Origin of the sequence: Thiomonas arsenitoxydans, assembly GCF_000253115.1 — a bacterium.
Taxonomy (GTDB): domain Bacteria; phylum Pseudomonadota; class Gammaproteobacteria; order Burkholderiales; family Burkholderiaceae_C; genus Thiomonas; species Thiomonas arsenitoxydans.
Map to the genome: position 1 here is coordinate 1 of NC_014145.1, position 922746 is coordinate 922746.

824 protein-coding genes, 6 tRNA genes, 1 other RNA gene, 15 pseudogenes and 1 riboswitch are annotated in these 922746 nt (G+C 64.2%); of the genes and pseudogenes, 468 read left to right on the plus strand and 378 right to left on the minus strand.

What is annotated here, in order from left to right; all coding sequences use genetic code 11:
- The first annotated feature begins 283 nt into the window (after positions 1-283).
- The 6 genes from dnaA to THI_RS00030 all read left to right on the plus strand — a co-directional run bounded on the left by dnaA (position 284) and on the right by THI_RS00030 (position 11597).
- Positions 284-1738: a chromosomal replication initiator protein DnaA gene (dnaA, locus tag THI_RS00005; protein ID WP_013104157.1), complete on the plus strand. Its 1455-nt coding sequence runs from the start codon at positions 284-286 to the stop codon at positions 1736-1738.
- 250 nt (positions 1739-1988) lie between these two features.
- Positions 1989-3104, plus strand: a complete 1116-nt coding sequence (dnaN, locus tag THI_RS00010) for a DNA polymerase III subunit beta (protein ID WP_013104158.1) — start codon at positions 1989-1991, stop codon at positions 3102-3104.
- 121 nt (positions 3105-3225) lie between these two features.
- Positions 3226-5709 (plus strand): DNA topoisomerase (ATP-hydrolyzing) subunit B, encoded by a 2484-nt coding sequence (gyrB, locus tag THI_RS00015; protein WP_013104159.1) that lies wholly within the window; start codon positions 3226-3228, stop codon positions 5707-5709.
- A 270-nt stretch (positions 5710-5979) separates the two neighbouring features.
- On the plus strand, positions 5980-7773 hold the full coding sequence (locus THI_RS00020; RefSeq protein ID WP_013104160.1) for an NADH-ubiquinone oxidoreductase-F iron-sulfur binding region domain-containing protein: 1794 nt from the start codon (positions 5980-5982) through the stop codon (positions 7771-7773).
- A complete protein-coding gene (fdhF, locus tag THI_RS00025; RefSeq protein ID WP_013104161.1) occupies positions 7774-10623 on the plus strand; it encodes a formate dehydrogenase subunit alpha in 2850 nt (949 codons plus the stop codon).
- Positions 10624-10640: 17 nt separating this feature from the next.
- A complete protein-coding gene (locus THI_RS00030) occupies positions 10641-11597 on the plus strand; it encodes a formate dehydrogenase accessory sulfurtransferase FdhD (protein ID WP_041608829.1) in 957 nt (318 codons plus the stop codon).
- 242 nt (positions 11598-11839) lie between these two features.
- Here the strand turns inward: THI_RS00030 and THI_RS00035 are convergent, their stop codons facing one another.
- Positions 11840-12820: a glucokinase gene (locus THI_RS00035; protein ID WP_013104163.1), complete on the minus strand. Its 981-nt coding sequence runs from the start codon at positions 12818-12820 to the stop codon at positions 11840-11842.
- Positions 12821-12957: 137 nt separating this feature from the next.
- Here THI_RS00035 and edd point away from each other — a divergent pair, with 137 nt between their 5' ends.
- Both edd and eda read left to right on the plus strand, forming a co-directional pair.
- Positions 12958-14853 (plus strand): phosphogluconate dehydratase, encoded by a 1896-nt coding sequence (gene edd / locus THI_RS00040; protein ID WP_013104164.1) that lies wholly within the window; start codon positions 12958-12960, stop codon positions 14851-14853.
- Positions 14850-15473, plus strand: a complete 624-nt coding sequence (gene eda / locus THI_RS00045) for a bifunctional 4-hydroxy-2-oxoglutarate aldolase/2-dehydro-3-deoxy-phosphogluconate aldolase (protein WP_013104165.1) — start codon at positions 14850-14852, stop codon at positions 15471-15473. Before edd ends, eda begins: the two co-directional genes overlap by 4 nt.
- Before the next feature lie 20 nt (positions 15474-15493).
- On the opposite strand, the gene THI_RS00050 is transcribed toward eda, so the two are convergent.
- From THI_RS00050 to THI_RS00065, 4 genes are all read right to left on the minus strand, one after another.
- A complete protein-coding gene (locus tag THI_RS00050) occupies positions 15494-15697 on the minus strand; it encodes a hypothetical protein (protein WP_013104166.1) in 204 nt (67 codons plus the stop codon).
- A gap of 122 nt (positions 15698-15819) precedes the next feature.
- Positions 15820-16029 (minus strand): hypothetical protein, encoded by a 210-nt coding sequence (locus THI_RS00055; protein ID WP_013121842.1) that lies wholly within the window; start codon positions 16027-16029, stop codon positions 15820-15822.
- A gap of 14 nt (positions 16030-16043) precedes the next feature.
- Complete coding sequence (cydB, locus tag THI_RS00060) at positions 16044-17177, minus strand: cytochrome d ubiquinol oxidase subunit II (RefSeq protein ID WP_013104168.1); 1134 nt, start codon at positions 17175-17177, stop codon at positions 16044-16046.
- A 5-nt stretch (positions 17178-17182) separates the two neighbouring features.
- Entirely contained in the window at positions 17183-18820 is a 1638-nt protein-coding gene (locus THI_RS00065; RefSeq protein WP_013104169.1) for a cytochrome ubiquinol oxidase subunit I, read from the minus strand.
- 382 nt (positions 18821-19202) lie between these two features.
- Between THI_RS00065 and THI_RS00070 the strand changes: the two genes are divergently transcribed.
- A complete protein-coding gene (locus THI_RS00070; protein WP_013104170.1) occupies positions 19203-19526 on the plus strand; it encodes a DUF1840 domain-containing protein in 324 nt (107 codons plus the stop codon).
- Positions 19527-20495: a cation diffusion facilitator family transporter gene (locus tag THI_RS00075; RefSeq protein WP_064971627.1), complete on the plus strand. Its 969-nt coding sequence runs from the start codon at positions 19527-19529 to the stop codon at positions 20493-20495.
- Here THI_RS00075 and THI_RS00080 read toward each other — a convergent pair.
- The gene (locus THI_RS00080; RefSeq protein WP_013104172.1) at positions 20483-21526 is read right to left on the minus strand and encodes a sterol desaturase family protein; all 1044 of its coding nucleotides are present in this window, start codon (positions 21524-21526) and stop codon (positions 20483-20485) included. The genes THI_RS00075 and THI_RS00080 overlap by 13 nt on opposite strands.
- An 18-nt stretch (positions 21527-21544) precedes the next feature.
- On the minus strand, positions 21545-22600 hold the full coding sequence (locus tag THI_RS00085) for a YVTN family beta-propeller repeat protein (RefSeq protein ID WP_013104173.1): 1056 nt from the start codon (positions 22598-22600) through the stop codon (positions 21545-21547).
- 279 nt (positions 22601-22879) lie between these two features.
- On the opposite strand from THI_RS00085, the gene THI_RS00090 reads away from it, so the two are divergent.
- The 16 genes from THI_RS00090 to hprK all read left to right on the plus strand — a co-directional run bounded on the left by THI_RS00090 (position 22880) and on the right by hprK (position 39007).
- Entirely contained in the window at positions 22880-23290 is a 411-nt protein-coding gene (locus tag THI_RS00090; protein ID WP_013104174.1) for a hypothetical protein, read from the plus strand.
- Between the two features lie 43 nt (positions 23291-23333).
- Entirely contained in the window at positions 23334-23912 is a 579-nt protein-coding gene (locus THI_RS00095) for a glycine zipper family protein (protein ID WP_013104175.1), read from the plus strand.
- 92 nt (positions 23913-24004) lie between these two features.
- Positions 24005-26578 carry a penicillin-binding protein 1A gene (locus THI_RS00100; protein WP_013104176.1) on the plus strand — a complete coding sequence of 858 codons (2574 nt, stop codon included), beginning with the start codon at positions 24005-24007 and terminating at the stop codon, positions 26576-26578.
- Between the two features lie 236 nt (positions 26579-26814).
- Positions 26815-27810, plus strand: a complete 996-nt coding sequence (gene glyQ / locus THI_RS00105) for a glycine--tRNA ligase subunit alpha (protein WP_013104177.1) — start codon at positions 26815-26817, stop codon at positions 27808-27810.
- A gap of 63 nt (positions 27811-27873) precedes the next feature.
- Positions 27874-29991: a glycine--tRNA ligase subunit beta gene (gene glyS / locus THI_RS00110; protein ID WP_041609066.1), complete on the plus strand. Its 2118-nt coding sequence runs from the start codon at positions 27874-27876 to the stop codon at positions 29989-29991.
- Positions 29992-30017: 26 nt separating this feature from the next.
- On the plus strand, positions 30018-30605 hold the full coding sequence (gene gmhB / locus THI_RS00115) for a D-glycero-beta-D-manno-heptose 1,7-bisphosphate 7-phosphatase (RefSeq protein WP_013104179.1): 588 nt from the start codon (positions 30018-30020) through the stop codon (positions 30603-30605).
- A gap of 10 nt (positions 30606-30615) precedes the next feature.
- Positions 30616-31353, plus strand: a complete 738-nt coding sequence (locus THI_RS00120; RefSeq protein ID WP_013104180.1) for a lysophospholipid acyltransferase family protein — start codon at positions 30616-30618, stop codon at positions 31351-31353.
- A complete protein-coding gene (locus THI_RS00125; protein WP_041608830.1) occupies positions 31340-32224 on the plus strand; it encodes a M48 family metallopeptidase in 885 nt (294 codons plus the stop codon). The genes THI_RS00120 and THI_RS00125 overlap by 14 nt, the downstream gene beginning before the upstream one ends.
- Positions 32225-32250: 26 nt before the next feature.
- Positions 32251-33693 carry a cardiolipin synthase gene (gene cls, locus THI_RS00130; RefSeq protein ID WP_013104182.1) on the plus strand — a complete coding sequence of 481 codons (1443 nt, stop codon included), beginning with the start codon at positions 32251-32253 and terminating at the stop codon, positions 33691-33693.
- Positions 33694-33771: 78 nt separating this feature from the next.
- Positions 33772-34161 (plus strand): lactoylglutathione lyase, encoded by a 390-nt coding sequence (gloA, locus tag THI_RS00135; RefSeq protein WP_013104183.1) that lies wholly within the window; start codon positions 33772-33774, stop codon positions 34159-34161.
- Positions 34162-34218: 57 nt separating this feature from the next.
- Positions 34219-34551 carry a DMT family transporter gene (locus THI_RS00140; protein ID WP_013104184.1) on the plus strand — a complete coding sequence of 111 codons (333 nt, stop codon included), beginning with the start codon at positions 34219-34221 and terminating at the stop codon, positions 34549-34551.
- A 143-nt stretch (positions 34552-34694) separates the two neighbouring features.
- Positions 34695-35495 (plus strand): thiosulfate dehydrogenase, encoded by an 801-nt coding sequence (gene tetH, locus THI_RS00145; protein WP_013104185.1) that lies wholly within the window; start codon positions 34695-34697, stop codon positions 35493-35495.
- Between the two features lie 61 nt (positions 35496-35556).
- Positions 35557-36588, plus strand: coding sequence for a substrate-binding domain-containing protein (locus tag THI_RS00150; protein WP_013104186.1), 1032 nt, complete (start codon positions 35557-35559; stop codon positions 36586-36588).
- Between the two features lie 434 nt (positions 36589-37022).
- The gene (gene hpf / locus THI_RS00155; protein WP_013104188.1) at positions 37023-37355 is read left to right on the plus strand and encodes a ribosome hibernation-promoting factor, HPF/YfiA family; all 333 of its coding nucleotides are present in this window, start codon (positions 37023-37025) and stop codon (positions 37353-37355) included.
- Positions 37356-37483: 128 nt separating this feature from the next.
- Positions 37484-37954 carry a PTS IIA-like nitrogen regulatory protein PtsN gene (gene ptsN, locus THI_RS00160; RefSeq protein ID WP_013104189.1) on the plus strand — a complete coding sequence of 157 codons (471 nt, stop codon included), beginning with the start codon at positions 37484-37486 and terminating at the stop codon, positions 37952-37954.
- Positions 37955-38053: 99 nt separating this feature from the next.
- Positions 38054-39007: an HPr(Ser) kinase/phosphatase gene (gene hprK, locus THI_RS00165; RefSeq protein WP_013104190.1), complete on the plus strand. Its 954-nt coding sequence runs from the start codon at positions 38054-38056 to the stop codon at positions 39005-39007.
- A 48-nt stretch (positions 39008-39055) separates the two neighbouring features.
- Here the strand turns inward: hprK and fur are convergent, their stop codons facing one another.
- Positions 39056-39538, minus strand: coding sequence for a ferric iron uptake transcriptional regulator (fur, locus tag THI_RS00170; RefSeq protein ID WP_013104191.1), 483 nt, complete (start codon positions 39536-39538; stop codon positions 39056-39058).
- Between the two features lie 141 nt (positions 39539-39679).
- Between fur and THI_RS00175 the strand changes: the two genes are divergently transcribed.
- Genes THI_RS00175 through THI_RS00190 form a run of 4 tightly spaced genes read left to right on the plus strand, consistent with a single transcriptional unit; the run spans position 39680 to position 42244 of the window.
- Positions 39680-40279: an outer membrane protein assembly factor BamE gene (locus THI_RS00175; RefSeq protein ID WP_231836276.1), complete on the plus strand. Its 600-nt coding sequence runs from the start codon at positions 39680-39682 to the stop codon at positions 40277-40279.
- Between the two features lie 23 nt (positions 40280-40302).
- On the plus strand, positions 40303-41124 hold the full coding sequence (gene dapB, locus THI_RS00180) for a 4-hydroxy-tetrahydrodipicolinate reductase (RefSeq protein WP_041608831.1): 822 nt from the start codon (positions 40303-40305) through the stop codon (positions 41122-41124).
- Between the two features lie 7 nt (positions 41125-41131).
- Positions 41132-41785, plus strand: coding sequence for a MotA/TolQ/ExbB proton channel family protein (locus THI_RS00185; RefSeq protein WP_013104194.1), 654 nt, complete (start codon positions 41132-41134; stop codon positions 41783-41785).
- Positions 41786-41797: 12 nt separating this feature from the next.
- Complete coding sequence (locus tag THI_RS00190; RefSeq protein WP_013104195.1) at positions 41798-42244, plus strand: ExbD/TolR family protein; 447 nt, start codon at positions 41798-41800, stop codon at positions 42242-42244.
- 6 nt (positions 42245-42250) lie between these two features.
- Here the strand turns inward: THI_RS00190 and THI_RS00195 are convergent, their stop codons facing one another.
- Both THI_RS00195 and THI_RS00200 read right to left on the minus strand, forming a co-directional pair.
- Positions 42251-42610 (minus strand): c-type cytochrome, encoded by a 360-nt coding sequence (locus tag THI_RS00195; protein ID WP_013104196.1) that lies wholly within the window; start codon positions 42608-42610, stop codon positions 42251-42253.
- 200 nt (positions 42611-42810) lie between these two features.
- Complete coding sequence (locus tag THI_RS00200; RefSeq protein ID WP_231836278.1) at positions 42811-44637, minus strand: diguanylate cyclase; 1827 nt, start codon at positions 44635-44637, stop codon at positions 42811-42813.
- Positions 44638-44796: 159 nt separating this feature from the next.
- Here THI_RS00200 and THI_RS00205 point away from each other — a divergent pair, with 159 nt between their 5' ends.
- Entirely contained in the window at positions 44797-45435 is a 639-nt protein-coding gene (locus THI_RS00205; protein ID WP_013104198.1) for an MBL fold metallo-hydrolase, read from the plus strand.
- 42 nt (positions 45436-45477) lie between these two features.
- On the opposite strand, the gene THI_RS00210 is transcribed toward THI_RS00205, so the two are convergent.
- The 11 genes from THI_RS00210 to pyrE all read right to left on the minus strand — a co-directional run bounded on the left by THI_RS00210 (position 45478) and on the right by pyrE (position 53731).
- A complete protein-coding gene (locus tag THI_RS00210; RefSeq protein WP_013104199.1) occupies positions 45478-46005 on the minus strand; it encodes a cytochrome b/b6 domain-containing protein in 528 nt (175 codons plus the stop codon).
- Positions 46002-46289, minus strand: coding sequence for a PepSY domain-containing protein (locus tag THI_RS00215; RefSeq protein WP_013104200.1), 288 nt, complete (start codon positions 46287-46289; stop codon positions 46002-46004). The genes THI_RS00210 and THI_RS00215 overlap by 4 nt, the downstream gene beginning before the upstream one ends.
- 140 nt (positions 46290-46429) lie before the next feature.
- Positions 46430-47689 (minus strand): OmpP1/FadL family transporter, encoded by a 1260-nt coding sequence (locus THI_RS00220; protein WP_013104201.1) that lies wholly within the window; start codon positions 47687-47689, stop codon positions 46430-46432.
- A 159-nt stretch (positions 47690-47848) separates the two neighbouring features.
- Positions 47849-48181: a BON domain-containing protein gene (locus THI_RS00225; RefSeq protein ID WP_041608832.1), complete on the minus strand. Its 333-nt coding sequence runs from the start codon at positions 48179-48181 to the stop codon at positions 47849-47851.
- 11 nt (positions 48182-48192) lie between these two features.
- On the minus strand, positions 48193-48669 hold the full coding sequence (locus tag THI_RS00230) for a DUF6691 family protein (RefSeq protein ID WP_013104203.1): 477 nt from the start codon (positions 48667-48669) through the stop codon (positions 48193-48195).
- Between the two features lie 24 nt (positions 48670-48693).
- Positions 48694-49137 carry a YeeE/YedE family protein gene (locus THI_RS00235; protein WP_013104204.1) on the minus strand — a complete coding sequence of 148 codons (444 nt, stop codon included), beginning with the start codon at positions 49135-49137 and terminating at the stop codon, positions 48694-48696.
- 40 nt (positions 49138-49177) lie between these two features.
- Positions 49178-49417, minus strand: coding sequence for a hypothetical protein (locus THI_RS00240; RefSeq protein ID WP_041608833.1), 240 nt, complete (start codon positions 49415-49417; stop codon positions 49178-49180).
- A 239-nt stretch (positions 49418-49656) separates the two neighbouring features.
- Positions 49657-51027: a sigma 54-interacting transcriptional regulator gene (locus THI_RS00245; protein WP_013104206.1), complete on the minus strand. Its 1371-nt coding sequence runs from the start codon at positions 51025-51027 to the stop codon at positions 49657-49659.
- A 9-nt stretch (positions 51028-51036) separates the two neighbouring features.
- Complete coding sequence (locus THI_RS00250) at positions 51037-51540, minus strand: hypothetical protein (RefSeq protein WP_013104207.1); 504 nt, start codon at positions 51538-51540, stop codon at positions 51037-51039.
- A complete protein-coding gene (locus tag THI_RS00255; protein ID WP_013104208.1) occupies positions 51537-53000 on the minus strand; it encodes a sensor histidine kinase in 1464 nt (487 codons plus the stop codon). Before THI_RS00255 ends, THI_RS00250 begins: the two co-directional genes overlap by 4 nt.
- A 32-nt stretch (positions 53001-53032) precedes the next feature.
- Entirely contained in the window at positions 53033-53731 is a 699-nt protein-coding gene (pyrE, locus tag THI_RS00260; protein ID WP_013104209.1) for an orotate phosphoribosyltransferase, read from the minus strand.
- A 104-nt stretch (positions 53732-53835) separates the two neighbouring features.
- Between pyrE and THI_RS00265 the strand changes: the two genes are divergently transcribed.
- The 4 genes from THI_RS00265 (at position 53836) to ubiM (ending at position 58003) form a co-directional block, all read left to right on the plus strand.
- Positions 53836-54681 (plus strand): 23S rRNA (adenine(2030)-N(6))-methyltransferase RlmJ, encoded by an 846-nt coding sequence (locus tag THI_RS00265; RefSeq protein WP_013104210.1) that lies wholly within the window; start codon positions 53836-53838, stop codon positions 54679-54681.
- A gap of 218 nt (positions 54682-54899) precedes the next feature.
- Positions 54900-55232: a YegP family protein gene (locus THI_RS00270; protein WP_013104211.1), complete on the plus strand. Its 333-nt coding sequence runs from the start codon at positions 54900-54902 to the stop codon at positions 55230-55232.
- Between the two features lie 93 nt (positions 55233-55325).
- The gene (locus tag THI_RS00275) at positions 55326-56729 is read left to right on the plus strand and encodes a dihydrolipoyl dehydrogenase (protein WP_013104212.1); all 1404 of its coding nucleotides are present in this window, start codon (positions 55326-55328) and stop codon (positions 56727-56729) included.
- 44 nt (positions 56730-56773) lie between these two features.
- Positions 56774-58003, plus strand: coding sequence for a 5-demethoxyubiquinol-8 5-hydroxylase UbiM (gene ubiM / locus THI_RS00280; protein ID WP_013104213.1), 1230 nt, complete (start codon positions 56774-56776; stop codon positions 58001-58003).
- Between the two features lie 6 nt (positions 58004-58009).
- On the opposite strand, the gene cydC is transcribed toward ubiM, so the two are convergent.
- The 3 genes from cydC to THI_RS00295 form a co-directional block, all read right to left on the minus strand.
- Positions 58010-59797, minus strand: a complete 1788-nt coding sequence (gene cydC / locus THI_RS00285; RefSeq protein ID WP_013104214.1) for a thiol reductant ABC exporter subunit CydC — start codon at positions 59795-59797, stop codon at positions 58010-58012.
- Positions 59797-61554: a thiol reductant ABC exporter subunit CydD gene (cydD, locus tag THI_RS00290; RefSeq protein WP_013104215.1), complete on the minus strand. Its 1758-nt coding sequence runs from the start codon at positions 61552-61554 to the stop codon at positions 59797-59799. The genes cydC and cydD overlap by 1 nt, the downstream gene beginning before the upstream one ends.
- Before the next feature lie 174 nt (positions 61555-61728).
- Complete coding sequence (locus tag THI_RS00295; RefSeq protein WP_013104216.1) at positions 61729-63048, minus strand: IS1182-like element ISThsp1 family transposase; 1320 nt, start codon at positions 63046-63048, stop codon at positions 61729-61731.
- A gap of 253 nt (positions 63049-63301) precedes the next feature.
- On the opposite strand from THI_RS00295, the gene THI_RS00300 reads away from it, so the two are divergent.
- The 10 genes from THI_RS00300 (at position 63302) to THI_RS00340 (ending at position 73568) form a co-directional block, all read left to right on the plus strand.
- Entirely contained in the window at positions 63302-63751 is a 450-nt protein-coding gene (locus THI_RS00300; protein ID WP_013104217.1) for an OsmC family protein, read from the plus strand.
- Positions 63752-63807: 56 nt separating this feature from the next.
- On the plus strand, positions 63808-64458 hold the full coding sequence (locus THI_RS00305) for a class I SAM-dependent methyltransferase (protein WP_013104218.1): 651 nt from the start codon (positions 63808-63810) through the stop codon (positions 64456-64458).
- 12 nt (positions 64459-64470) lie between these two features.
- On the plus strand, positions 64471-64770 hold the full coding sequence (locus tag THI_RS00310) for a hypothetical protein (RefSeq protein ID WP_041608834.1): 300 nt from the start codon (positions 64471-64473) through the stop codon (positions 64768-64770).
- Between the two features lie 159 nt (positions 64771-64929).
- Entirely contained in the window at positions 64930-65142 is a 213-nt protein-coding gene (locus tag THI_RS00315; protein ID WP_041608835.1) for a hypothetical protein, read from the plus strand.
- A gap of 243 nt (positions 65143-65385) precedes the next feature.
- Positions 65386-65475, plus strand: coding sequence for a K(+)-transporting ATPase subunit F (gene kdpF / locus THI_RS18245; RefSeq protein WP_064135008.1), 90 nt, complete (start codon positions 65386-65388; stop codon positions 65473-65475).
- Positions 65475-67268 (plus strand): potassium-transporting ATPase subunit KdpA, encoded by a 1794-nt coding sequence (gene kdpA, locus THI_RS00320; RefSeq protein WP_013104220.1) that lies wholly within the window; start codon positions 65475-65477, stop codon positions 67266-67268. The genes kdpF and kdpA overlap by 1 nt, the downstream gene beginning before the upstream one ends.
- A 50-nt stretch (positions 67269-67318) precedes the next feature.
- Entirely contained in the window at positions 67319-69406 is a 2088-nt protein-coding gene (gene kdpB, locus THI_RS00325; RefSeq protein ID WP_013104221.1) for a potassium-transporting ATPase subunit KdpB, read from the plus strand.
- Positions 69407-69456: 50 nt separating this feature from the next.
- Positions 69457-70044, plus strand: a complete 588-nt coding sequence (gene kdpC / locus THI_RS00330; protein ID WP_013104222.1) for a potassium-transporting ATPase subunit KdpC — start codon at positions 69457-69459, stop codon at positions 70042-70044.
- Between the two features lie 10 nt (positions 70045-70054).
- Positions 70055-72799: a DUF4118 domain-containing protein gene (locus THI_RS00335; RefSeq protein WP_013104223.1), complete on the plus strand. Its 2745-nt coding sequence runs from the start codon at positions 70055-70057 to the stop codon at positions 72797-72799.
- A gap of 73 nt (positions 72800-72872) precedes the next feature.
- On the plus strand, positions 72873-73568 hold the full coding sequence (locus THI_RS00340) for a response regulator (RefSeq protein WP_013104224.1): 696 nt from the start codon (positions 72873-72875) through the stop codon (positions 73566-73568).
- A gap of 153 nt (positions 73569-73721) precedes the next feature.
- Here THI_RS00340 and THI_RS00345 read toward each other — a convergent pair whose 3' ends face one another.
- From THI_RS00345 to istA (THI_RS00355), 3 genes are all read right to left on the minus strand, one after another.
- Positions 73722-73991, minus strand: coding sequence for a hypothetical protein (locus THI_RS00345; protein ID WP_064135009.1), 270 nt, complete (start codon positions 73989-73991; stop codon positions 73722-73724).
- A gap of 786 nt (positions 73992-74777) precedes the next feature.
- Positions 74778-75596: an IS21-like element ISThsp2 family helper ATPase IstB gene (istB, locus tag THI_RS00350; protein WP_013104225.1), complete on the minus strand. Its 819-nt coding sequence runs from the start codon at positions 75594-75596 to the stop codon at positions 74778-74780.
- A complete protein-coding gene (istA, locus tag THI_RS00355) occupies positions 75589-77109 on the minus strand; it encodes an IS21-like element ISThsp2 family transposase (RefSeq protein WP_013104226.1) in 1521 nt (506 codons plus the stop codon). Before istA (THI_RS00355) ends, istB (THI_RS00350) begins: the two co-directional genes overlap by 8 nt.
- A 64-nt stretch (positions 77110-77173) precedes the next feature.
- Between istA (THI_RS00355) and THI_RS00360 the strand changes: the two genes are divergently transcribed.
- Entirely contained in the window at positions 77174-77950 is a 777-nt protein-coding gene (locus THI_RS00360; protein ID WP_013104227.1) for a type II restriction endonuclease, read from the plus strand.
- Here the strand turns inward: THI_RS00360 and THI_RS00365 are convergent.
- From THI_RS00365 to THI_RS00395, 7 genes are all read right to left on the minus strand, one after another.
- Positions 77947-78915 carry a DNA adenine methylase gene (locus THI_RS00365; RefSeq protein WP_198409851.1) on the minus strand — a complete coding sequence of 323 codons (969 nt, stop codon included), beginning with the start codon at positions 78913-78915 and terminating at the stop codon, positions 77947-77949. The two genes, THI_RS00360 and THI_RS00365, sit on opposite strands and share 4 nt — an antisense overlap.
- A 58-nt stretch (positions 78916-78973) precedes the next feature.
- A complete protein-coding gene (locus tag THI_RS00370; protein WP_013104229.1) occupies positions 78974-79408 on the minus strand; it encodes a hypothetical protein in 435 nt (144 codons plus the stop codon).
- Positions 79405-81414, minus strand: coding sequence for an integrase (locus THI_RS00375; protein ID WP_013104230.1), 2010 nt, complete (start codon positions 81412-81414; stop codon positions 79405-79407). Before THI_RS00375 ends, THI_RS00370 begins: the two co-directional genes overlap by 4 nt.
- Positions 81411-82940 carry a site-specific integrase gene (locus THI_RS00380; protein WP_013104231.1) on the minus strand — a complete coding sequence of 510 codons (1530 nt, stop codon included), beginning with the start codon at positions 82938-82940 and terminating at the stop codon, positions 81411-81413. Before THI_RS00380 ends, THI_RS00375 begins: the two co-directional genes overlap by 4 nt.
- Complete coding sequence (locus THI_RS00385) at positions 82924-84180, minus strand: tyrosine-type recombinase/integrase (RefSeq protein WP_050985884.1); 1257 nt, start codon at positions 84178-84180, stop codon at positions 82924-82926. The genes THI_RS00380 and THI_RS00385 overlap by 17 nt, the downstream gene beginning before the upstream one ends.
- A gap of 136 nt (positions 84181-84316) precedes the next feature.
- Positions 84317-84814, minus strand: a complete 498-nt coding sequence (gene ssb, locus THI_RS00390; RefSeq protein ID WP_013104233.1) for a single-stranded DNA-binding protein — start codon at positions 84812-84814, stop codon at positions 84317-84319.
- A 104-nt stretch (positions 84815-84918) separates the two neighbouring features.
- Positions 84919-86181, minus strand: coding sequence for an MFS transporter (locus THI_RS00395; protein ID WP_013104234.1), 1263 nt, complete (start codon positions 86179-86181; stop codon positions 84919-84921).
- A 261-nt stretch (positions 86182-86442) separates the two neighbouring features.
- Here THI_RS00395 and uvrA point away from each other — a divergent pair, with 261 nt between their 5' ends.
- Both uvrA and THI_RS00405 read left to right on the plus strand, forming a co-directional pair.
- Positions 86443-89319, plus strand: coding sequence for an excinuclease ABC subunit UvrA (gene uvrA / locus THI_RS00400; RefSeq protein ID WP_013104235.1), 2877 nt, complete (start codon positions 86443-86445; stop codon positions 89317-89319).
- 69 nt (positions 89320-89388) lie between these two features.
- Positions 89389-89628, plus strand: coding sequence for a GlsB/YeaQ/YmgE family stress response membrane protein (locus tag THI_RS00405; RefSeq protein ID WP_013104236.1), 240 nt, complete (start codon positions 89389-89391; stop codon positions 89626-89628).
- Between the two features lie 24 nt (positions 89629-89652).
- On the opposite strand, the gene tyrS is transcribed toward THI_RS00405, so the two are convergent.
- Positions 89653-90888 (minus strand): tyrosine--tRNA ligase, encoded by a 1236-nt coding sequence (gene tyrS, locus THI_RS00410; RefSeq protein WP_013104237.1) that lies wholly within the window; start codon positions 90886-90888, stop codon positions 89653-89655.
- A 302-nt stretch (positions 90889-91190) separates the two neighbouring features.
- Between tyrS and THI_RS00415 the strand changes: the two genes are divergently transcribed.
- From THI_RS00415 to THI_RS00425, 3 genes are read left to right on the plus strand one after another with little or no spacing between them, the layout of a single operon-like run.
- A complete protein-coding gene (locus THI_RS00415) occupies positions 91191-92621 on the plus strand; it encodes a M23 family metallopeptidase (RefSeq protein WP_013104238.1) in 1431 nt (476 codons plus the stop codon).
- Positions 92614-94014, plus strand: coding sequence for a M23 family metallopeptidase (locus tag THI_RS00420; protein WP_013104239.1), 1401 nt, complete (start codon positions 92614-92616; stop codon positions 94012-94014). The genes THI_RS00415 and THI_RS00420 overlap by 8 nt, the downstream gene beginning before the upstream one ends.
- Positions 94004-95116, plus strand: coding sequence for an anhydro-N-acetylmuramic acid kinase (locus THI_RS00425; protein WP_013104240.1), 1113 nt, complete (start codon positions 94004-94006; stop codon positions 95114-95116). The genes THI_RS00420 and THI_RS00425 overlap by 11 nt, the downstream gene beginning before the upstream one ends.
- Positions 95117-95179: 63 nt before the next feature.
- On the opposite strand, the gene erpA is transcribed toward THI_RS00425, so the two are convergent.
- Positions 95180-95557 (minus strand): iron-sulfur cluster insertion protein ErpA, encoded by a 378-nt coding sequence (gene erpA / locus THI_RS00430; protein WP_013104241.1) that lies wholly within the window; start codon positions 95555-95557, stop codon positions 95180-95182.
- A gap of 76 nt (positions 95558-95633) precedes the next feature.
- Positions 95634-96692 carry an N-acetyl-gamma-glutamyl-phosphate reductase gene (gene argC, locus THI_RS00435; RefSeq protein WP_013104242.1) on the minus strand — a complete coding sequence of 353 codons (1059 nt, stop codon included), beginning with the start codon at positions 96690-96692 and terminating at the stop codon, positions 95634-95636.
- 416 nt (positions 96693-97108) lie between these two features.
- On the opposite strand from argC, the gene yajC reads away from it, so the two are divergent.
- The 3 genes from yajC (at position 97109) to secF (ending at position 100526) form a co-directional block, all read left to right on the plus strand.
- Positions 97109-97444, plus strand: coding sequence for a preprotein translocase subunit YajC (gene yajC / locus THI_RS00440; RefSeq protein ID WP_013104244.1), 336 nt, complete (start codon positions 97109-97111; stop codon positions 97442-97444).
- Positions 97445-97562: 118 nt separating this feature from the next.
- Complete coding sequence (gene secD, locus THI_RS00445; protein WP_013104245.1) at positions 97563-99533, plus strand: protein translocase subunit SecD; 1971 nt, start codon at positions 97563-97565, stop codon at positions 99531-99533.
- A 39-nt stretch (positions 99534-99572) separates the two neighbouring features.
- Positions 99573-100526: a protein translocase subunit SecF gene (gene secF / locus THI_RS00450; RefSeq protein ID WP_013104246.1), complete on the plus strand. Its 954-nt coding sequence runs from the start codon at positions 99573-99575 to the stop codon at positions 100524-100526.
- A gap of 58 nt (positions 100527-100584) precedes the next feature.
- Here the strand turns inward: secF and THI_RS00455 are convergent, their stop codons facing one another.
- The 4 genes from THI_RS00455 to THI_RS00470 all read right to left on the minus strand — a co-directional run bounded on the left by THI_RS00455 (position 100585) and on the right by THI_RS00470 (position 104368).
- Positions 100585-101433: a hypothetical protein gene (locus THI_RS00455; protein WP_013104247.1), complete on the minus strand. Its 849-nt coding sequence runs from the start codon at positions 101431-101433 to the stop codon at positions 100585-100587.
- Positions 101434-101494: 61 nt separating this feature from the next.
- Positions 101495-101953, minus strand: coding sequence for a Smg family protein (locus tag THI_RS00460; protein WP_013104248.1), 459 nt, complete (start codon positions 101951-101953; stop codon positions 101495-101497).
- Positions 101954-102046: 93 nt separating this feature from the next.
- Positions 102047-103186, minus strand: a complete 1140-nt coding sequence (gene dprA, locus THI_RS00465; RefSeq protein ID WP_013104249.1) for a DNA-processing protein DprA — start codon at positions 103184-103186, stop codon at positions 102047-102049.
- A gap of 30 nt (positions 103187-103216) precedes the next feature.
- Positions 103217-104368 carry a LysM peptidoglycan-binding domain-containing protein gene (locus tag THI_RS00470; RefSeq protein WP_013104250.1) on the minus strand — a complete coding sequence of 384 codons (1152 nt, stop codon included), beginning with the start codon at positions 104366-104368 and terminating at the stop codon, positions 103217-103219.
- Between the two features lie 342 nt (positions 104369-104710).
- Here THI_RS00470 and def point away from each other — a divergent pair, with 342 nt between their 5' ends.
- The 3 genes from def to htpX all read left to right on the plus strand — a co-directional run bounded on the left by def (position 104711) and on the right by htpX (position 107154).
- Entirely contained in the window at positions 104711-105217 is a 507-nt protein-coding gene (def, locus tag THI_RS00475) for a peptide deformylase (RefSeq protein WP_013104251.1), read from the plus strand.
- Between the two features lie 35 nt (positions 105218-105252).
- On the plus strand, positions 105253-106209 hold the full coding sequence (gene fmt / locus THI_RS00480; RefSeq protein ID WP_041609070.1) for a methionyl-tRNA formyltransferase: 957 nt from the start codon (positions 105253-105255) through the stop codon (positions 106207-106209).
- A 75-nt stretch (positions 106210-106284) separates the two neighbouring features.
- Positions 106285-107154, plus strand: a complete 870-nt coding sequence (htpX, locus tag THI_RS00485; RefSeq protein WP_013104253.1) for a zinc metalloprotease HtpX — start codon at positions 106285-106287, stop codon at positions 107152-107154.
- Positions 107155-107222: 68 nt separating this feature from the next.
- Here htpX and THI_RS00490 read toward each other — a convergent pair whose 3' ends face one another.
- The gene (locus THI_RS00490) at positions 107223-107585 is read right to left on the minus strand and encodes a phage holin family protein (protein WP_013104254.1); all 363 of its coding nucleotides are present in this window, start codon (positions 107583-107585) and stop codon (positions 107223-107225) included.
- Positions 107586-107602: 17 nt separating this feature from the next.
- Positions 107603-109006: an adenylosuccinate lyase gene (gene purB / locus THI_RS00495; protein WP_013104255.1), complete on the minus strand. Its 1404-nt coding sequence runs from the start codon at positions 109004-109006 to the stop codon at positions 107603-107605.
- Between the two features lie 160 nt (positions 109007-109166).
- Between purB and THI_RS00500 the strand changes: the two genes are divergently transcribed.
- Positions 109167-109787 carry a glutathione S-transferase C-terminal domain-containing protein gene (locus THI_RS00500; protein WP_013104256.1) on the plus strand — a complete coding sequence of 207 codons (621 nt, stop codon included), beginning with the start codon at positions 109167-109169 and terminating at the stop codon, positions 109785-109787.
- 12 nt (positions 109788-109799) lie between these two features.
- Here THI_RS00500 and THI_RS00505 read toward each other — a convergent pair whose 3' ends face one another.
- From THI_RS00505 to thiL, 3 genes are read right to left on the minus strand one after another with little or no spacing between them, the layout of a single operon-like run.
- Complete coding sequence (locus THI_RS00505; protein ID WP_013104257.1) at positions 109800-110312, minus strand: CinA family protein; 513 nt, start codon at positions 110310-110312, stop codon at positions 109800-109802.
- 4 nt (positions 110313-110316) lie between these two features.
- Positions 110317-110838: a phosphatidylglycerophosphatase A family protein gene (locus THI_RS00510; RefSeq protein WP_013104258.1), complete on the minus strand. Its 522-nt coding sequence runs from the start codon at positions 110836-110838 to the stop codon at positions 110317-110319.
- Entirely contained in the window at positions 110835-111806 is a 972-nt protein-coding gene (gene thiL, locus THI_RS00515) for a thiamine-phosphate kinase (RefSeq protein WP_013104259.1), read from the minus strand. Before thiL ends, THI_RS00510 begins: the two co-directional genes overlap by 4 nt.
- A gap of 136 nt (positions 111807-111942) precedes the next feature.
- On the opposite strand from thiL, the gene THI_RS00520 reads away from it, so the two are divergent.
- The 3 genes from THI_RS00520 (at position 111943) to THI_RS00530 (ending at position 115424) form a co-directional block, all read left to right on the plus strand.
- Positions 111943-114231 (plus strand): NADP-dependent malic enzyme, encoded by a 2289-nt coding sequence (locus THI_RS00520; protein ID WP_013104260.1) that lies wholly within the window; start codon positions 111943-111945, stop codon positions 114229-114231.
- A 337-nt stretch (positions 114232-114568) separates the two neighbouring features.
- Entirely contained in the window at positions 114569-115015 is a 447-nt protein-coding gene (locus THI_RS00525) for a guanyl-specific ribonuclease (protein ID WP_013104262.1), read from the plus strand.
- Positions 114978-115424: a barstar family protein gene (locus THI_RS00530; RefSeq protein ID WP_050985886.1), complete on the plus strand. Its 447-nt coding sequence runs from the start codon at positions 114978-114980 to the stop codon at positions 115422-115424. The genes THI_RS00525 and THI_RS00530 overlap by 38 nt, the downstream gene beginning before the upstream one ends.
- 183 nt (positions 115425-115607) lie before the next feature.
- Here THI_RS00530 and rsmA read toward each other — a convergent pair whose 3' ends face one another.
- The 3 genes from rsmA to THI_RS00550 all read right to left on the minus strand — a co-directional run bounded on the left by rsmA (position 115608) and on the right by THI_RS00550 (position 120294).
- Positions 115608-116414, minus strand: a complete 807-nt coding sequence (gene rsmA, locus THI_RS00535; protein WP_013104264.1) for a 16S rRNA (adenine(1518)-N(6)/adenine(1519)-N(6))-dimethyltransferase RsmA — start codon at positions 116412-116414, stop codon at positions 115608-115610.
- Between the two features lie 183 nt (positions 116415-116597).
- On the minus strand, positions 116598-118016 hold the full coding sequence (locus THI_RS00545) for a peptidylprolyl isomerase (RefSeq protein ID WP_013104265.1): 1419 nt from the start codon (positions 118014-118016) through the stop codon (positions 116598-116600).
- The gene (locus THI_RS00550; RefSeq protein WP_013104266.1) at positions 118009-120294 is read right to left on the minus strand and encodes an LPS-assembly protein LptD; all 2286 of its coding nucleotides are present in this window, start codon (positions 120292-120294) and stop codon (positions 118009-118011) included. Before THI_RS00550 ends, THI_RS00545 begins: the two co-directional genes overlap by 8 nt.
- 301 nt (positions 120295-120595) lie before the next feature.
- Between THI_RS00550 and THI_RS00555 the strand changes: the two genes are divergently transcribed.
- Genes THI_RS00555 through THI_RS00565 form a run of 3 tightly spaced genes read left to right on the plus strand, consistent with a single transcriptional unit; the run spans position 120596 to position 123776 of the window.
- Positions 120596-121624, plus strand: coding sequence for an aminoglycoside phosphotransferase family protein (locus THI_RS00555; protein WP_013104267.1), 1029 nt, complete (start codon positions 120596-120598; stop codon positions 121622-121624).
- Positions 121625-121650: 26 nt separating this feature from the next.
- A complete protein-coding gene (gene murU / locus THI_RS00560) occupies positions 121651-122337 on the plus strand; it encodes an N-acetylmuramate alpha-1-phosphate uridylyltransferase MurU (RefSeq protein ID WP_041609073.1) in 687 nt (228 codons plus the stop codon).
- Positions 122338-122369: 32 nt separating this feature from the next.
- The gene (locus THI_RS00565; RefSeq protein WP_013104269.1) at positions 122370-123776 is read left to right on the plus strand and encodes an aminopeptidase P N-terminal domain-containing protein; all 1407 of its coding nucleotides are present in this window, start codon (positions 122370-122372) and stop codon (positions 123774-123776) included.
- Positions 123777-123958: 182 nt separating this feature from the next.
- Here the strand turns inward: THI_RS00565 and THI_RS00570 are convergent, their stop codons facing one another.
- Complete coding sequence (locus THI_RS00570; protein ID WP_013104270.1) at positions 123959-124762, minus strand: carbon-nitrogen hydrolase family protein; 804 nt, start codon at positions 124760-124762, stop codon at positions 123959-123961.
- Positions 124763-124801: 39 nt separating this feature from the next.
- Positions 124802-129082 (minus strand): YhdP family phospholipid transporter, encoded by a 4281-nt coding sequence (locus tag THI_RS00575; RefSeq protein ID WP_013104271.1) that lies wholly within the window; start codon positions 129080-129082, stop codon positions 124802-124804.
- 208 nt (positions 129083-129290) lie between these two features.
- Here THI_RS00575 and glnE point away from each other — a divergent pair, with 208 nt between their 5' ends.
- The 25 genes from glnE (at position 129291) to THI_RS00700 (ending at position 154990) form a co-directional block, all read left to right on the plus strand.
- Positions 129291-132026, plus strand: a complete 2736-nt coding sequence (gene glnE, locus THI_RS00580) for a bifunctional [glutamate--ammonia ligase]-adenylyl-L-tyrosine phosphorylase/[glutamate--ammonia-ligase] adenylyltransferase (RefSeq protein ID WP_013104272.1) — start codon at positions 129291-129293, stop codon at positions 132024-132026.
- 216 nt (positions 132027-132242) lie between these two features.
- Positions 132243-133937 (plus strand): proton-conducting transporter transmembrane domain-containing protein, encoded by a 1695-nt coding sequence (locus THI_RS00585; RefSeq protein WP_013104273.1) that lies wholly within the window; start codon positions 132243-132245, stop codon positions 133935-133937.
- Positions 133938-133952: 15 nt separating this feature from the next.
- Complete coding sequence (locus THI_RS00590; RefSeq protein WP_013104274.1) at positions 133953-134717, plus strand: hypothetical protein; 765 nt, start codon at positions 133953-133955, stop codon at positions 134715-134717.
- Positions 134702-137815 (plus strand): DUF2309 domain-containing protein, encoded by a 3114-nt coding sequence (locus tag THI_RS00595; RefSeq protein ID WP_013104275.1) that lies wholly within the window; start codon positions 134702-134704, stop codon positions 137813-137815. The genes THI_RS00590 and THI_RS00595 overlap by 16 nt, the downstream gene beginning before the upstream one ends.
- Positions 137812-138138 carry a P-II family nitrogen regulator gene (locus tag THI_RS00600; RefSeq protein WP_013104276.1) on the plus strand — a complete coding sequence of 109 codons (327 nt, stop codon included), beginning with the start codon at positions 137812-137814 and terminating at the stop codon, positions 138136-138138. Before THI_RS00595 ends, THI_RS00600 begins: the two co-directional genes overlap by 4 nt.
- A gap of 295 nt (positions 138139-138433) precedes the next feature.
- Positions 138434-139855, plus strand: a complete 1422-nt coding sequence (locus THI_RS00605; RefSeq protein WP_013104278.1) for a form I ribulose bisphosphate carboxylase large subunit — start codon at positions 138434-138436, stop codon at positions 139853-139855.
- Positions 139856-139923: 68 nt separating this feature from the next.
- Positions 139924-140253 carry a ribulose bisphosphate carboxylase small subunit gene (locus THI_RS00610; RefSeq protein ID WP_013104279.1) on the plus strand — a complete coding sequence of 110 codons (330 nt, stop codon included), beginning with the start codon at positions 139924-139926 and terminating at the stop codon, positions 140251-140253.
- A gap of 115 nt (positions 140254-140368) precedes the next feature.
- Positions 140369-143107, plus strand: a complete 2739-nt coding sequence (locus THI_RS00615; protein ID WP_013104280.1) for an alpha-carboxysome scaffolding protein CsoS2 — start codon at positions 140369-140371, stop codon at positions 143105-143107.
- 16 nt (positions 143108-143123) lie between these two features.
- On the plus strand, positions 143124-144689 hold the full coding sequence (locus tag THI_RS00620) for a carboxysome shell carbonic anhydrase (RefSeq protein ID WP_013104281.1): 1566 nt from the start codon (positions 143124-143126) through the stop codon (positions 144687-144689).
- A gap of 10 nt (positions 144690-144699) precedes the next feature.
- On the plus strand, positions 144700-144954 hold the full coding sequence (locus THI_RS00625; RefSeq protein WP_013104282.1) for an alpha-carboxysome shell vertex protein CsoS4: 255 nt from the start codon (positions 144700-144702) through the stop codon (positions 144952-144954).
- On the plus strand, positions 144954-145199 hold the full coding sequence (locus THI_RS00630; protein ID WP_013104283.1) for a carboxysome peptide B: 246 nt from the start codon (positions 144954-144956) through the stop codon (positions 145197-145199). The genes THI_RS00625 and THI_RS00630 overlap by 1 nt, the downstream gene beginning before the upstream one ends.
- A 105-nt stretch (positions 145200-145304) precedes the next feature.
- The gene (locus THI_RS00635) at positions 145305-145601 is read left to right on the plus strand and encodes an alpha-carboxysome major shell protein CsoS1 (RefSeq protein WP_013104284.1); all 297 of its coding nucleotides are present in this window, start codon (positions 145305-145307) and stop codon (positions 145599-145601) included.
- A gap of 45 nt (positions 145602-145646) precedes the next feature.
- Positions 145647-145943 carry an alpha-carboxysome major shell protein CsoS1 gene (locus THI_RS00640; RefSeq protein ID WP_013104285.1) on the plus strand — a complete coding sequence of 99 codons (297 nt, stop codon included), beginning with the start codon at positions 145647-145649 and terminating at the stop codon, positions 145941-145943.
- A 104-nt stretch (positions 145944-146047) separates the two neighbouring features.
- The gene (locus tag THI_RS00645) at positions 146048-146386 is read left to right on the plus strand and encodes an alpha-carboxysome major shell protein CsoS1 (RefSeq protein ID WP_013121931.1); all 339 of its coding nucleotides are present in this window, start codon (positions 146048-146050) and stop codon (positions 146384-146386) included.
- 26 nt (positions 146387-146412) lie between these two features.
- On the plus strand, positions 146413-146844 hold the full coding sequence (locus THI_RS00650) for a ferritin-like domain-containing protein (protein ID WP_013104287.1): 432 nt from the start codon (positions 146413-146415) through the stop codon (positions 146842-146844).
- Entirely contained in the window at positions 146837-147103 is a 267-nt protein-coding gene (locus THI_RS00655; RefSeq protein ID WP_013104288.1) for a 4a-hydroxytetrahydrobiopterin dehydratase, read from the plus strand. Before THI_RS00650 ends, THI_RS00655 begins: the two co-directional genes overlap by 8 nt.
- A 3-nt stretch (positions 147104-147106) precedes the next feature.
- Entirely contained in the window at positions 147107-147745 is a 639-nt protein-coding gene (gene parA, locus THI_RS00660) for a ParA family partition ATPase (RefSeq protein ID WP_013104289.1), read from the plus strand.
- A complete protein-coding gene (locus THI_RS00665; RefSeq protein ID WP_013104290.1) occupies positions 147742-147999 on the plus strand; it encodes a hypothetical protein in 258 nt (85 codons plus the stop codon). Before parA ends, THI_RS00665 begins: the two co-directional genes overlap by 4 nt.
- Before the next feature lie 67 nt (positions 148000-148066).
- A complete protein-coding gene (locus tag THI_RS00670) occupies positions 148067-148984 on the plus strand; it encodes a CbbQ/NirQ/NorQ/GpvN family protein (RefSeq protein WP_013104291.1) in 918 nt (305 codons plus the stop codon).
- Positions 148985-149039: 55 nt separating this feature from the next.
- On the plus strand, positions 149040-151397 hold the full coding sequence (locus THI_RS00675) for a nitric oxide reductase activation protein NorD (RefSeq protein WP_013104292.1): 2358 nt from the start codon (positions 149040-149042) through the stop codon (positions 151395-151397).
- A 13-nt stretch (positions 151398-151410) separates the two neighbouring features.
- A complete protein-coding gene (locus THI_RS00680) occupies positions 151411-152040 on the plus strand; it encodes a microcompartment protein (RefSeq protein ID WP_013104293.1) in 630 nt (209 codons plus the stop codon).
- 15 nt (positions 152041-152055) lie between these two features.
- The gene (locus THI_RS00685) at positions 152056-152880 is read left to right on the plus strand and encodes a S1 family peptidase (RefSeq protein WP_013104294.1); all 825 of its coding nucleotides are present in this window, start codon (positions 152056-152058) and stop codon (positions 152878-152880) included.
- A gap of 56 nt (positions 152881-152936) precedes the next feature.
- Positions 152937-153239, plus strand: a complete 303-nt coding sequence (locus THI_RS00690; RefSeq protein ID WP_013104295.1) for a hypothetical protein — start codon at positions 152937-152939, stop codon at positions 153237-153239.
- Between the two features lie 67 nt (positions 153240-153306).
- Positions 153307-154251: a transaldolase family protein gene (locus THI_RS00695; protein WP_013104296.1), complete on the plus strand. Its 945-nt coding sequence runs from the start codon at positions 153307-153309 to the stop codon at positions 154249-154251.
- A gap of 28 nt (positions 154252-154279) precedes the next feature.
- A complete protein-coding gene (locus tag THI_RS00700; RefSeq protein ID WP_013104297.1) occupies positions 154280-154990 on the plus strand; it encodes a 16S rRNA (uracil(1498)-N(3))-methyltransferase in 711 nt (236 codons plus the stop codon).
- Positions 154991-155011: 21 nt separating this feature from the next.
- Here the strand turns inward: THI_RS00700 and THI_RS00705 are convergent, their stop codons facing one another.
- The gene (locus THI_RS00705) at positions 155012-155971 is read right to left on the minus strand and encodes a LysR family transcriptional regulator (RefSeq protein ID WP_013104298.1); all 960 of its coding nucleotides are present in this window, start codon (positions 155969-155971) and stop codon (positions 155012-155014) included.
- A gap of 408 nt (positions 155972-156379) precedes the next feature.
- Between THI_RS00705 and THI_RS00710 the strand changes: the two genes are divergently transcribed.
- From THI_RS00710 to THI_RS00750, 9 genes are all read left to right on the plus strand, one after another.
- Positions 156380-157459, plus strand: coding sequence for a class 1 fructose-bisphosphatase (locus tag THI_RS00710; RefSeq protein ID WP_013104299.1), 1080 nt, complete (start codon positions 156380-156382; stop codon positions 157457-157459).
- A 156-nt stretch (positions 157460-157615) separates the two neighbouring features.
- Positions 157616-158491, plus strand: coding sequence for a phosphoribulokinase (locus tag THI_RS00715; protein ID WP_013104300.1), 876 nt, complete (start codon positions 157616-157618; stop codon positions 158489-158491).
- A gap of 31 nt (positions 158492-158522) precedes the next feature.
- Positions 158523-160550 (plus strand): transketolase, encoded by a 2028-nt coding sequence (tkt, locus tag THI_RS00720; protein WP_013104301.1) that lies wholly within the window; start codon positions 158523-158525, stop codon positions 160548-160550.
- Positions 160551-160584: 34 nt separating this feature from the next.
- Positions 160585-161280 carry a phosphoglycolate phosphatase gene (gph, locus tag THI_RS00725; protein ID WP_141130553.1) on the plus strand — a complete coding sequence of 232 codons (696 nt, stop codon included), beginning with the start codon at positions 160585-160587 and terminating at the stop codon, positions 161278-161280.
- 71 nt (positions 161281-161351) lie between these two features.
- Positions 161352-162359 carry a type I glyceraldehyde-3-phosphate dehydrogenase gene (gene gap, locus THI_RS00730; RefSeq protein WP_013104303.1) on the plus strand — a complete coding sequence of 336 codons (1008 nt, stop codon included), beginning with the start codon at positions 161352-161354 and terminating at the stop codon, positions 162357-162359.
- Positions 162360-162429: 70 nt separating this feature from the next.
- The gene (locus THI_RS00735; RefSeq protein ID WP_013104304.1) at positions 162430-163635 is read left to right on the plus strand and encodes a phosphoglycerate kinase; all 1206 of its coding nucleotides are present in this window, start codon (positions 162430-162432) and stop codon (positions 163633-163635) included.
- Positions 163636-163688: 53 nt separating this feature from the next.
- A complete protein-coding gene (gene fba / locus THI_RS00740) occupies positions 163689-164753 on the plus strand; it encodes a class II fructose-bisphosphate aldolase (RefSeq protein WP_013104305.1) in 1065 nt (354 codons plus the stop codon).
- A gap of 109 nt (positions 164754-164862) precedes the next feature.
- A complete protein-coding gene (locus tag THI_RS00745) occupies positions 164863-165420 on the plus strand; it encodes a thioredoxin family protein (RefSeq protein WP_013104306.1) in 558 nt (185 codons plus the stop codon).
- Positions 165417-166181: an HAD family hydrolase gene (locus tag THI_RS00750; RefSeq protein WP_013104307.1), complete on the plus strand. Its 765-nt coding sequence runs from the start codon at positions 165417-165419 to the stop codon at positions 166179-166181. Before THI_RS00745 ends, THI_RS00750 begins: the two co-directional genes overlap by 4 nt.
- Positions 166182-166472: 291 nt before the next feature.
- Here THI_RS00750 and THI_RS00755 read toward each other — a convergent pair whose 3' ends face one another.
- The 4 genes from THI_RS00755 to leuS all read right to left on the minus strand — a co-directional run bounded on the left by THI_RS00755 (position 166473) and on the right by leuS (position 171516).
- A complete protein-coding gene (locus THI_RS00755) occupies positions 166473-167144 on the minus strand; it encodes a hypothetical protein (protein WP_013104308.1) in 672 nt (223 codons plus the stop codon).
- Between the two features lie 161 nt (positions 167145-167305).
- The gene (holA, locus tag THI_RS00760; protein WP_013104309.1) at positions 167306-168397 is read right to left on the minus strand and encodes a DNA polymerase III subunit delta; all 1092 of its coding nucleotides are present in this window, start codon (positions 168395-168397) and stop codon (positions 167306-167308) included.
- Positions 168397-168885 (minus strand): LPS-assembly lipoprotein LptE, encoded by a 489-nt coding sequence (locus THI_RS00765; RefSeq protein WP_013104310.1) that lies wholly within the window; start codon positions 168883-168885, stop codon positions 168397-168399. Before THI_RS00765 ends, holA begins: the two co-directional genes overlap by 1 nt.
- Positions 168886-171516, minus strand: coding sequence for a leucine--tRNA ligase (gene leuS / locus THI_RS00770; protein ID WP_013104311.1), 2631 nt, complete (start codon positions 171514-171516; stop codon positions 168886-168888).
- Positions 171517-171667: 151 nt separating this feature from the next.
- Between leuS and THI_RS00775 the strand changes: the two genes are divergently transcribed.
- The 5 genes from THI_RS00775 to THI_RS00795 all read left to right on the plus strand — a co-directional run bounded on the left by THI_RS00775 (position 171668) and on the right by THI_RS00795 (position 175869).
- Positions 171668-172999: an NAD(P)/FAD-dependent oxidoreductase gene (locus THI_RS00775; RefSeq protein WP_079668478.1), complete on the plus strand. Its 1332-nt coding sequence runs from the start codon at positions 171668-171670 to the stop codon at positions 172997-172999.
- 97 nt (positions 173000-173096) lie between these two features.
- Positions 173097-173453 carry an RT0821/Lpp0805 family surface protein gene (locus tag THI_RS00780; RefSeq protein ID WP_013104313.1) on the plus strand — a complete coding sequence of 119 codons (357 nt, stop codon included), beginning with the start codon at positions 173097-173099 and terminating at the stop codon, positions 173451-173453.
- A gap of 276 nt (positions 173454-173729) precedes the next feature.
- Complete coding sequence (locus THI_RS00785; protein ID WP_231836280.1) at positions 173730-174986, plus strand: metal-dependent hydrolase family protein; 1257 nt, start codon at positions 173730-173732, stop codon at positions 174984-174986.
- 91 nt (positions 174987-175077) lie between these two features.
- Positions 175078-175377 (plus strand): hypothetical protein, encoded by a 300-nt coding sequence (locus THI_RS00790; RefSeq protein ID WP_013104315.1) that lies wholly within the window; start codon positions 175078-175080, stop codon positions 175375-175377.
- Between the two features lie 99 nt (positions 175378-175476).
- Complete coding sequence (locus tag THI_RS00795; RefSeq protein ID WP_013104316.1) at positions 175477-175869, plus strand: VOC family protein; 393 nt, start codon at positions 175477-175479, stop codon at positions 175867-175869.
- A 92-nt stretch (positions 175870-175961) separates the two neighbouring features.
- Here the strand turns inward: THI_RS00795 and gatB are convergent, their stop codons facing one another.
- From gatB to gatC, 4 genes are read right to left on the minus strand one after another with little or no spacing between them, the layout of a single operon-like run.
- Complete coding sequence (gene gatB, locus THI_RS00800) at positions 175962-177410, minus strand: Asp-tRNA(Asn)/Glu-tRNA(Gln) amidotransferase subunit GatB (protein WP_013104317.1); 1449 nt, start codon at positions 177408-177410, stop codon at positions 175962-175964.
- A 15-nt stretch (positions 177411-177425) separates the two neighbouring features.
- Entirely contained in the window at positions 177426-178064 is a 639-nt protein-coding gene (rhtB, locus tag THI_RS00805; protein WP_013104318.1) for a homoserine/homoserine lactone efflux protein, read from the minus strand.
- A gap of 8 nt (positions 178065-178072) precedes the next feature.
- Entirely contained in the window at positions 178073-179593 is a 1521-nt protein-coding gene (gene gatA / locus THI_RS00810) for an Asp-tRNA(Asn)/Glu-tRNA(Gln) amidotransferase subunit GatA (protein ID WP_013104319.1), read from the minus strand.
- Positions 179590-179889: an Asp-tRNA(Asn)/Glu-tRNA(Gln) amidotransferase subunit GatC gene (gene gatC / locus THI_RS00815; RefSeq protein WP_013104320.1), complete on the minus strand. Its 300-nt coding sequence runs from the start codon at positions 179887-179889 to the stop codon at positions 179590-179592. Before gatC ends, gatA begins: the two co-directional genes overlap by 4 nt.
- A gap of 236 nt (positions 179890-180125) precedes the next feature.
- Between gatC and THI_RS00820 the strand changes: the two genes are divergently transcribed.
- The 7 genes from THI_RS00820 (at position 180126) to THI_RS00850 (ending at position 188076) form a co-directional block, all read left to right on the plus strand.
- Positions 180126-181169 (plus strand): rod shape-determining protein, encoded by a 1044-nt coding sequence (locus THI_RS00820; protein ID WP_013104321.1) that lies wholly within the window; start codon positions 180126-180128, stop codon positions 181167-181169.
- 150 nt (positions 181170-181319) lie between these two features.
- The gene (mreC, locus tag THI_RS00825) at positions 181320-182267 is read left to right on the plus strand and encodes a rod shape-determining protein MreC (RefSeq protein WP_013104322.1); all 948 of its coding nucleotides are present in this window, start codon (positions 181320-181322) and stop codon (positions 182265-182267) included.
- Between the two features lie 52 nt (positions 182268-182319).
- The gene (gene mreD / locus THI_RS00830) at positions 182320-182856 is read left to right on the plus strand and encodes a rod shape-determining protein MreD (RefSeq protein WP_013104323.1); all 537 of its coding nucleotides are present in this window, start codon (positions 182320-182322) and stop codon (positions 182854-182856) included.
- 61 nt (positions 182857-182917) lie between these two features.
- Positions 182918-185146 (plus strand): penicillin-binding protein 2, encoded by a 2229-nt coding sequence (mrdA, locus tag THI_RS00835; protein ID WP_013104324.1) that lies wholly within the window; start codon positions 182918-182920, stop codon positions 185144-185146.
- Complete coding sequence (rodA, locus tag THI_RS00840; protein WP_013104325.1) at positions 185143-186261, plus strand: rod shape-determining protein RodA; 1119 nt, start codon at positions 185143-185145, stop codon at positions 186259-186261. The genes mrdA and rodA overlap by 4 nt, the downstream gene beginning before the upstream one ends.
- Before the next feature lie 134 nt (positions 186262-186395).
- Positions 186396-187391, plus strand: a complete 996-nt coding sequence (locus THI_RS00845) for a sulfurtransferase (RefSeq protein ID WP_013104326.1) — start codon at positions 186396-186398, stop codon at positions 187389-187391.
- 166 nt (positions 187392-187557) lie between these two features.
- The gene (locus THI_RS00850; RefSeq protein ID WP_013104327.1) at positions 187558-188076 is read left to right on the plus strand and encodes a DsrE family protein; all 519 of its coding nucleotides are present in this window, start codon (positions 187558-187560) and stop codon (positions 188074-188076) included.
- A gap of 58 nt (positions 188077-188134) precedes the next feature.
- On the opposite strand, the gene THI_RS00855 is transcribed toward THI_RS00850, so the two are convergent.
- From THI_RS00855 to THI_RS00870, 4 genes are all read right to left on the minus strand, one after another.
- Positions 188135-188491, minus strand: a complete 357-nt coding sequence (locus tag THI_RS00855; RefSeq protein ID WP_013104328.1) for a transcriptional regulator — start codon at positions 188489-188491, stop codon at positions 188135-188137.
- Complete coding sequence (locus tag THI_RS00860) at positions 188488-188907, minus strand: hypothetical protein (RefSeq protein WP_013104329.1); 420 nt, start codon at positions 188905-188907, stop codon at positions 188488-188490. Before THI_RS00860 ends, THI_RS00855 begins: the two co-directional genes overlap by 4 nt.
- Before the next feature lie 33 nt (positions 188908-188940).
- The gene (locus THI_RS00865; RefSeq protein WP_013104330.1) at positions 188941-189990 is read right to left on the minus strand and encodes a hypothetical protein; all 1050 of its coding nucleotides are present in this window, start codon (positions 189988-189990) and stop codon (positions 188941-188943) included.
- A 77-nt stretch (positions 189991-190067) separates the two neighbouring features.
- Positions 190068-191432 (minus strand): aspartate aminotransferase family protein, encoded by a 1365-nt coding sequence (locus THI_RS00870; protein WP_013104331.1) that lies wholly within the window; start codon positions 191430-191432, stop codon positions 190068-190070.
- Between the two features lie 208 nt (positions 191433-191640).
- On the opposite strand from THI_RS00870, the gene speB reads away from it, so the two are divergent.
- The 7 genes from speB (at position 191641) to THI_RS00905 (ending at position 198890) form a co-directional block, all read left to right on the plus strand.
- Positions 191641-192594, plus strand: coding sequence for an agmatinase (gene speB, locus THI_RS00875; protein ID WP_013104332.1), 954 nt, complete (start codon positions 191641-191643; stop codon positions 192592-192594).
- A gap of 18 nt (positions 192595-192612) precedes the next feature.
- Complete coding sequence (locus THI_RS00880) at positions 192613-193926, plus strand: NAD(P)/FAD-dependent oxidoreductase (protein ID WP_013104333.1); 1314 nt, start codon at positions 192613-192615, stop codon at positions 193924-193926.
- A gap of 262 nt (positions 193927-194188) precedes the next feature.
- A complete protein-coding gene (locus THI_RS00885) occupies positions 194189-195451 on the plus strand; it encodes an ABC transporter substrate-binding protein (RefSeq protein WP_013104334.1) in 1263 nt (420 codons plus the stop codon).
- Positions 195452-195529: 78 nt separating this feature from the next.
- On the plus strand, positions 195530-196399 hold the full coding sequence (locus tag THI_RS00890) for a branched-chain amino acid ABC transporter permease (protein ID WP_013104335.1): 870 nt from the start codon (positions 195530-195532) through the stop codon (positions 196397-196399).
- Positions 196396-197391 carry a branched-chain amino acid ABC transporter permease gene (locus tag THI_RS00895; RefSeq protein WP_013104336.1) on the plus strand — a complete coding sequence of 332 codons (996 nt, stop codon included), beginning with the start codon at positions 196396-196398 and terminating at the stop codon, positions 197389-197391. The genes THI_RS00890 and THI_RS00895 overlap by 4 nt, the downstream gene beginning before the upstream one ends.
- Positions 197388-198137 carry an ABC transporter ATP-binding protein gene (locus THI_RS00900; protein ID WP_013104337.1) on the plus strand — a complete coding sequence of 250 codons (750 nt, stop codon included), beginning with the start codon at positions 197388-197390 and terminating at the stop codon, positions 198135-198137. The genes THI_RS00895 and THI_RS00900 overlap by 4 nt, the downstream gene beginning before the upstream one ends.
- Positions 198138-198179: 42 nt before the next feature.
- On the plus strand, positions 198180-198890 hold the full coding sequence (locus tag THI_RS00905; RefSeq protein WP_013104338.1) for an ABC transporter ATP-binding protein: 711 nt from the start codon (positions 198180-198182) through the stop codon (positions 198888-198890).
- Positions 198891-198898: 8 nt separating this feature from the next.
- Here the strand turns inward: THI_RS00905 and pdxR are convergent, their stop codons facing one another.
- Complete coding sequence (gene pdxR / locus THI_RS00910) at positions 198899-200419, minus strand: MocR-like pyridoxine biosynthesis transcription factor PdxR (RefSeq protein ID WP_013104339.1); 1521 nt, start codon at positions 200417-200419, stop codon at positions 198899-198901.
- A gap of 297 nt (positions 200420-200716) precedes the next feature.
- On the opposite strand from pdxR, the gene THI_RS00915 reads away from it, so the two are divergent.
- The 15 genes from THI_RS00915 to THI_RS00980 all read left to right on the plus strand — a co-directional run bounded on the left by THI_RS00915 (position 200717) and on the right by THI_RS00980 (position 224278).
- Positions 200717-201517, plus strand: a complete 801-nt coding sequence (locus tag THI_RS00915) for a gamma-glutamyl-gamma-aminobutyrate hydrolase family protein (RefSeq protein ID WP_231836292.1) — start codon at positions 200717-200719, stop codon at positions 201515-201517.
- An 81-nt stretch (positions 201518-201598) separates the two neighbouring features.
- Positions 201599-202978: a glutamine synthetase family protein gene (locus tag THI_RS00920; RefSeq protein ID WP_013104341.1), complete on the plus strand. Its 1380-nt coding sequence runs from the start codon at positions 201599-201601 to the stop codon at positions 202976-202978.
- Positions 202979-203025: 47 nt separating this feature from the next.
- A complete protein-coding gene (locus tag THI_RS00925; protein WP_013104342.1) occupies positions 203026-204426 on the plus strand; it encodes an aspartate aminotransferase family protein in 1401 nt (466 codons plus the stop codon).
- 112 nt (positions 204427-204538) lie between these two features.
- The gene (locus THI_RS00930; RefSeq protein ID WP_013104343.1) at positions 204539-205672 is read left to right on the plus strand and encodes an extracellular solute-binding protein; all 1134 of its coding nucleotides are present in this window, start codon (positions 204539-204541) and stop codon (positions 205670-205672) included.
- A gap of 96 nt (positions 205673-205768) precedes the next feature.
- Entirely contained in the window at positions 205769-206869 is a 1101-nt protein-coding gene (locus THI_RS00935) for an ABC transporter ATP-binding protein (RefSeq protein WP_013104344.1), read from the plus strand.
- A 19-nt stretch (positions 206870-206888) separates the two neighbouring features.
- Complete coding sequence (locus tag THI_RS00940) at positions 206889-207818, plus strand: ABC transporter permease subunit (RefSeq protein WP_013104345.1); 930 nt, start codon at positions 206889-206891, stop codon at positions 207816-207818.
- The gene (locus tag THI_RS00945) at positions 207815-208705 is read left to right on the plus strand and encodes an ABC transporter permease (protein WP_013104346.1); all 891 of its coding nucleotides are present in this window, start codon (positions 207815-207817) and stop codon (positions 208703-208705) included. Before THI_RS00940 ends, THI_RS00945 begins: the two co-directional genes overlap by 4 nt.
- Before the next feature lie 76 nt (positions 208706-208781).
- Positions 208782-210203: a DUF3138 family protein gene (locus THI_RS00950; protein WP_013104347.1), complete on the plus strand. Its 1422-nt coding sequence runs from the start codon at positions 208782-208784 to the stop codon at positions 210201-210203.
- Positions 210204-210261: 58 nt separating this feature from the next.
- Positions 210262-210627, plus strand: coding sequence for a cupin domain-containing protein (locus THI_RS00955; protein ID WP_013104348.1), 366 nt, complete (start codon positions 210262-210264; stop codon positions 210625-210627).
- A 21-nt stretch (positions 210628-210648) separates the two neighbouring features.
- Entirely contained in the window at positions 210649-212163 is a 1515-nt protein-coding gene (locus THI_RS00960; protein ID WP_013104349.1) for an aldehyde dehydrogenase, read from the plus strand.
- Between the two features lie 100 nt (positions 212164-212263).
- Positions 212264-213553 carry a 4-aminobutyrate--2-oxoglutarate transaminase gene (gabT, locus tag THI_RS00965; RefSeq protein ID WP_013104350.1) on the plus strand — a complete coding sequence of 430 codons (1290 nt, stop codon included), beginning with the start codon at positions 212264-212266 and terminating at the stop codon, positions 213551-213553.
- A 200-nt stretch (positions 213554-213753) separates the two neighbouring features.
- Entirely contained in the window at positions 213754-213936 is a 183-nt protein-coding gene (locus THI_RS00970) for a hypothetical protein (RefSeq protein WP_013104351.1), read from the plus strand.
- Positions 213937-214364: 428 nt separating this feature from the next.
- Positions 214365-215144 (plus strand): slipin family protein, encoded by a 780-nt coding sequence (locus tag THI_RS00975; protein WP_013104352.1) that lies wholly within the window; start codon positions 214365-214367, stop codon positions 215142-215144.
- Between the two features lie 77 nt (positions 215145-215221).
- Complete coding sequence (locus THI_RS18680) at positions 215222-215371, plus strand: hypothetical protein (RefSeq protein WP_156053990.1); 150 nt, start codon at positions 215222-215224, stop codon at positions 215369-215371.
- 213 nt (positions 215372-215584) lie between these two features.
- Positions 215585-224278, plus strand: a complete 8694-nt coding sequence (locus THI_RS00980; protein ID WP_013104353.1) for a glycoside hydrolase family 94 protein — start codon at positions 215585-215587, stop codon at positions 224276-224278.
- Positions 224279-224320: 42 nt separating this feature from the next.
- Here THI_RS00980 and THI_RS18255 read toward each other — a convergent pair whose 3' ends face one another.
- Positions 224321-224476 (minus strand): DUF3096 domain-containing protein, encoded by a 156-nt coding sequence (locus tag THI_RS18255; protein WP_013104354.1) that lies wholly within the window; start codon positions 224474-224476, stop codon positions 224321-224323.
- An 852-nt stretch (positions 224477-225328) separates the two neighbouring features.
- Between THI_RS18255 and THI_RS18685 the strand changes: the two genes are divergently transcribed.
- Positions 225329-225523 carry a hypothetical protein gene (locus THI_RS18685; protein WP_013104356.1) on the plus strand — a complete coding sequence of 65 codons (195 nt, stop codon included), beginning with the start codon at positions 225329-225331 and terminating at the stop codon, positions 225521-225523.
- 41 nt (positions 225524-225564) lie between these two features.
- On the opposite strand, the gene THI_RS00995 is transcribed toward THI_RS18685, so the two are convergent.
- The 7 genes from THI_RS00995 to THI_RS01025 all read right to left on the minus strand — a co-directional run bounded on the left by THI_RS00995 (position 225565) and on the right by THI_RS01025 (position 228862).
- On the minus strand, positions 225565-225759 hold the full coding sequence (locus THI_RS00995) for a hypothetical protein (protein ID WP_041608840.1): 195 nt from the start codon (positions 225757-225759) through the stop codon (positions 225565-225567).
- Positions 225760-225798: 39 nt separating this feature from the next.
- Entirely contained in the window at positions 225799-226014 is a 216-nt protein-coding gene (locus tag THI_RS01000; RefSeq protein WP_013104357.1) for a YMGG-like glycine zipper-containing protein, read from the minus strand.
- A 146-nt stretch (positions 226015-226160) separates the two neighbouring features.
- Positions 226161-226472 carry a BON domain-containing protein gene (locus THI_RS01005; RefSeq protein WP_013104358.1) on the minus strand — a complete coding sequence of 104 codons (312 nt, stop codon included), beginning with the start codon at positions 226470-226472 and terminating at the stop codon, positions 226161-226163.
- A gap of 93 nt (positions 226473-226565) precedes the next feature.
- Entirely contained in the window at positions 226566-226724 is a 159-nt protein-coding gene (locus tag THI_RS18260; RefSeq protein WP_013104359.1) for a DUF3309 domain-containing protein, read from the minus strand.
- A 90-nt stretch (positions 226725-226814) separates the two neighbouring features.
- Positions 226815-227033, minus strand: a complete 219-nt coding sequence (locus tag THI_RS01015) for a CsbD family protein (protein WP_013104360.1) — start codon at positions 227031-227033, stop codon at positions 226815-226817.
- 143 nt (positions 227034-227176) lie between these two features.
- Positions 227177-227995: a Crp/Fnr family transcriptional regulator gene (locus THI_RS01020; RefSeq protein ID WP_321164562.1), complete on the minus strand. Its 819-nt coding sequence runs from the start codon at positions 227993-227995 to the stop codon at positions 227177-227179.
- Positions 227996-228139: 144 nt separating this feature from the next.
- Positions 228140-228862: a Crp/Fnr family transcriptional regulator gene (locus tag THI_RS01025; RefSeq protein WP_013104362.1), complete on the minus strand. Its 723-nt coding sequence runs from the start codon at positions 228860-228862 to the stop codon at positions 228140-228142.
- A 395-nt stretch (positions 228863-229257) separates the two neighbouring features.
- On the opposite strand from THI_RS01025, the gene THI_RS01030 reads away from it, so the two are divergent.
- From THI_RS01030 to THI_RS01045, 4 genes are read left to right on the plus strand one after another with little or no spacing between them, the layout of a single operon-like run.
- Positions 229258-230499 (plus strand): ABC transporter ATP-binding protein, encoded by a 1242-nt coding sequence (locus tag THI_RS01030; RefSeq protein ID WP_013104363.1) that lies wholly within the window; start codon positions 229258-229260, stop codon positions 230497-230499.
- The gene (locus tag THI_RS01035) at positions 230480-231754 is read left to right on the plus strand and encodes a polyamine ABC transporter substrate-binding protein (RefSeq protein ID WP_013104364.1); all 1275 of its coding nucleotides are present in this window, start codon (positions 230480-230482) and stop codon (positions 231752-231754) included. The genes THI_RS01030 and THI_RS01035 overlap by 20 nt, the downstream gene beginning before the upstream one ends.
- Before the next feature lie 4 nt (positions 231755-231758).
- Positions 231759-232658: an ABC transporter permease gene (locus THI_RS01040; protein WP_013104365.1), complete on the plus strand. Its 900-nt coding sequence runs from the start codon at positions 231759-231761 to the stop codon at positions 232656-232658.
- Entirely contained in the window at positions 232645-233481 is an 837-nt protein-coding gene (locus THI_RS01045; protein ID WP_013104366.1) for an ABC transporter permease, read from the plus strand. Before THI_RS01040 ends, THI_RS01045 begins: the two co-directional genes overlap by 14 nt.
- 14 nt (positions 233482-233495) lie before the next feature.
- Here the strand turns inward: THI_RS01045 and THI_RS01050 are convergent, their stop codons facing one another.
- From THI_RS01050 to THI_RS01075, 6 genes are all read right to left on the minus strand, one after another.
- The gene (locus THI_RS01050) at positions 233496-234347 is read right to left on the minus strand and encodes an SDR family oxidoreductase (protein WP_013104367.1); all 852 of its coding nucleotides are present in this window, start codon (positions 234345-234347) and stop codon (positions 233496-233498) included.
- Positions 234344-234964 (minus strand): LPS export ABC transporter periplasmic protein LptC, encoded by a 621-nt coding sequence (gene lptC / locus THI_RS01055; RefSeq protein ID WP_041608841.1) that lies wholly within the window; start codon positions 234962-234964, stop codon positions 234344-234346. The genes THI_RS01050 and lptC overlap by 4 nt, the downstream gene beginning before the upstream one ends.
- Positions 234965-234977: 13 nt before the next feature.
- Complete coding sequence (locus tag THI_RS01060; protein WP_013104369.1) at positions 234978-235661, minus strand: KdsC family phosphatase; 684 nt, start codon at positions 235659-235661, stop codon at positions 234978-234980.
- Positions 235662-235682: 21 nt separating this feature from the next.
- Positions 235683-236681 (minus strand): KpsF/GutQ family sugar-phosphate isomerase, encoded by a 999-nt coding sequence (locus THI_RS01065; RefSeq protein WP_013104370.1) that lies wholly within the window; start codon positions 236679-236681, stop codon positions 235683-235685.
- 91 nt (positions 236682-236772) lie between these two features.
- Complete coding sequence (locus THI_RS01070; RefSeq protein ID WP_041609081.1) at positions 236773-237408, minus strand: response regulator; 636 nt, start codon at positions 237406-237408, stop codon at positions 236773-236775.
- The gene (locus tag THI_RS01075) at positions 237401-238321 is read right to left on the minus strand and encodes a sensor histidine kinase (protein ID WP_231836294.1); all 921 of its coding nucleotides are present in this window, start codon (positions 238319-238321) and stop codon (positions 237401-237403) included. Before THI_RS01075 ends, THI_RS01070 begins: the two co-directional genes overlap by 8 nt.
- On the opposite strand from THI_RS01075, the gene THI_RS19215 reads away from it, so the two are divergent.
- From THI_RS19215 to THI_RS01095, 4 genes are all read left to right on the plus strand, one after another.
- Positions 238301-238672 carry a hypothetical protein gene (locus THI_RS19215; protein ID WP_231836296.1) on the plus strand — a complete coding sequence of 124 codons (372 nt, stop codon included), beginning with the start codon at positions 238301-238303 and terminating at the stop codon, positions 238670-238672. The two genes, THI_RS01075 and THI_RS19215, sit on opposite strands and share 21 nt — an antisense overlap.
- Before the next feature lie 904 nt (positions 238673-239576).
- Positions 239577-240779: a hypothetical protein gene (locus THI_RS01085; protein ID WP_231836298.1), complete on the plus strand. Its 1203-nt coding sequence runs from the start codon at positions 239577-239579 to the stop codon at positions 240777-240779.
- A 142-nt stretch (positions 240780-240921) separates the two neighbouring features.
- On the plus strand, positions 240922-242055 hold the full coding sequence (locus THI_RS01090; RefSeq protein WP_013104376.1) for an acyltransferase family protein: 1134 nt from the start codon (positions 240922-240924) through the stop codon (positions 242053-242055).
- A 67-nt stretch (positions 242056-242122) separates the two neighbouring features.
- Positions 242123-243643, plus strand: a complete 1521-nt coding sequence (locus tag THI_RS01095) for a hypothetical protein (RefSeq protein WP_041608843.1) — start codon at positions 242123-242125, stop codon at positions 243641-243643.
- A gap of 199 nt (positions 243644-243842) precedes the next feature.
- Here THI_RS01095 and metW read toward each other — a convergent pair whose 3' ends face one another.
- From metW to THI_RS01135, 8 genes are all read right to left on the minus strand, one after another.
- Complete coding sequence (gene metW / locus THI_RS01100; RefSeq protein WP_013104378.1) at positions 243843-244421, minus strand: methionine biosynthesis protein MetW; 579 nt, start codon at positions 244419-244421, stop codon at positions 243843-243845.
- Entirely contained in the window at positions 244418-245560 is a 1143-nt protein-coding gene (metX, locus tag THI_RS01105; RefSeq protein WP_013104379.1) for a homoserine O-succinyltransferase MetX, read from the minus strand. Before metX ends, metW begins: the two co-directional genes overlap by 4 nt.
- 147 nt (positions 245561-245707) lie before the next feature.
- Positions 245708-246481, minus strand: a complete 774-nt coding sequence (locus THI_RS01110; protein WP_013104380.1) for an ABC transporter ATP-binding protein — start codon at positions 246479-246481, stop codon at positions 245708-245710.
- Positions 246482-246491: 10 nt separating this feature from the next.
- Positions 246492-247481: a FecCD family ABC transporter permease gene (locus tag THI_RS01115; RefSeq protein WP_013104381.1), complete on the minus strand. Its 990-nt coding sequence runs from the start codon at positions 247479-247481 to the stop codon at positions 246492-246494.
- Positions 247478-248548, minus strand: a complete 1071-nt coding sequence (locus tag THI_RS01120; protein ID WP_013104382.1) for an LLM class flavin-dependent oxidoreductase — start codon at positions 248546-248548, stop codon at positions 247478-247480. The genes THI_RS01115 and THI_RS01120 overlap by 4 nt, the downstream gene beginning before the upstream one ends.
- A 6-nt stretch (positions 248549-248554) precedes the next feature.
- Positions 248555-249610, minus strand: coding sequence for an ABC transporter substrate-binding protein (locus tag THI_RS01125; RefSeq protein ID WP_041608844.1), 1056 nt, complete (start codon positions 249608-249610; stop codon positions 248555-248557).
- Positions 249607-250767 carry a TonB-dependent receptor plug domain-containing protein gene (locus THI_RS01130; RefSeq protein WP_079668498.1) on the minus strand — a complete coding sequence of 387 codons (1161 nt, stop codon included), beginning with the start codon at positions 250765-250767 and terminating at the stop codon, positions 249607-249609. Before THI_RS01130 ends, THI_RS01125 begins: the two co-directional genes overlap by 4 nt.
- A gap of 3 nt (positions 250768-250770) precedes the next feature.
- Entirely contained in the window at positions 250771-251691 is a 921-nt protein-coding gene (locus THI_RS01135; protein WP_013104385.1) for a TonB-dependent receptor plug domain-containing protein, read from the minus strand.
- A gap of 86 nt (positions 251692-251777) precedes the next feature.
- Between THI_RS01135 and THI_RS01140 the strand changes: the two genes are divergently transcribed.
- The 9 genes from THI_RS01140 (at position 251778) to modD (ending at position 259294) form a co-directional block, all read left to right on the plus strand.
- Positions 251778-252689, plus strand: a complete 912-nt coding sequence (locus THI_RS01140) for an FAD/NAD(P) domain (RefSeq protein ID WP_013104386.1) — start codon at positions 251778-251780, stop codon at positions 252687-252689.
- 354 nt (positions 252690-253043) lie between these two features.
- Entirely contained in the window at positions 253044-253466 is a 423-nt protein-coding gene (locus THI_RS01150) for a TOBE domain-containing protein (RefSeq protein WP_013104387.1), read from the plus strand.
- An 89-nt stretch (positions 253467-253555) separates the two neighbouring features.
- Complete coding sequence (gene modA / locus THI_RS01155; protein WP_013104388.1) at positions 253556-254332, plus strand: molybdate ABC transporter substrate-binding protein; 777 nt, start codon at positions 253556-253558, stop codon at positions 254330-254332.
- Positions 254333-254341: 9 nt separating this feature from the next.
- On the plus strand, positions 254342-255019 hold the full coding sequence (modB, locus tag THI_RS01160) for a molybdate ABC transporter permease subunit (RefSeq protein ID WP_041609083.1): 678 nt from the start codon (positions 254342-254344) through the stop codon (positions 255017-255019).
- Between the two features lie 2 nt (positions 255020-255021).
- Entirely contained in the window at positions 255022-256110 is a 1089-nt protein-coding gene (gene modC, locus THI_RS01165; protein WP_013104390.1) for a molybdenum ABC transporter ATP-binding protein, read from the plus strand.
- Positions 256107-256961, plus strand: coding sequence for a sulfite exporter TauE/SafE family protein (locus THI_RS01170; RefSeq protein WP_013104391.1), 855 nt, complete (start codon positions 256107-256109; stop codon positions 256959-256961). Before modC ends, THI_RS01170 begins: the two co-directional genes overlap by 4 nt.
- 21 nt (positions 256962-256982) lie before the next feature.
- The gene (gene modA, locus THI_RS01175; RefSeq protein WP_013104392.1) at positions 256983-257768 is read left to right on the plus strand and encodes a molybdate ABC transporter substrate-binding protein; all 786 of its coding nucleotides are present in this window, start codon (positions 256983-256985) and stop codon (positions 257766-257768) included.
- Between the two features lie 10 nt (positions 257769-257778).
- Complete coding sequence (locus THI_RS01180) at positions 257779-258474, plus strand: molybdate ABC transporter permease subunit (protein ID WP_013104393.1); 696 nt, start codon at positions 257779-257781, stop codon at positions 258472-258474.
- Entirely contained in the window at positions 258452-259294 is an 843-nt protein-coding gene (gene modD, locus THI_RS01185) for a ModD protein (RefSeq protein ID WP_041608847.1), read from the plus strand. The genes THI_RS01180 and modD overlap by 23 nt, the downstream gene beginning before the upstream one ends.
- Positions 259295-259362: 68 nt before the next feature.
- On the opposite strand, the gene THI_RS19455 is transcribed toward modD, so the two are convergent.
- Positions 259363-259929 carry a cation transporting ATPase C-terminal domain-containing protein gene (locus THI_RS19455; protein ID WP_269450363.1) on the minus strand — a complete coding sequence of 189 codons (567 nt, stop codon included), beginning with the start codon at positions 259927-259929 and terminating at the stop codon, positions 259363-259365.
- Positions 259909-262248, minus strand: a pseudogene (locus THI_RS19460) (cation-translocating P-type ATPase); the annotation flags it as partial. The gene THI_RS19455 and the pseudogene THI_RS19460, both read right to left, overlap by 21 nt.
- A gap of 76 nt (positions 262249-262324) precedes the next feature.
- Between THI_RS19460 and THI_RS01195 the strand changes: the two are divergent.
- Both THI_RS01195 and THI_RS01200 read left to right on the plus strand, forming a co-directional pair.
- Positions 262325-262834 carry a c-type cytochrome gene (locus THI_RS01195; RefSeq protein WP_013104395.1) on the plus strand — a complete coding sequence of 170 codons (510 nt, stop codon included), beginning with the start codon at positions 262325-262327 and terminating at the stop codon, positions 262832-262834.
- On the plus strand, positions 262831-263178 hold the full coding sequence (locus THI_RS01200; RefSeq protein ID WP_013104396.1) for a c-type cytochrome: 348 nt from the start codon (positions 262831-262833) through the stop codon (positions 263176-263178). The genes THI_RS01195 and THI_RS01200 overlap by 4 nt, the downstream gene beginning before the upstream one ends.
- A 26-nt stretch (positions 263179-263204) precedes the next feature.
- Here THI_RS01200 and THI_RS19110 read toward each other — a convergent pair whose 3' ends face one another.
- Both THI_RS19110 and THI_RS01205 read right to left on the minus strand, forming a co-directional pair.
- Complete coding sequence (locus THI_RS19110; RefSeq protein WP_013122011.1) at positions 263205-263342, minus strand: hypothetical protein; 138 nt, start codon at positions 263340-263342, stop codon at positions 263205-263207.
- 101 nt (positions 263343-263443) lie between these two features.
- Entirely contained in the window at positions 263444-263647 is a 204-nt protein-coding gene (locus tag THI_RS01205; protein WP_041608319.1) for a cold-shock protein, read from the minus strand.
- Between the two features lie 281 nt (positions 263648-263928).
- Between THI_RS01205 and THI_RS01210 the strand changes: the two genes are divergently transcribed.
- The 3 genes from THI_RS01210 to ruvB all read left to right on the plus strand — a co-directional run bounded on the left by THI_RS01210 (position 263929) and on the right by ruvB (position 267914).
- Positions 263929-264732, plus strand: a complete 804-nt coding sequence (locus THI_RS01210) for a S1 family peptidase (protein ID WP_013104398.1) — start codon at positions 263929-263931, stop codon at positions 264730-264732.
- 103 nt (positions 264733-264835) lie between these two features.
- A complete protein-coding gene (locus THI_RS01215) occupies positions 264836-266815 on the plus strand; it encodes a monovalent cation:proton antiporter family protein (protein WP_013104399.1) in 1980 nt (659 codons plus the stop codon).
- A gap of 40 nt (positions 266816-266855) precedes the next feature.
- Entirely contained in the window at positions 266856-267914 is a 1059-nt protein-coding gene (ruvB, locus tag THI_RS01220) for a Holliday junction branch migration DNA helicase RuvB (RefSeq protein ID WP_013104400.1), read from the plus strand.
- A gap of 12 nt (positions 267915-267926) precedes the next feature.
- Here the strand turns inward: ruvB and THI_RS01225 are convergent, their stop codons facing one another.
- From THI_RS01225 to THI_RS01265, 9 genes are all read right to left on the minus strand, one after another.
- Positions 267927-269036 (minus strand): DUF3443 domain-containing protein, encoded by a 1110-nt coding sequence (locus THI_RS01225; RefSeq protein ID WP_231836304.1) that lies wholly within the window; start codon positions 269034-269036, stop codon positions 267927-267929.
- Positions 269037-269298: 262 nt separating this feature from the next.
- Entirely contained in the window at positions 269299-270552 is a 1254-nt protein-coding gene (locus THI_RS01230) for a DUF3443 domain-containing protein (RefSeq protein ID WP_013104402.1), read from the minus strand.
- Positions 270553-270564: 12 nt separating this feature from the next.
- A complete protein-coding gene (locus THI_RS01235; RefSeq protein ID WP_013104403.1) occupies positions 270565-271062 on the minus strand; it encodes a DUF2844 domain-containing protein in 498 nt (165 codons plus the stop codon).
- Positions 271063-271157: 95 nt separating this feature from the next.
- Positions 271158-271808 (minus strand): histidine phosphatase family protein, encoded by a 651-nt coding sequence (locus THI_RS01240; protein WP_013104404.1) that lies wholly within the window; start codon positions 271806-271808, stop codon positions 271158-271160.
- Between the two features lie 44 nt (positions 271809-271852).
- Positions 271853-272446, minus strand: a complete 594-nt coding sequence (locus THI_RS01245) for an acyloxyacyl hydrolase (RefSeq protein ID WP_013104405.1) — start codon at positions 272444-272446, stop codon at positions 271853-271855.
- 36 nt (positions 272447-272482) lie between these two features.
- Positions 272483-274096: a DHA2 family efflux MFS transporter permease subunit gene (locus THI_RS01250; protein ID WP_013104406.1), complete on the minus strand. Its 1614-nt coding sequence runs from the start codon at positions 274094-274096 to the stop codon at positions 272483-272485.
- Positions 274097-274269: 173 nt separating this feature from the next.
- On the minus strand, positions 274270-275535 hold the full coding sequence (locus THI_RS01255) for an HlyD family secretion protein (RefSeq protein ID WP_013104407.1): 1266 nt from the start codon (positions 275533-275535) through the stop codon (positions 274270-274272).
- A 55-nt stretch (positions 275536-275590) separates the two neighbouring features.
- Entirely contained in the window at positions 275591-277036 is a 1446-nt protein-coding gene (locus THI_RS01260; RefSeq protein WP_013104408.1) for an efflux transporter outer membrane subunit, read from the minus strand.
- Positions 277037-277048: 12 nt separating this feature from the next.
- Complete coding sequence (locus THI_RS01265; protein ID WP_013104409.1) at positions 277049-277612, minus strand: MarR family winged helix-turn-helix transcriptional regulator; 564 nt, start codon at positions 277610-277612, stop codon at positions 277049-277051.
- 160 nt (positions 277613-277772) lie between these two features.
- Here THI_RS01265 and THI_RS01270 point away from each other — a divergent pair, with 160 nt between their 5' ends.
- Together THI_RS01270 and THI_RS01275 are read left to right on the plus strand one after the other, a co-directional pair.
- Entirely contained in the window at positions 277773-279194 is a 1422-nt protein-coding gene (locus THI_RS01270) for a coniferyl aldehyde dehydrogenase (protein WP_013104410.1), read from the plus strand.
- A complete protein-coding gene (locus THI_RS01275) occupies positions 279194-280864 on the plus strand; it encodes an Ig-like domain-containing protein (RefSeq protein WP_013104411.1) in 1671 nt (556 codons plus the stop codon). Before THI_RS01270 ends, THI_RS01275 begins: the two co-directional genes overlap by 1 nt.
- A 7-nt stretch (positions 280865-280871) precedes the next feature.
- On the opposite strand, the gene THI_RS01280 is transcribed toward THI_RS01275, so the two are convergent.
- The gene (locus tag THI_RS01280) at positions 280872-281543 is read right to left on the minus strand and encodes a GNAT family N-acetyltransferase (protein ID WP_013104412.1); all 672 of its coding nucleotides are present in this window, start codon (positions 281541-281543) and stop codon (positions 280872-280874) included.
- Between the two features lie 557 nt (positions 281544-282100).
- On the opposite strand from THI_RS01280, the gene rplM reads away from it, so the two are divergent.
- Together rplM and rpsI are read left to right on the plus strand one after the other, a co-directional pair.
- Positions 282101-282529 (plus strand): 50S ribosomal protein L13, encoded by a 429-nt coding sequence (gene rplM, locus THI_RS01285; RefSeq protein WP_013104413.1) that lies wholly within the window; start codon positions 282101-282103, stop codon positions 282527-282529.
- A 9-nt stretch (positions 282530-282538) separates the two neighbouring features.
- Positions 282539-282931, plus strand: coding sequence for a 30S ribosomal protein S9 (gene rpsI / locus THI_RS01290; RefSeq protein WP_013104414.1), 393 nt, complete (start codon positions 282539-282541; stop codon positions 282929-282931).
- 157 nt (positions 282932-283088) lie between these two features.
- Here rpsI and cydB (THI_RS01295) read toward each other — a convergent pair whose 3' ends face one another.
- The 4 genes from cydB (THI_RS01295) to glpD all read right to left on the minus strand — a co-directional run bounded on the left by cydB (THI_RS01295) (position 283089) and on the right by glpD (position 288074).
- Positions 283089-284114 (minus strand): cytochrome d ubiquinol oxidase subunit II, encoded by a 1026-nt coding sequence (gene cydB, locus THI_RS01295; protein ID WP_013104415.1) that lies wholly within the window; start codon positions 284112-284114, stop codon positions 283089-283091.
- A 1-nt stretch (position 284115) separates the two neighbouring features.
- The gene (locus tag THI_RS01300; RefSeq protein WP_013104416.1) at positions 284116-285600 is read right to left on the minus strand and encodes a cytochrome ubiquinol oxidase subunit I; all 1485 of its coding nucleotides are present in this window, start codon (positions 285598-285600) and stop codon (positions 284116-284118) included.
- A gap of 154 nt (positions 285601-285754) precedes the next feature.
- Entirely contained in the window at positions 285755-286348 is a 594-nt protein-coding gene (locus tag THI_RS01305; RefSeq protein WP_013104417.1) for a GbsR/MarR family transcriptional regulator, read from the minus strand.
- Between the two features lie 136 nt (positions 286349-286484).
- Positions 286485-288074, minus strand: coding sequence for a glycerol-3-phosphate dehydrogenase (gene glpD / locus THI_RS01310; protein WP_013104418.1), 1590 nt, complete (start codon positions 288072-288074; stop codon positions 286485-286487).
- Positions 288075-288221: 147 nt separating this feature from the next.
- On the opposite strand from glpD, the gene THI_RS01315 reads away from it, so the two are divergent.
- The 5 genes from THI_RS01315 to THI_RS01335 all read left to right on the plus strand — a co-directional run bounded on the left by THI_RS01315 (position 288222) and on the right by THI_RS01335 (position 291484).
- Positions 288222-288689, plus strand: coding sequence for a MarR family winged helix-turn-helix transcriptional regulator (locus THI_RS01315; protein ID WP_013104419.1), 468 nt, complete (start codon positions 288222-288224; stop codon positions 288687-288689).
- On the plus strand, positions 288686-289255 hold the full coding sequence (locus tag THI_RS01320; RefSeq protein WP_013104420.1) for a cytochrome b: 570 nt from the start codon (positions 288686-288688) through the stop codon (positions 289253-289255). Before THI_RS01315 ends, THI_RS01320 begins: the two co-directional genes overlap by 4 nt.
- Before the next feature lie 53 nt (positions 289256-289308).
- Positions 289309-289887, plus strand: coding sequence for a YceI family protein (locus THI_RS01325; RefSeq protein ID WP_013104421.1), 579 nt, complete (start codon positions 289309-289311; stop codon positions 289885-289887).
- A 45-nt stretch (positions 289888-289932) separates the two neighbouring features.
- Positions 289933-290595, plus strand: a complete 663-nt coding sequence (locus tag THI_RS01330; RefSeq protein ID WP_013104422.1) for a YceI family protein — start codon at positions 289933-289935, stop codon at positions 290593-290595.
- A 91-nt stretch (positions 290596-290686) separates the two neighbouring features.
- Positions 290687-291484: a dioxygenase family protein gene (locus THI_RS01335; protein WP_013104423.1), complete on the plus strand. Its 798-nt coding sequence runs from the start codon at positions 290687-290689 to the stop codon at positions 291482-291484.
- Between the two features lie 37 nt (positions 291485-291521).
- On the opposite strand, the gene THI_RS01340 is transcribed toward THI_RS01335, so the two are convergent.
- The 5 genes from THI_RS01340 to katG form a co-directional block, all read right to left on the minus strand.
- Positions 291522-292703, minus strand: coding sequence for an acyl-CoA dehydrogenase (locus THI_RS01340; RefSeq protein WP_013104424.1), 1182 nt, complete (start codon positions 292701-292703; stop codon positions 291522-291524).
- A 36-nt stretch (positions 292704-292739) separates the two neighbouring features.
- Positions 292740-293564: a hypothetical protein gene (locus THI_RS01345; RefSeq protein ID WP_013104425.1), complete on the minus strand. Its 825-nt coding sequence runs from the start codon at positions 293562-293564 to the stop codon at positions 292740-292742.
- Positions 293565-293780: 216 nt separating this feature from the next.
- Positions 293781-295373, minus strand: a complete 1593-nt coding sequence (locus THI_RS01350; protein WP_013104426.1) for a sensor domain-containing diguanylate cyclase — start codon at positions 295371-295373, stop codon at positions 293781-293783.
- A gap of 252 nt (positions 295374-295625) precedes the next feature.
- Positions 295626-296882, minus strand: a complete 1257-nt coding sequence (locus tag THI_RS01355; protein WP_041608848.1) for an Hsp70 family protein — start codon at positions 296880-296882, stop codon at positions 295626-295628.
- Positions 296883-297360: 478 nt separating this feature from the next.
- Positions 297361-299556, minus strand: coding sequence for a catalase/peroxidase HPI (gene katG / locus THI_RS01360; protein ID WP_013104430.1), 2196 nt, complete (start codon positions 299554-299556; stop codon positions 297361-297363).
- Between the two features lie 433 nt (positions 299557-299989).
- On the opposite strand from katG, the gene THI_RS01365 reads away from it, so the two are divergent.
- From THI_RS01365 to THI_RS01385, 5 genes are all read left to right on the plus strand, one after another.
- Complete coding sequence (locus THI_RS01365) at positions 299990-300967, plus strand: polysaccharide deacetylase family protein (RefSeq protein WP_013104431.1); 978 nt, start codon at positions 299990-299992, stop codon at positions 300965-300967.
- Positions 300968-301016: 49 nt separating this feature from the next.
- Positions 301017-302171, plus strand: a complete 1155-nt coding sequence (locus THI_RS01370) for a GNAT family N-acetyltransferase (protein WP_013104432.1) — start codon at positions 301017-301019, stop codon at positions 302169-302171.
- 8 nt (positions 302172-302179) lie between these two features.
- Positions 302180-303241 carry a glycosyltransferase family 2 protein gene (locus tag THI_RS01375; RefSeq protein ID WP_013104433.1) on the plus strand — a complete coding sequence of 354 codons (1062 nt, stop codon included), beginning with the start codon at positions 302180-302182 and terminating at the stop codon, positions 303239-303241.
- 121 nt (positions 303242-303362) lie between these two features.
- Entirely contained in the window at positions 303363-304538 is a 1176-nt protein-coding gene (queA, locus tag THI_RS01380; protein WP_013104434.1) for a tRNA preQ1(34) S-adenosylmethionine ribosyltransferase-isomerase QueA, read from the plus strand.
- Between the two features lie 61 nt (positions 304539-304599).
- The gene (locus THI_RS01385) at positions 304600-305217 is read left to right on the plus strand and encodes a DUF2202 domain-containing protein (RefSeq protein WP_231836306.1); all 618 of its coding nucleotides are present in this window, start codon (positions 304600-304602) and stop codon (positions 305215-305217) included.
- A 13-nt stretch (positions 305218-305230) separates the two neighbouring features.
- On the opposite strand, the gene THI_RS01390 is transcribed toward THI_RS01385, so the two are convergent.
- Genes THI_RS01390 through THI_RS01405 form a run of 4 tightly spaced genes read right to left on the minus strand, consistent with a single transcriptional unit; the run spans position 305231 to position 308750 of the window.
- Positions 305231-305869, minus strand: a complete 639-nt coding sequence (locus THI_RS01390) for an ABC-type transport auxiliary lipoprotein family protein (protein ID WP_041608849.1) — start codon at positions 305867-305869, stop codon at positions 305231-305233.
- Complete coding sequence (locus THI_RS01395; RefSeq protein WP_013104437.1) at positions 305866-306834, minus strand: MlaD family protein; 969 nt, start codon at positions 306832-306834, stop codon at positions 305866-305868. The genes THI_RS01390 and THI_RS01395 overlap by 4 nt, the downstream gene beginning before the upstream one ends.
- A gap of 3 nt (positions 306835-306837) precedes the next feature.
- Positions 306838-307620 carry an ABC transporter ATP-binding protein gene (locus tag THI_RS01400; protein ID WP_013104438.1) on the minus strand — a complete coding sequence of 261 codons (783 nt, stop codon included), beginning with the start codon at positions 307618-307620 and terminating at the stop codon, positions 306838-306840.
- Positions 307617-308750 carry an MlaE family ABC transporter permease gene (locus tag THI_RS01405; RefSeq protein WP_231836308.1) on the minus strand — a complete coding sequence of 378 codons (1134 nt, stop codon included), beginning with the start codon at positions 308748-308750 and terminating at the stop codon, positions 307617-307619. The genes THI_RS01400 and THI_RS01405 overlap by 4 nt, the downstream gene beginning before the upstream one ends.
- Before the next feature lie 62 nt (positions 308751-308812).
- On the opposite strand from THI_RS01405, the gene tgt reads away from it, so the two are divergent.
- Entirely contained in the window at positions 308813-309952 is a 1140-nt protein-coding gene (gene tgt, locus THI_RS01410; protein ID WP_013104440.1) for a tRNA guanosine(34) transglycosylase Tgt, read from the plus strand.
- Between the two features lie 310 nt (positions 309953-310262).
- Here the strand turns inward: tgt and THI_RS01415 are convergent, their stop codons facing one another.
- The 6 genes and pseudogenes from THI_RS01415 to THI_RS01440 all read right to left on the minus strand — a co-directional run.
- Positions 310263-310469 (minus strand): CopZ family metallochaperone, encoded by a 207-nt coding sequence (locus THI_RS01415; RefSeq protein ID WP_013104441.1) that lies wholly within the window; start codon positions 310467-310469, stop codon positions 310263-310265.
- A 30-nt stretch (positions 310470-310499) separates the two neighbouring features.
- Positions 310500-310904 (minus strand): DUF302 domain-containing protein, encoded by a 405-nt coding sequence (locus THI_RS01420; RefSeq protein WP_013104442.1) that lies wholly within the window; start codon positions 310902-310904, stop codon positions 310500-310502.
- Between the two features lie 12 nt (positions 310905-310916).
- Positions 310917-313754, minus strand: a complete 2838-nt coding sequence (locus THI_RS01425; protein ID WP_013104443.1) for a heavy metal translocating P-type ATPase — start codon at positions 313752-313754, stop codon at positions 310917-310919.
- Entirely contained in the window at positions 313751-314188 is a 438-nt protein-coding gene (locus THI_RS01430; protein ID WP_013104444.1) for a heavy metal-responsive transcriptional regulator, read from the minus strand. Before THI_RS01430 ends, THI_RS01425 begins: the two co-directional genes overlap by 4 nt.
- A 115-nt stretch (positions 314189-314303) precedes the next feature.
- Positions 314304-315668, minus strand: a complete 1365-nt coding sequence (locus tag THI_RS01435) for an MFS transporter (protein ID WP_013104445.1) — start codon at positions 315666-315668, stop codon at positions 314304-314306.
- A gap of 60 nt (positions 315669-315728) precedes the next feature.
- Positions 315729-317051: pseudogene (locus tag THI_RS01440) on the minus strand (MFS transporter); the annotation flags it as partial.
- 56 nt (positions 317052-317107) lie between these two features.
- On the opposite strand from THI_RS01440, the gene THI_RS01445 reads away from it, so the two are divergent.
- The 3 genes from THI_RS01445 to THI_RS01455 all read left to right on the plus strand — a co-directional run bounded on the left by THI_RS01445 (position 317108) and on the right by THI_RS01455 (position 320334).
- A complete protein-coding gene (locus tag THI_RS01445) occupies positions 317108-317902 on the plus strand; it encodes a sulfurtransferase (RefSeq protein WP_013104447.1) in 795 nt (264 codons plus the stop codon).
- A gap of 114 nt (positions 317903-318016) precedes the next feature.
- Positions 318017-319306, plus strand: coding sequence for a cytochrome c (locus THI_RS01450; RefSeq protein ID WP_013104448.1), 1290 nt, complete (start codon positions 318017-318019; stop codon positions 319304-319306).
- An 11-nt stretch (positions 319307-319317) separates the two neighbouring features.
- The gene (locus THI_RS01455; protein WP_041608850.1) at positions 319318-320334 is read left to right on the plus strand and encodes a c-type cytochrome; all 1017 of its coding nucleotides are present in this window, start codon (positions 319318-319320) and stop codon (positions 320332-320334) included.
- 37 nt (positions 320335-320371) lie between these two features.
- Here the strand turns inward: THI_RS01455 and THI_RS01460 are convergent, their stop codons facing one another.
- Entirely contained in the window at positions 320372-321304 is a 933-nt protein-coding gene (locus THI_RS01460; RefSeq protein ID WP_013104450.1) for a DMT family transporter, read from the minus strand.
- Between the two features lie 465 nt (positions 321305-321769).
- Between THI_RS01460 and THI_RS01465 the strand changes: the two genes are divergently transcribed.
- Positions 321770-322576: a spermine/spermidine synthase domain-containing protein gene (locus tag THI_RS01465; protein ID WP_013104451.1), complete on the plus strand. Its 807-nt coding sequence runs from the start codon at positions 321770-321772 to the stop codon at positions 322574-322576.
- 36 nt (positions 322577-322612) lie between these two features.
- Positions 322613-322825, plus strand: a complete 213-nt coding sequence (locus THI_RS01470) for a DUF2970 domain-containing protein (protein ID WP_013104452.1) — start codon at positions 322613-322615, stop codon at positions 322823-322825.
- 37 nt (positions 322826-322862) lie between these two features.
- Here THI_RS01470 and THI_RS01475 read toward each other — a convergent pair whose 3' ends face one another.
- Both THI_RS01475 and THI_RS01480 read right to left on the minus strand, forming a co-directional pair.
- Positions 322863-323183 (minus strand): DUF167 domain-containing protein, encoded by a 321-nt coding sequence (locus THI_RS01475; RefSeq protein WP_013104453.1) that lies wholly within the window; start codon positions 323181-323183, stop codon positions 322863-322865.
- A gap of 71 nt (positions 323184-323254) precedes the next feature.
- Positions 323255-323446, minus strand: coding sequence for a ribbon-helix-helix protein (locus tag THI_RS01480; protein WP_013104454.1), 192 nt, complete (start codon positions 323444-323446; stop codon positions 323255-323257).
- Positions 323447-323513: 67 nt separating this feature from the next.
- Between THI_RS01480 and hyfB the strand changes: the two genes are divergently transcribed.
- From hyfB to THI_RS01510, 6 genes are read left to right on the plus strand one after another with little or no spacing between them, the layout of a single operon-like run.
- The gene (hyfB, locus tag THI_RS01485) at positions 323514-325532 is read left to right on the plus strand and encodes a hydrogenase 4 subunit B (protein WP_013104455.1); all 2019 of its coding nucleotides are present in this window, start codon (positions 323514-323516) and stop codon (positions 325530-325532) included.
- On the plus strand, positions 325529-326491 hold the full coding sequence (locus tag THI_RS01490) for a respiratory chain complex I subunit 1 family protein (RefSeq protein ID WP_013104456.1): 963 nt from the start codon (positions 325529-325531) through the stop codon (positions 326489-326491). Before hyfB ends, THI_RS01490 begins: the two co-directional genes overlap by 4 nt.
- Before the next feature lie 10 nt (positions 326492-326501).
- Positions 326502-327299 carry a hypothetical protein gene (locus tag THI_RS01495; RefSeq protein ID WP_013104457.1) on the plus strand — a complete coding sequence of 266 codons (798 nt, stop codon included), beginning with the start codon at positions 326502-326504 and terminating at the stop codon, positions 327297-327299.
- Entirely contained in the window at positions 327300-328754 is a 1455-nt protein-coding gene (locus THI_RS01500; protein WP_013104458.1) for a hydrogenase 4 subunit F, read from the plus strand.
- Between the two features lie 3 nt (positions 328755-328757).
- Positions 328758-330284, plus strand: a complete 1527-nt coding sequence (locus THI_RS01505; protein WP_013104459.1) for a hydrogenase large subunit — start codon at positions 328758-328760, stop codon at positions 330282-330284.
- 7 nt (positions 330285-330291) lie between these two features.
- Complete coding sequence (locus tag THI_RS01510; RefSeq protein ID WP_013104460.1) at positions 330292-330810, plus strand: NADH-quinone oxidoreductase subunit B family protein; 519 nt, start codon at positions 330292-330294, stop codon at positions 330808-330810.
- 31 nt (positions 330811-330841) lie between these two features.
- Here THI_RS01510 and THI_RS01515 read toward each other — a convergent pair whose 3' ends face one another.
- A complete protein-coding gene (locus THI_RS01515; protein ID WP_013104461.1) occupies positions 330842-331852 on the minus strand; it encodes a ChaN family lipoprotein in 1011 nt (336 codons plus the stop codon).
- 76 nt (positions 331853-331928) lie between these two features.
- Here THI_RS01515 and thpR point away from each other — a divergent pair, with 76 nt between their 5' ends.
- A complete protein-coding gene (gene thpR / locus THI_RS01520; protein WP_013104462.1) occupies positions 331929-332489 on the plus strand; it encodes an RNA 2',3'-cyclic phosphodiesterase in 561 nt (186 codons plus the stop codon).
- A 2-nt stretch (positions 332490-332491) separates the two neighbouring features.
- Here the strand turns inward: thpR and THI_RS01525 are convergent, their stop codons facing one another.
- Together THI_RS01525 and hemB are read right to left on the minus strand one after the other, a co-directional pair.
- Positions 332492-333169 (minus strand): cytochrome b/b6 domain-containing protein, encoded by a 678-nt coding sequence (locus THI_RS01525; protein WP_013104463.1) that lies wholly within the window; start codon positions 333167-333169, stop codon positions 332492-332494.
- 16 nt (positions 333170-333185) lie between these two features.
- Positions 333186-334199 (minus strand): porphobilinogen synthase, encoded by a 1014-nt coding sequence (gene hemB / locus THI_RS01530; protein ID WP_013104464.1) that lies wholly within the window; start codon positions 334197-334199, stop codon positions 333186-333188.
- A 241-nt stretch (positions 334200-334440) separates the two neighbouring features.
- On the opposite strand from hemB, the gene THI_RS01535 reads away from it, so the two are divergent.
- From THI_RS01535 to THI_RS01555, 5 genes are all read left to right on the plus strand, one after another.
- Entirely contained in the window at positions 334441-334878 is a 438-nt protein-coding gene (locus tag THI_RS01535) for a CopD family protein (protein ID WP_013104465.1), read from the plus strand.
- Between the two features lie 201 nt (positions 334879-335079).
- Positions 335080-336231 (plus strand): VanZ family protein, encoded by a 1152-nt coding sequence (locus tag THI_RS01540; RefSeq protein WP_013104466.1) that lies wholly within the window; start codon positions 335080-335082, stop codon positions 336229-336231.
- Positions 336232-336233: 2 nt separating this feature from the next.
- Complete coding sequence (locus THI_RS01545; RefSeq protein ID WP_013104467.1) at positions 336234-336581, plus strand: (2Fe-2S) ferredoxin domain-containing protein; 348 nt, start codon at positions 336234-336236, stop codon at positions 336579-336581.
- 15 nt (positions 336582-336596) lie between these two features.
- Positions 336597-337277 carry an alpha/beta hydrolase gene (locus THI_RS01550; protein ID WP_176140486.1) on the plus strand — a complete coding sequence of 227 codons (681 nt, stop codon included), beginning with the start codon at positions 336597-336599 and terminating at the stop codon, positions 337275-337277.
- A gap of 263 nt (positions 337278-337540) precedes the next feature.
- Positions 337541-338782, plus strand: a complete 1242-nt coding sequence (locus THI_RS01555; RefSeq protein WP_079668500.1) for a D-alanyl-D-alanine carboxypeptidase family protein — start codon at positions 337541-337543, stop codon at positions 338780-338782.
- A gap of 20 nt (positions 338783-338802) precedes the next feature.
- Here the strand turns inward: THI_RS01555 and miaB are convergent, their stop codons facing one another.
- From miaB to THI_RS01580, 5 genes are all read right to left on the minus strand, one after another.
- Positions 338803-340146 (minus strand): tRNA (N6-isopentenyl adenosine(37)-C2)-methylthiotransferase MiaB, encoded by a 1344-nt coding sequence (gene miaB / locus THI_RS01560; RefSeq protein WP_041609093.1) that lies wholly within the window; start codon positions 340144-340146, stop codon positions 338803-338805.
- Between the two features lie 14 nt (positions 340147-340160).
- Positions 340161-340526, minus strand: a complete 366-nt coding sequence (locus THI_RS01565; protein ID WP_013104471.1) for a hypothetical protein — start codon at positions 340524-340526, stop codon at positions 340161-340163.
- 150 nt (positions 340527-340676) lie between these two features.
- Positions 340677-340753: transfer RNA gene (locus THI_RS01570), tRNA-Met, on the minus strand.
- Between the two features lie 31 nt (positions 340754-340784).
- Positions 340785-341570, minus strand: a complete 786-nt coding sequence (locus THI_RS01575) for an enoyl-CoA hydratase (protein WP_013104472.1) — start codon at positions 341568-341570, stop codon at positions 340785-340787.
- A 37-nt stretch (positions 341571-341607) separates the two neighbouring features.
- On the minus strand, positions 341608-343503 hold the full coding sequence (locus THI_RS01580; RefSeq protein ID WP_013104473.1) for a M61 family metallopeptidase: 1896 nt from the start codon (positions 343501-343503) through the stop codon (positions 341608-341610).
- Between the two features lie 143 nt (positions 343504-343646).
- Here THI_RS01580 and THI_RS01585 point away from each other — a divergent pair, with 143 nt between their 5' ends.
- Positions 343647-344438, plus strand: a complete 792-nt coding sequence (locus THI_RS01585) for an EAL domain-containing protein (RefSeq protein ID WP_013104474.1) — start codon at positions 343647-343649, stop codon at positions 344436-344438.
- A gap of 89 nt (positions 344439-344527) precedes the next feature.
- Entirely contained in the window at positions 344528-344944 is a 417-nt protein-coding gene (locus tag THI_RS01590) for an MFS transporter (RefSeq protein WP_041608851.1), read from the plus strand.
- Here the strand turns inward: THI_RS01590 and THI_RS01595 are convergent.
- Positions 344941-346215 (minus strand): RNA-guided endonuclease InsQ/TnpB family protein, encoded by a 1275-nt coding sequence (locus tag THI_RS01595; RefSeq protein WP_013104475.1) that lies wholly within the window; start codon positions 346213-346215, stop codon positions 344941-344943. The genes THI_RS01590 and THI_RS01595 overlap by 4 nt on opposite strands.
- Positions 346216-346397: 182 nt before the next feature.
- Here THI_RS01595 and THI_RS01600 point away from each other — a divergent pair, with 182 nt between their 5' ends.
- Genes THI_RS01600 through THI_RS01610 form a run of 3 tightly spaced genes read left to right on the plus strand, consistent with a single transcriptional unit; the run spans position 346398 to position 348271 of the window.
- The gene (locus THI_RS01600; protein WP_064971623.1) at positions 346398-347222 is read left to right on the plus strand and encodes a DUF2189 domain-containing protein; all 825 of its coding nucleotides are present in this window, start codon (positions 346398-346400) and stop codon (positions 347220-347222) included.
- Between the two features lie 24 nt (positions 347223-347246).
- Positions 347247-347792 carry an adenine phosphoribosyltransferase gene (locus THI_RS01605; protein WP_041608853.1) on the plus strand — a complete coding sequence of 182 codons (546 nt, stop codon included), beginning with the start codon at positions 347247-347249 and terminating at the stop codon, positions 347790-347792.
- A 2-nt stretch (positions 347793-347794) separates the two neighbouring features.
- Positions 347795-348271: an LEA/WHy family protein gene (locus THI_RS01610; protein WP_157869584.1), complete on the plus strand. Its 477-nt coding sequence runs from the start codon at positions 347795-347797 to the stop codon at positions 348269-348271.
- 20 nt (positions 348272-348291) lie between these two features.
- Here the strand turns inward: THI_RS01610 and THI_RS01615 are convergent, their stop codons facing one another.
- The gene (locus THI_RS01615; RefSeq protein ID WP_013104478.1) at positions 348292-348606 is read right to left on the minus strand and encodes a DUF3817 domain-containing protein; all 315 of its coding nucleotides are present in this window, start codon (positions 348604-348606) and stop codon (positions 348292-348294) included.
- 274 nt (positions 348607-348880) lie between these two features.
- On the opposite strand from THI_RS01615, the gene THI_RS01625 reads away from it, so the two are divergent.
- Complete coding sequence (locus tag THI_RS01625) at positions 348881-349159, plus strand: type II toxin-antitoxin system TacA family antitoxin (protein WP_013104480.1); 279 nt, start codon at positions 348881-348883, stop codon at positions 349157-349159.
- Entirely contained in the window at positions 349156-349659 is a 504-nt protein-coding gene (locus tag THI_RS01630) for a GNAT family N-acetyltransferase (protein WP_013104481.1), read from the plus strand. The genes THI_RS01625 and THI_RS01630 overlap by 4 nt, the downstream gene beginning before the upstream one ends.
- A gap of 175 nt (positions 349660-349834) precedes the next feature.
- On the opposite strand, the gene THI_RS01635 is transcribed toward THI_RS01630, so the two are convergent.
- From THI_RS01635 to THI_RS01675, 9 genes are all read right to left on the minus strand, one after another.
- The gene (locus THI_RS01635; RefSeq protein WP_013104482.1) at positions 349835-350605 is read right to left on the minus strand and encodes an ABC transporter ATP-binding protein; all 771 of its coding nucleotides are present in this window, start codon (positions 350603-350605) and stop codon (positions 349835-349837) included.
- A 5-nt stretch (positions 350606-350610) separates the two neighbouring features.
- Positions 350611-351402: an ABC transporter permease gene (locus THI_RS01640; protein WP_013104483.1), complete on the minus strand. Its 792-nt coding sequence runs from the start codon at positions 351400-351402 to the stop codon at positions 350611-350613.
- Between the two features lie 95 nt (positions 351403-351497).
- Complete coding sequence (gene cysC / locus THI_RS01645) at positions 351498-353327, minus strand: adenylyl-sulfate kinase (protein WP_013104484.1); 1830 nt, start codon at positions 353325-353327, stop codon at positions 351498-351500.
- The gene (cysD, locus tag THI_RS01650) at positions 353327-354226 is read right to left on the minus strand and encodes a sulfate adenylyltransferase subunit CysD (protein WP_013104485.1); all 900 of its coding nucleotides are present in this window, start codon (positions 354224-354226) and stop codon (positions 353327-353329) included. The genes cysC and cysD overlap by 1 nt, the downstream gene beginning before the upstream one ends.
- Positions 354223-355050, minus strand: coding sequence for a class I SAM-dependent methyltransferase (locus THI_RS18265; protein WP_013104486.1), 828 nt, complete (start codon positions 355048-355050; stop codon positions 354223-354225). The genes cysD and THI_RS18265 overlap by 4 nt, the downstream gene beginning before the upstream one ends.
- 1 nt (position 355051) lies before the next feature.
- Positions 355052-355510 carry a hypothetical protein gene (locus tag THI_RS01660; RefSeq protein WP_041608855.1) on the minus strand — a complete coding sequence of 153 codons (459 nt, stop codon included), beginning with the start codon at positions 355508-355510 and terminating at the stop codon, positions 355052-355054.
- Positions 355500-356348 carry a peptidylprolyl isomerase gene (locus THI_RS01665; protein ID WP_041608856.1) on the minus strand — a complete coding sequence of 283 codons (849 nt, stop codon included), beginning with the start codon at positions 356346-356348 and terminating at the stop codon, positions 355500-355502. Before THI_RS01665 ends, THI_RS01660 begins: the two co-directional genes overlap by 11 nt.
- A gap of 5 nt (positions 356349-356353) precedes the next feature.
- A complete protein-coding gene (locus THI_RS01670) occupies positions 356354-357898 on the minus strand; it encodes a ShlB/FhaC/HecB family hemolysin secretion/activation protein (RefSeq protein WP_231836312.1) in 1545 nt (514 codons plus the stop codon).
- A gap of 309 nt (positions 357899-358207) precedes the next feature.
- On the minus strand, positions 358208-360568 hold the full coding sequence (locus THI_RS01675; RefSeq protein WP_013104490.1) for a beta strand repeat-containing protein: 2361 nt from the start codon (positions 360566-360568) through the stop codon (positions 358208-358210).
- 387 nt (positions 360569-360955) lie between these two features.
- On the opposite strand from THI_RS01675, the gene THI_RS17995 reads away from it, so the two are divergent.
- The 5 genes from THI_RS17995 to THI_RS01700 are packed head-to-tail and all read left to right on the plus strand — an operon-like array spanning position 360956 to position 370032.
- The gene (locus THI_RS17995; protein ID WP_231836314.1) at positions 360956-363142 is read left to right on the plus strand and encodes an O-linked N-acetylglucosamine transferase, SPINDLY family protein; all 2187 of its coding nucleotides are present in this window, start codon (positions 360956-360958) and stop codon (positions 363140-363142) included.
- The gene (locus THI_RS01685; protein ID WP_013104492.1) at positions 363139-367029 is read left to right on the plus strand and encodes a glycosyltransferase; all 3891 of its coding nucleotides are present in this window, start codon (positions 363139-363141) and stop codon (positions 367027-367029) included. The genes THI_RS17995 and THI_RS01685 overlap by 4 nt, the downstream gene beginning before the upstream one ends.
- Entirely contained in the window at positions 367029-368282 is a 1254-nt protein-coding gene (locus THI_RS01690; RefSeq protein WP_013104493.1) for a glycosyltransferase, read from the plus strand. Before THI_RS01685 ends, THI_RS01690 begins: the two co-directional genes overlap by 1 nt.
- Positions 368192-369265, plus strand: a complete 1074-nt coding sequence (locus tag THI_RS01695; RefSeq protein ID WP_231836316.1) for a glycosyltransferase family 2 protein — start codon at positions 368192-368194, stop codon at positions 369263-369265. The genes THI_RS01690 and THI_RS01695 overlap by 91 nt, the downstream gene beginning before the upstream one ends.
- 53 nt (positions 369266-369318) lie before the next feature.
- The gene (locus THI_RS01700; protein ID WP_050985889.1) at positions 369319-370032 is read left to right on the plus strand and encodes a glycosyltransferase family 2 protein; all 714 of its coding nucleotides are present in this window, start codon (positions 369319-369321) and stop codon (positions 370030-370032) included.
- A 19-nt stretch (positions 370033-370051) separates the two neighbouring features.
- On the opposite strand, the gene THI_RS01705 is transcribed toward THI_RS01700, so the two are convergent.
- From THI_RS01705 to THI_RS01715, 3 genes are all read right to left on the minus strand, one after another.
- Positions 370052-371653 carry a DEAD/DEAH box helicase gene (locus tag THI_RS01705; protein ID WP_013104496.1) on the minus strand — a complete coding sequence of 534 codons (1602 nt, stop codon included), beginning with the start codon at positions 371651-371653 and terminating at the stop codon, positions 370052-370054.
- Positions 371654-371838: 185 nt separating this feature from the next.
- Positions 371839-372225, minus strand: coding sequence for a type II toxin-antitoxin system VapC family toxin (locus THI_RS01710; protein WP_041608859.1), 387 nt, complete (start codon positions 372223-372225; stop codon positions 371839-371841).
- Complete coding sequence (locus tag THI_RS01715; protein WP_013104498.1) at positions 372222-372428, minus strand: AbrB/MazE/SpoVT family DNA-binding domain-containing protein; 207 nt, start codon at positions 372426-372428, stop codon at positions 372222-372224. The genes THI_RS01710 and THI_RS01715 overlap by 4 nt, the downstream gene beginning before the upstream one ends.
- Positions 372429-372646: 218 nt before the next feature.
- On the opposite strand from THI_RS01715, the gene ettA reads away from it, so the two are divergent.
- From ettA to THI_RS01730, 3 genes are read left to right on the plus strand one after another with little or no spacing between them, the layout of a single operon-like run.
- Positions 372647-374311, plus strand: a complete 1665-nt coding sequence (gene ettA / locus THI_RS01720) for an energy-dependent translational throttle protein EttA (protein ID WP_013104499.1) — start codon at positions 372647-372649, stop codon at positions 374309-374311.
- 9 nt (positions 374312-374320) lie between these two features.
- Complete coding sequence (locus THI_RS01725; RefSeq protein WP_013104500.1) at positions 374321-374674, plus strand: thioredoxin domain-containing protein; 354 nt, start codon at positions 374321-374323, stop codon at positions 374672-374674.
- Between the two features lie 31 nt (positions 374675-374705).
- Positions 374706-375791: a 3-deoxy-7-phosphoheptulonate synthase gene (locus tag THI_RS01730; RefSeq protein WP_013104501.1), complete on the plus strand. Its 1086-nt coding sequence runs from the start codon at positions 374706-374708 to the stop codon at positions 375789-375791.
- On the opposite strand, the gene THI_RS01735 is transcribed toward THI_RS01730, so the two are convergent.
- A complete protein-coding gene (locus tag THI_RS01735) occupies positions 375779-376066 on the minus strand; it encodes an acylphosphatase (protein WP_013104502.1) in 288 nt (95 codons plus the stop codon). The two genes, THI_RS01730 and THI_RS01735, sit on opposite strands and share 13 nt — an antisense overlap.
- On the minus strand, positions 376066-376797 hold the full coding sequence (locus THI_RS01740; RefSeq protein WP_013104503.1) for a YggS family pyridoxal phosphate-dependent enzyme: 732 nt from the start codon (positions 376795-376797) through the stop codon (positions 376066-376068). The genes THI_RS01735 and THI_RS01740 overlap by 1 nt, the downstream gene beginning before the upstream one ends.
- Positions 376798-376947: 150 nt before the next feature.
- On the opposite strand from THI_RS01740, the gene THI_RS01745 reads away from it, so the two are divergent.
- The 3 genes from THI_RS01745 to THI_RS01755 all read left to right on the plus strand — a co-directional run bounded on the left by THI_RS01745 (position 376948) and on the right by THI_RS01755 (position 379896).
- A complete protein-coding gene (locus THI_RS01745) occupies positions 376948-377994 on the plus strand; it encodes a type IV pilus twitching motility protein PilT (protein ID WP_013104504.1) in 1047 nt (348 codons plus the stop codon).
- Between the two features lie 67 nt (positions 377995-378061).
- Complete coding sequence (locus THI_RS01750) at positions 378062-378700, plus strand: Crp/Fnr family transcriptional regulator (protein ID WP_013104505.1); 639 nt, start codon at positions 378062-378064, stop codon at positions 378698-378700.
- A 59-nt stretch (positions 378701-378759) separates the two neighbouring features.
- A complete protein-coding gene (locus THI_RS01755) occupies positions 378760-379896 on the plus strand; it encodes a PilT/PilU family type 4a pilus ATPase (RefSeq protein ID WP_013104506.1) in 1137 nt (378 codons plus the stop codon).
- Between the two features lie 28 nt (positions 379897-379924).
- Here the strand turns inward: THI_RS01755 and THI_RS01760 are convergent, their stop codons facing one another.
- The 5 genes from THI_RS01760 to mutM form a co-directional block, all read right to left on the minus strand.
- Positions 379925-380803 carry a DUF429 domain-containing protein gene (locus THI_RS01760; protein ID WP_013104507.1) on the minus strand — a complete coding sequence of 293 codons (879 nt, stop codon included), beginning with the start codon at positions 380801-380803 and terminating at the stop codon, positions 379925-379927.
- Positions 380804-380805: 2 nt separating this feature from the next.
- A complete protein-coding gene (locus THI_RS01765) occupies positions 380806-382095 on the minus strand; it encodes an RNA-guided endonuclease InsQ/TnpB family protein (protein WP_013104508.1) in 1290 nt (429 codons plus the stop codon).
- Between the two features lie 134 nt (positions 382096-382229).
- Positions 382230-383345 carry an A/G-specific adenine glycosylase gene (mutY, locus tag THI_RS01770; protein WP_013104509.1) on the minus strand — a complete coding sequence of 372 codons (1116 nt, stop codon included), beginning with the start codon at positions 383343-383345 and terminating at the stop codon, positions 382230-382232.
- Positions 383346-383425: 80 nt separating this feature from the next.
- Entirely contained in the window at positions 383426-385351 is a 1926-nt protein-coding gene (locus THI_RS01775) for a dynamin family protein (protein WP_013104510.1), read from the minus strand.
- Positions 385352-385410: 59 nt separating this feature from the next.
- On the minus strand, positions 385411-386286 hold the full coding sequence (mutM, locus tag THI_RS01780; protein WP_013104511.1) for a bifunctional DNA-formamidopyrimidine glycosylase/DNA-(apurinic or apyrimidinic site) lyase: 876 nt from the start codon (positions 386284-386286) through the stop codon (positions 385411-385413).
- A gap of 108 nt (positions 386287-386394) precedes the next feature.
- Here mutM and THI_RS01785 point away from each other — a divergent pair, with 108 nt between their 5' ends.
- From THI_RS01785 to THI_RS01810, 6 genes are all read left to right on the plus strand, one after another.
- Positions 386395-388101 carry a tetratricopeptide repeat protein gene (locus THI_RS01785; RefSeq protein WP_041608860.1) on the plus strand — a complete coding sequence of 569 codons (1707 nt, stop codon included), beginning with the start codon at positions 386395-386397 and terminating at the stop codon, positions 388099-388101.
- Complete coding sequence (locus THI_RS01790) at positions 388101-388682, plus strand: lipoprotein insertase outer membrane protein LolB (RefSeq protein WP_013104513.1); 582 nt, start codon at positions 388101-388103, stop codon at positions 388680-388682. The genes THI_RS01785 and THI_RS01790 overlap by 1 nt, the downstream gene beginning before the upstream one ends.
- 20 nt (positions 388683-388702) lie before the next feature.
- Complete coding sequence (gene ispE / locus THI_RS01795; protein ID WP_013104514.1) at positions 388703-389734, plus strand: 4-(cytidine 5'-diphospho)-2-C-methyl-D-erythritol kinase; 1032 nt, start codon at positions 388703-388705, stop codon at positions 389732-389734.
- Between the two features lie 84 nt (positions 389735-389818).
- Positions 389819-389895: transfer RNA gene (locus THI_RS01800), tRNA-Gln, on the plus strand.
- Between the two features lie 106 nt (positions 389896-390001).
- Complete coding sequence (locus THI_RS01805; protein ID WP_013104515.1) at positions 390002-390973, plus strand: ribose-phosphate pyrophosphokinase; 972 nt, start codon at positions 390002-390004, stop codon at positions 390971-390973.
- Between the two features lie 104 nt (positions 390974-391077).
- Positions 391078-391695, plus strand: coding sequence for a 50S ribosomal protein L25/general stress protein Ctc (locus THI_RS01810; RefSeq protein WP_013104516.1), 618 nt, complete (start codon positions 391078-391080; stop codon positions 391693-391695).
- A gap of 85 nt (positions 391696-391780) precedes the next feature.
- Here the strand turns inward: THI_RS01810 and THI_RS01815 are convergent, their stop codons facing one another.
- Positions 391781-392185 carry an acyl-CoA thioesterase gene (locus THI_RS01815; RefSeq protein WP_013104517.1) on the minus strand — a complete coding sequence of 135 codons (405 nt, stop codon included), beginning with the start codon at positions 392183-392185 and terminating at the stop codon, positions 391781-391783.
- Between the two features lie 141 nt (positions 392186-392326).
- Between THI_RS01815 and THI_RS01820 the strand changes: the two genes are divergently transcribed.
- The 6 genes from THI_RS01820 (at position 392327) to pyrC (ending at position 398599) form a co-directional block, all read left to right on the plus strand.
- Entirely contained in the window at positions 392327-394165 is a 1839-nt protein-coding gene (locus THI_RS01820; RefSeq protein WP_013104518.1) for an ABCB family ABC transporter ATP-binding protein/permease, read from the plus strand.
- A gap of 98 nt (positions 394166-394263) precedes the next feature.
- On the plus strand, positions 394264-395157 hold the full coding sequence (locus THI_RS01825) for a transporter substrate-binding domain-containing protein (protein WP_013104519.1): 894 nt from the start codon (positions 394264-394266) through the stop codon (positions 395155-395157).
- Positions 395158-395243: 86 nt separating this feature from the next.
- Positions 395244-395972, plus strand: coding sequence for an amino acid ABC transporter permease (locus tag THI_RS01830; protein ID WP_013104520.1), 729 nt, complete (start codon positions 395244-395246; stop codon positions 395970-395972).
- The gene (locus THI_RS01835) at positions 395972-396658 is read left to right on the plus strand and encodes an amino acid ABC transporter permease (RefSeq protein WP_013104521.1); all 687 of its coding nucleotides are present in this window, start codon (positions 395972-395974) and stop codon (positions 396656-396658) included. Before THI_RS01830 ends, THI_RS01835 begins: the two co-directional genes overlap by 1 nt.
- 66 nt (positions 396659-396724) lie before the next feature.
- Positions 396725-397459 carry an amino acid ABC transporter ATP-binding protein gene (locus THI_RS01840; protein WP_013104522.1) on the plus strand — a complete coding sequence of 245 codons (735 nt, stop codon included), beginning with the start codon at positions 396725-396727 and terminating at the stop codon, positions 397457-397459.
- Positions 397460-397528: 69 nt separating this feature from the next.
- Positions 397529-398599, plus strand: coding sequence for a dihydroorotase (gene pyrC, locus THI_RS01845; protein ID WP_013104523.1), 1071 nt, complete (start codon positions 397529-397531; stop codon positions 398597-398599).
- 31 nt (positions 398600-398630) lie between these two features.
- On the opposite strand, the gene THI_RS01850 is transcribed toward pyrC, so the two are convergent.
- Complete coding sequence (locus THI_RS01850) at positions 398631-399422, minus strand: oxygen-binding di-iron domain-containing protein (protein WP_013104524.1); 792 nt, start codon at positions 399420-399422, stop codon at positions 398631-398633.
- A gap of 148 nt (positions 399423-399570) precedes the next feature.
- On the opposite strand from THI_RS01850, the gene rnpB reads away from it, so the two are divergent.
- The 16 genes from rnpB (at position 399571) to lpxC (ending at position 418966) form a co-directional block, all read left to right on the plus strand.
- Positions 399571-399915: RNase P RNA component class A (gene rnpB, locus THI_RS18205), an RNA gene on the plus strand.
- Positions 399916-400238: 323 nt separating this feature from the next.
- Positions 400239-400667 carry a division/cell wall cluster transcriptional repressor MraZ gene (gene mraZ, locus THI_RS01855; protein ID WP_013104526.1) on the plus strand — a complete coding sequence of 143 codons (429 nt, stop codon included), beginning with the start codon at positions 400239-400241 and terminating at the stop codon, positions 400665-400667.
- Positions 400668-400691: 24 nt separating this feature from the next.
- The gene (gene rsmH, locus THI_RS01860; RefSeq protein ID WP_041608861.1) at positions 400692-401627 is read left to right on the plus strand and encodes a 16S rRNA (cytosine(1402)-N(4))-methyltransferase RsmH; all 936 of its coding nucleotides are present in this window, start codon (positions 400692-400694) and stop codon (positions 401625-401627) included.
- Positions 401628-401637: 10 nt separating this feature from the next.
- Positions 401638-401973, plus strand: a complete 336-nt coding sequence (gene ftsL / locus THI_RS01865; protein ID WP_013104528.1) for a cell division protein FtsL — start codon at positions 401638-401640, stop codon at positions 401971-401973.
- The gene (locus tag THI_RS01870; RefSeq protein ID WP_013104529.1) at positions 401970-403760 is read left to right on the plus strand and encodes a peptidoglycan D,D-transpeptidase FtsI family protein; all 1791 of its coding nucleotides are present in this window, start codon (positions 401970-401972) and stop codon (positions 403758-403760) included. The genes ftsL and THI_RS01870 overlap by 4 nt, the downstream gene beginning before the upstream one ends.
- Positions 403757-406684, plus strand: a complete 2928-nt coding sequence (gene murF / locus THI_RS01875; protein ID WP_013104530.1) for a bifunctional UDP-N-acetylmuramoyl-L-alanyl-D-glutamate--2,6-diaminopimelate ligase MurE/UDP-N-acetylmuramoyl-tripeptide--D-alanyl-D-alanine ligase MurF — start codon at positions 403757-403759, stop codon at positions 406682-406684. Before THI_RS01870 ends, murF begins: the two co-directional genes overlap by 4 nt.
- Positions 406674-407852 carry a phospho-N-acetylmuramoyl-pentapeptide-transferase gene (gene mraY / locus THI_RS01880; protein ID WP_013104531.1) on the plus strand — a complete coding sequence of 393 codons (1179 nt, stop codon included), beginning with the start codon at positions 406674-406676 and terminating at the stop codon, positions 407850-407852. Before murF ends, mraY begins: the two co-directional genes overlap by 11 nt.
- Positions 407849-409393: a UDP-N-acetylmuramoyl-L-alanine--D-glutamate ligase gene (gene murD / locus THI_RS01885; RefSeq protein ID WP_013104532.1), complete on the plus strand. Its 1545-nt coding sequence runs from the start codon at positions 407849-407851 to the stop codon at positions 409391-409393. The genes mraY and murD overlap by 4 nt, the downstream gene beginning before the upstream one ends.
- The gene (gene ftsW / locus THI_RS01890) at positions 409386-410621 is read left to right on the plus strand and encodes a putative lipid II flippase FtsW (protein WP_013104533.1); all 1236 of its coding nucleotides are present in this window, start codon (positions 409386-409388) and stop codon (positions 410619-410621) included. Before murD ends, ftsW begins: the two co-directional genes overlap by 8 nt.
- Before the next feature lie 116 nt (positions 410622-410737).
- The gene (gene murG / locus THI_RS01895; protein WP_050986015.1) at positions 410738-411817 is read left to right on the plus strand and encodes an undecaprenyldiphospho-muramoylpentapeptide beta-N-acetylglucosaminyltransferase; all 1080 of its coding nucleotides are present in this window, start codon (positions 410738-410740) and stop codon (positions 411815-411817) included.
- Entirely contained in the window at positions 411814-413223 is a 1410-nt protein-coding gene (gene murC, locus THI_RS01900; RefSeq protein WP_013104535.1) for a UDP-N-acetylmuramate--L-alanine ligase, read from the plus strand. The genes murG and murC overlap by 4 nt, the downstream gene beginning before the upstream one ends.
- Positions 413220-414356, plus strand: coding sequence for a D-alanine--D-alanine ligase (locus tag THI_RS01905; RefSeq protein ID WP_013104536.1), 1137 nt, complete (start codon positions 413220-413222; stop codon positions 414354-414356). Before murC ends, THI_RS01905 begins: the two co-directional genes overlap by 4 nt.
- Positions 414353-415171, plus strand: a complete 819-nt coding sequence (locus tag THI_RS01910) for a cell division protein FtsQ/DivIB (protein WP_013104537.1) — start codon at positions 414353-414355, stop codon at positions 415169-415171. The genes THI_RS01905 and THI_RS01910 overlap by 4 nt, the downstream gene beginning before the upstream one ends.
- A gap of 1 nt (position 415172) precedes the next feature.
- On the plus strand, positions 415173-416417 hold the full coding sequence (ftsA, locus tag THI_RS01915) for a cell division protein FtsA (RefSeq protein ID WP_013104538.1): 1245 nt from the start codon (positions 415173-415175) through the stop codon (positions 416415-416417).
- Between the two features lie 97 nt (positions 416418-416514).
- Positions 416515-417702: a cell division protein FtsZ gene (ftsZ, locus tag THI_RS01920; RefSeq protein WP_013104539.1), complete on the plus strand. Its 1188-nt coding sequence runs from the start codon at positions 416515-416517 to the stop codon at positions 417700-417702.
- A 337-nt stretch (positions 417703-418039) separates the two neighbouring features.
- Complete coding sequence (lpxC, locus tag THI_RS01925; RefSeq protein WP_013104540.1) at positions 418040-418966, plus strand: UDP-3-O-acyl-N-acetylglucosamine deacetylase; 927 nt, start codon at positions 418040-418042, stop codon at positions 418964-418966.
- A gap of 15 nt (positions 418967-418981) precedes the next feature.
- Here the strand turns inward: lpxC and THI_RS01930 are convergent, their stop codons facing one another.
- The gene (locus THI_RS01930; protein WP_231836321.1) at positions 418982-419422 is read right to left on the minus strand and encodes a DciA family protein; all 441 of its coding nucleotides are present in this window, start codon (positions 419420-419422) and stop codon (positions 418982-418984) included.
- Positions 419423-419595: 173 nt separating this feature from the next.
- Here THI_RS01930 and secA point away from each other — a divergent pair, with 173 nt between their 5' ends.
- From secA to THI_RS01950, 4 genes are all read left to right on the plus strand, one after another.
- Entirely contained in the window at positions 419596-422385 is a 2790-nt protein-coding gene (secA, locus tag THI_RS01935) for a preprotein translocase subunit SecA (RefSeq protein WP_013104542.1), read from the plus strand.
- A gap of 67 nt (positions 422386-422452) precedes the next feature.
- Positions 422453-423688 carry a bifunctional glutamate N-acetyltransferase/amino-acid acetyltransferase ArgJ gene (gene argJ / locus THI_RS01940; protein WP_013104543.1) on the plus strand — a complete coding sequence of 412 codons (1236 nt, stop codon included), beginning with the start codon at positions 422453-422455 and terminating at the stop codon, positions 423686-423688.
- Between the two features lie 89 nt (positions 423689-423777).
- Positions 423778-424659 carry an ATP-binding protein gene (locus tag THI_RS01945; protein WP_013104544.1) on the plus strand — a complete coding sequence of 294 codons (882 nt, stop codon included), beginning with the start codon at positions 423778-423780 and terminating at the stop codon, positions 424657-424659.
- The gene (locus THI_RS01950; RefSeq protein WP_013104545.1) at positions 424656-425069 is read left to right on the plus strand and encodes an NUDIX domain-containing protein; all 414 of its coding nucleotides are present in this window, start codon (positions 424656-424658) and stop codon (positions 425067-425069) included. Before THI_RS01945 ends, THI_RS01950 begins: the two co-directional genes overlap by 4 nt.
- Before the next feature lie 49 nt (positions 425070-425118).
- Here THI_RS01950 and THI_RS01955 read toward each other — a convergent pair whose 3' ends face one another.
- The 6 genes from THI_RS01955 to pilB form a co-directional block, all read right to left on the minus strand.
- A complete protein-coding gene (locus tag THI_RS01955; RefSeq protein ID WP_013104546.1) occupies positions 425119-425364 on the minus strand; it encodes a DNA gyrase inhibitor YacG in 246 nt (81 codons plus the stop codon).
- 48 nt (positions 425365-425412) lie between these two features.
- Positions 425413-426165, minus strand: coding sequence for a cell division protein ZapD (zapD, locus tag THI_RS01960; protein ID WP_013104547.1), 753 nt, complete (start codon positions 426163-426165; stop codon positions 425413-425415).
- A gap of 115 nt (positions 426166-426280) precedes the next feature.
- A complete protein-coding gene (gene coaE, locus THI_RS01965) occupies positions 426281-426901 on the minus strand; it encodes a dephospho-CoA kinase (RefSeq protein WP_013104548.1) in 621 nt (206 codons plus the stop codon).
- Complete coding sequence (locus THI_RS01970; RefSeq protein WP_013104549.1) at positions 426898-427767, minus strand: prepilin peptidase; 870 nt, start codon at positions 427765-427767, stop codon at positions 426898-426900. Before THI_RS01970 ends, coaE begins: the two co-directional genes overlap by 4 nt.
- The gene (locus tag THI_RS01975) at positions 427767-428987 is read right to left on the minus strand and encodes a type II secretion system F family protein (protein WP_013104550.1); all 1221 of its coding nucleotides are present in this window, start codon (positions 428985-428987) and stop codon (positions 427767-427769) included. The genes THI_RS01970 and THI_RS01975 overlap by 1 nt, the downstream gene beginning before the upstream one ends.
- Before the next feature lie 14 nt (positions 428988-429001).
- Positions 429002-430741, minus strand: coding sequence for a type IV-A pilus assembly ATPase PilB (gene pilB, locus THI_RS01980; protein ID WP_013104551.1), 1740 nt, complete (start codon positions 430739-430741; stop codon positions 429002-429004).
- 402 nt (positions 430742-431143) lie between these two features.
- Here pilB and THI_RS01985 point away from each other — a divergent pair.
- From THI_RS01985 to rlmD, 7 genes are all read left to right on the plus strand, one after another.
- Positions 431144-431236, plus strand: a tRNA-Leu gene (locus THI_RS01985).
- Between the two features lie 82 nt (positions 431237-431318).
- On the plus strand, positions 431319-432074 hold the full coding sequence (gene surE / locus THI_RS01990; protein ID WP_013104552.1) for a 5'/3'-nucleotidase SurE: 756 nt from the start codon (positions 431319-431321) through the stop codon (positions 432072-432074).
- Positions 432075-432205: 131 nt separating this feature from the next.
- Complete coding sequence (locus THI_RS01995; RefSeq protein WP_231836323.1) at positions 432206-432922, plus strand: protein-L-isoaspartate(D-aspartate) O-methyltransferase; 717 nt, start codon at positions 432206-432208, stop codon at positions 432920-432922.
- Positions 432923-432951: 29 nt separating this feature from the next.
- Entirely contained in the window at positions 432952-433917 is a 966-nt protein-coding gene (locus THI_RS02000) for a peptidoglycan DD-metalloendopeptidase family protein (RefSeq protein ID WP_013104554.1), read from the plus strand.
- Positions 433918-433925: 8 nt separating this feature from the next.
- The gene (gene rpoS / locus THI_RS02005) at positions 433926-434981 is read left to right on the plus strand and encodes an RNA polymerase sigma factor RpoS (RefSeq protein WP_013104555.1); all 1056 of its coding nucleotides are present in this window, start codon (positions 433926-433928) and stop codon (positions 434979-434981) included.
- Positions 434982-435039: 58 nt separating this feature from the next.
- Positions 435040-435849, plus strand: coding sequence for a 3'-5' exonuclease (locus THI_RS02010; RefSeq protein ID WP_013104556.1), 810 nt, complete (start codon positions 435040-435042; stop codon positions 435847-435849).
- 19 nt (positions 435850-435868) lie between these two features.
- Positions 435869-437281, plus strand: a complete 1413-nt coding sequence (rlmD, locus tag THI_RS02015; protein ID WP_013104557.1) for a 23S rRNA (uracil(1939)-C(5))-methyltransferase RlmD — start codon at positions 435869-435871, stop codon at positions 437279-437281.
- A gap of 64 nt (positions 437282-437345) precedes the next feature.
- On the opposite strand, the gene THI_RS02020 is transcribed toward rlmD, so the two are convergent.
- From THI_RS02020 to THI_RS02095, 16 genes are all read right to left on the minus strand, one after another.
- Positions 437346-438047, minus strand: coding sequence for a Bax inhibitor-1/YccA family protein (locus THI_RS02020; RefSeq protein WP_013104558.1), 702 nt, complete (start codon positions 438045-438047; stop codon positions 437346-437348).
- 137 nt (positions 438048-438184) lie between these two features.
- The gene (locus THI_RS02025) at positions 438185-439129 is read right to left on the minus strand and encodes a carbohydrate kinase family protein (RefSeq protein WP_013104559.1); all 945 of its coding nucleotides are present in this window, start codon (positions 439127-439129) and stop codon (positions 438185-438187) included.
- A gap of 14 nt (positions 439130-439143) precedes the next feature.
- Positions 439144-440673, minus strand: a complete 1530-nt coding sequence (gene lysS / locus THI_RS02030) for a lysine--tRNA ligase (RefSeq protein WP_013104560.1) — start codon at positions 440671-440673, stop codon at positions 439144-439146.
- Between the two features lie 110 nt (positions 440674-440783).
- A complete protein-coding gene (locus THI_RS02035; RefSeq protein ID WP_013104561.1) occupies positions 440784-442034 on the minus strand; it encodes an MgtC/SapB family protein in 1251 nt (416 codons plus the stop codon).
- Between the two features lie 19 nt (positions 442035-442053).
- Positions 442054-442542 carry a GspH/FimT family protein gene (locus tag THI_RS02040; RefSeq protein WP_050985890.1) on the minus strand — a complete coding sequence of 163 codons (489 nt, stop codon included), beginning with the start codon at positions 442540-442542 and terminating at the stop codon, positions 442054-442056.
- Between the two features lie 188 nt (positions 442543-442730).
- On the minus strand, positions 442731-443198 hold the full coding sequence (locus THI_RS02045; protein ID WP_013104563.1) for a type IV pilin protein: 468 nt from the start codon (positions 443196-443198) through the stop codon (positions 442731-442733).
- A 14-nt stretch (positions 443199-443212) separates the two neighbouring features.
- Positions 443213-446983, minus strand: a complete 3771-nt coding sequence (locus THI_RS02050) for a pilus assembly protein (protein ID WP_013104564.1) — start codon at positions 446981-446983, stop codon at positions 443213-443215.
- Between the two features lie 52 nt (positions 446984-447035).
- On the minus strand, positions 447036-447623 hold the full coding sequence (locus tag THI_RS02055; protein ID WP_013104565.1) for a pilus assembly PilX family protein: 588 nt from the start codon (positions 447621-447623) through the stop codon (positions 447036-447038).
- Positions 447624-447626: 3 nt separating this feature from the next.
- Entirely contained in the window at positions 447627-448676 is a 1050-nt protein-coding gene (locus THI_RS02060) for a PilW family protein (protein ID WP_013104566.1), read from the minus strand.
- Positions 448673-449200 carry a type IV pilus modification protein PilV gene (pilV, locus tag THI_RS02065; protein ID WP_050985893.1) on the minus strand — a complete coding sequence of 176 codons (528 nt, stop codon included), beginning with the start codon at positions 449198-449200 and terminating at the stop codon, positions 448673-448675. The genes THI_RS02060 and pilV overlap by 4 nt, the downstream gene beginning before the upstream one ends.
- A complete protein-coding gene (locus THI_RS02070) occupies positions 449172-449675 on the minus strand; it encodes a pilus assembly FimT family protein (RefSeq protein WP_013104568.1) in 504 nt (167 codons plus the stop codon). Before THI_RS02070 ends, pilV begins: the two co-directional genes overlap by 29 nt.
- A gap of 163 nt (positions 449676-449838) precedes the next feature.
- Positions 449839-450687 (minus strand): UDP-2,3-diacylglucosamine diphosphatase, encoded by an 849-nt coding sequence (locus THI_RS02075; protein ID WP_013104569.1) that lies wholly within the window; start codon positions 450685-450687, stop codon positions 449839-449841.
- A 51-nt stretch (positions 450688-450738) separates the two neighbouring features.
- Complete coding sequence (locus tag THI_RS02080) at positions 450739-451230, minus strand: peptidylprolyl isomerase (protein WP_013104570.1); 492 nt, start codon at positions 451228-451230, stop codon at positions 450739-450741.
- Positions 451231-451252: 22 nt separating this feature from the next.
- On the minus strand, positions 451253-451840 hold the full coding sequence (locus THI_RS02085; protein ID WP_013104571.1) for a peptidylprolyl isomerase: 588 nt from the start codon (positions 451838-451840) through the stop codon (positions 451253-451255).
- Between the two features lie 56 nt (positions 451841-451896).
- Complete coding sequence (locus tag THI_RS02090) at positions 451897-453240, minus strand: L,D-transpeptidase family protein (protein ID WP_050985895.1); 1344 nt, start codon at positions 453238-453240, stop codon at positions 451897-451899.
- 68 nt (positions 453241-453308) lie between these two features.
- Entirely contained in the window at positions 453309-454403 is a 1095-nt protein-coding gene (locus THI_RS02095; RefSeq protein ID WP_013104573.1) for a nuclear transport factor 2 family protein, read from the minus strand.
- Between the two features lie 176 nt (positions 454404-454579).
- Here THI_RS02095 and cysS point away from each other — a divergent pair, with 176 nt between their 5' ends.
- The 7 genes and pseudogenes from cysS to THI_RS19570 all read left to right on the plus strand — a co-directional run.
- Positions 454580-455962, plus strand: a complete 1383-nt coding sequence (gene cysS / locus THI_RS02100) for a cysteine--tRNA ligase (protein WP_013104574.1) — start codon at positions 454580-454582, stop codon at positions 455960-455962.
- Positions 455962-456627: a DNA-3-methyladenine glycosylase family protein gene (locus tag THI_RS02105; RefSeq protein ID WP_041608863.1), complete on the plus strand. Its 666-nt coding sequence runs from the start codon at positions 455962-455964 to the stop codon at positions 456625-456627. Before cysS ends, THI_RS02105 begins: the two co-directional genes overlap by 1 nt.
- A 45-nt stretch (positions 456628-456672) precedes the next feature.
- Entirely contained in the window at positions 456673-457650 is a 978-nt protein-coding gene (locus THI_RS02110; RefSeq protein ID WP_013104576.1) for an acetyl-CoA carboxylase carboxyltransferase subunit alpha, read from the plus strand.
- 59 nt (positions 457651-457709) lie between these two features.
- Positions 457710-458699, plus strand: a complete 990-nt coding sequence (tilS, locus tag THI_RS02115) for a tRNA lysidine(34) synthetase TilS (protein ID WP_231836325.1) — start codon at positions 457710-457712, stop codon at positions 458697-458699.
- Positions 458700-458780: 81 nt separating this feature from the next.
- On the plus strand, positions 458781-460034 hold the full coding sequence (locus THI_RS02120; RefSeq protein WP_013104578.1) for an aspartate kinase: 1254 nt from the start codon (positions 458781-458783) through the stop codon (positions 460032-460034).
- Between the two features lie 114 nt (positions 460035-460148).
- Positions 460149-460239, plus strand: a tRNA-Ser gene (locus THI_RS02125).
- A gap of 119 nt (positions 460240-460358) precedes the next feature.
- Positions 460359-460565: pseudogene (locus tag THI_RS19570) on the plus strand (hypothetical protein); the annotation flags it as partial.
- Here THI_RS19570 and THI_RS02130 read toward each other — a convergent pair.
- The 4 genes from THI_RS02130 to THI_RS19115 form a co-directional block, all read right to left on the minus strand.
- A protein-coding gene (locus THI_RS02130; RefSeq protein ID WP_157096564.1) for an IS3-like element ISThsp4 family transposase occupies positions 460528-461708 on the minus strand; the annotation gives its coding sequence in 2 pieces (ribosomal slippage) (positions 460528-461462 and positions 461462-461708; 1182 coding nt in all). The pseudogene THI_RS19570 and the gene THI_RS02130 sit on opposite strands and share 38 nt — an antisense overlap.
- A 13-nt stretch (positions 461709-461721) precedes the next feature.
- Positions 461722-462282, minus strand: a complete 561-nt coding sequence (locus tag THI_RS18000; RefSeq protein ID WP_050985896.1) for a hypothetical protein — start codon at positions 462280-462282, stop codon at positions 461722-461724.
- A 140-nt stretch (positions 462283-462422) separates the two neighbouring features.
- Positions 462423-462569, minus strand: coding sequence for a hypothetical protein (locus THI_RS18695; protein ID WP_157096588.1), 147 nt, complete (start codon positions 462567-462569; stop codon positions 462423-462425).
- Entirely contained in the window at positions 462566-463354 is a 789-nt protein-coding gene (locus tag THI_RS19115; RefSeq protein ID WP_083829887.1) for a DUF3987 domain-containing protein, read from the minus strand. The genes THI_RS18695 and THI_RS19115 overlap by 4 nt, the downstream gene beginning before the upstream one ends.
- Here THI_RS19115 and istA (THI_RS02150) point away from each other — a divergent pair.
- From istA (THI_RS02150) to THI_RS02165, 4 genes and pseudogenes are all read left to right on the plus strand, one after another.
- A pseudogene (gene istA, locus THI_RS02150) lies at positions 463301-464827 on the plus strand (IS21-like element ISThsp10 family transposase). The gene THI_RS19115 and the pseudogene istA (THI_RS02150) sit on opposite strands and share 54 nt — an antisense overlap.
- A complete protein-coding gene (istB, locus tag THI_RS02155) occupies positions 464817-465620 on the plus strand; it encodes an IS21-like element ISThsp10 family helper ATPase IstB (RefSeq protein WP_013104582.1) in 804 nt (267 codons plus the stop codon). The pseudogene istA (THI_RS02150) and the gene istB (THI_RS02155) overlap by 11 nt, the downstream one beginning before the upstream one ends.
- Before the next feature lie 60 nt (positions 465621-465680).
- Positions 465681-466196 carry a trimeric intracellular cation channel family protein gene (locus THI_RS02160; protein ID WP_231836328.1) on the plus strand — a complete coding sequence of 172 codons (516 nt, stop codon included), beginning with the start codon at positions 465681-465683 and terminating at the stop codon, positions 466194-466196.
- 62 nt (positions 466197-466258) lie between these two features.
- Positions 466259-467461, plus strand: a complete 1203-nt coding sequence (locus tag THI_RS02165) for an IS3-like element ISThsp11 family transposase (RefSeq protein WP_013104584.1) — start codon at positions 466259-466261, stop codon at positions 467459-467461.
- Positions 467462-467616: 155 nt separating this feature from the next.
- Here THI_RS02165 and pcaF read toward each other — a convergent pair whose 3' ends face one another.
- The 8 genes from pcaF to THI_RS02205 form a co-directional block, all read right to left on the minus strand.
- The gene (gene pcaF / locus THI_RS02170) at positions 467617-468819 is read right to left on the minus strand and encodes a 3-oxoadipyl-CoA thiolase (protein ID WP_013104585.1); all 1203 of its coding nucleotides are present in this window, start codon (positions 468817-468819) and stop codon (positions 467617-467619) included.
- Positions 468812-469630 carry an enoyl-CoA hydratase/isomerase family protein gene (locus THI_RS02175; RefSeq protein ID WP_013104586.1) on the minus strand — a complete coding sequence of 273 codons (819 nt, stop codon included), beginning with the start codon at positions 469628-469630 and terminating at the stop codon, positions 468812-468814. Before THI_RS02175 ends, pcaF begins: the two co-directional genes overlap by 8 nt.
- A complete protein-coding gene (locus THI_RS02180) occupies positions 469627-471135 on the minus strand; it encodes a 3-hydroxyacyl-CoA dehydrogenase (protein WP_013104587.1) in 1509 nt (502 codons plus the stop codon). Before THI_RS02180 ends, THI_RS02175 begins: the two co-directional genes overlap by 4 nt.
- Complete coding sequence (locus tag THI_RS02185) at positions 471132-471926, minus strand: enoyl-CoA hydratase-related protein (protein WP_013104588.1); 795 nt, start codon at positions 471924-471926, stop codon at positions 471132-471134. Before THI_RS02185 ends, THI_RS02180 begins: the two co-directional genes overlap by 4 nt.
- Complete coding sequence (gene boxA, locus THI_RS02190; protein ID WP_013104589.1) at positions 471926-473200, minus strand: benzoyl-CoA 2,3-epoxidase subunit BoxA; 1275 nt, start codon at positions 473198-473200, stop codon at positions 471926-471928. The genes THI_RS02185 and boxA overlap by 1 nt, the downstream gene beginning before the upstream one ends.
- A 48-nt stretch (positions 473201-473248) precedes the next feature.
- On the minus strand, positions 473249-474676 hold the full coding sequence (boxB, locus tag THI_RS02195) for a benzoyl-CoA 2,3-epoxidase subunit BoxB (RefSeq protein WP_013104590.1): 1428 nt from the start codon (positions 474674-474676) through the stop codon (positions 473249-473251).
- Between the two features lie 54 nt (positions 474677-474730).
- Positions 474731-476389: a 2,3-epoxybenzoyl-CoA dihydrolase gene (boxC, locus tag THI_RS02200; RefSeq protein ID WP_013104591.1), complete on the minus strand. Its 1659-nt coding sequence runs from the start codon at positions 476387-476389 to the stop codon at positions 474731-474733.
- A 104-nt stretch (positions 476390-476493) separates the two neighbouring features.
- Entirely contained in the window at positions 476494-477432 is a 939-nt protein-coding gene (locus THI_RS02205) for a helix-turn-helix transcriptional regulator (RefSeq protein ID WP_013104592.1), read from the minus strand.
- Positions 477433-477515: 83 nt separating this feature from the next.
- Here THI_RS02205 and THI_RS02210 point away from each other — a divergent pair, with 83 nt between their 5' ends.
- Genes THI_RS02210 through THI_RS02225 form a run of 4 tightly spaced genes read left to right on the plus strand, consistent with a single transcriptional unit; the run spans position 477516 to position 482003 of the window.
- The gene (locus THI_RS02210; RefSeq protein WP_013104593.1) at positions 477516-477998 is read left to right on the plus strand and encodes a 4-hydroxylaminobenzoate lyase; all 483 of its coding nucleotides are present in this window, start codon (positions 477516-477518) and stop codon (positions 477996-477998) included.
- Positions 477995-479554, plus strand: coding sequence for a 3,4-dehydroadipyl-CoA semialdehyde dehydrogenase (locus tag THI_RS02215; RefSeq protein ID WP_013104594.1), 1560 nt, complete (start codon positions 477995-477997; stop codon positions 479552-479554). The genes THI_RS02210 and THI_RS02215 overlap by 4 nt, the downstream gene beginning before the upstream one ends.
- 30 nt (positions 479555-479584) lie before the next feature.
- Positions 479585-481171 carry a benzoate-CoA ligase family protein gene (locus THI_RS02220; protein WP_013104595.1) on the plus strand — a complete coding sequence of 529 codons (1587 nt, stop codon included), beginning with the start codon at positions 479585-479587 and terminating at the stop codon, positions 481169-481171.
- Positions 481161-482003 carry an alpha/beta fold hydrolase gene (locus tag THI_RS02225; RefSeq protein WP_013104596.1) on the plus strand — a complete coding sequence of 281 codons (843 nt, stop codon included), beginning with the start codon at positions 481161-481163 and terminating at the stop codon, positions 482001-482003. Before THI_RS02220 ends, THI_RS02225 begins: the two co-directional genes overlap by 11 nt.
- Here THI_RS02225 and THI_RS19230 read toward each other — a convergent pair.
- Positions 481965-482543 (minus strand): annotated as a pseudogene (locus THI_RS19230) (ADP-ribosylglycohydrolase family protein); the annotation flags it as partial. The gene THI_RS02225 and the pseudogene THI_RS19230 overlap by 39 nt on opposite strands.
- A 17-nt stretch (positions 482544-482560) precedes the next feature.
- Between THI_RS19230 and THI_RS02240 the strand changes: the two are divergent.
- The gene (locus tag THI_RS02240; RefSeq protein WP_013104599.1) at positions 482561-484174 is read left to right on the plus strand and encodes an AAA family ATPase; all 1614 of its coding nucleotides are present in this window, start codon (positions 482561-482563) and stop codon (positions 484172-484174) included.
- Positions 484175-484539: 365 nt separating this feature from the next.
- Here THI_RS02240 and THI_RS02245 read toward each other — a convergent pair whose 3' ends face one another.
- The 7 genes and pseudogenes from THI_RS02245 to THI_RS02275 form a co-directional block, all read right to left on the minus strand.
- Positions 484540-485385, minus strand: a complete 846-nt coding sequence (locus THI_RS02245) for a lipoyl protein ligase domain-containing protein (protein ID WP_141130669.1) — start codon at positions 485383-485385, stop codon at positions 484540-484542.
- A complete protein-coding gene (locus tag THI_RS02250; protein WP_013104602.1) occupies positions 485354-486469 on the minus strand; it encodes an acetoin dehydrogenase dihydrolipoyllysine-residue acetyltransferase subunit in 1116 nt (371 codons plus the stop codon). The genes THI_RS02245 and THI_RS02250 overlap by 32 nt, the downstream gene beginning before the upstream one ends.
- Positions 486469-487493 (minus strand): annotated as a pseudogene (locus THI_RS02255) (alpha-ketoacid dehydrogenase subunit beta). The gene THI_RS02250 and the pseudogene THI_RS02255 overlap by 1 nt, the downstream one beginning before the upstream one ends.
- An 11-nt stretch (positions 487494-487504) precedes the next feature.
- The gene (locus tag THI_RS02260) at positions 487505-488488 is read right to left on the minus strand and encodes a thiamine pyrophosphate-dependent dehydrogenase E1 component subunit alpha (RefSeq protein ID WP_013104604.1); all 984 of its coding nucleotides are present in this window, start codon (positions 488486-488488) and stop codon (positions 487505-487507) included.
- A gap of 13 nt (positions 488489-488501) precedes the next feature.
- Positions 488502-489575: an ATP-NAD kinase family protein gene (locus THI_RS02265; RefSeq protein ID WP_013104605.1), complete on the minus strand. Its 1074-nt coding sequence runs from the start codon at positions 489573-489575 to the stop codon at positions 488502-488504.
- 138 nt (positions 489576-489713) lie between these two features.
- A complete protein-coding gene (locus tag THI_RS02270; protein WP_013104606.1) occupies positions 489714-491636 on the minus strand; it encodes a sigma-54-dependent Fis family transcriptional regulator in 1923 nt (640 codons plus the stop codon).
- A gap of 142 nt (positions 491637-491778) precedes the next feature.
- Positions 491779-493839, minus strand: a complete 2061-nt coding sequence (locus THI_RS02275) for a sigma-54-dependent Fis family transcriptional regulator (RefSeq protein ID WP_231836481.1) — start codon at positions 493837-493839, stop codon at positions 491779-491781.
- Between the two features lie 213 nt (positions 493840-494052).
- Here THI_RS02275 and adh point away from each other — a divergent pair, with 213 nt between their 5' ends.
- The 19 genes and pseudogenes from adh to THI_RS18705 all read left to right on the plus strand — a co-directional run.
- The gene (gene adh / locus THI_RS02280; RefSeq protein WP_013104608.1) at positions 494053-495573 is read left to right on the plus strand and encodes an aldehyde dehydrogenase; all 1521 of its coding nucleotides are present in this window, start codon (positions 494053-494055) and stop codon (positions 495571-495573) included.
- 103 nt (positions 495574-495676) lie between these two features.
- The gene (locus THI_RS18275) at positions 495677-496090 is read left to right on the plus strand and encodes a DUF779 domain-containing protein (protein WP_013104609.1); all 414 of its coding nucleotides are present in this window, start codon (positions 495677-495679) and stop codon (positions 496088-496090) included.
- A gap of 174 nt (positions 496091-496264) precedes the next feature.
- Entirely contained in the window at positions 496265-497944 is a 1680-nt protein-coding gene (locus THI_RS02285; protein WP_231836483.1) for a PQQ-dependent dehydrogenase, methanol/ethanol family, read from the plus strand.
- A gap of 52 nt (positions 497945-497996) precedes the next feature.
- Positions 497997-499208, plus strand: a complete 1212-nt coding sequence (locus THI_RS18280; RefSeq protein ID WP_162097919.1) for a c-type cytochrome — start codon at positions 497997-497999, stop codon at positions 499206-499208.
- A gap of 167 nt (positions 499209-499375) precedes the next feature.
- Entirely contained in the window at positions 499376-501349 is a 1974-nt protein-coding gene (locus THI_RS02295) for a TonB-dependent receptor family protein (protein WP_231836330.1), read from the plus strand.
- 114 nt (positions 501350-501463) lie between these two features.
- A complete protein-coding gene (gene pqqA / locus THI_RS18285; protein ID WP_013104613.1) occupies positions 501464-501538 on the plus strand; it encodes a pyrroloquinoline quinone precursor peptide PqqA in 75 nt (24 codons plus the stop codon).
- Between the two features lie 61 nt (positions 501539-501599).
- Positions 501600-502517, plus strand: a complete 918-nt coding sequence (gene pqqB / locus THI_RS02300) for a pyrroloquinoline quinone biosynthesis protein PqqB (RefSeq protein ID WP_013104614.1) — start codon at positions 501600-501602, stop codon at positions 502515-502517.
- A 13-nt stretch (positions 502518-502530) separates the two neighbouring features.
- A complete protein-coding gene (pqqC, locus tag THI_RS02305) occupies positions 502531-503244 on the plus strand; it encodes a pyrroloquinoline-quinone synthase PqqC (protein WP_013104615.1) in 714 nt (237 codons plus the stop codon).
- A complete protein-coding gene (pqqD, locus tag THI_RS02310; protein WP_013104616.1) occupies positions 503241-503531 on the plus strand; it encodes a pyrroloquinoline quinone biosynthesis peptide chaperone PqqD in 291 nt (96 codons plus the stop codon). Before pqqC ends, pqqD begins: the two co-directional genes overlap by 4 nt.
- Entirely contained in the window at positions 503528-504646 is a 1119-nt protein-coding gene (gene pqqE, locus THI_RS02315) for a pyrroloquinoline quinone biosynthesis protein PqqE (RefSeq protein ID WP_013104617.1), read from the plus strand. Before pqqD ends, pqqE begins: the two co-directional genes overlap by 4 nt.
- Before the next feature lie 16 nt (positions 504647-504662).
- Positions 504663-506948, plus strand: a complete 2286-nt coding sequence (locus tag THI_RS02320; RefSeq protein ID WP_013104618.1) for a TonB-dependent receptor — start codon at positions 504663-504665, stop codon at positions 506946-506948.
- Complete coding sequence (locus THI_RS02325; RefSeq protein ID WP_231836332.1) at positions 506935-507288, plus strand: carboxymuconolactone decarboxylase family protein; 354 nt, start codon at positions 506935-506937, stop codon at positions 507286-507288. Before THI_RS02320 ends, THI_RS02325 begins: the two co-directional genes overlap by 14 nt.
- A 33-nt stretch (positions 507289-507321) precedes the next feature.
- Positions 507322-507636: an EthD family reductase gene (locus THI_RS02330; RefSeq protein ID WP_013104620.1), complete on the plus strand. Its 315-nt coding sequence runs from the start codon at positions 507322-507324 to the stop codon at positions 507634-507636.
- Positions 507637-507664: 28 nt separating this feature from the next.
- The gene (locus tag THI_RS18700; protein ID WP_013104621.1) at positions 507665-508483 is read left to right on the plus strand and encodes a tetratricopeptide repeat protein; all 819 of its coding nucleotides are present in this window, start codon (positions 507665-507667) and stop codon (positions 508481-508483) included.
- Positions 508484-508795: 312 nt separating this feature from the next.
- Positions 508796-510115: an IS1182-like element ISThsp1 family transposase gene (locus THI_RS02345; RefSeq protein WP_013104216.1), complete on the plus strand. Its 1320-nt coding sequence runs from the start codon at positions 508796-508798 to the stop codon at positions 510113-510115.
- Positions 510116-510465: 350 nt separating this feature from the next.
- Positions 510466-511461, plus strand: a complete 996-nt coding sequence (locus THI_RS02350) for an HlyD family secretion protein (protein ID WP_013104622.1) — start codon at positions 510466-510468, stop codon at positions 511459-511461.
- Entirely contained in the window at positions 511458-512399 is a 942-nt protein-coding gene (locus tag THI_RS02355) for an ABC transporter ATP-binding protein (RefSeq protein WP_013104623.1), read from the plus strand. Before THI_RS02350 ends, THI_RS02355 begins: the two co-directional genes overlap by 4 nt.
- Positions 512396-513352 carry an ABC transporter ATP-binding protein gene (locus tag THI_RS02360; protein WP_013104624.1) on the plus strand — a complete coding sequence of 319 codons (957 nt, stop codon included), beginning with the start codon at positions 512396-512398 and terminating at the stop codon, positions 513350-513352. The genes THI_RS02355 and THI_RS02360 overlap by 4 nt, the downstream gene beginning before the upstream one ends.
- 67 nt (positions 513353-513419) lie before the next feature.
- Positions 513420-513605, plus strand: a pseudogene (locus THI_RS18705) (ABC transporter permease); the annotation flags it as partial.
- Between the two features lie 191 nt (positions 513606-513796).
- Here THI_RS18705 and istB (THI_RS02370) read toward each other — a convergent pair.
- Together istB (THI_RS02370) and istA (THI_RS02375) are read right to left on the minus strand one after the other, a co-directional pair.
- On the minus strand, positions 513797-514615 hold the full coding sequence (gene istB / locus THI_RS02370) for an IS21-like element ISThsp2 family helper ATPase IstB (protein WP_013104225.1): 819 nt from the start codon (positions 514613-514615) through the stop codon (positions 513797-513799).
- Positions 514608-516128 (minus strand): IS21-like element ISThsp2 family transposase, encoded by a 1521-nt coding sequence (gene istA / locus THI_RS02375; RefSeq protein WP_013104226.1) that lies wholly within the window; start codon positions 516126-516128, stop codon positions 514608-514610. Before istA (THI_RS02375) ends, istB (THI_RS02370) begins: the two co-directional genes overlap by 8 nt.
- Before the next feature lie 44 nt (positions 516129-516172).
- Here istA (THI_RS02375) and THI_RS02380 point away from each other — a divergent pair, with 44 nt between their 5' ends.
- The 3 genes from THI_RS02380 to THI_RS18005 all read left to right on the plus strand — a co-directional run bounded on the left by THI_RS02380 (position 516173) and on the right by THI_RS18005 (position 519028).
- The gene (locus THI_RS02380) at positions 516173-517207 is read left to right on the plus strand and encodes an ABC transporter permease (RefSeq protein ID WP_013104625.1); all 1035 of its coding nucleotides are present in this window, start codon (positions 516173-516175) and stop codon (positions 517205-517207) included.
- Between the two features lie 4 nt (positions 517208-517211).
- Positions 517212-518345 (plus strand): ABC transporter permease, encoded by a 1134-nt coding sequence (locus tag THI_RS02385; protein ID WP_013104626.1) that lies wholly within the window; start codon positions 517212-517214, stop codon positions 518343-518345.
- Between the two features lie 212 nt (positions 518346-518557).
- Positions 518558-519028, plus strand: coding sequence for a Bax inhibitor-1 family protein (locus tag THI_RS18005; protein WP_013104627.1), 471 nt, complete (start codon positions 518558-518560; stop codon positions 519026-519028).
- An 83-nt stretch (positions 519029-519111) separates the two neighbouring features.
- Here THI_RS18005 and THI_RS02395 read toward each other — a convergent pair whose 3' ends face one another.
- On the minus strand, positions 519112-519474 hold the full coding sequence (locus THI_RS02395) for a hypothetical protein (protein ID WP_041608869.1): 363 nt from the start codon (positions 519472-519474) through the stop codon (positions 519112-519114).
- Between the two features lie 246 nt (positions 519475-519720).
- On the opposite strand from THI_RS02395, the gene ppsA reads away from it, so the two are divergent.
- The 12 genes and pseudogenes from ppsA to eno all read left to right on the plus strand — a co-directional run bounded on the left by ppsA (position 519721) and on the right by eno (position 533222).
- Complete coding sequence (gene ppsA, locus THI_RS02400) at positions 519721-522150, plus strand: phosphoenolpyruvate synthase (protein ID WP_013104630.1); 2430 nt, start codon at positions 519721-519723, stop codon at positions 522148-522150.
- On the plus strand, positions 522147-523106 hold the full coding sequence (locus tag THI_RS02405; RefSeq protein WP_013104631.1) for an LOG family protein: 960 nt from the start codon (positions 522147-522149) through the stop codon (positions 523104-523106). Before ppsA ends, THI_RS02405 begins: the two co-directional genes overlap by 4 nt.
- 2 nt (positions 523107-523108) lie before the next feature.
- A complete protein-coding gene (locus THI_RS02410; RefSeq protein WP_013104632.1) occupies positions 523109-524491 on the plus strand; it encodes an MBL fold metallo-hydrolase RNA specificity domain-containing protein in 1383 nt (460 codons plus the stop codon).
- Between the two features lie 29 nt (positions 524492-524520).
- Positions 524521-524886: a carboxymuconolactone decarboxylase family protein gene (locus tag THI_RS02415; protein WP_013104633.1), complete on the plus strand. Its 366-nt coding sequence runs from the start codon at positions 524521-524523 to the stop codon at positions 524884-524886.
- 32 nt (positions 524887-524918) lie between these two features.
- Positions 524919-525971 carry a thiamine pyrophosphate-dependent enzyme gene (locus THI_RS02420; RefSeq protein WP_013104634.1) on the plus strand — a complete coding sequence of 351 codons (1053 nt, stop codon included), beginning with the start codon at positions 524919-524921 and terminating at the stop codon, positions 525969-525971.
- A gap of 10 nt (positions 525972-525981) precedes the next feature.
- A complete protein-coding gene (locus tag THI_RS02425) occupies positions 525982-526986 on the plus strand; it encodes an alpha-ketoacid dehydrogenase subunit beta (protein ID WP_013104635.1) in 1005 nt (334 codons plus the stop codon).
- Positions 526983-528239: a dihydrolipoamide acetyltransferase family protein gene (locus tag THI_RS02430; protein WP_013104636.1), complete on the plus strand. Its 1257-nt coding sequence runs from the start codon at positions 526983-526985 to the stop codon at positions 528237-528239. Before THI_RS02425 ends, THI_RS02430 begins: the two co-directional genes overlap by 4 nt.
- Positions 528236-529899 (plus strand): annotated as a pseudogene (gene pgi, locus THI_RS02435) (glucose-6-phosphate isomerase). The gene THI_RS02430 and the pseudogene pgi overlap by 4 nt, the downstream one beginning before the upstream one ends.
- A complete protein-coding gene (locus tag THI_RS19465; RefSeq protein ID WP_255356515.1) occupies positions 529896-530021 on the plus strand; it encodes a hypothetical protein in 126 nt (41 codons plus the stop codon). Before pgi ends, THI_RS19465 begins: the two are co-directional and overlap by 4 nt.
- 389 nt (positions 530022-530410) lie before the next feature.
- Complete coding sequence (locus tag THI_RS02440) at positions 530411-530668, plus strand: DUF2934 domain-containing protein (protein WP_013104637.1); 258 nt, start codon at positions 530411-530413, stop codon at positions 530666-530668.
- A 258-nt stretch (positions 530669-530926) separates the two neighbouring features.
- Positions 530927-531826: a beta/alpha barrel domain-containing protein gene (locus THI_RS02445; protein WP_013104638.1), complete on the plus strand. Its 900-nt coding sequence runs from the start codon at positions 530927-530929 to the stop codon at positions 531824-531826.
- A 97-nt stretch (positions 531827-531923) separates the two neighbouring features.
- Complete coding sequence (gene eno / locus THI_RS02450; RefSeq protein WP_013104639.1) at positions 531924-533222, plus strand: phosphopyruvate hydratase; 1299 nt, start codon at positions 531924-531926, stop codon at positions 533220-533222.
- 295 nt (positions 533223-533517) lie between these two features.
- Here the strand turns inward: eno and THI_RS19575 are convergent, their stop codons facing one another.
- From THI_RS19575 to THI_RS02460, 3 genes are all read right to left on the minus strand, one after another.
- Complete coding sequence (locus tag THI_RS19575; protein WP_079668422.1) at positions 533518-533829, minus strand: DUF535 family protein; 312 nt, start codon at positions 533827-533829, stop codon at positions 533518-533520.
- An 80-nt stretch (positions 533830-533909) separates the two neighbouring features.
- Complete coding sequence (locus THI_RS18710; protein WP_013104641.1) at positions 533910-534419, minus strand: hypothetical protein; 510 nt, start codon at positions 534417-534419, stop codon at positions 533910-533912.
- 250 nt (positions 534420-534669) lie between these two features.
- Positions 534670-536202 carry a bifunctional aminoglycoside phosphotransferase/ATP-binding protein gene (locus THI_RS02460; protein ID WP_041608871.1) on the minus strand — a complete coding sequence of 511 codons (1533 nt, stop codon included), beginning with the start codon at positions 536200-536202 and terminating at the stop codon, positions 534670-534672.
- Between the two features lie 310 nt (positions 536203-536512).
- Here THI_RS02460 and mgtA point away from each other — a divergent pair, with 310 nt between their 5' ends.
- Positions 536513-539032: a magnesium-translocating P-type ATPase gene (gene mgtA / locus THI_RS02470; RefSeq protein WP_013104643.1), complete on the plus strand. Its 2520-nt coding sequence runs from the start codon at positions 536513-536515 to the stop codon at positions 539030-539032.
- 63 nt (positions 539033-539095) lie between these two features.
- Here the strand turns inward: mgtA and THI_RS02475 are convergent, their stop codons facing one another.
- Together THI_RS02475 and THI_RS18305 are read right to left on the minus strand one after the other, a co-directional pair.
- Positions 539096-539347: a hypothetical protein gene (locus THI_RS02475; protein WP_013104644.1), complete on the minus strand. Its 252-nt coding sequence runs from the start codon at positions 539345-539347 to the stop codon at positions 539096-539098.
- A gap of 646 nt (positions 539348-539993) precedes the next feature.
- A pseudogene (locus tag THI_RS18305) lies at positions 539994-540155 on the minus strand (ATP-binding protein); the annotation flags it as partial.
- A gap of 114 nt (positions 540156-540269) precedes the next feature.
- Here THI_RS18305 and THI_RS02480 point away from each other — a divergent pair.
- A pseudogene (locus THI_RS02480) lies at positions 540270-540437 on the plus strand (IS21 family transposase); the annotation flags it as partial.
- Positions 540438-540545: 108 nt separating this feature from the next.
- Here the strand turns inward: THI_RS02480 and THI_RS02485 are convergent.
- Positions 540546-540621 (minus strand) — tRNA-Arg (locus THI_RS02485).
- A 304-nt stretch (positions 540622-540925) separates the two neighbouring features.
- On the opposite strand from THI_RS02485, the gene THI_RS02490 reads away from it, so the two are divergent.
- Positions 540926-541558, plus strand: a complete 633-nt coding sequence (locus tag THI_RS02490) for a c-type cytochrome (protein ID WP_013104645.1) — start codon at positions 540926-540928, stop codon at positions 541556-541558.
- 75 nt (positions 541559-541633) lie between these two features.
- Here THI_RS02490 and THI_RS02495 read toward each other — a convergent pair whose 3' ends face one another.
- From THI_RS02495 to THI_RS02515, 5 genes are all read right to left on the minus strand, one after another.
- Positions 541634-542203 (minus strand): DUF2946 family protein, encoded by a 570-nt coding sequence (locus tag THI_RS02495; protein WP_013104646.1) that lies wholly within the window; start codon positions 542201-542203, stop codon positions 541634-541636.
- A gap of 3 nt (positions 542204-542206) precedes the next feature.
- Entirely contained in the window at positions 542207-543238 is a 1032-nt protein-coding gene (locus tag THI_RS02500; protein ID WP_050985898.1) for a YheT family hydrolase, read from the minus strand.
- A 4-nt stretch (positions 543239-543242) separates the two neighbouring features.
- The gene (locus THI_RS02505) at positions 543243-543695 is read right to left on the minus strand and encodes a YybH family protein (RefSeq protein WP_013104648.1); all 453 of its coding nucleotides are present in this window, start codon (positions 543693-543695) and stop codon (positions 543243-543245) included.
- Between the two features lie 25 nt (positions 543696-543720).
- The gene (purU, locus tag THI_RS02510) at positions 543721-544596 is read right to left on the minus strand and encodes a formyltetrahydrofolate deformylase (RefSeq protein ID WP_013104649.1); all 876 of its coding nucleotides are present in this window, start codon (positions 544594-544596) and stop codon (positions 543721-543723) included.
- Positions 544597-544693: 97 nt separating this feature from the next.
- Positions 544694-545449, minus strand: coding sequence for an SIMPL domain-containing protein (locus THI_RS02515; RefSeq protein WP_013104650.1), 756 nt, complete (start codon positions 545447-545449; stop codon positions 544694-544696).
- Between the two features lie 129 nt (positions 545450-545578).
- On the opposite strand from THI_RS02515, the gene THI_RS02520 reads away from it, so the two are divergent.
- The 5 genes from THI_RS02520 to THI_RS02540 all read left to right on the plus strand — a co-directional run bounded on the left by THI_RS02520 (position 545579) and on the right by THI_RS02540 (position 549877).
- Positions 545579-547075 (plus strand): Do family serine endopeptidase, encoded by a 1497-nt coding sequence (locus THI_RS02520; RefSeq protein WP_013104651.1) that lies wholly within the window; start codon positions 545579-545581, stop codon positions 547073-547075.
- A gap of 120 nt (positions 547076-547195) precedes the next feature.
- Complete coding sequence (locus THI_RS02525; protein ID WP_013104652.1) at positions 547196-547648, plus strand: RidA family protein; 453 nt, start codon at positions 547196-547198, stop codon at positions 547646-547648.
- Between the two features lies 1 nt (position 547649).
- Positions 547650-548132 (plus strand): GNAT family N-acetyltransferase, encoded by a 483-nt coding sequence (locus THI_RS02530; RefSeq protein WP_013104653.1) that lies wholly within the window; start codon positions 547650-547652, stop codon positions 548130-548132.
- Positions 548129-549247 (plus strand): calcium:cation antiporter, encoded by a 1119-nt coding sequence (locus THI_RS02535; protein WP_013104654.1) that lies wholly within the window; start codon positions 548129-548131, stop codon positions 549245-549247. Before THI_RS02530 ends, THI_RS02535 begins: the two co-directional genes overlap by 4 nt.
- Before the next feature lie 120 nt (positions 549248-549367).
- Positions 549368-549877, plus strand: a complete 510-nt coding sequence (locus THI_RS02540) for an OmpA family protein (RefSeq protein ID WP_013104655.1) — start codon at positions 549368-549370, stop codon at positions 549875-549877.
- Positions 549878-549966: 89 nt separating this feature from the next.
- Here the strand turns inward: THI_RS02540 and parC are convergent, their stop codons facing one another.
- The 4 genes from parC to THI_RS02560 all read right to left on the minus strand — a co-directional run bounded on the left by parC (position 549967) and on the right by THI_RS02560 (position 556021).
- The gene (gene parC, locus THI_RS02545) at positions 549967-552300 is read right to left on the minus strand and encodes a DNA topoisomerase IV subunit A (RefSeq protein ID WP_013104656.1); all 2334 of its coding nucleotides are present in this window, start codon (positions 552298-552300) and stop codon (positions 549967-549969) included.
- 1 nt (position 552301) lies between these two features.
- Positions 552302-554260, minus strand: a complete 1959-nt coding sequence (locus THI_RS02550; protein ID WP_013104657.1) for a DNA topoisomerase IV subunit B — start codon at positions 554258-554260, stop codon at positions 552302-552304.
- A 259-nt stretch (positions 554261-554519) separates the two neighbouring features.
- Positions 554520-555017 (minus strand): GlcG/HbpS family heme-binding protein, encoded by a 498-nt coding sequence (locus THI_RS02555; RefSeq protein WP_013104658.1) that lies wholly within the window; start codon positions 555015-555017, stop codon positions 554520-554522.
- 158 nt (positions 555018-555175) lie between these two features.
- Complete coding sequence (locus THI_RS02560; RefSeq protein ID WP_176140459.1) at positions 555176-556021, minus strand: GDSL-type esterase/lipase family protein; 846 nt, start codon at positions 556019-556021, stop codon at positions 555176-555178.
- Between the two features lie 363 nt (positions 556022-556384).
- On the opposite strand from THI_RS02560, the gene THI_RS02565 reads away from it, so the two are divergent.
- Positions 556385-558643: a sensor domain-containing diguanylate cyclase gene (locus tag THI_RS02565; RefSeq protein ID WP_013104660.1), complete on the plus strand. Its 2259-nt coding sequence runs from the start codon at positions 556385-556387 to the stop codon at positions 558641-558643.
- Positions 558644-558669: 26 nt separating this feature from the next.
- Here the strand turns inward: THI_RS02565 and rsmI are convergent, their stop codons facing one another.
- Positions 558670-559551: a 16S rRNA (cytidine(1402)-2'-O)-methyltransferase gene (gene rsmI, locus THI_RS02570; protein WP_064135001.1), complete on the minus strand. Its 882-nt coding sequence runs from the start codon at positions 559549-559551 to the stop codon at positions 558670-558672.
- Between the two features lie 7 nt (positions 559552-559558).
- On the opposite strand from rsmI, the gene THI_RS02575 reads away from it, so the two are divergent.
- From THI_RS02575 to ppa, 4 genes are all read left to right on the plus strand, one after another.
- Positions 559559-559933 carry a YraN family protein gene (locus THI_RS02575; RefSeq protein WP_050985899.1) on the plus strand — a complete coding sequence of 125 codons (375 nt, stop codon included), beginning with the start codon at positions 559559-559561 and terminating at the stop codon, positions 559931-559933.
- Between the two features lie 79 nt (positions 559934-560012).
- Positions 560013-560612, plus strand: a complete 600-nt coding sequence (locus THI_RS02580) for a phosphoheptose isomerase (RefSeq protein ID WP_013104663.1) — start codon at positions 560013-560015, stop codon at positions 560610-560612.
- A 50-nt stretch (positions 560613-560662) separates the two neighbouring features.
- Positions 560663-561328 carry a BON domain-containing protein gene (locus tag THI_RS02585; protein WP_231836336.1) on the plus strand — a complete coding sequence of 222 codons (666 nt, stop codon included), beginning with the start codon at positions 560663-560665 and terminating at the stop codon, positions 561326-561328.
- A 36-nt stretch (positions 561329-561364) separates the two neighbouring features.
- The gene (ppa, locus tag THI_RS02590) at positions 561365-561895 is read left to right on the plus strand and encodes an inorganic diphosphatase (protein ID WP_013104665.1); all 531 of its coding nucleotides are present in this window, start codon (positions 561365-561367) and stop codon (positions 561893-561895) included.
- Between the two features lie 62 nt (positions 561896-561957).
- Here ppa and THI_RS02595 read toward each other — a convergent pair whose 3' ends face one another.
- Together THI_RS02595 and THI_RS02600 are read right to left on the minus strand one after the other, a co-directional pair.
- Positions 561958-562863: an NAD(P)-dependent oxidoreductase gene (locus THI_RS02595; RefSeq protein ID WP_013104666.1), complete on the minus strand. Its 906-nt coding sequence runs from the start codon at positions 562861-562863 to the stop codon at positions 561958-561960.
- A gap of 28 nt (positions 562864-562891) precedes the next feature.
- The gene (locus THI_RS02600) at positions 562892-564172 is read right to left on the minus strand and encodes a putative Na+/H+ antiporter (protein ID WP_013104667.1); all 1281 of its coding nucleotides are present in this window, start codon (positions 564170-564172) and stop codon (positions 562892-562894) included.
- Positions 564173-564286: 114 nt separating this feature from the next.
- Between THI_RS02600 and THI_RS02605 the strand changes: the two genes are divergently transcribed.
- On the plus strand, positions 564287-568237 hold the full coding sequence (locus THI_RS02605; RefSeq protein ID WP_013104668.1) for a DUF748 domain-containing protein: 3951 nt from the start codon (positions 564287-564289) through the stop codon (positions 568235-568237).
- Here the strand turns inward: THI_RS02605 and THI_RS02610 are convergent.
- Positions 568225-569268 (minus strand): T6SS phospholipase effector Tle1-like catalytic domain-containing protein, encoded by a 1044-nt coding sequence (locus THI_RS02610; RefSeq protein ID WP_013104669.1) that lies wholly within the window; start codon positions 569266-569268, stop codon positions 568225-568227. The genes THI_RS02605 and THI_RS02610 overlap by 13 nt on opposite strands.
- A gap of 154 nt (positions 569269-569422) precedes the next feature.
- Between THI_RS02610 and THI_RS02615 the strand changes: the two genes are divergently transcribed.
- The 3 genes from THI_RS02615 to pncB are packed head-to-tail and all read left to right on the plus strand — an operon-like array spanning position 569423 to position 571643.
- On the plus strand, positions 569423-570163 hold the full coding sequence (locus THI_RS02615) for a nitroreductase (RefSeq protein ID WP_050985900.1): 741 nt from the start codon (positions 569423-569425) through the stop codon (positions 570161-570163).
- Positions 570160-570429: a DnaJ family domain-containing protein gene (locus THI_RS02620; RefSeq protein WP_013104671.1), complete on the plus strand. Its 270-nt coding sequence runs from the start codon at positions 570160-570162 to the stop codon at positions 570427-570429. Before THI_RS02615 ends, THI_RS02620 begins: the two co-directional genes overlap by 4 nt.
- A complete protein-coding gene (gene pncB, locus THI_RS02625) occupies positions 570426-571643 on the plus strand; it encodes a nicotinate phosphoribosyltransferase (protein ID WP_013104672.1) in 1218 nt (405 codons plus the stop codon). Before THI_RS02620 ends, pncB begins: the two co-directional genes overlap by 4 nt.
- A 33-nt stretch (positions 571644-571676) precedes the next feature.
- Here the strand turns inward: pncB and THI_RS02630 are convergent, their stop codons facing one another.
- The gene (locus THI_RS02630; protein WP_013104673.1) at positions 571677-572045 is read right to left on the minus strand and encodes an APC family permease; all 369 of its coding nucleotides are present in this window, start codon (positions 572043-572045) and stop codon (positions 571677-571679) included.
- Positions 572046-572158: 113 nt separating this feature from the next.
- On the opposite strand from THI_RS02630, the gene THI_RS02635 reads away from it, so the two are divergent.
- The 5 genes from THI_RS02635 to THI_RS02655 all read left to right on the plus strand — a co-directional run bounded on the left by THI_RS02635 (position 572159) and on the right by THI_RS02655 (position 579241).
- A complete protein-coding gene (locus tag THI_RS02635; protein WP_013104674.1) occupies positions 572159-572818 on the plus strand; it encodes a LutC/YkgG family protein in 660 nt (219 codons plus the stop codon).
- Positions 572808-574226 (plus strand): sodium:proton antiporter, encoded by a 1419-nt coding sequence (locus THI_RS02640; protein ID WP_013104675.1) that lies wholly within the window; start codon positions 572808-572810, stop codon positions 574224-574226. The genes THI_RS02635 and THI_RS02640 overlap by 11 nt, the downstream gene beginning before the upstream one ends.
- A complete protein-coding gene (locus tag THI_RS02645) occupies positions 574223-575206 on the plus strand; it encodes a 2-hydroxyacid dehydrogenase (protein ID WP_013104676.1) in 984 nt (327 codons plus the stop codon). The genes THI_RS02640 and THI_RS02645 overlap by 4 nt, the downstream gene beginning before the upstream one ends.
- Positions 575207-575347: 141 nt before the next feature.
- Positions 575348-576739 carry a DNA recombination protein RmuC gene (rmuC, locus tag THI_RS02650; RefSeq protein WP_231836485.1) on the plus strand — a complete coding sequence of 464 codons (1392 nt, stop codon included), beginning with the start codon at positions 575348-575350 and terminating at the stop codon, positions 576737-576739.
- Between the two features lie 66 nt (positions 576740-576805).
- Positions 576806-579241, plus strand: a complete 2436-nt coding sequence (locus THI_RS02655) for an adenosylcobalamin-dependent ribonucleoside-diphosphate reductase (RefSeq protein WP_013104678.1) — start codon at positions 576806-576808, stop codon at positions 579239-579241.
- A gap of 51 nt (positions 579242-579292) precedes the next feature.
- On the opposite strand, the gene minE is transcribed toward THI_RS02655, so the two are convergent.
- The 13 genes from minE to THI_RS02720 form a co-directional block, all read right to left on the minus strand.
- On the minus strand, positions 579293-579550 hold the full coding sequence (gene minE / locus THI_RS02660) for a cell division topological specificity factor MinE (RefSeq protein WP_013104679.1): 258 nt from the start codon (positions 579548-579550) through the stop codon (positions 579293-579295).
- A 14-nt stretch (positions 579551-579564) separates the two neighbouring features.
- Positions 579565-580377 (minus strand): septum site-determining protein MinD, encoded by an 813-nt coding sequence (gene minD / locus THI_RS02665; RefSeq protein WP_013104680.1) that lies wholly within the window; start codon positions 580375-580377, stop codon positions 579565-579567.
- 18 nt (positions 580378-580395) lie between these two features.
- Positions 580396-581211 carry a septum site-determining protein MinC gene (gene minC / locus THI_RS02670; RefSeq protein WP_013104681.1) on the minus strand — a complete coding sequence of 272 codons (816 nt, stop codon included), beginning with the start codon at positions 581209-581211 and terminating at the stop codon, positions 580396-580398.
- Between the two features lie 94 nt (positions 581212-581305).
- Positions 581306-581989, minus strand: a complete 684-nt coding sequence (locus THI_RS02675) for an ABC transporter ATP-binding protein (protein WP_013104682.1) — start codon at positions 581987-581989, stop codon at positions 581306-581308.
- 58 nt (positions 581990-582047) lie between these two features.
- Entirely contained in the window at positions 582048-582914 is an 867-nt protein-coding gene (locus THI_RS02680) for a universal stress protein (RefSeq protein ID WP_013104683.1), read from the minus strand.
- Between the two features lie 10 nt (positions 582915-582924).
- Positions 582925-584403: a SulP family inorganic anion transporter gene (locus THI_RS02685; protein WP_013104684.1), complete on the minus strand. Its 1479-nt coding sequence runs from the start codon at positions 584401-584403 to the stop codon at positions 582925-582927.
- 221 nt (positions 584404-584624) lie between these two features.
- A complete protein-coding gene (locus tag THI_RS02690; protein ID WP_013104685.1) occupies positions 584625-586460 on the minus strand; it encodes a polysaccharide biosynthesis protein in 1836 nt (611 codons plus the stop codon).
- Entirely contained in the window at positions 586457-587965 is a 1509-nt protein-coding gene (locus tag THI_RS02695; RefSeq protein WP_013104686.1) for an aminotransferase class I/II-fold pyridoxal phosphate-dependent enzyme, read from the minus strand. The genes THI_RS02690 and THI_RS02695 overlap by 4 nt, the downstream gene beginning before the upstream one ends.
- On the minus strand, positions 587962-588612 hold the full coding sequence (locus THI_RS02700; RefSeq protein ID WP_041608874.1) for a NeuD/PglB/VioB family sugar acetyltransferase: 651 nt from the start codon (positions 588610-588612) through the stop codon (positions 587962-587964). Before THI_RS02700 ends, THI_RS02695 begins: the two co-directional genes overlap by 4 nt.
- A 7-nt stretch (positions 588613-588619) precedes the next feature.
- On the minus strand, positions 588620-589885 hold the full coding sequence (locus THI_RS02705) for a UDP-N-acetylglucosamine 2-epimerase (protein ID WP_013104688.1): 1266 nt from the start codon (positions 589883-589885) through the stop codon (positions 588620-588622).
- A gap of 896 nt (positions 589886-590781) precedes the next feature.
- Positions 590782-591102: a hypothetical protein gene (locus tag THI_RS18715; protein WP_013104690.1), complete on the minus strand. Its 321-nt coding sequence runs from the start codon at positions 591100-591102 to the stop codon at positions 590782-590784.
- A 438-nt stretch (positions 591103-591540) separates the two neighbouring features.
- The gene (locus THI_RS02715; protein ID WP_013104691.1) at positions 591541-592191 is read right to left on the minus strand and encodes a hypothetical protein; all 651 of its coding nucleotides are present in this window, start codon (positions 592189-592191) and stop codon (positions 591541-591543) included.
- A gap of 95 nt (positions 592192-592286) precedes the next feature.
- Entirely contained in the window at positions 592287-592904 is a 618-nt protein-coding gene (locus tag THI_RS02720) for a hypothetical protein (RefSeq protein WP_013104692.1), read from the minus strand.
- A 227-nt stretch (positions 592905-593131) separates the two neighbouring features.
- On the opposite strand from THI_RS02720, the gene THI_RS18010 reads away from it, so the two are divergent.
- A complete protein-coding gene (locus tag THI_RS18010; RefSeq protein WP_013104693.1) occupies positions 593132-593773 on the plus strand; it encodes a hypothetical protein in 642 nt (213 codons plus the stop codon).
- A 129-nt stretch (positions 593774-593902) separates the two neighbouring features.
- On the opposite strand, the gene THI_RS19470 is transcribed toward THI_RS18010, so the two are convergent.
- Together THI_RS19470 and THI_RS02730 are read right to left on the minus strand one after the other, a co-directional pair.
- Positions 593903-594025: a hypothetical protein gene (locus THI_RS19470; protein ID WP_255356518.1), complete on the minus strand. Its 123-nt coding sequence runs from the start codon at positions 594023-594025 to the stop codon at positions 593903-593905.
- A 103-nt stretch (positions 594026-594128) separates the two neighbouring features.
- Entirely contained in the window at positions 594129-594764 is a 636-nt protein-coding gene (locus THI_RS02730; RefSeq protein ID WP_013104695.1) for a hypothetical protein, read from the minus strand.
- A gap of 211 nt (positions 594765-594975) precedes the next feature.
- Here THI_RS02730 and THI_RS02735 point away from each other — a divergent pair, with 211 nt between their 5' ends.
- The 3 genes from THI_RS02735 to THI_RS02745 are packed head-to-tail and all read left to right on the plus strand — an operon-like array spanning position 594976 to position 596704.
- Complete coding sequence (locus THI_RS02735; protein WP_013104696.1) at positions 594976-595425, plus strand: hypothetical protein; 450 nt, start codon at positions 594976-594978, stop codon at positions 595423-595425.
- A gap of 59 nt (positions 595426-595484) precedes the next feature.
- Positions 595485-596408 carry a putative Signal transduction histidine kinase gene (locus THI_RS02740; RefSeq protein ID WP_013104697.1) on the plus strand — a complete coding sequence of 308 codons (924 nt, stop codon included), beginning with the start codon at positions 595485-595487 and terminating at the stop codon, positions 596406-596408.
- A complete protein-coding gene (locus THI_RS02745) occupies positions 596402-596704 on the plus strand; it encodes an STAS-like domain-containing protein (protein ID WP_141130493.1) in 303 nt (100 codons plus the stop codon). Before THI_RS02740 ends, THI_RS02745 begins: the two co-directional genes overlap by 7 nt.
- A gap of 317 nt (positions 596705-597021) precedes the next feature.
- Here THI_RS02745 and THI_RS02750 read toward each other — a convergent pair whose 3' ends face one another.
- The gene (locus THI_RS02750) at positions 597022-598176 is read right to left on the minus strand and encodes a lipase family protein (RefSeq protein WP_013104700.1); all 1155 of its coding nucleotides are present in this window, start codon (positions 598174-598176) and stop codon (positions 597022-597024) included.
- A gap of 647 nt (positions 598177-598823) precedes the next feature.
- Here THI_RS02750 and THI_RS02755 point away from each other — a divergent pair.
- Positions 598824-599036, plus strand: coding sequence for a hypothetical protein (locus tag THI_RS02755; protein ID WP_041608877.1), 213 nt, complete (start codon positions 598824-598826; stop codon positions 599034-599036).
- A 400-nt stretch (positions 599037-599436) separates the two neighbouring features.
- Here the strand turns inward: THI_RS02755 and THI_RS02765 are convergent, their stop codons facing one another.
- The 3 genes from THI_RS02765 to THI_RS02775 form a co-directional block, all read right to left on the minus strand.
- A complete protein-coding gene (locus tag THI_RS02765) occupies positions 599437-601638 on the minus strand; it encodes a DEAD/DEAH box helicase (RefSeq protein WP_013104703.1) in 2202 nt (733 codons plus the stop codon).
- 109 nt (positions 601639-601747) lie between these two features.
- Positions 601748-603052 carry an ATP-binding protein gene (locus tag THI_RS02770; protein ID WP_013104704.1) on the minus strand — a complete coding sequence of 435 codons (1305 nt, stop codon included), beginning with the start codon at positions 603050-603052 and terminating at the stop codon, positions 601748-601750.
- The gene (locus THI_RS02775) at positions 603049-605574 is read right to left on the minus strand and encodes a tellurite resistance TerB family protein (protein WP_013104705.1); all 2526 of its coding nucleotides are present in this window, start codon (positions 605572-605574) and stop codon (positions 603049-603051) included. Before THI_RS02775 ends, THI_RS02770 begins: the two co-directional genes overlap by 4 nt.
- A gap of 1216 nt (positions 605575-606790) precedes the next feature.
- On the opposite strand from THI_RS02775, the gene THI_RS18720 reads away from it, so the two are divergent.
- From THI_RS18720 to THI_RS02805, 7 genes are all read left to right on the plus strand, one after another.
- Positions 606791-606934 carry a hypothetical protein gene (locus THI_RS18720; protein ID WP_156515495.1) on the plus strand — a complete coding sequence of 48 codons (144 nt, stop codon included), beginning with the start codon at positions 606791-606793 and terminating at the stop codon, positions 606932-606934.
- A 159-nt stretch (positions 606935-607093) separates the two neighbouring features.
- A complete protein-coding gene (locus THI_RS02780; protein WP_231836338.1) occupies positions 607094-608263 on the plus strand; it encodes a replication-relaxation family protein in 1170 nt (389 codons plus the stop codon).
- Positions 608260-608649 (plus strand): single-stranded DNA-binding protein, encoded by a 390-nt coding sequence (locus THI_RS02785; protein ID WP_231836256.1) that lies wholly within the window; start codon positions 608260-608262, stop codon positions 608647-608649. Before THI_RS02780 ends, THI_RS02785 begins: the two co-directional genes overlap by 4 nt.
- Before the next feature lie 251 nt (positions 608650-608900).
- Positions 608901-609116, plus strand: a complete 216-nt coding sequence (locus THI_RS02790; RefSeq protein WP_013104709.1) for a hypothetical protein — start codon at positions 608901-608903, stop codon at positions 609114-609116.
- The gene (locus THI_RS02795) at positions 609113-610393 is read left to right on the plus strand and encodes a DNA primase family protein (RefSeq protein WP_013104710.1); all 1281 of its coding nucleotides are present in this window, start codon (positions 609113-609115) and stop codon (positions 610391-610393) included. Before THI_RS02790 ends, THI_RS02795 begins: the two co-directional genes overlap by 4 nt.
- Positions 610394-611081: 688 nt before the next feature.
- Positions 611082-612143: a GSU2403 family nucleotidyltransferase fold protein gene (locus THI_RS02800; protein WP_013104711.1), complete on the plus strand. Its 1062-nt coding sequence runs from the start codon at positions 611082-611084 to the stop codon at positions 612141-612143.
- Between the two features lie 306 nt (positions 612144-612449).
- The gene (locus THI_RS02805) at positions 612450-612896 is read left to right on the plus strand and encodes a PH domain-containing protein (RefSeq protein WP_013104713.1); all 447 of its coding nucleotides are present in this window, start codon (positions 612450-612452) and stop codon (positions 612894-612896) included.
- A gap of 231 nt (positions 612897-613127) precedes the next feature.
- Here THI_RS02805 and THI_RS02810 read toward each other — a convergent pair whose 3' ends face one another.
- On the minus strand, positions 613128-614021 hold the full coding sequence (locus THI_RS02810) for an NAD(P)-dependent oxidoreductase (RefSeq protein WP_013104714.1): 894 nt from the start codon (positions 614019-614021) through the stop codon (positions 613128-613130).
- 373 nt (positions 614022-614394) lie between these two features.
- Here THI_RS02810 and THI_RS02815 point away from each other — a divergent pair, with 373 nt between their 5' ends.
- The 4 genes from THI_RS02815 to THI_RS02830 are packed head-to-tail and all read left to right on the plus strand — an operon-like array spanning position 614395 to position 621550.
- Entirely contained in the window at positions 614395-615960 is a 1566-nt protein-coding gene (locus THI_RS02815) for a class I SAM-dependent DNA methyltransferase (protein WP_013104715.1), read from the plus strand.
- Entirely contained in the window at positions 615950-617236 is a 1287-nt protein-coding gene (locus tag THI_RS18325) for a restriction endonuclease subunit S domain-containing protein (RefSeq protein WP_013104716.1), read from the plus strand. The genes THI_RS02815 and THI_RS18325 overlap by 11 nt, the downstream gene beginning before the upstream one ends.
- A gap of 18 nt (positions 617237-617254) precedes the next feature.
- Positions 617255-618298 (plus strand): restriction endonuclease, encoded by a 1044-nt coding sequence (locus tag THI_RS02825; RefSeq protein WP_013104717.1) that lies wholly within the window; start codon positions 617255-617257, stop codon positions 618296-618298.
- A 42-nt stretch (positions 618299-618340) separates the two neighbouring features.
- Positions 618341-621550 carry a type I restriction endonuclease subunit R gene (locus THI_RS02830; protein WP_013104718.1) on the plus strand — a complete coding sequence of 1070 codons (3210 nt, stop codon included), beginning with the start codon at positions 618341-618343 and terminating at the stop codon, positions 621548-621550.
- A gap of 151 nt (positions 621551-621701) precedes the next feature.
- On the opposite strand, the gene THI_RS18330 is transcribed toward THI_RS02830, so the two are convergent.
- The 3 genes from THI_RS18330 to THI_RS02840 all read right to left on the minus strand — a co-directional run bounded on the left by THI_RS18330 (position 621702) and on the right by THI_RS02840 (position 623459).
- Positions 621702-622148 (minus strand): hypothetical protein, encoded by a 447-nt coding sequence (locus THI_RS18330; protein WP_013104719.1) that lies wholly within the window; start codon positions 622146-622148, stop codon positions 621702-621704.
- A gap of 44 nt (positions 622149-622192) precedes the next feature.
- Positions 622193-622378, minus strand: a complete 186-nt coding sequence (locus THI_RS18335) for a hypothetical protein (protein ID WP_141130496.1) — start codon at positions 622376-622378, stop codon at positions 622193-622195.
- Positions 622379-622601: 223 nt separating this feature from the next.
- Entirely contained in the window at positions 622602-623459 is an 858-nt protein-coding gene (locus tag THI_RS02840) for a hypothetical protein (RefSeq protein ID WP_013104721.1), read from the minus strand.
- Positions 623460-623773: 314 nt separating this feature from the next.
- Here THI_RS02840 and THI_RS02845 point away from each other — a divergent pair, with 314 nt between their 5' ends.
- The gene (locus THI_RS02845) at positions 623774-624679 is read left to right on the plus strand and encodes a WYL domain-containing protein (RefSeq protein ID WP_041609122.1); all 906 of its coding nucleotides are present in this window, start codon (positions 623774-623776) and stop codon (positions 624677-624679) included.
- A gap of 430 nt (positions 624680-625109) precedes the next feature.
- Positions 625110-625409, plus strand: a complete 300-nt coding sequence (locus THI_RS02850; RefSeq protein WP_013104724.1) for a hypothetical protein — start codon at positions 625110-625112, stop codon at positions 625407-625409.
- Positions 625410-625473: 64 nt separating this feature from the next.
- Here the strand turns inward: THI_RS02850 and THI_RS02855 are convergent, their stop codons facing one another.
- A complete protein-coding gene (locus THI_RS02855; protein ID WP_013104725.1) occupies positions 625474-627030 on the minus strand; it encodes a DUF2779 domain-containing protein in 1557 nt (518 codons plus the stop codon).
- 75 nt (positions 627031-627105) lie between these two features.
- On the opposite strand from THI_RS02855, the gene THI_RS02860 reads away from it, so the two are divergent.
- The gene (locus THI_RS02860) at positions 627106-627390 is read left to right on the plus strand and encodes a hypothetical protein (RefSeq protein ID WP_141130497.1); all 285 of its coding nucleotides are present in this window, start codon (positions 627106-627108) and stop codon (positions 627388-627390) included.
- Here the strand turns inward: THI_RS02860 and THI_RS02865 are convergent.
- The 7 genes from THI_RS02865 to THI_RS02895 all read right to left on the minus strand — a co-directional run bounded on the left by THI_RS02865 (position 627387) and on the right by THI_RS02895 (position 632790).
- The gene (locus tag THI_RS02865) at positions 627387-628325 is read right to left on the minus strand and encodes a site-specific integrase (protein ID WP_157096594.1); all 939 of its coding nucleotides are present in this window, start codon (positions 628323-628325) and stop codon (positions 627387-627389) included. The two genes, THI_RS02860 and THI_RS02865, sit on opposite strands and share 4 nt — an antisense overlap.
- A 12-nt stretch (positions 628326-628337) precedes the next feature.
- Entirely contained in the window at positions 628338-629897 is a 1560-nt protein-coding gene (locus tag THI_RS02870; RefSeq protein ID WP_013104726.1) for an IS66-like element ISThsp3 family transposase, read from the minus strand.
- A 69-nt stretch (positions 629898-629966) separates the two neighbouring features.
- A complete protein-coding gene (gene tnpB, locus THI_RS02875) occupies positions 629967-630308 on the minus strand; it encodes an IS66 family insertion sequence element accessory protein TnpB (RefSeq protein ID WP_013104727.1) in 342 nt (113 codons plus the stop codon).
- Between the two features lie 3 nt (positions 630309-630311).
- Entirely contained in the window at positions 630312-630680 is a 369-nt protein-coding gene (locus THI_RS02880; RefSeq protein WP_013104728.1) for a hypothetical protein, read from the minus strand.
- 39 nt (positions 630681-630719) lie between these two features.
- Positions 630720-631421 (minus strand): hypothetical protein, encoded by a 702-nt coding sequence (locus THI_RS02885; RefSeq protein WP_157096597.1) that lies wholly within the window; start codon positions 631419-631421, stop codon positions 630720-630722.
- A gap of 209 nt (positions 631422-631630) precedes the next feature.
- Positions 631631-631707, minus strand: a tRNA-Pro gene (locus THI_RS02890).
- Positions 631708-631779: 72 nt separating this feature from the next.
- Entirely contained in the window at positions 631780-632790 is a 1011-nt protein-coding gene (locus tag THI_RS02895) for a polyprenyl synthetase family protein (RefSeq protein WP_013104729.1), read from the minus strand.
- A gap of 313 nt (positions 632791-633103) precedes the next feature.
- Between THI_RS02895 and rplU the strand changes: the two genes are divergently transcribed.
- The 4 genes from rplU to proB all read left to right on the plus strand — a co-directional run bounded on the left by rplU (position 633104) and on the right by proB (position 636017).
- A complete protein-coding gene (gene rplU / locus THI_RS02900) occupies positions 633104-633415 on the plus strand; it encodes a 50S ribosomal protein L21 (protein ID WP_013104730.1) in 312 nt (103 codons plus the stop codon).
- 12 nt (positions 633416-633427) lie between these two features.
- Positions 633428-633685 (plus strand): 50S ribosomal protein L27, encoded by a 258-nt coding sequence (rpmA, locus tag THI_RS02905; RefSeq protein WP_013104731.1) that lies wholly within the window; start codon positions 633428-633430, stop codon positions 633683-633685.
- Positions 633686-633823: 138 nt separating this feature from the next.
- The gene (gene cgtA, locus THI_RS02910; RefSeq protein WP_013104732.1) at positions 633824-634888 is read left to right on the plus strand and encodes an Obg family GTPase CgtA; all 1065 of its coding nucleotides are present in this window, start codon (positions 633824-633826) and stop codon (positions 634886-634888) included.
- 1 nt (position 634889) lies between these two features.
- Positions 634890-636017: a glutamate 5-kinase gene (proB, locus tag THI_RS02915; RefSeq protein WP_013104733.1), complete on the plus strand. Its 1128-nt coding sequence runs from the start codon at positions 634890-634892 to the stop codon at positions 636015-636017.
- Between the two features lie 20 nt (positions 636018-636037).
- Here proB and THI_RS02920 read toward each other — a convergent pair whose 3' ends face one another.
- The gene (locus THI_RS02920; RefSeq protein ID WP_013104734.1) at positions 636038-636604 is read right to left on the minus strand and encodes a CNP1-like family protein; all 567 of its coding nucleotides are present in this window, start codon (positions 636602-636604) and stop codon (positions 636038-636040) included.
- Positions 636601-637197: an RNA pyrophosphohydrolase gene (locus THI_RS02925; RefSeq protein WP_013104735.1), complete on the minus strand. Its 597-nt coding sequence runs from the start codon at positions 637195-637197 to the stop codon at positions 636601-636603. Before THI_RS02925 ends, THI_RS02920 begins: the two co-directional genes overlap by 4 nt.
- 176 nt (positions 637198-637373) lie before the next feature.
- On the opposite strand from THI_RS02925, the gene THI_RS02930 reads away from it, so the two are divergent.
- Entirely contained in the window at positions 637374-639104 is a 1731-nt protein-coding gene (locus THI_RS02930) for a proline--tRNA ligase (protein WP_013104736.1), read from the plus strand.
- A 20-nt stretch (positions 639105-639124) separates the two neighbouring features.
- The gene (locus tag THI_RS02935; RefSeq protein ID WP_013104737.1) at positions 639125-639772 is read left to right on the plus strand and encodes a lytic transglycosylase domain-containing protein; all 648 of its coding nucleotides are present in this window, start codon (positions 639125-639127) and stop codon (positions 639770-639772) included.
- 29 nt (positions 639773-639801) lie between these two features.
- On the opposite strand, the gene ffh is transcribed toward THI_RS02935, so the two are convergent.
- A complete protein-coding gene (gene ffh / locus THI_RS02940; RefSeq protein WP_013104738.1) occupies positions 639802-641151 on the minus strand; it encodes a signal recognition particle protein in 1350 nt (449 codons plus the stop codon).
- Between the two features lie 126 nt (positions 641152-641277).
- Between ffh and THI_RS02945 the strand changes: the two genes are divergently transcribed.
- The 9 genes from THI_RS02945 to dcd all read left to right on the plus strand — a co-directional run bounded on the left by THI_RS02945 (position 641278) and on the right by dcd (position 652511).
- Entirely contained in the window at positions 641278-642117 is an 840-nt protein-coding gene (locus tag THI_RS02945) for a cytochrome C assembly family protein (RefSeq protein ID WP_013104739.1), read from the plus strand.
- Positions 642114-642341 carry a PP0621 family protein gene (locus tag THI_RS02950; protein ID WP_013104740.1) on the plus strand — a complete coding sequence of 76 codons (228 nt, stop codon included), beginning with the start codon at positions 642114-642116 and terminating at the stop codon, positions 642339-642341. Before THI_RS02945 ends, THI_RS02950 begins: the two co-directional genes overlap by 4 nt.
- 82 nt (positions 642342-642423) lie before the next feature.
- Positions 642424-644049, plus strand: a complete 1626-nt coding sequence (locus THI_RS02955) for a sensor histidine kinase (protein ID WP_231836340.1) — start codon at positions 642424-642426, stop codon at positions 644047-644049.
- Between the two features lie 3 nt (positions 644050-644052).
- Positions 644053-645597, plus strand: a complete 1545-nt coding sequence (locus THI_RS02960) for a sigma-54-dependent transcriptional regulator (RefSeq protein WP_013104742.1) — start codon at positions 644053-644055, stop codon at positions 645595-645597.
- 2 nt (positions 645598-645599) lie between these two features.
- A complete protein-coding gene (ampD, locus tag THI_RS02965) occupies positions 645600-646187 on the plus strand; it encodes a 1,6-anhydro-N-acetylmuramyl-L-alanine amidase AmpD (RefSeq protein ID WP_041608883.1) in 588 nt (195 codons plus the stop codon).
- A gap of 351 nt (positions 646188-646538) precedes the next feature.
- The gene (locus THI_RS02970) at positions 646539-649463 is read left to right on the plus strand and encodes a ribonucleoside-diphosphate reductase subunit alpha (protein WP_013104744.1); all 2925 of its coding nucleotides are present in this window, start codon (positions 646539-646541) and stop codon (positions 649461-649463) included.
- A gap of 154 nt (positions 649464-649617) precedes the next feature.
- The gene (locus THI_RS02975) at positions 649618-650850 is read left to right on the plus strand and encodes a ribonucleotide-diphosphate reductase subunit beta (protein ID WP_013104745.1); all 1233 of its coding nucleotides are present in this window, start codon (positions 649618-649620) and stop codon (positions 650848-650850) included.
- A gap of 434 nt (positions 650851-651284) precedes the next feature.
- Complete coding sequence (locus tag THI_RS02980; RefSeq protein WP_041608884.1) at positions 651285-651770, plus strand: hypothetical protein; 486 nt, start codon at positions 651285-651287, stop codon at positions 651768-651770.
- Positions 651771-651944: 174 nt separating this feature from the next.
- Entirely contained in the window at positions 651945-652511 is a 567-nt protein-coding gene (gene dcd, locus THI_RS02985; RefSeq protein ID WP_013104747.1) for a dCTP deaminase, read from the plus strand.
- Positions 652512-652534: 23 nt separating this feature from the next.
- Here dcd and argH read toward each other — a convergent pair whose 3' ends face one another.
- Complete coding sequence (gene argH / locus THI_RS02990) at positions 652535-653935, minus strand: argininosuccinate lyase (RefSeq protein ID WP_013104748.1); 1401 nt, start codon at positions 653933-653935, stop codon at positions 652535-652537.
- A gap of 100 nt (positions 653936-654035) precedes the next feature.
- Here argH and THI_RS02995 point away from each other — a divergent pair, with 100 nt between their 5' ends.
- The 3 genes and pseudogenes from THI_RS02995 to THI_RS03000 all read left to right on the plus strand — a co-directional run bounded on the left by THI_RS02995 (position 654036) and on the right by THI_RS03000 (position 655892).
- Entirely contained in the window at positions 654036-655070 is a 1035-nt protein-coding gene (locus tag THI_RS02995; protein WP_231836342.1) for a sensor histidine kinase, read from the plus strand.
- Positions 655067-655279, plus strand: a pseudogene (locus THI_RS19530) (response regulator); the annotation flags it as partial. The gene THI_RS02995 and the pseudogene THI_RS19530, both read left to right, overlap by 4 nt.
- Positions 655280-655334: 55 nt before the next feature.
- Positions 655335-655892, plus strand: coding sequence for a LytR/AlgR family response regulator transcription factor (locus THI_RS03000; RefSeq protein ID WP_331437124.1), 558 nt, complete (start codon positions 655335-655337; stop codon positions 655890-655892).
- A 65-nt stretch (positions 655893-655957) separates the two neighbouring features.
- On the opposite strand, the gene THI_RS03005 is transcribed toward THI_RS03000, so the two are convergent.
- On the minus strand, positions 655958-656779 hold the full coding sequence (locus tag THI_RS03005; RefSeq protein WP_013104750.1) for an undecaprenyl-diphosphate phosphatase: 822 nt from the start codon (positions 656777-656779) through the stop codon (positions 655958-655960).
- 157 nt (positions 656780-656936) lie between these two features.
- Here THI_RS03005 and THI_RS03010 point away from each other — a divergent pair, with 157 nt between their 5' ends.
- From THI_RS03010 to THI_RS03020, 3 genes are all read left to right on the plus strand, one after another.
- Positions 656937-657557, plus strand: coding sequence for a hypothetical protein (locus THI_RS03010; RefSeq protein WP_013104751.1), 621 nt, complete (start codon positions 656937-656939; stop codon positions 657555-657557).
- A gap of 110 nt (positions 657558-657667) precedes the next feature.
- On the plus strand, positions 657668-658033 hold the full coding sequence (locus THI_RS03015; protein ID WP_013104752.1) for a c-type cytochrome: 366 nt from the start codon (positions 657668-657670) through the stop codon (positions 658031-658033).
- An 18-nt stretch (positions 658034-658051) separates the two neighbouring features.
- A complete protein-coding gene (locus THI_RS03020; protein WP_013104753.1) occupies positions 658052-658417 on the plus strand; it encodes a c-type cytochrome in 366 nt (121 codons plus the stop codon).
- 73 nt (positions 658418-658490) lie between these two features.
- Here THI_RS03020 and THI_RS03025 read toward each other — a convergent pair whose 3' ends face one another.
- The 4 genes from THI_RS03025 to tsaB form a co-directional block, all read right to left on the minus strand.
- The gene (locus THI_RS03025; RefSeq protein ID WP_013104754.1) at positions 658491-658790 is read right to left on the minus strand and encodes a hypothetical protein; all 300 of its coding nucleotides are present in this window, start codon (positions 658788-658790) and stop codon (positions 658491-658493) included.
- 232 nt (positions 658791-659022) lie between these two features.
- Positions 659023-659883 (minus strand): uracil-DNA glycosylase, encoded by an 861-nt coding sequence (locus THI_RS03030; RefSeq protein ID WP_013104755.1) that lies wholly within the window; start codon positions 659881-659883, stop codon positions 659023-659025.
- A gap of 15 nt (positions 659884-659898) precedes the next feature.
- Positions 659899-660453: a ribosomal protein S18-alanine N-acetyltransferase gene (gene rimI / locus THI_RS03035; RefSeq protein WP_013104756.1), complete on the minus strand. Its 555-nt coding sequence runs from the start codon at positions 660451-660453 to the stop codon at positions 659899-659901.
- Positions 660450-661277 carry a tRNA (adenosine(37)-N6)-threonylcarbamoyltransferase complex dimerization subunit type 1 TsaB gene (gene tsaB / locus THI_RS03040; protein ID WP_013104757.1) on the minus strand — a complete coding sequence of 276 codons (828 nt, stop codon included), beginning with the start codon at positions 661275-661277 and terminating at the stop codon, positions 660450-660452. The genes rimI and tsaB overlap by 4 nt, the downstream gene beginning before the upstream one ends.
- Before the next feature lie 55 nt (positions 661278-661332).
- Between tsaB and proC the strand changes: the two genes are divergently transcribed.
- Positions 661333-662190, plus strand: coding sequence for a pyrroline-5-carboxylate reductase (gene proC / locus THI_RS03045; protein ID WP_013104758.1), 858 nt, complete (start codon positions 661333-661335; stop codon positions 662188-662190).
- 18 nt (positions 662191-662208) lie between these two features.
- Here proC and THI_RS03050 read toward each other — a convergent pair whose 3' ends face one another.
- The 6 genes from THI_RS03050 to argB form a co-directional block, all read right to left on the minus strand.
- On the minus strand, positions 662209-662928 hold the full coding sequence (locus THI_RS03050; RefSeq protein WP_041609126.1) for a pyrimidine 5'-nucleotidase: 720 nt from the start codon (positions 662926-662928) through the stop codon (positions 662209-662211).
- Between the two features lie 80 nt (positions 662929-663008).
- Entirely contained in the window at positions 663009-663869 is an 861-nt protein-coding gene (locus THI_RS03055; protein ID WP_013104760.1) for a glycine betaine ABC transporter substrate-binding protein, read from the minus strand.
- Complete coding sequence (locus THI_RS03060) at positions 663869-664729, minus strand: ABC transporter permease (RefSeq protein ID WP_013104761.1); 861 nt, start codon at positions 664727-664729, stop codon at positions 663869-663871. Before THI_RS03060 ends, THI_RS03055 begins: the two co-directional genes overlap by 1 nt.
- 123 nt (positions 664730-664852) lie before the next feature.
- Entirely contained in the window at positions 664853-665737 is an 885-nt protein-coding gene (locus THI_RS03065; protein ID WP_013104762.1) for a glycine betaine ABC transporter substrate-binding protein, read from the minus strand.
- A complete protein-coding gene (locus THI_RS03070) occupies positions 665721-667037 on the minus strand; it encodes a quaternary amine ABC transporter ATP-binding protein (RefSeq protein WP_013104763.1) in 1317 nt (438 codons plus the stop codon). The genes THI_RS03065 and THI_RS03070 overlap by 17 nt, the downstream gene beginning before the upstream one ends.
- 266 nt (positions 667038-667303) lie before the next feature.
- Positions 667304-668218: an acetylglutamate kinase gene (gene argB, locus THI_RS03075; RefSeq protein WP_013104764.1), complete on the minus strand. Its 915-nt coding sequence runs from the start codon at positions 668216-668218 to the stop codon at positions 667304-667306.
- 111 nt (positions 668219-668329) lie between these two features.
- Here argB and THI_RS03080 point away from each other — a divergent pair, with 111 nt between their 5' ends.
- Together THI_RS03080 and purT are read left to right on the plus strand one after the other, a co-directional pair.
- Positions 668330-668977, plus strand: coding sequence for a DUF1345 domain-containing protein (locus THI_RS03080; protein WP_013104765.1), 648 nt, complete (start codon positions 668330-668332; stop codon positions 668975-668977).
- Between the two features lie 18 nt (positions 668978-668995).
- Positions 668996-670201, plus strand: a complete 1206-nt coding sequence (gene purT, locus THI_RS03085; RefSeq protein WP_013104766.1) for a formate-dependent phosphoribosylglycinamide formyltransferase — start codon at positions 668996-668998, stop codon at positions 670199-670201.
- A gap of 5 nt (positions 670202-670206) precedes the next feature.
- On the opposite strand, the gene THI_RS03090 is transcribed toward purT, so the two are convergent.
- Together THI_RS03090 and THI_RS03095 are read right to left on the minus strand one after the other, a co-directional pair.
- Positions 670207-672612: a putative bifunctional diguanylate cyclase/phosphodiesterase gene (locus THI_RS03090; RefSeq protein WP_013104767.1), complete on the minus strand. Its 2406-nt coding sequence runs from the start codon at positions 672610-672612 to the stop codon at positions 670207-670209.
- A 166-nt stretch (positions 672613-672778) separates the two neighbouring features.
- Complete coding sequence (locus tag THI_RS03095; protein ID WP_013104768.1) at positions 672779-675178, minus strand: putative bifunctional diguanylate cyclase/phosphodiesterase; 2400 nt, start codon at positions 675176-675178, stop codon at positions 672779-672781.
- Between the two features lie 315 nt (positions 675179-675493).
- Here THI_RS03095 and THI_RS03100 point away from each other — a divergent pair, with 315 nt between their 5' ends.
- On the plus strand, positions 675494-676156 hold the full coding sequence (locus THI_RS03100; RefSeq protein ID WP_013104769.1) for a hypothetical protein: 663 nt from the start codon (positions 675494-675496) through the stop codon (positions 676154-676156).
- A 184-nt stretch (positions 676157-676340) separates the two neighbouring features.
- On the plus strand, positions 676341-677792 hold the full coding sequence (locus tag THI_RS03105) for an MDR family MFS transporter (protein WP_013104770.1): 1452 nt from the start codon (positions 676341-676343) through the stop codon (positions 677790-677792).
- 27 nt (positions 677793-677819) lie between these two features.
- Here the strand turns inward: THI_RS03105 and THI_RS03110 are convergent, their stop codons facing one another.
- Together THI_RS03110 and THI_RS03115 are read right to left on the minus strand one after the other, a co-directional pair.
- Positions 677820-678803 carry an aldo/keto reductase gene (locus tag THI_RS03110; protein WP_013104771.1) on the minus strand — a complete coding sequence of 328 codons (984 nt, stop codon included), beginning with the start codon at positions 678801-678803 and terminating at the stop codon, positions 677820-677822.
- A gap of 42 nt (positions 678804-678845) precedes the next feature.
- Positions 678846-679841 carry an aldo/keto reductase gene (locus THI_RS03115; RefSeq protein ID WP_013104772.1) on the minus strand — a complete coding sequence of 332 codons (996 nt, stop codon included), beginning with the start codon at positions 679839-679841 and terminating at the stop codon, positions 678846-678848.
- 241 nt (positions 679842-680082) lie between these two features.
- Between THI_RS03115 and THI_RS03120 the strand changes: the two genes are divergently transcribed.
- The 4 genes from THI_RS03120 to THI_RS03135 all read left to right on the plus strand — a co-directional run bounded on the left by THI_RS03120 (position 680083) and on the right by THI_RS03135 (position 684133).
- The gene (locus tag THI_RS03120; protein ID WP_013104773.1) at positions 680083-680991 is read left to right on the plus strand and encodes a LysR family transcriptional regulator; all 909 of its coding nucleotides are present in this window, start codon (positions 680083-680085) and stop codon (positions 680989-680991) included.
- A gap of 98 nt (positions 680992-681089) precedes the next feature.
- On the plus strand, positions 681090-681632 hold the full coding sequence (locus THI_RS03125; RefSeq protein WP_013104774.1) for a YaeQ family protein: 543 nt from the start codon (positions 681090-681092) through the stop codon (positions 681630-681632).
- A 14-nt stretch (positions 681633-681646) separates the two neighbouring features.
- A complete protein-coding gene (locus tag THI_RS03130) occupies positions 681647-682630 on the plus strand; it encodes a serine/threonine protein kinase (RefSeq protein WP_041609129.1) in 984 nt (327 codons plus the stop codon).
- A 102-nt stretch (positions 682631-682732) separates the two neighbouring features.
- Positions 682733-684133, plus strand: coding sequence for an MFS transporter (locus THI_RS03135; protein WP_231836344.1), 1401 nt, complete (start codon positions 682733-682735; stop codon positions 684131-684133).
- Between the two features lie 27 nt (positions 684134-684160).
- On the opposite strand, the gene THI_RS03140 is transcribed toward THI_RS03135, so the two are convergent.
- The 4 genes from THI_RS03140 to istA (THI_RS03155) form a co-directional block, all read right to left on the minus strand.
- Positions 684161-684526 (minus strand): excalibur calcium-binding domain-containing protein, encoded by a 366-nt coding sequence (locus THI_RS03140; RefSeq protein ID WP_231836346.1) that lies wholly within the window; start codon positions 684524-684526, stop codon positions 684161-684163.
- 171 nt (positions 684527-684697) lie between these two features.
- Positions 684698-685009, minus strand: a complete 312-nt coding sequence (locus THI_RS03145; protein WP_157096599.1) for a hypothetical protein — start codon at positions 685007-685009, stop codon at positions 684698-684700.
- Between the two features lie 250 nt (positions 685010-685259).
- Positions 685260-686075: an IS21-like element ISThsp5 family helper ATPase IstB gene (gene istB, locus THI_RS03150; protein WP_013104778.1), complete on the minus strand. Its 816-nt coding sequence runs from the start codon at positions 686073-686075 to the stop codon at positions 685260-685262.
- Positions 686065-687588: an IS21-like element ISThsp5 family transposase gene (gene istA / locus THI_RS03155; RefSeq protein WP_013104779.1), complete on the minus strand. Its 1524-nt coding sequence runs from the start codon at positions 687586-687588 to the stop codon at positions 686065-686067. The genes istB (THI_RS03150) and istA (THI_RS03155) overlap by 11 nt, the downstream gene beginning before the upstream one ends.
- Before the next feature lie 64 nt (positions 687589-687652).
- On the opposite strand from istA (THI_RS03155), the gene THI_RS03160 reads away from it, so the two are divergent.
- Positions 687653-688339 (plus strand): hypothetical protein, encoded by a 687-nt coding sequence (locus THI_RS03160; RefSeq protein WP_041608887.1) that lies wholly within the window; start codon positions 687653-687655, stop codon positions 688337-688339.
- Positions 688340-688751: 412 nt separating this feature from the next.
- On the opposite strand, the gene THI_RS03165 is transcribed toward THI_RS03160, so the two are convergent.
- Together THI_RS03165 and THI_RS03170 are read right to left on the minus strand one after the other, a co-directional pair.
- Positions 688752-690191: an ATP-binding protein gene (locus THI_RS03165; RefSeq protein WP_013104781.1), complete on the minus strand. Its 1440-nt coding sequence runs from the start codon at positions 690189-690191 to the stop codon at positions 688752-688754.
- Complete coding sequence (locus tag THI_RS03170; RefSeq protein WP_013104782.1) at positions 690188-690910, minus strand: response regulator; 723 nt, start codon at positions 690908-690910, stop codon at positions 690188-690190. Before THI_RS03170 ends, THI_RS03165 begins: the two co-directional genes overlap by 4 nt.
- 219 nt (positions 690911-691129) lie before the next feature.
- On the opposite strand from THI_RS03170, the gene THI_RS03175 reads away from it, so the two are divergent.
- The 5 genes from THI_RS03175 (at position 691130) to THI_RS03195 (ending at position 694530) form a co-directional block, all read left to right on the plus strand.
- Positions 691130-691651 carry a Spy/CpxP family protein refolding chaperone gene (locus tag THI_RS03175; RefSeq protein ID WP_013104783.1) on the plus strand — a complete coding sequence of 174 codons (522 nt, stop codon included), beginning with the start codon at positions 691130-691132 and terminating at the stop codon, positions 691649-691651.
- Positions 691652-691756: 105 nt separating this feature from the next.
- Positions 691757-691990 carry an SHOCT domain-containing protein gene (locus tag THI_RS03180; RefSeq protein WP_013104784.1) on the plus strand — a complete coding sequence of 78 codons (234 nt, stop codon included), beginning with the start codon at positions 691757-691759 and terminating at the stop codon, positions 691988-691990.
- Positions 691987-693708 (plus strand): multicopper oxidase family protein, encoded by a 1722-nt coding sequence (locus THI_RS03185; RefSeq protein ID WP_013104785.1) that lies wholly within the window; start codon positions 691987-691989, stop codon positions 693706-693708. Before THI_RS03180 ends, THI_RS03185 begins: the two co-directional genes overlap by 4 nt.
- A 238-nt stretch (positions 693709-693946) precedes the next feature.
- Positions 693947-694219, plus strand: a complete 273-nt coding sequence (locus THI_RS03190) for a YlcI/YnfO family protein (protein WP_013104787.1) — start codon at positions 693947-693949, stop codon at positions 694217-694219.
- On the plus strand, positions 694216-694530 hold the full coding sequence (locus THI_RS03195; RefSeq protein WP_013104788.1) for a type II toxin-antitoxin system RelE/ParE family toxin: 315 nt from the start codon (positions 694216-694218) through the stop codon (positions 694528-694530). The genes THI_RS03190 and THI_RS03195 overlap by 4 nt, the downstream gene beginning before the upstream one ends.
- A gap of 107 nt (positions 694531-694637) precedes the next feature.
- Here THI_RS03195 and THI_RS03200 read toward each other — a convergent pair.
- From THI_RS03200 to THI_RS03220, 6 genes and pseudogenes are all read right to left on the minus strand, one after another.
- Positions 694638-694978, minus strand: a pseudogene (locus THI_RS03200) (tyrosine-type recombinase/integrase); the annotation flags it as partial.
- A 157-nt stretch (positions 694979-695135) separates the two neighbouring features.
- Positions 695136-695561 (minus strand): annotated as a pseudogene (locus THI_RS03205) (IS1634 family transposase); the annotation flags it as partial.
- A gap of 257 nt (positions 695562-695818) precedes the next feature.
- Positions 695819-696721 carry a COG4705 family protein gene (locus tag THI_RS03210; protein ID WP_064971638.1) on the minus strand — a complete coding sequence of 301 codons (903 nt, stop codon included), beginning with the start codon at positions 696719-696721 and terminating at the stop codon, positions 695819-695821.
- 169 nt (positions 696722-696890) lie between these two features.
- Entirely contained in the window at positions 696891-697064 is a 174-nt protein-coding gene (locus THI_RS18725) for a phosphatase PAP2 family protein (RefSeq protein WP_013104790.1), read from the minus strand.
- Between the two features lie 12 nt (positions 697065-697076).
- Positions 697077-697649 (minus strand): hypothetical protein, encoded by a 573-nt coding sequence (locus THI_RS18020; RefSeq protein WP_013104791.1) that lies wholly within the window; start codon positions 697647-697649, stop codon positions 697077-697079.
- Between the two features lie 619 nt (positions 697650-698268).
- Entirely contained in the window at positions 698269-698616 is a 348-nt protein-coding gene (locus THI_RS03220) for a hypothetical protein (protein WP_041608889.1), read from the minus strand.
- A gap of 112 nt (positions 698617-698728) precedes the next feature.
- On the opposite strand from THI_RS03220, the gene THI_RS03225 reads away from it, so the two are divergent.
- Positions 698729-700345, plus strand: coding sequence for an OpgD/OpgG family glucan biosynthesis protein (locus THI_RS03225; protein WP_013104792.1), 1617 nt, complete (start codon positions 698729-698731; stop codon positions 700343-700345).
- A 47-nt stretch (positions 700346-700392) separates the two neighbouring features.
- On the opposite strand, the gene mdoH is transcribed toward THI_RS03225, so the two are convergent.
- The 6 genes from mdoH to THI_RS18345 form a co-directional block, all read right to left on the minus strand.
- The gene (gene mdoH, locus THI_RS03230) at positions 700393-702189 is read right to left on the minus strand and encodes a glucans biosynthesis glucosyltransferase MdoH (protein WP_013104793.1); all 1797 of its coding nucleotides are present in this window, start codon (positions 702187-702189) and stop codon (positions 700393-700395) included.
- A gap of 21 nt (positions 702190-702210) precedes the next feature.
- Complete coding sequence (locus THI_RS03235) at positions 702211-703740, minus strand: glucan biosynthesis protein D (RefSeq protein WP_013104794.1); 1530 nt, start codon at positions 703738-703740, stop codon at positions 702211-702213.
- Entirely contained in the window at positions 703737-704972 is a 1236-nt protein-coding gene (locus tag THI_RS03240) for an efflux RND transporter periplasmic adaptor subunit (RefSeq protein ID WP_013104795.1), read from the minus strand. The genes THI_RS03235 and THI_RS03240 overlap by 4 nt, the downstream gene beginning before the upstream one ends.
- Positions 704965-705993 (minus strand): TolC family protein, encoded by a 1029-nt coding sequence (locus THI_RS03245; protein WP_231836348.1) that lies wholly within the window; start codon positions 705991-705993, stop codon positions 704965-704967. Before THI_RS03245 ends, THI_RS03240 begins: the two co-directional genes overlap by 8 nt.
- Before the next feature lie 416 nt (positions 705994-706409).
- A complete protein-coding gene (locus THI_RS03255) occupies positions 706410-707411 on the minus strand; it encodes a YncE family protein (RefSeq protein WP_013104798.1) in 1002 nt (333 codons plus the stop codon).
- A 350-nt stretch (positions 707412-707761) separates the two neighbouring features.
- Positions 707762-708346, minus strand: coding sequence for a methyltransferase (locus THI_RS18345; RefSeq protein ID WP_013104799.1), 585 nt, complete (start codon positions 708344-708346; stop codon positions 707762-707764).
- A 97-nt stretch (positions 708347-708443) separates the two neighbouring features.
- Here THI_RS18345 and THI_RS03265 point away from each other — a divergent pair, with 97 nt between their 5' ends.
- From THI_RS03265 to THI_RS03275, 3 genes and pseudogenes are all read left to right on the plus strand, one after another.
- Positions 708444-708812 (plus strand): hypothetical protein, encoded by a 369-nt coding sequence (locus THI_RS03265; protein ID WP_013104728.1) that lies wholly within the window; start codon positions 708444-708446, stop codon positions 708810-708812.
- Between the two features lie 3 nt (positions 708813-708815).
- Positions 708816-709157 (plus strand): IS66 family insertion sequence element accessory protein TnpB, encoded by a 342-nt coding sequence (tnpB, locus tag THI_RS03270; RefSeq protein WP_013104727.1) that lies wholly within the window; start codon positions 708816-708818, stop codon positions 709155-709157.
- A gap of 69 nt (positions 709158-709226) precedes the next feature.
- Positions 709227-710787: pseudogene (locus tag THI_RS03275) on the plus strand (IS66-like element ISThsp3 family transposase).
- A 567-nt stretch (positions 710788-711354) separates the two neighbouring features.
- Here the strand turns inward: THI_RS03275 and glmS are convergent.
- Positions 711355-713190: a glutamine--fructose-6-phosphate transaminase (isomerizing) gene (gene glmS / locus THI_RS03280; RefSeq protein ID WP_013104800.1), complete on the minus strand. Its 1836-nt coding sequence runs from the start codon at positions 713188-713190 to the stop codon at positions 711355-711357.
- A 142-nt stretch (positions 713191-713332) separates the two neighbouring features.
- On the opposite strand from glmS, the gene THI_RS03285 reads away from it, so the two are divergent.
- Positions 713333-713818 (plus strand): Lrp/AsnC family transcriptional regulator, encoded by a 486-nt coding sequence (locus tag THI_RS03285; protein ID WP_013104801.1) that lies wholly within the window; start codon positions 713333-713335, stop codon positions 713816-713818.
- Here the strand turns inward: THI_RS03285 and glmU are convergent.
- Entirely contained in the window at positions 713805-715196 is a 1392-nt protein-coding gene (glmU, locus tag THI_RS03290) for a bifunctional UDP-N-acetylglucosamine diphosphorylase/glucosamine-1-phosphate N-acetyltransferase GlmU (RefSeq protein ID WP_013104802.1), read from the minus strand. The two genes, THI_RS03285 and glmU, sit on opposite strands and share 14 nt — an antisense overlap.
- A gap of 92 nt (positions 715197-715288) precedes the next feature.
- A complete protein-coding gene (locus THI_RS03295; RefSeq protein ID WP_013104803.1) occupies positions 715289-716080 on the minus strand; it encodes an Aq_1264-related membrane protein in 792 nt (263 codons plus the stop codon).
- Between the two features lie 365 nt (positions 716081-716445).
- On the opposite strand from THI_RS03295, the gene THI_RS03300 reads away from it, so the two are divergent.
- Positions 716446-717843, plus strand: a complete 1398-nt coding sequence (locus tag THI_RS03300; RefSeq protein ID WP_013104804.1) for a chloride channel protein — start codon at positions 716446-716448, stop codon at positions 717841-717843.
- Positions 717844-718009: 166 nt separating this feature from the next.
- Positions 718010-719299, plus strand: a complete 1290-nt coding sequence (locus THI_RS03305) for an MFS transporter (RefSeq protein WP_013104805.1) — start codon at positions 718010-718012, stop codon at positions 719297-719299.
- Between the two features lie 63 nt (positions 719300-719362).
- On the opposite strand, the gene THI_RS03310 is transcribed toward THI_RS03305, so the two are convergent.
- Together THI_RS03310 and THI_RS03315 are read right to left on the minus strand one after the other, a co-directional pair.
- Positions 719363-719842, minus strand: a complete 480-nt coding sequence (locus THI_RS03310) for an Lrp/AsnC ligand binding domain-containing protein (protein ID WP_013104806.1) — start codon at positions 719840-719842, stop codon at positions 719363-719365.
- A gap of 315 nt (positions 719843-720157) precedes the next feature.
- Positions 720158-720898 (minus strand): acetoacetate decarboxylase, encoded by a 741-nt coding sequence (locus THI_RS03315; RefSeq protein ID WP_013104807.1) that lies wholly within the window; start codon positions 720896-720898, stop codon positions 720158-720160.
- Positions 720899-721076: 178 nt separating this feature from the next.
- Here THI_RS03315 and THI_RS19120 point away from each other — a divergent pair, with 178 nt between their 5' ends.
- The 3 genes from THI_RS19120 to tatA all read left to right on the plus strand — a co-directional run bounded on the left by THI_RS19120 (position 721077) and on the right by tatA (position 723161).
- Complete coding sequence (locus tag THI_RS19120; protein WP_013122315.1) at positions 721077-721244, plus strand: DUF6726 family protein; 168 nt, start codon at positions 721077-721079, stop codon at positions 721242-721244.
- 10 nt (positions 721245-721254) lie between these two features.
- Entirely contained in the window at positions 721255-722760 is a 1506-nt protein-coding gene (gene glpK, locus THI_RS03320; RefSeq protein WP_013104808.1) for a glycerol kinase GlpK, read from the plus strand.
- A gap of 122 nt (positions 722761-722882) precedes the next feature.
- Positions 722883-723161, plus strand: coding sequence for a Sec-independent protein translocase subunit TatA (gene tatA, locus THI_RS03325; RefSeq protein WP_013104809.1), 279 nt, complete (start codon positions 722883-722885; stop codon positions 723159-723161).
- A 48-nt stretch (positions 723162-723209) separates the two neighbouring features.
- Here the strand turns inward: tatA and THI_RS03330 are convergent, their stop codons facing one another.
- The 5 genes from THI_RS03330 to THI_RS19125 all read right to left on the minus strand — a co-directional run bounded on the left by THI_RS03330 (position 723210) and on the right by THI_RS19125 (position 727054).
- A complete protein-coding gene (locus THI_RS03330) occupies positions 723210-724460 on the minus strand; it encodes a THUMP domain-containing class I SAM-dependent RNA methyltransferase (RefSeq protein WP_013104810.1) in 1251 nt (416 codons plus the stop codon).
- A gap of 125 nt (positions 724461-724585) precedes the next feature.
- The gene (locus THI_RS03335; protein ID WP_013104811.1) at positions 724586-725470 is read right to left on the minus strand and encodes a GIDE domain-containing protein; all 885 of its coding nucleotides are present in this window, start codon (positions 725468-725470) and stop codon (positions 724586-724588) included.
- 37 nt (positions 725471-725507) lie between these two features.
- Positions 725508-726083, minus strand: coding sequence for a LemA family protein (locus THI_RS03340; RefSeq protein ID WP_013104812.1), 576 nt, complete (start codon positions 726081-726083; stop codon positions 725508-725510).
- 106 nt (positions 726084-726189) lie between these two features.
- The gene (locus THI_RS03345; protein WP_013104813.1) at positions 726190-726798 is read right to left on the minus strand and encodes a Uma2 family endonuclease; all 609 of its coding nucleotides are present in this window, start codon (positions 726796-726798) and stop codon (positions 726190-726192) included.
- Positions 726799-726889: 91 nt separating this feature from the next.
- Positions 726890-727054: a hypothetical protein gene (locus tag THI_RS19125; protein ID WP_167319288.1), complete on the minus strand. Its 165-nt coding sequence runs from the start codon at positions 727052-727054 to the stop codon at positions 726890-726892.
- Between the two features lie 109 nt (positions 727055-727163).
- On the opposite strand from THI_RS19125, the pseudogene THI_RS19580 reads away from it, so the two are divergent.
- Positions 727164-727391, plus strand: a pseudogene (locus THI_RS19580) (Uma2 family endonuclease); the annotation flags it as partial.
- A 25-nt stretch (positions 727392-727416) separates the two neighbouring features.
- Positions 727417-727797 carry a Uma2 family endonuclease gene (locus THI_RS19475; protein ID WP_013104814.1) on the plus strand — a complete coding sequence of 127 codons (381 nt, stop codon included), beginning with the start codon at positions 727417-727419 and terminating at the stop codon, positions 727795-727797.
- Positions 727798-727918: 121 nt separating this feature from the next.
- Here THI_RS19475 and THI_RS03355 read toward each other — a convergent pair whose 3' ends face one another.
- From THI_RS03355 to THI_RS03380, 6 genes are all read right to left on the minus strand, one after another.
- Entirely contained in the window at positions 727919-728350 is a 432-nt protein-coding gene (locus THI_RS03355) for a TA system VapC family ribonuclease toxin (protein WP_013104815.1), read from the minus strand.
- Positions 728347-728574: a ribbon-helix-helix protein, CopG family gene (locus THI_RS03360; protein ID WP_013104816.1), complete on the minus strand. Its 228-nt coding sequence runs from the start codon at positions 728572-728574 to the stop codon at positions 728347-728349. Before THI_RS03360 ends, THI_RS03355 begins: the two co-directional genes overlap by 4 nt.
- A 266-nt stretch (positions 728575-728840) precedes the next feature.
- On the minus strand, positions 728841-730832 hold the full coding sequence (locus THI_RS03365; protein ID WP_041608893.1) for a PglL family O-oligosaccharyltransferase: 1992 nt from the start codon (positions 730830-730832) through the stop codon (positions 728841-728843).
- An 86-nt stretch (positions 730833-730918) separates the two neighbouring features.
- Positions 730919-731374: a pilin gene (locus THI_RS03370; RefSeq protein ID WP_013104818.1), complete on the minus strand. Its 456-nt coding sequence runs from the start codon at positions 731372-731374 to the stop codon at positions 730919-730921.
- A 664-nt stretch (positions 731375-732038) separates the two neighbouring features.
- On the minus strand, positions 732039-732503 hold the full coding sequence (locus tag THI_RS03375) for a pilin (RefSeq protein ID WP_013104820.1): 465 nt from the start codon (positions 732501-732503) through the stop codon (positions 732039-732041).
- Between the two features lie 243 nt (positions 732504-732746).
- Positions 732747-733307: a Uma2 family endonuclease gene (locus THI_RS03380; protein ID WP_013104821.1), complete on the minus strand. Its 561-nt coding sequence runs from the start codon at positions 733305-733307 to the stop codon at positions 732747-732749.
- A gap of 153 nt (positions 733308-733460) precedes the next feature.
- Here THI_RS03380 and THI_RS03385 point away from each other — a divergent pair, with 153 nt between their 5' ends.
- Both THI_RS03385 and THI_RS03390 read left to right on the plus strand, forming a co-directional pair.
- Entirely contained in the window at positions 733461-734684 is a 1224-nt protein-coding gene (locus THI_RS03385) for a M20 aminoacylase family protein (protein ID WP_013104822.1), read from the plus strand.
- A gap of 19 nt (positions 734685-734703) precedes the next feature.
- Positions 734704-735333 carry a Uma2 family endonuclease gene (locus THI_RS03390; protein WP_013104823.1) on the plus strand — a complete coding sequence of 210 codons (630 nt, stop codon included), beginning with the start codon at positions 734704-734706 and terminating at the stop codon, positions 735331-735333.
- Here the strand turns inward: THI_RS03390 and THI_RS03395 are convergent.
- The 4 genes from THI_RS03395 to THI_RS03410 form a co-directional block, all read right to left on the minus strand.
- Positions 735264-735884 carry a Uma2 family endonuclease gene (locus THI_RS03395; RefSeq protein ID WP_013104824.1) on the minus strand — a complete coding sequence of 207 codons (621 nt, stop codon included), beginning with the start codon at positions 735882-735884 and terminating at the stop codon, positions 735264-735266. The genes THI_RS03390 and THI_RS03395 overlap by 70 nt on opposite strands.
- A 42-nt stretch (positions 735885-735926) precedes the next feature.
- Complete coding sequence (locus THI_RS03400; protein ID WP_013104825.1) at positions 735927-736697, minus strand: SPOR domain-containing protein; 771 nt, start codon at positions 736695-736697, stop codon at positions 735927-735929.
- Between the two features lie 55 nt (positions 736698-736752).
- Positions 736753-738012, minus strand: a complete 1260-nt coding sequence (locus THI_RS03405; RefSeq protein WP_013104826.1) for a biotin--[acetyl-CoA-carboxylase] ligase — start codon at positions 738010-738012, stop codon at positions 736753-736755.
- Positions 738013-738163: 151 nt separating this feature from the next.
- Positions 738164-738661, minus strand: a complete 498-nt coding sequence (locus tag THI_RS03410) for an SET domain-containing protein (protein ID WP_013104827.1) — start codon at positions 738659-738661, stop codon at positions 738164-738166.
- Between the two features lie 147 nt (positions 738662-738808).
- Here THI_RS03410 and THI_RS03415 point away from each other — a divergent pair, with 147 nt between their 5' ends.
- Genes THI_RS03415 through THI_RS03425 form a run of 3 tightly spaced genes read left to right on the plus strand, consistent with a single transcriptional unit; the run spans position 738809 to position 742728 of the window.
- The gene (locus THI_RS03415; RefSeq protein ID WP_013104828.1) at positions 738809-739360 is read left to right on the plus strand and encodes a TlpA disulfide reductase family protein; all 552 of its coding nucleotides are present in this window, start codon (positions 738809-738811) and stop codon (positions 739358-739360) included.
- Positions 739361-739378: 18 nt separating this feature from the next.
- A complete protein-coding gene (locus THI_RS03420) occupies positions 739379-741910 on the plus strand; it encodes a DNA topoisomerase III (RefSeq protein WP_013104829.1) in 2532 nt (843 codons plus the stop codon).
- 59 nt (positions 741911-741969) lie between these two features.
- Complete coding sequence (locus THI_RS03425) at positions 741970-742728, plus strand: glycerophosphodiester phosphodiesterase family protein (protein ID WP_013104830.1); 759 nt, start codon at positions 741970-741972, stop codon at positions 742726-742728.
- Here THI_RS03425 and THI_RS03430 read toward each other — a convergent pair.
- The gene (locus THI_RS03430) at positions 742694-743488 is read right to left on the minus strand and encodes a 5'-methylthioadenosine/adenosylhomocysteine nucleosidase (protein WP_013104831.1); all 795 of its coding nucleotides are present in this window, start codon (positions 743486-743488) and stop codon (positions 742694-742696) included. The genes THI_RS03425 and THI_RS03430 overlap by 35 nt on opposite strands.
- Positions 743489-743539: 51 nt before the next feature.
- On the opposite strand from THI_RS03430, the gene THI_RS03435 reads away from it, so the two are divergent.
- From THI_RS03435 to THI_RS03450, 4 genes are all read left to right on the plus strand, one after another.
- The gene (locus THI_RS03435; RefSeq protein WP_231836365.1) at positions 743540-743800 is read left to right on the plus strand and encodes a DUF3149 domain-containing protein; all 261 of its coding nucleotides are present in this window, start codon (positions 743540-743542) and stop codon (positions 743798-743800) included.
- Between the two features lie 185 nt (positions 743801-743985).
- Positions 743986-745002, plus strand: a complete 1017-nt coding sequence (locus THI_RS03440) for a TRAP transporter substrate-binding protein (protein WP_013104833.1) — start codon at positions 743986-743988, stop codon at positions 745000-745002.
- A gap of 94 nt (positions 745003-745096) precedes the next feature.
- On the plus strand, positions 745097-745720 hold the full coding sequence (locus THI_RS03445; protein ID WP_013104834.1) for a TRAP transporter small permease: 624 nt from the start codon (positions 745097-745099) through the stop codon (positions 745718-745720).
- On the plus strand, positions 745717-747003 hold the full coding sequence (locus tag THI_RS03450; RefSeq protein WP_013104835.1) for a TRAP transporter large permease: 1287 nt from the start codon (positions 745717-745719) through the stop codon (positions 747001-747003). The genes THI_RS03445 and THI_RS03450 overlap by 4 nt, the downstream gene beginning before the upstream one ends.
- A 13-nt stretch (positions 747004-747016) precedes the next feature.
- Here the strand turns inward: THI_RS03450 and THI_RS03455 are convergent, their stop codons facing one another.
- The 3 genes from THI_RS03455 to THI_RS03465 form a co-directional block, all read right to left on the minus strand.
- Positions 747017-747292: a hypothetical protein gene (locus THI_RS03455; protein WP_013104836.1), complete on the minus strand. Its 276-nt coding sequence runs from the start codon at positions 747290-747292 to the stop codon at positions 747017-747019.
- Between the two features lie 187 nt (positions 747293-747479).
- A complete protein-coding gene (locus THI_RS03460) occupies positions 747480-748895 on the minus strand; it encodes a hypothetical protein (RefSeq protein ID WP_013104837.1) in 1416 nt (471 codons plus the stop codon).
- Positions 748896-749092: 197 nt separating this feature from the next.
- Positions 749093-749368: an acyl-CoA-binding protein gene (locus THI_RS03465; RefSeq protein ID WP_013104838.1), complete on the minus strand. Its 276-nt coding sequence runs from the start codon at positions 749366-749368 to the stop codon at positions 749093-749095.
- Between the two features lie 182 nt (positions 749369-749550).
- Between THI_RS03465 and THI_RS03470 the strand changes: the two genes are divergently transcribed.
- From THI_RS03470 to THI_RS03480, 4 genes are all read left to right on the plus strand, one after another.
- Positions 749551-751422: an ABC transporter ATP-binding protein/permease gene (locus tag THI_RS03470; protein WP_013104839.1), complete on the plus strand. Its 1872-nt coding sequence runs from the start codon at positions 749551-749553 to the stop codon at positions 751420-751422.
- 10 nt (positions 751423-751432) lie between these two features.
- Entirely contained in the window at positions 751433-751864 is a 432-nt protein-coding gene (locus tag THI_RS03475) for a hemerythrin domain-containing protein (protein ID WP_013104840.1), read from the plus strand.
- Positions 751816-752061 carry a hypothetical protein gene (locus tag THI_RS18730; protein WP_050985907.1) on the plus strand — a complete coding sequence of 82 codons (246 nt, stop codon included), beginning with the start codon at positions 751816-751818 and terminating at the stop codon, positions 752059-752061. Before THI_RS03475 ends, THI_RS18730 begins: the two co-directional genes overlap by 49 nt.
- A gap of 106 nt (positions 752062-752167) precedes the next feature.
- Positions 752168-752542, plus strand: a complete 375-nt coding sequence (locus THI_RS03480) for a hypothetical protein (RefSeq protein WP_013104842.1) — start codon at positions 752168-752170, stop codon at positions 752540-752542.
- A gap of 45 nt (positions 752543-752587) precedes the next feature.
- Here THI_RS03480 and radA read toward each other — a convergent pair whose 3' ends face one another.
- On the minus strand, positions 752588-754150 hold the full coding sequence (gene radA / locus THI_RS03485) for a DNA repair protein RadA (RefSeq protein ID WP_013104843.1): 1563 nt from the start codon (positions 754148-754150) through the stop codon (positions 752588-752590).
- 1 nt (position 754151) lies between these two features.
- Positions 754152-755255 (minus strand): alanine racemase, encoded by a 1104-nt coding sequence (gene alr / locus THI_RS03490; RefSeq protein ID WP_013104844.1) that lies wholly within the window; start codon positions 755253-755255, stop codon positions 754152-754154.
- 206 nt (positions 755256-755461) lie between these two features.
- On the opposite strand from alr, the gene lplT reads away from it, so the two are divergent.
- The 3 genes from lplT to THI_RS03505 all read left to right on the plus strand — a co-directional run bounded on the left by lplT (position 755462) and on the right by THI_RS03505 (position 758545).
- On the plus strand, positions 755462-756790 hold the full coding sequence (gene lplT / locus THI_RS03495; protein WP_013104845.1) for a lysophospholipid transporter LplT: 1329 nt from the start codon (positions 755462-755464) through the stop codon (positions 756788-756790).
- Positions 756791-756867: 77 nt separating this feature from the next.
- Entirely contained in the window at positions 756868-757683 is an 816-nt protein-coding gene (locus tag THI_RS03500) for a mechanosensitive ion channel family protein (protein ID WP_013104846.1), read from the plus strand.
- 58 nt (positions 757684-757741) lie between these two features.
- Positions 757742-758545: a TlpA family protein disulfide reductase gene (locus tag THI_RS03505; RefSeq protein WP_013104847.1), complete on the plus strand. Its 804-nt coding sequence runs from the start codon at positions 757742-757744 to the stop codon at positions 758543-758545.
- Between the two features lie 26 nt (positions 758546-758571).
- On the opposite strand, the gene THI_RS03510 is transcribed toward THI_RS03505, so the two are convergent.
- Positions 758572-761931, minus strand: a complete 3360-nt coding sequence (locus THI_RS03510) for an EAL domain-containing protein (protein ID WP_141130508.1) — start codon at positions 761929-761931, stop codon at positions 758572-758574.
- 197 nt (positions 761932-762128) lie between these two features.
- On the opposite strand from THI_RS03510, the gene THI_RS03515 reads away from it, so the two are divergent.
- Positions 762129-763067 (plus strand): DMT family transporter, encoded by a 939-nt coding sequence (locus THI_RS03515; RefSeq protein WP_013104849.1) that lies wholly within the window; start codon positions 762129-762131, stop codon positions 763065-763067.
- On the opposite strand, the gene THI_RS03520 is transcribed toward THI_RS03515, so the two are convergent.
- From THI_RS03520 to THI_RS03535, 4 genes are all read right to left on the minus strand, one after another.
- Positions 763039-764175 (minus strand): ABC transporter substrate-binding protein, encoded by a 1137-nt coding sequence (locus THI_RS03520; protein ID WP_013104850.1) that lies wholly within the window; start codon positions 764173-764175, stop codon positions 763039-763041. The two genes, THI_RS03515 and THI_RS03520, sit on opposite strands and share 29 nt — an antisense overlap.
- A gap of 236 nt (positions 764176-764411) precedes the next feature.
- Complete coding sequence (gene glcF / locus THI_RS03525; protein WP_013104851.1) at positions 764412-765644, minus strand: glycolate oxidase subunit GlcF; 1233 nt, start codon at positions 765642-765644, stop codon at positions 764412-764414.
- Positions 765645-765649: 5 nt separating this feature from the next.
- A complete protein-coding gene (glcE, locus tag THI_RS03530; protein ID WP_013104852.1) occupies positions 765650-766774 on the minus strand; it encodes a glycolate oxidase subunit GlcE in 1125 nt (374 codons plus the stop codon).
- Between the two features lie 51 nt (positions 766775-766825).
- Entirely contained in the window at positions 766826-768319 is a 1494-nt protein-coding gene (locus THI_RS03535) for an FAD-linked oxidase C-terminal domain-containing protein (protein ID WP_013104853.1), read from the minus strand.
- Between the two features lie 207 nt (positions 768320-768526).
- On the opposite strand from THI_RS03535, the gene THI_RS03540 reads away from it, so the two are divergent.
- The 5 genes from THI_RS03540 (at position 768527) to THI_RS03560 (ending at position 773385) form a co-directional block, all read left to right on the plus strand.
- Positions 768527-769981, plus strand: coding sequence for an AlkA N-terminal domain-containing protein (locus tag THI_RS03540; protein WP_013104854.1), 1455 nt, complete (start codon positions 768527-768529; stop codon positions 769979-769981).
- Positions 769978-770439, plus strand: a complete 462-nt coding sequence (locus THI_RS03545; RefSeq protein WP_013104855.1) for a methylated-DNA--[protein]-cysteine S-methyltransferase — start codon at positions 769978-769980, stop codon at positions 770437-770439. The genes THI_RS03540 and THI_RS03545 overlap by 4 nt, the downstream gene beginning before the upstream one ends.
- A gap of 39 nt (positions 770440-770478) precedes the next feature.
- Positions 770479-771351 (plus strand): DMT family transporter, encoded by an 873-nt coding sequence (locus THI_RS03550; protein WP_013104856.1) that lies wholly within the window; start codon positions 770479-770481, stop codon positions 771349-771351.
- Between the two features lie 171 nt (positions 771352-771522).
- Positions 771523-772023 carry a hypothetical protein gene (locus tag THI_RS18040; protein WP_013104857.1) on the plus strand — a complete coding sequence of 167 codons (501 nt, stop codon included), beginning with the start codon at positions 771523-771525 and terminating at the stop codon, positions 772021-772023.
- A gap of 114 nt (positions 772024-772137) precedes the next feature.
- Positions 772138-773385 carry a Y-family DNA polymerase gene (locus THI_RS03560; RefSeq protein WP_013104858.1) on the plus strand — a complete coding sequence of 416 codons (1248 nt, stop codon included), beginning with the start codon at positions 772138-772140 and terminating at the stop codon, positions 773383-773385.
- Positions 773386-773392: 7 nt separating this feature from the next.
- Here the strand turns inward: THI_RS03560 and THI_RS03565 are convergent, their stop codons facing one another.
- Complete coding sequence (locus THI_RS03565; RefSeq protein WP_013104859.1) at positions 773393-774325, minus strand: LysR family transcriptional regulator; 933 nt, start codon at positions 774323-774325, stop codon at positions 773393-773395.
- A 133-nt stretch (positions 774326-774458) separates the two neighbouring features.
- Here THI_RS03565 and THI_RS03570 point away from each other — a divergent pair, with 133 nt between their 5' ends.
- The 3 genes from THI_RS03570 to THI_RS03580 are packed head-to-tail and all read left to right on the plus strand — an operon-like array spanning position 774459 to position 779366.
- Positions 774459-776090: an NADH-quinone oxidoreductase subunit L gene (locus tag THI_RS03570; protein ID WP_013104860.1), complete on the plus strand. Its 1632-nt coding sequence runs from the start codon at positions 774459-774461 to the stop codon at positions 776088-776090.
- A gap of 1 nt (position 776091) precedes the next feature.
- Positions 776092-778641: a YbcC family protein gene (locus THI_RS03575; RefSeq protein ID WP_013104861.1), complete on the plus strand. Its 2550-nt coding sequence runs from the start codon at positions 776092-776094 to the stop codon at positions 778639-778641.
- 47 nt (positions 778642-778688) lie between these two features.
- Entirely contained in the window at positions 778689-779366 is a 678-nt protein-coding gene (locus THI_RS03580; protein ID WP_013104862.1) for a histidine phosphatase family protein, read from the plus strand.
- 42 nt (positions 779367-779408) lie between these two features.
- Here THI_RS03580 and THI_RS03585 read toward each other — a convergent pair whose 3' ends face one another.
- The 11 genes from THI_RS03585 to hutU all read right to left on the minus strand — a co-directional run bounded on the left by THI_RS03585 (position 779409) and on the right by hutU (position 797223).
- Positions 779409-779717, minus strand: a complete 309-nt coding sequence (locus THI_RS03585; RefSeq protein ID WP_013104863.1) for an antibiotic biosynthesis monooxygenase family protein — start codon at positions 779715-779717, stop codon at positions 779409-779411.
- Between the two features lie 24 nt (positions 779718-779741).
- The gene (locus THI_RS03590; RefSeq protein ID WP_013104864.1) at positions 779742-780506 is read right to left on the minus strand and encodes an SDR family oxidoreductase; all 765 of its coding nucleotides are present in this window, start codon (positions 780504-780506) and stop codon (positions 779742-779744) included.
- 93 nt (positions 780507-780599) lie between these two features.
- The gene (locus tag THI_RS03595; protein WP_013104865.1) at positions 780600-782408 is read right to left on the minus strand and encodes a cation:proton antiporter domain-containing protein; all 1809 of its coding nucleotides are present in this window, start codon (positions 782406-782408) and stop codon (positions 780600-780602) included.
- Between the two features lie 48 nt (positions 782409-782456).
- Positions 782457-783902, minus strand: a complete 1446-nt coding sequence (locus THI_RS03600) for an efflux transporter outer membrane subunit (protein WP_013104866.1) — start codon at positions 783900-783902, stop codon at positions 782457-782459.
- Between the two features lie 5 nt (positions 783903-783907).
- Positions 783908-787012, minus strand: a complete 3105-nt coding sequence (locus THI_RS03605; RefSeq protein ID WP_013104867.1) for an efflux RND transporter permease subunit — start codon at positions 787010-787012, stop codon at positions 783908-783910.
- Positions 787009-790320, minus strand: coding sequence for an MdtB/MuxB family multidrug efflux RND transporter permease subunit (locus tag THI_RS03610; RefSeq protein ID WP_013104868.1), 3312 nt, complete (start codon positions 790318-790320; stop codon positions 787009-787011). The genes THI_RS03605 and THI_RS03610 overlap by 4 nt, the downstream gene beginning before the upstream one ends.
- Positions 790321-790322: 2 nt before the next feature.
- Positions 790323-791627, minus strand: a complete 1305-nt coding sequence (locus tag THI_RS03615) for an efflux RND transporter periplasmic adaptor subunit (RefSeq protein ID WP_013104869.1) — start codon at positions 791625-791627, stop codon at positions 790323-790325.
- Between the two features lie 122 nt (positions 791628-791749).
- Positions 791750-792343 carry a cob(I)yrinic acid a,c-diamide adenosyltransferase gene (locus THI_RS03620; protein ID WP_013104870.1) on the minus strand — a complete coding sequence of 198 codons (594 nt, stop codon included), beginning with the start codon at positions 792341-792343 and terminating at the stop codon, positions 791750-791752.
- A 133-nt stretch (positions 792344-792476) separates the two neighbouring features.
- Positions 792477-793874, minus strand: coding sequence for a purine-cytosine permease family protein (locus tag THI_RS03625; protein WP_013104871.1), 1398 nt, complete (start codon positions 793872-793874; stop codon positions 792477-792479).
- 89 nt (positions 793875-793963) lie between these two features.
- A complete protein-coding gene (hutH, locus tag THI_RS03630) occupies positions 793964-795520 on the minus strand; it encodes a histidine ammonia-lyase (RefSeq protein ID WP_013104872.1) in 1557 nt (518 codons plus the stop codon).
- Positions 795517-797223 (minus strand): urocanate hydratase, encoded by a 1707-nt coding sequence (hutU, locus tag THI_RS03635; protein ID WP_013104873.1) that lies wholly within the window; start codon positions 797221-797223, stop codon positions 795517-795519. The genes hutH and hutU overlap by 4 nt, the downstream gene beginning before the upstream one ends.
- Before the next feature lie 147 nt (positions 797224-797370).
- Here hutU and hutC point away from each other — a divergent pair, with 147 nt between their 5' ends.
- From hutC to THI_RS03670, 7 genes are read left to right on the plus strand one after another with little or no spacing between them, the layout of a single operon-like run.
- Positions 797371-798105, plus strand: a complete 735-nt coding sequence (hutC, locus tag THI_RS03640; RefSeq protein ID WP_013104874.1) for a histidine utilization transcriptional repressor HutC — start codon at positions 797371-797373, stop codon at positions 798103-798105.
- Positions 798102-798704: a HutD/Ves family protein gene (locus THI_RS18045; protein WP_013104875.1), complete on the plus strand. Its 603-nt coding sequence runs from the start codon at positions 798102-798104 to the stop codon at positions 798702-798704. Before hutC ends, THI_RS18045 begins: the two co-directional genes overlap by 4 nt.
- On the plus strand, positions 798698-799897 hold the full coding sequence (hutI, locus tag THI_RS03650) for an imidazolonepropionase (protein WP_013104876.1): 1200 nt from the start codon (positions 798698-798700) through the stop codon (positions 799895-799897). Before THI_RS18045 ends, hutI begins: the two co-directional genes overlap by 7 nt.
- Positions 799898-799900: 3 nt before the next feature.
- The gene (gene hutG, locus THI_RS03655) at positions 799901-800722 is read left to right on the plus strand and encodes an N-formylglutamate deformylase (RefSeq protein ID WP_013104877.1); all 822 of its coding nucleotides are present in this window, start codon (positions 799901-799903) and stop codon (positions 800720-800722) included.
- Positions 800706-802097 (plus strand): formimidoylglutamate deiminase, encoded by a 1392-nt coding sequence (locus THI_RS03660; RefSeq protein WP_013104878.1) that lies wholly within the window; start codon positions 800706-800708, stop codon positions 802095-802097. Before hutG ends, THI_RS03660 begins: the two co-directional genes overlap by 17 nt.
- Before the next feature lie 50 nt (positions 802098-802147).
- Positions 802148-803554: an FAD-binding oxidoreductase gene (locus tag THI_RS03665; protein WP_013104879.1), complete on the plus strand. Its 1407-nt coding sequence runs from the start codon at positions 802148-802150 to the stop codon at positions 803552-803554.
- A gap of 19 nt (positions 803555-803573) precedes the next feature.
- Positions 803574-803981 carry a VOC family protein gene (locus THI_RS03670; protein WP_013104880.1) on the plus strand — a complete coding sequence of 136 codons (408 nt, stop codon included), beginning with the start codon at positions 803574-803576 and terminating at the stop codon, positions 803979-803981.
- Positions 803982-803989: 8 nt separating this feature from the next.
- On the opposite strand, the gene THI_RS03675 is transcribed toward THI_RS03670, so the two are convergent.
- A complete protein-coding gene (locus THI_RS03675) occupies positions 803990-804556 on the minus strand; it encodes a Uma2 family endonuclease (protein ID WP_013104881.1) in 567 nt (188 codons plus the stop codon).
- 96 nt (positions 804557-804652) lie between these two features.
- Complete coding sequence (locus THI_RS03680; RefSeq protein ID WP_013104882.1) at positions 804653-806311, minus strand: alpha/beta hydrolase family protein; 1659 nt, start codon at positions 806309-806311, stop codon at positions 804653-804655.
- A 235-nt stretch (positions 806312-806546) separates the two neighbouring features.
- On the opposite strand from THI_RS03680, the gene THI_RS03685 reads away from it, so the two are divergent.
- Entirely contained in the window at positions 806547-807683 is a 1137-nt protein-coding gene (locus THI_RS03685) for an NAD(P)/FAD-dependent oxidoreductase (RefSeq protein WP_013104883.1), read from the plus strand.
- 172 nt (positions 807684-807855) lie between these two features.
- On the opposite strand, the gene THI_RS03690 is transcribed toward THI_RS03685, so the two are convergent.
- Genes THI_RS03690 through THI_RS03700 form a run of 3 tightly spaced genes read right to left on the minus strand, consistent with a single transcriptional unit; the run spans position 807856 to position 811135 of the window.
- Positions 807856-808653 carry a hypothetical protein gene (locus THI_RS03690; protein ID WP_013104884.1) on the minus strand — a complete coding sequence of 266 codons (798 nt, stop codon included), beginning with the start codon at positions 808651-808653 and terminating at the stop codon, positions 807856-807858.
- Complete coding sequence (locus tag THI_RS03695; RefSeq protein ID WP_013104885.1) at positions 808646-809308, minus strand: cytochrome b/b6 domain-containing protein; 663 nt, start codon at positions 809306-809308, stop codon at positions 808646-808648. The genes THI_RS03690 and THI_RS03695 overlap by 8 nt, the downstream gene beginning before the upstream one ends.
- Positions 809309-809320: 12 nt before the next feature.
- Positions 809321-811135: a tetrathionate reductase family octaheme c-type cytochrome gene (locus THI_RS03700; RefSeq protein ID WP_013104886.1), complete on the minus strand. Its 1815-nt coding sequence runs from the start codon at positions 811133-811135 to the stop codon at positions 809321-809323.
- Between the two features lie 230 nt (positions 811136-811365).
- On the opposite strand from THI_RS03700, the gene THI_RS03705 reads away from it, so the two are divergent.
- Positions 811366-812193, plus strand: coding sequence for a TIGR04325 family methyltransferase (locus THI_RS03705; RefSeq protein ID WP_013104887.1), 828 nt, complete (start codon positions 811366-811368; stop codon positions 812191-812193).
- A 3-nt stretch (positions 812194-812196) separates the two neighbouring features.
- On the opposite strand, the gene THI_RS03710 is transcribed toward THI_RS03705, so the two are convergent.
- The 9 genes from THI_RS03710 to THI_RS03760 all read right to left on the minus strand — a co-directional run bounded on the left by THI_RS03710 (position 812197) and on the right by THI_RS03760 (position 823991).
- The gene (locus tag THI_RS03710) at positions 812197-815001 is read right to left on the minus strand and encodes a putative bifunctional diguanylate cyclase/phosphodiesterase (RefSeq protein ID WP_013104888.1); all 2805 of its coding nucleotides are present in this window, start codon (positions 814999-815001) and stop codon (positions 812197-812199) included.
- 61 nt (positions 815002-815062) lie between these two features.
- Positions 815063-815539, minus strand: coding sequence for a type IV pilin protein (locus THI_RS03715; protein WP_013104889.1), 477 nt, complete (start codon positions 815537-815539; stop codon positions 815063-815065).
- 138 nt (positions 815540-815677) lie between these two features.
- Entirely contained in the window at positions 815678-818671 is a 2994-nt protein-coding gene (locus THI_RS18735; RefSeq protein WP_013104890.1) for a Putative Concanavalin A-like lectin/glucanase, read from the minus strand.
- A gap of 53 nt (positions 818672-818724) precedes the next feature.
- Complete coding sequence (locus tag THI_RS03735; RefSeq protein WP_013104891.1) at positions 818725-819330, minus strand: hypothetical protein; 606 nt, start codon at positions 819328-819330, stop codon at positions 818725-818727.
- Positions 819318-820634, minus strand: coding sequence for a PilW family protein (locus THI_RS03740; RefSeq protein WP_013104892.1), 1317 nt, complete (start codon positions 820632-820634; stop codon positions 819318-819320). Before THI_RS03740 ends, THI_RS03735 begins: the two co-directional genes overlap by 13 nt.
- Position 820635: 1 nt before the next feature.
- The gene (locus THI_RS03745; protein WP_013104893.1) at positions 820636-821142 is read right to left on the minus strand and encodes a type IV pilus modification PilV family protein; all 507 of its coding nucleotides are present in this window, start codon (positions 821140-821142) and stop codon (positions 820636-820638) included.
- Positions 821139-821621 carry a GspH/FimT family pseudopilin gene (locus tag THI_RS03750; RefSeq protein WP_013104894.1) on the minus strand — a complete coding sequence of 161 codons (483 nt, stop codon included), beginning with the start codon at positions 821619-821621 and terminating at the stop codon, positions 821139-821141. Before THI_RS03750 ends, THI_RS03745 begins: the two co-directional genes overlap by 4 nt.
- Before the next feature lies 1 nt (position 821622).
- On the minus strand, positions 821623-822078 hold the full coding sequence (locus THI_RS03755; protein WP_013104895.1) for a type IV pilin protein: 456 nt from the start codon (positions 822076-822078) through the stop codon (positions 821623-821625).
- A gap of 221 nt (positions 822079-822299) precedes the next feature.
- Positions 822300-823991, minus strand: coding sequence for an IS1634-like element ISThsp7 family transposase (locus tag THI_RS03760; RefSeq protein ID WP_013104896.1), 1692 nt, complete (start codon positions 823989-823991; stop codon positions 822300-822302).
- 422 nt (positions 823992-824413) lie between these two features.
- Here THI_RS03760 and THI_RS03765 point away from each other — a divergent pair, with 422 nt between their 5' ends.
- The 6 genes from THI_RS03765 (at position 824414) to THI_RS03790 (ending at position 832067) form a co-directional block, all read left to right on the plus strand.
- Positions 824414-824704: a co-chaperone GroES gene (locus THI_RS03765; protein WP_013104897.1), complete on the plus strand. Its 291-nt coding sequence runs from the start codon at positions 824414-824416 to the stop codon at positions 824702-824704.
- Between the two features lie 58 nt (positions 824705-824762).
- Complete coding sequence (gene groL, locus THI_RS03770; protein ID WP_013104898.1) at positions 824763-826403, plus strand: chaperonin GroEL; 1641 nt, start codon at positions 824763-824765, stop codon at positions 826401-826403.
- 136 nt (positions 826404-826539) lie between these two features.
- Complete coding sequence (locus THI_RS19480) at positions 826540-827781, plus strand: zinc ribbon domain-containing protein (RefSeq protein WP_013104899.1); 1242 nt, start codon at positions 826540-826542, stop codon at positions 827779-827781.
- A 55-nt stretch (positions 827782-827836) separates the two neighbouring features.
- Positions 827837-828997 (plus strand): zinc ribbon domain-containing protein, encoded by a 1161-nt coding sequence (locus THI_RS03780; RefSeq protein ID WP_013104900.1) that lies wholly within the window; start codon positions 827837-827839, stop codon positions 828995-828997.
- A 63-nt stretch (positions 828998-829060) separates the two neighbouring features.
- Positions 829061-829738, plus strand: coding sequence for a zinc ribbon domain-containing protein (locus tag THI_RS03785; protein ID WP_013104901.1), 678 nt, complete (start codon positions 829061-829063; stop codon positions 829736-829738).
- A 28-nt stretch (positions 829739-829766) separates the two neighbouring features.
- Complete coding sequence (locus THI_RS03790; RefSeq protein WP_013104902.1) at positions 829767-832067, plus strand: patatin-like phospholipase family protein; 2301 nt, start codon at positions 829767-829769, stop codon at positions 832065-832067.
- Here the strand turns inward: THI_RS03790 and yihA are convergent.
- The gene (yihA, locus tag THI_RS03795) at positions 832048-832740 is read right to left on the minus strand and encodes a ribosome biogenesis GTP-binding protein YihA/YsxC (protein ID WP_013104903.1); all 693 of its coding nucleotides are present in this window, start codon (positions 832738-832740) and stop codon (positions 832048-832050) included. The two genes, THI_RS03790 and yihA, sit on opposite strands and share 20 nt — an antisense overlap.
- A gap of 216 nt (positions 832741-832956) precedes the next feature.
- Here yihA and THI_RS03800 point away from each other — a divergent pair, with 216 nt between their 5' ends.
- From THI_RS03800 to THI_RS03820, 5 genes are all read left to right on the plus strand, one after another.
- Positions 832957-833673: a c-type cytochrome gene (locus THI_RS03800; RefSeq protein WP_013104904.1), complete on the plus strand. Its 717-nt coding sequence runs from the start codon at positions 832957-832959 to the stop codon at positions 833671-833673.
- 408 nt (positions 833674-834081) lie between these two features.
- Complete coding sequence (locus THI_RS03805; RefSeq protein WP_013104905.1) at positions 834082-836301, plus strand: cytochrome c biogenesis protein ResB; 2220 nt, start codon at positions 834082-834084, stop codon at positions 836299-836301.
- A gap of 112 nt (positions 836302-836413) precedes the next feature.
- Entirely contained in the window at positions 836414-837778 is a 1365-nt protein-coding gene (gene ccsB / locus THI_RS03810; RefSeq protein WP_049774714.1) for a c-type cytochrome biogenesis protein CcsB, read from the plus strand.
- A gap of 222 nt (positions 837779-838000) precedes the next feature.
- Positions 838001-839017 (plus strand): protein-methionine-sulfoxide reductase catalytic subunit MsrP, encoded by a 1017-nt coding sequence (gene msrP, locus THI_RS03815; RefSeq protein ID WP_013104907.1) that lies wholly within the window; start codon positions 838001-838003, stop codon positions 839015-839017.
- A 5-nt stretch (positions 839018-839022) separates the two neighbouring features.
- Positions 839023-839781 carry a protein-methionine-sulfoxide reductase heme-binding subunit MsrQ gene (locus THI_RS03820; RefSeq protein WP_013104908.1) on the plus strand — a complete coding sequence of 253 codons (759 nt, stop codon included), beginning with the start codon at positions 839023-839025 and terminating at the stop codon, positions 839779-839781.
- Here THI_RS03820 and lysA read toward each other — a convergent pair.
- Together lysA and lptM are read right to left on the minus strand one after the other, a co-directional pair.
- Positions 839754-841046 (minus strand): diaminopimelate decarboxylase, encoded by a 1293-nt coding sequence (gene lysA / locus THI_RS03825; RefSeq protein ID WP_013104909.1) that lies wholly within the window; start codon positions 841044-841046, stop codon positions 839754-839756. The two genes, THI_RS03820 and lysA, sit on opposite strands and share 28 nt — an antisense overlap.
- 81 nt (positions 841047-841127) lie before the next feature.
- Entirely contained in the window at positions 841128-841286 is a 159-nt protein-coding gene (lptM, locus tag THI_RS18355) for an LPS translocon maturation chaperone LptM (protein ID WP_079668451.1), read from the minus strand.
- A gap of 25 nt (positions 841287-841311) precedes the next feature.
- Here lptM and cyaY point away from each other — a divergent pair, with 25 nt between their 5' ends.
- Entirely contained in the window at positions 841312-841638 is a 327-nt protein-coding gene (gene cyaY / locus THI_RS03830) for an iron donor protein CyaY (RefSeq protein ID WP_013104910.1), read from the plus strand.
- 12 nt (positions 841639-841650) lie between these two features.
- On the opposite strand, the gene THI_RS03835 is transcribed toward cyaY, so the two are convergent.
- On the minus strand, positions 841651-844020 hold the full coding sequence (locus THI_RS03835) for a penicillin-binding protein 1A (protein WP_013104911.1): 2370 nt from the start codon (positions 844018-844020) through the stop codon (positions 841651-841653).
- A gap of 397 nt (positions 844021-844417) precedes the next feature.
- Between THI_RS03835 and THI_RS03840 the strand changes: the two genes are divergently transcribed.
- The 8 genes from THI_RS03840 to THI_RS03875 all read left to right on the plus strand — a co-directional run bounded on the left by THI_RS03840 (position 844418) and on the right by THI_RS03875 (position 852600).
- Entirely contained in the window at positions 844418-845497 is a 1080-nt protein-coding gene (locus tag THI_RS03840; protein WP_013104913.1) for a pilus assembly protein PilM, read from the plus strand.
- 19 nt (positions 845498-845516) lie between these two features.
- Positions 845517-846149, plus strand: coding sequence for a PilN domain-containing protein (locus THI_RS03845; protein WP_013104914.1), 633 nt, complete (start codon positions 845517-845519; stop codon positions 846147-846149).
- Positions 846150-846159: 10 nt separating this feature from the next.
- On the plus strand, positions 846160-846843 hold the full coding sequence (locus THI_RS03850; protein ID WP_013104915.1) for a type IV pilus inner membrane component PilO: 684 nt from the start codon (positions 846160-846162) through the stop codon (positions 846841-846843).
- Positions 846840-847412: a pilus assembly protein PilP gene (locus THI_RS03855; protein WP_013104916.1), complete on the plus strand. Its 573-nt coding sequence runs from the start codon at positions 846840-846842 to the stop codon at positions 847410-847412. The genes THI_RS03850 and THI_RS03855 overlap by 4 nt, the downstream gene beginning before the upstream one ends.
- Positions 847409-849649 (plus strand): type IV pilus secretin PilQ, encoded by a 2241-nt coding sequence (gene pilQ, locus THI_RS03860; RefSeq protein WP_013104917.1) that lies wholly within the window; start codon positions 847409-847411, stop codon positions 849647-849649. Before THI_RS03855 ends, pilQ begins: the two co-directional genes overlap by 4 nt.
- A 71-nt stretch (positions 849650-849720) precedes the next feature.
- Positions 849721-850233, plus strand: a complete 513-nt coding sequence (locus THI_RS03865) for a shikimate kinase (protein ID WP_041609140.1) — start codon at positions 849721-849723, stop codon at positions 850231-850233.
- Positions 850234-850351: 118 nt separating this feature from the next.
- Positions 850352-851464, plus strand: coding sequence for a 3-dehydroquinate synthase (gene aroB, locus THI_RS03870; RefSeq protein WP_013104919.1), 1113 nt, complete (start codon positions 850352-850354; stop codon positions 851462-851464).
- The gene (locus tag THI_RS03875; protein ID WP_013104920.1) at positions 851461-852600 is read left to right on the plus strand and encodes a deoxyguanosinetriphosphate triphosphohydrolase; all 1140 of its coding nucleotides are present in this window, start codon (positions 851461-851463) and stop codon (positions 852598-852600) included. The genes aroB and THI_RS03875 overlap by 4 nt, the downstream gene beginning before the upstream one ends.
- Positions 852601-852696: 96 nt before the next feature.
- On the opposite strand, the gene THI_RS03880 is transcribed toward THI_RS03875, so the two are convergent.
- The 4 genes from THI_RS03880 to THI_RS03895 form a co-directional block, all read right to left on the minus strand.
- Positions 852697-854043 carry a TolC family protein gene (locus THI_RS03880; RefSeq protein ID WP_013104921.1) on the minus strand — a complete coding sequence of 449 codons (1347 nt, stop codon included), beginning with the start codon at positions 854041-854043 and terminating at the stop codon, positions 852697-852699.
- Complete coding sequence (locus THI_RS03885) at positions 854043-857174, minus strand: efflux RND transporter permease subunit (RefSeq protein WP_013104922.1); 3132 nt, start codon at positions 857172-857174, stop codon at positions 854043-854045. The genes THI_RS03880 and THI_RS03885 overlap by 1 nt, the downstream gene beginning before the upstream one ends.
- Complete coding sequence (locus THI_RS03890; RefSeq protein WP_050986018.1) at positions 857171-858265, minus strand: efflux RND transporter periplasmic adaptor subunit; 1095 nt, start codon at positions 858263-858265, stop codon at positions 857171-857173. The genes THI_RS03885 and THI_RS03890 overlap by 4 nt, the downstream gene beginning before the upstream one ends.
- 99 nt (positions 858266-858364) lie before the next feature.
- Positions 858365-858856: a hypothetical protein gene (locus tag THI_RS03895; protein WP_013104924.1), complete on the minus strand. Its 492-nt coding sequence runs from the start codon at positions 858854-858856 to the stop codon at positions 858365-858367.
- A gap of 147 nt (positions 858857-859003) precedes the next feature.
- Between THI_RS03895 and recG the strand changes: the two genes are divergently transcribed.
- Both recG and THI_RS03905 read left to right on the plus strand, forming a co-directional pair.
- Positions 859004-861163 carry an ATP-dependent DNA helicase RecG gene (gene recG / locus THI_RS03900; protein WP_013104925.1) on the plus strand — a complete coding sequence of 720 codons (2160 nt, stop codon included), beginning with the start codon at positions 859004-859006 and terminating at the stop codon, positions 861161-861163.
- 55 nt (positions 861164-861218) lie between these two features.
- Positions 861219-862166, plus strand: coding sequence for a hydrogen peroxide-inducible genes activator (locus THI_RS03905; RefSeq protein ID WP_013104926.1), 948 nt, complete (start codon positions 861219-861221; stop codon positions 862164-862166).
- A 12-nt stretch (positions 862167-862178) separates the two neighbouring features.
- Here the strand turns inward: THI_RS03905 and THI_RS03910 are convergent, their stop codons facing one another.
- From THI_RS03910 to THI_RS03925, 4 genes are all read right to left on the minus strand, one after another.
- The gene (locus THI_RS03910; protein WP_013104927.1) at positions 862179-863330 is read right to left on the minus strand and encodes a patatin-like phospholipase family protein; all 1152 of its coding nucleotides are present in this window, start codon (positions 863328-863330) and stop codon (positions 862179-862181) included.
- A gap of 156 nt (positions 863331-863486) precedes the next feature.
- Positions 863487-864278 (minus strand): 3-hydroxybutyrate dehydrogenase, encoded by a 792-nt coding sequence (locus THI_RS03915; protein WP_013104928.1) that lies wholly within the window; start codon positions 864276-864278, stop codon positions 863487-863489.
- Between the two features lie 150 nt (positions 864279-864428).
- The gene (locus tag THI_RS03920; RefSeq protein WP_013104929.1) at positions 864429-865799 is read right to left on the minus strand and encodes an ATP-binding protein; all 1371 of its coding nucleotides are present in this window, start codon (positions 865797-865799) and stop codon (positions 864429-864431) included.
- Positions 865796-866572 carry a response regulator gene (locus THI_RS03925; RefSeq protein WP_013104930.1) on the minus strand — a complete coding sequence of 259 codons (777 nt, stop codon included), beginning with the start codon at positions 866570-866572 and terminating at the stop codon, positions 865796-865798. The genes THI_RS03920 and THI_RS03925 overlap by 4 nt, the downstream gene beginning before the upstream one ends.
- 96 nt (positions 866573-866668) lie before the next feature.
- On the opposite strand from THI_RS03925, the gene THI_RS03930 reads away from it, so the two are divergent.
- From THI_RS03930 to THI_RS03950, 5 genes are all read left to right on the plus strand, one after another.
- Positions 866669-867898, plus strand: a complete 1230-nt coding sequence (locus THI_RS03930; protein WP_013104931.1) for an MFS transporter — start codon at positions 866669-866671, stop codon at positions 867896-867898.
- A complete protein-coding gene (locus THI_RS03935) occupies positions 867895-868875 on the plus strand; it encodes a quinone oxidoreductase family protein (protein ID WP_013104932.1) in 981 nt (326 codons plus the stop codon). The genes THI_RS03930 and THI_RS03935 overlap by 4 nt, the downstream gene beginning before the upstream one ends.
- Before the next feature lie 82 nt (positions 868876-868957).
- Positions 868958-870286, plus strand: a complete 1329-nt coding sequence (locus THI_RS03940; RefSeq protein WP_013104933.1) for an ATP-binding protein — start codon at positions 868958-868960, stop codon at positions 870284-870286.
- 36 nt (positions 870287-870322) lie between these two features.
- Positions 870323-871642: an IS1182-like element ISThsp1 family transposase gene (locus THI_RS03945; protein ID WP_013104216.1), complete on the plus strand. Its 1320-nt coding sequence runs from the start codon at positions 870323-870325 to the stop codon at positions 871640-871642.
- Positions 871643-872077: 435 nt separating this feature from the next.
- Positions 872078-872641 (plus strand): response regulator transcription factor, encoded by a 564-nt coding sequence (locus tag THI_RS03950; protein WP_013104934.1) that lies wholly within the window; start codon positions 872078-872080, stop codon positions 872639-872641.
- A gap of 27 nt (positions 872642-872668) precedes the next feature.
- On the opposite strand, the gene egtD is transcribed toward THI_RS03950, so the two are convergent.
- The 6 genes from egtD to THI_RS03980 all read right to left on the minus strand — a co-directional run bounded on the left by egtD (position 872669) and on the right by THI_RS03980 (position 878618).
- A complete protein-coding gene (gene egtD, locus THI_RS03955; RefSeq protein WP_013104935.1) occupies positions 872669-873646 on the minus strand; it encodes an L-histidine N(alpha)-methyltransferase in 978 nt (325 codons plus the stop codon).
- Between the two features lie 17 nt (positions 873647-873663).
- Positions 873664-874986, minus strand: coding sequence for an ergothioneine biosynthesis protein EgtB (egtB, locus tag THI_RS03960; RefSeq protein WP_013104936.1), 1323 nt, complete (start codon positions 874984-874986; stop codon positions 873664-873666).
- A gap of 97 nt (positions 874987-875083) precedes the next feature.
- Positions 875084-875935, minus strand: a complete 852-nt coding sequence (locus THI_RS03965; RefSeq protein WP_013104937.1) for a fumarylacetoacetate hydrolase family protein — start codon at positions 875933-875935, stop codon at positions 875084-875086.
- A gap of 11 nt (positions 875936-875946) precedes the next feature.
- Entirely contained in the window at positions 875947-876639 is a 693-nt protein-coding gene (locus tag THI_RS03970) for a glutathione binding-like protein (protein ID WP_013104938.1), read from the minus strand.
- A gap of 80 nt (positions 876640-876719) precedes the next feature.
- Entirely contained in the window at positions 876720-877937 is a 1218-nt protein-coding gene (locus tag THI_RS03975; RefSeq protein WP_013104939.1) for an acyl-CoA dehydrogenase family protein, read from the minus strand.
- A gap of 18 nt (positions 877938-877955) precedes the next feature.
- Positions 877956-878618, minus strand: coding sequence for an enoyl-CoA hydratase-related protein (locus tag THI_RS03980; RefSeq protein WP_013104940.1), 663 nt, complete (start codon positions 878616-878618; stop codon positions 877956-877958).
- Between the two features lie 291 nt (positions 878619-878909).
- Here THI_RS03980 and THI_RS03985 point away from each other — a divergent pair, with 291 nt between their 5' ends.
- Complete coding sequence (locus tag THI_RS03985) at positions 878910-880865, plus strand: hypothetical protein (protein ID WP_013104941.1); 1956 nt, start codon at positions 878910-878912, stop codon at positions 880863-880865.
- 24 nt (positions 880866-880889) lie between these two features.
- Here THI_RS03985 and THI_RS03990 read toward each other — a convergent pair whose 3' ends face one another.
- The gene (locus THI_RS03990; RefSeq protein ID WP_013104942.1) at positions 880890-882356 is read right to left on the minus strand and encodes a DEAD/DEAH box helicase; all 1467 of its coding nucleotides are present in this window, start codon (positions 882354-882356) and stop codon (positions 880890-880892) included.
- A gap of 290 nt (positions 882357-882646) precedes the next feature.
- On the opposite strand from THI_RS03990, the gene THI_RS03995 reads away from it, so the two are divergent.
- The 16 genes from THI_RS03995 to THI_RS04065 all read left to right on the plus strand — a co-directional run bounded on the left by THI_RS03995 (position 882647) and on the right by THI_RS04065 (position 899402).
- Complete coding sequence (locus THI_RS03995) at positions 882647-883624, plus strand: DnaJ C-terminal domain-containing protein (RefSeq protein WP_013104943.1); 978 nt, start codon at positions 882647-882649, stop codon at positions 883622-883624.
- Positions 883621-883941 (plus strand): chaperone modulator CbpM, encoded by a 321-nt coding sequence (locus THI_RS04000; protein WP_013104944.1) that lies wholly within the window; start codon positions 883621-883623, stop codon positions 883939-883941. The genes THI_RS03995 and THI_RS04000 overlap by 4 nt, the downstream gene beginning before the upstream one ends.
- Positions 883941-884672: a hypothetical protein gene (locus THI_RS04005; RefSeq protein ID WP_013104945.1), complete on the plus strand. Its 732-nt coding sequence runs from the start codon at positions 883941-883943 to the stop codon at positions 884670-884672. The genes THI_RS04000 and THI_RS04005 overlap by 1 nt, the downstream gene beginning before the upstream one ends.
- A gap of 227 nt (positions 884673-884899) precedes the next feature.
- A complete protein-coding gene (locus THI_RS04010; RefSeq protein WP_013104946.1) occupies positions 884900-889651 on the plus strand; it encodes a glutamate synthase-related protein in 4752 nt (1583 codons plus the stop codon).
- Positions 889652-889691: 40 nt separating this feature from the next.
- On the plus strand, positions 889692-891179 hold the full coding sequence (locus tag THI_RS04015) for a glutamate synthase subunit beta (protein WP_013104947.1): 1488 nt from the start codon (positions 889692-889694) through the stop codon (positions 891177-891179).
- A 93-nt stretch (positions 891180-891272) separates the two neighbouring features.
- On the plus strand, positions 891273-891905 hold the full coding sequence (locus THI_RS04020; RefSeq protein WP_013104948.1) for a gamma-glutamylcyclotransferase: 633 nt from the start codon (positions 891273-891275) through the stop codon (positions 891903-891905).
- 108 nt (positions 891906-892013) lie between these two features.
- On the plus strand, positions 892014-892202 hold the full coding sequence (locus THI_RS04025; protein ID WP_013104949.1) for a hypothetical protein: 189 nt from the start codon (positions 892014-892016) through the stop codon (positions 892200-892202).
- A 21-nt stretch (positions 892203-892223) separates the two neighbouring features.
- Complete coding sequence (locus THI_RS18740; RefSeq protein WP_157096575.1) at positions 892224-892364, plus strand: hypothetical protein; 141 nt, start codon at positions 892224-892226, stop codon at positions 892362-892364.
- A gap of 60 nt (positions 892365-892424) precedes the next feature.
- The gene (ycaO, locus tag THI_RS04030; RefSeq protein WP_013104950.1) at positions 892425-894311 is read left to right on the plus strand and encodes a 30S ribosomal protein S12 methylthiotransferase accessory factor YcaO; all 1887 of its coding nucleotides are present in this window, start codon (positions 892425-892427) and stop codon (positions 894309-894311) included.
- A 35-nt stretch (positions 894312-894346) separates the two neighbouring features.
- A complete protein-coding gene (locus THI_RS04035; RefSeq protein ID WP_013104951.1) occupies positions 894347-894973 on the plus strand; it encodes a thioredoxin fold domain-containing protein in 627 nt (208 codons plus the stop codon).
- A gap of 205 nt (positions 894974-895178) precedes the next feature.
- Entirely contained in the window at positions 895179-895598 is a 420-nt protein-coding gene (locus tag THI_RS04040) for an acetyl-CoA synthetase (protein ID WP_013104952.1), read from the plus strand.
- Positions 895599-895670: 72 nt separating this feature from the next.
- Complete coding sequence (locus tag THI_RS04045; RefSeq protein WP_013104953.1) at positions 895671-896090, plus strand: hypothetical protein; 420 nt, start codon at positions 895671-895673, stop codon at positions 896088-896090.
- 9 nt (positions 896091-896099) lie between these two features.
- Complete coding sequence (locus THI_RS04050) at positions 896100-897110, plus strand: YbjQ family protein (protein WP_013104954.1); 1011 nt, start codon at positions 896100-896102, stop codon at positions 897108-897110.
- A 9-nt stretch (positions 897111-897119) separates the two neighbouring features.
- Positions 897120-897983: a heavy metal-binding domain-containing protein gene (locus THI_RS04055; protein ID WP_013104955.1), complete on the plus strand. Its 864-nt coding sequence runs from the start codon at positions 897120-897122 to the stop codon at positions 897981-897983.
- Positions 897984-898011: 28 nt separating this feature from the next.
- The gene (locus tag THI_RS04060) at positions 898012-898716 is read left to right on the plus strand and encodes a PspA/IM30 family protein (RefSeq protein ID WP_013104956.1); all 705 of its coding nucleotides are present in this window, start codon (positions 898012-898014) and stop codon (positions 898714-898716) included.
- A 92-nt stretch (positions 898717-898808) separates the two neighbouring features.
- The gene (locus THI_RS04065) at positions 898809-899402 is read left to right on the plus strand and encodes a thioredoxin fold domain-containing protein (RefSeq protein ID WP_013104957.1); all 594 of its coding nucleotides are present in this window, start codon (positions 898809-898811) and stop codon (positions 899400-899402) included.
- A gap of 14 nt (positions 899403-899416) precedes the next feature.
- On the opposite strand, the gene THI_RS04070 is transcribed toward THI_RS04065, so the two are convergent.
- The 3 genes from THI_RS04070 to THI_RS19170 form a co-directional block, all read right to left on the minus strand.
- Entirely contained in the window at positions 899417-900082 is a 666-nt protein-coding gene (locus THI_RS04070) for a thioredoxin fold domain-containing protein (protein ID WP_013104958.1), read from the minus strand.
- 107 nt (positions 900083-900189) lie between these two features.
- The gene (locus THI_RS04075; protein ID WP_331437131.1) at positions 900190-901002 is read right to left on the minus strand and encodes an SLAC1 anion channel family protein; all 813 of its coding nucleotides are present in this window, start codon (positions 901000-901002) and stop codon (positions 900190-900192) included.
- Positions 901003-901008: 6 nt separating this feature from the next.
- Positions 901009-901185 (minus strand): hypothetical protein, encoded by a 177-nt coding sequence (locus tag THI_RS19170; protein WP_197535436.1) that lies wholly within the window; start codon positions 901183-901185, stop codon positions 901009-901011.
- A gap of 159 nt (positions 901186-901344) precedes the next feature.
- Between THI_RS19170 and pdxH the strand changes: the two genes are divergently transcribed.
- Positions 901345-901983 carry a pyridoxamine 5'-phosphate oxidase gene (gene pdxH, locus THI_RS04080; protein WP_013104959.1) on the plus strand — a complete coding sequence of 213 codons (639 nt, stop codon included), beginning with the start codon at positions 901345-901347 and terminating at the stop codon, positions 901981-901983.
- A 16-nt stretch (positions 901984-901999) separates the two neighbouring features.
- On the opposite strand, the gene THI_RS04085 is transcribed toward pdxH, so the two are convergent.
- A complete protein-coding gene (locus tag THI_RS04085; protein ID WP_041609143.1) occupies positions 902000-902344 on the minus strand; it encodes a hypothetical protein in 345 nt (114 codons plus the stop codon).
- Positions 902345-902424: 80 nt separating this feature from the next.
- Between THI_RS04085 and THI_RS04090 the strand changes: the two genes are divergently transcribed.
- Positions 902425-903015: a thioredoxin fold domain-containing protein gene (locus THI_RS04090; protein WP_013104961.1), complete on the plus strand. Its 591-nt coding sequence runs from the start codon at positions 902425-902427 to the stop codon at positions 903013-903015.
- A gap of 9 nt (positions 903016-903024) precedes the next feature.
- Here the strand turns inward: THI_RS04090 and THI_RS04095 are convergent, their stop codons facing one another.
- The 3 genes from THI_RS04095 to msrA form a co-directional block, all read right to left on the minus strand.
- Complete coding sequence (locus THI_RS04095) at positions 903025-905073, minus strand: TonB-dependent receptor (RefSeq protein WP_013104962.1); 2049 nt, start codon at positions 905071-905073, stop codon at positions 903025-903027.
- Between the two features lie 255 nt (positions 905074-905328).
- Complete coding sequence (locus THI_RS04100; RefSeq protein ID WP_013104963.1) at positions 905329-906411, minus strand: HPP family protein; 1083 nt, start codon at positions 906409-906411, stop codon at positions 905329-905331.
- Entirely contained in the window at positions 906408-906971 is a 564-nt protein-coding gene (gene msrA, locus THI_RS04105) for a peptide-methionine (S)-S-oxide reductase MsrA (protein ID WP_013104964.1), read from the minus strand. Before msrA ends, THI_RS04100 begins: the two co-directional genes overlap by 4 nt.
- Before the next feature lie 139 nt (positions 906972-907110).
- Here msrA and THI_RS04110 point away from each other — a divergent pair, with 139 nt between their 5' ends.
- Positions 907111-907629, plus strand: a complete 519-nt coding sequence (locus THI_RS04110; RefSeq protein WP_013104965.1) for a copper chaperone PCu(A)C — start codon at positions 907111-907113, stop codon at positions 907627-907629.
- 292 nt (positions 907630-907921) lie between these two features.
- On the opposite strand, the gene ubiD is transcribed toward THI_RS04110, so the two are convergent.
- The gene (gene ubiD / locus THI_RS04115; protein ID WP_013104966.1) at positions 907922-909475 is read right to left on the minus strand and encodes a 4-hydroxy-3-polyprenylbenzoate decarboxylase; all 1554 of its coding nucleotides are present in this window, start codon (positions 909473-909475) and stop codon (positions 907922-907924) included.
- A gap of 305 nt (positions 909476-909780) precedes the next feature.
- Between ubiD and THI_RS04120 the strand changes: the two genes are divergently transcribed.
- Together THI_RS04120 and glyA are read left to right on the plus strand one after the other, a co-directional pair.
- Positions 909781-910644, plus strand: coding sequence for a lytic transglycosylase domain-containing protein (locus tag THI_RS04120; protein ID WP_013104967.1), 864 nt, complete (start codon positions 909781-909783; stop codon positions 910642-910644).
- Positions 910645-910665: 21 nt separating this feature from the next.
- A riboswitch (ZMP/ZTP riboswitch) is annotated at positions 910666-910771 on the plus strand.
- An 89-nt stretch (positions 910772-910860) separates the two neighbouring features.
- Positions 910861-912108 carry a serine hydroxymethyltransferase gene (glyA, locus tag THI_RS04125; protein WP_013104969.1) on the plus strand — a complete coding sequence of 416 codons (1248 nt, stop codon included), beginning with the start codon at positions 910861-910863 and terminating at the stop codon, positions 912106-912108.
- Here glyA and THI_RS04130 read toward each other — a convergent pair.
- Positions 912096-912833, minus strand: a complete 738-nt coding sequence (locus THI_RS04130) for a GNAT family N-acetyltransferase (RefSeq protein WP_041609144.1) — start codon at positions 912831-912833, stop codon at positions 912096-912098. The genes glyA and THI_RS04130 overlap by 13 nt on opposite strands.
- A 28-nt stretch (positions 912834-912861) precedes the next feature.
- Positions 912862-916920, minus strand: a complete 4059-nt coding sequence (gene putA, locus THI_RS04135; protein ID WP_013104971.1) for a trifunctional transcriptional regulator/proline dehydrogenase/L-glutamate gamma-semialdehyde dehydrogenase — start codon at positions 916918-916920, stop codon at positions 912862-912864.
- A gap of 155 nt (positions 916921-917075) precedes the next feature.
- Between putA and THI_RS04140 the strand changes: the two genes are divergently transcribed.
- A complete protein-coding gene (locus THI_RS04140; RefSeq protein WP_013104972.1) occupies positions 917076-917549 on the plus strand; it encodes a cyclic nucleotide-binding domain-containing protein in 474 nt (157 codons plus the stop codon).
- A 49-nt stretch (positions 917550-917598) separates the two neighbouring features.
- Here the strand turns inward: THI_RS04140 and THI_RS04145 are convergent, their stop codons facing one another.
- The 4 genes from THI_RS04145 to THI_RS04160 form a co-directional block, all read right to left on the minus strand.
- Positions 917599-918261, minus strand: a complete 663-nt coding sequence (locus tag THI_RS04145) for a LysE family translocator (RefSeq protein ID WP_231836369.1) — start codon at positions 918259-918261, stop codon at positions 917599-917601.
- Positions 918262-918986: 725 nt separating this feature from the next.
- Entirely contained in the window at positions 918987-920261 is a 1275-nt protein-coding gene (locus tag THI_RS04150; RefSeq protein WP_013104975.1) for a type II toxin-antitoxin system HipA family toxin, read from the minus strand.
- A gap of 48 nt (positions 920262-920309) precedes the next feature.
- Positions 920310-920636 (minus strand): helix-turn-helix domain-containing protein, encoded by a 327-nt coding sequence (locus tag THI_RS04155; protein WP_013104976.1) that lies wholly within the window; start codon positions 920634-920636, stop codon positions 920310-920312.
- A gap of 473 nt (positions 920637-921109) precedes the next feature.
- A complete protein-coding gene (locus THI_RS04160; protein ID WP_013104978.1) occupies positions 921110-921733 on the minus strand; it encodes a hypothetical protein in 624 nt (207 codons plus the stop codon).
- Between the two features lie 300 nt (positions 921734-922033).
- Here THI_RS04160 and THI_RS04165 point away from each other — a divergent pair, with 300 nt between their 5' ends.
- Positions 922034-922240, plus strand: coding sequence for a DUF3563 family protein (locus tag THI_RS04165; RefSeq protein ID WP_013104979.1), 207 nt, complete (start codon positions 922034-922036; stop codon positions 922238-922240).
- The last annotated feature ends 506 nt before the right edge of the window (positions 922241-922746 follow it).

Genomic DNA, 922746 nt, shown 5'->3' on the forward strand with positions numbered 1-922746 from the left:
AAGAAAAATTGCCTGTTCCGTCTGTGGATAACTTGCACTGTGGAGTTAAACTGAGCGCTTTCCAAAGTTGACGATCGGTGGCATTTTCGACGGGCCCTGCAGGCGGCTAACGCCCCTGTCGAGGCCGATTCAGCCCCCGGCTGAATGTCGAATGTCCTGAAAATTGCCCACAAAATTTTTTGTCTCCCCCTCAAGGCGCGCAGCCCGGTTCCGCAGCCAGGTTCTTTAACCGGCTACCGTTGAGCCAGCGCCTTCTGGAACTCGTCTCTCTCGCCGTACCTGCATGACACAAGAACAATCCTGGCAGCAGTGCTGCGCCCAGTTGGCCACGGTCATCCCCGATCAGCAATTCGCCGCCTGGATCAAGCCGCTGTCCTCCCCCCACTGGAGCGAGGATGGCAACACCGCCATCCTGCACGTTCCCAACCGCTTCAAGCTCGACTGGTTGCGCTCACAGTATGGCGCGCGCATCACCGAGTCGCTCAGCGCCATCGTAGGTCGTCCCGTGCAGGTCGAATTCATTGTGCAGAAAGCGCCGGCACGCGCCGCCATGCATCACAGCGGGGCGCAGGGTTTGCAGTCCGGCAGTGGGACAAGCTCCACATCGGGATCAGCGCAAGCGACTCATTCCGCCGACCACGCCACGCCCCAGCAATTGGCCAGTCCGGACGGCGTGAGTAACGCTGCGAGAGATGCCGCAGAAGCCGACGCCCTGGAGCGCTCGCGCCTCAACCCCATGCTCAGCTTCGAAACCCTGGTCACCGGCAAGGCCAACCAGCTTGCCCGCGCCGCGGCCATTCAAGTTGCGGAAAACCCCGGGCGCTCCTACAACCCGCTGTTCATTTACGGCGGCGTCGGTCTGGGCAAGACCCACCTCATGCACGCGGTCGGCAACGCCCTGCTGGCGCAACAGCCGGGCGCGCGCATTCGTTACCTGCAGGCGGAGCAGTTCGTCAGCGAAGTGGTGCGCGCCTACCAGCGCAAGGCCTTCGAGGAATTCAAGCGCTACTACCACTCGCTCGACCTGCTGCTGATCGACGACGTGCAGTTTTTCGCCGGCAAAGACAAGACGCAGGAAGAGTTTTTCTACGCTTTCGAGGCGCTGATCACCAAACGCTCGCAGATCATTCTCACCAGCGACACCTACCCCAAGGAACTCCGTGAGATGGATCAGCGCCTGGTCTCCCGCTTCGATTCCGGTCTGACGGTGGCCATCGAGCCGCCTGAGCTCGAAATGCGCGTGGCCATTCTGCTGCGCAAGGCCGATGCCGAACTGGCCCATCTGCCGGAAGAAGTGGCGTTTTTTGTCGCCAAGAACGTGCGATCGAATGTGCGTGAACTCGAAGGCGCGCTGCGCAAAATTCTGGCCTACGCCCGCTTCAGCGGCCAGGACGTGTCGATCGGTCTGGCCAAGGAAGCGCTCAAAGATCTGCTGTCGCTGCAAAATCGCCAGGTGTCGGTCGAAAACATCCAGAAAACCGTGGCCGACTTCTACAAGATCAAGGTGGCCGATATGTATTCCAAAAAGCGCCCTGCCAGCATCGCCCGTCCGCGCCAGATCGCCATGTATCTCGCCAAGGAGCTGACGCACAAGAGCCTGCCGGAGATCGGCGAGCTGTTCGGAGGGCGCGATCACACCACGGTGCTGCATGCGGTGCGCAAGATCGGACAGGAGCGCATCAAACTGCAGGAACTCAACCAACAGCTCCATGTACTCGAGCAAACTCTCAAAGCCTGAAGCCGAACCGCTTTTAGCGTCCTCCTTCTCAAAATGAACAAGTCGTTGTGTAGTGTGTGAAGAGTTTCTGGATAAGTCGGGGGCCAGCGCGTTTTCGGTCAAGTTGTTCCAAACCGTCCTTGCGCTCCAGACCGCTTGTCCACAGACTCCGGCTGCTGCGCAAACCGCATGAATACAGCGTTTTTTGTCTTATCCACAACACAGGCCGACCCTTACTATCAGTCCTATTCTGAATAAAGGAAAAGAAAGAATGAACAGATTGACGTCTTCCCGCGATGAACTGCTCAAGCTGCTCGGACAGGGAGCGGGCATCGTCGAGCGCCGCCAAACCCTGCCCATCCTCGCCAATGTGCTCATCCAGCACAACGCGAATGGCACGCTGTTCATCACCAGCGATATGGAAGTGCAGATCCGTCTGCAAGCGGGCGGAGCGGTACAGACCAGTGCGGAAGACGCGGCCATCACCGTCAATATGCGCAAGCTGCTCGACATCCTGCGCGCGGCCAGCCCGGGCAATGTGACCCTGGAATGGTCAGACGGCAAGATGACGGTTCGGGCCGCCAAAAGCCGCTTCAGCCTGCAAACCCTGCCGGCAGAAGACTTTCCGCTGGTACGCGCTGCGACCGACTTCAGCGACCACGCCCTGCGCCTGCCGCAAAAGCTGCTCAAGCGCCTGCTCGGCTTGACCCACTTCGCCATGGCGCAGCACGATATCCGCTACTACCTCAACGGCATGTTGTGGGTGGCCGATGGGCAGCAGATGCATCTGGTGGCCACCGACGGTCACCGCATGACCCTGGCCACCGCCCCGCTGGAAAAGGCGGTGGAGCGGCGCGAAATCATTCTGCCGCGCAAGACCGTGCTCGAACTCAGCCGCCTGCTCAGCGATGAAGACGACGCCATGATCGATATCGCCCTGGCCAGCAATCAGGCGCGCTTGACCCTGGACGGGCTGGAATTCACCAGCAAGCTCATCGAAGGCAAGTTTCCCGATTACCAGCGCGTCGTGCCCAAGGGCCACCGCAATATGCTGCAGGTCGAGCGCACGACTCTGCAGGCGGCGCTGCAACGCGTGGCCATTCTGACCAACGACAAGTTCAAAGGCGTGCGCGTCAACCTCGAACCGGGGCTGTTGCGGCTGACCTCTATCAACGCCGAGCAGGAAGAAGCGCAGGAAGAAATCGATGTCGACTACGGCGGCGACGTCATCGAAATCGGCTTCAACATTGCCTACCTCATCGACGCGCTGGCCAATATGACCTCCGACCAGATTCGCCTCGAACTGCAGGACGGCAACAGCAGCGCGCTGTTCACCATGCCCGACGAGCCCAACTTCAAGTACGTGGTCATGCCCATGCGGATCTGAGCGGGCGCCTTTATTGCGCCTATTGCGTCTATTGTGCGCATGCTCATTGCGCTTCACCCCGCCTCACCGAATCGATTTTTTTTCCATGAAAGCTCATGGAATCTGTTTTTGAAAGTGTCTGATGAACGAACCGAAGAACGACAGCTACAGCGAAAATTCCATTCAAATCCTGGAGGGACTCGAAGCGGTGCGCAAACGTCCCGGCATGTACATCGGCGACACCTCAGACGGCACCGGCCTGCATCATCTGGTGTTCGAAGTCGTCGACAACTCCATCGACGAAGCCCTGGCCGGGTTTTGTGATGACATCGTCGTCACCATCCACTCCGACAACTCCATCAGCGTGACCGACAACGGCCGCGGCATTCCTACCGGCGTGAAGATGGACGATAAGCACGAGCCCAAGCGCAGCGCGGCCGAAATCGCTCTCACCGAGTTGCACGCCGGGGGCAAGTTCAACCAGAACAGCTACAAGGTCTCCGGCGGCCTGCACGGCGTGGGTGTGAGCTGCGTCAACGCCCTGTCGCAATGGCTGCGGCTTGTGGTGCGGCGCGACGGCGAGGTGCATACCCTCGAATTCGTCCGCGGCGCGCTGCAAAACCGGCAGACGCAAATGATCGATGGCGTGGAAGTCTCCGTCGCTCCGATTACCGGCAAGACCGATAAACGCGGCACCGAGGTGCACTTCCTGCCAGATGCCGAGATTTTCACCACGGTCGATTTCCACTACGAAGTGCTGGCCAAGCGCCTGCGCGAGCTTTCCTTCCTCAACCACGGCGTCAAGATCCGCTTGGTGGATGAGCGTCAGGGCAAGGAAGAAAACTTCGCCTTCTCCGGCGGGGTGAAAGGCTTTGTCGAATACATCAACCGCGGCAAGAGTGTGCTGCACCCCAATATTTTTTATGCCCAAGCCGAGAAAGCTTCCGAGGTAGGCAGCACCATCAGCGTGGAAGTCTCCATGCAGTGGAACGACGGCTACGCTGAAACCGTGCAGTGCTTCACCAACAACATTCCGCAGCGCGACGGCGGCACCCACCTCACCGGCCTGCGCGCAGCGATGACGCGGGTGATGAACAAATACATCGACGACAACGAGTTGGCGAAAAAAGCCAAGGTCGAGATCAGCGGCGACGACATGCGCGAAGGCCTCACCTGCGTGCTATCGGTCAAAGTGCCCGACCCCAAATTCAGCAGCCAGACCAAGGACAAGCTGGTGTCGAGCGAAGTGCGCGGCCCGGTCGAAGACCTGGTGGCCAAGGCGCTGTCCGATTACCTGCTCGAAACCCCGACCGACGCCAAAATCATCTGCGGCAAGATCATCGACGCCGCCCGTGCCCGCGAAGCCGCGCGCAAGGCGCGTGAAATGACCCGCCGCAAGGGCGTGATGGACGGTCTGGGCCTGCCCGGAAAACTGGCCGACTGCCAGGAAAAAGACCCCGCCCTGTGCGAGCTCTATCTGGTGGAGGGCGATTCCGCCGGCGGCTCGGCCAAGCAAGGTCGCGACCGCAAGTTCCAAGCCATCCTGCCCCTGCGCGGCAAGATTCTCAACGTCGAGAAGGCGCGCTTCGAGAAGCTGCTCACCAGCAACGAAATCCTCACCCTCATCACCGCGATGGGCACCAGCATCGGCAAGGACGATTTCAACATCGACAAGCTGCGTTACCACCGCATCATCATCATGACCGATGCCGACGTGGACGGCGCGCACATCCGCACCCTGCTGCTGACGTTCTTCTTCCGCCAGATGCCCGAGATTGTCGAGCGCGGGCACATCTACATCGCCCAGCCGCCGCTCTACAAAGTCAAACACGGCAAGGATGAGCAATACCTCAAAGACGCCTCTGAGCTCGACGCCTACCTGCTGCGCGTGGCGCTGAAAGACGCCGTCATCCACCGCCCCGACACCCCAGCGCCGCTGGCGGGTGAAACCCTCGAACAGCTCGCCCGCCAGCATGTGCTGGCCGAAGCCGTGATCGCTCGGCTGGGCGTGTTCATGGACGAGCAGGCCCTGCGCGCCATCGTCGATGGTGTCGTCATCGACCTCGACCATGCGGCGCAAGCCAGCGCCGATGCGATGGCCGCCTATCTGGCGAAGCACACCGACCATGGCGAAGCGCCGCAAGTGCTCGCCGAAATCGACCCGCGTACCGAAAAACCGTATCTGCGTATCGTGCGCCGTCACCACGGCAACCTCAAATCCACCGTGCTGCACGCCGACTTCGTTCACGGGGCCGACTACGCCGTGCTGGCGCAGGCCGCGCAGACCTTCCACGGCCTTATCGCCGCGGGCTCCACCGTGCGGCGCGGCAACGGCGACAACGCCAAGGAAGCCGCCGTGGCCAGCTTCCGCGAAGCCATGGACTGGCTCATCCGCCAGGCCGAAAACACCGTCGGCCGCCAGCGCTACAAAGGTCTGGGCGAGATGAACCCCGAGCAACTCTGGGAAACCACCATGGACCCGGCCGTGCGCCGCCTGCTGCGCGTGCAGATCGACGACGCCATCGAAGCCGACCGAGTGTTCACCATGCTCATGGGCGACGAAGTCGAACCCCGGCGCGACTTCATCGAAACCAACGCCCTGCGGGCGGCGAATCTGGATATTTGACGACGTTTTGTAGATGAAGGCATAAGCTGAGCAAGCTATGGGGCTTCCAGTTCGATAAAGGTGGTCAATAGCCCGGCGCTTGAGCGGCGCTGGGCTTTTTTAGTCGCCGTGCTCGCATCGGCTGAGCAGAATTCAGTGTTCTGGCACGTGCAACACGCAGCGGCTAAAGTGACAGAGATTCGGTGACAGGGATGCGCGCAGCAGCGCGAGCTTGGCGCCGTTGCCAAAACAATTCCAGCTTGCGGAGCATCGATGTTCCGCTGAAACATCATGACCGATTCCTCTCCATCTTCCGACACCTCTGCCGTGGTTTTGGCTTCGGCCGATGAAATGCGCGGGCGTGCTCGGCGTCGGGGCAAGCTCAAGGGGCGCCAGCCCGAGTCGCAGGCGCTGGCCGAGGTGCAGCAGCTTATCGGCGCCGGGCCGCACCGCCGCGATCTGCTGATCGAGCATTTGCACCTCATCAATGACCAGTGGCACGGGCTGCACGAGCGCCATTTGGTGGCGCTGGCCCGGTTGATGAATCTGCCGATGGCCGAGGTGTACGAGGTGGCGACTTTCTATCACCACTTCGAAGTGCTGCGCGACGATGCCCAGCCTGCGGCCATCACGGTGCGCGTGTGCGACAGCCTGTCGTGCTCGCTGGCCGGGGCGAACGATCTTCTGCAGCGTCTGCCGCAGTTGCTCGGCGCCGAGGTGCGCGTGATGCCCACGCCTTGCGTGGGCCGCTGCGAGCAGGCGCCGGTGGCGGTGGTGGGGCAATGGCCGGTGGCGCATGCCACGCCAGACACGGTGCGCGAGAGCGTGGCAAACCGCCGCTTGCAGCATCCGCTACCTGCTGATGACGCAGACTTCGACCTGGCCGCAGCCGGCCCGCAGGCGGTCACCAACGGGTCGGGCGAGGTGACCCCGGCCTATGTCGGCTATGACGCTTACCGCGCGCGCGGCGGTTATGCGCTGGCGGCGGCTGTAGCCAGCGGCCAGCGTTCAGCGGAAGAGGTGATCAAAGCCTTGAGTGACTCGGGCCTGCGAGGCCTGGGCGGCGCGGGTTTTCCGGCAGGGCGCAAATGGGGCATCGTGCGCAACTACCCCGCGCCCCGGCTGATGGCGGTGAATATCGACGAGGGCGAGCCGGGCACCTTCAAGGATCGCACCTATCTCGAGCGCGACCCGCACCGCTTTCTTGAGGGCGTGCTGATTGCCGCGCAGGTGGTGGGCATTTCCACCTGCTACCTCTACCTGCGCGACGAGTACCACGGCGGCCGCGCCGTTCTGGAGCGCGAGATCGCCAGGCTGCAGGCCGATCCGCCCTGCGCGCTGCCGCACATCGAGCTGCGGCGCGGCGCGGGGGCGTATATCTGCGGCGAAGAGTCGGCGATGATCGAGAGCATCGAAGGCAAGCGCGGCGAACCGCGCATGCGTCCACCCTACATCGCTGAAATCGGTCTGTTCGGACGCCCCACACTCGAACACAACTTCGAGACCCTGTATTGGGTGCGCGATATCGTCGAGCGTGGCGCGGCCTGGTTCAGCAGCTTTGGGCTGAATGGCCGCAAGGGGCTGCGTTCCTTCAGCGTCAGCGGCCGGGTGAAGTCGCCCGGGGTGAAACTCGCCCCGGCGGGCATCACCTTGAAGGAACTGGTCGACACCTATTGCGGCGGCATGCTCGACGGCCACACGCTCTACGCCTACCTGCCCGGCGGCGCTTCCGGGGGCATCCTACCGGCGCGGCTGGCCGATGTGCCGCTCGACTTCGACACCCTGCAGCCGCATGGCTGCTTCATTGGCTCTGCAGCCATCATCGTGCTCAGCGATCAAGACCGGGCCCGCGACGCCGCGCTCAACGTCATGCGCTTTTTCGAGCACGAAAGCTGCGGCCAGTGCACGCCCTGCCGCGTCGGCACCGGCAAGGCCGCGCAACTCATGCAGGCTCCGCAATGGGATCACGCCACGCTCGAAGACCTGAATCAGGTCATGTCCGACGCCTCCATCTGCGGCCTCGGACAGGCGGCGCCCAACCCGGTGCGCTGCGTGCAGACCTATTTTGCTCACGAGGTGTCTTGAATGAACACGAAGACGATCGAGCTTGAACTCAACGGCCGCCCGGTGCAGGCGCTCGAAGGCGAAACCCTGCTGGAGCTGGCCGACCGCCACGGTGTGGCGATACCCCGGCTGTGCCACAAACCCGGCTACCGGCCCGATGGCAACTGCCGCGCCTGCATGGTCGAGATCGACGGCGAGCGCGTGCTGGCGCCAAGCTGCTGCCGCACCGCGGCCCCCGGCATGAAGGTGCATGCCGACAGCCCGCGCGCGGTGAAGAGCCAGAACATGGTGCTCGAAATGCTGCTTTCCGACCTGCCCGAGACGGGCTACAAATGGCTGGGCGACGACGCCACCCGCCCGCACGGCGAACTCAGCGACTGGGCCGCGCGCCAAAGCGTGCAGGTGCGACCGGCGCTGGGGGAAACCCGCCGCACCCAGCCCGCGCCCGACGTGTCGCACCCGGCGATGGCGGTCAACCTCGATGCCTGCATTCAGTGCAACCGCTGCGTGCGCGCCTGCCGCGAAGAACAGGTCAACGACGTCATCGGCTACGCCTTTCGCGGCCATCACAGCGAAATCGTGTTCGACCTGCACGACCCCATGGGCGACAGCACCTGCGTGGCCTGCGGCGAGTGCGTGCAAGCCTGCCCCACGGGCGCGCTCATGCCCAAGACCCACATCGGCGCGCAGACGGTTGATCGCCGGGTCGATTCGGTCTGCCCGTTCTGCGGCGTGGGCTGCCAGATCACCTACAACGTGAAAGACGAGATCATCGTCAGCGTCGAGGGCCGCGATGGCCCCGCCAACCACGGCCGCTTGTGCGTCAAAGGCCGCTTTGGCTTCGACTACGCGCACCACCCGCAACGCCTGACCCGGCCGCTGATCCGCAAGCCTGGCGTGCCTAAAGACCCGGCTCTGCTGTCGCACCAGGGCGACTGGCGCGACGCCTTCCGCGAGGCCACCTGGGAAGAAGCGCTCGATTTCGCCGCCGGCAAGCTCAAAGACCTGCGTACCTGCCACGGCGACAAGGCGCTGGCCGGTTTCGGCTCGGCCAAAGGCAGCAACGAAGAGGCCTACTTGTTCCAGAAGCTGGTGCGCACCGGCTTCGGCAGCAACAACGTCGATCACTGCACCCGGCTGTGCCATGCGTCCAGCGTGGCCGCGCTGCTCGAAGGGGTGGGCTCGGGCGCGGTGAGCAACCAGGTCAACGATGTGGAGCATGCCGAGCTCATTCTGGTGATCGGCTCCAACCCCACGGCCAATCACCCGGTGGCGGCCACTTGGATGAAAAACGCCGCCAAGCGCGGCACCAAAATCGTGCTGGCCGATCCGCGCGTGACCGACCTCGGCCGCCATGCCTGGCGCACGCTGCAGTTCCGCCCCGATACCGACGTGGCCCTGCTCAACGCCATGATTCACACCGTCATCGAAGAAGGCCTGGTCGATCAGGAGTTTGTCACGCAGCGCGCCAGCAACTTCGAGGCGCTGAAGCAAAACATCCAGGGCTACAGCGCCGAGGCCATGGCGCCGATCTGCGGCATACCGGCCGAGACCATCCGCGAAGTGGCCCGCGCCTTCGCCACCAGCAAGGCCTCCATGATTCTGTGGGGCATGGGCATCAGCCAGCATGTGCACGGCACCGACAACGCGCGCTGCCTCATCGCGCTGACCAGCGTGACCGGCCAGATCGGCAAGCCCGGCAGCGGGCTGCATCCCCTGCGCGGGCAGAACAATGTGCAGGGCGCCAGCGACGCCGGTCTCATTCCCATGATGTACCCGAACTACCAGCTCGTCAGCAATCCGCAGGCGCATGCGTGGTTCGAGGCGTTCTGGCAGACGCGGCTCGACAACAAGCCCGGCTACACCGTGGTCGAGATCCTGCACAAATGCCTGGCGCCCGACAGCGATCCGCACAAGATACGCGGCATGTATGTCGAGGGCGAAAACCCGGCCATGAGCGACCCCGATCTGAACCACGCGCGGCAGGCGCTGTGCGCACTGGAACATCTGGTGGTTCAAGACATTTTCATGACCGAGACCGCCTGGCTGGCCGATGTGGTGCTGCCCGCGAGCGCCTGGCCCGAGAAGACCGGCACCGTCACCAACACCGACCGCATGGTGCAACTGGGGCGGCGCGCGCTCAACCCGCCGGGCGATGCGCGACCCGACCTGTGGATCATCCAGCAGATGGCCGCGCGCATGGGGCTGAACTGGCACTACCCCGGCCCGGAGCAGGGCGTGGCCGCGGTGTATGAAGAAATGCGCCAGACCATGGCGGAGGCCATCGGTGGCATTACCTGGGAGCGGCTGGAGCGCGAGGGCAGCGTGACCTATCCCTGCCTCACGCCGCAAGACCCGGGCCAGCCCATTGTGTTCGCCGACCGTTTTCCGACTGCGGACGGCCGCGTCAAATTGGTACCCGCCGACATCATTCCAGCGTCCGAGCGGCCCGATGCGGAGTTTCCGCAGGTGCTCATCACCGGTCGCCAGCTCGAACACTGGCACACCGGCAGCATGACGCGGCGCTCGGCCGTGCTGGGCGCTATCGAGCCGATGCCCACCGCGTCGATGAATTCGGCCGAGCTGCGCAAACTCGGCGTGCAGCCGGGCGAGCCCATCACCGTGCGTTCGCGCCGCGGCTCCGTGGTGCTCACCGCGCGGCGCGACGACGGCACGCCCGACGGCGCCGTATTCATTCCCTTCGCCTATTACGAGGCCGCGGCCAATCTGCTGACCAATCCGGCGCTCGACCCGTTCGGCAAGATTCCCGAGTTCAAGTACTGCGCGGTGGCCGTGAGCGCAGGCGGCACGCTGGCGCCGGTTGCGGGTTACGCCCGCAGCGGGGCCGAGATTTCGGAGCCATCGACATAGGCCTTATGGGCTTGAATATGGGCGATCTACCCGCTTTGGAGACCGTAGCGCCAACCGCCTTCGAGGCCGTGGCGCTGCCGCGTCGGCCCGACGCGCCCCGCCTCAGCCGGGCGCGCTGCGAGGTCGTGCGGCCGATCGGGATACTCGATCAGCATGGCGAGCATCGGCAGATCGACATCCCGACCGAACGTCCGCTGACGATCTACCTCGACAAACGCGAGCTGGTCACGCTGATGACTCTGGGCGCGAATCCCGAACTGCTGGTGCTCGGCTACCTGCTCAATCAGGGTCTGGTCGAGCAGGCGGGCGAGATCGACGGCATCGATGTGGACTGGGCGGTGGAGGCCGCGGCGGTGCGCACCCGCCACGGCGTCAGCGACCTCGAAGCCCGCGTCGCGCGCCGCGTCGTCACCACCGGCTGCGGGCAGGGTACGGTCTTTGGCGACGCGATGGCGCAACTGGGCCAGACCCGCCTGCCCGACGCGCAGGCCGCGCGCCTGCGCCAGGCCACGCTGATCAGCCTGCTCGACCAAATGAAGCTGCGCGACAGCGTGCACCGCCAGGCCGGATCGGTGCACGGCTGCGCGCTGTTTCACGGCGACGCGCTGCAATGCTTTGTCGAAGACGTCGGCCGCCACAACGCCATCGACACCGTCGCCGGGTGGATGGCGGTGCACGGCGTGCAGGGGGGAGACAAGGTGTTCTACACCACCGGGCGGCTCACCAGCGAAATGGTGATCAAGTCGGCCCGGATGGGCGTACCCATCATCGTGTCGCGCAACGGGGTGACCGCCATGGGCCATCAACTGGCCGAGACGCTGGGCATGACCCTGTTCGGCCGCGCCGCGGGTCGCCACTTCCTGTGCTACACCGGGTTTGAACGCTTCGACGCCGAAGCCCCGCCGTCCACCGCCCCTCTCGCCTTCGCCGACACGGTTCATGAGAAAACGCAGGGCCGCCCCAAGTTTTCTTGACCACCTCACAGCTTGCAAGCCGCTCGGATTCGGCTCCGTCCAAGCTGCCGCAGGGCAGCTTGGAGCCGCGGGCCTCATCCCCCTCGGGGGGGCGGGCTGGGCCGTCCCCTTCCCGACCTCCCCCACGAGGTGGGGGAGGTGAGATCACTCCCTCCCCACTTGTGGGGTGGGTTGGGTTGGGGATTGCCCGGCCCTGGGGGCGCTCGGTAGGCGCCGCGCTGCTTCCCGCGGGACAAGAAGAGTCAGTGCGCCTGCAGAAACTGATCAAGCGCCGCGGCTGCGCCAAGCAGTGCAGGCCAGGGGCTGTGGATCACCCAGACCGGAATATCGCGTAAATACGGCGAGGTGCGCCCTTTGTCTTCGAAGCGCTGGCGGAACGGGCAATGCCGAAAGAAATCGCCCAGCCGCGGCACGATGCCGCCGCCGATATACACCCCGCCGCGCGCCCCCAGGGTGATGGCCAGATCGGCCGCCACCGTGCCCAGCAAGGTGCAGAACAGCGTCACTGTGTCGTGGCATAGCGCGTCGCTGCCGTCCAGGGCCAGGCGGGTGATCTCAGCGGCGCTGCGCTCGGGCGGCGTCTGCCCGGCGATCTGTCCGAGCGCCTGATGCAAAAACGCCATCCCGGCGCCGCTTAGCAAACGCTCTGCCGAAACATGGCCGAAGCGCGCATGCGCCAGACGCCAGATGGCCACTTCGCGCTCATCAAAAGGGGCGAAGCTCACATGCCCGCCCTCGCCCGCCAGCGGCGTCCAACCCCCTTGTCCGTCGGGAATCAGGCCCGACACGCCCAGGCCGGTGCCCGCGCCCAGCAGCGCTAGCGGCGCGCCGGGCACGGCGCTGCCGCCGCCCACCTGAACGAGCTCGGCCGCGGGCAACTCGGGCAGGGCGCGCGCGAGCACAGCGAAATCGTTGAGCACCAGAAAGGTCTCCAGCCCCAGTTCGGCGCGGGTCTGGGCGATGGAAAAGGCCCAGTGATGGTTGGTCATGCGAATCTGGTCGCCATACACCGGGTTGGCGATGCCGATGGCGACATGGCGCACGGCGGTCGCGCCCGTGGCGGCGAGATAGGCGAGCAGCGCATCGGCAAAGCGGGCGTAATCCGCCGTGGGCAGCACGCGAATATCGCTCAGCCCTTGCGCGGTGTGCAGGGCGAATCGGGCATTGGTGCCGCCGATGTCGCCGACCAGGCGGGTGGCAGGAAGGGAGAGATTCGAGGTCATCTTGGCGGTGTACTCTGAGCAGCCTTGCCAGCAGGGTAGGCATAGTATGTTGCCTGATAAAGCGGGTTTGAGCCCCTTTAATGGCCTGTGGGTACGGAGTATCGCGGCCTATCGTTAAATGACAGTTTGGAGTTGCCATGTCTTCTTTGCATCCCGTATTAGTGGCTGTGACGCAGCGCATCGAGGCGCGTAGCGCGGCGCGGCGCGAGGCTTATCTGGCGCGCGTGCGCGCAGCGCGGGGCAGCAAGGTCGAGCGCGGGCACCTCTCCTGCACCAACCTGGCGCACGCGATGGCGGCCGCCCCGGCGCCGGCTAAGCTGATGCTCAAGGAAATCAGCCCGCAGTCCCGGCCCAATCTGGCCATCGTTTCCGCGTACAACGACATGCTCTCGGCGCACCAGCCGCTGGGCGCGTTTCCGGCCTGGATCAAGGAGGCTGCGCAGTCGGCGGGCGCCACGGCGCAGTTCGCCGGGGGCGTGCCCGCGATGTGCGACGGCGTGACCCAGGGGCAGGCCGGCATGGAGCTGTCGCTGTTTTCGCGCGACGTCATCGCCATGGCCACGGCGGTGGCGTTGAGCCACCAGATGTTCGACGCCGGGCTCTACCTCGGGGTGTGCGACAAGATCGTGCCCGGCCTGCTGATTGGCGCCCTGGTTTTCGGCCATCTGCCTGGCATATTCGTGCCCGGCGGCCCCATGACCAGTGGCATGGGCAACGACGAGAAGGCCCGCATCCGCGCGCTGTATGCCGAAGGCAAGATCGGCCGCGCCGAACTGCTTGACGCCGAGATGCAGTCGTATCACAGCGCGGGCACCTGCACCTTCTATGGCACCGCCAATTCCAACCAGATGCTCATGGAGATCATGGGCCTGCACCTGCCCGGCTCGGCCTTCGTCAACCCTGGCACGCCGCTGCGCGAAGCGCTCACCCGCGCGGCCGCCACCCGCGCCGTGGCGATTTCTGCCGAAGGCCCGGAGTACACCCCGATCGGCGAACTGGTCGATGCGCGCGTGATCGTCAACGGCCTCGTCGGCCTGCTATGCACCGGCGGCTCGACCAACCACACCATCCACCTCGTGGCCATCGCCCGGGCGGCGGGCATCGACATCAACTGGACCGACTTCGACGATCTCTCCAAGGCCGTGCCCACGCTCACCAAGCTCTACCCCAACGGCCGAGCCGACGTCAATCAGTTCCACGCGGCCGGGGGCATGGGCTTTGTCATCCGCGAACTGCTCGCCGCCGGGCTGCTGCACCCTGATGTGCAGACCGTGGCCGGGCCCGGCCTGGCGCGCTACGCGCAGGAGCCCGGCTTCGATGGCGGCCAGCTCGTCTGGCGCCCGGTGAACGACGAGACGCTCGACCGCGACATTCTGCGGCCCGTCTCCGATCCGTTCGCCCCAGACGGCGGCCTCAAACTCATGACGGGCAATCTGGGGCGCGCCGTCATCAAGGTCTCTGCGGTCAAACCCGAATACCGCGTGATCACCGCGCCCGCCCTCATCTTTGACGACCAGGACGACCTGCTCGCCGCCTTCAAGCGCGGAGAGCTCGAGCGCGACTTCGTCGCCGTCATCCGCTTTCAGGGCCCGGCGGCCAACGGCATGCCCGAACTGCACAAGCTCATGCCCACGCTGGGCGTGTTGCAGGAGCGCGGTTTCAAGGTGGCGCTGGTGACCGACGGACGCATGTCGGGCGCCTCCGGCAAAGTGCCCTCGGCCATTCACGTCACGCCCGAGGCGGCGCATGGCGGGCCGATCGCCAAAGTACGCGAAGGCGATCTCATCACCCTGAACGCCCACACCGGAGAAGTCAACGCCGAAGTGCCGCCCGAAGTCTGGGCTGCGCGCCAGGCGCAGAGCGTCGACCTCAGTCGACGCCAATACGGCGTGGGCCGCGAGCTGTTCGCCGCCTTCCGCCACCATGTGGACGGCGCCGAGCAGGGGGCGACCAGCTTTCAGCATCCCGACTGGGCCCCCAAACGAGAGCCCGCCCTGTCCGCTGTGCCCGTCGCAGCAGGAGCCACGCGATGACCGCCGAAGAACTGCTGCGCGCCGGGCCGGTGATGCCCGTGCTGGTGATCCGCGATGCCGGGCTGGCTGTCGATCTGGCCACGGCGCTGGTGGCTGGCGGCATCCGCACCCTGGAGGTGACGCTGCGCACCCCGGCCGCGCTGGACGCCATCCGTCAGATTCGCGACCGCGTGCCCGGTGCGCTGGTGGGCGCGGGCACCGTGCTGAGCCCGAGCGACTGGCAGCGCGCGCAAGACGCGGGCGCGATGTTCGGCATCAGCCCCGGGCTGACGCCCGCGCTGCTGGCGGCTACCCGCCCAAGCAGCTTGCCCTTCGTGCCCGGCGTGGCCACCGCCAGCGAAGCCATGACGGCGCTGGACGCGGGTTTCACCGCGATGAAACTGTTTCCGGCCGAAGCCGTGGGCGGTCAGGCGCTGCTCAAGTCCTTGCACGGACCGCTGCCGCAATTGCTGTTCTGCCCGACCGGGGGCATTCACCCGGGCAACGCCGCGGCCTATCTGGCGCTGCCCAACGTAGGCTGCGTGGGCGGCTCTTGGCTGGCGCCCGAAGCGGCCTTGGCCGCGCACGACTGGGCCGCCATCACCGCCCTGGCGCGTGAGGCGGCAGCGTTACGAAAGTAAGGGCGCGGCAGCCCGCGGGGTCAGTTCGGCTGATGCGGTTCTGCTGTGCGGGGTTCATCCAGACGTTCGAACCACATGACGGCGCCTGCCAGCAGCAGCACGAAAAAAGCGGTGCCGAAAATCCAGGCGAAGTACCACGAGGCGTTACTGCCCACGAGGATGCCGATGCCGATCACAACGGCCCCAATGACCAGGAACAGTGCGAGAGAGAGCAGTTTTTTCATGGCTGTCATCTATAAAAACCAAAGGTTTCAGTAAAACCGAAGGTTGCAATAAAAAGGGCCAGGTTGCCCTGGCCCTGGAGCAAGGCTCTGCCGCGAAGCGAGAGCCTTCGGTGCGGCGTGACTCAGTGGCCGCCGCGTGGAGCGCCGCCGTTGCGGCGGTCATCTTCCTGGGCGTCGAAAAAGGCGCCCGAGGCGGCAGAAACCAGCACGATCATCGCGGTGCCCACGATCCAGGCGAAATACCAGGAGGCGTAGTCGCCGATGATCACGCCGATGACAATCGCAATCAGCGCGATGGTCATGAAGAGCACGAAATAAAGAAGGTTTTTCATGATGAGATCCTTGCTCAATAGGCGTGGGGGTCGGCTTCGACTTCCTTCGGATCGACCCTGCCGCGCATGACGTAGAACGCCCAGCTGGTGTACCAGAAGATGATGGGCACGAATACCACGGTCCAGCCGGTCATCCACAGCAGCGTGGTTTCACTGGAGATGGAATTCCACAGGGTCAGGCTTTGCGAGGGGTTGGAGCTCGACGGCATGAGGAAGGGGAACATGGCCACGCCGATGGTGCCGACCACGCCGATCCACGATACCGCGCCCAGCCACCAAGCCAGGGTGTGCTTGTTGCTGCGCACGCTCGTCCAGCCGAAGAACAGACCGGCAAAACCGAGCAAGGGCACGGCCCAGAGGATGGGATAGCTCTTGTAGTTGGACAGCCAGCCACCGGGCACCAGTTCGACCGTTTGCTGCAGCGGAGTTTGCGGCACGCCGCCTCCGGGGAAGCTCACGATCTTGTAGCCGTTGACCATGCTGACCCACACGCCGAGCACTGCGAACAGCACGATGGCGGCCAGCGCGGCATAGCCCGCTGCAGTGCGGGCACGGCCCGCGACGGGTTCGGGCGCGCGGCCCATCATCATCACGCCACCCATATAGACCGACAGCGACAGCGACAGCAGGCCGGCCAGCACCGAGAACGGGTTGAACAGGGTGATGAAGCTGCCGGTATAGACCGAGCGCATATCCCACTGAAAGTGGAAGGGCACGCCCATGAGCATATTGCCCATGGCGGCGCCGAAAATGATCATCGGCAGCGCGCCGCTGAGCAGCAGCGTCCAGTCCCAGGCATTGCGCCAGGCCGGCGAGGCGATTTTGCTGCGGTATTCAAACCCCAGCGGGCGCACGATCATGCTCCACAGCAGCAGCAGAATGACCACATACAGACCGGAGAACGAAGTGGCGTAGATCAGCGGGTAGGCCGCGAAGATCGCGCCGCCGCCGAGAATGAACCACACCTGATTGCCGTCCCAGTGGGGGCCGATGGCATTGAGCATGGAGCGGCGCTCGGTATCGGTCTTGCCGATGAAGCGCAGCAGCGTGCCCACGCCCATGTCCATGCCGACCATGGTGCCCAGCCCGACGAACAGCACGCCGAGCAGAACCCACCACAAGACTTGAAGGATGAGATACAAGTCCATGACTATTACTCCTTATGGGCGCTCATCGGAGCGGCCGGGTTGGGGGCGAAACCACCGCCGAACGACGGCTGGGGTTTGCGGCCTTGGGGAATGGTCGGAGTGGACGGCGTGCCGTGCTCTTCCGGCCCTTGCTTGATCGCGCGCACCATCAGATACATCTCGACGGCGATGAAGATGGAGTAGAGCGACACAAAGCCCACCAGCGAAAAGATCATGTAGCCCACGCTATGGCTGGATGCAGACATCCAGGTAGGCAGCATGCCGAACACGGTCCAGGGTTGACGGCCCACTTCAGCAGTGAGCCAGCCCATTTCGCAAGCGAGGAAAGGCACGGGAATCATCCAGGGGGCGAATTTGAGGAACCAGCGGTTCTTCGGCTGCTCCAGCTTGCCGCTGATGGTGAGCATGGCGGCGTAAACGAAGTAGGCCAACATCAGCAGGCCCATGCCGACCATGAGACGGAAGGTCCAGAAAATCACCGAGACTTCGGGGATGGTGTCCTTGGCGGCCTTGGCGATGTCCGCGTCCGTTGCCTTGGAGACATCTTGTTCAGGCGAGTAGCGCTGCGCGAGGAAACCGTAACCCAGGTCTTTTTCGTGCGCCTTGAACTGCGCCATGGCAGCGGCATCGTTGGGGTTCTTGCTCAGCAGCTTGAGCGCTTCCACCGCCGGAATGCCGTTCTTGATGCGCTGCCTCGCGTCCGCCTCGATCTGGTCAACACCCGGCACGACCTTGGTGAGGGTGTGGGTCAGCAGCGGCGTCAGCACATACGGCACCTGGATAGACCAGACGTTCTTTTGCTCGCTCTGCGACGGCCAGGCCACCACATTGAACGGAGCAGGCGCAGCCTCGGTTTGCCACATGGCTTCCATGGCGGCGAGCTTGGACGGCTGCGCATGCGCGCCGACGAAACCCAGCGCGTCACCCAGGGTGATGACCCCGGCAGTGGACAGCACGCCGAACAGCGCGGCCATGCGGAAGGAGCGGCGAGCCAGTTCCATGTGGCGGTTGCGCACCATATACCAGGCGCTCACCCCGGCAACGAACACCGCGGCGGTGACGTAACCGGCGATGCTGGTATGCACGAACTTGGCCTGCGCGTCCGGGCTGAAAATCAGCGCGCCGAAGTTGGTGAGTTCCATGCGCATGGTCACCGGGTTGAACGCGGCGCCTTGCGGGTCTTGCATGAAGCCGTTGGCCACCAGAATCCACAAGGCCGACAGGTTGGAGCCGATGGCTACCAGATAGGTCACCAGCAGATGCTGACCTTTGGTCAGGCGCTTCCAGCCGAAGATCATCATGCCGATCATGGTGGATTCCATGAAGAAGGCCATCAGTCCTTCAATGGCCAGCGGCGCACCGAAGATGTCGCCGACGAAACTGGAATAAAACGACCAGTTGGTGCCGAACTCGAACTCCATGGTCAGGCCGGTGGCCACGCCCAGGGCGAAGTTGATAAGAAACAGCTTGCCCCAGAACTGGGTCATGTCGCGGTAGATCGTCTTGCCGGTGGTGACGTAAACCGTCTCCATGGCGGCGATCATGAAGCTGATGCCCAGGGTGAGGGGGACGAAAAGGAAGTGGTATAGCGCGGTGGAGGCAAATTGCCACCGCGATAAGTCCACGACGAGGGTGTCGATCATTTTGGCGCTCCTGTTGTGTCGATCCGTGGGTCTTGCGCAGCATGGCGCGGCTGATTGACACCCACGCGGCGAAGAACACGGAGCAAGGATAGGCGCCCACGTATCTCGTTTTTTTGATTTGGAGCAATGTCCGGGAATTCCCTAGGCTTGGCAGTGGCCCTTACGCTGCATTGTTCTGCGACAAAACGTCGCAGTCTGCTCGTCTGCGTTGATTTTTCATGCGGGTGGAAGCTTTTTCTGCGGTTTTGCTGCGCCCACGCGACGCGGGCGAGCTGCGGACGACCCATTGCAGAAAAGGACATTTGCATGGCATTCGACCGTCAGCGTCGGCACAATGCATCTGAGAGACGGCGCAACGACGTTTCCCCCGCAAGGAGCCCCCATGATTTACAAATTTCAATCCAAGGCCGACAGTGATTTGTTCATGAACGTCGGCCCGGCCGAACGCATTCTGTCCATCATCGGCAAGTCGGCGGGCGCGCAAGGCATCATCGAGCCGTCCGAAATGCCAGCGGCCATTGCCGCCCTTGAAGCGGCCGTGGACGCAGAAGAACAGGCGCGCAACGCGGCGATGGAGTCGGCCGCTGCGGACGGACAGGTGGTCTCGGCGGCGCAACCCATCGGCCTGAAGCAGCGGTCCTGGCCCTTCATCCAGATGCTCAAGCGTTGCCAGGAAGCGCAGACGCCGGTTGTCTGGGGCGTGTGAATGCAGGACCCTGAGCACACGCATGCGGCGCACGATCACGCGCCTCATCGCGATCGCGCACACGCACACGCCGCAGGGCATCACGGCCACGACCATGCCCGAGGCGCCAGCGCACACCGACTGCGGTGGGCATTGGCCGTGCTGCTGATTTTCACCGTCATCGAGGCGGTCGGCGGCTGGTGGGTGAACTCGCTGGCGCTGCTGTCCGACGCGGTGCATATGGCGGCGGACAGCGCCGCGCTGCTGCTGGCGCTCGTCGCCATCCGCCTCAGCGCCCGTCCGCCGAGTGCGCGACTGACCTATGGCAACGGGCGCTGGCAGACGCTGGCGGCCTTCGTCAATGGGCTGGTGCTGCTGCTGTTGACCGTGGGGCTGATCGTGGAGGCCCTGCAGCGCCTGTGGCGGCCTGAGGCGGTGGAGGGCGGCTGGATGCTGGTCATCGCCGCGCTGGGCGGCCTGGCCAATCTGGGGGCGCTATTTGCCTTGACGGGCGGCGAGTCGCTGAATGAGCGTGGGGCGCGGCTGCATGTGCTGTCCGATTTGCTGGGTTCGGCGGCGGCCATGCTGGCGGCGGGGCTGATTCTGGGGTTCAACTGGACGGTGGCCGACCCGCTGCTGTCACTGCTGGTGTCGGCGCTCATCCTGCGCTCGGGCTGGCATCTCACCCGCGATAGCGCGCACGTGCTGCTCGAAGGCGCGCCTGCGAGCCTGAGCGCAAACGAAGTGTGCGAGGCCTTGGCCGACGTGCCGGGCGTGGCGGGAGCCCACCATGTGCATGTCTGGTCACTCGATGGCGCGGAGCCGGTGGCGACTTTGCATGTGTGCCTGGCGGCCCAGGCCGAATCGGAGGCGACCTTGCGCGCAGTGCATCATCGCCTGCATGACGCGCTGGGCATCGAGCATGCCACGGTGCAGATCGAGGCTGGCGCCTGCATCAGCCCCGGTCAGCCCCATTGTCACCTGGGCTGACGGTTTGGCAGGGTCGGCGCAGCGAATGACGCAAACAGCCGCCGAACCATGCGGCGCAGGCCGAGCCCCTGTTGCGCCCAGAAGCCGTCGCCGTAATCCTCGCCCTGGCCGTCTGGCGCGGGAAGCTGGGCACGAACGCCGGTGGGCTGCAGCGGGGTGGTGAAGTCGGCAGAACGGAACAGCACGTCCCACCACGGCAGCAGCACGCCGAAATTGCAGCCGTAGAGTCGCGCGTTGTTCTGGTGGCCAAGCTCGTGGCCGTAGCCCACCGCGTGGTGCAGGCGGTGAAAGCGCGGGCTCACCAGCAGCCGCTCGCCCAGCCAGCCGAAAGACAGCCGGATGTTGGCATGTTGCAGACTTTGCAGCGCGCCCGACACCAGCGACAGCGCGACAAACTGGTTGGGCGGCACGCCGATCAACAGCGCCAGCGCTGCGAAAAATGCCGCCATCAGCACGTCGTCGAGCACATGGTTGCGATCGTCCGACCACAGGCTAAGCTGACGCTGGCTGTGGTGCACCGCGTGCAGTTCCCACCACCACTGGATCTGGTGCTGGGCGCGGTGATACCAGTAACCAGCAAAGTCGAGCACGATCAGGTAGATCAGGAAGCTGATCAGCGGCCGGTCGGTGATGCCGGGCCACAGCGCGTCGAGGTTGAGGTTGTCCACCCCGCGCAGACGGAACCATTCCTGCAGGCTGTCAAACGCGGGTTGCAGGGTGAAAAACAACACCAAATTGATCAGCCCCAGGCGGTTGATGAAGGTGTAGAGCACATCCACCCGCACCGCGCGGCGGTTGGGCCAGACTTCAAGCGGCCGCAGCGCTTCGAGCGGACGCAACACGGCATACACCATCCCGATCTGCAGCAGCCCGGCGAGAAACCACAGCACCCCGTCATAGGCGAAATCGTCATCCACCATGAGATGAAAGTGGTAGAGCACCGGTTGCACCAGGGTGACGAAAACCCAGGTCTGCGCCTCGCCGATGAGCAGGCTGGTGGCGTGGCTGATCCAGTCGAGCGGATTGAGCATGGCGGTGGGGGAAGGAACTCAGCGCGTGGCGGCGATGGTCGGGGTCGGCTTCAGCTGCAGTGACGCAGCCTGCTGTAGCGCCAGTGTGGACAGCGGCGGCAGGTTGTCGTAGAACGGCGCGCGGTTGTAGAAGTAGATGCCGTGCGGCGACTTGCCCACCGGAATCACATCCACCAGCTTGCGCGTGTCCATGTCGATCACGCCCACCGAGCGGGCGAAGCGGAAGGTCACCCACAGCCAGCGGCGGTCGGCGGACAGCTCCATATCGTCCGGCCCCGGGCGCAGACCGGTGATGTCGCCCACCTTGGTGAGGGTGTCCATGTCGAGAATGCTGATGGTGTCGGACACCCGGTTGCTCACCAGCACATGCCGCCCGTCGGCCATGGAGCGGAAGTTGTGCGCCGCCTTGCCGGTGACGATGCGCTTGAACACCGTGCGGGTACGCGGGTCGACGGCCACCACCGCATCGCTGCCGGTCAGCGCGACCAACAGGGTTTTATCCCCCGGCGTCAGCCACAGCCCAGCCGGGGTTTCGCCCACTTTGAGCGTCCACATCACGGTTTGCGTGGGCAGGTCGATGGCGGCCACCGAATTGGTTTCCTGCAGGCTGATGTACACCGTCTTGCTGTCGGCAGTGAACGCCATGTGGCTGGGCAGCGACTTGAGGGGAATACGCTTGGCGAGCAGGAATTTGCCCTGGTCGTAGCTGTAAATGTCGACCCGGTTCAGCCGCAGGCAGTTCACCACGAACCAGCGGTGATCGGGCGAAAAACCGATCTGGTAGGGGTCGGGAATATTGGGCACGTTGCCTATGGGCTTGCCCGTCTGCGGGTTGAGCAACATGAGGTCTCCGCTTACCGCGTTGGCGACAATCAGGTCTTGATTGTTCGGCGTGGCCATCAGGTGATGCGGCTCCTTGCCGGTGGCAAAGCTGCCGATGGGCTGACGGGTGTCCTGGTTGATCAGGGTGATGCGGGCGTCGCCCGAATCGAGCACCACCACCACATCGTCCTTGGCCTGCGCCAATCCGGTCTGTGCCAACAGGACCGAGAAAACAAACAGGAATTTACGCATGGGATCACCAAGGAAGCACTCAGGAAGGCGCGTTGCAGCCCCGAATACGGGTCATCAGGACGCGCTGCGGCCGCAACTGTAACGCGCGCGCAGGCCGAGCTGTTGACCAGAAACAGTCTGCAATCAATCCGCATTAAAAATTTGCATTCTCCGCCCCCCATGGGTTGTCCCCCATTGGGGGCTGATGCTCGTTAAAGTGCAAAGCCTGTGGTGGGCATGGCTGTGGGCGTGTGGCGGAACTTGGTCAGGCGGCCGCGTTCCAAACAGAAAAGAGTTGATATGCATCCCTTATCCCGAATCAAGATGGTTTTGTTGGCCGCCGCGGCGGTCGGGGCTTTGCTCGTGCCGGGCCTGGCTCAGGCGCGCGTGCATTGGAGTATCGGTATTGGCGTGCCGGCTTACTACGGCTCGACCTGGGGGCCAGGCTGGGGACCGGGTTGGGGATCTGGCTGGGGTGGCGGTTGGTATGAGCCTTATCCGGGTTATGGCGGCTGGTCCACCTGGAGCCCTCCGGTGGTGGTGGAGCGGCAGCCGGTGGTGGTGCAGTCGCTGCCGCCCGGCCCGGCGCCACAGTCGTTCTGGTACTACTGCCAGAACCCGGCGGGCTACTACCCCTATGTCTCGGTCTGCCCGGGCGGGTGGACGCCGGTGCCTGCCTCGCCGCCTCCGCCGCCGCCGCCAGCCAAATGATTCACGCTTTCCACTTTTTATAACGATCTATCGAGGAAGCATCATGCGAATTTATCGAAACCTTCGGTTTTCCCGTCCCTTGTTTCTTCTTCCTGCCGCTTTGGGCGCGCTCGTGCTGGGGGGCTGTGCCACCGCGCCGCTCGGGCCCACGATTGCGGTCATGCCGGCGCCGGGTATGCCTTTCGAGCAGTTTCAGGCAATCGATGCGAGCTGCCGCCAGTTCGCGCAGCAGCAGGCCGCGCCCTACCAAGGCGGCGCGAGCAATTCCGGCGTGACCTCGGCGGCCCTTGCCACCGGCATCGGGGCCGCGGCCGGGGCGCTGATCGGCGGCAACAGCCAGGGGGCCGGTGTGGGCGCGGGCCTCGGCCTGCTCGCGGGCAGCGCGGGCGGTGCGGGGTCTTATGGCGACACGCAGGGCAGTGCGCAGCGCGCTTACAACATTGCGTATCAGCAGTGCATGTACTCAAGAGGTGCGCAGGTGCCGGGTTATGCGGCGCCGCGATATGTGGCGCCGCCTCCGCCCCCGGCCTATCCCGCGCAGCCGTCTTACCAGCCGGCGCCTCAACAGCCGAGCTATCAGCCGCAGCCGGCCTATCCACCGACCTATCCCCCGGCGCAATGAGGGCGCGCCGCGCAGATCGTTACGTCGGGTCACAACTGCTCACAGGATGGCGGGTGTTTTAGCGGATGCGGCGGCTATCATGCCCCGCGACTATGAGTACCTCTGCTGACTCCGCCCCTGCGGGTTCTCCCAAGCCGCCTGCAGGCCGCGACAAGCGCCCCAAGCGCGCTGTGCGTTCCCGCCCTCTCTGGCTCAAATTTTTGCTCGGCGCCGTGCTGCTGGGCGTGGCCGGAATATTGGCGTTGGTGTTTGCCGTGGTCATGCTCTATCCGCGTTTGCCCGCGCTGAGCGAACTCACCGACTACCGCCCGGATCTGCCGCTGCGGGTGTATTCGGCCGAGGGCACGCTGATCGGCGAGTTTGGCGTGCAGCGCCGCACCGTGGTGCCGTTCGAGCAGATTCCGCTACAGGTGCGCGAGGCCTTTCTCGCCGCCGAAGACTCGCAGTTCTACGAGCACGGCGCGGTGGACTGGACGGGCGTGTTTCGCGCCGCCCTGGCCGACCTGATGCACGGCGCCGCCGTGCAGGGCGCGTCCACCATCACCATGCAGGTGGCGCGCGACTTCTATCTCAGCCCGCAAAAAACGCCGCTGCGCAAGTTCACCGAAGCGCTGATGGCCTACAAAATCGAGCATGAGCTGAGCAAGAATCAGATTCTTGAGCGCTATCTCAATCAGGTCTATCTCGGCCAGCGCGCCTACGGCGTGGCGGCGGCGGCGCAGGTTTATTTCGGCAAGCCGCTCGACCAGCTCACGCTGGCGCAGGCGGCCGTGCTCGCGGGCTTGCCCAAGGCGCCTTCGGCCTTCAACCCGCAGACCAATATCAAGGCCGCGCTCATTCGCCAGCATTATGTGCTCGGCCGCATGAAGGCGCTAGGCGACATCAGCCAGGCGGAGTATGACGACGCCATGCAGGCGCCTCTGAATGTGGTGTCCGGGCAAGGTCTGCTGCGCTACAAGGTGGACGCCGATTATGCCGCCGAGCAGGTGCGCGAGATCATGGTGGCGCGCTTCGGCGAATCGGCCTACACCGACGGCTATAAGGTCTACACCACCCTGCACGACCGTGACCAGAAGGCGGGGGTGGACGCGGTACGCGCCGGGGTGCTGGCCTACGACCAGCGGCACGGCTGGCGCGGACCGCAGGCGCGCATCGATCTGCCCGCGCACGATGCCGATGCGCTCGGCGTGGCGGTCAAGGCGCTCAAACCCTACGACGCGGCCGGCAGCCTGCATCCGGCCGTGGTGCTGCACGCCAGCCCCAAGTTGGTCGAGGCCGTGCTCGAATCGGGCAACACGGTGGAACTCAGCGGCGATGCATTGCGCTTCGCCGCTGCGGGCCTGTCACCCAAAGCCACTGACAAATTGCGCATCGATCGTGGCGCCGTGGTCTGGCTGCAGAAGCTGGCCAAGGGCTGGCGCATCGCGCAGATGCCCGATGTGCAGTCGGCGCTGGTGTCGGTCGATCCGCATGACGGCGCGGTGCGCGCCTGGGTAGGCGGCTTCGACTACAACCACGAGAAGTTCGACCATGTGAATCAGGCCTTCCGCCAGCCCGGTTCGAGCTTCAAGCCCTTCATCTATTCCGCCGCGGTGGACGAAGGCCTGGCGCCCACGACCGTCATCGACGATTCGCCCATCACCATTTCGCAAGGCCCGGGGCTGCCGCCGTGGACGCCGCACAACTACGACAACGAGCAGCTCGGCGCCATTCCCGCCACCCTGGCGCTGGCGCATTCCGACAACGTCTGCGCGGTCAAGGTGCTGCTGGCCGTGGGCATTCCCTACGCCCGCCAGTTCGCCTCGCGCTTCGGCCTGCCGCTCGACCAGATTCCGCCCTATCCCACCATGGTGCTGGGCGCGGGCAGCTTCACGCCCCTGCAGATGGCCACGGCCTATGCGGTGTTCGCCAATGGCGGCTCGCTGGTGCAGCCCTATCTCATCAAACGCATCGTCGATGCTCACGGCGCCGAGGTCTATGTCCACAAGCCGGAAATCGCGGGTCAGAACGCGCCGCGCATCATCAGCGCGGCCAATGCCTTCCTCACCACGCAGATGATGCAGGCGGTGATTCAGCACGGCACGGGCGCGGCGGCGCTGTCGCTAGGCCGCATCGATCTGGCGGGCAAGACCGGCACCTCGCAGAATTTTCACGATGCCTGGTTCGACGGCTTCAACCCCGATCTGGTCGCCATCACCTGGATGGGCTACAACAACCAGCGCGACCTGTACCGCGGCGAGCAGGGCGCCAAGGCCGCGCTGCCGATCTGGATGGACTACATGCGCGTCGCGCTGCAGGGCAAGCCCGACGTACCCTGGCCGGTGCCGTCTGGAGTGATCATGTCGCAGGTCAACCCGGCCACCGGTTTTGCCTCCAATGGCCCGGGCGCGGTGAGCGGCTACTTTCTGCAGAATTTCCCGCCGCTGGCCATCGACGCCCAGATGCCGCTGTCAGCGCCTTCTTCGGCGTCGCTGGCGGCAGGTGGCATCAGCACCGGCAGCGGCGGCATGCTGGTCGGACCCGGCGGCGTGCCGGTGGGCACTTCCACCGTCAGCGTGCGCGGTCAGGGGCCGGGCACGCACCCGGCAGCGGTGGCCCAGCCCGTGGCGCCCCCGCCGTCTCTGCAGCCGGGGGCCATCCTGCCTTCGCTGGGCGGCAATCCTTGAGGAGAGCGCCCCCAGACCTGCCGCTTCGCGGCAGGCCCCCCGAGGGGGATGAGGCCCGCGGCTCCAAGCTGCCCTGCGGCAGCTTGGACGGAGCCGAATCCGAGCGGCTTGCAAGCCGCGAGGTGGACAAGGAAACTTGGGGCGGCCCTGCGTTTTCTCATGAGCGCCCCAGACCTGCTGCTGCGCATTGCGTAGCGGCGGGTTTCTACAATGGCGCCTTCTTCAAGGCCGATTCCATGCGCACCTTTCAAGACCTCATACTCACCCTGCAAACCTATTGGGCCCGGCAGGGCTGTGCCGTTCTTCAGCCCTACGACATGGAAGTGGGCGCCGGCACCAGCCACACCGCCACCTTTCTGCGCGCCCTCGGCCCCGAGCCTTGGAAGGCCGCCTATGTGCAGCCCAGCCGTCGCCCGAAAGATGGCCGCTACGGCGACAACCCCAACCGGCTGCAGCATTACTACCAGTTTCAGGTGGTGCTCAAACCCGCGCCCGACAACATCCTTGATCTCTATCTCGGCAGTCTGCAGGCGCTGGGTTTCGACCTGAAGACCAACGATATCCGCTTCGTTGAAGATGACTGGGAAAACCCCACGCTGGGCGCCTGGGGGCTGGGCTGGGAGGTCTGGCTCAACGGCATGGAAGTCACCCAGTTCACCTATTTCCAGCAGGTCGGCGGCATCGACTGCAAGCCGCTGACCGGCGAGATCACCTACGGCCTGGAGCGCCTGGCCATGTATTTGCAGGGCGTGCAGAGCGTGTACGACCTCGTCTGGACCGAAACCGAGGTCGCCGGTGAAGCGGCTGCCCCCCCAGGGGGCGCGAGCGCCTTGGGGCGGCCCGGCGGCGCTCGTACCCTTCTCAAATACGGCGACGTGTTCCACCAGAACGAAGTCGAGCAGAGCGCCTACAACTTCGAGCACAGCGATGTGGACTTTTTGCTGACCGCCTTTGCCGCGCATGAAAAGCAGGCCAAGGCGCTGATGGCCGCGCAACTGGCGCTGCCCGCTTACGAACAGGTGCTCAAAGCGGCGCACAGCTTCAATCTGCTCGACGCCCGCGGCGCGATTTCCGTCACCGAACGCGCAGCCTACATCGGCCGCATTCGCAATCTGGCGCGCGGCGTGGCGCAGGAATACCTCGACAGCCGCGCCCGTCTGGGTTTCCCGCTGGCGCCCCGCGCCTGGGCCGACGAAGTCTCTGTACAGCTCGCCCAGAAGAAAGCCGCCTGACGTCTGCCGCACGCCGTGCCCGCGCTGCTGTCGCGGGGCGGCGGCGGCCTGCAATTGCCCGCCATGAACCCACAGAACCTGCTTGTCGAACTCTTCGTTGAAGAACTGCCGCCCAAGGCGCTGCCCGCGCTGGGCGAGTCCTTCGCCCGCACCCTGGCCGCGAGTCTGCAGTCTCAGGGACTGGCCGCATCTGACGTCAAGCCGACGCCCTACGCCAGCCCGCGCCGACTGGCCGTGCGCATTCCCGCCGTTGCTGCCAAGGCGGCCGACAAGGCCGTGGCGCAGAAGCTCATGCCCGTGGCCGTGGGGCTGGATGCCGACGGCAAGCCCACCCCGGCGCTGCTCAAAAAGCTCGGCGCGCTGGGGCTGGATGCCGACGCCGCGCCTCGCCTGCGGCGCGAAGGCGAGGGCAAAGCCGAAACCCTGTTCATCGACACCGTGGCGCCCGGTGCCACGCTGGCCGAGGGTCTGCAGAAGGCGCTCGCCGAGGCCATCGCCAAACTGCCCATCCCCAAGGTGATGGCCTACCAGTTGGAAGATGGCTGGACCACGGTGAAGTTTGTGCGTCCCGCACATGGTCTGGTCGCCCTGCATGGCGCCGATGTCGTGCCGGTGCAGGCGCTGGGGCTGACGGCGGGGCGCGAAACGCACGGCCATCGGTTTGAGGCCCAGGCCGATCCCATCGTGCTGCGCGACGCCGACAGCTACGCCGACCAACTGCGAGAACAAGGCGCGGTGATCGCCAGCTTCGACGCGCGCCGTGCCGAAATTGCGGCGCAGCTGCAGGCCGCCGCGCGACAGGCTGGGCCGGGTCTGCACCCCATCGACGATGCCGCGCTGCTCGACGAAGTTACTGCTCTGGTCGAGCGCCCGAACGTGCTGCTGTGCCAGTTCGATCCGGCCTTTCTCGCCGTGCCGCAGGAGTGCCTCATCCTCACGATGAAGGCCAACCAGAAATACTTTCCGCTGCTCGACGCGGCGGGCAAGCTGACCCACCGTTTCCTGGTCGTCAGCAATATCTCGCCGGCCGATCCCAGCGCGGTTATCGAAGGCAACGAGCGTGTGGTGCGCCCGCGCCTGGCCGACGCGCAATTCTTCTTCGAGCAAGACCGCAAGAAGCGCCTCGAAGACCGCGTGCCCGGCCTCGACAAGGTGGTCTATCACGCCAGGCTAGGGTCGCAGGGCGAACGCATGCGGCGGGTGCAGGCGCTCGCGGGGGGCATTGCCAGGCAGATTCCGCCGTCCTTTCCGGTCGAGCAGGCCGAGCGCGCCGCGCTGCTGGCCAAGACCGATTTGCTGACCGACATGGTCGGCGAGTTTCCTGAGCTGCAGGGCATTATGGGGCGTTACTACGCCGCGCACGATGGCGAAGACGCCAGGGTGGCCGAGGCCATCGAAGACCACTACAAGCCGCGTTTTTCCGGCGACGACTTGCCGCGCAGCGACGTGGGCTTTGCGCTGGCACTGGCCGACAAGACCGAAACCCTGGTCGGCCTGTTCGGCATCGGCGAACGCCCGACTGGCGACAAAGACCCGTTCGCGCTGCGTCGCCATACGCTGGGCATTTTGCGCATGTTGATGGAGCGCGGCCAGGGCATCGAACTCTCGCGTTATTTGGAAAATGCGGTGCCGGTGTTCAGCGGCGTAGCCGGGTTTTCAGACCCCAGCGCCGATGTGCAGACCTTCCTTTACGACCGTCTGGCCAACCTGCTGCGCGAGCAGGGCTGGACGGCGCAGGAGGTGGACGCGGTGCTGGCCCTCAGTCCGCAAATTCTGGCCAATGTGCCGCGCCGCCTGGAAGCGGTGCGCGCCTTCGCCGCCTTGCCAGAAGCCGCCGCGCTGGCCGCGGCCAATAAACGGGTGGGGAACATTCTGCGCAAATCCGAAGGCGCGAAGGACGGCAGCGGCTTCAACGCCGATCTGCTGGTCGAGCCCGCTGAAATCGCCTTGTCACAAGCCTTGAATGCCGTGGCGCCGCAGGTGCAGCAGTTTTACGCGGCAGGCGACTACACCGCCGCGCTCAAGATGCTCGCCGCGCTGAAAGTCCCGGTGGACACCTTCTTCGACCAGGTGATGGTCAACGCCGAAGACCCCGCGCTGCGCGCCAACCGCCTGGCCCTGTTGGCGCGGCTGCAGGAGGCGATGAACCAGGTGGCCGATTTGTCGCGTCTTGCGGCCTGACTCCCATCCTGCACGACAATCACGGCATGAAACTGCTCATCCTCGACCGCGACGGCGTCATCAACCAAGACAGCGACGATTTCATCAAGTCGCCCGACGAGTGGGTGCCCATTCCCGGCAGCCTGGAGGCCATTGCCCGGCTGAACCACGAGGGCTGGCATGTGGCGGTGGCCACCAATCAGTCGGGCATTGGGCGGGGCCTGTTCGACATGAGCACGCTCAACGCCATCCATCGCAAAATGCACAAAGCGCTGGCGGCGGTAGGCGGGCGCATCGACGCCATTTTCTTCTGCCCGCACGCGCCGGAAGATCACTGCAGCTGCCGCAAACCCAAGCCCGGCTTGTTCCAGGACATCGCCCGTCGCTACGAGCTTGAGAATCTCCAGGGCGTGCCTTCGGTGGGCGACAGCGTGCGTGATTTGCAGGCCGGTGAGCCGCTGGGGTGCGGGCTGCATCTGGTGCGCACCGGCAAAGGCGAGCGTCTGGCCGATCTGGGCAATCTGCCCGCGGGCACCCGGGTGCACGACGATCTGGCAGCCTTCGCCGCCTGGCTGCTGGAACAACCCAAGGCGAAGTCTGAAAAGACCTCCGACAAGACGCCAGACCCGGCGTGACCGAGCCGACATGCGTTTTTTTCGTTCTTTGCTTTACATGGCGTGGCTGATCGTGACGGTGGTGCCTTACGCGGTCATCGTGGTGATTCTGTCCATCTTCATTCGCGGCACGCGGCTGTATCGCTTCACCCTGGGTTGGGTGCATCTGTCGGTCTGGGGCGCGCGCGTGATTTGCGGCATACGCAGCCATATCACCGGCATGGAGAACCTGCCAGACGGCCCGGTCATCCTGCTGTCCAAGCATCAATCAGCCTGGGAAACGCTGGCCTTTCCGCTGATCATGCCGCGTCCGCTGGCCTATGTGTTCAAGCGCGAGCTGCTCTATGTGCCGTTTTTCGGCTGGGCGCTGGGGCGGCTGGACATGGTGCACATCGACCGCAGCAAGCGTGCCGAAGCGTTCGGCCGGGTGGAAAAACAGGGCGGCCGGATTCTCAAGCAGGGCAACTGGATCATCATGTTTCCCGAAGGCACGCGCACTGCGCGCGGCGAGCAGGGCGTCTATAAAACAGGCGGCACGCGGCTGGCCATCGCCACCGGCGCCTGGGTGGTGCCCATCGCCGTGACCTCGGCGCGTTGCTGGCCGCGCCAGGCGTTCATCAAAACCCCCGGCGTGGTGGAGGTGTCCATCGGCAAACCCATTTCGCCCGAAGGCCGCAAGCCCGCCGAAATGATGGCCGAGGTCGAACGATGGATCGAGGCCGAAATGCGCCGTCTCGATCCGCAGGCCTACGCGCATGCCCCGCGCTGAGTCTTCCGGCCGCGCCGCCTTGCCCGGCTCGGCGCAACTCGGTTTGTTCGACTGGGACGAGCCGACGCCCGCCCCCGCCCCTATCGCCGCCCCGGCGCCAGGAGCCGCGGTGAGCTCATCCCCAGGTTCGTCGCCGGTCTCAATACCCCGCGCTGGCGTGCCGACGCAGCGTTATGACGACGGCATCCACCGTTTCGATTGGACGCTGCACCGCGCCGCCCGCCGCACCCTGGCGCTGCGAGTGGACGACCGCGGCGTCAGCCTGCACGCCCCGCGCCTGGCCAGCGGCGCGTCTATCGCCCAGTTTCTGCAGCAGCACGCCGCCTGGGTGCAGCGCAAGCTGCGACAGCGCGAACAGCGTCTGCAGGCGCTGCAGGCCGCGCGCATCGAGTGGGCCGATGGCGGCCGTATCCCCTATCTCGGCCAGCACCTCACCCTGCGGCTGCGCGGCGCCAGCCAGTTGCGGTGGGACGAAGCCCGCGCCGAACTTCACCTGCCCTTGCCGCAAGGCAGCAGTGCGCAGCAGGTGCGCGACAGCGTGGCCGCCTGGCTGCAGCGACAGGCGCTGGGGCTGTTCGCCGCGCGGGTGGCGCATTTCGCGGCCCAGCTCGGGGTGCGCGTGACGGCGGTGAAACTCAGCGCCGCCACCACCCGCTGGGGCAGCGCCAAAAGCGACGGCAGTATCCGCCTGCATTGGCGTCTGTTGCACTTCAGCCCGCAACTCGTCGATTACGTCGTCGCCCACGAAGTGGCGCATCTGCGCGAAATGAACCACAGCCCGCGCTTCTGGGCGCATGTGGGCAGCCTCTACCCCGAATACCAACAGGCCCGCGCGCAACTGCGCAAAAGCGTGCTGCCGCCCTGGGGTTGAGCGGGTGTGAACCCGGCTAGCTTCGCATGACGCCCCTGCTCTTCCTGCTGCTGCACCTCACGCTGACGTTGACCTGCGCGGCGCATGTGCTGCTGCGCGCGCATCGTCAGCCCGAGTCGCGGGTGGCCTGGTTGCTCATGCTGGTGGCCTTTCCCTACCTCGGCGTTCTGGCCTATCTGTTGTTTGGCACGACCCAGATCGGCCGTCGACGGGCCGAGCGGCTGAGCGCCGTCGCCCGCGGCCTGCCCCGTCCTGAAACCGCCCCCGGCTGGCCGACAAACGCCGCGCTGCCGCCCGACCAAGACGCGCCGCTGTTCCGCCTCGGCACATCGATCAGCGGCTACCCGGCGGTCGGCGGCAACCGCGCCGAACTGATGGCCGACTCGAACGCCGCCATCGCCCGCATCGTGGCCGACATCGACGCGGCGCAGTACAGCGTGCACCTGCTCTTCTATATCTGGCTGGACGATGGCAACGGCCGCCGCGTGGCCGATGCCCTGCGCCGCGCCGCCGCGCGCGGCGTGAGCTGCCGCGCCCTGGTGGACGACCTCGGATCGCACGCGTTCATCCGCAGCGCGCAGTGGCCTGCGCTGGTCGCCGCTGGCGTGCAGGTGCTGCGGGCGCTGCCCGTAGGCAATCCGCTGCTGCGCGCGCTGCGGGGTCGCATCGACCTGCGCAATCACCGCAAGATCGTCGTCATCGACAACCGCCTGAGCTACAGCGGCAGCCAGAACTGCGCCGACCCCGCCTTCCTGCCCAAGGCGAAATACGGCCCCTGGGTCGATCTGTTCGTGCGCTTCGAAGGCCCGGTGGTGCGCCAGAACCAGCACCTCTTCGCCACGGACTGGATGGGCAACGACGGCGACGACCTCACCGCCCTGCTGGTCGAGCCCTTGCCGCAAATCCAAAACGGTCAAGACGGCTTCGTCGCCCAGGTCATCGCCACCGGCCCCACCGACCGAAGGGCCGCCATGCCCGAACTGTTCGAGTCGCTCATCTTCGCTGCGCGGCATGAGCTGGTCATCACCACGCCGTATTACGTGCCCGTGCCCGCGCTGCAGGCCGCGCTGTGCGCCGCGGCCAACCGCGGCGTGTCGGCCACGCTCATCCTCCCCGCCCGCAACGACGACTTCGCCGTGGCCGCCACTTCGCGCAGCCATTACCGCGCCCTGCTCGAAGCCGGGGTGCGCATTTACGAGTTCAGTCCCGGGTTGCTGCACACCAAGTCCATCACCGTAGACGGCCATCTCAGCCTCATCGGCTCGGCCAATATGGACCGGCGCAGCTTTGACCTGAACTACGAAAACAACATCCTGCTGCTCGACGCCGCGATCACCGCGGCATTACGCGAAAGGCAGGAGCAGTATCTCGCCAGTAGCCGCCGCATCACCCTGGACGAAGTGGCCGCCTGGAGCGCGCCCAGGCAACTGTGGCAGAACGCTCTGGCCATCGTCGGCCCCATTCTGTAGGTCGAGTCACGCTGCCGCGAGCGCGTCGCCCGACCGCGCGCTACGCTTTGGGGCCCGATCTTTTTCACAGGATTTCTCATGCGTTTTCTCCACACCATGCTGCGCGTCGGCGATCTGCAGCGCTCCATCGATTTCTACACCCAGGTCATCGGCATGAAGCTGCTGCGCACCACCGACCGCCCCGAGCAGAAATACAGCCTGGCCTTTCTCGGCTTCGAGCCCAACCCGGCGCAGGCCGAACTCGAGCTGACCTACAACTACGGCGTCGATCACTACGACCTGGGCACCGCCTACGGCCACATCGCTCTGGGCGTGGACGATGCCGCCGCGGCCTGCGCACGCATCAAGGCAGCCGGTGGCAAGGTCACCCGCGAGGCCGGCCCGGTCGCCGGGGGCAGCACCATCATCGCCTTCGTGCAAGACCCGGACGGCTACAAGATCGAGCTGATTCAGCACGGTACGTTGTGAGCCGGGCAGGCGCCGCATCCGGCCGAAGCTGACACGTCCGGCCGCTATGCTCGTTCCATGCAATCCTGGTTATTTCTGTTCGGCGCGATAGCGGCCGAGGTGATCGGCACCACCGCGCTCAAGGCCACGCACGGCTTCACGCGTCTGGCCCCTTCAGTGGTGGTCGTGGCGGCTTACGCCCTGGCGTTTTACCTGCTGTCACGCACCATGCAGACCATTCCGATGAGCATTTCCTATGCCGTCTGGTCGGGCGTGGGCATCGTGCTCATCACCCTGATCGGCTATGTGGTTTATCACCAGTCGCTCGACTTGCCCGCGCTCGTCGGGCTGGGGCTGATTCTCGCCGGTGTGCTGGTCATCCACCTGTTCTCCAAATCGGTGGCGCATTAAGCCCCAAGGCGGGCAGTCGCGGCTGAAATCTATCGATTCGATCGATGCATATGATTTCAAATAATCGTTTGTCTTTATGAATTCGGCCTCATAAGCTCTGGGTCAACGCGGGTTTTCCCGCGCATGTCACAAGGAGCTTTTGTATGTCGACTCACAGTCCCGTTCAACCGTGGCGCCGCCTGGCGCTGCAATCTACTCTCGTTGCGGGCCTCGGCCTGACGGCGCTTGGCGCAAAAACGGCCCAGGCCGCTTCGGCGCAAGAGCGCTTCATGCCGCAAGGCGCCAGCACGCTGGCCGAGCTCGGCAAAAAACTGGCCGCCGCCCCGCGTCGCCGCGACTTCAAGACCACGCAAATGGTCCTGGAAAACCGCGACGAGTGGGATGCCGAGGCCCTTGATCTGGTGCTGGCCTACGCCGGTCAGCCCAAGCAAGTGTGGAACAACACCAATCTGGAGGGGCCGTGGCTCAATCTCATGCGCAACGCGATGAACGCGCAGATCTGGTCGTTCAAGCATCCCGATTTTCTGGCCGTCTCGGCCACGCACGGCTCGGCGCACCTCGCGTTGTATGACGATGCGCTGTGGGCCAAATACCAGTTGGGCAGCCTGACCAAGGGCAAGGCCAAGACCAATACCTGGATCAAGACTTCTCTCGCTGCCGATGCCGACCCCAAATCAGTCGAAGACCCTAAGGGCGTGTATTCCCCGGCCGACAACAGCATCACCGTGCTGCAAGAGCGCGGCGCCGTGTTTCTGGCCTGCCACAACGCCATCTGGGAACTCACCGGGCATCTGCACGCCATCGGTCACAACCCCGACAAGGTCTCGCACGCGCAGATGGCTGCCGAATTCACCAACCATCTGATTCCCGGCGCCGTGCTCACGCCCGGCATCGTGGGCACGCTGGTCGAACTCGAAAACGCGGGCTATCGCTACGCCGGTTGAGCGTTCGCTGCGTACCCGGCCGCCTCAATCCATCCCTCGAAACCTATAAAAGGAGACTTTCATGCGTCGTATCCCTCTCGCCACAGGCACCCCCTTGCTGGCCGCGCTGCTGCTTGCCTTGCCGGTGCTCGCCAACGCACAACAGGTGCAACAGGCCGACACCGGCTGGCAGGGCAAAGTGCATGCCCCGCAATACAAGGAAACCATTTTCCCGCCCTGGCAGCACGGCGCCAACAACCCCGCGCTGAACAAGGGCCTGGAATTCACCGTTCCGGAGGTCAACGATCTGCCCGACTTTCACGGCGATCTCGATCATCCCAAGCTGGTGATCTTCGTGGCCGGTAACTACTACTTCGCCATGGCGCCGCTTGTGCAGGCCTTCGAGAAAGAGCATCCCGACTTCAAGGGCCGTGTGTTCTACGAAACCCTACCTCCCGGCATTCTGCTCAAGCAGATGAAAGCGGGCGGCACGATCACCGTGGGCAATATGACCTGGACGGTCAAGCCCGATGTGTATGCCGCCGGGCTGAAAAAGATCGAGGCCGGCATTCACGACGGCGTGCTCACCGGCAAAGCCATTTCCTATGTGAGTAACGACCTCACCATCATGGTGCCCAAAGGCAATCCGGCGCATATCACCGGGCTGGCCGATCTGGGCAAGCCGGGCGTCACCCTGTCCATGCCCAATCCCGCCTGGGAAGGCGTGGCGCGGCAGATCGAGGCCTCGCTGAAAAAGGCCGGGGGCGATGCGCTGGAACAGGCGGTCTATGACACCAAGGTGAAGAATGGCGAGACCACGCTCACCCACATCCACCATCGCCAGACGCCGCTTTATCTCATGCAGGGCGTGGCGCAGGCCGGTGTGACCTGGAAGTCAGAAGCCATCTTCCAGGAACAGGCGGGTCACCCCATCAGCAACGTGCCCATTCCCGCCGATCAAAACACCACGGCGATCTACGCCGCCGCAGTGGTCAAGGGCGCCGCGCACCCGAAGGCCGGTCTGATGTGGGCGGAATTCCTGCGCTCCCCCACGGCGCTGAAAATTTTTGAGCGCTACGACTTCAAGCCGGTGTCGGCCCACAAGCCCGGCTGAGCGGGCTCTCCAGAAACTCGCCGGGCCGCCCCCAGAGTTTCTTGCCCCTTAAGGGGGAGATCCGAGCGTAGCGACGGATTTCGGGGTGGGCTCCATTTCATAAATTGGCTCTTCATGCGCCCCCGCCGCAAGGCCGGGGCGATTTTTTCGTCTCGTGCAGCGCGTCCGCCTCACTGTGGCCGGCAAAGTGTGAGCCTTCAAGTGTGAACATTTGCACGTTTTGGCGACTGTCAGCAAAAACCCGGTGAAGAGATCGGGAGTGGGCTTGATTTTGGCGGGGGGCGGTAGCACACTGAATCTGACAGATCAATCACAACCGCGCACCGGACCAGCGCCGCAGCGCACAACAGAGGAGGTCGAACCACCCTACACATCGTTCCGGCAAGGCGCCCAGCCCTGCTGTTTCTTTTCTTTCCGAAATCAGGAGCCTCACTATGAATCTGACCATCAGCGGCCACCATTTGGATGTCACCCCCTCCCTGCGCAGTTATGTCGAAAGCAAGCTCGATCGCGTGGTGCGGCACTTCGATCAAGTGGTGAATGTGAACGTGCTACTCAGTGTGGAAAAACTCAAAGAAAAGGAAAAGCGCCAACGTGCCGAATGCAATCTGATGGTCAAGGGCAAATCGATCTTCTGTGAAAGTCAAGACGAAGACCTCTACGCGGCCATCGACACCTTGGTCGACAAGCTGGACCGGCAGGTGGTCGAGCACAAGAACCGCTTGCGGGATCACCAGGCCACTGCGGGCAAACACTTGGCGAGTTGATCGCTATTCACTGATGTTCGCCCTTGCCGCGAATCCGCAACGGAGTTTCCGGGCTGGATTCGCGGTCAGTACGAACTGCCGCAAAACCCGTTTAAACTCGCTGTCCTCTTTGGCCCAAGCGTGATCCCATGAACCGTCTTGCCCAGATTTTGCCGCCGACCCATGTGCAACTCGACGTGGACGTCAGCAGCAAAAAACGCGCGTTTGAATACGCCGGACTGCTGTTTGAAAACAGCCTTGGACTCAACCGGGCGCTGATTACCGACAATCTGTTCGCCCGCGAGCGGCTGGGCTCCACCGGGCTCGGTCAGGGCGTGGCGATTCCGCATGGGCGCATCAAAGGGCTCAAGCAACCGAGCGCCGCTGTCATTCGCCTGCGTCAGCCCATCGCCTTCGAGGCGCCGGACAACCAGCCGGTGTCACTGTTGGTGGTGCTGCTGGTGCCCGAAAGCGCGAATGCCAAGCACCTCGAACTGCTGTCGGCCATCGCAGAAATGCTCTCCGATACCGATCTGCGCGAACAACTTCTGAGCGAGGCCGACGCCGCCGTGCTGCACCACCGCATCAGCGCCTGGGCGCCTTTGCAAACCGCAGCATGAGTCTCGGTGGCGTCACCAGGTGCGTCGTCAGTGACGTCGCGTGGCGCTACCACCCGCGCCGCTGGCCCGACACAGTCGCCATGATCTTCCCCGCCTGATTTGAAAGCTTCCACCCTCGCCGCCGAACGCCTGTTCGAGGCCAATGCCGCACAGCTCATGTGGCAATGGATCGCCGGGCAGAGCAACCCCGAGCGTCGCTTCGACATGGCCGCCGTCGAGGGGGCGACTTCCGGCGCTGATCTGGTGGGGTATCTGAATTACATCCACCCCTTTCGCGTACAGATCCTGGGCTGGCGCGAGGTTGATTACCTCAACAACTCCAACCAGGAAGACCGTCTGCGGCGCATACGCCGCATCATCGGCCTTGAGCCGCCGGCGCTGGTGCTGGCCGACGGCAAAGAGCCGCCGCCCTGTCTGATCGACGAATGCAACGCGGCGCAGGTGCCGCTGTTTCGCACCGCGGAGACGGCCGCCTTCACCATCGACGTGCTGCGCGCCTTTCTGTCCAAGCACTTCGCCAACCGCGTCACCCAGCACGGCGTGTTCATGGACATTCTCGGTCTGGGCGTGCTCATCACTGGCGAGTCCGGCCTGGGCAAGAGCGAGCTGGGGCTGGATCTCATCACGCGGGGTCACGGCCTGGTGGCCGACGATTGCGTGGACCTGCTGCGCGTGGCGCAGAACACCATCGAGGGCCGCTGTCCGCCGCTGTTGCAGAACCTGCTGGAAGTGCGCGGCATCGGTCTGCTCGATATCAAGACCATTTTTGGCGAGACTGCGGTGCGCCGCAAAATGCGGCTAAAGCTCATCTGTCACCTGATTCGCCGCGATGTGCTCGACCGCAACTTCGACCGTCTGCCCGCAGGCAATCTGGAAGAAGATGTGCTGGGTGTGCCGATTCGAAAGGTGATGATCCCGGTGGAAGCCGGACGCAACCTCGGCGTGCTGGTCGAATCAGCCGTGCGCAACACCATTCTGCAACTTCGGGGTATCGACACCCTGAACGAATTTCAGGAACGCCAGCGCCAAGCCATGCGCGATGGGGACGACTGAAGGGTGATTGAAGGGCGACGGATCGGGGCAACTGAGCGAACTTAAAAGCTACTCGCCGTGCTCTGGCGGACGTGCCGCAAGCGGCGTGTGATCCGCCTTGTTGTAGTGCGGGCAAGTGGTCTTTTTGGCGCAGCTCGCGTAGAGCGAGAGCGAATGTTCCTGCAACTCGAAGCCGTGTTCCGTGGCGATTTTTTTCTGCCGCCGCTCGATCTCAGGATCGAAAAACTCCACCACCCGACCGCAGTCCAGGCACACCAGATGGTCGTGGTGCGTGCCTTCGTTGATCTCGAACACCGACTTGCCCGATTCGAAGTTGCTGCGCAGCAAAATGCCGGCCTGCTCGAATTGGGTCAGCACGCGGTACACCGTGGCCAGGCCGATGTCCTGCTGTTCATCGAGCAGCACGCGGTACACATCTTCAGCCGTCATGTGGCGCTGCGTGCCCTTTTGAAAAATCTCCAGAATGCGCAGGCGCGGCTGAGTGACTTTCAGACCGGTATTGCGCAAACCTTGTGCATTGCTCTGAGCCATGGGGGAGAGGGCCGTATTCAGTAGAATGCGCCGATGTTAAACGACCCCGGCCGCGTTGACCACGCGAGAGTCCCGATGCGGTTTTACTCTGTTTTTCGTTTCTCTGAACACGCTTTTGCTCAGGCGTCCTCCCGGGCGGATTTGCGGCGAGGGCTTGCCACTGCGGCGCTGTGCTGCCTGACCTTGCTGGGCGGTTGCAGCACCACAACCACCCAGCACGATCTCACGTCGATATTCAAGCCCTACCGCGCCGATGTGATTCAGGGAAATTTCGTCTCGCGTGAAATGGCCGAGGAGCTCAAGCCCGGCATGACCAAGGAACAGGTGCAAGCCATCATGGGCACGCCCCTGCTCAAGACCATTTTCAACCAGAACCGCTGGGAATATGTGTTCAGCCTGCGTCAGGGCTATCACGCCCCCATCGTGCGTCGCTACGCCGTGTATTTCGACAAGGACGGCAAGATGGTGCGCGCCGACGGCGATCCGCTGCCTTCCGAGCAGGAGTTCGTCGCGCAGATCAACACCCTGCGCGATGGCGGCAGCAAACCCAAGTCGCTGACCGAGGCGCAGTTGCAGGCCGAAATCGCCGCTGCGGACAAGAAGTTTGCGCAGACCAAGCGTCCGCCTGCCGCAGCCTCGCAGCCCGGCAATCTGACGGTTTACGCACCGCCGGCCGAGATAGCCGAGTTGCAAAAGGCTGCGCCGCCCGCTGCGGCTTCCTCTTCCGCTGGCAATCCTTGACCTCTTTTGAGGGGCTTTCGCGCATGAGCACATCGTCTGCAGAAACGCATCGCATCGCCATTGCCGGCGCTAGCGGCCGCATGGGCCGCACGCTCGTCGAGGCCGTCCTGGCCGCGCCGGATTGCAGCATTGGCGCCGCGCTCGACATGCCGGGCAGCCCGGCGCTCGGGCAGGACGCCGGGGCGTTTGCCGGGGTGCACACGGGCGTGGCCATCCGCTCCGATCTGTACGCCGCGCTGCAGCATGTCCGCTATTTCATCGACTTCACCCGGCCTGAAGGCACCATGGCGCATCTGGCCGCGTGCGAGGCGGCGGGGGTGGCCATGGTCATCGGCACCACGGGCTTCGACGAGGCGCAGCTCGCGCGCATCCGCATCGCATCGCAGCGCATCGCCATTGTCATGGCGCCCAATATGAGCATCGGCGTGAACGTGGTGTTCAAGCTGCTGGAGCAGGCGGCGCGCGCGCTGGCGCAGGGTTATGACATCGAGATCATCGAAGCCCATCATCGCCACAAGGTGGACGCGCCTTCGGGCACCGCGCTGAAAATGGGCGAGGTCGTCGCGGGTGCGCTCGGGCGCGACCTCAAGCAATGCGCCGTCTATGGCCGCGAAGGCGTCACCGGCGAACGCGACCCGTCCACCATCGGCTTCGCCACCGTGCGCGGCGGCGACATCGTGGGCGACCATACCGTGCTGTTCGCGGGCACGGGCGAGCGCATCGAAATCACCCACAAGTCGAGCAGCCGCGCCACCTACGCCCAGGGCAGCCTGCGCGCCGTGCGCTTTCTCGCCGCCAAATCCCACGGCCTGTTCGACATGCAGGACGTGCTGGGCTTGAACTAAGTCACCCATGGGAGGGCTCGCACAGTTCTGGCAGCAGGGTGACGCGCTCAGCCATCTGGTCGCGCTCGTGCTGCTGGCGATGTCGGTGGCGAGCTGGTTTGTCATTTTGTGGAAAGCGGCCCTGCTCTGGCGGGCCACGCGTCGTGTGCCCGCGGGTATTGCGGCGTATTGGGGCGCCGCGTCGCCCTTGCAGGCCGCAGCGGCGACGCAGAGCGCCGACCCCGACGGCCTGTCCAGCCTGATGGCCGAGACCGCCTCCAGGCTGGCGCGGCCCGATACCGCGCATCGCTGGCAGTCGCATGAAGACCGCGTCACCCGCGAATTGCGCGAGGCTTTGCAGGCGGCGCAGCGGCGTCTGCAAGCGGGCCATGTGCTGCTGGCCAGTGTGGGCAGCACCGCCCCGTTCGTCGGCCTGTTCGGTACGGTCTGGGGCATCTATCACGCCCTCACGGCCATTGCAGCGAGCGGGCAGATCAGCGTGGACAAAGTGGCTGGGCCGGTGGGCGAAACCCTCATCATGACCGCAGCAGGTCTGGCCGTGGCCATTCCCGCCGTGCTGGCCTACAACGCGCTGAGCAAGCGGGCGCGCCGCGTGCAGGGTGCGCTTGAAGGGTTTGCGCATGATCTGCAGCGCCTGCTGGCGGCCAGCCCCGTTCTTTGAATTGCGCGCGCCATGAGCTTCGGCAGTTTTGATCAGGGCGACGAAGGCGAAGCGATGAGCGACATCAATATGACGCCGATGATCGACGTCATGCTGGTGCTGCTGGTGATTTTCATCATCACCGCACCGCTGCTCACCGGCAGTCTCAAGCTCGATCTGCCCAAGGTCGATGCCCCCGCCGCGCAACAGGCGCCGACGGTGCTGAATGTCGGGTTGCGCAAGGATGGGCAACTTTATCTGGCCGACCAAACCATCACCCTGGCGCAGCTCACGGCGCGTTTTGCCGCCGCCGCGCAACAGTCGCCCAAGACCGAGGTGCACATCAGCGCCGACGCCGCCGTGCCCTACGGCGATGTCGCCCGGGTCATGGGCGCCGCGCAAAATGCGGGCCTGAGCCGTATCGGCCTCATCACCCAGCCGCCTGCGGGAAACAGGCCCGGCGCGGCCTCGGCGCCCTAGCAGACCTTACTTGAACTTGTAGTAAGTCTGGTTGAGGTAGGCGGCGATGTCTTTCACCTCTTCCGGAAACAGGTCGTGGTTGAGCTGGGTGACGCACATCTGGGTGAACGCCATCAGTTGCTGCGGGTTGTGCACCTTGCGGTCGGCGCGGGTGTACATCGCCGAGGACGAGCCCATCATCCGCTGGGCATGACAGGCGGCGCATTTGAGATTGTCGTAATACTTCTGGCCCTGCGCGACATTGGCGCCGACGAACTGCGGCGGAACCGCCTCTGCGGCCTGCGCCAGTGGCCACGCCGCACCCAGCACAGCAAGCAGGCCGCAGGTGGCGAGGGCTCGCCGCATTTGTCGCATCGGTCGAATCATCGTTGTCTCCCTCGTTATTTGTTGAGACTTTAGTGTGCGGGTTGCGGCCGGGCTTGTCTACAGCAGCCCTGCTGCGCACAGGGGAAACGTCGGCTCTCAAGGAAACGCAGGGCCGCCCCAAGTTTCCTTGAACCCCCACGGGGGGCGGGCTGGGCACAGCCCAGCCCTGGGGGCGCTCTCAAGGAAACGCAGGAGTCGCTTCAAGACCGTGCCGGGCGGGTGAACTGGAACAGCGAAGTCTGCACGTCGGCCTCCATGTCCGGCTCCCACACAACATAGGTGTCGCGCCCGAGGGCCTTGGCGCGATACATCGCCACATCGGCTAGGCGCAGCAACTCCTCCAGCGTTTGCGCATGAGACGGGTATAGCGCCACGCCGATGCTGCCCGAGGCGCGGAACTCCCGCCCGGACAGGGCGTAGGGCGCGCGCAGCCGCTCCAGCGCATGCCGGGCCAGGTCTTCAGCCAGGCGCGGCGAGGGCAGATTGGGTAGCACGACGGCGAACTCATCGCCGCCCAGGCGGGCGCAGACCGCGTCCGGCCCGAAGGCTTCGCGCAGCCGCGCCGAGGTGGCCTGGATCAGCGCGTCTCCCGCGGCGTGGCCGAACTGATCGTTGATGCGCTTGAGGCCGTCGAGATCGAGCCACAGCACGGCGACAAATGCCTGGCTGTCCTGCGTGCGGTCGAGTTGGCGCTGACCGCTGTCGAACAGGCCGTTGCGGTTGAGCAGGCCGGTGAGCGGGTCTTTGAGCAGCAGATCCTGCAAGCGCGTGGCGCGTTCGCGCAATTGCGCCACGCGCACCGACAGGCCATAGGTCAGCACCAGAGCGAGAAACACCAAAACCCACTGCAGCGCGTCGGAAGTGAGAAAAGTCTCTGGAAGCCAGCCCAGAGTGCGTCCGATGTTGGCAAAGCCGACGATCAGCAGGGGAAACAGGCTGAGCAGCAGGATGATGGCCGGCATGAACCGCTGCTGCCAGCGCACCGCCGCGGCCCACGCAATCAGCACCAGCGAGGCCGCCGCGATCAGCTGGGCGGGAACCAGCAGCCACTCGCTATTGGGCAGCAACACCGCCACCGTGAGGGTGATGGCCAGCCATTGCACGATCTGCAGCGCCAGATCGGTACGCGGCGCGTGGCGCGGCAACAGCAGATAGGCGCGGATGAAATACAGCCCTCCGGCGCACATCAACGGCAATCCGCCCACCAGGCCGATGCTGTTCCAGACGAGGGTGTCTGGCCAGAGTTGGTGCTGCCCTACGCCCGAAATGGCGAGCATGTAGAACAAAGTGGCCGATTGCCACAGGATGTAGGCGAAATAGGCCCGGTCATGCGTACTCAGAAACAGGAAGGCGTTGTAGATCAGCAGCGCCGCCACCATGCCGTAGAACAGGCCCTGCAGCAGCGCGTCGTCCACCGCGTATTGGCGGAACGTCCCCGCGTTCCACAGGTGAAATTCGGGTGTGAGCGCGCCGTACTGCGCCACGCGAAGCAGCAGCGTGCTGGGTCCTTCGGGCGGCTGGAAGGCGTAGGCGGTGTAACGCGAATGCAAGGCGTCGAGCTGGCCGATGCCCGCGGGGCGCTCACCACTGGCCTGCGCCAGATCGGCCGATAGCAGATAAGCCTGCGCCTCACGCCAGACCGGGCGACCCAATTGCAGCACTAGCTGCTCGGGCGACTGCGCGCTGCGAAACAGATGCACCCGCAACCAGAGGGCGTCTTCGCTGATGCCCAGATTGCTGCCGTTGACCGCCTGGAACCGCGCATCGGGCAAGGCGGCCACGGCGCTGGGCTCCAGGCGCTTGCCGTTTTCGCGGTAAACCTGCAGCGAGTGTTGCAGGTTCTGGTGCCGGAGATCCTGCGGCACCAGAACCACCAACGGGCTCGCATTAGCGCCGGAGGGGGCAGCCGCCCAGGCGGGCATTGACATGGGCGCCGACATCATCAGCACCAGCAGCATGACGGCCTGCAGCAGCATCTGCGCACGCGGCCTCTCGCGTCGATGGGAGTGCAATGGCAGGCGAGGCATGGCGGGGCATGGGCGAACTGGCCGGGCGGTCGGAAAAAGGGAAAACCAGTGTAGGGAGCGGCAGATGTCGCTTCAATCCCTCTCAGCAGGGGGAGGCAGAAGATTCCGCTATAGACTGGATCGCCTGCCCTTTCTGTGTCAAATCATCCGCTTCAAGCCATGCTCCGCTACCGCATTCTCCCGGTCACCGCCTTTGCCCAGAACACCTGTCTCGTGTGGGATGACGCCACGCAGGAGGCGGTTTTCACCGACCCCGGCGGCGAGGTGGATCGTTTGCTGCAGGCGGTGGTCGAGGCCGGCGTGACGCTGCGTGCGGTCTGGCTGACTCACGCTCACATCGACCATGCGGGCGCCGCGGCGGAAGTGGCGCAGCGCGCGGGCGTGCCCATCATCGGCCCGCATCCGGGCGATCAGTTCTGGATCGACGCCCTGCCGCAGCAGGCGCAAAGGTTCGGCTTTCCGCCCGCCAAGACGTTCACGCCAGACCGCTGGCTGGCCGATGGCGACACCCTGCAGCTCGGCTCGCTGCCCTTCACCGTGCGGCATTGCCCTGGCCACACGCCGGGTCATGTGGTTTTCCACCAGCCCGAGGCGCGGCGTTGCTGGGTGGGCGATGTGTTGTTCGCCGGGTCGATCGGCCGCACCGATTTTCCCGGCGGCAATCATCAGCAGCTGCTCGACAGCATCACCGGCAAGCTCTGGCCCATGGGCGATGACACGGTGTTCATTCCCGGGCATGGGCCAGAGTCGACCTTCGGCGAACAACGCCGCAGCAACCCTTACGTGCGCGGCACCTGAAAAGCGTCGCAAGCGCCAAGGCGTGCGGCGGGTGCGCAGTCCTCAATGCGGCAGCCTGCGCCCGTCGAGCATCGACCGCGGCAAAAACCCCCGGGCGCGCAAACTGCCCACGGCCACCCCGAGCAGGTGAAAGCCGACGAGCCACCCCATGAGATCGACCAGCGCAGCGTGCAGCGCCTGCAGCGTCTGGTCGCCCCAGTAGCGGTCGGTGGTCAGCGCCCAGCCGCTGGCGGCGATCGCCAGCAGCATGGCGAACATGGCGAGAACGTTCCAGGCAGCGATCGGGTTGTAGCCCGCGGCCAGTTCCGCCCGTCCGCGCGCCAACCGCGCGGCATGACGCAGCACCTTGCGCGGGGGGTGAAGCAGTGCGCGCCAGCGCCAGTCCGCGGGGGCGCGCCAGGCATAGGCCAGACGCCAGACGACCAGCGCCGCGGCGGCGTAGCCCAGCCATTCGTGCGCCGCGCGCCAGTCGGCTTCCAGCGCCCACGCGCCGATGAAAGCCGCCGCCAACGCCCAGTGGAATAACCGGATGGCCAGCGGCACCCGCTCAGCGTCGGCTGTGGCGCTCATCGCGTTTCCTGTTTGACGATTTTGCCGCTCACCGGGTCGAAGTAAATCTCCACTTTTTTACCGGCTTGGTTCTTGCCATAGATCTCGTAGCACTGCCCCGAGGTGATCTTGAATTTGTTGATCTCGTAGCCCTGCGCCTTCAACTCCATCTGGAACTTGCCCGCATCGATCCACGCCGATTGCGGCTGGTTGGTGCACTGCGGCCCGGCGAAGGCGGTGGACAAGCTCAGCGCGCCAAAGGCAGCCACGGCGGCACGGGAGAGGAAAAGGGCGGGATGCGACATGGAGGCTCCAAAAAAGAGGGAAGGGGTGCGAAATGCGAGACGACGAAAATAATGTAATAAATAATAACGATTCGCATTTGTTTGCGAGATAATTCCCTGCGCTCCTTCGGGTCAATGCCGCAGCCCGGCCGTAGGGGCGCTCAAAACTTCCAGCCGACCGACACGCCCAGCGTGTTCTGGTTCATGCGCACGGTTTCCGTCGAGCCCGCCGTGGCGAAGCCGGGCGGCAGCGGGCCGGTCACGCTGTTGTCGAGCGCATGGACGTAATCCACCGAGACTTCCATGTCCTTGCTCACCGCATAGGTGGCGCCGAGGGTGAGGTGGTCTTGGGTAACCGCGGGGGCGATGGTGTTGAGAAAGACCTGTGAACTCAGCACCGGGTTGTCGGCGTGGTTCCAGCCGAAGCGCAGGGTCAGGTCGGGGCTGTACTGGTAGGCCGCGCCGAGCTTGATCACCGTGATGTTCTTCCAGCCGAAAGCCGGGCCGTTGTCCTGGCCGAGCAGGCATTGCTGCTGATAGAAGCAGTCGGCGGTATTGCCGATGGCCTTGACCTTGGCGTAGTTGATGCGCACCACGTCGCCGGCCAGGGTCCACCGCGGCACGGGCGTCCAGGCAAAGCCCAGGCCGTAGGTTTCGGGAATGTCGAAATGCGCGCCTCCGGCGAACAGTCCGGTGTATTTGCTGAAACTGCTCATGCGGGTTTCGGGTTGCCAGGTGGCGCCCAGAGTGAGGCCGGGGGAGACCGTACCCGTCCAGCCCAGCCGCACACCCACGCCGGTGGAGCTGTCGTGGCCGTTGTCGGTGAGCTTGTTCGGATCAACCGAGTAGGCCTTGAAATTGCTCAGGCCGTTGGCGCGAAAAGTTTGCTTCACCAGGTTGAGGGCGATACCCACGGCGTTGTTGTCGTCGAGCTTCATGGCGAAGGACGGCGAGATGAAAATCTGCTGCAGATCGACCCCGGTGCCCGCTTGCAGGGGCGGAAAAATTTCAGAGTAGCCACTGTTCATGCCGCCGTTGCCGTACATGCTGATGCCGACGGCCATGCGCGGGTTGAGCATCCAGTTCATCCCGATTTCGGGAATGAGAAAAAGCGACTGGTCATTGCCCGAATAGGTGCCGGTGATCGGCGTGCCAGCGGCCGGGCCCATGGCCGACCCCAGACTGCCGGTGGTGCTCACGCTGCGGTCGGGCTTGAACAGGCTCAGTCCGCCGTCCACGCGGTTGCCGATCAGCGCCATGCCGGCCGGGTTGGTGGCTGCGGCCAGCGCATCCTGCGGCAGGGCGATGCCCACGCCCCCCATGCCGTTGGATTTGATGCTGTAACCCGGCTGAAAGTAACCGTCGGTGGCCTGGGCGGCCGGTGCGGCAAGGCTGGCAAATACGAATGCAAGTTTTTTCATGGCTCTGGGGGCTGGAAGGGGGAGAAAATCGCCGCAGCCGAAAAGCTGCGGCGAAAACACTCCCGACCCGTCGCGCAGACGGGTGGGCGTGCGAGGAGCGCGACAAGTCGCTGGGGACGGCGCGCAGGCGCCGAATTCGGGGATGGGCGTGAACGGGTGTTAATGCGGCGAGGACGGAGCCCTGCCGGGGTCGATCTGCCAATCGCTGCACACCGCCTGCACCCCTGCCGTGGTGAACACGAGCCATTCCGCATGGGTGCGCAGCTTGGGGTCGCGCAGGGTGCCGCACAGACGCACCAAGCCTGCCTGAACCTCGATCTGAATGCCGAGGTGCCGCAGAGAAGTCTGGCTCAGACGCTCCAGCACCTGCGCGCGCAGGCGCTGGTCGGCGTCGTCAGGGGCGGCGGGTAGCGTCGGGCGGGGCGTGTTGGAGCGCGGCCGCTCGGTTCCGGCAGGGCGTAGCGGGTAGCGCATCGGGGAAGTTGTGGACATGAGAGCCTCCTTCAGGGTTTGGCCGTCAGCGGGGCGGCCTTGCGGTTTGTTTGGAGCGGTGCGGTTTGCGATGACTTGGCCGCGGCGCGCTGCCACAGCTCGAAGCCCGCCATGCCGGCCATCATGCTGGCGAAAAACAGCCATTGCGGCGCGTGCAGCGAAGCCAGTGAGGCCAGCGACGGGCCGGGGCACAGCCCGGTCATGCCCCAGCCGACGCCGAACACCGCGCTGCCCAGAATCAGCTTGCCGGTGATGCTGCGGGTATCGGGAAAGGCGATGGGCTCGCCCAGCAGCGCCTTGCTGCGACGCTGCGCGAGCTGCATGGGCGCGAAGGCCACGACGACGGCGGTGACGAGAACCAGCAACAGACAGGGGTCCCAGGCGCCGGCGATATTGAGAAAACCCAGCACCTTGTCGGGGTTGGTCATGCCGGAAAGCAGCACGCCCAGGCCGAACAGCAGGCCGGAGAAAAACGCGAGCTTGTTCATGAGGATCTCCTTGAGAACTCAGGGTCAGTACAGCAGGGCATGAACCGATACCGCGGTGATGATGCCGGTGGAGAGGAAAGTGGCCACGGCGGCGAGCGAGCGGTGCGACAGCCGCGCCAACCCGCAGACACCGTGGCCGCTGGCGCAGCCCGAACTCAGCCGCGCGCCCACCCCCACCAGCAGACCGCCGACGAGCAGCAGCCCCCAGGGCGCCTCGAATTGCGCGCCGGGCAGGGGCATCGACAGCGCCCACAGCACCGAAGCCGCGAGCACGCCGACGAGAAAACTCAGCCGCCACGAGGCCGGGCGACGCGCGGCCAGAGCGTCGCTGAGCGAGCCGCCCAGAATGCCGCTGATGCCCGCGATCTTGCCGCCGCCCAAGGCGAGCGCGCCTGCAGCGGCGCCGATCAACGCGCCGCCTGCAAGGGCGGAATAAGGGGTGAATACAGACCAGTCGATAGTGAACATGGCGGTTCTCCTGTCAGGGTGAGTTGGGGGCAGGGGCGAGTCAGCGCCGCGGCCCGGACGAGCTGATCGGGCGCGGGGATGCGCCCAAGGCGCTGGCGTCAAACTCGCGTTGCAGAAGGTCGAGGTCGTGCGCCTGCTGGCGCTGCAGCCGGGCCAGCGGATCGGGCTGGTAAAGCGCCCGCAGTTGCGCGGCGAGGGCGTACAGCTGGCGCTGCATGGCGTGAAACCGGGCCAGGGCGAGTTCGGTGTGCGGGGCTGCGGGGGAAGGGTGGGTGTGCATGAGGATTCTCCGGTTGGGGGCAGATCGACCCAATGCGATCTGCGCGGAGTCCTAGTGCAAACCCTGTGCCACCGGGGTGCTTTCAGAGGGAGTGAGGGAAAAAATCACACAAATCAGCGACAAACGGCCGATTTGCCCAAGAAAAGCGTCGGGCAGCGGCGACGGATTGCTCGGTGTTTTGGCAACACCTTGATTTATCGAATGATTTTTGTCGCGGTGGAGCGACAGTGCGACAAGCCCTAGTCTTGCGGCGGCGCTTCTTCGGCAGCGGCTTTGAACTGCGCCGGGTCGAGATGGTGCTTGCCGAGCAGGCGATAGAACTCGGTGCGGTTGCGTTGCGCCAGCCGCGCGGCCTGGGCGACATTGCCGTTGCTCATCTTGAGCAACTGGGCCAGATAGTCGCGCTCGAACTGTTCGCGGGCTTCGGCGAAAGGCAGCAGGGTGGTGGGTTTGAGCCGCAGCGCTCGCGTCACCGAGGTGGCCGGGATGCGGCTGGTGGTACTCAGCGCGCAGCACTGCTCGACCACGTTCATGAGCTGGCGCACGTTGCCGGGCCAGTCTTGTTGTTGCAGCAGATCGAGCGCGTCGGGCGTGAAGCCGGTGATGCGCCGGTGCAGCCGGGGGGTGAGGATCTTCAGCGCATGCTGCGCCAGCATGGCGATGTCTTCGCGTCGCTCGCGCAGCGGCGGCAGGTGCAGGGTGACGACATTGAGGCGGTAATACAGGTCGTCGCGAAACTGGCCGAGGGCGATGGCGGCGTCGAGATCGCGGTGGGTGGCGGAGACGATGCGCACGTCCACATCCACCGCCTGCGCCGCGCCCAGCGGGCGCACCTGGCGCTCTTGCAGCACGCGCAGCAGCTTGACCTGCAGCGGCAGCGGCATATCGCCGATCTCGTCGAGAAACAGCGTGCCGCCGCTGGCCTGCTGGAACAGCCCGGTCTGCGCCTGGCTGGCGCCGGTGAACGAACCCTTGGCATGGCCGAAAAGTTCCGACTCGAGCAGGGTTTCGGGAATGGCGGCGCAGTTGATGGCGACGAACGGCCCGGCCTGCCGCGCGCTGGCACGGTGAATGGCGCGGGCCAGCATTTCCTTGCCGGTGCCCGACTCGCCGCGAATGAGCACGCTGGCCTCGCTGCGCGCCACCAGTCCGGCTTCGGACAGCAGTGCGAGCATGCGCGGACTGGCGGTGAGAATGTCGGCGCGCCAGGCTTCGTCCTTGGGCGAGGGCGCGGCGGCTTGCTTGGGCTGCAGCGCGATCGCACGCTCCAGCAGGGCAAGCAGCTCGCGCGCTTCGAACGGCTTGGTCAGAAAGCCGAACACGCCGCGCTGCGTGGCGTCCACCGCGTCGGGAATGGTGCCGTGCGCGGTGAGGATGATGACCGGCAGCGATGGGTCTTGCGCGCGGATGTGCTCGAACAGCGACAGCCCGTCCATACCGTCCATGCGCAGATCGGTGATGACCGCGCTGGGGCGGCTGGCCGCCAGGCTGCCCAGCGCCTCGGCGCCGCTGGCGGCGGTGACGGGCGCGTAGCCGGCCGAGCGCAGACGGATGGCCAGCAGCTGGCGCAGGTCGGGGTCGTCATCCACCAGAAGAACGGTTGCGGGCATGGGGTGGGATCAGCGGCTGCGGTTCTGGAGCTGGGTCTCCAGCGATTTGATCTGGTCGATCTGCTTTTGCAGGGCCTGGACGTTTTTCTGCGCCTGCTGCAGGGCGAGTTGCTGCGCGGCATCGCGCTGCAGCAGGGTGATGAAGTTGCGCATCGGCACATCGTCAGCGCGGGCTCGCACACCTTCAAGCAAATTCTGTGCAAGTTCGGCGTCGCCCGGCTCGCCGCGCGCCAGCAGCAGCATGGCGAGCTGCAGTTGTTCGGCAACCCCGCGCCGCTTGCCCAGCGCCAGCAGCCGCGCCGTCTGGCTCTGCAGCGCCGGGCCCACGGTCTGCGGGGTGTCGCGCAGCAGGCGGTCGAGGGTGGTTTCGTCGAGGCGATCGGTCGGGGCCGAGCCGGAGGTCGTTGGTGCGGCCATTTGAGCCAACCGCGGCAGTTCGGCGCAGGACGTCAGCGCGAGCGGCAGCGCGAGGGAAAGAATGAAGCGTTGGCGTAGAAAACGTGGCAAGGTCATACCGGATTTTGAGCTTGGTCTGGAAGAAACACGCGAAACACCGCGCCGGGGCCGGGGTGGGGCGCGAGCTCCAAGGTGCCGCCGTGCATCTGGGCGTATTGCCGCGCCAGCGCCAGACCGAGCCCGGTGCCGCGCAAGGCGCTGGCCGGCTGGTTGCGGCCCTGGAAAAACGGTTGGAACAACTGCTTGCGGTCTTCTGGCGCCACGCCCGGGCCCTGATCGCTGACGCAGATTTCAACGCCGCCTTCGACCCGATTGGCGTCGAATCCGATTCGGCCGCCCTGCGGGCTGAAACGGATGGCGTTGACCAGCAGGTTCTCGAACAGGCTTTCCAGCTTGGCGCGGTCGCCCTGCACTTGTAGCGCAGCACAGCCGCACTCCACATGCACGCCTTTCGCCCGCAGCGTGAGATGATTGCGGCGGATCAAACTGGCAAGCAATAAGCGCAGCTTCACCGGGCCGATCTGCAGCGGTTCGGGGTGATGCAGCGCGCTGTCGTAATGGATCAGGCTGTCGATGCGGTGGTGCAGGTCGCGCACATTGCCGCGCATGATGCGGGTGATCGACTGCTGCTCGGCGTTGAGCGGGCCGGGCACGCCTTCGGCCAGCAAGTCCACGCCCTCTTTCATCGAGGCCAGCGGGGTTTTGAGCTCGTGCGACACATGCCGCAGCAACTGGATTTTCTGCGCCTCCAGATCGGCCAGCCTGCGGCGCAGCCAGTCGAGTTGCACGCCCAGATCGACCAGATCGCGCGGCCCAGCCACGCTGGGCGCCTGATCGAGCTGCCCTTCGCCCAGACGGCGGATGGAGCGTTTGATCTGTCGCAAGGGCTGGCTGAGCAGCCAGGAGAACAGCAGCGCCAGACAGACCGACAGGCTCACGCTGGCCAGCGCCAGCCAGCCCAGCACCGACCACACGCGGTTGGAGACCTGCAGCAGCCGCGCTTCCAGCGCATCGACCAGGCCGTTGCTGTGGTTGATCAGCCTGTCGGCCGACAGGCGCATGGCGTCGAATTGCGGGTTGAGCGCGTTGAACACCCGAGCGCCATCCTTCACCTTGCCCGAGGCCATGACCCCGGAAAACAGCGCCGCTTCCTGCGTGTTCAGGCTGTAGAGGGTGTGCTGCTGGTCGGGCGGCAGCGGCATGGCCTGGAGTTGCGCGGCATCGTGCACGAAAGCCTCATGCGCCTGCTTCACCCCGCTGCACAGCGCGGCGTCCTGCAGCACCAGACACTGGCCGCTGGCCCGCTGCAGGTTGTCGATGTCCTGGGCGATCTGGCGCGAGGTGCGCGTGAGCTGCACCGCCACGGCCACCGAGCTGCGCGCCTGCGTGGCCACCTGATCGAACAGATACGCCGTGACCGACAGCCCGATGAGCAGCGGCAGCCCCACCAGCGCAAAGCTCCACAACAGCAGCGCGGAAAAAGAGATGCCGAGCGGCGCGCGCAGCTTGAGGGTCATGGCGGATTCGTTCGCGACTCTTGCGTGCTGTGTCAGACCCCGTAAGTGTCGCGGTACTGCTGCACCGCGGGCCGCCAGCGCGCCAGCTCTGGGTGGCCGCTGTCGGCCAGATAGGCGAGCAGGCTGTCGAGATTGGCGATGGAAATGACCGGCAGCCCGTACTCGCGGCTGACGTGCTGTACGGCCGAAACGTCGAGGGTGCGGCCCTGAATTGCGGCCTTCTCCTGGCGGTCGAGCGCGATGAGCACGGCGGCGGGTTCGGCCCCTGCCGCGCGGATCAGCCGGACCGATTCGCCCGTGGCCGTTCCCGCGGAAATCACGTCATCGACGATGACCACCCGGCCGCGGATGGGCGCGCCCACGGTGCTGCCGCCCTCGCCGTGATCCTTGGCTTCCTTGCGGTTGTAGGCGAAGCCCACATTGCGGCCCAGTCGCGCCAGTTCCACCGCGACCACTGCGCCGAGCGGAATGCCCTTGTACGCCGGGCCGAACAGCATGTCGAACGTCACGCCGCTCTCCAGCAGCGCGCGCGCATAAAACTGCGCCAGCCGCGCCAGCATGGCGCCGTCGTTGAACAAACCGGCGTTGAAAAAATAGGGCGACTGCCGCCCCGCCTTGGTGGTGAAGTCGCCAAAGGCGATCACGCCGCTGTCGACGGCGAAACGGATGAAGTCGAGCGCGTTGGGGAGCGCACTTGGCGCGGAAGCGGTTGCAGGAGAAGGGGAGGACATGATGGCGGTGCAGGGTGGAGCGGCGCAGCAAGACGCGCCGCAGATTCAGAACGGCATTGTGCCGCAGGATTTCTCCCCGGCGCGTCAGCGGCTACAGTGCACACATGCTCGCCTACCGACACGCCTTTCACGCCGGCAACCACGCCGACGTGCTCAAACATCTGGTGCTGGTGCAGGTGCTCCGGCACATGAACCGCAAAGAAAAACCCTATTGGGTGATCGACACCCACGCGGGCGCCGGGGGTTACCCCCTGCACGAAGCCTCAGCGCAAAAAAATGCCGAGTACGCCGACGGCATCGAACGCCTCTGGAACCGCAAGGACGCGCCGGAGGCGGTGCAAGACTACCTCGCGCAGATTCGCGCCTTCAACACGGGTGGCCCGCTGCTCTACTACCCCGGCTCGCCCGGCATTGCCCACCAGCTCATGCGGCCGCAAGACAAGCTGCGGCTGTTCGAGCTGCACCCCACCGATCACCGCGTGCTCGACGCCACATTCGGCGCGCAGCCGGGGGTGCAGGTGCGCTGTGCCGACGGTTTTGTCGCCCTCAAAAGCCTGCTGCCGCCGCAAGACCGCCGCGCCGTCGTGCTGCTCGACCCGTCTTACGAACTCAAGACCGATTACGCCGCGCTGCGCAACACGGTCAGCGACGCGCTGCAGCGCTTTGCCGTCGGCACCTATGCGGTGTGGTACCCGGTGCTGCAGCGGCGCGAGTCGCACCTGCTGCCGCAACAGCTGCGCCGCATCGCAGGCCAGGCCGACTGGCTCGATGTGCGCATGCAGGTACGCGAACCCGACGCCAGCGGCTTCGGCCTGCTGGGCAGCGGTATGTTCCTCATCAACCCGCCGTGGACGCTGCACGCCACCTTGCGCGAGGTGCTGCCCTGGTTGACCGGGGTGCTCGGGCAATTCAATGGGGCGCATTTCGCGCTGGAGCAGCAGGCCGGCTGATCCACCCTCGGCTGATCGACCCCAAATACGCGGCCGATCTGTCAACTATTGTCAAAAGTCGGGGCGAAAGTCTTGCATTTGTCACGGAACGCGCCGACCATTCGGGGCGTGTGGGGATGCGTCGTCCCTGCCCTTCTTCCCATTCGTCCATCGGCGCGCGCTTTGCCCGACAAGCGCCTGCGTCGCCCGGCATCGACTTACCCATCCAGGAGTTCTCTATGGCAGTCCGCTTTGAATTGCACAAAAACGAAAAAGGTCAGTTCCACTTTTCGCTCAAAGCGGCCGATGGCGGCACGCTGCTGAGCAGCGAGCACTACGAGAGCAAGGCCTCCGCAGAGAATGGCATGGCCTCGGTGAAAAAGAACAGCGTGCTGCCCGAGCGCTTTGAAAAACAGGTCGCCAGCGACGGCCGTGCCTACTTCACGCTGAAGGCGGCCAACCATCAGGTGGTGGGCACCAGCCCGATGTTCGGCACCGCCGACAAGCGCGATGCCATGCTCGCCATGGTGCACGCCGAGGCCGAGCACGCCGCCGTGCACGATCACACCTGAAGTGTTTTGCACCGCGCGGCTTGACCCTGCCCAAAACGGACGTCAAGCCGCGCCGATAGACTGGCGCGCAGTCCTCTTCACCGGAGTTCCTCCGTGCGTCACGTTCATATCGCCATCCTTGGCGCCGGCACAGCCGGGCTCACCGCGCTGTCGCAGGTGCGCAAGCACACCGACGACTTTGTCATCATCAACCACGGCCCCTACGGCACCACCTGCGCCCGAGTGGGCTGCATGCCGTCCAAGGCGCTGATCCAGGCGGCCGACGACTTTCATCGCGGCAGCCAGCTGGCTACCCTGGGCATCCGCGGCGGCGAGGGGCTCAAGGTCGATCTGCCCGCCGTGCTGCAGCGGGTGCGCGACTACCGCGATGCGCGCGTGGCCGGGGTGCTGGGCGCGACTCACAGCCTGCAGCCTGCGCAGAACATCGCCGGGCGGGCCCGGCTCGACGGGCCGGGTCGCGTCATCGTCACCCACGACGACGGACGCGAAGAGGTCATCGCCGCCGACCGCATTCTCATCGCCACCGGCAGCCGTCCGGTGGTGCCGCAAGCGTGGCAGGCGTTTGGCAACCGCATTCTCACCACCGACGACCTGTTCGAGCGCCCCGATCTGCCGCGCCGCATCGCCGTGGTCGGGTTGGGGGTGATCGGCCTCGAACTGGGGCAGGCGCTGGCACGGCTGGGCCTGGACGTGCACGGCTTCGAGCTGCGCGAAAGCCTCGGGCCGTTGACCGATCCGGTCATCCAGGCCGAGGCGCAACACCGCATCGGCGCCGAATTTCCTCTCCATCTGGGCCGCGCCGTCGATCTGCGCGAAGGGGCTGCGGGCACGCTGATCGTGGACAACGGCGAAAGCCCGGTCGAGGTCGATGCCGTGCTGGCAGCCATGGGGCGGCGCACCAACACCGACGGCCTTGGGCTTCAAACGCTGGGCGTGCCGCTCGACGCCCGCGGCCTGCCCGACTTCGACCGCAACACCCTGCAGATCGGCGACCTGCCGGTGTATTTCACCGGCGACGTGAACGGCGAGCTGCAAGTGCTGCACGAGGCGTCCGACGAAGGCTTCATCGCCGCCTTCAATGCCCTGCATGGCACGACGTGCTTTCGCCGTCGCGTGCCGCTGGCCATCGCCTTCACCGATCCGCAGATTGCCGTGGTCGGCCAGACCTGGCAGGCGTTGCAGGGGCGGTCGTTTGCTACCGGCGGGTTCAACTTCGCCCAGCAGGCGCGCGCCATGGCCATGCTGCGCGCGGCCGGACAATTGCATGTGTACGCCGAGCCCGGCAGCGGCAAACTGCTGGGGGCGGAGATGTGCGTGCCCGGCGCCGAGCATCTGGGGCATCTGCTGGCCCTGGCCCTGCAGCGCAACATGACCGTGGCCGAACTGCTCACCCTGCCCTTCTATCACCCGGTGCTCGAAGAGGGTTTGCGCGCGGCGTTGCGGGTGCTGGCGCGCGCGGTGTATGGTGAAGCGCCGCTGGAAATGGCGCGGCTGTAAACACTAGACAAACTTTCTTTATGACCGTTTCACAGGACTTTGACATGACGTTCGATCTCGCCATCATCGGCGCCGGCCCGGCCGGTCTGTCCATGGTGCGGGCGCTGGCTGGCAGCGGCCTGCGCATCGCCCTCGTCGAGCAGCAAAGCGCGGCCGCGCTGGCCGACCCCCCTTTCGACGGCCGCGAAATTGCGCTCAGCCTGCGCACCCTGCGCACCTTGCGCGAGTCCGGGGTGTTCGACCACATCGCGCCCGATCAGGTGTTTCCGCTCGAACACGCCGTGGTGCTCAACGGCAACGATCCGCATCCCATGCGCGTATCGCCGCTGCGCGGCAAAACCCAGCTCGGCGCCCTCGTGCCCAATCAGCAAATCCGCCGCGCGGTTTGGGCTGCGGTGCAGGGCCAAAGCGAATACACCCTGTTCGACCAGACCCGTCTGGGCGCGGTGCGCACTGATGCGCAGGGCGTTGAGCTCGACCTCGAACCGGCGCAGGCAGCGGCGGCCGCTGCCCCGGCCCAGACTATCCGGGCGAAGCTGCTGATCGCCGCCGACAGCCGGTTTTCCGAAACCCGGCGCAAGATGGGCATCGGCGCCGACTCGCACGACTTCGGCAAGACCATGCTGGTGTGCCGCATGCAGCATGAGCAGCCGCATCACCACACCGCGTGGGAATGGTTCGGTATCGGCCAGACCTTGGCCTTGCTGCCCTTGTCCGAGCACCTCTCGTCCGTGGTGCTCACCCTGCCGCAGCATGAGATGCAGGCATTGCTGGAGCTGCCCGATGCCGACTTCGAGCGCGACATCACCCGGCGCTATCAGGGTCGTCTGGGCGAAATGAAACGCGCGGGCAGCCGTCACACCTATCCGCTGGTCGGGGTTTATGCCCAGCGCTTTGTCGCGCCGCGTTTCGCCCTGATCGGCGACGCCGCCGTGGGCATGCACCCGGTGACCGCGCATGGCTTCAACTTCGGTCTGCACGGCGTCGATCTGCTGTCGCGCGAAATTCTGGCCGCCGCGCGCGCGGGTACCGACATCGCCGCGCCCGAGCGCCTGCAGCGCTTCGAGGCGGCGCATCGCCGCGCGACGCGCCCGCTGTATCTGGCCACGCAAGCCATCGCCACGCTCTACACCGACGACCGCGGCCCGGCCCGCCTGGTACGCCGACTGGTGCTCGATGCCTCCAGCCGCATCGGCCCCCTGCGCCTGGCCATCGCCACCGCGCTGAGCGAAGACGGATTGAGCCTGCGCGGGCTGTTGCCGCGTCTGGCCTGAGCCGATTTACAGCGCGTCGTGCAGCGCGCGGAAGGCGCCGCCCTGCCGCGCCAGCAACTCGGCGGGCGCGCCGGCCTCCACCACCCGGCCGGCTTCCATCACCAGTACCCGGTCGACCGCAGCGGGCAGCGCGGCGATGCGGTGGCTGATCAGCAGCACGGTGCGGCCCTGCATCAGTTGCACCAGGTCGCGCAGCAGATCGCGCTCGGTCAGCGCGTCCAGGCCCTCGGTGGGTTCGTCGAGAATGAGCAGCGGCGCGTTGCGCAGCAGCGCGCGGGCGATGGCCACGCGCCGCGCTTGTCCGCCCGACAGCCGCATGCCGGCCTCGCCCACCCAGGTTTCATACCCCTCGGGCAGCGCGGCGATGAAGTCGTGCAACTGCGCCGCCTTGCACGCCGCGATCACTTCGTCCTCCGTGGCCTCAGGCTTGGCCAGCATGAGGTTGTCGCGAATGGTGGTGTTGAACAGATAGGTGTCTTGCGACACCACGGCGATGTGCGCGCGCAGCGCCTCGCCCGGCCAGGCGCGCAGGTCGTGGCCGCCGATGCGCACGCTGCCCTCCTGATAGTCCCAGAACCGCAGCAGCGCCTGCACCAGCGTGCTCTTGCCCGCGCCGCTGGGGCCGACCAGGGCGACGCGCTCGCCCGCGCGCAGCTGCAGGCTCAGGCCGTCGAGCGCCCAGGCCGCCTCGCCGCGTGCGCCGGGGTAGCGCAGCCGCAGGCCGTCGATCTCGACATCGGCGCGCTCCCACTGCGGCACGGGCATGTCGGCGGGCTCCTCCACCTGCGGCCGGGCGTCGAGAATGCCGAACACCCGCCGCGCCGCGGCCAAGGTCTCGCCCAGCATCTGCAGCGCCAGCGGCAGCGGCAAAACCGCCTCGAAACTGGAGAGTACGAACAGCGCCAGCATCGGCAGTTCGGCCGGGGTGATGGACGCATCAGTCACCAGCGGAATGGCCAGCAACAGCGCACACCACATCGCCAGATTGGCCGACAGCCCGAGCAGCCCTTGTGACAGGCCGGTGGCGCGGCTGAGCTGGCGCTGCTGGCCGATCATGACGTCGGTCAGCGCGTCGATGCGCTGCGCCTGCCGCGCCGCCCCGCCATAAACCCGCAGCTCGCCCAGCCCCTGCAAGCCATCGACTGCGGCGCTGCGCAATTCGGCGCGCAGCGCAACCAGCCGCCGCCCCGGGCCATGCCCCAGGCGGAAGGTGAGCAGGGGCACGGCCACCCCGGCCAGCAGCAGGAACAGCAGGGTGGACGCCGCCACCCGCCCGCTGTAGAGCGTCATCATGCCCAGAATAAGCGCGCCGCCCAGCAGCGCCACGCCCACGGGCACGAGCACGCGCAGGTAGAGGTGGTTGAGCGCGTCGATGTCGCTGATGAGGCGGCTGCTCAGGTCGGCGCTGCGCAGCTCTTGCAGCCGCGCCGGGGCCAGCGGCTCCAGCCGTCGGTAGAACCACACCCGCAGTTCCTGCAGCAGCCGGAAGGTGGCTTCGTGCGTGATCAGGCGTTCGATATAGCGCCCGGCGGTGCGGGTGATGGCCATGCCGCGGATGAAGGCGGCCGGGGTGAAGTAATCCATCGCCGCGCCCACCAGGCCGACCAGCGCCATTTGCGCGATGAACCAGCCCGAGGCCGTCATCAGTGCCACATTGGCGAGCAGGGTGAGCAGCGCGGCGAGCGCGCCCCACAACATCCAGTTGCGGTAGGGCGCAAACAAACCGACGAGCCGCTTCAAATCGGCGCGGGCCTGGGGCAGATCGAAATCGGGCGGCAGCGGGTTCCAGCGCATCAGGCTTGCTCCTGAACAGCGGGCTCGTGGGCGCGCACCAGCCGGGCAAAGGCGCCGTCGGCCCTCAGCAGATCGGCGGGCGCGCCCTGTTCGATCACGCGCCCGGCTTCGAGCACCACCACATGATCGGCCTGCAGCACCGTGCTCAGGCGGTGCGCGGCAAGAATGACGCAGCGCTCTTTTGCCAGGGCCAGAATGGCCGCGCCGACCTGCGCCTGCGTCTGCGCGTCGAGCTGCGCCGTGGCTTCGTCGAGCAGCACCAGCTTTGCTGGCTTGAGCAGCGCCCGCGCCAGCGCCAGACGCTGCACCTGTCCGCCCGACAAGCCCAGACCGCGCTCGCCCAGCGGGGTGTCGTAGCCCTGCGGCAGCGCGGCGATGAAGTCATGCGCCTGCGCGGCGCGGGCGGCGCGCTCCACTTCGTCCTGCGGCGGGTCGGACTGGCCCAGCGCGATGTTGTCGCGCACCGTACCCTCGAACACATGCGGACGCTGCGGCACCCAGGCCACATGCCGCAGCCAGTCGGTGGCGTCGAGCGTGGTCAGTGGCGTTTCGTTCACCAGAATGCGCCCGGCCTCGGGTTGCACCAGCGCCATCAGCGCATGCAGCGCGGTGCTCTTGCCCGCGCCGCTGGCGCCCACCAGCGCGGTGAGGCCGCGCGGTAGGGCGGCAAAGCTCACCGCGTCGAGCGCGGGCGGCAGATCGGCGGCGTGGCGCACCGTCACGGCGTCAAAGCGAATCCGCACCTCTTGCCCCGCGTCCAATTTCTGCGTGCCGCCAGTGGTCTGGGCATGCGGCGGAATCGGGGTGTCGAGCAGCTTGAGCAGGTTTTGCGCAGCGCCGATCGCCTCCATGCGGGCGTGGTAGAAAGTGCCCATATTGCGCAGCGGCAGATAAAACTCGGGCGCCAAAAGCAGCACGAAAAAGCCGTTAAAAAACTGCATCTCACCGTAAAACAGGCGAAAACCGATAAAAACCGCCACCATCGCAATGCTGATGGTGGACATGAATTCCAGCGCCACAGAAGACAGAAACGCCACCCGCAACACCTTCATGGTGCCGATGCGGTATTCCTCGGTGAGCGCAGCCACCACCTCGGCCTCGTGGCGGCTCACGCCAAACAGTTTGAGCGTGGTCAGCCCCTGCAGCGAATCGAGAAATCGCGCGCTCATGCGCGAGAGCAACTGCCATTGCTGCTGGTTGAGGGTTTCCGTGCCCTTGCCGATCAAAATCATGAAAATCGGAATCAGCGGCGCGGTCAACAACAGCACCAGGCCCGACACCCAGTCCTGCGGCAGCACGAACACCAGAATCGACAGCGGCACCAGCGCCGTGAGCGACATATTGGGCAGGTAGCGCGCGTAATAGGCTTCGAGCGCGTCGATGCCGGTCACGATGGTGTTGGCGATGTCGCCGCTGGACTGGCGCGTGAGCCAAAGCGGCCCCAGCGCCTGCAGATGCTCGTAAAGACGTCCGCGCAAATCGCGCCGCACCTGCGCCGCGGCTTCGAAGGCCACGTTTTCAGCCGCTCGCATCAGCGCGAAACGCAGCGCAAAAATCGGCAGCATCGCCGCCAGATAACCCCACACATCGGCGAGATGCTGATGATCGATGATGACCACCGACACCACCCGCGCCAGCAGCCAGGCCTGCACGATGATCAGCCAGCCGGCAAACAGCCCCAGCCCCACGGCGCGATTGAGCTGCGGGCGGATATCTTTTTTGCGGGCCTTGAGCCAGAGTTCTTCGGAGGTTGCCAAGATAGAGGTGCAGCTAGGAGTCTGGGCGGCAGAATTCCGTGAACCTGTGCCGGAGCGCCGATGCTGGGCGAGCGGACTGTTTTTCGGGCACGGTCGGCATGGCCGGTCGTCTCACGCCCCCGAGAGGGCAGCAGCGGGCGTGTTGTGCGGGGCGGCCTGTGCCCCCATTTCTGTTCAGGCGGGAACCAACGAGGCCATCCGCCGGAGGTTCAGTGCTGCGCAGACGAGTTTCCACTCGGCGCGTACACGCTCAAGGCCGCGCAGGCTGAACTGGCGGAACCCCAGCACGCTCTTGATCCAGCCGTTGGGCGGCTCGGCGATCCACTTGCGCTTGCGATAGGCGGCGCGTCCCGCGGCGGTCTGCATCTTCGCGGCCATGGCCGCGGTGTGCGGCAGCCGCGCGGCATCGATGGCCGCGTGCTGCTTGCCTTCGCGCCCCAAGGCCACAACCAGATCGATCGGCGCATCGCGCAGGTTGTCCTCGCTGCGATAGCCCGCGTCGGCCAGACCCAGCGCGGGCAGCGCGCCCAGGTTCTCCTGGATCGCATCGATCATCGGCAGCAGCCAGTTGGCATCGGGTGCCGTGTTGTCCAGTTCCGCAGCCACGATGATGTGCGCAGCCTCGTCCACCGCCGTCTGCGCGTTGTAGCTGGGGTCGAAGCCGCCGCCGGCGCGCTTCATGATGCGGCTGTCCGGGTCGGTGAAGTTCTCCTGCGCCTTGTCTTCGGGCACGCCGAAGTCGCGCTTGAACCGCGCACCGCGCCGCGGCTTCCCATCCGGCCCCCGGGGACGGCGATCATCATCGTCACTGCGACCACGCTGCGCGTCGGCTTCACGCTGACGCTGTTCCAGCCGCTGGCGCGCCTGCCGGATCGCATCGAGTCGCGCCTCGCGCCGCTCGATCTCGGCCGGGATGTCGAGTTCGGGCTCCTGCGCCTCGGCCTCGTCGGTGGCCTTGGCGCGCGCCAGCAGCGCGTCGATCTGCTTTTTCAGTTCGACCTCGGTGTGCTGCATGCGCGCATAGCTCATGGCCTTGTGGCGGCTCGCGTTGGCCTTGACCTTGGTGCCGTCGATGGCCACCGTGCCCAGCTTGACCAGACCCATCTCGCGCGCCAGGCGCACGACCTGCACGAACAGGTCCGAGAATTCCTGGAGGTGCAGCGCACGGAAATCCCGGATCGTGCGGTGCTTGGGGAAGTTCCCTGCTGCCAGCATCCGGAACGCCAGGTCCTCGTGCAGCCGGCGCTCGATCTTGCGCGAGCTGAACACCCCGGTGGCGTAGCCGTACACCAGAACCTTGACCATCATCGCCGGATGGAAGGGCTGGTTGCGCGCTCCGCCACCCTCATAGCGCGCGTAGAACGCGCTCAGGTCCAGCGTGTCAATCGTGTCGTGGATGAAGTAAGCCAGGTGGCCCGGCGGCAGCCAGTCCTGCGGCGCCGCCGGCAGCAGCATCACCTGGTCCGGCTCATAGGGGCGGTAACTAGTGGGCATGCCGTATTAACGCACGCCCACCGTCCTACGTCGACCTCAACAACCTTCTGCCGCCCACACTCCTAGGGGTGCAGCGGAAGCAGTCAGCCGCAGAGAAGTCGCGGCGAAGCTCGCATATTAGAGGGCGCCGTCAAGGGATGGGTCGCGCCTCAGGTATTAAAGTTGACCGTCATCGGTCTGGTCGCAGAATGGACCGGCCTGCCCTCTCGCCAGCCTTGCACAACGCCAGGCAGCGTCTCACTCAGGAGCTTTCATGGACGACAAACAGCCCCCCAGCGTCACCCTCAAGCAGATCAACGCCTACCAGTTCGACCTGCACTTTGCCGACGATCGCCCCACCATTCTGACCGACGAGCCGCCGCCGCTGGGCGAGGGCGCGGGGCCGTCGCCCTCGCACCTGCTGCTCGCTGCCGTGGGCAACTGCATGAGCTCCAGCCTGTATTTCGCCCTGAGCAAATTCAAGCTCGACCCCAAGGGGCTGACCACCACCGCCACGGGCGAAATCGGCCGCAACGAAGCCGGTCGCCTGCGTGTGCTGTCCATCACGGTCGATATTCGCATGGGCGCTGCCGCGCAAGGCATGGAGCGGCTCGACCGCGTGCTGATGCAGTTCGAGCAGTTTTGCACCGTGGGCGAAAGCGTGCGCCAGGGCATTCCGGTGACGGTTTCGGTGTTCGACGGCACCGGGCAAAAACTCAAATAACTGCGCAAAATGGCGGCTTTGCGGCTTTACTTTTTCCAATATCAGTCCATACCGCCATGACTGCCCACACTCCCGCCACGCCGCCCGCCGGCAGTTTTGCCGATCCGCGCGAAACCTGGAACGCCCGCTTCGCCAAGCCCGGGCTGCACTACGGCGCCGAGCCCAACGCCTTTTTGGTGCGCGAATCCGCGCGTTTTGCGCCCTCCAGCCGCATTCTCAGCGCGGCCGACGGCGAAGGCCGCAATTCCATCTGGCTGGCCGAGCAGGGCCACCACGTCACCGCCTTCGACCTCTCGCCCGTCGCCGTCGATAAAGCCCGCCGCTGGGCGCAGGAGCGCGGCGTATCGGTGGACTTTCACGTCGCCTCGGTGGATGAATGGGGCTGGGCGCCGGGTCGATTCGACGCCGCCGTGGCCATCTTCGTGCAGTTCGCCGACCCGGCCCTGCGCGAGCGCCTGTTCTCCGGCCTGTGGCGCACCCTCAAACCCGGCGGCCTGCTGTGCGTGCAGGGCTACGCGGTGAAACAGCTCGAATACGGCACCGGCGGCCCGGGCCGCGCCGACCATCTCTACACCCCCGAACTACTGCGCGAGCTGTTGCCCGAGGCCGACTGGTTGCTGCTGCAAGAGCACGAAGCCACCCTGCACGAAGGCACGGGCCACGTCGGGCGTTCGGCGCTGGTCGATGCGGTAGCGCGCAAGCGCTGAGTGCGGTACTTGATGGAAACGCAGCACCCTGACCAGCTCTACCGCGGGCGCTTCGGCACTCTGCTGGTCGGCTCGCGCAGCAAGCTCAACGACCGCGTCAGCCTGTACGAAGAAACCCGGCGCACCACCGGCTATGGTCAGGCTGGCCTGCTCCATGCCTTCGGCGTCGACCTCGTGCTCACCGAGCGCTGGAGCACCGGGCTGAAAATGGAAACCGGCACCATCAGCGACCCGCCCAACGGCGACATCAAACGCCGTGTCGTCGCGCTCTCCATGGGCTACAACGCCACCGTCCTTGCCTCCAGTCTGTAATACCGCCACGACCAGAACAACCTCACCGGCGAGCGCACCTCCTGGCTCAGCCGCAACAGCTTCGGCCAGCAGCTCGCCGCCGCCTGTCGCCTGCTGGGCAAGCTCGACCTCGCGCGCAGCAGCGCCAGCCTCGTGGTGTTGCGCGGCGAGTGACACTTCGTGCGCGAATGGAGCGGCCTGGTCGAGTGGCGTCGCCTGCACGCCAAAGAGGCCGGCGATGCCCAGAGCGGGGCGTTGCTGGCCGTGTACCGGCGCATGAACGAGCACGTCAAAATGGGCGTCGGCGACAACTTCACCAACTTCTCAGACAACCTCACCGATCTGTCCTACAACAAGCGGGGCGTGTTCCTCAACGTGCTGGCCACCTACTGACCCTGGCCACGGACTGAGATCGCAAGGCCCTCCGCCGCCGTGCGTGGGCGCTTGTACTTTGGCCCGCATTTTTTACGCGCGGTTTACACGCATCTGCCTACGCTTTCGATCCATCAGTGGCACGAGGCGGCGCAGTGGCGTCGAACTGCATGGATCTGTTCTGGATTGCTCTGACGCTGGCGCTGTTCGCCGTGGTCTTCGCCCTGGTGGCGTTCTGTGACCGTCTGCTGCAAAGGAGCTGAGGTGAGTCCATTCGTCTGGATCGGCGCGGTCGCCGCGCTGGCGCTCCTGATTTACCTGCTGGCGGCGCTGTTCCGCGCGGAGGACTTCTGATGACGCCCGAATTCTTCGCCTTGCTGGCGGTGCTGCTCTTGGTGGTTCTGGGCGCGGCCCGCCCCCTGGGACGTTACTTCGCCTGGATCATGGACGGCGGTCCCGCCTGGCGGCCGCTGGCCCGGCTGGAGGCCGGTCTGCTGCGGCTGTGCGGCGTCGATGCCGCCGGGATGCGCTGGTCGCGCTATGCCGTGGCCTTGCTGGTGTTCAGCCTGCTGGGCACGCTGCTGGTGTATGCGCTGCAGCGGCTGCAGGGCGTGCTGCCGCTCAACCCGCAGCAGTTCGGCGCGGTCAGCCCCGACTCCAGTTTCAACACCGCCATCAGTTTTGTCACCAATACCAACTGGCAGGGCTATGCGGGCGAATCGACCCTGAGCAACCTCACGCAGATGATGGGGCTGGCGGTGCAGAACTTCGTCTCGGCAGCGTCGGGCATCGCCGTGGCCTTTGCCCTGATCCGGGGATTCGCGCGTCACCGTGCCACCGAGATCGGCAACTTCTGGGTGGATCTCTATCGCATCACGATCTATGCCTTGCTGCCCCTGTCGATGCTGCTGGCGATGGCCCTGGTCAGCCAGGGCGTCATCCAGACCTTCTCGGCCGACACGCCCGTCACCACGCTGCAGTCCACGACCTACGTGGCGCCCAAGCTGGACACCGCGGGCCAGCCGATGCGCGATGCCGCCGGGCAGTCGGTGCAGCAGACCGTGACCGTCACCCAGCAGATTCTGCCCATGGGGCCAGTGGCGTCGCAGGAGGCGATCAAGGAGCTGGGCACCAATGGCGGGGGGTTTTTCAGCGCCAACTCTGCCCACCCCTATGAGAATCCGAACGCGTTGAGCAATCTCCTGGAGATGATCGCGGTGCTGCTGATTCCCGCCGCGCTGGTCTACACCTTTGGCCTGGCCGTGGGCGACACCCGCCAGGGCTGGGCCCTGCTGGCGGCGATGACGCTGGTGTTCGCGGTCGCCGTCACCGGTCTGGCCGCAGCCGAACAGCAGGGCAACCCCACCATCGCCGCGCTCGGCGTCGATCAGGCGCACGGCGCGCTGCAGTCCGGCGGCAATATGGAAGGCAAAGAGACGCGCTTCGGCATCGCCGCCTCGGCGCTGTTCAACGCCGTGACCACCACCACCTCATGCGGCGCGGTGAACGCCATGATCGACTCGTTCACGCCGCTGGGCGGGCTGGTGCCGATGGCGCTCATGCAGCTCGGCGAAGTGGTGTTTGGCGGTGTTGGCACGGGCTTGGCGGGCATGCTGGTCTTCGCGCTGGTGGCCGTATTCGTCGGCGGGCTGATGATCGGCCGCACGCCCGAATATGTCGGCAAGAAGGTCGAGGCCTTCGACATGAAGATGGTGTCCATCGCCGTGCTGCTCATGCCCGCGCTGGTGCTGCTCGGCACGGCACTGGCCGTCGTGGTGCCGGCCGGGCTGGCGGGACTGGCCAACCCCGGGGCCCATGGCTTCTCCGAGATCTTCTACGCCTTCACCTCGGCCGCGAACAACAACGGCAGCGCCTTCGCCGGGCTGTCGGTGAACACGCCGTTCTACAACGGCTGGCTCGGTGCGGCGATGCTGTTCGGACGTTTCGCCGTGATGGTGCCCACCCTGGCGCTGGCGGGTTCGCTGGCGGCGAAAAAGCGCATTCCTGCAGGCGGCGGCACCCTGCCCACGCATGGCCCGCTGTTTGTCAGCCTGCTCATCGGCGTGCTGCTGCTGGTGGGCGCGCTGAACTTCTTCCCGGCCTGGGGCCTGGGCCCCATCGTCGAGCAGTTGCAGCTCTGGAAATGAACCGGATATGAAACAACCCCCTGACTTGCTACGGGCTATTCGCATCTGATATGACGCGCTCATCCCTTCCCTTATTCGACGCCGATCTGCTGCGGCCAGCCGTGGTGGATGCCTTTGCCAAGCTTGATCCCCGCGTGCAATGGCGCAATCCGGTGATGTTCGTGGTCTATGTGGGCAGCCTGTTCACCAGCGCGCTGTGGCTGCAGGCGCTGGCCGGGCAGGGGGAGGCCCCGGCCTGGTTCATCGGCGCGGTCACCCTGTGGCTGTGGTTCACGGTGTTGTTCGCCAACTTTGCCGAGGCCCTGGCCGAAGGCCGCGCCCGGGCGCAGGCGGCCTCGCTGCGCGGCATGAAAAAAACCGTGGTCGCCAAGAAGCTAGCCGAACCGCGCTCCGGCGCCCCGTGGACCCAGGTGCCCGGCGAGAGTCTGCGCCGTGGCGATGTGGTGCTCGTGGAAGCCGGTGATCTGCTGCCCTGCGATGGCGAGGTGATCGAAGGCGTGGCCGCGGTGGACGAGAGCGCCATCACCGGCGAGTCGGCCCCGGTGATCCGCGAGTCCGGCGGCGACTTCTCCGCCGTGACCGGAGGCACCAAGGTGCTGTCGGACTGGATCGTGGTGCGCTGCACGGCCGACCCCGGCGAGTCCTTCCTCGACCGCATGATCGGCCTGGTCGAAGGCGCCAAGCGGCGCAAGACGCCCAACGAGATCGCGCTGACCATTCTGCTGGTGGCCCTCACCCTGGTGTTTCTGCTGGTCACCGTCACGCTGTTGCCGTTTTCCATCTACGCGGTGAACGCCAATCACGCGGGTGTTCCGGTCACTCTCACGGTGCTGATCGCACTGCTGGTCTGCCTCATCCCGACCACCATCGGCGGTCTGCTGTCGGCCATCGGCGTGGCCGGCATGGGGCGCATGCTGCTGGCCAATGTCGTGGCCACTTCGGGCCGCGCCATCGAAGCGGCGGGCGATGTCGACGTGCTGCTGCTGGACAAGACCGGCACCATCACCCTCGGCAACCGTCAGGCCAGCGCGTTCCTTCCGGCACCCGGCGTGAGCGTGACCGAACTGGCCGACGCCGCGCGCCTGGCCTCGCTGGCCGACGAGACACCCGAAGGCCGCAGCATCGTGACCCTGGCGCGACAGGAGGGCTCGGCCCATGAGCCCGCCGCCGATCCGGCTGCCAGCTTCGTCGCCTTCTCGGCCCAGACCCGCATGAGCGGGGTGGACCTGCCTGGCCGCCTCATCCGCAAGGGCGCGGCCGACGCGCTCAAGCGCTGGATCCTTGAGTCCGGCAGCGCTTGGCCCGAGGCGGTCGTGCGGCATGTCGAAGCGGTGGCGCGGCGCGGCAGCACGCCCCTGGTCGTGGCCGAGCGCACGTCGCTCGAGGCCGGGTCGCCTGCCCGTGTGCTCGGCGTCGTGGAACTCAAGGACATCGTCAAGAGCGGCATCAAGGAACGCTTCGCGCAATTGCGCCGCATGGGCATCCGCACGGTGATGATCACCGGCGACAACCGGCTCACCGCAGCGGCCATCGCCGCCGAGGCCGGGGTGGACGACTTCCTCGCCGAGGCCACGCCGGAGAACAAGCTCGCGCTCATCCGCCAGACCCAGGCCGAGGGCCGGCTCGTGGCCATGACGGGCGATGGCACCAACGACGCCCCGGCGCTGGCCCAGGCCGATGTGGCCGTGGCTATGCACAGCGGCACTCAGGCCGCCAAGGAGGCCGGCAATATGGTGGATCTCGACTCCAACCCGACCAAGCTGATCGAGGTGGTGGAGATCGGCAAACAGATGTTGATGACGCGCGGCGCGCTCACCACCTTCAGCATCGCCAACGACATCGCCAAATACTTCGCCATCATTCCGGCGGCCTTCGTCGCCACCTATCCGCAGCTCGGCGCGCTCAACCTCATGCACCTGGCCTCGCCGGATTCGGCCATCCTCTCGGCGGTGATCTTCAACGCCCTGATCATCGTCGCCCTCATTCCGCTGGCGCTCAAGGGCGTGCGCTACCGCGCCCTGGGCGCCGCCGTGCTGTTGCGCCGCAACCTGCTGATCTATGGACTTGGCGGCATCGTTGCGCCCTTTGTCGGCATCAAGCTCATCGACATGCTGCTGCGCCTGATGGGTTGGACCTGAGCCGCGTCGGCCTGCTTCCTATCCGTTGCTCTCACACCGCTTTCACCGCCATGACATCCCATCTGCGCCCCGCACTCAGCCTGCTGATCCTGCTTACCTTGATCACCGGCCTGCTCTATCCGCTGGCCGTCACCGGCCTGGCCCAGCTCGTCTTTCCCTGGCAGGCCAATGGCTCGGTGCTGGCGCGGCAAGGCCGTGCCGTCGGCTCGGCGCTGATCGGGCAGAACTTCACCGCCCCGGGCTACTTCTGGAGCCGCCCCTCGGCCACGGCGACCTACCCCTACAACGGTCTGGCTTCCGGCGGCTCCAACCTCGGCCCGACCAATCCGGCGCTGCGGGAGGCCGTACGTGCCCGCATCGCCGCGCTGCGCGCGGCCGATCCGGGCAACACCGCGCCGGTGCCGGTCGATCTGGTCACCGCGTCGGCCAGCGGGCTCGATCCCGACATCTCGCTGGCTGCGGCCCGGTATCAGGCGGCGCGCGTGGCGCGGGTGCGGCATCTGCCGCTGGCTCGGGTGCAGGCGCTGATCGACGCGCAGGCGCACCCGCGCTGGCTCGGCCTGTTTGGCACACCGCGGGTGAATGTGCTGGAATTGAACCTGGCCCTCGACGGCACGCCGCCGCAACGCGCCGAGTGACCCTGACACCTTGACCGATCCCGACATTCGCCCCTCTCCCGATGCGCTGCTGGCCCAGGTCCAGCAGGACGCCGAGCAGGCGCAGCGCGGTCGGCTCAAGCTCTTTTTCGGCGCCTCGCCCGGTGTCGGCAAGACCTACGCCATGCTCATGGCCGCGCGCCGTCTGCGCGACGAGGGCGTGGACGTCTGCGTCGGCCTGGTCGAAACCCACGGCCGCGCCGAGACGGCCCGGCTGCTGGAAGGGCTGGAGCAGATTCCACTGCGCGAGGTGCGTCACGGCGCGCACCTGCTGCGCGAGTTCGATCCAGCCGCGGCGCTGGCACGTCGCCCCGCCGTGCTGCTGGTCGACGAACTGGCGCACAGCAACGCCCCGGGCAGCCGACATCCCAAACGCTGGCAGGACGTGGAGGAACTGCTGGACGCCGGCATCGACCTCTACACCACGCTGAACGTCCAGCACCTCGAGAGCGTGAGCGACATCGTCGGTGGCATCACTGGCGTGCAGGTGCGCGAAACCCTGCCCGACCGCATCTTCGAGCGGGCCGATGAAGTGGTGCTGGTCGATCTGCCGCCCGACGACCTGCTGCAACGCCTCAAGGACGGCAAGGTCTATCTCCCCGAACAGGCCGCGCACGCCGTGCGCAATTTCTTTCGCAAAGGCAATCTGCTGGCGCTGCGCCAGCTCGCGCTGCGGCTCACCGCCGAGCAGGTCGAAGGCGAGATGCGCGACTACCGCAGCCGCCGCGTGGGCGGTGCCGTGTGGGACGCGGCCGAGGCCCTGCTGGTGTGCGCGGGCCCGCGCGACGACATCGGCCTGGTGCGCGCCGCCGCCCGCCTGGCCGACGCGCTACATGCGCGCTGGCACGTCATCACGGTGGAGACCCCCGCGCTGCAAGGCGCCAGCGAGGCGCAGCGCGACCATGCCCTCGCGCTGCTGCAGCGCGCCCGCGACCTGGGTGCGCAGACCGCCATGCTGGCCGGTCCCCACGCCGCCGAGGCCGCGCTGGCCTATGCCCGAACCCACAACCTCAACCGCGTCGTGCTCGGCCGCGCCCCGCGCTGGCCCTGGTGGCGCCGGGTGCTGGGGCGCTCGACCACGGCGGTGCTGGCGCGGCAGGCGCCCGATCTCGACCTCATCCTCATCACCCGCGACGCGCGTTCGCCGCCCACGGCCCTGGCCGGGCTGCATCCCGCTCTGCCGTCGGCCGATGCACTGATGCGGCGCTACCTGGCCGCGCTGCTGATCTCTGGCGCCATCACCCTGCTGGCCAGCCCGCTGCGCAGCTACTTCGACCTGTCGAACACCGTCATGCTGTTCATGCTCGGCGTGGTCGCGGTGGCGCTGCGCTTCGGCCGCGGGCCCGCGGCACTGGCGGCGGTGGTCAACGTGCTGGCCTTCGATTTCTTCTACGTGCCGCCGCGCTTTTCGTTCGCTGTGAGCGACGTGCAATACGTCTTCACCTTCAGCGTGATGCTGGGCGTGGGCCTGCTCATCGGCCACCTCACCTCGCACCTGCATTTCCAGGCCCGAGTCGCGGGTCAGCGCGAGCGCCGCACCCACGATCTCTACGAACTCTCGCGCGAGCTTTCGGGCGCGCTCACCGTCGATCAGGTGGCCGAGATCGGCACACGCGTGGTGCAGGCCAGTTTCCGCTGCCGGGCCACGCTGCTGGTGCTCGGTCTGGACGAGCGCCCGCAGCCTGCGGCAGACGTGGCTGCCGATGCCCTCCTGCCTTTCGACGCCGAGCTGGCGCGCTGGTGCTTGCAGCGCGGCGCGCCAGCCGGCCAAGGCACTGATACCCTGCCCGGCGCGCCGCTGTTCTACCTGCCGCTGAAGGCGCCGATGCGGGTGCGCGGCGTGCTCGTCGTTGACCCCGGTAACACCCGCCTATCCACCATTCCCGAGCTGCGCCGCTTGCTGGAAACCTGCGCCACCCAGATCGCTATTGCGCTCGAACGCATCCACTTCGTCAGCGTGGCACAAGATACCCTGCTGGCCATGCAGGCCGAGCGCATGCGCAACTCCCTGCTGTCGGCGCTGTCGCACGATCTGCGCACCCCGCTGACCGCCCTGGTGGGCACGGCTGAAGTCCTCTCCACGCGTCTGGTCGCTCATCCACCAGGCGATGCCGCCACGTTGCACAGCCAGGCGCTCAGCCTGTTGCAGCAGTCGCGGCGGCTGGCCCGCATGGTGGACGATCTGCTCGACATGGCCCGCCTGCAGTCCGGGCAGGTCACGCTGCGGCAGGACTGGCAATCGGTCGAGGAGCTGGTTGGCAGCGCGCTGCGCGCCGTCGATGCCGCTGCCCTGGCGCAGCATCCGCTGCAGATCGACCTGCCCGCAGACTTTCCGCTGGTGCGGGCCGACGCCGTGCTGCTCGAACGCGTGCTGGTCAACCTGCTCGACAACGCGCTCAAGTTCACCCCGCCCGGCACCCCGCTGGGCGTGCGCGCCCGCGTGCGCGGAGCAGAAGCCGAGATCACCGTCTGGGACCGCGGGCCAGGCCTGCCCGCAGGGCGCGAGCGGGCGGTCTTCGAGACCTTCACCCGTGGCGATCCTGAATCGCCCATCCCGGGTGTAGGCCTGGGGCTTGCGATCTGCCGCGCCATCGTCGAAGCTCATGGGGGCCGGGTGACGGCAGCCAACGCCCCCGAGGGCGGGGCTGCGTTCAACGTGCGCCTGCCCCTGCACGAGATGCCGCCGCTCGACGCCGCCGCCGAACTCGGCACTGAACCCGCCGGGCCGACCCCATGACTGCGCCGCACGGTCGCTGCGAGGAGGCGCGCAACGCCCTCGGGGAGTTGCGCGCAGCACGGAGGGTCGTGCCATGACCACACCCCCCAGCCTCATCCTGGTGATCGAAGACGAGGCCGAGATCCGCCACGTCGTGCGCACGGCGCTCGAAGCCGAGGGCTGGCGCGTCTGCGAGGCCGACAGCATGGCGCGCGGGCTGATCGACGCCGCCTCGCGCAAGCCCGACCTCGTCATCCTCGATCTGGGCCTGCCCGACGGCGATGGCATCGACTTCATCCACCAGTTCCGCGGCTGGAGCGGCGCGCCGCTGCTCGTGCTCTCGGCCCGCTCGGCCGAAGGCGTCAAGGTAAGTGCCCTCGATCTGGGCGCCGATGACTTTCTCGGCAAACCCTTCGGTGTGGCCGAACTGCTGGCGCGGGTGCGCGCCGCGTTGCGCCGCCCGCCCGTGAGCGAGGCCGCGCCATCGGTGCCGCTGCGCTTCGGCCGCGTCGAGCTCGACCGCGTGCGCCGCCTCGTGCGGCGCGACGGCGAAGACCTGCGCCTCACCGCCGTCGAATATCGCCTGCTCTGTGCCCTGGCCAGCCGCCCCGGCCAAGTGCTCACCCACCGGCAACTGCTGCGCGAAGTCTGGGGCCCCGGTGCGGTGGAGCATGGCCACTACCTGCGTATCTACATGGGCCGCCTGCGCCACAAACTCGAAGACGACCCCGCCCGCCCGAAGCACCTGCTCACCGAGTTGGGCGTGGGCTACCGCTTCATGGCGGATTGACCCCCGGGGGGTGTATCGGTACGGCTTGGTGAAGTCTGCAGTGCAGGGTTCAGAGCTTCCCCAGCCTAACCGCTCGCCAGCACACGACAAGGTGCACCGTGCTGGCTGTGGGTCAAGCTGAGTTGAAGTGCCGAGTCGTCGCTGGCCGCCCGGTCAACGCAGCGCTTCGGCCTCGGCGGCAATCAGGCGGAACTGCCCCAGTGCGGCTTCGAGATCGTCCACGATTTCGGCGGCGCTCACCTCTGGCGCGGGCAGGTTGTCCATGTCGGAAAGTGAATCGTCCTTCAGCCAGAAAATGTCCGGACTGGCCTTGTCGCGGTTGATGCGTTCTTCATAGTCGTAGGCGCGCCAGCGGCATTCGGGGTTGTCGGCTGACCACGTGGCGTTCCGGTCATGCCGATTCGCCGGGTGGTAGCACTGCACAAACTCGCCCAGATCTTCCTAAACGATTATCAGTGTCTGCCGGATTCAGAAAAAGAAACAGCGCTCGACATAAAAATCAAGCGCTGTCAGTAACTTAAGGATCCAACGATACAGAACGACTTCTTATCAAAATTAGAACGGTTATGCGCACCTTTTTTGGTTGTTAGACCCTTCCATCTGAGTGATTAAGGGCACTTGCCGCGTCGTGCTTCCAGCTTTTTGTGTATAGCGACAGCACTTCCGTCTTCGACACCCGGGAAACACATCAATCGATGTGTCTTTGTTGATAGTGGTAGGGGCTGCTCTGCCTGCCAGTTCACTGGCGTATAGTGCTTTGCCGTCAACGCATTCTGACTCGTCCACTCCAGCCCTACCATATTGGCCTCGAACCCCAACCTACGCTGGACCTGCGACAGCCTGCAGAAGAGTAGAGCGAATTGTCGCCAAAGGTCCTAGTACCCGTCGGCGTATCCTCCGAAGGCTTCAACGGTCAGAAGTTTCACACAGTTTTTCTACCATCAACCAAAAATAGGTGGCTTGGTGCCACAAGGGAGAAACGATTGACTAATTTCAAAGAAGCGCTCGAGACTGTTCGTGCCGATGGAATTTTGACCCACCGTGCCGATTCAATTTTGACCCGGGGTCTAAGGCCGACTGCGTCGCAGTCGGGTGTGGATAAGTCTACGGTTTTTGCGTGGGGTTGGCTCCTGGTGGGTGGGTTTGGATCCTTGGGGCAAGCTGCGTCGGGCGTAGCCCAGAGCGGCTTGCCCCAAGGGCTTGTGGGGGTCAAAGCGGTGTCTCGGGCTCAGCGGGCTGGGGTGCCTGTGCTGTGCCCGAACGCCTTTGCTCCCGCGCCTTGATGCGGGTCTTGGCGGTTTCCGTGCTGTGACGGAAGCGGTAGCTCTCGTTCCCGGTTTCCAGAATGTGGCAGTGGTGTGTGAGCCGGTCGAGCAAGGCGGTGGTCATCTTCGCATCGATGAACACGCTGGACCACTCGCCGAAGGCCAGATTGGTCGTGATCAGCACGCTGGTGTGCTCGTAGAGCTTGGACAGCAGATGGAACAACAAAGCCCCGCCCGCCTGACTGAAGGGCAGATACCCCAGCTCATCGAGAATGACCAAGTCCATACGCAAGAGGCTTGCCGCAATCCGCCCGGCTTTGCCCTGCGCCTTCTCCTGCTCCAGCGCGTTGACCAGATCGACGGTGGAGTAAAACCGCACCCGCTTGCCGTGCTGCGTGATGCCCGCCACGCCGATGGCCGTGCCCAGATGGCTCTTTCCCGTGCCGGGCCCGCCCACCAGCACGACGTTGTGCGCGGCTTCGGTAAAGGCCATGCTGGCGAGTTGCCCCACCAGCGTGCGATCAACCCTTGAGGCATCAAAGTCAAACCCCGCTAGATCGCGGTGCACCGGGAAGCGGGCCGAGAGGATTTGATGGCGTACCGAGCGCACGGCGCGATCTTCCTGCTCGGCCTGCAGCAAATGCTCGACGAGCCACTGCGCGGCATCCAGCCTGGCGTTCGTCCCCAGACCTTGCAAATCGGCCCAGGCGCCGGCCATGCCGTGCAGCCGCAACGCCTTGAGTTCCGCAATGACCTCACGCATGATCTCGCTCCTCGTCAGTCACCCGCAGGCGGTCATAGCGGGCCGTGTCGGCGCGGGGTGGATCGGCCATCGTCAAGGCCGTGGTCACTTGGGCGGGCTGGGGGCCGGTCTGCAAGCGCCCCATCACGTTGACCACATGCTCCACGCTGATGCGCCCGGACGGGGCCGTGGCTTCCAGCACCAGCGCAGCGGCCACCAGGACCGCCTCCAGCCCGGATGCGGGCACCAGCGCCAGCACCTGGGCCATGAGCCGGTCGCCCCCGTCTTGCCGCAGCAGCGCCTGGCGCAGTTGCTGCAAGGGCTGGGGCAGATCGGCAAACGGCGCGCCGTTGCGCAACGCCCCGGGTTTGCGTTGAATCAGCGGCACATAGTGCTGCCAGTCGTAGGTGGTCTGTCCCCGGTTGGCCAGCCGCGCATGGCGGGCCACACACACGCCGTCATGCACCACGACCACCTCGGTGGGATACACCCGGGTGCTCACCCGCCGCCCGGCGAGTTCACAGGGCACGGAGTAACGATTGCCAGCCATGGCCACCAGACAGGTGCTGCTGACCTTGACCGTGTTGTCCACATAGCCGTCGAACGCTGTGGGCATGGGCATGAGGTGCGGCTGCTCGTGCTCGAGCATCTCGGCCACGGTGAACTGGCTGAACTCGGGATGGAAGATCTCCTGCCACAAGCCACGGCAGCGCATGGCCAGCCAGGCATTGAGTTCGGCAAAGGAGCGCCAGGGCGTCGACAGGGCCTCAATCCACACACGTCGCCTGCTGTCCTGGACGTTCTTCTCCACCACCCCCTTCTCCCAACCGGAAGCGACGTTGCAGAAGTCGGGGTCGAACAGGTAGTGGCTGCACATCGCCGCAAAGCGCGCGTTGACGTCGCGCTTCTTGCGCGGGTGCACTTTGTCGACGGCTGTCTTCATGTTGTCATAGATGCCGCGATGCGGCACTCCGCCGAAGGCGGCAAACGCCTGGGTATGGGCGTCAAACAGCATCTCGTGACCTTGGCTGGGATAGGCCCCCAGCCAGAAGGCACGGCTGGCGCACAGCTTGACGTGGGCAACCTGCACGCGGTACGGCACGCCGCCCACCACCATGCTCTCTTCACTCCAGTCGAACTGGAAGGCTTCGCCCAGCGCAAACGTCAAGGGCACGAAGGCGTGCACAGCGCTCGTGCCATCGGCCTGTCGCCAAGCGCGCAGTAAATCGGTGACGCGGCTGTAGGCGCCGTCATAGCCTTGTCGCTTCAACTCGGCATGCAATGCCCTGGCCGTGCGCCGCTGCGCTTTAGGACGCTGCGCATCAATGGCCACGGCCTGCCGGAGCCACTCCACATAGGGCGCGAGCTTGCGCGAGGGTTGTGTTCGCCGCGCCGCGTACCGCGGTACGACATCGCCCGGCTGGCGTAGCCAGGTACGCACCGTGTTGCGCGACAGCCCCGTACTGCGGGCAATCTCTCGAACGGATTTGTTCTGGCGGAAATGCATCCGCCGGATCTTGCCAATCATGTCCATGGTGATCACTCCTGCTCCCCGTGCCTAAAAAAGCAGCAGGGTAGGTGGAACACCCGGGTCAATTTTGCGTCGGCATAACCTTCAAAAGTGGGTCAATTTTCGTTCGGCACGAACACTCGAGACCAAGCTCAAGGCAAACGGCAACAAATACACAATCAGCGGCGTAGTGAGCCAGGATGGGACGGTCTACCCCTTGGGAAGTGACACCAAGGTGCTCAGTACCATTTTTGAGTTATTCACCCGTCCACTGATGATTGAACTAGCTCACGACCTAGGGCTGCAGCTCGTGGAGCCATCGGCTCAGAACCACTACCCAGATTTCACTCTGTGCAGCGGCCCACACGCCAAAAACAAGATTGCTGTCGATGTGAAGACAACCTACATCGAGAGACCCGATGACACGTTTGGATTCACGCTTGGCGGTTACACCTCGTTTATTCGGCCAGGCAATGAGAGCAAGAACATAGTGTTCCCATTCACCGATTACACCGAACACTGGGTAATTGGCTACGTCTACGAGCGGGTTGCTGAGAAGAAGGCAGCCGAATGCGCTGTCTATACGCTAGAACAAATCAAAGACATCCCACTACCTTACCGGAATGTCCGTGTCTTCGTACAAGAGAAATGGCGCATATCCAGCGACCGGGCGGGGTCCGGGAACACAACTAACATCGGCAGCTTGGTGGGAAGAATCGACCAGTTCAGGGATGGCGGCGGGCCGTTCCAAGATGAGAACGAATTTCTGGACTACTGGCGCAACTACGGACGCATTGCGGCTGACAGAGTTAACTTCAAGAACATAGTGGAGTACCGTGCCTGGCGCAAAAAAAATCCACTCTAAGCCAGCAAAAGCTGCTGCCGCCCCATCTCAACTTCGAGAATATCCTCATCCTCGGACAGGTCGGGTGGCGGGAGCCGATTGGCCTCCTCAACGAGATTTCCAGCGCTAATCACCAGCGCCTCTTCCATTTCGCTACGCAGGCTTTCGGTCGAGCCGACGTGATAGAAGTGGCTGAACGTCTCCATGTGGAAACGTCCAAAGTGCGCCTCCAGATGGGCGTTCTCGCGATACTGGTTGCCCTTCCACATGGAATATGCAAAACCCGAAGGCAACGCTTTGATGGCATCCGACAATTCGTCAGCCTCTTGTTCAGACCACTTGTTGTAGTAGTCCGCATGCCGACCGATGTACGGTGGGTCTAGATACACGAAATCGTCAGCGGACGCCTGTGCCAGGGTTTCCCGCCACGGCTGGCATTTGAAAACCCATTCTTTGCCATGCATGACCTTAGCAGCCCAGGAAACCTGGTTACAAATTTTTGTGATGAGGGCTTGTCGGAATCGCTCTGGCTTGCGGCAGAAGGGCACGTTGAAGCCGCCCTTTTTGTTGAACCGCATGATTCCGTTGAAACAACTGCGGTTCAAGAATACCAAGTCCAAAGGACTCTTGTGCTCATTGAACCGCTTCCGAATCTCATAAAAGTGGTCCTCCCCGACAGCTAGCAGCTTCGCCCCCTCCTCCTCAAGGAACGCTCGAACTGACATGGAGGTTATATCCCCTCTTTGTACACCCTGGTAGAAGCGGACAAGGTGCTCGTTCGTGTCACAAAGGAGTGCACGCGGTGGCGCTATGTTGAGAGCGACCGCCCCGGAGCCCATGAAGGGCTCAATCCACCTACCTTGACCATGCCAATTGATTGCGTCGGCTATCCACGGCACGAGCTTTGTCTTGATGCCTTGAATCTTGATGGGGGGAGCTTTTGCTCTAATGCGGCGAGGTAAGAAGTCGGCCATTTCATTTTTCACGATATTACTCCCATCCATGGGCTGCGCCCGCCATTCAGTACCCGCTGCTCGTTAGCCATCACTTCACCACTTTCGAGCGGTCACGGTCTGGCTTCGGCAACGGCTTGTTCAACATGTCCATGGTGACACCCTTGCTTTCCGCGTTGAGTGCCCAAGTAACGAATTGCTCCAACAAAAGGCTGTTCTCTGCCTCTAACCGTTCGGCCTTCGCTTTGAACCGCTCAGCTTGCTCTATGGCCGCACGGACGCGCTCGTCGGTAGGAGTCCCGCGCGATACAGGAAGGGTCCCCTTCAGGGCATCCTTGCGGTGCGCAAAGGCGTTGGCCACTTCGGGATAGCTGGCCAAGGTGAAGCGGGAGTACCGATAGCCCCAAGCTGCCTCCAGGCTGTCCAGCAGAAGGTCCCACGTCAGCTTGCCTCTCCAAGTGTCGAGCGTGTCGAGGGCCGTGGCAATGTGTTCCTGAGTCAGGTCAGGTGCACGATACTTCTTCATAGCAATGCCTGCTTCTTGCGCCCCTTGAGGACACGGATGGGTTTCACGTTATCGGCGGTGATGAGGGGCGCGCTGGAAACATCCAGCCGGATACGGGCACCCGTAGGTACTTCAGGGTTCTCCAAGATGGAGAGCAGCAGGGTGACCCGCTCCAAGGTCGTGGCTTGATGCCTGACCCAGGCATCAGCGCCGTATTCTTCGTCGCTCAGAGCTGCCTTGGCTTGCTTCAGCAGATATTCGGTCTCGCTCTTGAGTTGCCGAAGATTTGCCTCCTTGTGCGCTTCACCTTTGACGCATTCCTGCTCTTGGCAGTTGATGCAGTCGCGATACATCTGACACGGCTCGCTCGCGAAATTGTGACGGCACCAGCCATATTCCGTCGTGTGCGCAGCGGTGAGCCCGAGCCCCTTGAATTCGCTGCGCATCATCAAGTTCCGCCCTGAGACATCAACCGGCTCAAGCTCCGACGTGAAACCAGCTTTCAGTGCTTGGCTGATTGGCGCTTGCACCTCCTCCGAGGACATGTGGTCGTAGTGCCGGTTTTGCTTGACGTCCTTACGCCCTGAGAAAATTGCGATTTCCGTGCTACTTAAGCCCCCCATCTGAGCTAGCGTGTTCAGGTAGTGGCGCAGGCTGTGGCTGTTGAGCTCAATCGGAGAGCCATCGTCCTCGGTGTAGTCGAATGCTTTGAAGATGGAGCGTCGACCTTCCCGAGTCCCGAACCGGCTTGTGATGGCCTCGTAGTCGACGCTGTTGAACATGCACAGGTAAGTCGCCCTGATGGCGTGCATCTCGTTCGTCCGAATGACCGCGATGGCATCCATGCATCGGAGCTCGGGCGCACCAGGCATGAACGGAAAGGTCGCCGGCAGCATGCCGAGGATGGCGCGCTCCACATCGTCGAAGAGGTATCCGATTCGCCGGCCTTCTAGCGGCTGTCTTTCAAGCTCGTGCCGATTCGCCCAGGCGTTCGCCTGACTCTCGGAGTCCTTGTCCCCCCAAAGCACCAGTGCGACATCACTCAGGGTCAACACGCGCTGGCCCCGAAGATGTGCTGCGCCCTCGTGGAGGAACAGCTTGGTCGGGTTGGCCGTGTACCAGGTCGCGAGCTCGTGGGCTGGGGCCGACACCCGAATCAAGTTGTCTACCGCCTCGCGAGCGACGCCGGCCATGTCGGAAGGCAGCCACTTGGTAGTGTTCTCAAACCCTTTAGAGCCAGCCCAGCGAAGCCCCAACTTGCCCCTGAACTCGCCGTCGCCGTCCACAAGACAGTCGCGCCGCAACCGCAGAACCTCGTTGATGCGCTCAGGGGCGCACACCATCAGGGCGGTCATGCTGGAGGTTATGACGTCCGGCGGGTCAATGGCTAGGTGAAATATGCCAGCCAGAGCGCGCAGCGCCGCCGCCGACGGCAGCTTCCCCTTCCGGGCTTCGAGAGCCTCTTTGGATATGCGGGAATCCATCTCCTGTGGCTTCTTCATCCCGTGCTTCCATCGCTGGCGCAGAGAGATGAACTGCTTGGAGGCCATGAACTCGCTGATGTATTCCAACTGGCCAGCTATGCGGTACGCCACCGATGGCGACACCTGCTGCTTGGCCAGCGCCACTGCCGTGTCCAACACGACTGGGTCTACGGCAGTCGGTCGTGACCCCTTTGACTGCTGGCGTAGCGCCGCTTCAAGGCATCGCAGCGCGGCAATCCGCGTGCCTTGCGACGTCACTGGCCGCTTGTCTTGTAAGTAAATGACAGCCGCCTTGGCGAAGTTCAAGAATGGCTCTGGCAGGCTCGGCTCCGGCTTGTTGCCACTCGCAGCTTCTAGTGTGCTGAAGACAACCCGATTCGCCTTGTTTTGCCCCTTCAGGAAGCCGTCGTCCCACGCATTTTTGTCGAACTGCCGATGCGCGCCCATGACTTCGGATAGCCGGCATAGCTCAACGAACGCTTCAAGGTTAGCGTGAGGCTCAAGCTCGGCCCGGGGCGTGAAGTGAAGAACAGGTGCGTTCACGCTGCCCCCTCTTCACGACCTCGCTGCGACCAGATTTGCGCGCACAGCGAGATGACTTCCCTGACGGCCCGGATGGGCTCGTCATTCACGGCCGCCATGCGGTCATCCGATGTCCACTTCTGGCGCTCTGCTTCGAGTCGATGCAGCACCTTCTCGTGCGGTGCATCGAGCCAAGGCTCGAACCGGAAGCTGGAGTAGCAAGCCACCGGCTTGTTGAAGCCACATCCGGCACCCTTACCAGCACAGCTGCCCAGTCCCTCTGTAGTAATACGGAAATCGTGAATGCGGCTCCCGGGGGCGCCCCGGTGAGTGCTGTGAGCCTCGTCCTCCACCACCTGCCCCTTGAAGGCTTGGGCGAGTGGCGCTAGGAACTTGCTCAGCGCCTTATCGTAGCTCTCGATAATCTTCGGCGATGCAGAGACATAGCACTCAACATTCTGGAGGTCCGCATGGCCGAGACGCTCCGCGATGACCAGCTTGCTGGCCCCCTCTTCCGCCATCCGAGTCCCGAAGGTATACCGGAACCGTTGCGGGACGATGTGCATTGGCGCGAAGTCGAGCCTCGCAGTCGGAGGAGCAATTTCTCGGAGCAGCTGTATGAACCACTGAGAGAGGGTATGCGGCGTGCAGTGCCCAAAGAACAGGTCCGACTCGGCGCGAATCTGTCTTCTAGGTCCTCGGGGCATTACGAGGTCAGATGAGAAAAAAGGGCTGTTCTCCGTTTTTCCGGACGCCAACAACTCGTCGCGATGCGCCAGGATGAGTTGCGAAGTCTGAGCAGAGATGTCGAAGGGCACGAAGCTCGCCCGCGCGTGGTCCTGCCCGGTCTTGACCTGGGGCAGCTTCAGAGTCGAACCTTTGGGGTCGAAGTCGCACAGTTTGAGAGAGGCGTACTGTGAGATTCGACCGCCGCAAGCCAATAGCAATCTCGTCAGCAGCAACGTCCACAGTGGCAGTTCTCCTCGGCCATAGGCGGCGTCCGCGGCTGAGTACAATGCGGTGTACTCATCCTCGCTGAAGGGCCCCTTGACGGAGTCTCGCGTCCGCACGGCGTCCCCCTTGGTGTTTCCCGGCTTTCTGTGCTCTCGGAGGTACGCAGCGCAATCTGCCGTTACGCCTGGTAGCCGGAGTTCAACCCACTTCTGGAGCAGCCCATTGAGTGTGCCGAGGCGCCATTTTTCGTTGGGGCGCAAGGTAGCCGCATAGTTCGCGACTGCTTGTTCGTCAATCACCCAGGACGCACGCCGTGGGGAGTTGTCGATAAAGTGGATGAACGCCCGAAAAAGATTATCCACGTGACTCGAGGAATGGCCCCGAACGTAGGGCAAAAGTGCTGCTTTCAGGGATGGCTTGTATGCCTCTGCTCCAGCAATTAGCTGCCCAAAATCGAGCCTAGCGATAAACGGACCGTCAGACCACTCCCATACATTCAAGCGGGGGTCAAAGGTCGAGCCTGAACGCGTGATGACACGCTCGGGCACCGTTTGCACGAGAGCATAGGACTTCAACTCAATGGCCAGAGACATCAAGGTCCTCCTGCAGCTTCAGTGCGATTGCACGCCCCTTGCGCCGCGTGTGGCGACGTGTGTAGTTGCGCGCCGACTGTGAGTTTTCTGTCCAGCCTTGCTGCTCGTTGCGAGCCCGCGCCTCCTCGATTTCGGATATGCCCATCTCGTCGGCCTGCTCGGAGAAGCGCTCATTCCACGTATGTCGCATGACATGGCTGGTCAGCGTCACAGGAAGCCCTGGGCAAGCCGCGCGGAGTTGTTGGAACAGCTTCCCAATACTCCGTGTAGATAGTGGCTTTCCATCCTGAGCAACGAACACCTGCGGGTGCCTGCGCGCCGCCCGAATGCGATAGCGCTCCACGTTAATGTGAGCCAGAAGTGCGCGCATGATGCCGGGAAGCAATTCGAGTTCGCGGTCGTTTGTCTTCGTGCCCACCGGGGTACGACGGGTGTCTTCCGATGCATCAGCGCGACGCAGGACACCCAGCTTCGACAACTGCTGTTTGATGTCGCTGATTTGCAGGCCAAGCAGTTCGCCACTGCGCATGCCCGTCGCGAGCAACAGCATGACAATCACCCAGTTCCGATGGCGAACAAAGCCCCGTTGCCAAGGGTTGTCTGGACTCTCCGGATGCACAACTCGGAGCAATCGGTCCTGGTCCTCCTTTGAGAGGCCCTCCCGAGCATCCATCTGAGCCCGCTTGGTCACCTTGGGAATCTGCGCCTTGAAGGCTTTCAGGGCCTCCACACTTTCCAAGTTGAGTTGGTGGCGCTGCTGCTGAGGAAGCCCCGCAGCGTAGTAGGTGGCAAGGAAGCCCAGGTAGTCCGCCATGTAGCGCATCCGGTTGGCGTGGTTGGCCTTACCCACGGCCTCCACCTCGACGGCGGCCTTGCTACGGCGCATCGGGATACTCTTGAGGTTGACCACCTGCTGTGTCGCTTCCTGCTCTTCCTCGTGAGCTAGCGCCTTCATGGGGTACTGCGCGACATCAGCGAGCCGGGCCAACTCGGGCATCGTCAAGAACTGTCCGTTACGCAGGCGTCCGAGGACATCGAGTCGCGGCTTGGCGTCCAGTTCTCGGTGCAGCAACGCCAGGCATTGGCAAACGGCGTGAATGGTGTTCGCTGCGCGCCCTCGTTTGCGGAACTTTTGCAGGAACAAGGTCACCGCATGTACAGGAAGGCCATTCGGCCCCTTCAGTACAGAGTGATGTTCGCCGTTTTGAAACCTGAAGCGTTTTGCGATGTACCGCGGCATCTATCCACCGTTCTTGCATGTTCGTAGTTGAGCCGATTTCCAAGTAGAACACAAAAACGGTGTGTTGATAAGAAAAAAGGCCCGCGTCCTCTCGAAGCGCGAGCCTGCAATCAACAAAAAGTCTACAAGGTGCTATTTAGAACGGAATGTCGTCGTCCATGTCGCTGAAGTCGCTCGCCGGTTTGCTGGCGGCCGCGGCGGGGGCGCGGCTGGGGGCGGGGCGGCTGGGGGCGCGGCCTGAGTCGGCCTCGCGGTTGCGGCTGTAGCCTTCGTCGTCTGCACCGCCGCCGCCCCCGCCATCACGGCCGCCGAGCAGTTGCATTTCTTCGGCGATGATTTCGGTGGTGTATTTTTCGACGCCGTCCTTGTCGGTCCACTTGCGGGTTTTCAGGCGGCCTTCCACATACACCGGGCGGCCTTTTTTGAGGTATTCGCCCGCGATTTCGGCGAGCTTGTCATAGAACACCACGCGGTGCCACTCGGTTTCCTCGCGCTTTTCGCCGCTGGATTTGTCTTTCCAGTTGCGCGACGTGGCGAGGGTGATGTTGCAGATGGCGGAGCCGCTGGGGGCGAAGCGGGTTTCGGGGTCGCGGCCGAGATTGCCGACGAGGATGACTTTGTTGACGGAGGCCATGAGGTGTCCTGAATTGCGGCGTCCCGCGGGCTGCGGGACGATGGCGGCAAGCATAACGCCAGCCGCCGCCTCACTCGCGGCCGGGGTGAGGTGCGGCTAGGGGTTCAGGCGTTTTGCGGTTGCGCGGAGGCGGCGTCGGCCTCGGCGGGTTTGTGGCGATTGGGCGGAGGCTGGATGGTGAACGACACCAGCAGCCACAGCGCGGCCAGCGCGGCAGCGACAAAAAACACATCTTCGCTGCTGTATTGCGACAGCCATCCGCCCACCGCGCCACCGGCAAACAGGCCGAGCGATTGCCCGGTGTTGTACACGCCCATGGCCAGACCCTTGCGGTTGGCAGGCGCGGTGCGCGACACCAGCGAGGGCAGCAGCGCTTCCATCAGGTTGAAGGACAGAAAGAAAAAGAACAGCGCGGCGATGAGCGCCACGGGGTTTTTGTAGCCTGCGGCAAAGCCCAGCATGGTCAGCACCAGCAGGGCCACGCCGCCGACGAACACGGGTTTCATATAGCCGTATTTCTCGGCGTAGATGATGCCGGGAATGGATACGGCAAACGAAATCAGCGTGACGGGCAGATAGACCATCCAGTGGTGCAGCAGGGGAATGCCGGCGTATTTCACCAACGCCACCGGCACGACCACGAACATGCTGACCTGCAGAAAGTTGACGACAAAAATCGAGAGGTCGAGCTTGAGCAGCGCCGGGGTGAACACCGCCTTGGCCCAGTGGCCCTGCACCTCTTCGGAGTGCGTGGTCATGGGCACGTTGGGCACGACCCAGATGACCACGGCAATGGCCAGTAGCGCAAGAATGCCGGTGAGGTCGAACATGCCGGGCACCGAGATGGCGTGATAGATGGGCGGGCCCAGCACCAGCGAGAGGATGAAGGAAAAGCCGATGGTCATGCCCACCATGGCCATGGCCTTTGTGCGGTGCTGGTCGCGGGTGGAGTCGGCAATCATGGCCGAGATGGCCGCCGAAATGGCCCCGGCGCCCTGAATGGCGCGGCCGATGATGATGAGGTAGAGGTTGTCGCTCGCTCCGGCGACGAATGAGCCGATGGCGAAAATCAGCAGTCCGAACACCATCACCGGCTTGCGGCCGAAGCGGTCGCTGGCCACGCCGAAGGGGATCTGCAGCACCGCTTGCGTCAGGCCGTAGATGCCCAGCGCCAGACCGACGAGGAATTTATCGTGTCCGTGGGGCAGATGCTCGGCGTAGATGGAAAACACCGGCAGGATGAAAAACAGCCCCAGCATGCGCAGGCCGTAGATCGACGCCAGCGTACTGCTGGCGCGGCGCTCGGCGGGCGTCATGGCGTCCTTGGGGGCTGTGGTTTTGGTCGATCGGGAAGATTTGGAAGCCATCGTCTGGAACTCTGGAGGGCCGCGCCACGGCGGGGCCTGAAACAAACAGGGCGATGCACAAGCGCTCGGCAAGATTTAAGCGACATTTTCGCTGAAACGCCGCCCAGATTCGTGACGGACTCTGTCGAGAAGTGCCCGTGTTTACATACCGTTTCAGCAAAACCGGTGCCTGGCGCAATTTACTCGGCGTGAATTTCCCGGCTTCGCCTGAAGTGGCTTGGCGCTTTATAGTGTCAGGTTGACTTTTTTCCGCCCTCGCCCATGAATGACCTTGCCTCCTCGTTTGAACCGCTGGCCAGCACCCAGGCCGAGGCGCTGATTCGCGTGCGCGGGGCGCGCACCCACAATCTGAAAAACATCTCGCTCGATCTGCCGCGCAACAAGCTGGTGGTGATCACCGGGCTGTCGGGTTCGGGCAAGTCGTCGCTGGCGTTCGACACGCTGTACGCCGAGGGGCAGCGCCGCTACGTGGAAAGTCTGTCGGCGTATGCGCGGCAGTTTTTGCAGTTGATGGAAAAGCCCGATGTCGATCTGATAGAAGGGCTAGCCCCGGCCATCGCCATCGAGCAGAAGGCCACCAGCCACAACCCGCGCTCCACCGTGGGCACGGTGACGGAAATTCATGATTACTTGCGGCTACTCTATGCCCGCGCAGGCACGCCGCATTGCCCCAACCATCCCGACGAGCCCTTGCAAGCGCAGACGATTTCGCAAATGGTCGATGCGCTCGTCGCCTGGCCCGAGGGACGGCGGTTGCTCATTCTCGCGCCGCTGCCTGCGGCGCACATGGGCGCTTCGGCCGCAGGGCGACTGGCGGCGCTGCGGGCGCAGGGCTTTGTGCGCTTTCGGCTCGACGGCGTGGTGGTCGATGCGCAAAGCCTGCCCGATGCCGACGCCCCGCCGCCGCAGCGCATCGAGGTGGTGGTGGACCGCATCAAGACCGGCCCCGATCTGCGTCAGCGTCTGGCCGAGAGCCTGGAGACGGCGCTGCGCTTGTCTGAAGGCCCGGTGGGCGCGCTCGACGCCGACAGCGGTGAGCTGACCACGTTTCACAGCCGTCCCACCTGCCCAATTTGCGGCACCACGGCGCCGCTGCTAGAACCCAAGCTGTTCTCCTTCAACAATCCGGTCGGCGCCTGCCCGACTTGCGACGGGCTCGGCGAGGTCGAGCGCTTCGACCCGGCGCGGGTGGTGGCCCATCCCGAACTCAGTCTGGCCAGCGGCGCGATTCGCGGCTGGGACAAACGCAACGCCTTTTATTTTCAGATGCTGCAGGCGCTGGGCGCGCATTATGGCTTCGATCTCGACACGCCTTACGAGCAGTTGCCGCAGGCGGTGCGCCAGGTGCTGCTGCACGGCAGCGGCTCGGAGGCCATCGCCTTTACTTATCTGAACGACCGCAACAAGCCCACGGTCAAGTCGCACCCCTTCGAGGGCATCATCCCCAACCTCGACCGGCGCTGGAACGAGACCGACAGCCCGGCGGTGCGCGAGGAACTCGCGCGCCTGCGCACCGTGCAGACCTGCCCCGACTGTCTGGGCGCGCGGCTCGGGCCGATTGCACGCAACGTCACGATTAGCGGCGAGCGGCTGCAGGCGCTCGCGCATCTCCCGCTGCGCGAGCTGCACGACTGGTTCGCCACCCTGCAGCTCGAAGGCCAGCGCGCCGAAGTGGCGGCGCGGCTGGTGATTGAAATCGGCAGCCGCCTGCGCTTTCTCATCGACGTGGGGCTGGACTATCTCACGCTGGATCGCAGCGCCGACACGCTCTCAGGCGGCGAGGCGCAGCGCATCCGCCTGGCCAGCCAGATCGGCTCGGGGCTGACCGGGGTGATGTACGTGCTCGACGAGCCGTCCATCGGCCTGCACCAGCGCGACAACGACCGGCTGATCGCCACCCTCAAGCGGCTGCGCGATCTGGGCAACAGCGTGCTGGTGGTCGAGCACGACGCCGACGCTATCCTCTGCGCCGATCATGTGGTGGACATGGGCCCGGGCGCGGGCGAGCACGGCGGCAGCATCATCGCCCAGGGTACGCCGCAGGCCATCATGGCCGATCCCAACTCGATCACCGGCGCTTATCTGAGCGGCGCGCGCAGCGTGTTTCGCGGCAAGCCGCGCCAGGACGCCGCGCCCGAACACTGGCTCACCCTGAGCGGCGCCTGCGGCAACAATCTGCACGACGTCACCGCGCGCTTTCCGCTGGGGCGCATCACCTGCGTGGCGGGGGTGTCGGGTTCGGGTAAATCCACCCTGATCAACGACACGCTCTACGCCGCCTGCGCGCGCGAACTCAACCGCGCCTCTCTGGAGGCCGCGCCCTACGCGGCCCTCGACGGGCTCGATCAGCTCGACAAGGTGATCGCAGTCGATCAGTCGCCCATCGGCCGCACCCCGCGCAGCAATCCGGCCACCTACACCGGGCTGTTCACCCCCATCCGCGAGCTGTACGCGCAGACGCCCGTGGCGCGCGAGCGCGGCTATGACGCCGGACGATTTTCCTTCAACGTCAAGGGCGGGCGCTGCGAAGCCTGCCAGGGCGACGGCGCGGTGAAGGTGGAAATGCACTTCATGCCCGACCTCTACGTGCCCTGCGACGTGTGCGGCGGCCAGCGCTACAACCGCGAAACCCTCGAAGTCACCTACCGCGGTCTGAGCATCGCGCAGGCGCTGGAACTCACGGTGGAGCAGGCGCTGGAGACCTTTTCGGCGGTGCCCGCCATCGCCCGCAAGCTGCAGACGCTCAAGGACGTGGGGCTGGGCTATATCCGCCTCGGGCAGTCGGCCATCACCCTGTCGGGCGGCGAGGCGCAGCGGGTGAAGCTGGCGCTCGAACTCTCCAAACGCGACACCGGCCGCACCCTTTACATCCTCGACGAGCCCACCACCGGCCTGCACTTCGCCGACATCGAACTGCTGCTGGGCGTGCTGTTCAAGCTGCGCGAGGCCGGCAACACCATCGTCATCATCGAGCACAACCTCGACGTCATCGCCAGCGCCGACTGGGTGGTCGAACTCGGCCCCAATGGCGGCGCGGGCGGCGGCCGCCTCATTGCCGAAGGCAGGCCGCAAGACATCGCCGCCCACCCGAACAGCGTCACCGGCCCCTACCTCGGCCGGGTGCTGCGCGGCGCGTAACACAAGGCGGCGGCAACGCTGTTACCTTGCGCCCATCGTCAAACGCCCTTGCGGGCAAAGGAGCGCGGCATGGGACTTATCGGATTTTTAATCATCGGCCTGATCGCGGGCTGGCTGGCGGGCAAGATCACCAAAGGCAGCGGCTTTGGCGTGCTGGGCGATCTGGTGGTCGGCGTGGTCGGCGCCTTCATCGGCGGCTTTCTGTTCCGCCTGCTCGGCCTGTTTCCCGGCGGCGGCATGCTGCCCAGCCTGATCGTGGCCACCATCGGCGCCATCGTGCTGCTCTGGCTCATCCGGCTGGTGAAATGAGCCGGCAGCCCGGCGAAGCGCGGCTCAGCCCAGCGTCACCCTGGCGAACTTGCGTTTGCCGACCTGCAGCACCACGGTGCCCGCGCCGAGTTTGAGGGTGCGGTCTTCGGCCACCGTGCCGTCGATGCGCACGCCGCGCTGTTCGATCATGCGCACGCCTTCGGCGGTGGAGGGCACCAGCCCGGCCTGCTTGAGCGCCTGAGGCAGCGCCAGCCCGCCTTCAGGCAGGGCCAGGCGCACTTCGGGGATGTCGTCGGGAATGCCGCCGCTGGCGCGCAGGGCGAAGTCGGCCTCGGCCGCGTCGGCCGCGGACGCAGAGTGGAAGCGGGTGACGAGTTCGCGGGCCAGCATCACCTTGGCATCTTTCGGGTTGCGTCCGGCTTCGACTTCTGCCTTGAGTGCGGCAATCTCGCTCATCGGGCGGAAGGACAGCAGCTCGTAGTAGCGCCACATCAACACGTCGCTGATGGACAGCAGCTTGGCGAACATGGTCGCCGGGGCTTCCTGGATACCGATGTAATTGCCCTTGGACTTGGACATTTTTTCCACACCGTCCAGCCCTTCGAGCAGCGGCATGGTGAGAATGCACTGCGGCTCCTGGCCGTATTCGCGCTGCAGTTCGCGCCCGACCAGCAAGTTGAACTTCTGATCGGTGCCGCCGAGTTCGAGGTCGCTCTTGAGCGCCACCGAATCAAAACCCTGCATCAGCGGGTAGAGCAGTTCGTGCATGGCGATGGGCACGCCCTCCTTGAACCGCTTGGTGAAATCGTCGCGCTCCAGCAGTCGCGCCAGGGTGTATTTGGCGGCCAGGCGAATCATGCCATCGGCGCCCAGCGGCTCGCTCCACTCGGAGTTGTAGCGAATCTCGGTTTTTTGCGGGTCGAGCACCAGGCTGGCCTGGGCGTAATAGGTCTGGGCGTTGGTCTTGATCTGCTCGATCGTCAGCGGCGGGCGGGTGGCGTTGCGCCCGGACGGATCGCCGATGCGCGAGGTGAAATCGCCGATGAGAAAAATGACCGTGTGGCCCAGATCTTGCAACTGCCTGAGCTTGTTGAGCACCACGGTGTGGCCGATATGAATGTCGGGCGCGGTGGGGTCGAGGCCGAGTTTGATGCGCAGCGGCTGGCCGGTTTGGTGGCTGCGGGTCAGTTTGGCGATCCAGTCGGCCTCCACCAGCAGTTCGGCGCAGCCGCGTTTGGTGATGGCCAGTGCGTTGCGCACGGCGTCGGGAAGTTCGACGGGAGAGTTGGAGTCCATCATGGGGAGAATCGAAAAATGCGCGAAGCGGGCTGTTAGACTCGCGCCTTTATGTCCGTGCTGCGCCTGCTTCAGCAAAGGGTGCAGTGTATTCGGTGCCACAGCGTGACTGTTGGGCGGCAAGCGAGTGTGAAACACACATGCGCAGACCGTTCAGCCGCGCCCAGGGTGCGCTCGCAGATGCTTGCCGCGTCTCGCCGCCCGTTGTCGGTGGCGCCATCACGGTGTCGGAGGCAGAGCCTTCGGCGCCACTTTCCATTGTCGGGACGGCGTGCGCGCCACAGCCTGAAGTGTGAGGAGTGGGAATGTCGTTTGTCGAATTCAAGCAGTCTGCGGCGCAAGGCGCGCAGAGTTTGGCCGGTTGGATGCATCAGCATCGCAAACGGGTTTTGGCGGGGGTGGGAAGTGGTTTGCTGCTGACCAGCGCCGCCGCCTTCGCCCTGGCTTACGAAGGGCCGCAGGCGCATCCGCCCGCGCCGACCTGGGTCAGCGTGGCGGTGGCGAGCACCGCGCCGCAGCAGGCCGATGAGCTCTCGAATGCCGATCAGGTGGTCTACACCACGGCGCATGTGCGGGCGAGCGATACCGTCGAATCGCTGCTGCGTCGTCTGCAGGTGACCGATCCGCAGCAGTTGCGCCAGCTCAGCGCGCAAGCCGATTTGCGGGCTCTGGTCACCGGAGATCCCGGCCGCGTGGTCGCGGCCCAGGTGAGCAATCTGGGCGAATTGCAGTCGCTGCACGGCCGTTTGCCCGGGCTCAAGCCGGTGGCCGAGGGCGGCCAGAAGGCGCGCCAGTTGCGCGAACTGACGGTCAAGGCCACGCCAACAGGCTGGGACGTGCAGACGCAATCGCGCCTCGTTCAGCCGGTTTTGCGTGTGGCCAGCGGCACGGTGAAATCCAGCTTTTTCGCCGCAGCCGACGAGGCCGGGATGCCCCGCAACGTGGCCTCGCAACTGATCGACGTGTTCGACACCCAGATCAACTTCCGCCGCAATCTGCGTCCGGGCGACCGTTTCAATGTGGTGTACCGGGTCTATCAGGCGCAGGGCCAGACGCTGGCCGATGGCCGCCTGGTGTCGGCGGAATTCGTCAACCAGGGCCACGACTACAAAGCCGTGTGGTTCGACGCCAAGGGCGATGCCAAGGGGGGCGCCAAAGTTTCCGGGTATTACGCGCCCAATGGCGACAGCCTGAGTCGCGCCTTTCTGCTGTCCCCCCTGCCCTACGACCGCATCACTTCAGGCTGGGGCTGGCGCGAAAACCCGGTGATGCACTTCCATGAATTCCACAAGGGCATCGACCTGGCCATTCCCGTGGGCACGCCGGTCAAGACCATCGCCGACGGCCGCGTGGTGTATGCGGGCTGGGGCACGGGCTACGGCAAATACGTCAAGGTCGATCATCCAGGCGGTTTTGCCACCATCTATGCGCATCTGAGCGCGTTCAAGGTGCATGTGGGCGAGTCGGTCAAGCAAGGCGAGGTGGTGGCGCTGTCGGGCAATACCGGCTGGTCCACCGGGCCGCATGTGTATTTCCAGTTTTTCGTGCACGGCACGCCGGTCAATCCCCTGGACATTGCGCACTATTCGCCCAAGGGCACGGCGGTTCCGGCCGCGCTCAAGCCGGAATTTCTGGCGCAAACGGCTGAACCGCGCCATCTGCTTGCCGTCATCGATGGCGGCAGCCCGGTGGTCGATGCCGCCGCGCAGGCCGCCAAGGAGCCGCAGCATGGCTAAGCCGCTGCGCGCTCAAGACGCGGCGCTGTGGGTGTCGCAACGCTCGGCCGAGGTGGTGCAGGCGCTGCGTGCGCATCCGCGGCGTCTGGCCGCCAGCGTGGGCGGCGCTCTGCTGCTGAGCAGCGCCGGGGCTTATGCCCTGGTCGAGGCGCAGCCGCAGCTGCCGCCGCGCGCCACTCTCGCTACCGTGCTCGACAACGATGTGCAGGGACAGACCGAAGCGCTTGCTGCGGTCGATCTGCGTTATGCCAGCAGCACTTCGGTGCGGCATCGGGACACCGTGCAGCAATTGCTCAAACGCCTGGGCGTGACCGATCCGGCCGCCATCGCGCAGCTCGGCAAGAATGCAAGTTTCCGCGCGCTGCTCGCCGCAGGCGGCGGGCCCGAACCCGTGCGGGCGCAGGTGAATGCACAGGGTGAACTGCTGCAGCTTGCCGCCGTGCTGCCCATGCCTGCGGGAACCGATCCGCTGGCCGCCCCAGTTTGGCGCGAACTCACGGTGCAGCCCGGTGCCGACGGCACCTTGCAGGTATCGACCACCGAACGCAAGCTCGAACCCCGCACGCGGCTGGCCAACATATCGGTGCGCGGCGCTTTGACGACCGCGCTGAGCCAGTCCGGCGTACCTTCGCCAGTCGGTGCGCAGCTGGTCAAGGCATTCGCTCCACAGATCGACTTGCGCCGCAGCCTGCGCAAGGGCGATCAGGTCGCGCTGGTGTACGAAATGCAGACGCTCGACGGCCGCGAGCTGCGCCCGGGCCGCCTGCTGGCGGCGGAAGTGCGCAGCCGTGGCGTGGTGCGTCAGGCAGTGTGGTTTGCCGCGCACGGTGAGGCCGCCGGTGGCTACTACACCCCTGCCGGCCAGGGGCTGGAAAAAGCCTGGGCCACGACGCCGCTGCCGGGCGCCAAGGTGACGTCGCCCTTCGGCCTGCGCATGCATCCGTTGAGCGGGCGCCGTGAAATGCATGAGGGTGTCGATTTCGCCGCGCGCATCGGCACTCCGGTGCCCAGCGTCGCCGAGGGCCGGGTGAAGTTTGCCGGGGTACAGAGCGGCTATGGCAATGTGATCAAAATCGCGCATCCCGGCGGTTTCGAGACGGTCTACGCCCACTTGAGCAGCATTGCGGTCAAGCCGGGCCAGACCGTGAGCGAAGGCCAGAACATCGGCAAGACCGGCAATACCGGCACCTCCACCGGGCCGCATCTGCATTTCGAATTTCATGCCGCCGGGCGACTGATCGATCCGCTGCGCATGGCCAGCTATGTGCCGCAGGGCAAACCTTTGCCACCGGGCGAAAAAGCCTCGTTCTTCGCCGCCACCGCCGTGATGCGCACCCAACTCGCCCAGGCGGCTGGCAGTGACGACGCCGTGCGGCTGGCGCGTGTCGACTGAACCGGGCCTGTTCATCGGGCTCATGTCGGGCACTTCGCTCGACGGGGTCGATGGCGTGCTGCTTGAATCTGCGCCCGGCACGCCGCCTCGGGTGCTGGCGCATGCGGCGCGGGCATTTCCCACGGGGTTGCGCGCTGAATTTTTCGCCCTCAACACGGCTGATTTCGACGAACTGCACCGCAGCGCCCTCGCCGCGCAGCAACTCGCCGATCTCTACGCCGAAGTCGTCGCCACCCTGCTGCGCGACAGCGGTGTGAGCGCCGCATCGGTTCGCGCCATCGGGGCGCATGGGCAGACGGTGCGTCATCGTCCCGATCTCGGTTACACCGCGCAAATCAATGCGCCGGCCTTGCTGGCCGAGCGTTGCGGCATCGCGGTGGTGGCCGACTTCCGCAGCCGCGACGTGGCGGCCGGCGGCCAGGGCGCGCCGCTGGTGCCCGCGTTTCATCGCGCCGTATTCGCGGTGGCGGGCGCCGATGTCGCCATACTCAACCTCGGCGGCTTTGCCAATCTCAGCCTGCTGTTTGCCGATGGCCGCACCCTCGGTTTCGACACCGGCCCCGGCAACGCCCTGCTCGATCATTGGGCGCAGCGCCATCTCGGGCATCCTTACGACGCCCAAGGCGCCTGGGCGGCGGGCGGCGCGGTGCGGGCGGATTTGCTCACGCAATTTCTGGCCGATCCCTACTTCTCGCGTGTCGCCCCAAAAAGCACCGGGCGCGACGACTTTCATCCGGCCTGGCTCGAACGTCATCTGTCGGCTCATGCGGCCCAAGCTTCGCCCCAGGATGTGCAGGCCACGCTGGCGGCATTGACCGCGCACAGCGTGGCCGAGGCGTTGCGGCGCGCCATGCCCGCCGTCTGCGAGTTGGTGATCTGCGGCGGCGGCGCGCGCAATACCGACCTGCTAAGCCGCCTACAGCAGGCGCTCCCCGGCGTGACCTGCCGCCCGAGCGACCACAGCGGCATACCCGCCGAACAGGTCGAAGCCGCCGCCTTCGCCTGGCTGGCGCAGCAAACCTTGTTGGGGCTGCCAAGCAACCTGCCCGCCGTCACAGGGGCCGCTGGCCCACGGGTGCTCGGGGCGGTCTATCCGGCTTGAAACCCAAAAAACCGCCTTCAAAGGCGGTTTCAGGGCGTTTTTAAGCCAGCCGAAGGCGTTCGCTCAAACCGAAAACGACGAGCCGCAGCCGCAGGTGGTGGTGGCGTTCGGGTTCTTGATGACGAACTGGGCGCCTTCGAGGCCATCCTTGTAGTCGATCTCGGCGCCCACCAGATATTGCAGGCTCATGGCGTCGATCAGCAGGGTGACGCCGTTTTTCACCATCTGCGTGTCGTCTTCGTTCACCGCTTCGTCGAACGTGAAGCCGTACTGAAAGCCGGAGCAGCCGCCGCCTTGCACGAACACGCGCAGCTTCAGATCATTGTTGCCTTCCTCGTCAATCAGCTCCTTGACCTTGGCCGCCGCGCTGTCGGTGAACAGCAGGGGGGCGGGCGGGGCGGCCATTTCGGCGGTGGGGGCGGTATCAAGCATGGCGCTCATGGGGTACTCCTTTAAGTTGTACGCAATTTTAGTGCTGCGCAAGACCTTGTTCCCGTCTGCGGGTTTACGGCAAAAATCAGGGCAATACCGCCAGCCCGTCCAGTCCCATGTTTTCGGGCAGGCCGAACATCACATTCATGTTCTGCACCGCCTGGCCCGAGGCGCCTTTGGTGAGGTTGTCCTGAACGACCAGGATCACGGCCATGTCAGGGCGCGGCTTGTGTACCGCGAGCCGCAGGGTATTGGCGCCGCGCACCGAGCGGGTTTCAGGCGCACTGCCCGGCGGCAGCACATCGACGAAAGGCTCTTTCGCATAGAACGAGGCGTACAGCGCTTGCAGGTCGAGTGCCTGCCCGGCGGGCGTGAGGCGGGCCGACAAGGTGGCATGCATGCCGCGAATCATGGGGGTGAGATGCGGCACGAACAGGCAGTCGACCGCGCTGCTGCCGGGGGGCGCGCCCGCGATGCGGCGCAGTTGTTCGTTGATTTCAGGCCCATGCCGGTGCCCTTTGACGCCGTAGGCCTTGAAATTGTCCGAAGCTTCGCTGAACAGCAGACCGATTTCCGCCTTGCGTCCCGCGCCCGAAACCCCCGAGGCGCAGTTGGCCATGAGGTGGGTGGCCTCCACGAGGCCGGGGGTGCGCAGCAGGGGGGCAAAGCCCAGCTGCACCGTGGTGGGATAGCAGCCGGGATTGGCGACGATACGGGCCTTGGCAATGGCCTCGCGGTGCAGTTCCGGCAGGCCGTAAACCGCTTCTTGCAGCAGATCGGGGCAGGCGTGCTCCATGCCGTACCACTGGGTGAACTCGGTCAGGTTTTGCAGGCGGAAGTCGGCGGCCAGATCGATAAGGCGCACACCGGCATCGAGCAGTCGCCGGGCCTGAGCCATGGCCACCCCGTGCGGCGTGGCGAAAAAGACGATGTCGCAGGTGTGCAGCGGTGCGTCGTCCGGCGTGGTGAAGGCAAGATCGACCTGCCCGCGCAGGCTGGGGAACATATCGGCCACCGGGGTGCCCACTTCCTTGCGCGAGGTGATGGCGGCCAGCTCAGCCTGGGGGTGGCGGGCCAGCAGCCGCAACAGCTCCACCCCGGTGTAGCCGGTACCGCCAACGATGCCGATGCGCAGACGTTTCATAGTGCTGGGCCCTCAAATGAAAGCAGACATCTTATGGTCTTTGTGCGACAGGGGGCGGGGCGAACGAGAGCCCCCTGGGCCGGGCAATCCCCACCCCAACCCTCCCCACAAGTGGGGAGGGAGTGATCTCACCTCCCCCACCTCGTGGGGGAGGTCGGGAAGGGGGCGGCCCAGCCCGCCCCCCGTGGGGGATGGGGCCCGCGGCTCCAAGCTGCCCTGCGGCAGCTTGGACGGAGCCGAATCCGAGCAGCTTGCAAGCTGCGAGGTGGACAAGGAAACTTGGGGCGGCCCGGTGTTTTCTCATGAGGTCTTTGAAGAAATTTGCGGCACCCGGCCTCAGCTTTGCGACAATACGCGGCTAACCGACCCTGGCCACGAGCCAGGATGCCGATGAAATCCACCGTTCCATCTTCCCCATGAACCTTATTTCTGTTGCCCACGCGCAAGCTGCTGCCCCCGCACCCAGTGCAGGTTCCACCCTGATGAGCCTGCTGCCCATCATCGTGATGTTCGTCATCCTGTACTTCGTCATGCTGCGTCCGCAGATGAAAAAGCAAAAGGAACTGCGCGCCATGCTGGCCGCGCTGGCCAAGGGCGACGAAGTGGTGACCACGGGCGGCGTCGTGGGCAAGATCAGCAAAATCAACGACAACTATGTCACGCTGGAAATCGCCGCGAATACTGAGGTACTGCTGCAGCGCAGCGCGGTGACCATGGTGCTGCCCAAGGGCACGATCAAGAGCGGCATCTGAGCGCGTCCATGCGTCCCTGTCGGCCCGCCCCGTCGCAGGCCCAACCGTGCAGGCCCGACTTGTGCGGGATTTTTATTTGAACCCGCGCCTCATCGGCGGGTGAAACGAGGTCGTTGTCATGAATCGCTATCCCTGGTGGAAATATCTCATCATGGTCGTCGTCCTGGTGGTTGGCGTGGTGTATGCGCTGCCCAATCTGTACGGCGAATCGCCCTCAGTGCAGATTTCAAGCACCAACGGCGGCAAGGTGGACAACGCCCTGCTGCTCAAAGGCGAGCAGATTCTGGACGCGGCTAACCTCAAGCCCGATTCGGCCGACTTCAACGGCGCCACGGTCAACTACCGCTTCAGCAACACCAGCGTGCAGCTCAAGGCGCGCGATGTGCTGGCCAAGGCGCTCAACCCCAATGCGGACGATCCGCGGTATGTGGTCGCGGTCAATCTGCTGTCGCGTTCGCCCGCGTGGCTGACGGCGCTCAACGCCAATCCCATGTACCTCGGTCTCGACCTGCGCGGGGGCGTGCACTTCCTGCTGCAGGTGGACATGCAGGCGGCCGTGCACAAAAAGCTCGACTCGATTTCCGGCGAGCTGCGCCGCGATTTGCGCGACAAGGACGCGCGCTACACCAAGCTCGAACGCGTGGGCGACACCCTTCAGGGCGTTTTTGTCGATGCCAGCGCACTGAACACGGCCAAGGAACTCATCACCCGTCAGCATCCCGATTTGCAGCTGGCCCCGCAAGCGCCCGCAGGCTCCTACAGCCTCAGCGCCAGTCTGACGCCTGCCGCCGTGTCGCAGGAAGAAGACTACGCCATCAAGCAGAACATCCAGACCCTGCACAACCGCATCAACGAACTCGGCGTGGCCGAGCCCATCATCCAGCAACAGGGTCGCGACCGCGTGGTGGTCGAGCTGCCCGGTATTCAGGACGTGGCCCGGGCCAAGGACATTCTCGGCCGCACCGCCTCACTCGAAGTACGCATGGTGGACGACAGCGCCGCAGCTCAGGCCGCGCTGGCCGGGCAGGGCCCGCTGCCCGCTGGCGACCAGATCTTTCCGGACCGCGATGGCGGCAAACTGGTGGTCAAGCGCGACGTGCTGCTGACCGGCGACAACCTCACCGACGCCCAGCCCGGCTTCGACCAGCAGACCAACGAGCCCGCGGTGTTCCTCACCCTCGACTCCAAGGGCTCCCGCATCTTCCAGCAAGTCACGCGGGAGAACGTGGGCAAGCGCACCGCCATGATTCTGTTCGACCGCGGACGCGGCGAAATTATCACCGCCCCGGTGATCCGCAGCGAAATCGCCGGCGGCCGGGTACAGATCTCCGGCCACATGACCGTGCAGGAAGCCAACGACACCGCGCTGCTGCTGCGCGCCGGCGCTCTGGCTGCGCCGATGAACATCATCGAAGAGCGCACCGTCGGCCCCAGCCTGGGGCAGCAGAACATCAGCCAGGGCTTCCATTCGGTGACCTGGGGCTTTGTTGCCATCGTCATTTTCATGTCGATCTACTACATGTTCTTCGGCGTGGTGTCGTCCATCGGTCTGGCGGTCAACCTGCTGCTGCTGGTGGCGGTGCTCTCCATGTTGCAGGCCACACTCACTCTGCCCGGCATCGCGGCCATGGCGCTGGCGCTGGGTATGGCCATCGACTCGAACGTGCTGATCAACGAACGCATCCGCGAGGAACTGCGCAATGGCGCCAGTCCGCAAAACGCCATTTTCCACGGCTACGAGCGCGCTTGGGCCACCATCTTCGACTCCAACGTCACCACGCTGATTGCCGGGGTCGCGCTGCTGATCTTCGGCTCGGGCGCCATCCGGGGATTCGCCGTGGTGCACGTGCTGGGCATTCTCACCTCGATGTTCTCGGCGGTGTTCTTCTCGCGCGGCATCATCAACCTCTGGTATGGCCGCAAGCGCCGCCTGCACAGCATCTCCATCGGCCAGATCTGGAAGCCGCAAGCGGCTGAAGGCGCGGCGGGAGCGCTGTCGTCCGGCGCCGCGAGTGACGCGGTGAAAGCTGGAAAGCCGCTGGACGCACCCACACCGCGCACCACCAAGCCGCGCCGCAAGGTGCATTGATCCGCCGACGGCCCAAAGACTTCCGATTCAAGGCACATCATGGAATTTTTCCGTATCAAGCGCGATATCCCGTTCATGCGCAATGCGCTGACGTTCAACGTCGTCTCCGCGGTGCTGTTTGCCGCCGCGGTGTTCTTCCTCTTCACCCGCGGGCTCAATCTGTCGATCGAATTTACCGGCGGCACGGTGATGGAAGTCGGTTACAGCCAGGGGGCGAACATCGACGGCATCCGCGCCACCCTGAGCAAACTCGGTTACGCCGATGCGCAAGTGCAGGCCTACGGCAACGCCAACGATGTGGTCATCCGCCTGCCGCTGCACAAGGGCGAGACCAGCTCGGAGCAGAGCACCAAGGTCATGGCCGGGCTGCTGGCCGCCGACCCGCAGGCGCAGCAGCGCCGCACCGAATTCGTCGGCCCGCAGGTGGGGTCTGAGCTGGCCACCGATGGTCTCAAGGCGCTGGCGCTGGTGATCTTCGGCATCGTCGCCTATCTGGCGGTGCGCTTCGAGTGGAAGTTCTCGGTGGCGGCCATCCTCGCCAACCTGCACGACGTGATCATCGTGCTCGGCTTCTTTGCCTTGTTCCAGTGGGAATTCTCCCTGCCCGTGCTGGCGGCGGTGCTGGCGGTGCTGGGGTATTCGGTGAACGAGTCGGTGGTGATCTTCGACCGGGTGCGCGAAAACTTCCGCAAGTACCGTAAATACACCACGGTGCAGGTGATCGACAGCGCCATCACCAACACCATCAGCCGCACCGTCATCACCCACGGCTCGACGCTGGCGATGGCGTTTTCCATGTTCTTCTTCGGCGGCCCGGCGCTGCATTACTTCGCGCTGGCGCTGATCATCGGCATTTCGATGAGCATCTACAGCTCGGTCTTCGTCGCCGCCGCGCTGGCGATGTGGTTCGGCGTGAAACGCGAAGACCTGATCAAGCCGGGCGGCAACAAGCCCAGCGACCGCAACGACCCGAACGCGGGCGCGGTGGTCTGAAATCAGGCGCCCACAAAAAAGCCAGCGTGAGCTGGCTTTTTTGTGGGCGCCGAGACGGTCAGTTGAAGTTGAAGCTGACCCCGGTCGTACCGTTGGCTTGGTTGTAGGCCGTGCTGTAATCCGCAGAAACAGTGCCTGCCGTGGTGGCTGAACCGAGATTGGTCCAGTTGAGCAGATTGGCGCCGTAGGGGTCGTCGGTGGTGCCGAGTGTGGTGCCCATATTGAGCAGGTACTGATCCACTCCGATCAGCGCCTTGTCGTAAGCATCTCCAGCCGTGGGAACCTCCGTGGCCAGAGCCAAGCCGCCCAGGCCGAATTGCCCGGCGATGTCTTGCAGCGAGGCGGTGTAGTTGGCGAGCGTCAGGCCACTGTTCGGGGTGATACGGGCCACGGCGAAAGTGGTCAGCGGGGTGATGTTGGCCGTGACCGTTCCGCCACCGCCCACGTTCACCATCGCTTGCAGGCTGGCGTTCGTCGCCAGTGCGGCGTTACTGGCGCTGGCGGCGAGATTGAGCGCCGTGGAGGTCAGGCTGTTGAGCGCCTGCGAAGCGCCGTTGTAGCTATACGTGCCGCCCACGACTTGCAGCAGGACCGGGCCGTAGAAGCTAGTGAGGTTCATGCTGAAGCTGCCATCGGCCGCTGAAGGCACGCAGTCCAGCACGGTGCCATAGCTGGTGTATGGCGTCACCGTGGTGGTCAGCGGATTGCCCTGACCATTGACGATGGCGTAGGCGCAGACATTGTTGGTGCCGTTGCCGTTCACCGGGCTGTTCGCCCCCATGAGCACCTGCCCTGTGACGGTCGAGCCGGAATAGTTGGTGTTGGTCGCACCGCCGCCGCAACCGGCGAGGGCGAGACTGGCCAGCAGGGCGGCGCCCAGGCTGATGCGGATGGGGGAAACTGGCATCGGAAATCTTTCAGGGAGGGGTTGGGCGAGTCGTGGCCGAAGCCGAGCGGCAGCAGTTAGCTCAATGCACCACGCGGTCTTCGGCTTCGACGAACAGCTCGTCGAGGATCAGGGCATCGGGCTCTTCGTCCAGACGCCAGAAAATCAACAGCACGATGGTTTTGAGATGCTCCAGCGGCAGCGGCTGCATGCCGGTGGCCAGCGCGCGCTCGATGGTGAGTTCGCGCAGATGCGGCTTGAGCACCCCGGCGCTTTCGAGAAAGTTGAGATAGCCGATGGCTTCCAGCCCCAGGCAGTCGAGCTCTTGCTGCGCGTAAAGACGAATGGCGTGTGCGCTCTGCTCGTGCTGGGTCTTGAGGCCGCCTACGGCGCTGTCGAGCCCGCGAAGCCAGTCGATGGCTTCGTGGATTTCGTCGCTCTCGAACCCGGCCGCGCTGAGTTTGCGCGTGAGCTGCCCGAACTCGGGGCAGGCTTCCGGATGCCAGTAGGACTCGTAGAGATACATGAGAATATCGAACATGAGGCCATTCTATGCATGACGCGATGACGGATTGTTTCGCGGTTTTCTCCCGGCATCAGGCCGGGTCAGGAGCACGCGAAGGGTGGCCGGATTTCAGGCGCGGGCGATGCGCTGAAAGCGGCCGCCGGGCAGGCGCGCGACCTGGCCCTCCAGCTCAAGTTCGAGCAGGCGCGCGCCCAGCCGGTCGGCAGGCCAGCCGGTGCGCGCGCTGAGATCGTCGAAGCTGCGGATGTCGTAGCCGAGGGTGCGCAGGATGTCGCATTCGGTGTCGCATTCGGGCGGGGCTTCCGCGGCGGGCGATGCGTCTGCCGTCGTGGTTTTCGCGGCGGGGCGCGCATCCCAGGCAAATTCCTCCAGCACGTCTTGCGCGGTTTCGACGAGCTTGGCGCCTTCGCGGATGAGACGGTGGCAGCCATGCGCCAGGGGGTTGTGGATCGAGCCGGGCATGGCAAAGACTTCGCGCCCCTGCTCGCCAGCCAGCCGCGCGGTGATGAGCGAACCGGAGTGCGTTGCGGCCTCAACTACCAGCACCCCGCGTGACAGGCCGCTGATGAGGCGGTTGCGGCGCGGAAAATTGCCCTTGGCGGGAGCGGTGCCCAGCGCAAACTCGGACAGCAGCAGCCCGCGATCGGCCACGAGATGCGCCAGTTCCTTGTGGCGTGGCGGATAGACGCGGTCGCAGCCGGTGCCGAGCACGGCGATGGTCGAACCGGCGTGCTCGCCCGTCGCGGCCAGGGCACCGCGATGCGCGGCCGCGTCGATGCCCAGGGCAAATCCCGACACGATGGTGACCCCGGCTTCGCTGAATGCCTGCGCAAACGCCTGGGCATCGCGCTCGCCCTGCGCGGTGGGGGTGCGTGCGCCCACCATGGCCAGCCGCCGTGGGGCGCCCAGCAGCGCGGCATTGCCCAAGGCGTAAAGCAAGGGCGGCGGGTCGGTGATGTCGAGCAGGCTTTGCGGATAAGCCGGATCGTCCAGGGTGATGCAGGACTGCCCCGGCTGGGCGGCCCATTGCAGGGTGCGTGCGATGAGGTCTTGGGTTTCGCGGTCGGGGTCGGCCAGCAGCGCCGAGGCGACGGCGGCGCTGACCACCCGAGTCAGCGCGGCGTGCGAGGTCTGGAAAATCAGCGATGGCGGCCCGAAGGCGCTGAGCAGTTGGCGCGCGGTGAGGGCGCCAACGCCCGGAGTCTGCATCAGCCGCAGCCAGTCGGCGAGGTCTTCAGGCGGCGTCATGCTCGACCGTGCCGAAGGCCGCTGCGGCGATCAGGGCTGGGTGAAGCGGTCGGCGACTTCAACCGGTTCGTCGGCCGACAGGATGAGCGCATAGGCCACATGCTTGAAGGTGCGAAACACCATCATCACGCCCACGCGGCGGTCGGGCAGTTCGATCTCGGGTTTGCCGGGCGCCGTCGAGTCTTTGACCATGCGGCTGTTGTGCCACAGCGCCAGCACGTCGCCGCGCTCCAGCCCGTCGTCGGCCCCGCGGTTGAGCGCGACCACGCTGTTCTTGGCCGCCATGCTCAGATCGCCGTAGATCGAGACAATGTCGCCGCTGATCGGCTTGGCCGGGGCGTGGGGGGTGTAGTTGACGAATTCACGCGGCGGCGCGATGACCAGCCGGTCGCCCACGCCGACTTCACGCTCGATGCCATCGACCCGGAACACCGACACCGCATCCGGCCCGGAGGGCGGCTCGACCAAATTGGTCGTGCCGAGATATTCGGCCTGGTAGGCGATGATTTTTTTCGTGGCCGGGTCGACCAGCGGCTTGGCCGGACGATAGATCTGATAGCGCGTGGCCTTGCTCACATCACCGCGCACATAGACCTGCGTGCCGGGCGACGCCATGGTGTGCCCCTTGGGCAAGGCCACGATGCGCGGCGAGGCTTCGAGGGTGTCGGGTTCGACGATCAGCGGCTGGGTGAGGAAGGGCGCGATAAGTTCGGGCGAGATGGTGGGAATGCCTTCGGGCGGCAGCAGGCTGGATTCGACCTGCGGATTGAGCTTCACCGTGGGGATGCCCTGGCTGCCGCTGCCCATGGTGAGGCGGGCGCGGCCATTGGAAATGTCGAGATACAGCACTTGCCCCGGAAAAATCCAGTGCGGGTTGCGGATCTGCTGCAGATTCATGCCCCACAGCTTGGGCCAGTCCCAGGGCTTGCGCAGGTACATGCCTGAAATTGCCCACAAGGTGTCGCCGCGTTTGACGGTGTAGCGCGAAGGCGCCTTGGCCGCCAGCTCGGAAACCGGCACGCCGGTCTGCGCGGTCAGTTCAGCCTGGGCGCGCTGCGCCGGAGCCACCGGATAGTTGGGCAGACCATGCAGCGCGGGCGCGGCGGCCGATGGGTTGGCGGCGCATGCCCAGGGCGCCGCAGTGGCCAGCGCCAGCGCGGTAGCCAGAGCGCGGTAGCTCATACGAGGTGAAAAGAGGTTGAAAGGGTGGTGGAAAGCCTGTCTCAGCATGGCGCAAAGTCCCCAGATCGAAACGGTGGCCACATCCGGCGCGGTGTGGTCTTTTGTGAATCTGCCCCCCGTGGAAATTTGCGATTCCAGGGCCCATATCTCAAAATTGTTGAGCACATTGTGCACGCAACACCTTGATGCGGCAATCAAATCACCGTTTGGTCGGTGTTTGGACGGGACGGCAGTTGCAAGAATGTTGCGGGCGCGCCCGACCGACGGCGCGTGCAGAGCCGGCCACCCCCGTTTTTGCAATGGATAAAGCCTTTTCCATCGCAAATAACTAAAATGCGAGCCATGGAACAACTGACCATTATTCAATATCCCGATCCGCGTCTTTACACCGTGGCCAAGCCGGTTGCGGCGGTCGATGAGCGGGTGCGCGCCCTGGTGGCGGCGATGTTCGAGACCATGTACGCCTCCAATGGCGTCGGCCTGGCCGCGACGCAGGTCGATGTGCACGAGCGCATCATCGTCATGGATACCTCGGAAGAACGCAATCAACCTCTGGCGCTCATCAACCCGGAAATCGTGCGGCACAGCGCGGAAGACAAGGAATGGGAAGAGGGGTGCCTGTCCGTCCCTGGCATTTATGACAAAGTCACGCGGCCGGCCACGGTGCGGGTGCGCGCGCTGGACGCGCAGGGCCAGCCCTTCGAGATGGACGCCGACGGGCTGACTGCGGTGTGCATTCAGCATGAAATGGATCATCTGCTGGGCAAGGTTTTTGTCGATTACCTCTCGCCGCTCAAACGCAACCGGATCAAGACCAAAATGCTCAAACGGCAGAGGCAGGCCGCTTGAGCCAGTCCATGCCCGCCTCCCCTTCGGCGCGCCGTTTGCGCGTGGCGTTTGCCGGCACGCCGGAGTTCGCCGCGGTGGCGTTGCGCGCCATTCTGAGCGCGGGCTACACCGTGCCTCTGGTGCTGACTCAGCCCGACCGCCCCGCGGGCCGCGGCATGAAACTGCAGTCCAGCCCGGTCAAGCAAGTTGCTTCGGCGGCGCAAATCGAGGTCATTCAACCCCAAGGTCTGCGACTGGACGGGCGCTATGCCGAACAGGCCGCGCAGGCACACGCGGCATTGCGCGCCGCCCAGGCGGACGTGCTGGTCGTGGCGGCCTACGGCCTGATTCTGCCGACGTCGGTGCTGACGCTGCCGCGATTGGGCTGCTTGAATATTCACGGCTCGCTGCTGCCGAGGTGGCGCGGAGCGGCCCCGATCCAGCGGGCGATCGAGGCAGGCGATGCGCAGACGGGCATCACCCTGATGCAGATGGATGCGGGGCTCGACACGGGCGACATGCTGCTGGAGCAGGCCCTGCCTATTGAATCCACCGACACCGCGTCCACCCTGCACGACAAACTCGCCGTCTTGGGCGCGGCCCTGGTGGTTCAGGGACTGGATGCGCTGGAACGCGGCGAGCTGCGCCCGCGTCCGCAGCCCGAAGCCGGGGTGACGTACGCCGCGAAAATCAGCAAGGACGAATCGCTGTTGCAGTGGGATTTGCCGGCGGAACTGCTCGCCCGGAGGGTGCGAGCGTTCACGCCTTGGCCAGGGACGCAATTCACCTTGCCGGACGGCGGGGTCGTCAAGGTGGGTGCGGCTGAGGCTTTGACGGCACCACATGTCGGCCCGCCCGGCTTGGTGCGGCAGATGACGGCCGAAGGCCTGGATGTGGTTTGCGGCAGCGGCGTGCTGCGCATCACACGACTGCAAAAACCCGGCGGCACAATGCAGAGCGTGGCGCAATGGCTGCAGGGCGGGGCCGACCTCACGGGCTTGACGCTAAGTTAAGCCCCTTTGCGGCCTTGAACTTTTGATTCGCTGCACAATCTAGCGCTGTTGTATCCAAACGTATCGGAGCGAAGCATGTTCAATATCCTGAAAACCGCAATCCTGATGGCTGCGATCACCGCGTTGTTCGTGGTCATCGGCTCCATGCTGGGCGGACAGAAAGGCATGATTCTGGCGCTGCTGTTCGCGTTGGGCATGAACTTCTTCAGCTACTGGTTCAGCGACAAGATGGTGCTGAAGATGTACAACGCGCAGGAGGTCGACGCCAGCAGCGCGCCCCAGTTCTACGCCATGGTGCAGGAGCTTGCGCAGCGCGCCGGGCTGCCCATGCCGCGGGTCTATCTCATCCAGGAAGACGCGCCCAACGCCTTCGCCACCGGCCGCAACCCGGAGCACGCGGCGGTGGCGGCCACTACGGGCATCCTGCGGGTACTCAGCGCGCGTGAGTTGCGCGGGGTGATGGCGCATGAACTGGCGCATGTGAAGCACCGCGACATTCTGATTTCCACCATTTCCGCCACCATGGCCGGGGCCATTTCGGCGCTGGCGAACTTCGCGATGTTCTTCGGTGGACGAGACTCCGAAGGTCGACCGGCGAATCCCATCGCCAGCATTGCCGTGGCCATTCTGGCCCCGCTGGCTGCGAGCCTGATCCAGATGGCAATTTCCCGCGCTCGCGAGTTCGAGGCCGATCGTGGCGGCGCCGAAATCTCGGGCGATCCGGCCGCGCTGGCCTCTGCTTTGCAGAAAATCGAGGCTTACGCGCGCGGCGTGCCGTTTCAGGCCGCCGAGGCGCATCCGGCCACGGCGCAGATGATGATTCTCAACCCCCTGCACGGCGGCGGCATCGCCAAGCTGTTCAGCACCCACCCGGCCACCGAAGAGCGCGTGGCGCGGCTGATGCAGATGGCGCAGACCGGCACGGCACAGGCCTGGCAAGGCTGAGCGTCGGCGCAGGGCAAAGCAAAGCCCGGCAGGCCTCACGGTCAGCCGGGCTTTTTGCTGGACGCCGCTTACCGGCGCCGTCCGAATTGCACCCCTTCCAGCGCGCTGTCGATGATGACCCCGGCGATGCTGTAGAGAATCGACCCGAGCAGCGCCGCGCCGAAGCTGCGCACATGAAAGCCGTCGATCACGCCTGACGCCGCGTAGAACATGGCGGCGTTGAGCACAAAGAAAAACAGCCCGAGGGTCAGAATGGTGATCGGCAGCGTGAGGATGAACAGAATGGGCCGCACAAGCGCATTGAGCAGGCCGATGAACAGTGCCGCCCACATGGCCGCGCCAAAACCTGAGACCTGCACGCCGCTGTAGAGGTAGGCCACAGCCAGCAGGGCGCAGGCGGAAAGCAGCCACTTGAGCAAGAGTTTGAGCATATCGGGCCTCCCGGGCTTCAGCGGCCTGCGGCCAAACGCTTGGCCAGTTCGGCCGCCAGTCCGGTGTAGCTGGCCGGTGTCATGGCGAGCAGGCGTTGGCGGTCGTCTTCGGGCAGATTCAGCCCTTTGATGAAGCCCCGCATGGAGTCTGCCGTGATGGCCTTGCCGCGGGTCAGTTCCTTGAGCTGCTCGTAAGGGCTGGGCAGGCCGTGGCGGCGCATGACGGTCTGTACCGGTTCGGCCAGCACTTCCCACGCGTTGTCGAGGTCTTCATCGAGCCGTTGAGGATGAACCAGCAGCTTGTCGAGCCCGCGCAGCAACGAGTCCCAGGCCAGCACGCTGTGGCCCAGTGCCACGCCCATATTGCGCAGCACGGTGGAATCGGTCAGGTCGCGCTGGAAGCGCGAGATCGGCAGCTTGTCGCTCAGGTGTCGCAGCAGCGCGTTGGCGATGCCCAGATTGCCCTCGGCGTTCTCGAAGTCGATGGGGTTCACCTTGTGCGGCATGGTGGACGAGCCGATCTCGCCCGCCTTGGTCTTCTGCTTGAAGTAGCCCCAGGAGATATAGCCCCAGATGTCTCGGCTGAGATCGATCAACAGAGTATTGGCGCGGGCGACCGCGTCGAACAGTTCGGCCATCGCGTCGTGCGGCTCGATCTGGATGGTGTAGGGGTTGAAGCTCAGGCCCAGCGATTCGACCACCTTGCGCGAGAAGGCCTCCCAGTCCACCTCGGGGTAGGCCGCCAGATGCGCGTTGTAGTTGCCCACCGCGCCGTTCATCTTGGCGGTCAGCTCGACCGACTCGATGGCCGCCATGGCGCGCTGCAAGCGGTGGGCGACGTTGGCAAACTCCTTGCCCAGCGTGGTGGGGCTGGCCGTCTGGCCGTGGGTGCGCGACAGCATGGGCTGCTCGGCCAACTCGGCGGTGAGGTCGAGCAGTCGGCGCAGCACGCGCTGCAGCAGCGGCATGACGACTTCACGCCGCGCGCCTGCGAGCATCAGCCCATGCGCGGTGTTGTTGATGTCTTCCGAGGTGCAGGCAAAGTGGAAAAACTCGGCGTGCCGGTGCACATCGGTCATCTCGGCCGTTTGCGCCTTGAGCCAGTACTCCACCGCCTTGACGTCGTGGTTGGTGGTGCGCTCGATGGCCTTGATTTCGGCGGCCTGCGCGCTGCCGAAGCGGGCAACCAGGTCGCCCAGCGCGTTGCGGGCCGATGGCGACAAGGCGGGGAACTCTGCAAGGCCCAGATCGGACAGGCCGATGAACCAGGCCACTTCAACCTGGACGCGGCTGCGCATCAGCCCAGCCTCGGACAGATGCGCGCGCAGGGCGTCGACCTTGGCGGCATAGCGCCCATCCAGGGGCGAAAGCGCGTCCAGAGTGGACAGCGCGGCGGATTGCGGTGTGGGGTTCGTGCTCATGCCGTCATTGTAGAAAGGCGGCGCTCTCATCTGAGAGCCCCCAGGGCCGGGCTACGCCCAGCCCGCCCCCCGTGGGGATGTAGAAAACTTGGGACGGCCCTGCGTTTCCTTGAGAGAGCCCGTTGATATACTGATTCGCCTATTGATCGCGCACCAGAACATGAAACTCATCGGATCCCTGACCAGTCCCTACGTTCGCAAAGTGCGCATTACGTTGGCCGAGAAAAAAATCGACGCCAAGTGGGAAGAAGAGAACGTCTGGTCGGACGCGACCCAGATCGGCCGCTCCAATCCGCTGGGCAAGGTGCCTTGCCTAGTGCTCGATGATGGCGAGGCGATTTTCGACTCGCGGGTGATCGTCGAATATCTCGATACCCTCACGCCCGTGGGCAAACTCATTCCCGGCGGTGGACGCGAGCGTGCCGAAGTCCGTACCTGGGAGGCTCTGGCCGATGGGGTGATGGACGCCGCGGCCACGGCCCGGCTGGAGCAGACCTGGCCCGGCCGCACCGAAGCGCAGCGCAGCCCGGCCTGGATTGCGCGGCAGATGGGCAAGGTGGAGGCCGGGGTCAAGGCCATGGCGGCCGGACTGGCTGACAAGCCGTTTTGCTGCGGCAACCACTTCACCCTGGCCGACATTGCCGTGGGAGCCGCGTTGGGCTATGTGGTGTTCCGTTTTCCCGAAATGGACTGGCAGCAGCAGTACCCCAACCTCGCCAAGCTTTACGACAAGTTGATGCAGCGCCCGTCGTTCCGCGACACGGTGCCGCCGCAAGGCTGAACGCCCGTACTTCTACGCGGGCTGCGCCGCCTGCAGCAGCCACAGCAGCGCCAGTTCGGCGGCTTGAAGGCGCACGCTGGCCCGGTCGCCCTTGAACAGCGCGTGACGGGTTTCGTTGTGTACCGCGCCACCCGCTCCCCAGACCAGTCCAAACCACACCGTGCCCACCGGTTTTTCTGCTGTGCCGCCGCCCGGCCCGGCGATGCCGGTGATCGCCACGGCGACCTCCACCCCTGCGCGTTGCCGTGCGCCCAGCGCCATCGCGCTGGCGACCTCCGGGCTCACCGCGCCGACTTGCGCAAACAGCGCCGGGTTCACGCCGAGCAGATCGGATTTGGCGGCATTGCTGTAAGTGACAAAACCCCGGTCGAACCAGTCGCTCGACCCGGCCACACTGGTGACGGCCGCCGAGACCAGCCCGCCAGTACAGGATTCGGCCGTGGCCAGCCGCCAGCCGCGCGGGCGATAGGCCGCGCCGACATCGGCCGCAAGGCGGCAAAGCGCGTCGAAGTCGGGTCTGGTCATGGACTCAGAACAGGGCGTAAAGCCGGATGCCCAGCGCCATGACCAGCAGCGTGAAAGCGGCGGCGATCAGGTCGTCGAGCATGATGCCGAAGCCGCCTTTCACATTTCGGTCGGCCCAGCCTACGGCCAGCCATTTACCGGCGTCGAAAGCGCGAAACAATAGAAAAGCGGCCAGTTGCTCAGCCCAGCCCGCCGGGGTGACGAGCAGCAGAATCAGCCAGAAGGCGATGATCTCGTCCCACACTACGGGCGAGGCGTCTTCGAGGCCCAGCGCACGCGAGGTATGACCGCAGGCCCAGATGCCGATCACGGCGCCCACGCCGATGACCACAGCCCAGCTCAGCGGGCCCAGCCAGAGCGAAAGCAGGGCATAGCTGGCCCAGGCGAACAGCGTGCCTGCAGTGCCCGGTGCGACGGGCGACAGGCCGCTACCGAAACCCAGCGCGAGCACATGCAGGGGGTTGCGCCACATGAAACGCCAGGAAGCGCCTTGTGCGGCGGCGGGAATGGGGGTGGGGGCGGTCATGGTGTGCGGAAATGGTCGAAGCCCGCATAGACATTGTCCAACACCTGTCCGCTCGCGTCGATCAGCCGCAGGCCCGGCTCGGCGTCGATGCGGCCGATGCGGGTGACGGGCGTGGCGGCTTGTGCTGCGGCGGCTGCCACGGCGTTGCGTTCGGTGGGCGGAGCGGTGAACAGGAGTTCGTAATCGTCGCCGCCCGCGAGTTGGCACAGGCGGCGGCGCTGCAGGGGTTGGGAACGAAGTGCCGCGCTGGCCGGGCAGGCGTCGGCATCGACGGTGGCGCCCACCTTGCTTGCGCGCAGGAGGTGGCCGAGGTCGGCAAGCAGGCCGTCGGAAATGTCGAGCGCGGCCTGCGCCACGTTCCGCAGCGCCAGACCGAGGGCGACGCGGGGCTCGGGGCGATCCATGCGCGGAAAAGTCGAGTCTTGCGTCTGCGCATCCAGCGTCCATTCGCCCAGGCGATGGCCCAGCGCCAGCCGGGCGTCGCCCACGGTGCCCGAGACCCAAAGGTCGTCGCCGGGCCGCGCGCCGCTGCGCAGCAGCGCCAGGCCGCGGGGCACGAACCCGAGCACGGTGATGCAGAGGTTGCGAGGGCCGCGGGTGGTGTCGCCGCCGACCAGTTCGATGTCGTGGGCTTCGGCCAAGGCGAACAGGCCCCGCGCAAAGCCTTCGAGCCAGCGTGGATCGGCCTCGGGCAAGGCAATCGCCAGGGTGAAAGCGTGCGGCCTTGCGCCCACGGCGGCCAGATCGGACAGGTTGACCGCCAGCGCCTTGTGTCCCAAAGCGTCCGGATCGGCCCCGGGTAGGAAATGCCGACCTTCCACCAGCATGTCGCTGGAAATGGCGATTTGTTCATTTGCGGCGGGCGCGGCGAGCAAGGCGCAATCGTCGCCCACGCCTAAAGCGGCGCGGCGCACGGGCCGGGTGAAGTAGCGGGCGATGAGATCGAACTCGCCGAGCGGTGCAGTCATGGAAAGGCTATGCGATCAGAGGTGGTATGCACGCCATGTTCGCATATCGGTGCGCGGGCAGGCTCCTACAATGCCTGCTTCCCGTGCGGCGACAAGATGCGAAACGTTCACGACGGCCGCGTGAGGAGGAGACTTCATGTCCAGCCCAGAAGACACCAAGGCCAAGCTGCGCCAAGCCGCGCTCGAATATCACGAATTTCCCCGCCCCGGCAAACTCGCCGTCGTCGCCACCAAGCAGTTGTCCAATCAGCGCGATCTGGCGCTGGCCTATTCGCCGGGTGTGGCGTCGGCCTGCGAAGAAATCCAGTCCAAGCCCGATGATGCGTTTCGCTACACCGGGCGTGGCAACTTGGTTGCGGTGATCACCAACGGCACCGCGGTGCTGGGGCTGGGCGACATCGGCCCGCTGGCGGCCAAGCCAGTGATGGAAGGCAAGGCGGTGCTGTTCAAGAAGTTCGCGGGCATCGACGTATTCGACATCGAGGTGAACGAAAAAGACCCGGCTAAGCTGGTCGAAATCATCGCCGCGCTGGAGCCCACGTTCGGCGGCATCAACCTCGAAGACATCAAGGCGCCGGAGTGTTTCGAGGTTGAGCGCAAGCTGCGCACCCGCATGAACATTCCGGTGTTCCACGACGATCAGCACGGCACGGCCATCATCGTCGGCGCGGCCATTCTCAATGGCCTGAAGGTGGTGGGCAAGGACATCGCCCAGGTCAAGCTGGTGTGCTCCGGCGCGGGCGCTGCGGCGCTGGCCTGCCTGAGCCTGCTGGTCGATCTGGGGCTGCCGCGCAAAAACATCTGGGTCAGCGATCTGGCCGGCGTGGTGTACGCGGGCCGCACCGAGCTGATGGACGAGGACAAACGCCGCTTCGCGCAAGATACCCCGGCGCGCACCCTGGCCGAAATCATCGACGGCGCGGACGTGTTTCTCGGCCTGTCCGCAGGCGGCGTGCTCAAGCCCGAATACACCCTGCGGATGGCGGACAAGCCCATCATCCTGGCGCTGGCCAACCCCACGCCCGAAATCCTGCCGGAAGAGGCGCGCGCGGCGCGGCCTGATGCCATCATCGCCACGGGCCGGTCGGACTATCCGAACCAGGTCAACAACGTGCTGTGCTTCCCCTACATTTTCCGCGGTGCGCTCGACAGTGGCGCCACCACCATCACCGCCGAGATGGAAGTGGCCGCGGTGCGTGCCATCGCCGAGCTGGCGCAGGCTGAACAGAGCGACGTGGTGGCGGCCACTTACGTGGGTGAGCCGCTGCGTTTCGGTCCCGACTACCTGATTCCCAAACCCTTCGATCCGCGCCTGATGATCAAGATCGCCCCGGCAGTGGCCGAGGCGGCGGCGAAAAGCGGCGTGGCGCGCCGCCCCATCGCCGATCTGGACGCCTATCGCGACAGCCTGCAGCAGTTCGTCTATCAATCCGGCGCGCTGATGCGGCCGATGTTCAGCATCGCCAAGAAGGCGGCGAAAAAGCGCATCGTCTATGCCGAGGGCGAGGACGAGCGCGTGCTGCGCGCCGTGCGCGTGGTGGTTGACGAGCATCTGGCCCGGCCCATTCTGGTGGGGCGTCCGGCGGTCATTGCCCAGCGCATCGAGCGTTTCGGTCTGCGGCTGGAACAAGAGCGCGACTACGACGTGGTCAACACCGATTTCGATCCGCGCTACCGCGATTTCTGGCAGACCTACCACCAACTTGCGGGCCGCAAGGGCGTGACCCCGGCGATGGCCAAGATCGAAATGCGTCGGCGCCTGACCCTCATCAGCTCCATGATGCTGCACAAGGGCGAGGCCGACGGCATGCTCTGCGGCACCTGGGGCAATACCCACATCCACCTGCACTACATCGACCAGGTCATCGGTCGTCGTCCCGGCGCCAAGGTGTATGCGGCGATGAACGTGCTGGTGCTGCCCGGTCGGCAGGTGGCGCTGGTCGATACCCATGTCAACATCGAGCCCAGCGCCGATGAAATTGCCGAAATCACCTGCATGGCGGCGCAGGAATTGCGCCGCTTCGGTATCGTTCCCAAGGTGGCCTTGCTGTCGCATTCCAATTTTGGCTCATCTCCTGCGCCCAGCGCGCTGAAAATGCGCGAGGCGCTAGCCCTGCTGCGCGAGCGCGAACCCGATCTGGAAGTCGATGGCGAAATGCAGGGCGACACTGCGGTCGACCCGGTCTTGCGCGCCAGCCTGATGGTCGATTCCGCCCTCACTGGCGAAGCCAATCTGCTGGTGTTCCCCAATCTGGACGCGGCCAATATCTCCTACAACCTGCTCAAGGCCACCGCGGGCAACAACATCGCCATCGGACCCGTTTTGCTGGGGGCGGCCAAGCCGGTGCACATCCTCACCGCGTCCAGCACCGTGCGTCGCATCGTCAACATGACGGCGCTCACCGTCGCCGAGGCCAATCTTTGATCGCCCCCAGGGCCGGGCACTCCCCACCCCAACCCTCCCCACAAGTGGGGAGAGAGTGATCTCGCCTCCCCCATGACGTGGGGGAGGTCGGGAGGGGACTGCTCAGCCCGCCCCTCGTGAGGGCTGAGGCCTGCGGCTCTTTGACCGTAAAACCTGCCTAAAAATTGGGCGAATCCTTGTGTTTCCGTGGTGATTTCGCTACGATTGCGTCTTGGCTGGTGTGCAGGGCCGAAGAATTTCATTATGGCCCAATACGCGAAACCGAACAGCATCAGCTGGTAATTTTCACGCAATTGCGTCCAATTTTCTCTAACGGTGCGGCTTTTGCCGCAGCAGCATGAATCGCCGGTGCATTCGTTCTACGCTGCAATCCCTGTTTTTTGCGGGGCTGCTGATTGCCACTTTATCGCTTCTGGCATCAGGCGGAACCAGCGTGTGGCCTGCAGCCCAGGCGCGCGAAACGTCGCAATCGTCGCAAACCTCGGCACCGCAGGACATTCCAGTCATTTCCGTGGCCGACCTGCCGGTGCAGGCGCGAGACATGTTGAAGCGCATTGAACAAGGCGGCCCGTTCGAGGGATACAAGGACGGCGTCATTTTTGGAAACTATGAGCGGCTTTTGCCCTCAAAACGTCGTGGTTATTACCGCGAATACACCGTCCCGACTCCAGGCGCCCGCAACCGAGGGGCGCGCCGCATTGTGTGCGGAGGGGCCAAGCACCATCCCGATGTTTGTTACTACACCCATGATCACTATGCCAGTTTCCGACGCATCGCCCAATGATGCCGATCCCGCCGTGCTGCTCAAATCGGTACGGCCGAACATCGTGCAGTCGATCCGGGCTTACCGTGTTGCGCAGTTGCAAGACGCAGCCGAGACGACCGGCCAGCATTTTCTCTATGCCAACCTCGCCGAGGCGAACACCAAACAGGAAGTGCTGGAGACGATTGCGCGCTCCTTCCTGTTTCCCAAGCATTTCGGCAAAAACCTCGATGCCCTGCACGATTGCCTGACCGACGTGGTGCACAGCGGCGGGCCGCAGCCCGGCTTCGTGGTCGTGCTCGAGCAGCTACCGGCCACGCAGCGATTCGACAAGGAAGCGCGCGAAACGCTGCTCGATGTGTTCCGCGACGCGGCCGATTTCTGGGCGGAGCGTGGCATAGCCTTCAGGGTCTTCTATTCTTTTCTGTAACCCGCACTCCTGGCCGGGAGGAGATGCGGGGCGAAGCGGTACCGGAACCCAGAGTCAAGGCCGTCAAGGTCTGCACGCCGTGGGAAGGGGCTTGGGCGCAGCTCGTGGTTTGAGCCCTGCCTGATCTTTTTCTGCGGTGCTGGAGGTGGCGCAAGACAAGTTTTGTCTTGCGCCATTTATTTTTTACGGCGACGATGGAAGCGACTGAGCCAGCGCGATGTACTCGGCCGTGCTCACTTCCTCGGCGCGGCGCTGCAGATCGAAGTCGCCGGCATAGCCTTGGGTGTCGAGCCAGGGGCCCAGGCTGTGTCGCATCAATTTGCGGCGCTGGGAGAACGCGGCGGTCACCAGGGCGGAAAGCAGTTTGCGGTCGAGCCGCGGCAATTCCTGCACAGGCAGCGGGGTCATGCGAACCACCGCGGAATTGACCTTAGGCGGCGGATCGAAGGCTTCGGGCGGCACGTCGAGCAGATTGACCATGCGATAGCGCCACTGCAGCATGACCGAGAGTCGGCCGAAATCGCGACCACCCGGAGCGGCCACCATGCGGTCGATCACCTCTTTTTGCAGCATGAAGTGCTGATCGCGAACTTGCTCGGCCACATCCATGAGATGAAATAGCAGCGGCGTGGAAATGTTGTACGGCAGATTGCCAACCAGGCGCAGATCGGTGCCCAGGCTAGCGAAGTTGAAATCGAGCGCGTCGGCCTCGATCAGTTCCACCTTGTCGGGCGCTTGCTTGCTCCAGCGCGCGGCGAGGTCGCGGTCGATTTCGACGGCGGCCAGGCGGGGAATGCGCTGCAAGAGCGCGAGCGTCAAGGCGCCCAGGCCGGGGCCGATTTCCACCAAGCGCTCGTCAGCCTGCGGGTTGATGCAGTCGACGATGCCCTGGATGATCTGCTGGTCGATGAGGAAATGCTGGCCGAAGCGCTTGCGCGCCACATGCGTGGTCTGCGCCGCCCCGCGCGGTCGGGCGGGCGGGTGCTTCATGCCGCCGACCGCCCCCAGGGTCGGCTCGCCGACCCGCCCCCCATGGGGGATGAGGCCCGCGGCTCCAAGCTGCCCTGCGGCAGCGTGGACGGAGCCGAATCCGAGCAGCTTGCAAGCTGCGAGGTGGACAAGGAAACTTGGGGCGGTCCGGCGTTTTCTTGAGGGCCCAGGCCAATGCGCCGATCAGTCATTTTCCGGAATGTGCACATAGGTGCGGGCGCGCACGTCGCGCACCAGTTCATCGAAGTCTTCAGCGGCCTTTTGGCGTTGCAGCACTTCGCGCGCCAGCGCGCGTTTTTGCGATGCTTCAAGCGGTCGCACCGCGCGGTCAACCAGTTGCAGCAGAACGACCTTGTTGCCCATGACGATGGGCGCAGACACATCGCCCGGATTGAGACGCTGCAACGCGGCGTCGAGCACGGGGTCGAGCTGCCCGGGCAAGACCCAGCCCAGCGCGCCGCCCTTGGCCGCCGTCGCGGGGTCTTGCGAAAGTTCGCGGGCCTTTTCGCTGAACTGCACCTTGCCGTTTTGCACCGCCTGCGCGATGGAGTCCAGCTCGGCCTTGGCGCGAATGCGTTGCGCGTCGGTGCTGGCGCTCAGCACGATTTCGCGCACCTCGCTTTGCATGGCCGTGGTGGGCGCGGCCGTCTCGCCGCTGACCTGCAGCAGCTTCAGGATGTGGAACCCGGCCGCGCTGCGGATGACGGGGCTGATCTGCCCGGGCTGCAGGTTGCGCACGGTGTCGACGAACAGCGTGGGCAGACGGTTGGCCGGGCGCATGCCTAGATCGCCGCCGCGCTTGGCGCCTTCGCCCTGAGAGTCTTGGGTGGCGAGCTGGGCGAAGGCGGCGCCCGCTTTCAGCTTGGCATCGATGGCGTCGATTTTCTGCTTGACGGCGGCGACTTGCGCCTCGGTGGCGTTTTGCGCCACCGGCAAAAAGATCTGCGCGATGTCATAGGCGGCCTGCGGGCTGGCGGCGGCAGCGTCTTGTTTGGACAGGAACTCGTCGATTTCGCTTTCGGAAACCGTCGGCAGTTGCGCCATGCTGCGCTCGCGCAATCGGCTGATGAGAATTTCGCGCTTGAGCTGATCGCGGTAAGTGCTCCAGCCCATGCCCTCTTTCTCGATGGCGCTGCGCAGTTCGGGCACGGTCAGCTTGTTGTTGCTCGCCACCTGGGCGATGGCGCGGTCGAGCGTGTCCTGGTTGACGCCCATGCCGATTTGTTCGGCATATTGCGCCAGCGCCACTTCGTCGATCATCTGGTTGAGCACCTGGCTGCGCAACTGCGCTGCAGACGGCAGTGTGGCGCCAGCGGCCTGCGCCTGCTGGCGTGTGGCTTCGACTCGCAGTTGCAGGTCGTAATCGGTGATCACCTGGTTGCCCACGATGGCGGCAATGCCATCGCTGGTGCGAGCACTGCTGAAGGTGGATGGCAGCGCGGGCGGCGCTGCCATCGGTGGGACGGTGGCAGCAGCCGGTGCTGGCACCGACAAACCGCCCGCAGCGCCGGGAGGCAGCCGCAAACCCTGCGCCTGCGCACAGACGGCCAGAGAGGCCAGCATCATTGCCAGCAGGGCGCGTGGCGGAAGAGTCTTATTCATAGTTGGCAAAACGGCTCGGGGGCACGTTGGATTGCTTGAGGATCTGATAGCCGGGGATATTCTGCTTGAGCGCCGACAGCGGATTGTTGCCCAGCCGGGAAAAACCGACGAGTTCGAGCTGGAAAAGGATGCGGGTATAAGCCGTGGCCTGGGTGAGCGAGTTGCGTTGCAGCACGATGCGGCCGATCCAGCAGCCGCCGTCGTACTCGAACCCCAGCAGGCCGTCGTTGAAGCGCTTGTCGAGAATGCTGTAATTGGCCTGTCCCACCGAATACCAGCGCGGGCTGAGCTGCCACTGCCACGCCGTGTTGATGTAGCGCAGCGGAATCTGGCCCGAGGCGGCGCTTTGGTACAGGTAGCTGGTGCTGATGGTTTTATACGGCCCGGGTGACCAGCGCGCGCCCGCGGAGATCTGCTGGCTTTGCTTGAGCCGCATGTTGTATTGCAGTGCGGCCTCCGCGCTCCAGTGTGTGCTGAGGTTGGCGCTGGCCAGCGCGAAGGTGTCGTTCAGCCCGGCCGGAATGGGATTGCCGCTGAGCACGACACGTTGCGGCGCGAACAACACCCGTTGCGCCAGGGTGAGTCGCCCGAGTTCGACGCCGGTCCGCGGGTCGAGCAGGCGCGAGGTGACGCCGCCGGTGAGGTTGTTGGCGTCGGCGATGCGATCAACGCCCGAGAACACGTTGTCGGTATAGATGGTCGACAGGTTCAGGTCGAGGTCGGCGCTGTCGAAGTTCGGCAGGTTCTGCTGGTTGCGATAAGGCGTGTAGACGTAGTAGAGCCGCGGCTCCAGGGTTTGCGTGAGCGCGCGGCCGAACAGCGAGGTGGGGCGCTCGAACACCAGGCCGCTGTCGAGGCTGAAGGTCGGCACCGAGCGGTCGGCGGTGGTGGCGCCGCCGGTCATGGCCGTGTCGGTGACGTAGCGGGTGAAGTTGAACGACAGCTTGGGCGTGATAAAGCCGCCGGGACGCACCACCGGATAGCTGATCTGCGGGTTGAGGTAGAGCCGGTCGCCGGAAATCGCGGCGGGGTTGGTGAAGCGGGTCAGCGCCGAGTCGAACTGCCAGCTCAGGCCGCTGTAATTCGCGCTTTGCAGATGGGTGTAGAGCTGGGGCTGCTGGTTGTAGGGCACGCCGATCGGCGCCGCGGTGTTTTGCAGCGTCTGCCAGCGGTTGACGCTGAGCTGCATATAGCCCAGCGGCAGACCGTAGGTGAGGCTGCCTTGTTGCGGCAGGGTGCGATTGGAGCCGATGACCGGGTTGACGCCGCCGAAGTCTTGCCACCAGTTGTCGTCGGACACCTGCTGGTAGTTCACCGCGTAGCTCAGGCCGTGGCCGAGGCCGCCGTTCTGCTGCACATAACCGGCCCAGCGACTGTTGCCGCTGTCGCTGCTGTCCGAAGGCAGCAGGTCGAACTGGCTGCGGCCCGAAAACGTCGGCTCGAGCCAGCGCGTGGCCAAGCTGCCCATGAAGCCGCGACGCAGAATGACCCGCGGCGTGAGCGTGGCGTCGTAATTGGGGGCGATGTTCCAGTAGTACGGCACCGCGAGGTCGACGCCGTTGCGGCTGTCCACGCCCAGCGTGGGCGGCAGCCAGCCTGACTTGCGCGCATCGCTCAGCGGAAAGCTGGCGTAGGGCAGCGGCAGAATGGTGGCGCCCTTGAACACCACGCGGGCGTCGCGCGCCACGCCGGTGTTGTCGGCCAGGTTCAGGTCGAGATGCGTGGCCTGAACGAACCAGTCCACCGGGCTGGCGGTGCAGGTGGTGTAGGTGGCGTTGTCGGCCTTGAGGTGGTCGCGGCCGAGAAAGTCGATGTTGTCGGCGTGGCCGTGCCCCTGGGTGACGCGAAAGTAATAGTTGGCGTCGGGCATCTGGCCGCGATAGGTGTCGAGCTGCATGCGCAGCGCCGGGCCGGTGAACAAATTGCCGTCGCGCAAGACCCGCACGTTGCCGTTGGCCACGGCCTCGTTCTCGACAAAGTAGTAGCGCAGGCGGTCGGTCTTGATCACGATGCTGTGCTTGCGCAGTTGCACGTCGCCGGTGGCGTGGACATAGATATTGTTCTGTCCGGTAATTTTGTCGGCGATGACGAACAGTGGCTCGAAGGCCTCGGCCTGCGCGGGCAGGCGCTGCAGCAAATCCAGGCTGGGCGTGAGTTGCAGCGGGGCGGAGGCAGGTGTTGCCTCCTGCGCCTGCGCCGTGACATCCCAGCCCAGTGCGAGCGCCAGCATCAGCAGAGTGAGGCGCGGGAGGCGGCGGGATGGCGGGGGAAAAGGCACGGGGATCAGGTGGGAGGCGGGCTTATGACGGCGAACCGCGGCGGATCGCCCGGCCAGTCGATCGATTCGGGCCGCGCAACGGTGCCTAAAATGCCAGCGGATTATAGGGAGTGCCCCCAGACCTGCCGCGTTCGCGTCAGCCCCCCCGAGGGGGATGAGGCCCGCGGCTCCAAGCTGCCCTGTGGCAGCTTGGACGGAGACGAATCCGAGCGGCTTGCAAGCCGCGAGGTGGACAAGAAAACTTGGGGCGGCCCGGCGTTTTCTCATGAGGCCATTCTTCCTGTCTTTTCTATCCCATTCCATGTCCGCCACCGACCCCGACACCCGCGCCCAGGCCCTGCAACATTGGTTGCAGGACATCGCCCCGGCGCACCAGTTACAGCTTGAGAGTCTGCAGCCCGCTTCCAGCGACGCCAGCTTCCGCCGCTACTTCCGTATTCAGGCGGCGGGCGGTTCGCGGATCGTGATGGACGCACCGCCGCCGATGGAAAACGTGCGGCCCTTCGTGCGCATCGCCCAACTGCTGGCCGAAGGCGGCGTGCAGGCGCCGCAGGTGCTGGAGCAAGACGTGGCGCAGGGTTTTTTGCTGCTCACCGATCTGGGGCAGACCACCTATCTGCAGGCTATCAATGCCCAGCCTGATCGCGCCGACAGCCTGATGCGCGACGCGCTCGGCGCGCTGGTCTCGCTGCAGCGCATCGACGGCGCGGGCGTCGTGCCGGTTTACGACGCGGCCCTGCTGCAGCGCGAGCTGGATCTGTTCCCGCAGTGGTTCGTGCAGCGTCACCACGGCCATGTGCTCAGCGACGCGCAAAGCGCCGCGCTGCAGGGCCTATTCGCCGCACTGATCGCCAACAACCTGGCGCAGCCGCAGGTGTTTGTGCACCGCGACTGGCACAGCCGCAATCTGATGGTCACGCCCGAGCGCAACCCCGGCGTGCTCGACTTTCAGGACGCAGTGATCGGCCCCATCACCTACGACCTGGTCTCGCTGCTGCGCGACGCCTATATTGCCTGGCCCGAAGAGCAGCAGCTCGACTGGGCCATCCGCTACTGGGAGCGCGCCCGCAAGGCCGGACTGCCGGTGGTGGCCGACGCGGCCGACTTCTATCGCGACCTCGACTGGATGGGCCTGCAGCGCGCGCTCAAGGTGCTGGGCATCTTCGCCCGGCTGTATCACCGCGACGGCAAGGCGCAGTATCTCGGCGACCTGCCGGTGGTGCTGCAACACACCCGGCTGGTGGCGGCGCGCTACGGCGCCTTCAAGCCCTTGCTGCAGTTGCTCGACCAGATCGAGCGGCGCAGCCCGCTGGTGGGCTACACCTTCTGAACGTGAACAGTCTGCCCAAGCGCGCCATGATTCTTGCCGCCGGACGCGGGCAGCGCATGCGGCCCCTCACCGACGCTTGCCCCAAGCCCCTGCTGGCCGTGGGGGGCAAGCCGCTGATCGTCTGGCAGATCGAGCGCTTGGCCGCGGGCGGCTGGCGCGACCTCGTCATCAACACCGGCTGGCTGGGGGCGCAGATTCCCGCTGCGCTGGGCGACGGCAGCGCCTTGGGCGTGCGCCTGCGCTACTCGCCCGAGCCGGCGCAGGCTTATGAGACCGGCGGCGGCATCGCCACCGCCCTGCCCCTGCTCGGCGCCGCGCCCTTTCTCGTGGTCAGCGCCGACATCCACACCACCTACGACTACGCGAGCCTGCACGCACCGGCCGACACCATCGCCGCCGATCCGCAGCACACCGCGGCGCATCTCGTGCTCACCCCCAACCCCGAACACAACCGCGACGGCGACATGGCGCTGGACGCGCAGGGCCGCATCCGGCGCGAGGGCGCGCGGCTCAACTACGGCAATATCGGCGTGTTTCATCCCGCGCTGTTCGCCGAGCAGCCCCGGGCGCAAGCCTGGAAGCTGTTTCCTTGGCTTTATGGCGCGGCGGACGCCGGGCGGGTGAGCGGCGAGGTGTTCAGCGGCCCCTGGCACAACGTCGGCACGCCCGAACAATTGGCCGCGCTGGATGCGCAATTGCGCGGCGCAGGCTAGGCTTGCATCCATTGCCTTTTTCGAACACGCTCATGCCCGATTCCAATCTGCTCGTCCGCTGCGCCACCCGCCGCGCTGAAGTGGTGCGCCAGCTCGCCGCTGCTGGCGGCGGCGTGGCCCTGCTGCCCACCGCACCGGAGGCGATGCGCAACCGCGACGCCGACTATCCCTACCGACACGACAGCTATTTCTACTACCTCACCGGCTTCACCGAGCCGCACAGCCTGCTGGCGCTGCAGGTGACCGCTTCGGGTAGCAGCCGCAGCGTGCTGTTCTGCCGCGACAAAGACGTGGAGCGCGAAATCTGGGACGGCTTCCGCTGGGGCCCGGAAGCCGCGCGCGAGGCCTTCGGCTTCGACGCGGCGCTGCCCATCGACAGCCTCGAGGCCGAGCTGCCCAAGCTGCTCGCCGACCAGCCCGCGGTGTGGTGGCCCTTCGCCGTGCACGCGGGGCTGGAGACCCAGGTGGAACGCTGGCTGGCGGCCGTGCGCGCCCAGGCCCGTGCCGGGGTGACCGCGCCGCGCACCCAGCACGATCTGTGCGCCATCCTCGACGACATGCGGCTGTTCAAAGATCCGTATGAACTGGACGTCATTCGCCGCGCCTCAACCATCTCCGCGCAAGGTCACATTCGCGCCATGCAGGCCAGCCGCCGCGGCCTGCTGCAACCGCCGTCGCAAGGGCTGCGCGAATATCACCTCGAAGCCGAACTGCTCCACACCTTTCGTCAGGGCGGATCGCAAGCCCCGGCCTACGGCTCCATCGTCGCCGCGGGCGCCAATGCCTGCGTGCTGCACTACCGCGCCAGCGACGCTCCGGTGCGCGCGGGCGACCTGGTTCTGATCGACGCCGCCTGCGAGCTCGACGGCTACGCCAGCGACATCACCCGCACCTTCCCCGCCGACGGTCGCTTCACCGGGGCGCAGCGCGCGCTGTACGAGGTGGTGCTCGCCGCGCAATTGGCCGCGATTGAGGCCAGCGTCGAAGGCGCCCGCTTCACCGACCCGCACGAAGCCGCCTTGCGCATTCTGGCGCAGGGTCTGCTCGATCATGGCCTAATTGCGCGCAACGCCGCGCCCGATGTGGACGCCGTCATCGCCACCGGCGCCTACAAGCGCTTCTACATGCACCGCACTAGCCACTGGATGGGCATGGACGTGCACGACTGCGGCGACTACGCCGAGCCGGGCGAAGCCCTCGAAATCCAGCCCGACGGCAGCCGCAAACGCCCCGCGCGCATCCTGCGCGACGCCATGGTGCTCACCATCGAGCCGGGTCTATACGTGCGCGCGGCCGACGACCTGCCCGCCGAATTTCACGGCATCGGCATCCGCATTGAAGACGATATCGCCGTGCGCGCCGGCGGCCAGCCCTGCGAGGTGCTCACCGCCGCCGCCCCCAAAACCGCGGCCGACATCGAGGCCGTGATGCGGGGTTGATCGCCCGGGCAAGCGGCCTGTGATGCGTTCGAGCTGCCCCGGCAGCGCTGCAGGAGAGCCGACATGGCCATCGTGTCCACGCGCAACCGCTCGCGGCGCATCGAAAATAAGTCCAGAGCGTGATCCGCGAGTTTCGCCTCGCGGTTTATTGAGCTATCCGCAGCGCTGGGGCATCACCCAAATCACACCACCCGATGCCCCAGAGCGGGCAGGCTTTCGCGGTGTCTGGCGATGCGGTCGCGATCCAGGGTGGCGGTGACCACGGCCTCGCCTTCAGCCTGCATCGCCAGCACGTCGCCCCAAGGGTCGATGACCATGCTGTGGCCCCAGGTGCGGCGGCCGTTTTCATGCACGCCGCCCTGCGCGCAGCCGACGACGTAGGCGAGGTTTTCGATGGCGCGGGCGCGCAGCAGTACTTCCCAATGCTTTTCGCCGGTGGTGTGGGTGAACGCGGCGGGCAGCAGGTAGGCATCGCACGCGGAGGGCTGCGATAGCGCCCGAAACAGCTCGGGAAAGCGCAGGTCGTAGCAGATGGTCAGACCCATGCGCCAGCCTTCGCAGTCGAACGCGACGGGCTGGGCGCCGGGGGTGATGCTGTCGGCTTCGGCGTAGCGCTCAGTGCCGCGCTGGAAGGCGAACAGGTGCATCTTGTCGTAGCGCGCGGCCAGTTCGCCCGCGGGGTTGAACACCAGGGTGGAGTTGAGTACGCGGTTGGGGTCGGGGCTTTCCAGCGGCAGGGTGCCGCCGACGACCCACAGGCCGAGGCGGCGGGCGGTGCTGGCGAGAAAGTCTTGAATCGGGCCGCTGCCGGGTTTTTCGCGCACGCGCACTTTGTCGGCGTCGGTCTGGCCCATGAGGCAGAAATATTCGGGCAGCACGGCCAGCCGCGCGCCAAGGGCCGCGGCCTGTTCGAGCAGGCTTTGGGCGCGTTGCAGATTGGCGGTAACGGAGGTGCCGGAAACCATTTGAAGGGCGGCGATTTTCATGGCGGCATGCAGTGAATCGGTGGATGGCCCCAGCTTACGTCAGGGCGTGGCGGGCGTGGCGTCTGCGGGTTTGGGGGCGTTCAGCGAGGCTTCGGTGACGATGGGGGTGAGCCAGGTGCCGGTGATGTCGTACACATGGGTGAAGGCGCGCGCCAGGGGTTCGCGAGCGATGTATTGCGCCAGGAAAGTGCCCAGACCGATGACGGGGTTGATCAGGGCATAGGCCAGCGAGGCCGCGCCGGCGTTGATGTTGGGCACGACGACCACGCGCAGATTCTGCGTTTCGGCGGCCAGGTTGGTGCTGCCTTCGATGCGCACCGAAGCGGCCACACCGCTCATGCGGAAGTCGCGGGTGGTGGCGATGCCGCTGGCCACGTTCACGTCGGCGTCGACCTTGTCGAAAGCGAAGCCGGACGAGAACAGGTCGCGGAAATCGAGGGTGAAGCGGCGCGGCAGGCTTTGCAGACTGAGCACGCCCAGCAGCTTGGCGATGCCGGGGTCGGCCTTGAGAAATTGCCCCTGCCCGAGCTGCAGATTGAACTGCCCGTCCAGGCTGGGAAAGTCCAGACTCAGCGGCGAGCCCAGCCAGGCCAGGTTGCCGCTGATGTCGCCCTTGCCGCCTTTGAGCAGGCCCGGTTTGCCCAGGGTGGCGAGCAGGCTGCCGGCGTCAAGGATGTCGAGCTTGAACTGCATGGTCGTGCGCCGCGCGGGCGAGGCGGAATCGGTGCTGCCGGGCGCGGTGAGTTGCGTACCCACGCTGGACCAGGCGCCGCTGCCGCTGAGCACGCCGCCGGGCGCGGAGAGCTGGAAGTGGGTGAGCTGCCACACCTTGCTGTCATCGACCCGGCCACGGTTGACGGCCTGCACTTCGAGGCGGGTGAAGTGGTGGCCGTGCAGATCGACGTTGTCGGCCACGATGTCCAGCGCGGGAATGCTCTTGGGTTGTTCGTCGAGCAGGTTTTCTACGTCGGAGTCGCTCGACTTGGGGAGTTCCAGCCGCGCCAGCCGGGCGCTCAGGGTGCCGGGGTTGCTGCCGCTGCCGATCTGCCAGCCGATATAGCCCGACATCTGGCGCGAGTTCACATTGGCCTGCAGCAGATCGCCGCTGCGGTTGCCGCCGATCACGACCTGATTGATCACGCGGTGCATCAGCGTGAGGCGGCCGATGTCCAGCGCCGCGGTGGTGGGCAGCAGCCCGATCAGCCCGCGATCACTGTTCGCGCGAAACACCACGGGCGTCTGCGCCGAGGTGTCGGGCAGCAGGGGTTTGATTGCGGCTTCCCAGGCATCGAGATCGAGCAGCGGCAGTTGCACATTGGCCTGCACGCCGGAGCTGGGTTGCGGCAACGCGACCTGCGGGCCGATGGCCAGTGCGCCGCTGAGCACGCGAAAATCTTCTGCCGACGCACCAGAGCCCGCTGCCGCGGGCAGCGGATCTTCCAGCGCGTAGCGGGCGCGGGCGATGCCGCCCAGGTCGATCTGCACCGTATTGCGGCGGGCGCCACTCGGGGCGGCGGGCAGCGGGGTGCGGGTGTAGAGCAGCGACTCGGGCGCATCCGCAGGCTTGCCCAGCGGCGGCGGCAGGTTGATGGCAACCCCCGCCAGATTGCTGCGCAGTTCCAGCGTGGGTTCCGGTGAGGCGCCGGGCTGCGCGGCTCCGGAGGGACTGGCGCTGCGACGCGGCTGGGTGATGCGCAGGGAGTAGGTGGACTGGCCCTGCAACACTTTGCCCAGCGTCTGCATCCACTGCGGCTGGGCGGCGCGCAGCCCGGCGCTGCTGAAGCCGCCGCTGGCGAGCAACTGCAGCGGCTCGCCCGGTTGCTGGCCGCCGCTGAGCTGAACCGCGCCGCCCAGCACATCCGGAGCCCTGAGCGCCACACGGAAGCCGTCGTGGGTGAAATCGACCGTGCCGCGCACCTGGTTGAACCGGGGCAGATCGCGGCTCCACAGCACGTCCACGCCTTGCAGTGTGGCCTGCCCCTTGACGGTGGCGGCCTCCATGTCGTCGAGCGGGAGCTTGAGGGCGATGTCCAGCGCTATCGGCCCTTGCGCCTGGACGTGGTCGAACACGCCGCCGAGTTGCCGGTTGATCGGGCTGTCGAGCAGGTAGCGCAGCGCATCGCTGGCGGGCGCCTGCGCCTTGCCGCTGATGCTCAGCACGCCGCGGTTGAAACTAGGCAGGCTGCCATTGACCGCGCTGAGCCGCGCGCCATACGCCTGGGCCGAGGCGTTGCGCACGTCGAGGCTGTGCGAGGTGATGCGCAGCTGGCCGTTGACTTGGGTGAGTTCCGGCCACTGCGCATTGGCGTGCACCGTGGCGGCGCTGGCGGTCTGCCCCGGCGGCAACAGGCTGCGCGGCGCGTAGTTGAGCACGCCGTCCTCGATCTGCGCGCTCACCTCGAAGGTGCCGCCAAACGAGCCATCCTTGGCCGGGACGTCGAAGGGGAAGTCTTCGAGCGGGCCCTTGACCGCAAACTCCACGTTCTGCGCCCTGCCCGCGGCGATGGCGCTGCGCAGGTAGTCGCGGGTGTGCAGGGGAATGTCGATGGGCAGATAGCGCCACACCGCGCGGGCGTCGGCGCGGCTGAGCTGCCCCTGCAGGTCGATACTGCCCATGCCTTGGGCCGCGCCGCGCCAGCTCAGCGTGGCCTGGCCCGCCGCATCGGCGTTGGCGAAATCCAAGCGCTGGGCGTTGACCAGCCACTGCCCGGTTTTGTCGCGCTTCCAGTCGAGGTCGGCGCGCAGGGTGTCGAAGCCCAGCCGGGCCGGGGCGTAGATCAGCGGCAGATCGAGAGCGCCGCCACGGCTGAGCTGGATTTGCGCTTTGCCGCCTTGCTGCGTCGCGCTGAGCGTGCCTGAGAGTCCGCTGACGCCGGGCAGATCGGCCGGGAGTTGCAGCACTTTTGCGGCCGCCTTGCCCCGGTCGATCAGCGGGCGGGGGTTGGCCGGGGGCGTGAGCTCTCCGCTGCCTGCCGGGCTGTTCCAGCGCAGGTCGGCAAACTGGGTTTGCAGTTGATAGCTCGGCGGCAGGCCGGTGGGCGCCACACCCTTGGGCCAGCTCGCCTGCGCGGTGAACGCGGCGACCCGGCCCTGCGGCTGCAGGACGGCCAGTCGCGCGTGCCACAGCGCGGGCAGCGGCAGGCGCTGCGCCAGGGCCGAGAGCGTGCCCAGGTCGAGCGCGCCAGTCTGCAGCCGCGCCTGCGTGGCGCCGCCCTTGGGCTGCTGCAATTGCCAGTCGATGGTGACGGGCGCCAGGCTTTGGCCCTGCGCGGTGCGGAACTGCAAGTTCTGCAAACTGGCGTTTTCGCCACCGGGCAGCGGCGCCCAGGTCATGCGGGTGGATAAGGTGTCGAGAGCGAAGGGGGGTAATGAGGCAGGCAAGGCGGGCGGCAAGGGGCCGGGGGTCTTGCTGGGCGCGAGTTGCAGGGCGACGCCGCGCAGCGCCAGATCGGCGGTGAAGGCGGTGGGCGCGGCTTTGTCGAGCTGCGCCCAGGCGCGCACGGAGCCGCGTCCGGTCTGTGTGGTGGCGGGCAGGGTCAGCGGCAACTGGGGCTGCAGCGCGGCGAGATCGACATTGGATGCCTCGCCGTACAGCGTGCCCTTCCAGCGCGAAAAATCGGCGGTATGGCGCAGAAAGAACGGTTGGCGGAAGCTGGCGCGCAAATCGATGGGGCCGCCAAAACCTGCTGGCGGCGTGGCGGTGAGCGCGGCGCGGTGGGTGAGCAGGGTATTGCGCAACAGCAGGTTGACCTGGGTGAGCGGCAGCGGCGGGGCCTGCTGCGCGGCGTTTTCCCAGGTGAGGCGGCTGTCGAGAATCAGGATTTCGTCCTGCTCGAACAGCCAGTCGGCGAACTGCTGCGCGGCGTCGCTTTGGCCGCTGCTGTTCAGCGCGATGCGTATGCCGCCGATCTCCAGATGGTTGGCGTCGGGCCGGGTCACGGTGAGGTCGGCGCCGCGGATCACCAGTTGATCGAAGGTGGGGGTGAGGCGGGTCAGGCTTTTCCACGAGGGCGTGGCTTCAACGGCGGCGAACTGCAGAGCGGGCTGGCCCTGCGGGCCGTCGATGCGCACATCGTGCAGGGCGAACTGCGGCATCAGCCCGTGCCATTGCGTCTGGATCGCGCCGATATGCACCGGCAGCCCCAGCGCCTGGCTGCTGACCTGCTCGACCCAGGGGCGGAACTGTTGCGCATTGGGCAGCACGGCGTAGCGCAAGGTCAGCAAGCCCGCGCCGAGCACGAAATACACCGTGAGCACGAGCAGAACAGCCGCCTCAAAGATGCGGGTGGCGGCGCGCAGCGAAAGATGGAGCAGAGACAAGGCGGATGCGCTGGGAGAAAAAGCGAAGTAGGAGCGAAACGTCGGAATCGATGGTAGTCAAACGCCATGGCGCTCCCTGCCGGAATGACTGAGATTTGCGCCGCGTCTTCGATTCCTGCGCTGGGGCGTCAGACACTGGTGAGGCCCGGTGCAGCCTTGTCTGCGCTGGCCTATGCTCCGCCCTCATCGCAGTTGCAGGATGGCCCCAATGGAGTTGTCGCAGTTTTCACGTTTTTATCGTCGTCATGTCGGTCGGTTCGACGAGGTGCTGGCCTGCTGGCCGCAGGGCATTCCCGCGCGGGGCGAAATCGACGCCGCCATCGCCGCCTTGCACCAGGCCGGCGCGCCGCTGCCCACGGTGTTGCGACGGGTGCGCAATGCGCTGATGCTGCGACTGATCGAATCCGATCTGGCGGGCGCGCCGCTGGAGGCCATCTGCATCGGCATCAGCGATCTGGCGGAAAGCGTGGTGGCCGCCGGGCTGCGCGCGGCGCATGCCGAGCTGCAACCGCGTTTTGGCGCGCCGCGCACCGAGACCGGCGAGGTGGCGCAGTTTCTCGTGGTCGGCATGGGCAAGCTGGGCGGGCGCGAACTCAATGTGTCGTCCGACATCGATCTGGTGTTCGTGTACGACGAAGACGGCCAGACCGATGGCGCCGTGCCTTTGAGCAACCGCGAATACTTCGGCCGCGTGGTGCGCGCCTTCGTGCCTCTGCTGTCGGACGTGACGGGCGACGGCTTCGTCTTCCGCGTCGATACCCGGCTGCGGCCCAACGGCGATAGCGGCCCGCCAGTGGTCAGCCTGGGCATGCTCGAAGAATATTTTCTGGTGCAGGGGCGCGAGTGGGAGCGGTTTGCCTGGCTCAAGTCGCGCGTGGTTTCGCCGCTCGACACGCCTCAGGCACAGCGCGCCGCGCAAGGGCTGGCGGCGGTGGTCGAGCCCTTCGTCTGGCGGCGCTATCTCGACTTCGGCATGCTCGAAGCCCTGCGCGCGCTGCACCGGCAGATTCGCGCCGAGGCCACCAAACGCGCCGCCGCCCGGCCCGACAAAGCCAACGATGTCAAGCTGGGCCGGGGCGGTATTCGCGAAATCGAATTCACCGTGCAACTGCTGCAGGTGGTGCGCGGTGGGCGCATGCCGCAGATTCGCGAAAGCGCCACCCTGCCCGCACTGCAATTGCTCGTTGCCCACGATCTGCTGCAGGCTGAAGCGGCCGAGCGGCTGGCGTCGAGCTACCGCTTTCTGCGCCGCCTGGAGCATCGCATTCAATACCTCGACGACGCGCAGACCCACAGCATGCCGTCTGAAGACGCCGACCTGCACGCACTGGCCTGGTCGATGGGCTTCGTCGATGACGACGCCAGCCAGCGCGCTGGCTGCCCCAAGGGCTGCAAGCTGTTGCGCGAACTCGACAAGGTGCGCGAATTCGTCGCCAGCGAGTTCGACGCCCTGCTGCATAACGGTCCGCAATGCACCGGCTGCAGCAAGCCGCCAGAAAGCATGGACGCGGTGCGGCACCGGCTGGCCAAGGCTGGCTTGGCGCACGACGCCATCGTCGCGCGGCTCAAGGCGCTTGAAACCTCGCCGCGCTACAGCGCTTTGAGCGACACCGGGCGGCTGCGGCTGCTGCGCGTGCTCGACCGGGTGATCGGCATGGCCGCCGAGCGCGCCACCGCCGAAGTGTGCCTGACCCGCGTCATCGACCTGCTCGAAGCCATCGGGCGGCGCGAAACCTATCTGGCGTTTTTCGCCGAGCAGCCCGCCGCGCTGGCGCGGCTGTGCAATGTGCTCGAAACCTCGGCCTGGGCAGCCGATTACATCAAGCGCCACCCCGCCGTGGTGGACGAACTCATCACCCCACCGAGCGAGCGCTTCAACGCCGCGGACTATCGGCTCGGCTTGCTGCGACACCACGCGCAACTGGCGGAGCGCGGGCGCTGGGATGCCGGCGAGGGCATGGACTTGCTGCGGCAAGGCTTTCACGCCGAAATGTTCCGCACCCTCTCGCGCGATCTGGCTGGGCTGATCAAGGTCGAGCAGGTGGCCGACGAACTCTCCGCCCTGGCCGATGCCACCGTGCAACTGGCGCTGGAATGGTGCTGGAAGGAACTGCCGCAGCGTCACCGCGAACAGCCCGCCTTCGCCGTGATCGCCTACGGCAAACTCGGCGGCAAGGAACTGGGCTACGGCAGCGATCTCGACATCGTCTTTCTCTACGACGACAGCGCGGACGGGGCGCAAGAAATCTACGCCGCCTTCGCCCGCAAGCTGGTGTGGTGGCTCACCGCGCACACCGCCGCAGGCCGTCTGTTCGAAATCGATACCCGGTTGCGCCCCAACGGCAATGCCGGGCTGCTGGTCACCAGCGTCGAGGCCTTCGACGGCTACCAGCGCGGCCGCGGCAGCAACACCGCGTGGACCTGGGAACATCAGGCGCTCACCCGGGCGCGCTGCTGCGCGGGCGATCTGGCCATCGGCGCGCGCTTCGAGGCCATCCGCACCGCCGTGCTCACCACCCGGCGCGATGCGGACGCGCTGCGCACTGAAATCCTCGCCATGCGGCAGAAAGTGGCCGACGGCCACCGCAACCCCAGCGGCCTGTTCGACGTCAAGCACGACGCAGGTGGCATGGTCGATGTCGAATTCGCCGTGCAGTATCTGGTGCTGGCGCACGCCGCCGACTACCCGCAGCTCACCGCCGATCTAGGCAACATCGCCCTGCTCGGCATGGCCGATGCGCTGGGCCTGCTGCCCGCCGGGGTCGGCCGACCCGCGGCCGACGCCTACCGCGAACTCCGCCGCATCCAGCACCGCGAACGCCTGGCCGGGGCCGACGCCGCCCGCGTGGCCGCAGACACGCTGCAGGCCCAGCGCGCCGCGGTGCACGCGCTCACCAACGCCGTGTTCGGCGCGCAGCGGGTGGCGCAAGAGGCCGAGGCGTAGGCGAGTTCGGTTTGCGTCCCGGTCTTTCTGTTCAGGGTAGCTGAACAGAAAGACAGAATTTATCAATTTTCCTTACCTAAAGCCGCCCTTAGGATTACTCCTGCCGTCGGCTTATGCAGGGCGGTCCTCTTGTTGCGGCGGCCTGAGCAAGGTTTCGCAGGCTGCCGCTCCCCTTCGATCTGTTGCAGCAGACTTCCGTGCGAAAGCCCCAAGCCGATGAACTGGATTGATGTTGCCGTTCTGGCCCTGCCAGCCTTGCCCCTGCTGTCCGCTGCTCTGATTCCCTTGTCAACCGGGGGGCATCCACGTCGCGCGGCGCGCTGGAGCATCGGGTTCACCACCTTTACGCTGCTGGTGGCGCTGGCGCTATTGGTGCAGCATTTGCGCGGCGCGGAGGGGCAGTCGCTGTTTGTCGGCGTGCAGAGTATCGGACTGCTGCTCGATCCGCTGAGTCTGGCCATGTCGGTGCTGGTGGCGGGCATCAGCCTGATCGTGCATGTGTATTCGCTGAATTACATGGCCGATGAGCCCGGTTATGTGCGCTTTTTCTCCCTGCTCGATCTGATGACGGCGACCATCCTGCTGATGGTCAGCGCAGGCGATCTGATCACGCTGCTGGTGGCGTGGTTTGCCGTGGGGCAGTTGCTGTATTTCCTGTTGGGGCACAACACCCAGCGCGAGGTCACCGGGCGCTACGCCTTCTGGACGTTCATCACCTACCGTTTGGGCGACCTACCTTTGGTGGGCGCTGCGTTGTTGCTGGTCAAAGCCTATGGGGCGTGGGATCTGCCCACGCTGTTCGCGCGCGTCGCCGCCGATCCGCATCTGCAACTGGGCGGCGTTGCCGTGGTGCCGGTGGCCGCTCTGCTGGTGGCTCTGGCGGCTTTTGCGCGCTCGGCCCAGTTTCCGCTGCACATCTGGCTGCCCTACACCATGGACGGCCCCACGCCCGTGTCGGCGTTGATGCACGCGGGCATCGTCAATGCGGGCGGCTTTCTGTTCAACCGCTTCGCGCCGCTGCTGATCCACGCGCCGGACGTGTTGCACCTGGCTTTCGTCGTCGGCTTGGTCACGGCCTTGCTCGGCTCGGCACTGATGCTCACGCAAAACGACATCAAGAAGTCGTTGGGCTACTCCACCATGGGCCAGATGGGCTTCATGATCATGGAGTGCGGCCTGGGGGCGTTTTCACTGGCGGTGTATCACCTCATTGCGCACGGTCTGTTCAAGGCCACGCTGTTTCTTGGCTCGGGCAATGTCATTGGCGACACCCGGCGCGATGACGGCGTGCCCGCCGATGACATCTACACCTTCGTGGTCGAACGGCGCCCGCTGCGTGCGGTGAAGGTGCCCTGGCTGCTGGCCGCGACGATCACGGTGCTGGTGCCCGCTGTGGTGCTCGGGCTGTCGCACTGGCTGGTGGCCGCCGACTTCTTCCACAAACAGGGCGCAATCGTGCTGCTGTTCTTTGGCTGGGTCACGGGGGCGCAGGTGTTTTTCTCCATCCACAAGCTGCCCAGCGAGAACCCGTGGCGTTCGCTGACCCTGATTTTTTTGTCTTTCCTCATCGTGGTCGTGGGCTACACCCTGATCGCACACGCGTTTGAGACCTTCCTTTATCCCGATCCGGTGTTGCGCGACGCCACCTATGCCGCTGCGGGCATCAACCTGCTGGCTTTCGATCTGATGATCATTTTCTTCACCCTGGTGCTGGTCGGCGCCTGGCTGGTGACGTTTTATGCGCAATCGCTCGATCTGGAAGGGCGGCAGGGCACGCTGTGGAACGCTATTTATCTCAATCTCTACGCCCTGTTTTCGCGTGAGTTCTACATCTCCGACATCTACACCCAGATGTCGCACGCCACGGTCGCAGCGTCCAAGCGGGTGAACGTCTGGCTGCGCTGGGTTTGAGGGAAAGAGAAAGCGATGATCGAACTGCTGATCTGTGCCGTTTTGCTGCTGCCGCTGCTGCCTTTCAGCCTGGCGGTGAATGCTGCGCTCCAGGCCTTGCCCAACTGGCTGCGCGCGCTGCTGCTCATTGCCCTGCCGGTGGCGGGGGCGGTGGTGCTCGGCGGCGTGCCTGTGCCGACAGGTGCGTTGGCCAGCGTGATCCAGGTGGCCGCGGCGCTCACCGCGCTGTTCTATGCCTGGCGACTGCTTTCGGTGCGCGAACTGTTCGTTTGGGCGCGGCTGCAGGCCACCTCGGCCTGGGCGTTGATCTGGCTGGCCTGGCTGTTCGGGATGTCGGGTGAGCGCTTGATCGCTGTAGCGCTGGCACTGAGCCTGCCGGCTGCTGTGCTCACCCTGCTGGCCTGTGCGCTGCAACGTCGTCTGGGCGGCGCTTATCTGGGCCTGCGCGGGCGGCTCGGTGCGATCTACCCCCGCCTCACCGGGGCGCTGGTGGTGGCGCTGGTGGCGGCGCTGGCCGCGCCGCCGTTCCCGGGGTTTTTCGCCCTGCTGGCCGTGCTGCACCAGGTGTCGGCCGTTAGCGTGTTCATCGTGCTTGCAGTCTGGATTTTGTGGAGTTGGGCGGCTTCGCTGCTGTGGCAGCACAGTTTGTTCGGCGAGCCCTGGCCGCAGCCAGTCGGCACAGTCGATCTGTCGACAACGATGGCCGCCGTGTGGGTTTTGCTGGCGCTGGCGGCAATTTCTCTGGGTCTGATCGGGGGTTGGGTATGGTCGATGCACTGAATCTGGCCAAGCGCCTGCGGGTGCGCTCTACGGCCTACGTGGCGGGCGAACCGGTGCCTTATTTCTGGCCGATGCGCACCTTCATTCACCACAATCCGCTGTACGGGCTGGAGCACTTGCCGTTCGAGCAGGCGGTGCGCCGCGGCGCGGAGTTGTTTCACGCGCGCATGTTCCTGCCCCGCAGCAACTATCAGCACTGGCAGCGTGAGGGCAAGGTGCAAGCGCAGACGCTGGCCCAGGAAATCGAACGGCGCGCGCAGCAACTGCCCGCGGTGACGGGGATCGACTGGCCACAATGGCTGCATGCCATGATGCAGGCCGAGCATGACCGTGATTTTGTCGTTCCCGGCGCGCTAACGGCCGATGTGCACGCGGCCCTGCACGCGCAGACCGCGACTCAGCAGACGGTCGATGTCGCCACGCTACTGCCCGCCCTGAAGCATCGTCTGCACGCGCATACCCTGCCCGAGGCGGTCGATGCCTTGTGGGGCACCCGCCTGGCCGACGAACTCGACGAACTGGTGATCAAGAGCTGTCTGGACTTTTTCGACGAAGACCAGTCGTCCTGGCGCATGCCAGGGCGCGAGCGCGGGCTGTTTGCGGCCTGGAGCGAAGTCACCCGGCGCAATGCCCGCATGTTTCTTCGGGGGCTCAACGTTCGGCGCATTCTCGACCGCGTCGAAGATGCCGAAAGCGCTGTGGTGCATGTCATGGAGGAAATGGGCGTCGACACCGAGGACTGGTCGGCCTATTTCACCCGCGAGCTCACCCGCCTGCACGGCTGGACCGGCTTCGTGCGCTGGCGGGCCTCGGCCAAGCATTACTACTGGGCGCAGCGCTACCCGGCCGACATCGTCGATCTGCTGGCCATTCGGCTGATCGTGGGGCTCGCCTTGTTGCAAGAGAGCGCGCGCCATCGCGGCACGCCGGTGCAGCGCGGGCAACTCGACGCCTTGCTGCAAGAGCGCAGTGCCGAATGTCTGCTGCGCGAAGCACTGCACAGCGGCGCGGTGCTGCCCGACTGGGCGCAGCGCATCGACGACACGCTGGCGCGTGGCCACTGCGCCCGCTGCGACGACCTGCTGCAGCGCTACTGGCCGCTGTGGCAGCGCAAACTCGCGCAGGAGCAGGCCGACGCGTTGCGAGCGCTGACCGTTGCCGCCAAAGCCACGCCCGCGCTCGAAGCGCTCGACCCCAGCGGGGTGCAAGGGCTGCTGCAGGGCTTGCAGGAATTTGGCGAGCAGGAGGGCATGGTCTGGACTCTGGCGATGGAGGCGCAGTCCATCGACCATCTGCTGGCTCGGGTGCAGGTGCCCCAAGACCTGCCTGCCGACAAGCGTCCGTTTGCCCAGGCCTGGTTTTGCATCGACGTGCGCTCTGAACCCATTCGCCGCCATTTGGAGCGCGTGGGCGACTATCAGACCTTCGGCATCGCCGGATTTTTCGGCGTGCCCGTGGGCTTTCTGGGATACGGCAAAGGCAGCGAAAGCCACTTCTGCCCGGCGGTGGTCACGCCCAAGAATCTGGTGCTCGAACTGCCCGCGGCCCTCGATCCCAACGACGAAGACTTTGTCAGCACCCTGGGGCATGTGCTGCACGACCTCAAAAGCTCGGTGCTCTCGCCCTACGTCACCGTCGAGGCGGTGGGCATGTTGTTCGGTCTCGATCTGTTCGGCAAGACTCTGGCGCCGCTGGGCTACAGCCGCTGGCGCAGTCGCATCGACGCCGAAAAGCCCGTCACCCGCCTGCTGGTCGACAAGCTCACCCGCGAGCAGGCCGATTCCATCATCCGCACCCTGCAGCGGGCCATGATCGTCAAGGCGCTGCATGCCGAGTTGCACATTGACCGCGAACGGGTCGATGACGCCATGATCCGCGAACTGCGCGAAACCGCGCTGCGCCACCGCAGCGGACCCACGCGTCTGCGCGAGTCGTTCGGCGTGTCGGACAAGCAAGAAGCCGAATTCATCGACAAGTTGCGCGAGGTGTACCGCGTCGATCCCGACTTTGCCGGCTACCAACTGGTGCGGCTGGGACGAATTGGCTACTCGCTCGACGAGCAGGTCAACTATGTGCATACCGCGTTGACCATGATCGGTTTGACCCAGACCTTCTCACGCTTCGTGCTCATCGTCGGCCACCAGGGTCAAACCGAGAACAACCCCTACGAGTCGGCGCTGGATTGCGGCGCCTGCGGTGGCGGCAGCGGTCTGGTCAACGCCCGGGTGCTGTCCCAGATGGCCAACAAGACGGCGGTGCGCGAGCGCCTTGCGACCATGGGCATCACCATCCCGGAAGACACCTGGTTCCTGCCGGCCGTGCACACCACCACCACCGATTCCATCGAACTGCTCGACCTCGACCTGCTGCCCCCGCGCCTGCTCGTCTATCTGGAGCGCTTGCGCAACGGCCTGCGGGCGGCTTCGCGCCTGGCCGCAGCCGAGCGCATGCCCAAGTTGATGTCCAGCCCGCGTGAACTCGATCCGGCCCATGCTTACCGCCTGGCACACCGTCTGGCGGTCGATTGGTCGCAGACGCGGCCCGAGTGGGGGCTATCGAAGAACGTCTACGGCATCATCGGTCGCCGCAGTCTGACCGAGGCCGCCGATCTGGAAGGGCGGCCCTTTCTGCAGTCCTACGACTGGCGCTGTGACCCCAAGGGGCGTCTGCTCGAGAACATTCTCGCGGCGCCCGTCGTGGTGGGCGAGTGGATCAACCTGGAGCATTTTTTCTCCACCGTCGATAACGCCCACATGGGCAGTGGCAGCAAGGCCTATCACAACGTCGCTGGACGCTTCGGGGTGATGACCGGCAATCTGAGCGACCTGCGCACCGGCCTGCCGATGCAAACGGTGATGCGCGAAGGACGCCCCTACCACGAGCCGATGCGGCTGATCGCCTTAATTGAAGCTCCGCTCGACTTTGCCGGGCGGGCGCTGCAAAGCGTGGTCAAGGTCAAGAGCCTGGTGCTCGGCGGCTGGATCCGCGCCATCGTCATCGACCCCACTCAGGGCTACAAACCTTTCGTCTACAACAACGGGCAATGGGAGGAGCGCGCACCGCTCGTTGCCCAGACTCAGGAGGATCTCGTCGCATGAACGCCATCAAGCTGTATCCGCTGAAAAAACTCGAAATCATCCTGGAAGGAGCGCACAAGGAATTCGCCACCGACCTGCTCGACCGCGCCGGTGTGAAGGGTTACACCATCGTCGGCAACCTGTCGGGCAAAGGCAGCCACGGCATGTACGAAGGCCACCTCATGTTCAATGAGGACGATGCGCTGATCATGATCATCGCTGCGGTGCCCGAGGAACTCGTGGGCCCGCTGCTCGAAGGCTTCCAGCCCTTTTTCGAGGCGCACTCCGGCGTGGTGTTCGTGCACGACATTCAGGTCGGGCGCCCCATCAAATTCCGCAACTGATCGGCGCCGAGACGGATCGGATGATTTAGTTTTCCTGAACGAAAGTGTTGTCGATATAAATTGATTCTTATGTGAGCGGGGCGGTATTCTTCAATCCGCTTTCAAGGATATGCGGTTTGTGCAGAGATCTTCTGACCTCTCACGGCTGCTTGGAATTCCAAGCAGCGCAACGCAAGACGGGTCGTCCCGACTTGTTCTGTGTTGCGGTATCAAAGAGACTTTTTGTTGGCCGCCCGTACCTGTTGGCCAGAACATTGAAATTTTTGTCACGTTTCATCGCTAAGGAGTGATCGATATGGCAGTTAAGACCTATCAGGCCGGCGTTAAGGAGTACCGGCAAACCTATTGGATGCCGGAGTACACCCCTCTGGACACCGATCTACTGGCCTGCTTCAAGATCACCCCGCAAGCGGGCGTCGATCGCGAAGAGGCTGCAGCCGCTGTGGCGGCCGAGTCGTCCACCGGCACCTGGACCACGGTGTGGACCGATCTGCTGACCGACATGGACTACTACAAGGGCCGCGCCTACCGCATCGAAGACGTGCCCGGCGACGACACCTGCTTCTACGCCTTCATCGCCTATCCGATCGACCTGTTCGAAGAAGGCTCGGTGGTCAACGTGTTCACCTCGCTGGTGGGCAATGTGTTCGGCTTCAAGGCCATCCGCGCCCTGCGCCTGGAAGACATCCGCTTCCCGATCGCCTACGTCAAGACCTGCAACGGCCCGCCCAACGGCATCCAGGTCGAGCGCGACGTGATCAACAAATACGGCCGTCCGCTGCTGGGCTGCACCATCAAACCCAAACTGGGTCTGTCGGGCAAGAACTACGGCCGCGCCGTGTACGAATGCTTGCGCGGTGGTCTCGATTTCACCAAGGACGACGAGAACATCAACTCGCAGCCCTTCATGCGCTGGAAGCAGCGTTTCGACTTCGTGCAGGAAGCCACGCTCAAGGCCGAGCAGGAAACCGGCGAGCGCAAGGGCCACTACCTGAACGTGACCGCCCCGACCCCGGACGAAATGTTCAAGCGTGCGGAGTACGCCAAGGAAATCGGCGCGCCCATCATCATGCACGACTACATCACCGGCGGCTTCTGCGCCAACACCGGCCTGGCGCAATGGTGCCGCGACAACGGCATGCTGCTGCACATCCACCGCGCCATGCACGCCGTGCTTGACCGCAACCCGCACCACGGCATCCACTTCCGCGTGCTGACCAAGATCCTGCGTCTGTCGGGTGGCGACCACCTGCACACCGGCACCGTGGTGGGCAAGCTCGAAGGCGACCGCGCTTCCACCCTGGGCTGGATCGACCTGCTGCGCGAATCGTATGTGCCGGAAGACCGCAGCCGCGGCATCTTTTTCGATCAAGACTGGGGCTCCATGCCCGGCGCCTTCGCCGTGGCCTCCGGTGGCATTCACGTGTGGCACATGCCCGCGCTGGTGACCATCTTCGGCGATGATTCCGTGCTGCAGTTCGGCGGCGGCACCCTCGGCCACCCCTGGGGCAACGCGGCCGGCGCCGCAGCCAACCGCGTGGCGCTCGAAGCCTGCGTGCAAGCCCGCAATGAAGGTCGTCAGGTTGAAAAGGAAGGTCGCGAGATTCTCACCGCAGCCGCCCAGCATTCGCCCGAACTGAAAATCGCCATGGAAACCTGGAAAGAAATCAAGTTCGAGTTCGACACCGTCGACAAGCTGGACGTCACCAACAAGTGACCGATCCCGGTGCGGTGGCCGCTGAGGCCGCCGCTGCCTGACACCGTTTGCTCTCAAAGGAATTCATCATGGCCACTGTGCAAGCCTACAAAGCCACCAAGAAGTACGAAACCTTCTCTTATCTGCCGCAAATGACGCCCGAACAGGTGCGTCGCCAGATTGCCTACACCATCGCCCAGGGCTGGAACCCCGCGGTGGAGCACACCGAAAAGGGCACCTCAGCTCGCGTGAGCTTCTGGTACATGTGGAAGCTGCCGCTGTTCGGCGAGCAGTCCGTCGATGCGGTGCTGGCTGAACTTGAGGCCTGCCACCGCGAATTTCCTGACCACATGGTGCGTTTTGTCGCTTATGACAACTACGCCCAGAGCCAGGGTCTCGCGTTCGTGGTCTACCGCTGATCGCGGATCTGGCGTGATGGCATGGATGCCGTCGCGCCGGTTTTCCGGGGCCGCGTGCCTCGGGTTCAGGCTCCGAGTTTTCTGAATTCACGACTTCTCTGCTTCGAGGTCCACCATGACATATCCTGCCGAACGCCATGCGCAGGCGACCCTTTCGGGTCGCGAGCTGGCACTCAAGCGGCGCCAGGCCATGGCGCTGCATGGCAAGGCCGGTTCGGCCAAGCCTGCTGGCGCCCCTGCGCGCCAAAGGCCGGAGATGGCTGCCGCATCTTCTGCTGCTTCTTCGCAGTCGCGGCCCGCCTCCGCCGTATCGGCAGCCCCTGTCGTGCGTGCGGCCGCCTTTGCCTCCGCCTCTGCGCCCACCGCGTCCTTGAATCCGCCGCAGGCGCAGCTCAGTCCAGCGCGTGCGCGCCGCCAGGCGCTGTCGCAGCAGGGCAAGGCAGCGATCAAACTGGCTGGAAGCGGCGGCCCGAGCGCGCATCTGCGCCCCTCGGTCGCTGCGATCTCTAGTGAGGCTTCTTCTCGTGATGCATCCGCGAGTTGCGGCTGCGCCACCGAGCAGTCCTGTGGTTGCGGTTGCGCCGATGCGGCTGCGGCGCCATCCACCCAGAGCGCGATGTTCGCACCCGCTGCCGAGGTGTCAAACGCTGTTCGCGCGGTGCCGATGGCGGGAGGTCGCGCCCTGGCGCAGGCCCGCCGTGCCGCGCTGGCGCAGGATGGCAAGGCTGGTCTGCGTCGTGTGGCGCAGGCCACCAAGATTGCGGCGTCGCTTCCGGGGCAGGATTGGCAAGTCGCCATGAGCAAGGGAGCAACCGCTCGCCAAGTGGCGATGCAGCGTCGTCATGTGCAGTCGCTCGTCGGCCGCGCGGGCGCCTGCGCCTCTGCCGAGTCCTCGCGCCCCAGTGGTCGCATGAAGGCTCGCAACACGCAGGCTCCCGTGCCGATGAAGGTCGAGGAAGGTCACACCCTTTCGGGCCAACGCGTGACGGGCACTCAAGTCGAACGCAGCCAGCGCGTCAGCGGCAACGAGCCGGGCTCCTGCCGCGCCATCACCGGAACCGAATACATCGGCTCCGAGCAATTCGACACCTTGTGCAAGACCCGCCCCGCTCCCAATCCGCCGAAGGTGGGCGTGAGCACCACGCTGCGCGAACAGCGGGTCACCGGGACCGAAGTGGGCCGGTCCTCCAAAATGACCGGCGACGAGCCAGGTTCTTGCCGCGCCATCACCGGTACCGACTATTTGAGCGCAGAGCGGTACAAAGAATTCTGCGACACCCGCCCTCAACCCGGCGCTCAAAAGGTCGGCCGCGGCACCACCGAAATGGGTCAGCGCTTCACCGGCACTTTGGTGGATCGCCCGGTGAAAGTCACCGGCGGCGAGCAAGGCTCGGATCGCACCGTCACCGGCACCAGTTACAGCATGGCCAGTGCGGATACCGCGCCGAACAAGGTCGAGATTTCCACCACGGCGCAAGGCAAGGCCGTGACGGGAGCGGGTCTGGGTGCGCGCAAAGGTATGACGGGCGATGAGGCCGGCGCCTGCCGCCCGGTGACGGGCACGCAATATCTGTCGAGCGAGCAGTTCGTGCAGGTCTGCGGCACCGAAGCCCCGGCGCAGCCGCGCAAGGTCAGCGTGATGTCCAGCCGAGATGGTCAGAGTGTGACCGGCACCGATGTGGGTCGCAGTCCGCAAGTGACCGGCAGCGAAGCGGGTTCCGCTCGCGCCATCACGGGCAATCAGTATTTCAATGCCAAAGACTTCGGCGGCGCTTCCACTGCGGCGCCGGCCAAGGTCAGTTCGATGCAGACGCTCAGTGGCCGGTCGGTGACCGGTTCAGAGGTCGCGCCCAGCCCAAAATTGTCCGGTGATGAGTCATACGGGTGCCAACCCGTCACCGGCGTCGACTATATCGGCACCCAACAACTGGCCGCAGTGTGCGAAACCGCACCGGCCATCGCACCCGTCGCGAAAGTGGCGGTCGACCAGACCTGGAAGGGTCAGAAGGTCACAGGAAGTCATGCGGGCCGTAGTCAGCGCGTCACCGGCAACGAGGCCGGCGCCTGTGCGCCCATCAGCGGCAACAGCTATTTCGGCCAGGGGCAGTATGCCGAGTTCTGCGCGGCGCCTGCGCTGCAGCAACAGCGCAACCTGCAACGTGACAGCACCACGGTTTCGCTGCGCGCCATTACCGGAGACCGGCCTGGCGCCGGAGGCTCGGTGATGACCGGTGACGAACGTGGCGCCTGCGAGCCGGTAACTGGTACGCCTTATCTGGGCATGGACACCATGCCGGGCCAATGCGCCACCAGTGGCCGTTTCGTCTCGCGCGCTCGACCGGTCGAGGAGCCTGTGCGCGATCCGGCTCCTGCGGGCTTCAGCATTCTGACCCGCGGGCATGCCTCGCTGGGACGTGAACGCGATCAAGCCGTGACCGGTAACGGTATGGGCTCGGAGCGCATCTCCGGCTCGATCAACAAGGCCGAAGGTCTGATTACCGGCACCCCCGAGTTCCGCAAGCAGGATGTGCAGCGACTGCAAGCCCAGCAGCAGGTGCAGAAAGACGCTCTGCTGCAACGTGCGGCGCAGCGCCTGAGTGGCGAGGGCAGTCAGCAAGGCACCAAAGTTTCGGGTGACGTGTGGCTCGACAAATCGCGCGTAACCGGCACGGAAGGCACGTCGAGCTTGATGCGCAATCTGTCGATGCGCGGCCAGCCCCGTGGTGCGGGCGCCAATGCCACCACGTTCCGCGAGGTGGAGCGTCCCGAGGTGCCCGCATCGCGTGTGACCGGCTCGTCAGGCAACACCGAACGCGGTGCGCCGGTGACCGTTTCCGGCGGCGCGCGCGGCTGAGGCGAGGGCAAGTCCGATGAACACGCTCAAGCGCAGAACGGCTCTCCAGGCCAGTGGCGCCTACCTGCCGACGCAGGAGGGTTCAGCGCCGCATTTGCACGCCGTCCGCCCCGCGTTGCATGCAGGCGAGCATGCGATCGACAACCCGGCCTGTGTCATCGGCCCCGGGCAGCGCTGCGAACATGCCTTGGTCGATTCCGAGCTCAACTGCCGCTTGTCCGACTATGAGCGCATCGTGCGCGGCCGCTTCAGCGGCATTGTCGACGTGCTCAAGGAAATCTCCGCGCTGCAGCACGAGCGAGACTTCGCCGAGCGCGCGCAGCGGCTGGCGCAGGAACGGCTGGGCTATGCCTTGCCGCAACAATTGCTCGACGATGCCTGGGTGTCAGGCCTGGACATGAAGGCGCTGCATACGCACTGCATTTTCCAGAGTTTCAAGGTTTGCGTGGATCGCACCGATGCCGACCAGTCGCTGTGGCTGAACCGCATGGCGCTCACGCCCGAGTTTCTCGCCGCCTGCGGTTATCACACCGTGGACGTCACTCCCTGCGCCGACGGTCGCCTGCAAGGTTTGCTGCCTTTCGTCTTCCGCATGGCGCCCAACCGCAACGTCTATCTCAAGGCGTATGCGGGGGCGATGTTCGATGTCGAAGCCGATATGGTCGATTGGGGTCATCGCGAGATCGAGCGACTGAGCGGCGGAATTCCCGGTGGCGAATCGCAGAACTATCTGAAGATCGCGGTGTACCACTTCAGCAGCTCGCACTCGCATGAACAGGGCTGCGCCTTTCATGCCAGCAATGACAAGCAGGCGGTGGAGTCGGCCAAGCAGCGTCTGGACGAATTGCGCATCGCCATCGAACGCACCTATGGCGTGGGCGCCGCGCCGGACATTCTGCTCGTCGGCCTCGACACGGATGTGGATGCGCTGCGCATTCACCTGCCGGATGCCGACGGCGATGTGAATCCCTACCGTTACGTCGATACGGCAGAGCTGTACCGCGAAACCGTGGGGCTGACGGCACAAGCCGCTCGGGCTCACATTGCGCAGCGGGTGGACGAAGCGCAGAACATGGACGGTTGGGCGCAGGGACGCGGCGTGATGATCCCGGGCATGCGGCAGCTAGTACTGGCGCTGGCTGAGGCCAATCTGTCGCAGATCGAGTATGTGATCCATCACCATCAGGGCCGCTACACCGTGCTGGGCCACGACGAAGAGTTCATCTGCGCCGGCGAAGCCACGCAGTATGTGCAGATGCGCAATAAGTATTACTTCGCCCATCTCGATACGGTCGAGGAAGGCGCGGCCGATGTCGATGTCGGCATCAAGATTTTTACCGGCCTGAACGTGCGGCATGGCCTGAGCGTGCCCGTGCTGGTGCATTTTTACTATTCGTCGCGCGTGCCCGGCTCGCGCGAACGCGCGCTCAACCGCGCAAAACAAGTCAAGGCGGCCATCGAAGCGAGGTATCCGGCGCTGGTGGCGCGGGAACTGCTGACCTGCCGCATGGCGCTGTCCGACCGTTTCGACACCGAACGCTGCGTGTTCGTTGACGAGGCGGAGGCGGACTCAGGACATTGAGGGAAGACAGATGCGCATCATGCGAGTGGAAAAGACGCTGGTATCGACGAATCGGATCGATTCGTTCGGTCATCGTCCGCTGCTCGTCGTCCAGGAAAAAGCGGGTGGCACGCGCAGCGTGGCGGTCGATGCAGTGGGCTGTGTGCCGGGAGATTGGGTGATCTGTGTGGGTTCTTCTGCTGCGCGGGATGCCGCAGGCGCCAAGGATTTTCCGTCCGATCTGACCATCGTCGGCATCATCGACCATTGGACTGCGGAGGGCTGATGGAAATCTGGCGCGTCAAGGACGAACTGGTTTGTACCCGGCGTGCGCCGGGGCTGAAGTCCGCTTCGTTGCGCGTTTTGCAGGGACAGACAGGCAATATTCAGGTGGCCACCGATCCGGTGGGTGCGCCGGTGGGCAAATGGGTGTTTACCACCCTGGGCAGTGCAGCAAGGCTGGCCATGCCCGACCCGAGTGTCACCACGGATCTGACCATCTGCGGAATTATCGAGGGCTGGGAGGAGTGAACCCGTCAACGGGTTTTCCGTGCAGTCGTGTGAGCAAGAGGGCACCTCGGGCACCGGGCTCGGTGCTTATGGGTGGGAAGTCGACTTTTAGACAAGGAGTGACAAATGGCTGAACGGATGGGCATTGCCCTGGGAATGATCGAAACACGCGGCCTGGTGCCGGCGATTGAAGCAGCGGATGCCATGTGCAAGGCGGCGGACGTGCGCCTCATTGGCCGCCAGTTCGTGGGAGGCGGCTACGTTACCGTGCTGGTGCGTGGCGAAACCGGTGCGGTGAACGCGGCGGTGCGTGCGGGCGCCGATGCCTGCGAGCGCGTGGGTGACGGCCTGGTGGCTGCGCACATCATCGCCCGCGTGCATGGTGAAGTCGAGGGCATTCTGCCCGAAGCGCCGTCGGCCTGAGCTGGCGGCAGGCATTGGTAATTGCAAACCTTTGAGGAGCGAGAAATGGCGAACGTGAATGGAATTGCCCTGGGTATGATCGAAACGCGCGGACTGGTGCCGGCGATCGAAGCGGCTGATGCCATGTGCAAGGCAGCGGAAGTGCGACTGATCGGTCGCCAGTTCGTGGGCGGCGGCTACGTCACCGTGCTGGTGCGCGGCGAAACCGGCGCGGTCAACGCGGCGGTGCGCGCGGGTGCCGATGCCTGCGAGCGCGTGGGTGACGGCCTGGTGGCTGCGCACATCATCGCCCGCGTGCACAGCGAAGTCGAAGGTATTCTGCCTTCCACGCCGAGCGCCTGATCGGCGCTGATTGGCGCTGATTGGCGTTCAGCATGAATGCGCCGACCCCGCCCGCATGGTTGCGCCCAGCGGCGGATGCGGTGAAACCTGATGGAGATTTGGAAATGGCAAGTGTGACGGGTATTGCCCTTGGCATGATCGAAACGCGTGGTCTGGTGCCCGCGATCGAAGCGGCCGACGCGATGTGCAAGGCAGCGGAAGTGCGACTGATCGGTCGCCAGTTCGTAGGGGGGGGCTACGTGACCGTACTGGTGCGTGGCGAAACCGGTGCGGTGAACGCGGCGGTGCGTGCGGGCGCCGATGCTTGCGAGCGCGTGGGCGACGGCCTGGTGGCTGCCCACATCATCGCCCGCGTGCACAACGAGGTGGAAGGCATACTGCCGACCAGCCCCGATGCAGAGGGCGGTGGCCGCGATGCGGAAATCACCTCCACCCGCAGTTAAATACGCAGCTAAGCACGCAGGTCCATATGCCGGTAGATTCCCGCACCCTGGGTTGGTTGACGCGCGCACTCGGTCATGAAATGACCGCAGTGCAGCAGTACCTTGCCCAAAGCGTGCTGGCCCGGCTGTGGGGCGATGCGGCCTTGGCCGCTGAGCTGCGGCGCGAGGCGCTCGAAGAGCTTGATCACGCCAGCGCGCTGATGGAACAACTCATTCTGCACGGCATCGCGCCTTGCGCGGGCAATTTGCCGCCCGCCCGTCTGGGGCGCAGTCCAGCCGAGTTGCAGGTGCATGATGCGCAGTTGGAGACCTCGGCGGTGCATTTGTATGCAGACGCCCTGCGTCATGCGCAGCGGGTGCGCGATGGCGAGTCGGCCGCCTTGTTTGCGCGCCTGCTCAACGAAGAATCGCAACATCTGCAGCGGGTGCAGCATACCGAAGGAGCCTCACATGGATGAACAAACCGCATCGTGGCGCGAGCAGGGCAAACCGCCGATGCTGTTCAAGCGCTTCGCCTTCGGCAGTTACGCCCAGACGCGCGCCTTTCTCGATGCGCTGGCGGCCTTGTCCGAAGAAACCGGGCAGCATCCGCAGAACATCAACTTCGGCACGACCTACGTCAACATCACCCTCGATGCGGCCGACGGTGCCACGCTGGGCGAGGCCGAGCGCGCCTTTGCCGCCCGGGTGAATGCCTTGGCGGGAAGTTCGGGCTGAGTCATGGCAGCCGCCCAAGTGCTGGCCGTCATCAACCAGAAGGGCGGCGCTGGCAAGACCACGCTGGCCATGAATCTGGCTGCCGGGCTGGCCCGGCGCGGGCCGACGGTGGTGGTGGACCTCGATCCGCAAGGCTCTGCGCTGCAATGGGGTGGCGCAGGCGCGCAGCCCTACCCGGCCACGGTCAAACAGATCTCGGGCCGCTGGGACGGCGCCGGGCTTCGGCAGACTTACAAGGCCTATCAGCACATCGTGCTCGATTGTCCGCCCTCGCTCGACAGTCATGCCTCCAGCCAGGCGCTGCGGTCCGCCGATGTCGCGCTCATCCCCGTACTGCCCTCGCCGGTGGATCTTTGGGCCAGCCTGCGCCTGCCGCAAGAGGTGGAAGCCGCGCGCACGCAAAACCCGGGGCTGCGTGCCTTTCTGGTGCTCAACCAGATCGAGCAACGCAGCGCCCTTTCGGCCGCCATGCAGGATGCGCTGGCCGAGTTCGGCCTGCCCGTGCTGCAGGCCGCCATGCGCCGCCGCGCCATCTATCGCGCCTCGGCGCTTGACGGCCTGTCGGTTTACCAGATGGGCGCCCGCGGCCAGGGCGCCGCGGACGAAATCGACGCCATACTCAAGGAGGTTTACCCATCATGAGCAGCATCAAGGAAAAGTTGACCCAAAGCGTGCGTCAGGCACGCTCCACCCAACCCGCCAAGACAGCCGGCGCCCCGGCTCGCGCCGCAACGCCCGCCACTGAGGCGGCGAGCAAGCCCGCGTCCGCAGTCAAGGCAGCCGCAGTCGCCAAGCCTGCTCCGCGCACGGTCGCCAAGGCGTCGGCAATGCCCCTGGCGGCAGAGCCTGCCTCGTCGGCCTCTACGCTGTTCCCGCAGCGCGTCTGGCCCGATTGATTGCCCGATTGTGTTTTTCGCGCCGGTCGGCCCTGAGCCGTTCCGCGCTTTGTTGAGAGAGATTGCCATGCGTCACGAAGACTACGTTCGCACTTATGCCCCCCGTCAGGATGCACGTCCTGCGCGAGCCGGTTCCGTCATGCCTGCCGCCCACCGCCCGGCGGCCGATCTGAGCGCAGCGCCTGCGAGCGGGCTGGACGCCTACCGTGTCGCCCGCGAGCCCTATTACCGTGCGCTGAGCGACGAAGTCGAGCTGTACGAGGCGGCTTATTCCGTGCGCCTGCCGGTCATGCTCAAGGGCCCCACGGGCTGCGGCAAAACCCGCTTCGTCGAATACATGGCCTGGAAGCTGGGCAAGCCCTTGATTACCGTGGCCTGCAACGAAGACATGACCGCCTCCGACCTGGTGGGCCGCTATCTGCTCGATGCCAACGGCACCCGCTGGCAAGACGGCCCGCTGGCCATGGCCGCTCGCTTGGGCGCCATCTGCTATCTCGACGAAGTGGTCGAGGCGCGGCAAGACACCACGGTCGCCATTCACCCGCTCACCGATGCGCGGCGCATTCTGCCGCTGGAGAAGAAGGGCGAGATCATCGAGGCGCATCCCGATTTCCAGGTGGTCATCTCCTACAACCCCGGCTATCAGAGCCTGATGAAGGACCTCAAGCAATCCACCAAGCAGCGTTTTGCCGCGCTCGATTTCCACTACCCCGAGCACGAAGTCGAAGCCGAGATCGTGGCGCATGAATCCGGTGTGGGTCTGGAGGTGGCCAAGAATCTGGTGCACATCGCCGAACGCTCGCGTAATCTCAAGGGGCACGGGCTCGACGAAGGCATCTCCACCCGCATGCTCATCTACGCCGGCTCGCTGATCGCGCAGGGTGTGGCGCCGCTGGGAGCCTGCCGCATGGCGCTGGTTCGACCGATCACCGATGATCCGGACATGCGCGATGCGCTGGACGCCGCGGTGACCACCTATTTCTGACCTTCGCTAGCGCTGCGGCCCCCAGTCGCCACGGGCCGCGCGCAGTGAGTCCATCATGGCCATTCACCTCGAAGAATTCCAGGAACTCGTCGACGAGCTGCCGAGCGGTGCGCAGGACGTCCTGCGCGCGTCTTGGAACGAGGCGGCGCGCGCCTTCTCCTCGCGCGGCCTAGACAACTTCCTCAAGGGAGCTGCCGCGCTGCACCAGCTTGGCCGCGGTGAAGAGCTGGTGATCACCTACCTGCAGTCCATGCCCGAACTGGCCCGCGCCATCGGTGAGGACGTGCTGCCCGATCTGGTCAATTTTCTGTTGGCCATGGCTTCCAAGACCTCTGGCCAGGTGTTGGCGCTGATCGCTGCCACTGCGCCCCTGGCCGGTCAGCGGTTGGGCGACGAAGAGTTGTTTCGGCAGTTTCTCAGCGTGCTGTCGCTGATGCTGGCACAGGCGCCGCGAGGCTTGCGGCCCATGCTCGAAAACCTGGAGCGTTTGCTGTCGCAGCTCACCCTGGGCGGGCTGCGGCGCTGGGCCCAGTGGGGCGCGCAGGCCTACAAGGCTGATTTTGACGGGCAGGTCGCCTACTTTTCGCTGCAAAGCCCCGATGCGCTTTCGATGTTGCAGCAAGAGCGCAAAGGCACGCTGTTCGTGGACATGCAGCGTCGGCTCAACATCTATCTGCGGGCGATGTGGGGACGTGACTTTTTCATGCGCCCGACCGCAGGCGACTACGAAAATCGCGAAGGTCTCAAGCCCTTCATCGAGCGCTACGTCATTCACATCGCCGATGCCTACGACGACTTTCGCCCTCTCGGCCCCGACACGCCGTCAGAGCAGATCGTCAGCGCGCTGGACGTCTATCGCGCCGCGGCCAACCACTGCGCCGCGCATCTGGTGTTCACCACCGAGCCGCTGTCCATGCAGGCCCTGTCGCCGCTGCAGATCGGTCTGATCGAAGTCATCGAAGACGCACGCGTCGAGGCGCTGGCTATTGCTCAGTTTCCCAATATGCGTGAGGCGTGGCTGGCCCTGCAGCCGCCTGCCGACTACAGCGAGCCCAAGACCGTGGGCGATCTGCTCAACCGACTCGCGCGCGCGCTGTTGGAGGAGCACAGCGCCGATCCGCATCCTTGGGTACAACAGGGCGTGGCCCATTTTCGCGCCCAGCCCGACTTGTTGGATGCGAAATTCAGCTGGAACGTAGGCATCGACCTCTCACACCCCTTGGCGGCGCTGGATCTGCCGGAATACAACCGCCGCACCGATGGTCTGCGCGCGCTTTATCGCGACGACAACCGCGCCATCTGGGAGCTGGAGGAGTACGACGAAGCGCAGGCGTTGCAGGCCACCTGGGAGACGCAGCAGCAGGTGCGGCGCAAGGTCAGCGTCATGGAGATGGTCAACGAGGTCGATAACGAATTCGCCGGTGACGACGCGCAGGAGGTCTGGATTCTGCCCACCGAGTTCTATCTCGACCAGGAAGGGGTGACCATCAACTCGCTCGAAGGCCGCCCGCCGATTTCCGAGCCCTTTCACTATCCCGAGTGGGACTACCAGATCCAGCTCGACCGCCCAAGCTGGGCCACCGTGCTCGAGCGTCATCCGCCGGTGGGCGATCTGTCGGTGATCGACGCCATTCTGGCCGAGCACAAGCCGGTGGTGTCGCGTCTGAAATTTCTCATCGAGTCGATGATTCCGCAGGGCCTGCAGCGCATCCGGCGCCAGGAAGACGGCGACGACATCGACATCGATGCCGCCGTGCGCGCCATGACCGATGTGCGCATGGGCGTTCAGCCCGACCCGCGCATCATGGTGCGGCTCAAGCGCGCGCAGCGCGATCTGGCCGTGATGGTGTTGCTCGACATGTCCGAGTCGTCCAACGACAAGGTGCGCGGCCACGACTATTCCGTGCTCGATCTCACCCGCGCCGCCACCGTGCTGCTGGCCGAAGCGCTGCAACGCATCGGCGACCCGTTCGCCATCCACGGCTTCTGCTCCGACGGCCGCCACGACGTGCACTACTACCGCTTCAAGGATTTCGACCAGCCCTATGGTGATCTCGCCCGTGCGCGGCTGGCCGGCATGAAGGGCAGCTACTCCACCCGCATGGGCGCTGCGCTGCGCCATGCCGGGCACTATCTGGAGCAGCAGCCCAAGCGCAAGAAAATCTGCTTCGTCGTCACCGACGGCGAGCCCGCCGACAACGATGTGCGCGACCCGCAATACCTGCGGCACGATACCAAGCGCGCAGTCGAACAACTGCTGCAGCAGGGCGTCACGGTCTACGCGCTGTCGCTCGATCCGCACGCCGATCTGTACGTCTCGCGTATTTTCGGCGTCAAGAACTTCACGGTGATCGACAAGGTCGAACGCCTGCCCGAAAAGCTTCCTATGCTCTACATGAGCCTTACCCGCTGAAGGCGCGCCAGGCATGAAAATCTCCCTGCGCACTTTCGTCTTCATCGACGCCCTGCAGCCGCAGTTGGCGTCCTATCTGGCCACTTCGTCGCAAGGCTTCTTGCCCGTGGCCGGCGATGCCTGTCTTTGGGTGGAGGTGGGGCCGGGCATGGCGGTGCACAGCCTGTCGGATGCGGCGCTGAAAAAAACCAACGTGCGCATGGGCGAGCAGGTGGTCGAGCGCTCTTTCGGCTCGATGGAGCTGCACTACCGCAACCAAAGCGAGGTGCTGGCTGCCGGCGGCGTGATCCTGCAGCAGCTCGGGGCCAGCGAGCAGTCGCGGCTGCGCTGCAAAGTGGCGTGGAACGAAATCATCCGCGCCATCACCCCCGACCACGCCACCCTCATCAACCGCCAGTTTCGCAAGGGCTCGATGATCCTGCCGGGCAAGAGCATGTTCATCCTCGAAGTCGAGCCCGCGGGTTATATCGTCTACGCCGCCAACGAGGCGGAGAAGGCGGCCCAGGTCACCCTTGTCGATGTGCGGCCGTTCGGCACCTTCGGGCGGCTGACCATGATGGGCAACGAGGCCGAAGCCGCCGAAGCGCAGCGGGCGGCGATTGCCGCCATCGAGCGGCTGAACCAGTCCGCGACGCATCACTGAACGAGCCGCCTCCACATGGACATCGATTCCACCGCCAAGCGGCTGCTGTTTTCCACCGTCCGGGTCGACACCGTGCTCGACGACGGCAGCGAAGGCTCCGGCACCGCCTTCGTCGTGCGCCATACGCATGCCCGCGGCGTGACGGACTTCGTCGTCACCAACCGCCATTTGGTGGAGGGCGTGCGGCGTGGCGGGCTGGTGTTCACGCAAAAGCGCCAGGGTCGGCCCGCGTTCGGCCAGCGCTTCCAGCTCAACATCGACGAGTTCCCCGCCGCCTGGCATCTACACCCCGACGCTGAGGTCGATCTGGCCCTGGTGCCGCTCGCGCCGCTGCAGCAGGCGGCTGAGCAGCAAGGCGTGGAGCTTTATTTCGAGCCGATCGACAGCCGACTCATTCCCGACGCCGCGACCTGGCAGCAGTTCGACGCCCTGGAAGACGTGCTGTTCGTCGGCTATCCCAGCGGCGTGTGGGATCAGGTCAACCTCATGCCCATCCTGCGCCGAGGGACTACGGCGACGCCCGCCGCACTCGACTTTGAAGGGCATCGGCAGTTTCTCATCGACGCCGCGGTCTATCCCGGCTCCAGCGGCAGCCCGGTGTTCATCGAACGCCGAGGCGGCCAGATTTCACGGCGCGAGGCCACGCGCGATCTGCTGTTCGCCGGGGTGGTTGCCGCGGTGTTTTTCCGTGAGGAAGCGCACCACATCGTGCCCGCCCCGGTGCCTGCCAACAACCGGGGCATGGCGCTGGGTTCTGAGATGATCGATCTGGGGTTGATCATCAAATCCGATAAAGTGTTCGAGCTCATCCACTCTTACCTTCAGCGCTGGGTGGCCTGAGCGGCGACCACATCGGTCTCAACGACCGACGACCGCCCGACCGAAACGAGCTCAACATGCAAGAAAAACCGATTTATCCCGGCTATCACGCCGACGCGCACGGCATGACCCAGCTTGGCCGGGTGGTGCTAGACGCCTGGGTTTTCGGGCTGCTGCCCGAAGCCGAAGACTGCAAAGGCTGGGACCTGCAGCGCATGCAGGGGCTGATGCAGAAAGTGGAGGCCGAATGGGATCAGCACGGCAATCTGCCCAGCCGCCTGCCGCCGGAACTCGCCGAGCGTCACCGCGCCCTGTATGAGCGCGCCATGCAGCGTGCGCAGAGCAAGGGCTGGAACGCCGAGCTCGACGACGAAGACTGATCACATGGGAGAGCTGTCGAAGCTCGCCTAAGATGATCGCTTCGCATCGCCGTCTCACTCCTCACTCATGTCTGCACTCGATTCGCTGGCTGCTTCCACTGTCGTCGTGGTCGATACGGCCGATTTGGATCTGCTGTCCCGCTGGAGCGCGCGGGATGCCACGACCAATCCCAGTCTGATTCGCAAGGCGGCCGCCGATCCGCGCTATGCCCGCCTCGTCGCGGCCGCAGTGAGCGGTTCTGCCGACGTCAATGATCGTCTGGACGCGCTGCTCGTGGCGTTCGGGGTGCAAATTCTGCAGCGTCTGCCGGGCCGGGTGTCCACCGAGGTCGATGCGCGCCTGTCCCACGATACCGAAGGCACCTTGCGGCGCGCCCGCGCGCTGATGGCGCGATATGCGGCGCAGGGCGTGCCGCGCGAGCGCGTGCTGATCAAGATTGCCGCCACTTGGGAAGGCATTGTCGCAGCCCGCATGCTCGAAGCCGAAGGCATCCACTGCAACCTCACGCTGTTGTTCAGCTTCGCACAGGCGCAGGCTTGCGCCGCGGCGGGTGTGAAGTTGATTTCGCCTTTCGTGGGACGCATCACCGACTGGCATCGCCTTCAGGCTGGCGGGGCCTGGGACGCCGAGCAGCGTCGCGGCGCCAACGACCCCGGCGTGCAGGCTGTCAGGCGCATCTGGTATGACTACAAGCAGCAAGGCGTGCCGACCGAGGTAATGGGCGCGAGCTTTCGTGACCTGGACCAGATCGCTGCCCTGGCAGGCTGTGACCTGCTCACCATTCCACCGGCCTTGCTCGATGCCCTGGCGGCCAGCGACCGCGCGATGCCGCGTCAACTCGACGCGGCGCAGGCAGGCCCGGCGATCGACCCCCTGCCGCCCGTGCTGAGCCAGCAGGACTTTGAGCAGTGCATGCGCACCGACCGCATGGCCACCGAAAAGCTGCAAGAGGGCGTGCGCCTGTTCAGCGCAGACACTGAAGCGGTGCTGTCTCAACTGGCCGCGGCGTGAAGCGCGCAGTTCCTACGGTCGCTCTTTCGTGTCGTTGCGCTTTTACATTCCGCCCACTGAGGCCATGCTGGCGCCCGGCCTGTTGACCCTGCCCGCGGCGACGGCCAAGCATGTCAAGGTCTTGCGATTGAAGGAGGGCGAACCGGTCGCCGTGTTTGACGGCACCGGCGGCGAGTGGTCGGGCGAGGTCATCGACCCCAAAACCCTGCTGCTTCGCACCCACCATGCGGTGGAGCGCGAAGCGGACGTGCGCGTCATGCTGGCCGTGGGCATGCCGGCCAACGAGCGCATGGATGCTTTGGTGGAAAAGGCGGTGGAACTGGGTGTCGCGGCCATTCAGCCCTTGATTACGCGGCGCAGCGTGCTGCGTCTGCAGGGCGAGCGTGCGCAGCGGCGGGTGGCGCACTGGCAAGGCGTCGCCATTGCAGCGTGCGAGCAGTGCGGCCGCAATCGCGTTCCCGAGGTGGCGCCGGTGGCGACACTGTCCGATTGGCTGCAGCACCTCGGCAACGACAACGCTCGGTTGCATCGCTGCGTGTTGAGCCCGTTGGCGACGCGTGCGCTTGAGCCCTTTGCCGCGGGCGAATCAGGCTGGATGGTCTCCGGGCCCGAGGGTGGACTGGGCGAAGACGAAATCGCCCTGCTGCAGAGATCGGGGTTTCAAGCGGTCAGCCTGGGGCCGCGCGTGTTGCGCGCCGATACCGCGCCGCTTGCTGCGCTGATGCGCGCCTGCGGCTGAGCGCAGCGACCGGCGCTGCGACTACGGCTCAGCGTTGGCCAAGTCCTTGCCGGGTGCCAGAATGTCGGTGCCGAAGGTTTCCGCCAGAAACGATTCGCCATGCTCCAGAATGAAATAGCGGAATGCTTCCGCCCCCGGTGACAGCAGTTTGGCCAGACTGTTCACCGCGTACCAGCGTCGCAGCAAGGGCATGCCCTCGATCGACGGCACGGTCAGCAGGTTGTTGCGCAATTCCAGGTCGATGGTGTGCAGCGACAGGAAGCTGATGCCCATATTCGCCATGACCGCCTGCTTGATGGTTTCGTTGCTCTGCATTTCGGTGAACAGGGGCAGCTCCATCTGATGCTGGTGCAGATACTCCTCAAAAGTGGCGCGCGTGCCCGAGCCGGGTTCGCGGATGATGAAGTTGAACTGCGTCAGCAGTGTGGCCGAGTGCGGCCCTCCGGTCGATAGCGGGTGCTGTGGCGGCGCGATGATGCCCATGGGGTGGGCGGCAAAGGGTTCGGCGCGCGTGGCAACGTCTCGCGGCGGTCGGCCCATGATGGCGAGATCCAGCTCGCTGTTCTGGAGATGACTCACCAATTGTTCACGGTTGCCCACCGAGAGCCGGACCTCCACATGGGGATACTCGGCGTGAAAGCGCGCCAGCAAGCGTGGCACGAAATACTGGGCCGTACTCACCATGCCAATGGTCAGTCGGCCGGCCTTGATGCCCCGCAGGCGCGCCATGGCGTCCTCGGCGTCTTTGAGCGTTGCAAGAACCTTGCGGGCATAGACCACCAAATACTCTCCCGTCAAGGTCAGACTGACGGACTTGCCCTGACGCTCGAATAGGGGGAGCCCGACCTGCGACTCCAGCTCTCTGATTTGCATGGAGACAGCAGGCGGCGTGAGGTGCATTTCCTGGGCCGCCTTGCCAAAGTGCAGGTGGCGCGCAGCGGCGCTGAAGACGCGGAGCTGACGGATGGTCGCGTTTTTCATCAAAATTCCTGATCTGAACATCAACAAATCGTGAATTTACCTTAATTCGAGCCACCGCTTATATTCGGCCTAAGCGATAAAGATTAGGAATGAATTTTGTCATTCACCTTTTCGCCATGGTCATGGGTCGCACCGTTTGTGAACGGGCTCCGAAGTTCTACTTCAGGAGCTTTTACCGCAGCCAATGAAGTCTGTTCATGCGAGTCTCCGTTTTGGGGCTGCGGGCTTTTTGAAGTGACTTGCGCTGATGGGCGTCCTGCTGACGTCTCAGTGATTTCTCAGGGGTTGGTCCGCCGACCGCAGGTTGCTTCAAAAAGTCATCGGGCCTCGAGCCAGCAGATTCACCCGCACGTCTGAAGTGCGGGGCAGGTCTGTTGTCCCTGGCCCATAACCATTGGGAGCTCCACCATGCAGTCAGGTCGCACCACCGTCTCAAAATTCCTCATCGAGCAATTGCACGGCACCGATGATCAGGCCGATCTCGCCGCCTTGCTCGTGGATGTGACCGCCGCGGTCAAGGCCATCTCCGCCATGACCTCCAAGGGGGCGCTCGGCGGCTTCCTCGGTGCGCTCGACACGCAGAACGTGCAGGGCGAAGTACAGAAAAAGCTCGACGTGCTCTCCAACGACGCCATGATCCAGGCGTGCGAGTGGGGCGGCCTGGTCGCCGGCATGGCGTCCGAAGAAATGGACGACCCGTACACCCTGCCGAAGGAATTCGAGCGCGGCCCCTACATGCTCATTTTCGATCCGCTCGACGGGTCGAGCAACACCGACGTCAACGTCTCGGTCGGCACCATTTTTTCGGTGCTGCGCCACACCAAGATCGGCGACCCCACCGTGGCCGACTACCTGCGCCCCGGCGTGGAGCAGGTCGCTGCGGGTTACGCCATCTACGGCCCGGCCACCATGCTGGTGCTGACCGTGGGCAAAGGCACGCACGGATTTACCCTTGACCGCGAAATCGGTAACTTCATCCTCACCCATCCCAATCTGCAGATTCCCGCAGACACCAGCGAATTCGCCATCAACACCAGCAACGAGCGCTTCTGGGAGCCGCCGATTCAGCGCTATGTCGCGGAGTGCAAGGCCGGCAAGACCGGTCCGCGCGGGCGCGACTTCAACACCCGCTGGATCGCCTCGATGGTGGCCGACGTGCACCGCATTCTCATGCGCGGCGGTATTTTCATGTACCCCAAAGACACCAAAGACCCGAGCAAGCCGGGCCGTCTGCGCCTGATGTACGAAGCCAATCCGATCGGCATGATCATCGAGCAGGCGGGCGGTGCGGCTTCCACCGGGCGCGGGCGTATTCTTGAGGTGCAGCCAAGCTCGCTGCATCAGCGCGTGCCGGTGATGCTGGGCTCCAAGAACGAGATCGAGCGTCTGGAGCGCTATCACGCCGAATATGACCGGGGCGAAGACAAAGCCTTTGAGTCGCCGCTGTTCAAAGAGCGTTCGCTGTACCGCGACGAAGCCAGCCGTTGAGCGTTGCGGCCGCAGGGTCGGCTCGTTTCGGCAGCATCGAAGCGTAGGGCCCCGCCGCCATTGCTGCGCTTTGCGCCGGATCAAACCTGGCAGCGACCCGCATCAAGACGGGCGCTGCATGCATTGATTTCCTTGTCTTGAAAAGAGGCTCGCACCATGTCTGTCAAACATCCCATCATTGCCATCACCGGGTCGTCGGGCGCCGGCACCACCACGGTGATGCGCAGCTTCCAGCACATCTTCCGCCGCGAACAGCTCACCGCGCAAATCGTCGAGGGAGATTCCTTCCATAAGTTCAACCGCATGGAAATGCGCGAGGAGATGAAAAAGCAGGAAGCCGCGGGCAACCGTCACTTCAGCCACTTCGGCCCCGACGCCAACTTGCTGGGCGAACTGGAAACCGTGTTCAAGACCTACGGCGAGACCGGCGGCGGCAAGGTGCGCAAGTACATCCACGATGCGGGCGAGGCGGCCGAATTCGGCGTCGAGCCGGGCAACTTCACCGAGTGGAAGGACATCAAGCCGGGTTCCGATCTGATGTTCTACGAAGGTCTGCACGGCGGTTACGCCTCTGGCGAGATCAACGTGGCCAAACAGGTGGACCTGTTGGTAGGCGTGGTGCCCATCATCAACCTGGAGTGGATTCAAAAGCTGCACCGCGACCAGATCCAGCGCGGCTACTCGCAAGAGGCGGTGATGGACACCATCCTGCGCCGCATGCCCGACTATGTGCATCACATCGCGCCGCAGTTCTCGCGCACCCACGTCAACTTCCAGCGCGTGCCCACGGTCGATACCTCCAACCCCTTCATCGCCAAAGACATTCCCACGCTCGACGAGAGCATGGTGGTCATCCGCTTCGCGAACCCCAAGGGCATCGATTTTCCCTACCTGCTGTCCATGCTCCACGACTCGTGGATGAGCCGCCCCAACACCCTGGTCGTGCCCGGCGGCAAGATGGGCATTGCCATGCAGCTCATCTTCACGCCGATGATTCTGCGTCTGATGGACCTCAAGCGTCGCGCAGGTTAACCGCGTTGTCCAAACCCGGAAGAATTTCAACATGACTACCGTTCAAATCGACACCCAACAGCGCCGCCGTCTGGCCAACGCCATCCGCTTTCTCGCCATCGACGGCGTGCAGGCCGCCAACTCCGGCCACCCCGGCGCCCCCATGGGCATGGCCGACATCGCCGAAGTGCTGTGGCGCAATCACCTGCACCACAACCCGGCCAATCCGCACTGGGCCAACCGCGACCGCTTCGTGCTGTCCAACGGCCACGGCTCGATGCTGATCTACGCCCTGCTGCATCTCACCGGCTACGACCTGCCGATCGAGGAGCTCAAGCGCTTCCGCCAACTGCACAGCAAAACGCCGGGCCACCCCGAAGTGGGCTACACGCCGGGCGTGGAAACCACCACTGGCCCGCTGGGTCAGGGCATCGCCAACGGCGTGGGCATGGCGCTGGCCGAAAAAGTGCTGGCCGCGCAGTTCAACCAGCCCGGCCATGCCATCGTCGATCACCACACCTATGTGTTCCTCGGCGACGGCTGCCTGATGGAGGGCATCAGCCACGAGGTCTGCTCGCTGGCCGGCACGCTCAAGCTCAACAAGCTCATCGCCTACTACGACGACAACGGCATTTCCATCGACGGTCATGTCGAGCACTGGTTCTCCGACAACACCGCGCAGCGCTTCCAGGCCTATGGCTGGAACGTCATCGGCCCCATCGACGGCCATGACGCCGTTGCCGTCGAGAAAGCCACCGCCGAAGCCAAGACCAGCGACAAACCCACGCTCGTCATTTGCCGCACCACCATCGGCTGGGGTTCGCCCAACAAGGCCGGCACGCACGATGTGCACGGCGCCGCGCTCGGCCAGGCCGAGGCCGACGCCACCCGCAAGGCCCTGGGCTGGGACTACGGCCCGTTTGAAATTCCCGCCGACATTTACCAGGCCTGGGACGCCAAATTCCACGGCGCCAAGCTCGAAGCCGACTGGAACGAGCGCTTCGCCGCCTATGAGAAGGCCCATTCCGCACTGGCCGCCGAATTCAAGCGCCGCATGGCCGGCGATCTGCCTGCCGATTGGGGTCAGACCGTGCAGACCCTGTATGCCAAGGCGCGCGAGGTCACTGCGGCGACCGCCACGCGCAAGTCCTCGCAGATCGCGCTTGAAACCCTGGTGCCCGCGCTGCCGGGCCTGTTCGGCGGTTCGGCCGACCTGACCGGTTCCAACCTCACCGCGGTCAAGGCCTCGCATTCCTTCGAGAAGGCCGCGCCCGGCACGGCGTTCAACTATCTGTCGTATGGCGTGCGCGAATTCGGCATGGTGGCCATGATGAACGGCATGGCGCTGCATGGCGGCTTCCTGCCCTACGGCGGCACCTTCCTGATGTTCTCCGACTACTCGCGCAACGGCGTGCGCATGAGCGCGCTGATGAAGCAGCGGGTCATCCACGTCTTCTCGCACGACTCCATCGGTCTGGGCGAAGACGGCCCGACGCACCAGCCGATCGAGCAGCCGTCCAGCCTGCGCCTCATCCCCAATCTGGATGTGTGGCGCCCGGCCGACGTGCTCGAAACCGCGGTGGCCTGGAAGCACGCCATCGAGCGCAAGCATGGCCCCAGCGCCCTGCTGCTGTCGCGGCAGAATCTCGTCTCCACCCCGCACCCGGAAGACGCCGAACGCACTATTTCGCGCGGCGGCTATGTGCTGTCCGAAGCGCAAGGCGGCAAGCCGCAGATCGTGCTGATCGCCACCGGCTCCGAAGTGGAAATCGCGCTCAAGGCGCAAGGCATGCTGGCCGAACAGGGCGTCGCGGCCCGCGTGGTCTCCATGCCCTGCACCAACGCCTTCGACCGCCAGGATGCGGCCTACCGCAACGAGGTGCTGCCCGCAGGCTTGCCGCGCGTGGCCATCGAGGCGGGTCACCCGGACTTCTGGCACAAGTATGTCGGCCTGAACGGCGGCATCGTCGGTATCGCCACCTTTGGCGAATCCGCCCCCGCGCCCCAGCTTTATCAGTACTTCAAGGTGACGGCAGAGCATGCGGTCGCCGTGGCGAAGTCCGTGCTGCAAGCCGCTTGAGTCTGACCCGACACGCAACAGGATGACGCAAGCCATGTTCGATTTGGTGATGTTCGACCTCGACGGTACGCTGGTGGAAACCGCGCCGGAAATCGCCGACGCGGTCAACGACCTGCTGCGCGATCAGCAACTGCCCGAAGTCTCCGAGCATCTGATCCGCGCCTGGATCGGACATGGCACGCGCGAACTCATGCTGCACGCCTATGCGCATGCCACCGGCCTCGAAGAAGAGACGGTGCGGCGCACCGGCACGCTCGACATCCTGATGCCGCGCTTTGCCGAGTTCTATGCCGTGCGTACCGGGCAGCGCAGCCGCCTCTATCCCGATGTGCTCAGTACGCTCAAGGCCTTGCGCGCGGCGCAGGTACGCATCGCGCTGGTCACCAACAAAGAACAGCGCTTCGCCACCACGGTGCTCATGGTGCATGGCATCCGTCACTACTTCGACATGGTGGTGGCCGGCGATACGCTCGAAGCCAAGAAGCCCGATCCGCTGCCGGTGCGCTACTGCCTCGACGCCTTCAAGCTGCGGGCAAACCGCGCGCTGTTCGTCGGCGATTCCGAGATCGATGTCGCCACCGCGCGTGCCGCCGGCGTGGCGGTCTGGGCGGTGCCCTATGGCTACAACCACGGCAAGTCGATCGCCCTGGCCGAGCCCGATCGCATCATTCCCACGGTGGCCGCAGTCGCCGAGGCCGTGCGGGCGTCGGCCTTGCACGCTTCCGATTGAGGGCGCGCTCAAAACGCCGCCTGCACACGCCACACCCCACTTTTTCTCAACCTTCATTCAGGAGATCTCATATGACCATTCGCATCGCCATCAATGGATTCGGCCGCATCGGCCGCATGGTGTTCCGCGCCGTGGCGCAGGAAGCCGAGTTCAAAGACTTGGAGATCGTCGCCATCAACGACCTGCTCGAGCCGGACTACCTGGCTTACATGCTGCAGTACGACTCGGTGCATGGCCGCTTCAACGGCACGGTGGGCGTGGAAGGCAACAACCTGGTGGTCAACGGCAAGAAAATCCGCCTCACCGCCGAGCGCGATCCCGCCAACCTGAAGTGGAACGAAGTGAATGCCGACGTGGTGGTTGAAGCCACCGGCTTCTTCCTCACCCTCGATACCTGCCAGAAGCACATCGACGCTGGCGCCAAGAAAGTGGTGCAATCCGCCCCCTCCAAGGACGACACGCCGATGTTCGTCTATGGCGTGAACCACTCCAAGTACGCTGGCGAGAAAATCGTCTCCGCCGCCTCCTGCACCACCAACTGCCTGGCCCCCGTGGCCAAGGTGCTCAACGACAGCTTCGGCATCAAGCGCGGCCTGATGAGTACGGTGCACGCCGCCACCGCCACGCAGAAGACCGTGGACGGCCCGTCGAGCAAAGACTGGCGCGGCGGCCGGGGCATCCTGGACAACATCATCCCGTCGAGCACCGGCGCGGCCAAGGCGGTGGGCAAAGTCATTCCCGAGCTGAACAAAAAGCTCACCGGCATGGCCTTCCGCGTGCCCACGCCTGACGTCTCTGTGGTCGACCTGACCGTCGAGCTGAACAAGGAAGCCAGCTACGCCGACATCTGCGCGGCGATGAAGGCCGCTTCCGAAGGCCCGCTCAAGGGCGTGCTCGGCTATACCGAAGACAAGGTGGTCTCCACCGACTATCGCGGCTGCTCCATGCCGTCGATCTTCGACGCCGATGCCGGTATCGCTCTCGATTCCACCTTCGTCAAGGTCGTGTCCTGGTACGACAACGAGTACGGCTACACCTGCAACATGATGCGCTTCGTCAAGCACGTCGCCAGCAACTGATGCCGCCAGCCCCGCTGCCTTGACGACTCATCAAAACACCCGTCAGCGGGGTGCAACCGAGGAGAGACTGATGCAAATCCTGACCTTTGAAGAAGTGTGCAAGCGCGGCTTCGCCCAGGACAAGCGCGTATTCATTCGCGCCGATCTGAACGTGCCGTTCAACGACAAGGGCGAGATCACCGAAGACACCCGGGTGCGCGCTTCCGTGCCCGCAGTGAAAATGGCGCTCGACGCCGGTGCCGGGGTGATGATCACCTCGCACCTGGGCCGCCCGACCGAAGGTGAATTCAAGCCCGAGGATTCGCTGGCCCCCGTGGCGAAGCGCCTGAGCGAGCTGCTCGGCCTGCCGGTCAAGCTGCAGGCCAACTGGGTGGACGGCGGCTTTGACGTGCGTCCTGGCGAAGTGGTCATGCTCGAAAACGCTCGCGTCAACAAGGGCGAGAAAAAGAACGACGACGCGCTGTCGCAAAAAATCGCCAAGCTCTGCGACATCTATGTGAACGACGCTTTCGGCACCGCCCACCGCGCTGAGGCGACCACCTATGGCATCGCCAAGTACGCGCCCATCGCCTGTGCGGGCCCCCTGCTGGCGGCTGAGATCGACGCCATCAGCCGCGCGCTGGAAAAACCTGCGCGCCCGCTGGTGGCCATCGTCGCAGGCTCCAAGGTCTCCACCAAGCTCACCATCCTGCAAGCCCTGGCCGACAAGGTCGATGGCCTGATCGTGGGCGGCGGCATCGCCAACACCTTCATGCTGGCCGAAGGTCTGCCCATCGGCAAAAGCCTGGCCGAGCCCGATCTGGTGGATGAGGCGAAGAAGGTCATCGCCAAAATGAAGGAACGCGGCGCCGAGGTGCCCATTCCCGAAGATGTGGTGGTGGCCAAGCAGTTCAGCGCCACCGCCGAGGCCACCGTCAAAGACGCCAAGGATGTGGCCGCTGACGACCTCATACTCGACATCGGTCCCAAGACTGCGGCCAAGCTGGCGGCCAAGCTCAAGACCGCGGGCACCATCGTCTGGAACGGCCCGGTGGGCGTGTTCGAGTTCGACGCCTTCGCCAACGGCACCAAGGTGCTGGCCGAGGCCATCGCCAGCAGCCCTGCCTTCTCCATCGCGGGCGGCGGCGATACCCTGGCGGCGATTGCCAAATACGGCATCACCGACCGCATCGGCTACATCTCCACCGGCGGCGGCGCCTTCCTGGAAGTGCTCGAAGGCAAACAGTTGCCCGCTTTCGAGATCCTGCAGCAGCGCGCCAAGCAGCCCTTGTCTTGAAGCCCATGCTTTGATCGTTTTGAACCTGTTCACTATCTCTTGAGGAGTCCGTCATGGCCCTGATTTCCCTGCGTCAACTGCTCGACCATGCGGCCGAGCATTCCTACGGCGTCCCCGCCTTCAACGTCAACAACCTCGAACAGGTGCGCGCCATCATGGAAGCCGCCGACGAGACCAACTCGCCGGTCATCCTGCAGGCCTCCGCTGGCGCGCGCAAGTACGCTGGCGCGCCCTTTCTGCGCCACCTCATCGAGGCGGCGGTTGAAGAGTGGCCGCACATTCCCGTGGTCATGCACCAGGATCACGGCACCAGCCCCGGCGTCTGCCAGCGCTCCATCCAGCTGGGCTTCAGCTCGGTGATGATGGACGGCTCGCTGGGCACCGACGGCAAGACGCCGACTACCTACGAGTACAACGTCGACGTCACTCGCCGCGTGGTGGAAATGTCGCACGCCTGCGGCGTGTCGGTCGAAGGCGAACTCGGTTGCCTGGGCTCGCTCGAAACCGGCACCGCCGGTGAAGAAGACGGCATCGGCGCCGAAGGCACGCTCGATCACAGCCAGCTGCTGACCGACCCGGAAGAGGCCGCTGACTTCGTGAAAAAGACCCAGGTCGACGCCCTGGCCATTGCCATCGGCACCAGCCACGGTGCGTACAAGTTCACCCGTCCGCCCACCGGCGACATCCTGGCCATCGGCCGCATCAAGGAAATTCACGCCCGCATTCCCAACACCCACCTGGTGATGCACGGCTCTTCCTCGGTACCGCAAGAGTGGCTCAAAATCATCAACTCCTACGGCGGCGACATGGGCGAGACCTATGGCGTGCCGGTGGAAGAGATCGTCGAAGGCATCAAGCACGGCGTGCGCAAGGTCAACATCGACACCGATCTGCGCATGGCCTCCACGGGCGCCACCCGCAAGTTCCTCGCCGAACACCCGAAAGAGTTCGATCCGCGCAAATTCCTCATCGCCTCGACCAAGGCCATGAAAGAGATTTGCAAGGCGCGTTACGAAGCCTTCGGCACCGCGGGCAATGCGTCCAAGATCAAGCCCATCACGCTCGATGCCATGGTGGCGCTGTACGAAAAGGGCGCGCTCGATCCCAAGATCAACTGACGCCTAGGGCAGTTTCTGTCCGAGTTTGATGGGATCGACAACCCCGGCCTCAGCCGGGGTTGTCGTCTGTGCATTGCATTCCCCGACAACCCAGCAAAGGAGTTTTGTCATGGCCGCAACCGCCGATCCCTTGCAGCGCGGATTTCCCGCGCCCGACTTTCATCTTCCCGGCGTCGATGGACGCAGCCATACGCTGGCCGACCTGCGTGGCCCCAAGGGACTGCTGGTGATGTTCATCTGCAATCACTGCCCTTATGTGCAGGCCGTGGCCGACCGCATGGTGCGCGATGCCCGGGAGCTGCGCGCCCTGGGCGTGCATGCGGTGGCCATCAACAGCAACGACGTGAGCGCCTATCCCGAAGACTCCTTCGACAACATGAAGCTGTTCGCCGCGCAGCACGGCTTCGGATTTCCCTACCTGTATGACGAAACGCAGGCCGTGGCCAAGGCCTACGGCGCAGTCTGCACGCCCGATTTCTTCGGCTTCAACGCCGATTTGAAGCTGCAGTATCGCGGCCAGCTCGACGCCTCGCGCAAGCAGGCCGCCCCCGCCGACGCCCGCCGCGATTTGTTCGAGGCCATAAAGCAGATCGCCGAAACCGGCATCGGCCCCGCGGAGCAATATCCCAGCATCGGCTGCTCCATCAAATGGAAAGGTGAGGCATGAATTCAACGCCCTTGCGCGCACTGATTTTCGACGTCGATGGCACCTTGGCCGAAACCGAGCGCGACGGTCACCGCATCGCTTTCAACCAGGCCTTCGCCGATGCCGGGCTGGATTGGCATTGGGACGTGCCGACCTACGGCCGCCTGCTCGCCATTACCGGCGGCAAAGAGCGCATGCTGGCTTATTGGCAGGAGATCGATCCGCAGGCCGCAGCTGCGCCCGAGGCGGCGGGGCTGATCGCCGAGCTCCACCGCCGCAAGACCGCGCACTATGTGCGACTGGTGGCGGAGGGCGGCATCGCCCTGCGTCCGGGCGTGCGTCGGCTGCTGGAGCAGGCGCGAGGCGCCGGGCTGCGTCTGGCCATTGCCACCACCACCACGCCCGACAATGTCGAAGCGCTGATTCACGCCACCCTGGGTGCAGGCGGCATGGACTGGTTTGAAGTGGTGGGCGCGGGCGACGCCGTGCCGCGCAAAAAACCCGATCCCGGCATCTACACCTGGGTGCTCGAACGCATGGCGCTGGCGCCGGAGCAATGCCTGGCGTTCGAAGACTCGACCAACGGCCTGCGCGCGGCGCACGGCGCCGGGCTGCGCACCGTGGTCACCACCGGCGCTTACACCCACCACGAAAACTTCGACGGCGCGCTGGCCTGGCTCGACGGTCTGGGCGAGGCGGGCGCTCCCGCTACGGGACGCATCGGCAGCCAGCCTTGGTCCGGTGTGGTCGGGTTGAACGAACTGCGGCAGTGGGCTGACTGAATCTGGGCTGAACCCAGATTGCCCATCAGTCTGTCCTTCGCTTCTATGCAGGCGCTGGCGGGCGCGAAGCGCTGGGCCAAACCCTCCCCACCCCAGCCCTCCCCACAAGTGGAGAGGGGGTCTTTTTGCACCTCATCCACTTGTGGGGGAGGTCGGGGGGGCATCCGGAGCGCCGCGTAGCGCTGTTCTCACCTCCCCCACTCGTGGGGGAGGCCGGGAGGGGGATGCACGGCCTGCCGCGCCATCATCCCGTGATCTGGTGAAATTCCGGCCCGGCAACAACGCCGTTGTTCAGCCGACCACGCTGAGCGACATCGGCGGCAACAAAATGCCTTGCGCATCCTGCGTGCCCAAGGCGCGGCGCAGATGCTCGACCTTGGGTGGCTGCGCTGCTGCCCCCGGTTCGGTGTATTGATCCAGCCGCGCGGTTTTGCTCACCCAGGTTCCCAGATTGACCCGCACCGCCTGTGCGCTGCGGTTGACGATCAGCACCCGCCCGCCCTTGGGGCCGATGAAGCTGGCGCCGGTGACCTGCTCAGGCGCACCGGGAAAGTCGAGCTTGACCAGATTGCTGGCCTGTTCCGCGGCCCGGCTCCACGCGGCGGCGAGCGGGCTGGGCGCGGGGCACAACAGGGCCATCGGCAAGACCGCCTGCTTCTCCGGCACCGTCACCTGATTGAGGTTGACCAGCAAGGCGGCAGAGGCGTCGAGCTGCGCGCGCCAGGCAGGCGCAGCGATCTTCACGCCATGGCAGTTGACCTGCAGCGCGGGCAGCAGTTGCGCGGGCAGCACGCGCATCACATCATCCGGGCCTGCAGTGAAGCTGGGCGCGTTGTCGGGTATGGGCGCGGGCGCGGCCTGCGCGAATGCAGCGGGCAGCAGCGCGGCAGCCGACAGGCCGAGTGCGGCCAGGGTGTGGCTCAGTCGGCCAGAGTAGGGGGAGCGAGGCGGGAAAATGGGCATGACGTTTCGGTGAGAGGCTGCAAAAAAGGCCGCGAATAAAACAGCGAAGAAGACAGCGAAGAAGACAGCGAAGAAGGCCACGAAGCGTGTCGGACTTTGCTCAGAGCCGGGCAAGGCCGCAGAGTTCACAAGCCCGCAACTCGCGGTCTTGAGGAATGCACTCAAAGCGCCGGGTGCAGCACCAGCCTGCGGCCCTGTCGGGCGCTCGGCGGCGTGGGCCAGAGGGCGTCGAGCATGGATAGGGCGAGCACTTGCAGCGCCTCCCACGGTGCGCGCGGCAGGGAGTCAGGGCGCAGGCCCTTGACCGCCAGATCGCACTGCGCCGCGAGTTGCAGCAGCCGCTCCAGATCGGGTGTGCGCAGGCGCGGCAAGGCGCGTTCCAGCAGCTTTTCCTTCACGCCCCAGATGCGATTGGCGCGCAGCAGCGCGGGCAGCGCCTGCCCCGCATCCAGTCCCTGGCGGATGCGCAGCCAGGCGCGGATGTCGTCGGCCAGCGTCCAGTGCACTAGCACCGGGGCCACGCCTTCGGCCTGCAGACCGTCGAGCATGCGACGCAGCCGGGCGACATCGCCGCCCAGCACCGCTTCGCCGAGCTTGAACACGCTGTAGCGCGCCACGTTCAGCACCGCCTGCTCCACCGTGTCGGGATCGAGCGGGCCAGGCGGGCACAGCAGCGCGAGCTTTTCGATCTCCTGATGGGCGGCCAGCAGATTGCCTTCCACCCGCGCCACCAGAAAATCGGTGAGCGCCCTGCCCGCGTCGCTTGCGGGCAGGGTAAAGCCGTGGCGCTGCAGCCGTGCGGCGATCCAGCGCGGCAGTTGCGCAAGCTCCACGCTGTCCACCCGCACCGCCACGCCACCCTGGCTCAGTGCGCTGAACCAGGCCGACTTCTGGGTGGCCGCATCCAGACGGGGCAGGATGACCACCGCCATCACATCGGCTGAGAGATGGTCGGCCAGCGCCGCCAAGGCTTCGCCGCCGTCGCGTCCGGGTTTGCCGCCTGGAATGCGCAGTTCGATGAGCCGTCGGCCGCCGAACAGGCTGATCTCGCGGCTACCTGCGAGCAGGTGGCTCCAGTCGAAGCCGCGTTCCACCGTGTGGCTCTCGCGTTCGTCGAAGCCCTGCTGCCGGGCGCGGGCGCGAATGGCGTCCACCGCCTCGTTCACCAACAGGGTCTCGTCGCCATACACCACGTACAGCGCGCCGAGCTTGCTGGCGAGATGGGCGTCGAGTTGGTCGGCCGCGAGCTGCATCAATTCACCTTTACCGCGGCGAGCTGGAACATCAGACGGTTGATCAGCTCCTGGCGCATGCCGCGATAGAGCAGATCGGACTCATTGGCCTTGGCCAGCGTGGCGCTGGAGTTGTAGCTCAGATTGCTGGTCTGGTTCAGGTCGGTCGGGGCGATCAGCACCTTGCCCTGCGGCGTGGTGAGCTCAAAGCGCACGGTGTAGCGCAACAGATATTGCGCCACCGTGCCATCGGCGTTGTAGGCCTGTGCGGTCTGCGTCTGCGATTCGCCCAGCAGGGTGAAAACCGCCTGAGCGGACTGGGCGTCTGGCGCGATGCGGGTCGAAGTGGTGGCGGCGATCTGCCGCTTGAGTGCCACGACGAAGGCCGAGGTCTCCGAGCCCGCCACATACAGGGTGTTGAACGACAGATTGGTCGAGCCGCGTAGCTGAAAACCGCAGGCACTCAAGGCCAGAAGCGGTGCGAAGATGAGGACGCTGCGGCGCTTCATTCAGACCACCACATTGACCAGTCGGCCCGGCACCACGATGACCTTCTTCGCGGCCTTGCCCTCGCTGAACTTGGCGAAGTCGGCGCTGGCCAGCGCGGCGGCTTCGATAGCGGCCTTGTCGGCACTGGCCGCGACTTGAATGGCGCCACGCAACTTGCCGTTGACCTGCAGCATGAGCTCGATGGTGTCCTGCACCAGCGCGGCCTCATCGACCTGCGGCCAGCGCGCATCGAGCAGATCGCCGAACTCGGCGCCGTAGCCGAGTTCCTGCCACAAGGCGTGGGCGATGTGCGGTGTGGCGGGGTAGAGCACGCGCAGCAGAATGCCGAAGCCTTCGCGCAGCGCAACGGCCATGCCGTCGGCTGCGGCGTCCGCGCCTTCCAGCGCGTTGAGCAGTTTCATTGCTCCCGACACCACGGTGTTGTATTGCATGCGGCCGTAGTCGAAATTCACCTGCTGCAAGGTCTGGTGCACTTCGCGGCGCAGCTTGCGTGCGGCGTCACCCGGCGCGGCTGCGGGCGCGGCCAGGGTGCTGAGCTTCAGCCCGAAGGCCCACACTCGCCTGAGGAAGCGGTGCGCGCCTTCCACCGCGGCGTCGTTCCACTCCAGCGTGGCTTCGGGTGGGGCGGCGAACATGGTGAACAGGCGGGCGGTGTCGGCGCCGTAGCGGTCGATCAGGTCTTGCGGATCGACGCCGTTGTTCTTGCTCTTGCTCATGGTGCCCACGCCGCCGTAGTCCACCGCCGAGCCGTCGGCCTTGAGCTTGGCGCCAGTGATCTTGCCTTGCGCGTCGAGTACGTTCTCGACCTCGTGCGGCCAGAAATACTCGATGCCACCCTGCGGGGTTTTGCGCGAGTAGATGTGGTTGAGCACCATGCCCTGCGTGAGCAGACGGGTGAAGGGTTCGTCGGCCTTGACCAGCCCGAGGTCGCGCATCACCTTGGTCCAAAAGCGCGCATACAGCAGGTGCAGGATGGCGTGCTCGATACCGCCGATGTACTGGTCCATCGGCATCCAGTAGTCGGTGCGGCCGTCCACCATGGCGTCGTGGTTGTCGGCGCAGGTGTAGCGCATGAAGTACCAACTCGAATCGACGAAGGTGTCCATGGTGTCGGTTTCGCGCTTGGCCGGTTTGCCGCACTGCGGGCAGGCCACGTCGACGAACGCCGCGCACTGGTGCAGCGGGTTGCCGCTGCCGTCGGGAATCAGGTTTTCGGGCAGGACGACCGGCAGGTCTTTTTCCGGCACCGGCACCGCGCCGCAGTGATCGCAGTGGATGATGGGAATCGGCGTGCCCCAGTAGCGCTGGCGGCTCACGCCCCAGTCGCGCAGGCGCCAGGTGGTGCGCTTCTCGCCCAGGCCTTTGGCGGCGAGCAGTTCGGCGACTTTGTCCACCGCGTCTTTGTAGGGCAGGCCGTCGAGATCGCCCGAGTTGACGCACACCGCGCGCTGTTTGTCGCCATACCAATCGGCCCAGGCGTCGGTGCTGAACGTCTCGCCCTCTACCGCGACGACTTGCTGAATGGGCAGGCCGTACTTTTTAGCGAAGGCAAAGTCGCGTTCATCATGCGCGGGCACGCCCATCACCGCGCCGTCGCCGTAGCTCATCAGCACATAGTTGCCGACCCACACCGGCACTTGCGCGCCGGTCAGCGGGTGGGTGACGAACAGCCCGGTGGGCATGCCCTCTTTTTCTTTCAGCGCCAGTTCGGCTTCGGTGGTGCCGCCCTGCTGGCAGCGCTCGATGAAGACGGCGAGTTCGGTATTGCCCGCCGCGGCGTGCGCGGCCAGCGGGTGCTCGGGCGCTACGGCGCAGAAGGTCACGCCCATGATGGTGTCCGCCCGGGTGGTGAACACATACAGGCGGCCGTCCTGAATCAGCGCGCCCGAGTCGTCGGCAATGCTGTGCGGGAAGGCGAAACGCACCCCGGCGCTCTTGCCGATCCAGTTCTCCTGCATCAGCCGCACTCGCTCGGGCCAGCCGGCGAGATAGTTCTTGTCTTCGGGATCGGCCACGGCGGCCAGCAGTTCCTCGGCGTAGTCGGTGATCTTGAGGTAGTAGCCGGGAATCTCGCGCTTTTCCACCACGGCGCCGCTGCGCCAGCCGCGGCCGTCGATCACCTGCTCGTTGGCCAGCACGGTCTGGTCCACCGGGTCCCAGTTCACCACTTGGGTGCGGCGCTCGGCGATGCCTTTTTCCAGCATCTTGAGGAACAGCCACTGGTTCCACTTGTAGTACTCGGGCGAGCAGGTCGCTACCTCGCGGCTCCAGTCGATCGCCAGACCCATGGCCTGCATCTGCCGCTTCATATAAGCGATGTTGTCATAGGTCCACTTCGCCGGGGGCACCTTGTTTTTCATCGCCGCGTTTTCGGCGGGCAGACCGAAGGCGTCCCAGCCCATGGGCATGAGCACGTTGTGACCGTTCATCCGAAGATGGCGGGTGAGCATGTCGTTGATGGTGTAGTTGCGCACATGGCCCATGTGCAGCTTGCCCGAGGGGTAGGGCAGCATGGAGCAGGCGTAGAACTTTTCGCCCGGTTTGTCTTCGCGCACGCGGTAGGCGTCGGTGCTTTGCCAGTGGGCTTGCGCGGCGGCTTCCACCGCGCTGGCGTCATACTTCTCGTTCATCGTGAGGCTTGCAGGTTGAGGCCGCGCGGGCGCCCGGACAAGGATGGTTAAGCGGGCTGCGGCGTGAGGCTGCATGTTAGTGGTCGCGCAGCCGCTTGCGCCCGCACGCAAGCCGGTCTCCAATAAGGCCTTGCACCGACAACCCATCATCATGTCCCAGACTTCTACTGATTCCCCGCTGCCTCGCATTGTCATCGTCGGAGGCGGTGCCGGCGGGCTGGAGCTGGCCACCCGGCTGGGCGACACCCTGGGTCGCCGTCGTCAGGCCGATATCACGCTGATCGAACGCGGCCGCAGCCATCTCTGGAAGCCGCTGCTGCACCAGGCGGCGGCCGGCACCCTGGGCATCGACGACAACGAGCTGAACTACCTCGCCCAATCCACCTGGCATCACTTCAAGTACCGCCTCGGCGCCATGGACGGGCTCGACCGCGCGCGTCGCGAAGTGCTGGTCGCGCCCACGTTAGATGAGACCGGGCGCGAAATCGTGCCGCGGCGGCGCATCGGCTACGACATTTTGGTGATCGCCGTGGGCAGTCAGAACAACGACTTCGGCACGCCCGGCGCGGCCGAGCATGCCATTGCGCTGGACACGCCCGAAGACTCCCGGCGTTTTCACCGGCGACTGGTGAATGCCTGCATCGCCGCCAACACCCAGGTCGAGCCGCTGCGCCCGGAGCAACTCAAGGTCGTGGCCATCGGCGCCGGAGCCACCGGGGTGGAACTGGTGGCCGAGTTGCATAACTCCACGCGGGTGCTGGCCGCCTATGGCCTGGACCGCATCGACCCCGAGCGCGACGTGCGCCTGAGCCTGGTCGAGGCCGCGCCCCGCATCCTGCCCGCGTTGCCCGAGCGGCTGTCGGTCGCAGCCGCGGGCGAACTGGCCAAACTCGGCGTGCAGATGCATACCGGCAAGCGCGTGACCGAAGTCACCGCCACCGGCGTGCGCACCGCCGACGGCGACTTTCTTCCCGCCGAACTGGTGGTCTGGGCAGCGGGCGTCAAGGCCCCGGATTTCCTGCGCGACATCGACGGACTCGAGACCAACCGCATCAACCAGCTCGTCGTGCGCCCCACGCTGCAGACCAGCCGCGACGACGCCATCTACGCGCTGGGCGACTGTGCCGCCTGCGTTTGGGAAGGCCATGCCGGCAACGTGCCGCCGCGCGCGCAGGCCGCGCACCAGCAGGCCAGCCTCATCGCCCGGCAGATCACGCGGCAACTGCGGGGCAAGCCGCTGCTGACCTTTCACTACCGCGACTTCGGCTCGCTGGTGTCGCTGGGCGAGCACAGCACCGTGGGCAATCTCATGGGTGGTCTATCGAAGGGTAGTATGTTCATCGAAGGCCATTTCGCCCGCTTCATCTACTGGCTGCTCTACCGCATGCACCTGCACGCCCTGCACGGTTTCTGGAAGACCGCCTTCCTCACCCTGGCGCGCATGATCTCTCGCACCACCGAGCCGCGCATCAAGCTGCATTGAGTTGAACCCGCATTGCCGGGCCGGAAACCACGTCCGTTACAGTTTGGCAATTCATGCGGTTTGCATTAGGCTGAATCACACGATGAGGAGAGAACACATGCGACACAAATCGTGGTTTATGGCGATCGCCACGGTAGCCATGGTTTCAACAGCATGGGCAGACAACTGGATGCCCGTGCTCAAGAACACGCCGCTGCAGCGCTTCAGCCAAGCCGACATCAACCAGCTATCGGAAGAAGGTGCGGCATTTTTGGGCAGCGATGCCACACTTCTGGAATGGCGCAACCCCGAGAGCCGCGCGGGCGGCAGTTTCAAGTTGATCGCCTCGAACACGCAAGAAGGGCGGTTGTGCAAGACCTTTCGGGTGACGCTCTACACCCCGCGTGACCCGGCCAAGTCCGCCCGTTTGCGGGCCTGCCGCCAGCCCGCGGGCGAATGGCGCCTGGTTCCTTAGCAGCCCGCTGGTCAAGTGCTCTGGCGTATTTGAAGGACTCCCATGCGCAAACCTTCCACTCCCCATCCCGGCGCTCAATCCTCGCCGCGTTCCGCCTTTTATTGCCGCTGCGGTGGCGATGAGGCCTCGCAGGTGCAGCGACGACTTGAGCGGGCTTTTTCGCGCCGCGATTTTTTGCAGAGCGCGCTGGTTTTGGCTGCAGGCGTTGGCGGGCTCAGCCCTGCCGCTTCTGCGCAGCCAGCGCCCTCCGGGTCGGCAACGGCAGTTGCAGCGCCTATGGTTTTGCGCAATGTGCAGCTTTTCGATGGTCGGCGCACCCGCTTGCAGCCAGGCCTGCAAGTCGTGATCGAAGGCGCGCGGATTCGGGCCGTCGAGCCGCAGGGGCAAGGCGCACCGCGGGGTGCGCAGATCATCGACGGCGGCGGCCGGGTGCTCATGCCGGGGCTGATCGATGCGCATTGGCACAGCCTGATGGCGGCGATGTCCATGCAGCACTTGCTCATGGCCGATCCCGCGCTGATTCACTTGGCGGCTGGTTCTGAGGCGCAGCGCACCTTGCTGCGAGGTTTCACTACGGTGCGCGACGCAGGCGGGCCGGTGTTTGCGCTCAAGAGCGCCATCGACCAAGGACTGGTGCAGGGGCCGCGCATTTTTCCAAGTGGCGCCATGATTTCGCAGACCGCAGGGCACGGCGACTTCCGCTTTTTGCACGAGGTCGGGCCGGGCGCGGCCTGTAGCGCGGTAGGCCATGCCGAACACCTGGGCGCGTCGGCCATTGCCGACAGCGCCGACAGTGTGCGCAAGGCCACCCGCGAGCAATTGCTGCGCGGCGCTTCGCAGATCAAGCTCATGGCCGGAGGCGGCGCGTCGTCGCTCTACGATCCACTCGATTCGGTACAGTTCACCCTGCCCGAACTGCGCGCGGCGGTGGAAGCCGCCGAGGATTGGGGTACTTACGTCATGGCCCACGTCTATCTGCCCAAGGGCATGCAGCGCAGCATCGAGGCCGGCATCAAGGTCATCGAGCACGGCCAGCTGACCGACGAGGCCACCGTGCGCCTGATGGCAGACAAAGGTATCTGGTGGTCTTTGCAGCCCTTCCTGCCGGAGGCCGCCCCGACGCCAATGGCCGATCCCGGCTCGCAGGCGAAGAGCGACGAGATCGCCACCGGAACGCGGCGGGCCTACGAACTGGCGATCAAACACAAGATGCAAACCGGCTGGGGCAGCGACATTCTGTTCGCGCCGGGAAAAACCCATTACCAAACCGTGCGGCTGGTCGCCCTGGAAAATTGGTATTCGCCCCTGGACGCGCTCAAACAGGCCACCTCGCAAAACGGCGAATTGCTGGCGCTGGCCGGTCAGCGCAATCCCTATCTCGGCGCCAAACTGGGCGTGATCGAACCCGACTCCTGGGCCGATCTCCTGGTGGTCGATGGCGATGTGTCGCGCTCGCTCAAGCCCTTGCTCGAACCCGATCAGCATCTCAAGTGCATCATCAAGAACGGCCGGGTGGTGAAAAACACCTTGTAGGCGCAGGGCCACGTCTTTTGGATTGCCTTGCGCCGCGCCGAAGTGGAGGCGGTGTGGAGGACAATGCCCGTCCACACCACCGGGGTAGCCCATGAGCATGAAAAAGACAGACCTTGAAAAGCACCTTGCCAAGAAACTCGACGGCAAGCTGAAGTCGGGCACGATTCCGCAACGCTTCGGTCAGGGCGCCAAGGCCGTGGCCGCGAAGGCCGAGGCCAAACCCAAGGAGAGTGCGCCCAAACTGGTGCAACTCACCTGCAAACTGCCCACCGACCTGGCGCAACGCCTGCGCGAGCAGGCTGTGACCGTCGAGGGCGGTGTGAATGCCATCTTGGCACAGGCCGCGAGGCAGTGGCTGGAATCGGCTGCGGGGGCCAGCCGGAAGGAATAAGGGGGGGGCGGCAGGGCGAGAGGCTACGATTTGAGCTTAGGCAGAACGGTTGAAAGCGATCAAGCTAGCCCCCAAGCTTGCTGTCGAAGGAGAAGGCAAGTGTTCTCGCACGTTATGGTCGGCGTCGCAAACTTTGACCGAGCAATGGCGTTTTACAAGCCGGTGCTCGAAGCACTTGGCGTGCAATTCCGTTTCCAAGAGCCCGAGCGCCCTTGGGCTGGTTGGGCATCTTCGCCGGATCCGAGGCCCTTGTTTTTGATCGGCCGTCCCTACAACCAACAACCGCATCAGCCCGGCAATGGGCAAATGGTCGCTTTCCTCGCTCATTCCCGAGAGCAAGTCAATCAGGTTCACGCCTTGGCTCTCGCCAGCGGGGGTACATGCGAAGGCAAGCCTGGTCTGCGGCCTGAGTACCACGCCAACTACTACGGCGCGTATTTCCGTGATCCCGATGGCAACAAGCTATGCGTGGCTTGCCACCAGGCCGAATGAGCGGGCCACAAGAAAGAGCTTGGGGTCAGGTCTCGCTTCACAGCACTTGCCCGCTGGTTTTCGCACCAAGAGCACGCCGAGGCAAAACAGCCTCAACCCACGGCTTTCTTCAGCATCTCACCGACCTGCTGTGGATTGGCGCGCCCGCCGGTGGCTTTCATCACCTGGCCGACCAAGGCGTTGAGGGCTTTGTCCTTGCCGGCGCGGTATTCCTCGACGCTCTTCGGGTTGGCAGCGAGCACGGCGTCGACGGCGGCTTGCAGTGCGGCGCTGTCGTTGACCTGCGCCAGTCCGCGGGCGTCGATGATGGCGTTGACATCGCCGCCCTGCTCGCCCGTCCACAGCGCGGCGAAGACTTCCTTGGCGGTCTTGCTCGACAGGGTGCCGTCGTCGATTTTGCGGGTGAGCGCGGCGAGTTGCGCGGCGCTCACGGGGCTGGCGCCGATGTCGCGCTCGTCGCGGTTGAGCTGAGCGGCGAGTTCGCCCATGATCCAGTTGGCTGCGAGTTTGGGCGCGGCGCCTGCGGCCACGCAGGCCTCGAAGTAGGCGGCGTGGGCGCGGGTCTGGGTCATCTGCGCCGCGGCATCCAGGCTCAGGCCGTGGGATGCGACGAAGCGCGCGGCCATCTGGCCGGGAAGCTCGGGCATGTCGGCGCGCACCCGCTCGATCCACTCGGGCGAGATGACCAGCGGCGGCAGGTCGGGGTCGGGGAAGTAGCGGTAATCGTGCGCGTCTTCCTTGGTGCGCATGGTGCGGGTCTCGCCCTTGTCGGGGTCGTAAAGCCGGGTTTCCTGCACCACCTTGCCGCCGTCTTCGATGAGTTCGATCTGGCGGCGCACCTCGAATTCGATGGCTTTTTCGAGGAAGCGAAAGCTGTTGAGGTTTTTGATTTCGCAGCGCGTGCCCAAGGGTTCGCCGGGGCGGCGCACCGAGACGTTGGCGTCGCAGCGAAACGACCCTTCCTGCAGATTGCCGTCGCAGATGTCCAGCCACATGACCAGCGCGTGCAGGGCGCGGGCGTATTCGGCGGCTTCGCGGGCGCTGCGCATGTCGGGCTCGGTGACGACTTCGAGCAGCGGCGTGCCCGCGCGGTTGAGGTCGATGCCGCTGGCGGCGTTGCCCGCGCGGTCGAACAGCCCGGCTTCGTGCAGCGACTTGCCCGCGTCCTCTTCGAGGTGGGCGCGGGTGAGCTGCAGGCGGTGCGGTTTGCCGTCCACCAGAAACTCGACCACCCCGCCCTGCACCACGGGAATCTCGTACTGGCTGATCTGGTAGCCCTTGGGCAGGTCAGGGTAGAAGTAGTTCTTGCGCGCGAAGACGGAGCGCGGCGCGATGGTGGCGCCCAGAGCCAGACCGAGGCGGATGGCGCGTTCCACCGCAGCGCGGTTGGCCACCGGCAACACGCCGGGCAGCGCTAGATCGACGGCGCAGGCCTGAGTGTTGGGCGCGGCGCCGAACGCGGTGGACGCGGCGGAAAACATCTTGGACTGGGTGGAGAGCTGAACGTGGGTTTCCAGCCCGATGACCACTTCCCATTGCATGACAAGATTCCTTGATTAGTTTGAACGGCGAAACGCCGAGAGCAGCAGCGCGGCGCCGATGAACAGGGTGCCAAAACTGCGCTGCAGCCAGAGTTGATGCTGCTTTGATCGCAGGGCGCGCAGCACCCGCGCGGCCAGCAGGGTGTAGCCGTTCATCACCACGATGTCGGTGATGAACAACGACAGCCCGCACAGCAGGTATTGCGGCAGTTGCGGCGCGGCGGGGTTTATGAACTGCGGCAGCACCGCCAGCATGAACACCAGCCCCTTGGGGTTGCTGGCGTTGATGAGAAAGCCGCGCAGCACGAGCTGGCCGCGCGTGGGGGGCGTGGTGTTTTTTGCGCTGCCGTCGGCATCGACCAGCCCATGCGCCGGGGCGCGCCATTGCTGGATGCCCAGCCACAGCAAATAAGCCACGCCGAACCACTTGATCACGCTGAAAGCGGTTTCGCTCGCGGCCAGCAGCGCGCCCAGCCCAGCGGCGACCACAACCAGAATGGCGGCGATGCCCAGTTGCAGGCCGAAGATGTTCCACACCCCCACACGCCAGCCGTGCCGCAGCCCCGTGGTCATGCACGAAATCGCGCCCGCGCCGGGCGAGAGGCTGATGAGCCAGCTTGCCACGAAGAAGGTCAGCCAGGTGTGCAGATCCATCGTCGGGCTCAGAAGGGGCTGCGGCGATGCCAGTCGCTCGCCTGCTGGAACTGATGCGCCACCCGCAGCAGACGTTCTTCAGCGAAGTGCGGGCCGATGAGTTGCAGCCCGACCGGGCGGCGCGCGTTGGCCCCCGCCCCGAAGCCCGCGGGCACGCTCATGCCCGGCAGCCCGGCGAGGCTGGCCGAGAGGGTGTAGATGTCGGCCAGGTAATTGGCCAGCGGATCGGCCTTGTCGCCCCGGTTCCACGCCACCGTGGGCGACACCGGCCCGGCGATCACGTCGCATTGGGTGAAGGCACGGGCGAAATCGTCGGCGATGAGGCGGCGGATCTTCTGCGCCTGCAGGTAGTAGGCGTCGTAATAGCCGTGCGACAACACATAGGCGCCGATCATGATGCGGCGTTTGACCTCGGGGCCGAAGCCTTCGGTGCGGCTCTTGCCGTACATCTCGGCCAGGTCTTTGTATTGCGCCGTGCGATGGCCGAAGCGCACGCCGTCGAAGCGGCTCAGGTTGGAGCTGGCCTCGGCGGGCGCGATGATGTAGTAGGCCGGGATGGACAGTTCGGTCAGCGGCAGCGACACGTCCACCAAGGTGGCGCCCAGGCTCTCGATGGTCTTGAGGGCCGTGCGCACGGCGGATTCGACATCGGCGGCCAGGCCCGTGCCGAAGTATTCGCGCGGCAGGCCGATGCGCAGGCCTTTGAGCGGCTGCGCGGCGGTGGCGCCGGGCAGGGGTTGATCGAGCGCGGCGACATAGTCGGGCACGGCGCGCTCCACGCTGGTGGCGTCGCGCGGGTCGAACCCGGTCATCGCGGTGAGCAGGGCGGCGCAGTCCCACGCGGTCTGCGCCATCGGCCCGGCCTGGTCGAGGCTGGAGGCGAAGGCGATCATGCCGTAGCGCGAGCACAGACCGTAGGTCGGTTTGATGCCGGTGATGCCGCACATCGCCGCAGGCTGGCGAATCGAGCCGCCGGTGTCGGTGCCGGTGGCGGCGGGGACGAGCCTTGCCGCCACCGCCGCGGCCGAGCCGCCGCTGGAGCCGCCGGGAATGGAGGCCAAGTCCCAGGGGTTGCGCACCGGGCCGTAAGCCGAGTTTTCGTTGGCCGAGCCCATGGCGAACTCATCCATATTGGTCTTGCCGACCGTGACCATGCCCGCGCCTGCAAAGTCGTCCGCGCCCGAGCCCAGACGGGCGACCACGGTGGCGTCGAACGGGCTGACATAACCGACCAGCATGCGCGAACCGGCGGTGGCCGGCAGGGTGCGGGTGACGAACACGTCTTTGTGCGCTACCGGCACGCCCAGTAGCGGCCGGGTGTCGCCCGCGGCGCGGGCGGCGTCGGCGGCTTGCGCGGACTTCATCGCGCCGTCAGCATCGACGTGGAGGAAAGCGCCCAGATCGGCGTGGGCGGCGATGCGGTCGAGCGCCGCGCGGGTGAGCTCAGCGCTGGACACTTGCCGTGCGGCCAGCGCGGCGGACAGGGTGCGCAGGTCGGCCGTGGCGAAATCGGTCAGGGATGTGCTCATTCGACCACCCTCGGCACGAGGAACAGGCCGTCTTGTGCGTCGGGCGCGTTGCGCAGCGCTGCGTCGCGGATATTGCCCTCGGTCACGGCGTCTTCGCGCAGGCGCAGCGGCATGTCCTGCACGGCGGAGAGCGGGTGCGCCAGCGGCTCGACGCTGTCGGTGTTGACCGCACGCATTTGCTCGACCACGGCGAAAAACGCATTCAGGTCGGTCAGCAGTTGGTCGCGCTCGCTGGCGGTCAGATCCAGCCGGGCGAGTTGCGCTAGGCGGTCGATATCGGGAAGAGTGAGTGACATGGTGGGGCGGCGGCAATCAGGGACGCAAAACAGGGACGCAAAACATGCCGCTCGGCAAGCGGGCGGATCGGGGAGCTTCCCCTGCAGATGGGTGCGGAAAACGTCATTTTATGCGCATGCATGGGTTATGATGCTTCGATTTGGCGCACGGGATTTGACCGAAAAATCAAGCCCGTTTGTTGCTTATTTCACACACCTCCAGAAAGCCGGGCGCGCGGTTGGCGCCCCCATATTCCATGTTCCGAACATTCCGGCAGTATTTTTCGACGGATCTGGCCATCGACCTCGGCACCGCCAACACGCTCATTTATGTGCGCGGCAAGGGCATCGTGCTCGACGAGCCGTCGGTCGTCGCCATCCGCCACGAGGGCGGCCCCAGCGGCAAGAAAACCATTCAGGCCGTAGGCAAGGAAGCCAAGCAGATGCTGGGCAAGGTGCCGGGCAATATCGAGGCCATCCGCCCGATGAAAGACGGCGTGATCGCCGACTTCACCGTGACCGAGCAGATGCTCAAGCAGTTCATCAAAATGGCGCACGACACCCGGATGTTCCGGCCCAGTCCGCGCATCATCATTTGCGTGCCCTGCGGCAGCACCCAGGTCGAGCGCCGCGCCATTCGCGAGTCGGCGCTGGGCGCGGGCGCCAGCGAGGTGTACCTCATCGAAGAGCCCATGGCTGCGGCCATCGGCGCCGGGCTGCCGGTCAGCGAAGCCACCGGCTCGATGATCGTCGACATCGGCGGCGGCACCACTGAGGTGGGCGTCATTTCGCTGGGCGGCACGGTGTACAAGGGCAGTGTGCGCGTGGGCGGCGACAAGTTCGACGAGGCCATCATCAACTACATCCGCCGCAATTACGGCATGTTGATCGGCGAGCCCACGGCCGAAGCCATCAAGAAGGAAATCGGCTCGGCCTTTCCCGGCTCCGAGGTCAAGGAGATGGAAGTCAAGGGCCGAAACTTGAGCGAAGGCGTGCCGCGCAGCTTCACCATCAGTTCCAACGAAATTCTCGAAGCGCTGACCGATCCGCTCAACCAGATCGTCTCGGCGGTGAAAAACGCGCTCGAACAAACCCCGCCGGAACTCGGCGCCGACATCGCCGAGCGCGGCATGATGCTCACCGGCGGCGGTGCGCTGCTGCGCGACCTCGACCGCCTGCTGGCCGAAGAAACCGGCCTGCCGGTGCTGGTGGCCGAAGACCCGCTGACCTGCGTGGCGCGCGGCAGCGGCATGGCGCTGGAGCGCATGGATCGGCTGGGCACCATTTTCACGTCGGAGTAAGCGGCGTTTTTTGCGGCGGTTTTTTGATCGGCGATCTTCCCGGGGTGCGCCAGGGTGCTTCACTGATACCGCCACGCACCTGATCCGGGCCGTTTCGATTCGAGCCGCTTCGATTTGAGCCCTTTTCGCCCTGCGTTTGTTCTCGTTCCCATGGCCTACGGCACTCTTGAGCGTTCACCTCCGCCGTTTTTCCGGCAGGGGCCTTCTGCGCTCACGCGGCTGGTGCTGTTCTCCGCGCTGGCTATTTTGCTGATGGCGCTGGACGTGCGGTTCAAGGTCACGCCCATGCTGCGCCAGGGTCTGTCGGTGGCGATCTATCCCTTGCAGCGCATGGCGCAGGCGCCGGTGGACTGGTCGCGGCAACTGAGCGGCTATCTTGAAGCGCCGGCCAAGGCGCAAGCTGAAATCAGCCGACTGCAACGCGCCAATGTGGCCTTGTCGTTGCAGTCCCAGCTCGAAGCGCAGTTGCGGCTGGAAAACAACCGCCTGCGCGGTCTGCTCCAGTTGCAGCAGAGCCTGCCGCCGAAGTCGGTGGCGGCGCAGATCAGTGCGCAGGCCAGCGATCCGTTCAGCCGCACCGTGGTGATCGACCGCGGCCGCCTGCAGGGCGTCGAACTCGGCTCGCCGGTGATCGACGAAACCGGGCTGCTCGGCCAGGTCACGCGCGACTACCCGTGGAGCGCCGAAGTCACCCTCATCACCGACCGCGACGCCGTGGTGCCGGTGCAAAACCAGCGCACCGGCGAGCGCGGCGTGGTGTACGGCGAGCCGGGGCTGGGCCAGGGCGGCATGGAGCTGCGCTGGATGCCCGCTGCCGCCGATGTGCGCGTGGGCGATGTGCTGGTGACCAGCGGGGTGGACGGCATCTATCCGGCGGGCCTGCGCGTGGCGCGGGTGACTGCCGTCACGCGCCAGCGCGATACCGCGTTTGCCCGGGTGATGTGCGCGCCGCTTGCCGATGTCGAAGGCGGACGGCATGTGCTGGTGCTCCAGCCGCTCACGCCGCTGGTGGCGGGGCCATCGGTCAAGGCCACCGAGCCGCAGGTGCAAAAGTCGGGCAAGGCGGTGCCCAAGCCTGCCGCTGCCGCCTCACGCTAATCTGACTGCCGTGTCTTTCCTGCCCCGCCGCCGTCGCTCCGATCAGGGCGCCATGCCTTCCGCACGAGCCCCTGCGGGCGGCGCGCGCGAGGTGTTGCTGCTGCCGGTCAACCCCTGGTTCATCGCGCTGAGTCTGCTGATGGCGCTGCTGATCGACTTTTTGCCGCTGGGCCGTCTGGCGTGGATGCCCGATATGGTCGCGCTCACCCTGGTGTTCTGGAATGTGCATCAGCCGCGCCGCGTGGGCATGGCCGTGGCGTTCGTGCTGGGGCTGGCGGTGGATGTGCAGCAGGGTTCGGTGCTGGGACAGCATGCGCTGGTCTACACGGTGCTGAGCTATTTCGCCATCACGCTGCACCGGCGGCTGCTGTGGTTTCCGCCGCTGCAGCAGGCTTTGCATGTGCTGCCGCTGTTCGTGGCCACGCAGGTGCTGTTGCTGCTGGTGGGCATGTGGGCCGGCGGCAGCTTTCCAGGCTGGGCATTTTTGCTGGCGCCGGTTGTGCAGGCGGCGCTGTGGCCCTTGTTGTCCTGGCTGCTGCTGGCGCCGCAGCGGCGCGCACCGGATTCCGACCGCAATCGGCCTTTGTGATGGCGACCGTGCTGAACCTTGTGCCCGCAACGGGCTCAATCTTTATTTACGCCTCTTTGCGATGACCGAGCTGCGCAACATCGAACGCGAGCTGTTCCGCTTTCGCCGCCGCCTGATTCTGGCCGCGGCCGTGGTGGTGCTGAGCTTTGCGCTGCTGATCGGTCGCTGGGTGTGGCTGCAGGTGGTGCGGCATCGGCAGTTTTCGACCCAGGCGCAGGACAACCGCATTGCGCTGGTGCCGATCCCGCCGCAGCGCGGGCTGATTCTCGACCGCAACGGCATCATCCTGGCCAACAACTACGCGGCTTACACGCTGGAAATCACGCCGTCGAAGGTGAAGGGCACATTGCAGGACACCATCGATGCGCTCAAGGCCATCGTGCCCATCACGCCTTTCGACGAGCGGCGCTTCAACAATCTGCTGGGGCAGTCGCGGCGCTTTCAGTCGCTGCCGATTCTCAACAAGCTCAGCGATGATGAGGTGGCTCGCTTCGTGGCGCAGCGCTTTCGTTTTCCGGGCGTGAATGTGCGGGCAAGGCTGTTTCGCAACTATCCGCTGGGCGCGCTGGGCTGCCATCTGCTGGGCTATATCGGCCGCATCAACCAGGCCGAGCAGCAGCGCATCGACGACAGTGACGACGCCAGCAACTACCTCGGCACCGACCATATCGGCAAGCTGGGCGTGGAGCAGGCTTACGAGACGCAGCTGCACGGCATCACCGGCTATGAGGAAGTCGAGGTCAATGCCGTGGGGCGGCCGGTGCGCAAGATCAAGACCGTGGCGGCCACGCCCGGACAGAATTTGGTGCTCGGAGTCGATATCCGCCTGCAAAAGCTCATCGAAGACCTCTACGGCAAGCGGCGCGGGGCTTGCGTAGCCATCGATCCGCGCAACGGTGAAGTGCTGAGCTTCGTCTCCATGCCCACCTTTGATCCCAATCTGTTCGTCGACGGCATCGATCAGGTCAACTGGGACGCGCTCAACACCTCGCCCGACCGGCCGCTGCTCAACCGCGTGTTGCGCGGCACCTTTCCGCCGGGCTCGACTTACAAACCTTATCTGGCGACGGGCGCGCTGACCGACGGCATCCGCACCGCGCAGTGGAGCTTTCACGACCCCGGTTTTTTCATGTTCGCCGGACACCGTTTTCGCGATGACGTGCCAGGCGGGCATGGCATCGTCGACATGCACAAGGCCATACAGGTGTCGTGCGACGTGTATTTCTATATGGTCGCGCACGATTGGGGCGTGGACGGCATGGCCAAGTGGACGCAGCAGTTCGGCTTCGGTCAGGCCACCGGCATCGATCTCAAGGGCGAGGCCAAGGGCGTGCTGCCTTCGCGCGAGTGGAAGCGCAAGGCCTTTCGCAGCCCGGCGCAGCAGCGCTGGTATCCCGGCGACACCATCAGTCTGGGCATCGGCCAGGGCTACAACAGCTTCACCCCGCTGCAGATGGCCACGGCGCTGTCCACGCTGGCCAATCAGGGCACGCGCTACGAGCCGCGCGTGGTGCGTGCGATCGAAGACATGGGCACGCGCCGCTTCACGCCGGTGGTCGCGCCAGTGGCCCAGCGCATCGACCTCGATCCGGCGTACTGGCAGGTGGTACACGGCGGCATGATGGCGGTGAACCAGACCGGCGGCACGGCGGCGGAAGCCTTCAAGGGCGCGCCTTACACCACGGCGGGCAAGACCGGCACCGCGCAGGTGTTCAGCGTGGGACAAAACCAGACCTATGACGCCAAGGACATCGCCCATCATCTGCGCGACCATGCGCTGTACGTGGTTTACGCCCCGGCCGACAACCCGGTGATCGCCCTGGCGATGATCGTGGAGAACGCCGGATTTGGCGGGGTTGCGGCCGCGCCCATCGCGCGCAAGGCGCTCGACTATCACCTGCTGGGCCTCTACCCCACCGACGAGGAAATCGAGAAGATCAGCGGCGCCAAGCCGCAGCCGGTGCAGTTTGCCTACGCGGGCGAGCGTGAAGGCGTGCCGATCATTCCTGGCGCCAAGCCACCGCCTGTTCCGGCGACATCCGCCCCGGCGGGCGCTGCTTCTGGAACTGCTTCTGGAGCCGCCGCAATGGGGGCCGCAGGAGTTGCGGCGAAGCCCGCACCTGCACCGGCGGCTGCGTCCAGCGCGCGCGCCCAGCCCACCGCCTTCGATGCGGAGGCCGTGGGCAACTATCCGCAAACCGCCTGCACGGGCGGGCTGCGCGCGCCGCTGTTCACCCGCTTCGGCGCTCGGCCCGATGTGAGTGATGAATCGGAAGGAGTGAGGCTATGAGTGCGACTTTCGGCCGTCCACCGCTCTGGCTGCGAGTGCGCCCCTATCTCACCGGCTTCGATGCGCCGCTGGCCGCGGCGCTGTTGTGGATGGTGGCCATCGGTTGCATCGTGCTGTTCTCCGCCCTGCAAGATGCGCATGTGCCGTTCGACGACCATCTGCGCAATCTGGCTATCGGTTTTCTGGTGCTGTTCGTCGCGGCGCAGGTGCCGCCGCAGCGGCTGATGCAGATCGCTGTGCCGGTCTACACCTTTGGCGTGGCGCTGCTCATCGCCACGGCCCTGTTCGGGCTGGTGCGCAAGGGCGCGCGCCGCTGGCTCGATCTGGGCGTCACCGTGGTGCAGCCGTCCGAGGTGATGAAAATCGCCGTGCCGCTGATGCTGGCGTGGTATTTCCAGAAGCGCGAGGGCCAGATCCGGGTGAAGGATTTTTTCATCGCCACGGCCTTGTTGCTGCTGCCGGTGGCGCTCATCGCCAAGCAGCCCGACCTCGGCACCGCGCTGCTGGTGCTGCTCACCGGTGCCTTCGTCATCTTCTTCGCCGGGCTGTCGTGGCGGGTCATCGCCTTGCTGTTTGCGCTCGCCGCCGCCAGCGCGCCGGTGATGTGGCACTTCATGCACGACTATCAACGGCAGCGGCTGATGATGCTGCTCGACCCGCAGAGCGATCCGCTGGGCAAGGGTTTCAACATCATCCAGAGCATGATCGCCATCGGCTCCGGCGGAGTGTTCGGTCAGGGCTATCTGCACGGCACCCAGGCGCATCTGAACTTCGTGCCCGAATCGCATACCGACTTCGTGTTCTCGGTGCTGGCCGAGGAATGGGGACTGGCCGGCAATCTCATGCTGCTGGCCGCCTATACCTTCTTCATCGTGCGCGGGCTGATGATCGCCGCCAACGCCCCCACGCTGTTCTCGCGCCTGCTGGCCGCATCGGTCACGCTGATTTTTTTCATCTACGCCTTCGTCAACATGGGCATGGTGTCAGGCATTCTGCCGGTGGTCGGCGTGCCGCTGCCCTTCGTCAGCTATGGCGGCACCGCGCTCATCACCCTCATGCTCGGCGCCGGTATGTTGTTTTCCATCGCCAAATCCAAGCGGTTGGTGCAGAGTTGAACACTCGGTAGTTAGAGATTCGCGCGGGATCATCCATAAATTCGATATCCGTCAGCCAAAGAAATCCCTGTTTTTGCTGCGCTGCTTCTGCGAATAATTGGCACTCCAATCATCATTACAACTGGAGGAGTCGAATGAAAATCGCTCGAAGGGGTTTGCCCAAGGGGTGGATAGGAACGTGGCTGTTCGCGCTCGCTGCGGTGACGAGCGCCGCGCAGGCGGCTGTGCTGCCGGGCGCGCTGGTGACGCCGCCCTGGCTGCACGACCACGCGAAGCAGGTGCAGATCGTCGATATCCGCGACAGCCTGGGCTCGCTCACCAACGATCCCAAGTACGCCACGGTCAATGGGCATAAGGTGCTCGAAGAGGTGGGTGGGCATATTCCGGACGCGCTGTCGGTCAACTTCTGGGGCCTGCGGCAAAAGCATGTGATCGACGGCAAGAAGATCGACTTCATGTTGCCCACGGCCAAGGAGTTTGAACAAACCATGCAGGCCGTGCAACTGGAGCCAGGCAAGCCCATTGTGATCGTGCCTACCGGCGACGACGCCACCTCGCTGCAGGAGGCGGCGTTCTTCGCCTGGGAGCTGCAGGTGTTCGGCGTGCCGCAGGAGCAGATTGCGATTCTCAATGGCGGCATGCACGCCTGGACATCTGCCGGTTATGACGTGGATACCGACGCCATCGCCCCCATGAGTTCCAGCAAGTGGAAGGCCCGGGCGCCGAACCCGGCGCTGCTGGCGACAACGGCCGAAGTGCAGGCGGCGCAGCGTGCGCATGGTCTGCTGCTGGACGCGCGCCCGTTGGCTCAGATCGCGGGCCTCGAGCGCACGCCCGTGGTGCCGGCTGCCGGAAGACTGGCCGGCGCCTCTCCCCTGCCCGCCGAGCTGTTTTATCGCAACGCGGATGATGGCTCCTGGCGGTTTATCTCTGCGCACGTCTACCGCAAGGTGCTGGCTGGTGGCGGCGTGCAGCGCGTCGCTCCGGGCATCGTGTACTGCAACACCGGGCAGTACGCGGCTGGCGCCTGGTTCGTGATCGACCGCATCATGGGGCGCAAGGGTCTGCGCGAATACCCCGGCGGCATGAACGAGTGGGAGCAGCGCGGCCTGCCCGTGGTCAGTTTCTGAGCGCCCGTTTGCGTAGGGCTTGCCGCGTGCCGGGCGGCCCTGCGCAAAGTGCGTCGGCAAGTGGCGACCAACAGCCGGTGACGGGGGATACACCCTGATGCAAATACCGTCGTCAACGCGTGATAAAAAGCATTAAAAACATTCAATCCATACCGAGGAGACAAACATGATTCATACCCCCCTTCACCGCCAGCTGATGCGCCCTGCGCGCCATCTGACTCTGGCTTTTGCCCTGCTGGGCGCCGGTCTGATGCAGGCACAGGCGGCCAATCCGTCGATGCTGAACGACTTCAAGTTCGACGCGCCGACCTACATTCACAAGCTGCCGTTCGCCAAATACGACGTGGTGTTGCAAGTCAGCGAAGATGAACCCGCCCGCTGGGATCTGGTGCTCAACAACGCGCAGAACATTCTCGACGCCGTGGGCCAGGAAAATGCGCGCGTAGTGGTGGTGGCCTATGGCCCGGGGCTGAAGATGCTGTTCAAGAACAGCCCGGAGGCCAAGCGCATTTCCTCGTTGAACGATGAAGGCATCGAATTCGACGCTTGCCACAACACCATGGAAGGCATGGCGAAAAAACTCGGCCACCTGCCGGTACTGGTGCCGCAAGCGGTCATCGTGCCCGCCGGGGTGTTGCGCATCATGCAGCTCGAACACGCGGGGTTTGAATACATCAAACCCTGACGTGACGGGCTGATTGTTTTCGCGGCTTTGGCAGGTCTGTAGGGCCGATCTGCACGATTCAAGTAACCCCTTGCGCGGGCTGCGCTGCGGCATTAACGGTCTCTTGCAGGCGGGTCGGCTCGACCTGTGCGAAAGCGATCAAGCCCTGCAGCGCGGCCACATAGGCCAGCAGTGCCTCACGACCCGTAGTCGTTAGCGAGTAGACGGTTTGCGGGCGTGGTCCGTCGGTGATCTTGTGTGCCTGCACATAGTCCGCGGCGAGCAGCTTTTTCAAGTGGGCATCGAGGTTTCCGTCAGACACCCCGATCAGGCGCTTGAGGTCGGAGAACGTGGCTTGTCCCGCACCAGCCAGATAGGCCGCGATCTGCGTGCGCAGCGGCTGGTGCAGCAAGGGATCAAGGGCGTCGATGCTCACGGCGCGGGCGGATTCAGTGCGTCCATCTCGAGGTGCAGCACGGCGGCATCTTTTCCGTCCTTGCCGGGGATGTGCATCTGGAATTGGGTCTTGAGCATCTGGTCCCAGGGCATCCAGTGCTGGCCGTCCAGGCTGGCGTATTGCCGGTAGCCATAAATGCCGCGCTTGAGCACGATGTGCAGGGTGGATTCGGCGCCCCGGGTGAAGGCGCTGCCGTCCACCACGGTGCGGATGGGCAGCGGCGTCCCGGCGGGGAAGTACAGCACATAGGCGTCGCCGCTGGGTAGCGGCTGACCAATGGTGACCACGGGCAACTTGGACGTTTCGGCGGCCGTGGGAGCGGGGCCGGGGGGCAGGCTGCTGCAGGCCGCCAGCGAGGCGCTGGCGAGCAGTAGAGGCAAGAGCAGGTTTCGCATCAAAAACTCCAGTTGGGGTTGAAAGAGGGCGGATCAGGACGGGGCGCGTGCGGTCATATTCACCACCAGCCCGATTTGCAACTGCGGGCCGATGCCCGGTTGCAGCGTGGCGCGCATCCAGGGAATGAGCAGGGCCGTTGGATAGCCTTCGTGCTGCCACGGACCTGCGGGGTAGCGCCATTGCCCCGTCGGCCGACCGTGTTCGACCAGCACTTCCACCGGGCGTTTGAGTACCAAGGGCAGCACCGAACTGGCGCTGGGAGAAAAGGCATCGCCCGACACCTCGACGTGCACCGGTATGGACAGCCCGGCAGGCAGCAGCAGGGTCTGCCGCGTCAGCGGATTGCGGGCATATTCCTGCAAAGTCTGCAGCGGCGCGGCGGCGGGCTGCTGCGCGTCGGCCAGACGCTGTGCCATCAGCGGCGGGACAAGCACCACGCCCAGCCAGAGCAGCAGCTTGGCGCTGCGCAGCCAAAACGGTGTCGACGTTGCATGCCTTTGGCCCTGCAGCAGGGCGAGCAGCGGCATTCCGAGGCCGAAGGCGGCTGCGGCCAGGTACTGCAAGGACTGTGCATCCAGACGAAACAGCACCGAGCAGACCCCGAGGGCGATGAGCAGACCGCCGACCCACTCGACCGTCTGCTCCGAAAACAGGCCGTGCACATACAGACCCAGGCCGACGAGCACCAGCCAAAGGGGGAAGACGAGGTAGGCGCCGCCAAAGAAAAAGGTGGCGAAGGTGCCCAGCACGCCGGCCGACAGCAGCAGCCACCACACCTTGAGCACCTGGCGATGGATGAACGACCAGAGCTCGTCGCGCGCCAGCTTGGCTCGCCGTGTGAGCTGCCAGTCCAGCAGGCTGACCGCACCGAGCAGCAGGGACATCAGTCCCAGCCAGGCCATGGCGCGCGTTGCGGGGTCGGGGATCTGATCGGCGGTCAACAGGTGGTTGCTGACCAGGGCCAAACCGCCAAAGCTCGTCCCCCACAGAATCAGGCTATGAGACTCCAGGCGCAGACTACGCTGCCCGGCGCCCAGCATGGCGTGGATGCTGTCGAGCTGCTGTGAGGCGATGGATGGCATGCGATCTCCCTGAATCACTCTGTTTCGCAGAGCTTAGTACTCTGCGAAACAGAGTGTCAAGCGGAGATTCGCCGAAGTCAGGCGTTTTTCAGGCCTGTGAGCGCGTCGTCAAAGGCGTTGATCAGCGCATCTGCATCGGCTTCGGTGTGCGCCGGGCTGGCCAGCAGCATGTTGTGGAAGGGGGTCAGCAGCACGCCGCGATTGAGCAGCGCCAGCTGCAGCGCGGGCTCCAGCGCGTCGTCGAAGGCGGCGCGGGCCTCGCTGCCGTTGCGCGGGCGTTTCGGTGCGAACTGCACTTCGCAGCGCGCGCCGATGCGCGTCACCGTCCAGCGCAAACCGTGGTTCGCGATCACGCGTTCCAGCCCGTCGGCCACACGGTTGGCAATGGTGAACATCTGGGCGTAGGCGGCCTCGGTCATCACGTCGGCCAGCATGGTGCGCATCAGTCGCAGGGTGAGCAGCCCCGCTGACAGGGTGGTGCCGATGCCGGAATGGCCCGGCGGCGATGCGGTCTTGACGGCTTGCATGCGCGCGCCGACTTGCGTTGTGAAGCCATAGGCCGCGCCGGGCGTACCCCCGGCGATGGGCTTGCCCAGGACGAGCACGTCGGGCTGCAGATCGTTCGCCCGGCAGTAGCCGCCGGGGCCGCAGGAGATGGTGTGCGTCTCGTCCATCACCAGCAATGCGTCGTGCTCGCGGGTGAGCGCGCGCACGGCTTCGAGAAAACCGGGCTCGGGCAAGACCATGCCGATATTGGTGAGCACCGGCTCGGTGAGCACGCAGGCGACGTCGCCAGCGGCCAGCGCGGCCCGCAGGCCGTCGAGGTCGTTGAACTCGACCACGCGGGTGGTGGTGGTGAGGTCGTGGACCTGACCCAGCAGGCTGGGACGGGTGTGGGCGGCCCCCTGCGCGTCGAGATCGACGAACACATCATCGACCGTGCCGTGATAGCAGCCGTTGAACACCACGATGTGCTGGCGCCCGGTGAGTGCGCGCGCCCAGCGCAGCACGAAGCGATTGGCGTCGCTGGCCGTGGCGGTGAACTGCCACATCGGCAGGCCGAAGCGCTGCTCCAGCAGGTCAGCGACTTCAAGCGCGACTGTGGACGGCAACATGGTGGTGGCACCAAACGCGCCGTGTTCCGCCAGGGTGCGGGCGATGGCTGCGGGGCTGTGGCCGAACATAGCGCCGGTATCGCCCAGACAAAAGTCGATGATGGCGTGGCCGTCCACATCGAACAATCGGGCGCCCTGCGCCTTGTCCACATAGAGCGGCACGGGCGAGGGTGCATCGGCCATCCAGTGCAGGGGCACGCCGAACAGAAAGTGGCGCTGCGCCTGCTGGTGCAGCGCGACGCAGCGCGGATGCGCGGCCAGGAAGCGGGCGGCCTCGATCGCGTGAAAGCGGGCAACGTGGTCGGCGGGAAGGCTTGTGGGGCTCATGACGGTGGGCGCTGGAAAACGCGATGGAAAGCGGCCGACGCGCAGTATCGCCAAGCCTGCGAGCGTCTGGCAAGCCCCGAAATGGCCCCGCGCGCGGTGGGCGAAGTGGTTCTATCGTTCCTGAAAAAATGTCGATATGGTTCAGACCGCTTGCAGGGCTTCATTGGCGTGGACTGAACTTCGCAGTCCGTTCACTCATTCGAAAAACATGGTTCAACACGCTTTTGCCTATCTGTCACAGCAACGGTTTCTCGGCGCAGCAGCCAGCGCCGAGAATGCGCCGACGCCCCGCTTCGGCGTGGCCGGCGTGGCCTGGGACGGGGCGGTGACCAACCGCCCCGGCGCCCGATTCGGGCCGAACGCCATCCGCCAGGCCAGCCAGATGCTGTGCGATGCCACGCACCCGTTTTTCGATCTTTCGCCCACCGCAGATCTGTGCGATCACGGCGATCTGTATCTGCCCAACACCAGCCTGGAGACGATGCGCGCCGCGCTCGAAGCCCAGGCGCGAACACTCTTGGCGCGTCAGCACATGGTGTGGCTGGGTGGCGATCATTCCATCACCCTGTCGCTGCTGCGCGCCCTGCGCGCGGTGCATGGCCAGCCGCTGGCGGTGCTGCATTTCGATGCGCATTGCGACACCTGGACCGACCACTTCGGCGAGCCATCGGGGCACGGCACCTGGGTTTACGAGGCGGTGCAGGAAGGGCTGGTGGTGCCGCAGGGTGTTGTGCAGGTGGGCATCCGCTCGGCCGCCGAGCGCGCCGCGCGCGAGTACGTCAACACCATCGGTGGCCGGGTGATCACCGCGCGCGAACTGCGCGGCCTGGAGAGCCCGTCGCAGCTCGCACCCATCACCGCCGACATCCGCGCCCGATTGGCCGCGAGCAATGCCCCGGTGTATGTCACGCTCGACATCGACTGTCTCGACCCCGCCTTCGCCCCCGGCACCGGCACGCCCGAGCCCGGCGGCTTGAGCAGCGCGCAGGTGCTGTCGCTGCTTGAAGAGTTGTGCGCCATGCAGCTGCCCTTTGTCGGCATGGACTGCGTGGAGGTGTCGCCGCCCTACGACCACGCCGAACTCACCTCCAATATCGCGGCGCTGTGCGTCTGGACTTATCTGTGCGCGCGGCTCGCTTCTGAAAAAACTGTCTCCCCCTGACCCGGAAGGATCCCGCGCATGATGCGGCTGGAACAACAGGCGCAGCGCCTGATCGAGAACTCGTACTACGTCGACTCCGCGCAGGCCGCGCCGCGCCATGTGCCCCTGCAGGGCGAGGTGCAGGCGGATGTGTGTATCGTCGGCGGCGGTCTGGCCGGGCTTTCGGCCGCGCTGGAACTGCGCAAGCGCGGCATGCAGGTGGTGTTGCTCGAAGGGCGACACATCGGCTGGGGCGCTTCGGGCCGCAACGGCGGCCAGGCGCTGGCGGGCTACGCCAGCGAGATGGAGCCGTTCGAGCGCCAGCTCGGCGCCAAGAGCGCGCACTTTGCCTGGGAAATGTCGCTCGACGCCATTCGCCTGCTGCGCGAACGCATCGCCCAATACGCCATCGACTGCGACTGGACGCCCGGGGTGATGAGCGTAGCGGTCACTCCCAAGAAAGCTCGCGCGCTGCATGCCTGGGCCGAACATATGCAGCGCGAATACGGCTACACCCATCTGCAGAGCTTCGACGCGCAGCAGACCCGCAGCCTCATCGCCAGCAAACGCTATTGCGCCGCAGTGCTCGACGATTTCGGCGGCCACCTGCACCCGCTCAACTACACCTTGGGACTCGGCCGCGCCGCTCTCAACGCCGGGGTGGTGCTGCACGAGCAATCGCCCGTGATCAGCGTCAAACCCGCGGCGCAGGCCGGTGGCGGCAAGGCCCAGGTGCAAACTGCGCAGGGCAGCGTGCGCGCGCGCCATGTGCTGCTTGCGGGCAATGTTCAGCTTGGCGATGTGGCGCCGCGGCTGTCCCGGCGCATCATGCCCGTGGGCACTTACATCATCGCCACCGAAGCGCTCGGCGCGCAGCGAGCGAAGTCTCTGGTGCGCAACCGCGCCTGCGTGTGCGACACCCAGTTCGTGCTCGACTATTACCGTCTCACCGGTGACGACCGTCTGCTGTTCGGCGGCCGGGTGAGCTATTCCACCGCCACCCCGCGCGATCTGGCGGCCACCATGCGCCGCAGCATGCTGGCGGTGTATCCGCAACTCAGCGACGTGAAGATCACCCATGCCTGGGGCGGCTTTGTCGACATCACCATGAACCGCGCGCCCGACTTTGGTCGCATCGCCCCGGACGTGCTGTATCTGCAGGGGTTCTCCGGCCACGGTCTGGCGCTCACCGGCATGGCGGGGCAGCTGGCCGCCGAGGCCATCGCCGGACAGGCCGAGCGCTTCGACCTGTTCACCCGTCTGCGCCACAAACCCTTCCCCGGCGGCGATCTGCTGCGCACCCCCGCGCTGGTGCTGGGCATGCTCTGGTACCGGCTGCGCGATCTGGTTTGAGGAAGGCTTAGCCGCTCTGCGGCGTCGGTGCTTGATTCCCCAAACTCAAGGCAAAACACCTTCGCCCTGCTGGCGATTTCTGCGGGTACACCCTCGTTGTTTGGCGAAGTTTTTCACCGCGCTATAACGTGCGCTCACACGGGTTACATGTGGTTTCAATTCATCCCGGTTCCTCCTCTATCTCTTTTCCAGGCGCCTCCCTATAGTCGTCGAAGTTCGCAAAAAACGTCATTTCAGTTCGTTGACACCACAGGAGACAGGCATGAACAAGGAAGACTGGAATGAGCAGGTTCAGATGGATCGTCGCACGCTGATCAAGGCGGGCGGCGCGGCGGGTTTGGCCGCTTTGCTGGGCACGCAGGTGCCGAGCTGGGGCGCTAGTGAGACGCCGGTGAAAATCGGGCTGATTGATCCCATCACCAGCACCTTTGCAGCGCTCGGGCAGAGCGAAATCAAGGGCGCCAAATTCGCTGAAGCCGAGATCAACAAGGCGGGTGGCGTGATGGGCCGTCCTCTGCAGATCTTCGTGGAAGACAGCGCAGGCAATCCCGGCACTGCGGTGGACAAGGCCTCGCGTCTGCTGAGCCAGAACAAGGTGGACTTCCTCATGGGCACGGTCAACTCGGCGGCCTCGCTGGCCGTGTCGCAGTTTGCCAATCGCCACGACAAGCTCTTCGTCTGTACCGGCGGCCACGTCGACAGCCTGACCGGCAAGGAGTGCAAGACCACGACCTTCCGCACCTGCTCGACCACCTGGATGCTGACGGCCGGTGACTTCGAGACGCTCTACAAGAAATTCGGCAAGAAGTGGTACTTCTTGACCACTGACTACGCCTTTGGCCAGTCTGAGCAGGCCGACTACACCACACAGCTCAAGAAGGCGGGAGGCTCCGTGGTGGGCGGTGCGCTGGTGCCCGTGGGGGCGACCGATTTTTCGTCCTATCTGATCGACGTGAAAGCCAAGTCGCCCGACGTGCTGTGCCTGCTGCTGGCCGGTAACGATCAGGTCAACTGCATGAAGCAGATCGCGCAATTCGGCATCAACAAAGACATCGCCGTGGGCGGCGCTTTGTTCGAGCTGGAGCAGGCGCAGGCATTGCCCGAGGCGGCTCGCTACGGCTGGTGGACCATGGAGTGGTACTGGAACCAGCCGAACACCCCGCATGTGGCGGATTTCGTCAAGCGTTACGCCGCAGCCAATAAAGGGGAATACCCGACGGCGCGCGCATGGTTTGGTTTTGCCACCACGCATGCCATCCGGCTGGCGGTGGAAAAGGCCAAGTCGCTCGAAACGGCCAAGGTGGTCAAGGCGATGGAGGGACTGGTTCTGCCCCCGGAGATCGCGCTTCAGCCTGGCAATGTGTTCTACCGTCCGCAGGATCACCAACTGATGCTGGGCATGTTCCCGGGGCACGTGATCCAGACGGGCAAGTATCCGAACCTGTTCGACGTTTCGGGCATCGTGCCGGGCGAGAAGATCGCGCTGCCGCCTTCTGAAACCGGCTGCGTGCTTCCGCGCGCCTGAAGCGCCACTGCGCGTGCCTGCGGACCCGCCACTGCGCGTGTCCGCAGCCTGTCCATCTGCTGCTGCGGAGGCATTGCCTTGAATCTCGTCCTTGTTTTCAATACGTTCAACGGACTGATCACCGGAGCGTTCTATGCGCTGCTGGCGCTCGGTCTGGCGCTCATCCTCGGGCTGAACAACACCATCAATTTCGCCCAGGGCGCGTTCATGGCGCTGGCGGCCTACTTTGCCTACACCCTGGAGCCGAGCCTGGGCTTCTGGGGAGCGCTGGCCGTGGCGCCGCTGCTCGCCGGGGCGCTGGGTCTGGTGGTCGAGGTGTTTCTCATTCGCCGCCTGTACAAACGCGATCCGCTGTATTCGTTGTTGCTCACCTTCGGTCTGGCGCTGATCATGCAGGACGTGATCCGCACCGTCTGGGGCGCCAACGGGGTGCCGCTGTCCATCCCGGAGTCGCTGGGACATCCCCTCAGTCAGACCTACTTCTTTCTCACCGGCTACCGCCTCTTTGTTGTCGCGGTTGCCCTGGTGGGCACTGCCGTGCTGTTCGCCGTGCTGCGCTACACCCGACTGGGCATCCGCATTCGCGCCGGCAATGCCGATCTCGAAACCGTATCGGCGCTTGGCGTGAACATTTACCTGCTGCGCACCGCGAACTTTGTCATCGGCATCGTGTTTGCAGGCGTGGCGGGCATTCTGGCTGCGGGTCAGCTCGGACTGGAGCCGACGATGGGAGACGGCCTGCTCATGCCGGCCTTTGTCGCCATCGTGGTCGGGGGCGTGGGTTCCTTGCTGGGTTCTCTGCTGGGCGGTCTGCTCATCGGCGTGGCCTCGGGCATCACTACGGCCTACTTTCCCGCCGCGAGTGAGGCGGTGATTTATCTCATCATGGGGCTGATGCTCGTGGTGCGACCGCGCGGGCTCATGGGACAGGAGGGATTGTTCGAATGAGTACGCCTGCCTATACCGCTCCACCTCCCCCATCTGCCATGCAAACATCTAACCTCAAACAGCATCTCGGCACCGGCATTCTGGCGCTGGTGCTGCTCACCGCCCCGGCCTGGCTGCATTATGTCGGCGGCTACAACGACATCGCCTCGCGCGTGCTGATCTACGGCCTGGCCGCCATGGGGCTGAATCTGCTGCTCGGGCATACCGGCGGCCTGTCGTTCGGGCATGCCGCCTATTTCGGGCTGGGCAGCTACGGCGTCGGCTTGATGCTCAAGTACATGACGCACAACGTGCTGTTGGCGCTGCTCGGGGGTACTTTGCTGGGGGGCGTTGTGGCCGCCGTGCTCGCGCCCATCGCCGTGCGTCGTCGCGGCATCTACTTCGCCATGATCACCATTGCCATCGGACAGATGTTTTATTTCATCGCCATTCGCTGGCAGGCGGTGACCGGGGGCTATGACGGGCTGACCGGCTTTTCCCGGCACACCCTGCATCTGTTTGGGTTCGACTGGACGATGGGCTCTCTGGGCTTTTATTACCTCGTCGTGGCCTGCTTCGCGCTGGGCGCCCTGGTGCTGTGGATCGTGCTGAACTCTCCGCTGGGGCACACCTTTGTGGCCATCCGCGAAAACCAGAAGCGGCTGACCTTTCTCGGCCTGCCGGTACAGCGCTATGCGGCGATTTCCTTCGCTCTGTCTGGCCTGATCGTGGCGCTGGCCGGTGGACTCAACGCCCTGCTCGACAACTTCACCTCGCCCAACACTTTGAACTACACCTTTTCAGGCGACTTGGTGGTGATCGCGGTGCTGGGGGGGATGCGCAACTTCTGGGGGCCGCTGGTCGGGGCGGCCATCTTCGTGCTGGTGCGGGATTACGCCAGCTCGGTGACAGACAACTGGATGTCCGTCATCGGCCTGATCTTCGTGCTGTCGGTGCTGTTTTTCCCGCTGGGTGTGATGGGGTTTTTGCAGCGCAAGGGGAAGACATCATGAGCTTGCTGCAGCTGCACAACGTCTCGCGCCGCTTTGGCGCACTCAAGGCGCTGACTGACATTTCCATCGAGGTGCAGCCCGGAGAGTTGCGCGCGGTCATTGGACCCAACGGCGCGGGCAAGACCACGCTGTTCAACCTGATCAGCGGGTTTTTCCCGCCGAGTGAAGGGCAGATCACCTTTGATGGCAGGCCCATCCAGACGGTCAACCCTGGTGAGCTGGTCAAGCGCGGCATCATCCGCACTTTCCAGATCACCGAGATCTTCCGCTCGCTCACGGTGTATGAAAACCTGCGTATTGCCGTTGAGGTGGCGCAGGGCGTGAACCTGCGTCCCTGGATGGGGCGCGCCCTGCGTAAACGCATCGACGATCAGGTGGATGAGTTGATGCATCTGGTGAAGATCAGCGGCAAGGCGGATCGGGTGACGGGCGAGATGTCGCACGGCGACCAAAGGGTGGTCGAGGTGGGCATTGCGTTGGCCCGCCGTCCCAAGCTGCTGCTGCTCGACGAGCCCACCGCCGGGATGGGAGATGAAGAGACGCACCACATGACCGCGCTGATCCGTGATCTGAACAAAAACCAGGGCATCGCCACCCTGTTCGTGGAGCATGACATGGAAATCGTGTTCGGCATCGCCGATCGCATCACCGTGCTCGACAACGGTACGCTGCTCGCCGAGGGCACGGCCGATGAAATTGCCAACAACGCAAGGGTGCAGGCGGCTTATCTGGGTCAAGCGGCCTGACCGCCCTGACCCAAGCCGACATCTCCACAGGACTCTCCGCTTATGACCGCCGTTCTCGAACTCGACAACATTCATACCTACTACGACAAAAGCCATATTCTCAAAGGCGTGTCGATGACCGTGGGCGAAGGCGAACTCGTCGCGCTGCTGGGCCGCAATGGCGCGGGCAAGACCACGACGATGCGCTCGGTCATGGGGCTGACGCCGCCGCGCCAGGGCAAGATCAAATTCTTCGGCAAGGACATGACCGGCGCCTCGCCGCACCGCATTGCGGGCCTGGGCGTGGGTTATGTGCCCGAGGGACGCAAGATCTTCGGGCACCTCACGGTGCACGAAAACCTGCTGGTGGTGCACGAAACGCCGGGGCGCTGGAATATCGATGGCGTGTACCAACTCTTTCCACGCCTGCACGAACGCCGAACCAGCAAAGGCGGGCGCCTTTCAGGCGGCGAGCAGGAGATGCTGTCCATTGCGCGCGCGCTGCTGCTCAACCCCAAGTTACTCATCCTTGATGAACCTTCGCAGGGTTTGGCGCCTGTGATCGTGCAGGAGGTGATGCGCACGGTGGGACGCATGAAGGACGAAGGAATTTCCGTGCTGCTGGTTGAGCAGAACGCTTTTCTCGCGCTGCAACTGGCTGATCGCGCCTACGTGCTTTCTGAAGGCGAGATTGTCTTTTCGGGTGATGCGGCCGCCTTGCGCGACGACAAGACCCGGATGGAGCAACTGGCGGGCGTGGCCCACGCTGCTTGATTGCGGCTTCAGTCGGGAAGCTGGCTGCGGATGAGCATGCACAACTTCTGCGCCCAGGGCGGTACGCGCTCGGTGGGCACATAGGCATAGCCGAGAATCAGCCCGCGGCGCTGCGGTGCGCCGAGGTAATAGCGCGACAGCGGCCGAACCGTCATGCCCTGCGCATCGGCGGCGCGGGCGATGGCCTCGTCGTCCACACCCGGCGTGTTGAACAGCAAACAGAGGTGCAAGCCGGACTCCTGGCCCGAGATCTGCACCCGGTCGCCCAAGCAGCGCTGAATGCGCCGCGCCAATTCGTCGCGCCGTGCCTGATAGGCCACGCGTAGACGACGTATGAGGGTGTTGAGATGGCCTTCGGTGATGAAGTCGGTCAGCGCCGCCTGCAGCATGAGCTGACCCGGGCGGTATAGATCGTAGAGCCCGGTGTTGAAGGCGGGCAGCAGATCGGTCGGCACGACCAAATAGCCCAGACGGATGCCGGGGTACATCACTTTGGAGAAGGTGCCTGAATAGAGCACCTGCGCATGTTCGTCCAGCCCCTGCAGGCTGGCGAAGGGGCGGCCGCCGAAGCGGAATTCACTGTCGTAATCGTCCTCAAAAATCCAGCAGCGCTGTTGCGCGGCGAATTGCAGCAGGGCGCGGCGGCGCTGCAGGCTCATCACATGGCCGAGCGGATATTGATGCGAGGGCGTGACGTAGATCAGCCGTGGCCTGCCCTGCTGCCAGTCGGCCGCCGATGGCGCCATGCCCTCCAAGTCCACCGCGATCGGCTTGAGCTTGAGCCCGGCGGCCTGCAACGCCCGGCGCGCGCCCCAGTAGCAGGGGTCTTCCACCCAGGCCTCGTCGCCGTGATCAGTGAGCAGGCGCGCGGCCAGATCGAGCGATTGCTGCGTGCCCGAGGTGATGAGCACCTGCTCGGGCGTCACCCGCACCGAGCGCGACAGGCTGAGGTACTGCGCAATCGCCACGCGCAGCGGCATATAGCCGCCTTCCTGGCCGTAATCGAGCAGGTCGCGGTCGAGGCTGCGCCAATACTTGGCCTGCAGTTTTTGCCAGAGCTGAATGGGGAATTCGGCAAACTCGATCTCGCCGGGCGCGAAGGGCTGCACCTCAAAGTCCGCCGATCCCGACTGCGCGGTGAGCAGATTGCCGCGCAGCGAGAGTTCGCGCGGCGAGCCGCTGTTCGCACTGGCGGCCTGCGCCAGCTTGCGCCCGCGTACCGCCGGACTGAGCGGGCCGAGTTCCGGCAGGGTCTCGGAAACGAAAGTGCCGCTGCCCTGGCGCGCGGTGAGGTAGCCTTCCGCCGTGAGCTGGTTGATGGCCGACATGACCGTATTGCGCGAGAGATTCAGGTCGCGCGCCAGATCGCGGGTGGACGGCAGTTGTACCCCGGCGGTGATGCGACCCGCCAGAATGGCGCCGCGTAGCGAGAGATACAGGCGCCGGTTGAGCGGCGGGGCTACCGCCGCGTCGCCTTCGGCGCGCTGAAGCTCGGTGAGCAGGAGTTCGGAGAGGGCAAGGGGTCGCATGGGTAGGCGCGGCAGATAAAAACTGGCTCCATGACAAAAGCAGGGAGTGGCACTTCCGAGAGTACCAGTTGGCAGGTAAATTGAGACTATCGAATCGTGCTAAGTCATGGAAAACCCTAGTATTTTTTGTTTTTTTGGCCCATTCAGAATGGTGCCCGGCCTTATTGCATTGCACCAAATCAGGGCGAAAACTGAGCGGCTGCCTCAGGCTCTGCCTCTTGTTGCAATGCACTAAAACAGGGAACATGCCTGTGTGCTTCTACCCTTGTTTCCTTGGTCTTTGATCCGGTTTTGATGATGTCCAACCTCACCTTCTTGCCTCGCGTTGCGGTCACCACCGATCTGAAATCAATCGGCGGGCACCCCACGTATGCGGTGACGCAAAAATATGTTGACCCGCTGCTGCCGCTGTCGGGCGTGTTGCCTTGGCTGCTGCCTTCAATGGGCGCCGAGTTGCCGCTGGATGCGGTGCTGGGGGATGTGGACGGGCTGGTGTTCACCGGCTCGCCGTCGAATATCGAGCCGCACCACTATGGCCAGGCGCTGAGCAACCCTGAGTCGCCCGCCGACCCGGCGCGCGACGCCACGACCCTGCCGCTGATCCGCGCCGCCCTTGCGCGTGGCATTCCGGTGCTCGGTATCTGCCGCGGGTTTCAGGAAATCAATGTCGCGCTCGGCGGCAGCCTGTTGCAGGAGGTGCACAACACCGCAGGCTTTGATGATCATCGTGAAGACGACACGCTGGATGTCGCCGGGCAGTACGGCCCCGCGCACCGCTTGCAGGCTGTACCCGGCGGCATGCTCGCCAGCATCGTCGGCGCGGATTCCTGGGAGGTCAACAGCCTGCATGGCCAAGGCATCCAGACCCTCGCCCCCGATCTGCTGGCGCAGGCGCATGCGCCCGACGGCTTGGTCGAGGCGTACACCTATCAACCCGCTCACCGCACCGACGCTGGCTTTGTGCTGGCGGTGCAGTGGCATCCCGAATGGCAGGCCGCGCAAAACCCCGTGTCGCGCGCGATCTATGCCGCTTTCGGCAACGCCTGTCGGCAGTTCGCCGCGCGCAAGCGCGACGACTCGCTGGCGCGCGCTGCCTGAGCAAACCGCGCCTGCACCTTTGGCGTTCAAAGTGCAGGCGATGGATGGAACCATCCTTGAAACGCAAACTGGAATCACATCATGAGTAGCGACAACCGCAAGCAGTGGACCTTCAACGATCTTGAAGGCTGGCTCAACGCCCAACGCATTACCGAAATCGAATGCCTCGTGCCCGACCTGACCGGGGTGGCGCGCGGCAAGATCCTGCCGCGCAGCAAGTTCACCGAAGACCGCGGCATGCGTCTGCCGGAAAGCATCATCGGCCTCACCGTCACCGGCAACTGGCCCGAGGATGAACGCCTCGAAACCCTGATCGCCGATACCGACCGCGATATGAATCTGGTGCCCGATCCGAGCACCGCGCGCGTCGTGCCCTGGGCCACCGACCCCACCGCGCAGGTCATTCACGACTGCTATTTCAAGGATGGCGAGCCGGTGGACTACGCCCCGCGCACCGTGCTGAAAAACATGCTCAAGCTCTACGCCGACAAGGGCTGGGCCCCGGTGGTGGCGCCCGAGCTGGAGTTCTATCTGGTGGCCAAGAACAACGATCCCGACCAGCCGCTGCGTCCGCCCATCGGCCGTTCGGGTCGCGCCGAAACCTCGCGTCAGCACTACAGCATCGACGCGGTCAACGAGTTCGATCCGCTGTTCGAAGACATCTACGACTACTGCGAGGCGATGGACCTCGACGTGGACACGCTGATTCACGAAGTCGGCGCCGGGCAGATGGAAATCAACTTCCTGCATGGCGATCCGCTCGATCTGGCCGACAAGGTGTTCTTCTTCAAACGCACCCTGCGCGAAGCGGCGCTGCGCCACAATATGTTCGCCACTTTCATGGCCAAGCCCATGGCGGGCGAACCCGGCAGCGCCATGCATGTGCACCAGAGCATCGTCGATCGCAAAACGGGCCAGAACATTTTCAGCAACGCCGACGGCAGCGAGTCCGAGCTGTTCCTGCACTACATCGGCGGTTTGCAGAAATACATTCCGCACGTCATGGCGCTGTTCGCCCCGTATGTGAACTCGTATCGCCGTCTGGTCGCCAATACCGCGGCGCCGACCAATGTGGAATGGGGCGCGGACAACCGCACCGTGGGCATCCGCGTGCCGTTCTCCAATGCCGAAAACCGCCGCATGGAAAACCGTGTGATCGGCGCCGACGCCAACCCTTACGTTGCGCTGGCCGCCAGCCTGGCCTGCGGCTATCTGGGCATGGTCAACAAAATCAGCCCGCTGCCCGAAATGAAGACCAATGCCTACGCGGCGCCCAACGCCATTCCGCTGCCGCAAAGCCTGTCCGAATCGGTGCGTGCGCTCGACGATGTGCCCGAGCTCGAGGCCATTCTGGGCAAACGCTTTTGCGGCATCTACAAGGCGGTGAAGATGAGCGAGTACGCCGAGTTCATGAAGGTCATCAGCCCCTGGGAGCGCGAGCACCTGCTGTTGCACGTCTGAACGGTGCCGCGCCCTCAACAAAACATCGTCCTGAAACGGAGACTCCCATGAAACCCAATGATCTGCCCCAGTTCGACACCGCCGCGCTGCGCGCCAAGGACGCCGCGCATCACCTGCATCCCTTCACCGACACCAAGAGCCTGAACGCCGCGGGCAGCCGCGTCATCGTGCGCGGCGAGGGCGTGCGCATCTGGGACTCGGAGGGCAACGAAATCATCGACGGTATGTCCGGCCTGTGGTGCGTCAACCTCGGCTACGGGCGGCAGGATCTGGTGGACGCCGCCACCCACCAGATGCAAACCCTGCCGTTCTACAACGCCTTTTTCAAGACCACCACGGCCCCGGCAACCGAGCTTGCGGCGCTGCTGCCGCAGGTGGCGCCGCCCGGTTTCAACCATGTGTTCTTCACCAACTCCGGCTCCGAAGGCAACGACACCATCATCCGCCTGGTGCGCCGTTATTGGGATCTGATGGGCCAGCCGCAGCGCAAGACGATCATCAGCCGCCACAACGCCTATCACGGCAGCACGCTGGGCGGCGCCTCGCTGGGCGGCATGAGCGGCATGCACGAACAGGGCGACCTGCCACTGCCGGGCATCACCCACATCGACCAGCCCTACCAGTTGCAGCACGGCAAGCCGGGCGAGAGCGCGCACGACTTCGGCTTGCGCGCCGCAAGTTGGCTGGAGGCCAAGATTCTCGAAGTGGGCGCCGACAAGGTGGCCGCCTTCATCGGCGAGCCGGTGCAGGGCGCGGGCGGGGTCATCATTCCTCCGGCCAGCTATTGGCCCGAGATTCAGCGCATCTGCGACAAGTACGGCCTGTTGCTGATCTCCGATGAAGTCATCTGCGGCTTCGGTCGCCTGGGGCACTGGTTCGGCTGCCAGCACCCGCACATCAACTCCAAACCCGACCTCATCACCTTCGCCAAGGGCGTGACTTCGGGCTACCTGCCGCTGGGCGGGGTGCTGGTGGGCGACCGTGTGGCCAAGGTGCTGATCGAGCAGGGCGGCGATTTCAATCACGGCTTCACCTACTCCGGCCACCCGACCTGCTGCGCCGTCGCCATCGCCAACGTCAGCGCGCTACGCAACGAGGGCGTGGTCGAGCGCGTGGCCACAGACACCGCGCCTTACCTGAAGGCGCAATTCGCCACCCTGGCCGATCATCCCCTGGTGGGCGATGTCGATTCGCTCGGCATGGTGGCTGGGCTGGTGCTCTACAAGGACAACGCCAGCCGTACATTGTTCGACGCCGATCTGGGCGTGGGCTACCTCTGCCGCGACCACTGCTTCAAGAACGGCGTGGTGATGCGTGCCGTGGAAGAACGCATGATCATCGCCCCGCCGCTGGTGATGACGCATGCCGAAATCGACGAGATGATCCGGCGCATTCGCCGTAGCCTGGACGACACGCTGGCTGGTCTGCGTGCGCAGGGCTTGGTATAAATCGCCATTTCCGTTTCGGTCGGTCACGGCATACTGGTACGGGAATTGCAAAGCCTCACCCTGCTGCACCTGTTGTTTTCAATTGGCTTCACACACACTTGAGAGGTTTTTCATGTCACAAAAACTGCATACGAAGTCAGTCCGTCGCAAGCTGCTGGCGGCATGCCTGGCGGGCGCCGCGGCGCTAACCCTCGGCGCTGCCGCCCCGGCGCAAGCCGCCGGCGTGCTCAATATCTACAACTGGTCCGACTACATCGCCCCGACCACGGTGCCGGGTTTCGAGAAGGACACCGGCATCAAGGTGCGCTACGACACCTTCGACTCCAACGAAACCCTGTTCGCCAAAATGGTGGCGGGCGATACCGGCTACGACATCGTGGTGCCGTCGTCGAACTGGGCGGCCATCGACATCAAGGGCGGCCTGCTGCATCCGCTGGACAAAGCCAAGATCCCCAACTACAAAAACCTCGATCCGGGCCTGATGAAGCAGCTCGCCGCGGTTGACCCCGGCAACAAATACCTCATTCCCTGGATGTGGGGCTACACCACGGTAGGCATCAACGTCAACCAAGTGAAAAAGGCGCTGGGCAACACCCCCATGCCGGCCAATCCCTGGTCCTTGATTTTTGATCCGACCTACGCTGACAAGATCAAGTCCTGCGGCATCTCCATGCTCGACTCGGGCGGCGACATCATGGAGGCTGCGTTCAACTATCTCGGCATTCCGCAAGACACCCAGAGCCCGGCCGACTTCGAGAAGGCCTACGCCATGGTGCAGAAGGTGCGCAAGGACGTGAGCATCTTCTCGTCCTCGGGCTACATCAACGACCTGGCTGGCGGCTCTATCTGCATGTCGCTGGGTTGGTCGGGTGACATGGGCATTGCCGCGGCGCGCGCCAAGGCGGCAAAAAACAAGCAGGACATCGAAGTGTTCCCGCCCACGCATGGCGCCGTGATCTTCATCGACACCATGGCCATTCCCGCCGATGCCAAAAACCTCGACAACGCCTACAAGTGGATGAACTACGTGCTCGAGCCCAAGGTGGCCGCGGCCGACACCAACACGGTGACCTACGCCAACCCGGTGCCGTCGTCGCTGCCCTATGTCGATGCCAAGATCAAGGACAACGACTTCGTGTTCCTCAAGCCCGATATGGTGGCCAAGCTGATTCCGCCCAAGGTTTACACCCCGGAGCAGCGTCGTCTCGTGACCCGTCTGTACACCAAGTTCAAGACCGGCCTGTGATCTGACCCCTGTTGCCGCGCTCTGCGTTTTTTGTCGGAAGGGGCGCGGCAACACCCCACACCTCAACCTTGTTCGACCGATGATGGAGTTCGCGTTGTGACGCCCCCTTCCCCGAGTGCAAAACCCTTCCTGCGCATCGACGGCATCACCCGTCGCTTCGATGAGGTCGTCGCGGTCAATGACATTCATCTCGACATCCAGCAGGGCGAAATTTTTGCCCTGCTCGGATCGAGTGGCTGCGGCAAGTCCACCTTGCTGCGCATGCTCGGGGGCTTCGAGACGCCGACCTCCGGCCACATCTATCTGGAGGGCGAGGACATCACCGATCTGCCCCCCTATGAGCGGCCGATCAACATGATGTTCCAGTCTTACGCGCTGTTTCCGCACTTGACCGTGTTCGACAACATCGCCTTCGGTCTGAAACGCGACGGCATGCCCAAGGCGGACATCGCTACCCGCGTGGAGCAGATGCTCGACCTGGTGCAGCTCAAGCCCTACGGCAAGCGCAAGCCGCATCAGCTCTCCGGTGGCCAGCAACAGCGCGTGGCTTTGGCGCGCAGCCTGGCCAAACGCCCCAAGCTGCTTTTGCTCGACGAGCCGCTGGCCGCACTCGACAAAAAGTTGCGCGAACGCACCCAGCTCGAACTCGTCAACATTCTGCGCAAGGTCGGCGTGACCTGCGTGATGGTCACGCACGACCAGGAAGAGGCCATGACCATGGCCGACCGCATCGCGGTGATGAAGGATGGCGAGTTTCTTCAACTCGGCACCCCCATCGAGATTTACGAACACCCGCAAACCCGCTTCATTGCCGATTTCATCGGCAACGTCAATATGTTCGACGGCAGGCTGGTGACCGACGAGCCCGACCATTGCGAAGTGCAGACCGATGATGCGTTGTTCTACATCGGCCACGGCATCAGCGGCACGCTCAACATGGAGCTGGGCATCGCCTTGCGTCCGGAAAAAATGACTCTGACCGAGGGGCACCAGAGTCACCCGAACAACGCCTTTCAGGGCACGGTGTCCGGGCGCTCGTACATGGGTAGTTACACCGCCTACGAGCTGCTGCTGCCGAGCAAGCGGCGCGTTCGCGTCACCGTGTCCAACGCCGATCGCCATGCCGATCCGTTTGATGTGGGGGCCGCGGTTACCGCGCATTGGGCGGATAACGCGCCTGTGGTCATCGTGGACTGAGGCACAGCGCCAACGCATCATGCCAACAAACAGCGACACCTCCACCCCGCGCAAAGTGCGCAAGCCCTTCAACTGGGGCCGCAAGATCGTGATCGGCATTCCGCAGATCTGGCTGCTGGCCTTTCTGCTCGCGCCGTTCTTTATCCTGCTCAAGATCAGCGTGTCGGAAACCGACGCGCTGGGCATAGGCTTCGACCCGCTCGTCACCTATGTGAACGATGCGCTGCAGGTCAACATCCACTTCTCGCCTTACCTGGCGCTGGTGCGCGACAGCCTCTACATCATCACCTATCTGTCATCGCTGTGGTACGCCTTGATGACCACAGTGCTGTGTCTGGTGATCGGCTATCCCTTTTCCTACTTCATCGCCCGGGCCAAGCCCACGGTACGGCCCGCCCTGCTGATGCTGGTCATGCTGCCGTTCTGGACCTCGTTTCTCATCCGCATCTATGCCTGGAAGAACCTGCTCGACGTCAACGGCCTGGTCAACCAGTTCCTGATGTGGGCAGGCATCATCCACACCCCGCTGCGCATGATGTTCACCGAGTTTTCGTTCATGGTGGGCATGGTGTATGGCTACATCCCCTTCATGATTCTGCCGCTCTACGCCACGCTGGTGAAAATGGATCACCGGCTGGTCGAGGCGGCGGCGGATCTGGGCTCCACGCCGCTGAAGACCTTCTGGCTGGTCACCGTGCCGCTGTCCAAGTCGGGCATCATCGCCGGCAGCCTGCTGGTGTTCATTCCGGCGGTGGGCGAATACGTCATTCCCGAGCTGCTCGCGGGCCCGTCCACGCTCAACATCGGCCGGGTGATGTGGAATGAGTTCTTCCTCAACCTCGACTGGCAGCGCGCCTCCGCAATGGCCATTGTGATGATCGTGCTCATCCTGCTGCCGATTGCGGTGTTCAACAAGTACCAGACCAAGAGCCTGGAGGGCATGCGATGAAAAAGACCGCCGTGCTGCCCCTGACCTGGATGATCCTGGTCTATCTGTTCCTATACCTGCCCATCGTGGTGCTGGTGGTGTATTCGTTCAACGATTCGCGCATGGTCACCATTTGGGGCGGCTGGACGCTCAAGTGGTACGGCGCGGTGGTGCATGACCATGAAGTCATCAGCGGCTTGATTCTGTCGCTCAAGGTGGCGCTGGCGACGGCCACTACTTCGGTGCTGCTGGGCACATTGGCGGCATTTGCCCTGGTGCGCTATCGCCACTTCGCGGGCAAGAGCCTGCTCAACTTCATGATCAACATCCCGCTGGTCATGCCCACCGTGGTCATTGCGCTGGCGCTGCTGTTGTTTTTCGTGACAGTGCAGAAGGCCATGGGGTTTCCGCAGAAGGGGTTTTTCACCATCTTCATCGGCCATACCGTCATGGCCATTTCCTATGCCGCGGTGGTCATCCAGTCGCGTCTGAAGGAAATGGATCGGTCGATCGAGGAAGCCGCCATGGATCTGGGCGCGCGCCCTTTCCAGGTGTTCATGCTGGTCACCCTGCCGTCCATTTCGCAGGCCCTGGTGTCGGCCTGGCTGCTGGCGTTCTCGCTGTCGCTCGATGAAGTGGTGATCTCCGCCTTCCTCTCCGGCCCCGGCAGCACCACCTTGCCGGTGGTGATCTTCTCGCGCGCCCGTCTCGGTCTGAGCCCGACCATCAATGTGGTCGGGGCGATCACCGTCTATCTGGTCATCATTGCCGTGGCGGTGAGTAGCCTGCTCATGGCGCGACGTGAGCGTCTGCGCGCAAAACAGGCCGCGCAGGCCTTGCGGATGGATGCCGAGCCGCAGCAAACAAAGGAATTCGGCGTCGGATTCATGACCGCCGAGGGGCGATGAGCCGTCGCCAGAGGAGCGGTTTTTTGAGCAAGAGAAGCACCCTGTCAACATCTAAAAACACCTGGAGGACACACTGATGAACAAGTTCAAACTCACCGTGCTGGCGGCCAGCCTGGGGCTCGCCCCACTGGCACATGCCGACACCAACGCCGACATCCTGAACGAGCTGCAAGCGCTCAAAGCCAAGGTGCAGCAACTCGAAGCGCAGGTCAAGGCGCAGCAAACCCAGATCACCGACAACCAGAAGGCGACAGATGAAGCCTCGAAGGTGGCCAACCATGCGGATGTGCAGGTCTCGGGCATCAAGGAGCAAACCGAGTCGTCCGGCTTCAAGGGATTGAAGGTCAGCGGCATGATCGCCCCGGCCTATGTCTACAACCAAGATCAGCAGGCCAGTTCGTTCGTATTCCTGAATCGGTCCAATGGCGATCCGGGTGCGTACTCGCTCTACAACTACGACAACTCGTATTTCGGCGGCGTTTATCTCCAGTTCCAGAAGGAAACCGCGGGCGGCGTGGGCTGGAACCTCACCCTGGCTCCCGATCGGGGCGCCGGCGTCAACATGAATGGCAACTCCATCATTCATGAAGCTTCGGTGTCGATTCCGTTGAACAACGAGACCAAGCTCATCGCCGGCCAGATCCCCGACTGGGAAGGCTATGAATACACCTGGGACAACCAGACCAAACCCATCACCCATAACCTGCTGTTCGACTTCACCGAGCTGACCGCCTACACCGGCGTCGGGCTCGACCAGACCGTGGGCAACTGGGAGTGGAAGAGCATGATCGCCAATATGAACTCGCCGCGTTATTACTACGGCGGCTCCGGCGGGCGTGCCCCGGCACTGGTGTTCCGTGCCGACTACACCCCGCCCGGTTATGACAACGCCGATATCGGCTTCTGGGGCATGGTGGGCAAGCTGCCGAACTCCAACGTGGCGGCGGACGGCACCACGCCGCTGTTTGCCACTGGCACCTCGACCGCGCAGATGTTCGAGGTCGACGGCTACCTGACCCAGGGCGACTGGGGCTACTACGGCCAACTCGGCTATGGACAGCAGACCGGGGCAGCGTATAACGGCGGCAAAGCCAAGTGGTGGGGCGCCTCGGGCATGCTGACCTATAACTTCACCCCGCGCTTCCTCGGTTTCGCCCGCGCTGACTATCTCAACAACAGCAGCAATGGCGGCGGGCTGCCGGGCGGCTATATGAACCCGACTGCCGGTGGCCCCGGCGCGAGCTTCAACGGCGTCAACGGCTTCGGCCCCGGCTACGTCAACGACGGCACGGGTAACTGGACCATCGTCGACCCCAACAAGGGCGCCAACCGCTACGCCCTCTCGCTCGGCTGGAATTACCTGCTGACCGAGTCGACCACATTGAAGATGGAATACCGCTATGACCGCTCCAGCCTTGCTACCTTCTACAACGTGTCGGATGGCAGCTACAAAAAGGACAACAATCTTCTTGCCGCTTCGGTGGTCGTGAGCTTCTGATCTGTCCTTTCGCGGCGGGTGTCTTGCCCGCCGCCTCACCGCTTTTTGCTACTCCATCATGCGCCACCCCATCGCCTTCACAACGAACCGGGTGGCGCCCGAACCCATCGCTCCAGCGCCCGACCGGGTGCTGCGCGGCGACCCGCAGCAACTGGCCTGGAATCACTACACCGACGCCACCGGTCAGTTCTCCGCAGGCATCTGGCAGGGCGAGCCCGGCGCTTGGCGGGTGTGCTACGACCCGCATGAAGAGGAGTTCTGCGTGCTGCTCGAAGGGCATATGACCCTCACCGCAGACGACGGCGCGGCGCAGGAATTTCGCGTCGGTGACGCGTTCGTCGTGCCCGGCGGCTTCACCGGCATCTGGGAAAACCACACTCGGGTGCGCAAACACTACGCCATCATGGCGCTCAAAAAGAACTAAACCTTACCCCAGGAGATTCGCATGACCGAGAACTTCAATCGCATCTGGCATCAACGCGCCGACGATCTGCTCAAGCGCGGTATCGACGGCCGCATGGTCATCGACGGCAGGCGCTGGGCCGCGACTGATGGCAGCCTGTTCGACTGCATCTCGCCCGTTGACGGCAAGGTGATTGCCCGCGTCGCCCGCGGCAAGGCGGCGGACATCGACCGCGCCGTGGCCTCGGCCCGCGCTGCATTCAATGACCGCCGCTGGGCTGGCCAGCCGCCCGCTGCGCGCAAGAAGGTGATGGTGGCGTTTGCCGAGCAACTGCGCGCTGCGCGCGACGAACTCGCGCTGCTCGAAACCCTCGACATGGGCAAGCCGATCAAGAACAGCCTGTCCACCGACGTGCCGTCCGCCGCGCGCTGCCTGCAGTGGTTCGGCGAAGCGGTGGACAAGATCTACGACGAAATCGCCCCCACCGGCGACAACGCGCTGGCCCTCATTACGCGCCAGGCCATCGGCGTGGTCGGCGCCATCGTGCCGTGGAACTACCCTATGCTGATGGCCTCGTGGAAGCTGGGGCCCGCGCTGGCCGCGGGCAACAGCGTGGTGCTCAAGCCTTCTGAAAAATCGCCGCTCACCGCGCTGCGTCTGGCCGAACTGGCGCTGGAGGCCGGGCTGCCAGAGGGCGTGTTCAACGTGGTGCCGGGCTTCGGGCATGAGGCCGGTGAAGCGCTGGCGCTGCACATGGACGTGGACGCCATCGGCTTTACCGGATCCACCCGCACCGGCCGCCGCATGCTCGACTATTCCAGCCGCAGCAACTTGAAGCGCGTGTACAACGAACTTGGCGGCAAGTCGGCCAACATTGTCTTCGCCGACTTCGACGATCTCGACCGCGCCGCCGCAACGGCCATCGGCAGCATGTTCTACAACCAGGGCGAGAGCTGCAACGCGCCCTCACGCCTGCTGGTGCAGGACAGCATTGCCGATGCCTTCGTCGAGAAGCTCGCTGCGCTCACTCCGCAATACCACCCGGCCGACCCGCTGGATGCATCCACCGTGCTTGGCGCGCTGGTCGATGAAACCCAGACGCAGACCGTGCTCGGCTATATCCAGTCGGGCGTGGACGAGGGCGCGCGCTGCGTGGCCGGTGGCTGCCGCGCGCTGCAGGAGACCGGCGGGCAGTACGTCGCCCCGACGGTGTTCGACGGCGTGAAAAACAGCATGAAAATCGCGCAGGAAGAAATCTTCGGCCCGGTGCTGGCGGTCATTCGCTTCAAGACCGAAGCCGAAGCCGTGGCGATTGCCAACGACAGCGCCTACGGCCTGCACGCCGGGGTGTGGTCGCGCAATATCGACCGCGCGGTGCGCGTGTCGCGCGCGCTGCAGGCGGGCACCGTGCACGTCAACCAGTACGACGAGGACGACATCACCGTGCCGTTCGGCGGCGTGAAGCAGTCGGGCAACGGCCGCGACAAGTCGCTGCATGCCTTCGACAAATACACCGAACTCAAAACCACCTGGATGCGCATCGACAGCGCGAACTGAACCCTCCCCTCCCCGGCCCTCCCCGCAAGCGGAGAGGGGGCCTTTGCTCCTCCTCCACGCAGTGGGGAGGCCGGAAGGGGGAATTTCTCGGAGACACACCATGAACCACTCACTGAATGAACAACTCCAGGCGCGCCGCGCCGCTGCCACGCCCCGCGGCGTGGGCGTGATGGCCAGCTTCTACGCCGACCGCGCCGAGGGCGCCGAGCTGTGGGACGTCGAAGGCCGCCGCTACATCGACTTCGCTGGCGGCATCGCGGTGATGAACGTCGGCCATCGCCACCCGAAAATCGTCGCCGCGTTGCAGGAGCAACTGCAGCACTTCACCCACACTTGCTATCAGGTCGTGCCGTATGAGAGCTATGTCAGCCTGGCCGAAAAGCTCAACGCCCTCACGCCCGGCAGCCACGCGAAGAAAACCGCGCTGTTCTCCACCGGCGCTGAAGCCGTGGAAAACGCCATCAAGATTGCCCGCGCCTACACCCAGCGCCCAGGGGTGATTGCCTTTGGCGGCGCCTTCCACGGCCGCAGCCTGTTTGCCGTGTCGCTCACCGGCAAAGTGCAGCCGTATAAGGCGGGCTTCGGCCCCTTTCCGCCGGAGATCTATCACGCGCCGTTTCCCTGTCATTGCGCCAGCCTCGACGAGACGAAAAAGGCGGTGGAACTGCTGTTCAAGGCCGACATCGAACCCTCCCGCGTAGCCGCCATCATCTTCGAGCCCATCCAGGGCGAGGGTGGCTTCAACGTCATTCAGGCCGAGGCGGTGAAGTGGCTGCGCGCACTGTGCGACCAGCACGGCATCGTGCTCATCGCCGACGAGGTGCAGACCGGCTTCGGCCGCACCGGCAAGCTGTTCGCGATGGAACATTTTTTCGAGCAGACCGGAGTGCTGCCCGACCTCATGACCATCGCCAAATCGCTGGCCTCGGGCATGCCGCTGTCGGCCGTGACCGGCCGCGCCGAGATCATGGACGCCCCGGCCCCCGGCGGCCTGGGCGGCACCTACGCGGGCAACCCCATGGCCGTGGCCGCCGCGCACGCCGTGATCGACGTGATGCACGACGAGCAACTCCCGGCGCGCGGCCAGAAGCTGGGCGATCAGCTCAAGGCGCGGCTCGATGGCCTGCGCGCGCAAGTGCCGCAGATCAGCGATGTGCGCGGCCTGGGCGCCATGGTCGCGGTGCAGTTCAACGACCCCGCCTCTGGCAAACCGGACGCGGCTTATACCAAGGCCGTGCAGGTCGAGGCGCTCAGGCGCGGCCTCATCCTGCTGACCTGTGGCGTGGACTACAACGTGGTGCGCTTCCTGTTCCCGCTGACGATTTCAGACGCCGTGTTCGCCGAGGCGCTCGACATCCTCGAAGCGTCGCTGCTGGCGGCCAAGGGTTAGGGCCTGTTCACGCTATGTATGCACCCGCCTGGGGGCAACCCTTCGGGCCGGGGGCTGGGCGGCGCACTGCCACGTTGCCGTCCGCTTGTGGTGCAACACACCACGGCGCGGCCTGCGCCTCGCATCGCCTCCGCCCAGACCCCCGGCGTGGGTGCGTCAATAGCGTTATCAGGCCCTAGTGCCAGGGCCGCGATGCGGCGATGGACAAACCGAGCGACCCGCTATCCACCGCCGACGCCCTGGCAGCGCAGGGCGCGCAAGATCTGTCCGCACTGGGCCAGATTGCAGTGGAGCAGATCGCCGCGCTGCAACCACTCGAGTGGCGCAGCGATCTGGCGCAGATTTCCCCTTGGGAATATGCGCAATATGCCGAGCGATTTTGATCTGATCTCCAGCAGGGCCAGACCCGGCTGACTTCTTCAGGTACCGCCCTGAGCCAGATCGTGCGAACGCTGGGCACACGATCACCGTTGAGCATCAGGGTTTTTGCAAACGCCTGAATCGACAAACGCCGGCCAGACCCCGGCCCGCCGGAAAGCGCCAGCATCACAGCGTGAGCGATCCGGTATCTGCGTTTTTTGCGGGTCTGTACGCAAACGTACAGACCCGCAAAGGCTTTTGGCCTACGTTGCAACAACAGTTCCAAGGCAGCGCCCTGCGCTCTTTGGAACGACTGTTCTGCTGAGGGTCCAGATCCTCGAAAAGCCGTCAAAAAAGCGCCTGCAATTCAGCTGATCTCTGGCCGTGCAAGGGTTCGGCTCGACGGCTTCTGCGCCACTTGGCAGCCACTTTTCAAGTTGCCAGCGCCGCCATGTCCAACATTCCCATCCTGTCTCCACTGTTCCTCCTCCTGGTCGTTCTGGTGCTGTTTCTGGCCTCGTCCCTCAAGATCATCTACGAATACCAGCGGGCCGTGGTGTTCCAGCTCGGTCGCTTCCAGCGGGTCAAAGGGCCCGGGCTGATTCTCGTGATCCCCGTGTTGCAGCGCATGGCCCGAATGGATTTGCGCACCGTGGTGCACGAGGTGCCATCGCAGGACGTGATCTCGCGGGACAACGTGTCCGTCAAGGTGGATGCGGTGCTGTATTTCCGCATCGTCGATCCAGAAAAGGCCTTTATCCAAGTGGAAGATTTTTTCTCCGCAACCAGCAAGCTGGCGCAAACCACCTTGCGCGCGGTGCTGGGCAAGCACGACCTGGATGAAATGCTGTCCGAGCGCAGCAAGATCAATGCCGATATTCAAGCCATTCTGGACGCCCAGACCGAGGCCTGGGGCATCAAGGTCAGCGTGGTGGAGATCCGAAATATCGAACTGACCGAAGACATGGTGCGCGCCATCGCCAAGCAGGCGGAGGCTGAACGCGACCGCCGCGCCAAGGTGATTCATGCTGACGCTGAATTCCAGGCCGCACAGACGCTGGTGAATGCGGCGGCCATTCTGGCTTCGGCACCCGGCGGCATGCAGCTGCGCTATTTGCAAACGCTGTCGGAAATTGGTACCGAGAAAAATTCCACGGTCATCTTCCCGATGCCGATCGATCTGATCAAGCCGATTCTGCAGATCATTGAAAAAGTCGCGGATCAGCACTGATCCGCCGCCATCCTGCCTTGCGCGCTGTGTCCCAGCAGGCGCAATGCCCTTCTTGTTGATCCAACCGAAAGCCCGCCATGCCCAGCAAATCTCCCACCCGCCCCATTGATGCAAACAGCCAGCCCGCGATTCCGCAGATGAAGGCCACAGGCCAAAAGCGCAGTTTGGTGCGCGGCAAGTCCACCCGCAAGAAAAATCCGGGCAAACGCTCCCACCATGGAGGCTGACGCGATGCGTGCAACGCAGTGCACGGCGTTGAAGGCTGAGAGAGCCGGCGTCCAGGCGCGGCCGCTGCAAGCCGGTTGCGGGGCCGTCTTTCATTTTCGTGGCGCGAGGTCACTTCACCGGCGCCTCATGAGAAAACGTAGGGCCGCCCCAAGTTTTCTCATCCCCCTCGGGGGGCCTGACGCGAATGCGGCAGGTCTGGGGGCGCTCTCATCTTGAAATTCTGGCCCCTTCACGCAAAACCCCATTGGCCGCAACTGGGTAGTCGACTGCTTCGCCCGGCCATCTTTCGCCCGGCACAGGTTGACGAACCCGTGCTGCGCTCGGATTTGCTCAGCGCCGATCAGATGGAGCAGCATGGCGTGGTGCTGGCCGCACGGCATCAGGCCTCCATGCGGCCGCAGAACAATGCCTTGCTCACCCGGCTTGCCGACAACGCGGACACGCTGGCGCATGCCAGCTCGGTGCTGACGCAGGCGGTGTACCAGGGGCATCGCATCACACCGGCAGCGGAGTGGCTGCTCGATAACGATTACCTGATCGAGGAGCAGATTCGCACCGCGCAGCGCGACCTGCCCAAGGGCTACAGCCGTGAGCTGCCGTGGCTGATCAACGGCCCTTCGGCCAACCTGCCGCGGGTCTATGACATTGCGCTGGAAACCATCGTCCACGCCGACGGCCGCCTGGACGGCGAAAGCCTGCGCCGCTTCGTCGCCGCCTACCAGACGGTGGCGCCACTCAAGCTGGGCGAGCTGTGGGCCGTTCCGATCATGCTGCGACTGGGGCTGATCGAGAATCTGCGCCGGGTTGCGGTGCGGGTGATGGCCGAATGGGGCGACCGCAACGTGGCCGGGCAGTGGGCCGATCGCATGGCCGAAGTCGCCGAGAGCGACCCCAAGAGCGTGGTGCTCGCCGTGGCCGACATGGCGCGCTCGGGCCCGCCCATGGCCTGCTCCTTTGTGGCCGAACTCACGCGGCGGCTGCAAGGCCAGGGGCCCGCACTGGCGCTGGCGTTGACCTGGGTGGAGCAGGCGCTGTCGGAATCCGGGCACAACATCGAGCGGCTGGTACAGCTCGAAGCCCAGCAGCAGGCCGCTGATCAGGTGACCATCGGCAACAGCATCGGCAGTCTGCGCACGCTGTCCAGCATGGACTGGCGCACCTTCGTCGAGTCCATGAGTCATGTGGAGCAGGTCTTGCGCCAAGACCCGGCAGGCATCTATGCCGCGATGGACTTCACCACGCGCGACCACTACCGCCATGTGGTGGAACGCCTGGCCAAGCGCACCACCCGCAGTGAAGGCGAAGTGGCCCTCGCTGCGGTTGATCTGGCGAGTCACACCGCGCCGGGCGCGACCGAGCAGCCGTCGCAGAGCCACGTCGGTTACTTTCTCATCGACCGCGGACTGGCCGCGCTCGAACAGCGTGTGGCCGCGCAAGATTCGGCCCGCGACGCGCTGCGGCGGTTCGCCCTGCGCGCGCCCCTCACCCTGTACCTCGGCTCGGTTTTGCTGTTGCTGGCTCTGCTGGCGCAGCCTCTTCTGCGTGTCGTGCAGCGCAATGGCCTGCATGGCTGGGAATTCCTGGCTATCGCTGTTGCGGTGGGGTTGATCAGCAGCCAGCTGGCCATCAGCCTGGTGAACTGGCTGCTGTCCATCGTGGTGTTGCCGCGCATCCTGCCTCGGCTCGATTTTTCCAAGGGCCTACCGCCCGAGGTGCGCACCCTGGTGGTGATTCCAGCCATGCTCAGCAGTGCGCAGGACGTGGACGCCCTGGCCGATGCGCTCGAGGTGCGCTTCCTGGCCAATCGCGACCCGCATCTGCACTTCGCCCTGCTCACCGATTTTGTCGATGCCCAGAGTGAAGTGCTGGAGACCGACGCGGCGCTGCTGCAACAGGCCACCGAGCGCATCGACGCGCTCAACGCCAGCCACCCCGACGCGCAGGCCGACCGTTTCTTTCTGCTGCACCGGCCGCGCCGCTGGAATGCGACCGACAAGGTGTGGATGGGTTACGAGCGCAAGCGCGGCAAGCTGACCGAGCTCAACGGTCTGCTGCGCGGCGCAGGCGGCACGCGGTATATGCAGATCGTGGGCCGCATCGAAGTGCTCACCGAGGTCAAGTACGTCATCACCCTGGACACCGATACGCAGTTGCCGCGCGACGCTGCGCGCCAGTTCATCGGCGCCATGGCGCACCCGCTCAATCGGCCGGTGATCGACACCGCCACGCAGCGCGTCATCGCCGGGCACGCCATCCTGCAACCGCGCGTGGGTATCAGCCTGCCCAGCGCGGCGCGCTCGATGTACGCGCGATTGTTCGGCAGCGACGCCGGCATCGACCCCTACACCAGCGCGGTGTCAGACCTTTACCAGGACCTGTTCGGCGAAGGCTCGTTCATCGGCAAGGGCATTTACGACGTCGATGCGTTCGAGCAAGCTCTGGCGAATCGCTTCGCCGAGAACAGCATCCTCAGCCACGATCTGGTGGAGGGCTGCTTCGCCCGCTCTGGCCTGATCAGCGACGTGCAGTTTTTCGAGGACTATCCGTCGCGGTATGGCAGCGACGTGAACCGCCGCCATCGCTGGATTCGCGGCGACTGGCAGTTGCTGCCGTGGGTTCTGCCTTGGGTGCGTACGCCACAGCGCCAGCGCACGCGCAACCCGCTGTCGGCCTTGTCGCGCTGGAAGATCCTCGACAACCTGCGACGCAGTCTGGTGCCCGCCGCGCTGCTGGCGCTGCTGCTGCTCGGCTGGTTTGTCATCACGCAGACCGCGGCGTGGACCTTGGCTGTGTTGGCCGTGGTGGTCGTGCCGCCGCTGCTGGCGCTGCAACTCGATCTGTTCATCAAGCCGCGTGAAGTGCTACTCGGCCAGCACCTGCGCCTGGCGCTACGCAGCATGGGCCAGCATGCCACGCATGTCCTGCTCACTCTGGCATGGCTGCCGCATGAGGCGCTCTACAGCTTCGACGCCATTGTGCGCACGCTGTGGCGCATGGCCGTCACGCGGCGCCTGTTGCTGCAGTGGAACCCGTCGCAGGCGGTGGAGCGCAGCGTCAGCACCACGCTGGCCGCCACGTTCAAGTCGATGGCGATCGGGCCGTTGCTGGCGTTGCTGGTCGCGGGCGCGTTGGCGCTGCTGCGGCCCGGCGCGCTGCTGGTGGCTGCGCCCTTGCTGCTGCTGTGGCTGGCCTCGCCCGCCATGGCCTGGCGCATCAGCCAGCCGCCGGTCATGCAGACCTTCATGCCCACGCCTGAAGCCCAGCGGTTTCTGCGGCGGCTTGCGCGCAAGACCTGGGCGTTTTTCGAAGCCCATGTCGGCACGCTGGACCACGGCCTGCCGCCGGACAATTTTCAGGAGCAACCGGCCCCGGTGATCGCGCACCGTACCTCGCCCACCAATATGGGGCTGGCGCTGCTGGCAAATCTGGCGGCCTACGATCTCGGTTACATCGGTATCGGGCGGCTGTTGCGGCGCACCGATCAAACCCTGCAGACCCTGCAGGGCCTGCAACGCTACCGCGGGCATTTCTACAACTGGTACGACACCCTCACCCTGCAGCCGCTGGCGCCGCGCTACATCTCAGCAGTGGACAGCGGCAATCTCGCCGGGCATCTGTTGACCCTGCGCCCCGGCCTGCTGGCGCTGGCGGACGACCCGCTGTTCGACCCGCGCTTGCTGCATGGACTGGATGACACCCTCGCATTGCTCGAAGAAGCTTTGCAAGACCGCGACCACAGCGGCGCTGCGCTGGCACCGTTCCGCCAGGCCCTCGACGCTGCGCTGGCCAGTCCGCCGCGCACGCTGGCGGCTGCCGTGGCCTGCCTGCAAGGCTTACTGGCCGCAGCGGACGCGCTCGCGCTCGACACCGAGCCGGCCACGCCCGATGCGTCGGAAGCCGCCGACGCCACCACCCTCAGCGATGTCGCCTTCTGGCTGCAGGCGCTGCGCGCGCAATGCCGCGATGCCAGCGCCACACTGCAGCCGTTTTCGGCCTGGACGCCATTGCCGAAGGACGGCGAAGCGCAGGCCATGCCCACCCTGCGCCAGCTGGTGCAGGCCCGCAGCGCCGCGCCGAACGCTGTGCAGCAGCGCGCCGCAGACCTGCTGCAGACCATCGAACAACTGGCGCAGCAGGCGGGTGCCATGGCGCTGATGGACTACAGCTTTCTCTACGACAGTCAGCGCGACTTGCTGTCGATTGGCTACAACGTCGATGAGCGCCGGCTCGACGCCGGGTTCTACGACCTGCTGGCCTCGGAAGCGCGGCTCACCAACTTTGTCGCCATCGCGCAGGAGCAACTCCCGCAGGACAGCTGGTTTGCGCTGGGACGCTTGCTCACCAGCAGCGGCGGCGAGCCGGTGCTGTTGTCGTGGTCTGGCTCGATGTTTGAATATCTGATGCCGCTGCTGGTGATGCCCAATGTGCCTGGCACCTTGCTCGACCAGACCTGCCGGGCCGCAGTGGCACGGCAGATTGAATACGGCCAGCAGCTGGGTCTGCCCTGGGGCGTCTCCGAGTCGGGCTACAACACGCAGGACACGCAGTTCAACTACCAGTACCGCGCCTTTGGCGTGCCGGGGCTGGGCCTCAAACGCGGCCTGAGTGAAGAGCGGGTGGTGGCGCCCTATGCCTCGGCTCTGGCGTTGATGATCGACCCGGCTGCCGCCTGCGTCAACCTGCAACGCCTGGCCGACGCCGGGGTGGAAGGCCGCTACGGCCTGTACGAAGCGGTGGACTACACCCCGGCACGCCTGCCGCGCGGCCAGGACTCTGTCGTGGTGCGCTCGTTCATGGCGCATCACCAGGGTATGAGCCTGCTCGCGCTTGACCATCTGTTGCAGCAGCGCCCAATGCAGCGCCGCTTCGAGTCCGACCCCAGCCTGCGCGCCACCTTGCTGCTACTGCAGGAGCGCGTGCCGAAAACCGCGGCTGAATATCGCCATGCCACCGCCGCTGCTTCGCCGCAGGCGCTCACGCGCGTGGCGGAAACCAGCCTGCGCGTCTTCACCGATCCGGACCGCGCCCGGCCCGCCGTGCAGCTGCTCTCGAATGGGCGCTATCACGTCATGGTCAGCAGTGCGGGCGGAGGCTACAGCCGCCACCGCGACATGGCGGTGACGCGCTGGCGCGAAGACATCAGCCGCGATGATGCCGGCACGTTTTGCTATCTGCGCGATGTCAGCAGCGCCGCGTACTGGTCGAGCGCGCATCACCCGGCTCGCCGCACGCTCAAGTCCTACGAGGCGATTTTCTCCGACGCTCGCGCCGAGTTCCGCACACGCACACCAGACTTCGACACCCACACCGAGATCGCGGTGTCGCCGGAAGACGATGTCGAACTGCGCCGCCTGCGCGTGACCAACCGCAGCCGCAGCCGCAGCCGCCGCACGATCGAGATCACCACCTATGCCGAAGTGGTGCTGGCGCCTGCGCTGGCCGACGCCATGCACCCGGCCTTCAGCAAGCTGTTTGTGCAGACCGAACTGGTGCGCCCGCTGCAGGCCATCGTCTGCACCCGGCGTGCACGCTCAAGTGCCGAAGCGGTGCCGTGGATGTGCCATCTGCTGGCTGTGCACGACGCCCACATTGACGAAATTTCTTACGAAACCGATCGCGCCCGATTCATTGGCCGAGGCCGCAGCACCTCAGATCCGCAGGCGATGGACAGCATCAGCCAGCGTCCCCGCAACCTGTCCAACAGCGCAGGCTCGGTGCTCGACCCCATCGTCGCCATCCGCTGCCGTATCACCCTCGAGCCCGAGCAATCGGCGCTGGTGGACATGGTGACCGGCGTGGGCGACAGCCGCGACGCCTGCCTGCAACTCATCGAAAAATTCCGCGACCGGCATCTGGCCGACCGGGTGTTCGACCTTGCGTGGACGCATAGCCAGGTCATGCTGCGCCAGCTCAACAGCAGCCAGGTCGATGCGCAGCTCTATGAAGACATGGCGTCCTGCCTGCTCTATGCCCACGCGTCACTGCGCGCCGACGCCGCCACCCTGCGCGCCAACCGGCGCGGTCAGTCGGGCTTATGGGGCCAGGCCATTTCTGGCGACCTGCCCATCGTGTTGCTGCACATTGCCGACCCGGCGAACATCGAATTGGTGCGGCAACTGGTGCAGGCGCACGCCTACTGGCGCCTCAAAGGCTTGGCGGTTGACTTGGTGATCTGGAACGAGGACAACGCCGGTTACCGCCAGCAATTGCAGGACCAGATCATGGGGCTGATTTCATCAGGCGTGGAAGCCAGTCTGATCGACCGCCCTGGTGGCATTTTCGTGCGTCCGGCGCAGCAGATTTCCAGCGAAGACCGCATTCTGGTGCAGTCCGCCGCGCGCGTGATCTTGAGCGACGGCCGCGGATCGCTGGCCGAGCAGGTCGGGCGCCGACGTCTGCACAAGCTGCCGGAGGCCTTCATCCCCTCGCGCCCGCGACTGGCCGAGTCCACGCGTGCGGACAACGCGGTCGCGGTGACCGGCACGGCCACCCAACCCATGCTGCTGGGCAACCGCTTCGGCGGCTTCAGCGCTGATGGCCGCGAGTATGTGATCGAGCTGGCGGCGGGACAGAACACCCCCGCGCCGTGGGCCAACGTGCTGGCCAATGCGCAGTTCGGCACGGTGATCTCGGAGAGCGGCGGCGCCTACACCTGGGGCGAGAACGCGCACGAATTCCGCCTCACGCCCTGGCACAACGACCCGGTGACTGACGCCAGCGGCGAAGCCCTGTATGTGCGCGACGAAGAGAGCGGCCATTCCTGGTCGCCCACGCCATTGCCCCGGCGCGGTGAAGGCGCGTATCGCACCCGTCACGGCTTCGGCTACAGCGTGTTCGAACACAGCGAAGACGGCATCCGCACCGAGTTGTGGGTGTATGTGGCGCTGGACGCGGCGGTGAAGTTCTCGGTGCTGAAGGTGCGCAATGTCTCCGGTCGCGCGCGCCGCCTGTCGGCCACCGGCTATGTCGAATGGGTGCTTGGCGACTTGCGCGAGAAGACCGCCATGCACGTGGTCACCGAGTCCGACCCGGTGACCGGTGCCCTGTTCGCGCGCAATGCCTACAACACCGAATTCGCCGGTCGCGTGGCGTTTTTCGATGTGGACAACCCGGCGCGCAGCGTGACCGGCGACCGCAGTGAATTCATCGGCCGCAATGGCACCCTGCGCGACCCGGCGGCGCTGCGCAACGCGCGGTTATCCGGGCAAGTCGGCGCGGCGCTGGACCCCTGCGCGGCCATCCAGATTCCCTTCGATCTGGGCGCGGGCGACACGCGTGAAATCATTTTCCGCCTAGGCGTGGCCGAGAGCCCCAAGGCCGCCAGCGCGCTGGTGCAGCGCTGTCGCGGCCTGGGCACGGCGGCCACCACGCTCGACGCCGTACGCACGCACTGGCGCAGCACGCTGGGTGCGGTGCAGGTGCGCACGCCCGACCCGGCGCTCGACGTGCTGGTCAACGGCTGGCTGCTGTACCAGGTGATCGCTTGCCGCTTTCTCGCGCGCAGCGGCTACTACCAGTCGGGCGGTGCCATCGGCTTCCGCGACCAGTTGCAGGACGCCATGGCGATGCTCCACGCCCAGCCCGATGCGGTGCGCCAGCATCTGCTGCTATGCGCGGCGCACCAGTTCAGCCAAGGCGACGTGCAGCACTGGTGGCATCCGCCGCTGGACCGCGGCGTGCGCACCCGCTGCTCCGACGATTACCTGTGGCTGCCGCTATGCGTGAGCCGCTATGTGCAGATCACCGGCGACCAAACCGTGCTCGACGAGACTGCGTCCTACCTCGAAGGCCGCGCCGTCAACGCCGATGAAGAGGCCTATTACGACCGCGCCACACGCTCGGAGCTGCGGGAGTCGCTCTACCAGCATTGCGTGCGCGCCATCGAGCACAGCATGCCGCGCGGCGCGCATGGCCTGCCGCTGATGGGCACGGGCGACTGGAACGACGGCATGAACCGCGTGGGCGACCACGGCCGTGGCGAAAGCGTCTGGCTCGGTTTTTTCTTGCATGAGGTACTGCAGCGCTTCGTGCCACTGGCGCAGTCGCGCGGCGACGCCGACTTCGCTGCGCGCTGCGTTGACGCCACGGCGGCGCTGCGCGCCAGCCTCGACCAGCATGGCTGGGATGGCGCCTGGTATCGCCGCGCCTACTTCGACGATGGCACGCCGCTGGGTTCGGCTGGCGGCGCGGAATGTCAGATCGACGCCATCGCGCAGAGCTGGGCCGTGCTGTCCGGCGCCGCCGATGCAGACCGCCAGCGGCAGGCGATGGACGAGCTCGACCAGCGTCTGGTGTGCCGCGATGCCGGGCTGGTGCAATTGCTCGACCCACCGTTCGACCAGACCCTGCTCGACCCCGGCTACATCAAAGGGTATGTGCCCGGCGTGCGCGAGAACGGCGGCCAGTACACGCACGCCGCGGTCTGGGCGGCGATGGCCTTCGCCGAACTCGGCGACGCCACCCGTGCCTGGGAGTTGCTGGACATGATCAATCCAGTGCACCACGCGCGCAGCGCCGCCGACATCGAGCGCTACAAGGTCGAGCCCTATGTCATGACCGCTGACGTCTACGCCGCCCCGCAGCATGTCGGGCGCGGCGGATGGAGCTGGTACACCGGTTCGGCTGGCTGGATGTACCGCCTTATCGTGGAGTCGCTGCTCGGACTGCGCCGCGAGGGCGGACACTTGCATCTCGCCCCGGTGCTACCGGCTGACTGGCCTGGGTTTGAGCTGGATTACCGCTACGGCAGCACGCTGTATTGCATCCGTGTCGGGCGGACGCTGTCGTCCACCAACCCCGCAGAGGTTACAGCCCAGATCCTGCTCGATGGCGTGGTGCAGTCTGCAGCGAGCATCGCTTTGCTGGACGATGGCCGCAGCCATCAGGTCGAGCTACGGCTGGCATAAGGTCACTGAGCATCCTGGGCCGCGCAGCATCGCGCGGGCTGTTCAATGCAACTGCAGGCCGCCAGTGCCAAAGATCCCGATGAGTCCGATGAGAATCAGGTAGACCGCCACGATGTAGTTAAGAAGGCGGGGCATGGCGAGGATCAGGACACCGGCAACCAGGGAAACCAGCGGGCCAATACTGAGATGGAGATTCATATGCGTCCTTGTGGCCGCGTCGGAGTGCGCAGGCATGACCATGAAGTTAGCCTTCCAGGCGTCTGCCGTCTGTGCGCTAACGAACGTCAGCGCTTTGAATGGCTTCGCCCGAGCGACGCATTGACCCACTGCAGCGTGCGCTGGCGTACAGACATCCGCGCAACGCAGACCTAAAGTCTGTAGCTTCCATACTTCCTGAAGCTGAATCATTCCGCGATGCAATCCACAGGAAGCCGCCTGAGCCAAGAGCCCACTGACATGACCAGACCTCGCACTGCAGCGACCCGCGCATTTCTTCAAAAATGCGCGGTCCTTTTTTCCGGAGCGCCATGGATGCTCAGCGGAGCCCAGGCGCAGATGCCGACCCCGCCGGCCCCTGTGCATGTCGGCAGTCCCCCGCCGGCCCCTGTGCATGTCGGCAGTCATCTGTGCGGCGGAGTGGGCGATAGCAGTTTGACGCAATTGCAATCAAGGGCTACCGACTACAACCTGGGGTTCTGGATGGTCGGCGGGCCGGGTGGAGCCTATCTGGCGGATGTGCCGATCGAGATCCGGTCCGGCAGCCGGACGGTGGCTAGGTTTACCGCGGATGGCCCCCTGTGCTACGTCAAACTGCCTGGGGGGCGTTACACAGTGACCGGAACGCATAACGGCCAGACCCGCAGTGTCCAGGTGCACAGCGGAAGCATGAACAACTATTTGCGCTGGTAGATTTTGCGCCAGCCATCAACCGCAACACGCCGCGTCGCCCGCCATGCCATCAAAAGCGCTCCCCCGCCTGAAATGCAAAAATCCAGACACTCCCTAAGCCGAGCACACGTACCGCCCTGCGCTTGCTTGGTGTAGCCAGAATTGATTGCCGCAGCTGGCATTCATGACGGCTCCGACTCTCTTGACCGGCCACAATCAGCCGTAGAACGTATCCCCTTCAAGGCATTCCACCTTGAATCATCTGCGCCCATCATCACCATTGAGGCGATTGCCAACAACGAAGGCCAGCTGATCATCCCCTACCACTGTGCCGAGGCGCTGTCGACAGACGGTTGAACCAACAGCCAGCCCGTCACCACGTGGTACCGCCAGCGAGCCTACGGGCTTTTTTGGGCCTCGTTTTGCAGGCTCTGGCCAGCTTTTTGGATTTGCTCGCCGGCCTTCGCCGCGCCCTGGTCTATGGCCTTGCCAGCTTTTTCTGCCGGGCCCTCTGGTTTTTGACAGCCGTAGAGCACCGCCATCAGAAGGCTGATGGCGACGATCGTTGCGGGCCGTTTGAAAGATCGGTTCATGGCGTTTCCTGGTTGTGGGGGTCTGTCAAACAATATGGCTTACTTGCCGATTTCATGCCCGATCACGCCGCCCACCGCAGCGCCACCGACCGTCCCGATTCCGCTCCCGCCCGACAGCACGGCGCCGCCCACTGCGCCAACGCCCGCACCGATCGCGGTGCTTTTATCCTGCGACGACATCCCCGCACAGCCGCCCAGAGCCAGCAAGCACATGGCAGCGGCAACCGAGGGGAGAATTCTTTGTTTGATGTTCATGATGCGACCTTTTGAATGGGTTGGAAAAAACAGCGCACGTCGCCCCGGTGAGGCGACGCACGCATTGGAGGGGGATCAGGCGCCTGTGCGATGGCCTACAACGCCGCTGCCCAGGATCGATTCCCCTCGCGGCGCGACTCGCCTGTTTACTTCAGGCTCATGTTGTCCTGAACCGCCTTCACGCCGTCCACGTTGCGTGCAAGGGCGACCGCTCTCAGCTCCTCTTCGCGTGTGCCGACAAAGCCGCTGAGTTGCACCACGCCCTTGAAGGTCACCACCTTGATTTCGAACAGCTTGAGCTGCGGGTCGCCAAAAATCGCGGCCTTGACCTTGGTCGTGATGGCCGTGTCGTCAATGTACTGGCCCGTGCTGTCGTGCCGATCTGTGGCGGCACAGCCTGTAAAACTGACCAATGACGCCGCCAGCATGACGGCATAAAGCACTTTGTGGGATCGCATGATGCATTCCTTTGAAATAAACCGAGTGTCCCCGAAGGCGTGTTGCCCAAGGGGTAGATGTTTGATGGCGCAATGGCGCAGGCGTATGAACGCTTACATGCGCCCTGTGAGAAAGAGGATCAGCACCACGATCACAATGAAGCCAAGAATGCCGCTGGGAAAGTACCCCCAGCTGCGGCTGTGGGGCCAGCTTGGAAATGCGCCGATCAACATCAGAATCAGGATGATCAGCAGAATGGTGCCTAACGACATGGTCATACTCCTCGTGTGCAGCGATGGGCGCGATGACTCTCGACCGACCGCTTTGCTTCAGGGCTGTGCAAGGTCTGATTGACCCCAGGCTCAGATTGCGGGACCGTCGTCTTTGCAGTGCTTCTGCCAGGCGTCGAGTTGCTGCTCCGCTTCGTCCTTGGTGATGCCATAGGACTCCTGGATCTTTCCGGCGAGTTGCTCGCGTTTGCCGTCGATCTCGGTCAGCTGATCGTCAGTGAGCTTGCCCCATTGCGCTTTGGCCTGACCCTTGATCTGCTTCCAGTTGCCTTCGATACGTTCCCAGTTCATGTTCAATCCTTCAAGTGATGGGGCTGTTGCCCCGGTTCATGTCGCTTCGGCATCGCGTTGCATTTCTGCGATGTCGTGGCATGCACTGAAGGTATCGAAGTGCAAGTAAGGTGTCTGTGCGCTAACGAACATGCAAGACCGTTTCATGACGCGAAGTTGCGTTCTGCGCGCTCCGGGGCCTTGTCTTGCATTGAAGCGTCGTAGATCCGTTGATCCAGCGCATAGCAGCTGCATGCCCTGGATTGCAGGGCGATGCGATTCACCACACGGAGATCACCGCGGTGGTACGCAATCAAGCCGCTGCGCTGCAACTCTCCTGCCGCCACCGTCACGCCAACACGCCGAACGCCCAGCATCTGGGCGAGATCTTCGTGCGTGACATGAAACGTGTCGGCGTGGGCGCGGTCCTGGCTCATCAACAGCTGACGTGCCAGCCGGGCTTCGATCAGATGAAATCGTTGACACGACACGGCTGCTGCCCGTTGCGCCAGCAACACATAGACATAGCGGTGCAGACCCTGACGCAGCGCCAGGCTTTGCGCCAGCGCCTCTTGCAACGCACTTTGCTCGATTCTCCACGCCGCCCCGGAACCTCGCACCAACGCGAGCAGCGGGGTGGTCGTCACGCCGAGTGCCAGCTCTGCGCCCAGCATGCCTTCGCGTCCCACCATTCCCACTTCCAGCGGCGCCTGCGCGCCTGTCTGCTGTAGCAGCGAGACATATCCGTTGACTGGGAAGTAGGCATGCGCGGTCTGCTGGCCTGGCGCGCCCAGCATGGCGGCAAAGACCAGTTCAACCGGCTCGCATCGCTTCAGCAAACGACGCTGTTCGATGCGAGGCAGGCGTTGAATGAGCGCATTCTGAGCGGTGAACAAAAAGGCTTTCGTGAACAGCACATCCAACGCATGCCGTGATGCAGCCCAGACCGGGCCGTGCGTGGCGTCTGGAACCGATGCCGACACGATGCGCCCAAATCTCCGCGGTGTCCGTTTGCTGCCGCACATAGCGATCGGCGGATCGTGCGGCCCGGCTTGCATCAACCATCAGTACGCCCAGCAGCCGTGCGCCAGTTTTTGCACAACGAGGGCGCGATGTTGCCTGGGCGGTCAGATGGCCAACGTGGCCGGAAGCAGCCGGTCGTACTCCGCCTTCACCACCGCGTAGCACTCGCAACTGCGTTGCTCCAGCCCACCCCGGTTGAGCACCTTGATACGGCCGCGTGCATAGTCAATCAACCCTGCCCGCTGAAGGCTGAGCGCGGCTTCGGTGACCCCTTCGCGGCGAACCCCGAGCATGTTGGAGATGAGTTCCTGCGTCATGACCAGATCGTTGCCATCAAGCCGGTCCAGGCTCAGCAGCAGCCAGCGGCAGAGTTGCTGGTCCAGCGAATGATGCCGGTTGCACACGGCAGTCTGAGACATTTGCGTGATAAGCGCCTGCGTGTAGCGCAACAGCAGATGCAGCACCGGCCCGGCGCGATTGAATTCAGTCTGCATGCCCGAAGCGCGCAGCCGATACCCCTCGCCTGCACTTTGCACCACCGCACGGGTGGTGGTGGATTGGCCACCCATGAAGAGCGAGACGCCGACAAGCCCTTCCCGACCGACCACTGCAATTTCTGCGGAGGCGCCGTTTTCCAGCACGTACAACAGGGAGACGATGGCTGTCGTCGGAAAGTAAACGTGGCTTTGCAGGCCGCCCGCCTCGTAGAGCACCTGCCCCAGTTCAAGCTTCACCCGTTCAAGTTGCGGTTTCCAGCGCAACCATTCCGCATCGGGAAGCGAGGCCAGCAGTTGATTGAGCTTCGGGTCGTCTGTGATTGGTCGCATGTCATTCTCCGAGAGGCGCGTCATTGATCCGTTGGGTCTGGACATCACGCCTGGAGCGACTCGCCAGGCTGGAAGCAACCCAGTGACCTCTCACGGAGAAGGACGGCGTCGATGCAGGCAAGTTGATTGGTAAAGCGAGATGAAGCGCCGAGTTTTATTCCCCGCAACACGAAACCGCCATTGTCGTCGACCCGCCCCGCGTGGCGGTCAGGACACTCGGCACGGCCCGGCGTGTTATTGCGAGCACTTGGCGCCCGCACCAAAAAATGTCAAACCACCCCGTTTTGGAGCGTCCTGCATCAGCCTGCGCACTCTGATGCGGCGCCGAGTTGAAGTGTTACAGATGAGAGCCAAACTTACACCAACACAGAGGGCCGATTCCTAGAATCGGCCGCATGTCTCCTGCCCTGGCTTCCCGCTCGGCGCTGTTGGCCGAACCTCCCGCTGAACCGCACGCCAGCCCCGGCGTGGCGCAGTCTTCGAGCGCGCGAGCGCAATCCGGCTGGAACCTGCAACTGGAACGGGTGAGCAAGACTTACGGCGCGGCCAATGTGGTGGACGACCTGTCGTTGCACATTGCCGCGGGCGAGTTTTTCAGCCTGCTCGGTCCCTCGGGCGGCGGCAAGACCACCACGCTCAATATGGTGGGCGGCTTCGAGCTTCCCAGTCTGGGACGCATCCTGCTGGGCGGCGCGGACATCACGCAGTTGCCGCCGCACCGGCGCGACATCAACACGGTGTTCCAGTCGTACGCGCTGTTTCCGCATCTGAGCGTGACCGACAACGTGGCATTCGGCCTGCGCCGCAAGCGTGTGGCCGAGAGTGAGATCAAGCGCCGTGTAGGCGAGATGCTCGAACTCGTGGCGCTCACCGGGCATGAAGCACGTCGGCCCAGCCAGCTTTCCGGCGGGCAGCAACAGCGCGTGGCGCTGGCGCGGGCGCTGGTGAATCGTCCCAAGCTGTTGCTGCTCGATGAGCCGCTGGGCGCGCTCGATCTCAAGCTGCGCAAGCAGATGCAGATCGAGCTCAAGCGCATTCAGTCGGAGGTGGGCATTACCTTCCTGTTCGTCACCCACGATCAGGAGGAGGCCATGGTCATGTCCGACCGGCTGGCCGTGATGTCGGGCGGTCGGGTGATGCAGGTGGGCGAGCCGCATGCGGTGTATGACCATCCGGCCAACGCGTTTGTCGCGACCTTCCTCGGCGCCTCCAATCTGCTCGATGGCGCGCTGCTGGGGGCGGATGGGGCGCATCAGCGCGTGCGTCTGAGCCAAGGCGGTGAGATGCTCGCCGCCACGCCCGTTGTGAACGCTGCGCCCAAGCAGGGCGAGCGGGTGCAGGTTGGCGTGCGGCCGGAAAAGGTGGTGCTGCACGCGCCCGGAGCCGATGTGCCTGCGGGCTGGAACGCCGTGGACGGTCAGGTTGATCTGGTGACCTATATCGGCGTGAGCCATCAATACAACATCACGGTACAGGGCGGGGCGGCCTTCACCGTGGTGGCTCAGAACCTCGGCGCGGGCCCGCTCCCGCAACGCGGCGATGCGGTGCGGCTGGGCTGGCAGCCGCAACACACCTTCATGGTCGAACCGTCCAGCAGCAATGAAACGGAGCAAGAACATGGCACGCACACCCCCTGATTCGGACGACGACGTCGATCTGCGCATCTCTCCCGCCCTGCTGCGCGGCCTCACGCAACCGCGGCTGTCACAGCAACTCGCCCTGAGCCGCCGCGGCTTTCTCACGGCGGCCGGCGCCACGCTGGGCTTGGCCGTGCTGGGCTTTCCCGATATGGCGCAGGCCGCTTGGGTCAAGCGCAGCCCGGCACAATGGGCGGACTGGTGGAAGGCGCAGAAGCCCACCAAGGATCTGGTGTTCGCCAACTGGCCGCTCTACATCGATGTCACCAAGGCGGGCAAGCACCCCACGCTGGAGATGTTCAGCAAGCAGACCGGCATCGCGGTCAAGTACCTGGAGCCGATTCAGTCCAACCCCGAGTTTTTCGCCAAGATCGAACCCTTGCTCAAGTCCGGCGAGGCCACCGGCTACGACATCGCGGTGATGACCAACGACAGCTTTCAGTTCACCGAACTGCTGCAGCAGGGCTGGGCCATTCCGCTGTGGAAGGAGAGGCTGCCCAATGTCTGGAAATACGCCGATCCCAGCATCCTCAACCCGGTGTACGACCCGCACAACACCTACACCACGGTCTGGCAGTCGGGCTTCACCGGCATTGGCTACAACCCCAAGTTGACCAAGCGCGAGATCACCTCTGTGGCCGATCTGTGGGACCCGGCGTTCAAGGGCCATGTCGGTATGTTCAAGAACCCCACGCAATATGGCGACTTTGGCCTGCTCAAACTCGGCATCGACCCGGCCACGGCCACGGTCGAAGACTGGAAGAAGGCGGCGAAGGAACTGATGGCGCAGCGCAAGGAAGGCCTGGTGCGGCAGTACTACGACCAGAGCTACATCAAGGCGCTGGAGAGCGGCGATGCCTGGATTTCCATGGCCTGGTCGGGCGACATCTACCAGGCCAACACCCAGGGCTACAAAGACCTCAAGTTCATCATCCCGAAAGAAGGGGCGATGTACTGGCATGACAATATGTTCATCCCGCAGGGGGCGAAAAACCCGCTGTCTGCGCTGGAGTGGATGAACTTCTACTACACGCCGAAGATCGCCGGGCTGGTGGAAGACTATGTCAACTACATCTGCCCGGTGCCCGCGGCGCAGGCCTACATCCGCGACGTGATCAAAGACCCGGCTGTGGCCGACAGCTCGCTGGTATTCCCCGACAAGGCGATGATGGCCAAGGCGCGTAATTACTACGTGTTCAAGGACTACGCCGAGTTCCAGGAATACCTGCGCATCTTCAATCCGGTGGTGGAGTGAGGGCGTGAGCGCCACCCCCGCACCTCCCGGGAGCGAGCGGCGGTGGCGCTGGTCGCGCGCCGCCGCGCCCTACTTGCTCAGCCTGCCGGCCTGGGCCTATTTGCTGCTGTTTTTCATCATTCCGCTAGGGGCCATGCTCATGCTCTCGGCGGCCACGGGCGATCCGATCAGCGGCTACACCTACACCGGGCACTACGTCGAGTTCGTTCGCGCGATTCATCGCTATCACCGCCAGTTCATCCGCTCGTTTGAGTACGGCGCGGTATCCACCGTGATCACTTTCGCCATTGCCTACCCGGTGTCGTACTGGATCGCGTTTCATGGCGGGCGGCACAAGGCGAGCTATTTGTTTCTGCTGCTGTTGCCCTTCTTCGTCACCTTTGTCATCCGCACCCTGGCCTGGCAGTTCATTCTGTCTGACCAAGGCATCGTGTTGGGCACGCTCAAGCACTGGGGTCTGCTGCCGCAAAGCGCGCACTTTCTGTCCACCGCACCCGCGGTGATCGGTGGCTTGGTCTACAACCGCCTGCCTTACTACGTCATGCCGTTGTTCGTGGCCTTGGAAAAGGTGGATCGTCGCTTGCTGCGCGCGGCGGAAGACCTGTACGCCAGCCCTTGGTCGGCTTTTCTACATGTGGTGTTGCCGCTGTCCGTGCCGGGCATCTTTGCCGGCTTTCTGCTGGTGTTCATCACCAACACGGGTGACTATGTGAATGCCGAGATCCTCGGTGGCCCTGGCACCCTGATGGTGGGCAACATCATCAACAACAGCTTTTTCGTGGATCAGAATTACTCCATGGCTGCGGCGTTGTCTTCGTTGTTGCTGCTGTCCATGCTGCTGGTGATTGCGCTGTATGCGCGCGTGTTCGGCACCGAAAGCATCCAGGACTATGCAGGTTCTTGAAACCGCCAATCTGCCGCTGCCCATAGCCGCGCCGCGCGCACGCCGCGCCTGGGGGCTGCTGCTACTGCGCGCTTACACCTGGGTGGTCATCGCCTTCGTCCTGGTTCCCATCGTGGTCATGGTGGTGTACAGCTTCAACCAGACGCCCAATGGCCGGGTGACGTTGTTCTGGCATGGCTTCACCACTTATTGGTACCGGCACGCCTTTGGCATCGCCGATCTGACATCGGCGCTGGTGCATTCGCTCGAGATCGCCTTCGGCAGTACGGCGATTGCGCTGCTGCTCGGCACGCCGATGGCGCTGGCCATGGGGCGCTGGCGGTTTCGCGGCAAGACGGTGTCTGACCTGCTGGTGTTCATCGATATTGCCGCGCCCTCGGTCGTCGTGGGGGCTTCGCTGTTGTCGTTTTTCATCGCGCTGAACGTGCCGCAGGGCCTGCTGACCATCCTGATCGCGCATGTGGCGTTCGAATTGGCTTTCGTGGTGGCCGTGATACGCGCGCGGGTTTCCGGGCTGGATCGACTGCTCGACCGCGCCGCGGCCGACCTTGGCGCCACGCCCTGGCAGACCTTCCGATATGTCACCCTGCCGCTCATCCTGCCCGGCATCGTCGGGGCTGGGGCGCTGGCTTTCGGACTGTCGATCGACGACGTGATCATCACCAACTTCGTCGCGGGCCCCAAGCTGACTTTTCCGCTGTGGGTCTATGGCGCGGTGAAGATCGGCATTCCGCCGCAGGTGTTCGTGCTGAGCACGCTGATTTTTGTTGGCGGCCTGCTGCTCGCCGGCGTGAACTGGTGGGTCGCTCGCCGCAGCCCGTGAACGGGCCCCCGCGTTTATTTGCCGCCGCGACGCATGCGGTTGCGCCGGGTCATCGCTTGGCAGGGTTCGCAGTCGTCCTTGCGGGCCTTGCGGCCGTAGCGCCCGGCGTAGTGATCGAACACGGCGCGCGGCACGATATGCAGGAATTTGCCCAGCCACCCCATCTGCCACGGAATGGTGACGTAGGCGCGACCCGCGTCGATGGCGGGCAGGGCGTGACGCGCGAACTCGGCGGGTGAAATGAGAAAGGGCATGCGAAAGCGATTGCCCGCCGTCATGGGCGTTTCGATATAGCCGGGGCTGAGGGTGACGACTTTCACGCCGCTGGGCCGCAGTTCCACGCGCAGGCTTTCGAGCGAGCGGATGAGGGCGGCCTTGCTGGCGCAATAGGCGGCGTGGCAGGGCAGGCCGCGAATCCCGGCCACGCTGGCGATGCCCACCAAAGCGCCGCTGCCGCGCGCGCGCATCGGCGCGATGAAGGGCGCCAGGGTGGCCAGCGCGGCGGCCCAGTTGATGTCCATGATGTCGATAGCCACGTCGAGATCGTCGGCTTGCGACAGATCGACGCCGTGGCTGATGCCTGCATTGGCAATGACCACCTGCGGGCAGCCCCATTCGCGCAGCAGGGTGTCGGCCTCAAGGCGCAGGCGGTCGGTGTCGCGCACGTCGGCGGCGATGAGCCGCACGCGGGCCGCATCAGTCGGGTCGAGATGGGCATCGCGTGCGACTTGCTCCAGCAACTCGGCGCGGCGGGCGATCAGCACCAGCCGCCAGCCGCGCGCTGCATAAGCCGCAGCCAGCGCTGCGCCGATGCCGCTGGACGCGCCGGTGAGCAGCACGATGGGTGCGGGCGATGCGGCGGTCATGGCGCGGCTCCCGGTGGGGTCTGGCCCGGCACGATGACGGCTTTCACCCGCCCCTGCAGCAATGAAGTGCCCGCAATGCCGTTGAAATCCACCGCATTGCCGGAAAAAACGGTTTGCCCCTGCTGCACCACCGTGGGCCGGTTCGACTGCACGATCTGCTGGTTGGGGAAGATATTGAGAAACTCGCTGCGTACGATCAGCGGGGCCTGATGGGGCACGCCGCTGCGCTGCACCACGGCCTGGCCGAGAAGCTGCACATTGCTGCCGTCTTTGTTGGATAGGCCGCGCAGCGCGCTGGCTGTGGTGACGATGCCCTGGGGGTTGACCGCACGCAGTTGCGGTGCCGTGATGTCGAAGGTGTCGGAGGCGGGCAGGTGCACCATCTGCGTGCCGCGCAAAACGGCGCTGAGCTGACCCTGGGGGTTGTAGCTCGCCGCAGAAAATCCGCGCAGCAGGTAGTCGGGCAGGTCGGAATGCGCCGCGCCGATTCGGGGGTTTTGCTCGGCGCGCATCACCACCTGCGCCACCCACCAGCTGAACGCGGCGGCAAGCGCCAGTAGCAGGACGGGCGTCCAGGCGCTGAGGCGGAGCCAGAACTGGCGCAGATTCATTCTCATGTCGGTGGGGGCTTCAACGCGAACTGGGCAGCACGGCGCCGGGCTCGGCCAGGGTGCCGCTGATGGCATCGTGAGGGCGGCCGGCCTTGGTGCTGTCAGGCGGCGGTGTGTGCGGCTTGCCGTCGAGCGCATCCTGCAGCAGGGCGGCGTAGGCGCCGCGCGCCATCAGCAGCAGATCGCAGACTTCGCGCACCGCGCCGAGCCCGGCGGGGGCGCGGGTGATGTGGCTCACGCGGGCCAGCACCTCGGCGTGGCTTTGCGGCGGCGCAGCGCTGAAACCCGCCCGGGCGATCAGGGCGAGATCAGGCCAGTCGTCGCCGATGATGGCCACTTGCTCCCAGCCCAGCTCGAGCTGGTCGAGCAGGCTCTGGGCGGCGGGCAGCTTGGCGCCGCTGCCCAGCACGCTGTGTTGCAGGCCGAGTTCGGCGCTGCGCGCGCGCAGCGCGGGGCTGTCGCGCCCGGAAATGACGACGGGCTCGATGCCTGCGCTCATCAACAGCTTGAGGCCGTGGCCGTCGAGGGTGGAAAAGCGCTTGAGCTCTTCGCCCTGCGCGCCATAAAGCAGGTCGCCGGGGGTGAGCACGCCGTCCACGTCGAGCAGCAGCAGTCGCACATCGAGCGCGGCGAGTAGGAGTTCGGGCTCAAAGGCGAGACGGGGTGTGGCGTCGCGGGGTGTGGAATCGATAGGCGGGTTCATGGCGGATTTGTTCACACCCTCTCAGATCACTTTGGCGGCGAACAGGTCGTGCATGTTCAGCGCGCCGACGGGCTTGCCTTGCGCATCGACGACGAGCAATTGGTTGATGCGGTATTGCTCCATGAGTTGCACCGCTTCGACGGCGAGCGCGTCCGGGCCTATGGTGTGCGGCTGCGGGTGCATGGCCTGCTGCGCTTGCAGGGTGTTGAGGTTGGCGCCCTTTTCGATCAGGCGTCGCAGATCGCCGTCGGTGATGATGCCCGCCAGCACGCCGTGCGCATCGACCACGGCCGTCATGCCCAGGCCCTTGCGGGTGATTTCCATCAGCGCGGCGGTGAACGGCGCCTCTTCCGTCACGCTGGGCACGGCCTCGGCGCTGCGCATCACATCGCGTACATGGGTGAGCAGTTTGCGCCCCAGGCTGCCGCCGGGATGGGTGCGGGCGAAATCTTCGGGGCCGAAGCCGCGGGCGTCGAGCAGGGCGACGGCCAGGGCGTCACCCAGGGCAAGCTGGGCGGTTGTGCTGGCGGTTGGCGCGAGGTTGAGCGGGCAGGCTTCTTGTTCGACGGCGCAATCGAGCAGGATGTCGGCATGCCGCGCCAGGGTGGAGTCGGTGCGGCCGGTCATGCTGATGAGCGTGGCGCCCAGGCGCTTGACCTGCGGCACGATGCGGGTGAGTTCTTCGGTCTCGCCGGAGTTGGACAGGGCGAGGAACACATCGTCGCGCGTCACCATGCCGAGGTCGCCATGGCTGGCCTCGGCCGGGTGCACGAAATAAGCCGGCGTGCCGGTGGAGGCGAAGGTGGCCGCGATTTTTCGGCCCACATGCCCCGATTTGCCCATGCCCGACACCACCACGCGGCCGCCGCTGCGCAGGATGCACTGCACCGCCTGCGCAAATGCGCTCGACAGCGGCGGCGCGGCCAAGCGCTCACGAAGGGAAAGCAGGGCGCGGGCTTCGATGTCCAGGGTGTCGCGCGCGAGTTGAACCGCGCGCTCAGGCGAGTAGGGGGTGTGCATCAGCGGCAGTATAAAAACCGCGGCGCGTTCTGTCTGATAGCGCCGCCAGACCTACCGCTGCGCGTCAGGCCCCCCCGAGGGGGGCGGCGGTTCAGCTCACGATGCCCTGATGCATGGCGTAGCGCACCAGATCGGCGTCGTTGTCGAGGGCGAGTTTGTGCATCAGCCGCGTCTTGTGCGTGCTCACCGTTTTGCAACTGATGTGCAGTTCGTCGGCGACCTGATTGACCGATTTGCCTTCGACCAGCCGCATGAACACCTGCATCTCCCGGTCGGAAAGACGGGCGTGGGGTTCTTCCGCCGCCTCGCCCTCGTTCATATAGTTGGCCAACTGCTCCGCCACGCCGGGCGTCAGGTAACGTCCGCCGTGCACGACCTTTTGAATAGCCTCTACCAGCACGTCGGGGCTGCAACCCTTGGTGAGATAACCTGCCGCGCCGCCGCGCAGCGCGCGCAGCGCAAACTGTTGCTCGGGATGCATGCTCAGAATCAGCACCGGCAGGTCGGGGTGCATGAGCTTGATGCGCTTGAGCAGATCGAGTCCGTTGCCTTGGGGCATGGACAGATCGAGCAGCACCACGCTCCACGACTGATCGCGGATGGATTGCATGGCGCGGGCGAGATCGCCGCACCAGACCGCCTGCATGTCGTTGGAGCCGAGAAAGCGCGCAAGACTTTCGCCCAGCAGCGCATGGTCGTCGATGATGAGTACGCGCAACTCATCCAAGGGCGTCTCCTGCGGATGGCTGGGGTTGGGCGGCGCCCGCGTCATCGCTCGACAGCGTAGGCCCCAGTGGCATGCACACCTGTACGCGCACACCTCCCCGCGGCGACTGGTCGAGCTGAAAGCTGCCGCCGAAGACTGCTGCGCGTTCGCGCATGCCCCGCAGACCCAGCGAGGGGCGGCTGGCCGGGGGCTCCTGCGGCGTGTAGCCGATACCGTCATCCTCGACTGAAATGCAGATCTGATGGGCCTCCACATCGACACAGCGTACCCAGGCCTGACGCGCCCGCGCATGGCGCACCACGTTCGTCAAGCCCTCCTGCGCGATGCGAAACAGCTCCGTGGCGATCAGTTCGCCGACCTCGCTTTTGTAGCTCAGCTCGGTTGACACCCGAATGTCGTAGCGTTGGGCGTATTGCGCGGACATCCAGCGAAGCGCGGCCTTCAGCCCCAGGTCGAGCACGCTGGGCCGCAATTCGGACGCAACCCGCCGACCCGCCTCTGCCGCGGCGTGAATGAGCTTGTCGACGTTACCAAACAACTCCGGCGCCTGCGCGGCGCCAAACTGCTTGCGCAGCAGCGCCACATTCATCTGCAAGGCCGTGAGCACCTGACCCAGATCGTCATGCAGGTCGCGCGCCATGCGGGCCCGCTCCGCCTCGCGCACCGACTCCAGATGCGAGGCGATCTGCCGCAGGTCGCTGGAGAGATTGAGCAACTGCGATTCGCGCAGATGACTCTGCGTGACGTTGAGCATGATGCCGGTGGATTCGGCCGCGAGGGCGTCGATGCTGCGCGTGCGCGCCCGCACATTCACCCACTTGAGCCCGTGCGGCGTATGCAGACGCCCTTCCCAGTTCCAGAAACCGGAGGCAACGCTGGCCTGCAGCGCCGCATGAAACGGCGCGAGATCCAAGGGGTCGATCTGGTTCAGAAGGTGCTGCGAGGAGTGCTGCAAGTCAGTGGCCTGAACGCCACAAACCGGCAGGCAACAGGCGTTGGCAAAGTCGAACCGCAATTGCCCGCCGTCATGGCGCAGGCGGAACACAAAACCCGGGAGCTGGTCAACGAGCGCACGCAGGTCTGTGAAACCCTCCGGCGCCTGCGTTGCGCCATGCGTCAGATCGACATCGCCTGCCATGGCGACCAGGCGATCGGGTGTTTCACGAGTGTGGCGCTGTGGCAACATGACGTCGGCATGAGATGCGATGGTTCAAAAATAGTGCGAGATCACAGCATTCGGGTTGTGAAATCTAGTCTCGACTAGAGAATTCAACGTGCTTTAGGGCGGGATTCCTAGGTTATCAGAAAATTCTGACAAAAAAACCAGCAAATTCCGATACGCAAGTCAGAGCGCGCTGATCGATTCAGCTTAGGGAAAACTCGACAATTCACACTCCCTAATGAGCATATTTTGGGGTCTGACGAGTCGCAGGCCTAGGCCTCGTCGAGGGGGGTGTGGTGATCAGGACATGAGGCGAAGGTTTTAGTGCACCCTATATGTAACAAACAGTGCCTTTGTTTTGCGTTGTATTGCGGGGGGCGGTTTCGAGTGTCATGAGTCGAAACAGTCTCATCTTGAGAGGGGCTTGATCGTGTGGTCGCAATGGGTGCACGGCTGGCGTCATAGTGAGGAAGTAGTCATGAATTCATTCTTTTTAAAAGCGGGAACTCTTGCTCTGGTGGCTTCGGTGAGTCTTGCGGGCTGCGGTGGCGGTGGCACGACGGATCTCGCTGCCGCCAATAATCCGACTGCAGGAACTGGCACGGCAGCGATCGCCAGTCCGCAGCCCACGATCACCGGCGGCAGTGCGAATAACGCACCGCAGGAGCCGACCCCGACCCCGACCCCGACCCCGACCCCGACCCCGACCCCGACCCCGACCCCGACCCCGACCCCGACCCCGACCCCGACCCCGACCCCGACCCCGACCCCGACCCCGACCCCGACCCCGACCCCGACCCCGACCCCGACCCCGACCCCGACTCCGACTCCGACTCCGACTCCGGTGTCGGCGACCTGCGCCACTCCCAGTGTCACTCTGACCAGCGGTTTGGTCGACTACGGAAAGAACCTTCGTCCCTTTTCCTATTTGGCTAAGCCTGCCAAGGGAACTCGCGTACAAGACCCCGATTTCCCGGGTACCCATATCGTCCGCGTGACGGACGCCTTGGCTGACTTCAAAGCGAATGTGGCGATGCCCGCCTACCCGACCACGCAGGGCTGGAATTGCAACGAATCGCGCTTTGTTTTGTATGTCACTGGCGCGCAGAGCGGTGGCAAGCAGGGATGGGCAATGTTTGACGGCAAGACCTACGCCTTCATCAAATTCCTGCCGATCAATCCTCCCGATATCGAGCAGTTCTACTGGAGTCATTCCGACCCGACCAAACTGGTCTATATCGACAACCGTGAAAACGGTGGCCAGATCATCATGAAAATGATGGAAATCAACGTAGAAACCGGCGTGCAGACGGTGTTGCACGACTTCATGCCTGATGTGAAGGCGCAGGGTTGGCCGACGACTGGCCCAGTGCGCGCCGGATATCCGTTCTATTCAGGCGGTGATCTGGAGTTGTGGGGGCTGGGCGCAGGCGGCATTCCGAACGTCAGCGGCCAGCTCGGCCTCAACGCCTTTGGCTTCAATGCCAAGACCGGCAAAGTCACACGCTATAGCGGCATCCCCGTGGCGCAGGCGCGCGGCACCACGCCGTTCCCGCTCAAAAGCGGTAAAGGCTGGGCCTGGCCCGATTGGGCCAATCACACCACCGTGGTGTTCGACCTGAACGGCAATATCGTGCGCACCGTGCAGTTCGACGCCATCGAACACCTGGACAGTTCGGTCAACGCTAAGGGCGAAGACCTGCTCGTGGGCACGCAATACGACGGCCCGTCAGGCAGCGGCAATCTGATGGTGGCGAATCTGGCGACCGGCGCCGTGTCCACGGTGATCGGCACGTCCAAGGGCGACGGCTACCCCCGCACCAGCACCCTCATAAGTTCGGGCGCCTGGAAGGTGCCGGGCTGGGTGGCGATGGGAGTGACCGGTTCACCCTACGGCAGTACCGCAGACAACGGCAGCAACAACGCCCCGGTGGCGAACCCGCAGACCTACATCGACCAGGAAATTTCCATCGCCAATGTGGACACGGGTGTCGTGTTCCGCGTGGCGCACCACCGCAGCACAGGTCATTACAGCAATGCACCGGTGAACAACTATTGGGCGCAGACCAACGTCACCCCAAGTCCGAGCGGCACCCGCATACTAGTGCAGAGCGACTGGGGCAACGCCAATCCGAAGAGCCCAGTGATCAACCCGAATGCGCCGGTGGACACCTACGTGATCGAGTTGCCCGCCTACAAGCCTAATTGAGGGAGCGAGAGTGACCCCACCCCGCTCAGTGCGGGGTGGGCATCGATGCACTGCAGTCCTATGATGCGGCACGCTTCGGGCGTGCCTTTTTTTATATGGCAGCGCCGCTCGAATCACTCAACCTCTTTTCAAATGGCCACTAATGGAAGAACGGCATCGCCTCAAGGTATTGGATGGATTAAGGGCCATAGCCATTCTATTGGTGATGGGATATCACTATTTTGTCCGGTGGACGCCGCCAGTCGCTCCGGATAATTTCTACCCATACGGGGGTTTTGGAGCGCACTTCTGGTTGTTTGAGTATGGCGATCTAGGGGTGCAGATATTTTTTGTGATATCGGGGTTTGTGATCAGCATGACCCTATTCAGGTGTCGCACAATAGGTCATTTTTTCTGGAAGCGGTTTGCGCGCCTGTTTCCAACCATGTTGATTTGTTCGGTGTTGTCTTTTTTCATTCTGCATTTACTGCCGCAAAATATTTTCATTCCTCAGGTCAGAGATTTTATTCCGAGCCTGACATTCAGTGATCCGATCATCTGGAGTAAGATTTTTGACGTGCCTTTCAAAGCGGTTGATGGGGCATATTGGTCTCTTTTTGTCGAGGTCAAGTTTTATTTTTGGATCAGTGTCATTTATTTTTTGGTAGGTTCTCGGTTGTTCTTTAGGTCTGTGGCGTCGGCGTTTGGCGGTTTGGTGATATTTTATGTGCTGGCTCGGGCGCTAGACTTCCATCATCTCTGGGCAATCGATTTTATTTTTGTTATTGGTGCCTTGCCTTGGTTTGTGGCTGGCATTGGGTTTTATGCACTTTACGCAGATGCCAGCAGCCGAATGGCCTGGGTGTTACTAGTTGAGTCAGTTGTCGCCATTGCGGTGCTCAGGTTGGGGACGCATATCGGAACCATCGCGCCTTATCTTGCTCTTGCATTTAGTTTTTTTGTTTTTTTGGCGATGATGAAACGCCCCGCCTGGGTGGCCTGGTTGGGCTATCCGCCGCTCGCGGCGATTGGGGTGGCCAGTTACAGCCTATATTTATTGCACCAATACATCGGAGTCGCCATTCTCGATATTGTACGCAATGCATTCGGCCCGGAATCTCCGCTGCTCAGCGTGCTGCTTGCGCCGACGTTAGTGGGAGTTCTGATTCTGATTTCTCTAGCTATTTATCACTACTGGGAAGCGCCAGCCAAAGATTTTCTTCTTGGCTTGCGTTTGACCCGTCCTGCCATCCTGCGAGGCTCTGGTGCATCTGAGCGCTCTGATAATGCCCCCTGACCGGGGTGTTGAAGTGTTGCTGCCGCGAGGATTTTGATCCGTATTCGGTTTTTCTGGGGGATTGAAAATGTTGCCTTCCCGTCGTCGATTCATTCAGAAATCTTTACTTTCCCTTCCTGCTGTTGGTGCTTTGTCCGCCTGCGGTGGAGGCGGGGGATCTGCGTCTGTTCAAAATTCCGGGGGCAGTCCTACAGCGGGCTTGAGTCCTGTGCCTGTTGTAGCCGGCGTTGATTTGTCGGCCGGGCTTCAGAATTACGGTCTGAAGCGTATGCCCTACAGCAAGCTGGCCAAGCCAGCAAAGGGGCAGACTGTGCTGGATCCGGATTTCGGCACACGGATTACGCGAATCACTGATTGTGTTTCTGATTTTAAAAATCTCTGCGCCGCGCCGGCCTATCCTACGGCCATGGCCTGGAACAGCGACGAGACGCGATTCATTCTGTATGTACCGGGTTCGACCATGCAGTCAGGAGGTCAGCAAGGTTGGGCCATGTATAACGGCACGACCTATGCGTTTATCAAATTTATAGACATCAATCCCGGAGATGTTGAGCAGTTTTATTGGGATCACCAGGATCCAGCTACTCTCTATTACATCGATAACCATTCAGTCGGCAGCACCATGCACGCCGACCTCACCGCGATCAACGTAGAGACGGGTGTCAAGACGGTGGAGTACAGCTTTCTGGATAATCTGCCTGCGGGCTGGCCGCGCACCGGCCCGGTACGCTGCGGTTACCCGTTCGCGCTAGGCATCAACTCAAAGGGCGAGCGCATTTGGGGACTGGGTGCGGGTGGCATCCCGAATATAAATGGCCAGCTTGCTTTGAATGTGTTTGGTTTCAACCAAACGACTAAGCAAATGGTGTTCTACGACACACAGTACGTGGCGCAAGGGCAGGCGCGCGGCACGACGCCGTTTCCCCTGCTGTCGGGGCAGGGGTGGGTCGCGCCCGATCCGGCCTCGCAGAATAGCCAGACCGGGCGTGTGTTCATTCTCGACATCAACGGCAAATACATTCGAACCGTCAATTTCGATGCGTATGAACATTGCGACACGGCCATGAATGCCGCAGGCCACGACATGCTGGTCGGCTCGCAGTTCAACCGCGCCACGGGGGGTAACGGCAATGTCATCGTCGCTGACCTGAATACGGGGGCCATCCAGAATTTGGTGGGTGAGTCCAGTTCTCCTGCCTTTGGCTACCCCACGACTGGCTGCCTGACCGGTTCGACGGCTTGGCAAAACCCGATGTGGATTGCGACGGGCATGACGGGCGACATTTATGGCACTGACAACAGCGGCCCGACCGCCAATCCGACCACCCTGCTGGATCAGGAGATCATGCTCACCAGCCTGACCTTCGGGCTGACGTACCGCTTTGCCCACCATCGCAGCACCGGGAATTACAGCAACGCCCCGCAAAGCAACTACTGGGCCCAGACCAATGTGACGCTCAGCACTAGCGGCACGCGCGTGTTGTTCCAGAGCGATTGGGGGAACGGCGACCCGAGCAACCCGGTGCTCAACCCGGATGCGGCGGTTGACACTTATGTGATCGAACTGCCGAGTTACAAGAGGGCGTAGAGCGCCCCCAGACCTGCCGCGTTCGCGTCAGGCCCCCCGAGGGGGATGAGGCCCGCAGCTCCAAGCTGCCCTGCGGCAGCTTGGACGGAGCCGAATCCGAGCGGCTTGCAAGCCGCGAGGTGGACAAGAAAACTTGGGGCGGCCCTGCGTTTTCTCATGAGCTGGTCAGCGTCTGGCGGGCGCAAGCCTCGTCAGGCTGCTACGCGCCCTGCACACAAAACACCGCTTCCGTTGCCAGCAGCCCGGGAGCGAAGGTGATGCGGCGGCCGTTGCGGATGCCGAAGGCGTCGATCATTTTCAGCCCGCAGTGCGCAGCCAGGCGCTCGAAGTCGGCATAGGTGGCCACGCGCAGGTTCGGCGTGTTGTACCACTCGTAGGGCAGTTCGGGCGTCACCGGCAGGCGGCCCGTGAGGATTTGCAGGCGGATGCTCCAGTGGGCGAAATTGGCGAAGCTGAGGATGCCCAGCCGACCCACGCGCGCGGTTTCGCGCAGCGCGTTTTCGGTGTGGCGGATATTGGGCAGGGTGTCGATCTGCAGCACCACGTCGAAGCTGCCATCGCCGAACATCGACAGGCCCTGCTCCAGGTCGAGCTGCAGCACGTCCACGCCTTTTTCGGCGGCGGCGATCAATTTTTCAGGGCTGATTTCCACGCCCAGCCCGGTGCAGCCGCGGGTGTCGCGCAGATGCGCCAGCATGCGGCCATCGCCGCAGCCCAGATCGAGCACGCGGCTGCCATGCGGCACCAGATCGGCAATCACGCTCAGGGGAGTGGTCATTTGGAAAGCTCCTGCGCGATGCGGTCGAACCAGGCGCGCACCACGCCGTGGTAGTGCGGGTGATCCATGAGGAAGGCGTCATGGCCCTGCGGGGCATCGACTTCCGCGTAGGTCACGGCGTGGCGGTTGGTCACCAGCGCCTGCACGATTTCGCGCGAGCGCTGGGGCGAGAAGCGCCAGTCGGTGGTGAAGCTCACCAGCAGAAAGCGCGCCTGCGCCGCCGCCAGCCCCCGCGCCAGATCGCCGCCGGTGGCGCGCGCCGGGTCGAAATAGTCGAGCGCGCGGGTGATGAGCAGATAGGAATTGGCGTCGAAATAGCCGCTGAACTTGTCGCCCTGATAGCGCAAATAGCTCTCGATCTCGAAGTCCACGCCAAAGCCGTAGCCCAGAGCGCCATTGCGCAGCGCACGGCCGAATTTGGCCGCCATGGCGTCGTCGCTGAGATAGGTGATGTGCCCGATCATGCGCGCTACCGCCAGACCTTGCTTGGGCACGACGCCGTGGGCGTAGTAGTCGCCGCCGTGAAAGTCGGGGTCGGTGATGATGGCGCGGCGAGCCACCTCGTTGAAGGCGATGTTCTGCGCCGAAAGACTGGGCGCGGTGGCGATGGCGGCGCAGTGGGCCACGCGTTCGGGGTAGCGCAGCGCCCAACTCAGCGCCTGCATGCCGCCCAGGCTGCCGCCGATGACCGCAGCCAGGCGCTCGATGCCCAGCCGGTCGAGCAACCGCGCTTGCGCATCCACCCAGTCTTCGACCGTCACCACGGGGAAGCGGCTGCCCCAAGGCTGACCAGTGGCGGGGTCGAGGCTCATCGGGCCGGTGGAGCCGAAGCACGAACCGGGATTGTTGACGCAGAGTACGAAAAAGCGCTCGGTGTCGAGCGGTTTGCCGGGGCCGATCAGGTTGTCCCACCAGCCCACGCTCTTGGGGTTGCCTGCATGCGTGCCGGCGGCGTGATGGCTGGCGTTGAGCGCATGACACACCAGCACGGCGTTGCTGCGCTCGGCGTTGAGCGTGCCGTAGGTTTCATACATCAACTCGTAGGCGGGCAGTTGCGCGCCGCTTTGAAGCGGCAGCGGCTGCTCGAACGCCATGCGCTGCGGCGTGACGTCCCCGAGGGCTGAGGGCGAAGCACTCATGGGTGTTCCTGAAAAAACGAACCGGCGGCGCTGGCAATGCAGCGAAAACCGCCGGTGGTCTGCGCTGTTTTAGCGGTATTTGTTACGCGCCCGCAAGCCCAGGGCAAATCGGCGCGTGGGCAAGTATAGGAGCATCCCCAAACGGATTCAGCCCATCGCCCTGTGCGTTGACCAGTGCGGCGCCAGCAGGGTGCGTTCCAGATGATCCGGGGCCAGACCGTAGAGCCGGGCGAGTTGATCGCGGTCGATGCACTGCGCCGGGCTGCCCTGGGCGATGAAGCGGCCTGCCTGCATCAGAATGACGCGCGAGGCCACGACAAAGGCGTGATCCGGATGATGGGTGGTGAACAGCACGGCCCGCCCGTCGTCGCGCAACTGCGCGAGCAGTTCGAGCAGCCGCAACTGATTGCCAAAGTCCAGGCTGCTGGCAGGTTCGTCGAGTAGCAGGTAGGGAGCGTCCTGTGCCAGCGCGCGGGCGATCAAGACTTGCTGACGCTGCCCGCCTGACAGCGCCGCGTAGCTGCGTGTGGCCAGGCCTTGCAGGCCGAGCCGGTGCAGGATGGCGTGCACGGCGGCGAAGTCGTCGGCTGCGGGCCGGGCGATCAGCCCGCGGCTGGCCAGCCGCCCCATCATCACCACGTCGATGACGCTGTAAGCGAACACCAGCCGGTGCTGCTGAGGCACATAGGCAATGCGTCGGGCGCGCTCGGGCGCGGACAGGGTGAAGAGGTCTTGACCGTCGACTTGCACAGACCCAGCATGCGGCGCATGAATCGCGCACAGGGCTTTGAGCAAGGTGGTTTTGCCGCAGCCGTTGGGGCCGAGCAGCGCCAGCGTCTCTCCAGGGGCAAGGCGCAGCTGCACGCCCTTGACGATCTCTTCATGTCCATAGCGGATGTGGAGTTGTTGTGCGTCGATCATCTCCGGCTCCTCAATCGGCCCAGCTCACGGCGGCGCGTCGCAGCACCACGGCGAGCAGCGGCAGCCCGACCAAGGCCGTGAGAACGCCCAGCGGCAACTCCACGGTGAACGCCGTGCGCGCCACGTCGTCGAGCAGCAAAAGGTAGAGCGCCCCCAGCAAGGCGGAGGCGGGCAACACGAGGCGGTTGTCCGCGCCCCAGATCAGCCGGGCGATTTGCGGAATCAGCAAGCCGACCCAGGCGATCATCCCGGCCAGAGTCACCGACAGCGTGCCCAGCAAGGTGGCCAGCGCGATGACCCAGGCGCGCGTGGCGCGCACCGGCACGCCCAGTGTGGTCGCTTCCTCGTCGCCCATGCTCAGCACGTTGAGCGCATGGCCCAAGCCGATGAGGGCGGCGGTGGCCAGCGCCATCAGCGGGGCGGTGAGCCACACGCTGTGCGCCGACACGCTGGAGAGCGTGCCCATCAGCCAATAGCTAATGGCGGGCAGCTTGTCGTACGGGTCGGCGACATACTTGGCGGTGGACAGCAGCGCGGTGAAAAACGCGCCGGTGATCAAGCCCGCCAACAGCAGCACCACAATGCCATGGATGCCGACCAGGCGGGCGAGCAGCAGGGTCATGCCCACGGCCAACAGCCCAAAAACAAAGCTGGAAAGCTGAACCTGCCAAAGGGCGTGACCGAGCAGGATGCCCAGTGCCGCGCCGAATGCGGCTCCGGCCAAACCGCCGAGCACTTCCGGCGAGGCCAGCGGATTACGAAACAGCGCCTGGTAGGCCGCGCCCGAGGTCGACAGCGCGGCGCCGATGCACATGGCAGCGACGATGCGCGGCGCGCGCAGCTCCACGATCACCGTCCACAGTTCGGAAGGATGGCCTGCAAGGCCTTGCCACAGGCGCACGGCTGCCTCGAGCGGCGAGGGCTGATAGCGCCCGAGCAGCAAGGAGATCGCGGCGCAGAGCAACAAGGCCGAGCCCAGCAACCCGAAGCGGCCTTTCATGGACGGCCGGGCAATGCGGCGTCTTCCCGATGCGGCGCGGCAGACGCGACGGACAAAGACGCAGGCAAAGACGTCGGCTGGGGCGCGGATAAAGATAAGGACACCAGCGGCAAGACCCGACGCAACAGCCGCTGCATCTGCTCGAGCTGGCGTTCAGGGCGGTCGTCGAGCGGGTTGAATGCCAGGCGCGGCACCGCGCGTTGTGCCAGCAGGTCGGCGAGCTGCCGGGCGCATTCCTCGGGCGTGCCGACGATGGCGCGCGCCAGACTTTCGCTCTCGTCCATCTCGGCCATGGGGCCGCGAAAGCCGACCTTCCATTGCGATTGCTTGTTGCGCCGAAAGGCGGCCAGCCACGCCAGGGCATGGCGTCTGGCGGCGTCGCCATCCTCATCGATCCACAGCCCGCGCGACAGCAGCGCGTCGGCCGGACGTTGTGCAACGATGCCCCAGTTGATGGCCTGGGCGTCGTAGGTTTCCAGCGGCCAGAACTGCGCGCTCATCCAGCCCAGCCCGCGCGAAGCCGCCCAAGCCAGGGTGTCGGGCTCGCGGCTGGCGACGAACAGGGGCAGCGGGAGTTGCGCCGGCGGTTGCAGCACGGCTTCGCCGCGGTAATCGACCGACTGGGGGTGCAGCCGGTCGAGTAAGGCGTCCACCACCTCGCGCATCTGCACGCGCGCTGCATCGCTGCCCCAACCGAAAGCGCGCTTTTGCGCCTCGAACGGCCCGCCTTTGGCAAAGCCGATGGCGATGCGCCCAGGCGCCAGGTTGGACAGCAGCGCGATTTCCTCGGCCAGCAGCGCGGGGTTGCGGCCTGCGGGCAACACTGCGGCCACGCCGAGCTGAATGCGCTGCGTTCGCGCCGCCCAGTGGGCCAGCAGCAGCAGCGGCGAGGCGCTCAGGCTTTGCGGGTCGAAGTGATGTTCGGTGACCCACACCGCCTGCACGCCGATCTGCTCGATCTCCTGCACTAGGGCGGCGCGCTGCTGGAAAAAAGCGGGGATGGGCTCGTTCGTGGCGGGCTGCATGTGCAGCATCATGCCGATTTGCGGCAGGGGGGAGGCAGGCATGGCGGGTCAATACTTGGTGGGATAGTCGGTGGGGTCGGGCGCCAAAACGGCGCGCGCCTGCGCGGCGGACAGCGTGCGCTTGAAGTACAGCGCGAAAAACGCCTCGGTGCGGGCGTCGATCGGAGTCTTGAACACCGCGCGGTAGTCTGCCGGAAAAATCCGGCTCGCCAGCCAGGGCGCGGCCAGCAGCCGCATGAACGACGGCGGCCGGTCGATCCAGCGAAATGGCACTTGCGGCGCGAACAGCACATGGCCTTCGCGCACCGCGCGCAGCAGCCTCCAGCGTGGCTCGGTCTGGATGGCGCGCATCGCCGGGCCGTCTTGGGTGAGGATCCAGTCGGGGTCTGCAGCCAGGATTTGCTCGAAACTCACCCGCACCATGCCGAAGCGGCTGCCGTCGGTGCAGTGCAAGGCGTTGTGCGCGCCGATGGCGGTGATGACCTCGGCATGGATCGAGCCGCTGCACTCGCTCGCCAGGCCGTCTTCGCCTTCGGCGTAATAGATGCGCACAGGTTTTTGTGCGGACACGCGCTGGCGCAGCGCGGCCAGATCGTCCAGCGTGGTCTGCGCGTCGGCGGCCAGCGCCTCGCCGCGCGCGGCGATCCCCAGCGCCTGCCCCACTTGGCGGAAGGCCGCGGGGTAGTCCGCCAGGCTGTCGAGCCGTACCGGGCAGATGGGCAGTCCGAGCTTGCGCATGGCCGCCGTGCTGGCCTGCGTACCCACCGTCGCCTCGGACACCAGCGCCAGCGTGGGATGCACGCGCAACACCTGCTCCAGGTTGGCCGTCTTGCCCTGGCCGAACCAGCCGCCGAGCACGGGAAGATCGAGGACGCTTTTCGGCAGGATTTGCGCCGCCTGCTTGCTCCAGGGAAAGTTCAACCCCGCCATGCGTTCGGGCGCCAGCGCCAGCAGCAAGTAATTGTTGACCGGGCTGCTGCCATACACCGGGTCGCTGGATGCGCTGGGGCAGGCCGCAGGTGTTTGCGCCAGCGCGAACGCGCCGTGCAGCAGGAGCGCGGCGCCGAGCAAAGGAGCGCTTAGCCGAGCGAAAAATCGGCTCATAGCTTGTACTGCAGTTGCACCCGCAGCTCGCGTCCGGGCATGGGGAAGCCCTCGCTCAATTGATAGTTGCGGTCGAAGGCGTTGTTCAGATTGGTGTAGAGCGTCAGCCGCGGGGCCAGGCGTTGCGTCCAGCGCAGGTTGACCACGGTGAACCCGGCCACCGGCTGCTTGCCGTCGGTCGTGGTCTGGCGGCTGCTGGCCGCCTGCACATGCGCCGACAGGGTGGTGGCGTCGCCGGGCAGCCACGACACGCCCAGATCGGCCCAGTGGCGCGGCGCGTTGGTGGCGACCAGTCCAGGCGCGCCCAGCGTGGCGTCGAGATAGCTATACGCCACCGAGGCGATCCAGGCGTTGCCGATCGACGCCTGCACGCTCAAGTCCAGCCCCTTGTTGGTCGCCGTGCCGACGTTTTGCGCCTGGCTGATGCCGGGGGTGGAGGTGGCGACACTCTCGATCGCGTCTTTGATCGAATCCCAATACACCGCGGCGTCGTACTTCACCCCGCCCAGCATCACCCCGGAGACGCCGACTTCACGGTTGAGTGCTTGTTCCGGCCCCAGCGCCGGGTTGGGGATGGCCTGGCCCAGGCGGTAGGAATACACCTCCTTGATGCTGGGAAAACGGGTCTTCTGCCCGATGCCCGCGCGCAACTCGGTGTGCGCCGAGAGTTTGTGCCGCCAGACGATTTGCGCATTGTTCGCCCCCACGCGCGGGCTGGTGGGCATCGGCCCGATCTGGGTCTGCGCCTTGTTGGTGTATTGCTCGGCCTGATCGAAGCGGTGCTCGTCGCGGCGGTAGCCGAAGGTGAGGGTGTCGGCCGTAGTCGGCTTGTAGGCATTCTCGAAGCCCAGCGCGTAGGTGTGCGCCTCGAAATGCAGCCACGGCGTCTGGTAAGGCTGCGCCTGGGTGGCGAGGTTGGACTCGCGGTGCACGTCTTGTTTGTAGAACAGTCCGAGTTTGAGGAAGTTCTGCGTGCCCAACGGCTGGCCGAGTTCGACCGTGGCGCCGTTGGAAAAATCGCGGTACTGGCTATTGAAGGCGTAAGGTTTTTGGGTCGAGTTGTAGCGGGCGTTGTCGAACGAGATCAGTTCGTTGTCGAAGGTGTCGTGGTAGAGCCGGGTCTTGAGGTAACCCGCGCCGAGGGCGGTGTTGCCGATGTATTAGTAGCTCTGTTTGTTCCACTGCGGCCACTGCCAGTAGCGCACCGGCTGGCCGGTGACCTTGGTGTTGCCGGTGTAAGGCGGCGAGTCTTTGTCGGAGTTGACGGTGTAGAGGCCCAGCGCATAGTCGTCGGTGGCGTTGGGGGTGAAGCCCACTTTCAGGTTGGCGTTGATGTCGTGGCTGGCGGCGTTGAGCCGGTCGCCCCCCGGCTGCGCCGCCACCGGCTTGAACGCTGTAGACAGCGGAAAACCGTCGCGGTTGGCGCTGGCCACGCCGCCCTGCACATACCAGCGGCTGTCGATGCGGCTGCCCAATTGCACCGACAGATCGTTGCCGTACAGCCGGTGCTGGTTGGCGGTGAGGCCGCCGGTGATGCTGCCTTCGAGTTTTTTGCTAGGGGCCTGGGTGATGAGGTTGATCGAGCCGCCCATATTGTTCGGCCCGTACATCAAGGAGCCCAGCCCTTTGGTCACGACGATTTCGGACAGGCCGGGCGTCAGTAGCCGACTCAAGTCCACATTGCCGTCGTAGGGCACATAAATCGGAATGCCGTCGATGTTCAGGGTGATCTGCCGCGAGTCGAAGCCGCGGATGTTCACCTGCGTCTCGCCGCGCTGGCCGAGCGTCACCGGGGTGACGCCGGGCAGATCGCCCAGCGCCTCGCCCACATTGAGCGCGCCACGGTCGAGCATTTGCTGCTGCGTCACCACATTGCTGCTCGTGCCGCCCGGCGCGGGCTTGGACACGGCGGGGGCCTGCACATCGACCTCGCCAAGCTGGAACACCGGTTGCGCGGCCTGCGGGGTTTGCGCTGCGGCGCTTGCGGCATGCAGGGCCGCGAGCAGCGGCAGGAGCGGCATCAACGAGGGGCGGACAGGTTGCAGTGGTCGCAGACGGCGAGCGGGGCGAGAGCGGGGCATCAGGGTCTCCAATAAAAAATGATGGCGGGTTTCGAGATATTCTTTAAGATATAACGAATTCCCCTTGGCCTGCTACATCCTTTGCCATGTCCGCTGCAGAATTGTTCCCTGTCAAACCTGTGCCTGTCCCCCGCTGGCAGGCAGCTTGCATCGTGGTTCTTGGCGCAGGGGATGTGGGCTCTGCGGTGGCGCATGTTTTGTTCCGCCAGGGCTACACCGTGTTGCTGGTCGAGACGGAACAGCCCACGTCCCCACGGCGTGGCATGTGCTGGGTGGATGCGGTGTTCGACGGCATCGCGGTGCTCGATCATCTCAGCGCGGTGCGGGTGTTTCACCCGGCGGATGCGGCGCTCGCCTTTGCCCGCCGCATCTGGCTGCCGCTGGTGGTCGCACCCGACCTGCCGCTGTGGCTGCGCCAGCTCGGCGCGCAGGTCTTGGTCGATGCGCGGCTGCGCAAACACGCCGCGGCGCAGCCTGATCTGCGCGCGCTGTGCGGGGGTGCAGCGACTGCGGTCGGCATTGGTCCAGGATATACCGTGGGCTATAACGCCGATGTGGTGATCGAGTCGGCCTGGGGCGATGAACTGGGGCGGGTGCTGCACGTCGGCTCGGCCCGGGCGCTCGCCGGAGAGCCGCGGCCCATCCTCGGCGCGGGGCGCGAGCGCCTGGTTTACGCCCCGCAGGACGGGGTGTTCGAAACGCCTTTGCGGATCGGCCAGGCGGTCGAGGCGGGCGAGGTGATCGGCCATGTGAACACGCCAGAGGGCGAGCTTCTGCCGCTGCCTGCGCCGCTGCGCGGCGTGTTGCGCGGGCTGACCCGTTCGGGCGTGCCGGTGCGGCGTAAAACCAAACTCGTCGAAGTCGATCCGCGCGGCGACCCGGCGCTGTGCTTCGGTTTGGGCGAGCGGCCGCTGCGCATCGCTCAGGGCGTGCTGCAGGCCGTCGAGCAAGTCGTCGGCGCTGCTGGCGCGCCCGCCGCGCAGCCGCATGCCGCCTGAATGCCGGGCGGCGCCAGCGCGCTGCTCGCCTGGGCCGTGCCGATGAGCCAAGGCGATCCCGCCAATCCTGCGATCAGGCTGGCGGCGGTGCGTCTTTGCATGGTTTTGCTCCTTCATCCAATTCAGCGCTTGACAGCTGTGCGAGGCTTTCAATATGTTCGTAAAAATACAACGTCGCAAGCGATGTTCGCGGCGGTTGCAAAGTAGGCGTAGGGGCAAATGTTGGTGATGAGTTGACATTGTGGGCGTTGGTCACAGTCTGAAGGGGAAGATCGGTTCGGTTTTTAGCTCAAGCGTCGTAGCCACTCATATACACTGAACACATCTCCACCCCTTAATCAGGAGAGAGCCATCATGCAAACCAGCGCGCGCAATCATCTTCAAGGCAAGGTTCATGCAGTGCACGACGGTGCAGTCAACACCGAAGTCGTGCTCGACCTCGGCGAGGGCCAGCACCTCGTGGCCATCGTCACCAAAGACAGCGCCCATCGTCTGGGCCTTGCCGCGGGCAAATCGGCCTGGGCGCTTGTCAAGGCCTCGTGGCCCATTCTGGTCGAGGGCGCCGCCCCGGCCACCTCGGCGCGCAACACCCTGTGCGGCACGATCAAGGCCGTCACCACCGGCGCGGTGAACACCGAAGTGGTGCTGGGCCTCAAGGGCGGCGCCGAACTGGTGGTGATGATCACCACCGGCAGCGAAAAAACACTCGGCCTGAAGGTGGGCGACGCCGCATGCGCGCTCATCAAGGCCACCCATGTCATCCTCGGGGTGGACTAAACGTCCCATCTCGCTTGGCGACCCGCAACCGAGTGTTGCGGGTCGCATTTTCTTGATCTTCTTGTAACCAAACCAAACGGAGTGTGATGATGGGTATGACTCAATTCCTGCGGGCCATCAGTGGTGCGCTGCTCTTTACTTTGGCGCTGGGCGTGGCGCATGCAGAGAAGGTCACGATTGTCGCCGCATCCGATTTGAAGTTCGCCATGGGCGACATCGTGCAGGCGTTCGAGAAAGCCCATCCAAACGACAAGATCGAGGTGATCTACGGCTCTTCGGGCAAGTTCTTTTCCCAGATCAAGCAAGGCGCGCCCTACGATCTTTTCTTCTCGGCAGACATCAAATATCCGCAAGAGCTGGAAAAGTCGGGTCTGGCCGCGGGCAAGGTCGTGCCCTATGCCTTTGGCCGCATCGTGCTGTGGAGCGCCACGATGGACGCCAGCAAAATGACCCTGCAGAGCTTGACCAACCCTGACATTCAGCACATCGCCATCGCCAATCCCAAGCACGCCCCCTACGGCAAGCGGGCCGAAGAAGCGCTGAAAGCGGCCAAGGTTTGGGACAAGGTCGAGCCCAAACTGGTGTTCGGCGAAAACATTTCACACACGGCGCAGTTGGTCGAAACCGGCAATGCGCAGGTGGGCATCATCGCGCTTTCGCTCGCGCTCAACCCGCAGCTCTCCAGCAAGGGCAAATACTGGTTGATTCCCGACAATCTGCACGAACCGCTGGAACAGGCCTACGTCCTCACCAAGCGCGGTGAAAGCAACCCTGTCGCCAAAGCGTTTGCCGCGTACATGAACAGTCCCGAGACGAGCAGCGTGATGAAACGCTACGGTTTTGTGCTGCCGGACCAGGCCAAGTAAGCGATGAGCTTGTTGTTGACCGCCGAAGATTGGCAAACCATCGGCCTGACGGCCAAGCTCGCGCTGACCGTCACCGCCTGCCTTTACATCATCGGCACGCCGATCGCCTGGTGGCTGGGCCGCACGCGCTCGCGGCTCAAGGGGGTGATTGGCGCGGTGGTCGCGTTGCCGCTGGTGTTGCCTCCTTCGGTGCTGGGCTTTTATCTGCTACTGGCCATGGGGCCGTTTGGCTTCATCGGCCGCTTCACCAGTTGGCTGGGCGTGCATCCGCTGCCGTTCACCTTTTGGGGGCTGGTGGTCGCGTCGGTGTTTTATTCGATGCCGTTCATGGTGCAGCCGCTGCAAAACGCCTTCGAGGCGATCGGCGACAAGCCGCTGGAGGCTGCGGCCACACTGCGCGCCTCGCCGTGGGATGCGTTTTTTACCGTAGCCTTGCCGATGGCATTGCCCGGAATTCTCACCAGCGGCATTCTCACCTTCGCTCACACCGTGGGTGAATTCGGTGTGGTGCTCATGGTGGGCGGCAATCTGCCGGGAGAAACGCGCGTTGCTTCGGTGCAAATCTACGATCACGTCGAGGCCTTGGAATACGCCGGTGCGCACCGGCTATCTGCGGTCATGCTGGCGTTTTCCTTCCTGGTGCTGCTGTTGCTTTATGGATGGCGTCCGAATCCGAAAAAAGCGTGAACATGGCGGCGGATACGATCGACATTGACCTGACGCTGCGTTGGCCCGAGTTCACGCTGCAAGTCGCGCAAAGTCTGCCCGGACGCGGGGTCACCGCGCTGTTTGGTCACTCCGGCTCGGGCAAGACCACCTTGCTGCGCTGCGTTGCCGGACTCGAGCGGCCGCGCGGCAAGCTGCATTTCAAGGGGCAGGCCTGGCAGGACGAACGCCGCTTCCTGCCGCCGCACCAGCGGCCGCTCGGATATGTGTTCCAGGACGCCAATCTGTTTGCGCACCTGTCGGTGCTGGGCAATCTGCGCTACGGCATGAAGCGAGCCGGGCGGGGCGATGCCGACATCGACCCGATCATCGACTTGCTCGGCATCGGGCATTTGCTGCCGCGGCGGCCCGCCTTGCTCTCGGGCGGTGAACGTCAGCGCGTGGGCATCGCCCGGGCGCTGGCGCTGCAGCCGCAACTGTTGTTGATGGACGAGCCGCTGGCGGCGCTCGACCTCAAGCGTAAGCTCGAAATCCTGCCGTATCTGGAGCGGCTGCACAACGAGCTCGACATTCCCATGCTCTACGTCACCCATGCGCCGGCCGAGGTGCTGCGGCTGGCCGACCATGTGGTCATGCTCGGCGGCGGGCAGGTGCAGGCCAGCCTGCCGCTGCGTGAGGCGGTGGCGCTGCCCGGCTCGCCGCTGTTCGCCGGACAAAGCCATGTCGCCGTGCTGTTGGGCCGTGCGGGGGCTGCGGAGCAGGGCTTGCGCGCGTTCGAAGTCGCCGGCCAAACCTTGCGCGTGCCGGAAGACGCCTGCAGCGGCTGCGAGCCAGGGCGGGTCATGCGGTTGCAGGTCAGCGCGCGCGATGTCAGCGTGTCGCTGCTGCAGTTGCCCGAAGTGTCGATCAACAACCAGTTGCAGGTGCGTGTGGTCGAAATCGCTGATGCCGCGCACCCGGTCAACGTCCTGGTCAGGCTCGAACTCGGCGACGGTCAAATTCTGTTTGCCGAAATCACCCGGGCTTCGCGCGAGCGCCTGGAGTTGCGCCCGGGTCTGTTGGTGTGGGCGTTGGTCAAGGCGGTCGCGCTTGCTGGCGACATGATGCAATGACGGAAAACCATCCGATCGTCGGCGCGGCCCGCTCAGCCCCCTGCCCTACGGCCTGTGCCGTCCGTGGCTTTTTCACCGCGCTGGCCATCGGGCTGCTCGGCGGCCTGGTCGGCCTGGGCGGGGCGGAGTTTCGTCTGCCGGTGCTGGTCGGGCTGTTCGATCTGGCGACGCTGCAGGCGGTGATCGCCAACAAGGCGCTGTCGCTGCTGGTGGTGGGCGTGGCGATCGTCGCCCGGCTGCACGCCGTGCCGCTGGCGGTTTTGCTGCCGCATTGGCCCGTGGTGCTCAACCTGTTGGCGGGCAGTCTGCTCGGCGCTTGGTGGGCCGCGGGCTGGGCGATGCGCCTGCCGCGCAAGACGCTCGATGGCGTGTTGCTGGTTCTGCTCATTCTGTTGGCCTGCACCATGGCGGCCGAGCAGGTGTTCGGCCTGCGCGCCCTGCCCAATCTCGCACAGATTCTGTCGCCCTGGGGGCATGCAGCGCTGGGCATCGCCGCCGGGTTGGTGATCGGCCTATTCGCCGCGGTGATGGGCGTGGCCGGGGGCGAGCTGCTGATTCCGACCATCGTGCTGCTGTGGGGGCTGGACCTCAAGCTCGCGGGCAGCCTGTCGCTGCTGGTGTCGCTGCCGACCATGATCGTGGGATTTGCCCGCTACCGCGAAAGCGCGGCGTTCGCCGTGCTGCGCACCCATCGCGCGCTGCTGCTGAGCATGGCCGCAGGTTCATTGCTCGGCGCGCTGCTGGGCGGGCTGCTGCTGGGCGTCGTGCCCACCGACGGCCTCGGTCTGCTGCTGGCGCTGATTCTGGCGGTCTCGGCGTGGAAAGTGTTTCGCCACCGGCGTTCCTCCTGAACACCATAAGGAAAGTTTGTCATGCAAATCGTTTTGCTCACCCGTCGCCGCCTCGCTCTCGGCGGTTTGATGGCGCTGCTGCCCGCGGCGCGCGCACTGGCTGCCGATCCCGCCGGGCTGCTGCTCATGGCTGGCGCCGGTTACAAGCGCCCGGTCGAGGCGCTGTGCGCCGACTTCACCCGCGACACCGGCATTGCGGTGGAGCGCAGCTATGGCAATCTGCAGCAAATCTTTGCCCAGGCTCGCGCCAGCGGGCGGGTGGATGTGCTGATCGGCGACGCCGATTTCATCGACCACGCCAAAGACCTCAACCTGCCGCAGCGCCAGATACTCGGCCAGGGCAAGCTGGTGCTGGCGTGGCGGCGCAAGCTGCTGGGACGCCGCAGCCCCGACCCGATCATCGACCCGGTGCGCGACCTGCCCGAGATGCAGTCCATCACCCTGCCCAACCCGCAGCAAGCGATTTACGGCCGAGCCGCCGAGCAATGGCTCAAGGCCAAGGGCCTGTGGGCGCCGCTGCAGGACAAGCTCAAAATCGTGCAGACCGTGCCGCAGGTCAGCGCCTACCTCACCTCGGGGCAGATCGACGCCGGTTTTCTCAACCTCACCGAGGTACTGGCGGTCAAGGGGCAGCTCGGCGGCTACCTCGAACTCCAGCCGGGGGCGGATAGCTATGCGCCCATCGACATCGTCGCCGCATTCCCCGAGCAGACGGTACAGCCCGAAACCGCGGCCAGCCGCGCCCGCTTTGCGCAGTTCTTGCAAAGCGCGCAGGCGCAGGAGATTTTGCGCCGCGCCGGGCTGTGAGCCTTGCCGCATGTCCGTCCTCACCCCGGATGCGGTCAAGGCGCTGTGGCTGAGCGTGCAAATCGCCCTGCTGGCGCTGCCCGCTTACGCCGCGGCCGCCGTGCTGTTGGGTTACGCACTGCAATTCGGCCTGCGCCGACCGGCTTGGTTGGACGCGCTGATCACCATCCCGCTGGTGTTTCCGCCGGTGGTCATCGGCTTTGCCCTGCTGTGGCTGCTGGGGCGCGAGAGCCTGCTCGGGCGCGCGCTGCAGCTCGTCGGCGTGAATTTTGTGTTCACCTTTCCGGGGCTGCTGCTGGCGGCTTTCATCGCCGGGCTGCCGCTGGCAGTCAAGACCCTGCAGACCGCGCTGCAGACGCATCCCCGCGTGTGGCACGAGGTGGCGCTCACCCTGGGGCGCGGGCCGGTCAATGTGTACCTCACCATGCACCTGCCGATTGCCCTGCCCGCCTTGCTCGGCGGGCTGCTGCTGGCGCTGGCGCGCGGCATGGGCGAGGTGGGGATTTCGCTCATGCTCGGCGGCAACATCCTCGGCCGCACCGAAACCCTGTCGCTGGCGATTTTCAACACCGTGACCACGGGCGACTACGCCCAGGCGGCCTGGCTCAGCGCCTTGCTGGGCGGGTTCAGCCTGGTGCTGTTCGTTGCCGTGCGTCTGCTGCAAAACAAGGAGCTTGCCAAACATGATGTACTTCACCCAGGCTGACATCGATCAGCTCATTCTCGAAGACCTGCCGCTGCACGACGAAACCACGCGGGCGCTGGCGCTGCCCGACGTGCCCGGCAGCCTCACCTACTGCGCACGCCAGCCCGGCGTGCTCGCGGGCCTGGCGCCGCTGCTGCGCCTGGCGCAATCGCTGGGTTTGCGCCCCGAGCCGCTCGCGACCGATGGCGACACTACCGCGCCGGGGCAGGCGGTGCTGCGGCTGCACGGCAACGCGCACGCGCTGCACATGGCCTGGAAACAGGGCATGAACCTGATCGAATACCTGAGCGGCATCGCCAGCGCCACGCGGCAGATGGTCGATGCCGCGCGCGCGGGCAATCCACGCATTCAGGTCGCGGGCACGCGCAAGGCGCATCCCGGAGCGCGCAAGCTGCAGCACTACGCCGTGCTGTGCGGCGGCGGCATGGTGCACCGCGCCGGGCTGTCGGAAACCATTCTGGTGTTCGCCCAGCACCGCGCCTTTCTGCCTGATCTGGATGCGGCGCAACTGGTGGCGCGCGCCAAGGCGCACAGCCCGGAGAAATTCGTGCTCATCGAGGCCGAAAGCGCTGATGACGCACTGGTCGCCGCCCGCGCCGGGGCGGACGGCGTGCAGCTCGACAAAATGTCGCCCGCGCAACTGACCGCGCTCGTGCCGCAACTGCGCGCGCTGCAGCCGCGGCTGACCATCAATGCCGCAGGCGGCATCCGCCCCGACAACGCCGCAGCGTTTGCCGCCAGCGGCGTGGACGTGCTCGTGACCTCCAGCCTGTACAACGCCAAGGCCGCCGACTTCGGCGCGGTGATGCAGCGGCTGTGAACTCTCTCGCGCCGCCGTCGAGAATGCGGTTCGCGGTGGCGGGGTCGGCCCCCGCCACGGATGCGCCGTCACATGCGCTGCAGGCCCATTCGCCGCCACAACCCCTTTTCGATCTCGATGGCGGCAAACACCGCCAGGCTCAGCCCCAGGATCATCGCCCACGACGACGGCGGCAGCGCCGCGCCGCCGAGCAGTGACTGCAGCGGCGGCGCATAGGTGAACGCCAGCTGCAGCAGCACCAGCAAAATGGCCACCGCCAGCGCCACCGGATTGCCGTGCAACAGGGTGCGATGCAGCGCCGAGGCGGTGTAGCTGCGCACCTGAAACAGATAGGCCAGTTCGGCGAAGGCCAGCATATTGACCGCTGCGGTGCGTGCAAGCTCAAGGCTGCTGCCGCGTGCCAGTTCCCATTCGAAAATACCGAAGGTTGTTGCACCCATCAGCAGGCTGACGAACCCGATGCGCACCAGCATGGAGCGGGTGATCAGCGGCTCGGCGGGTGAGCGCGGCGGCCGCTGCATGACGTCGATTTCGGGCGGCTCGAAGGCCAGCGCCAGCGACAGCGTGACCGCGGAGACCATGTTCACCCACAGGATCTGGCTGGCGGTGACCGGCAGGGCCAGTCCCGCCAGCAGGGCAAACAAAATCACGCCAGCCTCGCCGATATTCGTCGGCAGGATGAATAGCAGCGACTTCTTGATGTTGTCGAACACCGCGCGGCCTTCGCGCACGGCGCGGGCGATGGTGGCGAAGTTGTCATCGGTGAGAACCAGATCGGCGGCCTCGCGCGCGGCGTCTGTGCCTCGCCGCCCCATCGCCACGCCGATATCGGCGGCCTTGAGCGCCGGTGCGTCGTTCACGCCGTCGCCGGTCATGGCGACGAGTTCGCCGTCGGCCTGCAGCGCGCGCACCAACCGGAGTTTGTGTTCCGGGCTGGCGCGGGCGATGACGTCGGTCTGGAGCAAGGCGCGGCGCAAGGCGGCCTCATCGAGTGGGTCGATGCGTGCACCGTCGAGCGGCAACGCGGCATTCAGCCCGATCTGCGCACCGATGGCTGCGGCGGTTGCGGCGTGGTCGCCGGTGATCATTTTCACCCGCATTCCGGCACGCTGACACTCGGCCACTGCGGCAACGGCCTCATCGCGCGGCGGATCGATCAGGCCCGCCAGGCCCAGCAGGGTGAACCGCGGCGTGATGTCGGCGACGGTTAGTTGCGCCATGTCTGAGGCGGCTTCGCAGCGTGCCAGCGCCAGCACGCGCAAGCCCGATTGCGCTGCCCGCTCGATGGCCGCGAGCCAGTCGGACTGCACCACCGGCGCGCCATTCGCCTCCAGCGTGCACAAGGCGAGCACCTGTTCCGGCGCGCCCTTGAGCAGAATGAACGCCTTGCCCTGGGGGTCGCGATGCAGCGTGGCCATGTAGCGCAGTTCGGATTCGAAGGGGATGGCATCGACCCGCGGAAACTGCGCACACAGCGCCGCCCCGTCGAGACCGGCTTTGTAGGCCAGCGCCAGCAGCGCGCCCTCGGTGGGATCGCCGACGAGTTGCCATTGCTGCTGCGCATCTTGCTGCAATTGCGCGTCGTTGCACAGCAATGCGCAGGTGGCGAGCGCCTGCAGCGCGTCATGCTGCGCCGGATGGATTGGCTTGCCCGCGGAAGTGAACACGCCAATCGGCGCGTAGCCCGCGCCGCTGACGGCGAGTTCGCATCCCGTCAGCATGACCCGCACCGCGGTCATTTCGTTGCGGGTGAGCGTGCCGGTTTTGTCGGTGCAGATCACGGTGACCGAGCCCAGGGTTTCGACGGCGGGAAGGCGAAGCAGCACGGCGCGCTGACGCGCCATATTGCGCGTGCCGATCGCCAGCACGATGGTGACGATGGCCGGCAGGCCCTCGGGAATCGCCGCAACCGCGAGCCCGACCACGGCGAGAAACACATCGAACATGGGCATATGCCGCACGGCAACCCCAAAGGCGAAGGTCAGGGCGCTCAACAGCAGAATCACCCAGGTGATCTGGCGCGAAAAGCGGCCGAGGCGGCGCGTCAGCGGGGTTTCCAGCACGGCGGCCTCGCGCACCATATCGCCGATGCGGCCGATTTCCGTCGTGCGCCCGGTTTCCACCACCACACCCCGCCCCTGGCCGCAGCGCACTACGGTTCCGGCGTAGGCCATGCAGCGGCGTTCCGCCACGGGCGTTGCCTGGTCTACTGCTGCGGTGTCCTTCTCGGTGGCCACTGATTCGCCCGTCAGCGCAGATTCGTCGATGCGCAGTTTTTTGACCTACAGCAAGCGCAAGTCGGCTGGAACCCGGGCGCCGGATTCCAGCAATACCAGGTCACCGGGCACCAACTCGGACGCGTCGCACTCGGCATACACCCCGTCGCGCAGCACGGTGGCCCGGCTGGCGAGCATGGCGCGCACCGCGGCCAGCGCTTGCTCAGCCTTTCCCTCCTGCACAAAGCCGATCACGGCGTTGATCAGCACCACTCCCAAGATGACCGCGGTGTCCACATAGTCACGCAGCAGCAATGTGACCCACCCTGCGGCGAGCAACACATAAATCAGCGGATTATGAAATTGCAGCGCGAAGCGGAGCAAAGGGCCACGCCGGGGCGGGGCGGGCAGGCTATTGGGGCCCTGCTCACGCAGGCGCCGCCTGGCTTCGTCCGCGCTCAGGCCGCGCTGCGCATCGCTTTGCAAGGCCGCCAGCGCGTCAGTCGCTTCGCAAGCATGCCAGAGAGCGCCCCCAGGCCACCGCTTTGCAGCGGCCGCCCCCCGAGCGGCTTGCAAGCCGCCAGGTGGATAAGAAAACTGGGGGCGGCCCGGCGTTTTCTCATAAGGTTGTTCGGGAAGGGGCACGGGCGCTCGCTGATGGCCGGAATGCGCAAAGATTAGCAGCGCATATTCTGGGTTCGGATGACACCGCGCACACCTCTGCAAGCACCTTGTCACATCTTCTCACCGCTGTCGGCTTGCAGTCGCAGCACAATCAAAAAACGCAACTGCGCAACCGCGCGAGGAGACAACGATGTTCCAACTGAAGCGTTCATCAAAATCGCTCATTCCCGCACTCTGCATGACCGCCTTGGCGCTGTCAGCAGGCTCGGCCTTTGCCGCGACCGCACCGGCGGGCAAGTTCACCGCCACGGCCAAAGTCTCGTCGATCGACGAGGCCGCAGCGCAAGGCGCGCAAATTTTCGCCAACGACACCTTCGGCACCAAGCAGACCTGGGTGCCGGCCAACGCCTTCAGCAGCCATCTCATGACCTGCGCCGCCTGCCACACGGACGGCGGCAAAACCGAGGGCACGACCCCGGCGGGCGCTCACCTGCCCAGTCTGATCGGCGCAGCGGCCAACTATCCGAAATTCAAGGCCAAGAAGCACGCGGTCTACACCCTGGAGCGGCAGATTGTGCATTGCGTGCGCGCCGGCATCGTCGGCAAGCCCCCGGCGTATAACAGCCCGGAAATGATCGACCTCGTGGCCTATCTCACCCAGATCTCCAAGGGCGCCACCATGGGGCAGCAATTCAAGTGATTGGGCTGCGTCGAATCGTCATCGGCGGCGCGCTCGCCTGGGGAGCGGTTGCCGTAGCGTGGGCCGCTTCAGCTTCCGATATGCAAAAACTGGCCGAGTCGCAGGGCTGTTTTTCGTGCCACGCGATCAACCATAAGAAGGTCGGGCCGGCTTACACCGCGGTGGCGCAACGTTACGCTCACAACCCCAACGCCGCGGCCATTCTGCAAGACGCGATTCTCAACGGCCATCAAGGCACATGGGGCGTGATTCCGATGCCCGCTTACGCCCCGGACGGCTACCTTAACCCGCATCAGGCGCTCGATCTGGCGAAATGGATTCTGAGCCTCAAGCCCAAACCCTGAAAAGCGCGCGCAGCCGCGCGCGGCGCTTATTTTTTCTTGTGGCGATCTGGCACGAAGGTGACGATTTCCGGCCGCACCGCATCTGGCGAAATTGGTTTGGGCGGAGATTTGTCCGCCTTGGGTTTTTTGACTTCCTTGTTCGTCCGTTGCTGACCTTTGGGCATGATGACGCTCCTTGTTGTGTGCATTGTCCCGCATCGGGAATAAAAAAACCGCAGCCTTGGCTGCGGTTTTTTGTTTGAGCCCTTGCGGGATCAGATCATGATCACAGCGGCGTCACGTTCGAAGCCTGCAGGCCCTTGGGGCCTTGCTTGACTTCGAATTGCACGCGCTGGTTTTCTGCCAGAGTCTTGAAGCCATTGCCTTGAATTTCGCTGAAATGCACGAACAGATCGGCATCGCCGCCGTCCTGGGCGATGAAGCCAAAGCCCTTGCTTTCGTTAAACCATTTGACGGCGCCAGTTTGCATAGCCATTTTTGAGTTCCTAAAAAGTGAATGAGCTGCGCAGCAACATGCCAGCGCAGTGCAGAAACACGCCAGAAATCACTTGGGGAATTCAATCAGGCCGCAAACCGCTGCAGGGCAGACGGATTGGGTTTCGACGATCTTCTTCAAAACGACCTACTTTTGCGTTTACTACGGGGTGCATTGTACTCGATACGCACGCTTGCGTGCCTGGTTGCAAAAAAAATGTGGCGCAGAATGCAGATGCGGGCAACACCCTGCGCGGCATCAACCGGACCATTTCCTTGATCGAACCTTTGCTACTCACCACGGCGCGTGTCTCCACGTTCAACAATGATCAGGCGTTGACCGGCGCGAGCGGTTTTTTCTTTGCGCGTGACGCTCGGTTGTTTTTGGTGACCAGTCGCCATGTGCTGATCGATGCTCCGAGCGGGCACCACCCCAACCGCATCGAAATCGAGCTGCATACCGACGAAGACAACCTCACGCGACACACAGCGTTGTCGGTGCTGCTCTACCGTGACGGAAAAAGCGTCTGGCATCAAGGGAAAGACTCGGGCGGGGAGATCGATGTGGCGGTCATTGAGCTTGATCGCAACGCCATGCCTGAGTCTTTGGCGATTCGCTCTTTCACTCCGGCGCATCTGCAAAGCTCGCTTGATGATGTGGAGGTGGGAACCTCTTTGCTCGTGGTGGGCTTTCCGCTGGGTTTCCACGATACGTTGCATCACCTGCCTGTGGTGCGTCAGGCGGTGATTGCCTCGTCATTCGGGCTGCGTTTTCAGGGGCAGGGTTACTTCCTCACCGACGCGCGAACGCACCGCGGAACCAGTGGCGCGCCGGTGGTGATGCGCAGTGCGGAATCGCGCGATGATCTACCCTGGAAACTGCTGGGCGTGCATTCCGCGCGGATCGATATGGGCGGGCGTGATCTGCAGCGCGATGAATCGCTCGGACTGAACTGCGCCTGGTACGCGGATATTTTGCTGACCCTGACGGCGCCAGCAGTAAAAAAAGCTCCCGTACTGGACGATCCGGGGGGCAAAGACGCCGCTGCGGTCAAACCAGAAGTGCGCAGCGAACGGTAGTTCCCCACCCCGCCTATTTGTCGCCGACTGCGGGGTGAGGCATGGGCATGACTTATGCTGCGTCAACCTGATACAGCCCCCTTGCTCCGATTGCTTCACCTCGATGACCGGCCTCGAACTCACTCTGCTTTATTTGGTTGCCGCCGTGCTGGGCGTGGCCTTGTTTCGTGCGTTGTCCATGCCGCCCATGCTCGGCTATCTGGCGGTGGGCGTGGTCATCGGGCCCAACGCGCTGGCCCTGGCCGGAGATACTTCGGGCATGCAGCATCTGGCCGAGTTCGGCGTGGTGTTCCTGATGTTTTCCATCGGGCTGGAGTTCAGCCTGGGGCAGCTCAAAGCCATGCGTTCGCTGGTGTTCGGGCTGGGCGCGGCGCAAATGCTCTCGACCCTGGCGGTGGTGCTGCTGGCCAGTCTGGCGTTCGCCTGGTTCATGCCGAAGTTCTGGTCGCAGCCGATTGCGGCAGGCATTGCCCTTGGCGGCGCGTTTGCCATGTCGTCCACGGCCATCGTGGTCAAACTGCTGGCGGAGAAGATCGAGCTCGATTCGCCGCATGGTCGCCACATCATCGGCGTGCTGCTGTTTCAGGATCTGGCGGTGGTGCCCCTGCTGATTCTCATTCCAGCCATGGCCTCGCACAGCAGCGATCTGTCCTGGCTGCTGACGCTGGCACTGATCAAAGCGGTGCTGGTGCTGGCCGTCATTCTGTTGGCGGGCGGGCGGCTGCTGCAGCCTTGGCTGCGCATTGTGGTCAAGCGCAAGTCGGACGAGTTGTTCATGCTCAACCTGCTGCTGCTCACGCTCGGTCTGGCGTGGATCACCGAGATGGCGGGGCTGTCGATGGCGTTGGGGGCTTTTCTCGCCGGGATGCTGATCGCCGAGACGCCCTACAAGGCGCAGGTGGAAGCGGATATTCGCCCCTTCCGCGACGTGCTGCTCGGCCTGTTTTTCATCACCATCGGCATGCTGCTCGACTGGCGGCTTGTGCTGGCGCAGTGGTGGCTGGTGCTGCTGCTGGCCGTGCTGCCGCCGCTGGTCAAGGCGGCGCTGGTGTTCGGCATCGAGCGTCTGCGAAAAACGCCGCCGGGGCTGAGCCTGCGGGTGGCGCTGTGGCTGGCGCCGGCGGGTGAATTCGGCATCGTGCTGATCAATATCGCGTCGGGCAACACGCTCATTCCGCCCGAGGTGCTCAATCCGGTGCTGGCGGCCATGGTCATTTCCATGCTCTACACCCCGTTGCTGGCGCAGTACATCGACCGCATTGTGCTCAAGGTGTCCTCGGCGGACTGGATGCTCGCCTCGCTGCAGCTCACCAATATCGCGCGCAGTTCCATCAAGGCGCAGAACCACGTCATCATCTGCGGCTTCGGCCGCTGCGGGCAGAATCTGGCGCGCCTGCTCGACACCGAGCACATTGCGCACCTTGCGCTCGACCTCGATCCCGACCGCGTGGCGCAGACCAAGGCCGCCGGGCAGAACGTGGTGTATGGCGACTCCACCCGGCTGGCTACGCTGCAGGCGGCCGGCTTGCAGCGGGCGAGTGCGCTGGTCATCACCTATGTCGAGACGCATTCGGCGCTGCGCATCCTGCATCTCATGCATGAACATGCGCCGCATGTGCCGGTGGTGGTGCGCACCATGGACGATGGCCCGCTGGAAGAGCTGCGCCAGGCTGGCGCTGCCGAGGTGGTGCCCGAAATTCTCGAAGGCTCGCTGATGCTGGCCTCTCACACTCTGGCTCTGGTGGGCGTGCCGCTGCCGCGCGTGCTCAAACGGGTGCGGCATGCGCGCGCGCAGCGCTATGGACTGCTGCGCGACTGGTTCCACGGCAGCGACGATGCCTCGCTGGAAGACGCCGATCAGCCGCGCCTGCAATCGGTCACCCTCACGGCCGAAGCTGCCGCCGTGGGTCAGATGCTGCGTGCGGTCAGCCGTGAGGGCGCGCGCGTCACGCAGGTGCGGCGCAACAACGGTCAGGTGCTCAAACCCGCTCCCACCTTGCTGCTGCAAGAGGGCGATACCGTGGTGCTTTCCGGCCTGCCCGATGCGCTGGCCGTAGCCGAGGCGGCGTTGTTGCGCGGTTGATCTATGCTGTGCGGATTTCCAGTTCTTCGCGCCGCCTGCCGTGCCCATACAACCTGATGCCTTTGCTGCCAGCCCCGCGCGGGTGATCGATGCTGCGGCCGTGTCGCCGCAGGAGGCCGTGGCCGAGCGTGCGCTGCGCCCGCAGCAGCTCGACGACTACGTCGGCCAGGTCCGGGTGCGTGAGCAGCTCGACATTTTCATCGGCGCGGCGCGCAAGCGCGAAGAAGCCCTCGACCACGTGCTGCTGTTCGGCCCGCCGGGTCTGGGCAAGACCACGCTGGCGCACATCGTGGCGCGGGAAATGGGCGTGAACCTGCGTTCGACCTCCGGCCCGGTGCTCGAACGCGCGGGCGATCTGGCTGCGCTGCTGACCAATCTGGAGCGCAACGACGTGCTGTTCATCGACGAGATCCACCGCCTTTCGCCGGTGGTCGAGGAGATTCTGTATCCGGCGCTGGAGGATTATCAGATCGACATCCTGATCGGCGAAGGGCCGGGCGCGCGCAGTGTGAAAATCGACCTGCAGCCCTTCACTCTGGTCGGCGCCACCACGCGCGCGGGCATGTTGACCAACCCCTTGCGCGACCGCTTTGGCATCGTCGCCCGGCTGGAGTTTTATACCGCCGAGGAATTGACTCGCATCGTGCTGCGTTCGGCCAAGCTGCTCGGTGCGGTCATCGACCCGGACGGCGCGGCCGAGATTGCCCGCCGCGCCCGCGGCACTCCGCGCATCGCCAACCGCCTGCTGCGCCGGGTGCGCGACTATGCCGACATGAAAGCTGCGGGGAGAATCAGCGCCGAAGTGGCCGATGCCGCATTGCGCATGCTCGACGTCGATCCGCTGGGTTTCGACGTGATGGACCGCAAGCTGCTCGAAGCGGTGGTGCACCGTTTCGACGGCGGGCCGGTGGGGCTGGACAATCTGGCCGCCGCCATTGGCGAAGAGCGCGACACCATCGAAGACGTGATCGAACCCTACCTCATCCAGCAGGGCTACTTGCAGCGTACCCCGCGCGGGCGCATCGCCACCGCGGCGACCTACGCCCATCTCGGCCTGGCCGCGCCGCAGCGCCCGGGCGGCGATCTGTTCGGCGGCTGAGGTCCGGCGAGATCAATACGCCAGATAGCCGTTCGGCGCGCTGGCGTTGCTGCCTTCCAAGCCCGTGGCGACCTTGCGGCCGTAGAAAAACGGTAGCCCCAGATCAACGAAACCCGAAATGGCCGCCGTTCCTCCCAGCGCGGGCAGGGCGGCGTTTTGCGTCTGGAACAGGGCTTGCGCATTGCCGATCACGATGTTCTGCGCCGGCCCATAGGAGCGGTCAGCCAACTGCAGACTGGCCGCCAGGCTGAACGCCTGCGACGGGCAGTAAAAGCTTGAGGTCTGCGAGCAGGTCGGCACGCCGCTGAGCGCCAGGTAATAACCGTTGGAGCCGCTGTCGACAAAGCCCGACATAGCCGTTCCGTTCAGGGTCAGGGACAGATTGCCCGCACTGTCGAGCGGATAAAGCTGCGCGCCGTTCAGCGTGTTGTTGGCCTGCGTGTTGATGCCGAAAATCAGCGTTCCGTTTGCGCTGGGCGCACCAAGGGGCAGCGGCACGCCAGGCAGGGCGAGGATGCTGCCGTTGTTGTCCGTGGCGAATGCCGCGATGGGGTTGATGCCTTGCAGCGAAGTGTCCACTGTCGCCCCCGTGCAGGTACTGCCGGTGCAGGCGAAATACACCCCCGGTTTGGCGCTTTGAGCGCAGGCGCTGCCGCAGTCGTACTTCAAATTGCTCACGCCCAGAATGCCGTTGGCGATGCCAAAAAAGTCACTGGCGAAATCGACCCCGCCCGTGCCGCTGCAACTGCTGGGCGCGGCGGGCAGCGCGGGGTCATCCATGATCTGGATCTGGATCGCGGTCGTGGTGGCTTCACCCCCGATCTGCACGATGGCCTGCCGCATGCTGCCCCAGGCATAGCCCGAGGCGAACTGCGCGCAGGCCGCCAAGGTGGAGCTGCCGTTGGTGACTTGGGGTAGCGCACTCAGCTGAGTGCTGTTGAGTGCAGCGGAAAACAGCCGTAGCCCCTGCGAGCCGGTGTCCACCAGCACGTCCGGGATGGACTGGCAAGGACTGCCGCCTGGTGCGCAAACCGTGACGGTGACGTAGGGCGTGTTCGCCGTGAGCGTGGTGGTGTTGCTGCCGAGTTGGCGAATGCTGACGGCGACTTCGTTGTAGGCCATCGAAACATTGCTGGGGGGCGCCGTATCGGACGTCGTGCTGGGCGTCGGGCTAGGCGTCGCGCTGGATGTCGTATTTCCACCGCCTCCTCCGCAAGCCGCGAGCAACAGCGCTGTGCTCAAAGCGGCGATGACAGATGCTGTGCGGAAGAAGGCGGATCGGCTTGTTTGCAGCATGGTTGCGGCCTCGGGGCTAGGTCAAATACAAGTCGGGGGTCATCGCCAAACCATTGAACCTCAGCTCAGATGACAGTGTCCATCGGGTTCAGAACGCCCAGTAGCCGTAGGGCGCGCTGGGGTTGCTGCTGTTCTCCAACCCGGTGGCGATGGGGCGGCCGTAGAAAAAGGGCAGGCCGAGATCGGCGAACTGGGCGATGGCGGCGGTGCCGCCCAGAGCGGGCAGGGCGGTGAAGTTTTGGTCGAACATGGTCTGCGCATTGCCGATGACCAGGGTCTGCGCGCTGGAGGCGCCGCTGAGCTGAACGGTGAGCGCAACCGGGCTGCTGGGGCAGTACCAACTGAATGCGGCGTTGGGCGTGCAGCGGGCGACGCTGGGGTCGAGGTCGAGAAAGTAGCCGTTGGAGCCGCTGTCGATGAAGCCGCGGCCCATCACGCCATCGATACGGCCGTCGATGTAGGCATCTTGCCCGATGGGGAAAATTTCGGCGCCCGCGGGCAGTGCGTTGTTGGGTTGCGTGCTGATGCCGAACACCAGTGTGCCGGTCGCGCTGGCAGCGCCACCGGGCGCCACGGCGGGCAGGGTGAGAATGCTGCCGTTATTGTCCACGGCAAACGCGGAAATGGGGTTGGCGCCCTGTTGCGAAAGCTCGGCGCTGGTCTGGCTGCAAGCGCCGCTCGCGCAGCGGTAATACATCGCAGGGCGGTCGGCGGCTGGTGTGGCCGCGGTGCAGCCTGCGCCGCAGTCGTGAATGAAATTGCTGATGCCCAGAATGCCGTTGGCCACCGGGGCGAAGCGGGTGGCGAAGTCGATGCCCTGTGCGGCGCAGGTCGAAGGCGCGGCGGGTAGGGTGGGGTCGTTCATGAACTGAACGGGGATGGCCGTGGTCGTGACTTCGCCGCTGATCTGCACCGTGGCCAGGTGCATGCTGCCCCAGGCATAGCCCGAGGCGAACTGGGCGCAGGCGGCCAGCGTGCCGCCGCCCGAGGCAATGCCAGGGAGATTGAGTGCGACCTTGTTGGCAAAAAGCCGCAGCCCCGCCGAGCCGGTATCCACCATCACGTCGGGAATGGTCTGGCAGTTGCCGCTGGCATCGCAGACCTTCACATCGACATAGGGCGTGTTCGCCGTGATGCTGGGGGCGCTCTGGAGCTGACGAATGCTGACCGCCGCCACATTGCTGCCCGTTGCGGGGCTGCTCAGGGTGACAGATTGGGGCAATGGTGGCGCGCTGCTGCCGCCGCCTCCGCAGCCGGTCAATAGCAGGCCAGCCAGCGCAGCGGGGGCGGCCAGACGCATCCAGCGGCGACTAAGGCGCCAGGAGCGCAGTCCGGTCAACATGGCGGCGCAGCCTCAGGGCTGAAGGCTGGCGGGGTCGAAACCGGCAGGAACCAGCGAGGGCACCCAAGCCACGCCGAGAAAGCCGCGCATGCGGCCCGCACTGTGCACCACGATGTCGCTGCCCGCCACCTGCGAGACATTGAGCTGTTGCGTCTGCGTCTGGGCGGCGTGGACGTAGGGGGCGAAATAGCTGCCGAGCAGTTGTTGCAGATTGGGCTTGAACGGCCCTTTCCAGGTGATGGCGAACACCGTGCCCGCCGCGTTGGCATATTCCGTGACCGTCACGCCCTGCGGCGTTTGCACGGTTTGCGATTGAACGGCCGACGCATTGCTGGTTGCGGTCGGGCCAGGCGTCGCCTGCGCCGCGACACGTTGCACCTGGCTGATCAGATGGCCGTCCTGGGCCGCTTCTGACAACGGGCGGCCCAGCCCGGCCTGGGCCGAAAGGCTGCTCAGTGCAAGGGTGAGCCCCAAGAGAGATGAAAACAGACGGGTACGGGCAGCAGCCATAGCGTGATGGAGCGAATGGGATCAAAAGTCGCAGTCTAACGACTCGTGACACTTTTCTTGATGGATTCAGCGCAGAAAAAACGGTGAAGCTGGCACTATTGCACGCCTTCATTCAGGCTGCGATCGAGATGCGCAGTATCGCCCCAACCCACCAGGGTGAGCTGGCCTTCGGCGTAGAGCAGGCGGTTGAGCGCGGCATTGCGCAGTTCGAAGCTGCGCGGCGCCTGCAGTTCCTGCCCGGTGGCGGCGCGGTAGAAGGCGTCGAGCACGCCGCCATGCACAGCGACGACGATGAGCTGGCCGGGATGGCGCGCGGCAATGCGCCGCAAGGCAGTCTGGGCGCGGTTGGCGAAGTCGCGCAGGGTTTCGCCGCCGGGGGCGGCGAAGGCCGGGTCGCGGTGACGCCAGCGGGCGCACAGTTCGGGATGCAGCGGTTCCAGCGCGGCAAAGCTATGGCCCTCGAACGCGCCGAAGCAGCGCTCGCGCAGGCCGGGGTCGAGTATGACGCTCAGGCCGTGCGGCGCGGCAATCGCTTCCGCCGTCTGCCAGGCCCGTTGCAGATCGCTGGCGTACACGGCGGCCAAGGGCTCCTCGGCCAAGGCGTTGGCGGCCAGCCGGGCCTGTTCCAGCCCGCGCGCGTTCAGCGCAATATCGGTATGACCCTGGATGCGCGAAGCGGCGTTCCAGTCGGTTTCGCCATGACGGATGGCGATGATGCGGGTCGGTTCGGGCGGGTTGTCGAGCATGGTGCCCGCATTGTGCCGCAGCCCTTCGCCGACCCGCGTGAGGTTCAGTTGAAGCTGTAGCCCACCCGCAGTTGCACATAGTCCTGCCCCGGGTTGGGGCGCTTGATGTCGGCGTTGGAGTAATGGGTGAGGCGCGCGCCCAGCGTCCAAGGCGTGCCCGCGAAGCGATGCAGCAGGCCGATGGAATCGCCGAACTGGTAGGCGGTGGAGATTCGCTTGGCACCGAGGGTCGTGCCCGAAAACAGGTTGGCGCCGATGCCGAATTCCATGGCCGTCTGCGGCGCAAACCACCAGCGCGCAAAGGGCGTGAGCCCGACGTGGGTGAGGTGGCGGCTGCCGGGGCCTTCCGAGCTGCTCACTTGCCCCAACGAGGCTTCGAGCACCACGTCGAGGCGGCTATGCGCGAAATCGTGTTGCCACAGCGGGCCGGATTGAAGGGCCAGCGTTGCATTGCTGTAGCTGTGGCCCTTGTCGATACCCCAGAGCGCGGAAAGCTCGGTGGCCTGCGCTGGCGCCAGACCTGCGGTGAACAGCAGGGCAGCGGCGAGGGCCGCGCGGCGCAGCGCCGCTGGGGTGAGCCCGGGCCGCTTCGCCCCTTGCTTGGGCCGATGGGAATTTTGAGAAGTTGGGTTTTGCATCGCAGACCTCTTTGGGGTTCTTGAGAAAAGATGTTTTTAGTGCGCGCCTGCTGCGGCCTCACCGCCGGCGCTGCTCTTGGAGGGTTTGATGAACCAGACCAGCACGATCATGGCGACAAACAGCCAGGCGCTGAGGCGGAACATGTCGTCCACCGCGAGGGTGTACGCCTGTTGGTCGATCAGGCGGTTGATCACACCCAAAGCCTGCTCATAACTGAAGCCCTGAGATTGCATGCCGTGCAGTACGGGCTCGACCACCGGACTGCCCGCGTAGATGTGCGTGACCAGTTGTTCATGGTGCAGATCGGCGCGGTCGGTCCACAAGGTGGTGTAGATCGAAGTGCCGAACGAACCTGCGGTGATGCGCGCGAAGTTCGATAGCCCCGACGCCGCCGCGATGCGGTGCGACGGCAGTCCGCCGAGGATGATGCCCAGCAGCGGGATGAAGAAAGTCGCCGTGGCGATGCCCTGAATCACCGTGGGGATGGAATATTCCCAATAGCTGTCGCCCGTGGTGAACTGCGAGCGCATATAGAACACGACGGCGAACACCAGGAAGGAAAACGTGGTGACCCAGCGCGAATCGAGCACGGGCAGATAGCGCCCGATAATGGGCGAGAGAATCAGCGCGAACAAGCCCACCCAGGCCAGCACCTCGCCCGCGTCGGTGGCGGTGTAGCCGATGAACTCCTGCAGCCACAGCGGCAGCAGCACCAGGCTGCCGAAGAACATGCCGTAGGCCAGCGCCAGCAGGATGGTGCCGATGGTGAAGGTCGGGATCTTGAACAGGGTGAGATCGACCACCGGATGCTCGTCGTAGATTTCCCAGATCAGGAACAGCACGAAACCCACTACGGCCGCGGCGGCCAGCGCGATGATGACCGGGCTGGAGAACCAGTCGAGTTCCTGCCCCTTGTCGAGCATGATCTGCAGCGAGCCTACCCAGATGACCAACAGCCCCAGTCCGGTCCAGTCGATCGGCAGCTTGCGGATGGGTGTTTCGCGTCGCAGGTAGATCGACGCCGTGACCGCCGCGGCCAGCAGACCCACGGGCACGTTGATATAGAAAATCCACGGCCAGGAGATGTTATCGGTGATCCAGCCGCCGAGCAGCGGCCCCATGATGGGGGCGATTAGCGTGGTCATCGACCACATGGCGATGGCCATGCCGGCACGCGCGGGTTTATAGCTGGAGAGCAGCAGGGTTTGTGAGAGCGGAATCATCGGTCCGGCGCTGGCGCCCTGCAGCACGCGGAACAGGATGAGAATTTCGATGCTCGGCGCCTGTCCGCACAAAAACGAGAACAGGGTGAACAGCAGAATGCTGATGAGAAACACCTTGACCGCGCCAAAACGCTGGGTGAGAAAGCCGGTGAGCGGCACGGCGATGGCGTTGGCCACCCCGAACGAGGTGATGACCCAGGTGCCTTGCGACGAACTCACCCCCAGGTCGCCCGCGATGGCGGGAATCGACACGTTGGCAATCGAGGTGTCGAGCACGTTCATGAAGGTCGCCAGCGACAGGGCGATGGTGCCCAGCACCAGCGCGCTGCCGGTCAAGGGCGTCATGTGCGTCGGCGTGGTTTTGGCGGGTGCCGGACTCGGCAAGGCGCCGGCCGCGCTTTCTTCAATTTCTTGCGTAGTGGCCATGTCAGCTCCGCACGGCCGTTCCGAAGGAGCTGACACCCCCCGTGGGGGGCAGCGAGCAAAGCGAGCGAGGGGGTCGTTTCATCTTGCTCCGCACGGCCGTTCCGAAGGAGTTGACACCCCCCTTGAGGGGCAGCGAGCATAGCGAGCGAGGGGGCTGTTTCATGTTGGCCTCTTTAGCGCTTGCCGCCGGCGTTGGCGGCGATGATGGCGTTCACCAGGGCGTCGGCCTTCTGCCAGTCGGCGGCGTAAACGTCGGTGCGGGCGGCGGGCTTGGTGGGCGGCTCGTCCATGACCAGCGGGCCTTTGTGGTCGCTGATATCGATGGTCACTTCGGTGGACATGCCCACGCGCAGCGGGTGGCTGGCGACTTGCTTGGGATCGAGCGCCACGCGCACCGGCAGGCGCTGCACCACCTTGATCCAGTTGCCCGTGGCGTTCTGCGCGGGCAACAGGGAGAACGCCGCACCCGTGCCCGCCGACAGTCCGACCACATGGCCGGTGTAGGTGAAGCTGCCGCCATAGGTGTCGGCAGTCACTGTGGCCTTCTGGCCGATGCGCACGTCGCGCAGCTGGGTTTCCTTCAGATTGGCGTCGATCCACACATCGTTCAACGGCACTACCCACATCAGCGGCTGGCCGGGCGCCACGCGCTGGCCGAGCTGCACCGTGCGCCGCGCCACCACGCCGCTGACCGGCGCCGGAATGGTGGTGCGTTCATACGCCAGATAGGCCTCGCGTAGCTTGGCCGCGGCCAGCTTGACCGAGGGGTTGTTGGCGATGACCGTGCCCGCGGTCAGCGCTTCGCTGGCGGCGAGTTGCTCCTGCGCGGCCTTCACCCCGGCCTGCGCGGTGGTCAACGCGGCTTGGGCGGATTGCAAGGCAATCTGTGCCTGCCGCAGTTCCTCAGCGCCCACCGCGCCGGTACCCGCCAGCTCCTGGCGGCGGCGCAGCGCGTCCTGGGCCTTGGCTACATTGGCCTGCGCGACGCTGACATCGGTCTGCCGCACGGCTACCTGGGCAGCCAGGGTGCCGTTGTTGGCAAAGCTCACCCGCACCTGACGCACCGCCTGCGCGAGCAGGGCCTCGGCCTGTTGCAGCGCCACATGGGTGTCGGCGCCGTCGAGCTGCACCAACGGCTGGCCGGACTTGACCAGCTGGGTATCGTCGGCGTCGATGGCGGTCACCGTGCCGCCCACCTGCGGCGTGACCTGCACCAGATTGCCCTGCACATAGGCGTCATCGGTGTAGGCGTAGCGCAGGGATTCCCAATAGTGATACCCGCCATAGACGGCGCCGACGATGACGAAAAAGCCGATGGCCAACAGCATCAGCCGCCGCCGCTTGGCGGCCTTGCCGTTGCCATTTCCGTTGTCGTTTCCGTTGCCATTTTCGGCGGGCTGGGCCGTGCCTTCTGTTTTATTGCTGTCTGGGGTACTCATGGATGCGCTCCGTTGGGATTCGATTCGTTTTTAGAAGGAGAAGTCAAAGCGTGGGTCAGGAGGATTTCGCAGGAACCTGCTCGGGCATCTTCGGCGCGTTGTAGCCCCCGCCCAGGGCGCGAATCAGCGCCACGTCGTCGGCCAGCGCCTGCGCTTTCAAGTCCACCCCGGCCTGCTGCAGCTTGAGCACACTCGACTCAACCGTGAGCACGGTGAGGTAGTTCGACAGCCCGGCCTTGTAGCGCTGATCGACCAGCCGCAGCGCGTCCTGCGCGGCATCGAGCGCCTGCTGCTGTTGCGCGATCTGCTGACCGATGGATTGCCGCGCCGCGATGGCGTCGGCGACCTCATGCACTGCGTCCACCAGCGTGCCGTTGTATTGCGCGATGGCGGCGTCCGCCTGCGCCGATTTGCCGCGAAGCTGGGCGCGCAGCGCGCCGCCCTCGAAGATCGGCAGGGTGAGTGCGGGGCCGACGCCCAGGGTCTGGCTGCCGCCGGTCAGCCATTGGCTGAAGCCCAGCGCAGAGAACCCGGCGAACGCCGTGAGGTTGACGTCGGGATAGAACGCTGCGCGAGCCGCTTTCACGCCGTGCAGCGCGGCTTCCACCTGCCAGCGCGCGGCGACGATGTCGGCGCGGCGGCCGATCAGCGAGGCGGGTAGCGTGTCGGGCAGGTTCATGGTCGGCAGGGTGGCGAGCTGCGGGGCGAGCGTGGCCGTGGCCTGCGGGCCCTGGCCGGTGAGCGCGGCCAGCAGGTTGCGCGCCTGCGTGATCTGCACCGCAGTCTGGTCGATCTGCAGACGGATCTGCGGCACTTCGGCCAGCGCCTGCTTCTCCTGCACCGTGGTTTCCAGACCGGCGCGCACGCGGTCCTGCACCAGTTTGAGCATGTGCTCGCGTTGCTGCAGGGTTTGCTGCAGCACGTTCTGGATGGCGATCAGTCGCGCAAGGTTCACATAAGCGCTGGCTACGTTGGCGGCGAGCAGTACCCGCGCGGCCTGCTCCTGCGCCGCGGCGGCGTGGGCTTCGCCGATGGCGGCTTGCAGCGTCTGCCGGTTCTTGCCGAAAAAGTCCAGCTCCCAACTGCCTTGCAGCAACGCTGAGTTGTCGTAATACCAGTTGCTGCCGTAGGGGCCGTAGATGTAGTTGTTGCTGAACTGCTGGCGAGTGGAGCTCACCGCGGCGCCCAGCTTGGGCTTGAGCGCGCTGCCCGCGCCCTGCACCTGCGCACGGGCCTGTTCGAGCCGAGCCTGGGCGACTTGCAAGCTGGGGTTGTCGGTCAGGGCGGTGGCGAACAGGCGGTCGAGTTCAGGATCGTGAAAGGCGGCCCACCAGTCGGTCTTGGGAAAGGCCGTCTGCACCGGCTGCAAGCCGAGTTGCTGCGGACGAGTGAGCTGGGCCGTGGGCGCGATGCCTTCGGTGCTGGCGCAGCCCGCCAGCAGCAGGGCGGCCAGCAGCGGCGCGGCCAGCGTGGCGGATCGAACGAAAGGTCTGTTGAGCATGATGAGAACGGGTCAGGAGGGGTTGTTGTCGTTGTTTTCTTCGGGGTCGCGTTCCTGCACCACCAGTTGCGGGCCGGGGGCGGCCTTGTTGGCTTCGGCCAGCGCCTCGCCATTGGCGATGAAGCGCCGCAACAGGTCGAGCAACTGGGCAAACTCCTTGGGGCTGAAGCCGCGCAGATGTTCGTTGAGCACTTCGGAGAGCACATGCGGAATTTGCGCCGCCACCTCGCTGCCGCGCGGGGTGAGCGAGAGGTTGACCACGCGGCGGTCGCTGCAACTGCGCTCGCGCACCAACAGGCCCTTGGCTTCCAGGCGGTCGAGCATGCGGGTCATGGCGCCGGCATCGGTCTGCATTTCGCGGGCGCAGGCGGCCACGGTGTCGCAGCCTTGGTGCACATGCAGCAGCGGGTGCCATTGGGAGCCGGTGAGGTCGAGCCCCCGCAGTTGATGCTCCAGATTGCGCACCAGCACCGCCAGCGCGACTTTCATCAGAAAGCCGACCGAGTTGTCCTTGGCATACTCTGAACCGTCGTAGAAACGCGGCGCGGTCGTGGGAGTGGGGGCGGAAGAATTCATGCCGTGCAGTTTATTGCTTAGGCAAATACTGCCTGAGTTGTTTTTTGATACCCGATTCAGCGAAGGGGTTTTGTCGGGCGGGGCATGGCAAACCGGTTCTTCATGTTGGCGGCGTCCGGCTTACCATGCGTCGCTGAATGTTCAGTTTGCCGCCAAAGCCATGGATCGCGCCCCTGATTTCGCCGCTTCACTCCAGCAGACTTTCAGCGTGCTGCGGGCTGCGTTCGACGCCGCGCCCTATCCCGACTGGACGCTGCGACGCGACCGGCTGCGACGACTGCAGGCCTTGCTGCGCACTCATGCGGCCGAGTTCGCCGAGGCCATCGATGCCGATTTCGGCGGCCGCCCGCCGCCCGAAACCGGGATGCTCGAACTCGTGCCCAGCCTGACGGGCATCGCCGATGCGCTCAAGCACGGCAAACGCTGGATGCGTCCGCGCGCCGCCTCCGTTTCACCCTGGTTTTTTCCCGCCCGGGCGCGAGTGCTGCCCCAACCGCTGGGCGTGGTGGGCGTCATTGCGCCTTGGAACTACCCGCTGGTGCTGGCCGTGGCGCCGCTGACGGCGGCGCTGGCTGCGGGCAACCGGGCGATGGTCAAGCTCTCCGAGTTCACGCCCACGTTCAGCGCGGTGTTCGCGCAGCGGGCCGGGCAGACTTTTGCGCCCGACGAAGTGGCGGTGGTGCAGGGCGATGCAGAAATCGGCGCCGCTTTCAGCGCCTTGCCGTTCGACCACCTGCTGTTCACCGGCTCCACCGGGGTGGGCAAGCGCGTCATGGCGGCGGCGGCGGCCAACCTCACTCCCGTCACGCTGGAACTCGGCGGCAAATCGCCCGCCGTCATCACGCCGGGTTACGACCTGGCGCACGCGGCCCAGCGCATCCTCTACGGCAAACTGCTCAACGCCGGGCAGACCTGTATCGCGCCCGACTATGTGCTCGTGCCGCGTGCGCAGCAGTCTGACTGGGTTGCCGCCTGCCGCGCCGCGGCGCAAAAACTCTATCCCGACGGCCTGCGCAGCCCCGACTACACCAGCATCATCGACCATCGCCAATACAGCCGTCTGCTCGGGCTACTGGGCGAAGCTCGCGCCGCCGGGGCGCAGGTGCATGCCCTGTTCGACGGCGTGCAGGCCGACGATCTGCGCCACCGTCTCGCGCCCGCGCTGGTGTGCGACGCCCCGGCCTCGGTGCGCTTGATGAACGAAGAAATCTTCGGTCCGCTGCTGCCCGTGGTGGCCTATGACGATCTGGCGCAGGCGCTGGCTCATCTACGCAGCCAGCCGCGCCCGCTGGCGCTGTACTGGTTCGACCACGACCGCCAGCGCACCGCCGATGCCCTGCTGCACACCCATGCCGGCGGCGTGACGGTCAACGACACCTTGCTGCACTTTGCGCAAGACGAGTTGCCCTTTGGCGGCGTTGGGGCGTCCGGCATGGGCAGCTATCACGGCCGCTGGGGATTCGATACCTTCAGCAAACTCAAGCCCGTACTTTTTCAGACGCGGTTCTCCGGCGTCGGGCTTGCCGCGCCGCCCTACGGGCCGCGTACCCGCTGGCTGATGAAGTTCATGGGGAGGCTGTGATGCGCAGGCGCTGGGTCAAGAAGTTCGCGGTCATCGTGGCGCTGTGCGCCGTTGCGGGTATGGCGAACGCGCAAAGCGCACCCGAGCCCTTGCCAGCCTCCGGCGCCAGCGATGTGGCCCGCACAGTGACGCCCGGGTTTCGCTTCGCCGCCCCCGCGCAGGCGGCCGCCATCACGGCAGACCGCTTGCTGCTGCTCGCCCCGGACGGGGCTGCGGTTCGCGGCCTGGTGCGCACCTCGGGCGACCGCGCAGTGTTCGAGCCCAGCGTGCCCTTGGTTGGCTGCACCACCTACACCCTCTTGCTGAATGCACCAGAGCGCGTGCGCAGCCGCTTCACCACCGCGTGCAGCGCATGGAGTGCGCCCGTGCAGATCGACGATAGCCACACCGCGCACAAAGTCGATCTGCCCGTCAGCGGCGCGCAAGTGGCGGCAACGGCCGACGGTGGCTTCGTCGCGGTGTGGTTTCAGGACGATGCGGGCCGCCGCGCCATTCTGGCTACTCGCTTCAACCCGGACACGCAGGCCTGGAGCCGCCCGCAAGCCATCGACCTGCAAGGGCCGCAAGCTGGGGCGTCGAGCATTCCCGCCATCACGGCGGATCGCCAGGGGCGCCTCACCGTCGTGTGGTTTCAGGCGGTGGATGGCCGCAACGCCGTATTTGCGGCGCGCAGCGATGGCGGCGCGTGGCAGGCCCCGCAGCGGCTCGATCAACCCGCGCTGCCCGGCAACGCCACCAATCCCCAACTCGCCGCCGACGCCGCGGGCAATGTCACCGTGGTCTGGCAGCAGCCCGACGGCCGCCACACCGCCATTTATGCGGCCCATTGGCAACAGGCAGCGCTGCGCTGGCTGCCCGCGCAGCCCGTTGATCGCGGCCTTGCCAATGCCTATAACCCGGTGATTGCCGCCACGCCGCAAGGGCGGGTGGTAGCCGCATGGCAGCAGGGGACTTCCGGGCGCGAGGCGGTGTTTGCCGCGGCGTTGCAGCCTTCCGGCCAGTCGTGGGGGGCGCCATGGCGTCTCAGCGCAGAGGGCATCGCCGCCACAAGCCCGGCGCTCACGGCTACACCGCAAGAAGCCATCGTCGCCGCATGGGTGCAGGGCCGGGATGCGATGCGGCGCATTGCCGTCAGCCAGCTTCTGCCCGAGGGCAGCGGCGCTGCGTTTCGCTGGAGCGCGCCGCAGATTCAGCACAGCACGGCCTTCACCGGCCCGGCGCTTTCGCCCGCGCTCACCGCCGATGCCGCGGGCGATCTCACGCTGGTGTGGGAACAGGCCAAGTCGGCGCAGGGCGGCCCGGTGCGATACGCCATACTCGCCGCCCGGCGCGATGCTGGCGCGGATGCCGCCTCGGCTCGCTGGTCGCCGCCGCAGCAGATCGACGACCCCGCGCTGCGCAGCGCGGGCAACCCGGTGTTGGTGACCGATGCGGCGGGCAATGTGCGTTGCGCCTGGTATCAAGACGGGCCCAGCGGAATGCAGGTGCAGACCGCGCGCTACAACCCAGCCGAGCATCGCTGGCAGGCGCCGCAGACCTTGTCCGACCCGAGCGCTACGGTACAGGCCAGCTTTCCCGCGCTGGCCGTCGATGCGGTGGGGAGCACCATGGCCGTGTGGCAGCAGTTCAATGGCTGGCGCACCCTGGCCGTCGCCCGCTGGCTGCCGTGAGGTCGGTTCAGGCCGTGTCGCTGCAGCGACCGAACAGCCAGAAACAACGCCATTGGCGCATCGCCGCCTTCACCCAGTAGTCGATCTGGCCGGTCTGGTTTTCCATCAGCGCATTGAAGTGGCTCTGGTAGTTGTCTTCCGGCAGCTCTAGATACGCCTCGGTTTCGCCGCCCTCGTTATGCACTTTCATGCCGGCCCGGCGCGCGATTTTGAGCATCGCGGCATTGCTGCTCAGGCACTGCATGTAAAGCACTCGCAGCCCGCGGTTGCGCGCGTCCACCGCCGCGCGTGCAAACAAGCGCGTGCCGATGCCTAGCCCGCGGCCTTTGGGCAGCACCGAGACGCCAAACTCCGCCCGCTCCGTCTGCCCCGGTTCGATGGCGATATGCGCCACCGCCAGCAACTCCAGCTTGCGGTTGAACACGCCAAAAATCTCGTCCGATTCAAAGCGGATGGAATCGACGTAAAGACGCACGCGCTCGTCGCTCGCGGCGTAGCCAAAGCGCAGATAGCGATCATCCGGCCCCAGCGCCAGAAAATGCCGCAGCAACTGCTCGCGATGTTCCGGCCCGATCGGGCGAATCGGGATGATCGGCGCGGACAGACGCCGATCGCGAGGCGGGGCGGCCAACGCGCTGCCAGTGGCTTGCAAGGGGGCGGTCTCGGGAGGCTGAGTCATATCGAATAGAAGCAAGATTGCTGCAACGCAGCATGGACTAGATAGTTTAGGCGCTGCTCCTGCAAACACAAGGAATAGGGACATCGCCGCGCCCTTGCCGCCACAACACGCCTGAAAATCAAGCACTTGTGAGTGCCCCCAGGGCCGGGCAATCCCCACCCCAACCCTCCCCACAAGTGGGGAGGGAGTGATCTCACCTCACCCACGTCGTGGGGGAGGTCGGGAAGGGGACGGCCTAGCCCGCCCCCCGCGGGGGATGAGGCCCGCGGCTCCAAGCTGCCCTGCGGCAGCTTGGACGGAGCCGAATCCGAGCAGCTTGCAAGCTGCGAGGTGGACAAGAAAACTTGGGGCGGCCCTGCATTTCCTTGAGAGTGACAAACCCGCTGACCTGTCTATAATGACGCGTTTGGCTTCGAGCGGGGGCCAGAAAACCCATGCCGGCGGGCGCGGGGCAGAGCGTCTCAACTTTGAAGAACATCTCGACATTGAGGCCCGCTGCCGCACATCACTGGTGGGCTCATTCATATCTCGCTCAAACATCGTTCATAGGAACAACCATGAAAACCTTCAGCGCCAAACCGGCCGAAGTCGTGCATGAGTGGTTCGTGATTGACGCAGAGAACAAGGTTCTCGGTCGGGTCGCCAGCGAAGTGGCCCTCCGTCTGCGTGGCAAACACAAACCCATCTACACCCCGCACGTCGATACCGGTGACTTCATCATTGTCGTCAACACCTCCAAAATTCGTGTGACCGGCAACAAAGCCAACGACAAGACCTACTACCGTCACACCGGCTATCCCGGCGGCATCTACGCCACCAAATTCAAGGATATGCAGGCGCGTCACCCCGGCCGTGCGCTGGAACTGGCAGTCAAGGGCATGTTGCCCAAAGGCCCGCTCGGTTACGCCATGATCAAGAAGCTCAAGGTCTATGGGGGTGCAGAGCATCCGCACAGCGCCCAACAGCCCAAGACTCTCGACATCTAAGGACACGCGATGATCGGAAACTGGAATTACGGCACAGGCCGTCGCAAAAGCTCCGTGGCCCGCGTCTTCATCAAGAAGGGCACCGGCAAAATCACGGTCAACGGGAAAGACGTCGAGCAGTATTTCGGCCGTCAGACCTCCATCATGATCGTCAAGCAACCCCTCGTTCTCACCGAGAACGTCGAAAGCTTCGACATCAAGATCAACGTCCACGGCGGCGGCGAAACCGGCCAGGCCGGTGCGGTGCGCCACGGCATCACCCGCGCGCTGATCGACTACGAGGCTACCCTCAAACCCGCGCTCTCCAAGGCAGGCTTCGTCACCCGCGACGCCCGCGAAGTGGAGCGGAAAAAAGTGGGCCTGCGCGGTGCCCGTCGCGCCAAGCAGTTCTCCAAGCGCTGATACTTTTTCGCGCTTTGCTGCAAACAAAAAACCCGCTTTCTGCGGGTTTTTTGTTTGCGCTTTTGTTCATATAACAGGCAGCGGTGCTCAACCACCTAAGTTGGGGCCGCCGACAGGGTCGGTGGCCAGTGAAAAAAGAGCAGGCCCCAGTTCAATATCAATACGCGTGCTCCGCGTCCGGGTCGATTTTTCCGCGAAAGACGATGTATTGATAGACGTTGTAGGTGATCATCACCGGGATGAGCATGCCGATGCCGATGAGCATGAACACCAGGGTGCCGCTGTCTGATGCGGCCTGGTCGATGGTGAGCGAGCCGGGCACGATGTACGGATACCAAGTGGCGGCCAGTCCGGCGAAAGAGAACAGGAAGATCAGCATGGTCCAGACAAACGGCGCCACTTCGGCCTGCCGCTTGAGGGCGCGCAGCAGCATGACGAAGCTGAGTAAGGCCAGCGCGGGCAGCACGGCGAAGAAGTAGATGTTCGGGGTGGTGAGCCAGCGGGCGAAGATCTGCGGGAATTGCAGCGGCGTCCAGACGGTGACCACGGCGCCGACGGCGAGCATGATCCAGGCGAGCAGCTGGCCGCGCTGGTAGCACCCGGCCTGAATGTCGTCTTTGGTCTTGATGATGAGGTAGGTCGAACCCAGCATGGCGTAACCGGCCACCACGCCCAGCACCACGATGACGCTGAAGGGCGAGAGCCATTCCCACACGCTGCCCACATACACGCCGTTCACCACCTTCACGCCATTGAGCAAGCCACCGAGCGCGAACCCCTGGGCGATGGTGGCCAGCAGGCTGCCGACGCCGAACATGGCGCCCCAGAAGGCTTTGCGCTCGGAGAGTTCATGAAACTCGAACGACACGCCGCGCAGCATGAAGCCCAGCAGCATGAGGATGATCGGAATGTAGAGCCCATGCAGCACGGTGCCGTAGGCCAGCGGAAAGGCGCCGAACAGCGTACCGCCGATGACCACCAGCCAGGTCTCGTTGGCGTCCCAGATGCTGCCCAGGCTGGCCATCATCACCTTGCGGCGGCGCTCGCCGACGAACAGCGAAAGCACCCCCACGCCGAGGTCGAAACCGTCGAGCACCACATAAAACACCATGAACAGGCCGATGATGAGAAACCACACCGTGGCCAGAACGTGATGCAGTTCCTGCGGGTTGCCGAAGTCCATCTCACTGCCCTCCTTTCACCGCGAGCTTGGCGCTGACCGAGGCGGGTGCAATCGGTGCGACAGGCGGGGTGAAGGGAACGTGCTTGGGCGCAGCAGCGTGTTCCGGCTTGCCGCCTTGGCCGGGCGCGGCGGGCGGGTCCTCGAAGCTCGGGCCTTTGCGGATCATGCGTGCGGCAAAGACGAAGGCGGTGACGCCGATCACGCCGTAGAACAGCATATACATGGCGAGTGACCACAGCACGGTGTCGGCCGGCAGGTTGCTCACGCCCTGGCTGGTGCGCATCATGCCGTAGACGATCCACGGCTGGCGGCCCACTTCGCGGGTCATCCAGCCGGCCTCTACCGCGGCGTAGATGGCGGGTACCGCGAGCAGCCAGCCACGCAGCAGCCATTTGTTTTCGCTGATGCGCGCCGCAGTCATGCGCTCACGTTTGCGCCACAGCATCCACAGCGTCCAGAAGGCCATGAAGGCGACAAACACCCCGGCGGCCACCATGACGCGGAAGGCGTAAAACGGAATCCACACTGGCGGCTGGTCTTGTGGCTTGAAGTGATCCAGGCCGACGACTTTGCCCGTCATCGTTTTGGTCACGATCATGCTCAGACCATCGGGAATTTCCAGCGCCCAGTCGTTTTTCTGCTCTTTCTGGTTAGGAATAGCCAGCAGCGCCCACGGCGCGCCCTCGCCGGGCTTGTTGGTATGCCAGTGCGCCTCGATGGCGGCGAGCTTGGCAGGTTGAGTCTCGGCCAGCGAGCTCCCCGCAGAATCGCCAATAAAAATCTGCAGCGGTGCGACGATGAACAACGAGATCACCGCCCACTTGAACGCCGGACGGAAGAAATCGACATGGCGTTTTTTGAGCAGGTAATACGCGCTCACCCCGGCCATGACGACCAGGCTGAGCTCGATCGCGGCGGTGAACATGTGGCCGAAGCCATAGGGCAGATCGGGGTTGAACACCGCGTCATACCAGTTGGTGATGGCGAACTTGCCGTCCACCAGCTTCACCCCGGCGGGCGTTTGCATCCACGAATTGGCCACCATGATCCAGAAGGCCGACAAGGTGCTGCCAAAGGCCACCATGCCGGTGGCGAACAGGTGCATCTTGGGGCCGACGCGGCCCCAGCCGAACAGCATGATGCCGAGAAACCCGGCTTCAAGCATGAAGGCCATCGCCGTCTCGAAACCGAGGATGTTGCCCATGAAGTCGCCGGCCGAGGTGGAGAACGGCCCCCAGTTGGTGCCGAAGGAAAACTCCATCGGAATGCCGCTGATGACGCCGACGCCGAAGTTGATGAGGAACAGCTTGGTCCAGAACTTGACCTGGTGAAAGTAGAAGACGTTTTTGGTCTTCACCCACGCGGCTTCCATGCCGAACAGCACCAGCGCCAGCCCGATGGTGAGCGGCGGCCACATGATGTGGAACATCGCAATGAAGCCAAACTGCGCCCGAGCGAGGAACTCGGGGTTTTGAAGCCAATCCATGATGCACTCCTGAAGCGGTGAGATGTCGGTTAGCGTGCCGGGCCGCGCAGGGCGGCGGGTTGAGCCAACGATAAGCGGGACGCGTTACAGCAGGGTGACGCTCTGCGGCGGCGGCAGGTCAATGCGCAAAGTCCAGCAGAAAGCGGTGCACATCTCAGTTCTCCACCACTTGCAGCGCGGCGGCTTTGTCGCCCCGTCGGCGCGTGGCGACCTGCTTGACGCGGCTTTTGAGGGCGATGAGCTTTTGCACCGCGCCGCCCAGTTGCATGAGCTGGCGCACGTCTTCGCTGGGCATGCGCTGAATATCGTCGAACCACTGCGTGGCCAGTTCGATGAGATCGTGCATTTCCCGCATGCGCTGCTGCGCGTATTGCTCGGAGGCGCCCTCGGGCTGAGACAGGAGGGCGTCGCGCAGCATGGACAGGGTGGGGTCGATTTCGCGCTTGCGGCGTTCCTCGGCCAGGGTGCGAAAAATAGCCCACACGTCTTCGGGCGCAGAGAAATAATCGCGCCGGTCGCCGGGCAGGTGCTGCATGCGCACCAAGTTCCAGGCGCCCAACTCCTTGAGCCCCATGCTGACGTTGGAGCGCGAAAAATCGAGCGCGGCGGCGATTTCGTCGGCATTGAGCGGGCGCTCGCTGACGAACAGCAGGGCATAAATCTGGCCGACGGTGCGGTTGATGCCCCAGCGGCTGCCCATTTCGCCAAAGTGCAGCACGAAGCGCTGGGTGAGTTCCGGGAGTTGCATAAGTGGTTTGATCGAAGTTTCAGGAATTCCTGAAAGTCGAAGAAATTGTCTGACTTAGATCAAGCGCAAGGGGTAACGAGACGTGTTGCCCCTATACCCAGCCGGGTATTTGCCCACGCGACGGCGCGGCGCGTAATCAGCGGCTGGCGAGCCAGTCGGATACGGCGTGAGGATGGGAGGAGGCCGGGTGATCGGCGAGCAGGTGCAAACCGAGTTTGCTGCGGCGCCAAAGCACATCGTCGGCGCTGGCGGCCCATTCGGTGTCGCGCAAATAACGCAGCTCGGTCTCGAACAAACCGGGGGCGATCTCGGCGCCGAGGTCTTGCAGGCGTGCCGCGCTTTGCCCACCTGTGGTTTGCAGCACGCGGTCGATGCGGCTGCCGTAGGCGCGGGCCAGACGCTGCGCTAGGTCGGGCGGCAGCCACGGATAGCGTTGCTGCACGGTTTGAACAAAACGGGCAAAGTCGGTGTCGGGGCGCTGTGCGGGTCCGATCCAGCCCGACAGATCGCCACCGGGAAGAAAGGCGTCGTGCGTCCACGCCGGGCGTGCTTCGCCAAGGGCGGCGCAGAGCTGGTCGGCGGCCTGTTCGGCGAGCTTGCGGAAGGTGGTGATTTTGCCGCCCCATACGGTGAGCAGCGGCGCGCCGTCGCGGTCGAGTTCGAGCTTGTAGTCGCGGGTCGCGGCCTTGGCATCGCCCGCGTGATCTTCGAGCAGGGGGCGCACGCCGGCGTAGCGCCAGACGGTCTGCTCGGGTCGCAACTCGGTGCGGAAGTAACGGTTGACCTCGGCGCAGAGGTATGCGGCTTCGGCCTCGCTGCAAGTCTCGGCGCCGCTGGGGTCGGACACTTCGACATCGGTGGTGCCGATCAGGGTGAAGTCGCGCTCGTAGGGAATGGCGAACACGATACGGCCATCGTCCGCCTGAAAGATATAGGCGTGCGGATGATCGAACAGGCGCGGCACGACGATGTGGCCGCCGCGCACCAGCCGCAGCGAGCGGCGCTCGCGCGGCGGCTGCCCGTCGGCGTTGTGCAGCGTGCGCTTGAGCAGTTGTTCGGCCCACGGGCCTGCCGCGTTGACCAGGGCGCGGGCGCTCACCCGCTGCTCGCCACCCGCGGCATCGCGCAGGGTGGCTTGCCAGCCCGTGCCGTGGCGCGTGGCGGATGTGCAGGCGGTGCGGGTCAGCACGGTGGCGCCATGTTCCGCCGCGTCCACCGCGCACAGGGTGACCAGACGGGCGTCGTCCACCCAGCCGTCGGAATACATGAAGCCGCGGGCGTATTCGGCCCTCAGCGGGGCGCCTGCGGCATGGGTGCGCAGATCGATGCTGCTTGAGCCCGGCAGCCACTCGCGCCGCGCCAGATGGTCGTAGAGAAACAGCCCGGCGCGAATCAGCCAGGCCGGGCGCATGGCCGGTGCGTGCGGCATGACAAAGCGCAGCGGCCACATCAGATGCGGCGCGCTGCGCAGCAGCACTTCACGCTCCTGCAAAGCCTTGCGCACCAGGCCGAATTCGTAATACTCGAGATAGCGCAGACCGCCGTGAATCAGCTTGGTGGAGGCCGAGGAAGTGTGCGCCGCAAGGTCGTCGCGTTCGCACAGCACCACCTTGAGGCCGCGCCCGGCCAGATCGCGCGCGATGCCCGCCCCATTGATGCCGCCACCGACGACCAGCACGTCGCAGGCGATACCGGGCGGAGGCGAAGAAATAGCAGCGCTGTTCATGCCGACATGGTAGGAGGGGCGACCTCGAAGCGTGAACTTCAGGCTGTGATGCGCGTGCCGGTGGCGCGGAACCGCAATGACCCTGCGCGCAGAGATAGTTCTAATCAGAACTAAGATGCGCAGCATGTTCTTTTCCCTGGTTGCGCCGTGACTTCCCCGCCCCCCTTTCTGCCCTTGCTGCGCGAACTCGTGCGCACCTATCAGGCGTTCGAGCGTTACTCCGCCGCGCATGTGCAAAGCCTCGGGTTGACCCCGGCGCAATTCGACGTGGTGGCCACGCTGGGCAACACCGAGGGCATGAACCCCAAGCAGCTGGGCGACAAGACTCTGATTACCAAGGGCACGCTGACCGGCGTGGTCGATCGCCTGCTGGCCAAGGGCTTGGTGCAGCGTTTGCCCGATCCGAGCGATGGCCGTGGGCAGATCGTGCGGCTGACGACGCGGGGGCAGAAGGTGTTCGAGCAAGTGTTTCCTGCGCATGGGGCGCATCTGGCGCAGGCGTTCTCAAAACTGAGCGCTGCCGAGCTGGCCGCCTCGCAGCAGGCCTTGCACAGTCTGCGGCAGGCGCTGGAGCAGGCGGGCGCTCGTGCGGGCACTCAGGAGGGTGCGACATGAGCTCCACGCCGGCTGCCGAATTGGCCCGCTACACCCTGCCCGCGCAGTTGCTGCACTGGCTGATTGCCCTGTTGATTTTTGGCCTCTTTCCGCTGGGGCTTTATATGCACGGGCTTCCGCTTTCGGTGCGCAAAATCGAGCTGTATTCGTGGCACAAATGGTTCGGCATCACCGTGCTGCTGTTGGTGGTGCTGCGCATCGGCTGGCGGCTCACGCATCGCCCGCCGCCGCTGCCCGGCGATATTCCGTCCTGGCAGCAGGCGGCCGCGGCCCTGATGCACGAGCTGCTCTATCTGCTGATGCTTTGCATACCGCTCAGCGGCTGGGCGCTGAGTTCGGCGGCTGGTGTGCCCGTGGTGTGGTGGGGTGTGTGGAAGCTGCCCAATCTGCTGCCCGCCAATCCGGCGATGGCGCATCTGCTCGAACTGGTGCATGCCACGCTGAACTACACCCTGGCCGCCTTGGTTGCCGTGCATATGGCGGCGGCGCTCAAGCACCAGTTCATCGATCACGACGGCGTGCTGCTGCGCATGCTGCCGCGTTCGTTGCCACGCCCGCGCCACTGATGGGCTCAAGACTCGCCATTCCGCGTGCCCTCTTTTGGAAAGGGAAATCAACCATGTCGCCTCTCTCGATCAAAACGCTGTGCGGCGCCGCCCTGCTGTCGATCTGCGCTGCAGCCTGGGCGCAGCCCGTTCCCGCTGCGGCCTACACCCACGCTTTGCCTGCGTCGAGCGTGAGCTTCAGCGCCACCCAGATGGGCGTGCCGATGAAAGGCCACTTCAAAAACGTGACCGCGCAGATCGACTTCATGCCGGGCGACCTTGCCAAGTCGCACGTCGAGGTTGCGGTGCAGTCGGCCAGCGTGGACGCGGGCAGCGCCCAGACCAACGCCCTGCTCGCCGGGGCCGACTGGCTGGCGGCCAAAGCCGATCCGCAGGCCCGTTTCGTCTCTAGCCAATTCACCCCCGATGGACCGGGACGCTACTGGGTTAGCGGCACCTTCAGCGTGAAGGGCCACAGCCAGCCGCTGCGCGTGCAGGTGAGCACCCATCCCGACGGCAAAGACCTGATCATGGACGCCGCCTTCACGCTCGACCGCACCGCCTTCGGCCTGGGCACCGGCTCGTGGGCGGACACCAGCGTGGTGGCCGCCGCCATTGCGGTGCAGGTGCATCTGGTCGTTTCTCCGCAATAACAACTGACTTACCGCACACCACACTCTCTCTGAAAGGACTTCACCATGTTGCGTTCAAGCTCCCGCTCACTTCTGGCCCCCGCGCTTTCAACCGCCGTGGCCATGGCGCTCTGCGCCGCTCCGGCCTGGGCCGCCGAAACCACGGCGCCGCAGGCCTATGTTCACAAGCATGCCGATCCGGCGGGGAGTTACCGCGTCGATCCCGATCATTCCGGGGTGCAGTTCACCATCGGCCACGCGGGTGTCGGGCGCTTCACCGGCGTGTTCAAACGGGTGACTGGCAGCTACACCTTCGACCCTGCGAACCCCGCCAAAGACAAGGCCGACATCGTCATCCCCGCCCATAGTCTGGACACCTTCCTGTCGCAACGCAACACCGATCTGCTGGCCGCGCCGTTTTTCGATGCCGCTGCGCACCCCGACATCCGCTTCGTCGGCACGCGCTATGTGCCGCAGAACCAGACCCATGGCAAGCTCTACGGCAACCTCACCCTGCGCGGCGTGACCCACCCGGCGACCTTCGAGGTGACGCTGGAAGGCGCGGGCGATGTGGCCTATCTGCCCAAACCCTGGGGCGGTTATCTCAGCGGCTTCGTCGCCACCACCACGATCAATCGCATGGACTACGGCATGACCGCTTTCCCCGCCGGCCTGAGCCATGCGGTGAAAGTGCGCGTGGAGATCGAAGGCGTGCGCACCCCATCATGAGTGCCCCCAGGGCCGGTCTGCGCCCAGCCCGCCCCCCGCGGGGGTCAGGGAAACTTGGGGCGGCCCGGCGTTTCCTTGAGAGGAGCTGAACATGCCCGATCAGCGCATGCCCACGTTGTTTGTCTCTCACGGCTCGCCCATGCTGCCGCTGGAGCCGGGCAGCGCCGGGCCGATGCTCCAGGCGCTCGGGCACGCGCTGCCGCGGCCCGAGATCATCCTCGCCTTTTCGCCGCACTGGATGGCGCGGCAGCCCATTCTGGGTACCAGCACGCGGCCCGCGACCCTGCACGACTTCGGCGGTTTCGACCGCGCGCTCTATGCCCTGCAATACCCCGCGCCCGGCGCGCCGCAGTGGGCTGCGCGGATAGAAGCACTGTTGCGCGAAGCCGGCTGGGGCGTGCACGAAGACCCGCAGCGCGGGCTCGATCACGGCGTCTGGTCACCGCTTCGGCTGATGCTTCCGCAGGCGGATATTCCGGTGATGCCGCTGGCCATGCCCTGGCCGCTCGACGCCGCGCTCGCCTACCGCCTGGGCGCGGCGCTGGCGCCGCTGACCGAGCAAGGCGTCTTGCTGTTCGGCACTGGCAGCCTGACGCACAATCTGCACGAGTTTCACCCGTCCGCCCGCACCGACGATCCACCGGCCGCCTACGTGCAGGCTTTCGTCGAATGGATGCGCGGCATGATCGACCGCGGCGACACCCCGGCGCTGCTCGACTACCGCCGCAGAGCGCCGCATGCGGCACGCGCGCACCCCACCGACGAGCATCTACTGCCGCTGTTCTGGGCGCTGGGCGCCGCTGGCGAGGGCGCCACGCCGCGTCATCATGCCGGGGGCGTGCACTACGGCAACCTCAGCATGGACGCTTGGGAGTTTGTCTCCGCCTGAGCGGGAATGCGCCGCGTCGCGGACGGTGGCGTGAGACTCAGAACGCCGCGATGCCCGTGATCGCCCGGCCGAGAATGAGGGCGTGGATGTCGTGCGTGCCCTCGTAAGTGTTCACCACTTCGAGATTCACCAAATGGCGGGCCACGCCGAACTCGTCTGAAATGCCATTGCCGCCGAGCATGTCGCGCGCGGTGCGGGCGATGTCCAGCGCCTTGCCGCAGTTGTTGCGCTTGAGCAGCGAGGTGACTTCGGGCGCCGCCGTGCCGTCGTCCTTCATGCGCCCCAGGCGCAGCACGCCTTGCAGCCCGAGGCTGATGTCGGTCGCCATGTCGGCCAGTTTTTTCTGGATGAGCTGATTGGCCGCCAGCGGACGGCCGAACTGCTTGCGGTCGAGCACGTACTGCCGCGCACGGGCGTAGCAGTCTTCCGCCGCGCCCATCGCACCCCAGGCGATGCCGTAGCGCGCGCTGTTCAGGCAGGTGAACGGGCCTTTGAGTCCGCGCACCTGCGCAAAGGCGTTTTCCTCGGGGCAGAACACTTGGTCCATCACGATCTCGCCGGTGATCGAGGTACGCAAGCCGACCTTGCCGTGTAGGGCTGGTGCGCTCAACCCCTTTGCCCCTTTGTCGAGCACGAAGCCGCGAATCTCGCCCGCGTCGTCCTTGGCCCAGACCACGAACACATCGGCGATCGGGCTATTGCTGATCCACATCTTGTTGCCAGTGAGCGCATAGCCGCCGGGCACGGCACGGGCGCGCGTGCTCATGCCACCGGGGTCGGAGCCGTGATCGGGTTCGGTCAGCCCGAAGCAGCCGATCCATTCGCCGCGGGCCAGCTTGGGCAGATACTTCTGCTTCATCGCTTCGGAGCCGAAGGCGAAGATCGGCAGCATGACCAGCGAGCTCTGCACACTCATCATCGAGCGATAGCCAGAATCGACCCGCTCGACCTCGCGCGCGATCAGCCCGTAACCCACATAGTTCAGCCCGGCGCCGCCATAGGCCTCGGGAATCGTCGGGCCGAGCAGGCCGAGCGCTCCCATTTCGCGGAAGATCGTCGGGTCGGTGGTTTCATGGCGGAAGGCGCTGAGCACCCGCGGCGCGAGCTGGTCCTGGCAATACGCCTGCGCGGCGTCGCGCACCGCCCGTTCGTCGGCGCTGAGTTGGGCGTCGAGCTGCAGCGCATCGTCCCATTGAAACGCGGGTTTGGAGGAGGCCATGGGTTTTCCTTGCAGGAGAAATCAATCAGGGGCAAATCATCTTACGGCGGGCGCCCGGCCCGGCCACGTTCTTCCCAGCAGCAGCCGGTAAAGCCGCATCATCCCCCAGAAAAACAGCAGGGGCAGCACCACGGTTTGTATCAAAAAGACGGCCGCCAGGGTGATGAGATGCGACACGATGCCGCTCGCCTTGGCCTGCAGCGCCTGCACCTGCTGGCCGATGTCCTGCGTCTGCGACCACAGTTGTCTGAGCTTGTCCAAGGCCCCGCCGTCGGCCTGCGCCGCCGTCTGCGCTTCAGAGGCTGCGGAGGTGGACAGGCTGACCTGCTGCTGAGCGGCGGCGTAGTCGCGCGCCATCAGCAGCGAATAGGTCAGCTCGCTGGCCAGCGAGGCGGCGGGCACACTCAGGCTCAGCACCAACAGGCCAACCGACAGCCGCGCCAGCCAGGGCGGTGCGCGGCGCTCTCGCAGCACCAGCACAGCCCAGGCCAGAAACAGGGCGGAGAGCACCACCGCCAGCGGCCAGGCGCTGAACACCGAGATCAGCACTTGCTGCATGGCAAACGACAAAGTCGCCACCAGCATGACGGTGGAAAACTGCTCGACCAGATCGTCCAGCGGGTCGAGTGCCGCGCCCGGCTGCACCGAAGCGCCCGCGCCGATCTGAAAACTCACCGACGCACTCTTGGCCACGCTGAGCACGCCGTTGAGCGCCCGCGCCGAAGCAAACGTCACCAGCGCGCGCTGCAGTCCCGACTCGACAGACCGCTGCGCCGTGGCTTGCAGCGGACGCCACCACACCAGCGCCAGAACCAGCGCGAACACCGTCAGTAACGCTGCCTTCCTCTGCTTGCTCTCCATGATGCATTCCCTCGAAAAATCGCCCAACGCCCAGCATAGAAGGAAGTGAGTTGGGTCTGCACGCATAAGGGACGGCGGTGTTTTGCCGTCTAGGCGGCGAATGGCGCTGCTTCAAACCAGCCTCGATCGCGCGTCTTGCCGCTCAATCCCTCAGGCTTGCATCAGCGCATGAGCAAACGCCGGGTCGCCCCTCGGGCGCGCAGCAGCGCCGGACGCCTACAAAACCGAGGCCGCCGCCAGATCCACCCGGTTGCGGCCGTTTTGTTTGGCCTGGTACATGGCCGTATCGGCACGGCCCAGCGCGGCTTCCAGAGTGCTCTCGCCAAGCTGCAGAACGGTGACGCCGATGCTCAGCGTCATCGGCACCCGCAGCCCCTGGATGCGTAGCGCATGTCGCGACACCGACAGGCGGATGCGATCAGCCAGTTCATACGCGTTTTCCAGGCTAGTGGCGGGCAGAAAGACGGCGAACTCCTCGCCGCCGATCCGCCCGATCACGTCGCCCTCGCGCAGCGCGGCGTTCATGCGATTGGCCAGTTGCACCAGCACGGTATCGCCCACGGCGTGGCCGTGCGCGTCGTTGACGCGCTTGAAGTGGTCGGCGTCGATCAGCAGCAGACTGGGCGCTTGGTCGCGGGCTGACTGCAGCAAGGCATTGGCGCGCTCAAAAAAGCCGCGGCGGTTGTAGAGCCCGGTCAGCGCGTCGGTCTGGGTCATGCGGGTGAGCGCCTGCTCGCGCTGCTTGCGGTCGGTGATTTCCACCAGGCTGGTGAGCACCGCGGCCTTGTTGTCGTAGCGCAGGCTGCTGGCGGCCAGCATGACGTGGATGTGATTGCCGCTGGAGGTGAGCATGCGCACATCCACAGGGCCCGCTTCGCCGCGTGCTTTCAGCGCATCGGTCACGGCGCTGCGAGCACGCGCGTCCGCGTAAAAATTCGAGGCATAGGCAGAGCCCGGTTCAGTGTGGCGCCGTTCCGGGTCGAGCAGGGCCTGAGCGGCGCGGTTGAATCGCAACACCGAGCCGTTGTCTTGCTGGCTCAGGACCAGCGGCACCGGGCAGACCTCGAACAGATGGCGCAGATTGCTCTCGGCGGTGCGGCGCTCCCGCATTTCTTTTTCCAGCCGCTGGCGCTCGAGCCAGAGCAGGCGGCCGGAGCGGGCGTTGTGGGCGGCAGTCATCCATCCCAGAATGTGCACATACAGCGCGATGACCAGCAGCGCGCTCAGGTCGCGCCACGAGGCGTGATGCCACCCGTAGGCCTGAATGAATAGGCTGGCGGTGCCCAGCGGCAACAGCCAGAAGTTGACCGGGCTGAGCATGGGCACGAAGGCATAAGCCGACGCCACTATGAGCAGGCCGGTCAGCCCCTGATAGGGTGAGAACTCGCCATAGCCCAAATTGACCAGACGCAAGGCGACGATGACCCCGAGTTCAAACAGAATCAGCGCCGTGCGCAATTGCGCCGGACGCGCGACAGCGCCGGGTCGCGCCACGCGCCAGAGATACAGGCCCAGCGCCAACACGGCCAGCCGCACGGCCAGCAGCCAGAAGAACGGGGGGCTGTCGTGCAGCTGGGTCCAGTCGACGATGCTGCCGAGCAAACACACCAGACCGCCCAACAGCCCGAGCAGGCGCAACCGCGCGGCGATATCGGGCCAGAGATCATGCACATAGGCGTGCTCGTCCTGTCTGCGCAGAAACAGGCCGAGTCGGCCGATGGGTGGCGAGGCTTCGCCGGTCAGGCGTGCCGACTCGCTGCCGCTGACGGCAGAACGGGGCTCAAGACTGCGGCGAGGCCAGGGGGTCATGTGCGCAACGGCAAAAATCAGGTGGCTGAGAGCGCCCCCAGACCTGCCGCGTTCGCGTCAGGCCCCCCGTGGGGGATGAGAAAACTTGGGGCGGCCCGGCATTTTCTCATGAGGGAAATGTAAACATTGTTCCTGAACTCGGCGGCAGGCGTCTCGGGAAAATGTCACAGCGCAGCCTGTTTTTCGCAATGTCCTACGCACCCGCCTTTTTACCGGCGGAACCGCGCACAGGCGCGCCGGTTGCGCAACGAATCAACCGCGGCTGTACGCCAGGCCCGAGGCCACGCCGCCGAACAGGTCGCCGACCACCAACTCCACGCCGTCGAACTCGGCCTGCAGTGCGCGCTGAAAAGGGCGCAGCGCGCTCGACCCGCCGGTGAGGTAGATCGCATCGAGTGCGCCGCCGCCCAGGCCCGCGCGCTGCACGCAGTCGCGGGCGCAGGCCACGGTACGCGACAGCAAATCCGCCAGATGATCGCGCAGATCGGCGGGGGTGAGCGAAGCCTGCAGCCCCCTCTCGATGAACGATAGCGTGATGGCCGTATCGGCATCGTCCTGCGAGCAGCGGATCTTGGCCTGCTCGACCTCATGCGCCAGCCGGTGCCCCTCGCGGTGGCGCAGCACCGTCATCAGTCGCTCGTGCAGTTGGGGCTCGGCATAGTCTTCGCGCAGCGCCTGCGCCTGGCTCAGCGCGCGCGGCAGATACAGCCACTGGATCAGGTGCCGGGTCGAGAGATCGAAAAACACGCGGCTGGGCACCTCGCGCTGCTGCGGCCCCAGGTGGCGGTAGCCCAGCAGAGGCATGGCCCGCTCCAGACTGAGCTTGTGGTCGAAATCGGTCCCGCCGATGTGCACCCCGGTAGTGGCGAGCACGTCGGCGCTGCGGTCGGCTTGCGCTCTGCGCTGCGGGCCCAGTCGCACCACGGTGAAGTCGGACGTACCGCCGCCCACATCGACCACCAGCACCAGACTCTCGCGCGACAGACGGCGCTCGTAGTCGAGCGCCGCCGCAATCGGCTCCAGTTGAAACGTCACCTGCTCGAACCCCACCGCCAGGGCGGCCTCGTGCAGCGAGCGCTGCGCCTGCGCGTCGCGCTGCGGGTTGTCGTCGACAAAGTGCACCGGTCGGCCCATGACCACCCGCGTGGGCGCGCGGCCCAGCGCCTGCGCCGCACGTTGGCGCAACTCGGCAAGGAAGGTCGCCACGATGTCCTGAAAGCTGACCTGCTGGTGGTTGACCTCGGTCTTCTCCAGCAGCAGCGGGCTGCCCAGCAGGCTTTTGAGCGAACGCATCAGCCGTCCTTCCGAGCCGCTGAGGTATTGCCGCACGGCGTCGCGCCCGAAGTGCGTGCGGTGGTCTTCCGCGTTGAAGAACACGGCAGTGGGCATGGCCAGCGCTTCGCCCTCCAACGGAATCAGACGCGACAGTCCGTGTGGCTCCGCCCAAGACACCGCCGAATTGGAGGTGCCGAAATCAATCCCGAGCGTGCCGTGTAGAGGGGACATCATGAACAAAAGTGAGGTTGCCGCAGTGCTGCACGCGATGCAGCGGGCTGCGCAGTTTACTCACCTTGAACCCAGATCTTCCATCAGGCGGGGCTTCGCCCCTACACGGGCGCTGGCGGGCGCGAGTTTGAGAATCCAGGGCGTCTTCGCCCCCGCGCTTCGCGCCCATAGCGATGGCTATGGGCTTGTCACGCAGGGCCAAATCCACCCCACCCCAACCCTCCCCACAAGTGGGGAGGGAGTGATTTCACCTCCCCCACGCCGGGGGGGAGGTCGGGAGGGGGATCCCCAACCCGCCGCGCCATCAACCCGTGTCCCCATGGAAAATCTGGGTTGAAAGAGCGGTATTTGTGCGGCGGGCTAACTGGCGCGACGCAGAGGCGGGTTTGCGCGCGCGCACAAAAAAACCGGGATAAAAACCTTCCCGGCGAAGTCCAGCCAAGCCGGTCTCGGCTCGCGCCTCGACCGGCTTCCTCAAGGTTCAGGCCAGGTCGAATCGATCCAGATTCATCACCTTGCCAAATGCCGCGGCGAAGTCGTGTGCGAATTTTTGCTGCGCATCGCTGCCGGCATACACCTCGGCAATGGCGCGAAGCTGGGCGTTGGAGCCGAACATGAGATCGACCGTGGTGGCCGTCCACTTCAGCGCCTCGGTCTTGCGGTCGCGGCCCTCCATCACGCCTTCGGTTGCGGTGCGCTCCCACTTCGTGCCCATGTCGAGCAGATTGACGAAAAAGTCGTTGCTCAGGGTTTCCGGTCGCTGGGTGAACAGGCCGTGGTGCGATTTGCCGACGTTGGTGTTCAGCGCGCGCATGCCGCCGATCAGCACCGTCATCTCGGGCGCGCTCAGGTTCATCAACTGCGCCCGGTCGACCAGCAATTCAGCGGCATAACCGGCATAGCCCTTGCGGGTGTAGTTGCGGAAGCCGTCGGCCTTGGGTTCGAGCACGGCGAATGACGCCACATCGGTTCGTTCCTGCGTGGCGTCGGTGCGGCCGGGTGAGAACGGCACCTCGACGTCGACCCCGCCCTTCTTCGCCGCCGCTTCCACCCCGGCGCAACCGCCCAGCACGATCAGGTCGGCCAGCGACACTTTTTTGCCACCCGCGGCCTGCGCGTTGAACTCTTTCTGGAGGGCTTCGAGCTTGGACAGCACCTTGGCCAGCTCGGCGGGTTGGTTGGCTTCCCAGTCTTTCTGCGGTGCGAGGCGAATGCGCGCGCCATTGGCGCCGCCGCGCTTGTCGCTGCCGCGGAAGGTGGAGGCCGAGGCCCAGGCGGCGCCGACCAGTTGGGGGATGGACAGGCCGGAGGCGAGCAATTTGGCCTTGAGCGCCGCAATGTCTGCCGCGTCGATCAGCGGATGATCGACCGCAGGCACCGGGTCTTGCCAGATCAGCTCTTCCTTGGGCACGAGCTTGCCGAGGTAGCGGGTGCGCGGCCCCATGTCGCGGTGCGTGAGCTTGAACCAGGCGCGGGCGAAGGCGTCGGCGAACTCGTCCGGGTTGGCCATGAAGCGGCGTGAGATCTTTTCATAGATCGGATCGACGCGCATGGCCATGTCGGCATCGGTCATGAGGATGGGCACCTTCTTCGACGCATCCGCCGCTGACGGGGCCATGTTCTTGTCGGTGTTCTGCTTGGGCACCCATTGATGCGCACCCGCCGGGCTTTTGACGTTTTCCCATTCATTGCCGAACAGCACCTCGAAGTAGCTCATGTCCCACTGCGTCGGCGTGGGCGTCCAGGAGCCTTCCAGGCCGCTGCCGATCTGGTCGCCGCCCTTGCCGCTCATGTAGCTGCTGATCCAGCCCAGTCCCATCTCCTCCACCGGCGCCGCCTCGGGCGCTGGGCCGACATGCGTGGCAGGCCCGGCGCCGTGGCATTTGCCGAAGGTGTGACCGCCGGCGGTGAGCGCCACGGTCTCTTCGTCGTTCATGGCCATGCGCGCGAAGGTTTCACGCACCATCTGCGCCGAAGCCAGCGGATCGGGCTTGCCGCCCGGCCCTTCCGGGTTGACGTAAATCAGCCCCATCTGCACGGCGGCGAGCGGGTTTTCGAGATCGGCTTGCTGCGTGCCCTGGCGCGTATCGCCCAGCCAGGTGTTCTCCGAACCCCAGTAAGTATCTTCTTCCGGTTCGTACACATCGGCGCGTCCGCCACCGAAACCAAAGGTCTTGAAGCCCATCGAATAGAGGGCCACATTGCCCGCGAGAATGTACAGATCGGCCCAAGACAGCTTGCGGCCGTACTTCTGCTTGATCGGCCACAGCAGACGACGCGCCTTGTCGAGATTGACGTTGTCGGGCCAACTATTGAGCGGCGCGAACCGCTGATAGCCGCTGCCCGCGCCGCCGCGTCCGTCGCCAATGCGGTAAGTGCCCGCGCCGTGCCAAGCCATGCGGATGAACAGCGGGCCGTAGTGCCCGTAGTCCGCAGGCCACCAGTCCTGCGAGTCGGTCATCAGCGCCTTGAGGTCTTGGATCACGGCGTCGAGATCGAGCGTCTTGAACTCTTCGGCATAGTTGAATGCCTCGCCCATCGGATTGGAGGCTAGCGCGTGTTGGTGCAGCATTTTGAGGTTGAGCTGGTTGGGCCACCAATTGGCGTTGCCCATCGCCCCGGCGACAGTCTTGGTGTGGGTGCTGTGCGCCACCGGGCATTTCAAATCGTTCGACATGGTTGTCTCCTTGAGGTTGTCATCGCTTCGAGGTGCTTGATGCGACCGTTGCAGCTTAGGGCGCAATAATTGAAAAGAACAATTAAAAGTTCCAATGCGATTGATTGAGTAAAACTAGGCAAAGGCCGGATTGGCGCCTTGCTGCGGCGCCGTTCAAATGGGTTGAAAGTTCAGCAGGGTTCCACTTCAAGACGCAAGTTGGTGACTTATTTCCTGTTTTTATCGGGTGTTGTATGAAACGATGGCCCACTGTTCCCGTGTTTGTGCCGTTCTTTCGTACGTACGACCTCGCCTTGGTGAAGGGCGTACTTATCCCGCCATTCATTCAGGGGGGCGGGTTTCTTCACAGTCGTAATTATTTGTATAGTGGTTTTAACGATTTCGAGCCCTTTTTGGGCTTAAGACAATCTGTACAGCAACTTTCCAGAATCGCATGGCTGATTCCCCTCCCACGGCTCCAAGCGCACTCAAAAGCTACGCGCGCACCTCCGCTTTAGCGGTGGCGCTCGGCAGTGGGGTGTCGCACTGGCTAGCGCATCGCCATCCTGTGCGCCGCATCCTCATGCTGCACGGCGTGGGTGGAAGCACGATGCCTCCAGGAGATTTCCACCGCATGCTGGCGTGGTTGAAGCAGCGCTATGCCATCGTGCCGCTCGATCTCATGGTTCGAGAGATTCTGGACGGTGTGCCCGCGCCCGCTGGGGCCGGCCGCAGCCAGCTCGCCATCACCTTCGACGACGGGCTGTGCAATCAGTACCGCATCGCCCGCCCCATCCTCGAGCAACTTGAGATACCGGCCACGATTTTTGTCTGTCCTGGCCTGGTGGATGCCAGGCAGTGGATGTGGAACCACGAGGCGCGCGCCCGGTTGAAGCGTTTATCAAATGAAGGGCTGATGGAGTGTGCGCAGACCTTGAATTCGCCTGCGCATCACCTCGAAGGTTTCATTGCCTGGATGAAAACCCTGTCGCTGCCGCAAAGACAACATGCGCAGGACGTTCTGCGCGATTGCACGCCGCGCTTCGTGCCCATCCCTGCAGAGCACGAGGCTTACGACATGATGAGCTGGGATGAGGTGCGCGCCTGCGACCATGGCTGTCTGACGATAGGTTCGCACACCCTGACTCACCCCATCCTGCCCACGCTGACAGAAGATGAAATCCAGCACGAGTTGCAGGACAGCCGTGAGCGACTGGAGACTGAGCTGGGCCGAAGGGTCGATTTGTTTTGCTACCCCAACGGTTCGACGGATGAGCGAGTGCGGAAGGTCGCCCGCTCGATCTACCGCGCGGCCGTGACGACTGAAGAGGGCATGGTGTCGGCCGAGGTCGATCCGATGGCCATTCCGCGCATTCCTGTGACATCGCATCTTCCCCTTCTGGCCTGGCGCATGCACCGGCCTTGGGCCTGAGAAACTTGAATTCGCGCATTGGCGCCCCGCTTCGCGCCACGTCTGATCCATGCAAATTGAACTCATCACCACGACGCCGGCCTTCGACGCCCTGGAGCCCGAGTGGCGCGCCATCGAGGGGCTGACCCCGCGAAACAGTCTGTTTCTCAGCTGGGATTGGCAGCGTCTGTGGTGGTCGCAATATGGGGCGGGGCGGCAACTGCAGATTCTGGTGGCTCGGTCTGGCGGTCAGGCCGTGGGCATTCTTCCGTTGTATCTGGAGACGCACCGCGCCTTCAAGATCCTGCGCGTGCGTAAGCTCAGGCCCCTCGGCTCCGGAGGCGATACCGCGCCCGACGATCTGGGCATGTTGTTCGATCCCGCCCACGAACAGGCCGTTGCCAGAGCGTTCGTCGACCATGTGCTCAACAACGTTTTCGGTTGGCAGTTGCTCGATCTCGTCGATTTGCCCGCCGATTCGGCCTTGGTGACTTGCTGGACGCAGCAAAGCACACAGATTTCAGGCTCGATCGAGCGCACGCCGGTGAACCGCATCATCTACGGCGATTTGCCGCCGGACTGGGAGCGTTATCGCAAAGGACTCAGCCGTAATCGACGTGAGGTTTTAGGTCGGAAGCGCCGAAAATTTGAAGCGCAGCCAGAAGCGCGTTTTTTTCAGATCCAACAAGACGCGCAAATCGATTGGGCGTTTGAGCGGCTCGCCGAGTTGCATCGGCTGCGCTGGCAAGGGCGTACCGAAGAACTCAGTTTCACCTCGCCGCAGTACCTTGAATTCCATCGCGCCCTCATGCATGCCCTGCTGGCGCAGGGCCGGTTGCGCCTGTATGGGCTGGAGATGAATGGGCAGACCATTGCCATGTTCTACGGCTTTCGTCATGGCGCGACGCTCTACTACTTTCAGGCTGGATTCGATCCTCAGCACCTTGCGCTCAGCCCTGGGGAAGTGCTCATGGGGTATGTCATCGAAGCGGCGATCGGGGAACGTTGCACGCGCTTCGACATGCTCAAAGGCGACTACGACCACAAGCGGCACTACTTTCAACAAACCCGCGAGACACTCGGCTTGCGGGTTCATCGCCCAGGCTTGATTCACTGGCTTTACCGCGTCAAGGCAAGGTTTGCTGCAAACCGCGCTGCGGCAGAGCCTACCGAGGACATGGACGTTGTGGAAACGAAGCTCACCGCACACCCCGTAGCCGAGTAGACGAGCCCATGAACGCCGATTCGAGTAGGTCAGGGACTGCCGACCCGGAAGCCTTGGTTTCCGTGGTCATCCCGGCGTACAACGCCCGCAACACCCTTGCGCAAACGCTCGACAGCCTGTTCGCCCAGACGCACCGAAATCTCGATGTCGTGGTCGTGGACGATGGTTCCACCGATGGCACGGCGGAAGTTCTGGAGGCTTATGCAGGGCGGGTGCGGACGATCCGACAGACCAATGCGGGTATAGGCGCGGCGAGGAATACGAGCGTGCAGGCGGCTCGGGGCGACTACATCGCACTGCTCGATGCCGACGATCTGTGCCGCCCGGATCGCATCGCGATTGAACTGCGCTACCTCCAGTCGCACCCCGACATCCTGCTCTGCAGTTCCGATTTCAGCGCCTTCGACGAAGCCGGCCCCCTGGCGCCCGCCTCTTATTGCGGCGTCTATTACTCCCGCTGTAGCCCGCAACGGGGCGGCCTGAGGGCGCGGTATCCGCAGGCAGAAACTTTTGCCTTGCTACCGGAGGAGAGTGTGCGGCAGAACGGCCAAATCGTCATTCCGATTTACTGGGGAGAGGTTTACGACGAACTGGTGCAGGGCAATTTCATCCATCCCCCCACGGTGATGTTCCGCCGGGACGCACTGCAGCGCGCCGGGATGTTCGATCCCGAGATCAAGATCGTCTGCGAGTGGGAATGGTTCGTGCGCGTGGCTCGAGCCGGGCCCGTGGCGCATCTCGACATTCCCTTGCTCGATTACCGCCGCAGCCCCACCCAGATTTCCTCCAGCCCGCGCACGGCGCTGGATTCACTTGCGGTAGCCAAGAAAATCTATGCGCGCGACAGCCAACCCGGCCAGCGCCGTGATCGCCGTTCGCTGCGTCACCTGGGGGCGCTCAGCCTCAGCGCGGCCGACATGCTGGCCGAGCTTCAGCCCGAGGCGGCTTTCGGTCTGCTGACCAGCAGCGTCTTTGTCTATCACACCTTCAGGGGGCAAACGCTGCGCACCTTGTTTAAGATCATGCTGCCTTCCGGGCTGCTCAACCTGCTGCGGCGCGTACGCGCTTGAACCGCCCGGCGCGCGGCGAGTCGGCGGGCGCAACCGGCTACTTGGCTCCAACCTAGCTTCAAACTCATTCCTACTGATGACTGTTTCCCTTTCCCGTGGCTCCGCGGTCGAGTCGGGCGCGATGTCGCCCGGCCTCACCGCAGACGATTTCGACTTTCACCTGCCGCCCGAACTGATCGCCCAGCATCCGCCGGCGCGGCGCAGCGACAGTCGCCTGCTCGATGCGGGCAATCCGCCGGCGCTGATCGACCGTGGGTTTCGCGACTTGCCCGGTCTGCTGCGCGCAGGCGATCTGGTGGTGTTCAACGACACCCGGGTGATTCCGGCGCGGTTGTGGGGCTTCAAGGCGGCCGGGGAGGCCGGTGCCGCTTTGGGCGGCGCGGTGGAAGTGCTGGTGGAGCGGGTGCGGGCGGACAACCGGGTCTGGGCGCATGTGCGGGCGAGCAAATCGCCCAAGCCGGGCCAGGTTTTGTGGCTGGGGGCGGCTCGACCCGATGCCGCGGCAGGCGACGAGCCGCACGCATCGGCGCCGCTTTTCGCCGTGACGACCGTGGGCCGGGCCGGGCCGGATGGTGGCTTGTTTGAACTGGAGTTTCCAGCCGAGCCTCTGGCCTTGTTGCAGCAGTACGGTGCGGTGCCCTTGCCGCCCTACATCACCCACGCGCCGGGCGGTGACGATGTGCAGCGCTATCAGACGGTGTATGCGCAGCACCCCGGCTCGGTGGCGGCGCCCACGGCGGGGCTGCACTTCGACGAGGCCATCCTGGCGAAAATCGACGCGATGGGCGCGCAGCGCGCAGCCGTCACCCTGCACGTGGGGGCGGGCACGTTTCAGCCGGTGCGGGTGAACGATCTGCGGCAGCACCAGATGCACAGCGAGTGGTACACCGTGCCCGAGGCGACCGCGCAAGCGATTGCCAAAGTACGGATGCGGCAAGCGCAGGCGCGCGCGGCAGGCCAGATGCACGCCGCCCCGCGGGTGGTTGCGGTGGGCACGACGGCCATGCGTGCGCTCGAATCGGCCGCGCTGGCGGCGGAAGCCGCCGGGGCCCCAGACGGCGCCGTGCTGCCAGGCGCCCGCGATACCGCGCTGTTCGTCACGCCGGGATATCGCTTTCGCGTGGTGGACGCGCTGCTGACCAATTTTCATCTGCCCAAGTCCACCTTGCTGATGCTGGTGTCCGCCTTTGCCGGCATGGACACCATCCGCGCCGCCTATGCCCATGCCATTGCCCAGCGCTACCGGTTTTTCAGCTACGGAGATGCCATGTGGCTGACCCGTCAGGATTTGCGTTGACGCAAAACCATCCCGGTGTCATGCGCCCAGAATGAACAACCAATTCAGACTGGACGCCATCATGGAACAAATCCTCTCCCCCCGGTTCATGCAGGACCGGCATCAACACCGCACCGAGCATATGGCGGCCATTCGCCAGCGCATTCAGTCGCACACCGCCCAAGCGCTCAGCGCCGAGGAAGAGCATGACCTGCTGCACATGTGCGAAGAAGAGAAAATCGCCCGCGATGTCTATCTGCAACTCGGCGAGCGCTGGGCGCTGCGGCCTTTGGTCAACATCAGCGGGGCCGAGCAGGCGCACATGGACGCCATCGCCGCGCTGCTGACGCATTACGACCTGCCCGATCCGGCGCAGGGCTTGGCGGTGGGCGAGTTTCGCACGCCCGACTTTCAGACTTTGCACAACCAGTTGGTGGAACGCGGCCTGCGCAGCGAGCTCGACGCCATCAAGGTTGGGCTGCTGATCGAAGAGCTGGATATTTTTGATTTGGTAGAAGCGCGCAGCCGCGCCCGTCAGCCGGAAATTCTGGCGGTTTACGACGACCTGGAGCGCGGCTCGCGCAATCATCTGCGCGCGTTCTTCCGCCATCTGCAGCGGCATCGCGGCGAGTATGTGCCGCAATACCTGAGTCTGAGCGACTTCGAGGCCGTGGCCTGGAGCGAACGCGAAGAGTGCTGATGTCTTAGATGCTTCAGGACTGCGCTGCCGCCACGGCGGCGCGGGTGTTCTCCACGATGCCTTTGAGCGCCTGATCCAGCAGGGTCTGCGCGCCCTGCGCGAAGTGCGCGGCGTCGTTCACGGCAATGGTCTGGCTGCCGTCGAAATGCCAATGCGCGGCAATGCGGCTGGTGCGCTGGTTCGCCAGATCGCACACCAGATCCAAGTGCACGGTGCCCTGATTCGCATGAACATCGTGCTCCAGCCGGTTCAGCTTGCAGTGCAGCGTCCACGGCGCGTTCACCAGCACGGCCTGCTGTTGCACGGCGCTGATCCACGGCTGGCGGCTCAGGGTGCGGGCGATGGCTTCGCCCACGAGCTGGGCCGGCGGGGCGAGCCAGCGGCTGTCGCGGTAGGGTTCCAGCGTGTCGGGGCTGCGGCTGTACATCATGGCGGGCGACTGAAATCCGGCACTGGCGCGGACCGGCAGGAGTTGAATCACCGTGGCTTGCGGCAGCGGCGCGGTGCGGATCTCAGTGGCGGTCAGGCGGTAGGTTTGCTGCACCGGCGCACGATTGACGGGCAGGGCGCAGGCGGCCAGGGTCAGGCTGGCCAGGCTCAGCAAAGCGGCCAGGGCGGCGCGGCGCAGCGGCAAAACAGAAGAGACGGTCATGGTTTTTCTCCCGGGCCCGGCGGCGGCAAGGCCGGGCCGTACAGCAGTTGGCTGGGGTTGGCTTTGAGGTTTTCGGTCAGCGCGCCGAGCTGGCTGCTGAGCTGCTGCAGATTGCGCGCCAGCGCGTCCACTTCGGGCAGGGTGCGGGTCTGAAGCTGAGTCATGGCCTGCACGCCAGCCTGGGTGAAAGCGGTGGTGGTGTCGCCGGCCTGGGCAACGCTGTTGGCGGCGGCGCCGATCTGCGGCATCGAGCCGCCTAGCTGGGCCGATACGCCATCGAGCCGCTTCACCAGCGCCTGGCTTTGCAGCATGAGCGCGCTGCCTTGCGCACTCATCTGCGTCAGGTTGGCGCTGGTCTGGCGGGCGTTGGCAAACATCTGATTGATGTTGTTCTGATTGGCCGCCAGAGAGGCGGAGAGGGTCTGCAGATTGCGCAGCGTGTCGCTGATCGACTGCACATTGGCCGGGCTGAGCAGCGCGTCCACCCGCTGGCTGATGCGCGCCAGGGTGATGGCCGCGTCGTTGATGCCGCCCTCGATCTGGGTGAACACCGAGGGCTTGTAGGGAATGACCGGGTCGGGCTCGCCGGGCGGGGTGGGCAGCGGTGTCGACGAGGCGCCGCCGATCAGGTTCACCGCCGACAGCCCGGTGACGCCCAGCGGACTGAGCTGCGCCACGGTGTCGCTGCGCACCGGCACCGCGCTGTCGATCTCGACCTTGATGCGGATGAGGGCCGGGTTTTTCGGGTCGATCTCGATGCTTGCGACCTTGCCCACGGTGACGCCGCGGTAGAGCACATTGCTGTCGGTTTTCAGGCCGCTGACGTTGTCGGTGGCGTAGATCAGATACGGCCGGGTGGCGGTCTGCTTGCCGCCGGTGGCCAGCCACCAGCCCAGGCCGCCGAGCAGCGCGCCCAGCAGCACCACGAACAGGCCGACGGCGGTGTAATTGACTTTCGATTCCATGTCCTACCTCGAAAGGGTTTCGTGCAGATAGGCGGCCGAACGGCTGCCGCGGAAATAAGCAACCAGCTCAGGCTCGTCGCGCTGCGCCAGTTCTGCAGCGGGGCCGACCGCCAGCATTTTTTTGCGGGCGAGAAACGCCACCGTGTCGCTGCCGTGCCAGATGGAGTCGAGATCGTGCGTGACTTGCAGAATAGTCAGCCCCAGCAGGTCGCGCAGCTCGCGAATGAGCTGGTCGAACGCCACGCCGCCGATCGGGTCGAGGCCCGAGGTCGGTTCGTCGAGCACCAGCAGTTCGGGGTCGAGCGCCAGCGCGCGGGCCAGCGCGGCGCGCTTGACCATGCCGCCCGAGAGTTCAGCCGGATATTTGTGCGCCGCATCGGCAGGCAGCCCGGCCAGACCGATCTTGAGCATGCCCAGTTCGGGCAGCAGGCGTTTGTCCACCAGGCCTTGCTCGCGCAGCGGCAGCAGCACGTTTTCCAGCACGGTCAGGCCGGTGAATAGCGCGCCGCCTTGGAACAGCACGCCGATGCGCTGGCGCAGCGCTTGCCGCTGCGCTTCGTCGGCCGCCAGCGCGTCCTGCCCGAACAGCTTGAGCGTGCCGCCGCTGGGTGCGCGCAGCAAGAGCAGGCTGCGCACCAGCACCGTCTTGCCCGAGCCCGAGCCACCCACCAGCGCCATGATGGCGCCGCGCGGCACGGCCAGGTTCAGGCCCTCGTGCACCACCACGTCGCCGAAACGGTTGACGATGCCTTGCGCGTCGATGACCAGATCGGCGGGTTTGTTCATAGGTGCAGCAGGTTGTAGAGCACCGAAAAACTGGCGTCAATCACGATCACCAGAAAGATGGCCTGCACCACGCTCACCGTGGTGGCGCGGCCCACCGCCGCCGCGCTGCCCGCAACGCGCAGGCCCTGCATGCAGCCCACCAGGGCGATGACTACGGCGAACACCGGCGCTTTCACCAAGCCGAGCACCAGGGTTTTGAGCCCCACCACCTGCGGAATGCGCGCGACGTATTCGCTCAGCGGCACGCCATAGCCGACCGCGGCCACGACTCCACCGCCCGCCAGCCCCATCACATCGGCAAACAGCGCCAGCAGCGGCAGGGTGATGACCAGGGCGATGACCTTGGGCAGCACCAGCATCTCAAATGGCGACAGCCCGAGCGCGCGCAGCGCATCCACCTCTTCGGTGATGCGCATGGTGCCGATCTGCGCGGTGTACGACGAGCCGGTGCGCCCGGCCACCAGAATGGCGGTGAGCAGAGGCCCGAGTTCGCGCAGGGTGATGATGGACACCAGATTGACAATGAGAATGTTGGCGCCATAGGTCGCCAGCGTGGCCCCGGCCTGATACGCCATGACCATGCCGATGAGAAAAGACAGCAGGCCGATGATGCCGATGGCGCGCAGCCCCGCCGCGTCGATTTCGTGGATGACTTCGCGCCAGCGCACGCGCCAGGGCTGCAGCAGCAGCGGCGCGCCACGCCACACCAGTTCGCCGACGAAGGCCAGCAGCGCGCGCAGTTCGTCCAGCGCAATGAGCGTGGCGCGGCCGATGTCGCCCAGCAAGCCGAGGCGGCGCGCAGCGGGCGGCAACGCCAGCGCGCGCTGGCGCACCAGATCGAGCAACTGCTGCTGCGGCGGGCTCAGGCCGCTGGCGTCCACCGTGGCCCCGGCGCTTTGCCACTGCGCCATGCTGCGCACCAGCAGCAGCGCGCCGGGTGTGTCGAGTGTGGTGGCGCTGGCGTCGAGGGTGACGTGCCGCGTGCCTGCGGGCAGATGGGTGTTCGGCTCGCGCGCCAGACCTTGCGCATTCCACGCGCCCTGCAGTCGGCACACGCGTCGCTCAGGCGCGTCCTCCTGCGCCATCCAGTTCAGGGTGGCGGGGGCGTCGGCGGTTGAAGGGGCGATCATGGCGTGCATAGGTTAGCGGATCGGACGAAGCGCGCCACGGCAAGTCTGAAACAATATCGCCCATGCTGCAATTCACCGTTCACCACACCGCAGGCCAGGCCCGCCGCGGCACGCTCACCCTCAATCACGGCCGCATCGACACCCCGCAGTTCATGCCGGTGGGGACTTACGGCACCGTCAAAGGCATCACGCCCGATGGCCTGAAAGCGGCGGGCGCGCAGATCATTCTGGGCAACACCTTTCACCTCTGGCTGCGGCCGGGGCTCGACGTGGTGCGGCAGTTCGGCGGTCTGCACCGCTTCATCGGCTGGGACGCGCCCATCCTCACCGACAGCGGCGGCTTTCAGGTGTGGAGCCTGGGGGCGATGCGCAAGATCAGCGAGGAAGGCGTGCGTTTCGCCTCGCCGGTGAACGGCGACAAGCTGTTCCTCACCCCCGAGGTGAGCATGCAGATCCAGACCGTGCTGGGCTCCGACATCGTCATGCAGTTCGACGAATGCACGCCTTACGACGTCGATCGCGCCGGGCAAAAACACATCACGACCGAAGCAGAGGCGCGCGAATCGATGGAACTGTCGCTGCGCTGGGCCGCGCGCTGCAAGGCCGAATTCGCGCGGCTGGAAAACCCCAACGCCCTGTTCGGCATCGTGCAGGGCGGCATGTTCGAGCCGCTGCGAGACGCTTCGCTAGACGGCCTCGCCGCGCTCGATCTGCCCGGCTACGCCATCGGCGGCCTGAGCGTGGGCGAGCCCAAAGACGACATGCTGCGCCTGCTGCGCCACACCGCGCCGCGCCTGCCCGCCCACAAGCCGCGTTACCTCATGGGCGTGGGCACGCCGGAAGATTTGGTGGACGGTGTGAGCGCGGGCATCGACCTGTTCGATTGCGTCATGCCCACACGCAATGCGCGCAACGGCCACCTGTTCACCCGCTTCGGCGATCTGCGCATCCGCAACGCCCGCTTCAAGCAGGACGAACGACCGCTTGACGACACCTGCACCTGCGCCACCTGCCGACAGTTCTCGCGCGCCTATCTGCACCATCTCGACCGCTGCGGCGAAATGCTGTTCGGCATGCTGGCCACCACGCATAACCTGCACTACTACCTGCAACTCATGCGCGGCATGCGCACCGCGCTCGACGCCGAGGCTTTCGACGCCTTCGTCGCTCAGTTCCACGCCGACCGGGCGCGCGGGGTGTGATCTCACCTCCCCCACGTCGTGGGTGAGGTCGGGAAGGGGACGGCCCAGCCCGCCCCCCGAGGGGGATGAGGCCCACGGCTCCAAGCGGCCCTGCGGCAGCTTGGACGGAGCCGAATCCGAGCGGCTTGCAAGCCGCGAGGTGGACAAGGAAGCTTGGGGCGGCCCGGCGTTTCCTTGAGAGGTTCTCTTAACCGGCAGCCAATTGCGTTGCCATGCGCCCGACCGCGTGCAAGGCTTCTTCCTGCTCGCCCGTCCAGCGTTCACCGCCGTTGAGCCACAGGCAGTTGCGGTAAGCGCGTGAAACGCGGATTCAATCCTTGAGCGTCACCCCGTAGCCCTCGTCGGAGACGGCCTTGACCAGCGCTTCGGGTGCGGCGCTGCCCTGCACGGTGGCGCGGCCGCTGGCCAGATCGACCTGCGCGTCCTGCGTGCCGGGGACGGATTTGAGCGCCTTGGTCACGGCGGCGACGCAGTGGCCGCAGGTCATGCCGGTGACTTGAAGTTGCACGGTGTTCATGAGTTTTTCTCCTATTGTGGTGGCTAGAGATCAGGCGGGTTGGGCGAGGGCGTCGCGTACCTTCATCAGCTTTTCGCAGACTTCCTTGGCAATGGCGTGCACTTCGGGTTTGTCGATCAGGCCGAGCACCGAGGTGGGGTTCATGAAGTCGACCACGATCTGCTGGTTGGCCGCGTCTTCGCGCACCACCACATTGCACGGCAGCAGCGCGCCGATGTGCGGATCGAAGTCGAGCGCCTTCATGGCATAGCCCGGCGCACAGGCGCCGAGGATGCGATAGGGCGGGCGGTCGACGCCGAGCTTGGCCTTGAGGGTGGCCGACACGTCGATGTCGCTGATGATGCCGAAACCCTGCGCCTTCAGCGCTTCGGTGGTGCGGGTGATGGCGTCGTCGAAGGCGCAGCAGGCTTGGGCGGAAAACACGATGGAGGGCATGTCAAAGCTCCTTTAGGGGGTGTGGATCAAGGCAGAAAGTGGGGCTGATTGTGCCGATGAATGAGCCTGCGGCGCCTGCCAGGGGGAAAGGCGTTTGAGCCGCAGGCTGTTGCCCAGCACGAAGACCGACGACAGCCCCATGGCCACTCCGGCCAGCATGGGGTGCAGGTGCACGCCCCAGGGCGCGGCGATTCCAGCGGCCAGGGGAATGAGCACGATGTTGTAGGCAAACGCCCAGAACAGATTGCCGTGGATGGTGCGTAGGGTGCTGCGGGCGGTGTCGATGGCGCTGGGCAGCGCGGCGAGATCGCCGCGAGTCAGGCTGACATCGGCGGCTTCGATGGCGACGTCGGTGCCGCTGGCCAGCGCCAGGCCCACATCGGCCTGGGCGAGTGCGGGGCCGTCGTTCAGCCCTTCGCCAACGAAGGCCACGCGCCGCCCCTGCGCCTGCAGTTCGGCGACCACGCGGGCTTTGTCTTGCGGCAACACTTCGGCATGGACGGAGACCCCCACGTTCGCATGCGCTCGCTGCCCCCCGAGGGGGCCATCCCCACCCCGGCCCTCCCCACTGGTGGGGAGGGAGTGATCACTCCTCCTCCACGCCGTGGGGGAGGTTGGGAGGGGGAGATGCCCGCCTTGAGACGGCTCGGCGGCGGGGACGGAGACCCCCACGCTCGCATGCGCTCGCTGCCCCCCGAGGGGGCTGCCCCCGCCTTGAGGCGGCTCGGCGGCGGGGGCGTCATGAATGCCCAGCGCATCGGCCACGGCCTGCGCGGTGCGCCGGGCGTCGCCAGTAACCAAGGCAATGGACAGGCCGCGCTGGCGTAGCGCCTGCACCACGGCGACGGCCTCGGGCTTGAGGGGATCAGAAATGCCCAGTACGGCGATGCAATTCTGATCTTGCGCCAGAAACACCGCGGTCTGGCCTTGGGCTTCGAGCGCGTCGGCCTGCTCGCCCAGGGTATTCAGCGAGATGCTTTCGCGCTCCATCAGCCGCCGCGCGCCGAGCAGCAGGGTGTGACCGTCGAGGGTGGCACGCACGCCGTAGCCGGGAATGGCGGCGAAGTTCTGCACGGTGGGAAGGGTCAGGCCGCGTTGCGCGGCGGCGTCGTGCACCGCGCGGGCCAGCGGGTGCTCGGAGTCGGCTTCCAGCGCGGCGGCGAGGCGCAGCGCTTCGGTGTCTTGCAGCGTGCTGTGCAGCGCGGTGAGCGCCGGTTTGCCGAGCGTCACGGTGCCGGTTTTATCGAGCAGCACGGTGTCGATGCGGGACAGCGCTTCCAGCGCTTCGCCCTTGCGGAACAGCACGCCCATTTCGGCCGCGCGGCTGCTGCCCACCAGAATGGCCGCCGGGGTGGCGAGACCCATGGCGCAGGGGCAGGCCACCACCAGCACGGCGACTGCCGCAACCAGCGCGGCGCTCACGTCACCGGTGAGCGCCAGCCAGACGGCGAAGCTGGCCGCGGCGATCAGCAGCACGACGGGGGTGAACACGGCCACCACCCGGTCGGCCACGCGCTGCACCGGCAGCTTGCCGGTCTGCGCGTTTTCCACCAGCCGCACGATCTGCGACAGCACGGTGTCCTTGCCCAGTGCGGTGGCTTCGATCACCAACCGGCCCTCGGCATTGACGGTGCCGCCGACTACCCGGTCGCCCGGCTTGCGGCGCACCGGCACGGCTTCGCCGGTGAGCATGGATTCGTCCACATGGCTGTCGCCTTCGATCACGCTGCCGTCCACCGGCAGGCGCTCGCCGGGGCGCACCAGCACGCGGTCGCCGATGCGCAGCGCGGCGAGGCTGACCTGTTGTTCTGCGCCTTGTGCGTCAAGACGGGTGGCCTGCTTGGCCTGCAGCCTGAGGAGTTTGTGGATGGCGGTGGAGGCGCGGCCCTTGGCCAGTTCTTCCAGATATTTGCCCGCCAGAATCACCGCCACCACCACGGCGGCGGAGTCGAAATACACGTGCCGTGACTCGGCGGCAAACCATTGCGGCGCCAGCAGCACCAGCGTGCTGTAAGCCCAGGCCGCTCCGGTGCCGGTGGCGACCAGCGAATTCATGTCGGGCGAGAGATGGCGGTAGGCGATGGCACCGGTGCGGAAGAACCGACGCCCGGGGCCGAACAGCACGGCGCTCGTGAGGACGAACTGCACCCAGTCCCAAAAACGCGGAACGGGTGAGACACGCAGCAGCGCGGCGTCGAGCGCGGGCCAGAGCATGGGCAGCATCGACAGCAGCAGCACGGGAAGGGCCAGCGCGGCAGCGAGGAGCAAGCCGCGCCGCATGCGCGCCAGATTCCGGGCGTGGGCGGCCGCGCTGGCGTCTTCGGCGGCGGCATCGCCCTCTTGCACTGGACGGGCGCCGTAGCCCGCGTCCACCACGGCCTGCGCCAGAGCTTGGGCGTCGAGCATGGCGGGCAGATAACGCACCTGCGCGCGGTTGACCGCCAGATTCACCGTAGCCGACAGCACGCCGGGCTGCTTGCGCAGCGCACGCTCCACCCGGCCGACGCAGGAGGCGCAGGTCATGCCTTCCACGTCCAGCGTGGCTTCGGCGACGATCGGGGTGTAGCCCGCGGCGCTCACCGCATCGGCAATGGCTTGCGGCGTGGCGGCCTGCGGGTCGTATGTCACCTCGGCCTGCGTGGTGGCGAGGTTGACGCTGGCGGCTTGTACGCCGGGAAGCTTGTTCAGGGCGCGTTCCACCCGAGCGCTGCATGAGGCGCAGGTCATGCCGCCCACATCGAGCCGCAGGGTCTGGCCCGCGGCCGGGGCCTTGCCGGATGGCTCTGGTGTCTCCGGTAGATCCACCGGGCAGGCGGCCAAGTCTGGTGTGGGGGAGGTAGGCGCTTTCATGTCGGCTCTCCATTTCGTAAGGCGCCGAGGATGGGGCACTGCGCCGTGGGGCCGTGGCCGGGGCAGGCGTCGAGCAGGGTCTGCAGACCTTTTTTCATGCGCTGCAGATCGTCCATCTTGGCGTCGATCTCGGCCAGTCGCTGCGCGACGAGGGTGCGCACCGCGCCCATATCGGCCTCGGGCCGGGCGTGCAGCGCCAGAAGCTCGCCGATCTGCGCCAGCGAAAACCCCAGCGCCTGCGCCCGACGGATGAAATCGAGCCGCTCGATGGCCTGCGGCGCGTACAGCCGGTAGCCGCTGGCGGTGCGCTGCGTTGGAGCCAGCAGGCCCAGACGTTCGTAGTAACGCAGCGTTTCCGCGCCCAGTTGCGCACGCTGCGCCAACTCGCCAATGGTGAGCTGGGACGATTCAAAGCGGGCTTGAGGGAGCGGCATGGTGCGGCGCGGGCGGGTACGGTGGAGAGGCAAACTTTACATCTTACTAAAGACTATAGGGTTGGAATGGGATCCGTGGTTGAAATGAAAATCAGCCGGGCGGATCAGCGGGCGCTCAAGAACCCGCCGCCATTTTCCGGCGCAGCACCCAGGCGACGAAGCGCCGCCCGTACACCGGCTGCGTTCGCACCAACCAGGCCACCACCAGGGCGTTGAACACGGCCACGGTGAGCAGCAGCATCGGCACGCCCACGCCTGCGGTGAGCAACACGGCGCAATACGCCGCGCAGGCAATCATGAACAGGGCGTTGAGCATATTGCTGGCAGCGATTACGCGAGCGCGGTGGGTTTCGGCCACGCGGTGCTGAATGAAGGCGTAAAGCGGCACGCTGTAAATCCCGGCGCTGGCCGAAACCAGCAGCAGATCGACCATCAGCCGCCAGTGCTCGCCTTCGCGCAGGAACAGGGTAAGGGTTTGCAACTGCCCGTTGTGTGGCAGATTTTGCGTGGCAAAGTAGAGGTCGATGCCGAACACCGACATGCCGATGGCGCCGACCAGCACCAGGCCGATTTCCACCCGGCCATGCGCCATCCACTCGCAGGCCACCGAGCCCAGGCCGATGCCCACGGCGAAAATCACCAGCAGCAGTGACGCCACCGCTTCGCTGCCGTGCACCACCTCGCGGGTGAAGATCGGAAACTGGGTGAGGAAGGCCACGCCGTAGAACCACATCCAGGCAATGGCGATCAGCGCCACGAGCACCGGTCGGTCGGCCGCTGCGAGCCTGAGGCTGCGCGCCGTTGCGCTGAACGGATTCCAGTTGATGCGGGTGTCGCTGCACAGCGGCGGGGTGCGCGGCACAAAGCGCGCCATCGTCCAGCCGGCCAATGCGACGACAAGACAGGCCACCCCGGCAAACACCGGCCCTTGCGGATAGGTCATCAACACCCCGCCAATCATGCTGCCCAACAGAATGGCGACAAAGCCGCCCATTTCCGTCATGCCGTTGCCGCCGGTGAGCTCGGCCGTGTGCAGGTGGCGCGGCAGATAGGCGAACTTCACCGGCCCGAACAGGGTGGAATGCAGCCCCATGCCCAGCACGCACAGCAACAGCAGCGGCACGTTCACCGTAATGAAGCCCCACAGCGCCGCGAGCATGATGACAATCTCGAAGGTCTTGATGCGCCGCATGATGACGCCCATGTCGCACTTGTCCGCCAGTTGCCCGGCGGTGGCCGACAGCAGCACGAAGGGCAGCACATACAGCGCGGCGATCAGGTTGACCATCAGCCCCGCGGGCAGCCCGGTCTGCGCCTCGGCGCGGTAGGTCACCAGCATGGTGAAGGCGAACTTCAGCAGGTTGTCATTGCCCGCATTGGTGAACTGCGTCCAGAAAAACGGCGCGAAACGGCGCTGCCCCAGCAGCTTGAACTGGTTGACAGACAGCGGCGGATCGTGGGACGGAGGCGTGGAAGACATGCGTGATGCGGAAAAAACTCCGGCATGTTCGCACAGTCGGTCAAACCTGTTTGATCACGCCCTTTGCCGCGCCCAGGCCAGAAAGCGCTGGCCGTACAGCGGCTGGCGCCAGATCAGCCAGAGCGCGGCCACTGCATTGAGCAGCGCCACGCTCAGCAGCAGCGCGGGCACGCTCACCCCGGCCACCAGCAGCGCCGCGCAATAGCCCGAGCACACCACCATGTAAATCGCGTTGAGAATGTTGTTGGCCGCAATCACCCGCGAACGGTGCGTGGCCGGGGTGTGGTGCTGGATCAGGGCGTAGAGCGGCACGCTGTAAATCCCGGCGCTGGCCGAGAGCAGAAACAGGTCGAGCATCACCCGCCAGTGTGCCGGATCGCGCACGAAGGGCAGCACGCCTTGCAGCGCGGCTTCGTGCGGCAGGTGCAGCGTGGCGAAATACAGGTCGATGCCGAACGCCGTCATGCCGATGGCGCCCAGCGGCACTAGGCCGATCTCCACCCGCCCGCGCGCCAGCCATTCGCAAGCCACCGAGCCCAGCGCGATGCCGATGGAAAACACCGCCAGCAACAGCGAGGCCACCGCCTCGTTGCCGCCGAGCACATCCTTGGCGAACACCGGAAACTGGGTGAGAAACGCCACGCCGTAAAACCACATCCACGAAATCGCCAGCAGCGCCTGCAGCACCGTGCGGTCGGCGGCGGCCAGCCGCAGATTGCGCGCGGTTTCGGTGAACGGGTTCCAGTTGATGCGCAACTGCGGGTCCACCGCGGCGGTGGGCGGAATGAAGCGTGCCGCCGTCCAGCCCAGCAGCGCCACGGCCACGCAGGCTAGCCCGGCGATCAGCGGGCCGCGCTCAAAGGTCATCACCAGGCCACCGGCCAAATTGCCCAGCAGAATGGCCACGAAGGTGCCCATCTCGGTCATGCCATTGGCGCCGGTGAGTTCGGCGTTGTTCACATGCTGCGGCAGATAGGCGTATTTGGCCGGGCCGAACAGGGTGGAATGCAGCCCCATGCCAAAGGCGCAGGCCAGCAACGCGGGCACGTTGGCGGTGACAAAACCCCACAGCGCCAGCGCCATGATGGCGATTTCTAGCGTCTTCACGCGGCGCATCAGCACCGCCTTGTCATACTTGTCGGCCAGTTGCCCGCTGGTGGCGGAAAACAGCACGAAGGGCAGGATGTAAAGCGCCGCGATGAGGTTGACCATCAGCCCGGTGGACAAGGCTGATGCGGCCTCGGCCCGGTAAGCCACCATCACCGTGAAGGCGAACTTGAACAGGTTGTCGTTGCCCGCACCGCCGAACTGCGTCCAGAAAAACGGCGCGAAACGGCGCTGGCCGAGCAGGGCGAATTGATTGGGGCGGGCGTGATCGTTCATGGGCGTGCGCTGGAGCAAATAGGCCGGGCGATGGTACCGCCCGATAATTGCCGTTCATGACGACTCCACTATCGACTGCCACGCCCGCCGTGGTCAACATCTCCTGCTACAAGTTCGTCGGCCTCGACGACCTGCCCGCGCTGCAGGCGCGACTGGCGGCGCAGTGCGCGGCGCTGCAACTCAAGGGCACCATCCTTCTCGCGCCCGAGGGCATCAACCTGTTTCTCGCCGGATCGCGCGGCGCCATCGACGCCATCATGGCCACCTTGCGAGCCGACGCCCGGCTGGCCGACCTCTGCCCGAAGGAATCGCTCTCTGCACCGCAGCCCTTCAAGCGCATGAAGGTGAAAATCAAGCGCGAGATCATCACCCTGAACCGCCCGCAGATCCGCCCCGAAGCCGGGCGCGCCCCGGCGGTGACGCCCGAGCGCCTGCGGGCCTGGCTCGACGCCGGATGCGACGACGAAGGCCGCCCGGTCGTGCTGCTCGACACCCGCAATGCTTTCGAGCGCGATCTCGGCAGCTTTGCCGACTGCGTGGACTTTCGCATCGGCAAGTTCAGCGAATTCGCCCCCGCTGTCGAAGAGCACGCTGCCGACTTCGCCGGGCAGACCGTGGTGACCTTCTGCACCGGCGGCATCCGTTGCGAAAAAGCCGCGTTGCTGATGCAGGACTGCGGCATCGAGCACGTCTATCAGCTCGAAGGCGGCATCCTCAAATACTTCGAGCAGGTTGGCGCCGCGCACTACCAGGGCGGCTGCTTTGTGTTCGACGAACGCGAAGTGCTCGGCTCCGATCTGCGGCCCAGCGAGGGCGCCATCGCCCCGCCCGCTGCGCCGCAGCATCGTTAAAAGTTACAACCCTTACATCTCTTGCGCTGAATCAAAAAAATAAAAAAACGCCGCATTAAGCTGCCTCCATAACTGCTGCATTGCACAAAATGCGGGATATATGGAGGTGGTCACATGAAAGTCACAAATAAAAAATCCGGTTTTCATTATGTATCTGGGTTTCTATTGATATTCGGCGCAGTCGGCTTGGCGCAGGCCGCTCCTCAGTTTTCACCGCAGGAAATCGAACGGGGCGCTTATGTGGCCAAGGTCGGAGACTGTATCGCCTGTCACGCGGTGCAGGGCGGAAAGCCGTTTGCGGGCGGTTTTCCCATGCCGCTGCCGGTAGGCACGATTTATTCGAGCAATATCACCCCCGATCCGACTTATGGCATCGGCAAATACTCTTTTGAGGATTTTGATCGTGCAGTGCGTCATGGGGTCGCGCCCGGCGGGAAATATCTTTATCCGGCCATGCCCTATCCGTCATATGCCAAAGTCACGCCCGAAGACATGAAGGCGCTTTACGCCTATTTCATGCAGGGCGTGAAACCTGTGGCGCAGCCCAACAAGCCGCCCACCATGATCTGGCCTTTGACCATACGCTGGCCGTTGGCGATCTGGAACTGGATGTACGTCTCTGAGGATCACGTCTATCGGCCCGACCCGAAACAAAGCGCGCAATGGAATCGCGGCGCTTATTTGACGGAGGGTCTGGGTCACTGCGGCGCCTGCCACACCCCGCGCGGCATCGGCATGCAGGAAAAGGCGCTGAGCGCCAACGGCTCCGATGGCTCGCTATTCCTCTCGGGCGCCAAGATTGAAAGCTGGTACGCCAGGAATCTGCGCGGCAATGACGTGGGCGGTCTGGGGAACTGGAGCGTGGCCGACATCGTGCAACTGCTCAAGACCGGGCGCAACAGCAGCGGCGCGGCGGTGGGCAGCATGACCGAGGTCATCCACCACAGCTCGCAGTACTGGACCGACGCCGATCTGGAGGCGGTGGCAATTTATCTCAAATCATTGCCTGCCGACCCGAACAAGCCCAAGGCGCCGCAGCCGGTCGCACCCGTGCCGCAACCCGACCTGCATTCCGCGGGCTCTCTGGCCTATGCGCAGTATTGCGCGGTTTGCCACCAGAACGATGGAGCAGGCGCCGCAGGCGTGTTTCCGGCCATGGCGGGCAACCCCACGGTGGAGTCGCGTGATGCACTCAACTTGATCCATGTGATTCTGGCGGGGGGAAAGACCGCTGAGGTCAAAGGCGTTCATCCGTTCACCATGCCAGCCTTCGCGGGCGTGCTCAGTGACCAGCAAGTGGCCGACATCGCCACCTTCGTGCGCAGCGGCTGGGGCAATAGCGGGGCGGCGGTCAGCGCCAGCGAAGTGGCGAAAGTCCGGTCAGACATCGCCAAAACCCATTGAGGGAGACCATCATGCAAAACAGTAAAACCAAAACCTATTCACGCGCCAACCTCTCGATGCGCACTCTGCTGGCAGCGAGCATGCTGGCGGGCCTTGCCTTCCAGCCAACAATGGTCCAAACCGCCTTGGCCCAGACGGCCTCCTCACCCGCAGCAGCCGCACCGCCTTTGGTCGCCAAACCCAAGCCGACGCACGAAGTACCCTTCAAGGCGCCCGATCTCGCTTCGCTGGCGCATGAGCCCAACGGCGCGGAAATCCTCTACGGCTATCGCCTGATGACGCAGACCAAGAAGCTGCTGCCCAATAATGTCGGCGCGGCGATGAATTGCACGAGCTGCCACCTGGGCGGCGGCTTCGTGCCCCACTCCTCGGCCTTTGTGGGTCAGAACGCGCTCTACCCCATGTACAACCCTCGGGCTGCCCGGGTGGTGAGCATGGCGGACCGCATCAACGGTTGCATGATGCGGTCGATGAACGGCAAGCCCATCCCCAAAAATTCCCCAGAAATGAAGGCCATGCTCGCCTTCATGGCCTGGATGGCCAAAGACGTTCCTGCTGACGCCAAGGTCAAGGGCGCCGCCCTGTACAAAATCAGCACTTCGATCAAGCCTGACCCCGTGCGCGGCAAGGCGATCTACGCCGAGCGCTGCGCCGCCTGTCATGGCATCGACGGCGAGGGGAGCAAGAACGCCAAAGGCGAGTATGTCTTCCCGCCGCTGTGGGGGGCGGATTCGTTCAACATCGGCGCGGGCATGGCGCGTACCTACACCGCAGCCGGTTTCGTCAAAGGCGCCATGCCGGTGGCCGACAGTCTGCATCCGCCAACGGGTGTCGGTCGCATGAGCGATCAGGATGCAGTGGACGTTGCAGATTACTTCTCGCACCAGCCCCGGCCTGATTTCCCGGCAGCCATCTACGACTGGCCCAAGGGCGGCGCGCCCAAGGACGTGCGGTATTGCCTCGTGTCGTTGGGTAACTGCACGCCTGCTGAAATCGCCAAAGCGCCCAAGCCGCCAGGCGGGAAATAAGGGTTTGCGAGGGGATGACGGGCGCTCACATCCTCGCTTACATCCCTTTGCGCGCTAGGTAGATGCCAGCCAGCACCAGCCCGGCGCCGAGCAGTTGGCCGGCGGTCAGCGCCTCGCCCAGCAGAATCCACGCATACACCACCGCCATGGCCGGTTGCACCAGCAGGCCCACGGATGAGAGCGCCGGGTTGAGCCGGCGTACCGCGTAGGCGATGACCACCTGGCCGCCGATCTGCACCAGCAGCGCCAGCCCGAGCACCCACACCCAGCCGATGACCGCAGTCGGCCACATCCGCCCCTCGGCGAGGGCGAAAGGCCAGAGCACCACGGCGGCGAGCAGGGTGACGACGGCCATCAGCGGCGCGGTGGACAGACGCTGCCGCGCCTGCTGAATGCCCACCTGATACGCCGCGTAAAACACGGCGGACACCAGTCCGCTGGCATCGCCCAGCAGCGCGCGGCTGTGGCCGAAGTTGGGGCCGATCATCAGGGCCGCTCCGCCCAGTGCTGCGGCCAACCCGGCGAGAAACACCGGCTGCGGCGCGTTGCGGGTGATGATCCAGAAAGCCAGGGTGATGAGCACGGGAGCGAAGTTCGATTCCAGCGTGGCGTTGCCCACAGCAGTCCAGGTCACCGCGAGGTGGAAGAACACCAAATCGAGCGCGAACATGGCCGCGGCAAACAGCGCCAGTCCCCAGGTCGGCCAGTGCGCCAGCGGGGCGGGCGGGGCCGCGCGCTTGCTGAACCATTGCGGATTTTGCCCAGGCGCGGGGCTGGCCGAAACCGGGCGGGCCTTGCGCTGCAGTTGCCATTGCACCGCAGCCCAGGCCAGCAAAAACGGCGCGGCCACGGCCATGCGCCAGAAGGCGCTGGCAAACGGGCCGAGGTTGGCGGTGGTGTCGGCCAGACGCACGAACACGCCGGCGAGGCCGAGTACGGCGCCGCCGAGAAGGAGAACGAGGAAATCCATGAAAAGTCTGCCGGGCTTGGGGGTGTGAAGCCAAAAAAAAGAGCTGTGGGAATGGCCAGTGGCGGCGGAGTTGCGGGCTCGAAGACGACGCGATCGGGCAAAAGCCGATGCGCAGAATGCCGCACAGCCCCCTCATCGCCCCTCATCGTCCTATTTCAGCTCGCGATCAGCACGTCCGGCGGCCGCCCGACAGCCTGTTGGCGCATTGTCGCTGGTCGATCAGGCCGTTGGTTCATGCCCGCAAACCGATCGGGGCTCACCCTGGGGAATTTTCCCAGGCCGCTTGGCGCAAGGAGATATCCTCCCTGAAACTTGCATGACATGCGTATTGAACGCACATACCATGTGACTTTCATGCCAATACAAACGGTTCGGCATCTGCCGTTTTCCGCCCGCATCACGGGCAGGATCATGAAACGAAACGCTGACTGACATCCGTCTGTGGCTCATCCCTTGCCGCCATCCATGCCCGAATCCAAAGAGTCAACACACCACGTCAGGCCCTTTGTCTACGACACCCTGCATTCCAAGGCTTTGCACTTCACCATTTGCGAAGTGCAAAGCAGCATGCGACTTCGAGACCCCGATGCGTTGGACTTGGAGTACACGCGCATGATGATGGGATTTTTGCTGTTCATGGCAGAACCGCAAAACATCACCATGATTGGCCTGGGCGGGGGATCGCTGGCCAAATTCTGCTATCGCCACCTGCCGCAGACCCGCATCCTGGTGGTCGAGATCAACCCGCATGTCATTGCCCTGCGCGATGAGTTTCATATCCCCTCCGATGACGATCGGTTCAGCGTCGTCCTGGCCGATGGCGCGCAGCATGTGCGCACCAGCACGTCACCCTGCGACATCCTGATGGTTGACGGCTACGACAGCGAGGGTCTGCCGCCGCGCCTGTGTTCCCAGCGTTTCTACGATGATGGATTCGCGCTACTGCGCCCGGGCGGCATCATGGTGGTCAATCTGCAATACAGCCACGACCACTACGCCATCCACCTGGACCGCATCCGGCGCAGCTTTGGCGACTCCGTGCTGGTGGTGGATGACAAAGACGGGTGCAACAGCATCGTCTTTGCACGCAAGGGCGTGGGCTTTGCGCAGGTACGGCAGAGTGCTATGCGCCTCCCTGAGTCCCTGGACGTCGCTGCTGCAGCCGCATTGCTACCTGCGTTGACGCAAGTCGCCGCGGTGTCGAGGCAGCAGCAAGGCGAGAGTTCTGGCGGTATCGGCGGGCCTTCAGGGCATGCCCGTAGCCCGGCCTGATTTTTTCATCCGCATCAACCTGGAAGGCTGGACGCCATGGATACACCCCCTCAAAAAGTCGGATTCCTGCGCGGCACGCTGCGTGCGCTCGGCGCCGTGGCGACGGCCATGGTGGGCCTGCGCCGGGCCGAGGATAGGGAGAAGGATTTCGCCACACTCAAACCCGTGCATGTTGCCGTGGCGGGGGTCATCATTGCCGTGATCATCATCACGGCGCTGATCATTCTGGTCAATCGCATTGCGGGCTGAACCCCGGCGCGTGGCCGGACGCATCAAACCGGGCGAGTCAATCCAGCAGGCTGGTTTGCTGGAATACAGCGGGAAGTTTTTGCGGGGCATGAATGCGCAACTGCTTGTTGACATTCATGCGCCCGAACACCACTTCGATGGCCGAGGTCGGCACGCCGAACTCCTTGGCAAGGAAGCGCACCATGTGATCGGTCGCGCGGCCAGCGCGTGGCGCTGCCGTCACACTGACCTTAAGTTGCGGCCCCTTGGGCTTGCCGATGGCATCGACCCCTGCGCTGGGCTTTCCCAGGATGTTGACCACCAGCGTGTCGCCTTCCCACCAAAAGAACGACTCACCTCGATTTTGCTGAGATTTCATGCGGGAGATTGTTGCGGCGGAGCAGCGCAGCCTATTGCGGTTTTGCAGCGGCGCTTTGCATCGGCAGAGGCTCAGCGCTTGAGCGCCTCGTCGATGGACTCGCCCGGCTGCCAAGGCCGTCCGAGCTTGAACTCGATGTAGTCGCGGATCAGTCGCCGCACTACTTGCGACGGCGTCTGGTCCTCGCGCGCGCACAGGCGCTCGAACAACTCCTTCTTCTGCGGGTCGATCAGGACAGTGAGGCGGCTGGTGCGTTGTTCCATTTTTATGGAAATGAGATTAGCATTTAGCGCACATCTTATGTGAATCTCATTTTCACGCAACTCCCGTATGAACGCGTCCGATCTTCTTCCCATCGCCCTGGGTGTGGTGGCGGCTTGGGTGTGCATGGGGTTGGCTGGTTTCATTTCGCCGCGTTCCACGCGCTGGGTGGCGCGGGTGATCTTTCCGCTGGGCGCGCTGGGCAGTCTGGTGATGGCCGCAGTCGGGCTGCTGGCGCTGTTCGCTGCGCCGCAATCGCTGGTGTTGCCCATCGGCCTGCCGGGTCTGCCGCTGCATTTACGGCTGGACGCGCTGTCGGGGTTCTTCCTGTTTCTGCTGGGCGCCTCCACCGTCGGCATTTCCACCTTCGCTTCGGGCTATTTCCGCGAGGGCGAGGGCACGGCGCCGGGGCTGCTGGGTATGCAGTACCACGTGTTTCTGGCGGCGATGTGCATGGTGATGCTCGCGGCCGATGCCTACAGCTTCATGCTGTCGTGGGAAGTCATGGCCATGGCGTCGTACTTCCTGGTGATTTCCCAGCACCGCATGGCGGAAATCCGCAGCGCCGGTTATGTGTATCTGCTGCTGGCGCATCTGGGGGCCATCGCCCTGCTGTTGTGTTTCGGGGTGATGATGCAGGGCGGCATTGCCAGCCTGACGTTCGAGGCGATGCGCCACGCGCACTTGAGTCCGGCCTGGGCCAGCGTGGCCTTCGGTCTGGCGGTCATCGGCTTTGGTGCCAAGGCTGGCCTGGTTCCTTTGCACATCTGGCTGCCCGAGGCGCACCCGGCTGCGCCTTCGCCGGTTTCGGCCTTGATGAGCGGGGTGATGCTCAAGACCGCGCTTTATGGCCTGCTGCGGGTGAGCTTCGATCTGCTGCATGCGCCGCTGTGGTGGTGGGGTGTGCCGCTGCTGGCGCTAGGGCTGTTCGGCGCCTTGTTCGGTGTGCTGTTCGCCGCGGTGCAGACCGATATGAAGCGGCTTCTGGCCTATTCGTCCATCGAGAATATCGGCATTGCCTTCGCCGCTCTTGGCCTGGCGCTGGTGTTTCACGGGGTCGGGTTGGCGGTGTTTGCGGCGCTGGCGCTCGCCGCCATGCTGTACCACCTGCTCAACCACGCCTTTTTCAAGAGCCTGCTGTTCCTGACCACCGGCTCAGTGCTCCATGCCACCCACCAGCGCAGTCTGGGAAAACTCGGCGGCTTGTTGCGCACCATGCCCTGGGTGGGCTGGACGGCCTTGATCGGCACGCTGGCGATTGCCGGGCTGCCGCCGCTCAACGGCTTTGTCGCCGAGTGGCTGCTGTTGCAGTCGTTTCTGTTCACGCCGCAGATTCCCGAGCCGTTTTTCAATCTGCTCATCCCGCTGGGTGCGGCCATGCTGGTGCTGACGGCGGCGCTGGCGGCTTATGTCATGGTGAAGTTCTATGGCGTGATTTTTCTCGGCCGCGCACGCGAGCCGCAACTGGAACAAGCGCACGATGTCGGCTGGCTGGAGCGCATCGGGCTGCTGTGGTTGGCCGCGGGCTGTGTGCTGCTGGGCCTGATCCCGACCTGGGTGCTGCAGGCCATCGACCGGGTCAACCTGATGTTGCTGGGCAAGCCGTTGGCGCAAGCGGGTGATGCGTCTATGGGCAACTGGTTCTGGCTGGTGCCGCTGTCGCCGGATCGGGCGTCGTACAGCCCTGTGGCGATTCTGCTCGTCGGCCTGCTGGTCGTCGGCTTGACGGGCTTGTTGACCCACCGCGTCTATGCGGGGCGTGTGCGCCGCGCCGCGCCGTGGGATTGCGGCGCGCCGGGCTTGACCGGGCGCATGCAAGACAGCGCCGAGGGCTTCGGCCAGCCGATCCGCCGGGTGTTCAGCCCGTTCTTCCTGATGCGGGTGGAACTGCCGCGCCCGGACGACGCCGAGCCGCGCTACCGCGTGTCGGTGGAAGACCGCTTCTGGCCGCAGTTTTACACCCCGGCGGCGCAAGCGGTGCTGTGGTTGGCACGGCAGGTCGGGAAGATTCAGCAGGGACGGATTTCGGTCTATCTGCTCTACAGCTTCCTCACCCTGCTGGTGTTGCTGATGGTGGTGCTGCGATGAGCGCTTTCGCCGTGTTGACCCCGTTGTTGACCCAATTTCTGGCCGTGGCCGTCTCGGTGTTGCTGGCGCCACTGCTGTCCGGCTGGGTGACGCAGTGCCGCGCCTGGCTGTCCAACCGCAGCGCGCCGCCCATCTGGCAGCCCTATGCGCGCATTGCCAAGCTGCTGCGCAAGGACGCGGTGCTGGCGCACGAGGCCACGGCGCTGTTTCGCGTCGTGCCGTATTTGCTGATGGGCATCATGGTGGTGGCTGCGGCCATCATCCCCTCGCTGTCCACCGATCTGCCGTTTGCGCAGGCGGCCGACGTCATTGCGCTGGTGGGCCTGTTTGCGCTGGCGCGGGTGTTCACCGCCCTGGCCGGCATGGACATCGGCACCGCCTTCGGCAGCATGGGCGCGCGGCGCGACATGATGGTGGGTTTTCTCGCCGAGCCCGCGCTGCTGATGGTGGTGTTCACCTCGTCGCTGATCTCGGGCAGCACCCTGTTGCCGACGATTGCCGAATACCTGCAATCGCAGCACTTGGCGCTGCACGCCAGTCTGGCGTTCGCCGCCGTGGCCTTCATCATGGTGCTGCTAGCCGAGAACGCGCGCATTCCGGTGGACAACCCCACCACCCACCTTGAACTCACCATGATCCACGAGGCCATGGTGCTCGAATATTCCGCGCGTCATCTGGCGCTGGTGGAGTGGGCCAGCAGTCTCAAGCTGTTCAACTATGTCTGCATTGGCTTCGCGCTGTTTCTGCCCTGGGGCATGGCGAACCACGCCGACGGCGTGATGTGGCTGCTCGCCGCGCTGCCGCCGCTGCTGCTCAAGCTGGCGGCCGCCGGTTTCGGCATCGCGCTGATCGAAACCCTCAGCGCCAAGCTGCGCATCTTCCGCGATCCCGAATTTCTCGGCACCGCATTTTTGCTCGCCGTGCTCGGCCTGCTGGTGCGGCTGATGCTTTCGCATTGAGCCTGATGCCATGACCGTTCTCGCACCGCTCGTTTCCGCCTCCGCAGCCGCGGCCTTCTCGGCCGCGTCGTCAGCGGCTTCGTCTGTGGTTTCGTCTGTGGTTTCGTCTGCGTCTTCAGCCGCTGCGTTGTCCGTTTCCGGTCTGCCCGCTCTGCCGCTGAGCACCCAGCTCATCCACCTGATCGCCGCCTTGCTGTTGCTGCTGTCTTTCGCCATGCTGGCGCAGCGCCGGGTGGTCAATCTGGTCAATCTGTTTGCGGCGCAGGGCGCTTTGCTCGTGGCCAGCACCGTCGTCGTGGCCTACTCGACGGGCGATGCCGAGCTCTATCAGTCTGCCGCGCTCACCCTGCTGCTCAAAGTCATCGTGCTGCCGTTGGTGCTGCACAAGCTGATCCGCCGCCTGCACGCCGAATGGGATACCGAAACCCTGGTGAACATTCCCACCCTGCAGCTCATCGGCATCGTGCTGGTGATTTTCTCTTTTGTTCTGGCACAGCCCATTTCCCGCTTCGCTGGCGAGGCCATGCGCGGCACCCTGGGCATCGCGCTGGCGCTGGTGCTGCTGGCTTTCCTGATGATGATCGTGCGGCGCAAGGCCGTGGCGCAAGTGGTGGGTTTTCTGGCCATGGAAAACGGCCTGCTGTTCGCGGCCACCAGCGTCACGCGGGGCATGCCCATGGTGGTGGAACTGGGCATCGGCCTGGACGTGCTGGTCGGCGTGTTCATCCTGGGAATTTTCTTTTTCCAGATTCGGGAACAGTTCGACAGCCTGGATCTGCAAAACATGGAATCACTCAAAGAGGACTGAATGGAACTGCTCATCGTCCTCGCGATCCCCCTGCTCGGCGCTGCGGTGCTGGCTCTCGTCGGCCAGCGCGGCTTCGCGCCCTGGGTCAATCTGGCCTTCAGCGCCGTCACCTTCATCGCCGCCTGCGTGTTGACGGCGCGGGTCATTTTTCAGGGGCCGATGCTGGTGTTTGCCGAGCAGTTTTTCATCGATCCGTTCAATGTGTTTCTGGTGACGCTCACCGCCTTTGTCGGCATGACCACGGCGGCGTTTTCCCGGCCCTATATGCGCATCGAGCAAGACCGCGGGCGGCTGACCGCGGCGCGTCTGAGGCTCTATCACAGTATGTACCAGGCCTTCATGTTCACCATGCTGCTGGCGCTGACCACCAACAATCTCGGCCTGCTCTGGGTGGCGATGGAAGCGGCCACGCTGACCACCGTGCTGCTGGTTTCGCTCTACCGCACCAAGGCCAGCCTGGAGGCGGCCTGGAAATACTTCATCCTGTGTGGCGTGGGTATCGCGCTGGCGCTGTTCGGCACCGTGCTGCTGTATTTCGCGGCGGAGCGGGTGCTGGGCCACGCGGGCATGAACGCGTTGCTGTGGACGCAGCTCGATGCGGTCAAAGGCCGGCTGGAGCCAGGCATCATCGGCATCGCCTTCGTCTTTTTGCTGGTGGGCTACGGCACCAAGGTCGGCCTGGCTCCCTTGCATAGCTGGCTGCCCGATGCGCACGCCGAGGGGCCCACGCCGGTGTCGGCGGTGCTGTCCGGCCTGTTGCTCAATGTGGCGCTGTACGCAGTCATGCGCAGCAAGGTGCTGGTCGAGGGCAGCTTGCACGCCGCATGGCCGGGGCAGATGCTCATGGCTTTCGGCTTGTTCTCGGTGCTGGTCGGCGCGTTTTTGCTATGGCGGCAAAAAGACGTCAAGCGCATGTTCGCCTACTCCTCCATCGAACACATGGGCATCATCACCTTTGCTTTCGGCATGGGCGGGCCGCTGGCCAACTTCGCCGCGCTGCTGCACATGACCGGCCACGCGCTGACCAAGAGTGCCATTTTCTACACCACCGGCCACGCGTCGCAAAAAGCGCACAGCCAGCGCATCGACGACATTCAAGGGCTGCGCGAGCAATCACCCGCGCTGGGCTGGGGTTTGATGATCGGCGTGCTGGCGATCGCGGGCATGCCGCCGTTTTCCGTGTTCGCCAGTGAGTTTCTCATCCTCACCACGGCGATGCAGCAGCAGCCCTGGGCCACGCCCATTTTGCTGCTCGGGCTGGGCGTGGCCTTCGGCGCCTTGTTTTTGCGTGGGCAGGGCATGGTGTTTGGCCGCAGCAACCTGCGTGAACTCTCGCATGCGCCCAATATGGTGCCGGTGTTTGTGCATCTGGCGCTGGTGTTGCTGCTCGGGCTGTGGATGCCGCAATTCCTGGTGTCCTGGTGGCACACCGCAGCGGCGATGATCGGGGGTTGAGCCATGCAAGCTCGCTGCGCCATTCTTCCCGTCGAACATCACCGCGTGGACGCGCTGGGCTGGTCCGCCCAGATTCAGGCTGCCGCCGCGCGCGGCGCTCGGTTGCTCACCCTGTGGGGCAAGGACGCGCGCGACACGTCTTCCGGCGGCATGTCGCTGTATGCCTGCTGGCTGGAGAAGCAGGGCTTGTCGCTGCTGCAGCTCGATCTGGCTCCGGGGGTGACGCATTACCCTGGGCTGCACGCCGAGTTTCCCGTGGCCGACCGACTGCAGCGCGCCCTGCGCGACCTGCTGGGGGTGCAGGCGCAGGGCATGGACCCGCGTCCCTGGCTGCGTCACACCGCCTGGAGCGCCGACGTCTATCCGCTGCGGCACGATGCCGCCCTGCCACCGGCGCCCTGCGGCCAGCCGCAGGCCGAACACTACGCCTTCGTCCCGGTCGATGGCGACGGCGTGCACGAAGTGGCGGTCGGGCCGGTGCACGCTGGAGTGATCGAGCCGGGGCAGTGGCGCTTTTCCATCGTCGGCGAAAAAATTCTGCGGCTGGAAGAACGCTTGGGTTTCACCCACAAGGGAGTGGAAAAGCGCTTCGAAGGCATGACGCTGCACGATGGCGTGCGCCTGGCTGCGCGGCTGAGCGGCGACAGCGCCGTGGCCAATGCCTGGGCGTATTGCATGGCCTGCGAGACGCTGGCCGGGGTGCAGCCGCCGCCGCGCGCGCTTCATCTGCGCGCGTTGCTGCTTGAACGCGAGCGCCTGGCCAATCATCTGGGCGACATCGGCGCCATTGCCAACGACGGCGGCTTCGGCTTTGCGCTGGCGCAGTTCGGTCGTTTGAAGGAAGACGTGTTGCGCCTCAACGCGCGGGCGTTCGGCGCGCGTTATCCCATGGACGCGGTGCAGCCCGGCGGCGTGGGGCTCGATCTGGACGCCGACGCCGTGGCCATGCTGCACAACCAGGGGGTGTTGCTCGGCGGGGAAGTGCGGCGGCTCAAGGACATCCTGGATCAGCACGAAGGTCTGCAAGACCGCTTCAAGACCACGGGCCGGGTCTTGCCCGAGCTGGCGGCGCGGCTGGGCATGATCGGCTTGGCCGGGCGCGCCAGCGGGCAGGCGCTGGATTTGCGCACCGCTGCGGGCTTTGCGCCCTACGCCGCGCTGGGCGTGGAGGCGGCGCAGGCGCAGGAGGGCGACGTCGGCGCGCGCGTGGCGGTGCGATTTGCCGAAGTGTTCACCAGCCTGCGGCTGTGCGGCGACCTGCTGGCAAGCCTGCCCGGCGGCAGCGTGCGGGCGCAATGGCCTGAGACCGTCGCGCCGGGCTTGGCGCTGGGGCTGGTGGAGGGCTGGCGCGGGCCGCAGTGCATCGCGCTGGAGGCCGACTCGCAGGGACGCATCGCCCGCTGCCACCCGCACGATCCGTCGTGGCAGAACTGGCCGGCCATCGAATGGGCGGTGATCGGCGACATCGTCCCCGACTTTCCGCTGATCAACAAATCCTTCAATCTGTCCTATTCCGGACACGATCTCTGAGGCCGCCATGTGGAAGACCCTGCGACAAATCGCCCGCGTGGGCCGCATCAGTGAGGCTCCGCAAATCTCGTCCTTGCCAGCGCCGCCCGCCGCCGAAGTGCAGCGCATTTCGGCTGATCTGCTGCGCCTGATCGGGCGGGCGCTGGCCATCCGCGTGGTCGATGCCGGTTCGTGCAACGGCTGCGAACTGGAGATCAACGCCCTGTCCAACCCCTACTACAACATCGAGGGTCTGGGCGTGCATTTCGTCGCCAGCCCGCGCCACGCCGACCTGCTGCTCGTCACCGGCCCGGTGTCGCGCCATATGGAGCTGGCGCTGCGCCGCACCTATGACGCCATGCCCGAGCCCAGGCTGGTGGTCGCCGCAGGTGATTGCGCTGCGGGCTGCGGCGTGCACAGTCAGGGCTATGCAGTCTGTGGCCGGGTGGCCGAGGTGCTGCCGGTGGACGTTACCGTGCCCGGCTGTCCGCCCAGCCCGGTGGCCTTGTTGCAAGGCATCATGCAGGCGGTGCAGCGGCGGGCCTGACCCGGCGGCAAACGCAGCGCCGCAAGACGTTTTAGGGTTTTGGCTGGCCCGATGGCTTCTCGCCCTGCATCATTTGCAGCAGTTCGGCGCAGTGGTCGATCGGCGGGGTGCCGGGGGTGAACCACACCGCGTCATAGCCCGCTGGGAGCTCGGCCTGCGTATCGGGCGCCAGGCCTTGCAGCAGCAGGCTGAACACCGCAAGCGGCTGCGCCACCCCCGGCGGGGTCTGCGCCGCATGCGCTGCCAGATGCAGCGCGATGCCGAGAGTGCGGTTGGCGTGGAAGCTGCCGGTGAGCAGCACCACGGTCTTGCCCGGCCGCGCCAGCGCCAGGCTGTGCGCGGCCATGCTGTCGTCGCGGGCGAACTGGATGCGCGCCATCGCCGGAAGTTGCGAGGCGGGCAGTAGGCCGCAGTGGCTTTCGGCCACGTCGTCGAGAATGCGCTGGCGCACCGCAGGCGGCACGCTGGCGTCCCAACGGGCCTGCTGCATGGCGGGGCGCATCGCATCTTGCGGCAGGTTGACGCCGACCACCGGCACCCCGGCGCGTACGGCGACCATCACCGGCGCGGCGTACAGCTTCCACGGCCAACCGTCGTCGTTCCATTGCAGCCGCTCGCGCACCACGGCTTCAGGCGCGTCGCGCGGGCCGTCGAAACGCTGCCCGGCATCCGCCATTTCCAGGGCGACGGCGGCCAAATCGCCGCGCTGGGCCAGGGCGGTGATGATCCAGGCCTGCACCGCGTGATGATCGGGGTGATCGTGCTGCTCGCCCAGCATGCACAGCGCGGCGTGTGCGCAGTCACTGACCAGTTGTTGCGGGGCTATGAATTGCTGGCCGCTTTGCAGAATGCGGCCGACCAGTGGTGAATGGGCTTCCACAGGCTGGGTGTAGCGTGGCAGCGGCGGCAAGGCGGCGGCCTGCGCCGCCAGACTCCCGAGCCAGAGCGGCCCGCCTGCGGCCAGGCCGAGGGCGAGATTCAGACGCCTGCGGTTGGCATCTGGAGACGAAGACGGCGGGGTAGGGGCGTGGCGGCTTGGCATGGCAGGAGGTTCAATAGCATGTAGAAACGAAACTTAGCGCAAGCCGCTATTCCCCCATTCAGACAGGTCAAGCCCCATGTTTGACACGCCGCTCGATCCCCCGCCTGACCCACCCGCTGCGCTGCGGCTGTTTTTCGCGCTCTGGCCGGGGCAGGCGTTGCGCCGACATATCGCCGAGCATCAGAGGCTTTGGCAGTGGGCGCCGCCCGCGCGACCGGCGGCTGCGACCAAACTGCATCTCACCGTGTTGTTCATGGAGGGGGTGCCCGCAGACCGGGTGACGACGCTGCTGGAGGTGGGCGAACGGGTTGCGCGCAACTGGGCCGATTTCGCGCTCACGCTCGACCGGGCAGCGGTGTGGCGCCACGGTGGCATCGCGCACCTCACGCCGTCGCAGCCCCCGGCGGAATTGCTGTCGTTGCGCGCCGCGCTGGCGGAGCAGGTCGGCCAGCGCGGTCTGCCGTTCGACGCTCGCGCCTTCGCACCGCATGTCACGCTGGCGCGGCGCGCGCAGGCGACGCAGCCGCCGGTCACATTCCCGCCGCTGCACTGGACAGTGCGCGGCTTCGCGCTGGTGCACTCCGTGCTGGGCACCGGGCGTTACGACGTCATCGGGCGCTGGCCGCTGAATCGATGACTTCAATAGCCGCCCACGCTGCCCAGGGTGGAAATCCACCAGGCCAACACGCCACCCGCCGCCACGATGAGCAGCGCCAGTAGGCGCAACGCCCAGGTGTCGCGCGCGGGCGTCACGCCGGCCACGGTGTCGATATCGCCCGTCAGCATGGGGCGCACCAGGTTTTCGCGTTTGAAAATGGCGTAATAGGCAATGGCCGCGAGGTGCAGGCCGACGAGGGCGTAGATCAGCGGCTGGCCGATGGTGGTGTGATAGAAGGTGAAAATCGCGCTGGTGCGGTCGCTCACATAATTGGCCAGCGGGCCTTGGTTGAAAATTTCGTCGTTCGCAAACAGCCCGCTGATGACCTGCAGCGCGACCACGGTGAGCAGCGCCAGTACCGACAGACTGCCAAGCGGGTTGTGGCCGACGCGCAGGTGTTCGGGCCGCGGATCGTCGCCGCGCACATAGCGCCAAATGTCGCGCGGCCCGTGCACGAAGTTCCAGAACCGCGCGTGACGGCTGCCCGCCACGCCCCACACCAGCCGGAACACCAGCAGCGCAATCAGGGTGTAGCCGCTCCAGTAGTGGTACTGCATGGCGTTGCCGCCGATCAGCCCGGTGACGATGGAAACGGTCACGCAGACGGCCAGCGCCCAGTGAAACAGGCGCAGCGGCAGATCCCAGACACGAACTTTCATGCGCGGCTCCGGGCGCTCAGCCTTGCCGCAACTTGCGCGCCGCCTCGACGGCGAAATAGGTGAGGATGCCGTCGGCCCCCGCGCGTTTGAATGCCAGCAGGCTTTCCATCATCACCGCGTCATGGTCGAGCCAGCCGTTCTGCGCGGCTGCCTTGAGCATGGCGTATTCGCCGCTCACTTGATAAGCGAAAGTCGGCATGTGGAACTCGTCCTTCACCCGGCGCACGATGTCCAGATACGGCATGCCCGGTTTGACCATCACCATGTCGGCGCCTTCGGCGATGTCGAGCGCCACTTCGCGCAGGGCTTCGTCGGAGTTGCCCGGGTCCATCTGATAGACCTTTTTGTCGGCCTTGCCGAGGTTGGCGGCCGAGCCCACGGCGTCGCGGAACGGGCCGTAGAACGCGCTGGCGTACTTGGCGCTGTAGGCCATGATGCGGGTGTGAATATGGCTGTCGGCCTCCAGCGCCTGGCGGATCGCGCCGATGCGGCCGTCCATCATGTCGCTCGGGGCGACGATGTCCACTCCGGCGGCTGCCTGCGCCAGCGCCTGCTTCACCAGCATGGCCACGGTGGGCTCGTTCATGATGTAGCCGGTGTCGTCGAGCAGACCGTCCTGGCCGTGCGAGGTGTAGGGGTCGAGCGCCACATCGGTGAGCACGCCGAGCTGTGGAAACGCCGCTTTGAGGGCGCGCACCGCTCGGGGCACCAGTCCGTCGGGGTTGGCGGCCTCGATGCCGTCGGGCGTCTTGAGGTTGGGATCGATCACGGGAAACAGCGCGAGCACCGGAATGCCCAGTTTCACGCATTCCTCGGCCACCGGCAGCAGCAGATCGACACTCAAACGCTCCACGCCGGGCATCGACGCCACGCGCTGGCGCTGGTTCTCGCCATCGAGGATGAACACCGGGTAGATCAGATCGTCCGCTGCCAGTCGGTGCTCGCGCACCAGACGGCGGCTGAAGTCGTCACGGCGCAGCCGCCGCATGCGGGTGCCGGGAAATCTGGGCAGGTTCACAAAGTTTTTCATCTTTGGTTTGTCATGGAGTGGAACTTGATGCGATGAATGCTATCTTTTTCAACTGGATGGTGCGTTGCAAGATGTGCCGTCCCCCGCTTCTCCTCCCTGAGCGGGGCCTTGTTTCAAGGCTTGAATCCCTGGCCAGCACTGCCGGGGATTTTTTTGCCCGCAATATTCGTTTGTCCCCTGGCAACAAGCTTGCGCCAAGGCTCTTTTACACTGCGACTCTGTCTGCGAAAGGGAGTTCAAGATGGCTTTTCAGTGGGTGCTGACCTGGCACATCATTTTTGTGATCGCGTGGTACGCCGGGCTGTTCTACCTGCCGCGCATTTTCGTCAACCTGGCCATGGTGCCCGCTGACAGCACTGCCGAGCGCGAGCGTCTGCTGATGATGGGCCGTAAACTCTACCGCTTCACCCACATCCTGATGTGGCCGGCCATCATTCTCGGCCTGGTGCTGTGGCTGTATTACGGCATCGGCCTGCGCGGCCCGGGCAACGGCTGGATTCACACCAAGGTCACCCTGGTCGTGCTGCTGGTGATCTATATGTTCTGGTGCAAGCGCATCTTGCGCCAGTTCGAGCAGGGAACCAATACCCGCAGCCACAAGTGGTATCGCTGGTTCAACGAAATTCCCACCATCATTCTGTTCATCATCATTCCGCTGGTGGTCATCAAGCCGTTCTGAGTGCCCCCAGGGCCGGGCAATCCCCACCCCAACCCTCCCCACAAGTGGGGAGGGAGTGATCTCACCTCCCCCACGTCGTGGGGGAGGTCGGGAAGGGGACGGCCCAGCCCGCCCCCCGAGGGGGACAAGGAAACTTGGGGCGGCCCTGCGTTTCCTTGACGGTTATACGGGCGCGCCGCTTGCTGGCCCTGAAGTTGTCTCATGTCTTCGCCGCATCGCCCTGCGCACAGTGCGCGCCCCGTTTCCCGCTTCATGCGTTATGCGCTGGCGGGCTATGTGCTGCTGATCGTCTATGCCAGCCTCTATCCCTTTTCGGGATGGCGCTGGCAGGGGCTGATGCCGTTTGATTTCGTGCTCGCGCCGCTGCCGCGCTACATCACCTTCAGCGACTTGCTGATCAATGTCGGCGGTTATCTACCGCTGGGCTATCTCATCGCCCGCAATCTGCCGGCACGTTGGCCGCGCTGGGCATCGTGGCTGGCGGCCAGCGCGTTGGCCAGCAGCGTGTCTTTCGGCATGGAAGCCTCGCAGGCTTTTCTGCCCATGCGCGTGTCGTCCAACCTCGACTGGCTGACTAATTCGCTAGGCGGTCTGCTGGGCGCTGCGATCTGTGCTTGGCTGCTGCCGCGGCTGCGCCTCGCGGCGCTGCTGCGGCTGTGGCGGGAACGCTGGTTTGCGCCTCATGTGGGCTATGGCTTGCTGCTGTTGGCGCTATGGCCGCTGGCGCTGCTTTGGCCCGCCGCCGTGCTGTTCGGCACCGGGCAGATCGGGCCGACCCTGTTGCAGCCTGCGCTCGATACCGATACTTGGCGCATTCTGTCGGCGTGGTTTGTCAACAGCGGCCTGCGATTACCGGATTTCGCGCCGATGAGCGGGCTGCGCCAGAGCAGCATCACCGCGGCCATGCTCGCCGGTTCGCTTTTGCTGCTTGCGGCGCTGTTGCGGCCAAGTGCGCCCCGGCTGAGGCTGGCGCTGGCACTGACCTTCGCCGGCCTGCTGGCCGTCAGCCTGTCGGCCGCCTTGAGTTTCGGCCCAGAACACGCCTTGGCCTGGGCGACCGTGCCCACCCTGCGCAGTGTGGCGCTGGGGTTGATGATCGGCTTGCCGCTGTCGTATCTGCCGCCGCGATGGGGCGCTGCGGTCGGCGCGCTCAGTCTGGCGCTGGCGCTGGGGTGGATCAATGGGTCGGGGCCGGGGCCGTATTACGCGCTGAATCTGCAGGCATGGAGCCAAGGTCTGTTCATTAGGCTGTATGGTTTGCCGCAGTGGCTGAGTTGGCTATGGCCGTTCGCCGCTCTGATCTATTTGATGGCGCGAGCGTTGCGGCCCGTTCGCCATGACAATCTGGGTTAATCATGAACTATTACAAACACCACATTTTTTTCTGTCTGAACCAGCGCGACGCCAGCGCCACACGGCCGTGCTGCGCCGCCAGCGGGGCGGAGGCTGCATTCGAGCACTGCAAATCAGCCGTCAAGACGCTGGGGCTGGCGGGTGCGGGCAAGGTGCGCGTCAACCGGGCGGGGTGCCTCGATCGCTGCGAGGAGGGGCCGGTCTGCGTGGTCTATCCCGAGGGCGTCTGGTACACCTATGTCGATCAGAGCGACATCGATGACATCGTGCAAAGCCATCTGCTGCGTGGCGAGGTGGTGGAGCGCCTGCGTCTGCCCGATCTCCCTGACGCGCCCGACGCGGATCAGTAATCCGGGCCGATGCAAATGAACGCGCAGACCCGCAAGCTGCTGGTGAAGGGCCCGGCGGGGGCGATCGAAGTGGCGGTCGATGCGCCCGTGGGGCCACCCCGCGGGCTGGCGCTGGTGGCGCACCCTCATCCACTGTTCGGCGGCACGCTCGACAATAAGGTGGCGCAGACCCTGGCCCGCGCTTGGCTGCAACTCGGTTTCTTGGCGGTACGGCCCAACTTTCGCGGCGTGGGCGACACGGCCGGAGTGTTTGACCACGGCGTGGGCGAGACCGCCGATCTGCTGGCCGTGTTCGACGACTTCATTCCTCAGGTCGCGCAGCAAGCCGGGCTTGAGCGCGAGGCGCTGCCCTTGGCGCTGGCCGGATTTTCCTTCGGCGCCGCCGTCGCCGCGCGTTGTGCGCTGGCCTTGCAGCATCGGGGCGCCACCTTGCAGCATCTCACTTTGGTGGGCACGGCCGTCAGCCGTTTCGACGTGCCGCAGATTAAACCGGCCAACGCCCCACCGCTCGCACAGCGCGTGTTGGTGCTGCATGGTGAGCAAGACGATGTGGTGCCGCTGTCCGGCGTGCTCGACTGGGCGCGGCCGCAGCAATTGCCCGTGGTCGTGTTTCCGGGCGCGGGGCATTTTTTCCACGGCCTGCTGCTGCCCCTGCGCGACTGGGTCTGTCAGTGGCATGGGGCACAAAACCCCTAAGCGCCCCCAAGACCTGTCGCTGCGCGCCAGGCCCCCCGAGGGGGTGAGAAACTCTTGGGGCGGCCCGGCGAGTTTCTCAGAACGCCAGCAGCACGCGCGTCTGAAACGCGCCTTTGTTTTTTCGTTCCTGCGAACCTTCTCGCCGCCCCGCGCTCTGACCCTCTGCCGCGAGATCCAGCGTGCGCGGCAAAACTTCGTCACCCCTGTCACGCCCTCAGGCTGCTAGGGTGTCGGTTTTCTGTTTTGAGTCTCAGGATTCGCCTATGTCCGTTCAATCGTTTGTCGCCGCCTGCAGCGCGGCCTGTCTACTCGCGCTGTCGCCTTTGGCGCAGGCCGCCCCCACTCCAGCGGCAGCTCCCGCCGCAACGACTCCGGCCCCGAGTGCCGCAGCCGCTCCCCTCACGCCGATGCAGGCCATGCTGGCCACCGTTCCGCCGCCCAAGCTCGATGCGCGGGCCTGGCTGGTGGTCGATCTGACCAGCGGACAGATCCTCGCCGAGCACGACGCCCACGCTCAGGAGGCGCCGGCCTCGCTGACCAAGCTGATGACGGCTTACTTGACCTTCAAGGCCTTGAAAGAAGGCACCATCAAGCTCAACCAGATGGTGACCGAATCGAAAGAGGCCTGGCAGACCGGTGGCTCGCGCATGTTCATCGACCCGCGAGTGCCGGTGTCGGTCAACGACCTGCTGTTGGGCATGATCGTGCAATCGGGCAATGACGCCGCGATGACGCTGGCGCAGACGGTGGGCGGCTCGGTGAGCGCCTTCGTCGCCATGATGAACCGCCAGGCGCAGCAGTGGGGTCTTAAGGGCACGCATTTCATGGACCCGACGGGCTTGCCCGACCCCGGCCACCACACCACGGCGTATGACCTCTCCATCATCGCTACCCACATCATCCGCGACTTTCCGGCCGATTACGCGCGCTATTTCAAGGTCAAGGAATTCACCTACAACCACATCACCCAGCCCAACCGCGTCAGCCTGCTGTTCACCGATCCTTCCGTGGACGGCATGAAAACGGGTTACACCTCCGAGGCGGGTTACTGCATGATTACCTCGGCGCTGCGCCAATTTCCCAACGGCCCGCGTCGCCTGCTCACCGTGGTGATGGGCACACCCACCGAGCGGGCCCGCGGCGAGGAGAGCCAGGTGCTGCTCAACTGGGCTTATCAGAACTTCGACGACATCGTGCTGGCCTCGCCCGGCAAGCCGGTACTGACTGCGCCCGTCTGGAAGGGCGTGGATAACAAAGTGGAACTGGGCTCCTCGGTGCCGGTGGTCATTTCGGTGCCGCGCGGCATGGGCAAAGACCTTCAGACCAAGGTGGTGCGGCCCGACCCGCTGGTGGCGCCGCTGCAGGCCGGGCAGCGCGTCGGCCAACTCGACGTGAGCATGAGCGGCAAGCCGCTGGCGGTCTATCCGCTGGAGGTCATCAAGGCCGTGCCCGAAGCGGGTCTGTTCGGCCGCGCTTGGGACAGCTTGCGCCTGATGATCAAGTAGAGCGCACAGGCTGAAGCGGATCAGACCGCCGCGGCCTGATCCGCTTCAGCCATGCACACCTCGCCGCGCAGCGAGTGCGGGTAGGCCGTGGTGATGCGCACCGGCACGATCTGGCCGATCAACCGCGCGTTGGCCTTCAGGTGCACGATGCGGTTGTTTTCGGTGCGGCCCTGCAGTTCCGAGGGGTCTTTCTTGCTCGGCCCTTCGATGAGCACGGCCTGTTCCGTGTCCACCATGGCGGCGCTGATGGCCGAAGCCTGAGCCTCGATCTGCGCCTGCAAGGTCTGCAGCCGCTTGAGCTTGACGTCGGCCGGGGTGTCATCCGCCAGATTAGCTGCCGGGGTGCCGGGGCGCGGGCTGAAAATGAAACTGAAGCTGGCGTCGAACTGCATGTCCTCGATCAGCTTCATCAGCTGCGTGAAGTCGGCATCGGTCTCGCCCGGAAAGCCGACGATGAAGTCGGAGCCGATGCAGATATCGGGGCGCACCGCGCGCAGCCGCCGCACGATGCTCTTGAACTCCAGCGCGCTATAGCCGCGCTTCATCGCCGCCAGAATGCGGTCGCTGCCATGCTGCACCGGCAGGTGCACATGGTTGACCAGTTTGGGAATACGGCCGTAGGCATCGATCAGCCGCTGGGTGAATTCCTTCGGATGGCTGGTGGTGTAGCGGATGCGTTCGATGCCGTCGATCTCTGCCACGCATTCCAGCAGAAAGGCGAAATCTTCGCCCTCTCCCGAGCCCAGCCAGGCGTTGACGTTCTGGCCCAGCAGCGTCACCTCGCGCACGCCTAGCGAGGCCAGTTCGGCCACCTCGGTGAGCACGTCGACCAGGGGGCGCGAGACTTCCTCACCGCGGGTGTAGGGCACCACGCAATAGCTGCAATACTTGCTGCAGCCTTCCATGATGGAGACAAAGGCGCTTGGGCCCTCCACCCGTGCGGGCGGCAGGTGATCGAATTTTTCGATTTCCGGAAAGCTGATATCGACCTGCGCACGCCCGAGCGCCTGGCGCTGCGCAATGAGCTGCGGCAGCCGGTGCAGCGTTTGCGGGCCAAACACCAGATCGACATAAGGCGCGCGCTTGACGATGGCCTCGCCTTCCTGGCTCGCCACACAGCCGCCCACGCCGATCAGCAGATTCGGCTTGTCGGCCTTGAGCTCGCGCAGGCGCCCCAGATCGCTGAACACTTTTTCCTGCGCCTTTTCGCGAATGGAGCAGGTGTTGAGCAAAATGAGATCGGCTTCCTGCGGCGTTGCCACGGGTTCATAGCCTTCAGCCGCCCCGAGCACGTCGGCCATCTTGGCCGAGTCGTACTCGTTCATCTGGCAGCCGAACGTCTTGATAAAGACCTTTTTTGTCACGATGGAAGCGTCCGTCAATTGCTGAAAAACAGCCCGCACTGTCCCGGCGCCTTGGGCAACTGAAGCTGGCTGGCCGTGGAATCGCTCACCAGCCACACGCGAAACACATTGCCCATCGCGTCGGTCTGAAACACCACCGGGGCCTGCAGCCCGTTGAGCTGGTTGCGGGGAATGATGCGGTTTAGCGGGCTGATCACCCGCGTGCCTGGGCCGAGGGTGTAATCGGTGCAGTTGATGCTGACGTTCGGAAACGCGCCAAACGTCGCTAGGCCCTGCAGGCTGCCCATCGGGTAGTTCATCTGCGCGTAAGCCGCGCCCAGGCTGCCCAGACACAGCGCCGCCCCAAGGGTCATCCGACGCAGCAACGGTTGAAGTTTCATGGCCGACTCCTGGACAAAAAACGGTTCGCTTGGCGCGCAAAACAAAAAAGCCCAGGCAACAACGCATGGGCTTGGATCAGCGCCCACGAATTCGGCGCGAAGGGTGCAAACGAGAAGCCTACGAAAAAAACGATGTGGGCTGGAAAACGATGGTGGCGCTTCAGGGACTCGAACCCCGGACCTGCGGATTATGATTCCGTCGCTCTAACCGACTGAGCTAAAGCGCCAACACGCAAACAAGCCGCGCAGTATAGCGCATCATTTGTTCGTGAAAAGCGGTTTTCGTTTTTCCAGGAAAGCCGCCATACCCTCCTTCTGGTCGGCCGTAGCGAACAGCGACTGAAACAGCCGACGCTCGAAACGCAAACCTTCGGACAGCGACGATTCAAACGCGCGGTTCACGCTTTCCTTGGCCATGAGCACCGAAGGCTGCGAGAAGCCGGCCATGGTTTCGGCCATCGCCACGGCCTCATCGAGTGTCTGCTGCAGCGGCACGACCCGCGCGACCAGGCCGCTGCGCTCGGCCTCAAGCGCGTCCATCATCCGGCCGGTGAGGATCAGATCCATGGCCTTGGCTTTGCCCACGGCGCGCGTCAGCCGCTGGGTGCCGCCGGCGCCGGGAATGATGCCGAGCTTGATTTCGGGCTGGCCGAACTGGGCGTTGTCGGCGGCCACGATGAGATCGCACATCATCGCCAGCTCGCAGCCCCCGCCCAGCGCGAAGCCGCGCACCGCCGCAATCACCGGCTTGCGGATCTGCATCATCGCTTCCCAGTTGCGGGTGATGAAGTCTTCGGTGTAGCTGGCCGGAAAGGTCTTTTTCGCCATGGCCGAGATGTCGGCCCCGGCGGCGAAGGCCTTGTCGCTGCCGGTGACGACCATGCAGCCGATGGCTGGATCCGCGTCAAACGCTTTCAGCGCGGCGCCCAGCGCGTCCATCAGGGCGTCGTTCAGGGCGTTGAGTTGCTTGGGTCGATTGAGGGTGATGAGGCCGACGTGGCCTCGGGTTTCGGTCAGGACGACGGCGTCGTCAGGGGTCTCCATGGGCATCTCCTAAAGGGTCATTCAAGGGCATTGTGCGTCACAGTGCGGTGCCCATCCAGGCGCTCAGACGTTGGCGCTGCGCGGGGCGCGGCTTGTCGGCTAGCCGCAGTTGCACGCGGCTGTCGGGCAGCGCAAACCAAGGCGTTTCGCTGTGCTGCTCCAGATCTTGCCGCAGCCAGGTGAGACGCCACACATCGCCCGCTCGGACCTGTGCGTGGCGGCGCTCGATCGCGGCTTTGCGCGCCCGCTCGCCGTCCAGCGTGAGCAGCAGATCGCCAGCGGCCAGCCCGGCGCGTTCGGCCCAGCCGCCGTTGCGCACGCGCTGCACGCTCAGCCAGCCGCCGGCCTGTTCCTGCGCGGCCAGCCCCAGCGCGTCGAGCGGAGTGTCTTCCTGCGAGGCCCATTGAATGCCGAAATCAGCGAACTGCGTCTTGACGGGAGGCAGCTCAGTGCCGTGAACATGGCGACGGAAGAAGGCGCGCCAGTCGAGGCCGCTCACTTCCTTGAGCAGCGCGGGCAGGGCGTCTTCGGCCACGCCTTCGGCGCGCAGCGGCGCGTCGGCGCGGCCATAGCGCGTCCACAGCAGACGCATCACGTCGTCCAGCGTGGCCGCGCTTTCGCGGCGCAGCCGCAGGTCGATGGACAAGGCGACCAGCGCGCCGAGCTGGTAGTAGCTCACCGTGGCGTTGGCGGTGTTTTCATCGGGGCGGTAATACTTGGTCCAGGCATCGAAGCTGGCCTCGGCCACGCTTTGAACCTGGCGCCCGGGCGTGCGCAGCACCGCGCCGAGGGTGCGGGCCAGACCGTCGAGGTATTGCTGCGGCGTGATCAGCCCCGCGCGCAACACCATCAGATCGTCGTAATACGCGGTGAAGCCCTCGAACAGCCACAGCAGAGTGGTGGGGTTTTCGGCTTGAAGGTCGTAGGGCGTGAAGACCTGCGGCTTGATGCGCTTGACGTTCCAGGCGTGGAAGTATTCGTGGCTGCACAGGCCGAGAAAGTCGCGATAGTCGCTGTGGGGGCTATGGGCGCTGTCGGTGTCTTGCAGGCGCGGGTGCGGCAGGCTGCGGCGGGTGCACATCAGAGCGGTGCTGTCGGCATGTTCCAGCCCGCCGTAGCCCTCGGCGGTCGGTGCGACCATGAACAGGTACTCGGCAAACGGTGCGCGCTTGCTACGGGGCTCGAACAGGGCGATCTGCGCACTGCAGATGCGCTTGAGGTCGCGCGCCAGCCGCCGGGTATCCACGGTGTCGTGCAGCCGATTGCCCAGGGCGATGACCATGGCATGCGGGGCCCCGCCCGCGCTGAACTCCAGCCGCAGTAGTTCGCCCATTTCAACGGGATGGTCGATCAGCGCGTCGTAGTTTGCCGCGCGTCGGCTGCCGAAGCCGTTGGCGTCGCATTGAACCGCGGGCAAGGTGGTGGCCACTGTCCAGTGCGGCGCGAAGTCGGGGCAGGCGAGGGTGACGGTGTGCGGTTGCTGCTCGCGTCCAGCGGCTGCGAGCAGCAGGCTGCTGGCGTTGAAAAAGCCGCGCTGGGTATCGAGGTAGGCGGTGCGTACCGAGAGATCGAAGGCATACACCGAGTAGCGCAGCCGTAGCGGCCCGTTGCACGGAGCGGCGCGCCAGCGGTTCTTGGCGATTTTGTGTAGTGCGATGGGTTTGTCGGCGCACCAGGCCTGCACCTGCAAGACATGGCGGGCGAACTCGCGCACCAGATAGCTGCCGGGAATCCAGACCGGGAGCCAGAACTCCTGCCCCGCTGGTTCCGGGTGGGGCAGGTCGAGCTCGACCAGAAACTGGTGCGCGAGTGCATCGGCAACCGATACCCGGTAGCTCGGGCCGGTCTGCGAGCTGCCGGGAGGGGCTTGGACAAGGGCGGCGGTACGGGAACGAGGTGAGGCAGAGGAGGTCATGGTGTCGTGCGCTGGCATTGATCGGGCGCGTTGTTGTCAGGGAGCACAGAATTAGTAAATCCAGATTTGAGTGTTTCAAAACCCATGCTAACCTGCCGGAAATATTCAGGCTTGGTACTTTCAACAACGCTCTTCAACAACGACTAAGCGGCACCTTCATCGTGGAACGCGACGTTTTTTCTGAGATTGCCGCACATGCGGGAGCGGGGGCTCCGGCACTGGTTTATCAACCGCAGGTAAGTTTCCCGGCGGGGCAGGTCATCGGGCTGGAGGTGCTGTTCCGCTGGCGTGCGGAAGATGCGCCGAAGCGGCATTCCCCGCTGATGTTCCTGCCGCAACTGACCCCTGCACAGACCAGCGAGCTGTTTTTCTGGGTGATGGAAGAAGCCATCTCCGAGGCGCGGGTGCTGTCCAACTGGACGGGCTGGAACGGCTACATCTCGGTCAATATCGAGGCCGATCAGATCGGCGATCCGGCGCTGATCGAGCACATCAGTAGTACCCTGCAGCGCTACGCTTGGGCGCCCGAGCGCCTGATGGTCGAGGTGACCGAGCGCCGCGCCATTCCAGCGTTTCCCAGCGTGGCGCGCAATGTGCAGTCGCTGCGCAAATCGGGCGTGCGGGTGGCGATGGACGATTTCGGCGAGGGCTACGCCTCGTTCGAATACCTCAAGATCCTCGATCCGAGCGACATCAAGATTCCGGCCAGCTTCACGGCGGATGTGACCAAGGACGTGCGCAACGCGGAAATCGTGCGCGGGCTCGTCGACATCTCCCGGCGCCTGTCGATCAACGTGGTCGCCGAGGGCGTGGAAACGCGCGAATGCGCCCAGGCGCTGCACGGCATGGGCCTGCAAAGCATGCAGGGCTATCTGTTCGGCGAGCCGCGCGAGCTCGAGGAATGGGCGCAACTGCTCAAACAGCCCGGCGCCAGCGTGTTGCAGCCCAGTTGAAGCAAGGCGTCACCCCAGGTCACATTTCGACACCCCGTCTCCTGTTTTTTCCATTCATCATGGAGGAACGATAAATACAGGAGACAAACATGAGCACCATCCTGGCGCCAGTCGGCGCTGAAGCGTCTGAGGGCCCCCGCCCCGGCCACCACGGCGCGCCCACCATCGCGGCGCGCATCGACCGCCTGCCTCCCTCGAAGACCGTGCGCAATATGGTCATCCTGCTCTCGCTGGGCGGGCTGTTCGAGTTTTACGACCTGTTTCTGACCGCTTATATCGCGCCCGGTTTGTTCAAAAGCGGGGTGTTCACCGCGACCACCAAGGGACTGTTCGGCTTTCAGGGGATTGCCAGCTTTGTCGCGGCCCTTTTTCTCGGTTTGTGGGTGGGCACGCTGTTCGTGAGCTGGCTGTCCGACCGGTATGGGCGGCGCGCGGTCTATACCTGGGCCTTGCTCTGGTATTGCATCGCCACCCTCATCATGGCGTATGAACTCTCCCACCGCTAAACGCAGAGCGTTGTAGCGAGGGTTTCGCGGGTCACAGACTTTGACTTGCCCCGTTGCCGGGGCAGAGGTTTGGGTCTCGCCGCCACGCCCGTCCCAGGCGTGTTCGCGTCGATGAGCACCACCAACGCGCTGTTCTGGTCGCGCGGCATGACATGCCCGCAGTGCGGGCAGACATGCAGGCGGTCTGCGAGCGTCTTGGGCACAATTTCCCAACACGCCGCGCACCGCTGCGACGGTTTGAGTGGGCGCGTATCGCTCAAGTGCAGCCGTGTACCAGCCTCTTCCGCTTTGTACGCGAGCATCTGATGCGCCATGCCGAATGCCGCCGAGAGAATTTCCCGGTTGAGTCCGGCCTTTTGCCGCACGCGTCGCCCCGGCTCCTGTTCGGTGCTTCGGGCGCTGCGGCTCATGTTCTTGGGAGCCAGTTGCTCCGTGGCCAGGACGGCGCATTGCTGCACCATCCGGGTCGTTTCCTGATGCACGAAGTCCCGGCGCAGGTTGGCGATGCGATCGTGCAGCCGGGCCACACGCTGCCCTAGGCGCCCGTGCCTCACCGAGCCCCGGCGCTTGCGGGCGCGCTGGCGTTGCAGATCAGCGAGCTTGGGGAGTTCTTCACGGAGCCAGCGCGGATTCGCGATAATCTGCCCATCGTCGAACGTGGCCCAGTCCGTGACGCCGAAGTCCACACCCCGGCACCGGTCTGCTTTGCGCTGCCGCGCACAGGCTTCTTCGGGCACGCGCAGCGTCACCGATACGAACCACTGGCCGTTCCTGCGCGTGAGGGTGAGGTCGTTGGGCTTGGACTCACTCCCAAAGCGGTGCTGTCCGCGTGCCCGGATGAAAAGGGCGTCTTTGCCGCTACCCAGCCGCAGCGTGGCGCCACGCCCGCCATGCCCCATCAGCTTCCATCCAGCCGGATCGGGGTACGCGAAGCCGGAGAATCGCTTGGCCGACTTGAACCGTGGGAAGCCGGGCGTCTGCCCGGCCTTGACGCGGCGGAAGAATGCAGCGAACGCCAGATCCAAACGCCGCAGCGTTTGTTGCAATGCGTGGCTGCCGAGTTCGACGAACTCGGGCCGATCGGCCTTGATCGCGGGCAACGCATTCTGTTGCTCGTAGTAGCTGATCGACTTCTTGGCTTTGCGCCACGCGTCGATGCGCTCTTCGAGTGCTGCGTTGTACAACTCGCAGTGCAGCCGCGTCCACGCCTCAAGCCGCGCAGACTGCGCGGCATTGGGGTAGAGTTTGAACGTGACTTTGCGACGTTGCATGCTGTTATTTTATCCAGATAAAGAGGAACAAGAAAACGAAAACTGCCCGCTTGACCCCCTCCTGCCCGGACGGCTTCGCCTGAGTGACGCTGTGCGTCAGGCCGGTCGAGGAAGGGGAATGCGCGGGTATATGTTCAAATCGGCGACGGATAATGGGCCGTCTTCATTCCCTGCGGCCCGCCATGACCTCCACCGATCTCATCGTTCCAGACCCCGTATTTCGCCGCGTTCCCGCCGCATTCGGCCTGCGCTGGTGGATGGCTGGCTGGCGCAGTTTCATGCAGGCGCCGCTGCCCTGGCTGGGCCTGGCCGTGGCGCTGCTCGTGCTGCTGTGGCTATTGGCCGAGTTGCCGATGGGCGGGCTGCTTTCGCAATGGCTGAGTCTGCCGCTGCTGGCTTTCGGCGTGATTTTTGCCGCGCTGCTGCGCAAGCGGGCGGAGCAGGCGCGAGCGATGACGCCACAAGGCATGCCGGTCGAACCCCAAAATGAAGGCACGCTGTCGTCGACCACGCAGAGGTGGACCGGCCGCATCGGCCCGCTGTTGCTGGTCTCCCTGCTGGTGCTTGCGCTGGGCGGCGTGATCGGCGCGGTGATCGTGATGGGGCTGGGCGCGATGTTCGGCCTGGGGCTGGCCAGCTTTGGCGCGTTTGCCAAAGTCATGACCCCCGGCGTAGGCATGGCCGCAGGTCTGGGCGCCTTGGCGGGTTCGCTCATGACCTTGCTGCTGTTGGTGCTGCTGGCGCTCTATCTGTTCAGCGTGGCGTTCTGGTTCGTCAATACGCTGGTGGCGCTCGGGGGCGTCAGTCCGTGGAATGCGGTCAAGCTGTCGGTGCGGGCCGGGTTCACCAATCTGGCGCCCATTACCTTGTTCACCGTGTTGCTGCTGCCGATTTCCATCGTGGCCATGTTGCCGTTCGGCCTCGGCCTGCTGGTGCTGTTTCCCGTGCTGTCGGGTGCGTCGTTTGCGTCGTACCACGACGTGTTTGGCGACGAGGCGGCGGCCTGAATTTTGTTTGTTGAACGGATCACCATGAACGTCATCGACTATCTGCGCCAACACATCCGCACCGTGCCCGACTGGCCGTCACCCGGCGTGCAGTTCCGCGACATCACCCCGCTGCTGCAGAACCCGCGGGTGTTCCGCGTGCTCATCGACCAGTTCGTGCATCGCTACATGGCCCCCGATCTGCGCCCGGACGTGGTGGCGGGCATCGATGCGCGCGGCTTTATTCTCGGCGCCGTTATCGCCTACGAACTGAATATCGGTTTCGTGCCCATCCGCAAGAAGGGCAAGCTGCCTTTCGACACGGTGTCCGAGGAGTACGAGCTGGAATACGGCAGCGCCACGGTGGAGATTCACACCGACGCGGTGCGGCCGGGCGATTGCGTGCTGCTCATCGACGATCTCATCGCCACCGGCGGCACCATGATGGCCGGCAAGCGTCTGCTCGAAAAGCTCGGGGCCAGCGTGATCGAAGGCGCGGCCATCGTCGATCTGCCCGAACTCGGCGGCTCAATGCTGCTGCGCGATGCAGGCCTGCCGCTGTTCACCCTGGTGGATTTCGCCGGACATTGATGGTGCTGCGGCTGATCAAAAACTGGCGAGGTTTGCTGCCCGCCCTGCTGTGCGCGGCGGCCTTGTTCGCCTCGCCGCCTTCGGAGGCCCAGCAAACCGCCGTGGCGCCGCAGGTGTCGATTCGCAGTGTGGACAGCATCGCCCTGCAAGGCACAACCGCCATCCTCGACCTCACCCTTAGTATCCGCAACACCGGGGGCCTGGCCCTGCCGCTGCAGAAACTGCGGTTTCAGATCCAGTTCAACGGCCTGGACGTGGCGCAGGGCGTGAGCACCGCGCCCGTCACCATCGCCGCGCAACAGCAGGCACAGGTTCCGGTGCAGGTCGAGGTCAACAGCGCAACACTGCTGAGTCTCATCGCCACCCTGCCGTCGGACGGCACGGTGCGCTACGTGATTCAGGGGACAGCCGAGATCGGCCAGACGATGCTGCAGATACCCTTCACCCACAGCGGGGCGGTGCAACTGGCCCTGCAGTAGCCCTGTAGTAGCGCAGTCGCTCAGACTGCTGTCGCAGGCGCTTTGTCGAGTTGGCGACGCATCATGCGGTGCGACCACAGTCCGCCAAACGGAATGAGCGAAGCGAGGAAAACGCCCAAGCTGCGCAAGGGCGAGAGTTGCCCGCGCGAGAGCGTCACCACCAGTGCGATCGTGGCCCAGATGAACAGGGCACCGTGAATCGGCCCGATGATCTTCACGCCCGTGGGCCAATCGGCCGCGTACTTCAGCGGCACGGCTAGCAGCACCAGAGCGATGAGCGACGAGCCTTCGACCAGCGCCATGACGCTGAGATGATGAAGCGGGGACTTGAACATGCGCGAAACTCCGATGAATCGAGATAGATGCGCGAAATGCTATGTCCCGAAAAATCCCCTACGACGCAAATGCGACCGAGCGAGTCCCGAGGAATTGCCCGATCGCAATTTCTGCGTCAGCGAGTGCGCTGACCCCCGCCCTGGCGGCGCTGACCGCCGAAGCCAGCAGCTTGTCCTCCGCGGGACGGGCGGCGTCCGTGACGAAAAAGGTACTGTCAGTACAATGTCCGGACGGGTAATATAGAGCCATCCAAGATCATGCCGGAGGGGCGCCATGAGCACCCTGAATCTTTCCAAGACCGAACGCATTGACGTTCGTGCAAGCGCGCCAGTCAAAAAACTACTGCAGGAAGCCGCGCGCGCCTGCCACAAGAACGTCAGCGAGTTCCTGCTCGACGCGGGCGTGACAGCGGCTGCGCAGACGCTAGCGGATCGTCGCCAGTTCGTGCTGGACGACGCTCAGTGGCAAGCATTCCAGGACGCGCTGGACCGTCCGGTGCAAAGCAAATCGCGCCTGAAAAAATTGCTGCGTGAGCCCGGAGCCCTGGATTGAGCGGTGCTTACTCTCCCGTACGCAAGCTGGCGGTGTTGGATCAGGTCGATGCTCTCGACTGCGGCCAGGCCGCGTTGAATCAGTTCCTGCAGCGCTACGCCCTCGTCAACCAGAAGGCCAACAGCGCGCAGACCTACGTCTGCTGCCAGGGTGACGTGGTAGTCGGTTTCTACAGCCTCGCCGTGGGCAGCGTCGATCCGGAAGTCGCGCCGTCGAGAGTGATGAAGGGTCTGGCGCGCCATTCGGTGCCGGTCATGATTCTGGCCCGTCTTGCGGTGGACAAGGAACATCAGCGCAAAGGGCTGGGCCAGGCCTTGCTCAAGGATGCCCTGCTGCGCACGGCGCAGGCCGCAGACATCGCCGGTATTCGTTGCCTGCTGGTGCATGCCAAGGATGATGCGGCGCGGCAGTGGTACGAATCATGGGAGTTCGAGCCCAGTCCGACCGATCCGTACCACCTGTTCCTGATGCTCAAGGCTCTCAAGAGCCTGCTGGATTGAGGTGTCGTCTCCACCTCCGAGCCCGACGCTCTCCCGCTGCTCATCCCACAGCGCTGGCCCATCAACCGCCAGATTACTAATCGCACTCGACAGCGGCGTCGATTCCGTCTGGAACTCTGCCGCAAGCACGTGCCTGCAGTAGAGGCGCAGAAACCTCGGTACCACTGCAGAGTCCCTATTCGGTGAGTACAGTCAGCCCCGTGTGCTGCGCATAGTCGGCCAAAACGGTATCGACCGCGCCAAAGCTGCGCAGGGTGCCGCGCTCCAGCCAGAGCGCCTTGTTGCAGCTCTGGCGGATGACCTGCGGGTTGTGAATGGCCAGCACCACGATTTCTGCTCGCGCATGGAGTTGTTCGAGGCGGCGGGCGGCTTTTTCCTGAAAGCTGGCGTCGCCCACGCCGATCACCTCATCGAGCAACAAAATTTCGGCGTCCACCGCCGTCGCGATGGCAAAAGCCAGGCGCAAGCGCATGCCGCTGGAATAGGTGCGAAGCGGCAAATCCAGATAATCCCCCAGCTCGGTGAATTCGGCGATTTCTTCCGACTTGGCGCGAATTTCTGCGTCTTTCATCCCCAGCAGCAGGCCGCGCAGCCGGATGTTTTGCCGACCGGTGGACTGATCGTCCATGCCTAGGTTGATGTCCAGCAGCGGAATCGCCCGCCCGCGCACCTCCACCACACCCGCAGTCGGCGGATAAATCCCCGCCATCACGCGCAGCAGGGTGGATTTTCCTGCGCCGTTATGCCCGATCAGCCCCAGACGATCGCCGGGCTCCAGCGCCAGATCGATGCCGCTGAGCGCGCGCACGATCACCACCCCGGTATTGTCCTCGGCGAGGCGATTTTTGCGGCCCAGCCGCAGCACCCGTTTTTTCAGCGACTGTGCGGTCACGTCGAAAATTGGCAAATCCAGGGCAACCTGGTGCAGACGAATGAAAGCGCTCATGTCGGTCAAACCCAGTAGGGAATGCGCTTGTGGTAACGCCCGGTCAACCACAGGGCGAACAACCAACCCAGCAAGGCCATCACCCCCGTGATGATCCAGGTCGAAGCCGGCGGGGCAATGCCCACCAACGGCTGCCGCACCACGTCGATCAAATACGCCAGCGGATTGAAGGTGACGATCCAGCGATGTTTCTCAGACAACATCGCGCCATGAAACAAAATCGGCGTGACATAAAACGCCACCTGCAACAAGGCGGCGATGATTTGCGGAAAATCACGGAACCGCGCAGACAGCAGCCCGGCGATCATGCCGATCCACAGGCCATTGAAAATAAACAAAACCAGCCCAGGAATGAATAACGGCAAGGTCAGCCAGCTTTTTACGCCAAAAACCGCCAGTACCAGCAGCACAATGACAAAATTGTGCGCAAAGATCACCAGATTGCGCCACGCGACCTGCAAGACATAAATCAGCTTGGGGGTGTTGACCTGGCGGATGTAGCTCGCGCTGTTGATATACGCCATGCTGCCTTCGTTGACCAGGCTGGAAAACAGATTCCACGCCACCAGGCCAATCGCCACCATCGGCAGGTAGTCTGCGATGTTTTGCCCGAAAAGTGAGCCGTACACCACGCCGAGTGCGCCCACCAGCACCCCCATGCTGATCGTCAGCCAAAACGGCCCGATTTTCGACCGTGCATAGCGCTGCCGGATTTCCAGCCAGCCCAGCAGCGTCCACAGTCGCCAGTTGCGCAGGCTGTGCAGAAGGTCTGAAAAAGCCAGTTGTAAGGCAGACATGAAGTTCGAGGCCGTGCGGGTTAACCTGCCATCTTATGCGCAAGCTGCCTTAGGGTAGAGATGCTCGCCGCGGCCAAGCGGGGCGAAATGCACTCCTACAGCGACTGGGCGATCTGTTCGGCAAGAGCCTCCGGCGTGGCGGATGTCGTCTGCACCAAAAATTCCGGGTTCAAAGGCGCTTCATACGGGCTTGAAATCCCTGTGAATGCAGGAATTTCCCCGCGCCGCGCCTTGGCGTAAAGCCCCTTGGGATCGCGCCGTTCGCATTCCGCAAGCGGCGTGTCGACGAACACCTCGACAAACTCTCCGGGGGCGAACAAGCTGCGCGCCCACTCCCGCTCGGCACGAAACGGCGAGATGAACGAAACGATGACCATCAGCCCGGCATCGACCATCAACCGCGCCACCTCGGCCACGCGGCGGATGTTTTCCACCCGGTCGCCTTCGGTGAAGCCCAGGTCGCGGTTCAAGCCGTGGCGCACGTTGTCGCCATCGAGCACATAGGTATGCCGTCCCTGCGCATGCAGGTTTTTTTCCAGCAGACTGGCCAGGGTCGATTTCCCCGAGCCCGACAAACCCGTGAACCACACGCAGCGCGGCTGCTGGTGTTTGAGCGCAGCGCGCGCCGCCTTGTCCACCGCCAACGCCTGCCAGTGCAGATTGCTGTCGCGCCGCAGGGCGAAGTCGATCATCCCGGCGCCCACCGTGGCCTGCGTGAGCCGGTCGATCAGAATGAAATTGCCCAGCTCCCGGCTGGCCGAATAGGGCATGAACGGCAAGGGCCGATCCACGCTCAGGTGCACCGCGGCGATGCCGTTCATCGCCACTTCCCGCGCCGATAAATGCGCCCCCGTGTCCACATCCACCACATGCCGCAGGCTGCTCACCACCGCGCCCACCGTGCGGTGGTGCAGCTTGAGCCAATACGGCCGCCCTGGCAGCAGCGGCTGCTCGCCCACCCACACCACATGCGCGTGAAACTGCTCGGCCTGCTCGATCGGGGAGTCTGCGGCCACCAGCACATCCCCCCGGCTGATGTCGCGCTCTTCCTGTAGCGTCACGCACACCGCGTCTGCAGGGCCGGCCTGTGCCACCTCCTCGAAACCGATGCGCACCGCCGCCACCGTGGCTTTCACCCCCGAGGGCTGCACCCGTACACGGTCGCCCGCCCGCACCCGCCCCTGCGCCACCGTGCCGCAATAGCCACGAAACTCCGAGCTGGGGCGCAGCACCAGTTGCACCGGCAGCCGCAGCGGGGCCTCGTCATCTTGACGGCACAGCGGGGCCTGCTCCAGCCACTCCAGCAGCGTCGGGCCGTCATACCACGGGGTCTGCGCGCTGCGCGCCGTGAGGTTGTCGCCGCCCAGCGCCGACAGCGGCACCGCCTGCACGGTCAAACCCAGCGTCTGCGCCAGCGCCGCGTAGTCGGCGGCAATCTCGGCAAACCGCGCCGCATCCCAACCCACCAAGTCCATTTTGTTCACCGCCAGCAGCACCCGCTTGACCCCCATCAGCGCCACGATGCGGCTGTGCCGCCGGGTTTGCGTTAGCACCCCCTTGCGCGCATCGGCCAGCACCACGGCGCAATCGGCCGTGCTCGCCGCCACTGCCATATTGCGCGTGTACTGCTCATGCCCCGGCGCGTCGGCCACGATAAAGGCGCGCTTGGGCGTGCTGAAAAACCGGTAGGCCACGTCGATGGTGATGCCCTGCTCGCGCTCGGCCTGCAGCCCGTCCACCAGCAGCGCCAGATCGGGCGCTTCCCCCTGCGTGCCGAAACGCCGGGAATCGCTGCGCAACGTCTGCCATTGATCGTCGAACACCTGCTTGGTATCGAACAGCAAGCGCCCGATCAGCGTGCTCTTGCCGTCATCCACGCTGCCGCAGGTGAGAAAGCGCAGGCGGCCCTGTGGTGCATGCGACATCAGAAATACCCTTCCTGCTTCTTGCGCTCCATGCTGGCCGCAGCGTCGTGGTCGATCAGCCGTCCCGCGCGCTCGGAGGTGTGCGCAGCCAGTGTTTCGGCAATTACCTTCTCCAGCGTGTCCGCCTCGCTTTCCACCGCGGCAGACAGCGGGTAGCAGCCCAGGGTGCGAAACCGCACCTTGCGCAGTTGCGGCGTCTCGCCGGGTGCCAGGCGAAAGCGCGCGTCATCGACCATGATCCATTGCGGGTTGGCTGCGTCGCCGCGCTGCACCACCGGTCGCTCGGCGGCGAAATACAGCGGCACGATGGGAATGCGCTCCTGCGCGATGTACTGCCAGATGTCGGCCTCCGTCCAGTTGGACAGCGGAAACACCCGCAGCGTCTGCCCTGGCGCCAGCCGGGTGTTGAAGTTGGCCCAGAACTCCGGCCGCTGCGCCTTCGGCTCCCAGCGATGCCCGGCCTCGCGCACCGAAAAAATGCGCTCCTTGGCGCGGCTTTTTTCCTCGTCGCGCCGCGCCCCGCCGAAAATCACATCAAACCCGTGCGCATCCAGCGCCTGCTTGAGCGCCTGGGTTTTCATGATGTCGGTATAGGCGCTGCCGTGGTCGAAGGGGTTGATGCCTTCGGCCAACGCCTCTTGGTTGGTGTGCACCAACAACTCGCAGCCATACTCGCGCGCCATGCGGTCGCGGTGCGCGATCATGTCGCGGAACTTCCAGGTGGTGTCGATGTGCAGCAGCGGGAAGGGCAACGGCCCCGGCGCAAACGCCTTGCGCGCCAGATGCAGCATCACCGACGAATCCTTGCCGATGGAGTAGAGCATCACCGGCTTGCGCGCCTCGGCCACCGCTTCGCGCAGGATGGAGAGGGATTCGGCTTCGAGAAATTCAAGACTCATTGTGCAAGCGCATACATTTCCATTTGAGACTTATATCGATAAGGCACATCAAAATCCACAACATGGAAACCACAAGTGTTGAGCAATTGCATCAGTCGGTTCCTTGAAAAATTGTGATGGTGCTCGATTTCGCCCCAGTAAGGATTTACTTTTTGTTGATCCATTATTTTCCAAGTGCTTGCGCTCAAATCAGGACAGCTTATGACGAGCAAAGTGTTGGCACTGATTTTTTCCCGGATCATTTTCAGCACCCTTGGTGGATCAATCACATGCTCCAAAACATCCATTAGAGATACAACAGAAGCACCTGTTATGTGAGATATCCCATTTCCGTCAAGCATTCCAGGGATGCAGTTGAAGCCAAACTGGCGCATTTTTTCCACAGCGATGTCTCGTGCATCAATACCAAGCACATCGAAGCCAAAATCATGTGCCGTCATGAGCAAACTGCCATCGCCAAATCCAAAATCGACCCACTTTTTCGCCGTCGGCGTATTGGCAACAAAAATCCGCGACAAGATGGAAATACAATTTCGTATGACTGGGCGCCATATTTGGCGCTTCATATCATTATCGCCGCCCGCTAATTGGAAATCATGTGCTGACTGAAAAATCACACGCAAACCACTCTCAGTCCAATAGTGTGTCGTGAAGACGTGCTGGCATTTTTGGCACTGCGCCCAAACGAGGGTGCGCGGCAGTTGCGGTTTCCATAAGGGATGTTTTGAGCAATCGGCTTCCAATGTCGGCCAACTGCCCCCCCCCCCGCGCTCGCCGCAAAGAGGGCACTGTTCATAGAGTTTCCAAAGCGGAGTGTCGGTCATTTTATTCAGCGAGGCGAATTGCCTCTGCCCTTAAACGCGGCGCAATTTCGCTAGGGGTGGTGGAGAATTGGCCGCCGGAGGGGCTGTATTCGAGGGTGCCGCCGACTTTTTGGCTCAGGTTCTGCACCACGATGGCGTTTGCGCCCAGCGCGGCGGCCTTGGCCTGAACCTGCGCGAGCAATTGGGCCAGCGGGGTACCGGCCGGCGCTTGCGCGTTCAGCACGGCGATGCGCACGAAGGGCTGGGTTGGGGGCTGTTGCAGCACCTGCACCAGCGTGGTTGCCGGGAAGGTTTGCGTCGTCTCTCGCTGCACCTCCACGCCCTGCGTGCTCGCGCAGGCGCCGAGGGCCAGCGAGAGCACGCAGATCAGCCCCGCAGTCAAACCCTGCGCCAACCCGCGCAGTTGCAGGCGGGGGGCAAGAGCGGGCGGACTGCGCCGCACAAGGGGTTCATTGGGCATGAGAGCTCTCCATTTTTTTCGCGGGCGCGGCCTGCGCCGGCGGCGCCAGATTGTCGATCTTGGCGTTTTTCGCCAACTCCTGGACATGCGCTTGCAGCGCCGCCTGGCGCAGTTGCTGCTCAATCTGTGGCTTGAGCTGCTCGAAATCGGGCTTGGGCGGGGTGCGCTCGGCCACAAGCTGGATGATCGCCAGATTTTCGCCCAGTGCAATCGGCCCTGCCACCTGGCCGGGCTGCAACTTGCGCACCACGCCAAGCACCTCGGCCGACATCGCCTGCTCGCTTTGCCAGCCCAGCGCGCCGCCCAGCTCGGCGTTTTGCCCGATGCTGTGGTGCAGAGCCAAGGCGGTGAAGGTCTGTTTTCCGCCGCGCAGCGCGTCGAGCACGCGCTTGGCCTCTTCCGGTGTTTTCACCACAATCCAGCGCAGCCAGTATTGCCGGGTCGGCAGATCGGCGATGTGCTTCTCATACGCCTGCCGGATGGCCTCCTGGCTGATGGGATGCGCCTGCAAAAAAGCCTCCGCCGACAGTTGCGCCAAAGCCTGTCGCCGCAGGTTTTTCTGCCCCGCCTCGATGCGCGCCTGTGCCTGCGGCGGAACCGATTTCAGCGCGTCGGCCAGCAGTTGCTGCTGCGCAAGCTGCTCGACCACCTGCTGGCGCACTTGCGGCTGATCGGCCGCCTGCGGGTTCACCGCCTCGGCCTCCTCCAGGGTGATCGGGTGCCCATCCACCCGCAGCACAACCTGCGCCTGCGCGGCGCAGCTCAGGGCAAGGCTGAGCGTCAGGCTCTTCGCCAAGGGGCGCGCAACACGCAAAGCGCCGGAAAAAAGTCGGTCCATGATGTTCAGAAGGGTTGTTGAAGCACAAAATACACCGCGCGCTGGCTCGCCAGCGTGGCGGCGGTCACGTTTTTGTTGGCCACAGGCCGGGCCGCCTGCACGCTCAGGCTGGTTTTCCACGGCGCGGTAAAAGTCAGCCCTACGCCCACATCGGCCAGCATGCGCCAGCCGGGCACGCCGGGGGCGCGGTAATGCGTGGCCACCGCGCCCTGCTCGGCAAACGCCTGCGCGTTGACCTGCCAGCCCTGCCAGTTCCAGTTCGGCGTCTGCGCCACGGTGCGCAGCAGATAGCCGCCGTCGCCGCTCAAAATGCCCGACGTCCAGGCGGCCAGGCTGCCGTAGCCCCCCAGCACCCACTGCTGGTTGGCGGGCTGGGTATTGATGCCCCACTGGCCGCTGGCTGCGGCATTCAGGCTCCAACCCTTGGGCAGGTTTTGCTGCCAGCTTGCGCTCAGGGTCCAGTTGCGAAAGCGCGATTGCGGCGCGGAGGGCACGTCGTAGACCAGGGTGCCGCGTTTGCCGCTCAGCCCCAGGTTGTAGCCCACCGCCAGATTCACCGCCCCCGGCAGCGTGCCGATCTGCACATTGCGCGAGCCTTGCGCGCCCAGGGTGAGATAGTTGTAATTCTGGTCGGCCAGGGTGTAGGCGCCGTCTAGAACCTCCGACTTGTAGGCCACATGGGTGAGCGCCTGATTCAGGCTGAAGCGCGCCGTGGGGCTGGCCCAGACCAGTTGGCTGCCGGTGAGGGCGGAAGTTTCGGTTGTGCCTTGCGGGTAATACGGCGCGCCGGCCACGCCCAGGCGGTAGCTGCTGCGCTGCAGGCTCAGGCCGTAAATGCCCCAGGGCGTCACCAGCGAGGCCATCAGCCCGCCCGCATCGCTGCGGCTGCCCGCGCTGGCGCGGGTGAGGTTGGGCAGGCCGTGGCTGTAATTGGCGCCCAGCAGCCAGCCCTTGCCGGGGCGCAGGGTGAGGTTTTCGCCCAGCACGTCTCCGCCCACATAGCGGCTGCCGTAGTTGCCAAACACCACGCTGCCCGACACCGGTTTGAACTGCGGCTCAGGCGGCGTCTCCACCGTCAGCAGGCTGCCGCCGGGTTGCGGCGCGGGCGCCAGCGAGGGCCGAAAGCCCAGGCCGCTGCGGCTGGCGTACATCTCGGCCAGGATGTTGCGGCGGATCAGCGCATTTTCAGTCAGCGCCGGGTCGAAGGTCGTGCCGCGGTAGAACGCCGCTACGCCGGGCTGGGCCCGCACCTGCGTCAGCCGCCCTTCGATGACCTGAATCTCCACGCTGCGGGTGGCCGGCTCGGGCGTGGCGCGCAGGCCCACGAGCAAATACCCCGCGCGGCGATAAGCCGCCTCCAGCAGCGTCACCGCGCGCTCGGCGCTTTCGGCGGGTTCGAGCGCGGCGCGCAGGGCCTGCGGCGACAGCAGGGTATTGCCCAGCACCGTGAGATGCAGGCCCGCCGCCGTGGTGAGCCGCAGCGTGGCCGCCGGGCGGCTTGCCGTCTGCTGCAGCACAATCGGCGGCGCCGGGGTGGGGGGGGTAAACACTTCGGGAACAAGCGCCATAAACAACCCATCACTCAAAAAATAGAACGGCCCCGAACGGGGCCGCGGCGCACCGGCAAAACAGCCAAACCCGCCACAGCAATATCCAGCCTCGGCGCGCGCCTGAGAAAAACAGCGATTGTGCCAGAGTGCGGCGCGGCCGCACCCAAGCGCCTGTCGGGCTTGAGGATCGCGGGCTGCAAAAAGGCGGTGCGGCGTGCTGGCGGCAAGGCGCCGGTGCGTGGGGCGAAAAAAGACCAAAAAAAAGGGCTCTTGCGAGCCCTTTTGAAACAAACAGAACGTCTGGCTGGATCAGCGGCCGTAGAACATGTTCGAGGCCAGCACGCCCGTGTTCAGAATGGTGTTGACCGTGGGGTTGGTCACCATGCCGTTGAACGTCGTGCTCGTGGCGTTCTGTGCACCATACGCTGCGGCAAACCCGGTGGCAGCCGGGAAGTTGATCCAAGAGTTGGTGTTGGTCAGAACCTGAGCGACGGTTGTAATGTTCAGCGGGTTGTTGGTCATGAACCAGATGCCGCCTTCGCTGGCCACATTGGTCGGGATCACGTTGCTGACGTTACCGACCAAGGTGATCGTGCCCAAGGTGCTGAGCGAACCGGGCTGACCGGCATTGATATTGCCCACATACATCAGGCCGGGCCAGTAGAAGCCACCACTGCCGCCCAGGGTCAGGTTGCCCGTGGCCTGGACCACCAGGTGGCTGTTGGGCGCGCTGGATTGCGCGACGACCGAGCCGCCGATAGCAACCGGAGTCGTCAAGCCAGAAGCCAGCGTGGCGGAGCCGTTCACCAGCACGTTGACCAACTGGGCCGCGGTGGCGGTATTGGTCGGATTGAGGGTGATGGTGGCGGTGCCGTTGCTGGCCACGTTCACCGGCACATAGTTGTACAGGAAGTTGCCTGCACCGCTACGCGCGGCAGCGCCGTTGGGGGCGTTGAAGTTGCCGGAGAAGGTAGCTGTCAACGAGCCACCGCTAGAGGTGGTGATGTTGAAGCCGCCCAGGCCGTTGATGTTGTTGGCGTTGACGCCGATCGTCTGGCCGGCCACGGTGCCGTCGAGGTTGATGTTGCTGCCCGAGGCGCCGGTGGCGCCAGCAATGGTTACCGTGCCTGCCGTGCCGGCGCTGAGGGTGGCGCCGTTGAACACACTCAGGTTGTAGCCGTAGGTGTTGCTGCCGGAAGTCACCGGGCCGCTGCCGATGTTCACGGTAACGCCGTTGCCATCGGTCAAGCCACCCGACACCACGCGCACCGCAGCGCCTGTCAGGGTCGAGGTGGTGCTAGCGAACAGCGTCGTGCCGAGGTTGAGTACGCCGCCTGCGGTTGCAGCAGACAGGTTCACTGCACCGAGGGCGTTGGTGGCGCTCAGGGCGGTGGCCACAGTACCAACGTTGGCGTTGACCGTGCCGTAGAGGTTGACGTTGAAGCCGGTCATCGACAAGGCAGCACTGGAAGGCGCGAAGTTGATGGTGCCGTTGTTCGCGGCAGTCCCGGCGGAGGCGCCGGCAGACAGGGTCACAGCGCCCGCGTTGAGGATGGAGCCGTTATTGGTGACGTTGCCGGTGGTAGATGCTGCGCTGAAGGCGACAGCACCTGACGCATTGATGATGCCGTTGTTGACCACGTCGCCGGTAGTCGCCGTCAGCGTCGAAGCAGCGGTGGCGTTGATCACGCCGTTGTTGACTACGCCACCTGCGCTAACGGTGGAGGCCGACAGCACGCCGTTGTTGGTGAGGGTGCCGGCGATAGTCGCAGAACTAAAGCTGGAGATGTAGTTGTTCAGGTTGACATTGCCCGCGGCAACCACGGTAGCGCCTGAAAAGGCGGAACTGCCGCTGGACGCGCCGCCAGTGAGGTTGACCACCGCAGCGCTGCCGCCCGCGAAGGCGCCAGAGGCAGTCGCGCCGCCGTTATACGTGAAATTCTCACCGGCGAAGATGTTCCAGCCGGTGGCCGCACCCGATTGCGCGACGTTGACATTGCCGGCACCGGCAACCAGCACGGTACCAGCCGAGACAGCGCCGTTGACCGTGACATCGCCCTTGGTCAGCAGGGTTTGGCCTGCGCCGACGCTGACGCTGACGGAAGCAGTAGTGGCCCCAGCAAAGGCTGCCGCATCCTGCGCGAAGCCGAGGAAGGCGACGCCATTAGCACCGTTGTTCACCGCGCCATTCGCATCGAGCACCACGCCGTTGGCGTTGGCGATGAACAGCGGGCCAACACTTGCGCCCGCACTAACCGTGCCGTAAATCTGCGAAGCCTGGCCGGTGACGTCGGAAATCAGCAGGCCGGTACCCGCTGCGCCATTGGTGATGTTGAGCGTGGCGCCTGCGCCGATGTTGAACCCGGCGACGTTGTTCATCGCTGTGGCGGTGCTGCTGGCAAGTGTAGGGCTGACAGCGATGGAGAGCGTGGAAGACGTTGCGCCGCCCCACTGCATCACGACATTATTAGCCGAGGAGTAGGAAATCGTGGCAATCGGGCCGCTGCCCGAGTAATTGGCGGTGGTGTTGGAATAGAAAGTCCCCGGCAGGGCGCCGGCTGCCGGGGCAGCGGCGAAGGCGGCCGGCGCGGCCAAGGCCAGCGCGATGGCGCCAATGAGCGGGCGCACCTTGAACTGGGCGCTTTGGGTTCGAGTTTGATGTGATGACATATGAATTCTCTCCGTGATGAGACAACGAGCTGAAGTGTGAGCCCAAATAAAGCTCTTTGGAACGCCAAAGGAAAATTTTGCCTAGCGTTGGACGATGAATTTAGCAGATTGGCGAGACTGCACCAAGTTTTGTGCGGTTGCAGGGTTCTCGGGGGAGAGTGCGTTGCATCTTGGCAACATGCAGACGGAGTGCGCAGGCGCGGCGCTCTGCGGGGCTGGCGGCGGGCGGGGCGCTGCGGGGCGCTGTTGGATAATGCCGGGTTGTTCTGCTGCCAGGGGGGGCTGCGCAGCAGGTCGGGGTAGCAGATCGGGGTGGTGGGTGGGGCGGGCCGTTATGCTCGCCTTGAATTTTTTCTTTTCAGGCAAGTTTCCATGGCTCAAGTGTCGATGTCTTCTTTTGATCCCGCGCAGGTTTTGCATTCGGTGAATCTGGCGGGTGCGCCAGTGGGCGGGCCGGTGTTGCAGGCGCAGCAGTTGGTGGCGCATGCGGTGCCGCTGCATCAGCAGGGACGGGTGGGCGAGGCAGCGGCGCTGTACCGCAGCGCGCTGCAGTTGCAGCCGGATTTGACGGACGCGCAGCATTTGCTGGGAGTGGCGCTGGGGCAGAGCGGCGAGTACGCCGAGGCCGAGCGGCTGGTGCGGCAGGCGATTGCGGCGCAGCCTGCGCAGGGGGCTTACTGGAATTCTCTGGGGCGATTGTTGCTGTTGCAGGGGCGCATGCCGGAGGCGGTGCAGGCGCTGCAGGAGGCGTTGCAGTTGTCGCCGCAGAACGCGGAGAGTTTTTTCAACCTGGCTGAGGCGCAGGGGCTGGCGGGCGAGCTGGCCGAGGCGGTGAAGAATTATGAGCAGGCGCTGCGGCTGCAGCCGGGGCATGCGCAGGCGCGTTTCGGGCTGGCGCAGGTGTTGCGGCAGTTGCAGGGCTGGGCGGCGGCGCTGCCGCACTATCAGCTTGCGGCGTCGATGGCGCCGGATGCGCCGATGGGGCAGTATTTCTGGGCGCTGGCGCTGCACATGGGCGGGCATGTGCAGCAGGCGGTGGAGCTGTACACACGCATTACCGAGCGCTGGCCGGACATGGCGGAGGCTTGGGTGGGCATCGGCAGTGTGCAGTTTGGCATGAACCGGCTGCGCGAGGCGATTGCCGCCTATGAGCAGGCGCTGACGCTGCAGCCGGAGAACGCCAATGCGCTCGACGGGCTGGTGGAGGCGCGGCGCAAGGCCTGCGATTGGCGCGACGACATGGCGGCGCTGGAGCAACGGCTGCATGCGCTGGCGCGACGAGGGCTGGACGCGGGTTTGCCGGCGCCGGTGCGAATTTTCACGGCGCTTTACACGCCGTTTGATGCGCTGGAGCTCAAGGCGATTGCGCAGTCGAATGCGCTGCAGAGCAAGCCTGCGGATTGCGCGCCGCGCTGGAATGAGGCGGCGCGGCGCGATGGGCGCTTGCGGATCGGGTATTTGCTGGCGGATGCGCGCGATCATCCGAATGCCCACAATATGCTCAGCGTGTTTGGCCTGCATGATCGGGCGCGCTTCGAGGTGTTTACCTATTCGTGGGGCCTCGACGATCAGTCGGTTTACCGCAAGCGCATCCGCGAGGAGAGCGAGCATTTTGTCGAACTGCGCGGCGCGTCGGACGAGGAGATGGCGCGGCGCATCCGCGATGACGGGGTGCAGGTGCTGGTGGATTTGATGGGGCATACCGCCGACAACCGCCTGGGGGTGTTGTGGCGCAAGCCCGCGCCCGTCCAGATGAATTACCTGGGTTTTCCGGGCACGTCGGGGGCGGAGTGCATGGATTTCGTGCTGGTGGACCGCTGGGTGTGCCCGCCCGGACAGGAGGCGGAGATGAGCGAGGCGGTGATTCGCCTGCCTTATTGCTACAACCCGCTTGCGCACCACGCCGAGATGCAGGTGCCGCCGCCGCCCGCGCGCGAGCAGGCGGGGCTGCCGCCGCAGGGTTTTGTGTTTTGCTGCTTCAACAATACCAACAAGATTTCCGCCGAGGTGTTTGCGCGGTGGATGCGCATTTTGCAGCGCACGCCGGGCAGTGTGTTGTGGCTGTACCGCACGCACGATCTGGTGGACGAAAATTTGCGCCGGGCCGCCGCCGCGCTGGGCGTGGAGCCGCAGCGGCTGGTTTTTGCGCCGCATTTGCCGCGCGAATGGCATATGGCCCGGTTGCAACTGGCCGATCTGTTTCTCGACACCACGCCTTACGGAGCGCATACGACGACGGGCGACGCCTTGCGCGCAGGCGTGCCGGTGCTGACGGTGCCGGGGCAGACGTTTGCCTCTCGCGTGGCGGCGAGCATGCTCGATGCGGCGCGGCTGCCCGAGTGCATCCAGCCCGACTGGCCGGCTTATGAGGAGGAGGCGGTGCGGCTGTGCGCGCAGGGCATGGCGGAGTTGAAGGCCAGGCTGAAGTCGCCCGAGGTGTTGCCGCTGTTCGATACGCCGCGGCAGGTGCGCGATCTCGAACGGGCTTACTCGCAGGCATGGCAGCAGTTCGTCGAGGGCGAAAAGTTCTCGGGCTTCGATCTGGAGCGCGAACAGCCGGGGTTGCCGGCATGAGTGCTGTGTTTCAGCCGATCGGGCCCGTGCGCGAGGCGGTGATCGTGCTGGGGATGCACCGCAGCGGCACGAGCTTGCTGGGCAGTTTGGTGCAGTCTCTGGGTGTGGACATGGGGGAGGATATGTATCCTGCCGATGAACACAATCCCGCTGGCTATTTTGAAGACCGAGCCTGTGTGGACATCCAAGACCGCATACTGGCGGCTCTGGGCCAGCAGCCCTGGCACGGCGCGAAGGGCATGGCGCCTTTTGCGCCGCTGTGGTGGCGGCGCCCGGAGATGGCGGCTCTGCTGGCCGAACTGGAGCAGTGGCTTGATCGCCGGATTCAGACTGCCACGGCGATCTGGGGGGTGAAAGACCCGCGAACGACCCGGTTTCTGCCGCTGTGGAATGAATTGCTCACGAAACGGGGAATCCAGCCCCGTTATGTGCTGGCGGTGCGTGATCCAGCCGAGGTGGTGGCCTCGATTCGCGCCCGCGACGGGGCGCAGACAGAGCACGTCTATCGCACCTGGCTGCGATTCAATATGGAAGCGCTGATGTACGCCGCGGGTGATCTGGCGGGCGTGTTCAGTTATTCGCGGTGGTTTGAAGACGGCCAGCGCCAATTGCTTCAGCTAGCGCAGGCGCTCGGTATGCAGACGCACGCACAGCAGCGTGCAGACATTCTCCAAAGTCGTTTACGCGAGGATTTGCACCGGCAAACGGCTTCGGGCGCGTCAGCGCCGGAATGGGCTCAGATTTTTTATGATCGTTTGCAGGCGCTGAGCGAGGGTTTTGCTACGCAGGATATCGCGCAGCTTGCGACGGAGGCGGAATACGCGGACGCGCTGCTTCAGCGAGGCGAGGCGCCTGCCTGGACGGGCGCGGTGCATGCGGTGGTCACTAGCGCGCAGGAGATCGCCGCAGGCCTGGGATTGGCAGAAGACCTGCGGAACGCTGGCCACCGCGTGGTGCTGGCCTGTGAGGATGGCGCCGATGCGATCGACCTTCCACCGGGAATCGGTCTGGTTCGGCGCGAGACCGCAGGGCCTGATCTGGGGGGATGGTTTCATACCCGGCGCGCTTATCAGGTGTGGCTATGGCTTCGCCCGCGGGCATTTGCGCAGGTGCATGTCGAGGGCGGGATGGGGCTGGCCGCGCATGTGCTCGATGCGCGGCGTCAAGGTTGGACCGATTTTCACGGCGAAGTGCATGTGCATTATTTTGCGTCGCCGCCCTGGCTAGAGCCGGATGGGTTGTTGCATTTGCGGGATGTTTTGGACGCCGAGGCCTTGTGTCTGGAGCGCCGCATCGCCCGCGACCCCGGGCGCGTCTTGCATGCGTCCCCGGCGCTGTCCGCTTCACTGAATGCCGTATCGGGCGGGCAATGCGCCTCCTCTGGCCGGTCTGTGGTTCATGCGGGCGAAAAGCACCCCTTGGTGAGTGTTTGCATTACGCATTTCAACCGGCCGGAATTGCTGAGCGATTGTCTGGCCAGTGTGCGTGCGCAGACCTATCGGGCTTTTGAAGTGGTTTTGGTAGATGATGGCAGTACGCAACCTGCCGCTCGTGCCTATCTAGATTCGCTACGGGCCGAATTCGACGCCAAAGACTGGGTCTTGATCCGGCAGGACAACAGCTATCTTGGCGCCGCGCGCAACGCGGCGGCGCATGCCGCGTCCGGTGAGTATCTGTTTATCCTGGATGACGACAACCTGCTCATGCCCGAAGGCATCGCTCGCGCGGTGCAGGTGGCGGAGCACACCCAGGCTGATGTGGTGACAGCAGTGATGGCGTTATTTTCCGGCCCGGCGCGATTCGATCCGCGTTGGCCCGACCGTTTATGGCCCCACTCGGGAAATTGCCCGTTGCTGGGTGCGCTTGAAAACAATTTGGGTGATGCCAATGCGCTGTTGCGGCGGTCCAGCCTGCTAGCTTTAGGAGGTTATTCCGAAGATCGCGGCATTGGCGCGGAGGATTGGGAACTCTACGCCAAAGCGATTTTGAAGGGAATGCGGCTGGAGCACAGTGTGATGCCGTTTTCTTGGTACCGGGTCGATGCGAACAGCATGTCGCGCGCAGGCCACTGGTGGCGGGACTATCGCCGGGCGCTTCGGTCTTATGAGGCTGTTTTGCCTGAAGGGCTAGTTGAATTGCCCGCTTTGACGGGTGAGCTAAAACGCAAGGTCGGCGAACTCGAACCTTTCAGAGCGGAGGCCCTAAACACCCGACTCGTTTTGACGCAGACGCAACAGGCATTGACGCAGACGCAGCAGGTATTGACGCAGACGCAACAGGCATTGGTTCAGACACAGCAGGAATTGACGCAGACGCAGCAGGAACGCTATGCGCTCTACACCTCAACTTCCTGGAAGCTGACAGCGCCAATGCGTTTTTTGAGCCGTCGCTGGACGGATTTGCGTCATGGTGTGCTGGCTCGCGCGCGACGCGGGGTGCGCGGGGAAATCAGGCGGCATGGACTGACGGGGGTCATGCTTCGCATGCCGTATTACTTGCGGAGACGGGGTTTCCTCATTTCATTGCTGAAGCGCCAGAATGGCAGCAATGTGCTGCACTGGTCGTTTAAATCCGCTCCGAGCCAATCGCGCCCTCAACGCCTACACCCGGATTTGACAGGCAAGGTCAATCCCATAGCGGCAACCGTCTCTGTGGTGATTCCCACGCTCAATCCAGGCCCTGAGTTCCCCATGCTGTTGCGCAAGCTCAAAGGCCAGCAGGGAGTAGGCCAAGTGGAAATCGTCATCGTCGATTCGGGTTCGACCGATGGCTCAGTGGATGTGGCCAAACAATGGGGTTGTACGGTGGTGGAGATCGCCCCCGAAGAGTTCACGCACAGCGGGTCGCGCAATCTCGGCGCTGAAAAGGCAGCGGGCGATTACCTCTTGTTCATGGTGCAGGATGCCTATCCGATCGGCGCATATTGGATGTACGGCATGCTGCGTTACCTGCTCGACCATGCCGAGCAGGGGCTGATGGCGGTGTCGTGCGCTGAAACGCCGCGCAGCGACAGCGACATGATGTACGACAGCATGATCGACACCCACTATCGCTTTCTGGGCTGTCGCGACCAGGATCGCCTGGGGCGGCTGCAGGGGTTGGATCATATGGCGCTGCGTGCCCAGGGCCAGCTCAGCGATGTGGCTTGCCTGATCCGCCGCGACGACTTCGCCCGCTATCGCTACCGCGGGGACTATGCCGAAGATCTCGACTTGGGCATGCGCATCATCCGCGATGGCAAGGCGGTGGCGATGCTGTCATCGGTCAAGGTGATTCACTCGCATAACCGCCCCGCTTTTTATTACCTGAAGCGGTCTTTCGTCGATGTGGTGTTTCTGGTGGCGATGTTTGACGATTTTCCTCGGCCTGTGGTGCGCTCGGTGCCAGGTTTGATCGAGGGGATCGACCGGGTTGCACGGCATTTGTCGGCCTGGTTGCAGGCGCAGTCCGAACATTCTGAGAGCAGTGCAACACTGGGTGAGAAGCTGCAGTCGTGGTTGCGGGCCTGGAGAGTGGAGTTGTTGAAGGCGCCGACCGAGGCGCAGCAGGTCTGGCTGCAGGACGGACGGCTGGAGGAGGCGATTGCGGCATTGCGGCATCGTGCAGGCCAGGCGTCGGCATCCAGGGCAGAGGATGTTTCGGACGATGTGCAGCAGTTTGTCGATATGTTTCTGGGGCGGGTGGAGCATTTCGGGCAATACGCTGCCTCGGTTTACAGCGTGCTCGATGCGCGGCTTGCGGCGGAGTTGCGGGCCGCGGTGATCAAAATTTTTGCCGCATCGGCAGGGTCGGCGCTGGGCTTTGCCTATGTGCAGTTCAAGTCGGGTACGCGGGATGAGGCCGAATTGGTGCAATGGATCTTCGATGAACTGAAAGCGGGCGTCTGATGCGGATTTTGCTGATCGTTCATCAATTTTTCCCGGAGTTTTCGGGCGGAACGGAGCGCGTGACGCTGCAGTTGGCGCGGGTGTTGCAGCATGCCGGTCATGCCGTGCATGTGCTGAGCTGCCGCAGCGCGCCGGCCTTGGCGCAATGGCCCGAGGACGCCGATGTGCGGCAGGCTTGGCATTATGTCCATGAGGGGGTGCCGGTCACGGTTATAGCCCGCCACCGCTTGCCTGCCAGCGCCGAGTTTGGCTTCGATGTCGATCCGGCCCTGGCGGCAGAACTGGCGGTGTGGCTGCGCCGGGAGCGTTTTCATGTGGCGCATGTGTTGCACACCATGCGGATGGCGACTGCAGTCATGGCGGTGCAGCAGATCAGCCTGCCCTATGTGGTGACGCTGACCGATTTTTTTCTGGCCTGCCATCAGATCAATCTCGTCAATGTGCAAGGAGCGCCCTGCCTTGGGCCGCAGGAGGGGCAACGGTGTGCCAGGGATTGCCAGGTCGGAGTCTGGACGGGGCAGGCGCTGGCGCAGCGCTACCAACAGGCGCAAGCGATGCTTGCAGGTGCGGCGCTGCGTTGTGTGCCGTCGCATTTTGTGCAGGCGCGTGTTGAAGATGCTTTTCCGGGGCTTGATTTCCGTGTCGTTCCGCACGGGTTGGAGTTGTTGGCGTTGTTGCCAACCGTTCGGCGTCGGACGGACGATCTCGAGCCGTGGCCTCTGGTGCTTGCTTTTGCCGGGACGCTTATCGTCCAAAAGGGGCTGCACGTCTTGATCGAGGCGTTGGCACTTATCCCTGACGCAGACATCGAGTTGCGTGTTATGGGCGGACGGTACGGGGATTCGGCGTACCACCAGCGTATCGATCGCCTGATCGCGGCGGATCGGCGTGTGAAGATGGTGGGGCAAATGGACCAGCAGGCGCTTTTTGCCGCGCTGTCGCAATGCGATTTGCTTTGTCTGCCGTCCTTGGTGCCTGAAACGTTCTCGCTGACTTTTCATGAAGCAGCGGCGTTGGGCCTGCCGGCACTGGTTGCCAATCATGGAGCGCCTGCCGAGGTGGTTCGTGAGGCGAATTCGGGATTGTGCGTGACGCCGGACTCCGCCCACGATTGGGCACAGGCGCTGCAGCAGGTGCTTGACTATCGCGAATTGCTGGCGCAGTGGAAGAGCCGTCTGCCGATGCCTGCACGTATCGAGGAGGAGGGGTTCTTTTACGAAAGTCTGTATCGCACCGTGGCCCTTCTGGAATGAATCAGGCGAGCGCGGCGGAGGTCACCGTGGTGATCGTGACATGGAATGCGGCCGAGGTCATTGGGCGCTGTCTAGAAGCCTTGCAGCAACAAACGCTGCAGCCCCGCAGCATCATGGTGGTCGACAACGCCAGCACAGACGAAACAGCCGCCATCGTTGCCCGCTTTGCGCATGTGCGTTGGGTTGCCCTGCCGCAGAACACGGGTTTTGCGCGCGCAAACAATCTGGCCGTGTCGCAATGCCAAACCCCTTGGGTTGCACTGCTGAACCCCGACGCTTTTGCCCGCCCCGATTGGCTCGCCAGCCTGATGAGCGAGGCTGCAAGACAACCGCATATCGCCGCGCTGGGTTCGCTGCAACTGCAGAATGAAAGCTCCGATCTGCTCGATGGCGAAGGCGATGCCCTGCACTGGAGTGGCCTGATCTGGCGCCGCGGTCATGGATGTCCGGCGCGAGGTTTAGCGCAAAGGCGTTCTCCTGAAGCGGTGTTTTCGGTCTGTGCCGCTGCGGCCCTTTACCAACGGGCCGCTTTCGAAAAGGTAGGCGGTTTCGACGAGGATTTTTTCTGCTACGGCGAGGATGTCGATTTGGGGTTTCGCTTGCGCCTTGCGGGCTATGAGGCGGTTCAGGTGCCTGCAGCGCAGGTGGTGCATCTCGGTTCCGTGCTGACGGGGGGCAGACGCAGCAGTTTTTCCGTGTTTTACGGACAGCGAAACCTGCTCTGGATTTATGTGAAAAACATGCCGGGCTGGATGTTCTGGCTCTTGCTGCCGTTACATGCCGCGATGCACCTTGCGCAAATTTCACGGTTCTGTGCGGCCGGACATTGCCGAACCGTGGTGAAGGCCAAAATTCAGGCGCTTGGCGCGTTGCCGAAGATGTGGGAAAAGCGCCGTGCGATCCAGGCCAGCCGTGTCGCCGGCCCCGCGCAAATCTGGAAGCTTGTTGACAAGCGTTTGATTCCTCGGCGTTGTCGCGATTGAGCCCAATGCACAGGTCGGTGACAGTCTCTGTCGTGTCTCATGGACAGGAACGCATGGTTCAGGGGTTGCTCTGGGACCTCGCCACAGTTGACAGTCGCGGTTTTAGCAGCGTAGAACGCGTGGTGGTGACGCACAACCTTGCCCCGTCACGCTGGTCTTGTCCTGACACGCTCGCGAGTCGTTGCCGCTCGATTGAAAACGCGCATCAAAAAGGTTTTGGGGCAAACCACAACGCAGCCTTTTCGCAATGTGCCACGATATGGTTCGCGGTGCTCAATCCGGACATTCGTGTGTCGAGTGATGTGTTTTCGCGGCTGATCGCGCAGGCGTCTGCTGACGATGCGGTGCTTGCTCCAGCGTTGCTCGATCCGGACACAGGAGAGGCAGCCCCCAACCGCGGTTTGCTCACACCTTGGGAGGTTTTGCGACGTCGGCTTCCTGGGTGGAAGCCTGCGGGAGCGCCTGCGTGGCTGCCCGGCGCCTTCCTGCTGATTCGCGCTGAGGCATTTCGCCAGATTGGCGGATTCGACGAGCGCTATTTCTTGTATGCAGAGGACTTCGATCTCTGCGCCCGCTTGCGGCTCGCTGGATGGAAGCTGCGTTACGTCCCGGAGGTGCAGGTGAGCCACGCAGCGCAACGCGCCAGCCATGTGCGCTGGCGCTATTTGCGCTGGCATCTCCAGAGCCTGTGGCGGCTTTGGAGCAGCCGCGCTTTTTGGCGTTATCGTGCCTTGCTGCGGGACGAGGCGCGCAGAGCGCGCGCCTGAACGGGGCTGCCGCCCCGGTTCAACGCCCTCGCTGACCTCCGCCCGGTCGGCGTTGTCCGCCGCCGAAACTGTTGCCATTCGCCGAGGCTGGACGCCCAGCGCCGCCTCCGGCTCCAGCGGGCCGGCGTCCTCGGCCCTGGCCGTTGCGCATGTGCGGCGGCAGGTCGAGTTCGACCCAGGGGGTGCCTTGCCAGGCATCGGCGCGTTGCTCAGGCGGAACCTTGCTCGCGGTGCTGGCTGAGGGCTTTGCGCTGCGCCCGGATGCGCGCTGGCCTTGCGGTTTAGCGCTGGCGGGTGTCTGGGCGCGCCCTTGGCCCTGACCGGGGCCGTTGCGGCTTGCGCCGCGATTGCCTGCGCTTGCACCACTGCGGCGTTGACCTTGGCCACCACCCGCGCCGCCTCCACCCTTGCCGCCGCGGCGCTCGCCGCCATGCAGCACGGTGCGGCCCATCACTATGGGCTGCGCCTTGGCGTTGGGGTCGGGCTCGAAGCCCGGAATGACCTCTTGCGTGATGGGGTTGCGCACTAGCTTTTCGATGTCGCGCAGGAAGCCAAGTTCGTCCACGCAGACCAGCGAAATGGCTTGCCCGTTGCTGCCCGCGCGGCCGGTGCGGCCGATGCGGTGCACATAGTCTTCGGGGATGTTGGGTAGTTCGTAATTCACCACGACCGGAAGCTGGTCGATGTCGATGCCGCGCGCGGCGATATCGGTAGCGACGAGCACCTGCAGCTTGCCGCTCTTGAAGTCGGCCAGGGCGCGCAGGCGGGCGGACTGGGTTTTGTTGCCGTGAAAACCGGTGGCGACAATGCCGTCCTTGTCGAGCTGTTCGGCCAGACGGTTGGCGCCGTGCTTGGTGCGGGTGAACACCAGGGTCTGCGGCCAGTTGCGTTCGCGGATGAGGTGGACCAGCATGTCGCGTTTGCGTTCGCGGTCGACGGGGAACACGATCTGTTCGACCAGATCGGCCGTGGCGTTCTGGCGTGCGACGGCAACCTGTTGCGGGTTGACCAAAAAGTCACCGGCCAGCCGCTTGATCTCTTCAGAGAAGGTGGCGGAGAACAGCAGGTTCTGGCGCTGCTTGGGCAGCAGGGCGACGATGCGGCGCATATCGTGGACGAAGCCCATGTCGAGCATGCGGTCGGCTTCGTCGAGCACCAGCATTTGCACCGCGGACAGGTCGATATTGCGCTGGCTTTGGTGGTCGAGCAGACGGCCGGGCGTGGCCACGACGATGTCCATGCCGCGCGCCAGGGCGTTGATCTGCGGCTGCATGCCTACGCCGCCATACATCGCCATGCTGTGCAGCTTGAGGTGGCGGCCGTAGGCGGCAAGGTTTTCATGCACTTGCGCAGCCAGCTCGCGGGTGGGAGTGAGGATCAGGGCGCGGGGAATGATCTTGCCCTTGGCGTTGCGAGCGGGTTCGCCGCCGCTCAGGCGCTGCAGCATGGGCAGGGTGAAGCCGGCCGTTTTGCCGGTGCCGGTCTGCGCCGCGGCCAGCAGATCATGCCCTGCGAGCACAACCGGAATGGCCTGGAGTTGAATGGGAGTGGGTACGGTGTAGCCTTGTTCGGCAACAGCACGCACGAGGGGCTCGATCAAGCCCAGATCTTGAAAAGACATGTGAAAAACTTTCGGGAGCGGTGTGTGAACCGATCCAGGACTCTGCCACCGCGCTTGAAGAAGCGCGCCAGTCTGCAACAGATGGAGTGGGCCGAGAGGCTCGGCAGGAGTCAAAAGTGACTGCGGCTGGGAGACTGGACATGGCCGCTGCTAGCTATGTTAGCCGAGTTCGCCGTGTGCGTGCGTCAGAGCAAGGTTTTGGGCACGACATGCACGCCGGGCAGGCCCTGGAAGTCTGCGTCCATGGTGTGGAGATCGGCCTGAGATTGGCGGGCCGTGGCGTAGATCAGACTATCGGCCATGGGCAGCTTGTGGCGCAGGCTGAGCTGAGCGGCCAACAGTGCGAGCGCAGCGTCGATGGCGACCGTGCGACCCTGCTGCATCACGGCAAGACAGGCGATGCCGTCGTTCTCGTCACGTTGAGCGGCGATGCGCTTGAACACTTCATACAGTGTGATGACCGGCACGATCAGCGCCGCTGGCTGCTCGATGATCGGGGCAAACTGATCGGCCGCCGGGCCGTCTGCGAAGTACTCCAGCCAAGCCGAGGAATCGACCACGTGAAGTTTCACAAGCGGTCAGTCTCGCGGGGAACGGTCGTGTCGATACCGCGCAGAAGACCGCGCAGCGCGCGAGCGCTCTGCCGCGGAACAAGCTCGATGCGCGACCCGAAGGGCACGACGTCGAGCTTTTGTCCCGGGCGCAGGCCGAGCTGCTCGCGCACGCGTTTGGGAATCACGACCTGAAACTTCGGGGAGAGGGTGACGGTGTCCATATGAGGGGCATGAAGATCGATAAGGCGATCGTATTACAAAAAATAGATCGATTCTTGCCGTTCGGCCGAGTGCCGTTAGGCGCGAGACTGTGTGCACGACACGCGCTGCAGCGACAATAAGGCTTTGCTGCGCGATGGGCTGAGGCCTGTCGAAGCCGATATTCCGCAGTTCCCAATTTGGGCTCGCTTTGCGCGGCCTGATTATTTCGACAGAAACTATGGCTCAATACGTTTTCACCATGAACCGGGTCGGCAAGATCGTGCCGCCCAAGCGTCAGATTCTCAAGGATGTTTCGCTGAGTTTTTTCCCCGGCGCCAAGATCGGCGTGCTGGGCCTGAACGGCTCGGGCAAATCGACCCTGCTCAAGATCATGGCCGGGGTGGATACCGATATTGAAGGCGAAGCCGTGCCGATGGCGGGCTTGCGCATCGGCTACCTGCCGCAGGAGCCGCAGCTCGATCCGGCGCAGACCGTGCGCGAGGCGGTGGAAGAGGGCCTGGGCGGTGTGCTCGCCGCCAAGAAACGGCTGGAAGAGGTCTATGTGGAATACGGCAACGCCGATGCCGACTTCGACAAGCTGGCGGAGGAGCAGGCGCAGCTCGAAGCCATCATTGCCGCGGGGGAGGGCGACAACACCGATCTGCAGATGGAAGTCGCCGCCGATGCGCTGCGGCTGCCCGCGTGGGACGCGATTGTCGGCCCGCTGTCGGGCGGCGAGAAACGCCGCGTGGCGCTATGCCGCCTGCTGCTCTCCAAGCCCGACATGCTGCTGCTCGATGAGCCGACCAACCACCTCGACGCCGAGAGCGTGGACTGGCTGGAGCAGTTCCTGCACCGCTTTCCCGGCACCGTGGTGGCTGTCACCCACGACCGCTATTTCCTCGACAACGCGGCCGAGTGGATTCTTGAACTCGACCGTGGCTCGGGCATTCCGTTCAAGGGTAATTACAGCAACTGGCTGGAGCAGAAGGAAGCCCGGCTGGAGCAGGAGTCGCGCAGCGAGGCGTCTCACCTCAAGACCATGAAGCAGGAATTGGAGTGGGTGCGGCAAAACCCGAAAGGGCGCCAGTCCAAGAGCAAGGCGCGCATGGCGCGGTTCGAAGAGCTCTCCAGCATCGAATACCAGAAGCGCAACGAGACCAACGAGATTTTCATTCCCGTGGCCGATCGCCTGGGCAATGAGGTCATCGAGTTCAAGAACGTGCGCAAGGCGCATGGCGAACGGCTGTTGATCGAGAACTTGAGCTTCAAGCTGCCACCGGGCGCCATCGTCGGCGTCATCGGCCCCAACGGTGCGGGCAAGTCCACGCTGTTTCGCATGATTGCGGGCAAGGACAAGCCCGAAGCGGGCGAGATCGTCATCGGCCCCACGGTCAAGCTGGTGTACGAAGACCAGAGCCGCGAGGCGCTGCCCGACGACAAGACGGTGTGGGAAGCGATTTCCGACGGGCTGGACATTCTCAACGTGGGCAAGTTCCAGGTGCCCTCGCGTGCCTACTGCGGGCGGTTCAATTTCAAGGGCGGCGATCAGCAGAAAATCGTGGGCAAGCTCTCCGGCGGGGAGCGCGGGCGGCTGCATCTGGCCAAGACCCTGATTTCCGGCGGCAATGTGCTGCTGCTCGATGAGCCGTCCAACGACCTCGATGTGGAAACCCTGCGCGCGCTCGAAGACGCGCTGCTCGAGTTCGCGGGCTGCATCATGGTGTCGAGCCACGACCGCTGGTTTCTCGACCGCATCGCTACCCACATTCTCGCGGCTGAGGGCGATTCGCAGTGGACGTTCTTTTCTGGCAACTATCAGGAATACGAGGCCGACAAAAAACGCCGTCTGGGCGAAGAAGGCGCACGCCCGCACCGCCTGCGCTTCAAGGCGCTGCGGTAAGCGCATGCGATGGCACCGCTGCTCGTCGCCTGTCTGTGCGCGCAGTGGTGCGGCATCTGCCGCGACTGGCGTGCAGGCTTCGACGCGCTGGCGGCGCAACTGCCGCCCAATGTCGCGGTGCGCTGGGCCTGGATCGACGTGGAAGACTGTGCCGATGCGCTGGGCGATTTTGAGCCGCCCAACTTTCCGGTTCTGGCGGTGCAGCGTGGCGGCGACCTGCTTTACTGCGCGCCGCTGCCGCAGCAGCCTGCGCTCTGGCTGCGGGTGCTGACCGAGCTGGCTCGCGTGGACGGTGCGGCGGCCCGGCAACTGGCGCAGCAGGCTGCCAAGGCCGGGCTGCCCGATCTGCGGAGCCTGATCTAGTTTTTTAGGAATTTCTCATCCAAGGACGCTCATGCCGACGCGTATTGCCGATCTCCACATTGCGCGGGAAGAGCTGTTGCCCACGCCGAACGAATTGCGGGCCGAAGTGCCCGTCAGCGAGGCCCAGGCGCAAGTCGTCGCCCGCGCGCGCCAGACGGTGCGCGACATCGTGCGGGGCGATGACGACCGGCTGTTGGTCGTTGTCGGGCCTTGCTCCATCCACGACAGCGCTGCGGCGATTGAGTACGCGCGGCGTCTGCGTGAAGTGGCCCCGCGCTTCGACGATGCCTTGTTTCTGGTGATGCGGGTGTATTTCGAGAAGCCGCGTACCCGTCTGGGCTGGAAGGGCATGATCTACGACCCTGATCTGGACGGGCGCGGCGACCTTCACAAGGGTTTGCTCAAGGCTAGAGGCCTGCTGGTGGAATGCGCGCGTCTGGGCGTTCCAGCCGCTTCTGAAATTCTCGATCTGGTTACGCCGCAGTACTACGCCGAGTTGCTGAGCTGGGGCGCCATCGGCGCGCGCACCACCGAAAGCCCGCTGCATCGGCAGATGGCCTCGGCGCTGTCGGCCCCGCTGGGGTTCAAGAATCCGACCAGCGGCAAGCTGCAGACGGCGGTGGACGCCATCGTGGTGGCGGCGCAATCTCACCGCTTTCCTTCCATCTCGCTCGACGGCCGGGCCATGGTGATCACCACGACCGGCAATGCCGATTGCCACCTCATCCTGCGGGGCGGCGACGCGGGGCCGAATTTCGATGCCGCCAGCGTGGAAGCAGCCGTGGCCGCGCTGCAGGCGGCCGATCTGCCCGGCCGGGTGATGATCGACTGCAGCCATGCCAACAGCCGCAGCGACTATCGGCGCCAGCCGCAGGTGGCGGCCGAGATCGGTGCACAGATCGCCGCGGGCAGCCGCCACATTCTCGGCGTCATGCTGGAGAGCCATCTGGTCGAGGGCAAGCAGGCGCTCACGGCAGACCTGTCGGCGCTGCAGTACGGGCAGAGCATCACCGACGGCTGCATCGGCTGGGAGGCCACGGTGAGGGTGCTGGAGCAACTCGCCGATGCGGTTCGCAGCGGTCGCAGGCGGCGCATCGGCCAGAATCAACCCACCTGAAAACCTTCGGGGCAGCCTTCGGCGTCGGCTGACTCGACCTGCACCGCGTCCACCCGCGCAGCGGGAGGCCCGATCCGCAGCCATTCGAGCAGGGCTTGCACCGCCTGCGCATCACCGCAAATCCACACTTCCACCCGGCCATCCTGCAAGTTGACGGCCTGCCCTCGGAGCCCCAGCGACAGCGCTTTGGCGCGGGTTGCGGCGCGGAACGACACACCCTGCACCCGGCCGCTCACCCAGGCGCGCCGGGACAAATTGGCCTCGGGGTTGCTCATCAGGCTTTGGCGCCCAAAGCAGGGCGCGCACCGAAAATCGCCGAGCCCACCCGCACGATGGTGGCGCCTTCCAGAACCGCCGCTTCGAGATCGGCGCTCATGCCCATCGACAGGGTGTCGAGCGTCAGACCGTGCTCGGCGGCGATGGCGTCGCGCAGGGCCCGCAACCGGGCGAAGGGTGCGCGCTGCGCGTCCAGACCTTCGCGCGGCGCCGGGATGCACATCAGCCCGCGCAGCCGCAGATTGGGCAATGCGGCCACGGCCGCGGCCAGCGCCGAGGCGTCTTCCGGGCGCACGCCGCTTTTGGTGGTCTCGCTGTCCACATTGACCTGGATGCAGACCTGCAGCGGATCCAATTCTGCGGGCCGCTGGTCGCTCAGACGCTGGGCCAGCTTGAGGCGGTCGATGCTGTGCACCCAGTCGAAATGCTCGGCGACGTCGCGGGTCTTGTTGCTTTGCAGCGGGCCGATGAAATGCCATTGCAGCGCGGGCCAGTCCGGGCGCAGCGCGGCGATCTTGTCCACCGCTTCCTGCACATAGTTTTCGCCGAAGGCGGTTTGCCCGAGCGCGGCGGCGCGGGCGATGTCTTCTGCGGGAAAGGTTTTGGACACCGCCAGCAGGGTGACAGAGTGCGGATCGCGCCCGGCTGCTGCGGCGGCTTGTGCGATGCGCTGGCGCACCGCGGACAGAGGGTGGGCGAGAGGAGAGGCAAGAGGGGAGGCGAGGGACATGGGCCGACAAAATCTGGATCGATACAACAATTCCACCCGGGTCAGCCCGCCGAATTGCGGGAAACCGTGGTTCTGACCTTAAGATAGCCCATTCGATAGCCGCGTGGTGGACGCACCGTCACGCACAAGCTTGCTCGGGGGAGACATCGCTTGGACATCACACAACTGCTCGCATTCAGCGTCAAGAACGACGCCTCCGATCTGCACCTCTCGGCGGGTCTGCCGCCGATGATTCGCGTGCATGGCGACGTGCGGCGCATCAACGTCGAGCCGCTCGACCACAAGGCGGTGCACGCCATGGTGTACGACATCATGAGCGATTCGCAGCGCAAGCACTACGAAGAGTTTCTCGAGGTCGATTTTTCCTTCGAGGTGCCGCAACTGGCGCGTTTTCGCGTCAATGCCTTCAACCAGGCGCGCGGCGCGGGCGCGGTGTTCCGCACCATTCCGAGCAAGGTGCTCACCCTCGACGATCTGAACGCACCGAAAATCTTCGCCGATCTGGCGCTCAAGCCGCGCGGTCTGGTGCTGGTGACCGGGCCGACGGGTTCGGGCAAGTCCACCACCCTGGCGGCGATGATCAATCATTACAACGAGACCGAGTACGGCCACATTCTCACCATTGAAGACCCGATCGAATTCGTCCATCAATCGAAGAAGGCGCTGATCAATCAGCGCGAAGTCGGCCCGCATACCCTGAGCTTTTCCAATGCGCTGCGCTCGGCCTTGCGCGAAGACCCGGACGCGATTCTGGTGGGCGAAATGCGCGACCTCGAAACCATCCGCTTAGCGCTTACCGCTTCCGAAACCGGCCACCTGGTGTTCGCCACCCTGCACACCTCGTCGGCGCCCAAGACCATCGACCGTATCGTTGACGTGTTCCCGGCGGAAGAAAAGGAAATGGTGCGCGCCATGCTGTCGGAAGCGCTGGTAGGCGTGATTTCGCAGACGCTCTGCAAGAAAAAAGACGGCTCGGGCCGGGTGGCCGCGCACGAAATCATGATCGGCACGCCGGCCATTCGCAACCTCATTCGCGAAAACAAGATTGCGCAGATGTATTCCATGATCCAGACCAGCCAGTCTTTCGGCATGCAGACCCTCGACCAGAATCTGGCCGATCTGGTCAAGCGCAACATGATCTCCGCCACCGAAGCGCGCACCAAGGCCAAACAGCCCGAAAATTTCCCTGGCGCCTGAGCCAGCCCAGACGCACCAGCGGCGCAATCCGCACTCTCCCGATATTCCCACTCGCACCCAGCAGGCCATGAAACTATTCGACAAACTCCGCGCCGGTTCGCGCAAAGACGGGGTGGACGATGCGCCCGAGTCTCAGTTTTTCACCACCGGCTTCCATGACGCGGAAGTCTCCAGCCTGGAGTCTGTGGTCGACTGGTCGCAGCGCTCTGCCGAGATCGGCGTGACCAAGCTGTCTCGCAGCGCCGGCGGCCAGCGCCTGCTCGAACTCTGGCAGCAAGACAAATACATGGCAGGGCTGACCCAGTCGGACAAAGAGCGCTGCATCAAGTACTTTCATTTCTACACCGTCAAGGCGGGCGCCGACCTCATCGCGCAGGGCGAGACGGGCAGCTTCATGGTGGTGCTGCTGCGAGGCGCGGTGGCGGTCGATCGCATGCAACCCTGGGGCGACAGACTGCGCCTGACCGAAGTGCGCGCAGGCAGCATGCTGGGCGAGATGTCGCTGGTCGACGCCGCGCCGCGCTGGTCGTACTGCACCACGCTAACCGACAGCGAGATTGCGGTGCTCGAAGCTGGCGATCTCGACCGCATGATTGCGCAAGACCCGGCCGCGGCCTGCCGTCTCATCGGCTCGCTGGCGCGCCGCTTGTCGCTGCGTCTGCGCAAGCTCAGTGCGCGGGTCGCCGCGACTTCGCCCGGCGGTTGATGCGCGCGGCTTGCGGCATGTACCACCGTTTCAAAATCTGAACAAGCGCTGGGGGGCGTATGGATCGTGATCAGGCTTCCAAATTCATCAACGATCTGCTCAAGCTGATGATCAGCCGGGGCGGCTCGGACCTGTTTCTCACGGCCGACTTTCCGCCGGCCATCAAGGTCGATGGCGCAGTCTCCAAGCTGTCGTCGCAGGCGCTCACCAGCCAGCACACCCTGGCGCTGGCGCGCTCGATCATGAACGACAAACAGTCGGCCGAGTTCGAGCGCACCAAGGAATGCAATTTCGCGATTTCTCCCGCGGGCCTCACGCGCTTTCGCTGCAATGCCTTCATCCAGCAGGGCAAGGTGGGCATCGTGCTGCGGCAGATCCCGCAAGACTTGCCCTCCATCGACAGCCTGGGATTGCCGCAAGTGCTCAAGACGCTGGCGATGAACAAGCGCGGGCTCATCATTTTTGTCGGCGCCACAGGCTCGGGTAAATCGACCTCGATGGCCGCCATGCTCGATTTCCGCAACGAAAATTCGCACGGCCACATCATCACGGTGGAAGACCCCATCGAGTTCGTGCATCCGCACAAGAACTGCATCGTGACCCAGCGTGAAGTCGGGCTGGACACCGACAGCTGGCAGGCGGCGCTCAAGAACACCCTGCGTCAGGCGCCCGACGTCATTCTGATGGGCGAAATCCGCGACCGCGAGACCATGGAGCACGCGGTGGTGTTCTCCGAGACCGGCCACCTGGTGCTGGCCACGCTGCACGCCAACAATGCCAACCAGGCGCTCGACCGCATCATCAACTTCTTCCCCGAAGAACGGCGCGCGCAACTGCTGATGGACTTGTCGCTCAATCTGCGCGCGCTGGTGTCGCAGCGGCTGGTGCCGCTGCAAACCGGCAAGGGGCGCGTGGCCGCGGTGGAGGTCATGATCAACTCGCCGCTGATCGCCGATCAGATCTTCGAAGGCAAGCTCACCGAGATCAAGGATGTGATGCGGCGGTCGCGCGAGATGGGCATGCAGACCTTCGACCAGGCCTTGTTCGAGTTGTTCGATGCCGAGAAGATCAGTTACGAAGACGCGCTGCGCAACGCCGATTCGGTCAATGACTTGCGGCTGCGCATCAAGCTCGACAGCAAGCGCGCGCGCAACGCCGATATCGGCAGCGATACCGGGCACCTGGCCATCGTCTGATTTTTGCGGCGCACGGGGTTGTCGCGGCTCAGGGCTGAGGCACGCTCACGATCCATCCTTCGATCGGGTCGATGGCGTGCGGAAGTCCATAGCCTTCATGCCGCCTGATGCAGGCCCACGCGGCCTGCATCAGGCAGAGCGCAGCGTCCAGCGCGTCGCCGCGCGCGTCGAGCCGCATGCGCTTGCGTTGTTCATCGGTGCACTGCAGACGGATGCCCAGCGGGTGACGCCCGCTTTCCATCGACGCCAGCAGCAAGTCGCGTGCGGCTTCGCGTTCGGCGGTCTGCTTCGCGGGGTCATCACTCTTGTAACTGCGCCGCCCCAGAACGACGCGGGCGGCATGGCCCGGATAGGCTTCGAGCGCCACGCGCAGCGGATCGCCACCGCGCAGACCCGGCAGCGTGACCCCCGCATCGAGCAGTAAAGGCGCCCCCGCGTGCAGCATCCAGGCGACGGGCGGATTCACCCATTTCATCGACGGCGAAGACCCCGCAGGCAGATCGCAGGCGCGGTGGGCGAATTTCGCCCCGGCCGGGCGGGCGGCACAAAAGCTGCGGAAGACTTCGCGCAGTTGCGTGCGGCTCAGGTGGCGCAGATGCGAGATCAGCCGTTCCCAAGGCAGCGGGGCTTTGTCTTCCCGATGGCCGGGCCAGCGCAGGGTGTCGATCAACTCGCGCGGCAGGCCGAACGGCAGGTCGAAGGCGCCGATCCAGGGGCCGGGTGTCTGTAGCCACTGAAAGAACGACGCCAGCGTGTCGAGACGGGTGAAGTCCTGCAGGATCACGGTGTGCGATGGGTCTTGAGCCAGCCGTCCCTGCGCGATCACGATGGGTTTGCGCCGATTGGGCGCACTGCTGAAATCGACGCCTAACAACGTGATGTCGTCTGCTCCGATGAACTCTCCCACCGCTAAACCGCTTGGGCGGTTATAGCGTGGGTTTCGCGGGTCGCGGACTTCGACTTGCTCCGTTGCCGGGGCAGAGGTTTGGGTCTCGCCGCCACGCCCGTCCCGGGCGTGTCCTGCGTGTTATACGCGTCGATGAGCACCACCAACGCGCTGTTCTGGTCGCGCGGCATGACATGCCCGCAGTGCGGGCAGACATGCAGGCGGTCTGCGAGCGTCTTGGGCACAATTTCCCAACACGCCGCGCAGCGCTGCGACGGTCTGAGTGGGCGCGTATCGCTCAAGTGCAGCCGTGTACCAGCTTCTTCCGCTTTGTACGCGAGCATCTGATGCGCCATGCCGAATGCCGCCGAGAGAATTTCCCGGTTGAGTCCGGCCTTTTGCCGCACGAGTCGCCCCGGCTCCTGCTCGGTGCCTCGGGCGCTGCGGCTCATGTTCTTCGGTGCGAGTTCTTCGGTCGCCAGCACCGCGCACTGCTGCACCATGCGCGACGTTTCCTGGTGCAGAAAGTCCCGGCGCATATTGGCAATGCGATCATGCAGCCGGGCTATGTTCGCGCCGAGTCGCTTGTGCCGCACCGACCCCTTGCGCTTGCGGGCGCGCTGGCGTTGCAGATCAGCGAGCTTGGGGAGTTCTTCACGGAGCCAGCGCGGATTCGCGATGATCTGCCCATCGTCGAACGTGGCCCAGTCCGTGACGCCGAAGTCCACACCCCGGCGCGCATCGCCTGTACGCTGCCGCGCACAGCCTTCTTCAGGCACGCGCAGCGTCACCGATACGAACCACTGGCCGTTCCTGCGCGTGAGGGTGAGATCGTTGGGCTTGGACTCACTCCCAAAGCGGTGCTGTCCCCGTGCCCGGAGGGACATCGCCCCTTGTCCACTGCCGATGCGCAAGGTGGCGCCACGCCCGCCATGCCCCATCAGCTTCCATCCAGCCGGATCGGGGTACGCGAAGCCGGAGAATCGCTTGGCCGACTTGAACCGTGGGAAGCCGGGCGTCTGCCCGGCCTTGACGCGGCGGAAGAATGCAGCGAACGCCAGATCCAAACGCCGCAGCGTTTGTTGCAATGCGTGGCTGCCGAGTTCGACGAACTCGGGCCGATCGGCCTTGATCGCGGGCAACGCATTCTGTTGCTCGTAGTAGCTGATCGACTTCTTGGCTTTGCGCCACGCGTCGATGCGCTCTTCGAGTGCTGCGTTGTACAACTCGCAGTGCAGCCGCGTCCACGCCTCAAGCCGCGCAGACTGCGCGGCATTGGGGTAGAGTTTGAACGTGACTTTGCGACGTTGCATGCTGTTATTTTATCCAGATAAAGAGGAACAAGAAAACGAAAACTGCCCGCTTGACCCCCTCCTGCCCGGACGGCTTCGCCTGAGTGACGCTGTGCGTCAGGCCGGTCGAGGAAGGGGAATGCGCGGGTATATGTTCATTTGTGCAGCACGGCCGGGGGTGGAGCGTCAGCAGGCGGCACTTGCTGCAGCAACAGGCTGCGAACTGGCGCGGGCAGCCCCAGCTGCGCGGCCTGTTCAAGCGCGAGCCATTGGCCCTGTGGCTCCGCGGCCCGGGGCTGGGCTTGAACGTCGACGAGCAAGGGGCGCACGGTCAGCTCGAAATGGGTGAACGCATGGCGAAACGGCGCCAGTTCTCGCTGGCCGATCACCGGCCCGATCTGCGCGGCGAACTGCAGCGCCTGCTCGGTCGCATCGAATTGCGGCAGGCTCCACAGCCCCGGCCAGAGGCCCAGTTGCGGGCGCTTTTCCAGCCAGCAAAGACCGTCCGGCGAGTTGCGCAACCAGAGCATGACGGTGCTGCGCTGCGGGCGGCTTTTGCGCGCCGCCTTGCGCACGGGCAGGCGCTGCGGATCGCCCGCCAAATGAGCACGGCAATCCGTGGCAAAAGGACATTCGGTGCAGGCAGGCTGGCGCGGCCTGCACACGGTGGCGCCCAGATCCATCAGCCCCTGCGTGTAGGCGGCCATGTCTTGCGCCTCGGGCAGCAGGCTGCGCGCGAGCGACCAGAGCTTGCGCGTGGTGGCCGTGGCGGGAACCGGATCGTCGATGCCGTGACTGCGGCAGAGCACGCGCTGCACATTGCCGTCGAGAATGGCGGCGCGCTCGTCGAAGCAGAACGCGGCAATCGCCGACGCCGTGGAGGGGCCGATGCCCGGCAGCGCGGCAAGGCTCTCCGCCGTTTGCGGGAACGCGCCGCCATGCGTTTGAACCACGATCTGCGCGCACCGGTGCAGATTGCGGGCGCGCTGGTAGTAGCCCAGCCCGCTCCACGCGGCGAGCACGGCATCTTCAGGCGCCGCGGCGAGCGCCTGCACCGTGGGAAAGAGGGCCGTGAAACGCGCGTAGTAATCGATGACTGTGGCGACCTGCGTCTGCTGCAGCATGATCTCCGACAGCCAGACCCGGTAGGGATCGCGCACCGGCCAGGGCAGGTCGTGCCGCCCGTGCTGGCGCTGCCAGCGCACCAGGCGGCTGGCGAAATCCGGCAGGGTTGGCGCTGTGAAGGGGGCGGCTGGGGCTGAATCGGGCACGGTGGGCAGATCGACAATGCGGCGAGGCGGCGCTCAATCGAATTGAGCGCCGCATTGTGCCAGCCCTTCGCGGCGAGCGTTTACGCGGTGATCAAGCGACGAATCTGATCGTTCAGCCCGCGTTGCAGCACGTCGATCTGGGCGATTTGCTTTTGCAATTCGTCAATGCGGTCATGCAGGCTGTCTTTGGTGTCTTCGATGCGTTGCAGCGTGGTGAGTCGGCGGTTGAGTTGCTTCTTGCGCTCGCGCACCTGACTGTCGAGCTGGGCGATGGCTGAGCGGTCCCAGTTTTCGATATCGCGCAGGGCGCGCTCGAACAGATCGCGCACCCGCGACGACAGGGTGCGCAAGGTGCGCAGGGTGTAGGCGTTGTTCTGCAGTTTGAGCCAGTTCACGCCGGAGAGATGCTCGGTATAGGCATTGACCACCCGGTCGAACTCCTGCATCAACCCGCTGAGACGCAGCACACGCGGCGCGGTGACGGTGAAGCCGAATTCGCTGTTGGCGCGGGTGAAGGCGGCGGCGAGCATCTGGCGGATTTCTTCGATCTGCGTTTCGGCATCCACCAGCCGCTTGCGCAGATCGGCGCCGATGCGGGCGAGTTCGCCCTTCACCCCGATTTTCAGCAGCGCGCCGCCCATGCGCGACTCAAGCTGCTCCAGATCGTGCAGCACCGACTTGGCGGCGAAGCGCTCGCGCAACTGCTCGAGCATGCGGTTGTTGACGGCACGCAGCGCCAGAACCTGCGCCATGCCGGCGTCGAATTCGTTGCGCTCTGCGGCCAGGCGCTGCAGCATGAGCACCACCATATTGGCGTTCTTGCCGCGCAGTCCCAGCAGTTCGTCGAGCTGTCCCTGGGCATCGTGCAGTTGCTTGCGCAGTTGCTGCGAAAGTTCGGACTGCACCTGCCCGACCGCATCGCGCACGGCGCCGTCGAGCAGGCTGCGACGGTCGATATTGGCCGCACGATTGAGCGCGTTTTCCAGCGCGCCCAGGCCCGAGCGGGCGAGCAGCGGGCCGTCACCCTGAATGCGCGCCAGCAGGGCTTTGTGCGCCGAGACGGGAAACACCCGCTCGGGCGGCAGACGCAGCGTTTGCGCGGTGGTCTGCACCTGATGGTCGATGCTGGCGGCGATTTGCGGCGCGGTGAGCAGCGGGTCCCACAGCGCATCGACCTTGTTGAGCGCCACCAGGGTTTGCGCGCCGCTGGTGGTCGCGATGTGGCGGTTCCAGATTTCCAGATCGCTGCGCGTCACCCCGGTGTCGGCGCCGAGCACGAAGACCACGGCGTTGGCCGAGGGGATGAGCGAGAGGGTCAGCTCGGGCTCGGCGCCCACGGCGTTGAGCCCCGGCGTGTCGAGAATGCTCAGGCCCTGATCGAGCAGCGGATGGGCAAAGTTGACCAGTGCATGTCGCCATAGCGGAATTTCGACTTCGCCCTGGGCATCGGTATTGAGCTGCGCCAGGTCTTCGGCATCATGGAAGAAGCCCAAGTCTTGGGCACGCTCCAGCGGTACGCGCTGGGTGTCGGACAAATGGGTGAGCGCCTGCGCCAACCCCTGCGCATCCTGGGAGGGCAGCTCGAAATGCGTCCAGACCTGCGGGCTCGACTTCCATTGCGCCAGGGTTTGCGATTGCAAGCGGGTTTCGATGGGCAGCAGCCGCAGCCCGCGGGGCTGCGCGGGGTCGGAGAACAGTTCCATCGGGCACATGGTGGTGCGCCCGGCTCCGGCGGGCAGGATGCGCTGGCCGTGTCCGCTGAAAAAGATGGCGTTGATCAACTCGGACTTGCCGCGCGAGAACTCGGCAACGAAGGCCAGGGTCATGCGGTCGTTGTCGAGTCGGTGGATCTGCCGCTGCAACAGCGGCCGCGCCTGTTCGAGATCGAGTCCGCTTTCTTCGAGCCAGGTCAACAACGCCTTGACGCGCTGCAGCGCTTCAGCGCGCCATTCGGCGTAGTCAAACAGACCGGCGGTGAGGATGGGGGTTTCGACGTACGGATTCATCGCTAGGGGCGCGTGGATTAACTGAGTAAAAGTAAAACACAGCGCACTCTGAATTTCGATCAGCGTATCCCCGCCTTGGGCTTGGCTTTGAGAATTTTTTGGCACTTGGGGCAGAAATAGGTACTGCGCTGCCCCTGCACGATCTGCCGGATGGGCGTGGCGCAGACGCGACAAGGCTGCCCGGCTCGGCCGTAAACCAGCGCCTGCATCTGGAAATAACCCAGTTCGCCATCGCTGTGGGCAAAGTCGCGCAGGCTGCTGCCCCCCAGCGCCACCGCCTGTCGCAAAGTTTCGCGTACCGCCGCGGCCAGACGATCGCAATGGACGGGGCGCAGATGCGAAGCCGGTGTGCGCGGGTCGATCTGCGCGCGAAACAGAGCCTCGCAGGCGTAGATATTGCCAATTCCGGCGACGATGTGCTGCGACAGCAGCAGCGGCTTGATCGCCGCCTTGCGTCCGGCCAGCGCGCGGCAGAGTGTGGCGCCGTCGAAGTCGGCGCCCAGCGGCTCGGGCCCGAGCACGCGCAGCAGGGGATGGCGCTGCACCTCGTCACCCGCGTGCCAGAGCACCGCGCCGAACCGGCGCGGATCGCGCAGGCGCAGCACCCCGCGGTCGGTCAGCCATTCCACATGCTCGTGCGGCGACAGCGGGGCGGGCGCTTGCGCGGCCGGTGTCCAGCGCAAAGAACCCGACATGCCCAGATGCACGATCAGCACGCCTGCGGTGTTCGGCGCGGCGGCGGTCTGCGACAGTCGCAGCAGCAGATATTTGCCGCGCCGCTCAAGCGCTTTGATGCGCAGCCCGACCAGCGTTTGCGGGTCGATGTTCAGCGGCCAGCGCAGCGGTTTACCCAGGCGCAGACCGGTCAGGCGGGCGCCGAGCAAGGCGGGCTCCAGACCCTGGCGGGTGACTTCGACTTCGGGCAGTTCGGGCATGTCGGCATTGTGCCGCAGGGGGAAATGGCAGACTTCTACAATCCGCACGATTCTCGGCCCTGTCTGCTGGTGCAGATACGGCGTTCTATTCAGACTTTCAGGACTCCCATGCGCGCTGCCGTTCTTGTGTCGGCCCTGTTGTTTCCGGCTCTCACCGCTGTGCCTATTGCAGCCTATGCACAGCAGTCGGCCGTTCGGGCCAGCGCGCAGGAAACCGCGCGGCAGGTCTTTGCCATTCTGGCTGGAGAGATTGCGGCGAATACCGGGCATCCCGGCGTGGCCTACACCGAGTTGCTCAAGGCGGCAAAGGAACTGGATTCCGAGCCGCTCTACCGACGCGCGGCGGAAATCGCCTTGCGCGCAGGCGCGCCCGACAAGGCGCTCGCAGCCGCTCAGGCCTGGCGCAAAGCCATGCCCGGTTCTCGAGAGGCCAGCGCCTGGGTCGTGCAACTGCTTTTGCTCATGGGGAAAACCAGCGAGGCTGGCTCGGCCATCGCCCAAGACCTGGCCAATACTCCCGAACCGCAGCGCGGGCAAGCCATTGCCGATCTGCTGCCCCTGGCCGCTCAGGCGAGCGATGCCGCCGCCACGCTGTCGATGATGCGCACTGCGCTGGCCGGGCAGCGGCAATTCGCGCAGACCGATGTGGTGCTGGGTTTGCTGCGCGCGCGCGCCGGAGACCAGAAGGGGGGCTTCGCCGATGCGCTGCACGCCCTGACGCTCAACCCAGGGCTGGCCCCGGCGGCGGCGCTGCTGATACAGCTCTACACCGTCAACCCGCAGGCGGCTGACGGCGCGATGCAGAAATTTTCCGCAGCCCAGCCCAAAGACAGCGGCCTGCGTCTGGCCTGGGCGCAGGCTGCGCTGGCCCAGCAGCGCGACGGCATTGCGCTGAACGCGCTCGAAAAACTGGTGGTCGATGCGCCTGATCTCGCCCCGGCCTGGCTGATATTGGGCAGCCTGCAGACTGAATTCGGCCAGCCCGCGCGCGCGGTGGTCTCGTTGCAAACCTATCTGCGGCTGGCGCGCGCCCAGACCGAGCCGCCCGTGCTGACCCCGGCTTACATCGCGCTGGCGGAGGCTTCGCGCAAGCTGGGCGATCTGGATCAGGCCAACCGCTGGCTCGATCAGATCGAGCCAGATGCCAGCAACCACCTTGCCGTGCTCAGCAACCGCGCGGCCATTCTGGTGCAGCAGGGCAAGGTGAACGACGCCCTCAAGCTGGCGGAAACCTTGCCCGAGGCGACCGACGCGCAGCGCAAAGACCGGCTGCTGGCACGGGCGCAGGTGTTGCGCGAGGCCGGGCGCTTCGATGCGTCTTACAAGCTGCTGCAATCCGGCCTCAAGCAGACTCCCAACGACGTCGATCTGCTGTACGAAGCCTCGATGATGGCCGACAAGAGCGGGCACATCAAAGACATGCTGCAGATGCTGCGAAAGGCTATTGCGCTCGACCCCGAGTCGCAACCGGCCTACAACGCGCTGGGCTACACCCTCGCTGACCGTGGCGAGCAGTTGCCCGAAGCGCGCAAGCTCGTCGCCCGCGCGCTGGAACTCTCGCCTGGCAATCCCTTCGTGCTCGACAGCATGGGCTGGGTCGAACACAAAATGGGCCACAACGATCAGGCGCTCGATTTGCTGCAGCAGGCGTATGACGCGCGGCCCGATCCGGAAATCGGCGCGCATCTGGGCGAGGTGCTGTGGCAGCTCGGCCAGCGCGACCGGGCGCGCGCCATCTGGCACGAGGCCATCGAGCGCGCGCCGCACGACACTATGGTGCAGGCGGTGCTGCGCAAATACGGCGTGACATTCTGATGCGGCGTCGCCTCTTTGCAGGGGTTATCGCCGGGGCTGTCGTTGGGGTGATGGCCCTTGGCGGCTGCGCCACGCCCCAACTGCCGCAGTCGTCCGAGCCCGCCAATACGCTCGCGCTGGCGGGGCGGCTGTCACTCGTCAGCGGCACGCCCGATGCGCAGAAGGCGCTTTACGGTGGTTTCCGGTTGGTGTTGCGCGGGGCCGTTTCCGGCGAGTTCGAAGTCTTTTCCCCGCTGGGTCAAATGCTGGCCAAGGCGCAATGGAGTTCCGGTCAAGCCAGCCTGGATAACGGCCGACAGATACAGCACTACGCCTCATTCGACGACATGACCCGCGCCGCCTTGGGCGTGGCCTTGCCGCAGGCTGCGTTGCAGGACTGGGTGCGAGGGCGACCGGCTGCCAGCCTGCCTTCGCAAACCCTGACAGACGGCGGTTTCGAACAACTGGGCTGGAAGGTGCAGCCCACTTGGCGTGACGGCCAGCTCGCGCTTCTCAAGGCGCAACGCCTGGCGGGCGACCCGGCGGAGCTGCGCATGGCGATTGAATCTGCCACGACGGCAGCGCCGCAAACCGCTCCCTGAGGCGCTGCGGCGCTTGATTCATGCGTGCCCTGTTCAATCTGCCCGCCCCGGCGAAAATCAACTGGTTTTTGCACGTCACCGGCAAGCGCCCAGACGGCTATCACACCCTGCAGACGGTCTTTCAGTTCATCGATTGGTGCGACACGCTCGATCTGATCCGGCGTGACGATGGTCTCATCCACCGCATCGGCGCTGACGAACTGCCGCAAGACGACCTTTGCGTGCGCGCCGCCCGCCTGCTCCAACAGGCGACGCAGTGCGAAAGCGGCGTCGATATTCATCTGCGCAAGTGCATTCCGCAACAGGCCGGGCTCGGAGGCGGAAGTTCCGATGCTGCCACGGTACTGATCGGCCTCAACCGTCTCTGGCGCCTCGATCTGCCGCGCGCCAAACTGATGCAACTCGCCTTGCAACTCGGCGCCGACGTGCCGATTTTCATCTACGGCCGCAACGCCTGGGCCGAGGGCGTCGGCGAGCAGTTGCAGCCAATCGATCTGCCCACGTCGAGTTTTGCTGTGGTGCATCCGGCACGCGGCCTGTCCACACGTGCGGTGTTTTCCACCCTTGACTTGACAACCAAAAAACCCGAAGAAACAATAGCAGGCTTTGCTGAATGGCTGGGCGAATTTTTCGCACCAGATGGGCGGCAGAAAAATCGGCACCAGAAAAGTCAGAGCAAAAACTGTCAACAAGACGATCAGCGAAGCAGTCTTTGCCCTGTCTGGGGCAGAAACGATTTGCAGCCCGGCGCCGAGGCGCTGGAGCCTGAGGTGACTCAGGCACTGCAGATTTTGCATACTGCGTTGATGGGGCCGCTGGCAGCACACTCGCCGACGTTGCGTTCTGAGTTGCTTTTCGATGCGCGAATGACGGGTTCTGGCAGCGCAGTTTTTGCTTTGATCGGTGCGTCAGATCGATCTGGTTTGCCGAGCAGGCACGGGCCGTCTGATGAGGTGTTGGGTGGTTTGCCGGACTTGTTGCCTGAGGGTTGGCAGGGCCGGTTGTGCAAGGGTTTGCGCGAGCATCCGTTGCGCGATTGGATTGACGCATAATGTCGGCTTTGCGCTGCCGTAGTGCAGCGGTTGTTTGACAAACAGTTTTTATCATTCGCCATCGTCGATGGTGGTGAATGAAGTTGGGGAGTCGCCAAGTTGGTTAAGGCACCGGATTTTGATTCCGGCATTCGAGGGTTCGAGTCCTTCCTCCCCAGCCACGATTTTTGAAAGCGTTTCGCTTGCGGCGCTGCAGACCGCGGGCTCTGCCGGAGAGAACAAAAGTTCCGGCACTTCAGGCGCACTGAATAAGCGCAACACTCCACCATGACACCGAATCCGGCGGACTTCATCCTGTTCACCGGCAATGCCAATCCGGCGCTTGCCCAGGAAGTTGCGGAACAACTCGGCATTGGCCTCGGTCAGGCCTATATCGGGCGGTTCTCCGACGGTGAAGTGACCGTCGAGATTCAGCAAAACGTGCGCGCCCGCGAGGTGTTCATCGTTCAGTCCACTTGCGCGCCGACCAATGACAACCTGATGGAACTGCTCATCATGGTCGATGCGCTCAAGCGTGCTTCGGCCGAGCGCATCACCGCGGTCATTCCCTATTTCGGCTATGCGCGGCAAGACCGGCGTCCGCGCTCCGCGCGTGTGCCCATCACCGCCAAGGTCGTGGCCAATATGCTGCAGGCCGCAGGCGTGGCGCGCGTGGTCACCATGGACTTGCATGCCGATCAGGTGCAGGGGTTTTTCGACATTCCGGTCGACAACATTTACGCCTCGCCGATTCTGCTCTCCGACCTGCGCGAAAAGAATTACAGCGACCTCATTGTGGTCTCGCCCGACATCGGCGGTGTGGTGCGCGCCCGCGCGCTGGCCAAATTGATGGACTGCGATCTGGCCATCATCGACAAACGCCGTCCCAAGCCGAATGTCTCGGAAGTGATGAACGTCATCGGCGAGATCGACGGACGCAACTGCATCATCATGGACGACATGGTCGATACCGCCGGCACGCTGACCAAAGCGGCCGAGGTGCTCAAGGCGCGCGGCGCCAAGCGCGTCATGGCGTACTGCACGCACCCCGTGCTGTCGGGCCCGGCGATCCAGCGTCTGCAAAGCAGCGCCATCGACGAACTGGTCGTGACCAACACCATCCCGCTGCGCCAGGAAGCGCGCGAATGCGGCAAGGTTCGCCAGCTCTCCGCCGCCCCGCTTATCGCGCAGACGCTGCAGCGCATTGCCTACGGCGGGTCGGTGCTGCAGTTGTTCAACGAGCAGGAAACCTTGTTCTGACGCTGTTGTGATTTTGTACCTGTCGGATGTTCCGGCAGGTTGTCACGGCGCTGGTCGCAGGCGCCGTTCACCACGGGGCGAGTCCCCTTTTTTCAGGAGTCGACATGAAAGTCGTCGCATTCGAACGTAGTTTGCAGGGCACCGGTGCGAGCCGCCGCCTGCGTCGCGCCGGGAAGACCCCCGGCATTATTTACGGTGGCGAGCAAGCGCCCCAGATGATCGAACTCGATCACAACGCGCTGTATCACGCGTTGAAAAAAGAGCAGTTCCACTCCTCTGTGCTGCAGCTGGAAATTGCCGGCAAATCCAGCCAGGTGCTGCTGCGTGATTACCAGATGCACCCTTTCAAGCAACTGGTGCTGCACGTGGATTTCCAGCGTGTGGACGCCGGACACAAGATTTCCATGAAGGTGCCGTTGCACTTCACCGGCGCGGAAAATTCGCCTGCGGTCAAGCTCAGCCACGGCCTGGTCAACCATGTGATGACCGAAGTGGAAGTGTCTTGCCTGCCGTCCGAACTGCCCGAGTTCATCGAAGTCGATCTGAGCGAATTGGTTCTGCACCAGAGCGTGCACGTCAACGACCTCAAGCTGCCCAAGGGTGTGTCGGTGCTCACGCACGGGGTGGACAATCCTGCGGTCGTGACCGTCAGCCCGCCGCCGGGTGGTGTGGGTGAAGAGGGCGCAGAAGGGGCGGCTGCTGCCGAAGGCGAAAGCAAGTAAATCGGCTTTTTCCAGCCACAAGGCCGCCTGGGGGAACCTGAAGGCGGCCTTGTTGTTTTTGGAGCCGCGGTGAGACTTCGGGCGATTATGGCCGCTCGACCGGCTGATCGACTGGCCTTGGGCGGCGGTCTTCGCCCACGGCGACATAGGTCAACAGCGCCTCGGTCACTTTGATGACCTCGACGTTCGATGGCGTGCGCTGGGCATAGACCTCTACCCGCACGGTGACCGACGTGTGGCCCACATGGTCGATTTCGGTGAAAAACGACAGCACGTCGCCCACCAGCACCGGCTGCTTGAACACAAACTCCTTGACCGCCACGGTCGCCACCCGCCCCTTGGCACGCCAGGCCGCAGCGATGCCCCCGGCGATGTCGACCTGCGCCATGATCCAGCCCCCGAAAATGTCGCCGTGCATGTTCACATCGGCAGGTCGGGCCTGGGTACGCAGCGTGGGTACGCGGTCGGGGAGTCGAGGGTCGGTGGTCATGAGGGGCTCCAAGCAGGGCGCCGTTGCGGCGCGGATAATCAGGCTGCGAAGTTTAGGGGCAGCTCACGAAGTTCGTGCCCCGCGCTGCTTTGCTCCGCCCTGATCGTTCATCGGCCCCTATTGGCCAAATCCCGTTAGTCCATGCACGCCCGATCCTCTCCTGCATTGCCCGAGCCGTCCTCCCATGCCACGGCAGCGCGTTCGCGCTGGGCGGTGGGTTCCGCGCTTTGGCCCTATCTGTGGGAATACCGCGGCCGGGTGTTGTTGGCGCTGGCGATGATGATCGCCGCCAAGGTGGCCAACGTCGGCGTGCCCATTGTGCTGAAAGACATCGTCAATGCGCTCGATCTCAAGCCGGGCGATCCGCGTGCGGTGCTGGTGGTGCCGGTGGCGCTGCTGGTGGCCTATGGCCTGCTTCGTCTGAGCGTGTCGCTGTTCACCGAGTTGCGCGAGGTGGTGTTTTCGCGCGTGACACAAGGCGCGGTGCGCAAGATTGCGCTGCAGGTGTTCGACCATCTGTTCAGCCTGAGCATGCGCTACCACCTGGAGCGCCAGACAGGCGGCATGTCGCGCGATATGGAGCGGGGCACGCGGGCCATCTCCAGCCTGGTGTCGTTCACCCTCTACAGTATTCTGCCCACCTTGGTGGAAATGGCGCTGGTCATCGGCATTCTGCTGGTCAAGTACGACATCTGGTTCGCGGGCATCGCGCTGGTGGCGCTGGTGCTGTATGTGGCGTTCACCGTCACCGTGACCGAATGGCGCACGCAGCTACGCCGCGAAATGAACACGCAGGATTCGCGCGCCAACCAGCGCGCCATCGATGCACTGTTGAATTATGAGACGGTGAAAATGTTCGGCAACGAGGCGCTGGAGTCGACTCGCTACGACGACAACCTCAGAGCCTGGATGCGCGCGGCCATCAAGTCGCAGAACTCGCTGTCGCTGCTCAACCTTGGGCAGAGCTTGATCATCGCTGCCGCCGTGACTCTGCTGGTCTGGCGGGCGACCGTCGGTGTGGTCAGTGGCAGCATGAATCTGGGTGATCTGGTGCTGGTCAACGCCTTCATGCTGCAGCTCTACGCGCCGCTGAGTTTTCTGGGCGTGATCTACCGCGAGATCCGGCAGTCCACCACGGATCTGGAGCGCATGTTCACCATTCTGGAAGAGCACCAGGAAATCAAGGACCCGCCTCAGGCGCCAGCTTTGCAGGTCGGACGGGGCGAAGTGCGTTTCGAAAATGTGCGCTTTGGCTATGGGGCCGACCGCGTCATTCTCGATGGGCTGGACTTCACCGTGCCCGCCGGAGAAACAGTCGCCATCGTCGGCCCTTCCGGCGCGGGAAAATCCACGCTGGCGCGTCTGTTGTTTCGCTTTTACGCGCCGCAGTCCGGGCGCATTCTGATCGACGGCCAGGACATCGCCCAAGTCACGCAAGCCAGTGTGCGCCGCGCCATCGGCATCGTGCCGCAGGACACGGTGCTGTTCAACGACACCATTGGCTACAACATCGCCTACGGCAAACCCGGCGCCAGCGCGGCCGAGGTAGAGGCGGTGGCGCGCGCCGCGCATATCCACGACTTCATCGTCAGCACGCCCCAGGGCTATGAGACGCAGGTGGGCGAGCGCGGCCTCAAGTTGTCCGGCGGAGAGAAGCAGCGCGTGGCCATTGCCCGTGCCCTGCTGAAAAATCCGCCCATCCTGATTTTCGACGAAGCCACCTCGCAGCTCGACTCGCACAACGAAAAGGCGATTCAGGCGGAAATACGCGCGGCCTCGCGCGACCGCACTGCCATTGTGATTGCTCACCGCCTGTCCACCGTGGTCGATGCGCATCAGATTCTGGTGGTGGAAAGCGGGCGCGTGGTCGAACGCGGCACGCACGCGCAACTGCTGCAGGCGCGCGGCCTCTACGCCCGCATGTGGAATCTGCAGCAAGATAGGGCGGCTCACCCCGAAGCGTCTGCGGCGATGGCCTGATGCTGGAACGGAGTTTGCATACACCTATTGCGCATTTGTGACCTACGGTTACACTTGTGCGATTCGTTCACCCCATTCCTACATTCACGGAGATTCGCATGATCAAAAAACTGTTTGGTTTGACCATCCTGGCTGCGGCCGCAATATCTTGCGCTCAGGCAGCCGAGCTCACCGGCACGCTGAAAAAAGTGAAGGAAACCAACAGCATCACCGTCGGTTACCGCGAGTCGTCGATTCCCTTCTCCTACCTCGACAACAACGGCAAACCCATCGGCTACGCGATGGAGTTGTGCGGCAAGGTGGTCGATGCCGTCAAGGCCGATCTGAAAATGCCCGGTCTGAAAGTGAACTACACCCCGGTCACGTCGAGCAACCGCATTCCCCTGCTTGAAAACGGCACCATCGACCTGGAGTGCGGCTCCACGACCAACTCGGTGGCGCGCCAGAAACAGGTGGCTTTCGGGCCGACCTACTTCGTCATCAACGTGACGGCTGCGGTGAAAAAAGATTCGGGCATCAACGATTTTGCGCAACTGGCGGGCAAGACCATCGTCACCACCTCGGGCACGACCGCCGTGCCGCTGCTGAAAAAGTACGAAAAGACCAAGGACATGGAATTCAAGGAAATCTACGGCAAGGATCACGCCGAGAGCTTCCTGCTGATGGCCGATGGCCGGGCTTCCGCGTTCGTGATGGACGACATTCTGCTGGCGGGGCAGATCGCCAACTCCAAGGATCCGGCGGCCTACAAAATCCTGCCCGGTTCGCTGCGACAAGAGCCTTACAGCATGATGCTGCGCAAGGATGATCCGCAGTTCAAGGCGCTGGTCGACAAGACCATCGATGGCGTGATGAAGTCGGGCGAGATCAACAAGATCTACGCCAAGTGGTTCACCAGCCCGATTCCGCCCAAGGGCATCAACCTGAACTTCCCGGAAACCCCCGCGATCAAGGAAGCCTTCGCCCACCCGAACGACAAGGGCGTCGAATAAGCACCGCCAGGTTGGCAAGGAACCAAGCCGGCAGCTTTGCCGGCTTTTTTCCATGGTGAAATGACGCGGGCAGACGAGGGGATGACATGCTGGGTTTAGGCATTTTTTTGGAAGACACGCCGGACGGCGACACCACCTGGGGTATGTCGCTGCTTTCCGGGCTGGAATACACCCTGTTGCTGGTGGTCTGCGCCTGGGTGATCGCCATGGTGCTCGGCTCGGTATTGGGGGTGGTGCGCACCACCAAGCACCGCTTTTGGGTGATGCTGGGCAACGGCTATGTGGAACTGTTCCGCAACATCCCCCTTCTGGTGCAGTTTTTTCTCTGGTATTTCGTGCTGCCCAGCGTGATTCCGCCGCTCAAGCGATTTGCCAACGCGGTTGATCCGGGCACCTTCCAGATTCTCACGGCCGTGGTTTGCCTCGGGCTGTTCACCGCGGCGCGGATTGCCGAGCAGGTCAAGTCGGGCATTCAGTCGCTGCCGCGCGGGCAGACTTTCGCCGGGCTGGCGCTCGGGCTGACGCCCACGCAGACCTACCGCTACGTGCTGCTGCCCATGGCGTACCGCATCATCATTCCGCCGCTCACCTCCGAGTCGATGAATCTGGTGAAGAACTCCGCAGTGGCGTATTCCATCGGCTTGACTGAACTGTTTTTCCGCACCCGCGAGATGGGAGAGATGACCTTCCGCTACTTCGCGGCCTTCGGCGCGGCCACGGTGCTGTATGTCGCGGTGGCGTTTTCCATCAACCGCATCATGGCGTGGGTGGAGCGCGCCACGGCGGTGCCGGGCTATATGGGCGGGAGCAAGTGATGGGCGATTTTGACTTTGGCTCCATCGTCTCGGTCCTGCCCTTTTTGCTCAAGGGGCTGACCTACACCATCCAACTCACCGTGGTGGCGGCCATCGGCGGTACGTTGCTGGGTATTTTGCTGGCCCTGGCGCGGCTGTCTCACCTGAAGTGGCTGTCCTTGCTGGCGGCGGGCTACATCAATCTGATGCGCTCGATTCCGCTGCTGTTGGTGATTTTCTGGTTCTACTTCCTGGTGCCGGTGATGCTGCAGTCGATCACCGGATCGGACTATCCGCCCAAGATCGGGGCGGAGCGCTCGGCCTATTTCACCTTCATTTTGTTCGAGGCGGCGTATTTCGCGGAGATCGTGCGCGCGGGCATCCAGAGCATTCCCAAAGGGCAACTCGGCGCGGCCTATGCGCTGGGCCTGACCTACGCGCAGACGATGCGGCTGATCATCCTGCCGCAGGCGCTGCGCAATATGCTGCCGGTGCTGCTCACCCAGACCATCGTGCTGTTCCAGGACGTGTCGCTGGTGGCGCTGCTCAACGTCACCGACTTCGTCGGCGCCGCCATGAAAATCGCGCAGCGCGACAGCCGCGTGGTCGAGATGTACACCTTGGTGGCCGTGGTGTATTTCGTGCTGAGTTTCCTGCTGTCGCAAGGCGTCAAGCGCCTGCATCAGCGCATCGCCATCGTGCGGTAAGGCGATAAGTCATTTTCAATGGATCGTTCCATGACCCAGAATTCTGCCCAGGGCGCTAGCGCGCCGATGATCGATATTCGCCAGATCAGCAAGTGGTACGGCGACTTCCAGGTGCTCACCGACTGTTCCACGCAGATTGCGCGCGGCGAAGTGGTGGTGGTGTGCGGGCCGTCGGGCTCGGGCAAGTCCACGCTGATCAAGTGCGTCAACGCGCTCGAACCCTTTCAGAAGGGCGACGTGGTGGTGGATGGCACGTCGATTGCCGACCCCAAAACCAATCTGCCCAAGCTGCGCGCGCGCGTGGGCATGGTGTTTCAGCACTTCGAGTTGTTTCCGCACCTGACGGTGACCGACAACCTCACGCTCGCCCAGATCAAGGTGCTCGGGCGCAGCAAGGCCGAGGCGCGCGAAAAGGGCCTGCTCTATCTCGACCGCGTGGGTCTTTCGATGCATAAGGAGAAATTCCCCGGACAACTCTCCGGCGGACAGCAGCAGCGCGTGGCCATCGCGCGTGCGCTGGCGATGGACCCGATTGCCATGCTGTTCGATGAACCGACCTCGGCGCTCGATCCGGAGATGGTGGGCGAAGTGCTCGACGTCATGGTCAAGCTCGCCGAAGAGGGCATGACCATGATGGTGGTCACGCACGAAATGGGCTTTGCGCGCAAGGTGTCGCACCGCGTGGTGTTCATGGATGCCGGGCGCGTGGTGGAAGATTGCCCGACGCCGCAGTTCTTCTCGACCAGCGAACAGCGCAGCGAGCGCGCCGCGCACTTCCTGGCAAAAATCCTGCAGCACTGAACGACTGCCGCTTCATTGCGCGGCAGGGCGGGGCGTAGCATGTCGGCGTTGCCGTTTTCGCCGCCCGACATGACCTCGAACTCCACGCTCACCCTCACGCGCCCCGACGATTTTCACCTGCATCTACGTGATGGCGCCGCCATGCGTGATGCGCTGCCCTGGACGGCACGGCAATTCGCCCGGGCCATCGTCATGCCCAATCTCAAGCCGCCCGTGGTGCATCTGCGGCAGGCTCTCGACTACCGCGCACGCATCGTGGCCGCCTTGCCTGAGGACAGCGATTTCACCCCGCTGATGACGCTCTATCTCACCGACGACACCACCCCGGCGATGGTGACCGAGGCGAAGAACAGCGGCGTGGTGCATGCGTTCAAGCTCTACCCGGCGGGCGCAACGACTAATTCGGACAGCGGAGTGACCGAACTCAAGCGCATCTATCCGGCGCTCGACGCCATGCAGCAGGTCGGGATGCCGCTGTTGATTCACGGCGAAGTGACCGACCCCGAGGTGGATGTGTTCGACCGCGAGGCGGTGTTCATCGAGCGGCATCTCATCGCTCTGCGCCGCGCTTTTCCCGAGCTCAAGATCGTGCTGGAGCACATCACCACGGCCCAGGCCGCCGCGTTCATTCAAGAGGCGCACGACCGGGATGCCCAGGGTGCGCCTCTTCTGGCCGCAACCCTCACGGCGCATCATCTGCTGCACAACCGCAATGCCATGTTCAAAGGCGGCATGCGGCCCCACTACTACTGCCTGCCCGTGCTCAAGCGCGAGACCCACCGCCAGGCTCTGCTCGATGTCGCCACGAGCGGAGACGACCGTTTCTTTCTCGGCACCGACTCCGCGCCGCATGCGCGCAACACCAAGGAAACGGCCTGCGGCTGCGCCGGTTGCTTCACGGCGGCCAATGCGCTGGAGTTGTACTGCGCGGCTTTCGAGCAGCGCAATGCTTTGCACCGACTCGACGATTTCGCCAGCCGTTTCGGCGCGGCGTTCTACGGTTTGCCGCGCAATACGGGCTCGATCACCCTGGAGCGCCGGAGCTGGCAGGTGCCCGACACGCTGCCCTATGCCGACGCCGACATCGTGCCTCTGCACGCGGGTGAAGCGATGGAGTGGCAGGTGCAGGTCGGGGTTTGATTCCGTGGTGTTCGATCTCGCTTTGCGCGAACTACCCGGCCAGCGGAATCGGCAGGTCGGGCACCCGGTAATTGCTCGTGGTCATCAGGTCGATGCCGCAACTCAGGCCCTCGGCCCAGTCGATGAATTGCGCCACGGCCGGTTTGCCCTTGATGGGGGAGCCATGCTGCGGCACGATCATCTCGATGTCCAGCGTGCGCACCATGCTGGCCCAATACCGCAGGATCTTGTTCGACACCATGTAGCGGCGGTGGAAGGCTTCCATATGGGGCAGGGCATCGGCCAGTTGCGCAAACGGGCGGCCCGCCTGCGCACCGCTGACGAGTGAAACCCCCAGATCGCCCGAGAACAGGATTTTGCTGATCGGGTCATAAAACTGGAAGTTGCCCTCTGCGTGCAAAAAGTGCGCCGGCAGCAGCACGATGTCGCTCTTGCCCAGGCGCAGCGTTCCTCCGGCGTCAGGTACGGCGATGATGCGTTTGTCGGTTTTGCCGAGCTTGCAGAAATGCGGAGCAAAACGCGCCCACAGACGAGAGATCACCAGATCGGCCTTGGAGGCGGTCATCCAGCGGTCTAGTGAGGCGATGATGTCCGGGTCGGCATGCGAAGCCAGCAGGTAGTGCAAGTCTTGCGGCGCCATGTATTTGCGCATGGTCAGCGTGAGTTCGTTGAACGTCATATTACCGCCCGGATCGATGAGCGCGCCCTGGCCGTGGTCGATGAGGAGGAATTGATTGGCCTGCACGGCGTCGCCGTCGTCTTCGACCAGATCGCTGAACATGAGGCACAGATGCGTGCCGTTGTTGAATAGTTCTGTCGCCACGGAATTCGCTCTTTCGCTGAACCGCAAAAAATGTAAAGGCGAATCATCCGATCTTTTGAATACATGAAGCTTTGCGCTGCATCAAAGGCAGGGCATTCTGGGGTCTGCAACCGGGGCGGCGAGGTTTCTCCGTCATAATGCAGCCTGCGAAGTGGGGTGGGCAGTCGCGGTGTGCTTCAGGCGCAACGAGGAAGGTCCGGACTCCATAGGGCGGGATGACGGCTAACGGCCGTGCACGGTGACGTGACGAACAGGGCCACAGAGACGAGTAAACGCCGGGCAACCGGCGTGGACGTGAAACGCGGCAACCTCCATCCGGAGCAACACCAAATAGGCAGACGCGCCAGCGGCAACGCTGGCACAGCGCGGCCCGCGCGAGTCTGCGGGTAGGTGGCTTGAGCCGCGCAGCAATGCACGGCCTAGAGGAATGGCTGCCACGGTGCGGGTGCAAGCCCGCGCTGCACAGAATCCGGCTTATAGCCCCGCTTCGCACTTTTCCCCTCAGTTTTTACAACCCCGATCGGGTGCGGATCGGTGCTGCCCGTCATCCGTCAAGGTGCAGATGCGCTTCCATTTCTAGAAAGAACATTCAAGGCAGACTCTAAATTGTTCATTTTTATAAGAAACATGCTCATTTACTGGTTCCATAAACAGTATCTAAGTCCTTGTTTTGTAAAAGAAATTTCAGGGTTTCAGGCTTGACCGCAGATGTCGCGATCCCCTAAAGTGGCGAATAGTGCAAAAAAGTGGGGAATAGTGCAGAGCGCTGCGTCATTTCACCGGCCCCACTGCAGCACGGCAACCGCGGGCGACTTCATGTTTATTGGCATTTCGGCACTCACTCTGGACGGCAAAGGTCGTATGACCGTGCCTGCCCGGCATCGTGATCTGCTGATGGCGCGCTCGCAGGGGCGGCTCACGCTGACCAAGAGCCCCGACGGTTGTCTGCTGATGTTTTCCGACGACGAGTGGACGAGTTTTCGCGATCGGGTGATGCAGTTGCCCATGTCGGCGCAGGGCTGGAAGCGCATCTATCTCGGTCATGCCACCGAAACCGAAATGGACGGCACCGGGCGCGTGCTGATTTCGCCCGAATTGCGTCAGGCCGTCGGTCTGGAGCGCGAGGTCGATCTCATCGGCATGGGACGTCACTTCGAAATCTGGGATCGCGCCAAACATCAGGCGCAAGAGGCTGCGGTGGTCGAGGCCGGTATGCCCGATGCCGTGCGCGACATTGTGTTGTGACCGTGTATGCCCCACACCACTCCCATGCCCAGCGCCGAAACGGCGCACCGCACCGTGTTGCTGCACGAGGCGGTCGACCAACTGATCACCAACCCGGACGGGGTGTACCTCGACGCGACTTTCGGGCGTGGCGGACACAGCCGGGAAATTCTGCGGCGGCTGTCGCCCGCCGGGCGGCTGATTGCGATCGACCGCGATCCGCAGGCCATCGAAGCCGCGGCCCAGATTCACGATGCGCGTTTTGTGATCAAGCACGCGCCATTCTCCGAGTTTGCGCGGGTGCTGCACGAGCAGGGCGTGGCGCAGGCCGATGGGCTGCTGTTCGATCTGGGTGTGTCGTCGCCGCAACTCGATCAGCCCGAGCGCGGCTTCAGCTTCCGCGCTGACGGGCCTTTGGATATGCGGATGGACAACAGCAGCGGGCAAACCGTCGCTGAGTATCTGGCCACGGCCAGCGTGGATGAAATTGCAACCGTGCTGAGGGATTATGGAGACGAACGGGCGGCTGTCCAGATTGCAAAGAAGATTGTGGCTCGCCGCGATGCCGGAGCGCCTCTCGCGCGCAGCGGCGAACTCGCCGCACTGGTTGCCAGTGCCGTCAAGAGCCGTGAGCCGGGCCAGGACCCGGCCACCCGCACGTTTCAAGCTCTTCGGATTCACGTCAATGCCGAGCTTGCGCAAATCGAAACGGCGTTGAGCCAGGTGCTCGACTGCCTGAGGCCGGGCGGGCGGTTGGCCGTGATCAGCTTTCATTCGCTGGAAGACGCGCTGATCAAACGCTTTATTCACCGCCATGCCCGCGCACCGGCGGTCGATCGGCGCCAGCCCTTCGTCCCCGGCGTTTCGGCCGAGTTCCAGCCGCAACTCAAGGAGGTGGTGCGGATGCGGCCTTCGGCGGCGGAAATCAGCGGCAATGCGCGGTCGCGCTCGGCCATGCTGCGCGTGGCACAACGGGTCTGAGGAACACGCGATGACCCGAATCAACTTCCTGCTGCTGTTTGTCGTAGTGCTGTGCGCCATGTCGGTGGTACGCGCGCAGTACCAGGGCAGGCGCACGTTTGCCGCGCTGGATGTGGCGCAGCAAAGGGCCGAGCAGTTGCAGATGGACAAGGATCGTCTGCAGGTGGAATATCGCGCGATGAGTGCGCCGGGCCGCATCGAGAGAATCGCGCGCACCCAGCTCGACATGCGCCCCATTACGGCCGCGCGCACCATCTTCGTACACGAAGGCCAGGCCACCCTGCCGCCGCTGCCCGTCATGCCGCAGTCCCCGCCGAAACCGGCCAGTAAAGGCGCGCGGCGATGAAGAATCCGGCTATGCGTGCGCCCAAGTCGGCAGCCAGCTATGGCAAGAGCCCGCTGCTGAATGTGAAGTTGCCGCCAGGTCGCGCCTGGCTGGTGAAGGGGCTGCTGTTTGCGGCGTTTGCGGCGCTGGGTCTGCGCGCCTTCTGGGTGCAGGTGTGGACGACGCAGTTCTATCAGAACCAGGGCGATCTGCGCTTTGTGCGCACCATCGAGCTGCCGGCGATGCGCGGCCGCATTCTCGACCGCAACGGCAACATTCTGGCGTCGAGCATTCCGGCCAAGACCATATGGGCCGATCCTACGCAGGTCGAGTCGGGCAACGACAAGGTGCAGCAACTCGCCCGGTTGCTCGGCCTGAACGCCGCCGATCTTCAGCGCCGGCTCGACTCCAACAAACAGTTCGTCTATCTCAAGCGGCAGGTGGACATCGACGTGGCCAAGGAGGTCAAGGCGCTGGGCATCAAGGGCATTTATGAATCGCCCAGCTACAAACGCTACTACCCGGAAGGCTCGGCGGCGGCGCAGCTCATCGGCTTTTCCAATATCGAAGGCCAGGGGCAGGACGGCATGGAGCTGGCGCTGCAAGCGCGGCTGGCCGGGCACCCCGGGGTGCGCAAGGTCGTGAAAGACCGGCTGGGTAATGTGATCGAGGATGTGTCGGGCGGCGTGCCGCCGGTGGACGGACAGGATGTGCGCCTGTCGATCGACAGCAAGATCCAGTACCTCACCTACCAGGCGCTCAAGCAGTCGGTCGAGGACAACAAGGCCAAGAACGGCAGTGCGGTGGTGATCGATGCGAAAACGGGAGAGATTCTGGCAATGGCCAACTACCCCAGCTTCGATCCGAATACCCGCAAGCGCATGACCGAGGCGGACATCCGCAACTACGCCGTGACCGATGCCTTTGAACCGGGCTCGGTGCTCAAGCCCATCACCCTGAGCGCAGCCTTGCAGGCCGGCATCATCACCCCGACGACGGTGTTCCATACCGCGCCGGGCTGCCAGCAGTTTTACGGCGCCAATATCTGCGATGACAGCAACAACGGCAATATCGAACTGCCCCAAGTCATCCAGTATTCGAGCAACGTCGCCACTTCGCAGGTGGTGAGCAAGATGCCAGCGCAAGTGCAGTGGAATATGTACACCGCGGTGGGCTTCGGCCAACGTCCGCAGATCGAGTTTCCCGGCGCGACCAGCGGGCTGATGCGGCCCATGAAACGCTGGCGCCCGATCGACCGCATCACCATGGGTTTCGGTTACGGGTTGGGTATCTCCACCCTGCAGCTGGCGCATGCCTATCTCATCTTCGCCGACCGTGGCCGCATTTTCCCGGTCACCCTGTTCAAGCACGATGAGGCGCCCGAAGGCGTGCAGGTCGTCTCGCCCACCGTGGCGCGCGAAATGCGCGGCATGCTGGCGCTGGTGACGCAGCCCGGCGGCACCGCACCGGCGGCGGCCGTGCCGGGCTACTCCACCGGCGGCAAGACCGGCACCGCCTGGATTGCCAAGGATGGCAAGTACGACAAAAAGCTGTTCCGGGCGCAATTCGTCGGGCTGGCGCCGATCCACCATCCAGTGCTGGTGATGGCGGTTTCGGTCGATCAACCGACGGGTGGCAAGCACTTCGGCGGTCAGGTGTCGGCTCCGGTGTTCGGTGCGGTGGTGCCGCAGGCGCTGCGCATTCTCGGGGTACAGCCCGACCTGCCGGTCAAGCCCGATCTCGTTCCCGCGCAAACCGCGCAAGCCCTGCAACTCCCGGCGGGCCGGGCGATGAAGGGGGGCGCATGAATCACACGCCGAAAGCGGTCGATACCGTGCTGCAAGCGTTGCGCGCCTTGGGCGTCGCGGCAGAGGCGCCGTGGAGCGCCGACAGCCGCAGCCTGCAGCCCGGCGAGGTGTTCGTCGCCTGGCCGGGGGCGGCGCGCGATCCGCGACAGTTCGTGACGCAGGCCTTGGCGGCGGGGGCAGCGGCCGCGCTGGTCGAGGCCGAGGGAGTGCAGCATTTCGGCTTCACCGATCCGCGCATTCTGGCTGTTGACGGGCTCAAGGCGCTGGCCGGGCCGCTTGCGGCGGCCTGGTACGGACATCCTTCCGAGGTCGTCAAGCTGCTGGCCGTGACCGGCACCAATGGCAAGACTTCCTGTGCTTTGTGGGCAGCGCAGGCCCTGAACGCGGCTGGGCAGCGCTGCGGGGTGATCGGAACGCTGGGCGCCGGATGGCCGGACGCGCTGCAGCCCACCGGATTCACCACGCCCGACCCGGTGCGTCTGCAGACGATCCTGGCGCGGCTGCGCGAGCAAGGCGCGCTCTGGTGCGCCATCGAGGCATCGAGCATCGGCCTGGACGAACATCGCCTGGCGGGTTGCGCTATTCATGCGGCTGCATTCACCAATCTGACGCAAGACCATCTCGACTACCACGGCGACATGGCGGCCTATGCGCGCGCCAAGCGGGCGCTGTTCGTCTGGCCGGGGCTGCAGCATGCCGTACTGGATATCGACGATCCCTACGCCGCAAGCGTCTTGCTCGCCGATTGCCGCAGCCGGGGGCTGCAGGTGCAAACCACCGCGCTGATCGCCAAGACCGACTGGTGTGCGGAAGACGTGGTGCAGACTTCCACCGGCCAGCGCCTCACTCTGGTGCATCACCACCATCGCCACGCGCTGGATCTGCCCGTGCTGGGCGCTTTCAACCTGCGCAATTTGCTGGTGGTTGCCGCGCTGCTGCACACCACGGGGCTGGATGACGCCGCCATTGCCGCCGCCTTGCGCACGGTGCGCGCGGTGCCGGGGCGCATGCAGATGCTGGGTGGCATCGGTGCGCCGCTGGCGGTCATTGACTACGCCCACACGCCCGACGCGCTGGACAAGGCGCTGCAAGCGCTGCGGCCTGTCACCGCCAAGCGCAAAGGCAAGTTGTGGTGCGTGTTCGGCGCCGGCGGCGACCGCGATGCGCGCAAACGCCCGCTGATGGCGCAGGCCGTCGAGGCCCACGCCGACCGCGTGGTACTCACCAGCGACAACCCGCGCAGCGAAGCGCCGGGCGCCATCCTGCAAGATCTGCTCGCCGGTCTGCAGCAACCTGCGCAAGCCCTGCTGATCGAAGACCGCGCCGCCGCCATCGCCCAGACCCTGTCGCACGCCGCCGTGCACGACGTAGTACTCATCGCGGGCAAGGGGCACGAAAACACGCAAGAGATTGCCGGACACAAGCAGGCCTTCAGCGACGCCTTCCATGCCCGCATGGCACTGGCCGCGCGCGGCGCAGGGCTTTGCAGCCTGGGCGAATTGCGCGACTGGATCGGGCCCGAGGCCAGCCTCATCGGCGAGGCCGAGGTGGCGGTGAGCGCCATCGAGACCGACAGCCGCAAACTCACGCCGGGCGCACTGTTCGTCGCCTTGCGCGGCGCCCGCTTCGATGCGCACGACTTTCTGCCGCAAGCGGCGGCTGCTGGCGCGCGCGCGTTGCTGGCCGAGCAAGGCGTGGGCGCTTGCGGGCTGCCGGGCATCGAGGCGCCCGACACCCTGCGCGCATTGGGCCTGTTGGCGCGAGGCTGGCGGCGCCAGCAGACGTTGCCGCTGATCGCGGTGACCGGCAGCAACGGCAAGACCACGGTGACGCAGATGCTCGCCAGCATTCTGGCGGCGTGGCAGGGCCAAGACCGGCGTCTGGCGACGCAAGGCAACTTCAACAACGAAGTGGGTCTGCCGCTCACTTTGCTGCGCTTGCGGCCGCAACATCAGGCCGCCGTGGTGGAGCTGGGCATGAACCATCCGGGCGAGATCGCCTGGCTCGCCAGTCTGGCCGAGCCCACCGTGGCGCTAGTGAACAACGCCCAGCGCGAGCATCAGGAATTCATGCATAGCGTCGAAGCGGTCGCGCACGAAAACGGCGCGGTGCTCGCCGCATTGCCGCAGACCGGGGTGGCGGTGTTTCCCGCAGCCGACGCCCAGGCCGCGATCTGGGTGGCGCAAGCCGCCGGTCGGCGTGTGTTGCGCTTTGCCCTGCGTGAAGAGGCTGAGGCGGACGTGGAGGCTGAAGTCAGCGGCCATGCGTTTTATCGGCAGGGCCAGTTGCATGTGCAATTGCATACCCCGGCGGGCCATGCCGAAGTGGGCCTGCAACTGCTGGGGCGGCACAACGCGCGCAATGCGCTGGCGGCGACCGCGGCGGCCTTGGCCGCGGGCGCTCCGCTGGATGCCATCTGCCGCGGACTCGAAGCCTTTGCTCCGGTGGCCGGGCGTCTGGTGCCGCGGCGTCTGCGTTGCGCCGACGAGCACACGCTGCTGCTGATCGACGACAGCTACAACGCCAATCCCGACTCGGTGCGCGCCGCCATCGACGTGTTGACCGAACTTCCCGGGCGCAGCCTGCTGCTGCTCGGCGATATGGGCGAAGTCGGTGACAACGGCCCGGCCTTCCATGCCGAAGTGGGGACGTATGCGGCCCAGCGCGGCGTGGCGGCGCTGTGGGCCTGCGGCGCCATGACGGCGCAGGCGGTCGCGGCCGCGCATGCGGCGGGCCTGGCGGCAGCAAAGCATCAGCCCGACTTGATGGACTTCACCCTGGAGGCCGCGGCGCTGCGCGAATTCGACACCGTGCTGGTCAAAGGCTCGCGCTTCATGCGCATGGAGCGCGCGGTGCAGGCCATCGCCGCGCTGGCGGCGAATGGCAACGGCGCGTCCACGCAGGAGGTGCACCATGCTGCATAGTCTGGCCATGTGGCTGATGGAGCTCTCGCCCGATCTGCGCTTTTTTCGGGTGTTCAACTACATCACTTTCCGTGCGGTGATGAGCACGCTCACCGCGCTGTTCATCGGCCTGCTCGCGGGCCCTGCAGTCATCCGCAAACTCACCGCGATGAAGGTCGGCCAGGCCGTGCGTCAGGACGGGCCGCAGACGCATCTCATCAAGACCGGCACGCCCACCATGGGCGGGGTGCTCATCCTGCTGTCCATCGGCGTGTCCACCTTGCTGTGGATGGATCTGAGCAACCGCTTCGTCTGGCTGGTGCTGTTGGTCACGCTGGGTTTCGGCGCCATCGGCTGGGCCGACGATTACCGCAAGGTGGTCTACCGCGACCCCAACGGCATGCGCTCGCGCGACAAGTACTTCTGGCAGACGCTCATCGGCGTGGCCGCCGCGTTCTACCTGGCTTTCGCCGTGTCGGGTAAGGGCAACGCCGAGGTCTGGCATCTGTTCGTGGCGTGGTTGCAAAGCGGCATGAGCATGCCCTTGCCCCCCGCTTCCGACCTCATCGTGCCGTTCTTCAAATCGGTCAGTTATCCGTTGGGCGTGACCGGCTTCATCGTGCTGAGCTATCTGGTCATCGTGGGCAGCAGCAACGCGGTCAACCTCACCGACGGCGCCGATGGCCTGGCCATCATGCCCGTGGTCATGGTCGGCAGCTCGCTGGGCGTGTTTGCCTATGTCACCGGCAATGCGGTGTATTCCAAATATCTGCTGTTCCCCTTCATTCCGGGAACGGGGGAGTTGCTGATTTTCGTGGGCGCGATGGTCGGCGCCGGGCTGGCGTTTCTGTGGTTCAACGCCTATCCGGCGCAGGTGTTCATGGGCGACGTGGGCGCGCTGGCGCTGGGCGGCGCCTTGGGCACCATCGCCGTGATCGTCCGCCAGGAAATCGTGCTGGCCATCATGGGCGGGGTGTTCGTCGCTGAAACCGTTTCGGTGATGATTCAGGTGACCTACTTCAAGTACACCAAGAAGAAGTACGGCGTAGGACGGCGCATTTTCAAAATGGCGCCGCTGCACCATCACTTCGAGCAACTCGGGGTGAAAGAGTCGCAGGTGGTGGTGCGGTTCTGGATCGTCACCATGATGCTCTGTTTGGTGGGCCTAGCGAGTCTGAAGCTGCGATGAACCTGAACTCACTCTCCGTTCTCGTGCTCGGTCTGGGCGAATCCGGCCTGGCGATGGCGCGCTGGTGTGCGGCGCAAGGCGCGCGGGTGCGCGTGGCCGACAGCCGCAGCGCGCCGCCCGGGCTGGCTGCGCTGCAGCGCGAAGTGCCATCGGCGCAGGTGCATTGCGGCAACCTGAGCGCCGACCTGCTGGGCGACGCGCAACTGCTGCTGCGCAGCCCCGGCATTGCACCGCACGCGGCCGAGTTTGCCGCGCTCACACAGGCAGCCGCCGAACGCGGCGTGCCGATGGCCGGTGAGCTGCATCTGTTCCAGTGGGCGCTCGACGCGCTGCGCGAAGAGCGAGGCTATGCGCCCAAGATCGTCGCCATCACCGGCACCAACGGCAAGACCACCGTCACGCGGCTGACCGGGCTGATGCTTGAGCGCGCGGGCTGGAGCGTGGCAGTGGCGGGCAATATTTCGCCGTCCATGCTCGACGTGCTGCAGGCCCGGCTTCAGGCCGACGACCTGCCCGCAGCCTGGGTGCTCGAGCTCTCCAGCTTCCAGCTTCATGGCATGGAGGGCTTCGCTGCCGACGCCGCCACGGTGCTCAACATCACCCAGGACCATCTCGACTGGCACGGCGACATGACGGCCTACGCCGCCGACAAGGCCAACATCTTCGGCAATCAGAGCGCGCAGGGCGTCATGGTGCTCAACTGCGACGATCCGCAGGTGCTGGCCATGCAGCGCCCGGGGCGCAAGCTGCGGCGCTTTGGTTTGTCGGCGCCGCAACAACCCGGAGACTGGGGCGTGGTGCGCGAAGGCGGCATCGACTGGCTGGCGCGCGCCCTCCCGGAAGAGGACTCCCCCCGAAATCGCCGCGGTGCGGCGATCTCCCCCCAGGGGGCCGGGCAAGGCTTGGGGCGGCCCGGCGCCTTGCCCGAGGCCAGGCTCCAGATGCAGCGTTTGATGCCCGCGGAAGCCCTGCGCATTCAGGGCGCGCACAACGTCGCCAATGCCCTGGCCGCGCTGGCGCTGGGCGATGCCGTGGGCGCGCCGCTCGCGCCCATGCTGCATGCCCTGCGTGAGTATCGCGGCGAGCCGCATCGCATGCAGACCGTGGCGGTGATCGACGGCGTGCGCTGGATCGACGACAGCAAGGGCACCAATGTCGGCGCTACGGTGGCGGCACTGGCGGGCATGGAAACGCCGGTGGTGCTGATCGCCGGTGGGGACGGCAAGGGGCAGGACTTTTCGCCGCTGCGCGCGCAGGCAGCCCGCTTGCGCGCTGCGGTGCTGATTGGCCGCGATGCGCAGGCCATCGCCGCGGAGCTGCAGGGGCTGGCCCCCACCGTATTCACGCAGTCCCTGGAGCAGGCTGTGCAACGCGCCGCCACGTTGGCAAAGACCGGCGATGCGGCGCTGTTGTCACCCGCTTGCGCCAGTCTCGACATGTTCCGCAACTATGCGCATCGCGCCGAGGTGTTTGTCGCTGCGGTCCGCAATCTGGCCGAGCAGCGCGGACAAGTCTGGAACGAAGGGGCCGACCATGCTTGAGCGCATGTTGCCCTTCCTCGGTCGCAAGCGCGACAAGGCTGCAGCCGATCTGCCGGTGCGCGTGGGGCATAGGGCGCCGCGCAATTCGCGCATGCTGGAGTACGACCAGAACCTGGTCTGGGTCACGCTGCTGTTGCTGGCCTACGGCCTGGTGATGGTGTATTCGGCCACGATTTCCTTCCACGATTCGCCGCGCTATGCGCAGTGGTCGCCCTACCACTATTTCATCCGCGATCTGTTCTCCATCGCGGCGGCCTTGCTGGCAAGCTGGATCGTGGTGCAGATTCCGATGGCCGAGCTGCAGAAATGGTCGATGCGCTTTTTCTTCCTCTCGCTGATCGGGCTGGTGCTCGTGCTGCTGCCGCATATCGGCAAGGACGTGAACGGCTCCAAGCGCTGGGTGGTCTTCCCCGGCGGGCTGAACTTCCAGCCCTCCGAGCTGGTCAAGCTCACCGCGCTCATCTATACCGCCGATTTCATGGTGCGCAAGCAGGAGGTCAAGCAAAGCCTGCTCAAGACCTTCCTGCCGATGATGGCGGTGATGATGATCGTGGGCGTGCTGCTGCTGGCCGAGCCCGACATGGGCGCCTTCCTGGTCATCGCTTCCATCACGTTGGCCATCCTGTTTCTCGGCGGGGCCAACGGCAAGCTGTTTTCGGTGTTCAGCGTGGCGGTGATCGGCGCCTTTGTGTTGATGATCGTGCTCTCGCCCTGGCGGCGGGACCGCATCTTCGCCTATCTCAACCCCTGGTCGGAATCGAATGCGCTGGGCAGCGCCTATCAGCTCTCGCACGCGCTGATTGCGATGGGGCGCGGCGAGTGGTTCGGCGTCGGCCTCGGCGGCAGCATCGAAAAACTGCATTACCTGCCGGAAGCGCACACCGACTTTCTGCTGGCCATCATCGGCGAGGAGCTGGGCCTGGTGGGCGTCGGCGTGGTGATCTTCGCGTTCTACTGGATCGTGCGCCGCGCCTTCGACATCGGCCGTCAGGCGCTGGTGCTCGACCGCATGTACAGCGCGTTGGTGGCACAGGGCATCGGCGTGTGGATCGGCGGGCAGGCTTTCATCAATATCGGCGTGAACCTCGGTCTGTTGCCCACCAAGGGGCTGACGCTGCCGCTGATGAGCTATGGCGGCTCGGCGCTGCTGCTCAACTGCATGGCCATTGCCGTGCTGCTGCGCGTCGATTTCGAGAACCGGATTCTGATGCGCGGAGGACATGTATGACAAGCTCCCCCCGAGATCGCCGCGATGCGGCGCTCCCCCCCCGGGGGGCGGGGCAAGGCTTGGGGCGGCCCGGCGCCTTACCCCTGTCGCCCTCGGCTGCCCCAGTGGCCGTCATCATGGCCGGAGGCACCGGCGGCCACATTTTCCCCGGCATTGCCGTGGGCGAGGGCCTGCGCGCTGCGGGCTGGACGGTGCACTGGATGGGCGCGCCCACCGGCATGGAGGCGCAGCTCGCGCCGCGTCACGGCTTCGACATGCTTTGGGTGCGCTTCGGTGGCCTGCGCGGCAAAGGGCTGCTGACCAAACTGCTGCTGCCGTTCAACCTGCTGCGCGCCTTCTGGCAGGCTTTGCGCGGCTTGCGGCGCGTTGGCGCCGACGTGGTGGTGAGCATGGGCGGCTATATCGCCTTTCCCGGTGGCTTGATGAGCGCGTGGGCTGGGGCCAAGCTGGTGGTGCATGAGCAGAACGCCGTCGCCGGTCTGGCCAACAAGGTGCTCGCGCGCCTGGCCGACCGCAGCTACACCGCGTTTCCCGACGCGCTGCCGGGTGCGCAGTGGGTGGGCAATCCGGTGCGTGCGGAGATCTGCGCCTTGCCTTCGCCCGAGCAGCGTTACGCCGGCCGCAGCGGGCCGCTGCAGGTGCTCGTGGTCGGCGGCAGTCTCGGCGCGCAGGCGCTCAACTCGCTGGTACCGCAGGCGCTGGCGCTTTTGCCCGCGGGAGAACGCCCGCAGGTGCGTCATCAGAGCGGGGCCAAGCATCTGCCGACCCTGCAACAGGCTTATCTCGACGTCGGGGTGCAAGCCGACTGCGTGGCCTTTATCGACGACATGGCCGCGGCTTATGCGCAGGCCGATCTGGTGATCTGCCGCGCCGGTGCCTCGACCGTGACCGAAGTGGCCTGCGCCGGTGTGGCAGCGCTGTTCGTGCCGTTCCCCCATGCGGTCGATGACCACCAGACGGTGAACGCGAAATTTCTCGCAGGCCGCGATGCGGCGCTGCTGATTCAACAACGCGACCTGAGCGCGCAGGGGCTGGCCGAGCTGCTGCAAAGCCTGGACCGCCCGCGCCTGCTGCAACTGGCGCAGGCCGCGCGCGGCCTGGCGCGACCGGATGCGGTGCAGGCGGTCGTGGCGGGCTGCAACGCCCTGCTGGCGGGACGCGAGACGAGCAAACAAACAGGAAGGCAAGGGCGATGAAACACGCCATTCGCAAAATTCATTTCGTCGGCATCGGCGGCGCCGGCATGAGCGGCATTGCCGAAGTGCTGCACAACCTGGGCTATGCCATCAGCGGCTCGGATCTGAGCGAGAGCGCCACCGTGCGCCGACTGCGCGAGCTGGGCCTGCGCGTGGCCATCGGGCACGACGCCGCGCAGGTGCAGGATGCCGATGCCTTGGTCGTTTCCACCGCTGTGCGTGCCGACAACCCCGAGGTGCTCGCGGCGCGTGCGCGCCATATTCCGGTGGTGCCGCGCGCGGTCATGCTGGCCGAGCTGATGCGGCTGAAGCGCGGCATTGCGATTGCGGGCACGCATGGCAAGACCACCACCACCAGTCTGGTCGCCAGTGTGCTGGCCGAAGGCGGGCTCGACCCGACCTTCGTGATCGGCGGACGGCTCAATAGCGCCGGGGTCAACGCGAAGCTCGGGCAGGGCGAATACATCGTGGTCGAGGCCGACGAATCCGACGCCTCCTTCCTCAACCTGCTGCCGGTGATGGCCGTGGTCACCAATATCGATGCCGACCACATGGACACCTACGGCCACGACCCGGCCCGATTGCGCCATGCCTTCGTCGATTTCATCGCCCGGCTGCCGTTCTACGGCGCGGCCGTACTGTGCGTGGACGACGCGGCGGTGCGCGGCATCATGCCGTTTGTTTCCAAGCCCATCACTAGCTACGGCTTTGCCGAAGACGCGCAGGTGCGTGCCATCGACGTGCGGGCCGAGGGCGCGCAGATGCACTTCACCGTGCTGCGCCGCAACGGCGTGCAACTGCCGCCGCTGGCCGTTACGCTCAACCTGCCGGGGCGGCACAACGTGCAGAACGCGCTGGCCGCCATCGCCGTGGCCACCGAACTGAATGTGGACGACGCCGCCATCCAGCGGGCGCTAGCCGGGTTCACCGGCGTGGGTCGGCGCTTCCAGCGCTATGGCGAAGTGGCGGCTCACCACGGCGGGCACTTCACCCTGATCGACGATTACGGCCACCATCCGGTCGAAATGGCGGCTACGCTGGCGGCGGCCCGTGGCGCCTTTCCGGGGCGGCGCTTGGTACTTGCCTTTCAGCCGCATCGCTACACCCGCACCCGCGATCTGTTTGAAGACTTTGTGAAAGTGCTCGGCGAGGCCGACGCGGTGCTGCTGGCCGAGGTGTACTCCGCCGGTGAAGCCCCGCTGGTCGCGGCCGACGGTCGCAGCCTGGCGCGTGCGGTGCGCGTGGCCGGCAAGACCGAGCCGGTGTTCGTCGAAGCCGTGGCCGATCTGCCGCAGGCCATTCTGGAGATGGCGCGCGAGGGCGACGTGCTGATCTGCATGGGGGCAGGTTCCATCGGCGGCGTGGCCGCTCAAGTGGTGGCGATGGCAAAGGAGACCGCGCAATGACCCCCTGGCCGCAAATCGATCCGCGCGGTCTGGGCCGGGTCGCGGTGCTCATGGGCGGTCTTTCCGCCGAACGTGAGGTATCGCTGATGTCGGGCAAGGGCGTGCTCGCCGCGCTGCAATCGCGCGGGGTCGATGCCTTTGCTTTCGATCCGTCGGTGGACGACCTGGCGGCGCTCAAGTCGTTTGGTGCGCAGCGCGCGTTCATCAATCTGCATGGCCGCTGGGGTGAGGACGGCACGGTGCAGGGCGCGCTGGAACTGCTGGGCATTCCCTACACCGGGCCGGGCGTGCTGGCCTCGGCCCTGGCGATCGATAAGGCCATGACCAAGCGGCTGTGGCATTTCGAGAACCTGTCCACACCCAAGTGGCGCGAGGTGGGCACGCTCATCGAGGCTCGCGCGGCGGCGGCCGAGCTGGGCTTTCCGCTGATTTTCAAGGCCACGCATGAAGGCTCCACGCTGGGTCTGAAACGCGCCGACAGCGAGGCCGAAGTGCAAGCCGCCTATCTCGAAGCCGCACGCTTCGACAGCCGGGTGCTGGTGGAGCAGTTCATCGAGGGCGACGAAGTGACCTGCGCGGTAATCGGCGCGGGCGATCAGGCGCGGGCGCTGCCGCTCATTCGCATCGTCGCCCCCGGCGGCAACTACGACTACGAACACAAGTATTTCAGCGACGACACCCGCTACATCTGCCCAAGCGAATTGCCTGCCGACGAAGAAGCGCGCATTCAGGATCTGGTCTTGCGCAGCTATCGCACGTTGGGCTGCCGCGGCTGGGCGCGGGCCGACGTCATGATTCGCGCGACCGACCGCCAGCCCTTTCTGCTGGAGATCAACACCTCGCCCGGCATGACCTCGCATTCACTGGTGCCCATGGCCGCGCGCGTGGCCGGGCTGGAATACGCCGATCTGTGTCTGCTCATCCTCAGCATGGCGGCGCTCGATCAACCGCATAAGGGGGTTGACCCCCAAGCTGCGGCTTCGCCTGCGCTGCCCCCCGAGGAGGCCATCCCCACCCCGGCCCTCCCCACAAGTGGAGAGGGAGCAAACACTCCTCCCCCACGCCGTGGGGGAGGTTGGGAGGGGGAAAAGCCCGCCTTGGGGCGGCCCGGCGGCGGGAGGAGCGACCGATGAGCAGTTACGCGCCACGCGAGATCCCGCTCGACATCCGCCTGATGCAAGGCACCTCGCGTGCCCTGTTCTGGCTGGTGGCGCTCGGCTGTCTGTTCGTCGCCGGGCACTGGCTGATGCAGCGCAACTGGTGGGATATCCGCGCCGTGCGGCTTCAGGGCGACCTGCAGCGCATCAGTCCGGTGACGGTACGGGCCGAGGCCCTGCCGCAGTTGCGGGGCAATTTCCTCACCATCAATCTTGCCCAGGCGCAGCGGGTGTTCGAGAGCCTGCCGTGGGTGCGTACCGCGGTGGTGCAGCGGCTGTGGCCGATGCAACTGGCGGTCACGCTGCAGGCGCAGCAGCCGGTGGCCATTTGGCGCGAGCCGGGCAGCGCGGCGCAACTGGTCAACACGCAGGGGCAGGCGTTCACCGCCAACCTCGGCGAAGTCCAGGGGCTGGGTCTGCCGCAGCTCAGCGGCCCGGCGGGAACCAGCGCGCAGGTCTTGCAGATGAGCCAGAAGCTGCAGCCTTTGATGCAGGAATTTCATCAGACCGTCGCCACGCTGGCGCAAGGCAGCGGCGGCAACTGGAGCGTGCAGACCCGCTCGGGCCTGAGCATCGACCTGGGCAGTGCGCCCGACAGCGCGGCGACCCAGACCCGCCTCAAACAATTCATGACCCTGATGCCGCAGCTCGAAGCCCGCTACGGGCGGTCCATCGACAGCGTCGATCTGCGCTATCCCAACGGCTTCGCCGTGCATCTGCAAGGTGTGGATCTGCCGGGCATGAACAAGACATCGAACAAGACACCGCAACCCGCGGGGAGGAAAGACTGATATGGCCAAGGACTACAAGGATCTGGTGGTGGCGCTGGACATCGGCACCTCCAAAGTGCTGGTGGTGGTGGCCGAAATGCTGGCCGATCGCGACAACCCGGCGGCGGGCTTCAAGATCGTCGGCATGGGCCAGGCGCCGACCGCGGGCATGCGCCGCGGGGTGGTGGTGGACATCGAGGCGACGGTGCAATCCATCCAGGCAGCCTTGAAGGAAGCCGAGCTGATGGCTGATTGCAAGATCACCCATGTGATCACCGGCATCACCGGCAGCCACATCCGCGGGCAGAACTCGCACGGCATGGTGGCCATCAAGGACCGCGAAGTCACGCAGGCCGACGTCACCCGCGTGATCGAAACCGCCAAGGCGGTGAACATTCCGGCGGATCAGCGCTTGCTGCTGGTCGAGCCGCAGGAGTTCATCATCGACGGCCAGGAAGTCAAGGAGCCGGTGGGCATGAGCGGCGTGCGGCTGGAGGTGAACGTGCACATCGTCACCGGGGCGCAGACTGCCGCGGAAAACGTGCTCAAGTGCGTGCGCCGCTGCGGCCTGGAGGTCGAGCAACTGGTGCTGCACCCGCTGGCGTCCAGCCACGCCGTGCTCACCGAGGACGAGAAGGAGCTCGGCGTGGCGGTGGTGGACATCGGCGCCGGCGTGACCGACATCGCCATCTACACCGGGGGCGCCATCCGCCATACCGCCATCATTCCGGTGGCCGGCGAGCTGGTCACCAGCGATATCGCCATGGCCCTGCGCACGCCCACGCGCGACGCCGAAGACATCAAGATCGAGCACGGCATCGCCAAGCAGGTACTCGCTAACCCGGAAGAGACGCTGGAGGTGCCTGGGCTGGGCGACCGCGGGCCGCGCATGCTGTCGCGGCAGGTGCTCGCCAGCGTGATCGAGCCGCGTACCGAAGAAATTTTCGCGCTGGCACAGCAGGTCATTCGCGATTCCCACTTCGAGGAAGTGCTGTCTTCCGGCGTGGTGCTCTGCGGCGGTTCGGCGCAGATGCCCGGCATGGTCGAACTGGCAGAAGACATTTTTCTCAAGCCGGTGCGCGTGGGCGCGCCCAGCTACACCGGCCCGCTGGCCGACATGGTGCGCAATCCGCGCATGGCCACGGTCATGGGATTGTTGGCCGAGGCCCTGCACCAGCGTCAGCGCGGCGCACGCCTTGCGCAAAAGAGCAGTTCAGTCAAGGGCTCGCTGGGACGTTTGCGCGAGTGGTTTGCAGGGAATTTTTGAGTTCTGCGGGGCGGTGCCCGGAGGGTCCGGGTGCCGCCCCGCAGAGTGTGTTCGGCGGGCGTAGGGTGCGTCAGCCGGTTTTTAACGGAGGTGTGACATGGCTTTTGAAATGATCGAGAACGACGCCCAAAGCGCGTTCAACCAGGGAACCAACATCAAGGTGATCGGTGTTGGCGGCGGCGGCGGTAACGCGGTCGAACACATGATCGCCTCGGGCGTGCGTGGCGTGGAGTTCATCTGCGCCAACACCGATGCCCAGGCGCTCAAGACCTCGGGCGCGCATCAGTTCCTGCAGCTGGGCAAGACGGGTCTGGGCGCTGGCGGCAAGCCGGTGGTCGGGCGCGAGGCGGCGGATCAGGCGCGTGGCCAGATTCGTGATGCGCTCGAAGGCGCGCACATGCTGTTCATCACGGCCGGCATGGGCGGCGGCACCGGCACGGGCGCCGCGCCGGTGATCGCCAAGATCGCCCGCGAAATGGGCATCCTCACCGTGGCCGTGGTGACGCGCCCGTTCGACTTCGAGGGCTCCAAGCGCATGGCCAACGCCGAGCAAGGCCTGGCCGAGCTGGAGGCCAATGTCGATTCGCTCATCGTCGTGCTCAATGAAAAGCTGCTGGAGGTTTACGGCGATGACATCAGCCAGAAAGAGGCCTTCGCTAAGGCCAACGACGTGTTGAAGAACGCCACCGGCGGCATTGCCGAGATCATCAATGTGCCGGGCCTGATCAACGCCGACTTCGAGGACGTGAAGAGCGTGATGGGCGAGCCGGGCAAGGCGATGATGGGCACTGCGGTGGCCAGCGGCCCCGACCGCGCCCGTCTGGCGGCCGAGCAGGCTGTGGTCTGCCCGCTGCTCGACGGCGTCGATCTCTCGGGCGCCAAGGGCGTGCTGGTGAACATCACCGCAGACGACTCGCTGCGCCTGGGCGAAACGCGCGAGGCGATGAACGCCATCCGCGCCTATGCCTCGCCGGAAGCCAACATCATTTTCGGCACGGTCAACGACCCGACCATGGGCGATTCGCTGCGCGTCACTGTGCTGGCTACGGGCTTGTGCGGCAAGGCCGAAAAGGCCGCGCCGGAACTCACCATCATCCGCACCGGCACCGACAACATGCCGCTGCGCACGCAGGGCTATGGCGGCCAGGCTGGTGCGGACCCGTATCAAAGCCCGGCGATCTGGCGTAGTGGCCGCGGCGCACCGTCGGCGCATGTGAACGCGCTGATGCAAAGCGGTATGGAGGAAATGGAAATTCCGGCTTTCCTGCGCAAGCAGGCGGACTGAGCCTTTCCGCGAAACACGCGCCCGGTGACGGGACGCGGCGATGCACTGTGGCGGCATGGGCCGTACCGCAGAGCTGGCCCGTCCCCCCGACGGAGTGACCCGACTCCGCATGGTTTGTCGCCGCCGCGCAGGAGCAAAGGCGTTGCTGCGCTCTGACAGATCACCTCCCTGTCAGGGCGCGACAACGCGGGTCAACTAAGCGGGTCAACGACGCGGGCCAGCAACGCTGGCCGAAAGCGCCTCGGTGCTCCTTCAGGGTCTTCAGCAGAATTCAGGCTTGGCACCTAGAATGCATAGCATCTGGCAATCAAATTTAGAAATCTCATAAGTTATTGACATGTTGGCGCAACGCACCATTCAATCCGTCAACCGCGCTGTCGGCGTGGGCCTGCACAGCAGTGAGCGGGTGGAACTGACCCTGCGCCCCGCCCCGCCCGATACGGGCATCGTGTTCACTCGTACCGATCTGAGCGAGCCGGTCGAAATTCCGCTGAGTCCGTTTGCCGTGGTGGATACGCGCATGGCGACCACGCTGGGGCGCGACGACGTGAAGATCCACACCGTTGAGCATCTGCTGTCGGCCTGCTCCGGTCTGGGGATCGACAATCTGTATATCGACGTCACGGCGGAAGAAATCCCCATACTCGACGGCTCAGCGTCTTCATTCGTCTATTTGCTGCAATCGGCAGGCATCGCGCTGCAAAATGCACCGAAAAGATTCATCCGCGTACGCAAGCTCGTTGAATTGCGGCTCGGGCAGGGCAGCGACCTAAAATGGGCGCGACTTGAGCCCTACGACGGCTTCAAGCTGAGTTTCGACATCGATTTCGACCACCCCGCCGTCAATCAGACCGCGCAGTCCACGGTGTTTGAGCTGGGGCGCGACTCGTACGTGAAAGACATCGCCCGCGCTCGCACCTTCGGCTTCATGCGCGATGTCGAAACCCTGCGCAGCAATGGGCTGGCGCTGGGAGGCAGCATGGAAAACGCCATCGTCATGGACGAATACCGCGTGCTCAATCAGGAAGGGCTGCGCTTCGACGATGAGTTCGTCAAACACAAGACGCTCGATGCCATCGGCGATCTGTATGTGGCGGGCAAGGCGCTGATCGGCGCGTACAGCGCCTTTCGCAGCGGCCACATGGTCAACAATCTGCTGCTGCGCGAACTCTTTGCCGATGAATCCAGCTACGAGATCGTCAGCTTCGAAGACGCCACTCGCGCCCCGGCGGGTTTTCGCGCCGTTCCCACCTTCGCTTTTTGACGGCGTTAACAGGCCCTAGTCAGCCTGTTCCAGCAGTTGACGCAATCTTGCCTTGACCGCATCCGGGCATGAGGGCGGCTGGGTCGCTGTCGGGGCCGTTTGCGGCCCACGCTCTGCCCGTGGCTGTACCCGGATGCGCATGTCGCGCAGGGCGAAGCCGCGGTCCTGCAAGTGCCGCAGCAGGGTCGGCTTGAACTGACTGAGCTTGGCAGCCACCGCGCTCGAACTGGCGGTCAGGCTCCACACCCCGTCCTGCCAGCGCCCCGCCTGCACGCCGTCCAGCAGTGCCGGGGGTAGCAGCGGACGGGCGGATTGCCACATCTGGTGCGAAAGCGTGGCGGCGTCGCGCAGCGCGGCTATGGGGGGAGAAACGCGTGCCCAGGCCGATAGCGATGCGGCGCCTTTCTGGATGAAAGGCGCCGACGACACGGCGGCGGATGGACGTTGGGTGGGCATGGGCAGAGGGAACAGACTGGAAATCCTGGAGTCCACCCCCATTGTGCCAGCCTGCGGACGGTAAAAACGCACGCATACAATGAAATGTTCTCGGAAAGTCGGGCGTGCGTCTGTCGCTGCGGGCTTCCCTCAAAACCACACTCAAAGACTGCGGGCCTGGAGTCCGCCTTCCCATGCCAGTCAAATTCCTCACCAGTCTGTTCGGCAGCCGCAACGAACGTTTGCTGCGCCAGTACCGGCGCGTGGTCGAGCGCATCAACGCCCTGGAACCGCAATTCGAAAGACTCAGCGACGATGAACTCAAGGCCAAGACCGCCGAGTTTCGCCAGCAGGTGGCCAATGGCCGCAGTCTCGATGATCTGCTGCCAGAGGCGTTTGCCGTGGTACGCGAAGGGGGCAAGCGGGCGTTGAAAATGCGGCACTTCGATGTGCAGATGATCGGCGGCATGGCGCTTCACAACGGCAAGATCGCCGAAATGCGTACCGGCGAGGGCAAGACCCTGGTGGGCACGCTGCCGGTTTATCTCAATGCGCTCTCGGGCAAGGGCGTGCATGTGGTCACGGTGAACGATTATCTGGCCCGGCGCGATGCCGAGTGGATGAGCCGTCTCTACACCTTCCTCGGTTTGAGCGTGGGCATCAACCTGCCCAATATGACCAAGCCAGAGAAGCAGGCGGCCTACGCTGCCGATGTGACCTACGGCACGAACAACGAGTACGGCTTCGATTACCTGCGCGACAACATGGTGTACGAGCCGGCCGAGCGGGTGCAGCGCGGGCTGAACTATGCGCTAATCGACGAGGTCGACTCCATTCTGATCGACGAGGCGCGCACGCCGCTGATCATTTCTGGTCAGGCTGACGACAACACCGATCTTTACAAGAAGATCAACGTCATCGTCCCGCGGCTGGAGCGTCAGATCGGCGAGGAAGACCCGATCACCGGCAAAGGTGTGGAGAAACCCGGCGATTTCACCGTCGATGAGAAAGCGCATCAGGTGTTCCTCACCGAGTCGGGCCACGAAAAGACCGAGGCCATCCTCACCGAAATGGGGCTGATTCCCCCGGGCACCACGCTGTACGACGCGGCCAACATCGCGCTGATGCACCATGTGTATGCGGCGCTGCGCGCCAATCACCTCTACCACCGCGACCAGCATTATGTGGTGCAGAACGGCGAGGTCATCATCGTCGATGAGTTCACCGGCCGCATCATGGCGGGCCGCCGCTGGTCCGACGGGCTGCATCAGGCGGTGGAAGCTAAGGAAGGCGTGGACATCCAGAGCGAGAACCAGACGCTGGCCTCGATCACCTTCCAGAATTATTTCCGCATGTACGCCAAGCTCGGCGGCATGACAGGCACCGCCGATACCGAAGCCTTCGAGTTTCAGGAAATCTACAAGCTCGAGACCGTGGTCATCCCGACCAACAAGCCCATCCGCCGCAAGGATGCGCAGGACAAGGTGTACAAAACCGCGCACGAGCGCGATCTGGCCGTGGTCGAAGACATCCGCGACTGCCACGAGCGCGGCCAGCCGGTGTTGGTGGGCACCACCTCCATCGAGAGCAGCGAAAAACTCTCGATGCTGCTGCAGCAGAAAAAGCTGCCGCATCAGGTGCTCAACGCCAAGCAGCACGCGCGCGAAGCCGAGATCGTGGCGCAGGCCGGACGCCCGGGCATGATCACCATCGCCACCAATATGGCCGGTCGGGGCACCGACATCGTGCTCGGCGGCAATGTGGAAAAACAGTGCGAGATCATCGAGGCCGACCCCAATCTGTCGGACGAGGAAAAAGCCGCCAAGGTGCACACCCTCAAGAGCGAATGGCAATCGCTGCACGACCAGGTGATTGCCGCAGGCGGCCTGCACATCATCGGCACCGAGCGGCATGAAAGCCGCCGGATCGACAACCAGCTACGCGGTCGTTCCGGGCGGCAAGGCGACCCCGGCTCCACCCGCTTTTACCTCTCGCTCGATGACGCGCTGATGCGCATTTTTGCCGGCGACCGCGTCAAGGCCATCATGGAACGGCTGAAAATGCCCGAGGGCGAAGCCATCGAAGCCGGCATGGTGACGCGCTCGATCGAGAGCGCGCAGCGCAAGGTCGAGGCGCGCAACTTCGACATTCGCAAGCAACTGCTCGAATACGACGACGTGTCCAACGAGCAGCGCAAGATCATCTATCAGCAGCGCAATGAACTGCTCGACTCCACCGAGGTCAGCGAGCAGATCACCTCACTGCGCCAGGGCGCCTTCTCCGATCTGGTGCGCGCCTATGTGCCCGAGCAGAGCATGGAAGAGCAGTGGGATATTCCCGGCCTCGAAAAAGTGCTGCGCGATGAATGGCAGATCGAGCTGCCGCTCAAAGAGTGGCTGGAGTCTGACGAGAACATGACCGATGAGGACGTGCTCGAGCGCGTGCTCGAAGCCGCCGACACCGCTTACTCCACCAAGGTCGATCTGGTCGGACGCGACAACTTCGCCCAGTTCGAGCGCGTGGTGCTGTTGCAGACCCTCGACCAGCAATGGCGCGAGCATCTGTCGTCGCTCGATCATTTGCGCCAGGGCATCCACCTGCGCGGCTATGCGCAAAAGCAGCCCAAGCAGGAATACAAGCGCGAGGCGTTCGAGCTGTTTGGCATGATGCTCGATTCGGTGAAGTCCGAAGTCACCCGCGTGCTGATGACCGTGCAGGTGCAAAGCCCGGAGCAGGCCGAACAAGCCGCCGAGAACATGGAGCAGCAGGCGCAGCGCATCCACATCAACTTCCAGCATGCCGATGCGACATCCGGCATTTCCGTGCTCGACAGCACCGAGGCGGCGCTGGCCGGCATGGCCGTCGCAGGCGGCGCCGCCGCTGCATCGCTGTCGGAAAATCCTTACCCCAAGGTCGGTCGCAACGACCCCTGCCCTTGCGGCAGCGGCAAGAAATACAAGCATTGCCACGGCAAGCTGAGTTGAACTTGGCTGCAGGGCCCGTCGGGCCTGCAGCCCTTCCTGAATGGCATCACGTTGTGGAGAGTCTGTCATGGCGGTGAATCTTCAAGTCCCTGATCCAAGTCGCCTGCACGCCGTTGAGGGCGTTTTGCTGGGTGTCGCCGAGGCGCAGATCCGCAAGCCGGGGCGCAAGGATGTCACCGTCATCCAGATCGCACCCGGCGCCAGCGTGGCGGGAGTGTTCACCCAGAACCGGTTTTGCGCCGCGCCGGTGCAGGTGTGCCGCGAGCATCTGCAAAGCACGGGCGGGCAGGACGTGCGCGCCCTGGTCATCAACACCGGCTGCGCCAATGCCGGAACCGGCGCTCAGGGTCTGGCCGATGCGCGGCAGACCTGCGTGGAACTGGCGGGCCTGCTTGGTGTGCAGCCCGAGCAGGTGCTGCCGTTTTCCACCGGCGTGATTCTGGAGCCGCTGCCCATGCAGCGCCTGATCGACGGCCTGCCCGCCGCGATTGCCGCAGCGCGCAGCGAAGGCTGGCTCGATGCCGCTGCCGCCATCATGACCACCGACACCTTGCCCAAGGCGGCCAGCACGCAGGTGGCGATTGACGGCGTCACCGTGACGCTGAGCGGTATCAGCAAAGGCGCGGGCATGATTCGCCCGAATATGGCGACGATGCTCGGCTTCATCGCCACCGATTGCTCCGTCGCGCCCGAAGTGCTGCAGCAGCTCACCCGCGCCGCGGCGGACGAGTCGTTCAACAGCATCACCATCGATGGCGACACCTCGACCAACGATTCCCTCGTCATCATCGCGACGGGCAAGACGGATCTGGCGAAGATCACCCGCGCGGACAGCCCACAGGCGCAGGCCTTGCAGGCCGCGCTCACCGTGCTGGCGCAGCAACTCGCCCAGGCCATCGTGCGCGACGGAGAGGGCGCCACCAAGTTCATCAGCGTACGGGTCGAAGGCGCACGCAGCCGCGACGAGGCGCGCTTGGTGGCTTATGCCGTGGCGCATTCGCCTTTGGTGAAAACCGCTTTCTTCGCCAGTGACCCGAATCTGGGCCGCATTCTGGCGGCAGTGGGCTACGCCGGGGTGACCGATCTCGACGTGGAGGGCGTCGATCTCTATCTCGACGATGTGCATGTCGCCACGCGCGGCGGCCGCCATCCCGCTTACCGCGAAGAGGAGGGCCAACGCGTGATGAAACAGGCCGAGATCACCGTGCGCATCGCCCTGGGCCGTGGCGCGGCGGCGGCGACGGTGTGGACCTGCGATCTGTCGCACGACTACGTGTCCATCAATGCCGATTACCGCTCCTGAAACCCATGCCGACCCAAACCGGAACCCGCCGCAAGACGGCCCGCACCCAAGCCCGCGTTGAAGTGGATGCACCCCGTGCCGATGCGCCAATGTCCATTAATCTGAGCGGCCAGCTTGCCGCGCTGTTTCAACGAGCCAACGGCCTGCTCGATCGGCTGGAAACGCTGCTGCCCACTCCTTTGTCCGAGCCCAACTGGGCGGCGTCGGTCGCCTTTCGCTGGATCAGCAAGGGCGGGCGCAAGCAGCTGGTGCCCGTGCACAAGCTCTCGCCCATCACTTACGACGATCTGATCGGTATCGAAGATCAACGCCGCAAGGTCGAGCGCAATACCCGCCAGTTCGTGCAGGGCAAGCCGGCTAACAATGTACTCATCACCGGCTCGCGCGGCACGGGCAAATCGTCCCTGGTCAAGGCCAGTCTGAACAAATTCGCGCGCCAAGGGTTGCGTCTCATCGAGGTGGACAAGGCCGATCTGGTCGATCTGCCCGAACTCACCGACCTGCTCGCAGATCGTCCCGAGCGTTTCATCGTGTTCAGCGACGATCTGTCGTTCGAGGAAGGCGAGCCGGGCTACAAGGCGCTCAAGTCGGTGCTCGATGGCTCGGTCAGCGCGACTGCCGACAACGTGCTGATCTACGCCACCTCCAACCGGCGGCATCTCATGCCCGAGTATCTGCAGGAGAACCTGAGCTACAAGCATCTCGAGAATGGCGAGATCCACCCCGGCGAAGTGGTGGAAGAAAAAATTTCCCTCTCCGAGCGCTTCGGGCTCTGGGTCAGTTTCTATCCCTACAGTCAAGACGACTATCTGCATATCGTCGAGCATTGGTTGCGCGCCTTCGGCGTGAACGACCGGCAGATGGACAAAGCCTTGCAGGAGTCGCTGGTCTGGGCGCTGGAGCGCGGGTCCCGGTCTGGCCGCGTGGCTTGGCAATTCGCCCGCGACTGGGCGGGGCGCGGCGGGAAGTGAATCCGTCCCCGTCTCAGCGCACGCCCGTTGCGGTGGCGGTCGGGCTGATGGTGCGCGCAGACGGCGCCTTTCTCATGGCTTCGCGCCCCGAGGGCAAGCCCTATGCGGGTTACTGGGAGTTTCCGGGCGGAAAGCTGGAAGTCGGCGAGTCGCTGCGGGACGCGCTGGCCCGGGAGTTTGAAGAAGAGCTTGGGGTGCGGGTGCGTGAGGCCCAGTTCTGGCGCAGCCTGCGCGTGGACTATCCCCATGCCCTGGTCGATCTGCAGTTCTGCCGCATCACCGCGTGGGACGGCGAACCGCAGGGCCGCGAAGGCCAGCAACTATCGTGGCAAACACTGCCGGTCACGCTCAGCCCGGTGCTGCCCGGCGCGTTGCCGGTGTTGGGGTGGCTGGCGCAGGAGGGGGGCTGAACGCTGCGCACGGCTCGGTGCGCGCTCAGTGGAGTCTCTCAGTGAAGTCTCAGTGGGGCTGGCCCCGGTTCTGAAGATTGCTGCGTTCGAGTTCTTGTTCCAGTGCGTCTATATCAGCGGCGTCGGGTTTGGTCGGCACGCGATAGCTCTCGCTGGCCCAGGCGCCGAAATCAATCGACTTGCAACGCTCGCTGCAAAACGGTCGCCAGGGATTGCTCAGGCTGTAAACGGTGAGTGTGCCGCATTGCGGGCATCGCACCTTGGGCCGCGAGGTAGGAGAAGAATCTGAGTCCATGGCAAGTTTCAAGGCCAATCAAGGCCAATCAAGGACGATCAAGGACGATCAAGGACAAAGAGTCATGTCGAAAGGCACTTCATCCGTGCTGGGCGTGATGCGCCAATCGGCGTCAGGTTGCATGAAGCGCACCGACACCATGAGCCGGTGGCCGGTGATTTCCGGGATCAGGCCCAGAGCGCCGTCGATGCGCAGTCGCAGCAGTTGATACGTCTTGCCGGAGAGTTGTTGCTGGTAGGCGCCATTGACGGCCTGGATCTTGCGCGTACTGCCGGAGTCGCGCAGCAGACGCAGCAGGAGTTCGATGCTGCTGGCCAGTGGTGCAAAGGACTGCAGCCATTGCGCCAGATTGCTCTGGCGCTGTTGCTGCGGCAAATGCTGCCAGGCGTAATAGGCGGGCAGGTCGAATTCGCAGGTGCCGCCGGGAATGCCCGCCCGGCTGCGGATCGCCATGAGCCATTCGTTGTCCTGCAGGCTCTGGCCCACGCGGCCGTGCTGCTGACCGAGCGCCTGGTAGGCCTGATCGAGTTCGCCGAGCACGGCATCGAGCGCGGACTCGGCCACCGCCGGATTGCCGCGATAGCCGATGAAGGTCTGCCGATGGCGTTCGAGTTCCTTGAGGATTTCAGACTTGAGATCCTGGCGGCTTGCGACATCCATGATCTCGAACAGGGTGACCAGCGCGAAATGGTGATGCTCCGGCAGGGCGCTTTGCTGCAACACATCGGCTCGGCGGAACAGGTGTTCCAGCCTGAGCAGGGTGCGCACGCGTTCGTGCAAGGGGTATTCGTACAGAATCACGGACCGATCCAGTGGGGTGCCGCAAGGGCTCAAGACCCTGTGCGAGAGATATTGGTTTTGTCGTCAGCGGGTGTTGCGGCGGCTGACCGCATTGTCCTGCAAGCCGCGACCGAACTCAATTTTTGTGCACAAGTTGCAAATACTGCGCATGCAGCAAGTCGACCTGATCGCTCAGGCTCTGCAGATCGCCGCTGTTGTCGATCACATCGTCAGCCACCGCCAGACGCTGCGCCCGCGTGGCCTGTGCCGCAAGAATGGCGTTGATGGTGGCAACATCCAGCCCCGAGCGCGCTTGCACCCGCGCGACCTGCATCTCGACGGGGCAATCGACCACGCAAAGGCGGTCGATCTGCGGCCGCCAGCGCGCCAGATTTTCAACCAGCAGGGGCACGACGAAAACGACATAAGCGCCTTTCCGTTGAAAGGCGGCCTCGCGCATGGCCGCGCCGATGCGAGGGTGCAGGATGGATTCGAGCCGCGCGCGAGCTTGTGGGTCGCCAAACACCCGTTGGCGCATGGCGGCGCGGTCGAGCGCGCCGCTGGCATCGCAGATTTGTTCGCCGAAGGCCTCGATAAGCGCTGGCATGGCCGCGCCCCCGGCGGCGGTGAGCTGGTGGGCCAGCACGTCAGCGTCGACTATGGCGGCGCCGAGGGCGGCAAGCCGATCGGCCGCTGCCGATTTCCCCGAACCGATACCGCCCGTCAGGCCAATGCGCAGGCGGGGCGCCCGGTTCATGCCCCGGAGGCAGGAAGCAGCAGGGCCACCAGGGTGTTCGGCCCGATCAGCAGCAACAAAATGCCGGCGGCGGCGAGAAAGGGCCCGAAAGGAATCGGGCGGCCGCGCTCCGTCAGTTTGAGCAACTGCAAGGCGATGCCGATCACCGCGCCGCAAATGCTGGACAGCAAAATGATGGGCAGCAGCGCGGCAACGCCAAACCAGGCGCCGAGTGCAGCCAGCAGCTTGAAGTCGCCAAAGCCCATGCCCTCCTTGCCGGTCAACAGCTTGAAACCTTGGTAGACCGTCCAGAGCGCGAGGTAGCCGACAGCCGCACCCCACACCGCGCTGGAAAGCTGCTCCGGGTGCAGCCAGGCGTGCCACAGCAAACCGAGCCACAACAGAGGCAGGGTGATGCTGTCGGGCAGCAGCGTGGTGTCGAAATCGATCAAGGCCAGGGTGATCAGCGCCCAAAGCAGGACGATGTAGGCCAGGCTGTCCCCGCTCGCACCCCATCGCACGACCACCGCCGCAGTCAGCAGCGCGGTGATCAGTTCGACCAGCGGATAGCGCGGCGAAATCGTCGTGTGACAACTCGAGCAGCGCCCGCGGAGGAACAGATAGCTGAGCACCGGAATGTTCTCCCACCACAGGATCTGATGACCGCAGGACGGACAGCGCGAACGCGGTGCAATGAGATCGAAGCGCTCGGCAGCCTGGGTTTGAGCGTCCGGATGAAGTGTGGCGTGGGCGTCGGCCTGCCACTGTCGCTCCATCATCACCGGCAGACGGTAGATGACTACGTTCAGAAAGCTGCCCACCGCCAGGCCGAACAGCCCGGCGGCCACGATCCAGAACGTCAGCGGCAGCGCGCCGAAATCGGGCATCAACCGACCACCTTGCCGAGGTTGAAAATCGGCAGGTACATCGCCACCACCAGCCCGCCGATGATCACGCCAAGGAACACGATGATGATCGGCTCCAGCAGGGCCGAGAGGTTTTTCACTAGCTCGTCCACCTCGGCCTCATAGATGTCGGCCGCCTTGCTCAGCATCGAATCCAGCGAGCCCGACTCTTCACCGATGGAGGTGAGCTGAATGACTAGCGGCGGAAACACCCCCTGCGTCTGCATCGACGTCGTTAGGCTGGTGCCGGTAGAAACGTCTTGCTGGATTTTTTCCGTGGCGCGCAGATAAACGATGTTGCCAGCCGCGCCCCCGACGGCATCGAGCGCTTCGACCAGCGGCACTCCGGCGCCGAACATTGTGGCCAGAGTGCGGGTCCAGCGGGCCAGCGCGCCCAGCCGCACCAGTTTGCCGAAGACCGGCACGCGCAGCAGCAGCCGGTCCATGGTCTCCTGCATCTTGATGGACTTTTTCCACGACTGCAGAAAGAAGTAGCCGCCCAGAAAAATCGTGCCGAACAGGATGTACCAGTAGTGCACGAAAAAGTTGGATATGGCCACCACCATCAGCGTGGGGGCGGGCAGGCTCGCGCCGAACTGCGAGAACACATCCGTGAACACGGGCACGACGAACAGCATGATGATGGACACCACCACGAAGGCCACGACCATCACCGCAATAGGGTAGGTGAGCGCGCTCTTGATCTTGCTGCGGATGGCCAGCGACTTTTCCTGATAGGTGGCCAGGCGGTCGAGCACCAATTCGAGCATACCGGCCGTCTCGCCTGCTTCGACCAAGTTGCAATACAGCGCGTCGAAGTATTTGGGATGTTTGCGAAAGGCGTTGGACAAACTGGTGCCGGTTTCCACATCGCCGCGGATGTCCATGATCAGCCGGGCCATGTTGGGGTTGGGGTGGCCGCGACCGACGATGTCGAACGATTGCAGCAGCGGCACGCCGGCCTTGATCATGGTCGACATCTGCCGGGTGAAGGTGGAAATGTCCTTGGCCTTGATCGCCTTGCCGCTGGTCAGGCGACGCTTCTTCACCTTGGTGACCAGAATGCCCTGGCGCCGCAGCGACGCGGAGACGATGGCCTCGCTGCCCGCGCGCAACTCACCGCGCTGCAGCTTGCCTTGTCGGTCTTTCCCTTCCCACTCGAATAGCGCTTCCTTCGCCGTTCGCGCTGCCGCTGTAGCCATGGTGCTTCCCCCGTTTACTCGTTGGACACGGCGATGATTTCTTCCAGGGATGTGACCCCCTGTTTCACCTTGATCAGCCCGGACTCCCGCAGAGAACGCACGCCTTCCTTGCGTGCTTGCTGGGCGATGTCCATGGCTGTGCCGTGATTAAGGATGATGCGTTGTATTTCTTCAGTAATTGGCATGACCTGATAGATGCCGACACGGCCCTTGTAGCCCGAGCCGCCGCAGGCGTTGCACTTTCCCGCCTTGTAGGGCTTCCAACTGCCGTCCAGGTCTTCTTCGCGAAATCCGGCTTCGAGCAGCGTTTGTGCTGGCAGGTCGACCGGGGTCTTGCACTGGGTGCAAAGTTTGCGCGCCAGACGCTGCGCCGTGATGAGAATCACGCTGGACGCAATGTTGAACGCGGGCACGCCCATATTCATCAGGCGCGTCAGCGTGGTGGGGGCGTCATTAGTGTGCACCGTAGAGAGCACCATGTGGCCGGTTTGCGCGGCCTTGATCGAAATGTCAGCGGTTTCCAGATCGCGGATCTCGCCCACCATGATGATGTCGGGATCCTGGCGCAGGAAGGCGCGCAGCGCATTGGCGAAATTCAGCCCGGCTTTTTCGTTGACGTTGACCTGGTTGATGCCGGGCAAATTGATTTCAGCCGGATCTTCGGCAGTCGAGATATTGACTCCCGGCTGGTTCAGGATGTTCAGGCAGGAATAGAGCGACACGGTTTTGCCGCTGCCGGTCGGGCCCGTCACCAGAATCATGCCGTAGGGGCGATGGATCGCGCGAAGCAGCTTTTCCCGTTCTTCCGGCTCGTAGCCCAGCGCGTCGATGCCAAGCTTGGCCGAGGAAGAGTCCAGAATCCGCATCACAATTTTTTCGCCGTACAGCGTGGGCAGTGTGCTTACCCGGAAATCGATCGATTTTTCCGGGCTGATGCGCAGCTTCATGCGCCCGTCCTGCGGCACGCGGCGCTCGGCGATGTCCAGCTTGGAAATGACCTTGATGCGCGAAGCGAGTTTTTCTTTGATCGAGGCCGGGGGTTGCGCGATTTCACGCAGCTCGCCGTCCACGCGAAAGCGGATGCGATAAAAATGCTCGAAGGGCTCGAAATGCAGGTCGGAAGCGCGCATATTGATCGCGTCGATCAGCATTTTTTGCAGGAACCTGACCACCGGCGCATCATCGACTTCGGCAGTCTGCTCCTTGGTGTCGGGTGCTTCGCTGCCGTCGCTGAGATCGCCCAGATCGAAATCTTCGCCAACCAGGGCGGAGATCTGCGAACTGGCCGATTGACTGGCCTGGTCGATGATGCGCGTCAGCTTGTCGTATTCGACGACGACCAGCTCGATCTGAGCCTGCGATTGAAACTTGATCTTGTCTTCCGCCTCGTGATCGGCTGGGTCGGCCGTCGCGACCACCAGACGGTTGCCGCGCTTGAGCAGAGGCAAAACCTTGTAGCTCTGAATGATTTTCGAGTCGATGGCGCCCGTCGCCAGGCGGGTCGGGTCATAGGCATCGAGGTCCAGCAGCGGCAATGAAAATGTTCTGCTGACCCAGTGCGCCAGATCGGGCGCGTTCATCGACCCACTGCCGATCAGCGTGGCAATGAAGCTTGTGCGCGTCTCCTGCGCGCGCTGGTGGATCTGCTCGACCAGGGTCCGCGGCAGCAGTTCGGCCTGCACCAAGGCGTGCGCCAAGCCTGGCAAGGTCTTGGAAGGCGGCGAAGCGGATGCGGCGATCGAAGTGGCGGACATGATGCTGCAGAGAATAGGCCGCCCATAATGCGTGCGGTCGGGATGTTTTGTAAATCCTTCACGCTGCTCGCGGCATCGTGGTGGCGTGAAAAATCCACAGTTTAAAGGGGTAACGGCACGAACTTGAGGATCTTGAAGGGTGTGGGCCGCAGTGGAAACGAAAACAGCGGCCAATGTGAAACGATGGTGGTCGTCTGCGAATTTGCCCTGAGCGCAGACCGACTCAATGCCCAGGGCGGACTCAGTAGAATTCAATTCAAGCACCGCTGTTCGGTTTTGTGCGCGTGGTCCCGGGAAACCTCCAAACGCCGCGCAAAAAAACTACGAAAACAAGTCAAGGCGCGGATTGCACGGCGCTGTATTTCGCCTGCAAAGCCGTCGAGGCAGCGCGTGCTGCTGCTTGCCCGGATGGCGAAATTGGTAGACGCAGCGGACTTAAAATCCGCCGCTTTCCTGAAAAGGGGCGTGCGGGTTCGATCCCCGCTCCGGGCACCAACCAGCAATGACGACTTGAGTCGAAACCTTGTCGTTTTCAGGTCGGCATATTCTGGCCGCAATGAACCGATAAGATGCGGCCATGCGAATTCTTCTAGCCAACGATGATGGGTATCTGGCCCCCGGCTTAGCCGCGCTGTTTGATGGGTTGCGGGCGCACTGGGATGTGACGGTCATTGCGCCCGAACAGAACGCAAGTGCTGCCTCAAACGCGCTCACGCTGAATCGGCCTTTGTCGGTCTATACCGCCAGCAATGGTTTTCGGTATGTGAACGGCACTCCGTCAGACTGTGTGCACATCGCGCTGACGGGCTTGCTCGATTTCCGCCCGGATCTGGTGGTGAGCGGGGTGAACAACGGCGCCAATCTCGGCGACGACACGATTTATTCGGGCACAGTGGCCGCCGCGACCGAGGGTTATTTGTTTGGAATTCCCGCCTTGGCCATCTCACTGGTCGAGAAGGGCTGGGGGCATCTGGACACAGCCGTCGCCGTGGCGGTTGAGGTGGTGGCGAAACTGGTCGAAGACCTGCCGCAGCAAGCGCAATTGCTCAACCTGAACGTTCCTAACCGCCCTTTGAATGAGCTCGGCGGTGTGCGCGTGACCCGTCTGGGCAAGCGGCATCCGAGCCAGCCCGTGGTGGTACAGAAAAACCCTTATGGTGACACGATTTACTGGATCGGCGGCGCCGGTGCGGCGTTGGACCAGCAGGCGGGCACCGACTTCGATGCCATCGCTCAAGGGTTCGCCTCTCTCACGCCGCTGCAACTAGATTTGACGCACCATGCCCAGCTCCAGACCTGTGCTGCCCGTTTTGAAACGCGAGGCGGTGCGTGAGTGCGGGAAGCAAGTCGCCGCAGCGCTTTGTGCACTGGCCTGCGCGCCAAGCGCTTGATGCCGCGCTGAGCAAGGCGCCCACAGCGCCACCCCCGCCGAGAGGGCAGTTGGGGGGCGCGCGAACCGTTGCGTTGCCCGTTCCACGTGAACCGCAAACGCGCGGAGCGTCGCAAGGCCCGTCGCGCTGCCTGCCGCGTCAGGCCGGACTTGACTCGGACGCGGTGCGTCGCGGCATGGTCGACAAATTGCGGCAATCGGGCCACTTTGACGAGCGGGTGCTGCAGGCCTTGCAGGATGTGCCACGCCATCATTTCGTCGATCCTGGGCTGGCCGCTCAAGCCTATCTCGACAACGCACTGCCCATCGGATTTGAACAAACCATCTCCAAGCCCTCGGTCGTGGCCCGCGGCCTAGATGCGGCGCTCAAGGCCCTGGCGCCGCGCGCCAATCTGGGCAAGGTGCTCGACATCGGCACCGGCTGTGGCTACGCCGCGGCCGTGACGGCCAGGGTGGCGGCAGACGTTTACAGCGTCGAGCGCATACGCGCGCTGCACGATCTGGCGCGCAACAATCTGCGCGCCTTGCGCGTGCCGAACCTGCGTTTGATTTTGGGCGACGGTATGCTGGGATGCCCGCAGGGCGCTCCGTTCGACGCGATTTTGTCGGGGGCGGCGGCGCTGACTTTGCCGCAGGTCTGGCTCGACCAGTTGGTGGTGGGCGGGGTGCTCATTGCGCCCATCGGCGACCCGCAGCAACTCTTGCTGTACCGCAAGCGCTCAGCCACCACATTCGACGTGCAGCAACTCGAAGGCGCCAAATTCGTCCCCTTAAAATCTGGTTTGACTTGAATCGACGTTGTTCATTGACATTGCCCACCATGCGGATCGCCCTGCTCGCCCTCACTCTTTCTGCCGCTGCCATGCTGGGCGCCTGTACCTCGGTGGCGCTGGCCCCCGTGCCGGTCGAGTCCAAGACCTTCCAGAAAGTGCCCCCGGTCTACGCGCCGCCCGCCACGGTGGCTGCGGCGCCTGCGGGCATCGCGACCGCCGCTTCGTCCTCTCTTGCGGGACAGCCGGGGTACTACACCGTGCAGCCCGGCGACACCTTGCGGCGCATTGCCCTCCAATTCGGGACGACCTGGCAGGCCCTGGCGCAATGGAACAACCTGGACGACCCGAACGTGATCGAGGTCGGTCAGGTGCTGCGCGTTGCTCCGCCACAAGGTACGTCGCAAGTCGCCGGGGCAACCGCGCCCGCTACTTCTGCCCCGTCGCTGCCAGCCGGGATCACGGCGCAGAGCTTTGCCGTCACGCCGCTGGCGCCTGCAGCCCCGGTCACGGCGCCGCCGCCCGCTCCAACTCCTGTGAAGCCCTCGGTGGCCGTTGCAGTGCCGCCCGCTCCTGTCACCCCCGCCAGCCCACCGCCCTCGGGGCCTGCGGTCATGGCCAGCAATCTGACCACAGCCACGCACGACGGCATCGTCTGGTCATGGCCGGTCAGCGGCAAGATCATTCAGGGCTTCAATGGCACGACGAGCAAAGGCATCGATATTGCGGGCAATCTGGGCGACCCGGTGTATGCCGCGGCGGCGGGTCGGGTGGTGTATGCGGGCTCGGAATTGCGCGGCTTCGGCAAGCTGATCATCATCAAGCACAACGACGATTACATCAGCGTGTACGCCCACAACAACGTCATGCTGGTGAAAGAAAACGAAACCGTGAAGCGCGGACAGAAGATCGCCGAGATGGGTTCGACCGATGCCCCACGCGTTGAACTTCACTTCGAGATCAGACTGCGCGGCAAGTCCATCGATCCCATCGGGCTCTTGCCCAAACAGCCCTGACCGCTCGCATGCCGCGCCGCCCCAAACCGGTCTCCGACTCGCCTTCTGAACAAGGGGTGTCTGTCCCAGCGGCAGGCGATCCGCAGGCCAGATCCGCCCCACAGAACGGCGCAGAACCCTGGGAAATGATCGCGCACAAGAGCCCTGCTGCGCCGGATGCGCAGCCTGCTCCCGCGCCGACAGGCTTGCCCTGTCCACCGGCGTCCATCGGCGCCATCGACGATGAATCGGGCGTCAGTGCCCTGCAGGCCTATCTCAACCACATCCGCGCCAAACCGCTTTTCACGCCCGAGCAGGAATTTGAGACGGCGACCCGCGCCAAGGCGGGCGATTTCGAGGCGCGTCAGGCGATGGTGGAGCACAACCTGCGACTGGTTGTGAGCATCGCCAAAGCCTATGTCGGCCGCGGCGCGGCACTGGGCGATTTGATCGAAGAGGGCAACCTCGGCCTGATTCACGCCATCGAAAAATTCGAGCCCGAACGCGGGTTTCGTTTCTCCACCTATGCAAGCTGGTGGATCCGCCAAAGCATCGAACGCGCGCTGATGCAACAGGTGCGCACCATCCGCCTGCCGGTGCACGTCATTCGCGAACTCAACCAGGTGCTGCGGGCGCGCAAGCATCTGGAACAGGCGGCCGACTATCGCGGTCAGACCTCCGACGAAGACGTGGCCGCGCTTCTGGGGCGCAGTACGGAAGAGGTGACGGACTTGCTCGCCCTGGCCGAGCAGCCGACTTCTCTGGACGCCCTGCGCGAAACCCAGAGTGGCGAGAGTTACGCCGATCAGTTCGCCGACCAGAACGCGCTCAGCATGGAAGAGCAGACGCAGACCCGCGAAGTCGAGGCCCTGGTCGATTCCTGGGTAGGGGAGTTGGCCGAGCGTGAGCGCGAAGTGATCGAAGCTCGTTTTGGGCTGCACGGACGCGAGTTGGAAACCTTGGAGTCACTGGCGCAGCGCCTCGGCCTCACGCGCGAGCGCGTGCGCCAGATCCAGCAGGAGTCCTTGCTCAAACTCAAGGGACGACTGGCGCGCAACGGGGTCGACCGAGGTTCGCTGCTTTAAGGCTGGCGAAACTGGCTTGCTCTGGCTGGTTCTGCCTTTTTGATTTTTGCTTCCCGCCATGATTCGCACGCCCATCGTCACCTTTGATATTGAAACCATCCCCGACCCCGCCGCGTTGCGCGCTGCGGGTCTGGCCGACCCCGAGCTTGACGACGCAGCCGCCGTGCTTCAGGCGCAGGCCCGCCGTCTGGAAAAGACCGGGAGCGATTTTCTCCCGGTGCATTGTCAGCGCGTGCTGGTCATCTCGTGCACCTTTCGCAATCACGAGGGGCTGAAAATCCACTCCTTCGTCGATCAAGGTGGACAGGAAGGGCAGGTGGTGCAGAGCTTTTTCCGCGTGATCGAAAAGCACGCGCCTCAGCTCGTTTCCTGGAACGGGGGCGGTTTTGACCTGCCCGTGCTGCACTACCGTGGCCTGGTGCACGGGGTGACGGCGCCGAAATACTGGGATATGGGAGAAGATGACCGCGAGATGAAGTGGAATAACTACATTTCCCGCTACCACACCCGGCATCTCGACCTGATGGACCTGCTGGCGCTCTACCAGCCGCGCGCCAATGCGCCGATGGACGTGCTTGCCAAGCTGTGCGGCTTTCCCGGCAAGCTGGGCATGGACGGCAGCAAGGTTTTTGATGCCTGGCTTGCCGGGCAGACCGACGACATCCGCCGCTATTGCGAGACCGATGTCATGAACACCTATCTGCTGTATTGCCGCTTTCAGCTCATGCGCGGGGCCTTGTCCGCGAGCGAATACGCCGACGAAATCGACCTGGTGCGACACACCCTGGGCACCCTCGCGGCGCAGGAATCGCACTGGCAGGAATATCTCGCAGCCTGGCCGGAGCAAGCCGCCGCGCGGGAAGGCTAGGGTCTGTTCCAATAGCCGGATGGAACAACGATTGGAATGGCTGCAGATCGACAGCCTGGATCTTGAGGCCCGCGGGGTCGGGCGCAGCGAAAACGGCAAAGTGGTGTTCGTCGCCAATGCCTTGCCCGGAGAACGGGTGCAGGCGCGCATCCACCGCAGCAAGCGCAACTGGGAGTCTGGCGAGGCAGTGGCCTGGGCCAGCACGGCGAGCAGCCGGGTGACGCCGCGATGCCCCCATTTCGGCGTTTGCGGCGGCTGCAGCATGCAGCATGTCGATCCGGCCGCGCAGTTGGCGTTCAAACAGCGCATTCTCGAAGATGACTTTTGGCATTTGAGCCGCCTGAAGCCGCAACTCCTTCTGCGGCCCATCGCCGGGCCCAACTGGGGCTATCGCACCCGCGCGCGGCTGACCGTTCGCCTGGTGGTGAAAAAGGGCGGGGTGTTGGTCGGTTTTCACGAAAAAGGCTCGAGCTACGTTGCGGATATGCGCAGTTGCGAAGTTTTGCCGAGGGCAGTGTCCGATCTGTTGCTGCCCTTGCGCGAGCTGATCGCCGGCCTGTCCCGGCCTGAGCGCGCGCCGCAGATCGAACTGGCGATGGGCGATCGGGTGACCGTTCTGGTGTTGCGCCACCTCGAACCCTTGACCGACGCGGATCGGCAACGCCTGCGCGACTTTGGACAACAGCATGGCGTGCAGTGGTGGCTTCAGCCCAAAGGGCCCGATTCGGTGGCGCCGCTAGACCCCGACGCCGAACCCCTGAGCTATGCCTTGCCCGAGTTCGGCATCGTCATGCCGTTTCGCCCGACCGATTTCACCCAGGTGAATCCGCAGATCAACCGCGTGATGGTGGCGCGGGCCTTGCGTCTGCTGGGCGCCCGGCGTACCGACCGGGTGATCGACTGGTTTTGCGGTCTGGGCAATTTCACCCTGCCCATCGCCACGCAGGCGCGGCAGGTGCTGGGCGTGGAGGGCAGCGCCACGCTGGTGGCACGGGCGCTCGACAACGCCTTGCACAACGATCTGCAAGACAAAGTCGTGTTCACCGCCCGCAACCTGTTCGAGATGGATGCGGACGATCTCAGAGCCTACGGCGAGGCCGACCTGTGGTTGGTGGACCCGCCGCGCGATGGCGCGCTGGCACTGTGCAAGGCGCTGGCCGAGGCAGTGAACGGGCCGCTGGGAACGCCGGGCGAGGAGGAGACGCGGGCCGCAGGGGAGGCAAGCGCGGCGCCCAAGCCGGTCGCACCCCCGGTCGCACCATTCAAACCGCCGCGCCGCATTGTTTATGTGTCCTGCAATCCGGCAACCTTGGCGCGTGATGCCGGCCTGCTGGTGCATCAGGCGGGTTACACCTTACGTGCCGCAGGGGTGATGAATATGTTTCCTCACACGGCCCATGTGGAATCGATGGCGGTGTTCGAGCGCGATTGAGCCCATCGTTGCCCATAAAAAAACGCCCGCAATTGCGGGCGTTTTTCGTGGGACTGTTTCGCGCTTACCGGCGCCCGCCGCCGCTGAAAAAGCTCAGAATGGACAGCAGGTTGACGAACACGTTGTAGATGTCGAGGTAGATCGCCAGCGTGGCGGTGATGTAGTTGGTTTCGCCGCCGTTGATCACCCGCTGCACGTCGATCAGCATGAAGGCCGAGAAAATCACAATGGCCACGACCGAGAAGGTCAGCATCAGCGCAGGCAGTTGTAGCCAGATATTGGCGATGCCCGCGAGGATGAGCAGGATCACGCCGACGAACAGCATTTTCGACAAGCCGGACAAATCACGCTTGACCACATTCGCCAGCGTGGCCATGGCGCCGAAAATCACCGCCGTGCCGCCGAAGGCCAGCATGATGAGCTGCGGCCCGTTGCTCATGCCCAGCACGAAGCCGAGCATTTGCGACAGCATGACCCCCATGAAGAAAGTGAACAGCAGCAGCAGCCCCACCCCGGCGCTGGAATTTTTGGTGCGCTCAATGGCGAACATCAGGCCGAAGGCGCCGACCAGGAAGACGATCATGGTCATGCCGGGGCTTTGCGCCATGGCCAGATTCAGCCCCGTGGCCATGCCGACCCACGCGCCGATCACGGTGGGAATGAGAGAGAGGGCCAGCAGCGAATACGTCTGCCGCAGTACCTTGTTGCGCACAGTCGCAGCGCCGCCGGGTTGGGCGTAGATGGTGTAATCGCGTTGTTCATTCATGGCAAAACTCCGTTCCTGGAAGTGGACGCTGACAGTCAGACTAACACAGGCTAAATACGTTCCACGGCTTGCATTTCAATCCCGCGCGCATGAATTTGCAAGCCTTGTGATCGCGGGTTAAGCCCGGGTTCAGGCCGTTAGGCCGCTTGCGGGGCGCTGCCATAGACGGTTTGCAGGCGTTCGAGCGCGCCCTGCAGGGTGATGTGGTGATTTTGCGGGCCGTGCACGGCGATTTTTTCCGCGCCGAGCACATTGCCCAGGCGGGTGCTGTCGGCCAAGGCCCAGCCTTTGGACAGCCCGAACAATAAACCGGCGCGGAAGGCGTCGCCGCAACCGGTCGGGTCGAGCACCTGGCTGGCGGGGGCGCCGGGAATGTCGGTGGCGCCGCCGCCTTCGCTCCAGATGCGGCAGCCGTGTTCGCCCCGCGTGACGATCACTCCGCGCACTTGGGAGGCGATGTGGTCGAGGCTCCAGCCGGTGCGCTCCACCAGTAGCTCGGCCTCGTAGTCGTTCACCGCCACCCAACTGGCTTTGGCGATGAAATCGCGCAGATCGGCGCCGTCGAACAGCGGCATGCCCTGACCCGGATCGAAGATGAACGGGATGCCCGCTGCGGCAAGCTGCGCGGCATGGTCGATCATGGCCGAGCGGCCGTCTGGCGCGATGATGGCGAGATCGACCCCGGCGTCCAGTGGCACGGGCAGCTCGTGCGCCCGGCCCATGGCGCCGGGGTGGAAGGAGGTGATCTGGTTGTTGTCGCGGTCGGTGATGATGTGCGCCTGCGCGGTAAAACTGTCGGCCAGTTGCCCGACGTAAGTGCGGGCAATGTGCAGCGCATCAAGGCGGTCGAGATAGCTCTGGCCGTCCGCGCCCAGGGCGCCGAGGATGAGCGGGTCACCCCCCAGCAGCGCCAAGCTGTAGGCGATATTGCCCGCGCACCCGCCAAACTCGCGCCGCATGGTGGGCACCAGAAAGCTGATGTTCAGAATATGCACTTTGTCGGGCAGGATGTGCTCGGCAAAGCGGCCGTCGAAGGTGGTGATGGTGTCGAAGGCGAGCGAACCGCAGATGAGGGTGGACATGAGTTTTAGGGGCTTTAGCCTTCGAAGCGCAGGGCGGGGAAGAGAATGACGTCGCGGATGCTGGGCGCGTCGGTGAGCAGCATGACCAGCCGGTCGATGCCGATGCCGCAGCCCCCGGCGGGCGGCATGCCGTATTCCAGTGCCCGTACATAATCGGCGTCGAAATACATGGCTTCGTCGTCGCCGGCTTCCTTGGCCTGCACTTGCGACTGAAAGCGGGCGGCCTGGTCTTCGGGGTCGTTCAGCTCGGAGAAGCCGTTGGCGATTTCGCGGCCGGTGATGAACAGCTCGAAGCGCTCGGTCGTGTTCGCATCGGCATCGGCGGCGCGGGCCAGGGGCGACACTTCCACCGGATAATCGACGATGAAGGTCGGCTCCCACAGCATATGCTCGGCGACTTGCTCAAACAGCGCGAGTTGCAAAGCGCCCAGTCCCATGCCCTTGAGTTTGTGCGGGGCGTGATCGGCGTCGAGACGGCGCAACTCGCCGCGCAAAAAGCCGTCATCGGCCAGTTGCGCGTCGGTGTAGTCGGGGGCGTGCTTCTGGATGGCCTGCGTCAAGGTCAGCCGAGCAAACGGCGCGCTCAAGTCCAGCGTGCGCCCTTGGTGGGTGAGCACCGCAGTGCCGCAGGTGAGTTGCGCGGTGTTGCGAATCAGCGCCTCGGTGAAATCCATCTGGTCGCGGTAGGTCCACCAGGCGGCGTAGAACTCCATCATGGTGAACTCGGGGTTGTGCCGCGGGCTCAGGCCTTCGTTGCGGAAATTGCGGTTGATCTCGAACACCCGCTCGAAGCCGCCCACCAGCAGGCGCTTGAGGTAAAGCTCGGGCGCGATGCGCAGATACATCTGCTGATCGAGCGCGTTGTGGTGCGTGATGAACGGTTTGGCCGCAGCACCTCCGGGAATGGGGTGCAGCATGGGCGTCTCAACCTCCATGAAACCCGCTGCCAGCATTTCGTTGCGCAGCGCCGCGATGGCCTTGCTGCGCAGCGCGAAGCGTTCGCGCGATTCTGGTGTGACGATGAGATCGACATAACGCTGGCGGTAGCGCGTTTCCACGTCTTCGAGGCCGTGAAACTTGTCGGGCAAGGGGCGCAGCGACTTGACCAGCAATCGCACCTGCTCGGCCCGAATGGTCAGCTCGCCGGTGCGCGTTTTGAACAGCACGCCGTCGCAACCGATCCAGTCGCCCAGGTCGTAGTGTTTGAAGGCGGCATGGGCCTCTTCACCAGTGACATCGTTGGAAACGTGGATCTGAATGCGCCCCGTACCGTCCTGCAAAGTGGCAAAACTGGCCTTGCCCATCACGCGCTTGAGCATCATGCGGCCCGCCACCCGCACCCGCACGCCAGCCGCTTCGAGCGCGTCGGGCGCGTCGGGCTCGTCGCCCCCAAGTTGCGCCTGCAGGCTGGCTGCCTGGTGCGTGGGCTTGAAATCATTCGGAAACGCCGGACCGACCTCGCGCAACGCGGCGAGTTTGGCGCGGCGCTCCGCGATGAGGTGGCTGTCGTCAGCGGCGGGCGGATGGGGGGCGTCAGTATTCATGCGGGATGGAGGGACGGTTTCTCGGAAATGTCCACGATGTCAAGCGGTGCGGGGTGGTGGGGCGGCTTGCGCGCAGTACGCGCGCCAAACCGACCGATTTTAGCCACCCCTTACGCCTGAGCATTCCCCAGCCACAACCCCAGCCAGAACAAGCCGATCAGGCCGAACTGAGCGGCGAGATTGACCACGCCAAAAGTCCACTGCGCCCCGGCGAATCCGGCGACGATTTTGCTCACCGCGTTGGTCGCCAGGGCAAGGCCGATGGCGAGCAAGGCCTGCCAGGACGAAAAAGCGCCATTGACCGCCATTTGCGCGGCAGAAGCTGCCGCTGCGTGCGCGTCGGCAAATCCTGCCAGCCCGGTTGCCGCCAGTGCCGCATCGCTACCCAGCATGCTGCGCGCGGCCTCGGCAGCCAGCAGCACGCCCGCAAGAAGAGCCGCAAACAACAACGCCTGCAGCGGCTGGAACGGACGCCGCGCTGCCTCTGCTTGGTCAGACAAGGCCGAACTCTGCGGCGCGCTTCGCGCCAGACGCCATGTCGCGCCCACCGCCAGCAGCGCGCCCGCCCCGTACAGCCCCACGGCGGGCAGCAGACCAGGGAGCAAAGCCGGATCGATCAGCGCGATGAGCACGCTCAACTCCACCACGGTAGCCAGATTCGACAACAAAGCCGCCCGCAGGCAATCGCCCTGCAGGGAGGCATCCAGCCGTGCGCGTTGCGCCATGCTGGCAATGGTGGCTGTGCTGGAAACAAACCCGCCGGCCAGCCCGGAAAGCGCCAGACCGCGCTGACTGCCAAACGCCCGCACCGCCACATGCCCCACCGACTGAATCGCCATCACCAGCACCGCTAGCAGCCACAGGGTATGCAGGTTCAGCCCCGCCAACCACGCGATGGGCTGATCGGGCAACAGTGGCAGCACGACCAGCGCCGCGGCTGCCAGCAACAGACCGGATTCCAGTTCCTGCGTGCTCAAAACATGACGCACGAACCCATGCAGCGTCGTTTTGGCCGCCAAAATCCCCGCGACCACGACGCCCAGCCCCGCAGCCCAACCGGGCGACTGCTGGGCGAGCGCGCCAATCAGCACCGTGAGCAGCAGGGCGAATTCCGTCGTCAGCCCTGGATCGGCTTTGCGCGTTTGCGTATATCCCGCAAACGTCAGCAAGGCAAAAGCCGCGAGCACCACCCCCAGCGCCGCCGGCCCTAGCACGCCCGCAGTCGCACCCGCAAGCGCCGCCAGCACAAAACTGCGCAGGCCCGCAGGCGATTCAGGCGGCTGACTGCGCTCGCGCTCGATGCCGATCAGCAGGCCGACGCCGAGGGCGGCGATCCAGGGAAGGACGGAAGACTCGATCAAGCCGGACTTCCACGACGGATCAAGGACGCGCGCAATTTCCGGCCGAATGGTGTGGCTGAGCGCGGATATTGCCTGATTTGGACAAGATCAGATCGACACCCAAAACCGTGTTCAACGTGTTGCTGCATAGACGCAACGTTCCCGCTGCAAATGCGCCACTGGGTTGCTCGGCATGCCCAATGGGCTGGAAAAGAACGGGCTTCTGCATGGGGCGATTGGGCAGAATTTGAATGCCACTCTCCTGCGCCGTAGATCCGCTCTGAATCAAAGTGTCGTCGGCGTCACGGGCTCCATTTTGGTTGCGATCCGTGAAAATGAGCCATTCACCGCTCCCCCAATCTGAATGGCATCCTGACTCTGGGTTACCCGCGCAGAGCGCCACAACCTGATTTTGGGTGATGGCAGACTGTCGCGCCATCATGAAGGCGCTCATCAAGGCATTGCTGCTGACGGTGAGGCGATGCTGAGCAAGCAGATGAGAAAACGCAGGCGCTGCGAGTGCAGTCATCAACCCCCCGAGAGCCACGACGACCAACAACTCCGCATAGCTGACGCCACGGCAGTTGTCGATTCGAGATGGGTATGAACTCCGCACTGTGAGACCCTCTGAATGGTTGAGGCAGCCTCAATTATGGCAAGTTCAATCACTGAAAGCAAAATATTCTCTTGATTTTTTGACAAATTAAAAAATTTTTCTTACCAGCAGGAGGCCACCGTGCCTGTGCCGCTTATTGTTTTTGTTCCCGCCTGATTCAGTGAAATTGTGTTGCATTCAGTATCACGGCTAGCTTGAGATCCCTGCGGCACGGCATTCACTTGATAAGTGGACTGGCCGGGCGTGGCGGCAAAGCTGAATTTGTAATCAGCACTCAGATCTGAAGCGCATGAAAGTGTGGGGAGCGTGTTTTTATCTCCTGCCGAATCTTGGTCATATCGCAAGTTGGTCGAGTAATACCGTTCCATATAGTTGGCATACTCACTGAGACAGGCTTCAGCGGCTACTCGTTTGGTTTTGGTGATATGGCTGATGTAGGAGGGGTAGCCGACAGCCGCGATGATGGCCACGATGGCCACGACGATCATCAGTTCGATCAGCGTAAAACCCCGTAGAGCCAGCTGGCGCGCACGGCCGGGGGCAAAAATTGCTCGGTTGAAATGCCGCATGAATAAGCCTCCGCTCAGGGGTTGATGAGTTCTGCCCAGGAAACCCGCCCGGGGTTGGAAACCTGCGGATTGACCTGGGTATTGAAAATGGTGCCGTTTTGATTGGCCAGAAGCGTCGTACTGATGAAATTGCTCAAGCCGGTGAGCCCCGTAAGCCCGATGCCTGCAATTGGGATGAGGGTTTGGTCGCTCATGGTGACTTTGTCTGAGTCGTTGAAACGGCGATCTCCGTTGCGGTCGAAAAAGATGTCGGTCGGGTTCGTGCCCGTGAACGGATTGACTGCCATGATCCAGCCGCGGCCTGATGGGGCGCACACATCAGCGTTGTCTGGAATGAGCGTGCTGCCAACGAGCAGGTTCTGATATGCCTGGTTCGCAACGATCATGCGCTCACCTTGGGCGGTATTAGAGGGAGGCAAGAGGTTCATGTACCAGCCTTTTTTGGTGGCCATGTCACCAGCAGTTCCCACGCTGACAGTGCGTGCGGGCAAAGTTGCGGCGACTGGCGGAGTGGCGGTCGGATCGGCCGCTGTGCCAGCGATTTCTGCGGTGATGCTGCGCTGGATAAGATCGTTTTTGACAATCGGAAAACTGGTCTGCGACACATTCAGCCCATACCAGCTCTGTACATCCTTATTCGCGAGGTCGTCCTGGCCCAAATAGCGCCCGGTGCCAAAAAACAGCCAGAGATTTCTGGTGTCTGGGTCTTTGGCGGCAAACATGGGCGCGGTAATGGGTTGGGCCTTGTTGCTGGCGTCTTTTGCGGTGAACAGCAGGGTGCCCGCGCTGGTTGCGCTGGCAAGATCGAATGACCAGACATTACCTTGCAGATCGCCGGCATAAGCCTTTGTACTGATGCCATTGGCAAGGTTGTCGATCCAGACCGCAGGCGTGGAGAGCCCGTTGTCTGTTGCGGTGTTTGTTGCATGACGGGAGACGGTGCCGTCGTTCAGGCTGATCTGCAACAGTTCGGCAGTGCCGCTGTCACTGTTCATGCCGTTGCCCACCAGAACTGACCATTGACCGTTCGCCGTCTGGGCGATGATGGGTTTGCCGATGATCTGCCCGAGATACCCAGCGGAAACTTCCCAGAGAAATTTCACAGATGCGGGGTCGGTGATGTCCAGGGCGTAGATGGTGCGCGTCGTGCCGCGGCCTGTTGTGCCGACCAGTACCGTGCGCCATGCTGCGGGCGAGCCGGCATAGACGTCCGCCACGGTGATCTCACCGTCGTTGAAATATTGATGGGGGTTTAGCCCAGAGCCATAACTCTTTTGAGCCAGCACACTGGGGTTGGTGGAGGCCGCGAGCACCGCGCCGGGCATGAAGGCGAAGGTTTCCACACCGGTGTTGGCATTGAAGCCATGCAGCATGCCGTCGTTGGCCGAGACATAAATAGTGGGCGTGCGCGTTGCCTGGGTTGCGGCGAAGGTTTTGAAACTGGCGGAGCCGGTGAACTTAGCGTTGGCATAGGGGCCCGCTTCGGGCTTGCCCACATAGATCGGCTGCGAGTTGATGATGTCGCCCAGCGCCGTGGTGCGGTTGCGATAGGCGCCGCCGTTGCGAATTTCGTTCGAGGCGTCGCCACGGATGTAATTCACCAGGTCGGTAGTCCAGCCGTACTTGCCGTTGACATTGGTGCTGTTGAATTCCACATAACTGCCGCCGACCGCCGTGTAGACGGTACGGGCGCCCGCTGCGGGCAGTTGGAGAGCCGCGTCCCAAGCCTCAGTGGTTGCGGCGCCGGTGGTTGCATCGATGTTGAAGGCTTTGAGCGAACCACTCCAGACACCCTCTTTGTAGCTCGCCTGGTAGACACGGCTGCCGCTGTTGAGCTGCGTGGAGTTGGTGGAAAGCGAAGCCGTGCTGCCGACGTTTTCGCTGGCAATCGCCGAGAAGGCCGCCTCGAGAGAGTCCTTCATGGTTTTGGCGTCGCCACCCGTGAAGAAATTGTCTGGGCGATAGTCGCCTGTGCTCAGCTTCTGGCCGTTGGTCCACCACGAAGAGTCTGGAAGCGCCGTTGTGTTGGCATAGGGGTCGTAGTTGGCCGGTACAGAGAAGCCACCGTACTTGGCCGCAAGCCAGTATTGGTTCTTGGCCTTGCCTTCCAGAACCTGGTTTTCCATCACATCGACCCAGTAGGTTGAGACGGTCTGCTTGCCGCTCAGGTCTGGCCGCAGATCGACGGTATGGGCGTCGTAGGCTAGGCCGGCGATATAGGCGGAGTTAGAGCGGCCGCTGAAACCGGTACTGTCGTCAGCTGTCATGCCTTTGATGGTGATGCCTTCCAGCGCTGCCACTTTTTGTGTAGCTGTGACGACATTAACTGTCGTGTCGGCGCTGACTTCGCTAGGTACCGCGGGTTCGTCATTGCGATTTCCGTTGCCCGGCAGGTTTTTGTCACGGTGGGTGTTCACGTCGCCGATGCCCAGAATGAAGCTACGCTGGCAAGAGTATTTCCAGGGGTCGGTCCAGGTGCGGACGACGGGGAAGCCGTCGGTCATCTTGTAAGCCGTGCCATCCGGATAGTTGCTGATGCTGTTGTACGACTCGACCGGGCCTTGATGTTTCAGGTAGCGCAGCGCGGCGTAATACATCTCGCTTACCGGGTCGTAGCTCTTGTCACTGGCCGTGGTCATCTGACCGAATTTGTTGATGTAATTGATGACTCCACTGTCTTGGATGGCCGGGACTGCAGAATATGCGCTGGTTGTGTCGGATGCGGCAGTGGGTTGCGGGTTACGGATGAAGGTGCCGTCGGTGGCACTCCATTCGGCCTGAGCGTTAGTGGTAGGCGTGGCTCCGGGTTCATAGGTATACGGGCCGACAAAGCCTTGCTGCGCTCGAAGCGCCGCGCTGTCCTGCAGCACCTTGGAAATATTGAGATAGCCGAAGACGCTGTAAGTGAATACGGAGGCGTATTTCTGGATCAGCCCTTCGGGCTTGGCATTGCTGCCATAAGCGACGCAGTTGTCTTCAAGCATGCCGCTTTTGCAGACCTGCACGTCGATGTTGACGGAATAGACCCAGCCAGACTTCACACCCTCAGACGGATCGAATTCGACTGCGCCTTTGCTCTGCGCGACGGCCGGATTATCGAGCAGATAGCGCAAGCTGCGGGATGTGCCGTCTTTGTCGTCGGCGCTAGTGCTATTAGCCGAGATGAAGTACATCCGGTTTCCCAGGCCACTGAGTTTTGTCGAAAAGTAGCTAAAGCTGGAAGGAGTGTTGTTCGCTACCGTGGACGCACCCGAGATGTTGAGAGCGCCCGTCGGGGTTTGACCGGTATGCCGCGCCTTTTCCAGAATGGTGAGATTGGCTGTGTCCACCACCCGGTTGCCACCGGTCAGCGTTGAACGAAAGACATCGATGGTTTGGGTGGCGGCCCAGTTCAGGTAATTGCCGCTCCATGCTTTGGAGCATGTGCGACTGGTCGTGACGCTGGCTGGCGCAAAGTAGTTGTTGGTGCTGCCGTTAACGCCCGCGAAGGCTGGCACCGATGCATCTGCGATGGTGTAGCCGTAGCACTTGTTGGGGTCAAAGTAGCCGTAATAGGTTTTGGTCGTATCGAAAGCACCGACGTTGGCCATGCTCATGACCGTAGGCCATTCCACCGAGGGCGTGAGCACGAGATTGCCGGGGACGTTATTGCTCAGCGTCAACGGTTGCTGGGCTATCGATACCGCAGCCTGTGCGATGGGCGCGGTCAACAAGCCCCAGGTAACGCCAAGCAGGACGAATTTCTTCCAAAGTGGGGGACGATGGGGCATTGCTTGCGGGCTCATGGTGGGTCCCTTGGGGAATAGATTTATGAAATTGCTTGGCGATCAACTGGCGTTATTTGCGTACCCAGGCTTGCAGGGTGACGGTGGCCCGATCGGGCAACGTGCTTGGGTCGGCGCTGCGCGCGGTGATGCGGTAGAAATGCGCCGTTGGGACAACCGGGGCAGCCCCGTACTGCGCGCTGTTGGCCGTTTGCTGGGGGCCAAGGGCTGTGCGGCGGTCATTCCAGAGGCCCATGTCTTCGATCACATACTGCGGCTGTCCCGCTGCATTGCTGCCCGCGGTGTACTGATTAGCGCCCGTGCCGGTCGGTACTGTCTGCCAAGCGTTGGCGATGGTTGCCTGTGCGGAGGGGTTGTTGTCGCACTGGGTGGCGGCGACGGTGCAGTCGCGCCAGATCACTGCGGTATTCGCTTGCAGCAATCCTTGCGCAACGCGCAGCCCGGCTTCACTGTTCTGCAGCGCGATTTGGCGGTCCTGCAGATTGCTGGACATCTTTTCCTGCAGGGTGGTGCTGCGGATGGCCGCCAGACCGATGACCATGACGATGAGCAGCAAAATCAGCGAGACGATGAGCGCCACGCCACGCTGGCGCTGCACGGCGCCTGCTTCAAATGAATGGGTCGAATAGATCGATTGCATGGCTTAACTCAAACGGTTACGCAGCGCGATGACGGTCGTCACGGTGCGGTTGAGGGATTTGGCGTTGCTATCCGTCACCGTTTGTTTGGTGGTGCTGGCCAGAGTCAGGGTGACCTGCATCGCATCAACTTCATTCCAGTCGGTCACAGAGTTGGCATCGATGTAATCTGCGGGAGGATTTACACCAGGCTGGTGATAGAGGATTTGCATGTCTGTGACATTGCGCACGATTTCCTGCGCAGTCGCTGCCAGGCTGCCGCCGCTATTGCTTAGCGTCATGCGGTAGAGCGACTGCCCGCCCGTCGGGTTGGTGCCTATGTACCAGTCTGCCGCATTGAGGCGCGAGACCTGGGCATTCGTGCGGAAGGTGTAGGGGTCTGTGGTGCACGCGGTGGCGGGCGGAACTGGAGCGGCTGTTGGCAAGCCGAGGTCGGCGGTGCAGTTTCCAGGGTTGGCGCCTGTGGCGGCCCAAGTCAGCGTTGCGGTGCCTTCGCCGCCGCCCAACTGAACCAGTGCCGCGTGATCCGGGTCGCAGATCAGCAGCGCGTCGCCGTTCTTCCAATCGGTTGCTGCCGACCACAGGGTGATGCTGTTTGCTGTCGCAGTTTTAATGCTCAAGCCGCCGTTTTCGCTGCCGATAAATTGCACCGAATCGGTAGCGGCGAGCCTGTTGCCTGTTGCTGCGCCAGTGGTGACGGCCGGATCAGCAGAATTAGCTTCGTAGCCGCGGACCGCATTGCCCCAGTTTGCCCACCAGTCTGTACCGCTGTTTTTCAGCACGTTGGCAATAAAGGTGCCGTTGCCGCAGCCGGTCAACAATGCCTGGCGAGCATCGCGTGTCAGCAATTCAAAGGCGATGCGTGAGCCATCCTGCACTTCACCGATCGCCATATTGGTCTTGAAGGAGCTGCGACTGGCCAGAAAGACGCTGACCGCCACACCGGTCACGACCAGACCAAGCAACATGGCCACCATGAGTTCGACGAGGGTCATGCCGCGCTGGCGGCGCGGTAACGCACCCTGTGCTTTGATGTGGGTAGAGATTGGGTTCATAGCATGGCCTTGGTGACGAAGGTCTGTGTACTTGAACCGGCAGTGGCGCGACTGTCGTCGAAAGTAACGGTCACGGTGCAATCGCCGTTGCTGGTGCAGTCAATTTTTCCGGTGGCGCCATTTCCCAGGGCGGCTAGTCCGCCTGGTGGCGTGCCGCCAGAGCCCAAACACCATGCTTCAACATCGCGGTCGGGCCTGCCCGTCAGATTTGTGGATAGCGAACAGCTTGGCGTGCTATCTGTCAACTTGAAGGTGGCGGTCGTGTTGTAGTCGCCGTTGAGTGCGGCGGTTCGATTGGCGCGCAACGAATCGAGAATGGCGTAGGTGATCACGGAGGTTTGGGTGTGCGCCATGGCGCTGTTGTTGTTGGTCATCGACCGCACCAGCAATGTGGACATGCCGAGGAAACCAATGGACAGCACCAGTACTGCGATCAGGATTTCCAGCAAACCGGCGCCGACCTGAGACTGATGGCCTTTTTCAAAAGGCGCCGATTTACTGTTGGCAAGGGTTGGGTTGCGCATTGGGACAATTTCCAGTTCCGTTCACCGTGCAGGTCACGGCAGTGATGCCGGTAATCAAATAGACGCAGCGGTGTTGATTACTCGGTAGATTGCTGGCGTAGAGATCCATCACCAAGCCTGAGAATCCGGCGTTTGCCGTCGACTGTCTCAGGAATCCGGCTGGCGAAGCGATCAACGCCTTTCCGCTGACTTTTTGAACGCCCGCTGGCAGCGCTGGGGCGGCGGCGAGCGTTGTTCCGGCGGCGTCGGTGTTTTTGATCTGCGCGCTGTTGGTGAAACTGACATCCTGATTGCGTTTGACGGCTTCGGATTTGGCTAAATTCAGTGCATACACCACGGCGTTGGCGCTGGTGCTCAGTTTGTTGCTGAGCATCAGATTCTGAAAGTTGGGGACGGCAACCGCCAAAAGAACTGCTGCGACCGTGATGGTGACGAGCAATTCGATCAACGTGAAGCCAGAAATTCTGTGGTTCACAGTGGTTTCCAAATTGAAACAATGTGACCAAAGTTTTCCATGCCTCGCAGGCTCGTGCGCAGACTTTCCGACGAACGGTCGTTTATGGCCGACGAACGGTATTTTTTGTATCAATCTGTGCAACAACCCCCCAGCCTGTGCGCTGGAGGGGGGTGAAAAGACGTCAGTCGCAGCGCTGGCTGCTGACTTCGATTCCTTGGCCCTGGGCGCTGAGCCAGAGGGCCTGCGCGCGGGGCGGGGTGCTGTGGGGGGTGTCGCAGTCCCAGTCGGAGAGGACTTGCCGGAGCTCTCCGCCTTGCCAGTGGTTGCGCGGGCGGTGGGTGTGGCCGTGGATCATCCAGGTGCAGGCGGCGCGGGTCAGCCAGCGGTGGGCCTCGGCGGGATCGGCGTCGGCCCAGTTTTCGGGGCGGGCTTGCGCGGCGTGGCTGGCGGCGCGCATGGCGCGGGCCTGCAGCACGCGGGCAGCGAGCGGCTGGGCCAGCACTTGCCGCTGCCACTCGGCGTTGCGCACGGTGGCGCGAAATTGTTGGTAGGCGGTGTCGGCGGTGCAGAGCTGGTCGCCGTGGGTGAGGAGGATGCGCTCGGCCTGAAACGTGAGCACGACGGGGTCGGGCAGGATTTGCGCGCCGGTGGCTTGCTGGAACCGCTGGCCAAGCAGAAAGTCGCGGTTGCCGTGCTGCACGAACAGGGCGCGGCCCGAGTCGGTGTAGGCGCGCAGCGCGCCCGCGATGTCGTGGGCGCAGGCGGCGTCTTCAGGTGCGACGGCCAGCGCGGCGGGGTCGAGCAGATCGTCGCCGATCCAGGCCTCGAACAAGTCGCCCAGGATGAACAGGGCGTCGGCCGCGCGGGCGGCGTCGGCTAGCCAGGCGATGAAAGTTTGCGTGGTGCGCGGGGCCTGCGCACCTAGATGAAGATCGGAGACGAGGGCGATGCGCCGCCAGGCGGGCAGGGCAATCAGGCTGGGGAACGCGGGCTCGGGGTGGGGGGCGTGCGCGGCGTCCTCTGCGGACAAGGTGTTAGCCGACACGCGAACTGCCGCCCCGATCTTGGGGTGATGCCGTTGTCAAACTTCGACGGCTTTGAGGATGACCACGTCTTCTTGCGGCACGTCGTCGTGAAAGCCCTTGCGGCCGGTTTTCACGCTCTTGATCTTGTCCACCACGTCTTGTCCTTCGACCACTTTGCCGAACACGGCGTAGCCCCAGCCTTGCGCCGTGGGGGCGGTGTGGTTGAGGAAGGCGTTGTCGGCGACGTTGATGAAAAACTGCGCGGTGGCCGAATGCGGATCGGAGGTGCGGGCCATGGCGAGGGTGTAGCGGTCGTTTTTGAGGCCGTTGTTGGCTTCGTTCTGAATCGGGGCGAGGGTGGGCTTTTGCTTCATGCCGGGCTCGAAGCCGCCGCCCTGGATCATGAAACCGTCGATCACGCGGTGAAAAACGGTGCCGTCGAAGTGGCCCGAGCGCACATAGGCGAGGAAGTTTTCGCTCGACTTGGGGGCGTGCTCGGTATCGAGTTCGATGCGGATGTTGCCGTGGTTGGTTTGGAGTTCGACCATGATGGGCTTTCTGTTTTCAGCTTTAGTTGAGGAGTTTGGCGTCTTCGATGACGATGGGCTTGACGGGAACGTCCTGGAACATGCCTTCGTTCTTGGTCGGCACGGCCACGATCTTTTCGATCACGTTCATGCCTGAAATGACCTTGCCGAACACGGCGTAGCCGTAGCCGTCGGGCTTGGGATAGTCGAGGCTGGGGTTGTCGACCACGTTGACGAAGAACTGCGAGGTGGCCGAGTTGGGGTCGGAGGTGCGCGCCATGGCGATGGTGCCCTTGAGGTTGCGCAGGCCGTTCTGACTCTCCAGCGGAATGGGCGCGCGGGTAGGTTTTTTCTGCATGTCGGCGGTGAAGCCACCGCCTTGCACCATGAAGCCGGGAATCACGCGGTGAAAAATGGTGCCTTTGTAGAAGCCGCTTTTCACATAGTCGAGAAAATTGGCCACGGTTTTAGGCGCCCGGGCCGGGTCGAGCTGCACCACGAAATTGCCCATGGTGGTGACGAATTCCACCTTGGGTTGCGCGGCGGGGGCTTTGGCAGCGTGTGCTGGGGGCAGGGCCGCTGCGGACACCAAGCTCAGCGCGGCGAGTATGGGGGCGATGTGCTGCCGCATGATGCGTCGCCAATTGGGGAGTGATGAGTGGGACGGGGTGGTCAGGCTGGAATTCATTACGAAACGCTTCCTTGAAAAATGAGTTGCCACTGGTTGTTGCGCTGGGCCCAGTACTGACGATAGAGCGGGCTGGAGGGCGCACCGGCCGCACTGTACTGCACCACCCTTTGCCCCGGGTATTGCAGGACGGTGAGCGCGCCGGGGGTGATGGATGGGTTGCGCGCAGGCGCGTGCGCAGTATTCGGCGCCGAGGCGCTGGCGGCGAGCGTGTCTTGCGGACGCGCACCTTGCGCAGCCGCCTGAACGACGTCGGTCTGCAACTGCGCCGTGATGCGCTGGCGCTGGGCAGTCCACTGCGAGACGCTCAGCCATTGCACATGGCGGGTGATGACCACCGGGGTGCTGCCCGCCGGGGTGTCGGCCATGAGGCTGAGCACGTCCGGGTTGGACAGCACCACGCAGCCGTCAGACGCCAGGGGAACCCGGGCATAGCTGCCCGGCGGTGTGCCGTGCAGCCAGACGCCAAAGCCGGTGTGGCCTTGCTGCTTATCCCACTCGTTGGGGTAGTTCAGCGTGAGCGCGCCGGCGCCGTAGAGCGGTTTGAGGTCTTTGGCGCCGATTTTGCGGGTGATGAAGTAAATGCCCAGCGGCGTTTTCATATCGCCGATCTGGGTCTTGCCCGCGCCGAATTTGCCCTGGCTGAAGTAGTAGCTCGCCTCGAGCTGGGGCACGCCGTTGCGCTGCTCAAAAAGATACAGACGCGAACGGGCGGTATCCACCACGATGGCGCGCTGCACGTCGGGCGCCAGCGCCACCAGATTGGCGGCAATCGCCCCGGTCGGGGGCGGTGCGGTGTAGGCGGCGAGGCGGGCCAGTGCCTCCGCCCGAAGTTCCAGAACGCGGGCGTGTTGCTGCGCCTGTTGTTCCGAAAGCGCGGGTGGCGGGGCCGCGGCGAAGCCCGCAGGATTTCCGGCGCTGGCTTGCATGACATCGCCCAGAAGCAATTGCGCCAGGGAGAAATGCGGGTAGTCCCGCGCCAGTTGCTCGGCTTGCGCCCGCGCCGCATCGAGGTGGCCGGCAGCGACTTCGGCGTAAGCGTGGAGCAGGCGCCGTTCCGCGCCGTCCTGGTTGGGGGGTGCGCTCAGCGAGGTGGTGAGTTTGAGCAGGGTGCGCGCCGAAACGACGGGTTGCTGCACTGAACCGGTGGACGGGCCTGCGGCGTTGCTGGCCAACTCGCCTGCCGGTTCGGCCGCCAGGTCATGCAGCAGGCGACTGCCCGGTGCGGCGCTGGGCATCGCGTTGTAGTCGGTCGCGGCGCGGGCCGCGAACACCAGCGGCACGCACAGCAGCGCCCAAGGCAACAACTTGCGCAGAGGAGGGCGGCGGAATGCGGGCTTCACAGCGGATCGATGCGAGGCGCTTGAAATCACAGCTAAATGAGGCAGCCTTCAGTGGCTAGAGTGGCCGTTCAGCCGACGATCTCGCGCACGATCAGCCACTTGCCGTTTTCACGCTGCATTTGCAGGGTTTTCGGGCCGTCAAAATCGAGCGAACCGGAGGTATAGTGCTGCCGGAAGCGCGCGGTGGCTTCGTCACCGTCGATCTGCACCTTGAGCGCGTGCACTTTCACCGTGATCTTGGCTTTGTCGGAAATGCGTGCTCGACGCTGATCCTTCCAGGCGCTCAAGCTCATGCCCTTCTCCGGCTTGAAATTGGGGGCGTAGGCGGCGAAATAGCCTGGCAGATTCTTGTTTTGCCAAGCGTCGGCCCAGCGCTCAACAGCTTCGGACACCGCGGCCTGTTCGCTGGCGTTGGTCTGCGCAGGCGCAGCGGCGGGCGCCGATTTGTTTTCAGCGGGTGCGGGCGCGGCAGGCTTGGTGGCAACCGGGGCCGTCGGCGCGGGCTTGGGTTTGGCCGCGGGTTTTTCGGCGGCCACCACTACCGGCTTCGGCGCAGGCGCGGCCGCAGCGGGCTTGGCCTCGGCTTTGGTTTCTTTCGCGGGCTGCGCCGTGGTCACTTTCAAGGGCGCCGCAGAGGCGGTTTGAACGGCGGGATTTTTGCCCTGCTCGAACAATTCGCGAATCAGGTTGAGCTTGACTCGGGCGCTGGCGTTTTCGTCGGGGGCGAGTTGCAGCGCCTTTTGGTAGGCTTGGCTAGCGAGCTTGGCGTAAATATCGCCCAAGTTGGCCTGCGCGGTGGCGTAGCTCGGGTTAGTGCGAATGGCCATGTCGAGCGCGGCGCGGGCCTTGTCGTACTGCCCTTGCTGGGCGTAGAGCACGGCCAGATTGTTGTAGGGCTCGGGCAACTCGGGATATTGTTCAGTGAGCGACTGAAAGATTTTGATGGCCTGGGCGTCTTTTTTCTGCTCGGTGAGGATGACGCCCTTCAAAAACTGGTACTGCGGGTCTTTGGGCTTTTGCGTCAGCAGCGTGTCCACCTGCGTCAGCGCACTGCTCAGATCGCCTTTTTGCAGGCTTTGGCTGACACTGGCCGCGTCTGCCGCCCAGACGGTTGGTGCACCCAGCGTGAGGGCGATCAGGGTGGCGAGAAGGCGATTTCGCATTGGGTGACTGGATGAGTGGTTTGAAGTCTGGACAAACGCCGTGCGGACTGGCGACGCGCAGCGCGGATTCAAGTGCAGCGCGTCAAGCCGGAAACTGGCTGCTTGTGCTAAGTTTTTAATTTTATCTGGGGACATGGCGCGCCCGCGCACAAACCGCTGTTCCCAAACCCAATTCCATGACTGCGTTGCATCTACACAATACCCTCACCCGCGGGAAAGACCGTTTCGTGCCCATCGAGCCCGGCCATGTCCGCATGTATGTCTGCGGCATGACGGTGTACGACTACTGTCACATCGGGCACGCGCGGGTGATGGTGGTGTTCGATCTGCTGCAGCGCTGGCTCAAGGCGCAGGGCTTGCGCGTGACTTATGTGCGCAACATTACTGATATTGACGACAAAATCATCCGGCGCGCGCAGGACAACGGCGAGACCATCCGCGCGCTCACCGACCGCTTCATCGCCGCCATGCACGAAGATGCCGACGCCCTCGGCGTGGAGCGTCCCACCCATGAGCCGCGCGCCACCGACTATGTGCCGCAGATGCTCGACCTGATCGGCAAGCTCAAAACGCGCGGTCTGGCCTATCGCGACAGCGCGGGCGATGTGAACTTTCATGTGCGCGCGTTTCCCGGCTACGGCAAGTTGTCGGGCAAGTCGCTCGATGAACTGCGCGCGGGCGAGCGCGTGGAGGTCGATACCGCCAAGCAAGATCCGCTGGACTTTGTGCTGTGGAAAGCGGCCAAACCCGCCGAGCCCGAGGAGGTGAAATGGCCTTCCGATGACGGCCCGGGCCGTCCCGGCTGGCATATCGAATGTTCGGCCATGAGCTGCGCGCTGCTGGGCGAGACTTTCGATATTCACGGCGGCGGGGCCGATCTGCAATTTCCGCATCACGAGAACGAAATCGCGCAAAGCGAGGGCGCGAGTGGCAAGCCCATGGCCAATGTCTGGCTGCACAACGGTTTCGTGCGGGTGGACGGCGAGAAGATGTCCAAATCGCTGGGTAATTTTTTCACCATCCGCGACATCCTCCAGCATGTGGACGCCGAAACCGTGCGGCTGTTCATCGTCCGTGCGCACTATCGCAGCCCGCTGAACTACAGCGACGAACACCTGCAAGACGCCCACGCTGCGCTCACCCGACTCTACACCGCGCTCGACCCGTTCGCCGAGCTACCCGCGCGGCTCGACTGGAGCCACCCTCGCGCGCAGGCCTTTGCCGCCGCGATGAATGACGATCTCAATACGCCCGAGGCCATGGCGGTGTTGTTCGAGCTGGCGACCGAGGTCAACAAAACGGGCGATGCCGATCTGGCGGCGCTGCTCAAGGGGTTGGGCGGCGTGCTCGGTCTGCTGCAGCAGAATCCGCGCGAGTTCCTGCAAAGCAAGGCCGCCGCGGTGGATGCGGCGTGGGTGGAGCAGTTGGTGCAGGCCCGCATCGCCGCCAAACAGGCGCGCAACTTTGCCGAGGCCGATCGCATCCGCGCCGAGCTCAGCGCCAAGGGCATCGTGCTCGAAGACAAGCCGGGCGGGATCACGGTGTGGAGGGCGGCTTGATGGCGCGAGCACCGGCTTGGTCGGATACGGTCGTCTCCACCAAAGGCCCCATCCCGCTCGATTGGGACAAGGCCTGCGCCCACCTGCAGCGCACCGATCGCGTGATGCGCAAACTCATCAAGACGCATGCGGGCACGCGGCTGCAAAGCCGGGGCGATCCGTTTCAGACTTTGGCGCGTTCCATCATTGGTCAGCAGATTTCCGTCAAGGCGGCGCAGACGGTCTGGGATCGGCTCTGTGCCGCCGTGCCCCAAGTCGCGCCGGAACATCTGGTCGGCCTCGATGACGAGGCTCTGCGTGCTTGCGGCCTGTCGGGTCGCAAGGCGGGCTATGTGCGTGACCTCGCCGTCAAATTCCACGCCGGGGAGGTGCATCCGGATCAATGGCAAGAGATGCCCGACGAGGCCATCGCCGCTGAACTGCTGACCATCCGCGGGATTGGCCGCTGGACGGCGGACATGTTTCTGATCTTTCACCTGATGCGCCCGGACGTCCTGCCCTTGGGCGACCTGGGGCTGATCAAAGGCGTGAGCCAGACTTACTTCGCCGGCGAGCCCGTGACCCAGAGCGAGGTGCGCGAAGTGGCCGCCGCCTGGGCGCCGTGGCGTTCAGTGGGGACTTGGTATATTTGGCGCAGTCTGGACCCGTTGCCGGTTGCGTATTGATTTGCGCGTTTGCAACGCAGGAGCGGATCATTTCCCGAGGTGAATATGAGCAAAAAAGTCTTTCTCGATTTCGAGCAACCGGTTGCCGAACTCGAGAACAAAATCGACGAACTGCGCTTTGTGCAGGATGAATCGGCGGTCGATATTTCCGAAGAAATCGGGCGCTTGCAGAAAAAAAGCCAGCAGCTCACCAAAGACCTCTACGCCAAGCTCACGCCCTGGCAGACCACGCAGATTGCGCGGCACGCCCAGCGGCCTTACACCCTCGACTACGCCCACCAGATCTTCACCGACTTTCACGAGCTGCACGGCGATCGCGCCTATGCCGACGACCTGTCCATCGTGGGCGGCCTGGCGCGTCTGGGCGGGCAGGCCTGCATGGTGATCGGCCACCAGAAGGGGCGCGACACCAAGGAGCGCGCGATGCGCAACTTCGGCATGCCCAAGCCCGAGGGCTATCGCAAGGCGCTGCGGCTGATGAAACTGGCCGAAAAATTCCACCTGCCCATCTTCACCTTTGTCGATACGCCCGGCGCCTATCCCGGCATCGACGCCGAAGAACGCAGCCAGTCCGAAGCCATTGGCCGCAATATCTACGAGATGGCGCAGCTCGAAGTGCCCATCATTTCCACCATCATCGGCGAAGGCGGATCGGGCGGGGCGTTAGCTATTGCGGTGTGCGACCAGTTGCTCATGCTGCAGTATTCGATCTACTCGGTGATTTCGCCCGAGGGCTGCGCCTCCATTCTTTGGAAGAGCGCGGAAAAAGCGCCGGAAGCCGCCGAGGCGCTGGGCCTCACCGCGCACCGCCTCAAGGCGCTGGGCCTGGTGGACAAGATCGTCAGCGAGCCGGTTGGTGGCGCACACCGCGACCCTGTGGCGATGGCGGCTTCGCTCAAGCGCGCGCTGGGCGAATCGCTGCGCCACTTCCAGCACACCAAGCCGGCCGATCTGGTGAAGCAGCGGCTGGAGCGGCTGCAGGGCTTTGGCAAATTCGAAGACACCAAGACGGCGGGACGTTGACCGCCTTCGTCGGTTCACTTGATGGGTCCACCTCGTCGGCTTCACAGTCGGCGCTGCCCTTGCTGAACAACCCCGCGCTTGCCGCGCTCAGGCGTTTCGCGTCGCAGAACCCCGGCGTCGCCCAGGCCGAGCGAATCGGCATTGCCTTCAGCGGCGGGGCCGATTCCACGGCTTTGCTGCTTGCGGCCCGCACGCTCTGGGGCGGTGGACGGCTTTGTGCCTTGCACGTCAATCATGGCTTGCAAACCTCGGCCCAGTTGTTCGCGCAACATTGCGCTCAAGCCTGCGCCGCCCTCGATGTGGCGTATGCCGAGGCCACTCTGCAGGTCGATGTGGCGCGGGGACAGAGCTTGGAAGAAGTCGCGCGCGAGGCCCGCTATTTGGCGCTGGCCAAGCTTGCGCGCGAGCAGAACTGCGCGGTGGTTCTGCTTGCGCAGCATGGGGACGATCAGGTCGAGACGCTCTTGCTCGCCTTGTTGCGCGGGGCAGGGCCGCGCGGCTTGGCGGCGATGCCCGCGCAGATGCAGCGTCACGGCTGCAGCTTTGCGCGACCCTTGCTGGACTGCGGCGCGGCCGAATTGCGGAGCTGGCTCAAGGCGCAGGCGGTGAGCTTTCTGGACGATCCGATGAATGCCGACCCCGCGTTTCGGCGCAGCCGCATTCGGCATGAACTGGTGCCGGTTCTCGCCCGGCTCGAACCCGCCTATCGGCAGACGCTGGGCCGCAGCGCCGCCTTGTGCGCAGCGGCCGACGCGCAGATTCAATCGACGGCGGCGCAGCAATTGCGCCTTTGCATGCAACCCCAGGGGTTGGATCTTGCCGCCTTGCGCGCACTGGGCGCCGTATCTGCTAGCGAGGTCTTGCGGCTTTGGCTGCGGCAAAACGGGCAGCGACTGGACCGTGCGCGGACCGACGAACTAGTGCGACAAGTCTTGCGGACCGGGCAGGGCGCGCATCGCCTCGAACTGCGTCTGCCAGGCTGCATCCTTCAGCGTCAGGGGGCTTGTCTGCGTTTGAAATGGGGCGATGCCGCAGCAGAGAAAGCCTAGAATGCGAAGCCTTGCAGCGAAACGGTCAGGTGCATCGTGCGCCGGGCAAAGAGACTTTCGCAGCTCTCGAACGCATTTCTCATGGCACTCATCGTCCAGAAATACGGCGGCACCTCGGTGGGGTCAGCCGAACGGATCAAAAACGTGGCCAGGCGCGTGGCCAAGTGGCACGAAGCCGGGCATCAGGTCGTGGTGGTGGTCTCTGCGATGTCGGGTGAAACCAATCGCCTGATCGCGCTGGCCAAAGAAATCCAGCCCCAGCCCGATCCGCGCGAACTCGACGTCGTGGCTTCGACCGGCGAGCAGGTCACCATCGGCCTGCTGTCCATGGCGCTGCAGGCGCTGGGACACAAAGCTCGAAGCTACACCGGCGCGCAGATCGCCGTGCATACCGACAGCGCCTTCACCAAGGCCCGCATCGAGTCCATCGACGCCGACAAACTCAAGGCCGATCTCGCTCAGGGCATCATCCCCGTCGTTGCCGGGTTTCAAGGCGTGGACGCGCAGGGCAACATCACCACCCTGGGCCGGGGCGGCTCAGATACCTCGGGCGTGGCGCTCGCAGCGGCCTTGCAAGCCGACGAATGCCAGATCTACACCGACGTCGACGGCGTCTACACCACCGATCCGCGCATCGTGCCCGAAGCCCGGCGGCTCGACACCATCACCTTCGAAGAAATGCTGGAGATGGCCAGCCTCGGCTCCAAGGTGTTGCAAATCCGCTCGGTGGAATTCGCGGGCAAGTACAAGGTTCGCCTGCGCGTGCTCTCCAGCCTGACCCCGTGGGACCTGCCGCTGGAGCAAGAGTCGCGCAGCGGCACACTCATCACCTTTGAGGAAGACGAAAACATGGAACAAGCCGTGGTGTCGGGCATCGCCTTTGCCCGCGACGAAGCCAAGATCATCGTGGTTGGCGTGCCCGACCGGCCCGGCATCGCCTATCAGATTCTCAGTGCCGTGGGCGAGGCCAATATCGAAGTCGACATGATTCTGCAAAACCAGAGCGTGGCCGGTTTCACCGACTTCACCTTCACCGTGGGCCGGGGCGATTACGCGCGCGCGCTCGACATTCTCAAGTCCAGCGTGCAGGCCCACATCGGCGCCAAGGAAATTCTCGGCGATCCGAAAGTGTGCAAGGTTTCCATCGTGGGCATGGGCATGCGTTCGCACGCCGGCGTGGCCAGCAAAATGTTCCGCACCCTGTCGGAAGAAGGCATCAACATCCAGATGATCTCCACCTCGGAAATCAAGGTCTCGGTGGTCATCGAAGAAAAGTACATGGAGCTTGCGGTGCGCTCCTTGCACAAGGCCTTCGACCTAGAACAAAGCGCCTGAGCCGCGACGTTTTCCGTCAAGGTGGCGATCGCAGGTGAATGCGTGTAATAATTGCCGACTTTGCTGAACGCATGAAGCCACAAGCAATTTGCCAAAAGGAAACTTGAGGCAACTGGAGACGTGACCGAGTGGCCGAAGGTGCTCCCCTGCTAAGGGAGTATGTGCCAAAAGCGCATCAAGGGTTCGAATCCCTTCGTCTCCGCCAGAATACTAATAAAAACAATAACTTAGCTGTACATTCCCACAATTTATCCCACAAGTCGGCGCGGGCTAGCAGCTCGTTTGGCCGACATAGTTGCGAGATAGGTAGTCAACTTGGGCTGCAATCGCCTCAATGGCGCTCTGGGCGACGAGCAGCATGCGGTACTGTGCGGCGCTGCTCACAACATTCGCCTGCTGCTGAGGAGGCGAGGGGCGGGGTGGTATGACGCGATGATTGGCAGGCGTCGCCAAATGAGGTGCCCGTCGAATTTCGCCTTCCAGATGGCCGCTCTCATGCCGCCATGGATGGCTGATCGCCATGCTTGCTGAGCCACTCCTCCAGGAAGCGAATCGGCGAGCGGTAGCCCAGCGTGGAGTGGCGGCGACTCCGGTTGTAGAACGCCTCGATGTACTGGAACAGGTCGGCCTGCGCGTCGGCGCGGGTCGGGTACGACGTGCCGTGCACCCGCTCGTTTTTGAGGCTGTTGAAGAAGCTCTCGGTCGGCGCGTTGTCCCAGCAGTTGCCCTTGCGACTCATCGATGCGGTCATGCCGAAGTCACGCAGCTTGGCCGCCATGGCGGCACTTGCGTATTGACTTCCGCGATCGCTGTGAAACACGATTCCAGCCTCGGGCTTGCGCCGGAACCACGCCATGGTCAGGGCATCGGTGACGATGTCCGCGGTCATGCGCGGTTTGATCGACCAGCCGACGATCTCGCGGTTGAACAGATCGAGGACGATGGCCAGGTACAGCCAGCCCTCGCCGGTTTGGATGTACGTGATATCCCCCGTCCAGACTCGATTCGGCGCCTCGGGTGCGAAGTTACGCGCCAGCAGATTCGGCGCGATGGGCAGCGAATGCCGGGAGTCCGTCGTCGCCTTGAATCGTCGCTTGTGGCGTGCCCTGATGCCGTGCTCGCGCATGAGTCGTTCCACCCGCCGCAGGCCGATGCGATGGCCGCGCCCCTGCAACTCGCGGTGCATGCGCCGCGAGCCGTAGGCAGCCTTGAACTCGGCGTGGATGCTGCGCATCAGCGTCAGGGCCTGCGCATCGCTCAGGCGGGCGCGATCGGGCTTGCCGCCGCGGCGCCAGGCGCGGTAGCCGCTGATGCTCACGCCGAGCACCTCGCACAGCTCAGGCAGGGGATGGTCGCGGCGCTGCGCGTCGATCCACGCGTACTTCACAGCGCATCCTTGGCGAAGTACGCAGTCGCTTTTTTTAAGATGTCCACGTGCATCCGCAGCCGGGCGTTCTCCGCCCTCAGCCGCGACAGCTCCATCTGTTCCGGCGTCACCGGCTTCGCGCCCGCTCCCGCCAGATGGCCGGCCTGGGCAGCCTTCACCCAGTTGCGCAGCGTCTGCTCCACCAGCCCCAGTTCGCGAGCTGCCGCACCCACGCCAACTGCCTGGGCATGCTTGACGGCCTGGTCCTTGAACTCGGCCGTGTACTGCTGTTTCGGGATCGTCTTCACTTCGTCTCGTCCTTCAGGTCTCGATGCTACACATCGGCTCCTGGAAGACGAAAAACGGCAGGCAGCTCAGACTGGTGTCGCCAGGGCGGGCCCGATGACGCCCTGCGCAAAGCAAATGCCTGAGCAGTTGGGCTCTGATCGCGAGGCACTGGCCGCCCGCAAAACCCCAAGCCTTCTGTGCAGCAGGCGCAAAAAAACCGGCCCCAGCCCCAGACGGACAATAGCGCAGCAGCCACTGGATGTTGTAGCCCGCCGCGCAACTGATCGCGTGCAGCGCGTCGCCCAGCGCCCCTTTGAGCCAGCAGCGATCCAGGCGGTGATCGGCCTTCAGATGTCCGATGGCGGGCTCCACCGCCGAGCGACGGCGCAGCCAGGTGCGGTGCTGCGGGCTCAGACGCTTGAACTTGCCGCGGTGGATGAGGTGTTGATCGGGGTTGTCGGCGTCCACCCCGCGAAAGCCCAGATCGACCACGACGTGCTCAATCGCCACGGCCCAGTCCTGCATCAGAATGGTGGCCTGCTCCAGTGTGGCGAGCAGGATGTGGCCGTCATGCCCAAGGGATTCGGTGGACAAGAAAACACAAAAAAGTGAGCGTTTATGCGGGTCACAGGGGTTTTTCAAGGGCGACCAAGTAAATGTTGCTTGCTCACAGCTTGACCCTCCCGTTCAGTCGATGAACGGTCAATGGGCCGCCTGTGGTTGACGTGAGCCGTTCACGCGAACCATCCCCTGTCCACCAGAATGCGGGTGGTGCGCGCACTGCCAAAACTGCCAAAAGCCCCTTTTGACACTTTTGACAGTTCCTGCACGGGCGGCTTCCCAGAAATTGAGCGCAGGCGGTCGAGGTAGATATTGCTCACAGCTTCGCCCTCCCGTTCAGCGTGTAGATGGTCGAGGGTCGGCCTGCGGTCGGTTCGCGTCGCTGGTGCAACCAACCCATGTCCACCAGATAACCCAGCGCGGCCATGACCAGATCGCGGTCGCTCAGTCCTGTCCAATTCGGTCGCCACACATCCCTGCTGCCGAATCCATCGCGGGGCAGATCACCCTTCTTGATGCGCCGCAGGATGGCGCGGGCGGCCTCCACTTCGGGCGATACTGCACCGCCGTAGATTCGCCGGGCATGCGACTCCAGGTAGGTCGCCCAGCCTAATGCGCGCAGCATGGCCGTTTCACTCACCGGGCCGCTGCCGTCATCGGCCAAGTGGCAGATCAGCGCCAGGGCAGGCACCAGCTTGCGATACTTCGCCAAGTGGCTCTCAACGGCGGGATGCAGGTCGGCACTGCGAAGACGGCTTTCGAGTTCGGTGCGCCATTGCACGAACAGCGCCAGTGCCGCCTCGCTTAGGCGTAGGTAGGTTGTGCCTTCGGGGTTGCCGTCTAGGCCGGTGTCTTGCATCGCACCGATGGCCTGCGGGTCGAGCGTGTCCAGGCGGTCGAAGACGGCCCATGCGGCCTTTTTCGCGGCTCCGTCAGGCCAGTGTGTTGATTTCCATCCAGAACTGACCCAGTAACCCCCAGGATTTCCATCTAAATCTGACCCACGTACTAACCCTAACCTGCTGCTTTGTTTAGCAGCAGGAGACCAGGAGTGATAGACGTGGCAACACTGAGTGTTATCAGACGCTGTGCCCTGCGCGAGCAGATGTCCATCCGCGAGATCTCCCGCCGCACCGGCCTTTCTCGCAACACCATCCGCAAGTACCTGCGCGCAGGCGAGTCCGAACCGCACTACGCCAAGCGGGTTAGCCCCAGCAAGCTCGATCCTTTCGCTGGCAAACTCGCTGGCTGGCTCAAGGCCGAGGCTGGCCGATCACGCAAGCAGCGGCGCACCGTCAAGCAGATGCACGCGGATCTACAGACCCTGGGCTACCCGGGCTCCTACAACCGCGTCGCGGCCTTCGTCCGGCTTTGGCACGAGGAGCGCCTGGTGGCCCAGCAGACTACGGGCCGTGGCACCTTCGTGCCCCTGACCTTCGGCCCAGGTGAGGCCTTTCAGTTTGACTGGAGTGAGGACTGGGCGGTTATTGCCGGAGTGCGCACCAAGCTGCAGGTGGCGCACTTCAAGCTCAGCCACAGCCGGGCGTTCTACCTGCGCGCCTATCTGCTGCAGACCCACGAGATGCTGTTTGACGCGCACAACCACGCCTTTGCGGTGTTCGGTGGCGTGCCGCGCCGGGGTATCTATGACAACATGCGCACCGCTGTGGATCGGGTTCGCAGGGGTAAGGAACGTGATGTCAACGCACGCTTTGCGGCCATGGCCAGCCACTTCTTGTTCGAGGCCGAGTTCTGCAACCCCGCCTCCGGCTGGGAGAAGGGCCAGGTGGAGAAGAATGTGTGTGATGCGCGCCACCGGCTGTGGCAAGTCGTGCCGGCCTTCCCGGCCCTCGACGATCTCAACGTCTGGCTGGAACAACGCTGCCAGGCGCTATGGCGCGAGATTGCGCATGGCAAGCTGCCGGGTACCGTAGCTCACGTCTGGGCCCAGGAGCGGGCCGCCTTGATGCCGGTGCCACGGCCCTTCGATGGCTTTGTGGAACACACCAAGCGGGTCTCGCCCACCTGCCTGATCCACTTCGAGCGCAACCGCTACAGCGTGCCAGCGCCGTAGGCCAATCGGCCTGTGAGCCTGCGGGTCTACGCGGATCGCCTGGTTGTCGCGGCCGAGGGCCAGATCGTCTGTGAGCATCAGCGCCTGATCGAGCGCAACCACCATGGCGCTGGCCAGACCGTCTACGACTGGCGCCACTACCTGGCGGTGCTGCAGCGCAAGCCCGGGGCCCTGCGCAACGGTGCTCCGTTCCTGGAGCTGCCTGGAGCCTTCAAGCGACTGCAGGCTGCACTCGTGAAACAGCCGGGTGGAGATAGGGAGATGGTGGAGGTTATGGCGCTGGTGCTGCACCACGACGAGCAGGCTGTGCTGGCGGCGGTGGAACTGGCCTTGGAGGCCGGAGCCGCCAGCAAGACCCACATCCTGAATGTCTTGCACCGCTTGCTCGATGGCAAGCCGGCCCCGGCGCCTGTCACCTCTCCCCAGGCACTCAAGCTGTCTGTGGAACCCCAGGCCAACGTGCTTCGCTATGACCAACTGAGGGAGGTCCGCTATGCGTCATGACCCTGCCATCGCTTCCATCGTGATCATGCTGCGCGAGCTCAAGATGCACGGCATGGCCCAGGCGGTCACTGAACTGGCCGAGCAAGGTGCTCCCGCTTTCGAGGCAGCCCAGCCGATCCTGTCGCAGTTACTCAAAGCGGAGACCGCCGAGCGAGAAGTGCGCTCGGTGGCCTACCAGTTGAAGGGGGCAAGATTCCCGGCGTATCGGGACCTGGCAGGCTTTGACTTCTCGCACAGCGAAGTGAACGAAGCCCTGGTGCGCCAGTTGCATCGGTGCGCGTTCCTGGAGGATGCCAACAACGTGGTCCTCGTGGGCGGGCCCGGCACTGGCAAGACCCACATTGCCACAGCCCTCGGTGTGCAGGCCATTGAGCACCATCACCGCAGGGTTCGGTTCTTGTCCACGGTGGAGCTGGTCAATGCATTGGAGCAGGAGAAGGCCAACGGCAAGTCCGGACAGTTGGCCCACCGGCTGGCCTATGCCGATCTGGTGATTCTCGATGAGCTGGGTTACCTGCCGTTCAGCGCTTCAGGCGGTGCCTTGCTGTTTCACCTGCTGTCCAAGCTGTACGAGCGCACCAGTGTCGTGATCACCACCAACCTGAGCTTCAGCGAATGGGCCGGCGTGTTCGGGGATGCCAAAATGACCACGGCACTGCTAGACCGGCTCACGCATCACTGCCATATTCTGGAAACCGGTAACGACAGCTTCCGGTTCAAAAACAGCTCTGCACAGCAACCCCCACAGACGACCAAGAAGGAGAAGATACCCAAGAACTTATCCACAACGTGAGCTTCAAGTTCACAAACAAGGGTGGGTCAGATCGAGATGAAAATAGTGGGTCAGGTTTGCATGGAAATCAACACCTACGTCGCAGCCTGTGGGGGCGGCATCGTGCGTGACCTCTGTCTGGGCTTCGTGCCACCGGCGGGAATTTCACAGTGGCGCTACGCAGCCCTGGCGATCCTTGCTGCCGCCATGTCAATATGGTCGCAGACGCTGATCCAGCGTCTGCGGCACCCGGTGATCTTCTTCGACGCCCTCGGGCTTGGGTTTTTCGCCGTTGCGGGCGCCCACAAGGCCATGGTGATGACCCACAATGTGGAAGTCTCCATCGTGCTTGGCGTCGTCACGGCAGTCGGCGGCGGCGTCATGCGTGACGTGCTGCTCAATCGCGTTCCAGTCATCCTGCAGCGGGAAATCTACGCACTGGCGGCACTCATTGGCGCTTGCGTGCAGGTGCTCGGGCAGGTGCGCGGATGGAACGTGATGCTCACCCCCTGGTTGGGCGCGGGCAGTTGCGCGCTGATCCGCTTTCTGTCGCTGCGGCGCCGATGGAGTCTGCCTGTTTACGGCAAATCGCCATGAACTTGCCCCCGAAAAATGTACTCCATAGCTGAGGCTGAAAATGTATCCATGGAGCACGAAAGATGAGCAAGACAGATCAAGGGCAGCACCGAGCGCGGTACACACTGGAGTTCAAGCTGGAGGCCGTTCGGCTGGTCAAGGCCGGGCAGGAAGCGTCGGTGACGGCGCGCGTGCTGGGTCTACCGAAGCAGACGCTGAGCAACTGGGTTCGGCTGGCCGAGAAGGGGGCGCTGCAGGGCGTCGGCGAACGACCGGTGAGCGCCGAGCAGATGGAGCTGGCACGATTGCGTGCCGAGCTGGCGCGCGTGAAGATGGAGCGCGACATCCTAAAAAAAAGCGACGGCGTACTTTGCAAAGGAATCGCTGTGAAGTACGCCTGGATCGGCAAGAACAAGGCGGCGTGGCCCGTCACCGTGATGTGCGATGTGTTGGGCGTGAGCCCCAGCGGCTACTTCGCTCATCAGCGTCGGCGGCGCAGCGCGCAGCCCTGTCCGCCTCGCGGTACGCGGCTCAGCAACGAGGCTCTGCTGGCTCACATCCGAGCCATCCACGCCCAAGTCAAAGGCGAATACGGCTGGCCAAGAGTGTGGAAGAAATTGTTGGTGCGTGGTCTTCGCGTCGGCAAACACCGCATGCAGCGATTGATGCACACGCACGGCATCAAGGCGCGTAGCAAGAGGAAATTCGTGGTGACGACGGATAGCAAACACGATCTGCCGATCGCTGAGAACTTGCTGGCGCGCGACTTCACCCCGGTGGCGCCCGACCGGGTCTGGAGCAGCGACATCACCTACATCGCCACCGGCGAAGGCTGGCTGTATCTGGTTGCGGTGCTTGACCTGTTCAGTCGCCAAGTGGTGGGCTGGAGCATGCAGCCGCACATGCAGGCCAGTCTGGTGACGGATGCGCTGCGCATGGCGTGGTTCAGGCGTCAGCCCGCGCCGGGCCTGATCTTCCACTCGGACCGCGGCAGCCAATACTGCAGCCACGCGTTCCAGGATGCGCTGGCCAGCTACGGCATGCTGTCGTTGATGAGTCGCAAGGGCAACTGCTGGGATCATGCGCCGACCGAGAGCCTGTGGGGCAGCCTGAAGGTGGGGCGCCTCTATGGCAGGACATTCGCCACCCGGCGCCAGGCGATGGATGAGGTGATCGACTGGTTGACGTTCTATAACCATCGCCGACTTCACTCCACGCTGGGCTACATCAGCCCGATGAGGTTCGAAGCAAACTGGCACGCGGGCCAGTCAAAACAAGCCGCGTAACAAGGTGGCTATGGACTACGTCCAACAGGGGCAAGGTCAGGTCGGCTTGACCATCCGCCAGCTTGGCTATCCGACGAAAAACTCGATCTGTGAGCGCCGAGGCAATTTTTGAGCCACCGGCTCAATTTTCGGTTGGCGCAAACATGCACACGTCATCAGACCCGTTCGATCACCACCGCGATGCCCTGCCCGACGCCCACGCACATGGTCGCGAGGGCGTAGCGGCCGCCGATGCGGTGCAGTTGATACATCGCCGTCATCACCAGTCGCGCGCCGCTGGCGCCGAGCGGGTGGCCGAGGGCGATGGCGCCTCCGTTGGGGTTGACGCGGGGATCCTCGTCGGCGATGCCCAGATCGCGCAGCACGGCCAGGCCCTGCGCAGCGAAGGCCTCGTTGAGTTCGATGACGTCCATGTCCTCCACGCGCAGGCCGGCGCGGGCGAGTGCCTTGCGGCTGGCGGGGGCGGGCCCCATGCCCATGATGCGCGGTGGCACCCCGGCCGTGGCCATCGCCACCACCCGGGCTTTCGGGGCCAGACCGTGGCGCCGTGCCGCCTCTTCGGTGGCCAGCAGCAGTGCGCAGGCACCATCGTTCACGCCGCTCGCGTTGCCGGCCGTGATAGTGCCGTCCGGGCGCACCACCCCGCGCAGTTTGGCGAGAGCATCCAGGCTGGTTTCGCGCGGGTGTTCGTCGGTGTCGAAAATCTCCGGGTCGCCGCGCTTGCGCGGAATCTCGACCGGCACGATCTCTTCGGCCAGCCGGCCTGCGGCCTGGGCAGCGGCGGTCTTCTGTTGCGATCGTAGAGCCATGCGGTCCTGATCTTCGCGGGAAATGCCGAATTCCTGTGCCACGTTCTCCGCGGTTTCGGGCATGGAATCCACGCCATACTGCTGGCGCATCAGCGGGTTGACGAAGCGCCAGCCGATGGTGGTGTCGTAAACCGCGTTGGCGCGGCTGAAGGCGGCTTCCGCCTTGGGCATCACGAAGGGCGCTCGGCTCATACTCTCCATCCCGCCTGCGATGAGCAGATCCGCTTCGCCGGCGCGAAGGGCACGGGCGGCGGTGCCGACGGCGTCCATGCCGGAGCCGCACAGCCGGTTGATGGTCGTGCCGGGCACGCTGACCGGCAGGCCGGCAAGCAGGGCGCTCATGCGCGCGACGTTGCGGTTGTCCTCGCCCGCCTGGTTAGCACAGCCGTAGAACACGTCGTCCACCGCCTCCCAGTCGATGCAGGCGTGGCGCTGCATGAGCGCGCGGATCGGCACAGCGCCGAGGTCGTCGGCGCGGACGGAGGACAGGGCGCCGCCATAGCGGCCGAATGGCGTGCGCAGGGCGTCGCAGATGAAGGCGTCAGACATGATGGGAACCGGTCACGGAAGGAAACTGGGGTACGCGACAGCTCTGCACGGCGGCGACGCATTCAGGCGCCGCCGCCCCGGCAAAACCGAGGATTTCCGACGCCAGGGGGTGTTCGAACATCGGCCACGCCATGCGTAGCCAGTCATTGAGGCTGCGCATGGTGAAGGTCAGCGCGGTGGCGCTGCCCCTAGCGAGTCGGCCGGCGATGTCGCGGGCGGTCTGCGGCAAGGCGTCGTCTTCGGCAACCAGGCTGACCAGGCCGATGCGCTCGGCCTTGGTGCCGTCGGTAGCATCGCACAGCAGCAGGTGCATCTTGGCCTTGGCCATGTCGCACAACAGCGGCCAGATGCGCGCGGCATGGTCGCCCGCGGCGACGCCGATCTTGGTGTGGCCGTCGATGATCTTGGCCTTGCGTCCGGCGATGGAAATGTCCGCCAGCAGCGCCCTCGCCGCGCCCGCGCCGACGGCCGCACCTTTGATCGCCGAGATGATCGGCAGGTCGCAATCGATCATGCCCTGCACGATGGCGCGGGCCTCGCGCATGATGCGCAGCCGCGTCTGCTCGCTGCCGAGCATGCCGTCCACCACGTCCGGCGAGCCGTCGGCGCAGCAGCCCTTGCCTTCGCTGCGCACGAGAACGCAGCGCACGTTGCCGCCGGCCGCCAACTGTGTCCAGACGGTGCCGAGCGCTGCATGGCCGTCCGCGTCGGTGGCTGGCATGCCGCCGGCCAGGCCAAAGACCAGTTCGGCGATGCCGTCGTCGCCGATGTCCACCCGCAGGTCGCAGGCGAGGTTGATCCGTTCGCTCATGCGGCCTCCAGGTCGGCGCGTTCGCGCAGCCACGGGCTGACGCGGTAGCGTTCGCCGCGTTCGGCCGCGTCCAGGTTGTCGAGCAGCCGCGCCACGTTGGTAGCGCTCCAGCCGGTCAGCCAGGTGAACGGCCCGGCGGGGTAATTCATCCCGAGGCGCATCGCGGCGTCGGCATCGTCAGCGGTGCACACGCCCTGCTGCACGGCGTCTGCGGCCTCGTTGATCAGCATGGCAATGGTGCGGGCGACGACCAGCCCAGGCGCATCGGCCACGCGCTGCGGGTTGAAGCCGAGGGCGCGCAGCCATTGGGGAGCTGCGTCGATCCAGGCGGCGTCGGCGCGGGCGGAAGGCGCCCAGGCGAGGGCCGCACCGGGCGCGTCGGACAGCGGCAGGTCAAACACGGCCACAGCGCCGCCGAGGGCGGTGGCGCGCCGGCCGTCGGTGAGGCGTAGCTGCGCGTTGCCGATGCACAGGCCGGTCCAGTCGCAGGTGGCATCGCACGTGGGTGCCGAGCCGTGTGCTTTAAGGGCGGCGGCCAGGCGGTCGGCCAGCGGGCCGCTGCCGCAAACCTGCGCGGTGCCGGCTGGCGGCGTGCCCGGTGCGAATTCAGCTACGCGGGGTATTTCCGCGCCCTCGGTGTAGTCGTAGAAGCCGCGTCCGGCCTTGCGACCGAGCAGACCGCCGTCCATCAATTCGCCTTGCAGCAGCGAGGGCACGAAGCGCTTATCCTGGAAGTTCGCGGCGTACACAGCGCTGGTCACGGCGAAGTTGGTATCGTGGCCGATCAGGTCCATCAGCTCGCACGGTCCCATGCGAAAACCGGCGCCGCGCAGGCAGGCGTCGAGCACATGCGGTTCGGCGGCCTGCACCTGCAGCAGCGCGAGCGTCTCGGCATAGAAGGGGCGGGCGATGCGATTGACGATGAATCCGGGCGTGGAACGGGCATGCACGGCGGTCTTGCCCCAGCGCCGCGCGAGGGCGAACACGGCGTCGGCCACGGGCCGGGCGGTGCGCAGCCCCGATACCACTTCCACCAGCTTCATCAGCGGCACGGGGTTGAAGAAGTGCATGCCCACCAGCCGTTCGGGACGGCGCATGTCGCGGCCGAGCGCGGTGATGGACAGCGAGGAGGTGTTGGTGGCGAGCACGCAGTCGTCGGCCATGACGGCCTCCAGCTCGGCGAGCACCGCGCGCTTGACGTCCAGGTTCTCGACGATGGCTTCGACCACCAGCCCGGCGTCGGCCGCGTTCTGCAGGCTGGCGACGGGCGCCATGCGCGCCAGCGCCGCCTTGGCCTGCTCGGCGGAGAGCTTGCCCTTGCGTTCGAGCATGGCGAAGGTCTCGCCCAGCCTGGCATACGCCTGCTCGGCGGCACCGGGACGGGTGTCGAACAGGGCCACATGCTGGCCGGCCTGTGCGGCGACCTGGGCGATGCCGCTGCCCATGATGCCGGCGCCGACCACCAGCACGCGCGCCTGGCTCAGGCCATTCGCGGACATGCTCATCGCGCGCTCCAGCTGGCCGGTCGCTTGTCCAGAAACGCGGCGAAGCCTTCCTTGGCCTCGGCACCGCCGCGCACGCGGCTGATGGTCTGGGCGGTGAGTTCGCGCACGTCCTCTGTGATGGGGCCAACGTCCAGCGCGGCGAACAGGCGCTTAATTCCGGCATGGGCGCCAGGCGCGCCGTTGAGCAGATCGGTGACTTGGGCATCGATCGCAGCGTCGAGTTCCTCGGTCGGCACGACTTGGTGCAGCAGTCCGATGGTGCAGGCCTCGTCGGCGCGGATGCGCTGCGTGGTGAGCGCGAGGCGGCGCGCTTGTCGACGACCGACAGCGTTGATGAGGTAGGGGCCGATCACCGACGGCAGAATGCCGAACTTGGCCTCGCTGACGGCGAAGCTCGCGTTGTCCGTGGCGACTGCGATGTCGCAGGCGGACACCAACCCCACGCCGCCGCCCAGCGCTGCGCCCTGCACGCGGGCGATGGTTGGCTTAGGGCAGCAGTCGATGCGCCATAGCATAGCGGCGAAGCGGCGCGCGTCCTGCAGGTTCCATTCCTGCGTGGCATTGCTGGCACGGCGCATCCATTCGAGGTCAGCGCCGGCGCTGAAATGCTTGCCGTCTCCGGCGAGGACGATCACCCGCACCACGGGGTCGTCTGCGAGCTGGGTGAACACCTGGTCAAGCTCGCCGATCATGGCTTCGTCGAAGGCGTTGAACACGGCGGGACGGGACATGACCACGCGCGCCACGCCACGGTCTCTGCGCTCGACGCGGAGGGTTTGCAGATCGGCCATCAATAAGTCTCCAGATGCAGGCGGCCTTGCGCCTTCAGCGCGGCGACGGTGTCGGCCCAAGGCAGGTCGGCCTGTTCGGCCACGTCGCGCAGGGCGAGCAACACGCCGTCTTCCATGGCCGTGAGGCCGCAGACGTAGATGTAGGTGTTGGGGTCGGTGAGCAGCTGCGCCACATCGGCAGCACGCTCGCGGATCAGATCCTGCACGTAGCGCTTGGGCTGACCCGCGGCGCGCGAGAAGGCGAAGTTAATGTCGATGAAGTCCTTGGGCAGGTTTTGCAGCGGACCGAAGTAGGGCAGTTCCTCCTTGGTCCGCGCGCCGAAGAACAGCATGAGTTTGCCGCCGTCGAACTTGCCGCTTTTACGCAGGCGGCGGCGCCATTCGGTCATGGCGCGCATCGGAGCGCTGCCGGTGCCGGTGCAGATCATCACGATGTGGCTCTTGGGGTGGTTGGGCATCAGGAAGCTGGATCCGAACGGGCCGATGACCTGCACCGAGTCGCCCACCTTCAGGTCGCACATGTAGTTGCTCGCCACGCCGCGCACGGGGTTGCCTTGGTGGTCTTCCAGCACGCGCTTGATGGTGAGCGACACGTTGTTGTAGCCAGCGCGCTCGCCGTTGCGCGGGCTGGCCACGGAATACTGCCGCGCATGATGCGGGCGGCCCTGCTCGTCGGTGCCAGGCGGGATGACGCCGATGGACTGGCCCTCCAGTACCGGGAATGGCATGGCGCCGAAGTCCAGCATGATGTGGTGGGTGTCGTACTGCTTGCCCACCTCGGTGACGCGCACGTTGCCTACCACCTTGGCAATAATGAACTTCTCCGCGGCCTTGGGGCCGTAGAGATTGGTGTAGGCATGGGCCGCGGACCACGGCGGCAGGCTGGCGCCGAAGCTGGCGCCGCGAAACACGTCGTGCGCTTCCGGTGCGACGGCGGCTCGCAGGGGCATGGCATCGACCTGCGCGGGCGCTTCGGCGTCGGCGCCTTCCCAGTCCTGCGGGTCGAGCGGTTCGGGGAGCACGTCCCATCCGAACTGTGCGTCCAGCGGGTAGGCCTGGTCGCGCGGCACGTCACGCCAGTTGTCGATGGCGCCGGTGGGACAGGGCGGCACGCAGGCCATGCAGAAATTGCATTTATCCGCGTCAACCACATAGTTGTTGGCGTCATGGGTGATGGCACCGACGGGGCAGGTGGCCTCGCAGGTGTTGCAGCGGATGCAGATTTCCGGGTCAATCAGATGCTGCCGCAGAACGGCGGGGGCGGCCATGTCCATGTGGGTCTCCAGGGGGAGGGGCGCGCCCGGGCGCCCCGCGGATGCTGCTTAGTTGAAGCGCACGTACTCGAAGTCGACGGGCTGGCGGTTGATGCCCATGACAGGAGGCGCGATCCAGTTGGCGAACTTACCGGGGTCGACCACGCGGCCCATCAACGAAACGACGAAGTCGCGATCCTCGTCGGTCGGCAGCCATTCCTCCACCCGCTGGTTCCACTCGTGGTCGGTGATGGGGTTGCCCTTCGGGTTCACCTTCACGCCCGCTAGTGTGCCGATGCTGCGGTGGAATGCTTTGTGTGGAACGGTGAGGCGGAAGGGAATGCCGGCCTTGTCGATGACCTTGTTCCAGCGGTCGACGCCGCCGACGGAGTCCTTGATATAGTCATCGCGCAGCACCTCGTTGAGGGCGTTGAGCATCGGTACCTCCTTCTCCACCAGGTTGCCGTTCTGCACGTCGAGAATCTTGTAGCTGTGGCCCTTAAGCACATGGTCGTCGGTGCGCTTGGCTTCGTCGAAGCGACCCTTCAGGCCGGTGGAGTAGAAGGTGGCGGCGTTGCTCGACTGGTCGGCGCCGAACAGGTCTATGGTCACGCTGAAGTGGAAGTTCAGATAGCGCTGAATAGTCGGTAGGTCGATCACTCCGGCGGCGCGGAGCTCGGCCGGGTCGTCAGTCTTCATCTCGTTCATCACCTGGCAGGTACGCTGAATCACGCGGCTCACGCCAGATTCGCCCACGAACATGTGGTGCGCTTCCTCGGTCAGCATGAACTTGGTGGTCCGGGCCAGCGGGTCGAAGCTGCTCTCGGCCAGGGCGCAGAGCTGGAACTTGCCGTCCCGGTCGGTGAAGTAGGTGAACATGAAATAGGACAACCAGTCGGGCGTCTTCTCGTTGAAGGCGCCGAGGATGCGCGGGTTGTCCTGGTCGCCGCTGCTGCGCTCCAGGAGGGCCTCGGCTTCCTCCCGGCCATCGCGGCCGAAGTACTTGTGCAGCAGGTAGACCATGGCCCACAGGTGGCGGCCTTCCTCCACGTTCACCTGGAACAGGTTGCGCAGGTCGTACTGGCTAGGGCAGGTGAGTCCGAGGTGACGCTGCTGCTCGACGGACGCGGGCTCGGTATCGCCTTGGGTCACGATGATGCGGCGCAGGTTGGCGCGATGCTCGCCGGGCACGTCCTGCCAGGCGTCCTCGCCCTTGTGGTCGCCGAAATGGATCTTGCGGTCCTTCTCGGCCGGGTTGAGGAAAATGCCCCAGCGGTAATCGGGCATCTTCACATGGCCGAACTGCGCCCAGCCCTGCGGGTCCACGCTCACGGCGGTGCGTAGGTACACGTCGAAGTTCTGCGAGCCGTCGGGCCCCATGTCCTGCCACCAGTTGATGTAGTTGGGTTGCCAATGTTCTAGGGCACGCTGCAGAGTGCGGTCCTCGCTGAGGTTTACGTTGTTGGGGATTTTTTCGCTGTAGTCGACGCTGGACATGATGGATGTCTCCTTGGTAAGAACTTGCGATGGGGGGCGATGCGGGGTCGGGGGTCAGACGCGGTTCCAGTCGAACTCGGCCTTGTCGCCCTTGCCGTAAACCTTGAGCGCTCCGTGTTCGCCAACGGCGTTGGGGCGCTGGAAGATCCAGTTCTGCCAAGCGGTCAGGCGTCCGAACACGCGGGTGAACAGATTCTCCGGTCCGTTGAAGCGCAAATTGGCTTCCATGCCTGTGAGGGCGTCTGGCGACATGGCCACGCGTTCCTCGATTGCGATGCGCACTTCGTCGTCCCAGTCGATGTCGTCCGGGTTGCGGGTGTTCAGACCAAGGGCGTTGGCGGCGTCGCCGTCGAGAGGCTTGCCGATGACTGCGCGCACCTTGTCGATTGCGGCCGCATCGCCATAGAAGCGGCGCTCCAGGCGGCTCTGGCTCGTGGCCATCGGGTAGAGGCCGAAGTTCACTTCGCCCACCACGATCTTCGGCGTGCGCTGCGCATCGTCGGGCAGCATGAGTTGGTAGATGCGGTCGGCGGTGAGCGCGATTTCCAGCAACGTGCCGGCAAAGCAGGAGCCCGGCTCGATCAGCGCGAACAGGCTGCGCGAGGACACGTCCAGACGGCTGAAGGCGCGGCGCAGCATGCCGATGGTTTCGCGCACCAGCCAGAAATCGCGGTTGGCGAGCAGTTGCTTGTCGAGCGCGAGCATGGCGTCGACGTCACCCTCGGTGCGCAGCAGCCAGGTGCCGATCGCCAGCTCGTTGGTGCGCATGCTCAGGATGGCGTCGTCCAGCTCGCGCGCCACGCGCAGAGGGTACCAGTTCGCTCCCTGCGCCAGCATCGCGGCCGTGTCGACTCGCTGTTCGCCACTCGGCCCCTTCACCACGAAGGTGGCGGTGCGATGGGCGCGGTCGATCTGCACGGTCACGGCGGAATAGATCAGGGCATCGTCTTCGATGCGACGGTCCAGCGGGGTCAGCTTCACGCCCTGCGCGGCGGCCGGGCGGTTGCTATACGCGGCGAGTTCCATCGCGCGGTCGTGCACGGCCTTGTCGAACACAGCGGGTTTGGCTACCGCGTCCACCAGGCCCCATTCGACCGCGCGCTGGCCGCGCACGCCTTCGGCGGTGGTGCAGAAGATGTCGGCAAGGTCGTGGCGAACGTGGCGCTTGTCGGTCACGCGGGTCAAGCCGCCGGTGCCGGGCAGCACGCCGAGCAGCGGCACTTCGGGCAGGCTGACGGCACTGGAGCGGTCGTCCACCAGCAGGATCTGGTCGCAGGCGAGGGCGAGCTCGTAGCCGCCGCCGGCGCAGGCGCCGTTGACCGCAGCGAGGAACTTCAGGCTGCCGTCGCGCGAGGAGTCCTCCATCCCATTACGTGTTTCGTTGGTGAACTTGCAAAAGTTCACCTTCCAGGCATGGCTGGACAGACCCAGCATGAAAATGTTCGCGCCGGAGCAGAACACCTTGTCCTTCAGGCTGGTGACCACCACGGTGCGCACTTCCGGATGCTCGAAGCGGATCCGGTTGAGCGCGTCGCTCAGCTCAATGTCGACGCCGAGGTCGTAGCTGTTGAGCTTAAGCTTATATCCTGAACGCAGGCCGGCGTCTTCATCGAAGTCGGCGGCCAGGGTGGCGATCGGGCCGTCGAACGTCAGGGTCCAGTGATGATACTGGGAGGGGTTGGTCTGGTAGTCGACGCGGGCAGGCTGGGTCACGAACATCTCCTTGGGTTTGCATAAAACTGCATATCACTTGATGCGCACTTTAGTGCGCGCCTCGCCGCAAAGCAAGCACTTTAATGCATTTTTTGTTTTGGTGATTACCCTAGATTCAGGGCGTCGCGCACGGTCTGTCGAAGCAGCAGGAAGGTCTGATCCAGCGGCTGCGTACTGGTGTTCACCTGAAATTCCGCCTTGGAATAGAAGGCGGCGCGGCCGGCCAGGATGCTCTTCAAATCCTTCATGGCCTCGTCGCTCGCTGCCATTGGGCGCAGGTCGCCCTGGGCGACGACGCGCCTCATGTGGTCTTCCGGGCTGGCTTGCAGCCAGACCGTTGTGCAGTGGGCCAGCAACAGGTTGAAGGTGGACGGATCGGACACAAGGCCGCCGGGCGTGGCGATGACCGCCTCGGAATGAATCTGGATGGCCTCCTCCAGCGCCCGCCGCTCGTAGCGCCGATAGGCGTTCATGCCGTAGAGCGACTGGATCTCGGCGATGCTGCAGCCGGCGAACTGCTCAATCTCGCGGCTCAGTTCCACGAAGGGAAATCCCAGGTCTTCCGCCAGCATCTGCCCGAGGGTGGATTTGCCTGCGCCGCGCAGTCCGATGAGGGCGACGCGCGAACTGCGGCCTGCGTTGTCGCCACCGGTGCCGAGCATCTCGCCCACGGCGGCGCGCACCCGATGCAGGGTCGCTTCGTCCCGGTGTTCGAGCAGCTCGCGCAGCAGCAGCCATTCCGGCGAGGAGGTGGTCACGTCTCCGATCAACTCGGCCAGACTGCATTGCAGCGCCTGGGCGACCTGCAGCAGGACCAGAATGGACGCGTTTCCCACTCCGCTTTCCAGGTTGGCGAGGTGGCGCTCCGAAACGTCCGAGGCGATGGCCACGGCCTTGCGCGTCAGGCCGCGGCGCGCGCGCAGGGCGCGCACCCGCTCTCCGAGTGCGATCAGGAAGGGGTGGCGCGCGTCCCCATGGGTGGCCCGGGCGGCGGCATCTTCGGGAGATCCCTCACGGGGAAGCTGCAATATATTGCTTGACATCAGTGAAATCGGTTTCTATAGTTTCAACGCACAATACTGCACATTCGGCGTGGCGACAAGCCGCGTCGTCAAGGAGGCGACAGATGGAAGCTGCCGATCTGCATCGACAGATTGCCAAGATCACCGAGCGCATCTCCGGCCAGCCGCTCGATACTAGGCTGCAGGATTGGCTGAACCAGGAGTTCGGCCCCGACACAGCGGCTTTTGCCGACCTGCAGCGCACCTGTGAAGCCGGCGTGGCGGAAGGCTGGCTATGCCAGCGCGAGGGCGGCGGCATCCGCTACGGTCGCGTGTTCAAGCCCGAAGTCGCGCTGCACGGATTCTCCGTCGATGTGGTGGAGATGGCTGATGTGGTAGGCCCGCACCACAGCCACCCGAATGGTGAGATCGACCTGATCCTCCCGCGGGACGGCTCCGCGCGTTTCGATGCGCATCCTTCCGGCTGGCTGGTGTACGGTCCCGGCAGCGCGCATTGCCCCACGGTGAGCGGCGGCAGCGCCCTAGTGCTCTACCTGCTTCCGGAAGGCGCCATCTCTTTCACTCCGGCGGGGGAGGCACGCGCATGAGCGAACTGCTCCCCAATCTGCTCGGCGACCGGTGGCAGACCGGGGCTGGCAGGGGCACACCATTGTTCGACCCCGTGCTCGGTGACGAACTGGTGCGCGTCGATGCGGGCGGGCTGGACCTGCCCGCGGGTTTCACCTTTGCGCGCCAGACCGGCGGTGCCGAACTGCGGGCCATGAGCTACGCCGAACGTGCCGGGCTGCTGCGCGCCGTGGCCGATGTGATCAAGGTGAACCGCGACGACTACTTTGCCATTTCTACTGCCAACAGCGGCACGGTCTCCAACGACACCAGCGTCGACGTCGACGGCGCCGTCTACACCCTCGGCGTCTACGCAAAGCTCGGCGCAACGCTCGATGCTGGCTCCCTAATGGCCGACGGCGAGGCGGAAGGTCTCAGCCGCAACGGCATCTTCCAGGCTCGCCACGTGTTCGCGCCGACGCCTGGGTTGGCCCTGCTCATCAACGCCTTCAATTTCCCCTCCTGGGGTCTCTGGGAAAAGGCGGCGCCCGCACTGCTTTCAGGCGTGCCGGTCGTGGTCAAGCCGGCCACGGCGACGGCCTGGCTCACGCAGCGCATGGTGGCCGACGTGGCCGCAGCGGGCGTGCTGCCGCCGGGCACCCTGTCCATCGTGTGCGGCAGTTCGGCCGGGCTGATGGATGCGCTGGAGCCGTTCGACGTGGTGTCGTTCACCGGCTCGGCGGAATCCGCGGCGGTCATCCGCTCGCACCCGGCGGTGACTCGTCGGTCGGTGCGGGTGAACATCGAGGCCGACAGCCTCAACTCCGCCTTGCTGCTGCCCGGCCGGGACGCCCAGGCACTAGCCCTGCTGGCCAAGGAAGTGGCGCTCGAAATGACCGTCAAGAGCGGGCAGAAATGCACAGCCATCCGACGGGTGCTAGTTCCTGCCGCGACGTACGGCGAGGCCGCCGCGGCCATCGGCGCGCGGCTTGAGAAGACGACGGTCGGCAATCCCCGGAACGCCGACGTGCGCATGGGTGCATTGGTGAGCACGGCGCAGAAGGCCTCGGTGCTGGAGGGCTTGGCGCTGCTGCGCAACCAGACCGAAGTGCTGTTCGACGGCGGCTCGCGCCCGCTGATCGATGCAGACCCCGAGCGCTCCTGCTGCGTCGCGCCGACCCTGCTCGGCACGCGCGACGCCGCGGGCAGCGATGCAGCGCATCTTGTGCATGACACCGAGGTGTTCGGCCCGCTGGCCACACTGGTGCCCTACAGAGACATGGAACACGCGCTGGCGCTCGCCCGGCGTGGCGAAGGCTCGCTGGTGGCTTCGGTCTACGGTACGGACAACGTGGCGATGGCGGCAGCGGCCGCCGACCTAGCGAGCCATCATGGCCGGGTGCATGTGATCAGCCCCGACGTGGCTGCAACCCAGACTGGGCACGGCAATGTGATGCCGCAATCGTTGCATGGTGGCCCCGGCCGCGCCGGAGGCGGCGAGGAACTCGGTGGTCTGCGGGCGCTGCGCTTCTATCACCGCCATACCGCCATCCAGGCCGCGACCAGCGTGCTCGACGCGCTGCCGCTGTCGGCCTGACACAAGACAAGTACGAGGAGGAGACAACCCATGACCGCAGCACTGCCCGCGCCCCCCTGGGGCGATCGCTTCAATATCGCGGAACACCTGCTGGCCTGCAACGCGGGGCGTCCCGACAAGCTGGCCTATGTGGACGATCATGCTTCGCTTACCTATGCCGAACTGGACACCCGGGTGCGTCAGATGGCCGCGGCGCTGCATGCGTTGGGCATCAAACGCGAGGAGCGGGTGCTACTGCTGATGCAGGACTGCTGCGACTGGCCGGTGGCCTTTCTCGGTGCCATCTACGCGGGGCTGGTTCCCGTCGCCGTGAACACCCTGCTCACAGCAGACGACTATGCCTACATGCTCGAACATTCGCGGGCGCAGGCGGTGCTGGTATCCGGCGCGCTGCTTGCCACGCTCAATGCGGCGATGGTCAAGGCCGATCACGAGGTAAGCAAAGTCGTGGTATCCCGCCCGCAGGCACCGCTGCATCCGTCCGAAGTGGCGTTCGATGCCTTCATCCAGGGGCATGCACCAAAGCGCAAACCTGCGGGGACCGGGCCCGACGATCCCGCCTTCTGGCTTTATTCGTCCGGATCCACCGGACGGCCCAAGGGTGCGGTGCATTCGCAGGCCAACCCGTACTGGACCATTGAGCTCTACGGCAAGGCGGTACTCGGTCTGTGCGAGGACGATGTGTGCTTTTCCGCCGCCAAGCTGTTCTTCGCCTACGGCTTGGGCAACGCCATCACGTTCCCGCTCGGTGTCGGCGCCACAGTGCTGCTGATGGCCGATCGCCCCACGCCAGAGGCGATTTTCATGCGCTGGATCGGCAGCGTCTGCGGCCTGAAGCCCACTGTGTTCTTCTGCGCACCCACGGGCTATGCGGGCATGCTGGCGCACCCTGACCTGCCCGACCGCGAAGCGGTGGCGCTGCGGCTCGCGTCCTCGGCGGGTGAGGCCTTGCCCGCGGAGCTGGGTCGTCGCTTCAAGGCGCATTTCGGGGCGGACATCGTCGACGGCATCGGCTCCACGGAGATGCTGCACATTTTCCTGTCCAACCGCCCCGATCGCATCCGGTACGGCACCACCGGCTGGCCGGTGGACGGCTACGAAGTCATGCTACACGCCGACGACGGTGGGCCGGTACCCGACGGCGAACCAGGGGACCTTTACATCCAGGGGCCGTCGAGCGCGCTGATGTACTGGGGCAACCGCGCTAAGTCGCGCGAGACGTTCCAGGGGACCTGGACGCGCAGCGGTGATAAGTACATCCGCAACACAGACGGCAGCTACACCTACGCCGGTCGCAGCGACGACATGCTAAAGGTAAGCGGCATCTACGTCTCGCCCATCGAAATAGAGACCACACTGGCTCAGCATCCGGCAGTGCTGGAGGCCGCGGTCATCGGTGTCGCTGACGCAAATGGCCTGACCCGTACCAAGGCCTTCGTGGTCTTCAAGTCGGGGCAGCGGGCGGACGAGGCGACGCTCAAGGCCTTCGTCAAGGAACGTCTGGCGCCTTACAAATATCCTCGACTGATCGAATTCGTCGATGAACTGCCCAAGACGGCGACCGGGAAGATCCAGCGCTTCAAGCTGCGTGACGCGGAGGTGACGCGTGCAGGGTGATCATTCCACAGTGGCCGCTGCCGATCAGCGCGTGCGGATCGACTGGGACGGCCGCCCAGTCGACATCGAGGTGCGGTGGGTCGGTGCCGAGGGTGACAGGCCGTTGCTCGTCTTCTTGCACGAGGGTCTCGGATCGGTGGCGATGTGGAAGAACTTTCCGTGTCAACTCTGCGAGGCGGTAGGTTGCCGAGGGCTCATCTACAGCCGCCCGGGCTACGGCCGGTCGACACCGCGTCCGCCGAACGAACTGTGGGACCCGGACTTCATGCATCGCCAGGCCGAGCAGGTGTTGCCCGCATTGCTGCGGGCGTTGGGCGTCGCCGCGCCGTATTGGCTGTTCGGGCACAGCGACGGCGGCTCCATCGCCCTCCTGCACGCCGCGCGCTTTCCCGACGCCGTGGCGGGCGCCGTCGTGCTGGCACCGCATATCTTAGTGGAGCAGATCTCGGTTGACAGCATCGCCGCCGCGCGTGAGGCGTACGAACAGACCGACCTGCGCGGCAAGCTGGCGCGCTACCACGACGACTCGGATTCCGCCTTCTGGGGGTGGAACTGCATCTGGCTCGATCCGCGCTTTCGCGACTGGTCGATCGAAAATGACATCGCCACCATCCACTGCCCGCTGCTGGCGGTGCAGGGACTCGATGACGAATACGGCACGCTGGAGCAGATTCGCGGCATCGCGCGCCGGTTACCGCAGACGCAGTTACTCGAACTGCCCGATTGCGGCCACAGCCCGCACCGCGATCAGCCCGGTGCCGTGATCGCCGCGGCGCGGGCGCTGCTCTCGGGACACAGAGGGGAGAACCGCTCCGTCTGCGCAGCCCGATGACACGGCCTGTGCGGATAGCGCCCGTTCCAGGGCAACGCGTGTTTCTTCGTGCCGCTCCTTGCGCGTCAGCAAAGGCGTGACCCGATCAATCGCCGCCGCAAGATCATTTCCGTCGAGGAGATCAAAGACCAGGGCGGCCATCACGCCAGCAGTCAGGAATCCCGTGGGATGTCCATGCGTCAGCGCTGCAGCTTCGCAGCCCAGGTCGAACGCGCGTGCGAGGTTTTCTGATCGGAGGGAAGGGTTGCTATGGGTCAGCGCGTGGAACAACATGCCGATCGGCACGACGCGCATTACGCCACCACAGCCTTTGCTGTCATTCTGCGCCGGTTGGCCGATCTCGATGCCGCTGCGCAGCGCATCGATACAGGTACGGCCCGGCGCACGGCGGGAGAACAATGCCTTCTGTCTGATCAGCCAGCCAGAAAGCAGGAATTCCTTGTCACGCGGCTCATGCTCGCCTTGGGTGTACAGCCAGCGCAGGTACGCGTAGTGGATCACGCTCGGCGGGCTGCTAATGCCGCGCTGCGTCTCCCGCACATAAGCCCGAAGGGCTCATGACCCTGGACCGAGACGGCAGTCGCGATCTCATGGGCGCGTTCGACCTGCTGTCGCGCGACTTCGCCTTGGCGATGATGCGCGCCGACGTCGATCTGTTCGATCTGCTGCGCAGCCGGGTGAGCGTTAGCGCGCGGCCCACGCTGAGCCTGGCTGACTATGCCCACCTCGGCGGCCAGGTTGATCTGATTCGCCGCTATCTGGCCAAGGCGCGCGCCCAGAAAAAAAGTGGGGTCAATATCTTGGCCTATGGCCCGCCCGGAACTGGCAAGACCGAATTGGCCAGGGCGCTCGGCGCGGCGCTGGATGTGACCTTGTTCGAGGTCAATACCGTCGACAGCGACGATGACCCGATCCGAGGCACCGAGCGCCTCAACGCTTTCCGCGCCGCGCAGCGCTTTCTGCGCGCCCAGAACGCGGTGATCCTGTTCGACGAGGTCGATGACGTGTTCGAGTCCGACGGCGCGGGCCTGGCGCGGCTGTTGGGTGCACAGGTGTTCCACAACAAGCACAAGGGCGCGATCGTCAAGATCCTGGAGAGCAACCCCGTGCCGACGATATGGCTCACCAATGACGTCAGGGCGCTCGATCCGGCGTTCATTCGTCGCTTCGACTGGGTGCTGGAGATGCCCGTGCCGCCGCGCAGCGTGCGGGAGCGACTAATCGCAACGCATTGCGACATGCTTGCCGACGCGCAGGCGCGGCAGCGCCTAGCCGAATCGGAGCATCTTGCCCCGGCAGTGCTGACGCGCGCAGCGGCCGTAGTCGGCACGCTCAAGGATGCGCTCGATCCGAAGTCCGCCAGCGACACCCTGGTCCAGATCGTCGACGGCACGCTGCGTGCGCAGGGACACCGGGCGCTGCGGTCTCAGGGCGCGCAGCCCTGTCCTGAGGCCTATGACCTGGCGTGCGTCCATGCCGATACGGATCTCGATAGCCTTGTCGAAGGTCTCAGCGGGACAGGTGGGGCCAGGCTGCTGCTGCACGGCCTTCCTGGGACGGGCAAGACAGCGTTTGCCCATCATCTCGCGCAACGACTGGATAAGCCTCTGCTGGTGCGGCGGGCGTCCGATCTGTTGTCGAAATGGGTGGGAGAGACCGAGCGCCAGATCGCCCGGGCATTCGCCCAGGCGCAGGAAGACGACGCTGTCCTGCTGATTGACGAGGTGGACAGCTTCCTCCAGGACAGAAGCCGGGCGCGTGCTTCGTGGGAGGTCAGCCAGGTCAACGAACTGCTCACGCAGATGGAATCGTTTGATGGCGTGCTCATCGCAACGACCAATCTCCTGGAGGGCATCGACCCGGCCGCGCTGCGGCGTTTCGATCTCAAGGTTCGCTTCGAGGCCTTGCGCGCCGAGCAAGCTTGGGAGCTGCTGTGTCGGCATTGCACCTTGGCCAGTCTTGCGGAACCGCACAGCGGTCTGCGCGCGGCAATCGCGCACCTCGCGGGCAGGGTCACGCCCGGAGACTTTGCCGCGGTCGCCAGACGCAGCAGATTCCAGAAGTTCAGCGATGCGGGCGACTGGGTGACTGCGCTCCAGGGCGAGTGCGAACACAAACCGAAGACTTCCGTGCCGATCGGATTTGTCACCGCGCTGGTCAAGCGGGCGTGAGACGAGGTGTTGACGGCGAGCTCTGCGGGTATGTGCACCGGCTCATCCGCAAAGGAGGTTGCGGTCAGCGCAATGTATGCGTTTGCCTAACCCCTCTTTTCAATGAGTCTGAGCTGAGCGAAGCTTGAGTTTTTTCGGATGTCGCCTAGTCGGACGCGACAGCGCCACGCTTCATTTTTGCGATACTGATTTGAGCCATGCGCCGGGTTTGCAGTGAGCCGGTTGAGGCGCGCTGAAATTCAAGATTGGCGCCGCGCGCAGATCGTTTGCCATGGCTCAGTCGCCGATCGGCATGCGGCTCAAATTGGCATTGTCGCCAAAACTCCCAACCTCTCATCCGCATAAATTTGCGTAGACCCATAACGTCAGATTACTTGCGTAAGAGCATAGGCAAGCGCGCCCACCCATTGGCTTGATAGGTCGCTCGGCACCTGCGCCCCTGGATGAGCGGCGCGCCATGCCTTGGCCAGGCTGGTCAGCGCATCGGCACGGTACCGCCGATCGCTTCCGGAGGCGGCCTCGAACGCGTTGGCGCGCGCCGTCAGCTCCTGCGCATCGCAATCCACGAGGATGACAGCGTGCGCCAGAACTATCGGAGCATGCCCAATGCGGCGCCACGACTGCGCGGTGCCCACGAGTTTGCGGCCTTCAAACGCTAGGTTGAAGCGGCCGTCGCAGAAGGAGCCGTTAACGCCTTGTGGCACGACAAGAACGCCGCATTGCGCAAAGGCCACAGCGAGGCGGTGGCATAGAGTTTGGTAAACGGCATCGGTGTCTTTGGGTATCGCACTCGTGCTGGGCCACGTGAGGCTGAGGTTGAGCACGCCGGGGCCTTGCGGCACAACACCTCCCCCCGAGCTTCGAACTTGCACGGGCCATCCAGCTGCCGCCGATGTGGAGCATGCCGCGGCCCAGCGAGCAAGACGCTCGTAGCTGCGCGGCACAACTAGCGAAGCGGGTGCGCTCCACAGGTGGACCTGCGCACGTCCGGTGGCGGCTGTATCCGCCATCCATTGCGCTTCGCTGGCCACTCCATGCAGCAGCGGTGTGTCGTGCACCGTGAAGGCGCGGGGGCTTAACAGGGGCAAGGCTGTGCCGAGCCTGGGCACCTGCACATCGGCCATGGCCATGGCCACACCGGGCGTGGGTGGGCCGCACACTTCGGGTGCCGCGCCCTGGTCAACCGGTGACGTGGCGTTTGAGCAGCGCATTGATCTCGTTGGCCCGCTCCATCATGGTCATGTGGCCGGCACCTTCCAGAACCTCCACGGTGGCGCCCGCAGGCGCGTGCACGGCGTGGGAGGAGGGGATGATCCGATCCTCGCGGCCCCAGACCACAAGCACGGGTTTGCCGACACCGCCCAAGCGCAAACCGGGCTGCTCGGCCTGCTGACCTGAGCCGAACTGAGCTGCGCTCAAGGCCTGCAGCAGCTCGGGCACACCGTCCAGCCGCTTGTACTTGAGCAGGTTCTCCAGCAACGAGCGGCTGACCAGTTCTGGGTTGGCAAACAACTGCTCGACCAAGGGCTTGAGCTCGCGGCGCGAGGTCGCGGCAACGAAGCCTTCGGTGTAGCCCGCGTTGATCTCGGTGCCAAGCCCTGCGCTGTTGATTAGCGCCAACGATGCCACCCGCCCGGGATAGTCCAGGGTCATCTGTGAGGCGATTGCGCCGCCCATCGAATGCCCCACCACGTGTACACGCTCGACGTGCAGTTCATCGAGAAAATGCACGACAAAGCTGGCTAGGTCGGCAAGTGCGGTGCCTGGCAGCCTCGAAGTGGACTGTCCGTGCCCGGGCAGATCCAGCGCGATGACTGGAGCCACTTCGGCGAGTACGTCGAGATTGAACAGCCAGTTGTCGAGATCGCCGCCGAAACCGTGCAGGAACAGCACTGGCACGCCGTCGCCCAAACCCCGTCGCGCATAGCGCACGTGCAAGCCGTCGATGTCGGCGAAACTGTAAGGCGGCGGGTCGTCGTCTTCGCTCGTCGCGACAGCGGGCACCACATAGTTGGCGACGTAAGTATCGATCTCGGCCTCGCTGACAGCCGCATCGGCCATTACGCCCAAGAGCGCCTTGACTGGCAGGGTCTGCCCCTCCTGCGCCACCTTGCGGCGCAGGAGGCCGGGATCGGGCGCCTCCACTGCGTTGGAGATCTTGTCGGTCTCGACTTCCATCAGCGGTGTGCCCACCTCGATGACCGCTCCAACATCGACCAGCCACGCCGTAATGGTGCCTTCCTTCATTTCCAAGCCCCATTTGGGCATGATGATGGGAGTGAGAGTAGTGCTCATCAGTTGTGCCCTCCGGCAAACGTGCGTTTCACAGCATCGGCAATCTGGGCCGCACTCGGGACGTACAGATCCTCTAGCACTGGCGAGAATGGCACAGGCACATGCGGTGGCGTGACCATCTCGATGGGCCCTTTCAGTGCTTTGAAGGCATGCTGCACCACTTGCGCGGAAACGTCGGCCGCGATACTGCAACGAGGTGAAGCCTCGTCCACGCAGACCAGATGGCCGGTTTTCTCGACGCTTTCCAGGACGGTATCGAGATCAAGGGGACTGAGCGTGCGCAAGTCGATGACCTCGCAATCGATGCCGGTTTGGGCAAGCGTGGTCGCTGCATCGAGGGCGCGCTGGACCATCTGGCCGTATGTGACGATGCTGGCATGCTTGCCCTCGCGCACGACGTTTGCCTCGCCAAAGGGAATGACATAGCTGGCTTCAGGCACCTCGCCCTGCACGCCGTAGAGATTCTTGTGCTCGCAGAAAATCACGGGATCGTTGTCACGAATCGATTGAATGAGCAAACCCTTGGTGTCATATGGGCTGCTGGGACACACCACCTTGAGTCCCGGAATGTGGGTGAACAGCGGGGTAAGCATTTGCGAGTGCTGCGCTGCTGCGCGCATGCCTGCGCCCACCATCGCGCGGATGACCACCGGGGTCTGCGCCTTGCCCCCGAACATGTATCTGAACTTGGCGGCCTGGTTGTAGATCTGGTCGAAGCACACGCCCATGAAGTCAATGAACATGAGTTCCGCCACGGGCCGCATGCCGCACGCAGCGGCACCAATGGCGGCGCCGACATAAGCGCTTTCCGACAGGGGCGTGTCCATTAGGCGGTCGCCGTGCTTGGCGTAAAGGCCCTTGGTCACACCGAGCACGCCGCCCCAGGCGTCGCGCTCGCCGTCCGCGCCGGCGGCGCCCACGATGTCTTCACCCAACACGATCACCGAGGGGTCGCGCGACATCGCGACATCTCCTGGTCGAGTGCTTCGTTGATGGCTTGTTTCATGCTGATCTTGCGTGCCATGGTGGCTCTCCTTAATAGGCAACGTAAACGTCGGTGGTCAGATCGGCCAAGGTGGGCAGCGGTGCGGCCTTCGCCTCTGCCACGGAGCGCTCGATGAGCGCGGCAATCTCGCGATCCATGGCCTTGAGCTCCTCCTCGGTGCTTACTCCGCCGCTGATGAGAGCCGCCGAGAATTTCTTAAGGCAGTCCTGATTGGCACGGATGTCATCGAGCTCGCCGGGGCCCCGGTAGGTCTGCGCGTCGCCTTCGAAGTGTCCGAAGAAGCGCACCATTTTGCATTCCAGCAAAGCCGGTCCGCCGCCCGTGCGCGCCCGGTGGATGATCTCGCCCGCAGACTCGTGCACGGCGAAGAAATCCGTGCCGTCGACCGTCACTCCCGGGAGCCCGAAGCCGGCCGCGCGGTCCACATAGCTGTCCACGGCTACCCCGTAGTCGCGCGAGGTGGTCTCGGCATAGCCGTTGTTCTCGACTACGAAGACCACCGGCAGGTTCCACACCGCGGCTAGGTTCAGGCTTTCGAGAAAGGTTCCCTGGTTGGAGGCGCCATCGCCCACGAAACTCACGGCCACCTCGGACTTGCCGCGGAATTTCGCAGCCAGTGCCGCTCCGCACGCCAGGGGAGCTCCGGCGCCCACAATGCCATTAGCCCCCATCATGCCCTTGTCAAGATCGGCAATGTGCATAGAGCCACCTTTGCCATTGCAGGCGCCTCCTTGCTTGCCATAGATCTCTTTCATCATCGCCATCACGTCAACGCCCTTGGCGATGCAGTGCCCGTGACCGCGGTGCGTGCTGGCAATGCGGTCGCCGTCGCCAAGATGCATCATGACGCCGGTCGCAGCCGCCTCTTCACCGGCGTAGAGGTGTACGAAACCGGGAATGTCGCCCCGACCGAAGTCCACATGCAGACGGTCCTCGAATTCGCGAATCGTGCGCATGGTGCGGTAGGCCTGAAGCAGCTGCTCCCGGGACTGGGGAAAAGGATTGCCTGCCATGGTTGATCTCCTTTTAGTGATTAAGCGAAGAGGTGTAGCGCAGTAACTGTGCATTGGCGGCAAAGCCCATGCACCGGGCGACGTCTACGGTGAAAAATGCGTTCTCGCGAAGGGTCATATCCACACGCTGGCCGTGCTCGAAACCGAGTTCGCGTTCGCCGTCGAGGGCGACGGTGCCCGCTTCAGCCAGCACCGGCAGAGCCTCGCCGGCGACCATGCGCTGCCAGCTGGCAATGTCCACGGGGCGCACCATGCCGGGTGCAATCGGCGCGTGCAGGCTCAGCAGGGCTTCGCGTCCGCCGTGCGCGAGCTGAACCGCCAGGCCACCGGACTCCAGCCGCCCTACGGGCTGCAACAGGCCGCCGATTGCCGACAATCCAATCGCCTGGGGATCGGCAAAGGCCAGATACAGCGCAACCAGAGAGTTGGTCTTCCACAGCGCGCGTGCACCCAAGCTGTGATCGTGGGTGATGGCTGCGTCGACGATAGCGATGTCGCGCCGGGTGCCTGCGCGTGCATCTTCGATGCGCACCTCTATCGCTTTGTTGCGTGCCAGCGCTTGGGCGCGCGCGATGCGCCCGCTGGCAAAAAGCCCGACGGCCATCCCAGTGATCGTGGGCTCGCGCATCTCGGGAAAGGCGTTGTTCGTGCCCGTCGACAACCCGGCAATCGGCACGGCACTGTTATCGTCAACGAGCTGGCGCGCCACCGCGCGATGGGTGCCGTCGCCGCCCAGAACCACGATCGCCGACACGCCCATGCGCTGCAAAAGCCTGGTCGCGGTGAACGTGTCCTCGACCGTGGACGTGGGCTGCATATCCAGGAACTCGATGGCCGGCAGCGAGTGATCGGTGCCGCGCCTGATATGGCGCTCCAGAAGGGAGCGGATACCACCGCGGTCGGGCATGATCCAGGCCCGCTTGACGCCACAGGACGCTGCGGCGCTGAGCAGTCGAAGCACGATGTTCACCCTATCGGTGATCTGCAGGTTTCCGGCATTGGCCACAATGCGCCGGATGTCGCGCGCCGATACGGGGTTGGCGACAACACCAATGCTGGCTTCAAGAGCGTGGGCCACGCGAGTCATACCGAAGTTCCAAGAGCGTAAGGTTGGTTCCTATTACGCAACTCGCGTGCCATTGTTGCTTGGCCCCGTTGCTGAAGGGGGCCCGGGGCGCGAAGCGCCGTTGTGCACCTCGGCCAGATGTCACATTTAGTATTCGGCCTAAGGCGTGTGCTTGGGCGAGTGGATACCCCATCGTTTCATGTGCCGGTACAGCGTCATGCGAGATTTGCCCATCTGTTGTGCAACGGCGCTGATATTCCACTGCGCGGCACGAAGCGACTCAAGCAGTTGCTGGGCTGCGGGCGGGTGAAGCGCTGCGTCGGGGTGGGCGCGCACTGATGGCGCGGCTGCGCCCAGCAAGGTATCAGGCAAATCCTCGATCCGGATCACGCCATCGCGGCATACGGCACGGGCAAAGGCCAGCGTATTGTGCAATTCGCGCAAGTTCCCCGGCCAGCTGTAGCTGAGCAGCGCCGCCTCGGCCTCGCGCGACAGCACCACGGCAGGTTCTTCCTCGTGCAGTAACTTGTGCAGCAGCCACAGAAGATCGCGCCGCTGGCGTATAGCGGGAAGTTTCACACGGGCACCGGCCAGCCGGTAGTACAGATCATCCCGGAAACGACCAGTTTTCACCAGCGTTTCAAGGTCGCAATGCGTGGCTGCGATCACGCGAATGTCCACGGGTAGGGGACGCGTGGCGCCAATGACTGGCACTTCGCGCTCGGCCAGTACGCGCAGCAACCGCCCCTGCAGGTCACGCGGCATATCACCGATCTCATCCAAGAACAGCGTACCACCGTCGGCTTCATGGATGAGGCCTCGCTTTCCCTTGCTACTAGCGCCGGAAAAGCTTCCGGGCAAGTAGCCAAAAAGCTCACTCTCGATCAGCGTCTCGGGGATGGCCGCGCAATTGACCGCGACGAACGGTTTGTTTCGGCGTTGGCTTGCCTCGTGCAGGCCTTTGGCAAGGTACTCCTTGCCGCTGCCAGTTTCCCCCGTGATGAGAATGCTGATAGGCGAGTCGACAAGCTTTGCCGCGCGCGCAATTTGGCTATCCAGCGTCGGGTCGCCGCCAGAGAGCTGAGCCAGCGGCGCCGGCAGCACCGGCGCCACCATGTCGTCCGTCGCCGCAGCGCGGCGAGCAGGGGGCGGCAGCGCATGCAGAAACAGCACCTGCCCGCGGCCTACGAGGGTCACCGCGCGCCGCTCGTCGGGCGTGGCCCGCATGAACTGGCCCAGATCATCAAGTCGAATATTGAACGCGCTCTCTAAGGCCATGCCCAGAACAGGGCCGCTGTTTGCTGCCTGAAGGAGCAGCTGCGCCTGCCTGTTGTGCCCGATGATGCGTCCGCCCGCATCGACCGCCAGCAGGTAGTCAGGGCTGATCTCCACAAACTCCGGCGAAGGGTGCAGCTTGAGCACCCAGTCATTGCGAAACCAGCGCAGGAAGTTTGCGTTTTCCACGCGGCTTGCATAGACCTTGACCAACTGGAGTGCCAGATGCTGGCTCGTTTTCATTTTGGGCGACGTCAGCGCCGAGATATCTAGGACGGCATTAATCTGGCCAAATGGGTCATAGATAGGTGCGGCTGTACAGGTCAGCGGAATATGGGTCGCATCGAAGTGATCGTCCTGATGGACCGTTAGCGCCTCGCCTGTCATCAGGGCCGTGCCCACGCCACAGGTGCCAGCGTGGTATTCACTCCAGTCCGCGCCAAGGGACAGGCCGGCGTGGCGCAGGGTGTGGTCGAGCTGGATGTCCCCGATGAAATCCACCGTGATGCCGCGCGAGTCCGTGAGCAAAACGCAGTAGCCCATGCCGACGACCTGCTTATACAAGGACTCCAAGCCGTAGCGTGCCATATGCAGAAAATCGTCGATACGCTCCCGGTGCTCGCGCAGCTGCTGTTGATGCAGGATCACAGCGGGGCGCATGCAGGTGGGATCTAGGCGGTGCTCGTGTACGCAGCGCGTCCATGACTCGCGAATCACCCCATCGAGGGCGAGGGACGTGCGAAGGGGGAGGCCCTCGCCGGCCAGAGTCATGACCGTTTGGATGTGTTCACGCGCGCGCAAGTCCATGGCTGTCTCCAGGGTCGGGCGCGTGGCCAGCGCCTCTAGCTCTGAAGGGTAAATGTACTCTGTCGCGGGCGCTGCGGGAATTGGGATCCTTGCACAACGAGGAATGAGCCTGAGCGAAGGTTGAGAGGCAGGCACTGACGCCCTACTTTTGTATTACGTGCCGGTAAAGCGTGCTGCGATGCACCCCTAACAGCCGCGCAGCGCGGCTGACGTTGCCGCCGCAGGACGCGATTGCTGCATGAATCGCGGTGTCGGTCATGGCGCGCAACGGAACTGGGGACGTTGTGGCTCCTTCCCACTCAGCATCCGGGCGCGTCAGCGCGCTTGACGGCGAGGGTGGCTGTTGGTGATGTGTTCGCCAGTCGCGCCGAATCTCATTGGGGAGATCGGCAAGCTCGATGCAACTCCCAGGTTCGGCCAGCGCCAGAAGCGTCTGCGCGACGGCAACGAGTTGCCGCCAGTTGCCTGGCCATGAATAGTCCAAGAGCGCATCGCGCGCCTGCGGACTGAGGCGGAGCCTGCCGGAAGGCAGGATGGTCTGCAGCAGTTCGTCAATGTGCGCCTTGGCGTCGGCATGCTCCCGCAGCGCTGGCAAGTCGACTACGAAGTGCTGCAGGCGATAGTACAGATCGCTTCGGAAACGCCCCTCGGCGGCCATCCTCCTAAGATCGCGATGGGTGGCACACATCAGCACAAAGTCCACGCTCTGCTGGCGCCCGCCACCAAGCGCCTTGACTTCATGATCCTGCAAGACCCGGAGGAGCCGGGCCTGCATCGACAACGGCATGTCCCCGATCTCATCCAGAAACAAGACGCCGCCGTGCGCCTCTCGAATCTGTCCCGCCTGACCCTTGCGTCGGGCGCCGGTGAATGCACCCTCCTCGTAGCCGAAAAGTTCGGCCTCGATCAGGCCTTCCGGAATTGCAGCGCAATTGACCGCGACAAAAGGCCCTTGGCTTCGCTGGCTAGCCTGGTGGACCTGCCTGGCAAACACTTCCTTGCCGACGCCCGACTCCCCCAGGATCAGGACCGGAATGCCGCAGTCCAGGACACGCACCGCGCGTTGCCGTTGTGCCTCTCTCTGCGGGTCGACGATGATGGGCGGTTTAGACGAGGGGATTTGGCGGACCTGCTCTGTGGATTCTTGCTCAACGGCCAGGGTGAGGCGATTCGAGGCGCTCTTGGGACCGACCCAGCCTGAAGCCCACGATGCTGATTGCCCTGGCCGTACGAGCCAGGGGTGAAGAGCGAGTTCAAACTGCTCCCGGTCGGTCGCAGGCAAGGCGCTAAACAGATCATCGACAAATCGGCCACGCAACTGTTCGAACGTCATCCCGAGGGCGCGCATCGCGGCGCGATTGGCGCCGACAATCGTTGCATTTCGGATCCACAGTAGAGCTTCGCGATGTGAGCCGATCAGGGCCGGGTCGCGTGCAAAGCGCAGGATTTCGGTATGCGCAGGACAATTGTCCATCGCCATGCGGTGTTCGATCATCTGCCCTGCCATGCGCACAAGACCCACAGTCTGGGCTTGAATGCAGCGCGGATCGCCCGAAACATCCAGCACGCCCAGAACCTGCCCTTCCGAGCCCAGCAGCGGTGCGGCGGTGCAGCCCAAGGCGCCGTTTTGTTCGAGGTAATGCTGGAGTCCAAGAACGGTGATCGGCGAGCATTCCGTCAGCGCCGTACCAATCGCATTGGTCCCCCGCTGGACTTCGGACCATTCGACGCCTGGCATCAACGCCACGCGCTGGGCCTTGTTCATGAACACATCGGATCCCGCTGCATCGAGAATCATGCCCTGTGGGTCGGCCAGCAGCACCATCACCCGTGAGGGTGACAGCGCTTCGGCCAAAGCCTCCAGCTCGGGCAGCGCGTGTCGGCGCAGCTGCCCCTGCGCGTCGCGCCGGGCTAACAACGCCTCTTGCGCCAGGGGTTCGGGAGTCCCACTGAGTGAGCAGGGCAGAGCAGAGCACCGCCGCCATGACCTTGCAATCAGCTCTGGCACCGAGCCCTGCGGATCGCTTCCATCTTCAAAAAAACGCTGTCGCGCCAACTGCAATGTGGTCGACAGCGTGGCGATTCCCGCGCTGTCCACTGGCCTGGACTGGTGCATGTCTGTCTCCTGAGCTGGCGTGCCATCGAGGTCGTGGCAACCAATCTTGTATTGGCAAAGTGTCGCACTCGACAGCCGCCATGTCACCTGTTGCAAGATGCGACGCTTGAGTGATGCGAATCGCGAATACAGCGCGAGGGCCCGTCTCCGGGTAACACCGGAGGCCTTCATCTAAGTGCTTGTTCTTGAACGCCTCAGATGTATCTTGATGTAAGAGACGGTGTTGGCACGGTTCCTGATAACGATGAGAGCACTGCATCTGCAGCGCAGCGCTTTTCCCAACAATCTCAGGAGACCTTCATGGATATGCTTGAACCCGGTAAGTTTGGTACCGCTGTTGCCTTCAAAAAGCGTTACGGCAACTACATTGGCGGCGAATGGGTTGCCCCTGCCGGTGGCCAATATTTCGAAAACATTTCGCCCGTTACTGGCAGGCCGTTCTGCGAGATCCCGCGTTCGACCGCACCCGATATCGAACATGCGCTCGATGCGGCGCACAAGGCTAAAGGAGCCTGGGGCCGCACATCGCCCACGGACCGGGCAAATATCCTGAACAAGATTGCCGACCGTATGGAAGCCAATCTCCCCATGCTGGCTGCCGCCGAGACCTGGGACAACGGAAAACCCATCCGCGAAACAACGCTGGCGGATCTGCCCCTCGCTGTCGATCACTTCCGCTATTTCGCGTCGTGCGTGCGTTCCCAGGAAGGTGGCATCAGCGAGATTGACCATGACACCTACGCCTACCACTACCACGAGCCGATCGGCGTGGTTGGGCAGATCATTCCCTGGAACTTTCCGATTCTGATGGCAGTCTGGAAACTGGCGCCCGCGTTGGCTGCGGGAAACTGCGTTGTGCTCAAGCCCGCCGAGCAAACGCCGGTGTCCATCCTGGTGCTCGTGGAATTGGTCGGGGACCTCCTGCCTCCGGGCGTCCTCAACGTGGTCAACGGCTTCGGCCTGGAAGCGGGCAAGCCATTGGCATCGAGCAGCCGCATCGGCAAGATCGCCTTCACGGGCGAGACGACCACCGGCCGCCTGATTTCGCAGTATGCGAGCCAGAACCTGATTCCCGTGACACTGGAACTGGGTGGCAAATCGCCGAACATCTTCTTTGCCGATGTGATGGACAAGGACGATGGCTACTTCGACAAGGCGCTTGAAGGCTTCGCGATGTTCGCGCTCAACCAGGGTGAAGTCTGCACCTGCCCGTCGCGCGCGTTGATCCAGGAGTCGATCTATGACCGATTCATGGAGCGCGCAATCAAGCGCGTAGCAGCAATCAAGCAGGGAAATCCGCTGGATATGGACACCATGATCGGCGCGCAGGCGTCAAGCGAGCAACTGGAGAAGATCGTTTCATATCTCGACATTGGCAAACAGGAGGGTGCCCAGGTGCTGATTGGCGGTGAGCGCAACAAACTCCCGGGAGACCTCGAAGGCGGCTATTACGTCAAGCCCACGGTCTTCAAAGGGAACAACAAAATGCGCATTTTCCAGGAGGAGATCTTCGGCCCTGTCCTGTCCGTTACCACCTTCAAGGACGAGGAAGAAGCACTGGAAATCGCTAATGACACGCTGTATGGACTGGGCTCGGGGGTCTGGACGCGCGACATGAATCGGGCGTTCCGCATGGGCCGCGGCATCCAGGCTGGCCGCGTCTGGACGAATTGCTACCACCTTTACCCTGCCCATGCGGCATTCGGTGGTTACAAGCAATCGGGTATCGGACGCGAAAACCACAAGATGATGCTCGACCATTATCAGCAGACCAAGAACCTGCTAGTGAGCTACAGCGAAAGCAAACTGGGCTTCTTTTGAAGAGCGCCACGTGGCTGCGCGCTAACGCGAGTGGCGACTCAGGCGAACAGCAGCCCTTGCATTTCGCACGCAGCAACGTATCACGCCTTACGGATGCCCAGTAATGAACACCGAGCACATCTTGCGAAACCCATCCGCGACAGCATTGACAGTCCCGCAAGTCGTGGCAACCCCAGCGACGCTAGAACTGATCGCCAAACTCAAAGCGGTCCACGGTGATTTGATGTTTCACCAGTCAGGCGGCTGTTGTGATGGCAGCGCTCCGATGTGCTTTCCTGCGGGAGAGTTTTTTGTTGGGGATGCTGACCGACTTTTGGGCGTGATCGGCGGGGTACCATTCTATATTGGATTTGCTCAGTTTGAATATTGGAAGCATACCCAGCTCATTATTGACGTTGTTCCTGGTCGAGGAGGGATGTTTTCCCTTGAGGGTGCAACGGGGCTACGTTTCCTTACACGATCTCGAATTTTTGGAGAGGACGAATGGGAAATTTTGAAAAAGGAGGGCCGCATCTAGTAAACGAAGAATTTAAAATAAATTATAAGGGAACTCCCTAGTTGATCTTTAGTTGTTCATCGAGTGCGTTAAACACGACTGTGGCGGCTGACTGCAGATTTTTTATAATTTAATCCATCACGTAAGGAGCAAGAAATGCTAATTCAGAATAGCGGAAATGCAAGATTATTGAGTATGACATTGGCCGTTTTCTGCCTGTCTATTGGGTATGCGCCAGCTGCAACGACAGAGTACCCGGCAGTCACACAGCAGAGGCTTGATGACGCACACAAAAGTACGGATTGGTTGACGTACTATCATTCCTACGGTGGTGAAAGTAATTCACCAGCGACACAAATTGACCCGAGGAATGTCAAAAACTTAAAAATGGTTTGGTCGCACAAATTTCCGGCAGATCTAACGCAAGGTTTCGAGGCAACACCAATCGTCAATGGAAATTTCATGTTTGTGACGACTCCTAAGGATCACGTGTATGCCTTCGATGCCACCACAGGTAAAAAGCTATGGAGTTATGATCCACAACTCCCTCAAATTGCCTACAAAACAGTATGTTGTGATGTTGTAAACCGCGGCGTGGCCTTATATAAGGATAGCTTATATGTGGCAATGCTGAGTGGCGAAGTCGCTTCCTTTAACGCACAGGATGGCCAAATCAACTGGAAGAAACAACTTTTTGATCCAGGCATTGGCTATGCTTTCTCCTTAGCGCCACTCGCCGCTAATGGAAATATCTATGTGGGCAGTGCTGGAGGCGAATATGGCGCGCGCGGATTTATTGCGGCGCTTGATGCGCATACTGGCGACACCGTTTGGAAAAAATATACAGTGCCGTCACCCGATGAAAAATACGGCGACACTTGGCCAAAGGGCATGTACACGCACTCGGGCTCTCCCGCATGGCTGACCGGAACGTACGATCCTGAAAACCAAACACTTTACTGGGGCGTTGGTAACCCTGGGCCTTGGCTTGCAGAACTTCGCCCCGGGAAAAACCTCTATTCTGACTCGCTATTGGCGATCAACGCTGGGAACGGGGACATTAAATGGCACTTCCAGTACACACAACATGACTCCTGGGATTATGACGGCGTAAATACAGCAATCAGGGCGAAAATCAATTACCAGGGCAAAGAATACGATGCTCTTATTCATGCTGACAGAAATGGATATTTTATCGCCCTAGATCAGAAAACTGGTAAGTTGATTTACGCAAAGCCGTTTGTTAAGACAACGTCTGTCCTTGGCTATAACAAGGAGGGCGAGTCAATTAATAATCCGAAGTCCTATCCGAAGGTAGGCGAGACGATCCATACCTGCCCTCAATTCCTCGGAGGCAAAAATTGGTGGTCAATGGCATACGATCCGAAGACGCATATTGTCGTCGTTCCTTCGTTGCACGCTTGCGGTACTTACACGGGTTCAAAGGTTAGTTATATGCAAGGGCTGCCCTACTTGGGCGAAGGGTTCTCAATCTACCCTGAGCCGGGAAGCAAGGGGTATGGCGAAGTTCAGGGAATTGATGTCAATACCGGCAAGAAGGTATGGGGACATTGGAGCAAGATGCCTTGGAACGGTGGCGTAACCACTACAGCCAGCGGCATCGCCTTTACGGGGTCGCTAGAAGGCCATCTCTATGCTTTCGAAACCAAGACTGGTAAGGTGCTTTGGAAGAGCCCAAAACTCGCAAGCGGAATCGTTGCGCAACCTTCTGTGTATGAGGTGGACGGAAAAGAGTATGTCGCAATTTTGGCCGGATATGGTGGTGCGAATCCGATTTGGGGCGGCCCAATGGCGACCATGACCAAGAACGTACCTCGTGGCGGCACGTTGTATGTTTTCAGCCTCAATAATTAAGGGCTATCGATTTCAAGGGGCGCCGCTGGCGCCCCATTTTAAGGATTTCCAAATGTTGCGATTAACAATGACAGCTACAATCCTGTCCACAGTCGGGTTTTTTTATGTCGCGCCGCTGGCGCATGCCATGGAAAACCATCCAGTGAAGTTATGCACGTTTCCCTTGAGTCCAACGAAGTCACTGGACATTGACGTAGCCAGAGCGGTATTTAAAGATTTATCTATACCCTATCGGACCGTCGATTTGACGAAGGATCTTGGCAATCGATCGACATCCAAATTTGCTATAGCAGAGCTTCTGAAATCAAAATGTGATGTATTTTCTGGAATTCCTATATTGAAAGAGGATTTGCAGTTCAAAAACGGGATGGCTGTTTCGGCTCCTTATTTGACGGTGGAATTCGTTAAATTCAGTAATCCCGATGCGAAGGTGGCGGCCGATGGTCGTGGCACTGTTGCGGTGGCCTACGAAACACCAGGGCAACTCATCGCCGCAGAGGAAGGGGACAAGAATTTCGATGTAGAAAATACGACCAAGGATGTGATTGATGCTGTGGTGAGCGGTAAGGCAGAGTATGGAATTGGCTGGTATCCAAGCCTTCTAAAATACGAAAATTCGCATCATAGCGTCCATTTTTCGCTGATGACGACAAAATCCAAGGTTTCAAATTGGCATCTTAGTTTTGTGGCCGATGCCAGGAATACAATATTGATTTCGAAAATTTCGAGGGCGTTGGGGCGGCTTTCGAACGATGTCGCTTTTCAAAAAATGGTCAAGCCTTGGGCGATAGCTTCGCATGCGGCAACTATTTCTTCAGCTGGTGTGGGCTCGATACAGCCTGCGGTGTTTGTCTATAAGGCCGGAAATATAAAAAATGGCTACAGACTGATCGACGTTTCCGACAATGGCGGATCCACAGGGAATCAAGCAAATTTCGCCCAGAGTCAGGTCGGCCCTGGGAAAAAACTGTATGCGGCCGAATGCGCTCAGTGCCATGGAGATAACCTACAGGGCCATACTGCGCCTGCATTGAAGGGACCTGGGTTCGCTCCAACGAATAATTCGACCATGACGATCGGTGGAATTTTTCTTTACATGATGACCAATATGCCGGCAGACAAGCCTGGTAAGCTCAAGCCAAAACAATATGCAGACATAATGGCATTTTTGTTGCACGCAAACGGGTATATGCCCAATGGCAAGAAACTAGACCCCAGCGCTGTGCAGGACGATCAGCAAGAATTCGATTCCTTCGTCCAATGAAGCGTCAATCAAGGAAGGGTAAGGCTCTGGCGTTCTGGGCGGGTTTCGCTGTAGTTTTTAGCGTTCAGCAGAGCGAGGCCAAGGCTGCTTCGCAGGTTGTCGTTACTGTGCCATCGGCAGACTCTAGTTCGACTCGGCCCTTGATTGCTGCGCAACAACTTGCCCCGGTGACGGTTCAAGGGGTGGCGTACGGCGCTAATGCTGTATCGCTGCCCTCGACCATCAGCATCCTGGGGCAGCGGGCGCTGACGCAGGGCCAGCCCCAGGTCAACCTGTCAGAGAGCCTGGGACAGGTCCCTGGGCTCATTGTCAACAACCGGCAGGACTACGCCCAGGACATGCAACTGTCCATTCGCGGGTTTGGTGCTGACGCACCCTTCGGCGTGCAGGGGGTGTACATGACCCTGGACGGCATTCCCCTGACCATGCCTGACGGCCAGGGCCAGTCGCAGATCATCAACCTGCCCACCCTGGGCGGTATGAAGATCATCAAGGGCCCGTTCGCCGCGCTTTACGGCAACGCCGCCGGTGGCGTGATTCAGGCGTACACCCGCGACCCGCCCGAACCTCCCAGTCTGAGCCTGCGCACCTGGGCAGGTGACTGGGGCTCGCACCAGACCACCCTGATCGGCGGCGGCGTCAGTGGTGGCGTAAGCGGCATTGCCGGTCTCACCGACTTTCGCACCGACGGCTGGCGCCAGCACAGCGCCGCCACGCGACGCCAGTTCAACGGCGTCCTGCACTGGAACCCGCACGCCGACGACCAGTTCAGCCTGGTGTTCAACGCACTGAACCAGGACGCGCTCGACCCGGCTGGGCTGACACGCGCCGAGTTGCAGCAGAACCCGCGCCAGGTCGACCCCGCCATCTTGAAGTTCAATACCCGCAAGAGCGTGCGCAACCGCCAGACCGGGCTGGTATGGGAGCACCGCTTCGATGCCGACAACACCTTGCGCATGAGCGCCTACGGCGGCACCCGGCGCATCAAGCAATACCTGCCCTTCACCGGCAACTTCGGCGTGTCCGCCGGCGGCGTGGTCGATCTGCACGACTATTTCAGTGGCACCACCGCCGACTACACCCACAGCGGCGAACTCGCCGCGCGCCGCTACACCCTAGCCGCGGGCCTGAGCTACGGCCGCATGAACGAATACCGCAAGGGTTTTGTCAACGATTTCGGCGTGCAGGGCGCGCTGCGCAACGACCAGTACAACACCGTCGACAACTTCGCCCAGTACATGCAGGCGCATTGGGAACTGACCTCTCGGCTGTCGGTCAGCGGCGGGCTGCGCCACGACGCGGTGCGCTTCAACTCCACCCCGGGCACCGACGCCCCGCTGTCGGCCGGCACGGGCGGCAATGCGCGCTATTCCAGCACCGATCCGGTGATCGGTCTGTTGTACAAGCTCGACGCACACAACCGCATCTACGCCGACTATGGCCACGGCTTTGTCACTCCCACGTTCTACCAACTCGCCTATCGCCCCGACGGCCAGCCCGGCCTGAATTTCGCGCTGCAGCCCATGCACCTGCGCAACGCCGAGGTGGGGTGGCGCGGCCACTTCGGCAACCTGCGCGCGGAGGCGTCGGTGTATGACATCACCACAGACAACCAGATTGTCGTGTTCTCGTCGAGCGGCGGGCGCACCACTTATTCCAACGCCGGCAAGACGCGGCGCTACGGCACCGACCTGAGCCTGGACGCCGCGCTGCCCGCCCACTTGAGCGCGCGCCTAGCGTACAGCTACCTGCACGTGCGCTTTGCCGGCGGCCCCTACGACGGCAACACCCTGCCCGGGGCGCCGGCGCAGCAGTTTTACGCCGGGTTGACCTGGCGTCCGCCTCTGCAAAGCGCCGCGCTGCAGGGCTTCTACACCACGCTGTCGGCGCTGGTGCGCAGCCAGGTGTTCGTCGACGCGAAGAACAGCGCCGCCGCGCAGGGCTATGGCGTGCTCAATTGGGCCACAGGAATCGAGCAGCACCACGGACCCTGGCGGCTGTCCGAATTCCTGCGGGTGGACAACCTGCTCAACCGAAACTATGTGGCTGCTGTGGTCATCGCCGATAGCAACGGCCGCTATTACGAGGCCGCTCCGGGACGCAACGCCATCGTGGGCGTGCAGGTCACTAGGGAGTTTTGAATGATGTGGCAGCAAGAGATCAAGCCCATCGCAACCCAGCATTCCTCAGCATGGTGCTGCGGAGTCGTAAGTCGGCCGCTACCGCGTCCGGCGCTTTCAAACAGGAGACTGAAAATGAAGTGGACCAAACCTAGCTTTATCGATATGCGCTTCGGTTTTGAAATCACCATGTACATCGCAACCCGCTGATCGGAAGAAAGGCAGCGATATGGCGCGAACCGCCATACCGCTGTCTCGAGGCCTTATTCTCATGAAGATTCATGTGCTTGGTTCTGCTGCAGGCGGCGGTTTCCCACAGTGGAATTGCAACTGCGCGAATTGCGACGGCCTACGCAGCGGCACGATCCGCGCATCCAGAAGAACGCAGTCCTCGATCGCGCTGAGCGCCGACGGCGGCGACTGGATCGTCTTCAACACCTCGCCCGACATCCTCCAACAAATTCGGGCTTTTCCTGCACTGCAGCCCGGGCGTCGACTGCGCGACACAGGAATTCGCGCCATTGTCCTGATCGATGCGCAAATTGACCACACGACCGGACTCTACATGCTGCGTGAAAGCAGCAAACCTCTCGATATCTGGTGTACCGAGCAGGTTCGAGACGACCTGCGCAACGGTAATCCGATCTTCGATATTTTGGAACACTACTGCAAGGTGACTTGGCATGTGATGCCTATCGATGGTTCAGGCTTCGAGATCGAGGGCATCGGCGACCTGCATTTTGCCGCAGTGCCGTTGCGCAGCAAAGCGCCGCCATATTCGCCGCACCGGGAGAATCCTCATCCCGGCGACAACGTCGGCATCACCATCCGTGACCGCCGCACCGCGCGCACCGCCTTCTATGCTCCTGGACTGGCCGATATCGAGCCCCACGTCTGGCACGCGATGCGCAGCGCAGACTGCGTCCTCGTCGACGGGACCTTCTGGACCCATGACGAAATGATCCGCCTGGGGGTGGGCACCAAGACCGCGGTGGAGATCGGACACCTTCCGCAGTCCGGCCCGGGGGGCATGATCGAGCATCTCTCGCGCCTCCCGGCGCAAACGCGCAAGCTGCTGATCCATATCAACAACACCAATCCCATCCTCGACGAAGACAGCCTGCAGCGCGCCGAACTGACGGCGCGGAACATCGAGGTCTGTCACGACGGTCTGGATATCCAACTGTAGGAACCCTCACACCATGAACGCCCTTGCACAGCCCGGCAGACCGTGGAGTCGCGAGCAGTTCGAAGCACAACTGCGCCAGAAGGGAAAGTCTTATCACATCCACCATCCTTTCAACGTTATGCTCAATACGGGAAAGGCGTCGCGCGAGCAAATCCAGGGGTGGGTGGCAAACCGGTATTGCTATCAGCTCGCAATCCCGATCAAGGATGCGTCGATCCTGTCCAATTGCCCCGACCGCGACGTGCGGCGCGGGTGGATCCAGCGCATTCTCGACCACGATGGCTATGGAGGCGACCCGGGCGGAATCGAGGCCTGGGTTCGACTCGGACTCGCCGTAGGGCTGAGCCGCGAAGAAATGAAGGATCAGCGGCACGTCATTCCGGGGGTCCGCTTCGCTGTCGACGCCTATGTGAACTTCTGTCGCCGGCAGCCGTGGCAGGAGGCCGTATGTTCCTCGCTGACCGAGCTATTCGCATCGGCGATCCACAGTGAACGTCTTGCCACCTGGCCCGAAAACTATCCGTGGATCGAGGCGGATGGCCTGCAGTACTTTCGCAATCGAACGACTCAGTCCCGCCGCGATGTGGAGCAAGGGCTGACGCTGACTCTCGACCACTTCGACACCAGCGAGCTGCAGCAACGGGCTCTGGACATCCTGCAGTTCAAGCTCGACGTGCTCTGGCAGATGAACGATGCCATGGCATTGAGGTACAAGGTGCCGCTATGAGAGACGAACGACTCCCTGACTCTGCCGATCCACGGCGTCCCGGCTTGAATCCGAGATTCCGCCTCCAATGGGAAGAGGCGCAGCAGGCCTGGGTTCTGCTGTATCCAGAGGGCATGGTGAAGCTCAATGGCAGTGCAGGCGAAATCATGACGCGATGCGATGGCGTCCGCTCCGTGGGCGACATCGTGGCGGACCTCGAGGCTGCTTTCGGCGAAGCCGATCTCGCCCCGGATGTTGCACAGTTCTTTCAGATCGCTTCGCAACAAGGCTGGCTGCAATGGACATGACACCTCCTGTCGGCCCACCGCTCTGGATCCTTGCCGAGTTGACCTACCGCTGCCCGCTGCACTGTGCCTTTTGCTACAACCCGGTCGATTTTGCACGGCACGACCAGGAAATCTCCACCGACGACTGGCTGAGGGTCCTTCAACAGGGGCGCGCCCTGGGTGCCGTGCAGTGTGGTTTCTCCGGTGGAGAACCTCTGCTTCGCGACGATCTCGAAGTCCTTGTCGCCGAAGCGCATCGACTCGGCTACTACACGAATCTGCTGACTTCGGGGGTGGGACTGACCTCGCGGCGCGCAGACGCGCTTAAGGCCGCCGGACTCGATCACATCCAGCTCTCCTTTCAGGACTCGACACGCGAGATTAATGATTTTCTTTCACATACACGGACCTTTGAACTCAAGGAGCGCGTCGCCAGACTGATCAAGGACAACGGCTGGCCGATGGTCATGAATGTGGTGATCCACCGTCTCAACATCGATCACATCGACCGCATCATTGAAATGGCCGCGGATCTCGGCGCCGAGTATCTCGAACTCGCCAACGCCCAGTATTACGCGTGGGCGCAGGTCAATCGGGCCCATCTTTTGCCCACTCGGGAGCAGGTGCAACGGGCAGAGGACGTCACCAATGCTTGGCGCCAGCGACTGGGCGACAAGATGCGCGTCTTCTTAGTCGTTCCAGACTATTACGAAAGCCGTCCGAAGAAGTGCATGAACGGATGGGGCAATGTATTTCTGACTGTTGCTCCGGACGGTACCGTCTTGCCTTGCCATACGGCACGCATGCTTCCAGGACTCGAATTTCCCAAAGTGGGCGAGATGACGCTGCGCGAGATCTGGTTTGAATCCGAGGGATTCAACCGCTACCGCGGATCGTCCTGGATGAAAGACCCATGCCGGGACTGCGATGAACGGGAAAAGGATTGGGGCGGATGCCGTTGCCAAGCGTACATGCTCGCAGGAGATCCTGCCGCGGCGGATCCGGTCTGTGCGAAATCGCCAGTCCATCAGGTCGTCGAGGCCGCGGTGGCGAAAGCCGGGAGTGTAGCTTCGTCCGAACACCCCCTTGTGTTCCGGAGTGCCGATCAGTCGCGTCGACTCCAACGCATGTTTTGAGTCCAAGCACTACGCCATGGTTCACGAACAGAAACTCCGACCTGCCGCACTGACCCGCATACTTGCCCTGTCCGCCTTGGCACTGGCATGGCAGGGAAGCGCCGAAGCCCAACCCGTTCTAGTGGCTGCTGCATCAGCTCCGGTATCGACGGCCGCTTCGCCCGTGGTGCAGTTGCAAACCGTGACCGTCTTTACTGGCAGCACCGAGGGCTTTCGCGCCCCGCCGAAGCATGCCTATGCAATTGACAACGACACCCTCAAGCAGCAGCCCGCCACCAATTTCCCGCAACTGCTGGCGCAGCATCTGCCCGGCGTGGCGCTGACCCACGAGCAGGGCAACCCGCTGCAGCCCACGTTGCACTTCAACGGCTTCGCCGCCTCGCCGCTGCTGGGCACACCGCAGGGCCTGTCGGTGTTTCAGGACGGGGTGCGGGTGAACGAGCCCTTCGGCGACGTGGTGAACTGGGACCTGATTCCTACCAACGCCATACGCTCCATCCATCTCGTGCCCATCACCGACCCAGTGTTCGGTCTCAACACCCTGGGCGGTGCGGTGTTGCTGCACACCGAGGACGGCCTGTCGGCGCCAGGCGGCGACGTCGGCATGGAATTCGGCAGCTTCGGCAAGACATCCGAGCAGGCACGTTATGGCACCCATGCGGGCGACTGGAGCTATTTCTTTGCGGTGCAAAACCAGCATGAGAACGGTTTCGCCCCCTATACCGCCAGCAGCGACCGCAGTCTGTTTGGCAAGGTCACGCGCCGGGCGAACGGTAACGACTTGGACTTCAGCTACACCTTCGCCAAAAGCCATCTGGCAGGCTCGCAGACGCTACCCAAGCAGTGGATGAACACCCCCACGGCCGTCTACACCGCACCGGACAACATCGACAACCAGCTCAATTTTTTCAACCTCGGCGACACCCAGAGCCTGAGTCCGCACTGGCAGCTTGCCGCGCAGCTGTATTTGCGCAACAGCGACCAGAGCGGTTTCAACAGCAACGTCAATGGCAACTATGACGGCAACACAACCACGTTGGGCAACTCGGTGGCCGACAACGTCCTCAATGGCCTGCAGCAGCAAAGCCGAGGCCTGAGCCTGGCCCTGCATAACGACAACCCACTGTTCGGCCTGGGCAACCACGCCAGCCTGGGGATGAGCGTGGACCACCAGTCGGTGGACTTCACCCAGATCCAGCAGGCCGCCACCTTCACGCCGCAGCGCTACACCGTGGGAGTCGGCCCGTTCGACCAAGGTCCGGTGAGCCTTGGGGTGCGCAACCGCTACAGCGGCGTGTACTTCACCGACCGCTTGGCGGCCACGCCCTGGCTCGACCTCTCTGCCGGCGGGCGCTACGAACGCGCCAACGTCGATATGACCGACAGGCTCGGCGGCGCGCTCGGTGGCAACCACAGCTACAGCCGCTTCAACCCCAGCGTCGGTCTGGACCTGCATCCCAGCCCCAAGGCCTCGTACTACCTGCGCTATGCCGAGGGCATGCGTGTGCCGATGGCTGTGGAACTCACCTGCGCCAGCCCTGACGCCCCCTGCACCCTGCCCAATGTGCTGGTGGCCGACCCCGACCTGCACCTCGTCATCGCGCGCACCGCGCAGGCCGGCGCGGTGTGGAAGCTGGGTTGGATCCGGGTTCATGCCGAATACACCCACACGCAGTTGAACAATGCCATCCAGTTCATCAGCCTGGCGAACATGACCCAAGGCTATTTCATCAACATTCCGCAAGAGTTGTTCCGTACCGCCACCCTGGACCTGACCAGCGGCAGCGAGCGCTGGCTGTGGTCGGCCTCCATCAGCCACACTGTGGCCACCTACGAGTCCGGCTTTCAGGAGCCCAGCGCGAGCAACTCCAGCGCCGACGCCAACGGCAACATCCAGGTGCAGCCCGGCAACCGCCTGCCCAATATTCCGACGTGGAGCGTCAAGCTACTTGCTCAATATCAGCCTAGCGAACGCCTGCAACTGCATGGCGCAGTTGTGGCATACGGCGCGCGCTATGCGCAGGGTGACGAGAACAACCAAGACAACAACGGCCGGGTGCCGGGCTATGCCGTGGTCAATCTCGGTGCGCAATACAAGCTGGACCAGCACTGGCGCCTGAATCTATCCATCCACAACCTGTTCAACCGCGTGTACGCCGATTTCGGCCAGCTCGGTGTGAACGAATTTACCGGCGCCAACCGCAGTTTCAGCAGCGATCCCGCCACCTGGCAGAACACCCAGTTCGTCGCCCCAGGCGCCCCCAGAGGCATCTGGCTGGGGGCAAGCTATGCGTGGAACTGATGCAAGTTTTATTCAACCACAAGTGAAGGAGATACACATGTACTCAATGGACAAAATTAAACATCTCGACACTCTCGGTCGGCATGCCCCGGCCGCGATGCAGGCTTTCGCCGCGTTTGATGCGGCAGCCATGGCACCGGGGGCGTTGTCTGTGCATACCAAGGAATTGATCGCGCTTGCCGTGGCGCACACGACGCAATGCCCGTATTGCATCCAGATCCACGTCGACCGCGCCCGCAAGGCCGGGTGCAGCGATGCTGAAATTGCCGAAGCGGTTCTCGTGACCGCCGCATTACGCGCCGGTGCCGCCGTGACCCACGGCACGCATTGCTTTGCTTGATGTTCCAAAACGCAGCCTCTCTGGAGTCCAACCATGATTCAAGTCAGCGTGATGTACCCGAACCAGGACGACGCCCGGTTCGATATGGCGTACTACACCGAAATCCACATTCCCCTAATACGCAAGCTCACCGGCGATGCCTGCCGTCGCGTCAGTGTGCAGCGCGGGCTGGGCGGGCCGCAACCGCATTCCAAGCCAACCTATGTGGCGCTGGGGCATTTGTACTTCGATTCGGTGCCCGCCTTCGAACAGGCGTTCGGTCCGCATGCCCAGCAAATCATGGCTGACCTGTCCAACTTCACCAACCTCAATCCCACCATCCAGATCAATGAGGTCGTTGTGGAGTGATGGCATCAATATTTCAGGAGTGCGAATCATGGCGTACCAATCCAGAACGTGCAGGCGCGTGGTAAGCAGTGTCGCCTGTGCTCTCTCCCTCTTTGTCACGATTGCTGCTGCAGACGCTCAGTCCGATGTCCTAGATGTGTCAAATTGGCATTCAAAAAGAGCTGCACCTGTCGAGAGCGCGGACGTGCTCAAGCACGAAGCTGAATCAGGAAAGTTGGAAGCGCAACTGCGTTACGCAAAATACCTGTTCGATCATGACGAGAAATCCATCGCAGTTCTTTGGCTGACAGAGGCGAACAATCAAGGGAGTCTCGAGGCCGAATACCTGCTGGGGCAGCTATATGAGAATGGCGATGGCGTCGCGCAGGATTTCGAGCAGTCGCGGTACTTCTTTGGCAAGGCAGCCGATCAAGGGTATGCCCCGGCGCAGTACAAGCTCGGAAAGTTATTGATCAACTCCGAGTTCGACGATCCTCAGATGGACACCACATCTGACCGGGAACTGCAGAAAAAAATTACCAGAGGAGTTACGTTGCTGCGTAAGTCGGCCAATTCCGGATATGCACCATCCCAATACGAGATGGGCCTGCTTGCACTCAACGGCAACATGACCGAAAAAAACCCGCAGGAGGCATTTTCATACCTCAAGAAGGCAGCTGATCAGGGAGTAGCCGCCGCGGCATACATGACGGCAACTTGCTATGCATCTGGAATCGGAACTGCGATCAACACAGAGTCTGCTAAGCAGTATCTGCGCAAGACAATAGGCCTCGCTGGCCTGGAGTCCGATTATGGACGCGATGCAGAATCGAAGCTGAAAGAACTTGGAGTGTCGGCGAACCATTGATCCGGCCCGTCGAAGGCTGAAATGCATCCGAACGCCCTCAAGTTTTGTGATGGATGGACAAGTGCGACGACCGCAGCAAGCCCTGCGGCTACAGCTGGAAAGAGGGGGCCAAGGGAATCTCCTTGCCGACCCTCTCGGCGCAAGAGTCGCTCCTGCTCGTGATGGCGCGCGCGCTTGCAGGCCTCGGCTGCGCCGTTCTGTGTGTCGAATCAGTAGTGTCTGGTTTATTGGCTGTCAGCGAGCCGCCTAGGAGTGTGGGCGGCAGAAGGTTGTTGAGGTCGACGTAGGACGGTGGGCGTGCGTTAATACGGCATGCCCACTAGTTACCGCCCCTATGAGCCGGACCAGGTGATGCTGCTGCCGGCGGCGCCGCAGGACTGGCTGCCGCCGGGTCACCTGGCTTACTTCATCCACGACACGATTGACACGCTGGACCTGAGCGCGTTCTACGCGCGCTATGAGGGTGGCGGAGCGCGCAACCAGCCCTTCCATCCGGCGATGATGGTCAAGGTTCTGGTGTACGGCTACGCCACCGGGGTGTTCAGCTCGCGCAAGATCGAGCGCCGGCTGCACGAGGACCTGGCGTTCCGGATGCTGGCAGCAGGGAACTTCCCCAAGCACCGCACGATCCGGGATTTCCGTGCGCTGCACCTCCAGGAATTCTCGGACCTGTTCGTGCAGGTCGTGCGCCTGGCGCGCGAGATGGGTCTGGTCAAGCTGGGCACGGTGGCCATCGACGGCACCAAGGTCAAGGCCAACGCGAGCCGCCACAAGGCCATGAGCTATGCGCGCATGCAGCACACCGAGGTCGAACTGAAAAAGCAGATCGACGCGCTGCTGGCGCGCGCCAAGGCCACCGACGAGGCCGAGGCGCAGGAGCCCGAACTCGACATCCCGGCCGAGATCGAGCGGCGCGAGGCGCGACTCGATGCGATCCGGCAGGCGCGCCAGCGGCTGGAACAGCGTCAGCGTGAAGCCGACGCGCAGCGTGGTCGCAGTGACGATGATGATCGCCGTCCCCGGGGGCCGGATGGGAAGCCGCGGCGCGGTGCGCGGTTCAAGCGCGACTTCGGCGTGCCCGAAGACAAGGCGCAGGAGAACTTCACCGACCCGGACAGCCGCATCATGAAGCGCGCCGGCGGCGGCTTCGACCCCAGCTACAACGCGCAGACGGCGGTGGACGAGGCTGCGCACATCATCGTGGCTGCGGAACTGGACAACACGGCACCCGATGCCAACTGGCTGCTGCCGATGATCGATGCGATCCAGGAGAACCTGGGCGCGCTGCCCGCGCTGGGTCTGGCCGACGCGGGCTATCGCAGCGAGGACAACCTGCGCGATGCGCCGATCGATCTGGTTGTGGCCTTGGGGCGCGAAGGCAAGCAGCACGCGGCCATCGATGCCGCGCGGCTGCCGCACACCGCGGCCATGGCCGCGAAGATGCAGACCGCCGCGGGACGCGCCGCCTATCGCAAGCGCAAGTGGATCGCCGAGCCGCCCAACGGCTGGATCAAGAGCGTGCTGGGGTTCCGCCAGTTCAGCCTGCGCGGCCTTGAGCGTGTACGCGCCGAGTGGAAACTCGTCTGCGCAGCACTGAACCTCCGGCGGATGGCCTCGTTGGTTCCCGCCTGAACAGAAATGGGGGCACAGGCCGCCCCGCACAACACGCCCGCTGCTGCCCTCTCGGGGGCGTGAGACGACCGGCCATGCCGACCGTGCCCGAAAAACAGTCCGCTCGCCCAGCATCGGCGCTCCGGCACAGGTTCACGGAATTCTGCCGCCCAGACTCCTAGTGGGTATCTGTGACAACCGGATAAACACGAAAACTTCTTGTGGCCGGAGTAACAGCTGCGAACCCAGGGCGCATCCGGAATGTCCGGGGCTATGGAAAGACGCAGGGACTACACATCTATCTTTTCTCCGTGCAGCGCGTGACACTAGACTGAGTGTTCTTTTATTCTTGTCCGCCGGGAAGTTTCATCATGAGCCGCCGTCGTCTTGTCTGGACTGGGCTGGTCGCAGCGCTGATCGTTGCAGCGCTGCTGGTGTGGGTTTGGCCGCCTGCGCATCGTTGGGTGTTTGGCCCTGGCGCGGCGACCAACCACGTCGTGGTCAGCGGAAATATCGAAGCGCATCAAAGTGTGCTGAGTTTCACCAACGTGCAGGCGCCCATCACCGAGTTGCCCTTCGACGAAGGCAAAGCCGTCACAGCTGGCGCCGTGCTGGCGCGGGTGGATAGTCGCGTCTATCAGCAACAACTCGCCATCGATGAGGCCTCGCTTGAAGCGGCCGCCCGGCAGGTCGCCGTCGCGACCAGCAATCTGGCTGCGTCCCGCAGCACAGTGGCCAGTGACCGTCTGGACTTCGCGGAAAAGCAGCGTGATCTGCAACGCAACGCTGGGCAGCTTGAGGCTGGCGCCATCTCACGCCAGACATACGACTTATCGAAAACTGCGGCAGGCCAGTCTGGCGCCGTGCTGGCTCGTGATGAGGCGCTCGTCAAGGTTGCAGCCAACAACATCGCTCTGGCTCAGGCTAACCTCAAGACAGCGCAGGCCAAGGTGGCACTCGATCGTGTGACGTTGTCGTTCACCACTTTGCGCGCGCCATTCAGCGGCGTGCTGGCGGTTCGACAGGCGGAGTTGGGCGAGCTGGCTGGCCCTGGTGTGGCGATTTTCACGCTAGACGATCTCGACCATGTCTGGCTGCGGGCCTATATCAACGAGCAGGACCTGGGCAGCATCCGCCTGGGCGAGGCAGCCTCTGTGACGACCGACACCTACCCGGGGCATGTCTACCACGGGCGCATCGGTTTCATCGCTTCCCAGGCGGAGTTCACCCCCAAGACCGTTGAGACGCATGCCGAGCGCGTCACTCTGGTTTATCGCATTCGCATTGATATCGACAACCCGGCACACGCCTTGTTGCCGGGCATGCCGGCCGACGCCTCCATCGCTCTGTTACCTCCCGAAAAATGAGCGCGATCGCCAGCGATCCGGCTGTGCAAGTGCATGCACTGACCAAGCGCTTCGGCGCGGTGCATGCTGTGCGCGGCGTGGAGTTCAGTGTGGGGAAAGGCGAGATCTTTGGCCTTGTCGGCCCGGATGGCGCGGGCAAGACAACCACCATGCGCATGCTTGCCGGAGTGCTCCATCCAGACGCAGGAGCGCTCCTGGTGGATGGCGTGGACGTGGTGCAGGACCCGGAAGCCGCCAAGCTGCGTCTGAGCTACATGCCGCAGCGCTTTGGCCTGTATGAAGACCTGACCATCGCGGAAAACATTTACTTCTATGCCGAGCTGTTTGGTATTCCGCGCAAGCAGCGCCTCCAGCGCAGCAAGGAACTGCTCGATGCCGCCGGACTGGCCGGGTTCGAGCGCAGGCTTGCTGGGCAGCTCTCTGGCGGCATGAAGCAGAAGCTGGGCTTGGTTTGCGCGCTGATTCATACCCCGCGCGTGCTGCTGCTCGACGAGCCGACCACAGGCGTGGACCCGGTGTCACGGCGCGATTTCTGGGCCATTCTCTACAACCTGCGCGAAAGCGGCGTGGCCATTCTGATGGCGACCGCCTACATGGACGAGGCCGAGCGTTGCTCGCGTCTGGCGCTGTTCCATGAAGGGGAGATCCGCTATTGCGACACGCCGGCTAGGCTGAAGGCCGCCATGCCCGGCGCACTGCTCGCCATCGTGACGGCACAGCCGCGCGCTTTGCGCGATGTTCTCGCGGGCAAGCCGGGCGTGCTGGGCGTCTTGCTCATGGGAGACCGAGTGCATGTGCGGGTGGATGATGCTGCCCAGCGGACGCCCGAACTTCAATTGCTGCTCGCGACGCGGGAGTTTGCTGAAGCCCGCATCGAGACGGCCGATCCTGGCATCGAAGATGTCTTCGTGGCGCTGCTGGGAGGGCAGGGCAAATGAACCCTGCTCAGGATCCCGCAGTTGTTGCCCAAGGGCTGACCAAGCGGTTTGGTCACTTCGTCGCGGTCGATCATCTCGATCTATCTATTGCGCGCGGTGAGGTGATGGGGTTCATCGGACCAAACGGCGCCGGAAAGTCCACCACGATCCGAATGTTTTGCGGGCTGGTCACGCCCAGCGCGGGGCGCGCCACGGTGGCGGGTTTTGATGTGGGCAGCCAGTCGCAGGCCGTGCGTGAGCACATCGGCTACATGTCGCAGAAGTTTTCGCTCTACGGCGATTTGACTGTGGCCGAGAATCTGCGATTTTTCGGCGGCATTTACCGCGTACCGCAACAGGAGATGGCTGAGCGTGTGGCGTTTGCCCTGTCGATGGCCGGGCTGGAGGGGCGGGAAAACGCGCTGGTGGCCACGCTTGCGGGCGGCTGGAAACAACGGCTGGCGCTGGGCTGCGCCATCCTGCATCGGCCGCCGGTGCTTTTCCTTGATGAGCCGACTTCCGGCGTAGAGCCGGAGGCGCGACGAAAGTTCTGGGATTTGATCCACCAGTTGGCCGCCGGTGGCGTCACCATCCTGGTGTCCACACACTACATGGACGAGGCCGAGTATTGCAACCGGATTGCCCTGATTGATCGCGGCAAACTTATGGCCGTTGGCAGCCCTGGTGAACTGCGCACTAGAGAGTTAGGCGGCGAACTGGTAGAGGTAGCCTGCGCGCCACTGGGTGCTGCGCGCACGGCGCTACTGACCGCGCCTGGCGTGGTCGAGGCGGCCATCTTTGGTGATAAGTTGCATGTCGTGCTCGGGCAGGGCGGACTCACGTCCGAAACCTTGCCGGACTTTCTCCAGACGCATGGGGTGCAGACAGGACAGATTCGGGACGTGGTGCCTAGCCTGGAGGACGTATTTGTTCGCATCGTGTCACGGGCTCAGGATGCGAGGAGCGCGGCTTGAGCTTCACACCCGTGAATCTGCCCGCAGCGAGGCTCGCGCCGGACCAGCGCCATGCGGGAGGTTGTGCATGAACCTGCGCAGACTGCTGGCCATGGCTTACAAGGAGGCGCTGCAGATCTGGCGCGATCCGCGCAGTCTCGCCATCGCGCTGATCATGCCTTTGATGCAGATGGGTTTACTCGGTTATGGCGTCAGTCTGGATATCAAGCATGTTCCTCTTTGTGTCTATGACCAGGAGAACAGCCAGTGTTCGTGCCGATGGAATTTTGACCCACCGTGCCGATTCAATTTTGACCCGGGGTCTAAGGCCGACTGCGTCGCAGTCGGGTGTGGATAAGTCTACGGTTTTTGCGTGGGGTTGGCTCCTGGTGGGTGGGTTTGGATCCTTGGGGCAAGCTGCGTCGGGCGTAGCCCAGAGCGGCTTGCCCCAAGGGCTTGTGGGGGTCAAAGCGGTGTCTCGGGCTCAGCGGGCTGGGGTGCCTGTGCTGTGCCCGAACGCCTTTGCTCCCGCGCCTTGATGCGGGTCTTGGCGGTTTCCGTGCTGTGACGGAAGCGGTAGCTCTCGTTCCCGGTTTCCAGAATGTGGCAGTGGTGTGTGAGCCGGTCGAGCAAGGCGGTGGTCATCTTCGCATCGATGAACACGCTGGACCACTCGCCGAAGGCCAGATTGGTCGTGATCAGCACGCTGGTGTGCTCGTAGAGCTTGGACAGCAGATGGAACAACAAAGCCCCGCCCGCCTGACTGAAGGGCAGATACCCCAGCTCATCGAGAATGACCAAGTCCATACGCAAGAGGCTTGCCGCAATCCGCCCGGCTTTGCCCTGCGCCTTCTCCTGCTCCAGCGCGTTGACCAGATCGACGGTGGAGTAAAACCGCACCCGCTTGCCGTGCTGCGTGATGCCCGCCACGCCGATGGCCGTGCCCAGATGGCTCTTTCCCGTGCCGGGCCCGCCCACCAGCACGACGTTGTGCGCGGCTTCGGTAAAGGCCATGCTGGCGAGTTGCCCCACCAGCGTGCGATCAACCCTTGAGGCATCAAAGTCAAACCCCGCTAGATCGCGGTGCACCGGGAAGCGGGCCGAGAGGATTTGATGGCGTACCGAGCGCACGGCGCGATCTTCCTGCTCGGCCTGCAGCAAATGCTCGACGAGCCACTGCGCGGCATCCAGCCTGGCGTTCGTCCCCAGACCTTGCAAATCGGCCCAGGCGCCGGCCATGCCGTGCAGCCGCAACGCCTTGAGTTCCGCAATGACCTCACGCATGATCTCGCTCCTCGTCAGTCACCCGCAGGCGGTCATAGCGGGCCGTGTCGGCGCGGGGTGGATCGGCCATCGTCAAGGCCGTGGTCACTTGGGCGGGCTGGGGGCCGGTCTGCAAGCGCCCCATCACGTTGACCACATGCTCCACGCTGATGCGCCCGGACGGGGCCGTGGCTTCCAGCACCAGCGCAGCGGCCACCAGGACCGCCTCCAGCCCGGATGCGGGCACCAGCGCCAGCACCTGGGCCATGAGCCGGTCGCCCCCGTCTTGCCGCAGCAGCGCCTGGCGCAGTTGCTGCAAGGGCTGGGGCAGATCGGCAAACGGCGCGCCGTTGCGCAACGCCCCGGGTTTGCGTTGAATCAGCGGCACATAGTGCTGCCAGTCGTAGGTGGTCTGTCCCCGGTTGGCCAGCCGCGCATGGCGGGCCACACACACGCCGTCATGCACCACGACCACCTCGGTGGGATACACCCGGGTGCTCACCCGCCGCCCGGCGAGTTCACAGGGCACGGAGTAACGATTGCCAGCCATGGCCACCAGACAGGTGCTGCTGACCTTGACCGTGTTGTCCACATAGCCGTCGAACGCTGTGGGCATGGGCATGAGGTGCGGCTGCTCGTGCTCGAGCATCTCGGCCACGGTGAACTGGCTGAACTCGGGATGGAAGATCTCCTGCCACAAGCCACGGCAGCGCATGGCCAGCCAGGCATTGAGTTCGGCAAAGGAGCGCCAGGGCGTCGACAGGGCCTCAATCCACACACGTCGCCTGCTGTCCTGGACGTTCTTCTCCACCACCCCCTTCTCCCAACCGGAAGCGACGTTGCAGAAGTCGGGGTCGAACAGGTAGTGGCTGCACATCGCCGCAAAGCGCGCGTTGACGTCGCGCTTCTTGCGCGGGTGCACTTTGTCGACGGCTGTCTTCATGTTGTCATAGATGCCGCGATGCGGCACTCCGCCGAAGGCGGCAAACGCCTGGGTATGGGCGTCAAACAGCATCTCGTGACCTTGGCTGGGATAGGCCCCCAGCCAGAAGGCACGGCTGGCGCACAGCTTGACGTGGGCAACCTGCACGCGGTACGGCACGCCGCCCACCACCATGCTCTCTTCACTCCAGTCGAACTGGAAGGCTTCGCCCAGCGCAAACGTCAAGGGCACGAAGGCGTGCACAGCGCTCGTGCCATCGGCCTGTCGCCAAGCGCGCAGTAAATCGGTGACGCGGCTGTAGGCGCCGTCATAGCCTTGTCGCTTCAACTCGGCATGCAATGCCCTGGCCGTGCGCCGCTGCGCTTTAGGACGCTGCGCATCAATGGCCACGGCCTGCCGGAGCCACTCCACATAGGGCGCGAGCTTGCGCGAGGGTTGTGTTCGCCGCGCCGCGTACCGCGGTACGACATCGCCCGGCTGGCGTAGCCAGGTACGCACCGTGTTGCGCGACAGCCCCGTACTGCGGGCAATCTCTCGAACGGATTTGTTCTGGCGGAAATGCATCCGCCGGATCTTGCCAATCATGTCCATGGTGATCACTCCTGCTCCCCGTGCCTAAAAAAGCAGCAGGGTAGGTGGAACACCCGGGTCAATTTTGCGTCGGCATAACCTTCAAAAGTGGGTCAATTTTCGTTCGGCACGAACACAGCCAGCTCAGTCGGGCCATTGACAGCCGGTTTCAGGCCGCAGGCTGGTTCTCCATCACCCATGTGCTGCATAGTCAGGCAGACCTGCGCAACGCCATGAATGCCGGTCAGTGCATTGCTGCAGTGGTCATTCCGGTGGACTTCTCGCGGCATCTGGCGTCAACGGGAACCGCCTCCATTCAGGCGATATTTGATGCGACAGATGTCAACACCACCAATATTGCGCAGGGCTACCTCCAAGGCGTGATTGCCCAAACGAATGCGCAAATCCAGGCGCAATGGCGGGCAGCGCATGGGGTGCAGCCCACATTGATCGGGCAGGTCAATCTGCAGCCCAGCACCTGGTTCAACGAAACACTCGACAGTCGCAACTTCATCATTCCAGGGGTTGTGGCGGTCATTCTGGCGCTGGTGGGCGCGCAGCTGACCTCACTCACCGTCTCGCGCGAGTGGGAGCGCGGCACCATGGAGCAACTCATTTCCACGCCCGTCACCGCGCTGGAGGTCATGCTCGGCAAGCTGTTGCCGTACTTCGTGGTCGGCATGGTGGATGCGGTGGTCTGTCTCGGCCTCGCGGTGTATTGGTTCGGGGTGCCAATGCGCGGCAATTTGGTCACGCTGTTTGCCGCCACGGCGCTTTTCAGCATGGTGATTCTTGGGATTGGCTACCTGATTTCCGTGCGCATCCGCAGCCAGCTCGGCGCCAGCCAGATTGCGCTGCTGGTGACCATGCTGCCCACCACGCTGCTGTCGGGGTACACCTTTCCGATTGATCAGATGCCCGCTCCGATCCAGGCGCTCACGCTGATCGTCTATCCGCGCTACTACGTCACCATTTTGCGCGGCATTTTCCTCAAGGGCAGCGGGATTGCCGATCTTTGGCAGCCACTGCTGGGACTTCTGATCTTTGCCGTGGTCATTGTCTACCTCGCGGCGCGTGCATTCCACAAACGTTTGGACTGAGGCGATGTTCGAACGCTTGCGCGCCATGTTGATGAAAGAGTTCCTGCAGATCCGGCGGGACCGGTGGGCCATGTTTCGCCTGATCGTGCCCATGATCATTCAAATGCTGGTGTTCGGCTACGCCGCAACATTCACCGTGCACCACGTCGCCACGGTGGTGCTCGATCTCGATCAGAGCCAAGCCAGCCGCTCTCTCATTTCGCATTTCGTGGCGTCCGGCCGATTTGATGTGGTCGAGGCCGCGCGTAGCCGCGCCGAGGTGACGCATGCGATCGACAACGATGTCGCGGTCCTGGCCATCGTCGTGCATGCCGGGTTCCAGCAGGATCTGCAGAACGGTAAAGGTGCGCCTTTGCAGGTGATAGTTGATGGCACGAACTCGAACACAGCGCTCATCGCGCTGGGTTACATCAGCCAGATCGTCGCGCAGTTTTCCAGCGACGAAGCCAGTCGGCTGATGCCACCCCACGCCAGCCTCGCCGCTCCTCAAACAGGCATCAGCCTGCAACTGCAGCCCTGGTTCAACCCGGGTTTGGAAGATCGCTGGTTTTTTATTCCCGGTGTGATTGGTAGCCTGACCTTGCTGCAGGTGGTGAGTCTGACGGCGTTCGCCATCGTGCGCGAGAGAGAGGTGGGCACACTGGAACAGATCATGGTCAGTCCGATCCGCTCGGTGGAATTCATTCTGGGCAAGACGGTTCCATTCTTTCTCATTGGACTGGGGGACATCCTGCTGGTCAGCGCCATCGGGATCCTATGGTTCAAGGTGCCGTTCATCGGCGACCCGCTCGTTATGTTGGCGGGCTCTATGCTGTTCTTGCTTGCGGCCGTCGGGATGGGCTTACTGCTGTCGACCTTCTCCAAAACGCAGCAGCAAGCCTTCGCGCTGAATTTCTTTTTCGTCAACCCGTTTTTCATTCTCTCCGGTTTTGCATTTCCCATCGCCGCCATGCCGCAGGTGCTGCAGTGGTTCACGCTGATCAATCCTCTGCGTTATTTTTTGGTGGTCATTCGCGCCGTCTTTCTCAAGGGCGTCGGGTTTGTGGTGCTTTGGCCCGATCTCACGGCGCTGGCTGCGCTGGCGGCAGTGATGCTGGCAGTGAGCGTGCTGCGCTTCCGCTCTTCGCTGGATGCCTGATAAGCGCGCCCCTGCGGTGGCCCGCGCAGAGTCACATCGACATGGCAAGCGCGGGTGAGGTTACATCGTCGAACAAGTCAAACAAAATCCCCGGGGTGTCATCTGATGTGCATCGATGGCAAGAATCATGAAGCCGCACAGACTCGCTATCTCGTGTTCCGGTATCCATGATGGGCCGGATCACAGACCACAGCATGTGATGGAGTTGGACCATGCCTCGACCGTCCTATTTGCTGGAGTTTGCAGGCTCCATGGCCTCTGTGGCCACCCATGCGCTGGTACGCAAAACCTATGCTCTCCTGGCGTCAACGCTGGTGGTGACTGCGGTCGCGGCCCTGTTCGGCACGAGCATGGCCTTCCCGTATCAGCCCCCCTTCATTTTGATGATCCTGGCGTTCGGTGTGCTGTTCGCCATTCTGTTCACAGGAGCCAAGCAAGGCCCACTCGCCCTTCCGCTGGTCTTTGACTTCACTGGCTTCATAGGTCTTTCCTTGGGCCCCCTGCTGGCGGTCACCAGTTCTGCCACACGCCTGCAGATACCGCCTAGGGTTTCGTCAATGCGACCGGATCGGTGGTCTGCACATGCCGAGCAAAACCGCCTATTGCTTCAGCCCCAAGAAGTTTTAACCGGCGGTGTATTTGACTCCAGGGTCCTGAAAGTAGCGCATCACCCGCTCGGATGATGTTTCCAACATGGCCGATGGAAGCTGGCCCAGTCTCACCATTGCCTGGCGACCATCACAGCGCTTGATCGACTCTTGGGGCATCATCCGCGGGCCGATTCACGCGCCTGGCTGCGCAACATCTGGGCGATCCGCGTGGTTGCCTGCCAGACCAAACAGGGAGACGTGAATGGCGAGGCTTCTTGAGCAGTCTGTTGCAGTTTATGGAACTCCTGCAGCGACTCGAGCCAGACGTTCTGTCCGAGAGGCGAGCGCTGCAGCAGCGCCTGATTGACCGAGCACGGACTGCTGCCGAGGTCTGGGCGGAGCCCGGTGCAGATCTGCAGACGACGGGCGTGGCCTGGAATCTGGCGCGGTGCGCCGGTTTGCAAGTCGACCGACCGCACGGCGCTGATGACATGGTGGCACGACTGCGAAGACCCGGCATTCGGGCTGCTGCTGCTCACGCCGCAGGCCTGGACGAACTCGGCAGGCGTGCTTCTGCGCGGGCTTGATGTAGCGCAAGGGCTTGGCGTGACGCCGCACTACGCTGAATCGGTCTTCCGCCGGATTCGCAGGTTCGCATGCTGCAGCAACCGAGTGGCGGTTTTAGTGTCTGGCACCTGGCTTTGCCCACCTCTGGGACGCCCGGCAGACGCTAAGTGCAGCAGATCGGTTGCAAAACATCACAAAACAACTCCCTGGAGAGCCGCATGAGTCACAGCACTTACATTCGTTTTTTCGACCAGATTGGGATCGGCGATGTACCTTTGGTGGGCGGTAAAAACGCATCGCTGGGTGAGATGTATCGCAAGCTGTCAAGCCAGGGCGTGCGCGTGCCCAATGGATTTGCCATTACCGCCGAAGCCTACCGTTACATGCTGGAGGCCGCAGGCGCTTGGGATGCGCTTCATGCCGCGCTCGACGGCCTCGACCCAGACGATGTGAAAGACCTCGCTCGCCGCGGCAAGCGCGCCCGCGAAATTATTTACGGCGCGGGTTTGCCCAAAGACTTGGCCGCAGAGATCATCGCTGCCTATCGCACCTTGCAGGAGCAATACGGCGAGGATGTGAGCCTGGCGGTGCGCAGCTCAGCCACCGCCGAAGATCTGCCCACCGCCAGCTTTGCCGGCCAGCAGGACACCTATCTGAACATCCGGGGCGATGAAAGCCTGCTCGATGCTTGCCGCCGCGACTTTGCCAGCCTGTTCACCGACCGGGCCATCCACTACCGAGTCGATCAGGGCTTCGACCATTTCAAGGTGGCGTTGTCCATCGGCGTGATGAAAATGGTGCGCTCCGATCTTGCAGCTTCCGGGGTGATGTTTTCCCTCGACACCGAATCGGGGTTTCGCGACGTGGTGTTCATCACTGGCGCCTACGGCCTGGGCGAAAACGTCGTGCAGGGTGCGGTTGATCCCGATGAGTTCTATGTCCACAAACCCACCTTCTCCGCCGGGCATCGCACCGTGCTGCGCCGCAGCCTGGGTGACAAGGCGGTGAAAATGGTGTTCGTCGAGGGCGAGACCCGGCAAACCACGCGCAACCTCCCCACGCCCAAGGCCGACCGCGAGCATTTTTGTCTGGAAGACGCCGATGTGCTCGAACTGGCCGACGCCGCAATCAAAATCGAGCAGCACTATGGTCATCCGATGGACATGGAATGGGCCAAAGACGGGTTGGACGGTCAGATTTACATCGTTCAGGCGCGGCCTGAAACCGTGGCCTCGCAGCGTCGCGTGACCGAAATCGAGAGCTATGTGCTCGACGGCCATGCCGAGGTGCTCACCGTGGGTCGCTCAGTGGGCGAAAAAATTGCCAGTGGCACGGCGCGGGTGATCGCCGATGTGGCGCATCTATCCGATTTCAAACCCGGCGAAGTGCTGGTGGCTGACATCACCACGCCGGATTGGGAGCCGGTGATGAAAACCGCAGCGGCCATCGTCACCAACCGCGGGGGGCGCACCTGTCATGCGGCCATCATTGCCCGCGAGCTCGGCATTCCGGCCGTGGTCGGTGCGGGCAATGCGACCAGCGCCGTTCCCAGCGGCCAGAGAGTCACAGTTAGCTGCGCCGAGGGCGATAGCGGCAAGGTTTACGACGGTATCGTGCCGTTCCACGCCGAAAAGACCGAGATCGGCGACATGCCCCGCCCCATCACGGGCATCATGATCAACATCGGCAATCCCGAGATCGCGTTCAAGACCTCGTTTCTGCCTAATGATGGCGTGGGCCTCGCGCGGATGGAGTTTGTGATCAACGAATACATCAAGGCGCACCCGCTGGCCTTGTTGCATCCAGACAAGGTCAAGAACGCAACGACGCGCCAGACTCTTGCGCACATGCTGCGCGGTCACCCGGACGGCGCACAGTTCTTCGTGCAAAGGCTCTCCGAAGGCATCGGCACCATTGCCGCAGCATTTTGGCCCAAGCCGGTGGTGGTGCGCATGTCGGACTTCAAGTCCAACGAGTACGCCACCCTAATCGGAGGTGTTGATTTCGAGCCCGATGAATCCAATCCGATGATCGGCTTTCGCGGCGCGTCGCGCTATGCCCACCCGGCCTATGCCGAGGGTTTTGGGCTGGAATGTCTGGCGATGAAACGGGTGCGCGAAGAGATGGGGCTGACCAACGTCATCCTGATGCTGCCCTTCGTTCGCCGCGTCAAGGAAGCTGATGACGTGCTCGCCGCAATGGCTGAATACGGTCTCAAGCGTGGAGAGAACGGCCTGCAGATCTACGCCATGTGCGAAATCCCGAACAACGTCATTCTCATCGACCAGTTCGCCAAGCGCTTCGATGGTTTTTCCATCGGCTCCAACGACCTCACCCAGCTCACCCTCGGGGTTGACCGTGACAGCGAAATCGTGGCCTTCGACTATGACGAACGCGACGACGGCGTGAAGGAAATGATCCGGCTGGCCGTTGAGGGGTGTCGCCGCAATGGCATCCATTCCGGGCTATGCGGCCAGGCGCCGTCGGACTATCCGGAAATGGCTGAATACCTCGTCGAACTGGGCATCGACACCATGAGCCTGAACCCGGACACCGTGATCGCCACCACCCAGCATGTACTGGAGGTCGAGGCCCGTTTGGGACGAAAGGCCGATGACAAGCCCAGCGGCGAGGTGGCTCAGCGATGAGTGATTCAACCCGCATCCCGCAACCGCCCCATCGAACGAAGCGTACCCAACCGCTGCCTTGGGAACGTCCCAAACCGGTCGAAGAAGAGGCACAGGCGCAGGCCCGGCTGCGCGCCATCATGGAGCATCCATCGTATGTCGAGGCCGACCGCGATGTGGCCTTTCTCCATACCGACGCGCACCGCGGCCTGCGATTGCAGCTCGACTATGAGAAAGCCGAGCAGGCGTTGCAGGCGCACGGCATCACTCGCACCATCGTGGTCTTCGGCAGCACGCGGCTGCGCGAGCCGCAGACGGCGCGAAGCGAGTTCGAACAAGCCCGGCATCAGGCTGCCGAGCAACCGCACGACGCAGCCGTCGCCCGGGCGCTGCGTCTGGCCGAGCGCCGCATGGCGCTGTCGCGCTATTACCAAATCGGCTTCGAACTCGGCCAGATGATCGGCGCGGCACGGATTCCAGGGCTCGCGGTGATGACCGGCGGCGGCCCTGGCGGCATGGAGGCAGCCAATCGCGGCGCGTTCGAGGCAGGGGCTGAAACCCTGGGTTTGAACATCTCCCTGCCGCGCGAGCAATACCCCAACCCCTACCTGACGCCGGGGCTGTGTTTTCAGTTTCATTACTTCGCGCTGCGCAAGCTGCACTTCATGCAGCGCGCCGCAGCCATCGTCGCGCTGCCGGGCGGCTTCGGCACACTCGATGAACTGTTCGGCGCACTCACGCTGATCCAGACCCGCAAATCCGCCCCCATTCCCATCGTGCTGATCGGCGAGTCGTACTGGCGCGGCGTGTTCAACGTCGACTTTCTGCTCGAAGCCGGCAGCATCGACGAAGAAGATGCCCGGCTGTTCTGGTTTGCCGAAGACGCGCGGGAGGCCTGGGAGGGCATTTGCACCTGGCATGCCCGCAACGGCTCGCCGCTGGAAGGCTCCGCAACCGAGTCACCACAAGGACAATAACCATGAAACTCTCCTTCCACGGCGCCGATCGCAATGTCACCGGCTCCTGCCATCTGCTGCATGCGCAGGGCAAACGAGTGCTCATCGACTGCGGCATGTTCCAGGGCAGCCATGAACTCGACGAGGAAAACGCCGAGGACTTCGGCTTCGACCCCAAGTCGATCGACCTGTTGCTGCTCACCCATGCGCACCTCGATCACTGCGGCCGCATTCCGCTGTTGGTCAAGCGCGGGTTTCGCGGCGAGATCATCACCACGGCAGCCACGCGTGAACTCACCCGTGTGGTGCTACTCGACGCCGCCCATCTGCAGGAAGAGGAGGCCGAGCGCAACACGCGTCACGCCCACCGTCGCGGCGACGCCCAGGCACAGCCGCTCTACACCACGCTCGATGCGCTCAATGCCCTGGAGTTTTTCGGCCGCACCGCGGTCTATGGGCAGACGCTGGAGCTCGCACCGGGCCTGAGCGCCACCTTTTTCGATGCCGGACACATTCTGGGCTCAGCCAGCATCCGCATTGAACAGACCGCATCGGGGGCGCACCGCTCGGTGATTTTTTCTGGCGACCTGGGCAATGGCGGCCACGCCGTGCTGCGCGACCCGCAACTGCCGCCCCGCGCCGACTCGGTGGTGATGGAGACGACCTACGGCGACCGTTTGCACAAACCCATCGAGCCCTCGATCGCCGAGTTATTCGCGGCCATCAGCGAGACCCTCAAGCGCGGGGGAAATGTCGTCATTCCGACATTTGCACTCGAGCGCGCGCAGGAGATTCTCTTTTACCTGCGCGAAGGCCTCGAGGCGGGCAAACTGCCTCGCACCTTGCCGGTCTTTCTCGATTCCCCGATGGCGATTTCCGCCACCGAAATCTTTCGCCACCACCCCGAGTGCTACGGCAACGCCATTGACGCTTTGTTTCGCGCAGGCAGCGACCCGTTTTCCTTGCCGGGGCTGCGCTTCACCCGCGAAGCCGCCGATTCCATCGCCCTCAACCGTCTGGTGGGCGGCGCGGTCATCATGGCCGGCTCGGGCATGGCCACCGGCGGGCGGGTGCGGCATCACCTGCGTCACAACCTGGGGCGGCACGAGTCGAGTGTGGTGTTTGTCGGATACGCCGCGCGCGGCACACTCGCGCGGCTGTTGATCGATGGCGCCACGAAGGTCAAGCTGTTTGGCGAAGAGATTCCGGTCCACGCGCGGCTCTACACCATCAATGGCTTCTCGGCGCACGCCGATCAGCGCGAACTGCTCGCCTGGCAGCAAGCACTCAAACCCGAGCAGACCATCCTGGTTCACGGCGATCCGGACAGCATGGACGCGTTTGCCGCGCTGCTCAAAAACACCCGGGTACAACGCCCGAAACAAGGCGATGTGATCGATCTCTGATCCCGCTTTACCACGACCTGAAAACTGCCATGACCACTCATCAGAAACTCGAAGAAATCACATCCTTGATGACTTATCTCAACAAGGACTATCCGACCGAAACCCGCGCCTTTTCCAATTTCATGCAAAAGGCGGAGGGCGGGCCCGCCCTGGACAAGCGGATGAAGGAGCTCATCAATGTGGCGCTGTCGGTGGCAGCGCAATGCGAGTGGTGCATCGCCATTCACGTCAAGGGGGCGCTGGAGGCTGGCGCGAGCCGTGACGAGGTGATGTCGGCAGGTTTCATGGCCGTGCTGATGCATGGCGGCCCGGCGATGATGTACCTCACGCCGATCCGGCAGGCGCTGGACGAACTTGGTGTGCCCGGGGGCGGCGCGGCGCGGCCTGCCGTCTGAATGCCGCCGCTGCCATTGCGAAAGGTTTCACCATGAATCGAGATCTGCATCTGCACTTTCTGCGCGATATGCTGCGCGCCCGTCGCCTTGAAGAACGCTTGGCGCAAGAATATGCGAAGGGCAATATCGGCGGTTTTCTGCATCTTTACCCCGGTGAGGAGGCGGTGGCGGTCGGGGTGCTCACCGCCGCCGAGCCGGGTGATTATGTGGTGAGCACTTATCGCGAGCATGTGCATGCGCTGGCGCGCGGCGTGCCCATGCGCGCCATAGTCGCCGAGCTGTTCGGGCGGCGCACGGGCTGCTCGGGCGGTTTGGGCGGATCGATGCATCTGTCCGATGCCCAGCGCCGCTTTCTCGGGGGCTATGCCATTGTGGGCGAGACCTACCCGATCGCCATCGGCGCGGCTTATGCCGTGCAACTGCGCGGTTTGCCCGAGGCGGTGATCTGCTTTTTCGGGGATGGTGCGGTCAACCAGGGCACATTTCACGAGTCGCTCAACATGGCCGCGCTGTGGAAGCTGCCGGTGCTGTTTGTCTGTGAGAACAACCATTACCAGATCGGCACCGAAATCCATCGCCACTCGGCTATCACCGAGGTGTACAAGCGCGCCTGCGCCTACGGCATTCCGGCGTTGCGCGCCAACGGCATGGAAGCAGAAGGGGTGCATGGCCACGCCAGCGCCATGCTCGCGCAGATTCGCGCCGGGCAGGGGCCGCAGTTGCTGGAACTTGAAACCTATCGTTATCGGGGGCATTCGATGGCCGATCCGGGCAGCTACCGCCCCGCCGTCGAGGTGGCTGCCTACACTGCGCAAGACCCCATTGGCGCCGAACTGCGCGAACTCAAGGCCCACTGCCCCGACGATGCCCTGCTGCAAAGCCTCGGGCTGGATAGTTGCGCCGCGCTTGGCGACCGTTATGTGCGCAGCGGACATCTCGACACGGCTGGGCTGGACAAACTCGAGGCCGAAATTCGCGCTGAGATCGATGATGCGGTGGCGTTTGCCATCGCCTCTGCCGAGCCCACATTCGACGATGCCCGCCGCGCGCTGCGGTGCGGCGTTGACGCCGCCACCCTGATCTGAGGAGCCTGATATGCCCACCCAGACACTCTTTTACTGGCAGGCGCTCAATCGCGCGCTTGATGCCGAAATGGCCGCAGACGACGCGGTATTTACTTTGGGAGAAGACGTCGGCCTCTATGGCGGCACCTATCGCGTCACCGAAGGACTGCAGGCCAAGTATGGCGAACGCCGTGTGCTTGACACTCCGATTTCCGAGAACAGCTTTACCGGCCTGGGGGTGGGGGCGGCGATGGTCGGGATGCGCCCCGTGGTCGAGATCATGACCGTGAACTTCGCACTGTTGGCGCTCGATGCCATCGCCAACATGGCGGCCAAGATTCCGTTCATGTCCGGCGGGCAGTTTCGCATGCCGTTGACGATCCGCATGCCCGGCGGCGTTGCGCGGCAACTCGCCGCGCAGCATTCGCAGCGGCTGGAACACACGCTGATGAATGTCGCCGGACTGCGCATCGTCGTTCCGGCCACGCCGCAAGATGCTTACTGGCAACTGCGTCAAGCCATCCGCGCTGACGACTGCGTGATCGTGCTCGAACACGAGCTGCTTAATTTCGACCAGGGCCTGGTGAGTGAAGACGCACCGGCCCCGCCGCCGCACCGCGCGATCGTGCGGCGCCCTGGACGCGATCTCACCCTCATCAGCTATTCGCGCATGGCCAATCAGGCGCTGGCCGCAGCCGAGCAGCTCGCGGCAGAAGGCATCGAGGCCGAGGTCATCGATCTGCGCTCGCTCAGCCCGATCGACTGGGCCACCTGTGCCGCTTCGGTGCGCCAGACTGGCCATGTGCTCATCGCTGAAGAAGACAGCCGCTTTGCCGGGGCGGGGGCCGAGATCGCCGCCACGCTTACCGAACGGTGTTTCGACAGCCTGCGCGCTGCGCCAATGCGTGTGGCCGCACTTGACCTGCCCACCCCCTACAACAAGCGCCTGGAAGAGCAATCCATTCCTCAACCCGCAGATATCGCCGCAGCCGCCCGCAAACTCCTGGGTCTGGCCGCCAAGGAGAACGCCGTATGACCCAGACCGCCGTCACCATGCCCGTGCTGTCTGACACCATGCAGACCGGACGCATCGCGCGCTGGCTCAAGCAGCCGGGCGATCCCGTCAAGAGCGGCGATGTGCTGGCTGAAGTCGAGTCGGACAAAGCCATCATGGATGTCGAAGCCTATGCCGACGGCGTGCTGTCCGGGCCGCTGGCGCCGGTAGATAGCGATATCCCGGTGAAATCGACCATCGCCTGGATCACCGATGCGGCGTCGGCGCCTGCGCCTGCGCCAAAAAGTCCTGCACAACCCGCTGCGCAAGCGGCGCAGACCGGGGCCTCTTTGATGCAACAAACCCCACCGCGCGCCGCGCCGCAGCCCGAGGCTCCGTCCCCTGCGCCAACCTCTGCGTCCGCCACCCCCGCCCCCCAGCCCGAACCCCAGCCCGAACCCCACGCCGCTTCCGCCCCGGCCAGCCCGGTGCTCGATGCAGCGCTGGCCGCGCGCTCTGCGGGCGGCGTCTCGCCATTCGCCCGCGGACTGGCTGCCGAGCTGGATATCGACCCTGCCTTGCTCCAGCCCGACGCTCAAGGCCGCATCACCGCCGTGCAGGTGCTTGCTGCGGCCATAGGGCCGCAACTGCCCCATCTGCAACTCGGCCCGGTGCATCGCATCGAGCGGCCAAGCAGCCTGAAGGCGGCAATGGCCGAGAACATGCAGCGCACCGTGCACACGCCCACCTTCCATGTCACCGCGGCGGTCGATCTGCAACCCCTGCACGCCGCCGCGCAGCAGGCGCATCAATCCATCAGCCTGCTGCTGGCGCGCGCCTGCGCGCTGACCGTGCAGAAACACCCGGATTTCAACGCCTGCTGGACGCCCGGCGGACTGGCGCGGCGCGAGGCCATCGACATCGCCATTGCCGTCGATACCGCAGACGGCCTCATCACCCCGGTGTTGCGCAACGCCGTCCGCCCCTTGCCCGAGCTGAACGAAGACTGGCGAGAGCTGCGCGAGAAGGTGGCGCGCCGCCGTCTGGTTCCGGCCGATTACTCCGGCGCCACCTTCTATCTCTCCAACCTCGGCATGTTCGCCGGGGTCGAGCAGTTCGACGCCATCGTCCCTCTAGGGGCCGCGGCCATTCTTGCCGTGGCGGCGCCAGCGCGCGACGGCCTGACCCGGCTCACGCTCACCTGTGACCACCGCGTCGTTGCCGGGGCCGACGCCGCGCGCTTTCTCGCCACGCTCGACGAGCAGGTGCGCGCCGTCGATGGGTTGATGGCATGAGTACCGAAACGCAAGCCACGCCGTCGGGCGCTGCGCCTGTGCCCGCCTGGGACTCGCTCGCCGCGCACCATCGCCAGATCGCCAGCCTGCATCTGCGCGAACTGTTCGAGCAAGACCCGCAACGCGGCGAGCGCATGCATGTCGAAGCGGCGGGGCTGTATTTCGATTACTCCAAGAACCGCCTGACCGACGCCACGCTGGCGCTGCTGTGCGATCTGGCCCGTCAGTGTGGTTTGCCCGAGCGGCGCGACGCCATGTTCCGCGGCGATCCGGTCAATGCCACCGAAAAGCGTGCCGCCCTGCACACGGCTTTGCGTGCGCCAAAGGGAGTGAAGGTTGTGGCGGACGGCGTGGACGTCGTGCCTGAAGTGCATGCTTTGCTCGACCGCATGGTCGACTTTGCCCGGCAGGTGCGCAACGGCCAGTGGCGCGGCTATACCGGCAAGCCCATCCGAAACGTGATCAATATCGGCATCGGCGGCTCCGACCTCGGCCCGGCCATGGCCTGCGAGGCGCTGCGACACGACAGCCACGCGGGGCTGCACATGCGGTTTGTGTCCAACATCGACCCTGCGGATCTGCACGAAGCCACCCGCGGCCTGCATGCCGAAGAAACGCTGTTCATCGTCTGCTCCAAGAGCTTTCGCACCTTTGACACCCTGACCAACGCGCGCGCGGCGCGGCAATGGTGCGTGGCCCAACTCGGCGACGAACGCGCCGTGGCCAACCACTTCGTGGCGGTGTCGAGCCAGGCGCAGGCGGTCGCTGAGTTCGGCATCGACACCCGTCACCTGTTTGGCCTGTGGGACTGGGTAGGCGGACGCTACTCGATGGATTCGGCCATCGGTCTGAGCACCATGATTGCCATCGGCCCCGACAACTTCCATCGCCTGCTCGCCGGGTTTCGAGCGATGGACGTGCATTTCCAGACTGCGCCTCTGCATCACAACATGCCGGTGCTGCACGGTTTGATCGCTGTGTGGAACAACAATTTTCTCGGCGCCGAAACTCAGGCCGTCCTGCCCTACAGCCACGCGCTGCGGCGTCTGCCCGCCTATCTGCAGCAGTTGGTGATGGAGAGCAACGGCAAGCACGTCACCGCATCCGGGCAGCAGGTGCCGCGCCCGACTTCGCCCATCGTCTGGGGCGAACCCGGAACCAACGGTCAACACTCGTTTTTTCAATTGCTGCACCAGGGCACCCGACTGGCGCCGTGCGATTTCATCGGCTTTGCCGCACCACTACTGGGCAGGCTGCACAGCATGACCTGCTCATGGCCAATCTCTTCGCCCAATCCGAGGCGCTGGCCTTTGGCAAATCCGGGCAGGAGTTGCGCGATGAAGGCGTGCCCTCCGAGCAAATCGCGCAGCGAGTATGCGAAGGCAACCGCCCGAGCAATACCGTGCTGGCAGACGAACTCTCCCCCTTCACCTTGGGCGCATTGATCGCGCTGTATGAGCACAGCGTGTTCACCCAGGGCGTGTTGTGGAACATCGATTCCTTCGACCAATGGGGTGTCGAACTAGGCAAGGTGCTAGCCACACGCATCGCCGCCGAACTGGCCGCAGGCGATGGCGCGGCGATGGCGCACGACAGCTCGACCAACATGCTGATCCGGCGCTACCGCGCGAACGCTTCGGCATCAGGAGATCTGCCATGAATCAGAACAGCCCCTTGAGCCCGATGAACATGCAAGATCTCCAGATGCAGCCGCACATGCTCGTGCGCCGCACCATCGCCTTGGTGCTGGCGGGCGCACGAGCAACGGCGTGGTACTGGTGACCCAAAAAATGCTGCGCGCCCTCTGTGTTGGAGAAATGGATGAGGACGATGATGACTGAGTTTTTGGGAGGATACCCGAGATCTGTTGTGCAGCGGAAGATTTGAGATGCTCATTAGAAAACGAACGCAGGGCCGCCCCAAGTTTTCTCATCCCGTGAATTTTGAGCCCATTTCTTTGCAGGGCTTTTTGATCTGACCCTTGGTCTTGTCGCGCGTTAGCCTCCGTGCTGATGCAGATCAAGACATCTCGTCTGGACAGACTTATCTTGCGCTTTGCCGATGTATTGCCATTGAGAGGTGGATTTTCGGTGGATAAAGAGGCGCGTTTGCATAAATTGCAAACATTTTGTTTCATTTTTAGAGACGAAATTTTGTAAGGAGACCGTTTTATGGAAACTCAGAAGAGTTCTTCCGTTTCGGCGGAGCAGCTTCAACACATGATTGCCGAAGCCGCTTTTTATCGGGCGGAGCGCCAAGGTTTTCAAGGCGATCCGGTGGAGGACTGGCTGCAGGCGGAGGTGGAGATTGAAGCCCTGCTGCGGGGCGTCCAGGAGCCCAAGCACAGCTCCGCGAAAAGGGCGCAATCTGCAGCCGAAGCCTCTGCACACGCCCGAAGCGAACCTAAGGCCGCAGCAAGGAAAAAGTAAGCAAGTTCAGAATTGACGCAATTCTCAACCCTCGCATCATTCGGAACCGCAAAGTTCCGAATGATGGGCTTCTCCATACTCGCGTGCTGATATTGCTTGCACGCGAGTACGGAGTATGTCGTCGGCTGTTGCCTGTCTCACACCGCTGTACATGCCATGCGGTGCGCGGCCTCTGCCGCACGCTGCTGGCGTCGCTCGACAGGGATTGAATTTTCCGGGCGGAGTCACTGTTCTGCCCAACCCCATCCGGAGATTTTCATGTCCCTACCCCGTGCCGTCCCCGCAGATGTTCCCGAATCCGAGCGGGCCCGCTTTCTCGCCAATCTGCACCGCGTCACCCAGGGCAGCGGGCGGCTCATGCTCATGGCGGGCGATCAAAAGGTCGAGCATCTCAACGACGACTTCGTCGGCGATCATGTGGCCGTGGATGATGCCGATCCCGAGCATCTGTTCCGTATTGCCTCACGGGCGCGCATCGGCGCATTCGCCACACAACTCGGGCTCATCTCGCGCTATGCGCCCGATTATCGGGATGTGCCTTATGTGGTCAAGCTCAACGCCAAGACCCACCTGGTTCCAGCCCGCAGCGCAGACCCGCTTAGTCGCCAGTGGCACACCATCGAGCAGGTGGTGAGACTGCGCGACACCGCCGGTCTGCAGATGGTCGGCATTGGCTATACCCTCTACCCCGGCAGCGCATTCGAAGCCGAGATGCTCGCCGAGGCGGCCAAGGCGGTGTTCGAGGCGCATCAACAGGGCCTACTGGCGATCCTCTGGGCCTATCCCCGGGGGCAGCACATCACCGACGAACACGACGCTCATCTGATCGCCGGCGTTGCCGGATTGGCTGCCTGTCTGGGCGCCGACTTTGTCAAGGTCAACGCGCCCAGCGCCGGGCCGCAGTCACTGCGCGAAGCAGTGCGGGCTGCGGGTCGAACCGGCGTGGTCTGCGCCGGAGGCGGCGAGCGCGGCGCCGAAGCGTTTCTCAGGGGCTTGCATGCGCAACTGACCGAAGGCGGCGCAGCAGGCAGCGCCACCGGGCGCAACATTCACCAACGACCGCTCGCCGAGGCGGTGCGGCTATGCAACGCGATCACCGCCCTCGACTGCGACGGCGCGAGCCTGCACGATGCGCTGCGCATTCTGCACGGAAGCTGACTGCCGCTGCCTGGATGGCTCGCTGAACCTCGCAGCTTTCTCAGACTGTCACAACACCGTCTTAACCTGACCCGACTCACGCCCTGGAGCCCTGCCCATGAACGCCACCATCACCGCACTGACCGCCCGTGAAATTCTCGATTCGCGCGGCAACCCCACCGTCGAAGTCGATTGCACCCTGGCCAGCGGCATCAAGGCGCGCGCTGCCGTGCCTTCGGGCGCGTCCACCGGCTCGCGCGAGGCGGTGGAACTGCGTGACGGCGACGCCAGGCGCTTTGGCGGCAAGGGCGTGCTCAAGGCCGTTGGCCATGTCAACGACGTGCTTGCGCCGCAACTCCTCGGCCGCAACGCCCGCGAGCAGGCGGCGATCGACGCCGCCATGATGGCGCTGGACGGTACCGACAACAAGGCCAAGCTCGGCGCCAACGCCCTGTTGGGCGTTTCACTGGCGGTCGCCCGTGCCGCTGCCGCCGCCTGCGACCTGCCGCTCTATCAGTACCTCGGCGGCCCGGGCGCTACGCGTCTGCCGGTGCCGCACATGAACATTCTCAACGGCGGAGTGCATGCGCATTGGCAGGGCGCCGATTTTCAGGAATTCATGATCGCGCCGCTGGGCGCAACCAGCGTGCGCGAGGCGGTGCGCTGGGGCTCGGAGGTCTATCACGCGCTGCAGTCGATTCTGCAAGCCAAGGGGCTGTCGGTCGGCGTGGGCGATGAAGGCGGTTTTGCCCCGCAGGTTCAGTCCAACGAACAACCGTTGGAGCTCATCGCACAGGCCATCGAAAAGGCTGGATTGCGGCCCGGCGCCGACGTAGCGATTGCCATCGACCCGGCGTCCAGTGAATTCTTCGAAGACGGCCGGTATTACAACCTGCGTACCGAAAAGCGTCGCCTGGAGGCACCGGAAATGGTGGAGTATTACGCCCGGCTCGTGAAGGTCCACCCCATCGTTCTGCTCGAAGACGGCATGGCCGAAGACGACTGGGCCGGATGGAAGGCGCTCAACCACGCGCTGGGCGACACTACCGAACTGGTCGGCGACGATATTTTCTGCACCAACCCGGCCATCATCGCCCGCGGCATCGCAGAGAACATCGCCAACTCGGTGCTCATCAAGCTCAACCAGATCGGCACGCTCACCGAAACCATCGCTGCCAACCGTCTGGCGCGCGATCACGGCTGGGGCGCTTTTGTTTCGCATCGCTCAGGCGAGACCGTGGACAGTTTCATTGCGGATCTCACCGTGGCGCTCGATACCGGCCATCTCAAGACCGGCGCCCCCGCGCGCGGCGAGCGAGTGGAAAAATACAACCAGCTCATGCGTATCGAGCAAGAGCTGGGCAGTGCGGCCCATTACGCCGGCCGCGGCGCCTATGTGCGCGCGCCGCGCTTTTGAAGACTGCGTGTACCCGGCGTCGCTCAACACCCCGCCCGGCTGGGCGTTGTGCTTTTCGGCGCTGCGGTATTCCGCCATGGCAGACGATCAGACCGTTTTTCGAGCGATCTGATCGCGTCCCTCTTCGGTCTGCAGGCTAGGCCCTTGTAGGCATCCGATCACGAAACCCAGATCATGGGAGTTCTGGCCGATCAAACTGAAGCTGGCACAGTACACCCGTTTGCCCAAGGGGGCAGGTCACCAGCAACTCCAGCTTTCATTCGCCTTCTTTCCCGAATTGATCGACATAGCGAAGTCAGGCGGTGGAGGGCTGCGCTTCTGCCGCCACCTTGCAGAGATTCAGTCCCTGATGCCAATGGATGGCGCGCCGTTGTGCCCCGCTCAAATAGTCACACGCCAGTCGGTAGTGGCTGTAAACCAAACGGGCGCTTTGCCGAGGGCTCAGCCCGCACACAAGATAGGGACGATAAACCTTCTCGTAAAGGCGAGGAGGTGTCCGCAAGATGTCGCGCTGCACACCCGTCGACTGCATGAACCTCTTCACTTCAGCCAAATTCCTGCCATATAGCAGGGCACGCACGCGCCACTTTGTACGGCGCAGCTGCATGGATACGCTAGTACCGCGATGGATGTGGTGCTTGATCGAGCAAACCACGCATCCGATTCCACCACTGTGCTAAGGGATGACTAGCATCCCGCTCTGGGTATTCGACTTCTCGCAAATGGGGAATCATGCCGCTGCACTGTTTCAGTGTTTGATCGGACCTCGACGACCTCAACGCCCAATTTCGCCAGAAATGCCAGGCCGCGCTCAACCTGAACAGCGCTTAAATCGGTGGCGTCAATGGCCTTTTCAACACGCTGCATCGCCTGGGTGCATTGTCTGCAGCAACGTTTCGTGACATAGATGAAACCGGGTTCTTTGCAGCAGCCAAGGAGTCGGCCTGCCGCGCCGACCGAAATGAACCGTTCGATGGCGCCATTACCCTGAGTTTTGAAGATCCTCGACGCATGCTGGACGTTCTCGATGAAGGCTACCGGGTGATGACCGCCCACACAGCGCGCGAGGTCGAAGCGATGGCGTAGTACAACGCCCTTGAGGCAGATGGGGTTGATGCAGCGGGTGAGGGGTGATTCATCGCCGCATAGGCGATTGAGAAAAATTGCCCTGCACAGCACCGTGAGCGTGCAGGGCATCCCTCTTGCTCCCTGTGTTGAGGCCAGGTGCCGATGGAAGGGGGTTTGGTTTTCGCCCAGTCATGTAGCAGCAATTCGCCCAAGACGGTACCGGGGGACGGACCGAAGATTCCAACAAGGTTGGAATCGCCGTTGCCTCCATCGAGCCGCCGCAGAGAGCCGAGCGCTGTGACTCCAAGCCCCCTACGCGCTGCGCAGCTGCCCCCCTTCGGGAGGGGTGCGCCCGGCTTCGGGCGGCCGTGCGCCCGGCTCATCGCGCAGCCTTCCAGCGTCGCGCGATGGCATTGACGTCCAGAGGCGCGTTGGTGTCGACCGTGATGCAGACAAGATCTTCGTCCGGGCTCAGTGCATCGTGGTCGCGGAGTTGCCGTTCGAGCACGGCGAGATCGGCTTCCGAGGCATCGTCGCGGCGGGTGCTGCGAGCCTGCACGCGCTGGCGCAGCACGGCGGGGTCGGCATGACAGTGCAGGATCGTGAACGGCACGCCTTTGCGGTCTGCCAGGCGGCAAAACGCGTCGCGCTCGCGCGCCCGCAGGAACGCGGCATCGACGATCACCGGGTAGCCGGCATCGAGCACGGCCGCGGCCGATTCACGCAGGCGCGTATAGGTGCGCCGCGTCGCTGCCGGGGCATAGATGTCATGCGCCACCGGCGCAGACGCGTCGAGCGGGTGCAGGCCGAAAAGCCGCTTGCGCTCGACGTCCGAACGCAGGCGAATCGCTCCCGCAACCTCCAGCACTCGCTGCGCCACATGGCTTTTGCCCGATCCCGACAGGCCGTGGGTGATGAGCAGGCGCGCATCACCCGCCGCGGCCAGCCGCCGCGCTGTGCCGACATAATCCGGCCCGGCGCTGGCCAGACCCTCGGCGCGGCGCAACCCCGTCACCAGCGCCCGCACCAGCGCCCGATAGACGGCGTAGTAGCGCAGCACAGCCACGCCGGCATGGTCGCCGGTGGCTTCGAGCCAGCGGTCGAGAAAGCGCCACGCCAGGTCGCTGCGTCCGTGCGCGGTCAGGTCCATGGTCAGGAAGGCGATGTCGCTCTGCACGTCGATCCAGCGCAGGCCGGGGTCGAACTCGACGCAGTCGAACGCCGTGACCCCATCGCCGAGGGTGACCAGGTTGTCCAGGTGCAGATCGCCATGGCCTTCGCGCACCCAGCCCCGGCACTTGCGGGCCACGAAGCGTGCTCGAAGACGCCGACCCTGCGCCGCGCACCAGTCGTGCAGGTCGGCCACCGTGCGGGCGCCGACCTGCGCTTGCAGCCCCCCCAGGACTTTCGACGTGGCGGCAAGAATCGCCGCCGGAGCGCCGTAGGGCGTCTCGCCTGCGGCTGCGGGCGCGGCGGCGTGAAATGCGGCCAGCCGCGCCGCCAGCCGATCAATGGCGGTGGTGGCGAGACTCCCGGCCGCCAGCCTCTCGCTCAAGAGCGCACCCGCGGCGAACTGCTCCATACGCAGCGCGTATTCGATGGGCTTGCCGTCGCCGCCCAGGCGTGGAGCCGTCGCACTGCCATAGATCGGCACTACGTCCAGGTAGATCGCGGGGGCGAGTCGGCGGTTCAGCCGCAGTTCTTCCTCGCAGCCATGGCGCCGCGCCTCGAGTGCACTGAAGTCGAGAAAACCGAGACGAACGGGTTTCTTGACTTTCCAGGCAAACTCGCCATCGAGCAGCACCCAGGAGATATGCGTCTCGACGCGCCTCACCGGTCGGCCGGTGGCTGTCTGCAACATTTGCTGCAGGCCGTCGATCAGCGCGGCGGCTGGGCTAGGCGGCACGGACATGGTGCGTTGATTCGCCTTGTCTGCCAAGCGACCCGCGCTGGGCCTGCGGCTCGGCGGCCCAAGCGCGATCCAAACCATCGGTCTTGCCCCGCATGACCACGCCGCGCGCCCAGCAGCCGACGAGCCGCTGGCTGGTGCAAACATGGCCCGGCATCGGAAGGGGGTTGTGCTGACTCATTGCGGCTCTCGGCATGGGAAACGTCATTCCATTATCGACGCGCAACGGCGCTTCGCGACTGGATCGACTGCAATGTCATCATGGTCTGGCATGCTGCACGCCTAGTGGGCAAAACAGCACAAACCATTCGACATGACCTCGACCGATCAAGCCTCCTTGGGCCAGGGATTGAGCAGCGCTGAGGCGGCCGCTCGGCTCAATCAGTTCGGGCCGAACCAGATCCGGCCGAAGCGGCAGCGCCTGGTCATTCTGGAATTCCTGGCGCGTTTGCGCAACCCGCTCGTCCTGATTCTGCTGGCGGCCAGCGGCATTTCCGCGGTGACCGGCGATGCCACCGGGGCCTGTGTCATCGGACTCATCGTGCTGGCGAGCGTGACGCTCGATTTTTTCCAGGAACATCGCGCCGGACAGGCGGCGCAGCGTCTGGCCGCACAGGTCGAGGTCGTCGCCACCGTGCTGCGTGACGGCACGCCGTGCGAGGTTGCGCTGAGCCGGCTGGTTCCCGGAGATGTCGTCCTTCTTTCTGCGGGCAGACTGGTGCCGGCGGACGGCATGGCGCTGGAGGCCGATGACTTCTTCGTCAACCAGGCCCAACTCACCGGCGAGCCCTATCCGGTGGAAAAGCGCCTGGGCCCGACGCTCCAAGCACACACCTGGGACGCCGATGCGCCCAACGCCGTGTTCATGGGCAGTTCCGTGGTGAGCGGCTCGGCGCGCGTGCTCATCCTGCGTACCGGGCCGCTGACCGCACTGGGACAGATTGCCACGTCCCTGGAAAAACAGCCGCCGGCAACCGCGTTCGAGCGGGGCACGCGCCAGTTCGGCCTGCTGATCATGCGCCTGACCTTTGGAATGGTGCTGTTCGTGCTGCTGGTCAACATCGCCCTGCATCGTCCGCTGCTGGAATCCTTCCTGTTCGCCGTGGCCCTGGCGGTGGGACTCACCCCCGAACTCCTGCCCATGATCGTGTCGGTGACGCTGGCGCGCGGCGCTTTGCGCATGGCGGACAAGAAGGTGATCGTCAAGCGCCTGTCGGCTATGCAGGACATGGGGTCGATGGACGTGCTGTGCACCGACAAGACCGGCACCCTGACTGAGGCGAAAATCCGCTTGGAGCGCCACATCGATGCGCAGAGCCGCGACAGCGCGCATGTGCTGGAACTGGCCTATCTCAACAGCCATTTCGAGAGCGGCCTGAAAAGCCCGCTCGACGACGCCATCCTGCAGCACGACGAGATCGACGCCTCCGGCTGGAACAAGCTCGACGAAGTGCCGTTCGATTTCGAACGGCGGCGCGTTTCCGTCCTGGTGGAAAGACAGGGCAGACGTCTTCTGGTGGTGAAAGGCGCGCCGGAAGACATTCTCGGCCTGTGCACCCGATATGAGCAGGAAGACGGCTCTGCAGCGCCGCTTGACGGAGCAGCCCGCGCGTGCATCACCGCGCTTTTCGACAGCCTGGGCGAGGAGGGATTGCGCGTGCTGGCCATCGCCTGGCGCGACATGCCGCCTGACCATCCGCATGCGGTGGTCACGGACGAGTCGGCGCTCATCTTCGCAGGTTTTGCGGCGTTTCTCGATCCGCCAAAGGCGAGCGCCGGGGAGGCGCTGGCCGCGATGGCGGCCAGCGGCGTCGCCGTGAAAATCGTCACCGGCGACAACGAACGGGTCACGCGCCATATCTGTATGCAATTGGGCGTGCCCATCCACGGCGTGCTGACCGGCAAGGAGATCGCGGCCATGAATGACGACGCGCTGCGCGCGCGTGTGGCCGACGTCAATCTCTTCTGCCGCGCCAATCCGGCGCAGAAAAACCGCATCCTGCTGGCATTGAAGGCGCGCGGCCACGTCGTCGGCTATTTGGGCGATGGCATCAACGATGCGCCCTCGCTGCATTCGGCCGATATCGGGATCTCGGTGGACAGTGCGGTAGACGTGGCCAAGCAGGCCGCTGCCATGATCCTGCTGGAAAACGACCTCGGCGTCTTGCATGCCGGCATTCTCGAAGGTCGTCGCACCTTCGGCAATGTGATGAAGTACATCATGATGGCCACTAGCTCCAACTTCGGCAATATGTTCAGCATGGCTGCAGCGGCGCTCATCCTGCCTTTTCTTCCCATGCTGCCGCTGCAGATTCTGCTCAACAACCTGCTCTACGACTTTTCAGAACTGCCGCTGCCGCTGGACAACGTGGATGAAGAGGATCTGGTGCGTCCGCGGCGCTGGGACATGACCTTCATCCGCAACTTCATGCTGACCATTGGCCCCATCAGCTCGCTGTTCGACTTGCTGACTTTTTACTTGCTGATGACATTGCTCAAGGCCGACGAGACCCTGTTCCACACCGGCTGGTTCGTCGAGTCCATCGCCACCCAGGTACTGGTGATCTTCGTCATCCGCACCCGCCGCAATCCGCTGCGCAGCCATCCGCACCCCTGGCTCACTTGGCTGTCGCTCGGCGTGGTCGCATTGGCGATGCTGCTTCCGTTCTCGCCGGTCGCCAGCGGCCTGGGATTCGTGCCGCTGCCGCTGGAGTTCTTCGGCCTTCTGGCCGTGTTGCTCGCGGTCTATCTGTCTCTGGTGGAATTGGGCAAGCGCTGGTTCTACAGAAGATATGCCGCACCCGCGGCAAATCAGTCTGCGGAGCGGCATTAGAGGCGTCGAACTGCCGCTCTGCGGCAGTCTATCGACTCGTAATCCCAACGCAGTTCGCGCACATTAGTGTGCGTTCGCCTGACGCGTCAGTACTTCGAGGCGGGCGATGACGACGGCCAAGCCGTCGGATGCGGGGAGGGTCTGCGACGGATTCGCCGCGAACTGTGCGTCCGACTGGGCCTGCCGCACCTTGGCAGCCTGAACGAGTGAGTCCCAGTCGGTCTGTGGGTCGTAGTCATCGCGGCTGGACTGCGCTTCAATTGCTTGGATTTCGGCCCAAGTTTTGCCGATCAGGTTCGGGTTGTCTTGTTGCATGGGGTTCAGGATTCGTTCTTTCGTATCAGCATCGCATGAAAAGTTTGTACTGCAACCCTTCAACTCCGCCAACCCCGTCCGGGCTTCGCCGAGGGCAGGACACTTTGGAATCTGTGAGACTGGGTCGCGGAATCCGCGGTGCGACCCACAGCCTCACTGGGAGGGCGGCCAACACCCGCGTCAACGATCTGGACGCAGCAGGCCATATCAGCTTGACGATGGATCCCCACGGCGGCGTCTTTGTTCCTTAACCAGTCGTGAGTGGTGCCGCCGATGCACTGCTTGCCGGGTGGTGCGCCCTCAATCCTCAGGGTTCTGCGTCAGTTCGATCCGGAAAAGCGAACACGACTGGACTGTTTGCAACTGGAGCCGCACCACGACAGGACCGCTTGAACGTCTAATCGGGCTGCGCGCCCATGCATCGTCCAACCCCGAAATCAAGATGATCCTCCTCTTGCGGCCGCATCAAACAGTAACGAAGGAACTGGGCAAGCAAGTCGAGCACGCGATCCGTGTGATGGTCTTCAACCGACTGTGCGACGCAGAGTGCGTATTTCGGCGAACGTGACCGACGATTTCGGTCGAACGTGGCCGGTCATGCAGCATGAGGTGTTGCGCGCTAACAGTTTAGGTTGGTCGGTCACGATTAGTCGGCTTTTTCCTCCATTTTGGGCGGTTTCGGAGCCTGGCGCAACGAGTCGCCGGTCAGGGTGAAGCGGTGGTGCTGCTGCATGAAACGGTCGAGGATAGCGTCGGCGATGGTGACGTCACCGATCCAGGCATGCCAGTGCTCGATGGGCAATTGGCTGTGTTGACGCCGACCGAAAATTGACCCACCTACAGTGATAGTGCCGATCCAAATTTGACCCGGGTGTTCAACCTACCCTGCCTTTTTTTGAGCAGGGGAGAAGGAGTGATCACCATGGCCATGATTGGCAAAGTCAAGCGGATGTATTTTCGCGAGAAGAAGTCTGTTCGGGAGATCGTGCGGCTGACGAGTTTGTCGCGCACCACGGTGCGCAAGTGGCTCAAGACGCCGGTGCTGGAAGAGCCCAGATACCGGCGCAGCGATGAGGCGGGCAAGCTCACTGGGAATTGAGTGGGAATGCGTTCCCACAAACGGGCGTTTTTGGGACAAAAAAGCCCACGGCGTTAGTGTGGGCCTGTTCTATAAGTTCCTGTTTTTCTTTTGTTTTCTTGGTGCGCCCGGCTGGGATCGAACCAGCGGCCCTTGGCTTCGGAGGCCAATACTCTATCCACTGAGCTACGGGCGCAGACGGAAGGTGCGTTGTGACTTCCGTACAACGCAACATCTTAACCTGATCGGGGGCTGTTGCGGCCGTAATGTCAGGAGGGCTTCTGCTTTGGCTGCCCGCAGATTTGACTTGAATTTGACTTGAGGTTCGGTCGACAGGGGGCGACGGTATGTCGCACTACAGAATGTTTCTGAATATGATGCGAATCAAATTCAGGATCTCTGGCGGGCGGTGTTGGGGTTGACCCCGTCGAGGGATCGTGAGCAACGCATATCATGTCGTCTGCAATTTTTCAGATTTCCACTTTTTACACTCGACCGCTATGAGCGCACCGCACTCGAATTCCCATTCCGCTTCTTCCAGTTCCGACGATGTGTCTGATCTGCCTTTTGCGCCGACTCTGCGCAAGATTCTGATGGTGATGGGCGTCGGCTTCATTGTTCCTATCGTCTTGTTGCTGTTGATTGCGTTTTACATCGGCAGCAGCAGCCAGCCACCGGCGGGTTCGGAGGCGCTGGCGACGGCTGAGGTGGATGCTCGGGTTGCTCCGGTGGGCTCTGCCGCAGTCGCGGCCAGCAGTCAGGCTGCGGCACAGCAGAATGCGGCCTCGATGACGACAGCCGCTGCGGCGCCTGCGGCTTCTGCTGCAGCGACAACGCCGACGGGCTCAAGCAGCGGTGCCGCGGTGCCGGTTGCGGCGACCAAGGTGGACGGCAAGGGCTTGTACGAATCCACCTGTATCGCTTGCCACGGTGCGGGTGTGGCGGGCGCACCCAAGGTGGGCGACAAGGCAGCCTGGGCACCGATCATTGCACAGGGCGACGCGGTGCTGTACGACCGTGCGATTCATGGTTATACGGGCAAGCTCGGTGTGATGCCGCCCAAGGGCGGTTCTTCGGCAAGCGATGATGATGTGAAGGCCGCTGTGGACTATATGGTGGCTCAGTCGAAGTAAGTGTCGAAGGGGGTGCTCCCCGCTTTCGTAGTGACAAAAAAACCCCGCGATCTGCGGGCTTTTTTGTCGCCAACTTTAGGGGGGATCGGGCCGGAAACCGAAGAACTCAGCAGGCGGCTCGGTGAAGTGGCCGATGGTCAGGGGGGCGGCGTTGGGCAGGCAGAGTTGTGTGCCCGGGGCATCGAGATGGTCGGCGAGCAGGGCCATGTCGGCGCTGTGCAGCAGGCCGGGGCCGAGGTCGGTGCGCAGCCACACCTGACCCTGATCATCCAGCCAGAGGGATTCGACCTTGCAAGCCTGGTCGGTATGCGTGCTCCAAAGTGCGCCCGCTCTGGCATTGTGATGCAGGCGGATGATCCACGGCGCGGCTTCCAGGCTGACATCGACCCGCTGCGGGCCGTTCTGGAAGTACCACGCACCGGTGGCATCGACGGTGTAGTTGCGGCCGATGAAAGCGGCTAGGCCCGCGTGCAGGACGGGGCCGGCGTCGGTTTTGTCCAGTCGCCCCTTTGCATCGCGAGGCCAGGTGGTGGGGCCAGCGTGATTGCGCATCCACCATTGACCGCGCTGGTCGAGGGCCAGCCAGCCGGTGCAGCGCGGCACGTTGGGCCAGCGTGACATGGCTTGGAGTACCGCGCTGTCCATGGGTTAGTTTCCGTGTTGGAAGAAGTGCAGCAGACGCTGCGGCAGCCAGTCGAGATGCCCGGGCAGGCGGCCTTGAGCAAAGCCGACATGGCCGCCGTGGGCGGGCTGCTCAAGCCGCACCCAATCTGAGACGGCGCTGGCGACGGGTAGCACGGCGGCGGGCTGGAAGGGGTCGTTGCGCGCGTTGAGAATAAGGGTGGGGACGCGAAGCTCGCGCAGATGCGGTTTGCTGGAAGCGCGCTCCCAATAATCGGCCGCGTCCCGGAAGCCGTGGATGGGGGCGGTGAAGGCATCGTCGAACTCGCCCAGATTGCGCGCACGCCGCACGCGCTGCGGATCGGCGAGCCCGGGGTGACGCGCGATCATGCGCAGGGCCTTGGGCTTGAGGGTGCGCAGAAAAAGCCGGGTGTAGATCTGGTAACTCATGCCGGTGGCGATGGCGCGGCCTCCAGCGGCCAGATCGAGCGGGGCGCTGACGGCCGCCACGGCGCGCACCCGCTGGCTGGCGGCCGCGCCCTGCTCTTGCGCCCAGCGCAAGAGCGCATTGCCGCCCAGCGACACGCCGGCGGCGTACAAGGGCGCGCGCGGGCGGGTCTTGGTGAATCTCTGGAGTATCCAGTCGATCTCGGTGAAATCGCCGGAGTGATAGGCGCGTGGCGCGCCGTTGTCTTCGCCCGAGCAGCCCCGGAAGTGCGGCACGGCGCATTGCCAGCCGACCTGGGCGCAAGCGGCGAGAATCGCCTGTGCGTAGTGGCTCTGCGACGAACCTTCTAGCCCGTGGAACAGCACCAGCAGGGGGGCGGAAGGGCCGAACGGGGCGTCCAGCCAGTCCACGTCGATGAAGTCGCCGTCCGGCGCCGTCCAGCGTTCGCGGCGCAACGCGGGGCGACGCGCGCCGGGACGTGAGATCAGTGCAGGCACCACCGTCTGCAACTGCCCGCCGGGCAGCCAAAGCGGTGCGATGTAGGGAGTTGCGGCCTTGGTCGAAGACACGGTGCGGGTAAGGAGGCCGAGCGGGACGCTATTCGTCGACACCCTCTCAGTGCAGGACGTCGGTCGGCGCCATGGCGGCCAGCGGCGCCTGCGGCGCGCCGGGGCTGGCGTGGTGCAGCACGATGCGCCACCCGGCGGCGGTCTGCACGAACAGATTGGTGGCGAGCACGAAGCCCCATTGCGGCTGGCCGTCCACATCGAGCGGCACGCGTTCGACCACGCTGTGCGCGGCGCTGGTCATGCTGTGCCAACGGTGCTGTACCTCGGCATTGATCTGCAAGCCGCCGTTGACAAACAGTTGCGCGAAGCCCTCGCGTATCGCTGCCTGACCGTCCAGCCGTTGGCCGCCGGGATGAATGCAGCAGATCTCATCTTCTTCCGACCACAGGGCCATCAGCGCGTCGAGATTGCCGCTGGAAAGGGCCTCGTAGAACACGGCTTCGACATCATCGGGCGAGTTGGTCCAGGGGGTTTGGGGCGGGAGCTTGCGGCGCGGCATGATGGGTCTCGGTCGTTGTGTCGGGTCAGCGGAACACCACGGTTTTGTGGCCGTTGCGCAGAATGCGATGCTCCACCTGCCAGCGCACGGCGCGCGCGAGCACGACGCTCTCCACATCCTGGCCGACGGCGGTGAGGTCGGCCGCACTCATGGTGTGGTCGACGCGTTCGACGTCCTGCTCGATGATGGGGCCTTCGTCGAGATCGGCGGTGACGTAATGCGCCGTGGCGCCAATGAGCTTGACCCCGCGCACATAGGCCTGCGCGTAGGGGCGCGCGCCCTTGAAGCTGGGCAGGAAAGAGTGGTGGATGTTGATGGCTCGGCCTTCGAGCTGGGCGCAGAACTCAGCGCTCAAAATCTGCATATAGCGCGCGAGCACCAGCAGCGCCGCGCCGCTTTGTTGCATCACGCCGAAGAGGGCCTGTTCCTGCGCCCGCTTGGTTTCGGCGGCTTCTCCGGCCTTCAGCGGAAGATGGTGAAACTCGATGCCGTAGCTGCGCGTCAGGTCGGCGAAAGTGGTGTGATTGGAGACGACGGCGGCGATGTCCATCGCCAGTTGCCCGGCCTTCCAGCGGTAGAGCAGATCGTTGAGGCAATGGCCGTACTGACTGACGGCGATGACGACCTTGGGGCGAATGCGCAGATCGTGAAACTGCGCCTGCATGTCGAAGCGCTTGCGCACATCGCCGAACAACAGCGCGAGCTGGGCAGCGTCTTGTAGATGTTCCGGGGCGGAGAAGTGCACCCGCATGAAAAACAGCCCGGTGTCGGCGTCACCGTATTGCTGCGAATCCATGATGTTGCAACCCGCCTGATAGAGCAGGCCGGAGACCGAATGCACGATGCCTGGTGCGTCCGGGCATGAGAGGGTGAGAACGAATTCTGGCGGGGTGTGAGGCATACCGGGCCGTGCGGGACGGCAGGGAAGAAGGGCAAGCCCGCGATTTTAGGGGCCCGGAAGCGAAGAGAGAACTAGAGGCGGAAATAGAGGCGGCGAATCAGCGTGTGAGCTGCACCGATCCCTGCACCGTGAGCTGCAGCGGGGTGCGCCCTGTGGCCAGGGGTACGGCGGGTGCTTGCTCTTCGGCCATGGGCGCGGCGGCGCGCATCATCATGGGGCGGGGCTGCGGCAGTTGTCCCTGCGTGGGTTCGATGCTCAGGGTGCGCAGGTTGTAGCTGCCGTAGCCCAGCGCGCGCGCCGCCGTGGCGGCCTTGGACTTGAAGCGCGCAATGGCCGAATCGATCAGTGCGGTTTCTTCGCGGTCGCGCAGGGCCTTGGAGAGTTCGAAGCCGTTGGATTCGATCATGAAGCCCTGCTGCGCCAGTTGCCCGGCCATCTTGCCCAAAGCTGCAAAGTCGTGCGACTTGAGCACCAGTCCGCCGCGCACCGTCCAGCCGTCGCGTTGCGACTGATTGTTCACCGCTTTCCAGCGTGGCTGGGTGGTGAACGCCCCACTGCTGGCCTCGATGTCGGGCACGGTGCGGGCCTGCTTCAAAGCTGCTTCTAGCGACTTGCTGACTTGCGCGGTGAGGCTGGCCGGGTCAGCCCCGCTGCGTTCCACGGCCAGAGTCATCACCGCGAGGTCGGGCACTACTTCGACCTGCGCCGTGGCCTGCAGATCGACCACCCCCGCGACCACCCCCGGGGTGGGCTGCGCAAGGGACTGCGCCTGCGCGGCAGCGCAGAACAGAAGGCTGGCGAGCCATAGGCCGGCGACGGGTGAAACTGGACGCAAAACAGGACGTGATGACATGGTTTTCCTCGCAGACAAAGATCGGACGCGACTGGCGCAGACCCCAGACGCAGACCCTTAAGCCGAGTCTAAGGCAAGGCAGCGAACATTCCACCATCGCAACTCGTTTGAATCGTTTCGGAGGCAGTCATGCAAAGCAAAAAATCGAAGGTTTCGTCAAAACTCTGGGCCGCACTGGCGGCAGCGGGCATCATCGCCGGAGCCGGCACCATGGCCTATCAGTTCAGCTATGCCGAAACAGCGCCGCAGGTTGAAATGAACCACAAGGTCGTGCCGCTATTCAACAATCCGCCGGCCGCACCAGCGACCAATGTGGCGGTGAACGCGCCGAACTTCGCTTCCATCGTCAAGGCCTACGGCTCGGCGGTGGTGCACATCAATGTGAAGGGCGAAACCAAGGAAACGGTGCAGCAGCAACAGATTCCCAAGCAGTTCCAGAACGATCCGTTTTTCCGCTTCTTCCAGCAATTCAATAACGGCCAGCAGCAGGAAGTGCCGACCGAAGGCCTGGGCTCGGGCTTCATCATCAGCTCCGACGGGTTGATTCTGACCAACGCGCACGTCGTCAAGGGCGCCAGCTCGGTGCGTGTGACCCTCACCGACCATCGCACTTACAAGGCCAAGGTGCTGGGCTACGACACCAAGACCGACATCGCGGTGATCAAGATTCCGGCGACCAATCTGCCCACGGTGCGGCTGGGCAACCCGTCCAATCTGGAGCCGGGTGACTGGGTGCTGGCCATCGGTTCGCCCTACGGCTTCTACAACACGGTGACCGCGGGCATTGTGAGTGCCAAGAGCCGCTCGCTGCCCGACGACAGCATGGTGCCCTTCATTCAGACCGACGTGGCGGTGAACCCCGGCAACTCGGGCGGGCCGCTGTTCAACACCAAGGGTGAAGTGGTCGGCATCAACTCGCAGATCTTCACGCAGACCGGCGCGTTTGAAGGGCTGTCGTTCGCCATCCCGATCAATGTGGCCGAGCGCGTGGCCAAGCAGATCATCGAGCATGGCAAGGTGCAGCACGCACGGCTGGGCATCGCGGTGCAGACGGTGACGCAAAACCTGGCGACCTCTTTTGGCTTGCAAACGCCTCGCGGCGCGCTGGTCGCGCAGGTCGAGAAAGACAGCCCGGCATCCAAGGCCGGTCTCCAGCCGGGCGACATCATTCTCAGCGTGAACGGCCAGCCGGTGAACGATTCGGCCGATCTGCCGATGATGATCGGCCTGTCCGAGCCCGGCAGCAAAGTGACCCTGGGCGTTTGGCACGATCACAAGCAGCAGACCATCACCGCCGTTCTGGGCAACTTCAGCGACAACGTGACCCTCGCTTCGGCCAGCCCGGGCGCGCAGGGCGACCACGGTGGTCTGGGGCTGGTGGTGCGCCCGCTCAACGCCAATGAAGAGCAGCAGGCCGGCGTGTCGCATGGGCTGTTGGTCGAGGGCGTCAGTGGCCCGGCGGAACAGGCCGGCATTCAGCCCGGCGACATTTTGATTGCGGTCGACGGCAAATCGGTCAACAGCATCGATCAGGTGCGTGGCATTCTGAAGAGCGCGGGCAAATCGGTGGCCTTGCTGATTCAGCGTGGCAGCAACCGCATCTTCGTGCCGGTACAGGTCGGCTGAAAACTTTCCTCAACTTCCTTTCCTCCAAGCAGTGTTTCGCGGGGCCGTTGGCCCCGCTTTTTTATGCGCGGTCTGGCTGTGGGTGTGTTCTACACTCGGGTTTTCCCGAAGGAGTACACCATGTCGATCGCACAAAACCTCAAGAATCTGGGCATCAGCCTGCCCCCGGTTTCCACCCCCGCCGCTGCCTATGTGCCGTACGTGCAGACCGGCAATCTGGTGTTTCTCTCCGGGCATATCGCCAGGAAAGACGGCAAGCCCTGGGTCGGTCAACTGGGCACCGATATGGACACCGCCACCGCCAAGGAAGCAGCGCGGGCCATCGCCATCGACCTGTTGGGCACGCTGCAGGCCGCAGTGGGTGATCTGGAGCGGGTCAAGCGCGTGGTGAAATTGCTGGGGCTGGTGAACTCGGCGCCCGGCTACACCGAACATCATCTGGTGATCAACGGCGCGTCGGAGCTGATCGCGCAGGTGTTCGGCGCGCGCGGCGCGCATGCCCGCAGCGCTTTTGGCGTGGCGCAGCTGCCCATGGGGGCCGCCGTCGAGATCGAATTGATCGCTGAGGTCTGAGATGCCGCAGACCGGACTGCTGACCTTATGCCGTCCCGTGCTGGACGATGCTCCCGGGCTGGCCCGTCTGGCTGGCGCCCTGGGCTACGGTGACGATGTCGCGGTCATGCGCCAGACGCTCGGCATGGTGTTGCAGGCGGAGGGCCACGGCGTGTGGCTCGCGCGTCTGAACGACCGGATGGCGGGGTGGATTCACGTGGCGCCCACTTTGTCGCTCGAAAGTGGGCCGGGTCTGGAAATCTGCGGTCTCATAGTCGATCCCGACTTGCGTCGGCGCGGCGTCGGGCTCGCGCTGGTGCAGGCGGCGATAGTCTGGGCGCGCGAGCGCGGCGCGCAACGCCTCCGAGTGCGCAGCCGCATTGAGCGCGAAGGCGCGCTGGCCTTCTACCAGCGCCTGGGATTTGAGCTGAGCAAGACACAGGCGGTACTGGATCTGGCTTTGGCGCCGTCATGCAGCGGTTCGATGCAGCAGGTGAGCGCATGACTCAGGACGCTACCAATCTCGCCTCATCGGCATCGATCTCCTGGGTCGAACGGCTGTTCGTGGCGCTGCCCTTCGTGGGCCTTGGCGTGCTTGCGCTGGCGCTGGCGCAGCCCGGCAAGGCCTTCGTGCTGCTGCTCAGCGCGTTCGCACTCATCGGGGCGGTGATCGCCGCGGTGCATCATGCGGAGGTGGTGGCGCATCGGGTGGGCGAGCCCTTCGGCACGCTGGTGCTCGCGCTGGCCGTGACCATCATCGAGGTGGCGCTCATCGTGTCGATGATGCTGACCGCCGATCCCGCCAAGGCCGCCACGCTCACCCGCGACACCATCTATGCCACCGTGCTCATCATCACCGGCGGGGTGATCGGCCTGAGCCTGCTCGTCGGCGGCTTGCGACACCACGTGCAGGCCTTTCACACGGAAGCCGCCCGGCCGGCCCTGGCCATTCTGATGGCGTTGTCGGCGCTCACGTTGGTGTTGCCGCGCTTCACCACAAGTGCGCCCGGTGGCCAGTACACGGTGCCGCAGTTGGTGTTCACGGCGGTGGCCTCGCTGGTGCTTTGGGGCGTCTTCATCTTTGGGCAGACGGTGCGGCACCGCGACTATTTTCTCGATCTTGAAGGGCCGGGCGAGGCACATGCCGACAGCCATATCCCGAGCCGTCGCGATGCCTGGATCAGTCTGCTCGGCCTGTTGCTGGCGCTGGTGGCCGTCGTCGGCCTGGCCAAGATGCTCTCGCCCTCGATCGAGGCCAAGGTGCTCGGCGCCGGTCTGCCCCATGCCGTGATTGGCCTGATCATCGCCATGCTGGTACTTGCGCCCGAGACGGTGGCGGCGGTGCGCGCGGCCCTGGCCAACCGACTGCAGACCAGTCTGAACCTGGCCCTGGGTTCGGCGCTGGCCAGCATCGGCCTGACCATTCCGGTGGTGGTAAGCGTGGCCATCTACCTCGGCCTTCCCCTGGATCTGGGGCTTCACGGCAAGGATCTGGTCCTGTTGCTGCTGAGCCTGCTCGTCAGTCTCGTCACATTGGGCTCGCGCCGCACCGACTTCATGCTCGGTGCGGTGCATCTGGTGGTGTTTGCCGCCTTCCTGTTCCTTACCCTCGCGCCCTGAATTCGCTCCCCCTCAAGAGTGTGGGCTGGCCGCGTCAGCCCAGACCCTAAAATGCGCCGCGGCTGCACCGGCTTCGGCATCGACGCACGGCGACAGACATAACACTCAGGAGGATTTGCGATGTTTTTTCAGGATGACGACAACCATGTGCCCATCGTCGGGGTGGTTCTGGCCACCGTGCTCGCGACGGTCGCGGTGATCGTGGGCGTGGCCATCAAGGATGGCGGCAGCGGCTCAAGTGCCATGCAGGCCGCGTCGGCACCCGCCGTGGCCAGTTCCGCCGCACCAGCGGCCGATGCCGACGGCGCCCGCGTCGTCGTGGAAAACGGGGTGATCAAGTTCTATTTCGCCAGCGGCAAGGCCGATCTGGCCGCCGGGGCCGATGCCGCCCTCAAGCAGGTCAGTGAGGCCGTGGCGCAGGGTCATACGGTGGTGATCAATGGCTATCACGACGCCACCGGCTCCGCGGCGCTGAACGCCGAGCTGGCGAAGAAGCGCGCCATGGCCGTGCGCGACGCCCTGGTGGCGCAAGGCGTGCCGGCCGATCGCATCACGCTGGAGAAGCCGGCGGAAACCACTGGCGGCGCCAGCGCAGCCGAGGCTCGCCGCGTCGAAGTGACCGTCAAGTAATCTCGGCAAGGCCCGCGATCACCGCCCGGCGGTGAAGCCAGCCCGATCTCGATCCAACAACGCCCTGCCTCGTGCAGGGCGTTTGTTTTTCAGCCGCGATCGAGTCGCTCGGGCTTGAAGGCGATCTCCAGCTTACGCCCCCGCTTGGCGCGCTTGCCGAGATAGAGGGCCTGTTGCGTGCCGCTCAGGCTCGTGCTGCGCTCGGTGCCGCCGCGGCCCTTGCCGCTGACCAGCAGGGCTTCGCGTTCGCCAACCAGGTGGGCGATGCTGAGCAGCGCCTCCTTGGCGTCCTGTTCCATCAGGGTGACGCCCCGACCGCCGCGGGACAGGGCCTTGACCTCGGCTGCGGCATAGATCAGCAGACGGCCGCCCGTGCTGAGGAGGGCGAGTCGGCCCGTTGGGCTGTCGCCCACGTCGATGCCCAGGACCAGGGGCCGCTGCGGCACATCGCCGTCTTCCAGCGTCATGAAGGTCTTGCCCGCGCGCTGGCGGCTCAGGGCATCGCCTATGCGGGTGACAAAGCCGAAGCCCTGCGCAGTCCACAGCAGCAGCGCCGTGGTGCGGGCGCCCGCGAGGTAATGCAGGGCCTGCGTGCCCGGTGCGAGTTCGATGAAAGAGGTGACGGGCTGGCCGTCGCCGCGCCCGCCGGGCAGGTCGGCCACATCAATGGAATACGCGCGGCCGTCGCTGCCGAGCACGACCAGCGGATCGACGCTGCGGCATTCGAACGTGGCGTAGAGCGCATCACCCGGCTTGAAGGTGAGGGCGGACAGCACCAGGCCGTGGCCTTTCTGCGTGCGCAGCCAGCCCTTTTGCGACACGATGACGGTGACGGCTTCATCGACCACCTTGACCTCGGCCACGGCGCGTTGCTCGGCCTGAATGAGGGTGCGGCGGTCGTCGCCGAACTGTTTGGCGTCGGCCTCGATCTCGCTGATGATCCGCCGGGTCATGGCTTTTTCGTCGGCGAGCAGTTTTTGCAGTTCGGCAGCTTCAGTGCGCTGGGCGGCGAGTTCCTTGTCGATGCGGATGGCTTCCAGCCGCGCGAGCTGGCGCAGCCGCATGTCGAGGATGTCGTCGGCCTGCAACTCGGTGAGATCGAAGCGCGCCATCAGCGCCGGCCTGGGATCGTCGCTGTTGCGGATGGTCTCGATCACCTCGTCGAGATTGAGCAGCACCTGCTGCCGACCTTCGAGGATATGGATGCGCGCGTCCACCTGTTCCAGGCGATGCTTTGAACGACGCTGCACCGTGTCGCGGCGGTAGGCAACCCACTCGCGCAGGATGTCCATCAGCCCCTTCTGGCGCGGCTTGCCGTCGGTGCCGATCATCACCAGATTGATCGGCACGCTGGTCTCCAGGCTGGTGCGGGCGAGCAGGGTGTTGACGAACTCGGCCTGATCGATGCGCGAGCTGCGCGGCTCGAACACCAGCCGCACCGCGGCTTCGCGGCCCGACTCGTCGCGCACCGTGTCGAGCAGGTTCAGCAGGGTGGCTTTCAGTGCGATCTGTTCGGGTGCGAGCGCCTTCTTGCCAGGGCGGATTTTGGGGTTGCTGAGTTCCTCGATTTCTTCGAGCACCATCTGTGTGCTGGTGCCGTGCGGCAGTTCGTTGATCACCAGTTGCCATTGGCCGCGCGCGAGTTCTTCCACCGTCCAGCGGGCGCGCACCTTCAGGCTGCCACGGCCGACGGCATAGGCGGCGGCGATGTCCTGCGGGCTGGAGATGAGCTGGCCTCCGGTGGCGAAGTCGGGTCCGGGCATCAGCGCCAGGGCGTCGGCGAGTTCGAGGCGGGGATTTTTGAGCAGGGCGACGCAGGCGCTGGCCACCTCGCGCAGGTTGTGGGCCGGAATCTCGGTGGCCATGCCCACGGCGATGCCGCTGGCGCCGTTGAGCAGCACGAAAGGCAGCCGCGCGGGCAGCAGCCGGGGCTCGGTGGTCGAGCCGTCATAGTTGGGAATGAAGTCGGCGGTGCCCGCATCGATCTCGCTGAGCAGCAGCCGGGCGATGGGCGAGAGCCGCGCCTCGGTGTAGCGCATGGCGGCGGCGCCGTCGCCGTCGCGCGAGCCGAAGTTGCCCTGACCGTCGATCAGCGGATAGCGCTGCGCGAAGTTTTGCGACAGCCGCACCAGGGCGTCGTAGGCGGCCTGGTCGCCATGCGGGTGAAAGCGGCCGAGCACGTCGCCCACCACCCGCGCCGACTTGACCGGCTTGGCATCGGCGGTCAATCCCATGCGCCACATGGCGTAGAGAATGCGCCGCTGCACCGGCTTCAGACCGTCGCACACATCGGGCAGGGCGCGGCCCTTGACCACGGAAATGGCGTAGTCGAGATAGGCGCGGCGGGCATAGTCGCCCAGCGCCAGCGAGTCGGTGTCGTCTTCAGGCCGGTTGTCGAATTCGAGGGTGGCTTGTTCACTCATATCAGATGTCCACTTCGATCTGGTCGCCGTATTCCTCCATCAGCCCGCGGCGCGCCTGGGCTTCACCTTTGCCCATGAGCTGATGGAACAGAGCTTCTGCGTCGTCGGGCCGCACGCGGTACAGACGGCGGGTGTCGGGGTTCAGCGTGGTGTCCCAGAGTTGCTCGGCGCTCATTTCGCCCAGGCCCTTGAAGCGCGAAATCTGCCAGGCGCCGTCCTTCAGGCCGTCCTTGCGCAGTTTGTCTTGTGCGGCCTGCAGTTCGGCGTCGTCGAGCACGTAGATCTTCTGCGCCGGTTTCTTGCCGCGCGCGGGCGCGTCGAGGCGGTAGAGCGGGGGGCGGGCCACGCAGACATGACCGCGCTCGATGAGCTTGGGAAAATGGCGGAAGAACAGGGTGAGCAGCAACACCTGGATGTGCGAGCCGTCCACGTCGGCATCGCTCAGAATGCAAATCTTGCCGTAACGCAGGTTGCTTAGGTCGGGCATGTCGTCCTTGCCGTGCGGATCGACGCCGATGGCCACGGCGATGTCGTGGATCTCGGTGTTGGCAAACAGCCGGTCGCGTTCGATCTCCCAGGAATTGAGCACCTTGCCGCGCAACGGCAGCACGGCCTGGAACTCCTTGTCGCGGCCCATCTTGGCCGAGCCTCCGGCGGAATCGCCCTCCACCAGAAACAGTTCGGTGCGTTCGGTATCGCGGCTTTCGCAGTCGGTCAGTTTGCCCGGCAGCACGGCCACGCCCGAGCCTTTTTTCTTCTCGACTTTCTGCGCCGCGCGCAGGCGGCTCTGCGCCTGGCGGATGACCAGTTCAGCGAGCTTCTTGCCCTGATCGACGCGCTCGTGCAGCCAGAGTTCAAGCGTGGGCCGCACCGCTTGGCCGACCAGGCGCAAGGCATCGCGGCTATTGAGCTTTTCCTTGATCTGGCCCTGGAACTGCGGATCGAGCACCCGCGCGGAAAGCACGAAGGACGCCCGCGCGAACAGGTCTTCGGGCAGCAGTTTCACCCCCTTGGGCTGCAGGTTGTGCAGTTCGATGAAGCCTTTCACCGCCTGGAACAGCCCCTCGCGCAAGCCGGCTTCGTGCGTGCCGCCGGCCGGGGTGGGAATGAGGTTGACGTAAGACTCGCGCAGCACCGCGCCCTCTTCGGTGAAGGCCACACACCAGGCCGCGCCCTCGCCTTCGGCGAAACTCTCCTGTTCTGAAGCGCTGGCGTAGTGCTCGCCCTCGAACAGATCGATGTAGGGCTCGGCGGGCAGGCTGCTGAGCAGATAGTCGCGCAGTCCGCGGGCATATTCCCAGTGCGTGGTGTCGCCGGTTTTCTCCTGAATCAGATCGACCTTGACCCCGGGCAGCAGCACCGCCTTGCTGCGCAGCAGATGGGTGAGTTCGGCCAGCGGAAGATGCGGGCTGTCGAAGTATTTGGCATCGGGCCAGACGCGCACACGGGTGCCGCTTCTGCGCTCATCGCGTGCGGCCTTGCGCACCGCCAGGGGCTCGATGACGTCGCCACCTGAAAACACCAGATGCGCCACCTGGCCGTCGCGCCAGACCGTCACTTCCAGCCTTGCCGCCAGTGCATTCGTGACCGAAACGCCCACGCCGTGCAGCCCGCCTGAAAAGCTGTACGCGCCGCCCTGCAGCTTGTCGAACTTGCCCCCTGCATGCAGCCGGGTGAACACCAGCTCGACCACCGGCGCGTTCTCTTCCGGGTGCAGGCCGAAGGGGATGCCGCGACCGTCGTCTTCCACGCTGATACTGCCGTCGGTGTGCAGGGTGACGGCGATGTGCTGGCAGTACCCGCCCAGGGCTTCGTCAGCGCTGTTGTCGATGACCTCCTGCACGATGTGCAGCGGGTTGTCGGTGCGGGTGTACATGCCCGGCCGCTGGCGCACGGGCTCCAGGCCCTTGAGCACGCGGATGGACGATTCGGAATAGGCGGGAGGTCGGCGACTGGCCATGGAGGATCGGAAAATTATCCACAGGGGTGCCACCGGCGCCCAGTTATCCCCAGCGGCTGGGGAAAATGTCACACCGGATGGGCGGAAAGCCCTGATTTCATGCGGGTTGATCGGGCTGCCCAAAAAAAAGGCAGGCCGTTGTGTCGGTCAGTTCTGCGCGGCGCGAGGTCGCGCAGAACTGAGTGAGGATTGTAGGCAGGGGCGCGAGTAGGGAAAACCAGGGAAGAGCAACGGGAAACGCGAGGGCACGCGCAGGCCCTTACTGCATTTCCAGATCGGGCAAGACCGCTTCGAGTCCGGCCTGGGCGCATTCCTCGTCGACCTTGCCGTCCGGCGCGCCGCTCACGCCCACGGCGCCGTACATCCGGCCCCCGGCTTCGATCGGCACGGAACCCGCGGTGAAGGCCAGGCCGTCGCCCAGCAGCGCCAGGGGCGAGGCGGCTTGCGGCCCCATGGCGGTGCCTTTGATGCCGAACATGGCGGCGGTGTAGGCCTTTTGTCGGCTGATGGCCAGCGAGACCGGCGGGGCCAGGGTGTCGCGCAGCGTGGCCTGCACGATGCCGTTGCGATCGACCACGGTCACGCTGACCTGCAAGCCCTTGGCGCGACAGGTCTTGATGGCGCCCTGCGCGATGCGCTCGGCGGTCTCAAGAGTGAGCCGGTGGACCGTGACGGTGAGCGGCTCGGCCGCGAAGGCGGGTGCGGACAGCAAGGCGCACAGACCGAGCGCCGCGGGCAAACGAAGGGAAGCTTTCATGTTGTCTCCTGCAGAATTTTTTTGGGGATGGGCAGGCAGTGTGCGTGACGCAGTATGGCACAGCAAAAGCCGCTTTGCCTGCGGGCAGGAAGGTCGGTTCAGCGAGCCATCAGCCCACCCCGAAAACCTTCGCTTCGCTCGGTTCTCTGTTCTGGGCACTATGGACTCATGGGACGGTCCGGCGAGATTCTCATGAGTTTGTCCAGCGTGGGCGCGATCGCCTGGGCGATGCGTTCCATGCCTTGCGCATCCGGGTGGAGCAGCACGGTTTGATGCGCCTCGTGCCCTTCGAGATAGAGCGCGGGATCGGGCTGGCCTTGGGCGTCGAGCAGCACATGGCCGACATTCAGGAAGGTCACAAAGGGGCTGTGGGCATAACGCTGGGCCAGCGCGGCGTTGATCTTGAGGGTTTCGGCGCTGATCCAGGCCGAGCGCTTGCTGGGCAGCACGCCGAGCAGCAGCACCGCGGTGTGCGGCAGCAACTGGTGCACCTTGTCCACCACCGCCTCGATGCCCGGCACGGTCAGGTGGGCGCCCCAGTGCGGCCGCCCCAGATTGTTGGCGCCGATCAGCAGAATGCAGACCTTCGGAGACAGCCCCTGCACCTGCCCGTGATTGAGTCGCCACAACACACTGGAGGTGGTATCGCCGATGAAGCCGAGATTGAGCGGCTGGTAGCGTCCGTATTCGCGTTGCCAGATGGGCTGGTAGTCGGCCCAGGGCTGCGGGCTGCTGCGCTCCCAGTTCTGGGTGATGGAGTCGCCCAGCCAGACGAGTTCAGGCTGGCTGCGGCGCACCTGTTGCAGCGACGCTTCAAAGCGCTTGCGCCACCACGGCAGATCCATGCGGCCGATGGGCGTCGCGGCCAGATTGACTGCGGCTCGCGCCTGGGCGGCTTTCAGCCACGGGCTGAACAAAAGCGTACCTGCCGCGGCCCTCAGCAGTAAACGACGCTGCATCGCAGGCGACGAGAAGGACGGTTCGGGGTCGGGCAGTGGAGGCATGGGAGAGGGTTCAGTAAGAGAAACAGCCAGAGAAACGCCGCGCTTACGGTGCTGACTTCGTGAAGCAGTGCGCAATTTTCAACAATTTTTAGCGCTGCGTGAGAGGCTACGGGCCGACAACGTGACGGATTTCACGGACAGGGCGACGCAGCTTCTAGAGAATCTGGTCAAGCCAGAGCAGTCAGCGAATCTGGTGCAGGAATAATGCCTATCTTTCGTTGATTTCTCCAGTTTGTCTGGATTGTCAACAAGTTTGGTTCTTTGCTGACAATCATCGACCGTTTTTTTGGGATGTTTTTCTCTTCATGAAATGTCGTTTTCTGCGCTGAAACTTTGACTCACTGACCCTGCTGCAACGCCCTCATGTGCTCCGTGTCCACCCGCTCCGTGATTCGCTGGCTGTTCTGGTCAGTGGGCCTCGCTGCGTGTTACATCCTGGTGGCCTGGCTGGTTCTCGGGGTGCGGTCGAGCGAGCTCATTCTGTGGCCTTCGGCGGCCGTGGCGGCCTTCGGCCTGATTGCGCGCGGGCCGTCGATGGTGCCGGCCATCGCGCTCGCGTCCTGGGTGAGCGACTACATGCTGTTGGGCTGGGGACTGCAGGCCAGTGCCTTGATCGCGGCGGGCGACGTCCTCGGGCCGCTGCTCGGTCTGTGGCTGTTGCGGCGACGCGCGCGCTGGCAGGGTTTCGAGACGACGGCCGACGGTCTCTGGTTCATCGGCGCCATGGGCGTAATCGGCGCGGGGGTCTCTGCGGCCGTGGGGGCCGCTGCCGCGGCCACCTTCGGTTTTGGCCAGACCCCCGTTTCGCCTGATCTGGGCGTGCAATGGTGGGTGACCGATATGGCCAGCATCGTGGTGCTCACCCCCGCCGCCGAACTGCTGCGCCGGGTGTCGCTGCAGACCTTGCGGGCGGCGTTCAACGGGGAAATGGTGTGGCTGCCGGCGCTCGCGGTGATCGGCACCCTGCTGGTCTATCTCATGCCAGTCGGCCAGAGCGCGCTGCCCATCGGGCTGGCGAGTCTGGTCATGTTGCCGCTGCTGTGGTCGGCGATGCGCTTGCCGCTGGCGGTTTCCGCTGCCTTGAGCGCGGTCATCAGCCTGCTGATCGTGACGGCGACCGTGCTGCAGCAAGGCCCGATGTACAGCATGCTGGGCAGCGATCGCTTCATGTCCATGCAGATCATTCTGCTGGCGTTCGCCAGCGCCATGCTGCTCGCCGGATTGCTGGCCAACGAGCGCACCGTGGCACTCAAACAGGTGCGCGACATCAATGCCACGCTGGAAAAAAAGGTCAACCGTCGCACCGCCGCGCTGCAGATCAGCCAGGCCACCACGCAGGCGCAGTTGCGGTTTCAGGAATCGCTGCTCAACGCCCTGCCCAACCCGGTGGCGTTCAGCGATCCGCAGGGGCGGTTCACCCGGGTGAACGTGGCCTTCAACCTGCTCGTCGGGCTCAGCGGCCCGGAAATTCACGGCCGCACCGGGACGCAGATTCTCGGCACCACGCTGGGCCGCATTTGGGAAGACATGGACAGCGAGTTGCTCTCCGGCAGCCTGCAGGTCACGCGCGAAGCGCCTTATCTGCATCCCGATCATGAGCCCACGGTGTGGATTTTGAACAAGGCGCTGGTGCGCGACGCGGTCAGCCGCCAGATCGTGGGCGTGGTCACCAGCATGCAGGACATCACCGCCATCAAGCAGTTGCAGCAGCAACTCAGCGAAGACGAGCAGCGCTTTCGCTTCCTCGCGGAAGAGTCGCCGGTGCCGCTGGTCATCACTCGCACCAGCGACGCGGCGCTGCTGTTTTCCAACAAGGCCGCCGACAGTCTGTTCCGCGGCTCGTATGCGGAGCACGCCGGGCAGTCGATGCGGCCTCTTTGGGGCGATTCGGTCGATCGCGATCAACTGCTGGCTCGGCTGCAGCGCGAAGGCGGCATCGTGCGCGGCGTGGAGGCCCAATTCCGTCGGTTCGACGGCACCGAGGTCTGGCTGCTGCTGTCGGTCACCCGGGGGCGTTACCGCGACGACGACGCGCTGATCTTCGCCTTCAAGGACATCACCGAGGCCAAGGCGCGTGAAAGCGAATTGCGCAATCTGGCCTACACCGACACGCTCACCGGCATTCCGAACCGCCGCTACTTTCTGGCCCGCGCCGCACTGGAGCTGCGCCGCGCGCAGCGTGAGGGCAGCCCGTTCGTGGTGCTGGCGCTGGACATCGACCGGTTCAAACAGATCAACGACCGCTTCGGCCATCAGGTGGGCGACGCTGTCATTCGCTGTTTTGCGCAGACCTGCATGCAGCAGTTGCGCGGGCCCGATCTGTGTGGACGGCTGGGGGGCGATGAGTTCGCCATTCTGCTGCCGCAGACCACGCGGCAGGTCGCGTTCGATGTGGCGCAGCGCCTGCGGCTTTCCATTCAGGAAGCCAGCTGCCTGCCCTCGAGCGCGCCTGATGGCTTGACGCTGACCACCAGCATCGGCATTGCCGAGTTCCTGCCGACTTCCACCCTGATGGACGCCGACGAATTGCTCGACCGCGCCGACCAGGCGCTCTACCGCGCCAAACAAGCCGGACGCAACCGGGTGGAAATCTGGACGGGTGAAGCCCCGGCGCCGGTGTGAGGCGGGGCGCTCGATCAGCCCATTTATCAGCCCTGTTTTTGATCGAGTAACCAGCGGTACAGCGCATCGCGCTTCAGCCCGGTGAGGTCGGCCGCCACCGCCGCCGCGCGTGAGGCGGGCAACTCCTGCGCCAGCCGCTGCAGCAGGGCGATGGCTCGGGTGTCGAGTTCCGCCACGGCCGCGCGCGGCTGCAGCAGCAGCACGAATTCGCCCTGCGCCCGCCGGGGATCGGCATCGAGCCAGTCGAGCGCGGCTTGCGGCGTGCAGGGCAGCAGGGTTTCGAACTGTTTGCTCAACTCCTTGGCGAGGACGAGTTGCGCTTGCGCGTCCAGATCCAGCAAGGTGAGCAGGCAGTCGCGCAGCCGGTGCGGGGCTTCGAAAAACACCGTCACCCGCGAAGCCTGTAGCGCGGCCTGCAGAAAGGCGCGCAGCGCCACTGCCTTTTCGGGCGCGAATCCCGCGAAGCAATAACCCGAGTGCAGATCGAGGCCGCTGGCGCTGAGCGCCGTCGTCACCGCGCTGGCGCCCGGCAGGGGCATCACCCGCAGCCCGGCGGCATGAGCGGCCGCGGCGATGCGGCTGCCCGGATCGCTGATGCCCGGCGTGCCCGCGTCGCTGACAAAAGCCACGCGCTCGCCCGCGGCCACCGCGGCGACGATGTGCTGCGCGGCCTGCGCCTCGCGGTGCCGGTCGCAGCGCAGCGTGGGTTTGCGCAGCCCGTAGGCTTCGAGCAGACGCTGCGCCACCCGGGTGTCTTCGGCCGCGATGCGGTCGGCATGGTGCAGTACGGCCAGGGCGCGCAGGCTGATGTCGGCCAGGTTGCCGATGGGCGCGGACACCATGTAGAGCGCGGGCGGAAAATCCTGCTGGGCGCAGAATTCCAGTGCGGTTTGGAGGGGAGTGGACATGGCGGGCATGTTGCAAATGTGGAAGCAGCGCGCGGCGCGCCGTCTGGGGCAGTCGGCAGAAGCGCGGGCCTGCGCCGAGTTGCAGGCCCGCGGCTTGCGGCTGGTCGAGCGTAATTATCGGGTGCGGGGCGGCGAGATCGACCTGATCATGCGCGCGGCCGACGGCACGCTGGTCTTTGTCGAGGTGCGCGCCCGCAGCAACGCGGCGGCGTATGGCGGGGCGGCGGGCAGTGTCGATGCGCGCAAACGCCGCCGTATTGTGCTGGCCGCGCGTCACTATCTGGCGCGTCTGGTCGAGGAGCCGACATGCCGTTTCGATGTGGTTGCGCTGGAAGCGGGCAAGCTGGAGTGGCTGCCCGGCGCGTTTTCGGCGGAAGAGTGACGACGCAGGCAGGACAACACGCAGGCCGCGCAGGCACTCGACCCCGACTAACATCGCCCTTTTGTCTCTCAGTCACATCATGCTAGAGCAGCGTATCCAGCAGCATTTTTTCGACAGCGCCGATCTGAAGTACCAGGCGGCCGAGGCGCTGACCGGGCCGATCGCGCGCGCCGTCGATGTGCTGGCGACAGCGGTGTCGAACGGGCACAAGATTCTGATCTGCGGCAACGGCGGATCGGCCGCCGATAGTCAGCATCTGGCCGCGGAACTGGTCGGCCGCTTCGAGCGCGAGCGCCCCGAGCTGGCCGCCATCGCCCTCACCACCGACACCTCCACCCTCACCGCCGTGGCGAACGATTACGGTTTCGACCATGTGTTCGCCAAGCAGGTGCGGGCGCTGGGTCTGCCCGGCGATGTGCTGGTGGCGTTCAGCACCAGCGGCAATTCGTCGAGCATCGTCGAAGCGGTGCGGGCCGCGCAGGCCAGAGAGATGAGCGTGCTGGCGCTGACCGGGCGCACCGGCGGCCGGGTGGCCGGCCTGCTGCGCGAAGCGGATGTGCATATCGCCGTGCCCAACGATCGTACCGCCCGCATCCAGGAGGTGCATCTGTTGACATTGCATTGCCTTTGCGATGGCTTAGACTGGGTGCTGATGGGTGAACCGGAGTCTTTGGCATGACACAGATGAACGTAGATATTTGTTCTAAATCGGCTTCCGCCGCTAGCGGCGTGCGTCGTTCGCGCGGTTTGTGGCGCGCGGCCAGTCTGCTGACCGTCGTGCTCGCGGCCACGCAGTTGCAGGGCTGCTTCGTGCTGGGCTTGGGCGCGGTGGGCACAACCGCCTATGTGGCAACCGACCGACGCACGGCGGGCTCCATCCTCGAAGACAACACCATCGAGCTCAAGGCGGACAACCGCATTTCTTCCGCCCTGGGCGCCGGTGTCAATGTGCGCGCCGTGAGCTACAACCAGCAGGTGCTGCTGGTCGGCCAGGTGCCGAGCGAGGCCGATAAACAGAAGGCCGAACAAGTCGTCAAGGGCGTGCCCAATGTCAAGGCCGTGCTCAACGAAATTGACATCGGGCCTGTGGCCGACCTCAACCGCAGCGCCACCGACACCCTCATCACCACCAAGGTGCGCGCCCGCCTGATCGACGCCCGCGATATTTTCGGCAATGCGTTCAAGGTGACTACGTCCAATAGCGTGGTCTACCTCATGGGCATCGTCACGCAGCGCGAGGCCGACCGCGCCGTGCAGATCGCACGCGACACCACGGGCGTGTCGAAGGTCGTGACCATGTTCAACATCATCAGCGAACAGCAGTTGCAGGACATGCGCAACCCGCAAAAAGAAAACGCACCGCCGCCCGAGCCACGCGGCAATAATCCTGCCTAAATTTTTTCTACCTCTCTCTTAACCCAAGGACTGATTATGAGTTTGCGCGACGTGCCTGCGGGCAAAAGCCTGCCTGACGACTTCAACGTAGTGATCGAAATTCCCGCGCACGCGCCGCCGGTGAAGTACGAGGTGGACAAGGCCAGCGGGACGCTGTTCGTCGATCGCTTCATGTCCACCGCGATGCACTACCCGTGCAACTATGGCTACATTCCGCAGACCCTGTCGGAAGACGGTGACCCGGTGGACGTGCTCGTGGTCACCACCATTCCGCTGGTGCATGGCTGCGTGGTGCGTTGCCGCCCCATCGGCATGTTGAAAATGACCGACGAAGCCGGGGTGGACGCCAAGCTCATCGCCGTGCCGGTGGAAAAACTGCTGCCGCAGTACCGCCACATCCAGAAGCCCGAAGACCTGCCGCCCGAACTGCTCAAGCAGATCGAGCATTTTTTCAACCACTACAAAGACCTCGAAGCGGGCAAATGGGTGAAGACCGAAGGCTGGGCCGGGATTGATGCCGCGCGCGCCGAAATCACCGCCAGCGCCGCGCGCTACACGGCTAAATAATCGTTGTCGGTAAAAGCAAAGGCCACTCTCGGGTGGCCTTTGTCGTTTGTGGACGGGCGGTTTCAGTCGTTCTTGTCACGCAGCCGCTTGAGCAGCGACGAGGTGTCGAGCCGCCCGCCGCCTGCCGCCTGCACATCGGCGTAGAACTGATCGACCAGGGCTAGGACCGGCAGCCGCGCGCCGTTGTGGCGGGCCTCTTGCAGACACAGACCGAAGTCTTTGCGCATCAGATCGACGGCAAAGCCGAAGTCGTAGCGGCCCTCGATCATGGTCGGGCCGCGGTTGTCCATCTGCCAGCTCTGCGCCGCACCTTTGCCGATCACCTGCAGCACCGTGGACAGATCCAGCCCGGCGTGCTCGCCAAAGGCGATGGCCTCGGCCAGGCTTTGCACCACGCCGGCGATGGCGATCTGGTTGACCATCTTGCAAAGCTGCCCGGCGCCGTTGTCGCCCAGCCGGGTGACGGCGCGGGCGAACGCGGCAATCACCGGCTGCGCCCGCTCGAACGCTGGGGCCTCGCCGCCGCACATCACGGTGAGTGTGCCGTTCTGCGCACCGGCCTGCCCGCCCGAGACGGGGGCGTCGAGAAAAAATAGGCCGCGTTCGCGCGCCGCAAGGCCCAGCTCGCGGGCGACATCGGCCGAGGTCGTGGTGTGGTCGATGAACACCGCGCCGGGCTGCATGCCGGCGAAAGCGCCGTCCGGGCCGAGGGTCACGGCGCGCAGGTCGTCATCGTTGCCGACGCAGGAGAACACGAAGTCGGCCCCCGCCGCAGCTTCGCGCGGTGTCGCTGCTGAATGCCCGCCGTTGCGGCGCACCCAGTCGTGGGCCTTGCTCGCGGTGCGGTTGTAAACAGTCACGCGGTGCCCGACGCGGGCCAGATGCCCGGCCATCGGGTCGCCCATGACGCCCAGGCCGAGAAAAGCGACGGTGTGAGTTGCAGAGTCAGGGAGGGTGGGAGTATTCATAGGTTAGGAAAGCGTTTGGAAAAAAGGATCACAGCAGCCAGAAGCAGCCCATCGCCACTGCGGTGGGCAGCAGGGCGGCGGCCAACAGGCCCAGCGGCTGAACCGCTCCTTCGTCAAAACAGCTGCGCAGCAGGGCGATGCCAGCCGGATTGGGGGCGTTGGCGATGACCGTGAGGCCGCCGCCGCTGACCGCCCCCGCCACCAGCGCGTATTTGAATTCGGGGCTCAGGCCCTGCACCAGCGAGCCGAGGTAGGTCAGCGCGGCGTTGTCGGTGATGGCCGTCAGCGCCGTGGCGCCGAAAAATACCGCGGTCGCATCCATGCGGGTGAGCAGCGGTTGCAGCCACCATTGCTGCAGGCCGCCCAGCACCACCAGCCCGCCCAGAAAGAAGCCCACCAGCATGCCTTCCTTGAGCATCAGGGTGTCTTGATAGCGCGCGTAGGCGGTGGCAAAACCGACGAAAAACAGCAGCAGGGGAATGAACACCGACGGGTGATGGGCGAACACCACGACGGCCACCAGAAACAACAGGTGGATGCCGATGACGCTCAGCGGCGCGCGTTGTTGTGCGGGGTCGGGCGTATCCACCGCGGCCGGTCGCGCCAGGCCGGCCAGTTCTCGGCGGAACATCAGGGTGGCGCCCACGGCGTTGATGGCCACCGCGATGGCGGCTTTCCAGCCGAAATGGGTGAACATGAAACCCAGATCCCACTGCCAGGTCGAGGCCACCATGAGTACCGGCGGCGCGGCGAAATGGGTGAGCGTGCCGCCGATGGATACGTTGACGAACAGCACCCCCAGGGTGAGGTATTTGAGCCGCAGCGACACTTCGGCGCGAAAAATGCGGTCGCGCAGCAACAGGGCGGCCAGGGTCATGGCTGCGGGTTCGGTGATGAACGAACCCAGCAGCGGCACGAGCACCAGCAGAAGCAGGTAAAACATGATCGCGCCCGGCAGGGGAAGGGCGCGTTCCAGCCCGTTGACGACGTCGCCCGCAGCCTGGAGGATGGGCCGGGTGCCTGCGATGACCATGATGGCGAAGACGAACAGCGGCTCGGTGAAATCGCGCGAGTCGATGTAGCCCACCGCTTCATGTTGCCCTAGCGTGGCGAACAAAAACACCATGAGCACCATGGCCCAGAAACCAAACACCACCTCGACCTCGCCGAGCAGATGCCACAGCCCGGCGTGCGCGGGCTGGCGGTGCGCCAGGCCCTCGAAGAATTTGGTGGAAAAGGTATGGATCACCGCAATGGCAAACAGGGCGGCGCCTACGTACTGGACATAAGCGGGGGTCGAGTCGGTCATGGGTTCGGGTGGATTGGCGGCAGGCGCAACAGACCCTGATGGTATCGGCCGAAGCGGCGGCGCGCCGCGGGGTGGAGCCATAATGCAGTGCATCCAATCTTTCGCGAGGTTTTGATGTCTGCCACTGCTTCGTCCGTCTGGAGGCGACTGCGCCGCGTGCTGCTCAGCCTGCCGGTGCTCATTGTGGCGGGCCTGTTCGTGTTTTACGTGGCTTTTGGCTACCTTGCGGTCGGGCCGCTGGCCGAGCATTACATCCCCAAGCTGGCGCAGTCGCAGCTCGACAGCCGGGCCACGGTGGGCAAGGTGGCGTTCGACCCCCTGCACCTGAATCTCACGGTGGACCAGCTGCAACTGAGCACGCCGCAAGGGGCGCCGCTGGCGGGGTTTGGCAAGCTGTTCGTCGATTTTGCCCCGGTCAGCCTGTTTCGCTGGGCGTGGACGTTTCGTCAAATCCGCATCGATCAGCCGCAGGTGAATGTGGCCATTGCCCAAGGCGGTGCGATGAACTGGGGCGCTCTGGTGCGCGCCCTGCAGCGCGGCCCCAAACCGGCCAAACCTTCCGACACCCTCCCGCGCGTGGTGATCGAGCAGTTGCAGATCGCAGGCGGCACGCTGCGCTACGCCGATGCCAACCGCCCCCATCCCTATGCCACGCAGTTGACGCCTTTGAACGTGCAGATCAACGATCTGTCCACTCTGCCCAAGGCGCGCGGGCAATACGCCATCAGTCTGGTGCTGCCCGAGCAGAAGGCCACGCTGCGCTGGAAGGGCTATGTGGGCGTCAATCCGCTGGTGTCCGGCGGGCAGGCGGAACTCACCGAGCTCGACCTGGCGGCGGCGGCGCGGGCCGTGCCGAATCTATCGAGCACCTTGCAGATCACCTCGGGCACAGCGTCGATTCATGCGGCCTACAGCGCGGTGCAGGGGCAGCAAGGCTGGCTGTGGGCGATCAATGACCTCGGCGCGCAAATTCAGACCTTGGCCGCGCGGGCGGGCGCCGCCGCCGTGCAGTGGCAAAACCTGAAACTGGATCGGGCAAAAATCGACGGCGCCAAACGCACCGTGTCGATGCAGTCTTTGTCGCTGGACGGATTGAGCGCCGCCTCAGGCCGCGATCAGCTGCAGTTCCACACCGCGCAACTGCAAGGTGCACAGCTCGACTGGGGTCGGCAACACGCAGGTTTCGGGCCGCTGCGAGTGCAAGACATCAGCGGGCAGATCGGCCAGGCCGCACTGCAGGCGGGTAGCCTGCAGACGCAGCCGGGCACGGTCGATCTGGCCCAGCGCACCCTGCAACTGCCGCAAATCACCCTGCAGAACAGCCAGTTGCGCGCAGAGGCTGCGCAGGCAACTCCCTGGCTGTCGCTGCCCTTGCTTCAGGTCGATGCAATGCAGGCCGATTTGGCACAGCGCCGCGTGCAACTCGGCGCCATTCAGCTCGACGCGGCCCGAGTTCAGCTCAAGCGTCTGGCGAGCGGGCAGATCGATCTGCTGCAGGCCTTAGGCGCCTCCAAGGCGTCGAAGCCGACCCGCCTGCCCGCCTCAGTGCCCACTTCAGTGTCGGCATCAGCCGCTCAGCCCGCTGTTCAGCCCGTCTCCGCCTGGACTCTGGAAGTGCAGCGCGTCGCCACCCGGGTGCAGGCGCTGGATTACACCGACCAGAGCTTCAAGGCGCCGCTGCAACTGCAGCTCAGCGACCTCAAGATGAACTCCGCGGCCAAGGTGGTGCTGCCTGCGGGCAGCCCGGCGCAGGTTCAGGCCAAAGACCTGCAACTGCAACTCGGCGCGATGCAGCTCGACAGCGCCCGCCAAGCGCTGGCGCGGTGGAAAAGCCTGCAACTCGGCACCAGCGAAATCAGTCTGCCCGCGTCCGGCGTGGCCCATATTCGCGCCGGGGCCCTGCAAGTGGACGGCTTCAATACCGAGGTGACTCTGGCGCAGAACGGCCTGAACTGGGCGCAGGCCTTTGTGCCCGCGTCCGCTACTCCCGCCTCCGCAGCGCCTCCACCCGCCAAGCCTGCCGCACAAAACCCGGCTGCCAAGCTGCCCGATCTGCAACTCAAAAGCCTTGCTCTGCGCGACTTCTCGGCTCAGGTCGAAGATCGCCAGACTTCCGCGCCCCTCCGTCTGGATGTGGTGCAGGGTCAGGCCAGCGCCCGCAACCTCAGTCTGGATTTGCGCAAACCCGTAGCGCTGCAAGTGCGCTTCGCGCTCAAGCAGGGCGGGCAGTTCAGCGCCCGCGGTCAAGTGGCCCCGCAGCCGCTGGCCGGCACGCTGCAGGTGCAACTTCAGCAGCTTGCGCTCACCCCCTACGGCAGTCTGCTGGCGCCTTATGTGCGGCTGCTGCTTACCAGCGGAACCGCCTCGGCCGACGGCACGGTGAAGCTGGGCAAGGGCCAGGGCAGCGTGCCGGAGGTGAGCTATGACGGCCGTGCGCAGATCGACAACCTCGCGCTGGTCGAGCCCGAAGGGCGCACGCCGTTTCTGGGCTGGCGCAAGCTGGCGGCCACCGGGCTGGGCGTCGATAGCGCGCCGCTGTCGGTCAGCATCAACGCGCTACAAGCGGTGGAGCCCTATGGGCGCATCGTCATCAACCCCGACCGTACGCTCAATGTGCAGGCCATCCTGCTCACGCGCAAACCCGCCCAGAGCCCGCCGCCTGCCGCTGCCGGCCATAGTGCAAACAAGCCCTTGCCGCTGGCGCTGCGCATCGACCGCACCGCCATCGAAAATGCCGATGTCGACTTCACCGATCAGTCCATCAAGCCCGACTTCCGGGTGCGCATGCAAAAGCTCTCCGGGGTGATCAACGGTCTGTCAGACGCGCCCGACAGCAGCGCCCAGATCGAACTCGACGGTCAGGTCAACGACTACGGCTCGGCCAAGGTGCGGGGGCAGTTGCAGCCCTTCCGCGCCACCCAGAACACCGACGTCACGCTGGATTTCCGCAACCTGAACATGGCCTCGGTTTCGCCCTACTCGGGCAAATTTGCCGGGCGCACCATCGAATCGGGGCGGCTCGATGCCAAGCTGCAGTACAAGATCGTCAAGGCGCAGATGCAGGGCAAAAACCAGTTCACCATCACCCGGCTCAAGCTGGGCCCGCATGTCGACAGCCCCGGCGCGATGAACCTGCCGCTCGATCTGGCCATCGCCGTGCTGGAAAACAGCGACGGCGTGATCGACATCGACCTGCCGGTGCATGGCGACCTGAACAACCCCAAGTTCAGCTACGGCGGCATCATCTGGCAGGCCATTGTCAACGTGCTGACCAAGATCGTCACCGCGCCGTTCCGCGCGCTGGGCGCACTGTTCGGCGGCGGGGGCGAGCAAACGCCGCAGAACGTGGCTTTCGCCCCCGGCAGCGCAGTGCTGGCGCCGCCCGAGCGTGAAAAGCTGCTGCATATCGCCGAGGCGCTGCGCAAGCGGCCGCGGCTGCAATTGCAGGTGCCGCCCACGCTCGATGTCGCGCGCGATACCGCCGCGCTGCAGCAGGCCGCGGTGCGCCGTCAGGTGCTGCTCAAGCTGGGCGTGACCGTGCCGCCCGATGTCAGCCCGGGCCCGCTCGATCTGGGCAATGCCCGCACCCGCAATGCCATCACCGCGCTCTACCTCGACCAGCACCCGACCAGCGCGCTCGATGCGCTGAAAAAATCGCTGCCCAAAACCGATCAGCCGGAGCAGGCTTTGCTGCACGCCATGCTGGCGCAGTTGGCCAAGGCGGTAGTGATTCCCCAGTCGGCTCTCGACGCGCTGGCGCAGGCGCGGGCCAAGGCCGTTGTCACGGCGCTGACCACCGGCCCCAAGGCCTTGCCTGCGATGCGGGTGCAGGCGGGGACTGCGATCAAGGCCGCAGAAGAGACGGCGGGCAAGATGGCGGGCAACGGCGACGAGAAAGACCAGGAAAAGGACGTGGTGCTCACGCTCGGTCTGGCTTCAGGTCAGGCGACTGCAAGCGCACCAGCCGGAGTGCCGACCGCTGCGCCGACCACATCGCCAACAACGGCACCACAAGCGCCCGCTGCTGTGTCTGCTGCTTCTGCCGCGGCCGCTCAGGGCAAGTAAGTCACTGGCCGCATGGCGAGAAAACGCTCCAGCGCGGGGGGGCGATAGTCGGGCAGGGTGGAGTGTCGGCTGAGGGTGGAGGTATGCACGCCCTCGTGACCCGCGGGGTTGGCCTGTCCCGGCTGGCGTTCGCGCTGGCCCAGCAGGCGGTAGAACAGCGTCAGGGTGTCGCCCATTTGCGCGGCGGGGTCGCCATGCGGGGGAAGCAGGGCCGGGTCGAGCACCAGACCGCAGCGTTGCGCCCGGTCGGCCATCCATAGCAGCGCACCGTCAGAAAGGCCGGTGAGCGTTTGCCCTCCGCCCACATCGCCATGCACGCCCGGAAACCAGGCCTGCTCCACCACCTGATCGGTGGCGTGGCTTTGCTTCTGCCAAAGCGTCGGCACGAAAGGCTTGCGGCGCTCGTCCAGCGCCAGTGCCTGATAGCCGTAGCGCACATGGCTGCTCAGCGCCACGTCGTGAAACTCGTACAGAGGTTTGGTCCAGAAGCGCAGCGGGGTGACGGGTATGCCCAGGGCGCCCACCGTATCCCAGACGCCGATGAGTTCGATGGGCGCGTCCGGCCAGGCGTAGGCCTCGCGAAAGGCGACGGATTGCGGCGCGTTGGGGTGGCTGTCGGGCGAACGGTCGCGGTAGAGCGCGTAGGCCTCGCCCACGCGGCCGACATGCTGCGGACGCAGGATGCCGCAATTGCGAATCAGCCCGCCCACGCTGCGCACCGTGTACGCGCCGCGGCTGTAACCGAATAGAAAGATCTGGTCGCCCGGGTGATAGTTCTGCACCAGAAACAGGTAAAGCTCGCGGATATTGGCCGAGATCCCCAGGCCAAACGCGCCCCCGGTGATTTTGTCCCACAGGCCGCCCTGTTCGCCCAGACCTTTTTGGTAGAACACCACCTGATCGATGCCATGACTGTCTTGCGGCGCGACGGCGACCGAGAGCTTGACCACATTGGTCGGCGTGGGCGCGTTACCGTCGTTCTGGTCGGGCTTGCTCCAGGTGCCGTCGGCGAACAGGGCGATGCGTTTCATGTGAGGAATCCGCAAAGGTGTTACGTTTTTTCACGTTTGGACTTTGCGAATGATGGGGCGACCAGTGCGGCTTGCCCACCCCCAAACCCGGTGTCGCGCAGGGCTTCGATTCGGGGGGATAGACTGGCGCTGAATGACCGCATTCGCTTCAGCCATGACCCATCGCCTTCCCATCGCCTCGGCAGAACAAACGCCCCCCGCACCAGAGACGCAGTCCGCAGTGGATGGCGCGATTACTTCGCGCCGTTCCATCCGCCGCTTTCTGCCCACGCCGGTGCCGCGCACCACGCTCGAGGCCATCCTGCAAGTGGCCGCGCGCGCGCCGTCGGGCACCAACACCCAGCCCTGGCAGGTGCATGTGCTCACGGGCGCGGCGCTCGCGCGGCTGTCCGCTCGCATCCTGGCGGCGTATGACGATCCGGCACAGGCCGCGCAGCACACCGAGGAATACGCCTACTATCCGCGCGAATGGCGTTCGCCCTACATCGACCGCCGCCGCAAGGTCGGCTGGGACTTGTACGGTCTGCTGGGCATCGCCAAGGGCGACAAGCCCGCCATGCACGCCCAGCATGGTCGCAACTTCCGGTTTTTCGACGCGCCGGTCGGACTGATTTTCACCATCGACCGGGTGATGGAGCAGGGCAGCTGGCTCGACTACGGCATGTTTTTGCAGAACATCATGGTGGCGGCGCGCGGTCGTGGCCTCGACACCTGCCCGCAGGCCGCGTTCACCCAGTTTCACCGCCTCATCGAAGACGAATTGAAGCTCGACGCCTCAACGCAGCAAGTCGTCTGCGGCATGTCGCTGGGCTGGGCCGATCCTGCGGCCATCGAAAACACCCTGGTCACCGAGCGCGCGCCGGTGGCTGAATTCACCCGGTTCCACGACGCATGAACGCGCTGGCCTTCATCGGCGAAACCCGCATTGCCCAAGCCGTGCAGGAGGGCAAGCTCGACAACCTGCCCGGCGCCGGACGCCCGCTCGATCTCACCGTGCGCGACGGCGCGCTCGAAGCCCAGGCGCGCCTCGGACTCCAACTGCTCGACCGGGCGCGCCGCGTGCGCACCGATGCCGCGCAAGACCAGCGCGAACGCGCCGTGCTGCGCCTGCTTTGGGCCAAGGCGCTGTCACGCCAGCGCCGCAACTCGTCCAACCCATGATCATCGAATCGCTGCTTGACACCGACCTCTACAAGTTCACCATGATGCAGGTGGTGCTGCATCACTTTCCCGGCGCGCAGGTGGAGTACCGCTTCAAATGCCGCACGCCCGGGGTCGATCTGGTGTCGCGGCTGGGCGAGATCAACGACGAACTCGACGCCCTCTGCACCCTGCAATTCAAACCCGACGAACTCGACTACCTGCGCAGCCTGCGTTTCATCAAGAGCGATTTTGTCGATTTCCTTGCGCTGTTCCGCCTCAACCGCCAGCGCATCCGCGCCACGCCCGCTGCCGACCCGGCTGCACGCGAACGCGGCGAGATCGACATCGCCATTCAAGGCCCCTGGCTGCACACCATTCTGTTCGAAGTGCCGGTGCTAGCCATCGTCAGCGAGGTATACGCCCGCCACGCCCATGCCGATGCCGACCAGCACGCGGGCCTGGCGCGTCTTGCCGACAAGATTGCCCTGCTCCATACCCCGGAGCTGCAAGACTGCCGCATCGCCGACTACGGCACCCGCCGCCGCTACTCGCGGCGCTGGCAGGCCCAGGTGCTTGGGCGGCTGCATAGCGGCCTCGGCCCCCAGCTTGCGGGCACCAGCAATGTGCTGCTCGCCAAAGACATGGGCCTCACCCCGCTGGGCACTATGGCGCACGAATACCTGCAGGCCTGCCAGGCGCTGGGCCCGCGCCTGCGCGACACCCAGGTGTTCGCCTTCGAGATGTGGGCCAAGGAATACCGCGGCGACCTGGGCATCGCCCTGGCCGACGTGTATGGTCTGCAAGCCTTCCTGCGCGACTTCGATCTGTATTTCTGCAAACTGTTCGACGGCGCCCGGCACGACTCGGGCGATCCCTTCTCATGGGGCGAACAGATGATTGCGCACTATGCCAAGCACCGCGTCGATCCCCGCACCAAGACCCTGGTGTTCAGCGACATGCTCACCATTCCCAAGGTCATCGCGCTTTACCGGCAGTTTCACCAGCGCGTCGGCCTGGCCTTCGGCATCGGCACCAACCTCATGCACGACCTCGGCTTTGAAGCGCCGCAGATGGTGCTCAAAATGACCCGCTGCAACGGCCAGCCCGTTGCCAAGGTCAGCGACGCGCCGGGCAAGAATATGTGCGACGACCCGGCGTATCTGGCCTATCTACGTGAAGTCTTCCAGATCCCCGCCGACCAACTGGTCGAGCATGATGGGGAAGACGGGTGACTCCAGTTAAAGACTTCGCTTGGGTGCGGTGTTTTATTCGTCTGCGATAAAGCTGCCGATGGTCTGCGCAAGGTGCGGATTACTCTTGGTCAGAATCAATCCGTAGATCACCGACAGCGCCAAGACAGCGAGGGCGACGTAGGGGAAGAGGTTGAATGGTTCCGGCTGTCCGGGCTCCACCAGTCCCCACAAGGGCATCAGCATCAGCAAGGTTCCCAGAATCGGCAGAATGAGATGTTTGGTCAACTGGAATTCCGCGCGGTGGTGTTTTCGCATGTAGACCGGCAAGGCGAGGTTGGTAATCAGGTAAGTGAGGATGATGGGAATCGTCCCCAGTGTGGCGGCATAGCCGAACAGATCCACGGGTTTGATGTGCCTGCCGTAGACCGCAACAATCAACACGGCAATGGCGCATGGAAACCCGTCACATGACAGTCGGTCAGTATTGGTAACAAACTGTCTGTTGGAGTTAACGACAGGGGCAATCGCGGGGTTGGCCTCCTAGAATCTCTCGCATGAACACCGACTCCGCCCGCGCCGCGATCCTGGCGCAGATTCGTGCCCGTCAGGGGCGACCGGCAGCGCTGCATGACCTCGAGGCGGCCGATGCCGAGGTCGATATCGGCCGCCATGTGCGCGGGCCGCAGCCGACGATTGCCGACCGCATAGCGGGTTTAACCACGCAGGCGCTGGCGCTGCAGACCAGCGTGGCCCGGGTCGCCAGCGCGCAGGACGTACCGCTCGCGGTGGCGGCTTATCTGCGCGAGCAGGCGTTGGGTGTGCAGGGCGTGGCCTGGGAAACTTTGGCCGATCTGCCTTGGGTCGACGCAGGCGTGACCCTGGAGTTCCGCCCGCCGCGCGATGAAGACAAGCTCGGCATCACTGGCTGCTTCTGCGCGGTGGCCGAGACGGGTTCGCTGGTGCTGGCGAGTTCGCCCGCCACCCCATCGTCCACCCATCTGCTGCCGGAAACGCATATCGCCATCGTGCCGGCCAGCCGCATCGTTGCCACGCTGGAAGACGCCTACGCGCTGTTGCGCGCCGAACTGGGCGATCTGCCGCGCGCGCTTTCCACCGTGTCCGGCCCGTCGCGCACGGGTGATATCGAGCAAACCATCGTGCTCGGTGCGCATGGGCCGTACCGCGTGCATGTGGTGATCGTCGATGCGGCGTGACGCCAGTGCTGCGGCCACGGTGCTGCTGAGCCTGCTGCCGGGTCTGGCATCGGCCGCCACCGTCCAGACCGTTCCTGATCCGGCGACGCTCAGCCTGTGGTGGGGGCTGCCCTTCGCGGCCATGCTGTTGTCCATCGCGCTCATGCCGCTGTTTGCCGCGGGAGTGTGGCATCACCATCAGGGCAAGATCGCTGCGGGCTGGGCTGCGCTGTTTCTCATCCCCTTTGCCCTCAGTTTCGGCGTGCACGTCACCTGGGAAGCTGCGCTGCACACCCTTTTGCACGAGTACCTGCCCTTCGTCATTCTGCTCACCGCGCTCTATACCGTGAGCGGCGGCATTGCGGTGCGCGGCAATCTGCATGGCAGCCCGACGCAGAACACGCTGCTGCTGGCCATCGGCACGGTGCTGGCCAGCGTCATGGGCACCACCGGGGCGGCGATGCTGATGGTGCGTCCGGTCATCCGCGCCAACGATGGCCGTAGGCACAACGCGCATGTGCTGGTGTTTTTCATCTTTCTGGTGGCCAATGTCGGCGGTGCGCTCACCCCGCTGGGCGATCCGCCGCTATTTCTCGGCTTTCTCAAAGGCGTGGATTTTTTCTGGACGCTCAAGCACCTGCTGGTCCCCACGGCTTTGCTCTGCGCCCTGCTGTTGGCCGTGTTCTATGCGCTCGACCGCTGGTTCTGGAGCAAGGAGGCCGAGCGCCCGGCCATCGACCCCACGCCGGACAGCCCGCTGGGCATCATTGGCGCGTGGAATGTGCTGTGGCTGGTGGTCATCGTCATCGCGGTGCTGCACAGCGGCCTTTGGAAACCGGGCATCACCGTGACGATACTCGGCCAGAGTCTCGATCTGCAGAACCTCACGCGCGACGCAGCGCTCGTCCTCGTGGCGCTGTTGTCGCTGGCCACCACGCCATGGCAGGCGCGGCATGAAAACCAGTTCACCTGGGGGCCGATGATCGAGGTGGGCAAGCTGTTTCTCGGCATTTTTCTCACCATCATTCCGGTCATCGCCATCCTGCGGGCGGGCAGCGGCGGAGCGCTGGCCGGGCTGGTCTCGCTTACTTCCGATGCGCAGGGTCAGCCCATCGCGGCCGCGTACTTCTGGCTCACCGGGGCGCTGTCGTCCTTTCTCGACAACGCGCCGACCTATCTGGTGTTTTTCAATCTGGCGGGGGGCGACGCGGCGCAGCTCATGGCCCACGCCACCACCCTCATGGCGATTTCGGCCGGGGCGGTGTTCATGGGCGCGGTCACCTATATCGGCAACGCGCCCAACTTCATGGTCAAAGCCATCGCCGAGCATCGCGGCGTGCGCATGCCCTCGTTCTTTGGCTATATAGGTTGGTCGCTGGCCGTTCTGATGCCGTGCTTTCTTCTCCTGACCGTGGTGTTTTTCCGATGAGCAATCTTGTTGCAGACGGCCCGCTGCGCGTGCTGGTGGCGCGCGCCGTGTTTCCCGACGTCATCGAGCCGCTGCGTGCCGTGGCCGAAGTCGAAACCACGCCCGACGACGCCATCGCCACGCCCGAGGCGCTGCGCCAGCGCCTGGCCGACAAGCACGGCGCCTTCATCACCGGCAGCGAGCGCATCGATGCGGCCTTGCTCGATGCCTGCCCGCAGCTCTTGGTCGTGAGCACCATGACCGTGGGCGTCGATCACATCGATCTGGCCGCTTGCGCCGAGCGCGGCGTGACCGTCACCCACGCGCCCGACGTGCTCACCGAGACCACCGCCGATTTCGGCTTCGCCCTGCTGCTGGCCGCGGCCCGGCAGGTGGGCGAGGCCGAGCGCTATCTGCGCGCGGGGCAGTGGAAAAAATGGAGCGTCGATCTGTTCGCCGGCGCGGATGTGCATGGCGCCACGCTGGGCATCGTCGGCATGGGTCGCATCGGCCAGGCCATTGCGCGGCGTGCAGCGCATGGTTTCAATATGCGCGTGCTCTATCACAATCGCAAACGGCTGGCCGCGCATCTCGAAGACGATCTGCGCGCCAGTTATCGCGAGCTGCCCGAGTTGCTGTGCGAAAGTCGGCATGTGCTGCTGGCGCTGCCCTACAGCCCCGCCGCCTATCACCTCATTGGTGCGACCGAGCTGGCGCAGATGCAGCCCGGCGCCACGCTGGTCAACATCGCCCGCGGCGGCGTGGTGGACGAAACCGCGCTTGCCCACGCCCTGCACAGCGGCCATCTGGGTGCCGCCGGGCTGGATGTGTTTGAGGGCGAGCCCGCCGTCAACCCCGCGCTGCTGGCCGCGCCGCGTCTGGTGCTCACGCCCCACATCGCCAGCAGCAGCATTCCCACCCGCCGCGCCATGGCGCAACTCGCGGTGGACAACCTTGTCGCGGTGCTGCAAGGCCAACCGCCCATCACGCCCGTGGCCTGAGCTATGTCGATAGAAGTGATCTTGCTGGTTTTCGTCGGGCTGTTGTGGCTCGTGGTGCTCGGTCTGGGCTGGGCGCTGCTGTCGCGTCTGCGCGGTCTGGCCGAATTGCGCCGCGAGATTGGCGCTGAACTCGCGCCCCAGATGGAGCGCCTGGAGCGCGAACTGCGCGGCGCGGTGCAGGCCAGCGGCCAGAGCCTGCGCACCGAGCAGGCCGGGCAACTGGCGCAGTTCCAGCAGATGCTGCTCAACCAGCAGGGCGAGAGCACGCGCACGCAAAACGCCCAGCTCGATGCCGTTGCGCTCCAACTCCAAGGCCTGCAGAAAATTGTCAGCGACACCTTGCTAAAGCATGGCGCGCAACTCATGCACGCCAGCAAAGAGAACAGCGAAAGCCTGCAAGCGCAACTCACGAAGTATCTGGAAGCACTTCGTCAGACCACCGACCAGCGCCTGATCGAAGCGCGCCAGAGCGCCGAGCAGGGCCAGACCGCGATGCGCGAAGCCACCGAGTTGCGCCTCACCGAGCTGCGCCAGTCCACCGACAAGAACCTGAACGAAATGCGCGGCACGGTGGAACTGCGCCTGCGCGAGCTGCAGGCCGACAACGAGAAAAAACTCGAACAGATGCGCGCCACCGTGGACGAAAAACTCCACGCCACCCTGGAGCAGCGGCTGGGCGAGAGCTTCAAGCAAGTCGCCGAGCGGCTGGAACTGGTGCACCGTGGCCTGGGCGAAATGCAGACCCTGGCGCAAGGCGTGGGCGATCTGCAGCGGGTGTTCACCAATGTGAAATCGCGCGGGGTGTTCGGCGAAATTCAACTGGCCGGCCTGATCGAGCAGGTGTTCACCCCCGAGCAATACGGCGTCAACGTGGAAACCGTACCCGGCAGCAACGCCCGGGTGGAATACGCCATTCGCCTGCCGGGCAAGGGCGAAGGCCCGGTCTGGCTGCCGATCGACGCCAAGTTTCCGCGCGAAGACTATGAGCGCCTGCTCGACGCGCAGGAGCAGGCTGACAAACCCGCCGCCGAGGCCGCTTCTAAGGCGCTTGAACTGCGTCTGCGCGAGGAAGCCAAGACCATCCAGAGCAAATACATTGCCGCGCCGCACACCAGCGACTTCGGCATTCTGTTCCTGCCCACCGAGGGTCTGTATGCCGAGGCGCTGCGCCGACCGGGCTTGGTGGAGGCGCTGCAGCGCGAGCACCGTGTGATGCTCGCCGGGCCCACTACCCTGCTGGCCCTGCTCAACAGCCTGCACATGGGTTTTCGTACTTTGGCGCTGGAACAACGCTCGACCGAGGTGTGGAAAGTGCTCGGTGCGGTGAAAACGGAATTCACAAAATTCGGCGACGTTCTTGCAAAAACGCGCAAGAAGCTCGACGAAGCGAGCAATACCATCGGTGCGGCAGAAACTCGCACCCGCGCCATGACGCGCCAGCTCAAGCAGGTGGAAGCGCTGCCGGTCGATCAGACGCAAACCCTGCTGGGTTTGACCGAAGTCGACACCGACGATCACGAAGACGCGGTATAAACCCAGCATCGATTTTTGCGCCGCAGGCATTCCGCCGTGCGGCCTTTCCGTTTTTAGGCCCCCATCATGCAAGCACAAGACATCAGTCTCGACGTTCTGGCGGAGAAATACGCCAAGGGCGATGAGCACACCATCGCAGACATTCACGCGCGCGTCGCCCGCGCCCTGGCGGTCGAAGAGGCCGACCCGGCCCGCAGCGAAGCGCTGTTCCGGCAGGCGCTGGCCGACGGCTTCGTGCCGGCCGGACGCATCATGTCGGCGGCGGGCACCGACATTCAGGCCACGCTGATCAACTGCTTCGTCCAACCCGTGGGCGATTCGGTGTCGGACGACAAGGAAGGCAAACCCAGCATTTACAAAGCGCTGGCGCAGGCCGCCGAAACCATGCGGCGCGGCGGCGGCGTGGGCTACGACTTTTCGCGCATCCGCCCGGTGGGTGCGCATGTCGGCGGCACCCACAGCCGCGCCAGCGGCCCGCTGTCGTTCATGCGGGTGTTCGACGCCTCGTGCGAAACGGTGGAATCGGCCGGCAGCCGCCGGGGCGCGCAGATGGGCGTGCTGCGCATCGACCATCCCGACATCGAAGCCTTCATCCACGCCAAAGACCAAGGCGCGTTCAAGAACTTCAATCTGTCGGTCGGCGTGAGCGCCGCGTTCATGCAGGCGATCGAAAACGACGCGCAGATCGATCTGGTGCACAAGGCCAGGCCGGGCGACGATCAGCTCGCCGAAGGCGCGCATCAACGGGCCGACGGCGAGTGGGTGTACCGTAGCGTGCGGGCGCGTGCGCTGTGGGATCAGATCATGCAGTCCACCTACGACCACGCCGAGCCGGGCATTCTGTTTCTCGACACCGCCAACGCTGACAACAATCTGTATTACTGCGAAACCTTCGAGGCGACCAACCCTTGCGCCGAGGAGTTTCTGCCCGACTACGGCTGCTGCTGCCTGGGCTCGATCAATCTCACCCGATTTGTGCGCGATCCGTTCACGCCGAAGGCGCGGTTCGACGCCGAGGGTTTTCAGGCCGTCACCCGCGTCGCGGTGCGCATGCTCGACAACGTGCTCGACGTCACCTATTGGCCGCTGGTCGAGCAGCACAACGAGGCGCAAAACAAACGCCGCATCGGCCTGGGCTTTCTCGGCCTGGGCGACGCCTGCGTGATGCTCGGCCTGCGCTATGACAGCGACGACGCCCGCCGCTTCGCCGCCGACTTGGCCCGCACCCTGCGCGACGCGGCCTATGCCGCCTCGGTCGATCTCGCCAAGGAGAAGGGCGCCTTCCCGCTGTTCGACGCGACAAAATACCTCGACAGCGGCTTCGCCAAGCGTCTGCCCGAAGCCCTTCGCGCCGACATCGCCGCGCATGGCATCCGCAACTCGCACCTGCTCGCCGTGGCGCCCACCGGCACCATCAGCCTGGCGTTTGCCGACAACGCCAGCAACGGCATCGAGCCTGCGTTCTCGTGGGTCTATACCCGTAAGAAGCGCATGGCCGACAACACCACCCGCGAGTACGAAGTCGCCGACCACGCCTGGCGCCTGTACCGCAGCATGGGCCGCGACATGAGCGCCCTGCCGCCGGCCTTCGTCACCGCGCTGGAAATGTCCGCCACCGATCACATGAAAATGCTGCAGGTCGTGCAGCCCTTCATCGACACCAGTATCAGCAAAACCGTCAACGTCCCGGCCGACTACCCCTACGACGACTTCAAAGACCTCTACCTGCAGGCCTGGAAAGCCGGGCTCAAAGGGCTGGCCACTTACCGCCCCAACGCTGTGCTTGGCGCGGTGCTGCAGGCCACGCCCACGGCGGCCGCGCCTGCTGCCGCATCTGCCCAGACTGCCGACGACATCGATCCGCTCACCCGCCGCATCGAAGGCCGGCCTTCAGGCGACTTGCAGGCCGTCACCAGCAAGATCAGCTACATGACCTCGGAAGGACAGAAGACCGTCTATCTCTCCGTCTCCTTCGCCGAAGTGGAGGGCCGGGTGAACGGCGAGGCGGTGCGCATCGAGCGGCCCATCGAGTTCTTCATGCCCGCGGGTCAGCGCGACGAAGGTCAGCAATGGATCGCCTCCAATATGCGGCTGCTTTCCCTCGTCGCACGTTCGGGCGGCTCCATCGCCAAGAGTTTGCAGAACATGCGCGAAGTCGTTTGGGACAAAGGCCCGGTGCGCTGCGGCGAAGTCATCAAGTCCGACGGCAGCCGTGCGCCGCGCTTCCATCAGTCCGAAGTCGCCGCCATCGCCTACGCCCTGCAGGAACTGCTGCGCCGCCGCGGTTATCTCGACGCCTCCGGCCGAGAACAATCGCTGCTCTCGCTGGCGCAGCGCGCCCACGTTCCCGAAGCCCTGCGCATCGACCTCGAATCGGCCGACGCATCGCCTGAGCTGCTGCCCGGCGGCCGCATCTGCCCCGAATGCGGCGGGCCGTTTCTACGGCGAGTGGACGGCTGCGACCGCTGCGAAAATTGCGGATATATCGGCAGCTGCGGTTGAGGCGCGAGTCAGGACGGCTGTACCTGTACTGCGTTCGGCCCGCGCTATCCGTCAACCTCGCGGCGGGATTTCGATTTTCACTTCCAGCACGTCCAGCGTGTCCTGGCGTTCGAGCTTGACCTGGATGTCGTTGCTGTCGATCTTGACGTATTTCGAGATCACGTCGACCAGTTCGCGCTGTAGTGCGGGCAGCCAGTCGGCGGGGGCGCCGTTGCCGCCGCGTTCGTGCGCGAGGATGATTTGCAGCCGTTCTTTGGCGACGGTGGCGGTTTTCTTTTTTTCGCCCAGAAAGAAAGAGAGGAATGACATGGTGCGCCCCTCCCTCAACCGCCGAACAGGCGCTTGAACAGGCCTGGTTTCTGATAATCGGTGAAGCGCATCGGCTTGTCTTCGCCGAGAAAGCGCGCCACCACGTCCTGATAGGCCTCGGCCACGTCGCTGCCGGTGAGGTGAATGGCCGGCGTGCCCTGGTTGGAGGCCTGCAGCACCGATTCGCTCTCGGGAATCACGCCGATGAGCTGGATGCGCAGAATGTCCTGGATGTCGGTGAGCGAGAGCATCTCGCCGTCGCTGACGCGCTTGGGGTTGTAGCGGGTGATGAGCAGATGCTCGCGGATCGGCTCGCCGCCTTCGATGGCGCGCTTGGTTTTGCTCGACAGCATGCCCAGAATACGGTCGGAGTCGCGCACGGACGACACTTCCGGGTTGGTGACGATGAGGGCTTCGTCGGCGAAGTGCATGGCCATGAGCGCGCCACTTTCGATGCCGGCCGGCGAGTCGCAGACGATGTAGGTGAAGCCCATCTCGTCGAGCTCCTTGAGCACGTTTTCGACGCCTTCCATGGTGAGCGCGTCTTTGTCGCGGGTTTGCGAGGCGGGGAGGATGAACAGGTTGTCGCACTGCTTGTCCTTGATCAGCGCCTGGGTGAGCTTGGCCTCGCCCTGGATGACGTTGATGAGGTCGTACACCACGCGACGCTCGCAGCCCATGATGAGGTCGAGGTTGCGCAGGCCGACGTCGAAGTCGATAACGGCGGTTTTGTGGCCGCGCAGGGCCAGGCCGGAGGCGAAGCTGGCGCTGGTGGTGGTCTTGCCCACGCCGCCTTTGCCCGAAGTCACCACAATGATTTTCGCCATGAGTTCTGTCCTTCTGAATTATTTGAGTGCCAACGGTTCGATCAGCAATTGTTCTCCCTGCAGCCGCACGGTGGTCGGCTTGCCGCGCACTCCGGCGGGAAAGTCTTGTTCGGCGGTGCGGTAGATGCCGGCAATGGCGACCAGCTCCGGCTCGAAGCTGGTGCAGAAAATCCGCGCCGCGGTGTTGCCGCGCGCCCCGGCCAGCGCCCGGCCGCGCAGCGCGCCGTAGATATGCACATGCCCTTCGGCCATGACTTCGGCGCCGTGGCTGACCACGCCCTGGACGATGAGGTCGCCGGGGGAATAGATGCGCTGACCCGAGCGCAGCGGGCGGTCGATGAGCACCGTGAGCAGCGTTGCTGGGGCGGGTTCTTGGGCGGGTGTTGCGGCAGGGACGGAAGGCTGCGCCGCGGCTTGGGGTTCGGCGCCGGGCGCCGCATCGGCGGGTGTCGTTGCGGGTGCAGTGGCGGCTTCGATGGGTTCGGCGCTCTCGGCAGGTTTGCGCGGGTCTCGGGCGACGTCGCGGCTGTCGAGCAGGGGCAGATCGCTGGCCCCGGCCCAGGTTTGTTGCGCGGCTTGCGCCACCACGCCGAAGGGGCGCATTTTGAAGCGGCGAAGCAGCGCGGCGAGCTCGTCCAGCGGCAGGGTGGCGTCTTCGGCCAGGCGGCGCAGATCGATGGCTACGGCCTCGCCCGAGAAAAACTCGGGTGCGGCGTCGAAGCGCTGCTGCAGCGCTTCGGCCAGAGCGGCGAAGTCGGGCGTTTTCACCACCAGATGCACAGCGTCGATGGCGCCGCTGCGAAGTTCAAACAAGGTGGCTTTGGAACGGGACATGGACAAACAGGACGACTGCGGGTGTGAGGAAAAAACGAATCCGACAATCGTAGTGGATCGGTGCGGGCGGCCGCAGGTGCGAGCCCGAACTTTCTCAGGCGTCCTGCAGCGCACCGTTCACCAGCCGAAGCTGGCGCTGGCAGCGCGCGGCCACCGTGGCGTCGTGAGTGACGATGATGACGGCGTCGCCCTGCGCCAGCGCCACGTCGAGAAGCATGTCCAGCGCCACCGCCGAGGCTTCGCTGTCGAGATTGCCCGTGGGCTCGTCGGCAAGCACGAGCTGTGGCTGCGTGACCAGCGCGCGGGCAATGGCCACGCGCTGGCGTTCGCCGCCTGAGAGCTCGCCAGGGCGGTGCTGCAGCCGCGCGCCCAGGCCCATGCTCTGCAACATCTGCGCCGCGACGGCATGCGCAGCTTCAGCCGTTGTGCGGCGAATGCGCAGCGGCATGGCCACGTTGTCGAGCGCGCTGAATTCCATCAGAAGGTGGTGAAACTGGTACACGAAGCCGACATGCTGGTTGCGCCATGCCCCCTGTGCCTTGGGGCTCATCTGCGCCCAGTCGCTCCCGCAGACCTGCACACGGCCGCCATCGGCCCGGTCGAGCCCGCCCAGCAGGTGCATGAGCGTGCTCTTGCCCGAACCCGAGGCGCCGATGATGGCCAGGGTCTGACCGCCGTCGAGGCGCAGGTTCACGTCCTTGAGCACATCGACGGCCTGCGGCCCTTCGGTGTAGCGCTTGCGCAGGTGTTCAGCCAGCAGGATGGGGGGGGTGGACATGGGCAACGGGGTCTAGACGTGAAGCCGTGCATTGCACCACAGGCCCGCGTGCGGTGGGTCAGCGCAGCAACAGAGTGGGTATGGTCGAGGCGCGCAGCAGGTCGGCGGTCTTGCTGCCCAGCAGCAGTTTGCGCACCGGTGAATGGGAGTAGGCGCCCATGATGAGCAAATCGATGTTCTGCTCTTTGAGCACGGCGGAAATCACGCTTTCTGGGTCGCCCGCCCGGGCGAGTGCCTGCGCCGTCATGCCGCGCGATTGCAGAGTTTGCCGCGCCCAGTCGAGCGCTTTTTCGGTTTGCGCTGAAGGGGTGCTGGCCATGCACACGGTGATGTCCAGCCCGGCAAGCAAGGGTTGCGCTCCGACCCATTCCACCGCACGGCGGGTCATGCTGCCGCCGTCGTAGGCAATGAGCACGCGCTGCGGTGGCGTGAACGCATCGGTCACGGTCAGGATGGGGATGTGCAGGGCGCGCACGATGGTTTCGACGTGACGGCCGATGTCGCGCCCCGACCGCTCTGCCGATGCGCCGCGCCGCCCCAGAACCAGCAGGCCGATGGCGGGTGCCTGCTCGACCAGCGTCTGCGTGAGCTCGCCCAGGCGCTGACGAATATCCACCTCGGCGGCTCCCGCATCGAGCGCGCGCTGGCGCAGCCGGGCGAGCAGTGTGCGGCCGCGCTCGCGTGCGCTCAACAGCGTCTGGCGTTCGCTCTCGGCCAGTTCCTGCAGCAGATCGTCCTGCGCGCCCAGGCCGATGGCGCCGCTGTGGTCGCTGCTGGAGGCTGCGGTTTCGGGATGGCGATCCAGCACATGAAGCAGGTCGAGCAGCGTGTCCATGCGTTGCGCCGCCCAGACGCCGTAGTCGGTGACGTAGTCGGCGAAGCGGGAATGATCCACGCAGGCCGTGACTTTGTTGTGGTCTGGCATGGTCGGCTCCTCAATGGCTCATCAACAGATCTTCGGCGCCGTCCTCGTCGTGGACCGCGAACTTGTCTACCAGCGTGGCGCTGGCTTCGTTGAGCCCCGTGACCTCGACCTCGGTGGCTTCGCGACGGAATTTGAGGATCACCTTGTCCAGCGCGCTGATGGCCGTGATGTCCCAGAAATGCGCGCGGCTGACGTCGATGTGAACCTTGTCGATCACCTCCTTGAAGTCGAAGCGGGAGATGAAAGCGTCTGCCGAGGCGAAGAACACCTGCCCGGTCACGGTGTAGGTGCGGCTGCGGCCTTCGGCATCGGCCCGCGAGCTCACACGCAGGATGCTGCCGACCTTGTGGGCGAAAAAGAAACCCGACAGCAGCACGCCGGTCAGCACGCCCAGCGCCAGATTGTCGGTGGCGACGACCACGGCCACGGTGGCCAGCATGACCACGCTCGAACTCTTGGGATGCTCGCGCAGATTGCGGATCGAACCCCAGTTGAAGGTGCCGATGGACACCATGATCATCACCGCGACCAGCGCCGCCATGGGAATGCGCGCCACCCAATCGCCGAGGAACACCACCATGACCAGCAGCACGACGCCCGCCGTCAGCGTGGAAAGTCGCCCGCGGCCGCCCGACTTCACGTTGATGACCGACTGGCCGATCATGGCGCAACCCGCCATGCCGCCGAGAAAACCGGTGGCGATATTGGCCACGCCCTGGCCCACGCATTCACGGCGCTTGTTGCTGGAGGTGTCGGTGAAGTCGTCGATCAGCGTGGCGGTCATCATCGATTCCAGCAGCCCGACCACGGCCATGGCCAGCGACACCGGAAAGATGATGCGCAGGGTCTCGAAATTCAGCGGCACATCGGGCATGAGAAACACGGGCAGGCTGTCCGGGAGCTGACCCTTGTCGCCCACGGTGGGCACATGGATGCCGAAAGCCGCAGTCACGATGGTCAGCACCACGATGGCCACCAGCGGCGAAGGCACCACGCGGGTGATTCTGGGCAACAGATAGATGATGGCCAGCCCGGCCGCTACCAGCGGATAGACGGCCCAGGGCACGCGGATCAGCTCGGGCAGTTGCGCCAGAAAAATGAGAATCGCCAGCGCGTTGGCAAAGCCCGTGATCACCGAACGCGAGACAAAGCGCATGAGCCTGTCAAAGCCCGCCCAGCCGATGATCATCTGCAGCACGCCCGTCAGCAGCGTGGCGGCCAGCATGTACTGCAGCCCGTGTTCTTTCACCAGAGACACCATCACCAGCGCCATGGCGCCGGTGGCGGCGGAAATCATGCCGGGCCGCCCTCCAGCGAAGGCGATAACCGTGGCCATGCTGAAGGCTGCGTACAGTCCCACCTTGGGATCGACCCCGGCAATGATGGAAAAGGCAATGGCTTCGGGGATCAGCGCAAGCGCCACCACGACGCCCGAGAGCAGATCGTTGCGAATGTTGGACAGCCAGTCCTGTCGGAAGGTTTGCATCATCAGGGACACCTTTGTTGTCGTTGTACGGCAACGGCATGGCCTGCTTGATCAGGGCAATCCCGCGTGGCACTGCAGCGAAGCAGCTGGGGAAACCACCCTGCAGAACCGCAGGGGAATCATCGCTCGACACGCTGCAGCAAGGCGGCGGATGAGGGGAGTCGTTGCGACCCTCCGAGCGAAAACCAATGCGAATGTAGGGATACTCGCGACGCAGCGTGCGGCTACTGCGGGGTGTACTCCGGCACCAGCGCGTGCAGCGCGGCTTTGATCTGCGCGGGTGAGTCTGCGCTGCTGGCGGCGATCCAGGCCTGCAACGCTGGCAGGTCGAGCGGGGCCAGCTCGGCTTGACGGGCGACCCGCAGTTTGGGGTGGGGCGTAGGCAGAGTGGTTTCGTCGTCGGCCAGCAATTCCTCAAATAGCTTTTCGCCGGGGCGCAAGCCGGTGAAGTGAATGGGAATTTCTTCCTCGGTTTTGTTCGACAGCCGGATCATCAGCCGCGCCAAATCGACGATCTTCACCGGCTCGCCCATGTCGAGCACGAAGATGTTGCCGCTTTCCCCCATCAGCCCCGCCTGCAGCACGAGCTGCGCGGCTTCGGGAATGGTCATGAAGTAGCGCACGATCTCCGGGTGGGTCACGGTGACAGGCCCGCCGGCGGCGATCTGCGCCGCAAAGCGCGGCACCACGCTGCCGCTCGATCCCAGCACATTGCCGAAGCGCACCGCGCAGCAATGCGTTTCGGGGTGCTGCGCGGCGTGCGCCTGCAGCGCCAGCTCGGCCAGCCGCTTGCTCGCGCCCATCACATTGGTCGGGTTCACCGCCTTGTCGGTGGAGATGAGCACGAAGCGCTGCGCGCCGCTGGCCGTGGCCGCGCGTGCCGCGCCCAGCGTGCCCAGCACATTGGTGCGCAGCGCCTCGATGGCGTTGTCGTCTTCCATCAGCGGCACATGCTTGTAGGCCGCGGCGTGCAGCACCACGGCGGGGCGGTGCCGCTTGAACAGGTCGAGCAGCCGCTCGGGTTCGCGCACATTGGCGGTGTAATAGCGCACGGCCAGCTCGGGAAAGCGCGCCTTGAACTCCTGCTCCAGCGCATAGATGGCGATTTCAGAGGAGTCGATGCACACCAGTTGCCGCACGCCGAAGCGCGCGATCTGGCGGCACAGCTCCGAGCCGATGCTGCCCCCCGCACCCGTGACCAGCGCCACCTGCCCGGCGAGCAGGCTGGAGAGGCCGCGCACGTCGAGCTGCACCGCGGCGCGCCCCAGCAGGTCGGCCAGCTCGACCTGGCGCGGCGCCTGACCACCGCCGCCGCTGACGCCGCTTTGCAGCCAGTCGTCGGCGCGCGGCAGGGTGAGCAGGGCGAGGTGCGCATCGCTGGCTTGCAGCAGCAGCTCGCGGCGCGCCGGGCTGCCGGGCTCGCTGGCGATCAGCGCGTGGCTGGCGCCTTGCGCCTGCGCCACCCGGGCCAGATCGTCCACGCTGCCGGCCACCCGCACGCCCTGCACGCTGCGGCCCACTTCGCCGCGGTTCGGGCTGATGAGGGCGGCCACCTGCCAGCCCTTGCTGGAGCGCAGGCTTTGCAGCGCGCGCGCGGCCTCGTCGAGCGTGCCCAGCACCAGCAGCGGCTTGCCTTGCGCGGTCGATCGGGTCAGCCGTCCTTCGGCCAGAATGCGCGCGCCCAGCCGCAGGCCAAGCAGCGCGGCGCCCGCGAACAGCGGATGCAGCAGCACGATGGAGCGCGGGAAATTGGGCAGGCGCAAGAGCAGCAGCACGGCCGCCAGCGCCAGCGCCGCCACGATCATGGCCGAGGCCAGCCGCTTGAACTCGGGCACGCTGGTGTGCCGCCACGGCGTGCGGTAAACGCCCAGACCAGCCAGCGCCGCCACCCACACCACGGCGGCCAGCGGCGTGCTGATCCACAGAATCTGCGCCAGGTTGACCGGCGCGTCATTGCGCAGCAGGCTGAAGCGAAACAGGAAGGCGAGCAGCCAGGTGAGGGCGACGAGCAGGGCGTCGGCCGCCGCGGGCCGCCAGATCGCTCGGGTCGAAAACCTCATGCGGCGCTCCGCCAGCTCAGCTCCAGGCCGCGCGCCACCAGTTCGCACACCCGGGCGCGCTGCGCGGCGCTCATGTTCGAACCCGAAGGCAGGCAGACGCCGCCTTCGAACAGCGCGCGGCTCACATCCTGATGGGGCTCATGCGCGAAGTAGCGGCAGCCTGCGTACAGGGGTTGCAGATGCATGGGCTTCCACACCGGCCGGGCTTCGACGTTGTGGCGCTCGAGAAAGTCGAGCAGCGCATCGCGGCGGGCCTGGGGGCTCTCTCCATCTCCGTCCTCCAGCACGAAGGCCGACAGCCAGCGGGTGGACTGGTGGCCGTCGGGCTCGGCCATCCAGCGCAGACCGGGCACGGCAGAGAGCGCGTCGCGATACTGCGCGAACACCTCGCGGCGGCTCTGTACCCTCTGCTCAAGCACCCGCAGCTGACCGCGACCGATGCCCGCCAGCACATTGCTCAGGCGGTAGTTGTAGCCGTCTTCAATGTGCTCGTAATGCCGCGCCGGCTCGCGCGCCTGGGTGGAGAGCTTGCGGGCGTGTTCGATCAGCGCGGCGTCGTTGCTCACCAGCATGCCGCCGCCCGAGGTGGTGATGATTTTGTTGCCGTTGAACGAAAACACCGCCAGCTTGCCGAAGCTGCCGCTGGGGCGGTCGCGGTAGGTCGCGCCGAGCGATTCGGCCGCGTCTTCGAGCATGGGCACGCCATAGCGTTCGAGCAAGGGGGCGATCTCGTCCATCTCGGCGCTCTGGCCGTAAAGGTTGACGACCACGGCGGCCTTGGGCGTGATGCCTTCTGCCTGCAACGCCGCCAGCGCAACGGCCAAAGCCTGCGGCGACAAATTCCAGCTCTGCGGCTCGGAGTCGATGAATACTGGCGTGGCGCCGAGCTGCTTGATGGGGTTGGCGCTGGCCACGAAGGTCAGGCTGGAACACAGCACCACATCGCCCGGCCCCACGCCCAGCAGGCGCAGGCCCAGATGTAGCGCCGCCGTGCCCGAACTCGTGGCCGCAGCGTGCTGCACGCCCACGCGCGCCGCCAGCTCTCGCTCGAACGCGTCCACATGAGGGCCGAGCGGCGCGATCCAGTTGCTGGTGAAGGCCTCCTGCACCAGCGCCACTTCGTCTTCGCCCAGATGCGGCGACGACAGATAGACGCGCTGCGACAGCTCGCGCCGCGTCACCAGATCGACCGCGCGCCCGGCTGCGTCGACCACCGGCACATGGTCGATGCGTTGCGCGTCCATCAGCGCCAGCACGTCGCGCTGGCTGGCCTGCAGGCCGACCGTGTGCGGCGGGTGCGCAGGCAGGGCGGACAAGGGCGCCTCGTTGCTCACCCCGGCCAGCGCGGCGCGGCGCAGATCGCCGTCAGTCACGGTGCGCAGCAGACGTCCCTGCTCGTCGGTTACGAGCAGAATGCCCTGCGCCGTGGCATCGAGCCGCGCCAGCGCCTCGTGCAAGGTGGCGCCGGGGGGCAGACAAAGGGCGTTGAAGGTGTTGAGCTTCATGCCGAAACTCCTTGAAGGGGGCGGGCCGGCACACCGGCCCAGGACTCGCCGTCGGGCAGGTCTTGCAGCAACACCGCGCCCGCGCCCAGCGTAGCGCCCGCGCCCACGCGCAGATTGCGCAGCACCGTGCTGCCCGCGCCCACCAGGGCGGCTTCGCCCACCTGCACCGCGCCGCCGAGGCGCACTCCAGGGGCCACATGTGCCCAGGCGGCAATGCGGCAGTCGTGATCGACCACCGCGCCGTGATTGACGATCACCCCGACGCCCAGCTCAGCCATAGGCGCAACGACGCACTGCGCCGTGATCAGGCAGCCCGGCTGCACGCGCGCCGAAGCCGCCACGCTGGCGCTGGGGTGCACGATGGTGGCCAGAGGCCCGATGGACGCCAGCCGCGCCGCCTCGCCGCGCCGTATGGCGTTGTGGCCGATGGCCACATGCACCGCGCGCGGGCCAGGCAGGGCGCTGGCGTCCTCGATGGAGAGCACCGGCACGCCGGGCAGCAGTTCGCTGCCCCAGGTGGCCGCGTTACGGTCTGAGGCGACCACGCGTGCAAAGGCGCCGCTCAACAACGCCGCGTCGGCCGCCACGCGGCCGTGGCCGCCGGCGCCAAACACGATCAAGACAGGTTTCTCGGAGGATGGGGACATAGGGGTTTCAATAACGATTCACCTTGTGCAGCAGATCGCCAGACAGCGGCAGGGTGGCCAGCAGATGCGCGATGCGCGCGGCGCTGTGGCCGTCACCATAGACGTTTGCTTCCGGATGCGGCCAAGGCCCGAGCGCCAGCGCCTGCCGCACGGCGGCCTCGATGGCGCTGGCCTGCGGCGGCACGTCCACCGTGTTGGCGTTGCGCTCGCGCAGGTTCTGGCGGCTGCCGACGTTGACCACCCGCGTGCCCAGACTGGCCGCCTCGATGATGCCCGACGACGAATTGCCCGCCAGCACCGCGGCGTGGTGCAGCGCGGCCAGATAGTCGGCGCGCGGCAGATGGGTGATGCGGTGAAACCCCGGCCACTGCTGCGCCCGCAGCAAGGCTTCGATGTGGCCCGAACCCGCGTCGGCATTGGGCGCCAGCCACACCACGCTGAAGGCCGACCCGGCACCCGCGGCCCGAAGACCGTCGAGCAGCGCCTGGGTCTGCGCGGCGGCGTCGTCCGCCTCTTGCACTACGGGGTGGAAAAGGACAAGGGCGTAAGGGCGCTCGGGCAGGCTCTCGCTCCCGGCCTCTCCCATAAGTGGGGGAGGAGCAAACCCTCTCACTGCAACATCAGTGCCCCCTCCCCACGCGTGGGGAGGGTTGGGGTGGGGAGTCTGTCGCTCCAGTGCCGCCTGCAAGGCATGCAGCGCAGCCTCTCGCGGAAGCTGCCGCGCATCCGACAGATCGTCCAGCCCCGGCGCGCCCACGACATGCACGCGCTGCGGGTTTTCGCCCATCGCGATGAGGCGCTCGCGCGACTGCGCCGTGGCGCAGAAATGCAGCGCCGCCAGCTTGCTGATGGCGTGGCGCACCGGTTCGTCCACCGTGCCCGAGCGCTCGCCGCCGTGCAGGTGAATGGACGGCACGCCCAGATGCAGCGCGGCAATCGCCCCCGCGAGCTTTTCGCCCCGGTCGCCCAGCAGCAGCAGCGCATCAGGACGCTCGGCCTGCAGCACCTGCGCCAGCCCGGCGAGCGTCTGGCTGATCGCCCGCGCCATGCCCGCGCCATCGCGCGCGCCCACATCACTGGGAATGCGCGCCGCGATGCGCAGCCCGCTGGCCTCGATGTCGTCCACCGTGTGGCCGTAGTCGGGGTGCAGGTGCATGCCCGTGACCGCCACCGCCACCTCCAGCCCCGGATGCGCAGCGGCCACGTGCAAGGTCTGGCGCATCAGTCCGAAGTCGGCACGGGTGCCGGAGAGATAGAGAATGCGGCGGGGCATAAGAGGCGAGGGGAAATGGAGCGTGAGTCAGCCACGACGGGTGGCCAACGGGAAGATTTTTGCAGAGATTGCAGTGCGGCCACCCGGCGCATGGCGAAAAGGGTGGAATCGTGCGAAATCCACCGAGCGATGAAAACGCGGCAGCGCCGGGCAAGTGAGGCGCTGAAATGATGTTCGTCCCGAACGAAAATTGACCCACCTTTGAAGGTTATGCCGACGCAAAATTGACCCGGGTGTTCCACCTACCCTGCTGCTTTTTCAGGCATGGGGGCAGGAGTGATCACCATGGACATGATTGGCAAGATTCAGCGGATGCATTTCCGCCAGAACAAATCCGCTCGAGGTGATTGCCCGCAGTACGGGGCTGTCGCGCAACACGGTGCGTACCTGGCTACGCCAGCCGGGCGATGTTGTGTCGCGGTACGCGGTCGTGCTCGGGGTGGCGTGCGACGGTGACACGGTAGGCGGAACGATTGGAGATATCTGATATGACGGGATTCCTGAGTCCTTAGAAATGGATGGAATCCCGTGTAAGCATCAACGGCGTTGAAACAGGCCGCCCCGCAGTCACTGCCACTTGACTTTAGGTCGCCGATTCTTCGGCGCTCCAGCGCAGTCTTAGTGAACTCTACGCAGGCACACGAAACGCGACGCAAGGTGAATTGGCGCAAAAATGGAGCAAACTGTCGCTTTTTCTCAAAATAACGACATTTACACATTTTGCACACGCTCGGTGCGATACCTCGACTTCCCGCCCAGGAACTGTCTAAGTTCTTGATTTCAAAAACAAAAACGGCCGCCATGTTGAAATCATGGCGGCCGTGTCAGCTTGAAGATTCTGGTCGGGGTGAGAGGATTCGAACCTCCGGCCTCTACGTCCCGAACGCGAACTATTCTCAAATGAGGCCTGGTTGCAAAAACAGGTGTCTAAACAAAATCAATATCTTACGAGCTTGCAAACGGAATATGCAAGCACTTGCGAGAACTTGCATTGCACTGAAATTGGCACAGATTTGCCACAGAATTTCTAAAGAGGGATTTTGAGCACGTAGTTGAATCGGTGAATAAACAGCCTTGCTAGACGCTGAGTGTTCATCCTCTTCTGCTCCTGCCATGACTGCTCCAAAGGCTTCGTCCATCTCTCCATTTGTCGCCGTAACAAAAGAAGCTGCTGCAGCCGCACTGAGCTGCTCCCTACGCTGGATTGACAAGCTCATCGAGGCAGGTGAGTTGCCTGTACCGACAAAAATCGGTCGCCGGGCATACTGGCACCCCGATGAGTTTTATGGGGCGCTCAGCGCCAAGCTGTTGCGAGAAACAAATGCTCCTCGATTCTCGGTCAACGAGGTCGACCATGCTGATACGCCGAGCCAACCGATTGAGCCGACAGTCGATGGTCGGCGAGCGAGAGCGGCCACCGCAACGAAGCTATCCGTTTCTGATGCGAAAGGCCCGCCGCATCGACGACGCTCGGCTTCCCCAGTGGACGCGATGCGTGCAAAGACGGCCGCCGTTCTTCGAGTCGTTGCGACGCCTTGAGGGCGATGTAAAAAGAGAACATGAAAAAGCGGCCCCAAGTCGGGGCCGCCCAAGAATTACATCAGTCCCAACGCTGGGGCCCCATCACCCTCAGCGGTCGATTCCACCGCCGGCTCTCAGTGCAACACAGCACCCGCTGGCACCTGCAGCCGCCCAGCTTGTCTGACGTCAACATCACTGTCGTGCGTCTTGGGCGGAGGCATGCACGCGACCGCCCACCGCTCCCCGACCTCGAAGCCCGGGACGAGGCTCTCCGGCGAGTCTTCAAGGCGCTTGAACAATGCGACCATCTCCAGCGTGCGCGTCACGAACTCACCCCCAAGCGGCGCTTCATCGACCCGCTTACGAATGGCTCCCCACTGCGCGCTTTCCGGGTCTCCGACGGGCGGCCCGGACGTCACGACGATGACTTGGGGCTTGTCGGCAATCGCGACGGCGATGTTCATTGAGCGCCGTGTTTCAACCGCTTCGAACAACCAGGCCTTTGCGACCGTGTTCAGCATCGGCACGAGGCACACGACTTGCGTCGATGCGGCTTGCAGCGTGACGATTGCACACAGAAGACCATCACCATTGCCCGCAATGGCAAGGCCCTGACCCGTCGGCACGAGGCTGCTCTCAAACAGCCGCGCCACGCGGTCCGGTAGCTCGATAAACAGGGCGTGGCCGTCGTAATGGGGCCTTTGCTTCAGCGTCGTCAGTTCGGCGGCGAACTGCGACGGGTCGAGCAGCAGCCCTAAGCCGATGGAATTTCTCTTCGTAGGCATTTTTTCTCCTGGGTTGGATGGCCTGCTCTCGTGTAGCGACCGGCGCCCAGACAAAAAAAGCGGGCCCGCAGGCCCGCGAACAAAAGAAGGAAAAATCAAGACGCCATCAAGCTCCGGTCTTTCCCGGCTGCATGCGCTGCCATGGCTTCATGTTCGTCATGCTGGATGGCCGCACGCTGCAACCAGCGCAGGATGTCCGGCAGGAGCGGCAACTCGGCCAGTTCCATCGCCCGATTCTTGCCATAGACCATCACCAGGTAATGCCTGTACTCGTCGGTCAGGTCCGCGACGGAGTCCGGCACGAGCGCGCGCAGTTTCGGGTCCGTCAGCATCCGCGCAAATTCCCGTTCAATCGTGTCGGTCGGTGACTCGATGCGCGTGGCAAAGTCGCCGACCCGGATGTCGCCGGCGAGTAGCCGTGCGGTAATCGGAGGAATGGCCAGGTAGCGCGCGGCCTTCGTCATGAAGGCGCGGTCCCTGACCAGCCTGGAGGCATGACCGCGTTCGCAGCGTTCAAGCTCCTCCAGGCTGATGCCGAGGACGTGGGCCAAATGGTTGGCGTCATGCCGGCGCCGAGCCGCATCGTCGAGCACCCAGCCGATGAGCGGGCCGCCTGGGTGCTGGTAAAGCCGCAACACGCGTTCGGCCGGGGTCTCCGGGGCGACGTATGCGGACGCGTCGAGCGGTGGATGGAGTGCTGCCTTGTGTTCCATGGTGATGTCCTGTGTGCACGCAAATCCGTGCGCTTCCTATAGCGACCGTGGTTTCGCGGCATCACAGAGCGTATGGATGCGGAACCATCCACGCGCAACGTCAAGAGACTGGGCCAGCAGTAATCCGCGAGCTGGAGGCACCGACGCTTGGATGCTGGTGACTACACCTGAAAGGCCAGTCCTCTGGCGGTCGAAATCGACCCTCCAGAACCCCTCAGGAGTCACATGTGAAAGTCAAGCAAGCCAGGAAAACCAAGGACCTCACCACCTGCACAGAAGTCAATCCCGCCGAGCCCCAAGTAGCAGAACCCGCACCTCATAAGCCTCACGCTCCCTGGAGCGGTGAGGTCAGCGAGACATTCGCCGTCCGGCCCGGTGGCCTGCTGATTGCTGCTCTCGTGCAGTGCGCCGCAGAGCGAGGCCAGTCCTTTCCGGAGATGTGTCGTGAACTGGGCTACAGCTACCCGTACCTGAACCTGCTGATGAGCGGGGTCCGACAGGTCAATCAGATTTCTGACGACTTCGCTCGGGCGTGCGCAGCCTATCTGCGCGTGCCTCGCATGAGTATTTTGATGATGGCTGGACGCATCACGCAAGCCGACCTGATGGAACCGGGGCTGTATGGCCCGCAGACCATTGAACCGGCGTTTCAAGTCCTGTCAAAGGACGCAGCCTGGGGACCGCTCGTGACCGGGGAACTCCGCGACGTTTCGATGGTGTCAAAGTACGCGCTGGTCAAGATGTACGAGAAGGCTGAAGGCAAGAAGCTGCTACCCGAAATGGACATCGCGGCGCTACAAACCGAAGTGGTCGCGATGCAGGCTCACATCAGCACGATAAGGGCAGAGCTCGCGGCGAAGAAAGAATAGAAACTGTCGCGCGGTCATTGAGCCCATTCACGCCCCCGTACTGCGGGGGCTTTTTGCATCCAATCCAGCGGCGGTGGTGCAGGTCGGCGGGGTGTACCGAGAAGCGCAGCGATGCGTGGCGGCCTTGCGTTACGGCCGGATGTGCGGCACGCTGCGCAGAGACCACGCATGGCGCAGCCAGGTTTTGCGGAGGTCGCGTGCCAGCACGCAGAGGGTCAGCGCGAGGGCCAGGATGGCAAGCCAATTCAACATGTAGCAATGTCCTGGTGATGGTTGTCGGAACGGGTGGGGCTCTCGATTTGTCAGGGCATTATCAAATCAAACGTCCAGCGTGAACAGCCGCTGCCCCCATGGTCTAGCGTCCACGGCGCTTGACAAAGCCCTTTGCCTGTAGCGCGCGCAGCAGACTTGCTTCCCCTTCGCCCTGCGTAGCTTCCCAGAAATCGGCCCATAGCCGGTAGGTCTTTGTCGAGCGCACCTGTTCGTCCGGTGCCTTGCCATAGCGACCTGCGGCAACGGCTCGGGCGGCTTCTTGAACGGCCGCCAATGCCGACCGCAAGGGGTCATCGGTCCCTTTGGCATTGGTTGGCATCTGTATTGCCGTGCTGTCGGTCTTCACGCCAGAGAGCGCATCCTGCAAAGCCCCTAACCTGGTCGCAGACACTGGCATTCCGGCACTGCGCGCAGCGGCTTCACGCACCAGCCGCTGCGCTTCCTCCAGCCGCCACCCAGGGTCGCGCTCCCTCACCTCATCCTCCAGCCGTTGCCGTTCCGCAGCTTCCCGCGCGGGCCCGCAAATCTTGGCATCAATGAAGGCGAGCTCGTCGTCTGACATCTGCTCGCGTAGTGCGGCGGGGATGGATTCGGTGGTCACCGGCAGGCTGCCTACATAGACCTGCCGCGAGTAGCCGTGCGTGTTGCCGGCAGAGCCCTTGGGCACCCAGACGGAGCGGTAGAGAAGGGCGCGGGCTCGGCGGTGTTTGATGTGCATGGCGACGGCTCTGGTGACAAGTGATGCCATGTGTAGCCATCACCGTTCCACACGCCACCGTCGCAGGGTGACCCGGCGTATGGACCCAGCGGCACGAAGCCTGCCAACACGTCGGCACCGGGCCAATACCTCGTGGCATCGGCGTGGGTGCACCACGGAGATAAACGCGGTGCCTACATGAAGTCCCAACTTCTCTGGACAGGACTTCACCATGCCCGAGCTTCACACCGCCGCAGTCCCCAGCCGTCTCGTCACCCGTAACGAATTTGGGGCCCTTTGCCCCGAACGGACCCTATCCGCAGAGGAACGAACCTCCGTCGCCTCCTTGCTGGGCCGCGCCATCCAGGCCGACCTACTCCCCGAGTCGTACTGCACGCGCTCAAAAAAGGAAATCCAAAGCCGTAACCATCACATCTATGACGTCCTGCTCGACGATGGACGGGTGACCGCTGTGGTTATCCTCACCCTTGATTTTTGGAAGCACCTGACCAAACTGCGCACCCGGATAGGCAAGGAGTACAACCTGCTAAAAGTCGGCGCGGATGGAGCGGTCGAGGTCATCGACATTGATGTGCGTACGTGCGCCAAGCGCGCGAAAAATGCCACGGCATGGGGCGCTTTACTCAAGGGGCAAGACAAAGACACGTGGCCCCTAAAATAAGACCTGTTGCCATATCACGCTAGTGACGCGTGTGCAAAAAGAGAAGGCTGACGCGACGCATGATTTGGAAGATTCTTTTTCCCGTGGAGAGGGCCGTCCTCCTACCTCTTATCTTCAACGCAGAGACGATGCTTCCGTTTTTGGCCGAGGTCGTCGACGAGCAGCGTGACGCAAAGTGTTCAAAGGTCATTTTCGACTTCAGCAGGTTGACCTTCGTCGAACCGGTTGGTGTCGTTGTCTTATCAAATGTTATTGAGTATTTCAAAACGCTGGGTTGCAAGGTCAGCTTCAAGAACCATGCGACGGAGACTGCAGGAACGAAGTTCCTCGATGACTCCCTTTTCTTCGAGCGGTATCTTGGCAAGAGGATATTTGGTGGCTCCGTTCGCTCTACCACCATGCCGCTCAGGCTCATACATAGCGAACAGGCTCAGGCGTATTTGCTGAGCGACGTTATGCCGTGGGTTGGTCAGCGTGTGGGAATGAGGCCAGAGTCGCTCGATGGCGTTCGCGTTTCGCTCGAGGAGGTTCTTCACAACGTGCAAGACCACTCTGGGGTACGCATCGGGTGCACTTTCGCGCAGTACTTTCCGAAAAAAAATCAAATCCAGATAGCCATTTCCGACTTCGGTGCCGGAATTCCGCGCGTAGTACGAACGAGAGAGCCGAGCGCTAGTGACTCTGCGGCACTTCGCCTGGCATGCCAAGAGGGCTTCACAACGAAGAGCAATGTGCAGAACCGAGGGGCGGGTTTGCCCACTCTCATCAAGTACGTCACTCAGAACAATGGAGGCAATGTGCTCATTGTTTCCGCCCGTGGGAGCCTGTCCGCGGTTCCGAACCCTGCCGGCCCTCCCCCATATAAAATTACGGCACGAGCCACAGGGGGGGGCTACCCGGGAACGTTGGTTCGAGTGACGCTTAGAACAGATACGCTAGAGCGGGTCGCATCGGACGCAGAAGTGGAGCCGTTCTCATGGTAGTGAAGGTTATGGACCATGTGAGGACCGCATCCTCCTACGAGGATGGAGATGTCATCTTTCGTCTCATCCTTCCACCGGTAATGGAAGGACAGCGCGTTGAAGTCGATTTCACGGGCATTACGTCAGTGCCATCTGCGTTTGTAAATGCTGCATTTGTCCGCTTGCTGGAACAGGTTTCTCTGGAGCGGGCCCGGGAAGTGCTGACTTTCGTCCAGTCAACCCGGCAAATAAATGAGCTTATTCGAAGTCGCTTCGAATTTGTGGAGCAAGAAAAGAAGCGGTTGGCCGGGGTATGAGTACCCCAGGCATGTCCACGGGCAAGAAGGTCGACTACCTGGTTGCTCTTCGTGTTGGGTGCGGATTCTCTAGCTGCGGTGGCACACCCATTGTAAGTACGGCGAGCCTGAAAGATTCATCGACGGCGCATGGTCAGCGAAGGTCCGCGCGCAACCTATTGGGTGAGGGCAGGCGCCGCCGCGCTAGGACGCTGTGTGGCCGGCTCCAATGGGCCGACGTCAATGGCGCGTTGAACCGCAGCAATCCACAGCGCATCGCTTGCCTCTTGGCCAAGTTGTTGCGAGTGGAATGTTGACAGCTATGGAACAGGACCGGCTCAAATGAAGCTAGCTCCCTGCGCGTCGAGTAAGGCGCTGTAATTTCCAAGATGATGCTGCCACAAGGAATCCGCGTTTTCTTCATCTGGTGCAGGCACTGCCTCAAGTGAGTACAGTTTTCCGCACTGCACATAGTTCAGGTACGGGGTAGCATTGTTCACGCTTGGGCCTTGAGCCAGGTAGCTGGTGTCGATGTTCTGACCGAGGTAACCTGCTGCAGCCTCTGCCCCATGCTTTACGACATCGGCGAGGCCGTCTCGCAGAGTGGCTACTGAGGACTCCACGCACGCGGCTACCGTTTTCAGTATGGCGTTCTTCCGTGCGAGCCAACTGTCAATCGGGTTGTTGATGACCTCATCGGGAAGGTCCAGTGCCAATGGAGTTTGCGGGACCCAGTCCCGCGAATTGTTGACGCAAATGGCCAAGCCGATGTTCCCGGCAGCTTGCGCAAAGTCGTGCCCATACTGCCAATTGCCTGGTTTTGGTTGCGCAAACACATAGGACTTGTAGTTGAACTCTTTAGTCTCCAGTGCGTGTGCTAGCGCGTCAGTTCCTCCGCTGCTATGCAGCAACAGCGAGTGCAACAGCGTCGCAATGGCCGCTCCTTGGCTATGACCGCAGATTAGTATGTTGCAACCCCGAGGGAGTTGCTGAAGCTTCTTCAGAATGCCAATGTCTTTGTGATACAGCAGAACCAGCGCACTCCATAAAAACCCCAAATGGACGCCCGATTTTTCGGAATTGCTTGGTTTCACCGTCGCGTACGACAGGTTGCCCAACGGCGGACCGGCCGCAGTTAGGGGAAAGGATGCATTGCACTGCACGGTCGTTGCCAAGGCATCGTCCAGCATGCTGGAAACAGTCCCAACCGTGCCCCGGATGACGATTGCGTAGGAACCGGATGCGCCGGTGCTCGCACTATTGCGCCAACCGGCCCATGCATTGTTGAAGGGGCCAACACCATCTTGCGTTCCACCGAATCGCGATGGTTCGGGCGATGCAGGGTTCTGCGTCAGGCTCGCGAAATCGAGCGTCCACGACGTAGGAGGGGGCGGGAGAGGGGCGGGAGCAGGCAGTCCGTTCCCGTTGAGCTGCATGCACAGATTCAATGCATCGCGCGCTTCTTGAAACTGATAGCCGGAAGAAAATGCCATAGCGTGACCCCTTGTCCAGTGCGCATCGGCGCCCGCATTAACCGAACAATGTCGCGGAAATGGCTGCAACATGGTCCTTGACTAGTGGGCTTTTACAGCCACAAGTTATAGGAAAAGAGTACATCTCTCGGCAAGGATTAACAAACCTAAGAGTGTTTCGGATTGTGTGGGGAGATGTGAACCGATGGAGCGCGCATCCAGCGGAATCCAAATCTCGGTGAGGATGGTGTCCAGAGCATAAATTTTTGGTCAACCTATGCTTTTCTGCTATCCGCTGGGCCAGGAATTGCTTCACAAATCGGGGGACAAAAATCAGCTAACGGCACATACTGCGCCGAGGAGTCTTCGTATTGCGCGACAGATTGCAGTTGCTGAAGCGCAGATGAATCGTGTCTGTCGACGGTAGTCAATGCCAATTGTTTGGCTTGGTCTGAAGTCTGAAGTCTGAAGTCATAGCGCGTGCCTTACCGGCCACAACGACCAACGAGGGGGTAAGTGCGACGAGCGGAAATGAACGGCAAATTTTCATGGGCTCCCAATAGAATTCCCGGCATGAACTGACCACCCACCGCGGGCGCCACGCCCGCCGACCTCAACTTGAAGCGCACGACACAGGGTTCGTGCGTCCGCAAAAAGTTGAGGTCAACATGCAAAACCAGTACGAAGCCGCGCGCGAACTCCTCGCCGCCGGCGCCTTCATCGAGCAGGTCTCGGACGCTCCGCTCGCCTACCGCATCCGACTCGGTAGTGATTCGGCCCCGTTGCCGGCCGGGCTCTTCCAGCAGCTGCTTGCCCACAAGCAGATACGCCAGAGCTGCAGGGTGAGTGGGAGGATGCGGTACGTAATCGTCGAGGTGTGAGGGGAGGCGCTGAGGCCGAGAACGCTCACTCCATTGGCCGGTACACCTCAACCAGCGCTAGGTGGCGCTCCAGGTGCTCGCCCATGTACCGGCCAAATTTCCCCTCATCCTCAAGCCGTAGCTGACTGGCATTGAGGACGCGCCCACTCTTCTTTGTAGTTCAAGCTGCGTCACCTCTTGGCGAACACGCGGATGGATTGGGCGGAAGCCCTCGCGTGACGGGTCAAAGCTCAGCTGGTAGCCGTCGAAAAGCTTGTCGACGTGGGCAACGAGAAGCAATCCGTTCATTGGGTCGATAGCAATTGGCACTTGTAGCAGAAACGGCTGCGGCGCAATGGCTAAAGTGGGACCTGCGCGCAGAAAAGGCGCCGTCTGACTGGCAACTTGAGTACGAGTCCGCTTAGCCCGGCGAAAGACCCCTTGCCCAAGTCAGCGCCTCATCGATGTCAAGCCGGAGGCTTGCATACGTGTTGCGTAGCAGACTATCCGGAAGCGACCAATCCCACTTTTCACGCTGGAGATTCTTTGCGTCAGCCAGCAGATACTCAAGGGAAGGAGTGGCGCTCGCGCCAATTTCTAACAGGACGGCGGCAATCTCGTGCGCTGATTCGTGGTGTTTGGGGACCTCGATACCTGGACCGCCTGCTGTCGAGGCGACTCCCCGAGACTGCAGGAGGCAAGCTAGGGCTTCGTTTGCCGCGTCTCCGAGCCAAGTTAAAAGGACCAGTTCGGAGCCCTGGTCCACCAAGTAGGACTCAGCGAGGCCGCGTCTGGCATAGGTAGCTCTGGACTCGTCCAGGAAGCGCGCAGCTGCTGCGTCAAGATAGGCTGGAACCTCAGTCGATTCGAGCAATTGCCGCATTCGCTGGCGTACCCGAGTGTGCGTACGGCCGACCCCACCGGAAAAGAGCGGAGGTGTGCCGCCTCCTGCGCGTGTGACGAAAATGGATTTCTGTTCTTCGTCAATTTCCTCAACGCGCCAGGTTCTTCCAGCGAACAAGATGCGCTGCCCAATTGTCAGAGCTTGGGATACAGGCAAGGTGCCGAGCGTCTTGCTGCCGGCGATGATGCGAAATTCCTCATCCGTCGCAAATGCAGCATAGAACGAGTAGTGGTTGACCATCTTCTCGCCAATACGCCCATGCAGTAGGAGGCCAGACGGGTCCTGCATGAGCAGCTCCTTCTTCCCGAGGTGCCTAACCAGCTCCACTAATTCACCCTTCGAGACACCGATGAAGGGCGATGCCGGGCCACACAAAAGGTGGTAAAGCTCTCCGATGGTCGCGCCTCCGTTCTGCGCAATGAAGGAGAGTATTTGCTGGACCAGTGTCGAAAGATGTGCGCCATTAGCTACCGGCGGCTCGAACCAACCTTCCCGCAGAAGCGAAATCATCGCTGTCATCTGAACGGTGTCGAGACGGAGTTCATCAGCGAGGGAAAGTCTGCCGCCCTGAGCGTTCTCTACGCAGTATCCCCTGAGTACAGCTGGCTCGCCTTTGCGTCGCCCGGAGCGGCCTAACCGTTGCCTGAGGCTCGCAACGGACGGAGGAGGTCCAATCTGGGCCACACTCTTCACCGCGCCTATGTCGATGCCTAACTCCAATGTGTTGGTGCAGATGGCCGTCGCCGGGCGCTCTCTTTGTTTGAGCGCTGCCTCTGTTTCCGAGCGAATTTCCTTCGAGAGACTTCCGTGGTGCGGCCAGAACTCGTTCGGTACCTGCTGTTCCTGGCATAGCCCATTCAGCAAGTGCGTGTAGCGCTCAACCTCGCGACGTGAGTTGGGAAAAATGAGGTTATTCGACCCACGAAGGCTCTTGAAGAGATGCGCTGCAATCTGGGCAGGCGTCACTGGCTCAGGCGCTTCATCGTCGTCCCGCTGACGCACAACCAGCGGTTCTTCGTAGCCCTTCACCAGAACCTTCAGCTCTGCGGAGAATTCTTTGGACTCGACCAATGCAACCCCTGAGCCCGCCCCTGGGCGCAGGAATTCTGCAGCTAAGCTCATGTCCCCGAGCGTTGCCGACAGGCCAATTCGAGGAACCGACCGGCCAATAGCACGCTCCACGCGATGCATCAGCGACTGAAGTTGCTTACCACGCTCTGAGCCAATGAATGCGTGGAGCTCGTCGACCACAAAAAAAGTGAGACTTCCGAAGACCGCGGCGATGGAAGTCCCGCGGTTGCACAGCAAAGCCTCCAACGATTCCGGCGTGATGAGCAAGACACCATGCCGCTTGGCCAGGAACCGCGTCTTGGTGGCTGCGGAGACATCACCGTGCCAGGGCCACACGGGGATTTCCAGCTGTTCACACAATTGGCTGAGGCGCCCAAACTGGTCGTTGATGAGCGCCTTGAGCGGGCTGATATAGGCGATGAGCCCGGGAGGTGAAGATTGAAGCAAGTGCGTCAGTGCTGGCAGGAAGGCTGCCTCCGTCTTGCCACTTGCGGTGGCCGCCGCCACGATGACGTCCCGGTCTGCGCGAACGATGAGCGGGATTGCCTTCTCCTGGGCGTATCGCAGTGACTCCCAGCCCTCTGCCCAGATGAAGCGTTGGATGCGCTCATCCAACAAGTAAAACGCGCTGGACTCTTGCTGAGTCATGGTTGTCTGCGCACGTGCGGCAAGGCCAAACTGACGGAGGGTGGCAGGAGCCTGTGGAGAGACTCCGCGACTTGTCTTCCGGGTCTCATGGATAGCAAGAGGCTGGGCGTCACATTTTGAACGATGCGAACTCGTCGTCGTTGACTTCGACCGTTAGGTCTGCAGCTCCGCCTTTGTCCTCCACCACGTCGAGGCCACCGAGCAGTTCCTGCCAAGAGGTTCCCGGGTTCTGCTCAAGCACGGCCAAGAAGTCGATGAAGGCCTTGATGGTGGTTCGCGGCGTTCGAAAGTAGGCGTTGCCTATGCGCTTCGAACAGTGCTCCATGAAGCTGGAGATGCCCTGGTCCGGGATAAGGTGCTTCTCCACGTCGCCGAAAGCGTAGACGCTGCGAATTTTCTGGAGAAGCACGTAGAACTCTTCGGGGGCGATACTGGACAACCGGATGACCGGGCCGCTGAGGTCCACCAGGCCGTTGGTGGCAAAGCTGTTCTGGGCCAATCGACTCTGCAAAGCGGGGTAGCTGAACAGCCCGCGACGTGTGTCGAGCATGAACTCGGGTGTTCCGCCCAGCACGAAGCCGAGGCCCACAGCTGTGCCTTGTAGCGAGTCGTTCAAGATGCGCAGCACCTGCTCGTAATTCGCGTTGCGAGCTTGCACGTTCGCCAGTTTGTACAGATTGACCATCTCGTCGAGCCCGACCAGCAAGCCGGAAAAGCCTGCGAGCCGAACAAACCGGGCCATGAGCTTGAGCTGGTCGTATACAGAAGCGTCGTCAACGTAGCTACGTACTCCAAGGGCTTCGCGGGCATCGGTCTTAGTGCTGAACTCGCCACGCAACCAGCGCACCGCATCCGATTTGAGCTGCTCATTGCCCTCGTCATGGCCTCTGCAGTAGGCTGCGATGACGTCCGCGAAGTCGTAGCCGTTGACCAGCTCAGTCAGTTGGTCAAGCTTCTGGCGCAGTACAGGTTCCGTGGGCTGCCCGGACGTTTTGGCCTCGGCCTTCGCGGTGGAGATGAATTTCTCCACGATGCTACTAAGTGCTCCGCCGTCGGGCTTGGTGCGCGTAGACAAGTTGCGCATCAACTCGGCATATAGCGACCGAACTTGACCACCGCCCGCATGCAACCTGCGGTCCGGGTTCAGGTCGGCCGTTGCAACGACGAGTTTTTTCTCCATGGCAACCGAGCGAACCAGGTTCAAGAAAAACGTCTTTCCTGCGCCGTATTCGCCGATGACAAGGCGGAATGCGGAGCCCCCATCGGCCACGCGCTCAATGTCCGCAACGAGGGTTTCAATCTCTCGCGCACGACCTACCTGAATAAGACGCTGCCCCACGCTGGGCACCACTCCGGCACGCAGCGATTGGAGGACGGCGTCTCGGTCCTTGGGGCGAATGATGGCGGTATTCATGCTCGTATTTTTTCGAGGATTTCCGGGTTCACGATGACCGGGTCATCCCCTTCGGAGAACGGGATATCGTGAGCGTCAAATGCTGCGTCGTTGATGTGCTCAAGCGCGCCATCAAGCATGAGGTCGAGGTCGCCAGCGATGTCCAGAAGGTCTTCGCGACTCCACTCGCGTTGACTCACCAGCATGCGTGCGAAGGAGGAGTGCGCCTCATCCAGTCCAAGTAGCGTCGTGGATGTCGGCGCAGCGTCCGTGTCTTCCGGCTGCTCCCCCACCGGAGTCGTTGAGGCAGCGGCGGGTCCCTGTGCTTGCTCACTCTCCACAAAGATGTCTGCCAAGAGCGCCGACACACGCTCCGTGTCCCTCTGGAGGGCGGCGATGCGCTCCGGGTCAAGCCGGAGTCCCGCATCATCTTTGGCAGGAGCAGGCGTGATTGTGAGGCGCTTGCCCGCTGCGGCTCCATGCACATCGGAGAACACCTTTTGGGGGTCGACACCCAGGGTCTTGTAAACCTTTTCCAAGGTCTTCAACTCCGCCGGGGAGACTTCGCCATCCGGCCGTACCAGAGTCGCCATGAACGCCGCAATGGCCTCCTTGGCTGGAAGTTCAACGGCTTCGAACTTTTTCTTAAGTGCCGTCAGCGATGTAGGTGCTTGATGCAGCAGTCGTAGCAGAGCCAGCAATCGCGATGCCTGCCCAGGTGTTAGGTGTTGCCAGGAGCGGACTGCCTCGCGCAAGAATCCCGCCTTGGCGTTGCTTGTCTCGTTGTCCGAGCCCACCACGGTCGAGGCCAGTTGGAGGGTGAGAACTGCCACATGGAAGGAGCTGCCTCCGCGTATCGCTCCCGACTCAGCAGGCAGTTTGAATACAACCACAGGGTCTTCTGGCTTTGGGAGTTTGGCTTCCCCCAATACGTCAGGCTCAAAGCCGATACCGGAGGCCTCTAGAACGCGCGCCAGAGCAAGGGTCTTCTCCTTCGTGAAGATGGTTTTTGCATTCAAAGCGGCCAGCAAGGCACCGAAGGTCATCTCGGCAACGCCGTCGACCATGCGTGACTGAAGGTTCTGGATGACTTCTCGTACCGCCAAGGGCCAGAGCGGTTCCGGAAGTTGCAGCACTGCCTCTAGGGACTCCTTGAACGCGGGGTCCCTCCCAACTAATCGGCTGTACGACTCCAGTGGTTTGGTTGCCGCGTCAACGACCGCTTGAAGCTTCTTGGTCGGCCCCGTGAGTACGGTGATGTCTGGGATATTGCCGAAAGTGAGTTTCGGCTCGTGAACCTCAGAGCTACCGCGGAAGCCCGAAGAAGCTGGGTGGTAGCTGAATTTCAGCTTGGTCCGATTGTGCGGTAATTGGATGCCACGACCACACTGTGTCTCGTACTCTTGGTGGAACATTTTTTCGAATTCGTCTGCGCATCTCTGCGCTGGCGTGCGAAGGTAGACAGTCGGCGCCATCCGCGCCCAAGCGAGCGCGATATGGACTGGAACGGGCACGCCGTCGACCGCGGTCTGACCGAGCGCGAGTCGAAGGTAAAGCGGAAGCTCGTAGGCCTCGGCCAATGCGGGAACGGGCTTTTCGTACAGACGGGGCGGGTACTCAGCCAGCTCTACCCATTCCAGGAGCTGGTGCGCGTGATGCCGAAACGAACCAGACGCAGCTCCATAGGCGCTCAGCAGTCCGCGCAGTTCGGCCGCTATGGCAGGTAGCTCGAACCGGGCCCGCTCGTCTACAGGCGCGTCGAGGAGAACCCGCCGCTCCAGCCCGTAGAAGAAGAGGAAGACGAACCCTACGTCAGCGGCTGGGTCTCGACGTCCGCTAGCCAGCCAGGTGAGGTACGCGCGCCGAGCGTCGGGCGACACCTCGGCATAGCTTGGCCAATAGGTCGTCTGCCTTTCGGCATAGTTGCCGACTTTGGCAACCGGCTTAGATGGGTCGATGAGACACGGGTCATTGCGGCCATACGGCGTCGGCAGCGACGTGCCGACGTAGACCATGCCGTCCGGCAGGACCATCCCAGCGACGGCGACCGACTCACCCGGAGGTGTCCAGCGGGCCTGGCCAAAGCCCTTAGGAGGAGAGGGCACCCGAAAGGTTGGTGTTGCTTGTGGTTTTACTATCGGGCCGGAGATGGGGACGGGCACGTCGGGCGTTGAAGTCTTGGCGGCTATGGGCGTTTGAACCTGTTGAAGTGTCGGCTCGATTCGATGTGCCGAAAGTTGCTCCATGTGAGCCGTTCTAGGCGCTGCAAGATGTTCCGCGAGCACATCCTTTCCGACAGGGGCCTGGGTCATCGGCGACGGAACTGTGGATTGCCACACGTCGCGCTGGGCCGGCCGGGGCACGGACACCGGTGAGGGAGATTTCTTGTATTTTGTGGCGAGTAGGTACAGAAGGAAGCCGACTGCCGCGACCACGCCGATGCCAATCCAGACCTCCTTGGGAATGGACGTCAGAAGTACGAGCGCGCCAAAAAACAGAACCGCCGCCGCGCCGCCTGAGCTCGATTTTCTTCTTCTTGCCACCAGCCCTTCCCCTCAAGCACGTCCGCACCTACCGGGCACTATGAGGGAGAATAGCGCGTGTGTGCTTAGGTAGTTCCCGAGCCTTCCTCTTCACTACGCGGGCAAACGTAACAAGAATTTGCGCCCAGGGTCAAATAGCCAGTTGCGATTGCGCGTTCACGTGAATCGGCGAAGAGCTTTGGCTTAAGCAGCGGTGTGGTCCGGAGGGGCACAGTGCTCAAGGAGCCGGTCGACCCGAAGCCGCGGCTCCCTGAAGCGTCCTGGCGCTCTACCACTTGAGAAACCATCTAGAAGCTTCTGTCACGCATGCTGGACGGCAGTGCTGAGATGTCCTTCCGTGCAGTAGCAGCTTGGAACGTTTTCCGTTATAAAAGGTATCTAGGTCGGCAGACCAATCATGCTCACGCTAACCCCATGCCATTCACCAACCGGCTGCTGGCGGATGCTTCGGACGTCGTTGCTGCTTGGCACGAGCGCAGCACCCCGCCCACGCCCTCAGAGGCCGCTACTTAGCACTCTCCGCGCATCGCCGGGATGCCAGCGGTGACACCGATGCAAGCAACATGCGTGCACGGTCCGTGGCATCACTGTGATGCCCTCGCAGGGCAACCGGCGGCACCCTCACCATCGACTAGCGCGCCATCACAAACCCCCACCCCGACGGCGCCATAGGCCATCACCTTGCCGAGCCCTCCGGCGGACGGTGCTGCGTCCAGCAGCGTGCATTGCACGGAGAGTTGCTGAGAGTAAGGGTCACGCTACTCCCAGTCGATACGCGAACGAGGAGTCAGCTGCCGCGACCGGGCACGGCAAGGCGGTGCGAACCGCCGCCGTCCCAGCGCAGCCCCCTCCGATGGACTGAGCGGGCGCCGCCAGGCGCGCGGCTGCAAGCAGCTCGGGCCCCGGGCTTTCAATGACCGAACCCAGGGTGGCGCGCTCACCCAAGGGGTGGGAGCACGATTTTCCACGTGGAAAGTCACCTTCCCCGGGGGCACCTTCGATGGCACGGCTGCTTGAAAGACCGGGCCAGCTGCGAGGAGACGGCTGCTGGAAGAACAGTTGGTGCCGACGTCGATGGACATAGGGCCTCGATAGACGGTTAGGGACGGCGGCGGTTCGCACCGGCGAAGCCGGGCGGGGAGCACAGCGGCCTTGTCGGACGTCGCGACGAAAACATGAACGACGCGCGCCCTAGCGCGCGAGGCAGTCTGCGGGGATGACACCCATTGCCCCCTGCCCGCAGGCGGCCGTGCGTGAACCCTCGCCCAACCAACATCAGCCCGACGGCGGCGTGGTGGGCTGGCTATTAGGCCCTGATGGCGCGGTCATCTCTACACGAGACATGCCGCTGCTGCCGTGACGAGACAAGCGCTGGACAGCGGCCCCGAAAACGACACACACGGAGCCCCCAGCCATGCAAGCACGAACGAAGACACGCCCAAACGCAACACGCGATGCCGGGCCAGTCGCCACAGGTTCACCCTCGCCCGCAACAGGTGGCGCCACCTCCGGCATCACCGTGAGCACGCGAAACGGCGTAACGGCTGTAACGCGTAACGGCGTAACCAACGAGGCCAAACTCGGCGACACGCCGGTTACAGCGTTACACGGTTACGACGACCAACGCCCGCTCGCACCCTCTCGCGGTCTGACCACCAGGGCATCGAGCCTCCATCTGCGTGACGCCATTTTCGAACGGTCCCTTCGGCTCGCAAACAGATTTAGGGTCATCCGCACCATCGACGTCGCCGCCGCTTGCTTTCCCGAGCGCCCATTCAAAGCTTCCCTGACAGCAGCCCAACGGGCGGTCCGCGGCATGGTCAAGCGTGGCCTTCTGCGTCGTTACAGGACCGACCGATTCCAGACGGTCTACGGACTCACGCAGCCCGGCGTAGATTGGCTCGGCGACCATGGCCACGACGCCGCATCTTCAGTGCGAAGGGTCAGCGATATGACCAATCCCGAACACCGATTGTGGGCCCAATTTCTTGTGGTTTGCAGCTGGGCGCGAGGCCTCCGTGCGGTCACAGAATCCGAGCTCCTGCATGACCTCAATGCCAATGCCAAAGCTGGCACGCGCAATGGGAGCAGCAAGGCCGTCCAAGGTTACATCACCGTGAGCGTCCATCGCCGCGGCGCCTCTGTCCGCAAGCACCTGCGCCCAGATGCCGTCGCGTTCGATGTGGAGGGGCGAGGCGTCACCTGGTTCGAGGTTGACCGCAGCAAGCGTGGCTCAGACCGCGCGGCCGACTTGGCTGCTCTGGTCGGAGCAATTGGCAACAAAACGGCCGACGGTCGCGTTCTCCGCCGCGTTGTCGTCATGTGCAAAACCGAGCGCATTGAGCGGGATGCCCTGCGCATCGTCGAGCAGCTCGCGGCTGCTTGCAATCAGCTCGTGCTGACCGAAGGGCGTAGGCACATCCGGCGGCAGAGTGATGGCGTCTATGAAGTGATGGCGGCAATCCCGGTCAAGCGTCAGGACGGTCGAACCGCGCTGATAGACGAGCAAGTTGGGCATGTCATCGTGCAGATGCTGCCAATCTGGCTGCCGAAGGTGCGGATTGACGCGAGCAATCGATGGAGCACCGATGGTTGGTTCAGCGACAACTGCCTCCCGTACAGGCGGCCAGGAAACCTCAGCCTATGGCCGATGCCCGGGTCGCCGCTCGTCACGGTGGACGATGAGTGACCCGTCGCTACACGAAGGGATGGCGCCATGCCATCTCCATTCGAATAGGACAAAACATGCAAGTTTTTGGAAACGTCGCGACCGCGCCGGAGCGAAAGGTCAGCAAATCCACTGGGCGGGGACATTTTGAGTTTCGCTTGGCAGAGAGCCAGCGCGGTGTCGATACCGAACCGACCTGGTACACGGTGCGCGTGATGAAGGACCACAACCCCAAGCTCGACAAGGGCGCGTTTGTCAAAGTCACTGGAAAGCTGAAAACCGACTTCTACCTTTCACGCGAAGGCAAACCGACCGGCACCCTGTTGATTCTGGCATTCGAGGCGACCAAGCTGGCCAAACCCGCCGCGCAGGCCACCGAGCCTGCGCGGCAAGAACAAGAAGACTGACTGGTCTTCGTTGATTCCAGCGCCCCCGACACCGGGGGCTTTTTTCTTGGTTTTATGGAAAAACCTTCCACGGCTGACCCTCCATAGCTCCCATCGCCGGCTTGGCGCGTGTCGAAGACCTGCCGATGACTGCAGGTGGATAAATGCACTGCCTAGACGTGCCAGCTGATGCCAAAAACAGGCGTCAGTCGGCGTGAGAGTCCGCAGTCGGTCGGCGTCTCTGCCCATAAACGACCGGCTGGAGTTTCACCATGGAAGCACAAAAATTGCTCGACCTGGACGAGCTCGCGCAGATGCTGCGACGCAGCCCCGAGACCATCAAAAAAGACCTTCGCCGCAACCCAGACGCCGTGCCGCCGCGATTGATGCTGCCGCATACGCGCCTGCTGCGGTGGCGCGCTGTGGATGTCGATGCCTGGCTTGGGCAATACGTGCAGCCGGCCATGCCTCGCGGGAGGCTGCAATGACGCGCCGCGCATTCCAGCCCCATCTCTACGCCAGCCACGCCGTCGCGACCGGTGGCATCGCCTCGGACTCCAACCTTCTCTATCAGTGGACGGGCACTCACTGGTCCCCTATCGATGAAGAAGCGGCTGAACGCGATGCGTACGCGTGGCTCGTCGCGCAAGACCCTGCTTGGGCGAGTGCCGAGAACGCCCGTAAGGCAGTTCGTGCTGCGAGTCTTTTTTCCCCACGCCTGCCCAAGCTCACGGATGCGGTCGTCGTGCCGACCCAGTCCGGCTACGTGCATCTTGACGGAGCAGAGCTCGTTCTAAAGCCCGCCGACCCGAGCCTGGGGCTGACGCATTGTCTCGATTGCCCTTATGCGCCTGAGGGCGTGATGCCAGCCCACTTCGCAGCCTTTGTCCAAAGGGTATTGCCGGACCCCAGCGTACGGGCACGCGTGCAGGAGTACATCGGCTACACACTTCTTGCGGATGCGCGTTACCAGCGGGCACAGTTTTGGCTCGGCGAAGGCGCCAATGGCAAGGGGGTTCTCGCAAATGTGGTCCAAGCCCTCCACGGCCACATCGCGGCAATGGCGCTGGACCAGTTGGCCGGCTTTCATCTGTCGGTCCTCGTTGGTGCAAGCCTGGTCTATGTCGACGAGGTGCCTCGCAAACCGATTGACGAGCAGCGGCTCAAATCCATGATTGCCGGGGAGCGCATACCCGTGGACCGCAAGTACCGCGAACCACTCAGCATCCATGTGCGCGGAAAGTGGCTTGTTCTCGGTAACCACCTCCCGGCCATATCCGACCACAGCAGCGGCTTTTGGCGGCGTTGGGACGTGGTGCCGTTTTCGGTCACGATTCCGGAGCGCGAGCGTGACCCGCTCCTCGCGCAGACCATCGTCCGCGAAGAACTGTCCGGCGTGCTGCGCTGGGCTCTCGATGGACTGGTGCGGCTACAAACCCGTGGAGGCTTTGACCCTGTCATGCCGGCGGCAATGCAGGCGATGCTGCAAGAAGCCAAAGCGGACACGAATTCCGTCGTGGCGTGGGTTGAAGACCTCGGCGTGAAACTACAGCTGGCGTGTGATGTCCCGAAGGAGCGTGTGTTCGAACACTATCGCAACTGGTGCGCGGTCAATGCCATGCACGAGGTGAGCGTCGTCCAATTCTGGAAGCGGGTGCGCGAGCATTTTCGGGAATTGACCGAGGCGCGCATACGGACGGGGCCTGGCCAGCGGCGGGTCTGCAATGTGAAGCTCTCGGCATCGACGACAGACCTGGATATCTGAACTGAAGGGCTGCATCAAGGGCGCGGGGCGCGAGTGCATTGGTCTCGCGCCCTTTTGCGTTGGCTCTGCCCGAGGAATGGCCGTGCCGAGTGTGCCAGGCGAAAATCCCAAAGACTTTGGGTTGTGTGACTCCTATTTCCTTTTTCCTTATCTTTCGCGAAAGTTTGGATTCTGACCCGTCACACTCGGCACAGAAGCAGCATTCATCCATCAAAACAATCACCTACAACATGCGCCGGGTGCGCCTTTGACCCGGCAACAGCCAGCACAGCCAAGGCAGCCACTTGGCGCATGACCCTGGCCCGAGTCGGGGCCAGGCAGGGCGACCACCACGAACCGCCGGTGGCAGGCCTCGAATACGCATGGGACAGGGGCAACCGGCTCTGCGTCCCACCGCCACACTGGCCGACCAGAGTTGGCCAGTGCATGAAGCAAGACAATCTATCCAGGAAGGAAAGGGTCCAGGGTCGACGCGGCTCTCCAAGGATGCGTTCCGGCGCGGTGGGTCTGGCAAACCAAGCTGAAGGACGCATGCGCGCCCGCAACGTCCCGCTGGTGGCTGGGTGCTTGCGCTGTGATTTCGACTTCTGTCGATGACGCTTGACTTGCTGACGCCTGAATCAGTCCATGAGAGATGCCACCCATGTTTCAGTAAACTATTTGAAATTACTGAAATTCGCGCAACGCCATGCATGCCTTTGCCCTGTACCGGGTGCACGAACAGGCCTACAGCACGCTGTTTGCCAGTCTGGCTCAATCGGCTGCCACGCAGGAGCAGGTTCTCTTGGGCGCGCCCGGCACCATCATCGAGCACAAACGGGGCGCACACGTCTATTTCGCGCGGCAGTTCATGAGTCCGGAAGGCAAGCGGTGCGAAGAAACCCTAGGGGGCACCGCCAGGGACCCTGACGTGCTGCAGCGTGTACAAACCATGCGCCAACGCATGGAGCGCAGCCACGGCCTCATCGCGCGCATTCGCGAGCTTGGGCGGCTGGGCTTTCAACTCGCCGACAACAAAACGTGCGCCACGGTTGGTGTCTTGTACAACCATGGTCTGTTTGCCGCCGGTGCTGTTCTCGTGGGCTCACATGCCTATGCCGTGCTGCTGAACATGCTGGGCATTCAGGCCGTGGCGTACCGCACCGAAGACGTCGACATCGCTCGCGGGCACCCCTTGGCCTTGGCCGGCGTACCCGACGATGGCCTCTTGGGCATGTTGCGACAGACTGGTATTGCGTTTGTGGAGGTTCCCGGCCTGCATCCGGCTGAACCCGCAACATCGTTCACCCAAATCGGTCCCTCTCGCTTCCATGTGGACCTGTTGGTCCCGGCCAGAACGCAGGACATTGCCATCGTCCCGGTACCCGAGTTGCGCGCGCATGCCACGGCGCTGCCCTATCTGGGCTACCTGCTTGAAAACACCCAGATGAGCGTGCTGCTGGCCCGGCACGGCGCAGTTCCGGTCCGCATTCCTGACGCCGCACGCTTTGCCCTGCATAAGCTGGTTGTCGGGCGGCTGCGTCCTGCTGCGATGCACGCCAAGGCCAGCAAGGACCTCCAGCAAGCGGCCACCTTGTTGGCCATGCTTGCCGAGCAGCGCCCGGGGGACATCGAGGACGCCTGCCAGGCCTTGCCAAGTGCCGCGCGCGCGAAGGCTCGAGGTGCCTTGTCTTTTGTGAAGAGCCTTTTGCAAAACGCGCACCCTGCGGCCATTGAGGCGTTGCAAGCTGGCCTGAGTGCCAAGGCCTGAGACCTTGTGGCGACGATTTTGCAGGCTTCGGGGCCGGCGATTTCAATCGTGGAAGCGCATGGCTTTGTCGTTACGTCGTTACGCGGTTACAGCGTGACGCCGCCGCATCAACATCGGCTCGCGCTTTGCCCGGGGCCGCCCATTGCATCTCCAATCCGACGACGCCTCTGACCTCCGCATATTGCCGAATCGCGGACTTCTTCCGTCCCCCCGCCACTTTCGCCGCTAAGCTAGCCACACGAAGGTGGCGGCAAAGCAAGGCAAAGCCGCCAGCCGCACCAAGCGCGGCTCAACCAGGGGGAGCTGATGAGCTACATCGACCGCAATCTGCTGACCAACGAGCAAATCCTGCACCGCGGCTACCTCAGCCGCATCGTGTTCGTCTCACCGTCCCTGCTTCTCCTCCTCGGGCTCGCCGTCCTCGCGCTCGACGGTGATGTCGCGGTCATTGGCGTCATCCTCCTGCTCGCAGGCGTGGCTGGTTTGCTCGGCGCCTTCATTCGTTACAAGACGTCCGAATTCGCAGTCACGAACAAGCGCGTCATCATGAAGGTAGGGCTCATCCGCAGGACCTCTGTGGAGATTGTGCTCAGCAAAATTGAGAGCATCACCGTCGACCAGGGGATTGCCGGGCGAATTTTCAACTTCGGCTCGATTGCTGTGGTCGGAACCGGCGGAACCCACGACCCGTTCCATCGCATCGCCGCGCCGCTGCAGTTTCGGCGGGCGGTGCAAGAGCAGTTGGCGGGGTAGAGCACCGCCACACGTATTGCTTCCATCCGGCAAACGAATCGAAACACGCCCAAGCCTAGACGCAACCATGCGTCGCGCAGAAACTGCGCGAGGAGCTTGCGAATGTGTCATCGGAGCCCTCCTCGATGCCGGCTGCCGACCTATCCCGCCGCAGCCGGCATCTACGAGAACCTGCAGTACTCATGGGTGGGTCGGTGTCGGGCCAAACTATGCATGCCACCGCATCGCCGCTCAGGCACGTTTGCCCGCGTCTTCAGCGCTGACCATCTCGATGGCTGTCCAGTCGAGTTGCCCGCGCCCCTTGGCGAGACTGGTCAGCAGGCGGGCATGGAGCAAGTCGGCCAAGGGCATCGGCACCGTGGCGCTCTCGGCCGCATCGCGGACCAGGCGCACATCCTTCATGCCCAGCTCCAGCTTGAATCCCGCCGGCTCGTAAGTCTGGGCTGCCAGGATGCGGCCGTAGTTCTGATAGATGGGGCAGTTGAATATCGTCTGTCCCAGGAAACCGGCCAGGGCCTGCCGGTCGATTCCGCTCTTCTCGGCCAAGGTGAGCGCCTCGGCCATCGCCTCCACGGCGGACAGAATCAGAAAATTGCCCGACAGCTTCACGACATTGGCAGCGCCCGGCTCCTCACCAAAGTCGTGAATGGCCTGGCCCATGGCCTCGAGCAGTGGCTTGGCACGTGCCTTGGCCTCGGCCGTGCCGGACTGGCAAATCCACAGCTTCTGCGCAGCGGCCGCTTCTGGGCGACCGAAGACAGGTGCGCTGAGCCACAGGCTGCCCCGCTTGGCATGCTCGGCAGCCAGATGGCGGGACGTTTCCGGCGAGACGGTGCTCATCGAGATATGCAGACCGCCAGCGCCCAGCCGGTCGGCAACACCCGAGCCGCCAAGGGTGACGTCCAGCAGTGCAGCGTCGTTGGCCAGCATGGTGATGACCACGCCGCCAGGGGTCACCGCCGCTGCGACCGAGTCGGCCACCTTGGCGCCTGCCGCGGCCAGCGGCGCGGCGCGCTCGCGGGAGCGGTTGTAGACCGTCAGCGCGACGCCGCTGCGCAGCACGCTCGAGGCCATGGGTTCCCCCATGGCGCCCAGACCGATGAAAGTGACCGATGAGTCTTGCATCGTGGATTCCTTGTTGGTGAGTGAGAAGGGCCCAGGACTAGGCCCCTGGCATGCCCAACCGGGAATTCTCCGTTGGATGCCGACTTTGTGCTGTCGCGGCGGGGCAGGCTTCTTTGCCAGGCCATCGGCAGCCTTGGTGCGGCCTGGTATCGGATGCATCCGCGTCACGCCATGACTATCGCAAAATCGAGAATGCCCCCGTGTTGCGCCGTTACAGGACTCTGTACGCTTGGTCACATTTCCTCCAGTTACATCTCTGCCACTGCCCGTAAACTGGGATTCCAATCAAGTTGTATGCCAGCCTCGCCGACATCGCGCAAGCGCTGGCGGAGTACGGCAAAACAAGTACAAGGACAAGGCGTCTGTACCCTGCATGAACCAAGACCTCAAGAAAACGCTCTGGGCCGCCGCCGACAAGCTGCGCTCCAGCATGGACGCCGCCGAGTACAAGCACATCGTGCTTGGGCTCATCTTCATCAAATACATCTCTGACGCATTCGACGAGCGCCGCGAGCAACTCAAAACCCAGTTCAACGACCCCGCGTCCGACCTGTACCTGCCCGATGCGGCCGACCAGGCCGCCGCGCTGGAGGAGCGCGATTACTACACCATGGCTAATGTGTTCTGGGTGCCCGAGGTCGCGCGCTGGGAGACCCTGCGCGCCCAGGCCAAGCTCTGGGACATCGGCATCCGCATCGACCAGGCACTCGACGCCATCGAGGCCGACAACCCGCGCCTCAAGGGCATCCTGGACAAGCGCTACGGCCGCGCCCAACTGGAGCCGGGCAAGATGGGCGAGCTGGTGGACTTGGTCTCCACCATCGGCTTCGGCACGGGCACCCAGGCCAAAGACGTCCTGGGCGAGGTGTACGAGTATTTCCTCGGCCAGTTCGCCAGCGCCGAGGGCAAGAAGGGCGGGCAGTTCTACACCCCGGCCTCGGTGGTCAAGGTGCTGGTCGAAGTGCTCGCACCGCACCAAGGCAAGGTCTACGACCCCTGCTGCGGGTCGGGTGGCATGTTCGTGCAGTCCGAGAAGTTCATCGAGAGCCACGGCGGGCGCTTTGGCGACATCTCCATCTACGGCCAGGAGGCCAACCCCACGACCTGGCGCCTAGTGGCGATGAACTTGGCCATCCGGGGCATGGACTTCAACCTCGGCAAGGAACCCGCCGACACCTTCCACCGCGACCAGCACCCCGACCTCAAGGCCGACTACGTGCTGGCCAATCCGCCGTTCAACATCTCCGACTGGGGCGGCGACCGCCTGCTGGACGACAAGCGCTGGCTCTACGGCACGCCCAACCCGAGCAATGCGAACTACGCCTGGCTGCAGCACATCCTCTGGCACCTGAACGCCAACGGGCAGGCCGGCGTGGTGCTGGCCAACGGCAGCATGTCGTCCAACCAGAACAACGAAGGCACCATCCGCAAGGCCATGGTCGAGGCCGACGTGGTGGAAGTCATGGTGGCGCTGCCGCCGCAACTCTTCTTCAACACCCAGATTCCCGCCTGCCTGTGGTTCCTGACCAAGAGCAAGACCGCCCATGGCCGCGACCGCAGGGGCGAGGTGCTGTTCATCGATGCCCGCAAGCTCGGGCGCATGGAGACCCGTGTCAACCGCGTGTTCGATGACGAGGACGTGGCCAGGATTGCCGGCACGGTGCATCGCTGGCGACAGGATGGGGAGGCTGGTGCGCAAGAGCCCTATGCCGATGTGCCGGGATTCTGCCGCGCGGTGAAGCTGGCCGAGATTGCCGAACACGGCCATGTGCTCACGCCGGGGCGGTATGTGGGCGCGGAGGCGGTGGATGATGACGATGAGGCGTTCAACGAGAAGATGGAGCGGCTGACCACCTTGCTTGCCGAGCAGATGGCGAAAGGCGCGGAGCTCGATGCGGTGATTCGGGAGAAGCTGGGGAGGATTGGGTATGCGGTTTGAGTGGGTGCCGCGACCTCTCTCCGAAGTGGCTCGCGAAATCACAGTGGGATTTGTGGGGACGATGGCAGACCAGTACGTCGCCGAGGGAGTGCCGTTCTTGCGGTCGTTGAATGTTCGTCCATTCGAGATTGACCTTGGTGATGTGAAGTACATCTCGCGTGACTTCCACGACCGCCTGCGGAAGTCGGCGCTACGTCCTGGTGATGTGGTCATCGTGCGGACCGGCAAGCCAGGGACGTGTGCCGTCGTTTCAGATGCTCTGCCTGAAGCGAATTGCTCTGACGTCGTCATAGTTCGCTGCGGAGAAGAGTTGAACCCGCACTTCTTGTCCTACTGGGTAAACGCCATGGCGGCTTCGCACGTCACTGCCCATACGGTTGGCGCTGTTCAGCAGCACTTCAACGTGGCGTCGGCGAAGCTGCTGCGCCTGCCCGTTCCGCCGCTGTCTGTTCAAGATGAAGTGCTCGCTCCGTTGCTAGCTATTGACCGTCGCATCGACCTCCTGCGCCAAACCAACGCCACGCTTGAAGCCATCGCCCAGGCGCTGTTCAAGAGCTGGTTCATCGACTTCGACCCCGTGCGCGCCAAGGCCGAGGGGCGCGAGCCCGAAGGCATGGATGCAGCAACGGCGGCGTTGTTTCCAAGTGAGTTCGAGGAGTCGGCGCTGGGGGAGATTCCGAAAGGGTGGGGGGTTCGCTCGCTTGACTCGTTCGCGAACTACCTCAACGGGTTGGCCATGCAGAAGTTCCCGCCGGAGAGTGATGAAGAGTACCTGCCAGTAATCAAGATTGCACAGCTTCGTGCAGGCAACACCAGTGGCGCTGACAGGGCTAGCTCGCGGCTTAAACCCGATTACATTGTGCGTGATGGTGATGTCCTCTTCTCATGGTCTGGTTCGCTTGAAGTGGAGCTATGGTGCGGCGGAAATGGCGCCCTGAATCAACATCTGTTCAAAGTAACGTCCAGCAAGGTGCCAAAGTGGTTCTACTACTTGGCAACGAAACAATTCCTGCCCACATTTCGTGAGATTGCCGCCCACAAGGCGACTACGATGGGGCATATCCAGCGGGTGCACTTGATGGAGGCGAGCGTGGCCATGCCAGCACCTGAAGTCTTGGACGCTCTTTCGCCGCTGATGAGGTCCATTCTGGAACGACGAGTGATTGGCGCGCTACATGCGCGGGAGTTGGCTGCCGTCCGCGACGCCCTCTTGCCACGCCTAATTTCAGGCAAACTTCGCCTGCCCGAGGCCGAGGAAGCCTTCGCAACTTCTTGACCTCTAACAGGGCTCACAATGGCACTTTGGCTCGTTCGCGCTGGCAAGTATGGGGAACATGAAACTCGGTTTCTCGATGACAACCGCATCTATCTGACTTGGGATGCATTTACGGAGACCGACCTATCGGTCGCGAAGGACTACGAAGGCGTCAAGGCCCTCATGTCACAGCGTTATCCAAGCGAGCCATCGCGCCGCTTGGGAAACTGGTCAGGGCAAGTGTGGGCCTTTCTCCTCGCCATGAAGGTCGGAGATTGGGTGGTAGTGCCAAGTAAGACGTCACCCACGATTGCGATTGGGGAAGTCGTCGGGCCATATGCGTTCGACCCCAAAGCGGAGCCGATGTACCGTCACTCCCGTGCCATCAAATGGCTAAACAAGGCCGTCCTTCGCAGTGCATTTGGCCAAGACCTTCTGTATTCGATGGGTGCATTCCTGACGGTCTGCGAAATCAAGCGCAACGACGCGGAGGCGCGCGTACGCAAAATGGCGGCCAATGGATGGCGGGATGTGTTCGTGAATACGACGGCATCCGTTCCAAGCAACGGGGGTGCCGAAAGTCAGGCTGACGCGGTAGACGTGGACCTCGAAGAGCTTGCGCGCGATGCCATTGGCAAACTCATCATCCAGAGATTTAAGGGCCATGGGATGGCGAGGCTTGTCGAAGCCATCCTAAAAGCCCAAGGTTTTGCCACGTACCTCAGCCCCGAGGGGCCAGACAAGGGAATCGACATCCTGGCAGCCGGTGGCGCTTTCGGATTCGAGCGTCCCCGCATCTGCGTGCAAGTCAAATCGGGCGACACGCCGGCGGACCGACCCGAGTTCACCCAACTTATTGGGGCAATGCAGAGTGTGAAGGCCGAGCAGGGTCTCTTTGTCTCGTGGGCGGGGTTCAAGCCGACTGTGCTTAAGGAAGTCCCGACCCATTTCTTCTCGGTGCGTGTCTGGAACGAGAAGGACCTCGTTGAGCAGGTACTGGCGAATTACGACAAACTTGACCAGGATGTCCGTGCAGAACTTCCACTCAAGCGAGTCTGGATGATTGCCTCTTCGGAGGAGTGAGCCGAGCATAGCCAGCGAACAATTGAACACAAAGCCCAAGCCATGACGAGCGCAGTCCTTGAAGACCACCTCGAACAAGCCACGCTTCAGTGGCTCTCCGCGCTCGGCTGGCAAACCGCGCATGGCCCTGACATCTCACCGCCCGACGCCAGGACCGCTGGCACCGAGCGCGACACCTACCGCCAGGTCTGCCTACCCCATCGCCTTGCGGCCACGATTCAGCGCCTGAATCCCAACATCCCGACGAGCGCACGGGACGCGGCTCTGCGCCTAGTCCTCAACCCCAACACCCCCGGCCTCGTCGCCGCCAACCGCCAGTTCCACCGCTGGCTGGTCGAAGGTGTCCCGGTCGAGTACCAGAGGGACGGCGAAACCCGCGGCGACCGCGTCCGGCTCATCGACTTCAGCGACGTTGGCCGAAACGACTGGCTGGCCGTCAACCAGTTCACCGTGCAAGGCCCCAAGCACACCCGCCGCCCCGACCTCGTGCTGTTCCTCAACGGCCTGCCCCTGGTGGTGCTGGAACTCAAGAACCCCGGCGACGAGAACGCCGACATCTGGGGCGCCTTCAACCAGCTCCAGGCCTACAAAGACGACATTCCCGACCTGTTCATCGACAACGAGCTGCTGGTCATCACCGACGGCATCTCCGCCCGCATGGGCTCGCTCACCGCCGACCGGGAACGCTTCATGGCCTGGCGCACCATCGACGGCCACACCACCGACCCGCTCGGGTCCATGCGCGAACTGGAAACCCTGGTCCAAGGTGCCTTCGACCGCCAGACCCTGCTCGACTATCTGCAGCACTTCATCCTGTTCGAGGACGATGGGGGGCTGGTCAAGAAGGTCGCCGGCTACCACCAGTTCCATGCCGTGCGCGCCGTGGTCGACAGCGTGCTCAAGGCCAGCGCCCCTGGCGGCTCGCGCAAGGGCGGGGTGGTGTGGCACACCCAGGGGGCTGGCAAGAGCATCGAGATGACCTGCCTGGCCGGCATGCTCATCGGGCACCCGGAGCTCCAGAACCCCACGGTCTTGATGGTCACCGACCGCAACGACCTGGACAACCAACTGTTCGGCGTGTTCGCCGGCGCCACCGAGCTGCTGCACGAAACCCCGGTGCAGGCCGCCACCCGCCCCAAGCTGCGCGAGCTGCTGGGCAACCGCCCCAGCGGCGGCATCGTCTTCACCACCATCCAGAAGTTCGCACCTGGCGAGGACGAAGACAGCTTCCCGGTGCTGTCCGAGCGCAGCAACATCATCGTCATCTGCGACGAAGCCCACCGCAGCCAGTACGGCTTTGCCGCCAAGCTGCCCGGACAGGACGATGCCACCCGTCGCTACCGCCAGACCGCGGCCGCGCCGCTGAGCGCGCAGGATGCCGGCGCGATTGGGGCCACCACGGCCTTGGTCACAGCGGCCCCGGCCTCCAGCGTGCGCTACGGCTACGCCCAGTACCTGCGCGACGCGTTGCCCAACGCCACCTTCGTCGCCTTCACCGGCACCCCCGTGTCGCTGGAGGACCGCGACACCCGCGCCGTGTTCGGCGACTACGTCCACATCTACGACGTCGAGCAGGCGGTCAAGGACGGCGCCACGGTGCCCATCTATTACGAGTCGCGCCTGGCGAAGCTCGAACTCGCGGAGGAGGACACCACCTGGCTTGATGATGACGTCGACCAATTGACCGAGGACGATGAGGACGACGCCAGCAAGACCAGCAAGCTGCGCCGCTGGGCCGCGCTGGAAAAACTCGTTGGCGCACCGCCCCGGATTCAGAAGGTGGCCGCCGACATCGTCGAACACTTCGAAAACCGCCTTGCCGCCCTGGACGGTAAGGCCATGGTCGTCGGCATGAGCCGCGAGATTTGCGTCCATCTCTACGACGCTCTCGTCGCCCTGCGGCCGGAATGGCACGACCCCGACCCCGACAAAGGCGCCATCAAAATCATCATGACCGGCTCGGCCTCGGACAAGCCGATGCTCAAGCCGCACATCTACACCAAAGAGGTCAAGAAGCGCCTGGAGCGGCGCTACAAGGACCCTGCCGACCCGTTCAAGCTGGTCATCGTGCGCGACATGTGGCTGACCGGCTTCGATGCGCCCTGTCTGCACACGATGTATATCGACAAGCCCATGCGTGGCCACAACCTGATGCAGGCCATCGCCCGGGTCAACCGGGTGTTCAAGGACAAGCCCGGCGGTCTGGTCGTCGACTACATCGGCATTGCCAACGAGCTCAAGGCCGCCCTGAAGGACTACACCCTGGCCCACGGCAAGGGGCGGCCGACCATCGACACCCACGAGGCCCTGCGCTTGCTGCTGGAGAAGATGGAGGTGCTCCACGGCATCCTGCACGGCTGCGACTACGCGGACTTCCGCACCCAAGCCTGGCAACTGCTGCCCAAGGTGGCCAACCATATCCTGGGCCAGGATGACGGCAAGAAGCGCTTCGCCGACGCCGTCCTGTCCGCCACCAAGGCGTTCGCGCTGTGCTGCACGCTTGACGAGGCTCTTGAACACCGGGACGAACTGGCCTTCCTGCAGGCCACCAAGGCTGCCCTGACCAAGCACACCACACAGGACAAGAAGCTCAGCGACGAGCAGAAAGAACACGCGCTGCGGCAGATTCTGAGCAAGGCCGTGGTCAGCGCCGAGGTCGTCGACATCTTCCAGGCGGCCGGGTTGAACAAACCGGATATCGGCATTCTGTCCGAGGAGTTCCTCGACGACGTGCGGCACATGAAGGAGCGCAATCTGGCGGTGGAGCTGCTGGAGCGCCTGCTCAAGGATGACATCAAGACCCGATTCAAGACCAATGTGGTCAAGGCGGCCAAGTACAGCGAATTGCTTCAGGAAAGCCTCAAGCGCTACCGCAACCGCGCCATCGAGACGGCCCAGGTCATCGAGGAACTGATTGCGATGGCCAAGCAGTTCCAGCAGGAGGCCATCAGGGGCGCCGCGCTGGGGCTGAGTCCCGAGGAGCGGGCGTTCTACGACGCGCTGGCCGCCAATGAGTCGGCGGTCAGAGAACTGGGCGACGAGACGCTGAAGAAGATTGCGGTCGAGCTGACGCTGAAACTGCGTAACTCTGTAACCGTCGATTGGTCCGTGCGCGACGCGGTGCGGGCAAGCATTCGGGTGATGGTCAAGACGCTGTTACGGCGTTACAAGTATCCGCCGGACAAGCAGGAGGAGGCAACCGAGACGGTGCTCAAGCAGGCGGAGATGCTGTCGGCGGAATGGGTAGGGTGAGCAAAGTGGCACAACAGCGTCGCGGAGCTTCCGTTCGCAATTGGTCTATCAGAGCATCACGATTCAGTGCGTCAATAAGAGAGCCGATGGCCAGCAGTCGATTGCTGGCCATCGGCTCAAGTGTGAGCAGGTCTTGCCCGTGAAAGAGCGTTTAATCCAACTCGTAGTTTGCCCTGATTTCTAGACGCAAATCTTCAGCATCAAAATCTTGTGACCAATTATTGCCGTCGTCGTCTTCCTGCATCACATCTTGATAACTGTCGATGTGTCGCTGAAATGTCTCTTCATCTCGCGTACAAGCATCAATTTCAGAGCGGGACATATTGCGCCTCAAATTATCTTTGATGCCGTCTGCAAGTCCGGAATAGTCGTCTGCAATTTCGACATCGCCAGCGTCATAAATTTGCGGCTCGCCTGCTTCCTCCGCTTCACGATTCATTGCGCGTACCGCTGCCGTTACTGCGTCACGGCGGTACATATACGTTGAATACAGATAGGCGTTCGCTTCGTCGTCCCAGACGTACACGCTGTATTCTGGCCATTCGCTTCTCGGGTCCTTGAAGCACTCTACATAGGAACGAGGTTGAAATTCTTTCATTGCTTACTCCGAGTTCAGTGGGTAGGTTGCGTAAGCCATCTGACTTACGCCATGGTGTAGGCAGTCAGTTCGGAAATCGCGGCATCCGAGATATCTTGTTTCTGCTGTTGCATGTTGATGTAAATGCCAAGGGCGATGCGCCCTGGCAAGCTCGAGTTCATCCACGGGCGTGGCGTCGAGAGAGTGGGGTTCTGCGCAAATTGCCCCTCCAGAAAGAACGGTCCTTGCATGCTCGAGGGGTTCGATTGCTGCCAGCTTCGAGCGCTTGCCGAGTTCATGGCCTTTCACGGTCGATGCGTTTTATGGAGTGCTAGTGTTTGGCCGCAATTCAGGGGCCGGCGCCGTCAACGGCGGTCAGCTGCCACTATTGGGCGTCGGCGAACGGATGGCGCGGGTTCGGCTTTTTGGGTATGGCCGGCTCAAACCCCGTGGCGGGTGAAGCATCGTCTGCGGTTACTCGCATTTGCAAAAAATTTCCAGCGCATAGTGGGCGTCTGGAACATGTTGCTCAAGGTCTGCCGCCGTGTACGTCTTTCCCTCGAGGTCGAAAGCCACGGTCTTCGCCAGCGAGTCGCGCCAGGAGTTCTCGAAGGGACTGCCTGCGAAGTTTCTTGCCAGACCGCCGTCATCTCGTGTCCCGAGCACGACGATGCCCGGTTCACAGTAGTGGAGGCCATTTCGCCGAAGTCTTTGGTCCGAGACACGGGATGCATGCCCCCCAGCTGAATGACGCGCCTCGCAAAGCGACTTGAATGTTGTCGTCCTGCCACTGATACGAAGTGTTCTCTCCAGCACGTGCCGAACAGCCGAATTGGTGACGACCGATGCGCGCCATGATTTTGGCGATGCTGCAATCGGGACAGCGAAGGATTTCTCCCTGGAAGACCAAGGAGAGTTCAGCCAATTCACTTGCGTTTGGAGCAGGTCTGAAGCACAGCGCTCCAGTTCATCCAAGGTGCCAATGAGAGCGCCTTCGACTTCGGCGTCTCGCCGGCGCTCGAGGTCAAGGCGAACATGCAGAAGCGCGTCTTTGGCGAACAGCGTGGGCCATGCCTTCAGGTCTCCTTTGGCCAGCATTTCCGTCAGCGCGCTCCGGGAAAACAAGCTGAACAGATTGGCCGTTGCATGCATTGCAAACAGATTGGGGCTGCCAAGATGGCGGACTGCGTAAAGGGCGCCGGTCGTTGCGTTCAGCAGTGACGCCGCGTCATAGACGATTCCACTCGCGGGGTCCTTCTTGCCTTGGCTGACGCTTCGCAGCGATTCGTCAAACATTGCGATGTATCGCGCGGCTTGGTTGTTTTTGTTCATGAAAGCGTTCCAGGTTATTTGTTGCGGATGCTTAGGTGTGTGTGTGTGTGTCGAATAGTCGACATGGGGAATCTTTGGCGCATTGCGCCGTGGTAGGGGTCTTGGAGGCGCCCCTTGCCTTCTTCTCTGTCATGGCAGTCGCACCGCGACTGCCATGCGTTGCCGGTCGATGCCTGAGCACAAGTTTTTAAGGAACGCGAGCCACCAACTTGGTGGTCCGTTGCCGGGCGAACCGGCATCACAATCAACGAATATAAATAATACGTCTATTTTCTATGCGTGTCAATAAAGTAGACGTGTGGCACAATGCGCCTATGGCAAACACGCAACACCACACATCCACGCCGTCGGCGCTCGACCCTGCCGGTCATTGGGGCCAAGGCCGCCGGCTCGAATTCATTGACTTTCGCCTGCGCTGGGAGGGGCGCTTGAACCGGTCTGACGTGATGGAGTTCTTCAGCATCTCCACACCGCGGGCTTCCATGGACATCGGGCGGTACCTGGAGCTGGCACCCGGCAATGCCTTCTACGACCGCAGCTCACGCAGCTACTTGGCAGCCAAGGAGTTCAAGCCGCTTTTTCCCGACAACAACCCCGAGCGCTATCTCAACGAGTTGCTGGCACGTGAGGCTGGCGTCGTGCCCAAGGGCCTCAGCTTCATCGGTTGGGTCCCGCCACTGGCCGTGATGCCGCGACCTGGACGCGTCGCACGGGCTGATGTCTTTCTCCAGGTCTTGGATGCCATCCGCGGTCACAAGGCATTGACGGTGGTGTATCAATCAATGAGCACTCCGCGGCCACAGGAGCGCGTCATTGCTCCGCACGCGCTTGCCCATGACGGGATGCGCTGGCACGTCCGTGCCTATTGCGCCCAGCGGGAGAAGTACCTCGACTTCCAGTTGGGGCGCTTTCTCGAGGTGGCTCCAAGCCAACGCCCTGGTACGGATGGGGCTGACGACGCTGCTTGGCATCGCATGGTTCCGCTGGTTCTGGCCCCGCATCCTGAACTGAGCCCCGAGCAGCAACACGCGATTGCCCTGGACTACGGGATGGTGGACGGCTGTACTACCTTGCAGTGCCGCCAATCGATGCTCTTCTACACGCTTCGCTCTCTGCGCTTGCTCAAAGAGGGAGTCGAGTCCCCGCAGGACCAGCAAATCACGCTGAGGAACCGCGCGGCGATTGCGGAGTTCCTCCCCAAGGACGCTGCTAAGAGCTGACGGAACACGGCGCTGCTCGAGGCCGCTTAAGGAGCATTCGCAGTGGGCAAGACCCTGGGCGCATTCGTTGCAAGAGCACGCGTCGAGCTCGCAATGACCGATGCCGCAGGCAAATGGTTGCCAGCACACACGCGGGCTGCAGGAACTCCCGCGCAGGTCTACACGCGGGGCCCCAGTACTCCGCCCGCTCCAGCATCATGCGCTGAACCCTCGGCGCGCTGCGGCTTGGCACGGTTGTGCGGCACTTCTTGCGCCTGACGGTTCCTGTATCACAGTTCGCCCGCGTCATATGGGCCCCTGGTCGCTGTGATAATTCGCCACTTGTCTCCTACGACGACGTGCCGGAGGCTTAGCTCATGACCCTGCGGGCCAGGAGTTTGAAACTCGCCAAGGCAGCCGGAACGGCTTTGCACGCATTGATAGCGAACCGATGACCGACGAATCCCAACTCACCATCCCGCCGTCCTTCATCGCCCTTTACGTGGAGCCAGGCCGCACCAAGCCCCATGCGCCGCGCGACGTCATCACCCAGCGCTACGAGTTCTGCGAAGACCTGGCGACGATGCTGACCGACCGCGCATCGGAAATCAAGTTCGACCTGGGGGTGACCGAGTCGGATGTTCTTGAACGCATCCACCGCGGCTTGGAGGTCGAAGGCTCTGGCCTTGATGCCAAGGAGGCGCGGTGGGTGGTGACGCGCCTGGCGGAGTTGCTGGGGTGGACGGCGTAGGATGTTTGAGAAGGATACGTACGCCTGATGTGCCGATTGGCTTGCGTTCCAGACACCGCATATTTCACACCTGGAACGACGGCGGCCTCAGTTCGGTCGGCCGGCCCTTGCCTTCCAGAAAATACCCAATCTCGACCATGGCCCAGGTGTCCTGTTCGCAGTAGGCCAGCAGGTTGCGACGTAACTCCGCCTTGCGCCTGGGCGTCAGCTCGGCGTCGAAGCAGGACTGCAGGTAGGCAACCTGCGCGCCGGTGCCGTCCTGCACCTCGTCCAGTTCTCCATAGTTCAGGTCAGGGGCGATGACCGGCAGCACCTTCTTGATGGAGAACGACCCCTTCATCGCCGGATGGTAGAAATGCTCCTTGACCACGGGGTGCAGGTCGACCAATCGCGCGGCCAGTCGCTTCAGCCGGTCCTCGAAGGCCGGATGGCGTTTGGCCAGCTCGACGATGCGACCTCGTTCATACGTGGCGTAATACACCAGGATGGGGCCACCGTCCTCCACGTCGATGGCGTGCAGCATCTCCTCGATGCAGGGCTCGGAGGGGTCATGCCCGCTGAGGTCCAGGAAGGCGCGGTGCTCGAACACGCCGGGCGCCCGCTCGATATGGCAAGACCACTGGAACGGCACCTGCTCGTAAGGTCGCAAGCCGACCCACCGCGGCACCGGCAGGTCAATGCCTTCGAAGTCGAAGTAGTAGCGGGGATACGTCAGCCTTTGCATGAAGGTGTTGGCGCCAGGGGCGAGGATAGGGCGCCCGGTGCGGTGGGCCTGCTGGATGCGGCGGTACAACGCCGCCTGTGCACCGACCAGCTCACCGGGACGCGGCTCCAGCAAAGACGTATAGCCCTTGGCGGCGAGCTTGCGCGCCAAGGCCTTCCCAGCCGTATCGGGGAGCAAACTCAGCGGATGTTCGGGGCCGGGCGGCTCCAGCCTTTGGCACAGCGCCGCGTAAGGGCAGGGGTGGGGATGGGTGCATTGATTGCCCATGCGGACGTCGGGCATGTCGCCGTCAACCACATCCCGAGCCTGCCGCAGCCATTGTGGAACAGCACGCATGCGCTGTTGCACCGCATCGGTGACGTCCAGTTGGCGAAACAAGCCGCGGTAGTCGCCGGCGCCTGGATACCGCCATTGGTTGTCCAGCAGATTGAGCTCGGCGCGCGCCAGCGGCAGGCCGGCGCCTTCCAGCACCCAGGCCTGCACGGCGACATCGTCCAAATGATGCTCGTCCGGCGAACTCGGGGTGGCCTTGTCCGGCTTCAGCGGAAACGTGGAGGCCTTGGTCTCGCGCAGGACATAGCCCGCCGCCTCCGGCAGCAAGGCATCGGCGCGGGCATACAAGCCGTCGCGCACCATGGGCATTTCGACGGCGGGCAGCATGGCGGCGGCGGTCAGTTCGGCCAACGCGGTCGCAGCATCGCTTGCCGGGTCTCCGGAGGTGTTCGGCCAGAGGTACTCCCCGACATCCCGACGCGCATACTCGCCGACGAGACGGCCGTCGAGGGTGCGGCGGTCGACGGGGACGGACGCAGAAGTTTGCGGCTCGGGCGGATGGTGATGCAGCCACAGCATCCGCGGGCATTGGCGCCAGGCCATCAGGTCGGATTTGGTCAGCACCGAAGCTCCCCCTTGTCAATCCGTGTCGGGCGGAACGGCGTGTTCCGGTCAACAGCATTGTGCCGAGCTGGAGCCTTGCGTCGCAAGCAGCGCCAGGGCTTGTTGTGTCGGAGGGACATCGGCGGTTCTGCAGGGCGCGTGCGTTCCCATAAAAAAGAGGCGCGTTTGGTGCAGCGTTACGTCGTTACGGGGCACCGCATCACAACGCGATTCAAGACCACCGCCGCGCTTTACGGAAGCGCGCCCGCAAGCGCGGCCAAACAAATCCCGCCAAAGCGTGAATTTTTCACGCGCCGCTATCTGGGTTTTGGTAAGCGGTGGCTTTTCGCTGCTGAGCTGTTCCTCGAGCGCATCTCCTAGGCTCTTACGCGTCGTTCCGGAAAAGCGATGACGTTCGACCGAGGTGGCGTGGGCATTGCCGTGGCGGCAATGAAGTTCACCGACAAGGTGGACGCGTCCCCGTTTGACACGAGCTCCGCCATCGTGACATTCGCCTTTTCGGCAAGCCGTTCACGGCCCTTATGCGTGTAGTGCGCACCCTCGGTAGCGAACGCGGCATCGAGTCGCAGCGCCATCTTGGATGCGCAAAGGTGGGCATACCGTGTGAGCATTCGAAGGTCACGATGACCGGAGAAGGCCTGTAGGTCGACCAGATTGAATTGACCCGTGTCGGCGACGCGGCTGATGCCCTCGTGCCGCAAGTCGTGGATATGAAGCCCTTCAATGTGCGCATGGTTCAGGATGTAAGCCCAGGCGTCACGCACCTTGTCCACGCTCATGGGGAACACCCGTTCGTCATGGCGAGGAAGGGCGTCGAGCATCGCCACGAGTTCAGCGCGCAGCGGCAAGGTGCGCGCCAAGCCATTCTTGGTCTCGGGCAAGAACGCGGTTTGCTTGACCAAATCCACATGGGCCCATGTCAATCCGAGGGTCTCGCCCCGCCGCGCAGCGGTCATCAGCTGGAATGCAACGAAAGCCTGCATCATGGTGCCGGGTTGCGCTTGAGCCTGCGCTACCGGGCGCAATTCCTTGCGCAGTCGCGCCTCGATGCGCTTCTTTTGCGAGAGGCTGCGGTACTGCTCGGGGACCTCGGGATGGCTTGCCAGCAGTTGTTCGACGGTCGCATCGACGGCGCGTTCGAGGTCCCAGGCCCGTGCACCGGCAAAAATGCGCTCTTCTTCACCGTCAGCGAGTCGGCGGTTACGCTCGTTGCGGTAGCGTGGTCGTTGGACACCTCTGATGGGTGAGTCGGCCAGAGGGTATTTCGTAAGCGTGCAGGGAACCCCTCTTGACACCCGAAGTGAAGGTCAGGTGCTGAGTGCAGGGGGATTGGTTTTCGCCCAGTTGTGGGGCAGCAATTCGCCCAGACGGCTGTTGGGCCAGGTGGGCAGCTTCGTCAGCACGTCCTTGAGATAGGCCCAGGGGTCGACCTCGCAGAGCTTGGCCGATTCGATCAGCGTCATGAGCACGGCGGCTCGGCGGCCGGCCTGGGGCGAGCCCACGAAGAGCCAGTTTCGGCGCCCGAGTGCGAGAGGCCGAATGGCGTTTTCCACCGCGTTGTTATCGATCGGCACGCGCCCATCGGTGGCAAACACACACAACGCCCGCCAGCGGCCCAGCGCATAGTCGATGGCCCGCGCCGTGGCGTCGGCCTTGGCCAGAAGCGGGCGTTGCTCGATCAGCCAGGCGTGCAAGGCCTCGAGCAGGGGTTGGCTTTGGCGCTGGCGCAGCGCGGTGCGCGCATCGGGCGGATGCTCCCGAAGGGTCTGCTCAATGGCATACAAGGCTTTGATGCGCTCAAGCGCCTCCTGCGCGATGGCGCTGCCCGCCAGCTTGTGCGCCTCGAAGAACTTTCTGCGTACATGCGCCCAGCACCCCGCCTCCACAATGCTCCCCTGGGCATACAGCGCCTTGTAGCCGCTGAAGTCATCGGTGAGCAAGGTGCCTGACCAATCCTGCAGGAAGTCGCGCGCATGCGCACCGGCACGACTGGCGCAATAGTCAAACACCACCGCCGGCGTAGCCGCGCTGCGGTAGACCCAGACATAAGCGCGGTGTGTCTTGCCCGTGCCCGGCGCCAGCTCGGCTACCGGGGTCTCATCGGCATGCAGCACGGGTTGCTCCAGCAGATGGTCTTTGAGGGCCTGGGCCAGCGGTTCCAGGCGCACCCCGCACAGGCCCACCCACTGCGCCAGGCTCGAGCGCGGGAGGTGCACGCCGCTGCGGCGGTAAATCTCCTCCTGGCGGTACAGCGGCAGGTGATCGTCGTGCTTGGCCAGCACCACCTGCGCCAGCAGGCCGGGGGCGGGAATGCCTTTGTCAATGAGTTGCGCTGGCAGGGGTGCAGCCAACACCGTCTGGCAGCAGGCGCAGGCATACTTGCCGCGGATGTGCCGGTGCACGAAGAAACGCGTGGGCTCGCAGTCGAGTTGCTCGCTGATCTCCTCCCCGATACGGCGCAGGGTGTGGCCCTGCGGGCACAGGCCGGAGTCGATCTCGTAGCGATGCTCGATGCGCGGCAACTGGCTGGGCAGGGGCTGGCGTTTGGGGCGACGTTTGCCTGGGGCGGTGCGCTCCGCATCGGCGGCGCGGTCCTCGGCCTGTTCCTCGGCTTGCAGCAGCGCCTGCGTCTTGGCGTCGAAGAGCTGGCCTTGCGTGTCCAGGCTCTCGCTGGACTGGCCGAAGCGCCATTGCTTGAGGCGCGCCAGCTCGAAGCTCAGGGCCGCAATCTTGGTCGATTGAAATTTGAGCTCGGCACGCTGGTGCGCGATCTGTGCACCGAACTGCGCAATGACCGTGCGCGCGTACTGCGCCGCCGGATCGTCGCCCAGGGACTGGAGTTTGTCGTCGTCGATGGCGCTGACCATGCCGAATTCTCTCGCGCGCACGCGCGCGCGAGAATCGGGAGTTGCCCCGATCGACAAACGTCCGGGGGACTACACCACGGCAATGGCGCTGGCGGTGGCGTGCGCGGTCATGCGCTGCCACGGCAGCCCGGCGGCCAGCCAACTCCATTGCTCGGCACTCAGGTGCAGCGCCTCACGGTCCTCCTGCGGCCAGGCAAACCGGCCTTCTTGCAGTCGGCGCGTGCACAGCCAGATCCCCGAGCCATCAAAGACGAGCACCTTCAGCCGGGTGGCGCGGCGGTTGGCAAACACGTAGGCATGGTGGCGCTGGGCCGAGCCAAACCGGGCCACAACCTGGCCCAGCAGGCTATCCATGCCGCCGCGCAGATCGCTGGCGCCCACGGCCAGCCAGATGGCCTCAATGCGCAGCATGGCTTATCCCAGCCAGGCCTGCAGCCACTGCGCGCACTCGGCTGCGTGGGCCACGGGCCAGTCAATCTGGGCGCGGCGCTGGGCCCCCTCGCAGGTGATGCGGGCGTGTCCGGGATGGGGGCTTCCCTCCGCAGCCGCAGCGGGGGACGGGTTGCAGTGGGCGCGCACGAAGGCGCTGCGCCGAGGCGGCAGGGCCAGACCCGCGCGTTGGGCGCGCCAGCGCGGCGCGCTCGACAGCCAGCCGCGCAGTTGCCCGTAGCCCAGCCCCTTGCTTTGCGCAAACGCTTCGGCCTTCATCCCGCTGGCTTTGAGTTCATCGAGGATCGCCAGAATCTCATCAATCCGCTCTTCACTGAGTTTGTCTGATCGCATGGAGCCCCCGAAAAAACCCAAGCTTCGCTCAGCTCAGACTCATTGAAAAGATGGGTTCGGCAAACGCTTACGGTATTTCCAAACGTCGAGGATGAACGTGAACAAGGCGCTGAAGATGTCGACTTCACGGTCGACCGTGGCCGGTTCGCTGTCCTGCAGACGCTCCTCAATAAAGTCGTTGAGGTCATCGGTCGTGACCTCGGGCAGAGGTTTGTGCAGCCATTCCAGGCTGCCATAGGTTGTCCGCATCTGAAAGCTGCCGGGGTGCACCCTACGACCATGGGCCTTTTGCCAGTCCTTGAACTCTTCGACCAGCGCCTTTCCGTGCGGGCCGCTGTCCATGAGCATGGCCTCAAGCTTGTAGGTGAGCATGTCGGCGGACTTGAGCTTGGGCACCTTCTCCTTCAAGTACCGAACCATGAGTTGCGCGACCGTGACCTTGTGGGAGCGTGCGTAGTCGACGTACAGACCTCGTCCGCGCTCCTCCTCGATTTTGCGGATGAGCTTTTCGGCTGTCTCGACCGACGGCAGGGTGAAGGTTTGTGGCGCGCGGCCTTTCTGCCGTACCCGCACCAGGATGGTGTCTTCGAGCTGGGTCACGGCAGGTTTGAATCCCTGCGCCCGCAGCTCGGCCATGTGGCTGGCCACGCGCGCTGGTGCGTTGAAGGGGAACTCCCGCGTGAGGTCCTCGCGATTTCTGACTGTGACGCGAAAACGGGAGCGGTTTTCCAGGGTTGCCATGCGTGTCTCCAAAACGAAGTGGGGACACCGTGAAGCAACCAGGTTTATGCGCCGCGCAAGGTCGGCGACGCATGGCCCTCAAGCCGTTTGGCGTGCGTCGCACGCCGGACTTTGAGGCAATCTGTGGCACAGAATTGCCACAGATTTCAATTCGCGGGATTTTTTCTTTCCGGAAAATCTTCGCAATTTATTGATTTTGCAAAGATTTTTGGTCGGGGTGAGAGGATTCGAACCTCCGGCCTCTACGTCCCGAACGTAGCGCTCTACCAGGCTAAGCTACACCCCGATCTTTAGTGGTACGCGCGGTTTGGATCATCTCGCCGCTCAGGTATTGTTGCCCGTGCTGTTGTCCGAGAAATCAGACCGTGCGTCCTAAAGAGTAAGCGCATAAGTCTAGCAGAGCCTGCCGGGCAGGGCTAGGTGCTAGGGGGGAAAGCGCGCACTCGGCAACGCGGATCTCGCCCTGCGCGGCCTTGCGCACGGCCTGCATGGCGCCGCAAGCGTGCACGATGTCCATCACGTCGTCGAGTGCGCTGGTGTCGCCTTGGCGGATGGCATTTTCGATCAGAGTGCGCTGCGCGGCAGTGCCCTGTCGCATGGCGATGATCAGCGGCAGGGTGGGTTTGCCTTCGCGCAGGTCGTCGCCAATGTTCTTGCCCAGTTCTGCGGAGTTCCCGCTGTAATCGAGCAGATCGTCAATCAACTGGAATGCGGTGCCGAAGCTACGTCCCGCCAGGGCCATCTCTTCCTGCGTGTTCGCATCGGCATCGGCGAGTACGGCGCCGATTCGGGCTGCGGCCTCGAAAAGTTTCGCGGTTTTGAAGCGGATGACTTGGAGATACCGTTGCTCATCGACTTCCGGGTCGTGCATGTTGAGCAATTGCAACACTTCGCCTTCGGCGATGACATTGGTGGCGTCGGCCAGGATGTCGAGGATGCGCATGCTCCCCACGGACACCATCATCTGAAATGCCCGTGAGTACAGAAAATCGCCGACTAGCACGCTGGCCGAGTTCCCGAAGAGGGCGTTGGAGGTTTCGCGCCCGCGTCGCATGGATGACTCGTCCACCACGTCGTCATGAAGGAGGGTGGCGGTATGGATCAGTTCCACCACAGCGGCCATGATGTGCTGTTGCGGCCCGCGAAACCCCAGTGCCTGGGAGACGAGCAGCAGCAAGGCGGGACGCAGTCGCTTGCCTCCGCCCGCAACGATGTAGCCGCCGATGGTGTTGATCAGAGCTACTTCGGAGGCGAGGTGGGTGTGAATGGCCCGGTCGACGCGCTCCATGTCTTCGGTGATCGGCGCAAAGACGGAATGAATCGTCGGTGCTTGCGCCATGTCTGGCGTTTGTGTTGAGGAAGGCGACATGGAAGAGTCGGTTGCGAATCAGATGCGGGTTGACAATATTTGATCTTTAAGGAGAGGTTCATGAACACCTTCCTACAGGCCGCCATTCTAAGAAGGTGCGGTGGCAGGGAGGGAGGTCGAACCTGAGGACATAGTGCGTGGACGACGATGTCTGAGCATAACTGGTGAAAGACTTAAGCCGTGCTAGAATTGCGAGCTTTTTCCGGGCGAACCGCCAAGCCTTCTATTTTCTGAGGAAGCTTGCGGAGTGGTCTGGTTGTCCGTGCGGGGCCGATAAGAGAGGCCGTTTGCACGATTTCCAAGAGGTGAACTTATGTATGCGGTCATAAAAACCGGCGGCAAGCAGTACCGTGTTGCAGCTGGCGAAAAAATCAAGGTAGAACAGATGCCGGCAGACGTAGGTCAGGATATTGTGTTGGAAGAGGTGCTCGCCGTGGTCAACGGTGAAGACGCCAAGTTCGGCACTCCCCTGGTCGACGGTGCAAAGGTGACGGCCAAGGTGCTGTCGCACGGGCGGCACGACAAGGTGCGCATTTTCAAAATGCGTCGCCGCAAGCACTATCAGAAGCATCAGGGGCATCGGCAGAATTACACCGAGCTTCAGATTGAAACGATCTCGGCCTAAGGAGATTCAGACATGGCACAGAAAAAAGGCGGCGGCTCAACCCGCAACGGGCGCGACTCAGAAGCCAAACGACTCGGCGTGAAGGTGTATGGCGGCCAGGGCATCTCGGCCGGCGGCATCATCGTGCGTCAGCGTGGCACCAAGTTCCACCCCGGACACAATGTCGGCATCGGCAAAGACCACACCTTGTTTGCGCTGGTCGATGGCCGCGTTGAATTTGAAGTGAAGAGCGCGTTCAATCGGCAGACCGTGACGGTTGTAGCCAACTGACGTGTGAGACTCGGCCGCTGTTAGGCCGGGTTGGGGCAATGCCCCATCAACGCCCCGGCGTGGTGACACAAGGCACACAGCGTGTGTGCCGGGTTCGCCAGCCGGGGTTTTCTGTTTTTTCAGCGAAGCGAGCCCACCGTGAAATTTGTCGATGAAGTCGTGATCGAGGCGCACGCCGGAAACGGCGGCAACGGCTGCGTGTCGTTTCGCCGTGAGAAATTCATTCCCTTTGGCGGGCCGAATGGCGGTGACGGCGGGCGCGGCGGACATGTCATCGCTCGCGCAGATGTCAATCTGAACACGCTGGTGGACTTTCGGTTTTCCAAGCTGCATCGCGGACGCAACGGCGAGCACGGGCGCGGCGCGGATCAGTACGGCGCCGGTGGCGACGACAAGGTGCTGCGCATGCCGGTTGGCACGCTGATCTTTGATGCCGAAACGGATGAGCTCATCGCCGATCTGGTGCAGGACGGCCAGGAGATCATCATCGCCCGCGGCGGGCAAGGCGGCTTGGGCAATCTGCACTTCAAATCCAGCGTGAATCGCGCGCCGCGCGAATCGACCAAGGGACAAGAGGGCGAGCATCGCAAGCTGCGTCTCGAACTCAAGGTGCTGGCCGATGTGGGGCTGCTGGGCATGCCCAACGCGGGAAAGAGCACCTTGATTTCCGCCGTGTCCAATGCCCGTCCCAAGATTGCCGACTATCCGTTCACCACGCTGTATCCCAATCTCGGCGTGGTGCGTCTGGGGCCTGGCCGGAGCTTCGTCATTGCCGACATTCCCGGGCTGATCGAGGGCGCGGCGGAAGGCCAGGGGCTGGGCCATCAGTTTCTGCGGCATTTGCAGCGCACCAAACTGCTGCTGCACATCGTGGACATGGCGCCGATTGAAGAGGGCGCAGATCCCGTCAAGGATGTTCGCGCCATCGTGGCCGAGCTGAAAAAATACGACGCCGACCTAGCCGCCAAGCCCCGTTGGCTGGTACTCAACAAACTCGATCTGCTGCCCGAAGACGAGCGCGATGCAGCGGTGAAAAACCTGCTTCGCCGTCTGCGTTACAAAGGCCCGGTGTTCCCGATCTCGGCACTGGCACGCGAGGGCCTTGACCCACTGCTGCACGCGATTGCCGAACATATCGGCCAAAGCAAACCGGTAGAAACCGTCGAACTCGATCCCCGCTTCCGTGACGATGTCAGCCCCTGAAATGCAGCCTTCCAGCTCTGTCGTGCAGTCGGCGCGGCGCGTCATCATCAAGGCCGGTTCCAGTCTGGTCACCAATGAAGGGCGTGGCGTCGATCTCGATGCCGTGTCCCGCTGGGCGGGGCAGATCGCCGGCCTGCGCTCGGCAGGCAAGGACGTCATTCTGGTCTCCAGCGGCGCCATCGCAGAAGGGATGCGTCGCTTGGGCTGGTCGCAACGTCCGCGCGAGATGCACCAGTTGCAGGCGGCTGCGGCCGTCGGCCAGATGGGCTTGGCGCAAGCTTACGAAACGGCCTTCCGGGAGCGCGGCATGGTCGCCGCGCAGGTGTTGTTGACCCATGCCGACCTGGCGGATCGCCAGCGCTATCTCAACGCCCGCACGACCTTGCTGACCTTGTTGGAGCAGGGTGTCGTGCCGGTCATCAACGAAAACGACACCGTGGTCACCGACGAGATCAAGTTTGGTGACAACGACACCTTGGGTGCGCTGGTCACCAATCTGGTGGAAGGCGATGTGCTGATCATCCTCACTGACCAATCGGGCCTGTACAGCGCGGACCCGCGCAAACATGCCGACGCCACGCTGATCGCCCAAGCCGACGCCGAGGACGCCACGCTGCAGGCCATGGCCGGCGGTGCTGGAACGGGAATCGGCACCGGCGGGATGGCGACCAAGGTCACGGCAGCGCGGCGTGCGGCGCGCAGTGGCGCGCATACCGTGATTGCCAGCGGACGCGAGCCCGATGTGCTGCTCCGCTTGGCGCGGGGCGAGATCGTTGGCACTCAGCTACTGGCTGGTCACGCCAAGCTTGCCGCGCGCAAACAGTGGATGGCCGATCATTTGCAACTGCGCGGCTGGGTCAGGGTGGATGAAGGCGCAGCCCGGCGTTTGCGCGCACAAGGGGCCAGCTTGCTGCCGGTTGGCGTGGTGGAGGTACAGGGCGACTTCGATCGAGGTGACGTCATCGCCGTGCGCGATGCAAGCGGAGCGGAAGTGGCGCGGGGCCTGAGTAATTACGCGGCTTCACAGGCCCGGCGCATCATGCGCCACCCGTCTGCCGACATCGAGGCCATACTCGGTTTCAGCGAGGAGCCCGAGCTGATTCACCGGGACAATATGGTTTTCCTGTAGGACGCAGCGGTAGAGATGCTTCAGCGCTCATTCGTCATCAGAGAATTGTCCGAGGGCGCATGCAAGCCCATCTCGATGCGACGAGCCAAGTCAGCAGGCGTGCCGCGAACAGCCCGGTTGTGACAAAAATCGTCGCTGTAAAGAGTGGCGTGCACCCGCGTTGCACCGTTTTCGGGAATGCGCTGCCAGTCCCCCCCGCTTGCGGCCCCCCATTTCTGGCTGGCGTCGTTCCACAGACCATAGAGCGTCCACTGTCGCGTGGCGCAGTTGATTCCTTCATAGGTGATATTGCTCGGTCCGTCGGGCGTTTTTCCCACCAAGGTGTAGCGCACCGTCTGGCCGGGTTCCACCGAGATCGAGCCCCGATCGACATAAAACTGCAGCGCGCCGCTCGCGGTGATGTGCACATGCAACAGATCCGCCGGGGCGCGGGGAAAGGTGACGGGCGCTTCGGCAGGGCTCTGCTTGGCGCCGAACAAGTCGCTTTGGTCTGCAGACTGGGCGTGAGTCAAAGGGCTGGAGCCCAAGCCGAGCAAAAGGCCGACCAGCAGCGTCGCGCGCAGGCGTGCTGAAGCAGAAAAGGTCATGCTGGATCCGGTGTGGTGAAAGGAGAAGCCGAAGCATCCGTCGTGGCGGCCTCGTCTGCAGTGGCGGCGCCCTCATGGCGGTGCCGCAGATTGGCGCGCAGGAAACGCGTGCGCGGTTCGGTTCGGGGCAGAAAACGCGCCAGCTCAGTCAGCGCCATTTGATAGACGTCGCGCTTGAACTCGATCACACTGTCGAGCGGTATCCAGTATTCGTTCCAGCGCCAGGCGTCGAACTCAGGGTGCTCGGTGGCGCGCAGACAAACATCGCAATCGCGCCCGGTCAGGCGCAGCAAATACCAGATCTGCTTCTGGCCTTTGTAGATACCCCGACTGTCGCGGCGCACGAAGTGGCTGGGCACGTCATACCGCAGCCATTGGCGGGTGCGGGCAATGATGCGGACATGACAAGGGTTGAGGCCGACCTCTTCGTGCAACTCGCGGTACATGGCCTGCTCAGGCGTTTCGCCCGGGTTGATGCCGCCCTGCGGAAACTGCCACGAATGCGCTCGCACGCGCTTGCCCCAGAACACCTGATTTCTGGCGTTGAGCAGGATGATGCCCACGTTGGGACGGTAGCCTTCGCGATCCAACATCGCCTGATCCTCGATCTTTTAGAATTCTCCGTTTGATTATAGGCAGCGCGGCCGCTGGGAGAGGGTGTTTCCAGAGTGCGGCAGAGCCTGCAAACGCCCAATACAGCCAAGACCCCGACGATCACGCTGATCTTCGAATTTATTTTTCCTCAAATGCCGGCCACGCGCCGCTACGCATGAAAATTTCCCGCTTTTTCATTTCCACTCAGAAGGACGATCCGGCGGATGCCGATGTTCGCAGCCAGGCGCTAATGTTGCGCGCGGGCATGATCAAAAAACATGCAGCGGGGCTCTATAGCTATCTGCCGCTGGGCCTGCGCAGCATCCGCAAGGTGGAGGCCATCGTGCGCGAGGAAATGAATCGCGCGGGCGCCATCGAGTTGCTCATGCCCGTGGTGCAGCCGGCCGAGCTTTGGCAGGAGACGGGGCGGCTGGATCAATTCGGCCCCGAACTGTTGCGCATCAAAGACCGCCATGACCGCGACTTTGTGATCCAGCCCACTTCCGAGGAAGTCGTGACCGATCTGGTGCGTAGCGAGGTGCGGAGCTGGCGTCAACTGCCGCTCAATTTCTATCACATCCAGACCAAGTTTCGCGATGAGCGTCGTCCGCGATTTGGTGTGATGCGCGCGCGTGAATTCACGATGAAGGACGCGTATTCCTTCGATCGCGATTTCGAGGCGGCGCAGATCAGCTACCGCGTCATGTTCGATGCCTATGTGCGCATCTTTCAGCGTTTCGGCTTCGAGTTCCGCGCCGTGGCGGCGGATTCGGGGGCGATCGGCGGCTCCCTCAGCCATGAGTTTCACGTCATTGCCGATACCGGCGAAGATGCCATTGCCTACTGCGAGGGTTCCGACTTTGCCGCGAACATCGAGAAGGCCGAAGCTCTGCCGTTGATCGCCGCGCGCGCGGCACCGACGCAGACGCTGCAAAAGACGCCCACGCCGGGCGCGGCCAAATGCGAGGATGTCGCGACGCTGCTGGGCATTCCCTTGCAGCAGACCCTCAAGTCGGTCGTGCTCGCAGTGGATGGCGACAAGCCCGGGCAGGCCGCAACCATCGTGCTGCTGCTGGTGCGCGGCGATCATGCGGTCAACGAGGTCAAGGTGAGCAAGCTCGCCGGTCTGGCCAGCACCCGCATGGCGACCGAGGCCGAGATTGTGGCCACGTTTGGCACGCCGCCGGGCTACCTTGGGCCGATTGGCACTGTGCATCCCGTGCGCGTGATTGCCGACCGTACCGTGGCGAATATGAGCGACTTCGTCGTCGGCGCCAATGCGGTGGATTTCCACTACACCGGCGTCAACTGGGGGCGCGATCTGCCTGAGCCCGAAGTGGCCGACATCCGCAATGTGCAGGCGGGCGATCCCAGCCCGGACGGCAAGGGCGTGTTGTCGATCTGCCGCGGCATCGAGGTGGGGCATGTGTTTTATCTGGGCACCAAATATTCGGCCGCGATGGGCGCGACATTCCTCGACGACAAGGGTAAATCGCAAACGCTGGAAATGGGCTGCTACGGCATCGGCATCACCCGCATCCTCGGGGCCTGCATCGAACAGAATCACGATGCCAAGGGCATGATCTGGCCGGATGCGATCGCGCCGTTCACTGCCGTGATCTGCCCCATCGGTTATGACCGCAGCGAGGCCGTGCGCCAGGCGGCGGACGCGCTCTACGCCGAACTCATCGCCGCAGGCGTGGATGTGGCGCTGGATGACCGCGGCGAGCGTCCGGGCGTGATGCTGGGCGACTGGGAACTGATCGGCGTGCCGCACCGCATGGTGATTTCCGATCGCGGCCTTGCTGCTGGCACGGTCGAGTATCAGCACCGCCGAGAGAGTGCGCCGACGGTGTTGCCGCTGGCTGAAGCCTCCGCGCAGTTGCAAGCCCGGTTGCAGCGCTGAGTCCGCAAGAGCACAGCGGCATGCGTGACCTGTCTCGCCGTCGGTGGCTGTTGCAGGTGGCGGGAGCGGGCGCTGCGATCGGCGCGGGCTGGAGCTTGCCCACTGGGCCTGCCTGGGCCGGCGCGCAAAAGGAAGAGCAGCTCAGCGACGCGGTGCGCACCGCGCTCGCCGCGCAGATTGCCGAGGCTCCGCCGCCGCAACCGCACTTTCGCGACGCCAATCATTTCGCCCAATACTGGGTGTGGCTGGCGACCGAGTCGGCGCGACTGCAAAACCGCATTCCGGGCTTCTCGGTGCGGCGCGATTTTCTGCAAACCGTCTGGTACGAAGCGCACCGCGCCGGGCTGGAGCCCGCGCTGATCCTGGGCTTGATTCAGGTGGAAAGCGGCTTCAAAAAATACGCAATTTCATCGGCCGGGGCGATGGGCTATATGCAGGTCATGCCGTTCTGGACCCAGCAGATCGGCAATGGCGATATCACCAGCCTGTTTCACATGCAGGTGAATCTGCGTTATGGCTGCGTGATTTTGCGGCACTACCTGAATATCGAGAACGGCAGCTTGTTCTACGCCCTGGGCCGCTACAACGGTTCGCGCGGAAGATCCGCCTATCCCGACGCGGTGCTCGCCGCGCGCCAGCGCTGGCTGGTGGCGGGCGGCTCCGGCTGAGGTCGCCCGTCCCTCCGAGCGCCGAGCACTCATCGCGGCATCATGCCGCCCATGCGCTGCATCATTTTGAACATCTTGCCGCCCTTCATTTTTTTCATCATGTCGCGCATCTGCTCGTATTGCTTGAGCAGGCGGTTCACTTCCTGCACCTGCACCCCGGCGCCTGCGGCGATGCGGCGTTTGCGGGTGGCTTTGATGACGTCGGGCTTGTGGCGCTCCTGCGGGGTCATGCTGTGGATGATGCCCTGCATGCGGCGCATGTCGCGCTCGGCGCGGTTCATATCGGCCTGACCGGCCTTGGCCTGCATATCGGCCGGCAGCTTGTCGAGCATGCTCTGCAGGCCGCCCATTTTGTTCATCTGCTGCAACTGCATCAGAAAATCGTTGAGATCGAACTGGGCGCCCGACTTGACCTTGGCGGCCAGTTGCTGCGCAGCATCGACATCGACCTGACGCTGCGCCTGCTCCACCAGGGCGAGGATGTCGCCCATGCCCAGAATCCGGTCGGCCATGCGGCGCGGGTCGAACGGCTCCAGGCCGTCGATCTTCTCCGACACCCCGGCGAACTTGATCGGCGCCCCCGTGACCTGCCGCACCGACAGCGCAGCGCCACCGCGGGCGTCGCCGTCGAGTTTGGTGAGCACAATGCCGGTCAGCGGCAGGGTGTCGTGGAAGGCGCGCGCGGTGTTCACTGCGTCCTGGCCCTGCATGGCGTCAACCACGAACAGGGTTTCGATGGGCTTGAGCGCGCCATGCAGTTCCTTGATTTCGCGCATCATGGCTTCGTCCACCGACAGTCGTCCGGCGGTGTCGACGAGCAGCACGTCGAAGTGGTGACTGCGGGCGAATTCGACGGCGCGGCGGGCGATGTCCAGCGGTTTGTCGTCGGGTGAGGAGGGAAAGAATTCCGCCCCGGCCTGCGCCGTCACGGTCTGCAACTGTGCAATGGCCGCCGGCCGATAGACGTCGCACGAAACGGTGAGCACTTTTTTCTTCTGCCGCTCGGTCAGCAGCCGCGCCAGCTTGGCGGTGGTGGTGGTCTTGCCCGCGCCCTGCAGACCGGCCATGAGCACGATGGCTGGCGGCTGGGTGGCGAGGTTGATCGGCACGGCGTCGCCGCCCATCAGATCGGCAAGCTCGCGCTGCACCACGCCGACCAGCGCCTGACCGGGGGTGAGCGAACCCACCACATCTTGGCCCAGCGCCTTTTCTTTGACGCGGGCGGTGAATTCGCGCACGACGGGCAGCGCCACGTCGGCTTCGAGAAGCGCGAGGCGTACCTCGCGCAACATGTCCTGGATATTCGATTCGGTGATGCGTGCTTCGCCCTTGAGGGTCTTGACCACGCGGGACAGGCGCTGGGTGAGGTTGTTGAGCATGGGGCGTGGAAGCTTGGAGCGAGGTTGGGGCGTTTGCGCAGTATGGTCGTCGCCGAGCTGAGGCCAGTCTGGCATTCACCGCACGCGGCACTGAAAAACCGCAGGGGGGTCGGTTAAACTTGAATTATGTCGATTTTAGTGAATAGCCTCGCCTTCGCCTTCTATATGTTGGCTGCGGTGTTGTCGCGCCCGAAACCTGCTTTGGTGCTGGGCCATGCGGAAGGGGAGACTAGCGGGGCGACGCAACGTTCCGAGCGCTGGTCGACCTGGGTGATGGCGCTGGCCTGGATCGCGCAGACCATCACCTTCGCCATGGTGCTGCACGGCGAGTTGCAGCCGCATTTCGGCTTTGCCCAGGCGCTTTCGGTCACGTTCTGGCTGGTGGCGGCAGTGTATTGGGTGGAAAGTCTGTATTACCCCCTGCAGATGTTGAGAAGCTGGATCTGTCTGCTGGCGGCCATTTCCATTTTGCTGAGCTGGGTTTTCCCCGGAGGCTTTACGCCGCCTTACGGCGCGGGGCCCACTTTCGCGCTGCACTGGGCGATGGGGATCGCCGCCTATGGTCTGTTCGGCGCGGCCGTGCTTCACGGCATTTTGCTGTGGACGGCCGAGCGTTCGTTGCATCGGCGCAAAGGCGCGGTGTCGGGCGTGTCGCGCAGCCTGCCTTTGCTCACCCTGGAAAAGCTGACCTATCGCTTGGCGGCGGTGGGTTTTGTGCTGCTGACGGCCTCGCTCATTTTTGCGGCGACGTTCAGCGAAGAATTGTTTGGCAAACCGTTCGAGTTCAATCATCAGGCGGTTTTCGGTATCGCAGCCTGGCTGATTTTTGCCGTACTGATGGTGGGCCGGGTGTTTCTGGGCTGGCGGGGTACGCGGGCGCTGGCCTGGCTGTTTGGCGGAACGGTGCTGCTGATGCTCACCTATGTCGGTTCGCGTTTTGTGCTGCAGGTGATTTTGCACCGATGAAGTACCTCGTTCTGTTCGTGGTGGTGATCGTCGGGCTGATGCTCATCAAAAAATCGCAGCAGCCCCGCAGCGTGCGACAGCCGCCTTCGCCCAATAAACCGCCGCAGGTTCCCGAGGCGATGTTGCCGTGCGCGCATTGCGGCGTGCACTCGCCCGCCAGCCGCTGCGTCTGGCGCGATGGCAAGCCGTACTGCAGCGACGAGCATGCCCGTCTGGGGTCGTAAGCCGGGCGCTGCGGTCGCCGCTGAAAGCGCATTCGCGCGATCCATGTTCGCCCCGGCGGCGGCCTCTTCAGGTTCGGCTTTCGTGCCTTCTTCGCGTCTGGGCCGAGAACGCCTGCGAACCTACCGGGTGCTGGCTGCGGCGCGCGTGCTCATGTCGCTGATGTTGCTGGGCTGGCTGGTGCTGCTGCCCATGATGCAGGCAGCCCCCCATGCCGAAAAACCCGCCGTCGCCACACTGGGTTACGGGGTGGCGCTGCTGTATGTGGCGCTGACGGTCGCGAGCCTTTGGTGGAGTTTCGTTCGCACGCAGGGCCTGGCCTGGCAGGTGTTGATCGCGATTGCCGTCGATCTGCTGGCCTTCACCACCTTGCAGTTCACTGCGGGATATCCCGCGCGCGAATTCGCCCTGATCTACGCCTTGCCCGTGTTGGCAGCGGGCATTTACGGCACGCTGTCGCTCACCTTGTTCGTGGCTGCCTTGGTGACGATGATTCTGCTGGGCAGCGCCGGGTTCGCGATGCTGGGCGGGGCGGCGGAAGCCGAGCAGCGCCTGCTCAATGCGGCCTTTGTCGGCATCGCCTATTTTGCCGTGGCGGTGCTGACCTGGCAGTTGTCGCAACGACTGGCGCGGCAAGAAGCGCGCGCGGCGGCCAGCGAGTCCGTCGCCCGGCGGCAGATGGCCTTGAACCAGCGGGTGATCGAGGCGCAGCGCGATGGCGTCATGGTGGTCGATCGGCACATGGTGCTCGAAGCGCTCAATCCGGCCGCGCAACAGCTGCTGGATTTGCCCTGGAGCGATGCGGTCACGGCGCGCTGGCTCGGGGGGCGCAAGGCTTTGCGCGATCTGCCGGTGGCCGAGGTGGTGCGCAAAGAGGTGGAGCGCATGGCCATCGACGGCGAGGAGGCGCTGGAGGTCAAGGTGCGCACGCCCGCGGGTCGCAAGCTGCTGCTTCGTCTTTCCACGCTGGACAACCTGCCGGGCGGCGTGGGCTACCTCATCGTGCTGCAGGATCTGCGGGAGATCGATGCGCGCATTCAGCAGGAAAAGCTGGCGGCGATGGGGCGTCTGGTGGCCAGCGTGGCGCATGAGATCCGCAATCCGCTGGGGGCGATCGGGCAGGCCAACCAGCTCGCCCGCGAATTCGCGGGCGATGCGGTGCAGCTCGAACGCCTGCATCATCTCATCGGCCAGAACGTCGAGCGCATCAACCGCACCGTCGAGGACGTGCTGGAGCTGGGCCGCACCGCGCCGCGTGAAATCGGGCTGATGCTTTGCGCGCCGTTGATGCGCGAGCTGCATGCCGAATTCGACCAACCGGATCAGGGACGCATCGGCCTGTTCATTCAGGACGACGCAGCGCAGATCCGCTTCGATGCCTTGCATCTGCGACGGGTGTTGGTCAATCTGCTGAGTAACGCGCGGCGCTATGCGAGCAACCAGCCGCGGGCGATCGAGATGCGGCAGCTTGGCGCCGGGCAGGTGCGGGAAATCCAGGTCTCCAACGATGGGCCGCTGATCGACGCTGAACTGCGCGCGCAGCTGTTCGAGCCGTTTCGCACCACGAGCAGCCGGGGCGTCGGGCTGGGCTTGTATATTTCTCACGAACTGTGCTTGCGCAACGGCGCGCGTCTGCTTTACCGCCTCGAGCGCGAGGGCACGCCGCAGGAGCGCGGTTCTTTTGTCATTCAAATCGCACCGGGCTCTTAAGGCATGAATCCAGCGGATGTGCGTATTCTCATCGTCGACGACGAACCCGATCTGCGCGAGCTCTACACCCTGAGCCTGGTGCATGAAGGCTGGCAGATCGACGTGGCTGAAACCGTGGCGCAGGCGCGCGAGCAGTTGGCGCGCAGGCGCTACGCCCTCATGCTCACCGATATGCGTCTTCCTGACGGCGAGGGGCTGGAGTTGCTGCGCTGGCTGGAAGCGCAGCCCGACCGCTTTGAGAAGTCCATCGTCATCACCGCCTACGGCAGTGCGGGCAACGCGGTGGCTGCGCTCAAGGCCGGAGCGTTCGACTACCTGAGCAAGCCGGTCGATCTAGCGGCGCTGCGCCGCACCGTGCATGCGGCGCTCGCAGCGGTCGATGTGGAAGTGCAGGCGCCGACCAGCAGCGCATTGCAACGCATGGTGGGTGAGTCTGGGGTGATGCGCGCCCTCAAACAGACCTTGCAGCGCGTGGCCCGCAGCATGGCGCCCGTGCTCATCCAGGGCGAGTCGGGCACTGGCAAGGAGCTGGCCGCAAAGGCCGTGCATGAATGCAGCGCCCGCGCCAGCGGGCCGTTCGTTCCGGTGAACTGCAGCGCCATTCCCGAGCAATTGCTGGAGGCCGAGTTTTTCGGCTACCGCAAGGGCGCGTTCACCGGGGCGATGTCCGATCATGCCGGCTTCTTTGCCGCGGCGCAGGGCGGTACGCTGTTTCTCGACGAGATCGGCGAACTGCCTCTGGCGATGCAGGCCAAGCTGCTGCGCGCCGTGCAGGAGCGGCGCGTGCGCCCGGTGGGCGAGACGGCAGAAATCGCGGTGGATGTGCGCCTGGTCAGCGCCACCCACCGTCATCTGGAACGCATGGTGGAGCAGGGCCAGTTTCGGCAGGATTTGTTCTATCGCCTCAACGTCATCGCGGTCACTCTGCCGCCGCTGCGCGATCGGCTGGATGATCTGCCGGTATTGGTCGAGGCTTTGCTGGGCGACATCCGCCGCGACAATGCGCGGCCCGGTCTGCGGCTGAGCCCGGCTGCGCTTGAGCACCTGCGCCAGCATCGTTTCTCAGGCAATGTGCGGGAGCTGGAAAATCTGCTGCACCGGGCTGCGGCGCTGGCTGCACAAGATCTGATCGGCCCTGAAGACATCGAGCTGCAGGGCAGTGGCGCCCGCGCCGCCGAAGTGCTGACCTCTGCGACGGCTTTGCCGATCACCACCATCCTGCCCGACACGACGGCGCCTTCAATGCAGCGACCGGCGGACCCGCCGGTCACCCCAATCGTTGCGCAGCATGCCCCAGAACCTCAGCCGCCTCAGTCGCCCCAGCCCCCCATGGCCCGGTTCGAAGCGCAGTCGCCCCTGCCTCCCGACTTGGGGGTCTATCTCGACCAAGTTGAACGCAGCATCCTCTGCGAGGCGCTGCGGCGCACCCGCTTCAATCGCACCGCGGCCGCGCAGTTGCTGGGGCTGAACCTGCGTCAGATCCGCTACCGGATGGAGCGCCTCGACGTGCGCGACCCGGCGGAATCGCCGCCGGACGATCCTCTCTGATCATGTCGCCCCCCATCAGCGCGGCCAGTCGGGACGCAGGCTGGATGCCCCACGCCCGACATATGCCGTCCCCCAATCACGATGCGCGGCCTGCGGGCATGCCGATCGATTTGTTGGTGATCCACTGCATCGCTCTGCCGCCGCGTCAATATGGCGGCGAGGCGATCGAGCAGTTGTTTTGCAATCGGCTCGATCCGCGGGCGCATCCGGCTTTTGCCGCGCTTGAAGGTCTCAGGGTCTCGGCGCATTTTGTCGTGCAGCGCGATGGCGTGCTCACGCAATATGTGTCCTGCGACCGGCGCGCCTGGCATGCCGGCGCGTCGCGTTATGCCGGGCGCGAGCGATGCAACGATTTCAGCATCGGCATCGAACTCGAAGGGAGCGACGATGAGCCGTTCGAGCCCGAGCAGTACGACACCCTGATCGCACTGGGATCTGAACTGCTCGCGCGCTATCCCTTGCGCGCATGGGTCGGGCATAGCGACATTGCGCCAGGGCGCAAGACCGATCCAGGCGTCGGCTTCGACTGGCGCCAGCTCAAAAACGGCCTGGCCCTGCCGACATCAGCCTTTCCATTTCAGCGGTTTTGAGCACCCCTGCGGGTTTGCCCGAGGCCGCTCCAGGGGCAGGCTTTGTGCATGAACCTGTGCATAAGCTGTGGGCTGACTGTCAATTTGCTCCACACTACGAATAGTGGTTGAAATTCCGCCGGACGCTAGATATAGTGTCTTGACGGTTTGAGAGAGATGCCGGATCGCGGTCTGAAACTGCGGCGCCACAAGCTTGGAAATGCTTGCGCTCTCTCTCAGTTCGTCCCCGATTTGCCCTCATTCGTCTTTATTGCTTCGTCCGTGCTGCTTTCATGCGGCGTTCATGTGCGCTTGCAGCGCCGTGAGTCAGCCAGATTTGCTGCGCGGCCCATCTGCCCTCAAGGAGTCCCGATGTCCCAGACCACCGCCGCCACCGAATCCACTGCCGTCCCGCAACACCTCGCACACCCCGAGGTGGATACGCAACAGCAGGTCGCACTGGGTGATTTTTCAGACTACAAGATCATCCGTCGCAACGGGGCCGTGGTCGGGTTTGAGCCGAGCAAAATCGCCGTGGCGATGACCAAGGCCTTTCTGGCCGTGCAAGGCGGGCAGGGTGCGGCCTCGGCCAGCATGCGCGAAACAGTGAATGCGCTGACCGAAAACGTCGTGCGCGCCCTGCTCCGTAGCCGTCCCAGCGGCGGCACCTTTCATATTGAAGACATTCAGGACCAGGTCGAACTCTCGCTGATGCGCACTGGCCAGCACGAGGTGGCGCGCGCCTATGTGCTGTACCGCGAACGCCGCACACAAGAGCGGGCCAAGCAGAAAGCGGCTGCAGAGCAACAAGAGAGCGCTCCGGTGCTGCATGTGCTCGACGGCGGTCTGCGCAAACCGCTCGATCAGGCCGCTCTGGTGAGCCTGATTGAATCCGCCTGCGTCAATCTGAGTGCGGATGTGAAGGCGGCCCCCATCGTGGCGGAAACTCTGCGCAATCTGTACGACGGCGTGCCGATGCTCGAGGTTTACAAGGCCGCTATCCTCGCCTCGCGCACCCTGATCGAGCGCGACCCCGACTACTCCAAGGTCACCGCGCGCCTGCTGTTGCACACCATGCGCCGCGAGACGCTGAACGAGGACATTCCGCAGGAGCAGATGACCCAGCGCTACGCCGAGTATTTTCCGCGCTGCATCAAGGAGGGTGTCGAGCTCGAACTGCTCGACGAGCGGCTCGGGCAGTTCGACCTGGCCCGTCTGGGTGCCGCGCTCAAGGCCGAGCGCGACCTGCAGTTCGATTACCTGGGTCTGCAAACGCTGTACGACCGTTATTTCCTCGCCAATCGTGCCGATACGCGGGTGAACAAAGATGGCCGTCGCATCGAGCTGCCGCAGGCCTTTTTCATGCGCGTGGCCATGGGTTTGTCGCTCAACGAAATCGACCGCGAAGCGCGCGCCATCGAGTTCTACGAGCTGCTCTCCAGCTTTGACTTCATGTCGAGCACGCCCACGTTGTTCAATGCGGGCACCCGTCGTTCGCAACTCTCGAGCTGCTACCTCACCACCGTGGCGGACGACCTTGACGGCATCTACGAGGCCATCAAGGAGAACGCGCTGTTGTCCAAGTTCGCCGGCGGTCTGGGCAACGACTGGACGCGCGTGCGCGCCCTGGGCAGCCACATCAAGGGCACCAACGGCAAGAGCCAGGGTGTCGTGCCCTTCCTCAAAGTGGTCAACGACACCGCGGTGGCAGTGAACCAGGGCGGCAAGCGCAAGGGCGCGGTCTGCGCCTATCTGGAAACCTGGCACCTCGACATTGAAGAGTTTCTGGAACTGCGCAAGAACACGGGCGACGATCGCCGCCGCACGCACGACATGAACACCGCCAACTGGGTACCCGATCTATTCATGAAGCGGGTGATGGAAGGGGGCGACTGGACGCTGTTCAGCCCGGCCGACGTGCCCGATCTGCACGACAAGTTCGGCAAGGACTTCGAGCAGGCCTATACCCGCTACGAGCAAAAGGCCGCGCTGGGCGAAATCAAGCTGTTCAAGACCCTGCCTGCGGTGCAACTGTGGCGCAAGATGCTGTCGATGCTGTTCGAAACCGGCCATCCCTGGATCACCTTCAAGGATGCGTGCAATGTGCGCAGCCCGCAGCAGCATGTGGGCGTGGTGCACTCGAGCAACCTCTGTACCGAGATCACGCTCAACACCAACGAGAGTGAGATCGCGGTGTGCAATCTCGGCTCGGTCAATCTGGTCGCGCATCTGAAAGACGCAGCAGACGGCGCCAAGGTCATCGACCAGGCCAAGCTCAAGCGCACCATCCAGACCGCGATGCGCATGCTCGACAACGTCATCGACATCAACTATTACGCCGTGGCCAAGGCGCGCAACGCCAATATGAAGCACCGGCCGGTGGGCCTGGGCATCATGGGCTTTCAGGACTGTCTGTATCAGCTGCGTATTCCCTATGGTTCGCAACAAGCCGTGGAATTTGCCGATCGGTCGATGGAGGCGGTTTGCTACGAAGCTTACTGGGCGTCGAGCGAACTGGCGCGTGAGCGCGGCCGCTACAGCAGTTACGGCGGTTCGCTTTGGGACCAGGGCGTTCTGCCCATGGACAGTCTGAAGCTGCTGGCCGAGCAGCGCGGTGGCTATGTCGAGGCCGACACCTCCAGCACTCTTGACTGGAACGCCCTGCGCGCGCAGATCGCGCAGCACGGCATGCGCAATTCCAACTGCGTGGCCATCGCCCCCACGGCCACCATCTCCAACATCGTCGGCGTCGACGCCTGCATCGAGCCGACCTTCCAGAACCTGTACGTCAAGTCCAATCTGTCGGGCGAGTTCACCGTCATCAATCAATATCTGGTGCGCGACCTCAAGGCGCGTGGCCTGTGGGACGCAGTGATGGTGGCCGACCTCAAGTACTTCGATGGCAGCACCCAGCGCATCGACCGCATTCCCGCTGATCTCAAGGCCCTGTATTCCACCGCCTTCGAGACCGATACCCAGTGGATCATCGAGGCTGCGGCGCGCCGCCAGAAATGGATCGACCAGGCGCAGTCGCTCAACATCTACATGGCCAATGCATCGGGCAAGTTGCTCGACGATACCTACAAGCTGGCTTGGCTGCGTGGCCTAAAGACCACCTACTACCTGCGCACCATCGGCGCCACGCATGCCGAGAAGTCCACGGTCAAGGCGGGTCAGCTCAACGCCGTGCCGCAGTCGCCAAGCGAGTCGGCATCAGCTTCGGCGCAGGCCGTGGTGCAGTCTGGCGATATCCGCTACTGCGCCATCGACAACCCGGAATGCGAAGCCTGCCAGTAAGCGCTGCATACCGTTGCGGCGCATCACAAGTGATCAAGCGGCATGCCACTTGCGATGCGCCTGCACAACATGCGCCACACAAACCACGCATCCTCACTGCATCGGTGTTGAGCCTTTGCGCTGAACACTTGATAATCTAAAGAAGGTCATGAACATGCTTACTTGGGACGAACCACAACAGAACTCTGCAAGCCCCGCGCAAGGTGCGCTGGCGGAGCGTTCACTTCAATCCATGGGCGGTACATCGGCGTCACCTCAATCCGCATCCGCATCCGCATCCGCATCCGCATCCGCATCCGCAACGGCGCCGGCATTGGCGGTGGCCGCAGACCTCTACAGCCAACGCGCGGCCTCCACGGCGCGGGTGCGCGCCGAAGACAAGCGCATCATCAACTGCAGTGTCGATGTCAACCAGCTCGTCCCTTTCAAATACAAATGGGCCTGGGATAAGTACCTCGCTTCCTGCGCCAATCACTGGATGCCGCAGGAAGTGAACATGTCGCGCGACATCGCGATGTGGAAAGATCCCAATGGCCTGACCGATGACGAGCGCCTCATCATCAAGCGCAACCTCGGCTTTTTCACCACGGCCGATTCGCTCGCCGCCAACAACATCGTGCTGGGAACCTATCGCCACATCACCAACCCCGAATGCCGCCAGTATCTGCTGCGCCAGGCTTTCGAAGAAGCCATCCACACCCACGCCTATCAGTACATCGTCGAATCCATAGGCCTCGATGAAAGCGAGATATTCAACTCCTATCACGAGATCACCTCCATCCGCGAGAAGGACGAGTTCCTCATTCCCTTCATCGACACCCTGACCAACCCCGAGTTCCGCACTTCGGCTTTCGGTGGTTCGGAGCGCAACGATCAGGAGCTGCTGCGTTCCATCATCGTGTTCGCCTGCCTGATGGAAGGACTGTTCTTCTATGTCGGCTTCACCCAGATCCTGTCGATGGGGCGGCAGAACAAGATGACTGGTGCGGCCGAGCAGTACCAGTACATCCTGCGCGACGAGTCCATGCATACCAACTTCGGCATTGATCTGGTCAACCAGATCAAGCTGGAGAATCCGCACCTCTGGACGCCCGAATTCAAGCGCGAGCTCACCGGCCTGTTCCATCAGGCGGTCGAGCTTGAGTATCGCTATGCCGAAGACACCATGCCCCGCGGCGTGCTGGGTCTGAACGCGTCCATGTTCAAGGGCTATCTGCGCTTCATCGCCAATCGCCGTGCGGTGCAGATCGGCCTTGACGCCATCTTCCCCAACGAAGAGAACCCCTTCCCCTGGATGAGCGAAATGATCGACCTGAAGAAGGAACGCAACTTCTTCGAGACCCGGGTCATTGAGTACCAATCCGGCGGCGCGCTGTCCTGGGAATGACACGTGAATAACCTGCGAGCACGCACTACAGAGTGATTGTTGACCGAGTCCATTTCACCCCGATACGTCCGGCCGCGAAGAGTCGGCGGGTGGAGTCTCCTCCTCTGTTTTTTGTGGCGCAACGCATGAGGGCGTCCATGGTGATGCCTGATTCCCTGCCCGATCAATTCTGGTGCGCCGGTCTGCGCCTCATGCTCTGGATGACCAGAGGTGAGCGCATGGCGCGCCGTTCCCCATTCCTTCCCGCAATGGCTTTGATGCCGAAGGAAGTGAATCCCCTGCACGGATCAGCGCTGAGCCGATCGCAGGTGGTGCCGGCTGAACGCCGTGCCGATGTCCCGTACTGGAAACCGCCGGGAGGCGGGGCCGTGAGGCGCTCGGACGCGATTTGGCGACCGGCTCAACTTCAAAAGACTTGATCAAGGAGAATCACCATGGCAACTGCAAAAAAAGCGGCACCGGCGAAGAAAGCGACGCCCGCGAAGAAAGTAGCACCGGCGAAGAAGGCTGTACCCGCGAAAAAAGCGGCTCCGGCGAAGAAGGCCGCGCCTGCGAAGAAAGCGGCACCGGCGAAGAAGGCCGCACCGGCGAAGAAGGCTGCTCCTGCGAAGAAGGCCGCGCCTGCGAAGAAAGCCGCACCGGCGAAGAAGGCTGCTCCGGCGAAGAAGGCTGCTCCGGCGAAGAAGGCTGCTCCGGCGAAGAAGGCTGCTCCGGCGAAGAAGGCTGCTCCGGCGAAGAAGGCCGCGCCTGCAAAGAAGGCCGCACCGGCTAAGAAAGCTGCACCTGCGAAGAAGGCTGCGCCTGCGAAAAAAGCGGCACCGGCGAAGAAGGCCGTAGCTGCTCCTGCCAAAAAGGCAGCGACCGCGCAAACCAAGCTGAATCCGCAAGCGGCCTGGCCGTTCCCGACCAGCAAGCCCTGAGCATTCAGTGCAATTGAGCCCGGGCTGATCGCCCGGGTTTTTTTATTTCCGCATTCCGCATGCCTTCCTCAGATCGTTATCCCGCCCGGCTTCACTCCGACGCCCCGGCGCGTGCGGTATGGTTGCGTCTATCTGCCTTATTGCCGCAGTCTTGAGCCAGACTGCCCCGACATCATGAGTATCAAATCCGATCAGTGGATCCGCCGCATGGCGCAAAACACGGCGATGATCGAGCCGTTCGAGCCCGCGCAGGTGCGCGAGGTCGGTGGACACCGCATCATCAGCTATGGCACGTCGAGCTACGGTTACGACATCCGTTGCGCCAACGAATTCAAGATCTTCACCAACATCAACAGCACCATCGTCGATCCGAAAAACTTCGATGAAAAGTCCTTTGTCGATTTTCGGGGCGATGTGTGCATCATCCCGCCCAACAGCTTCGCGCTGGCGCGCACGATGGAGTATTTCCGCATCCCGCGCAATGTGCTCACCATCTGTCTGGGCAAGAGCACTTATGCCCGCTGCGGCATCATTGTCAACGTCACGCCGTTCGAACCCGAGTGGGAAGGTTATGTGACGCTGGAGTTCTCCAACACCACGCCGCTGCCCGCGAAGATTTACGCGGGCGAGGGCTGCGCGCAGGTGCTGTTCTTCGAAAGCGATGAGGTGTGCGAAGTCAGCTACAAGGATCGCGGCGGCAAGTATCAGGGGCAGCACGGCGTGACCTTGCCGCGCGCCTGAGCGCTTCGTCTGATCGCTTCGTTTTACGCGTCGCCGAGTGCGGCTTGCCAGCGCGCCACCTGCGCACGCACCTGGTTCGGTGCGGTGCCGCCCAGATGATCGCGCGCGGCGAGTGAGCCCTGCAGCTTGAGCGCTTCGGGCGCGTCTTCTCCGATGAGGGGCGAGAAACTGCGCAGATCGTTCAGGCTGATGTCCTCCAGGCCGATGCCGCGCTCCACCGCAAAGCGCACGGCTTTTGCCACCGTCTCGTGCGCGTCGCGGAAGGGCAGCCCCTTTTTCACCAGATAGTCGGCCAGGTCGGTGGCGGTGGAGTAACCCTGCAGCGCGGTGCGCTCCATCGCCTCGGCCTTGACGCGGATGCCGCCCACCATGTCGGTGAAAATGCGCAGGGTGTCGATCACCGTGTCGGCGGTGTCGAACAGCGGTTCCTTGTCTTCCTGGTTGTCCTTGTTGTAGGCCAGGGGCTGGCCCTTCATCAGCATCAGCAGGCTCATCAAATGGCCAGTGACGCGTCCGGTCTTGCCGCGGGCGAGTTCGGGCACGTCCGGGTTTTTTTTCTGCGGCATGATGCTCGATCCGGTGCAGAAGCGGTCGGCCAGATCGATGAAGCCGAAGGCCGGGCTCATCCAAAGCACCAGCTCTTCGCTGAAACGGCTGATGTGCACCATGATCAGCGCGCAGGCAGCGTTGTACTCGATGGCGAAGTCGCGGTCGCTTACGGCGTCGAGCGAGTTCTGGCACACGCCGTCAAAGCCCAGCAGTTCGGCCACGCGCGGGCGGTCGATCGGAAAGGTGGTCCCGGCCAAGGCAGCAGCGCCCAAGGGTAGGCGATTGACTCGGGCACGGCAGTCGCGCAGGCGCTCAGCATCGCGACCGAACATTTCCACATAAGCCAGCAGATGGTGGCCGAAACTCACCGGCTGCGCCACCTGCAGATGCGTGAAGCCCGGCATGATGGTGTCGGCATGCTGTGCGGCCAGTTGCACCAGCGCACGCTGCAGCGCACGGAGTTGAGCGATGCTCTGGTCGATGCTGTCGCGCAGCCATAGGCGGATGTCGGTGGCCACCTGATCGTTGCGGCTGCGACCGGTGTGCAGGCGCTTGCCGGCATCGCCCGCAAGCTGGGTCAGGCGGGCTTCGATGTTGAGATGGACGTCTTCGAGTTCGAGCTTCCACTCGAACGCGCCAGAGTCGATTTCGGTACGGATTTGCGCCATGCCGCGCTCGATGGCGGCGAGGTCGTCCGCGTTGAGAATGCCTTGCTCGGTCAGCATGGTGGCATGCGCGATCGATCCTGCGATGTCGAACAGCGCCAGCCGCTGGTCGAAATCCACCGAGGCGGTGTAGCGCTGCACCAGAGCGCTGACCGGCTCGGAAAAACGCGCGGACCAGGCTTGCTGCTTGTGTTCGAATTGATCGTGCATGGATTGGCCTCGCAAAGCGAGCGTTGTGACGCCATGGGCGCCAGGGTCGAAACCGCCAATTTTAGAGAAGCCTTCAGGATCAAGCTGCTTGATGCCCCAGATGACCGCTGAACCGACCCCTTCCACCGAAACCGCAGTGCGCCTCGACATCTGCGGCGCTGGCAGTCTGGTGCGCGCGCTCGTGGCGCTCAATCTGCTTTTGGCGCTGCTCGTGTTGCTGCAATGGCCGCAAGGGGAAGGCCGTATCGGCGCCTTGTTGCTGCTCTCTTGGGTGGAGCCCGCCGCGCTGCTCTGGCTGGCGCTGATGTGCATGACCCAGCGGTTGTGGCGGCTGCGGGGTGCGACTGCGGTGCTGGTCGTGGCCATGGCGCTGGGCGCCTTTTCGGCGCTGGGTTTGAATCTGCTGGTGCAGCCCTTGTTCGACGCACTTGCGCCGCGCGCTGCGCAGCAGCCCTGGCAGGCTGCGCTGGCGGGGGCGGCGCTGGCGCTGGTCTTCGTGCACTATCTGCAACTGCGCGCGCGGGCCTTCACGCCGATCGACATGCAGGCGCGGTTGAGCGAACTGCAGTCGCGCATCCGTCCGCACTTTCTGTTCAACACCCTCAACGCCGCCAGCGCCTTGGTGCGCGAACAGCCCGAGCGCGCCGAGACCGTACTCGATGATTTGGCCGAACTGTTCCGCGCCAGCGTGGGCAAGCCGGGCACGCTGGTCACGCTGGAGCAGGAAATGGATCTGGCACGGCGCTACCTCGACATCGAGTCGGTGCGTTTCGGCGAGCGTATGCGGGTGCAATGGCAGGTCGACGACACCCTGCTGCAAATCCGCATTCCGGCGCTGACCCTGCAGCCGCTGGTGGAGAACGCGGTGCGGCATGGCGTCGAGCGCAGCAGCCGCAGGGTGCAGATCGACATCGATGTGGCCCGGCGGCTGGGGCAGATCGAAGTCACCGTGCGCAACGACTTGCCCGCGCTGAGCGACACGCCCCCACCGCGCCGTCATGGCACCGGCACGGCGCTGCGCAACATTCGCCAGCGCCTGCATCTGCTGTACGACATTGCGGCCGAGGTCGATCAGGGTGAAGTCGTCGAGGACGGCCTGGCCCGCTGGCGGGCGCGGTTACGCTTACCGCTATGAACGTGCTCATCGTTGACGACGAACCGCTGGCCCGCAGCCGCCTGCGCCGCCTGCTCGCCGAGCTGCCCGAAACCGCGCAGGCCATAGTGGACGAAGCGGCCGACGCGGCCGAGGCCTGGGTGCTGCTTCGTGCGCAGCGTTTTGACGTGCTGCTGCTCGATATCCAGATGCCGGGGCAGACGGGCATGGAACTGGCCCGGCGGCTCACGGGCGATCCCGGCCTGCATCATCCCGCCATCGTGTTTGTGACCGCCCACGAGCAGCATGCGCTCGATGCCTTCGGCGTATCGCGCCGTCGACTATCTGACCAAACCGGTGCGGCGCGAGCGACTAGCCCAGGCGATGGGCAAGGCCGTGCTGTGGCTGCGTGCCCAGGGTGCGGAGCAGCAGGCGCCGGCAGCGGTGGAAACGGTGTACCTGACGGTGCAGCATCACGGCGCGCTCAAGCGCGTGCCGCTGGCCGACATTCTGTATTGCCGCGCCGAGGCCAAATACACCACCCTACGCACCGCCGAGCAGCAGTATCTGGTGGACCTCTCATTGACCGATCTGGAGCAGCGCTACGCCGAGCATCTCGTGCGCATTCACCGTAGCGCGCTGGTCGCGGCGCCCGCCATTCGCAGCCTGGAGCGGCCGATCAGTCCGCCGGAGGGCATCGCACCTGAACCCGAGACCGGAGGTACAGAGGCTGACAGCGGCACCTGGACTTTGCATCTGCACGGCGTGCCCGACACCCTGCCCGTCAGTCGACGGCGCGTGGCCGCGGTGCAGGCGCTGTTGACCGCTTCCAGACCTGCCGCAGCGCGTCAGCCCCCCAAGTAGGTGAGAAGCACTTGGGGCTGCCCGACGGCGTGTTTGTCAGGCGAAATTTCAGGCAAAACGCAGGCTCATCCGACAAGTAACGCCACCGCGCCCAGCAGCAGGCAGTAAATGCCGAACGGGCGCAGCGCCTTCATTTCGTGATCGGTGAACCAGCGCATCAAAAACCAGGTGGACAGCCAGGCGAACACCCCGGCCAGCACCCCGGCCGCTGCAATCGTGCCTAGCAGTTCATGCGGCACGCCGGCGTGCATCAGCTTGGGCACTTCCAGCACGCCCGCCGCCGCGATGATGGGCGTGGCGAGCAAAAACGAAAACCGCGCCGAGTCGGCATAGTTCAAGCCCAGGCCCAGACCCGCGACCAGCGTGGCCCCGGAGCGCGAAAACCCCGGAATCAAGGCCAGCGCCTGCGCCAGACCAATGAGGAAGGCGCGCAGCCAGCCCAGTTCCGGCAGGGCGATCAGCCCGCGCCGATGCTTGAGTGCATCGCCGCCCAGCAGCAGCAGGCCATTGAGCATCAGCGCAATCGCCGCGAAGGTGAAGCCGCCGAACAGCGCCTTGATCTTGTGCGCCAGCAGCAGGCCGAGCAGCCCGGCTGGAATGGTGCCCGCCACGATCAGCCAGAGCAGACGGGCGTCGGGGTTGGACGCCTTGCCGCCAGCGCGCAGCCAGCCACCGATCAGCCGCGCCCAGTCGCGCCAGAAATAGATCAGCAGCGCGGTGGCCGTGCCCAGATGCAGCACCACGATGAAGGGCAGAAACCAGTCTGCCGTGCGGTCGATGGGCCAATGAAACAGGGCCGGAATCAGAATGCTGTGCCCCAGGCTGGAAATGGGAAACAGCTCGGTCACGCCTTGAAGGGCGGCGATGGCCAGAAGGTAGAGGTGCATGGCGTGGTGAGGGGTTGTGGTTTTGTGGCGCAGATTCTGACAGAGGCACACTTAGATTCGTCTGAGGCTGCTGTTTTTGTTGCTCTTTTTTACGCTTTCGGTGTCACGCCGCGGTCATTTGCAATCTTTACATTACCCCCTCTTTTAAGGGGGTGGAATGAGCGAGTTGACCTTGGCTGACGTGTTGCGAAAAACCTCGACCGGCCGCCGCGAGCAACAACAGCGCAGCCAGGCGCTGAGTGCAAGGCTGCGGCATGTGCTGATTCTGTGCGACGGCCAGCGCGCCATCGGCGAGTTGTGCGCCTTGATGGGGCAAGAGGCGCAGCAACTCACGCAGGAATTGCTCGCCGCTGGCTTTGTCGAGCGCGTGGGGCTTGCGAGTGCGCCGGAGTTGGCGCCCGTGGAGGTGCCGCTGAAGCTGACTTCAAAGACATCCGCTCAGGGCTCTGCGGTCCCCGAGCCGAGCCCATCCAGTGTGTCGGCGTCGCAACTGGCGCGAGCCGTGGCGCCGCCGCCACGGCGCTCCATTGCCTTGTCGCGTATGTATATGTTCGACATGCTGGAGCGACTGCTCGGCGCTCAGAGCGGGCCGGCGCGGGCGCATCTGCGCGCCGCCGACCAGCCGGAGGCCTTGCTGGCTGCGCTGCAGGAATGTCTCGCCCTCATCGCTGAGATCGCCGGGCCGGTGCAAGCGGACAAGGTCAGGCGGCAACTGTGCGACATGCTGCCCGAAGACTATCGGCAAGGCTTTGCCGGTCAGGAGCTGGTTACATCTTGAATCAAAGGCATGGAGTCTGCGTTTTGTCAATTCAGGAACGCGTTAAGTCTTGACTGCGACAAAATGACGCGATGAGGCGTGCTGCCTCCCTATAATGAGGCGCTTGTTTGATGGCTCTCAAGACTCTCGCGCCTGCAATGATGAAAAAAGTCCTCTTTCTCGCTTCCCTGATGCTCGCGGCGTCCGCCCACGCGCAGAACGTCGTTGGCAATGCCGCAGAAGGCGCCAAGCTCGTGGCCACCTGCCAGGGCTGCCACAACATGGGGGGCGGTTATCGCTCCTCCTTCCCTGAAATTTTTGCCGTGCCCATGATCAACGGGCAAAACGCGCAGTACATCGTCGATGCGCTGAAGGAATACAAAAACGGCAACCGCCGGTTTCCGACCATGCGCGCCATTGCCGCGTCGCTGACCGACCAGCAAATGGCCGACATTGCCGCCTACTACGCTACGGCCAAAGGCCAGCCCATCAAATAACAAGCGCGGAGATCCTTGATGAAAAAAATCGTTCTGCTGGCAGCGACTGCCTTGGCCCTGGCTCAAATGTCCCAACTGGCCAACGCGGCCGACATCAAAAAGGGTGAAGAACTGGTGAACAAAGGCGGCTGCATTGCCTGCCACGGTGCTGGTCTCGACAAGCCCATTGCCCCCAACTATCCCAAACTGGCTGGTCAATACCAGAGCTATCTGTTCCACGCCCTGCAGCAATACCAGGCCAAGCACCAGACCCCGCTATACGGTCGCAACAACGCCATCATGAGCGGCATGGTCGCGCAGTACAACACGCAAGACCTGCAGGACATCGCGGCCTATATCGCCAGCCTGAAAGACGATCTCTACATCCGCGACGAAATGCACTGATCGTCTGCGAATCATCATGGCACCCACAAAAAAGCCCGGTCTGACCGGGCTTTTTTGTGGGGCACGAATGCGGTCAGGACGCCAGCTCGGCGATGATGCGATAGAGCAGACGCACGGTGAGGATCACGTACACCGCGCCAAACAGGAAAATCAGCGAGACGATGATGCGGATGGAATCTGCGGGCAGGGTGCTGAAAAAAGGCGAGACGAGATAACCCACGGTAAACAGCCCGATCAATAGGGTCAGGGCCTTCCACGCTTTGCCCACCTGCCCGCCGGGAATCTTGCTGCGCAGCAGCAAAACATCCACCAGGCCGTAGATCATGATGGCAATGCCGATGGCATTGATGAAAAAAGCGGTGTCGATCTGCATGTCTCTCTCCAGGTTTGCGGGCGGTGCCGGTCATACCCCCCGGTATGACTTTGCGGTGCAAAACGCGGCATTGCGCCCTTTGTTTGATTCTTTACATTGTTCTGGATTGACCCGCGGGTGGCGCTCAGGGTCAACCCCATGCGCTGCGATTGCTACATGCAAAAGCGTTAAAAAAGTCGCAGAAATGGTGTTGCGATAGGGCGCAAATAGATCCGTATCAAACAGGTCCGTCTTATTCGGGCCGAGTTGCTGCGGCTTCTTTTGTGGTGGCAGCGTCGGCAAGATCGCGGGCGAAGCACAGGTCGCGCCAGACGCGGGCCTTATCGGCCGGGTTGCGCAGCAGATAGGCCGGGTGATAGCTCACGATGACGGGAACGCCGGCAAACTCGTGCACCTGCCCGCGCAACTGGCTGATGGGCGCTTGGCTGCCGAGCAGGCTGTGCGCCGCGAACCGGCCCAAAGCGAGAATGAGCTGCGGCTGCAGCAGGGCCACCTGGCGCTCGAGCCAGGGCGCGCATTGGGCCACTTCTTCGGGCTCGGGGTTGCGGTTGCCCGGCGGACGGCACTTGAGCACATTGGCGATGTAAACCGCGCGCTCGGGGTCGTCGGCGCTGCGGTCCAGACCGATGGCCTGCAGCATGGCGTCGAGCAATTGCCCCGCGGCGCCGACAAAGGGCTGGCCTTGGCGGTCTTCTTCGGCGCCGGGCGCCTCGCCGATGATCATCCAACGGGCTTGCGTGGAGCCGCTGCCGAATACGGCCTGGTGTCGGCTGCTGCCGAGTTTGCAGGCGCGGCAGGCCTGAGCGCCGGCTTGCAGCTCGTCCCAGTCCATGCGGGCGATGGCTTCAATCCGCGCGGCATCCGTGATGGGGATGGAGGACGCAGGTCGTGGCGGCGGGATGGGGCGGTTGGGCTTGGGCGGCTGCGCGACCGGCTTTGCAGCGGCGGGCGTTGCAATGAATTCTGCGGCTTCGACAGCGGGCTGAGCTTGCTGCTCGCGCAGAACTTCGCGCCGCACGAACAGCGGCCCGAGGCCGAGTGCCCGCGTCCACTGCAGGGTTTGCGGGGTGAGGCGAGGGCTGGGCTCAGTCATGCGGGCTGGGCGCGGTCAGGCCGGACGCAGGCCGCGGCGTTGCAGCAGATCGTCCACCTTCGCGGACATCACCAGGGCGTCTTCCCGGCTGGCGCGGCCTTGCGTATCGACCGAGGGGTAATAGTCGCGTCGGCGGGCGATGGGGTAGAAGCCGTAGCGCTCGTAAATGCGTACGGCGTGGGTATTGCTCGGACGCACTTCCAGCCAGAGCAGGTAGGCGCCATCGGCCCGGCTGAGCAAAACCACGGCATCGAGCATCAGCAGGCTCAAACCCTGGCCCTGCACCGCGGGATCGACCGAGATATTGAGCAGATGCATTTCTTCCACGCCGGGCATGGCCACGAAATAGCCGCGCACGGTGTCGGTCTCGTCGGTGAGCACCTGCGCGTGATATTGCGCGGTGAGGGAGTCGGCGAAGTTGCCCCGGCTCCAGGGAAAGTCGTACACCGTGTTTTCGATCTGCGCCACGGCGTCGAGGTCGGCAGGGGTCATCGGTCGCAGGGCGTGCGCCGACTGACCAGCCGGGGCAATGGCGCCAGACGAGTCGTGCGGACGCAGCCGGGCGTTCATAAGGCAGCGCGAGCCAGTTCGCGCTCCGCCGTGGTCAAGGCCACTTTGTCGCGGACATAAATAGGTTGCGCCAGCGCCGCAGACACGGTCAGCCCGGCGGCGTGTTGCTGCAGCGACAGCCGGGCCACGGCGGCGGCCGACGGCGTGCAGGCCACGGCGCGCAGTACCGCGCGGTTCAGGGCGAACAGGCGCGGGTTGTCGCTGGCGTGCGAGGCGAAGGCGGCGGAAAGGGCGTCTGCATGTTCGCTCCAGGCATTGCCGCAGGCCAGCAAGCGGGGCAGCACGCCGGTCTCCAGATGTTCGGGCAGATCGGCCAGCACCTCGGCCCAGGCCAGCACCGCGTGCTCAGGCCGTTGCACGGTTGGCCGGTGCAGACTTTGCCAGCCCGATGTCTGGGCGCGAAACAGCTCCCAATACAACTCGCCCATGCGCGCATCGTTCGCCACGAGCACCACAGCGCCCGGCTCGGCTTGCACCGGATCGGGCAACACCGTGCCGTCGCTGTGCAGCAGTGCGAAGGCGGTTTCCGCCTGCGCCATGAGCGTGTCGACGCGCGCCACCGGAAGGTGCAGGGCATAGGCCAGCCCCTGCGCCGCTGAAGCGGCCGTGCGCAGCCCGGTGAACGCGCCCGGTCCGGCGCCCATGCCGATCAGGTCGAGATCGGCGAATTGCAGCCCGGCCGTGCGCAGCAACTCGGCGCACAAAGGCAACAGCCGCTGCGAGGCGCGCGGGCCGCCGGCTTCATCGAAGGTGCGGCAGTGGCCGTCCACGCTGAGCGCGACGCTCAGGGCTTCGGTGCTGGTATCGAGGGCAAGAACACGCATAGAGTAAGAATTATCGGTGAATTGCAGTCGCCGACTTGCGGGAATAATGTGCGGTATGAATGCGAACCTGACTTGTCCTGCGATCCACTCCGTTTCCCTGCCCATCACCGCCTTCATCGGCGGCGGCAATATGAGCAGCGCCCTGATCGGCGGGCTGCTGACCTCGGGGGCGGAACTCGCCAACCTGCGCGTGGTCGAGCCCTTCGCCGAACAACGCGCGCGGTTGCAGCAACGTTTTCCCGGCGCGCAGATTCTGGAAGCGCCCAACGCCGCGTTGCGCAATGCGCAGGCCGTGGTCTGGGCGGTGAAGCCGCAGCAGTTCGCGCAGGCCGCGGCCGACTGCCGAGCGCATCTTGGCGACGCGCTGCACGTCAGCATCATGGCCGGGGTGCGCTGCCGTGCCATCGAGCGGCAGACCGGCGCGCAGCGCATGGTGCGCACCATGCCCAACACCCCGGCGCTCATCGGTCAGGGCATCACCGGACTGTTCGCCAGCGCGCAGGCCAGCGAGGCCGATCGCGCCCTGGCCGATGCCCTGCTGGCCCCGGCGGGTCGGCGGGTGTGGGTGCAGCGTGAAGACCTGCTCGACGCGGTCACCGCAGTGTCGGGATCGGGCCCGGCGTATGCGTTTTACCTGGCCGAAGCCATGACGCGCGCTGGCGAAGAACTCGGTTTGAGCGGCGCGCAGGCGCGCGAGTTGGCTCTAGCCACGCTGGCCGGGGCAGCCGCGTTGGCGCAGGGCAGCAGCGAGCCCTTGGCTACCTTGCGTGCCAACGTCACCAGCAAAGGCGGCACCACCGCAGCGGCGCTGGGCGTGTTCGATGCGGCCGATATGCAGACCACGATCATCCGCGCCTTGCACGCGGCCGATCAGCGCGCCAAGGAACTGGGCGACGCGCTGGAGGCGGGTTGAGCAAGATGCCAGACGGCTTCAAACCAGCCGCCTGAGTTCATTCAGGCTGCGGATACGCGCGGCGACGAAATCCGGCCGTCCGTGCAGGCCGGTGCGTTCCATGGGCAGATCGCGCCTTGCTCGCGCGGCGCGGCGGGCGTAGCGCACCATCCACGCGCCGCGCAGGCCGATGCGACGGGCGGCTTGCAAATGCCCGGGCGTGTCTTCGACCAGCACGCATTGCGCGGGCCTGAGTCGGTGGCGGGCGAGCACATGGCGCAGCATGCGCGCGTCCGGCTTGGGGCGCAGTTTGTGGAACATCCACATGTCTTCAACCGCGATCAAGCCGTCGACCAGCGGCCAGAGTTTGAGTGTTTTCAGCACCCGGCGGGCATAGTTGCGCGGGGCATTGGTGAGCACCAGCTTGCGACCCGGCAGACGCGCCAGCGCCGCGCGCTCGCTGCCGTCGCAGCGCAGCATGCGCGGCAGATGGGGAAAGTCGTGCGTCTCGCGCAGAAATTGCGCGGCGTCCACGCCGTGCTCGTGCATCAGGCCCAGCAGCGTGGCGCCGTAGCGTTGCCAGAAATGGGCGCGAATGCGATTGGCTTCCTCTCGCTCCACGCCCAGATGGCGTTCGATGAAGGCCGTCATCTCCGCATTCATCAGCGGAAACACGCGCCACGAGGCGTCGTGCAGGGTGTTGTCGAGATCGAGCAGCCAGACGGTCTGTGGGCGGTTCTGCGGGGATGAAAACGGCATGAAGGTATCGGCCATAAAAAACCGCCGCAGTGGCGCGGCGATATGTATTGGAACCGATCCGAAGGGACCGTTGGCTCCGGTCAGGCTTTGGTCCAGCCGTCGACCTGTGCCTGATGTGCGCTGATCCACTGGGCGGTCACTTCGGGCATGCTCTTGCCGCCATTGAGTTCGACCATCATGGCCTGAATGTCGTCCAGCGGCAGCTTGAAGTCGCGCAGGAACTGCACCACGCGGGGTGCGCTTTTTTCCAGCTTGGGGTTGATGATGGCGTCGATATGGCCGCTCACGCCGTAGATGTGCTTCGGGTCTTCCAGCGTCTTGAGCGGGAATTGCGCCCAGATGCCCAGCGGTTTCCAGGCGGTGACCACGATCCAGTCCTTGCGCTCCACCGCTCGCTTGAGCTGGGCCTGCATGGCCGCGGTCGAGCTGGTCAGCAGTTCCATGTCTTTGAGGTCGTAGGCCTTGATCGCCTTCTGGGTGTTGATCATGATGCCCGCCCCGGCCTCGATGCCCGTGATGCGGTTCTTGAACTTGGCGTGATGCGTTTCGAGTTCGGCGATGGTGTTGATGGGCACATACTTCGGCACGGCCAAGCCCAGCCAGGTGCCTTCGGTGATGGCGCCCAGATCGACCACGTCTTTTTTGTACTTGTCCCAATACACCTGATGGGTGGTGGGCAGCCAGGCGGTGAGCATGGCGTCGGCACGGCCTGAGGCCACAGCAGCCCACATCGGCCCGGCATCGGTCGAGGTCAGATGAGTGGGGTAGCCCAGCTTTTTCTGAATGATGCGCGCCGCGATGTGGGTGGTGATGTTGCTGCTCGGCCAAGAGGCGACATAGGTCATGCTGACCGGGGCCTTGTCGGCGGCGAAAGCGGGCATGCCGGTGACGGCCGTGGCGGCCGCCACGGCGCCGAGTGAGAGGAATTGACGTCGTTGCATTAGTGTTTCTCCTTGTTGAGACGACCCAGGGACTGGGTCAGGCGATCGAGAATGATCGCCAGAATCACCACGCACAGGCCGCCGACAAAACCTTTGCCGACGTCGAGTTGCGTGATGCCTTCGAGCACCACATTGCCCAGGCCACCCGCGCCGATCATCGCGGAGATGACCACCATCGAAAGGCCGAGCATGATGCTTTGATTGACCCCGGCCATGATGGACGGAAGAGCCGAGGGAATCTGGACCTTGGTGAGCAGTTGCCACCAGGTGGCGCCGAAAGACTGCGTGGCTTCGACCAGTTCGTGCGGAACCTGCCGGATGCCCAGCGTGGTCAGGCGGATGAGGGGCGGCAACGCGAAGATGGTGGTGGAGATTACCCCGGGCACCAGTCCCAGACCGAAGAAGATGACGGCAGGCACCAGGTATACGAAGGCCGGCATGGTCTGCATGATGTCGAGCACGGGCCGCAGCGTCTTTTCAAGCAGCCGGCTTTTGGCGCTCAGAATGCCGGTGGGCACGCCGATGAGGATGACCAGCACCTCGGCGGCCAGCACCAGCGCCAGGGTCTTGATCAGATCGTCCCAGTAGCCGAGGTTCCACACCAGACCCAGCCCCAGAACGCTGAAAATCGCCAGAGACCAGCCGCCAGGACGTTTCCATCCCATGGCAGCCAGAGCGAGTACGGCCACCAGCGCGATGAAGACCGGCACGGGTATCCAGGCCAGTCCGGTCTGCAGTCCGGAGATGAGAAAGTGGACGGCGTGGGTGATGGAGTCGAAGGCGGCCGCGTAACGGTCGGTCAGGTTGTTGACGCCGTTGCTGACCCAGTCGCCAATGGGAATCGGTTGTCCAAATGTCATCAAGAGTTCTCCTTGAAAGTGCCGCACAGGGCAAAGCTGCGCCTGTCGGCTCGGCAGTGGTCTGCCAACAGCCGCGCTGGGAAGAGGAGCCGAGGTCAGTGAGCCGGAATCACTGAGCCGAGATCAGGCTGCCGCCCGGCTCTCAGGCTGGCGGGCCAGCCATTGCTCGGCGATCTGCTCCACCGATTGGCCGTTGGAGAGTTGAAGCAGCATGCTGGCCAACTCGGCCTGCGGCAGGCGGAAGGTGCGCAACCAGTCGACGACCTGCGGCGCGCGGCGCTGCAGTTGCGGGTTGATCACCGTGTCCATATGGCCCACGCCGCCGAACACGCCCTCGGGATCGTCGAGGAAATGCAGTTTGAAATCAGCCCAGATCCACAGCGGCTGCCAGCCGGTGACGACGATCCAGTCCTGGCGGGCAATGGCGCGCTTGAGCTGGACGGTCATCGCCGCAGTCGAACTGCTGACAAGTTCCATCGGCGCGAGGTGGTAAGTCTTGATGGCCTTGTTGGCCATCATGTTGACGACCGAGCCGGATTCGACGCCGTAAATCTTGTCATGAAACTGTGCGTGATGCGACTGCAACTGCGCAATGGTCTTGACCGGCACATAGTCGGGCAGGGTCAGGCCAAGGCGGGTGCCTTGGTAGTAGGCGCCCAGATGCACCAGCTTGTTGCGCAGCTTGTGGTAGTACACCTCGCTGGTGCCGGGCAGCCAGACGGTGAGGGTGAGGTCGGTGCGCCCGCTGGCCACGGCCTCCCACATCGGCCCCGGTTCACTGGAAACCAGTTCGACCGGAATGCCAAAGCGCTTGCGCACATAGGCGGCGACCATATTGGAGGGGATATTGCTGCTCGGCCACGCCTTCACGTAGCCCAGGCGGATGGGTGAAGGGGCGGCCTGCGCCACGGCCCAGGGCAGCAGCAAACTGCCCGCGGCAAGCTGGGTAGCGCGGCGGCGTGACAGGTTGGGCAGCGGCGTGGCCGGAGTGTCAGGTTTGCGGGACATGGTCGATCTCCTGGGTGTCGAAAGCGGGTGCAACGGAATCGATGGCGGGTTGCGCCGTTGGCGCGGCGGTGTCTGCCGCAGGGGCGGCGGCATTCTCCGTGTTCTGATCGCCCTGGGCCAAGGCCGCGATCAGGCTGCTCTTGTCCACCACGCCGATCACGCGGTTGCGCGCATCGACAATGCACAGCGGAGAGCCTTCGGTGTTGACGCGCTGGATCAGATCGGCCAGTTTGGCATCGGGCGTCGCAGTGGGCAGCGGGCGAACCTGCGCCAGGCTGATGCGCTCGGCGTCGCGCTGGGCGGTGACATGGGCCAGTTCGATGAAGCCCTTGAGATTGCGCGCGCTGTCGATCACGATGAGCCCGCTGAATCCGCTGCGTTCCATTTTGCGCAACACGGTGCGCGCCGAATCGCGGATGTTCGCCGCCACGCGCAACGGCTGCATGATCTGCTCGGCGGTAAGCACCTTGGTGCGGTCGGCCCCTTCGACGAAGGCCGAAACGTAGTCGTCTGCCGGCGCAGACAGGATTTGCTGCGGCGTGCCGATCTGGATCAGGCGACCGTCCCGAAGGATGGCAATGCGCGTGCCGATCTTGATGGCTTCGTCCAGATCGTGCGACACGAACACAATCGTCTTGCCCAGGCGCTCCTGAATTTCGAGCAAATCATCCTGAAGCTGGCTGCGGATCAAGGGATCGAGCGCGCTGAACGCCTCGTCCATCAGCAAAATCTCCGGGTCGGCCGCCAGCGCGCGCGCCAGACCGACGCGCTGTTGCATGCCCCCGGACAACTCGGAGGCGTAGCGGTTCTCGTAGTTTTTCAGGCCGACGGTCTCGATGACCTGCATGGCGCGCTCCTGGCGCTGCGTCTTGGACATCCCCTGAATTTCGAGGCCGAATTCCACATTGCCCAGCACCGTGCGGTGCGGCAGCAAGGCGAAGCTTTGGAACACCATGCCGAACTTCTGGCGCCGCAGCGCGCGCAGGGCCTTAGCGTTCATCGCGGTGGCATCTTCGCCATCGACCAAAATTCTGCCGACCGTAGGGTCTTGTAGTCGGTTAATGAGCCGAAGCAGGGTGGATTTTCCGCTTCCAGATAAACCCATAATCACGAAAATTTCACCGGGATAGATATCCAGGCTGACATCGTGAACACCCACAACCACCCCAGTATCCGCCTGGACTTTGGATTTTCCATGACCATTTTTCAGAAGCTCGATGGCCTTATTGGAATGTTTGCCAAATATTTTGCTGACGGATTGAATGCTTATTTTCGGATGGGTTTGTGGATTATCTGTCATCGTTATAATTTTTTCCTATAAAAGATGCCATATTATATATTATTATTCAGAATTAATCAATAAATCATCATCCAAATAATGGGTCATGATCAGGACAATTTACTAAAATGCCAGCGATGCCAGGACGATGTGCCTAAACGATAAATTTACTCACTGTTCAGCGGCAAAAAACAAAAAAAGCCGCAAAGAATGCGGCTTTTCCAGGTATGGTTGAGATTCCCGGTGGGTTGATCTTGCGTCGGTTCTTGCCCTGCGCGCCGGGAGGGTCAATGCGAGCGGATCATGGTGCCGAAGGCCTGCTCGGTCAGCACTTCGAGCAGGATGGCGTGCGGAATGCGGCCATCGACGATGTGCACCGAGTTGACGCCGGATTTGGCGGCTTCCAGCGCGGACGAGATTTTGGGCAGCATGCCGCCGGAAATGGTGCCGTCGGCGAACATGTCGTCGATTTCATGCGCGGTGAGATCGGTAAGCAGCTCGCCCTTCTTGTTCATCACCCCGGGGATATTGGTGAGCAGCAGCAGCTTTTCGGCGCGCAGCACTTCGGCCAGCTTGCCTGCCACCACGTCGGCGTTGATATTGAACGAGGCGTTGTCCTCGCCGAAGCCGATGGGCGAGATGACCGGAATGAACTGATCGTCCTGCAGCGCCTTGACCACCGCGGGATCGATGGCGGCCACTTCGCCCACCTGGCCCACGTCGATCTCGGCTGTCGGATTCTCGCGGTCGCGCATGCGCAGTTTGCGCGCGCGAATCAAGCCGCCGTCTCGCCCGGTCAGTCCCACTGCCTTGCCGCCGGCGTGGTTGATCAGGCCGACGATGTCTTGCTGCACCTGGCCGGCCAGCACCCATTCCACCACTTCCATGGTTTCGTCGTCGGTCACTCGCATGCCTTGCACGAAAGTGCCTTTTTTGCCTACGCGGTTCAAAGCCTCGTCGATCTGCGGGCCGCCGCCATGCACCACCACCGGGTTCATGCCCACCAGCTTGAGCAGCACCACGTCCTCGGCAAAGTCTTGCTGCAGCGCCGGGTCGGTCATGGCGTTGCCGCCGTATTTGATGACCAGAGTTTTGCCGTGAAATTTGCGGATATAGGGCAGGGCCTGGGCGAGGATTTCGGCTTTTTCGCGGGGGGCGATATGCGACAGATCGGGGAAGTCGGTGGACGTGTCGGCGGTCATGGCGAACCTTGGTCGTGAAGGGGAGAGAGGCGGGGGCGATGTTGCGGTGCGCAATTCTAGGGATTCATCGCCGGGCATGTCGCGCTGAACTCACCCTACACTTCATGCCCCATGCGCAATCCGCTTCTCACCCTCTACCGCACACTCAGCCACCGCCCGCGTTTGAGCGCGGCCATTGCGCTGGGCGTGGTGCTGTGGTCGGTGCTCAGCGCCACTTTGCCGCACACCATTGCGTTGCTCTGGGCGTTTGATGCCAGTGCGCTGCTGTTTCTTGTCAGCACCGCCTGGATGATGGCGCACGCCACGACCGAAACGCTCAAGCGCCGCACCGAGCTGGAGGCCGAAGGACGCTGGACGGTGCTGCTGTTCAGCCTGGTGCTGTCGGGTGCGGTATTCGCTGCGCTGTCGGTGGAGCTGCATGCGGTGCGCGGTCACCCCGGCGCGCTGGCGCTGGCCGGAAGCAGCATCGTGCTGTCCTGGCTGTTTTTCTCGGTGATCTTCGCCCTGCAATACGCCCATAGCGACTACACCGCGCGCACGGCGGGCACGCCTGCGCTGATGTTCCCCAACAATCAGGTGCCCGATTATTGGGACTATCTCTATTTTTCCGTGGTGCTGAGCATGACCTTTCAGACCTCGGACGTGAACATCGCCGGGCGGCATGTGCGCCATCTGGTGTTGCTGCACAGCGTGGCGGCGTTCTTTTTCAATGTGGTGATTCTGGCGCTGACGGTCAATGCCCTGGCCGGCGCTTTCTAAATCGTGAAGGACTTTGACATGACGACCCTTGGCACCCCGCTTTCCCCTTCGGCCACCCGCGTGATGCTGCTCGGCGCGGGCGAACTGGGCAAGGAAGTGCTCATCGCGCTGCAGCGCCTGGGCGTGGAAACCATCGCGGTGGACCGCTACGACCACGCGCCTGGGCAGCAGGTGGCGCACCATGCCCGCACGATTCAAATGACCGATCCCGAGGCTTTGCGCGCCCTCATCCTGCAGGAAAAACCGCATCTGGTGGTGCCGGAAATCGAGGCCATCGCCACGCCGGTGCTCGAAGAGCTGGAGGCTGCCGGTGTGGTGACCGTCATTCCCACAGCCCGCGCTGCGCGGCTGACCATGAACCGCGAAGGCATCCGCCGACTGGCCGCCGAAGAGCTGGGTCTGGCCACCTCGCCCTATGCCTTCGCCGATTCGCTGGAGCAACTGCAGGCCGCGATCGATGGCGGCATCGGCTATCCCTGCGTGGTCAAGCCGGTGATGAGTTCCTCGGGCAAGGGGCAGAGCAAGCTCGACGGCCCTGCCGACGTGCGCCCCGCCTGGGAGGCGGCGATGTCGGGCGGGCGCGTGGCGCAGAGCCGCGTGATCGTCGAGGGCTTCATCGACTTCGATTATGAAATCACCCAGCTCACCGTGCGCAGCATGGGCGCCGACGGCGCCGTGCGCACCGACTTCTGCGAACCCATCGGCCATGTGCAAGTGGCCGGTGACTATGTGGAAAGCTGGCAGCCGCACCCCATGAACCCGGTAGCGCTGGAGCGCAGCCGCGACATGGCGCGGCGCATCACCGAGGCGCTGGGCGGGCGCGGCATTTTCGGCGTGGAATTGTTCGTCAAGGGCGAGCAAGTGTGGTTCAGCGAGGTCAGCCCGCGCCCGCACGACACTGGGCTGGTTACCCTCATCACCCAGTGGCAGAGCGAGTTCGAGCTGCACGCCCGGGCCATACTCGGCCTGCCGGTGGACCCGTCGCTCAAGACCGCGGGCGCCAGCGCGGTGATCTACGGGGCAGTCGAGGCGCGCGGCGTGCGCTTCGAAGGGGTGGAGGCGGCGCTGGCCATACCCGGAACAGATCTGCGGCTGTTCGGCAAACCCGAGAGTTTCGTCAAGCGCCGCATGGGCGTGGCGCTGACCCGCGCCGAATCGACCGACGCCGCGCGCGCCAACGCCAAACGCGCCGCGCAACAGGTGCGGGTGGTGGCGTCAAGCTGAGAGCGTTATAGCGGCAAGGTGGGGTGCATCGAGCTGTCGAAACCGCCGGAGCGCGAGTCGGCGTTTCGGTCGGCATCTCGGCCCGCTTGGCGCGACGTCGATTCCGCCGCCAAGGGCGGAATGTTCACCAGCACCAGATTCCAGAACTGGTGCCGCACCACGCGGCTATGCGCTTTGAGCTGCGCGGCCTGCGCTGGCTCGATCGGCGCCCTGGTCGCCAGCTGCTCTCGTAGCCGGGTGTGAAAGATGTGCAGCTCGCGAATCAGGCGCAGGAAAGCGGGCCGATCTTCATACATCGCCTGATGGGTCTGGCACCAAAGACCCAGCTCGCTTTGCAGCGCGGCGTTCGGCTTGAGAAACTGCTGACGCTCGCTTTCGCTCAAGGTGTCTTGCTGCGCGCGCAGCGCCACGGCGTTGTGCCACACCAGGGCCTGAATGGCATCGGCCGAGATGGCCGGCTGGTGGCGCAGCGAGGCCGTCCAGGGGATGAGTTGGGGCCAGTTGGCCAGCCAGACTTCGAAGTCGGACAGCGACAGCGGCGGCGAAATGGCGTAGCCCTGAAAGCGCCGACAGCCCATGGACGACAGCGCCAGCGCATGCTGCGCCGAGCTCACACCTTCGCCGATCACTTCCAGCCCCATCAGCTCGGCGATACGCAGCAGGCCGTAGGAAATGCTCAGCCCCGCGCCGCTGGTGAACAGGTCATGGGTGAAGCTGCGGTCGATCTTGACTGAGGTGATTTCGAGCTGCTGCAGGTGGATCAGGCTGGCGCTGCCGGTGCCGAAGTCGTCGAGGATGACCTGCACGCCCAGCTGGCGGCATTGCGCGACCATGAAGCGCGCCATCGCGCCGTCGAGCTCGGAGCCGTGCTCGGTCAGCTCCAGCGCCAGCAACCCGGGCGGGCACTGCGGGTGCTGGGTCAGCACGCTGCGCAGGTCGGAGAGAAATTGCGGATCGAGAAAATGCCGCGGGCTGATGTTGACGCTGATCTGCAGCGCGCGCCCCGCACCGAACCAGGCGTCGGCCTGGCGCATGGCCGCGGCCAGCACGAAACGGCCTACCGCCACGGCCAGGGTGTCGTCGTCGAGCACGGCCTCGAAAGTCGCTGCGCGGTGCAGTCCCGCTGCGTCGCGCAGCCGCAGCAGGGCTTCGGCGCCGTCGATCTGCACCTGCGGTTCCGCCCCTTTGGCGGCCGATGCCGCCTGCAGCGACAGAATGGGCTGATACTGCAGCTCCAGCCGGTTGTCGCGCAATGCAGACTGCACCCATTGCAGCTTGCGGTGGCGCTCCTGCATGGCGTCTTCCATCTGCTGGTCGAAGATGCGGTATTGCTGTCGGCCGTTTTTCTTCGCCGCGTACATGGCCATGTCGGCCCGCCGCACCAGGGTTTCGGCGTCGACGGGCGCATCGGGCTGCTGTACCACCAGACCGAGCGACAGCCCGATCTGCAGGCTGTTGCCCTGAATGATGAACGGCGCTTCGATGCAGTTCACCAGCCGTTTGGCGATGTAGCTGAGCTGCTGCTCGGTGCTGTAGCCGGGCAGCAGCACCACGAACTCATCGCCGCCGAAACGGGCCAGCAGATCGCCCTCGCGCAGCACACCGCGCAGCCGTTGCCCCACGGCGACCAGCAACTGATCGCCAATGATGTGGCCCAGCCGGTCATTGACGGATTTGAAGCGGTCGAGATCCATCAGCCCGATGGTCAGCGTCTGGGCCGGGTGGCGCTGCATCAGCTCGTTGAGGTGATCGAGAAAGATGCGGCGATTGGCCAGCCCGGTCAGCTCGTCGCGCAGGGCGAAACGGCGCAGCGCCTTGAACGCCTTGGTCAGCCGCAGGTTGTCCTTGATGAGCGCGCGGCTGAAGCCTTCGACGGTCATCATGAGCGTGGCGCCGAAGGCGAGCACGGTCAGCACGGCAGCCCATGCCAGTGCGCGCTGCTGCCCGTCCGCCGTGGGCAACTGAATTCGGCCAGGGCTGAGCCCTATCGCCACCGCGCTGAGCGCCGCAAGCAGCAGCAGGCTGGCGGCAATCTGAAGCCGACGCACATGCAGCGCGGCGATTGGAATCAGCGCAAACAGCGGCAGCAGGAACAGCGCCCCCACTGCCGGCAACAAGGCGAAGAACAGGAACTGCAGCCCGGCGTTGAGCAGCAGGAACAGCGTGACCGGAAAATCCTCTGCGCTGTTTCGTCCCCGGGGGAAGTAGAGCATCCAGTTGAGCAGAAGCAGATTGACCGTCACCCCGAGCAGGCCGTAGGCGACGGCAGCCAGCCAGGGCAGCAGCCCCGCTGCGGCATAGGCGAGCAGCAGCCCCGCGTAGAGCACATAACCTGCGAGAGTGCGGTTCAGCAGGGCGGTGGACGGTGTGGGGCGGTTGTCTGGGTTTTGATCAGGGGCGCGCTGCGTCATGTTCAGTCTGGGCCGCGGCACGCTGCAGGCGGGCACCCCACGAGTGGCGGAGGCCGGACATGCTGCGCACGAGCGAAAGCGTCTTGTTGTGTTGGAGTGTTCATGCGGCGCAGAGGCAATGCAAGCGGCAAGGCTTGCAGCGCCCGCTCATTTCACCAAAAAATACTCACAGAACGAGTTTGAGTGCTGGCGGGGTGGAGGGCGCTTCGATGGACTCGGCCGGAGCCGACTCGAACACGCTGTTGAATTCGGTTGAGTTGACTTCCTCTTGGTCAGATTCGACGGGCTTGTCGACGCCCAGCAGAATCAGATTCCAGAACTGGTGCCGAATGATGCGGCTTTGCTCGCCCAGGCTCTTGATCCTGGCCGACTCCGGGCTCAGCGGGGCCTCGGCCAGTTCTTCGCGCAGCCGGTTGTGAAACACATGATGTTCGCGCATCAGTCGCAGAAATCCGGGCCGGTTGCTGTAACGCGCGCCATTTTCGTGGCACCAGACACCCAGGGCGCAGGCGTTCTGGGCATCTGGCTCGATGAGCTGCTTGCGTTCTTCTGAGCTGATGGTGCCGCGCTCGGCGTGCAGCGCCGTATTGTTGTGCTGCACCAGGGCGTGGATCGCATCGGGCGAGATCTGCGCCTGCTTGGGCAGCAAGGCCGCCCAAGGCAGTTGCGAGCGCCAGGTGGTGAGCCAGGCATCCATGGCTTCGGCGGTCATCGGCCGGGCGATGGCATAACCCTGAAAACGACGGCACGACATGGAGGCCAGCGCCAGCGCGTGTTGCGGCGTGCTCACGCCCTCGGCCACCACGGCCAGGCCCATCAGCGCGGCAGTGCGCAGCAGCCCGTAAGTGATACTCAGCCCGGCGCCGCTGGTGAACAGGTCGCGGGTGAAGCTGCGGTCGATCTTGACCGACGAGACCTCGAGTTGTTGCAGATGGGTGAGGCTGGCGCTGCCGGTGCCAAAGTCGTCGAGCGCGACCCGCACGCCCAGGTGGCGACAGCGGCTGACGACAAAGCTGGCCATGCGGCTGTCGAGCTCGGAGCCATGCTCGGTGACTTCGAGCACGAGCCGTTCCGGCGGACATTGCGGATGGCGTTCCAGCGCGGTACGCAGGTCGGAGAGAAACTGCGGATCGAGAAAATGGCGCGGACTGATGTTGACGTTGACCTGAATCTCCCGGCCCTGCAGATGCCAGCGCTGCGCCTGATCGAGCGCGGCAGACAGTACGAAACGCCCGACCGGCACACCGATTTGCTCGTCATCCAGCACCGACTCGAAGGCGCCCGCCGTGTGCACGCCGTCGGCGTCGCGCAGGCGCAGCAGCGCTTCGGCGCTGTGGACGCCAACCACGCCCGCAGCCGTGCCGCCATCGAACGACAGAATGGGCTGGTAGTGCAGTTCCAGCCGGTTGTGATGCAGCGCGTCGAGCACCCAGTTGAGCTTGCGATCATGCTCCTGCAGGGCGTCTTCCATATGCTGGTCGAAAAAGCGGTACTGCTGACGGCCGCCTTCCTTGGAGGCGTACATCGCCAGATCGGCGCGGCGCATCAAGGTGAGCGCATCCACCGGCTTCGCTTGCTGCTGAATGACGATGCCCAGCGACAGCCCGATCTGCAGGGCGTGGCTCTGCACCGTGAACTCCTGCTCCATGCTTTTGACCAATCGGTCGGCCACTGCGCGCAGCTGGTCGAGCGAGGTGTACCCGGTGAACATCACCACGAACTCGTCTCCGCCCAGCCGCGCCAGCACATCGGTTTGGCGCAGCACGCTACGCAGACGCTGGCCCACGGCCACCAGCAGTTGATCTCCCACCGAATGGCCCAGACGGTCGTTGACGATCTTGAAGCGGTCGAGATCGATCATGCCCACGGCCAGAGCCTGATGCGGATGCTTGACCAGCGTGGCGCTCAGTTTCTGCATGAACGCCCGGCGGTTGGCCAAGCCGGTGAGATCATCGCGATGGGCGATGGTGCGATAGGTCTTGTACTCGTCGCGGATCTGCTCGTTGTGCTGCATCAGCTTGCGGCTGAAGCGCTCTTTGAATAACTGCGTGGCGATGCTGAAAGCCAGCGCTTCGGTGAACGCAATCCACAGCAGCGTCTGCTGCGTCCAGCCGTTGGTGGGAATGCTCCAGCGGCCCGCGCTCAACAAGAGAGCGATCAGGGTCATCGCCGCGATCAGGCCGTACATGAACACGATCTGGCGACGGCGAAAGCGCAGCACTTCGATGGGCACGATGCCAATCAGGATCAGCATGGCGATGAAAGCAATCTGCGGTTGCCAGATTGCAAAGCCCAGCTGCACGCCCACGTTGAGCAGCAGAAAGACGTAGGTGGGGTAGGTTTTGGTGCGAACCGCTTCGTCGCTCAGGCCCTGTATCCAGAAATACAGCCCGATGTTGACCAGCGCCCCGGTCAGAAAGTAGGCCCAGGCCACAAAAGTGGGCAGCAGCCCGATCAGCCCGTAGCCCAGAATCGTGAGGGCGCCCGCAACGTATCCGGCTAGATTCAGCGCCAGCAGGGCCCGCTGCGGACGCCGCGATTTGTTGGAAGGGTGGGATTGATCCATCGGTGCGAAAACGGATTGCAAGGGCTGCAGTCGGGGACGAGTCGCCCGGGGTGTCGGGGTCTCGTGTTGGAGGTCAACGGAACTGCCGTAGTTTAGGGATTGACCTTGAAAGACACTGTAAATTAACAACGATCATCGGACGGAAACGTACTTTTTCCACACAACTCTTTACGTTTTCGCCGCAAGCGTGGCGAAAAGGGTCTGCTGCGCAAAAGTCGAGCATTTGCTTGATCTGCATCAAAGCGGAGGTGGATGGAATCACCTTGGGTTCATGTAACTAATTGATACTCGCACTTTCTTTTTGAAAGGAAGTCCATGAAAAAAACTCTGTTGACCGTCGCCCTCTCCGCCCTGGCCTTTTCGTCGGCCGCGTTTGCGCAAGAAGCGAAAAAGCCGCTGACCTTCAGCGAAATCCAGACCATCCGCATCATGGCCGGCGGGGTGGTGGGCAACGCCCTGGCCCAGACCATGCAGCGTCCGCATCTGGGCCTTCTAGTGAACCGTTCCGTGATCTGCAACGATCTGGCCGGGGGCATTGGCGGCGCGTTGACGGTGAACAAGGCCGACTCCTTGTTGACCTTTGAGTCGGTGAAGGACAAGGCAGAGATCGCCCCCGCCGTCGCCCACCTCCTGCCCTCTAACGGCATTTACCTCGCCTTTGGCGGCGAGTGGAAGAAGGAAGAAAACATGGCGCTGCTTGAAGTTGCGCTGGAACAACTGGCCGAGCACAACTACAAGGGCAGCGTGATTTTCCACGTCACGACTTGGGCGCAAAAGCAGCCGCAAGAGATCGCCGCGCGCAACCCCAAAATCGCCAAATATTTTGAAACCGCCACCCTGCGCGCCGTCACGCTGGATCTGAACAAAAAAGAGGCCATGATCAACAAGATCACTTTCGACGGCAAAGACTACAAACTCAACGTCGCCGCCACCGCCCCGATGCGCGACGACTTGGTGGAACTGTTCAAGCGCCAGTAAACCCGGCGGCTGTAAACGCCTCGTCTGCACGGCACTCCACAACACCCCGCCCCGGCGGGGTGTTGTGCCTTTCGGCGCGGCGCAAAAGCAAGTGGGGCTGCCGCAGCGGTGATTCGTGTCCTGGCGGACAATCACGCAACACCGCCAGCGCTGATCCTCCCTCGTTTTTTTGACGCCCACCCCGTTGTCTCAAATCCCCCCTTCCGCTGAACAGCCGTCGCCGAACACGGACGACTCGGCTCAGCAAGGACGCCCGCTGGTCGCCATCATCGTGGCCATCGCCTTCCTGATGGAGCAGCTCGACGCCACCATCGTCACCACCGCCATTCCCGATATGGCGCGGTCGCTGCAGGTCAGCGCGGTGCAGATGAGTCTGGCCGTGAGCGCCTATGTGTTGACCCTGGCCGTGTTCATTCCGCTGAGCGGCTGGTGCGCCGACCGCTTCGGCGGCCGCCGCGTGTTCGTCGTCGCGCTGGGGCTGTTCACCACCGGCTCGGTGCTGTGCGGTCTGGCCGACAGTTTTCCCATGCTGGTGGCCATGCGGGTGTTGCAGGGTTTGGGCGGGGCGATGATGACGCCGGTCGGACGCCTCATTTTGCTGCGCAGCTTTCCGCGCTCGCAGCTGGTTCGCGCCATGACCTATGCGACGCTGCCCGCCATCATCGGTCCGGTGATCGGGCCGCTGCTCGGCGGCTATCTCACCACGGCGCTATCGTGGCGCTGGATTTTCTATGTCAACCTGCCTTTCGGTCTGCTGGGCATGGCGCTGACCGCGCGCTTCATCCGCGACCTTGATGCCCCTGCGCCGCCAGCCTTCGATCTGTGGGGCTTCGTGTTGTTCGGCCTGGCGGTGGGCTTGGTGCAGGTCAGCCTGGAAGGCGCTGACCGCCTGCCGGTCGCCTGGCTGGCCGCGCTGCTGCTGGGTGCGTTGGTGTTGCTGGGCCTGTTTTGGCGCCACAGTCGCGGCCGCAAGCATCCGGCGGTCGATCTGGGCCTGCTGCGCGAACGCGCCTTCGGCATTGCCACCCTGGCGGGCGGGCTGTGCCGCATTGCGATGAACGGCCCGGTTTATCTGTTGCCGCTCATGCTGCAACTCGGGCTGGGCATGAGCCCGGTGCAGTCGGGCGCGCTCACCTTTCTGTCGGCCGTGGCCTCGCCGGTGGTGCGGGTGTTCGTCGGCACCGCCCTGCGGCGGCTGGGTTTTCGCACCCTGTTGCTGATCAGTGCCCTGGCCTGCACCACCAGCCTGTGCACCTTCGCCCTCATCGGGCCGCACACCGAAACGGCGTGGATTGCGGCGGCCATCGTGTTCTACGGCCTGGTGCGCTCCACCCAGTTCATGACCTCCAACACCCTGGCCTATGCCGACATCGATGCGCAACGCCTGAGTCGCGCCACCAGTCTGGGCGGGCTGCTGCAGCAACTCACCGTGAGTTTCGGCGTTTCACTGGGCGCTGCGTGGCTGGGCCTGTTCACGCCCCACCACTTGATGCCCTCGCTGGCGACCTTTCATCTATCTTTTCTGCTGTTGGCCGCGTTGCCGCTGCTCGCCTTGCCCGTCTTTACCCGCCTGCAGCCGCACGACGGCGCCATCGTCAGCGGGCATCTGGCCGCGCCGCGCTCCGATCATTCCTGATTGGGCAGAGTCCGGGCGCAGCAAACTTCAGCGATCCACCCGCTGCTGCAGATGCGCCGGATAGCGCTCGCCGACGATGGCAACGGTCTGCAGGGCCTGCTCGATGGCGGTGAGATCGGTCGGTGTGAGCACCACGTCGGCCGCGCCGATGTTCTCCTCAAGGCGGTGCAGCTTGGTGGTGCCCGGAATCGGCACGATCCAGGGCTTCTGCGCCAGCAGCCAGGCGATGGCGATCTGCGCCCGGCTCACGCCCTTCGCCGCGGCGAGTGCGCCCAGCATCTCCACCAGCCCGGCGTTGGCCTGGCGGTTCTCCGCGCTGAAGCGCGGCACGACGTTGCGGAAGTCGCTCTTGTCGAAGGTGGTGTGGGCGTCGATGGCTCCGGTCAGAAACCCCCTGCCCAGCGGGCTGAAGGGTACGAAACCGATGCCCAATTCCTCCAGCACCGGCAGCACGCTTTGCTCGGGCTCGCGCCACCACAGCGAGTATTCACTCTGCAGCGCCGCCACCGGCTGCACCGCGTGGGCGCGGCGGATCGTCTGCGCCCCGGCCTCGGACAGGCCGAAGTGTCCCACCTTGCCTTCGGCAATCAGATCGCGCACGGTACCGGCCACATCTTCAATCGGCACGTTCGGATCGACCCGGTGCTGATAGAACAGGTCGATGCGGTCGGTCTTGAGACGCTTGAGCGAGGCTTCGGCCACCGCGCGAATGTGCGCTGGGCGGCTGTCCAGGCCCTGGCTCACCACGCCGTCGGCGAAGCCGAACTTGGTGGCAATCACCACCTGATCGCGGAACGGCGCCACCGCTTCGCCCAGAAGCTCTTCGTTGACGAACGGTCCGTAGACTTCAGCGCTGTCGAAAAAGGTGACGCCGCGCTCGTAGGCGGCGCGGATCAGGCGGATGCCGTCGCCCTTCTCGGTTGCCGGCCCGTAGCCGTGGCTCAGGCCCATGCAGCCCAGTCCGATGGCCGAGACCTGCAGGCCGCTGCGGCCCAATGTACGTGTTTGCATGATGTGGTCCTTGGTTGAATGTCAGATCATCGCAGGGCCGGATCACCGGCCGCTCATGGCCAGAACGGCGGGTGGCAGACGTTCGCCCTGCACTGGAATCTTGGCTGCAGCACTCGTCAGTTCCATGAGCTCTTCGGGGCGCAAGTCGATCTCGACGGCGCCGAGATTCTCCTCGAGACGATGCGGCTTGGTGGTTCCGGGAATCGGCACGATCCAGGGCTTTTGCGCCAGCAGCCAGGCCAGCGCGATCTGGGCCGGCGTGGCGGCCTTGCGTGCCGCGAAAGCCTTGATCAGTTCGACCAGCGCCAGATTCGCTGCACGCGCCTCGGGAGCGAAGCGCGGCACGTTGTTACGGAAGTCGGTGGCATCGAACTGCGTGTTGAGGTCGATCTTTCCCGTCAGAAAGCCCGCGCCGAGCGGGCTAAAGGGCACGAAGCCGATGCCCAATTCATCGAGCACGGGCAGCAGCTCGGCTTCCGGCCCGCGGTACCAGATCGAGTATTCGCTCTGCACCGCCGTCACCGGATGCACCGCATGCGCCCGGCGGATGGTCTGCACCCCTGCCTCGGACAGGCCGTAATGCCGCACCTTGCCTTCGGCGATCAGCTCGCGCAGAGCGCCTGCAACCTCCTCGATCGGCACATCGGGATCGACCCGGTGCTGATAGAACAGGTCGATACGATCAGTCTTCAGGCGCCTGAGCGACGCCTCGGCCACCACGCGGATGTGCTCCGGCCGACTGTCGAGCCGACCGCTGCGTTTGGCGGTGACGGGATCGATGTCGAAGCCGAACTTGGTCGCAATCACCACCCGATCTCGCACCGGGGCCAAGGCCTCGCCGACCAATTCTTCATTGACGAACGGGCCGTAAGACTCTGCCGTGTCGAACAACGTCACCCCCAGATCGACCGCCTTGCGGATCAGGGCAATCATGTCCGATTTGTCCGCCGGCGGGCCGTAGAGGGCGCTCATGCTCATGCAGCCCAGTCCAAGGGCCGAGACCTGCAGGCCGCTGCGGCCGAATGTGCGTGTTTTCATGATGTTGTCCTGGGTTGAAATTTCTGTCACTGCCCGGCTTGCGGTAGGCCGTGCAACGGCTCCTGGATGGCGATATTCGTGCTCTTTGAATGCATTCACAGACTCAGCTATGGAATACGTCTTTCGGGGTAAGGCCAGTGACATGAGAGCCTCGTTGTGTAGCGATGAGCAGACTTTAGGCGTCGATCCTTGTCTTGATAAGCTGGAATAATCGGCATGAGCCTATGAGCGAAATTCATCAATGCCTTCTCCCGACTTCAACGATCTGCAAGCTTTCATCGCCGTGGCGCGCGAGCGCAGCTTCACTCGCGCTGCGGCGCAGATGGGCGTGTCGCAATCGGCGCTGAGTCACCGCATGCGCGCGCTGGAAAATCAGCTTGGCCTGCGCCTGCTCACCCGCACCACGCGCAGCGTGGCGCCTACCGAGGCCGGCGAGCGTCTGTTGCAGACGCTTGCGCCACGGTTCGAGGAAATCGGGAGCGAACTCGCCGCCTTGCGTGAGCTGCGCGACAAACCGTCGGGCCTCATTCGCATCACGGCGGCCGGGCATGCCGCCGACACCATTCTGTGGCCCAGGCTGCAGGCGGTGTTGCCCCAATATCCTGAGCTGCAGGTCGAGATCAATCTCGACTACGGCTTCACCGACATCGTGTCGCAGCGCTTCGATGCCGGGGTGCGCCTGGGCGAAAGTCTGGAGCAGGACATGATCGCCGTGCGCATCGGCCCCGACCTGCGCATGGCCGTCGTTGCCACGCCCGCCTACTTCGCCAGACACCCGCCGCCGCAAACCCCGCAAGACCTCGCCACGCACAACTGCATCAACCTGCGTCTTCCTCGCGGCGGCCTCCTCGCTTGGGAATTCGAGCGCGACGGGCATGCGCTCAACGTTCATGTGCAGGGCCAATGGGTGTTCAATACCAGCTCCCCCTTGTTGCGCGCCGCGTTGGTGGGCGCCGGTCTGGCCTACGTGCCCGAGGACGCCGCGCTGGAGCACATCGCCACCGGTCATTTGCAGCGCGTGCTGCTCGACTGGTGTCCCCGCTTCGTCGGTTATCACCTCTACTACGCCAGTCGCCGCCAGTCGTCACGCGCGCTGGCTGTGGTGGTCGATGCGCTGCGGTACCCGGCAAGCACAATGTCATCCTCATGAGAAAACGCAGGGCCGCCCCAAGTTTTCTTGTCCCCCTCAGGGGGCTGACGCGAACGCGGCAGGTCTGGGGGCACTCTTGAGGATTGAGAATTCAAACTATGGCGCTGAAAGCAACGATTTACAAAGCCGACCTGCAGGTGGCCGACATGGACCGGCATTACTACGCCGACCATGCCCTGACCCTGGCCTGCCACCCCTCCGAGACCGAGGAGCGCATGATGGTGCGGGTGCTGCTCTACGCGCTGTATGCGCAGGAGGGCATCGCCCTGACCAAGGGTCTGTTCGACGTGGACGAGCCCGACATCTGGGTGAAAGACCTCACCGGCGCGATCAAGCTGTGGATCGACATCGGCCAGCCCGATGAGAGCCGCGTGCGCAAAGCCTGCGGGCGCGCGGATCAGGTTGTCGTGGTCTGCCATGCCAGCAGTTGTCCGGTGTGGTGGAAGCAGAACGCGGGCAAGCTCGCGCGGCTGAAAAACCTCACCGTGCTGCGTCTGCCGCCTGAGGTCAGCCAGGCTCTGGGTGGCCTCACCGAGCGCACGATGCAGTTGCAATGTCTGGTGCAGGATGGCGCGGTGTCGCTCAGCAGCGCAGCGGCAACGATCGCTGTCGAACTTGAAACGCTGCAGACTGTCGCGTGAGCGAGGCCGCCAGCGTGAACGCCCCGACCCCTCTCACCTATGCCGATCTCAGCCCCGATAGCGTGCTCGACGCCATCGACAGCCTGGGCCTGCGCTGCGACGGCACGCTGCTGCAGCTCAACAGTTACGAGAACCGGGTATTTCAGGTGGGTCTGGAAGACGGCAGCCAGCGCATCGCCAAGTTCTACCGGCCCGGCCGCTGGAGCGACGCGGCCATTCTGGAAGAGCACGCCTTCACCCTGGAACTGGCCGAGCGCGAGGTGCCGGTTGTGCCACCCCTGCTCTTGGGCGGCCGCACCCTGCATGCCGTCGCCGGACATCGGCTGGCCCTGTTCGCGCGCCAGGGCGGGCGCACTCCAGAGATCGAACAGGACGAGACGCTGGAATGGTTGGGCCGCTCTCTCGGCAGGCTCCATGCCGTTGGCGCCGCGCGTGTCTACCAAGCCCGCCCCACGCTGGATGTGCAGACCTTCGGCGTGGCGTCGCGAGACTTGTTGCTCGACGGCGGCTGGCTGCCTGAAGACCTGCGCGCCGCTTGGCTCGCCGTCGTCGATCAGGCGCTTGACGCCGTGCGCCAGGCCTATGCGCGGGCCGGGGACGTGGCGCTGATCCGGCTGCATGGCGATTGCCATCCGGGCAATCTGCTCTGGACCGACGAGGGCCCGCATTTCGTCGACTTTGATGACAGCCGCAGCGGCCCCGCGATTCAGGATTTGTGGATGCTGCTCTCGGGCGACGAGGCCGATATGCGACGTCAGTTCGCGGCGCTGCTGCGCGGCTACGAGATGTTCCGCGAGTTCGACGATCGCGAGAAACACCTTGTCGAAGCCCTGCGCACCCTGCGCCTGCTGCATCACAGCGCCTGGATCGCCAGCCGCTGGAGCGATCCCGCATTTCCCGCGGCCTTTCCCTGGTTCGGCAGCGTGCGTTGCTGGCAGGATCGCATCCTGGAGTTGCGCGAGCAAGTCGCGCTGCTGCAGGAACCGCCGCGGATTTAGAAGCCGCATGGAGAAATCAATGCAACCATCGGCGGTCCATCGATGCTGTTCTTTGCATCCATGCTCGCGTTCCATCATTCCCCCCATGCCCTGCCTTTTCCTGTGAAACCGATACCGTCTCGCCGCGATGCAGCGCCCCATGCGCAGACCGAGACTGGCGACTCCCTCGAACCCGGGCAGCTCTGGGCGCTGGTCGGCGTGCTGCTCGCGACGGTGCTGGTCGTGCTCGACGGCACCATCGTCAACGTCGCCCTGCCCACGATTTCCACCGAACTGCACGTCAGCGCGTCGCAGGCGATCTGGGTGGTCACGGCCTACCAGATGGCCCTGGTCATGGCGCTGTTCCCCTGCGCGGCCATCGGCGACAAGATCGGGCATCGCACGCTGTACGTCGGCGGCGTGGCGGTGTTCACCCTGGCCTCGGCCCTGTGTGTCATGGCGCCGAGCTTCGGCTGGCTGGTGGCCGCGCGGTTTATTCAGGGTCTGGGCGGTGCGGGCATCATGGCGCTCAACGCCGCTTTGCTGCGCGCCATCGTGCCGCAGCGCATGCTGGGCCGCGCCATCGGCTGGAGCGCGCTGACCGTGGCCCTGTCCTCAGCGGCCGGGCCGACCCTCGGCGCGGTGATTCTTTCGCTGGCCGACTGGCGCTGGCTGTTTGCCGTCAACCTGCCGGTTGGCTTGATCACCTTGCTGGCGCTGCGGAGGCTGCCGCAGAGCGCACCGGGCCAGCGCCCGCTCGATCTGCCCAGCATGGCCCTGAACGCCCTGGGTTTTGCCACGCTCGTCTTGGGCGTCGACCGGCTCGCGGCCTCGCCCGCGCAAGGCGCTGTGCTGATGGCGGTGGCTGTCGCGGCTTTTGCGGCGCTGATCGCGCGCGAATGGCGGGTTGAAGCGCCGCTCATTCCGCTCGATCTTCTGCGCGTGTCAGCTTTCCGGCTGTCGGTGTTCGCCTCGATCTGCTGCTTCGCGGCGCAGATCGCGGGCATCGTCGCCCTGGTCTTCGACTTTCAAAACCGCCTCGGCGAAAGCGCGCTGGTCACCGGCCTCGCATTGACCCCCTGGCCCCTGACGGTCGCCGTGGCCGCCCCACTCGCCGGACGACTGGCCGACCGCGTATCCACCGCCGCCCTGTGTACCTTCGGCGCCGTCTGCCTGGCCGTGGGCCTGCTGCTGGCCGCCTGGATGACGCAGGAACAGCGTCTGCTGCCCCTCGTCGCCAGTACCGTGTTGTGCGGCCTGGGCTTCGGTTTCTTCCAGGTGCCGAACAACCGCAACATGCTGCTCGCCGCCCCCCGCGCACGCAGCGCGGCGGCCGGCGGCATGCAAGCCACCGCGCGGCTCTCAGGCCAGACCGCGGGCGCCGTGGCCAGCTCGCTGGTGTTTCATCTGGTGGCTGTAGCCCACGCCCCTCAGGTTGGCCTGCTCGTCGCCACCGGCATGGCAGCGCTGGGCGCCTTGTTCAGCGTGATGCGTGTAGCGCAGGGCGGGACAGCAAAGTCGTGAGACGCCGGGTCAGCACAAGCGCTCGGGTTAGCGGCTGCACCACTGCTGCTCGCAGGGAGTGCCGTCCCTGTTGCCGTCCATCTTCACGCCAGGGCAGTGGGCGAGAAAGTACTTGGCTTCGGCGCAAGAGCGCATCTGCGAGCAATGGATGCGTCCATCGCAGGTGAAACCGGAAACGGTTGCAGCCGGGGAGCCCGACGGCGATGTGGCGTGTGGTTGCGTGGTTTGCTTTGCGGCTTGCGCTGCGCGCTTCATTTTTTCAGCGGCGTTCAGTTCTTCGATTGACGGCGGGTTTCGCACTTGACCAGATGGGCAGGGCGTTTGCTGAAAAGTGACTGTGCCATTCACCACGCATTTGTTCATCGGCGCCGCCTCAACGGCAGAGGTGAACAAAGCAAAAAACAAAGCGGCGCCCAGGAATTGTTTGCATCAAATAAAGTTCTATCTTAAAAAGTTGGCAAGTTGTTGATATAAATAGACTACATCTTTCGCTCCAAATCGAAAAGTCCTATCCTGACTTGATCAACTGGCGCCGTGCATGCGCCAAACGCACAAAATAAAGTCCTATCCTGCGCCGGAAGAAACAGGCGCGCCTTCCAGCCCAAGCCTGTATAGCAGTTTCATCGCCCATAAAGCGGTTTGTCCTTCTGCATCAGCCTTGTTTCTCGGGGTCAGCATCTTGGGCATTCGCTCGCAAAAGCACACGTTGGACAATTCTTGCTCAATCTCATGATCCCAGTGACCGCTGGCATCGACCAAGCCATCCAGAGATCGTTGGACCGAAGCCTCGACGACGTCAAAAGTCGCGAGACGGCGGAAGCGCAAAGCAATCAGGGACAGTGCGACATCCCCGGTGCGCTCCACATCCAGCAGCACGATAGGCGGATACCCCGGCGGCATGATTGTTACTACCAGGCCTGTCCGCGCCGATTGAATATTGACCCACCCTGCCGATCCAATATTGACCCAGGGCGGGTAGCTGCCTTTTGAATTGGCAACTGTGGATAAGTTTAGTCAATTGCTGGTTTTGGTCATCCTGACTTGGCTGCCCTGAATTGATTCATTGCGCAAGGGGGAAAGGAGCGCAGGACGAAGTCCGTAGCGTATTTCCCCCTTGTTCGGCCTCTCAGAATGGCTCTGGGAGCACTGTGGCCTTAACCGCCTTGCTGCCTTTACGCGACAGCTCACGCTCCTGGATACGCGACTTGGCAGCCATCGAGCTGTGTGCAAACCGATACGACTCGTTGCCTGTCTCCACGATATGGCAATGATGCGTGAGCCGGTCCAGCAACGCGGTGGTCATCTTGGCATCGACAAACACGCTGGACCATTCCGAGAAACTCAGGTTGGTGGTGATCGCCACACTGGTGTGCTCGTACAACTTGGAGAGCAGGTGAAACAGCAAAGCGCCACCGGCCTGGCTAAACGGCAAGTACCCCAGTTCATCCAGAATCACCAGATCCACACGCAGTAACGATGCAGCAATCCGACCGGCCTTGCCCTGGGCTTTCTCCTGCTCCAACTGGTTGACCAAGTCGACCGTCGAGTAAAACCGCACCCGCATACCCTTGGATGTGATGCCCGAGACCGCCACCGCGGTGGCCAGATGCGTCTTGCCGGTGCCAGGCCCGCCAATGAACACCACGTTCTGTGCGGTGTCGGTAAAGTCCATCGTCGCCAGTGTTTTGACCAGGTTTTCATCGACCGCGCTTGCAGCGAAGTCAAACCGGGCCAGATCACGATGCAGTGGAAACCGGGCGGCCTTGAGTTGATGGCTCACCGAGCGCATGGCCCGGTCGGTGTGTTCGGCTTGCAGCAAGTGTTCAATCAACCACTTCGATGAGGCCGTGCTGGTCTCACCTTGGGCCGTCAAGTCTGTCCAGGCACTGACCATGCCATACAGGCGCAGTTCTTTGAGTTCGGTGGTGACATCACAGCGCATGATTGACCTCCTTGGCTGGGCTGGTTTCAAGCGCTTCACGCAAGCTGTCATAGCGTCTGGTATTGGCCAGCGGTGGCTCTTTGAGCGCCAAAGCGGTTTCAACACAATCAGGCACGGGCTTGGCATTGAGTCTGGCCAACACATTGAGAATATGCTCGACGCTGAGCGCGCCCGATTCCACAACCAAGTCAACCGCCACCAGCACGGCCTCCAATCCGGCTGTGGGTACGGCGGCCAATACCTGTGCCATAACTCGGTCACCACCGGCGCGTTTCATCAGTCCCTGGCGCAGTCGCTGCAGGGGTTCAGGCATGTCAGCAAACGGGGCGCCGTTTCTCAGCGCTCCTGGTTTACGTTGCACCAGCTCGATGTAGTGCTGCCAGTCGTAGCAGGTGTGGCCCCGGTCTGAGGCTCGGTCGTGGCTGGCCACCACTGCATCACCAGCGACGACGCAGACCCGGGTGGGATAGAGCCGGGTGCTGACTCTGTGGCCAGCCCACTCGCAGGGCACCGAATAGCGGTTACGGTCCACACTGACCAAGCAGGTACTGGACACTTTGGCAGATTTCTCCACGTACCCGTCAAACGCTGTGGGCATCGGCATCATCTCCAGGCGTTCTTGTTCCAGCATTTCCAGTACGCTGAAGTGTGTGAACTCAGGGTGACGCAGTTCGCTCCAACAATCGCGGCAGCGCTGGCCCAGCCAGGCGTTGAGCTCGTCGAAAGAACTCCACTTACGCTTTTGTGCATCGAGCCAGATGCGCCTGCGGCTGTCTTGCACGTTTTTCTCAACCACGCCTTTCTCCCAGCCACTGGCGACGTTGCAGAAGTCCGCATCAAACAGGTAGTGCGCACACATGGCGGTAAAGCGTGCGTTGACAGTGCGCTGCTTACCCTTTTGGACTTTGTCCACGGCCGTTTTCATGTTGTCGTAGATGCCCCGTCCGGGGATACCACCCAGCGCCGCAAACGAGCGGGTGTGGGCATCAAACAGCATTTCATGGCCCTGGCTGGGGTAGGCCACCAACCAGAAACCCCGACTGGCGCACAGCTTCATGTGCGAGAGTTGCACCTTGTTGTAGTAAATGCCACCCACCATCAGACCCTCGGTGCTCCAGTCAAACTGGAACGCCTCGCCCAGCGCGAACGTGAGCGGCACGAAGGCGTGCGGGGCTTTGCCTGGCGCGCCACGCCAATCTCGAATGAAATCGGTGACAGCGCTGTAGCCACCCGTGTAGCCCTGGGTTTTGATTTCCGCAAACAAGGCACGGGCGGTGCGTCGGTATTGCTTTGTGCGCAATGCATCGGCCTTGAGTGCCATCTCCAAGGCCGCGTGAAACGCTGTGAGTTTGCCAGGCACTGTCTTGCGCCGGTACTCGGGCTCGTCCCCCTCTTTGGCATCTCGCACCCATTTGCGGATCGTGTTTCGCGATAGCCCAGTGCCCTTGGCTATCTCACGCAGCGACTTCTTGTCGCGGGTGTACATCCGCCTGACTTTTCCAAACATTTCCATGGTGATCACCTTTGTTGCTCCTGCCTAAAAAGTAGGCAGGGCTAGTAAAACACCTGGGTCAGTTTTGGATCGGCACAACCTCGAAAAGTGGGTCAGTTTTCAGTCGGCATCAACAGGAGGGAACAGCTTTGATCTGATTTTGCGGCGATCCAGCCTGGCGGTCTATTCGCGGCACGTGCAGCAATTGACCGCGCGGGCCAGCGAGGCTGCCGCGGCCAAGGCGGCGAAAGACGTCATGGCCAAGACGCAAAATGCCATCCAAGACGTCACCGCCTGGATGCGGCACTACGTGCGGGATGCGGCCGCGCATCTTCAGCGCATGTCCAAATTGTCCGCGGCCTATGCCCGGCTGACGGCAAAGATGCAGGCCGCTTTGGATGATGAGGCAAGAGAACCGCCCAACAGCGTTGCGCGGGCACAGATCGACGTCGGAATATCGCAAATGTCCGTTGCGTTCCGCCAAGCGCAAATCGGGTTGCAAACCCTGGAATCGTCGTTCGGATATGCCGGAGGGAAGATCACTTACCCAGAAGCACAGAAGGACATCGCACGTGCGCAGCAATACTGCGGTCGCACTGGTCAGGCGTTGACGCCGATTTGCGGGGATTTTTCGACGGCATATGCAAATTTCCAGGCGACGGTAAGTGCGCTGCGGCAAGACTTCGCCAACACGGAGAGTGCCTGGAACGCCGAGGACCAAAAGCAGCAGGCGATCGAGAGGCAAGCCGATCGCTTGAATCAAGGCGGCTGATTTCCTCCGCTCGCAACCCAATCGCCGAAGCGGTTTCATCGGGTGCATTGAAGGCGCATCGATGTGTCCGACGCCTACAGCCCCAACCCTAGGCTGAAAATGCACGATCGCGCTCGCTTCGCACGCTCGCGCTGTCGTCGACCAACCGCATAGGCGGCAACGGGCGAAGTGGAAATGTTGGCGTTGTGTCCGCTCCTCGGCCATAGCAGGCATTGGGCAGAACTCCCAGTGAGGGGCTGCAATCCTGTAATCAGCGGTCATTGGCAGCATCGGCCTCGTGAACGGCGGCTTTGTGCGTCAGCGAATTGGCGATTTAATTCAAGGGACTGCCCAACACCCCGGAGTATCCGGATTTTGATCGGCGCCAAAAAACGAGGGGAAAACGGATTTTGAATTTTGCAGGGCCGACGACTTATGCCGGACTATGTGGAAGTTCCAAGATCGCCTCCATTCCGCCATCGCGGCGATTCTGCAACGTCAACCGTCCCCCCGCCGCACGCGCGATGTCGCGTGCGATACCGAGGCCAAGGCCGGTGCCGCCGGTTTGACGGCTGCGCGACGCTTCAAGCCGATAGAACGGCTCAAACACCTTTTCCAGTTCTTCCTCCGGAATGCCGGGGCCCTGATCCTGAATGCGCAGTGTCAGGGAGGTAGCGCTATCGTCGACGACGATGAGGGCCCGTTCGCCATATAAAACGGCATTGTCGAGCAGATTCGCTAAGCAGCGCTTTATTCGTGCTGGATCCCCAACGAAGGGCTTGTTGGTACGCCCTTGAATCTGCACTTCACGCCCCATCTCTTCTGCGTCGGCCTGCAGACTTTCAAGCAAGGACATGATGTCGATGGGCTGAATATGTTGTGGCTGGTCGAGACCGCGCATGAAATCCAGCGTGTACTTCACCATCTGCTCCATCTCCAGCAGATCCTTCTCGAACCGCGCGCGCACATCGTCATCATCCAGCAGTTCTGCGCGCAAACGCATGCGGGTGATCGGCGTTTTCAGATCGTGCGACATGGCCGAAAAAATGCGCGTCCGATCCGTAATAAATCGAATCAGTTGAGCCTGCATGGTGTTGAACGCGTGTGCAGCGCGCCGTACCTCGGCAGGTCCAGCTTCCGGCAGTGGAGGACGATGGATGTCTTCACCAAGTGATTCAGCGGCCGAGGCCAGGACCGCCAGCGGCCGCGTCATCCACCGCACGGCAACAAAGGAGAGGAACAACACTGACGCCAAGAGTACGAGCAAGGTCAGCAGCAAATGCCAGGGGGGCGCCTGGGCGCCTTGGTGAAGCTGGGTTGTAAAGGCCACCCAGCTTCCATCGTGCAGTTGCACCTGGATCAGGAAGCCGAGTTTTTCCGCCATGAAGGCTTGCATGGAAGACCGGGATGCCTGTGTCATACCCGACATATAGGCCGCCATCGAGGCCATGCCAGGTAGGGGTCGCCGGTGCATGTCGGGGAATCCATTGGCCTCAGAAGGGTTTGCACTGGCCGAGACGATCAGCGGTCTTTCATCCCCGAGTGCGGAATGAAGCGCCTGTGAAAACATCATGGTTTGTGCGCTGCGCATTGCGGCAGCCGTTGTCTTGATGGGTGAGGGCTCCAAGTCCACGACCTGGGGCGGCACGCTCAAGATTTTTGCGATACGGAGCCGCTCCTGATGCGGCATCGAATCCAGAAGTTTGACCACGTCAGCAATGCGTTGCGCAGACTGCATGCCGCTGTTGCGCAGCACCGCTCGGTCGCGCTCGGCGAAGTTAATTGAGGCGCTCAGGAGTTGCGCCAAAATCAAGCCGCTCGAGAGGACGAGCATCATGCGGCCGAACAGCGACGCCGGCAGCAACCGTTTCACGGCTTTCCTTCAACGGGCACTGACAACACATAGCCCATGCCGCGCACCGTCTTGATCAGTACCGGGTCGCGCGGATCGTCTCCAAGACGTTGACGCAAGCGACTGACCTGGACATCGATGCTGCGATCGAGCGGGTCGGCCTCCCGGCCTTGCGTGAGATCCACCAACTGGTCGCGGTTGAGAACCCGGTTGGGATGGCTCAGAAAAATGCGCAACAAGCGGTATTCCGCGCCACTCAGCGTCACGACCACGCCTGCGGGAGAAATCAGATGGCGATGCAGGGTGTTGAGCGTCCAGCCTGCAAAATGGGCCTCGCGCAAATCTTCGGGCTGCAAATTGACGGGCAGGCTGCGAGCGCGTCGCAAGATGACCTTGATGCGGGCGAGCAACTCGCGCGCGCTGAAGGGCTTGGTCAGATAGTCGTCGGCGCCCATCTCCAGACCGACGACACGATCGGTCTCGTCGCTGCGGGCGGTGAGCATCAACACAGGGATGTCGGATTTGGCGCGGAGCTGGCGACAGAGCGTCAGACCGTCGTCGCCCGGAAGCATCAGATCGAGCACGATCAAGTCGATGCGCGCGGCGACGAGGGCGCGCTCCATGGCCTTGCCGTCGCCCACCGCGGTGACGCGCAGCCCGTTCTTTTGCAAATAGGCGCTCAGCAGATTACGGATCTCGCCATCGTCGTCAACGATCAGGATGTGGTCAGGTGTGTCCATGCCGTGATTTTCAGCGGTCTGCGGCGCGCCTCGTCAAAAACAATGTAACGCAGCATGTCAGCCACAGGTTCGCAGATCATGCGATACAAAACAGCCGCTTTTTGACACGGCCTGCTTACACGTCAGCGTTGAAATGGCTTCCATTGCGATGGCGGTCCATCAGATGTCGCTGCGGGAACGTCCCGCCAACCGTCTACGCATTTTGATCGGAGATCAATCATGAAATGCAACCAGAGAACACTGGGTCTTGCCGCCGTCCTCTCACTCGCCGCAATCGGCACAGCCTACGCACAATCCCCTGCCCAACCGCAGCAATATGGCTGCATGCAGGGGACCGGGCCGGGCTTGGGCATGATGGGCGGCCGCGGCATGGCTGCGGGCATGATGGGGCGCGGTGATCCTGCTGCCAGGATGGAAAATCGGCTTGGCGCGATGAAGGCGCAATTGCAGATCACGCCGCAGCAAGAGCCTGCTTGGGACGCCTTTACGGCACAAGCCAAGAAACAGGCCGATGCGATGCAGTCCATGCGGACCAGCCTGTTTGAGGCAAAGGGCAATGCTCCGGAACGCATGGAGCAACGCACCCAGTTGATGCAAGCGCGCGTGGCAGGCATGGAGACCATGACCGCTGCGATGAAAACGCTCTATGCCGAACTGAGCCCGGGGCAGCAAGCCATACTGAACCAGCATTTTGGCGCGATGCGCGGAACCCGTCGCGGAGCGCCTGCGGGCGCGCAGTAAACCGGAGCCGGACGAGCGCGCGCGATCGCACGGATACAACTCGCCGATTGCGCGTGCAATGCACTGCGGCATGCAGTCGGCGCCAAACACAAAGGAGTACGCATCATGATGGGGTATTGGGGTTGGGGCGCAGGCCCTTGGTTCGGGATGTGGATCATTCCAGTCCTGGTGTTGGGTCTGATTCTCTGGATGATTTTCAGAGGAGGACACGGCGTGTCGCATTGCGGGGACCGGCATTCCAGGCAAGAGTCGGCGCGTGAGGCGCTTGACCGGCGCTATGCGAACGGTGAAATCAGTCGCGAGGACTATCAGCGCATGAAACAGGAGATCAAGTCATGACGTCGACGAAATCGAACCGCATGCCGGGTTCGGCGGATCACCACAAGCCGCCCGATTGGAAGGACGGCAAACTCAGCCGACGCCAGATCATTGTTGGTGCCATGGCGGGCAGCTCTCTCTGGTTGGCGGGCCGCGCGCATGCACAGGGCATGGGCGGCATGATGATGGGGTCGATGCCGGGCATGGGTCAGGGCGGCATGGGTGCAAACGCCGCGCGCGGCGCGACAGTGCCGTCCGGCGTGTTCACCCGCCCCATGCCCATCCCTGGGCAACTCGGCGGACAGCCTCAGGCGGATGGCAGCCTGGCGTATGAATTGCGGATTGCACCCGGAACCAGCACCTTGCTCGCGGGTGTGCAGACCCCTACCTGGGGCTATAACGGGGCTTATCTGGGCCCGACGCTGCGCATCCCGCGCGGCAAACGGGTGCGGATCCAGGTTCGCAACGCGTTGAACCAGCCGACAACAACCCATTGGCACGGCGCCCATGTGCCCGGCACGATGGATGGGGGCCCGCAAAGCCTCATCGCGCCGGGGCACTCCATGGATTACGCCTACACCCTGGATCAACCGGGTGCCACGCTTTGGTATCACCCCCACCCAGATGGGCTGACAGGCCCTCACGTCTACGCCGGTATGGCAGGGCTGCTGCTGGTCGATGATGGCGTGGACCGCGCCCTCGGGTTGCCGCATACCTGGGGCGTGGATGACTTTCCCGTGATCGTGCAAGATCGGCGCTTCGGGGCTGATGGCACGCTGCGCTATATGAACAGCATGATGGACCGCATGGGCATGAAGGGCGACCGGTTTTTGGTGAACGGTTGTGAGCAGCCCTATGCCAACGTTCCTGCGCAATGGGTGCGGCTGCGTCTGGTCAACGGATCGAATGCGCGCCTCTATAACTTTGCTTTCGCCAGCGGCCAGAGTTTTTATGTGGTTGCCAGCGATGCCGGACTTCTGGCTCATCCTGTGGAGAGGCGCAGTTTGCTTCTCGCAGCAGCGGAGCGTGCGGAGATTCTGGTCGATTTGCGCACACTCCAAGGAAGCACTCTGGTGTTGCGCAGTGACTCGGGCTCCGTTGTTCCAGGGCTGAGCAGCATGCCCATGGACGCTGATCGATTTGATCGCCAGGGGTTCGATCTGCTGCAGCTTCGGGTTGGCGCCCCTGCCGGAAAATCGGGGCGGCTTCCTGATCATATGGTGGCCATCCCGTCGCTACGCATCGACGCGCCCCAGCGACTTTTCAGCTTGCAGGGAATGCAAGGGATGCAGGGCGCCATGAGAGGCGGGGCAATGGGCGCAATGGGGGGCATGTCGGGGGATCAGGGCATGGGCGCAAACACCGGCCCTGGCGGCATGAGCATGGGCGTGGGCATGGAAAAACTATTTTCTATCAACCACCAGTTCATGGAGATGGCGGTGATCAATCAGCGCGTGCGCCTAGGCAGCACCGAGGTCTGGCAAGTGAGGAACGAGGGCCATATGGCGCATACCTTCCATGTCCATGGCACGTCGTTTCAGATTCTCTCGCGCGATGGCGTGGCTCCGCCGGAGTATGAGCGAGGCTGGAAAGACGTCGTTCTCGTGCGGCGCAACCAAACGGTCCGCCTGATTGCCCGATTCGATCAGCCCGCTGGCAAAGACCATCCCTTCATGTACCACTGCCACATCCTGGAGCATGAGGACAATGGCATGATGGGACAGTTCACAGTGGCATGACATGGGGGACAGATACAGGTCAGCCTGATTGCACGGTCATCGGCAACACCTGGGGTCTGAGCGTCGCTTTCCGGTACCCGCGAACGGGTGCTCCCGACCCGCGGCAGCCGGCCGCCGGGACAATATCTGCAGCCCGAAAGCTGTCCTTCGTCCTCTTGACCGCAGGCGAGTCGGCTGCACGGCAGGTGCTGAAATTTGGCGTCTTGCGCCCGCAACGCAAACGCAATACATTGCGCATATGAAATCCGCCGTCATCCCCCAGGTCCGTGTGGAGCCTGAGCTCAGAGCCGAACTCGAGTCCGTGCTCAGAAAAGGCGAAACGCTAACCGACTTCGTTGAAGCAACCGTGCGGAGTGCTATCGCGTTCAGGCGTGTTCAAACCGCTTTCCACGAGCGCGCTCAGGCTGCGTCGGTGGAGTACCACCGCTCTGGCATCGCGGCGCCGGTCGAGGTAGTGCTTGAGCGGCTGCAGGACAAGCTCGATGTGAAGCGGACGAAACTCGGTCGATGAGCTTTGACGTTCTGCTGACGCCGACCGCCGAATCGGACCTGGAACGTCTCTTCGATTATCTCCTCGAGCGGGCAGAAACCACCGAAGATCTCGACCGCGCACAAGCGGCGATCGATGCGATCAGGGCTGTGATGCAGCGGCAACTTGCACTCACGCCCTACAGTTTTCGCAAGGCAGCCCAGAGTCCCGCCCAGCGGGAGCTGATCATCCCATTTGGAGGCACCGGATACGTCGCGCTGTACGAGATCGTCAGTCCTTCAGCCGTCGCGGTACTGGCGGTGCGTCATCAGCGCGAAGAGGACTATCACTGATTCGTCAGTGGCCTGCCCATTCCGCGCTTGACGCTCGGAAACTATCCCTGGCAAACGGCCGGTCATGGCCGACTCCATCCGACGGCGAAGTCGGCCCGAAGAAAGTATCAGATTTCGGTCTGCTCCGCGATGTCGAGAGCATCTTGACCTCGATACCCAGGTAGCGGACTGTGCTCTTCAGCTTGGTGTGCCCGAGCAGGAGTTGGACAGCGCGCAGATTCTTCGTCTTGCGATAGATGAGCCGCCTCATCGAGTGCGTGCCATAGGCGTGACCGTCAAGGCCAATTTCCTCGACCCAGCCGTGAACGATACGGGCGTATTGCCGAGTTCCAAGGTGTGGAGATGCATGCATTCGACTCGGGAAGATGTAGTCGTTGCCTCGCAGCTCGGCCATCTTGATCCAAGTGCCGACGGCTTCGCGCGTAGCAGCGGTGATCTCGAACTGCACACCGGAGTTCGACAGTTTGAGGCAAAAATTGGCTGAAAACGCCGACCCCGGCCTTGACGGAACAAAGGGTTAGCGTGGTAATCGGGCCATGGCCGCAAATCGCCCGAAAGTCGCTCAGAAAAATCCATTTTTAATCAACTACTTGGCGTGAGTGACTTGAGAGCTTGTCCACGTCGATGCCGGGCATGCTGACGGTCTGCAGCCAGCGCAGCACGCCCAGCTTGGACTCTGGGTCGCACAGTCGGTTGAAGACCATCACGCGGATCGCGTGCTCGACCGCAGTGGTGAACCGGGCGCGCCGGAAGATGGCGCCCAGGCCATGGAATCCGAGTTCGTGCCACAAGGCGTCCAGGGCCCAAACATCGCCCAACGCCAGCGCTGACTCGAAGCGCACCTGAGACGGATCACTGTCGCCCGAAGGCCGACCCTTGGCCCGCAGCAGGGCATCGAGCGGTCCGCCCTGTTCGTCCAGACGCCCGAGGGTTGCGTTCGTGCGTTGCCGGGGTTGGCCATCCGCGTTGCGGAACGACTCCACCAGCCGAACGTAGCGGTGACCGCCCGAGGAGGAGATCTTGAGGAACATGCACCAACTATAGCGCTGCGCACGCGCAGATGAACTACTTCACCAAAGCACATTGGCACTACAAAGAAATCTGAAAACGCCCTTCCGAGCGCTTGCAAGTGATTGATTCATAGGACCCCGGCGATTGTTTGTGGCTGCGCAACGGCTTCGAACTGTCGAACTCAGGGACCCCAGTGGTTGCCGTATCTCAAAAAAACACGGTTACACGGAAATTTCCACGCTTATTGGTCGGTTGTGTAAGAGTCAATATCCGCAGTTCAAGATTCTCCGTCCGACGGCTCGGCCACCGCGCTTGGGCGCGGCACTTTGCCCCAGTTCTTGGCCACTCCTGGTCTGCCGCTGACAACGGTCTTACTTGTCATTCCACACTGGTTGCCAGCCATTGATTCATTTTTCATCGTTTGACTGTTGCCGGACAAGTAAGCCACAACTGCAACGATCAACGCCGTCAGGACAAGGCTGACCAAACCGTCACCATAACCGAATCCACCCATGCTCGATGGCTTATCGAACCAGTCCGCAAATGAAGCGCCCATGGGCCTCGTCATGACATAGGAAAACCAAAAAGTAAAAATTTCATTCCAACCCAAACGGACATAGGCTGTCACGCCAATAGCAAACAATATGGTGAATAACAAGGCCGCCCCAGAATACCCTAGGTTGAATGTACTTGCCGTCATATCTCCTGTGGCGGTTCCCAGGGCAAATGTGGCGATGACTGTCGCCCAATAGAACAATTCTCGTCGCGGTGTCGTGATGCTGTGAATCGAAACGGTCTTTTCGGAGTATTTCCAGACTGCGAATGTCAGAACCAAGACCACTACAAAAAATGAAGCGGACAGCACATAGGGAATTCCGAGCACGATATGAACGACGTCAGCCGCCATAGTGCCAAATATGCTGACCATGACGACAACCAGCCAGTAAATCCAGGTAATATAACGTTTGACCGCGAGTTGCAGCAACAGCGCAGCAAAAAATCCAGCGGCGCCTAGGCCGACCGCCAGGTATGGATTGAGATGCGTCACTAGATAATCTGACGTCGCTTCGCCCATTGCCGTCGTTAGCAATTTTGCGACCCAAAACGTCAGGGTTATTTCTGGTACCTTGGAAAAAGCTGCGGAGAGTTTTTTTATTACTTCGACATGGGCATTGTTCATTTTGTAATCTCTTGATTCGGCATCGTGTGGTACCCTGTTGAAGCGCCGCATTGTGCAATACATGGGAATTTTTTCAGTAATCAAATCCTGGGATTTTTCGTTTACTTAAAATGTTCATGCAACCCCATGTAAAAACCACCTGGAAGTAAGCAGAGTATGAAGGGCGAGTTCAACTGGCGGGAAAATATCCGCTGGCGACGCCAATAACGGCGCCGGCCACGGTATCGGTCATCCAATGGCCGTGCGCCTTGATGCGAGCCGCGATGTCGAACGCCGGTATGGCCGCCAGAGCGCCCACCTCTGGGTTGGTTTGGAGATACTCTGAAATGATGGGCGTGACCAAGGCCGTGATGGACTAAACATCGCCGCTGGGAAAGCTCTGGTTATGCATCCCTTGAAACCATTGATCGGGGTTGTTCGTAGCGGAAGGTCGGGTGCGCTGAAAAGTCCATTTCAGCGCCTGTGTCGAAATGCCGGTCATGGCGGCAGCGTCCACGCTCTGCCAGAGCGTTTTGCCCAGACGGTTGTTTCCTCCTTCCCAGATTGCGCCAGCCAAGGTCAGGCCTATCAGTTCGGCGGGAAACTGCGGCGATTTGGCAATGGACCAGATGTCGGAGGTGTTTTGCTGAATGGGGTGATCCAGATGGTAGAGCCCTGCATAGTCCAGAACCCCGAGCGCAGCGCCAATCAGATAGCTGTCAGCAATGCCTACGCCAAAAGTATGGCTGAGAGGATAGAGACTCCAATCTGAGCGCGACGCAAGTGACGCTGTTGTGGCTTCACCGAATGCTGGCGCCAAGGCGATTTTCGGAGTCTGATTGGCAAGATCTGACGGACTTGACTTCAAGGCCATGGCTTGAACTGGGCTGATGCAAACGCCAAGGGCCAAGCCTCCTACAAGACATTTCAAGCCATCGGGCAGCAACATGGACAAACCTTGAGAACTTTGAACAAAGCCGCTAATCGGCGCAACTGGTCGGAGTGGCCGAAAGTGCCGACATGTCAGTCTTGTGCGCCACAGCAAGCGTGACTATTTTGGCCGACGAATTCGCACGGCGACATGAACGTCAGATGACGATTTCGTCATCACGCGCGGCCATCGACGCAATCGGTGCGACGCTGCGTGACTCCGCGCGGTCGCTGGTCACCGCCTTCGGCACCTTGGGATTGGCTGCACCCGGTAAACATTGGGGTGTTCACCTCTAAAGGCGGCATCAAATCTGGTGTGCAGGGAAAGCATGCGCTGCCCTCGGAAGTTTGTAGTGTGGAGGTCTAGAGTCCAATTCATCCGAGAAGGAGATTGGATCGATGGGGTGGCACTACGTCGACGAACATCCCATTTTATTCCTGTGAGAGGCCCGCGGTTCACTTCATCCCGATCTACAGATCCTCGCTCAACCTGATCGAGCGATTCTTCGGTCTGATCACCGACAAGGCTGTTCACCGCGGCTCGCTGTACGTACATCGAGACATGCCGGAAGGTCGATTCACGCTTCTCGGACAGAGCAGCCAGAACTCCCCTCCCGGTGGCGGCGGCAATCTTGCAGTCAGCGGTCATCATGGGCAGCATCGGCCTTGTGATCGGCGGTTTTGTGCGTCAGCACGCTCGCCGACACGGCTGACGTGGGGGCGCTGATCCTGGAGTTTGCCCCGCACGACATCGTCTGGCTGTTGCCGGTGATCCGCGGCATGGTGCACTCGGTGCCGATTACCATGTTTGCGAGTCGCATTGCCCCGACGCACTGGCTGCGGCGGCTTCGGTTGTTGCTGACCCCGGAAGAGACCGATCCGCCAGCAAGCTCGCCGCACTGCAGACCCGTCTGTTTCTGCTTGCGGAGCCGCCTGCGGTCGGCGAAACCACGGCGGAGCGCGAGCTGCAGCTTGACCGGGAACATCGGGTTTCGGCTCGTGCGCCGCTCGCGATGAAGACGTAGCCCCTGAATGACGCCATCGCTGTGCACCGATGGCGCTGGCCGATCCCCTGGCGCAAGAACTGAGGACACATTGATGCATCGACGCGACTTTCTGCGCGGCAGTGCGGCGAATTTCGCCGCGCTGGCGCCATGGCCAATGGAATTCAAGCAAGAAAAGCGTCCGCCGCCACCGGCGCCGACGCGTGGCATCGCGCACTTAGGGGCGCCGCAGCAGTTCTCCTTCGCCTGGCTGAAGGGGCTGGCGCAGGCGAAGTCGCTTACCGCCTACAGCGAACCGGTCGCGCCGCTGCCGGCTGCGGTGCAGAAGCTCTCCTGGGACCAGTGGCAGTCGATCAGCTACCGTCCCGAGCGTACGCTGTGGTGTGAGGACGATCTCTTCTTTCGCATCCGCTTCGATCACCTCGGCTACACCATGAAGCGCTCGGTGCGCATGTACGCCGTGGAGCGCAATACCGCGCGCCAGATCCTGTTCGATCCGACACTGTTCGACTACAGCCGCTCGGGGCTGAAGCCGGGTGAGATTCCTAAGCAATTGGGCTTTTCCGGATTCAACGTGCTGTTTCACACCAACTGGGAGGACGACCGGGCGGTGTTCCAGGGTGCCTCCTACTTCCGCGCCGTCGACGCCAGTGGCCAGTACGGCATGTCACAGCGTGGACTGGCGATCGACACAGGCATGGCCCGGCCGGAGGAATTCCCTGACTTCGTCGCCTTCTACCTGCAGAAGCCCGCACCCGAATCGACGCTGCTCACCGTGTATGCCCTGCTCGACTCCCCGAGCGTCACCGGCGCTTATCGTTTCATCATCGATGTGGCGAGCACCCTGGTGATGGACGTGGACTTCACGCTCTACCCGCGCCGTCGGATCGAGCGGCTGGGCATCGCGCCGGGCACCAGCATGTATCTGGTCGGGGAGAACGACCACCGCGTGGCCGACGACTGGCGCCCGCAGATCCACGACTCGGACGGCCTGCAGATGCACACCGGCGTCGGAGAGTGGATCTGGCGGCCGCTTACCAACCCGGCGCATCTTCAGGTCAATTCCTACCTCGACGACAATCCGCGCGGTTTCGGCCTGATGCAGCGCGACCATAACTTCGCCGACTACCAGGACGACGGGGTCTGGTACGACCGGCGGCCGAGTTGCTGGGTCGCCCCGAAGGGCGCCTGGGGCAAGGGCGCGGTCATGCTGGTGGAAATCCCCACCATCGATGAGACGATGGACAACATCGTGGCGTTCTGGAATCCGGCCGAGGAAATCGTTCCAGGCCGCGACTACAGCTACGGCTACCGCCTGTACTGGTGCCGCGAGAATCCCTTCGCATCCCGACTCGGACACGTCCAAGCGACCCGCGACGGCATCGGCGGAATCGTCGGTCAGAAGCGCAGTGAGTTCTCCTGGCGCTTCGTGATCGATTTCGTCGGCGGTGATCTGCCGATGCTGGTCGCCAGCGACAAAGTCCGCGCCGTGGTCAGCACCTCGCAGGGCCAGGTACAACTCGTGTCGGCCCGCCCGTTGCTGCCCCTCAAGGGCTGGCGCGCGATGTTCGACCTGGTGCCCGGTGAGGCCGTAGAGCCGATCAACCTCAGGCTGTTCCTGCAGCTCGACGGCCAGGCGCTCACCGAAACTTGGATCTACCAATACACGCCGCCGCCGCTCGCCGTGCAGCGCAGTTACGTCCAGACCTGACCATGGCGCCGCGGGGGCCTGACGCGCAGCGGCTGGTCTGGGGACGCTCAGGAATCCGGCTCCGGCGTCTCTTCCCCCAGTTGCGGAGCTGGCACCCAGAAAAAGCCCAAGGCATGGGCTAGGCTTCCCAGGCGCTCGCTGGAGGTCCAGCTAATCAGCCAGGGCGAACTCAGCAGCCCGAGCGTGATCGGCGAGAACCACAGGCCGACCACCGGGTCGAACCAGGCCAGCGCGGCGAAGGCCAGACCGAGCACGAGGTGCTCGCGCAGGTCGGCAAGGGTCGACAGCACCGGGATGCGGCGAGCCTCGCGCACCTGGGCCGACCAGCCGGAGGGAATTCCCAGCGCCATTGCCAGCAAGCTCTTGGTCTGGGTCATCATGATCACCGGCGCCATCAGCATCGCCAGGGGAATATCGAGCGCCACGGATCGCACGATGCGCGCAGCGCCGCCGAAGCTGCGCCTGCGGGCGGCGGACGACAGCATCCAGGTCAATCCCATCAGCTTGGGGCCGAACAGCAGCAGCAGCGTGAGCCACAGCACCCAGGAAGTCGAGATCCCCATCAGCGTGGCCTCGCGGGAAAAGATCACCTGCAAGGCGCTGGTCAGCAGCAGCAACAGCCAACCCGGCGAGGTCAGGTAGGCCGAGGCGCCGAGCAGCAGGTGCAGCCGGCTGGCCCAGTGCAGCCCCGAGGTGCCGAGCAGCCGCAGGTGTTGGAGGTTACCCTGCATCCAGCGCCTGTCGCGCTTGGCGTAGTCGATGATCGACGGCGGGAATTCCTCGTAGCTGCCGTCGATCATCACCATGTGAACCGCCCAGCCACGTCGGCGCAGCAGAGCCGACTCGAACATGTCGTGGCTCTGAATATGGCCGCCTAACGGATGCTTGCCCGGCAACTCGGGCAGGCCGCAGCTCTGCGCGAACGCGCGCGTGCGCACAATCGCGTTGTGGCCCCAGAAATTGGCTTCCGAGCCCGACCACCACAGCAGGCCCGCTGTGGCGATGGGGCCGTAGGCTTCGCTGGCGAACTGCATCCAGCGCTGGAACAGGGTGTGCGCGTTAGTGATCATCGGCACCGTCTGCAGCAATCCGATCGACGGCCGTTCCTCCATGATCGACGCCATGCCCACGATGGCGTCACCGCTCATCAGGCTGTCGGCGTCGAGCACCAGCATGCACTCGTAGGCGGCGCCGAACCGGCGCACCCAATCGGCGATGTTGCCCGGTTTGCGTGCGGTGTTGTGCTCGCGCCGTCGGTAGTACACCGCGATGGGGGCCTCGCGCGCCAACGCGAGCCACGCCGCCTGCTCGCGCCCGCCGTTGTCCTCGCTCGAGTCGCTCAGCACGAAAAAGTCGATCCAGGCGGCTCCCCCTGCCGCAGCGATGGAGCGCGCCATGGTGCGCACGCGGCCGAAGGTGGCGTCGACATCCTCGTTGTAGACCGGCATCAGTACCGCGACGCGATGGCGCAGCGGCTGCGCCGGGCTGGGCACCGGCGTGAAGCCCGGATGATCCCCGCTGATCAGCTTGTAGAAGCCGATGGCCGAATTCACGAAGCCGAAGGAGATCCACCCGAACAGCGGCACGAACATCACCAGCAGCACGATGTCGAGCGCGTTGACCTGTTCGCGCGCGAGCACCATGCGCAGTTGCGTGGACGCCGCCAGCGCGAGCACGGCCGTCAGCGCGATGAGCAGCAGGCGCTTGATCAGCAGGCCGTGCGGCTGGGTCTTCACCTCGATCGCCCCCGGAGGTGGGCCGTCCAGTCGCTGGATAGGCATGTCGAGCGCGGCCTCGGGAGGCAGCATCGGGGGCGCGGGGTTTATCGCGTGATTAGCGGACATGGCGTATGCGTGCGCGGTGACTCAATCCTCGAGCGTGACCACGACGGTCTCACTGAGCGCCTGCGTCCCGCGGCGCAGGAACAAGCGGAACTCCTTTTGCGCCAGCCCCGTCAGGCGCAGGTCCAGCACGACGCGCCAGGAATTTTTGCGGCCGTACAGGCGATGGGCGCGCAGGCCCATGACCGCGGAGGCCGGCAGGTTGGTCAGCGCCTGCACGCCGCTGGCATCATCCAGCCCGGCCAGCACATCGCCGCGGAAGTCGAACACGTACTTGCGCGTGGACGGATCGGGCGGGGTGTCGGCCTGGCCGGCCGGCCCGATCAACAGATTGCAGCAGTGCGCGTTGGCGTCGGTGCTGGGATCGGCGGATGTCCACGTCAACCGGTACGCCACGTCGCGGCGCTGTCCGGCGCGCGCCGGTTCGTCGGCAACCCAGAATGCGCCGATGTTGTCCACGGTCTCCGAGATCGACGCCATCTCGTAGAGCATCACGCTGCCTGTGCCCCAGTCGCCCTGGGGCTGCACCCACAGCGAAGGCCGCAGTTCGTAGAACAACGTGTCGTCCTCGTAGTTGGTGAAATCGCGATCGCGCTGCATGAGGCCGAAGCCGCTCGGGTGATCGGCGCGGAAGGCGCTCATGCGCGCCTGAGCCGGGTTGTGGAGAGGGCGCCAGATGCGCTCGCCGGCTCCGGTGCGGATGGCCAGCCCCCCCGAGTCGTGCACCTGCGGACGCCAGTCGCCGATGGGGCGGGCATGCGGCATGCCGTCGGCGCGCGTCTGGTCGTAGAGGAACATGCTGGTCTGCGGGGCGATGCCCAGGCGCTGCACATCGCGTCGCAGGAATAGCGCACAACGCACGTCCTGCACCACGTCCACGCCTTCGTGACGCCAGGTGTCGATGGCGTAGGCGCCGGCCAGCGAAGGGCCGTCGAGTAGGGCGTGGGTGATCACGTGGTCGTCCGACGGCTGCTCGATCCAGAAGTCGGTGAAGGCCGGGAACTCCTCCGGCCCCGGCAAGCCGGTGTCCACCGAGATGCCCCGTGCCGAAAGGCCGTAGCGGTTGGACGTCCCCGAGCAGCGAAAGTACGAGGCCCCGAGAAAAGCCATCCAGTCGGTGCGCGCGTCGGGCGCCAGCACGCGCCAGCCGGCCGGATCGGCGGTCTGTCCGCCGCCGAACAGCCCATGCGTGTCGATCAGTCTCCTGGCCACGCCGTGGTCGACGACATGGATGGACACGGCCAGCGGCGCCACGCCGCGGCGCGGCGGGAACAGGCGCACCGTACCCGTCACCGCGTCGGCGGCGCCGTAGGCCAGGCGCACGAAGGCGTCGGAGTCCGATACCGCGTGCGCCGACGGCCGGGGCGCCACGTAGGACCGGCCCGCGAGCCGGCGCGCGCGCTCGACCAGCAGATCCCAGGAAAACGGCCGCGGCGGGCCCAAGCGGCCGCCGCCTGCGGCGAAGGCCATGCCGGGTTGCAGCAGCCCGGCGGCCAGCGAAGCAAGCGCGCCGCTGGCCTGGCGGCGGGTGAACTTGGGAGCGGAGGGGGTCATGGTGCCGTGGGGGTCGATGGCGCGATGGCTGGGTCACGGATCGGAAGACCGGGTTTCGGGCCTGACGCGCCCGGCGCCTCGCGCCAGCCGATGATCGCCAACTGTCCCGGACGCACCGGCCCGCCGAGGATCTGCGTGCGATTGCCGTCGCTGGGACCGGCGATGATGGACACGCTGCGCGCCGTGCCGTCGACGTCAAGCAGGCAGAGGCTGCTGCGTTCGAGTTCGGGTTGCGCCGAGCAATGGGGGGCGAAGGCCAGCGCCGTGTTCGGCGCCAGCAGCACATGGTGGCGAACCGGCAGGGTCATTTTGAGCGTGGCTGCGGCGGCCGGCGGAATGCGCGGGTCGGCTGCCAGCGCGAACACGGCCTGGCGCACACCCGCCGGGTCGGTGGTGGTACGCAGCAAAGTGGCGGCGCGCTCTGCGCCATCGATGCCGGAGATGACCACGCGTGCCGACTGCCCCGCGGGCAGCGACTCGATACCAGGGGGCAGCGGCACGATCACGCGCGCGGGGGCGTCCAGCGGCGCCAGTTCGAGCAGCGGCTGTCCGGCCCGGACCTGACTGCCCGGCGCCACCAGCGGCCGGACCACCACCCCGGCGATGGGAGCGCGCGGCAGCGTGGCCTGCAGATTGGCCATGTCGTCGTCGAGGCGGCGCTGGGCCGCAGCGAGCAGCACACGATCCCGCCGCACCGCGAGTGCCGCGCTGCGCACCGCAGCGCGCGCGGTGTCCATCTCGTCCAGCGAGGGCACGCGGTGGGCCGACTCGCGCCACACCTTGTCGTACCGCGCGATCCGGGCGTCGGCCAGCCTGGACTCCACGAAGGCACGCGCCAGTTGGTCGCGCGCGGCGGCCAGCGCCAGGCGGTCGGCATCGATAGCCTGTGCAAAAGCGCTGGTATCCACCACGGCCAGCGCCTGGCCGGGTGCCACCGTGTCGCCCGGAGCCACCGGTACTGCGGTGATCAAGGCATCTCGCGGCGCACGCACCGTGATTTCGCCGACCAGGTAGGCCCGGCCTTTGATGGACAGTTGCGGACGCAGGTCGCCGCGAATAATCGGCGCCATGTAGTACGGGGTCGTGTTGCCCTCGAGAAAACGCAGCAGCAAGCTGCCCGCCACCCCCAGCGCCAGCAGCAGCAGCGTGATGCTGATCCAGCGCCGCGCGCGACTGCGTGGGCGTGCGTCCAGCAGCGCATCGACCTGCGAGGCGTCGTTCGGCTTAGCCACGGCAGTCTCCGGCTGCCAGCGGCATGTCTCCGACCGAGCTGCGCGTCGGCTCGCGCAGCCTGGCCTGGTTCCTGCGCAGACCGACGTCGGTCCACAGATCGATCGCCGCGCGCGCCAGCCGCGCCCGGGTGTCGATGCGCGCCTCGCGCACCGCCAGTTGCGCGGTTTGCGCCACGTACAGAGTGGCGAAATCACCGGTCCCCAGGCGGTAGGCAGCGCGCGCATCGTCCGCGGTGCGCTCAGCGTCGCGCTCGAGCTCGGGCAGTGCGGCCTCGCGCGCCCGCACCTCGGCCAGCACGGCGCGCAGGCCAGCCGCTTGCGCGTCGTCGCATGCCGCCGCAGCCGCGCCGTCGACGTCGAGCCAAGGCACTTGAGCGCCGTCGGCGACCCACAATCCCAGTTGCCATGGCGCGACCGCCGCACGCCGTGCCAGCGTCGCTTCGGCCGCGGCCAGGTGAGCGCGCGTGTCGGCAAGCGCGCTCGCATTGGTGCCGATCAGCGACGCCGCCAGTCCGCTGTCAACCCCCGAGACCAGCCCGGCCTCGTAGCGCCAGCGCGCGAAGTCGGCATTGTCGTGGAACCGATCCTGGAACGCCTGGCGCAAGGCCAGGTTCCATTGCAGGCGGCGCACCTCGACGTAAGCGCGCGCGATGCGCGCGGCCTTGCGCTGGCGCGCGTCGGCCAGCCGCACGGCCTGCACTTCGGGGGAATCGGGCATCTGCTGCAGCATGCGGCCGACCCAGCGGGCGAGGCGGAAGCGCCACTGCTGCGAGCGCGCCTGCAGGTCGCCCAGGGCGCGGGCTTCGCGGACCAGGAGCGGGTTCGCCGCCAGCCCGTGGTCGATCAGCCGAGCCAGCAAGGGGTCGTCGACCTCTGTCCACCACGGCACACTGGGAGCCGAGTCGGCGCTCACTGCGGCTTCGGATATCTGTGCACCGGCGGGGCTTTGCAGCGAGGCGCAACCGCCCAACGTGCACAGCACGAGTAACCCGATCCAAAGGGCTTGGAATGTTCTGAACAAGGGACGTCGGAATCTGAAACAGGAGGCAAAAATAGATGCCGTGATGGGAGAATGGTACGAAGTGTCGCGGTCTGCACCCGCGCCGCCGACGCTTTCATGTGCCAACCGGAACACGCTCACGGTACGGCATGAGTCTACCCACCGCCGCCTACCCGCCCGGCGATTGCGCCTCGGAGCGGTCGGCCATCGGGCTGGCTCGGTCGCCTTCGCGCCGGCACCATGGACGGCATGACCAGTTCCGCAGGCTCCGGGGCCACGGCCAGTCGACCTCAATCGTTCGAGCGGGCCCGCGCGCACGCCATGCGCTGTCCGCGCCAGCCCCGTCGTCGGCAAGGTCGATGTCGTCCTTCATAGCTATGAGGGCCATCAGGGCGGCATCGGCAACCGCGGGTCCAGAGGTCGGTCCGGCCATGAAGTCAATTCTTGAGTTTGAAGACTTCAACACAGCCGCGGGGACACGTCTTGTCGCCCGCGGCCACTGGTACGAAAGCACGGCCATTGCCCGGATCTGCGGCCACCGAATGGGCGTGTCGACCGCTGGGGATGTTCTCGACCCAATGTGGTCGGCGCGCGTCGATCACGCCCAATACCGGGCCACCTGGATTAGCCACCGCCGCGAGCATAAAGTCACCACTGGCGGAGTCGAACCAGACTTCGTCGGAGCCGCCGACCTGATGGAAAGTCCGCAGGATCTTGCCCGAAACGGGATCGAGCAGTAATGAAACTGCCTTGAAGCCGGCGGCGACCGCGTCGTCGCTGCAGCCCACCAGCAGCTTGCCGCCGGGGCCGAGCGCCAGCCCCCCCGGCATGCAGCGCGCCAAGTCGTGCACGCCTGTCAGCCGGGCGCTGCGCGGGTCGATTACCGCGATGCCTCCTCGCGCCGCGACGCCGTCGAGTTCCGGAACGGCGACGTACACCATGCCGGTTCGCGGGTCCCACAAGGGCTGCTCCAGCCCGCCTGTGGCTTGCGGCAGCCTCAGCCTGGCGCGCACGCGGTAGGGGGCCCTTGAAGAGATGAAACTGAGAAAGGGCGGGTCGTCTGCGTTGTTCGCTGCGATCACCAGGTGGTCGCGGGGGTCGTAGGCGAGTTCATCCACCTGTTTGCTTCCGCCAGTGGCGACGGTCGCGACGATGCGCCGCGAGCGCATGTCGGCGACGCGCACCAAGCTGCCGCCATCACCCGCCCAGAGCCGTGTGCCATTGATCATGACCACGCCGTTCGGCCCGCCCTGGCCTGCGCCGACCGGCCCGGCGAACCCGGGTATGCGCCCGAGAAACTGCAGCGTTCGGGTGTCGATCAGATCCACGCCGTGGTTGGAGCGATCGGCGAGGGCGTACACCCCGTCCTGGGCATAGCCGATGTCGAAACTGCGCAAGGCGTTCCCGGGAATGTTGATGGTTCGCGGGGGTTGGAACATGGACTCGGCGTGCGCTGAACCTGTCGCGCAAATCAGCAATGCCAGACAGGAGAGAAGACGGGAAACCGGCGGCGTCATACGGGGCCCTATCAGGGTTCAACATGGAAGCGTGCAGCGGCTCGGCAGGCACGGCGGTATTGAAGCAATGCGCCAACACGATAGCAACGCCGACTTAGTTCGGCCTTAGCCTCGTAATCTGTGACCTCGCTACATGAGGCAATCTCAGGAAGTGCTCGCTACGGCGCCGTCGCAGCAGCATATCTGCCAGAGCCAGTGCGTCGCCCGGCGTGAACGCTGCCTCGAAAGCCGGGTGGAGCCGCGCCAAAGCCTCGGCGGTGGCGTCGAACACCTCAGGGAATCCCAGCGCATCGAGGCCAATCAACTCGCCATCCCTTTGCATTGCGGCGCAGCAGCCGTAGGTTCTGCGCTAAGAAAAGCAGGTCGGCTCCGGCGTCCCGGAGTGAGGCGAGAGCACCGGAGAGGCCTGCGTCCTCCAGGATCTTGCCGAAGTCGGATCGCCACCGCGGCCGGATGTAGGGCGGATTGCAAACCGCAACGTCCACGGTGCCCAGGCGAAGTCCGATCTTGTCCGAGAGCGCTTCATCAAGCGCATCATGCACAAAGTGGCTGTGCTTCAAGCTCGGCCCATTGTGTTCCGCATCCAGTCGTTTCGGGGCTTGGCGATCAACATCGACCGTGACGAGCCGAGCGTCGTGCCAACGGCTGGCGGCAGCCGAACATAGTGCTCCGGAGCCTGAACCCAGCTCCAGCACCACTTTTGGCTTGCTTACTTCGATGCGCTCGATAAGCGAGTGGCTGACTTCATCCGAGGTGTAGTACCGCCCCCATGGGTCGGAGTGCTGACCCGACCGGGTCAGGTGTTGCCTGAGGCCACTTGGTGACGCCGTCATCTCTCCCGCCTTACGCAACGCCATTGTTATAGAGCGTCGGTCGCCCCAACGTAAGCGTTTGCCGAACCCATCTTTTCAATGAGTCTGAGCTGAGCGAAGCTTGGGTTTTTTCGGGGGCTCCATGCGATCAGACAAACTCAGTGAAGAGCGGATTGATGAGATTCTGGCGATCCTCGATGAACTCAAAGCCAGCGGGATGAAGGCCGAAGCGTTTGCGCAAAGCAAGGGGCTGGGCTACGGGCAACTGCGCGGCTGGCTGTCGAGCGCGCCGCGCTGGCGCGCCCAACGCGCGGGTCTGGCCCTGCCGCCTCGGCGCAGCGCCTTCGTGCGCGCCCACTGCAACCCGTCCCCCGCTGCGGCTGCGGAGGGAAGCCCCCATCCCGGACACGCCCGCATCACCTGCGAGGGGGCCCAGCGCCGCGCCCAGATTGACTGGCCCGTGGCCCACGCAGCCGAGTGCGCGCAGTGGCTGCAGGCCTGGCTGGGATAAGCCATGCTGCGCATTGAGGCCATCTGGCTGGCCGTGGGCGCCAGCGATCTGCGCGGCGGCATGGATAGCCTGCTGGGCCAGGTTGTGGCCCGGTTTGGCTCGGCCCAGCGCCACCATGCCTACGTGTTTGCCAACCGCCGCGCCACCCGGCTGAAGGTGCTCGTCTTTGATGGCTCGGGGATCTGGCTGTGCACGCGCCGACTGCAAGAAGGCCGGTTTGCCTGGCCGCAGGAGGACCGTGAGGCGCTGCACCTGAGTGCCGAGCAATGGAGTTGGCTGGCCGCCGGGCTGCCGTGGCAGCGCATGACCGCGCACGCCACCGCCAGCGCCATTGCCGTGGTGTAGTCCCCCGGACGTTTGTCGATCGGGGCAACTCCCGATTCTCGCGCGCGCGTGCGCGCGAGAGAATTCGGCATGGTCAGCGCCATCGACGACGACAAACTCCAGTCCCTGGGCGACGATCCGGCGGCGCAGTACGCGCGCACGGTCATTGCGCAGTTCGGTGCACAGATCGCGCACCAGCGTGCCGAGCTCAAATTTCAATCGACCAAGATTGCGGCCCTGAGCTTCGAGCTGGCGCGCCTCAAGCAATGGCGCTTCGGCCAGTCCAGCGAGAGCCTGGACACGCAAGGCCAGCTCTTCGACGCCAAGACGCAGGCGCTGCTGCAAGCCGAGGAACAGGCCGAGGACCGCGCCGCCGATGCGGAGCGCACCGCCCCAGGCAAACGTCGCCCCAAACGCCAGCCCCTGCCCAGCCAGTTGCCGCGCATCGAGCATCGCTACGAGATCGACTCCGGCCTGTGCCCGCAGGGCCACACCCTGCGCCGTATCGGGGAGGAGATCAGCGAGCAACTCGACTGCGAGCCCACGCGTTTCTTCGTGCACCGGCACATCCGCGGCAAGTATGCCTGCGCCTGCTGCCAGACGGTGTTGGCTGCACCCCTGCCAGCGCAACTCATTGACAAAGGCATTCCCGCCCCCGGCCTGCTGGCGCAGGTGGTGCTGGCCAAGCACGACGATCACCTGCCGCTGTACCGCCAGGAGGAGATTTACCGCCGCAGCGGCGTGCACCTCCCGCGCTCGAGCCTGGCGCAGTGGGTGGGCCTGTGCGGGGTGCGCCTGGAACCGCTGGCCCAGGCCCTCAAAGACCATCTGCTGGAGCAACCCGTGCTGCATGCCGATGAGACCCCCGGTAGCCGAGCTGGCGCCGGGCACGGGCAAGACACACCGCGCTTATGTCTGGGTCTACCGCAGCGCGGCTACGCCGGCGGTGGTGTTTGACTATTGCGCCAGTCGTGCCGGTGCGCATGCGCGCGACTTCCTGCAGGATTGGTCAGGCACCTTGCTCACCGATGACTTCAGCGGCTACAAGGCGCTGTATGCCCAGGGGAGCATTGTGGAGGCGGGGTGCTGGGCGCATGTACGCAGAAAGTTCTTCGAGGCGCACAAGCTGGCGGGCAGCGCCATCGCGCAGGAGGCGCTTGAGCGCATCAAAGCCTTGTATGCCATTGAGCAGACCCTTCGGGAGCATCCGCCCGATGCGCGCACCGCGCTGCGCCAGCGCCAAAGCCAACCCCTGCTCGAGGCCTTGCACGCCTGGCTGATCGAGCAACGCCCGCTTCTGGCCAAGGCCGACGCCACGGCGCGGGCCATCGACTATGCGCTGGGCCGCTGGCGGGCGTTGTGTGTGTTTGCCACCGATGGGCGCGTGCCGATCGATAACAACGCGGTGGAAAACGCCATTCGGCCTCTCGCACTCGGGCGCCGAAACTGGCTCTTCGTGGGCTCGCCCCAGGCCGGCCGCCGAGCCGCCGTGCTCATGACGCTGATCGAATCGGCCAAGCTCTGCGAGGTCGACCCCTGGGCCTATCTCAAGGACGTGCTGACGAAGCTGCCCACCTGGCCCAACAGCCGTCTGGGCGAATTGCTGCCCCACAACTGGGCGAAAACCAATCCCCCTGCACTCAGCACCTGACCTTCACTTCGGGTGTCAAGAGGGGTTCCCTGCACGCTTACGCCCCAACGTCCCGATTACGCCTCCCAAAATTGTATCTAAGGCTGGGCCTTCGGAAGTCCGCTCTCGCTGCAAAGCGGCCACTGGGCGGGACAGGCCTTGTGACTGGAACGGGTCGTGACCGGCCTCTAGGCCGAATCTGGCGAGAGTCCGTTCATGCCGATGTCCGGGCCTTTGGCGGTTTCGGTCAAAAGTACCCTCGGAGCTGGAAAGCTCCTCGCGACTGGAGTGTCGGGCCTAATCCTTGGGTTGTCACTCAAGGGTCAGCAAAATTGCATGCTCGATAACGCGTGGTTATAGCCTGCGCGACATCCAGTCCCCGTATCGCCCGCGATGTCCAGTGCCGTGCCAGCAGCGCAATGCGTGGGGCCAAATCGGCCCTCAGGCCGCGACGCTGCGTGGTCGCTGTTTGCGACTTCATGTGCATGCCTCGCGAGCCCGCATTCTGCCTTGATCGTTGTTTGCGACTTTAATGTACCGTTTGCGACTTTAATTGCACGGAACAGGAATATCGAAGTCTTTCTCATCTCACTCCACCGTCACACTCTTGGCCAGGTTGCGGGGCTTGTCCACATCGGTGCCGCGGGCGGTGGCGGTGTGGTAGGCCAGCAGTTGCAGGGGTACGACGTGGAGGATGGGGGAGAGCGCGCCGTAGTGTTCGGGCAGGCGGATGAGGTGCACGCCTTCGCTGGCTTCGATCTGGCCGTCGGCGTCGGCGAAGACGTAGAGCTCGCCGCCGCGGGCGCGCACTTCCTGCAGGTTGCTCTTGAGTTTGTCGAGCAGCGCGTCGCGCGGGGCGACGGCGACCACGGGCATGGCTTCGGTCACCAGCGCCAGCGGGCCGTGCTTGAGTTCGCCCGCGGGGTAGGCCTCGGCGTGGATGTAGGTGATTTCCTTGAGCTTGAGGGCGCCTTCGAGGGCGATGGGGTAGTGCATGCCGCGCCCAAGGAACAGGGCGTTTTCGCGGCGGGCGAACTGCTCGGCCCAGGCGATGATCTGCGGCTCCAGCGCCAGCACGCTTTGCACGGCGGCGGGCAGGTGACGCAGGGAGGTGAGCATGGTGGTTTCAGCCTCGTCGCTCAGGCGGCCTTTGGCGCGGGCCAGCGCCCCGGCCAGCAGGTAGAGCGCAACGAGTTGGGTGGTGAAGGCCTTGGTCGAGGCCACGCCGATTTCGGCGCCGGCGCGGGTGAAGAACTGCATGGCGGTTTCGCGCGCCATGGCGCTGGTGGCGACGTTGACCACAGCCAGGGTGTGGGTGTGGCCGAGTTGCTTGGCGTGTTTGAGCGCGGCCAGCGTGTCGGCGGTTTCGCCCGACTGGGAAATGACGACGACCAGCGCGCTCGGGTCGGGCACTGAGTCGCGGTAGCGGTATTCGCTGGCGACCTCCACCTCAACGGGCACGCGGGCGATGGATTCGATCCAGTACTTGGCTGTGAGCCCGGCGTAGAAGCTGGTGCCGCAGGCCAGAATGCGCACGCCGCTGATGCTGGGGAACACGCTTTCGGCCTGCGCGCCGAACAGTGCGGGGGTGATGGCCTGGATGCCGTCGAGCGTGTCGGCGATGGCGCGCGGCTGCTCGAAAATTTCTTTCTGCATGAAGTGGCGGTAAGGGCCAAGCTCCACGGCGGCGGTGTAGGCGGTGATGGTGCGCACCTCGCGTTCGACGGGCTTGTGGGCGCGGTCGACGATCCACACCTTGCCCAGTTGCAGGTCGGCCACATCGCCGTCTTCGAGGAAGATGAATTGGTCGGTGGTGCCGGCCAGCGCCAGTGCGTCCGAGGCGAGGAAGTTTTCATTCTGCCCAAGGCCGACGACCAGCGGTGAACCGTCGCGCGCGCCGATGATGCGGTGCGGCTCCTCGCGGCTGAACACCGCAATTGCATACGCGCCGTGCAGTTGCTGTGTAGCGGCCTGCACCGCCTCGAACAGATCGCCGGCGTAGAGGTGATCGATCAGGTGGGCGATGACTTCGGTGTCGGTCTGGCTCTCGAACTGGTAGCCGTCTGACTGCAGCATGGCGCGCAGCGCCTCGTAGTTTTCGATGATGCCGTTGTGCACCACGGCGATGTGCGCCGACTGGCTGGAGGTGTTGGGCCCGGCCGAGAAATGCGGGTGTGCGTTGCGGGTGGTGGGCGCGCCGTGCGTGGCCCAGCGGGTGTGGGCGATGCCGGTGAAGGCTTGCAGGTCGTGCGTTTGCGCGTCGAGTTCGGCCACGCGCGACACGCTACGGGCGCGCTGCAACTGGCCGTCGGCATAGACGGCCACGCCGCAGGAGTCATAGCCGCGATATTCCAGGCGGCGCAGGCCCTCGATCAACACCGGAACGATATTGCGTTGCGCCACGGCGCCGACGATTCCACACATGAACAGACTCCCTTGGGTTGCGTTGGGCGCCATGATAGGCAGGCGCCCGTGAAATGAGTCGGCAATATTTCACGAAAAATGATTACAGATTCCACCACTATTAGTGCATGGAATAAAATTACAAAAATGACTAGGAAATGGAATGAAAATGGAACCGATTGAGCTCGACGAAGCCGACCGGCGCTTGCTCGATGTGCTGCAGCAGGATTGCGCGCTGAGCAACCAAGAGCTGGCGCAGCGCGCCCACCTCACCCCGCCCACCTGTCTGCGCCGGGTGCGGCGGCTGGTGGAGGCGGGGGTGATCGAGCGGCGCATCGCGGTGCTCAACCCCGAACGGGTGGGGGCGGGGCTGACCGTGATTGTCGAGATCACCCTGGCCGAGCAGGCGGCCGAGCGCATGGCGGCATTCGAGGCGCTGGTGGCCGAAGTGCCCGAGGTGCAGCAGTGCTACCGCGTGTCGCCCGGGCCGGACTTCGTGCTGGTGTTGCTGGTCGTGGACATGGCGGCTTATCACGCCCTGGTGCACCGGTTGTTTACCGCGGCGAATCAGGTGCGCAATGTGCGCGCGTTTTTTTCGGTGCACCGCAGCAAGTTCGCGCCGCGCGTGCCTGGACTTATTTCTTCTTGACCGGGCGGCTCCAGCCGTCGAGGGTGACGGCCTTGGCGCGTGCGACCGTGAGCTTGCCGGCCGGCACGTTTTTGCTCACCGTGGAGCCCGCGCCCACCGTAGCGCCCGCACCGATGGTGATGGGCGCGACCAGCACCGAGTTGGAGCCGGTGTGTGCATCGTCTTCAATCACGGTGCGGTGTTTGTTGGCGCCGTCGTAGTTGGCCACGATGGTGCCCGCGCCGATATTGACCCGCGAGCCCACCGTGGCGTCACCCACATAGCTCAAGTGGTTGGCCTTGGAGCCCGGGCCCAGCGTGCCGTTTTTCACTTCGACGAAGTTGCCGATGTGTACGCCATCGGCCAGGGCAGTTGCGGGCCGCAGCCGGGCGAAGGGGCCGATGATCGCGCCCGCGCCGATGCTCGCGCCGTCGAGATGGCAGAAGGGATGCACCACCGTGCCCGCGCCCACACGCACATCGCGCAGCACGGCGTAGGGCCCCACGCGGGCGCCGTCGGCCAGATGCACTTCGCCTTCGAACACGCAGCCCACGTCGATGAACACATCGCGGCCACAGTGCAGCGCGCCGCGCACGTCGATGCGGCTCGGGTCGGCCAGGGTGACGCCCGCGTCGAGCAGGCGGCGCGCAGTGCGCAGTTGCACCACGCGCTCCAGATGCGCGAGCTGGCTGCGGTCGTTCACGCCGAGCACATCGTCCGCGTCGGCCACGGTGGAGGCGCGCACCGGCACACCGTCGGCCACGGCCAGGGCCACCACGTCGGTGAGGTAGTACTCGCCCTGCGCGTTGTCGTTGCGCAACTGGCCCAGCCAGCGGCGCAGGGCGGGCAGCGGCGCGCACAGAATGCCGGTGTTGCATTCGCGCACCGCGCGCTGCGCCGGCGTGGCGTCTTTGTGTTCGACGATGCCCTGCACCGCGCCGTCGGCACTACGCAGAATGCGGCCATAGCCTGTCGGGTCGTCCAGCTCGACGGTGAGCAGGGCGAGCGCGCCCGTCTGCGCCTGCGCCACCAGCGGCGCTAGGCTAGCGGCGGGCGCCAGCGGCACGTCGCCATAGAGCACCAGGCACACGCCGTCACCCGGCAGGTCCGGCAGGGCTTGCTGTACCGCATGGCCGGTGCCGAGCTGCGGCTCCTGCAGCGCAAAGCGCAGGTGTGCCTGATGGGCAAAAGCCTCTTGCACCCGCTGCGCGCCGAAACCGGTGACCACCACTACGCGCTCGGCCGATAGGTGATGCACGGTATCGAGCACATGGCCGAGCAGCGGTTTGCCCGCCAGCGGCTGCAGCACTTTGGGAGCGTCGGAGCGCATGCGCGTGCCCTTGCCTGCGGCAAGGACGACGACGGAAAGGGCGGAGGAGGGGGTTTGGGCGATCGTCATGCCGCGCATTCTAAGGAGCGCCGGTGACGCCGCTGCGCCGTTTGCCGCATGAAAAACCCCGCATCAGCGGGGTCGGTAAAACGTAAAAATGATCAGGCTGTGGCCGGGCGCACCGCCGTGTTGGGCACTTCGGTCACGATGCGCTGCATAAGGAATTTGGGCAGGCCGATCCACATGTCGAACAGGGCCACGCCCATCTCCAGCATGGCGATCGGGCACGAGAGCGCACCGCCGATGAGCACGAACCAGGCGAAGTCGGGGTTCTGCTTGGTGAGGAACCAGCCGGAAAAATCGAGCAGCATGGCGATGAACGGCGTGATGACCGAAATGGCCTTGATCTGGCTGTGCACCCTTGTTTGCAAAAACAGCCAGCCGGCCACCCAGAAAATCAGCCCCAGCATGGTCAGGTGCACCATACCGGTCATCAGCATCGAGTTGTACGACATGCCGGTGTCGACCTTGGCCACCGCCTTCACGTCTTCATACGAAGCCAGCGGCGGGTTGTGCAGCTGCTTGCTCATGGCCACGCTATGGCACATCAGGCAGTGTTGCGCGAGGATGGGCTTGATCTCGGTCTCGTAGCCGGCCTTGGTCTGCCCGCCGACCACCCAGGTGTCGATGGTCTTCTGCAGTTGCGGCCACTGCTCTTTCGGCACGCCCGCGTTGGTGAGCATGGTGGGCAGCACGGTTTGCAGCTTGCTGCTGTCGCGGTTGCCGTAGTACGAAATCTGGATGTCCTTGAGGGTCACCCCAGTCTTGCCGTCCAGCCCGGCGTGGGTGACGTAGAGATAGGCTTCGGCACAAAGCAAGCCGATGCAGACCAGAAAAATGAAGCCGGTATGCAGCAGTTTTTCCGGCACGGTGAGCAGATGAAGGGAACGCATAGGTAAGGCTTTCTCGCAAGGTGTCAGCGGTTGTGAACGCGCTTGTGTTTTAACTTTTGTCAAAAATGCGGGGTTATCCTAGTGCGTAAAAACCCTTAAGTGCAATGCCTGAGTTGCACGAAGGGACACAGGCAACGTTCTGTTTCTATTGAGCGCCCCCAGGGTCGGCTTGCCGACCCGCCCCCCGTGGGGGGTCAAGAAAACTTGGGGCGGCCCTGCGTTTTTTTGAGAGATTTACCCCGTGCAGTATGGTGACGAGTTGCGCGCCATTACGCTTTGTCTGCTTTGCCGCTTCATCCGTACGCGTATTCCAGAGGCCTTGCTCTTCATGGCCAGTGCGCGCTGCCCCGCTATTCTTGTTCCCTATGCATGCTCGTTACCGCCCCGCTGCGATTTGGCGACTCACACGAAAAGAACTTCGCAGATCGTGGCTGAATTACGGCGTGCTCTGGGTGGGGGCGATCCTGGTGGGGTTGGCAGCGGTGCAGTTCGCCAATTGGACCAACGATGTGCTGGCGATTTTTCTCGGCTGGATCGACGGCCGGGCGTGGCTGGCCCTGCTCATCACCCCGGCGTTGACCGGCGGCGCGGTATGGATGACCCGCAAATGGTTCAGCGGCAGTGAGGGCAGCGGCATTCCGCAGGTGATTGCGGCGCTGCATGGCCAGCCAGACCCGACCCGCATCCGCCGCCTGTTCGGTCTGCGCATCTTGATCGGCAAGATCGGTCTCGGGCTGCTGGGCATGCTCGGCGGCCTAACGCTGGGCCGCGAGGGGCCGACGGTGCATATCGGCGCGTCCATCATGATCGAGATGCGGCGGTTTTATCCCCGCGTCTCGCTGCGCATGGAGCGCCTGTTGCTGCTCGCGGGCTCGGCGGCGGGTCTGTCGGGCGCGTTCAACACCCCGCTGGCCGGGATTCTGTTTGCCATCGAGGAGCTCACCCGCAGCTTCGAGGTGCGAACCAACGGCGTGCTCATCACCAGCATCGTGTTCTCCGGCCTGGTCTCTTTGGCGCTGGCGGGCAACTATCTGTATTTCGGCCAGATCACCGCGCCGGACATTTTTCCGCTGGCCTTCGTCTTGCCGGTGGTCATCGCCGCGGTGGTCTGCGGTCTGGCCGGGGCGGCGTTCAATCTGGCCTTGCTCAAACAGGTGCGATGGATTCCTGCGAAGGTGCTGGCTTGGCGCGAGCGTTCGCCGCTGGCGTGGGGCGCGGGGCTGGGCCTGCTAGTGGCCATCATCGGCATCGCCTCGGCCGGGCAGACCTGGGGCAGCGGCTACGAGCAGGCGCGGCATTTGCTGATGAATCACGGCGAGCAGGTGAGCTGGTATTACCCGCTGGTGAAGTGGCTCACCATGGTGCTGTCCTACATTACCGGCCTGCCCGGCGGGCTGTTCTCGCCCTCGCTGTCGATCGGCGCAGGGTTCGGGCAGTGGGTCAGCCAGTGGTTCGGGCAGTATCCGCGGTCGGCCTTGGTGGCCATTTGCATGGTGGGTTATCTTGCAGCGGTGACGCAGTCGCCGCTGACTTCGTTTGTTATCGTGATGGAAATGATCAACGGCGGCGGGTTGGTGATTCCGCTCATGGCCACGGCGCTGATCAGTAGCCGGGTGGCGAATTTGTTCACCCCGCCGCTGTATGAGGCGCTGGCCGAGCAGAAGTACTTTGCGCCCTTGGGGGATGCGTCGCAGCGCAAGGCGCAGCCCGAGGCGCAAGCCGCCGAACCGGTTGCCGTGACGGTGGATGAAAAGCCGCGTTGATGACGCGCTGATCCCGGCTTTGAACCGGGTTTAATGGGTAGAGAGGAGTGCCCCCAGACCTGCCGCGAAGCGTCAGGCCCCCCGAGGGGGGATGAGAAAACTTGGGGCGGCCCGGCGTTTTCTCATGAGCCCTCATGTTTGAACTACGACGACAAGGAGACTTCCCATGGCAACACATCCTGCAACGCCCGCAGCCCCGCCAGCCGAAGCGGTCTATCGCCGCATCGGCTGGCGCATCATTCCCTTCCTGATCTTGTGCTATTTCGTCGCCTATCTCGACCGGGTGAACATTGGCTTCGCCCAGTTGCAGATGAAGGGCGACCTCGGGTTTTCCGATGCGGTGTACGGGCTCGGCGCGGGCATCTTTTTTCTCGGCTATTTTTTGTTCGAGGTGCCGAGCAACCTCATTCTTCACCGGGTTGGCGCGCGGGTGTGGATCGCCCGCATCATGATCACCTGGGGGCTGATTTCCGCGCTCACGCTGTTCGTCACCACGCCGACGCAGTTCTATGTGATGCGGTTTCTGCTCGGCGTGGCCGAGGCCGGGTTCTTTCCGGGCATCATCCTCTATCTCACTTATTGGTATCCGGCGGCGCGGCGCAGCCAGATGACCGCCTGGTTCATGAGCGCGGTGCCGCTGTCCGGCTTGATCGGCGGGCCGGTGTCGGGCTGGATCTTGCATCACTTCCACGGCCATCACGGCTGGGCCGGGTGGCAGTGGTTGTTCGTGCTTGAAGGCCTGCCGGCCGTGGTGCTGGGCATCGTCACCCTGTTCTATCTCGACAATGGCATCAAGCATGCCAAGTGGCTGAACGCGGACGAGAAAAACGCGCTGCAGCACGCGCTCGACCAGGAGGCGCAGACCAAGCCGGCGCACTCGGCGCTGCAGGGCATGGCCGATCCGCGCGTGTGGCTGATGGCGCTGATCTACTTCTCCGTGGTCATCGGCCTGTACGGCCTGAGCTTCTGGCTGCCGCTGCTGATCAAGTCCACCGGCGTGACCGATCCGCTGACCATCGGCTGGCTTGTCGCGCTGCCTTACGGCGTGTCGGTGGTGGCGATGATTCTGGTGGGCCGCAGCTCGGACAAACGCCATGAGCGCCGCTGGCACGTGGCCATTCCCGCGCTGATCGGCGCCGTGGGCCTGGCGCTCTCCACGTTGTGGAGCACCGACACCACGCTGGCGATGGTGGCGCTGACGCTGGCGACCGTGGGCATCATGGTGGTGCTGCCGCTGTTCTGGGCGCTGCCCAACGCCTTCCTCGCGGGCACCGCGGCGGCGGCAGGCATTGCGCTGATCAACGCGCTGGGCAATCTGGCCGGGTTCTTCGGCCCGTCCATCATCGGTTGGGTGAAGCAGACCACGCAGAGCACCAACGGCGGCATTCTGGTGCTCGCCGCCTTCATGGTGCTGTGCGCCGTGCTGGTACTGCTCACGCCGAAACTGCAAAAATAAAAAAGCGCGCGCGAACCAGTCAGATTCGCGCGCGCCTTGCTGCAGCTCTCGGCCGCAAGACGGTCAGAGTTCGACTTGCAGCCGGGTGGTGTTCTTCACCTCGTCGATCACGGCGAACGAGCGGGTTTCACGCACGGCGGGCAGGTTGGCGATGACGTTGGCCACAAACGTCTTGTAGGCCGCCATATCGGCCACGCGCACCTTGAGCAGATAGTCGAAATTGCCGGCCACCATATGGCATTCGAGAATTTCCGGGCGCACCTTGATGGCGGACTGGAATTTCTCGAAGCTGTCGGCCACCGAGCGGTCTAGCTGCACTTCGACGAACACCATCAGCCCCGCGCCGAGCAGGTTGGGGTTGAGCCGACCTTCGTAGCCGAGAATGAAGCCGTCACGCGTGAGCCGCTTGACGCGCTCCAGCACGGCGGTGGGCGAAAGATTGACCAGTTGGGCCAGACGCAGATTGGCAATGCGGCCATCTTCCTGCAGCAGATCGAGCAGGCGACGGTCGATGCGGTCGATGCCGCCAATTTTTTCAGACATGGCGAGCCTCCGCGGTGGGGGTGGGAGACTGCAAGCAGGGCAGTAGAGAGTTCATCATGGCCTCGGTGTGAACGGTTGTATTAGTAGAGGTTTGAAATTTAGCGCATCAGTGTCATGCGGGTCGAAGTCTAGCGACAATTGCCTGACAATCACTCCGGTTTATAGAGGGCAACACCCGTAAACAGTGCTTCATTGCCGGGGAATCGGCGCCATTTCCGGATTGACGCGCAACTTGATTTTATACACCGCTAATACGAACTGTTCACTGGCCCCCGAGCCGTCAGGTTGACGGGTTTGGCCCGGGGCTCAAAACATTCACGGTTTGAGATAGTTGTGCGCCACCCGTCCCAGACCCAGGGTGAGGTCGGTGATGATGTGAACACCCGAAACCACTTCGAGCACCGGCAGCGATGCCAGCGGAGCCAGCGCGTGGGCGTGCAGCTCCAGCGCAGCGGGGCCTTCCCAGGCGCCTTTCACCACCATGTCCTCCAGGTCGTACTGCACCAGCTCGCAGATGCGCGGGGTGCAGTCCACATCGGGAATGATCTTGAGCAGGAAGTTGGGCTGCTGCAGCGAGGCCAGCACTTTGGCGGTATCGAGCGCGCGGTGTTTGTAGCCCATGGTGCCGGTGGCAATGCGCACCGGGCCATAGTCGAGCGTGCCCAGCAGGGTGTCGGCGACCACGCTGAGATGCGGCTTGGCGAGCTTTTTCGGAAAGCCCCAGATCTCGCGCCCACCGGCAATCGGCGCTTCGTCGTCGAGATACATCGCAATCTGATAGGTGGCGGGCTTGCCCTTGTAGAGCACGGGTACGACCTGGCCGGATTCGGTGTACGCACCAAAACCAGTGGAGTCGGGCATGTGGATGAACTCGAACTTCACCAGATCGCCCGCGGGCTCCAGCGGCTCGGGAATCATGGCGCGCAGCACCTTGGGATCGGTACGGTAGGTCACCACGAAAAACTCGCGGTCGATGAAACGATAAGGGCCGGGCGGGTAGGCGGGGCTGGTGAGGGGCATGGAAAAGGCGGATTTGGCAACGTCGGCGGCTTTCATGAGGTGTCCTTTGGTCAGGGCTGCGGGATGTCGTTCTGAAATTGGGCGCGCCCGATCTCACCGGGCCCGTCTTACTGTCAGTGTGAAGACGAGGTCATCGGTTCCGCGCAAGGCGGTTTGCTTCAGCCTCGGTTCAGTTGCCCGCATAATGAACCTGATCAGCTGAAACCACCACCTCATGTCCAGACTCTTGATTGCATTGATCTTTGCGGCCCCGGCGCTTGCCGGTTGCGGTGTCGTGGCCGCGCCCTGCCGCATCGCATCGGCGGGCCTGAAAATGGTGCCCGTCGTCGGCCATGTGGCCGCAGCGCCGACCGATGTCTGCGCCGACGTGATCGACCCGTGACGGAGGTGTCATGCCCTCATTGATTGCCGCGCTCGATCAAGGTACGTCCAGCTCGCGCACCCTCATCGTCGATGCGCAGGGCCGGGTGCTGGCCAGCGCGCAGCGCGAGTTCACCCAGCACTACTCGCAACCCGGCTGGGTGGAACATGACCCGCTGGACATCTGGGCCACGCAAAGCGCCACCCTCACCGAAGCTCTGGCCCGCGCCGCAGCGAAGCTGAGCGATCTCGCCGCCATCGGCATCACCAACCAGCGCGAAACCGTGGTGCTGTGGGAGCGTGCCACCGGCAGGCCGCTGGCCAACGCCATCGTCTGGCAAGACCGGCGCACTGCGGGCATCTGCGCCCAGCTCGCGGCGGACGGCCACGCGCCCGAACTGCAAGCGCGCACCGGCCTGTTGCCCGACGCCTATTTCTCGGCCACCAAGCTGGCCTGGCTGCTCGACCACATTCCCGGCGCTCGCGCCCGCGCTGAACGTGGCGAGCTCGCCGCAGGCACCATCGACAGCTGGCTGGTGTGGAACCTGAGCGGCGGCGTGACCCACCTCACCGATGTCAGCAATGCCAGCCGCACCCTGCTGTGCAATCTCCACACCGGCGACTGGGACGACGAGTTGCTGGCGCTGCTGCGCGTGCCCCGCGCCGTGCTGCCTGCCATCGTGCCCAACTGTGGCGCGCTAGCCGTGGCACGTCTGGGCGGTCTGAACATTCCCATCACCGGCATGGCCGGCGACCAGCAGGCCGCGCTGTTTGGCCAGGCCTGTCTGCAGCCCGGCATGGCGAAAAACACCTACGGCACCGGCTGCTTCGCACTGCAGCACACCGGCACGCAGGCGGTGCGCTCACAACAGCGCCTGCTGACCACCATTGCCTGGAAGCTCGGCGACGATCAGCCCTTGCATTACGCTCTGGAAGGCGGCGTGTTCATCGCCGGGGCCGCGGTGCAATGGTTGCGCGACGGCCTCGGCTTGGTGCACAGCGCGCAAGAAGCGCAGCAACTCGCCGACAGTGTGCCAGACAGCGGCGGCGTGCTGCTCGTGCCCGCCTTCACCGGCCTGGGCGCGCCGCACTGGGACGCACAGGCGCGCGGCCTGCTCATCGGCATCACCCGCGGTACCACGGCAGCGCAGGTCGCCCGCGCCACCATCGACAGCCTGGCTTATCAAAGCGCCGAGCTGTTCGCCGCCATGCAGGCCGACGTCGCCGCGCAGGGCGGGCCGCCGCTGACCGAACTACGGGTGGATGGCGGCGCGGCGGTAAACGACACGCTGATGCAGTTTCAGGCCGACCTGCTGGGCGTGCCCGTGGTGCGCCCCGTGCAGGCCGAGAGCACGGCGCTGGGCGCGGCCTATCTGGCCGGGCTGGGCGCAGGGCTGTGGCCGAACGCGGCTGCGCTGCCCGCGCTATGGCAGGAACAACGCCGATTCACCCCGCAAATGAGCACCGACGAGCGCAAGGCGCGCATGGCTCGCTGGCGTCGCGCGGTGGAGCGCGCCCGCGACTGGGCCGACGACTGATTTTTGCCTGCGGCGCAGATGTTGCGTTTGCTTTCACCTGAAGGGGTGAACCTGGGGAGACAATTTCACCCTAAACAGAGTCGAACCTGCCCGCCACGCGGCGGACGCACAGGAGAACCGCAATGGGTGAATTCAGTATTTGGCATTGGCTGATCGTGCTGCTGATCGTGATCATGATCTTCGGCACCAAGAAGCTCAAAAACATGGGCAGCGATTTGGGCGAAGCCGTTCGCGGCTTCAAACAAGGCATGAAAGAGACCGACGCCCCGGCGGAAAAAACCGCCGAAACCGACGCTGCGGCAACGGCGGCCACACCGCCGCCCCAGGTCACGGCTTCGGCCAAATCGCCACTGGGCACGCGCGCCGAGCAGGCCGAAGACATCGCCTTCAAGGCGAAGTAAAACGTCAGAGGGCGCAAACGAATCCGGCGTGGCTGAGCTGCGCCGCGCCTACCCCCGCGCGCTGCCCGCGACCATGTCGATGAGCATCAGGCGGCATTCGATCGTGCCGTTGAACAGCACGATGCGGCGTCGCGGTTTGAGGCGCAGCGCCTTGTCCCAATGCAGATCGGCGGCCAGTAGCGCCACATGCCAACCGGCGAAACGCTGCTTGAGGGTGCGGGCGAGTTGCGGGGCGAAGTCATCCGCGGCCTCGCCTTCTGGTGCAATGCGCTCGTTGTAAGGCGGGTTGCTGATGAGCCAGGCCGCTTGTCCGGCCGGCAGGGCGGCGGCGTCCACCGGGGGAACGGCCGCGATCACGTCGCCCGCTTGCGCGGCAATTGCGCCGTCCACCCCGGCGCGGCGGGCGTTGTCCAGCGTCATGCGCACATTCGCCGGGTCGATGTCGGCGGCGAAAAACTGGCCCGGCGTCAGCGGGCGCACGGCCTGCCGGGCCTGCTCACGCAGCGCGTTCCAGGCGTCCATGTCGAAACCTTGCAGGGCTTCGAAGCCGAAGCTGCGATCCAGCCCCGCCGCCCGGTTGGCCGCCATTTGCGCGGCCTCGATGACCAGCGTGCCCGAGCCGCACAGCGGGTCGAACAGCACGTCGTCCGGCGTCCAGCCCGAGAGCTTGAGCAGGCCGGCAGCCAGATGCTCTTTCAGCGGCGCCGCGCCGTGCTCGCTGCGCCAGCCGCGCTTGAACAGCGGCTCGCCGCTGGTGTCGAGGTAGAGCAGGGCGTCGGCCTCGCGCAGATGCAGGTGGATGCGCACATCGGGGTGCGCGGTGTCCACGTCCGGGCGCTCGCCCGTCAGCGCGCGAAAGCGGTCGCAGATGCCGTCTTTCACCCGCAGCGCGGCGAACTTGATGCTCGCAAGCGGGCTGTGCTCGGCGGTCACGTCCACGCGCAGCGCCTGGGTCACGTCGAACCATTTTTCCCAAGCCAGATCGCGCGCCAGGTGATAGATGTCTTCGGCGTCGGCATAGCTGCAACTGCCGCCCAGCAGCAACACCCGGCTGGGCAGGCGGCAGTGCAGGTTCAGCCGCATGGCATCCGTCAGGCTGCCTTGCACGGGCAGGCCGCCGGGCGTGGGCATACCCGCTCGCAGGGTGGGGCTGTGCTCGGCTAGCGCCTTCACTTCGTCGGCCAGTGCGGCCTCGACGCCGCGCGGGCAGGGCAGGAAAAAATCGAAGGCGTTGGGCGCCGCTGGCGGCTGTACGGCCGCGCTGCGCTTTTTGTAGACGGAGGAATAGGGCGATTGCATGCCGCCATCGTATGACCGATGGCAGCAAGACTCCCCCTCCCGGCCTCCCCCACTTCGTGGAGGAGGTGATTTCTGCTCCCTCCCCACTCGTGGGGAGGGTAGGGTGGGGAGCTTGCGGGCGTCGATCAAACCAGCATCATCAGCCCCGCGCCACCGTAAGCCAGCCCCAGCACGCCCGCTGCCAGCCAGGCCCACGCTTGCCAGCGCAGCTTGCCGCCGAGATCGTCATGCGGTTCGGTGGTGAGCAGAAACAAGCGGCGGTCTTTCGGCTTTTTCAGCACATGCGTTTGCGGCAGCGCGGCGCGTTCGCGGCGGTCGGCTTCCACGGCGGCGGCGGCCTGCTGGCGCAACTGCTCGAACTCGGCCATGCTCAGCTCGCCGTCCGCATTGGCGTCGAAGCTGCGGCGCTTTTGCGGGTCGGCTTTCCACGCGGCGATGCGCTCTCGCACTTCCTCGTGGGCCGAGGCCTGCAGCGGCGAAAGGCTGGCAAACCAGCCCAGGGCATAGAGCGTCTGGCCCGGCAGGATGAGATGCTCGGTGTAACGATGGTCGCTGTCGCCCGTCATCAGCACCTCGCTCGTGCCGGGAATGAGTTGCGCGGCGGCGCCCGTCCAGGTGTTGCGAGAGCGGGCGCGCACCTCGGCGCCCTCGGGATCGACGATGCAGCGGCCTGTGTCGTCATCGAGCCAGAACTGGGTCGTGCTCTTGCCCTGCTCCTGCACCGACCAACTATTTTTGTTGTCGTCGTCGCGTTTTTCGATTTTGTAGCGATACCAGCAGCACGGCGTGCGGGTGATGGGCGAAAACAGCGGCGCGTCGGGCGGCAGCGCCCGGCCGATCAGCTCCACATAGCCCTGCGCCGCCGAACGGATGCGCGCCGTGGGCATGTCCTCCATCACCCGGCGGCGGCGCTGCAAGCGGAAAAACTGCACCAGCCCAACCGCGCCCAAAGCCAGCGCCATGAACAGCACCTGCGGCGCCGCGCCGCTGGGCGACAAGCCGCTCAACATCGGACGGCAACCCGATCAACTGCCTGAGAGAGGGTTTTCACGACGCGGCGAACAAGCCCTTGAGATCGACATCGGCCCGCTCGCCCGAGGCCACCTTGAACAGCTCCGCCGGGCCGAAGGCCAGCAGCCGCGCCACGATCACATCGGGAAACTGCTCGATGCGCACATTGTTCGCATTCACCGCCGCGTTGTAGAACTCGCGCCGGTCGGCAATGCTTTCCTCCAGCCCGCTGATCCGCGCCTGCAAATGCTGGAAGGTCTCGTTGGTTTTCAGGTCGGGGTAAGCCTCGGCCACCGCGAACAAAGCCCCCAGACCGCTGCGCATCGCCCCCTCGGCGCGGCCCAGGCTGCGCACATTGCCCGCCTCACGCGCCTCCTGCACCTGAGAGCGCGCACGCACCACGCGCTCCAGCGTCTCCTGCTCGAAATGCATCGACTGCTTGCAAACCTCCACCAGCTTGGGCAACTCGTCGTGACGTTGCTTGAGCAGTACATCGATATTCGCCCAGGCCTGCGAGATCGCATGCTTGAGATTCACCAGATTGTTGTAAATCATCACGCCGTAAAACAGCAGCGCGACGAGCAGAACGATGACGACGAGGGTGACGATCATGAGCGACTCCTGAGCGGGCCGGGAAAATGACAACGTGACAAGACAAAACGCAACTCAATGTTGCCAAGTTTACGTTTTGTGCATGACGCCCGGCCGAGGAGTGCGTTCAGCGCGTACTGGCGGCTTGCTGTTCCGCCTCGGCCTGTGCGCCCTGGGAGAAAACCACCTCCTCATAAATCGCCGCCACCGGCAGCGATAGCCCCACGCTGTCCAGCGTCGCCATCTCGCCCTCGGTGTAGGGGTAGAGCACCCAGCGGCCCTCGGCATTGCGGCGAAAAACGTCCACCGCGACGCGCTCCGAGTCGATCAGCACATACTCTTGCAAGGTCGCCATGTGCCGGTACTGCGCAAACTTCTGGCCCAGATCGTAGGCAGCCGTGGACGGCGACAGCACCTCAACCACCAGCAGCGCCTCGCGCTTGAACAGCGGCGACTGCGCGTCCGCCGCCGAGCAGGTGACGAACACATCGGGGTAGAAAAACGCCTGCGCTGCGTCAATGCGCAGCTTCATGTCGGCAATAAATGCCCGGCACGGCCCGCCGCGTAGATGTGCGCGCAGCGCGGCGAATACGTTGCCAGAGATGGTGACATCCGCATCGCTGGCCCCGGCCACGGCAAACACCTCGCCCGCGAGGTACTCGTGCTTGTCGGGCTGCTGCATTTCCCAGGCGAGAAAATCGTCGGCGGAAAAAACCGGCTTTTCCGGCGCACTCATGGCGTGGGCTCCGTGGCGATAACGCCGCAAGAATACTTCTGCCGCGCCATGTCGAATGACAGCAGGCCGCCGCGCTCAATCAAATGACGGATCACTCCTCCCGCTGCCGCGAACGCGCTCGCCGCCGCAGCGCCTTGTTGCTCTTGCGATGCGCCCCCGCCTTGCGCTGCAGCGCAGGCGCCACCAGCGGGTTGCGCGGTGTGGAGGCGGGAAGTTTGAGCGTTTGCGCCCGAGCGCGTTTGCGCGAGAGTTTCATGGCTTGGCGCGATGGCGCTTATCGGGTTCTGTCGAGGAGGAGGGGTGAATACGCAAAGGCCCTAAACTGACGCAGGCCGCTGATACAGGCCGACCAGGGAGGATGACTCATGACGCCACAACCTGCACATCAAGGCGGCTGCACCGTCGAAGAATATCTTGCGCTCGAAGAAACCAGCATCGAGCGGCATGAGCTCATTCATGGCGAAATCTACGCCATGGCCAGGGGCACGGCGGCCCATGCCAGCGTTTGCCTCAACATAGCGAGTGCGCTCAAAAGCCACCTGCGCGGCACGCCCTGCCAGAGTTTCATGGCCGAAATGCGGCTGAATGTGCAGGCCAGCGAGGCCTATTTTTACCCCGATGTCTTCGTCACCTGCGGCGCAGAGCAACGCGCTGCAGCAGGCCAAAACCGATGCCGTCCTGGTGGTGGAAGTGCTCTCGCCCTCCACAGCCGCCTTCGATCGCGGCGCCAAATTCGCACATTACCGCCTGCTTCCCAGCCTGACGGAATACCTCATCATCGACCTCGAAACCCGCACCGCCGACCACTACCGCAAGGCCGAAAACAACACCTGGGTACTGCATCCCTGCAGCGGAAACGACATCGTCGAACTCACCAGCACCGGCCTCAAACTGCCGCTGGATACGGTGATTTTTGAAGATGTTGACAATGCGGATACGGATAGCGCGGATAGGGGGCCGGCTCTCAAGGAAACGACGAGCCGCCCCAAGTTTCCTTGAGAGCGCCCCAGACCAGCCGCTGCGCGTCAGAACCCCAAGGGGCATGAGAAAACTCGGGGCGGCCCGGCGTCTTCTTATGCGTCAACTAGATCTGACCGCATTCTCGGTGGGCGATCATTGCTCAAAGAATCGCCAGTGCCGCCTGTCCATCCACTACCGCATCGGCCACCAGTTTTCTGTCAAAGCTGGCAAGTTTTCCGCTGTGATGCCGCGCGAGCGCGAGCAAGTAGCTGTCGGTGATCTGGGTGTGGCTGAGCAAGCGGTCTGTCAATATCAACTCCGGGTTCAACAAACTGATGTCGTCTGGCCAGAAATGGTGACCTGGCAGGGCCCGCAACGCCTGCAACACGACAGCCACAGTCGCAGGTGTGCCTGGTGTGTTGGGATAACGCGGGTGGCCGACGATCCGCAACAAACCGTTTTCCGTTAGCGGGCAGGTGGCCCAGCTTGCGCTGCCTGTCTCAGCGAACCAATGGTGCGCGGCGTCATGCTGCACATGTGCAGGGTCGATCAGCGCGATGAGCACATTCACATCGAGCAAGAAGGTGGTCATGACAACTCATCGCGCAGTTGATTGACGAGTTCCAAAGTCACCGGCTTTGCATCGGGTTGGCTGGCGAGCAGCGGCACGCCATTGCGCTCAGCCAGTGCTGGCTCACGCCGCAGCGCCTGCCGCGCTAGAGCCGATAACACTTCGCCCACGCTTTTATGTTGCCTGGCCGCCAAATGACGGGCCGCGTTGAGCACATCATCATCGATTGAAACAGTGGTTCTCATGGTGTTATCCCCCAGCATCAAGCATCAAGCATCAAGCACCGTGCATCATAGTCTGAAATTTTGCCTGAGAACCAATGAGCGCAGCAACACATGGGCATGCGGCCGCACTCCGGGCGTGAACAGGGTTCCCTCTGGGTACAAAAAACCCGCCTCGCGGCGGGTTTCGGGGTGAAGACGGAGGAAGGGGTGCTACGAAGCTAGACCTGACCCCATTCTTCTCGCTACGAAAGTAAGCCAAAGTCGGCTGCGCTTGGCGCACGAGGCATTTACGGATTTGGCGCGGTATGAGGGGCAGATTGGGCCGCGTTTGTTGGCGTTGCCAGAAAAGTCCCGCTCTTCATTCCCGCCTGGGCCAAACCAGAGGCATAAAGCGCCAAATCGAATCCGAATAATGTTTTTGATGGATCAATAGTAACGACTGTGCCGTCGGTATTTTTGTCCCAGGGTCGCAGAACATTGGCCACTTTAGACTGGATGCCGTACTGCGGCGATGCACGAAACTGCTGGAATGTCGGCTTAAATCGTTTGGGATGCAACTGAGTCATATGCGCCACATCGTGTCGGATGGCCTCGCACTGCGACGGCCCGAGCGCACAGGCTTTGGCAAATGTCTGCGCGGCCAGGGCCGGTTGGTTATTTAATGCGTACAACATGCCAAGATTGGTTATGAAATATGAATTCGGCATCGCCAGCACCACTCGCTCGCCAAGCGTTATTTTATCTTTCAGCATGAAATCATCCACACCCAAACCATAAAAATTCAATGCCTCGGTATAAAGGGAAAATCCGGGGCTGAAAAACAGTTTTGATAGTTCTGTATTGAATTGTTCGCGATGGGTTTGGTAATTCTTGAAACCATAAACATAGTCATACAATTTAGCGATTTCGTAATAGCGAACCCCGGCCCATCCCAGAAAAGCAATCATCAATACAGGCACTAATCCAAGCACTATTTTTATGCTACGCGATATTTTCAAATGGATTGCAGTAGAGTCCATTGCACCCCAAAGCAATGCTGTTGGAATTAGAAAATAGGTGTGCCACAAAGGATATTCGGTCATACTGTAACCGGCGATCATCAGCAGAATTCCAAGGCTGGCGATCTGCCACGCGGGCCAGCGGGAGATACCTGCGGCGAATAACCTGCGCACAATGCCTGTAAAACTAATGGCGGCTGGAACGATGAGTGCCAGCAGGCCAACTATGCCCAGTTCGGCGCCGATTTGTGCAAACAGATTATGCGCATTGGTTGAATAAAGCGGTGCGCTGTTCTGCAGCGCCAATTTATATTCCCAGCCTCCGAAACTGCCGAAGCCGCCGCCAAAAAACGGGTGTGCACAAAACTCGGCCCAGGCCACCTGCAGCATGCCCAGGCGCTGACCTACTCCCCGGTCCACTAGGCGCTGCGTGCCAGGGGGGAACAATTGGCCCAGACCAAAGGCATCATAGACAAGCCATTGAAGGGCAAGATAGCCCAGGGCGAACACCACAATACCCGCAGCGAGGCCGCGCAACCTCTTGTCTGGGGCTGCCCACATCAGACCAACGGCGGCACCCGCCGTTAAGGTGAAGGCCAGTCCGATACGACTTTGGGTCAGCGCAACAGCGCTGAGCAACAAAATCGCCACTCCAGAGGCCAGCACTCTTTTCCAAACTAGGCCAGGCAAACCTTGCCGGGTGAAAAACCCCAGCGCCACCAAGCCGAAGGCCAGCACCAAGGCAGCCTCGTTGCGTTGTGCCAGATTGCCAAACGGCGCTGCCAAAACCGACCTAGGGAACAGCCAAAGCGTTTGGTAAGCCGGGTAGAAAATCTGCAGCCAGCAGATGACTGCAGTGCCCACGGCGCTTACTGCAAAGGCTGACATGAGCGCAACCGACAGCGTTTGCGCCCTTTTGGCCTGTGCCAGAGCATGCCCCATCCATGCGGCCATCGCGGCAGTCGCCAGGGTGCCGATGGGCCAAATCATCATATCGGCCATGCTGTGCGGATGAATCGCCACGCCTGCTGTGATGACCAGCGCGAGTAACCCAGCAGTCAGCCAGGTCCAGGGCAACTGCCAGTCTCCTTTTAGCGCGCCGGATAACAGAATGATGACAGCGGCCAGCCATAGCGAGATGGCGATTGCGCTCTGCTGATAAAAACTGGAGATCGGGGCAAAATGTTGTGCGCTGAGAATGGCCAGGATGAAGCCAATGGCAATCGAGCCCAGGGCCATATAGACACCCATGCTTTTGAGAGACTGATTTTCCATTGACATGATTTCGTTTCTCGGTATAGAGGGCGCTGCGACGCGAAAAAAAACAAAAACCCGCCTTGCGGCGGGTTAGGTTCTGTTTAGAGCGATTAGTTGCTCGTGCAGGAGCTGGGCAGATACTTTTGCGGCAGTTTTGAAGTGCAGGTCCAGGTTATCGAGCCTGCGCCACCTGTGCCGGTCAGCACAAGGGGTTGAGTCAAGGCCGTATTGGCTTTGAAGGGGGGTGTGCTACTAAACGCCGCAGTGATGGTGCCAGAGCTGGCGTTAACTTGAGCAATAGTCACGCTCGATACATAATTCCCTTTGATGTCGTTGGCAGCTGCGACACCGGCAGTGCTATTGTTCGTCGGAAAACTGCCGCTGTTGGTGAAATACTCCGACACGGCAGTCTTGGCGCCGTCAGCCAGAGACAGACCTTCCGTCACCTGGGCGCGAATGGTGTAGTCTTGATACGCCGGAATGGCGATCGCCGCCAAAATACCGATAATCGCAACAACGATCATCAATTCGATCAGCGTGAAGCCTTGTTGCAGTTGCTTTTTCATCTGAAACTCCTGAGATTGGAAAGTAAGAAAATCAATAACGGTTGGGCAAAAAAATCACCACAGCCTGGGGCGGAACTAAATCTGGAGATGCTTCGTGCCCCAGACTGCGGTGGACTGACATCACCCCCCGATGGGCATGACAGATAGAGCACATGCCGTGCCAGCCATTTTGTGTCTTGCTCTCCTCGTTTTTCGTGAACTGGTTCACGAAATCCGGCGAATCGGCTCTCTCAGCCGCCGACAATCCTTGCCGGGCCTGCCAATTTTTGTCAGGTGAGGCGATAATTGGCGATGCCCGCAGGCACGCAGGCTGCCGCGAGTGGCGATTCGGCATAGGTCAGATTGCTGACGCTGCTGGAAACCAAGTGGGTGTTGCGCGGCGGGGCCAAAGTGGGCAGGCCGGAGGTCGTCGGGCTCTTTAAAAGACTGCTGGAATGCGCCGACCTGCTGATTGAAATCGAGGATGGGTGGATCGCTGCGTGCGCAACCCCCTCCCGGCCTCCCCCACGGTGTGGAGGAGGCGCAAACACGCCCTCTCCACTTGTGGGGAGGGTTGAGGAGGGGAAGGTTTTTACGCGGAGGCCCAGATGCCCTGGAGACTCAAATTCGCACCCGTCAGCAGCCGCGTCGAGGTGAAGCCTCTCGCATCATGGACAGTCTGGGTTTAACTGCACGAAGTCGGCAGATAGACGCGAGGAACGCCGTTGGCGTTTGGTGTGCCACCGGGCGCGGTGGTGCAAACCCAGCTCAGCGCGCCCTGCGAGCCGGTGCCTGCGAGGTAGAGGGTTTTGCCGCTGAGGTTGGCATTGGCATGGTTGCCGTAGGTGATGGTGACCAGCCCGGCTGATGCGTTGCCTGATACGGCGATGCTGCTGACATAGTTGCCGGAGATGGTGGCTGGGTTGGTCAACCCGGCAGAGGCATTGGAATTGGGAAAGACGCCGTGCTGCGCGTAGTAGTCCCACATGGCATTTTTCGCCCCCCCCGCCAGCACCAGCCCCTCGGAGACTTGGGCGCGCATGGTGTAGTTTTGATAGGCGGGAATGGCGATGGCCGCCAGGATGCCGATGATGGCGACGACGATCATCAGCTCGATGAGGGTGAAGCCGCGTTGGGTGTTGGGGCGCATGGCTTGGGTTTTTCAGTGTGCAGAATGGCGGATTTGTAAACAATCTCGATTCTGACTTTGCAAACCGCAGGCCAGCGCACCGCGCTTTGATGAGGGGCCGATTGTGTGAAATGCTTCACAGTTTTTGCGGCAAGTCCGTGTGGAACGGTGACGGTTTGTGCCGCAACCCGGCAGGTTTTGTCAGCCTGGCGCTTGCGATTGACATTTTTTGCGCGCAGCAGCGCTTTCCGGCTCGCCGCCCGGCTATTCGATGTCGGCGTAAATCTCGGACAGGGGAAGGTCCAGCTCAAGGCAGTCGAGGCGCAGTACGCCTTCGACGACGCGATCATGCGCCCAGCCTTGGGGCGTGCGGTGGTAGCGGTCGATGCACAGGGCGTCCTGATCGACCAGCACATATTCCTGCAGGCTGGGAAGCAGGCCGTAAGCGAGGCGCTTTTCCCGGCGGTCGATGCGTTCGGTGCCCTTGGAGAGCACTTCGATGATGAGGCAGGGGCGGGTGCAGTAGAGGTTGTGCCGATCTTCCGGATCGCAGGTGAGGACGAGGTCGGGGTAGTAGAAGAAGGTTTCTCCTTCATGCTCAACACGCACCTTCATATCGGCGATGAAAAGCTGGCAACGGCGGGCGCGAGCCTGTGCGCCCAGGGCTAAGGCAAGTGCGGCGGCGATCAGGCCGTGCTTGCGACTTGCCCCGCCCATGGCGACGACCTGGCCGTCGAGGTATTCGTGCTTGATGTCAGTGAGCTGTTCGCCTTCAAGGTAGTCTTCAACGCTGGCGGCGAGCTTGAGCGCGGGTATGGGGGGCATGGTGATGTCCTGTACCTTTAGGGAAGACCATCGTATTCTGCACGAGTTGAGGGGAATTGACTTCAGGCGGAAACTCCCCAGAAAACGCCGGGTCGCCTCCCTTAGGGAGAGTCGGGCAAATCCTGCCTATGGGGCTACTCAGAGGACACTGCCATGCAACTCATCGACACCATCGTGACCGAAGCCGCCGCGCTCACCGCGCTGCGGCGTGATCTGCACGCGCATCCCGAACTGTGCTTTGAGGAGCAGCGCACGTCTGACGTGGTGGCGGCGCGGCTGGCGGCCTGGGGCGTGAAGGTGCATCGCGGCCTGGGCAAGACCGGGGTGGTGGGGGTGATCCACGGCCGCGACGCGGGGAGGAATGGCCGCATGATCGGCCTGCGCGCCGACTTCGACGCCCTGCCGGTGACCGAGTTCAACACCTTCGCCCACGCCAGCCAGCACCCCGGCAAGATGCACGCCTGCGGCCACGACGGCCACACCGCCATGCTGCTGGCGGCAGCGCAATTCCTGGCCCGCACGCGCGATTTCGACGGCACGGTGGTGTGCATCTTCCAGCCGGCCGAAGAGGGCGGCGGCGGCGCGCGCGAGATGATCAAGGACGGCCTGTTCGAGCGCTTTGCGGTGCAGGCGGTGTTTGGCATGCACAACTGGCCGGGCATTCCGGCGGGGCACTTCGCGGTGAAGGCCGGGCCGGTGATGGCGTCGAGCAATGAGTTTCACATCCGGCTCACAGGCAAGGGGGCGCATGCGGCCATGCCGCATCTGGGCATCGACCCGGTGCCCGCCGCCTGCCAGATGGTGCAGGCGTTTCAGACCATCGTCACCCGCAACCGCGCCCCGCTGGACCCGGCGGTCATTTCGGTGACGATGATTCATACGGGCGAGGCGACCAATGTGATTCCCGAATTCGCCGAAATTCAGGGCACGGCGCGCACCTTTACCCCCGAGACGCTCGACCTGATCGAGGCCCGCATGCGCGACATCGCCACCCACACCGCAGCGGCGTTCGGCGTGGGCTGCGAGTTCGCGTTCAAGCGCAACTATCCGCCGACGGTCAATCACGCGGCCGAAGCCGAGTTTGCCCAGCGGGTGATGGTGGAAATGGTGGGCGCGGAGGCGGTGCACGAGTTTGTGCCGTCGATGGGGGCGGAGGATTTTTCCTTCATGTTGCAGGAGAAGCCGGGCGCTTATCTCATCATTGGCAATGGCGACGGCGACCACCGCGTGCCCGGCCACGGCGAAGGGCCGTGCACTCTGCACAACCCGAATTACGACTTCAACGACGACCTCATTCCGCTGGGCGGCAGCTTCTGGGTGCGACTGGCGCAGGCGTGGTTGAAAACCGGGGGCGTGCCGGGGAACAATCGGTACTGACCGGGCCTAGGAGAGCGTGATGGCAGCGAACTTGCAAGATTTTGCACCGCGAATGAGCGTGCAGGAGTATCTGGACACCGAGCCGCTTTCGGAGGTGAAGCGCGAATACCTCGATGGCATGGTGGTGGCGATGGCGGGGGCGAGCGACCGGCATGGGCTGATTGTGACCGCGCTGGGGATTGCACTGGGGCCGCTGGCGCGCAAGGCGGGCTGCCAGTTGTTCATCGCCGACATGAAGGTGCGGGTGCAGGCGTTGCGGGGCACTTATTTCTATTACCCGGATTTGGTGCTGAGCTGCGAGGCGCAAGACCGCGAGTCGCCGTATTACCGCCGCCAGCCCTGCCTGGTGGTGGAGGTGACGTCGCCCAGCACCGAGCGCATCGATCGGCGGGAAAAACTGTTCGCCTACCAGCAGGCGCCGGGGCTGCGGGAATACTTGATCGTGGACAGCGCGAGCGCGACGGTGGATCGCTATCACCGCGCCCTTGGCGAACCGGGCGAGGAGTGGGACTGCACCCGCTGCACCGCAGGCGCGCTGCGGTTGGACTGCCTGAATGCCGATCTGGCGCTGGCTGATATTTACGCCGATGTGCCAGAACTGGCGGCAGCCGTCTCGGCAGTCGCTGCGGAAAAATCGACCCCGGCGTAGAGATCGGCCAGCGAGAAAATGAACGAACGCTCGGCGGCGATGCAGGTGAGTTGGGCGTCGAGCCCGCTGGCTTCATGCAGCGTCCACGAGCCGTCGGCGTTGCGGCTGAAGGCTTCGACGTGAGGCTGGCCCTGCGCGACGAAAAGCACGGTCTGCAAACTGGGCAATAGGCGGTAGGCGGCGAATTTGTCGCCGCGGTCGTGGCCTTCGGTCGAGGGCGAAAGCACCTCGACGATGAGCCGCGCGTCTTGTTGCACGGTACGCCGCTCGGCGTCTGCTGCCGAGCAGGTGACGAACACATCGGGATAGAAGCTGGCGTCTGCGGCTTCGACTTGCAGTTTGACGTCGGCCATATACACCCGGCAAGGCGTGCCGTGGGTTTGGCTACGCAGGGCGATATAGGCGTTGCCCGAAAGCGTGTTGTGCACGGTGCTGCCACCGGCCATGGCGAAGACTTCGCCGCCGATGTATTCGTGGCGCTCGGTCTGGGTTTCTTCCCAGGCGAGATAGTCTTCAAAGGTGAAATGAGCTCGGGACAGCACGGCGGACATGGCGTTTCCTTGGTGAGCGTGACCAGTATGAGCGTGAGAAGTTTACGGCGCAGACCCTTCGGTCGCGCAGGTCTTGACGATCTGCCCGCCTAGTTGCCCTGACACTTTTTCCAGCGCACCGAGTTGCTCGGGCGTGAGCGCCGGCAGGCGCAGTACGGTGCGGCTCAGTCCGGCATTGCGCTGCACTACCTTGGCGCCCTGTACGCCTTGCTTGCGCACGATCTGCAACTGCTGCTGCGCCGCGGCTTCGTTGGCAAACACGCCCAGCGAAATGCCGGGCTCGTAGCGTGGGCGGTCGGTCACCGGGGCGAAGACCTTGACCTTGCCTTGCTGGGTGATTTCGTCGAGCGCGGCGCGCATGGCGGTTTGGCTGGGATAGGGGCCGAGCAGCACCATCCATTGCGCGGGCACAGGCGTGTTGAGGACTGTGGGCTTGAGCCCGACCTGCGCCAGTGCGGACTGCGCCTGCGCGAGCGCCTCGGCTTCGAGCGCGCCGTAGGGGCCGATCTGTCGGCAGACGGCATTGGCGGTACGGGCGGGCTCGGCGCTGGCCGGGGCGGACGCGTCGATCGGGGCGGACGGCAGGCTGGACGGAATGGCAGGTGCGGAAGGCGTGGGCTGCGGCGGGATGGCGGGCGTGGCGGAGGCGCTGGCCAACGGGGTGATCTGCACCTGCTCGGGGTGGATTTGCAGCGCCAGGCGCTGCGGCTCGCGCTGCGTCACTGGCCCGAGCCCGACCCCCGTCATCCAGCCCTGCGACCAGGCGAAAAACACGAGGTTGACGAGCAGCAGGGCAAGGAGCAGGGTGCGCATGGGTCAGTGGGATTCAGGGCGTTCGGGAGGACGTTATGGAGGGCGTTCGGCCCCGTCATTTTGCCGCGTCCGCCATACCTGCGGCGTGCAGGCGCAGCGACACGTCGGCGCTGAGCACGCGGCGTTCACCCTCGGGCGTGCTCACGCGCAGCGCGCCATCGGCGGCTATGCCCAGCGCGACGCCGGAAAACAGCGTTTGCCCATGATCGAGCACCGCAACCGTCTGGCCGCTCCAGGCGTGCAGCGCGTTCCAATGGGCGAGCGCCTCGCTCACGCCGCGCGGGCCTTGCTGCAGGCCGTCGAGCAAGGCGGGGGCGAGGGCGGCGAGTAGCTGGCCCCGCGAGAGGTCGAGCCCGGCGACGTTCAGTCCCGTCGCCTGCGGCTGATCGGCCGGGGCGCGCAGGTTGAGGCCGAAGCCGATGACGGCCCAGCGCGCCTGCGGCGTGTCGGCCATTTCCACCAGAATGCCGCCCAACTTGCGCCAGCCACTGGAGGCGTCCGCCGCGGGCAGGAGCAGATCGTTGGGCCACTTCAGGCGCACTTGCGCAGCGCCGAGCGCGTGAAGCGCCTGCGCCAGCCAGACGCCCACGGCCAGACTCAGCGGGCCCGGTTCACGCTTGCGCGGATCGGGCCAGGCCAGCGAGCACAGCACGCTGCTTTGCGCATCGTCGGCCCAGGGGCGGCCCTGACGCCCGCGGCCCGCGGTTTGCTGGCCGGTGGCGAGCAGCGTCGGCCCGTCGAGCCGCCCGGCTCGCGCCTCGGCCAGCAGATCGGCATTGGTCGAGCTGGTGCGGGGGGTCCAGCGCGCGGTGCAGGCGGGGTGGCTGACGGCAAGCTGGGTGCGCAGCGGGGTAAGGGGGTCGGAGCTGGCCGCTCTCCCCTCCCCAACCCTCCCCACAAGTGGAGAGGGAGTGAACGCGCATTTCTCCTCCCCCTCTTGCTGGGGGAGGTTGGGAGGGGGGGATTGGCCTGCGCGTTGTTCAACCGCAGATTGAATCGTCAGCAACACGCCCGCGATATTGGCCAGCACATCGTTATTCCAGAAGCGCAAAACCTCATAGCCTTTTTGCCGAAAAAACGCATCGCGTAGCGCATCGTGGGGGCATTCGTTGTGCTGTCCGCCGTCGAGTTCCACAACCAGGCGTGCAGCAGCGCAGGTGAAGTCGGCGATGTAGGGGCCAATGGGCACTTGGCGGCGAAATTTGCTGCCCAATTGCCCATTGCGCACACGGCTCCAAAGCAGGCGTTCCGCGTCGGTCATGTCGCGCCGTAATTGGCGTGCGCGGAGGGTGAGGAGATGGATCACAACCAGCACCCCTCCCCAGCCCTCCCCACAAGTGGAGAGGGAGCAAACACCCCTCCTCCACGCAGTGGGGGAGGTCGGGAGGGGCGGCCTACAGCCCGCGCAGCGCAGTTCTCACCTCCCCCACGGCGTGCGGGAGGCCGGGAGGGGGATGGGTCTTTGCTCATTTGCCTTTGCGCCTCTTGGGCGCGAGCAGGGTGCCGCGGCAGTTGGGGGCGCCGCAGCGGCAGGCATAGTCGCGCTTGAGTTTGGCGGTGTAGCGGGCGTCGAGTTCGAGGGCGTAGTCGAAGAACAATTCTTCGCCGGGGGCGATGTCGCGCAGGGCGTCGATGAACACGCGGCTGCCGACTTGCTGCGCTTCGCAGTTGGGCGCGCAGGAGTGGTTGATCCAGCGGGCGCTGTTGCCTTTCACGCCGCCGTCGATCACGGTGTCGTCGCCCAGCGAGAAGTAGAAGGTGTGATTGGGCTGGGCCGGGTCGCGCGGGTGGCGGCGCAGGGCCTCGGGCCAGTCGATGCGCTCGCCCTTGTATTCCAGCAGACGCTGCCCGGCGTGGATGGGGCGGCGGGCGAACACCCCGCGGCCGTGGATGGGAGAATCTTGCACCTGGGTGTAGGGGCCGCCGGAGGGAGCAACGGCGGGGGCGGGGCGGCTTTTGGGCATCGGTGGTCAGGGCGAGACGGGTGGGAATGCGCGGCGGCGAAGAAACTCGGTAAAGTAAAAAAAGAGAACGCGAGAGGTGGAGGAGACAAACCGCCCGTGATCGTTCTCGTTATGGTCGAAATCGAGGCATTCTAGGGAGCCGTCATCATGGATCAATCTCGTCGTACTCAGTTGAAATGGTTTGGCGCCGCGCTCGGCGCCGTGGCCGTGCCCGCCTGGGCGCAAAACGTGGCCGAGCAGGCCAACGCGCTGGAGAAAAAAGACAAGAAGGCCGTGCCCTTGCCGAAGGAGGGCAGCGTGTTTGCGCTGCCGCCCACGGTGGAGTTGCTGGGCGGCAAGACGCTGCACACCAAGGACTGGGCGGGCAAGGTGATCGTGCTGGAATACTGGGCTACCTGGTGCCCGTTCTGCGCGCGGCAGATGCCGCATGTCGAGGCGCTTTACAAGAAGGAGCACAGCCGCGGGCTGGAAGTGCTGGCCCTGTCCATCGACAAGAAGGCGGCCGATATTGCGCCGTTTCTCAAGAGCAAGAACTACACCTTTCCGGTGGCGTGGCTGTCGCCCGCGCTGGCCAAGGTGCTTCCCAAACCCGCGGGTCTGCCGGTCACCATTGTCATTGGCCGCGACGGCCGGGTGAAGATGGCCGATTCGGGCGAATTGTTCGCCGAAGACATCGCGGGCATCGCCAAATTTCTTTGATCGCATCCATTCCGTCCTATGAGTAAAACCCTGGTCATCGCCGAAAAGCCCAGCGTGGCACAAGACATCGTGCGCGCGCTGACGCCGCAGTCGGGCAAGTTCGACAAACATGATGAGTATTTCGAGAACGAACAGTATGTCGTGACGTCGGCGGTCGGCCATCTGGTGGAAATCAAGGCGCCGGACGACTTCGAGGTCAAGCGCGGCAAATGGAGCTTCGCCCATCTGCCGGTCATTCCGCCGCACTTCGATCTCAACCCGATCGAGAAGACCAAGAGCCGACTGGCGGCGGTGGTCAAGCAACTCAAGCGCAAGGATGTGACCGCGCTGGTGAACGCCTGCGACGCGGGGCGCGAGGGCGAGCTGATTTTCCGCCTCATCCTGCAATACGCCGAGGGCAAGAAGGCGCTGGACAAGCCGGTGAAGCGGCTGTGGCTGCAGTCGATGACGCCGCAGGCCATCCGCGAAGGGTTCGAGCGTCTGCGCGGCGATGCCGACATGCGGCCGCTGGCCGATGCCGCGCGCAGCCGCAGCGAGGCCGACTGGCTGGTGGGCATCAACGGCACGCGAGCGATGACCGCGTTCAACTCGAAGGACGGCGGCTTTTTCCTCACGCCGGTGGGCCGGGTGCAGACGCCGACGCTGTCCATCGTGGTGACACGCGAGGAGCAGATCCGCAAGCACATTGCCCGCGAATACTTCGAGGTGCACGCGCAGTTTGGCGCGCCCGCCGGGGCGTATGCGGGCAAGTGGTTCGATCCGGCGTTCAAGCGAGGGGAAGATGCAGACGCCCGCGCCGACCGGCTGTGGGACAAGACGCGCGCTGAGGCCATCGTCGCCGCCTGCAACGGACAGCCCGCCACGGTGCGCGACGAATCCAAGCCGTCCACCCAGCTCTCGCCCGCGCTGTTCGACCTCACCTCTTTGCAGCGCGAGGCCAACGGGCGCTTTGGCTTTTCCGCTAAGACCACGCTCGGCTTGGCGCAGGCGCTGTACGAAAAGCACAAGGCGCTGACCTATCCACGAACCGACTCGCGCCATCTGCCCGAAGACTATCTCGCCGTGGCGCGGCAGACCGCGCAGGCGCTGGCCGAGGCGGGCGGGGCCATCGCGCCGCACGCACGCCGCGCGCTGGAGGCCGACTACATCCGCCCGAGCAAGCGCGTGTTCGACAACGCCAAGGTGTCGGATCACTTCGCCATCATCCCCACCACGCAAACGCCCGGCGCACTCACCGAGGCCGAGGCCAAGATTTACGACCTGGTGGCGCGGCGCTTTCTCGCCGTGTTCTTCCCGGCGGCGGAATCTCTGGTGACCACGCGCATCAGCACCGTGGGCGCGCATCAGTTCAAGACCGAGGGCAAGATTCTGGTCAAACCCGGCTGGCTGGAAATCTACGGCAAGGAAGAGCAGGGCGCAGATGACAACCTGCCCGCCGTGAAAGAGGGCGACGCGGTGCAGGCCGAGACCGTGGAACTCAAAGCCCTCAAGACCCGCCCGCCCGCGCGCTACTCCGAAGCGACCTTGCTGGGCGCGATGGAAAACGCGGGCAAGATGGTGGAAGACGAAGAACTCGCCGAGGCGATGTCGGGCAAAGGGCTGGGCACGCCGGCCACCCGCGCGGCCACCATCGAAGGCTTGCTGGCCGAGGCGTATATGGTGCGCGAGGGCCGTGAGCTCATTCCCTCCGCCAAGGCCTTCCAGCTCATGACCCTGCTGCGGGGACTGCAGGTGGAAGAACTCACCAAGCCCGAGCTCACCGGCGGCTGGGAGCACAAGCTGGCGCAAATGGAGCGCGGCCAGCTCTCGCGCGAAGCCTTCATGCGCGACATTGCCGGCATGACCGAAACCATCGTGCGCCGCGCCAAGGAATTCGACCGCGACACCGTGCCCGGCGACTACGCCACACTGCAAACGCCCTGCCCGAACTGCGGCGGCGTGGTCAAGGAGAACTACCACCGCTACGCCTGCACGCAGTGCGATTTTTCCATCGGCAAACATCCGGGCGGACGCAGCTTCGAGCTGGCCGAAGTGGAGCAACTGCTGCGCGACAAGCACCTCGGCCCGCTTACCGGTTTTCGCAGCAAAATGGGCCGCCCGTTCGCCGCCGAACTCAAGCTGGCGCAGGAAGACGGCAAAGGGCAGTGGAAACTCGAATTCGACTTCGGTGACAGCGCGCCCGGCAGCGACGGGGGCGAAGCGCCCGACTTCAGTTCGCAACAGCCGCTGGGCGCTTGCCCCAAATGCGGCAGCGCGGTGTATGAAGCTGGCAGCAGCTATGTGTGCGAAAAGAGCGTGGGCCCGGCGCCGAGCTGCGACTTTCGCAGCGGCAAGATCATTTTGCAGCAGCCCATCGAGCCCGAGCAGATGCGCAAACTGCTTCAGACCGGCCGCACCGATCTGCTCGACGGCTTCGTCTCGGCGCGCACCAAGCGCAAGTTCAAGGCGTTTCTGGTGAAACAAACGGGTGGCAAAATCGGCTTCGAGTTCGAGCCGCGCCCGGCCAAGGCGCCAGCGAAAAAAGCGGCCGCCAAAAAGGCAACGGCGTGACAACAGGGCGTCATGCTGCAAGCGCAAGATGCACGGGATGATCAACGCCGCTCACCATCATGACGACTCGAATTCCATTTGATCTGCGCTGGTTCGCGCACCGCGGCGGGGGCGATGCCGCGCCCGAGAACACGCTGGCGGCGTTCGAAGTCGGCTTCAAGGCCGGTTTTCGCGCGTTTGAATGCGATGTGAAACTCAGTGCCGACGGCGTGCTCTGGCTGCTGCACGACGACACGCTCGACCGCACCACCGATGCGCGCGGCCCGGCGGCGCCCTGGCGCTGGGAAAACCTGCAACTGGTGGATGCCGGAAGCTGGCACAGCGCGACCTTCAAGGGCGAGCCTCCGGCCTCACTCGATCAGGTGCTCGACTTCGCCGCGCGCCATGCGGTCTGGCTGAACCTGGAAATCAAGCCCAACCCGGGGCAGGATGCACAAACCGGCGAGGCCGTGGCGCGCCGCGTGGTGCAGTGGCTGGCCGATCAGCCCTCAGCTCAGCGGCCCTTGCTGTCCTCCTTTTCGCTTGCCGCGCTGCAGGCGGCACGCGCGGTGCTCGACGCCCTGCAGGCCGATGTGCCGCTGGCTTATTTGGTGGAAACCTACGACGCTGCGGCGCTGGAGCAGGCCGTGGCGCTGGGCGCCGAGGGGCTGCATACTGATTGGCAACAGGTGACGCCTGCGGTCGTGGCGGCGGTGCATGCGCGCGGACTGAAGCTGCGCGCCTATACGGTGAATGACGCCAATCAGGCGAGAGCGCTGCTGGCTGACGGGCTGGACGGTCTGTTTACCGACCGCCTGGATCTGCCTTCTCGTTTATAAGTCCGGCGTGCCACAGCTCGGACAGCAACGCCCGGCTGTACTGGCTGGCCACGGCGTGGATGAAGCGGCCGAAGTCGATGTGCGCGGTGTCGTCGGCGCGGTCGGAAATGGTGCGCACCAGCGCGAAAGGCACGTCGTAATCGCGGCAGACCTGCGCCACTGCGGCACCCTCCATCTCTACCACTAGCGCGTCGGGCAGCGCGTGGCGCAGCGCGTCGCTGTCGGCGCGGGTGGAGATAAAGCGGTCACCGCTGACAATCAGCCCGCGATGCACGCACGGGGCGTGCAGCCCGAAGGCCTGGCGGGTCTGGGCATCAATCAAGGGCTCGGCCTGCGGTGACAAAAGCCGCTGCGCAGCGGCGTGCAGGCGGTCGGTGAGCGCGCGGTTCGCGGCGAAGTGCGTCAACCCCGTGTCGGGCACTTCGTATTGCGGATAGAGCGGTCGGGCATCGAGGTCGTGCTGCAGCAGCGTGTCGGCAATCACCAGATCGCCCACTGCCACGCCGTCTCCCAGGCCGCCAGCCACGCCGGTGAACAGCAGCGCGTCGCAGCCGAATTCGACAATCAGGCTGGTGGTCGTGGCGGCCGCCGCCACTTTACCGATGCCGCACAGCACCAGCACCACTTCGCTGCCCCACAGCGTGCCCAGGGTGTAGTCGCGGCTGCCGTGACGCACGCAGCGCGGCTGCTGCAAACATTCCAGCAAACCCTGTTGCTCCTGCGCAATGGCGCTGACGATGCCGAAACGCGCCGCGTTCATCGCTTGCGCCCGATGCGGCTTAGCCGGGTCAGGCCGAACGCTGTTTGCTCTGTGTCAAACCGTAAACTGTGTACGGATTTATTCTCACGCATCGTCAACAACAGGGAGAAAGACATCATGGGATCTGCTTGGCAAGGATTGCTCGGCACCGATTATGGTCTGTTCAGCTTGATTGGCAGCATTTTCATGCTGGGCATCGGCGTATTTTTTATCTGGTTTTTCAGCCGCAAAATTCAGCAGAGCGCCGACGAGCATGCGCGCGAACTGCGCAAAGGCGCAAACAAGCCGCCAGTCAACAACGGCCGTGGCTGAGGGCGTCTGTTTTTGGCTGACGCTGCCTATTCGGCGACCCCTTCGGCGAATCCCTCGGCAACCCCTTCGGCTGGCTGATCCCCCGGGCTAACCCTGCGCGCTTCAGCCGCGGGTTGACGTATGCTCTCGCCGGTTACAAAAAAAGACAAGTCATTTCACAACACAACAAATCAACGGAGATCGCCATGCAGCGTCGTCAAGCAGTCATTGGTCTGGGGTTGGCCGCAGCCGGTTTGGGTCTGAGTCCCCTGGTGCGGGCGCAACAGCCCATCGTCATCAAGTTCAGCCATGTGGTCGCGCCCAACACCCCCAAAGGGCAGGCCGCCGAATACTTCAAAAAATTGGCGGAAGAGCGCACCAAGGGCCGGGTGAAGGTGGAGGTCTATCCCAACAGCCAGCTCTATAAAGACAAGGAGGAAATGGAGGCGCTGCAGCTCGGTTCTGTGCAGATGCTCGCGCCTTCGCTGGCCAAGTTCGGACCGCTGGGGGCCAAGGAATTCGAATTGTTCGACCTGCCCTACATCTTCGACGACTACACCGCCCTGCACAAGATCACGCAAGGCCCCATCGGCGCCGGGCTGCTGAAAAAGCTCGAATCCAAGGGCATTCTCGGTTTGGCCTATTGGGACAACGGCTTCAAGGACATGAGCGCCAACAAGCCGCTGCGCAATCCCGCAGACGCCAAGGGCCTGAAGATGCGCATCCAGTCGAGCAAGATTCTTGAGATGGAAATGCGCGCCATCGGCGCCATCCCTCAGGTACTGGCGTTCTCCGAGGTGTATCAGGCGCTGCAGACCGGGGTGGTGGACGGCACCGAGAATCCGCCGTCCAACTTCTACACCCAGAAATTCTATGAAGTGCAGAAGGCCATGACGCAGACCCAGCACGGATATTTGGGTTACGCAGTCATCGTCAACCAGAAGTTCTGGGATGGCTTGCCGGCCGACATCCGCAAAACCCTCGACCAGGCCATGGTCGAAGCCACCGATTTCGCCAACAAAGTGGCGAAGAAGGACAACGACGACGCCACCGAAGCGGTGCGCAAGTCGGGCAAGTGCGAGGTCATCGCCCTCACTCCGGCCGAGCGTCTGGCTTGGAAAAAGGCGATGGTGCCGGTTTACAAACAGGCCGAGTCGCGCGTGCCCAAGGCGCTGATGGACTCTGTGTTCAAGGCGACCGGTTTCGATCCCGCCAAGCTCTGAGTCGTTCAGAATCGATGTGCGAAGCCCGTGCCCAGCGGCATGGGCTTTTGTCGTTCTGCGCGCCTGACAACCCCCTTCCTGATCGGACCCTCCCATGTCTGCTCTTGCCCTGTTCAACCGCGTGCTCGACCGGTTGGAAGAGACGCTGATCGCCATTCTGATGGCGGCGGCGACCTTGCTCATTTTTGTTGCCGTCGTGCATCGCTATATGGCGGGCTTCGCTATTCCCGGCCTGCAGGACTGGCTGTTGTCGCTCAACTTGAGCTGGGCGCAGGAACTCTGCATCTATATGTTCGTGTGGATGGCCAAGTTCGGCGCGGCGTATGGCGTGCGCACCGGCATCCATGTGGGCGTGGACGTGTTGGTCAACCGCCTTGCGCCGGAAAAACAAAAAACCGTCATTCTATTCGGCCTGCTAGCCGGAGCGCTGTTCACCGGCACGGTTGCGGTCATGGGGGCGAACTTTGTCTGGCATGTCGGCCATACCGTCCAGACTTCGCCCGATCTCGAAGTGCCGATGTGGTGGGTGTACCTGGCGATTCCGCTCGGATCGTCGTTGATGTGCTACCGCTTTTTGCAGGTCGCTTGGCGCTTCAACCGCGACGGGCAATTGCCGCACCACGATCCGGGAGCGGTTGAAGGGCTGGATGAGCCGATGGAGATTGCGCCCGGTGCGGACAACATTCATCCGGTGCCGCAGATGGGAGGTGCGAAATGAGCGCGCTGATCATTTTCGCCCTGCTGCTCGTCCTGATGCTCACGGGCATGCCCATTTCCATCGCCCTCGGGCTGACGGTGCTCACCTTCTTGTTCACCATGACCGATGTGCCCATCCAGGCCGTGGCGCTCAAGCTGTTCACCGGGATCGAGAACTTCGAGATCATGGCGATTCCGTTCTTCATTCTGGCCGGCAACTTTCTGACCCACGGCGGCGTGGCGCGCCGCATGATCACCTTCGCCAGCAGCCTCATCGGACATTGGGCGGGCGGGCTGGGGCTGGCCGGGGTGCTGGCTTGCGCGCTGTTCGCCGCGGTGTCGGGGTCCAGCCCGGCCACCGTGGTGGCGATCGGCTCCATATTGATGCCGGCCATGGTCAAGGCCGGGTTTCCGCCACGCTTCGGCGCCGGGGTCATCACCACCTCGGGCGCGCTGGGCATTCTCATTCCGCCGTCGATCGTGATGGTGCTGTATTCAGTTTCCACCAATTCGTCGGTGGGCGCGCTGTTCATGGCCGGGGTGGTGCCCGGCATCATGCTGGCCACCATGCTGGGCGTGACCACCTGGTGGCGCGCCTGGCGAGGCAAGTACCCGCGTCAGCCTCGGGCGACGTGGGCGCAGCGCGGCAAGGCGCTGCGCGAGAGTTTCTGGGGGCTGATGCTCATCCTCATCGTGCTGGGCGGCATCTACAGCGGCATGTTCACCCCCACCGAGGCGGCGGCGATGAGCGCGGTGTACGCCTTCATCATCGCCGTGTTCGTCTACAAGGATCTCAAGCTCAGCGATGTGCCGCGGGTGCTGCTGGCTTCGGCCAATATGAGCGCCATGCTGCTCTACATCATCACCAACGCGGTGCTGTTCTCGTTCCTGATGACCTCGGAGCACATTCCCCAAAACATGGCGCAGTGGCTGCTGGGCGCGGGCCTGGGGCCGATTGCCTTCCTGCTGCTGGTGAATGTGTTGCTGCTGGTGGCCGGCAATGTGATGGAGCCTTCGAGTATCGTGCTGATTCTCGCGCCCATTCTGTTTCCGGTGGCCATGCAACTGGGCATCGACCCGATCCACTTCGGCATCATCATGGTGGTGAATATGGAAGTGGGCATGTGCCACCCGCCGGTGGGCCTCAACCTTTATGTCGCCAGCGGCATCGCCAAGATGGGCATCACCGAACTCACCATCGCGGTGTGGCCTTGGCTGCTGACCATGCTGGTGTTTCTGGGCCTGGTGACCTATATCCCGGCAATCAGCCTGGCGTTTCCCCGCTGGCTGGGCATGGTGCAGTGAACCCCAGCGCGGCTCAGGCCGCCTGCGCTTCGTCGGGCTGGCTGCAAGTCCACTTCTCGCCCATGTCGGACGAGAGGTAGCCGACCAGGCGGAAGTTGTCTTGCGTGGCGCCATTTGGCAGAGTGCGGTAAATGGCTACGCCGTAAGCCCCTCGCAGCCGGGCGTGCTCCGCCTTGGCCAGCGCCTCGACGACTGCGTGGTCGCCGACGGCCACGACATAACTGTGCTGCTCGGCCTCGCCGTGGTGGAAGGCCTGGGCGAAATAGATGAATGTGTTGGCGTTTGTCATGGAAAACCTCCTTGCGTAAGCCGAATAATCGATGCGAAAAGCATAGGACGTTCTGCGCTGGATCAGATGATGAAATCGTGACAAACGATAACGAGGTGGGGCCGTCGAGCGGCCCGGCTGCGATCAAACTGAGATGCGCCCCGCTGCTCGCGGAGCGCATCGGCTTTGCGCTTGACCACTTCGCCGATCAGATCGCCGTCCACAGATAGAGGTAGAGGGTATTCATATCCCGTGCATTGGTGCCGGCGCCGTCAAAATTGGTTTTGGCCCCGAGATATTTGTTGTACAGCGTGTACTGCAAACCGATCCGCAGATTTTTCTCGGGGTTGACCCAGCTCTTGCCAAACGGATTCCAGTCGATTTCAAAAATGGCGCCGTTGGTATTCGGGCTGTTGGTGCGCGAGCTGTAACCGTTGCCATAAACTGCGGCATCGGAGGAGCCTGTGGTTTGAAACAGCCCAAGCGTTGCCCCGTAAGTATTGTCACGCCAGTAGGCCACGTTCAGATTGGCCGAGTTCAGCGTGTTGCTGCCGTTACTCGCGTTGCCTTGCAACAGCGCTTGGTTCAGGTTCTGGCGTTCGTGCATATAGATGGCGTTTGCGGTGATGATGTTCGGGCCGCCATTGAGGAATTGATAGGTCGCATCCAGTCCGATGTCGTGATAGTCGTCTGTGGGCAGTCCGGGCAGACCGCTGGTGTTGATGCGGGCGTCAAATCCCAGCAGGCCGGCCTCGAATACATGAGGGCCGACGGTTTTGGAGTACCACAGCCGCCAGTAGGGCGCTTCGCCTTGCAGGGAGGCGTTGCCCGCATGCAGTGCGTTGGCCCAGTAAGTCGAAAGGTTGTGATAGGCCCCAGCCTCCGCATACCAGCTGTTGTCAATCATCGTGTACGCCGTGGCGCCCACGACACTTTGCCCCAGGTTGTAAATGACGGGGGATACCGTCGGACCGCTGTTGCCGAATGGCGGCGCCATATAGCTGTATTGCCAAGCGGGCGTGGTGTTCCACACGTCCGACAGAGTGGGGTTGTTGTTCAGACTCATGCCGAACAGGCCGCTGGCGGAGCCGAGTGTGTAGGCGTGGGCGTAGCGCAGCTCGGTGTTGTCCCAGGCCAGGTTTTGCGAACCTGGGTCGGAATAGGTGGCCTGCCCCAGCATGCCCACGTGGTCGGTAATGCGACCCGCCAGAAAAATGGAGGCCTGCTGCAGCGCGGTGAAGTTGTCGTTGGCGCTGAATCCTGCGGGCGGCGAGCCCATGTAGTTGTTGTTGCCATAGCTCTGCGCCTGGTGGGTGTAAGAAGCCACTAGCATGGCCGACAGCGGAATGTGTTTTTTTCCGTCGCTCAGGGTGTAGCCATCGAGCTTGAACGCCCGGCCGAAAGGCGTGAGCTGCGGGCCGAAGCCGCCGACGTGACAGGCGATGCAGTCCTGCCCGGTCTGGCGGGCAAAGGCGGGCACGGCTTGCGCGTTGGGCGCCCACGCCAGGCAGCCGATCAAGCCGGTCAACGCCGCGAGGCTGTATTTCAATCTGCGCGCAGACTCACGCTGTCGGGTGAAGAACTGGCGGAAAAAAACGTTTTGTGAACAAGGGATGAGAGACATGACGACCTCCATGTTTTTCCTTGCGGCGACTGCGACAAATTGGCGCACAACGCTGAAGGGGTTTTGTCATGTCTGCATTCTGGACGCCCTGTGTTCCGCGAGCTTGATTCAAGTCAACGACATCTAAATACTTGAATGTAATCAGATGCAACGCCTGAGCGCCTCAGAAGGGTCAGCGCAGCCCGGCCCTGGGGCGCTCAGAAGAACAGGGCGTTGATCTGATCGATATAAGCCTGCATGGCCTCGGCGCGGGGCATGCCTTTGCGTGCGGCCCAGGCATCCCATTTGGCACGGGCGACGAAATCGGTCATGCCGGGGCGCTCGCCCGAAACGTCGCCCGCACTGCCTTGTTTGTACAGGCCGTAGAGTTGCAGCAGGGTTTGGTTGTCGGGGCGGGTGGTGAGGGTCTTGGAATGGGCGACGGCAGCGCCGAAGGCGGTCTGAAGCTCGGCGGAAATGGGGGTGTCGGTCATGAGAAAAAGCACGGTCGTTCGAGAGTGCGCATCATACGGCCCGGGTAGGCGGCGGTCTTAAGCCGATCCTCAGGCGGCGTCGTTAGGCTGCGACAGCTGAGGGCATGTCCGTACTGTGACAACGGCTGCGCCCTCACAGGCACAATGCCGCAGTTTTCGCGTTTTCGGGAGCCGTTTGCCTCATGCCACCTCAAGCCTCTCCACAGTCGTATCGCTTCGCCCTCAGACATTTCTATTCGCTCGCCAAACCGTACTTGGTTTCGGAAGAGAAAAAAAAGGGCTGGGGTCTGCTTTTGCTGGTGCTGGCGATGAATCTGGCGCTGGTTTGGGTGAATGTGAAGCTCACGCAGTGGAACGGCGATTTTTTCAATGCGCTGCAGGCGAAGAATTTCGGCGCGTTCAAGCAACTGCTGCTGTATTTCACTGGCTACGCCTTTCTCTACATCGCGCTGGCGGTGTATTCGCAGTACTTTTTGCAGATGCTGCAGATCAACTGGCGGCGCTGGATGACCGAGGTGTTTCTCAAAGACTGGCTCTCTGGCGGCACGCATTACCGCATGTCGCTGCGGCAGGGCAACACCGACAACCCGGACCAGCGCATCGCCGACGACATCGGCGGTTTCATCAACGGCAGCCTGAATCTGTTTTTCGGCTTCGTCTCCTCGCTGGTCACGCTGTTTTCTTTTCTGGTCATGTTGTGGATGCTGTCGGGCGCGGTCACCCTGTTCGGCATCACCATTCCCGGTTACATGGTGTGGGTCGCCATTCTGTATGCCGGGGTGGGCAGCGTGCTGGCGCATTGGGTGGGCAAGCCGCTGATTCGGCTCAACTTCTACCAGCAGCGCTACGAGGCGGATTTCCGCTTCGGTCTGGCGCGTACCCGCGAACACGACGAAGGCATTGCGCTCTACAACGGCGAGCAGCGCGAACTGGCCGGACACCGCGACCGCTTTGCCAATGTGTGGAGCAACTGGTGGGGCATCATGAAGCGGCAGAAGCTGTTCACCTGGTACAGCGCGTTTTATGGCCAACTCGCCATCATCTTCCCCATCCTGGTGGCCGCGCCGCGTTACTTTGCCGGGCAGATTCAACTCGGCGGCCTGACGCAGACGGCGCAGGCCTTCGGTCAGGTGCAGGGCGCGATGTCCTGGTTCATCGGCGCGTACACCAGCATTGCCGACTGGCGCGCCACCGTCGAGCGTCTGCAGACCTTTGTCGAGGCCATGCAAAACGCGCAGAGTCATCCGCCTACGCCCACGGCGCCCGCTTCCGCAGGTCTGCCCTCAGACCGGTCATCAAGCGCTGCGATCGCTTCGGCCGGTGTGGTGCCGCTGCGCAGCGCGCGCGAGTCGGTGGCGCTGGGCGATCTGCTGCTGCTCTCTCCCGACGGACGGCCGCTGCTGCAATGCGCGGGCGAGCACATCAGCCGCGGCCAGCACACCCTGTTCACCGGGCCGTCGGGCAGCGGCAAGAGCACGCTGGTGCGCTGGCTCGCCGGTATCTGGCCCTACGCGCTCAACACCGCGCACGCGCATGCGCCATCGGGCCGTACGCTGTTCCTGCCGCAAAAGCCGTATCTGCCGCTGGGCACGCTCAAACAGGCGCTCACCTATCCGCAAAGCCCGGAAGACTTCAGTGCCGCGCAAATCAGCGAGGCGCTGCAACTCGCCCGCGTGCCTTATCTGGAAGCCGCGCTGGAGCAGACCGATACCTGGATGCAACGCCTCTCGCCCGGCGAGCAGCAGCGCCTGGCCGTGGCCCGCGCCCTGCTCATCGCCCCGGACTGGCTGTTCATGGACGAGGCCACCAGCGCGCTCGATGCACCAACCGAACGCGCCATGTACGCGCTTTTGCAGCAGCGTCTGCCCGACGCCACGCTGGTCAGTGTGGCGCACCGTGTGGGCGTGATCGGATTTCATGCGCAGATTTACACGGTCGTGGCCGACCCCTCGGGCGAAGGCCCGGCGCGCATGGAAAAACGCGATGCCGAGCGGGCGCAAAAGGCAGCGCTGGGCGACGAGGGTGTACCGGGGGCGCCAGCCTTCGCATCGTGATGCGGCGGTGATGCTGCTTTCTGACGATCTGTCCGCCGCCGGGTTTGACCAGCCCTTCGAGCTGCTGCGCGGCTGCCATGCCCGCATCACCCGCATGGACGCTCTGCTGCTGCGGCTGATCGATCATGTGGCGCTCAAGGAAACGCAAGGCCGCCCCAAGTTTGCTTGTTCCCCACGGGGCGCGGGGCGGCGTGCCGACCCTGGGGGCGCACAAGAAGGTACGGACGCACAGGCGCAGCAGGCGGCCGACAAAGTGCTGCGCTACTTCGATGTAGCCGCGCCGCTGCACCATGAAGACGAGGAGCTGCATGTGTTTCCGCTGCTGCGCGCTTCGGCGGCAGGGTGGGGGACGGCGACGACGCGGTGCTGGAAACGCTTGAAAGCGATCACCGCGTGCTGGACGTGCTATGGGCCGAGTTGCGCGACTGGCTGCTGCAAGTGAAAGCCGCGCAGGCCCTGCCCGCGTCGGCGCTCATCGCCAATGCGGCGCAACGCTTCAGCGCCCTGCACGCCGCGCATATTGCCATCGAAAACACGCGGATTTTTCCGGCCGCGCAAGCGCGCATGAATGCCGCCCAAATCACGGCGATGGGCCAGGACATGGCTGCTCGCCGTGGAGTGCGCTGGCCTTCCGATTAGGGCCTGTTCACGCTATTGGTGTGAGAAAGGCGTGATCGCCTGTCGCGGTTTCGCAGCGCTGCGCGTTACTTCAGAACCTGCTCCCACGACACACGAGGTCATCGCCATGTCTCAACCGCTCATTCCCGCTGCACTCAACACCCCGAAGCGTCGCCTCGCGGCTCTGATCTTGCCTGCTGTTGCCGCGCTGGGGCTGGGCGGTTGCGTGGTGGCGCCCGTGCCGCCGCAATATGGCTACGGCGCGCCTGCGTATGACGTGGTCAATGTGCCGCCTCCCGCCCCGCAGTACGAGGCGGTCGGTGTGGCGCCTTACCCCGGAGCGGTGTGGATCACCGGCTATTGGGGCTGGGCAAACGGTCGCTACGTGTGGAACCGGGGCTACTGGCACGCGCCACGCCCTGGCTACCGTTGGGTGCCGCATCGCTGGGTGCAGCAAGGCGGCGGTTGGCACGGTCAGGGCGGCCGCTGGGAACGGCGCTGATCCTCCAAGGGATGCGCAGCCGTGATGCGGCGCGGGGTTGATGCGTCACCCCAGCCCGCGCACCACGTCCAGCGCTTCTTCGATGCGCGACACCGGGTGCAACTCCAGCCCTTCGAACTGTTTTCCCGCACCCTTGGGGGCATTGGCAGCCGGAATGATGGCAGCGGAGAAGCCGAGTTTGGCGGCTTCGCGCAGACGCTCCTGGCCGCGCGGGGCGGGGCGGATTTCACCCGCCAGGCCGACTTCACCGAAGGCCAGCAGACCCCGCGGTAGCGGGCGGTTGCGCAGCGAACTTTGAATGGCCAGCAGCACGGCCAGATCGGCCGCGGGCTCGGTGATGCGCACCCCGCCCACGGCGTTGACGAACACGTCCTGATCGCCGCTGGCGACTCCTGCATGGCGATGCAGCACGGCCAGCAGCATGGCCAGCCGCGCTGCGTCCAGCCCCACGGACAGGCGGCGCGGGCTGGGCGCGGCGGCGTTGTCCACCAGCGCCTGCACCTCCACCAACAGCGGGCGGGTGCCCTCCAGTGTGGCGAGCACGCAGGTGCCGGGCACCGGCTCGGCGTGGGTGGAGAGGAAGATGGCCGAGGGGTTGGACACGCCTTTGAGGCCATGCTCGGTCATGGCGAACACGCCCAGTTCGTTCACCGCGCCGAAGCGGTTCTTGATGGCGCGAATCAGCCGGAAGCGCGACTGCGTGTCGCCCTCGAAATACAGCACGGTATCGACCATGTGCTCCAGCACACGCGGCCCGGCGAGCGCGCCTTCCTTGGTGACGTGGCCGACCAGCACCAGGGTGATGCCGCTGGCCTTGGCCGCGCGGGTGAGTTGCGCCGCGCATTCGCGCACCTGCGACACCGACCCCGGCGCCGAGGACAGCGCCTCGGTGTAAACCGTCTGGATGGAGTCGATCACTGCGATGGAATAGGCCCCCATGCTCGCATTCGCTCGCTGCTCCCCGAGGGGGGCATCCCCACCCCGACCCTCCCCACCCGTGGGGAGGGAGTGATTGCTCCTCCCTCGCTCGGTGGGGGAGGTTGGGAGGGGGAAACGCCCGCCTTGGGAAGGCCCGACAGCGGGGCCGCGTGCTAACTCGTCGAGCATGACCTCCAGCTGCGTTTCGGCCATCAGCCGCACCGGCGCGCCTTTCAGGCCCAGACGTTGGGCACGCAGCGCCACCTGCGCGGCGGACTCCTCGCCGCTGATATAGAGCACCGGCAGTTCGGCGGACAGATTGGCGAGCACTTGCAGCAGCAGGGTGGACTTGCCGATGCCCGGATCGCCGCCGAGCAGCAAGACGCCGCCGGGCACCAGGCCGCCGCCGAGCACGCGGTCGAGTTCGTCGATGCCGCTGCTTCGGTGCGCGTGGCGCTCGGCCTGCACCTCGGTGAGCAGCACCGGGCCGCTCGCCGCGGTGAGGTCGCCGCGCCCGGCGAACTGCGCTGCCGCGGCGCCGTGCCGTGCGCCGGGGCGGGCGGCATCGACGCTGCGCTCTGCCGTTTCCACCAAGGTGTTCCAGGCCTGGCAGTGCGGGCACTGGCCCTGCCACTTGGCGGATTTGCCGCCGCACTCGGAGCAGACGTAAACGGTTTGGGGTTTGGCCATCTCATTCCACCCGCACCGGCACGCGGGCGGCCAGGGCGCACATCAGCTCGTAGCCGAGCGTGCCCGCGGCTGCCGCAACCTCGTCGATCGAGAGCTCGGCCTGCGCGTCCTGCCCCCACAGCAGCACGGGGCTGCCGATCATGGGCTGGTTGCCTGCGGCAAACACCGGCTCGAGATCGACGGTGATCATGTCCATCGACACCCGGCCGACCAACTGCGTGCGCACGCCGTCCACCACGATGGGCGTGCCGTTGGGGGCGACGCGCGGGTAGCCATCGGCATAGCCGCAGGCGACCACGCCGATGCGCATGGGGCGCGGCGCGGTGAAGCGCGCGCCGTAGCCCACACACTCGCCCGCAGCGATGTGCTGAATGTCGATGAGCTCGCTGCGCAGACTCATGGCGGGGCGCAGCTTCCAGTGCGCCGCGTCTAGCGCCAGCCCGGTGGGCGAGCTGCCGTACAGCGCAATGCCGGGCCGCACCCAGTCGGACGCAACGCGCGGGTCGGCGCCGTGCACCAGCGCTGCGGCGGAATTGGACAGGGTGCGTTCGCCCGGCAGATGGCCCACACCGCGGGCGAATCGTGCTAGCGCTTCGTCGATTCCGCCCGCTTCGTCGGCGCAGGCGAAGTGGGTCATGTGGGTGATTTCGCCCACCTGCGGCAGCGCGTTCAGCCGCTCCCAGGCGGCGGCGTAGGCCTCGGGCGAAAAGCCCACGCGGTTCATGCCGGTGTTCATTTTGAGGAACACGCGGTGCGTGCGGTTGCCGCGGTGCACCGCCAGCCAGTCGATCTGTTCGCGGCAATGCACTACATGCCAGAGGTTGAGGCGTTCGCAAAGCGCGAGGTCTTCCGGGGCGAAACAGCCTTCGAGCAGCAGAATGGGGCCGACCCAGCCGAGCGCGCGCAGCTTCTCGGCCTCGGTCAGATCGAGCAGCGCGAAACCGTCGGCCGTGCGCAGCGCGCCATACGCGCGGGCGATGCCGTGACCGTAGGCATTGGCTTTGACCACGGCCCAGACCTTGCTCGCGGGCGTGGCCTGGCGGACTCGCAGGAGGTTGTGGGAGAGCGCGGCCGTGTGGATCACGGCGGAAATCGGGCGGGGCATGGCAGCTCGGGCAGAGGGTTGAGGCCAGCATTGTCGCAAATGCCCTGAAATGCCCTGTGCTATAAACCCCGGCAGCCTGCGGGTCTGTTCCCGCAAGCCGCCAGCCATGCCGCACGCGCCAGCCCGCCTCATTCATCGCAATCCCTGATCTTGTTCTCACCCAACGATACGACACAGCCTGCTGCAGCATCGCGGGCAGCCACGCGATGAAAAAAGGCTTTTACTGGATCATGGCGGCGCAGTTTTTTTCTTCGCTGGCCGACAACGCGCTGCTCATCGCCGCCATCGCCCTGCTGGTGCAGATGCAGTCACCCGACTGGATGACGCCGCTGCTCAAGTTCTTTTTCACCATCTCCTATGTGGTGCTTGCCCCCTTCGTGGGGGCGTTTGCCGATGCCATTCTGAAATGGAAGGTGATGTTCATCACCAATCTGGTGAAAGTGGCCGGGCTGGTGCTCATGCTGATCTCGGTGCACCCGCTGCTGGCTTACGGCGTGGTGGGCCTAGGCGCGGCGGCCTATTCGCCGGCCAAATACGGCATCCTCACCGAGTTGCTGCCGCCGCAGCAACTGGTCGCGGCCAATGGCTGGATCGAGGGCACCACGGTCAGCTCCATCATTCTGGGCACGGTGCTGGGCGGGTTTTTGGTTAGTCAGGCGGCGTCGGGTTTTTTGCTGGGGCTGCCCGGGCTGGCTGCGGTTGGTATCAACACCACGCCCGAGGCGGCCATTCTGGTCATCACCCTGGTGTATTTGCTGGCGGCCTTATGCAATTTGCGCATTCCCGATACCGGGGCGCGTTACGAAAAACAGAAAACCCGGCTGGTGGCGCTGCTGGTTGATTTTGCGCATTGCACCAAGGTGCTGTGGACCGACAAGCTGGGGCAGATTTCGCTGGCGGTCACCACCCTGTTCTGGGGCGCGGGGGCGACGTTGCAGTTCATCGTGCTGAAGTGGGCGGAACATGCACTGGGGCTGGATCTCACCATGGCGTCTGTGATGCAGGCGGCCGTGGCGCTGGGCGTGGCCGCTGGGGCGATCAGCGCTGCCGTGCGCGTGCCGCTGAAAAAGAGCCTGAGCGTGCTGCCGCTGGGCGTGGGCATGGGGCTGACCACCGTGGCGCTGGCGTTTTTCAACCGCGAGCTGCTGCCCGACGTGCAGCTGCATTTCTGGGTGGTGCAACTGCCGCTTTACATGCTGTTCGCCTATGGCTTCATGGTATTCATCGGCGCATTGGCCGGGTATTTTGTGGTGCCGATGAACGCGCTGCTGCAGCACCGGGGCTATGTGCTGCTGTCGGCGGGGCATTCGATCGCGGTGCAGAACTTCAACGAGAACGTCAGCGTGCTGCTCATGCTGCTGTTCTACGCCCTGCTCATCCGCCTGAACCTGCCGGTGCCGTGGGTGATTGCGCTGTTTGGCACCTTTGTCTCCGTCAGCATGTTTATGGTCATCCTCTGGTATCGCCGCAACCAGAGGGAGCGCGACTGGACGCAACTGATCGGCGAGCCGCGTCACGAAGAGCATCATTCTTAACATTCTGCCGCTTCGCCCTGTCTTCAAACCGTCGCAAAATCGGTCTAACCCCCGATGTCCTTTCCAGGAGCGCCACCATGAACGACGTGCAGCACTACAGCAACCTCCTTTTGCAATACGCCACCGAGGCGGGAATGAAAATTCTCGCGGCCATCGCGCTGTGGATTCTGGGGCGATGGCTCATCCGCATTGCCGACAAACTGCTGCGTGGCGTGCTGGACAGGCAGCATTTCGACCCCATGCTCACGCGCTACATGCTCAGCTTCATGAACATCGCGCTGAACATCGTGCTGGTCGTGGCCATTCTGGGCTATTTCGGGGTGCAGACCACCACCTTCGCGGCCTTGGTGGCAGGCGCTGGCGTCGCTATCGGCGCGGCGTGGAGCGGCCTGCTGGGCAACTTCGCGGCGGGCGCCTTTCTGCTGGTGCTCAAGCCCTTCAAGGTGGGCGATTTCGTCAAGGCGGGTGATGTGACCGGCACGGTGAAGGAGGTCGGGCTGTTCGTCACCTCCATCGTCACACTCGACAACGTGCTCACCTTTGTCGGCAATGGCAAGATTCTGGGCAACAACATCGAAAACTATTCGACCAACGACTACCGCCGCGTTGAACTCAAATGCCAGCTTTCCAGCGACGCCGATCATGTCGCCGCCATGGAACTGCTGCGCAAACAGGTGCAGGCCATTCCCAATGTGTTGACCGATCCGGCGCCAGTGATTGAAATTCTGGAGTTCAACAGCGTCGGGCCGGTGCTCACGGTTTTTCCTTTCTGCAACAACGCCCACTATTGGCAGGTGTATTTCGACACCAACCGCACCATCCGCGAAACGCTGACGCAGGCCGGTTTCGCCTACGCCCTGCCCAAGCAAGTCTGGGTGGGGAAGGCGGCGTAACGATGCGGAACGCTTGGCCGTCGATGTTCGTGCCCGGCCTCGGCCGGCAGGGTTGAGTATGGACGCCTTGCGCCTCGGCCCCATCGTCTTGCCCTGGGCGCCGCTATTGCTGGTGCTGGGTTATGCCGTGGCGGTGTGGGTGGCGGGCGTGGCGCAGAAGGCGGGGCGCGGCAATGCCGAGCCCGCGCTGCTGCCGCTGCTGATTGGGGCGCTGGTCGTGGCGCGCGCCGTGTTCGTTGCACGGCACAGCGCAGACTATTCCAGCGTGCTGGCGATGATCGACATCCGCGATCGCGGCTTCGATCCCTGGGCGGGCTGGGCCGCGGCGGCAGCCGGTGTGGCGTTCTGGGCCTGGCGGCGCCCAGCCTTGCGAATGAGCCTGCCGCTGAGCGCCAGCGCCGGAGCCGCCGTTGTGCTGGCGGGCATGGGAGCGCTCACCTTATTGCAACCGGCGCGCCCGCCTCTGCCTGATCTCACCCTGCAAACGCTGCAGGGTCGCTTGGTGGCGCTGGCCAGCCTGCGTGGCCAGCCGCTGGTGGTCAATCTCTGGGCTACCTGGTGCCCGCCTTGCCGCCGCGAATTGCCGCTGCTGATCCAGGCCGCGCAGCAGCAGACCGGGGCGCGCATCGTGCTGGTCAACGAAGGTGAGGCGGCGACGCGCGTGGCGGCGTATTTGCAGCGCGAGCAACTCACCGATCCGGGGGTGCTGCTCGATCCGGGCAACCGGCTGCTGTCGCTCTATCAGTCTCCCGGGCTGCCCACCACCTTGTTCATCCGCGCCGATGGCACGGTGCAGCGGGTGCACATCGGCGAGTTGTCGGCGGCGACGTTGCAGCAGGGCATCGCCGCGCTGCGCAAGTAACGGCGAGTGGGCGCAATCCCGGTGCGTCAGGCGTCGGTGTTCAGCGCTTTGCGCCGCGCGGCGTGCAGCAGGCGGCGGGCCGAGGCGTCGGCGAGCAGGCGGCCGTGCTGCGCCATCCAGTCTTGCGCCAGACGGCCCAGCGGCGTGGCGGGCTGGCGCGGATCGACCGGGCAGCGGAAGTTGCGTACCCAGTCGGCCACATCGGCAGCGGGCATGGGCCGCGCCAGCGCGTAGCCTTGGCCGGCATCGGCGCCCAGCAGGGTGGCAGCTTCGACCAGGTCGGGCGTTTCCAGCCCTTCGACGACCACCCACAGGCCCAGGCTTTGCGCCAGCTGCACCAGCGCGCCGATGAAGCCGATGGCCTGCTCGGGGTCGCGTCCGGCTTCGCGCACCAGGCCCTGATCGATTTTGACAGTATGAAACGGCAGGGTGCGCAGGCGCAGCAGGCTGGAGTAGCCACTGCCCAGATCGTCCATCACCAGCCGCACGCCGGTGGCGGCGAGGTCGCGCACCGCATCGTCGCGGCGCTGCGGATTGTCGAATTCGGCGTTTTCCAGCATTTCGAGCGACAGGCGGTCGGGGGCGACACCGGCCTCGCGCAGCGCCGATTCGACGCGGCGGCGACAGTCTTGCTGCAGCAGCACGTCCAGCGGCAGGTTCAGCCCCAGGCTCAGGCGCAGACCCTCGGCATCCCAGCGGGCGATGTGCGCCAGCGCCTGCGCCAGCCCGCCGCGAAACAGGCGAGAGAGTTCGGCCTGGCCGAACCACGGCAGAAACTGCCCCGGCATGACGAGGCTGCCGTCGTCCATGCGCAGGCGGGCGAGGGCTTCGACGCCGTAAGGCTTGCCGGTCTGCAGATCGACCAAGGGTTGCAGATGCATCTCCAGCCCATGATCGAACAGACTGCTGCGCCAGCGCTGGCGCAGCACCACGGGCACGGGCTGCTGGCGGCCGTGAGCGTGCAGGCGCTGCCAGGCGCGGCTGAGCGTCTGGCCGAGGTTGTCGAGAAAGCTGCGTGCCGCGCCGCGCTCGAACATGGCCGGGTAACCGCCGTACAGGCTGAGGATGACGACCACGCGGCCGTTGCGGTCGGTCAGCGGAACCGAGGCGGCGCTGCGAATACCGGCGTCGCGCGCCGCCTCGCGCCAGGGGGCGCCGGGGGTGTCGTGCGCGTAGCTCGCCAGGGTGCTGATTTTTTCGGTCTGCCAGGCCGAGGCCGTGGGGCCGAGGCTCTCGGCGTGCGCACCTTGCAGCTTGGGCACTTTGATGCCGCCGTAGTGCTTCTTCATGGCGCGGGCGTAGGGTTCGAGCCCGGAAGACAGCTCGACGACGAACTCGCCGTTGGCATCGGGCGCGCCCAAAGCGGCCGCTTTGACCCCGGGCAGGGCGGCCAGCCGGTCGAGCGCCATTTGCATGAATTCGCTCCACGCGGTGCCGTCCTGCAGCGCGTGTTCCAGCGCGATGACGCTTTGCTGGAACTGCTCGCGGATCGTCTGCGCCGCTTCCACCTCGGTCTGCAGCTCGGTTTGCAGCCGCGCGGTGAACAACTGGACGATGCGCCGACGGTCGCGCGGACGGGCGCTCAAGCCCTGACTGCGATCGATCAGCGCCTGCAGATAAAGCCCCGCAGACTGCACCAGCAGCCGCGTGGGCACGCCCACCAGGGCGTGGATCTGGCCGACGCGCGTGGCTTCGCGCACATGCGTGTCTTCCAGCAGATCCGGGCTGAGCAGCAGCCGGAAATGATCGGCCTGCCGCGCCTTGAGATGATCGAATTCCTCTGGGGTGAGGTGGCTGAGGAGTTGGCGCGATTCGGCGTCGTGTTCGAGCAGGCTGTAAAACTGCGCGATGAATTCCGTTGCCGCGGCGACGAAAGACGGGGCGGCGATGCGCAACAGCTCCTGCGCTTGCGCTCCGTAGGGCTGCGGCACCCAGTGCTCGGGGCCGTCGCCGAGAAAGTCGGCTTCGATCTCCTGCCCCCAGTGCAGCCACCAATGGCGACGCGTGTGCTTGTGCAGCTTGACGGTGTGCAGCGCGACGTCGGCGTGGCGCAGCAGGGTGTCGGGATCAGGGCCGTCCTGCGGGAACAGCGCCAGCCCCATGCTGAGTCGCAGGGGGTGGGTTTTGCCACCGGGCAGCGGCACACTCAGCGGTAGCAAGGCGCCCAGCGCCTCGATGCGGCGGGCGATGGCCTGCGCCCCGCCTGCGCTGTGGAGCACGAGCACGAACTCATCGCCGCCGATGCGCGCGAGCAGGTCGTCGGGTTCGAGCCGGGCGCCGAGCTGGCGGGCGACCTGCACCAGCACCTCGTCGCCGACGGCGTGGCCCCAGTCGTCGTTGATCGCCTTGAAGTCGTCTAGGTCGAGCAGACCCAGCGCCACGGTGGCGCCTTGCGCCTGCGCGGCTTGCAGCCGCTGCGGCAGCCATTCGTCGAGGGCGTAGCGGTTGGGTAGGCTGGTGAGGGCGTCGTGCCGCGCCTGCCAGCGCAGGCGTTCCTGCGCGGCGCGGCGTTCGCTGATGTCTTGCCCGACCCAGACCGAATCGACTCCCGGCTGGCCCGTGACGGCCTGGCCGGTGAGTTCGCACCAGAACAGGCTGCCGTCGCGCCGCCGCATGTGCACCTCGCGCGTGACCGACTCGCCGCGCGCCATGGCCGCGTAGATATCGGCGCCGATAGCCTCGAAGTCGGCGTCGTCGGCATAGATTTCGCGTGCCGGCACGCCCTGCAGAGACTGCAGATCGGGGTAGCCGAACATCTCGACCATGCGCGCATTGCCACTGCGGATGACGCGCTCTCCCACCAGCGCGATGCCCACCAGCGCGTTGTCGAGCATGGCCTGGCGCAGCCGCGCCTCGGTCTCGCGCTCGCGCTGCAGCGCGTCCATGCGCAGCAGCGCGCCGGCCATGGAGGCGACGAATTCGAGCAGCTGGGTTTGCGCCGCATCGGGCAGGCCGGGTACGGTGCTGGTCAGGGCAAAACTGCCGATCACCTGGGCGCCGTCGCGCACCGGCCACGACCAGCAGGAGCGCAGGTTGCATTGCTCGGCTGCGGCGCGCAGGTCATCCCAGCGATCATCCGTGGGGATGTCTGCTATGAAGGTGGGTGCGTTGTGCAGCACCGCATTGCCGCAGGAACCGGCATGCGGCCCGGGCGTGAGCCCGTCGAAGGCGCTCAACAATTCCGGCGGGCCGCTGGGCAGCGCCAGCGGGTGCAGATCGCCGTCCGGCCCCAGCCGCAGGAGGCTGGCGAGGCGTCCCGGCACCGCCTGCTCGGCCATGCGGCACAGCAGCGCCGCCAGCTCGGTTACCGGGCGCCCGGCCGCCAGCCCCCGCAGGATTTCGCTGGGCAATTCGAGCAGTCCGAGGGACGCGTTCTGATCGGGCATGATGAAGGATGCAATGGAGATCGGGCGGCAGTCTTTCGCCAGCGCCCAGTAAAACGCGACTTTACGATGCCGCGCCGTGCCGCGGGCGTGAATTTTTCTCGAAATCGCCCAGCCAAAGCGAGACTCGGCGACGCCCGCGTGCAAACCCGCTATCTTGCGCAGCTTTGATCCGCACCCTGCGGCCTGACGCTTTTTCTATGCCGACCTCCTCTGCAATCACCTTGGCCGCCATCGGCGGTCTGATGCTCAATGCCTTCGTCTGGGGCGTGTCGTGGTGGCCGTTCCGCCATTTCAATGGTCTGGGCCTCAATCCGCTGTGGGCCACCGCGGCGATGTACGCGGTGAGCACGCTCATCATCGTGGCGGCGCGGCCATCGGCGGTGCGGGCGCTTTGGCGGCATCCGCCGCTGTGGGGCATTCTCATCGCCTCGGGAGCGACGAACGCGGCGTTCAACTGGGGCGTGACCGAGGGCGACGTGGTGCGGGTGGTGCTGCTGTTCTATCTCATGCCGGTCTGGGCCACACTGCTGGCGCGCTGGCTACTGAACGAAAAACTCACAAGGCTGGTCGGCCTGCGCCTGACGCTGGCCCTGGCCGGGGCGATGGTGGTGTTGTGGCCGCAAGGAGGCGGTCTGCCGCTGCCGCAACATCCGGCAGACTGGCTGGGCGTGATCGGCGGCATGTTTTTCGCGCTCAACAATGTGCTGTTGCGCAAGTATGCGCACACCCCGCCCGAGGCGCGCGGTCTGGCGATGTTCGCCGGCGGGGTGATCGTGGCGGGCGGTGTGGCGGCCCTGCTGACCGCCAGCGGCGCCGTTGCGCCCATGCCTGCGCCGGCGCCGGGGTGGCTGATGGGCGTGGTGTTGATGGCGCTGGCTTTTCTGGCGGCGAATCTGGGGCTGCAGTATGGCGCAGAGCGGCTGCCGTCCACCTTGACGGCGGTGGTGATGACGGTGGAAATCGTGTTCGCCAGCGGCAGCGCCGTGCTGCTCGGCGTGGAGCGTCTGAGCGCGCAGGCGCTGTGGGGCGGCTGCCTGATTCTGCTGGCGATCTTGCTGGCCGCCTGGCCTGCGCGAAAGCAAGCCGAGGCCGATGCGGTGCTGGAGGTCAGTGGCGGAAGCCGCCGCTGGCCGTGATGCTGGTGGTGTCCACGTAGTCGGAGCCGGAGTGGTTGTCGGGCGAGAAGTGCACGGTGAAGCCGCCGAGGTTCTCGTTGCCCATGCTGTTGAGGGCGTCCATCAGGTTGGCGCGGGTGAGCGTCTTGCCGGCTTTGCGCAGAGCCTGCACCAGCACCTTGGCGTCGATATAGCCTTCCAGGCTGGTGAAGTCGTAATCGCCCTTATGCCCGGCGCTGTTCATCGCCGCCTGGTACTCGCGCACCAGGGGGGTGACGGTGGAGAAGGGGAAGGGCACGACCTGGGTGATGATCACGCCGTTGCCCTCGGGGCCGAGCGCTTTGGCCAGCGCTTCAGAGCCGACGAAGCTCACATTGGCGAACTGGCCGCCGTAGCCCTTGGCAATGGCCTGCTGATTGAATGCCGCCACTTCGGTGTAGGTGCCGACTTCCACGATGAGGTCGGGCTTGGAAGGCAGGATGGAGGCCAGCGCCCCGGCCACATCCACCGTATTGCGTTTGACCGTGCCGGTGGCCACGGGCTTGAGATTGTGCGCGGCCAGGGCTTTTTGCACGCCCGTCAGTCCGGCCATGCCGTAGGCGTCGTCCTGGTAGAACACGGCGATCTTTTTCAGGCCGAGGAACAGGAACTGATCGACGATCTTGCGGGTTTCGTCGTTGTAGCTGGCGCGGATGTTGAAAATGTAGGGATCGACGGGGGAGCGCAGCCCCATCGCGCCGGTGAACGGGCCGATGAGGGGAATCCCGGCCTGATCGATCAGGGGTTTGGCCGCCAGGGTAGTGGGCGTGCCGACATAGCCCAGCAGGGCGAACACATCACCGCCGTTGATGAAGGTCTTGGTATTGGCCACGGCGCGGGCCGGCTCGTAGCCGTCATCGAGGCTGACCAGCTTGAGGCTGCGCCCGGCTACGCCGCCGTCGGCATTGACCTGCTTGAAATACGCCTCGATGCCCATGCGCAGGCGGATGCCGAGCTGCGCCGCCGGTCCGGTGAGCGGGGCCGATTGGCCGATGACGATTTGCGTGTCAGTCACGCCCGGCGTGGCCGCAAATGCGGACGTGGCCGCCATCAGACTCAGGCCAGCAAACAGGGTGGCAAAAAATTTCATCGTGGTCTCGGAAAAAATGCGTCGGCAAGGATTCTGCAGTTCAGCCAGCCGGCCTGCGCTGCGAGCGTAAGGGACATCAGGGGAGGGGCGACCGGGTCGCGGAACAAGCCAGCTTCCGCGCATGAAGCGAGCAGGGCCCCCCGACCCCGGTTTTTGTAAATTTTTTGCATTGTCCACAACCCGGCCGAGGCTGACAACCGCATCCGCTGCGCTCAGAGGCGGAAATCCAACAGCGTTCAGGGTTTGCCGTGCAGCGCTTCGTCGAGCAGTTCCACCCAGTGCTGCACCAGAATGGTGGTGCCGGACTGCAGATGCTGGATGCAGCCGATATTGCTGCTGACAATGCGCTGCGGCGCGGTTTCGGCCAGATGCTGCAGCTTGCGGTTGCGCAGCTCTTTCGACAGCTCGGGCTGCAGCACCGAATAGGTGCCGGCCGAGCCGCAGCACAGATGGCTTTCCAGCGGCAGCTTGACCTCGAAGCCCAGCTCGCGCAGCAGGGCCTCGGCCCCGCCGCGCACCTGTTGCGCATGCTGCAGGGTGCAGGGCGGGTGGTAGGCGAGATGGTCGACCGGTTTGTTTTTCAGCAAGGTTTTGAGTGATGCGGCGAACTGCGGCAGGTACTCGCTGATGTCCTGGCACAGCGCGCTGATGCGCTGAGCGCGTTCGGCATAGGCGGGGTCGTGCAGCAGATGGTGGCCATATTCCTTGACCATGGCGCCGCAGCCCGAGGCGTCCATCACGATGGCTTCGACCGCGCCGCTTTCCACCAGCGGCCACCAGGCATCGACATTGCGTTTCATGTCGGCCAGCGCGCCGTCGTGGTCGGAGAGATGCTGGCGAATGGCGCCGCAGCAACCGGCGCCGTCGGCCAGCAGCGGCTGCACGCCAACGGCATCGAGCACGCGGGCGGTGGCCGCGCCGATATTGGGCATGAGCGTGGGCTGCACGCAGCCGCCCAGCATCAGCACTTTGCGGGCGTGGTCGCGCTGTGGGCGTTTGCCTGCGCGCTGCCGGGGAGGCACCTTGTCGCGCAGCGCGGCGGGCACCAGCGGGCGCAGCGCCTGGCCGAGCTTGATGGCCGGGGCGAACAGGCTGGAGGTCATGCCTTCGCGCAGCGCCCAGCGGGCGAGTTTTTCTCCGGCGGGACGTTCCACCTTGGCATCGACCACGGCGCGGCCGATGTCCACCAGACGGCCGTATTCCACCCCGGACGGGCAGGTGGTCTCGCAGTTGCGGCAGGTCAGGCAGCGGTCGAGGTGCAGCTGGGTGGTGCGGGTGGGCGCCTCGCCTTCGAGCGCCTGTTTGATCTGGTAGATGCGGCCGCGCGGGCCGTCGAGCTCATCGCCCAGCAGTTGATAGGTGGGGCAGGTGGCGGTGCAAAAGCCGCAGTGCACGCAGTTGCGCAGAATGGCTTCGGCCTGCTGGCCTTCGGGCGTGCTGGCGAATTCGGGGCTGAGATGGGTTTCCATCGGGATCAGAAAAGAGTGGGGAACACGCCGTGCGGATCGAAGGCGGCCTTGACGTTGCGCTGAATGCGCAGCAGCGTGGCCTGCGCGGTGTCGAACACGGGCGCGCTGGCGTCGCCGCCGCGAAAGCGCGTGGCATGGCCACCGGTCTGCCGGGCCGCTTCATGAATGATGGACGCCGGCGCGGCGCTGATAAGCCAGCGCAGGCCGCCGAACCATTCCACCAACTGCGTGCCGGAAAGATCGAGCGCGGGTGCGGTGGAGGGCAGCGACAGTCGCCACAGCGCGGCCTGCGAATCGCCCGGCCAGGTGGGGGCGAACCAGGGCAGGGTCTGCTCGCGCAGCCCGGTCCAGAAAGCGGCGGCTTCCGTCTCGGCCATGCGTTCGCCGCCCAGACGGGTCTGCGCGGCCTGCACGGCCGCCTGCGCGCCGCGCAGCCGTAGGGTGAGCACGCCTTTGCCGGTGCCCGCGCTGCGATCGGGCAGCCAGGCGCTGGCGTTGAGCGGCAGGGGTTGCGCGGCCCAGGTGTTGCAGCGGGTGATGGCTTCGTCCTGCGTCATGGAGAAGCGCAGCGTGGTTTGCGCCGGGGCCACGGGCATGATTTTGAGCGACACGTCGAGAATGACCCCGAGTGAGCCGAGCGAGCCGCACAGTAGGCGCGAGACATCGAACCCGGCGACGTTTTTCATCACCTCGCCGCCGAAGCGCAGTACCTCGCCCTTGCCGCTGAGCAGCGTGGCGCCGAGCACATAGTCGCGCACCCCACCGGCGCTGATGCGCGCCGGGCCGCTCAGGGCGCTGGCCACCATGCCGCCCAGCGTGGCGCGGCCGGTGCGGGCGAAGTGCGGCGGCTCGAAGGGCAGGAACTGGTGATGCTCGGCCAGCGCCGCCTCAATCTCGGCCAGCGGCGTGCCCGCGCGCGCGGTGATGACCAGCTCGGTCGGCTCGAAATGGGTGATGCCCGACAGCTGCGTGGCGTCGAGCGTGTGTTCGGCGGCATCCACCCCGCTGTGCTGCGCGGCGGCCCACCACGGCGCTTTGCTGCCGCCGCCGTGAATGCGAATGCGTTCGCCGCGCGAGGCGGCTTCTCGCACCAGGTCTTGCCAAAGAGGAATCAGATCGTCTGCTTGCATGTACGGGACGCTGCGGCGCGGGGTCGCAGCCAAGATCGGAATGCGACGCGGTTAAAACCGGGGAAGGTTGGGAAACGGCAGCAGGCCGCCGCGCACATGCATCTTGCCGTACTCGGCGCAGCGGGCGTGGGTGGGAATCTGCTTGCCGGGATTGAGCGTTTCACCCGGATCGAAGGCGCGGCGGAAGGCGAAAAACTGCTCGCGCTCTTCAGGGCTGAACTGCACGCACATGGCGTTGATCTTCTCGAAACCCACGCCGTGCTCCCCCGTGACCGTGCCACCCATGGCCACGCTGGTCTCCAGAATCTCGGCGCCAAATTCTTCGGCGCGGTGCAGCTCGCCGGGCTGGTTGGCATCGAACAGAATGAGTGGGTGCAGATTGCCGTCGCCCGCATGGAACACGTTGACGCAGCGCAGCCCGTACTTGCTCTCCATGCCCTGAATGGCTTCGAGCATGTCGGCCACGCGCTTGCGCGGAATGGTGCCGTCCATGCAGTAATAGTCGGGCGAGATGCGGCCGGTGGCGGGAAAGGCGTTTTTGCGCCCGCTCCAGAAGCGCAGACGCTCGGCCTCGCTTTCGCTGCACTTGAGCTTAGTTGCCCCGCAGCGAGACAGCACTTCGGTCATGCGGCCGATTTCTTCTTCGACCTCTTCGGGCGTGCCGTCGCTCTCGCACAGCAGTATGGCCTTGGCTTCCAGGTCGTAGCCCGCGTGCACGAAGGCCTCTGCGGCCACCGTCATGGGCTGATCCATCATTTCCAGCCCAGCCGGAATGATGCCCGCGGCGATGATGGCCGCCACCGCGTCGCCCGCCTTGCGCAGGTCGTCGAAGCTGGCCATGATACAGCGCGCCAGAACGGGTTTGGGCAGCAGCTTCACCGTCACTTCGGTGACGACCATGAGCATGCCTTCGCTGCCGATCACGGCCGCCAGCAGATCGGGGCCGGGACAGTCGCAGGCCAGCCCGCCGATGGTCAGCGGCTCGCCCTCCACCGTGTAACCGCGCACCTGCAGCACGTTGTGCACGGTGAGGCCGTATTTGAGGCAATGCACGCCGCCAGAGTTTTCGGCGATGTTGCCGCCGATGGTGCAGGCGATCTGGCTGCTCGGGTCGGGCGCGTAGAACAGGCCGTGCGGCGCCGCGGCCTCCGAAATCGCCAGGTTGCGCACCCCGCATTCCACCGTGGCGGTGCGGGCGATGGGGTCGATGCGCTTGATGCGGTTGAACCGCGCCAGCGCCAACAGCACCCCGTCTTCATTGGGCAGCGCCCCGCCCGAAAGGCCGGTTCCCGCGCCCCGCGCCACCACCGGCACGTTCAGCTTGTGGCAGGCCTTGAGCACCGCCGCCACCTGCGCTTCGGTTTCCGGCAGCACGACGACCAGCGGTTTGCGCCGATAGGCCGAAAGGCCGTCGCACTCGTAGGGCGTGACCTCCTCCGGCTGCCAGAGCAGGATGTGCGGCGGCGCCACCGCACCAAGCGCGGCGACCACTTCGGCCTGCCGCGCCGCGCGCGCGGCCAAGTCAGGTTGGAGGGGGGCATTCATAGCGAGTCTTCCGGAAAAATATATTGGTATTACTGGCAGATTATCCCGTTTGCTGCGCTGCAGCGGGGCAGGAGTAACCCGGCTTTTTGCGATTTGTCGAAGGCAAAGCTGTGTTGCGCAAAAGTTAGGGCGCGGCGTACAGTGGCGAGGCAGACTGATGTCCGTTTTCGGCCAGACTTCGTTGCGCTGCGCGACTAGAGTGAGGGCATGCAACTCGATCCCGACACCTGCTACAGCGCGCTGCTCACCCGCGACCGCCGCTTCGACGGCTGGTTTTACGTCGGCGTGTCGTCCACCGGGGTGTATTGTCGGCCGGTGTGTGCGGTGCGCACGCCGCTCAAGCGCAACTGCAGCTTCTATCCCAGCGCGGCGGCGGCCGAGCAGGCGGGCTATCGGCCTTGTCTGCGTTGCCGTCCCGAACTGGCGCCGGGGCACGGCGTGCTCGACCTCTCGGGCCAGTTGGCCCGCGCTGCCGCTGCGCTGATCGACCAGGGGCTGACCGATCCCGCCGGATTGAGCGCCGTGGCCCGGCGCGTGGGCATCACGCCGCGACATTTGCGGCGCATCTTCGAGGCGGAGTTCGGCGTCTCGCCCGTGGCGTATGCGCAGACGCAGCGGCTGCTGCTGGCCAAGGGCCTGCTCACGGACACAACGCTGCCGATGGCGGCGGTGGCCGACGCGGCAGGCTTTGGCAGCGTGCGGCGGTTCAACCATCTGTTTCGCACCCGCTATGGGTTGACGCCGCTGGGCTTGCGGCGCACGGGCGGGGCCTGCGGGCAGGAAGACCGGCTCACCGTGTCGCTCGCCTACCGGCCCCCCTACGCCTGGAGGCAGATGGTCGATTTTCTCGCGCGTCGCGCGGTGGACGGTGTGGAGCGCGTCACCGCCGATCGCTACGGCCGCGCGGTGGCGTTCGCCGCCGAGCCGGGTGCGCCGCCGGTCACCGGCTGGATCGCGGTGAACCATGACCCTGAGCGCCACAGCCTGCGCCTCACCCTGCCGCCGCGGCTGGCGCGGCACATCGGCCGCATCGTGGGCGGTGTGCGGCGCTTGTTCGACCTCGATGCCCGCCCCGATCTGATCGACGCCCATCTGCCCGAGTTTGCCGCCGAGGCGCCCGGCCTGCGCATTCCCGGCGCCTTCGACGGGTTCGAGATCGCCATGCGCGCCGTGGTCGGCCAGCAGATCGGCCTGCCGCAGGCGCGCGTCATTCTTGGCCGCTTGGCGCAGCGTCACGGCACCTCCGTGCCCGATGCGCCCGACGGTCTGCGCCGCACCTTGCCCGACGCGGCCACGCTCGCCGCCTGCACCCCCGAGGCGCTGCGCGCCTGCGGCCTGACCGGCGCCCGCGCCCTCAGCCTGCACGCGCTGGCGCTGGCCGTGGCCGAGGGACGCGTGGCGCTGCAGCCGCTCGCCCCGGTCGAGCCCACGCTTGCGGCGCTGCAGGCCCTGCCCGGCATCGGCGACTGGACGGCGCAGGTGATTGCGCTGCGCGGTCTGGGCTGGCCGAATGCCTTTCCCGCCGGCGATCTGGTGTTGCGCAAACAACTCGGCCTGGCCCGTCCGGCCGACATGCTGGCCCATGCCGCGCGCTGGGCGCCGTGGCGGGGCTATGCCGCGGTGCATCTGTGGCGCCGCGCGACTGAAGGAGAAACACCGTGAAAGCCGTCTTGGTCATGGACAGCCCGCTGGGCGCGTTGCAACTCACCGCCGAGGAAGACGGGCTCACTGCCCTGAGTTTTCTCGACGACGCAAAGCCCCCAACCGCCGACGACACACCTTTGCTGCAGCGCGCCCGCGAGCAACTTCAAGCCTATTTCAGCGGCGACGCCATCACCTTCGATCTGCCCTTGCGGCCCCAGGGCACGCCGTTCCAGCAGACGGTCTGGCGGGCGCTGCAGACCGTACCCTACGGACAGACGATCAGCTATGCGCTGCTCGCGCAGCGGCTGGGCCTGCCCGCCAGCCATGCGCGCGCCGTGGGTGCGGCAGTGGGGCGCAACCCGCTGCTCATCATCGTGCCCTGCCACCGCATCATCGGCCATGACGGCCGCTTGACCGGCTACGCTGCCGGCCTGCCGCGCAAGCAGGCGCTGCTCGATCTCGAACGCGCCGCCTGAGCATGACGACCAGCGCTGCGCATCATCCGTATCACACCCATGCCTTTCATCGAACTGTTTGTGCTCGCCGCCATCTGGGGCGCTTCTTTTCTCTTTCTGCGCATCGCCGTGCCCGAGTTCGGGCCGCTGCCGCTCATCGCGCTGCGCGTGGGCATTGCCTCGTTGGTGCTGCTGCCGGTGCTGCGAACCGCCGCGGCGCGCGCCCAGTTTCGCCACAAACTCTGGCCGCTGCTGGTCGTCGGGGTGACCAACTCCGCGTTGCCGTTCACCTTGTTCGCCGTGGGCGCGCTGCACTTGGGCGCGGGCTTCGAGGCCATACTGAATGCCACCACCCCGCTGTGGGCGGCGGTGCTGGGGGCGACGCTGTTCGGCGCGCCGATCGGCCGGGCGCAGATCGTGGGACTGGGCGTCGGCCTGCTCGGCGTGGTCGTGCTGGTGGGCGATCAGCCCGGCCTCTCGCAGGGCGCTGCGCCCTGGGCGGTGGCTGCGGTGTTGCTGGCGCCTGTGTCCTATGGCTTTGCCGTGCATTACGCCCGCCGCCATCTGGCCGGGGTCGATCCGGCGCTCACCGCGTTCGGCAGCCAGCTCACGGCCACGGTGCTGCTGGCGCTACCTGCGGCCTTGACCTGGCCCGCGCACGCGGTGCAGGGCGACATCTGGGCCGCCGTGGTGGCGCTGGGCGTGCTGTGCACCGGGCTGGCTTATGTGCTGTATTTCCGCCTCGTGGCGCAGGTCGGCGCGGCCTACGCTGCCTCGGTCACTTTTCTCATTCCGGTGTTCGGCATGCTCTGGGGCGCGCTGTTTCTGCAGGAAGCCGTCACCAGCGCCATGCTGGCGGGCTGCGCGATCATCCTGGCGGGCACCGCGCTGGCGAGCGGACAGTGGAAGCGGCTGGTGGGCCTGCGGGCGTAGGCCGTCCATCCCCGGCGGTTTGAGGCCGTGCAGGCGCTTTGAACGACGGCCTGTGCGGGCGACCTTCAGCTTCGCTTCAGGAACTCCGATCGCTGGAAAAGAACGAAAAAATCGCCGCGGCGATATCCATGCGCTGCGGCGTTGGGTTCAGTTTGAGAAAGGAGTTCGATCATGAAGATTCAATCCAAAATCTTGGTCGCAGCGCTGGCGATGACCCTGCCCGCGCTGGCCTTGGCGGCGCAGCCGCTTGCGGTGCGTTACGACGGGCATGACATGCCCATGCACCAGACGGTGGAGGTCATGCACACGGCCGCAGGCCCGGTGCAGGTCAAGACCTGGACTTGGCAAAGCCCGCAGGGCCATGCGCGGGTGGTGATCGAGCAAAGCTCGGGTGCGGCCGCCCCTGCCTGGGCGCTGCGGCAGATGCACACGCAGTTTGGGCCGATGCAGCGGCTGATCGAGCGGGTGGACGCGCAGATGAATGCGCAGATGAATGCGGTGTTCGGGCCGATGTCCACCCTGCGTGTGCTGTTGCCGCAGTCGCCGTGGTTGATGCCGCCGGTGCTGCCCACGATGGTGCTGTTGACGCCGCTGCAAATCCCGCAAGCGCAACCGCCACAGCAGCACCCGGCGGCTCCGGCCGCGCATCCGGCGCAGCGCTGGCAGGCGTAAAACCCCCGCGCGGCAGGGCCACTTGCAGCGGGCCACTTGCCAGCGTCATGACAGCATGAAATACTGTGCGTAAAAACAGTATTTCGGCGCGCCGTGCAAGCGGCGCGGGCTGCCATGACACTGCGTTGCCTGCTGGTCGATTTCAATTCCTACTTCGCCTCGGTGGAGCAGCAGCTTTGCCCTGAGTTGCGCGGGCGGCCGGTGGGCGTGGTGCCGATGCTGGCCGACACCACCTGCTGCATCGCTGCCAGCTACGAGGCCAAGGCGTTTGGTGTGAAGACGGGCACGCAGGTGGCCGAGGCGCGCCGGCTGTGTCCGGGCATCGTATTCGTGGTGGCGCGGCATGCCGAGTATGTGCAGATTCACCACCGCGCCGTGGCGGTGGTGGACACCATCGCGCCGGTGGAGCAGGCGCTGTCCATCGACGAAATGGCCTGCAGCCTGCCCATGGGCTGGACCAGCCGCGAGCGCGCCACGCAACTGGCGCTGCGCCTCAAGACCGCGCTGCGCGAGGCCTTGGGCGAGTGCCTGCGTGTCTCGGTGGGCATCGCCCCCAATGTGTTTCTCGCCAAGCAGGCGTCCAATCTGCAAAAGCCCGATGGTCTGGTGGTGCTCGACTCCACCGACCTGCCCGGCCCGCTGCTGCGCATGCAGCTCACCGATCTCACCGGCATCAATGTGCGCATGCTCGCGCGGCTGCAGGCGCAGGGCATCCACAGCGTGGAGCATCTCTGGCGGGCGCGGCGCGAGCAACTTCGCGTGGTGTGGGGCGGCATGGCGGGCGAGGCGTTTTACGACCGGCTGCACGGGCTAGCGTCTGGTGTGCAGGCCGCCAATCCGCGGCGTTCGCTCGGCCATTCGCATGTGCTGCCGCCGGAGATGCGCAGCGCCGAGGGCGCGCTGGCCGTGCTCGACCGCCTCACGCAGAAAGCCGCGATGCGCCTGCGCCGCGAGCACCTGCTGGCCGGCGCCATGACGGTGATGCTCAAGCTCACCCGTCGGCACGGCGAGCGTCTGCGTCCCGAGCGCGGCGCCCGCTTCGCGCCGACGGCCGACACCCGCGCCCTGCTGCACACCCTGCGCGAGTTGTGGCCCGGCATGGTTCCTGCGGGCTGGGCGCCGATGAAGGTGGCCATGCTGCTGCACGATCTGCGCCAGCCCGGGCAGACCAGCGCCAGCCTGTTTGAGGGCGATGTGCCCGGCTCGGCTGCGGAGCAGGCCGCGCTGTGGAGCGCGGTCGATGCCCTCAACGTGCGCTACGGCCGCCACACCATCTATTGCGGCAGCGGCCATCAGGGGCGGGAGGAAGCCCCCATGCGCATCGCGTTCAACCACATCCCCGATCTCGAAACGGAGGGGTAAATCGTGATCAGATCGCTTGCTGAACCTCTTTCGCCGGATGGCCCAGCAGGTTGACATGGGATTTCAGAAATTCGAGAAAAGTCGCGGCCACCACGGAGACGCGCTTTTCTTTCGATCTGACCAGGTACCAAGAGCGTCGAATAGGAAAACCTTCAACGTCGAGGACGCAAACCTGATGGTTCAAATGATCCTCGCCGATCGTACTGTCCGAGAGGATGGCAAGGCCAAGGCCGCCGGCCACCGCTTGTTTGATGGCCTCGTTGCTCCCCAATTCCATGCGAATGTTCGGGCGCACGCCATGCTCTTCGAAGAGTCGCTCCATCGTCAAACGCGTTCCAGAGCCCCGCTCTCGAACGAGAAAGTGCTCTTGTGCCAGTTCGGCAAAACGAACGGTACGCCCCAACGTCGTCAGCCGGTGTGACGAGGGCGCCAAGACGACGAGCGAGTTTTCGAGAAAAGGCTCGCACTCGATGTTCATCCCATCGGGCGGGACGCCCATGACGTAAATGTCGTCTTGGTTGCGTGCAAGGCGCTCAAGCAGACGATCTCGGTTGATCACTTCCAGCGCAATGTCGATGCCGGGATATTGCGCGCAGAAGGGGCCGAGCAAGCGGGGCATGAAGTATTTGGTCGTGGTGACCGAAGCGATTCGGAGTCGACCTTTTTTCACCCCCTTCATGTCGGCAATGGTTTGCTCAAACCGGCCCCACGTTTCCAGCCAGTCGCCACAGGTGGCGTAGAGGTGCTCTCCGGCCTCGGTGAGAAAGACTTTCTTGCCGATTTGCTCCAGCAGGGCAAGACCAATTTCATCGCTGAGCAAACGAATCTGCTTCGAGACCGTGGGTTGTGTCACATGAAGTTCTTCAGCGGCCCTCGAAAAGCTCCGCAGCCGTGCGACGGCCTCGAAGGTGCGCAACTGCCTCAAGCTGACATGCATCATGTCCGATCCTTTATGTATAGCTTTTTATCTATGGTTTTTATTCTAATTATTCATTATTAATTTTGTCAGGTACTCCATAGACTGAGTTCCGCTGCACCACTGATCTGCCGGAACAACCTCTAGGAGATATGCCATGTCGCCCTCATGGAATTCGCTCGGTCCACTGCTCGCCCTGTGCGTGCCCCTTGCCTTATTGGTCGTCGGCTGCGTTCCGACTGCGTGGGCCAACGCACGGCCTCGATTGATTGCACGGTTGAATGAAGCCATGGCCTGGCTGGCCTTCGTGCTGGCTATCACTGCTGGATTGCTCGGCACGCTGCAGGGCGCCACGCACACTTTCACCGTGGCATCCGCTGCGCTCCCTGCGGAACTGGGGCATCTGACCCTCTCGATTTATCTGAACGCGCTGACGATCATGATGCTGCTGCTGGTTTCCTTTGTGGGCGTGGTCGTATCGCGTTATTCCAAAAACTATCTTGCGGGCGACGCGCAACAGGGCCGGTTTCATAAGTGGCTCGCTTTGACCCTGGCCAGCATTCTCAGCTTGATCGTGTCGGGCAATCTTTTGATGTTCGCCTTGGCATGGATCGCCACCAGCCTGAGCTTGCATCAGCTTTTGATGTTTTACAGAAAGCGGCCGATTGCCGTGCTGTCTGCACACAAAAAATTCGTCGCCAGCCGCATCAGTGATGCCAGCCTTCTGCTCGCTATCGTTTTGATTGGCTCGACACTCCACACGCTGGAGTTCGAGCGCCTGTTTCAACTGATGGCGGCGTTCAGAGGCGAGATGCCGATGAAACTGCAGATCGCGAGTTACCTCATTGTTTTGAGCGCGGCATTGAAATCGGCGCAGTTTCCTCTGCATGGCTGGCTGCTGCAGGTCATGGAAGCACCGACACCGGTGTCGGCGCTTCTCCATGCGGGCATCGTGAATGCCGGAGCTTTTTTGGTGATTCGCATGAGCCCCATCCTGTCGCATTCCACAGGGGCGCTCGTCACGCTGACCCTCATCGGGCTGGTCACCCTGGTGCTTGCTTCCCTGGTGATGTTGACGCAAACCAGCGTCAAGGTCTCTCTTGCCTGGTCAACCACTGCACAGATGGGATTCATGCTGCTCGAATGCGGCCTCGGGCTGTATAGCCTCGCCATGCTGCATCTCGTTGCACACTCGCTTTATAAAGCCCATGCTTTTCTGGCATCGGGCAGTGCAGTCGATGCCTTTCGGGCGCCCGCCCTGCAAGCGTCCCCCAAAGGCTTTGATCTTGTGCGGCTGATTGCCGCCTTCGCGCTTGGCGTGACCGCGTCACTCGGTATCGGCTCGCTATTGGGGGTCTATTGGCACGGGCAGGACACCTTGCTTGTTGTGGGCGTCATTCTGGCGGTGTCCATGAGTCAACTCGTGTTGCAGGCAGCCACGGCGCTGGGGCTGGTGCCTGCCTTGGTCATGGCGGGGGGGATGAGCGCGCTTCTATGCACGACCTACTTTGTGTTGCACGCATTGTTCGATCGCTTGCTGCTGAACAGTGTTTTGCCGGTGTCGGGGCTTGCTCACACGGCTTACAGCGTGCTCGTGCCCGTCGTGAGCGTGACGTTCGTCGCGCTGTTGATGATGCAGCAATTCCTGCAGGCGAGTGCTTCTCCGGCGCGTTTCAGGCTGTACGTGCAGCTCTACAACGGGCTGTATGTCGATGTCTATGTCACCCGTCTGCTGCAAAAGTTGTGGCCTGTTCCCCAAACCAATGACATTCAACTTCAAGGAGCTTGAGATGAACCTCGCCGACATGCCCACGCTGATGGAGCCAACCTTGTCGATTGATCCTCAGATCGACGCCGCCTGCGGCCGAATCGCGCCGCTCTGGCCGCTGAAGAATTTTGTGGCCGTCAATCCATTTTTTGGGCTGCGTGATCACGACTTTCAGAGCGCCTCTGATCTACTGGCTCGTGTCATGGGCACGAGCCTCTACATGCCGCGCACCTATTTCCAGGAGCAGGTGGCTCAAGGCCGGATCGGCAGCAAGGACATTCGCCAAGCGATCAGACTCTGCGGCAGCACGCTCAGCCTGGAGGACGTGCAGGAAGCGCTGGCCACAGACCGCCCTCAGCCCCGCATGGGCATGGCGACCGTGAGTGATCTGCTCGACAAAGTCGAGGGAGGTCTGTGGACGCGATTTGTCGTTGAACGCATCAGCATGCACTGCGCCGCGTACTTCGACATCGGCCAGGCCGTCATTCCCATGCCCTATCGTGACCAATCGTTGTTTGCCGCCTGGCGGGAGACCGCCACCATTGACCAGAGCCCGGCGTTGATGGGGTTGCGTGGCCTGCGCGCTGCCATCGCCGAGGTTCCGCATGCCCCACGGGATGCGATTGCATGGGCCGTCGAGAAGCTCGACATTCCTGCAGAGGCCACCGAGCGCTATCTTCACGCCGCTTTGCTGAGCGTGGGGGGATGGGCCGCCTGGACGCGATACCTGAAGTGGCAAGCGGAACTCTCAGGCCAGTCCGATGCTTCGATCGTCGATCTTCTGGCGATTCGTCTGGTCTGGGATGTCTTGCTGTTTCAGGAGAAGGGCAGTGCTGCACTTCAGGCCCGCTGGCGGGAGATGCTCGCAGCCAGCATGCGTGCGCCATCGGCCAAACGCCGTGCGGCTGCGGAGGTCGACAGAATCTTGCTCAGTGCCATGGAAATCGGGTTTCAGAACTCGGTGCTCGCAGCGCTGAAAGAAGCGCAGCGTCCGCAGCCGCTGCCGACGCGCCCCGCTGTGCAGGCTGCCTTTTGTATTGATGTCCGCTCAGAGATATTCCGCCGCTCGCTGGAAATCGTGGCGCCCTCGATACAGACCATCGGCTTTGCCGGGTTCTTCGGAATTTTCATTGAGGTCGTTCCGCTGGGCGCCGATTGCGGGCACTCTCATGTGCCGATTCTGTTCACCCCCAGCTATTGTTTGCAGGAGCAGGGTGGAGACGAAACGGATCAACTGCGTCAGCAGCGCCGAGCTCGGTTGAAATGGGCGAAGGTGTGGAAGGGTTTCAAATTTTCGGCGTCCTCCTGTTTTTCTTTTGTGGAGTCTGCCGGGCTGACCTACGCGCCCAAACTTCTGTCGGACAGCATGGGCTGGTCTCGACCCGTTCCTGACCCTAAAACGCAGGGCATCGGCCGGAAAAGGGTGCTGGCTCTTTCGCCGAGTTTGTTGCCCAAGACAAGTGATGCGTGCTGCTCGCATCACGGCGCAACAGGAATTCCGCAGGACCAACGGGTTGAGAACGCGGAAAGAATCTTGCGCGCCATGGGCCTGACCGGGCCATTTGCGCGCCTTGTCTTGCTCGTTGGGCATGGCAGCAGTTCTGTGAACAATCCGCATGCCACGAGTCTGGACTGCGGCGCGTGTGCCGGACAAACAGGCGAGGCGAGTGCGAAAGTGGTTGCGGCGTTATTCAACGACAAGCAGGTTCGGGTGGAACTGGCACGCCGTGGCATTCTCATTCCAGAAGACACCTGGTTCCTGGCGGCCTTGCATGACACGACGACCGACATCGTGCAGGTGTTCGATGCGCATGCCGTACCGCATGACCTGGCGCCTGATCTCGCCAACCTTGAACGCGCACTCGAACAGGCTGGCGACTTGACCCGCATGCAGCGTGCTTCGTCGATGGGCATCGATGCCATGACAGATCGCGATGTCGCCCAGCATGTGCAGGCGCGCAGCCGGGATTGGTCGCAAGTGCGCCCTGAATGGGCGCTGGCCAATAACGCCGCCTTCATTGCCGCCCCCAGGTTCCGTACACGTGGCGCCGACCTTGGCGGGCGCGCCTTCTTGCATGACTATGTTTGGAAAAACGATGCCGACTTCAAGGTGCTCGAGCTCATCATGACCGCCCCGATGGTCGTCGCCAACTGGATCAACATGCAGTATTACGGCTCGGTTGTCGACAATTCACGCTTCGGAAGCGGCAACAAGGTGCTTCACAACGTGGTGGGTGGCGCCATCGGCGTTCTGGAAGGCAATGGAGGTGATCTGCGGGTGGGCCTGCCCCTGCAGTCTTTACATGACGGTAGCCGTTGGATGCATGAGCCTTTGCGGCTCAGTGTCTATCTGGAGGCGCCAGCTGAAGCGATCGACAACATCATTGCTCGCCATGAAATGATCCGCCAATTGGTGGACAACAAATGGCTTCACATTTTTCGCATTGACGAGAGCGCAGAGGTGATCCGGCGTTTGGTAACGGAGGACGGATGCTGCTGGCAACCAGTCAGCCTTGAAAGCGAAAAAGCGATGATGGCACAGAGTTCATTCCAGACGGCACTACGCCCCTGAGTGCGCCCGACATCACACTGTGTTCACGAGACACGCAGGAGAACCCAATGCCCACAAGAATTCTGCTCGTCCGTCATGGCGAGACCGGTCTGACGCTGGAAGACCGCTTTGCCGGATCGAACGATATATCGTTGTCGAACGAGGGCCGAGAGCAGGCTGCGAGCCTGGGAATCAGGTTGTCCAGCGTGTCCATCGCTGCGGTCTATGCCAGCCCGATGGCGCGAACCCTGGAAACCGCCCGGATCATCGCAGGCCCGCACAATCTGCCCGTGCAAGTCGTTGATGCGCTGCGCGAGATCGACTACGGCAACTGGGAAGGCCTGACCCGGGACGAAGTCACCTGCCGATTTCCGCAGGCCTACAGCCTGTGGGAGGAAGACCCGCTACTGGTGGCGCCCGAAGGCGGCGAGTCGGGACTGAGCGTCATCCACCGGGCGTTGCCGATCATGCGCGAGATCATCGAGCGGCACCGGCATCAGACCGTGCTGGTCGTCTCGCACAAAGGCACCAATCGCCTGCTTGTCAGCAGCCTGCTGGGCCTGGATGCGCGCGGCTACCGTGAGCGCCTCGATCAAAGCCCCGCGGCGCTGACCATTCTCGATTTCATGAACGAGGTTCGCCCGCGCCTCAAGCTGTTCAACGACGTATCGCATTACCAGTCATATCCCGAGCGCGAGATTGCCGAACGCACCTCGAAATGGTGGCGTCCGACTGTGGAGGGCTGAGGGTGTTGCGGCCGGGGCCGCGTACAGGCGCTCCTTCGGCGTTCAATGTTTCTGCACTTCGGGCAAGGTCGTGAAGTGCTCGACCACCGGCGGCTGCGCGAAATAGGGGCCGACAATCGCCCGCCACTGCGAGAATGCCTCGGACTGGCGAAACCCCACGGTGTGGTCTTCCAGGGTGGCCCAGCGAATCATCAGCAGGTAGCGTTCGGGCGTTTCAATGCCTTTGCGGATCTCGTAGCCTTCGAATCCCTTGGCATGCGCGATGACGGTGTTCATGCCATGGACGATGGCGGCTTCGAATTCGGCCTGACTGCCGGGCCGGATCTGAATATCGGCGAGTTCATGAATCATGTTGGGAAGTCTCCAGAGTTGGGTTCAACGTTCCTGATCGGTGGGGCGCATCAAAATTTCATTGATGTTCACATGCGCGGGCTGGCCGGCACAGAACACAATGGCGCGGGCGATGTCTGCGCTTTGCAACTGGCGCATGCTGTCGGCCCAGTTGTTGAGCGCCGTCTGCGTGGGCGCGTGGGCGATATGGTCGCGCAGCTCGGTCTGCGCCACGCCAGGCTCGATCACGGTGACGCGGATATTGTCTTTGTAGGCCTCGCGCCGCAGCGATTCGCTAAAACCCACCACGCCCCATTTCGAGGCCGAATAGCCCCCGCCGTTGGGGTTGGCTTGCCGCCCGGCGGTGGAGGCCATGTTGAAAATGTGCCCGTCCTTCCTGGCGCGCATACCGGGCAGGGCGGCCTGGCAACTGGCCATGAGCGCGAGCAGGTTCAGCTGGATCATGTGCTGCCAGCGGGTCATGTCCGCACTGTCGATGGGCTCCAGGTACATGACCCCGGCGTTGTTGACCAGGATGTCGAGGCGGCCGAAATGCGCTTCGGTATCTTGCACGATGGCCTGCGCGGCTTTGACTTCGGCCAGGTCAGCAGGAAGAACCAGCACCTCGCAGCCCAGTGCGCGCAGGCGCGCGGCCAGAGCGTCCAGCCGGTCGCCGCGGCGTGCGCTCAGGGCCAGGCGCGCGCCGGCCTGGGCGAACAGTTCGGCGGTCGCTTCGCCGAAGCCGGATGAGGCGCCGGTGATGAGAACGACGCGATCTTTAAGCGATGCAGGAGCGAGATTCACGGACATGTTTTTTCTCCTTGGGCAAAGCCAGAGACTGTACGCGCGTGGCGTGTTTTGTGCAGGCGCGCGAACCGCGAAACTCCGGTGGCCGATGTCGTCCTACGCAGTCCCATCCGGCACGGTCTTGGGCGCTTCGGTGCTGCCTTCCGCAGCCGTGGTCAGGTGCAGCTGGGCGTCGCCCTGGAGAATGTCTTCCAGCTCGGCGCGGGCGTTTTTCGACAGGGCGATGAGCGCGGCCCTGTCGTGAAACACGGCCTGCTGACGGTCGAGCACTCGCAGGTCGTGGGCGGTGAACAGCGCGACCACGCGGTCGGCATCGACCTCGGGCTGCACGGTCTGCAGTGCCCGCCGTCCCAGCTCCACGCTGGTGCCCCAGGTTTCGCGCAGCACGTCTTTCACGCCAAGCTCGCGCAGGCGCATGAGATGGGTGCGGTTGCGCGCCCGCGCCAGCAGCGGCACGTCGGGGAAGTGGGTGCGCAGCAGCTCGGCGATCTTCAGGCTGGCCTCGACGTCATCGACGGCGAGGACGAACAGCCGGGCGTCCTGCACATGGGCGGCGCGCAGCAGCGACAGGCGGGTGGCGTCGCCGTAGTAGATCTTGTTGCCGAACTGGCGCACGAAATCCACCTGTTCGGCGCTGGCGTCCAGCGCGGTGAACGCCACGCCTTGCGCGTTGAGCAGCCGTCCGACGATCTGGCCGACGCGCCCGTAGCCCGCGATGACGACGGGCTGGCCGGGTTCGTCGATAGTGCTGAAGGGCGGCGCCTGACGGCTGCGCGCCCACGGCTGGATCAGCCGGTCGTTGAGGATGAGTAGAAACGGCGCCAGGGCCATGGAGACGGCCACCGCCACGGTCAGCAGCTCGGCGGTGGGGCCGCCGAGCAGACCGCCATTACGCGCGCTGGTGAACAGCACGAAGGCGAATTCGCCGCCGCAGGCCAGCAAAATGGCCAGCGGACGGCTGAGCGCATCGTCGCCGCCGATGAGCCGTCTCCCCGCATAGAGCGTGAGGGCCTTGAGCAGCAGAATGCCTGCCCCCAGGCCGAGCACTTGCAAGGGCTCGGCCATCACCAGTGGCAGCGCAATGCCCATGCCCACTGCGATGAAAAACAGGCCGAGTAGCAGACTCTCGAAAGGCTCGATGGCCGCCTCTAACTCATGGCGGAATTCCGAATCGGCCAGCAGCACCCCGGCGAGAAACGCACCCAGCGAGGCTGACAGACCCACGCTGTTCAGCCCCACGCCGATGCCCACCGCGCCCAGCAACGCGGCGGCGGCGAACAGTTCGCGGTTGCCGCCACCGAACCGCGCCACATAGCGGAACATGGTGGCTAGCACCGGCCGCCCGGCCAGGGCCACGACGAGCAAAGCCGCCAGCGCGGGCCAACCCGGCGCCTGCCCGCCGGCGCCGGTGAGGGCGAGCAGCGCCAGAATGGGAATCACGCTCACGTCCTGGAACAGCAGGATGGCGAAGGTCTCCCGGCCGAAGCGCGTGGTCAGTTCCCGGCGCTCGGCCAGCAGCGGCAGGATGTAGGCGGTGGACGACATCGCCAGCGCCACGCCCACCAGCGCGGCGCCCGTCCACCCCAGGCCCAGCGCCGCGGCGATGGCGGCAACCGGCAGCGCCACTCCGGCCATTTGCAGCGCGCCCAGGCCGAACACCTGTCGCCGCAGCGCCCACAGGCGGCTGGGCTGCAGCTCCAGACCGATGAGGAACATCAGCAGCGTGACGCCCAGCTCGGCAGTGTGCAAGACCGACTCCGGTCGGCTCACCACGCCCAGACCGTAAGGCCCGACGGCGATGCCCGCCACGAGATAGCCGAGCACTGAGCCCAGGCCGAAGCGTTTGAACAGTGGAACCAGCAGGACGCTGGCGGCCAGCAGGGTGAGCAGGGCGGTGGCGGACATGGGGCGATGGTACGAACAGCCGCCGTCTGGCGCTGCCGTCCGGTGCGCCTATCGCGCTCCGGCCGAAGCCGCTGGCAATGGGCCGATGGCCGACGTGTCGCCCACGCCCCAGCCGCCGCCCAGCGCTTGAATCAGGGCCACGCTGGCGGCGTAGCGGCGGTTCAGCAGGGTGAGCTGCGCATTGCGCGCGCTGGTGGCTGTGGTCTGCGCGGTGATCACGTTGAGGTAGGGCGCGGTGCCCGCCTTGTACTGGTTTTCGGCCAGACGCAGCGAGACCTCGGCGGCCTGCACCACCTCGGCCTGTTGCTGCGCCTCTTGTGCCGGGATGCGCTGTGCGGCGAGGTTGTCTTCCACCTGTTGCAGCGCGGTCAGCACGCTCTGGCGGTAGTTGGCCACCGTCTGGCGGTAGGCCGCCTGACTGCTTTGCACCTGTGCACGGCGCAGTCCGCCGTCGAACAATGTGGCCGCGAGTTGCGGGCCGATAGACCAGAACAGCGAGGGCGCGGAAAACAGCTCGGCAATACGCGCGGCCTGGCTGCCGCCTTGAGCGGAGAGTGTGAGGTTGGGGAACCAGGCGGTCTGCGCCACGCCGATCTGCGCGTTGGCCGCTTGCACCTGGGCTTGGGCCGCGGCCAGATCGGGGCGGCGCTGCAGCAACTGCGCGGGGATGCCCGCAGGAATTACAGGCACTTCGGGCAGGGTGTCGCTGGCCGACAGGGAGAACTCCGCCGGGGGCTTGCCCACCAGCACAGCGATGGCGTTCTGCAACTGCACGCGGGTCACGCCCAGATCGGTCAGGCTGGTCTGCGCCTGCAACAACTGGGTGCGCGCCGAGGCCACGTCGGCGGCGGTGCCCACCCCGGCCTTGTAGCGGTTGTCGGTGATCTGCAGAGCGCGCTGGTAGGCGGCCACGGTGTTTTGGGCCAGCACGATCTGCGCGTCCACGGTGCGTAGTTGCAAATAGCTGGTAGCCAGAGTCGATTGCAGGCTGAGCTGGGTGTTGGCCAGGGTGGCGGCGCTGGCGGCAGCGGTGGCCTGCCCGGCTTGCACCTGCAGCCGCACTTTGCCCCACAGGTCGGGCTCCCAGCTGGCGCCGAGCGAGGCGCTCAGGCTGTTGCCCACGGCGCCGTTGCCTGCTGTTCTGGCGCGGTTGGCCGAAGCCCCGGCAGTGACTGCAGGGTAGTAGGCGGCCTGGGCTTGTGCCACCGCAGCTTGCGCCTGATCGTAAGCGGCGAGCTGGGCGGCGAGGCTCTGGTTGTGCTGCGCCACCTGGGTTTCAAGGCCGGCGAGCACTGGGTCGTCGAACACGCTCCACCACGCGCCGCGTGGCGCCGCGGCCATCGCCTGCGCGGGTTCCCAGTCACTCTGAGCTTGGGCGTAGCCTGCGGGCAGGGCGATTTTCACCGGGGCTTCAGGCGGCGTGGCGGCGCAGGCAGCCAGCGTCAAGACCAAGGGGACGGCGAGCGACAGGCGGGGTGGGACGATGGTTTTCATGAGGTTCAGGCCGTGGAATCGAGAGCCGCCGGGCGGTCGGTGCGGCCGAATTTGCGCAGCGTCCAGCGGCGCAGGCGGTCGAGTTCGAGGTAGATCACCGGGGTGGTGTAGAGGGTGAGCGCCTGGCTGACGATCAGTCCCCCGGCGATGGAGATGCCCAGCGGCTGGCGCAACTCGGCGCCGTTGCCGGTGATGAAGGCCAGCGGCAAAGCCGTGCCCAGCGCGGCCAGCGTGGTCATGAGGATGGGGCGCAGCCGCAGGGTGGCGGCCTGATAGATGGCGTCGCGCGGGCTGGCGCCATGTTCGCGTTCTGCGGTGAGGGCGAAATCGACCATGAGGATGGCGTTTTTTTTCACGATGCCGATCAGCAGGAACACGCCGATGAGCGCGATGATGGAAAACTCGGTGTGCGTGAGCTGCAGGGCCAGCAGCGCGCCTAGGCCAGCCGGGGGCAGGGTGGACAGAATGGTGAGCGGGTGCAGGGTGCTTTCATACAACATGCCCAGCACGATGTAGATGGCGAAGATCGCGGCCATGATGAACAGCGGCTCGTTTTTCAGCGTGTCCGAGAACAGTTGCGCCGTGCCCTGGAAACCGCCGTGAATCTCGGACGGCAGGCCGATGGCGGCGGTGGCGTCGTCGATTTTGGTCTGGATGCTGCCGAGCGACACGCCCTTGTCGAGATTGAACGAAATGGTGGACGAGACGAACAGCCCCTGATGGTTGACCGCCAGCGGGGTGTTGGTCAGTTCCTGATGCGCCAGCGCCGAGAGCGGTACGCGCTGGCCGTTGCTGCCCACCAGAAAAACATCGTTCAGTGCCTGGGCGTTGTTCTGATATTGCTGCGCGGCTTCCATCACCACGCGGTACTGGTTGAGCGGCTTGTAGATGGTGGACACCAGGCGCTGGCCGAAGGCGTCGTTGAGGGTCTGATCGATGGTGGACACGGCAATGCCATAGCGCGCCGCGGCCGCGCGGTCGATCACCAGAGAGAGCTGCAAGCCGTTGGCCTGCTGGTCGCTGTTGACGTCGTTCAGGCCCGGAATGCGCTTGAACGCGGCCAGCACCTTCGGCTCCCATTCGCGCAGGGTGTTCAGGTCGGAGGCCTGCAGGGTGTATTCATACAGTGCCGCCGAAGGCCGCCCGCCGGCGCGGATGTCTTGCACCGGGAACATGAAGGTCTGCGTCCCGGGCACGCGCGACAACGCCCGGCGCAGCTCGACGATGATGCTCTGCACGCCTTTGCGCTGATCGATCGGCTTGAGCTGCATGAACATGAAAGCGCTGTTGGTCGTGCCGCCGCCGGTGAACGCCACCACGTTTTCCATACCCGGGTTCTTGCGCACGATGGCAACGATCTGCTGCAACTTTTTGCTCATGTCCTGGAACGAGATCGACTGATCGGCCTGCACCGAGCCGATCAGCAGCCCGGTGTCCTGCGTGGGGAAGAAGCCTTTGGGCACGACCTTGAACAGATACACCGTCAAACCGATGGTGGAGAAAAACAGCACCAGCATCAGCAGCGGATGCAGCAGCGCCCGGCGCAGGCTGCGGGCGTAGCCGTGATGGACATGATTCCAGCCCCGCTCCAGCCAGGAGCTTGGTTTGGGCGCGCCGTGAGCCGGGCGCGCTTGCGGCCGCAGCCAGCGCGAGGCCAGCATGGGCGTGACGGTGAGCGACACCAGCAACGAGATGCCGATGGCCACCGACAGCGTGACGGCGAACTCGTGAAACAGCCGCCCGACAATGCCGCCCATGAACAGCACCGGGATGAACACCGCCACCAGCGAAATGCTCATCGACAGCACGGTGAAGCCCACTTCTCGCGCGCCCTTGAAGGCGGCGGCCAGCGGCGACAAGCCTTCCTCCACATGGCGCATGATGTTTTCGAGCACCACGATGGCGTCGTCCACCACAAAGCCGGTGGCCACGATCAGCGCCATCAGCGAGAGGTTGTCGAGCGAATAGTCGAGCAGCCACATGGCGGCGAAAGTGCCCACCAGCGACAGCGGCACGGCAATAGCGGGAATGAGCGTGGCGCGCCAGTCGCGCAGGAACAGCCAGACCACGGCAATCACCAGCAGCACCGCGAGGATGAGGGTTTTTTCCACCTCGTCCAGCGACGCCCGGATGGTGGTGGTGCGGTCGGACATGAGGGTGATGTTGATGGCCGCCGGGATCGAGGCTTTGAGCTGCGGCAGCGCCGCCTTCACCCCTTCGACCGCATCGATGATGTTCGCCCCCGGCTGGCGGTAAATGATGAGCTGCACCGAGGGCTGGCCGTTGGCCAGGCCCATATTGCGGTCGTTCTGCAGACCTTCATACACCTGCGCAATCTGGTCGAGGCGGATCGGCGCGCCGTTGCGGTAGCCCACCACGATGTGCTGGTACTGCTGCGGGGTGGAGAGCTGGTCATTCGCGCCCACCTGCCAGCGATGCGTGGCACTGTCGATGGCACCCTTGGGCGTATCCACATTGGCGCTGGCGATAGCCTGGCGCACCTGCTCCAGCCCCAGCCCCATGCCGTTGACGCGGGGCAGGTCGAGTTCCACCCGCACCGCAGGCAGCGCCGCGCCGCCCACGGTGACCGAGCCGATGCCCGCGATCTGCGAAATTTTCTGCGCCAGAATGGTGGAGCCGGCATCGAACATCTGCCCGCGCGACAGGCTCTTGGAGGTGAGCGACAGAATCATGATCGGCGCGTCCGCCGGGTTCATCTTTTTGTACGTGGGCCGCCCGGTCAGGCCGGAAGGCAACAGCGGAATGGCCGCATTGATCGCCGCCTGCACTTCGCGTGCGGCGTCGTTGATGTTTTTCGACAGACTGAACTGCAGAATGACGCGGGTCGAACCCAGCGAACTGCTGGAGGTCATCTGCGAAATGCCGGCAATCGTGCCCAGGCTGCGCTCCAGCGGCGTGGCCACCGTGGCAGCCATGACCTCCGGGCTGGCCCCGGCCATGCTGGCGTTGACCACGATGGTGGGGAAATCCACCTGCGGCAGCGGCGACACCGGCAGCAGCCGAAAGGCGATCAGCCCCGCCAGCAGCACCGCAAGCGCCAGCAGGCTGGTGGCGATGGGGCGGCGGATGAACAGGGCGGACGGGTTCACTGCGCGTCCTCGTCGGACAGCGCAGCAGCCGGTTGCGCCGATCCGAAGGTGCGCGCACGCCAGGCCGCCGTGCGGGTGGCGAGCCGGTCGAACGCCAGATAGATCACCGGCGTGGTGAACAGGGTGAGCACCTGCGACACCAGCAGGCCGCCGACGATGGCGATGCCCAGCGGCTGGCGCAGCTCCGAGCCCATGCCTGTGCCCAGCGCCAGCGGCACCGCGCCGAACAGCGCGGCAAAGGTGGTCATCAGAATGGGCCGCAGCCGCAGGTGCGCCGCCTGCAGCATGGCCTCATCGGGCGGCAGGCCCTGGTTGCGCTGCGCGTCCAGCGCGAAGTCCACCATCAGAATGGCGTTTTTCTGCACGATGCCGATGAGCAGAATGATGCCGATGATGGCGATCACCGTGAGGTCATGCCCGGTGGCCATCAACGCCAGCAGCGCGCCGATGCCGGCCGAGGGCAGGGTGGACAGAATGGTGATCGGGTGGATGTAGCTCTCATACAGCACGCCCAGCACGATATACATGGTGGCCACAGCGGCGAGCAGCAGCCAGAGCTGGTTGGACAGCGCCGACTGAAAGGCGCTGGCCGAGCCCTGGAAGGCGATGGTCACCGAGGCGGGCAGCGCAGCCTGCTTGGCCGCCTGCTTGATCGCGTCGACCGCTTCGCCCAGCGACACGCCGGACGCGAGCTGGAAGGAAATGAGCGCCGCCGGAAACTGGCCCAGATGGTCGATGGCCAGCGGCGTGGCACGCGGCTCGATGGTGGCGATGGTGGACAGCGGAACCGCCTGCCCGTTGCTTCCCGTGAGATACACGCTGTTGAACGCGCCAAGGCCCTGGTCGGGCTGTTTTTCCACGCCGAGCACCACGCGGTACTGCGCCGATTGGGTGAAGATGGTCGACACCAGCCGCTGGCCGAAGGCGTTGTACAGCGCGCTGTCGACCGCGCTCATGCTGATGCCCAGGCGCGAGGCCGCGCTGCGGTCCACGTCCACATAAGCCTGCAAGCCCTGGTCTTGCAGATCGCTGGTCACGCCGGAGAGTTGCGGCAGCGCCTTGAGCCGGTCCATCAGCGCGGTGTTGGCGCTAGAGAGCTGCGCGGCGCTGGTGGCCGACAGGCTGAACTGATAGGGGTAGCGGCTGGCGATGTCGTTGATGGTCAGGTCTTGCACCGGCTGCAGATAGGTTGCTATGCCTTCGACCTTGGCGGCGCGCGCGTCGAGCCGGTTGATGAGGGCCTGCACCCGCGGGCGTTGTTCCAGCGGCTTGAGGTAGATGAGCAGCCGCCCGGTGTTCATGGTGGTGTTCACCCCGTCGATGCCGACCACCGATGACACCGATTCCACCGCCGGATCTTTGAGCAGCGCATCGACCAGCGCCTGCTGGCGCGCGTTCATCGACTGGAACGACACGTCCTGTGGCGCCACGGTGGTGGCCTGGATCATGCCGGTGTCCTGCACCGGAAAGAAGCCTTTGGGAATGAGCACATACAGCACCACCGTGAGCACCAGCGTGCCCGCCGCGAACAGCAGCACCAGCGGCTGATGCCGCAGCACCCAGCGCAGCGCGCGGGTGTAGCGGGCCGAAAGTCGGTCGAAAAACGCGCCGGTGGAACGGAACAACTGACTCTGTTTTTCCTCCGGCGTATGCCGCAGCAGGCGGGCCGACAGCATGGGCGTGAAGGTCAGCGACACGATGGCCGAAATGACAATGGCCACCGCCAGGGTGATGGCGAATTCGCGGAACAGCCGCCCCACCACATCGCCCATGAACAGCAGCGGAATGAGCACGGCGATGAGCGAGAAGGTGAGGGTGATGATGGTGAAGCCGATCTGCCCCGCGCCCTTGAGCGCGGCGGTCAGCGGCCGCTCGCCGGCCTCGATATAGCGCGAGATGTTTTCGATCATCACAATGGCGTCGTCCACCACGAAGCCGGTGGCGATGGTCAGCGCCATGAGGGTGAGGGTGTTGATGGAAAAGCCGAACAGATACATCGCGCCGAAAGTGCCCACCAGCGCCAGCGGCACTGCGGTGGCCGGAATGAAGGTGGCGCGCACGCTGCGCAGGAACACGAAGATCACCAGCACCACCAGCAGCACGGCCAGCAGCAGCTCGAACTGCACGTCGGCAATGGCCGCGCGGATGGTCACGGTGCGGTCGGACAACACCGAGAGCTGCGCGGCGGCGGGAAGCTGCGTCTGCAGGCTGGGCAGCAGCTTGTGAATCGCATCGACCACGGCGATGACATTGGCCCCCGGCTGGCGCTGCACGTTGATCACAATGCCGGGCTTGCCGTTGACCAGCGCGGCCTGCCAGGCGTTTTCGGCGCCCGTGCTGATGGTGGCCACGTCGCCCAGCCGCACCGGCGCGCCGCCGGAGTAGGCGATGATCATGTCGCGGTATTGCTGCGGCGACTGCAACTGGTCGTTGGCGTCGATGCTGAACGACTGCTGGCTGCCGCTGATGCTGCCTTTGGGGCTGTTGACGTTCGCCCCGGCAATCGCGGTGCGAATGCTGTCGAGCGTCAGCCCCAGCGCGGCCAGCGCCGGGCCGTTGACCGTCACGCGAATGGCGGGTTTATGCCCGCCCGAGAGCGTGACCAAGCCCACGCCCGATACCTGCGAGAGCTTCTGGCTCAGGCGCGTATCGGCCAGGTCGTACAGGGTGGTGAGCGGCAGGGTGGCCGAGGTCAGGCCGAGGGTGATAACGGGGGCGTCGGCCGGGTTGACCTTGGCGTAGATGGGCGGCTGCGGCAGGTCGGAAGGCAGCAGATTGCTCGCGCCGTTGATCGCAGCCTGCACTTCCTGCTCGGCTACGGAAAGCGACAGCGACAGATCGAAGCGCAGGGTGATGACCGACGCACCGCCGGAACTCACCGACCACATCTGCGCCAACCCCGGCATCTGCCCGAACTGCTGTTCCAGCGGGCCGGTGACCGAGGAGGCCATCACGTCCGGGCTGGCGCCGGGGTAGAGCGTGGTGACCTGGATGGTGGGGTAATCGACTTCGGGCATCGCGGCTTGCGGCAGCAGCTTATAGCCCACGAACCCGGCCACCAGCACCGCAATCATCAGCAGCGTGGTGGCGATGGGGCGCAGGATGAACAGCCGTGAGGGGCTCGGCCGGTCTTCGAGCGGCTCCCCCTCCCAACCTCCCCCACGAGTGGGGGAGGAGAGGTCGGCGCTGCGCGTTTCCTTCGGATGCCCCTCCCAACCTCCCCCATCCGTAGGGGAGGGGTTTGCTCCCTCTCCGCTTTGCGGGGAGGGCTGGGGTGGGGAGGCTTTATCGTCGTGTGGCGCACTCATGCTCAGCGTGCTCCGCTGGCGGCGGGCTTGGCGTGGGCGTCAGGCCGGGCACGCTCCTTACCGGCGCCGCCTGCGGACTGCACCATTGCCTGCACCACTTTCACCTCGCGGCCGTCGCGCAGGCGGTCGAGGCCGTCGGTGACGACGCGCTCGCCCGGCTTCAGGCCGCTGACGATCTGCGTGAGGTTGTCAAACGCCACTCCGGTTTTCACCACCCGCATGTTCACTTTGTTGTCCGGCCCGATGACATACACATAAGTGCCGGGCGCGCCAACCGCCACGGCGGTGGTGGGCACCACGATCGCGTCAGGGATGGTGCGCACCAGCAGCCGCACGTTGACGAACTGGTTGGGGAACAGGGTCAGCTTCGGGTTGGCGAACTCGGCGCGCAGATTGAGGGTGCCCGTCGTGCTGTTGATCTGGTTGTCGGCCGCGACCAGCTTGCCGGTTTCGAGCAACTGGGTGTTGCGGGCATCCCAGGACTGCGTTTGCAACTGCTTGCCCGCCATGAGCTGGCTCACCACCTCGCCAATCTGCTGCTGCGGCAGAGCGAAGGTCACGTCCACCGGCTGCACCTGCGCGATGGTGGCAACCGGCGAGGCCGAATTGGTGCTGCTGCTGGTGTTGCTGCCCACGGCGCCCGAAGTCGTCACCATATTGCCGGCGTCCACCGGGCGCAGGCCGGTGAGGCCGCTGACCGGGGCGGTGATGCGCGTCCAGCTCAGTTGCAGTTTGGCGTTGTCGAGCGCGGCCTTGTTGGCGTCGAGCGTGGCTTTGATCTGGGCCACGGTGGCGCGCTGGTCGCTGACCTGTTGCGCCGAAATCGAATCTTGCTTGAGCAGGGTTTCATAGCGCAGTAAATCGCTTTGCGCACCGGCGAGCTGCGCCTGCGTCTGCTCCAGTTGCGCCTGCGCCTGCTCCACCGCGATGCGGAAAGGCCGCGGGTCGATCTGCGCGAGCAACTGCCCGGCCTTGACCGTCTGCCCCTGCTTGTAGTCCACGCTCTGCAGCAGTCCGGCCACCCGCGGCATCACGTTCACATAGCTGCGCGGCGTAACCGTGCCCAGCGCGGTCAGCCAGACCGGCACGTCCTGCGTTTTGGCGACGGATGCCGTGACCGGCTGCGGCGGCATTTGCCCTTTTTCCATTCCGCCCGGGCCGCGCATCTGCGCCTGCGCCGGGTGCTCGCTGCCCAGCAGGGCCAGACCGCCCGCGGCGAGCAGGGCCACGCCCAGCCCGCCCCAAAGCCAGCGGCGGGCGGTCAAGGGACGGCGATGTTGGTCAGGGGAGGGGGAATTCGCAGTCATGGGCGGGGTGTCACGGTGGAAAAACAGATCGGTTGGCAGTCTTCACATCCTGCCAGCGCGAGGTGAAAGTCGTGTGCAGGCAGTGTGAAGAAGTATGTCGCTTTGAGTCTGCCGCTGGGGCGTCAAGCCTTGGGCTGACGCTGATGATTCCAATACACCTCGGTGCTGGCGGCGTCGCCCGCGCGGTTGAGCGTGCGCGCCAACACGAACAGCAGATCGGACAGGCGGTTGAGGTACTGCAGCAGCTCGGCGCGCAGCAGCGTGGGCGCCTGCTCCCCGCCGGCCTGCGCCACTTCGCAGGACACCGCCACCACCGCCCGCTCGGCGCGGCGGGCCACGGTGCGGCACACATGCGCCTGCGAGGCCGTTTGCGTGCCTCCGGGCAAAATGAACTCGGCCAGCGGCGGCAGTTTGGCGTTGTAGTCTTTCAGCGCGTCATCGAGCGCGGCCACCTGCTCGGGTTTGAGTAGGGTCATCCCCGGCACCGAAAGCTCGCCGCCGAGATCGAACAGATCGTGCTGCACCTGCGAGAGCAAGGCGTCGATGGCCGGCGGCAGCCCCATGCTGCGCAACAGCCCGAGATGCGAGTTCAGCTCATCGACCTCGCCCAGCGCCTGAATGCGCGCGGCCGATTTCAGACAGCGCGAGCCGTCCCCCAGCCCGGTGGTGCCCGCGTCGCCAGTGCGGGTGGATATGGCGGTGAGGCGGTGGCCCATGGAGACTTGCCCTTTTCGGATGGATAGACGAAATCCGAAAGAGCATAGTGAAGTTCCCGGCGATTTTCTGGCGCCGGGAAATCGCACAAACTCGCACAGGCCGCGGGCCGTCGTGCGGCGCCCGCCTCGGCCTTCAGGCCGTCTTGGGCACTGATTTTTTCATCAGTACGGCGTAGAGCACGCTGGCGACAATCAGCCCGACCACCCAGGTCACGTCGGCCCCACCGATCATGCTGGCAACCGGGCCGGTGAAAAACGGCATGCTCATGAACGGCACCTCGACCAGAATGGCCACGGCGAAGGCGATCAGGGCGGGCCAGCCCCAGGCGCCGTAGCGGCCGTGACGGTCGTAGATGTCCGGGATCGAATACTCACCGTGACGCAGCAGGAAGAAGTCGGTCAGGTTAATGGCTGACCAAGGGACGAACACATACATGAGGATCAGCAGCAGGTTGTTCAGATAGGCCATCACGCTGTTCGCCCCGAGGATGGCGATCAGGCTGCCAATCACCGCGCCGGTCGCCCCAAGGCCAATCCGCCACCACTTGCCATGCTGCAGTGTGGATTGCCGCAGCCCCGCACTTGAGCTGAGGATGGTGAGGGTGGACAGGCTGCCGCCGTAAAGGTTCAGCGCATTGACCACCACCACACCTGCCAGAACGATGAACAGCACAGCGCCGTACAGCCACGCCGTCGGCCCACTGAACAGACCCGAGAACGCCGCGGTTGGGTCGGCCGACGCCACCTTCTGGTTCAACAGCCCGAGCACCACGCCGACGAGCATCGCCCAGCCGGAGCCGATCATCGAGCCGAAATAGGTATTCCAGAAAATGGCGCGCGCCGAAGTGGTTTTGGGCATGTAGCGCGAATAGTCGGCGACGTAAGGCCCGTAGGTGATTTGCCACGTGGCGAAAATGGAAATGGCCACCAGCAGCATGGGCAAAGACACGGCTGCCGCAGCTGCTGGCGAGGCGGGCATGGCCGTCAACTTGCTGATGGCCAGCACGGTCGCCACGATGAAAATGGCCGCAAACACCCACGCGGCCCATTTGGCGTAGCGGTGAATGGTGTCGTAGCCCAGCGCCAACAGCAGGAAAGTCAGCAGATTGGTGATGAGGATGCCGATGGGCTTGGACACACCCAGCAGCAGCGCCACGGCCGAGCCGCCCAGAATAGCGCTGCCCGAGAAAAATCCCAGATACATCAGCACGACAAAGGCGAGCGGAATATTGGCGCCCAGCACACCAAACTGCGCCCGGCTCTGAATCATCTGCGGAATGCCGATGCGCGGCCCCTGCACCGCATGGGCCGCCATGACGAAGCCGCCCAGAATGTTTCCCAGCACCACGGCGAACACACTCCACCACAGACTCAGGCCGAGTTCGATGGGAATCACCCCCACGGCCACCGCGGTGATCTGCATATTGCCGGAAAAGAACAGCGTGAACATGGAAAACACCTTGCCATGCCGTTCGCTTTCCGGAACGAAATCAATGGTTCTATGCTCAATCACCGCCGTTTCTTGTGCCATGGAACACCTGCCCTTCGTGGAGTTGTGCCGTGCCGGTTGTTGGGTGAGATGCGCCGAATCCGGCAATCAGCGCATCGGCTTGCGCTGCATCAGGAATCTGCAGACTCAGCGGGCCAGAAGGCATCGCATTCGGTTTTGTCACGCAAAATCTGCGCCAATCGCCCTTCGCGGATCAATGCGAACGCGGCCTGAATATCGCGGGCGATGACGCGGTCTTCGGTCATGCGCGATACCTTGGCACGCAGCAGGGCGATGGCGCTCTCCAGCGCGTCTGAGCTTTTCAGCGGGCGCAGGAAATCAATGCCCTGTGCGGCAGCCAGCCATTCAATGGCGATGATGTGGGCGACGTTGTCGATCATGGCCTGCAGCCGACGCGCGGCGAAGGTGGCCATGGACACATGGTCTTCCTGATTGGCCGAGGTGGGCAGGGAGTCGACGCTGGCCGGGTGCGCCAGAGACTTGTTCTCGCTGGCCAGGGCGGCGGCGGTGACATGGGCGATCATGAAGCCCGAGTGCAGCCCCGGCTCCACGCAGAGGAAGGCGGGCAGCCGCGACACGCTGGTGTCGATGAGCATGGCGATGCGGCGTTCGGCAATGGCCCCAACCTCGGCGATGGCCACGGCCATGGCGTCTGCCGCCAGCGCCACGGGCTCGGCGTGAAAGTTGCCGCCCGAGATGAGCGCGCCGTCGTCCGGAAAGACCAGTGGGTTGTCGGTCACGGCATTGGCCTCGCGCAGCAGGACTTCGGTGCAGTAGCGCAGTTGGTCCAGACAGGCGCCCAGGACCTGCGGTTGGCAGCGCAGGCAGTAGGGGTCTTGCACGCGGTCGTCGCCCTTGAGGTGTGACGCGCGAATGGCGCTGTCGTGCAGCAGGGTGCGATAGCAGGCGGCCGTGGCGATTTGTCCTGGGTGCCCGCGCACGGCGTGAATGCGCGGGTCGAACGGCGCGTCGCTGCCTTTGGCCGCCTCCAGACTGAGCGCGCCTGAGACGACCGCCGCCTCGTAAACCGGCTGGAAATCGATCAAGGCATGCAAGGCCAGCGATGTGGATGCCTGCGTGCCGTTGATCAAGGCCAGCCCCTCTTTCGCTGCGAGTGCGAGAGGTTTGATGCCCGCCGCACTCAGCGCTTCGCTCGCGGGAACGGATTGCCCATCGACGACGAAACTGCCCTCACCGATCAAGGCCAGAGTCATATGCGCGAGCGGGGCCAGATCGCCCGATGCGCCCACCGAGCCCTGGCTGGGTACTTCGGGAATCAGCCCGGCATTGAGCACGGCAATCAAGGTTTCAATCACTACCGGCCGCACGCCCGAGTAGCCCCGGGCGAGCGAGGACACCTTGAGCGCCAGCATCAGCCTGACGACCGAGGCGCGCATGGGTTCGCCAACGCCCACGCAGTGCGAGCGGATGAGATTGACCTGCAACTGTGCGAGGTCGTGCGTATCGATGCGCGTGCTGGCCAGTTTGCCAAAGCCGGTGTTGATGCCGTAAACCGGCGCATCCCCACGGGCGGCTTTCTCAACAATGGCGGCGCTTGCCTTCACGGCTTCCCAGGCGGACGGCGCAAGTTCCACTTGCACTCCACCCGCGTGAAGCCTTTTGAGTTGGGCCAAGTCGAGCTGGCCCGGTGTGATGCTGATCTTCATGCTTTACTCACCATCGGCAGATGCAGCCCGCATTCTTCTGCGCAGGCCACGGCGTCGGGGTAGCCGGCGTCTGCATGGCGCATTACGCCGGTGCCGGGGTCGTTCCATAACACGCGCTCAAGCCGCTTGGCGGCGGCCTCGGTGCCGTCGCAGACGATGACCACGCCGGCATGCTGCGAGTAGCCCATGCCCACGCCGCCGCCGTGATGCAGCGACACCCAGGTGGCGCCGCCCGCAGTATTGAGCAGGGCGTTGAGCAGCGGCCAATCCGAAACGGCGTCGCTGCCATCGCGCATGGCCTCGGTTTCCCGGTTGGGCGAGGCCACCGAGCCGCTGTCGAGATGGTCGCGGCCGATGACGATTGGCGCCTTCAGTTCGCCCAACTTCACCATTTCATTGAAGGCAAGGCCAGCCTTGTGACGCTCGCCCAGACCCAGCCAGCAGATGCGCGCGGGCAGGCCCTGAAAGGCGATGCGCTCTTCCGCCATGTCCAGCCAGCGATGCAGATGGTGGTCGTGCGGGAACAGTTCCTTGAGCTTGGCGTCGGTCTTGCGGATGTCTTCCGGGTCGCCCGACAGCGCCACCCAGCGAAACGGCCCCTTGCCACGACAGAACAGCGGGCGGATGTAGGCGGGCACAAAGCCGGGGAAGGCGAAAGCGTCTTTCACCCCCTGATCGAGCGCGACCTGGCGGATGTTGTTGCCGTAGTCGAAAGTGGGCACGCCCATGGCCTGGAAGGCGAGCATGGCCTGCACATGCACGGCGCAGCTTCTGGCGGCGGCCGCGGTCAGCGCCGAGTGCTGGCTGGCGTCGGTCTGTGCGGTTTTCCAGCGCTCCAGCGTCCAGCCCATCGGCAGGTAGCCGTTGATCAGATCGTGCGCCGAGGTCTGGTCGGTCAGCAGATCGGGTTTGATGCCGCCGGCCTTGGCGCGCTTGACCAGCTCCGGCAAAATCTCTGCCGCATTGCCCAGCAGTCCTACCGACACCGCCCTTTTTTCGGCAGCGTACCGTGCCATGCGGGCCAGGGCATCGTCGAGATCGTGCGCCTGCTCGTCCAGATATTTGGAACGTAGACGGAAATCGATGCGGCTTTGCTGGCATTCGATATTCAGCGATGACGCGCCGGCAAAGGTGGCGGCCAGCGGTTGCGCGCCGCCCATGCCGCCCAGCCCGGCGGTGAGAATCCAGCGCCCGGCAAGGTCGCCACCGAAATGCTGCCGCCCGGCTTCGACGAAGGTTTCGTAAGTGCCCTGCACGATGCCCTGGCTGGCGATGTAAATCCACGAGCCTGCGGTCATCTGGCCGAACATCATCAGGCCCTTGCGGTCAAGCTCGTGGAAGTGTTCCCAGGTGGCCCATTTCGGCACCAGATTGGAGTTGGCAATGAGCACCCTTGGTGCATCTACATGGGTGCGAAACACGCCAACAGGCTTGCCGGACTGCACCAGCAGGGTTTCGTCTTCCTTCAAGGCGCGCAGCTCGCGCAGGATGGCGTCAAAGCATTCCCAGTTACGCGCGGCTTTGCCGATGCCGCCGTAGACCACCAGGGCCTGAGGGTTCTCGGCCACGTCGGGGTCGAGGTTGTTCTGAATCATGCGGTAGGCGGCTTCGATCAACCAGTTTTTGCAGGTCAGTTGGGTGCCGCGAGGAGCGCGAATGACGCGCTGTGCTGTTTGTTGCGGAGGGGTGGAGAGGTCTGTCATGGTCTAGCTCACTTCTGGGTCGTTGCGTGGTGACCACTCTAGTTGTCTAGACAAGCGTGTACAAGATATTTTGATCCGTATTTACCCTAGTTATTTCCGCACGGAAATCATCTTGTATAGACAGGAGCGTGCAACTAAGATGAATCCATGAATTCCCTTGCAAAAATCGATCTCGGCGCAGTAGCCACGGCGCCCTACAACCGTGTCAAGCAACATCTCAAGCAGGGGCTGGAGCAGGGGCATTGGAAGCCTGGCGAGTTGATGCCTTCGGAGGCAGAGCTTGTGGCCCTGTTCGGCGTCAGCCGCATGACGGTGAACCGCGCGCTGCGAGAGCTTCAGGCCGAGGGCTTGGTTGACCGGGTGCAGGGCGTGGGCACCTTCGCGGCGCAACTGCACCGCTTGTCGTCAACGCTTTCCATCCGCGACATGCACGAGCATGTCGAGTCGCGCGGTCATCACCACCGGCTGGATCTCAAACTGCGCCGCGAGGAGGCTGCCTCAGCCACGGTGGCGCATCGGCTGGGGCTCAAGGTCGGCGCCAAGGTGTTCCATTCCCTGGCGATTCATTTCGAGGACGACGTGCCCCTGCAACTGGAAGACCGCTGGGTGAATCCCGCTGCCGCGCCGCGCTACCTGAACGCCGATTTTTCCAGCACCACGCCGACGCAATATCTGCTTGAAGTCGCGCCGATGTGGGAGGCCTCTTACACCATCGAGGCCTTGAGCCCGACGCGGCAAGAGGCCCGGTATCTGAAGATCGAGCCGACTGAGCCCTGTCTGGTCATCACCCGCTGGACGGTCAGCCGGGGCGCTCCCGTGACCCTGGTAAGGCTGGTGCATCCGGGCAGTCGCTACCTGCTGGAAGGGCGTTTTCAGCCATGAATCCCCGGCTGATCGACTGCGCGTCCATCGTCGCCCAGCCCTGGCGCAACGGTGGCGGCATGACGCGGGAACTGCTGGCTGCGCCCGACTCGCAAAACTGGCAATACCGCATCAGCGTGGCTGATATCAACGGCGACGGCGCCTTCTCGTCTTATCCGGGCGTGGACCGTTGGTTTGCCGTGCTGGAGGGCGAGGGCGTGTATCTGCAGATCGACGGCAACGGCCATCGTCAACTTCCGCATGAAGAACCGCTGCGCTTCGATGGCGCGGCGCAGATCCATTGCCGACTGCTGGGCGGCGCCACGCGCGATCTCAACCTCATGCTACGCAATGTCAGCGGACGGATGCAGCGCGCAGATGCGGGGATAGCATGGAGCGCAACAGACGGCGCTTGCGGCTTGTTCGCTAGGCAGTCGGGGCTTTGCCACATTGCCGATCAGGGCGATGCGCGCAAGGCTGTTGTCGTTCCGATGCCCGCATTCAGTCTCCTGTGGTTTGAACGCTCGCCCGGCAGACTGATCTTTGAGGCTGATCGCACCGACGAAACCCGCATCGGCTATTGGCTGGCCGTTCAAACGGAGCCCACTGCATCATGCTGACCCTCTATCGCAATGCCCGGCTTTGCACCCTCGATGGCGCATACGGATGGGGTTTGATCGACGAGGGAGCGCTGCTCGCCGAGGGCGACATGCTTCGCTGGGTGGGACCCGAGTCGGAACTGCCAAGCGATGTGGTTGCAGCGCGCACGCACGATCTGGGCGGCGACCTGGTCACGCCGGGCTTGGTCGATTGTCATACCCATCTGGTTTACGGCGGCCAGCGCGCTGACGAGTTCGAGCAGAGGCTTAACGGGGCGAGCTACGAAGACATCGCCCGCACCGGTGGTGGCATTCGGGCGACGGTGCGGGCGACCCGCGCCGCCAGTGATGCAGAGCTTCTGGCCGCCACGCGCGAGCGGACTCGCACCCTCATGCACGCTGGGGTGACCACGGTGGAAATCAAGTCCGGCTACGGCTTGAGCCTGGAGCACGAAGCCCGCTGTCTTCGAGCCGCGCGCAAGGTCGGTCAGGAACTGCCACTGACTGTGCGCACCACCTGCCTTTCCGCGCACACCCTGCCGCCCGAGTTCGAGGGCCGCGCGGACGACTACATCGATGCCGTCTGCACTTGGCTGCCCCAACTCAAGGCTGAAGGATTGGTGGACGCGGTGGATGCGTTCTGCGAGCGCATCGCCTTCACCCCGGCGCAAACCGGGCGGGTGTTCGACGCCGCCCGCGCCCTCGGCCTGCCGGTCAAGCTGCATGCGGAACAACTCAGCGACCAGGGCGGGGCGGCGCTGGCAGCCCGTTACGGCGCGCTGTCCTGCGACCATCTGGAGTACCTCGACCCGCAAGGCATCGCCGCGATGGCGCGCGCGGGCAGCGTGGCGGTGCTGCTGCCCGGCGCGTTTTACTTTCTGCGCGAAACCCGCTTGCCGCCCGTCGCCGCGCTGCGCGAGGCCGGCGTGCCCATCGCGCTGGCCACCGACCACAACCCCGGCTCGTCCCCCACCCTGAACCCGCTGCTCATGCTCAATATGGCCTGCACCCTGTTTCGCCTCACGCCCGAAGAAGCCCTGCGTGGCTTTACCGTGAACGGCGCGCGGGCGCTCGGCCTGCACGACCGCGGCCAACTTGCCGCACAGCAGCGCGCCGACTTTGTGGCCTGGCCCCTGCATCATCCCAACGAACTCAGTTACTGGCTGGGTTCGAATCCGGCCTGTCGGGTGTTCATCGGCGGCCAGGAGGTCTGAACCATGCAAGACACATCCACCCCATCCACCTATACCCTCCACAGCGGTGACAGCCCCTTGCTGGTGAGCTTGCCGCATGTGGGCACCGAAATTCCCGCAGCCCTCAAGCCGCGCTACACCGCGCAGGCCTTGAATGTGGACGATACCGACTGGCATCTCGAGCCGATCTACGCCTTTGCCGTGCAACGCGGCGCCAGCCTGCTCGTGCCACGGTTTTCGCGCTATGTCATCGACCTCAACCGTCCACCGAAAAACGCGCCCATGTATCCCGGCGTGAACAACACCGAGCTTTGCCCGACCCACGCCTTCACCGGCCAGCCGATCTACCAGCCGGGGCAGGAGCCAGACGCAGCCGAGATTGCGCAGCGGCTGACGGACTACTGGCGCCCCTACCACGCCGCGCTCAACGCCGAGTTGCAACGCCTGCATGCGCTGCACGGCTATGCCCTGCTGTGGGACGGTCACAGCATCCAGTCCACGCTGCCGTGGTTGTTTGAAGGCACTTTGCCCGACCTCAATCTGGGCACCGCCAACGGGGCCAGTTGCGCGCCGCAGTTGCGTGCGGTGTTGGCCGAGGTGCTTGCGCGGCAGACCACTTTTACTCAGGTGGTCGACGGCCGTTTCAAGGGCGGCTACATCACCCGCCACTACGGTCAACCCGCGCAGGGCATTCATGCGGTGCAGATGGAAATGTGTTTCTCCACTTATATGCAGGAAGCCCCACCGTTTCGCCTCGACCCCGCACTCACCGCAAGGCTGCGCCCCGTGCTGGAGCAACTGATCGATGTCATGCTGGCATGGAGACCGCATGAACAAGCCCGCTGATTCTCTGCTGTGGGCTCGCCGCGCTTGGCTGCCCGGAGGCTGGCAAGACAAGGTGCTGCTGCGCATCGGTGCGGATGGCCGGTGGGCCGAGATCGTTCCCGGCGTGCTCACGCCGCCGCAGGGCGCAGAACAACTGGGCACTTTGTTGCCTGGGCTGGTCGATGCGCACAGCCATGCCTTCCAGCGCGCCTTTGCCGGTCTGGCCGAACAGCGCACCAGTGCCGCCGATACCTTCTGGTCGTGGCGTGACCGCATGTACCGCGTGGCCCTGCGCATCACCCCGGAGCAACTGCGCGCCATTGCCGCGCAGCTCTACATCGAACTGCTGCAGGGCGGCTACACGCAGGTGTGCGAGTTTCATTACCTGCAGCATGCGCCAGACGGCCAGCCCTACGCTGATCCGCTCGCCTTCAGTTGGGCCTTGGCCGACGCGGCGCGCGATGTGGGCATCGGCCTCACCCTGCTGCCCGTGCTGTACGAACGCGCCGGCTTTCAGCAACCCGCGCTGCGCCCGGACCAGCGGCGCTTCGCCACCAACGCCGAAGGCGTGTGGCAGGCGGTGCAAACCATCCGGGGCCGACGCCAACCGGGGCTGGAAGCGGGCATCGCCATTCATTCCTTGCGCGCGGCGTCGCCCGCTTCCATTCAAGCACTGGTGCAAGGGGCAGACGGCTTCGACGGCCCCATCCACATCCACGTTGCCGAGCAAACCGCCGAGGTGGACGACTGCCTCGCCGCAACCGGCCAGCGCCCCATCGCCTGGCTAGCAGCGCAGGGTTTGCTCGACGCGCGCTGGCAACTCGTCCACGCCACCCACACGGTGCCGCAAGAAATCGATGCCGTTGCCCGCAGCGGCGCGGGCATCGTGCTCTGCCCCACTACCGAAGCCAACCTCGGCGACGGCCTGCCCGATCTGCCCGGCATTCTGGCGCAAGGCGTGCCCATCACCCTGGGGTCGGACAGCCAGATCACCCGCGACTGGAGAGAGGAAGTGCGCTGGCTCGACTACGGCCAGCGACTCATCCAGCGTCAGCGCAACGCCGCGGCAGCGCCAGAAGCTGCGCAGCCGTCCACAGCGGCCCGGCTGTGGTCCAGCGTGCAGGCTGGCAGCGCCCACGCCGCCGGACAGCCCGCGTGGGGCTTGACGCCAGGCGCCCGCGCTGACGCTCTGGTGCTCAACCCGCATGCCGCAGCAACCCTCGGCATGCCGCCTGGCCATCTGCTCGACGCCCTCGTGTTTTCCAGCCCCTCCGCAGCATGGAAGGCGGTCATGGTGGCCGGGCGCTGGGTCCTGCACGACGGCCAGCATCCACAAGCTGCCCAATGCGCGCAAGCTTTCGAGCGCACCATGCAAGCCCTCTGGGCAGAGGGCTGACAAGCGGCCTATCCTTGCGGGGAGAAGTCGCCGATTCACAAGGACATGCCATGAACGCCCCCATTGCCCCGAAAATTCTCACCCGACCCACGCCGCCCGCCCTGATCGACGCGCTGACCGCGAGGTTCGGCGCGCAGCTTTCCACCGCGCAGGCGGTGCGCGAGCAGCATGGGCGCGATGAATCGCCGTTCGACGTACCGCCGCCGTCCGCCGTGGTGTTCTGCGAGAGTACGCAAGACGTGGCCGACGCGGTGAAACTGGCCGCCGCGCACGACGTGCCGGTCATCGCCTTTGGCGCCGGATCGTCGCTCGAAGGCCAGTTGCTCGCGGTGCAGGGCGGCATCAGCCTCGATCTCACCCGCATGAACCGCATCCTCGACGTGGCCGCCGCCGACATGCTCGTTACCGTGCAGGCCGGGGTCACGCGGCTGCAGTTAAACGACGAACTACGCCACACCGGCCTGTTCTTCCCCATCGACCCCGGCGCCGACGCCACTCTCGGTGGCATGGCCGCCACCCGCGCTTCCGGCACCAACGCCGTGCGCTACGGCACCATGCGCGAAAACGTGCTGGCGCTCACCGTAGTGCTGGCCGACGGCCGCGTGGTGCGCACCGGCACCCAGGCGCGCAAGAGCAGCGCGGGCTACGACCTCACCCGTCTCATGGTGGGCAGCGAGGGCACGCTGGGCATCATCACCGAAGTCACCCTGCGCCTCTACCCGCAACCCGAGGCGGTGGCCGCGGCGGTGTGCTCCTTCCCCGACGTGGCGCACGCGGTGGACTGCACCATCGCCCTCATCCAGGCCGGCATCCCGATCGCTCGCGTGGAACTGATGGACCCCGGCGCGGTGCGCGCCGTCAACGCCCACGACCATCTCGGCCTGCCCGAGCAGCCCCTGCTGCTGATGGAATTCCACGGCTCGCCCGCCGGGGTGCGCGAGCAGGCCGAAACCGTGCAGGCCCTCGCTGCAGACTATGCCGGATCCGACTTTGCCTGGGCTGATACGCCGGAAGAACGTACCAAGCTGTGGAAGGCGCGTCACCACGCCTACCTTTCCGCGCTGCAAATGAAACCCGGCTGCCGCTGCGTCACCACCGACACTTGCGTGCCCATTTCGCGCCTGGCCGAAAGCATCAACGACACCATCACCGAGGCCGACGCCGCCGGTCTGCCCTACTTTGTCGTCGGCCATGTGGGCGACGGCAACTACCACATCGGCTACCTCATCGACCCCGCCAAACCCGAAGAACGCGAACTGGCCGAACGCCTCAACGCCCAACTCGTGCGCCGCGCCCTCAAACTCGGCGGCACCTGCAGCGGCGAACACGGCATCGGTCTGCACAAGCAGGGCTTTCTGCGCGAGGAAGCCGGGGACGACGCGCTCGACGTGATGCGCGCCATCAAGCAGGCGCTCGATCCGAGGGGCATCCTCAATCCGGGGAAGATTTTTGCGTAAAAGCGGGACCAGTGAGGCCATGTTCACCTACCTCATGCTCGGCAGCAACGATCTGGTTCGCGCGGCCGCGTTTTACGACCCGGTGCTTGCCGCGCTTGGGCACGCGCGCTGCGTGACCGAAGACGACGATCCCGCCCATGAAATCGGCTGGGGCCGCTACGCCGACGAGGGGCGGGTGGAACTGGCGCTGTGGCTATGCAAGCCCTTCGACGGTCAGCCCGCCACAGTGGGGAATGGATCCATGATCGCGCTGGCCGCCCGCAGCCGGGCGCAGGTCGATGCCTTTCATGCCGCCGCAATGGCGCATGGCGGTCGCAGCGAGGGCGCGCCGGGTCTGCGCCCGCACTACGGCCCGGATTTCTACGCCGCTTACGTGCGCGACCCCGATGGCAACAAACTTGCCGCCGTCTGTCGTGCAGCGGCGTAGGGGTGCAATCACCCAGCGGGCGTTGGCTCCAGCCCGCTGAACACTTCCGTCAGGGGGATGCGCAGTTGCACGCTGGCGAGTTCCATCTCCGCCAGCCCGGTGAAATCGTGCAGCTCGAACAAGCCGCGCTCGTTGCGCCGGAACACCTCCACGCTGCGGCTGTCGGGGTCGATCAGCACATATTCGCGCAACTCGGCGATGCGTCGGTACATGGCAAACTTCAGGCTGCGCTCAATGCCCTGCGTGCTGTCAGACAACACCTCGACGATCAGCACCGAATGACGAAACACCATCTCGGTGCGCAGGTCGTCGGCATGGCAGGTGACGAACACATCCGGGTAAAACACCGCCTCATCGGCCACCTGCACCTTCAGGCTTTCGGTGAACACCTCGCAGGGGCCGCCTCGGAGCGCAGATTTGAGGGCTGCAAACAGGTTGCCCGACACCATGCCATGCACCCGGCGCACCCCCACCATGGCGAAGGCTTCGCCGCGATAAAACTCGTGCCGCTCGGGCTGCGCGTTTTCCCAGACGAGGTAATCGCCCAAATTCAGTTTGTGTTGTGCCAAGGCCATGTGGTCATCCTAGTCGTGTCCAAGCGGCGAAAGTGCAGTGTATTCTCGCCGTATTGGCTAGGTTGCGGTGTCTACATGGCGCCAGCCCCTGCCTGCCTACTGCGCATACAGATTGAAGAAAGTGCGCGCCGCCACGGTGCAGAACGGGCGCTCGTCGGTGTGGTAGCTCTCCATCGCGTAGGCAGCGGCCTGCTGCGCCGTGTAGCCCTGCGCTTCAGCCGCTTGCACCACACCTTGTTGATACGCGATGAAACCACCTTGCACCGTGCTCGCCACGGTCTGCATGATCTGTTGCTGTACTGTGTTCAGGCCGTAGCTGGTCAGGCCGTTGCTGTAGGTGCCGGGGCTGCCCTGGTTGTCGAGGTCGAGGGTGGCAAAGCGCAGGCCGGGGTTGGTGGTCTGGGCCTTGTTCATCAGGGTGGCGGTCATGGCGGCGGCGTCCTGGTTCCAAAACACCTCGGGGTCCTGGTCGCCACCGCACATCAGCAGCGGCATGCTCGGGGTGTAGCCGCGCAGATCGTTGGCCAGGAGAATTTGCCGCAGGGGATCTTGCGGGTTGCTCGCAGGCGTTGGCGCAGTGGTGGTGAAATTGGGTGCGGAGCCATCAACGGGCGCGGCGCCGTCGGGGTGGGCGAGCACGTCGGCCACATATTGCGCGCGGTAGGCGGTGCTGATGAGGTAGTTGGTCGGATCGAAGCCCAGCGGGCCGAGCGGCCAGCCTTCGCTCAGGCTATCCAGCGCAGCGTTGCCGGTGGGCGGAGATTGAAAGATGGCGGTGTACGGAATCTTTCCGGCCTGCACCAGTTGGCCAAAGCCCGCAAAGCCCACGGGGCCGGGGAACAGGGTCGGCGCGTCCGCATAAAGCGGGTTGAACATGGCGGCAAGATCGATTTGCGGCGACCCCGCGGGCAGATGGGCGTAAGAGTTGGCGACCAGCGGCAGGTAGGCGGTGCCGCCAACGTTGGGATGTCCGAGCATGATTTCATCGCTGATGGCGAGCATGCCGTAAGGCCCGGACATCGGCGCGCCCGCCGTGGCCGGGCGGCCCTGGGCATCGAGCTTGGCCAGTGTGGCCATCGACACAAAGCCGCCTTGCGAATAGCCGGTGACGAACAGCTTGCCGTTGTCGCTCACGGGCAGGTTCAGTTGCATCAATGCTTGCCGCGCGGCCGTGAGGCTGTCGATCATGTCCTGCGACTGCTGCTGTTTATTGAGATAAGGCGCGTAGGGCAGGGGCGAGGTGTCGTAACCGGCGTAGTTGGGTGCAACGACGATGTCGCCCTGCGCGGCGAAGATCATGGCCACGCGTGAGGCGGTGCCGAAGGCGGGGTTGCTCGGGTCGCCGAGAGCGGCCAGGTCACGGTTCTTGCTCAGCGCGGTGCCGTGGGCGTAGAGCACGATGGGCTTTGCGCCCTGACATTGCGCGGTGCTGCCGGAGGGAATCATCAGCGCGCCGGTGGCGGTGGTGGGTTCGTTCTCGCCGCCTACGGTGGCGTAGGTGTACTTGTAGACTGTCACGCCGCAAACCGGGGCGCCGATGAGCTGCTGCACCCCGCTGGGGTAGCGGCCCATCCAGTGGCTCGACGTGGCAATGGTGTTGGTCGAGATCGCCGCGGTGGGCGTGGCGCTGGCTGAAACCAGGGTGTCAGCCGAGCCGGTGGTGGGGGTGGGCGTGCCGCCACCGCCACCGCAGGCCGCGAGCAGCAGGGCGCTGGAACTGACGGCCAGGGCCGTCTTCAGCGAGAAGGTGTGCATGGGTTGTCTCCGTCGTCTGGCCGTGTCGCGGCCTTAGATTTATCTGGAAATCGAACGCTCGTTCTTTTTTGATAATTCTCCGCTTCTCCAGAGCACGTCAACGGTATTTACAAAGCGTTTCAGAAGCGGTGGGGCAGCCCGGGCAGCGGACCCTTTGGCTCTGACAATTCACAAGCCCGAGCGGCCATGCCGGGCCTATGCTTCACACTTGTCGTATTCGCAGAGCCCCTTCATCATGTCTGACCATTTTGTTGTACTCGGCGCGGGCTTTGCCGCCCTCACCGCGGCGCGCACCTTGCGCTCCAAGGCGCCGCAGGCGCGTATCACTCTGGTGGCGCACAAGGCCGAGTTCGTCTATCTGCCCAGCCTGATCTGGGTGCCCACGGGGGTGCGCAAGAGCAGCGATCTGGTCATCGACCTGGCGCCGTTTTTGCACAAGCACCGCATCGACTTTCTCGCCGCCGAAGTGACCGGGCTGCAAGACGGCGGGCGCACGGTGCTGACGACCGGCGGGCCGGTGGAGAACGACGGCCTGATCATCGCCACGGGCGGGCGCTTCATCAAAAAGCTGCCGGGCATTGAGCACGCCATCGCGCTGTGCGAGGGCGTGGCGGCGGCGGAAAAAATCCGCGAGCGGCTGCTGGCGATGGACAGCGGGCGCATCGCCTGCGGCTTTGGCGGCAACCCGCAGGAGCCCACGGCGGCGCGCGGCGGGCCGATGTTCGAGCTGCTGTTCGGCATCGACACCTGGCTGCGCCGCCAGCGCAAACGCGACAAGGTGGAACTGGTGTTTTTCAACGCCTCGGACAAACCCGGCCAACGCCTGGGCGAGCGCGCCGTGACCAATCTGCTGTCGCACATGGCCAAGCGCCGCATCGACACCCATCTGGGCCACAAGCCGCTGCGCATGTCGCCCGAAGGGGTGGAGACCGAGGGCGGCCTGGTCAAGGCCGATCTCATTCTGTTCATGCCCGGCATGACAGGGCCGAGCTGGACGCACAACTCCGAGCTGCCGCGCTCGCCCGGCGGCTTCATTCAGGCGGACGCGCATTGCGCCGTGCCCGGTTTCGAGCGGGTGTTCGTCGCCGGAGATGCCGGCAGCTATCCCGGCCCAGACTGGCTGCCCAAGCAGGCGCACATGGCGGACCTGCAGGCCAAGGCCGCTGCCGAGAATCTGCTGCTGGTGATGCAAGGCCAGCCTGCGCAGCATGTGCCCAAGGCCGAGTTGGTGTGCATCGTCGATACCGTGGACAGCGGCATTTTGGTGTTCCGTGACGAGAACAAAACCATCGTCCTGCCACCCTCTCGCGCTTTCACCTGGGCCAAGCGCTGGTTCGAGGGCAAATACCTCAAGGACTACCGCTCGGCCTAATTCAGCGCAAACGACCTCACCCCACCCCAACCCTCCCCACGGGGTGGGAGGGAGTTAGAAACGTCTCTCCCACCGCGTCTGGGATGGTTTGCTCCTCCCCCACTGGTGGGGGAGGTTGGGAGGGGGTGCGGGTTTGCGCCGACTCAGTTGGCGCCAAGCCAACAGCGCCAACTCACTGCGTCTTCTGGTCGATCAGCACATTGCCCAGTGCATCCTTGAGCTGCACTTCATCCACCCGCAGCAGCAACCCTTGCGTCTTGGCGTCGCCGCCGAGCACGGTGGCGAAAATGGCCATGTGAAAGTGCTGATAGTTGGCGATGGCGTCGTCGAGGGTTTTCATCACGGCGGCATCGGCGCAGGCTAAATGGCGAAATGCTTCGGGGTGATCGTAGGTGTAGTGATACGGCGAGTTGTCGAAGTAATACCCGGCGCCGTGGATGAACAGGCGGTTGTCGATGGGGTAGTACTTGCCCTGCGGTACATAGGCGTCGAGCGCGATGTCATCGACGTCGATGCGCAGCTTGGGGTGCGCCTTGTCGAAAGCGATCATGGCGTCGACCTGCTGCTTTTCCTTCGCGCTGGCCTGCACCGGCGCGGGCGGTTCGATCATTTCGGTATTCGGCGTGAGGATGCCGGTGTAGTTCACCGGTTGCTTGGAATACGCATAGACATAGGTCTTGAGCAGCACGGCGTTGTCCAGCTCGACAAACCCGTCGCGCTGTTTGATGGCGTGTACGCCCAGACTTTGATCGATGCGCACACGCGAGGGCGAGCCGGGCAAGTCGGTGAGCGAGGCGCTTTCCAGATTGATTTGCGTCGCCGGGGCCGAGGCGGGCTTGGCCGCAGGTTCGGCAGCCTGCGCCAGGGTATCGATGCTCAGAACGGCGCTCAGGCTCAGGGCCGAGAGTGCGGTGCCCAGCACGGTCAACTGCAACAGACGGCCGGTGCGGGAGAGTCGGGTATCAGCCATGGTGAGGCTCCGGTTGTGCGACGCTGGAGGAGGCGGGCGCGGCCGGTTCGTCTTCATCTTCCCAGCCGGTGATCATGGCCTTGATGTAGGCGGTTGGCGGGTGCGCCGTGGTGCCCAGATAGACGTGCAGGATGAAGAACAGCAGCATCATGTAGGCGGCTGCGGTGTGGGTGAGCGCCACCCAGTCGAGCTGCAGCCCCAGGGGCGAGAGACGAATCCAGCCATAGCTGAAAAACAGCAGCAGCAGGCCGCTGGCCCAGATGAGCGGATTGATCATCAGCTTGAGCCACAGATACGCCAGCCGCTGCAGCGGGTTGTGTTTGCGAAACGGCTCCTTGTGATACGGGTGATGCTCGCCGATGAACATGCCCCAGGCGTAATAGCGCGCCACCGTCCACAGGCTTTTCGGGCGCAGGTCGGGGATGTAGTTTTTCCATGCGCCGGTGGTGAAGTGCCAGAAGATGGCGAAAGTCCATAGGGTCATCAGCAGCCAGGCGGCGTATTCGTGGATGAGCAGCGCGTGCTCGAAATTGAAGCCGCCGAGATAGCCGTGAATCTCGAAGCCGGTGAACAGCATGGTGATGATGAGCGCGGCCTGGCTCCAGTGCCAGAAGCGCTCGAAGCGGGTGAATCTGTAAACGCGTTGTGTCGTCATGATGATGTCCTTTCAATGACCGCGGCGACGCAGCCACAGACCGAAGCGGATGAGGCCGTGCAGCAGCACCCCAGCCAAGGCGAGCGCGGCGACGGTCAGGCCGATGCGTTCCAGCCAGGTGTTGTGGTCTTTCGGGCGATGCGGCATGTACACGCCGTCGATGTTTTGCAGCCGGCCGTCGCTGGCGTGGCACTGCATGCACGACAGCGCCTGCGTCTTGGGCGCCACCATGTGCTCGATCGGCCAGTACATATCGGTCTTGACAAAGCCGTAGTGCCCTGAATACGGCAGGTGCGCGGCCTTCATGCCGGCCTCGATCGAGGTCTGCCAGTCGTAACTCATGGTGTAGGAGTCTTTGTCGAAACCGAAGGAATGAAACACCGTGAGGATGCCCGTCTGGGTGTCATACGGCTGGTTGTTGCGCATGATCTTGAACGGGAAGATCTTGGACTTGCCGTCGGTCGGGCTGCCCTCGATGGCGTTGAGCTGCACCACGCCGTTGGTGTCTTTGAAGTCCTGCACCTTGTCGCCGACATTCATCCAGCGTTCCACGCCGTTGAACCAGCGGTACTGCGGCACCACGTTTTCCGCCCACTTGAAGCTGCCTTTGACGCCCCAGTAGGTGTTCCAGCCGTGGCTGTCGTTGATGACCAGCGGCGAGCCGTTGGGCGCGAGCTTGCCTGCGGTGGCGTAGTTCCACTCCATCTTGGTGGGCAGACCGCCGCGCGCGAACTCAGGGATGTGGCAGGTTTCGCAGGCGATGTCGCGGGTGTGCATGTTCAGCGTCGCGGCCTGAATCTGGCTGTTGAGGTCGTTGCCTTTGTGCGGCGTCTGTCCGTGGCACGACACGCAACTCGCCGCCTGGGTGTTGTGCGGGTTGCCGCGCATGAACTGTTTGTCGCCGAACATCATGTCGGTGACGTAGCGCGAACCGCTGACATTGTGGTTCTCGGTCTTATGGCACTCCTGGCAAGAGAAGTTCAGGCCATTGGTCGCCATGTGCACGTCTTCAGCGCGCGCGGGGTTGACCAGCGAGCTGTCCATGTCGCCGTGCTTCACGCCGTCGCCGCCGCCGCCGTAGAAGTGGCACTGGCCGCAGGTGTAGCGCGTGGGCGAGCCCACATGCTGCGCAATGTTGGCGAGATTCTCCGGTTCGACGAAAGGCTTGTCGGTGCCATAGACCTCGCCGCAGCCGGGACGCACCGCGATTTTTTCCATCGCCGGATTGCCGCCGATGAACGGAATCTTGTGATAAGTCTTGGTCTGATCGTGGCACACCAGGCAGTCCACATGATCCTGGCTGCGGTGGTCGAACGGCACGAACTTGTTCGGGTCGGTGCTGCCATAGCCCACATGGCACACGGTGCAGAACTGCTCGTTGCTGATCGGGCTGACGCAGAAGTTGTTGTAGACGTGGTTCTTGCCCACCAGTGTCTTGGTCTTGGGGTCGTAGGCCTTCCACGTCCAGTGAATGGTGGACATGACCTGCTTGGCCGCGTCGGTGTGGCAGCTCAGGCAGGCCTTGGTCACCTGCTCAGGCGAGGTGAACGGGCCCTTGAGCTGCGGAAACTGGCTGTGATCCTGCGGCATCTCCTTGCCCACATTGCCCTTCTGCACCGTGGGCACGACACTGGGCACCACATGCCAACTATCTTGCGCCGCGTCGGCGGGTTGAACTTTTACCCCGTTCTGTGCCACGAAGGTTGCGGCGTCCTGCGCCCGCGCCAAGGGGCTGAGCGCCAGTAGCCCGGCGGCTAAGAGAACGGCCTGCGCAGATCGCGCCGCGCGCGCGATCCGGCTGTCTGCGGTTTGTCGATGGAAATCCATGGCCCACACTCGTCTCGTTGGAAGAATGGGCGAGATGCTGCGCCTGCCGATGTTTGAAAAGATTGACCGTTCGCAATCGATTTCTGGCGCCGTGCTTCGGTGAAGCCATCTCTTGATCTGGCCACACAAAAGAAAAATAAGGACACCATTAGAGACAACTAATTACATTCAATGCGAGCTTGCGCGCGGCCAGTTTTGCGGTATCGTTTGCCGCTTCGATGGAGACCGTCATGCCCCTGCTTGAGCGCACTCACGCCGCCCTGGATCGCCTGGCCGATCTGCCGCCCCTCGGCGCGCTGCGCCGCCAGCGTGCAGAGGCCGCCTTTGCCAAAAACACCGACGCCAACCTGTTTCGCGGCGTTTATTCCAGCTTCGACGCCGCGCAGGCCAGCGCGCCGCCCACCCGCCCGCTGGGCTATGACAACGCCGATGCGGCGGGCATGTATCTTGAGCGCATCAAGCGCATCTACCCCAGCGACTATCCCGTCATCTTCTGGCTGCAAAAACTGTTTGCGCAGAGCCAAAGCTCGGTGTTCGATCTGGGCGGGCATATCGGCATTGGCTACTACGGCTATCAGCGCTACCTCGACTATCCGCCGGGTCTGCGCTGGACGGTGAGCGACGTGCCCGCGGTGATGGCGCGGGGCGCAGACATCGCCCGCGAGCGCGACCCCGCGGGGCAGCTGAGCTTCAACGGCGATTTCCGCGTCGCCGAGGGTGTGGACGTGCTGCTGGCGCTGGGCGTGCTGCAGTACCTGCCCGACACGTTGGCGCAGCGCTTGGCCACGCTGGAGCGTCCTCCGCGTCATATCATCCTCAATCTCACGCCGCTGCATGTGCTGGACAACGGCGGGCAAGACTACTTCACCCTGCAGAGCATCGGCACCGCTTTCTGCCCGTACCGCATCGCCGCCTACGCGCCGTTTCTGGAAGGCTTTACCCGCTTGGGCTACCAGATCGTCGACCGCTGGCAAAACCCCGACAAACATTGCCACATCGCCTTCGAACCCGAGCATTCAGTCGATGTGTATCACGGGTTTTATCTGCTGCGGGGGTGAGTTTCAGGCTGCGGGCGCGCCGTGGCGCAAGCCGGGAAGTTGCAGAAACTTCGAGGGCTCGACGGGGCGTGAATACAGATAGCCCTGCAACTCGTGACAGCCCAGTTCGCGCAGCATGCGTGCCTGCGTCTCGGTTTCCACGCCTTCGGCCACGAGGTGCAGATGCGAGGCCTGCGCCAGCGCCACGATGGCGCGTACCGCGGGCAGGGCGCTGGCGTCGGTTTCCAGATCGATGACGAAGGAGCGGTCGATTTTCATCACGTCGATCGGCAGCTTGCGCAGCGCCGCCATGGACGAATAGCCGGTGCCGAAGTCGTCGAGCGCGAGGGTCACTCCCATGTCGCGCAGTGCGGTGAGCTGGGCGAACAGGGCGTCGTTTTCATCCACCAGCAGGCTTTCGGTGATTTCGAGTTCGAGCGTGGCGGGCGGGACGGCGTGGCGTTCCAGCGCGTTTTGCACCTGCCCGACGAGTTCGCCCGATTCAAACTGAACGGCGGAAACATTGACCGAAACCCGCGCGATATCGATGCCTTCGCGCCGCCACTGGGCCATTTGCTGGCAGGCGGCGTCAAGTATCCAGCGGCCGATGGGCGCAATCAGCCCATACGACTCGGCTACGGCAATGAATGCATCGGGGAACAGCAGCCCGCGCTGCGGGTGATGCCAGCGGATCAGCGCTTCGGCAGAGGTGATTCGGCCATCGCCTGCATTCACACGCGGCTGATAGTGCGCGACAAATTCACCGCGCACCAGCGCCTGCCGCAGGTCGGCCAGCAGCTGGGCCAGGGTGCGGGCTTCGGCGTCGAGCGTGGGGTTGAACAGTTGGGCGCGGCCACGGCCATAGGCCTTGGCGGCGTACAGCGCAATGTCGGCGCAGCGCAGTAGTTCGTTGCGCTCGCAGGCATGCTGCGGGCACAGGGCAATGCCCACGCTGGCGCCCACTTGAACCGGGCCGCCCGCCAGCTCGAACGGCTCGCGCAGGGCGCGAATCATGGCATCCGCCGTGGCCTGCGCCGTGGCCGCGTCGGCCAAGGGCAATACCAGGGTGAACTCATCTCCACCCTGGCGCGCCACGATGCCGTTGGCTTGCAGCCGCGTGCGCAACCGCTCGCTGGCCTGGCACAGCAGCGCGTCGCCCGCAGCATGGCCGCGGCTGTCGTTGACATCCTTGAAGTTGTCGAGGTCGATGTAGAGCAAGGCCAGCGGGGCGGCGGCCTGGCCGGGCGCCAGCAGGGCGTCGAGCTTTTCGTGCAGGCCGTGGCGGTTGAGCAGGCCGGTGAGGCTGTCGTGCGTGGCTTGATGCACCAGCGCCCGCTCGCGGTCTTGCGCGGCCAGACCCACGGCCAGGCGATCGCGCACTTCGGCGGCGGGTTGCAACTCGCTCGCGGCGGGCTCAGCAGGCAGGCCGAGGGCGATGAGTGCAGGCATCACGTCACCCTGCCGTAGCGGCAGCAGCGCCACCCAGTCGTCCGCAGGGGGCATGAGGCTGCGCAGGCAGGGGGTGTCGCGCAGGGCGTTTTCGCCCGGACTGTTGATCTGAAACTGCCGGTCGCCTTGCAGCGCTGACCACTGGGCCTGCGCGGTCGCATCGCAGGCCACGTCGCGCACGTCGAACACGGTTTTATTCGTCTTGCCGTCGTGCCACAGCACCGCACGGCGGAAATTCTGCGGCTCTTTCTGCCAGATCACCGCGGCGCTGGCCTTGGGGTAGAGCCCTTCGAGTTGATCGAGCACGCGCCGGGCCAGGCTGTCCACCGAAGCGCCCGACAGAATGTCGCGGTCCATCGCGGCCAGCCCTTCCAGCGCATGAAACTGCGCGCCGATCTTGGCGGCCATGTCGTTGAACGCGCCGGCCAGCACGCCGAACTCGTCTTGGCTGTGCACTTGCACGCGTGCGCAGTTGTCGCCAGCGGCCAGGCTGCGTGTGCCCGCGGTGAGTTGTTCCAGCGGCACCAACGTGCGGCGAATTTGCCGCTGCGCGAGCAGGGCGATCAGCAGCAGCGTGGCCGCCGCCACGAGGCCCAGCCACACCGCCAGCGGCCAGCCCAGCCAACTCACGCGGGGCGGCGGCGCTTGTTGAATGAACAGCCAGTCTGGCGCGCCAAACTCGCCGCCGAGAAAGAGCTGAAAGCGAAACACCGAGTCGGCCGCCGTGCCGCGCTGGGCGGCGGGCGCGGTGACGTTGGCAACGGGGTAAAGCGAGGTGCCTTCGACATCGCGCACACTCCACACGCCGCCGTCCATCGCATCATGAACCGGGCCCCAGAGGAATTGCGGGTTGAGTTCTGCAATCCACCGGGGCTGCCCATTTTGCAAAGTGGCCAGGTAGACCCGTGTCGGCTCGCCCGTCGCGCGATGCGTGCGCAACAACACCTGTGTCAAACCGGCGCTGGCATCCATGAGGGGTTGAACCGGCGGGATGGCGGGGAAGGCGCGCTGCCAGTTGCGCCACAGATTGGCGGCGTTGGCGGAGGCCCATTCCGGCTTGCCCTGCGGCGTTTGCAGCAGCAGGGCGTCAAACGCCCGCCCCAGGACTGGGAGCTGCGCGTCAGCTTGCGGCGCGGAGGACGGCAAGGCGAGCAGCAGGGTTTTGGCCGTGAGCAAGCGGTCGAACACCTGACGGCTGACCTGCCGGGTCATGCGCTGCTGGCTCTGCATATTGAGCTGCCGCGCCACCTGGTTGACCGCCGTGCTCGACAACCAGTCCGACAGCGCCAGCGGCACCAGTGCCGCAACGACGAACAACGCAAACAACTGGCGCCCCAGGCGGCTGCCGGAAAACCAGGTAGACAGGCGCTGCGGACGCATCGCCGCTCAACGACAACGCGGCGTAGCGCCGCAGGGGAAGTAAGAGGCGCAGGCCACGGACTCAGTAATTGGCTGCCAGACCGATATACGCGCCGTTGTTGGCGCGGATGATGTCATCGAGGCTGACCTTATTGCTGATCTGCGATTGGGTCTGCCCGTTCGCCCCCATGCTGTAGAGATCGAAGTCGGTGTTGATGGGGTTGAGCGCCTTGTCCTTGCGCGCGTGGCCTTTGCCGTTTTCCTCGATGTTGTAGTAAACATAGGGGTGGCCCCAGGGATCGAGCTTGCCCGCCATGCCGATGTCGGCCAGCGAATTGGGCAACGTGCGGTTGTAAACCCAATAGTTCTGGATGGCCGCAGAGATGGACACCACGTCTTGCTGCGCCTGCGCATTTTCAACCTTGAGCCGGTAGCCGCTGTAAATCGGCAGGGCGATGGCGGTGAGCACGCCCACCAGGGCGATGGCCATCATCAACTCCAGCAGGGTGAAGCCGCGCGAGCGCTTGCTGGGTGTGCAGGAGGAGATGGACAGATTCATGCCCGCTTTGTAGCGCCGCCACGCAGCCCGCAACAGGGGCCGTGCTTCAGCGAATGGCTGGTTTTGTGAAATGCTGCACAAACCGGCGGCGCGCTGTGGAGGAAAACCCACAAGGCGCCGCCGGGTTGCCAATCCCGCTCAATATTGGCGCCAGGCGATGGGCTTGTTCATGACGTTCCCGCCGAACTGTATGGGATTGATGCCCTGCGACGGAGAAGGGGGCTGGCTGTTTCCTGGATAGACCAGAGTGCCCGATGGCGTCACGGTATATGACGGCGTGTAGGGGACTCCCAAGCCTAGCGAAATGATCCCATTCGTGACGGCATTGTTTTTGTAGGTGATGGAAATCTTCGGCAGACCACCGCTGACCAGATCGAACAGGTCGTAATAGCCCGTTCCAGTGATGGCACAAGAACTCGTGGGCGGCACATAGACCGGGACGACAAGCACGCCGTTGATCAGGGCCGGTGCCGCTGAGATTTGCCCGCCCGTTTGCAGCGCCATGACCGCAGTGCTTGTACTCAAACTACCCGATCCATTGCCCAGATACCCCAGTGGAGAACTGCCGCCGGTGCTGGCCCACAGCGGAAGCGAATTCGCGCCGGAAAGTGAGTAGGCTTCGATCTCATTGGCAGAGGCTGCCCAGATGTAAGGCAAGCCGCCGATTTCCGTATAGCCGACAAAGAGCACAGCTCCTGCGGGACTCATCGTTGCTACTTGCAGTGCGGCGCTCGCGTCTGCGGACGCCGAGCCAGAGACATTCATACTCCAGACGCCTCCCTGGGTGTCCCCCATCCAGACTGTGCCCGTTGCCGGGACGTAGGTGATGGAGCTGTTGGCGACGAAGGGTAGCTTCGCCGATGTGGATGCGCCCGCACCCGTGGCAACATTGACCTCGTAGAACTTGCTGGTCGTCGTACCGCTGGTTGTGGTGTTGACCGTGAAAAGCGCGTACTGCTGGCCGTTGATCGTTGCGATCACCGGGGCTTGTTCCTGCGGCGAACTGCCGCCAGCGACACTGACTCCCCAGGTCTGATTCGTTGGCATTGGTGCGCCCGAGGTATTCGTCGTGAGCTGCAAGGCATAGTGATAAGAGCCCCCTGCTGCCGTGCCAACGATATAGGTCGCCCAGTTGCTCGCTGTCGCGTTGGCCGTCGTATTCACGGCGTCGATGGTGGTGAACTGACCGTCGAAGCAGGCGCCATTCTTGACTGTATTGCCACAGGTCGCACCCACGAGTCCCGGGGCATTTCCCAGGTAGGAGACAAATGGCCTGGGCATCCAGCCCCAGATCAGGTTGCCGCTGGTGGCGTCGATGGCATAGAGAAAACCGTCGTTGCTGGTAAACAGCACGGCCTTTTCCCGACTTTTATTCGCCTGCGCGAACGCGACATAGCCGGGCAGGCTCAGTAGGTTGGCGTTACCGGGTGGGGCGAGAAAGCCGGCGGAATCATTGCTGCTCATCCCCCCGAGCATCCACCCCGGTTTGCGTCCAGCAAGGTAGGTGCAGGTGCCGTTGGTGTAATTCGGGTCGATGGTGTACTGCTCGATGATGCCGATCCCCGTGCTGCCGGAGGGCAGACAGGACGATGTCGTCCAGGTGCCAAATGCGGCGGAATCGAGCGAGGTCAGCAAGGGTGTCGTCCCGGAGCCTACGGCACCGCCGCTGGATGTGGTCGAAGTGGAATACAGGCTCGCCGTGCGCATCGTCGCCGACATATGAGTTGAATCTCCTGCATCCCAGATGGCGTTGCCGGTCGCCGTGCCGAGCGGCGCACTCGCGCTGGATGTGGGGGTGGCCACTGTTTGGAACGCCTGCACATGCCCTGCAACCGGATCAGGATCGCTGCTCAATGAGTAGATGTAACTGCCGCCAGAAATCGACACTGGAGCAACGGGCGATGTGACCGCCTGTGTTGCCGGGACGACCTGGAAGCAGGTGATTTCGTGGACGTTATCACTGCCACCTGTAGATGCACCGAAGCCGAAGCGAAAGGTGGACGGCATCGGTCCATAGACGGCAGTATTGGCAATACTGACGTTCGAAAGCACCGAGGTACCCAAACCGCCGACAGTGTTGGTCGCATTGTATTTGTACCAGAGACTGAGTTTGGCATCCGGCGTGATTTTTAGGGTGTAGGTAATCGGGGTTGCCTGGCTACGCGTGGTTGCCGATTCATTAGCGATTTGTAAGCCCGTAGGATAACCTCCTGAAGGGGGAGGCACCATTGGGTAATCCGGGAGTGAGTAGGTCGTTCCGTTGTAAGAGTAAGATCCGCTGATGCATGTATTCTTTACATCGTCGGTGGTTGCATTGGGATTGATGGCTCGCAAGGTCGCAAGATTGATATTGCCATAGCCGCGAATACCGATTTCTCCGGGGCTTGTTTGACATTTGCCAAGGCCCGTATTTGTATTGTCGCCATTGCACACCAATTTATTATTTTGAGAGACTGAGCCGTTCAGAAAATTTCCGTATTCATCCATTCCAAGGCCGAGATAAGCGCCAGCCATGCCGTTGTAAGGAGAATTTGAGTTGGAGCAGCTATATCCCAAGCTGCCACCCCATGCGCCGATATTCTGAGGGGCAGAACCATTCAGGATGTAAAAACCGATCCCGTCCGCACCGTGTCCACCTTGGTTATCGCCACCGTAGGTGTAGGTGGTGAATGTTACGTTAATGCCTTGATTCGATGGGTAAGTCGAATTGAGGATAATGGCTCCCGCCTGACTGTAATAACAGACGTTTTGTCCGTTCTGCACTGCACAGCCATTCGTCAACCTCAGGGCACCTTTTCCTGGTTTGTCCTGATTGTTTGTCAGGCCGGTTTGAACTTGCGGTACAGGCGGGTTTTCCGGATTGTTGTAGGAAAGGTCGCCATTGCTGTAATAACTATCTCCAAGGCAAGCAGGAATCCCATTGGCGCTGGGGCCGCTGTTAATGGCAGATCCCGCAGTCAGGCAGGCACCTCCAAACGAGGACCAGCTCAAATTGGGCGCAGTGCCCGTGAAGTCTTCCTGCAGCACATTGGTTGTCTGCGCTTGTGCGAGTCCAGACATCAGGAGTCCGCAAAGTGCAGCCCAAGCACTCAGCCCTATCAGGTAGCGACGCAGGCAAGATGGTGTCAGCATGATGGGTATCCGATTGGCGTTCAGAAAAGAATCTGTGGATGCGATCGTGGGGATCAGGAAGCACCCGGCGTGCAGAGTTTGAAGACACTCTCGGTATTTGCGGCCGTAGTGCCATTGCTTTCCTGCATATGCATGAAAATGTCGTAATAAGTGGCAGTGAATCCGGTCGTGCCGCACGCATAGGCGTCCACCGGCAGATTGGTGGGCACGACGGTGACGAGTACCGTGTAGCCGCCAGGCAAGGCGGGCGGTGCGGGGCTGATGGCGGTGGCCACGTTGCTCAAGGTGTCGCAGGTCTTGGCGGCCTGGCAGTTCTGCCAATAGGTTGGGGCAGAACTCGATCCGGGCACCGGCCATGGACTGCTGGTGTTGATCGGAACGTAAAACCAGGGCTTGCTGCTGGCGGCGATCTCCAGAGGCACAAGACCTGCCCCGCTGGCGGTCTGGATGATGGCCTGCTGCACCTGCCGCAGTGCCATGTCACCGGCTTGCACGTCTTTCTGCCGCTGCACGGTGTTGCCGGTCATCACCCCCTGGAGCAGTGTTCCGCGCATGGTGAACAACACACCGAATAGCAGCACCACCAAGGTGATGAGAGTGAGCAGCAGCACGTAGCCGCCCTCGTCACGACGCGTCAGGTTAGGGGTCAGTGCGGCCATAGCTGGTTCCGAACGGCAAATTCGGATTCGATGACGGAAAAATGGTTGTGGCTGTAATCAGGCAGGCCACCAATGCCTGTGGGTACGGTGTAGGGGGTGAACTGTGCCGGGCCCAGACTGGGGCTGGGTAGGGCGATCGTTGTAGGCGCGGTGTATCCGGGGTCGTTCTGTAGCGATTTGGTCACCAGTGCGAACAGCACGCTGCGCACATTTGCCGTGTACTTCCCGCTCACGACGGCGGGCCATGTGAGGTAGTTGGTCACGCTGCCGGAGTTGCTTTCATCCACCCCGAACAGTGCCTGCAGGCTGACCACGCCTGCCGCTACCGGCACTGGCGGGCTCACAAGCATGTCGGTCTGGGCATTGAGCACGGCACGCACCAAGACTGGATAGGAGCCGCCGCCCGCATTCGCATATTGGCCGATGTAATAGACCACGGTCTGCACGTTGCTGCTGGTTTGCGGCCCCAGATCGGTGAGGCGCGATTGCACGAAATTCGGATTGGTCAGACTGCCGCCTGGCGGCAGCGCCCCGGCAGCGATCAGCTGATTGTTGAAGGGTGAGTACCCGGTGCTGGGAAACAGACTGCTGCTACTGCTACTGATGTAAGTGGATGAGGGTGAAGTGCTGGGCCCGATATCGGCGATCGGAACCCGGAAACACACCAGTTTCCCGTTGAGCGGCATGCGCAGCAGGGCGGCATCGCCCACACTCAGTCCGGCGGTGGAAGCCAGGGGCAGTTCACTGCTGTTGAGCGCACCTTGGCCGTTGGCGGCTTGGGTGGTGGAGTTCTGCACGACGTAGGCGGTGGGGTTGCCGTTGCCTGGCGTCTGCAGCGCGCTGGTGGCGCCGGTAAAGAACAGCATGTCGGTGAATTGCTGCTTGGTGCCATAGGCCGAGGGGTCGGGTGTGATGCTGGGATAGTTGGTACTGCCTGCTGCGGTGCTGGTGGGCAGGGTCAGCGGCTGCGACGCAGCAGAGACCGGGTACTGGGCAAACGGCTGGCTGCCGCCAATGCCGCTGTCGTAGGCCAGCAGCACGCTGCAGCGCGACTGAGCGCCGCCGAGCATGAACCCGGCATTGGACAGATCGCGACTGATGAGATCGAGCGCGGCGCGGGTCTGGGTATCGCGCTGCATCACATCGCTCATTTCCACGTTCTGCTTGGTGAGGGACGACTGCACCAGCAGCACGGCGATGGCGAAGATCAGCCCGATGACCAGGGCCACCATCAGCTCGATGAGACTCAGGCCGTGCTGGCGGTGGGCGGCGGATAAGGAAGGAGAGGTGGAGAGGTGTCGCATGTCAGAAGCCCACCTGGTACTGATACGTCTGGCTGCGCGCGCCGCCACCGCCCTTGCCTGCGGCCCAGGCAATGGTCAACGTCACGCCGCATAGCGGGGCATTGGGGTTACTCACGTCGCAGGGGTTACCGTCGGCGCCCGCCCCGGTGGTGATGGTGACTTTGGCGCCTGGAAGCATCATGGATGGAGTGCTGAAGATATTGGCCAGCCAGGGCTGCAACGCGGCGGGGGCGCTGGCCGATGCGCTGGTGTAGCTTTGCGTGACGCCCGCGCTGAGCTGCGATACGACTTGCGGGCTGGCTTGCAGAATGGCCCAGAACTGGTTGCCGAAAGCCGCAGTGTCCAGCGCTTCCTGGTTGGCGGTCTGCGCCGGAACGGCCAGGCTATAAAGCGATGCGATCGACAGCATCCCCAGGCCGAAAATGACGATGGCAACCAGCACACTGATGAGCGACATGCCGGCCTGATTTACGGCTGCGCGAGCGGGAGGAGGGGGCTGGAGCGTCATGATGCGGTGTTGGCGTTGAGAATCACACTGCCGGAGGCGAGTACCTGCAGCGTCCAGGTCTGGCCTTGCGCAGCGGTCACGGTGATGGTGGGCGCGGTGTTGATGAAGCCTTGGCTATCGAAAGTGAGCGTCTGCGTGTTGCCGCCGGTGATGCTGCAGGTAATGCCCGGGTAGCTGGCGGCGATTTGGCTTGGCGACATTGAGTGCTCTGCAATCACCGTTCCGCCCACACTGGTGCTCCAGGTACAGGTGTTGTTTGCCCCAAGGGTGATGGTGACCGGCTGCTGCGTGGTCACCGCCTGATTGCGTGCCCAGGCCACGTCTTGGGGAAACTTGTTGACCAGCACCGAGGTTTTGCCGGAATCGACCATGCTCACCAGATTGGGCACGACCATCAGGCCGAGCAGGGCGGCGATGGCGATGGTCACCATCATTTCGATGAGGGTGAAGCCCGTCTGACGTGACTTGATGAGGGACATGTCAGGTGTTTCCGGATTGATCGCGCGCCCAGCCATTCGATGTGGTTCCAGCGGGCAATGGCGGGGAACTGGTTCCGGGTGGCATGGCCCAGCCTGATGCGGGCACGCTGGTGGTGTATTTATTGCCGTCCTGGTCGATGGCGTAGCTGGGTGCGACGAGGCCGCCCGTCGGCGTGGCGGTGAGGGTGAAAGTCGTCGCCGTCAGGGTGGGGCAACTGAACTGGTAATCCTTTCCGGCGGGCGGTGTCGCGCAGATGGGAGCGCCAACATAGGTGCGGTTGTCCTGGTAGTACTGCTGCAGGGCCACGCTCATGCTGGAGAGGTTTGAGAACGCCTCGGTCAGCTTGCTGCGAGTGACGTAGCTGGTGTAAGCCGGAATGGCGATGGCCGACAGAATGGCGACGACCGCCACGACGATCATCAGTTCAATCAGGGTGAAACCGCGGTTGCGCTGCATGGATGGACTCTCCTTGCGTGCATTGTGGAATTGCTTTGCACAAACTGCCGCAGCGAGCCGACGAACGGTGTGAATCTGGCGACGAACGGTCGATTCTTTCCAACATTTACCGTACGTACATTTGGTGACACTGTTGGCTGGCCACTGAGGCGGCGGGCCCGAGTTCGACACCAACTGTCGTAAGTGCTTGATCTGTCTATGGCAGGTTGTTGAAATTGCCACTACAGCAGGGGCAGTTGGGTGTCTTGGGTGGGTTTTTTGATGTTGAGTGCGGCCAGGACATCGGCCTGGCGAGGTTGGATGGTGGAGATGCCGTGGATGGGGGCGCCGCTGTCGATGCGCACGGTGTGGCGCTGGATGCGGCGCAGGTCGGCCAGGGCGGTTTCTGGAGACAGTTCGCTGCTGGCGAGTTTGAGGCGCTGGCGCATGACGCGGTACAGGATCAGCGCGATGAAGCACAGGCTGGCGTGGGCCTTGATGCGCTCGGGCCGGCGGTGGAACACCGGGGCGATCTCGATCTCGGACTTGAGCACCTTGAAGCCACGCTCGATGTCGGCCAGCGACTTGTAGCGCCGCACCACCTCGGCCGGGCTCAGATCCTGGACATTGGTGACCAGCATCAGCTTGCCGTCCATGAGTTGCGCTCGCGCGAGTGCGGTTTCATCGATCGCATAGGTGAACAGATCGGACTGCAGGTCCACCTTGATGATGCGCGCCAGGCGGGCGTCGCTGACTTCGTGGAAGAAGCGGGCCTTGGCGCCGGAATCCGAGAGCTTGCGCCCGCGCTGGACTTTGCCTTCGTCCTGGGCGTCGAGCTTGCCGGCCAACTGATCGGCGCGTTGCTGCAAGGCATGGATGCGTGCAAGGCGCTCCTGGGTTTGCTCGGTCGCTCGCACGGGGCTGTGGACCACCACCAGGCGATGGCCTTGCCACTGCGCCTCTTCGACGATCTCCTGGTTGGCCTGGGCAGCACGCTCGCTCATGGGCTCGAGAAGATCGACAAACTCACCGTAGCGTCGCCCCGGCACCGCCAGGATGAACTCCAGCGGCCGATCTCCAGCCCCATGCAACTTGGACAACGCCTCGATGTTGTCAAGCGAAAGTAGCCCGCGGTCGGCCACCACCACCAGGCGCCTGATGTGCGGGTAGCGCGAGAGCACCTTCTTCAAGGTGGGCTCCAGGGTCGGCGCCTCGGCGGCGTTGCCGTCGAACACCTCGTGGAAGATCGGCATGCCGTCGGCTGTCTGCACCACGCCCAGCAGGAACTGCCGGGCGATCACGCCCTCCTTGGACAGGCCGAAGTGGCGTACATCACCGTCTTGCTGGCTGAGACCTTCGGCGCGGATGGTGGTCAGATCGTAAAAGACCACCGAGAGGTCTTCATCAATGAGCGGGCGCAGCAACTGGGCCACGCAGTCGTCGACGGCTTGCTGGTGGTCCATCAGGGCATCCATGCTGCGCAGCAAGTGCTGATGCGTCAGCTTGTCCACGTCGATGCCGGGCATGCTGACGGTCTGCAGCCAGCGCAGCACGCCCAGCTTGGAGTCTGGGTCGCACAGTCGGTTGAAGACCATCACACGGATCGCGTGCTCGACCGCAGTGGTGAACCGGGCGCGCCGGAAGATGGCGCCCAGGCCATGGAATCCGAGTTCGTGCCACAAGGCGTGCAGGGCCCAAACATCGCCCAACGTCAGCGCCGACTCGAAGCGCACCTGAGACGGATCACTGTCGCCCGAAGGCCGACCCTTGGCCCGCAGCAAGGCCCCCAGCAGGGCATCGAGCGGTCCGCCCTGTTCGTCCAGACGCCCGAGGGTTGCGATCGTGCGTTGCCGGGGTTGGCCATCCGCGTTGCGGAACGACTCCACCAGCCGAACGTAGCGGTGACCGCCCGAGGAGGAGATCTTGAGGAACATGCACCAAGTATAGCGCTGCGCACGCGCAGATGAACTACTTCACGGTAGTAAATTGGCACTACAAAGAAATCTGAAAACGCCCTTCTGAGCGCTTGCAAGTGATTGATTCATAGGACCCCGGCGATTGTTTGTGGCTGCGCAACGGCTTCGAACTGTCGAACTCAGGGGCGGGCGACCTCTCGGCGGACTTCTTGTCGATCACCTCCGCTCGCGGGGTTTGTGCGCTGGCTCTTGAAACCCGAAAGGCCGTCCCTATAATTAGCACTCGTTGAAGGTGAGTGCTAACAACGGCTTCATCGCACTGTCATGTACGCGCCTTCAAAATGGGTTTCTGGCCGTCGGTTCCGGGCATCGTCCGGGAGGCGGTTTGTCATTGGGCTCCGAGCAGGCGCCCGGTTTTCCACAAACTTCAGGAGATTTGCATGAAATTGCGCCCTCTGCATGACCGTGTCGTGGTCAAGCGTATCGAACAAGAAACCACTACCGCCTCGGGCATCGTGATCCCGGGCAGCGCGGCGGAAAAGCCCGATCAAGGCGAAGTGCTGGCCGTGGGGCCGGGCAAGCATGACGACCAGGGCAAGCTGGTGGCCATGGCAGTGAAGGTGGGCGACCGCGTGCTGTTCGGCAAGTACGCCGGCCAGACCGTCAAGGTCGACGGCGACGAACTGATGGTGATGCGCGAAGACGACCTGATGGCCGTCATCGAGAAGTAATTCACGTCATTCGCGTGATCTGATTCCTGCTTCAACTGCAAATTTACGGAGAATTTCAATGGCTGCAAAAGACGTGATTTTTGGTGCGGACGCCCGCGCCCGCATGGTGGAAGGCGTGAACATTCTCGCCAACGCTGTCAAGACGACCCTGGGCCCCAAGGGCCGCAATGTGGTGCTCGAGCGCTCGTTCGGCGCCCCCACCGTGACCAAGGACGGTGTGTCCGTGGCCAAGGAAATCGAGCTGAAGGACAAGCTGCAGAACATGGGCGCGCAGATGGTCAAGGAAGTCGCCTCCAAGACCTCCGACAACGCCGGTGACGGCACCACCACCGCCACCGTGCTGGCCCAAGCCATCGTGCGCGAAGGCATGAAGTATGTGGCCGCCGGCATGAACCCGATGGACCTCAAGCGCGGCATCGACAAAGCGGTCACCGCGCTGGTCGAAGAGTTGAAGAAGGCCTCCAAGCCTTGCTCCAACACCAAGGAAATCGCGCAGGTCGGCTCTATCTCGGCCAACAGCGACGCGAATGTCGGCCAGATCATCGCTGAGGCGATGGACAAGGTGGGCAAGGAAGGCGTGATCACCGTCGAAGACGGCAAGAGCCTGGAAAACGAGCTCGACATCGTCGAAGGCATGCAGTTCGACCGTGGCTATCTGTCGCCCTACTTCATCAACAACCAGGACAAACAGGTTGCCGTGCTCGACAACCCGTTCGTGCTGCTGCACGACAAGAAAATCTCCAACATCCGCGACCTGCTGCCCGCGCTGGAGCAAGTGGCCAAGTCCAGCCGTCCGCTGCTGATCATCGCTGAAGACGTGGACGGCGAAGCGCTGGCTACCCTGGTGGTCAACAGCATCCGCGGCATCCTCAAGACCGTGGCCGTCAAGGCACCGGGCTTTGGTGACCGTCGCAAGGCCATGCTGGAAGACATCGCCATCCTGACCGGCGGCAAGGTCATCGCCGAAGAAGTCGGCCTGACGCTGGAAAAGGTCACGCTGGCCGATCTGGGCCAGGCCAAGCGCATCGAAGTGGGCAAGGAAAACACCATCGTCATCGACGGTGCTGGTGTTGCCGCCGACATCGAAGCGCGCGTCAAGCAGATCCGCATCCAGATCGAGGAAGCCACCTCTGATTACGACCGCGAAAAGCTGCAAGAGCGCGTGGCCAAGCTGGCCGGTGGTGTGGCCGTCATCAAGGTCGGCGCCGCCACCGAGATGGAAATGAAGGAGAAGAAGGCTCGTGTCGAAGACGCCCTGCACGCTACCCGCGCTGCGGTGGAAGAAGGCATTGTGGCTGGCGGCGGCGTGGCCCTGCTGCGTGCCCGTCAGGCCGCAGGCGAGATCAAGGGCGACAACCACGACCAGGAAGCTGGCATCAAGATTGTGCTGCGTGCCATTGAACAGCCGCTGCGCGAAATCGTTGCCAACGCCGGTGGCGAGCCCAGCGTGGTGATCAACAAGGTGCTTGAAGGCAAGGGCAATTTTGGCTTCAACGCCGCCAATGACACCTACGGCGATATGCTGGATATGGGCATTCTCGACCCGACCAAGGTCACCCGCACCGCGCTGCAAAACGCCGCCTCCGTGGCGGCCCTGATGCTGACCACCGAGTGCATGGTGGCCGAGGCGCCGAAGGACGAGAGCGCACCCGCCATGCCCGGCGGCGGTATGGGCGGCATGGGCGACATGGGCATGTAATTCCAGGTCCCGTTCAGCAGCGTGCTGCAACGCAAGCCCGCCATCCGCAAGGATGGCGGGCTTTTTTGTCATGGAAAACGCATGAAGCTGTCAACGCTCTCGTTAAGATCGTTGCCATTTCGATCTGGGGGCCACCATGCCACGTTTTTGTACCCAATGCGGCACGCAGAACCAAGAAGACGCCAAGTTTTGCCGACAGTGCGGCGCGTTGTTGCCGACTCAGGTCAAGCCGATGCAGCCCCCAGAGGCTGCTGCCCCGCATCCCCAGAATGAGGCGAGCCAGCAAGCCGAGCAGGCGGCGCAACTTCAGGCCGCGCAACTTCAGGCGCATCGCGATGCGCAGGCATTGAGAGACGAAGAGGCGCGCCGGGCTGAAGAGGCGAGACGGGCCGAAGCCGAGGCCGAGCAGTCCCGGCGGCAAGCCGAGCGACAGGCGCAGGAGGCCGCTGATCGGCAAGCGCAGGCCCAGGCGCAACTGCAGCGCGCGAAACAGCAGCAGGCAGAGAATGAAGCCGCCGCGGCTGCGGCTGCGGCTGCGCGAGAAGCCGAACAGACAGCGCAGCGTGAGCGCGCGCAGCGCGAGGCCGAGCGCCTTGCCGCCACGGCCCGGTTGGAAGCGGAAATACGCGAGCGTGCACAGGCGGCCCGCGCCGCGCCGCCGCCCCGCAGTGCCTCGCCCGATCAGTCATCTCGATCCGGGCGCGGCCAAGGCGCCCAGCAGCCGGTGAAGGGCAGCAACGCGTTTCTCATCGGCGGTATCGCCACGGGCGTGATTGCGCTGCTGCTCATAGGCGGGGGAGGGCTGTGGTGGTCGATGCAACCTCCGCAGCAAGACAAGACGGGTGCTTCCGTAGGTGCGAGCGAGGCGGCGTTTGCGGCGTCGGCTCCGGCTCAGCCAACGGCGGCGAGTACATCCCGCGCCGCTGCGGCCGCGCCTGCCCCAGCGTCGCAGGCCGTGCCGACCACACCGGCGGTGGCGTCGGCGCCGCCTGTGGTCGCACCCAAGCCCGAGCCTGTCGTGCGCAAGCCCAGCACGGCCACGCCTGCTCCGGCGGTGCCGCAACGTCAGGCCCAGCCGGAGACCTTTGCGCCCGTTGCTGCGCCTGCGCGCCCTGCGCCGCCAGCGCCTCAGCCGACGCAGGCCCGCGCGCCCGTCGCAGAGCCCGTGCCTCACGCCGCACCACCCAAGCCGACGGGACGGGTCGAAGCCCTGCGCGCCGCGCTAGCAGCCTGTCAGACCAAGGGCAACTTTTTCACCCAGCAACTCTGCATTCAGGAAACGCGCTGGAAGTATTGCGGCGCGCCGCTGTCGCCCGATCCGCTGTGGGGCAAGATTCCCGAATGCCCCAATTCGTCGTCGGAACAGAACAATCCGTGAGAGCCTGTACCGGGTTTGACCCGACCAAACTTCACCACCGTCCAGGGAGGACATCATGACCGTGAAAACCACCAACAACCTCGGCGTGCTGCTGCGCAGCTACGAGGCGCTGCACAACTGGCGCGCGCTGGCCATGCTGGCGGGCAGCTTCGTGCTCGGCGGGCTGGCGATCAGCGGGGGCGCGGCGGCGGGCATGAGCTCGGGCAGCGCCGCAGTATCGATGCTGATGGGGCTGCTGGGCGCGATCATCATCATCGTGGGCATGAATGCCAGCGGGCTGATGCTGGTCGATCAGGCGTATGACCAGCCGATCCGCGGTTTCGCCCCGGCGTTTCTGGGCGGGGTGCAGGCGGCGCTCTACGTCATCGGGCTGCTGATTCTGCTCGGCCTGGGGTTTGGCGTGATTCTGCTGGCGGCTTATCTGCTGTCGCTGTTCGGCCGCATTCCAGGCATTGGCGGGTTTCTCGGTTTTCTCCTCGGCGGGCCTTTGGTCGTGGTGGTGGCGCTGGCTTACGCCGTGCTGCTGCTCGCCGGGCCGCTGATGATTGCGGCGGTCTGGCATGGCGAGGGCTTCATCGCCAGCCTGTCGCGCGCCGTGGGCATTGTCACCCAGCGGCCGCTGGAAGTGTTCATGCACTTTCTGGTGCTGGGGCTGCTGGTGTTCCCGGCTGTGGCGTTCATCTTTGCCGTGGTGTTCGTGGGCAGCATGTTCGTCGGCGGATTTTTTGCCGCGGGCAGTTTCGGCGGCATGGGCATGGGGGGCTTCGGCGGTATGGGCGGTATGGGGGGCTTCGGTGGCTTCGGTGGCATGCGCGGCATGGAAGGTGTGGCGCTGGGCGGCGCGGGCATGGGCGGCGCGGGCCTGTCGATCGGCTTGGTGTGGTTTCTCGCCTGGTCGGTGGTGAGCCTGATCTATGTGCTGGGCATGATCTTCGTGTACCGGGCGGTGAGTGAAGGCGTGGAGTCGGCTGGGTCTGAGCAGATTGGGCAGAAGCTGGCCCAGTTCAAACAGAAGCTCGACGACTACAAGCCACGCCCCGCGCCTGTCGCGCCGCCGCCCCCGCCACCTGCGGCTCCTCCGGCTCAACCTCCCGCTCCATCACCGGAGCCGACTTCCCCCGCCCAAGTGGCCGACACCACACATTGCCCGGCCTGCGGCGCCGCCGTGCAGCCGGACGATGTGTTTTGCGGTAGCTGCGGTCATCGGCTCAAGTAAACACGCTCCCTGAAGCCAGGGAAGCCAGAAAATCGCCTGCTAACACCCACCCAACCCATCACTATGAGTTACGAATTTTCCGATCGAAGCCAGGCGCTGAACCTGCCCAATCCCTACCGCATCGAAAACCTGTTTCTCTACTTTGCGGCAGCGGCGCTGTTGGGGGCGGGGCTGATCGTGGCGGCGGTGTATGCGCTGTGGGGGCGCTACGACTTTCGTTCCACCGTGATCTGGGTCGATATTCAGGGCAGCTATGAATCGGCGCGCATGGAAATGGGCAATGTGCTGGCCGATCGGCTCAAGACGGAAAAAGACGTCATCAACATCGAGGCCATGACCTTGCGGGTCTGGGCGTCAGAGATCGACACCGTGCTGTTCGAGCGCACCGGCCCGCGACAGGTGCTGGCCATGCGCGGGCTGCCCGACGTGGCGCGTGGCATGGCGGGCGAGTTGCGCGGCTTTGGCCAGGAGCGCCCCACCTTGATCGCGCCGCAGTCCAGCCTCGATGCGGAGCGCGCGGCGCATATCGGGAAGTTCAATCAGTTGCTCGGCGGCGGCGCGGAGTCGGCCGCGGCGCTGCCCGCGGCGACCGCCCAGGCTCTGGGGCTGATGCCCGCCGCGCAGGCCGCCGAATCCGCCTCGACGACGCCTTCTCTGAAAGGGCGGTTCTGTTCACAATGTGGCACACAGACGGCTCTGGAAGATCGGTTTTGCGGCTCTTGCGGAAACGCTTTGGCCTGAGTGCCAGGTAAGGGCCGAGAAAGTTCGCATGCGGCAATTTCCGGGCTACAGGCGGATTCGGGGCGCGGCGGCTGCGTGCCTGATCGGGGCGCTGGTCGTCGGCGGCTTGTCGCTGCTGCCTGCCGCCGCTCAAACACCTTCCGCGCCCGCGCTTGCCCCTGCACCCGTACCCACCGTCGTGCCCGGCAAGACCTGTCTCGTGCTCTCGGGCGGCGGGGCGCGGGGGCTGGCGCACATTGGCGCGCTACAAGCTTTGCAGCAACTGCGCGTGCCGATCGACTGCATCGCCGGCACCAGCATGGGCGCCATCATCGGCGGGCTGTATGCCGAGGGCGTGTCGGTGGATGTGCTGCGCAGTCAGGTTTCGGGCATGGACTGGGCCAACGTGCTCTCCAGTCGCCCGGCGCGCGAAGGGCTGGCCTTCCGCCGCAAACGGGCCGACGAGCAAATGCCCGGCGGCATCGAGTTCGGGTTGAGCGATCACGGACAGGTGCAGTTTCCCAACGCGGCAGTCAACACCACCCAGCTTGAGCAGGTGCTGACCAATCTCACCCTGCCCGCGCTGACCGTGCGCGATTTCAACGATCTGCCGATTCCCTTCCGCGCCGTGGCGACCAATATGGTGACGGGCAAGAAGGTCATCCTGCAGCAGGGCGTGCTGGCCACGGCGCTGCGCGCGAGCATGTCGGTGCCTGGGGTGTTTCCGCCCACCGAGTTTGGCGGTGCCTTGCTGGGCGATGGCGGACTGGTGGACAACTTGCCGGTGGATGTGGCGCGCGACATGGGGGCGCAGCATGTGGTGGCGATCAATATCGGCACGCCGCTGGCGTCGCGCGAGTCGCTCGACAACATCGTCGGGCTGACCTCGCAGATGATCAATATTCTGATCGAGCAGAACATCCGCGCACAGATCGCCACGCTCAAGCCGGGCGACGTGCTCATCTCGCCCGACCTCGGCGACCTGTCCTCGCTCGATTTTCAGGCGGGCGACCGCGCCATCAAAATCGGCTATGACGCGGTGATGGCCGCCCGCGCGCAGCTCGAACCGCTGGCCTTGCCGCCCGCGCAATACGCGCAGTGGCGCGACGCCTTCGCCCGCCGGGCGCAGTCTCTGGTGGCGCAGTTGCAGTTCAACGCGCCGCTGGCCGGGGTGGAAGTGCGCGGGCTGTCTGCGGGCATCGATCAAACCTTGAAAGCCCGGCTGGAGCAAAAGCCCGGCGAGCCACTGCAGTTCGACAAAGTGCGCACCGATGTTGATCGCCTTTTTGGCAGCGGCGATTTTTCGCGGGTGGATTACCGCCTGGTCTCCGGTCGGCGTGGACAGGTGCTCGAATATCGCCTGCAGGACAAGCCCTGGGGCCCCAACTATCTGCGCTTCGGGCTCGGGCTCTATACCGATCTGCGCAACCAGTCGCGGTTTTCGCTGCAGCTCTCGCAGCGGCGGCCCTGGCTCAACAGTCTGGGCGGCGAGTGGCGCAACGATCTGCAGATCGGCTGGCGCAACCGCTGGATGTCCGAGCTATATCAGCCCATCACGCGCGGCGGCTGGCCGTTCGTCTCACCCTATCTCGATCTGGACGCGCGGCCCGTCGATGTGTATTCCGGCAACAACCCCGTGCTGCGCTACCGCCTCACCACGCAGCGCGTGGGCCTGGATCTGGGCGTGCCCCTGGGCGACTATGGCGAATTGCGCGCCGGTCTGAGCCGGGCGAACATCTACGGCACCTATTTGCTCGGGGCGCCGCCGCTGAACAACAGCAGCGCCCTGCTGCGCGAAGGCGGCATGCGGCTGCTGGTGCTGGCCGACCGGCTCGATCATGCCTACTTTCCCCGCAAAGGCTGGAGCGGGCGGGGCGAGCTGTTTTTTGCCCGCACCGCGCTGGGCAGCGATGCCAATTACGACCGCATCGACCTCTCCGGGCAGGACGTCGCCAGCTTCGGGCGGCACACCGTGGAGGTGGCGGCCCGGGTGGCCAGCTTCCGCGACCGTGCCGGGCTGCTCAATCTCGACTACCTATCGCTCGGCGGCTTCGACGCGCTGGGCGGCTATCGCGAGGGCCAACTCATCGGCAACTACCTGATCTATGGCCGCATTGCCTATCGCTACGAACTGGTCACGCCCGGATTGTTTGGCGGCGCCGCCTATCTTGGCCTAGCCTACGAGCGCGGCAACACCTGGGCGCAGCGCGCGCAGGTCAGCCTGAGCGATCTGCGTTCGAGCACCAGTGTGTATCTCGGCACCGATACGCCGCTGGGCCCGGTGTATTTCGGCCTGGGCAAGGCGCCAGGGCAGAAAGTCAACTTCTATCTCACTCTGGGTCGTCCGTGAGCTCGCTCGCCGCGCCGGACTCCCGCTCGGATTCGGAACCTTCTGTCGGCCTCGCAGCCTCCTCCAGCCAGCTTTCAATGAGTTGCGACGCCGATTCAACGCCCGACAGCTTGGTGGCTGAAAACAGTTGCAGCGAAATCGGCGCCGTCATGCCCACCGCCTGCGCGTGCTGCGCGAGTTGATCGCGTGCCGCCTGCGCGGCGCGCTGTCCCTCCTGGCGGTTAAGCTTGTCGGCCTTGGTCAGCAGCACATGCAGCGGCACGCTGGCCGGGGCCATGAAAGCCAGCAGGCTCAGATCGGTTTCGGTCAGCCCCAGGCGCGAATCGGCCAGCAGTATCAGCCCGACTAGCGGCCCGCGCTCGGCCAGATACTGGGCGAGAAACAATTGCCAGCGCTTTTTGTCGGTTTTGGCCACCGCCGCATAGCCGTAGCCCGGCAGATCGACCAGCAATCCGCTGGGTGAGTCTTTTGGGCCGACGGCGAAAAAATTGATGTGCTGGGTACGGCCGGGCGTTTTGGAGGCGAACGCCAGTTGCCGCTGCTGGCACAGGGTGTTGATTGCCGTGGATTTGCCCGCGTTGGAGCGGCCGACAAAAGCGATTTCAGGCAGCCCGGTAACGGGCAGGTTCTCCATCGAAGAACTCGTCACCATAAAACGCGCACTGTGGAGCAAGGGGCTGAAACGCACCTGCGGGGGGGTTGACCTGCTGGAATTCCCTATATTCGCCATAACTTATGTATCGGTAGGATGCGCCATCTTGTGCAAACAGGCTGGCCGGGTGCAGCAAAGGGCTGCGCTCTCGCCGGTGTCCGAGCCGCGCGGCGCAGTGCATTGTCGCTGTTTGTCACTGTTAGTCCGGCGCGGGCGAATTTCTGATGGATCGCTTTCATGCCTACCCCTTCGGTTGCAGTGCGCGTTGTCTTGACTCTTGCCGGCCTGTCGCTGGCGTCTGCTCCATCGTGGGGCGCAGACGCCCCGGCGGCGACGGCGTCCAGCGTCAGCGAAACTTCCTTTCCCGCGCCCACGTCGGCGCAGCTTCAGGCGGGCGCCAAGGTGGCGCAGACCTGCGCTGCCTGCCACGGCATCGACGGCAACGCCACTTCGACCGAATTTCCCAAACTGGCCGGCCAGCATGCCGACTATCTGGTCAAGCAGCTGCACGACTATCGCATCGCCAAGGGCGCCAAACACCCGGCGCGGGTCAACGCCATCATGAATGGCATGGCGGCAACGCTGACCGACGCGCAAATCCGAGATGTCGCGCTGTATTACAGCCGCCAGACCTTCAAGCCCGGGGTGGCCTTTGCCGACAAAAAAGAGTTGAAACTCGGCCAGGCGATCTGGATGGCGGGCATTCCCGACCGGGCCGTACCGGCGTGCGTATCGTGCCACGGCCCGGGCGGCGCGGGCATGCCTTCGCGCTATCCGCGTATCGGCGGGCAGTGGCAGGGCTACCTGGAAATGGAACTGCAGATGTTCCGTAACGACCGCCGCACCAACAGCCCGGAAATGCACGACATCGCCTCGCGCATGACCGACAAGCAGATCACCGCCGTGGCCGAGTATGCGGCTGGCTTGCGCGCTCCGTCCGAGTTGCCGCGCTGAATCGGGCCGCGCCTCGAGCCGAAAGGCGACCGATACGCTCTGTTACCGGAACTTTCGCCCGCCGGGCATGCTCTGTCCTACGGCGAGACCAAGGGTGAGAGTCAGGGGCCGATGGTTTGGGTTTGGCTTGAAATGACCCGGCACGAAAGGCCGCTCGCTCCGCGGAAAACCACGCTGCCCCAGCTTGGCGCATGACACCTCTGGCCTGTGGGATATCAAATTTGAGGTTTTTCTGTTTTGTTATATTGATTCGTTGATTTTTTCAAGCTATTGCATTTGTCATACCTGTCTTCGATGCTGTCCACCTACCCTTTTGCGGGGCGCCGCTGGGTGGTCTGATTCATCGAGGTCCGGCCTACCGATTTCCCATCGATCGCTAATCGTTCGCTGCGCCAAGTTTCCCACCGTATGTCTGCCACCCCATCGCCAGTTCCCAACACCACTCTGAGTACCTCCGGCTGGGAGCTGCAGCACGGCTCACGCGCCTGGCGCGCCTTTGTCGAACTGCTTTCGTCGATGCGCTTTGCCATTGCGCTGCTGGTGATCGTCGCCGTCGCCAGCATCATCGGCACGGTGCTCACCCAGGGACAGCCCTACAACAATTACATCAACCAGTTCGGACCGTTCTGGGCGGAAGTTTTCCGTAAGTTCGAGCTGTATAACGTCTATTCCTCCTGGTGGTTCCTGCTGATCCTGACCTTTCTGGTGGTGTCTACCAGCCTGTGCCTGATCCGCAATACGCCCAAGATCATCACCGATCTGAAGACCTATAAAGAGGGGATGCGCGAGCAGAGCATGCGCCACTTCCACGAGCGTGGCGAAACCACGTTCACCGATGGCCGCGCGGCCACCGTGGCGCATTTGACGGGCGTCATGAAGAGCCACGGCTACAAGTTCAAGGTGCAGGAGCGTCCTGCGGCGCAGGAGGGCGGTGCGGGCGCCACCATGATCGCTGCGAAGACCGGAGGCATCAACCGCATTGGTTATGTGCTGGCGCATGCCGCATTCGTGCTGATCTGCGTAGGAGCGCTGTTCGATGGCGACATGATGATCAAGGCGCAGATGTGGATGTTCGGCAAAGAGCCGCTCAAGGCGAATATGCTGTTGTCGCAGGTGCCCGAGATCAACAAGCTGTCGGTGCACAACCCGACCTTTCGCGGCAATCTGCAGATTCCCGATGGCGGCGAATCGAATATGGCGGTGCTCAGCATGGGCGACGGCGTGTTGCTGCAGCCGCTGCCGTTCAACATCCATTTGAAAAAATTCAACATCGACTTCTATTCCACCGGCATGCCGCGCTTGTTCGCCAGTGATGTGGTGATCACCGATCCCCGCACGGGCAAGAGCTTTCCGGCGAAGATCGAGGTCAACCATCCGTTGACGTATGACGGCGTCACTATCTTCCAGTCGGGCTTCGCCGATGGCGGATCTGAACTGTTCCTCAAGGCCTGGCCGATGCACGGCCCCAGCGACAAGACTTTCGATCTGACCGGCACCGTGGGCTCGGATCGCCAGCTCAGCAATGGGGCGCAGAGCATGCAGGTCGAGTTCACCGAACTGCGAATCTTCAACGTGCAGGACATGAGCCCGGCGCAGATGACCGGCGTCAAGCCCAAGGAGCAATCCTTCATGTCCGGCTTCGATCGGCACCTGGGCGCACCTGTGGCCGCGCCGGGTGAGCGGCATCTGCAGAACATCGGCCCCGCGGTGATCTACAAGATTCGCGATGCTTCGGGTCAGGCGCACGAGTATTTCAACTACATGTTGCCGGTTGAGCTCAATGGCGAAAAGGTGTTCCTCGCCGGGGAGCGCGGTTCGCTCGACGCGGGTTACAAATATCTGCGCATACCGGCCGACAGCAATGATTCCATCGACGGCTGGATGCGGTTCCGCGCCGCCTTGTTCAACTCGAAAGATCGTCAGGAGGCCGCAGCCCAGTACGTCGCCGCGTCTTTGCCGCCAGACGCGACTGCCGAGCTGAAAAATCAACTCCTGGTAACCGCCTCGCGCACGCTGGATATTTTTGCGGGTGAAATTCCCAACGATCCCAAAACCGGCAAGCCGGTGGTTCAGGCGCCCGGCGGCCTGCCTGCGCTGGCGCAGTATCTCGAAGCCGCCGTGCCGCAAGACAAGCAGCAGCAGGCGTCCGACGTGTTCGTGCGCATTCTGAACGGCACGCTGTGGCAGCTCTGGCAGATCAGCCGCGAAAACCATGGCGAAAAGCCGGTCACTCAAGACCCGGCGCATGAAAAATTCTTCGACTCGGCCGTACTCGCCCTGTCCGACACCTTTTTCTATCCGTCGCCGCTCTATCTGCAGATGACCAATTACAAGCAGATCCAGGCCAGCATCTTCCAGGTGGCGCGCGCCCCTGGCAAGGTTGTGGTCTATACCGGCGCGGTCTTGCTCATTCTTGGCGTATTTGCCATGCTTTACATCCGTGAACGCCGCGTCTGGTTTTTGGTGAAAGACCGGGAAGACGGTGGCAGCGACACCCTCATGGCCATGAGCACCAACCGTCGCACCATGGAATACAAGAAGGAATTTGAAACACTGCGCACAGCCAGTCTGGGCGTAGCATCACCCGACCCGGCGAAAGCACAATCGCCGGACACTGCCTCGACCTGAATAGGGACCCGCCATGGAACTTGCCAGCAAATCCCATAGCTTGCCACTGAACTCCAAGAGTTCGGAACCTCCGCGCCAGAACGGCATCGGTGCTTACTTGCGCCGACGCTCCATGTATGACTGGATTTTTCTACTGCTCATCGCCGGTGGTGATGCGTATGTGCTGAGCCAGTACGGCCAGAACATGAACTATTACGTCAAGCTCATTTTCCTGGGAGCGACGACGACGTTGATGTTCCTCGGCTGGGGGTGGACGGCTATCAAGAATTTGGCGCTTGTCGTGACGGGCCTGTCGCTCTTCGGCATCTGGCTGTATCAGGGGCCGGATGGGCACGCCGTACTGGCGCGCAGTGAACAGGTGTTTTTCCTCAAGTACTTCCTCGCCAGCCAGTCTGCGATTCTGTGGATGGCGTTCCTGATGTTCCTGAGCACCGCAGCCTACTGGTTCGGCATGTTCACCGGCCCGGCGCAGAATACCGCAGCAGGCATGGCGCTGGCCGGCGGAGGCGGGGCGATGGTTGGCGGCGGCGACGGTATGGTGCGCGATGCCAAGGGCTGGCAGTCCAATTTCTCGCAGTACTTCGGTTCGCGTCTGGCCTGGGTGGGCATCACCATGGCGCTGGTCGGCACCATGATGCGCTGGTATGAGAGCTATCAGATCGGGCCGGACATCGGCCACATCCCGCTGTCGAACCTGTACGAAGTGTTCGTGCTGTTCTCCTGGCTGACCACCATTCTGTATCTGTATTTCGAGCAGAAATACAAGACCCGCAGCATGGGCGCCTTCGCCATGCTGGTGGTCAGTGCCGCGGTGGGCTTCCTGCTGTGGTACAGCATGGTGCAGAACGCCTACGAAATTCAGCCGCTGGTGCCTGCGCTGCAAAGCTGGTGGATGAAGTTGCACGTCCCGGCGAACTTCATCGGCTACGGCACCTTCGCCATCGCGGCCATGGTTGGCTTCGCTTACCTCATCAAGACCCATGCCAACGAGACTTCCTTGTGGAAGCTCACGCCGCTGTGGCTGATCGGCTTTGTCATGTTCTTCGAGCCGCTGGTGTTCCGTCAGGGCGGCATCTCCGAGTACTGGGGTGTGTTCGCCGGTGTCTCGGCGCTGATCGTGGCCGGTATTCTGTATGGCCGCCGTCGCATCGCCTCGCATCTGCCCTCGCTGGAAGTGATGGATGATGTGATGTATAAGTCCATCGCCATCGGCTTCACCTTCTTCACCATCGCCACCATTCTGGGTGCGCTGTGGGCCGCCGAGGCCTGGGGCGGCTACTGGAGCTGGGACCCGAAGGAAACCTGGGCGCTGATCGTCTGGCTGAACTACGCCGCATGGCTGCACATGCGTCTCATCAAGGGTCTGCGCGGTCAGGTTGCCGCGTGGTGGGCGCTGACCGGCCTGCTGGTCACCACCTTCGCCTTCCTCGGCGTGAACATGTTCCTCTCGGGCCTGCATTCCTACGGCAAGCTGTGAGATGAACTAGCGATGTGAAAAAGGCCCTTCGGGGCCTTTTTTATTGGAAGTAGCCATGAAGAAAGACCTCCTTCACACCCCAATCCCCTCAGAGCAGGCGGGGATGGGCTCGCACTGTAAGGTTCGGCGTGTTGCAGCGACTACCCGCTGTCGCGATGGAATAAGGTCGCCCGATCTGCCGTCTATCGAACGGCATACCAGCCCGCCGCACAGGAGCGCATCATGAGCAAGCGTCAAGACCAAGGTTTCGAACACCCGCATTCTTCGGAAATCACGCCGAAAGCAGTCTATAAAGATCGTCGGCACTTTCTCGCGGCGGCCGGAGTCGGCGCCGCGGCAGGCGTGGCGGCGCTCACTGCACATCGTGCGCAGGCGACCGCAACACCTGTGCACGGCGGCCTGCCCGCACCGGGCAAGTTGCCTGCGCTGGCCGCGCAAAAAAACACCGCCCTGTCCACCACGCAGGCGACGACGCCTTACAAGGACGTCACGACCTACAACAATTTCTACGAATTCGGTACGAGCAAGAGCGATCCGTCCCAGAATGCCGGCAGTCTGAAGACCCGGCCGTGGACCGTGGTGGTGGAGGGCGAGGTGCACAAGCCGCGCACCTTCGGTATCGACGATCTGCTCAAGCTCGCGCCGATGGAAGAGCGCATCTACCGCCATCGTTGCGTCGAGGGTTGGGCGATGGTGGTGCCCTGGCTGGGCTATTCGCTCTCCAACCTGCTCAAGGCCGTCGAGCCCACGGGCAACGCCAAGTATGTGGAATACATCACCTTGCTCGACCCGGCTGAGATGCCGGGACAGAACGACCCCATTCTGCAATGGCCGTATCTCGAAGGGCTGCGCATGGACGAGGCCATGCACCCGCTCACTCTGCTCACGTTTGGCCTTTATGGCGAAGTGCTGCCCAATCAGGACGGCGCGCCAATGCGCATGGTCATTCCCTGGAAATACGGGTTCAAGGGCGGCAAGTCCATCGTCAAGATTCGGCTGGTGGAAAAGCAGCCCGTCACTTCGTGGATGCGAGCCGTGCCGCAGTGGTACGGGTTTTACTCCAACGTCAACCCCGACGTGAGCCCGCAGAACTGGAGCCAGGCCAATGAACGCATGATCGGCCAGGGTGGCGCCTTCGGCGGCCTGTTCGCGCCACGCATTCCCACGCAACTGTTCAACGGCTATGGCGCGCAGGTCGCCAGCCTGTATCAGGGCATGAATCTGAAAAAGTTTTTCTGAGCGCCATGACTACCGCGTCGTCGCTCTCTCTGCCGCGTCGGGTCTTGCGCAGCCGGGCGGTCAAGCCGCTGTTGTTCGTGCTGTGCCTGCTGCCTTTCGCCGGTTTGTTCTGGCGCGGCTGGACCAACGATCTGGGGCCCAACCCTGAACAGACCGTGATCTGGACCACCGGTCTTTGGGCACTGCGGCTGCTGCTGATCACCCTGTCGGTCACGCCCTTGCGCAAGCTCACCGGATGGGCCGAGCTGGCGCGCTTTCGGCGGATGTTCGGCTTGTTCGTGTTTTTCTACGCGCTGCTGCACTTCACCGCGTGGCTGGGTCTGGTCAACGGTTTCAGCGTTGACATGGCCTTGCGCGATGTGGTCAAACATCCCTTTGTGCTCGCCGGAATGACCGCCTTATTGCTGATGACCCCGCTGGCGCTGACCTCCACCAACGGCATGACCCGCCGTCTCGGCGCCCGCCGCTGGCAGGCCTTGCACCGTCTGGTTTACGTGATCGGCGTGGTGGCGGTGTTCCACTTCTGGTGGGGCAAGCTGGCGAAGAACAATACCGCCAGCCCCACGGTCTATGCGCTGATTCTCGCGCTACTGCTGGGGCTGCGGCTGTGGTGGGCCTGGCGGGCGGCGCAGGCCCGCCGCACTCAACTGCACCGCGCTCAACTGCACCGCGCAAGAGCTATCGATGATCAGAGCAACGATCCGACCGGAAAACAGGTCGGCAAGCAGGTCGTCAATCAGGGCAAGAGCCGTTCGCTGGCGTAGAGTTGTTCGGGCGTTTCGCGCGGGCGAATCAGCGTGGCGGTGGCGCCGTCGATCATGACTTCGGCGGGTCTGCCGCGGCTGTTGTAGTTGGACGCCATCACCATGCCGTAGGCGCCGCTCGACAAAATGGCCAGCAGGTCGCCTTCCTCCAGCACCAGCGCGCGGTCGCGGGCCAGCCAGTCGGCCGATTCGCACACCGGGCCGACTATGTCGTATTTCAAGGCGCTGCCTTCCCGTTGCTCGGCGAGGACGACGGCCTGCTCGGCCGAGTAAAGCGCGGGGCGGATCAGATCGTTCATGCCGGCATCGACCACGGCAAAGTGCTTGACCGGGGTGGATTTGAGAAACAGGGTGCGCGTGAGCAGCACGCCGGCATTGCCGACGATAGAGCGACCGGGCTCGATCACGACGGTGCGATGACCAAAACCGCGTGCGGAGATGCGCGCCAGCAGCGGGCTTAGCCATTCCTGCGGCGTCGGCGGGGTTTCGTCGGTATAGCGGATGCCCAGACCGCCGCCGAGATCGATGTGCTCGATTTTCGCGCCCTTGTGCTCCATCTGCTCCACCAGATCGAGCACCTTGTCCAGCGCGTCCAGATAGGGTTCGACGGTCGTGATCTGCGAGCCGATGTGGCAGGCGATGCCCACCAGTTGCACTTGCTCAAGCTGCGCAGTCTGCAGCGCAAGTTGCGCAGCCTGATCTTGCGAGATGCCGAATTTGTTGGTTTTCAGGCCCGTGGAAATGTAGGGATGCGTACCGGCGTCGACGTCCGGGTTGACGCGCAGCGCCACACGCGCGACTTTGCCCGCGGCCTGTGCGACCCGGTTGAGCGCGGCCAACTCGCTGGGCGACTCGACGTTGAAGCACTCCACGCCGACATCAAGCGCAAAGCGCATATCGTCGGCCGACTTGCCCACGCCGGAAAACACCACCTTGCCCGCTTCGCCCCCTGCAGCCAATACCCGTTTGAGTTCACCCGCCGAAACGATGTCGAAGCCCCAGCCCAGGCGCGCGAGCAGCTGCAGCACCGCCAGGTTGGAGTTCGCCTTCACCGCGTAACGCAGGGCGACGTGCACCGAGCTGGCCTGCGCCGCTTGGCTATAGCGTTGCGCCGCCTCTTCGATCGAGGCGCGCGAATAGACATAGGTCGGAGTGCCGAATTCAGCCGCCACGGCAGAGGCGGTGACTTGCTCGATCTTCAAGGTCGAGCCGACATAGTCGATGTGGGGATGCCCAGGCAGGGCAGGGAGGAGCAAGGTCTTCATCAAGGCGTCCGAAAAAGGGCGGCAAACAAACGTGGCAAGTAATTGCAGCAAACCGAGGCAGCAAACCGAGGTGACCAACGCTCAGCGCGGCGCGGCTGAGGCTGAATGCGCTGGGGCGGGAGTGGGCAGGTACAAGGGGCCGGTCTGTCCGCAGCCGCCCAGCAAAACAACCACCCCGAGCGCGGCCATCAGGCGTAGCAGAGGGCGCAGGTGCTGCGGTCGATTAAGCTTTGTGTCCATCGAAAATCAGTGTATCAGCCGCCCCATGTCCGACACGCTCGACGACACCCGTTATCTGCAGATTGCCGAACAGGCCATGGCCGCCATCGAAGCGGCCGCCGACGCCGCCGACCTCGATTCCAAACGCGACGGCTCCGTGCTGCGGCTGGAACTCGACAGTGGAGATCAGGTCATCATCAACCTGCAGCAGCCCACGCATCAGGTCTGGCTCGCCTCGCGCGCCGGAGCGCATCACTTTGTGTGGAGCGGCAGCCATTGGTGCGACACCCGCACCGGCGAAACGCTCGGCGCGGCTCTGCACCGGGTCATGCAGACTCTGGACGCGCCGTCTCTCGACTTGCCCACGCTGTAAGTCCGTCAGCGATCAATTACCTTTGAACAGATCGAGGATGGAGTCGCGCTCTTGCCGCGTGACCTCGGGCGGCGGCAGGGGCGCGTCCAGTCCGAGGCTGACAACCCCGCCGCCATTGGCGAAGTTGCTGTACACCGGCTCGCCGTTTTCCACCACGATGCCCGGCGGTTGCGCATAGCTGGCAACCGGCACGTTCTGCAAAGCCGTCTGCATGTAGCGAATCCAGATCGGCAGGGCCAGCGCACCGCCGGTCTCCTTGTTGCCCAGTTTCTTCGGCGTGTCGTAGCCTACCCAGGCCACCCCCACCAAGCTGGGCTGGAAGCCGCAGAACCAGGCGTCGAGAAAGTCGTTGGTCGTGCCCGTCTTGCCGTAAAGGTCGGGGCGCTTGAGCGTCGCCTGTGCCCGCGCCGCGGTGCCCGAGCGCGTGACCTCCTGCAGCAGACTGTCCATGACGTAGGCGTTGCGCGGCGAAATCACCCGCAGTTTTTCGTCGCCCGCTTGCTGCGGCCGATCCTGAAACAGCACCTGCCCTTGGGAATCGGTGATCTTGCTGATCAAAAAAGGCTTGAGCAGATAGCCGCCGTTGGCAAACACGCTGTACGCACGCGCCATCTGCAAGGGCGTGACCGTGCCCGCGCCCAGCGCCAAGGTGAGGTAAGGCGGCTGGCGGCTGGCCTCGAAGCCAAAACGGGTGCTCCAGGTTTGCGCGAACTTCGGGCCGATGTGGTCGAGCACGCGGATGGCCACCATATTCTTCGACTGTGCCACGGCACGCCGCAGGCTGATCGGCCCCTCGTATTTGCCGTCATAATTTTTCGGCTCCCACGATTCGCCGCCTGTCTGCGCCGCGGAGAAAAATATCGGCGCGTCGTTGACCACGGTGAGCGGGGTGATGCCTTTTTCCAGCGCGGCCGAGTAGATGAAGGGCTTGAAACTCGATCCCGGTTGGCGCCAGGCCTGGGTGGCGTGATTGAACTTGTTGCGCGCGAAGTCCAGACCGCCCACCATCGAAACGATGGCACCATTATTCGGGTTCATCGACACGAAGGCCGACTGCACCTGCGGCAGTTGGGTGATGACCCATTGTCCTGGCCCATCCTCCGCCAGCCACACCACCGCCCCGGCGCGCAGCTTGATGGCGGGCTGCGCCTTGTCCGACAGCCCGAGTGCGCGCACCTGCCGCAACCCCGCGCCTGAGACGGTCACGATCTGTCCCGCCTCGGTCATCACTTTCACTTCGGCGGGCTTTGCGCTGAGCACCACGCTGCACACCATGTCGTCGGCTGCGAGTCGGTCGGCGCAGGCCTGTTCGATCGCTCCGGGAATCGCGTCCACCGCACCTGGTAGATCGATGAAGGCGTCAGGTCCTCGATACGGCTGGCGCAACTCGTAAGACAGTACGCCGCTCTGCACCGAGCGCCAGGCCGCCAGTTGATCGCGCAAGCGTATGGTGGTGTAAACATTCAATCCTCGCGTGTAGGCGGCTTCGTGGTAGCGGTCGAACACCATCTGACGCACCGTCTCTGTGATGTAGCCCGCATGCACGTTGTCCTCCGTCTGCGCGGTGCGCAGCGCCAGCGGTTCGTCCCGGGCCTGTTGCGCCTGCGTCGGGGTGATCCAGCGCAGTTGCTGCAAGCGCGCGATCACATGCAACTGGCGTTGCCGCGCTCGCTGCGGGTTGCTGATGGGGTTGTAAGCCGAGGGCGCTTTGGGCAGACCTGCCAGCATCGCCATCTGCGCCAGGGAGAGCTGGTCGAGCGGTTTGGCGAAGTAAGCCTGTGCGGCCGCGGCAAAACCGTAGGCCTTGCGGCCGAGGAAAATCTGATTCATGTAAAGCTGCAGAATCTGGTCCTTGCTCATCTGCTGCTCGATCTTCAGCGCCAGTAGCACCTCGAACAACTTGCGGGTGAAGGTCTTGTCGCGCGACAGATAAAAATTGCGCGCCACCTGCATGGTGATGGTCGAGGCGCCCTGACTGCGCGAGCGCTCCAGATTCGCCAGCAGCGCACGAGCCACCCCGGGCCAATCGATGCCGCCGTGCTGATAGAAGCGGTCGTCTTCTGTGGCCAGCACCGCTTTTTTCATCAGATCGGGAATTTGCCCAATGGGCATGAACACCCGGCGCTCCTCGCCAAACTCGCCCAGCAGCGCGTTGTCCGCCGAATACACCCGCAGCGGCAACTGGGGTTGATAGTTCTGCAATTCCGAGATGTCGGGCAGTCGCGGCCAGCTGAGCGCCAGCACCAGCCCCACAACCAGCGCGGCCGCGATCAGCAGCCCCACGACCGTGACCACCAGGCCGATCAGGGCGCGCAGCCACCAGGGAGAGCGAGCGCGCGGGCGCGGCGTCGGAGAGGGCGAAGCGGTAGAGGAAGAACTCATTGAGGCGGGCGGACGCGAAGTTCCGCAGGAGGCTTACGCGGCTTGCGCGCAGTGGAGAAGGAGGCCGCCGCACGACCCACGAGCAAACGCTTGGAGAGGGCGGAAAGAAAATTTTGTTGCAAATTATAAAAATCCCCGCCGTTGTGCCGTAAGAAATCACAAATGCTCACCCGCCTAGCCGTCGTGGGAGTTTTGCAACGTTTTTCTGCTGGGCCGGGGTTTACACGTTAGTACATCAAGGACTTGTTGGTAGGATCGAAGAAAAAATCTGAGTTCGTAGCGCAAACAAACCGGGGTGCAGGTTGACGCACCAACAGGGGCTGGCACGCATTTCGGTGCACCAAAAGCTGGCCTACGAGCTTGCGCACAATGTTGCAAATCAATCGGGGGGTCTTCAGTGGCCACATTTGGCAGTCTGTTTCGCAAGCGCTATGCGCCAATGATCGGGCTGGATATCAGCAGTTCCAGCGTCAAGCTCGTTGAGCTCGATATGGATGACCGCGGCCAGTACACCTTGCTGCGCGCCGCCATGGAGCCTCTGGAAAAGGGTTCCGTGGTCGATGGCAACATCGAGAAGCTCGACGATGTGGTCGAGGCCGTGCGCAAGGTCGTCCGCAAGAGCGGCACCAAGGCCAAGCAAGTCGCCATGGCCCTGCCGCCGTCGGCCGTCATCACTAAAAAGATTGTTCTTCCGGGCGAGTTGCGCGAAGAAGAAATCGAAGTGCAGGTCGAAAGCGAAGCCAACCAGTACATTCCGTTCGCTATCGATGAGGTGGCGCTCGATTTCAGCGTCCTCGGCCCCAGCAGCACCTCCCCTGGCGACCAGGAGGTGCTGATCGCCGCCTCACGGCGCGAAAAGGTGGATGATCGCCGCGGTATTGCCGAGGCGGCCGGTCTCAAGCCCGTGGTGATGGATATCGAAGCCTTCGCCTCGCGTCTGGCCGCGCAACGTCTGATTGAGCGTCTGCCCCGCGCCGGGCTCGACTTGCTCGTGGCGCTGTTCGAGGTGGGTGCAAGTTCCACCAGTCTGCAGATTCTGCGCAACGGTGAAACCCTCTACGACCGCGATCAGGCCTTCGGTGGCGCCCAGCTCACCCAGATGATCGCCCGCACCTATGGTTTTTCGCTCGAGGAAGCCGAGGCCAAGAAACGCGCCGCCGACCTGCCGGACGACTACGCCACGCAGGTGCTGGCGCCCTATATGGACAGTCTCACGCAGGAAATCGCGCGGGCGCTGCAGTTCTTCTATCGCGCCACGCCGTTTGGCCGGGTCGACTACATCCTGCTGGCCGGCGGCTCGTCGGCCTTGCCTGGTCTGGCGGAAAAAATTACCGCAACGGCTTCGGTGGCCTGCATGGTCATCAACCCGTTTGAGGGCATGGCGGTTGCCGAATCCGTGCGCGAAAAGAAGCTGCGCAGCCAGGCACCGTCCTATCTGACCTGCTGCGGCTTGGCGATGCGGCGTTTCCTGCAATGACGCAGCAACGGGATCTGTCATGAATATCGTGTTGATCAATCTGCTCCCCCACCGGGATGCCAAGCGCAAAAAAAGGCGCGAGGCCTTCTATGCGGGAGTTTTTGCCTCCATTGTGCTGGGCGGGCTGGTGCTGGCGCTCGGCTATACCGTGCTGAGTGAAATGATCACCCAGCAACAAAGCCGCAACGACTTCCTGAAGGCGGAAAACGCCAAACTCGACAGCCAGATCAAGGACATCGCCTCGCTCAAGGCCGAGATCGAAGCGCTGCGGGCGCGTCAAGATGCGGTTGAGGGTCTGCAGGCCGACCGCAACCTGCCGGTGCACCTGTTCGACGATCTGACCAAAGACACGCCGACCGGGGTTCAGCTCTCGCAAATTCGCCAGGACGGGGCGACTGTGCTCATTCAGGGCGTCGCGCTCAGCCAGGAGCGCGTGGCCGACTTTCTGCGCAATCTGAGCCGCCCTGACGGCTGGCTCGAAAAGCCTGAACTGATCGAGATCCGCTCGCAGATTGCTCCCGCTGCGGCGGGCAATGCGGCGCGCGTCGTGGCGCAGTTCCAGTTGCGCGCCACTCTCAAGCGGCCCACGCCGGCGGGCGCCGCCTCGGGTGCCACTTCAGGTGCGGCGCCAATGGCCAAGAATCCTTCGTGAGGCGACACTGATGGCGACCTCCAAACTCTCAAAAATCGACCTGAACGGTGCGTTTCAGGATATTTCGGCACAGTTCCGCGGGCTCAACCCCAACGATCCGGGCGCCTGGCCGGCCTGGCCGCGCAACACCGTCTATGTCGCTGCCTTTTTGCTGACCCTGGGGTTGGGCTGGTATGCCTGGCTGTCGGGCACGCGTGACGAACTCACCTCGGCCCAGCAGCAGGAAGTCACCCTGCGTCAGGAATACAAGAACAAACTCGAACAGGCCGTCAGCCTCGATCTGCTCAAGGCGCAGAAAGCCCAGGTGCAGCAATACGTGGCCCTGCTGGAAAAACAATTGCCGAGCAAGGCCGAGATGGACGCCCTGCTCTCCGACATCAACCAGGCGGGCATTGGCCGCGGTTTGCAATTCCAGCTGTTCAAACCGGGTCAGGTGGATGTGAAACCCTATTACGCCGAACTGCCGATTTCGATCAAGCTCGACGGCGGCTATACCGATCTGGCGGGCTTCGCCACCGATATCGCCAAGCTCTCGCGCATCGTGACCCTCAACAACATCAGCCTGACGGCCAATACGGGCAAGACCGGCGCCCCGATGGTCATGGACGCCACGGCCAAGACCTTCCGCTATCTGGACGCCGATGAAATCGCCGCCCAGGCCAAGCAGGCGAAAAAACCGGGAGGGGCGAAATGAGTTTGCACCGCGTTAGCCCATATCAGCACTTTCAGCGCTTTCGTTTGCCGCTGATTTCTGCGGCCCTGTTGTCAGCGGTACTCCTGTCGGGCTGCGGCCAGCAGCATGAAGATCTGCGCGAGTGGATGGCGCAACAGCGCGCCAGCATGCACCCGCGCATCAAACCCATCGAGCCGCCCAAGCCTTTCATTCCTGCCGTTTACGACCCGTCGATCGGCACCGATCCGTTCTCCACGACCAAACTCGAAGTGGGCGTGCGACAGGAGGTGCAGCAGCTCAACCCGCTGCTGCAGGCCGAGCTGGCCCGTCCCAAACAGCCGCTTGAGGCGTATTCACTCGACCAGATTCAAATGGTGGGCAGCGTGAAGATCAAAGGGCAGCAATACGCCCTGCTCAAGGCGGGCAACCTGTTGTACCGGGCGCATGTCGGCGAGTATGCCGGCCAGCACTTCGGAAAGATCATCAAAATTACTGATAGCCAAGTCGATTTGAGGGAACTGGTGCAAGACGCCACAGGCGATTGGGTCGAGCACCCGGCAACCCTTCAATTGCAGGAGAGCACACAATGAAGACGCCTTTCAAACGGCCGCTTTTTAACGGATTTCTGGGGACGGCACTGTTGACCGTAGCGGTTGTATTGGGGCTTGGGGCCGTTCCGGCTTACGCCGCCAGCAACGCGATCCAGAACGTCACCGCCAGTCGGCAGGGCACGGAAACCGTGGTGCAGGTCAATCTGGCGCAGCCTCTGAGCGCCGCGCCCAATGGCTTCGTGATCGACCAGCCGGCTCGCATCGTGCTCGATTTTCCCGGCGTTGATTCGGCGCTCGATCGTCAGACCGTCAACTTCGAGCAGGGCAATCTGCGTTCGGTCAACGTGGTGCAGGCCCAGGGCCGCACCCGCATGGTGCTCAACCTGCGCCAGTCTGCCACCTATAAAACCCAGTTGGATGGCAATCGCCTGCTCGTGCTGCTCAATACCACGCATGAACAAGCGGCCGCGACTTCTGCCGCCACGGGGGCTCCGCAAGCCCAGACCGTGCACTTCGCCGACAACCTCAACACCCATCAAGTTGCGCTGCAGGCCATCAACTTCAAGCGCAGCACCGACGGCGCGGGCCGCGTGATCGTCAACTTGCCCAACAATCAGGTGGGCGTGGACATTCACCAACAGGGCCAGAATATCGTTGTCGATTTCCTCAAAACCTCGCTGCCCGCCGACCTGCGCCGTCGCCTCGACGTCACCGACTTCGCCACCCCTGTCACCTCCATCACGACCTTCCAGATGGGCGACAACGTGCGCATGGTCATTCAGCCCAATGGCGACTACGAGCAAAGCGCCTACCAGGCTGACGACCAGTTCGTCGTCGAATTGCGCCGCACCCAGCCCAACCCGAATGCCCTGGTGCAAGGCAACGGCCCCGGCTTCCACGGCCAAAAGCTCTCTCTCAATTTCCAGAACATCGACGTGCGCTCGCTGCTGCAAGTGTTCGCCGATTTCACGCATCTGAACGTGGTGGTCAGTGATTCCGTCACCGGCAACCTCACCCTGCGACTGAAAGACGTGCCTTGGGATCAGGCGCTGCAAGTCATCCTCCGCGCCAAGGGCTTGGGCGAACGCAAGGAAGGCAATGTGCTGTGGATCGCACCGCGAGACGAAATCCTCGCCCGTGAAAAGGCCGATCTCGAGGCGAAAAAATCGCTCAGCGCCCTGGAGCCGGTGAAGTCAGAGACCTTCCAGCTCAACTACCAGAAAGCCGCTACCGTGGTCGCCATGCTGACGGGCGCCGCTGGGGGCGTGCAGTCTGGCACGACGGCAACGCCTTCTCCGGTACTGTTGCCCGGCCTGTCCAGTTCCGCAGCGCCCACCTCGCGCATCCTCTCCCCGCGCGGTACCGTGCTGGCTGACCCCCGCACCAACCAGATTTTCGTCACCGACATTCCCTCCAAGCTCGAAGAAGTTGCCCAACTCATCGCCAAGATCGACAAACCCGTGCGCCAGGTCATGATCGAAGCGCGCATTGTGGAAGCCAGCGATCAGTTTGGACGCAGCCTTGGGGTGAAGCTGGGTTTTCTGAACAACAATCTTCCGGGTACGGGAGGCAATACACCTGGAGTCTCTGTTTCGGGTGATTATCTCGGTGTCTCCCAGCAGACTGGTCAAAATAATGCAACCGGAGCAACGGTAACAGACTCTCAGTTTGTCAATCTTCCCGCGTTTGGTTTAGCTGGTAGTTTGTTGGCGGGCGCAACGCCAAGTTCGTTAGGCATCAGCCTTTTCAACGCAGCGGCCAACCGTTTCATCAACCTTGAGCTTTCGGCCATGGAAGCGGATGGCAAAGGCAAAATCATTTCTTCGCCGCGCGTCATCACAGCCGATTTGAGCAAGGCCACCATTGAACAGGGGACTGAAATTCCTTATCAGCAGGCCACTTCCAGCGGCGCGACCGCAGTGACTTTCAAGAAGGCAGTTTTGAGCTTGGATGTCACTCCGCAAATCACGCCGGACGGGAATGTAATTATGAACGTGGAGATTCACAAAGACAGCCCGGGTGCCTCAACGGCAGGTGTGCCCTCCATCAATACCAATACCGTGGCTACCCAGGTCCAGGTGGAAAACGGCGGTACCGTGGTGCTGGGTGGTATATACACTTCGCAAGAGCAGAATCAAACGGATAAAGTGCCGCTGCTGGGGGATATTCCGGTCCTGGGAAATCTATTCAAGAATAATAGTAAAATGTATAACAAAAATGAATTGATGGTTTTTCTGACTCCAAAAATTGTGACCTCCGCGGATCTAACGCACTGATTTTTGCCGATCAAAAATTCTCTACCGTTATCAAAAGGTATTTTATTAAAAGTATTTATTTGATTGGCCTCATGGGCGCCGGCAAAACTACCGTCGGCCGTACGCTCGCGCAACGCGTCGGCCTTCGGTTCATCGACAGCGACCATGAGATCGAGCGCGAGCAGGGCTGCACGATTGCGGCCCTTTTTTCTCGGCTGGGTGAGGCGGGGTTTCGCGAAATCGAGGCGCGCGCTATTGACGCGCTGACGCAGCTCGATGGCATCGTGCTCGCTACCGGGGGCGGTGCGGTGCTGAGGCCGGAAAACCGCAAGGCGCTGCACGAAAGGGGCACGGTGGTCTATCTGCGCGCCAGCCCGGACGATCTTGCGCATCGCTTGCGCAACGACCGCAATCGGCCTTTGCTGCAACAAGGCGATGCGCGGGCCAAGCTGCATGAATTGTTTCGTGTGCGCGATCCTCTGTATCGGGAGACGGCGCATTTCGTGATGGACACGGGGCGGCCTTCTCCGGCCCTGCTGACCAATATGGTGCAGATGCAGCTTGAACTCGCCGGGGTGTTGTCGGCGGCAGATCGGCGGGATTGAGTGCACAGGCGTATGAACGCTGGCCCGGCTGGGAGATTCCTTGGCGCCGGGCCGCACTTTGATGCGGCCTTGACGCGGCTTTCTACAATCGGGTCCTGCTTCAGAACAGGATGCTCACATGACCACGGTTCGCATCGCGCTCGACATCCGCGCGTATGACATTCGCATCGCCAGCGGCTTGCTGGGTGCGCCCGACACTTTCGCTGCGGTTGCCTCGCCTAAAGGCACGGCACTGATTGTGACCAACACCACGGTGGCCCCGTTTTATGCAGCCCGTCTGGAGCAAAGTCTGCGGCCGCATTTCGCGCGGGTGCTGCGCTGCACTCTGCCCGATGGCGAGCAGTACAAGACCTGGGAGACGCTCGACCAGATCTTCACCGATCTGCTGCGCCACCAGTGCGACCGCAAGACCACGCTGTTCGCGCTGGGCGGCGGGGTGATTGGTGACATGACGGGCTTTGCCGCCGCCAGTTACATGCGGGGCGTGCCTTTCGTGCAGGTGCCCACCACGCTGCTGGCGCAGGTGGATTCTTCGGTGGGGGGCAAGACCGCGATCAACCATCCGCTGGGCAAGAACATGATCGGGGCCTTCTATCAACCCCGGCTGGTGGTGGCCGATCTGTCCACCTTGCGCACCCTGCCGCCGCGCGAACTCTCGGCCGGTTTGGCCGAGGTCATCAAGCACGCGGCGATTGCCGATGTCGATTTCCTCGCCTGGCTGGAAGCGCATATCGACGCGCTCAGGGCGCAGGACGATGCCGCCCTGGCCGAGGCCGTGGCGCGCTGCTGCCGCATCAAGGCGCAGGTGGTGGCGCAGGACGAAACCGAGACCGGGCTGCGCGCCATCCTCAACTTCGGCCACACCTTCGGTCACGCCATCGAGGCCGGTATGGGCTATGGCAACTGGCTGCACGGCGAAGCGGTGGGCGCGGGCATGGTGCTGGCTGCCGATCTGTCGGTGCGTCTGGGCCTGCTCGCCCCTGCGGATGCCGAACGGCTGGCGCGGCTGATCGCCCGCGCCGGTCTGCCCGTGCGCGCCCCCGACCTGGGCGCCGAGCGCTGGGCCGAGTGGATGCAGGTGGATAAGAAGGCCGAGGGCGGCGAAGTGCGTTTTGTGCTGCTCAACGGGCTGGGGCGCCCGGTGCTGCGCGCCGCGCCCATGACGGAAGCGCAGGCCAGCATAGCCGCGCATCTGCAGCCGTCGCAGCCGCAAGCCGTGCCCTCGGCATGACGCTTGCCGCTTACGCCTGCAACGACGCCACCTCTCGCGGGCGTGAACATGCCGAACCGCCGCCGCTGGATCGCACTGGCTACCAGCGCGACCGCGACCGCATCATCCACAGCTCGGCCTTTCGGCGGCTGGAATATAAAACCCAGGTGTTTCTCAATCACGAGGGTGATCTGTTCCGCACCCGCCTGACGCATAGTCTGGAAGTCGCGCAAATCGCCCGCGCGCTCGCCCGGGCGCTGCGCTTGAACGAAGATCTCACCGAGGCGCTGGCCCTGGCGCACGATCTGGGACACACGCCTTTCGGCCATGCCGGGCAGGATGCATTGGGCGCCTGCATGCGAAAACATGCCCCCCAGGGCGGCGGTTTCGAGCACAACCTGCAATCGCTGCGCGTGGTCACCACGCTGGAAGAGCGCTACGCCGCCTTCAACGGCCTGAACCTCAGCTTCGAAACCCGCGAGGGCGTGCTCAAACATTGCTCACGGCGCAACGCCGAACATCTGGGCGAAATCGGCGCGCGCTTTCTGCAGGGCGGCCAACCCAGTCTGGAAGCGCAGATCACCAATCTGGCCGACGCCATCGCCTACAACAATCACGACATCGACGACGGCCTGCGCGCGGGCCTGATCGACCTGGAGGAGTTGCAGACGGTGCCGTTCTTCGCCGGGCACCTCGACGCCGTGCAACGCGCCTACCCGGCCGTGCTGGGGCGGCGGCGCGTGGCCGAAACCATCCGCCGCATGATCTCGGCGCTCATTGCCGACCTGGTGGCCGAAACGGCGCAGCGCATCCGTCAGTCGGGCGTCGATTCGCCCGACGCCGTGCGCGCCGCGCCGCCACTGGCGGCCTTCAGCGCGCCGGTGCAAGAGCAGTTGCAGCAGCTCCAGCAGCTTTTGCTGCACCGCCTCTACCGACACCCCGACGTGCTGCGCAACACCACCAAGGCGCAGCGATTGCTCACCGAATTGTTCGAGGCCTATCACGCCGATACGCGCCTTCTGCCGCGCGCCTATCAGCGGGAGGACGCTGCCCGCCAGCCCCGCGCCATCGCCGACTATCTGGCCGGCATGACCGACCGCTACGCCATCCGCGAGCACCAACGCCTGTTTTCCATGCGCGACTGGCCGGTGTATTGAACCTATATGGCCCTTCACATCAGGGTACCCCGAAGGAGATCAGAAGCACTCGGGTTGGCCTAGCGTGTTTCTCACGCACCAGTCTCGTTGGACAGCCTACGGCGTCAGTTCGTAAAGCAAGCCGGTTTGCAGCTTGAGTTGAGCGCTGGAGGTCGCCGCGTCGAAACGCGATTGCAGTACCAGCTTGGCGGACTCCAGCGCATTGCGCCGGGCAAGCAGCCAGTCCGACACACCCACTTCGCCCAGCTGATAGGCGCGCAACATGCGGTTGCTGGCCTGGGTCTGCACCTGCGCGGCCTGTTCGGTGGCTTTGACCGCAGCCTCTTGCGCCTGGGCATCGGCATAAAGCCGCTGGAAGTCCGCTTCGACCTGCGCTTGCAGATCGCGCAGTCGCCACTGCGCGGCATCCGCTTCGGCTAGCGCGGCCCGCTCTTGCGACTCGCGCGCCGGGCCGCCAAACGGCATCGCGAACTGCAGGCCGACGATGCGTTCGCTGCCCCCACGGTCCGACCCGATGTAGGCGCCCACCGTCGGTTGCGGCGTGCGCGCGGCATGGGCTTGCGCAACCATCGCCTGCGCCTTTTGCAGCATGGCGCGCTGTTGCAGCAGCAAGGGGCTGGCTTGCACCGCCCGCGCGCTCAGTTGCTCGGCGTTCAGGCTGGGCAGTGCGAGCGCGCCGGGATCGGTCTGACCTTGCAGACTGCCGCTGCGCGACAGCGCTGGATAGCGCGCCAACAAGGCGGCGCGGCTGCTGGCCGCCACGCCCTGCGCGCGCAGCAGGGTCGATCGCGCCCGGGCCTGTTCGGCCTGCATCTGCTCCAGCTCCAGCACGCTGGCGTCCCCCAGAGACTGGCGACGCTGCAGCGCCTTGACCTGGGCATCGATCAAGTCGAGATCCTGCTGCGCCAGCGCGGCCTCGGCCTGCGCGCGCTGGGCCGCGAACCAGGCGGTCAGCAAGGCGCCGAGAAACTGCTGGCGCGTCGCGACCAGTGCGGCCTGCGCCGAAGTCTGCAACGCTTCGGCCATGCGGCCATCGGCCTGCGCCTGCGACGGCAGACGCAACTGGCGGTTGATGAGCAACTGCCATTCGTTGTAGCGCCCGCTGTCGGGCGCAGACTCGATGCGGCGCTGCTGCACTTGCGCCTGGCCGGTGAATTCGTTGGTTCCGGCGCGCAGCACGGCGCCATTTTGTGCCGCAGCCTGTTGCAGGGCTTGCGCCTCTTGCAGCGCGGGTGTTTCGGCCAGGATCTGGTCAACCGCGGCGATTTGCGGCAGTGTCGGGCTGGGCAGTTCGCTCAAGGCGGGCAGGGCGGCTTGCAACGAAGGCGTATCCGCCGACTTGGCCCATGCCTTCTCGGCGCCCCAGGTGGGAGCCGCGGTCAGCGTAAGGGCAAGCGCGGCACTCAATGCACTTAAGGTAAAGGGTTTGGATAGCGGTTTCATTAGACGTTCTCCGTCTTTTGGGTTGCGGCTTCGGTCTCGCGCGCAATGCGCGGCAGACCGAAGCGGGCAAACATCAGGGGCAGCAGCACCAGGGTCAGGGCGGTGGACGTGATCAATCCGCCGATGACCACGATGGCCAGCGGCTTCTGGATTTCCGAGCCCGGCCCGGTGGCCGACAGCAGGGGGATGAGGCTGAACGCGGTGATGGTGGCGGTCATCATCACCGGCCGCAGTCGGCGCATGGCGCCATCGCGCACGGCCTGCGCCAACGGAAGCCCGCGCTGCAGCAACTCGTTGAAATGGCTGACCAGCACCACGCCGTTGAGCACGGCAATGCCCAGCAACGCGATGAAGCCCACCGAGGCAGGCACCGACATGTATTGGCCGCTGGCCCACAGTGCAATCACTCCGCCGACGAGAGCGAAGGGAATGTTGGCGAACACCAGCACCGACTGCCGTACCGAGCCGAAGGTGGTCATCAGCAGCACGAAAATCAGCGCCAGCGCCACTGGCACCACCAGCCCCAGGCGCGCAGCGGCGCGTTGCTGGTTCTCGAACTGGCCTCCCCACTCCAGCCGTGTTCCTTCCGGCAGTTTCACCTTGGTGGCCACGGCCTGCTTGGCGTCGGCCACATAGCTCACCAGATCGCGCCCGCTGACATTGGCCTGCACCGCGGCAAAACGGCTGCCGTCTTCATGCGCCACCAGCACCGGACCTTGCGTGGGGGTGAGGCGGGCGAGTTGCGACAGCGGGTAGGCGGTGCCATCCGGCGCGGTGATCGATACCTGGGCAAACGCCTGCGGATTGCTGCGCAGATCGGCGCCCCCGCGCAGCAGCAGCGGGGTGCGGCGCACGCCTTCGAGCACCATGCCCTGCGGCTGGCCTTCGACCAGGGCGCGCAGGTCTTGCTGCAGGCTGTCCACATCGAACCCGGCGCGGCCCGCGGCAAGACGATCGACTTGCACGGTGAGGTATTGCACGCCTTCCGGTCGGGCGGCGAGCACTTCCTGCGCGCCGGGCACGGCTTTGAGCGTCTCGGCCACCTGTTGCGACAGATCGCCCAGCTGGGCGATGTCGGGGCCGAAGATTTTCACCACCAGATCGCCGCGGCTACCCGTGAGCATTTCGGACACGCGCATCTCGATCGGCTGGGTGAAGCCGAAGTCCACGCCGGGGAAGCGTTCCAGCACCTTGCGCATGGCCTCGATCACCTCGTCTTTGCTGCCGCGCCACTGCGACATGGGTTTGAGCACCAGGAAGGTGTCGGTCTCGTTCAGCCCCATGGGGTCGAGGCCCAGATCGTCCGAGCCGCTGCGGGCGACGATGGACTTGATCTCGGGTACCTCTTTGAGCAGCGCCTGCTGCACCCGCAGATCGAGCGCGGCGGTCGCGCCCAGGCTGACCGAGGGCAGCTTTTGCAGTTGCACGATCACATCGCCTTCATCGAGCGTGGGCATGAAAGTCTTGCCCACCCGGGTGTAGGCCCAACCGGCAGCCACAAGCGACAACAGCGCCACGGTCACGACGATGCGGGTGTGATTGAAGCTCCAGTCCAGCACGCGCCGATAACCCGCGGAGAGCTTGCGCACCAGCCAGGGGTCGGTGTGCGACGCGGTCTTGAGCAGTAAAGAGGCCATCACCGGAACGATGGTCAGCGCAATGAGCAGCGACGCGCCCAGCGCGAACACGATGGTCAGCGCCACCGGGCGGAACAGCTTGCCCTCCAGCCCTTCGAGGGTGAGCAGCGGCAGGAACACGATGGCGATGATGGCCACGCCGGAAAGCACCGGCCCCGACACTTCCGACACCCCGCGCAGGATGCGTCCCAGACGGTCGGTGGTGGCGCCGCCCGGGTTGCGATCCGGCGCGTGCTCAGGGTCGTGGCTCATGTGGTTCACCAGGTTTTCCACCACCACCACGGCGGCATCGACCAGCATGCCCAGCGCAATGGCCAGACCGCCCAGACTCATGAGGTTGGCGCTCAGTCCAAACCAGCGCATGAGAATGAAGGTCGCCAGGGCCGATAGCGGCAGGGTGATAGCCACGACGAGAGCTGCGCGCCAGTTGCCGAGGAACAGCAGGAGCATGACGATCACCAGCACTACGGCCTCTCCCAGCGCTTCGAGCACGGTGCCCACGGCGCGCTCGACCAGCTGGCTGCGGTCGTAGAACACCTTGATGGTCATGCCTTGGGGCAGACGCGGCTCCAGCTCGGCCAGGCGTGCTTTCACCCCGTGGATCACCTGCTGCGCATTGGCGCCGCGCAGGCCGAGCACAATGCCCTCGACCGCCTCGCCCTTGCCGTTTGCGGTGACGATGCCGTAGCGCGTGCTGCTGTCCACACTGACCTGCGCCACATCGCTGATGCGCACCGGCGTGCCGCGCACATTGGCGACGACGGTGTTGCGAATGTCGTCGGCATTGGCGAATGCGCCCTGCACCCGCACGATGCGGGTCTCTTCGCCTTCGTCCAGGCGGCCGGCGCCGTCATTGCTGTTGTTGACCTGCAGCGCGGTGCGCAACTGATTGAGCGACAGTCCCCAGGCGGCCAGCCGCGCCGGATCGGGCTGCACCGCGAAGGCGCGTACATCGCCGCCGAGCATGTTCACATCGGCCACGCCGGGCACGGTGCGCAGCACCGGGCGGATGAGCCATTGCAGCGCGCTGCGCTTCTCTTCCAGGCTGGCCGGTCCCTCGATAGTGAACATGTACAGGTCGGACAAAGGCGTGGTGATGGGGGCGAGCCCGCCCATCGCCGAAGCCGGCAGGTCGCCGCGCACATTCGCCAGCGCCTCACCCACCTGTTGACGCGCCCAATACACATCGGTGCCCTCGACGAAATCCACCGTGATGTCGGCAATGCCGTACTTCGACACCGAACGCACGATGCGTTTGTTGGCAATGCCCAGCACCTCTTGCTCGATGGGCAGGACAACTCGCGTCTCCACCTCTTCCGGGGTCATGCCCGGCACTTTCATGATGACTTTCACCTGCGGCGAAGACACGTCGGGAAAGGCGTCGATGGGCAGCGCGCGCCAGGCAAAAATGCCGCCCGCCACCAGCGCCAGCATCGCGCCGAGGGTCAGCAGGCGTTGGCGCAACGCGCCATGCGTGAGAAACATCAAATTCATGGCGCCACCTCGCCAGCGGCCGCCTTGATCGCCACGACGCCGGTGGCTGCCACCTTGTCGCCAGTCTTCAGCGGGCCGCTGACCATCACCGCGTCATTCAGGCGACCGGCCACGGTAACCGGCACGATGCGAAAGCCCTGTTTCGTCACCGTGAGCACGACATCGCGGCCATTGATCTGCGTCACCGCGGCGGGCGGCACACGCCACACCCCGGCTTGCGTCGACAGGTTCAGACGCGCCTGCACCACGGCGCCCGCTTGTAGACCGCCGGATTGGGTGACGCGCACGCGAATCAGCACGCTCTGCCCCGCGTTCAGCGCGGTGGACTTGGCCTGCACCACCCCTCGCGCCTGCAGTGCGGGCACCTCCACTTCGGCGCCCACCTGAATGCCGCTCGCCTGCTGTGGGCTGGCTTCCATTTCCAGCCACAACTGGCCTTGCTGCGCAATGCGGAACAGCGGCGCGGCCATATCGACCCGCTGGCCTGGCAAGGCTGTGGTTTCGGTGATGACCCCGGCAATGGGGGCGCGCAAGAGGGCCACGCCGTTGAGCGCTGCGCCACCTGCGGCCAGCTTGAGCGCCAGATTGCGCTCGGCCAGCATGGCTTGCGCCTCGCGGCTTTGCGCGCGGGCAGCCTCGAGCCGGGCGCCGGGCACGATGCCCTCGTTCACCAGCGTGGTGTCGCGCTGCAACTGGCGCTGCGCCAGGTCGTATCGGCTTTGCGCCTCGCTGCGCTCGCGCTGCAACTGGGCAATTTGCGGGCTGCTGAGCTCGGCCAGCGGCTGGCCACTTTTCACCGTATCGCCCGGGTTGACCAGCAGGCGGGTGATCATTCCGGCGGCAGGAGCAGAAACAACAGCCTGCTGCGAGAGCGGCACGGCCACGCGGGCGGGCAGGTCGATCTGCGCGGCCGCGGCGGCCTGCACCGTGGCAAGCCGCACGCCGAGCGCGGTCTGCTGGTCGGCCGTCATGGCGATGACGCCGGGCGAGGCGGGTTGTGCGGCGGCAGGCAGGGAAACGAGCGCCAGGCTCAACAGGCTGGCGGACACGGCGCACGCCAACGGGCTGCGCGACAAAAAGAATTGGGGCATCTTGCATCCCGGCCATGCGCCGGGCTCCATCTGGGACTGAGTGGCATCTTGCGCGTGACAGGTTGCACCTGTGTTTCACGCGTGTTGCGGCAGAAAAAATCAGACCAGAGTGGAGGGCGGAGCCTGACCGGGAGGCGGCAGGCCGTGGTGGACGCGCGGAAGCGCGTCGTCAGAGAGTTGCGGCCAAGAGATGAGCTCGGTGACGGCCAAGGAGTGCTGTGACGCGAGAGCAAACGTCGGCAGCACGACTTCGGTGTCGATCAATACGCTGGCCAGGCGGATCTGGGAAAGCCGGGATTGGGCGATGCCCGAGGCCAATTCCACATCGCTGGGCTCGGGGGTCTGCAGCGCAAAGCCCGACTGCTGCGCCGTATGCTGAGGGTGGCTGGCAAGGCAGGCCAGGCCGTCGGGGCTTGATTGCAAACTGAATTGCGGACTGGCCTGCACTTGCGCCGCGGCCGTCAGCGCATGGATGTGCCAGCCGCTTTGCACCGGCTGGCCCAGATGCCCATGAATGAATGGCGCCAACCCAAGCAGCAGCACCAGCATGGAGAACCAGGCTGTGCGCAGAGTGGAGAGGGCTTTGGGCATGGGCAAAATAAGTGAATTTGTAACAACTATAACCAGACCCACAAAAACCCGTGCGAATGGGGGGATTATTGGGGGCTCGGCATCCAGCGGGTGCGCCATGTCGGGCTCAGGCGCAGACGACGATCCTGTCATTTTTAGAATGCCCCGATGACCGCCGCGCGCAAGCCCTCTCAGCAAGACCCCATTGCCGATCCGTCGCAGCGGGCAAGCGCGCCTCGCAAAGACCCGGCGGGCAAGGCCAAACCGGCACGGCCCACGCCGCTCGCCCGGCTGGGTCTGCACACCGACTGGGACATTGCGCTGCATCTGCCGCTGCGCTATGAAGATGAAACGCGGCTCACGCCGCTGGGCGCGCTGCGCGACGGTGAGCTTGTCACCACGGATGCTGTGGTGACCCAGGCGCAGGTGCAGGGCCGCGCGCCGCGTCGGCAGTTGCTGGTGCGGCTGCAAGACCCGGAAGCGGGCGACGCCGTCCTCACCCTGCGGTTGTTCCACTTCTACCCCAATCAGCTCAAAACCTTGCAGCCCGGGGTGCGGCTGCGGGTGCATGGGCAGGTGCGGCAGGGCTTGTTTGGTTGGGAGATGGTGCACCCGACCTGGAAGCTGGTGGACGCCAATGCGCCCCTGCCGAACACGCTCACGCCGGTCTATCCCACCACGGCCGGCGTGCCGCAGAGCTATTTGCGCAAGGCCGTGGCTGGGGCGCTCGAGCGGCTGGTCTGGCGCGACACCGTGCCGCAGGAGGAACTGACGCGCCATCATCTGCCCGATCTGCCCTCGAGCCTGCGCACCCTGCATGCTCCGCCGGCCGCGGCCTTGCCCGCGCTGGAAGCGGGCGCGCATCCGGCGCAGCGGCGCTTGAAGTTCGACGAATTGCTGGCGCAGCAACTGGCCCAGCAGCAGGCCCGCGCACAGCGACAACGGTGGAAGGCGCCGACGCTGCCCGCCGCGCCCGGGGCGCATAGCCTCCCGGCGCAGTTGCGGGCGGCCATCCCCTTCACCCTCACGGCGGCTCAGGAGCGCTGCGTGGCCGAAATCGCCGCCGACCTCGCGCAGACCGCGCCGATGCACCGGCTGCTGCAGGGCGACGTGGGCAGCGGCAAGACAGTCGTGGCCGCGCTGGCGGCGGCGCAGGCCGTGGCGTCCGGCTGGCAGTGCGCGCTGATGGCGCCCACCGAAATTCTCGCGGCGCAACATGCGCGCAAGCTCGCCGATTGGCTGGAGCCGCTAGGCGTGGGCGTTGCCTGGCTTTCGGGCAGCCAGACGAAAAAAGAACGCGAGGCGGCGCTGCAGCGCGTGGCCAGCGGGCAGGCGCAGCTCGTGCTGGGCACCCACGCCGTCATTCAGGCGCAGGTGCGTTTTGCCCGCCTGGGGCTGGCGATCGTGGACGAGCAGCATCGCTTCGGCGTGGCGCAGCGCCTGGCCCTGCGCGACAGCCTGCGCGCGGGCACGCAGGGCAGCGGCCTGCAGCCGCATCTGCTGATGATGAGCGCCACGCCCATTCCGCGCACCCTGGCCATGGCGCTGTTCGGCGATCTGGACGTGTCCACCATCGATGTTCTGCCGCCGGGCAGAACGCCGGTGCGCACCAGCGTTGTCAGCACGGATCGGCGCGACGAACTCATCGCCCGGGTCGGCGCGTTGACCGCGCAGGGGCGGCAGGCCTATTGGGTTTGCCCGCTCGTTGAGGAAAGCGAGACGCTCGATTTGCAAAACGCCGTGGCTACCCACGCCGAACTCAGTGCCGCGCTGGCGACGAGGTCCGGTCAGGGGGCGGTGCAAGTCGGCCTGCTGCACGGGCGCATGAAGGCGCAGGAAAAGCGCGCCACCATGCAGGCGTTCAGCGCGGGCGAAATCGGCCTGCTCGTCGCCACCACCGTCATCGAGGTGGGGGTGGACGTGCCCAACGCCAGCCTGATGGTGATCGAACATGCCGAGCGCTTCGGGCTGTCGCAGTTGCACCAGCTGCGCGGGCGGGTGGGGCGGGGTGCGGCGCAGTCGGATTGCGTGCTGCTGTTCACCTCGCCGCTGTCGCCTACGGCGCGCGAGCGCTTGGGGGCGATGCGCGAACTCACCGACGGCTTCGCCCTGGCGCAGAAAGACCTGGAACTGCGCGGGCCGGGCGAACTGCTGGGCCTGCGGCAGTCGGGCGTGCCCGGCCTGCGCTACGCCGATCTGGCGCAAGACATCGATCTGCTCGAAGCCGCCCGCGACACCGCGCAACGTCTGCTGGTCGCCGCGCCCGAAGCCGCCCGGCAACACGCCGCGCGCTGGCTGGGCGAAGGGTTCGACTGGTTGAGCGCCTGAGGTTCAATTGCATTGATTAACACAATCTGGCGGCGTTTCTGTTTTAATTCTTTCTATGACTCTGACAGAATTACGCTATGTCGTCGCCGTCGCTCGCGAGCGGCATTTTGGCCGGGCTGCCGAGGCCTGTTTCGTCAGCCAGCCCACTCTGTCGGTCGCCATCAAAAAGCTCGAGGAAGAACTTGATGTGCGTCTGTTCGAGCGCGGCGGCAATGAGGTGAGCATCACGCCCATCGGCGCGGAAATCGTCGAGCAGGCGCAGCGCGTCATCGAGCAGGCGGCGGCGATCAAAGAGATCGCCAAGCGCGGCAAAGATCCGCTGGCCGGGCCGCTGCGGCTGGGGGTGATCTACACCATTGCGCCCTATCTGCTGCCCGAGCTGGTGCGCAACGTCATCAAGCGCAGCCCGCAGATGCCGCTGATGCTGCAGGAAAACTTCACCACCCGCCTGCTGGAAATGTTGCGCACCGGCGAGCTTGACGCGGCCATTCTGGCCGAGCCGTTCCCCGATCAGGGGCTGGCGGTTACGCCGCTGTATGACGAGCCCTTCCTCGTGGCCGTGCCGCGCACCCATGCGATGGCGACCTGCAAGGAGCTGAGCGCCGAGGCGATCAAGGACGAGACCATGCTGCTGCTCGGCACCGGCCACTGCTTTCGCGACCATGTGCTCGAAGTCTGCCCGGAATTTGCGCGGTTTTCGCCCAGCTCGGAAGGCATCCGCAAGAGTTTCGAGGGCTCGTCGCTGGAGACCATCAAGCAGATGGTGGCCTCGGGCATGGGCATTACCGTGGTGCCCAAGCTGTCGGTGCCGCGGCAGGACGTGCCGCATGCGGCCGATCCGAGCACCGATCACGTTTGTTATGTGCCGTTTTCCGATCCGCCGCCCACGCGCCGCGTGGTGCTGGTGTGGCGCAAGAGCTTCACCCGGCATGAAGCCATTGCCGCGCTGCGGCAGGCCGTCATGGCCTGCGATCTGCAGGGCGTCACTTTGCTGATGCCCTGAAGGAGCAACGACTCAGGCCTGCGTGTGTACGTCGTGGGTGACGAAGCCCTGCTCGGCGCTGGGCAGAGCGAACCAGTCCGGGTGGTCGAGGGTGCGGTGCATGTCGTCGAGGCCGCTTTGCCAGTGCGAGCGCATTTCGGCGCGGCCGAAGGCGTAGTCCTTGCCCTGACCGTCGAAGGCTTTGTCGCGGTAGATCAGGTGGATGACGTTGTAGCGTTTGTCCTGCGCCATTTCCTGCACCTGTTCGCACAACGCGTCGCGTTTGTCGAGCGGAATGCGCTGCAGCAAATCGCGCAGAATGCGACGCTGCTGCTGCGCCCGCTGCAGGGTGGAGGTGATGATGCGCGTACGGCTGGAAAACTGGATGTCTTTCTGCCGCTCGGCCACGTCGAGCAGGGTTTTGGGCACCTCGCCCGCCGCGCTCCATAGATCGACCTGGAACACCAGGGTGTGGTGGCTGGGATGGCCGCCCAGCACCTGCGACAAGGGCGTGTTCGACACCAGCCCGCCGTCCCAGTAGAACTCGCCGTCGATCTCCACCGCCGGAAAACCCGGCGGCAGCGCGCCCGAGGCCATGATGTGCTCGGGGCCGAGCCGCATCTCGGCGCTGTCGAACACCACTTGGTTGCCGTTGCGCACATTCACCGCGCCCACGCTGATGCGGGTTTCGCCGCTGTTGAGCCGGTCGAAATCGACCAGCCTTTCCAGCGTGTCGCGCAGCGGCGCGGTGTCGTAAAAGCTGGCCTTCGCCGGGTTGTTGCCGCCTAGCGGCCAGCGCGGCAGAAAAAAGCCCCGCTGACCTTCGAGTATGGCGCGAAGCCCCTGCATGACCGCAAGCTGGGGTTGCAGGGGCTCGGGAATCCAGGCCAGCGCGGCGTCGTGTTCCCAGGGCAGAGTGGGCAGCAGCGGCTGCTGCGTGACAGTTTCCCAGAACGTGCGCAAAGCGGCAGCGCGTTGGCCCGGCGGGTTGCCCGCAATCAGCGCCGCGTTGATGGAGCCGATGGAAATACCGGCCACCCAGTGCGGATGCACGCCGCAGTCTTCCAGCGCCTCCACCACGCCGCATTGGTAGGCGCCCAGCGCCCCGCCGCCTTGAAGCACCAGGGCGATGCGGTCGTAATGCCGCACCTGCGCCAGCACGGCATCAGCGCGGCAGGACGGCATGAGATCCCCCCCGAAACGCTCGCCTTGCTCACGTCTCCCCCCAGGGGGCGAAGAAACTCTTGGGGCGGCCCGGCGAGTTTCTTCTTCAGGCGAGGAGGCAGTCTTTGTGCGCTGCGTGAGACGGGTCGTCGTGGCGGTCGTCATGACTTGCGCCTCTTAGTTCATGCACCAGCCGTGGCTGGCGACGATGGACTGGCCGGTGAGTGCGGCCGTGGGGAAGGCGGCCAGGAACAGCGCGAGATTGGCGATATCGGCGGTGGTGGTGAACTCGCCATCCACGGTGTCTTTCAGCATCACGTTTTTAATCACCTCGTCCTCGCTGATGTGCAGTTCTTTGGCCTGCTCGGGAATCTGCTTTTCCACCAGCGGGGTACGCACAAAGCCCGGGCAGATGACGTGCGAGCGCACGCCCTTGGGCCCGCCTTCCTTGGCCAGCACTCGCGCCAGCCCCAGCAGGCCGTGCTTGGCGGTGACGTAGGCGCTCTTGAGCTTGCTGGCCTCGTGCGAATGCACCGAGCCCATATAAATCACCACGCCGCCTTTCTTGGCATACATGCCCGGCAGCACCGCCTTGGTGGTAAGAAAGGCGCCGTCGAGGTGGATGGCGAGCAGCTTTTTCCAATCGGCGAAGGCGAAGTCTTCGATGGGATTGACGATCTGGATGCCGGCGTTCGACACCAGAATGTCCACCGGGCCGAAGGCCTTGGCGACCGCCGCGCAGCCGGCGTTTACTTGCGCTTCGTCGGTCACGTTCATCGCCACGCCCATGGCTTTGCCGCCGGCCTTGTTGATGGCTTCGGCGGTGGCGTTGGCGGCGTCGAGGTTCAGGTCGGCGATGGCGACTTTCGCGCCGGCCTTGGCATAGGTTTCGGCAATCTCTTTGCCGATGCCGCTGGCGGCTCCGGTGATGATGGCGGTTTTGTCCTTGAGGCTGAGTTGCATGGTCATGGGAGTCTCCTGAGTGGAAAGTAGGTAGGCAAGCGGTTCAGCGAGCCGATTGAAACGCAATTGCTGCAACGCGGCAAGCGCGGCGGCGTCTTGTTTAAAGACTCGGTGATGGGCCTTAACCTGGACTGAAGCCCGCCAAGCGACGTTTTTTCAGCGTGTGAGCGTGTGCCCTGCGGTCGCAAAAATTACCCGCACCCGCAGCCCGCCCAGTGGCGAGGTGTCGAGTTCGATGCGGGCGTCGCAGCGTTCGGCCACGCTGCGCACGATGGCCAGACCCAGGCCGCTGCCGCCGGGCGGGGCGTTTTCGCGGCGATAGAAGCGGTCGAACACGCGATCGCGGTCTTCGGGCGGAATGCCGGGGCCGGAGTCGTCCACTTCGAGCACGGCCATGCGTCGGGGTGCCGCTGTGCCGTCGGTCGCTTGCGCGGCGGGTGGCGCGGGCTGCATTTCGCAGCGCACCCGCACGTCCACCCGGCCGCCTGAGGGGGTGTAGCGCAGGGCGTTGTCCACCAGGTTGCGCACCAAAATGCGCAGGCCGCTGGCCGGGGCGAGCACGGTGCAGTTTTCGGCGTCTTCCATCCCGGCGTCCACGCCGCGGGTCTGGGCGAGTTCGGCGGTATCGGACAGGGCCAGGCGCGCGGTGTCGAGCAGGCTCACCGCGGTGAGCGCCTCTTCGGCGCCCGACTCGTTGCGCGCCAGCAGCAGCAGTTGTTCGACCAGATGGCTGGCGCGGTCGATGCCGCTTTCCAGCCGGGCCAGCGCCACGCCGCGCTGGGCGTCGTCGTGCGCGCGGCCGAGCATTTGCACCTGCACCTTGAGCGCGGCCAGCGGCGAGCGCAGTTCATGCGCGGCGTCGGCGACGAACATGCGCTGGGTATCGAAGGCCTGGCGGGTGCGCGAGAACAGGCCGTTCATCGCGCGCACCACGGGCTGCATTTCGCTGACCACGGGGTGCGGGTCGAGCGGGTCGAAGCTGGTGGCGGCGCGGTTCTCCAGTTCGCGCGACAGATCGCTCAGCGGTCGCAGCGAGCGTCGCACCACCCACGCAACGGCCAGCAGCAGCAGCGGCGCGATGACGGCCATCGGCCAAATGGAACGCAGCGCGAAGCCCAGCGCCAGCGCCTGCCGCGTGGCGGTGCTCTGGCCGACCTGAATGGTGCGCCCCCCGGCCTGCATGGAATAGACGCGCCACTGCTCGCCGCCAACCTGCACATTGGTGTAGCCCAGCACGGCCTGGCTGGGCAGCTCGCTGCGCGGGCGCGAGACGTAAATGCGTTTGCCATCGGGCGCCCAGACCTGAACGACATAGTCGACATCGTTGCCCGCGCTGACATTGGGGCCGAAACCGGGCAGGCCCATATCGCCGCTGGCGAGGCTGAGCGCGAGTTGCTGCAGGTGATAGTCGAACACCGCGTCGGCCTCGTTCATGGCGTTGCGGAACACGGCAACCGCCTGCACCAGCGCCGCCAGGGTGACGGCCACTGAGAGCAGCAGCAGCAGGCGGGCGCGCAGGGATTTCAATCGCCGCCCCTATCGCCGCCGCCGTCGCCGCTATCTCCGCCATCGTCCACGCTATCGGCTTCTGGCGTGTGGCTGCCGTCACCGCCGCCATCACGGCTCGGGCTTGCAGGCGCGGGCTCCTTGGCGATCATGTAGCCCATGCCGCGGATGTTGCGGATGAGGTCGGGCCCCAGCTTTTTGCGCAGGCTGTGAACGTACACCTCCACCGCGTTGCTCGAAATTTCGTCCTTCCAGCTATAGAGCTTTTCTTCGAGCTGGGCGCGCGACAAAATCATGCCGGGGCGGGCGATCAGCGCTTCGAGCACGGCCCACTCGCGCTGCGACAGGGCGACTGGCTCGCCGTCGAGCAGGGCTTCGTGCGTGGCCGGGTTCAGGCTGATGCGGCCATAGCTGAACACCGGCTCGGCCCGCCCCGCCGCCCGGCGCAGCAGCGCGCGGATGCGGGCCGAGAGTTCGTCGAGGTCGTAGGGTTTGAGCACATAGTCGTCGGCTCCGGCGTCGAGCCCGGCGATGCGCGCCGAGACGGCGTCGCGCGCGGTGGCGATGAGCACCGGGGTGGTTTCGCGCCGGGTGCGCAGCGCCTTGAGCACGGCGATGCCGTCCATCTTGGGCAGGCCCAGATCGAGCAGCACCAGGTCGTACTGCTCGGTGCGCAGCGCCGAGTCGGCCACGGCGCCGTCGCGCACCCAGTCCACCGCGTAGCCCTCGCCGCGCAAGGCGTCGAGCACGCTTTCGCCGATCATCACATCATCTTCAACCAGGAGCAGGCGCATGGGGCGGGATTGCAAATGGATACAGACTGGACTTTAGCGGCGGTCGCTTAGACTGCGCTTAACGCCCGGCACAGTGCCACTCACCACAAATTCCGCATGCAACTCCCTTCTGATCCAACAAGCAGCCGCCTGCCCCGCACCGTGTGGATGCTGGGTTTTGTCAGCCTTTTCATGGACATGTCGTCCGAACTCATCCACGCCCTGCTGCCGGTTTACATGACCACGGTGCTGGGGCTGAGCGTGCTCAGCGTCGGGGTGGTCGAGGGCATTGCCGAGGCCACGGCGTCGATGCTCAAGGTGGTGTCGGGCGTGTGGTCAGACCGCATGGGCTCGCGCAAGTGGCTGGCGGTGGCGGGCTATGGCCTGTCGGCGCTGACCAAGCCGCTGTTTCCGCTGGCTTCGGGCGCGGGCGAGGTGATTGCGGCGCGCTTCATCGACCGCATCGGCAAGGGCATCCGCGGTGCGCCGCGCGACGCGCTGGTGGCCGACGCCACGCCGCCCGCGCTGCGCAACGCCGCCTACGGCCTGCGGCAAAGTCTCGATACCGTGGGCGCGGTGCTCGGGCCGCTGGCGGCCATCGGCCTGCTGGCGGTGTATGCCGACAACCTGCGGCTGGTGCTGTGGTTCGGGGTGATTCCGGCAGTCATCGCGGTGGCGATTCTGGCTTTGGGCGTGCGTGAACCGCGCCGGGTTCAGGCTGGCGTGGCGGCGGCCAAGGCGGGTAAGAAGGGCATGGACTGGCGCGCAGCGCGCGAGTTGCCTCCGGCATTCTGGCAGGTCGTCAGCCTGGCCGCGCTGTTTACCGTGGCGCGGCTGACCGAGGCGTTTCTGGTGCTGCGCGGCGACCAGATCGGCGTGTCGGTGGTGTGGATCGCGCTGGTCACGCTGGTGCTGTCGCTTGCCTACGCGCTTTCGGCTTACCCGGTGGGTCTGCTGGCGGCGCGCTGGGGGCGCAAGCGGCTGTTCGGCCTGGGGCTGGCGGTGCTGGCGGCTGCCATGTTGTTGCTCGGCGGTGCAATGCCTCTGGGAATGCCCGGGTTCTGGCTGGGGGTTGCGCTGTGGGGGCTGCACATGGGGCTCACGCAGGGATTACTCTCCGCAGCCGTGGCCGAGGCCGCGCCGCCGCAACTGCGCGGCACCGCGTTCGGTCTGTATCACCTGACCATCGGGCTGATGCAATTGCTCGCGGCCATCGGCGCCGGCTGGCTGTGGCAGACCATCGGCGCGGTGGCCCTGTTCACCTTGGCCGCGGCACTAGCCTTGCTGTGCCTGCCCGCACTGTGGCTGTGGCTGCACGAACAACCCACGACAAAGGAAGAGACATGACGACAACCCATGCGATCCGGTTCGATCAACACGGCGGCCCCGAAGTGCTGCAGTGGCGCGAGCAAGAACTGGCCGATCCCGGCCCGGGGCAGGTGCTGCTGCGCCAGGAAGCCATCGGGCTGAATTTCATCGACGTGTATCACCGCACCGGCCTGTATCCGCAGCCGCTGCCGGGCAGTCTGGGTGGCGAGGCCGCCGGGGTGATCGAGGCGGTGGGGCCGGGGGTGGAGGGCTTTGCGGTGGGCGACCGCGTGGGCTACTGCACCGGCGCGCCCGGCGCGTATGCGCAGCGCCGGGTGGTGCCGGTGGCGCCGCTGATCAAACTGCCCGACGACATCGCTTTTGAGGTGGCTGCGGCCAGTCTGCTCAAAGGCCTGACGGCGTATTACCTGCTGCATCGCACCCGCGCGCTCAAGGCCGGGGATGTGGCGCTGTTTCACGCCGCCGCCGGCGGGGTGGGGCTGATTGCCGGGCAGATGGCGCGCTCGCTCGGTGCCACGCTCATCGGCACAGCGGGCTCGGCGGCGAAATGCGCGCTGGCGCTGGAAAACGGCTACGCCCACGCCATCGACTATGTGCAGGACGATTTCGTCACCCGGGTCAAAGACCTCACCGCAGGACGCGGCGTGCCGGTGGTCTATGACTCGATTGGCCGCGACACCTGGGAGCGTTCGCTCGCCTGCCTGCAGCCCTTCGGCCTGATGGTGAGTTTCGGCAATGCTTCGGGAGCCGTGCCGCCGATCAAGCTCACCGACCTGGCGGCAGCCGGTTCGCTCTATGTCACCCGCCCCACGCTGGGCACGCATATGGCCGATCCGGTGGTGAAGCAGCAAATGGCCGATGCGCTGTTCGCCCTGATTCGCAGCGGGCAGGTGAAGATTCACATCAACCAGCGCTACCCGCTGGCCGAGGCGGCGCAGGCGCATCGCGATCTCGAAGCCCGCAAGACCATCGGCTCGACGGTGCTGCTGCCGTAACAGGCTCGGGTTCTCCCTGCGGCAGTGCGTCGCAGGGAGAACCGCGTACTGGCGTGCCGCAAGGGCTTCCTAAAATGGCGGCATGCCGCTGTCCTCCCGTATTCCGCGTTTGCCCCTTACCGATCAGGGAGCGCAAGCTTCTTTGTCGGCTTCGCCACATCTGCCTGCTGTCACCCTGACCCGACTGCTCGCGGCGCGCGTGGCCATGCTGCTGGCCGAGTTGGCGGTGCTGCCCTGGGCGCATCACTTCCTCGACATCACCTGGCCGGTCTACAAAGTGCTGGGGCTGATCGGCCTTCAGGCCGCCCTCGGCGTCTTGCTGTGGTGGCAGATTCGCAGCCGCCGCGGCTTGGGTGCCTTCGGCGGTTTCGTCCACCTGCTGGCCGATGCCCTCATTCTTGCCCTGCTGGTGTATTGGAGCGGCGGCGAGGTCAACCCCATCATCTCCCTGCTGCTGATACCGCTCGTCCTGAGTGCGGTGGCTTTGCCCTGGTTCTATGTCTGGGCCATGACGGCGGTGGTCATCACGCTTTATTCGTTGGTGTCATTCTTCCCCACCCCGTTGACCGAGGCCTGCGGGGTCGCGACCGGCATGCTTGGCGAGCATCTGACGGGCATGTGGGGCAACTTTCTCATCACGGCGCTGCTGGTGGCGGCGGTGGTGGCGCGTCTGGCTTCAGCCTTGCGCGAGCGCGAAATCGAACTGGCCCGCAGCCGTGAAGTCGGTCTGCGCGACCAGCATCTGTTCGCGCTGGGCATGCAGGCCGCCGCCGCCGCGCATGAACTCGCCACGCCCGTGTCCACCCTGGCGATGACGGTGGACGATCTGCAGGCCGACTACGCGGGCGATGACGAACTCGGGCCCCAACTGCAGCGCATGCAGGCGCAGGTGGCGCAGATCCGCACCGTGCTTGGTCACATCACCGCGGCAGCCGGCGCCGCGCGCAGCCGCAGCGACCAGACCGAAACGCTGGCGCACTGGCTGGAGCAAACGCTGGAGCACTGGCACCTCATGCGACCGCAGTCGCAGGCGGGGCTCACACTGCGCAGCGCAGGTTCGCCCCCGGTGCTGCGGGTGGATGCGGGTCTGAACGCCGCACTGGTGAGTCTGCTCAACAACGCCGCCGACGCCAGCCCCGACGCGGTGGAAGTCGAGGCCGACTGGGATGCGACCAGTCTGCGCGTGCATGTGCTCGACCGCGGCCCCGGTCTGTCGGATGATCGGCTGGCGCGGGCAGGCTACGATTTCGTCAGCACCAAGGGCGAGACGCGCGGCCTCGGGCTGGCCTTGGCCCGCGCTGGGATCGAGCGCCTCGGTGGCACGCTCACCGTGGCACGACGCGCGGGCGGCGGGCTGAGCGCCACGCTGCAATGGCCGCGCCTAGGAGTGTGGGCGGCAGAAGGTTGTTGAGGTCGACGTAGGACGGTGGGCGTGCGTTAATACGGCATGCCCACTAGTTACCGCCCCTATGAGCCGGACCAGGTGATGCTGCTGCCGGCGGCGCCGCAGGACTGGCTGCCGCCGGGCCACCTGGCTTACTTCATCCACGACACGATTGACACGCTGGACCTGAGCGCGTTCTACGCGCGCTATGAGGGTGGCGGAGCGCGCAACCAGCCCTTCCATCCGGCGATGATGGTCAAGGTTCTGGTGTACGGCTACGCCACCGGGGTGTTCAGCTCGCGCAAGATCGAGCGCCGGCTGCACGAGGACCTGGCGTTCCGGATGCTGGCAGCAGGGAACTTCCCCAAGCACCGCACGATCCGGGATTTCCGTGCGCTGCACCTCCAGGAATTCTCGGACCTGTTCGTGCAGGTCGTGCGCCTGGCGCGCGAGATGGGTCTGGTCAAGCTGGGCACGGTGGCCATCGACGGCACCAAGGTCAAGGCCAACGCGAGCCGCCACAAGGCCATGAGCTATGCGCGCATGCAGCACACCGAGGTCGAACTGAAAAAGCAGATCGACGCGCTGCTGGCGCGCGCCAAGGCCACCGACGAGGCCGAGGCGCAGGAGCCCGAACTCGACATCCCGGCCGAGATCGAGCGGCGCGAGGCGCGACTCGATGCGATCCGGCAGGCGCGCCAGCGGCTGGAACAGCGTCAGCGTGAAGCCGACGCGCAGCGTGGTCGCAGTGACGATGATGATCGCCGTCCCCGGGGGCCGGATGGGAAGCCGCGGCGCGGTGCGCGGTTCAAGCGCGACTTCGGCGTGCCCGAAGACAAGGCGCAGGAGAACTTCACCGACCCGGACAGCCGCATCATGAAGCGCGCCGGCGGCGGCTTCGACCCCAGCTACAACGCGCAGACGGCGGTGGACGAGGCTGCGCACATCATCGTGGCTGCGGAACTGGACAACACGGCACCCGATGCCAACTGGCTGCTGCCGATGATCGATGCGATCCAGGAGAACCTGGGCGCGCTGCCCGCGCTGGGTCTGGCCGACGCGGGCTATCGCAGCGAGGACAACCTGCGCGATGCGCCGATCGATCTGGTTGTGGCCTTGGGGCGCGAAGGCAAGCAGCACGCGGCCATCGATGCCGCGCGGCTGCCGCACACCGCGGCCATGGCCGCGAAGATGCAGACCGCCGCGGGACGCGCCGCCTATCGCAAGCGCAAGTGGATCGCCGAGCCGCCCAACGGCTGGATCAAGAGCGTGCTGGGGTTCCGCCAGTTCAGCCTGCGCGGCCTTGAGCGTGTACGCGCCGAGTGGAAACTCGTCTGCGCAGCACTGAACCTCCGGCGGATGGCCTCGTTGGTTCCCGCCTGAACAGAAATGGGGGCACAGGCCGCCCCGCACAACACGCCCGCTGCTGCCCTCTCGGGGGCGTGAGACGACCGGCCATGCCGACCGTGCCCGAAAAACAGTCCGCTCGCCCAGCATCGGCGCTCCGGCACAGGTTCACGGAATTCTGCCGCCCAGACTCCTAGGGCCTGTTAACGCTATTTATGCCCCCGCGTTGCCCCCAGACGGGGAGGGATGCAAGGCGGAGGTGCGAGGCAAGGCTGGTCGCCTTGCCTCGCACTGACAACGCAGCAGACGCCCCGCCTGGGGGCAACCCTTCGGGCCGGGGGTCTGGGCGGCGCACTGCCACGTTGCAGTCCGCTTGTGGTGCAATACACCACGGCGCGGCCTGCGCCTCGCATTGCCTCCGCCCAGACCCCCGGCGCGGGGGCATAAATAGCGTTAACAGGCCCTAGCTCAATGAATGGCAAACCGATGAATCTGTTGCTGGTCGAAGATGACGCCGCGCTGGCTGCCGCCACGCGCAATTCCATGGAACGGCGCGGTATTTCCGTGTGGCATGCCGATTCTGCGCCCGCCGCGCGCGCGCTCATCGGCACGGCGGCGTTCGACGCTGCGGTGCTCGATCTGCGCCTGCCCGGCGATAGTGGTCTGACGCTGATTGCGCCGCTGCGCGCGGTCTATCCCGACCTGCGCATCCTGCTGCTGACCGGCTACGCCAGCATCGCCACCGCGGTCGATGCCATCAAGCTCGGCGCGACCAACTATCTGCCCAAGCCGGCGACGGTGAGCGACATCCTCGCCGCGCTGGAACAAGACGAACCCGAGGCCGACCGGGCCGTGGCCGCCCAGCCGCTGCCGGTCGATCGGCTGGAGTGGGAGCACATTCAGAAAGTGCTGGCCGAGCACGACGGCAATATCTCCGCCACCGCCCGCGCGCTGCAGATGCACCGCCGCACCCTGCAGCGCAAGCTGCTCAAGCATCCGGTGCGCGAAGCGCCGACCGACGCAGAGCCGCGCTGACGCGGTGGGCCATTCAGGCGAATCGCCTCACCGCTGCAGCCAGTGCAGCGCAACATCCGTATCGGCGGCGAGCCAGTGTTTCTGCGGCGTCCACCCCGCCGATTGCGCCAGGCGCTGAAACATCGCCAGCGGGTATTTGTAGGAATTTTCGGTGTGCAGAGTCTCGCCTTCTGCAAAGGTGAAGCTCTGCCCGAGCAGGCGCACGGTCTGCGGCCTGGGGCTGAGCAGATGCATCTCGATGCGGCTGTGCGCGGGGTCGAAGCGGGCCACATGCCGGAACGCCTGCGCATTGAAATCGGCGCCGAGTTCGCGGTTGATGCGGGTGAGCAGATTGCGGTTAAACGCCGCCGTTACGCCGCGGGCGTCGTCATACGCGGGAATGAGTTTGGCCTTGTCCTGCGTGCCGTCCACGCCGACGAGCAAATGCGCGCCGGGGCCGAGAAATTGCGCCGCGCCATGCAGAAAGCGCACCGCCTGCTCCGGGGTGAAGTTGCCGATGGTCGAGCCGGGAAAAAAGCCGATGCGGGGCTGTTGCCGCACGTCGGCCTCCAGCGCGGCGGGCCAGTGCAGCGGGGCGGTGAAATCGGCTTCCAGCGCGTGCACATCCAGCTGGGGAAAACGCAGTTGCAGCCCGCGCACCGACTGGCGCAGAAAGTCGCCGCTGATATCGATGGCGGTGTAGCTCGCGGGGGCGTTCAGGGCGCCTAGCAGCAGGGGGGTTTTACGGCTGGAACCACTGCCGAATTCGATGACGGCCGAGCCAGCGGGCAGTTGGGCAAACTCGTCATGCAGGCTGCGCAGCAGCGCGGTTTCGCTGCGGGTGAGGTAGTACTCGTTCAGCTCGGTGATCTGCTCGAACAGCTCCGAGCCGCGGTGGTCGTAGAACCAGGTGGAGGGAATGCGTTTGGGATGAGCGCTCAGGCCTTCGAGCACTTGCGTGGCGAACTCGGGGTTGAGGTCGGGCAAGTCGGGCGGGTGCAGGACGGTGGCGGTCTGCGGAGGCATCGGCGATCCTTTCTGTATCAGGCCCGCGCCAGCCGCAGACCGGTGAATTGCCAGCGCTGGTGGGGGTAAAAAAAGTTGCGATAGGTCGGGCGGATATGGCCGGGCGGTGTCGCGCAGGAGCCGCCGCGCAGCACCATCTGGCCGCTCATGAATTTGCCGTTGTATTCGCCCACGGCGCCGGGCGCCGGGTGAAAGCCGGGGTAGGGCAGGTAGGCGCTGGCCGTCCATTCCCACACGCCGCCCCAGAAGGTCTGCAGACCGTCAGTGGCCGCGTCATCAGCGGGCAGGGGAAGCCGCCACGGGTGATCGGCGAATTGCGCTGGCGTCGCGCTCGACAGGGGCTGGCGGCGCGAGGCGGCCTCCCACTCGAACTCGGTCGGCAAACGCGCACCTGCCCAGCGGGCGTAGGCATCGGCTTCGTAAAAACTGATGTGAGTCACGGGCGCCTGCGGCAGCAGGGGCTGCAGGCCGTGCAGGGACATGGTCTGGGTGTGAAAGCCATCGCCGTGCGTCTGCCAGTAGGCGGGTGCGCGAATGTTCTGCTCCTGCACCCAGCGCCAGCCGTCGGCCAGCCAGAGAGCGGGTGTGGCGTAGCCGTCGTCGGCGATGAAGTCGAGCCAGTCGGCGTTGCACACCGGGCGTTGGGCCAGGGCGTAGTCGTCCAGCCAGACGCGGTGGCGCGGGCTTTCGTTGTCGAAGGCGAAGCGTTCGTCGGCATGGCCGATGTCGGTCAGACCTCCGGAAAAACTCACCCAGCGCACCGGCTCCGGGTTCTGCGCTGCGGGCATGGGGCCGGGCGCGGCGCCGGGCATGGCGCAATACGCGGGGTGCAGCGGGTTTTGCGCAAACAGATGCAGCAGATCGGTGAGCAGCAGTTCCTGATGCTGCTGCTCGTGGTGCAGCCCAAGTTCGAGCAAAGAAGCTGGAGCGGCCTCGCGCGTCAGACGTTGCAGCGCCGCATCGACATGAGCGCGAAAGGCCAGAATCTGTTCGAGCGGCGGCCGGGTGAGCAGGCCGCGCTGCGGGCGCGGGTGGCGCGGGCCGACGGTTTCGTAATACGAGTTGAAGAGATAGCGGAAGGCCGGATCGAACACGCGGTAGCCCGGCAGATGCGGCGCGAGGATGAACTCCTCGAAAAACCAGGTGGTGTGCGCCAGATGCCATTTGGCCGGACTGGCGTCGGGCATGGACTGCACGGTGCAGTCGGCATCGCTCAGCCCCTGCACCAGCGCCACGCTGCGCGCGCGAGTGTGCAGCACCGCTTGCAATAGATGGTCATGCGGGTGTTCATGCGAGTGGTCATGCGCGTGCAGCGGCAAGGCCAGATCGAGTGTCGGCATGGCAACGCCCTCCAGGGTGAAGCTCAAGAATAGCCGCAGGGGATGAACTTCGCCGCGCAGGTCTCTGCGCAGGTCACCACGCGGGCTGCGGCGCCGATCACAGCGGACGCTGTGGAGCGGGGCGGATCTCCTGCCGCTGCGTGCCGAGTTGTGGGCTGCCGAGCGTGACCACATCGCCGGGCTGCAGATAACGCGGGGGCTTGCGGCCCATGCCCACGCCGGGCGGCGTGCCGGTGGCGATGAGGTCGCCGGGCAGCAGGGTCATGTAGTGGCTGAGATAGGCGATGAGGTAGGCCACGCCGAAAATCATGTCGCGCGTGTTGCCGGTCTGCATGCGCTCACCGTTCACGTCGAGCCAGAGGTCGATGTTCTGCGGGTCGGCGATCTCGTCGCGGCTGACCAGCCACGGGCCGATCGGGCCGAAGGTGTCGCAGCCTTTGCCCAGATTCCACTGGCTGCCCTGTTCGAGCTGATAGGCGCGCTCGGACACGTCGTTGACCAGGCAATACCCGGCCACGTGTTTGAGCGCATCGGCCTCGCGCACAAAGCGCGTCTCGCGCCCGATGACCACGCCGAGTTCGACTTCCCAATCGAGCTTGTGCGCGCCGGGCGGGCGCAGCACCGCATCGTTCGGGCCGCTGATGCAGGTCGTCCACTTGTTGAACACAATGGGCGAGGTCGGGATGGCCATGCGCGCCTCGTTGGCATGGTCGCGGTAGTTCAGGCCGATGGCGATGAACTTGCTGATGCCGACGAAGGGCACGCCCAGCCGAGGCTTGCCGCCCACCAGCGGCAGACTTTCAGCGTCGATGCCGCGCAGCGCCTGAGGTCGGCCGAACACGCTGGCGTCGATCTCGTCGACGATGCCGCCGAGGCTGCGCAGGCGGCCCTGCGCGTCGATCAGGCCGGGCTGCTCTTGGCCGTTGCGGCCGTAGCGGACGAACTTCATAACGAGCTCCTTCAGCGGCGCTGGTATTGGGTGCTGCCGAACAACTGTTCGCGCGCGGTGGCGTCCATCTCGGCCGGGCGCACGTCGGTCAGCACTTGCACCCCGCGCTGCACCGCGGGCCGCGCGGCGATGGTGTCGAACCAGCGCTTGGCATGCGCAAACTCGGCCCAGTCTATGCCCTGATTGGCGGCGCTGCGACACCACGGAAAGACGGCGATGTCGGCGATGGTGTAGTCGTCACCGGCCAGATAGGGCTGCGACGCCAGCCGCCGGTCGAGCACGCCATAGAGCCGGTGCGCCTCGTTGGTATAGCGGGCGATGGCGTAGTCGATTTTCTCGGGGGCGTACTGGCGGAAGTGGTGCGCCTGGCCGAGCATGGGGCCGATGCTGCCCATCTGCCACATCAACCATTCGAGCGTGGCGATGCGCGCCCGCGGCCCTGTGCCCAGAAAGCGGCCGGTCTTCTCGGCCAGATAGAGGAGGATGGCGCCCGACTCGAACACGCTGATGGGCTGACCATCCGGGCCGTCGCTATCGATCAGGGCGGGAATCTTGTTGTTCGGGCTGATGGCGAGAAAGTCGGGCGCGAACTGTTCGCCGCGGCCGATGTTCACGCCGTGCACCCGGTAGGGCAGGCCGAGTTCTTCGAGCAGGATGTGGATTTTGTGGCCGTTGGGGGTGGCCCAGGAGTAGAGGTCGATCATGGCGGGAGGCGCCGTCTGTGCGGCGAGGTGAACGGTGCGCCTCATTGTGCGACGTTTGCCGCCTTGCTGCAGGCGCTCGTTCAGCGCAGCAGTTCGCCCTGGGCGATCTGGGCGTGGAGCACCTCGATGGGCGGGGTGAGTTGTTGCATCAGCCGCAATTGCGCAGACAGACCGGCCAGGGGCAGGCTGTCGTCGAGCGCGTCGGCCTCGTGCGCGAGGATGCTCCATTGCACCGCATCCACCGCCAGCGGCAGGGCCAGGCTTTGCAGCATGGCGAGCTCCTGCGGGGGCAGGTGGCTGTCGTTCTGGTCCATCTGCCAGGCGCTGCGCCGCGCCAGCATGCGGGTGGTGTCCAGCCCGGTGCGGGTGCGGGCGATGCGCTGCTGCCAGACCGGGTGATGCACCGCGAGCTGTTCGCCGATGCGCCGGGTTTGCAGCCGCGCGATCAGCAGATCGAGGGCGCGCTCCGCCGCGCCCAGACACCACAGCGCATCGTGCAGGCCGACGATGCGCTGGCGGGCTTGCAAAATCTCCAGGCCCTGTCCCGGCTGGCCCAACACATGATGGATGGGCACGCGCGCATCTTCGAATGACACTTCGGCCAAGGCCTTCTGCGCCGTACCCCAGCCCTGCAAGTGCCGACCGAGTTGCACGCCATCGGTCTTGAGCGGCACGAGCAGCATGCTGAACTGGCGATGCAGGGCCGCCTGCGCATCGGTGCGGCACAGCACCAGCAGGCTGGCGGTGCGTGGGTCCAGCAGGCCCTGCACCCAGGTTTTTTGACCGCTCAGGCGCCAGGAATTGCCGTCTTGCGTGGCGTGGCACTGCAGCGAGTCCGGGTTGTGCAGCTCGGCGTCGGGCTCGGCGGCGGCCCAGGCGCTGCGGGTCTCGGCGCGCAGCAGCGGGTCGAGCCAGGCATCTTTCAGCGCTTCGCTGCCGTAGCTGTCGAGCAACTGCATGTTTCCCGCGTCCGGCTGGGCGCTGTTGAACACCTCGGCTGCCCAGGGGATGTGGCCCATGGCTTCGATCATCGGCGCGTATTCCCAATGGCTCAACCCCTGGCTGGCGCGGGGGGAGATGGGTAGAAACAGATTCCACAGCCCCGCCAGTTGGGCCTTCTGGCGGAGGGGGGCGAGTAGCGGGCCGACAGCGTCCTGCGGCCCGGTCGCGCTCAGGCGCAGGGCGACGTTGATGGTGCTTTCCTGCGGCAGCACCACGGTGTGCATAAAGCGGTGCAGCCGGGTTTGCAGGGTGCTGACGCGCGGCGAAGGCGCAGTTTCGACCGATCTGGGCGGCATGGGAGCGTTCACACCCTCTCAGTCGCGAGGCGGCAGGATCTGGCTGGCCAGATGAACATGCAGGGCGCTGGCGTAGCTCGGCGCATTGGGCAGGACTTTGCGCGGCCCGCCCGAACCGCCGGGGATGGCCTCGACCAGTTGCAGCGCGGTCTGCAGCGCATCGGTAGGGCGACACAGGCGGTTGACCACGCCGAGCTGGTGCAGCCGGGCCGCGCCGAGCCCCAGACCGGGCAGCGCGGCCTCGTTGCACGCGGGCCGCGGCAGCAATTGGGCGGCCAGCCATTGCGCGCCGCCCACGTCGCTCTCGGGCAGCAGGGGGTCGATCAGCTGGAACTGGGCGTTGTCGGCCGCGACGAGCAGATCGCAGGCCAGCGCCAGCGCGGCTCCGGCGCCACGCGCCTGGCCTTCGACCGCGGCGACCACCAGCGGTTCGCAATCGCGCAGGGCGAGGATGCAATCGTGCAAGGCGTCAAGCGCGCTGGTATCGTTCAGGCCGCTGCAGAAGTGATGTTCGCTTCCGGTGAGCACTACGGCGCGGATCTCGCCATCACGTTGCGCCGTGGTGAGCGCCTCCAGCGCGGCCGAGCAGAGCGCGGCGCTCAGGGCGTTGCGGCTTTCGGGGTGGTGCAGGCGCAGCACGAGGCTGTCGCCCTGACGTTCGGCTCGGAGTTCGGCGCTCATGCAGAGAGGGTGGGGCCAGAGGTGCAAGCATCATATTCAGCTCGCCATGCGCGGCCGGGGACTGTGGGGTGTTTCCCACAGAAAATCAGGCGATTGTTAATTTTTTCACACCCTTTTCATCCGGATTTTGTTGGCGCCAATTGGAATGAAAGCTGCGTGATACATTGCTTTCGAATTATTCGACACATTTTGATGTCGGCCCTTATTTGCGCTGCAATGCCCTCAGTTTTCCGCCGTTTCGCCTCTTTTTTCACGACTTGCAATGGCCTGCTCTTGTGCTTGCGGCCCTGGATGGTTGCGGTCGGGCTCGCGGCGCAGTTCGTGACTCCAGCGCAGGCGCTGATGATCGGCGCCCCGCAAACGCGCGCCGAACTCGGCCGCACCCTGCAGATGACGATTCCGGTGCACCTCGATGCGCAGGAGTCCTTGCCGCTGTCGTGCGTGCAGGCCCAGGCGCAATCGGGCGAGTTTGGCGGCGGGGTGGGGGCGCTGGCGATCACTTCCAAGCCGTCGGCTGACGGTCTGACTTTGTTACTGCGCAGCCAGCAAGCGCTGCGCGAGCCGATTCTGATCGTGCGTCTGCACCTGGCCTGCCAGTACCAACGCACTCAGGTCTATACCTTGCTGGTCGATCCGCCGACGCCTGAGTTGCCGATGGTCGCGGGCAGTGCGGTTGGCAATCGTTCTGCGGGGCAGGCGCCGTCCAGCAAGGTCGCGGCGCCAGCGCAAACGCCGGGGTCACGTCAGTCGCCGTCTGAGGCGCCAGTCGTGAAAAAGACCGCATCGAAAGCTGAACGCCCGAAGGCGCCCGTGTCAGCGCGGCAAGAGCTTGCGCGCCACGAAGGGCATGAACCCGCTAAAGCGAAGGTGCGCAGGACCGAGGTCATCGAGGCGCCGCTCGCGCCGGTTCATGCAGGCAACCGGCTCGTGCTTGATGATTTCAACGCGGCCGACCTCGCCTCTGTGCCGCAACTGCGTCTGGCGACCGCGCTTCCCGCGACCGTGCCCGCCCTCAGCACCGAGCAGCGCGGCCAGCTCAATCAACTGCGCCAGCTCATCATGGACGCGACCGCTGCCCCAGGCGAGGCCCAGCCGACCCTGCAGCAGATCAACGCTCTGCAGGACCGGGCGAATGTGCTGCAGCGGCAGTTCGAGCAAGCCTCACAGCAGTTGCAGCAGTCGCAGACCGAGCTGGCCCAGACGAGGGCGCAGCGCTATTCCGCCAGCTTGGTGTACGCCCTGGTCGCGGCGCTGATCGCGCTCGCGCTGCTGAGTTTCTGGCTGTGGCGGCGCGGTGCCGATCCGGGTCTATCGCGCAGCCCCTTCGAGTCAGCCCCTGTGAGCCACCGGGTTGCGGCGGAACCCGAGCGGGCCGCCTCTGCTCAGGCGCCCACCGTGGCCATGACCTCGATGTCGGTGCAGGCCAGCACCAGCGCGCCGGCCGTGCTGCCTTTTGGACTGGCCCCGCTGGTGGACGGCCGACCTTTGCAGCCCGAAATCGACGCACCCTCTCTCCAATCCGCCAAAGCGGGTCAATGGGGAGACTCGGGAGACTCCGGAATCGACTGGGATTCGCGCTTCATGCAGCCCATGAGCCAGGACAAGCAGGTGCATGTCGATGAGATGATGGACGCCGGGCATCTGGCCGAATACTTCATCGAAACCGGCGACGAAGACCGCGCCATGGCCCTGCTCGAAGAATCGCTCGACGACAGTGCCAGCGACAGCTTCGCGCTGCCCTATCTGCTGCTGTTCGACCTGTACCGCAAGCATGGGCGCAAGGCCGAGTTCGAGTCGCTCTACAGCCGCTTTCAGCGTCGCTTCAACGTGGCCGTGCCGCCTTGGGAGGCGGATGCCGATGCCTTGCGGCAATCGCAGGGCCGCGATCTGATGGATTACGACCGTGCGATGAAACTCATCACCATGACCTGGGGCGAACCGCAGATCGTGAACGTGCTCGAGCGCATGTTGCTCGACGACCCGCATCAACACCGCATGGGTTTCGAGCTGGCGGCCTACCGCGATCTGCTGATGCTGTACGCGGTTGCGCGTGACCGCTTTCCTGAAGGCATGCCCGCCACCGAGGTGGAGCATGTGGAACTGGCGACTCTCTCAGAACCGCCACATCTCGATCTGGACTTCGAGTTGCCGCTGGAGCCGCAGACTTCAAAGGCTGAGCCTGCCGAACCCGACTCGTCGCAATTCAAGCTTCTTCCCCGCGAGGGCGGCGAGCAGAAAGAGGCTTGACCTTCTTCGCTTAGCCGAATCGGCTTATTTCGGATCGCTTCCGCCCAGCAGGGCGGCGATTTTGCGTCGCGGGCGAATGTTCGAGGACGTCGAGCGCACGCCGCTTCCGGGTGAAGCTGATGCGGCCTCCCAAACCGGCTGGGCATTCGGGTCGGCTTCGTAGGGTTTGTCGAACCACGGATCCTGCCGCGAGGATCGTGAAACGCGTGCAGTCACCGGCGCCGAGGCGCCGGTGTCGCTCGGCAGTGCACGAGGCGCACGCGCGATGCGATGTTCCCGCGTCTCGTCCGCATCGCGGCGCGGCCGAGGCGCGCGCTCTAGCGATACGGTCTGCTTTTCAAACTGACGCTTGATCAGCTTCTCAATATCGGCCAGAGAGCGCGCGTCGCGCGCCGTTGCCAGGGTAATGGCCAGGCCGGAGGCGCCGGCGCGACCCGTGCGGCCGATGCGGTGCACATAGTCTTCGGCGCTGAAGGGCACGTCGTAATTCACCACACCGGGTAGTTCGGCAATGTCGAGTCCGCGCGCGGCCACATCGGTGGCGACCAGCGCCTGAATCTCGCCGCGCTTGAAGGCCTCCAGCGTGGTAAGGCGTTCGGCCTGCGATTTGTCGCCGTGCATGGCCGCGGCCTTGATGCCGTCGCGCTCCAGCAAGCGGGTCAGTCGGCCGGCGCCGAGGCGGCTGTTGACGAACACGATGACCTGCGGCAGCGGGTTGTCGCGCAGCAGTTGCACCAGGGTGGCCCGCTTGTCGTCTTCTTCCACCTGATAGACGCGCTGCTCCACATTGGTCGCGGTCGCGTTGGGGCGGGCCACTTCGACCAGCAGCGGGTTTTGCAAATAGCTCTGCGCCAGTCGCTTGATCTCTGTGGAGAACGTGGCCGAGAACAGCAGGGTGGTGCGCTGTTTGGGCAAAAAGCCGAGGATGCGCTGCAGGTCGGGCAGGAAGCCGATGTCGAGCATGCGGTCGGCCTCGTCGAGCACCACGAATTGCACCTGGCCCAGGTTGACGGTCTTGGCTTCGAGGTGGTCGAGCAGGCGCCCGGGCGTGGCCACCAACAGATCGACTCCGGTGCGCAGCTCGGCCTTCTGCGGCGCCATGTCCATGCCGCCGAACACGCAGGCGCAACGCAGCGGCGTGTGCTTGGCATAGGCCTTGAGATTGGTGTAGACCTGATCGGCCAGCTCGCGCGTGGGTGCCAGCATCAGCGCGCGCACCGGGTGGCGCGCCGGAGAAACGCTGGTCGACGCCAGCGGCAAGAGCTGCTGCAGGATGGGCAGGGAGAACGCGGCGGTCTTGCCGGTGCCGGTCTGCGCGGCGCCCATGATGTCGCGCCCATCCAGCAGCAGCGGAATGGCCTTGGCCTGGATGGGTGTGAGTTTTTCGTAGCCCATATCGCTGACGGCGCGCAGAATGCGCGCGTCCAGCGCCAGGTCGGAAAAGCGTTCAGGCTGAGGAGTGTCTTCGGTCGGGGTTGTCGTGGTGTTCATCCGTGCGGTGTGTGATGGCGGCGATGGAAAATTGAGCAGCCGGACATCAGTTGAAACCGGCTCGGGCGTTGACGGCGTCAACGGGCGGGCACCCTGACCCGCGCAGAGTTCCGCCTGGGGATTTGCAGGACAAAGCCTGCCGCAGCGGATTCACTCTCTTCCATTCTAGGCGAGCAAGACGGTCGTGGTTGCGAGGCGCCGATGCGGTGGAAAATAGCGCTCAGCGTTTTGCAAATTCAGATTCCGTCCCCACTTCATCACCAGATTCATTTTCCGCACAGGAACGCACGATGGACTACAAGGATTACTACAAGGTCATGGGCGTGGAGCGCAGCGCGACGCAAGACGAAATCAAGCGCGCCTACCGCAAGCTCGCCCGCAAATACCACCCGGACGTGAACAAGGAAGCCGGTTCCGAGGCCAAGTTCAAGGAATTGGGCGAGGCCTACGAAGTGCTCAAAGACCCGGAAAAGCGCGCGGCCTACGATCAGCTCGGCAGCAACTGGCGCGCCGGTCAAGACTTTCAGCCGCCGCCAGACTGGGGCGCGGGCTTCGAGCAGCGCGGCGGCATGCCGGGCAACGAGGCCGATTTCAGCGACTTTTTCGAGGCCCTGTTCGCGCGCAGCGCAGGCGGCGCGCGGCGCGCGGGGGCAGGCCAGGGCGGGCCGGGAGCCCAAGGTATGCACCTGCGCGGGCAGGATCACCATGCGCAAATCCTCATCGATCTGGAAGACGCCTACCGAGGCGCGACCCGAACGCTCAACCTTCGCATGCCCGAAGTCGATGCGCAGGGGCATGTGGTGACGCGCGAGCGCACTCTGCGGGTGCAGATTCCCAAAGGGGTGCGCGCCGGGCAGCACATCCGTCTGGCGGGGCAGGGTGCGCCGGGTCTGGGTGAGGGTGGCGCGGGCGATCTTTATCTGGAAATCGGTTTCAACCCCCACGGGCTTTACCGCGTGGAAGGGCGCGACGTGTTCATCGACCTACCGCTGGCGCCGTGGGAAGCGGCGCTGGGCGCTGAAGTCAATGTGCCCACGCCCGACGGCAAGGTCGCGCTCAAAATTCCCCCGGCCACCGGCAGCGGGCGTCGCTTGCGGCTCAAGGGCCGCGGCATCCCTGGGGCCACGCCGGGCGATCTGTATGTGGTCGCGCAAGTGGCGCTGCCCCCGGCGGATACCGAGGCCGCCCGCTCGGCTTACCGTCGTCTGCAGGAAGATTTCTCCTCGTTCAACCCGCGCGCCGCGCTGTACCAAGGAGCTCAATCATGAACGCCCCCTCGAACGCGAATGCCGCGCCCTTGGTCGGCGTGGTGCTGGAAGAACAGATCGACATCACGGTCGACCAGGTCTGTGCCCTTTGCCGGGTGGAGCGTACGCAGATCGTGCATCTGGTCGAAGAGGGCGTGATCGATCCGATGCAGCCCGCAAGCGCCGTGGCGCAATGGCGCTTCAGTGGCGAGGCGCTGGCACGGGCTCGCCGCGCGGTGCGGCTGCAGCGCGAGCTGGAACTCAATCCCGCCGCCGCTGCCCTGGTGCTCGATTTGCTCGACGAAATCGCTGCCTTGCGCGAGGCGCTGCGCCGCTGATGGCGCGGCAAGCTCGCTTTTGCCGCCCCGGACGGGCGCATCTGGTGCGATTGCAGGCCGCGCCCGGCGCTTCGCCTCTGGCGACGTCGGCCCAGCGCGATCAGTTTGTGTTGTGGATGGCGCAGGGGCTGGGTCTGGCTTCGGTGCGGCTGCATGGCTATGCCGTGTTGCCCGAAGCGGTGCTGCTGCTGCTCACGCCGCAGAGCGCTGCCGACCTTTCGCGCTATGTCCAGGGTCTGGCGCGGCGTGCGAGTCGCGCGCGGGCCACAGCTCCGGCGGAGTCGGCCGGGGCGTCGCCGCCCATTCAGCGCGCACCGGCCTGGGCCGGACGGTTTCAGAGCGCGCTGGTGCAACCCGGCGATTGGGAGCTGGCCGCGATGGTGTGGATCGACCGCGCGGCAGACCGCGCCGACTTGGCCGGTGCCGCCGCCTGGCCCTGGAGCAGCCAGGCGGCGCATTGCGGCGAAGTGCCGTCAGGTGGTGCACGACCTCCGCTGCTTTCGGCGCCAGACGCTTACTGGCAACTGGGCAACACGCCCTTTGCCCGCGAGGCTACCTACCGCGAGCGGTTGGCGCACGGCGTCGCTCCGCCGCAATGCCAGGCGCTGGAGGCCGCGTTGCGCAGCGGCCTCGCAGTGGGTGATGCGGCGTTCCTGACGGAGTTGGAGTCTGAGAGTGGGCGACGGCTGGCTCCTGCCCGTCGGGGGCGCCCGCGCATGAAAGTTGCTTGAGAGACTCCCAGACCTGCCGCTGCGCGCCAGGGGGGTGAGAAACCCATGGGGCGACCCGGCGTGCTTCTCAGGACCGATCAGCCAGAACGAGAATAATCTGTCCCTTTTTAATTTTGTCGATTTCAGGTTCTCCTATTTAATAGGGACATAATAGTGAATTTTTGTTGCGTCGCGTGCTGCGATGCAGTAAATTCGCACACTCTTGTTGACTCACTGCGGAGCCTGCCATGTCCACGCCCCTAAATTCCGCCCCTGGCGCCGAAATCGCCGCCCTGTCCCGCGACGGGCTTTATTGCCCGCAAAACGAGCACGACGCCTGCGGCGTGGGTTTCGTGGCGCACATCAAAGGGGTGAAGTCGCACGACATCGTGCAAAACGGTCTGCTCATTCTCAAAAACCTCGACCATCGCGGCGCGGTGGGGGCCGACAAGCTCATGGGCGACGGCGCGGGCATCCTGATCCAGCTTCCAGACGCTTTTTTCCGCGAAGAAATGGCGGCGCAGGGCGTGGAACTGCCGCCGCCGGGCGAGTATGGCGTGGGCATGATCTTCCTGCCGCGCGAGCAGGCTTCGCGTCTGGCCTGCGAGCAGGAAATCGAGCGCGCCATCCGCGCCGAAGGCCAGGTACTGCTCGGCTGGCGTGATGTGGCCGTCGATGCCGAAATGCCGATGTCGCCCACGGTGCGGGCCAAGGAGCCGGTGATCCGCCAGGTGTTCATCGGCCGCGGCCCGGATGTGATGGTGACCGACGCGCTGGAGCGCAAGCTGTTCGTCATCCGCAAGACCGCCAGCCACGCCATCCAGAAGCTCGATCTGCGTCACGGCAAAGAGTATTTCGTGCCGTCGATGTCAGCGCGCACCATTGTGTACAAGGGCCTGCTGCTGGCCGATCAGGTGGGCGAGTATTACAAAGACCTCAAAGACCCGCGCGTGGTGTCGGCGCTGGCGCTGGTGCACCAGCGGTTTTCCACCAACACCTTCCCCGAGTGGCCGCTGGCGCACCCCTACCGGCTGGTGGCGCACAACGGCGAGATCAACACCGTCAAGGGCAACTACAACTGGATGCGCGCGCGCGAAGGCGCCGTGTCTTCGCCGGTGCTCGGCGCCGATCTGCAAAAGCTCTGGCCGCTGATCTACCCCGGACAGAGCGATACCGCCAGCTTCGACAACTGCCTTGAGCTGCTGCTGATGGCGGGCTACCCGCTGTCGCACGCCATGATGATGATGATCCCCGAGGCCTGGGAACAGCACACGCTCATGGACCCGCGCCGCCGCGCCTTCTACGAGTACCACGCCGCGATGATGGAGCCGTGGGACGGCCCGGCCGCGATCGCCTTTACCGATGGACGCCAGATCGGCGCCACGCTCGATCGCAACGGCCTGCGCCCGGCGCGTTACATCGTGACCGACGACGATCTGGTCATTATGGCGTCCGAGTCGGGCGTGCTGCCCATATCCGAGAGCCATATCGTCAAGAAGTGGCGTCTGCAGCCGGGAAAAATGTTCCTCATCGACATGGAGGCCGGCCGCATCATCGACGACAAGGAAATCAAGAGCCAGCTCGCCAGTGCGCGTCCCTACGGTCAGTGGATCGAAAACCTGCGTATCCGCATTGACGACCTCGATCATCTGGGCCACGCCGAGCCCTCGTCCATCCCCCTGCTCGACCGCCAGCAGGCCTTCGGCTACACGCAGGAAGACCTCAAGTTCCTGATGGCGCCGATGGCCGAAAAGGGCGACGAGGCTGTGGGTTCAATGGGCAACGACGCCGCGCTGGCGGTGTTGTCCAACCGCGCCAAACCGCTTTACAACTACTTCAAGCAGCTATTCGCGCAGGTGACCAATCCGCCGATCGATTCGATCCGCGAGAACATGGTGATGTCGCTGGTGTCCTTCATCGGCCCTCGGCCCAATCTGCTCGACATCAATCAGGTCAATCCGCCCATGCGGCTGGAAGTCAGCCAGCCGGTGCTCGACTACGACGACATGGCGCGGCTGCGCTCCATTGCCCAGCACACCGGCGGCAAGTTCCGCAGCTTCGAACTCGACATCTGTTATCCGGTGGCCTGGGGGCATGAAGGCATCGAGGCGCGCATTGCGTCCATTTGCGCCGAAGCGGTGGATGCGCTCAAGAGCGGCCACAACATTCTCATCATCACCGACCGCCACATGAGCGCGCAGCGCGTGGCCATTCCCGCGCTGCTTGCCTTGAGCGCGGTGCATCAGCACCTCACCGCCCACGGTCTGCGCACGCAGACCGGGCTGGTGGTGGAAACCGGCAGCGCGCGCGAAACGCATCATTTCGCCGTGCTCGCAGGCTATGGCGCCGAGGCGGTGCACCCGTATCTGGCGCTCGACACCATTGCGGCAATGGCCAAAGACCTGCCGGGCGATCTCAGTGTCGAGAAGGCCATCACCAACTACGTCAAGGCCATCGGCAAGGGCATGCAGAAGGTGATGTCCAAAATGGGCATCTCCACTTATATGAGCTATTGCGGCGCGCAAATCTTCGAGGCCGTGGGCCTGTCGCGCGCGCTGGTGGACAAATACTTCACCGGCACTTCCACGCAGGTCGAAGGCATCGGCGTGTTCGAGGTGGGCGAAGAAGCGCTGCGCATGCACCGCGATGCCTTCGGCGATTCGCCCGTGCTCGCCAATATGCTCGATGCAGGCGGCGACTATGCCTGGCGCACCCGCGGCGAAGAACACATGTGGACGCCCGACGCCATCGCCAAGCTGCAGCATTCGGCGCGCTCCAACAACTACAACACCTACAAGGAATACGCGCAGATCATCAACGACCAGTCGCGCCGCATGCTCACCCTGCGCGGCCTGTTCGAGTTCAAGATCGACCCCAGCAAGGCCATTGCCATCGATGAGGTGGAACCGGCCGCTGAGATCGTCAAGCGCTTTGCCACCGGCGCCATGTCGCTGGGCTCCATTTCCACGGAAGCGCACTCGACCCTGGCGGTGGCGATGAACCGCATCGGCGGCAAGAGCAATACCGGCGAGGGCGGCGAAGACCCGCTGCGCTACCGGCCTGAAATGCGCACGGGTTCAAGCGGCATCCAGGACGGCGACACCCTCGGCAGCGTGCTCGGTGCCGAGCGCGTCGTCAGCGACATTCCGCTGAAAAAAGGCGATTCGCTGCGTTCCAAGATCAAGCAGGTCGCTTCCGGCCGCTTCGGCGTCACCGCCGAATACCTGGCCAGCGCCGACCAGATCCAGATCAAGATGGCGCAGGGTGCCAAGCCCGGCGAGGGCGGGCAGTTGCCCGGCGGCAAGGTGTCCGAGTACATCGGCATGCTGCGCTACTCGGTGCCGGGCGTGGGCCTTATCTCGCCGCCGCCGCACCACGACATCTATTCCATCGAAGACCTGGCCCAGCTCATCCACGATCTGAAAAACGCCAATTCCCGCGCGTCCATCAGCGTCAAGCTGGTGGCTGAAAGCGGCGTGGGCACGGTGGCCGCCGGGGTGGCCAAGGCCAAGGCTGATCATGTGGTCATCGCCGGGCATGACGGCGGCACGGGCGCCTCGCCGCTGTCCTCCATCAAGCATGCTGGATCTTCATGGGAAATCGGTCTTGCCGAAACCCAGCAAACCCTGGTGCTCAACCGCTTGCGCAGCCGCATCCGCGTGCAGGTGGACGGCCAGATCAAGACCGGCCGCGACGTGGTCATCGGCGCGCTGCTGGGCGCCGACGAATTCGGCTTCGCCACCGCGCCGCTGGTGGTCGAGGGCTGCATCATGATGCGCAAATGCCACCTCAACACCTGCCCGGTGGGCGTGGCCACGCAAGACCCGGCGCTGCGCAAAAAGTTTTCGGGCAAGCCCGAGCATGTGGTGAATTTCTTTTTCTTCATCGCCGAGGAAGTGCGCGCCATCATGGCCCAGCTCGGCGTGCGCAAGTTCGACGATCTGGTCGGCCGCACCGAGCTGCTCGACGCGCGCAAGGGCGTCGAGCACTGGAAGGCGCGCGGGCTCGATTTCAGCCGCGTGTTCCATCAGCCCGATGTGCCTGCCGACGTGCCGCGCCGTCAGACCGAAGAGCAGGATCATGGCCTCGCCAAGGCGCTCGATCATGTGCTGATTGAACGCGCCCGTCCCGCGCTGGAGCGCGGCGAGAAAGTGCAGTTCATCCAGAACGCGCGCAACGTCAACCGCACCGTGGGCGCCATGCTTTCCGGCGAAGTGGCGCGGCGCTATGGCCATGACGGCCTGCCCGACGACACCATCCACATCCAGATGGAAGGCACGGGCGGCCAGAGCTTCGGCGCTTTCCTCGCCCGCGGCATCACGCTCTACCTCATCGGTGAAGCCAACGACTACACCGGCAAGGGGCTGTCGGGCGGCCGCGTGGTGGTGCGCCCCAGTCTCGATTTCCGTGGCGACGCGCCGAGCAACATCATCGTCGGCAATACCGTGCTCTACGGCGCGATCGAAGGCGAAGCCTTTTTCCGCGGGGTGGCGGGCGAGCGCTTCGCCGTGCGCAATTCCGGTGCGACCACCGTGGTCGAAGGCACGGGCGACCACGGCTGCGAATACATGACCGGCGGCACGGTGCTGGTGCTGGGCGAAACCGGCCGCAACTTCGCTGCCGGCATGAGCGGCGGCATGGCTTACGTCTACGACGTGGACGGCCAGTTCGCCAAGCGCTGCAATACCTCCATGGTGGCGCTCGACAAGGTGCTTCCGGCTGCCGAGCAGAAAGCGCAGCAGGCCGAAGCGCTATGGCACCGCGGCCAGACCGACGAAGCCCAGTTGCGCAAGCTGCTGCAAGACCATCTGCGCTGGACCGGCTCGCAGCGCGCGCGTGAATTGCTCGACACCTGGGAAGAGGCGCGCGGCCGCTTTGTCAAAGTATTCCCGCACGAGTACAAGCGGGCGCTGGGTGAAATGGCTGCCAAGCGCGAGGCGCAGGCCGCCACGGATAAAGCCAAAGCGCCCGTCGGCCACGCCAGCGTGCCCGCCAAATAACTGAAGTGCATCGTTCAAGCACCACGAACAAGGATCGACCATGGGAAAAATCACCGGATTCATGGAATTCGAGCGGCAGGAAGAACAGTACGAAGCCCCCGCCGTGCGGCTCAAGCACTGGAAGGAATTCGTCCACGAACTGCCGGAAGACAAGGCCAAGACGCAGGCTGGGCGCTGCATGGACTGCGGCATTCCGTTCTGCAACAACGGTTGCCCGGTCAACAACATCATTCCCGACTTCAACGACCTCGTGTGGCAGGGCGATTGGAAGCGCGCGCTCGACGTGCTGCACTCGACCAACAACTTCCCCGAGTTCACCGGGCGCATCTGTCCCGCGCCGTGCGAGGCGGCCTGCACCCTGGGCATCAATGAAGCGCCGGTGGGCATCAAGTCCATCGAGCACGCCATCATCGACCGGGGCTGGAACGAAGGCTGGGTGACGCCGCAGCTGCCAGCGCACAAAACCGGCAAGACCGTGGCCGTGGTCGGCTCCGGCCCGGCTGGGCTGGCGGCGGCGCAGCAACTTGCCCGTGCGGGGCACGCTGTCACCGTGTTCGAGAAGAACGACCGCGCTGGCGGCCTGCTGCGCTACGGTATTCCCGATTTCAAAATGGAAAAGAGCCACATCGACCGTCGCATTGCGCAGATGCAGGCCGAGGGCGTGACCTTCCGCACCGGCGTGCTGGTGGCCGAACTGCCCAAGGACGGCCCCGGCGCCACTGTGGCCAACTGGGCCAAGGAGACCCTCACTCCCGCTCAGTTGCAGGCCGACTTCGACGCGGTGCTGCTGACCGGCGGCGCCGAGTTTCCCCGCGATCTGCCGGTGCCGGGGCGCGAACTCGATGGCATTCACTTCGCCATGGAGTTTCTGCCGCTGCAGAACAAGGTCAACGCCGGAGACAAGCTGAAAAACCAGATCACAGCCACGGGCAAGCATGTGGTGGTGATCGGCGGCGGCGACACCGGCTCGGACTGCGTGGGCACCAGCAACCGCCACGGCGCGGCCAGCGTCACCCAGTTCGAGGTCATGCCGCAGCCGCCTGAGGCAGAGAACAAGCCGCTGGTCTGGCCGTACTGGCCGATCAAGCTGCGCACCTCCAGCAGCCACGAAGAAGGCTGCTCGCGCGACTGGGCGGTGGCCACCAAGGAGTTCATCCCCGGAACCGGCAAGGACAAGAACAAGGTCAAGCAGCTCAAGGCCTGCCGCGTCGAATGGAAAGACGGCCGTATGCAGGAAGTGCCCGGCAGCGAGTTCACCCTGCCTGCCGATCTGGTGCTGCTGGCCATGGGCTTCGTGCATCCGGTGGGCAGTGTGCTCGACGCCTTCGGCATCGACAAGGACGCGCGCGGCAATGCCAAGGCGGGCACCGAAGACGAAACTGGCTATGCCACCAATGTGCCCAAGGTGTTCGCCGCGGGCGATATGCGCCGTGGTCAGAGCCTGGTGGTGTGGGCGATCCGCGAAGGCCGCCAGGCTGCGCGCGAGATCGACCGGTTTTTGATGGGCAGCACCGTGTTGCCACGTTGATGCAGCGTCCGACCACGACAGATCGACCGTTTGCTGATCTGTTTTCTGATCTATATAGGGTCGGTGCAGCCGGGTTTCTCGGACAATGCCGGGATGATGCGCGAAGCCGATGACGATCACGGCCTGCCCCAGTTTCCGGGGCGGGATCCGCAAGACATGCTGGAGTCCACGCTGGCCAGCCGCCCTGATGGCGACCTCTGGGTGTTCGGCTACGGCTCGCTGATCTGGAACCCGGAAGTCGTGCATGACGAAGTGCGTCCAGCGCGGGTGTGGGGCTGGCGGCGCACCTTGCGCATGTGGTCGCGCATCAACCGGGGCACGGAAGAAGCGCCCGGCCTGGTGTTCGCGCTGATGTCCGGCGGTTCCTGCAGCGGCATTGCCCTGCGCGTGCCCCAAAGTCGGGCCGAGCGCGAACTGCGCCAGTTGTGGAAGCGCGAAATGCCTCGCGCCGTCTATGACCCGCGCTGGATTGCCTGCCGCACTCCGCAGGGCGTGGTGCAGGCGCTCGCGTTCACCCTGCAGCCCAGCAGCCCGAGCTATACAGGTGAACTAGACGACGCGCAGTTGCTCGACATTCTGCGCACCTGCCGTGGCCGCTACGGCACCACTTTCGATTACGTCGCGCGCACTGCGCAGGCGCTGCGCGACATCGGCATTCGTGATGCCGAGTTGGAGCGCATCATGGAACTGGCCGCGCAGCACCGTCTCGACGCGAAGAGTGCTTGACGCGGCGAGTCCGGGCCGCGACCTTCGATAGCATGTGACATTCCCGCTTCGCGCCCCAAAGTCTTCAGTGGCTGCAAGGCCTCTTTCACCATTCACCAGGACACCCCATTGGTCAAGCCAAATTACTCCTACGAAAAGCGTCAGAAAGAACTCGCCAAAGAGCGCAAAAAGCAGGAAAAACTGCAGCGCAAGGCCAATAAACCCGACAGTGCCGATGCGCCGGGCGAAGATCACGGTAGCGCTGTGCCGCCGAACTCCGTCCCCTCCGGCAACGCCAAGCCAAACACCGAGAGTTGAGAGGGTGTGAACAAATCCGCCATGTCCGCTCCTCGCGCCCAAACACCCCCGTTCGGCGTTGCAAATGCGCGCCGTGCCGACGGGCACGGCTGTGCTTTGCGCCTTGACCGGGGGCGTTTGGGCGCGCTGCTCGGCCACGCCGGGTTCATTCACATCCTCTGACCTCCGCGGGGCGGCGGGCGCAGGCTCTATGCTGAGCGCCCTTTTCCACCGGCCCCGCCCATGACCTCCCCCGAACATTTCATTCCCGGCAAGGACGCTTCGCTCGAACAGTCCATCGCCATGCTGCGCGGCAGGCTCCGGCAGTTGGGCTTTCACCTCGAAGAGCGCTCCTGGCTCAACCCGGTGGAAGGTGTGTGGTCGGTGCATGTGCGCGATCACGACTGCGCACTGCTGTTCTCCAACGGCAAGGGCGCCTCGGAGCTGGCGGCGCGGGCTAGCGCGCTGGGCGAGTTTGCCGAGCGTCTGTCCACCCATTATTTCTGGACGCATTTCTACCTGGGCGAGGCAATAGCCCACCGTGCGCATGTGCATGCGCCGGGTGAGCGCTGGTTCCCGCTGAACGGCGACGCCTGGCCCGAGGGGCTGCTCAACCCCGAGCTGCGCGCCTTCTACAACCCGCACGAAGCGGTGCCTGCCGCGCAGCTCGTCGACCTCAACTCCGGCAACGAGGCACGCGGCATTTGCGCGCTGCCCTATCAGCGCCTGTCCGACGGCGCGACCGCCTACTTTCCGGTCAACCTCATCGGCAATCTGTATGTGAGCAACGGCATGTCGGCCGGTAACACGCTGATGGAAGCGCGCACCCAGGCGTTGTCGGAAATTTTCGAGCGCCATGTGAAGTTCCGCATCATCCGCGAAGCGCTGTGCCTGCCGGACGTGCCCGAGGACGTGATCGCGCGCTACCCGCACATTGCCGTCGGCATCCGCGGCCTGCGCGAGGCGGGTTTCGGCATCTTGGTGAAAGACGCTTCGCTCGGCGGGCGCTACCCGGTGATGAACGTCACCCTGCTGCACCCCGGCGATCAGGGCTGCTTCGCCAGCTTTGGCGCGCACCCGCATTTCGAGATCGCGCTGGAACGCGCCCTCACCGAATTGCTGCAGGGCCGCGCGCTCGACGCGCTGGCCGGATTTCCCGCTCCCGGCTTCGACCGTGACGAGATCGCCGATCCGCAAAACCTGGAAATCCACTTCGTCGATTCCAGCGGCGTGTTGTCGTGGGAGTTTTTGCGCAGTACGCCCGACTTCGACTTTGCCGACTGGAACTTCGGCGCCTCCACCGAACAGGATTACCACTGGTCGGTGGCCGCGCTGCACGCCGAGGGCCATCAGATCTATGTTGCCGACTTCACCCAGCTCGGCGTTTACGCCTGCCGCATCCTCGTGCCCGGGGTGAGCGAAATCTATCCGGTGGACGAACTCGAATACGAGAACAACAGTGTGGGCATTGCGCTGCGCTCCGACATCGCCCGCTTGCCGGAATTGTCCGGGGACGAATGCGTTGCGCTCTACGACCAAATCGTCGAACTGGAACTGGCCGACGAGCGCCCGGTGAGCGTGCTCATTGGTCTCGCCCCCGACCCCGACACCGCCTGGGCCGGGCTCAAGATCGGCGAACTCAAGCTGCTGCTGGCGCTGGCCAGCGGCGATGACGACGCCATTCTCGAAGGCTGCGCCTGGCTCGCCCAGTATGGCCAGCGCAGCCCGGAACGGCTCAAGGTGTTTCGCTGCATCGCCGATCTGCTCAAGCTGCAGGACACCTCAGAGGGTGTGAATGAATCCGGCGTGGCCGAGCAGCGTGCCCAAAGGGTTCCAATCAAGGCGCAAAGCACAGCCGTGCCCGTCGGCACGGCGCGCGCTTACAACACCGAACGCAACGCCGAGTGGGACGATTTGGGTGTGACGAGCAGGCATGGCGGATTCGTTGACACCCTCTCACTCTACGCCCCTGCGCTGCGCCTGCTCTTCGGCAGCCATACGCTCGACCTTGCGCTTGCGCTGCTCAATCAGGAACAACGCTTCTGGGGCCTGACCACCCTTGGCCCCAACTTCGAAGCCAGTATCAGCCACAGCGCCTTGCTGGCGGCGTATCGCAAAGTGAGTGGCTGATCAGGATGACTTCCTGAGTTGCGAAAGGCGACGCCATGGTCCGATCACGTTTTTGTTCTCGACTTCTTTGCCTCTGTGGTGCCGCCTTTTGTCTGGGCGCTCTACCCGTTCAGGCCCAGCAGCAGGCGGCTTCGCCCGCGGTGCAGACCGGGGTTGTGCCCGACATCCGGGCCGCGGCGCAGGTGCTCGCGCAGTTGCACAAGACCACGCGCATTCGTGAAGGGCAGGGCCCGCGCGTGCTCACCGTGTTTTTCGACCCCAATTGCCCCTATTGCCGACAGCTTTACAGCGCGCTGCGCCCCTACGTTGGCAAAGACGGTTTGCAGGTCGATTGGGTGCCCGTGGCCATTCTTGCGCCGAGCAGCGCGGCCAAGGCGGCCACCATCCTGCAGGCCAAAGACCGGCTGCAGGCGTTTCGCGCGACCGAAGAACATGGGCTCGACCCCAACCGCCCTGCACCGGCGCTACCGGGCGCGGGGCAAATCACGGCAGCCACCGGCCGCATCCTCGCCGCCAATGTCGGCGTGCTCAAACAGGCCGGGGTGTATGAAAGCGTGCCGCTGGCGGTCTATCGCGACCGCAACGGACTAGCACAACTCGCGATGGGCGCCCCACGCGATCAGGCTGCCCTGCGGGCGTGGCTGCAGTCGATCGGGCCCTGAGGTTTCTCGTCCCCCTCGGGGGGGCCTGACGCGAACGCGGCAGGTCTGGGGGCGCTCTCAGGCGCCATTCCTGGCTTCGCTTTGGCGAGCCTTAAGGCTCCGCACTTTTCTGGACGCAGCCGATCCAACAACCATCGCCCATGATTGAGCGTGAAGCGAAACCCGCGGCGCCAGCAGGGCGAACGCGGCTTGGCGGGAGCCGGACATGGAATCTGCGCGCAGTGAGAATGGCCAGGGGCCGCCGCCGAACAGCGCCGGCGCACACGTGGCAACGGTGGAGCTCGAACCGACGCAAACGCTGCCGCGCGACGGCTGGCTCGACAGCGGCGACCGGGCCTACCGCGTCGAGGGCGAGACCTACATCACCAGCAGGGTGAAAAACCTCATCATTCGCGGCGGGCGCAATATTTATCCGCGCCAAGTCGAACTCGCCGTGGGCGAGCTGGCCGGGGTGCACAAAGACTGTGTGGTGATGTTCGGCGCGCCCGACCAGGGGGTGCTGGCCCCGCTGCAACGGTGCGCAAGACCTCCAGCGGCAAGCTGCGCCGCGACCCCGGCCTGCTCGGCTTTCACCTCGGCCCGTTCGAGGCGGCGGTGCGGGCCGACATGCCGGTGGTTCCGGTGATTTTGCGCGGCACCCGCGCGCCGCGGCTGGCCTCGATGTTCCCTCACCACGCTCCCTACCCATGACCCACCCATGAACGACACTCTGAATCCCACCGATCCCGGCGCGGACGACGCCAACCAGATCGATCTGCAAGCCGCCTGGGTCCGCCGCTCCAGCGCCGACATCCAGGCCTTTGTCGAGGGTCTGGCTGCGCGCCTCGAAGGCGATCTGCCGGGCCAGGTGGATGTGGTGCGCAAGCGCGACGGCCTGTTCGCCAAGACCAGCCATGTGCAGAGCATCACCGTGCGCACCGAGGAGTTTCATTACCTGCTCGAACGCCATCCTTCCGGGGTGCACACCCAGCGCGCCCGGGTGGTGGGCGGGGTCATCCTCAAGCGCGACGAACTGAGTCTGGCCGGGTGGATGCAGAGCCTGCTGGCGGCGCTGTTTTCGCAGTCCGGCGAACTGCAGCGCGCCAGCCAGTCGCTGCATGATTTTCTGATGCACTAGGAGCACGGCATGTCACTCTGGAACACTTTGAAGCAGCGCGCCGAGAGCGTCGCGCAGGACGCGCGCCATGCGGTGGACGGGCTCACCGCGTCCGCCCACACCCTGGCCGCACCGCGTGCACTCAGTGCCGATGAACTGGCGCGGCAGCAGGCTTGGGCCGAGGCGCTGCCCGGCAATGACCTGCCCGATTTCGTCAAGGCGCGCCTGGCCGCCACGGCACGGCGCGAGCTGCCTTGGGTGAGTACCGCCACCCCGGCGGAAATGCTGGCGCAGCGCATTCACGGCATCGAGCCGCTCGGCATGGTCAACGGCAATTGCTGGTACCACTTCGACTACTCCTGGTCGGACGGGCACTACGACGGCTGGCATCACGCCTTCGACCGCCTGCGGCTGGAGGCCGCGCTGCTGGGCGCCAACGCAGTGGTCGACGTGACCTTGCAGGCGCATGCCGGGCAGGGGCCGAACGATTTGGATTTCGCGCTCACCGGCACCGCGGTGCGCATTCGCGGTCTGCCGCCCTCCACCGACCCAGCGGTGGCCACGGTGTCGGCGCTGCACTTCGTGCGTCTGCTCGATGATGGGGCGGTGCCCGTGGGTATTGCCATCGGCGCGCACTTCGACTGGTACCTGCCGCGTGTCTCGGCCTACGGCGCGGGGTTCGGGATGATGAGCGGCGCGCCCTTCGGCGCTTCTGCGCAGACCGCGTATCAGGCCGGTGCGCTGTGGAGCAATGCTGAACTGAGTGAGCTCTCGGCCTTTCAGCAGCATGTGCGTCTGAGCGCCATTGAACATCTGCGCAGCGACGGCCAAAGGCTGAACGCCTCGGTGCTGGCGCATACCGAATACACCGAACTCACGCGCGAAGAGGGCGATGGCGGCGAGCCGCCGCGCTTTCAGTGCCGCTATATCGCCATCGGCACCGCCGTGGCCTACGAGCCCAACCGTCCGCTGCGCTCCCGCGTCTGCCCCACATTCAGCCTGGCGGACCGTCAGCTTGAAGCCCCTCGCTCCCAACCCTAGGAAACCATCATGAACGATAGAACCGCATTGCCTCAGACCGAAACTCCCGCAGCTTCCGCTGCCGAGCAACTCGCGCCCCACGCGGTGGAGCGGCTCAAGGGCCTGCGCGCTCAGGGTAGCCATGAGGGCATCTTCACCTCCGACCTGTCGGTGAATGAATTCGTCATGGTGCGCCAGGCCGGGTTCGAGCCGCTGGGCCTGGTGGTCGGCTCCTGCGTCTACCACCTCGGCATTCAGTACGGCCAGTGGTCCACCAGCATGGAAATGGACGTGTTGTCGCAAGCCATGTATCAGGCGCGCGAACTCGCCATGAGCCGCATGGAGCAGGAGGCCATTCTGCTGCGCGCCGACGGCGTGGTCGGCCTGCGGCTGGAGGTCAAGCGCATGGAATGGGACAAGGACATTCTGGAGTTCATGGCCATCGGCACCGCCATTGCGCACCGCACCGGCGACCCCGGCTTCAAAGGCGTGGGCGGCAAGCCCTTCACCTCCGACCTGTCGGGGCAGGACTTCTGGATGCTGCTCAAGTCGGGCTACCGGCCGATGGAAATGGTCATGGGCTCGTGCGTCTATCACGTCGCCCACCAGGGTGCGCTGCGCTCGCTCGGCAATCTGGGCAACAACGTGGAGCTGGCGCAGTTCACCCAGGCCATGTACGACGCCCGAGAACTGGCGATGGAGCGCATGCAGCACGAAGCCGCCGCCGCGCAGGCCGACGGCATCACCGGCGTGCAGTTGCACGAAGGCTCGCACAACTGGCAGCCGCATGTCATCGAGTTCTTCGCCGTGGGCACCGCGGTCAAGGCGATGGAGCAGGCCGACGCGCTGGTGGATGCGCTCAACCCGCAACTCGTCATTCCAGTGAACGACTGAACCATCTTTGACCTGAAGGAGAACTCTCATGACCCTGTTCAAACACGCCGCCGAAATTCTCGAAGCCCGCGTCAACACCTTTCTCAACCACGCCGACGACCCGGCGCAGACGCTGGATCTGTCTTACGAAAAAATGATCACCACGCTGCAGGACACCAAGCGGCACCTGGCCGATGTGATCACCGAACGCATCTCGCTGGAAAACCAGATGACCGCTGCCAAGCACGATGCCGACAAGGCCGAAGCCGACGCCCGCATGGCGCTGCAGGCGCAGCGCGAAGACCTGGCGCGCGCCGCCTTGGGCGAAAAGCAGGCCGCGCAGCAAAAGATCGATTCGCTGCAACAGGCGCACGACAACGTGGCCGCGCAGGCCGAGAAGCTCACCGCCTACGAGAGCAAGCTGCAGGACCGCATCGAACAGTTCCGCACGCAGAAAGAGGTGATGAAAACCCAGATGGCGGCCGCCAGCGCCGAGGTCGGCGTGTCCGAGTCGCTCACCGGCCTGGGCACGGGCCTGGCCGATGCCGGTGACGCCATGCGCCGCGCGCAGGACAAGACGTTCCAGATGCAGGCCAAGGCCGAAGCCCTGGAAGGCATGACCGAAGCCGGCATCCTCAGCGATCCGCTGGACCAGCGCGACAGCACCGAGAAAGCGCTCGACAAGCTGCGCACCTCCACCGGGGTGGACGCCGATCTGGCCCGGCTCAAAGCGGAGATGGCGTCGGCCAAGTAAGCGCCAACGATCGACCTCCGGGTCTTCTGCGTGCGCGCTGTGTTTGCGGCATACTGCGCCGACAAACATCCCACAAGACGAGGAGACCGCGCATGACTCTCAACCGCCGCGCTGCGTTGCGCACTGCCTTTGCCGCCGTCGTCGCGGCCAGCGTCATGGGTCTGGCGCCTTTTGCCAGCGCCCAGCAGACCCAGAACCCCGCCGCCGTCAAAGTGCTCGGCGAGATGGGCAAGGCCACGATCATCACCGAAGGTCGTGGGCCGCGCGTGATCTACATCTTTTTCGACGCCAACTGCCCCTACTGCCACGAGCTCTACACCAACCTGCGCCCGAAAGTGGGCAAGGACGGACTGGAGATTCGCTGGGTGCCCGTGGCCGTGCTCACCCCCACCAGCGTGACCAAAGGCGCCGCCATTCTTCAGGCGCCAGACCGTCTCAAAGCGTTTCACGAAAACGAGAACACCTACGGCAAAGGGCCGACAGGGCAGGGCGGCGGCATCGCCCCGGCCAGCAAGGTACTGCCCGCCACAAGCGCCATCCTCAACGCCAACAACGCCTTGCTCGAAGCCACCAAATCGCCGGGCGTTCCGACCCTGCTCTACCGCGACAAACAGGGCGACGCCCTGCTCGTCGTCGGCCCGCCTGATGCGCAGCAGCTCAAGGACATCCTCGCGAGCGTGAAGTAGCTCAGGACCGCGCGTCAACTGGCGCTGCGCAGCACGGTTGCGATGGCATCTTCCGGCAGCAGGCCGACGATCAGGTGGGCACGGCCGTTGGCGGTGCGATAGAGCATCACCGGAAAGGTGTGCAAATTCGCCTGACGCATGAGCGCGGCGTTGGTCTGAAGCTGGTGCAGCACCCGGGCGCTGGGGTGGGCCAGGGGGCGGATGCCGCCTGCCGGGCTGTCGCCGAAGTTCCAGTCGTCCTCATTTTTGTGGAAGGCTTTGAGCGGATCGGGCGCGGCGAGAATGGCTGCAGCCTTGCCCGGGCTGCTGGCTTCGAGTTGCCCCACCGGAATCCAACGCAACTGCAATCCGCCTTTGCCGACTTCCGCCCGTGTGGCCAGGTAGAGCTTGTGCGAAAACGGGCAATTCGGATCGAAAAAGATGTAAACGATGCGCGGCCCGGCACCCTCCTGAATCCAATACGCCGAGCCGATCTCCTTGAGCAGCTTGGCCGCCCGGGCCGCCTCGGGGTCGGCCGACCATTCGGTGCCGGAATTCGCCGCCTCTGCCGCAGGGGACTGCCAAAACAGTGGCAGGGTCGCGGCAGGCCACGCTAAGGCCAGCCGCAACAGACGCCGCCTTGACGCCGAGGACGGCCGTGCACAAGGCGCATGAGGAACGACGGCGTTCTGTTCAGACACGGCGGCCTCCTTGGGGCGGCGGCTTCAAAGTCACGGCTTCACATTAAGCAGCGTCACGCCGCCTGTAAAGCACAGTTACCCTGAGTCGCGCCCCAGCAAGTCCGCCCTCATTCCGGGATGAACACCTTGCCGTCCCCGATAGCCTTGAGGGTGAGCACCACGAGCAGGGCGATGAGCGCGGAGGTCAGCGCCAGCAGCGCCCCGCCCAAGCCTATTAGAAAGCTGCTGCCAATCTTGCTGCCCATGGTCAGCGAAGCGATGGTGATGGCGGCCAGCGGGAAGGAATAGGCCCACCACGACATGAAGAACGGCACTTTGCGGAACTGCGGAATTTGATAGAACAGCAGCAGGGTGGTGAACAGCGCCACATAGAACAGCACGCGGGCGAAGTTGTCGATCACGCCGCCGTCCAGCGCCAGATACGACAGGAAGCCGACCGCCGGAGGTGCGATGAGGATGAACAGCGTGGGCAGCAGCTTGGCGGGCACCGGCGGGTGGAAGAAGAAGCGGTTCATCATCACTGTGAGCAGCACGATCCAGAACACCAGCCCGACGCTGAAAAAGAACCAAGAGATTTCGGGCGAGCCGTGCGTCATGCCGGCAATGGGCACCAGTATGTTGCCTACCACCGGAATGAACCAGGCCGGTGTGGAGTGCTGGATTTGGTAGTGCGTATGGTGAATCCACGACGACATGATGACCACGGTGAACACCAGATGCAGCGTAATGCCGCCCCACCACATGGCCTGCGACCAGACGGGCTGCACATGCAAAAAGGCGATGGACAGCAGCAGCGCGCTGATGGAGATGGCCGGGAAGAAGCTGATGCGCACCGGGTGGTTGAACTCGGCCCTGAGTTCGCCGGGGTAGCGCAGGGCCTTGGCGCCATAGCCCAGCAGCAGCAAGACAAACAGCGCCAGCGCGACTTAGCTCAGGCCGATGCCCACGCCGTGCGGCATGGCGAGCACCTGCGCCGATTTGTGCCAGGCGATGGCCAGGCCGGTCGTTCCCATGACGGTGGCGAACAGGGTGATGGGGAAGTGGGCCAGCCAACTGCTGGCGTGCGCCGGTTCGGCGGATTGCGGTGCGGAAGTAGTGGACATGGTGTGGGTAATAGTTGAGAAAAATGGTACGGAATTGTGGGCGCGCGGTCGCTGATTGATATTGATCGAACGCAATATTGAAAAATTTTGATACATGATTGTGACTTCAGTCACATCCTCCGCAAGGAGCCTGCCGGGCTCCATTTCTATACTCCCTGCATGAAATCACTTTCCGATTTGCGCAAAGACTACAGCCGGGCCGAACTGGACGAGGCTCACGCCAAGGCCGATCCGCTCAAACAGTTCGAGCATTGGCTGCAGCAGGCCATGGACGCACAGGTGCCCGAGCCCAATGCCATGACCCTGGCCACCGTGGGCGAAAACGGCCGCCCCTCCACCCGCGTCGTGCTGATCAAACACGTCGATGCGCGCGGCATTGTCTGGTACACCAACTATCACAGCCGCAAGGGCCGTGAGCTGGCGGCGCACGCCTTTGCCGCGCTGCAGTTCCACTGGGTGGAGCTCGAGCGCGTGGTGCGCATCGAGGGGCGGGTGGAGCAGGTCAGTGCCGAAGAGTCGGACGCTTATTTCGCCAGCCGACCGCTGACCTCGCGCATCGGCGCCTGGGCCTCGCCGCAGAGCGAGCCCATCGACGGGCGCGCCGTCCTGCTCAAACGCGCCGCGGAATTCGGTCTGCGCTACGGCATCAGCCCGCCGCGTCCGCCGCACTGGGGCGGCTATCGTCTGATTCCCGATGCCTGGGAGTTCTGGCAGGGGCGACCCTCCCGTCTGCACGACCGACTGGCGTATGCGCTGCAGGCCGATGGCCGTTGGAAGCGCCAACGCCTGGCGCCTTGAATCTTGAACAGTTGCGTCAGTCGTCGAGCAGTTCCAGCGTGGCCGCGCTATCAGTGCGGCGGATGGCGACGCGCAGTTCCACATACTCGGGCAGCTCGCTCATCGGCGTTGGGTCGGCTTCGCAGGCGCAGCCCGGAATGATGCTGAAGTAGCTCAGCCCCGCCTTCACCCGCAGATCATCGTCGCCTTCACTGCGCTGCAGCACCATCAGGCTGACGTCGTCGGTCAGGGCGTGGCTGCCGCGGCATATGCCTTGCTGCAACGGGCCGATCAGCGCCCCGGTCTGTTGCAACTCGGCCAGCAATACCGCGCCGAAATTGGGCTGGGTCCAGGCGCTATGCGCGGCGGGTAGGGTGAGCATCATGGTGGACTGTGTGCTGAGGGTGAAATTCTGCGGCATTATTGACGCTGTTGATCCATCCATACAACAGGGAGACCCACATGCCTTCGCCTCAATTCATTCATCGCCGTCATTTGTTGCGGGCTTTGGCGGCCGCCCCGTTGATGGCCGCTTGGCCCGCCGCCCGGGCGCAAAGCGCCCGGCAGGCCGAGGGCATTCTGGCGAATATCAGCAAGGCCACGTTCATCGCCGAGGGGACGGGGCAGCGCGCGCTCTACATTTTTTTCGATCCGAACTGCCCGTTTTGCCATGAGCTGTTCAAGAAGCTGCGTGCCTTCGTGGGCAAGGACGGGGTGCAGTTCCGCTGGATTCCGCTGGGCATGCTCACCCCCAGCAGCCTGCCCAAGGCGGCGGCCATTCTGCAGTCGCCCGATCCGCTGACGGCCTTTCACAAAAACGAGAACGACTACGACTTCGCCGCCAACGGCCAACCCGGTGGCGGCATCGAGCCGGCGGAGTCCATCACTCCCAAGGTACGCGCCGAGCTGGCGGCCAATCTCGCGCTTTACAACAGCGAAAAGCTGTTTGGCGTGCCGGTGGTGATCTGGCGCAAGGCCGATGGTCGCGCCGACATGATGATCGGCGTGCCCTCGGATGCGCAGATTCAGATCATGCTCAAGCAGGCGCGCTGAACGCGCCGCTCACAGGCTAATCTGCACCCCGGCGGCGATGCCGCGTCCGGGCAGCGGCGCGAGTTGGCGCAGGGTGTCGATCGCGCTGGCGCTGTAAGCCGTCTGGTCGAGGAGGTTGCTCAGTTTCACGAACCACAGCCCGGTGCGGCCACTTGCCGTGAAGCGCTGCGTCAGGCTGGCGTTGACGCGCACAGACCCAGGAGTCGGGCCGAGCAGATCGCTGCTGGGCATGCGGTTTTGCCGTGCGGCCATTTGCACTTCGACGCGCGCGCTCCAGTTGCCGCGGGTGTAGTTCAGCGCCGGGGTGAAGTGCAGCGGGGCGATGCGCGGCAGCGGCTGGCCGTTGGTCAGGTCGTCGGCGCGCACCCAGTCGAGCCGTGCGGCGAAATCCAGTCGCTGCCCGCCCTGGTCGAGCAGGGGCTGCAACAGGCTGGCCTCGATGCCGGAAAAGCGCGCCTGCACGCCGACGTAGAGAAATTCCGGCAGCGAATCTGGCGTGTCTGGCGGCACCGGATTTCCATCGCCATCAACGGTTTGGCCCCCGCGAACCAGCCCGATGTAATTGCTGTAGCGGGTGAGAAAGGCGGTGGCTGAATAGCGCGCTCTGGCGTTTTCCACCTTCACGCCCAGCTCCACGCTGTTGCTGCGCTCCTTGCGCAGCGCGGGGTTGCCCCGCTCGTAGGCGCCGGTGGCGTCGTGCGGGCCGTTGGCGTAGAGCTCGTCGTAGCTGGGCGCGCGCTCGTTGTGCGCAAGCGTGCTGGTGAGCGCCACCTGCGGCGTGAGCGCGTATTGCGCCTGCACCGCCACGCTCATCGGCGTGAAGCGCTGCGCGCTGGCGGCGCCAAAGCGGGCGATTCCCGTGGCGCCTTCACCGTCTGAATTCACCCGCGCGCTTTCCAGCCGCGTCCCGGCCGACCAGGCCCAGCGCCCGCTGGCGCCGCTGGCCAGGCCGAAAACCGCGGTATTGCGGGTGTGGGTCTGCGGCAGGAAGGCCTCGTCCCCCAGCGCGGAAAAGGCCAATCGCAGCGCCTGCAAACCCAGTTGCAAGTCGATGCCGGCCAAGCGGCGGCGCAGCGACAGCCGCAGCGTGTCGCCCTGGTTGACGAACCGGGTCGCGGGCTGGCCGGAGTCGAGTTCGGTATGGCGGTAATGGGTATGGGTGTAAGCCAGGGCGAGCGCCTCGGCGCCGAGTACATGCCGCAGTTCCCCGCGCAAGCTGGTGCGTTCGGAGCGCATGTCGATTTCCACGTTGGGATCGACGATGGTGCCATAGCGGTTGGCATCGCTGCGCACCGAAAGGCCGACAAATCCCCAGCGGCCGGTCACCCCGCCGCCCAGACCGCCGCCGTAGCCGTCGGCGGCGGAGTTGCGCACCCGGCCATCGACGATCGACTCTGCCTGCGCACCGTTTGGGGCGACATAGTCGCTGGCTCGACGCTTGTAGCCGTCGGCGTGCAGGCCGAGCGCGCCGTTGCCGCCGTCGAGCGAAAACGCCGCCGATCCGCCAGGAAACGCGCTGTCGCCGCGGAGCTGAGCGAGACCTTCGACGCCGCGCAAGGGCGCGGTGGGAATGGCGTCGTCGATCACGTCCACCACCCCGCCGACCGCGCCGCCGCTGTAGGGCAGGGCTTGCGGACCGCGCAACAGCTCGATGGCGCGTGCCGCCAGCGGGCTGAGCGGGGCGTTGTGGTCATAGCTCGCGGCGGAGGCGTCGAGCAGCGGCGAACCGTTGGACAGGATGTCCACCCGGTTGCCATCGAGCCCGCGCACGACAGGTCGGTCGGCGTTCGGCGCGTACCAGGTCGAGGTCAGTCCCGGCAGACCGGAAAGCGCGGCGCCGAGGGTGCTCGACTCGCCTTGGCGCAGCAGGAGCTGCGGCCCGGTCAGATCGACCGTCGGGGCGCCTGGTGCGCCGATGACAGGGGCAGCGATGACATCGATCGCAGGCAAGGAGGGGGTCTCGCCAGCGGCCTGCGCCTGCGCGAGCACGGTCTGCGCGAGCAATAACGCCAGCGCCAGAGGCCGCAATTGCGGCAAGGGGTTGAGGGTTTTCGGCATGGAGGACAGGGCAGAAGAAACGTCTGAGAACGATTCGAGTGTTACGTTATCTTATAACGTAACACTGCGATGTGAAGGGCCTGTGTCGCGTCCATGTCTTATGAGAAACCCCAGGTCTGCCCCAAGTTTTCTTGTCCACCTCGCGGCTTGCAAGCCGCTCGGATTCGGCTCCGTCCAAGCTGCCGCAGGGCAGCTTGGAGCCGCGGGCCTCATCCCCTTGTGGTCTGACGTCAACGGGGGCGGACTGGGGCGGTTTTACCCTGTGGTGTCCGGGTGTCCTTGCTGCGCGGGCCGGTGCAGGGCGCGCATGACGTCGCTTTGCGTGATCATGCCAACCAAGCGTGCGGCGTCATCGACCACCGGAATGTGATGGTGGCCGCTGCCCGCGAAGAGCGGAATCAGCTCCGACAGATGCCGTGCTGCAGATACCACCTGCACCCGCCGCGTCATGCGCGCGGCAACGGGCGTGGCCGACTCACGCATGGCGCTGGGCGCTGCATCCGGGTCGGTGCGCAGATCGGCCGCGGTGACGATGCCGATGACCTGCCGCTGTGCGTCGATCACGGGAAGCGCCTTGATGCCATGCTCTTCCAGGCGATGCAGGGCGTCGGCCACGCTGTCATCGGGGCGGGCGGTCTGCACGTCACGCTGCATGATGTCGCTGCAGCGCACGCTGTCCAGCCGCTGTTGGTAGGCCTGCGTCTGGGCGTCTTCGAGCAGGCCACGCAGGGTGGCGCGGTCGATGTCGAGCACTTCGCCGTAGCGGGCCACCGCGGCGTCGATGGCGCTGGAGAGTTCGTCCGCATTGGGCAACACGGCGTCAGCCGCGGGCTGCGGGGCGGGGTGCGGTCTGCGCGTGGCCGCATGCCACAACAGGGCACAGAGCACGAGCAGCGCGGAGTTCAAGGCAACTGGCATGAAGGCAAAACGCCAGTCCGTGGTGTGGGTCAACACCGCCAGCAAGGCCGCCGCGCCGCCTGGCGGGTGCAGGCATCGCGCCTGAAGCATCAGCGCAATCGCTCCGCCGACGGCCATGCCGGCTGCCAGCCAAGGCGGGCCGATCCAGAGGGCGCAGGTAATTCCCGCTAGCGTGCCGAGGGTGTTGCCGCCAATCACCGACCAGGGCCGTCCCAGCGGGCTGCTGGGCAGCGCAAACACTATGACGGCGCTGGCGCCGATGGGTGCGACCAACCACGCAAGCTGTGTCCAGCCGCTTGCGCCTTCGACCCACTGGCTGATCGCGCCCACGGCGGCCACGCCCAGCACTGCGCCCAGCGAAACACGAAACCATTCGGCGATGCCTACGCGCGGGCTGCCCGCGGCCTGTACCGCGCTCATGCATCCTTACGCAGCAAGGCGGCGTATTGGCGGCGCAGCTTATCGACCTTCGGCGCAATCACCGCGGCGCAGTAGCCCTGATAGGGATGGTGCGTGAAATAGTCTTGATGTTCGGACTCGGCGGGGCTGTAGTTCGCTTCCGGTGCGATCTCGGTCACGATGGGATCGGTGAAAAGCGCTTGATCGCGCAGGCCTTGCACATAGGCGCGCACGGCGGCGAGCTGGGCTGCGTCATGGGTGTAGATGCCCGAGCGGTATTGCGTGCCGACATCGTTGCCCTGCCGGTTCAAAGTGGTGGGGTCGTGCATGGCGAAAAATACCTCGAGCACCGTGTCCAGACTCAGCACATCGGGGTCGAAATCCAGCCGGACCACTTCGGCATGGCCGGTCTGCCCCGTGCAGACCTCACGGTAACTGGGGCGCAGCGTCGTGCCATTGCTGTAGCCGCACTCCACGCGCAGCACACCGCGCAGCGGGCGGTAGGCGGCGTCGAGGCACCAAAAACAACCGCCAGCGAGGGTGATGCGCTGGGGCAATGCGGGCAAATTGAAGTCGGACATGGGGCGAGAGTCGTGAGTGCGGCAATTTGCCGCGGTCTGGGGATTGTCGAAGGCTGACAAAATGCACGCCTTTTCTATGGCGATTTTCGCTGACTATCCGCGGAGACGTTGTGCGGTTGTAAATATGGGGAGTGACTTGATGAAGCGTCTCAATTTGAGCCGTCGCCAGACACTGGTGATGACTTCTGCCCTGCTGATGTGGGCCGCCGCCCCGGCCGCACTGGCGCAACGCACAGGGGATATCGAAGTGACACGGGCGCAGGCGCTGCCGTCGATTCCCGGTGCGCGCAATGGCGGCGGATTTCTGACTCTCGTCAACCACGGTCAGCAAGACGACAAGATCGTGGCCGCCGCCTCACCCGTCTGCGGCCATGTCGAGCTGCACACCATGAGCATGGAAAACAACATCATGCGTATGCGCGAGGTCGGCGACATTCCGGTGCCCGCAGGCAAGACCCTGCGCATGCAGCCGGGTAGCGGCTATCACCTGATGTTCATGGACTTGAAAGCCCCTCTGAAAGAGGGCGAGAGGGTGCCGGTGACGGTGAAATTCGCCCACGGCGGGCAGATGGAGCTGCAACTCAAGGTCGAGCCGCGCGACAAGATTGCGGGCGATGTGCCCATGCCGGGCAAGGCAATGCACGGCGGCATGCACTGAGAAGCCCGCAGACCCCTGAAATTGAGACGGGCCGCAAACCTGGAGGTATGCGGCCCGGGGTTCCGACAGTCGGGTTTGCTGCCGCCTGTCAAGCTCATGCAGGGATGCATGATGGGGGTCTAACAACAGTCCGGGTTCCACCCGATCTGTTTGCCGTAGCAGCTGCACTGCAACGACGAACCAAAGGTACGCCTCCTGCGTTGTCTGCGTCAAGATGAAACATGACTGCGGGCAAGGGGTATGGTTGAGCCTTCCGAACAGCCTCTGCGCAATACCTTGAATTCATTGCGTTTTATGTCGCAATCGGGCACGCCAGCAGGGCGTCGATCAAGCCTTGCATGCGAGCCTGCGCCTGGGCATCCGGCACGATGGCTCGGCCCCATTCGCGCTGAGTCTCGCCCGGCCACTTGTGGGTGGCGTCCAGCCCCATTTTTCCGCCCAGGCCCGACTGCGGCGAGGCGAAGTCCAGATAGTCGATCGGCGTGTTGTCCACCAGCAGCGTGTCTCGCACCGGGTCCATGCGGGTGGTGATGGCCCAGATCACGTCGTTCCAGTCGCGGATGTTCACATCGTCGTCGGTGACGATGATGAATTTGGTGTAGAGAAACTGCCGCAGAAAGCCCCAGATGCCGAACATCACCCGCTTGGCGTGACCGGCGTAGGCCTTGCGGATGGACACCACGGCGAGCCGGTAGCTGCAGCCCTCGGGCGGCAGATAGAAGTCCACGATCTCGGGGTATTGTTTCTGCAGGATGGGCACGAACACCTCGTTGAGCGCCACGCCCAGCACGGCGGGCTCGTCCGGCGGCTTGCCGGTGTAGGTGGAGTGGTAGATCGGCTGCTCGCGATGGGTGATGCGCTCGACCTCGAACACCGGAAACCAGTCTTGTTCGTTGTAATAGCCGGTGTGATCGCCGAACGGGCCTTCGAGCGCGTGGAGATAGCCGTTTTTTTCCATCAGCGGCACGCCGGTTTCGCTCTCACCCTTCCACCCGGCTGGAGCGGGCGGCAGATGGCCTTCGAGCACGATTTCCGCCGAGGCGGGAACCTGTAGATCGAGCCCCACGCAGCGAGCCACTTCGGTGCGCGCCCCGCGCAGCAGGCCTGCGAACTGGTATTCGCTCAAGGTGTCGGGTACGGGCGTGACCGCGCCCAGCGTGGTGGCCGGATCGGCGCCCAGCGCAACGGCCACAGGGAAGGGTCGCCCAGGATTGGCCAGGGCGAATTCCCTGAAATCGAGGGCGCCGCCCCGGTGGGCGAGCCAGCGCATGATGAGCTGGCGGCGGCCGATGCGCTGCTGGCGGTAGATGCCCAGATTTTGCCGCTTGCGGGGTTGCGGCACGTTTTGCGGGCCTCGCGTGATGACCAGTCCCCAAGTGAGCAGCGGCGCCACGTCGCCCGGCCAGCAGGTCTGCATCGGCAGGCGGTTCAGGTCGACGTCGCCGCCCTCCAGCACGACCTGCTGGCAGGCGGGGCGCGAAACGGTACTCGGGCGCATGTCCCACACCGCTTTGACCAGATGCATCAACTCGCCCGCATCTTTCAAGCCTTTCGGCGCTTCAGGCTCCTTCAGGCGGGCGAGCACTTCGCCGATGCGGCGCAGCTCGCTCACGTCTTGCGCCCCCATCCCCAGCGCCACGCGCTGCGGCGTGCCAAACAGATTGCCTAGAACCGGCATGGCGTAGCCCGTCGGCCTTTCAAACAACACCGCTGGCCCACCCCTGCGAAGCAGGGCGTCGCAAACCACCGTCATGTCGAGATGCGGCGAAACGGGCTCGGCCGTGCGCCGCAGCAGGGAAAGAGTCTCCAGTTGGGAGAGAAAGTCGCGCAGATCCCGATATTTCATATAACCAATAAAAGTGAAAGACAAGACCTTGTGCGTTGACTGGGAATAACGACGTTCCTAAAATTCGATCCGTGTTTGCCCTAGGTGCCTGAACTCAGGCGGGCAACACACTCGCCCCGAAGCACGCCTTGCCGCGAACGACACAAAGATCGAACGCTGCAATCGATGCAGGCCTTTCTCGAAGGCCGCATCTTAGGCTGCCGGGCTCCCTTGGTGAGCCTGTGCTGTCGGATCTGTGCCCTTGGGAACTGGCGCTGGCTGTCTTGCGACACCGCGGCAATTCCATTCAGACACAGGAGTGTTCCATGTTGAACGCCATGCAATCTTCCCTGCCGCGCGCACGTCGGCTGGCAGGTGGATTTTGGGAATTGACCCACCAGACTTTGATGATGGTGGGCTTGTTTGTGGTGGCCGGAGGTGCGTATCTGTACTTCCAGCCTCAAGCGATGACGACCCTGGACCGCGGCCTCACGCAGTGGGTCATGGCGCGCAAGACAGCGGCTGACGAACTTCAGGCGCTGGCGCAAAAGCCGGCCGATGCCCTGCTGCCCATGGTGCAGGCGGAGCCCGCGCCAGGCAATGGCTTGCCGGTGCTCACGCCGCAACAGCGCACGGTCTCCAACTGGCTGGCGCGGCGCTACAGCATTGCGCCCAATGCCATGGCGCAGCTCGTCAGCGCCGCCTGGACGGTCGGTCGCCAGCAAAAACTCGATCCTCTGCTCATTCTGGCGGTGATGGCGGTCGAGTCTTCGTTCAATCCTTATGCAGCCAGCGGCGTGGGCGCCACCGGCCTCATGCAAGTGATGGCCAATGTGCACCGCGACAAGTTCGCTCCCTTTGGCGGGCCGCAAGCCAGTATCGATCCGCTGGCCAATATGCGCGTGGGCGCGCTGGTGCTCAAGGATGCCATCCAGCGCGGCGGTTCGGTGCGCGCGGGCTTGCGCTACTACGTCGGCGCCACGAATGACGCGAGCGAGGGCGGTTATGCCGACAAAGTGCTGGCCGAACAGGCGCAGCTCGAACGAGTGGCCGGCGTAGCGCCCAAGCCGGTCGCAACGCCGATGACGGCCAGCACGGCGGGCCACATCGTCGCGCCGCATGCGGCGCCTGCCACGGCCAAATCGACGGTGGCCGCAGAGCCTGAACAAAAACACGCCTCACTCACCTGACGCCACGCGACGCGTTAACATCTTCATCTGCACGACTGGCGATAGAAACCGGCAACATCCGCGGTTTCGAGGTGGGACGAACCACCGGGGAGTGCTGGACTTTAAGCCGTTCGCCTGGGCCAGCGCCATCGCTGTCAATGATCTTCATCAGCCCAGGCTTGCGCACCTCCACATCTTGAAGGAAGCTGGCGCGGGCCGTTCAGACGGAAATTCGCCATGTTCGACCGCCGCATCACCATCGCCCAGACCGACCCCGAGCTCTGGGCCGCCATCCAGTCCGAGAACCAGCGCCAGCAAGACCACATCGAGCTGATCGCCTCGGAAAACTACACCTCGCCCGCCGTCATGCAGGCGCAGGGCTCGCAACTCACCAACAAGTACGCCGAGGGTTATCCCGGCAAGCGTTATTACGGCGGCTGCGAGTTCGTCGACATTGCCGAGCAACTGGCGATCGACCGCGTCAAGCAGCTCTTCGGGGCCGAGGCGGCCAATGTGCAGCCCAACTCGGGCTCGCAGGCCAATCAGGGCGTGTTCTTCGCCTTGCTGCAACCTGGCGACACCATCATGGGCATGAGCCTGGCCGAAGGCGGGCACCTGACCCACGGCATGCCGCTGAACATGAGCGGCAAGTGGTTCAAGGTAGTGAGCTACGGCCTGAACGCGCAGGAAGAGATCGATTACGACGCCATGGAGCGTCTGGCGCACGAGCACAAACCCAAGCTGATCATCGCCGGGGCTAGCGCCTACAGCCTGCGTATCGATTTCGAGCGTTTCGCCAAGGTGGCCAAGGCCGTGGGCGCCTACTTCATGGTGGACATGGCGCATCACGCCGGGCTGATTGCCGCTGGCGTCTATCCCAACCCCGTGCCCCACGCCGACGTGGTGACCACCACCACGCACAAGAGCCTGCGCGGACCGCGCGGCGGCGTGATTCTGATGAAAGAGCAGCATGCCAAGGCCATCAACAGCGCGATCTTCCCCGGCATTCAGGGCGGCCCGCTGATGCATGTGATCGCGGGCAAGGCGGTGGCGTTCAAGGAGGCGCTCGCACCTGACTTCAAGGTCTATCAGCAGCAGGTGCTGACCAATGCCCGCGTGCTGGCCGAAACGCTGACGCGGCGCGGCCTGCGCATCGTCAGTGGACGCACCGAATCGCACGTCATGCTGGTGGATCTGCGTTCCAAGAGCATTACCGGCAAGGAAGCCGAGAAGGTGCTGGGCGAGGCGCATCTCACGGTCAACAAAAACGCCATCCCGAACGATCCCGAAAAGCCCTTTGTGACTTCGGGCATCCGCGTGGGCTCGCCAGCCATGACCACTCGCGGCTTCAAGGAGGCCGAGGCCGAGAAGACCGCCAACCTCATTGCCGATGTGCTCGACAACCCGCACGACGCGGCCACGCTGGAGCGGGTGCGCGCCGAGGTGAAGAAGCTGACCGACGCGTTCCCGGTTTATTCCGCCTGATCGTCGGCTGTGCCCCTCAGGGCGGCGGCGGTGAGTGCCGAGAGGCGCTCGCGCTGTCGCCCTTTTTCATCGAAGTTTTCCGCGGCCAGCCAGCGCGTGAAAGCCGCGCGCAGTGCGGGCCATTCCCCGTCGATGATGCTGAACCAGGCGGTGTCGCGGTTGCGGCCTTTGACCACGGCGGCCTGGCGGAATACCCCCTCGAAGCTGAATCCGAGCCGCCGTGCCGCCTCACGCGAGGCGGCGTTGAGCGCATCGCATTTCCATTCCAGTCGGCGATAGCCCAGTGCAAATGCCTGGTCCATCAGCAGGTACAGGGCTTCGGTCGCCGTGCGCCGACGTTGCAGCAAGGGCGAGAAGTAGAGGTGGCCGATCTCGATGCTGCCAGCCGCCGGGGTGATGCGCAAATAGCTGGCTAGCCCGGTGGCGCGGCCAGTGCCTGAATCGACGATGGCAAAGAACAGCGGATCCGGGCCCAGGCAAGTGGCCTGCAACCAGGCCTGGTAGTCGAGTGCCGAGGCGAACGGACCGTAGGGCAGATAGTTCCAGCCGTCGCCGCGGGCATCCAGGGTTTGCGCGGCGTAGAGGTCGGCGGCGTGGCGCTGCGGGTCGGCGGGTTCCAACGTGCAGGTCGCGCCGATCAACGCGGTTCTCGCGGGTGGATGAGGGGCGATAAATCCGGGGACGGGCTGGCCGAGCGCGGCGGTGCATTGCGGGTCGGTTGGCATGGTGGCTTTTGGCGGCATGTGAGACGAGTCAGCCCAGGGTCATGAGTTGTGCGTTGCCGCCCGCCGCAGCGGTGTTGACGCTCAGGCTTTGTTCATGCACCAGGGCGGTGAGATCCATCATCGCACCGTCTGCAAGCTGGGCTGGGCGCAGGCTTTCGATGCGCAGAATCAGGCCGTCGCGCTGCGCCAGCTGGTCTTGCAAGCGGGCCAGGGCGTCGGCGTCGCCCTCAAACAAGACCACGCTCAGTTCGGGCAGGGCGTCGCGCTGGGTTGGAGGGCAGGAGCGCACATATGCCTTCACCGCGGGTGGCAGCGCGTCCAAAAAGGTGGCGAGCGGGCTGTCGGGGCTAGGCGCTTCGATGAGGGCGAGGTTGCCCGTGGCGAGCGTGGCGGCGATGTGATGCACCAGACCCAGCACCGTTTGCGGTATGCACCAAACTCCGCCACTGCGGGGCAGAAGCCGGTAGCGGTTGGATTCTCCCGTCGGCCCAGGCAGGGTGTAAACCGAGCTGATCGGGCTGTGGGCGAGATAGTGTTCGCACGCAGCCTGCGCGCGCGTCGTGTCCTCGTCATCCAGATTCATGGTGTGATTCTGCACGGCGGCCAGCAGATCGCGCAGCGCGGCGAGGCTTGCAGGTTCTGGGGTGATCTTGCTGCACTCGGCGGCTGCTGCCGCGAGGTTGGCGGGCAGCGCGCTGTTGGCCTGCGGCAGAGGCTGCACCAGCCGGTGCAGATAGAGCGGGCCGCCGGCCTTGGGGCCGGTGCCCGAGCGGCCCATGCCGCCGAAGGGTTGCACGCCGACCACGGCGCCGATGAGGTTGCGGTTGACGTACACATTGCCGGCGTGAATGCGCTCGCTCAACTCGGCAACGGTTTCGTCGATGCGACTGTGTACGCCGAAGGTCAGGCCGTAGCCGGTGGCGTTGATGGCGTCGAGCACCGCGCCGAGTTGCTCGCGCCGGTAGCGCAGCACATGCAGCACCGGGCCGAACACCTCGCGTTGCAGGCGGTCGATGGTGTCGAGCTCGATCAGCGTGGGACGAACAAAGGTGCCCAGCCCGCCGCTTTCATCGCGCCCCAGCCGGGTGACGCAAAGGCCAGCGGCCTGCATGCGGGCGATATGGGCTTCCAGGTTGTCGCGGGCCTCGGCATCGATGACGGGGCCGAGGTCGGTGTGCATGCGGTCGGGGTTGCCCAGGCTCCAGTCGTCCATCGCGTCTCGGATCATGCCGATCACCCGGTCGGCCACATCTTCCTGAATGCACAGCAGACGCAGGGCCGAGCAGCGCTGACCGGCCGAATCGAAGGCCGAGGTCAGCACGTCGGCGACCAACTGCTCGGCCAGTGCGGACGAGTCGGCAATGAGCGCGTTCTGCCCGCCGGTCTCGGCGATCAGCACAATGCTGCGGCCCTGCGGGCTGAGGCGCTTCGACACGGTGCGCGAAATCAGTTGCGCCACTTCGGTGGAGCCGGTGAACATCACCCCGGCCACCGCCGGATGCGCCACCAGCGCCGCGCCCACCGTGCCGCCGTCTCCGGGAACGAGTTGCACCGCATCGGTCGGCACGCCGGCCGCGTGCAGCGCGTGCACTAAGGCTGCGGCGATGAGGGCGGTCTGTTCGGCGGGCTTGGCCAGCACCGCATTGCCTGCCGCCAGCGCGGCAGCCACCTGACCGCAGAAGATGGACAGCGGAAAATTCCAGGGACTGATGCACAGCACCACGCCCAGCGGACGATGAGTCGCGTTGTCAAACTGCGCCGCCGTCTGCGCGGCGTAGTAGCGCAGGAAGTCCACCGCTTCGCGCACCTCGCCGATGGCGTCGGGCAGGGTTTTGCCCGCTTCGCGCACGATCAGCCCGAGCAAGTTCTGCATCTGCTGTTCGAGCGCGTCGGCTGCGCGCTGCAGGCAGGCGGCGCGCTCGCCGGGCGGGGTGACTTGCCAGATCGGCGCGGCGCTCTGGGCGCGGCGCGTGGCTTCGTCCACTTCTGTTCGGGTCGTTTGGCGCACCCAGCCCACCTGATCGCGCGGATCGGCGGGGTTGAGCACGGGCACCCAACCTACGGCTGCGGCCTGCGCGTTATCGGCGGGCGGGGGTTGTTCTGCGACGGTAGGCGACGCGTAGGCCATGTGCTGCGCACTGCGCAGCAGCGCGGCGCTGAGCGAGGCCAGCTGTTGCTCGTTCGCCAGATTCAGCCCGGCGGAATTCAAACGCGCCTGCGCGCCCAGCCCGGAAAACAGTTGCCGCGGCAGGGGAATACGCGGATGCGGCGCGCCGAGCACGCTGGTCTCGACGGCAATCGCGCGGGCCTCGTCCACGGGGTCGGTCACCAGTTCGGACACGGGAACGGCGTCGTCGCCGATGCGGTTGACGAACGAGGTATTGGCGCCGTTTTCAAGCAGGCGTCGCACCAGATAGGCCAGCAGGGTGTCGTGCGTTCCCACCGGGGCGTAGATGCGGCAGGGGCGGGCCAGCTTGCCCGCGCTGACCGGGCCGACGACCTGGTCGTACAGCGGCTCGCCCATGCCGTGCAGACACTGAAACTCGTATTGCCCCGCGTAGTAATTCTCCCCGGCCATCTGCATGATGGACGCCACTGTCTGCGCGTTGTGCGTGGCGAATTGCGGATAGGCCGCGTCTGGCGCGGCCAGCAGTTTGTGGGCGCAGGCTAGGTAAGACACATCGGTATGCACCTTGCGGGTGTAGACCGGATAGCCGTCGAGCCCGTCGATCTGCGCACGCTTGATCTCGCTATCCCAATACGCGCCCTTCACCAGCCGCACCATCAGCCGGTGCCCACTGCGCCGGGCGAGGTCGATGAGATAGTCGATGACGAACGGACAGCGCTTCTGGTAAGCCTGTACCACGAAGCCGATGCCGTTCCAGCCCTTGAGAGCCGGGTTGAAGCACAGGGTTTCGAGCAGGTCGAGCGAGAGCTCCAGCCGGTCGGCTTCTTCGGCGTCGATATTGATGCCCACGTCGTAGCGCCGCGCCAATTCGACCAGGGCGGTCAGGCGGGGCAGCAGTTCATCCATCACCCGTGCGTACTGGGCCCGGGTGTAGCGGGGATGCAGCGCGGAGAGTTTGACCGAAAGCCCTGGCCCTTCGAAGATGCCGCGGCCGTGCGAGGCCTTGCCGATGGCATGCAGGGCCTGTTCATAAGCGGTGAAGTAACGCTGCGCGTCGGCCTCGGTGATCGCCGCCTCGCCCAGCATGTCGTAGGAGTAGCGAAAGCCCTTTTTCTCCTGCGGACGGCTGTTGGCCAGCGCTTCCGCAATGGTCTGCCCGGTGACGAACTGCTCGCCCATCAGCCGCATGGCGCGCTGCACGCCTTGGCGGATCAGCGGTTCGCCCCCCTTGCCGATGAGCCGCGACAGCGCGCTGGCCAGCCCTTTTTCACTGGTGGTTGCCGTCAGTCTGCCGGTCAACATCAGCCCCCAAACGGCCGCGTTGACGAATACCGACGGCGAGTGACCGAGATGCGCCTGCCAGTCGCCCCGACTGATCTTGTCGCGTATCAAGGCATCGCGGGTGGCGTTGTCGGGGATGCGCAGCAGCGCCTCGGCCAGACACATCAGCGCCACGCCTTCCTGGCTGGAGAGCGAAAACTCCTGCACCAAGGCCTCCACGCCGCCCATTTCGCGCCTCGCCCGCACGCCTTCGACCAGCCGCTCGGCCATTTGCCGGACGGCCGCGCGCTGGGTGGCGTCTGGAATCTGCGCCAGCTCGATCAGCATGGGCAGACATTCCGGCTCCGGCCGATGCCAGGCTGCGGTGATGGCCGCGCGCAGATCGGTCTGCGGCAGCACGTTCTGCGCCCAGTCGAGAAAGGGAGTGGGAAAGGGGGTGGAAAAGGGGGTGGGATAGGTTGCACCTTCCGGCTCGTCGTGCGGGGTGCCGGGTTGCGACGGTTTTTCGGTCGAACTCAACGTGTCAAGAGAAAACTCGCCACGCTCGATGTGTTCCACCATGTTCAGCGTGGCCTGCTTGATCAGCCAGTGCGGTGTACGCCCCAGCCGATCTGCGGCGAGCCGCACCCGTTGGCGCAGGGCTTCGTCCATTTTGATACCGGTTGTGGTTGCGCCCATTTTTATTCCTTTCGCGTGATGGGTTGCAATTATTGGTCTTAGGTGCAACCAACGTATCAGGGATAACGCTTATTTCGATACATTGAGGTGAGTCAACACGCCTTCTTGAGGAAGGCATGCAATGGTCAAGTTGACGCAACCTTAGGAGTCCTGCGATGCCATTCGCCTCTACCCTGCGCGATCTACAGACCCGCACCATTTTGTCGGCCCTGCAGCCCGAACAACTGGAACGACTGCTCTCCCATGCCACCGAAGAGCACATCGCGGCAGAGGGTGTGATCTTTCTGCAAGACAAAGAGGCCGACGCCTTCTACATCGTGCGCGAGGGCAAGGTGCAGATTCAGGTGCCGGCCATCAACGGCCCGGGCGTTGAAGTACAGGCGCTAGGCGAATGGGATGTGATCGGCTGGTCCTGGCTCATCCCCCCTTATCGCTGGGCGTTTGAAGCCAAGGCGCTCACGCCGGTCACGCTGCTGCGCTTCGATGGCAAGGCTATTCTGCAGGAATGCGAGAGCGACTCCGCCCTCGGTTATGCCCTGATGAAAATTTTCGCCGGACTCATGTCCGAGCGCCTGCGCGCCGCCCGGCTGCGCATGATGGAAAGCTGGGCGCCGCCTGGCTGGGCTTGAGGCGGGGTTTGATGGTCGGACTGTATGTAAAAGCTCGGCACTGGCGGCGTCAAGGCCGGGATAGCCGCAGCAGACTCAGACCGAACGCACAGAACACCGAGCCCGACACCCGCTGCGGCCAGCCCGAAGCGAACCAGATGCTCAAGCGTTTGCGCGCCAGTACGGCCAGCCCCGCATAGGTGCTCAGCGCCAACAGCGAAATCGCCATGAACGTCAGCGTGAGCGCCAGATATTGCGGACCGAGCGGGCGCGAAGCGGTGAGAAACTGGGGAAACAGGGCCGCGATGAACACGATCGCTTTCGGGTTGCTCAACGCCACCATCAAACCCTTGACGTACAACTTATGCGGTTTGTGCGCAACGTCAGCAGTTTGAACCGTCTTCGCTTGCGCCCCATCGGGGCGCCGAGCCGCATGACGCCACTGCTGCACGCCCAGCCAGATCAGATAGGCGGCGCCTGCGAACTTCACCACGGTGAAAGCCAGTTCGGAGGTCTGGAGTATGGCGTTGAGCCCCAAGGCGCTGAGTGTCGCCAGCACCAGCAACCCGGTGATATTGCCTAGCGAAGACAAAATGGCGTGCCTCCAACCGTGGTGCATGGCGTTATGGATGGACAGCATGACCGCAGGCCCCGGTGTGAACGAGGCGGCCAGCGCAAAGCTGATGAACAGCAGGTAAGTCGTCCAGCTTGGCATCGCGAGGGTGGAGCGCAATCGGCTGCGTGTGAGTGAAGTTTGGTAGGCCGTGCTGGGCTCGAACCAGCGACCAAAGGATTATGAGTCCTCAATAAGAGGTGTTGTGAGCAAATATTCTAATCATAAGTCATTGAAAAATAACACATTGACATCCTTTTGTTGGGTTAAAAATTTGCTCACGTTTGCTCACGCCGCTCCAGGGGTACTCGGCTTGACGTCTTCCCAGTGGCGGGCCAGGAAAATCGTCCAGACGCATCAAACAGAGAGCCTCAAGTCGAAGTCGCAGACCTTGAACGACAGTTGGTGGTCATTTTGATGACGACGAGCCCGATTATCCTATCCGAGCTCCCTTGCTCTCGAGTCAAGCGCTGGATGTGTCTTTTCATGGAAGCATCGTCCACAGAGAGCTGGCTAGCCCGTTGCCTCGGGGCTTGACCGATTTGTTAGTGACCATGGTGAAGTCTTTGGCGACCACATGGTCAATGACTTTCCAGTCCCTAGTGCCCGCCAATCCACGGTCTTACACATAGGTGTGACCTGGCATGACCAGAGTCTCTCCCATGGCTTCCAAGTCGTTTGTCACCCGCGCGGCCAAGTGGACACTTCCCTTAGTATGGGTACGCAGCGGATGAGCCGTGCGCCGAAACAAGCCCCTTACCGTCAGAACCTAGGCGTTGGCTTAAAGCGTTAACGCTCTGAACGAGCTTGATGACGCCGCCCCCTAAAGGCTAAATTCGTCGGTCTTACAAGCCCGATAATTTCTTGGCTTCTACCAAGCTTGAATGCTCGAACGCCGACGCAAATTCATTGAGTTCTTGCGTCGTCATGCCGATGTCCGCGGACTGCCCCACCGCGCGCCACTGCAAAACGGCCTCCACCACTTCGCGCACGATTGCGAGAGCATGCTCGCGGGTCAACGCGAACTGCGAGGCTTGCCCTAGCAATTGGGACATGCTGGTGACGGGGCCCGTATCTTCACTCAGCCAGGTTTTGGACTCGCGGTCTTTGTCTGGCATCGGATTGATGTCGAACGCAGGCGAGAGCTGCCATTGATTGCCGCCCATGTAGAGGAAGCCAATGTTTTGAAGGTGGTCGTCGACGTTGGTGATGAGGTGGTTGAACACCTGACGTCGCCACAATTCTTGGGCATCGACGACGTAATTTGCGCAGACCCCCTTCATCACCGCAAGAACCTCGGTGTAAGCGTGTTCCTCTTGTCGATTCGCCTGAAGTAACGTGGCGCCTGAGATGTACGGAATCCGTGCGTCCTGGGGGGTGCGGTCAAATCGCCGGATGACGGCCACTGCAGTGCCTTGCACCACCGCTACATGGGCCTTCGCGGCGGTTATACCCGCCAAGGCTGCCAGCTTGAGCGCAAGTACCTCCGCACGAGTCACATTGCGTTCGTCGTTGATGCTCGGGAACTTGCCCAGTGCCAGGTAGCCTTCTTCGTCCAGGATGCTGCATTTCGGGCGCATCCCTCCAAGAGAGGTGGCCTTGCCTCGCAGATAGGCCAAATCCTGGGCGGATTCCTTGCCGAGTTCGACTGCTCGAGAAGAGGCGAGCATCTTCTCGAGCTCGAGGAGTGGAGGCGTCGCTCGCCTGCCCGCAGGTACGGACTCGAGGTAGGCGCCATAAGCATTACGCAAACGCAGCGCACCCATTCGGCTGAAATCATCGACCGCGCAAAGGTAGTCGAGCTCGCTCAATGCGCCCAGCTTTGAGTCTTCCTCTCGGCGCTTGGCATGCGCGCGGGCGATGACACGACGACCCCACGCATCTGGCTCGGTGTCTGCGAGGGCAAGGAAGAAAAGCGAGTCTTCCTTGGTCGCCGGCTTGCGGGTCTGGTAGCCCGGCGTGGCCGTGAGGTCCGGCGATACGTTAAACGTGTCAGTATGGTCGAGCCAGTCTTGGAAGTAGGCGAACTGCGTGAATACGCGAGGACCGTTTCGTACAAACACGAGTTTTCCCACGGGTATGCCGGATTTTCCCAGACACACATCCAGTTCTGTTTTCATGGTTTGTGCCCCGGCACTTGCTCTGGTCACCCTATCGCGAACAAGCCTTCAAAAGGCTTTAGGCGTCTTGCGACGCTTGCTGTAGACACGAGATGGAAGTTTTGCGTCCATCAGCGCAAGTCCCACGGAGTCAGCCTGCGTGTCCAAAAGAAGGCTCAGCTTTTCCAAATCACCAAAAACCTGCAACGCGCTGGCCAAGTAGGTGAGCGCTGTTCCAGGATGGCCGTCCTCCAGCCGACGCACAGTGCTCACCGAGACGCTCATGCGAGACGCCAAATCGGCTTGGGATAGCCCGCGTCGCCGTCGCGCGAGCTCGATGTTCCGGCCCAATGCCGTGAGCGCCCGGGCTACAGCAAGATTAGGGGTGGCGACCATTTAAGCATCCTTATACGAGCGGCTGTAAAGCACAAGCATTCCAATAAGAACAATTGTAGTATGCCAGCACGGATTCTTCAAAAAAGACTCCCATGAGAGCGTTTGTCATCCACAAGCGCTCTCTAAAGAGAGTTATCCGCAAACAGCGCCTCTGGAGTCAGGGCAATAGCTGAAAAAAGACTTGTTTGAGCAAAGCGCCCAGCCACTGAGGGCTCTGGATGCCTGGGCCACCGAAAGCATTCCCGGCAGAAAAAAGCCCCCTGAAACCTGAAGTCTCAGAGGGCGAATCAGGTGCCTAGTGAGTAGGCTCGAGACGTTAAGCCAACGCCTTGCCGTCAGCACGGGAAGGGCGCGTATTGGCCAACCGGAAAGCTTTAAAGCTCTGGGGCAGGATTGCTATCGAACTCAGATGGGGTTGGCGTCTAGGCTCTCGCGAACTGTCATTCAATGCAGGGGCTGCGTTGCAGGGCCTCTTAGAAAATGCAGTCATAGTCCTCAGGGTTTTCTGGAGCCGTTGTAACTTGTCTCACCTCGCCTGGCCAGCAGACAAACACCCGTCGTTCAAATTTCTTGACCCCAGGAACGAGATTCGGCGCCACTTCCTCGATGCTCTTGGTCAATTCGTCGAGCATTTCCAGCTCTTCACCCGCGCCGGCATGCATGGACCCCGACAGCAACTGTTCCTTGAATCTACGCCAGGTGGCACCCTGCAGGTCGGTGACGGGAAGGCGGCACGTTGACACGGAAAACAGCGGCCTGTCGCGGTGCTGCAGGATGAGTCTCATCAACCCATACCGCTCCACACCGTCAATCAGCCATGCCCGTGCATCTGTGCTCACTATCGGGATAGCGCAGACGATTTGCAGCTCCCGTTTTTGCAGCACCAAAACCACTGTGCGAAACGTGCGGTCGTCATGACCGCTAAACAGCGTCAACGCTGCCTTCAGCGTTGCATTCCGCAGACGCCTGAGGTGGTGCCCAGGAAGTGGCACTAGCAGCGCTGCTCCAGTGAGCGGTGTGTCTGCTGCTTCAAACGCAGCCATCGCACCGGGCTCAAGAAACTTGCCCTCGTCAAAATACGTTTTAACCAACGCCATGTTTGTCCTCCTTGGTTGAATGGCCTATTTCGTATAGGCATCAACTTCTCAACCGGGGATGACCGGGCTTGCACTCGTCGCTGGACGGCACTGCCAGGCCTGACGCCAAGGAGACACTAGACGCGGCTCGAGCTGAAACCGGCCCTTCTCGGACTCTCCATCCAGTGCCCGACGCGCCTCACCCCTGTGATGCTGCAACGCAACAATTTTTGTCCTTACGCTATTGCAGGGAAGGGAATCGGCCTAATATCAGGGTTATCCCTTATTACCCTGAAAGGCTCCCCACAAGGGAGGCCCATCATGAGCACCTTCAAACACTTCCTTGAAAATTTGTTTTCACCCCTTGATGCACAGCAGCAGGCCGAACAGGCTTACCTCGCCAAGGCCGTTGATGCCTGCGACCTGGAGCGCCGGATGCATGAACTCGAGTACAGCGATGGAGCTGCGCTGAATTTTCCGGTGCACGCGGCTCACGCAGGAACACACGCCTGGCGGTCGCCGTGGTGACATGCACCGCCGCCGCGGCGTCACCCATTGCGGAGAAACCAGCGTCGATAGAAGCGGCGGTGGCCTCGGCAGTCTCAGTTGGGAAGCACGCCCTGCAATGGCCATTCGACACCATGCGTGACCAGTATGCGAACGCTGTGCGCGCTGGGCTGGTTGAACGGTCGCTGATTGCATCAGCGCAGTTCGAGCGCAAAGTCGCCGTGCTGGAACAATCGCTGCTGGGCCCCTGCGCTCGGCACGTTTGACGACGGCTTTCCTTGAGCGCGGTCGGGCGTCGGCCGGTCAGGTCATGCGTTACGTGCGGTCTGCGCACCGGCAGTTTGCACAAGCACCGCGCCTGCTCCAGGTCCGCTGAGTGGGTGATGTGTGCAGCCCGAGATTCGCCGTGTCTTCGTCACAAATCGCATTGGCCATTCCGCCTCCTACGCCAAAATACGGCTGAGCTGCCTACCGCAAGACCCTCTTAGGGCCAGGGCGGGTGCCATCTCGCTCTAGGCCGGGGTGCG

Coding starts and splice junctions, on each gene's coding strand:
- THI_RS00070 (WP_013104170.1), top strand. CDS start 19,203: ATGATTTACAAATTTCAATCCAAGGCCGACAGTGATTTGTTCATGAAC.
- THI_RS01820 (WP_013104518.1), top strand. CDS start 392,327: ATGCACGCCCGATCCTCTCCTGCATTGCCCGAGCCGTCCTCCCATGCC.
- gabT (WP_013104350.1), top strand. CDS start 212,264: ATGAACCACTCACTGAATGAACAACTCCAGGCGCGCCGCGCCGCTGCC.
- pdxR (WP_013104339.1), bottom strand. CDS start 200,419: ATGCGACCCCTTGCCCTCTCCGAACTCCTGCTCACCGAGCTTCAGCGC.
- THI_RS02925 (WP_013104735.1), bottom strand. CDS start 637,197: ATGTTGGATCGCGAAGGCTACCGTCCCAACGTGGGCATCATCCTGCTC.
- THI_RS01690 (WP_013104493.1), top strand. CDS start 367,029: ATGCGGATTTTGCTGATCGTTCATCAATTTTTCCCGGAGTTTTCGGGC.
- pncB (WP_013104672.1), top strand. CDS start 570,426: ATGATCATCGAATCGCTGCTTGACACCGACCTCTACAAGTTCACCATG.
- THI_RS01930 (WP_231836321.1), bottom strand. CDS start 419,422: ATGCCCACCCAACGTCCATCCGCCGCCGTGTCGTCGGCGCCTTTCATC.
- THI_RS04100 (WP_013104963.1), bottom strand. CDS start 906,411: ATGAGCGCGGTACAGGCCGCGGGCAGCCCGCGCGTAGGCATCGCCGAA.
- pqqE (WP_013104617.1), top strand. CDS start 503,528: ATGACACCTCCTGTCGGCCCACCGCTCTGGATCCTTGCCGAGTTGACC.
- egtD (WP_013104935.1), bottom strand. CDS start 873,646: ATGCCTCCGCAGACCGCCACCGTCCTGCACCCGCCCGACTTGCCCGAC.
- THI_RS00215 (WP_013104200.1), bottom strand. CDS start 46,289: ATGTCGCATCCCGCCCTTTTCCTCTCCCGTGCCGCCGTGGCTGCCTTT.
- THI_RS02975 (WP_013104745.1), top strand. CDS start 649,618: ATGCTTACTTGGGACGAACCACAACAGAACTCTGCAAGCCCCGCGCAA.
- THI_RS01830 (WP_013104520.1), top strand. CDS start 395,244: ATGCTGGGTTTAGGCATTTTTTTGGAAGACACGCCGGACGGCGACACC.
- THI_RS02735 (WP_013104696.1), top strand. CDS start 594,976: ATGCCCGAGCTTCACACCGCCGCAGTCCCCAGCCGTCTCGTCACCCGT.
- THI_RS00705 (WP_013104298.1), bottom strand. CDS start 155,971: ATGAAAAACGCGACCATCCGTCAGCTCCGCGTCTTCAGCGCCGCTGCG.
- THI_RS18740 (WP_157096575.1), top strand. CDS start 892,224: ATGTCCGCTCCTCGCGCCCAAACACCCCCGTTCGGCGTTGCAAATGCG.
- THI_RS00470 (WP_013104250.1), bottom strand. CDS start 104,368: ATGAGCTACCGCGCTCTGGCTACCGCGCTGGCGCTGGCCACTGCGGCG.
- THI_RS00820 (WP_013104321.1), top strand. CDS start 180,126: ATGTTCCGAACATTCCGGCAGTATTTTTCGACGGATCTGGCCATCGAC.
- THI_RS01305 (WP_013104417.1), bottom strand. CDS start 286,348: ATGCAACTCCCGGAACTCACCCAGCGCTTCGTGCTGCACTTTGGCGAA.
- THI_RS01555 (WP_079668500.1), top strand. CDS start 337,541: ATGTCCGTTCAATCGTTTGTCGCCGCCTGCAGCGCGGCCTGTCTACTC.
- THI_RS03580 (WP_013104862.1), top strand. CDS start 778,689: ATGCCCACAAGAATTCTGCTCGTCCGTCATGGCGAGACCGGTCTGACG.
- dnaA (WP_013104157.1), top strand. CDS start 284: ATGACACAAGAACAATCCTGGCAGCAGTGCTGCGCCCAGTTGGCCACG.
- THI_RS01545 (WP_013104467.1), top strand. CDS start 336,234: ATGAACTATTACAAACACCACATTTTTTTCTGTCTGAACCAGCGCGAC.
- THI_RS01740 (WP_013104503.1), bottom strand. CDS start 376,797: ATGTCCCTCGCCTCCCCTCTTGCCTCTCCTCTCGCCCACCCTCTGTCC.
- THI_RS00745 (WP_013104306.1), top strand. CDS start 164,863: ATGGCCGCAACCGCCGATCCCTTGCAGCGCGGATTTCCCGCGCCCGAC.
- THI_RS00420 (WP_013104239.1), top strand. CDS start 92,614: ATGGCTAAGCCGCTGCGCGCTCAAGACGCGGCGCTGTGGGTGTCGCAA.
- THI_RS00050 (WP_013104166.1), bottom strand. CDS start 15,697: ATGAAAAAACTGCTCTCTCTCGCACTGTTCCTGGTCATTGGGGCCGTT.
- THI_RS00870 (WP_013104331.1), bottom strand. CDS start 191,432: ATGAGCCCCACAAGCCTTCCCGCCGACCACGTTGCCCGCTTTCACGCG.
- THI_RS01725 (WP_013104500.1), top strand. CDS start 374,321: ATGGCACCGCTGCTCGTCGCCTGTCTGTGCGCGCAGTGGTGCGGCATC.
- THI_RS03615 (WP_013104869.1), bottom strand. CDS start 791,627: ATGACTGCGAATTCCCCCTCCCCTGACCAACATCGCCGTCCCTTGACC.
- THI_RS01785 (WP_041608860.1), top strand. CDS start 386,395: ATGCGCGCTGCCGTTCTTGTGTCGGCCCTGTTGTTTCCGGCTCTCACC.
- THI_RS02085 (WP_013104571.1), bottom strand. CDS start 451,840: ATGCGGCAGCACATCGCCCCCATACTCGCCGCGCTGAGCTTGGTGTCC.
- THI_RS03520 (WP_013104850.1), bottom strand. CDS start 764,175: ATGAAATTTTTTGCCACCCTGTTTGCTGGCCTGAGTCTGATGGCGGCC.
- THI_RS00065 (WP_013104169.1), bottom strand. CDS start 18,820: ATGATCGACACCCTCGTCGTGGACTTATCGCGGTGGCAATTTGCCTCC.
- THI_RS03690 (WP_013104884.1), bottom strand. CDS start 808,653: ATGGCTGATACCCGACTCTCCCGCACCGGCCGTCTGTTGCAGTTGACC.
- THI_RS01330 (WP_013104422.1), top strand. CDS start 289,933: ATGTTGCGTTCAAGCTCCCGCTCACTTCTGGCCCCCGCGCTTTCAACC.
- THI_RS03190 (WP_013104787.1), top strand. CDS start 693,947: ATGAAATCCGCCGTCATCCCCCAGGTCCGTGTGGAGCCTGAGCTCAGA.
- boxA (WP_013104589.1), bottom strand. CDS start 473,200: ATGGACATGGCCGCCCCCGCCGTTCTGCGGCAGCATCTGATTGACCCG.
- THI_RS03820 (WP_013104908.1), top strand. CDS start 839,023: ATGACTACCGCGTCGTCGCTCTCTCTGCCGCGTCGGGTCTTGCGCAGC.
- THI_RS00075 (WP_064971627.1), top strand. CDS start 19,527: ATGCAGGACCCTGAGCACACGCATGCGGCGCACGATCACGCGCCTCAT.
- istB (WP_013104225.1), bottom strand. CDS start 75,596: ATGCGTGAGGTCATTGCGGAACTCAAGGCGTTGCGGCTGCACGGCATG.
- istA (WP_013104779.1), bottom strand. CDS start 687,588: ATGGAAATGTTTGGAAAAGTCAGGCGGATGTACACCCGCGACAAGAAG.
- glmS (WP_013104800.1), bottom strand. CDS start 713,190: ATGTGTGGAATCGTCGGCGCCGTGGCGCAACGCAATATCGTTCCGGTG.
- THI_RS00925 (WP_013104342.1), top strand. CDS start 203,026: ATGAAACCCAATGATCTGCCCCAGTTCGACACCGCCGCGCTGCGCGCC.
- ssb (WP_013104233.1), bottom strand. CDS start 84,814: ATGGCCTCCGTCAACAAAGTCATCCTCGTCGGCAATCTCGGCCGCGAC.
- THI_RS03070 (WP_013104763.1), bottom strand. CDS start 667,037: ATGACAGATAATCCACAAACCCATCCGAAAATAAGCATTCAATCCGTC.
- THI_RS03335 (WP_013104811.1), bottom strand. CDS start 725,470: ATGTTGAGCGGCTTGTCGCCCAGCGGCGCGGCGCCGCAGGTGCTGTTC.
- THI_RS02600 (WP_013104667.1), bottom strand. CDS start 564,172: ATGACCGACTCGACCCCCGCTTATGTCCAGTACGTAGGCGCCGCCCTG.
- queA (WP_013104434.1), top strand. CDS start 303,363: ATGTCGCCCGGCCTCACCGCAGACGATTTCGACTTTCACCTGCCGCCC.
- THI_RS01065 (WP_013104370.1), bottom strand. CDS start 236,681: ATGCACACCCCCTACTCGCCTGAGCGCGCGGTTCAACTCGCGCGCGAC.
- mdoH (WP_013104793.1), bottom strand. CDS start 702,189: ATGTCCGCTAATCACGCGATAAACCCCGCGCCCCCGATGCTGCCTCCC.
- THI_RS03510 (WP_141130508.1), bottom strand. CDS start 761,931: ATGCCCGATCAGAACGCGTCCCTCGGACTGCTCGAATTGCCCAGCGAA.
- THI_RS03595 (WP_013104865.1), bottom strand. CDS start 782,408: ATGTCCGCCACCGCCCTGCTCACCCTGCTGGCCGCCAGCGTCCTGCTG.
- THI_RS00650 (WP_013104287.1), top strand. CDS start 146,413: ATGCCGGTAGATTCCCGCACCCTGGGTTGGTTGACGCGCGCACTCGGT.
- kdpA (WP_013104220.1), top strand. CDS start 65,475: ATGACGCCCGAATTCTTCGCCTTGCTGGCGGTGCTGCTCTTGGTGGTT.
- recG (WP_013104925.1), top strand. CDS start 859,004: ATGACCGCCGCGCGCAAGCCCTCTCAGCAAGACCCCATTGCCGATCCG.
- THI_RS01425 (WP_013104443.1), bottom strand. CDS start 313,754: ATGAAAGCGCCTACCTCCCCCACACCAGACTTGGCCGCCTGCCCGGTG.
- THI_RS01060 (WP_013104369.1), bottom strand. CDS start 235,661: ATGAACCCGCCTATCGATTCCACACCCCGCGACGCCACACCCCGTCTC.
- THI_RS03705 (WP_013104887.1), top strand. CDS start 811,366: ATGCCCCTGCTTGAGCGCACTCACGCCGCCCTGGATCGCCTGGCCGAT.
- THI_RS01805 (WP_013104515.1), top strand. CDS start 390,002: ATGACACCGAATCCGGCGGACTTCATCCTGTTCACCGGCAATGCCAAT.
- THI_RS00945 (WP_013104346.1), top strand. CDS start 207,815: ATGAAAAAGACCGCCGTGCTGCCCCTGACCTGGATGATCCTGGTCTAT.
- THI_RS01685 (WP_013104492.1), top strand. CDS start 363,139: ATGAGTGCTGTGTTTCAGCCGATCGGGCCCGTGCGCGAGGCGGTGATC.
- THI_RS02810 (WP_013104714.1), bottom strand. CDS start 614,021: ATGCAAGACTCATCGGTCACTTTCATCGGTCTGGGCGCCATGGGGGAA.
- THI_RS02755 (WP_041608877.1), top strand. CDS start 598,824: ATGCAAAACCAGTACGAAGCCGCGCGCGAACTCCTCGCCGCCGGCGCC.
- THI_RS00665 (WP_013104290.1), top strand. CDS start 147,742: ATGAGCAGCATCAAGGAAAAGTTGACCCAAAGCGTGCGTCAGGCACGC.
- THI_RS02850 (WP_013104724.1), top strand. CDS start 625,110: ATGACCGACGAATCCCAACTCACCATCCCGCCGTCCTTCATCGCCCTT.
- edd (WP_013104164.1), top strand. CDS start 12,958: ATGTCTTCTTTGCATCCCGTATTAGTGGCTGTGACGCAGCGCATCGAG.
- THI_RS01635 (WP_013104482.1), bottom strand. CDS start 350,605: ATGAGCGCTTTCATTCGTCTGCACCAGGTTGCCCTGGATTTGCCAATT.
- glcE (WP_013104852.1), bottom strand. CDS start 766,774: ATGCAAGCAGACGATCTGATTCCTCTTTGGCAAGACCTGGTGCGAGAA.
- pqqC (WP_013104615.1), top strand. CDS start 502,531: ATGAACGCCCTTGCACAGCCCGGCAGACCGTGGAGTCGCGAGCAGTTC.
- THI_RS02680 (WP_013104683.1), bottom strand. CDS start 582,914: ATGCCAGACCACAACAAAGTCACGGCCTGCGTGGATCATTCCCGCTTC.
- THI_RS03345 (WP_013104813.1), bottom strand. CDS start 726,798: ATGAGTGCGCCGGAAAAGCCGGTTTTTTCCGCCGACGATTTTCTCGCC.
- mraY (WP_013104531.1), top strand. CDS start 406,674: ATGCTGCATAGTCTGGCCATGTGGCTGATGGAGCTCTCGCCCGATCTG.
- THI_RS00565 (WP_013104269.1), top strand. CDS start 122,370: ATGCCCGATTCCAATCTGCTCGTCCGCTGCGCCACCCGCCGCGCTGAA.
- THI_RS01030 (WP_013104363.1), top strand. CDS start 229,258: ATGTCTCCTGCCCTGGCTTCCCGCTCGGCGCTGTTGGCCGAACCTCCC.
- putA (WP_013104971.1), bottom strand. CDS start 916,920: ATGGGCGCAACCACAACCGGTATCAAAATGGACGAAGCCCTGCGCCAA.
- THI_RS03600 (WP_013104866.1), bottom strand. CDS start 783,902: ATGAAAACCATCGTCCCACCCCGCCTGTCGCTCGCCGTCCCCTTGGTC.
- THI_RS02445 (WP_013104638.1), top strand. CDS start 530,927: ATGTCCCTACCCCGTGCCGTCCCCGCAGATGTTCCCGAATCCGAGCGG.
- THI_RS02350 (WP_013104622.1), top strand. CDS start 510,466: ATGAGCCGCCGTCGTCTTGTCTGGACTGGGCTGGTCGCAGCGCTGATC.
- THI_RS02165 (WP_013104584.1), top strand. CDS start 466,259: ATGAGCAAGACAGATCAAGGGCAGCACCGAGCGCGGTACACACTGGAG.
- THI_RS01465 (WP_013104451.1), top strand. CDS start 321,770: ATGCCCGAATCCAAAGAGTCAACACACCACGTCAGGCCCTTTGTCTAC.
- pqqD (WP_013104616.1), top strand. CDS start 503,241: ATGAGAGACGAACGACTCCCTGACTCTGCCGATCCACGGCGTCCCGGC.
- hyfB (WP_013104455.1), top strand. CDS start 323,514: ATGAACGCGTCCGATCTTCTTCCCATCGCCCTGGGTGTGGTGGCGGCT.
- THI_RS01540 (WP_013104466.1), top strand. CDS start 335,080: ATGTCTTCGCCGCATCGCCCTGCGCACAGTGCGCGCCCCGTTTCCCGC.
- THI_RS03695 (WP_013104885.1), bottom strand. CDS start 809,308: ATGACGACACAACGCGTTTACAGATTCACCCGCTTCGAGCGCTTCTGG.
- THI_RS02525 (WP_013104652.1), top strand. CDS start 547,196: ATGTCGATCGCACAAAACCTCAAGAATCTGGGCATCAGCCTGCCCCCG.
- THI_RS02010 (WP_013104556.1), top strand. CDS start 435,040: ATGATTCGCACGCCCATCGTCACCTTTGATATTGAAACCATCCCCGAC.
- THI_RS01490 (WP_013104456.1), top strand. CDS start 325,529: ATGAGCGCTTTCGCCGTGTTGACCCCGTTGTTGACCCAATTTCTGGCC.
- THI_RS00590 (WP_013104274.1), top strand. CDS start 133,953: ATGATCGAACTGCTGATCTGTGCCGTTTTGCTGCTGCCGCTGCTGCCT.
- THI_RS03995 (WP_013104943.1), top strand. CDS start 882,647: ATGGACTACAAGGATTACTACAAGGTCATGGGCGTGGAGCGCAGCGCG.
- THI_RS01265 (WP_013104409.1), bottom strand. CDS start 277,612: ATGAATTCTTCCGCCCCCACTCCCACGACCGCGCCGCGTTTCTACGAC.
- ampD (WP_041608883.1), top strand. CDS start 645,600: ATGTCGCCCCCCATCAGCGCGGCCAGTCGGGACGCAGGCTGGATGCCC.
- THI_RS02805 (WP_013104713.1), top strand. CDS start 612,450: ATGAGCTACATCGACCGCAATCTGCTGACCAACGAGCAAATCCTGCAC.
- THI_RS00690 (WP_013104295.1), top strand. CDS start 152,937: ATGCAAGAAAAACCGATTTATCCCGGCTATCACGCCGACGCGCACGGC.
- THI_RS03620 (WP_013104870.1), bottom strand. CDS start 792,343: ATGGGCCACCGCCTCACCGCCATATCCACCCGCACTGGCGACGCGGGC.
- gatB (WP_013104317.1), bottom strand. CDS start 177,410: ATGCAATGGGAAGTGGTCATCGGGCTGGAAACCCACGTTCAGCTCTCC.
- THI_RS03835 (WP_013104911.1), bottom strand. CDS start 844,020: ATGAGTTCTTCCTCTACCGCTTCGCCCTCTCCGACGCCGCGCCCGCGC.
- speB (WP_013104332.1), top strand. CDS start 191,641: ATGGTTCAACACGCTTTTGCCTATCTGTCACAGCAACGGTTTCTCGGC.
- THI_RS01910 (WP_013104537.1), top strand. CDS start 414,353: ATGAGCAGTTACGCGCCACGCGAGATCCCGCTCGACATCCGCCTGATG.
- THI_RS18020 (WP_013104791.1), bottom strand. CDS start 697,649: ATGTTGCTGCCCGATGGCTTGAAATGTCTTGTAGGAGGCTTGGCCCTT.
- THI_RS03740 (WP_013104892.1), bottom strand. CDS start 820,634: ATGCGACACCTCTCCACCTCTCCTTCCTTATCCGCCGCCCACCGCCAG.
- THI_RS03305 (WP_013104805.1), top strand. CDS start 718,010: ATGGCAACACATCCTGCAACGCCCGCAGCCCCGCCAGCCGAAGCGGTC.
- THI_RS00230 (WP_013104203.1), bottom strand. CDS start 48,669: ATGAACAAGCTCGCGTTTTTCTCCGGCCTGCTGTTCGGCCTGGGCGTG.
- proC (WP_013104758.1), top strand. CDS start 661,333: ATGAATGCGAACCTGACTTGTCCTGCGATCCACTCCGTTTCCCTGCCC.
- THI_RS01180 (WP_013104393.1), top strand. CDS start 257,779: ATGTCCGTCCTCACCCCGGATGCGGTCAAGGCGCTGTGGCTGAGCGTG.
- THI_RS02615 (WP_050985900.1), top strand. CDS start 569,423: ATGACCCATCGCCTTCCCATCGCCTCGGCAGAACAAACGCCCCCCGCA.
- THI_RS01580 (WP_013104473.1), bottom strand. CDS start 343,503: ATGCCAGCGCACGACACCATGACCTCCTCTGCCTCACCTCGTTCCCGT.
- THI_RS02950 (WP_013104740.1), top strand. CDS start 642,114: ATGAAGTACCTCGTTCTGTTCGTGGTGGTGATCGTCGGGCTGATGCTC.
- THI_RS03855 (WP_013104916.1), top strand. CDS start 846,840: ATGAGTTTGCACCGCGTTAGCCCATATCAGCACTTTCAGCGCTTTCGT.
- rsmH (WP_041608861.1), top strand. CDS start 400,692: ATGCCCAGCGCCGAAACGGCGCACCGCACCGTGTTGCTGCACGAGGCG.
- THI_RS02830 (WP_013104718.1), top strand. CDS start 618,341: ATGACGAGCGCAGTCCTTGAAGACCACCTCGAACAAGCCACGCTTCAG.
- THI_RS00905 (WP_013104338.1), top strand. CDS start 198,180: ATGACCGCCGTTCTCGAACTCGACAACATTCATACCTACTACGACAAA.
- THI_RS00305 (WP_013104218.1), top strand. CDS start 63,808: ATGACTGCCCACACTCCCGCCACGCCGCCCGCCGGCAGTTTTGCCGAT.
- uvrA (WP_013104235.1), top strand. CDS start 86,443: ATGAATGACCTTGCCTCCTCGTTTGAACCGCTGGCCAGCACCCAGGCC.
- THI_RS00950 (WP_013104347.1), top strand. CDS start 208,782: ATGAACAAGTTCAAACTCACCGTGCTGGCGGCCAGCCTGGGGCTCGCC.
- THI_RS02515 (WP_013104650.1), bottom strand. CDS start 545,449: ATGTCATCACGTCCTGTTTTGCGTCCAGTTTCACCCGTCGCCGGCCTA.
- tnpB (WP_013104727.1), top strand. CDS start 708,816: ATGCTGCGCATTGAGGCCATCTGGCTGGCCGTGGGCGCCAGCGATCTG.
- mraZ (WP_013104526.1), top strand. CDS start 400,239: ATGTTTATTGGCATTTCGGCACTCACTCTGGACGGCAAAGGTCGTATG.
- pilQ (WP_013104917.1), top strand. CDS start 847,409: ATGAAGACGCCTTTCAAACGGCCGCTTTTTAACGGATTTCTGGGGACG.
- THI_RS01025 (WP_013104362.1), bottom strand. CDS start 228,862: ATGCGACCAATCACAGACGACCCGAAGCTCAATCAACTGCTGGCCTCG.
- THI_RS00185 (WP_013104194.1), top strand. CDS start 41,132: ATGGGAGGGCTCGCACAGTTCTGGCAGCAGGGTGACGCGCTCAGCCAT.
- THI_RS03065 (WP_013104762.1), bottom strand. CDS start 665,737: ATGTCCCGCAAACCTGACACTCCGGCCACGCCGCTGCCCAACCTGTCA.
- THI_RS02050 (WP_013104564.1), bottom strand. CDS start 446,983: ATGAGCCCGCAAGCAATGCCCCATCGTCCCCCACTTTGGAAGAAATTC.
- THI_RS03675 (WP_013104881.1), bottom strand. CDS start 804,556: ATGGCCTTGGCACAACACAAACTGAATTTGGGCGATTACCTCGTCTGG.
- THI_RS04045 (WP_013104953.1), top strand. CDS start 895,671: ATGAACGACACTCTGAATCCCACCGATCCCGGCGCGGACGACGCCAAC.
- THI_RS01335 (WP_013104423.1), top strand. CDS start 290,687: ATGCCCGATCAGCGCATGCCCACGTTGTTTGTCTCTCACGGCTCGCCC.
- THI_RS01550 (WP_176140486.1), top strand. CDS start 336,597: ATGAACGCGCAGACCCGCAAGCTGCTGGTGAAGGGCCCGGCGGGGGCG.
- THI_RS01225 (WP_231836304.1), bottom strand. CDS start 269,036: ATGGCCTACAACGAAGTCGCCGTCAGCATTCGCCAACTCGGCAGCAAC.
- THI_RS03400 (WP_013104825.1), bottom strand. CDS start 736,697: ATGCGCACCCTGCTCCTTGCCCTGCTGCTCGTCAACCTCGTGTTTTTC.
- THI_RS04020 (WP_013104948.1), top strand. CDS start 891,273: ATGATGCGCGAAGCCGATGACGATCACGGCCTGCCCCAGTTTCCGGGG.
- THI_RS00030 (WP_041608829.1), top strand. CDS start 10,641: ATGGGCGATCTACCCGCTTTGGAGACCGTAGCGCCAACCGCCTTCGAG.
- THI_RS01535 (WP_013104465.1), top strand. CDS start 334,441: ATGGCTTTTCAGTGGGTGCTGACCTGGCACATCATTTTTGTGATCGCG.
- THI_RS18045 (WP_013104875.1), top strand. CDS start 798,102: ATGAATCCCCGGCTGATCGACTGCGCGTCCATCGTCGCCCAGCCCTGG.
- THI_RS01140 (WP_013104386.1), top strand. CDS start 251,778: ATGTCCGCTGCAGAATTGTTCCCTGTCAAACCTGTGCCTGTCCCCCGC.
- cysC (WP_013104484.1), bottom strand. CDS start 353,327: ATGTCGCATGCACCACAGGGCCGCCTGCGCTTTCTCACCTGCGGCAGC.
- THI_RS01565 (WP_013104471.1), bottom strand. CDS start 340,526: ATGAAACTTCAACCGTTGCTGCGTCGGATGACCCTTGGGGCGGCGCTG.
- THI_RS02580 (WP_013104663.1), top strand. CDS start 560,013: ATGCTAGAGCAGCGTATCCAGCAGCATTTTTTCGACAGCGCCGATCTG.
- parC (WP_013104656.1), bottom strand. CDS start 552,300: ATGAGTGAACAAGCCACCCTCGAATTCGACAACCGGCCTGAAGACGAC.
- modA (WP_013104388.1), top strand. CDS start 253,556: ATGGGTATGACTCAATTCCTGCGGGCCATCAGTGGTGCGCTGCTCTTT.
- THI_RS04130 (WP_041609144.1), bottom strand. CDS start 912,833: ATGCCAACCGACCCGCAATGCACCGCCGCGCTCGGCCAGCCCGTCCCC.
- adh (WP_013104608.1), top strand. CDS start 494,053: ATGGATATGCTTGAACCCGGTAAGTTTGGTACCGCTGTTGCCTTCAAA.
- THI_RS00385 (WP_050985884.1), bottom strand. CDS start 84,180: ATGCCGCGGTACATCGCAAAACGCTTCAGGTTTCAAAACGGCGAACAT.
- THI_RS04095 (WP_013104962.1), bottom strand. CDS start 905,073: ATGCCGAAAACCCTCAACCCCTTGCCGCAATTGCGGCCTCTGGCGCTG.
- THI_RS03060 (WP_013104761.1), bottom strand. CDS start 664,729: ATGACATTTGGACAACCGATTCCCATTGGCGACTGGGTCAGCAACGGC.
- rpmA (WP_013104731.1), top strand. CDS start 633,428: ATGGCACAGAAAAAAGGCGGCGGCTCAACCCGCAACGGGCGCGACTCA.
- THI_RS02770 (WP_013104704.1), bottom strand. CDS start 603,052: ATGAATACCGCCATCATTCGCCCCAAGGACCGAGACGCCGTCCTCCAA.
- THI_RS03985 (WP_013104941.1), top strand. CDS start 878,910: ATGGTTGCGGTCGGGCTCGCGGCGCAGTTCGTGACTCCAGCGCAGGCG.
- THI_RS02635 (WP_013104674.1), top strand. CDS start 572,159: ATGAACACCGACTCCGCCCGCGCCGCGATCCTGGCGCAGATTCGTGCC.
- katG (WP_013104430.1), bottom strand. CDS start 299,556: ATGTCGAACGATTTGAAATGCCCGGTGGCGCACAGCACCCACACCAAG.
- THI_RS01340 (WP_013104424.1), bottom strand. CDS start 292,703: ATGGCCTCCTCCAAACCCGCGTTTCAATGGGACGATGCGCTGCAGCTC.
- THI_RS02845 (WP_041609122.1), top strand. CDS start 623,774: ATGGCAAACACGCAACACCACACATCCACGCCGTCGGCGCTCGACCCT.
- THI_RS02555 (WP_013104658.1), bottom strand. CDS start 555,017: ATGAAAGCTTCCCTTCGTTTGCCCGCGGCGCTCGGTCTGTGCGCCTTG.
- fba (WP_013104305.1), top strand. CDS start 163,689: ATGGCCCTGATTTCCCTGCGTCAACTGCTCGACCATGCGGCCGAGCAT.
- THI_RS03940 (WP_013104933.1), top strand. CDS start 868,958: ATGCCGCTGTCCTCCCGTATTCCGCGTTTGCCCCTTACCGATCAGGGA.
- THI_RS00940 (WP_013104345.1), top strand. CDS start 206,889: ATGCCAACAAACAGCGACACCTCCACCCCGCGCAAAGTGCGCAAGCCC.
- htpX (WP_013104253.1), top strand. CDS start 106,285: ATGTTCAATATCCTGAAAACCGCAATCCTGATGGCTGCGATCACCGCG.
- rpoS (WP_013104555.1), top strand. CDS start 433,926: ATGCCGCGCCGCCCCAAACCGGTCTCCGACTCGCCTTCTGAACAAGGG.
- THI_RS01365 (WP_013104431.1), top strand. CDS start 299,990: ATGGCTGATTCCCCTCCCACGGCTCCAAGCGCACTCAAAAGCTACGCG.
- hutG (WP_013104877.1), top strand. CDS start 799,901: ATGCAAGACACATCCACCCCATCCACCTATACCCTCCACAGCGGTGAC.
- THI_RS03685 (WP_013104883.1), top strand. CDS start 806,547: ATGTCTGACCATTTTGTTGTACTCGGCGCGGGCTTTGCCGCCCTCACC.
- THI_RS03255 (WP_013104798.1), bottom strand. CDS start 707,411: ATGTTCCAACCCCCGCGAACCATCAACATTCCCGGGAACGCCTTGCGC.
- THI_RS01615 (WP_013104478.1), bottom strand. CDS start 348,606: ATGTTCAAGTCCCCGCTTCATCATCTCAGCGTCATGGCGCTGGTCGAA.
- radA (WP_013104843.1), bottom strand. CDS start 754,150: ATGGCCAAACCCCAAACCGTTTACGTCTGCTCCGAGTGCGGCGGCAAA.
- THI_RS00455 (WP_013104247.1), bottom strand. CDS start 101,433: ATGCCAGTTTCCCCCATCCGCATCAGCCTGGGCGCCGCCCTGCTGGCC.
- THI_RS02025 (WP_013104559.1), bottom strand. CDS start 439,129: ATGTCCACCCTCATCTGCGGTTCGCTCGCCTTCGACACCATCACCACC.
- ftsL (WP_013104528.1), top strand. CDS start 401,638: ATGACCCGAATCAACTTCCTGCTGCTGTTTGTCGTAGTGCTGTGCGCC.
- pqqB (WP_013104614.1), top strand. CDS start 501,600: ATGAAGATTCATGTGCTTGGTTCTGCTGCAGGCGGCGGTTTCCCACAG.
- THI_RS19475 (WP_013104814.1), top strand. CDS start 727,417: ATGTCTTCGTCACCTGCGGCGCAGAGCAACGCGCTGCAGCAGGCCAAA.
- THI_RS02325 (WP_231836332.1), top strand. CDS start 506,935: ATGCGTGGAACTGATGCAAGTTTTATTCAACCACAAGTGAAGGAGATA.
- THI_RS01815 (WP_013104517.1), bottom strand. CDS start 392,185: ATGACCACCGACCCTCGACTCCCCGACCGCGTACCCACGCTGCGTACC.
- THI_RS00240 (WP_041608833.1), bottom strand. CDS start 49,417: ATGCACACCCACCCTTCCCCCGCAGCCCCGCACACCGAACTCGCCCTG.
- THI_RS18040 (WP_013104857.1), top strand. CDS start 771,523: ATGAAGATTCAATCCAAAATCTTGGTCGCAGCGCTGGCGATGACCCTG.
- THI_RS02160 (WP_231836328.1), top strand. CDS start 465,681: ATGGAAATCAACACCTACGTCGCAGCCTGTGGGGGCGGCATCGTGCGT.
- lysA (WP_013104909.1), bottom strand. CDS start 841,046: ATGAAGACCTTGCTCCTCCCTGCCCTGCCTGGGCATCCCCACATCGAC.
- ubiD (WP_013104966.1), bottom strand. CDS start 909,475: ATGAAATATCGGGATCTGCGCGACTTTCTCTCCCAACTGGAGACTCTT.
- THI_RS03005 (WP_013104750.1), bottom strand. CDS start 656,779: ATGCACCTCTACCTTCTGGCCATCGCCGCCCTTCAAGGCGTGACCGAG.
- tetH (WP_013104185.1), top strand. CDS start 34,695: ATGTCGACTCACAGTCCCGTTCAACCGTGGCGCCGCCTGGCGCTGCAA.
- THI_RS03680 (WP_013104882.1), bottom strand. CDS start 806,311: ATGCACACCTTCTCGCTGAAGACGGCCCTGGCCGTCAGTTCCAGCGCC.
- THI_RS03235 (WP_013104794.1), bottom strand. CDS start 703,740: ATGACCCCCTCCGCTCCCAAGTTCACCCGCCGCCAGGCCAGCGGCGCG.
- THI_RS02745 (WP_141130493.1), top strand. CDS start 596,402: ATGGTAGTGAAGGTTATGGACCATGTGAGGACCGCATCCTCCTACGAG.
- glcF (WP_013104851.1), bottom strand. CDS start 765,644: ATGGAAACCCATCTCAGCCCCGAATTCGCCAGCACGCCCGAAGGCCAG.
- cyaY (WP_013104910.1), top strand. CDS start 841,312: ATGTCCGACACGCTCGACGACACCCGTTATCTGCAGATTGCCGAACAG.
- THI_RS00270 (WP_013104211.1), top strand. CDS start 54,900: ATGGCAGTCCGCTTTGAATTGCACAAAAACGAAAAAGGTCAGTTCCAC.
- ffh (WP_013104738.1), bottom strand. CDS start 641,151: ATGCTCAACAACCTCACCCAGCGCCTGTCCCGCGTGGTCAAGACCCTC.
- THI_RS01240 (WP_013104404.1), bottom strand. CDS start 271,808: ATGCTCGACAACCCGCCCGAACCGACCCGCATCATCGCCATCCGTCAT.
- THI_RS02870 (WP_013104726.1), bottom strand. CDS start 629,897: ATGGTCAGCGCCATCGACGACGACAAACTCCAGTCCCTGGGCGACGAT.
- THI_RS02695 (WP_013104686.1), bottom strand. CDS start 587,965: ATGAAGCTCAACACCTTCAACGCCCTTTGTCTGCCCCCCGGCGCCACC.
- THI_RS02285 (WP_231836483.1), top strand. CDS start 496,265: ATGACATTGGCCGTTTTCTGCCTGTCTATTGGGTATGCGCCAGCTGCA.
- THI_RS03330 (WP_013104810.1), bottom strand. CDS start 724,460: ATGCAATCGCCCTATTCCTCCGTCTACAAAAAGCGCAGCGCGGCCGTA.
- cysD (WP_013104485.1), bottom strand. CDS start 354,226: ATGAGTCTTGAATTTCTCGAAGCCGAATCCCTCTCCATCCTGCGCGAA.
- kdpB (WP_013104221.1), top strand. CDS start 67,319: ATGACGCGCTCATCCCTTCCCTTATTCGACGCCGATCTGCTGCGGCCA.
- THI_RS03930 (WP_013104931.1), top strand. CDS start 866,669: ATGCAACTCCCTTCTGATCCAACAAGCAGCCGCCTGCCCCGCACCGTG.
- THI_RS01325 (WP_013104421.1), top strand. CDS start 289,309: ATGTCGCCTCTCTCGATCAAAACGCTGTGCGGCGCCGCCCTGCTGTCG.
- THI_RS02205 (WP_013104592.1), bottom strand. CDS start 477,432: ATGTCAAGCAATATATTGCAGCTTCCCCGTGAGGGATCTCCCGAAGAT.
- purB (WP_013104255.1), bottom strand. CDS start 109,006: ATGAGCACGAACCCCACACCGCAATCCGCCGCGCTGTCCACTCTGGAC.
- THI_RS03885 (WP_013104922.1), bottom strand. CDS start 857,174: ATGAATTTGATGTTTCTCACGCATGGCGCGTTGCGCCAACGCCTGCTG.
- THI_RS02800 (WP_013104711.1), top strand. CDS start 611,082: ATGCATGCCTTTGCCCTGTACCGGGTGCACGAACAGGCCTACAGCACG.
- THI_RS02885 (WP_157096597.1), bottom strand. CDS start 631,421: ATGGCAACCCTGGAAAACCGCTCCCGTTTTCGCGTCACAGTCAGAAAT.
- istA (WP_013104226.1), bottom strand. CDS start 77,109: ATGGACATGATTGGCAAGATCCGGCGGATGCATTTCCGCCAGAACAAA.
- THI_RS02795 (WP_013104710.1), top strand. CDS start 609,113: ATGACGCGCCGCGCATTCCAGCCCCATCTCTACGCCAGCCACGCCGTC.
- THI_RS00220 (WP_013104201.1), bottom strand. CDS start 47,689: ATGAAAAAACTTGCATTCGTATTTGCCAGCCTTGCCGCACCGGCCGCC.
- THI_RS03865 (WP_041609140.1), top strand. CDS start 849,721: ATGGGCGCCGGCAAAACTACCGTCGGCCGTACGCTCGCGCAACGCGTC.
- THI_RS00300 (WP_013104217.1), top strand. CDS start 63,302: ATGGACGACAAACAGCCCCCCAGCGTCACCCTCAAGCAGATCAACGCC.
- THI_RS00715 (WP_013104300.1), top strand. CDS start 157,616: ATGTCTGTCAAACATCCCATCATTGCCATCACCGGGTCGTCGGGCGCC.
- ubiM (WP_013104213.1), top strand. CDS start 56,774: ATGACGTTCGATCTCGCCATCATCGGCGCCGGCCCGGCCGGTCTGTCC.
- THI_RS02430 (WP_013104636.1), top strand. CDS start 526,983: ATGACCCAGACCGCCGTCACCATGCCCGTGCTGTCTGACACCATGCAG.
- gatC (WP_013104320.1), bottom strand. CDS start 179,889: ATGTCACTCACTCTTCCCGATATCGACCGCCTAGCGCAACTCGCCCGG.
- THI_RS01945 (WP_013104544.1), top strand. CDS start 423,778: ATGTCCATTAATCTGAGCGGCCAGCTTGCCGCGCTGTTTCAACGAGCC.
- THI_RS18710 (WP_013104641.1), bottom strand. CDS start 534,419: ATGCCCTGCACGCTCACGGTGCTGTGCAGGGCAATTTTTCTCAATCGC.
- THI_RS01345 (WP_013104425.1), bottom strand. CDS start 293,564: ATGGAGAGCAAGCAGAGGAAGGCAGCGTTACTGACGGTGTTCGCGCTG.
- THI_RS01035 (WP_013104364.1), top strand. CDS start 230,480: ATGGCACGCACACCCCCTGATTCGGACGACGACGTCGATCTGCGCATC.
- THI_RS04060 (WP_013104956.1), top strand. CDS start 898,012: ATGACCCTGTTCAAACACGCCGCCGAAATTCTCGAAGCCCGCGTCAAC.
- THI_RS02270 (WP_013104606.1), bottom strand. CDS start 491,636: ATGGACTTGCGCGCGCGTGAACACATCCAAACGGTCATGACTCTGGCC.
- THI_RS03095 (WP_013104768.1), bottom strand. CDS start 675,178: ATGGATCAATCCCACCCTTCCAACAAATCGCGGCGTCCGCAGCGGGCC.
- THI_RS00585 (WP_013104273.1), top strand. CDS start 132,243: ATGAACTGGATTGATGTTGCCGTTCTGGCCCTGCCAGCCTTGCCCCTG.
- THI_RS00090 (WP_013104174.1), top strand. CDS start 22,880: ATGCATCCCTTATCCCGAATCAAGATGGTTTTGTTGGCCGCCGCGGCG.
- THI_RS00205 (WP_013104198.1), top strand. CDS start 44,797: ATGCTCCGCTACCGCATTCTCCCGGTCACCGCCTTTGCCCAGAACACC.
- THI_RS03845 (WP_013104914.1), top strand. CDS start 845,517: ATGAATATCGTGTTGATCAATCTGCTCCCCCACCGGGATGCCAAGCGC.
- mreD (WP_013104323.1), top strand. CDS start 182,320: ATGCCTTCCGCACGAGCCCCTGCGGGCGGCGCGCGCGAGGTGTTGCTG.
- cydC (WP_013104214.1), bottom strand. CDS start 59,797: ATGCGCTGGAACCCGCTGCCGCCCGATTTCGATCTGCCCCAGGCCCGC.
- THI_RS03445 (WP_013104834.1), top strand. CDS start 745,097: ATGTCTGCTCTTGCCCTGTTCAACCGCGTGCTCGACCGGTTGGAAGAG.
- THI_RS01475 (WP_013104453.1), bottom strand. CDS start 323,183: ATGAAATCTCAGCAAAATCGAGGTGAGTCGTTCTTTTGGTGGGAAGGC.
- eda (WP_013104165.1), top strand. CDS start 14,850: ATGACCGCCGAAGAACTGCTGCGCGCCGGGCCGGTGATGCCCGTGCTG.
- THI_RS18720 (WP_156515495.1), top strand. CDS start 606,791: ATGACACCCATTGCCCCCTGCCCGCAGGCGGCCGTGCGTGAACCCTCG.
- THI_RS02420 (WP_013104634.1), top strand. CDS start 524,919: ATGAATCGAGATCTGCATCTGCACTTTCTGCGCGATATGCTGCGCGCC.
- tatA (WP_013104809.1), top strand. CDS start 722,883: ATGGGTGAATTCAGTATTTGGCATTGGCTGATCGTGCTGCTGATCGTG.
- THI_RS03115 (WP_013104772.1), bottom strand. CDS start 679,841: ATGAAAACACGCACATTCGGCCGCAGCGGCCTGCAGGTCTCGGCCCTT.
- THI_RS02730 (WP_013104695.1), bottom strand. CDS start 594,764: ATGCACATCAAACACCGCCGAGCCCGCGCCCTTCTCTACCGCTCCGTC.
- THI_RS03430 (WP_013104831.1), bottom strand. CDS start 743,488: ATGAACGCGGCGCGTTTCGGCATCGTCAGCGCCATTGCGCAGGAGCAA.
- mutM (WP_013104511.1), bottom strand. CDS start 386,286: ATGCCCGAACTGCCCGAAGTCGAAGTCACCCGCCAGGGTCTGGAGCCC.
- THI_RS00765 (WP_013104310.1), bottom strand. CDS start 168,885: ATGAAGCGCCGCAGCGTCCTCATCTTCGCACCGCTTCTGGCCTTGAGT.
- THI_RS18325 (WP_013104716.1), top strand. CDS start 615,950: ATGCGGTTTGAGTGGGTGCCGCGACCTCTCTCCGAAGTGGCTCGCGAA.
- THI_RS00735 (WP_013104304.1), top strand. CDS start 162,430: ATGCAAATCCTGACCTTTGAAGAAGTGTGCAAGCGCGGCTTCGCCCAG.
- THI_RS02895 (WP_013104729.1), bottom strand. CDS start 632,790: ATGTCGCCTTCCTCAACACAAACGCCAGACATGGCGCAAGCACCGACG.
- THI_RS03210 (WP_064971638.1), bottom strand. CDS start 696,721: ATGAACAATGCCCATGTCGAAGTAATAAAAAAACTCTCCGCAGCTTTT.
- argC (WP_013104242.1), bottom strand. CDS start 96,692: ATGAAACGTCTGCGCATCGGCATCGTTGGCGGTACCGGCTACACCGGG.
- THI_RS19125 (WP_167319288.1), bottom strand. CDS start 727,054: ATGAAACTCTCGCGCAAACGCGCTCGGGCGCAAACGCTCAAACTTCCC.
- THI_RS03450 (WP_013104835.1), top strand. CDS start 745,717: ATGAGCGCGCTGATCATTTTCGCCCTGCTGCTCGTCCTGATGCTCACG.
- THI_RS00960 (WP_013104349.1), top strand. CDS start 210,649: ATGACCGAGAACTTCAATCGCATCTGGCATCAACGCGCCGACGATCTG.
- dcd (WP_013104747.1), top strand. CDS start 651,945: ATGAGTATCAAATCCGATCAGTGGATCCGCCGCATGGCGCAAAACACG.
- THI_RS17995 (WP_231836314.1), top strand. CDS start 360,956: ATGTCTTCTTTTGATCCCGCGCAGGTTTTGCATTCGGTGAATCTGGCG.
- THI_RS00570 (WP_013104270.1), bottom strand. CDS start 124,762: ATGAAAATCGCCGCCCTTCAAATGGTTTCCGGCACCTCCGTTACCGCC.
- modD (WP_041608847.1), top strand. CDS start 258,452: ATGATGTACTTCACCCAGGCTGACATCGATCAGCTCATTCTCGAAGAC.
- THI_RS02595 (WP_013104666.1), bottom strand. CDS start 562,863: ATGAATACTCCCACCCTCCCTGACTCTGCAACTCACACCGTCGCTTTT.
- THI_RS04005 (WP_013104945.1), top strand. CDS start 883,941: ATGGCGCGGCAAGCTCGCTTTTGCCGCCCCGGACGGGCGCATCTGGTG.
- THI_RS00460 (WP_013104248.1), bottom strand. CDS start 101,953: ATGTTCGATATTCTCATGTATCTCTACGAGTCCTACTGGCATCCGGAA.
- THI_RS01775 (WP_013104510.1), bottom strand. CDS start 385,351: ATGAATCCGTACGTCGAAACCCCCATCCTCACCGCCGGTCTGTTTGAC.
- THI_RS02425 (WP_013104635.1), top strand. CDS start 525,982: ATGCCCACCCAGACACTCTTTTACTGGCAGGCGCTCAATCGCGCGCTT.
- THI_RS01755 (WP_013104506.1), top strand. CDS start 378,760: ATGGATCGTGATCAGGCTTCCAAATTCATCAACGATCTGCTCAAGCTG.
- THI_RS01515 (WP_013104461.1), bottom strand. CDS start 331,852: ATGCCAAGCCGCCACGCCCCTACCCCGCCGTCTTCGTCTCCAGATGCC.
- egtB (WP_013104936.1), bottom strand. CDS start 874,986: ATGCCGACACTCGATCTGGCCTTGCCGCTGCACGCGCATGACCACTCG.
- istA (WP_013104226.1), bottom strand. CDS start 516,128: ATGGACATGATTGGCAAGATCCGGCGGATGCATTTCCGCCAGAACAAA.
- murF (WP_013104530.1), top strand. CDS start 403,757: ATGAATCACACGCCGAAAGCGGTCGATACCGTGCTGCAAGCGTTGCGC.
- THI_RS02550 (WP_013104657.1), bottom strand. CDS start 554,260: ATGGCCAGTCGCCGACCTCCCGCCTATTCCGAATCGTCCATCCGCGTG.
- THI_RS03970 (WP_013104938.1), bottom strand. CDS start 876,639: ATGATCGACCTCTACTCCTGGGCCACCCCCAACGGCCACAAAATCCAC.
- THI_RS03470 (WP_013104839.1), top strand. CDS start 749,551: ATGCCACCTCAAGCCTCTCCACAGTCGTATCGCTTCGCCCTCAGACAT.
- THI_RS03340 (WP_013104812.1), bottom strand. CDS start 726,083: ATGATCGTCACCCTCGTCGTCATCGTTCTGCTCGTCGCGCTGCTGTTT.
- THI_RS03465 (WP_013104838.1), bottom strand. CDS start 749,368: ATGACCGACACCCCCATTTCCGCCGAGCTTCAGACCGCCTTCGGCGCT.
- mrdA (WP_013104324.1), top strand. CDS start 182,918: ATGACCGAGCTGCGCAACATCGAACGCGAGCTGTTCCGCTTTCGCCGC.
- THI_RS01400 (WP_013104438.1), bottom strand. CDS start 307,620: ATGAACAAACCCGCCGATCTGGTCATCGACGCGCAAGGCATCGTCAAC.
- THI_RS03895 (WP_013104924.1), bottom strand. CDS start 858,856: ATGCCCAAAGCCCTCTCCACTCTGCGCACAGCCTGGTTCTCCATGCTG.
- dprA (WP_013104249.1), bottom strand. CDS start 103,186: ATGACGCCGCCTGAAGACCTCGCCGACTGGCTGCGGCTGATGCAGACT.
- THI_RS00500 (WP_013104256.1), top strand. CDS start 109,167: ATGAAACTCATCGGATCCCTGACCAGTCCCTACGTTCGCAAAGTGCGC.
- THI_RS02475 (WP_013104644.1), bottom strand. CDS start 539,347: ATGCAACAAGACAACCCGAACCTGATCGGCAAAACTTGGGCCGAAATC.
- THI_RS04155 (WP_013104976.1), bottom strand. CDS start 920,636: ATGGTCGCCACCCCTAATCTTGCTGTAGCCCGGGCGCTCACGGCATTG.
- THI_RS03030 (WP_013104755.1), bottom strand. CDS start 659,883: ATGACTGAGCCCAGCCCTCGCCTCACCCCGCAAACCCTGCAGTGGACG.
- purT (WP_013104766.1), top strand. CDS start 668,996: ATGACGACCCTTGGCACCCCGCTTTCCCCTTCGGCCACCCGCGTGATG.
- THI_RS00080 (WP_013104172.1), bottom strand. CDS start 21,526: ATGCTCAATCCGCTCGACTGGATCAGCCACGCCACCAGCCTGCTCATC.
- THI_RS00680 (WP_013104293.1), top strand. CDS start 151,411: ATGAAAATCTCCCTGCGCACTTTCGTCTTCATCGACGCCCTGCAGCCG.
- THI_RS02840 (WP_013104721.1), bottom strand. CDS start 623,459: ATGAACAAAAACAACCAAGCCGCGCGATACATCGCAATGTTTGACGAA.
- cls (WP_013104182.1), top strand. CDS start 32,251: ATGACGCCCCTGCTCTTCCTGCTGCTGCACCTCACGCTGACGTTGACC.
- THI_RS00955 (WP_013104348.1), top strand. CDS start 210,262: ATGCGCCACCCCATCGCCTTCACAACGAACCGGGTGGCGCCCGAACCC.
- THI_RS04015 (WP_013104947.1), top strand. CDS start 889,692: ATGGGAAAAATCACCGGATTCATGGAATTCGAGCGGCAGGAAGAACAG.
- THI_RS03300 (WP_013104804.1), top strand. CDS start 716,446: ATGCATGCTCGTTACCGCCCCGCTGCGATTTGGCGACTCACACGAAAA.
- THI_RS18255 (WP_013104354.1), bottom strand. CDS start 224,476: ATGAATCTCCATCTCAGTATTGGCCCGCTGGTTTCCCTGGTTGCCGGT.
- THI_RS02175 (WP_013104586.1), bottom strand. CDS start 469,630: ATGAGCGAACGGATCAACCTCGCCTGCGACCTGCGGGTGGACATCGGC.
- rhtB (WP_013104318.1), bottom strand. CDS start 178,064: ATGGATCTGCACACCTGGCTGACCTTCTTCGTGGCAAGCTGGCTCATC.
- purU (WP_013104649.1), bottom strand. CDS start 544,596: ATGCCTCACACCCCGCCAGAATTCGTTCTCACCCTCTCATGCCCGGAC.
- THI_RS03935 (WP_013104932.1), top strand. CDS start 867,895: ATGACGACAACCCATGCGATCCGGTTCGATCAACACGGCGGCCCCGAA.
- THI_RS01170 (WP_013104391.1), top strand. CDS start 256,107: ATGACGGAAAACCATCCGATCGTCGGCGCGGCCCGCTCAGCCCCCTGC.
- THI_RS01735 (WP_013104502.1), bottom strand. CDS start 376,066: ATGAGCAACCCCGAGGCCAATTTGTCCCGGCGCGCCTGGGTGAGCGGC.
- THI_RS00200 (WP_231836278.1), bottom strand. CDS start 44,637: ATGCCTCGCCTGCCATTGCACTCCCATCGACGCGAGAGGCCGCGTGCG.
- THI_RS02535 (WP_013104654.1), top strand. CDS start 548,129: ATGACTCAGGACGCTACCAATCTCGCCTCATCGGCATCGATCTCCTGG.
- THI_RS00195 (WP_013104196.1), bottom strand. CDS start 42,610: ATGATTCGACCGATGCGACAAATGCGGCGAGCCCTCGCCACCTGCGGC.
- THI_RS02055 (WP_013104565.1), bottom strand. CDS start 447,623: ATGCAATCGATCTATTCGACCCATTCATTTGAAGCAGGCGCCGTGCAG.
- THI_RS01405 (WP_231836308.1), bottom strand. CDS start 308,750: ATGATCGCCCCTTCAACCGCCGACGCCCCCGCCACCCTGAACTGGATG.
- THI_RS04010 (WP_013104946.1), top strand. CDS start 884,900: ATGTCCACGCCCCTAAATTCCGCCCCTGGCGCCGAAATCGCCGCCCTG.
- THI_RS03585 (WP_013104863.1), bottom strand. CDS start 779,717: ATGATTCATGAACTCGCCGATATTCAGATCCGGCCCGGCAGTCAGGCC.
- kdpC (WP_013104222.1), top strand. CDS start 69,457: ATGACATCCCATCTGCGCCCCGCACTCAGCCTGCTGATCCTGCTTACC.
- pcaF (WP_013104585.1), bottom strand. CDS start 468,819: ATGTCTGACGCCTTCATCTGCGACGCCCTGCGCACGCCATTCGGCCGC.
- THI_RS00100 (WP_013104176.1), top strand. CDS start 24,005: ATGAGTACCTCTGCTGACTCCGCCCCTGCGGGTTCTCCCAAGCCGCCT.
- THI_RS00615 (WP_013104280.1), top strand. CDS start 140,369: ATGACATATCCTGCCGAACGCCATGCGCAGGCGACCCTTTCGGGTCGC.
- THI_RS01460 (WP_013104450.1), bottom strand. CDS start 321,304: ATGGATTTCCTCGTTCTCCTTCTCGGCGGCGCCGTACTCGGCCTCGCC.
- THI_RS19215 (WP_231836296.1), top strand. CDS start 238,301: ATGAAACGGCGCGAGATCCAAGGGGTCGATCTGGTTCAGAAGGTGCTG.
- THI_RS00755 (WP_013104308.1), bottom strand. CDS start 167,144: ATGCCCATTTTCCCGCCTCGCTCCCCCTACTCTGGCCGACTGAGCCAC.
- THI_RS02245 (WP_141130669.1), bottom strand. CDS start 485,385: ATGCGCTGCTCAAACGCCACGTCACCGGTTGACCAGGGCGCGGCACCC.
- THI_RS03805 (WP_013104905.1), top strand. CDS start 834,082: ATGTCTGCCACCCCATCGCCAGTTCCCAACACCACTCTGAGTACCTCC.
- THI_RS01090 (WP_013104376.1), top strand. CDS start 240,922: ATGGAAGAACGGCATCGCCTCAAGGTATTGGATGGATTAAGGGCCATA.
- THI_RS02575 (WP_050985899.1), top strand. CDS start 559,559: ATGTTGCAAATGTGGAAGCAGCGCGCGGCGCGCCGTCTGGGGCAGTCG.
- THI_RS02960 (WP_013104742.1), top strand. CDS start 644,053: ATGAATCCAGCGGATGTGCGTATTCTCATCGTCGACGACGAACCCGAT.
- THI_RS03285 (WP_013104801.1), top strand. CDS start 713,333: ATGAAAATGGAACCGATTGAGCTCGACGAAGCCGACCGGCGCTTGCTC.
- murD (WP_013104532.1), top strand. CDS start 407,849: ATGAACCTGAACTCACTCTCCGTTCTCGTGCTCGGTCTGGGCGAATCC.
- THI_RS03880 (WP_013104921.1), bottom strand. CDS start 854,043: ATGAAACCGCTATCCAAACCCTTTACCTTAAGTGCATTGAGTGCCGCG.
- THI_RS04150 (WP_013104975.1), bottom strand. CDS start 920,261: ATGAAAACAGAACTGGATGTGTGTCTGGGAAAATCCGGCATACCCGTG.
- THI_RS03370 (WP_013104818.1), bottom strand. CDS start 731,374: ATGAAAAAGCAACTGCAACAAGGCTTCACGCTGATCGAATTGATGATC.
- hutC (WP_013104874.1), top strand. CDS start 797,371: ATGAATTCCCTTGCAAAAATCGATCTCGGCGCAGTAGCCACGGCGCCC.
- THI_RS02530 (WP_013104653.1), top strand. CDS start 547,650: ATGCCGCAGACCGGACTGCTGACCTTATGCCGTCCCGTGCTGGACGAT.
- THI_RS00900 (WP_013104337.1), top strand. CDS start 197,388: ATGAGCTTGCTGCAGCTGCACAACGTCTCGCGCCGCTTTGGCGCACTC.
- hutU (WP_013104873.1), bottom strand. CDS start 797,223: ATGACAGACCTCTCCACCCCTCCGCAACAAACAGCACAGCGCGTCATT.
- THI_RS01445 (WP_013104447.1), top strand. CDS start 317,108: ATGACGACTCCACTATCGACTGCCACGCCCGCCGTGGTCAACATCTCC.
- THI_RS18265 (WP_013104486.1), bottom strand. CDS start 355,050: ATGACCGACACTCCGCTTTGGAAACTCTATGAACAGTGCCCTCTTTGC.
- THI_RS03905 (WP_013104926.1), top strand. CDS start 861,219: ATGACTCTGACAGAATTACGCTATGTCGTCGCCGTCGCTCGCGAGCGG.
- rimI (WP_013104756.1), bottom strand. CDS start 660,453: ATGAACGCCCGGCTGCGTCCGCACGACTCGTCTGGCGCCATTGCCCCG.
- THI_RS00595 (WP_013104275.1), top strand. CDS start 134,702: ATGGTCGATGCACTGAATCTGGCCAAGCGCCTGCGGGTGCGCTCTACG.
- THI_RS03755 (WP_013104895.1), bottom strand. CDS start 822,078: ATGCAGCGCAACCGCGGTTTCACCCTGATTGAACTGATGATCGTCGTG.
- THI_RS02405 (WP_013104631.1), top strand. CDS start 522,147: ATGAGTGATTCAACCCGCATCCCGCAACCGCCCCATCGAACGAAGCGT.
- ppa (WP_013104665.1), top strand. CDS start 561,365: ATGAGTTTGCGCGACGTGCCTGCGGGCAAAAGCCTGCCTGACGACTTC.
- THI_RS02610 (WP_013104669.1), bottom strand. CDS start 569,268: ATGAAACGCATCGCCCTGTTCGCCGACGGCACCTGGAGCAAGCCCGAC.
- THI_RS00930 (WP_013104343.1), top strand. CDS start 204,539: ATGTCACAAAAACTGCATACGAAGTCAGTCCGTCGCAAGCTGCTGGCG.
- THI_RS00775 (WP_079668478.1), top strand. CDS start 171,668: ATGTCCCAGACTTCTACTGATTCCCCGCTGCCTCGCATTGTCATCGTC.
- THI_RS03915 (WP_013104928.1), bottom strand. CDS start 864,278: ATGACCATGCAACTCAGCCTCAAGGACAAAACCGCCATCATCACCGGA.
- fur (WP_013104191.1), bottom strand. CDS start 39,538: ATGGCTCAGAGCAATGCACAAGGTTTGCGCAATACCGGTCTGAAAGTC.
- THI_RS03625 (WP_013104871.1), bottom strand. CDS start 793,874: ATGGCACAAGAAACGGCGGTGATTGAGCATAGAACCATTGATTTCGTT.
- THI_RS18715 (WP_013104690.1), bottom strand. CDS start 591,102: ATGAGCTTGTCAATCCAGCGTAGGGAGCAGCTCAGTGCGGCTGCAGCA.
- THI_RS02215 (WP_013104594.1), top strand. CDS start 477,995: ATGAGCGAACTGCTCCCCAATCTGCTCGGCGACCGGTGGCAGACCGGG.
- THI_RS02020 (WP_013104558.1), bottom strand. CDS start 438,047: ATGAATGAACAACGCGATTACACCATCTACGCCCAACCCGGCGGCGCT.
- THI_RS01750 (WP_013104505.1), top strand. CDS start 378,062: ATGAAACTATTCGACAAACTCCGCGCCGGTTCGCGCAAAGACGGGGTG.
- THI_RS18275 (WP_013104609.1), top strand. CDS start 495,677: ATGAACACCGAGCACATCTTGCGAAACCCATCCGCGACAGCATTGACA.
- THI_RS00920 (WP_013104341.1), top strand. CDS start 201,599: ATGAGTAGCGACAACCGCAAGCAGTGGACCTTCAACGATCTTGAAGGC.
- ettA (WP_013104499.1), top strand. CDS start 372,647: ATGGCTCAATACGTTTTCACCATGAACCGGGTCGGCAAGATCGTGCCG.
- THI_RS01660 (WP_041608855.1), bottom strand. CDS start 355,510: ATGCCCAATGAACCCCTTGTGCGGCGCAGTCCGCCCGCTCTTGCCCCC.
- THI_RS03375 (WP_013104820.1), bottom strand. CDS start 732,503: ATGCGCCCCAACACCCAACGCGGCTTCACCCTCATCGAGCTGATGATC.
- THI_RS01835 (WP_013104521.1), top strand. CDS start 395,972: ATGGGCGATTTTGACTTTGGCTCCATCGTCTCGGTCCTGCCCTTTTTG.
- THI_RS18005 (WP_013104627.1), top strand. CDS start 518,558: ATGCCTCGACCGTCCTATTTGCTGGAGTTTGCAGGCTCCATGGCCTCT.
- THI_RS02935 (WP_013104737.1), top strand. CDS start 639,125: ATGCGTGACCTGTCTCGCCGTCGGTGGCTGTTGCAGGTGGCGGGAGCG.
- THI_RS02440 (WP_013104637.1), top strand. CDS start 530,411: ATGGAAACTCAGAAGAGTTCTTCCGTTTCGGCGGAGCAGCTTCAACAC.
- THI_RS00630 (WP_013104283.1), top strand. CDS start 144,954: ATGGAAATCTGGCGCGTCAAGGACGAACTGGTTTGTACCCGGCGTGCG.
- gap (WP_013104303.1), top strand. CDS start 161,352: ATGACCATTCGCATCGCCATCAATGGATTCGGCCGCATCGGCCGCATG.
- THI_RS01110 (WP_013104380.1), bottom strand. CDS start 246,481: ATGATCGACGCACAACAACTCCACATCCGCTATGGACATGAAGAGATC.
- THI_RS03000 (WP_331437124.1), top strand. CDS start 655,335: ATGCGCTCGATGCCTTCGGCGTATCGCGCCGTCGACTATCTGACCAAA.
- THI_RS03660 (WP_013104878.1), top strand. CDS start 800,706: ATGAACAAGCCCGCTGATTCTCTGCTGTGGGCTCGCCGCGCTTGGCTG.
- THI_RS01480 (WP_013104454.1), bottom strand. CDS start 323,446: ATGGAACAACGCACCAGCCGCCTCACTGTCCTGATCGACCCGCAGAAG.
- THI_RS03665 (WP_013104879.1), top strand. CDS start 802,148: ATGAACGCCCCCATTGCCCCGAAAATTCTCACCCGACCCACGCCGCCC.
- THI_RS02220 (WP_013104595.1), top strand. CDS start 479,585: ATGACCGCAGCACTGCCCGCGCCCCCCTGGGGCGATCGCTTCAATATC.
- THI_RS03965 (WP_013104937.1), bottom strand. CDS start 875,935: ATGAAGTTCGTCCGCTACGGCCGCAACGGCCAAGAGCAGCCCGGCCTG.
- THI_RS01415 (WP_013104441.1), bottom strand. CDS start 310,469: ATGAACACCGTGCAACTTCAAGTCACCGGCATGACCTGCGGCCACTGC.
- THI_RS02320 (WP_013104618.1), top strand. CDS start 504,663: ATGGTTCACGAACAGAAACTCCGACCTGCCGCACTGACCCGCATACTT.
- THI_RS00670 (WP_013104291.1), top strand. CDS start 148,067: ATGCGTCACGAAGACTACGTTCGCACTTATGCCCCCCGTCAGGATGCA.
- THI_RS03225 (WP_013104792.1), top strand. CDS start 698,729: ATGCATCGACGCGACTTTCTGCGCGGCAGTGCGGCGAATTTCGCCGCG.
- THI_RS03195 (WP_013104788.1), top strand. CDS start 694,216: ATGAGCTTTGACGTTCTGCTGACGCCGACCGCCGAATCGGACCTGGAA.
- THI_RS01250 (WP_013104406.1), bottom strand. CDS start 274,096: ATGGCCACTACGCAAGAAATTGAAGAAAGCGCGGCCGGCGCCTTGCCG.
- THI_RS02705 (WP_013104688.1), bottom strand. CDS start 589,885: ATGCCCCGCCGCATTCTCTATCTCTCCGGCACCCGTGCCGACTTCGGA.
- THI_RS01270 (WP_013104410.1), top strand. CDS start 277,773: ATGGATCGCGCCCCTGATTTCGCCGCTTCACTCCAGCAGACTTTCAGC.
- THI_RS00655 (WP_013104288.1), top strand. CDS start 146,837: ATGGATGAACAAACCGCATCGTGGCGCGAGCAGGGCAAACCGCCGATG.
- THI_RS00685 (WP_013104294.1), top strand. CDS start 152,056: ATGGACATCGATTCCACCGCCAAGCGGCTGCTGTTTTCCACCGTCCGG.
- THI_RS03875 (WP_013104920.1), top strand. CDS start 851,461: ATGACGCTTGCCGCTTACGCCTGCAACGACGCCACCTCTCGCGGGCGT.
- THI_RS03785 (WP_013104901.1), top strand. CDS start 829,061: ATGAGTTACGAATTTTCCGATCGAAGCCAGGCGCTGAACCTGCCCAAT.
- erpA (WP_013104241.1), bottom strand. CDS start 95,557: ATGAGCGCCATGCTTGATACCGCCCCCACCGCCGAAATGGCCGCCCCG.
- lpxC (WP_013104540.1), top strand. CDS start 418,040: ATGTTGGCGCAACGCACCATTCAATCCGTCAACCGCGCTGTCGGCGTG.
- THI_RS02645 (WP_013104676.1), top strand. CDS start 574,223: ATGAGCAATCTTGTTGCAGACGGCCCGCTGCGCGTGCTGGTGGCGCGC.
- THI_RS01045 (WP_013104366.1), top strand. CDS start 232,645: ATGCAGGTTCTTGAAACCGCCAATCTGCCGCTGCCCATAGCCGCGCCG.
- boxB (WP_013104590.1), bottom strand. CDS start 474,676: ATGTCCAGCGTCGACTACAGCGAAAAAATCCCCAACAACGTAAACCTC.
- THI_RS03310 (WP_013104806.1), bottom strand. CDS start 719,842: ATGTCTGAAAAAATTGGCGGCATCGACCGCATCGACCGTCGCCTGCTC.
- THI_RS04065 (WP_013104957.1), top strand. CDS start 898,809: ATGACTCTCAACCGCCGCGCTGCGTTGCGCACTGCCTTTGCCGCCGTC.
- THI_RS03475 (WP_013104840.1), top strand. CDS start 751,433: ATGCTGCTTTCTGACGATCTGTCCGCCGCCGGGTTTGACCAGCCCTTC.
- THI_RS04085 (WP_041609143.1), bottom strand. CDS start 902,344: ATGCTCACCCTACCCGCCGCGCATAGCGCCTGGACCCAGCCCAATTTC.
- THI_RS02720 (WP_013104692.1), bottom strand. CDS start 592,904: ATGGAACACAAGGCAGCACTCCATCCACCGCTCGACGCGTCCGCATAC.
- THI_RS03610 (WP_013104868.1), bottom strand. CDS start 790,320: ATGAGTGCGCCACACGACGATAAAGCCTCCCCACCCCAGCCCTCCCCG.
- THI_RS03800 (WP_013104904.1), top strand. CDS start 832,957: ATGCCTACCCCTTCGGTTGCAGTGCGCGTTGTCTTGACTCTTGCCGGC.
- THI_RS00785 (WP_231836280.1), top strand. CDS start 173,730: ATGGTTTTGCGCAATGTGCAGCTTTTCGATGGTCGGCGCACCCGCTTG.
- THI_RS02000 (WP_013104554.1), top strand. CDS start 432,952: ATGCGGATCGCCCTGCTCGCCCTCACTCTTTCTGCCGCTGCCATGCTG.
- THI_RS02605 (WP_013104668.1), top strand. CDS start 564,287: ATGTCTGCCACTGCTTCGTCCGTCTGGAGGCGACTGCGCCGCGTGCTG.
- THI_RS01015 (WP_013104360.1), bottom strand. CDS start 227,033: ATGAACTGGGAACGTATCGAAGGCAACTGGAAGCAGATCAAGGGTCAG.
- THI_RS00140 (WP_013104184.1), top strand. CDS start 34,219: ATGCAATCCTGGTTATTTCTGTTCGGCGCGATAGCGGCCGAGGTGATC.
- THI_RS01825 (WP_013104519.1), top strand. CDS start 394,264: ATGATCAAAAAACTGTTTGGTTTGACCATCCTGGCTGCGGCCGCAATA.
- THI_RS02410 (WP_013104632.1), top strand. CDS start 523,109: ATGAAACTCTCCTTCCACGGCGCCGATCGCAATGTCACCGGCTCCTGC.
- THI_RS01260 (WP_013104408.1), bottom strand. CDS start 277,036: ATGCTCAACAGACCTTTCGTTCGATCCGCCACGCTGGCCGCGCCGCTG.
- THI_RS00190 (WP_013104195.1), top strand. CDS start 41,798: ATGAGCTTCGGCAGTTTTGATCAGGGCGACGAAGGCGAAGCGATGAGC.
- THI_RS00545 (WP_013104265.1), bottom strand. CDS start 118,016: ATGAATAAGACTCTTCCGCCACGCGCCCTGCTGGCAATGATGCTGGCC.
- THI_RS00970 (WP_013104351.1), top strand. CDS start 213,754: ATGGACAAACCGAGCGACCCGCTATCCACCGCCGACGCCCTGGCAGCG.
- THI_RS03670 (WP_013104880.1), top strand. CDS start 803,574: ATGTTCACCTACCTCATGCTCGGCAGCAACGATCTGGTTCGCGCGGCC.
- THI_RS01375 (WP_013104433.1), top strand. CDS start 302,180: ATGAACGCCGATTCGAGTAGGTCAGGGACTGCCGACCCGGAAGCCTTG.
- THI_RS03410 (WP_013104827.1), bottom strand. CDS start 738,661: ATGCCCAAAAGCCGCCCCGCCCCCGCCGTTGCTCCCTCCGGCGGCCCC.
- THI_RS01840 (WP_013104522.1), top strand. CDS start 396,725: ATGATCGATATTCGCCAGATCAGCAAGTGGTACGGCGACTTCCAGGTG.
- THI_RS02330 (WP_013104620.1), top strand. CDS start 507,322: ATGATTCAAGTCAGCGTGATGTACCCGAACCAGGACGACGCCCGGTTC.
- THI_RS00625 (WP_013104282.1), top strand. CDS start 144,700: ATGCGCATCATGCGAGTGGAAAAGACGCTGGTATCGACGAATCGGATC.
- THI_RS01420 (WP_013104442.1), bottom strand. CDS start 310,904: ATGCCCTCCATCGTGTTTTCCGCCCAAGCCTGCTGCGCCTTCGACGAC.
- ftsA (WP_013104538.1), top strand. CDS start 415,173: ATGGCCAAGGACTACAAGGATCTGGTGGTGGCGCTGGACATCGGCACC.
- THI_RS02700 (WP_041608874.1), bottom strand. CDS start 588,612: ATGTCCCCATCCTCCGAGAAACCTGTCTTGATCGTGTTTGGCGCCGGC.
- THI_RS03055 (WP_013104760.1), bottom strand. CDS start 663,869: ATGCAACGACGTCAATTCCTCTCACTCGGCGCCGTGGCGGCCGCCACG.
- THI_RS01665 (WP_041608856.1), bottom strand. CDS start 356,348: ATGGACCGACTTTTTTCCGGCGCTTTGCGTGTTGCGCGCCCCTTGGCG.
- THI_RS00750 (WP_013104307.1), top strand. CDS start 165,417: ATGAATTCAACGCCCTTGCGCGCACTGATTTTCGACGTCGATGGCACC.
- THI_RS02505 (WP_013104648.1), bottom strand. CDS start 543,695: ATGCCGCGCCGCAAGCTCCCGCCCCAAACCCCCTGGACCAACTCGCCC.
- THI_RS01050 (WP_013104367.1), bottom strand. CDS start 234,347: ATGACCGCCGCATCGCCCGCACCCATCGTGCTGCTCACCGGCGCGTCC.
- THI_RS02240 (WP_013104599.1), top strand. CDS start 482,561: ATGACCCTGGACCGAGACGGCAGTCGCGATCTCATGGGCGCGTTCGAC.
- THI_RS00525 (WP_013104262.1), top strand. CDS start 114,569: ATGAATCGCCGGTGCATTCGTTCTACGCTGCAATCCCTGTTTTTTGCG.
- THI_RS03515 (WP_013104849.1), top strand. CDS start 762,129: ATGCCGACCTCCTCTGCAATCACCTTGGCCGCCATCGGCGGTCTGATG.
- rlmD (WP_013104557.1), top strand. CDS start 435,869: ATGGAACAACGATTGGAATGGCTGCAGATCGACAGCCTGGATCTTGAG.
- THI_RS01205 (WP_041608319.1), bottom strand. CDS start 263,647: ATGCAAACTGGCGCCGTCAAATGGTTTAACGAAAGCAAGGGCTTTGGC.
- THI_RS00505 (WP_013104257.1), bottom strand. CDS start 110,312: ATGACCAGACCCGACTTCGACGCGCTTTGCCGCCTTGCGGCCGATGTC.
- THI_RS00210 (WP_013104199.1), bottom strand. CDS start 46,005: ATGAGCGCCACAGCCGACGCTGAGCGGGTGCCGCTGGCCATCCGGTTA.
- THI_RS01350 (WP_013104426.1), bottom strand. CDS start 295,373: ATGACCCCCTGGCCTCGCCGCAGTCTTGAGCCCCGTTCTGCCGTCAGC.
- alr (WP_013104844.1), bottom strand. CDS start 755,255: ATGCCCCGCCCGATTTCCGCCGTGATCCACACGGCCGCGCTCTCCCAC.
- THI_RS00605 (WP_013104278.1), top strand. CDS start 138,434: ATGGCAGTTAAGACCTATCAGGCCGGCGTTAAGGAGTACCGGCAAACC.
- THI_RS03110 (WP_013104771.1), bottom strand. CDS start 678,803: ATGCAAACACGTACATTGGGCCGCAGCGGCCTGCAGGTCTCGGCCATC.
- gatA (WP_013104319.1), bottom strand. CDS start 179,593: ATGAGCACATCCCTGACCGATTTCGCCACGGCCGACCTGCGCACCCTG.
- THI_RS03025 (WP_013104754.1), bottom strand. CDS start 658,790: ATGCAGATCGACACCGCTTTTTTCATCAATGCCATCGGCATTGCCATC.
- THI_RS02640 (WP_013104675.1), top strand. CDS start 572,808: ATGCGGCGTGACGCCAGTGCTGCGGCCACGGTGCTGCTGAGCCTGCTG.
- gloA (WP_013104183.1), top strand. CDS start 33,772: ATGCGTTTTCTCCACACCATGCTGCGCGTCGGCGATCTGCAGCGCTCC.
- THI_RS02520 (WP_013104651.1), top strand. CDS start 545,579: ATGCAAAGCAAAAAATCGAAGGTTTCGTCAAAACTCTGGGCCGCACTG.
- THI_RS02345 (WP_013104216.1), top strand. CDS start 508,796: ATGCCCACTAGTTACCGCCCCTATGAGCCGGACCAGGTGATGCTGCTG.
- THI_RS01000 (WP_013104357.1), bottom strand. CDS start 226,014: ATGAACATCAAACAAAGAATTCTCCCCTCGGTTGCCGCTGCCATGTGC.
- THI_RS01450 (WP_013104448.1), top strand. CDS start 318,017: ATGAAAGTCACAAATAAAAAATCCGGTTTTCATTATGTATCTGGGTTT.
- THI_RS00510 (WP_013104258.1), bottom strand. CDS start 110,838: ATGACCGCCCCCACCCCCATTCCCGCCGCCGCACAAGGCGCTTCCTGG.
- THI_RS01275 (WP_013104411.1), top strand. CDS start 279,194: ATGCGCAGGCGCTGGGTCAAGAAGTTCGCGGTCATCGTGGCGCTGTGC.
- THI_RS18700 (WP_013104621.1), top strand. CDS start 507,665: ATGGCGTACCAATCCAGAACGTGCAGGCGCGTGGTAAGCAGTGTCGCC.
- THI_RS00555 (WP_013104267.1), top strand. CDS start 120,596: ATGTCCGCCACCGACCCCGACACCCGCGCCCAGGCCCTGCAACATTGG.
- argJ (WP_013104543.1), top strand. CDS start 422,453: ATGGCGGTGAATCTTCAAGTCCCTGATCCAAGTCGCCTGCACGCCGTT.
- murG (WP_050986015.1), top strand. CDS start 410,738: ATGGCCGGAGGCACCGGCGGCCACATTTTCCCCGGCATTGCCGTGGGC.
- THI_RS01495 (WP_013104457.1), top strand. CDS start 326,502: ATGACCGTTCTCGCACCGCTCGTTTCCGCCTCCGCAGCCGCGGCCTTC.
- THI_RS00995 (WP_041608840.1), bottom strand. CDS start 225,759: ATGAACCGATCTTTCAAACGGCCCGCAACGATCGTCGCCATCAGCCTT.
- THI_RS03355 (WP_013104815.1), bottom strand. CDS start 728,350: ATGACCACCTTCTTGCTCGATGTGAATGTGCTCATCGCGCTGATCGAC.
- THI_RS01765 (WP_013104508.1), bottom strand. CDS start 382,095: ATGCAACGTCGCAAAGTCACGTTCAAACTCTACCCCAATGCCGCGCAG.
- THI_RS01230 (WP_013104402.1), bottom strand. CDS start 270,552: ATGTTGACCGGACTGCGCTCCTGGCGCCTTAGTCGCCGCTGGATGCGT.
- glyA (WP_013104969.1), top strand. CDS start 910,861: ATGTTCGACCGCCGCATCACCATCGCCCAGACCGACCCCGAGCTCTGG.
- THI_RS01215 (WP_013104399.1), top strand. CDS start 264,836: ATGACCGGCCTCGAACTCACTCTGCTTTATTTGGTTGCCGCCGTGCTG.
- tnpB (WP_013104727.1), bottom strand. CDS start 630,308: ATGCTGCGCATTGAGGCCATCTGGCTGGCCGTGGGCGCCAGCGATCTG.
- THI_RS00915 (WP_231836292.1), top strand. CDS start 200,717: ATGTCCAACCTCACCTTCTTGCCTCGCGTTGCGGTCACCACCGATCTG.
- THI_RS01640 (WP_013104483.1), bottom strand. CDS start 351,402: ATGTCTGCCTTACAACTGGCTTTTTCAGACCTTCTGCACAGCCTGCGC.
- THI_RS01395 (WP_013104437.1), bottom strand. CDS start 306,834: ATGGAATCGAAAGTCAATTACACCGCCGTCGGCCTGTTCGTGGTGCTG.
- THI_RS04160 (WP_013104978.1), bottom strand. CDS start 921,733: ATGGCGTTGGTTAAAACGTATTTTGACGAGGGCAAGTTTCTTGAGCCC.
- THI_RS03700 (WP_013104886.1), bottom strand. CDS start 811,135: ATGGATTTCCATCGACAAACCGCAGACAGCCGGATCGCGCGCGCGGCG.
- THI_RS02060 (WP_013104566.1), bottom strand. CDS start 448,676: ATGAACCCAATCTCTACCCACATCAAAGCACAGGGTGCGTTACCGCGC.
- surE (WP_013104552.1), top strand. CDS start 431,319: ATGCGAATTCTTCTAGCCAACGATGATGGGTATCTGGCCCCCGGCTTA.
- THI_RS01595 (WP_013104475.1), bottom strand. CDS start 346,215: ATGCAACGTCGCAAAGTCACGTTCAAACTCTACCCCAATGCCGCGCAG.
- THI_RS00405 (WP_013104236.1), top strand. CDS start 89,389: ATGGGACTTATCGGATTTTTAATCATCGGCCTGATCGCGGGCTGGCTG.
- THI_RS00340 (WP_013104224.1), top strand. CDS start 72,873: ATGACCACACCCCCCAGCCTCATCCTGGTGATCGAAGACGAGGCCGAG.
- hutH (WP_013104872.1), bottom strand. CDS start 795,520: ATGAAGATCAGCATCACACCGGGCCAGCTCGACTTGGCCCAACTCAAA.
- THI_RS00055 (WP_013121842.1), bottom strand. CDS start 16,029: ATGAAAAACCTTCTTTATTTCGTGCTCTTCATGACCATCGCGCTGATT.
- THI_RS00245 (WP_013104206.1), bottom strand. CDS start 51,027: ATGCCCGCAACCGTTCTTCTGGTGGATGACGACCCCGACCTGCGCCAG.
- parA (WP_013104289.1), top strand. CDS start 147,107: ATGGCAGCCGCCCAAGTGCTGGCCGTCATCAACCAGAAGGGCGGCGCT.
- pyrE (WP_013104209.1), bottom strand. CDS start 53,731: ATGTCCTCCCCTTCTCCTGCAACCGCTTCCGCGCCAAGTGCGCTCCCC.
- gph (WP_141130553.1), top strand. CDS start 160,585: ATGTTCGATTTGGTGATGTTCGACCTCGACGGTACGCTGGTGGAAACC.
- THI_RS01300 (WP_013104416.1), bottom strand. CDS start 285,600: ATGGATTGGCTTCAAAACCCCGAGTTCCTCGCTCGGGCGCAGTTTGGC.
- THI_RS00645 (WP_013121931.1), top strand. CDS start 146,048: ATGGCAAGTGTGACGGGTATTGCCCTTGGCATGATCGAAACGCGTGGT.
- THI_RS00895 (WP_013104336.1), top strand. CDS start 196,396: ATGAGTACGCCTGCCTATACCGCTCCACCTCCCCCATCTGCCATGCAA.
- THI_RS00380 (WP_013104231.1), bottom strand. CDS start 82,940: ATGTCTCTGGCCATTGAGTTGAAGTCCTATGCTCTCGTGCAAACGGTG.
- THI_RS02210 (WP_013104593.1), top strand. CDS start 477,516: ATGGAAGCTGCCGATCTGCATCGACAGATTGCCAAGATCACCGAGCGC.
- THI_RS02655 (WP_013104678.1), top strand. CDS start 576,806: ATGCAAGCACAAGACATCAGTCTCGACGTTCTGGCGGAGAAATACGCC.
- secF (WP_013104246.1), top strand. CDS start 99,573: ATGGAATTTTTCCGTATCAAGCGCGATATCCCGTTCATGCGCAATGCG.
- THI_RS02930 (WP_013104736.1), top strand. CDS start 637,374: ATGAAAATTTCCCGCTTTTTCATTTCCACTCAGAAGGACGATCCGGCG.
- THI_RS03910 (WP_013104927.1), bottom strand. CDS start 863,330: ATGCCGTCCTGCCGCGCTGATGCCGTGCTGGCGCAGGTGCGGCATTAC.
- THI_RS02495 (WP_013104646.1), bottom strand. CDS start 542,203: ATGGACAGCGCGGTACTCCAAGCCATGTCACGCTGGCCCAACGTGCCG.
- THI_RS03220 (WP_041608889.1), bottom strand. CDS start 698,616: ATGTTCCCGGTCAAGCTGCAGCTCGCGCTCCGCCGTGGTTTCGCCGAC.
- THI_RS03170 (WP_013104782.1), bottom strand. CDS start 690,910: ATGGACACACCTGACCACATCCTGATCGTTGACGACGATGGCGAGATC.
- THI_RS01120 (WP_013104382.1), bottom strand. CDS start 248,548: ATGCCTGCCTCCCCCCTGCCGCAAATCGGCATGATGCTGCACATGCAG.
- gyrB (WP_013104159.1), top strand. CDS start 3,226: ATGAACGAACCGAAGAACGACAGCTACAGCGAAAATTCCATTCAAATC.
- mgtA (WP_013104643.1), top strand. CDS start 536,513: ATGACCTCGACCGATCAAGCCTCCTTGGGCCAGGGATTGAGCAGCGCT.
- THI_RS02260 (WP_013104604.1), bottom strand. CDS start 488,488: ATGGCAGGCAATCCTTTTCCCCAGTCCCGGGAGCAGCTGCTTCAGGCC.
- THI_RS03790 (WP_013104902.1), top strand. CDS start 829,767: ATGCGGCAATTTCCGGGCTACAGGCGGATTCGGGGCGCGGCGGCTGCG.
- dnaN (WP_013104158.1), top strand. CDS start 1,989: ATGAACAGATTGACGTCTTCCCGCGATGAACTGCTCAAGCTGCTCGGA.
- THI_RS01600 (WP_064971623.1), top strand. CDS start 346,398: ATGACCTCCACCGATCTCATCGTTCCAGACCCCGTATTTCGCCGCGTT.
- THI_RS03385 (WP_013104822.1), top strand. CDS start 733,461: ATGCAACTCATCGACACCATCGTGACCGAAGCCGCCGCGCTCACCGCG.
- THI_RS02180 (WP_013104587.1), bottom strand. CDS start 471,135: ATGAGCATGTCCGCGAATGGCCTGAGCCAGGCGCGCGTGCTGGTGGTC.
- THI_RS19110 (WP_013122011.1), bottom strand. CDS start 263,342: ATGCCCAAAGGTCAGCAACGGACGAACAAGGAAGTCAAAAAACCCAAG.
- cydB (WP_013104415.1), bottom strand. CDS start 284,114: ATGGACTTCGGCAACCCGCAGGAACTGCATCACGTTCTGGCCACGGTG.
- THI_RS03590 (WP_013104864.1), bottom strand. CDS start 780,506: ATGTCCGTGAATCTCGCTCCTGCATCGCTTAAAGATCGCGTCGTTCTC.
- THI_RS00250 (WP_013104207.1), bottom strand. CDS start 51,540: ATGACCTTGCCACGTTTTCTACGCCAACGCTTCATTCTTTCCCTCGCG.
- THI_RS03395 (WP_013104824.1), bottom strand. CDS start 735,884: ATGTCCGCCGTGCTGTCCCGAGCTCATTTCACCTTTGAAGACTATCTC.
- THI_RS02750 (WP_013104700.1), bottom strand. CDS start 598,176: ATGGCATTTTCTTCCGGCTATCAGTTTCAAGAAGCGCGCGATGCATTG.
- THI_RS00085 (WP_013104173.1), bottom strand. CDS start 22,600: ATGCGTAAATTCCTGTTTGTTTTCTCGGTCCTGTTGGCACAGACCGGA.
- rplM (WP_013104413.1), top strand. CDS start 282,101: ATGAAAACCTTCAGCGCCAAACCGGCCGAAGTCGTGCATGAGTGGTTC.
- ptsN (WP_013104189.1), top strand. CDS start 37,484: ATGAACCGTCTTGCCCAGATTTTGCCGCCGACCCATGTGCAACTCGAC.
- THI_RS01435 (WP_013104445.1), bottom strand. CDS start 315,668: ATGTCTTCCACGCCTCCGTCCCACGATCCGCCGCTGTCTGTCAACCAG.
- THI_RS03050 (WP_041609126.1), bottom strand. CDS start 662,928: ATGCCGTTTTCATCCCCGCAGAACCGCCCACAGACCGTCTGGCTGCTC.
- THI_RS02970 (WP_013104744.1), top strand. CDS start 646,539: ATGTCCCAGACCACCGCCGCCACCGAATCCACTGCCGTCCCGCAACAC.
- leuS (WP_013104311.1), bottom strand. CDS start 171,516: ATGAACGAGAAGTATGACGCCAGCGCGGTGGAAGCCGCCGCGCAAGCC.
- glmU (WP_013104802.1), bottom strand. CDS start 715,196: ATGACGATCGCCCAAACCCCCTCCTCCGCCCTTTCCGTCGTCGTCCTT.
- THI_RS00370 (WP_013104229.1), bottom strand. CDS start 79,408: ATGAAGAAGTATCGTGCACCTGACCTGACTCAGGAACACATTGCCACG.
- hpf (WP_013104188.1), top strand. CDS start 37,023: ATGAATCTGACCATCAGCGGCCACCATTTGGATGTCACCCCCTCCCTG.
- THI_RS01125 (WP_041608844.1), bottom strand. CDS start 249,610: ATGAGCCGATTTTTCGCTCGGCTAAGCGCTCCTTTGCTCGGCGCCGCG.
- cysS (WP_013104574.1), top strand. CDS start 454,580: ATGACTGCGTTGCATCTACACAATACCCTCACCCGCGGGAAAGACCGT.
- rpsI (WP_013104414.1), top strand. CDS start 282,539: ATGATCGGAAACTGGAATTACGGCACAGGCCGTCGCAAAAGCTCCGTG.
- THI_RS01255 (WP_013104407.1), bottom strand. CDS start 275,535: ATGAGTACCCCAGACAGCAATAAAACAGAAGGCACGGCCCAGCCCGCC.
- aroB (WP_013104919.1), top strand. CDS start 850,352: ATGACCACGGTTCGCATCGCGCTCGACATCCGCGCGTATGACATTCGC.
- thpR (WP_013104462.1), top strand. CDS start 331,929: ATGTTTGACACGCCGCTCGATCCCCCGCCTGACCCACCCGCTGCGCTG.
- THI_RS02980 (WP_041608884.1), top strand. CDS start 651,285: ATGGCAACTGCAAAAAAAGCGGCACCGGCGAAGAAAGCGACGCCCGCG.
- minC (WP_013104681.1), bottom strand. CDS start 581,211: ATGTCCCGTTCCAAAGCCACCTTGTTTGAACTTCGCAGCGGCGCCATC.
- THI_RS03750 (WP_013104894.1), bottom strand. CDS start 821,621: ATGTCCCTCATCAAGTCACGTCAGACGGGCTTCACCCTCATCGAAATG.
- metW (WP_013104378.1), bottom strand. CDS start 244,421: ATGACCACTCCCCTGAGCGTGATTGCCGATCTGGTGCCGCATGGCAGC.
- murC (WP_013104535.1), top strand. CDS start 411,814: ATGAAACACGCCATTCGCAAAATTCATTTCGTCGGCATCGGCGGCGCC.
- THI_RS00865 (WP_013104330.1), bottom strand. CDS start 189,990: ATGCCATCCATCGCCTCACAGCAGCTCGACAGCATCCACGCCATGCTG.
- rplU (WP_013104730.1), top strand. CDS start 633,104: ATGTATGCGGTCATAAAAACCGGCGGCAAGCAGTACCGTGTTGCAGCT.
- holA (WP_013104309.1), bottom strand. CDS start 168,397: ATGCAGCTCGCGGCCGACCAACTCGACGCCCATCTCGCCAGCAAGCTC.
- THI_RS03365 (WP_041608893.1), bottom strand. CDS start 730,832: ATGTCAATGGAAAATCAGTCTCTCAAAAGCATGGGTGTCTATATGGCC.
- THI_RS04090 (WP_013104961.1), top strand. CDS start 902,425: ATGCCTTCGCCTCAATTCATTCATCGCCGTCATTTGTTGCGGGCTTTG.
- THI_RS01810 (WP_013104516.1), top strand. CDS start 391,078: ATGAAAGTCGTCGCATTCGAACGTAGTTTGCAGGGCACCGGTGCGAGC.
- secD (WP_013104245.1), top strand. CDS start 97,563: ATGAATCGCTATCCCTGGTGGAAATATCTCATCATGGTCGTCGTCCTG.
- THI_RS02080 (WP_013104570.1), bottom strand. CDS start 451,230: ATGGTCGAACTCCAAACCAACCACGGCAACATCCGCATCGAACTCGAT.
- ispE (WP_013104514.1), top strand. CDS start 388,703: ATGCGTGCCCTGTTCAATCTGCCCGCCCCGGCGAAAATCAACTGGTTT.
- THI_RS01975 (WP_013104550.1), bottom strand. CDS start 428,987: ATGGCTACAGCGGCAGCGCGAACGGCGAAGGAAGCGCTATTCGAGTGG.
- THI_RS04165 (WP_013104979.1), top strand. CDS start 922,034: ATGAGCACCTTCAAACACTTCCTTGAAAATTTGTTTTCACCCCTTGAT.
- THI_RS00600 (WP_013104276.1), top strand. CDS start 137,812: ATGAACGCCATCAAGCTGTATCCGCTGAAAAAACTCGAAATCATCCTG.
- THI_RS03735 (WP_013104891.1), bottom strand. CDS start 819,330: ATGGCCGCACTGACCCCTAACCTGACGCGTCGTGACGAGGGCGGCTAC.
- modA (WP_013104392.1), top strand. CDS start 256,983: ATGCAAATCGTTTTGCTCACCCGTCGCCGCCTCGCTCTCGGCGGTTTG.
- THI_RS02040 (WP_050985890.1), bottom strand. CDS start 442,542: ATGACTGCACTCGCAGCGCCTGCGTTTTCTCATCTGCTTGCTCAGCAT.
- THI_RS03565 (WP_013104859.1), bottom strand. CDS start 774,325: ATGATGCATGTCAGCTTGAGGCAGTTGCGCACCTTCGAGGCCGTCGCA.
- THI_RS00635 (WP_013104284.1), top strand. CDS start 145,305: ATGGCTGAACGGATGGGCATTGCCCTGGGAATGATCGAAACACGCGGC.
- THI_RS02250 (WP_013104602.1), bottom strand. CDS start 486,469: ATGAGCACTACTCTCACTCCCATCATCATGCCCAAATGGGGCTTGGAA.
- rsmA (WP_013104264.1), bottom strand. CDS start 116,414: ATGAAGCACCCGCCCGCCCGACCGCGCGGGGCGGCGCAGACCACGCAT.
- THI_RS00395 (WP_013104234.1), bottom strand. CDS start 86,181: ATGGCTTCCAAATCTTCCCGATCGACCAAAACCACAGCCCCCAAGGAC.
- lptM (WP_079668451.1), bottom strand. CDS start 841,286: ATGGACACAAAGCTTAATCGACCGCAGCACCTGCGCCCTCTGCTACGC.
- THI_RS00530 (WP_050985886.1), top strand. CDS start 114,978: ATGATCACTATGCCAGTTTCCGACGCATCGCCCAATGATGCCGATCCC.
- pdxH (WP_013104959.1), top strand. CDS start 901,345: ATGAAATCACTTTCCGATTTGCGCAAAGACTACAGCCGGGCCGAACTG.
- THI_RS02540 (WP_013104655.1), top strand. CDS start 549,368: ATGTTTTTTCAGGATGACGACAACCATGTGCCCATCGTCGGGGTGGTT.
- tsaB (WP_013104757.1), bottom strand. CDS start 661,277: ATGCGTGTTCTTGCCCTCGATACCAGCACCGAAGCCCTGAGCGTCGCG.
- THI_RS02880 (WP_013104728.1), bottom strand. CDS start 630,680: ATGCGATCAGACAAACTCAGTGAAGAGCGGATTGATGAGATTCTGGCG.
- THI_RS01245 (WP_013104405.1), bottom strand. CDS start 272,446: ATGCAAAACCCAACTTCTCAAAATTCCCATCGGCCCAAGCAAGGGGCG.
- THI_RS01370 (WP_013104432.1), top strand. CDS start 301,017: ATGCAAATTGAACTCATCACCACGACGCCGGCCTTCGACGCCCTGGAG.
- THI_RS00860 (WP_013104329.1), bottom strand. CDS start 188,907: ATGCGAAACCTGCTCTTGCCTCTACTGCTCGCCAGCGCCTCGCTGGCG.
- THI_RS02815 (WP_013104715.1), top strand. CDS start 614,395: ATGAACCAAGACCTCAAGAAAACGCTCTGGGCCGCCGCCGACAAGCTG.
- THI_RS00850 (WP_013104327.1), top strand. CDS start 187,558: ATGATTCATACCCCCCTTCACCGCCAGCTGATGCGCCCTGCGCGCCAT.
- THI_RS03540 (WP_013104854.1), top strand. CDS start 768,527: ATGCAACTCGATCCCGACACCTGCTACAGCGCGCTGCTCACCCGCGAC.
- THI_RS00125 (WP_041608830.1), top strand. CDS start 31,340: ATGCCCCGCGCTGAGTCTTCCGGCCGCGCCGCCTTGCCCGGCTCGGCG.
- THI_RS00520 (WP_013104260.1), top strand. CDS start 111,943: ATGTCCAGCCCAGAAGACACCAAGGCCAAGCTGCGCCAAGCCGCGCTC.
- yajC (WP_013104244.1), top strand. CDS start 97,109: ATGAACCTTATTTCTGTTGCCCACGCGCAAGCTGCTGCCCCCGCACCC.
- THI_RS02105 (WP_041608863.1), top strand. CDS start 455,962: ATGGCGCGAGCACCGGCTTGGTCGGATACGGTCGTCTCCACCAAAGGC.
- THI_RS00975 (WP_013104352.1), top strand. CDS start 214,365: ATGTCCAACATTCCCATCCTGTCTCCACTGTTCCTCCTCCTGGTCGTT.
- THI_RS00265 (WP_013104210.1), top strand. CDS start 53,836: ATGCTCGCCTACCGACACGCCTTTCACGCCGGCAACCACGCCGACGTG.
- THI_RS03710 (WP_013104888.1), bottom strand. CDS start 815,001: ATGCGTCCGCAGCGCCTGTCTACCTGGTTTTCCGGCAGCCGCCTGGGG.
- THI_RS01505 (WP_013104459.1), top strand. CDS start 328,758: ATGCAAGCTCGCTGCGCCATTCTTCCCGTCGAACATCACCGCGTGGAC.
- THI_RS03990 (WP_013104942.1), bottom strand. CDS start 882,356: ATGAACACCACGACAACCCCGACCGAAGACACTCCTCAGCCTGAACGC.
- THI_RS02685 (WP_013104684.1), bottom strand. CDS start 584,403: ATGATGCAAACCTTCCGACAGGACTGGCTGTCCAACATTCGCAACGAT.
- THI_RS18280 (WP_162097919.1), top strand. CDS start 497,997: ATGTTGCGATTAACAATGACAGCTACAATCCTGTCCACAGTCGGGTTT.
- THI_RS03295 (WP_013104803.1), bottom strand. CDS start 716,080: ATGCGTTCCCTTCATCTGCTCACCGTGCCGGAAAAACTGCTGCATACC.
- THI_RS03090 (WP_013104767.1), bottom strand. CDS start 672,612: ATGACGCAGCGCGCCCCTGATCAAAACCCAGACAACCGCCCCACACCG.
- THI_RS04110 (WP_013104965.1), top strand. CDS start 907,111: ATGAAGCGTCTCAATTTGAGCCGTCGCCAGACACTGGTGATGACTTCT.
- thiL (WP_013104259.1), bottom strand. CDS start 111,806: ATGACTGCACCGCTCGGCGAGTTCGATCTCATCGCCCGCTACTTCACC.
- THI_RS03780 (WP_013104900.1), top strand. CDS start 827,837: ATGACCGTGAAAACCACCAACAACCTCGGCGTGCTGCTGCGCAGCTAC.
- THI_RS02565 (WP_013104660.1), top strand. CDS start 556,385: ATGTGCTCCGTGTCCACCCGCTCCGTGATTCGCTGGCTGTTCTGGTCA.
- tkt (WP_013104301.1), top strand. CDS start 158,523: ATGACTACCGTTCAAATCGACACCCAACAGCGCCGCCGTCTGGCCAAC.
- THI_RS01955 (WP_013104546.1), bottom strand. CDS start 425,364: ATGGACTCAGATTCTTCTCCTACCTCGCGGCCCAAGGTGCGATGCCCG.
- THI_RS03380 (WP_013104821.1), bottom strand. CDS start 733,307: ATGCCCCCCATACCCGCGCTCAAGCTCGCCGCCAGCGTTGAAGACTAC.
- THI_RS00880 (WP_013104333.1), top strand. CDS start 192,613: ATGATGCGGCTGGAACAACAGGCGCAGCGCCTGATCGAGAACTCGTAC.
- THI_RS04035 (WP_013104951.1), top strand. CDS start 894,347: ATGGTCCGATCACGTTTTTGTTCTCGACTTCTTTGCCTCTGTGGTGCC.
- THI_RS03460 (WP_013104837.1), bottom strand. CDS start 748,895: ATGTCTCTCATCCCTTGTTCACAAAACGTTTTTTTCCGCCAGTTCTTC.
- THI_RS02995 (WP_231836342.1), top strand. CDS start 654,036: ATGACCGCTGAACCGACCCCTTCCACCGAAACCGCAGTGCGCCTCGAC.
- glyS (WP_041609066.1), top strand. CDS start 27,874: ATGAACCCACAGAACCTGCTTGTCGAACTCTTCGTTGAAGAACTGCCG.
- THI_RS18680 (WP_156053990.1), top strand. CDS start 215,222: ATGCCCAGCAAATCTCCCACCCGCCCCATTGATGCAAACAGCCAGCCC.
- cydB (WP_013104168.1), bottom strand. CDS start 17,177: ATGGACTTGTATCTCATCCTTCAAGTCTTGTGGTGGGTTCTGCTCGGC.
- minD (WP_013104680.1), bottom strand. CDS start 580,377: ATGGCGAAAATCATTGTGGTGACTTCGGGCAAAGGCGGCGTGGGCAAG.
- THI_RS01115 (WP_013104381.1), bottom strand. CDS start 247,481: ATGAAAGGCCGCTTCGGGTTGCTGGGCTCGGCCTTGTTGCTCTGCGCC.
- coaE (WP_013104548.1), bottom strand. CDS start 426,901: ATGAACCGGGCGCCCCGCCTGCGCATTGGCCTGACGGGCGGTATCGGT.
- THI_RS00150 (WP_013104186.1), top strand. CDS start 35,557: ATGCGTCGTATCCCTCTCGCCACAGGCACCCCCTTGCTGGCCGCGCTG.
- THI_RS03390 (WP_013104823.1), top strand. CDS start 734,704: ATGGCAGCGAACTTGCAAGATTTTGCACCGCGAATGAGCGTGCAGGAG.
- THI_RS01455 (WP_041608850.1), top strand. CDS start 319,318: ATGCAAAACAGTAAAACCAAAACCTATTCACGCGCCAACCTCTCGATG.
- THI_RS00695 (WP_013104296.1), top strand. CDS start 153,307: ATGTCTGCACTCGATTCGCTGGCTGCTTCCACTGTCGTCGTGGTCGAT.
- THI_RS19470 (WP_255356518.1), bottom strand. CDS start 594,025: ATGTTGAATTGGCTTGCCATCCTGGCCCTCGCGCTGACCCTCTGCGTG.
- THI_RS18335 (WP_141130496.1), bottom strand. CDS start 622,378: ATGCAAGGACCGTTCTTTCTGGAGGGGCAATTTGCGCAGAACCCCACT.
- THI_RS00790 (WP_013104315.1), top strand. CDS start 175,078: ATGAGCATGAAAAAGACAGACCTTGAAAAGCACCTTGCCAAGAAACTC.
- rmuC (WP_231836485.1), top strand. CDS start 575,348: ATGGAGCGCCTGGAGCGCGAACTGCGCGGCGCGGTGCAGGCCAGCGGC.
- THI_RS02415 (WP_013104633.1), top strand. CDS start 524,521: ATGACCACTCATCAGAAACTCGAAGAAATCACATCCTTGATGACTTAT.
- THI_RS03560 (WP_013104858.1), top strand. CDS start 772,138: ATGACACTGCGTTGCCTGCTGGTCGATTTCAATTCCTACTTCGCCTCG.
- gmhB (WP_013104179.1), top strand. CDS start 30,018: ATGAAACTGCTCATCCTCGACCGCGACGGCGTCATCAACCAAGACAGC.
- lysS (WP_013104560.1), bottom strand. CDS start 440,673: ATGAATACTGACGCCCCCCATCCGCCCGCCGCTGACGACAGCCACCTC.
- THI_RS03950 (WP_013104934.1), top strand. CDS start 872,078: ATGAATGGCAAACCGATGAATCTGTTGCTGGTCGAAGATGACGCCGCG.
- THI_RS03890 (WP_050986018.1), bottom strand. CDS start 858,265: ATGCCCCAATTCTTTTTGTCGCGCAGCCCGTTGGCGTGCGCCGTGTCC.
- THI_RS02355 (WP_013104623.1), top strand. CDS start 511,458: ATGAGCGCGATCGCCAGCGATCCGGCTGTGCAAGTGCATGCACTGACC.
- THI_RS00295 (WP_013104216.1), bottom strand. CDS start 63,048: ATGCCCACTAGTTACCGCCCCTATGAGCCGGACCAGGTGATGCTGCTG.
- THI_RS00120 (WP_013104180.1), top strand. CDS start 30,616: ATGCGTTTTTTTCGTTCTTTGCTTTACATGGCGTGGCTGATCGTGACG.
- secA (WP_013104542.1), top strand. CDS start 419,596: ATGCCAGTCAAATTCCTCACCAGTCTGTTCGGCAGCCGCAACGAACGT.
- THI_RS03425 (WP_013104830.1), top strand. CDS start 741,970: ATGACGACTCGAATTCCATTTGATCTGCGCTGGTTCGCGCACCGCGGC.
- THI_RS02460 (WP_041608871.1), bottom strand. CDS start 536,202: ATGTCCGTGCCGCCTAGCCCAGCCGCCGCGCTGATCGACGGCCTGCAG.
- eno (WP_013104639.1), top strand. CDS start 531,924: ATGAACGCCACCATCACCGCACTGACCGCCCGTGAAATTCTCGATTCG.
- THI_RS02360 (WP_013104624.1), top strand. CDS start 512,396: ATGAACCCTGCTCAGGATCCCGCAGTTGTTGCCCAAGGGCTGACCAAG.
- THI_RS03180 (WP_013104784.1), top strand. CDS start 691,757: ATGATGGGGTATTGGGGTTGGGGCGCAGGCCCTTGGTTCGGGATGTGG.
- THI_RS03360 (WP_013104816.1), bottom strand. CDS start 728,574: ATGAGAACCACTGTTTCAATCGATGATGATGTGCTCAACGCGGCCCGT.
- THI_RS00780 (WP_013104313.1), top strand. CDS start 173,097: ATGCGACACAAATCGTGGTTTATGGCGATCGCCACGGTAGCCATGGTT.
- THI_RS03120 (WP_013104773.1), top strand. CDS start 680,083: ATGCCTTCTCCCGACTTCAACGATCTGCAAGCTTTCATCGCCGTGGCG.
- def (WP_013104251.1), top strand. CDS start 104,711: ATGGAACAACTGACCATTATTCAATATCCCGATCCGCGTCTTTACACC.
- THI_RS02490 (WP_013104645.1), top strand. CDS start 540,926: ATGAGCGCACCGCACTCGAATTCCCATTCCGCTTCTTCCAGTTCCGAC.
- THI_RS01195 (WP_013104395.1), top strand. CDS start 262,325: ATGTTCCAACTGAAGCGTTCATCAAAATCGCTCATTCCCGCACTCTGC.
- THI_RS18330 (WP_013104719.1), bottom strand. CDS start 622,148: ATGAAAGAATTTCAACCTCGTTCCTATGTAGAGTGCTTCAAGGACCCG.
- metX (WP_013104379.1), bottom strand. CDS start 245,560: ATGAGTGCTTCGCCCTCAGCCCTCGGGGACGTCACGCCGCAGCGCATG.
- THI_RS03570 (WP_013104860.1), top strand. CDS start 774,459: ATGTCGCCCTCATGGAATTCGCTCGGTCCACTGCTCGCCCTGTGCGTG.
- THI_RS01135 (WP_013104385.1), bottom strand. CDS start 251,691: ATGCCCCGCTCTCGCCCCGCTCGCCGTCTGCGACCACTGCAACCTGTC.
- THI_RS04120 (WP_013104967.1), top strand. CDS start 909,781: ATGTTGAACGCCATGCAATCTTCCCTGCCGCGCGCACGTCGGCTGGCA.
- THI_RS03925 (WP_013104930.1), bottom strand. CDS start 866,572: ATGCGCCTGCTCCTGGTTGAAGATGATGTGATGATCGGCGAAAGCGTG.
- THI_RS01700 (WP_050985889.1), top strand. CDS start 369,319: ATGGTTCAGGGGTTGCTCTGGGACCTCGCCACAGTTGACAGTCGCGGT.
- lplT (WP_013104845.1), top strand. CDS start 755,462: ATGAAAAAAGGCTTTTACTGGATCATGGCGGCGCAGTTTTTTTCTTCG.
- ycaO (WP_013104950.1), top strand. CDS start 892,425: ATGACCTCCCCCGAACATTTCATTCCCGGCAAGGACGCTTCGCTCGAA.
- THI_RS03265 (WP_013104728.1), top strand. CDS start 708,444: ATGCGATCAGACAAACTCAGTGAAGAGCGGATTGATGAGATTCTGGCG.
- THI_RS02790 (WP_013104709.1), top strand. CDS start 608,901: ATGGAAGCACAAAAATTGCTCGACCTGGACGAGCTCGCGCAGATGCTG.
- THI_RS02825 (WP_013104717.1), top strand. CDS start 617,255: ATGGCACTTTGGCTCGTTCGCGCTGGCAAGTATGGGGAACATGAAACT.
- THI_RS00620 (WP_013104281.1), top strand. CDS start 143,124: ATGAACACGCTCAAGCGCAGAACGGCTCTCCAGGCCAGTGGCGCCTAC.
- THI_RS02765 (WP_013104703.1), bottom strand. CDS start 601,638: ATGACTCAGCAAGAGTCCAGCGCGTTTTACTTGTTGGATGAGCGCATC.
- THI_RS19170 (WP_197535436.1), bottom strand. CDS start 901,185: ATGTCCACTACTTCCGCACCGCAATCCGCCGAACCGGCGCACGCCAGC.
- THI_RS03175 (WP_013104783.1), top strand. CDS start 691,130: ATGAAATGCAACCAGAGAACACTGGGTCTTGCCGCCGTCCTCTCACTC.
- THI_RS03505 (WP_013104847.1), top strand. CDS start 757,742: ATGGACGCCTTGCGCCTCGGCCCCATCGTCTTGCCCTGGGCGCCGCTA.
- glpD (WP_013104418.1), bottom strand. CDS start 288,074: ATGAACAGCGCTGCTATTTCTTCGCCTCCGCCCGGTATCGCCTGCGAC.
- THI_RS03480 (WP_013104842.1), top strand. CDS start 752,168: ATGTCTCAACCGCTCATTCCCGCTGCACTCAACACCCCGAAGCGTCGC.
- THI_RS00035 (WP_013104163.1), bottom strand. CDS start 12,820: ATGACCTCGAATCTCTCCCTTCCTGCCACCCGCCTGGTCGGCGACATC.
- ftsW (WP_013104533.1), top strand. CDS start 409,386: ATGCTTGAGCGCATGTTGCCCTTCCTCGGTCGCAAGCGCGACAAGGCT.
- THI_RS03975 (WP_013104939.1), bottom strand. CDS start 877,937: ATGCCGCCCAGATCGGTCGAAACTGCGCCTTCGCCGCGCGTCAGCACC.
- THI_RS02045 (WP_013104563.1), bottom strand. CDS start 443,198: ATGCGGCATTTCAACCGAGCAATTTTTGCCCCCGGCCGTGCGCGCCAG.
- THI_RS01590 (WP_041608851.1), top strand. CDS start 344,528: ATGAGCACCATCCTGGCGCCAGTCGGCGCTGAAGCGTCTGAGGGCCCC.
- THI_RS04040 (WP_013104952.1), top strand. CDS start 895,179: ATGGAATCTGCGCGCAGTGAGAATGGCCAGGGGCCGCCGCCGAACAGC.
- tyrS (WP_013104237.1), bottom strand. CDS start 90,888: ATGATGGACTCCAACTCTCCCGTCGAACTTCCCGACGCCGTGCGCAAC.
- THI_RS02385 (WP_013104626.1), top strand. CDS start 517,212: ATGTTCGAACGCTTGCGCGCCATGTTGATGAAAGAGTTCCTGCAGATC.
- THI_RS01005 (WP_013104358.1), bottom strand. CDS start 226,472: ATGCGATCCCACAAAGTGCTTTATGCCGTCATGCTGGCGGCGTCATTG.
- glnE (WP_013104272.1), top strand. CDS start 129,291: ATGGAGTTGTCGCAGTTTTCACGTTTTTATCGTCGTCATGTCGGTCGG.
- THI_RS02095 (WP_013104573.1), bottom strand. CDS start 454,403: ATGCGAAATCGCCTTCTCGCCACCCTGATCGCCCTCACGCTGGGTGCA.
- THI_RS01500 (WP_013104458.1), top strand. CDS start 327,300: ATGGAACTGCTCATCGTCCTCGCGATCCCCCTGCTCGGCGCTGCGGTG.
- minE (WP_013104679.1), bottom strand. CDS start 579,550: ATGTCATTCCTCTCTTTCTTTCTGGGCGAAAAAAAGAAAACCGCCACC.
- THI_RS03185 (WP_013104785.1), top strand. CDS start 691,987: ATGACGTCGACGAAATCGAACCGCATGCCGGGTTCGGCGGATCACCAC.
- THI_RS04055 (WP_013104955.1), top strand. CDS start 897,120: ATGAACGATAGAACCGCATTGCCTCAGACCGAAACTCCCGCAGCTTCC.
- THI_RS01095 (WP_041608843.1), top strand. CDS start 242,123: ATGTTGCCTTCCCGTCGTCGATTCATTCAGAAATCTTTACTTTCCCTT.
- THI_RS19480 (WP_013104899.1), top strand. CDS start 826,540: ATGCCACGTTTTTGTACCCAATGCGGCACGCAGAACCAAGAAGACGCC.
- pyrC (WP_013104523.1), top strand. CDS start 397,529: ATGACCTCGAACTCCACGCTCACCCTCACGCGCCCCGACGATTTTCAC.
- THI_RS03020 (WP_013104753.1), top strand. CDS start 658,052: ATGAAAAAAATCGTTCTGCTGGCAGCGACTGCCTTGGCCCTGGCTCAA.
- tgt (WP_013104440.1), top strand. CDS start 308,813: ATGCTGCAATTCACCGTTCACCACACCGCAGGCCAGGCCCGCCGCGGC.
- THI_RS01905 (WP_013104536.1), top strand. CDS start 413,220: ATGACCCCCTGGCCGCAAATCGATCCGCGCGGTCTGGGCCGGGTCGCG.
- THI_RS01625 (WP_013104480.1), top strand. CDS start 348,881: ATGAGCACCCTGAATCTTTCCAAGACCGAACGCATTGACGTTCGTGCA.
- msrP (WP_013104907.1), top strand. CDS start 838,001: ATGAGCAAGCGTCAAGACCAAGGTTTCGAACACCCGCATTCTTCGGAA.
- THI_RS19120 (WP_013122315.1), top strand. CDS start 721,077: ATGTCCAGACTCTTGATTGCATTGATCTTTGCGGCCCCGGCGCTTGCC.
- THI_RS04140 (WP_013104972.1), top strand. CDS start 917,076: ATGCCATTCGCCTCTACCCTGCGCGATCTACAGACCCGCACCATTTTG.
- THI_RS03015 (WP_013104752.1), top strand. CDS start 657,668: ATGGCTCTCAAGACTCTCGCGCCTGCAATGATGAAAAAAGTCCTCTTT.
- pilB (WP_013104551.1), bottom strand. CDS start 430,741: ATGTCCGCCACTTCGATCGCCGCATCCGCTTCGCCGCCTTCCAAGACC.
- THI_RS01790 (WP_013104513.1), top strand. CDS start 388,101: ATGCGGCGTCGCCTCTTTGCAGGGGTTATCGCCGGGGCTGTCGTTGGG.
- THI_RS00710 (WP_013104299.1), top strand. CDS start 156,380: ATGCAGTCAGGTCGCACCACCGTCTCAAAATTCCTCATCGAGCAATTG.
- THI_RS03745 (WP_013104893.1), bottom strand. CDS start 821,142: ATGACGCTCCAGCCCCCTCCTCCCGCTCGCGCAGCCGTAAATCAGGCC.
- THI_RS03535 (WP_013104853.1), bottom strand. CDS start 768,319: ATGAATGCCCCCCTCCAACCTGACTTGGCCGCGCGCGCGGCGCGGCAG.
- THI_RS00020 (WP_013104160.1), top strand. CDS start 5,980: ATGACCGATTCCTCTCCATCTTCCGACACCTCTGCCGTGGTTTTGGCT.
- THI_RS03455 (WP_013104836.1), bottom strand. CDS start 747,292: ATGACAAACGCCAACACATTCATCTATTTCGCCCAGGCCTTCCACCAC.
- istB (WP_013104225.1), bottom strand. CDS start 514,615: ATGCGTGAGGTCATTGCGGAACTCAAGGCGTTGCGGCTGCACGGCATG.
- THI_RS02265 (WP_013104605.1), bottom strand. CDS start 489,575: ATGACTCGCGTGGCCCACGCTCTTGAAGCCAGCATTGGTGTTGTCGCC.
- THI_RS03550 (WP_013104856.1), top strand. CDS start 770,479: ATGCCTTTCATCGAACTGTTTGTGCTCGCCGCCATCTGGGGCGCTTCT.
- THI_RS02185 (WP_013104588.1), bottom strand. CDS start 471,926: ATGGCCGATCTGCAAACCCTCCGCGTCGAGCGCAGAGACCGTGGCGTG.
- THI_RS01525 (WP_013104463.1), bottom strand. CDS start 333,169: ATGAAAGTTCGTGTCTGGGATCTGCCGCTGCGCCTGTTTCACTGGGCG.
- THI_RS18260 (WP_013104359.1), bottom strand. CDS start 226,724: ATGTCGTTAGGCACCATTCTGCTGATCATCCTGATTCTGATGTTGATC.
- THI_RS04050 (WP_013104954.1), top strand. CDS start 896,100: ATGTCACTCTGGAACACTTTGAAGCAGCGCGCCGAGAGCGTCGCGCAG.
- THI_RS02690 (WP_013104685.1), bottom strand. CDS start 586,460: ATGAGGTTTTCGACCCGAGCGATCTGGCGGCCCGCGGCGGCCGACGCC.
- ccsB (WP_049774714.1), top strand. CDS start 836,414: ATGTATGACTGGATTTTTCTACTGCTCATCGCCGGTGGTGATGCGTAT.
- murU (WP_041609073.1), top strand. CDS start 121,651: ATGATTCTTGCCGCCGGACGCGGGCAGCGCATGCGGCCCCTCACCGAC.
- THI_RS01575 (WP_013104472.1), bottom strand. CDS start 341,570: ATGGAGACCCCTGACGACGCCGTCGTCCTGACCGAAACCCGAGGCCAC.
- THI_RS03125 (WP_013104774.1), top strand. CDS start 681,090: ATGGCGCTGAAAGCAACGATTTACAAAGCCGACCTGCAGGTGGCCGAC.
- rodA (WP_013104325.1), top strand. CDS start 185,143: ATGAGTGCGACTTTCGGCCGTCCACCGCTCTGGCTGCGAGTGCGCCCC.
- THI_RS01510 (WP_013104460.1), top strand. CDS start 330,292: ATGTGGAAGACCCTGCGACAAATCGCCCGCGTGGGCCGCATCAGTGAG.
- THI_RS03315 (WP_013104807.1), bottom strand. CDS start 720,898: ATGAAAGCCGCCGACGTTGCCAAATCCGCCTTTTCCATGCCCCTCACC.
- istB (WP_013104778.1), bottom strand. CDS start 686,075: ATGCGCTGTGATGTCACCACCGAACTCAAAGAACTGCGCCTGTATGGC.
- THI_RS04000 (WP_013104944.1), top strand. CDS start 883,621: ATGAACGCCCCCTCGAACGCGAATGCCGCGCCCTTGGTCGGCGTGGTG.
- THI_RS02715 (WP_013104691.1), bottom strand. CDS start 592,191: ATGCCTACGAAGAGAAATTCCATCGGCTTAGGGCTGCTGCTCGACCCG.
- THI_RS03945 (WP_013104216.1), top strand. CDS start 870,323: ATGCCCACTAGTTACCGCCCCTATGAGCCGGACCAGGTGATGCTGCTG.
- hemB (WP_013104464.1), bottom strand. CDS start 334,199: ATGAAAAACTTTGTGAACCTGCCCAGATTTCCCGGCACCCGCATGCGG.
- THI_RS01870 (WP_013104529.1), top strand. CDS start 401,970: ATGAAGAATCCGGCTATGCGTGCGCCCAAGTCGGCAGCCAGCTATGGC.
- THI_RS02920 (WP_013104734.1), bottom strand. CDS start 636,604: ATGACCTTTTCTGCTTCAGCACGCCTGCGCGCGACGCTGCTGGTCGGC.
- hutI (WP_013104876.1), top strand. CDS start 798,698: ATGCTGACCCTCTATCGCAATGCCCGGCTTTGCACCCTCGATGGCGCA.
- THI_RS03080 (WP_013104765.1), top strand. CDS start 668,330: ATGCGCAATCCGCTTCTCACCCTCTACCGCACACTCAGCCACCGCCCG.
- THI_RS18345 (WP_013104799.1), bottom strand. CDS start 708,346: ATGGCGTTGCGTAAGGCGGGAGAGATGACGGCGTCACCAAGTGGCCTC.
- THI_RS01605 (WP_041608853.1), top strand. CDS start 347,247: ATGAACGTCATCGACTATCTGCGCCAACACATCCGCACCGTGCCCGAC.
- THI_RS18735 (WP_013104890.1), bottom strand. CDS start 818,671: ATGCTGACACCATCTTGCCTGCGTCGCTACCTGATAGGGCTGAGTGCT.
- THI_RS03850 (WP_013104915.1), top strand. CDS start 846,160: ATGGCGACCTCCAAACTCTCAAAAATCGACCTGAACGGTGCGTTTCAG.
- THI_RS03500 (WP_013104846.1), top strand. CDS start 756,868: ATGAACGACGTGCAGCACTACAGCAACCTCCTTTTGCAATACGCCACC.
- THI_RS02675 (WP_013104682.1), bottom strand. CDS start 581,989: ATGTCCACCCCCCCCATCCTGCTGGCTGAACACCTGCGCAAGCGCTAC.
- THI_RS02945 (WP_013104739.1), top strand. CDS start 641,278: ATGTCGATTTTAGTGAATAGCCTCGCCTTCGCCTTCTATATGTTGGCT.
- THI_RS03010 (WP_013104751.1), top strand. CDS start 656,937: ATGAGCGAGTTGACCTTGGCTGACGTGTTGCGAAAAACCTCGACCGGC.
- fdhF (WP_013104161.1), top strand. CDS start 7,774: ATGAACACGAAGACGATCGAGCTTGAACTCAACGGCCGCCCGGTGCAG.
- THI_RS01730 (WP_013104501.1), top strand. CDS start 374,706: ATGCCGACGCGTATTGCCGATCTCCACATTGCGCGGGAAGAGCTGTTG.
- THI_RS00415 (WP_013104238.1), top strand. CDS start 91,191: ATGTCGTTTGTCGAATTCAAGCAGTCTGCGGCGCAAGGCGCGCAGAGT.
- THI_RS02110 (WP_013104576.1), top strand. CDS start 456,673: ATGAGCAAAAAAGTCTTTCTCGATTTCGAGCAACCGGTTGCCGAACTC.
- THI_RS01320 (WP_013104420.1), top strand. CDS start 288,686: ATGAGCTCCACGCCGGCTGCCGAATTGGCCCGCTACACCCTGCCCGCG.
- THI_RS19575 (WP_079668422.1), bottom strand. CDS start 533,829: ATGCAGCTGCGCCGTACAAAGTGGCGCGTGCGTGCCCTGCTATATGGC.
- THI_RS00235 (WP_013104204.1), bottom strand. CDS start 49,137: ATGTTCACTATCGACTGGTCTGTATTCACCCCTTATTCCGCCCTTGCA.
- THI_RS00610 (WP_013104279.1), top strand. CDS start 139,924: ATGGCCACTGTGCAAGCCTACAAAGCCACCAAGAAGTACGAAACCTTC.
- lptC (WP_041608841.1), bottom strand. CDS start 234,964: ATGAGAATGAATCTGCGCCAGTTCTGGCTCCGCCTCAGCGCCTGGACG.
- THI_RS01715 (WP_013104498.1), bottom strand. CDS start 372,428: ATGGACACCGTCACCCTCTCCCCGAAGTTTCAGGTCGTGATTCCCAAA.
- ppsA (WP_013104630.1), top strand. CDS start 519,721: ATGAGTCACAGCACTTACATTCGTTTTTTCGACCAGATTGGGATCGGC.
- THI_RS00095 (WP_013104175.1), top strand. CDS start 23,334: ATGCGAATTTATCGAAACCTTCGGTTTTCCCGTCCCTTGTTTCTTCTT.
- THI_RS01675 (WP_013104490.1), bottom strand. CDS start 360,568: ATGTCATCACATCAAACTCGAACCCAAAGCGCCCAGTTCAAGGTGCGC.
- THI_RS01970 (WP_013104549.1), bottom strand. CDS start 427,767: ATGCCCGATTTCGGCGCGCTGCCGCTGACGTTCTGGATCGTGGCCGCC.
- groL (WP_013104898.1), top strand. CDS start 824,763: ATGGCTGCAAAAGACGTGATTTTTGGTGCGGACGCCCGCGCCCGCATG.
- THI_RS03100 (WP_013104769.1), top strand. CDS start 675,494: ATGAAAAAAACTCTGTTGACCGTCGCCCTCTCCGCCCTGGCCTTTTCG.
- argH (WP_013104748.1), bottom strand. CDS start 653,935: ATGCACGATCAATTCGAACACAAGCAGCAAGCCTGGTCCGCGCGTTTT.
- THI_RS03575 (WP_013104861.1), top strand. CDS start 776,092: ATGAACCTCGCCGACATGCCCACGCTGATGGAGCCAACCTTGTCGATT.
- msrA (WP_013104964.1), bottom strand. CDS start 906,971: ATGTCCGACTTCAATTTGCCCGCATTGCCCCAGCGCATCACCCTCGCT.
- proB (WP_013104733.1), top strand. CDS start 634,890: ATGCAGCCTTCCAGCTCTGTCGTGCAGTCGGCGCGGCGCGTCATCATC.
- THI_RS01430 (WP_013104444.1), bottom strand. CDS start 314,188: ATGCCGCTCCCTCAAGCCCGCTTTGAATCGTCCCAGCTCACCATTGGC.
- THI_RS01385 (WP_231836306.1), top strand. CDS start 304,600: ATGGAACAAATCCTCTCCCCCCGGTTCATGCAGGACCGGCATCAACAC.
- THI_RS03765 (WP_013104897.1), top strand. CDS start 824,414: ATGAAATTGCGCCCTCTGCATGACCGTGTCGTGGTCAAGCGTATCGAA.
- modC (WP_013104390.1), top strand. CDS start 255,022: ATGGCGGCGGATACGATCGACATTGACCTGACGCTGCGTTGGCCCGAG.
- THI_RS19465 (WP_255356515.1), top strand. CDS start 529,896: ATGAATCAGAACAGCCCCTTGAGCCCGATGAACATGCAAGATCTCCAG.
- THI_RS02740 (WP_013104697.1), top strand. CDS start 595,485: ATGATTTGGAAGATTCTTTTTCCCGTGGAGAGGGCCGTCCTCCTACCT.
- THI_RS00885 (WP_013104334.1), top strand. CDS start 194,189: ATGAACAAGGAAGACTGGAATGAGCAGGTTCAGATGGATCGTCGCACG.
- THI_RS01470 (WP_013104452.1), top strand. CDS start 322,613: ATGGATACACCCCCTCAAAAAGTCGGATTCCTGCGCGGCACGCTGCGT.
- THI_RS01355 (WP_041608848.1), bottom strand. CDS start 296,882: ATGATGTCCCCTCTACACGGCACGCTCGGGATTGATTTCGGCACCTCC.
- THI_RS00255 (WP_013104208.1), bottom strand. CDS start 53,000: ATGACCCTCAAGCTGCGCGCGCCGCTCGGCATCTCTTTTTCCGCGCTG.
- THI_RS03715 (WP_013104889.1), bottom strand. CDS start 815,539: ATGAATCTGTCCATCTCCTCCTGCACACCCAGCAAGCGCTCGCGCGGC.
- istB (WP_013104582.1), top strand. CDS start 464,817: ATGCGTCATGACCCTGCCATCGCTTCCATCGTGATCATGCTGCGCGAG.
- dapB (WP_041608831.1), top strand. CDS start 40,303: ATGAGCACATCGTCTGCAGAAACGCATCGCATCGCCATTGCCGGCGCT.
- THI_RS00490 (WP_013104254.1), bottom strand. CDS start 107,585: ATGCTCAAACTCTTGCTCAAGTGGCTGCTTTCCGCCTGCGCCCTGCTG.
- rsmI (WP_064135001.1), bottom strand. CDS start 559,551: ATGTCCACTCCCCTCCAAACCGCACTGGAATTCTGCGCCCAGCAGGAT.
- glyQ (WP_013104177.1), top strand. CDS start 26,815: ATGCGCACCTTTCAAGACCTCATACTCACCCTGCAAACCTATTGGGCC.
- pilV (WP_050985893.1), bottom strand. CDS start 449,200: ATGCGCAACCCAACCCTTGCCAACAGTAAATCGGCGCCTTTTGAAAAA.
- THI_RS01390 (WP_041608849.1), bottom strand. CDS start 305,869: ATGACCGTCTCTTCTGTTTTGCCGCTGCGCCGCGCCGCCCTGGCCGCT.
- THI_RS00640 (WP_013104285.1), top strand. CDS start 145,647: ATGGCGAACGTGAATGGAATTGCCCTGGGTATGATCGAAACGCGCGGA.
- ftsZ (WP_013104539.1), top strand. CDS start 416,515: ATGGCTTTTGAAATGATCGAGAACGACGCCCAAAGCGCGTTCAACCAG.
- argB (WP_013104764.1), bottom strand. CDS start 668,218: ATGACCGCCGACACGTCCACCGACTTCCCCGATCTGTCGCATATCGCC.
- THI_RS02620 (WP_013104671.1), top strand. CDS start 570,160: ATGAACGCGCTGGCCTTCATCGGCGAAACCCGCATTGCCCAAGCCGTG.
- THI_RS00845 (WP_013104326.1), top strand. CDS start 186,396: ATGAAAATCGCTCGAAGGGGTTTGCCCAAGGGGTGGATAGGAACGTGG.
- THI_RS03415 (WP_013104828.1), top strand. CDS start 738,809: ATGGATCAATCTCGTCGTACTCAGTTGAAATGGTTTGGCGCCGCGCTC.
- THI_RS00310 (WP_041608834.1), top strand. CDS start 64,471: ATGGAAACGCAGCACCCTGACCAGCTCTACCGCGGGCGCTTCGGCACT.
- THI_RS03420 (WP_013104829.1), top strand. CDS start 739,379: ATGAGTAAAACCCTGGTCATCGCCGAAAAGCCCAGCGTGGCACAAGAC.
- THI_RS02560 (WP_176140459.1), bottom strand. CDS start 556,021: ATGCCTCCACTGCCCGACCCCGAACCGTCCTTCTCGTCGCCTGCGATG.
- THI_RS01150 (WP_013104387.1), top strand. CDS start 253,044: ATGCAAACCAGCGCGCGCAATCATCTTCAAGGCAAGGTTCATGCAGTG.
- THI_RS03760 (WP_013104896.1), bottom strand. CDS start 823,991: ATGTTCCTCAAGATCTCCTCCTCGGGCGGTCACCGCTACGTTCGGCTG.
- mreC (WP_013104322.1), top strand. CDS start 181,320: ATGGCCTACGGCACTCTTGAGCGTTCACCTCCGCCGTTTTTCCGGCAG.
- THI_RS01705 (WP_013104496.1), bottom strand. CDS start 371,653: ATGTCTTTTCAAGATCTGGGCTTGATCGAGCCCCTCGTGCGTGCTGTT.
- THI_RS01235 (WP_013104403.1), bottom strand. CDS start 271,062: ATGGCTGCTGCCCGTACCCGTCTGTTTTCATCTCTCTTGGGGCTCACC.
- THI_RS02120 (WP_013104578.1), top strand. CDS start 458,781: ATGGCACTCATCGTCCAGAAATACGGCGGCACCTCGGTGGGGTCAGCC.
- THI_RS03440 (WP_013104833.1), top strand. CDS start 743,986: ATGCAGCGTCGTCAAGCAGTCATTGGTCTGGGGTTGGCCGCAGCCGGT.
- THI_RS01280 (WP_013104412.1), bottom strand. CDS start 281,543: ATGACTCAGCCTCCCGAGACCGCCCCCTTGCAAGCCACTGGCAGCGCG.
- THI_RS00675 (WP_013104292.1), top strand. CDS start 149,040: ATGGCCATTCACCTCGAAGAATTCCAGGAACTCGTCGACGAGCTGCCG.
- THI_RS00225 (WP_041608832.1), bottom strand. CDS start 48,181: ATGTCCACAACTTCCCCGATGCGCTACCCGCTACGCCCTGCCGGAACC.
- THI_RS03980 (WP_013104940.1), bottom strand. CDS start 878,618: ATGAGCGCCGAACTCCGAGCCGAACGTCAGGGCGACAGCCTCGTGCTG.
- glpK (WP_013104808.1), top strand. CDS start 721,255: ATGCCCTCATTGATTGCCGCGCTCGATCAAGGTACGTCCAGCTCGCGC.